We start from the raw sequence: 648,716 nt of genomic DNA on the forward strand, positions 1-648,716 counted from the left end.
AGCCCCAGCACGCCGTCGATTTCATCATCGAAACCCTGCGGACCGAGCCCGCCGGCACGGTGACGCTTTGCACCCTCGGTCCCTTGACCAATATCGCGACGGCGCTGACCCGGGCACCCGATATCGCCCCCCGCATCCGCGAACTGGTCATGATGGGCGGCGGCTTCTTCGAGGGCGGCAACATTACCCCCGCTGCGGAATTCAACATCTATGTGGATCCGGAAGCCGCCAAGATCGTCTTCGGCGCCGGCATCCCCATGGTCATGATGCCGCTCGATGTCACCCATCAGCTCCTGACCCGGAAGGATCGCGTCAACCGCATGCGGGAACTGGGCACGCGTCCGGCCATAGCCATGGTGGAAATGCTGGAGTTCTTCGAACGCTTCGACGTGGAGAAATACGGTTCGGATGGCGGTCCGCTACACGATCCGACCGTCATTGCCTACCTGCTGAAGCCCGAGCTTTTCGGCGGCCGCTTCTGCAACGTCGAGATCGAAACGGAATCCGAGCTGACGGCGGGAATGACGGTGGTCGACTGGTGGCACGTGACCGACCGCAAGCGGAATGTCCAGGTCATGCGTTCGGTGGATGCGGACGGTTTCTTCGACCTTCTCGTCGAGCGTTTCGCCCGCATCTGAAGCGCAGCACAAGCAAAAAGCCCGCCTGACCGGCGGGCCTTTCTCATGACCGGAACGATGCACCTCTCCGGTCAGAACTCTTCCCAATCCGCATTGACGGCCAGAGCCGTGGCGCCTGCGGTCCGTGGCTGCGGAGCGGGCGCAGCAGGACGCGCGGGGCGCAGGGCGGGCGCCGATGCCTTCGGCGGGTTCGCAGCCGGCGGGGCCGGCCGCGAGGAGGCCTTGGCGGGCGTGGCGGCCACATACCGGCTGCCCGATGTGGTAAAGCGGCTGACGACCTGCTTCAGCATGTCGGCCTCGTCGTTCAGCACGTGGCTGGCTGCCGTCGTTTCCTCCACCATCGCCGCGTTCTGCTGGGTGACCTGGTCCATCTGGTTGACGGCGCCGTTGATCTCCTTGAGGCCCACGGCCTGCTCGCTGGCCGAAGACGACATCTGCAGGATGAGGCTGTTGATCTGCATGACTTGCTGGGAAATTCGGCCGAGCGCCGTTCCCGCCTGCGCGACCAGATCCACCCCTTCCTTGACCTGAATTCCGGAAGCGTTGATCAGGCCCTTGATTTCCTTGGCGGCATTGGCCGACCGCTGGGCCAGTTCGCGCACTTCCTGGGCGACGACGGCAAAGCCCTTGCCGGCTTCGCCGGCGCGTGCGGCTTCCACGCCGGCATTGAGCGCCAGAAGATTGGTCTGGAACGCGATTTCATCGATCACGCCGATGATGCGCGACACCTGAATGGACGATTCCTCGATTCCCCGCATGGAATCGATCGCCTTCTGCACGATTTCACCGGAACGCTCGGCATCCGCGCAGGCCGTATTGACCGTGGTGGCGGCAATCCGGGCATTATCGGCGCTTGAATTCACCTGTTCGGTGATTTCGTTCAGCGCTGCGGCCGTTTCCTCCAGGCTGGCCGCCTGCTGCTCGGTGCGATGCGAGAGGTCGTTGGCGCTCCGGCTGATTTCGGACGTGCCGCTGTTGATGTTGTGCACGGTGGAATTCAGCGCGATGATCGTGTCTTCCAGGCTTTGCAGCGCGCTGTTGAAATCCTGTTTCAGGGCCGCGTAATTGCCGGGGAAGCTGTCCTCGATCCGGTAGGCCAGATTGCCTCGGGACAGTTCGGCGAGCGCCTTTCCGAGCGATTGCACCACGTGGCGCTGCAGGTTGTCCGCCTCGCTTCTTTCCTGGTCGTTGCGGGAACGCTCGTGCTCGGCGGCCGCGCGCTGGTTGCGGTTCTCGTTTTCCAGATGCTGGGCATCCGAGAGCGTGTGCCGGAAGCTTTCCAGGGCGGTGGCCACGGCACCGATCTCGTCGATCCGGTCCTGGCCGGAGACCGGCCGGTCATACTGGTTGGCGGACAGCGAGCGCACATCGGCCACCAGGGCATCCAGAGGCTTCTTGACGAAAACGCGCACCGCGAAATAGAGGGCGGCCATCACGGCCAGCAGCATCACCAGCCCGCCCACAGCCATCAGCCAGGTCTGCGAATTCACGGCGGCAGAGATGGCAGATGCGGGCACATCCACGAGCACCACCCAACGGGCATTGAGATCGGGAAGCTGGAAGGGATAGACGACGCGGTAGATATCGCGCCCCTCATTGTCGACCTGCTGGTCCAGGATCCGGGCCGTTCCCGATTTCAGCGCATCGTCGATCTCCGCTTTTCCCTCGCCTTCGAAAGGCTTGATCAGCAGCTTCTCGGTCGGAGCCACCAGCCATTTGCCGGTCTGCGACAGAAGCAGCACCCGACCGCTTTCCAGCGGATGAAGCTGCGAGAGGCGCTGGCCGATCGAAGCAAGGGTGATGTCGACGCCGGCCACCCCGATCAGTTTTCCTTCGGCTTCGACCGGATAGGCGATGGAGGTGATGACCGCCTTGACTTCCTCTGTGGTGTAGGGATCCGTAACGCTCCCCTTGCGGGTCTGCGCCGCCACCGCGTACCAGGCATCCTTGTAGCTTTCGCTGAAGGTGGAAAGCTTGATGCCGCCATTGCGGTCCTTCGTCCAGTAAGGCGTGAAGACACCGTTCTTGTTGCCGCCCAGTTCCAGCTTGTCCTTGACGCTGTCCTGTTCGCCATCGATGGCCTTCGGCTCCTCCTGCATCCAGCTGCCAAAGGCGAAGTCATACTGTTCCACATTGGCTTTCAGGATGTCGATGACGCCCTTGCGGTCGAGATACTTGCCCTGGGTCGATCGGCCGATGACGCCGGACATGGAGCGGGCCGCACCGGCGAGATGCGCGATATCCGCGGAGATCGAGTTGGCAATGGAACTCGCCTCCGCCTGCGCCTGATCGAGCGTCAGCTTCTCGACGCGGCTTCGTGTCTCCGAAATCAGAATGGCATTGGTGGTGAACAACACGGCTGTGATCGCGACGCCGCTCACGGCGATCAGCTTCACGGCAATGGTCTTGAAACGGGAATTGAGCATAATGCCTCGGCCAATTGGGGCCCGTCCTCCACGGACCCGAAGCGGGATGCTCTTTCATGGAGCGTCAAACGCATGCGGCAGCGGCCGCATCCATCGCGTCAATCAACGCAAAGGCTATCGATCCATTATTAATTAAAACTAAAACCAGTGAGTACTGCTTACATATCAGGGAAGACTGCAATTTGATGCTTTAACTGCAGTCACGGCCTGGATGGAGCCGGATCTAGACTTCCCTGTCCACCTCATCCGCCATGGGAATGGACGGCTGGGCCCCCGCCTTGAGGCACGCCAGCGAGCCGGCGACGGCGGCGCGGCGCAGGGCCTTTTCGAACGGCATGCCGCTTTCCAGAGAGGCGGCAAAATAGCCGCAGAACGTGTCTCCCGCGCCGACCGTATCGACCGGCTCGATTTTCAGCCCTTCGGCCCGGAACAGCTTGCCGTCCCGGATGGCGACAACGCCCTCTGCGCCAAGCGTCACGATGATTGTCTGGCCGTTTTCCGCATGCAGGCGCTTGAGCGCCGCGATGCGATCATCCGCCGTCAGACGGTCCTGACCTGCCAGACGTTCGAATTCGGTTTCATTCGCAATCACGATGCTGGCCTTGCGGCCCAGGTCTGCGGCCCGGTCAGTCAGGGGCGCAATATTGATCACGGTGGTCACGCCCTTGCCGTGGGCGGCTTCCAGGGCGGCTTCCACCGCCTCTGCGGGCACTTCCAGCTGCACGAGCAGGTAGTCGCCCCGTTTCATGCCGGATATGGCAGCGCGCGCATCGTCTGCGGATACGGCTGCATTCGCACCGGGCACGACGGCAATCATGTTTTCCCCATCGCCGCCGACGAGGATCAGGGCCGTGCCGGTGGGATGGGGGGAGGTCTTGACGGCCTGCATATCGACTGACGCCACATGCATCATGGCCGTTGCCTGCGCCGCGAAAGGATCGTCCCCGACCGCGCCGACCATTTTCACCTTCGCACCGGCACGCTGTGCGGCGAGCGCCTGGTTGGCGCCCTTGCCGCCGGCAGCGGTGGAAAAGCTGGTTCCCGAAACGGTTTCGCCCGGCTTCGGCAGGCGTATCGTGGTGGCGACAAGGTCCATGTTGATGGAGCCGAGGACAGTGATCATGATGCTATTCCGGATCGGGTTTCTGGATCCGAACAGTGCCCGACCACTTCAGTCCTCGTCAACCACTCTGAGGCGCAATTTGCCCGTTGGGCTTTCCGCAAACGGGATCACGGGATCCTTTTCCCCGGCTTTCGGCTCCTCGGCCGGCGCGGCAAGATCGAGGGCGGAGATCCGCTCTCCCCGGCGCAGGATCTTGGCGGTCGACACGCCGATCGCTTCCACGTCCCTCTGGCTCTGGCCGAAATGGGTTTGCAGCTTGGAGACCCGCTCGTCCAGCCGTGCCAGGTCCTGCAGCAGGGTCGCCACTTCGGCCTGGATGAGATGCGCCTGTTCCCGCATGCGCTGATCCTTGAGAAGCGCCTGCAGCAGTTGCACCGACAACATCAGCAAGGACGGCGAGACGATCATGATGCGCAGCTTCTGCGCCCGCTGGATAACGGGCTCGAAGCGTTCGTGGAGATCCGCAAAGATCGATTCGGAAGGCACGAAGAGAAACGCGGTCTCCTGCGTTTCACCCGGGATGAGATATTTCTCGGCGATCGCCCGGATATGCAGATCCATATCCCGCCGAAACAATTGTGCGGCGGCCTGCCGCCTGTCCGGTTCCTGCGCATCGCGGAACAGGTTCCAGCTTTCGAGGGGAAACTTGGCATCGACGACAAGGCCCGGCGCGCCGTTCGGCATGCCGATCAGGCAATCCGGACGATTGCCGTTGGAGAGCGTCGCCTGAAAACTGTAACCGCCGAAGGGCAGGCCATCGGCGATGATCGCTTCCATCCGTCCCTGTCCGAAAGCGCCTCGGGTCTGCTTGTTGGAGAGGATGGCCTGAAGGCCCGCCATGTCACGGGCCAGGGTTTGAATATTGGCTTGCGCGGCGTCGATCACGGCGAGCCTTTCGGCCAGCCGCCGGAGATTGGCATGGGTCGCCTCGGTCTGGGCCTGCAACGTATGGCCGATCCGGCCTGTCATGCCGTCGATCCGCTCGCCGAGCAGGCTGCCGAACTCCTGCTGCCGGCGGTCCATCATCTCTGTCATGGCCTGAATGCGGCCATGCATCTCTGCCTGGGCCTGCATCAGTTCGGCCATTGCCAGGCGGGATTGATCCCCGGTGACCTTGCGACGGAGGGTCAAAAATACAACCAATACGGATGCAATCACAAGAAAACCAACCAGAACCATCGATTCCTGCGAAGAAACCTGGCTGAAAAAATTTCCAAACATCTGGCCCTCAATGGCTCCGTTTTGCTCCATTAAAGGATCAAAACATGAACATAGCTGGAAATCAAGGCAAGCTTTGGAAAAGAAAATCAGTTGTGTTGAATTGGTATGTTAGCGCTTAGTGACTTCTAAGGTAAAAACTTACATTAGTAGTTTAATATAATTTTTACCTGAAAAGATATTTATCAAATTTAATATAGACTAAAATCGCGATGAATACTCGCGGAGTCTCAGGGGATATACATGACAGAGAACGAAGCGCGCCGCGAGCTGGACAAGAGGCTTTCCTTCATCGGTCTCGATGAGGAAGCCCGCAGGACATTGCGCACATTGAGCCCGGTGATTCGCGAGGCCATGGATGCCGGTCTCGACACTTTTTACGGCAAGGTGGCGGCGGTTCCCGAAACCGCGGCCTTCTTCCGCAACGAGCAGCACATGAAGCACGCCAAGCGGCGCCAGCTGGATCATTGGGGCATCGTATCGAGCGGTGAATATGATGTCCGCTATGTTCAGGGCGTGCAGACCATTGGCGCCACCCATGCCCGAATCGGGCTGGAGCCGCGCTGGTATATCGGTGGCTACGGGCTGCTGCTCGAGCAGATGATTCACGCGGTGGCGCAGAAGCGCTGGCCCTCCCGTTTCGGCAAGTCCAAGTCCAAGCAGCTGGCGGGGGAAATTTCCGCCATCGTCAAGGCGGCAATCCTGGACATGGATTACTCCATTTCCGTCTATCTCCAGAAGCTGGAAGAGGAACGTCAACAGGCCGAGACTGCACGCAATGCCGTGGAGCGGGAACAGAACGAGGCCCTCGCTGCCCTCACCGAGACGCTGGAAGCCCTCTCCAAGGGCAATCTGGAAAGCCGGATGCCCGAGGGTCTTGCCCCCGGCTTCCAGAATATGGTCGACGACTACAACAACGCGGCGGAAAATCTCCGTGTTGCCCTTTCCACGGTCCGTCATGCGGCGGAAAAGATCCTGGATAGTACAGGATCCATTGCCGAAGCGGCGGACGATCTCGCGCGCCGGACCGAGCAGCAGGCCGCAGGCCTCGAAGAAAGCACGGCAGCCCTGCAGGAGTTGACGGGCAACGTCACCGTCACGGCCCGGGGTGCGAAACAGGCCTCCGACGTCGTCGGGCAGGCGCTCACGGAGGCCCAGGTTTCCGGCGAAGTGGTGACCAAGGCCGTGACGGCCATGGGTGCCATCGAACGCTCCTCGGACGAGATTTCCAAGATCATCGGCGTCATCGATGAAATTGCCTTCCAGACCAACCTGCTGGCGCTGAATGCGGGCGTCGAGGCCGCGCGTGCCGGCGAGGCGGGACGGGGCTTTGCCGTCGTCGCCCAGGAGGTGCGCGAACTCGCCCAGCGCTGCGGCAAGGCCGCGCAGGAAATCAAGTCGCTCATCTCCCAGAGCTCCAGCCAGGTGCAGACGGGCGTCGGTCTCGTCAACGAGGCCGGTGGCGCCCTCGACAAGATCATCGGGCGCATCGTCGAGATCAACGGGATCGTTTCCGGTATCGCCTCGGCGGCGGAAAGCCAGTCCGGAGGCCTGCGCGAGGTCAGCGCGGCCATCATCAACATGGATCAGATCACCCAGCAGAATGCCGGCATGGTGGAACACACGTCCCACCAGACCGAAACCCTGCGCGAGGAGGTGGAGCGGCTCGTCACGGCCCTTCGCGGATTCCGGACCCGCAGCGAGGCCCGTCTTCAGGAAGATGCACGGCAGGCCGCCTCGAGCTTCACACGCCGGGCCGGCTGAGCCTGCCGCCGGCAAAATCCTCGAAAAAGCCGTCTGAATGGCAATTCCCACGACCGAAAAGATCGGTTATGGGAATGCCATGACGATCAAGCCCCTTATCATTCTGCCCGATCCCGTCCTGCGCCAGGTCTCGAGCCCGGTGGAGCGGATCGATTCCGAAAGTCTGCGCCTCGCCGACGACATGCTGGAAACCATGTATGATGCGCCCGGCATCGGTCTGGCGGCCATTCAAATCGGCGTGCCCCGCCGGCTGGTGGTGATCGACGTCTCCAAGGAGGGTGAGGACAAGAAACCGCTCGTGTTCTTCAACCCGGAAATCCTTGCCTCCAGCGACACGCGCTCCACCTATGAGGAGGGCTGCCTGTCCATTCCGGATTACTATGCGGAAGTGGAGCGGCCGGCCGGCATTACCGTGCGCTATGTGGACCGGGATGGCAAAAGCCAGGAGCTGGCGGCCGACGGTCTTCTCGCCACCTGCCTCCAGCACGAGATCGACCATCTCAACGGAACCCTTTTCATCGATCATATTTCCCGCCTGAAGCGCGAAATGGTGATCCGCAAGTTCACCAAGGCTGCCAAGGCGCGCATCTGATCCGCGCTCGAGGCCGGGAGTGCTGCCATGTCCCTGCGCATCGTTTTCATGGGAACGCCCGATTTTGCGGTCGCGACGCTGAAGGCGCTGCACGCCGACGGCCACGAGATCGTGGCCGTCTATTCCCAGCCACCCCGGCCTGCGGGCCGGCGCGGCCTGGAATTGCAGAAATCGCCGGTTCACCAGGCGGCTGAATCACTGGGGCTTCCGGTCTTCACCCCCCTCAACTTCAAGGCCGAGGAAGACCGCGCGCGTTTCCGGGGCCATGCAGCGGATGTTGCGGTCGTCGTAGCCTATGGATTGCTTCTGCCTCCCGCCATTCTGGAAGCGCCCCGCCTCGGCTGCTACAACGGCCATGCCTCGCTCCTGCCCCGCTGGCGTGGAGCCGCGCCGATCCAGCGCGCGATCATGGCCGGCGACACGGAAACCGGCGTCATGGTCATGAAGATGGATGCCGGCCTCGATACGGGGCCGGTTGCCCTGACCGTCCGGGAGGCTATTCGCCCCGACATGACGGCCGGCGAACTGCACGACCGGCTGATGCAGGCCGGCGCTGGCGTCATGGTGGAGGCCATGACGCGTCTGGAGGCTGGCGATCTGCCGCTCGAGCCGCAGTCGGAGGACGGCGTTCTCTATGCAGCCAAGATCGACAAGGCCGAGGCCCGCGTCGATTTCAGCCACCCGGCGGCCGAGGTTCATAACCTCGTTCGGGGATTGTCGCCCTTTCCGGGCGCCTGGTTCGAACTGCCGAGCGGCGGAAAGACAGACCGGGTAAAAATCCTGAAGAGCGAACCGGTCTCCGGGGAAGGCCCTCCCGGCACGCTCCTCGATGACCGTGGCACGGTCGCCTGCGGGTCCGGCGCCCTTCGTCTCGTCCGCCTGCAGAAAGCGGGTGGCAAACCCCTGGACATCGACGACTTTATCAGGGGCACGCCGCTTCCGGCGGGCACAAGGCTGCCCTGATGCACCGCTACCGGCTTCTCGTGGAATATGACGGCACGCCCTATGTCGGTTGGCAGCGGCAGGAAAACGGCCAGTCCGTACAGGGCGCGCTGGAAAATGCGGTCCTGTCCCTGACGGGAGAAACCGTGTCCATCCGGGGCGCCGGGCGCACGGACAGCGGCGTCCATGCCATGGGGCAGGTTGCCCATGTGGATATCACCCGTCCCTGGGACCCGCGCAAGCTGCGCAACGCGCTGAATGCCCATCTGAAACTCGCCGGCGAACGCGTCGCCATCCTGGCCGTTGCGGCCGTGCCGGACAGTTTCGATGCGCGCTTTTCCGCCATCCGCCGACATTATCTCTACCGGATCATCTCCCGGCCGGCGCCGCTGGCCCTGGAAGCGGGGCGCGCCTGGTGGGTCCCGAAACATCTCGATGCGGATCGCATGCATGCGGCCGCGCAGCGACTGGTCGGCCATCACGATTTCACCAGTTTCCGATCCGCCCATTGCCAGGCGGCAAGCCCGGTGCGCACGCTCGACCGGCTGGATGTGACCCGCAGTGGCGATCTCATTGAAATCAGGGCCAGCGCACAGAGCTTCCTGCATAACCAGATCCGCTCCTTCGCCGGGACGCTGAAGCTCGCAGGCGAGGGAAAATGGAGCCCGGACGATGTCCAGGCGGTGCTGGAAGCGCGCGATCGCAAGGCCTGTGGCCCGGTCGCCCCACCTGAGGGTCTCTATTTCATGCAGGTGGATTACAAGGAGGGAGCCTAGCTCCGCTCACGGCGTCGCGATGCCGAGGAAGCCACTGAGCCAATCCGACAGGAATATGGCCGGGACGAACTGCACCAGCACCAGCGAAACGATCAGCACCGTGTGATCGCCGCAGATCATCCGGAAAATCCGTTCCAGCGCGATCAGGAGAACGCAGACCAGCGCCAGCCATGGCAGGGCAATCACCCCCCACAGTCCGGGGAAAAGCAGAACGACCAGAAGCATCAGGGCCGTTGCATAGGAAAAAGGCACCGACAGCCAGTTCGTTGTGGTCACCAGGGCATTGAACCGGTTGCCGTAGCCGGCGATGGCGAGCACCATTCCGGAGAGGAGGAGCGGAAACAGCCATCCGATGGCCTCCGTCATCGCCACGCGAAAGAGGAAGAGGCCACCCGCCTCCGTTTCGGGGGGCATCGCCTCCAGAAAATTGGCCCGCGCCGACAGGCAGGACAGGATCATCGAAGGCAGGCACCAGACGGCGGCCCAAAAGGAACGCAGGCTTCCGCGTGGCGTCAGATCCAGCATCCCGAAACCGGCAGGATCGCCGAGCATCAGCAGCCAAAGACCGCGAAGATAGATCCTGACTTCCTCAAGCCCCGGCATTGTCGAACCATTGCTCCAGGAAGGCGAGGTAGATGGTGGCCAGCTCTTCCAGCTCCTGCACCGGCACGCGCTCATCCACCATATGCATGGTCTGCCCGACAAGGCCGAACTCCACGACGGGGCAGTAATCCTTGATGTAGCGCGCGTCGGATGTGCCACCGGTCGTGGACAGTTTCGGCTCCTGGCCCGTAACCCGTGTGACGGCGGCCGAAAGGGAGGCGATCAGGCCGTTGTTGCGGGTGAGAAACACATGGCTGGGGCGCTCTGCCCAGGAAAGCTCGTAGCGCACGGGATCGCGGCCCGGCCGCAAGGCCCCTCCGGCGGCGGCAGCGTCCAGCCGCCGTACGATTTCGGCCTGCAGCGTCTCGGCCGTCCATGTGTCGTTGAAGCGAATGTTGAAGGCTGCTACGGCGCGGGCCGGAATGACATTGGTCGCGGCATTGCCGACATCGATAGTGGTGACTTCCATGTTGGAGGGCTGGAATTCGTCCGTCCCATGGTCGAAGGGCGGGTCCATCAGTGCGGCGGTCAATTGCAGGATGCCGCGGACCGGATTGTCGGCGAGATGCGGATAGGCGGCGTGTCCCTGTACGCCATGCACGGTGATCTTGCCGGAAAGCGAGCCGCGCCGGCCGATCTTGATCATGTCGCCGAGCCTCTCCGGATTGGTGGGTTCCCCGACCAGCGATGCGTCCCACTTTTCGCCCCGGCCAGCCGCCCATTCAAGTAGCTTGATCGTGCCGTTGATGGCCGGGCCTTCCTCGTCGCCGGTGATGAGGTAGGAAACCGAGCCCGGGAAAGCGCCATGCTTTTCCAGATAGCGCGCCGTTGCAGCGACGAAGCAGGCAATGCCGCCCTTCATGTCCACGGCGCCACGCCCGTAAAGCACGCCATCATGAATTTCCGCCGCAAAGGGGGGATGGGTCCAGGCCTGCTCGTCGCCCACCGGCACCACATCCGTATGACCGGCAAACATCAGGTGCGGGCCCGACGTGCCGATCCGCGCATACAGGTTCTGGATATCGGGCGTGCCCTCCTCGGTCGCCGTCATGCGCTCCACCCGGAAGCCGAGCGGCTCCAGCATTGCGGTCAACGCCGACAGGGCTCCGCCCTCGTGCGGGGTCACGGAGGGGCAGCGCAGGAGCGCCTGCAGATTGGCGACGGGATCCTTGGAAATCATGGCGGGGCAGGTCCGATAGGTTCTAGAAGGTGCCGAAAATGCAACGGCAGGAGACTTTCCACAAGCCCCCTGCCGCCGACACTGCGTTGAATTTCATAAATGATTCACGCTCGCGCGCGATCAGGCCTGCCTCAATCGCGCAGAAGCTCGTTGATGCCGGTCTTGGAGCGGGTCTTTTCGTCCACGCGCTTGACGATGACGGCGCAGTAGAGGTTCGGCGCCGGCAGGCCATTGGGCATGGTGGCGCTGCCGGAAGGCATGGAGCCGGCGACCACGACGGAATAGGGCGGAACCTCGCCATAGGTCACTTCGCCGGTCGCACGGTCGACGATCTTGGTCGACTTGCCGATGAACACGCCCATGCCGAGCACGGAGCCCTCGCGCACGATGCAGCCCTCGACCACTTCCGAGCGGGCGCCGATGAAGCAATTGTCCTCGATGATCGTCGGTCCGGCCTGCATGGGCTCCAGCACGCCGCCGATGCCGACGCCGCCGGAGAGATGCACGTTCTTGCCGATCTGGGCGCAGGAGCCGACGGTCGCCCAGGTATCCACCATGGTGTTCTCGCCGACATAGGCGCCGAGATTGACGAAAGACGGCATCAGCACCGCGCCGGGCGCGATGAAGGCGGAGCGACGCACCACGGCATTCGGTACGGCGCGGAAGCCGGCGCGCTCGAATTCATTGGCCGACCAGCTGTCGAACTTGGAGGGCACCTTGTCCCACCAGCTGGAATTGCCCGGGCCGCCCTTGATGATTTCCATCGGCGTCAGACGGAAGGACAGCAGCACGGCCTTCTTCAGCCACTGGTTCACGGTCCAGGTGCCGTCAGCACCGCGATTGGCCACCCGCACCTGGCCGGAATCGAGCAGGTTCAGCGCCGTGTCCACCGCGTCGCGCACTTCGCCCTTGGTCGAAACGGTGATGCTGTCGCGATTGTCGAAGGCGGCGTCGATGACCTTTTCCAGGGATGCGAGATCGGGTGCGCTCATGGCAATTCCTTAAACTTCGGGCTCTATCGTGAGGGGTTCCAGGAAAGGTCCGTCGCCGGACTTTCGTGACAATGCTCTAAGGGACAGGCCTGTTGGCGTCAACGCATATCGCCGACAGGACCGGCAGGGAATCCGACATGGCAAAACTGAAGACGGGAAAGATGCGGCGCAAGGACGGGGTCTGGGATCCCTTGAAAAGCAACGTCGCCGACAAGCATGGCGCGGAAGGCGTGCCGAAGACGCCCCAGTCGGAATCCCCCTCCTACCGCCTCGCCTATGCCGATGACGATTTCCTCTCTCGGGAAGAACTGCGCCCCATCCGCCTCCAGCTCGAATTGCTGAAGCCGGAAATGATCCTCACCGAACGCGGGGTCAAGTCCACGGTGGTGATGTTCGGCGGTGCGCGCATTCCCGAACCCGGCAAGGATCCCTGGGCCGCGAAGAACGACGTGCAGCGCGCCAATCTCACCCGGGCAGCCGTTTATTACAACGAGGCGCGCGAATTTGCCCGGCTCTGCTCCATGCATGCCTCGCGGTCGGGCTATCAGGAATATGTGGTCGTCACCGGCGGCGGGCCGGGTGTCATGGAGGCAGGAAACCGGGGGGCTGCGGATGTGGGCGCCCCGTCGATCGGCCTCAACATCGTACTGCCGCACGAGCAGGCGCCGAATGCCTATGTCACGCCGGAATTCAGCTTCAACTTCCACTACTTCGCCATCCGGAAAATGCATTTCATGATGCGCGCCAAGGCGGTCACCGTTTTTCCGGGCGGCTTCGGCACCATGGACGAGCTGTTCGAGACGCTGACCCTCATCCAGACCCGGCGCATGGCCCGCATACCCCTCATCCTGTTCGGAGAGCGCTTCTGGCGGGAGATCATCGATTTCGATTCGCTGGCGGATTTCGGCACCATCGCGCCGGAGGACATCGAGCTGCTCAATTTCGTCGATACGGCGGCCGACGCCTGGAAAATCATCCAGGACTTCTACGAGCTGGCCGAGGATTGAGCGGTTTGAGGTGCGCTTAGGAACAAATCGCAGCAACGGATTTATATAGACCCGACAAAAAACCTGCTTTTAATTTTAAATGAGTAATGTATGATTTTCAGAGTTGAATGCGGAGAGTGACAAGATGCCCGAAGAAGACGATCTCGTAACGAGACTTTTATCTGAAGGATGGCACATATCCGGCTACTCCACAGCCATGATGGCGGCCGGTGCTATGGTACATTCAATTCTTTTGGTTTCAGGGATTAAAGCTATTGCTGTGAACATAGTCGTTAACGGCGCAAAAGAGCTGGGCCGAACCACTACCAACATATCACCTATACAACGCCAACGTGGGGGGCTTTGGTCTTAATCAATTGCTTGACAGGCAATATTCGCTCAATGTTCGAAGCTTTTTGCGTATTAAAAAGCCCGTCCCCGTAAAGGGACGGGCCTTCGACCGGGCCGGGACAGGTTGGGGAACCCGTCCTCGGGAGCCCATGAAACGCAAGGCTCCCCGTGGCGGCATCAGCCCGGAAAATCGTCGATGGAAACGCTGCCGTCGCCATTCAGATCCATCTGCTTCACCAGATTTTGCGCGCCGGCTTCTGCCTCGGCCTTGCTGATCTGGCCATTTTCATCGGTGTCGAGTGCCCGCATCATGCCGCGGCCGCCCATCATGGGGCCCTTGCCGTGATGGCCCTTGCCCTTGCCCCAGCCGTGTTTCTGCGGCGAACCCTGGTCCGGGCCACCCATGTCGTCGGGGCCGTCCATGTCGCCGCCCGGTCCGCCGGGCTGGCCCTTCATGGCCTCTTTCATCTCCGCGCGGCGGGCTTCGTGCCAGGCGCGCATTTCCTTCGGCGTGACCGCGCCATCCTTGTCCGCATCCACCTTGGCAAACAGGCTGTCTGCGCCGGCGGTCGCTTCCTCGGGCGTGATCTTGCCGTCCTTGTTGGCATCGAAATTCTTCAGCATGAAGACATAGGCGGCAGGCCGTGCCATCGGAGGCAGGGGCCGGTCTTCCTTCTGGCGCGCCAGGGCGGCGCTGCCGAAAGCGCCAGCCAGCAATGAGGCCGAAAGAGCGGCCAGAACGATTTTCCGGGTCATGTTTTTCTCCTTGGGATTGTTTGCCCACGAAGAAAACCTAGTCCCGACCGGTCTCCCGGCCAACTTACCGATCGGTAAGGCAGATTAAATCTGTGTCATCTTGCGGGGGCTCAGCCCTTCAGGATGGTGGCGAGGAACTGCTGCAGATCGTCCGTGGCATAGTCGATGTAATCATCTTCGCCCGTCAGCCGTTCCCAGCTTTCCGTGACCACTTCTTCCAGATTGCGGGGCACTAGCAGAACGGTCCGCATGCCCATCGCCTTCGGCACCACGAGATTGCGCGGCAGGTCCTCGAACATGGCCGCATGGCGCGTATCGATGCGGTTGAGGTTCATGAACTTGTCATAGGTGCTGCTGGCGGGCTTTGGCGTGTAGTCCGCGGCCACGATATCGAAGATATCGTCGAAATGCTCGAGAATGCCGAGCGCACCGGCGGCCTTTTCCGCGTGAGCGACCGTGCCGTTGGTGAGGATGAACTTCCGGCCCGGCAGGGACTTGATCGCCTCGCCCAGTTCCGGATGCGGAAGGAGCGCGCTGTAATCGATCGCATGCGCCCGCTCCAGAAAGGCCTGGGGATCGATGCCGTGATGCAGCATCAGGCCCGCCAGGGTCGTGCCGTGATCGTGATAATACTGCTTCTGCAGTTTCTTCGCTTCCACCGGCTCCAGCTGCAGCAGCTCGGAGACGAAGGCCGTCATGTTCTTGTCGATCTGCGCGAACAGGTCGACATGATGCGGGTAAAGCGTATTGTCGAGATCGAAGACCCAGTCGCGGACGGTTTCGAAGTCGGTTTTCTCGGGCGTGTGCTTGATCTTGGTCATGCCGGTCTTATGCACTGTCCGGCGCGGGATGGAAATGCCCGCGCTGAACCGGCGGTCAATATTTCTGGCGTGACAGGCCCGTGCAGGCGGTGCTAGCAGGGCCCATGGAACTCTGGGTCGGCATCACCATCGCCAGCGCATTCTTGCAGAATCTGCGCTCGGTCTTTCAGAAGCATCTCAAGGGGCAGATGGGCACGACGGCGGCCACCTTCGTGCGCTTCGGCTTTGGCGTGCCTTTTGCCATCCTTTACCTGCTCATCCTGCATTATGGCCTCGGGCACGTCTTTCCGAAACCCAATCCGGCCTTTCTCGCCTGGGGGCTCGTCGGCGGGCTTGCGCAGATCGGCGCAACCTTCCTGCTGGTCTACCTGTTTTCCTTCCGGAATTTTGCGGTCGGCACCGCCTATTCCCGCACCGAGCCGGCCCAGGCCGCTCTGATCGCCTTCCTGTTTCTCGGCGAGCGGTTCGGTCTGGCCGATCTCGTGGCGCTGACCGTCTCCATGGCCGGGGTCATGCTCATTTCGGTCGCCCGGACGGATATCACCCCGCGCGCGCTTCTGGCGGCAACCATCAGCCCGACGGCGCGGATCGGCCTGCTCTCCGGTCTGCTCTTCGGCCTCTCCGCCGTGGCCTACAGCTCCGCCTCCGGCTCTCTGGCGGCAAGTCTGCCCGAACGGGATGCGATGATGCAGGCGGGCTATACGCTGGTCTATGTCATCGTCCTGCAGTCCGCCTTGATGCTGGCCTATCTGCTGGTGCGGCATCCCGGCGAATTGCGGGCCATCGGGCGCGCCTGGAAGGTCTCGACGGCAACCGGCTTCGTGGGTGCCACCGCTTCCTTCGGCTGGTTCACCGCCATGACGCTTCAGCAGGCGGCCCTGGTGCGCTCGCTCGCTCAGATCGAGATGGTTTTTACCTTCGCCTCCACCGCATTGATCTTCAAGGAGAGGGTCAACCGCTTCGAGGTGATCGGATGCGCGCTGATCGTTGCAGGCATCCTGCTGCTGTTCCTGATGTGAAAAACCCGGCGCAGAGGCCGGGTTTAACGAAGAAACTAGGATCAGGTCTCAGGGCACCAGAAGCGTGCCCGCGCCGCCTTCGGTGAAGAGTTCGAGCAGCACCGAATGGGCCGTCTTGCCGTTCAGGATGACCACGCCCTGAACCCCGGCCTTGATCGCGTCGATGCAGGTCTCGACCTTGGGGATCATGCCGCCGGAAATCGTGCCGTCCTTGATCAGCGCGCGGGCTTCGGAAACGGAGAGCTCCTTGATCAGCTCGCCCTTCTTGTTGAGAACGCCCGGAACGTCGGTGAGGAACAGAAGACGCGTGGCATTGAGCGCGCCGGCGATGGCGCCGGCAAACGTGTCCGCATTGATATTGTAGGTATGGCCGTCGCGGCCGGGTGCCACAGGCGCGATCACGGGTATCATCTCGGAGCGGGCCAGCAGATCGAGAAGCGTGCGATCCACTTCCACCACCTCGCCGACGAAGCCGAGATCCAGCACCCGCTCGATATTGCTGTCCGGGTCGGTCACGGTCTTGGTGGCCTTTTCGGCAAACACCATGTTGCCGTCCTTGCCGCAAAGGCCGATCGCCCATTCGCCGGTCTGGTTGATGAGCGCGACGATCTCCTTGTTGATGGAGCCGGCAAGCACCATTTCCACGATCTCGACCGTCTTCTGGTCGGTCACGCGCAGGCCGCCCTCGAATTTCGATTCGATGCCGAGCTTGGTCAGCATGGCGCCGATCTGCGGGCCGCCGCCATGCACGACGATGGGGTTGACGCCCGACTGCTTCAGAAGCGCGATATCGGCGGCAAAGGCGCGGCCGAGTTCCGGATTGCCCATGGCATGGCCACCATATTTCACCACGATCGTGGTGTTTTCGTAGCGCTGCATGAAGGGCAGGGCCTGCGCCAGCAACCGGGCCTGCATTTCACTTTCGGACGTCGTCATCGCTTCAGGATCCTTCGGGGCAAGGGCGGCTCCGCACGGCCGCGTCGAGCCGGCCTTTTATCGCAACTTTCTGACAGTGGGAATAATCCCGTGAAAAACTTTGCCACGCCGCTCCTGCCGCAGAACGGCCCTTCTCACTGCCGCGAGTTTCCATTAGGTTGGGCTCGCTGACTTTGTAATGTCTATGCAAATCGCCGCAGCGAGCCCGTTTTCAAGCGACCGGGCAGGGCCGGTCTCAACTATTCTGGAAGGGCGTATGGCCGTCGACGAACTGTCTGAACTCCTATCGCGTGTCGCGCTTCGCGACCGGTCGGCCTTTTCGCTGCTCTATCAGCGATCCAGTCCGAAACTTTTTGCCGTGTGCCTTCGTATATTGAAGGACAGGACAGAGGCTGAGGAAGCGCTGCAGGAGGTATTCATCAAGGTCTGGCAGAGAGCCGACCGTTTTGCCTCCGACGGGCGGAATGCCGGGGGATGGCTGACGGCCATCGCCCGCAATCACTCCATCGACCTCATCCGCACGCGCAAGCCGGTCGCCGACCAGATCGAGGAGGAATATGACCTCGCCGATCCCTCGCCCGATCCCGAACGCGGGGCAGAGCTGTCTGCCGAGGGCCGCCGCATCGATCGCTGCATGAACGAGCTCGATCCGGACCGTGCCACGGCAGTCCGTCAGGCCTATGTGGAAGGCCTGAGTTACCAGGAACTGGCCGACCGGTTCCGTGTGCCGCTGAATACGATGAGAACCTGGCTTCGGCGCAGCCTCATCAAACTGAGAGAGTGTCTGGACCGATGACAACGCCCGATCGCAGCAGTGGAGATCGCTCCCGCGACGAAGTCCTCGCCGGCGAATACGTGCTCGGCGTCTTGTCGGCCGACGACCGCCGCAAGGTCGAGGCACGCATGGTCCTCGACCGCAGTTTCGCGGCCATCGTGGAGCGCTGGCAGGAAAATCTTGCTTCCTTCGAGGCGGAATACGGCACCGAAGCGCCGCCCGCCTGGATCTATCCCCGCATCGAACAGCGTCTTTATGGCGCGCCGGCCGCCAGGCCTTCGGTGGGTCTGTGGCAATCGCTCGCCTTCTGGCGTGCCGTCACCGCGCTGTCGCTCGTCATTGCCGTTGGCTTTGGCGTCAGCCGCATGAACGTTGGGGGCGCCGGTGCCGGCAACGAGCTGGTGGCTTCGCTCGTCGGCGAGGGCAATGCGGTCAGCTATGCCTCGTCCTATGATCCGGGGACGGGCATGTTCCGCATGACGCCCGTGGCTGCCGGCGGCGAGACGGAAAAGTCGCTCGAGCTCTGGCTCATCCAGGGCAGCAACCCCGCTATCTCGCTCGGCGTGTTGCCGCAGACGGGCGAGGGCGAACTCATGGTCCCCGCGAAGTGGCGCGACAAGATCCGCGAAGGCGATCTTTTCGCCATCAGCCTCGAGACCTTCGGCGGCTCGCCGACGGGCAAGGCGCAGGGTCCTGTTCTGGCGGTGGGGCCTGCCAAGGTCAAGAAATGACCTGATGATAAAGTGATATATAAAAAGGGGCCTTCTGGCCCCTTTATTTTTTTATCGAGAAAAAATTTGATAGTTTGAAACTATTCTGAACGCTCTCCCGTATATCCAGTATCCGGCACAACAGAATATCCGGATAAAAACATGCGCCAGTGGGAGGTCCATGGCGCGTGAACGCCAATCATTACTTATGGAGACGTGCCATGAAGAAGGTAATACTGCGTGCTGTTCTTGCAGCTGCTCTCGCCGGTTCGGCCATGACCGCCGTCCAGGCCGCCAATCCCGAAGTGGGCGGCGCCCCGATGTACGAGGACAAGAACATCGTCGAGAATGCCGTGAATTCGAAGGATCACACGACCCTTGTCGCCGCCGTGAAGGCTGCCGGGCTCGTTGAAACCCTGCAGGGCAAGGGGCCGTTCACCGTCTTCGCACCGACCAATGCTGCCTTCGAAGCCCTGCCGGCCGGTACCGTGGACACGCTTCTGAAGCCGGAGAACAAGGAGCAGCTGACCAAGGTCCTGACCTGCCATGTGGTGGGCGCGGAAGCCATGTCCGATGCTATCGCCAAGATGATCAAGGACGATGGCGGCAAGCACGACGTGAAGACGCTGGGCGGCTGCGTGCTCAAGGCGGAAGACAAGGACGGCAAGATCACGCTGACCGACGAAAATGGCGGGGTTGCCACCGTCACCATCGCGGATGTGAAGCAGTCGAACGGCGTCATCCATGTCATCGACAAGGTGATCCTGCCGAAAATGTAAGCCCATGGCGGTTGGGGCTCGATCCGCCCCGACCGACCTTACTGGGTTACGGTCTCGACGATGGCTGCCCGCAGCTCGTCGAGGCCTTTTCCCTTTTCGGAGGAGGTGGAGAGCACGACCGGATAGGCCGCCGGCCGTTTGCGGATCTTTTCCATCGTCTCGGCGATCAGGCGCGGCACGCCCGCTTCCTTGATCTTGTCGGTCTTCGTCAGCACGACCTGATAGGAGACGGCCGCCTTGTCGAGGAGCGACAGCACGTCCTCGTCATTCTTCTTGATGCCATGTCGGCTGTCGATGAGCACATAGACGCGCTTCAGCGTGGCGCGACCGCGCAGATAATCGAAGACCAGCTTCGTCCAGGCATCCACCTGTTCCTTCGGCGCCTGCGCATAGCCATAGCCCGGCATGTCGACCAGGGCCATGGGCGGCAGGTCTTCGCCTTCACCCGAATAGCCATCCGGAACGAAATAGTTGAGTTCCTGCGTGCGACCCGGCGTGTTGGATGTGCGGGCAAGGCCCTTCTGCCCCGTGAGCGCATTGATCAGCGAAGATTTGCCCACATTCGAGCGGCCGGCAAAGGCCACTTCCGGCGGCCCCTCGGGCGGCAGGAATTTCAGCGATGGCACGCCGCGGATGAAGATCCACGGATTGCCGAAAAGTGGCTTGTCGTCCTGCCCGGCATCACTGGCCATCGGTCTCGTCTTTCGATTTCGGAATGTCTCCGGTTCCGATTCACGGCTTTGGCCGGGAAAGTCAAGAAATCATTGTCCGCGCAGCAGTCTTTGCTGGCGGAGATATTCCGCGCCGAGATAGCTCAGAAGGGCTGCAAGGATCAGTGATCCGCCGATGATGGCCCTTATATCGGGAATTTCGCCGTTGAAAATCGCGACCCAGACCGGGCTCAGCATCGTCTCGGCCGTGCCGAGCAGGGCCGCCAGCGCCGACGGCACCAGACGGGCGCCCGTGACGAAGAGAGCCATCCCAAGGCCGAGATTGAAGACGCCGAACACATAGAGAATGCCGAACTGCTCCGGCGTAACCGCGAGCGATATCGCCTGCGTGGAGGCAATCAGCGTCGCCGTGAAGCCGCCCACGCAGGCTGCCGGCGTCATGCGCACATTGGGATAGCGGCGCGTGATCACGGTGGTGGCGGCAAAGACCAGTGCGATCGCCAGCGCCAGCGCATCGCCCTTCGGCGAGATCGATCCATCGAAGGACTTCGACATCATGATCGCCACGCCGGCGATGACCGCCGCAATCGCCCCCCAGGTCAGCGAGGAAATCCGCTCCTTGTAGACGATGCGGCTCATCAGCGCGGCGAGCAACGGCACGCCCGCCTGGATCAGCACCACATTGGCAACCGTCGTATACTGGATCGCGACGATGAAGCAGGTGGTGGCGATGGTAAAGCTGGTGGCTACCACCGCGCCCGGCCAGCCCATGTTGCGGAAAAGCAGGATCGTGCCCCTCGGCCCGTCCCGGAACAGCATGAAGAACAGCAGGAAGACCGCGGCGAAGAGGCAGCGCCAGAAGATCACCGCCCAGGCGTCGTCCATGGCCAGAAAGCGGGCGATGGCCCCGCCAAAGCTCCAGAAAAAGGCCGATCCGAACACCAGTATGGCTCCGGTCTTTTCCTGCGCGCCAAATTGCCCGGCCGCAGCCGGCATTGCCTGGGACATGGTCTGAGATCTCCTCCGTCTCGACGCAGACTAGCAGCCGGTGCGGCCGAGACATCGCCGGACGCGACATACGGGTGCCGCACGCAGGCAAAATTCTGCCGCATCGGGCAAAAGAACGGGGTGCAACGAAAAACCCCGGGAGGATGCTCCCGGGGTTCGAAGGTTCATTCCGCGGGCGTCGGCTTTCGCCGGAAAAGGCCCTTCAGATTGTCGAACAGCTCGATCTTGGCGCCGTTGCGCTTCATGATGATGCCCTGCTGGATGATGGAAAGCGTGTTGTTCCATGCCCAGTAGATGATCAGACCGGCCGGGAAGGTGGCCATCATGAAGGTGAAGATGACGGGCATCCAGGTGAAGACCATGGCCTGGGCCGGATCCGGCGGGGTCGGGTTCATGCGCATCTGCAGGAACATGGTGACGCCCATGATCAGCGGCCAGATGCCGAGATGCAGCATGGTGGGCGCTTCGAAGGGCAACAGGCCGAAGAGATTGACGATGCTGGTCGGATCCGGCGCGGAGAGGTCGTGGATCCAGCCGAAGAACGGCGCATGGCGCATCTCGATGGTCACGTAGATGACCTTGTAGAGCGAGAAGAAGATCGGGATCTGGAAGGCAATCGGCCAGCAACCCGCCAGCGGATTGATCTTCTCGGTCTTGTAGAGCTCCATCGTGGCTTGCTGGAGGCCCATGCGGTCGTCGCCGAACTTCTCCTTCAGCGCCAGCATCTTCGGCTGCACCATCTTCATCTTCGCCATGGAGGCATATTGCTTGTTGGCGAGCGGGAAGAAGAGTGCCTTCACCACGATGGTGGTGGCCAGGATGGCAATGCCGAAATTACCGAAGTAGCGATAGAAGAAGTCCATCAGCTTGAACATCGGCTTGGTAATGAAATAGAACCAGCCCCAGTCGATCAGGCGATCGAACTTCGGCACGTTATACTTGGCAAAATAGCCGTCGACGACAGGCACTTCCTTGGCGCCGGCGAAGATCATGTTCTTCACTTCTGCGCTCTGCCCGGGCGCGACCGTCACCGGATCGGCACGGAAATCCGCCTGGAAGGACGGCTGCTGGGCGGCGATATGCACGAAGCGCGACGAGAACGCCACGTCCTGCGGCGGAATGAGCGCGGCGGCCCAATACTTGTCGGTAATGCCAAGCCAGCCGGTTGTGGTCTTGCCGTGCTCGACGTTTTCCTTCTCGATGTCGGAATACTTGCTTTCGCTGAGCTTCTGGTCTTCGAGAACGCCGAGGAAGCCTTCGTGCAGCACGTAGACCGATGTGCCCTGCGGCTTGTTGTAGCGGGTCACGCGGCCGTAGAGCGAGGCGGAAAGCGGGGTCGTGCCGCCATTGGTGATCTTGTCCGTCACCGTGAACATGTAGCGCTCGTCCACCGCGAAGGTACGCGCGAAGGTGATGCCCTTTTCATTGGTGAACGTCAGCGTCACCGGGGTCTTGTCGGTCAGCTTGTCGTTTCCGGAAACGGTCCAGAGCGTATCGGGGCCCGGCAGCTTGCCGCTTTCCGGCGTTTCCACATAGCCGAGTTCGGCGAAGTAGCCGTCCTTGGTGTTGGACGGGCTGAAGAGCGTGATCAACGGGCTCTTCGGATCGACGGTCTCGCGATAATTCTTGAGCTTCAGGTCGTCGAGGCGAGCGCCGGCGAGGCGGATCGAGCCTTCGAGAGCCGGCGTTTCGACCGCAATGCGCGGCGAGCTGGTGGCCGTATCCCCAGCCGTATTGGCAGGCGTCGCGGCAGGGGAGGGTGCGGCCGCAGGAGCGGCGCCCGCCGCATCGGCCGGCTTTGCCTGCGTCTGGCTGGTCGTCTGCTGCGCCTTGGCGGCAAGTTCCGCCTTGCGCTGGGCCTCAAGCCGCGGGTTCATGTAGAAGAACTGCCACGCCATCACGATCAGCACGGAAAGTGCGATTGCCACGAGTGAATTGCGTTTGTTTTCCATTATACTTTCCTGGGGCGGCTTTCACCGGGCCGCGTCGGCTGAGGCTTGGACTGGATGCGGTCTGTCAGTTGGGCTGTCAGTTGCTCGAAGGGGACATCCAGGACGTCCCGGCGGGCGACGATTACATAATCGTGCCCGGGCAGCATTGCAAACCCTGCCTTGAGGCGGACCGCCTCTTTCAGCCGGCGGCGCATGCGATTGCGCTCCACCGCGTTGCCCTGCTTTTTGGTGACTGTAAATCCGGCCCTTGCGGCCGTTTCCGGATCGCGGCGATCGAGGACTTCCAGGAGGAAGGTGCGCCCTTTCCGTTTTTCGCCTTTCTGGACGGCGAGGAACTGCGGCCGGCTTTTCAGCCGCCCGACAGTCTTGGCATGGGTCTTTGCGTCATCGCCCGCCATCGGGATCGGGCAATCCGGCCTTAGGCCGAAAGACGCTTGCGGCCACGAGCGCGGCGAGCGGAGAGAACCAGACGGCCCCCCTTCGTTGCCATGCGGGCGCGGAAGCCGTGACGACGCTTGCGAACAAGCTTGGAGGGTTGGTAAGTACGCTTCATTTATTTGATTACCGCGGAGTGCGGCCCTTCTTTGATCTGTTCCCGAGGGAACAAGGAGCGTTTCGGATTTTCATCAAGCCTGTCTGGCGGTTCTGGACCGCCGAACTTGACGTGGCCGGGCTCATAAGGGAGCCTTGGGCAAAAGTCAATCGGCGCCGCCCTTTCCGGCGTGAAAACCACGGGTTTCGCGGGGCTGCCCCGTCTTGCCTGCAAGCGCTGGTGGCGCTACCGTCCGTTTGAGGGGTTCGCTGGCCAGATCTGTCCATCCAAAGCCGTACCCGGTCGACGCATGGAGGTGGCATGACGGAGTTGCAGGCGGCAGGCGCATCGCGGATCGATATTCGCCCCGGCCCCCGTCCGTTTCGCAGCCTTTCGGCAAAGCTCCTGGGTCTGACGGTTCTCTTCGTGCTTCTCGCCGAAGTCCTGATCTTCGTGCCCTCGGTCTCCACCATGCGGCTGCGATGGCTGAATGACCGTCTGAGCGCCGCCGCTGCCGCAGGGATCGTGATCGATGCCCTCCAGCCGGCGGACCTGCCGGACATTGCCCGCAACGAAACGCTGATGGCTGCGGGCGCGAGGGCCATCGCCCTTCGTCGGCAGGGGCAATCCCAGCTTCTGGCGGCCACCCCCATAGACCAGCCCATCGCCGGCGTCTTCGATCTTTCCGAGACCGCCCCGGTGGCGGCCATGGGCGAGGCCTTGCGCACGCTTTTCTTCGGCGGCGACCGGCTGATCCGGGCCTATGGCCCGGTCGGCAACAGCCACATGATCATCGACATGGTTCTGGACGAAACGGCCTTGCGGGATGCCATGCTGGTCTATTCCCGCAACGTGGTTCTGCTGTCCATCCTCATATCCCTGATTACCTCCACGCTGATCTTCTTCGCGATCGACCGGCTGATGATCCGCCGCATTCGCCGCCTCACGCTGAACATGCAGCACTTCGCCCGCGAGCCCGCCAATCCCGACGCGGTCCTGCCGCCGGAGGAGGGCGATGACGAACTGGGTCTGGCAGGACGCCACCTGAACGCCATGCAGCTCGAACTGCAGCAGACGCTTTCGCAGCAGAAAACGCTGGCCGAGCTGGGGCTGGCGGTCTCCAAGATCAATCATGACATGCGCAACATCCTGGCGACGGCACAACTGCTCTCCGACCGCCTGGCCGACATCGATGATCCCATGGTGAAAACCTTCGCCCCGAAGCTCGTGCGCACGCTCGACCGGGCCGTGGGTTACACGAGCGAGGTTCTCGCCTATGGGCAGATGGCCGATGCCGTCCCGCGCCGCACCCGTTTCGAGCTGCTGCCGCTCGTTCTGGAAGTGCGGGATCATCTGGGTCTGGAGCCCGAAGGGCCGGTCTGTTTCGCCGACAAGGTCGAATCAGGTCTCATGATCGATGCGGATGGCGAACAGTTGTTCCGCGTTCTGCATAATCTGTGCCGAAATGCCCTTCAGGCCATCCTCACCTCGGAGGAGGGGGCCGGATGCATCACGCTGACGGCCACCGGAGAGGCCGGTGGCGTTACCCTTCTGGTGGATGACACGGGCCCGGGCATGCCGGAAAAGGCAAGGGAGAACCTGTTTCGCGCCTTCAAGGGCGCTGCCCGCAGCGGAGGCACCGGCCTTGGCCTTGCCATCGCTCGCGATCTGGTGCTCGCCCATGGAGGAACGATTGCCCTCGTGCCGAAACCGGAAAAGGGCACCCGCTTCCGCCTCTTCATTCCCCACCGCCCCCATGTTTCCGGCGCAAATCCGTAAGTATATGTATTGAAATAATAATCCCGACGGATTGGAAAATTGTCCTGCCAAAAAGACACTTTTTTGAAGAAAGTGTCTTGCATTCGAAAGGCGGACGTTTTAGAGGATCGCCACGTCAGCGGTTCCGCCGCACGGCACGCACCCGTAGCTCAGCTGGATAGAGCACCAGACTACGAATCTGGGGGTCAGGAGTTCGAATCTCTTCGGGTGCGCCATTCCTTTCAATGACTTAGCCGACAATCCAAGCAAGCGCATTCCTACAGCGTTCATACGGTGTTCCTACAGCGCTGTTTTCGGCTTGTTCTTGCCCTCGCGGTGGGCCACTCGCAATTCCGCAACCTTTCTCGTTTTCTCCAGTGTCTTCCGGTCATATCGAGTCGTGGTCTGGATGTTCTCGTGGTTCGCGTGGTGGCGCAGATGCTCGATGTCTGCGCCTGCGTCCGAGCCTTCGGTAACGCCCCCGGCGCGGCTATCGCGGTTCCACACGTCCGCCGGCACGCCGACCTCGTCCGCCAGCTCACGCCACACATCACGGAAATGTCGGTAGCGATAAGGAAGCCCGGTCGTTTCGCACACAATCATCGGGCCGATTCTCTGATCCGCCGGAACCAGATCGATGATTTTCCGGAGATACGGATAGGCGTTGGTATCATGCTCGGCCACCTTGCCGGTTTTGCTGGTCACCTTCGTCAGAATGCCGGTGGCGCTGAGGTGCGACCACTGAAGCCCGTCCTGCCAGCGCTGGCCGCGGTCGGTGATGCCGCCGTTGCGTACAGCATCCGATTTGACCCACAGCCCGATCACGTCGATTTGCCGAAGTGTCAGCTCGAACTGGAGCGCCTGGGCGAGTGCGATCGATAGCTTGCCCTTCTTGATCGCGCGTTCGCAAATCGCCTTCGCCTGCTCGAAATTCAAAGCCTTGTCGCGAGACTTTGGCGCCGAGAATTCCATGGTCGACAAGACCGTGGCGAGCCGAAAGCATTCGGTGATGTTCATCACCACGCCGAACTTGACGAGGATCCGCAGCAGCTGCATTGCCTTGTATGCCCGCCGCTGGCGTTCTGGGTTGGGCGGCATGGTCACACCCATGGCTCTTGCCTCTGCCCGGGCCAACGCCTGTTTCGGCGTATCCTTGGCCGGCTCCTTGAGGTTGGCGTACCAGCGTTTGAAATCGATGCCGGTCAGCTTGTCCAAGCGGCGCGTGCCGACGGTCTTCTCCAGCAGGCGAAGGCTTTCGTCATACATGGCCCGCGTGTTTGCCTTCACCTCATGGTACGGGCTTTCTGGCGTGTGCTGGTAAAGCCTGATCAGGGACAACAGCGTGCCGTCATATTCCGCGTATCCTTCCTTGCCCTTGTTCGAGAGCCATTGCCGCAGCTCGGCGGTCAGAAGGTTGCACTTCGCGGCCATTTCCTCGCGGGTGCCGTGAAGGCGGACGGTCTTCAGCGGGTAGTCCGAGGCCTTCCGCGATATGGTGGACGCCACCCAATAATAGACAGGCGGGCCACCCGCCCTCCTTCGCATTTTCATTCCTGGTGCAGTCAGTTCCATTTTTCTTCTCCATCTAGAGCGGGAACGCTCTGCAATGACGATGGGATGAGTCCGTATCGCCTGTCTAGGAAAGCCTGACAGGCCGGCCAGTACCGGCGTTTCTGGAATAGGGGGTCCGGTAGCGGGAATCCTTCGCGCTCAAGGGTGGTCGCAAGCGCCTTGAATGCCTCGGTCTCGATCCCCATTCGCTTTGCCACTTCGGCGTCGGTGAGGAAGAGGCGGCTCACGGCTTCACCTCCGGTGGCTTGGGCAGCGGCATCCAGTGGGTGGGGACGTAAGCTTCATCCCCACTGTGACTGGACGGGCAGTCCTGCCATTCGTCGCTGAAGAAGGTCCAGCCCGTGGACGGGGAGGCCCATCCAGGAGCGAATAGCAAGATGGTGGTGCCGTCCCTCGGCGCCGTCGATATCGGTTGCCACTGGGTCATGGTTTCACCTCCCGGCTGCGGATGGCGTCGTGAAATTCCCGCTCTTCGACCTTACGCTTACGGATATCGGCGGCTGTCATCTGGCCGTCTCGGCGCTCTTTCTCAGCTACCGCAGCGGCGATATCAGCGTCGGTCGCTCGATTGATGCTATCGACGGCTTCGCGGTACTGGCTGCGGATGGCCGCTTCTTCGGCTTCCCGCTTTAAGCGCAAGTGTTTTCCAACGATTGCCGCGCCTATTTCCCCGGCATCCCAGCCCTGTACCAATCGCTCCGCTACCGCGCTATTTGCTGCCTCCCGCTCTTCCCGCCTCCCTGCCTCGTGCATCTCGGAGAGGGCGGTGGCGAGCGCGTCTTGCCGTTCGAACCAAAAGGGGCTCATCGAGCGCAGCAGGTTCTCTGCTTTCTCCTTGAACCGGTCAGTCATGGGCGGGCCTCCTGCTGGCACTCTTCGACAATGCGCGATTGGTTGATCCACAGACAGAAGCCCGCTTTCTTCATGCTGTCGTTGACGTAGACGCGGGTTTCTTCGGCGGCTGCGCGGGTTGCCTCGCGCTCGATTTCTCTACCGATCTCGTATGCAGCTAGAACGATTGCCACGCACAGCGTTATGAGGATGAATGGCACCATAAAATCCGCGCGTTCCTGCATCACTCACCCCCTTTCAGGACTTCCCACAGCTTCCAGCAAACGCAGTCGTCAGGATGACGCGGGCAGCGTTCTTCCGGGTCGTCTGATCCTTCGCACTGGTTGAGGATTTGCCGTATCCGCTTTTCTGCACGGCGACGGCGCTTTTCTTCCGCCTTGGCGATATGCATCGCGTCGTTTGGCGTTGGTGGTGCGTATGGTTCCGTTTTCACTCGGTCGCGGCGCACCGCGTCGTAACCAGCAAAAGCCGCGACAAGGATTGCTGCTGCGGTGCCGTAAAATCGTCTTGCCATCACTCACCCCCTTTCAGGGCGGCGTCGGCGGGCGGGGTGGGGGATGCGGCGAGCATGGCAGACCGCACGATCTCGCGGATGTAGGCGGGGCCTGCCAGCATCTTGTTGTTGTCGAACCACTTCATGGAAGCCATGCTTCCTGCGCTGTCACCGTTGAAGTAGCCCCAAATCTGTCGAGCGAAATTATCCTCGGCCCCATCCGGCACACCCACCGGCTCCACCTGCGCGGGCTGGATGGTCGATAGGACGCGGGTCTTGTAGCCGGCCTGTGCGGCGGCTTCGGCGGCCTCAAATTCTTGGAATAATGTCCAGCCAGACATCTCCGGCATGGATAGTCTGAATTGGCCATCGGCTGTAGTCCTGATGATGTAATCGCCTGTTACTGAGACGGCGACCCAGCATCCCTCAGGCTTGACGCACTTGACCCACTTAAGCGGCTTGATCTGCACCGGAACCGCCTGCGGGGCTGCGGAAAGGGCGGCGGAAAGCATGGACCGCACCTTCTCACGCTCGGCATCCCGGCTCTCAGGCTGCCATTTGTCCCATGTCGCGCTGTATCGGTCGCGGCATGCCGCCTCGATCATTTCCTTCGTCACGTCAGCCATTGATCGGCTCTCCTGCTGCTTCTTCGATGATCCCGGTCACGAAGGTGTTGGTGGTGTCGGCTTCAGCGTTGCCCTTGATGCGCTCGTTGTGGGCAATGAGGATGCGCTTGGCGATGTCGGGGACATCCTCGACGCTGGCTTTCGCTTCTGCGTGGGCGGCCATCAGCGCGTCACGGTCCTCGTGCTTGGACAGCTCGACATGGTAGGCGAGCAGCTTCTCAACTTGCTTCTCGGTAATCGGGGCGGAGTCCGGTGCTTGGGAGGAGGAGCCGGACTCCGCGGTGGCCTGCCGGCTTGAAGTGGCAGCAGGCTTGTTGGTGGGCTCGCCCTTCGCCCAGGCGCGGAGACGTTGGCCGGTCTCGACGGACACCTGACGGCCGGGGGCGAAGAACTGCGAGTAGGGCGGGTTGAGCTTGCCGTAGAACTGGTTGCCCTGCATGAGAGGAACGCCCTTCTGATCCGGCGTGACCATGAAGGAAATCGTCAGGTCATAGAGCATGTTCTGCTCGCAGATCGGCTGCCATCCGATGTTCTGCACGGTCGTGCGCTTCCGGCCCTTGTCGTCTTCGATCTCCACGGGCTTGGTGATCTCGCGGGCGCGGAAGCAGAAGATGACATGGGCGCGAACCTGCCGAAGGTTCTTCATCAGGTGGGACTTGTGCTCTGCCTTGGGAACGGCCCAAGCCGGAAAGTTGAACTTGTGCAGCTCCCAATCGGCCAGGCTGTCATAGGGCTTCTTGGCAAGGCGGGCCATTTCGGCCGTGTGCATGTCGTGCAGGCCGCCGACGCCTTCCCATTCATCTGAGGCGGAATCGATGACAACCACCTTGGCGCCCACTTTGTCGATCGCTTCGTTGATCGCGTCCCAGATCGCGCGGGGGCTGAAGGGCGGGCGCATGTCCATGTACTTCACCCGGAACAGAAATTCCTTGATCAGCTCGGACTGGGGGCGGGTGTCTGAAGGTGTGGGGAAATAGTGCCGGGCTCGGCCACCTTCGGTGTCGATGAAGGCAATGGGCTCGTCACCGGCCAGCCCGACAGCCAGCAGCATCGCGGAGACGGTCTTGCCAGAGCCGGAAGCCCCGGCGATGCCGATGATAAGGGACGTGTCGTCGCGGACGCCATCGGTGAATTTGTTCTGGGTCATGTCGTCTCTCAAAACTGGATGCTGATGTTGGGGATATTGCCGGCGGCGATGGCCAAGACGATTTCCTTGGCCTTCGGTTCGTCCACGCCCAGCTCGATGATGGCGGCTTTCGCCGCGCCCATAACGGACGCCCTGTGCGTCCGGTCGGCCTGCCGAGCAGCTTCGGCCGCCCGTGTCTCGGCTTCTCTGCGCTCCTGCTCGGCCTTCTCCTGCTCACGGGCACGGCGCTCGGCCTCAATCTTGCGGTTAGCCTCGGCCTCGGCTTCCCGTGCGGCGCGCTCTGCCGCCTCAATCTTCGCCTTGGCTTCTGCGTCCGCCCGTTCGCGCGCCTCGCGCTCGATGCGCTCCTGCTCGGCCTTGCGATCAGCTTCCATCCCGGCCAGGAGGGTCGCGAGCGCGTTCTGCCGTGCCTGTTCGGCTTCTCCTGCGAGATCGCCAAAGCTTTCATCGATCACAACCTTTTCCTGCAATTCCCGGAAGAGGATCGGATACGGGTAAGTCTGGCCGTCGATCAGACCCAGACCGCATTGCTTGATGTGCTCAATCATGCGTCGGGCATAATCACGGCGGCTTTCTTCTCTTGCCGCAGCCTCGCGGCGCTGCGCCTCCTCGGCCTCACGTTCGGCCTGCTGACGGCGAAGGCGTTCGAGCTCGGCACGGTCGGCCTCGTCCTTCTTCACCTTCTCCAGCAGCTCGGCGACATTACCCCGGACTTCATCGTGAAGCGTCTTTAGAGCTGCGGCGTCTTGGCCGTAGGCTTCTGCCGAATATTCAACGCGGTCCATGTTCTGGAGATGTGACGCGATCTGCTCGCTGCTGGCTTGTTCGGCAATCAGATCCTTGACCATCAGCTTAAGTGCATAACGGGTCTCTTCCACGCGGGCTTCTCGGCGCTCCTCTTCCTGTTCCCAACCGGTCAGCGGGCGGCGAACCTCTTCCTTCAGCGCGTCGAACCGGTCGCGGATCTTGCGGCGGGCCTCGTCCACAGCGTTGATCTTGGCCCGGGCTTCCTCATTCAGCTTCTTGCCCGCATCATCGATGGCGGTCTTGGTGCGGGCGATCTTGTGGGCCATGGAAGCAATGGCCTTGCGACCCTTCTCCGTGGACAGATCGATCTTCATTGAACCGGCCTCGGCCTTCACGTGTTCGTAGAAGTCCTCGAACTTTTTCTCATCGATCAGGACAAGAGTGGGATTCGCGTCCACCAGGACGGCGATAGAGTTGGTCTGCTGGTCCATCACACGGGCTCCACAATCTGTTTCGGGCGGTAGGGGTGCGTTTCGTAAGGGATGACGGGATCGTGCCCGAGGTTCTGCAGGCGCGGATCCTCGATCTCCTTCGCCATCCAACGGGTCTCGATGTACGGCGGGAGTTCGGCCGTGGTGATGCCGCGCGGGTAGCCGGGCCAAAGGTTCTCTGCCATGTGCTTGCGCCACAGCTTGAAGGCGTCGCTCACCATCTTCTCGCCAATGATGCGGCCGGCGGCATCGATGCGGGCCACGGTCAGCTCGAACGGCGCGGTCTGCTCCTGCACGATGAAGATGAAGTCCAGCTTGTCCTGGTGCTGGTCGATCTCGGGGAACAGCCGGCGCAGGCCACGGCGATAGAAGCCGTCCTGAAAATGATAGCCGTTGTTGAAGATCGCCTTGGCGACGGCTTCGGGCGCGGCGTCCAGCTCCGTGGTCTTGTAGTCGATGCAGGTGATCAGGCCGGGCTCGATGTGCAGACGGTCGGCACGGAAGCGGGCCCAGTTATCGCCGCACGGATCGATCCACGCGCCGGTCACCTCGTTGTAGGCTGTCACGCTGCTGTCACGCTTCACGACCGCCTGAATGGCCGGATGATCCTCGGCGCTGAGAACGTCCCGAGCAAACTCGACCATGGCCAGCGCCTTGTCGTGGTCAGCAGCCAGCAGCGGGATACCGCCGCGCTCCTGCACCTCTTCGCGCTCTGCCTGGGCGGCCTTCTTCTTGAAGTCCTTGAACTCGAGCCGCACGATCTCCGTGGGCTGGCCGAGCAGCAGCGCATGAGCTGCGCTGCCGATATCGCGGGTCCGGCTGTTGGTGTCTTCCTTCTCTTGCTGCTTGGTGAGGCGCGGGTGCGCGGCCTTCGCATGCCGGGCGCTCTTGGTCAGCAGCTCGAAGGCAACAGACCGGCTGAGGCTTGGCAGGGGGCACGGATCGGCGTGATAAGCGGCCTCGCTCATACGGTAGAGGCCGGGCACGGTGACGGTCTCGGAGTGGATAAGCTCAGCCATCAGCCAACACCTCGCTGTTTTCGGTCACATCGACCTCGCCCTTGATGAGCTTGATTTTGGTGATCAGCAGTCCCGGTCTGCGGCTCTCGGCCAGCTTCCGGGCATCTGCGGGGGTGGCGGCGACGATCCGCATGGCCTCGCCGTCGACAAAGTGGACGCGGAAGGCGGTCATTGTCTGTGTGGGGAGGGGCGCGGTCATAGTGTCGCCTCAAGTTCTCGCGCTACGCGAAGAACCTCCCTGGCTTCATCCACGCTGCGCAGCTCGGCGGTGTGGTATTCATCGCGACCGACGAGATGACCGATCATCCCGTACAGCTCGCGGCGTCCTACCCGGCCCGACTTCCAGAGCGGATCAATGATCTTGTGGATGTCTTGGCGGGCTGCCTTCAGTTCAGCCGTCGGAATGCAGCCGAGGGGCTTGGTCCGGTTGCTGGTCTTGTGATGGCAGCCGACGGTGTTCCCGCAGGTGTCGCACTTCCAGAATGGCAGGCTCGCGAGATCGCGGCGGTGCGGATAGACTTCCGTGCCATCCGTTAGGCGGGCTCTCACGTCCATCTGACAGTCGCAGCAATAGAGATTGATTTTGCGGGTCATTTGTGCCCATCCCATCCGGCTTCCATCGAATTGATGGCTTCGTCATCCGCTTCGCACTCGAAGCATAGGCGGCTTCCGTTGACCGGTTTCCCGCACTCCCGGCAGGTTGACGGGGAATGATGGATCGGGCGAACCTTGACGCGCTGGCCAAGTTGCTCCTTGACGGACGGCGCTACCGGGGGCCGTTCGCCTCCATGGTTGGCAACCCGAGCCTCGTAAGCGTCCTTGGCCCATGCGCTGGACTTCGCATGACCGGCATTCACGTCGCGCGGTCTCTGGCCGCACTTGAAGGCAGCAGCACAAGCCTTGTCGCAGAACCGGCCCCAGCCTCGCTTGTGATCAGCAAGACGGACGGTGATCAAAGCGGCGCAGGCTGCGCAGTTTTTTTGGATCATTGCGGGGGCGCTCATGCCGCCACCTGCTCGGCATATGCCTCGATCCAGTTGATGGCGTTCTGCTCGGTCTTCAGGTAGCCGGGGCAGGTCATCCCCTGAAAAGCGGGGACATAGCCGCTTTCGAGGCGGAAGACGACGCCAGTGCTGCGGCCAATATGGACCTGGGCGACGGCTTCATGGTCGGGATTCTTGTTTGCCGGATGCACGGCGAGGGCGATAGCTGGAACCATCGGTTCAAACTCCAAGGTTTCGAATTGTAGGTTTCTGGCGCGCTACCCGGCGATGCCGGCCAGTGCGTGGTTGTCTGTCCGGTGCTCCCGGTTCGGGTCCGGTGGGCGCCATCCTTGACGCTCGAGGTGGTCGGCCCATTCGGCTTCCGCTGCCCGGTCGGTAAGGATGCGAGAGCGGACGTATTGCTTCACGGCATGCTGAAAGGCCCGCTCCTCGGCCGGTGCAAAGCGGGTGTCGCCTTCTGCCCGGAGCGTGATCGCTTCCACAGAAACCGTGAATGCGTGATCACTGGTCGCGCCTGCATCCGTCAGCTCGGCTGTGCCCTCGATCAGCATTTCGCTGCACCGCGGCTCGTATTCGAACTGGAATGTGTAGCTGTCGAACATCGTGATCTCCGTGATTGGAATGCAGCGGGCCGTTTGGGAGGGGACGGTACGGCCCGCTGCTTATCTGCCTGGGGTGCGGCAGATCTCAGAAGCGCTTCCGGCGCCGGCTGTGCATGGCATCAGCGATCAGCAGGGCGACGGGCGCAAAAAGGATGAGGGAGAGGAGCAGCATTATACGCGCTCCAGCTGGTAAGCGGTCTCGACGCGGGCCATCCCGTAATAGCCGTTTACCCCAATCAGCGCGACGATCGACAACCACAAGATGGCAGAAATCAGGGTATACTCTGCAACCCTTTGGTTTATGCTGGCCGAGCGGTGAGCATACTGCTTGGAGCTCGGGAGGACCTCGTAGTGATGACAATGCTGGGGGAAGTGGCTCTTGTGGCCATATCCATGTTCGGGCCCGTGTTTGGCCTGCTCTGTCTGGCTGATGCCAAACCTGTGACCGGCCGCGGTTGGGATATCAAGATGCTCGCACTGGGGACCGCTATTCTGGCTGCCACCATTATAAGCGTCTTCGTGTTGCCGGGCGGAGTCGAAATCATGTGATCGGTGCATCGGAGCTTCCTCTCAAGCGATGAGAGGAATGTATGCTAATCGTACATTATCGTCAAGCGCAAATGTACGTAAATCATACATCATTATGCCGAGTACCATTTTTGGGGGGAATGCAAGAATCGATTCGACTCAGGATTTCCATTCTGCTTTCATGAGAACGAAAGGAGAACAAATATGGGTCTTGCCGCGTTGGAATACAAAGCTCGGTTCGCTCTTCATTTGCGCTGCGACAACTGCATGCGTGAAAGCGTTCTGGCTCTCGACATCCCACAGGTTGATTTTGCTCCCTCGGATATCGAGGAGCTGGCGGAGGACGCGGCGCTAAACGGCCTGCGTTATCACTGTCGACACTGTTCCTGCACGGTCGGGCGAATTTTTAGGATCACAGAGGGGGATTCCCATGCGCAATTCTGACGTGATGGAGTTCATTGTTGTCCCGCCGGTCGAGCGCGTTGCCGAGCTAACCCATTGCAAGGAGCTGTTTTTGGCCTATCTGAAGCGGTGTTTCCCGCAGTTCATGTTCAGGCTAACGCCGTTCGCGCCCGTCACCGATAGGAGCGATTTCGCGGTGCTGCCGATAATGAGCTATCTCGGAGATGATGGCCTTAGCCACATGTGCAATCGCCCGTCTAACTGGACCATGGTGGAGATCGCTGAAGCATGCAGGGCGTTCGCAGGTACTGTCGGGCGAGCTTAGAAAAGCTCGGGCATCACGTTGTCCACACGCCGGACCAGCGCGATAACTTCCACCGTGGTGCCGTTATCAGCGTCGGAATCACGTTTGACCACAATGGGTTTGTGCTTGGGATTGGTTGAACGCGGATGAAACTCTACTCGATCCTTGAAGAGCTCCACCTGCTTGATCGACCATTCCCTGTAGTGCCCGCCGTCGCGCGTGCGCTGCACTACGACGACCATGCCGTGCTTCAACTCCACTTCATGGGCGATATCCTCGAACGCTACACAGAAGCAGCGATCCCCAGGAAAGATGGGGCGCGGCTTCAGATCATTCATGGAATCGCCCGAGACTTCGAAAAATATCTGGCGCGCGTTTGGAAACCTGCGGTCCTCGGCCGCATATACCTCCTCCGGTTCCGACTGGTCGAACTCGTCAACTTCGCGGAAAGAGCCGGCCTCCACCGTCCCAGCCTTGCGGACTGGAACCATGCGCTGCTTCGACAAGGTGACTTCAGTTTCAGGCAGATCGGCTTCCAAATAGGCTGCAATGAGTGGCAGCTCGTTCACCTTTAGCCGGCGCTCGCCTTTCAGCAATTTTGTAATCTGCGGATGTGCAATTCCAAGCGCCGCGGCAATCCCCGTCTGGGTTTTGCCAGGCTTCTTGAGGTTATCCCGTATCCAATCCAGATACATTTTGGTCGTGTCGTCGCGCATGTTCGATTTTCGCACATGCCCATGTGAATTGCAGTTAAGATTATCGTACATAGCGCTTGCCCAAATTGTATGTTTATCGTACATTGCCGCTATGAGATGCGAACCTGCGAACACCATCATCACGAAATTCAACGGGCTAAAGCCGCTGGCTGAGGTCGTGAATGTGTCTGTCCACACCGTCATGCGGTGGAGAATGCCGCGGCATAAAGGAGGCACAGGCGGGATCGTGCCCCACTGGCATATCCCGGCGATCCTCGCAGCGGCCAAGGAGCGTGACATTGATGTGGGGCCTATGGACTTCGCCCCGATCATTGTCCCCCCAGAGGAGGTCGCATGATGTCCGATTTTTCGCCCTTCATCGAAACCATGCGCCGCCGGCTGGAAGCCACCTCACCGAAACTCCGCGGCAATCAGCAGCTCGGCGGTGCTCCTCGTAGCTTCACCAGCATCGCCCGGCAGGGTGGGGGCAAGGGTCAGCAGTTCGTTGGCGACCTGTTCAAGAAATTCACGGGCGCGATGCGTGCCGCGTGGGGAAAGCGCCATCCCGATTGAGAAGATCACGGCGGCGTTGGCCGCTGCGACTGATTGAGCATCCATTTCTGTTTCTCCTGGAAGGCTTGTCGATGGGAACATCATTGCCTCTTTTTTCGGACTCTGGATTCCCAAAGAGGGGAACCCGGATTCCCGTGGTTGAAGCCATTTGCGGCGTCGCGCGCACGTTGTGGCCGTCCAAGACAGCCACCAATCTTGCCAGTCGAGCCGAAATTTCTGAGCGGGCCGCCAAGCTGTGGCTCGAAGGTCGAACGGAGCCCGGCGCCGACGCTGTTGTGAACCTGCTCCGGTCCGATGCCGGTTTCGTCGTTCTGCAGTCGATCATGCAGGGCTCCGGCACACGCTGGTGGCGGGAGTTCGAGCGGGGTGTGCAGATCGCGGAGCTTGAGCAGCGGCTCGAATGGCACCGCCAGCAGCTCGACACCCTGAAGCAGGAGATGAAGTGATGCGCAACGTCGTTGCCGATTTTCTTCTGCGGATTTCCTCGTGGCTCCATGCCCGATCCGTTCAAGCCAAAAACGCCGCGCTCTGGGTTCTCGGGGCTCGCCGGCAATCGAACCAGTAACCTCTCAAGGAAGGAACAGGAAATGGACAGCGTACCCGTCAGCGCCGCGCGCGCCGTAACCCAGAATGCAGCCGGAATATCCGCAAGCCGCCGATCCGGACAGGTCGAAGCGTTTTCTGAAGACGAGACCGGGGAGGCCGCAGTCATGAACGTAGCCGCCGCCGAGCTGCGTCAGTTCATCGAGCGCGTTGAGCGGCTGGAAGAAGAAAAGGCCGCGATCAGCGAAGATATCTCCAACGTCTACAGCGAGGCGAAGGGCCGGGGCTATGACGTGAAAGCCATGCGCGCCATCGTGAAGCTTCGCAAGAAGGATGCGAACGAGTGCATGGAGGAAGAAACCATCCTCCAGACCTACATGTCTGCGCTCGGAATGGAATGATGTTCGGCGGGGGCCGGCAGAACAGCAAGGCGAGTTCCGGTCGCCTTGCTCTGGGCCGTTTGAAGACCGGAGAAATGAACAAGACCGAAGCCGCCTACAAGGCCTCGCTCGAACAGCTGGTTTCCTCCGGGGATGTCCTCTGGTTCAAGTTCGAAGGCGTCAAGCTGCGCCTCGCAGACAACACTTTCTACACCCCTGATTTTGCCGTGATGCAGTCCAATGGGCAGCTCGAAATGCACGAAGTCAAAGGCTTCTGGCAAGACGACGCGCGCGTGAAAATCAAGGTTGCCGCCGATCTTTACCCCTTCCGTTTCATCGCCGCTCGACCGCTCCCGAAGAAGGATGGCGGCGGCTGGTCTGTTGAGGTTTTCGAATGAACATTGTCTGGACAGATGAGAACACCGCCAAGCTGCGGGAAATGTGGGCTGCCGGTAATAGCGCCACGGTGATTGCCGAGCAGCTGGGCGGCGTGTCGCGCAATGCGGTGATCGGGAAGATCGCACGCCTTCGAAACCGGGATGACAGTATCGAGCGTCGGCCGAACCCCGCGACCGCCGGCCGGCCGCCGAAGGCTGTGAAGGTCGCCCGATTGCCACGGCTTAAACCGAAGCCAGTCAAGATCGGCTCTCATCCCATCACATGCGAACCGGTGGTGGCTGATGTCCTGAAGCCGGAACCGCTCAATCTAACGCTTGTCGAGCTGGAACGGTGTGCCTGCCGCTGGCCGGTCGATGGCGAGAAAGAACTGACGCTGTTCTGTGGTCATCGTCAGACTGAAGGCTCTTCCTACTGCGAATATCACAAGCGGGCTGCGCGGGGACGCGGAACCGTTTCCGAGCGCAACGTGATGAAGCTCTCGAAGGTGTTCTTCTGATGGGCCGCCGAAGCGATTTCCCACGCATCGCGCGTGATGCCTATCAGACGATCGATCCGAATGCTGTCCGAAAGCTGGTGCCGCATCTGCGCGGCATCAAGACCTTTGCCGAGCCGTGTGCGGGCGCAGGGTATCTGGTCGGCCAGCTGCAGGAGGCTGGGCTCGAATGCGTCTATGAGGGCGATATCGCCTATGGCTATGATGCCCTGGTCTATCCATTCGATCAGGACGCCAGCTTTGACGCGATCATAAGCAATGTCCCTTGGGATCGGCCGATCCTGCACCAGATGATCCTGCGCTTCCAGGCGATGGCGCCGACATGGCTTTTGTTTGACGCTGAGTGGGCACACACGAAGCAGTCAGCCCCGTTCATGGATCAGTGCAGCCATATCGTTTCTGTCGGCCGCCTCAAGTGGATCCCCGGTACGAAGATGACCGGGAAGGAGAGCTGTGCGTGGTACAGATTTCACGCGCAGCATACCGGCGGCCCGCGTTTTGTGGGGCGGGAGGTGGCGGCATGAGCTACTGGGAGTCTTTGGGCAAGTGCGATGAATGGTACACTCCCGGCTATATTTTCCAAGCTTTGGGATGCCGCTTCGACTTAGACGTTGCTGCGCCGGTAGAAGGGCCGCTGCACGTACCATGTGAAAGCTATATCTTTTCCTCGTCGCTAAACAGAGATTGGACTGGCTTTGTCTGGATGAATCCGCCGTTCGGCGGGAGAAACGGGCTAGTTCCATGGCTGAATAAATTTCTCGACCATGGAAACGGTATCGCTCTAGTTCCAGATCGCACTTCAGCGCCATGGTGGCAGGGATTGGCAGCTCGGGCCGACGCGCTTCTCTTCATTGCTGGCAAAGTGAAGTTTATCCGCCCCGATATGAGCGTTGGCGGTTCCCCATCAAGCGGCACTGTTCTGGCAGCCTGCGGAGAGGTGGGAGTGCAGGCATTGTTGTCTGCCGAGCGCAGCGGTTTGGGACTGTGCATGCGGAGGATGGCCAATGCATGAACGCATCTCCAGCCATGCCATTCTCCGCTACATGGAAAGAGTCATGCGCTTGCCGGTTCAGGAATGGGTCGGCGGCGATGACACCATTTCCGAGAGCGTCAAGGTTCTGCGCGTGTGCCAGCGCGCGGGGGCTTCCCTACATGCGATACAGCGGGAAATCCTGAATCCTTCTGTCCTGGCAGTCATGAAGGCAGGTTTTGCCAACTGCAGGATCAGGCAGGACCGCATCACCTATGTGGTCAAGGACGGCCATGTGATCACCGTCATGCGCGCAAATCCGATGAAGCCGAAGCGCCGCCCGCGTGAAGTGGAGGTGGATTGATGAGCAAGATGCCATGGGTCCGTTTTTTCCCTTCTGACTGGCTCGGCGGCACGCGCGGAATGAGCGCGGTCGAGACCGGAATCTACATCACCCTGATCGCCACCATGTACGAGCGCGGCGCTCCTATCGTTGAAGATCTTCCGCGCCTCGCGCGCCTGTGCGGTGCGTCAAATTCCACTTTCAAAAACGCTCTCGATGCACTTCTCGATGACGGGAAAATCATCCGCACGCCAGCGGGTCTGTGGAATGATCGGGTCGAAAAAGAGCAAGTCTACCTCTCGGAAAAGTCAGAGGTAGGTTCTCGCGCAGCAAACGCGCGCTGGCAGGGAAAACATAATAAAAACAATGCAGATACTTATGCGGACGCATTGCAAGCGCAATCCGAAGGCAATGCTAACCAGAAGCCAGATACCAGATATGAAAAAGAAGAACCTGACGGTTCTTCCAAAAAAAAGCGCGCTTCTCGATTGGCAGACGACTGGGTTCTCCCGGCGGCATGGGGACGCTGGGCGCTCGATCAGGGTCTTCCCGAGCAAATCATCCGCACCGAGGCGGAAAAGTTCAAGGACTACTGGCTGTCCAAGGGCGGCAGAGACGCCACGAAACTCGACTGGGAAGCCACGTGGCGCAACTGGGTTCGAAATGCTGGGCAGCGCCTGCCATCTCGCGGCCCGCCGGCCGCCGCACCCGGTCCCGATGGGCTGCACCGTGACAGCCAGGGCAGGGTCGCAATGTCGGATTTCACGGGGCTGTTGCTGGATCGAATAAGGGAACGCGAAGATGGACGCACGATTGAGGCCGATTACCAGCACGGAGCTGGCCATGGAGCTGAACAAGCTTTTCAGCGCTCTCGAGCTGAAGACCGGGAGCCCGGCATCCAAGATGGACGGTTACATCATCGCTTGCCAAGGCCTGCCCTACCAATCCTTGAAGCTGACGATTGAGGCGATCATTTCTGGAAACTTCCCGGAGTTCCGCAAGTGGTGCCCGACTGCTCCGGAGCTGGGCGCGGCTGTTCGCGATCATGCCGAGAACGTGAAGCGGCAGATATCGCTTGCCGAGGAGCGCTTGCAGATCGAAGACAGCAGGCCGGTGGCAGTGCCGGTGAAGCTGGTAGACCAGCGCGTTGCCGAGGCTCGGGCTCTGATGGCCGCAGAGGAGCGGGCCTTGTTGTTCACGGTCAGCAGCGACGCGGAATTCTATGCCCGTCGCCGGGAGGTGCCAGCAGGCGGGACCTATCGGGCCATCCTGTCAGCGGTTTACGGGCCGAAGGGATCGGCAAACCAAGCCCCTGCTTCGGCGGATGTCGAGTGGTGAAATCGGACAACTCTGGACAGGTATAGACAGGTTTAGACAGATGGCGATCACCCAGCGCAACGAAAAATATCTCGATATCTCGGATGTCTGCGAGCGGTTCGGCATTGCCCGCTCGACGCTGTATGTCTGGATGAAGGACGCGACGTTTCCGCCGTCCGTTGTCATCCGAAAGCGCCGGTACTTCAGCGAGCTGGCCTTAGCCAGGTGGGAAGCCGAGCGCGGCGGCGAGGATCCCGACATGCCCTCGCGCCTCCACGGCCTGAAGCCTGTCTCCGGGGTGATCAACGACTATCAGGATTTCGTGGATGCCATGATCAAGCGCCGGTCTGAAATCGGGATCAGCAGCATGGAGCTCGACGCCCGATCCGGAATGCAGGAGGGCTATGTCTCGAAGCTTGAGAATTTCGGCCGGCCACAGGGGCGTGGCATGGGGCCAGAGGTGTTCCCGCTGTGGCTGGGCGGGCTAAAGGTCGGGGTGGTGCTGGTCGAGCTGCCGAGGCGTCCGAGAAGGAAAAGCGGAAGCAAGGTTGACAGTTAGACATCCCGCGGTCGGCTAGCCGACCGCGGGATTTTTCTGGTCATTGCCACCAGCCGAAAGACCGGCCGAACGGGTGAATTCCTGATGCAACGGTGCCCAAAGTAACAAGCGTTGCGAGCCAGATCTGATAGATTTCCAGGCGTAGTTTGTTGCTCGTCACAACGGCTCTGCCGTGCCAGAACAACTGTCCTGTTTCATCATCAATTTCGAGGTGGTCGAAGTCGTCAAAGGCGATAGGTTTAAGTGCCATGTCCGCTGCCTCCTTTGCAGCCGACACTACTGATATGCCGAGTTTTTGGCCGAGTGAAAATAATCTTTCCGTTCCACAGTGATTCACAGGCCTTGACCGGCGATATCCACCAGATCATATACGGGCATGCGGCGAACGAAATGAGAACAAGCACACGAGGATTCGCCATGCGCTCAAGATATCCGGTCTTTGATGACCCCTTCACCTTCATGATCGAAATCGTTGATTCCCAAGGCAAGGCGACCGAAACGCTAGGCGGCGCGAACAACGGGATAGCGGCCAAGCGGGCATACGAGAGCTATCTTGAGCAATACGGACCGGAAGCCATGATCTGCCTTCGCCAAAAGGGGCGGGTCCTGACAAAAGGGTGCGGGGTCAGTTCCCGCCGATGGTGATCTGAGCAGGTTAGCCGTCGTGATGGAGGCAGTCTTGAATTTCGGCGGCTATCCCCTCAACCGTGTCTTGCAACTCTGCGAACAAGCGTGGTGAGCCACTTCAGCTTATAGTCTTTTTCGAACAATAACCAAGAAATGTAAGATATAATTATAACCGCAACGGGGTATACCGTTATCATAACCAAAACGTGTCGATAATTAATCGCAGATCCTTCGTTGAAAATATAGTAATTCCCAAACAGTATTACGGGCCAGTGCCATAGATACAGCGAGAATGATATTTTCCCGAGGAAGTGAAGAGCTGACATCAGCGGTCCGGATCGTTGCGGGAGAACTGCAAAAGAGAGAACCAGCAACGACACAGGGATGATCTTGATCAGCGCGTTGTTGTAACCAACTGTCAGATCTGGTTTCGTGAGTAGCCAGCCGATAATCAGAATGCCAAATGCTGCAAGAGGGAGGGCTTTCCCTGCTGCTTGCGTTCTCACCGTCGTCAGGAACGAGCCGAGGAAGAAGGATAAAGTAAGGCTCTGATTTTCCAGGACAGCGGGATTTGTGTACAGGAATAGGGCGCATGCGGCGGCAGTGAGCAGATTGACCAGAGTGGGTCTGCAGAGCGCCACAATGAACGCGACGATAAAGTAGAAATTCCATTCTATGACAAGCGTCCAACCTGGCCAGTTCCATTCACGCGCAAATCCAGTCATGCTGGCGAATATCAATCCAAGATCGTAGTTATAGTATCGAGGCCAAGGTGATCCTGGGTGCGTGGTCTGGTAATTGTAGGCAAGAATGACGCTGACCAAGACAGCCGGAGCGCATACCAAGGAAATGCGCAAAAATCTGTAATATAAAAACGTGATTGCGCTTCCATTCTCCGAAGAAAGCTTTTGCACGTAAAGGGTTATAACAAAACCAGAAAGCACAAAGAACCCTATCACGGCATATGTGCTTAGTTGCTGCATTATCGGCCACATAAACTCGAATGTGGCATAATCGAAGTTCCCGGGCCGCATGAAAGCTGAGTAACGGACATGAGCCATGATGTGATAGAGGAACACGGTGAAGGCACAGATCCCTCGAAAAATATCGAGGTTCCAGACTCTGCTGTGGCCCACTGACTTAGGCTGCTGGATACGCGCGCTGGCGCCCACGCTAGCTTCTGCAATCAACGTCAAGGCGAAGAACTCCCCAGTTTAATACTGCGAGATCGTGCTTGCATATTTGAGCGACATACTCAAGCAGCAACTAGGTGGTGTGAGTTGTAGATTCAGGTCATCCTATCTGGATGCTGACAGGCTGCTGTATCTTCAGCGATGTCGTCAGCCAGTCGAACTGTATGCCCATGGCCACCGCAGCACAGGCCAGTCGGTAGCGCTTGCGGGCCATGGGGTCGATGTCTTTGGCCGGGTTTTCGAAGTCCTTGATGCTCGATGCGCTGAAGCCTGTCAGCGCGGCCAGCTGATCGCGGGTCAGTTCCAACACCTCCTCGCGCCAATACCTGGCCAGCAGGTGTTCCGGGGCATCAGGCGAGGGCTTTTCCATGGGTGTATCCGCATTGCTGGCAGTCGCGGCACCATGCAGATTTTCGGTTTGCGTGTCCATGGTCATGCGGCCAACGCCCGTTCGCGTGCGGCCATGGTTTCGGGCGGTACCATCATGAAGCTGCCGCGTTTCTTCAGATAGCCGTCCTCGACGGCGTGAATGGCAAGCCAAGCGCCTTCAGGGCCGCGCAGCCGGATGTTTGGTGATATCCCCTGCTGGCAGCGGCCCGGGGACATGCCATCACCAAGGATAGCGCCGCGGCTACGGTCGGCCGGCTCTTCGGCCTCGAGCTGCTGCATGATCTGCCGGGCAGTCTTGGTGGATAGGCTGCAGCATTCGATGTGGAAGCGGACAGCACGGAAGATTTCATCTGTGCCTGTCAGGTGCGCCGTGTCCATCAGGTGTGACCAGTGCTTGTTGTCGCACAGGTCTACAGCATGCCACCATCGGGGCAGCTCGCCACGGTCTCGGCCGAACTCGTCGTGATCCTGCCACACTGCGCGGATGCCGGATCGCTGCTCGATCTCCTCAAGGAATGGCGCGACAAACTCACAATCCCACAACCTCGGATGCCGCAACAGCAGCTGGCTGGATGCTGTCTTGGTCCGGTCGCGGTCCATGAACTCGACAGGGAACCGGTACAGGCGAGACGGGAAGGGGACATGCAGCTTGCTGGTTAGGCCGCGGTTGAGGTTCAGCAAGAACTCGTTGTGCTCCAGCTTCGCGCCCAACAGCGCCTCTTTCAACGGATCGGGCAAGGCCACCGGTGCGGCCGGCGTTGCGGGAGTCGCGTTGTTACCGAAGAAATCGAATGCCAATTGGTCGGCTGATGCTTTGCGCGCCATTGCTCGAAACCCTGATGTGATGGTAAAAGCGGGCATCCTTTCTGTGAGGATCGCCCGCAAGGGTGTGGCCGGGCGCTGGCAATTCGCCCGGCCGTTTCGTTTCAGGCTGCACGGCCCAATGCGGCGCCATAGTGATCAGCGATAATTCGGTTCATGTCGCGCACCAGATCGGCCCGCTTGAACCACACGTGCATCGTAGACTTGCGGAACCAGCGGAACCGGAAATACTCGGTCTCGCATTCGGACTTGCCCTCACGCATGGCTGCGCCCGCGATCTGTGTGGCGTCAGTCTCGAACGGCTTGCCGTCGAGCTGGTGCATGATCCTGTCGAGGTCTCGCACGATGTCGATTGCTTGGCTGCCGTAGCTGCTGCTGTACCACGTTGCATGGTTCATGTAGTGGGACACGGCATAATCAAGGATCATGCGGGTCCCAACGTGGAAGCTGTCGTTCGACTTGAACCCGTTCGGGGCCGACTTGAACGCATTCACCACGCTCTCGTTAAAGATTGCCCCTGCGTTGCTCATCTTGTCGGCAAAGGTCGCAAAGGCTGTCTCGACGGTGAATTCCGGCGGGTTGTCCTCAAGCAGCTTCTGGAATTCGCCCTTCTGCTTCGCGCCCATCAGTGCGCCAAGGCCGGATGCCATCAGCAGATTGTTCCAGCAGTCGCGATCAACACCCTTGCGCCATTCTTGCGCCTGTGAGTTGGTCGAGAACCTTGACCTGCTGGGAGAGGCCAGCGCCTGTGCCCCGCCTGCATACTGAAAAGAGGGGGCTGCGCGCTTTGCTGCTGCGTTTGCGGCCTCAATGGCTGCCTCTGCCTGGGCGAATGCCTCAATGGCTCGCATCCGGTGCGCGACCAGCTCTTCAATGGATGCTTTGCGAATGATGTCAGTGCTCATGGATGTCTCCGCTTCTGTGAGGGGTTTCGGTCTGGCAACCGGATAAGGGCTCGAAAGCCCTTGCCCTGATGTCAGGCGCTCAGCAGACCCTGCAGCGTCACCAGCAGTGCGGGACGGTTGGCAATCGCTGCCTTGCGCTGCCGAGCCAAGTTGATCTCGTCCGCCTTCTTAATGGCGAGGCGCATGAACTTGAGGTGCAGACTGTATTCCCCGGCGCGGTCGAGCTTGTCGGCCATATCGAGCAGCTTTGTCTGGGCAGCGTTCATCAGGGCGATCTCAGCGTCAGCCAGCGCCAGCAGCGCGGGCTTCTTGATCAGCAGCTTGGAGAGAGTGTTGAACATGTCGGCATTCCTTCTGTGAGTGAGTGAGACCGGCTGGCATCCGGTATCAGCACCATCCCACAGGCCCCCAATTCTGTCAAGCAGCACAGACATTAAATATCCATAATAGCGACAAATAGGGATATTAACCGCTGCGACTCGTGCCGGCTGAAACAGGCAAAACAGACATTAAATATCCATCACGGAATGTTACAAATTGTAACTTATGATCAACAACGTTGAAATCATTGGATAATAAACCTGTGCTTTGACAACGCCTGTCCACAGGGGCCACCATCGCGCGGCGTTCCTCCCCCTTCGGCTCTCGCCAACGCCTCCTCTCCATAGCGAAAGTGAGCGCCGACCAAGGCAGCGAACGAAAGCGATCAACGAGCACAGCGAGAGACAGACAGCGATGGTCATGCCCTCGAAGAAGTCCGTTCAGGACCATGCACAGGCAGCGCAGAAAGCAGCTGCTCTCCTCCGGAAAGAAAAAAAAGAGATCGTCCTGACCGAGAAGAACCGGCAGGCAATCGAGCTGATGGTGTTCGAGGGGCTCAAGCGACCGGATGCCGCTCAAGCCGTTGGCCTGACTGATCACGCCCTTCGCACCGCTCTCACCAAGCCTCATGTCCTTGCTTACATGAACGAGCAGATGGAGGTGTTGCGAACGAGCCTCCGCCCTCGTGCGCTGCAAACGATGGAAAAGCTTCTCGATGCCAGCGGTGACAGCACCAAGTTCAAAGCGGCCGAATACCTCGACGGAATGAACCGAGGAAGCCACACGGTCGGCGCTGCTCAGGTCAACGTGCAGATCAACAACAACGTCCAGCTCGACACGCCGGGCTACGTCATCAAGCTCGCTCGAACGGGCGGCAATGAGACGGAGCAGATAGAGCATCTGGGGCAAGGCGAGTCTAACCGGTTAGGATCATTGAAGAATGTTCCTTCCGATGATTGAGGAACGCGGCCCCGTACCCCCTTCGTTCTCGTCCGGAGCCGCGATTGAGGGGGGTGGGGGCAAAAACGGGCGAAAACTTCCCAGTCCACCCCCAACCAATCGATTTCCGACTTTGGGGAAAGGGGATCGGATTTTTTTTATCAGCCATGGAGAAACGCGATGAAGGTCCGATTGCTGGATGAGGTTGCAGAGGCGTGGCGGTTTCTGCCGGGTGATGAGGACCGGCCGCTGTGGGTTCTGGACGCGCTTGTGCGGGGGATTCTGTACTGGAGCGGCGGGGATCCCGGCTATTTCACGCTGGTGGCGCTGACGGGAAATTATCGGGTTCGGCCGGGCGACTGGATTGTGTGCTGGCCGAATGGGCGGCTTGAGCACTTCAAAGCTGATGATTTCGCGGAACGGTTTGAGGTGGTGGCATGACCGAGCTGAAAATCGTGGCCTTCGATTCCAAGGCTGGGCTGAAAGCAGATGTGGTCGAGAAGGCTCGGGAGCTTCTGGCAATGGCTGAGGCGGGGGAGCTTGTCGATCTGTCTTATGCGTCGGCGGCAATCGACGGGGGGATGGTGGTAGGGTTCACCGGAACGGATGATGCGCCCCGGCGCCTAGCTTCCGTGTCGCGGCTGCTCCACCGACTTCATTGCCAGATGGACAGGGATTCGGGCGCATGCTGATCATTGAGCCGCCCCGCCCCAAGGAATTGCCGAAGATCGAGCGGGATGCAGCCGGCCGGAAGATTTATCAGCCTGACGGTGATGTGCTGATCGACTACCTGGAATGCCGGAAGCACGTTTCCATCATCCGCGGGTCCATCGGCTCCGGGACCTCCACTGCGTCGATCATGAAGATGTACATGATTTCGATGGAGCAGGCGCCGCAGGCAGACGGGATCAGGCGGACGCGGTGGGTTGTTGTGCGCAACACGTTCCCCGATCTGAAGGAAACGACGGTCAAGACCTGGCTCGACTGGTTCCCGGAAGAGCAGTACGGGCGGTTTTTCTGGAATCGGCCGTTCCGTCACGAAATCAAGATCGGCAACATGGAGATGGAAGTCATCTTCATCGCGCTCGACAGCCCGGAAGACGTTCGCAAGATGCGATCGCTCGAGGTGACGGGCTTCTGGTTCAACGAGTTGGAGTTCATCGAGAAGGACATCCTGGACGAGGCGGAGTCCCGAACGGGCCGATATCCGGCGGTGAAGGATGGCGGGGCAACTTGGGACGGCATCATTGCCGACATGAACGCGCCGCGCGAGGATCATTTCATTCCGTTGATGATGGGCGAGGTTCCCTTGCCTGATGATTGGACGGAAGAGGAACGGCTCGCATATCGGAAGCCCGACAACTGGGGCTATCACGTGCAGCCGGCGGCGATGCTGGAGATCAAGGATTCGGGCGGCCAGCTGCTCGGGTACAAGATGAACCCGAAGGCCGAGAACACGAAATGGCTGAAGCCGGGCTATTACGGCGAAAAGATCCGCGGCAAGTCGAAACAGTGGATCGACAGCCGCGTGATGAACAAGATCACGGTCTACGTGGATGGCAAGCCGGTCTGGGGGCAGTTCAGCGAAGAGGCGCATGTCTCGAAGCAGCCTCTTGAGCCGATTCCGGGCTGGCCGGTCTATGTGGGGCTCGACTTCGGGAGGAACCCGGCTTGTGTCGTCGGGCAGCTGGTGAACAACCGGTGGCGGATTTTTGCCGAGCTGACGGCGCGCGATGTCGGCGCGTCGATCTTTGCGCCGCTGGTGAAGCAACTGCTCGACCGGCGGCTGGGCAACTGGCATCTCGGGAATGGCCGAAACGAGCAGGGCAATGGCTTCTCTGTCGAATTCTTCGGTGATCCGAAGGGCGATGACGGCACCCAGGCCGACGAACACACGGCTTACGACATTTTCCGCAATCACGGCATGCCGGTGCGGCCGGCGCCGGTCAAGAACAACCACATCCAGACCCGGATTGAGGCTGTCGAGTATGCCATGATCACGATGGTAAACGGCGTTCCGCGCTTTCTGGTGTGCGGCACGAACTGCCGGACGCTGAAGGTGGCCTGTGCCGGCGGGTATCATTTCGCCCGCATCAAAGGCACCTCCCGGCACAAGGAAACGCCCGAGAAAGACCGGTATTCCGACATTTCCGACGCCTGCCAGTACATGGTTCTGGGTGCTGGTGAGGGCAGAGTGGCAACCGGACAGGAGCGCCGCGGCGGTCGCGAGCCTGTTGACGTCCGGATCAGACAGAAAACGAGGCGGCGCGGTGGCTTCTGACGGAATTAACGGCGGGATTCCTGCCGATCAGCTCGAACCGGCAGACTGGTACGTCGTTTTTCACACGAAGACGCACCGACGTTGGCTGAGTTGGCTGGCGATGGGGCGTTTCAAGCATGTTTCCGCCTTTGGCTGGGTGCCGAGAGCGCAAACCTGGGTGTTCTTCGATTTCAATCTGGATCGCAGTCGGATCTATGTGGTGGGGAACCACGAAGCGGACGGCATGCTGGCGGCTTTTGCTCACGGAAACACGATTGTCCGCATGGCGCGGCCCCTGATCCCCGGCAACAAGATGCGCTGGAGCGTGGGCATGTGGTGTGTCCCCGCCGTCGCTCATCTCGTCGGGCTGCCGCTGAGTGCTTTGCGCCCGGACACCCTCTTTCGGCAATGTCTCGCCCATGGTGGCGAGATAATGTGACCGGAAGGATAGAAAAATGAAGCCGAAAATTGACACTGATCCGGAACTGGTTCGGCAGCAGCTGGCGGCTTCCTCTGCAAAAGTGAAATCCATTCAGGATCGGCTCTCGACCGAAACGGATCAGTCGCTGCGCTATTTCGGCACGCGCCGAGCCATGGCCGGCGTGAAGTCCTCGCCGCTTATTGCAACGAAGTGAGGGCGGCATGGCCGATGATATGAAGAGGCTGGCTGAAGAAGCGAGCGCAAAACTGAAGGAGGCCCGAGAGCAGAAGGCGACAAGTCGCCCCGATCTGCAGGAGGCCTATTTCTTCACGCGCCCCCGGCTCTCCTACAGCGTGGATTCCACAAGCCGAGCTTCCCGCCGCAGGAGTGAGCAGAGTGAAGAACTCGCGACAGGTATCGGATCTGAGGTTTCCGAGGACTTTGCGACGGAAGTCATATCCGCATTTTTCCCGCAGGGAACGAACTGGGTCGAGTCCTCTCTCGATGAATCCGAAATCGCTGGGCTGGGGCTTGAGCCGTTTCAGGTCGGGGAGCTGATCAAGAAGGCGATGGCGCGCGATCGGAAGATATTCTCAGCGATCCGGGCTTCCAACTTCGATGCCGAGCTTGGCACAATTCTCGATCCCCACGCGGCTGTCGGCACGATTGCGCTGTGGGTGGACAAGCCTTTCAACACGCGCCCAATCACCGTGAAGCATATCCCGCCGAATGAGCTGGAATTCAACGTCGAGGAAGATGGCAGCGTTGGGGACCGGTTCCGCATCCGGCATGCGCGGACTGCCAAGCTGCGCTCCATCCTTCCCGGGATCAAGTTCCCTGAGAAGATCGAACGAAAGATCAGGGACGCGAAGAACAGCACTTCCGAGGTGGCTTGGTGCTTCTGGCGCGACTGGTCAGATCCAGAGGCAGACCTCTGGAAACATGTCATCCTGGTCGACGGGATCGCTGTTCATGAGCAGGATCTCGAAGGCGAGGGGTGCTTGCCCCTGATCATCGCGCGCATGTCCCCCGATGCAAGTTTTGCCTGGGGCTTCGGTCCTTCGATCAAGGCTCTACAGGAATATCGCGTTCTGGATGTCATCACGGCCGGCACTCAGGATCGTGTCGATATCGCGATGAATCCGCCCGTCACCTATCCCGATGATGGAATTCTGAATTTTGAAGGCGGCATCGAGGCGGGCAAGGCCTATCCCGCACGGCCTGGATCGGGCAAGGACATCGCCCCAATCTACTTCGAGGGCAACCCGGATCTCGGATTTTACACCGCATCAGATCTTGAGCGGCGTATCCGGAGGAAGCATTTCGCTGACTATCCGGAGCAGAAGGGCGACACGCCGCCGACAGCCACCCAGTGGGCCGACGAGATGGTGAAGAGCCAGCGCCGCATCGGAACGCCGGGCAAGAAGTTCTGGCGCGAGGGCCCATATGCGATCTATCGCCGGTTCGAGTGGCTGCTCGACAAGGACGGCAAGATAGAGCCGTTGGAATTCAAAGGCAGGGCGGTGACCCTCTCCGCAAACAATCCGGCCACACAGGCGGCCGACAATCAGAAAGTCATGGTGGCGGGTAATCTCCTCACCATGGCGAAGAGCTATTTCCCCGAAACGGCTCAGGCGGCCATCGATGAGCTGAAGACCATCGAGAAGTTCAAAGGCGCGATGAAGGACGAGCTCGTTGTTCTGCGCGACGAACAGCAGGTCAGGGAAATGGTCGGTAACATTCTTGGCGCCGCCCAACAGGCGGGCGTCGTTCCGCAGGGGTAACCATGGCTCGCTTCAAGCTCAATGACGATGACGTTCGGGCCGCGCTGTCGTGGTTCGAAAAACAGCCGCAGGGCAAGGTCTTCTTCTCGGCGCTCCAGAGCGTTGTCGAGGAAATCGGCCCCACCGAGACCTGTGCTTTGCACGCTCACAACGCTCGCCGCACATTCGCTGCCAATCTGATTGCGATGGCAGAGGTAGGTACGAGCGATGACGGAACAGCAGAAGGTGAGCGGAGAAATGGGAGTGGAGTCCCGACACGAAAGACACTGCGGCGAGGCCCCTCGGCACGGGGCTAGCGCAGGCGCATTCGTGCTTTCTTCTCCGTTCGGACCGCGTATCATGTTGGCTCCCGAAGGGGGTGCGGCGGGTGCCGGTGGAGCTGCCGATGGTGGCGCCGCCGGCACCGATCCCGCCCCGCCCGTCGCTGATCCGGCCGCTGGGGCTGCGTCTGCCGCCCCGGCCGAGCCGGCTGCGAAACCGGAGCGCCCTGACTATCTCCCCGAAAGCTTCTGGGACGCCGAAAAAGGCTTCAAGGCGGACGAGTTCAACGAGCTGCTTGCCTTCAAGGCCGAGCGCGATGCCAATATGGCGCAGGTCCCCGAAACCAAGGACGGCTACCGGGTCTCTCTGCCTGCCGATTTCAAGCTGCCCGATGGGGTGACGCTGCCGGAAGGGCAGGAGATCGGCATCAACGAAGATGACCCGCGCATCGCGTTCGCCCGCGATTTCGCCCACTCCCGCAACATGAGCCAGGCCGACTTCGAGCAGATGCTTGCGCTTGGCGTGCAGATGGACGCGGCGCAGCACCAGAATTTCTCGGAAGCCCTTTCGAAGGAAGTCGAGAAGCTGGGGCCGAAGGGCAAGGAGCGGGTTTCCGCAGTCACCACCTGGCTTGGCGCGAAGATCGGCGGGGAGTTGGCGGGCGCGCTGGCCCCGATGCTCTACAGCGCAAAACAGGTCGAAGCTTTTGAGGCGGTAATGCGCCTCAACAGAGGGCAGATCCCGGGCAATCCGGGTTCTGGGCGCGATGCAGTAGGCGGTAGCCAGAAAATCGAAGGCTACGAGATCATGAATTTCCGTCAGCGCATGGCCGCCATCGACGCCATGGGCCGGAAGTAAGGAGCAACTTTTATGGCTATCACACCGATCCCCTCTTCCATCTCCGCGCCGATCTCGCTGGCCGAATACGCCAAGACCCTTGATGAATCCTCCCGTGAGCGGGTGTTTGTCGAGAACATGGCTCGCACTTCGGACTTGCTGGCGGCATTCCCGTTCCTTCCGGCCATCAACGGCAAGAAGGAATTCATGGATATCGGCCGTCTGCCGAGCGTCGGCTTCCGTAATTTCAACGCACAGGGCAACAAGGACACCGGCTCCTTCAACCTGCGCGAAGAAGACACCTTCCCGATTGATGAATTCGTGGAAGTGGACCGCGCGCTGGTGGATCGCCTCGGCCCCGATCATCGCTACAAGCAGATGGAGCTGAAGAATATCGCTCTCGCGCAGTTCGCCTCCCAGATCATCATCAAGGGCGACAACTCTGCGACCGGCGCCAAGCAGCCGAACGGTATCCAGACGCGCTGCAACCAGCTGAACGTCAACCTGTTCAACAACTCGGCGGCGTCCGGCGGCGCGGCTCTGTCCCTGACCAACCTGGACATGCTGTACTGGTCGGTCAACAAGCCTACCCACTGGCTGTTCCCGCGCACCCTCATGCCGTTCCTCGATGCGGCCGCGCGCAACACCACGCTTACCGGTCAGTCGCTGGCCTATGACGCAGCTCCGGACGAGTTCGGCCGCCGTATCATGCGCTACAAGGGCCTGCCGATCCTGTTCGGCTACGAGCCCGACGATACGCCCGATCTGCTCCCCATGACGGAAGTCGCTGCCGGCGGCGGCGGCGCTGTCACCGGATCCATTTACTGCCTCTCGCTTGGCGATGGGAAGTTCTACGGCATCGAGCAGACCCCGCTCAATGTGGGCGAGTTCCAGCGCCAGGTCGGCACGCCGTTCGATGTCGCAGAAATCAAGTGGGACTGGGGTATTGTTCGCGAGCATCCGCGCGCGTTCAGCCGCCTGACCTCGATCACCGCAGCAACCATCGTGGCGTAAGCCACGGTGGGTTCTGCAAAGCGAAACCTATCAGGAGTCTGAGCTATGCCTCTTTCGCAGTCCACTCTTCCCTCTGTTGTCCCGGATTGGGATGTTCCTTTTGATGTCGTGACCGCGTTTGCCAATGGCCAGACGCTGACCGCATCGGGTTACATCAACGCGATCCAGGCCCAGGTCGATATCGGCGTTGGCCGCTGGATCGGCAAGCTGTGCCTCGATATCTCGGCGCTCGATCTTTCGTCCGGTGACGAAACCTATCGTATCCTGCTGCTGGGCTCGAACGACGCGGCTTTCGCCAACGGCAACGTGGAGCTTCTGGCGTTCCAGGACTTCGCCGCGGCAACCGCCGGCCGGCTGCTCCCGACTGTCTGCCCGCCGTCGAATGCGGTCCCCAGCACGGGCAAGAGTTCCAGCCGCTTCATCGTGCCGGTGACCAACCAGCGCGGCATCTTCACCTTCCGCTATCTCCAGCTGTATCTGGTGGCAGCGGGCACCACGCCGTCCATCACGCTCGCCGCATGGCTGGCCGGTGACCTGAGCTGCTAAGGCAGCTCGGGCTTCCCCTTCAGGAGAACTGACCCATGCTCAAGACGATCTATCACAAAAAGAATGGTCCGCAGGAAATGTACGAGATCGACGCTCGTGCAGCCGTTTCCCGTCACCCCGCCGAATGGTCGAACGAACCGTGGCCGGAGGGTGTGGCGGCGGTCTCCGATCCCGCCGAGCCCGGCACTGGTGGCGACGTCGTGGAAATCTACGAGGCGCGCGAGAAGGGAAAGGGCTGGTGGGCCATCTATGACGCCAACGGTGCCGAGATGGGCAAATCCATCCGCGAGGCCGATGGCATCGCCTTCAACCAGATGACGGCTGAAGACCGGGCTGAATATGTCGCCGCCCATGTGGCGGACAGCTGAGGCCAGCCGCTCTTTCATCGCGACCGGCTAGCTGAAGAACCTCGGAGCGTAATTGCTCCGGGGTTTTTTGTTGTGCTTTGCCCGTCCTTTCGCGGCCCGTCATTCTCGGCACATGGATAGGCTGTCGATAATCAATAATGCGCTCTTCGCAACCGGCAACGACGCGGTCAACAACGCGGACGGATCGGACGAATATCGCGTGGCAAACGGCGCCTTCGAGCGCTATTCCCTGGAAGTGATGGCGAGCCATCCATGGCTCTTCGCCACCACCATTGACGCGCTGTCGCGCGCTCCGGATACCGACAACAAGTCGCGCCGGTATCCTTACAATGCCTTCCGACTTCCGCCTGATCGGCTGCACGTCAAAACGGTTTTCTACCGCACTTCTGTCCTGACGGAATACGAGATCCTGGGCGATATCCTTTCCTGTCATTTCGAATCCGAGATCTATGTCGAAGTGGTGAAGGCCACCAACGAAGAACGCTGGCATCCTGTCGTGATTTCGGCTCTCACCCTCTATGTCGAGGCTGGAATTCTTCGTGGGCTAAATGAGGATTTCACAGAGGCCAGCCGTCGCGAAGGCCGTGCCGACGCTCTCCTAGTGGAAGCACGGCCAGCGGTCGATCAGCAGAACCCTGGGCGGAACCTGTTCCGCAGCAGCATTGCCGCAGCGCGAAGGACGCGCCGGGTATGAGCATCAAGGAGATCATCGTCAGGCAGCGAGATTTTTCAGCTGGGGAGATCAATCCCGATGCGTTACGTCGTGACGATCTAGAGCTGCTGAAGCTTGGCGTTCGCAAGGCGCGCAATCTGGTGTCGCTGCCAACCGGGGGGCTGACACGTCGGCAGGGCCGCCGGATGCTGTTTCAGGAGCTTGGCGTCAACGTCGATTTTAAGCCGTTCGATGACGTGGCTTACACGCTTGTTTTCACGGCTGGCGGCGTCAGTATTAGGTCTAGTAGCGGCGCTTTGGTGGCTAAACTCGCAGCCCCATGGAACTCTACCGATCTAGACTCGCTCGTGATCGAGTCCATGGACAACGAGGTGTTCGTTGCATGGGGCGCTGCTATGCGGGTGATCCGCGTTGATAAAGCAACCCGCGTCTGGTCTATTTCTGTATTCAAGTTCAAGACCGATATTGCCGGTGCAGTTCGTGTGCCGTTTTATCGCTTCGATGATACTGTGAACATCACAATGCAGCCGTCTGCTCTGACGGGCAGCATCACGCTCACATTCTCAGGCGCCGCGCTGAATAGCCTTCATGCTGGGACCGTGTTCCGGTACGGCGGGCGGCAAATTCTGATAAACTCGGTGCTGTCCTCGAAAGTGGCATCGGCCACTGTGTTGGAAAAGCTTCCTCCCACGTATCAGGTGACCGTCGCAGACGGCACCGGGTTTTCGGTCGGGCAAATCCTGGAGACAGACACAACGGGCTCCAAGGGCGAAGTCGCCGCGATTGCAGGCAATATCATCACGATGGTAGCGCTATATCGGCTTATCACGCCAGAGGTGAACGAGAAGCTGGTGAGCCCGTCCGCTTCCAGCAAGATCACAGCCGTGAGCCTTTCGCCATCTCCCGCTGCCGCGTTGCAGTGGGAAGAGCAGTTCATTTCCGACTATCGCGGCTGGCCGCGGTCTGTCTCCAAGGACAGGCAACGCCTCATCATGGGCAATTTCCCTCAGAAAAAGAATGCTGTGTTCTGGACTGCTGTGGGCGACAATCGCGATGGCCTGATTGGAGGCGACGCGCAAGACGCTATCTTGGAATTCATCGGTGAGGAATGCCAAGTCTTCCATGTTGTGGGGGGCTATGACGAATTTGCCGTTACCGACAAGGGTGTCTATTACATCCCCATTTCCGTGGGTGCGCCCCTTCAGCCTGGGTCCGTCGAGTTCCGTATCATCTTCTCAAGCGAGCTTTCCGACATCCGCCCAATCCAGGTTACCGAAGGTCTCATCTTTGTCGACAAAGCAAGAACCGGAATTTACGCGATCTCTGCCACGGGTCAGACCGCGCGCCCCTATATTGCAAACGAGATCAACCGGTTTCACCGACATCTGTTCTCGGACGTGAAGAGCATTGCTGCTACCTCGGCGACACCTGATTTCCCGGCGCGTCAAGTCTACGTGGTGAACGGCGACGGAACCTATGTCACGGGTCAATTCAATGCAGACCGGGAGTATGTCGGCTGGCTGAAGCAAGAAGGGGCCGGCAAGGTTCTCAGCGTTGCAGGGTCATATGGCAAAGCCATGTTCATGACGACTTATACGTTTGGAAGCACTGTGGTTGGTGTTGCCGAGCAACTGGATGGTTTGCTGCTTTGCGACTGTGCGAAGACGATCAGCACTTCAGACCCAGCGGATTTCTTGGAGTTTGCTGACGGAAGCCCATTGCGGTTGAACAGTGGCCAGCCTTTGTCTCTCTCCGCTGTTGCGGCGCTCTTCTACGCGGGGCGCACTGTTTCTGTCTATGGCGGCGGTTTCTATCTGGGTCCCGTTACGGTGCCTTCGGATGGAATCCTCACAGGGTTTTCGAATTACAGCGAAATCACGTTGGGCGTGGATTTCGATTTCTATCTTTCCCCGCTGTTCCCGAACATCGAGGGTGGGGAGGTTGCTGGCCAAGGTCAGCAAAAGCGCAAGATCGCGAAAATGAAGATCACGGTTCGCGACACTCAGGAATTTCAGGTGGGCAGCAAAATTCTCGGTTCATATCGGGGGAACGAGGACACGACATTGCCAGTGCCAGAACGTGATCAGACCTATCGCTATCGAGAAGTCGGACGATCAGAAGATCCGGAAGTCATGATCAAGAGCACTTTCCCCGGCCAGTTCAAGCTTATCGAACTCAACACCAGGATAACACTCTAATGGCAGCGATCGCACCCATTCTTGGCCTTGCTGGCTCCCTGGTCGGAGCCTACGGGCAATATCAGGCCGGCCAGTTTGCCGCCGCACAGTCTGAAAAACAGGCTGCTGTTGGGCGCGTGCAGGCTGATCAGATCGATTCCAGCTATCGCGACGAACTGAATTCCACCATCGCGAATATCCGCACGATCCGTGCTTCGGCGGGCGTAGGAGCGGGGTCGCCCACAGGCATGGCCGTCGAGGCGAAACAGGCCGCCACCAGTGATCGTGACCGCATGATTGATGTGGGGTCACGTCGAATGCAGGCGAATTCCGATGAGCAGGACGCCAAATTTCGGCGCTCTTCCGCAGGCTGGGCGCTCCTCGGCGGCGCGGCCACTGGTCTTTCCAAGTTCTATGGGTCGTAATTCATGGTCAAGCTTCCTGAAATCCAGCCTCGCGGGGCGGTCACGCGCGCCCCACAATCCTCTCTCAGCCCGGCAGAGATCGCCAACCCATTCCAGCAGATCGCAAACGCGCTGGAATCCTGGGGCGACACCTTCCAGAAGAAGGAAATGGCAGACGCCGCCACGGCTGGGGAGAACGCCGTCTATCGCGACCAGCAGGGGAACTTGAAGGTTGACCTGCAATCCAACCTCTCTGCGCGCGGTCGGGCCTATAATGCAGCCGCGGCGCAGGGCTATTCTGCCAGAGTGGCCGGGGACATCCGTGCGGCTGGCGTGCGGCTTTCAAACGAGGCCAAGGGCAATGTGGATGCATTCTCGGAGTCCTGGCGGGGCTTCCGCGATCAGATGTTAGCCAACACCCCGGCCGATTACCGCGGTGCTGTCACGACGATGCTCGACACAGAGGGGCCGCGCCTTCAGCTTGGGGTTTCCGAGCAAAAGCGGACTTCCGATCTGAAGGAATTCGAGGGCAACATCAAATCGGAAATTCAGTTTCTGGATGATGAGGCATCGACGCTTGCAAGATCCGGCGGCACGAACACGCCCGCCTATATGGAGAAAACCCAGCAAATCCGAACGCTGTATCAGCAGCTCGCGGACAACCCCGACTTTGTGGTGGGGCAGGGTGAGGCTGACATCGCGCTGAAGCGCATGGAAGGGCGCCATATGTCCGAGGCCATGCTCGGCCAGGTCGATAAGGCGCTTTCTTCGGCCAATGGCATCGCGGAGGCCCGCAAGCTGTCTTCGGCCATTCTTACCGATCCGAACATCCCGCTTTCTCCCGCTGAACGCCGTCAGTATGCCGGGTTGGCGAATGAGCGGATCAGCGGCTTCGTCGCGCAGGCGAAGGCCAACCTGAAGCCCGTACAAGATCGCTCCACCGCTATCCAGAAGCGACTGAAGGAAGGCGTTGGCCTCGACGCTGACGATATCGACCAGACGGCAGCCGAGCTTGCACGTGGCGGTGATCTGGCTGGGGCAACGGAGCTGATCAACTCCCGCGCTCTGGCACGGACGCTTCAGGTGTTCCGTGGTTCGGATAATCCGCAGCAGGTCGCGATGGCCGAGCAGGCGATACGGGGGCAGTCCGGTGGCTCGATCATCGACAAAATCGTGGGCGTCGAAAGCGGTGGGAACGATGCCGCACAGAATCCGAAATCGTCTGCCGGCGGCGCAGGTCAGTTCATCGATTCCACCTGGCTTTCGATGATCAAGAAATACCGTCCGGACATCGCGGAGGGTAAATCAGCACAGGAGCTGATCGCCTTGAAAAAGGACGGCTCGCTGTCGCGCGAAATGACCGCACGATATGCCCAAGAGAACAAGGATTTCCTTCAGTCGCAGGGGCTTCAGACCACGGATGGGAATGTCTATCTGGCGCATTTTCTTGGCCCCCGCGGTGCGGCGCAGGTGCTGAAAGCATCTCCGGGAACGTCCATCGCTGCAATTGTTGGGCAGGATGCCGTTAACGCGAATCCATTCCTGCAAGGCAAAACTGCCGCCGACGTGATCGCCTGGGCCGACAAGAAGATGGGCGGATCTGGAGTCGCCACATCCATCGATCCAGAGCTGGTGAAGGAATACCGGACCGAAGTCACCTCGGATGCCAAGGCGCTGTTCGCTGATATCAAGGCGGGGAACGACCGAGGCCTAACCCCCGCTGTCTCGAACATCGATCTTCTGAGCCGGCAGCTCGCCATGGTCGATGATCAGGATTTCCGCAAGGAGGTGGCAGACTATTTCACGGCGCAGGCCGCTACAGCTGGAGCCGCCGGATTGGCTCCCGCGCAGATGGAAAGCCTGATTGCCGGGCTGCGGTCAGATAATGCGGATGGGTTCACCGTCGCGCAGGCTCAAATTGTGCAGGGGCTGGAAGACACAGCCAAGGCGCAGCAGGAAGCTTTGAAAAACGACCCGCTCGGCTACGGGCTGAACCGCCGCCTTATTCAGCAGGTTCCCGGGCTCGATCTCCAGCAGCCGGAATCGTGGGCTCAGACCTTCCAGGGTTTGCAAAACGGGGTTGACGTGATGCGCGCGCGGGGTCTGACCGGCAACATCCCGGCGCTTCGGCCCGGAATGCAGCAGCAGGTTCAGCAGTTCCTGACCACGGCGACGCCGGGGGATGCTGTGCAGTTTCTCGGCACAATGCAGGCCAGCCTCAGTCCCGATACCTATCAGGCGACCATGTCGGCTATCTCGGGCAAGGGGAATGGAACGGCATTCGCCGCTGCGGGTGCGCTGGTAGGGGAGAACCCGCAGGCCGCCGAAGGCATATTGCGCGGGCAACAGCTTCTCGCCACGAACCCCAATCTGGCGCCCAAGAAAACGGACACGAACGCAGCAACCGTTGATGAGCTGCTGCCGCCCACTGTGTTCCTGCCTGCTATGGAAGGCGCGCGACAGTCGATCCTCGACGCGGCCACGGCGCGCTATGCGGACCTTTCCAGCCAGGCGGGCGATACCAGCGGCGAGCTTGACGAAACCCGCATGACGCAGGCCATCAACGAGGTAACCGGCGGTCTGGTCGACATGAACGGGTTTCAGGTGGTGGCCCCGAAGTATGGCGCGTCTCAGGACGACTTCGATCAGATGCTGGAATCGCTGAAGGATGAAGATCTTCGCGGCGCCGTGACACAGGATGGAACCCGGATCGCAGCCAGGGACCTGCTCAATCAGGGCCGTCTCACTGCACTTGCACCGGGCCGATATGCGCTTGCCTTTGGCCCCGCTGAGAACCCTCGTTATGCGCTTCGCCAGCCCTCTCCCGGGTCCTACGGCGGGCCGTCCGTGTTCGTCCTCGATCTCAGGGGTAAGTGATGCCGTTCCTTGTCGATGAAACCCAGATGCGCGGCGCGTTGGAAGCTGCCGCACAACGGCCATTCGAAGGTATCGATCCGGGTTTCGCCGCCCGGTTCTCCGCCGATCTGGAAGCCATGCAGAATTTTTCGAACTCCAATGCCGAGTATCGGACTCGCGTGGCGGCCGAGAACGATTTTCAGAACGAGTTCTATAAGGCCAGCGGGCAGATGCTGCCTAACTGGTCGGACAGCGTTCTCCCGTTCAAGCGCGAGGAGGCTGTGAAGCAGTTCGAGGCATGGAAAAAGAACAACCCCGATAGCAGTCTGGAATTCCCGACGCCGGAAGTCATCCGCCGCAAGGCAGACGAGAAGGCATTGCAGGCCCGGGAAAAATCCACGTCGCTGGCGGAGCGGTCCACCGGCTGGGGCTCCACCGTCGGCGGGGCGCTAGGCACCATGGCAGGGGCGCTCTCGGACCCGGTCAACCTGCTTTCCGGCGCCTTTGGTGGATGGGAAGGCGGTATCCTGCGGACTGCGCTGACCGAAGGTGCAATTGGTGTTGCGTCGGAGTCTGTGGTGCAGGCAACAGCATTTCAGCGGAAGCAGCGCCTGGATCCGAACTATTCGGCCGGCGACGCACTCTTTGAGGTTGGCGCGGCTGGGGTGGGGGCGGCTGCGCTGGGCGCTGGAATAAAGGGTCTGGCCGCCGCGTGGAGCCGAGCCAAGACGGGGTACTGGCCGTCGCACGTTCGGGATGTCGGGACCGTGGTGACGCGGGAAGCCGCTGTTCCCACCTCGCGACTGCCGAAAACCGTCGGCGGCGACATGGCCTATCGCAACGCGATCGACAAAGCGGCGGATGACCTATCGAAGGGCAAGCCGGTCGAGTTGCCGCCGGAAGTCTTCCTTGAAACGAACGTGCGGCCGGGCCGGGTCTATGACGCGGATGGCAACTCCATCGGCGTGAAGTATGAGGTGGTGGAGGCCGCCGATCTGGTCACATCCCATAATGACGCGATGCAGCCGAACCCGGCTTTCCCTGCCGAGCTGCAGCCACGTGACCGCTCCCGCGCGCTCTCTCACGATCAGATCAATTCCATTGCCGCTAATCTTCAGCCCGAGCGCCTTGGCCCTTCGCCACAGGCGGAGTCCGGTGCTCCCATCGTCGGGCCCGATGGGATTGTGGAAAGCGGGAATGGCCGGGTCATGGCATTGCGGCGGGCGTATCAGGACGCTGGCGTGCCGTCCGAGAACTATCGCAATTTCCTGCGCTCGCAGAACTTCGACATCGAGGGCTTCACTAACCCGGTTCTGATTGCCCGGCGTGTCACCGATCTGGAAGACAATGCCCGCGTCGGTTTCGTCACTGCTGCGAACCGTTCCACCGCGATGCGGATGGGTGCCTCTGAACAGGCCCTGTCCGACGCGCGCATGATCGATAGCGCGATGCTCGATACCCTTCAGGGGTCAGATATCAAGTCCGCGGCCAATCAGCAGTTCACGCGCGGGTTCATGGCCAAGCTGCCACGATCCGAACAGGGGTCGCTGATGGATGGCGGTGGTTTTCTCAGCCAGGACGGCGAGCGCCGCATCACTGCCGCGCTTATGGGGCGGGCTTACGGCGAGCCCGCGCTCCTCGGCCGGGCGCTCGAAGACACAGACAACAACATCAAGGCCATTGCCGGGGCGCTGGCCGACGCTTCCGGGCCGTGGTCGCGCCTGCGCGATGCTGTCACGCGGGGGCAGATACCGGCCGGGATGGATATCACCGATGACCTGATGAACGCGGTTCGCATGGTCATGAAGGCCCGCGATGAGGGCCGGTCCATGTCCGATCTGGTCAATCAAGCTGAGATGTTCGGCGGGCCGGATGAGCTGTCGAAGCTGGTGGCGCGGGCTCTGTTCTCGGATGGGGACCTGAAGCGGCCGGTAGGTCGTGCCCGTCTGGCCGCCTTCCTCAATGATTTCGCGGAAGAGGCGATGAAGAATGACGCCGGGCCGCGCCTATTCGGGGATGCTCTCGGCGCCCCAGACATCCTCAAGTCGTCGCTGGATCGTGTGGGCCGCTCGGATCTGGCGCAGATGGCAGAAGAGCAGCTTACGCCCGAGGCCATCGACAAAATCGCAGCCAAGCCTGAAACGGTTGAAGCCCATATTCAGGCAGCGCAACAGCTCCGTGCGGAGCGCCCGGGGATTACGGTTGATCTGGGCGACGGCATGGGCGAGCGATCCCTTGATGACATCCTGGATGAAGCAGATGATGAGATCGCCGCCGGCAAGGAAATCGAAGCCTGCGCGACTGGCACGGAGGTTGCCGCACAATGAGCATTGCCAACTGCCTGACGAAGCTAGTCGCCGCTGAGCGGATCACCCAGAAGCAGGCCGACGATGCGCTGGCGCTTCATGAGGGCCTTCAGCAGCGTCTCTATCCGACCATGGGGCCGGCATCCGCCGAGGCCGCATCTGCGCTGGAAGCTGCCCGCGTGATGATGCAGGCGGCCAAAGAGCGGAAATTCGCCGCGGCGAAACAGGCGATCGCTTATGCGCAAGCCCTTGACCGGATGGAGAAGCACCCTTCCGGAAAAACTGTGGGCCTCATGAGCATGATCGTTCGCGACAATCTTGAGGGCGGCGCGGCCATGGGCAATGCCATCCACATCGATGGTCACAGCGAGAACGTGACAAAGCGGTTGCTCGGCATGATGGACGGCGCGCTGAAGCCGTATGCCTCGAAGCTGGCCGGGCTGCGCCAGGACACGGAGTCCGTCTGGAACATTGCCCGCGAGTTGTTCGGGGACGATACCGGCGATCAGGCGGCAAAGGCGGCGGCGGTCGGCTGGAAGCAGACAGTGGAATATGGGGTAGAGCGCGCCAAGCGAGCCGGCAAGGTTCTTTCGGTTCTCGAAGATTGGCGCTTGCCGCAGTATTGGGACAGCACCCGGGTCCGGAAATTCTCACAAGCGGATTTCGTCAACGACCTGATGACCGAGTTCGAGGCCGGGAATATCAAGGTCATGGATAAGGCGGGGCAGGGCGAGGCACCCCGCGCCGCAGTCGGCGGCATCATCGCCAACGCCTTCAAGGATATCACCTTGGGGAAGGCTTCCCATGGCGCGGGCGGGTTCTCGAACCAGCTCCGGGTTTTCCGGTTCCAGAATGCGGATTCCTACGTCCGCTTGATGAAGAAGTACGGGATCGGTGATGGCGGCCTCTATAACACCCTTGTCGGCCACATCAGCGGCATGGGCCGAGAAATTGCCACTCTCGAGATAATGGGCCCGAACTACGAAAGCACCTTCAACAAGCTGTTGGAAATAGCCCAACAGGACGATGCGGTTCGAAACACGACCCTGCTTGCAAAGGCGAAACGGTCAATCACGCTGAACAGTCCCGCAGCCGTCAAGCGGACGTGGGACGCTGCCACCGGAAAGCTCGGCGTGGCTCAAAGCGAACTGATCGCAGGAATCGCCGGGGGGATGCGCAACATACAGACAGCCGCTCGCCTCGGGTCAGCCACTATCGCTGCGATCCCCGGCGACAGCTTTACGGCCGCGCTTGCCGCGAACCACAATGGCGTGCCTGCTGCGGCTGTGCTGGGGCGCCTGGTCAAGGACCTGACGGTGAACCGTGAAGGCGCTGAAGAGATTGCCCGCATGGTCAACCTGACGGCGGAATCCATCATCGATCATGCCCTAGGCAGCAAGCGCTTCGCGGACGAGGTGGTGGGGCAGGGTCTTACCGGGCGCGTGGCTGACACCACAATGCGGTTGACCGGCATCAACGTGTGGACTGAAGGCCTGAAGCGGGCATGGGCCATGGAGTTCAACTCCTTCATTGCCCGGCAGGCTGATCATGATTTCGAGGCCGTCGACCCGGCCTTTCAAGGTTTCCTTCGTCGCTATGGGTTCACGGCGGCGGATTGGGACAGCCTGCGCGCCACCCCAGCATTGCTTGCTGACGGTGCCCGGTTCTTCGATGTGAACGGTGTCGAGGATCAGGCGCTTGCTGACCGGCTGATGTCCGCCATTATCGATGAGCGGAAATTCGCGATCATCGAACCGGATTCGCGCATTCGCGGCGCCATGTCGGGCGGGCTCCAGCGCGGCACGTTCGTGGGCGAAATCGTTCGCAGCGCGACCCAGTTCAAGAGCTTCCCGATGACGTTCATGATGACCCACATGATGCGATCCGCGATACAGGATGGCATGTGGGGCAAGGTGGCGGCAGGGACAAAGTTGGTGACGCTGATGACGATTGCCGGCGCTGTCACCTCGCAAATGCAGTCGCTTGTCGCCGGCCGCGATCCGCAGGACATGAGCACCCAGCAGTTCTGGGCGCAGGCGTTCATCCGGGGCGGCGGCGGCGGGATGCTGGGCGATCTGGTCTATTCCTCCACCACCCGGGGCGGCGATGGGATCACGCAATACGTTCTTGGCCCGGGGCCGGGTGAAATCATTTCCAGCATTGGCGATGCCGCGCAGGCTGCTGCGGGGAACAAGGAGATGACGGGCAAGATGCTAGCTCAGCACCTCAAGGCCTGGACGCCCGGCTCCTCGATATGGTTCGCCAAAATAGCGACCGATCGCATGCTCTTCGATCAGGTGCAGGCAATGGTAGATCCCGACTATCGACAGACCTTTGCCCGGTATGAGCGCCGAATGAAAAAGGAATTTGGCCAGCAGTTCTGGTGGGGCCCCGGCGACATGGTTCCGGATCGTGCGCCGGATGCTGGTAAGGCGCTCGGCCGCTAGTTCTGTGCTTTGCCGGTATTCGAGAGTGGGGAGATTATCCTCCCCATGTCTACGACCGCTCCTGATGATCGCCTCACGGCTTATTCACCTGTCGTCGCAACCACTGAGTTTGCGGCTGACTTTCCGTTGTTTGCCGGGGACGATCTCGTTGTCGTTCACAACGGACAAATCCGCACCGATTGGACGCTGAGCGCAACCTTTTCCTCGGGGAAATCCGTTGACGCAAAAGCCGTTTTTTCTCCTGGGATCACCGGGGATGTGAAACTGGTGGGGTTGAGAATCCCCCGCAAGATTGGTGAGTTCCAAGCGGGTAGGCCTTTGCCGCCCTCCGATCACAATTACGCGCTGGATGTCGTAGAAGCTGAAATTCAGGAGCTTCGCCGTGATGTAGATCGTGCCCATAAGACCGCGTATGGGTCTGCCGGGGCTACGATTACGGGTCAGCAAATAGTGGACGCACAAACCTATGCTGAGATGGCGCAACAGGTTGCCGCGTCAATCGAAGCCAACAGCTATCCAGCGTTCACTATCCGTACAAAAGTTCTCGCGGAAGCAGGCTATCACCCTACGATTGCCCCCGACTATATCCAGACCATGGGTTATGCGACTGCTGGTGATGGCGGCGGTGCTTTGTATCGAAAGAATGGGTTGCCGACAGGCGATCTTGTCTTGATCACAAGCGGCGGCTCATCGGTGGGGTTCACCCAGGTTGTTTCGCCGTCGCGAACCCAGACGGTTGCGGATGCCGATGCTCTGGTTTTGGCGAAATCTGCCCCGATAGATACAGCAGCGTTCGACACTACGCTGGAACCGGGCTCGTCTTCCTCGTTCACGGACGCCGGAACAGTAAATCCGTCTTCTCCAGGACAGATTGACGTGAATGTCGGTGGGGTCACCCGGTTCTTTGTGCGCTCGAACAAGGTACTGCGACCTCAGCAGTTTGGTGCAAAAGCTGGAGGTAATCCTGCCGTCAACCGTGCGGCCTTGCTGGATATGTTTGCTCTGGCATCGGCAACCGGGCGTGTCATCGACATGGGTGATGCGAATGACGTTTATGAAATCAGTGACGTGATCCAGGTAACCTGGGCGAAGAAGCCGATCATTCGCGGTACCGGGGCCAAGGTAAAGCTGAATCGAGGCGCTAATCCGGCGACGACTTACGGGGTGCGATTTCTGGTCACAGACTTGGGTGTTGATCTGGAAGGGTTCGAGGTTGATGGAAATTTCCAGACGCCGAATCCATTCTGGATTGAAAACCAAGCCGCTAGTTATGTCGAGGCGAACGTGTTCGACGCGCGGCTGACGGGCGTCGGCGGTTCGAACGGATACCGAAAGACAAGCGGCGATTATGCAGGTCGCGGTTTGTGCATTCGTGGCTGGTTCCGGCATCTATACGCGCAAGATATTTTTTGCCGAGAGATGAAAATGGCAGCAGGGGCCGGTATCCTCGGGTCGGTCGGTATCGCCGGAATCTTTATCGGCCGTGACACGAATAACGCCTATCCGCTCTACAAAGATATTATCAACCCTGTTGCCGGCAAGATATGGTCTGAAGATAGCGCGTATGTAAGCGACATGGACGCTATGATGATCTTCGATGAAATTCCGACGTCCGAACTCGCGCGCAAGTTCGGGACAACCTCCATCCGAGGCGGACACATCAAGGATTTTTGGGGCCGAGGCATCAAAATCCAGGCGTCAAACGTTGACGTTGTCGGCACGAAATTCGAGGTTTCTAGCGCACCAGACGGCGGACGCGCGATAACCTGCGTTGATTTTCAGAATGGGGACGGTCGCTTTGCCGGTGGGTCACTATTCTGTCGTGGTGCTGGTGTTTCATATGCGGTGTCAGGAACGGCGCGGCCATATACAAACGGTTCTATGATTGTTGACGGCCTGCATGTGTCAGGCGTCGGCACGGTACCTGCGCTTGATACTCTTGTTCTCAAATATGCTGATGCTGGGGCCCTCCCAGGTTCGCTCTCAGTGGTAAACTGCGGCACTCAATACGTCGCCATCGGGTGTATAGCAGATTTCACCACGCGTGGTTCCGCAGAATCCTGCGTCGTGCGAGGAAACACTATCCGCAGTGTTTCCGTGGGTGGGGTCGGTGTCAAACTCACGGGGACCAATACGGGGAACGTCGCAAACCTGTTTTTCCGCGAAAATGTTAACATAGCGGCGTCTAACCGCAACATCTCGTCGGCCACCACGGTGACGGCTTCTGTTGTTGGTACTTCCGCCGACAATAAGTACTTCGTGTAATCACCTCGAAAACCCGGTTGACCATTATGCGGGCACCAGCCCGCTGGCTGTGCTTTGCATCAAGGGGGAGGAGCCAGCAATCATCCGTTCATTCAAGACAGGATGATTGCTGTGACCGAACAAGTTGAAAGCCCCGTGAAGCTGGCGGAATTGCCGGAAGAAACCCGCCAGTTCCTGGCTGAGATGCGGGGCGAAGATCTCCAGACATTGAAGGACGGCCTTCGGCTGGTGACCGCCATCCGGACAGTCGGAACCTTCATGAAGTGGGTGATCATTTCCATCGTCGGGCTCTTCGTCGGCATCGTCATGGTTTGGGAAAACATCCTGAAATTCCTGTCTTTCGTTGGGCCTCACAAGTGAAAGGGATGCTGTCATGAGCGCCGTGATTACCCGTATCGCTCTGCGGTACGCTGCCGCCACATTGATCACCAAGGGGCTTCTCTCCCCCGAGATGGGAAATGTCATTTCTGCCGATCCGGATGTGTTCCAGGCGCTTCAGTTTTTTCTGGGCTTGTTCTGCGGAGCGCTGTCGGAAGGATGGTACTATCTCGCGGTCAAGATGGGGTGGGCAAAGTGATGGCTGCCTCCAACTTCGACCAGTGCATTCCTGTTGTCCTCGTCTACGAGGGCGGGCTCTCCATGAACCGCAAGGATCCGGGCAACTGGACAGGCGGGAAGGTGGGGAAGGGCGCGCTCAAGGGAACGAAATACGGGATCGCCGCGCACTCCCATCCCAACATCGACATCAAGTCTCTGACCCTGGATCAGGCGAAGGAAATCTATCGCCGTGAATACTGGGTTCCGGCCGGATGCTCCACGCTTGTCCATGGCCTCGATCTGGCTGTTCTGGATGCCTCGGTTATGTCGGGTGTATCGCGTGGCCGGAAATGGCTGGCAGCCGTCGAGGGCGGCAAGGAAGTCGGCGTGGCGCTGATCCAGAAATATTGCGCACAGCGCATGTCTTTCGTTCGGTCGCTCAAGACCTTCGTCACCTTCGGCAAAGGATGGACGCGCCGCATTGCTGATGTCGAAGCGCGCGCGGTCAGGATGTATGCCAGCGAGTACGGCAAGCCGGTCAACGAAGTGATCGAGAAGGCAAAAGCGGAAGCCGAGGACGCAGCCAAGGACAATTCCGGGGTTGCCTCGGGAACCGCTGGCGGCGCAGTTGGTGGAGCGCTTTCCCTTGACTCGGTGTCCTCGCATCCCTGGCTGGTTGCAGCCGGCGCAGCAGTGCTGATCGGCATTCTGCTGCTGGCCCTGTCCCGCCGCTCGCTCAACAAAGAACGCGCGGCAGCTTATGCGCGCGTCGCTGCGGAGGGGTGAAGATGGCAAAGGTGACGGATCTCCCCGAGGTCGATGCTATCGTTGATGCGGACTATTTCTATGTCTGGGATGTAAGCTCTTCGAGCGCACCGGATAAAAAGGTGCCCGCGTCGAAAATGCGTCCAAGCGGTTCGAAGATCACGAACTATTTTCGGTTCGACGGCACGATAACCGTTCCAGCTCTTGCCTCGGGCGTCGAAGGCACTGCGACGATTGCGGTCGCAGGGGCTGCCGTGGGTGACCACACCGTTTTCAACCTGAAGGCCATCAACCCGGCCGGCCTCGCCATTCTGGGCTATACGGTGACGGCGGCTGACACGGTTACAGTCCTGTTCCGAAATGTGGGCGCCGGGGCCTATGCTGGCGCCTCGCTCGCCTGCACAGCGCTGGTGACCCGGTCACAGTAAAAAGCGTTCCCACACAGATGAATGGGAACGCTTGACTTCGGGAACACGATTGAGCAAAAACAACGCGCCCGCTTAGACTACGAATCTGGGGGTCAGGAGTTCGAATCTCTTCGGGTGCGCCATTTCTTCTTTCGAGTTTATTTTGGACTAGGCGACGCTACTAGTCGTTTTTTAGGACGCCTAGACTAGCGCCCGGCACGGGATAAGTGCGTTATAGTACCACTTTATCCATTGGCTATGACCTTGTTAGGTAGGGGCAAGCAGGACGGGCATCAAGCCGAGCTGTGCGAGAGGATTTGGAAGAGAGCGGTAAGACTATTGATATAGAAAGCCGCGCAACGATTTTCTCTACGAAGCTAAAGCACGTTTTCCGACACGTGTGGTGCGCGTTGCCGTGATCGAGGTGCAGATTGGTAACAATTGTCCTCTTGGCATCTGCGACGACAGGCTTGCCGTGATTCTTAACAGAGCGTTCGACCGACGGTTCAACGTAACGGCTCCAGGCAGTGCCTGAAGCGGTGACGTCACTTATCTAATATATAAATTGTGATATCTGTTATCGCCGCGAAAGTATTCTGGCTAAAAAGCAGGCGCCTAAACAACCGGCATAGTCTTACACAATTATGGCGGTGTGACTGCGCAAGCCGAAGTGCGAAGCGTTTATCCGCTCTCAATCGAATTCACAACCTATCAGCATTGAACGTGCGTCGCACGTCAAGTCCATAGTATGACATTGTATGAACCGTTGCGACGATTGTCATAAGAATGCAGGCGTTGAGATATTGTTCAATCTACTGAACGCGGGCGCCGATATGTCGCAAGTCCACCGTCTATGCGAGGAAGCTTGCTGTGGCGCATTCCATTACATCGAAATGTACTGCAAGCCAAAACGCATGCCCGTCAGAAACGGACCGCTGGCATCCGTCAAGCTCGCGCGGCTGCGGAAAAATTCGCCTCCGGTGCCTACGAAGCTTGGGGCTATTCCGCCTGTGATTCAGGCTTGAAATTTCCAGATTCTTAGGTTGAATAATGCAACTCTTTATGCATATTAGCCAAAAACATCAAAAGGTTTATTATATGCGCGATGTGCATATCCTGGAGAACAACCGCAATCTATTGCTGTGTGGCCTATCGCTGCTGCTTGTCCTCGTTTCGTCGACTATGTTTATTCATTTCGGAGGTCGAGTTTTTGCCTACGGAGGTTTGTTTTTGCTATTGCCTATAGTTTTTTTGGCAAGCAAATATAGAGTCGATCTGAAGTACAGTTCATACAAGAAAATTGCACTGGTTTGCATTGTTTCATTTATTTTGTATTATTTATTAAAGATATATTTTTATCCTTTGTGGTTGGTGCAGAAAAGAGCATTTGCTCACTTGATTATCTCAATGCTGCCTGGCTTTGCTTTTGGTTGTGCTCTTTTTGTCCGCGCGCCGGCATCTGTAATTGATCGACATAGCAAAAAAAATTCAATGTTGGCGATATGTTTGGTGTTGCTCGGTCATGTTATTCTTGTTTCCAGTGTGGCGCATTTTAAGTACGACGGACTTTGGTCGATGGATTTCCCTGATGGACGAAGCATTTACCAGCGACTTGGCGACATAACAGTTCTATCTTTCGTTTTTGTCATAGCGGTTTTCGAAAGGTCGAATGATGAACAAGGCGCACCGCAGAAAAAAATATCCCTTTATAAGTTTGCTTTCGCCGGTCTCTTGTGTGTTGTCTTTTTCTTTGAAGCTCAGTTTATTGGCTCCAATGCAGCGGCAGTTGTTGTATTGGCTTGCTATGCTGCCTGGTCGTTGGCGGTGATATATAAAAGCTTAAAAAGCGGCGGTGCGCAGGGGTACTGGCATGCCGCAAAGCTTGTGGCAATCGCTGCATTTTTGCTAGCGATTCTAGTTGGGTTTATTTCGGTTTGGCAGCCTTTGCGGTTGTTTAACTATACATCAGACCCATTTAGGATTCTTTCGATATTTAACCCCAATCGCGCAGAAGGGCTCGACAATCGATCAGCGCAACCACGAATTGGAACTTTGATAGAGAAAGAGGATTCTGATATACAGCCGGGTATTAAAGAAGAAGTCCCCACAAGCGTTACTAGCCGTATGGCCATCAACAGAAACTTCCTGGCTAGCCAGCTAAGCGAGGCTCCATTTATAGGAGACTTGGGTGTTGATCTCAAATTTGGCGGTTGGGGAAATTACTCACATTCGATATTATCGCTACAAACCCATTTGGGATTTGTCGGTACCTTTTTGATTTCACTATTTGTTGTTGTGCGTATATACTTTTTATATAGTCGACATAACTATTTGTCGCTGAAATCCATAACTCCGGTACTTTTGGGATTTGGAGCAATGGCAACGTTCTATAGTTGGATAGGCCTATGGTTCGTGATTGGCGCACTATTTTCTGACCTAGTTAAGGCCAAGGCTGTTCAGTGAGGTGATGGTCGTGCCATACAACGGCTTACATACTGGGCACCACCATAACATCGACTCATTCAGCGACAGCCGCTATGGCGTTTTGTGATCAGCACGAACAGCAGTACGCTCGCCATCGAGCCCATAGCCACTCTTAGAGCAGTGATATAGGCGGTAAACTTTCACCCGGCGGCGATCAAGATCTTTATGGTTTTGCTTTGCCAAATGATGCGGCGGGAGCAACTGGCGGAGCGCGCCGCTATTAGGTTGCGTGGCTGCTGTTCCGGTAGTTGCGATTGTCCCAGCATAGGCGGCCGGGTCGGATGCCCAAGTTACAAGTGCGGCCGGTATGAATGTTAATGTTGTTTCCTGTAGAGGCAAACAGGTGGATATCTCTAAAAATCTCCTCCTTTTCGGCTATTCCTGTTTCACTCCTGCATTCGTGATGCGGCGGGAGCGATGATGCGAGGACAGCCGCGTTTCTTTGATCTGGACGGGCGTTGCCAACGGCTCAGTGCGGTTGGTGATCCCCTTGCGAGGCACAACAGTATTATACCCATCCCCTAGCTGGTGTTTGAAAAGCCGTTGGCGAAAGGACAACGCCGCCTCGACGGTCTCGTCCGACAGCGCCTACCGACCCAAGACCAGCTAGGAATGGTTGCGCGACAACGGGGTGAAGTCGGACATCCACCAGCGAAAGCCTAAGGTCAAGCCCATGCCAGAAACAATGTCGCGGGCAAACGGGCGACGATCAAAGATCATCTCCGCTGTCGAGCATGTCTTTGTGCGGAAGAAGGACAAGATTAAGCTATTCGTCAGGACTTTCGGCATCGGCAGGGCCAGGGTGTAGATCGGTATGGCCAATATCGCCACAACATGCTCCAATACGCCTTCCATAAAGGCCGCCGTCTGGCCCCAGTCGCCCCGTAAGGGGCAGGAATACCAAAATCAGCCCCCTCAAAAATCGCAACGCAACGGCGGGACTCAGGTCGTCTCCCCCAATGCTATAAACGGAGCAAATCGAGGGGCCTAGGTGGCCGCACCAGCGTTCGAGGAACGCTGACAGCCGATGAATGGCCAGATGCGGGTTTATCGTGCAACGGCTTTCGTCTCGCGCGATAGCCATGAAGTGCGCCTCGATCCGGCCTTCCAGCGTAGCGGGCATGTATGCGGACTGCGTCTCTTCCATTACGGGCATTTGCGGACATTCTATGGTCATGGAGACACCTGTTTCCAGAGAGTAGGGTCTACCTATCACGACGCGTCGGTTCGCTCTCGAGCCTTTGGTTTCACGGTTAAGCGCTGATTGTCCGTTTCGCTACTGTAAATTGCATGCGGGGATTTGTGGATCGTCTGCCATCGGGGTGTCGACGGCGCCCGCGGCTTCCCGTGGTTTGCCATAAAGCCCGATATGTTCATCCCCCCAGCTTTTCAGCGCCAGAAGGATGGGGGCCATGGAGTGGCCAAGCGGAGAGAGCGAGTACTCCACCTTGGGAGGCACCTGGGCATAAACCTTCCGCACGATCAGACCGTCTTCCTCCAGCTCCCGCAATTGGTTGGTCAACATGCGAGGGGTGACATGGGCGAGCTGTCGGCGCAGCTGGTTGAAGCGCAGGGTGCCGGCGAGCAAATGGAAAAGGACGACCGATTTCCATTTTCCGTCGATAAGCCCGATCGCCGCCTCCACCGAACAGCCGGGGCTGCAATCAAATCGGGAATGCCGAACCTTGGCCATTACGGTATCCTTTTTGATACTATATGCGTTCTTTGTGCGTATTGCTCATTTTGAAGCCTAGATCCATTTTGGAAGCATGACAACCGCAATGGAGCACAGCATGAAAGCCGTCGGATACAGAACCGCAGGAGCGATCGACCGTGGGGATGCCCTGGAAGATGTGGATCTTCCCGTACCGGAGCCGAAAGGGCGGGAATTGCTCGTGAAAATCTCCGCCGTCTCGGTCAATCCGGTCGATACGAAAATCCGGCAAGCGGTCTCGCCGGCGGACGGTGCGTGGCGGATCCTCGGCTGGGATGCCGTTGGGCGTGTCGTGAAGACGGGACCCGATGCCCGGAATTTTGCCCCGGGAGACCAGGTCTTTTATGCGGGATCTCTGCCCCGCCCCGGCGCTAACAGTGAGTTTCATGTGGTAGACGAACGCATCGTCGGCCGTAAACCGCAAAGCCTGACCGATGCGGAAGCTGCTGCCATTCCCCTGACCGCAATCACCGCCTGGGAAATGCTTTTTGATCGACTCGAGATCCGCAAGCCGGTGCCAGGTGCCGCCCCGGCCATTCTCATCATTGGCGGAGCTGGCGGCGTGGGTTCCGTGGCCATCCAGCTGGTCCGCGCCTTGACCGATCTCACCGTCATCGCCACGGCGTCAAGGCCGGAAACCCGGGCTTGGGTGGAAGATCTCGGCGCCCATCATGTGGTGGATCATGGCCGGCCGCTCGCCGAACAGGTTCAGGCGCTCGGCCTTGGGGCCCCCGCCTTTGTCTTCTCGACCAACGATACGCAACGCCACCTTCCGGACATTGCGGCCCTGATCGCTCCCCAGGGGAGGTTCGGCCTGATCGACGACCCGGCCGTGCTGGATGTGGTCGGTTTCAAACGGAAATCGGTTTCTATCCATTGGGAGCTGATGTTCACACGCTCCCTGTTCGAAACGCAGGACATGGACCAGCAGGGCGTTCTCTTGAACGACGTCGCCCGGCTGCTGGATGAAGGGCAGCTTCGCACCACGCTGACCGAGGTGCTGTCTCCGATCAATGCATCCAATCTCAAGAAGGCGCATGCCTGGATCGAAAGCGGAAAGGCAAAAGGCAAGATTGTGCTGGAGGGGTTCTGATCGTCCGGAACGGGCTGATCCGACAGCCTGGACTGTCCGCTGAGGGACGCGCGTGCGTGGACCGGACAGACACCGGCCACTTGGTTCGGCCTTTAACGGCTGTAGGTGCCGGACATTTTCGTGCTGAGATGATTGAAGGTCGTACCCACCTGCCCGCCCAGCAGAGAGCCGCCGGTAATCAGGGCTATACAGACAAGAGAGGCCATCAGGGCATATTCGATAGCCATGGTGCCTTGTGCGTTTGTCAACAGGCGGTAAATCAATCGAAGCAAGGGTCACTCCGTTCAATTCCGTTTGCCGTCGTGGATACCTTTGAAGATCGTTTCGAGATGTGGCGCGGCGGCGTGATGCGCCTGCCATTGATGCGGTCGGGCTGGCCGAATGGCGCAGCCCGACCGTCTCCCTGGTATAGTCAATTACCTCGCAGCGGCGCCGCCGCCGCCAGCGCCAAGCGCCATCTTCGTGTTAAGGTTGGAGAAGGTCGTGCTGAGATTGCCGCCGATCGATTGCGCGCCCGCAACCATAGCGACGGAAATCAAGGCGGCGATCAGGCCATATTCAATGGCGGTCGCGCCGGATTCATTCTTGAAAATGCGGAAAATACGGGAAAGCACATCAGACATTTATAGCTCCATTATTTGAGCGGGTTCCGGAGAACAACGCGCCGTCAGACAAGATACTAATATTCTTGAATTAGAATCAAAGAAAGTGACGATTGAAGACGTGGTTAATCTTTGGTAAGCGTCCGCGCCTTTGGGCAATTCATAAAAAAAAAGCGGCAGAAGCCCGCCGCAGTCTGTTCGATAACAAGGGGAGGCCGGATGCTTCCTATGCCCCCATGCTGCCGATCGCCCGGTCCAGGTGGGTGTAGCCGCCATCCGGGAAAATCCATTGTCCCGTCGTATGGCTTGCCCGGTCGGAGAGCAGGAAGGCGGCTGTATCGGCAATTTCCCGTGCCGTCGTCATCCTCTGCCCCAGCGGAATGCGCTGTGTGATGCTCTCGAGCGTGGCTTCGGGATCCGGAAGCGTATCGAGCCATCGCCGGTAGAGCGGGGTCATGACCTCGGCCACCACGATGGCGTTGACGCGCACGCCATGCGGCAGAAATTCCACCGCCCATTCGCGGGTCAAGCCGAGTTGCGCTGCCTTCGCGGCCACATAGGCGGACGTGCCACCCTGGCCGGTAACGGCGGTCTTGGAGGTGATGTTGACTATCGCGCCACGGCTTTTCTTGAGCGGTTCGGCGAGCAGGTGCACCATCATGTAGTAATGGACCAGATTCTGGTCGAGGCTCGCCCGGAAGGCTTGCGGTCCTGCGCGCACGCCGACGCCATCGTTGGCGCCGGCATTGTTGATGAGCCCGTGTACGGCCCCGTGCCGGTCCAGAACCGTTTGGATGGCTTTGCGGCAGGCATCGTCATCTGAAAGCTCGGCCGGAATGAAATCGGCGCCGGTTTTTCTCAGCCAGTCTGCCTCCGGCGCCCGGCGGGCGACAATGACCGGCCTTGCCCCTTCTTCCGCCAGCACTTCCGTGATCCCGGCGCCGATCCCTGAGCCGCCGCCGGTGACAAGGATGACCTTGTCTTTCAGATGAAGATCCATCACGCCCCCCGGAAACGGTAGGTTTCGATGCTCTCCGCCTTCATCTGGATGGAAAAGCCGGGAAGTTTCGGCGGCATATAGGCCGCGTTTTGGATGTCGCAGGGGTCGATGAAATGCTCATGCAGATGATCCACATATTCGATCACCCGGCCTTCGCGGGTGCCGGCGATCCAGATGTAATCGATCATCGACATATGCTGCACATATTCGCACAGTCCGACCCCACCCGCATGCGGGCAGACCTTCAACCCATGCTTGGCCGCCATCAGCATCACCGCGAGCACCTCGTTCAGCCCGCCGAGCCGGCAGGAATCGATCTGCACCACATCGATCGCGCCGCGCATGATGAACTGTTTGAACATGATGCGGTTCTGGCACATTTCGCCGGTCGCGACCTGCACGGGCAGGATGCCCTCGCGGATCTTGCGGTGGCCTTCCACATCATCGGGGCTGGTGGGCTCCTCGATGAACCAGGGCTTGACGAAGGCGAGCTTGTTGACCCATTCGATGGCCTGATCCACCTCCCAGACCTGGTTGGCATCGATCATGAGATTGATGTCCGGGCCTACTTCGTCGCGCGCGATCGTCAGGCGGCGAATGTCGTCGGCGAGATCGCGGCCGACCTTCATCTTGAGATATTTGAAGCCCGCATCTACCGCCTCGCGGCAGAGCCGGCGCAGTTTCGCATCGTCATAGCCGAGCCAGCCCGCAGACGTCGTGTAGCAGGGATAGCCCTCGCGCTTCAGCGTCTCGATGCGCTCCGCTTTCGTCTTCGCCTTCTCGGTCAGGTATTCGAGCGCCCATTCCGGCGTGATGCAATCGGTGAGATAACGGAAGTCGATGCAACGTACGAGTTCTTCCGGCGACATGTCCGCGACGAGTTGCCAGACCGGCTTGCCCTCGATTTTCGCCCAGAGATCCCAGACCGCATTCACCACCGCGCCCGTCGCCAGATGGATCGCGCCCTTGTCCGGCCCGATCCAGCGCAACTGGCTGTCGGAGGTGATGTGCCGCCAGAAACGGCCCATGTCCTCTGCCACCCAGCCCATGTCCAGCCCGACGACCAGGGGTTTCAGCGCCTCGATGGCGGCGATGCAGATCTCGTTGCCGCGTCCGATCGTAAAGGTCAGACCATGCCCCTCATGCGGGCTGTCCGTCTCCAGGATGACATAGGCCGCGGAGTAATCCGGATCCGGATTCATCGCATCCGAACCGTCCAGATGCTGGCTGGTGGGAAAGCGCACATCCGCCGTGCGCAGGCCGGTAATCTTGGTCATGCCTTCACCACTTTCTGAGTCTGCACGCCAAGGCCCTCAATGCCGAGACGCATGGTTTCTCCACCCTTGAGATAGGTCGGCGGCTTCTGTCCGAGGCCGACGCCCGGAGGCGTGCCGGTCGAAATCACGTCACCGGGCTGCAGCGACAGGAACCGGCTGAGATAGCTGATGATGTGGGGCACGGAGAAGATCATGGTGGCAGTCGAGCCGTCCTGATAGCGCTTGCCGTCCACTTCCAGCCACATGTGCAGATTGCCGACGTCCTTCACCTCGTCCGCCGTGACGAGCCAGGGGCCGATGGGCCCGAATGTGTCGCAGCCCTTGCCCTTGTCCCAGGTGCCGCCGCGCTCGATCTGCCATTCCCGTTCGGAAACATCGTTGACGACGCAATATCCGGCCACATGGGAGAGGGCGTCCTTCTCCTCGATATATTTGCCGCCCTTGCCGATTACCACGCCCAGTTCCACTTCCCAGTCGGTCTTCACCGAGCCGCGCGGTATTTCGACGTCATCGTCCGGGCCGCAGATGGCGGACGTCCACTTGTTGAAGACGACGGGTTCGGAGGGGATCGGCAGGTTGCTCTCGGCCGCATGGTCCGCGTAGTTGAGGCCGATGCAGATGAACTTGCCCACCCGTCCGACGCAGGCGCCGATACGGGGCGAGCCGGACACAACGGGCAGGCTGGAGGCGTCGATTGCGGCAAGACGTTTCAGACCCTCGGGCGTGAGCACGTCACCGGCTATGTCCTCCACCTGGCCGGAAAGATCCCTGATTTGCCCTTCGCCATCGAGAAGGCCGGGTTTTTCCTGGCCCACCGGGCCGTAGCGTAGCAGTTTCATCCTGTCCTCGTTTTTCTGGTTCCGACCGGAAAATCCCTCCGGCGGGTGGGTCTGCTGCGGTTGCCCGGGTCGCGATTCTGGGCGACCTCAGGCGGGAATATCGTAGAAGCGGCGGGCATTGCCGCCAAGAATGGCGCTACGCTCGGACCCGTTCAGCGAAGAAAGCAAGGTCTCGGTCAGGGCCTGCCATCGCTGGTAAGATGCGGCAAGCGTCAGGACCGGCCAGTCGCTGCCCCAGATCAACCGTTCCGGTCCGAACCACTCCACAAGCCGGTCGAAGAGGTGCCGGAGCCGCGGCACGGGATCGTCAAGCTCTTCCGGCGATAGTTCCGTGAGCAGGCCGGAAAGCTTGCAATGAATGCGCGCGTCCCCGGCGAGCCCCCTCATGCCCGCTTCCCATTCGGTCAGGTCGCCCGGCTGCGGCTTGGCGCCATGATCGATCACGATGGGAAGGTCCGGATGGCGGTCGGCAAACCGCGCAAGAGGCACAAGATGCCGCGTGGTGACGAGGGCATCGAAGCGGAGGCCCAGGCAAATGAGGGCCTCGATGGCGTCGGGCCTGGGTTCCGTCAGGATCCAGTCGCTGTCGGAAATGTCCTGCAGCATCGGGCGAATGCCCTTCAGCAGCGGATGGGACGCCCTGTTCGCCAGCAGGCTGGCCGCATCGGCCGCCGTCAGGTCGACCCAGCCAACCACGCCCGCAATCCGTTTGTCGGCGGCGCCGAGAGACAGGAGAAAATCGGTTTCGGCCACGCTTGCGGCCGCCTGCACGACGATCAGCCGCGCATCGTTGCCCGGATAGTCGGGTGGCAGGAAATCCCGCCGGATCGGCTCAAGGGGGCCACCGCTGCCCGCGAGCCAGTCATAATCTCCCCGGGCGAGCTGCCAGAAGTGACAATGCGCATCCACAACCTGCATCGCTGCCTCCCTTGTCTGCGAGCGGGCCGGTCAGATCGTCACGCCGCCGTCGACGAGCATGGCCTGCCCGGAGACGAAGCGGCTTTCGTCCGAGAGAAGATAGACCACCAGGGGGGTGATATCGTCTACCGTCGCGAGCCGGCCCATGGGCTGGCGGGCGATGAAATCTTTCTCCGCCTGGATCGGATCGGCGGACGCGGCAATCCGGCCGCGGAGGCTCGGCGTGTCCACGGTTCCCGGGCAAAGCGCGTTGCAGCGGATGCCCTGCCGGACATAATCGGCGGCAATGGCCTTGGTCAGCCCGATCACGGCGCCCTTCGTTGCGCCATAAGCGGTGCGGTTCGGGAAGCCTTTGATGGAAGAGGCCATCGAGGCCATGTTGAGGATGGAGGCGGTTCCGGTCTCCGCAGCCCGTTTCAGCAGGCCCGGAAGGCAGGCACGGGTCAGCCGCACCATCGAGGTGACGTTGAGGGACAGGGCAAAGTCCCAGTCCTGGTCTGTCAGGTCGAGAAGGGCGCCGTTATGGACCACGCCCGCGCAATTGAAGAGACCGTCCAGCGGCCCGGCACGCTCCGCCATCGCCTCGATGGCCTGCGGATCGGTAACATCGAGCACGGCCGTGTCCATTCCCGTCAAGCCGTCCAGAAGGCTTTCGTTGACGTCGGTCGCGATCACTTTCGCGCCTTCCGCTGCAAGGGCAATCGCGCTTGCTCGCCCCATGCCCTGGCCTGCCGCCGTGACGAGAATAGTCTTTCCCTTGAGCCGCACGAAAAGCCTCCCCGCTTCCTTGTTGGTTTCTATATGAACAAAATATTCACATATGAACTCTTGACGCAAGCGGATTCTTGCTGTGGAGTTGAGGAACCGGCTGAGAAGAGGCGGGGGGACCGAATGGGAGGTGACGTGGATATTCGCCAGGACATGGACGAGGAGAATGCGCCGGTCGATCGTTACCGGGCGCCGGCGCTCGACAAGGGTCTGGATATTCTCGAAGTGCTTTCCGGCGAGCCCCAAGGTCTGACACGGGCGGAAATCGTCAAGGAGTTGGGTCTCGGCCCGTCGCAGATCTACCGCATGCTGGAGCGTCTCGTGGCGCGGGGTTATGTGGCGCGCATCGCAGGCGACCGCTATGCCCTGACCATGAAACTCTTTCTGCTGGCGACCCGCCATCCGCCGCTCCGGCGGCTGATGGCCCAGGCGCAACCGCTGATGGACGAGTTCGCAAGGGACATGCGCCAGTCCTGCCATCTGGTGGTGCCGGAACAAGGGGCGGCCGTGGTCGTTGCACAGGCGAGCCCGCCGGGTCACTGGGAGTTTCGGGCGCGCGTCGGTGGCCAGCTCGATCTGTTTGCGACCGGTTCTGGTCTGGCCCTGCTTGCCTTCCAGCATCCGGATCGTATCCGGGAAACGCTGGGGCTTTGGGGCGTGCGGCAAGCGACGAGAAAGCTGAAGGATGTCGCCGCCGAACTGGATGCGGTCCGCGAGGCCGGTATCCGCATCGCGCCCTCGGGGCAGCTGGTCGGCGTGACCGATATCAGTGTGCCGGTGCGGGCGCCGGGCGGCGATGCGGCGGGCGTGCTCACCTGTGCCTATATCGAGCACCCCGAGGAGCTGGGTACCGATTTTCGCAACAAGGCCACGGATAGGCTGGTGCGCGTGGCCACGGAATTGTCGACGGCGTTCTGAGTGTGTGCGGCAGATAACAATGCCGTTGACGCAGTATGAAATAAATTGATAATTGACTTATGAGAAATTTGAGGCATTAATTGGTGCAAAATGCCTCAAAATGAAGTTTTGCCCCGGTTCGGGGTGGCTGGCGCTGACAGGGGCGACAGAGAATGTGGGGAATGATCTGCGAGGCAAGAGGAGCGCCGCCGCAGGTCTTGTGAGATGCCGGCCCCCGGGCTGGCTGTGGCTGAGGAGGAGGAAGATATCGGCGCACCCTGGTGGTCGGTGCCGATGTCTTCGAGAGGAGAGCCCATGGGAGAAACAGTTGGACGGATGGATGCCGTCGGCGCGTCTGGCGCCGGTCAGGTCGCGCCGATGCTGGCCCTTTCGGGCGTGGAGAAATCCTTTCCCGGTGTCAAGGCGTTGCGGGGGGTGGATTTCACCCTGCATGCGGGGGAGGTTCATGCCCTGATGGGCGAGAACGGCGCCGGCAAGTCGACGCTGATGAAGATCATTACGGGTGTCTACCAGCCGGATGCGGGCGAAATGCTGGTCGATGGGCAGGCCGTGGCCGTGCCGGACCCGCGCGCCGCCCAGGCGCTCGGCATCTCCATCATCCATCAGGAGCTGTTCCTGATGAACCATCTGACGGCGGCGCAGAACATTTTCATCGGCCGCGAACCGCGAAAGGGCTTCGGCCTTTTCGTCGACGAGGCGAAGATGCGCGCGGATGCGGCCGCGCTTTTCCGGCGGATGAAGGTGGATATCGACCCCGATGTGGAGGTGGGTACGCTGACCGTTGCCCGTCAGCAGCTGGTGGAAATCGCCAAGGCCCTGTCCTTCAACTCCCGGGTCCTGATCATGGACGAGCCGACATCGGCACTGAACGAGACCGAGGTCGAGCATCTCTTCGCCATCATCGGGGACCTGAAGCGGCAGGGTGTCGGCATCGTCTACATCACCCACAAGATGGACGAGGTGAAGCGCATCGCCGACCGGGTCACCGTCATGCGAGACGGGCAGTACATCGACACGCTGCCGGCTGCCACCACCGATATGGCGACGATCATCTCGCTGATGGTCGGCCGTGAGCTTGCCGACAGCACGCGCGCCGAGGGGCAGGGTTCGCAAGAGACCGTTCTGTCGGTCAAGGGATTGAACCGCGGCAAGGTGATCCGCAATGTCACTTTCGATCTGAAGCGGGGAGAAATACTCGGCTTTGCCGGGCTGATGGGTGCAGGTCGCACCGAGGTTGCCCGCGCGATCTTCGGCGCCGATCCGATCGACAGCGGCGAGATCGAGATTCACGGCAAGCGGGAAGCCATCGCCACGCCGAAGGATGCCGTACGGCTCGGGCTCGCCTATCTCAGCGAGGACCGCAAGCATTTCGGTCTGGTGACCGGCATGTCGGTCGGCGACAACATCACCATGGCCTCCTGGCCGCGCTTTCTGAAGGGCGGCTTTTTCATGGATGACGCCCGCATGCGGGAGGCGTCGAAGGATTATGTCGCGCGGCTCAAGGTCAAGACGCCGACCATCTTCCAGGAGACGAAGCTGCTTTCCGGCGGCAACCAGCAAAAGGTGGTCATTGCAAAATGGCTGCTGCGCGACTGCGACATCCTGATTTTCGATGAACCGACCCGTGGCATCGACATCGGCGCCAAGGCGGAGATCTACAAATTGCTGCAGGGGCTGGCGGAACAGGGCAAGGCGATCATCGTGATCTCCTCCGAACTGCCGGAAGTCCTGCGCCTCTCGCACCGCATTCTCGTGATGTGCGAGGGACGCATCACCGGGGAACTGGACGGCCGTACCGCAACCCAGGAATCGATCATGCACCTGGCCACCCTGCGCCAGCCGATTGCCGCCGAATAAGGAACACCGAGATGACCGACGCCGTAATCGAACAACCCGGGGCAAAGAGGAACGGGCTTTTCAGCACCGCTGCGCTGCAAAAGGGCGTGGCCTTCGTGGTGCTGGTGGCGCTGTTGGCTTTCTTCAGCATCTTCACGGAGAATTTCGCCGCCTGGAACAACATGGTCAACATCATGCAGGCCACCGCCGTCAACGGCGTGCTGGGCGTGGCGGTCACCTTCGTCATCATCGCGGGCGGTATCGATCTTGCAGTCGGCACCATGATGACCATGACCGCTGTGGCCGCCGGTCTGGTCTTGACCAATGCGGGCCTCCCGCTCCCCTTCGGCATTCTCGGCGCGGTCGCCGCCGGCGCCCTGATGGGCGGTACGTCCGGCACGATCATCGCCAAGCTGAAGATTCCGCCGTTCATCGCCACCCTCGGCATGATGCAGATCTCGCGCGGGCTCGCGCTGGTCTTTTCGGGCGCAAAGCCGATCTATTTCAATTCGACGCCGAGCTACAAATACCTGTCTCCGGAAAGCTCTATCAGCGCGATCATCCCCGGCCTCGAAATCCCGAACGGCGTCTTCATCATGTTCGGCATCGCCGTGCTCGCCTCGATCGTGCTCAACCGCTCGCTTTTCGGCCGTTACGTCTTCGCGCTCGGCAGCAACGAAGAGGCCGCCCGCCTTTCGGGTGTCAATGTCGATTTCTGGAAGATCGTCACCTATGCCCTGTCCGGGGCGATCTGCGGCGTGGCCGGACTTCTTATCTCCTCGCGGCTGAATTCGGCCCAACCGGCGCTTGGCCTCGGTTACGAGCTGGACGCCATCGCCGCGGTCGTCATCGGCGGCACGTCGCTGTCGGGCGGCCGGGGCACGATCCTCGGTACCATCATCGGCGCCTTCATCATGAGCGTTCTCACCAATGGCCTGCGCATCATGGGTGTGCAGGAAGAATGGAAGATCGTCGTGACCGGCGTCATCATCATCGTCGCGGTATTCGTCGACATCATGTTGCGAAGGAGAGCCTGACCGACGGGGGGAGCCGTCATTTCCAAACCAGAGAGGAACGCCGCATTTTTCAAGGCGGCACAGAATTTCAACCAAGGGAGTGAGACATGAAGAAGATCTTGACTGCAACCGTGTTCGCGCTGAGCGCCTTCACCATGCATTCCGGCGCCCAGGCGGCCGACACCTATTTCCCGATCATTGCCAAGGGCTTCAGCCACCAGTTCTGGCAGGCCGTGAAGGCCGGTGCCGAACAGGCCGCCAAGGACCAGGGTGTGACCATCACCTTCGAAGGCCCGAACACCGAAGCCGAAATCGACAAGCAGACCGACATTCTGAACGCGGCGATCGCCAAAAAGCCGCAGGGCCTCGGCTTTGCCGCGCTCGATAGCCAGGCCCAGGTTCCTGCGCTCCAGAAGGCCGCCGATGCCGGCATTCCGATCGTCGCCTTCGACTCGGGCGTCGACAGCGACCTGCCGCTCACCACCTGCACCACCGACAACGTGAATGCAGCCGGTGCGGCCGCCGACAAGATGGCCGAAGCCATCGGCGGAGAAGGCAAGATCGCCGCCGAAATCCACGACCAGACCTCCGCGACCGGTATCGGCCGCCGCGATGGCTTCCTGAACCGGATCAAGGAAAAATATCCGAAGATCGAAGTGGTCGAAGTCCAGTATGCCAATGATGCCCTGAAGGCTGCTGACGATATCAAGGCGATGCTGCAGGCGCATCCGGACATCAAGGGCATCTTTGCCTCCAACGAAGGCGCGGCCATCGGCCTGTCCGTGGCCATCAAGGAGACCGGCGCAAAGATCGTCGGGATCGGCTACGATTCGGGCAAGACCCAGAAGGACGCCATCATGGATGGCACTCTCTATGGCTCCATCACCCAGAACCCCGTCGGCATCGGCCAGTGCGTGGTGAACTCGCTTGCCAAGGCCATCAAGGGCGAGAAGCTGGAGAAGGTCATCGACACCGGCTACTACTGGTATGACAAGACCAACATCACCGACCCCAAGGTCGCTGCTGTTCTCTATGATTGATCTCTGATCGATCGCGAAGCGCCCCTCTCTGAGACCTCCCAAGGTGGGGAGGGGCGTTTCTTGCCGCCTTGGGGCGATGGGAATGTCGGCTCTTCCGCCGGCATCCCCATCGCCCCAATTTTTTGCCACATAAAGTGAGGTAAATTGGTGATAAAAAGATGCATTATTTATGTTCCTGAGTTGATAAAAGTTTAAAAATAGGTCATTCTTTCCCCGTTTACGATGCAGGGGGAGAGGATTTCTATGGGCAATTGGATCGCTGTCTGCGACCGCGCCGGCATCGAGCTGGAAGGTGTCATCCGCTTCGTTCATGACGGGAAGACCTACGCGGTCTATCGCTCCGCAGAGGATGAATTCTTCTGCACCGACGGGCTTTGCACCCATGAGGAAATCCATCTCGCCGACGGCCTGGTGATGGATTATGAAATCGAGTGTCCGAAGCACAGCGGCATCTTCGATATCCGCACCGGCGAGGCCCGGCGTCTCCCCGCCTGCAAGAATCTCGGCACCTATCCGGCCCGCGTCGAAGGGGACGTGGTGCAGATCCGGATCGGGTGAGGGCGTGTCATGACCGCGAAAAGCTCTCCATTCACGACCTGCTTGCCAGCAAGGGAAAAATGCAGTGGGTGCAGATCCATGTGGATAGCCCTGCCGAAGCCAGTGCTGCGGAAGAGGCGGGCATTCGCATCATTTCCTGCGAGCCGGACGGAAATCTGGAGCGGGTGCGCGCCGCAGCCCCGCGGTCCATGATCTCTGCCGGCATGCCGCATGGGGCCGTTGCCACACCGGATGAGGCCGTGCGCATGGGTTTCGATATCCTGCGCCGCGGGGCGGATGCGGTTTACTGCTCCCATTCTCCCCGGTTCATCGAGCGGATGGCGATGGAAGGCATTCCGGTAACCGGGCATGTGGGCCTTGTTCCCAATCTGGCGGCATGGACCAACTTTCGGGCTGTCGGCCGCAAGGCCGACGAGGCGCTCGCCGTCCTGCGAAAGGCGCGCGATATCGGCAATGCCGGGGCCGCATTCCTGGAGGTGGAAGTGGTGCCGGTCCCGCTTGCCGCCTATGTCACGCGCACGACCTCCATGTTGACCATGGGCATGGGTTGCGGCGATGTCTGCGATACGCAGTATCTGTTCTCCTGCGACGTGCTGGGCACCAATACCGGTCCCATGCCGCGTCATTCCCGCCAATATGCCGATTTCGCTCGCCTCGAGCGGGAGCTTCAACAGAAGCGTGTCGAAGCCTTCTCCGCTTTTGTCGCCGATGTCGCCAGCGGCGGCTATCCGGAGCAACGGCATCAGCTCTCCATGGACGAACGGGAATATGAGCGATTCCTCGAAGGTGCGGAACGGCTCCAAGAGCAAAAATAACCGGAAATGATGCTTTTTGAGGCTGGCTTACCTTGCGGCGAGACGTCATCATCCATAGGTGAGGCAAAATGATTTGAGTCTCGATTCCGGAGGGCAGGGTGAAACGGGTCAGCATCGCGGATATCATGCGGGAAACGGGACTTTCCCGCGCCACGGTCGACCGGGTTCTGAACGGCCGCGGCAAGGTTCACCAGCGCACGCGGGATGCGGTGGAAAAGGCGATGCGCCTGCTCGCAACGCCGCAGGAGGGATCGGTCCTCGGGAGGCGGAGTGCCGATATCGTGCTCAGGCTCGGTCGTGGCATGACCGGCCAGATGCGGGTTGCCTGGGAGCGTCATCAGGCACCCGGCGCGTTTCACGATCTCTATCAGGCCAGTGAAGCCGAGGTCATCGGGACCATTGAACATCTTTGCGAGGATGTGTCTCGACCCCTGATCATTGCCGCCAAGAACACCGAGCGGACCAATCTTGTGCTGGAAGCCGCCCGTGCTCGCGGCAAGAGGATTATTGCCGTCGTTTCGGATCTGGCACTCGCCGCCCGCGATTCCTTCGTCGGCATGGACAATCGCGCAGCGGGCCAGACGGCCGCCTTCCTGATCGGGCGCATGCTGGGCGAAAGGCCGACCTCGGTTGGCGTGGTCCTCGGCGATCTTGCCTTCCGCTGCCATGAAGACCGCGAAATCGGTTTCCGCACGACGCTGCGGGCCCATTACCCGAAAATCAGCCTGTCCGGCGAAGCGCTCGGAGAAGACAGCGCCGACCTGACCCGGGAAGCGGTGCTGCGTCTCTTGCAGGAGCAGCCGGCGCTCGGAGCGATCTACAATGTCGGCGGCGGCAATGTCGGCCTGACTGAAGCCATTGAAGCGGCTGGAAAAAGCGGCGATATTCTGGTGATCGCCCATGAGGTCAATGCCGTCACAGTGCCGCTGCTCCGGGCCGGGCAAATCGACTATGCGCTTGCCTCCGATCCGTCCCAACTGATCGGCTGCGCCCTGGAGCTGGCGGCCAGGGACGATCTCTCCCTGTCGCGGGATGCCCATCTTTTCGACTTCGGTGTCTATACCCGTTTCAATATTCCGCATTTTGCCCGGGATTGACCGGGCGATCCCGATGGAAGCCGCATGGCCTTGGGGGGGGGGGTGAAAGCGGTGAATGTACCTCCTCCTTTATCCTGAGAGGAAATTCCGCAGCTTGGGCCGCAAAATAATGAGGCATTTTGAGGTATATGTATCCAAAAATGAGTTAAAATGAAAATTTGCTCTTGATTTCATGTCGCACCTTCGGGCATCTTGGTGGCTGTTGGACCCAACGGCCCTGCGGGAGGCGACCTATGAACGATCTGGACTTTGGCAGCCGGGACAAGCGCGGCAACTGGACGCCGAACGACCGGCTCGATATCGCCCCGGTCTTTGTTTTTCCGCCCCGGCCGATGGCATTCCTGCGCTGGCTTCCGAGCTATTTCTTCCCCTGGAACATGGTGTGGATATTGTCGGCTATCGCCTGGTGGGCGTGGGTGTTGCCGCCGACCGAGGTTATGGCCGTTCTCGCCTGGGGGTGGGTGCTCAAGCTGTTCGCCGTCAACTGTCTGGCGGTCTTTCTGTTCTACGGGGCCTTCGAGCTGCAGCTCTACTGGCGCCGCGCCCAGGGACATCGTTTCAAATATAATCCGAAGTTCCCGGCCGATCACAGAAGCCCGGCCTTTCTCTTTCAGCGTCAAAACGTCGACAGTCTCATTCGCGGTTTCGGAACGGGCGTTCCGATCTGGACCGCTTTTGAAGTGCTGGTGCTGCATGCCCAGGCCGCTGGCTATGTGCCGATGGTCGCCTTTGCAGACCATCCCTGGTATCTCGTGGGGGTGGCGCTCCTTCTTCCGGTGCTCCACGAAGCGCATTTCTTTCTGATCCACCGGCTGATCCATGTGCCCGTGCTTTACCGGTGGGTCCATTCGGTGCACCACAATTCGGTCAATCCGTCTCCCTGGTCGTCACTGTCCATGCATCCGGTGGAGCACCTTCTCTACTTCTCCACCGCAGTCTATCACCTGCTGATCCCCTCCAATCCGGTTCTGTTGATCTACCAGATGCATATGGCGGGCTTTGGCGCTGTGGTCGGCCATGTCGGTTTCGACAAGATCGAGGTCACGGACGAGAAGGCCATCGATAGCCATGCCTATGCCCATTACCTGCATCACAAATATTTCGAGGTGAACTATGGGGACGGCTTGATCCCCTTCGATCGATGGTTCGGAACCTGGCATGACGGCACCCGCGACGGGGATGCCCTCATGCAGGCCCGCTACGAAAGGAAGAAGGCCGCCGCCAACCGCAGCCGATAAGGGAAAGCCGCGTGATGTGGCCTTTCGGCTGCCTGCGGCTGGTGAGGGACTATCTCGCCGCCGGCAGCGTCGAGAACTTGAGATTGAGAATGTCGAGGACCTTCGCGACGCCGGAGCCGATCGAAGCGCCGCTTCCGACGACGGCGATGGATATCAGCGCCGCGATGAGCCCATATTCGATGGCCGTCGCGCCACGCCGGTCGTGAAGAAATCTGATGAATATCTGCGACATGCCCTGAAACCCCAATTCCCGCAAACGGGCTCGTGATGACCAGAAAGTGCCGGAATAATAGGGAAAATCCCATTTAGAACATGTTAACAGTCGAAATTAGTAAAGAATGAATATCGCCAGCGATTGTTGAAGCTTGAAATTCTCTTGCTCCCCGTCCTGACCTTGTGTTGAATGCCGCGGCAGGACGCCTGCGGGAACAGGGGCATGGCAGCACCCGGCGCGAGGCGAGGGGAGAAGACGACAATGATCAAGCCGCATCCGCTCAAATCGGCCCGCAAGCTGAAGCTTGGAGTATTCTCTGCCAATGCCGACGGAGGGCTTGCGATAACCGATGTACCGGAACGCTGGAAGGCGGGCTGGGACGACAATCTCACGGCCGCGCAGATCGCCGATCGGGCCGGCCTGGATTTCTTCCTTCCCATTGCACGCTGGCGGGGTTTTGGCGGCAAGAACCGGGTCCGCGAATGGTCATTCGAAACCTTCACCTGGGCCGCCGGCCTGGCGGCTGCGACCGAGCAGATCGGCCTTTTCATGACGGTTCATGTGCCGCTGATCCATCCCCTCTACGCAGCCAAGGCGCTGGCAACGGTCGACCATATTTCCAAGGGGCGCGCAGGCCTCAATATCGTCTGCGGCTGGAATCCGAAGGAATTCGGGATGTTCGGCGTGCCCCTGGTGGAAAAGGGCTACGATCAGGCGACGGAGTGGATCGAGATCATCGAGAAGGTTTACGCCAGCGACAACCCGGTGGATTTCGAAGGCAGCTACTACCGACTGGCTCAGGCCGTCAGCCGGCCGGCCAGCCTGCAGGCGCCCCGACCGGTCACGATGAATGCGGCATTCGGCGGGCCGGGCCGCGATTTTGCCGCCCGCCATTGCGACTATCTCTTCACCACCTTCACGTCGATTGCCGAATCGGAAGGCGCCATTGCCGATATAAGCGCCCGTGCCCAGGCCGTAGGCCGCGATGTCGGGGTCTATACCGTCTGCCATGTGGTGTGCCGGGAGACGCAGAAGGAGGCGGACGATTATTATCGGCGCTATGCCTTGGATCTGGCCGATCACGCGGCCGTCGACGATCACATGGCCGGCAAGAAGGAATTCTCCGGCTCGCATGATCCCGCCGCATACGAGCGTTACCGCCAGCGTTTTGCCGGTGGAGCGGGAACCTATCCGCTCGTGGGTACGCCGGAAAAGATCGCGGCCGAGATGGCGGCGATCTCTGCCAAGGGGTATCAGGGGATAGCCCTGTCCTTCGTGAACTATACGCAGGAACTGCCCTTCTTCTGCGATCGTGTCCTGCCCTTGCTTCAGGCAGAGGGGCTGCGCTGAACAGGCTTAATCCTTGGGGCAGAAGGCATTATAGAGCGCGGTGACCACGTCCAGCGCAGGCTGGCTTTCGATCCTGTACCAGATGGTTTGCCCATCCCGACGACCGGCGATCAGCCGGTCACGCCTCAAGAGGGCGAGGTGCTGCGAGACCGTCGAATCGCGGATGCCGAGGAATTCTGCAAGCTGCCCAACCGAGTGCTCGCCCTCGACCAGACGGCAGAGAATCAGCAGGCGATGGCGATTCGCCATGGATTTGAGAAGGTCTGTGGCCTCATCGGCCGCGTGCTGCATCGGATCGCTGTTCATTTCCGGGCTCTGGCTGGTGAGCGTTTCATGGATGCATTTCATATCTGCTGCACGGCGACAATCCCGTTTTCGGGCTCCGGCATCGAATTGACCGGAAATGCCCCCTTAAGATAGGTTCGCCGCACCTGACACAAGCGCGAGTTTCTGTATCTTGTTCCCTTCCGCCCCCGGCTTGTCCCGTCGCCTGCTGCGCCTGACCGTTCTGATGGGAATGGTCACGGTCGTCGCCACCGGCTGTGTCAGCCGGGCAAGCGGCGTGATGGAGCCCGTCACCGCCCGCGCACCGGGTGCGACACTGGTCGATATGGTGGTGGCCACAACGCGCGCGCCCTCGGGAGACCCGGCCACGCTTTTCAGCGGCGAGCGCGGCGTGGACCTGAAGGTAGATGCGGTTACCGTCTCTATTCCACCCGACCGGGCCCGGCAGGCCGGTCAGGTCCAGTGGCCGAGGAAGGTGCCCGCCGATCCCGCCCGCGAATTTGCCACCGTCCGGGTCGAACCGATGGAAGATGTGGGGGAGCAAAGGCAGTGGATGAGGGACCATGGCGGCAAGAGCCGCCGCGTCATGGTTTTCGTGCATGGCTTCAACAATACCTACGAGGATTCCGTCTATCGTTTCGCGCAGATCGTGCATGATTCCAAGGCGGATGTGGCGCCGGTGGTCTTCACCTGGCCGTCGCGGGCGTCTGTTTTCGATTATGCCTATGATCGGGAAAGCACCAACTACTCGCGGGATGCCCTCGAAGAATTGCTGCAACGCATGGCGCGGGATCCTTCCGTGGGAGAGGTCACGGTCATGGCCCATTCCATGGGATCCTGGCTTGCGGTGGAGGCAATCCGCCAGATGGCCATTCGCAACGGTGCCGTTTCCCCGAAGATCACCCAGGTGCTGCTCGCTTCGCCCGATCTGGATGTGGACGTCTTCGCCCAGCAGATCCGCAGTCTGGGGCCGAAGAAACCGCAATTCACCGTTTTCGTCTCGCGAGATGACCGGGCGCTCGATCTCTCCCGCCGGATTTCCGGCAATGTCGACCGGCTCGGCCAGGTCGATCCGACAGTCGAGCCGTATCGCAGCGCCTTCATCGCCGCGGGTATCCGTGTCCTGGATCTCACCCGGCTCGAAGGCCAGGACAGTCTGGGGCACAACAAGTTTGCCGACAGCCCGGAAGTGGTCCGCCTGATCGGCGAAAGGCTGATCGAGGGCCAGACCATTACAGACCAGCGGGTCGGTCTCGGCGATGGCATGGGGCTCGTCGCGCTGGGCACGGCATCGACCGTCGGCGACGTGGCAAGCCTGGCCGTGCGTGCGCCGATTGCGGTCTTCGATCCCGTCTCGCGCAATTCGCTGCGTTTCCCCAAAGGCAAGGCCGTCAAGACATCGCGGGATCGCACAGAAGGCCGCTAGACGGCGCCCGTCGAAAGATCCATGGCCCGGCTTGCCTGCGCGGCCAGCTCGTAATCCTCCGTATGCACCTGCACGCCCAGGGGCGTGGTGACGATGATCCCGTAGGCGCCGGGTTCGTCCACGGAGCTCGACGTATCGTCTATGTCGAAGGGCATGGGCTGCTGGTGCAGCGGACTTTTGAAGATCGAGAAGGGAATGCCGCGGTGCGAGCCGCCGATGGTCCGGTGCACATGACCGGCGAAGATGTGGCGGACATTGGCGTGTCGTTCCACCACCGAATAGAAGGCATCCCCGTTGATCAGCTTGATCGCATCCATACCCTTGAAGCCCGTATCGTGGGGCGGATGATGCATGAAGACAAGAACAGGCCGAGTGCCTGCGGTGCTGAGCTGCCGGTCCAGCCAGGCAAGCCTGTGTTCGCACAGAAGGCCCTTGGAGTAGTCGGGATCGCCCTTTGCAACCGGAGTATGGGTATCGAGGACCACCGCCCGCACATCCGGAAAATCGATGACCTCCTGGACAAAGCCGTTCTCGTCGCGCGCGGCATTCGGAAAAATGGCCTGAAAGGGCTCGCGTCTGTCATGGTTGCCGATCGTCAACGAGACGGGGCAGGCATGGTTTGCAATCAAATGTCTCACCCGCTCATAGGAGGCCCGGTCGCCATGATGCGTCAGGTCACCCGTAATGATCAGCCGGTCCGCATCGGGGTGCATCCGCGCGGCATGGGTGAGGCCCCGTTCAAGCCGGGCAAAGGGATCGAGCCCTATGATGGTCTCGCCCTCGGGGAGCATGTGCAGGTCGGTGAAGACGATGATCTTGGCCATGGGAAATCCTGTCGGAACGGCTTTGGCAGAAGGCTGATGTCAGGCCCGTTCCGCCGCGGTGCCCATTCATAGCGGCGTGGCACGCCGCGTCAATTCGCCTTGGCCGCGGCTTCGCGCTCCAAAAGCGGTGGTCAAATCCGCCGCCCTGATATATCAGTTGGCAAAAGCGGTGGCTCGACTCGAAATCCAGGGCGGGCCAGGGCGTCGGATGCAGGAGAACCCGGATGAGATGGAAGCGTACGATCCAGTTGCTGGATGTGCATTGCGAGGGCGAGATCGGCAAGGTTGCCATTGGTGGCGTCCCGAAGATTCCCGGCAATACCATTGCCGAGCAGTTGAACCACCTGAACACCCGGGACGACAGTCTCCGCCGGTTTCTGTGTCTCGAGCCGCGCGGTGCCCCCATCGGTTCGGTTAACCTGCTGCTGCCGGCCAAACATCCGGACGCGGATTGGGGATTCGTCATCCTTCAGCCCGATCAGGCACATGCGTCATCCGGGTCCAACTCCATCTGCGTGACCACGGCGCTGCTCGAAAGCGGCATCGTCGAGATGAAAGAGCCGGAAACGGTCGTCACGCTGGACACGGCGGCGGGTCTGGTGCGGGCCGTCGCCACCTGCCGCGACGGACGTTGCGAACGGGTGAAGCTGACCCTCGTACCCTCCTTCGTGCAGGCCCTCGACGTGCCGCTGGAAACCGCTCGCTGGGGTCGGATCACGCTCGATCTCTGCTATGGCGGCATTTTTTATGCGCTGGTCGATGCCGAACCGCTCGGTCTTTCCATCGAGCCCGGGCAGGCGCGGGCTCTGGTCGAGGCGGGCATGGCAATCAAGGAGCAGATCAACCGGGAAATGCCGGTCGTGCATCCGGAAATCCCTGAAATCTCCGGGGTTGCCTATGTGATGTTCCGCGGCCGGGATGCCGATGGCGCGGTCCGCACCTGCACCACCATGTGGCCCGGCCGGGTGGATCGCTCCCCCTGCGGCACGGGCAGCTCCGCCAATCTGGCGGCGCTGCATGCCCGCGGTCTGGCCAAGGTCGGGGATGTCTTCAAGTCGCGCTCGATCATCGGCTCCGAATTCGAAACCTCGATTGCGGCAGAAACCACCGTTGCCGGAAAGCCGGCAATCATCCCCACCATTTCCGGTCGCGGTTTCACCTTCGGCCTGCATCAGGTGGCGCTGGACCCCTTCGACCCGCTGGGCGAGGGCTTTGCTCTCACCGACGTCTGGGGCGATGCGGCCGCCGGCATTGCGAAAAGCAGAACGCCGGGCTGATCAACCCGCCGGATAGACCACGCCCTTGCGCAGGATGATGTTGCCATAGAGACGCGGCTCGCTGGTCTGGACGACCGCATGGGCCGCTCTCACACGCGGATAGAAATCCTTGCCCATCAGCGGTGTCACGGCAAAGCCCGGCGCATGCCGGGCGCAGGTGGCGACCATGTCCTGATGCACGGGGTCGAGCAGGTCGGGATTGTCCCTGACCGTCGCCCGGAAGATTGCGGCCGGCACGAAATCATCCACCGGCATGACGCTGAGGATGGCATTGAGCACCGGGATCACGCCATGCCCATCCATCCGGATCAGGCGCCGGCCATGTTCGAGGCCCGGATAATTGCCATCCACCAGCGCGATCTCGTCGCCATGACCCATCTCCCGGAGGCAGGACAACAGCGCCGGGCTCAACAATGGATCTATTCCCCTGAGCATGGATTCCTCCCTGTCTTTCAGCCCTGACCCGGAGCCTGCAAGCTTCCGGATCGCCATGCGATGCGGCCTTCTCAGCCGCCCTCGCCGGGCTTGATTTCCTTGAACAACACATTCTGGTCCAGCAAATAGCGGTCGAAGATCGGCAGGCTTGCCCCGCCGATCGCCCGCGCCTGCGGCCCGACCCGGCCTTCCACCACGTCGGGGCGGATGATGCCCTGCAGATCGAGGCGATCCACCTCCGCATTGGTGGCCCTGACCAGCCTTTCCTTGACCCAGCCGGGGAAACCGCCGTCGATGACGGCGGCTGAAAAATCGATGATGGAAGAGGCGGCGACGATCGCCTGTGCCAGCGCGCTCGCCGTATCCTGGATCCAGGTTTCCAGCGGCTCGCCGAAATCCACCCACTCGTCGGCCGAGTACCAGAGCGGCTCCGGATCGATGCCGCGCGCCTGCAGCAGGTTTTCCAGCACGAAGATCGAGGCGATGTCGAGAAGCTGCCGGGTGGTGCCGGCGCGGTCCCGGACGGGCAAGGGACCGATCGCGCCTGCTGTTCCGGTCTTTCCGGCAAACACCGCCGAATTCAGCACGATTCCCCCGCCGATGAAGGAGCCGATGAAGAAATAGACGAAATCCGGATAGGACGATCCGGCACCGAAGACGAGTTCCGCGCCACAGGCACTGGTGGCGTCGTTCTGGAGAAAGACCGGATAGGGCAGGGCAGCGGACGCCTCCGCATGCAGGTCGAAGCTTCTCCAGACATCCATGGCGCCCGGGGGAGCGCCCACTTCCTCGGACCAGTTCCAGAGTTCGAAAGGCGCCGCGATGCCCACACCCGCCACCCGGTCCCGCTGTTCCGGCGTCAGGCGTGCGGATATCTCGTCGATCCCCTCGTTCAGGAGTTGCATGATCTTGTGGGGCAGGGGATAGCGGAAGGTCCGATGCACCTGATGGCGAATTTCGCCGACAAAGTCCATCAGCACCAGGTCGGCACTGCGCCGACCGATCTTCACGCCGAAGGAATAGGCCGCGTCCGGATTGAGATGGAGCGGCACGGAGGGTTGACCCACCCGCCCGCGCACCGGCTCGCCGCGGATGAGAAGGCCATCCTTCTCCAGCGCGCGCATGATGACGGAGACGGTCTGTGCCGAAAGCCCGGTCCGCTTGGTGATCTCGGATTTTGCCTGTGCTCCATGACGCCGAACCAGCGACAGCACGAGCCGCTCATTATAGGCGCGCAGCCGCACCTGGTTGGCGCCGCCACCGGAATCGACCACGCCTGATGCGGGTATGGCAACCGGATTGCGGTTCTCCGCCGTTGTCGTCATGCCTCTCCTCCCCTTGGAACCGGCCGCCGCGAAAGCCGTTTGTTCCAAGCACGAAAAACCTTGCAGTGAAAGGGGCGCCGCCATTGGCGGGCGCTCCGCCGTCCTCGCGGCGCCGCCAGTCCGCTCCCATCTCTTGCCGACAGCATGCCACACTGGATTAATAATTCAATTGGAATTATTTATTGACAAGGGTCCCGACATCATGTTGTTTATGGGCAGGCTCAGCTGCTGGCCGGCACCCAGGGGAGAGTGTCCAGGGCCGCCAGAAGCTTCAGTCCTCACACCCGGCAAGGCCGGGGACGAACCATTCCTTGGGAGGAAAATTCATGAAGAAATCGCTTTTTGCCGCCTCTTTCGCTGCGCTCGCGCTCGGCGTCGTCTTTGCTGCTCCGGCCAGCGCCGCAGATGTTTCCGCCTGCCTCATCACCAAGACCGATACCAACCCCTTCTTCGTCAAGATGAAGGAAGGCGCTGAAGCCAAGGCAAAGGAACTCGGCATCACGCTGAAGGCCTATGCCGGCAAGATCGACGGTGACCATGACAGCCAGGTTGCCGCCATCGAAAGCTGCATCGCCGACGGCGCCAAGGGCATCCTGATCGCCGCGTCCGACACCAAGGCGATCGTCGACCCGGTCAAGAAGGCCCGCGATGCCGGCCTGCTCGTGATCGCGCTCGACACGCCCCTCGATCCGATCGATGCCGCTGACGCCACCTTCGCCACCGACAACCTCGAAGCCGGCAAGCTGATCGGCGCCTGGGCTGCCAAGACCATGGGCGACAAGGCCAAGGATGCCAAGATCGGCTTCCTCGACCTCACCCCGTCCCAGCCGTCGGTCGACGTGATGCGCGACCAGGGCTTCATGATCGGCTTCGGCATCGACCCGAAGGACGCCAACAAGATCGGTGACGAAGACGATGCCCGCATCGTCGGCCACGACGTGACGAACGGCAACGAAGAAGGCGGCCGCAAGGCCATGGAAAACCTTCTCCAGAAGGATCCGGATATCAACGTCATCCACACCATCAACGAGCCGGCTGCCGTGGGCGCCTACCAGGCCCTGAAGGCTGTCGGCAAGGAAAAGGACGTGCTGATCGTGTCCGTCGACGGCGGTTGCCCGGGCGTGAAGTCGGTTTCCGAAGGCGTCATCGGCGCGACCTCGCAGCAGTACCCGCTGATGATGGCTGCCTATGGCATCGAAGCCATCGCCAACTTCGCCAAGGACGGCACCAAGCCGAAGCCGACCGAAGGCAAGTCCTTCTTCGACACCGGCGTGAACCTCGTCACCGACAAGCCGGCCGAGGGCGTTCCGTCGATCAGCGTCAAGGAGGGCACCGACAAGTGCTGGGGTTGATCCGCTAGGGGTTGCGCAGGGGCTCCGGCCCCTGCATGATCCCATCGGGAGTTGAGAGGGGCGGCTCACCAGCCGCCTTTCCTGTAAATGGCGTCTGTCTTTTCGCGACATGGATGTCGCGCCTCCGGCAGACGTTCCAGTGGGGCTTGCCGGTAAACGCCGGCAGGGAAACTTGGGAGGGAAAATGAGCCAGCCTCAAGAATTCGAAAAGGTTCTTTCGGGCAGCGCGGCAGGTGTCGCGCAATTCGAAGAACCGAAAAGCGGTCTTCGCCGCCTGCAGCACTTCCTGCATTCCAATCCGGCCATGGTGCCGCTGATCGTTCTCGTCGCGCTGATCGTCTTTTTCGGCATCGCCCGCGGTCCGAAATTCTTCTCGGCCTATACCCTGACGCTGATCATGCAGCAGGTTGCCGTCGTCGGCATTCTCGCTGCGGCGCAGACGCTGGTCGTCCTGACCGCCGGCATCGACCTTTCGATCGGCGTCATCATGGTGTTTTCCTTCGTCGTGACGGGGAATGCGGTTCTCACCTATGGGCTGCCCTGGCCGCTCGCCATTCTCTCCGGTTTTGCCGTCGCCGGCCTCTGTGGCTGGGTAAACGGCTATCTCGTCTCGCGATTGAAGCTGCCACCCTTCATCGTGACGCTTGGCACGTGGAACATCGTCATGGCCGTCTGCCTGATCTATTCGGCAAACGCCACGCTGCGCGAGGCGGACCTGACGGCGATCACCTCGATGCTGCACATCTTCGGCATCAGCTTCAAGCTCGGTGGCGCGGCGATCACGCTCGGCGTCGTGGCGATGATCCTGCTCTATTTCGGCCTCTGGTACATGCTGAACTATACCGCCTTCGGCCGCCACATCTATGCGGTGGGGGACGACCCGGAAGCGGCGGATCTTGCCGGTATCCGCACCAAGAACGTGCTGCTGAAAACCTATGCGCTTGCCGGCCTTATCGCGGGCCTTGCCGCCTGGGTATCCATCGGCCGCAATGGTTCCATCTCGCCGTCCACCGTGGTCACCGACTATAATCTGCAGGCCATCACCGCAGCCGTGATCGGGGGCATCTCGCTCTTCGGCGGACGCGGTTCGATCCTCGGCGTTCTCTTCGGCACGCTGATCGTGGGCGTGATGAGCATGGGCCTCAACATGCTGAATGCCGATCCGCAATGGAAAGTGCTGCTGACGGGTATGCTGATCATCGGCGCCGTCGCCATCGACCAGTGGATTCGCAAGGTTTCGGGCTGAGGGAGGACATCACATGGAACCCATTCTTACCGCTCGCGGTCTCGTCAAGCGCTACGGCCGCGTGACCGCCCTCGACCACGCCGATTTCGATCTCTATCCAGGCGAAATCCTGGCCGTGATCGGCGACAACGGCGCGGGCAAGTCCTCGCTGATCAAGGCCATCTCCGGCGCCATCGTGCCGGACGAAGGCGAGATCCGACTGGAGGGCCAGCCGATCCACTTCACCAACCCCATGCAGGCGCGCGACGCTGGCATCGAGACGGTGTACCAGAACCTCGCGCTCTCGCCCGCATTGTCGATTGCCGACAACATGTTCCTCGGCCGGGAAATCCGGAAGGAAGGCCCCATGGGCTCGCTCTTCCGCATGCTCGACCGCAAGAAAATGGAAAAGATCGCCCGCGACAAGCTGACCGAGCTTGGCCTGATGACCATCCAGAACATCAACCAGGCCGTGGAAACCCTCTCGGGCGGCCAGCGCCAGGGGGTGGCGGTCGCCCGTGCGGCGGCCTTCGGCTCCAAGGTGGTGATCATGGACGAACCGACGGCAGCGCTCGGCGTCAAGGAAAGCCGCCGCGTGCTGGAGCTGATCCTCGACGTGCGCTCGCGTGGTCTTCCCATCGTGCTCATCTCCCACAACATGCCGCATGTCTTCGAAGTGGCCGACCGCATTCACGTGCACCGGCTCGGCAAGCGGCTCTGCGTCATCAATCCGAAGGAATATTCCATGTCGGATGCGGTGGCGCTGATGACGGGGGCGAAGGAACCGCCGAAGGAACTGGTTGCCGCATGAGCCGGAAGACAGAGGAACTGGCCCGTACCATCGTGACGGCGGCCGCCGGCCGTTCCCGCTTCGTCGTCGCTGTCGCGGGCCCGCCCGGTTCCGGCAAGTCGACCCTGGCTGACGAACTCGCCCGCCTGCTGAATGCGGGCGGGGAGCGCGCCGTGGTGTTGCCCATGGATGGATTTCATCTGGACAACGGCCTGCTCGGCGAAAGAGGGCTGCTGCCCCGCAAGGGCGCCCCGGAAACCTTCGATGTCCGTGGACTCCGCGATATCCTCGCGGCCGTCCGCCGCGCCGAGGAAGAAGTGCTCGTCCCCGTCTTCGACCGTAGCCGCGAGCTCGCGATTGCCGCAGCCCGTCCCATTCGGCTTGAGGACCGCATCGTTCTGGCGGAAGGCAATTACCTGCTGCTGGACCGGCACCCCTGGTCCACCCTGCTTCCGCTGTTTGATGAAACCATCCTGTTGCGTGAGCCCCTGGACGAACTGGAGCGTCGCCTGATCGCCCGCTGGGAAGCCCTGGGCTATGCGCCGGATGATGTCCGCGCCAAGGTGGACGGCAACGATCTCGTCAATGCCCGTACCGTGCTCGCGGAAAGCCGGGCGCCCAGCCTCGAAGCCTGAAGGCACCCCAAGTTGCGGAAGGTGTTTCCAACGCCGCAACCTCTCGCTTTATGCGGCGAAATGCACATATTTCGTGCGTTTTTTTGTTAAGAGTGCGTTAAGCATTCTGTCAAAAGCTAAATTTTTATATTATTGATTCAATATATCGAAGAACGTCTCTGTTATAAAACAGATCTAATTCGGCGCGCATGTCCTCTGGTGGACATCGCATGATGCACGCGCGCCGCTCCGGTAGACCGGATCTGTCCCAAATGGAGAATGTTGACGACCGCGACAGGCATCGGCGGGTTGGATCGGCGGCCGCATCTGGCTGCGGCCCAAAGCCCCCGGCAAAGGCGGTCTGAAGCGAAGCGGCCGAAGTGGCCGCCGCTGCCACGGAAGGAAGAAAGATGAAGGCATATGCCAGCGCGTGCATCCTGATTGCAACTCTCGCCGCTGCGCCCGCCTGGGCGCTCGACAAGCCGGCCGGCGAGCCGGTGCTGACCGTCACCGGAGCGGTATCGGAAACCAATGACGGCAAGAACGCCGTCTTCGACATGGCCATGCTCGAAGCCCTGGCCGGCCGCAAGGCCAGCATGGAAACGCCCTGGACCGAGGGCGCTGCAGAATTTTCCGGCCCTTTCCTGCGTGAGGTGCTGAAAGCCGCCGGGGCCAAGGGCACCCATCTGAAGGTCAAGGCGCTCAACGATTATGCCGCCGACGTGCCGGCGGAAGATGCCGAGCTGGACACCATCCTCGCCACCCAGCTGAATGGAAAGCCCATGTCGGTACGCGACAAGGGACCCCTCATGCTCGTTTATCCCTTCGACGAGGATAAAGGCCTCTACAACGAGAAATATTTCGGTCGTTCCGTCTGGCAGATCAAGGAAATCGAGGTTCTGCCGTGACATTGGGTTTCAGTCCGGACGGCTCCTTTCTGAAAGCGGCAGGCAGGAAGACGGTGGTGCTGCAAGGCATCGCGGTCGTCTTCACCTGTATCCTGCTGCTTCTCTTTACCGACCTCGCGCGGCGTTACCGGCTGCTGGAGGATGGTATCCGAGAAAATGCCCTCTGGTCTGTCTATCAGCTGGATCGGGAGGCCCGCAGCCTCTCCTTCCAGCTCAAGGACATCGTGCGCGACGAGACGCTTGATCCCGACAAGGTCAAGAGCCTCGGCCTGCGCTACGATATTCTCTACTCCCGCCTGACCGTTCTCAAGGAAAGCAATTTTGACGACGCTTTCGAGAAGAACAACACCGTGCACAAGCAGCTCGATGCCGTGCAGGGCCGGATCATGGCTTATGCTCCTTTCTTCGATCGGATGGCCGGCGGTTATGAGCCGAAGGACGCCGAACTGATGAAGCTGAACACCGATGTGGAATTTCTGGTCAAGCAGACCGGCGATTTCCTGATCGACTCGAACAACCAGTTCAGCACCGCGCGCGCCGACAATCGCGACATGATCATCCGCCTCGAAGGAACGACCGCACTCTTCCTTTCGCTGCTGCTGGGCAGCGTGGTCTTTCTGGTCGTGAACCTCCGTCGCCAGCTGCGCGTGGTCCGCGAAGCCGGCCGCAACTTCGAGCTGATGGCCGAAGAGCTTTCGACCGCCTACAAGGCCGCAGACGCCGGTAACCGGGCGAAGTCCCAGTTCATGGCCACCATGAGCCATGAAATACGCACCCCTCTGAACGCCATCCTCGGCACCGCAGAACTGCTCGAACTCTCGGATCTGCCGCGCGATGCCTCGTCGCTCGTGCGCACCATCCATAGTTCCGGCGAGGCGCTGCTCGAGATCATCAATGAAATTCTCGATTACTCCAAGATCGAGAACGGCAAGCTCGAATTGGAACTCCGCGGCGTGAACCTGAAGGCTTTTGCCAAGAGCACGCTGGAGATCGTCCGGGGGCGGGCCGAAGAACACGGCAACCGCATCGTTCTCGACGTGCCGGACGAATTGATGGTGCCCTATGTTCGCACCGATCCGACCCGCATGCGCCAGGTGCTGCTCAATCTGCTCAGCAATGCGGTCAAGTTCACCCGCGGCGGCACCGTCACCCTTCGCCTGAGGGAATTCGTGCGCAATGACGTCCTGCTCGTCCGCTTCGAGGTGCAGGACACCGGCATCGGCATCGATGAAGCCGGTATTGCCAAGTTGTTCCAGCCCTTCACCCAGGTGGATGCCAGCATCAGCCGCAAATATGGCGGCACCGGCCTCGGCCTTACCATCTGCAAGGAAATCATCGACAAGCTCGAAGGAGAAATGGGGGTTCGCAGCGAACTCGGCCATGGCAGTACCTTCTGGCTGGAAGTGCCGACAAAGATCGCCGATGTGGTGAGCGATAGCCCGAACAATGCGCCGGCCAGCTTGCCGCAAACCATGATCGCGCCCTGCGAAATCCTTCTCGTCGAGGACAATGTGGTCAACCAGCAGGTTGCCACCCGCTTCCTGGAACGGTTGGGGCAGAAAGTCACCATCGCCAATAACGGACTGGAAGCCGTGGCCATTGCGCGCAAGCAGACCTTCGATCTCATTCTCATGGACATGCAGATGCCGGAAATGGACGGCATCCAGGCCACCCGGCGGATTCGCGCCGAGGTGCCGGATGCGCCGCCGATCATCGCCATGACCGCCAATGCCTCCGACGACGACCGGGCGGCCTGCATGGAAGCGGGAATGACCGGTTTCGAATCCAAGCCGATCACCCTCAAGCGCCTCCGCCACGTGCTGGAAACCCATCTGAAGATCAGCGAGCGCCCGCCCGTCATGCCGCCGGAACCCGAGGCCGCGCCTCTGGCCGTCGTCGCGCCGGTGCCGGAGCCCGAAGAGACGGACGGCTTCAGCCAGGCCCGCCGGGACGAACTGGTGGAAGCCCTCGGCGAGGACGTGTTCAATGAACTCGTTGAAACCTTCTTCGAAGATGCCGGCGAGATCATGGAAAATCTCCAGCATGCGCTGGGCGGTGAGGATGCCATCCTCATCGACCGCCTGCTGCACACCCTGAAGGGCGCCGCCGTGAATGTCGGCCTCAACGATGTTGCGGACATCGCCAATTCGATGCGCGTCAGCAAGCCGACCATCGCCGGTGTGGAAAACCTGAACGAACGGATCAACGCGCATCGTCGCCTGCTTGTGGCCTGAAAGGACGTATGACCATGCGGATTCTTGTGGTTGATGATAATAATACAAACCTGAAGCTTCTGACGAAGCTCGTCGGGCGCCTGAAGAACTGCGAGGCGCTGCCCTATTCGTCGCCGGAGCAGGTGCTTGCGGCGCTTCCCGAGCTGAATTTCGACGTAGCGATCATCGACTACCAGATGCCGGTCTATAACGGCGTCGAGCTCTATACGGAGATCGTCCGGTTCGAGCGCTATGCTGCGGTTCCGGTGGTCTTCGTCACGGCCGACAAGGACATGACCACGCGCATGGCGGCCCTGAATGCCGGTGCCATCGATTTTCTGACGAAACCGGTCAATCCGGTGGAATTCATGGCCCGTATGCACAATATCGTCTCGCTGGCCGATGCCCGCCGGCAACTCGCCGAACGCGCCGAATGGCTGCGGCGCGAGGTGGACAAGGCGGTGCGCGAACTGCGCGAAAGGGAGGAGGAAATCATCCACCGGCTGACGCTTGCGGCCGGCTACAAGGACCCCGACACGGCGCGTCATACCATGCGTGTGGCCCTTTACTCCGAGGCGGTCGCCAAGCAGCTCGGGCTTTCCGAGGATCGCTGTCAGGATATACGGCTTGCTGCCCCCATGCACGATATCGGCAAGGTGGGCATTCCCGATACGGTGCTGCTCAAACAGGGCAAGCTCACCGAAAACGAATTTCGCCAGATGCAACGGCATGCGCAGATCGGCTCGGATATCCTGGCCAAAAGCCATTCGTCACTGCTCCAGCTTGCCGCTGAAATCGCCGGCAGCCATCACGAGCGCTGGGACGGCCAGGGTTATCCGAACCGTCTGGCGGGTGAGGAAATTCCCTTGTCCGGCCGTATCGTTTGCATCGCGGACAATTTCGATGCCTTGACCACCGAGAGGCCCTATAAGCCCGCCTGGTCCTATGAGCAGACGGTGGCGCATATTCTCGATCGCGCCGGAACCCAGTTCGATCCGGTCTGCGTGGCTGCCTTCAAGCGCGCGCTGCCGCGCATACAGGAAATCATGGAGGCGGACCGCCGTCAGCGCCAGCAGGAGCTCGCGGAGGAGATGGCGGCCGTTCCGGCGGCCTGATTTGTTGCCTGTGCTGTAATCGGCCCTGTTCCGGGGCCATCACCGGTGCTATGGGCTCTGCCAGTAAACCTTCTGCCGGAGACCGCCCGCCATGACTCGCTCGATTACCCTTCGCCGTCCCGATGACTGGCATCTGCATCTGCGCGACGGCGCCATGCTGGAAGGCGTGATCGCCGATACGAGCCGTACATTTGCACGGGCCATCATCATGCCCAATCTGGTGCCGCCGGTGGTGACCACCGCCGATGCCGAGGCCTATCGGATGCGCATCCTCCAGGCCCTCCCGAAAGGCCATCGCTTCCAGCCGCTGATGACCCTCTACCTCACGGAGCATACCTCTCCTGATGATGTTGCGCGGGGTAAGGAGAGCAGGCTGATCACGGCCGTGAAGCTCTACCCGGCCGGGGCGACCACCAATTCCCATGGGGGGGTCCGCGACATGGACAAGGCCATGCCGGTGCTGGAGCGCATGGCGCAGATCGGACTGCCGCTCTGCGTGCATGGCGAAGTGACCGATCCGGCCGTGGATATTTTCGACCGGGAAGCCGTCTTCATCGAAACCGTTCTGGATCCGCTGCGCCGGCGGTTGCCGGAGCTGAAAGTGACGATGGAGCATGTCACCACCTCCGACGGCGTGAACTATATCCTGTCCGCCGACCGCAATCTCGCCGGCTCGCTCACCACCCATCACCTGATCATCAACCGCAACGCCATCCTCGCCGGCGGCATTCGGCCCCACTATTATTGCCTGCCGGTCGCCAAGCGCGAAAGTCATCGCCTTGCCCTGCGCAAGGCCGCCACCTCCGGCGATCGGCGCTTTTTCCTCGGCACCGACAGCGCCCCCCATGTCGACCCGCTGAAGGAATGTGCCTGCGGCTGTGCCGGCATCTATACTTCGATCAATACCATGGCGTGTCTTGCCCATGTCTTCGAGGAAGAGGGCGCGCTCGACCGGCTGGAAGCATTCGCTTCGCTGAACGGCCCGGCCTGGTACGGTCTGCCGGTCAACGAGGAGCGGATCACCCTGACCAGGCGCGACGAACCGGTTGAATTCCCCGCCAAGCGGGAAACGGGGGCAGGGCCGGTGACGGTCTTCGATCCCCAGTTCCCGTTGCATTGGGATGTGGATTGACCCTTGCGAAACGGCCCGTTTGGTTGTTTGTTAAAAAACGTAAAACAATTGAATATCGTCATGTCTGACGATCTATGAGGGGCTGTACCATGACTTTCGCCGAGGCGATCTCTACCTGCTTCAACAAGTATGCGACCTTCTCCGGACGCGCTCCGCGTTCGGAATACTGGTGGTTCGCATTGTTCAATATCCTGGTTTCGGTGGCGCTGAACGTGGTTGTGCAGGCCATCGGGCCGAACAGCGTGGCCTTGAGCCTGGTGGCGGCTGTGGTCTCGCTGGGCCTGTTCCTGCCAGGGCTTGCGGTCGGCGTTCGCCGCCTGCACGATATCGACAAGTCCGGCTGGTGGCTTCTGATCGGCCTCATTCCGCTGATCGGCTTCATCCTCCTGCTGGTCTGGTTCTGCACGAAGGGTTCTGTCGGCGAAAACCGCTTCGGCTACCCCACGCAAAGCTGAGGAAAGCAAAGGCGCTGGGCCGGACCCGGCGCCTTCAGGCTTGAATGGATGGGGGCGCGCCGATAGAAGCGGTGAAGAACCCGCCCCAAGCCAGCCCCAGGAGTTTTCCGATGTTCCAGACCACCTTTGCCGACCCCGCCGTGATGGCGTCCGAAATGGCGAAAATGCTCTGGGAGATCAAGGCGGTGCACTTTTCCGCCGATAAGCCCTACAAGCTCGCCTCAGGCATGATGAGCCCCGTCTACATCGATTGCCGCAAGCTCATTTCCTATCCGCGCATCCGCTCCGCTGTCATGGATTTCGCCGCTGCAACCGTGCTGCGAGAAGCCGGCTACGAGCAGTTCGACTGTGTGGCAGGTGGCGAAACGGCGGGCATTCCCTTCGCGGCTTTCCTGGCCGAGCGCCTCGGACTTCCGATGATCTATGTGCGCAAGCAGCCGAAGGGGCACGGCCGCAACGCCCAGATCGAAGGTCACATGCCCGAAGGCGCCCGCGTTCTCGTCATCGAGGACCTGACGACGGCCGGTGGCTCCATGTTCAAGTTCATCGATGCCATTCGTGCCGCTGGCGGGATTGTGGACCACGGCATGGCGCTCTTCTACTACGGAATTTTCGCCGATGCGGAAGCCCGTTTCGGCAACGGCAAGGTCACCCTGCATCACATCGCCACCTGGCGGAACGTGCTGGCGGTCGCCCGGGAGAAAGCGCTCTTCGACCAGGCGACATTGGAAAGCGTCGAAGCCTTCCTGGATGCGCCGCTTGCCTGGTCCGAGGCCCATGGTGGCGTAGGATCACTTGAAAATTAGTGAAAAACACATTAGCATCGACAAAAATGGGTGCTGAATATGAAGATACCTTTTCAAGTTGTTCTGTTCGTTGTGTTTTTCATCACAGGTCTTCATTCCGCGAGTATATCAATGGCTCAGGAAGAGGTCGACCTGCCTGCTCGTCTTGGGGAGATATTAGGTTCCGAGAATGCGTGCGGCATCTCTTTCTCATCTGAAAAAGTGCAAGAGTTTATTGTTAAGAACGCTTCTCCCACGGACATGGACTTCATGAGTACAGTTAATTTGTACGCTGACACCATGCCGGATCAGATTGCAGAAATGTCCTCAATTGTCAGGGATGCACATTGTACTCAAATGCGTAGATTGGCAGCCTCCTACAATCTTGTGCCATAAAGGGAATCGGGCAAAAGCCCAAACCAATGGCGTTTGCCCGGAAAATGCGCTGGATTTTCCCCTGTGAATGGAATAAATCGATTGAAGTGATTTATTGCCGGGGGAGGTTTGCATTATGATCGTGTGTTGCGGTGAAGCTCTGATCGACATGCTACCGCGCGAGACCACGCTCGGGGAGCGGGCTTTTGCGCCTTATGCGGGGGGAGCGATCTTCAATACAGCGATCGCACTTGGCCGGCTGGGCATCAAGACCGGTTTCTTCAGCGGCCTTTCCGATGACATGCTGGGTGACATTCTGCGCGAAACGCTGGAAAAGAGCGGCGTGGATCCCCGTTTCGCGGCCATTTCGTCTCGCCCGACGACGATTGCCCTGGTCAAGCTGGTCAACGGGCAGGCCAGCTATGCCTTCTATGACGAGAATACCGCCGGCCGCTTGCTGGACATTGGCGATCTCCCGCAATTCGGGCCGGAGGTGAACGCATTGCATTTCGGGGCCATCAGCCTCATTCCCGAACCTTGCGGCACAGCCTACGAAACCCTGCTTCTGCGCGAGGCGGATGCCCGCGTCATCTCGCTCGATCCCAATATTCGTCCCGGCTTCATAAAAGATCCGCAGGCCCATGCCGAACGCATTCGTCGCATGGCCGCCCGCTCGGATATCCTGAAGTTTTCCGATGAAGACCTGGCCTGGTTCGGCGAAGAGGGAAGCGAGGCCGATCTGGCTCGCCGCTGGCTCGCCCGGGGCGCGAAGCTCGTGCTCGTCACGCGCGGAGCGGAGGGGGCAACGGGTTATTCCGCGAGCCACACGGTGTCGGTTCCGGTGGTGAAGGTGGACGTGGTCGATACGGTCGGCGCCGGCGACACATTTGACGCGGGCGTACTCGCTGCCCTCGACCGCAAGGGCTTGCTGACAAAATCGGCCGTGGCGGGCCTTTCAGCCGCGGATATCGAGGATGCCCTGCTCTGGGGCGTCAAGGCCGCTGCCGTCACCGTTTCCCGCGCCGGCGCCAATCCCCCCACCGCCGCTGAAATCGGTTTCTGATCCGGGACCATCCCGAGGAAGGGTTGGTCCCGGTTTCCCGTCTGGGCCGGGGCTCTAGTCCAGATCCGATACTTCTTCGGGGCGATATTCGAGAATGTCGCCCGGCTGACATTGCAGGGCGTCACAGATACGCCCCAGCGTGTCGAAGCGGATTCCACTGACCTTGCCGGATTTCAACAGGGACACATTCTGTTCCGTGATGCCGATCTTTTCGGAAAGCTCCCGCGAGCGCATCTTGCGCCGGGCCAGCATGACGTCGAGCGTGACAATGATCGGCATGGTCAGACGAAGCTCCTGTTTTCGCGCTCGATATCTGCGGCAAGGGCGATCACATGGCCCATGGCGTAAAGCAGGGCCGAGAGGAGCAGGAGCATGGCCTCACTGCTGCCGAAGCTGACCAGCAGGATCCGCTGGCCGGCAGGATTGTCGTAGGTGACGAACAGGGCGGCCAGCGTGCGGGACAGCACGGTGCTCGCGGCGCCCGCCAATGCGATGGCGCCGGCGAGGCGCAGCAATTCCCCCGTGCGGCGGGAAAAGACGCGGCCCTTTTCGAGAAGGTCGAAAAGCCGCCACACCGCCAGCAAGGCAGCCGCGCCGATGGCGCCGTTGATCACCCCCAGCCCGATCACGGCCGACAGGGCGCCCTTGGATAGCGGGCCGCCGGCGGCCGGAAGGCCCAGCCACATTCTCAAATCTCCTGTAAAGCCGGAGAGATCGAAAATCATCCGCCAAATCAGATAGATCGTCCCGATGGCGGCAGCGCCCGCCAAAAAGCCAAGCAGCCTTTTCGCTCGACGGCTGATGGTCTCGATAGCGGCCAAAGCGTCCTCACGCATTTTTCTGAGCATCCCGTATTGCAACTAAAATTTATCGTATTACAATAAAAAATAATCGTCAATCACCCAGGAGTTCCTTATGCGTCTTTTCCGCGGTCCGCTGGCTGCCCTTGTTCTCTCCACCTCCCTGATGGCCTGCAGCACAGTGCCGCCTTCCTCCATGGCGCAACTGGCGCTTCTCAACCCGCTCACGATGAAGCCGGCGGAAATCCGCGTCGTGGTGACATTTCCCGATGGCATCCGCCTGAAGCAGGGTGATGTGGTCATGGATGTGGCCTGGAAGAATGCGGAGAGCGGAGAGGAGATCAAGCGGCATTTTGCGATGGAGCTGGTGACGGGCAATGCCGCCGCGCCGCAGATCGGCCGGATGCTGCGACCAGACGAGCGGCTCTATTTGCTGATGCTCGGCCAAGCGGATTCCGAACAGTTCCGGAGCATGCAGGATCAGGTCATGGCTCAGCAGAATGCGGGTGCAACGGGCAGCGGGTCGCTTACCGTCGGCTTTGCTGGCGGCTGCACCGCCGATCCCGCTATCCGCACCGGACCCGTGAAGACGAGCGTGCTCCTCCGTCCGGACGCTGAATCCGGTTACATACCCGTCTTCGCCGATATGGACCTGATGGGCGTGTTGCGCGGTGCCGGCCTCTCGGAAGTGCCGGCCTGCAAGAACGATCTGGCCGGCTGAACCATGCCGGCCGACCGGAAGAATGCGGTGCCGCGGGAAGGGCCGGTTCAGCCCTTCAGCGTCGCCACCAGCCCGGCCGTGGAGCTATCCAGCCCCTCGGTGCCGGTCTTGCCCTCGATGACGGGAAGCAGGCCGGTGGCCAGCTCCTTGCCCAGCTCCACGCCCCACTGGTCGAACGAGTTGATGCGGAAGAGCACGCCTTCGACGAAGACCCGGTGTTCGTAAAGCGCGATCAGCCGGCCGAGCGCATAGGGCGTGAGCTGGTCGTGCACGAAGGTGATCGAGGGGCGATTGCCGGTAAACACCCGGTGCGGCGCAATGTGATCCGCCTTCGTCGCCTCCATGCCCTGTGACAGAAGCTGCGCCTTCGCCTCCTCCCGCGTGCGGCCCTTCAGCAGGGCCTGGGACTGGGCGAGGCAATTGGCCACCAGCAGCCGGTGCTGATGGGCGAGATCCGGTTCAAAGCCCTTGCGGGCGATCAGAAATTCCGCCGGGATGATATCCGTGCCCTGATGGATCAGCTGATAGAAGGCATGCTGGCCATTGGTGCCGGGTTCCCCCCAGACGACGGGTCCGGAGCGTCCCTCTACCGGCGTGCCGTCCACGGTCACGCTCTTGCCGTTCGATTCCATGTCCAGCTGCTGCAGATAGGCCGGGAAACGGGACAGGCGCTGGTCGTAGGGCAGGATCGCCCGCGACGGATAGCCGAGCACGTTGCGCTGGTAGAAGCCGAGGAGCCCCAGCAGCATGGGAAGGTTTTCCCGCACGGGCGCGGTCTCGAAATGCCGGTCCATGGCATGGGCGCCTTCCAGGAACCGGATGAAGTTTTCCGGCCCGATGGCGATCATCAGCGGCAGGCCGATGGCCGACCAGATCGAATAACGACCGCCGACCCAGTCCCAGAAGCCGAACACGCGATCCGCCTCTATGCCGAAGGCGGCAACCTTGGGAAGCGCGGTGGAGACCGCCGCAAAATGGTGGCGAACGGCACTTTCGCCGAGCGCTTCGGCCACGAACCGGCGGGCGGTTGCCGCATTGGTCATGGTCTCGATGGTGGTGAAGGTCTTCGACGCGACAATGAACAGCGTGGTTTCGGCCGACAGCAGCTTCAGCGTATCGGCTATATGGGCGCCATCCACATTCGAAACGAAATGCAGCCGGGGACCATCATGGAAGGGGGCAAGCGCCAGCGTGGCCATGACCGGGCCGAGATCGGAACCGCCGATGCCGATATTGACGACGTCGGTGATCGGCTTGCCCGTGGCACCCCTCAGCGCGCCGGAGCGGACACCATCCGCAAAGACGCCCATCGCCGCCAGCACGCCATTGACGTCTGGCATCACGTCCTTGCCCTCGACGAGAACGGGACGGTTCGACCGGTTGCGCAGAGCCGTATGCAGCACCGCGCGTCCCTCGGTGAAATTGATCGGCGCGCCGGAAAACATCTGGTCGCGCTTTTCGGCAACCTTCCCCTCGGCCGCAAGCTTTTCCAGCAGGGTCATGATCCCGTCATTCACGGCGCATTTGGAATAATCCATCAGCAGGTCGTCCAGCGCGACGCTGAATTTGCCAAAACGCGCCGGATCCTTCGCAAAAGCCTCGCGAATATCCGTTGCACGGCTTGCTTGAGAAACGGATTTCAGTTCATCGACAACAGCTTGCATCATGCGCCAATCCTAAAGAAGCGGGTTTCGGCGCGCACCTTACTGCATTCACGCGCGCTTGGAAAAGGCGGAATTTCGCTTTCGGAACGGGGATGACGCAGAAAGAAAAGCGGCCCCGTCGGGGGCCGCCGGATTTGCGCTTTTCGCGACGTGCATCAGCCGCGCAGTTCCTTGCGCAGGATCTTGCCCACATTGGATTTCGGCAATTCGTCCCGGAACTCGATATGTCGCGGCCGCTTGTAGCCGGTCAGGTTCTCGGCGCAGTGATGCTTGAGCTCGTCCTCGGTCAGCGTCGGGTCCTTGCGCACCACAAAGAGCTTCACGGCCTCGCCGGAATGCTCGTCCGGCACCCCCACCGCCGCAGCCTCCAGCACGCCGGGATGCATGGCGGCCACTTCCTCGACCTCGTTCGGATAGACGTTGAAGCCGGACACGAGGATCATGTCCTTCTTGCGGTCGACGATCTTGGTGTAGCCGTTCTCGTCCATCACGCCGATGTCGCCGGTGCGGAAGAAGCCGTCGGGGCTGATCACCTGCGCCGTTTCGGCGGGCCTCTGCCAGTAGCCAAGCATGACCTGCGGTCCACGCACGCAGATTTCGCCCGCTTCGCCGATGGGGAGCGTCTGGCCCATGTCGTCACGAATTTCCACATCCGTGGAGGGAAGGGGAAGCCCGACCGTGCCGGTAAACTCCGCCCGGTCCAGCCGGTTGGCCGTAGCGACGGGGGACGTCTCCGAAAGCCCGTAGCCTTCCGTGATCGCGCAGCCGGTCATTTTTTGCCAGCGTTCGGCCACCGGCCGTTGGACGGCCATGCCGCCGCCCAGCACCAGCAGCATTTGCGAGAAATCGATGCCGGAAAACTCAGGATTGTTCATCAAGGCATTGAACAGCGTGTTGAGGCCCGGGAAGACATGGATGCGATGCTTCTTCCACTCCTTGATAAAGGCCGGAATGTCGCGCGGGTTGGCAATCAGAAGGTTGCACCCGCCCATGGAAATGCCCATCAGCGAATTCACCGTCAAGGCAAAGATATGGTAGAGCGGCAAGGCGCAGAGAAAGTTGAGCTGCGCCGGCCGCTGCTTGCGCTCGAATACGGCCTCGAGCCACAGAATCAGCTGTTCCTTGTTGGCAAGCAGATTGGCATGGGTAAGGGTCGCGCCCTTGGAAACACCGGTCGTGCCCCCGGTATATTGCAGGAAGGCGATATCGTTGGGGGAAATCGGCACCGTCTTCATGGTGCGGCCATTGCCCTCCGCCAGCACCCGGCTGAAGGGCACCGCGCCGGCAATGGCCCAGTCCGGCACCATCTTCTTCACGTGCTTGACGACCAGATTGACCAGCAGACCCTTGAGGCCCAGCATATCGCCCATCTTGGTCACGACCACATGCCGAAGTTCCGTGGCGCTCACCACCTGCTCCACGGTATGGGCGAAGTTTTCCAGCACGAAGATGGCTTTCGCCTCGGAATCCTTCAGCTGGTGTTCGAGTTCGCGGGGCGTGTAGAGCGGGTTGACGTTCACGACAACCATGCCGGCCCTCAGAATCCCGTAAACCACAGCCGGATTCTGCAAGATATTGGGCATCATCACGGCCACACGGTCGCCCTTTTCCAGGCCTTGCTGTTGCAGCCAGGCGGCGATGCCGCGGGTCACCCGGTCGAGTTCCCGATAGGTCAGGATCTTGCCCATGCTTTCGAAGGCCGGGCGGTCGGCATAGGCCGCACAGCAGCGGCCGAGCAATTCCGCCAGCGAATGCTCCTTGGGCTCCCCAAGCCGGGAAGGAACCCGCGCCGGGTAGGATCCCAGCCAGATCTTGTCCTCGGCCCTGCCGCTGAGCATATGCGTTGGTGTCGTCATGGACTTTCTCCCCTCCCGCAGGACGATGACGCGTCCCGCCTGCTGGCTGCCGACGTGAATCGAGGCTCCCTCCTCGCCACGAACAGCTTATGCCATTCAAACCTGTTATCAAGATTGTCAAAACGTACCTTGACGTAAACGTAAAATAAATCGGCGCGAATTGGCAAGAGGGGCGGGCGCTTTGAACCGGCCGAACCGCTGCTTTTCCTCAGGAGGCTGAAAACTGCGGCTTTTGCCGGCACGGGCGGGCCTACAAGTGCAGCGGGCGTAGATTTCGGTCTCTATACTTGGCCCGTGTCCATGCTCCGGCGCCGGTTTCGCAGCACCCGCCTATGCTTTACATTTTGTGTCTAAGTAAAAAACCGCGTATCGGCCCATGAAAATTCTACTGTAATCGTAATTATTTCATAATAAAAATAAATCAGGCTCCCGTTCATGATTGCGACAGCTGCTTCCTCGATCGAAAGACAGAAGAACGTGCGCCTGGTCCGTTTCCAGGCGTATATGCTGTTTTTGGTCGTTCTGTGCGCAACCATGGCCGCTCTTTACTTTGCCGACCAGCAACGCGCGCTTTACCAGGAAGAAAACAACCGCAACATGGTCACCGAGCAGCTCAGCGTCATGCGCGCCGAGATCGAGGGGCGGATTACGGGAAATGTTCTCCTTCTGAAAGGTCTTGTGGCGGCGCTTGAGACGGAGCCGATGATGACACAGGCTCGCTTCGACCACATGGCCGAACGCATCCTGGGCTCGGATGGTAATATTGCCTATGTCACCGCCGCACCGAACATGGTTGTTTCCATGGTCTATCCCCCCTCGGAAACAGCGCGCATCGGCTTCGACTTCCGCAAGCGCAACAAGGAACATGGCGCGGCCTTTCTTGCCGCCCAGTCTCGCAAGGTCAACATTTCCGGTCCGGTCGAGATGGAGTCGGGAGACCGGGGTCTGGTCGTCAATTATCCCGTACTTTTGCGGCGTGGCGCAGCCAAGGCCGAACTCTGGGGTATTCTTTCGGCGACGATCAACCTGAACCGGCTCTTTCAGGACGGCGGGCTGATGGCGGAAGACCTGCCGATCTATTTTGCCGTGTCCCGCGGCGACTCGCACGGATTGTTCGCCGCGCCCTTCTTTGGCAAGGCCGATGTCTTCAGCCGCGATCCCGTCCGGATGACGGTGAATATCGGCGAGGACTACTGGCTGCTGGCGGCGGTTCCCAAAAGCGGCTGGACCATCGACAATGCCGGCCTGCTGCGCTTCCGGCTGTTTCTGCTGTTTGCCGCGGCGGCCATCCTGGTGCCTGTTGCCTGGGTCATCCGCCTCATGGCGGAACGGCATCGCACGATGGAGCATCTGGAGCAGAACGGCGAAAGGCTGGAGGCGCTGTCGAGGCGGCTGGAGCTGGCGCTCGCCACATCGAGCATCGGCATCTGGGAGCACGACATCCAGTCCGGATTGCAAACCTGGGACGAGCGGGTGCGCGATCATCTCGGCATCGTCACCCGCAAGGATTTCTACGATTTTGCCGACTGGCGCGCGATCGTTCATCCCGACGACCGTCGGGCGGCGGAAGCGGTCTATGCAAGAACCATCCGCACCGGTGCGCCCTATGCGGGGCAATATCGCATCATCCGGCCCGATACCGGCGAAATCCGCCATATCCGCGCTTTCGGACGCCTCATCGACGCGACGAACGGCAAGGAGCGGTTCCTGGGCGTGGAATGGGACATCACCGAGGATGTCCGGCGTGAAGAGGCGCTGCGCAGTGCGCGGGAGCTGGCCGAGGAAAAGAACCGGGCGCTGGAACAGGCTCACCGGCAGATGGAGCACAATGCCCTCCACGATTCCCTGACCGGCCTGCCCAACCGCCGTTACCTGGACCAGCATCTTGCCCAGCTCGCCCGGCCGGACGATGGCAGCGACATTTCCATCCTTCATCTCGATCTCGACCGGTTCAAGGATATCAACGACACGCTCGGCCACGCGGCCGGCGATGCCATCCTGAAACATGCCGCGATGGTGCTGCGCCGAGCCGTGGAGCCGGAGGATTTCGTCGCTCGTTTCGGCGGTGACGAATTCATCGTGGTGCATCGCCATGTTCCCGGAACCGAAGCACTGGAACGGATCGCGCGTCGGGTTGAAAAGGCGATCGGCGAGCCGATCCTGTTCGAAGGGCAGGAGTGCCGCGCCGGCGCCAGTATCGGCATCGCCACCTGGATGCAGGAAGACGGTGCGTCTCAGCTGTTGGTCAATGCCGATATTGCCCTTTACGAAGCCAAGCGGCGTGGACGCAGCCGGGTGGAATACTTCTCCGATGGCCTGCGGGCCCAGATGGTGGGCCACAAACAGACCGCCGACGATATCCTGCGTGCCCTGGAGGAGGGCGAATTCCTCGCCTATTTCCAACCGCAGTTCGATGCGGCGACGCTGGAGATCAGCGGTGTCGAGGCTCTTGTCCGCTGGGATCACCCGGAACGGGGTCTGCTGGCGCCGGACAGTTTTCTCCGGATTGCGGAGGGCATGCATCTGATGCAGCGGATCGATGAGATCGTGCTCGACCAGGCCCTGCTTCATTTCAACCAGTGGCAGGTGACAGGCCTCGCGGTACCCCGCGTTTCCGTGAACATCTCCGCCCAGCGCCTTATGGACGGGCAGCTTCTCGAAAAGGTGGAGCGTCTGCATTACACGCCGGGCTCGGTCTGCTTCGAGCTTCTGGAATCCATTTCCTTCGACGATGACGACGATACGGTGGTGGAAACCATCAGCCGCCTGAAGTCGCTGGGTATCGAGGTGGAGATCGACGATTTCGGCACGGGCCACGCGTCCATCATCAACCTGCTGAAGCTCACCCCCCGCAAGCTGAAGATCGATCGCCAGCTGATCCGGCCGATCCTCACCTCGGTCCGCGAGCGGCAACTCGTTTCCTCCATCATCGATATCGGGCGCACCTGCGGCATCGGTATCGTGGCGGAAGGGGTGGAGACCATGGATCACGCGGCCATGCTGCGGGAAATGGGTTGCGAAACCCTGCAGGGTTATGCCTTCGCCCGCCCCATGTCGGGTGCGGATTTCCTCGGCTTTGCCCGCAACTACAAGCCCGGCAAGATATTGCGCTCGCGCCGGCGCGCCTGAACCTTCTCCGCCGGAACCAGAAAGCCTGAAAAGCCATTCCCCTGAAGAGAGCCCGGCGCGCCGGGACAACAGGGGAGTGCATTCATGCGGCGTTTTCTTCGCAACAACGGGCTGACCATCGTCCTTCTGATTGCAACGGTGCTTTCCATCGGCGGCATGCTGCTGGCCGGCTGGAAGGCCGAGAACGAGGAGCTGGCGCGGCATGGCCAGGGCGCCCTTGCGCTCAGCGCCTATATGCAGTCAGGTTCGTTCCTGTCCGCTCTTTTCGAGAACTGGGAAAGCGAATTCCTGCAGATGTCGGCCTATGTCATGCTGACGGCCTATCTTTTTCAGAAGGGGTCTGCCGAATCGCGCGATCCGGACGAGGACGAGAAGGCGGAGCCTTCCGCACCGCACCCATCGGCGCCCGTCCTCTCGGGACGCTGGCTCTACGAGCATTCGCTGGGCATCGCACTGGCAATCCTGTTCCTGCTCAGTTTCGTGCTGCACCTTGTCGGCAGCGCCGAGGCGGACGCGGAAGAATCGCGCCTGCATGGAGAGGCCGCGGTTGCCCTCTGGAACCATCTGGCCAGCGCAACCTTCTGGTTCGAATCTTTCCAGAACTGGCAATCGGAATTCCTCTCGACGGCCATTCTCGTGGTTCTCTCCATCTTCCTGCGCTATCGCGGCTCACCGGAATCCAAACCGGTCGAGGCATCGGACAGCGATACCGGAAACTGAAAGGAGCATGTCTGAGAGAAGTGGTGCCGCTTACGTGACTCGAACACGTGACCCCATCATTACGAATGATGTGCTCTACCGACTGAGCTAAAGCGGCCCTTAGAGATGCATCGCCGGGCGATGTCTGTGCGGGCTGATACAGGGAACTGATTGGAAATTCAAGCCACCATTTTCGCTTTCGGAAAATTGCCGCCCGTTCCTTTCTGCCTGTGGAATACCTGCGCCTGGCCTTGGCCGGCCGGGCGCAGGCAGAGGTTCAGCGGAGCGAGAGCCGGGCCCGTGCCGCACGGTATTCGCGCTCAAGCCGGTCGACCACGGCCGCCACCGGTTCGACGGCCTTGATATTGGCAATCCCTTGGCCGCAGCCCCAGATGTCTTTCCAGGCCTTGGCGCCGGTCTGCTCCTTGCCGAAGTCCATCTTGGACGGATCGGCAACGGGCAAATGCTCCGGATCCATGCCAGCGGCCGTGATCGAGGGCTTCAGGTAATTGCCGTGAATGCCGGTGAAGTAGTTGCTGTAGACGATATCGGCCGCGGTGCTGTCGACGATGCACTGCTTGTAGGCATCCGAGGCGCGAGCCTCCTCCGTCGCGATGAACAGCGACCCCATATAGGCAAGATCCGCGCCCATGGCCTCGGCAGCAAGAATGGCGCCGCCGGTCGAGATGGCGCCCGCCAGAGCCAGCGGTCCGTCGAACCACTGGCGGATTTCCTGTACCAGCGCAAAGGGCGAAAGCGTGCCCGCATGCCCACCGGCACCGGTCGCGACGGCGATCAGGCCGTCTGCGCCCTTGCGGATCGCCGATTGGGCATGGCGATTGTTGATGACGTCGTGCAGCACCACCCCGCCATAGGAATGGATCGCCTGGTTCACTTCCGGCACCGCGCCGAGCGAGGAGATCACCACCGGCACCTTGTATTTCACGCAAAGCGTCAGGTCCTGTTCCAGCCGCTTGTTGGAGCCGTGCACGATCTGGTTCACGGCAAAGGGAGCGGCAGGCCGGTCGGGATGGGCCGCGTCATGGGCGGCCAGCGTCTCGGTGATTTCCGCCAGCCACTCGTCGAGCTGGCTTTCCGGGCGCGCGTTGAGCGCCGGGAAGGCGCCCACGATGCCCGCCTTGCATTGCGCGATCACCAGCGCCGGGTGGGAAATGATGAAGAGCGGCGAGGCAATCGCCGGAAGCCTCAGTCTGTCTTTCAGGATGGGCGGCAGCGCCATGGCGGCAGGTTCCGTCTTACGTTTACGATAACGTCAATATTGCTAGCACGACCGCCTTGGCGGGCAAAGCCGAAAAAGGCGGGTTCGTGCCATATTTCCCGAGGCGAAGGACGCTGGCAAGCACCAGATAGGCGTGGTGCGCGCGCTGCCGCAAACTGGACACTTGCGGTTCGCAAGGCTTCTCTCTATCGATTCTGGGGAACGATCCCCCGTGCTTCGGCACGCGTGGCTGCCATGAGTGGAAGGACGACCTGTTTGAGCGGATTGGAAACGGCCATCAGAAATGCTCTTGACCGGGCGGACCGGAGCAACCCGGAAGTTCGGGCCCGCATCTATCAATCCGCCCGCCAGGCGCTTGAGACAGGGCTGCGCAAGCAGGATGTCAGCGATCCCGCAGTCGTTGCGCAGCAACGCCACCGGCTGGAAGCGTCGATCAAGACCATCGAGATGGAGGAGCGCCAGAAGCTCGGCATCGTCGTCGCCGATCCTGTGTCCGATATCCAGTACAGCGATTTCGAAGCGGATATGGCAAGCCTCGACGATCAGCGAACGGCGGAAGAAGACAGCGCCGAGGACGATTCCCTCGGCGGTTTGCGCGCCGAACGGCTGGGGGAGGAGGACCGCAGGCCGGGACCGCGGACCGAGGCAACCATCTTATCCGGCGCTCCGTCCGGCCGTCCGTCAGGCCGCGTGAGTGGCCGTCCGTCGGCAGCCGCCCGGCCGCGCAAGAAGCGCGGCTTTTTCGCGCGGCTGTTCATCTGGGTCATGTTGCTGGCCTTCCTTGCGGTCGGCGCCTGGTGGGTCTTGAATTCCGGGCTGCTGCTGTCCGACGCCGAGCGTGATACTTCGGTAGCCAATCCGCCCGCTGCCGTCAGCGAGGAGGATCTGCCCGATGCCTCCGGCGACAACACGGCCCCCGCCCAGAATGCGTCGTCCAATTTTTCCAAGGACTGGATCGAGATCTTCAAGCCCGGCGAGATCAAGCGCGTGGCGGCCGGCAGCCTGTCGGACGCAAAGCTGGCTTCCACCGGCGATGGCCCGGTCATCCGCATCACCTCCCGGTCGGCCGAGCCGGACGGTGCGGTGAGGATCCTTCTTCCCGGCGAAATTCTCCGGAAATGGGAGGGGCAGGAGCTGACCCTCGCCGTTACCATGCGGTCTGCGAATGAAAAGCCGGTCCAGGTAACGGTCGATTGCGAACTCGCCTCGATCGGCACCTGCGAGCGCCACCGGTTTACGGTTGCGGCCCAGCGCTCCGACGCGCTGATCCAGATCACGCCGGGTCCCGGCAAGGGCGACACGCCGGCCCTGGTGCTGAATGCCGACGCGACCGGGGAGGGGGGCGGCGTCGATCTGGTCGCGCTGCGCGTCCTGCCGGTTCCGTGACCGGAAAGGCTCCGCCCTGAGAAGGAGAGCGGAGCCGGACGTGTCTCAATCCCGCTTCAGCATCTTCTGCGGATCGTCGAATAGGATTTTCTTGTCGATTTCGCCGATCGCCTTTTCGTCCTTGCCCTCGTAGTCCAGCGATTTGAGCATGTGGCGGATGACATTGGTGCGGGCCCGTCGCTTGTCATTGGCAAGAACCGCGGTCCAGGGTGCCTTGTCGCTATGGGTTTCAGCCAGCATCCTGTCGCGCTTTTCCGTGTAGTCGTCCCATTTGTTCAGCGCGGCGATATCCATCGGCGACAGCTTCCATACCCGCAGGGGATCGTGGCGGCGGTCATGGAAACGCTTCAGCTGCATTTCTCGGCCAATATCCAGCCAGAACTTGAAGAAATGGATGTGTTCGTCCACCACCATTTTCTCGAAACGCGGGACGTGATCGAGGAATTGCGCATATTGCTCCGGCGTGCAAAACCCCATGACGGGCTCTACCCCCGCGCGGTTGTACCAGGAGCGATCGAACAGGACGAATTCGCCGGCTGCGGGAAATTGCGTGATATAGCGCTGGAAATACCATTGGCCTCGCTCGGTTTCGGTCGGTTTGGAAAGCGCGACGGTGCGGGCCGAGCGGGGGTTCATATATTCGCGGGTTGCTGCAATCGCGCCGCCCTTGCCGGCCGCATCCCGGCCTTCGAACAGCGCCAGAACCCGCTTGCCCGTGCTCTGCAACCAGAACTGCACTTTGACGAGCTCGATCTGGAGAGCCTGCAGCTCCGCCTCGTAGGTCTCCTGCTTCATCTTCTTGTCATAGGGAAAACCGCCGGATTGCAACGCTTCGTCCTTGATCCAGCCGGGCAGTTTCGGGTCGTCTATGTCAAAGACGCGGGTTTCCTTGCCGATCTTCAGCTCGACTGCCCTGCTTTCCGTCTGGTCTGCCATGCCACGCTCCTTCTTGTTGTGGTGTGAAATTGGTGCAAAGCATGGGGGAAGACAAGCATCTTGTGGGCGTGGAAAAGGCCAGCTGCGCTGCTGGCTATGGCTTGCGTCATCAACCGGGATTTGCGCAAGCCGTGAATGTCTGAGACACCAATGTCATGAAGCGCCGATATTCCGGTGACTTCGTCAGGAAGGGAGGCCACTTTGGAGGATGAGGGCGTGAGGCGCATTCTGGTTCGGCTGCGGGACAATGCCGTCCTGCTGGCCACCCTGGCCGTCGTGGCCAGCGGCGCGGTTGTTGCCGGCATTCCCGCCTTCTATGCGGTGGCCGCCATGATCCTAGTCATGGTCGTGGCGCTTTCGCGTCCCACCCCGCGCGATTATCTCCCGATCCTGCCTGTTGTGTCGGCCCCGGCCGTCCCGGCGCCGTCCCTGGCGGAATCCAGGGCCATGATTGATGCGCTCGATTTCCCCGTTTTCCTGATCAATGGCGAAGAGGAAATCCTGCTGCAGAACGAAGCGGCCCGCGAGGCCTTCGGTGTTCTGGCGGAACGGGCCCATATTTCAGCCCGGCTTCGCGCCCCCGGCCTCCTCGACATGGTGCGTGAAGGCATGCGCAGCCGCAAACCGCATGCGCGGGATTATGTGGAGCGTGTTCCCTCGTCGCGTGCCTACCGGGTTCGGGTGGCGGAAAGCGGTGGCGGGCGCTTTCTGATCGCCTTCAACGACGTCTCCAGCGTCCACAAGATGGACCAGATGCGCACCGATTTCGTCGCCAATGCCAGCCACGAGCTAAGGACCCCGCTGGCGTCCTTGCGCGGCTTCATCGAAACCCTCCAGGGGCCGGCGCGCTCCGATCCGAAAGCGCAGGAGCGTTTCCTCGGCATCATGCTGGAGCAGGTGAACCGGATGAGCCGACTGGTGGACGATCTGCTTTCCCTCTCGCGCCTGGAGATGAAGGCCCATATCGCTCCCTCCGAGACCGTGGATCTGGTGCCCGTGCTGTCCCATGTGCGCGATGCCCTGCAGCCGCTCGGCGCCAGCCTCGGTGTCGAGATCGGCCTGCATCTGCCCGATCATCCGGTGCTGGTGAACGGAGACCGGGACGAGCTCGTGCAGGTCTTTGAAAACCTCGTCGAAAACGCCTGCAAGTATGGTCAGGAGGGAAAGACGGTGGAGATCGAGCTTTGCGAGGAGGCCGGTCGAGCGATCTCGGTCTCGATCACCGACCAGGGGCCGGGTATCGAGGCGGAGCATGTTCCCCGTCTCACCGAGCGTTTCTACCGCGTGAATGTCGAAGCGAGCCGGTCCCGGAAAGGAACCGGACTGGGCCTTGCCATCGTCAAGCACATCCTCACCCGCCACCGCGCCCGTCTTCAGATCCAGTCCAAACCGGGCGAAGGAAGCCGCTTCACTGTCGTCTTCTGACATATATGACAGTCACGAAGCGCTATGTGACGCATAAAGTATTTAAAAATCAAAAGGTTGACCTGTCATAATAGTTTCATGCATCTGACATAAAAGGTGAGCCGTCAGCAGGTACATCAGCCGTGCCTCTCCTGAGGAAAGGCCGGACACGGTCCGCAACAAAACGGTTTCACGACGGGAGTTTCCCATGAAAGTTCTTCACTTCACGGCTGCGGCGCTGATCGCTTCGGTTGCTTTTGCGGGCGCCGCCCATGCGCGCGACCAGATCCAGATCGCTGGTTCCTCCACGGTTCTCCCCTATGCCAAGATCGTTGCCGAGGCCTTCGGCGAAGCCAACACCCAGTTCAAGACCCCCGTCGTCGAATCCGGCGGCACCGGTGCTGGCCTGAAGGAATTCTGCAAGGGCGTCGGCCCCGACACCATCGACATCGCCAATGCTTCCCGCCAGATCAAGAAGGAAGAGCTGGAGGCCTGCAAAGCTGCCGGCGTCACCGACGTTCAGGAAATCCGCATCGGCTATGACGGCATCGTCTTCGCGACCGACGCCTCCAACGTCGATTTCGCCCTGACCCCGAAGGACGTCTACCTGGCGCTCGCCGCCGAGCTGGTTGTGGACGGCAAGCTCGTCGCCAACCCGAACAAGAAGTGGTCCGAAGTCAACAAGGACCTGCCGGATGAAGACATCATGGCATTCATCCCCGGTGAAAAGCATGGCACCCGTGAAGTGTTCGAACAGAAGCTTCTGGCCGACGGCTGCAAGGAAACCGGCGCTGCCGACGTGATCAAGGCACAGATCGCCGACGAAAAGGAAGCGGCCGCCAAGTGCGTGAAGGTCCGCAAGGACGGCGTTGCAGTCGATATCGACGGCGACTACACCGAGACGCTCGCCCGCATCGACAGCAACAAGAAGGCCATCGGCGTCTTCGGCCTGTCCTTCTTCGAAAACAACTCCGACAAGCTGAAGGTCGCAACCGTTTCCGGCGTGACGCCCTCGGTTGAAACCATCGCATCCGGCGAATATCCGGTTTCGCGCCCGCTGTTCTTCTACGTGAAGAAGGCCCATCTCGGCGTCATCGCCGGCCTGAAGGAATATGTCGAGTTCTTCACCTCCGACAAGATGATCGGCCCGGACGGCCCGCTCGCCGAATACGGTCTGGTTCCGGCTCCGGACGCCGAGCGTGAGCAGATCCGCAAGGATGCTGCCGAAGGCAAGACTCTCTGATCCAGAAGAATGCATCCCGGCGTGGCCTCGGGCCGCGCCGGGTTTACAGCCTGCAAGGCATGGTGCCCGCCGATGGGCGCCTTCGTGACGCGGAAGGGTTTAAAGCCTTCCGGAATTGCCCCAGAAAAGGTGCTCGATGAAGACGCCCCTGCTTCTCCTGATCCTGGCATTGATGGCGCTGGTCGCCTATGTCGCCGGTCGGGCCCGCTCCAGCGCGATGGCCCGGACAACCAGCGAAAAAGCCCATTCCCGCCCCGCCTATCACAGCGCCTATGTGGCTCTGACCGCCCTTTTGCCTGCCGTGCTTGTGCTGCTCGTCTGGTCGATTGCGGCGCCGATCTATATCGACAACAGCGTGCGGGCGACGCTGCCTGCCGACCTCAGGGCCGATGCAGCGTCCGAAGCGCTGAATTACGGCACCGTGACCATCATCGCCAAGGGTGTCGAACAGCTGTCCGACGCCGAGATCGCCGCCGCCGAGGCCGGTACGGTCCAATGGCCGGAGCTGCTTGCCTCAAAGGCCGTGCCCGTTGCCGCCGATGTGCGCCCGGAGATCATTCAGGCCGCGCTGAAGCGCACGGCCATGGATGCCTCGAGCCACAAGGCCATGGCCGCCGTGTGCATCGTCGTCGCGGCCCTCGGCGCTTTCCTGGGATATCGCCGCCTGGCACCCGCCTTCCGTGCCCGCAACCACATCGAAAAGCTGATGCTGGTGGCGCTGGCCCTCTGCTCCACCATTGCCATCCTCACCACGGTCGGCATCGTCGTCTCCATGCTGTCGGAAGCCACCCGCTTCTTCGCCATGGTGCCGATGCACGAATTCTTCTTCGGCACGGTGTGGGATCCCCGCTTCGCCGCGGCCGGTGCCGGTGGCGAAGGCGGCCAGTTCGGTCTCATCCCGCTTCTCGCCGGCACGCTCTACATCGCTTTCTTCGCCATGCTCTGCGCCGTGCCGGTGGGCCTGCTTTCCGCCATCTACATGGCCGAATATGCCTCACCCCGGGTGCGCAACCTCGCCAAGCCGGCGCTCGAACTTCTGGCTGGCATCCCCACCATCGTCTACGGCTTCTTTGCGCTGGTCACCGTCGGCCCCTTCCTGCGGGACATTTCCGCAGAGCTGAACGGGCTCGTCACCGGCAACTACGTCAATTTCATCCAGGCGCAGAGCGTTCTGACGGCGGGTATCGTCATGGGCATCATGCTGATCCCCTTCGTGTCGTCGCTTTCAGACGATATCATCACGCAGGTTCCGCGCGCCCTGCGGGATGGTTCGCTCGGACTGGGCGCCACCCGCTCGGAAACGATCAAGCGGGTCATCCTGCCGGCTGCGCTTCCGGGCATCGTCAGCGCCCTCCTGCTGACCGCCTCGCGGGCCGTCGGCGAAACCATGATCGTGGTGCTCGCGGCCGGGGTCGCCGCCCGCCTTTCCCTGAACCCCTTCGAGCCCATGACCACGGTGACCGTCAAGATCGTCAACCAGCTGACGGGTGACCTGGAGTTTACCTCCCCGCAGACGCTGGTCGCCTTTGCGCTCGGGATCACGCTTTTCGCCATTACTCTCGCACTCAACATCTATGCGCTCTACATCGTGCGCAAATATCGGGAACAGTACGAATGAGCGACGCTGTCACGCTTAACGGAATGCCCGCGCTCGCGCGCCGTGATATCGGCATCAAGCGCCGCTATGCCGCCGAGCGCCGTTTCCGCGCCTACGGCATCGTGGCCATGGCCGTCGGCCTTTTCTTCCTCGCGGCGCTGATCTTCTCGGTGGTGTCAAAGGGGTATACGGCCTTTGTCCAGACCACGATCACGCTCCCGATCGAATTTGCCGAAAAGGATCTCGATCCGGACAACAAGCGGGCCGAAAACCCGGCGATCCTGGCCCAGGGCGATTTTGCCAAGCTGATCAAGCACAGCCTTGCCAAGCGCCTCGGCTTCGATGCGTCCGACCGCAAGTCCGCCAAGCTCGCCGCTTCGATGATCTCCGACAGCGCGCGTATTGATTTGCGGGACATGCTCCTGGCCGATCCTTCCCTGGTGGGCAAGACCGTGAACGTGTCGCTGCTGGCGGAAGGCAATATCGACAGCGCCAACAAGGGCCAGATCGATCTGACCGTCCCGGAGGCGCGCCGCAAGGTCAAGGACCGGCAGCTCGAATGGATGAAGACCCTGCGCGACGCAGGCGATCTGACCAAGGAATTCAACACAGGCCTGTTCACCAACGGAGCCTCCTCCCGTCCGGAAGCCGCCGGTCTGGGCGTCGCCGCCATGGGCTCGTTCTTCATGATGGTCACGGTCTTTGTCCTGTCGCTGCCGATCGGGGTTGCCGCGTCCATCTATCTTGAGGAATTTGCGCCGAAGAACCGCCTGACCGATCTGATCGAGGTCAACATCAACAATCTCGCGGCGGTGCCGTCCATCGTCTACGGTCTCCTCGGCCTGTCGATCTTCATCAATTTTGCCGGCATGCCGCGCTCTGCGGCCCTGGTGGGCGGCCTGGTGCTGACGCTGATGACGCTTCCGACCATCATCATCGCCACCCGCGCCTCGCTGAAGGCCGTGCCGCCGTCGATCCGCGCCGCAGCGCTCGGCCTCGGCGCCTCGAAGATGCAGACCATCTTCCATCACGTGCTGCCGCTGGCCATGCCCGGCATCCTCACCGGCACCATCATCGGTCTGGCCCATGCGCTCGGTGAAACTGCACCGCTGCTGCTGATCGGCATGGTGGCCTTCGTGGCGGATTTCCCCGCCACCCCGCTCGAACCTTCGACCGCCCTTCCGGTGCAGATCTACATGTGGGCCAACGAAGCCGAACGCGCCTTCACCGAGCGCACCTCGGGCGCGATCATCGTGCTTCTCACCTTCCTCATCCTCATGAATCTCGGCGCCATTCTGCTGCGTCGCCGCTTCGAACGCCGCTGGTAAGGAAAAACGTTCCATGAACATGATGGCAGAAACCACTCTCGAACCCAGACAGGCCCAGACGATGAACGAACCGGTCTACAAGATGATAGGCAACAAGGTGTCCGTGTTTTACGGGCCCAAGCAGGCACTGTTCGATGTCAGCCTTCCGATCCGCGAAAAGACGGTGACCGCTCTCATCGGCCCGTCCGGTTGCGGCAAGTCCACCTTCCTGCGGTCGCTGAACCGCATGAACGACACGATCGACAATTGCCGGGTCACCGGCCAGATCACGCTGGATGGCCAGGATATCTACGATCCGTCGATCGACGTGGTGGAACTCCGCGCCCGCGTCGGCATGGTGTTCCAGAAGCCCAATCCCTTCCCGAAGTCGATCTACGAAAATGTCGCCTACGGCCCGAAGATCCACGGCCTCGCCCGCAACAAGGCCGATCTCGATCAGATCGTCGAGACGAGCCTGATCAAGGCCGGTCTCTGGAACGAGGTGAAGGATCGCCTGCACGAAGCCGGCACGGGCCTTTCCGGCGGTCAGCAGCAGCGCCTCTGCATTGCCCGTGCGGTGGCCGTTTCGCCGGAAGTCATCCTGATGGACGAGCCCTGCTCGGCGCTCGATCCCATCGCCACCGCCAAGGTCGAGGAATTGATCCACGAGCTGCGGTCCAACTTCACCATCGTCATCGTCACCCATTCGATGCAGCAGGCCGCGCGCGTCTCCCAGCGCACGGCCATGTTCCACCTCGGCAACCTCGTCGAGGAGAACGATACGGACAAGATCTTCACCAATCCGGACGAGAGCCGCACTCAGGATTACATCATGGGCCGCTTCGGCTGAGGCCACCTTGCCTCCGTCCCCGTCCGAATGCTGAACAAGGAACAGGCTTATGGCTTCCAACCACATTTACTCCGCCTTTGACGAAGAACTGAAATTTCTGGCGCGCCGCATTTCCGAGATGGGCGGTCTGGCCGAACAGATGGTCTCCGAGGCGGTCCAGGCGCTGGTCAACTCCGACACGGCGCTCGCCCAGAAGGTGATTTCCGACGATGCCGTGCTCGATGCCGCGGAACGGGAAGTGGGCGACAAGGCTGTCATCATCATCGCCCGCCGCCAGCCTGTGGCGGCCGATCTTCGCGAAATCATGGGCTCGATCCGCATCGCTGCCGATCTGGAGCGCGTGGGCGATCTCGGCAAGAACACCGCCAAGCGGGTGATTGCCGTCCAGGCGCAGGGCGTGCCGCGAAAGCTCGCCCGCGGCCTCGAGCACCTTTCCGAGCTCGCCTTGATGCAGCTGAAGGAAGTGCTGGACGTCTATACGACCCGCTCCGCTGAGAAGGCGAAGTCGATCCGCGAGCGCGACGAGGAAATCGACGCCATGTATACCTCGATCTTCCGCGAGCTCTTGACCTACATGATGGAAGATCCGCGCAACATCACCCCCTGCACCCATCTTCTCTTCTGCGCCAAGAACATCGAGCGCATCGGCGACCATGCCACGAACATCGCCGAGACGATCTACTACATGGCAACCGGCGCGCAGCCGGAGGGCGAGCGTCCCAAGGACGATACTGCCAACACCGTCACCTCTGCCGTTTCCGAATAAGTGCCCGCAAGGATAGATGCCATGACCCCAAGGGTAGCCATTGTCGAGGACGAGGAGGCCATCTCCGAACTCCTCCGCTACAATCTCGAATCCGAAGGTTTCGAGGTGGATGCCATCATGCGTGGCGATGAAGCCGAGACCCGGCTGAAGGAGCGCGTGCCTGATCTTCTCATTCTCGACTGGATGCTGCCGGGTGTTTCCGGCATCGAGCTCTGCCGCCGGCTGCGCCAGCGCCCCGAAACCGAGCGCCTGCCGATCATAATGCTGACCGCGCGCGGCGAGGAGAACGAGCGCGTGCGCGGCCTTTCGACCGGCGCCGACGACTATGTGGTGAAGCCCTTCTCCACGCCGGAGCTCATGGCTCGCGTCAAGGCGATGCTGCGCCGTGCCAAGCCCGAGGTTCTCGCCAGCGTCCTGCGCTGCGGCGAGCTGGAACTCGACCGCGAAACCCACCGCGTCCATCGCAAGGGCCGCGAGGTGCGGCTTGGGCCGACGGAATTCAAGCTGCTGGAATTCCTGATGTCCTCGCCCGCCCGCGTCTTCTCCCGCTCGCAGCTGCTCGATGGCGTCTGGGGTCACGATATCTACGTGGACGAACGCACCGTCGACGTCCATATCGGCCGCCTGCGCAAGGCGGTGAACCTGCCCGGCATGTCGGATGTGATCCGCACCGTGCGTGGCGCCGGTTATTCGATCGAGGGCTGATGCGAGACGAAGCCCGCCGGAGACAGGCGTGAAAAAACCCCGGTTCAGCGAACCGGGGTTTTTTCGTCAATCCTCGAACCCGCTCAGCGCGCGGCGCGGCGGCGGTCCGAAACCGGCTGATAGGCCAGCTTCTGATGGTAGTTGCAGTAGGGGGAGCTGTCCGGGCTGTCATTGCCGCAGAAGTGGAAATCGTCCTTCAGCGGATCGCCGACCGGCCACTTGCAGGTGCGTTCGGTCAGCTGGGTCAGTTCGAGGCGGCGCGAGATCGGCACGACCACGTTGCTCGCCGGTACGAACTGCATTTCCTCGACGGTGTCGACCTCGATCTCCTCGCGCACGACGGTGGCGCCCTGGGTACGGGTAACCGTGCGGGTCGTGGCGCGGGCCGCATAATTCGGCGCGCGCGGTGCAGAAGTCGTCCGCTTGGGCGTGCGCGCTGCGGTTGCAGGTGCGGTTCCGCCGGCCTTGGCCCGTCCGGGCAGGCTGAGACGATGCACTTTGCCGATGACAGCGTTACGGCTGACGCCGCCCAGCTGGGCCGCGATCTGGCTGGCGCTCAGGCCTTCGGACCACAACTTCTTGAGTTTCTCAACGCGCTCGTCTGTCCAGTTCATGCACATTCTCCGCTGTCGCGCCTGTGATGGAAAGAATCCGTCACCCAGCGCCGGGTGTTGCCCGGCGCCAAAACGCCTCACCATTGTCGTGACTAGTTCCGCCGCATGCAGTCTAGTAATTGAGATTTAACCTAGTGTGAGGCTGACTCCGTGACAAGAGTCGCTGGAATCATCATGATTCGATTTTCGACTTTTCCCCAACTTGCTTCCCGCCCGCGCTTCGCTTCGCCTGCCTCTCGTAACGCCAGGTCGTTCGGGCGGAACGCGCGGCGAAATGCACCGGTTTTGTTGACATTGCAGTGCGAAATGGGGATAGTGCGCCGCCGCCGAAAGGCGGCATTTTGATTTTTCCGGGCCTGCATCCGTGGTCCCTGTCGAAGCTGCTTTTCTTGAGATACGAGGTGGGTCATGGCCGCTGCCGCGCCGCTCTACAACACGTATAACCGCACGCCGCTGCGCTTTACCCATGGCGAAGGCGTCTGGCTGACCACGGAAAGCGGCGAGCGATATCTGGATTTTGCAGCCGGCGTTGCGGTGAATTCGCTGGGTCACGCCCATCCGCACCTCATCAAGGCCCTGACGGAGCAGGCCGGCAAGGTCTGGCATCTCTCCAACCTCTACGAAGTACCCGGCCAGGAGGCGCTCGGCGAACGCCTCATGAAGGTTACTTTCGCGGACAAGGTCTTCTTCACCAATTCCGGCGCCGAGGCGCTGGAATGCGCGATCAAGACCGCCCGCCGCTATCATTTCTCCAAGGGACACCCGGAGAAGTTCCACATCATCACCTTCGAGGGCGCCTTCCACGGCCGCACCACGGCCACCATCGCCGCCGGCGGCAACGAGAAATATATCGAGGGCTTCGGCCCGAAGGCACCGGGCTTCGATCCAGTTCCTTTCGGCGACTTGGAGGCCGTCAAGGCTGCGATCACCCCGTCCACGGGCGCCATCCTCGTCGAGCCCGTACAGGGTGAGGGCGGCATCCGCCCGGCGACGGTCGAATTCATGCGCGGCCTGCGTGATATCTGCGACGAGCATGGCCTGCTTCTCGTCCTCGACGAGGTCCAGTGCGGCGTGGGCCGCACGGGCAAGCTCTTCGCCTATGAATGGGCGGGCATCACCCCGGATATCATGGCGGTCGCCAAGGGTATCGGCGGCGGTTTCCCGCTCGGCGCCTGCCTTGCCACCGAAGAGGCGGCCTCCGGCATGGTCGCTGGCACGCATGGCTCCACCTATGGCGGCAATCCGCTCGCCATGGCCGTCGGTCTCGCCGTGCTCGATGTCGTGCTGGCCGATGGCTTTCTCGACCATGTGCGCGACATGTCGCTGCTCTTTGCCCAAGGGTTGGCCTCGCTAGCCGACCGCTTCCCGGACGTGATTGCAGAAATCCGCGGCCAGGGCCTGATGCTCGGCATCAAGGCCAAGACACCTTCGGCCGCACTGCTTGGCGCCATGCGCAGCGAGCATCTGCTGGGCGTGCCCGCCGGCGAGAACGTCATCCGCCTGCTGCCTCCGCTCACCATCACCGCGGACGAAGTCCGCGAAGGTCTGGCGCGCATCGAACGGGCGGCCACCGCCGTTCGCGCGGAAGCCCAGGCCAATGCCTCATCCCAGCCCGCCTGATCTGAATACAGGACCCCTTTCCATGGCATCCCCGAAGCATTTCATCGATCTGTCGACCGTCGCTGCTCCCGACCTCCGCAACATTCTCGAAGACGCCAAGGCTCGAAAGGCCGCGACCAAGGCCGGCACGGCCGACAAGCCGCTCGCCGGCAAGATGCTTGCGATGATCTTTGAAAAGCCTTCGACCCGGACCCGCGTGTCCTTCGATGTGGGCATGCGTCAGCTCGGCGGCGAGACGCTGTTCCTCTCGGGCACTGAAATGCAGCTCGGCCGCGCCGAAACGATTGCCGATACGGCGCGCGTGCTCTCTCGCTATGTCGACGCGATCATGATCCGCACCACCGATCATCGCCGCCTGCTGGAGCTCGCCGAATATGCGACGGTTCCGGTCGTGAACGGCCTGACCGACGATACCCATCCCTGCCAGATCATGGCGGATATCATGACCTTCGAGGAGCATCGCGGCCCGGTTAAGGGCAAGACGATCGCCTGGACGGGCGATGGCAACAACATTCTCCATTCGCTGGTGGAAGGGTCCGCGCGCTTCGGCTACCGCATGAACATGGCGGTTCCCCTGGGCTCCGAGCCCCATGACAAGTTCCTTAACTGGGCCCGCAACAATGGCGGCGACATCATGCTCTGCCACGATGCCGACCGTGCGGTCGAAGGCGCCCATTGCGTCGTCACCGATACCTGGGTTTCCATGAACCAGGAGCACAAGGCCCGTGGCCACAACATCTTCCAGCCCTTCCAGGTCAACGAGGCGCTGATGAAGAAGGCGAGCCCCGATGCGCTCTTCATGCACTGCCTGCCCGCCCATCGCGGCGAGGAGGTGACGGACGAGGTTATCGACGGGCCGCAATCCGTCGTCTTCGACGAGGCAGAGAACCGCCTGCACGCCCAGAAATCCGTCCTCGCCTGGTGCTTCGGGCTGGTGTAACCGGAAAGATCACCCATATAGGGCGCTTTCAGGCCGTTTCAGGAGTATCCCCATGGCAGATATCGCAGCCAAGCTCGGCGAACTGGATTTCGCCGGTGACGATCACGTCGTTCCCTTCCAGGTGGAAGGCATGGATGTGCGCGGCCGTGCCGTGCAGCTTGGCCCGATCCTGGATGCGATCATGGGCCGCCATCAGTATCCGCCAGCGGTTGCCCGCCTGCTCGCAGAAGCCATCGTGCTGACCGTGCTGATCGGCACCTCGCTGAAATTCGAGGGCCGCTTCACCGTGCAGACCAAGGGCGATGGCCCGGTCGATCTTCTGGTCGTCGATTTCAACACGCCGTCCAGCGTGCGCGCCTATGCGCGCTTCGACGAAGAGGGCGTGAAGGCGTCCATCGCTGCCGGTCATGCGGCGCCGCAGGATCTGCTGGGCCGCGGCATGCTGGCCTTCACCATCGATCAGGGCCGCTACACCCAGCCCTATCAGGGCATCGTCGCGCTCGACGGTGCCTCGCTGGAGGAGATTGCCGGCGTCTATTTCCGCCAGTCGGAACAGATCCCGACGCGCGTGCGCCTCAGTGCCGCCGAATTCTACGACCGGGGGCCGGATGGCAAGAGCCGTCACCACTGGCGCGCGGGCGGCATCATCGCCCAGTTCCTGCCGGCGGCGCCCGAACGCATGCGCCAGGCCGACCTGCCGGGAGGCGATGGCGAGCCCGAGATGCATGTGGTGGCCGAGGACGACAGCTGGACGGAAGCCCGCACCATGCTGGACACGGTAGAGGCGGCCGAACTCACCGATCCGCAGGTGGGCGCCGAGCGCCTCCTGTTCCGGCTGTTCCACGAGCGGGGCGTGCGCGTTTATGAGCCGCAATCGGTCGAGGACCACTGCAGCTGCTCGCGCGACAAGCTTAAATCCGTTCTCTCGGGCTTTACCCGGGACGAGGTGGAGGAAAGCATGGAAGACGGAGCGATTTCCGTCACGTGCGAATTCTGCTCGACCACATATCGCTTCGAAGCCTCGGAAGTGCTGGCGGGCTGATCCCCGTCGGCCCCCGTCCGGCGGCGGTCAGTTGAGCACGCGCTGCAGGCCCGGCACGTCGAGCGAAAAGGCGGGAATGTCCACGTCGAAGATCACGCCCCGGTCCGTTTCCATCTGGTAGCGCCCGAACATCACGCCCGATGGCGTGTCGAGCGGGCAGCCGGAGGAATATTCATAGGTATCGCCGGGGCCCAGATGGGGCTGTTCGCCGATGACACCCGGCCCTGTCACCTCATCCACCTGGCCGTTCTGGTCGGTGATATGCCAGTAGCGGCTGACCAGCCGCACGGCTTCCTGCGAGAAGTTGGAAATCACGATCCGGTAGCCCCAGACATAGCGATCGTCGTCCGGATCGGATTGCTCCTCCAGATAATAGGGTTCTACGACGACTTCTATACCCTTGGTCAGGGCCCTGTACATGGTTCAACCTTCGATCAAGACCTGTTCCATCATCCTACAGGAAAACCGATAGATCGGAAAATACCCATTGACGATGGTGGCGACGGCAAAACCCTAGTGTCAAAAAGTTAAACATAAACAAAGAAAACGATAAAGGAGGCGGCAATGCCGCCTCCCGGGGGCGTCAGGCCTTCACTTGGGCGAGGGCGGCGGCGAAGTCCGCAATCAGATCGTCCGCATCCTCGATGCCGGCCGAATAGCGCACCGTGCCGGCGGAAATGCCCAGTTCCGCGCGCGCCTCGTCCGTCAGGTTCTTGTGGGTGGTCGTCGCCGGATGGGTGATCAGGCTCTTGGCATCGCCGAGATTGTTGGAGATGCGCACCACCTCAAGCGCGTTCTGCAGCGCAAAGGCCGCCTCCTTGCCGCCCTTGAGCTCGAAACAGACCAGCGTCGAGCCGCCCGTCATCTGCTTGGCGACGATATCGGCCTGCGGATGATCCTTGCGGCCCGGATAGATCACCCGGGCGACCTGCGGCTGCTCGGCGAGGAAGTCAGCCACGCGTGCGGCGTTCTCCGTCTGCTGCTTCACCCGCAGCGGCAGCGTTTCGATGCCCTTCAGCAGCGTCCAGGCATTGAAGGGCGACATGGCCGGGCCCGTATGGCGGAAATAGTCATGCAGGTTCTCGTCGATCCACTGCTTGTCGGAGAGAACCACGCCGCCGAGGCAGCGGCCCTGGCCGTCGATATGCTTGGTCGCGGAATAGACGACCACATGGGCGCCGAGTTCCAGCGGCTTCTGGAAGAGGGGGGTCGCGAAGACATTGTCCACCACCACCTTGGCGCCGATCTGGTTGGCGAGCTTCGCCACGCCGGCAATGTCGATCACTTCGAGCGTCGGATTGGTCGGGCTTTCCAGGAAGAAGACCTTGGTATTCGGGCGGATTGCCTTTTCCCAGTTGGCAAGATCGCGGCCGTCGACCAGCGTGCATTCGACGCCATATTTCGGGGCAAGCGTTTCCACCACCCAGCGGCAGGAGCCGAAAAGGGCGCGCGCCGCGACGATGTGGTCGCCGGCCTTCACCTGGCAGAGGATGGCGGCCGAAACGGCAGCCATGCCGGAGGCCGTTGCGCGGGCATCTTCCGCACCTTCCAGCATGCACATGCGCTTTTCGAACATGTCATTGGTCGGGCTGCCGTAACGGGCATAGATGAAGCCGTCCGTTTCGCCCTTGAAGCGGGCCTCGGCGGCCTCGGACGTGTCGTAGACGAAGCCCTGCGTGAGGAAAATGGCTTCGGATGTTTCGCCGTGATGCGAGCGGGTGGTGCCGCCGTGGACGAGCTGGGTTGCGGGACGCCAGGACTTGCTCATGCCAATCTGCTTTCCATAACAAAAAACCGGTCGCCCAAAGGGGACCGGTTGCTATCAACCCGGTCCTTTTAGCCACTTGTTTAACGTGGCTGCAAGCCGACCGGCCAAATCACCACGGGATAATTGTGCCTTAGCGCCGAATAAGGCTTGCGTCAATTGCCGGGGGCGGAAAGAAATGTCCCGAGGACAAGCCGCTTATTCCGGTATGCGGCTCACGATTGCATGGGAGCATGACATGGCACGGACCACGGGCATTCTGGCGGACAGCGCCATTCGGGCCCTGTTTTCCGAAGGCAGGCTGAAGAGCGAGATGTCGCTCGATGCGGACCAGATCCAGCCGGCCAGCCTCGACCTGCGTCTCGGCGGCCGGGCCATGCGGGTCCGCGCCAGCTTCATGCCCGGCCCGGGCGCGCTCGTTTCCGAAAAGCTCAAGCGTCTCACACTGCACGAGATCAGCCTCGAAGAGGGCGCTGTACTCGAAACCGGCTGCGTCTATATCGTGCCGCTGATGGAAAGCCTCGACCTGCCGGAGGGCCTTTCGGCTTCCGCCAATCCGAAGAGCTCCACCGGCCGCCTCGACATCTTCACCCGTGTGATCACCGACCGGGCACAGGAATTCGACAAGATCCCGGCCGGCTATGTCGGCCCGCTCTACCTGGAAATCTCGCCCCGCACCTTCCCGATCGTCGTGCGTCGCGGCTCGCGCCTGTCGCAGATCCGCTTCCGCACCGGCCAATCGCTGCTTTCGGAGGATGCGCTTCTGGTGCTGCACCGCGCCGAAACGCTCGTGGCCAGCGAGGAGCCGAATGTCTCCGGCGGTGCGATTGCGCTCTCGATCGATCTCAAGGGTACCGGCCCGGACGGGCTCGTCGGCTATCGCGGCAAGCACCATACGGCGGTCATCGATGTCGACCGCAAGGCCGCCCATGATGTGCTGGATTTCTGGGAGCCCCTCTATAGCCGCGGCAGCGGCGAGCTGATCCTCGATCCGGACGAGTTCTACATTCTCGTTTCCCGCGAGGCGGTGCATGTGCCGCCGCTCTATGCGGCGGAAATGACCCCCTTCGATCCGCTGGTCGGCGAATTCCGCGTGCATTATGCCGGCTTCTTCGATCCGGGCTTCGGCCATGCCGGGGCAGGGGGTGCCGGTAGCCGCGCGGTTCTCGAAGTGCGCAGCCACGAAGTGCCCTTCATTCTGGAACACGGCCAGATCGTCGGCCGGCTGGTCTACGAGCACATGCTCACTCGCCCGGAAGGGCTCTATGGCGAAACCGGATCCAATTATCAGGCGCAAGGCCTGAAGCTGTCCAAGCATTTCCGCCCGGCCTGAAATCCGCCTTCCGGCCCTCCTTGACAAGGCGGGCCGAAACCGGACAAAAGGGGTGCAACGCGGGTGTAGCTCAATGGTAGAGCAGCAGCTTCCCAAGCTGAATACGAGGGTTCGATTCCCTTCACCCGCTCCATTTTCCCCAAAGGCGATCAGGCCAGCCCTTCTTATGGGGCCGGCTTCACGTCGATGAAGGGAACGCTGCCGCCGGGGACCATGGTGGTCGGGAGCGAGCCGTTCCAGCGGTCGGCCAGCGTGAACTGTATGAGGCCGGGATTTTCCTTCAGCGCATCGCCCTTTGCCTTGATGGCGGAGGCTTCGGCCTCGCCGCGGATCCGGGCTGCCTCCGCTTCTGCCTTTGCAAGCGCCAGTTGGCTGTCGGCCTTGGCCTGCGCCTGGGTGACCGTAATCTGGGCGAGCTGCTTTTCGTTTTCCACCTTCTGGCGGGATTTCTGCACTTCCACTTCCGCGGTCATGCGGGCTTCGATGGCCTCCTCGTAGGCGGGGGAGAACTTCAGGTCCTCGATCTGCACGCCCTCGATTTCCACCGGTCCCTTGACTGCGTTCTGGATCGCCTCGCGGACTTCCGAATTCAGCCTGTCGCGCTGGCTGATTGCGGTCGCGGCGGTATAGTGGCCGAAAATATTCTTCAGCTGCTGGCGCACACGCGGGAGGATCAGGCGCGCTTCCAGGTTTTCGATATTGGAGAACTGTGCATAGACATCCGCCACCTGGCCCGGAACGACCGAATAATTCACCGACAGCTGCAAATGGGCCGGCTGCTGGTCCTGCGAATAGGCTTCCTCATTGTCCAGCTGCAGCTTCTGCGTCTGTACCGACAGATGGGTGACGCTGGTCATGAAGGGAATCTTGAAGCCGAGGCCCGGTCCCGCTATCCCCACCACGGCCCCGAATCGGGTGATCACGCCGCGTTCCCCCTGATCCACCGTGTACCAGGAGCCCAAAAACAGGCTTCCCACCAGAAGGATGGCAAACCCGGCCACAGTCTGAACGATACGCATCGCGGTCAATCCCTTCTCTTTGCGGGCTTCATGCCCGCTTCGGTTCCGCTGATATCATCGATTTTCTACCGGAGTGCTAAGATTTGCCGGAGCGCGCTCAGGGCGCCATGCGCAATCTCCTGCCTTCATTGGGGCGGAAGGTCTGCGGGGCTATGGGGAGTCTTGTTCCAGCTGTGCGGGCTGGCGATGAGTTGATAGAGGGCCTTCCAGGCTGCGACAGTCAACAACAGCCATAGAACGGGGATGAGAACGGCGCGGTTGGCCCGCAAGCGTTTCCCGTCCTGACGATGATACAGTCGGGCCGCTGTCAGATAATAGCCGTATCCGGCCAGCATGTTCACCCCGTCCACCAGCATCAGAATGCCCGTGGTCGATAAGGGAGAGGGCAGCCGACCCTGCCAGCCCCAGTAGACCAGAAGGCCGAGACTGGCGAAAAAGACCGGATAGAGCAGGCTCGAAAGCACGGCCCCTGCACTGTTGAGAACGGAAACGACAAGGCCGATGATCCCGATCTCGCGCGCGAGCAGATGCGGCAGGCGGATGCTCACGAGAAAGGTTTGCAGCCATCCCTTCAGCCACCGGCTCCGCTGGTTGATCCAGACGCGCTTCACGGTAGGGGCATTTTCCAGCGTGGGTCGGCCGATCAGGCCGACACGATAGCCCATCCTTGCAAAGCGCAGGCCCAGATCCGCATCTTCCGTGACATTATAGGGATCCCATCCGCCAGCCTCCTGAAGGGCGCTCAGCCGGAAATGGTTGGATGTTCCGCCGAGGGGCATGGGCCATCGGAACCGCTCGACCATGACCAGAAAGCCGTGAAACTGGGCGTGATATTCCGCCGCGAACAGATCGGCGAGCCAGCTTTCATGCCCGTTGTCGATGTGCAGGGGTGCCTGCAGGCAGGCGAGCCTGCTTCCCTCTTGCCGAAAGCGCCCATAGGCTTCGCGGAGCTGGCCGGGATCCGGCCGGTCCTCCGCATCGTAAATCGTCAGAAACTCGCCGCGAACACCCGCCAGCGCATAGGTCAGCGCCTTCGGCTTGGTGCGCGGAACCTGCCGGGGCACATGGACGATCTCGATATGCGGGGGCAGAGGGCGGGCGGCCAGGGCATCCAGCGTTTCAGCATCATCGGCCTCGCAGACCAGCTTGATGTCGAGACGGGAAGCGGGCCAGTCCAGCGCCAGAAGAGCCTGGAGCAATTGGTCCACGACGGCTGCCTCGCGGTGGAGAGCGACAAGCACCGAATAGATGGGAAAGGGGCTCTCCTCTTCCGGAAGCGCCGGCAGCGGGGTGGGCGGAGAAATGTAGAACAGGCTGATCCAGCGCAAGGCAATGGAGAGGAAATAAAACAGCGCCAAGGCCGCATGAGCGGCGCGCAAGGCGTGAAACGGCCAGACATAGGCGAGGCAACCGCACAGCGCCAGCCCAGCGCCGAGCGCGAAAGACTGCCAGGACACCAGCGTGGTGCGGGCGCTGTAGAGCGGTCTTTTGTGGAAAAGTCCCTCGGTCGCGTCCCTGACCCGCCGCTCCGCGCCTGCCGCCCAGACTGCGTTTCGCAACGCGGACGGGGTGGTGATCGCAAAGCGCTGGCGCAGATCCTGGTTGGCCCGCAGACGGGCGACAAGCGCCGGAAAAGTCGCGAGCCCCGGGGCCTGCACGAGTTGCGAAGGTGCGCCCGGGGGCGCCAGCTTCAAGGGCCCGGGTTTTCGCAACACAATGTCCATGCCGGCATTGTCGGAAACCGCGTCGGCCGGAATTGCCGCCTCGAAACGCACGCCGGCAACCGCCGCCATGCCGCGATAAAGCCGGTCTTCCCCCACATGGCCGCCGAGCACCAGTTCTTCTTCCAGCGTGCTGCCATGCCGATCCCGGGCGAAAAGCACGGCCCCCAGCGACTTCGGAGAAAGGCCGAGAAAGGCAACAAGCGGTGCAAAGACATCGGAATCAAGGCAGGCCGATGGCTCTTCGGTTCCGCCGTCGATTATCTCTCGGTTCGCATCCGTCTCTTGCATTTTCGTCCGGAAAGTGCGGTTCTCTGAACCGGTGGAAGGCACGGTCTCCTGGCAGGTTACAAAAAGTAAGATGAAACTAATAAAGAAATCAATGAAATTTTTTTTGCCCTTTCTGGCGGCAGGGCTCGCCCTGGCGACCGGAGCGGAAGGGGCAGGCCAGATCGGTGCGGCAGACAGCGGCGGCGTGGAGTTCCCGCTGCTTTTCGACGCGCGGGAACGTCTGGCGAAGCCCGATCTCGGGGATGTTCCAAGGCTGCGCTTTCTGACCTCGCTGGATTTCCCGCCCTTCAATTTCGCCGATGCGACGGGGCGCCCCGCGGGCTTTCACGTGGATCTGGCGCGGGAGATCTGCAACGAGCTGGACATAGCGGCCCGCTGCCAGATCGAAGCCATGCCTTTTCCCGAGCTGAAGGAGGCGCTCGACAAGGGGGAGGGGGACGCCATTATCGCCGGTATGGCGATCACCGAGCCGTTGCGGGAAGACTATCTGTTCTCAAGGCCGTTCATGGTGCTGCCCGCCCGGCTGTTGCGCAATGCAAAGGCCGAGCTGAAAGGGCCTGCGGCAGAGGGGCTCAGCGGCCGTCCCCTTGGCCTCGTCGCCAAGAGCGCCCATGAAGCCATGGCGAGAGCCTATTTCCCGGCCGCCAAACCGGTTGTCTTTCCGGATCGCCAGACCATGTTGACGGCATTGAAGGAGGGGAAGGTGGATGCCGTCTTCGGCGACGGAGTGCAGCTCGCCTTCTGGGCCGCCAGTCCCGAAGCAGACAGGTGTTGTCACCTCTACGACGGTCCCTATTATTCGACGGGTTACCTGGGCGAAGGGCTCGCCATCATGCTGCGCCCGGATGACGATGTGCTGACGCAGGCCATGGATCATGCCCTGCTGGCGCTATCGCGCAACGGCAGGCTCAAGGAACTCTATCTGCGGTATTTTCCCTACGGGCTTTACTGACCTTATCAGCCCTTGCGGTAGCGAGCGATGGCGCTGCGTTCCAGGGCAGCGCAGGTCAGCTTGTCGAGGGAAAGGGCATCGCGCAACAGGGAAAGGAAGCGAAGCTCTTCCCTTTTCAGGATCAGGTCGGCGGAGGAAACGTCCACCGCCAGTGCATAGGCCGTATCGCGCAGACGCTCCGGAAGGGCGTCGCGAATGATCAGCAGCACGCCGTCCAGACCAAGCGGTCCCGACACAAGCTGATGGCATTCCCTGGAAACGTCGATCAACCGGCTCTTGTCGAACGGGGCGAAAACCGGCAGCGACTTGACGAGGTCGCCGATATGGCCGAGTTCCTGATCGTTCATGTCCCGGTCCACCGCAGAAGCGAGCACCATAGTATAGACGAGAGCGTCTTGCGGGCTGATGGATGCGGATGTCATCGGTCGTCCTGTTCCCCCTGATATCAGCCATGGAGATAGGATGGGCCGCGCTTTGTTGCAAGTCCGTTGCGCTGGCGGCCGGAGCCTATTGACTGGCCCAGATGATCCGGGCGACCCAGTCCACGTCCCGCATCTCGATCGTGCGGTTGGGATGTTCCGGATTGAGCGACAGCAGCTCGAGCGAACGCGGAGACTGCCGCATCAGCACCTTGGCCATCACTTCCCCGTCGCGCGTCTTGACCACGACACGGTCTCCGCGCCGGATCTGCGCGCCGGGCTCGACGATCAGCACATCGCCCTCGCGATAGATCGGCATCATGCTTTCACCCTGCACCTCGAGCGCATAGACGCCTGCCCGGCGGTCGGCCGCCGTAGGAAAATCCACGATATCCCAGCCTTCACCGGCGGGAAAACCGCCATCGTCGAAATAACCGCCGGATCCGGCCTGTGCGAAACCCAGAAGCGGTATGCTGTCGATCTGGGGCGGGAAAGGTCCTTCCGGCAGAGGCGGCGCCAAGGGCTTTCCCGCCACAAAGGCCAGGAATTCGTCGAGCGTGGCACCCGTGGCTTCCAGCACCTTGGAGACGGATTCCGTCGACGGCCAGCGCAGGCGACCATCCGCACCGATCCGCTTCGACTTGTTGAAGGCGGTCGGATCAAGCCCCGCCCGTCGCGCAAGGCCCGAAGGTGTCAGCTGATTTTTTGCGGCAAGACGATCGATTGCCGTCCATATGCGGTCATGTGAAAACATCGGCAGCATTCCATGGCAAGGGCAATAACCGCCTCGGGTCAATGGGGCAAGAATAGACCAAACGGTATCGCAGGTAAAGCCGGGACGAGGAAAATAGTCCTCGCTTATACGGATAATCTTATGCAACCATGGTTGTGTTGATCTTGCCGAGCTGAATGACGGCCTGCGTCCGGCTGTCCACGTTCAGTTTCAGGAGGATGGCGGAGACATGCGCCTTGATGGTGGCCTCCGAAACGCCCAGCTCATAGGCGATCTGCTTGTTGAGCAGGCCTTCGGCAAGCATGCCGAGCACCCGGCTCTGTTGCGGCGTAAGGGTTTTAAGGCGGTTGATCAGGTCGGCAGATTCCGGGTCGCTTTCCGGCGCACCATGATAGCCTGGCGGAGTGGCGATATCGCCTTCGAGCACCCGGCTGATGGACTGGCGGATTTCGTCGATCCCCGAGGATTTGGAAATGAAGCCGGACGCCCCCAGCTGGAGCGCGCGATGCACGGTCGCTCCATCATCGCTGGCGGATACGATCACCACCGGCAGGTTGGGAAATTCGGCGCGAAGGGCCATCAATCCGGAAAAACCGGAAACGCCGGGCATCGCCAGATCGAGAAGCATCAGGTCTGCGCCCAGATGGGCTGTGGCGGCTTGATGGGCAGCGGCAAAATCCCCCGCTTCGGCAATCTGGTGATCGCCTTCCATACCGCTGATCGCCTGACGCAACGCGCCGCGAAACAGGGGATGGTCGTCCGCGATAATGATGGTCAGTGCTGACATGCCAAGCTCCCTCCCAAGAGCCGCGCCGGATGTCCCGAACCGGCACCTGACTGCTTGTCATCTTCGCAGCTTATATCAGCTCTTGTCGGGAGCGAAAGAATAAATTCTGTGCTGCAGGGGCTGCATCCCTGCTTATTCCTTGGGCAATCGCATATCCCGCGTGGACAAACCGGCAGGCTTCCGGCAAATGCGGGTCAGGACTTGCGATGGAGAGGGCCGATGCCAGACAGGGTGGTGTACAAGATCGTTCCGGAAAACCTGTGGAGCGAAGCGCGCGCGGACGGTGTTTTCCGCGGTGCTGCCATCGATCTTCAGGATGGCTACATTCATTTCTCCACCGCCTCGCAGGCGCGCGAAACGGCTGCCCGGCATTTCACCGCGCAGGCCGGCTTGCTCCTCGTTGCCATTGATGCCGCGGCCCTTGGCGAGGCGCTTAAATTCGAGCCCTCCCGCGGCGGCGATCTCTTCCCGCATCTTTATGCCGATCTGCCCATGGGGGCCGTGATCTGGGAGAAGCCGCTCCCCGTCGGCGCCGATGGCTTGCACCAGTTTCCGGAGATGGATTGATGTCCGCACTCTTTGATCGCCTCGGCCGCAGGGGCCTGTTCCTCTTCGATCCCGAAACCGCCCATGGCCTTTCCATTGCCGGCCTGAAAACGGGCCTCGTGCCCGCCTGCGCCGCCCGCCGGGACGAGCGTCTGGCCCAGACGGTGGCCGGCATCCGTTTCCCGAACCCGCTCGGCATGGCCGCCGGCTACGACAAGAATGCCGAGGTGCCGGACCAGCTGCTCAAGCTCGGCTTCGGCTTTGCGGAGGTCGGCACGCTTACTCCGCTCGCCCAGCCCGGCAACCCGAAGCCGCGCATGTTCCGGCTGGAGGGCGAGCGTGCGGTGATCAACCGTCTCGGCTTCAACAACGATGGCCATGCGGCAGCCCTTTCGCGGCTCAAGGCCCGCACCGGCAGCGGCGTCGTCGGCGTCAATATCGGCGCGAACAAGGACAGCGCCGACCGCATCGATGATTACGTGAAGGGCATCCGCGCCTTTTATGGCGTCGCCACCTATTTCACGGCCAATATTTCCTCTCCCAACACGCCCGGCCTGCGCGACCTGCAGGCGCGTGAAAGCCTTGCGGCCCTGCTCGGCGCCGTGCTCGCGGCTCGTGACGAGGAGGCTGCAAAGGCGGGCCGCCGCGTGCCCGTCTTCCTGAAGATCGCCCCGGACCTGACGCCGGAGGGCATGGACGATATTGCAGCCGAAGTGCTCGCGAATGATCTGGACGGGCTGATCGTGTCCAACACCACGTTGTCCCGCGAGGGGCTTACCGACCCGCAGAAGGGCGAGGCGGGCGGCCTTTCCGGTGCGCCGCTCTTCGAAAAATCCACCGCCGTCCTTGCCGCCATGCGCAAGCGCGTCGGCCAGGATCTGCCGATCATCGGCGTCGGCGGTGTGTCCTCGGCCGAAACGGCAGCGGAGAAGATCCGCGCCGGGGCCGATCTCGTGCAGCTCTATTCCTGCATGGTCTATGAGGGACCGGGCCTGCCGGGTCGCATTGTGTCCGGCCTTTCCACCCTGCTTGACCGGGAGGGTCTCGGCTCCATCCGGGCGCTGCGCGACACGAAACTCGACTACTGGGCGGCGAAGGTCTGAGCCGCCTTGGCCGGCACCAGCCGGTAAAGGAAGAGCCCGCGCGCGAGCAGGAAGAGGTTGAAGGCGATCCACAGCCCGTGATTGCCGAGGAAGGGCACGAAGACGGCCAGCGCCACCAGGAAGGCGACGAAAGACAGGAGCATCTGGTTGCGCATGTCTCGCGACCAGGTAGCCCCGATGAAGACCCCGTCCATCAGGAAGGCGAGGGCGCCCGTGATCCCCGAAGCCGCCGCATAATACATGGCGGTCTCGGCTTCGGCCTGCACGTCGGGCACCGTCGTGAGGAAATGGATGATCTCCGTTCCGAAAAGCGCAAAGAACAGGCCAGCCAGCCCGGCGATCGCCATCGACCACAGCGTCGTCAGCCGGATCGCCTCGTCGAAGGCCGGCCGGTAGCGCGCACCGATGGCGCGGCCGGTCAGCTGTTCCGCCGCATTGGCAAGGCCGTCGAGATAGAAGGCGGAAATCATCACGAAATTCATCAGCACCGCATTGGCCGCAAGCGTCACCGCGCCGAAGGAGGCGCCCACCCGCGTCAGCACCATATAGCCCGCCAGCAGCACCACGGTGCGGATGAGGATGTCGCGGTTGAGGGCGAAGAGATCGGCCAGATGCCGCCGGTCGAGCAGCACGGCGAGGGAAGGCAGGCGGATACTGCCCAGACTGCGGATCGCCAGCACGAAACCGGCCACCATGCCTGCGGTTTCGCCGGCCACCGTTCCCCAGGCAATGCCCGCGACGCCCCATTTCAGCGACAGTCCCAGCCAGATGGCAAGCACGATATTGGTCACGTTGATGAGGATCTGCAGCGCCAGACCCGCCTTGGCCTGCCCGCGCCCGAGAAGGAAGCCGAGGATCGCGAAATTGGCGAGCGCCATCGGCCCCGCGAGAATGCGGATCGAGACATAGGTGGAGGTGACCTCCGCCGCCTCGCCCTCGGCGCCCATCAGGAACAGGCCGGCCTTCAGCACCAGCGGCGAGAGCGCCAGCATCGCCCCGCCGCAGACGACCGACAGCAGCAGCGCCCGCCAGAAGACCGTCCGCTGCGCTTCGAGATCGCCCCGGCCAAAAGCCTGCGCCACCAGCCCGGTTGTGGAGGCGCGCAGGAAATTGAAGATCGAATAGAGGAAATCGAACAGGATGGCGCCGATGGTCAGCCCCGCCAGCGCTGCCGCACTGCCGAGCCGCCCCACCACCGCCGTGTCGGTAAAGCCAAGCAGCGGCGTCGTGACGAAGGCAAGCGACATCGGCACCGCAATCGACAGCACGAGCCGGTGTGTGACCTTGAAAGGCCCGCCTGTTTCATGCCCGCTCATGCGTCATCCGCCTTTGTCCGCCTATTGCGGGTTGGAAAGCACCATGGCCCAGTAGGGGCGATTGCCGTTTGCGGTGTCGTAGGCGACGGCCACGCCCATGCCACTGTAGTTGCCCAGCATGTTATGCAGGTGCTTGGGGGATTTCCCCCAGGCATCCACGGCTTCGGCCAGACTGTCCTGACCGGTCGCGACGTTTTCCGAGGCGGGCAGGCCCACGCCGCCGCCCTTCATCCGCGCCTTGAAATCGTCGCCGGGGCCGAGCAGATGCGCCATCTTGCGATAGGAGGCCATGCGCTTCGCCTGCGAGATCGCCGCGCCCGAAGCCGCAGGATCGACTAAGACCGGCTTCAGCCCCTTCTTCACCCGGATGGCGTTGACGGAGGCGACGGCTGCTGCAGAATAATCGCGCACATTGGCCGGCTGCGGCGGCGGAGGCGGGGTGGCGCAACCCGCCACCAGCACGGCAAGGGAAAGAGCGGCGCCCGCCATCAGATGGCGGCGGTTCAGAAAGGGCTCGGTCATGATCAGCGCTTGTAACTCAGGATTCGGATGAGAATGAAGACCGGGATTACCACGGTCGCACCCAGTGCCAGGTAGGTGCCGAAGCGCCCGAGCGCCTGGAACCCGGTCTGCCAGAGATCGATGACGAAATCACGGACATTGTCGACGATATCCATGGGCATGATGTCGAAGACCTTCATGAAGAAGCCGACGATCAGCGATACGACCACCAGCTTGATGATGGTGCGTGCCGGCGAATCTCCCAGGATCCGGTTGACTGTTTCAGGCATGGTGAACTCCCGTTTGCCACTGGATAGGCCGTGCATTTTCCGCCCGCAAGCCTTTTGGTGCGGGCCTATGGGGCAAGTTCTTGCCTTTTTGCCGGAACGGCGCGAGAAGGCACCGGTTTCCAAGCTTCAGACAAGGGTAGCGACATGGCCCCCAACCAGCATTCCTCCGGCGACGTGCTTGCCGACCGGCGCGCGGACTATGCCCGGATGATGGCGGAAAGCGGCGATTTTACGGGCGCCGCCGAATTGATCGAGCAGGCGCTGGAACTCGTTCCCCTCTGGACGGCCGGCTGGTTCCGCCTCGGCGAATATCGCGAGAAGGCCGGTGACAGCGAAGGAGCCGTCGCCGCCTATCGCCGCGTCGCTGAACTCGATCCGGAAGGCCTCTTCGGCGCGCCGCTGAAACTGGCTCTTCTGGGGGCGCGGGAAACCCCGGATCATCCGCCGAGCCGCTATGTCGAACAGCTTTTCGACGATTACGCCGCCCGCTTTGACAAGGCGCTGGTGGAACGACTGGCCTATAGCGTGCCGGGCAAGCTCCGGGCCCTGGTGGACAGCCAGCAGCGGACGTTTGCGACCGCCGTCGATCTCGGCTGCGGAACGGGCCTGTTCGGCGTGGAAATCCGCCCTTCCGTCCAGTGGATGGAAGGCTACGATCTCTCCCGCAACATGTTGCGGGAAGCGGAAGCCAAGGCCGTCTACGATCATCTCGGCCAGGCGGATCTCTCGCTTACCGCCGACCGGTCCGGCCTCTTCGACGTGGACCGTCGCCCGGCCCGCACCAGCCTCGTCAGCGCCGCCGATGTGCTGATGTATCTCGGCGACCTCGACCCGCCCTTCCGCCTTGCCCGCGATCTCCTGGAGCCCGCCGGCCTCTTCGCCTTCTCGGTGGAGGATGCAGGCGCAGGCGATGGCTTCCGCCTCGTCCAGTCCATGCGCTACGCCCATACGGAAGCCTATCTCCACACCCGCCTCGCCGCCCACGGCCTCAGCCTCATCCGCCTCGAACGCACCGTCATCCGCATGGATGCCGGAGCCCCGGTACAGGGCATCCTGGTTCTCGCGACGGCGTGAGGGTGAGTTCAGTTTGGAATTGTGCGTGAGAGTGGCGTTGGGGGCTGTTCGGTTCCAAAGAAGATAGACGAAAGTGGACTAACCGCCGAACCTAGTCTAGGTCAGCTTTTGGCCCTAAGCGGACGTCGCTAGACCGCTAGACGTTCGTGGCCGCGCAGTCTCCGCCACCCGCCCTCTCTCAATCCTCCGCAATGCGGCGATCGAATCATTGCCGTCTAGTGCGCACAATATCAGCTTGCATTCGTCACGCTTCAGGTCAGAGGCAGCTTACCTGACCGGCAGCAACATCCGCCGCAAGTGTAGTGGCGATCAAGCCAACGGTGAGGGTCATGCCATGCGCCGCGCTGAGAAATGCCCAGCTCTTTCGTAATGCGGGCTGGAGAACGGAAATCAACAACACCACTAGGCTACCAGCGGCTGTCGACTTGAGTAGTAAGGCTGCGGCTGGGAAATAGGTTGGAATGACCTTCCAACAACTGGCGAGTGTGTATGGTCCCGCAGTGATGTAAGCTGCAACAGCCAAGGCAATCCAAGCCAGCGCGTGGGCTGCTAGCAGCCATCTTCTCCAATGCCTCATTCGTTACTTCCAGCTCCTCACTGCTGATTTTCAGACACGCTACGTCCCGGGCATTGTCACTCGGCAAGTATAGTAGGGCCGACCAGACCTTAGGTGCTCAGGTGCGCCGCATCGCGACCTGCAGACCTAGTCCGACGAGGAGAGTTCCACCAGCGCGTTGAAGCAGCTTCTGCACCGCATTGGAACCCTTCAGCTTCATCATGATGAACCCGGCTAGGAGGACGCAAACGACATCGGCAAACGTGAAGGTGGCGTTGACGATGGCTCCAAGTGCGGTGAGCTGCGCCCAAAGTGGCAGACCTCTGTCACCATCCACAAACTGAGGAAGAAACGCCATGAAGAAGATCGCTGTCTTCGGGTTCAACACCTCGACAACGATGCTTTGGACGAATGCTTTCTTTGGGGACGTGGGTGGCACATCCAGCACGCTATTAGCTAGCGATGGTGCTCGGAACATCGAAATACCAAGCCAGATAAGATAGAGGGCGCCGGCCAGCTTCACGACCATGTAGGCCACAGGGACCGCATGGAAAAGCGCGGATAACCCGGCGGCGGCGGCGATCACGTGCACATAAGCGCCCAGGTGAATGCCTAGCACTGCCCACAATCCAGCGCGTCGGCCACCTGCCATGGTACGGGCGGCGGCATAAAGCATCGCTGGTCCTGGAAGGAATGCGAATACGGCCGTAGTAGCGGCGAATGCGAGCAAAACCTCAAGCGACGGCATCCAGGAAGTTCCTTGCTGGGGGTGGTGGTCAAAGACTAGAGAATTTCTCTGCCAACGCGATGACCGGTATTGGCGCTATCCGGCCGTAGCCCTCTTCCGTGATTGATGCCTGATACGCCAATTCGGCTTTATCCAGCCAAGGTAGGATCAGCGCATCGCTTACTTTTCAGGTCAGCGTTTTTTAACCAATAGGCCAGAATTCACGCGTAGGAATTGATCTCTTTGCTCTTTTTGATATCTAATGCGATCGGATCAGTCCCAATGACCAAATTTCGCTGTCGCAGTTCGAGTAAAGACGCATCAAACGATACAACATTCTGACAGAAGTGATTTTTTAGCGTCGAAATGTTTATTGAGTTTTTGCCCCAATACTTTCTCCTTTTCATAGTGAAAAGAATACGCCTTGCTCCAACGTCAAGCTCACTTCTTTTCGCCCAGCCAATGATGGAAGCTTCCATCGACTCCAAAGCGGTGGTGTGATGTTCAATTCCGAAGTAATGGCTATGGGTCTGAGTGACGGTTCCAATGTTAGAAGTTCCAATTAATACCACCTCATATTTTTCTTCTTCGGGAAACTGCGCTTCATATCTAGAATAAGCAGATATGGCTTCATCGGCATTTCGTCCGACAACGTCCCAAAGAACGAAATTCCCGTCGTTCCAATCGAAAACTAAAATCCAGTTATTTAGGCTATCTGAGTTTTGCCCTTCGCGTTCCTTCATTGTCCTTACAATGTCGGAATTGACGTGCCCGCCTAGATTTCTGTCACCCGTTCTCAGGCTAATTATTCTCTCCGCCGACTGTCTTTTACTTTGCAATGAAATTTCTTCTGCGCTTTCGAATGGCTGATTTGTCTCGATCAAGTGAAGCGCGTTCGAGAACGCCTTGAAATAATCTATAACAGACTGATCGCCCTCTTTTTCCTTGAGTCGGTAACCGTAGAGTACAGATGTTCTCTCTATACTTTCCGACCAATAGTGTTGAATGCGACTGCGCAGTTGGAGTTCAACGCGGTATCCTGAAACTTCGAGAATAATATGATGTGCTCTATATCCTGTGTCATCGCGCCCTAGCTCGCGGTAATCAGTCTCACGAACAATCTTAGCGACTGTGGACTGTGTGAATTTTTTGCGCACAAAATCAATCAAAAGATCGACGTCAGAATTCTTTTCTACAATTATTCGGCAGCCACCAATATCTTGCAACTGCGTGAGGCGAACACTCAGCCGCCTAAGCTTTCGGAGGATTTGTGGTCTCCGTTTCAAACGTTGAGCAATGTAGTATTCTTTATTGAAAGACTGCAGCCAATCCTGAATTTCAAGCGTTAGCCGTGTGAGAGGCTCTAAATGATTTTTACGGTAGTCTTCGAATACTTCCTCAAGTTCAAGAGCTAACTCATCGTATTCTCTACCCTGATCGCTGAGTATCTGTCCCGCCTTGTCGATTTTCGATTTTGATGCCATTAGCCCTGCCGATAGCCGAGAATGCATAATTTACTTGAAGAACCCGCCCAGTAGATCAAATTAATCCCGACGGCGAAACCAATTACAACACATTATGTAACACATAATGGACAAGCGACAAAAAATAAAAGCTATTATTAGCGGATGTCAGGTCCTATTTTTTGTGAACGCTGCGCGGCGGTGCTCGCGGGCTCTTCTCAAATTATTGTCAGGCGGCCCCAAATCGGCCGCTCTCAGTTTCAAGCTGATGACCGCTTTTGGCGCTTTGCAGACTCAGCAAACAGACCGGCTGCTTGGAGATGTTAAACCAAGCAGGCTCTGCATCCGGAATGAAGACGCAAAGCCGCCCTCTGAGGTCCAACCAGCAATAGCCGCGTTGGAGCCAGCCTGAGGTCACCTTGTATAAGCCCTGCATCACCAGCCCGGCATACCGCCCCCTCCGGCCGCGTTGCCCGCCATATTGCCCTTTCCCCTGTCGCCCCCTACCTTTGCGGATGTGAACGATCGTGATGCTGCCCTGACGCTTTTGCCGCCCGTCTTTCTCCGCTGGTTTGCGGAGAAGGGTTGGCAGCCGCGCGCGCATCAGCTGGAGCTTCTGAAGCGGGCAGGGGCGGGGGAAAGCACGCTGCTGATTGCCCCCACGGGGGCCGGCAAGACGCTGGCCGGTTTTCTTCCCGCCCTGACCGAGCTTGCCGCTCGCGGCAGGCCGAAGCCGGGGACCGGGTTTCATGGGGTCCACACGCTCTATATCTCGCCCTTGAAGGCACTCGCCGTCGATATCGAGCGCAATCTCTCCCGTCCGGTCGCCGAGATGGGCCTGCCGATCACCATCGAGAACCGCACGGGCGATACGCCGGTCGGCAAGCGCCAGCGCCAGAAGCTCAATCCGCCGGATATCCTGCTGACGACGCCCGAACAGCTCGCCCTCCTGATCGCCTCCAAGGATGCGGCGCGCTTCTTCAAGGATCTGCGCTTCGTGGTGCTGGACGAGCTGCATTCGCTGGTCACCTCCAAGCGCGGGCATCTGCTGTCGCTGGGGCTGGCGCGGCTGCACCGCCTCGCGCCCGGGCTACGCACCATCGGTCTGTCGGCCACCGTTGCCGAACCGGAGGAACTCTGCGGCTGGCTCGTGCCGCAAGGCGGAGAGGGCGAAGCGCCCCGCCGGGCCGGCATGGTCACGGTGGCGGGCGGCGCAAGGCCGCATATCACCATTCTCGGCACGGAAGAGCGGGTGCCCTGGTCCGGCCATTCGGCCCGCTATGCCATGAAGGACGTCTACGACACGCTGAAGGATTTCAAGACGGCGCTGCTCTTCGTCAACACGCGCTCGCAGGCCGAGATGCTGTTTCAGGAACTCTGGACGATCAATGACGACAACCTGCCGATTGCGCTGCATCACGGATCGCTGGATGTCAGCCAGCGGCGGCGCGTCGAGGCGGCCATGGCGGAAAACCGGCTGCGGGCGGTCGTCGCCACCTCCACGCTCGATCTCGGCATCGACTGGGGCGATGTGGATCTCGTCATCCATGTGGGCGCGCCGAAGGGGGCAAGCCGCCTTGCCCAGCGCATCGGCCGCTCCAACCACCGCATGGACGAGCCGAGCCGGGCCATTCTCGTGCCCGCCAACCGCTTCGAGGTGATGGAATGCCAGGCGGCCCTCGACGCCAATTATATCGGCGCGCAGGATACGCCGCCCATCGGGGAGGGTGCGCTGGATGTGCTTGCCCAGCATGTGCTCGGCATGGCCTGTGCCGCCCCCTTCGATGCGGTCTTGCTGCATGAGGAAGTGCGGTCCGCCTATCCCTACCGCGCCCTCGAATGGGAAACCTTCGAGAAGATCGTCGATTTCGTCGCGACGGGCGGCTATGCGCTGCGCACCTATGAGCGCTATGCCCGCATCCGCAAGACCAAGGAGGGGCTCTGGCGCATCGCCAATCCGCAGGTGGCCCAGCAATACCGGCTGAATGTCGGCACCATCATCGAAAGCCCGATGCTGAACATCCGCCTGGTCAAGCGCAACGCCCGCGGCGCGATCGGCCGGGGTGGCGCTTCGCTTGGCAAGGTGGAGGAGAGTTTTCTCGAATCCCTCACCCAGGGCGATACGTTCCTGTTCTCCGGCAAGGTGCTGCGTTTCGAGGGCATTCGCGAAAACGAATGTCTGGCCAGTCAGGCCTTCCATCTCGATCCGAAGATTCCCGCCTATGCCGGCGGCAAGTTTCCGCTCTCCACCTATCTCGCCGATCAGGTGCGCGCCATGCTGGCGGATCCGGACCGCTGGCAGAGCCTGCCCGATCAGGTGCGGGACTGGCTGTCGTTGCAGAAGGAAAAATCCGTGCTGCCGGGGCGCGGCGAGCTGCTGGTCGAAACCTTTCCGCGCGGCAACCGGCACTTCATGGTGCTTTATCCCTTCGAGGGGCGGCTTGCCCACCAGACGCTCGGCATGCTCTTGACCCGGCGGCTGGAGCGCGGCGGGGCGAAGCCGCTCGGCTTCGTCGCGACCGATTACGCGCTGGCCATCTGGGGGCTGGAAGACATGGGCACCATGATCCGCTCGGGTCGCCTGCCGCTCGGCCCTCTCTTCGAGGAGGACATGCTCGGCGACGATCTGGAGGCCTGGCTTGCGGAAAGCTTCATGCTGAAGCGCACCTTCCGCAATTGCGCCGTCATTGCCGGCCTGATCGAGCGCCGTCATCCCGGCAAGGAAAAGAGCGGGCGGCAGGTCACCGTTTCCTCGGACCTGATCTACGATGTCCTGCGCAGCCACGAGCCCGATCACATCCTGCTCGAAGCCACCCGGCGGGATGCGGCAACGGGGCTTTTGGATATCGGCCGGCTTGGCGATATGCTGAAGCGAATCAAGGGCCACATCACCCATCAGGCGCTGACCCATATTTCGCCGCTGGCCGTGCCGGTCATGCTGGAAATCGGACGTGAACCGGTGGCGGGCGGGGCAGAGGACGCGCTTCTCGCCGAAGCCGCCGACGACCTGATTGCGGAAGCCATGATGTGAGCCGGAAAAGCAGGACCGAGGAAGACGACATGACCGTGCTTACCCGCATCGCCATGGCTGCCGGGCCCCTTCCGGGTGCCGCCGATGCGACCGAAATCGAGCTGAGCGGCACTACCGCCGTCTGCGATCCCCTCGGTGCGCTGTACCTGCCCGGCCCTCGCGTGCTCGTCGTGTCCGACCTGCATCTGGAAAAGGGCGCGGCCTATGCGCGTCGGGGGCAGATGCTGCCCCCCTACGATACGCTGGCGACGTTGCGCCTGCTCGAACAGGTGATCGCCCGCCACGATCCCCGCCTTGTGGTCAGCCTCGGCGACAGTTTCCACGACCGGCGCGGCGCGTCCGAAATGGCGGAACCCTTCCGCACCATGGTTTCGGCGCTTGCCCGGGGTCGCGAATGGATCTGGATCACGGGCAACCACGATCCCGAAGGCGGGGTCAATCTGCCGGGCGGGACGGCGGATATGCTGTGCCTCGATGGCCTCACCTTTCGCCACGAGCCGCTTGCCGGTCCGCAGGCGGGCGAAGTGGCCGGCCACCTTCACCCGGCCGCAACGGTCAGGCGGCGGGAAAAATCCGTGCGGCGGCCGTGCTTCGCCACCGATGGCAGCCGCCTCGTCATGCCCGCCTTCGGCGTGCTCACCGGCGGCATGGATCTCTCCCACCGGCTCTTTCAGCCCTATTTCGACCGGTCCGCGCTTGTCGCCCATCTGCTCGGACAGGACCGGATCTATTCCGTGCGCTACCGGAACCTCAGGGGCTGACGCCACTCTTCCTCAATCGCGGCGGAAGATCAGGCTGGCCCCCCAGCCGGTCAGAAGGGCGAGGAAGACCGAAAACAGGCCGTAAAGCACGGGCTGGTGGTGGGCCGCATCGGTGATCTGCTGTTCCAGGCCGGTCTTGACCACCCGGAGCGGCAAGGTCTTCTCCATCACGAACTTGCCGCTCTTGAAGAGCGCCGCATGCACCATGTGCGTGCCGTTCGGAATATTGGCGGGCAGTTTCAGATTGGCCTGGAAGAGTGTGGAGCTGATGAATTTCACGCCGCCGGGATCGGGCACGTAGAGCCCGCTTTCGAGCTTCAGCCGGCGCAGCGCGCTGCGGAATTCCTCGAGAAATTCGCCGCCGCGCAGGAAGTCGGTCGGCGTGAGATCGATATGGTCGATACCGACCCCGGGGGCCTCGAGCGGCGGCACGCCCGGCTCGCCTTCGATCTTGCGGGTGGACGACAGCGAATAGGAGGCGGGCGCTTCCTTGAAGGTCACCGAATGCCGGTTCATCCAGATGCCGAAGACGCGCTCCTTGCGCCGCACGGTGGTCGTGTCCTTCGGGCCCTCCAGCGTCACGACGATATCGTATTGGCCGATGGAGTTCAGGAGCTCGTCCGCATTCACGATGGTCCCGAAAATCGCGAGATCCGCGCCCGCAAAATCGGGCGTGATCGCGATTTCGTTGGTGTTCATGCCGATTTCGAGCCGTTCCGGTACGACGTCCTTGTTGTTGACGGCCAGGTGCTGGGCGGCCGCGGAGCCGGCAGAGAGTGCGGTGGCGACCAGAAGAGCCGCGACGGGGAGAAGCCGACGCATCATCCGTTGGTCCCCCCGATCGCGAGGGAATAGATGTCGGCCGGCGTGATCACCAGCTGCAGGAACAGACGGATACCGACCGCAAGGACGAGAAGCGCCAGCAGCGCGCGCAGCTGTTCGCCGCGCAGCTTCTGCCCCACCCTCACGCCATATTGTGCGCCCACAACGCCCGCCGCCATCAGGATGAAGGCGAGCACCACGTCCACCGAATAGTTGGTCGCCGCCTGCACCACGGTCGTGTAGGCGGTGGTGAAGATGATCTGGAAGAGCGAGGTTCCGACAACGACATTGGTCGGTACGCGCAGCAGATAGATCATCGCCGGCACCATGATGAAGCCGCCGCCGACGCCCATGACCGACGTCAGCACCCCGATGCCGAAGCCGATGCCGATCACGGGAATGACGCTCAGATAGATTTTCGATTTCTTGAACCGCATCTTGAAGGGCAGCCGATGCACCCAGGGATGCTGGCCGGGCGCCTTCACCGGCACCACGCCCTTGCGGCTCTTGCGGATGGCATTCACGCTTTCGACCAGCATGAGGCTGCCGACGAAACCGAGAAACACCACATAGAGAAGCGAGATGACGAGATCGAGCTGGCCGAGCCGACGCAGGAAGGAGAAGATCCATATGCCGACCGTCGCCCCGACGAGACCGCCCACAAGCAGCACCGAGCCGAGCTTCACATCCAGCGTGCCGCGCCGGAAATGTGTGATCGCGCCGGAAACCGACGAGGCCACCACCTGATTGGCGCCGGTCGCCACCGCGACCACGGGGGGAATGTTGTAGAAAATCAGCAGCGGCGTGATGAGAAAACCGCCTCCGACCCCGAACATGCCGGACAGGAAACCCACCGCCGCGCCCATGCCAAGAATGACGAAGATATTGACCGACAATTCGGCAATGGGCAGGTAAATGGTCACGGCCCGGTTTCCTCAAACCAACTTTGCCCCCGGCGGGCGGACAATCGATCGCGCTCGGGTCGCACCCGTGCGCCCCTCAAGCAAGTGCTATAAAGACAGGAGCCCGAACCGGCGGACCGGATCGGGTTCGTCAAGTAAAGATCCTCAAATCACGCCGGAATTAAGGATCTCGTGTGTTTCGTGAAAGCGCATCCGCTCCGGTTCCAGTGTCCGCTGCCCGGCGCGGCCGGCTTGGCGAAACATTGCCCTGAAATCAGGCATTTGCTCACTCAGTTTTGAAGGTCGATGCCCGGCCTGTCAATCGGCCGGACGCCCTTTCAAGGTCCAATTGCGCCCTTGGCTCACTTGTTGCGCGCCAGAAGCTCCTTCACCAGCCGGTCGGTGATGCGGCCGTCCTGCTCCATGCCGACCTTCTTCTGGAAAGCCTTGATGGCCGCGATGGTCTTGGCCCCCATTTCGCCGTCCGGCTTGCCGGCGTCGAAGCCGTTATTGTTCAGGATGGCCTGGATGTTGCGGATCGCCTTCTTCATGTCCACGCTGGCGGTCTTGACGCCCTTGCCGGCCCAGGTGTCGGGAATTTCCGTCTGGTTGGCCTTCGGATCGACGGGCGTGACCTTCCACAGTTCCACCTTGGCCTTTGCATTGGAAAGCTGCTCGGGACGCATGGCATTGGCCACCTCGTCACGCTTGGTCGCTGCATCCTTGTCGCCGCCCTTGGCCGCGATGGCAAACCATTTGTAGGACTCTTCGAGATCCTGCGGAATGCCATTGCCGCGCGCATAGAGGATGGCGAGGTTGAACTGACTGTCGGAAACGCCGAGATCGGCAGCGCGCTTGAACCACTCCACCGCCTTGGCAGTGTCGGGCTTGCCTTCCACGCCGGTGGCAAAGAGCACGGCGAGATTGTGCATGGCGCTGGCATTCCCGGCCTTGGCGGCCTGCTGGTAATAGGTGCGGGCCTTGGTGAGGTCGCGCTCCACGCCGTTGCCCTTCTCATAGAGATTGGCAATGCGGTACTGGGCGGGCGCAAAGCCCTTGTCGGCGGCCTGCTGATACCAGCGCGCGGCTTCGGCGAGATCGGATTTCACGCCACGCCCTTCGGTGAAGCGCGCGCCGATTTCGAAGAGCGCCAGCGGGTCGCCCTTGGAAGCGGCCTCCGCAAGGGCAGGCGGTTCGATCCCGGCCGGAACGGCAATGGCGGGCGCGGCGTCTGCCGCCGGAAGGGCCGTGCTCTGCGCCGGCGCCACAAGGGGCTGGCTCGAGGCTTCGCCCGCCAGCGGAGCGGCGGCGGTGAGCGGCGTGGTCTCGGTGGCTACGGCGGGAATTGCGGCAGCCGTCGCGGCGGGTGCCGCAGGCTTGGCGAGGCTGACCGGTTTGGGCGCCTGGCCGTCCGGCGCCTTGACCGGGCCCTCGCTCTTGGCTTTCGGCTTCGGCTTGACGGTGCCATTGTCGGCGGTGTGGGCCTTTGCGGTCGGCTTCGGCGCCTTGGGCTTCTCGGCGGAAGCGGCGGGCTGAACGGTCTCCGTCTGGCTCGCGACCTCGGCGGAATTCGACCCGCTCAGGAACGTGTTGACGAGCGGCATCGTCATGATGACGAGCAGCACGGCGCCGACGGCCATCAGGATCGGCCGGCGATGCCGGTTGAACACAGAGCCGGCAGCCTGGGCAGCGGCCTTGTCTTTCGGCGCAACGGCGTCCCGCAACGGCTTGCCGGCCGCCTTGGCTTCCTGGGCGGCAGCCTGGGCAGCGCGACGGGCAGCGGCAATCAGGTCCGTCCGCTCGGCTTCGCTCGGAAAGGTGCCGGAGCGGCTCTGACCGGCGCGGACCTTTTCGAGAATGCCCTTGATGTCGGGCGCACCGGAGCCCGGTTCGAGCAATTCGGTCTCGACGCCGCCGAGCATCTCGTCTTCGGGAACCATCGGCGGCGTGGGATCGACCACGGCGCGATCCGTCGCCGTTGCAGTCCGGGCGGCCTTCTGGGCCGGCTTGTCCTTGCGCAACAGTTTCTGGGTCAACCCGGCGAGAAAGCCCTTGGTCACCCGGGGATGAACCGGTTCCTGCACGACCGGGGCGGAAAATTCGCGGGCCGTTTCCTCGACGGCCTCGGCGAGTTCCGGCTCTACCGTGCGAATGACCGGGCCGGAAAAGGCGGCAGCCGCATCGGTTTCGGCGAAGGGGTCATAGGCGTCGTCGTCCTGGCCGGCCATGAAAGGGGCGGGCTGGCGGGCGTCCATGCGCGGGGCGGCTTCCTGAAAGCGCTCCACCGGCTGTTCTGCAGCGCGGCGTCCGAAGGCCGGTTCCGCGGCGGCGGCCGGGGGCGGGCTGTCGTAGAGGCGATGATCCAGGTCGTCGAGCCGGCCGGCGATCTGCACAAGCGTATCGTGCAGCGCTTCGAAGGTGCGATGGGTGCGCTCCTCGGAAGAATGCGTCAGTTCCTCCAGATGCCGAAGATCGGAGGCGAGCGCCGAAAGCGCGGAGAGATCCACATGCTGGGCCGCAGAGCCGGCGCCACCATTGCGACCATAGGCTTCCATGACGGCTTCGGCAGCCTGACGGGCCGCTTCGATGATATATTCGTCGCTGGTCGCCATATATTCTTCGATGGAAGCCATCCGGCTTTCGAATTCCGGCGGAAAGCTTGCCGCCGGGGCTGCCGCCTGCGGGCGATTGATCAGCGCGGCCAGATTGGCGATCTGGTTTTCCAGATTGGCAAGCGCCCGGTTGTCCTGCGGCGGCGCCGAGGCGGTTTCGTCCAGACGGCGGGCAATATCCGCAAGCCGGCTCTCCAGACGAAGAATGGCGCCGTCATCCTGCGGCTGCACGGCCAGCTGCGGATATTCCAGCTCGTCGATGCGGCGGGCGAGATATTCGAGCCGTTCGGTCAGCCGGTCATTGACCACGCCATTGTCGAGCGCATCGATCTTGCGCGAGATGTCGGAGAGAAAGCCGGTGAGTTCGGGGGCGGGCGGCGCCTTGTGGCTGCGCTCCAGCAGGCGGGAGAGCTGGTCGAGACGTTCTTCCAGGCGCGCGGCGGCATCGGCGCCCGCATCCACGGTGGCCAGTTCTTCCACCCGGCCGGCCAGCATCTCGATACGGCGGGTCAGATCGTCGGCGGGATTGGGACGGCGGCGGCTCTCTTCGCCAATGGCTTCGATCTGGTCTGCCAGGCCGGCAATGCGGCGTTCCAGGCGGCTGAACAGTTCCGGTTCCTGCGTGGCGCTGCTGCGGGTGCCGGCAGCAATCGCGCGGCTGATTTCGTCCAGCCGGAGGTCGAGCCCGGCGAATTGCTCGGCGATCATGTGATCGTTCGGCTTCATCTGCCGGCCCATGGTTTCCAGCGCCTCGGCCACCGTCAGAAGGCGATCTTCGAGGGCGCGGATGGCCGGGCTGGGATTGAGGCTGCCGAGCTGGCTCTTGATGTCGTCCAGACGATAGGCAAGGGACACGACCTCGTCGCGCATCGGCGCCGGGTCGAACTCCTCCAGACGCCGCTCCATGCCGGACCAGCGCTTTTCCATGCCCCGCAGGGAATCCTCGCGCGCCAGACCATCCATCAGGGCGCGCAGGTCTTCGAACTCGGCACGCAGCGCCTCGCTGCTGCCGCGCGCCCGGCTCTGGTGGCCGAGCAGATCGATGCTTTCACCGAGACGGGCCAGTTCCAGCCGCATGTCTTCGGTATTGCCGCGGCGGTCGCTCGCCACGGACTTGATATCGTGGATTTCGGCGCGCAGCGCGTTCATCTCGCGGGAAACGCCTTCGGAAATGTCCCGGCGCAGATCCTCCCGCAGCGAAACCAGCGCCTGCGCGATATCGCGCATGTCGGTCTCGGCCGGGGCAGGAACCCGGGTTTCCCGGGCGCGATAGGCTTCCGGCTGGCGGCGCTCCTGATCGCGGCGATAATCGTCGCGCGGCTCGGGCTGGCGGCGCTCCGGCTCGCGCCGGTATTCCTCGCGTGCCCGCGGCGGCTGGGGAATGGGCGGGCGGGCCGCGCCGGACAGGGCCCGGTTGCGGCTTTCTTCCAGCATGCGCTGGCGTTCGCGGATTTCGGCGAGCGGATCGGGCCGGGCATCGCGCGGATCGCGCTCCGGCGGGCGGCTGCGGGCGGCGGAATGACCGACGAGCCCTTCGATTCGGGCTTCGAGGCCTTCGATCGTGCGGCTGAGCGCGTCCAGGGAGGACCGTTCGCCAAGGCGTTGGGAAGTCGATCGGGATCCGTTCATCTTCAAAGCTCGCTTCGACAGTTGCGCCCGGAGATTCGGGCCCTTGGGGAAGGATGGTGATTCCCGTCGTGGCTGCCCCGAAAAAGGGCTTCCTCTCCAGCCTTGCGGGTCTAAACATTCATTCTTTCGCGGGACTGACCGAAATTTTCCCGTTAGCCTTGAAAAAAATGAATGTTGACAAACCGCGGTACACCGCATTCCCTTTCGTCACCATTCTCTAATTATGGTAAACAAGTCGTTAACCGGGTTCGAAAAAATTTAACCTTTTCCCTGAAGTTCGCTTCGCAGGGGCGGTGACCGGCCCGTGTTCGAAGCGACCTGTTAACGGTTGCGTTCCTAAGCTTTGCCGCGTGGAGTGGGGCGTTCTTTTTCCCGTAGATGTGTTGCAGACGGAAATGGCGGAGAAACGCAAAAATTCACGGGCTCGGATGTTATTGACGTTTACGCGCACGTCAAATAATTGTAGAGTGATGAACAATTCCGGAGGCGGATCCGGACCAGAGGCGAAGGGACAGGAACGATGCCGATTTACAAGGCCCCGGTAGACGAGACGCTTTTCATCCTGAACGAGGTTCTGGGCCTCGAACGCTACAACAACCTTCCCGGTTTCGAGGATGCCACGCCCGACATGCTGGAGGCTATCACCGGTGAGGCCGCGAAGCTGGCGGAAGAGGTGCTCTTCCCGCTCAACCTTTCCGGTGATCAGGAAGGCTGCACCCGTCACGACGATGGCTCGGTCACCGTGCCCAAGGGCTTCAAGGAAGCCTTCGACACCTATCGCGAGGGCGGCTGGCTGGGCCTGTCCATTTCGGCCGAGCATGGAGGCCAGGGTCTGCCTTATACGCTGCACACCGCCGTCGGCGAATACATGTCCTCCGCCAACATGGCGCTGATGATGTATCCGGGCCTGACGCAGGGGGCGATTGCTGCCATCATCGTGCATGGGTCCGAGGAGCAGAAGGCCACCTATCTGCCGAAGATGGTCGAGGGCACCTGGACCGGCACCATGAACCTCACCGAACCCCATTGCGGCACCGATCTCGGCCTGCTGCGCACCAAGGCCGTGCCGAACGGCGATGGCAGCTACAGGATTTCCGGCCAGAAGATCTTCATCTCCGCCGGCGAGCACGGCATGTCGGAAAACATCATCCATCTGGTGCTGGCCCGCATCGAGGGCGCACCCGAAGGTACCAAGGGCATTTCTCTCTTCATCGTGCCGAAATTCGTGCTGAATGCCGATGGCACGCCCGGCACCCGCAACGGCGTGTCCTGCGGCGCGATCGAACACAAGATGGGCATTCACGGCAATGCCACCTGCGTGATGAATTATGACGAGGCGACCGGCTACCTGATCGGCCAGGAGAACAAGGGCCTGAACGCCATGTTCGTCATGATGAACGAGGCGCGCCTCGGCGTCGGCCTGCAGGGTCTGTCGGTGGCCGAAGTCGCCTACCAGAATGCCGTGAACTACGCCAAGGACCGGGTCCAGGGCCGGTCGCTCTCCGGCGTCAAGGCGCCCGACAAGAAGGCCGATCCGATCATCGTCCATCCCGATATCCGCCGCACGCTGATGACCATCCGCGCCTTCAACGAGGCCGGCCGCGCCTTCACGCTCTGGACCGCGCTCAAATCCGACATCGCCCACCGCTCGCCCGTCGAGGCCGACCGGCAGACGGCCGACGACCTGCTCGGTCTTGCAACCCCGATCCTGAAGGGCGTCATGACCGACAAGGGCTTCGACCATGCGGTCATGGCCCAGCAGGTCTATGGCGGCCACGGCTATATCGAGGAATGGGGCATGAGCCAGTATGTGCGCGATGCCCGCATTGCCATGATCTATGAGGGTGCCAACGGCATCCAGGCCCTCGACCTCGTCGGCCGCAAGCTCGGCATGAATGGCGGCCGCGCCGTCATGGCCCTCTTCAAGGAAGTGGGCGATTTCTGCGAGGCGAACCGCAATGACGAGACGCTCTCGGTCTATACCAAGGGCCTCAAGAAGGGTCTGAACGACCTGCAGGCCTCGACCATGTGGTTCATGCAGAACGCCATGGCCAAGCCCGACAATGCCGGGGCCGGCTCGACCGACTACATGCATCTCTTCGGCCTCGTGGTGCTCGGCTACATGTGGGGCCTGATGGCCAAGGCCGCCAACGAAGGTCTGGCTTCCGGCGATGCCTCGAAAGCCGCATTCTATCAGGCGAAGCTCGTGACCGCCCGCTTCTACATGGAGCGGATCATGCCGGAAACGGTGCTCCGCAAGGCGCGCATCGAAGCCGGCGCCGATACGATGATGGCGCTCGCCGCCGAAGCATTCTAACATCGACAGGACCCGGCTTCCCTGGAGGGAGGCCGGGTTCCGCTCATTCCGCATGCGGCTCGGGAGGCCGCCGCCGCCCCCTCTCGAGGGCGGTCCTTGAAGGAGATCCAGGACATGACCGAAGCCTATATTTTCGACCACGTGCGCACCCCCCGCGGGCGCGGCAAGAAGGACGGCGCGCTGCACGAAGTGCCGACCCCCCGTCTCGGCGCCAAGGTGCTGGAAGCGCTGCGCGACCGCAACGGCCTCGATACGGCCAAGGTCGACGACATCATCTTCGGCTGCGTCGATCCGGTCATGGAAGCGGGCGCCGTCATTGCCAAGTCCTCCGCCTTCGAGGCCGGCTATGCCACCCGCGCGCCGGGCATGCAGATCAGCCGCTTCTGCGCCTCCGGCCTCGACGCCGTGAACCTTGCCGCCTCCAAGATCGTCCAGGGCGCCGACGACATCGTCATTGCCGGTGGCGTCGAGAGCATGTCCCGCGTCGGCATGGGCATGGCCGGCGGCAGCTGGTACATGGACCCCTCCGTCAACTTCCCCGGCTATTTCATGCCGCAGGGCGTCTCCGCCGACCTGATCGCCACCAAATACGGCTTCTCCCGCGATGACGTGGACGCCTATGCGGTCGAAAGCCAGCGCCGCGCCGCCGAAGCCTGGGCCGAGGGCCGCTTTGCCAGGTCCGTCATCCCGGTGAAGGACCAGAACGGCATCGTCATCCTCGACCGCGACGAGCACATGCGCCCCGGCACCGACATGCAGTCGCTCGCAAGCCTCAACGCCTCCTTCCAGATGCCCGGCGAAATGGGCGGCTTCGAAGCGGTCGCGCTGCAGGCCCATCCCGATGTCGAGCGCATCAACTATGTCCATCATGCCGGCAATTCCTCCGGCATCGTCGATGGCGCCGCCGGCGTGCTGCTCGGCTCGAAGGCCGGCGGCGAGGCCATGGGCCTGAAGCCGCGTGCCCGCATCCGCCACTTCGCCAATATCGGCTCCGATCCGGCCCTGATGCTGACCGGCCCGGTCGACGTGACCGAGAAGCTGCTGAAGCGCTCCGGCATGGCGCTTGCCGATATCGACCTCTTCGAGCTCAACGAGGCCTTCGCCGCCGTCGTGCTGCGCTTCATGCAGGCCTTCGAGGTCCCGCATGACCGGATGAACGTCAATGGCGGCGCGATCGCCATGGGCCATCCGCTCGGCGCGACCGGCGCCATGATCCTCGGCACCGTGCTCGACGAGCTGGAGCGCCGCGATCTCTCGACCGCGCTGGTCACGCTCTGCATCGGCGCCGGCATGGGCACCGCAACGATCATCGAACGCGTCTGATTTCGGGAGAGACACTCCATGGCTTACAAGAATTTCACCGTTGAAACCGACGCCGACGGCATTGCTCTGGTCACCTGGAACATGCCGGACAAGTCGATGAACGTCTTCACCGAAGAGGTGATGGTCGAGCTGAACGCCATCACCGACGCGGTCACCGCCGATGCCGCCGTCAAGGGCGTCGTCTTCACCTCGGGCAAGTCCTCCTTCTCGGGCGGCGCCGACCTCTCGATGATCAAGGGCATGTTCTCCTTCTACCAGGCGGGAAAGGCCAAGGACGCCTCGACGGCGGCGAAGAAGCTCTTCGACCTCGTCGGCCAGATGTCCGGCCTGTTCCGCAAGATCGAAACCGCGGGCAAGCCCTGGGTTTCGGCCATCAACGGCACCTGCATGGGCGGGGCCTTCGAACTCTCGCTCGCCTGCCACGGCCGCGTCGCCTCCAATGCGAAGTCGGTGAAGATCGCCCTTCCGGAAGTGAAGGTCGGCATCTTCCCGGGCGCCGGCGGCACCCAGCGCGTGCCGCGTCTCACCAATGCGCAGGACGCCCTGCAGATGATGACGACCGGCTCCTCGCTGACCGCCTCCCGCGCCAAGGCCATGGGCCTCGTGCATCAGGCGGTCGAGCCTGACCAGCTGATCCCCGCCGCCAAGCAGATGATCAAGGACGGCCTCAAGGCGGTCCAGCCCTGGGACGAGAAGGGCTTCAAGGTCCCCGGCGGCGGCATCTGGACGCCCGCGGCGGCCCAGCTCTGGCCGGCGGCTTCCGCCATTCTCCGCCGCGAGACCGGCGGCAACTATCCGGGCGCGCTCGCCATCCTGAAATGCGTCTATGAAGGCCTTCAGGTGCCCTTCGATACCGCGCTCCGCATCGAGCAGCGCTATTTCACCGAGATCCTCCAGACGACCGAAGCCTTCTCGATGATCCGCTCGCTGTTCGTCTCCCTGCAGGAGCTCGGCAAGGGCGCGCGCCGTCCGGCGGGCGTTCCGAAGAGCAGTTTTACCCGCGTCGCCGTCGTCGGCGCCGGCTTCATGGGCGCCTCCATCGGCTATGTCACCGCCGCCGCCGGCATTCCCGTCACCCTGATCGACCGCGATCAGGCGGCTGCCGACAAGGGCAAGACCGTCTCCGAAGGCCTCGTCCAGGGCTCGGTCCAGAAGGGCCGCATGAGCAAGGAAGAGGGCGAAAAGCTGCTCTCCCTCATCACCCCCACCGCCGACTATTCGGCCGTGAAGGAGGCCGATCTCGTCATCGAGGCCGTCTTCGAGGACCGTCAGGTCAAGAAGGAGGTGATCGAGAAGGTCGAGGCCCACATGAAGGAAGGCGCGATCTTCGCCTCCAACACCTCGACGCTGCCGATCACCGGCCTTGCCAAGAACTCCAAGCGCCCGGCGGATTTCATCGGCGTCCACTTCTTCTCGCCCGTCGAGAAGATGATGCTCACCGAAGTCATCCTCGGCAAGGAAACCGGCGACAAGGCGATTGCGGTTGCGCTGGATTACGTTGCCGCCATCAAGAAGACGCCGATCGTGGTCAACGATACCCGCGGCTTCTACGTCAACCGCTGCGTCTTCCGTTACATCCACGAAGCCTATGACATGCTGATCGAAGGCGTGCCGGCGGTCATGATCGAGAATGTCGCCAAGCAGTCCGGCATGCCGGTCGGCCCGCTCTCGCTGAATGACGAAGTGGCCATCGACCTCTCGCAGAAGATCCTCAAGGCCTCCATCGCCGATCTCGGCGAGGCCGCCGTCGATCCGAAGCACATGGCGCTGGTCAACAAGCTGGTGGATGAACTCGACCGCAAGGGCCGCAAGAATGGTCGCGGCTTCTATGAATATCCGGCCAAGCCCGCGAAGAAGTTCCTCTGGCCCGGCCTGAAGGATCTCTATCCGCAGCAGAAGGCGGAAGACGTCGATCCGGCGATCATCCGCGAGCGCCTGCTCACCACCATCGCGCTCGAAGCCGCCCGCACCATGGAAGAAGGCATCGTCACCGATCCGCGCGAAGCCGATGTCGGCTCCATCCTCGGCTTCGGCTTTGCGCCCTACACGGGCGGGGCGATCTCCTACATCGACGGCATGGGGGCGAAGGCCTTCGTCGCCCAGTGCGAGAAGCTCGCCAAATCCTATGGCGACCACTTCCAGCCGACGCCGCTCCTGAAGGACCTCGCCGCCAAGGGCGAAAGCTTCTACGAGCGCTTCAATCCCTACCCGGCCGACGCCAAGGCCGCCTGACCGGCGTTCCGGCCTGAAAATCCAGCCCTCGTCCGCTCCGGCGGGCGGGGGTTTTTTACATCATGCCCGCAAAATCGCCCCCTCCTTTGGCCCCTTGTGGGGGCGTGGGGAGGGGGCAGTCATGCCAGGCCATGCTTCATCGATCCCGCGCTTCGTTCGAAGCCGGGTTATGCCTCATTTCCCCCCTCGGGACACGAGGGGTCGGCCGGGGCGCGGGAAGCACCTCGTATGAAATTATTTATATGGCGCTTACCGCGCCCCGTTTCGGCTTTATGCGATGCAACTCCGGCTTCTCTGCACCAAGCCTACGGTCCGCCGGGTATTTCGCATGCGCCCGGCGACGGGCGACCGGATTGACCGGTCTTGTTCGCACCTGATCGCTATTTTTCACGCGACCCGGCCCGTAGCAGTTTTTCGTCGTCACACAGACGGACCCCCTGTCATTTGGGGACAGGGAGCGGAAACCATTTTCTGCACCGTCTCCTCCTGCGCTGCTGCGAGAGAGCAGGAAGAAAGACCGGCTCCACCTGACCGGGATCGCAGGGCTCCCGGCGTTACCAGAGCGGAACAAGGAATATTATCCCACAGGTTTTGGTAAGGGGGATGACGGGGGTGCAAATTTATCTGCGGGGGAAATCAGAGGGTTAGGGGGGGAGTGAGTAGTGAGTAGGGAGTAGGGAGTAGTGAGTAGTGGGTAGGTGGCGACGGGTATTCGTGAGAGGAAAGGCTGCTGATGTCCTGCCCAAAGGCCCCCTCATCTGCCCTTCGGGCATCTTCTCCCCGCTGGGGAGAAGAGGGCATCGCCGACGTTTGCGCAAAACACTGGAAACCGAACGCCGGCGGCGGCTCTTCCTCTCCCCGGCGGGGAGAGGATGCCGGCAGGCAGGTGAGGGGGCCTCTGGCACTGACAGAAGAAGTCGCTTGGTTTGGAACCGATGGGGTGCGCCAAACTCAAGGGCCTCCCTCCCCCTTGTGGGGAGGGGCAGGGGTGGGGGGTAGGCCGAGGAACTCGGGGTTCAGCAATGAAGCTACATTGGGGCCTTCGGCCACATCTTACGTTCCGACCCCCACCCCTAACCCCTCCCCACAAGGGGGAGGGGGACCCCGCCGTCCTGCCGAGCGGCCCCCTCATCTGCCCTTCGGGCATCTTCTCCCCGCTGGGGAGAAGAGGGCATGGCCGACCTCAGCGCAAAACACAGGATGCCGAACGCCAGCGGTTGTCTTTCCTCTCCCCAGCGGGGAGAGGATACCGGCAGGCAGGTGAGGGGGCGGCAGGCACGGATAGAAGTCATCGCATTGTTTGGAACAGATCGGGTGCGGCAGACTCGAGGGTCTCCCTCCCCCTTGTGGGGAGGGGCAGGGGTGGGGGTATGCCGGGAAACTCGGGTTCAGCAATGAAGCTACATTGAGGCCTTCGGCCACTCTTTACGTTCCGACCCCCACCCCTAACCCCTCCCCACAAGGGGGAGGGGAATCCCGCCGTCCTGCCCAACTGCCCCCTCATCTGCCCTCCGGGCATCTTCTCCCTCGGCGGACAAGCTTCGCTTGCCGCTGGGGAGAAGAGGGAGAGTCGCCGACCTTTCCGCAAAACAACGGATGCTGAACGCCGACGGCGGTTCCTCCTCTCCCCCGCGGCGAGCTTCGCTCGTCCGCGGAGGGAGAGGATGCCGGCAGGCAGATGAGGGGGCGGCAGGCACTGACAGAGGCCATCGCATTGTTTGGCACCGATCGGGTGCGGCAAACTCAAGGGCCTCCCTCCCCCTTGTGGGGAGGGGCAGGGGTGGGGGTAGCGCGAAAAAGGTAAGGTCAATAATGGACCCAAAAGGCGGCCTTCGACCACATCTTACGTTCCGACCCCACCCCTAACCCCTCCCCACAAGGGGGAGGGGAATCCCGCCGTCCTGCCGAGCGGCCCTCTCATCTGCCCTTCGGGCATCTTCTCCCTCGGCGGACAAGCTTCGCTTGCCGCTGGGGAGAAGAGGGAGAGTCGCCGACCTCTGCGTAAAGCAATGAAACCGAACGCCGGCGGCGGTTCCTCCTCTCCCCCGCGGCGAGCTTCGCTCGTCCGCCGAGGGAGAGGATGCCGGCAGGCAGGTGAGGGGGCGGCTGGCACTAACGGGAGTAGGGCAGGCACTGGCCGGAATATGCAGGGATTGATGACCACTCGGCCGGCAAGCTTTTTCATTCCTTTCCCCCCGGCAGGGATCGGATCGGCGCTGTTGGTCCTTACTCCGCCGCCGTCTTGACGGTCAGAACCTGGGTCAGATAGGCGCGCAGCGCGGCGGGTTTTACGGGTTTGTTCTGCAGGCCGATCCCGTGTTTTTCCGCTTCGGCCCGCACGTCGGGCGTCCGGTCGGCGGTGACGAGGAGGCCGGGGATGGAGGCGCGGAAGATGGAGCGCAGTTCGAGGATCGCCTCGATGCCGTCGCCGTCATCCAGATGGTAGTCGGCGATGACGAGGTCGGGTACCGGCCCCTCCGGCGGCAGAGCCAGGATGTCGGCCATGGATCCTGCCGTCATCACGCTGCAGCCCCAGCCGGAAATCAGCAGTTTCATGCCTTCGATGATGCGGGGCTCGTTGTCGATGCACAGCACCCGCACGCCGGAAAGCGGCTGATAGGCCGCCGGCGGCGGGGTGGAGGGCAGGGCGCTCTTGTCCGCCGGTTCGGTCGCCGCCTTGGCCAGGCTGACCCGGAAGGTGGTGCCGCGTCCCGGCGTCGAGGAGAGATCGACGGGCGTATCGAGCACCCGCGCGATGCGGTCGACGATCGACAGGCCGAGGCCGAGGCCCGAGGCGGTCTTGGCCCCTTCGTCCAGCCGGGCGAATTCCTTGAAGACGGTGCGGAATTTAGAGGAGGGAATGCCGATGCCGCTGTCCACCACCTCGATCACCACCCGGTCGCCGCGGCTGCGGGCGCCCACCAGCACCGTGCCGGAGATCGTGTATTTGATGGCGTTCGAGACCAGATTCTGCACCAGCCGGCGGAGCAGGTTCGGATCGGAGCGCACCACCAGCTTGGAAGGCATGACCTTGAGCTTCAGCTTCTTCTCGCGGGCAATGGGCGCAAAATCCGTCTCGATGCGCGACAGCAGGTCGGACAGGGGCACCGAGGCGAAGCGCGGCTTCATCGCCCCCGTATCGAGACGGGAAATGTCCAGAACCGCGCCCAGAATGGTTTCTACCGATTCCAGAGCGGAATCGATGTTGCGCACGAGCGCACTGTTTTCGCCCTCCGGCATGCGCTCCACCAGGGCGGAGGAATAGAGCCGCGCCGCATTGAGCGGTTGCAGGATGTCGTGGCCGGCGGCGGCGAAGAAGCGCGTCTTGCCCAGATTGGCCTCGTCGGCCGAGGCGCGGGCCTCGCCGAGCTCGCGGTTCACCCGGGTGAGTTCGGCGGTGCGTTCCACCACCCGCTGCTCGAGCGTCTCGTTGGCCTGCTTCAGCGCCTGGTCGGCGGCCACCTGGGCGGTGATATCCGTGAAGGTGGCGACGATGCCCTTGTCCGGCAGCACGTTCGACCGCACCTCGATGATGGTCTTGCCGCCCGAAAGCTCCAGCCGGAAGGGCTGGTCGCCCGTGGTGAAATTGCGGATGATCTCGCCCTGCAGGCGCGGCGGAATATCGCCCCGCTCGGAAATCATCTGCACGATGGCGGCCAGCGGAAAGCCGACTTGCCCCGCCGTCTCGTCGAGATCCAAGAGGCTGCGGAAACGGCGGTTCCAGATGGTCAGCTGGTTCTGGCTGTCGAAGACGGCAATGCCCTGGTCCATCTGCGAAAGCGCGGTCTGCAGCATGTCCTGGTTATATTGCAGCGCCTCGGAGGCCTGGTCGAGCAGCCAGGCCGTGTCGGCCGAGGCATCTTCCACCTTCTGCAGGATCAGCGACAGCACCAGCCGGGCGGAGGACGAGCCGATGGCGCTGCCGAGCAGCTGTTCGGAATAGTGGATCAGCGCCATGTCGGCGGGCTGGCTGTCGGAGAGCGTCCGCCCGGCCTGCCGCTCGAAGGTCTGCATGGAGCGGCGCATCCGTTCCTCGCCGAGATAGCGGGCGATGGCGGTCTTGAGATCGCCGACCGAAACGCGGGTCTTCCAGCTGCGCGTGGCAAATTGCGAGCGGGAGTGGCGCTTGACGAAGATGCCCGACTGGATCCGCTCCACCGGCCGCGGATTGCGGCTGAGCGACCCGAAGACGAAGGCGGCCGTATTGGCGAGCAGGCTCAGCACCGTCGCATTCACCAGCGGATCGGGATGGTCGGAGAATAGCGAGACCCCGGGGAAGAGGAAGGACAGGATCGCCGAGGCCCCGGCCGAATAGTTCGGCCCGCCGAGGCTCGGCAGGAACAGCAGATAGGCCCAGATGACGAAGCCGGTCAGCATGCCCGCCAGCGCGCCGCGGGCATTGGCCCGCCGCCACATCATGCCCCCCAGCAGCGACGGCGCGATCTGGCTGATGCAGGTAAAGGCGAGAAGGCCGATGGAAACCAGGCTCGAGGCTGTATCGGTCGAGCGGTAATAGGCATAGCCGAGCAGCATCACCGCAAAAATCGCCATGCGGCGGATGCGCAGGATGACGCGCGCGAAATCCCGCCGCTCGCTGGAGCGGGCAAACAGGCTGCGCTGCAGGAAGGCGGGCATGATGATGTCGTTCGAGATCATGATCGACATGGCCACGCTTTCCATCACCACCATGGCCGTCGCGGCGGAGAAACCGCCGATGAAGGTGATCAGCGAAATGGCGTGGTAGCCGGAGGAAAGCGGCAGCGTCAGCACATAGACATCCGCATCGCCCGCCCCGCCGAAGGTCATCAGGCCGGCGGCCGCAACGGGAATGACGAAGATGTTGATGGCGATCAGATAGGCCGGAAACAGGTAGCGCGCGGTCTTCAGCTCGTCCGGATGCCGGTTTTCCACCACGGTCACGTGGAACTGGCGCGGCAGGAAGAGAATGGCGAAACCCGAGGTGACGATCAGCACCAGCCAGCGGGAGATCGGGGTTTCGTGGCTCATCGCCTCGATCACCAGCGAATTGGACGAGGCCATCTCCCACAGATGCGCAGGGCCGTCGAAGAGCAGGTAGACCACCGTCAGCCCCACGCCGATGAAGGCGATCAGCTTCACCATGGATTCCATCGCGATGGCGAGGATCAGCCCGTCCTGGTGCTCGGTCGCATCCGTGTGGCGGGTGCCGAAGATCACCGCGAAACAGGCGAGCAGCAGCGTCACGATCAGCGGCATGTCGATGAAATAGAGATTGCCGGCCCCGATGCCATAGGCCTTCGGATCCACCATCACGCCCACCGTGCTCGACACGGCCTTCAGCTGCAGCGCGATATAGGGAATGGCGCTCATCAGCGAGATCAGCGCGACGATGCCCGCCACCGCGGAATTCTTGCCGTAGCGGGCGCCCATGAAATCGGGGATCGAGGTGATCTTCTCGGACTTGGCGATCTCCGTGATGCGCTTCACCAGCGGCATGCCGAGCGTGAAGACGACGATGGCGCCGATATAGATGCCGAAGAATTCGAAGCCGCGCACGGCGGCGAGGCCGACGCTGCCGAAATAGGTCCAGGAGGTGCAGTAGACGGCGAGGCTGAGGGCATAGACCACCGGCCGCCCGCGCGGCGGCGCGCCGTTCTTGCGGCGCAGCCGGTCACCGTAGCTCGCCACTGCAAACAGCAGCAGCAAATAGCCGATCGATGACGCAAATATGATCCATCCTGGCAGCATCTTTTCCCCATGCCGGCAGATGTTTCCAACCGGATATGCCAAGGATAGGGCAAAACCGGGCCGCTGGAAACGGCAGGAACCGTTGAACGAAAGTCCAATGCAGGCCGAAAGGCCTGAAAGCAAAGGCCTTTCACCATATGTGAGGGAAATTCATATCCGGTGCTTTTTCCGGGTTACGAAGCGTAAAAACTCTGCTAATTATTATGTATAACTTTTAGCATGCCTGAGCGGAAAGGGGACAGGAGCATGATCGAAGAGTTCAAGGCGTTTATTGCCCGGGGCAACGTGATCGACCTTGCGGTCGGTGTGATGATCGGCGGTGCATTCGGGGCGATCGTGACCTCGCTCGTCAACGACATCATCACGCCCGTCGTCAGTCTCGTGGCGGGCAGCGTCGATTTCTCCAACTACTTCATTCCGCTGTCGGCCAAGGTCACCGCCACCACGCTTGCGGCGGCCAAGGAACAGGGCTCGGTGATCGCCTATGGCAGCTTCCTGACCATCGTCATCAACTTCCTCATTCTGGCATGGATCATCTTCCTGATGGTCAAGGCCATTTCCAAGATGCGCCGCGAGGAGCCGGCCGCACCGGCGGAGCCCGAGACCGCTCCGGCCGATATCCAGCTTCTGACCGAAATCCGGGATCTGCTGAAGGCGCGCGGCTGAAGGGCCAGCCGACTGGAGCAGAGGGCCGCGTCGCGGGTGGGGTAACCGCGGCGCGGCCATCAATTTTTGCGATTCAATCCTCAACCGAAGTCATGAGATTTCGCCGCCTGCCTCCGATACAAGGGGTCGACGTGAAATGTGAGGTTGAGGATGTCCGTGCTTGAGAACCTGAGCCCGCGGGCTCTCGCCGCCCCCGAGAGCGGCATCGTCGAAGTGGTCAATTACGCGCGCGGTCGCGAGGGCCTGATCCCGCTCTGGGTGGGAGAGGGCGACAGCCCGACACCCGATTTCATCAGCCATGCCGCCATCCAGTCCTTGCAGCGCGGCGAAACCTTCTACACCTGGCAGCGAGGCATACCGGCGCTTCGGCAGGCGCTGGCCGATTATTACGGCCGCCATTTCGGCAGCACGCTTCCCATGGAGCATTTCTATGCGGTCGGCTCCGGCATGCAGGCCATCCAGCTCGGGTTGCAGGCGGTCGTGGCGCCCGGCGACGAGGTGGTGTTCCTCTCTCCCTCCTGGCCGAACTTCGCCGCCGCCGCCGAAATTGCCGGAGCCCGCGCCATACCGGCGGAGCTGACCTATGCCGGCGGCCGCTGGCAACTCGATCTCGACCGTGTCCGGGCGGCCATCACGTCGAAAACCCGGCTTCTTTTCGTCAACACCCCCTCCAACCCCACCGGCTGGACGGCAACGGCGGAAGACCTCAAGGCGCTGCTCGGCCTCGCCCGCGAACGCGGCCTGTGGATCATGGCCGATGAAATCTATGCCCGCTATTATTACGGGAAGGGCCTGCGGGCGCCGTCCTTCCTCGATGTCATGGCGCCGGAGGACCGGATTCTCTTCGTCAACTCCTTCTCCAAGAACTGGTCGATGACCGGCTGGCGCATCGGCTGGATCGTCGCGCCGCCGGAGATCGGCCAGGTCCTCGAAAATCTCGTGCAATATTCCACATCGGGCGTCGCGCAGTTCATCCAGCAGGGCGCCGTGGCCGCGCTGGAGGAGGGCGACGGCTTCGTGGAGCAGAATATCGCCAAGGCGCGCCGCGCCCGCGACATCCTCTGCGAGGCGCTGACCGCCACCAACCGGGTGGAAACCCTGAAGCCGGATGGCGCGCTCTACAGCTTCCTGCGCATCGACGGCCTGGCCGATACCCGCAAGGCGGCGATCGACATCGTCGACAAGACCGGTGTCGGGCTGGCCCCCGGGACGGCCTTCGGCGCGGGCGGTGCGGGCTTCATGCGCGCCTGCTTCCTGCGCGATCCCGATATCATCGCCACCGCAGCCGACCGGCTGCAGGATTATATCCGCAAGCTCTAGGACCCCCTCCCGCCGCCCCGGGTCGGGAGGCCCGGCGCGGGCTTTCAGGCATTCGATAAAATTTGATCGAATGGCGAAAGCCAATTCTAACCACGCGTGTAATTACCCGCCCGGAAATACACGTGAAGGTGTTCCTGATAACCATTTTGACAGGGCTTTGCGTGCTTGATCTTCCCAAAAGAAAAACAGGGAAGACAGGGACATGGCAGTACTCGTAACAGGCGGCGCAGGCTATATCGGCAGCCACATGGTATGGGCCTTGCTCGATGCGGGCGAGGATGTGGTGGTTCTCGACCGGTTGTCCACCGGCTTTCGCTGGGCAGTCGCGCCGCGGGCGCGTTTCTATCTCGGCGATGTCGGAGACCAGAGCCTGCTCACGCAGGTTTTCAGCGAGAACGACATTTCGGCGGTGATCCATTTCGCGGGATCGGTCGTGGTGCCGGAATCGATCCGCAAGCCGCTGTCCTATTATGAAAACAACACCGGCAATACCCGAACCCTGATCCAGGCGACGCTGAATGCCGGCATCCGCCATTTCATCTTTTCCTCGACCGCGGCGGTCTACGGTGCGAACGGCATCGACCGCCCGATCCTCGAAACCGATCCGCTGTCGCCCCAGACGCCCTATGGCCTGTCGAAGCTGATGTCGGAAATGATGCTGCATGACAGCGCCTGTGCCCATGACCTGCGCTATGTGGCCCTGCGCTATTTCAACGTCGCGGGCGCCGATCCGGACCTGCGCACCGGCCAGTCCACGCTGAACGCCACCCACCTGATCAAGGCGGCGGTGGAAACCGCGCTCGGCAAGCGCAAGAAGATGGACGTCTTCGGCACCGATTACCCCACCCATGACGGCACCGGTGTCCGGGATTTCATCCATGTCAGCGATCTCGTCGATGCCCATCTGGCGGCGCTGCGCTATCTGCGCGCCGGCGGCGAGGCGCTGGTGGCCAATTGCGGCTACGGCACCGGCTATTCCGTGCTCGACGTGCTGAAGGCGGTCATGGAGGAAAGCGGCCGCCGCTTCGAGGTCAATTACCTCCCGCGTCGCGAAGGCGACATGGCCCGGGTGATTGCCGATTCCGGCCTGCTGCGGGACCGCCTGAACTGGACGCCCCGCCATGACGGCATCAACGAGATCGTCCGCACCTCGCTGGAATGGGAAGTGCTGTTGACGAAGAGAAACTCCTTCAGCGTCGCCGCGCTCCAGCAGCGGCTGGCATCGCTGACATTCTGAACGACCGGCAAACCGGTTCGAAAAGCGGCGGGCGGCTTCCTCGGAAGTCGCCCGCTCCAGTTTGGAGACAGTTTCAATCAATATCTATTCGGCATCTATCATAGATCCGGATACCAGGCATGACCCTTTCCCGCTGCACGTATCGAGAGCCCATGGCATCGGCGATCGCCCTTTCGGGCGAGGGGAGGTCCGCATGAAATGCGTGATCCTCGCCGGCGGCCTCGGCTCGCGCATTGCCGAGGAAACCCATCTGCGCCCGAAGCCCATGATCGAGATCGGCGGCCGGCCGATCCTCTGGCACATCATGAAGATCTATCACAGCCACGGCATCCGCGACTTCATCGTCTGCTGCGGCTTCCGGGGCTACGTGATCAAGGAATATTTCGCCAACTACGCCCTCTACATGTCGGACATGACCTTCGATCTCGCGGAGAACCGGCTGCAATTCCACAAGAAGAGCGCCGAGAACTGGCGCGTGACGCTGGTGGATACGGGCGAGAATTCCATGACCGGCGGCCGCCTCAGGCGCGTCGCCGACTATCTCAAGGACGAGGAAGCCTTCTGCTTCACCTATGGCGACGGCGTATCGAGCGTCGATGTCTCCGAAACCATCCGCTACCATCGCAGCCACGGCAAGCTGGCGACCGTGACGGCGGTGCGCCCGCCGGCCCGTTTCGGCGCGCTCTCGCTCGATGACGACACCGTGCGCGGCTTCGTGGAAAAGCCGGAAGGCGAGGGCGGCTTCATCAATGGCGGCTTCTTCGTGCTGTCGCCGAAGGTCATCGACCGCATCTCCGACGATGCCACGGTCTGGGAGCAGGAGCCGCTGACCGGGCTTGCCAGCGAAGGCGAGCTGAAGGCCTTTTTCCACGAGGGTTTCTGGCAGCCCATGGATACGCTGCGCGACAAGACGCATCTGGAAACCCTGTGGAGCAGCGGCAACCCGCCGTGGAAGAGCTGGTAAGATGGCGAATGCATCCTTCTGGAACGGCAAGCGCGTTCTCGTCACCGGCCATACGGGCTTCAAGGGCAGCTGGCTGACGCTCTGGCTGCAGGAAATGGGCGCCGAGGTCTTCGGCCTGTCGCTCAGCCCCCCGACCGAACCCTCCCTCTACCGGCTGGTGAACGGCACCCGCTCGCCCGCCAGCGAAGGCATCGCCGATATCCGCGACCGGGTGGCGGTGGCCGCCCGCGTCATGGTCACCCGCCCGGAGATCGTCTTTCATCTGGCCGCGCAGCCGCTCGTCCGCGCCGGCTATCGCGATCCGCTGATGACCTACGAGACCAATGTGCAGGGCACGGCAAACCTGCTCGATGCCCTGCGCATCGCCCCGGACGTGAAGGTCGTCGTCGTCGTCACGACCGACAAGGTCTACGAGAACCCGGAAAATGGCGTGGCCTTCCGCGAGACCGATCCGCTCGGCGGACACGACCCCTACAGCGCCAGCAAGGCGGCAGCGGAAATCGTCACCGCCAGCTATCGCCAGTCCTTCTTTGCCGCCCGCAAGGTGGCGGTCGCCACCGCCCGCGCCGGCAATGTGATCGGCGGCGGCGACTGGGCCGAAGACCGGCTCGTGCCGGATGCCATGCGCGCCTGGAATGCGGGCAGGCCGCTGGAGGTGCGCCGGCCGGAGGCCGTGCGGCCCTGGCAGCACGTGCTGGAGCCGCTGAACGGCTATCTGGCGCTTGCCGAGGCGCTCTGGCAGGATCCGGATCTGGCGCCGGCGGTGAATTTCGGCCCCGACCATACCGCGGCCGCAACGGTCAGAACCCTGCTCTCGATTGCCCGCGACGCCTATGGCGAGGGCGAGACCCGCTTTGCCGCCACCGAGGAGGGTCCGCACGAGGCGGGCTATCTGATGCTGGACAGCAGCCTTGCGACCGAACGGCTCGGCTATCGTCCGGCCTGGAATCTCGAGGAAACCGTCACCCGCACCATGGACTGGTATCGCCGCCTGAAGCGCGGCATGGCGGCCCGCAGCCTGTGCCTCAACGACATCGACGCCTTCGAGGAGCGCCAGCGCCAGATGGCGCCGCCGGAAAGGCAGGCCGCCGCCCGATGAGCCGCTTCACCCGCCTTCCGACCGCCGGTCCCTCCGGCCCGCTTCTCCTGGAACGACGGGTCCTCGCCGACGAGCGCGGCCACCTCTCGCGTCTCTTCGATGCGGGCGATCTCGGCGCGCTCGGCTGGGATGGCCCGGTCATGCAGGTGAACGAGACGGAGACGCGGACGGCCGGCACCGTGCGCGGCATGCATTTCCAGCACCCGCCGCATGCGGAGCTGAAACTGGTGACCTGCCTGACCGGCCGCATTCTGGACGTGGTGGTGGATGTGCGGGCGGGATCGCCGACCTTTCTCGATCATGTCGCGGTGGAACTGTCGGCGGACAATGCCCGCTCGCTCCTGATTCCGAGGGGTTTTGCCCATGGTTTCCAGGCGCTGACGGACAGGGTGCGGCTGCTCTATGTCCATTCCGAGCTGCATCAGCCGGAGGCCGAGGCCGGGCTTCATCCGGAAGATCCGGCCCTTGGCATCGCCTGGCCGCTGCCCGTTCACAACCTCTCGCCGCGCGACCGGTCGCATCCGTTCCTCTCGTCCGATTTTGCTGGAGTATCCGCATGAAATGCCGCCACTGCGGGGGTGAGCACCTCGTTCCCTTCCTCGATCTCGGAACCTCGCCGCCGTCGAATTCCTATGTGAACCCGGCCCATCGCGGCAAGCCGGAGCTCTGGTATCCGCTCGTCATCCGCGCCTGCATGGATTGCCTTCTGGTGCAGACGGAGGATTTCGCCGAGCGGGAAGTGTTCTTCTCGGAAAACTACGCCTATTTCAGCTCCTTCTCCACCTCCTGGCTCAACCATGCCCGCGCCTATGTGGAGGACATGACGGCCCGTTTCGGCCTCGGCGCGGAGGCGCGCGTGGTCGAGGTGGCCGCCAATGACGGCTATCTCCTGCAATATGTCCGGGAGCGCGGCATCGCCTGCCTCGGCGTCGAGCCCACCGCCTCCACGGCGGCGGCGGCGCGGGAGAAGGGCATCGAGATCCGCGAGGACTTCTTCGGCGAGGCGCTCGGTGCGGCGCTGGCCGCCGAGGGCTGGTCGGCCGATCTGACGGCCGCCAACAATGTGCTCGCCCATGTGCCCGACATCAACGACTTCGTCCGGGGCTTTGCCCGCATCCTGAAGCCCGCCGGGGTATCGACCTTCGAATTCCCGCACCTGCTCAACATGGTGACGGAGGCGCAGTTCGATACGGCCTATCACGAGCATTATTCCTATCTCTCGCTGCTCGCCGTCCAGCGCATCTTCGCGGCGAACGGCCTGCATGTCTTCGATGTGGAAACCACGCCCTGGCACGGCGGCAGCCTGCGCGTCTTCGCCCAGCGTGCCGATACGCGCGCCCATCCCGAAAGCCCGCGTGTCGGCGCCATGATCGACCGCGAGACGGCGGCCGGCATGCGGCAGCCGGGTTTCTACACCGCCTTCCAGAGAGAGGCGCAGCGCGTGCGCAACGATTTCCTCTCCTTCCTCATCGGTTGCCAGCGGGAAGGCCTCACGGTCGCCGCCTATGGCGCCGCCGCCAAGGGCAACACGCTGATGAATTTCGCCGGCATCAAGCCGGATCTGTTGACGCTCGTAGTCGATCGCAACCCCGCCAAGCAGGGCATGCTGATGCCCGGAAGCCGGATTCCGATCGCCGACGAGCAATCGCTGAAAGAGCTCAAACCGGAAAGGGTGGTCATCCTGCCATGGAATCTGCAAAGCGAGATCAAGGCTCAACTTTCATATATCAGCGACTGGGGTGGGAAGTTCGTGACGGCGGTCCCGAAACTGACGGTGCACCCGTAATCCTTCCCGTGGGCAGCCCGGAACGCTCCGAGCCACCGCTGGTGCTGGCGGCCATGGCGCTGCGGGCCGCGCTGGCGGAGGAGGCGGAGCAGGCTCCGCTCAAGGCTCAGTCGGTAAAATAGTGGCAGATGGCCGGCTACGGGGCCGGCATGGAGACCCGCATGTCCAATCAGTTCATACTTTCCATCTGCATTCCCTCGCGAAACCGGCAGATCTGGTTCAAGCAGACCATCGATTCGCTCCGGCTGTCGCCGCGCACCGACATCCAGCTCGTGCTGGCCGACAATTCCGACGATCCGTCGATCATGAACGACTTCATGCGCGACCTGGAGGGTGATCCGCGCATCGTCTATCTGCCATCCACCGGCGAGACGCTGTCGATGATCGACAACTGGGAGCGCACCGCCGCCGCCGCCACGGGCGAATACATGGTCTTCATCGGCGACGATGACTATGTGGATCCCGAACTGGCCGCATTCATCCGCCGTGTCCTGGAGTACAATCCCGACATCGATGCCTTCGGCTGGCGTCTGGTGGGCTATACCTGGCCCCATCCCGAGCGCGGCAAGCTGTCGGTGCATGTGCCCTTCGACGATGCCGTCGTGAAGGTGGAGCAGTCGGAACTCTTCAAGCGCATGTTCGGCTGGCACGATTGCCACCACGTGCCCACCTCCGGCTTCTCGGTCTATCACAATGCCATTTCCCGCAAGCTGATGGAGCGCATCCGGGCGATCTATGGCGGCCGCTTCTTCGAACATCCCGTCGTGGATTACGACAGCGCCTTCAAGGTCATCTGCCATGGCACGCGCTTTGTCGCCACCAACCGTCCCTTCGGTGTCAACGGAAGCTGCCCGGCCTCCAACTCCTTCGGCGTCGGCAAGCTGATGGACATGCGCGAGAAGATGAGCCTGTTTGCCGCCGAGGCACGCCACGATTTCGCCCGCGATCCGCTGTTCCGCGAATTCCCGTTCACGCTGGAAATCGGCACCACGGCCGCCGTCGGCATCGCGCAGCAATGGTTCAAGAAGAAGTACAACCTGACCTACGAGAACTGGGGCGAGAACTTCGCCCGCGCCTGCGCGTTCGATTGCGAGAAATATGGCGACCGGGCCTCCTTCCAGGCGGCGGCCGAGAGCTACCGCACGGCGCTCGGCCTCTGGGAAGGGGGGCGTTACCTGCCCTTCTTCAATCCCGTCTTCAACGAGCTGCTGGCTTCCGGTCATGGCGGCGTGTCCTCCGGCTTCACCGACAAGATGGTGATCATCGACCAGGACCTGCCCGTCAGCACGCCGGCCGAACTCTTCGCGGTGGTCCGCGGCATGATCACGCCCGTCGACATGATGGACATCCGGCCGACGGGGCTGAAATATGCCTGGGAAACGAAATCCCGGATCGACGATCTGCTGTGCGCCTGAAAAGGCCTCGCGGAAGAACAGGAAAAGGGGCCGGTGCGAAAGCGCCGGCCCCTTTTCCTTTGCCCCTGTAGGCCCCCTTTTCCTTTGCCGGGCCGAAATGTCCAAAAAAGAAAGCCGCCCCGGCAGGGGCGGCTTCGGCAAGGAACCGTTCTGGCTGCGGCGGATCAGACGCGCTTCAGGAACCCGTCCGGCGCGGCCGTGAAGGCAAGCTTGGTCTCGATCACCTTGTCATAGTCGAAGGCGAGCTTTTCGCCGTCCTCGGCCATGCGGCCGTCATCCTTCAGGCGACGCATATATTCCCAGACGGCGGTCTTCGGATTGTTGCCCTTGCCCCAGGGGCGGTTCGACCACATCTCGTCCGGCAGGTCTTCCACATTCGTGTCCCAGACCACGCAATAGCTGCCCTTGGACGTCAGCGGCGCATAAAGCTCCAGCTCGTCGAGCACATGGTCATGGGTATGGTTGGAATCCAGGAAGACCATCACGGTCTTGTGGTTGCGGGCAATCTCCTTCACCTGCGCGATGATGTCGGGCGCGACCGAGGAGCCCTGGATCATCGAGATCTTGCCGCCCAGCGGATGCTCTTCGATGGCCTTGCGATTGTGGTCGCGGATCTCGATGTCGATGCCGACCACGCGGCGGGGCGCCTTGCGCACGTCCAGCACCGCGCCGGACTGCATCGCATCGCAATAGTCGAGAAGCGCCAGCATCGAGGCCGACATGATCAGCGAGCCGCCATGGGCGATCCCCGTCTCGATGATGAGATCGGGACGCACGGCCCAGATCAGCTCCTGCGCGGCATAGAGATCCTGCGGCACCTGGATGACCGGGCGGCCGAGCCAGGTGAAATTGTAGGAATAGAAGAACTTGGACGCTTCCACGAGCCATGTGTTGGACAAGCGGTGGAAGTCGGCGTCCTTGCCGATTTCCTGAATGTTATGCGCCACCTGCTGGCGGAATTCTGTGACGGGATCCATGCCTGCTCCTTGCCTTGATCTCCTGGCCCCGGCCCATGGACCGCCCCCTGACAAGCTGCACGCAAGCGGACGATCCTTTAGGATGGGACATCGATTCGCGGGGGTCCTCCCACGATCCTTTGCGTTCCATTCTGCGGTCAGCACCTTTCCCGGAGCTTGTCATGAAACATATCTTTCTAACGGGCGCCGGCGGCTTCGTGGGCCGTCAGGTGCTGAAGGCGCTGAAAGCCTCCGGGCACCGGGTCACGGTGGCGCTCCGGCCCGGCAAGACGCTGCCGGAGGGCTTTGCCGCCGATGCGGTCGTGCCGAGCGAAGACCTCTTTGCGGAAACCGGGGACTGGTGGCGCGCGCAGCTTACGGGCATCGACATGCTGGTCCACGCCGCCTGGTACGTGGAGCCGGGACGCTATCTCGACAGCCTCCGCAATCTCGATTGCGTCGAGGGCACCTTGCGTATGGCCCGCGCCGCCGTCGAGGCCGGTGTCGGCCATGTCGTCGGCGTCGGCACCTGCATGGAATACCGGTTGCCCGGCGAGCATCTTTCCGTGGAGAGCCCGCTGGAGCCTGCCACCCTCTATGCCGCCGCCAAGCTCTCGCTTTACCACATGCTCGGGCCGTATTTGGCAAAGACCGGCACCGCCTTCACCTGGTGCCGACTGTTCTATCTCTATGGCGAGGGCGAATATGCGGCCCGGCTGGTGCCCTATGTGCGCGCCCAGCTGGAGAAAGGCGAAACCGTCAAGCTCTCCGCCGGCACGCAGTTGCGGGATTTCCTCGACGTGGCCGAGGCGGGACGGCAAATCGCCACCATCGCCCGCACCGGTCAGACCGGCCCGGTCAATATCTGCTCCGGCAAGGCGGTGACCATCCGGGCGCTGGTGGAAGGCATTGCCGACGAATACGGCCGGCGCGATCTCCTGGAATTCGGAACCGCCGCCATTCACCCCTCCGATCCCGCCGCCGTGGTCGGTATTTCCAACCTGCAGCGCCCCGCGGACTGATCCTCCGCATCGAGACAAGCTTCGCACAATTGTGGTTTCGAATAAATGCGTGGAATGAGCGCTTTGAAGTCGGAACCCCATCCCATGATCCAATGCCCGGTGTGCCTGGAAACCAAGAACCACGAGGTGCTGACGAGGGACCGGGTGCCCGTGCTGCAGAATGTCATCGTCCGCACCGAGGAAGAGGCCCGCCGCTTCCCCGTGGCCCGGCTGAGAATTTGCCGCTGCGAGGCCTGCGACTTCGTCTGGAACGCGGATTTCGATCCTGACGCCATCGACTACGACACGAGCTACAACAATTCCGTTCAGGCCTCCGCCGTCTACCGGACGCATCAGAACGCCATGGCCGCCCGCATTCTCGCCCGGCCCGGCCCCTTCAATTGCGTCGATATCGGCTGCGGCGAGGCGGAATTCCTGGAGGTCCTGACCGCCTCCGGCAAGGTGGGCAAGGCGATCGGTTTCGATCCCGCCTTCAAGGGCCATTCCCCGCTCGATCCGCGCATTTCGGTCCGCACCGTCTATTTCGACGACGAAACCGCCGCCGACCTGCCGGATGACATCCATGTGGTCGTCTCGCGCCACACCATCGAGCATATCCCTGCGCCCCGGCCCTTCATCGCGGCGATTGCCGCCTATGTGAAGAGCCGCAACCTGCCGCTCTATCTCGAAACGCCGGATGTGGAATGGATCTTCCGCAACAATGCCTTCGAGGATTTCTTCTACGAGCATTGCTCGCTCTTCTCGCCGCGCTCCATGGCGGTTCTCCTGTCCGCCTACGGTCTCGACTGCCGGGTGGAGCCCGTCTATGGCGGTCAGTACATGTGGATCGAGGCCTGGCCCGCGAAAGCGGCAACCGCGACGCCTTCCCCGGAAGCGGGCGCTGCGGTGTCCCATGCGGGCATCGGCGAGGCGCTCAGCTACTGGGAGAACCGGCTCGCCGATCTCGGGCGGGAAGGGCCGGTCGCCATCTGGGGCGGCGCGTCGAAGGGCGTGACCTTCTCGCTGCTGGTGGACGGGGTGGATTCCGCCATCGATCTCAACCCGGCCAAGCAGGGCTGCTTCATGCCGGTCAGCGCCACGCCGATCATTTCCCCCGAAGAGGCGATGAAGCGGGGCGTCCGCTCCATCGTGGTCATGAACCCGAATTATCTGAACGAGATCGAGGCCCGTCTGCGGGACCTCAACTGGAAGGGCAATCTTCTGACCCTTCAGGAAGACGCGGCCTGACCCCACCGTTTGCCGCCACCACCTGCCGAAAGCAATCGCCATGCTCCAGTCGAGCCGGTCTTCCAAAGACCGGCTTCTTTTTTTGATCTCAGGGCAAAAGAAAAGCGCCGGCGGAAACCGGCGCTCTGATCTGCTGCCCTGTGCCTCAATGGGAGAGCTGCGGCGTTCCCGAAAGCTCCGTCGCCACCTCGATCGGGGTGAGCATATGGCGGGCCAGATCGTAGAACTGCTGGGCTGTGGCCGCATTGCCGAGGAAGCGGTCGACCAGCAGCACGCGACCGTGCAGGCCTCGGCGCGGATCCGGCTTCGGCTGCGCCAGATAGGGCGGCTGGAAGCTGGTCAGCAGGCGCTGATCGCCGATTTCCACCAGCGCCGTGCGATAGGCCTGGACCTTGGCGTCGAAGGCGTCCCGCTGATGTTCCAGCATGCAATCGATCATGCAGGCCCGGATGAAATGATCGCCGAAGCCATCCCATCCCTGGCCCATGTCATGCAGCACCCGGCACTGGATTTCCGCGATGGCCCCGGTGACGCCCTGGGCGGCCGAGAAGGGCATGTTCGAGATGATGCGCGGGATGACCGTGGTCCGGAAGGGCAACTGGCTGACCGCCGAAAGCGGCCGCGCGGAGAAGGCCAGCCGGCGGGCATTCAGCAGAATCCGGGCGGCCCATTCATATTGCGGCACGGGGGTGAGCCAGCTCAGCCCTTCCGACGTTGCAAGCACCGTTTCGAGAAGGCTGCGGCGGATGGCGCCGTGATAGAGGCCGAAGGGCATCTTCGGCACGTTGGAACTGTCGTGCCAGCGAAAGAAGGAGTCCATCATGGCGTCGCGGGACAGCTCCATGAGGTGGTGCTGGATCGGGACCGCCACGACCGTCGGAACGTCGCGCGGGGCGGCGGGATCGATCAGGAAGCTGTTCCAGCCCACCGCATCCGCCTCCGGCATGGTGGCTTCCACGTGGCGCAACAGCACGTCCATGCCGCTGTCCAGCATGTCGTCCGGGCGCAGCAGGGTCACCCAGTCCGCCCGCATGGAGGCGACGGTTCCGATCCACAGATTGGCAAGTGAAATGCCTTCCGGCGCCGGCGGGAGGAAGCGCAGCCGGTTGTCGCTCCCGGCCAGACGCGCCAGGCCCGAATCGGCGGCGATGGCCTCTCCATAGGGGGCGACGACGATTTCGATATCGGCTTCCTTCGCCGACAGGAGACGCTCGCAAAGGTGCAGGGGCGGCGTCATGCCGGGTTCAACGGGAATGCAGATCGAAAGTTTGGTCATCGGCGCATGTCTCTCCATCACAGGCAACGCGGCCCGGCCATCCGCCTGCCTTGCGGGCAGCGTCGGACGGGCCGGAATCCGGCTTGTGCCCATGCTAGGATTTGCGCCTTGCGCGAAGCTGTCAGCCGCCCCAGGTGGCGGCGGCAACGCGCAGCCAGTTCTCGCGGCACAGTTTGGCGAGCGCCCCCTCGTCATAGCCCGCCTTGCGCAAGGCCTCGACGAGCACCTGGCTGCCGGCCGCATCGCCGATCCCGGCGGGAATGGTGGCGCCGTCATAATCCGAGCCGAGCGCCACGCAATCGATGCCCATCCGCTCGACCATGGCATCGATATGGCGGACGCAATCCTCCATCGGCGTGTCGGCATCCTCGCGGCCATCGGCGCGCAGCATGGTGACGGCGAAATTCAGTCCGGCCACACCCTGGCTGTCGCGAATGGCGTCCATCTGCCGGTCCGTGAGGTTGCGGGCGACCGGGGTGAGCGCATGCACGTTCGAATGGCTGGCCACCAGCGGGTGATGGCTGGTGCGCGCCACGTCCCAGAAGCCCTTTTCGTTGAGATGGGCGAGATCGAATACGATCCCCAGCGCATTGCAGGCCTTGACGAGCCGGAAACCTGCCTCGGTCAGCCCCGGCCCCCTGTCGGGATCGGCGGGATAGGCAAAGGGCACGCCGTGGCCGAAGATCGTTTCGCGGCTCCATACCGGGCCGAGGGAACGCAGGCCCGCCGCATGGAGCACATGCAGCTCGTCCAGGCCGGCATTGATGGCCTCGCAACCCTCCATATGCAGGACGGCGGCAAAGAGGCCCTTCTCCATCGCCGCGCGGATGTCGGCGACGCTGCGGCAGAGCCGCCAGGCGCCGGCCCGGTCGAGCCGGAGCGCAATGGCGGCGATTTCCATGGCGGTGGCGAGGGACGGCCCGTGCGCGAGCGGAACCGGCAGCGGGATTTCGTAATGGCCGCGTTCGTCCGGTTCGCGATGCCCGAGATCGGGCGAGGAGAGGTAGATCGCGCAGAAGCCGCCGGCCAGCCCGCCGGCCCGGGCGCGCGGCCCGTCTATATGGCCGTCCGGTGTCCCCTCGATGAATTCCGCAATCGGGTCACGCCCCTCGCGGGCATGGCTGTGAAGCCGGTAAAGCACGTCATTATGGCCGTCAAAGATCGCTTGCATGAACCCATCCTGCGAGAATCGCGTCGAAAAACTGTCCGGCCTGATCTAGCCCAGTTCCAGGCGCGGCGTCCATGACGCGAGAAAGTAGGTATTTTCCGAACCTCTTCGGCAGCCCCGACCTACCCTATTCTATGAGTCTGTCCGTCCGCCGGCAGGCAAGGGTCGGCGGTCATAGAGGTGAACAGGCGGAAACCGGCTTCCTCCCCCGGTGACGGCCTTTCCATTTGAAGGGATAGATCATGCGCAAGTCATTTCTCACCGCCGGGGCTGCCGCTCTCGCGCTCCTGATGGTCTCGACCTCGGTGGTCGAGGCGCAGGCTGCCGTGCTTGGCCCGGTTCAGGCCGCACCGGCCGCCGAAAGCGATGTCATGCCGGTTCGCAACCGCCACGGCGACGAATGGGCCTGGCAGAACGGCCGGCCCTATTATCATGGCCATCGCGGCTATCGTCACTGGCGCGAAGGGTACCGGCACCATCGCGGCTACTGGTTCCCGGGCGCGGCCTTTGCGACCGGCATCATCATCGGTGGCGCCATCGCCAGCCAGCCGAGGGTCCGCGTGCGCCGCGGGCTTACCCGCGAGCATATCGAATACTGCATGCAGCGCTACCGCAGCTACCGGGCCTGGGACGATACCTACCAGCCCAATTACGGTCCGCGCCGCCGCTGCGTCTACTGAGACGATTGACATCTGCCCTCCGGCTTTGGCCGGGGGGCGCCCCCCCTGGCGTACCCGGCTGGTGTCTGCCCCCCGACCCCAGCCGGTCCTGACGCCTGGAACGCGTTGTGCCCGTCGATCACCCGTCCCCTGCGGCCGGCGGCTCCGCGTTCAACCGCATGGTCCGTTGCGATGACGCTTGCTGTTTTCCCGCAACGTTCGTTCGGCAAACCTTCCGCCTCTTCAGGCGGCAACGGGCTTTGTCCGGCACCATGCCAATGACCGCAGCCAACCGGAGTCCCGATCGGTTGGCTGCGGTTTTTTGTTGTGCAGACAAAAAAGAACCCCGGTCTTGAGCCGGGGTCGAAGTCTGGGCCGAAAGGGAAACTGGATCTGCGACAGGCAGGGCATCGTGCGGCAACGCAGGAGGAGGAAGATGCCCGACCGGCTGTCATAGCGGTCATTCATGTCGAGACAGCCCGACCTTAGGCAATGATATTTTACGAATGCTTAAAGTCACACATAAGAATTGTCGGAACTTGAATTTCTGTCAGAAATTCGAGTCGCCGATCAGCTGCTGCCGGGACAGTTCGTAATAGCCGGCAAGCTCCGGAATGTCCGCGGAGAGCTGTTCGAAGGCGGGATCGAGCGGGGTCAGCATGCGCTCGTATTTCTTCTCCAGAAATTCCCCGTGCAGCGCGAGCGCCTCGGCGCTGGCGCGGGTCACGACCGTATAGACCGGCGACAGGGTCGTGCGGCCCTTGACGGTGATCCGGTCGAGTTCCACGGTGGTGAAACGGGAAGACACCGCCGCCGCCGTCGTCTCTCCGAGAAGCAGCGCCACCGCATAGCTTTTCGAAGCGCCTTCGAGGCGGGAGGCGAGGTTGACGGAATCGCCGAGGCACGAATAGTCGAACCGCCGGGTGGAGCCCATGTTGCCCACCACGCAATCGCCCGTATTGATGCCGATCCCCATGCGCAGGGGATGATGCGCGCGCCCCCGGGCGCGGTTTTCCGCCTCCAGCCCCTCATTGAGGTCGAAGAGGGCTTTTTGCATGGCCATCGCGGTTTCGACCGCATGCACCGCATGATCGGGATCGTCGAGCGGGGCGTTCCAGAACGCCATGATGCAGTCGCCGATATATTTGTCGATCGTGCCGCCATGATCCATCACCACGTCGGAAAGCGGGGTCAGCAGGCGATTGATCAGGGCGGTGAGCGCTTGCGGATCGTCCTTCATCGCCTCGGCGATGGTGGTAAAGCCGCGCACGTCGGAAAACAGCACGGACAGCGTGCGCGTCTCGCCCCCCAACTTGAGCTGGCCGGGATCGTCCGTCAGCCGCTTGACGAGGTCGGGAGAGATATATTGCGAGAAGGCGCGGGTAATCTGGCGCTTGTTGCGCCGTTCTTCCGCATAGTCGAAGGCGGTCTGGGCGAAGGCGAGGCCGGCAAAGCCGAGCGTCGGCCCGAGCGGGGAGACGAAGACCAGTCCGTTGCGGATGCCCAGATAGCTTACCGCCGAGAAGAAGGCGATCGAAAGCAGGCAGAAGCCGAAGGTGTGCCAGCCGGTGCTGCGCCAGACGGCCAGCGCCGCCGTCAGCACCGCCGCCAGCAGGCAGACGGCCGACAGCAACGGATCGGCCGGCTTGATCGCCGAGCCGAGACGGAGATTGTCGAAGATGGTCGCCTGTATCTCCACCCCGGGGACCAGCCGGCCCGTATGCACCGTAAAGGGCGTGGCGAAGGCATCGGCCCCGCCCTTGTCGATCTCGGGGGCGTTCTGCAGGCTGAGCCCCACCAGGACCACCCGGTTGCGGAAGAAGCCCGGAGGCAGGAACTGGGCGGGGTCGAGCGCCTGGTAATAGGATACCGTCGGATAGCTGCGGCCCGGTCCGTAGGACTGGATCAGCGCATCGGGCGCCAGGTCGCGCACCGTCATGCCGGCGGCGTCCACCAGGCTGGCGGCGAGGCCGTCGGGATAGCCGGGAATGGTCCGGAACACGCCGTCGCGGCCGAGTTCGATGGAGGCGATCCCCGCCCGCGCGCCCCGGTCGGTCAGCGCGGGCATGGGCATGGTGCGGATGAGCTGGTCCGCCTGCGGCGTCTTGATCAACGTCTCGTCGCCGGCCAGAACCACATCCGGCCCGACGGCGGCGGTGATCGCCGCATCATTGTCCGGCGTCGACGGTTCGGCCATGATGATGTCGAGACCGATGGCCCGCGCGCCTGCCGCCCGGAGCGCCCGGATCAGGTCCGCATGCAGCTTGCGCGGCCAGGGCCACTGGGCATTGATTTCCGCCAGCGAGGGTTCGTCGATGGCGACGATGATCGGCCCGTCCGCCGGCGGCGGCGGATTGTCGAGCGTCGAAATATAGTCGAAGGCCCGCAGGTCGGCGAGTTTCCAGCCCGTGAGCTGCGAGAGGGCCGAAATGGCGACGAGGGTGACGAGGCCGAGAATGATCACGCGCACGGGCCGGCTGCTGAAGGGCCAGCCCGGGCGGAAGGCGCCGGAGGCGAAGGCCTGTTTCCCGGCAAGCGCCCTGGCCGGGCCTCCTCTGCTGTCCTGCCTCGCATCCATCGCGCTGGCCCGTCCTTTTCCGCCGGATCAGAACCGGACCTTGAGCATGCCCTTGAAACTCGGACCCCAGCCCGGCACGCCCGTGGTCAGCTGGAAATCCTCGTCCAGCAGGTTATAGGCCGCCGCCTCGAAGGCGATCCGCTTGTCGAACGGCTCGTAGGTCAGCGACGCATCCAGCGTCCAGTAATCGTCCAGCCGGTTGCCGAACTCGTCCCCGGTCCGCTCGCCCACGTAATTGGCCGCCAGCGTGGCCTTCACATTGGCGTCGTTTACCCAGGTCAGCGCAACCTGGCCGCCCGTCTCGGGAACGAAGGGCAGCCCGCCGCCGAAGGTGGCGGAGCCCGGGTCGCGGCTTTCCGAACGGGCGAGCGCCAGCGTCGTCGAAAGACCGAAGCCACCCCCCAGAACCGTATTGGTCGTGAAGCTCGCCCGGTCGATGCGGCCGTCGGAGAAGGTCATCGCATCGCTGGGCGGCAGCGCCGTGGCGGGATAGCTGATGGTGAAATCGTTGAGTTCCTGATGCTGGTATTCGAGGGAGGTGAAGAACCGGTCCGTCCATTCCGCATCCCATTCCAGCGCCACCGTATCCACATAGCCGCTGTCCAGCGAGAAGCGGTTGGGTTGCAGGCCGAGAACCCCGATGGGGGAGAGGGTGGGCGTGGAAAAATCGATGCCGTTGCGCATGAAGGCCGCGCGCAGCCACTGATTGTCGGCCGGTGACCAGGCAGCGCCAAGCCGCGGCTCGAGCCGCGTATCCGTATCCCTGTCGCCCTCGCTATAGGAGCCGAACAGCCCGTATTCGAACTTGAGATCGGGCGTCGCTTCCTGCAGCACGTCCACATAGGCGAGGCCGATCCTGCGCCGCTCCGCCTGCCCGAGCAGCGGAATGCCGTTGGCGGTGAAGCTTGCGGAACTGTCGACGATGCCGCCCTCGACCCCGTAGCGCACGGTGAAATCGTCGGTGCCGATGGCGTGGTTGACGGCTGCTACATAGGTCTTCTGCTGCGCCGTTTCCACGTAGAGATCGTCATTCCCGAAGGGGCTGGACAGATCCACATATTCGCGGTCGATGCTGGCGTCGATGCCGCTGTAGAGCAGGGCGGCATTCATGACATTGTGATAGCTGAACGTATGGCTCCAGCCGAGGCCGAGATTGGTCTGGGTCGTCTCGTCGTCCCGGAAACGCAGTTGCGGCAGGGGAATGCCGAGGTCCTGCGAGATGCCCACCGCCGTCGCATCGAGCGTGCCGCGGGCGTGATCGCCGTAGAACACGATGCGGTCATTGTCGGTGAGCGACGTCGTCAGATAGCCGCTGGCATCCATGATTTCCGTATCGGCCGCAAAGCCGCCGAAATCCGCATAGCTGCCGGTGACCGGAAGCTCCGTCCAGGTGATGTTGCCGAGGAAGCTGGTCGGCAGCGGCTCGTTGCTGTAGCCCTGTACTTCCAGTTCGCCCAGCCGCCGGGTCTCTCCGCCCGACCGCGACAGGCCGGCGCCCAGCGAGACGTCGAGAAAGGGCGAGCGCAGCAGCGTTGCCGTCCGCGACCGGCCGGCCAGCATGTGCGGATCGAGCAGCAGACCCTGCAATTGCGAGGAAAAGCCGTCCGCACTGTCGGTATTCTCGGCCGTCGTCTGGCCGAACAGATAGGAATTGGCATAGGGATTGGCCTGGCCGCGCACCGCCTGGTCGATATAACCGGCGCCCGCAAAGGGATCGAAGCTGATATCGCCGTAATAGCGGCCCCAGGCATTCAGCCCCTGCAGGCGGAACGCGTTGTTCAGCGTCGAGCCGGCATCCTGGTTGGCGCCGACCCGGGCAAAATCGCCCCCCTGCGCCCGCGAGCGGCGCATGAAGTCCTGCGCGCTGCGGATGGCGGTTTCCGCATCGTAATCGTCGATGGCAAGCGTCGTGCGCAGCGAGGAGGCCACCGGGTCGTTGCGGTCCAGCCGGTCCGCATTGTCGAGCGCCTGGGCGGAGGGTTCGCGCTCGCCCCGGATGTAATAGCCGGTTGCAAGAAGGATCTGCGCCTGCGCATAGCCGGGATTGGCGGTGGCGCCCGCGAGCAGGTCTTCCAGTCCCTTGTCGGTCTCCCCGGTCTGGAGATAGTAGCGGCCCCGCGCCACCAGCGCCACGTCGAAGGCGGGATCGACGGAAAGAGCCTTGTCGATCATCCGCTTGGCATCGGCCACCCGGGAACGGTCGAGATAGTAGATGGCGAGGTTCGCATAGCCCACCGGATCCTCGGGATCGAGTTCGATGGCCTTTTTCAGCGTTTCCTCCGCTTCCCGCGTCGCCCCCATGTCGGCATAGACGAGACCGAGGCTGTTCCAGGCGGAGGAATTGCCCGGCGACAGGCGAATGGACTCCTGGAAATCCCTGACCGCGCCCTTGCTGTCGCTCTTGTATTCGCTTTTCAGCGTGCCGCGCGCAAACAGGGCTTCCGGATCCTCGGGATCGAGGGCCAGCGCCCGGTCGGTCGCCGCCTGCATCTCGTCCTTTTCGCCGTTCAATCCGTGCAGGAGCGCCCGCACGGCCGGCAGGGTGGCATTGTCGGGATGGCGAAGCTCCGCCGCGCGCATGACCGCGATCGCGGCCGGAATATCCTTGAGGAAACCTGCCGTCAGCGCCTGCATGATATCCGCATAGGGCGTCGAAACGGTCTTCGGCGGCTGTTCGACCCGATCCGGGTCCGCAAGCGAGCGGGCGAAGTAGCCGCCATAGGCGGCAATGGCGCGCCGTTCCCGGTCGAGCCCGGGTCCCGCGCGGCGGAACAGCTCGGCCGCCTCGCCATAGCGGCGGGCGGACCCGGCAATCAGCGCTTCGACGAGGGTCAGGCGGGCCTTCTGCCGGGCGCTGAGCCTGCGATTGCCAAGGGCGTCGAGGGCTTCCTGCGCGCTTTTCTGCGAGTCGAGCGCCATGCGGGTTTCGGCAAGGGTCAGCCAGTCTTCGGTCGAGCGGCTTTCCGGCGGCAGAGCCGTCAGGCGGGCATGTTCCGCGCGCATGCGCGGCCCGGAAAGCGGCGTGGCCGGCATGAAGGTGAAGCCCGACCGCAGCGTCAGATAGAACAGCATCTGCTGCCGGTCCTTGGTATTGACGATGACCAGCTTGCGCGGCGCCTGGCCGATGCTCGCAACCGCGCCTTCGCCCGCCTTGACCTCGACCGAGCCGAATTCGTTCTTGAACTCGATCTTCCCTTCCAGAACGATCAGCGAGGTCTGGTCGCCCTTGACGGTCAGTGTCCAGTCGGTGCCGCGGATGGCCGCCGCCGCCGCGGGCGTTTCCACCGTCAGCGCCTGTCCGCCGCGCTCGGCGCGGGCCCACATGGAACCGGATTGCAGATTGAGGACCGTATCCTCCGTCGTTCCCATCTGCTTGACCTGCAGTGCGGAATTCCGGCCGAGGCGCACCTGGGTATGGTCGGCAAACAGGATGGCAAGCTGCCCCACCGCATTGGTGCGCAGCACATCCCCGCCCAGCAGGTTCTGCTTCAGCTCCACATTGCGCCAGTCGCTGAGATCCACGAAGCGCACTTCCTCGCCCGACTTGCGGTCGATGACCGCGCCGGCCGCCTGGCCGCTGCGGGCGACAGGCTCGGCACGGGCAGGGGAGGTCAGTGCAATCGCGCCTAGAGCGACCGCCGTTGTACAACTCAAGATGGCTCTAAAATTATCCCTCATAACAAAAGGGTGTGTCCAACGGTCCGGAAAAAGTCAAGCGTTCTTCTCTGGGCGTTTTTATTTGCTTTCGAATGGTTTATCTGCTGACGGAAACGGTTGGGGGAAAGCCAATGCTGGAATCGGAAAAGACAAACGAAGCCATTGCCGGAACGCCGGAGGTAAAGCCCGTCTCCCCCGAGTATTTTGATCATGTCCGCAAGATCAATGACGTCTTTTATGACCAGATCGTCATTTCCGACCAGAAAGCGGCCTATATTTTCACCTTCATGCTGGCCTTCCTTGTGTCCTCCAGCGAGGGCAAGGAAGTGTTCACCTGGGGTCGCTATGTCGGCGGCACGCCCCAGGCCATGCTGTTCTCCGCCATGCTGGCGCTCTCCTCGCTGGCCTCCATGCTGTCGGCCATTCTCGTCGTCCTGCCGCATCAGGTGAAGAAGTCGACTTCGCTCTTCTGGGGCACGTGGAGCCATCATCGCGGGGTGCTGGAAGAGGCGGCCCATCGCTGCGATGGCGACTATCTCTTCCGCCAGTATCTCGACAATGCGGATGTGCTCTCGGTCATCGCGCAGCGCAAATACCGCTATGTCACCTATGCGTTCCGGGCGCTGATGGTGACGGTGCTGTCCTACGTCCTGCTGCTCGTCGCGCACTGAAATCCGCAGCCGGCGGTACGCTGCCTGGCCTGCCGCCGCGACGCTCCGTCGCGCCTCGGCCCGGCGGCGGGAATTGACGAATCTCATGATGGAACATAGAGTGAACATCATGAAGAAATCGCTGAAGGAAAGGCTCGCCATCCTCTCGGATGCGGCGAAGTACGATGCATCCTGCGCCTCGAGCGGGACCGCCAGGCGCCATTCGGGGCAGTCGGGCGGGCTCGGCTCCACCGAGGGCTCGGGCATCTGCCATGCCTATGCGCCGGACGGGCGCTGCATCTCGCTGCTCAAGATCCTGATGACCAATTTCTGCATCTATGACTGCGCCTATTGCATCAACCGCTCCTCGAGCCATGTGGAGCGGGCCCGTTTCAGCGTCGAGGAAATTGTCTGGCTGACCACGGAATTCTACCGGCGGAATTACATCGAGGGCCTGTTTCTCTCCTCCGGCATCATCCGCAGCTCCGACTACACCATGGAGGAAATGGTGCGGGTGGCGCGCCTGCTGCGCGAAGAGCACCGGTTCCGCGGCTATATCCACCTGAAGACCATTCCCGAAGCCTCGCCCGAGCTGATCGAGCAGGCCGGGCTCTATGCGGACCGCCTGTCGATCAATATCGAGTTGCCGACCGACAAGGGCCTGACGACGTTTGCGCCCGAGAAGCAGCCGGACCGCATCCGCCGCTCCATGGGCGAGCTGAAGCTGAAGATGGAGGAAATGGCCGAGCCGACGCTCCTGACGAAGAAGGTGCGCCGCTTCGTGCCGGCCGGCCAGAGCACCCAGATGATCGTCGGCGCCGATGGCGCCAGCGATGCGACCATTCTGTCCTCCAGTGCGAGGCTCTATTCCAGCTACGAGCTGAAGCGCGTCTATTATTCCGCCTTCAGCCCCATTCCCGATGCGTCCCGCGCCCTGCCGCTGATCAAGCCGCCGCTGGTGCGCGAACATCGCCTCTATCAGGCCGACTGGCTCTACCGGTTCTATGGATTCGACATTGGCGAGATCACCTCCGGCCTGAAGGACGGCATGCTGGATCTGGATCTCGATCCCAAGCTCGCCTGGGGGCTCGCGAACCGGGACCGCTTCCCTGTCGACATCAACCGGGCCGACAAGGCCATGCTGCTGCGGATACCGGGCTTTGGCACGAAGACCGTGAAATCCATCCTGCAGACCCGCCGCCACCTGCCGGTGCGGCTCGGCGACCTGCCGAAGCTCGGCGTTTCCCTGCGCAAGGTGAAACCCTTCATCACCACGCCGGACTGGTCGCCGGTGCGCCTGCTCGACCGCAGCGATCTCGCCGCGATGTTCGCGCCGAAACCCGAACAGCTGGCGCTTTTCTGAGATGCGGACGGTGGTTCTGAAAGGGCGGGGGGATCTGGACGAATGGCGCGATGCGGCCCGCGCGCTGCTTCTGGCCCGCATTCCGCCGGAGGAGATCGACTGGCGCGTGCGCCGCGATGGCGCGGGCCTCTTTCGCGAAACACCCCTGCCGTCCGTCTCCGGGGCGAAGGCGGCGCTGTCCGTCCCGCGCGCTTTTCTGGATCTTGCCGGGGCGGTCGTCTGCCACCGCGACCCCGAGCGTTTCGGCCTGCTCTACCGGGTGCTCTGGCGTCTTCAGACCGACCGAAGCCTCATCACCACCGCCACCGACCGGGATATGGCGGTGCTGGGCCTGATGGAAAAATCCGTCCGTCGCGACAGCCACAAGATGAAGGCCTTCCTGCGCTTCAAGGAAACCGCGCCCGATGCCGATGGCCGCCGCCGCTTCGTCGCCTGGTTCGAGCCCGACCATTTCACCGTTGCCCGCACAGCCCCCTTCTTCCAGCGCCGCTTCACCGACATGGACTGGCTGATCCTCACGCCCAAGGGCACCGCCGCCTGGGACGGCGAGAAACTTGACGTGACCGACGACGTGGCCCGCAGGCCGGATCTGGAGGACCAGACCGACGAGCTCTGGCGCACCTATTTCCGCCATATCTTCAACCCCGCCCGGCTGAAGGTGAAGGCCATGCAGGCGGAAATGCCGAAGAAATACTGGAAGAACATGCCGGAAGCGGCGCTCATCCCCGAACTGATCGCCACCGCCGAAGCCCGCATCGGCGCCATGATCGAGGCGGAGCAGAAGGCGCCCCCCGTTCGCCACGAGCGCCGCCGGCCGTTGCCGGTGGCCGCTCATGATGCAACCGAAACCGGCGCGCTTCCGGCGCTTGCGCGGGAAGCCGCCGCCTGCACGCGCTGCCCTTTGCATGCCCATGCCACGCAGACCGTCTTCGGCGAAGGCGCCCCCGGCGCATCCCTGCTGGTCATCGGCGAGCAGCCGGGCGACACGGAAGATCTCGCCGGCCGCCCCTTCGTCGGCCCGGCAGGCAAGGTGCTCGATGCCGCGCTCGGCAAGGCGGGCATAGGGCGCGCAACGGTCTGGCTCACCAATGCGGTCAAGCATTTCAAATACGAGCCGCGCGGCAAGAAGCGCATCCACCAGCGTCCCAACGCCGGCGAGATCGCCCATTGCCGCTTCTGGCTGCAACGGGAAATCGAGACGATCCGCCCGAAGGTGATCCTCGCCATGGGGGCCACCGCGGTGGAGTCGCTGACCGGCAAGGCCGATGCCTTTCCGGCGCTGAAAGGCCGGCAGGTGCCGCTCGGCGAGGAGGCGGTGCTCGTCGTCACGGTTCACCCCTCCTATCTGCTCCGCCTGCCCGATCCCGAAGCGCGCGCCCGCGAGCAGGCGGGTTTCGAGGCCATGGTGGCGCTGGCCGGACGGCTCGCGGCAGGCGAGACGCCCGGTTCCCCCTTGCGCGCCGGGGAGGCTGGACAAAGCGCCGAAGCATGGCAGGATCGGCGAAACTGATTTGAAAGGACGACCCGGACCATGCGCGCCGAAACCCTCGTGATTCCCGATCTTGCCGGCAAATGCGTGCTCATCACCGGGGCATCCACCGGCATCGGTGCGGCGCTTGCCCGGGCCTTCGCCGCGCAAGGCGCGACCGTCGGCCTGCATTTCAATGCCAGCATGGGCGCGGCCAATGCGCTGCTGACCGAAATCACCGAGGCGGGCGGGCGGGCGCTTCTCTGCCATGCCGACGTGACCGACAGCGACGAGGTGCGCCGCATGGTCTCGGTCTTTGCCGAGGATGCGGGCGGCCTGCACGGGCTGATCAACAATGCGGGCGCCATGGTCGGCCGCCGCCGCTATGAGGAGATGGACGACGCCTTCTACGACAGCGTCATGGATCTCAATGCCCGCTCGGTGGTGATCGCCGCCCAGGCCGCGATCCCGCATCTGAAGAAGGAGGGCGGCTTCATCATCAACACCACCTCCGTCGCTGCCCGCAACGGCGCAAGCCTGGGCGCCGGAATCTACGGTTCGGCCAAGGCCTTCGTCTCCAATGTCACCCGGGGCATGGCCAAGGAACTCATCCCCTTCGGCATTCGCGTCAACGCGGTCTCGCCGGGCGTCATCGATACGCCCTTTCAGGAGCGTTATTCCAACGAGGCCCAGATCGCCACCGCCGTTTCCATGATCCCCATGGGCCGCCTCGGCACGGCGGAGGAATGCGTCGGCGCCTATCTCTTCCTCGCCTCGGCAACGCTCTCCGGCTATATCATCGGCCAGACGCTGGAAGTAAACGGCGGCCAGTTGATGCCCTGATGGCACGAGCGGAACGCCCGCCTGTCTCCAGACCGGGAGAAGGAGTGCATCGTTCCCAGAAAAAAGGGCCTGCCCGCGTGAGGGGCAGGCCGAAGCCGCCTTGAGGGAGTTTCAGGGCGGGGGGGAAAGCAGGGCGGGCGGCTTTCGCACGGTCAGGCTTTTGCGCGCGGCCCCGATGCGGCGAGCCCGAGGCCCATGAGCACGAGCAGGACGCCGGCGGCAAACATCGCGCCAAGACTGTCGCCGAACAGCAGCGCGCTGGCGCTGATGCCGAACACCGGCTGGAGATACTGCACGCTGGCCGCGATACGGGCCGGCACCACCTTGAGAAGGTAGAGCCAGAGGATCAGCCCGACGACCGTGACCATGACCCCGAGATAGATGATGGCCGCGACCGCCTCGACGGTGATCTCCACCGGCTGATGCGCCATTTCCCACCCGGCCATGGGCATGACGGTCAGGAGGCCGACCAGCATGTTCCAAGCGGCAACCGGCTTGAGGCCATATTTCTCGGTCAGTTCCGCGCTCCAGATATAATAGGTTGCGATGCCGATGGCGGAGACGAGCATCCACACAATGCCGGAAACCGTGGTCTTGCCCACGTCATTGCCGGATCGGCTGCCGATCGCCACGAGAGCGATGCCGAGAAAGGCGGCCAGCAGCCCGCTCCACTGAATGGCCGTGACCTTCTGCCGGAAGCGCACGGCGGCGAGGATGACCATGAAGATCGGTATGGTTGCCGACAGGATGGTGGCAAGCGAGGCCGAGGTGCCCTGCACCCCGAAAGACTGGGCGACATTGCCGAGCGTGATGCCCATGACGCCGAGCCCGACGATGCCGGGAATGGCCTCCCTTGGAACGGTCAACGCGTTCCGGGCGATGAAAAAGAACAGGGGGGCCGCCACCAGGAAGCGCAGCATGGTGAAGGTCATCGGCGGGATCGTGCCGAGGCCGAGTTTCGTGATGGGGATCGAAAGCCCCCACATCAGGGCCAGCAGGATCATGGCGCCCACGCTTCTGGATGTCAGGACGCCGGACGGCGCAAGCGAAGGGGTAAGGCCGGTGGAGTCCGAGCGGCTGTGCGACATGAGCGGGGACCTGTGGGATTGGCAGATGCTGTGCTTACGTGTCATGTGTATCGGCAAGGAAACCCGCCGTACAAACGATTTGTTCTCACAGGATGCGTGATGCCTGCTCACGCATGGATCGACATGCCGGACCAGTTGCCGCCTCTCCAGACCTTGCGCGCCTTTGAGGCGACCGGACGCCGCCTGAGCATGACGCTTGCGGCGGAGGAGCTGCATCTCACCCATGGCGCCGTCAGCCGCCAGATCAAGGCGCTGGAGGACAATCTGGGCCTCCCCCTCTTTCGCCGCTACACCCGCCGGATCGAATTGACCGAGGCCGGACAGTCTCTCTTCAGCATCGTGACCCGCCTTCTGTCCGAACTGTCGCGGGAAGCGGAGGACCTTCGCCGCCGCAACGATACCCGACGGCTCATCGTCAATTGCAGCGTCTCCTTTGCCAGCAAGTGGCTCACCCCGCGCCTGCATCGTCTCATGGCCGACGCGCCCGATCTCGACGTCCATCTGGAAGTCACCGACGCCCCGGTCGATTTCACCGCCGGCCATGTGGATGTGGGCCTCCGCTACGGCAACGGGCACTATCCCTTTGCAAGCGCCGAGCGGATCATGAACGAGGTGGTGTTTCCCGTCTGCTCACCGGAATATCGGGCGCGGATGGGCGGCATCCTGACGCTCGAGGACCTGAACCGCTGTCAGCTCATCCACGAGATCGGCATGACCACCACCTGGGAGCGCTGGTTCGCGATGATGCAGCTGGCCTATCCCGGCATGCGTGGCCCCGGCTATAGCCATGGCAGCATGTCCATCGAGGCGGCCATCCGCGGCGCGGGCATCGCGCTTGGCCGAAGTGTTCTCGTGGCGGAAGATCTGGCGTCCGGGCACCTGGTTTCGCTTTTTCCCGATGCCAGGCTGGAGGTGGAATGGGGCTATGATCTCCTCTATCGCAGCGGCCATCAGGACCGTCCCAAGGTGCGGACCTTCAGGACCTGGATCCTGAAAGAGGTGCGCGCGTTCATGGCCGATGTCAGGCAAAGCGCCCAATAATAGTTCGCTTTCCGCTTGCAGTTTATCTGCTCTCCATGCTTTTTGTAATTTACGGTTCGGCAATAAGCGCCGCAATCGTCCATCCCCGCCAGTCATGGGGTGAATGCGTGGTGTAGAGAACGGTTACTTCCTTGCAAGGAGGAGGTCGCGGGTTCGATTCCCGCCATCCGGCAACGGGTGTAGCTCAGTGGCAGAGCACCAGCGATCCGTTCTCGCCTGTTCCCGCATTCTCCCGATGGCTGGTCGCTCGATTGCCGGATTTCGGCCGGAGACACCGCATGACGTCTGGTACGCCCTTTACCCATGAAGGCGCCCCCGCATCCCTCATCTCGCCCGAAAGCCAGCTTCGCCGCAGCGTGCTCTCCTGCCTGCTGTGGGAAGACGAGTTCTATGAAAACGGCAAGGCGATTGCCGAGCGCATCTCCCGTCTTGCCCGGCAGCTGCCGGTGGAGACGGTGGCGGCGCTGGCCGATGAGGCGCGCAACCGCCACGGGCTGCGCCGGGTTCCGCTCCTTCTGCTCACCGAAATCATCCTGCAGGGCGGACCGGGCGTCGCCCAGGCCATCGAACAGGCGATCCGCCGCCCCGATGACATGACCGCCCTTCTGGAGATCTACTGGCGGGATGGCAAATGGCCGCTTTCCGCCCAGATGAAGAAGGGACTGGCGGCTGCCTTCGGCACGTTTTCCGAATATCAGCTCGCGAAATATGACCGCGACGGGCCGGTGCGGCTGCGCGACGTTATGTTCATGGTGCACCCGAAGCCCGTCGATGCCGCGCAGGAAGCGTTGTTCCGCCGGGTGGCCGACCGCGCGCTCGCCACGCCAGACACCTGGGAGACCGCGCTTTCGGCCGGCGCCCACAAGCGCAAGACCTTCGAGCGGCTGATCCGGGAGGGCAAGCTCGGCTATCTCGCGCTTTTACGCAATCTTCGCACCATGATGGAGGCGGGCTGCGACCGGGAACTGGTGAAGCGGGCGATCCTGGCCCGCAAGGGGGCGGAGCTCGTCTTTCCCTTCCGCTATGTGGCGGCCGCGCGCGCCTGCCCTGAACTCGCCGAAACCATCGATCAGGCGCTTTGCCAGTCGCTCGCCGATCTTCCGGAATTCGACGGGGTGACGGCGGTTCTGGTCGATGTGTCCCATTCCATGAATGACCCCCTTTCGGCGAAATCCGATCTGACGCGCATGGATGCGGCCGCCACGCTCGCCGCCGTTCTGCCGGGCACTGTCAGGATCTTCACCTTCTCCAGCGATCTGAGGGAAGTCACGGTGGGGCCGGGCCTGAAGGCGGTGGAAGCGATCCGCTCCTCCCAGCCGCATCTCGGCACGCAACTGCGCAAGGCACTGCGCGACCTGAACGAGCGGGCGCGGTTCGACCGCCTGATCATCATCACCGACGAGCAATCCGGTGACACGCTTTTCGCGCCGCCGGTCGAACGCGCCTACCTGATCAACGTCGCCTCGAACCGCAACGGCATCGGCTATGGCGAATGGATCCACATCGACGGCTTCAGCGAAGCAGTCCTCCGCTTCATTGCGGAAATGGAAAAGGCGGGGGCCTGAGCCTCCGCCTTTCGAGCCGTCCGGGACAAGGGCCTTCGCCGCTTACTGCATGCTGCGCTGCGGCCGCATGTCGGCGGCGTCGATGCCGGCGATGCTCACCGGCTTCTTCATCGCGTCACGACGGAAGGGTTCGCCCAGTTCCTGATTGAGGATCACTTCGATGAAGGTGGTCTTCTTCTCCTTCATCTGCCGGTCGATGGCTTTGGAAAGCTCCGCCGTCAGCGCCGCCATGGAGGTCACCTGGATGCCCTCGATGCCGCAGGCGCGGGCGATGCCCGCATAGCTGACATCGAGATCCAGCTCCGTGCCGACGAAATTGTCGTCATACCAGAGCGTCGAATTGCGCTTTTCGGCGCCCCACTGGTAGTTGCGGAAGATCACCATGGTGATCGCCGGCCAGTCCTCGCGGCCGCAGGCGGTCATCTCGTTCATGGAAATGCCGAAGGCGCCGTCGCCCGCAAAACCGACCACGGGCGTCTCCGGGCAGCCGATCTTCGCGCCGAGGATGGCCGGGAAGCCGTATCCGCAGGGGCCGAACAGCCCGGGCGCGAGATATTTCCGGCCCTCCTCGAAGGTCGGATAGGCATTGCCGATGGCGCAGTTATTGCCGATGTCGGAGGAGATGATCGCCTCCTTCGGCAGCGCTGCCTGCACCGCGCGCCAGGCCATGCGCGGCGACATGCGGGTCGGATGGGCGTCGCGGGCGCGCTCGTTCCAGGTCGTGCCCGGATCGTCGTCCTCGTGGTCCATGGAAGCCAGCTGCTGCAGCCAGGCCGAGCGGGTCTGGTGGATGAGCGCGGCGCGGGCCTCGCGGTCATGGCTGCCGGCCGTGTCGCCGAGCCGGGCGAGGATGCCTTCGGCCACCGCCTTCGCATCGCCCTGGATGCCGACGCTCACCCGCTTGGTGAGGCCGATCCGGTCCGCATTGATGTCCACCTGGATGATCTTCGCCTGCTTCGGCCAGTAATCGAGGCCATAGGCGGGCAGCGTCGAGAACGGGTTGAGACGGGTGCCGAGCGCCAGCACGACGTCGGCCTTGGCCACGAGCTCCATCGCGGCGCGCGAGCCATTATAGCCGAGCGGGCCGACCGAAAGCGGATGGCTGCCGGGGAAGGCGTCATTGTGCTGGTAATTGCAGCAGACCGGCGCACCGAGCCGTTCGGCCAGCGCGGCGGAAGCGCCGATGGCGCCGGAAAGCACCACGCCCGCGCCATTGAGAATGACCGGGAATTTCGCCGCCGTCAGCAGGGCGGCCGCTTCCTCCAGCGCCTGCACGCCGCCGGATGGCCGCTCGAAGCGGATCATCTGCGGCAGCTCGATGTCGATCACCTGGGTCCACATGTCGCGCGGCACGTTGATCTGCGCCGGCGCCGAACCGCGCCAGGCCTTCTCGATCACCCGGTTCAGCACTTCCGCGATGCGGGAGGCATCGCGCACCTCTTCCTGATAGCAGACCATGTCGGCAAACAGGTTCATCTGCGGAATTTCCTGGAAACCGCCCTGGCCGATGGTGCGGTTCGCGGCCTGCGGCGTGACGAGCAGCAGCGGCGTGTGGTTCCAGTAGGCGGTCTTGACCGGGGTGACGAAATTGGTGATGCCCGGCCCGTTCTGCGCAATGCACATGGCCATCTTGCCGGATGCGCGCGAATAGCCGTCCGCCATCATGCCCGCATTGCATTCATGCGCCGTATCCCAGAACGTGATCCCGGCTTTCGGGAACAGATCGGAAATCGGCATGAAGGCCGAGCCGATAATGCCGAAGGCATTGTCGATGCCGTGCATCTGGAGCACTTTGACGAAGGCTTCTTCGGTGGTCATTTTCATGGGCGCACTCCCTGCGGGCTGATCCTGTTTGAGGAAGAGCTAAGCCTCTCGACCGCCTCAGGCGTAGTGCCAGATGCGGCCAATCCAAGGGCCGCTTGGCCGCGTCTCATGAGTCCAGTTCGATTTCGCGGGCCAGCGCGGCCAGGATTTCCACACCCTTCTCGATCCGGTCGGTGGGAATGGAGGAAAAGCCCATGCGGAAGTGGTTTTCGTGGCCTTCGGGGTCGGCATGGAAAATATCGCCGGGCTCGATCAGAACCCCCTTCTTCAGCGCGGCGGTGGCAAGCCGCTGGGCATGCAGGCTTGGCGGACCGGTCAGCCAGCAGGAGGTGCCGCCGAAGCGGCTTTCCGGCGCCCAGCCGGGAAAATGCCGGGCCAGCGCGGCCGAAAGGATCGTCTGCCGCTCGCGATAGGTCCGGTGCAGCCGCCCGATCAGCCGGTCGTGATAGCCGAGCGCGAGGAAAATCGCCGCCACGCGCTGGTTGTTGCCGGGCGGATGGCGGAGCATCAGCCGGCGCAGCGCCCGGGCTTCCGCAATGATGTCGGGTGCCGCCACGAGATAGCCGAGCCGAAGGCCCGGCATCAGCGATTTCGACAGGCTTCCCACATAGATGACGGGATCGTTGCCCTCCAGCGCCTTCAGCGCCGGGGTCGGTTCGGAGAGATAATTCGCCTCGAACTCGTAATCGTCCTCGACGATCAGGCGGTTACCCCGGCGCGCCCAGTCGAGCAGCGCGCGCCGCCGCTCGATGCCCATGGTCACGCCGGTCGGGAACTGGTGGCTGGGTGTGGTGAAGACGATGTCGCAGCGCTCCACGGCCGCATCCAGCACCAGCCCGCCCTCATCGATCTTCAAGGGGGCGACCTCGCCCGCATGCAGGGCGAAGATGTTGCGCGCATCGGGATAGCCCGGTTCCTCTACCCCCACCACGCTGGAGGGGCCGCAGAAGAGCTTGCCGATCAGATAGAGCGCATTCTGGGCGCCCAGCGTGACGAGGATCTCGTCGCGCCCGGCCTGGATGCCGCGCCGGGGCAAGAGCCGCTGGCGGATCTGGTCGATCAGCATCGGGTCGTCTTCGGTGAAACGATCGTCCGTCCAGGCATCCAGCCATTTGCGGTTCATGCTCTGCCGGGTGCATTCGCGCCATTCCGCCACCGGAAACAGCGCGGGATCGGCCTGCCCATAGATGAAGGGGTAGGGATAGTCGTGCCAGTTCAGCGGCTTGTCGATATTGCGCTGGCGGCTCGGGCGAATGGCGAAAAGCGGCCGGAAGTCCGGCCTGTCGCTGCTGCGCGCGATCTTCGGCAGCGGCTGCGGCGGCAGGATCTGTGCCGCATCGCCGGACACATAGAAGCCGGACCGGTCGCGCGCTTCCAGATAGCCGTCGTCGACCATGGAGAGATAGGCAAGCGTCACCGTGTTGCGCGACACCATCAGCCGGCGGGCGAGATCCCGGGTGGAGGGGGTGGGCGATCCCGGCGGCAACTGGCCGGAGAGGATCGCATTCACCAGCGTCGCCCGGATCTGGCTTTGCAGCGTCGCCTGCTGGGTTCGGTCTATGTCGAAAATGAGTTCGCGCAATCGGGCCTCCGCCATTCTGGCACCAGCAAATCAAGCATCTGGCTCTATTCCCCGCAAGGGTGAAGGCACACTATCCCCAGGGACGGACCGGCTGCGCCACGCACGGCGCCCGCGATCCTGCAAGCCTGCGAAAGGGTGCCCTTGAGCGTCGACAAAGCCTATCTGGCCGTGAATAGCGGCTCCTCCTCCGTGAAGATTGCCCTGTTCGACGGGGCGCACCGGCGTTTCGGAGAGGCGGAAGCCTCGCGCATCAACACGGCGGAACCGGTTCTCCTCCGCTTTTCCGGTTTCGGCGCGCTTGCGGAGGAAGGGCTGCCTGCGGGCTCCACCCATGCGGATGCGATTGGGCGATTGTCGGAGGCCGTCGCGTCCCTCTGCGGCGAAGCGCTTGCCGGCATCGGCCACCGGGTGGTGCATGGCGGCGGGAAACTCGCGGACCCCCGCCGGATCGATGCGGCGCTGATGCGGGAGATGGAGGCGCTGGCCGTGCTCGCGCCCCTGCACCAGCCCCATAATCTCTCGGGGATCCGCCTGCTCGGCGCCCGCTTTCCCCATCTGCCGCAGGTCGCCTGCTTCGATACGGGCTTTCATCGCAGCATCCCCGAAAAGCGCCAGCGCTATGGTCTGCCGCCCGCCTATGCGGAGCGGGGCCTGCGCGCCTACGGTTTCCACGGCCTGTCCTGCACCCATGTGGTCGACCGGTTCGAAAGCCTCACCGGCGCGCCCCTGCCGTCGCGCCTCGTCATCGCCCATCTCGGCAATGGCGCGAGTGTGACGGGGGTGCGGGACGGCCGCTCCGTCTATAATTCCATGGGCTTTACCCCCATCGACGGGCTGATCATGGGCCAGCGCTCCGGCCATCTGGATCCCGGCGCCGTGCTCTGGCTGGTGGAGGACATGAAGGGCGATACGGCGGCGGTTTCGGCCCTGCTCAACCGCAAATCCGGCCTGCTCGGCCTTTCCGGCGAAAGCTCCGACATGCGGACGCTTCTCGCAAGCGGTTCGCCCGCCTCCGCCATGGCGCTCGACATGTTCGTGGACCGGATCGGGCGGGACGTGGCAGCGGCCGCCGCTGCCGCCGGCGGCATCGATGCGCTGGTCTTCACCGGCGGGATCGGCAGCGGCTCGGCGGTCATTCGCGCCCGCGTCCTGTCCGAACTCGCCTGGCTGGGCCTTGCCCTCGACGAGACGGCGAATGCGGGCAGGGATGCGGTGCGCCTCACCCCGGCGGATGCGTCCGTTGCCGCCTATCGCATCGTTGCCGACGAGGAACAGGTGATCTGCCGCGCGGTGGCGGCGCTGGCCTGAGCCGGTGCTTTTCCCATGAAAAAGGGCCGCCCGGAAGCGGCCCTTCGATCGTTGATGCGGGCGGAAAAGCCTAGCCGATGGCTTCTGCCGCTTCCGCCTGGGCGGCGATGCGGGCGGCAAGATCCGCCTGGGCCTGCTTTTGCCGCCGGCGGATTTCGTAGAGGATCGCCCCGACCAGCGTGACGGCGATGAGGATCACGGCCAGCGCATTGATCGTCGGCGTAATGCCGCTGCGCACCTTCGAGAACACATAGACGGTCATCGTGTCGTAGGGACCGCGGGTGAAGAGCGTCACGTTGAAATTCTCGATGGACTGGAAGAAGGCAATCGCCGCACCGGCCCCGAGCGCCGGATAGAGATGCGGCAGCAGGATGCGCCGCAGCACGGTGGCATGGCTGGCGCCGAGATCGAGTGCGGCCTCCTCGAGCGACCGGTCGAAGCTTTGCAGGCGGGCGAGCACCAGCAGCATCACGAAGGCGGAGATATAGGAAACCTGCCCCAGCACGGAGAGATGCAGGCCGGCCGGAACCGACAGCTTGTTCCAGAAGAGCAGCGTCGAGATGCCGATGACGGCGCCGGGGGTGAGGATGGGCGCGACCATGAGGCTGTAGAGGGTCGAGCGCGCCCAGCCGCCGAGGCTGTTGATGAGGATCGCCGCCGCCGTGCCGATCGGCACGGAAAGCGCCACGACCGCCAGCGCGACGAGCAGCGTGTTGCGGAACGAGTTGAGAAGCCGGGGATCGTGCCACAGTTCCACGAACCAGTTCAGCGTGAAGCCCGCCCAGGGAAAGACCGAGGGAAAGCGGCTGTCGTTGAAGGCTGCCCCGCCCATGACCACGAGCGGCAGCAGCATATAGGCGAGGAAGACCCCGAGATAGAGACGGAAGAGCCAGTCGGATGTGCGTGTCATGGCCGCCTCACTTCGCGATATCGGAGAGCTTGACGCGGAAGACCCGCATGACGACGCTCACGAAGACCGTGCAGAGGATCAGCAGCAGGAAGGCGTAGGCCGATCCGGTATTCCAGTCGAGCGCCTCGAAGATCCATTGCTGGATGACTTCGGTGAACCAGCGCGAATTGGTGGAGGCGAGCAGCGACGGCACCAGGATGGAGCCCGCCGACAGCATGAAGACCATGACCGAGCCGGACGCGATGCCGGGCTTGGAATGGGGCAGAACCACCCGCCAGTGAATGCGCCACCAGGGGGCGCCCAGATCCTCCGCCGCCTCGATCTGGTTCGTATCCAGCGACTGGATGGCGTTGAAGATCGGGAACAGCATGAAGAGCACATAGGTGTAGACGAGGCCGATCATCACCGACCGGAAGCCGGTCATCCAGCGGATGGGCTTCTCGATCACGTCGATGCTCATCAGCATGACGTTCAGCGGCCCCTTCAGGGACAGGATGATGAACCAGGCGAAGGAGCGCATGATCTCGCTGACCCAGAGCGGGATGGTGAGCACGAGGAACAGCGTCGGCAGGCTGCGCACCGAAACCTTTTTCGACAGGTAATAGGCGAGCGGATAGGCAAAGACGAAGCAGAGCAGCGTCACCAGCGAGGAATAGACGATCGTCCAGAGAAAGACGCTGATATGGATCGGGCTGGTGAAGAAGGTCATGTAATTGTTGAAGGAATAGACGTCCTTCGGCCCGCCCATCTCGTTGACGGGGAGATAGGGCCGGAAGGAATTCTCGAACAGGTAGAGATTGGGCAGGATGACGAGCACGAGCAGCCAGAAGCCCGTGAGCAGGCAGACCAGCGTCGTCATGGCCGTTCCGTAGCGGCGCAGCAGATCGTTCATGGGCGCACACCGGGCTTGGCGGGCACGTCGTCCGTCAGGATCAGCGCGTGATCGGCAGCGAAGGTGGCATGAAGCTTCGCGCCACGCTCCGGCAGCGTCGTATGCCCGTCGTTGCGGGCTTCGGCAACGATGGTGCGGCCTGCGGAATCCACCGCATGGATGGAGATGAAATTGCCCTCGAAGGCAATGTCGGTCACCTCCACCGGAAGGGAGTTGGACGCGCCGGGCGTGGCGGAAAGCTGCACATGTTCCGGGCGCAGATAGAGCCGTGAATTTGCCCCCGCATTCGGCCCAAGCCGCGCCTCGAACGTGCCGTGCGGCGTGCGGAAGGTCGCGCGCCCGTCGGCGCTGGCGGCAATCTCGCCGGCAAAGACATTGTTCTCGCCGACGAAGGAGGCGACGAAGCCATTGACGGGATTGTCGTAGATGTCGCGCGGCGGGGCCACCTGCTGCAGCTTGCCCTGCGACATGACGGCCACCCGGTCGGACATGGCGAGCGCCTCGCCCTGATCGTGGGTGATGTAGATGAAGGTCACCTGCGTGCGCTTCTGGATGGCGCGCAGCTCGGCCCGCATGTGCTGGCGCAGTTTCAGGTCGAGCGCGGAAAGCGGTTCGTCGAGCAGCATGACCGAGGGTTCGACCGCCAGCGCCCGGGCGATTGCCACGCGCTGCTTCTGGCCGCCGGAAAGCTGGCTGACCGATTTGTCGGCCGCATTCGGCAGGTCGACGAGGGCGAGCAGTTCCTCGGCGCGCTCGCGGCGCTTGCGCTTGTCCACGCCGCGCACCTCGAGCCCGAAGGCGATGTTTTCCCAGACCGGCATCAGCGGAAACAGCGCGAGATTCTGGAAGATCAGCGCGGTCGGCCGCTGGTTGGGCCGCTGGTCGCGCATGTCCTTGCCGCCGATGCGGATGGTGCCCTGGGTGGGCGACACGAAGCCGGACACCATGCGCAGGATGGTGGTCTTCCCGCAGCCGGACGGTCCGAGGAAGGAGAAGAATTCGCCTGCCTCGATGGTCACGGAGACATTGTCGACCGCCCGGAAGGCGCCGAATTCAGCCGTGACATTCTCTAGTTCGATACTCGCGCTCATGGATTTGGATACTGCCCCTCTTGGCCTTTGCGGCCTATTGTTCTGTTCCGGCCTGCGGAGAGAAAAAACCGCCGGGAGTTGCCCCCCGGCGGCTGGTCGATCCTGCGATCATGCGGCCTTGTACTTGTCGGCATATTCGCCGCGCTTGGAGAGGAACCAGGCGGCCTGGTCCGGCCACCACCACAGCTTGGACACGGCATCGCCGGGGAAGCTGGACTTGTAGAAGGCCACGACTTCCGGATCGAGCATGTCGATGCCGCCCTTGCCGACCGGGTTGGCCGAGAAGGCGGTTGCCCAGAGCGACGAGCCTTCTGCAGAGGAGACCCACTTGGCGAATTCATGGGCCTGCTCGACATTCTTCGCATTGGACATGAGCACGAGGCCCTGGTTCCACGCGATGCCGCCTTCCTTGGGCGGCAGATAGCCGAAGCCTTCCTTGCGCAGGTTGAAGCCGGTAGAATCCCAGCACTGGCCGAGCACGGCGCCATTGGTGCGGAAGGCACCTTGCGCCTCGTTCTCGCCGCTCCAGAACTGCACCACATTGCCCTTCAGCTTGATCGCTTCGGCAAGGGCGATATCCCAGAGTTCCTTCATCGTGGCTTCGTCCTTGTAGCCATCGACCCAGGGCTTCGGCAGCTTGCCTTCGGCTTCCAGCCAGCGGCCCATGGCGGCGAGCGCCGAATGCGGACGCAGCGTCACCTGGATATCCTGGTTGAAGAGATCGCCGAGGCTGAGCTTGCCGTATTCCGTCGGGAATTCTTCCTTGTTGTAGACGAAGGCTTCCGTGCCCCAGACGGAGGGCACGAACATGCGCTTGCCCTCGATGGTGGCGCGCTCGCCGGCACTGCCGTCCGCCAGGCCGCCCACATAATTGTCGATGGCGAGCTTGTTGGTGTCCCAGCCCTGCAGCAGGCCGTTCGAGGCCCAGGCCGACACGCGGTCGAGCGTCGGCTCCACCACGTCCATGGTCGCGGTCTGGAGCGACAGCTTCGCCTGCGCGAACATGGTGTCCTGGTCGGGCTGTTCGGTGAAGTTGACCTTGATGCCGGTGGCCTTGGTGAAGGCGGGGAAGACTTTCTCCACCATGCCCGGATAGCCGGACCAGCCGGTGAAGTTCAGCTCGCCGGACGAGGCCAGCGCGCGGCTCGAAATGATGCCGGGTGCCGCAAGAAGGCTGGCGCCTGCGATGGATGTCTTGAGGAAGGACCTCCGGTTGAAGGAGGCAGTGATAAGCTTCATTGGATACGCTCCCATTTTTCCTGTTGGACTGTTCCGCTCTGGACCGGATGTTGTTCCGGTTCTCTTTTTTGCTCTTTAGAAAGCATTGCCCTTTCATAAGACATTCGAAAGGCAGGCTTGTCCATGGGGCGCGTCGTTCGGGCAAAATTAATTTTCCGCCGCGCCGCCGGAAGGGAAGAATTTACGCTTCCCGCTTTCTGGAGGCCGCCAGGATGCACAGGAGTTCGAACATCACCGTGACTCCGAGGAAGGCGGTCGCCCCGCTCTGGTCGAAGGGCGGAGACACTTCCACCATGTCGGCGCCCACCACGTTCACCCCGTCGAGAAGCCGCACGACCTGCAGCGCCTGATAGCTGTTCGGTCCGCCGATTTCGGGCGTGCCGGTGCCGGGCGCAAAGGCCGGGTCGATGAAGTCGATGTCGTAGCTCACATAGGTCTCGCCGCTGCCGGCAATCGCCCGCGCCTCGGCCATCACGTCCTCGACGCCCCGGCGGTGGAAATCCTCGATGGGGATGATGGTGATGCCGACGGACCGGGCAAAATCCCGGTCCTCGAAATCATAGGCGGGCCCGCGAATGCCGATCATCACCACCCGCTTCGGGTCGAGAAGGCCTTCTTCCACCGCCCGGCGGAACGGCGTTCCATGGGTATATTTGAAGCCGCCGAAATAGCTTTCGAAGAGATCCGTATGGCTGTCGAAATGGATCATCCCGAGCGGACGGTGCCGGGCGAGCGCCCGGAGGATCGGCAGCGAGCAGAGATGGTCGCCACCGGCTGTCAGCGGCGTGATGCCCCTTTCCCGCACCCGGTCGTAGAAGCGCGTCATCCGCTCCATGCTGTCCATGAGGTCGGCGGGGTTCGGCGGCACGTCGCCGAGATCGGCGCAGCGCGCCAGATCGAAGGGGCGGATGCCGGTTGCGCCATTCTGGTGGCGGATCATGGTGGAATAGTCGCGCAACTGGCGGGGCGCATGCCGCGGCCCGGGCCGGTTGGTCGTGCCGCCATCCCAGGGCGCGCCGATCAGGCCGATTTCCACCGCCCCGATCCTCGGATCGTCGAGGCCGATATGCGGCAGCCGCATGAAGGTGGGAATGCCTGCAAATCGCGGAAGATCGACACCCGAAACCGGGCGAAACACATCATGGTCCATCCTGCCATCTCCTTGCCGGAGCGGTCCGGGAAAGGCCGGCCGCAGGTCCGCTGATCCAAGCGAGGCTAGCGGCGGGTCCTCTCTTAGGCAACGCGGCCCGGGCAACTGGTCCACGCTTTGAAGCGAACTGGCACTATCGCCCGCTCCCTCATGCCCAAGCCTGCGGCAGCCATCGTCATCCCTGCCTTTTCGGCAGGCAGACCGCCTCAAACGAGGCAATCGTATAGCTTCAACCTGCAAGTGTTTTTGCGGGTCGGATCAGATGTCGAACCGAGGCCTCGAGGAAAACTGTACAGATCTGTTTGAAATGCCAACATCGTTAAGTTTTGATTTAGGCATAGTAGACTATCGTTTTATGAGGCATGAAGCCGGCAACGTTCCGAGGATCCTGGACGCACATGACAGCGCGAGGGCCCTGCAGGCATAATCCCGTGATTTGGCAGAAGATTTCGACAAGGCTCTACGGCCTGATTGGTTTTTCATTGCTTGCGCTCGGTGCGGCGCTGGTGGTCGCCTTGAGCGAAAGCCACACGCAGATCGTCAGCGAGCGCATGGCCCTTCTCAAGGCCGTGAACGACAGCGCCCTCTCGGTTGTATCCAACTACGAAGAGCGCGAGAAAAATGGAGAGATGAGCCCGGAAGAGGCGCAGAAGGCGGCGCTGCAGGAGCTGTCGCGTCTGCGCTATGGCGAAAACGGTTATGTCTGGGTGAACGACTTCAACGCGGTGATGCTGATGCATCCGATCAAGCCCGAGCTCGACGGCAAGGATGTCTCCACGATGAAGGACCCGGACGGGGTGGCGATCTTCCAGGAATTCGTGCGGCTGGCCCGGCAGGGCGACGGCTTCCTGAACTATGCCTGGCCGAAACCCGGCGTCGAACAGCCCGTCCAGAAGATCAGCCATGTGGTGGCTTTCAAGCCCTGGAACTGGGTGATCGGCAATGGCGTCTATGTGGATGATCTCGAGAGCCGGTTCTGGCATGGCAACTGGAAGGTGATGGCGATTGCCGGTGCCGCCGCCCTGCTTCTGACCTTCGGAGCGATCTCGATCATCCGCAGCGTTCTGGGTCCCCTGCGCCGGCTGGGCTCGGTCATGCAGGAAATCGCGGAGGAGAATTTCTCCGCCGAGGTGACGGAAATCGCCCGCCGCGACGAGATCGGCGACATGGCCCGCCAACTCGTGCAGCTGCGCAACAGTGTCAATGACCGGGTGCAGGAGCGCCTGCGCACGGCGCAAGCCCAGCGGATGGAGATCGAGCGGCAGCAGGATCTGGCCAATCGCGAGCGGCTGGAGCGGGCAGAAAGCCTGCAGGTGGTCATCAACGAACTCGGCGCCGGTCTCGACCGCCTGTCCGATTGCGATATCCGCCAGACCATCGACGCGCCCTTCCACGGGGAATTCGAGCGGCTGCGCGCCAATTTCAACATGTCCATCGCCATGTTCCAGAAGGTGCTGGAGGAGGTGCTCGGCAAGACCAGCGTTTTCGACAGCAATTGCTCCGACCTTTCCCAGCAGACCGATCAGCTCGCAGCCCGGACCGAACAGCAGGCCGCCTCGCTGGAGCAGACGGCGGCTGCCGTCGAGGAGATCAATGCCAACCTCAAGTCTGCGGCCCAGCGCACCGATGCGACCCGGCAGAACACGGCGGCCATGCGCCAGGAGGTGAAGCAGTCGGCCGACGTGGTGCGCCGCGCCGTCTCCGCGATGGAGCGGATCGAGCAGGCCTCCACGAAAATATCCTCGATCACCGGCGTCATCGACGAAATCGCCTTCCAGACCAATCTCCTGGCCCTGAATGCCGGCATCGAGGCGGCGCGCGCCGGAGAGGCCGGCCGCGGCTTTGCGGTCGTCGCCCAGGAGGTGCGGGAACTGGCCCAGCGCTCCGCCATGGCGGCGCGGGAAATCAGTGACCTCATCCAGCAATCGAGCCTGGAAGTGCAGGACGGAGTCGGTCTGGTGCGGGAGACCGGCCAGGCGCTGGAACAGTTCGAAGAGCAGGTTTCCCGCATCGCCGCCGATGTGGATGCGATCGCCATTGCCAGCTCCGAGCAATCGGTGGGGCTGATGGAAGTCAGCCAATCCATCAACCAGATGGATCAGATCACCCAGAAGAACGCCGCCATGGTGGAAGAAACCACGGCCGCGACCCATGATCTTGCCCGGCAGGCCCGCGCTCTGGCCGAGCTTGTGGCGACCTTCAAGCTGAACCGGCGCACCCGTTCGCGTGGCCCCGGCGCTCCGGTCTATACCGAGCAGATGCGCGAACAGCTGCGCCGGGGACAGCAGATCGCCGCCTGAACGGGCAACAGCATCGGCATTTTTGCAGGAGGGGGCTGGAGCATTCCGGCCCCTTTCTGCATTCTGGGGTTCTTGCAAGCCGGAAAGGATGAACGGACGTGGCAGAAAGAGGAGCCTTGCGGGCGCGACCGCTCGGGGCAACGGCCCGGCTCGGGCGAAGCGGTTTCCCGCACATCACCTCGGCAACAGGCGGCGCGCTTGCCATTGCCACGGGCGCTTCCGAAGCGGGTTTCAATCCCATAGACCTGCTCTATGCCTCGCTCGCCGCCTGCATGGTCATGAGCGCCCGCATCGCCGCCAAGCGGCTCGATCTCCTGGATCGGATCGAATCCCTTGCCGTTTCCGTGAGCGGCGAGAAGGAACGGGATGGCGAAGGCGAGCGGGTCGCCCGTTTCGCCGTGTCGCTCAATGTCACCGGCGGACTTGATGCGGCGCAGGCAACGCACATCCTTCATCTGGCCGAGGAGATCTGTACGGTGAGCCGCACGCTTCAGGGAACCGTCAGCCTCACGGCGACCGCAAGCCTCGCGCCCCCGCTCTCCTGACCCCGGCTGCTTCCTGCCCGTAGAGCGGGCCGGACAAGACAAGAAAGCCCTGCCGGTAGGGCAGGGCTATCCTTGAAGGTCGTCGCAGCGCGGCTGCCGATCAGGCCACCAGGCGGGTGTCGGCCGGCGGCTCGGCGCCTGCCCGGATCGCGCGCCGCCGGTTCAGCTGGAAGCGGCTGACAAGGCTGCCCAGATGGGCCGCCCCTTCCGCAAGGGCATGGCTGAGCGCGGTCGATTGTTCGGCCATGGCGGCATTCTGCTGGGTCATCTGGTCGATCTGGTGCAAGGCCGTGGAAATGTCGCGGATCGCCGCCGACTGTTCCATCACGCTGGTGGCCATCGCATCCACATTCACGTCGACGGTCTGCACGGAACGGCCGATGTCCCGCAGCGCATCGCCGGTCTGGCCCACCAGATCCACGCCGGTGCGCACCGCCGCTTCCGATCGGGTGATGATGTGCTTGATGTCCTTGGCGGCATGGGCGGAACGCTGGGCGAGTTCCCGCACCTCCTGCGCGACCACGGCAAACCCCTTGCCCGCATCGCCCGCCCGGGCCGCCTCGACGCCCGCATTCAGCGCGAGCAGATTGGTCTGGAAGGCAATCTCGTCGATCACCCCGATGATATGGCTGATTTCCCGGGAGGCGGTTTCGATGTCCTGCATGGCCCGGACCGCTTCCCTGACCACGCCGGCGGAGGCTTCGGCGCTGTGGTGCGCCTCCCGCACGATGCCGCGGGTCTCCGTGGCGCGCTCGGCCGACTGGCGGATGGTCGCCGCGATTTCCTCGATGGCGGCCGAAGTCCGCTCCACCGCCAGGGCCTGCTTCTCGGTCCGGCCGGCCATGTCGCCGGCCGCATCCCGGACCTCTTCCGAAGAGGCCTGCAGCTGGTGGGTGGAGGCCATGACCTGCTCCAGCGTATCCTGGAAAGCGCCGATCGAATTGTTGAAATCGGTCCGCATGCGCTCGAACTGGGCGGCGAAGGGCTCGTCGATGGTCATCCGGATGTTGCACTCCGACAGCCGCTTCAGGCCCGCCCCGAGGCGGTCGATCACCATCAGCAGCCGCGCCGCCTCCTCGGCCTTCTCGGCCTCGCGCTCGGCCCGTTCCAGCGCCCGCTGGCGGGAAGCGGCATCGGCCTCCGCCTGAAGGCGGATGTTTTCCAGGCCCGCATCCCGGAAGACGGCCAGCGTCTGGGCCATGCGGCCAATCTCGTCGCGTCGCGCGGCATAGGGCACGGACAGATCGAAACGCCCTGCGGCCAGCTCTTCCATCACGGCCGTCATGCGGGTGACCGGCGAGACCGCGCGGCGGCGGATCAGGTAGACGCCCGCCAGGAAAAGCAGAACCGAACCCGCGCTGCCCGCGAGCGCCAGTCCCTGCAACCGGTCTCCTTCCACCACCGACTGGGCTTCCGAGCGGGAAAGATGGGTCGTGGTGGCGGCCACCAGCTGCTCCACCGCTTCCCGATGCCGGTAGAAGCGATCCATCAAGCGCTGGAAAGCCTCCCCGCCTGCGCCCGCCGCAACGCCCGTCGGGAAATCCCGGTCGACGCTTTCCCAGAAGGCATCCGCCGTCTTCAGCACGCCCTGTTCCAGCAGGCGGCGCTCGTCCGGCGTGATGGCCATGCCGGACCATGCCATCCGGCGCGCCTCGTAATCGCGGCGCAGCTTTTCCAGCCGTTCCGCATTGACCGCCCGCCGATCGGGATTGAGGGCGTTTTCCGTGAGAAGCAGATAGGGTTCGATGACGAACAGCGGCGGCGGCAGGATGTCGGCAATCAGGTCCTTCTCGTTGACGATATCCTGGTAGATCGGCCCGCGGATCTTCAGCCGTTCGAGCGCCGTGGTCTGCAGTCCGATGGACGCCCCGAGACCCAGTGTCACGATAAGCGCAAACAACACGAGAAGGCGGGAAATGGTCAGGTGGGACATGGGAATGAAATCCTGCTTACCGGTCCTGCTCAAGGGCCGGCTGGAAAAGAGCGAAGCTGGAGGGAGGCGCGGATCGCGCCTGGTCGGTCTTGCGGCCTCATGCCGCCGGCACGGCAACCGGTGAACGGTCCGTTAATCTCTAATGCCGAATTGTTGTGAGTTATTATTTAAAAGATCGTAAATCGCTCGCCGTCCCAGGCTTTTCCGGCAGAGCCGGCAGTTGGGGAAGCCGGCCTTTGGGGCGGACTTTCGCGAAATTATGTTCGTTCTTGAACGAATTCAGGCGCGCAAACCGGGCTGCCGGGCCGAAATCCTGCCGAAAAAGTGCAAAAAAAGCCGCGGAAATTTTTCCGCGGCTTTCTTGATAATTGCCATTTCAGAGGCCTCAGGCGGCGCGGATATGCTCGCTGGCCGGGGCGGCATAGTAGCGGCCGAAGCGGTTGGCCAGGAACTTGCCGAGATCGATCTCTTCCTGATGGACGAAGCCTTCCGCCTTGAGCGTGCCATCGGCCAGCATGTCCAGAACGGCGCAGATGCTGCCGGCCGTGGTGATCTGGATGGCGCTGTGCATCAGGCCGGCGACTTCCTCGCCATAGACCTTGCGGGCATAGGTTTCCTGAACGAGACGGTTGTCCTTCCAGCCGGTCACGGTCACGAAGATGATGACGACGTCCTGCACGGTGGTGGGAAGGGCGTTCTCGAAGATGTCCTTGAGGACTTCGCGGCGGTTGCGCAGGCCGAGATCGTTCAGCAGCGCCTTCATGATCGCCGCATGGCCGGGATAGCGGATGGTGCGATAGTTCAGCGTGCGCACCTTGCCTTCCAGCGTTTCGCACAGCGTGCCGAGGCCGCCGGACGTGTTGAAGGCTTCATAGGTCACGCCGTCGATCGAGAATTCCTCGCGCTCTTCCATGGCGGGCACTTCGGCAATCACACCGTTCACGACCGCTTCGCAGGGCTCGATATATTCGTTGATGACGCCGTCCGTGCTCCAGGTCAGGTTATAGTTCAGCGCGTTGGACGGATAGACCGGCAGGGCGCCGACGCGCATGCGCACGGTGTCGAGCCTGTCGAACTTCTTGCAGAGATCGTTGGCGACGATGGAGATGAAGCCCGGCGCCAGGCCGCACTGCGGAATGAAGGCGGTCTTGGCCGTGGCGGCAATGCGCTTCACTTCGCGGGTGGAGGCGACATCCTCGGTGAGATCGAGATAGTGCACGCCCGCATCGGCAGCAGCCTGGGCGATCGTCACCGTCAGGTGGAAGGGAACGGCGCTCAGCACGGCAAAGGCGCCCTTCAGCGCTTCGGCCAGCTTGCCGGGCTCGCGGATGTCCAGTTCCAGCGTGGAGACGGCCGGGTGCTTCTCGATGGCGGTCAGGTTGGCGGCCGAGGCATCGGTCACGACAACCTGATAGTCACCGCTATGGGCGAGGAGGCGGGCAATGGTGGCGCCAATCTTGCCGGCGCCGACAACAACGATCTTCTTCATGGGAATGGTCTCCTCTGGAATTCACATGCGTCAATTGTCCGCTAAAGCGCCATTGAAATGCAGCTGCAATTTATGCAAAATGGAGGCTAATAATCGGCGTATCGGAGGATTAGTTTGAGCGTTTCGACGATAACGGACAAAGACCGCGAGCTGATCGCCCTGCTGTCGGAAAATGCGCGCGAGCACACGGCCTCGATTGCCCGCAAGCTCGGCCTCTCGCGCACCACGGTGCAGGCGCGCATCGAGCGCCTGGAAAATGCCGGCATCATCAAGGGTTATGGCCTCCGGCTTTCCGACGATTACGAGAAGGGCCTCGTCAAGGCGCATATCCTCGTCACCATCGCGCCGAAAACGCTGCCGCGCATCACCGCGGAACTGGCCGACCTCCGGGAGGTGCGGGAAATGCATTCCGTCAGCGGCAATTTCGATCTGATCGTGGTGGTGGCCGCCGAGTCCATTTCGGAACTCGATCGGGTGATCGATTTCATCGGGGAGATCAAGGGGGTGGAACGAACGCTTTCCTCCGTCATCCTGTCGACGCGGATCGAGCGCTAGGACCCGCCCCGGACAAAGCCGCGACGGCGCTTTTCGTGAAAATGCGCTAGCCGATGGCGCCCGTGCGCAGCGCCCGCGCAAATTCGGCGACCGGCAGTGGTTTGCCGAACAGGTAGCCCTGCATGTCCGCGCAGCCGGCTTTCAGCAGGAAAACGGCCTGCGCTTCCGTTTCCACCCCTTCCGCGATGACCGAGAGATCGAGCTTCTGGGCAAGGGAGATGATGGCCGAGGTGATCGCCATGTCGTCCGCATCGCCCGGAATATCCGCCACGAAGGACCGGTCGATCTTGAGGCGGGTCACCGGGAAGCTCTTCAGCGCACTGAGGCTCGAATAGCCCGTGCCGAAATCGTCGATGGCGAGCGTGACGCCCAGAGCCGCGAGCGCCTTCATGCGCTCCACCGCCCCGCACATATCCTCCATGATCAGGCTTTCGGTGATTTCCAGCTCCAGGAACCGGGCCTCGAGCCCGATGCGCTTCAAGGTCTGCTCCACCTTCTCCACCCAGCCGCTTTCCCGGAACTGGCGGGGGGATACGTTCACGCTCACGACCAGCGGCGGCAGGCCGTCCCTCTGCCAGGCGCGGGCCTGGCGGCAGGCTTCCTCCAGAACCCAGTCGCCGAGCGGTGCGATGAGCCCGCTTTCCTCCGCCAGCGGAATGAACTCGCCGGGCGGAATGAGCCCGTCGGTGGGGTGTCGCCAGCGGACCAGCGCCTCCGCCCCGGTGATCGTGCCGCTCGGCAGATGGCACTGGGGCTGATAATGCAGCTCGAATTCGCCCTGCTTCAGGGCGCGGCGCAATTCTTCGGTTCGCGCCAGCTTCTGGCGCGCCTTTTCCGCCATTTGCGGAGAAAAGATCGCCAGCCGGTCCCGGCCCGCGGCCTTGGCGTGGTACATGGCGGCATCGGCGCTGGCCAGAAGTTCCGAGGGGTTCGCGCCATGCTCCGGAAAGCAGGCGATTCCCAGGCTGCAGGTCGCCTGCAGTTCCAGCCCGCCGACGGGAATGGGCTGGGCCAGCATCTGCCTCAGGCTTTCGAAGCGCTCGTGCAGGGCCTCGGGCCGGGTGTCGTCCATCCGCATATGCACGACGAATTCGTCGCCGCCCACGCGAAGCACCGTGCCGTTGCGCCCGATGAACATCGCCATGCGGCGGGCGATTTCCTTGAGCAGCTCGTCGCCCGAGGCATGGCCCAGACTGTCATTCACCAGCTTGAAATTGTCTATGTCGAGAAAGGCGAGAACCAGATGGGTCGACCGGCGCTGCGCCTGCTGCATCGCCTCGCTCAGCGACTGGTCGAAGGTCGATCGGTTGGGCAGGCCGGTCAGGGTATCGTGATCGGCAAGATAGCGGATCCGGTCTTCGGCCTGCCGACGCTCGATGGCAATGCGCGCCAGATGGATCGCCACGGCGATCACCTCGTCATGATGGCTGGCGGGAACCATCGGCAGCGGCGAGTAGAAGGCTGCCGTGCCGATGGAATAGCCGTCGGCAGACTTGATCGGGATGGACCAGGCGGAGCGGTAGTCGCCATTGTTTTCAGGAAGGCAGCGGCTGAAATCCACATCGGTCAGGATCGAGCGTTCGCCGGACCAGGCCGCCTTGCCGCAGCCGGGCTCATGGGGTCCCACCGGCACGGTGGCGATATAGTCGGCCAGGGCCGGCGGCAGGGAAGGGGCGGCCGCAAGATGAAGCTCGCTGCCATCGGCCGAGCGCACGTAGAAGGCCAGATGGATATCCGGCAGCCGTGCCTCGATCATCTCCGCCAGCTCGCCGAGGAAGAGGCGAAGCTCCATCCCTTCGGCGACCTTTTCCAGCAGGCGGGCCTGATTGTGGAGCAGGTGCTCTGCCGATTTGCGCGCCGTGATATCCCGCGAAACGCCGACCACGCCGATGGTCTGGCCATGCTTGTCCTTCAGCGGAATTCGCGACATCATCAGCCAGCGTTCCCGCTGGCTGCCGAGCGACATTTCCTCGATGCCGAGATCGGGCTCCCCCGTTTCGATCACCCGTTGTTCGGTCCGGGCAATTTCGGCGGCGGCCGCCGCCGGATGCAGGTCGAAATCCGTCTTGCCGATCAGCTCGCTGAGGTCGTTGAGATTGTTGTCGCGCACGATGGCGCGGTTTGCGAAGAGAAAACGCCCCTCAAGATCCTTCGCATAGATATAGTCCGGGATCTGGTTGACGATCGTTTCAAGCCAGAAATAGCGCTCCGTGATGTCGGACTCGGCCATGCGCAATTGCCGGGCGGTCGCCCTGAGCAGCGGCGTGTCACCTTCGGTCTGCTCGGGCGCCGTCATGGGCGCCGGGCGCAGGAACGTATCGTTCATCAAGGTCCCCATTGGACACCGGCCAGCCGGCGCGGGGATCGTGACATCCGATGGGCGCGTCACCCCGAAATCCGGCATTCATATTGTTATAAGACATAAACAACTGACAAGATAGGATACGAAAGGTGGAGCGAAGCTATCGTCCGGCTCCCGGCCCGTACCGGTCGTGAAGACGGGTTTCAGGCGGCGATGCGGTAGGAAAGGGGCGTGTTGCCGGTTTTCCGCTTCAGCATGCGGCCCAGATGGGAGGAATCGCAAAAGCCGCATTCCGCAGCGATGGAGGCGACGGAGCGTTCCGAGCCCTTCAGCAGATGGATGGCGTGTTCGAGCCGGATGTCCAGATAGGCCGCATGCGGCGGCGTTCCCAGTTCCGCCAGAAAATGCCGCTCCAGCCTCTTCTTGTTGGTCTTGAGCAGACGGGCAATGTCCTGGATTTCCAGGGGCACGTCCAGATGCTCATACATGATGTGCAAGGCGCGGCGCACCAGCGGGTCCTTGGATTTCACTTCCAGCGCGCCCTGCGGCTGCGGCGTATGCCCCATCGCCGCCTCGTCGATCATCATGATGTGCAGGCTCTTGGTGGCCGGCGCGCGGCCCAGATGCCGTTCCACGAGAAAGGCGGCCAGATGGGCCGAACTCGCCCCGCCCGAACAGGTCAGCCGGTCCCGGTCGACGACGAAGATCTGGTCTGAAACGGGCCTCAGCCCCTCGAACTGGCTGAGGAAATCGTCGTGGTGGTACCAGCTCACGCAGCACTGATAACCGTCCATCAGGCCGGCGCGGTGCAGCGCCAGCGAGCCCGTGCAGAGCCCGACGAGCGGAACGCCGAGCCGGGCGGCCGCCTTCAGGTAGCCATCCACCGTCTCGTTGCGGCGCGCCAGCCCGCCCACCAGGCCGCCGACGACCACGATATAATCGAAGCGGGTCGGATCGTCATAGGCAGCGGTGGGCTGGATGACGATGCCGCAACTCGACCGCACCGGCGATTTCGGCTCGCCCACCACTTCCCAGCGGCACTTGATCTGCCGGCTCCGGTCCCCCTCGTCGGCGGCCAGCCGCAGAACGTCGATGAAATTGGCGAAGGCGCACAGGGTGAAATTCGGCAAGAGCACGAAACCCACCGAGAGCCGCGCGGGGCCGCGTTCGGAACGGGAAAGGACGCTGGATGGATTTGAAGCGCGCATGTCTGTCTCAAATATTCTCTTCGTCTGTCTCTTTCATCCTTTTCGAAATCCGCGCATTTATCAATACTCAAACCCTGTTTCCGCGCAGAATGGGGGATGAGAATGACCTTGCCCAACGTGTCGCCACGCTCTTTCGTCTTCTATATCGTGCCCGATTTCACCATGCTTGCCTTCACCTCGGCCATCGAGGCGCTGCGGCTTGCCAATGCGGTGCTGGGGCAGGACATCTATTCCTGGCGGGTGGCCTCGCTGGACGGCGCGCCGGTCCGGGCGAGCTGCGGCCTGACGATCACCCCGGAAAACTCCGTCTCGGTCGAGCGCGCCCTCCTGCTCACCGAGAAACGCCCCTCCATGGTGGTGGTCTGCTCCGGCTGGAACGTGGAAAAGCACGTCAACAAGACGGCGGCCGCCTGGCTCCGGGAAAGCCGCAAGCGCGGCATCGAGCTCGCCGGTGTCTGCACGGGAGCCTACATCCTCGCCGATGCCCAACTGCTGGAAGGCCGCCGCTGCACCATTCACTGGGAAAACCTGCCCGTCTTTGCCGAAAACTTCGCCGGCATCGAATGCCATACGGGCCTGATGGAATATGACAACGGCATCCATTCCTGTGCCGGCGGCGCCGCCTGCTTCGACATGATGATGCATATCATCGGCCGCGATTTCGGGCCCAAGCTGGTTTCCGCCGTGATGGATCAGGCCATGGTGGATCGCATCCGCGCCCCCTCCGAACGCCAGCGCATGCCGCTGACCGTCAAGCTGAACTCGCTGAACCCGAAGATTCTGAAGGCCATCGAGCTGATGGAAGAGCATCTCTCCGACCGCCTGCCGATGGAGGAGATCGCCGCTGCGGTCTGCCTGTCGCGCCGGCAGGTGGAACGGCTGTTCCAGACGGAGCTGGAAACCTCCCCGTCGCGCTATTACCTGCAGCTGCGCCTGGAGCGGGCGCGCCTTCTCGTCACCCAGTCGGCCATGCAGATCGTCGAGATCGCGGTCGCCTGCGGTTTCGTCTCGGCCTCGCATTTTTCCAAATGCTACCGCCAGTTCCACGGAATTTCGCCGCAGGAAACCCGCGACCAGCGCCAGCCGAGCGTGCGCATGCCTTCGCTGAACAAGGTGCAGGGCGCTGCCGACCATCTGCAACTCGTCCCGCAGGATCACATGTTGCAGGTGGCCTGAGGGCCGCCTTTACCCGATGTCCCTCAGAAACCGGCTGACCGTGCGCCACAGGCGGTCTGCCTCTTCCTTGCCGTAATCCGTCAGGGTCGGGTCGGTGAAGAGATGGCCCGGCCCGGGATAGAAATGCACCTCGGGGGCAAGGCCCCGCTGCCTGAGGTCGGCCAGCCAGCCCTCCACCTCTTCCCTCGGCTCGAACGGATCGGGATCCGCCAGATGGACCGCAACCGGTGTCGCCGGCGATGCCGTGGCCGGCACCTCGGCAATGCCATGCAGCAGGAGAATGCCGGCTGCCTCGGGTCGCCCGGCCCAGAGGCCCGCCGCGATCGCAGCCCCGAAGGAAAAGCCGCCCAGCACCGCCGAAGGGGGCTGATCCCGCACGGCGTCGGAAGCCCGCTTCAGGATGACCGGCCAGCCAATCCGGTCGCGCAGCGCAAAGCCCGCCTCGATGCTCTCCGCCGTCTCCCCGCCGAAGAGATCCGGGGTCATGACCCGGTGCCCATCGCCGGCAAGACGCGCCGCCGCATCCCGCTCCAGCGAACGCAAACCCAGAATGGAATGGAAGAGAACGATATCGGCCATGGCGCTCATTCAGTCCCGGTGGAGGTGTAGATCCAGAGCTGGGCCGGCGGCACGTTCCGCACCACGAAGTCGTAATGGCGGACCGTGTAGCGTTCCGGTTTCGGGGGAATGGGCGACAGAGCGCCATAGGTGATCTGGATCACCGGCCGGCCGGGCCGCATCATGGAAAGAAGCTCTTCCAGCAGCGCCACCCGCCGTTCGGCCGGGAAACTCAGCATCGGCACCGCCGAAATCACGCAGTCGAACGTCTCGCCGTAGCGCTCGCCAAGCGTGGTCCTGAGATCGAAGGCATCGCCCAACCGGAAATCCACACCCTCGAACCGCTTCACCAGCGACTCGTGAAAGGCGGGCGAATATTCCACGGAAACCAGTTTTTCCGGCTCGATGCCGGTTTCCAGAATGGCTTTGGTAATGACGCCTGTTCCGGCGCCGAGTTCCAGCACCGGCAGGCCCGAGGCCGTATCGATCACGCTGGCCATGCGGCGTGCCGCAATGCCTGACGTGGGCAGGATGGCGCCCACCCCCTTCATGTCCTTCTGCCACCCCTTGAAGAAGCGGACCTCCTCGTCGAACTTGCGGCTAATGAACTGCTTCAGACGAAAAACCATCGGCGCATTCCTCCAGATTGTATCGGGTGATGTCAGGCGTCGTGCAGTTGAACTTTGCATTTGCGACAAATTCAAGTCTCAAAACGTCATTTGTCGGTTACCGACACCGGTCTATCCCCGGGAAAAAGCCGATCCTGCGGCCAGCGTTCCAGTGCGGCCCGGCCTTCCGCAGAAAGAGTGTAGCTTCCCTTCCCCAGACGCTCGAACCAGCCATAGACATTGTCGAGCAGGATGCGGCCCGCATCTTCGGCCTGCGGCTTGAGGTCCCGCGGCCGCGAAAGGCCGCTGGCGAGCCCGGCGGCGCAGAGGAGCGCCCGTTGCCGGTAGGCCGTCATGATGGGTGCGCGCGTCGATCCGCCCTTGGCGGGATCGCCAAACCGGTTGCGATGTTCGCGCACCAGCCGTGTGCGCCGCTTGGCATTGAGGCGGGGGAGGGGTGCCGCCGCACTGACGAGAACGCTGACCTCGCCCGAATCGGCCACCCCCAGCATGCCGATGCCGAGCCGGCGGCAGAGATTGCGGAACCGCGCATCCGCCTCCCGTCCCCGACCCCTGGCCGAGACCCGCGCGGCGATCCAGATTTCGTCCGCCACGGTTGCCCGGTCGACCGCTTGCAGGATGAGTTCCAGATTGAAGCTGAGTTTCAGTTCGCAGACCACGACAAGCGGAGCCTCCCCCTCGATGAGGCCCACCAGATCGCAGCCGCCGATTTCTCCCTTGACCGCATAGCCGGCCGCTTCGAGAAAGCGTTTGACGGGATCGTAGAGGGTGGTTTCCATGAGGCCGGGCTCCTTTGTGTCGGACTGTCCGGATGTAGCCGCAACGGCCGCGCGCCGCCAGCCCAGCCGGCGCACCGTTGATTTCCCTGCCGGGCATCTTGACCGTGATCAAGGCGCGGACGACTGTCTGGGTTAGAACGGGAAGCGGACCGATTGCCGTCCCGCTGGAGTTGACCATGCCGAAACCCGAAATGCCTGCCCGATCCCCCGTCAAATCCGGCCGCCGCCGGATGGGGTTTTCGCAATGAAGCATCCGGTTCGGAACGGCATCCTTCTGCTTCTGGCAGCAGCCCTTGCCTATGGCGCCTACCTGTTCGCCGCGCCGCGTCTGTTCGGCATCCCGGTCAGGGCCGTGACGGTATCGCGGGGCGATATCGTGGAAACCGTGGTCGCCAGCGGCCGCGCCGAAACGCCCTCCGGTGTCGATGTGGCGAGCCAGGTGATCGGCACGGTTGCCCGGGTGCATGTGGAGGAAGGCAGCCGGGTGAAGGCGGGGGACCCGCTGGTCGATCTCGATGACCGGCAGGCCGCAGCCGGCGTGGAACAGGCCGCAGCCGCCCTCAGGCAGGCCGAGGTAAAACGGCGCCAGCTCGTCGATCTCACCCTTCCGGTTGCCCGCCAGACGCTTCTGCAGATGGAGGCGACGCGCATCAATGCCCGCGCCCAGCTCGACCGCGCCCTGCGGCTTGCCGACCGCTCTGTTGCGAGCGGGGCTTCCGTCGAGGCGCTGCAACGGGCGTTCGACGTGGCGGATGCGCAGTGGAGGGCCGCCCAGCTTGCCGTGGCCAGCGCTTCTCCCGGCGGGGGCGAAAGCGCGCTCGCCGAGGCAGCCTTTGCCGAATCCGCCGCGAAGCTGCGGGTGGCCGAGGCGCAGCTGGCGCTCACGCGTATCCGCTCTCCCATCGATGGCCTTGTCACCGCCCGCGATGTGGAGGAGGGCGTGGTGGCCCAGCCCGGCAAGGTGCTGCTGCACATCGCTCCCAACCGGCCGAAACAGCTCGTGGTGCAGGTGGACGAGCGCAATCTCTCCCGCATCCGCGCGGGCCAGAAGGCGATGGCCTCTGCCGATGCCAATCCGGGCGAGACCTTTGCCGCCGTGCTCTCGTCCATCAATTCCACCATCGATGCGGATCGCGGATCGGTGGAGGTGAAGTTCTCGCTCGACAAGGAGCCCGCCTTCCTCAAGGAAAACATGACCGTTTCCGTGGATGTCGAGGTGGCCCGTCGGGCGGGCACGCTGCTCCTGCCGCTGAATGCCGTCGCCGATGCAGCCGGTCCGAAACCCCATGTGCTGGTGGTTGAGGCCGGCATCGCCACGGAGCGCGCCGTGACCCTCGGCGCCCGCGATGCCGAAATGGTGGAGATACGCTCCGGCCTCAGCCAGGGCGAGGCGGTGATTCCCGCCTCGGCAGGGGCGGTGGCCGGACAGAAGGTGCGCCTGGCCGGCGGAAAGAGCTAGCCATGCAGCCCTTCGTTCCCTTCGAAGTCATTGCCGCCGTGCGGTTCCTGGCGGAAGGAAAACGCCAGACGCTGCTGACCGTCATCGGCGCGGCGGTGGGCGTGTCGGTCATTCTGTTCATGACCTCGCTCCTGCACGGGGTGCAATCCAACATCTTCAACCGCGTGCTCTCCACCCAGGCCCATATCGTCATCTCTCCTCCGGAAGAGGTCTCCCGCCCCCTGCGCATGGGCGGGGACACCAGGGAAATGGCCACCATCCAGAAGCCCGCGCAGCGGCTGAAATCCATCGACCAGTGGCAGGCGATTTCCGAGCGGCTGCTCGCCCGTGCGGATGTCACCGCCGTTTCGCCCACCGCTGCCGGTGCGGCCTTCGCGGTCAAGGGGGCGGCCGCCAATCCGGTTACCCTCACGGGCATCGAGCCGCAGGCCTTCTATCGCATCATCGATCTTCGGGAGAAAATGGTGTCCGGTTCCGCCGATCTCCAGCCGGGCGGGCTGCTGGTCGGCACGGAACTGGCGAACGATCTCGGCCTTGGCCTCGGCGAGAAGATCCGCATCCGCACCAATCGCAGCACCGGAACGGGCGGCGACCAGACCTTCACCATCGACGGCATCTTCGACCTCGGCAACAAGGATGCCAACGAGCGCAGCGTCTATACGTCGCTCCGCTCCGCCCAGTCCCTGCTGAACCTGCCGGGCGGAATCACGAGCCTCTGCGTCGACATCCGCGATCCCTATCAGGCCGAAACCGTCGCGGCCGAATTGCGCGCCTCCATGGGCGTCAATGCGGAAAGCTGGGTGAAGACCTTCCAGCAGGTCTTCACCGCGCTCTCCACCCAGTCGGTCGCCAATTACACGATCCAGTTCTTCGTGGCCGTCGCCGTCGCGCTTGGCATATCCAGCGTGCTGGTGGTGTCCGTGGTGCAGCGCTCGCGCGAGATCGGCATCCTGCGGGCCATGGGCGCGTCGCGCGGCCGCATCCTGCGGATATTCCTCACGCAGGGCGCTTCGATCGGCTTCATGGGGTCGCTGGCGGGATCGGCGCTGGGCGGCGGTTTCGTGCTGCTGTGGCGCGTCTTCGCCCGCAATCCCGATGGAACCGAATTCTTTCCCGTCACCATGGATCCGGCGCTGTTCGGGCGGACGATCCTTGCCGCAACGCTCACCGGTCTCGTGACGGCTCTGCTGCCGGCACTGAGCGCCGCGCGGCTGAACCCGGTGGATGCGATCCGTGGCTGAGATGACCGTTCCTCCCGTCCTGCGCCTTGAAGGCGTCCGCAAGAGCTTCGGTGTCGGCACGCCGGTCGAGACCGAGGTGCTGCATGGCGTCGATCTCGTGCTCGAACGGGGCGAATTCTGCGCCCTCATCGGTCCTTCCGGCTCGGGCAAGAGCACGCTCCTCAACATCATCGGCCTGCTCGACCGGCCCACCTCCGGGCGGATGTCCATCGAAGGGCAGGATACGGAAGGGCTGGACGATGCGGGCCAGACCCGGCTTCGCGGCCACAGCATCGGCTTCGTCTTCCAGTACCATCATCTGATTTCGGCCTTCACTGCCGCCGAAAACGTGATGATGCCGCTGCTGGTGGACAGCGGCTGGCCGAATGCCGAAATGCGGCGCCGGGCCGAGCACCTGCTCGATCAGGTCGGCCTTCTGCCCTGGAAGGACAATCTCGCCAACCACATGTCGGGCGGCCAGCAGCAGCGTGTGGCGATTGCCCGCGCCCTGGCGATGAGCCCGTCGCTCGTGCTGGCCGACGAACCGACCGGCAATCTCGACACCAAGTCTGCCGCCGATGCCTTCAGGCTGATGCGGCAGGTGAACCGCGAACAGGGCACCGCCTTCCTGATCGTCACCCACAGTCTCGACCTCGCCCGCCAGACCGACCGGATCATCCAGATCGTCGACGGGCGGATCGTCGAGGGCAAGACCGGCCTTCTGGCCTGAAGATAGAGATCGCCGATGAGAGACGCGTGGACGAGGTTCTGGACGGCCGAGGGGCAGAAACTGCTGGTGGCCATCGCCCTTCTGGGCCTGGCCGCAGGCGGCTATTTCTCCTGGAAGGGGGATCCCGCTTCCGCCGGCATGGCGTTTACCCTCGCCACCCTGCCCGTCCTCTCTGCGCTTCTGGCCGAGATCGTCGGTTCCCTGCTGAAGGGCGATGTGGGGCTCGATATCGTCGCGGCGCTCTCCATGGGGGCGGGTCTTGCCTTCGGCGAGCCGCTGGCCGCCAATGTCGTGGCGTTGATGTATGCGGGCGGGCAGGGGCTGGAAGCCTTTGCCGCCGGCCGTGCCCGGCGGGAGATGACCGCGCTGATGGGCCGCGTCGCCCGAACCGCGCTGCGCTTCGAAGGCGACGATCTGAAGGAAATCCCCATCGAGGCCATCGCGGTGGGTGACCGCCTGTTGATCAGGCATGGCGAAGTGCTGCCCGTCGATGGCCTGGTGGAGCGCGATGGGGCGCGTCTCGATCTCTCCGCGCTGACCGGCGAATCCGTCCCGGTCGCGGTGGAAATAGGCGGCGAGGGCCTGAGCGGCTCGGCCTCCGTCGGGCCGAGCTTCGTGCTCCGCGCCACCCGTCCGGCGGCGGAAAGCACCTATGCGGGCATCGTTCGGCTGGTCGCGGCCGCCGAGGCCAGTCGTGCGCCCATGGTGCGCCTCGCCGATCGCTATGCCCTGTGGTTCCTGGCGCTGACGCTGCTGGTAGCTGGATTTGCCTATTTCCTCTCCGGCGATACGCGCCGCGTGCTGGCCGTTCTGGTCGTGGCCACCCCCTGTCCCCTCATTCTCGCCGTGCCCGTCGCCTGGATCGCCGGCATGTCGCGCGCCGCGGGCATGGGGGTTCTGGTCAAGGGTGGGGCCGTGCTGGAGGCCCTGTCGCGCATCCGCACCGTCATACTCGACAAGACCGGAACGCTCACCCACGGGCAGGCGGATATTGCCGCGATCCATGCGCTCTCGGGGTTCGGCGAGGAGGAAATTCTCACCGCCGCGGCAAGCCTCGACCGCGCCTCCGGCCATGTGGTGGCCGAGGCCCTGGTGCGGGCCGCCGAGGGCAGGGGGCTCACGCTGCGCATTCCCGAAGAGGTGAACGAAGAGGCCGGTACCGGTATCGCCGGCCGGGTCGACAGCCGCCTCGTGCGCATCGGCGGACTTTCCTACGTCATGGATGGGGGAGAGGGCGCCGGGGCGCTGCCCCCGGCCCTGCCCGGAAGCCTGCGGGTTGCCGTCTCGCTGGACGGTCGGCTTGCCGGCGCCATCGAGCTGCGCGACCGGGTGCGCTCGGATGCGGCAGGCGTGCTCGACGCGCTCCGTCAGGCGGGCGTGACGGACATCGTGCTGGCCTCCGGCGACCGTGCCGAAGTGGTGGCTGAAGTGGCGGGAGCGCTGAAGCTTGACCGTCACCATGCCGAACTCGCGCCCGGCGACAAGGTGCGGATCGTCCAGGAGGCCGCCGCCCTCGGGCCGGTCATGATGGTGGGTGACGGGATCAACGATGCGCCGGCTCTTGCGGCGGCGGATGTGGGTGTGGCCATGGGCGCCCGCGGTGCGGTTTCGTCCTCCGAGGCGGCTGGTGTCGTGCTGCTAGTCGACCGGCTCGAGCCGCTCGCCCGCGCCATGCTGGTTGCAAGACGCAGCCGCAGGATTGCGCTTGAAAGTGTCATTGCGGGTCTCGGCCTGTCCATTGCCGGCATGGTGGCAGCCGCTTTCGGCTATCTGGAACCGGTGGAAGGAGCGCTCCTTCAGGAAGCCATCGACGTCGCCGTCATCCTGAACGCGTTGAGAGCGCTTCGCTAGAAAGCGTCGCAACCGGCACGCACGCCATGCCGCACGCGCATGGCAGACTTGATAAAACATAAGTCCTTTCAGAGATATATCACCTTTACCCGCCGCAAGGGCGCGCCCTATACTGTTGAAATTGAAGATGTTCACGGCCAACAGCGCCGCCCCTCTCCCCCATGGCCTGCCGTTCGCGGCAGGAACGCCTTGAAACGGATCCCGCCCGTGACCGATATGCTTTGCTCCGACGCGCTTCTCGAGCAGGAAAAGCGCTCCCTGTCCGTTCTCGAACTCACGCTGGTCATTCTTGCGCTGGCCTGCGGCGGCTTCGGCATCGGCACCGGGGAATTCGCCATCATGGGTCTGCTTCCCGATGTGGCCAGGAGCTTCGGTGTCACGACGCCGGAAGCCGGCTATGTCATCAGCGCCTATGCGCTCGGTGTCGTGGTCGGCGCGCCGCTGATCGCCATTGCCGGTGCCCGCTCCTCCCGCCGCAACCTGCTGATCGTGCTGATGAGCGTGTTCGCGCTCGGCAATCTGGCGAGCGCGCTGGCGCCGGGCTTCTGGAGCTTCACGACGCTGCGCTTTCTCTCGGGCCTGCCGCATGGCGCCTATTTCGGCGTCTCGGCGCTGGTTGCCGCCTCGCTGGTGCCGCCCCATCGCCGCGCCCGCGCGGTGGGTTACGTGATGCTGGGCCTCACGGTCGCGACCCTGGCCGGAACGCCGATCATGGCGCTCTTCGGCCAGTATCTGAGCTGGCGGGTCATGTTCTTCGCGGTCGGCGGCATCGGCGCGCTGACGGCGCTGCTGATCTTCCTCTACCTTCCCCGTGACGGAGCACCGGAAGGCGCCAGCGTCACGAAGGAACTCGTTGCCTTTACCCATCCGCAGGTCCTGCTGACCTTGACCCTTGCGGCGACGGGTTTCGGCGGCATGTTCTCGATCTTCAGCTATATTGCGGGAACCGCAACCGAGGTGGCGCACATGCCCGTCTCGCTCATTCCGCTGATCATGATCCTCTTCGGCGTCGGCATGAATGTCGGCAATGTGGTGGGTTCCAAGCTTGCGGATATCAGCCTGATGGGCACCATCGGCGGCATGCTGCTGTTCAACATCGTCGTCATGACCCTCTTCGGATTGACGGCGGATCACCCGCTCATGCTCTGCCTTTCCGTGTTCCTCGTCGGCTGCACCTTCGCCGCCGGACCGGCGGTGCAGACCCGGCTGATGGACGTGGCCTCCGACGGCCAGACGCTCGCCGCCGCCTCCATGCATTCCGCCTTCAATATTGCCAATGCGCTGGGCGCCTGGCTGGGCGGGCTGGTGATCGCCTACGGCTATGGATATGCCGCGACCGGCTATGTCGGGGCGGTCCTCTCCTTTTTCGGGCTCTTCGTTTTTGCAGCCTCTGTGCTGCTCGACAGGCGGGACAGGACGCGCGCTGCCTAGGATTGTTGTCTTTTTTTATCCGCCTCAGGGATCGATTGCCGGACCATTAAGGTTTGTAGGGAATAGTAATAAATAACAATCGTGAATAGCCTGAAGCGACTTGATGGAAAGCCCGACAAACGCCCTGCTGGCCGTTTTGGCACTGTTCGTTATTGCCTTCTGGGCAGCGACAGGTCTGTTTTTCGTCATGCTCGGCGTTATGGTCTGGGTTTGACCGGCTTGCCGTGCTTACCCCGCCGGTTGCAGAACGCGCGCGGCTGCAGCACGAATTTCCGCCGTCAGAAGCCCCAGTCGTTCTTCCGAAAGCCGGTTCACCTGCCAGAACAGCGGCACATCCAGGGTCCTGCCGGGCAGCAATTCCACCAGCTCGCCGGTCGCCAGCAACGGGGCTGCAAGCGGTGCGGGATTGAGACACCAGCCCATCCCCGCCAGACTGGCATCCAGAAAACCCTGCGTGGAGGGCAGCCAATGGGTTGGAAAGACCACCGCCTCTCCCAGCACCATCCGGATCCAGTTCTCCTGAAGACGGTCCTTCTGGTTGAAGGTCACGCCGGGCGCGTGGGACAGTGCCTCGGCCGTCACGCCGCCGGGGAAATGGCGGGCGACGAATGCAGGGCTTGCGGTGGCGTGATAACGCAGCGCGCCAAGCGCGATGCGCCGGCATCCGGCGACCGGTTTTGCCAGGCTGGTCACGGCCGCCGTGACGCGGCCCGCCTGCAACCATTCCGCCGTATGGTCCTCGTCATCGACGGAAATATTCAGGAGAAAGGGCGATTTGCGCGCATAGGCGGTGACCGCCTCGATGAACCACGTGCCGAGACTGTCGGCATTGGTGGCGATCGCCAAGGTCACCGGCTGACGTTGCGCCGCCAGACTGCCGAGACCGGGCAGGCGGTCCAGCAAATCCTCCTCCAGAAGGCCGACATGCTCCACATGTCGGCACAGCCATTCCCCCGTTTCCGTGGCCCGGCAGGGTGATCCGCGCGCGACCAGCACGACGCCCAGCCTTTCCTCCAGCGTCTTGACCCGCTGCGACACGGCAGAGGGCGTGACATGCAGCAGCGAAGCCGCCTTCTCGAAGCTGCCGCACTGGATGACCGTGGCGACGGCCCGCAGGGCCTGATAGTCGAACATGATTAGTTTGCCTAATTTCACCTAACCATATTTAATTCGACTAAGGTCACGCTTTGCAATAGGCCGGTTCGCGGAAGCAGGCGCCAAGCGGGACGAGGGCATGAATTTTTCCACCTATATGACCGGCATGACGATGGGCCTCAGCCTCATCCTGGCCATCGGCGCACAGAATGCCTTCGTTCTGAAGCAGGGATTGCTGCGCCGGCACGTCTTTGCCATCTGCCTTGTTTGCAGCCTTTCCGATGCCATCCTCATCCTGCTCGGGGTCACGAGCATGCGGGAAATAGCCGCCTGGATGCCCTGGCTCGATCCGGTCATGCGCTATGGCGGTGCGGCTTTCCTGATCGTGTACGGGGCCAGGAGCCTGATCTCGGCGATCCGGTCCGAAAATGCGCTGGTTCTGGAAGGCGGCGGCAGTGCATCCTTCTGGCCCACCATCCTCACCTGCCTTGCGCTGACCTGGGCCAATCCGCATGTCTATCTGGATACGGTGGTGTTTCTGGGCACGCTTTCCACCCGTTTTCCGGGCCGTGAGCTCCTGTTTGCCGCCGGCGCCATGACGGGATCCTTCCTTTTCTTTTTCTCGCTGGGTTACGGGGCCGCCTGGCTTCGCCCGCTCTTTTCACGGCCCATCGCCTGGCGCATACTGGACGCCGCTGTCGCCGCCGTCATGGGCTTGATCGCCTTCAAGCTCCTTCGGGGTTTCTAGGCCGGCCCCCGCGCCCTACCGAGAGGTTTCCATGTACACTCCACCCGCCTTTGCTGTCTCCGACCGTCAGGAGATCTTCGCCATGGCAAAGGCCTTGCCGCTGGCGCTCTTCGTCACGGCGACCGCGGAAGGACCCATGGCAACCCCGCTTCCGGTCTTCATCGACGAGAGCGAGGGCGAAAACGGTACGCTCTACGCCCATCTCGCCCGGGCCAATCCGCAATGGTCGGTGCCGCCGGTCGGGGATGCGCTGGCTATCTTTTCCGGCCCGGATGCCTATGTCACGCCGTCCTGGTACGCCACGAAACGGGAGCATGGCCGGGTGGTGCCGACCTGGAACTACGAGGCCGTGCATCTGCGCGGGCCGGTGGAATTTTTTGACGATGAAGAGCGCCTCCATGCCGTCGTCACCCGCCTGACCGATCGCCACGAGAAGGATCGCGCCGAACCCTGGGCCGTGACCGATGCCCCCGATGCCTTCATCGCGGCGCAGCTGCGCGGGATCGTCGGGCTGCGGATGCCCATAACCGGGCTGGCCGCCAAGCGGAAAATGAGCCAGAACCGCAGCGCGGCGGACCAGGAAGGGGTTCGCCACGGCCTGTCGCAAAGCGCAAGCGACAAGGACCGGGTCGTATCCGGCCTTGTCGGACGGCAGGCCTGAACCGGGTCAGACGTCGTCCGGAGCGGGGCTCCGCTCTCAGGGCATGATCTGGCGGGTCAGGCTGTTGGACTTTGCCAGCCTGGAGAGAAGAAGCGAAGCCAGCGTGACGAACAGCCAGACGCCGAGCGTCCCTGCGAGCGGCAGCCCGGCCGGCAGCACGGCGATCACCCCTTTCAGCACGAGCAGATGGATGAGATAGGCGCCGAACACATCCCGGCCCCAGGACGCGACCCCCTTCGCTAAGTGACCATAGGCAAGGAAGAGGCAGAATATGCCGACCGAATAGGGCAGCGTGCCGAAGGAAATATCGTGCCCGCGCGGATAGGTGCCGAACACGTAGTAGCCCTCGATCAGATGCAGGAAGAGCCCACTGAGGGTGCAACCGAAAACGAAGGCGGGGGAGGGCAGCCGCCCGAGTGTGGACAGGGCATAGCCACTGACCAGGAAGACCGGGGCAAAAAACAGTCCGTTCCTGTAGACGCCGAGCGGCAGGATGAGGCCGGCTGGCCGCAGATAGGTTCCGAGGATCGCGCCGATCCCATAAAGGCCGATGCACACAAGGAGCGCCGTGCGCAAGCGGACATGTTTCAGCAGCGAGAGGCTGATGAAGCTGCCGACGATCAGCCCCGGCACGAACCACAGATGGAACGCGACGCTGCCCGTCCACGGCGCGGTGAGATAGGCATGCCAGTTTCTGTCGACGGAGGAGGGAGCCAGGACCTCCTTATAGTCGAGCAGCACATAGAGCGAGGCCCAGAAGACGAAGGGCAATGCGAGTTTCCGGATCTGGGCAAGCGCCTGCCCGGCCGCCGATGTGCGGGCCGGATGGAAGAAATAGCCTGAAATGAGAAAGAAGACCGGCACGGCGAACCGGTTGATTTCGTCGAGTACCCAGCCGATCGCCTGATAATCTGGCCTGAAAAGCTTCAGGGCATTGACGTGCAGGACGACGATGGCCGCAAAACCGGCGAGCCGCGCCACTTCGACATTGGGATTGGATCTCATGGGCCTTGCTTCTGTCAGGAAAGGTGTTTGCGAGAAAATCTGATGGGGTCAGCCGGTCCGGTCGAAACGCGCCCGCGAAAGCGGCGGTCGGCTGGCGCCCGATCCGGGCGAGAGCGTCCCGTCCGGCTTGTCGGCTATGCAGGCCATGGCGGCGAACGCCCAGAACAGAAATCCGAGCTCGCCGGAGGCAACGCTCGCAAAGGGCATCTGGAACAGGTAGCCGCAGCCAAGTCCGCCGAGAACCACCGTATGCAGGTCGGGCCGGACGAAGACGCGCGCGATCATGCGGGACGCGGCCCAGACAAAGGCAGACAGGCAGATGAAGCCCACGACGATGCCCATCATCAGCCAGCAGGCGATAATCATGCCATCGACCGGCATGTTGCCCGCCGCACCGGGATCGCTCTCGGAAAAACCGATGCCCGCAAGCGAACTCTGAGGGCTTTCCCAAAGCGTCACGAATTCCTGAAGGCGCTCCTGGAAACTGCCGTCCTGGGTTCCCTGGGAGAAGGTTTCGAAGCGCTCCATCAGGGCATCGTTGAAGGAGGGTATGGTGATGGCGACCATGCCGCCGAAGAAGAGGGTTGCCAGAATATAGGCACTGCGGGTGCGGGTGCTGGCAAACAGCGTGCAGAAGGCGATGCTGAGGGCCAGAGACAGCCAGGCGGTGCGATACTGGGACAGGATCAGCGCCATGCCGGCTGGCAGCACGGCAAGCCCTGCGAGAAGAGGCGGCCGGAGAAAGCTGACGATCACGATCCCGATCGCCGTGAAGGTCGCGAAACTGGCCGGGCCGTTGAGCGTGCTGAAAACGCGGATCTCGTAGGGCAGCGGCAGGCCCGCCGTGATGGTCTTGGCGAAATCCAGCCAGTAGCGGTCCCACTCGGGCGGATCCACATATTGCAGCATGCCGTAGAGGCCCATGACGGGCAGAATGATCTGGAACATGTCCGCCGCCGCCGTCAGCAGCCGTTCGCGATTGCCGGTCTCGATGATCACCATCGCATAGAGCAGCGGCGCGATCCACTTCAGCGCCGCCGAGAAGGCGTCGAGCCAGGCGCCCTTGAACATCGAGAGAAACACGGCATAGGCCACGCAGCCCAGAATGATCGTCGCCGGAGCCAGGCCTTTCTCCAGCGGATTGGTGCGGCCTTCGACGATAGTGAACAGCCTTGGCACCGGAACGAGCATCGTTGCCAGCGGGCCGATCAGCATCAGCCCCAGCTCGTCGAAGCTGACGTAGTAATCGACCACGCGGCGGGCGAACGGGGCGAAGCAGAGCAGCATCAGAAGCGCCTTGAGATGCGATTCCGGGCTCTGCCGCCAGGAGACGACACCCACGAACAGGCATCCGATGCAAAAGGCAAGCCGGGTAAGCCCGCCGCCGACCGGCGCAAGGCCGATGGCGCCCACCAGCAGCAGGATCGACCACACCCAGCTGGGCAGGGTGCTCCAGGACATCCGGAACCGGAACCAACCGGCAGAAGAGCCCGTGGTCGCGGTCATGGCATGGCCCGCCGTCTTTCGGGCAGGCGGTTTGCGGCGGCCAGCACCCGGTGCAGGGTTTCTGCCGGGCGCGCCTGTGCCACCACATAGCCCCGGATGTCGAGGCCGAGTTCCCGCAGCCGGGTTGCCACGTCAAGGGTCGCTTGGCCCTCCGTCTCGTCCATCGACGTGGTGAACAGCGAGGCCTGCACATGGCCGGCGATCAGGCCGCCATCCATGGATCCATCCAGCGGCGGGCAGTCGAACAGGATCAGGTCGTAACCGCGCGCCCATCCGATCAGGGATGCGACCACGGCGGGATCGAACTCGTCCGCAGGGTCAAGCCGCCCTTCGCCGGCGCCGATGAGATCGATATGGGTGGCGAGGTCCTGCAGAAGGTCATCGGGCGGGACCCCCCGGTCCAGCATGTCCTGAAGGCCTGGCCCCCGCGCAAAGTGCGACAGCCCGTCGCCCCGCCCGGATCTCAGGTCCGCATCGACCAGAAGCACCCGGTAATTCCGCTCCGCCGCCGCGATGGCCAGCATGGCCGCGAACAGGCTGCGCTGGGGCGAGGCAAAGGCGGAGAGAAGGGCAAGGCTGAGGGGCCGCTTCATCCGGGATGCGGTCATCAGCTCCCCGACCAGAAGATCCACGGCCTCCCGGCACTGGCCGTATTTCATATTGTCCAGCGCCTGGGCGAAGAGATCGCGGCCGGGCACGTCCGCCAGGCTCAGGCTTCCGAGGAGCGGCAAGGGCGTCCGTCCCGCCGGGCGAGGCGGGATCGCCGCCGCCTCGGCGGGCAGCTCGTTCCTGCGGGAACGGTTGTCGACCACGATGGCCACCAGCACCGCCAGCACGAGCGCCAGCGCGAAACCGCCGCTGACGAAGGGAATGGTCTTCGGGAAGAAACGTTCCGTGGGCACATCTGCCTTGCTGTTCAGGTGCAGGCGGCCCGGCGCCGCAAATGTATCGGCCACGAGCTTCTGCTTCTCGACCGACAATTCCACATAATACCGTTTCTTCGCCTCCAGATCCCGGATGCTGTCCTCTATGGAGGATGCGGCATCGCGGGCATCGGACGCCTCGGACTTGGCATCGCCGAGCTGGGCCTGCAGGGCCGACACGACCCCCTCTGCCGCGTCGAGCTTTTCCCGGGCCGCACTCTCGATGCGTTTCAGTTCGGTGCGGTAGGACTGATCCAGGGAAGCGACCTTGCCCCGCAGCATCTGGAGTTGCGGATGGTTCGGGCCGAGATTGAGCGCCGCCGCCTGAGCCGCCGCCTGGGCGGCGTTCAGCTGTCGCTGGATGTCGTAAAGGCCGGGATTGTCGATCCCGAGGCTGAGCGCCGTGGCGTTGTCGAGACTTCCCTGCCGGATGGCATCGAGAATGGAGCGGGCATTGAACCGCTCCGACTCGGCGGTCGCCAGCCGGTTGGAGACGCTCGTCAGCTGTTCCGATGTCAGGGCGGCCTTCTCGCCGCTGACCAGGCCTTTTCGTGTGCGGTAGGCTTCGACGAACGCGGTTTTCTCGCGGATGTCGCGATCGAGCTCGGTCAATTGGGCGGTGAGAGCCTCGATGGCCTTGCTGCCCTTCTGCGTGAGTTCGTCCTGATGGGCGGCGATGATCGTCTCCGCCAGACGATTGGCCATGAGGGCCGCGGTCTGGGGATTGCCGGAATTATATTTGACATAGAGAACGCGCGACCGCCCCGCTCCGTTGACGGAATAGCGCTCTCGCAGATAGGCGATGGCATCGGGGCTAGCCGTTTCAAAGCCCGAGCATGGCTGCGAACTGAAGAACCCTGCCTCGCTCCGGCACTCCGCCGCGGCCGCTTCTTGTGCTTCGGGCGACTGGAGCACATCCCGCAACACGGCGACCGATTCCGCGATATAGACCTGGCTTTCGATGTCGGAGGGATCGCCGAGATAGATGGGGGCAACCTTGTCGAAGGCCTTCAGCGGCTCGACCAGACTGATGACGGCGATGGCCACATAGCGGGAGGGAATCAGCACCAGCGAGAGGATCACCGCGGCCCATACGGCGACAAACACCGCGCAAACGAGTGCGCGCCTCCTCCAGAGCACCACAAGAGGATTGTTGGTCCACGTCATTCTTGGATCAAGAATGGGGTTGATGTCTCGCCTGGTCTCCACAGGATGTCCCGATCTCGCCGATGCCACCCGTTTCCATCCACCGGGGCCGAGCCCGGCCCGCCAAGACGGCAACGCTCCGTGCGCGCGGGAAGCCCGGTCGGCTTCGGTTGATCTCACTGCACAAATCAGGAGGAGAATGCCCGCATCATGGTTAAGAAACTCTAAGGAATTTGCAGTGCCTGAACGCCGCAAATCCTGGCATGGCTGTTGCAGAACCGGAAAGGGAAGCCGCCGGTCCGGTTGGCTCAGTCGGCGCGGCCTTGTCTTTCGACGCGTTTCCAGGCCTCTACGATGATCTCGATCAGGATCTTCCGGTCCGCTTCTTCTGTCGTCGCCGGCGCCCCCAAGCCCTTCGCCACCTTGGCCGCATCCCGGAGCGCCTCCTCACAATGCGGGGAATGGGGCCGTCCCTCGATCACATCCGCATAGCAATAGCCGAGCGAGGGCCGGTGCAAATCCCACATGGCAAGCGCCCCGGCAATCGCCGATTTGGAGTTTTGCAGGCTCTTGTTGAACATGCTGGCATGCCCCGGCGAAGGGGAAAGCGCCGCTGCCGCCAGAAACAGAGACACCGCGCCATGCAGGCGGCGTCTGCGCGCAGGCGTGGTCAGGAGAGCGTAGATCCTCGCCAAATCGAATTCCTTCCCTGTCCGCTGCAGGTTCTCACGCAGCCGTGTTCCCGGGTCAAGCAGCGCTCGCCGCAGTCCCCGCATGGGCCGCAGCGGGCGTTCTTCGGCCTTGGCCCACTCACACAGATGAAATTGTCATTATGAAGGAGAATGGTGCCCGGAGGCGGATTCGAACCACCGACACGCGGATTTTCAATCCGCTGCTCTACCAACTGAGCTATCCGGGCATCTTGGCTTTCGCCATCCGGTTGGAACCGGCGGGGGTCGTTTCCCCCGGAAGCGAGCGGGGTTATAACATCCTGATCGGCTATGTCCAGCACCTCATGACACTTTTTTCAAAGAAAAATCCCGGTTGGAGGATTATCAGGCCGGAGAGGCCTATCGTCTTGAGCGCAAACAGAAAAAGCGGCCGCCGGAGGCTGCCGCTCGCAGGGGATGCCGAAGACGTCTCAGCCCTCGTCGTTGCCGCCGCCGGCCTTGGTTTCGTCCTCGGTCACGGGGATCGCATAATTGCCGTTCAGCCAACGGGACAAATCCACATTGCGGCAGCGTTCCGAGCAGAAGGGATAGCTGTCGCGAGACGACGGCTTGCCGCATTCGGGGCAGGGGCGCGGTTTTCGCAAGGGCTCCACCTTGGCGGAGCGGGATTTCTGATCGTTCATTGTCAGCCGTCCAGCCAGCCGCTCATCACGTCGAAGCCTTCTCCCGCCAGCATCTGGGCGGTCTCGAACAGCGGCAGTCCCACCACATTGGTGTAGGAACCGGACATTTTCTGGACGAAGGAGCCCGCAATGCCCTGAATGCCATAGGCGCCGGCCTTGCCCTGCCACTGGTTGGAAGCGACATAGGTGTCGATTTCCTTCCGCGACAGGCGCTTGAACCGCACCTTGGTTTCCACGACCTTCTGCCGGAACTGGCCCGACGGCGTGACGATGCAGACCCCGGTATAGACCCAGTGGCTGCGGCCGGAAAGAAGATGGAGCGAGGCGCGGGCGTCTTCCGAAAATTCGGCCTTGCCCAGGATGCGCCGGCCGACGGCAACCACCGTATCGGCTGCCAGCAGGAAACTGCCCTGCCAGACCGGCTCTCCCCGGATTGCCGCGAGCGCGGCGGCCGCCTTTTCCCCGCTCAGCCTGCGGGCCAGCGAACGCGGATGTTCCGCGCGCTTCGGCGTTTCATCGAGATCCATGGGCATCAGCCGGTCGGGCTCGATGCCGATCTGCTTCAGGAGGTCGAGGCGGCGCGGTGAGCCCGAGGCCAGGATCAGCTTCTGTTTCAACACGGGCAATAATCCTGGGTGTGACGGTGTGTCTTATTTGAAGCGGTAGGTGATGCGACCCTTGGTCAGGTCGTAAGGGGTCATTTCCACCAGCACCTTGTCGCCGGCCAGAACGCGGATTCGGTTCTTGCGCATGCGGCCAGCCGTGTGGGCGATGATTTCATGATCGTTCTCGAGCTTCACGCGAAAGGTCGCGTTGGGCAGGAGTTCGGTGACGACGCCGGGGAATTCGAGGACTTCTTCCTTAGCCATGCAGTGGGTATCTTCCTTTGAAGCGGGTTCGCGGGTCTCGCGGCAACCTCGGTAAAAATTTTGGCGGAAACTACACAATCGGCAAGGCTTTGTGAACCTTGGAGATTGCCTTTCTGTCATGAATTGCGGTCAATTCCCTCAGCCGGGGCCCTGTGCCCGGCCGGCGGAGATCAAAAACCGCTCGCGGATCATGCGTTCCAGCCCGTCGCGCACGTCCCGATAGGCGGACAGCACCTGGTCGCGGCTGCCCGAAACGGCGCTCGGATCGGCTGCGGGCCAGTAGATGACCTCCACCGCACTCGACCGGGTAAGCTCCAGCGCCCGGTGATGCGCCTCCGGTGAAAGCGTGATCACCAGATCGAAATAATCGTCTTCCAGATCGTCCAGCGTCTGCGGTTCGCGTTTGCCGAGCGACAGGCCGATCTCGGCCAGGACGGCATCCACAAAGGGGTCGCGGTCGCCGCGCCGCACGCCGGCCGAAGCAATATAGACCTGCGGCAGAAGCGACTTGGCGATGGCCTCCGCCATGGGCGAGCGGATCGCGTTCATGGCGCACATGAACAGGATGGCGCCCGGCACCTTCTGGCGTTCGCTTGCGCCCCCCGGCTGATCCATGGGCGACCTATCCGCGCCAGTACAGCACGCAGACCAGCGTGAACAGCCGCCGCGCGGTGTCGAAATCGATGCGGATCTTGCCCTCCAGCCGGTCCATCAGGGTTTGCGAGCCCTCATTATGAATGCCGCGCCGCCCCATGTCGATGGCCTCGATCTGGCTGGGGGTCGAGGACCGGATCGCCTCGTAATAGCTCTCGCAGATCATGAAGTAGTCCTTGATGATCCGGCGAAAGGGGGTCAGCGAGAGAATATGGGTCGCGACATCGGCGCCGTCTTCGGTCTTGATCGAAAAGACCAGCTTCGAATCGACCAGCGAGAGATGAAGCTTGTAGGGGCCGCCCGGATGTCCCGCGGGCTCGAAGCTGTTTTCCTCGATCAGGTCGAAGATCGCCACCGCCCGTTCGTGTTCCACATCGGGCGTCGAGCGGCCGATGGTTTCATCCAGGATGACATCGCACAGCCGATGGGCACCCTTCGCGCTCATCTGTCAGTTCCCTTCGTTCAGGCGGATCGCGACCGACCGCGCATGGGCATCGAGCCCCTCGCAGCGGGCCAGCGTGATGGCAGCCGGCGCCAGCTGGCGAAGCTGGTCGGGGCCGAGCCGCAGGATGGAGGTGCGCTTGACGAAGTCCAGCACCGAAAGCCCGGAGGAGAAGCGTGCCGAACGGGCCGTCGGCAGCACATGGTTCGATCCGCCCACATAATCGCCGATCACCTCGGGCGTATGCCGCCCGACGAAAATGGCACCCGCATTGCGAATGCCGGCGATGAAGGGTTCCGGATCGTCCATGGCCAGTTCAAGATGCTCGGCGGCGATCCGGTTGGCGAGCGGCATGCCGTCCTTCAGGTCGCGGACATGGATGACCGCGCCGAAATCGCGCCAGCTCGCGGATGCGGTGCCGTTGCGCGACAGCGTCTTTAGCTGGCGTTCCACGGCCTGTTCCACCGCCTTGCCGAAGGCCGCGTCATCGGTCAGCAGGATCGACTGCGCGCCCTCGTCGTGCTCGGCCTGGGCCAGCAGGTCGGCGGCAATCCAGTCCGGATCGTTCTGGCCATCGGCAATGACCAGCACTTCCGACGGGCCGGCGATCATGTCGATGCCGACGGTGCCGAAGACCTGGCGCTTGGCGGCCGCCACATAGGCATTGCCCGGACCGGTGATCTTGTAGACCGGGGCGATCGTCTCGGTGCCATAGGCGAGCGCCGCTACGGCCTGTGCACCGCCGATCCGGTAGATTTCCGTGACGCCGGCAATCTTAGCCGCGGCAAGAACGGCTGGGTTGATCGCGCCGTTCAGCGCCGGAACCACCATGACGATGCGATCGACGCCCGCCACCTTCGCCGGCACCGCATTCATCAGCACCGAACTCGGATAGCTCGCCGTCCCGCCGGGCACGTAGATGCCGACGGCATCGATGGCCGTCCAGCGCGAACCGAGCCCGACACCGATGGCGTCTTCGTAGAGATCGTCCTTCGGCATCTGCCGGGCATGGTGGGATTCGATGCGGCGGGCGGCAAGGCGCAGGGCCTCGACGATGGCGGGATCGACGGTGGCCAGCGCCTCGTCCAGTTCCGCCTCGGTCACCCGCATCGGCTTGTCGTTGAAATCCAGCTTGTCGAAGCGCAGCGTATATTCGGCAAGTGCGCGGTCGCCGCGCGCCCGGACATCGTCGATGATGGCCTTCACGGTGGCGTTGACATCTTCCGAGACCTCCCGCTTGGTCGTCAGGAATTGAGAAAAGCGCGCCTCGAAATCGTCTGCCGCGTGATCAAGCCAGATCGCCACTGTCGTCCTGTCCCCCGAATTCGTTCATTCCGTCTGTAGCGGGCGAAGCCGCGCCTTGCAATCAGCTCTCGAGCGGATGCTGCGGGCGTGATCTGGTTTCCCACGCGCCGCCCGTATCCGCAAGCTGTCCTTCGATACATTCCACATCGAGCTGAAGGGCGGCTTCGCCGGCGAAGACCAGTTCCAGCGCGCCTTCCGGGCCTTCGTCCTTCTGGTAGAAGCGGATGGCGAGCAGCGAGAGAACCTGGTCCCGGTTGGCCCTGTCGAAACCGCGGCTGCGCACGGCCGTGACCCGCTTGAAGGTCAACACGGCGCGGCGGCGTTCGAATTCCTTGCCCTTCGACACGGCGTCTTCCCAGACGAAGCGGTTGGCTGCGAGCGTGAAGACGCCCTGCTTCACCGCAAAGCCGATATCGCCCACCTTCAGGACAGCGTCCTGCAGATGGGCCGAAAGGATTGCGAGATCTTCCGTATCGAGTGCGAGAAGCTTCAAAGCGCCCATGAATGTCACCTGATGTTGGGAGGGCCGGTCCTGCCCTGCCTCTCCCGCACATAGGATGTTGCAGCGCAAAAAACCAGCCTGCCTGCGTGCAAAATCCGGGTTTGGGGCCGGAAGAGGCTGCGATCAGTCGCTGACGCGCTCCACGATGGCGCCGCAACGGGTCAGCTTTTCCTCCAGCCGCTCGAAGCCGCGGTCGAGGTGATACACGCGGCTGACCATGGTTTCGCCTTCGGCCGCGAGGCCGGCAATCACGAGCGACACCGAGGCGCGCAGGTCCGTCGCCATCACGGGGGCACCCCGCAGCCGCTCGACGCCTTCGATTTTCGCCGTCTGGCCGGAGAGCGAAATCTTCGCACCGAGGCGGGCGAGCTCCTGCACATGCATGAAGCGATTCTCGAAAATGGTTTCGGTGATGTGGGAAACGCCGCTCGACCGGGTCATCAGCGCCATGAACTGCGCCTGAAGGTCGGTCGGGAAGCCGGGGAAGGGGTCCGTGACCACATCGACGGGCTTGATCACGCCGCCATTGCGCACCACGCGGATACCGCTTTCGGTGGAGGTCACTTCGGCGCCGGCGCGGCGGATGGCTTCGAGGGCCGTCTCCAGCAGGTCGGCGCGGGTGCCTTCGAGCGTCACGTCACCGCCGGTCATGGCGACGGCCATGGCATAGGTGCCGGTTTCGATGCGGTCGGGCAGCACCCGGTGGCGGGCGCCAGACAACGCATTCACGCCCTCGATGGTAATGGTGGACGTGCCGGCGCCGTAGATGCGGGCGCCCATGGCATTCAGGCAGTCGGCGAGATCGACCACTTCGGGCTCGCGGGCCGCATTGCCGATCACCGTCGTGCCGCGGGCGAGCGCCGCCGCCATCAGCATCACGTGGGTGGCCCCGACGGATACTTTCGGGAAAGTGTAGCGGGCACCGATCAGGCCGCCCTTCGGCGCCGTGGCATTGATATAGCCGCCGTCGATTTCCATCGTCGCGCCGAGGGCCTGAAGGCCCTCGATGAACAGATCCACGGGACGCGTGCCGATGGCGCAGCCGCCCGGCAGGGACACCCGCGCCTTTCCTTCGCGCGCCAGAAGCGGGCCGATCACCCAGAAGCTTGCACGCATCTTCGAGACAAGCTCGTAGGGTGCCGTGGTGTCGACGATGGTGCGGCAGGTGAAGTGAATGGTGCGGGAATAGCCCTCGCCCTGCTTCTCGCGGCGACCGTTGACGGATATGTCGACGCCGTGATTGCCGAGGATACGGACGAGCTGTTCGACATCGGCCAGATGCGGCACGTTTTCGAGCGTCAGCGTGTCGCTGGTCAAGAGCGAGGCGATCATCAACGGCAGGGCCGCATTCTTGGCGCCCGAGATCGGGATCACGCCCTTGAGTTCATTGCCGCCGACAATCCTGATACGATCCATGGAATTCCCCGGTTCCCCGCATGAGTAGAAAGCGCGGGTCATAGAACAAAACAGCCGGCGCTTCAATTCAGAAAGCCTGAAGCGCCCATGTGCCCGGTTTCATCCGTGGCGAATGAGGCCTTTTTGCGAGCCGAAGCAGGGCTTGGCCGCCCTAGAGACCATCCTCGCCTTCGTCCGCGCGGCTCGCCGGCAGGCCGATGCCCGTTTCCGCCTCGCCGGAGCGCCGGGCCCGCACCTGCTGCTTGCGACGCAGCAGATTTTCACGCAGCTTTTCCGCGGCCCGCGCCTTTTTTCGCTCCGCTTCCGCAAGACGATTGATCTTGCGCGCCGGAAGCAACGCGGATGCGCTGTCCGCCGGGTCGGAGGCGCCGCCCGTATCTGGGGCCTCCTCTTGAAGATCCCTGTCTTTTCCGTTCTCCTGCATGGTCTGTCCCGATACTCTGTCCCTGCGTCGCCTTGCCCGCCACGGAAGCCCATGCCCGGCGGTGCAACGCCTTCTCGTTAGCGCAAATCCGCAGGGCAACGAAGACGGTTTTTCAACATCGCTCCGCAAAGAAGTTCAAAATGCGGCTTGCACTCATCCGAATCCTGTGGCATTAGCCGCCTCGCTCCGGCACGAACACCACTTCGTCGCCAAACGGTTAGCTGCTATAGCTCAGGGGTAGAGCACTCCCTTGGTAAGGGAGAGGCCGAGAGTTCAAATCTCTCTAGCAGCACCAGTTTTCTTCCCCCGCCTTTACCGTCGATTGCAGAGAGCCTGCACTTCATGGTTCTCGTTTCATGGGGTGTCCTGTGATGGATGAGACTGCCGATCCGCCTCTTGACGACGAACCCGCGCCGGGTCCCACGGACCGGATGCTGGCCTGGGCCCGAAATTCCAGTCTTTACCGTCTCAATCGCCGGATGATGACCGAGCATGAACTGTTCGAGGCGCTGCGCCGCAAGGCCTTGTCGAAATTCGAAGGGATCGGCGACGGAATGGCCAGGCAGCTGGCCGGTCACGGGGTGGATTTCTGCAGGCAGCATGGCTTCCTCAACGACCGCACCTATGCCGAGGTCAAGACCGTGTCGGCGGTACGGACCGGCCGTTCCCGCCGCCGCATTGCCCGGGACCTGGGGCTGAAAGGCGTCGCCCGGCCGCTGATCGAGGACGCCCTTCAAGAGGTGGACGATCTCGAGGCGGCCATCGCCTTTGCCCGCAGGCGGGCTTTCGGTCCTTTCCGCAAACTCGCCGCCGATGAAAAGCGGATGGCCAAGGAGTTTGCCGCCTTCGCCCGCAACGGTTTTTCGAGCGGTGTGGCCCGCCAGGTGCTTTCCATGACCGAAGACGACCTCGACGCGCGCGGCTAGCAGGGCTGGACTTTGCTGCGAAACGGAAGGACCTTGACCGCGATCAAGGCCGGCAGGGACAAAGCGTTCCATGGAAGCCGCCGCAGCAACAACAGCAGGGACCCGAGCAGATGAAGGTGAGATTCGATACGGTGAAGGTGGCAGCCGAATTGCTGGACCGCGCCAGGCGCAAGCCTTCGATCCGGACCGCGGTGGTTCATCCCTGCAGTCCGGATGCCCTTGCCGGGGCGCTGGAAGCGGCGGAACTCGGCCTTATCGAGCCGATTCTGGTCGGCCCCCGGCAGAAAATTCAGGAAACGGCGGAAAAGGCCCATCTGGAGATCGGCGCCTATCGGCTTGTGGATGCGCCCTTCAGCCATGCGGCTGCGGCGGTGGCGGTGGAACTCGCCCGCACCGGCGAAGCCCAGGCGCTGATGAAGGGCAGCCTGCATACGGACGAGCTGATGGGCGAAGTGGTCAAGCGCGAAAGCGGGCTCCGCACCGAGCGGCGGATCAGCCACATTTTCGCGATGGCGGACGACAGTTTCCACAAGCCTTTCATCATCACGGATGCGGCCATCAATATTGCCCCGGATCTCCTGACCAAGCGGGATATTTTGCAGAATGCGGCGGATTTCCTGTACGGGATTGCCGAAAAGCCGATCCTGCCGAAGGTGGCCGTTCTCTCGGCCGTCGAAACGGTCAATCCGTCCATGCAATCGACCATCGATGCGGCGAGCCTTTCCAAGATGGCCGACCGCGGGCAGATCCGCCGCGCGATCGTCGATGGTCCGCTTGCCTTCGACAATGCCATGAGTGTCGAGGCCGCCCGCACCAAGGGCATCCTCTCCGCCGTTGCCGGCGATCCGGACATCCTGCTGATGCCGGATCTGGAATCCGGAAACATGCTGGCCAAGCAGCTGATCCTGCTGGGTGGCGCCGTTTCGGCCGGGTTGGTGCTCGGCGCCCGCATTCCGATCATCCTGACCAGCCGCTCCGATGGCACGGCCTCCCGCACGGGCTCGGCAGCGCTCGCGGTGCTGATGGCGGATGCCCAGGCGAATGGCAGGCTGGGCTTCACGGCAGAGGGCTGATCGCTGAAAAGAAAAATGCGCCGGAGGTCCGGCGCATTTCTTCTGAGGCATGCAATGTGTCAGGTCCGCCGCATGTCGGACGGCCCGCGCGGGGCCTTCCGATCCGGATCTGCCGGTGAGCGGAGCGAAGCGTTCGGCAGGTTTTCGTCTTGGGTCAGAAAACCCGTTGCCGGCAGGCGCGTCCATTCCGCTCGATCGTCAACAGAAGGGTCTGTGCCACAAGCGTGAGGGTGGTGATCAGCGCTACGCTCATACCGAGAACAATCATTGTTCGCACCTCGTCTGTGAAGCTCATCTCCATCTGTGCTTTCACAATTAGGGAAATATCCTTGCGCGAGCCTGTCGTCCCGGCGCGCGCCCGGCATCGACCGCGCGGCCGGAAGGGGCGCGCAAGGCGTGCTTTAGGCCGGTTGGACCTACTCAAGCGCGATTTAAACAAGAGATTTGTTTCATTTGGGCCGCATTGACAAAACCATTAACCTTCAGGCAAGGAATTAACCATAAACATTTAGGGACACGTCGGAATGGGCAGCTGTGTCAGCGCCCTCAGGCATGATAGCCGCCCCGCCGTACCGGTTACGACCCGGTATTATCCTCACAAGTTCAGTTCCGGAGCCGGCACGGCCCTGACCCTCCATTTGCGGCGGGTAAGGCGTCTACGGCAGCCCGCTTCGGTTATCCGTGGTTGCGGCGCATCGCCAAGGCGTGCGTCGGTGTGGTTTTGAGGTCGGTCTTGGGGCACGATACGACATCCGATCAGGCCAGGAGGGCACAGGCAGGCAGCCTGCGCGACCGCTTGCGCTTTGCCGGTTTGTCGGAAGCCGAATGCGATCTTGTCCGCCGCCACCGACCGCTTCTGCTGCCGCTGGTCAACAGCGGCCTGCGTGACCTGTTCGAGCGCTTCCAGTCCCATGCCGATGCCGCGCAGAATTTTGCAAGCGACCGGCAGCTGGATCGCCTCCACGATCTCTTCGCCTCCCATTGGGACGTGCTCACCGATGCCCGGTTCGACAGCCTCTATGCCGAGCGGGTCAAGGTCCTGTCCGATGCCCAGTCGCGCATGGGGCTCGATCCCCGCTGGCACATGGCGGCCCATGCGGTCGTGCTGGAACATGTGGTTCTCGGATTGATCGCCGAGGGCGAAAGCCGCGGCTGGCTGCTGAAGAACCGCCGGCGCGCCCGGGACATGCGCGAACTCGTCGCCGCCGTCACCCGGCTTTCGATGGTCGATGCGGAGATTGCGGTATCGCTTCGCTTCAACCAGCTTCGCCGCGAGCACAGGGATGATCTCGCCGCAGCCCAGGAGGCCGAGCGCGAGGAAGTCCACCGGATTTTCGCCTCCTCCATCACCGCCCTCAGGGATCGGGATTTCACCACCCGCATGCCGGACGATGTGCCCGAAGCCTATGGCGGCCTTGCCGGCGGGTTGCAGCAGGCCATCGAAGGTCTGCGCGAGACGTTCATGGCCCTTGCGAGCGGCGCCGGCGATGTGGAAACCGGATTGAAAGACATGGCGGGCCGCCATGCCGAAACCCTGAAGATCACCAGCGAGGGCGCGGGCGACCTGCGCCACGCCATGGGCAATCTCGGTGCGCTTGTGGCGCGCGTCCGGGAGAATGCCGAGGCCACCCGTTCCGCCGAAGCAGCCTCTGCCTCCACGCGCCGTGCGGCCGAGGAAAGCGGCGCCATCGTTGGCCGCGCCATCGAGGCGATGGCCGGCATCGAGGCATCGGCCGAACAGATCGGCCAGATCATCGGCGTTATCGACGAAATCGCCTTCCAGACCAACCTGCTCGCGCTCAATGCAGGCATCGAGGCCGCGCGCGCCGGCGACAGCGGCCGCGGGTTTGCCGTGGTTGCGCAGGAGGTACGCGCGCTTGCGCAGCGCTCCGCCGATGCGGCCCGGGAAATCAAGACGCTGGTGACGGGCACCAAGGCCCAGGTGGATTCCGGGGTCCAGATGGTCGCCCGCACCCAGGAAGCCATTGCCGCCATCGCGGAACAGGTCACCGGCATCAACGGCGCCGTGGCCGTCATAGCCGAGGAAACAGCGGGCCAGGCGCGGGATCTCGACGGCGTCAGCGGCGCCATCGGCGGCATTGGCGCACGCTTCGACGGTGCGGCGCTCGAAGCACGCCAGACGGCGGGCGAAGACGACCGCCTCCACAGCGTCATACTCGAATTGGGGCAGACGATCCGGGAATTCCGGATCGAGCGGCGCGAGGCCGAACGACGGGCAAGCCTGCACTATGTGCCGAAGGCCGCACCGCGCATGGCCGAAGAACAGGATCACTGGCAGTCAGGTATCGGCGAGGGGGCGGATCATCCCCCCTATCTCTCCGCCCTTTCCCGGTGAGAAGACGGACGGGCAGAAAAAAGGCGACCGGACCAACCGGTCAGGAGAATGGAACAAGGCAAGGATTGAAAAGATGGCCGCCAGTGGCAAAGCACATATCCTGAAACTCAATCCGGTCCTCGACCTCAATGAGGCCGTGGGACTTCATGGCCAGCTTCTGGCCATGCGAGGCAGCGATCTGACGATCGATGCCTCGGCCGTTCAACGCTGCGGAACCCAATGCATCCAGGTGCTGATGTCCGCCGCCCGTACATGGGAAGAAGATCAAAAAAGCTATCGTTTGACTGGCATTTCCGATGCTTTCGGCAAGACGATGCAGCTGATCGGCATCGATACCGACCAATTTCTTGTCAAGGAGAATTAAGCAATGAAGAAGAAGGTTCTAACCGTGGATGACAGCCGCACCATCCGCAACATGTTGCTCGTGACCCTGAACAATGCGGGTTTCGAGACCATCCAGGCGGAAGACGGCGTCGAGGGCCTGGAAGTCCTCGAGGAAGCCAATCCCGACGTGATCGTCACCGACATCAACATGCCGCGCCTCGATGGTTTCGGCTTCATCGAGGGTGTGCGTCGCAACGAAAAGTATCGCGCCATCCCGATCCTGGTTCTGACCACGGAAAGCGATGCGGAAAAGAAGAACCGTGCCCGCCAGGCTGGCGCGACCGGCTGGATCGTCAAGCCTTTCGATCCCACCAAACTGATTGATGCCATCGAGCGTGTAACCGCCTAACGGGATTTACTCCTATGGATATGAACGAAATCAAAGAGATCTTTTTCCAGGAATGCGAGGAGCAGCTCGCCGAACTGGAATCCGGTCTTCTGAAGTTGAATGACGGTGATCGTGATCCGGAAACGGTCAATGCCGTATTTCGCGCCGTTCACTCCATAAAAGGCGGGGCAGGGGCCTTCGGTCTCGACGATCTGGTCGCCTTCGCCCACGTGTTCGAAACCACGCTCGACTGTGTCCGCTCCAACAAGCTGGAGCCGACGCCCGATGTGCTGAAAGTCATGCTGAAGTCGGCCGACGTTCTGGCCGACCTGACCAACGCCGCCCGCGACGGTGGCACTGTCGATGAATCCCGCAGCCGGGCTCTCGTCAAGGAGCTGGAAGCGCTGGCAAACGGGCAGCCCCTCTCCCAGGCTGCCGAAGCGCCTGCAGCCGCTCCTGCTCCCGCTGCGGCCGCGGCCGCGGCGCCTGCTCCGACAGACGCGAGCGGCTTTCAGCCCATTCCCTTCTCCTTCGACGATTTCCCGCCCGCCGAAGACGAGGCCACGGACCTGCCCACCTTCGAGGTTCTGTTCAAGCCGCGTTCCGACCTCTACGCCAAGGGCAATGATGCCTCTCTCCTGCTGCGCGACCTCTCGCGCGTCGGGGAAATGACGATCTACTGCAACATGGATGCGCTGCCGACCCTCGACAAGCTCGATCCGGAAGCGGCCTATTTCCACTGGGTCATCTCGATCGCCACGGACAAGGGAGAGGACGCCATCCGGACCGTCTTCGAATTTGCCGAATGGGACTGCGACCTGCAGGTCAAGTCCATCGAGGAGGTCGCGCCCAGCGAAGACCAGCCCATGGTGCCGGTGCCCTTCGATCTCTCCATTCTCGATGACGAACCGGCGCCTGCCGAAGTGAAGGCCGAGGCGCCCGCGCCAAGCCCCGCCGCCGAAACGGTCGCTGCGGCCGAGGTCGCCACGTCGGTGATGAACGCCGTCAACAATGCGGTCGCTGCCAAGGTCGAAAAGAAGGAGGCGCCTGCAGCCTCCGCAGCCGCGGCCAACGCAGCCGCCGCCGCTGCCGCCAACAATGCCGCCGGCATGGCCCAGACGATCCGCGTCGATCTCGACCGCGTCGACCGGCTGATCAACCTCGTGGGCGAGCTCGTCATCAACCAGGCCATGCTCTCCCAGAGCGTGATCGAAAACGACAACAACGGTGCATCGTCCATCAACATGGGTCTCGAAGAGCTGCAGCAGCTCACCCGCGAGATCCAGGACAGCGTGATGGCCATCCGTGCGCAGCCGGTTAAGCCGGTCTTCCAGCGCATGTCGCGCATCGTTCGCGAAATCGCCGACATGACGGGCAAGTCCATCCGTCTGATCACCGAGGGCGAAAACACGGAAGTGGACAAGACGGTCATCGACAAGCTGGCCGAGCCGCTGACCCACATGATCCGCAACGCCGTCGACCATGGCGTCGAAACGCCGGAAAAGCGTATCGCTCTCGGGAAGAACCCGGAAGGCACGGTCCGTCTGACCGCCAAGCACCGCTCGGGCCGCATCCTCATCGAGCTGGCCGACGACGGCGCCGGCATCAACCGCGAACGGGTCCGCCAGAAGGCGATCGACAAGGATCTCATCAATCCCGACGCGAACCTGTCCGACGAGGAAATCGACAACCTGATCTTCCTGCCGGGCTTCTCGACGGCGGAAAAGCTCTCCGACATTTCCGGTCGCGGCGTCGGCATGGACGTGGTGAAGCGCTCGATCCAGGCGCTCGGGGGCCGTATCAACATTTCCTCGAAGCCCGGTCACGGTTCGGTCTTCACCATGAGCCTGCCTCTGACGCTCGCCGTTCTCGACGGGATGGTGGTGACCGTTGCCGGCCAGACGCTGGTGGTGCCATTGACCGCTATTGTCGAGACGCTGCAGCCTGAACCGGCGGCGATCCATTCCTTCGGCGCCAATCAGCGGCTGATCTCCATCCGCAATTCCTTCTGCCCGCTCGTGGATGTCGGCCGGATCCTGAACTTCCGCGCCACCCAGGCAAACCCCGTGGATGGGGTGGCCCTGCTGGTGGAATCGGAAGGTGGCGGCCAGCGCGCCCTGATGGTCGATGCGATCCAGGGCCAGCGCCAGGTGGTCATCAAGAGTCTCGAGGCGAACTACACCCATGTGCCCGGCATCGCGGCGGCGACCATCCTGGGGGATGGCCGTGTGGCTCTCATTCTCGATGTCGATGCGGTGGTCGCCGCGTCGCGTGGACAGTCTCTGAAACCCGAAATGGCATTCGCATCAGCTGGATAAGGTCATGTCGTACACCGCAAAAAATCTGCACCAGGGGAGCCGCGAACTGATCGCCTTCCGTATTGGCGATCAGGAATTCTGCGTGAACATCATGTCGGTACGGGAAATTCGTGGCTGGACGCCCGCAACGGCGCTGCCACATACCCCGTCCTACATGATGGGCGTCATCAATCTTCGCGGCGCAGTTCTGCCGATCCTCGATCTCTCGGCCCGTCTCGGCATGAAGCCGGCCGATCCGACCGCCCGCCACGTGATCATCGTGGCGCAGGTGAAAACCAAGGTCGTGGGTCTTCTGGTCGATGCCGTGTCCGACATTCTGACAGTGACCGACGAAAACATTCAGCCCACGCCGGAAATCTCTTCCGAGCTGGAACGCCAGTTTGCCCGGGGCATCCTCGCGATCGAAAAACGCATGATCTGCCTCATCGAACTTGAGGCCCTGTTTGCAGACACCGAGAGCGAGGCCGCATGACAGCGTTGAGCATGAGCGATACCCGGATGGGGAGCGACGAAATCATGGCCAGCGGCGAATATCCGCTGACCCGTCGCGACCTCGCCCAGATCGCTTCCATGATCTATTCCGATGCCGGGATCTATCTGAACGATTCCAAGGCGTCGCTTGTCTATTCGCGGCTGTCGAAGCATATCCGGCAGTTGGGCCTCAGCGGCTTCAAGGAATATTGCGAGCTCGTTTCTTCTCCGCAAGGCGCAGCCGAGCGCAAGGAGATGCTGTCTTTCCTGACCACGAATTTCACCCGCTTCTTCCGGGAAAACCATCATTTCGATCACCTGCGCAACGAGGTTCTGCCGGATCTGGTCGCCCGTGCCAAGTCGGGCGGGCGGGTGCGTATCTGGTCGGCCGCCTGTTCCGACGGGCAGGAGCCCTATTCCATCGCCCTCACGGTCCTTTCGGTCCTGCCCAATGCGGCCGATTACGATTTCAAGATTCTCGCCACCGACATCGACCCCAAGATCCTGGCGCTGGCGAGAGCGGGTGCCTATGACGACAGCGCGATCGAAACCGTTTCGCCCGCCATGCGCAAGCAGTGGTTCAGTGAAAATCCGGCCAATCCGCGGCGCCGCTGGCAGGTGGATGACAAGCTGAAGCGCCTCATTACGTTCAACGAATTGAACCTGCTCGGCAACTGGCCGTTCAAGGGACCGTTCGACGTGATTTTCTGCCGCAACGTGGTGATCTATTTCGACGAACCCACCCAGATCCGCATCTGGTCCCGTTTCGCCGAACATCTCCCGGTCGGCGGACACCTCTATATCGGCCATTCCGAACGGGTCGCAGGGGAATCCAAGGACAGCTTCGACAATATCGGCATCACCACCTACCGCTACCTGGGCAAAGGAGGGAAACGCTGATGGCTCCCGCACGCGTCCTCGTCGTTGACGATTCTCCCACCATGCGCGGCCTGATCACCGCGGTGCTGCGCTCCGATCCCGATGTCTCGGTGATCGGCCAGGCCAGCGACGCGCTCGAGGCGCGCGAGGCGATCAAGCAGCTGAACCCCGATGTCGTGACGCTCGATATCGAAATGCCGAACATGAACGGTCTCGATTTCCTGGAACGCATCATGCGGCTCAGGCCCATGCCCGTGATCATGGTGTCGAGCCTGACCCATCGCGGGGCGGAGGCCACGCTGGCCGCGCTCGAAATCGGCGCCTTCGACTGCGTCGGAAAGCCCTCGCCGGGCGAGCCGCGGCCCTTCGGCGATCTCGCCGAGAAGGTGAAGGCCGCCGCCCGGTCCAACCGGGACCGCGCCCTCGGTCGTCCTGTCCCGGCCTCGACGGCAGCCGCGCCCGCAGTCTCGGCCGTCTCCAGCTACCATGTGGGACGCAAGATCGTCGCCATCGGCTCTTCGACCGGCGGCGTGGAGGCCCTGATCACCGTATTGCAGAATTTTCCGGTCAACTGTCCGCCGACGGTGATCACCCAGCATATGCCGCCCACCTTTACCCGCAGCTTCGCCGAAAGGCTGAACCGCCTGTGCCGGCCCGTCGTCCAGGAAGCGACGGACGGCGCCCGGCTGGAAGTGGGCAAGATCTACCTTGCTCCCGGTGGCGAACGCCACCTGCAAGTCACCAATTCCGCGGCACCTTGCTGCCGCCTGGTCGAACGGGATCCGGTCAACGGCCACAGGCCGTCGGTGGATGTTCTGTTCGATTCAGTTGCCGAACTCGCCGGCCGCAATGCCGTCGGGGTCATCCTGACCGGTATGGGCAGGGATGGTGCAGCGGGATTGCTCAAGATGCGGCACGCCGGTGCCCGCACCGTTGGGCAGAACGAAAAAACCTGCGTTGTCTACGGGATGCCACGCGTCGCCTACGAGCTGGGCGCCGTCGAGCAACAACTCCCGCTTGGGGCTATCGGGGAAGAAGTACTGAAAATCACAGCCGCCCGAAAAGAAGGGAGCGAATAAAATGTCTCTGGCCGAGAAAATCAAAGTTCTGATCGTGGATGATCAGGTTACCAGCCGCCTCCTGCTCAGCGATGCGCTGACGCAGCTGGGGTTCAAGCAGATCACGGCCGCCGGCGACGGCGAGCAGGGAATGAAGATCATGGCGGAACAACCGCATCATCTCGTCATTTCCGACTTCAACATGCCGAAGATGGACGGGATTGGCCTTCTTCAGGCGGTGCGTTCCAATCCCGCAACGAAAAAGGCGGCCTTTATCATCCTGACGGCGCAGGGTGACCGCGCGCTCGTCCAGAAGGCGGCCCAGCTCGGTGCCAACAACGTTCTGGCCAAACCCTTCACCATCGAGAAGATGAAGGCGGCTATCGAAGCCGTGTTTGGAGCATTGAAATGACGATTGCCGGCGTAGCCAAGAGGGTCAACATCATTCAGGGCGAATACAAGGTCTCCAAAGATCCTGACGTGGTCCTGACGACCATCCTTGGATCCTGCGTCGCGGCCTGCATGCGTGATCCGGTCGCCGGCATCGGCGGCATGAATCATTTCCTTTTGCCGGGTTCCGCCACCTCGATGGCTGGAGGAGGGGACGCGACCCGGTATGGCGTTCACCTGATGGAGCTTCTGATCAACGGGCTTCTGAAACAGGGAGCCCGGCGTGATCGCCTGGAAGCCAAGATCTTCGGCGGCGCCAAGACGATCGCCACATTCTCGAATGTGGGCGAACAGAATGCCCTTTTCGCGGAGCAATTTCTCCGCGATGAGGGAATCCCCATCGTGGGAAAAAGCACCGGCGGCGAATTCGGCCGCAAGCTGGAATTCTGGCCCGTCAGCGGACGCGCGCGCCAGTACCCGCTGACCGGCGCGGAGACCCAGAAGACGGTGGTACAGGAACAGCGCCCGGCACCGGTTGCAAAACCGGTCGAGAGCAGCATCGAGTTCTTTTGAGGCTGAAGCGGGTATGGGTTCGACAGATCACAAAGTGGAGCAGAATATGGAAGAGGCATTGCCCGAAATCCTGATGCGCATTGTCTCGGAACTGCATGATGTTGCGTATCTGATCGAGCGCATCGAACCGCAGCTTCTCGACCTTGTCGATGACGTGGCGGTGCAATCGCCGGATTGCATGAAGGTTCTGCAGGGCATCGACCTCGCCGTCCAGAAGACGCGCGGTCTTGCAGAATTCATCGATACCGTGACGGGCGGTATCTCGGACGACTGGATGGTGGATGCCAGCACGGCTGTCAGCCTCGTCAAGCTTGCCGACATGCAGAAGGCGCTCGCGGGAGGCATCCGTCACGGGCATTCCCAGCCGCTCAGCAAGGCGGCCGGCGACTTCGATTTCTTCTGATACGGCTGGCCGGCAGGCTTCGGTCTGCCGGCCACCTCACCCGCCCGCCCTCACAGGCGATGGCCGGGTTACCCCCTCGGATCGATCGGCTGCGAAACGTTCGCGCAAGCTTCGATTCCTAAGGTTCTCGACAGTGTCACAGGACTATTCTCTCTGATTGACGGTGCGAGAACAGAATGAATCTGTTAAATCAATTACTTCAGGTTTCAAAGAACCTAGCGGGGCTCGGTCAGGCGAAGCTGATGGCGCTGATCGGCGTGGGCATCGTTTCGATAATGCTGGTCCTGGCCGCCGGGTTTTACGTTAACAAGCCAGCTTACGAGACCCTTTATGTGGGGCTGGAAACCACCGATCTGAACCAGATCAGCGTGGCGCTCTCCGAAGCCAACATGGATTTTCAGGTCGGTTCCGACGGAACCAGCATCCAGGTCGCCGCCGGCACCACCGGCAAGGCCCGCCTGATGCTGGCCGAAAAGGGCCTGCCCAACAGCTCCAATGCTGGTTATGAACTTTTCGACAATGTCGGCTCGCTGGGGCTGACCTCCTTCATGCAGGAAGTGACCCGGGTTCGCGCTCTGGAAGGTGAAATCGCACGCACCATCCAGACCATCCAGGGCATTTCCGCAGCCCGCGTACACATCGTCATGCCCGACGTCGGCAATTTCCGCCGCGGCGAGCAGAAGCCGACCGCCTCCGTCATGATCCGCGCGACGGCCCAGGCCGGACGCAAGGCGGCTCCCTCGATCCGTCATCTCGTCGCGTCCGCCGTACCCGGCCTCGAAGCCGATGACGTGACCGTGCTCGACTCGACCGGCCAGCTGCTGGCTTCGGGTGAGGAAGGCGGCAACGGCACCATGGCCAAGAATCTCGGCGTCGTGCAGCAGGTGCAGGAAGAGATCGAGACCAATATCGACAAGGCGCTTTCGCCTTTCCTCGGCATGGACAATTTCCGCTCCAGCGTCACCGCGCAGCTCAACACGGACGTCCAGCAGATCCAGGAAACCACCTTCGATCCGGAATCCCGCGTCGAGCGCTCCGTCCGGATTACCAAGGAAGCGCAGAAATCGCAGTCCAAGCAGTCCGACAATGCGGCCACCGTGGAGCAGAACGTGCCCCAGGGCGCGCCCGCCAGTGGCGGCGCCGGTCCGGAATCCTCTGACCAGCAGGACAAGAAGGAAGAGCAGACCAACTACGAAATCAACAGCAAGACCGTCGCCACCACGCGCAACAGCTATCGCTTGGAAAAGATCTCGGTTGCTGTCGTGGTCAACAAGGGTCGGCTTGCCAAGATGGTCGGCGAACCCGCCGATCAGGCCAAGATCGACGCCTATCTGGCGGAAATGCAGAAGATCGTCAGCTCCGCTGCCGGCCTCGACAAGGCGAGGGGCGACGTGGTCACGGTCACCGCCATGGACTTCCTTGACGAACAGCTCCTCGATGAAGCCGCCACCGGCCCCGGTGTCATGGACATGCTCAGCCGCAACCTGGCCGGCATCATCAATTCGCTCGCCTTTCTCGGCGTCGCCTTCATCATCATCTGGATGGGCGTCCGCCCGATCGTCCGCGCCGTCAGCGCAACGCCGCCGGCCACGGTGGGCGCAGAGGGCGAGGAAAGCACGCTCGAGCTTCCCGACTTCACGCCCAGCATGGGCAATGCGGGCGGCAGTCTCATGGACGGTTTCGGCTCGGACTTCGGCTTCGACAGTGCCGACGAGGTGCTGGGTCTCGATGCGGATGGCGGCTTCAACCGCAAGGTCAAGGAAGGCCCGGAAAAGCGCCTGGCGCGCATGGTGGAAATCAGCGAAGAGCGCGCCGCCAAGATCCTCCGCAAATGGGCAACCGAAAAGGCCGCGTGACCGTCACGCCGCCACCTCTCACGAAAGGCCCGCAGCCATGCGGGCCTTTTCCCGTTTGATGCCGGTGGGATGCCCGTCTTCTCGCCCGCCTGAAGCGGCGACGGTTGTGCGAATGTTCTAAATACAATTATTAATACAATTAACAATTTCTGAAATTGGTGTATAACTGAAAGCTACTCAGCTTTGCAAAGGTTTTCACTTGATTAACGTTTGAGCGGTGGGAGCGGAACCTTACCGATGAATAAAGCTGAAAAGCTTTAAGTCAGGTTTTGATCGGTTGTATTCGGTTGTTCTGCCTATGAATTTCTACAAAGAATTCAATACTGAGGCGCGTTTCTTCGTGTGCCGGTGGAAGAATTGTCTCTCTCGATTGTTATTCATATTTGTTGCGGTGCGCAAATCCCCTTTGCGGCTCAGGTGTTATACTAAAATTGGGTAAGTTTTTTAGCTCTGGGATGTTGCCGCGAATCGTAAGCTGATTTATTCTTGAATAACGAATTCGTGGGGCGGTGTCTGAAGAAGCCGGGCTTCCCGGTCGTTCTGGAGAGCAATCCGTGAAGGCAGTCTGAAAGGACCGGTATTGACCGCTTCTTTCTTTCAGGAACACGGTGATTTGTTGGTCACTGCTTTCGGGCAATCTGATTCGAGCCGGCCGGTACGGGATTGGGGGCTTTCCCGGGTGCGGCGAGGGGGCAGTTGATGGAAATGGAGATATTGCAGGCCGAACAGGCGGGGCGTGGCAGGTCGCAGGCACTCCGCAGTGCTGCCGCCAAGATGCCGAGCCGGGCGCAGGTCATCGCGCGTCTGTCGGCGATGACCAAGCCATCGCACCTGTCCCATGCCCTTGCCATGCTCTGCGAATATGCTGGTGCCTCCCATTTCCTGCTGGCGCGCTGCGATCTCATCCAGGATCCGGGCCTTGATTTCGTCGTCTCCTCCAACTGGCCCTTCGATCTGGTGCGCGTCGTCGCCGGGCTGATCGCCGGTGATTATGCCCGCAGCACCGAGCTGGAAAAATGCATGTCCCTGCTGCAGCCGGGATTTGTCGCCTTCCCCGAACATGTGGAGCTGCCGCCGGAGACCAGCCGGCAATATTGCAGCATTGCCTTCAATGTCGGTCGCACCCGCCTGTCTCTGATGCTGATCTATGCTGACGGCTTCATCCTGTCGCCGGACCGGTTGCGCGATGTGGGCCTGATGGCGGGCTATCTGCGCAGCTTCGCCGAAGCCCATGTGCAGAAGGGCGAGCGCGATTGCGATCTGACGGAACGGGAAATAGAGTGCCTGTACTGGATCGCCGAAGGCAAGACGAGCGACGAGATCGCGGTGATCCTCGGCATATCCCGCAATACGATCAACAATTACATAACCAGTGTGATGCGGAAGACGGCCACCAAGACCCGTTCCGAAGCCATCGCCTACGCTGTCAGGAACAACCTTGTTTAAGGGGCCGAACATGGGATTTCCGCAAGACAACGGGGCGGAGGGATCAGCCGGCGTCACCACATTGCGAGTATCCCGTTTCTCCAGCCGGTCGGATCTGTTCCCCCGCCTGGTCCTGATGCAGAAATCCATCAATGCCCGACACTTTGCCGTGATCCGCGTGGGCGGGTCGGGAACGCCCAGCAAGCGGCGGCTGATTTCGGAGCTGGAGAATTTCGGCCCGAACAACACGGTCGTCATCAAGCAGATCTTCGATACCTATGGCGAGCAGATGTTGCAGCACATCGAGACCTCGCTCCTGCCTTTGATGTGGAACGGGCGGGATGATGCAAGCACCGCAGAAGCACCCGAATTTGCTCCCCTTACCGTACGCCTGAAGGGCCGGATCCTTCCCTTCTCCGGCATCGCACTGCCCGTTCGCCTCGGCGCCGTGGGCAATGGCTACATCCTCTTTACCGCGCCCTATCTCGACCTTGCGGGTGATACGATCATCGAACTGCATGGCAAGTCCTGCCAGATCATGACCGATCTCCTGTCGCTTGACGACCGGAAGCAGAATACGTCGGAAGCCTTGAGCGAGCGCGAAATCGCCTGTCTCCAGCTCGCGGGCGATGGCCGTATCAGCGAAGAAATCGCCGAGAACCTCGGTCTGTCCGTCCATACCGTCAATGCGTATCTCGGATCGGCAACCGACAAGCTGGATGCCGTCAACCGTATTCAGGCGATTGCCAAGGCCATCCGCCTGGGCTTCATCAGCTAAGGGCGCCGATCACAATTTTGTGATGGGATAAATTTCTCTGATGGTTAATCCTTCCTGCGCCGTTTATATGGCTGATGCGCTTGAAAAAAGCGCAGTACTTCCAAATAATTAAGCCAATGCTGGCTGCCGCCGCCGCAGCGGCTCGCGCCCTGTTCGCCTGAAGGAGCCCAGGCGAAGCGGACGGCGACAAGCATCCGTTCATTCTACAATGATTTATTCCTATAGCTGTTCCAGCGACATTCATCTCGCCCGTGATACTGCTGGAGTGTCTCGGATCAGGACAGGGAGGGATCATGAAGTTCACAACTGCTTTGCTGCTCGTCATGGCTTCGGCCGTATGGACAGGCGCGCCTTCACTTGCGCGGGCTGAAGATGTTCTCTTCAAGGTCCACTCGAAGGATGGTTCCCACACGCTGGACATCACGCCCTCCGAACTGGCCAAGCTCGAAATCCATCATTACAAGGCGGTTCTGCCCGGCGGAGACGGCGCCCAGCAGGATGTGGCCGGGCCGCTCGTGCGCGATGTCCTCGCGGCGGCCGGCGTGAGCGGCACGAAGATCACCGCCCGTGCGCTCGATGGCTACGAACTGGATATTCCGATGGAGGATGTCCAGAATTTCGACGTTCTTGCAGCCACCGATGTCGACGGCAAGCCGCTATCGGTGCGCGATCGCGGCCCAGCCTGGATCGTTTATCCCACGGTGGATCATCCGGAACTGAAGGACGCCCTCTATGAGGCGAGAAGCGTCTGGCAAATCAAGGAGCTCATCGTCGAATGAGCAGACGGGAACTCGGCCGGCTTGTTCCTTTGATCAGGTTTCCCGCGATCATCCTGGTGATCGGGGGAATGCTGGTTTGGAGCGAGCTCGGGCTGAGTGCGGTGGCCACGGCGATCAGCCAGCGCCTCTACTTCTCGGGTCGGCTCGAGGAGAGCGCCCGGTTCGAGACGGAGATGAACCGCTTCTTCGAAGTGGCCGAGCTTTATGCAAACGGAGATCCTGCGGTTTCCGGCGAAGATGTGAACATGGCGCTCAACCTCATGTGGAGCCGCGCCAATGTCATGAATTCCGCTTCGTTCCGTCAGGCGATCCCCGAACAGCAGGACAAGACGCTGATCGGCGAGATCGTGACGGACCTGCCGGCCTTCGATCGCGGCGTGGGCGGCCTGAAAAAGGGGGAGCGCAGCTCCTATGCTCCGCTGGAATCGCTGAAGCGCAGATATTCGCAGCGCCTTGCCAAATTCGGCGAACTTGCCTGGAACGCCCGCCAGCGGCGCATGGCCCAGAGCGTGGAAACCGGCTTGCAGAGCGTGGGCGCCCTTCGCTGGATCCAGTCCGGCTTCGGCGCCGTCAGTGCGCTGGCCATAGCCTATGTCCTGTTCGAGCTGGTCATGTCGCGGCGGCTGAACGGGCGGCTGAACCGCATGGTGGCCGAAAAGCAGAAGCTGCTGCGGACCGACCAGCTGACCGGAATCAGCAATCGCTTCCATTTCGAGGAAATCCTAGAAGAGCGGATCAAGGCATCCGACCTCGATTTCTCGATCGTCTATTTCGATCTGGACGGGTTCAAGAAGGTCAATGACGAACATGGCCATGCTGCGGGCGACGCCCTGCTGCGCCATGTGGCGGCAGCCCTCGGTGGCCTGATCGGTCCCGGCGATATCGCCGCCCGCTTCGGCGGGGACGAATTCGCGCTGCTTGTGTCCGGCCCGCTGGCCAAGGCCGAGGCCCTGGCGATCCGCGCCCTGGCACTGATCTGCGAGCAGAATTACAGCGATCTGCCCAAACTGACCATTTCCGCAAGCGCCGGCATCTGCCACGCGGCCGAGCAGGAGGGCAGCGCCAATCCCGATCTGCTCAAGCGCAGGGCCGATGTGGCGCTTTACAGCGCAAAGGCCGCGGGCCGAAACTGCGTCCGCACGTTCCTTCCGGAAATGAACGGCGAATATGAACGCCGTCGCATGCTGGACGCCGATATAGAAAAGGCGGTCTACAACGGCGAAATTCACGTGGCCTACCAGCCGGTGGTGCGGCTGGCAGACCGCAAGACCCATTATGTGGAGGCCCTCGTTCGCTGGAATCATCCAACGCTCGGCCCGGTCGAGGCGGTGGATATCGTCGACAGCGCCGTGCGCCGTCAGGCGATCCAGGCCCTCACCCTCGCGGTTATCCGCCAGGCGCTCGTCACCTATGGCCGGCTTCGCACCATCGGTTCGGCGGTTCCCATGTGCGTGAATGTCACGCCCGCGCTGCTGGCCATTCCTACCTTCGGGCCTGCGGTGGCGGCGCTCCTCTACGAATATGAAATGCCGCTCGGTGCGCTCTATCTTGAAATTACCGAAGACGGTGAGCTGCACGATACGGAAGTCATGGAAGACAATCTGCGAATCCTGCGGCTGGCGGGCGCGCTCATGGCGGTCGATGACTTCGGGCGAGCCTTCTCGAATGTCTCGCGGCTGACCCAGCTGGATTTCCGCCTGCTGAAACTCGACCGGGTGCTGACGGCGCCGGTTGCCCATTCCGGCCGGGCGCGCCAGATTATCGAAAGCACGGATCGCATGGCGATTGCGCTGGGGGCCGAAACCGTCTGTGAGGGTGTGGAAACCGAGGAACAGGCAAGAGCCCTGTCGGAAATCGGTATCGAGTTCGGCCAGGGATACCATCTCGGCGGCCCGATGCCCCCGGACATGCTGCAGGCCTATCTGAGCAGCCGGACCTTCAGCGACGAGAAAACCCACTGACTGTCCGATACGCAAAAGCCGCATCGTCGGATGCGGCTTTGGGTGCTGCGGGCTGGGCCTTGTTCAGGCTGCTTCGGCCATCGGCTTGATATAGCGGGCCTCTTCGAGACTCCGTCGCAGGAAATCCGTATTCACGTTCGGATCGTCGGACGGATTCTGGAAGGCGATGTGGTTGATTTCTATCCCGGCTTCCTTGTCCTTGAGAAGCAGGCGGGCATAGACGGTCAGCCCCTTGGGCTTGATCTCCAGATCCAGCGTCACTTCGGGATATCCGTTCCATTCGAGAACATAATCTCCGCCTGCGCCGAAATTGACCGTACCCGGGTGGAAAAACATCTCGGAAGCGGAGGCGACGAGATCCGCCAGACTGCCATGGCATTCGAATCGAAGCATGGAAATCAGATCGGCGGCGTCGACCAGGCGCAACTCCGTCGCGACAGGGCTAATGGCTTCAGCAATGATTTGCTCACGGGCGGCGGAATATGCGCAGGTCTTCATGTGAATCAGTGAATCCGTCTCGTCTGTGGCGATGCGGCGTAGATACGATGGATCAGTTCCGCAACGGCCTTGTAAAAAACCGATGGGATGACGGTATCGACCGAGACTTGCGCAAACATGGAGCGGGCAAGAGGCGGATCTTCGAATACGGGAATTCCGTTTTGCTCCGCGATTTCGCGAATCTTGAGGGCGATCAGGTCCTGCCCCTTGGCAATCACCACCGGCGCATCGTCTTCCTCGCGCACATAGCGCAAGGCCACGGCAAAGTGGGTCGGGTTGGCAATGACCAGCGTGGCCCGGGGCACGTTGGCGATCATGCGCCGGCGGGCGCGGTCGCGGGCGATCGAGCGCTGGCGGGACTTGATGATCGGGTCGCCCTGGCTCTGCTTGAACTCTTCCTTCACTTCCTGCTTCGTCATGCGAAGCTCGGAAAACCAGTGGTGCCGCGTCCAGAAGAAATCCGCCGCGGCCACGACCGCTGTCGACAGCAGAATCACGATCATGACATGCCGCATCGCGCTGTCCATTTTCACGAAAATGACCTGCGGATCGGAAAACATCGCATCGATCGAATCGTAGAATTCGCTCTTGAGAGCGAAGAACATGATGATGGAGACGATCACGATCTTGAACAGCGACTTGCCGAATTCGACGAGGCCTGTCACGCCGAAGATGCGCGAGAGACCCTTCATCGGGGAAATGCGCGAAAACTGGGGCCTGATTCGCTCGAGCACCGGCGTCGGCATGTTCTGCAACACCGACGAACCGATGCCGAACACCATCAGCAGAATCAGGATCGGCGCGAGAATGGACGTCGCGATCCAGCCCAGATTGGTAAAGATGGACAGCGCGTCGATGCTGGATTCCAGCTGCCACTGGTCCGGTTTTTCGAAGAAGTCCCGAAGTGATTCGCTGGTCTGCGCAAAGCGCCCGGGCAGGAAGAAGACGAGATAGACATAGATGGCGAGCGCAGAGGCAAAGATCGTGACCTCTCGGGAGAAGGGCACATTCCCTTTCTCCGCCGCGTCGCGCAGTTTTTTCTCTGTCGGGTCTTCTGTTTTACTGTCCTTGTCCTGCTCGTCTGACATGAAAACCCCGGCCTAAGGTGCGAGGGGGCGAAGCGAGCCCCGGATAAGCCGAGTCTAAAGGAAAGCAGCGCCGAGGGAAACGGCGCTGGCTGTGGATAGCCCGATGCCGCGCCTGCGCTGCGGAACGCAGCCTTCCGGCATCGCCCGGAACGGGAATTCGCCGGAGTGGCGAGAGGCCATTCCGGGTGAACGGGCATGGAGATTTCTGTCGTATCCGGGCGAAGCGGGAAACGCGCCAGGCTTTGCCAACCGCCAGCCGAGGCTGGACGTCTGGTCTCAGGCGGCTTCCTGCGACTTTTCCGCTTCCTTCTCCTTGAGCTCGATCTGTCCGGCATTGGCGAGACGGATCGCCTCCTGGGCCACCGCGCGACGGGCGATGGCGATTTCGCGGGGATTGATGCCCTGCGTGCCGGAAGCCAGATCGGACTCGATCATGCGGCGTGCGCGCGGGCTGATGGCTGAAAGCACGGCCTCGCGGATCTCGTTCGGCGCACCGCGCAGCGCCATCGTGACGATGTCGCCGGCAATGTCGTTGAACAGCAGGACCCGGCTGCGCTGGGGCATGTAGAGCAGATCGTCGAAGAGGAAGATCTTCGGGCGAACCTTGCTGACGGCATCCTTGCTGATCGATTCCAGCGAGTTGAGCAGCGTATCGACCTGCGGCTTGTCCAGCTCGTTCATCAGTTCGGCCACCTTGTTGGTGCCGACGGAGTTCTTCTCGGCCTCGATCTCGCCGATCAGTTCCATGACCCGGTTCTCGATGATCTGGGCCGCCTTGGGGCTGACTTCCTTCATGTTGACGGTGCGGTTCATGATGTCGGCACGCCGGCTGTCAGGCAGCTGCAGCAGCACCTTCGCCCCGAAGGAGGAGGGGAGCATGGAGAGAATATAGGCGATGGTCTGGGGGTGTTCGCGCAGCAGGAACTTGCCCACGAAGGCGGGATCGGCGTCCTGGAGCCGGTCCCAGATGGAGGATTCGTAAGCCTGGAAGGCGGCACGGCGGCCCAGGAGGCCATCGACCTCCTCCGGCGTCAGGCCCTCCTCGAGAATGCTCTCGATGGCCTTGGCATTGTCCATGAGGCCGGCCCCTTCGGTGAAGAGGTCCTCGAATTCGGCGACAAGCATGCCAAGTTCGTCCGGGGGTACGGTCCGGAGGGTCTGGGCGGAGGCGATGATCACCTGCAGCTCGGCCTGCGTGAAATATTTCAGCAGCCGGCCGGCGACAGTCTTGCCCATGGCCAGCAAGACCGCAGCGGCCTTGTCGGCCTGAGAGAGCGGTTTGTCTGGCAGGTTCCCGCCGAAATCGTCAAAGTCCATCATGGTCTTTCACCCTCGCTGTCCCATACATCGGGATCAGACTTTTCTTGTACTCATTACCTCGATCAGCCGGACGCCAAATCGCGTGTCGTCATTCTCAAGCACCGTAATCTCGCCACGGGCGATCCGCCGCCCGTTGACCATGATGTCGACCGGTTCCCCGATTCGCTTGTCGAGGGCGATGGTCGCGCCCTCGTTCAGATTCATAAGCCCCGAAACCTGCATGCGGCTTGTGCCGAGAACGATCTGCACATCGATCGGGATGTCCATGATCAGGTCGAGGTTGGAATTCAGCGCACTGCCGGGTGCCTGCCGACGCTGGCCGTCATGCATGCCGCCTGCCGGCGGTGTCGGAGTTCCGCCGAAATCCTGGCCGCCGAAGGCTGAGAGATCGGTTCCGCCACCCGCAGCGGCGCCGAAATCGCCGCCGAAGCTTTCGAGGTCCGGCAGGGAGCCGTCCGCGTCGTTCTTCAGAACGCCGCGCAGATCGTCGATGGCATTTTCGAGATCGGCATTGCTGCCGAGCGAATCCATCGAGAAATCGGAATCCAGTGGGTTCTTTTGAGTAGCCATGAATATACTATTCCATCTGAAACTTGCGTCAAACTGCCTTCGTCTTCCGGCCCCGCCTCAGCTCATCAGATGACGAAGGATTTCGTCGTCGGAACTGACATTGTCCTTGACCCGGACCATGTAGTTGGCGCCGGATTTCCCGAATTCGCAGACATACATTTCCTTGCCGTTGGCGCTGACATCCACATGGACGTCCTCGACATCGAAGAAGGGGATCACATCGCCCGCTGCCAGCTTGGAGATCGTGCGCAGCGTCAGGGTCTGCAGCTTGATTCGCGCTTCGAGCGTCACCTGCGAGCGGCGAACCTGCTCGCCGATCTGGTCGGCCCATTCCTTCTTGCCCTTGGCCAGCTGGCCCTTCGACTTCGGAAAGACCACGGTGGTCTTTAGAAGCGCCTTCTGCGGCACGATGAGGCTGAATTCGGTCGTCACCGGACCGAGAGAAATATGGAGGCGGATGACCGCGGCATACTGGTCCGGCACATCCTGGGCGGGCTTCGGGCGGTCTTCCGCATTCAGCGGCCGTTCGATCAGCGTTTCGAAACCGCCCGGCGCATTGACGCCCGATTTCAGGACGCTGCCGATCTTCTCGAACACCATCACCGCCATGTCGAGCTCGATCCGCGACAGCGGGCGCATGACCGGCTCTTCGATCGTGTCACCGGTTGCGCCGAGCATGTGTTCCATCAGCGTAATGACGAAGCCGTTGCCGCAGGTCATCAGGAAGGAGGGGCACCAGTTGCGCAGCGAGGCATCGGCGACCACGCATTCGTCGGTCACCTCGGCCACGAGATCGCTCATCAGACCGGTATCGCATCCCGCATAGCTCACATCCACGTTGAGATGGGTCTCGCTGTGGAAGACGTCGGGAAGGAAGTCGGAATAGAGCTGGCCGAAATCGGCGCAGATTTTGTCGATGGTGCGCCGGTCGCCCAGCCCGCCGGTCAGTCGGGCGAGAAGGGCGGGGTCCATGCGCGTCGCGGGGGAGGTTGCCGTAGCTTCTGTCATGGTCGTCAGGCTGCCTTGTTTTCACCGCCAGGATTCATCATTTCCTGTTCAACGGCGTCGATGGAAGGACGTTCGTAGGAGGAGATCGTCTTGCGGCCATATTCCAGCGCGACCTGCGGAACCGAGCCGTTCATGTAGGCGAGGAGCGTCTGCTTCACCACGATGTAAAGCCGGTGCTGCTTGGTGCGCACGCCCTTGATCTGCGCCACGATGGGGTTGCAGACCGAATAGGAGAGAAGAATGCCGAGGAATGTACCCACAAGCGCCGAACCGATGAGGTGACCGAGCACTTCCGGCGGATCGTTGATGTGCGCCATGGCCTTGATAACGCCGAGAACCGCCGCCACGATACCGATGGCCGGAAAGCTGTCACCCATGGAGGTGATCGCATTATACGGCTTCATCTTGTCGTAAAGCATCGTGTTCATTTCCTCGTCCATCAGCGCCTCGATCTCGTGGCTGCGGGCATTGCCGATGATGATGAGGCGGACATAGTCGCAGATGAATGCCGTGAGGTCCTTGTTCTTCAGGACCGAGGGCGCCACCTGGAAGATCGAGGATTCGGCCGGATTGTCGATATGGGCTTCGATCTCGTTGCGCGACTTGGTGCGCAGGTCGCGCATCAGGGAGTAGAGCACGCCGAGAACGTCGAGATAATCGCGCTCCTTCGGCACCGACTGCTTGAAGGCTTCGCCAACCGCCTTGCCGGTATCCTTCACCACCTTCATGGGATTGGCCATGATATAGCCACCCATGCCGGCGCCGGCGATGATCACGAATTCGAAGGGCTGCCAGAGTGCCCCGATATGGCCGCCCATGGCCATGAAGCTGCCGATGATGCAGCCTGCGGTGATCACGAGTCCAATGATTATGTTCATGACTAGCCCATGCTCGGTGATTGAATGTCGCTGTCTGGATTAGGATTCCAGGCTTGCGTGAGGCTGTTTGCAGAAAGCCGTCGCGGATCGGCATGTCCCGGGAAGTCAGGGCCAGTTTCGCGCAAGCATTGTTCCGCACAGTCGCGGAACAGGGCGATCATGCCCGGTTGCCATTATGGCGGTGCGTTATGAGGACCTCGTTAACGCAAGCGGGAAGGTCGGGTGCCGGAACGGCACAGATGTTCCTCCGGCCGGCAGCCGGAATGGCGCCATATCTCGATTTTCAGCGGAGTCTCTGGCTGTGCAGTCCGGTCTATATGTATCGCTTTCCTCGCAGATTGCGCTCGAGCGGCGCCTCACCACCATTGCCGACAACATGGCGAATTCGAACACCGTGGGCTTTCGCTCCACGGATGTGAAATTCGATCAGGTGATGAGCAATACCGAGAACGACATTGGCGCGAAAATCGCCTTTGTGTCCCAGGGCAACGACTATCTGTCCGAACGGCAAGGCGAAATGATCCAGACGGAGAATGCCATGGATTTCGCCATCCGGGGCGATGCCTGGTTCTCGATCAGCACGCCGGCCGGTTCGGTTCTCACGCGGGACGGGCGCTTTACCCTGTCGGAGACGGGTCAGCTCATCTCCTCGCGGGGCTATCCGGTGCAGGATGCGGGCGGCGCGCCCATTCAGGTGCCGCGCGACGGAGGCCCCATCAAGGTCGGTCGCGACGGCAACATCTTCCAGTCCGGCAAGCTGGTGGGCTCCATCGGCCTCTATACGGCCGATCTCTCGCAGGGGTTCGTCCGCTTCGAGAATTCCGGCGTCATTGCCACCCAGACGCCGCGCCCGGTCGTCGACCAGCCGGAAGTGGGCGTCATGCAGGGCTATGTGGAGCAGTCGAACGTCAACGGCATCGGCGAAATGACCCAGCTGATCCAGGTCAACCGCGCCTTCGAACAGATCACGGCCCTGATGCGCGACAGCGAAAGCTCGCTGCAGGAGGCGATCCGGACGCTGGGCGGAAGCCGGTAAGGGGGGAGCGGCCCGTGGGCCGCATCTGCTTCCATGAGGGAGCAGCCGGGAAACGCGTCCGGCGCGTGACCGAAAGAATGAGTCTTTTCAACAATGACCGGCAGACCGGGCAGGCTTTTCGAGCCGCCGCCCGGCAGGGAGCATCGAGATGACCGAGGCCGCGCTGAACGACATTCCCGTATCCCGCAAGCTGACCCAGCTTGCCGGGCTGGTCGACCGCTATGCAAAGCCGGCCCACGCGGTCACCCATGGCGGCCATGTGCAGACCATCGCTGCGGGCCATTATACGGTCTCCGGCCTCTCGAAACATGTGCGTCTGGGAGAATTCGTCGCCCATCGCAGTGCCTCCGGCATCCATCTCGGCGAAGTCATTCGCGTGGAGCCGGACGTGGTCTATGTCTGCCCGATCGAGCCGGGCGAACCCATCGGCATTCACGACACCATCATCCGCAAGGGTGCCTTCCGCATCGCACCGGACGACAGCTGGTGCGGGCGCACCATCAATGCGCTCGGCGAGCCCATCGACGGACAGGGACCGCTGACACCAGGCAATATCCGCCGCCCCATTTCCAATACGGCCCCGCCCTCCATGACGCGCCAGCGCGTGGAAAACGGTTTCAAGACGGGCGTGCGGGCCATCGATATCTTTTCTCCGCTCTGTTACGGGCAGCGTCTGGGCGTTTTCGCCGGGTCGGGCGTCGGCAAGTCCACGCTGCTGTCCATGCTGGCGCGGGCCGATGCCTTCGACAAGGTGGTGATTGCGCTGGTGGGCGAACGCGGCCGTGAAGTGCGCGAATTCATCGAGGACACGCTGGGCGTCCACATGGCGAAATCCATCGCCGTGGTGGCCACATCGGACGAAAGCCCGATGCTGCGCAAGATGGCGCCGCTTTCGGCCATCACCATCGCCGAACATTTCCGCGATCAGGGGGATAATGTCCTGCTGATCGTCGACAGCGTGACCCGCTTTGCCCATGCCATCCGCGAAGTGGCGGTGGCTGCCGGCGAACCGCCGATTGCGCGCGGCTATCCCGCATCCGTCTTTACCGAATTGCCGCGCCTTCTCGAGCGCGCCGGCCCGGGCGCCGAGGATGCGGGCACGATCACGGCGATCATCTCGATCCTCGTCGACGGTGACAACCACAACGATCCGATCGCCGACAGCACCCGCGGCATTCTCGACGGCCATATCGTGCTGGAACGCACGCTGGCGGAGGAGGGGCGTTATCCCCCCGTCAATCCGCTTGCCTCGATTTCCCGTCTTGCGCGCAAGGCCTGGACACCGGACCAGGAAAAACTCGTCCGGCGGCTGAAATCGCTCATTCACCGCTTTGAGGAAACGCGCGACCTCCGCCTGATCGGCGGGTACAGGCCGGGCAGCGATCCCGATCTCGACATGGCCATCAAGCAGGTGCCGATCATTTACGAGGTCCTGAAGCAGTCTCCGGGCGACAAGCCCGCCAACGACGCTTTTGCGGATCTCGCCAATGGTCTGAAGAACGGCGCCGTGCGCTAGGGCCGAAGGCATCAGGAAGGAAAGAAACGTGACCGACATGGATTTCGAGGATGACGAACGGCCGGTGCAGCCCATCGCCCGGCCGCGCGGCAAGTCGATCTGGGCCGATCGCCTGCTGGTGACGGCGGGCGTCACCATGGCCGCGGCCGCAGCCTTCTTCCCGTGGTATGTCTTCTTCAACGAGGACAAGTTCGGAATCCGGGTGGCCTCCATCGACCGCAGCCGCGACCTGCCCCACACGGGACCCCGCAACGTGTTCAGCGTTTCGCCCATGGCGATGGTCAACAAGAACAAGAATCCCAATCCGCCGGAGCCGTCGCTGGATCAGCTGACGACGGCGACGGTCTCGAGCATCGGCAAGACCAAGCCTTCCGCCAAGACGCCCCTCGAGGAACAGCCTTTCCCCGGCCAGACCGGCTTCCGCCTCATGCACGTCGCCAACGGCCGGGCCATGATCGAGGACCGGACCGGCATGTATCTCGTGCGCGTGGGTTCCATCCTGCCGGACCAGAGCCGTCTCGCGGCCATCGAACAGAAGGATGGCAAGTGGGTGATCGTCACCTCCAAGGGGGACGTCTTCAACACGGAGTAAGGCATTTCCAGCCTCCGGTTTTCCGTAAGTCCCACGCAAGATTAGCACCTTAGTGTTTTTCCAGGACAAGACGGAGAACAGCATGACGCAGCCTATCCAACTTTTCAGCCTGGCGTCCCGGCAAGCCGAGTGGCTTTCTGTCCGCCAGGAAGTGGTGGCATCGAATATCGCGAATGCCAGCACCCCGAAATACCGCGCCAAGGATGTAACCCCTTTCAACGCGGTCATGGACAAGAGCGGCAGCTTCCAGATGGCGCGCACCAATGCGGCGCATCTGACGGGAAATCCGGCCGGCATCAGTGGTGATGTCGAAGTGCGCGAAGCCGCCCTGGCCGATGAAATCGGCGTACAGGAATCCGGCAATACGGTCGGCCTCGCCGAGGAAATGACCAAGAGCGGCGAAATCAAGCGTCAGTACGAACTGAATGCTGCGCTCGTCAAATCCTTCCATCGCATGATGTTGATGACGGTAAGGAAGTAACAGATCATGGACCCCTTGGCAGCCTCCCTCAAGATCGCCGGAACGGGCATGGAAGCCCAGGCCACCCGCCTGCGCATCGTTTCGGAAAACATCGCCAACGCCCGCTCCACGGGCGATACGCCTGGCGCCGATCCCTACCGGCGCAAGACCATCTCCTTCGGTTCCGAACTGGACAAGGCTTCCGGCGCGGACGTGGTGACGGTGGAAAAACTGGGCACCGACAAGTCGAAATTCATCGAGGAATACGACCCGGGCAATCCGGCCGCAGACCCGAAGGGCATGGTGAAGATGCCCAACGTGAACATTCTCGTGGAAATGGCCGACATGCGGGAAGCAAACCGCAACTACGAAGCCAATCTCCAAACCATCAAGCAGTCGCGCGATCTGATTTCCGCGACCCTGGATCTTCTGAAGGCATCGCAATGATTGACGCATTGACCGGAGTAAGCAGCATCAGCGGGCTCGGCGCCGTTGGCAAGACCCTTCTCGAAGGCACGAAGGCCGCGACCGCCGCCTCGCCGGCAATCGCCGCCGGGCAGAGCTTCGGCGACGTGCTGACCCAGATGGCATCGGATGCCATGACCAATATCAAGCAGGGTGAGGCCATGTCCTTTGCCGGCCTGCAGGGCAAGGCCTCGACCCGTGAAGTGGTCGATGCGGTCATGCAGGCGGAGCAGTCCCTGCAGACGGCCATCTCGCTCAGAGACAAGGTGGTTTCCGCCTTCCTCGACGTCACCAAAATGCAGATCTAGAAACATCGAGGCCCCAGAGCATGAGAGCGCTTTCCATCGCCGCAACCGGCATGAATGCCCAGCAGACCAATCTCGAGGTGATCGCGAACAACATCGCGAACATCAACACGACAGGCTACAAGCGCGCCCGCGCCGAATTCACCGATCTGCTCTATCAGACCGAGCGCCTGCAGGGCGTGCCGAACCGCGCCAACCAGGCCATCGTGCCGGAAGGCGCCAATATCGGCCTCGGCGTGCAGACGGCGGCCGTGCGCAACATCCATATCCAGGGCGAGCTGCAGGAGACCGGCAACCAGTTCGACGTGGCCATCATCGGCCGCGGCTGGTTCCAGGTCCAGACGCCTGACGGTACCACCATGTATAGCCGCGCCGGCACCTTCAACACCAATGCCCAGGGGCAGCTGGTCACCATCGAAGGCTATGCGGTCGTGCCGAACATCACGGTTCCGCAGGATACCAGCGAAGTGAAGATCAACGCGTCCGGCCAGGTCTTCGCCCGCGTCGGCAACTCCGGGGAGTTCACCGAGCTCGGTCAGCTTACCCTTGCCAACTTCGTCAACGAAGCCGGCCTGCAGCCGATGGGGGACAATCTCTTCCAGCAGACCGCAGCCTCCGGCGAGGCCATCGTCGCGGCACCCGGAGATCCGGGCTTCGGCACGCTCAAGCAGAAATATCTCGAAAGCTCCAACGTGGATGCGGTGAAGGAAATCTCCGAAATGATTTCCGCCCAGCGCGCCTACGAAATGAACTCCAAGGTCATCCAGACCGCGGACGAAATGGCAGCCGTCGTCAGCAAGAACTTGAAATAAGGAAAGAAAGGCAGGGCGAACATGACGTTTTCCCAGACAGCAACACGCCGCGCGGGAGCAGCCGTTCTCGCAGCGAAAATCCTGTTCGGCCCTGCCTGGGCATTCGCCGCCGGATCGCTGGGCACCGCCGTTGTGCCCTCCGCGATCATCTATCCGGGGCAGGAAATTTCCAGCGATCGAATCCAGGTGGTCGAGGTGACCAATCCCAACCTCACCGGCGATTATGCGCGCACCAGCAACGAGGTGATCGGCTACATCGCCAAGTCCACCCTGCTGCCGGGGCGCACGATCCCCGTTTCGGCCCTGCGCCAGCCCTTCGCCATGACGCGCGGTTCCACCGTGCGGCTCACCTTTACAATCGGCAGCATGACCATCTCCGCCGCCGGATCTCCCCTCGTCGATGCCGCGGTGGGTGACGTGATCCGTGCGCGCAATCTCGATTCCGGCGTGATCGTCAGCGGCACGGTCATGGCCGATGGCACGATCCATGTGGTAGCGAAATGAAAAAACTGCGTTTTCTCCTCCACACCCTTCTCGCCGCCGTCTTTCTTGCGGCGGGCGTGCAGCCCTCCGGTGCTGCCGTCTCGCGCATCAAGGATATTGCCTCGCTGCAGGCGGGCCGTGACAACCAGCTGATCGGCTACGGCCTGATCGTCGGCCTCCAGGGCAGCGGCGACAGCCTGCGCGCCTCGCCCTTCACCGAACAGTCCATGCGGGCGATGCTGCAAAACCTCGGCATTTCCACCCAGGGCGGGCAATCCGGCGCGAAGAACACCGCTGCCGTCATGGTCACGGCCACCTTGCCGCCCTTCGCCAGCCCCGGCAGCCGCATCGACGTCAATGTCAGCTCGCTGGGGGATGCCTCGTCGCTGCGCGGCGGCACGCTCGTCATGACCTCGCTTTCGGGCGCGGACGGCCAGATCTATGCGGTCGCCCAGGGAAGTGTGGTGGTGTCCGGCTTCACGGCCCAGGGCCAGGCCACCACCGTCACCGAAGGCGTCACCACCGCCGGCCGCGTGCCGAACGGCGCGATCGTCGAGCGTCAGCTGCCCTCGCGTTTCAAGGACGGCATCGATCTCGTCCTGCAGCTGCGCAATCCCGATTTCACCACCGCCGTCGGCCTCGCCGAAACGGTCAACCGCTACGCCGCCAAGAAATATGGCGCGCCGATTGCCGAGGCCCGCGACAGCCAGGAAATCGCCATCGAGAAACCGAAGACCGCCGATCTCGCCCGCCTGATGGCTGAAATCGAGAACCTGCAAGTCGAGACGGATACGCCTGCGAAGGTGGTCGTCAACGAGCGGACCGGCACGATTGTCATCGGCGCGGATGTCCGGGTTTCCAAGGTGGCCGTCTCCTATGGCACGCTGACGGTCCAGATCACCGAAACGCCCCAGGTCATCCAGCCGGAACCCTTCTCTCGGGGGCAGACGGCGCTTCAACCGCAAACCGACATCACCGCCCAGAAAAGCGGCGGCAAGGTTGCCGAGCTCGAAGGTCCCGACCTGAAGACGCTGGTGGCCGGCCTCAACAATATCGGCGTCAAGCCTGACGGCATTATCGCCATCCTCCAGGGCATCAAGTCCGCGGGGGCACTCCAAGCGGAGCTCGTTCTGCAATGATTGACAGATTGAACCATTCCTATCGTCTGGCCGCCGGCGTGGCCGCGCTCAGCCTCCTGCTGGGCTTTGCGGCGCCGGTCAACGCCGAGGAAGCGCAGGCCGAGCCCGCCGCCGCGGCAGAAGCCTCCGCCGAGGCGCCGGCTGCCCAGCCCGCAGACGGTGCGGGCACACAGGCCTATCCCAAGCCCCGCCAGATGGGCGAGATGACCTCCGAGGAGGAAATCCAGAAATTCTGCACCAATATCGCCGATGCGGCGAAGGATCGGCGCTATCTGCTGCAGAAGCAGGAGCTGGAAAAGCTGCAGACCGACATCAACGCGCGCATCACCATCCTCGAGAAGCGCAAGGCGGAATATGAGGACTGGTTGAAGCGCCGCAATGATTTCCTCGCGCAGACGCAGGCCAATCTCGTCAGCGTCTACAAGACGATGAAAGCCGATGCGGCCGCGCCGCAGTTGCAGGAACTCCGGCCGGAAATCGCCGCCTCGATCATCATGAAACTTCCGGCCCGCCAGTCGGGCCTGATCCTCAGTGAAATGGATCCGCGCAAGGCTGCCATGGTCGCCGCCGTGATGACCAGTGCCGCCGATCCCAATACGTCCAAGGACCCGTCATGAAGAAGTGTGTATCCGCAATCCTCACTGCCGCCCTTCTGGCCGGATGCCAGAGCCAGGCGGCCCGGGAAATTGGACGTGCCCCGGAAATGAGCCCCATCGGCAGCGGCCTGCAATATGGACGCACCCAGCAGATGGCGCTCTATCCCAAGGAACCCCCGCGCGCCGCCGTCGGCTATTCTCTGTGGAACGACAGCCGGGCAGCCCTCTTCAAGGATGCCCGCGCGCTGAACGTTGGCGATATTCTGACCGTCAACATCCAGATCAACGACAAGGCCTCCTTCGATAACAAGACCGACCGCAGCCGCCAGAACAAGAGCGATGGCAGCTGGTCGCTGAAGTCGGACATTCTCGGCTGGGATCCTGCCACCAGCGCGGACGCGTCCTATGGTTCGGACACCTCGACCCAGGGCAAGGGCACGACCAGCCGGTCCGAAAAGCTGACGCTTCTGGTAGCGGCCGTGGTGACCGGCATTCTGGAGAATGGCAACCTCGTCATATCCGGATCGCAGGAAGTGCGGGTGAACCACGAGCTGCGCATTCTGAACGTCGCCGGTATCGTCCGGCCGCAGGATGTGGACGCCAACAACACGATTTCCTACGAGCGCATCGCCGAAGCCCGCATCTCCTACGGTGGCCGCGGCCGCCTGACCGAAGTGCAGCAGCCTCCGGTCGGCCAGCAGGCGGTCGATCTCTACACCCCCTTCTGACGGCAGGACATCATGGCGGACGAACCGGAAACCGAAGGCGCGTCGAAGAAGAAAAAAGGCGGCATGATCCCCCTCATCGGCATTTTCGCCGCGCTGACCCTCGTGGGCGGCGGCGGAGGCTGGGTGCTGGGGGGCATGCTTGCCGACAAGCTGATGCCGCAGATCAAGGCCGCGCGCGAAGAGGCGGCCAAGCAGGCCGCCAAGGAAGCGGGCAAACAGGGCGAGGAAAAGAAGGACGGGGAGGGACTTCCGCGGATCGCCACGGAGGCCAATGGCATCGTGCAGCTGGAGCCGATCACCACCAATCTGGCTTATCCCTCGGAAAACTGGGTCAAGCTCGATGTGGCGCTGCTGTTCAACGGCCCACCGGACCCGAAGCTCGCGGAGGATATCCATCAGGATATCATGGCCTATATCCGCACGGTCTCCCTTCAGCAGCTGGAGGGCCCGCGCGGCTTCGAATATCTTCGGGATGACATACAGGAGCGTGTTGACCTGCGCTCGGAAGGGCGCGTATCGAAGGTCATGTTCAGGACCTTTGTCGTCGAATGATTCGATTAGTTGCGGCGATTGCCACCTTTCTGCTGATCCCCTCCATCGCCGTGGCCCAACAGCTTTCGACGAGCATCCTGAATTTGCCTGTCGACGGATCGGCTGCCGCCTGGATCATCCGCACGTTCGGATTGCTGACGGTGCTGTCCATCGCGCCCGGCATCCTGATCATGGTGACCAGCTTTCCGCGCTTCATCATCGCCTTTTCGATCCTGCGGTCGGGCATGGGTCTGTCCACCACGCCCTCCAACATGATCATCCTCAGCCTTTCGCTGTTCATGACCTTCTATGTGATGGCCCCGACGCTGGACAAGGCCTGGCAGGAGGGCGCCCAACCCTTGCTCGACAACAAGATTACCGAGCAGGAAGCGGTGCTGCGGATTGCCGAACCCTTCCGCACCTTCATGAGCGCGAACACCCGCGACAAGGATCTGAAGCTGTTCGTGGATATTGCCCGCGAGCGAAACCAGTCCGTCGGCACGGCTGACAAGATCGACTATCGCGTGCTGGTGCCGGCCTTCATGATTTCGGAAATCCGCCGGGGATTTGAAATCGGCTTCCTGATCATCCTGCCGTTCCTCGTGATTGACCTGATCGTGGCCACCATCACCATGGCCATGGGCATGATGATGCTGCCCCCCACCTCCATTTCTCTGCCGTTCAAGATCCTGTTTTTCGTGCTGATCGACGGCTGGAATCTGCTGGTCGGCAGCCTCGTGCGCTCCTTTTCCTAGAGAAATTCCAGAAAGCGTGACCCCGCTTTTCCCGTCCGGAAATGCGCCTGGACAAAGGGTTAGGACCCGTCCGGCGAGGCGGTGATAGTCTGACGGGCTGTATCCCGGCAGACTATCCGCAGGATCTCTCCCTTTCGAAAATTAAAATAAAATTATAGTTTTTCTTTAAGCTCTTGTTCACCATGCCGTGCACTGCTCGAATGCTTCTGTCCAAATTAAGTTGTCAGAAATAATTTCAACGCATCATCATCCTCACATGACGGGTTTGGTCTCCTCACGAGGAAAGATGCGGAGCCGAGAGGCATGAAGCCATCTGTCATCACCGGTGAAGTATCAAGTCCGGTATGTCCCTCCAATGGTTCTGCGTAAAAAAGGGACAATCAGTATGTCTAGCATCATGACGAATTCGTCGGCTCTTGCCGCTCTTGCCACCCTGCGTTCGATCGACTCGGGCCTCGAAAAGACCCAGAACGCGATCTCCTCGGGCTACCGCGTTGACACCGCAAAGGACAACGCTGCCTACTGGTCCATCGCAACCACCATGCGTTCGGACAACAAGGCGCTGTCCACGGTTCAGGACGCACTCGGCCTCGCTTCGGCAAAGACCGATACGGCCTATTCCGGTCTCGACACTGCCATCAACATCGTGTCGGAAATCAAGGCCAAGCTGGTTGCCGCCCGCGAACCGGGTGTTGACCGCGACAAGGTGAACAAGGAACTGACCGAGCTGAAGAACCAGCTGGTTTCCGTTTCCCAGTCCGCCTCCTTCTCCGGTGAAAACTGGCTGTACAACGACTCCACGGCTGCCGTCGGCACCAAGGAAATGGTCGGCTCCTTCACCCGTACCTCTGCCGGTTCCGTCTCGGTCCAGACCGTCGACTTCGACGCTTCGAAGTCGGTCCTGATCGACACCAAGGGTGCAAGCCGCGGCCTTCTGACCGTTGGCGTCCAGGTAACCCAGCCGTCGGGCACCACGACGTCCACCCAGACCTACTTCCTGGTCAACGTCTCCTCGGCCACCGCGGCCACCGGTTCGGAAGTGAAGATCTCTTCCGCCACCACGGACGACAACCTCGAAGGCATGATCATGGCCGTGGACTCCACGCTGAAGTCCATGACCGACACCGCCGCAACCCTCGGCGCCGTCAACAAGCGCATCGACACCCAGAACAACTTCGTGAAGTCCCTCTCGGACGTGATCGACAAGGGTGTGGGCCGCCTCGTGGATGCTGACATGAACGAAGAGTCCACCAAGCTGAAGGCGCTGCAGACGCAGCAGCAGCTGGGTATCCAGGCTCTGTCGATCGCCAACAGCAATTCCCAGAACATCCTCGCTCTCTTCCGTTAATCGACGGAACAGACCGAAAGGACAGGAGGCCGCGCCAAAAGCGCGGCCTTTTTCTATGCGCAAAATTAAACATTAAAAATCAATAGATTAAAATAAACGAAGAAAAAAAATTAGCGATTTACGTGATATTAACCATGCCGGTTTAGAAATTGGTCATACGGCAACGGACGGACCACACAGAGATGGCCACCGCATGATGCACCCGTCGCCCACGGTATTGAGTCCGTAATGTCCCTATTTTTCAGTTATTTAGCCAAAGGGGCAAATTATCATGACCAGCATTTTGACCAACAATACCGCCATCGCGGCGCTTGCAACCCTCCGCAGCATCAACGGCAATCTGGACGATACGCAGAACCACGTGTCCTCCGGTCTGCGCATCGCAGAAGCTGCCGACAACGCCGCTTACTGGTCGATTGCCACCACCATGAAATCGGACCAGGGGTCTCTCGAAACCGTTTCCGACGCGCTGGGGCTCGGCGCTGCCAAGGTCGACACGACCTATAACGGCCTGAACCAGGTGAAGGACCTGCTCGCCGAGATCCGCAACAAGCTGACGCTGGCGCAGGAAACCGGCACGGACCGCACCAAGGTGAACGACGAGATCACGCAACTGAAGCAGCAGATCATGACCGTCACCCAGTCGTCGTACTTCTCCGGTGAAAACTGGCTTTACAATAACTCCACGGCCGCATTGCCGGTCAAGAGCATGGTGGGCTCCTTCACGCGGGACGCCAGCGGCAATGTTTCGCTGCAGACGATCGACTTCAACGCGGCCGATTCTGTTCTCGTGGGCCGGACGGCGAGCCAGGGTATCCTGACAAAGTCCTATGCCCAGACCTATACCAACGGCGGTAACACCACGACCACCAACTACTATCTGCTGCTCGCGCCGGGTGTAGCCGCACCGACGGGCAACTCCGCGCCCGTTGAAATCTCGATTTCCGCCAGCACCACCACCATTTCACTCAATGAAATGATGAGATCGGTCAGCGCCATGTTCGATGCGGTCGTGAACGTCGCCGGCACACTCGGCGCGACCAAGGCGCGCATCGACTCCCAGTCCAGCTTCGTCAAGACGCTGACGGATACGATCGTGACCGGCGTCTCCAAACTGGTCGATGCCGACATGAACGAGGAATCGACGCGGCTGAAAGCGCTGCAGACCCAGCAGCAGCTGGGCATCCAGTCGCTGTCCATCGCCAATTCCAGCGCGCAGAACCTCATGGCTCTCTTCCGGTCCTAAGGTCGCTTTTCCGGTACTGCGTACGACCGATAGCCGAAGAACGGGGGCGGGAAACCGCCCCCGAATTTTATTTCAACGTGAAAATCCGAACGCAATCATATGTTAAGATTCGCACGTTAGAACATAAGAACACAACGATTATTGGCCCCCCGGGGAACGACAGGGAGCCAAGGGGCATGATGCCGTATCTCGTTCCCGGTTAGGAAGTCCGGATGTCCCTTTTTCTGTATTGCGTTTAGCCAAGGGGCAAATTGTTATGAGTAGCATTAATACGAATTTTGCAGCACTGTCCGCCCTCGCCACCCTGCGGTCCATCGACAGCAACATGCGGACCACCCAGGAGCATGTTTCCACCGGTCTTCGCGTCGGCTCCGCCGCCGACAATGCCGCCTACTGGGCCATTTCCACCACCATGACCGCCGATGCCAACACGCTGGGCGTGGTCAGCGATGCGCTCGGCATGGGTCAGGCCAAGGTCGAGGCTGCCTATACGGGCCTCGAAGCGGTCAAGGACCTGCTGGGCAAGATCAAGGACAAGCTGGTTTCCGCGCAGGAAAGCGGTGTCGACCGCGTCAAGGTGAATGCGGAAATCACCCAGCTCAAGGAGCAGATCAGGACCACGGCCCAGTCCGCCTCCTTCTCCGGTGAAAACTGGCTCTTTAACGGTACGGTGGCGCTCGGCACCAAGAGCATGGTTGGGTCCTTCACCCGCGACTCGAACGGCGTCGTCAGCGTACAGACCATCGCCTTCGGAACCCAGAACTCCCTGCTGCTGGACGCCGGGGGCCAGAGCAACGGCATCCTCAGCAAGTCGCGGACGAACAACGGCAACTATTACCTCACCAGCACCGCCGGCACCAATGCGGGCAACCAGATCGCGATCGACGCTACCACCACCGCGGCCCAGCTGACCAACATGCAGGGCGCCGTGGAAGCCATGATCACCGATGTGGTCAGCGGCGCCTCCATCCTCGGCGCCACCAAGGCGCGCATCGATAACCAGGCCAATTTCGTCAAGGGGCTGGTCAGTACCTTCCAGAAGGGGGTCAGCAACCTCGTCGATGCGGACATGAACGAGGAATCGACCAAGCTGAAGGCGCTCCAGACCCAGCAACAGCTGGCCATCCAGGCGCTCTCGATTGCCAATAGCAGTGCCCAAAACATCATGCAGCTGTTTCGTTGAGGGGTCACACGAAACGGATGCGAAAGGCCGCCGGCAACGCCCGGCGGCCTTTCTGTTGCTTGTGCGAAACTTGTATCTGCTTAACGAGGTGTTAATTTAAAATTTGAGGAATAAGAAAATTAATATATAAGACGGTCTTGATACGGCGGTTGGGCAAGAACAACAAGAACGCCCGGCAGACATGAAGTCCCACGCTGTTGCCCGCCCGGCGGGATGTCCCTTTTTTAAAAAAAGCCATACAGGGGCGAATTTCATGACCAGTCTTATGACCAACGTTGCGGCTCTCGCAGCGCTCCAGACCTTGCGCAATACGGATGCAAGACTCGAAGAAACGCAGAATCGCATCTCCTCCGGCCTGCGGGTCAAGGATGCGAGCGACAATGCGGCCTACTGGTCCATCGCGACCACGATGAAATCCGACCAGTCCTCGCTCAGCACGGTGGTGGATGCCCTCGGCCTGGCACAGGCCAAGACCGACACCACCAATTCGGGCCTCATGCAGACTGTCGAAATCGTCAAGAAAATCAAGGACAAGATCATCGCCGCCAACGAGCCTGGCGTATCGAAGCAGAAGATCGGCTCGGAAATCGACCAGCTGAAGGAACAGTTGAAATCGGTCGCGCAGTCCGCTTCCTTCTCCGGCGAGAACTGGCTTTACAATTCGACCTCTGATGACATGCCGGTCAAGCAGATGGTGGGCTCGCTCACCCGCAACGGCAGCACCGTCAGTGTCCAGACCATCGATTTCGACGCGTCCAAGACCGTCCTGCTCGACACCGAGGATGCCCGCCGCGGCCTGCTGACCCGATCGCACGCGGTGGACGATCCCGCCGCCACCGGCACCCAGGTGGGCTGGTACCTGATCGACATCGACTCCACCATCGGCCCCGATGAGCCGGCGGCCGGCGGCAACGGCCAGGCGGCGGCCCAGGCCACCTCAAACCTGATCACCGTCACGGACTCCACCTCCGTCAACGAGCTGAAGATGATGCTGACGGCCGTCGGCAATATTCTCGAGGAGCTCACGCAGGTCACGGCGGATCTGGGCGCGGTGAAATCGCGCGTCGATTCGCAGAACAGTTTCGTCAAGGACCTCGTGTCGGTCATCGAAAAGGGGATCGGCCGTTTGATCGATGCAGACATGAACGAGGAATCCACCCGCCTGAAGGCCCTGCAGACCCAGCAGCAACTGGGTATCCAGTCACTCTCCATCGCCAATACCAACGCACAGAACATCATGCAGCTGTTCCGCAACGGTTAAGCCACCCGAAAAATCAACACTTTGCCTTCCCATGGCCGCTTCTTTCGAAGCGGCCATTTTTTTTATTTCTGACGGTGCCGGGGAGGGCGCGGCTAAAAAATAAATGAAAACAGGATCTTGTGAAAAATGCGTCCGGGCGACGGGTTAACAAACATGGTTAAAAAGGAGTTGGTGAGCTTAGATCTTTGTTAACCATAATCATGTCATCTACCAATCATTCGAACGGTGAATTAATGAAAAAACCAAGCGAATTAATTGGCATGATGTCGCTCACCGTTGCCGGTACATAGTCCGGAATGTCCCTCGAAACTCCTGTTGCACCAAGGGGCAAAATCCTATGACAAGCATTCTCACCAACACCGCCGCAATGGCAGCTCTCCAGACCCTGCGCTCCATCGACCAGTCGATGGAAAACACCCAGAATCGAGTTTCTTCCGGGTATCGCGTCCAGACTGCGGCTGACAACGCGGCCTACTGGTCCATCGCGACCACGATGCGCTCTGACAACAAGGCCCTCTCGGCCGTTGAAGATGCGCTCGGCCTCGGCGCCGCCAAGACCGACACCGCTTACACCGCGATGAATTCCTCGATCAACGTCGTCATGGAAATCAAGGCCAAGCTGGTTGCCGCTCGCGAACCCGGCGTGGACAAGGACAAGATCAACAAGGAACTGGCCGAGCTCAAGAACCAGCTGAACTCGATCTCGCAGTCCGCTTCGTTCTCCGGTGAAAACTGGATGTACAACGACTCGACCGCAGCCGTCGGCACCAAGGAAATGGTCGGCTCCTTCGTTCGCAATGCGAATGGCACGGTTTCGATCCAGACGCTGGAATTCGACGCTTCCAAGTCGATCCTCATCGACAGCAAGAACGCGAACCGCGGCCTTCTGACCGTCGGCGTCCAGGTCACCCAGCCGTCGGGCACCACGACCTCCACCCAGACCTACTTCCTGTTCAATGCCTCCTCGGCAACCACGGCCACCGGTTCGGAAGTGAAGATCTCTTCCGCCACCACGGACGATAACCTCGAAGGCATGATCATGGCGGTCGACACCATGCTCAAGAACATGACCGATGCCGCTGCGACGCTCGGTGCCGCCAACAGCCGCATCTCGCTCCAGAAGGACTTCGTCATGAACCTGACGGACGTGATCGACAAGGGTGTGGGCCGCCTCGTGGATGCCGACATGAACGAGGAATCCACCCGCCTGAAGGCGCTGCAGACGCAGCAGCAGCTGGGCATCCAGGCCCTGTCGATTGCCAACAGCAACGCACAGAACCTGCTCACGCTGTTCCGCTAAGATCCGACCTGAACAGACCTCCAGTCTGACAAGGCCCGCATGGAAACATGCGGGCCTTTCCCGTTTTCCCGGCCCGATGGGCGCCGCCCGGCAGCATCTGCGACAGCGATACCTAAATTATATTGATTGCCAAAATTGATCATTATGTTTCAGTATTTTTTAACGTTAATAGTATTTACTGTAACTATCAAACGGCGGATTAACCTCCAAGTGAGTTACAGGTTAGTTTGCATGACGCTGGCTGCCGTTGCCGGTAAGTAAATCCGGTATGTCCCTTCCATTTATCTAGTCCAAAAGGGGCAGTACCAATGACGAGTATCATGACCAATTCTGCAGCACTTGCAGCTCTTGCCACTCTGCGTTCGATCGACCAGAACTTGGAGTCGACCCAGAACCACGTTTCTTCCGGTTACCGTGTCGAAACTGCAAAAGACAATGCTGCATACTGGTCCATCGCAACGACCATGCGTTCGGACAACAAGGCGCTTTCGGGTGTAGAAGATGCCCTCGGCCTTGCCGCCGCAAAGACCGATACCGCCTATTCCGGTCTCGACACCTCCATCAACGTCGTTTCCCAGATCAAGGCCAAGCTGGTTGCCGCCCGCGAACCGGGCGTTGACAAGGACAAGATCAACAAGGAACTGACCGAGCTGAAGAACCAGCTGGTTTCGATTGCTCAGTCCGCTTCCTTCTCCGGTGAAAACTGGCTGTACAACGACTCGACCGCTGCACCGACCACCAAGGAAATGGTCGGCTCCTTTACCCGCAGCTCGGCAGGGACCGTATCGATCCAGACGATCGACTACGACACCTCCAAGTCGGTTCTGATCGACACCAAGGGTGCAAGCCGCGGCCTTCTGACCGTTGGCGTCCAGGTCACCCAGCCGTCGGGCACGACGACGTCCACCCAGACCTACTTCCTGGTCAACGTCTCCTCGGCCACCGCGGCCACCGGTTCGGAAGTGAAGATCTCTTCCGCCACCACCGACGACAACCTCGAAGGCATGATCATGGCCGTGGACTCCACGCTGAAGTCCATGACCGATGCCGCTGCAACCCTCGGCGCCGCCAACAGCCGCATCGAGACGCAGAACAACTTCGTGAAGGCTCTCTCCGACGTGATCGACAAGGGTGTCGGCCGCCTCGTGGATGCCGACATGAACGAGGAATCCACCCGCCTGAAGGCCCTGCAGACGCAGCAGCAGCTGGGTATCCAGGCTCTCTCGATCGCCAACAGCAACGCACAGAACATTCTGTCGCTGTTCCGTTAAGATCGCGGTTCCAGATCAAGACAGGAAAGGCCGCGCCTCCGGGCGCGGCCTTTTCGCGTTTGGCGCCTGCCGCTTCCGCCCCTCGCGGCACCGGTGCAAGATCTGGCTACATTTTTTTTATAATTTTTTCAGAATGGATAATGATTTATTAATTGCATTAACCTTTTGTTAACCATATAAATGATAACCATTCGTTAACAGAACGATGAGTTGGTCGCCAGGGCAAGACGCGGCCACCTGCATGATGCTGATCATCGTTACCGGTATCTCCTTACCCACTCCGGTATGTCCCGACATCTCTATGGGGCAATGACCATGACAAGCATCCTGACCAATACCGCCGCAATGGCGGCTCTGCAGACTCTTCGCACAATCGATTCGAACATGGAAACGGTGCAGAACCGTGTTTCCTCCGGCTATCGCGTCGGCACCGCTGCCGACAATGCCGCCTACTGGTCCATCGCGACGACCATGCGCTCGGACAATGAGGCGCTTTCGACGGTCAAGGACGCGCTGGGACTGGGTGCCGCCAAGACCGATACCTACTACTCGGGCATGGATTCGTCCGTAAAGGTCGTGACCGAAATCAAGGCAAAGCTCGTGGCTGCCCGCGAGCCCGGCGTCGACAAGGACAAGATCAACAAGGAAATCACCGAGCTGAAGAACCAGCTCACCTCGATCGCCCAGTCCGCCTCCTTCTCCGGTGAAAACTGGCTGTTCAATGCCTCCACGGCGGCGCTCGGCACCAAGCAGATCGTCGCGTCCTTCACCCGCTCCGCCAGCGGCACGGTCTCGGTGACGACCCTGGCCTTCGATACGTCGAAGTCCATCCTGATCGACACGTCGCAGGCTTCGCGCGGGTTGCTCACCAAAGCCAACACCATTACCCAGCCGTCCGGCGCGACCACGGCGACCGCCACCTACTTCCTGATCAATCCGGGCGCGGCAACCGGCGCATCCGGCACGGAAGTGAAGATCACCACCTCCACGACCAATGATGACCTCGACGGCATGATCAGTGCGGTGGAAGTGGTGCTGCAGGCACTCACCGATTCCGCTTCGACGCTCGGCGCTGTCAGCAAGCGCATCGACATGCAGGACGAATTCGTCTCGACCCTGATGGACGTGATCGACAAGGGCGTCGGCCGCCTGGTCGATGCGGACATGAACGAGGAATCGACCCGGCTGAAGGCGCTGCAAACCCAGCAGCAGCTCGGCATCCAGTCGCTGTCCATCGCCAATACCAACGCGGCGAACATCATGCAGCTCTTCCGCCAGTAAGCGGAAGGCGCTTCAAACCGCCCGATTCAGGAATGAGTCTGCCGTCGGCCTGACCGGGGCCGGCAGAGCAGGAGGCGCGCTGAGGTTTCCCGATCGGGAGCCCGATGCCGCCACGGCCGGGGATCGACGTCCCATCCGACGACCGTCCTCCGCTCCCCGATTTCACCCGTGCCGCCGGTCATCGGCATTTGGTGGAACAGTTGGACCGCGCACAGCCCTGGCGCGGTCCAACATCATTTCATCCTCGCACAAGTTTGGCGCTCTAGGGTCCGGCAATCTGCCTGAGAAAGGCGGCTTCGGCACGGGAATGCTAATCACCCGCCGAAACGAGTTCAGCTTGCGCCGGATACCATGATGACCAGGGTTCTGAAACATCGTCACGTCGGGACATTCGTCCCCGATACGGAAATGACTTCCGAAGCCAGGGGGATTGGCGCATGAGCACGGCCCTGGCACGCTATCTGAAAGATTTCGGCGAACCGCAAGCATCGCAGCCTTCGCCCACCCTTTTGCCCGATTTCGGCAGCGAAGGGCCTGCATTCGTCGAAGATTTTGCCTTTCCCGAAGAGCCGGCCGCCGCGGCGCCCGATCTCGAGGCCCTCCGGCAGGAGGCCTATGCCGAAGGCTATGAAACCGCTTCCGTCGAACTCACCACCCGCCATGCGGAGGAAATCGAAGCCCTGCGGGAACACTATGCCCAGGAGCTGGCGCAGCTGCGACAGGCCTACGACGACGAAATGGCCGCGATTCTCTCCAAGGGCCTTCGCGCCGTCGCGGAAACCCTCTCGCTTTCCATCAGCGAAAATGTGGCGGAATGCCTCGCGCCGGTCCTCCAGGAGGATATTGCCCGGAAGTCGGTGGAGGCCATGGCGGTGCTGGTGCGGGAGGCCATCGTCGAAGGCGATGCCGGACAAATTATAGTTAAAGGACCATTGTCACTTTTCAATATTTTGGCAACCGAAATGGGGGAAGATGCGAGCATGCTTCGTCATGTCGAAGCCGCTGATCTCGACCTGACGGTAGAACAGGGCGGATCGGTGCTTGTCACCCGATTGTCGGCCTTTGCCGCTAGTTTGAAGAAAGTTCTGGAATGAGTGAAGGCGAAAACCATCACCACGGAAAAAACGAGATACTGATCATCAAACGGCATGGCGGCGGGCATGATGACGGTCATCATGGCGGCGCGTGGAAGATTGCCTATGCCGACTTCATGACGGCAATGATGGCCTTCTTTCTGGTGATGTGGCTGGTGAACGCCGCAAACGAGGAAACCAAGGCCTCGGTTGCGAGCTATTTCAACCCCATCAAGCTGACGGACGAGACGCCGGCCCAGAAAGGGCTGAAGAAGCCGACCGAGCAGGCGGAGGGCGAGCAGAAAAAGGACAAGTCCCAGTCCAGCCAGGAAAAGCCGAAGGAGGGTGCTTCGGCAGCCACCGGCGAGGACCAGTCCTCTTCCGCCGGCGACCAGAAGAACTATTCCGAGGCCGACTATTTCGAGAACCCCTATTCCGTTCTGGCCGAAATTGCCCAGGAAGTGGGCCAGCAGGCAAATGTCAGCGTGAAGGGCGAGGGCGGCGCGTCCAACTCCGGTCCGGCGACCGGCGCAAGTGGCGGCGAGGCCTATCGGGATCCCTTCGATCCGGATTTCTGGACCCAGCAGGTGGAAGTGACCGGCAAGGATCAGACGACATCCCAAGCCACGCCCGATGCCCCGCAGGACCCGGTTCAGGACCAGCAGCAGGCCGCACTGGACAAGCCGGCAAACACCGAAATTGCCGAGCCTCCCATTCCCACGCCGCGGCCCGCAGAGGTAAAGTCCGACCCGTCGCAGACGGCAGCGAAGGACAAGTCCGAGGACAAGAAGGAAGACAAGACGGCCGATCCCGTCGAAGCCCGGAAGGCCGAGGACATCAAGCAGAAGATCGAAACGGCCCTGTCCGGCGTGCCGGGCAAGCTCGAAGAGGGACTGGTCGTCACCCCGGCCGAGGGCGGCGTCCTCGTGACCATATCCGACCAGCTGGCCGCGACCCAGATGTTCAACGTCGGCTCGGCCGTCCCGAGCCGCGATCTCGTGCTCGCCATGGAGAAGATCGGCAAGGTACTCGAAGCGCAGTCCGGCGACATCTTCATCCGCGGCCATACCGACGGGCGGCAGTTCAAGGGTGGCCGCAACGACAACTGGCAGCTTTCCACGGCTCGTGCACAGAGCGCCTATTTCATGCTTGTCCGCGGCGGCCTGGACGAAAAGCGCGTCCAGCAGATCTCCGGTTATGCCGACCGACGCCTGAAGGATGCGGCAAATCCGCTCGACCAGTCCAACCGCCGGATTGAAATTCTGATCAAGGAAGACAAGGGGTAAGCCATGACGGCTATGGGGAGCAGAGTCCTTTTCCTCTCGGGCGCAATTCTTGTGGCCGCAATGCAGGCCCATGCCGGCGAGGAAGAGGAACTGGCGCCCTTCAAGATGCTCCGGTCCATGCAGTTCGTCCAGGACTCGGTCGTGCAGGGAGACCACTCCGCCGGCGAGATGCAGCGTTACCTTCTGGGCGCGATCGACAAGCGCCTGCGGACGGTGGATTCCTCCGTTTTCGAGGATCCCCGCAACGTCGACGCCACGCTGATCTACGCGATGAGCGGTGGCAATCCGGCGACCCTGGAATATCTCGTGGCAAGGGACGTGCAAGGCTATTTCGACAACCGGGTGGCGGAGGTTCTGCGCAAGTACCTGGCGGGAAAAGGCATGATGGCGGCCAAGACCCTGGCGGAAATGGCCAAGGAATATGCGGACAAGCCGATCGGGCCCTATCTCGCCCTGATTGCCGGCAATACTCTGATGAATTCCAAGCCGGAAGAAGCCCTGAAAATGTATAACTGGGCCCGTCTGATCGCGCCCGGCACCATCGTCGAGGAATCGGCCCTGCGGCGATCCTTGTCGATTGCGGTGAATGCGGGCCTGGTTCCCGAAGGCTTGAAATATGCGAGCCTTTACGCCCGTCGCTTCCTGCATTCGCCCTATGCCAGTCAGTTTGCCGATCTCTTCGTGGCGCTGGCCGTCGACAATATCCATGTCATCGGCAATGACCGCATCCGCGATATTGCCGATGCGATGGAGCCGGACCGGCGTCAGGCCATCTACCTGCGCATTGCGCGGCAGGCCACCATCGCCGGCGAGACCGACCTGGCCCGCATGGCCGCCGATGAGGCGGCGAAAATCCAAGACACGAAGGCAAAGGGCCGCGATGTCCTGGCGGACTTCTATGGCGGCCTTGCCGGCGTTTCGTCGGAGAATATCGCCAAGGTGGCGGAAGGGCTGGATATGGTGCCGGACTCCGCGCTCTCGCCGCGCGATCTCCAGCTGCGCGAAGCGGCGCGGGCGGTGGCTCGCGAAGTGCTGAGGGAGCCGGATGCGGCAAGCCTCACGCAAGAGAGCGCAAATATATCAGTATCTGGCAATAACAGCATTGATGCAAATGCAGCAGGACATGATGCGCCTGCCGCCGGCCAGGAAGATCCGCTCGCCGCGCAACCAACCGCGCCCGATGCGGCGGCCGCCGCTGCCGATCCCGCTCAAACCGCTTCGCCAGATCCGGCCATCGATCCCATCGTTACCTCGGCCCGCAGCAAACTCGGCGAAATCGACAAATTGCTGGAAAAGGACAGTTCTTCCCCATGATGGACGCAAAGCTTGCCGCAGCATCGCCCAATCCCGATTTAAAGATCCAGATCAAGCAGGGCGGCAAGTCTGACAAGGGCACCGTGGGGGAGGGGAAAAATGCGTTTCGCAACGCGCTCGAAGAGCGCGGGACGGCGCGCGATCAGGCCCCCGGTCGCATCCTGATCAAGACGGCGACCGAACGGCTGAATGACCAGAAAGCGCTGCAGCAGGTGACCGGGACGGTGGAGGTGCAGGACACCCAGCCGGAACAGGCGCCGGCGCCGCGAAAGCCGCTCGTCCTGCTCTCGCCGGCGGCACGGGTCGCGCTTGCATCCGAGACCAGGCCCGAGGAGCCCGACGTCGCGACCGACGGTCCTCGCCCGCAGGCGCGCCATGGAAAACCGGCCCACGAACCGGTAAAAGCCGAAAAGGCAGACATCAGGGTGGCAAAGGTCAAGGATGAGCAATCCGGTGCCGACCAGCCGTCGCAAAGCGTGGAACCGACCGAAAGTCCGGCGACTGAAAAAGTTCTGCACCACAAGGGCAAGGGCAGCGAAGCGGCTGCCGAGGATCCCGGTCAGGGTGGGGCAGCCGACCTGCCGGACTCGACCGCCAAGGATGCCCTGGTGCTTCTGAAACAGCACGAGGACGTGCGAGAAAGCACGGCTTCAACCGCCGTGATTGCGCAGGCGCAGACCAGCGCCACGGATCAACAGCCTCTCGAGGAACCGCAGTCCGAAGGGCGCGGCGCGATCTACCGCGTCGCCCGCGCCGACGGCCGTGGCCAGACGGTGGAAATCGAGCATGCGCTCGGCAAGGACGCGGGCGACAAGCCGGCGCTCGGCAAGGTGGATGTCAACAATGTCGTGGTCGTTGAGCAGCGCCGCTTCCTCGCCCCCGCTGCCGACAACGTGCTGTCCATCGCATCAAGCATAGCGGGCGATTCGGAATGGGCGCGCGCGATGCAGCCGGATCAGGCGCTGGCCAATGCAGCCTCGCAGGCGGGAAACGGCAAGGTGGTCAATACGCTGAAGATCCAGTTGCACCCGATCGATCTCGGCCTGGTAACGGCCACGCTGCGTCTCGCCGGCGACGAGCTCTCGGTGGAGCTGAAGGTCGACACGGGCGTCGCCTATCGCAGCCTGAAGGACGATCAGAACCGAATCATCGAAGCCCTCAAGGCCCATGGTTTCGCGGTCGATCAGGTCAACGTCTCCTTCGGAGCGGAGCGATCGGACTCGCAGTCATCGAATTCTCAAAATGGTCAGGCATCCGGCTTTACCCAGCAGCAACAGCAGCAGGCAAGGGACGGAGGGCAGAATGCGCCGGCGTCTCGCGAAAGAGCCCATTATGAACGGCAAAGGAACGGCAATGGCACGGCGTCTGGGGAAGAGATCCGGGTGGAAGCAGGCAGCCCTGGCAGCGCTGGCACTGGTCGCCCTGGGCATGTCTATCTCTGAAGCAGCCGCCTCCAACGGCGCGTGTGAACAGGAAATTCAGGCCGCCGCCGCAAAATACGGGGTGCCGGAAGGCATTCTCTATTCGGTCGGCCTGACGGAGACCGGCCGCAAGGGATCACTTCATCCCTTCGCCCTCAATGTGGAGGGCAAGGTGCTTTATCCGCAAAGCGAACAGGAAGCCCTGGTGGCCTTTCGCCGGGCGGAGGCGAATGGCGCAAGGCTGATCGACCTGGGTTGCATGCAGATCAATCATCATTACCACGGCGAGCATTTTGCATCGGCGGCGCAAATGCTCGAACCACGCCTAAACGTCGAATACGCCGCAAGGTTCCTGAAAAATTTGCACGACCGGCACGAAACCTGGACCATGGCGGTCGCCCGGTACCATGCGGGCCCGAACAATGACCCGGCCCAGAAGCGGTATGTATGCCGCGTCATCGCGAATCTGGTGGCGACCGGATACGGCAACTGGACAGCCAATGCGCGGCAGTTCTGCCAGTAGCCTACATCAAAGGTTGTAATTCAAGCTTGCGTGAAACATGCGCCACATTCTGGCCAGAATGTGCGGGCATTTTTTACGCAAGGAGATTGTTGCCGAAGCGTTAATTTTCCACTGGAATTTAGTGGGTCATGGTTAACGCGCCCACTATATATAGCCCAAATCGGCACCCAAATCTTAATCAACTATTAATTCCAGCCATTAACTTCCCTCAGTTGCTGAAGATTCGTCCGATTCGTACCTCTATGCATATCGAGGCACCACACTGATTCGGAGGCGGACGAATGATCGTAGTGGTTGATGAGCGTGAGCTCGTGAAAGACGGTTACACTTCTTTATTTGGTCGGGAGGGGATTCCCTCCACGGGGTTCGATCCCCGGGAGTTCGGCGAGTGGGTCAACACCGCTGCCGATTCCGACATTGCGGCGGTTGAGGCTTTCCTCATCGGCCAGGGAGATCGCGTGTTCGATCTTCCCCGGGCGATCCGCGATCGGTCGATGGCTCCTGTCATCGCAGTATCCGATCAGCACTCCCTGGAAACCACGCTTGCCCTCTTCGACAGCGGCGTCGACGATGTGGTGCGCAAGCCGGTTCATCCGCGGGAAATCATGGCCCGTGCGGCTGCCATCCGGCGCCGCCTGAAGGCGATCAGCAACTTCACCGACATCGGTCCGATCCGCGTCTTTTCCGACGGCCGTGATCCGGAGATCAACGGCGATGTGTTCCCCTTGCCGCGTCGCGAGCGCCGCATTCTGGAATATTTGGTCGCCAACCGGGGCCGTCGCGTCTCCAAGACGCAGATCTTCAATGCCATCTACGGCATCTTCGATGACGAGGTCGAAGAGAACGTGGTTGAAAGCCACATCAGCAAGCTGCGCAAGAAGCTGCGCAAGAAGCTGGGTTTCGATCCGGTCGACTCCAAGCGCTTCCTCGGTTACTGCATCGACTGGAGCTGATTTTTCCCCGAAACGGGATTTCTGCAAAACGCCGCGCCACAAGCGCGGCGTTTTGCATTTCCGCGGGGGTGCTTTCCGCAACTGGACGTATTTCTCGTGCCCGGACGGACGAACAGGTTCGCGCAAGCTGACATATGTAAATCTCTAAATTATAAAAAAAGGAGATTTTAAATGAGTTTGTCAGGAAGCATGAATTCTGCGGTCAGTGGCATGAATGCTCAGTCGAACCGCCTTACCGTTATCAGCGACAACGTCGCCAATTCCGATACGATTGCTTATAAGCGGGGCAAGATCAGTTTCTCGACATTCCTCACCTCCACGGGTGACAATTCCTTCCAGTCTGGCGGCGTGGAGACACGGTCCTCCCGCGACATTACCCAGCAGGGAGATCTCATAAGCTCGACGCTGAGCTCCAATATCGCCATCAACGGCCGGGGATTTTTCGTTGTCCAGGACCCGCAGGGCAACGCCTTCCTCAGCCGGGCGGGCGATTTCGATCTCGATGACAATGGCGATCTCGTGACGCCCTCGGGCTTTGCGCTGATGGGCTATTCCTACGAACAGGGTGAGCCCATCAACCAGGTCAACAGCCTGGCGGGCTTGGTGCGCGTGAACATGCGGGACGAAATGCCCCGTGCCTCGGCCACGGAAAACGTGAAGTTCAGCTCGCCGCTCGATATGCGCAAGCCGGTGGTCGATGCCGCCCGGCTGCCGCGGGCCAACACGGCGGATTCGGAATATACCCACAAGACGTCGGTCTCGACCTACGATGCCATGGGCAACGAAACCAAATACGACGTCTATTTCACGAAGAAGTCCGACCAGACCTCCAACGGCACTGAATGGGATGTCAGTATTTTCCGCGCCGACAAGGCGACGGACGGCGGATTTCCCTACACATCCCCACCCACCAACAACTCCCTGACGCTGACCTTCGATTCCGATGGAAACCTCACCGGCGACGGGGCCATGACGATCACCGATACGGTCAGCGACCCTGCAAGGGACATCAATTTCGATTTCTCCTCGATGAAGCCGCTCTCGACCGACTTCACACCGATCGAAACCAAGGTCGACGGTCACAAGCCGGTCTTCGTGACAAAGGCTTCGGTCGGCAAGGACGGTACGGTCTACGCCGTCTATTCGAATGGCACGCGCGAGCCCCGCTATCGCATTCCGCTCGCCAATGTGCCGAGTCCCAACAATCTGGAAGCGTTGAACGGCAACATCTTTTCCGCCACGCTGGAATCCGGAACGATCTTCACCGGCTTTCCGGGGGAGGGCGCCTTCGGCACGACCGAGGGCGGCAAGATCGAGAGATCCAATGTGGATCTCGCCTCCGAGCTGACGGAGATGATCCAGTCCCAGCGCACCTACACCGCCAACTCCAAGTCGTTCCAAACTGGCTCGGAGCTCCTGGATGTGCTGGTCAATCTGAAACGATGATTCACCATGAATTGAAACGCTCAAGGCATTTCAACTGAATGACGTTCATCCGGGCCGATTTTCAACATGAGGTTTGAAGACATGCGCTCCCATTTCCACGGGGAACAGACGAGACAAGGGTACCGGCATGCCGCAGGGTATCCCTTTGTAATCCCTGTTGTTTGCCGCCAGGATTCCCCCGGTTTCCGGGGGGCGTCGGCCCGGATGATTATATCAAATTTCATACATATTAGATCTAAATCACAGTTATATCATACAGCTTCACGCAAGGCCCGTCCCATAGTCTCGCCTCCATTAGGAAAGCGAGGAATTGAGATGAGCCTCTTTGGAACGATGAAGACAGCCGTTTCCGGCATGAATGCGCAGTCAAACCGGCTGGGCACGGTTGGCGACAATATCGCCAATGCCGATACGACAGCCTACAAGAAAGCCTCCGTGCAGTTCTCTTCCCTGGTTCTGCCCTCTACGGCCGGCAGCTACACCTCGGGCGGCATCAATTCGAATGTCCGCTATAGCGTTTCCGAGCAGGGCAACATCAAGTTTACGTCTTCCGGTTCGGATCTTGCCATCCGGGGCGACGGTTTCTTCGTGGTCAACAACCCGGCCGGCACGCCCTATCTCACCCGCGCCGGTTCCTTCGTGGTGGATGACAACGGCAACCTCGTGAATGCAGCCGGGTTCACCCTGCTTGGATATTCCTTCGGTTCGGGTGCTCCCGCAGCGGTCGTCAACGGCTTCGACGGTCTGGAGCCGATCAATCTCTCGACGAACACGCTGACGGCAAAGGCTTCGAAGAACGGCACCTTCGCCGCAAACCTCGATGCCCGCAAACCGGTCGTGCCGGCTGCAAACCTGCCGAGCGCCAATGCGCCGACGGCGGCCTATTCCCACAAGAGCTCGCTGGTCGCCTACAATTCCGTCGGCAGCGAAGTCCTCTACGATTTCTACTACACCAAGGTCTCCGATCCCGCAGCCGGCCCGCCGGTTGTCGGCGCCAAGTGGCAGATCACCGTCTACCGCAAGGACCAGGCCAGCGCAGGCACCGGTTTCCCCTATGCGGCTGCGCCCACCGGCAACACCGTGACGCTCGAGTTCGATGCCACGACGGGCAAGGTCACTGGCCCGACCCAGAGCATGACCTTCACCGACAATGTGGGCGTTCCCGCCCAGACGATGACGATCGACTTCTCCGGGATGTCGCAGCTGGCCTCCGACTTCACCTCCAACAAGGCAACGGTGGATGGCAACAAGGCAACGGCCGTCAAGAGCGTGTCGATCGACAAGGATGGCACGGTCTATGCCGTCTACGACGACGGCTCGCGCGACCCCCGCTATCGCATCGCGCTCGCAACGGTGCAGAGCCCCGACAATCTCATCCTGCAGAACGGCAACGTCTACAGCCAGAGCGGCGACTCTGGCGTGGTGCGCACCGGTTTCCCGGGTGAGGGCAATTTCGGCCAGACCATTTCCGGCGCGCTCGAGGATTCCAACGTCGATATGGCGTCGGAACTGACGGAAATGGTGCAGGCGCAGCGCAGCTATACGGCCAACTCCAAGGTCTTCCAGACCGGGGCGGACCTTATGGACGTGCTGATCAACCTCAAGAGATAACTGATCCAGTAAGGTAAGCTTCAATGACTCTTTCAGCGGCGTTCAATACCGTACAGACCATGTTCGGCAATCACGGCACCAAAGCGGACGTGATTACCAACAACGTGGCCAACGAGCAAAACGCTGATTATGCGCGTCGGATTGCCACGACCACGACGACTCTCTTCGGAGGCGCCTACGTCACCATCCAGCGGGCGCAGGATTACGCACTCCTGCGCCAGTCATTGAGCGCCATCAGCCAGGACAGCGCCCAGCAGGCGCTGACCACCGGCCTGAAAGGTGTCAGCGACATCTACGGCGGAAACGAACAGTCCTTTGCGCCGAGCACCTACCTCAACAATCTCTACAAGAGCCTTTCGGATTACGCAGCGAAGCCGTCGGATACGACACTCGCGGCGGCCGCCATCAGCAAGGCCCAGGATGTCGCCCGTTCGCTGAACGATGCGACCAGCCAGATCCAGCAGATTCGCGCCGATGCGGACAAGGAGATCCAGCTCAGCGTCACCAAGCTGAACGAACTGCTGCAGCAGTTCCAGGTCGCCAACGACGCGGTCAAGTCGTCGACTGCCGCCGGCGCCGATCCGAACAATGCGATGGATGTGCGCGAAGGGCTTTTGAAGCAGATCTCGCAGATCGTCGGCGTGAATGTCCTTCGCCGCGAACCGAACGACATGGTGCTCTACACCAATGAAGGCACCACGCTCTTCGAGGCCTCGCCGCGCAGCGTGACCTTCACCCCCACGCTCGCCTATGGTCCGACAACCGTCGGCAGCGGCATCAAGATCGATGGCGTTCCCGTCCAGACGGGAAGCGGATCCGACACGACGGCCCGTGGCAAGCTCGCAGCCCTGCTTCAGGTGCGCGACCAGATCACGCCGACCTTCCAGAAGCAGCTCGACGAAGTCGCCCGCGGCCTGGTGCAGGTCTTCGCCGAGACCGACAGCGGTCCGCCGGCCTTGGTCATGGGCGGCCTGTTCACCTACGGTACCGGCACGGTACCTCCGGGCGGAACCATCGTTCCGGGCCTCGCTTCGCTGATCGTGGTCAATCCGGCGGTCGTACCCGCCCTCGGTGGCACGCCCAGCAAGTTGCGGGACGGGTCGATCAACGGCCCGGGCTTCAACAAGAATACCGGCAACAATGCAAGCTTCGCGACCGTGCTGCAGGGCTACACGACCGGGCTGAACACGCCGATGACATTCGACGGCACGGCCCAGCTCGATACAAACGCATCGCTTCTCTCCTATTCGACGAAGTCGATCGGATGGCTCGAAGCCCAGCGAAGCTCTGCCGATATCGCCGCCACCAACAAGGAAGCCCTGAAGACGCACGCCACCGACGCCTATTCCAACGCGACCGGCGTGACGCTCGACGAAGAAATGGCGCTCTCGCTCGACTTGCAGCAATCCTTCAAGGCGACATCGCAGATCCTCAACGCAATCGATGAAATGCTCCAATCCCTCCTGAACGCAGTAGGCTAAGTCATGACGACGATGAAGATTTCCAGCTTGTCTCTGCAAAATTCGCTTCGATACATGGCGATGCAGACACAGTCCGACCTCAATCAGGCCCGGCGTGAAGTCACAACCGGCACATTCGACGACTATGGTCTGTCGCTCGGTGCGCACATCACCCGCAGCGTGGATCTGAGCGGGGAATTGGCCCGGCTGGAGAATCTCAAGGATACGAATTCCATCGTCACCCAGCGCCTGGAGGCGTCTCAGGAGTCCCTGAACCAGGTTGCCAAGAATGCCCAGACCATCCTGAACTCGCTCGTCTCCCTGTCCGGAAACGTCGATTCCCAGAGCGTGAAGACCACGACGGAGACGATCCGCAGTTCGTTTACGGCCATCACCAGTGCGGCCAACATGTCGCTCAACGGCGAATACCTGTTCTCCGGCATCAATTCCGACGTGAAGCCGCTGACGGACTATACCGATCCGGCCTCTCCGGCAAAGGTGGCCTATGACGGGGCGATCGCCACCTTCCTTGCCGCCCAGGCCCCGCCGCTCGCCAGCGCCGACCAGATGAGCGCAGCGCAGATGACGGATTTCATCGACAACACGCTGAAGCCGATGTTCAACGGCACCGACTGGACGACCAACTGGTCGAGCGCCACGGACCAGAACATGACGACGCGGGTGAACCGCAACGAGATCATCGAGACCTCGAGCAATACCAATTCCAGCGGGATGCGCCAGATCGCGCTTGCCATGGTCATCTCGACCGAGCTTCTGAGCAAGAACCTGTCGACCTCCGCGCGCCAGGTGGCGTCCAAGTCCGCCATCGATGCGATCGGGCAGGGCATCGCCGGAATCGATCTCCAGCGCGGTCAGCTGGGCCTGTCGCAAGCGCGGGTCAAGGAAGCTGATGCAAATCTGGATGCCCAGCGAACCATTATCGAAACCCACATTTCAGATCTGGTGAGCGTGGACCCCTATGAAGCCTCCACCCGGGTGAAGAACCTGGAGACGCTGCTTCAGACGGCCTATTCGCTTACCGCAAAGATTCACCAGCTGAGCCTCGTGAACTTCCTCTGATGATTTGAGGAACAACGTGAACATGAAGGATGCATGAATGTATCAGTTTTCATATGCCGAAATCATGGAAGACGGCGTCGCCGACGCCAAGGATCGTGAACGGCAGGTACTCACCCGTTCCATAGAATTGCTCGAGGCAGCACGCAATGTCGGCGGTTACTCGCGGGAAGCCATCGATGCACTTTTCTACACACGGCGGATCTGGATCCGGTTCATCGAGGACTTGAAGCAACCGGAAAACCAGCTCGACGTGGAGCTGAGGGCCAACCTCATCTCAATCGCCATCTGGATCTTGAAAGAATGCGACCGGATCAGACGCCGGGAGTCGGACAATTTCCAGGGAATTATCGACATAACAACCATCATCAGGGATGGACTTAAATGAAAAGCACTCTGCGCATCTCTCTCAAATCCGGCGAACGCATCTTCATCAACGGTGCCGTGCTCCGCGTCGACCGCAAGGTGGCGCTGGAATTCCTGAATGACGTAACCTTCCTTCTCGAGAACCATGTTCTCCAGCCGGAAGACGCCAACACGCCTCTGCGCCAGCTCTATTTCATCGCGCAGATGATGCTCATCAACCCCGAAGGGGCCGAGCAGTCCATGGCCATGTTCCGCAAGTCGGTCATCATGCTGCTGAACTGCTTCAAGAACGAAGAGGTTCTGGCCGAGCTGAAGCGCATCGACGGTCTGGTCACGTCCGGCCGCGCCTTCGACGCCCTGAAGGCCATTCGCGGTCTGTACCCGATCGAGGACCAGATCCTGAACAATCAGGAAATGAGCCCGGCAACGATCGAGGAAATTCGACGGGAGATTGCGCCATGGCGGTAAGTCCGGTCAACGGCGTAACCCAGAGCGCAGCCAATAACAGCAGCGCTGCATCGGCCCAGGCAGGCGCATCGCTCAACTATAATGCGTTCCTGAAGTTGCTGATCGCACAGGTCAAGGCGCAGGATCCGACCGATCCCATGAAGGCTTCGGAGCAGATTGCCCAGCTTGCCACGTTCAGCCAGGTCGAGCAGTCGATCAAGATGAACAGCAACCTGGAAAGCCTGATCCAGGCGCAGGGTATCGGTCAGGCCAGCTCCCTGATCGGCAAGACGGTCACCAGTTCCGATGGCGCCACGACAGGCGTCGTGAAAGAAGTCAGGATTGCCTCCGACGGCGTGGTTGCGACCACCGCTGACGGCAAGGAAATCCGGATCGAATCAGGTATAAAGGTCAAGGGCTCCTGAAGTCCTTGAAGGCCGCCGCACGGTGGCTCCCCCGGAGAAGGCATGATGCCATGAATGAAGCCGATGCGCTCGATATTGTCCAGGCTGCGGTCTGGACCGTACTCGTCTCCGCGGGACCCGCAGTGGGGGCCGCCATGGCTGTGGGGCTTGTGATCGCCCTCATCCAGGCGCTCACCCAGGTGCAGGAAGTGACGCTCACTTTCGTGCCGAAAATCGTCGCGGTCATGATTACCGTCGGCATCTCCGCGCCTTTCGTGGGCGGACAGATTTCCCTTTTCACGAATATGGTCTTCTCGCGCGTGCAGTCCGGCTTCTGACGCCCGGATTGCGTCGAAACCCATCCTCGCACAAGCTTCGCAAGGTAGCTGATAGTCGACTGGGATGTGTGCGCTGGTTCTGCCGGCCGCCCATCCGCCTCTCATGAAGAGATGGAAACGACATGGCGCAGCCTCCTGCAATACCCCTGCTGAAATCACCCAACAGCCGCGACATCGGCTTTGCCCTCGGCATCGTCTGCATTCTGTGCATTCTGTTCCTGCCGATTCCGGCCTTCCTGATCGATATGGGGCTTGCCTTCTCGATCGCCCTGTCGGTGCTGATCCTGATGGTATCCCTCTGGATCCAGCGGCCTCTCGACTTCTCGTCCTTCCCGACCGTCCTCCTGATCGCCACGATGATCCGCCTTGCGCTGAACATTGCGACGACCCGTGTGATTCTCTCCCATGGCAACGAGGGGCACGGCGCGGCCGGCCATGTGATCGCGGGCTTCTCCTCGCTGGTCATGTCCGGCGACTTCGTCATCGGTCTGATCGTTTTCATGATCCTGGTGACGGTCAACTTCATCGTGATCACCAAGGGCGCGACCCGTATCGCGGAAGTGGGCGCCCGCTTCACCCTCGACGCGATCCCCGGCAAGCAGATGTCGATCGACGCCGATCTTTCGGCCGGCATCATCGACGAGAAGGAAGCGCAGCGCCGCCGCCGCGAACTGGAGGAGGAAAGCTCCTTCTTCGGGGCGATGGACGGTGCCTCCAAGTTCGTCCGCGGTGACGCGGTCGCCGGCCTTCTCATCACGGCCATCAACGTTTTCGGCGGTATCGTCATCGGCTATTTCCGCCATGGCATGCAGATCGGCGAAGCGGCAGACGTCTTCGTGAAGCTCTCCGTCGGTGACGGTATCGTGTCGCAGGTGCCGGCGCTGATCGTTTCGCTCGCGGCCGGCCTGCTCGTGTCGCGCACCGGCACGCCGGGTTCGACCGACCAGGCCGTGGTCAGCCAGTTGTCCGGCTACCCGCGCGCTCTGTCCGTTTCCGCCGGTCTGATGATCCTCCTCTCGATCGTTCCGGGTCTTCCGGCCATTCCCTTCGCCACGCTGGGTGGCTTGCTGGGCTTTGCCAGCTGGTACATTCCCAAGCAGATCGAAGCGGACAACAAGCTGCGGCGGGAACAGGAAGAAAAGAAGGTCATCCAGACCAAGGAGCAGGAAAAGGACTCGGTCAAATCCGTACTCAAGACGGCGGAAATCGAGCTGGCGCTGGGCAAGCAGGTTTCCACCCGTCTGCTCGGAGCCCATCAGGAGCTGGCGTTCCGCGTCGGCAAGATGCGCAAGAAATTCGCCAGCCAGTACGGTTTCGTGGTGCCGGAAATCAAGGTCACCGACGATATTGCGATCCCCGAAAAATCCTACCAGATCCGCATCCACGGCACGACGATTGCGTCGAACATGCTGCGGGTCGGCGAAGTTCTCGTGGTGACCGGATCGGGTCGCCGGCCATCGGTGCCGGGGGACGAAATTCGCGAACCCGCCTTCGGCATGCCGGCGGTGTCCATCCTCGAGGCCTTTGCGGAAGATCTGAAGCGCGAAGGGTTCCACCCGATCGACAACGTCTCCGTGGTGCTCACCCATGTGAGCGAGGTGATCCGCAACAACCTGCCGCAGCTGCTTTCCTACAAGGACGTGAAGATCCTCATCGATCGCCTCGATCCGGAATACAAGAAACTCGCCGACGAAATCTGCTCGTCCCACATGTCCTATTCGGGCCTGCAGGCGGTGCTCAAGCTGCTCCTGGCCGAGCGCGTCTCGATCCGCAACCTGCACCTCATCCTGGAAGCGGTGGCGGAACTGGCTCCGCACGTCCGCAAGACCGAGCAGATCGTCGAACATGTGCGCGTGCGCATGGCGCAGCAGCTGTGCGGGGATCTTGCCGACAACGGTGTGCTGCGCGTGCTGCGTCTCGGCAGCAAGTGGGATCTCGTCTTCCACCAGGCCCTCAAGCGGGATGCCAAGGGCGAAGTGGTCGAATTCGACATCGATCCGCGCAGTCTGGAGGAGTTTTCCGAGCAGGCCACCAAGGTTATCCGTGAATTCATGGACCGCGGACTGCCTTTCGTGCTTGTCACGTCGCCCGAAACACGGTCCTATGTACGCATGATCATCGAACGTCTGTTCGCGACCCTGCCGGTCCTCTCCCATGTGGAATTGGCCAAGGGGATAGAAATCAAGATACTGGGTTCCATTTCATGATAACCGACCCCCAGGGGACCATTCTTGCCCTGTTCCTCGCCTTTTGCCGCGTGGGCGGGTGCATGATGGTCCTGCCGGGGTTTTCCTCTGCGCGCGTGCCGCCGCTGGTCCGCCTCTTCGCGTCGCTCGGCCTGACCATGGCGCTGTTGCCGATGTTGTGGGACATCATCTATCCGAAGGTCTCGGGCGGGAGCCAGATCGCCTATATCACGCTCATTCTCTCGGAAAGCGCAATCGGGGTCATGTATGGCATGATCGCGCGCTTCTTCACCCTGGGGCTCCAGTTCACCGGTACGGTCCTGACCCAGATGATCGGCTTCAACGCGCCGCCGGCGCCCGACATCCTGGAAGACGTGGCCGAAAACCAGTTGACGAACCTGATCAGCTTCGGCGGGTTGATGGTGCTCTTCGCCATGGATTTCCATCACATGGTCTTCCGCGCCCTGATGGAGTCCTATATCCAGCTTCCCGTCGGCGGTGACATGCATGTGCAAAAGCTGCTGATTTCGCTGACGGATACGGCCCGCGCCACCACGCTGATCATGTTGCGTCTGGCCAGTCCGTTCATCCTTTACGGGCTGATTTTCAACATTTCGATCGGCATGATCAACAAGCTCGCCCAGCAGATCCCGATCTACTTCATCTCGACGCCCTATCTGATCGCCGGCGGCATGTTCATGCTTTATTTGTCCATCGCCGCCATGCTGAAGCAGTTCGCCGACGCGTTCCCGTCGATCTTCCTCGGACTTTAGGAGGCCGCTTGCGATGCCGCCGATTACCCGTTCGGAAAAACTGAAGCGCCTTGTGGCCGTGCAGCGGCATCTGGAAAAGATCGCCGAAAGCGATCTGGCCGCGACCACCCGTCAACGGCAGGAAGTCAACCAGACCATGGACGTGGTCATGGATGCCATTGGCTCGCTGAGCGATCTGCACCGCATGTTCGCCCAGAATTATGCGGGGCGCTTCAGCCGGCTTTCCATCCAGGATGCCCAGTTGGCCGGCATGCAGAATCTGCATGAACGCCGGGTGCTCAAGGAGCGGACCAAGGCCGAGCGCCTGGAAGAGCACATGGTCGACGCGCGCGCCGACGAGCAGCGCGAAAGTGACGACAATGCGATTTACGATCTGATCGATCTCAGCGTGGCCGCCACGACAGCCTCCAGCAAGGTTCAAAAGACATAGTTCTTCTCAACAGGCATTGAGAGGACTTTGCATTGGCTATTTCACCTCCAAGTGATTTGGTGCTCGACGTCGTACGCGCTGCCGATCCGCAGCAGGTTCAGGAAGCGCAGGCTAAGCTCAAGGCCAACCGGGCCGCTTTCCGCGCCACGAGCCTTGCGGATGCGGGGGCCGGCTTCGGTGCATCGCTCGATCAGGTCAGCAGCGCTGCTTTCGATGCGGGCCTTTCCAACGTCCGCCATACCCAGGTCAACCCGGCCGACGTGCCGAAGGCCTACCGCGAATATGAGGCGGTCTTCCTGCAGAATTTCACCAAGTCGATGTTGCCGGATAGCGAAGATGTCTACGGCAAGGGCGTTGCCGGCGACATGTGGAAGAGCATGGCTGCGGAACAGATCGGCTCCGCGCTCGCCCAGGGCCGTGGCATGGGAATAGCCGAGCAGATGTTCGCCCAGGCCGTGGCGCGGCAGCAGGCCCATGGCACGCTGAATGCCGTGACGGACGAAAACGACCGTCAGGCCGCCCTGAGTGCCGTCCGGGACCTGGAGCGCCGCACCTTTGGTCTCTCTTCGACCGACACCGACAAATCCAGCAAAGCATGAATGGAATAGACAATGGAAGTTCTCAACAGCGACTACAGGATCAAATCGGTGCTGGGCCGTCTTGAGCTCATCATCGACAACGAGAACGAGCGGATCGGCAAGGATCCCCAGTTCGATCTGAAGGTATCCAACGCCCACAAGAGCCGTTGCCTGTACGAACTGACCATGCTTTTCCGGGATACGGACCAGCATGATATTGCCCGTTCCTACATGAAGCAGATGCATGACCTGCGCCAGAAGCTGGCCACCAATGCAACGCGCGTCCAGGCTCATCTCGAAGCGGTCCGCGCCGTTGCCGATATCCTGAAGACCGCCATGCAGGATGAGGATGCCGACGGCACCTATTCCCAAGAACAGTTCCGCTACGGGGAAGCCTGATGTTGAAGGTTGTGGCCGCGGGTATCTGGGTGTGCATCGTAGCGCTCGGCGCGGTCTATTTTTCCGTGCAGATGGGCACTGCGCCACCGGTCGATGAGGCCGCTGCCAAGAAGGCGGCGCTTGAGGTGGTCAAGGGCGAGTCGATCACCGTGCCGCTTCTGAAAGATGGAAACGTGACCGGTTACTTCATCGGCCGGATTTCCTTCATGATGGACAAGCAGAAGCTGAACGGCGGCGAGCCGCCCATCACCGAATACATGACCGACGAGCTGTTTTCGCTCCTTGTCGGTAACAGCATGATCGACATTTCCGATCCGAAGGCCTTCAAGCTGGAAGACTTCAAGAAGATGGTCAAGGATGACCTCAACAAGCGACTGGGCGCGGATATCATCGCCGATGTGCTTGTGGAGCAGCTCGACTATCTCTCGAAGGACGACATCCGGATCGGCCAGTCGGGCGGCAAGGCAAAGCCCCCGCAGCAGATCGTGACACCCGAGAAGCTTCCTGCCGCGGAAGGCAGTGCCGAAGGCGGTGCTGCCGGAGGCGAGGCTGCGGCGGGCGGTGAGGCAAAGGCCGCGCCCGAAGGCGAGGCCGCCGCGAAGACCGAATAGCGCTTCCCGAACCCGATCCCCTTATACGCAAGGGCGGGGCCGAAAGGTCCCGCCCTTGCGCTGTTGTAGGGTTAACAGCCTCTTGATGAAAAGCTTCAATTGCAGGTCGCATCGCTAAACGGATTTTCATTTATACTTGATAGATATTCCCCAATAACAACGCATCGATGGAACCCTGATCCTGCCGGTGCGACAAGAAACGGGGTACCGACATGGCGCATGCGCTCGATTTCATTCCGCAGATGGCTCAGAAGCGGCCGGCTTCCCGCTCGCTCAAGGCAAGCGTTCGTCAGGTCTTCGGCCTGGCGGTCTGCGACATGCCCTGGGATCAGGCGCTGAACCATGTGCATGGCCGGATCGGCCGTTCGGGTGCTCCCACGGTCGTCTCGTTCCTCAATGCAGAAAAGTTGGACACCCTGTCAGCGGATCCCGCCTTTCGTGCGGCGCTCTCCGGTCATCTCCTGCTGCCGGAAGGCGAGGGGATTGCCCTTGCGGCCCGCATGCTGACCGGCGAACGCTTCCAGGCCGATCTCGATGCCCGGGATTTCATTCCCGCCCTGATGACCCATGTGGCGGAACCGTTGCGGGTGGGGGTGATCGGTCAGGCTGGGCCCGCGCTCGAAGCGGCTGTTGCCCGTCTGCGCAAGCATGTTCCATGGCACACCTATATCGGGCTCACCCCGGACCGTTTCGATGCTGATCTTCCGGTCGAACGGATGGGCGAAACCCGCTTCGATGTGCTGATCGTGGCGCTGGAGACACCGCATCGGGAAGTGTGGGTCGAACGGCATATCGGCGCGGAAGAGGCCTCTCTGGTTCTCATCAGTGACCGGATTGTCGATGCGCTGTCCGATGAGAGCGGCCGCGCGGGGAAGGCGCGGCTTGGCAAGCTTCTGGCATTGCCATCCCTCCTGTCGAAGATCGGCCGCGAGTGGCTGAGAACGGGCCGCCGCTCCTGACGAGCGGTTTCTTCGCCGGTACTTGTCTTTCATAATTAAGGCTCGGTTAACCATACGCCTTTAGCCTGCAAGGACTGGAGTTCCGTCTCGGGGGCTCTTGCAGGGAACTGGCGTCATGCGTTCGAACACGACAAAACCGGCTGGGGAAAGCCCCGCGTCGCTGCCCGTGGCCGGTCAGGCTGCGCGCTTCGGACGCTCCGCTTTGCTCGTCGCGCTGCTCGCCACCTGCGGTGCGCTCCTGCCGGTCTATCTCCAGATGCAGACGACCGCCGCCACCATGGCGTCCGTCACGCTGTCGGTCCGCGACATGGCGGGCAATCCTCTGCCGGCCACGCTTGCACGCTCCCTGAAAACGATTGCCAGCGAGGAATCCCTCGGCCGGGCGGTGGATTTGCTGGGGCTCGAACGTGACCAGGAGTTTGCCGGCGCCGAGGCCAGCTGGTTGAGCGTCGGTTTCGAAATCCTGTCCGGTCCTGAAGACGGCGCCACAGATCCGAGGCATCGCGCCATTCGCACGCTTTCCCGCCATGTGGCGATCGAGCCGCAGCCGGATGGAAAGAATGCCCGATTGCATGTCACGGCCTCCACATCCGAAAAGGCGGTCAGGATCGCGGAGGCGCTGGCGACCGTCTATTCGGCGGCCACCGAGATCACCGGGGCGGTGCCCGAACGGGACCAGCTTGCCGATGTGGAGCGGGCGGAGACCGCATTGGCCGAATTCCGCACCGCCGTTGGCGGTGACAAGTTGACCGCTGTCCTGATCAAGCGAAGCCGCCTCAAGGGGTTGGACGACCATCGGACCCGCATGACTGCGGACGAAGGCTCGGCTGCCGATCTCAAGGACGCGACCGTCAACGACATTATTTCCGGCAGGCTCGGCGCGGCTGTTGCCGATGACCAGCTGACCTCTCTGGGCAAAGCCTATACCGACGCCTCCATGCAGCTTTCGGCCCTGTCGGTTTCCCTGGGGCCTAAACATCCCCGGCTTCAGCAGGCGCAGGTGGAAGTGGAAAAGGCGCGTGCTGCCCTGCAAGACCGACTGAAGCGCCTCAAGGCGCGCAGTGCCGAGCAGGCAAAATCGGCCCAGCAGATGCTGGCGAACCTGGACGCCCAGCGCAAGGCGCTTCAGGGCGAGATCGCCGCAAGCGGCGTCGATCTTTCACGCTATGATCAACTGATTACCGCGGTGGAGGCGGCGCGAGACCGCGCCCGCGAACCGGCCGCGGCGGAAAAGGCACACCTGCCGATCTTCGATGCCTCTGCCCCGGATACCGTTGAGCCCAAGACCGGCTCCGTTTCCTTCCTGCAGATTCTGAGCGGCGGACTGGCAGGCCTCGGTGCGGCCCTGGCCTTCATCTTTGCGCGCCGGGACCATGCACGGCGTCCCGGCGGCACGAACAAGCCGGCAACTGACAAGCCGCACATGGGCGCGCCGGTCGGGCAGCGCCAGGAGCCCGTCTCGCGCCGTACCGACAGGGCGGATACGCCCAAGCCCGTTGAGCGCAGCCATGCACCGGCGAACCGGCCGGTGCCTCATCTGGTGGACCTGGGGGCCGGTGCTCCGCCGGCGCCGCCGACCAACGCCGCCGACGCCTTGCCAACCGTGGAAAAGCTCCGCAGGGTCGCCCCGCTTCTCTTCGAAGAGGAAAGGGACGAGCAGGAGGTCGAGCGCTTGCGCGAAGAGCTCGCCGAGCTGCGTCGCCGTGTTCTGGTTACGGCAGGCCGGCGTATTTGACATTTCCCGCCGGACGGTAGATGAGCATGTCGGCATAATTAATCCAACTGCTTGCCGCAAACAGACAGCTTTCGGCGCTCCGAGGCCATTCCCCTTGCGCCGTGGACCCTAGACTGATGCGGAGGGCGCGGGCTTGCGGACAGTGGGCGCGCGCGAAGGTCGCGATCGCATCCCGTTGGCGTAGCGACCGGTTAGGTATTGTTTGAGACAAGGCAGGGAGACCTCAAGGTGACGACTGTAATCGATGGTAAGGAAGTGGCCGCGTCGGTGATCGATGCCGTCAAGGCGGCAAGCGCCAGCCTGGAAAAGGAAACAGGCGTCAAGACGGGACTGGCTGTGATCATTGTCGGCAACGATCCGGCAAGCCATGCTTATGTCAGCTCGAAGAGCAAGATGGCAAAGGAGTGCGGCTTCAAGTCGGTCCAGCACACCCTGCCCGAAGAAACCACCCAGGAAGAACTCGCGGCCCTGGTGGCAACCCTCAATCAGGATCCGTCGATTCACGGCATTCTCGTACAGTTGCCCTTGCCGAAACACTTGAACTCCGACCCGATCATCCAGTCCATCCTGCCTGAAAAGGATGTGGATGGCCTGCATGTGGTGAATGCCGGCAAGCTCGCCACGGGAGACGCGGATACCGGTCTCGTCTCCTGCACGCCGGCTGGCGCGATGGTGTTCGTGCGCCGCACCCATGGCGAAGATCTTTCCGGCCTCAACGCCGTGGTGATCGGCCGTTCGAACCTCTTCGGCAAGCCGATGGGCCAGCTTCTTCTGGCCGCCAATGCAACCGTCACCATCGCCCATTCCCGGACCAAGGATCTCGCAAGCGTCTGCCGCAATGCCGATATCCTTGTGGCAGCGGTCGGTCGTCCCGAGATGGTGAAGGCGGATTGGGTCAAGCCCGGCGCCACGGTGATCGATGTGGGCATCAACCGCGTGCCCGCTCCCGAAAAGGGCGAGGGCAAGGCCAAGCTGGTGGGTGACGTCGCGTTTGACGAATGCGCCAAGACCGCAGCCGTCATCACACCGGTTCCGGGCGGCGTCGGTCCGATGACCATTGCCATGCTGATGGCCAATACGGTGATTGCTGCCTGCCGCAAGGCCGGAAAGCCCGCTCCGAAGTTCTGAGTGAAACCGGCAGATCCGTCGCTCCGGCGGCGGATCCGCCGGTTGCTTTGAATATTATTCGAATTTTATATTAAATCAAATCTGTATATTCTCGCTTTTTTTCAGAATTTCTGGTCTGCCTGCTTTCTCCAACTCTCTGTTAAATTTCGCCTGCTAGCGTGAGTTGCCTAGCAAATGTTTGGAGTAGCAGTAGTGCGTATGTCAGCTCCGCCCAGAGAGCACTTCCTCAATCGGGAAGAATCTTTCATGTACGACCGCGAAGCCCGGTTCCAGATGGAGGATACGCTCAATGCCGCGCGTATCGAATATCAGGAACGGGTGGTCACGCATCTGGCCTCGCGCCGCTGCGATCTCGTCCGGGTATCGCCCGCCGGCGCCATCCTGTCGCTTCTGACCCAGTTTCATGTGCCGAAACAGTTCTATCTGGATATTCCGGATGCGCGCATCGCCAAGATCGGCTGCGTGCTTATGAAAACCTTCACCAACAACACCATCGAGGCCCGGTTCCTGAAGCTGCTGACCAAGAAGGAAATGGACCGCATTTTCGTCTTCAGCACGCATCCGGCCCATCGCGATCGGGTTCTGGACGTTCGCAACTGGTAGCGTCTGGCAACATGCTGTGACATTGCGGCCCTCAGGGGTCGCAGCAAGACAGGCCGCCGGGATTGCGCACGACTAGGATATCCTCGCCTGATCGCGTTCGAAGGATTTCCTCCCGGTGATTGTCCGTCCCCGCCCCACACTCCTGCAACTGCTCTACGTCATGCGCGGCTCCATCATCCCGCGCATCCTGCCCCAGATCCTCAGCGTGGCGCTGTTCTCGGCGCTTCTGGTCGCCCTCCACGGGTTTCAGGAAACCCTCATTCCGATTTACGCCGGCGCGCCCTTCGCCCTGATCGGCATCGCCCTGTCCATTTTCCTGAGCTTCCGGAACTCCGCTTGCTATGATCGTTGGTGGGAGGGACGAAAAATCTGGGGGGAGATGGTTTTCACCACCCGGCAGTTGGCCCGGCAAACGCTGGTTCTGGACAAGGCTGGCGATGCGGCCGAGCTCCCGTTGAGACGCCGCATCCTTTACCTTACGATGGGCTTTGCCCAGGCCATGGTCCTCCATCTCCGCGGGAGCGGTGACAGCGAGAAGGTGCTCCGCCTGCTTCCGGAAGATGTGGTCGCGTCCTATCTCGGCAGCCGCAATCCGCCGGATGCGCTTCTCAGGGCACTGGCGCGGGAATTCGCGCTGCTTCAGCAGCAGGGCCGCATCAGCAATATCATTTACCAGGGATTTGACCGCAGCCTTGCAGGTCTGGGGGCGGCGCAGGCCGGTTGTGAGCGCATTCGCAGCACACCCGTTCCCTTCGCCTATACGCTGCTGCTGCACCGGACCGCCTATCTGTTCTGCTTCTGCATGCCCCTGGGCTTCATCAATGCCCTGGGATGGGCGACGCCGCTCGCCGCCGCAATGATCGCCTACGCTTTCTTCGGTCTGGATGCGCTGGGAGACGAGCTGGAAGAGCCCTTTGGCCTTCTCCCCAACGACCTCCCCATCGCAACCCTTGCCGATATCATCGAGATCAATCTGCGCGAGGCCTTGGGAGAGGCCGATCTGCCGCCGCTGCCGGCCCCGGTCAATTTCGTCCTGACCTGAGTTCAGTGGGGTGCCACATAGCCGAACAACGGGTGCTTGATAAGCCCGAGCGTCGCGTTGGGGTTTGTCACCCCCGCAAGGTGATCGACGATCTTTGTCGGTGCGTCCTTGATGAATTCGCACCGGAGAATATCCTTTTCGCGACCCACCACGATGCAGCCGATACCGTGCTGGTACTTCCCGATGAACAGGTAGAAATGCTTGGGGATGTCCTTTGACTGCTCGGTGAAAAGGCGAATGCCGACCTCCGATATATCCTGGGCGAGCACGATATACTGGGCAATGTTCCGGTTGCCCTTGGTCGTAAACAGCACGCGGGCCATGAAGTTGCACTTACGGCGCTCGAAGCGTCTGCGCTCGTATCTCTGTGCAATCCGGGAAAGATAATTCCCTGTGAGATTGTCGCTGCTTGCATCCGGCATTGTATTCCTCCATTCCAAAAGGTGGAAGTAACACGTTCAGGACATTGGCGCCGGATATATACATAGCACAACCACAGTAAATGTCAATTATATCTGAAAATACAAATATTTATAGTATTCGAATTAAGCGAAAGCATAAAATTTTAATGGGGACTTTCAAGAAATATTCGCTCATGCCGGCCGGGCGGAAAAAGCGGATGACGGAGGATGGACAGCGTATCCACGGGATGGAGGAGCGTGGACAGGAAGGCCACCATGGTGGAACTTTCCCGCCGGATGAGCTTGCAGACCAGCCGGTCCTTGTATCGCTGCGCCACAACGCATCCCATGCCATATTGCCGGGCGCCAAGCACGAGGGTGAAGGAATTGGGCAGGAAAATGCAGAGAGGCCCCTGTATCACAATCTCCGTGCGCGAGATTTCCGTGACATCGATGGTCACCTCCTGAATGCGCCGGCATCCATAGGCGCCATAAACGGCAACGGCCTTGAAGTGGCAGGGGAGGCGGTTTGCCGTGCCGGGCATGGGCGCGCCGTTGATCGGACGCGGATCGGCCATCGGCCGGGGTAATTGCTTTGACATTATAAAGTCCTAAAACTCGAAAACAATAAAAAATTAAATGTTAATCATTAACGAAATATGAACGCGCGAAGCGGGCATGTAAAATGCAAAAGGCCCGCCTCCCTCTCGGAAGACGGGCCGTACAAAGGAGAGGAAAGGGGATCAGGCGAAAATGCCCGCTCCTTCATCGGCCGCCCGGGCCAGCATCCGGAAAGGCTCGAACAGCTCCCGCCCCATGCCGAAAGCGTTACCCGACAGATCGATGTGGGCGGGCGTCCGCCGGGCCAGCTCGTCCGCATCGACGAGCAGCTGCAATGTTCCGGCCACGGCATCCAGGCGGATCATGTCGCCGTCGCGGATCAGGGCGATGGGTCCGCCATCCTTGGCTTCGGGTGTCACATGGATCGCTGCGGGCACCTTGCCCGATGCCCCGGACATGCGGCCGTCGGTCACGAGCGCTACCCGGTGGCCGCGATCCTGCAAAACGCCGAGGGGCGGTGTCAGCCTGTGCAGTTCCGGCATTCCATTCGCCTTCGGACCCTGGAAGCGAACCACGGCGATGAAATCGCGGTCGAGCTTTCCGGCCTTGAAGGCGTCCTGAAGTTCCTGCTGGTCGTTGAAAACGATGGCCGGCGCTTCGATGATGTGCCGGTCCGGCTTGACGGCGGAAATCTTGATCACGCCGCGACCGAGATTGCCCGACAGCACCTTGAGGCCCCCATTCGCCTGGAAGGGCTTATCGATGCTGGTGAGCACCTTGGGATCTGCACTTTCCGCCGGAATGGGCTCCCGCAGAACCTCGCCCCTTTGGCCGAGTTTCACGTCGATGGCATAGGACGAGAGGCCCTCGCCGGCAACGGTGCGCACGTCTTCATGCAGCAGCCCGCCCTTCAGCAGTTGCGAGATCAGGTAGCCCATGCCGCCGGCCGCGTGAAAGTGGTTCACATCCGCCAGACCGTTCGGATAGACGCGGGCCAGCAGTGGCACCACGTCGGAAAGATCGGAAATGTCCTGCCAGGTCAGCTTGATCCCCGCCGCCGCCGCCATCGCGACCAGATGCAGCGTATGATTGGTGGAGCCGCCTGTGGCATGCAAACCGACCACGCCATTCACGATGGACCGCTCGTCGATCATCTCGCCGGCAGGCGTGAATTCATTGCCTGACGCGGTGATCTGCAGCGCGCGCTTGGCAGCCTCGCGGGTGAGCGCATCGCGCAGCGGCGTGCCCGGATTGATGAAGGACGCGCCCGGCAGATGGAAACCCATGATCTCCATCAGCATCTGGTTCGAATTGGCGGTTCCGTAGAAGGTGCAGGTACCCGGCCCGTGATAGGACTTGGACTCCGCCTCCAGCAGCTCGGCCCGGCCCACCTTGCCCTCGGCATAGAGCTGGCGGATGCGGGACTTCTCGTCGTTCGGCAGACCTGACGTCATGGGCCCGGCGGGCACGAAGACCGCGGGTAGATGCCCGAAGGCCAGCGCGGCGATGACCAGACCGGGAACGATCTTGTCGCAGACACCCAGATAGACCGCGGCATCGAACATGTTGTGCGAGAGGCCGATGCCAGCCGCCATGGCAATCACGTCGCGCGAGAACAGCGAAAGCTCCATGCCGGGCTGGCCCTGGGTCACGCCATCGCACATGGCGGGAACACCGCCGGCCACCTGGGCCACGCCCCCGGCTTCCCGCGCCGCTTCGCGAATGAGGGCCGGGTAGGTCTCGAAGGGCTGGTGGGCCGAAAGCATGTCATTATAGGCGGTGATGATGCCGAGGTTCAGCACCTGGTCGCCGGCGAGCGCCTGCTTTTCGGCGGGCGAACAGACGGCGAAACCATGGGCGAGATTGCCGCAGGAAAGAACCGCGCGATGCGGCCTCTTGGAAGCGGCGGACCTTATACGGTCGAGATAGGCCTCGCGGCCCGGCTTCGAGCGTTCGACGATCCTTTTGGTGATGGCGGAAATGCTGGCATGCGGTGTCTGGGAGGACATGGGCTTGCTTCCGTTCTGGGGCGCGGCTCGGGCGGAAATGCACCTGGCTTTCCGCAACCGAACCGGGCGGGCTGGACGACGGACGCGGCTTCAGCGCGTCCGGGAGGGCACTCAGGGCGCCCAGTAAATGTCTGTTTCCGTCGCCGCGCGGAACAGCACGGCGCGGATCGGCATGTCGGCTTCGCTGCCGCCGGCCTCGGCCTTCGCCAGCACCTCGCGCTTCGATTGCCCCTCGATGTGGAGGATCAGCAACCGCGCATCCTGAAGCCTGCGGAAACTGAAGGTCAGGCGGGTTTCGCCCGCTCCCGCGGCTTCCATGGTGAGGATGGGGCTTTCCGTGCCAGGATCAAGCGCCTGCGACAGATGGTTGCCGCCCGGAAAAAAGGAGGCGGTATGGCCGTCACCGCCCATGCCGAGGATCACCACATCGAACGGGGCGGCGAGCGCGCCGGCTTCTTCTGCCGCCTTCCGCGCCGCTTCTTCCGCATCCGCAGCCGGGTGATAGAGCGGCAGGAACCGGGCGGATGCCGCCTCGTTCCGCAACAGACGCTCGGCCACCAGCGCATGGTTGGAGCGGGGATTGTCCTTCGGCACGAAGCGCTCGTCCACCAACGTCACATCCACCTTGTCCCAGTCGAGCGGGCGGGTGGAAAGCGCGTCGAAGAAACGGCCGGGCGTGGTGCCGCCGGAAACCGCAATCGATGCCCGGCCGCGGGCGGCGATGCCCTCGGAAAGTTGGGCTGCAACCCTGTCCGCCATGGCCTCTGCGAGGCCGGCGCCATTCTCGTAGGCGTGAAACCGGCTCATGGCGATCATCCCACCTCGTGCCAGGTACGGCCATCCCGCTCGATCAGCGCGATGGCATGGCTCGGGCCCCAGGTGCCGGCCGTATAGCCCTGCACGGCCTGTCCGGTGGCATCCCATCCCTTCAGGATCGGATCGACCCATTTCCACGCGGCCTCCACCTCGTCCCGCCGCATGAACAGCGTCTGGTTGGAGCGGATGACGTCCGTCAGCAGGCGTTCATAGGCATCCGGATTGCGGACGCTGAAGGCTTCGGCGAAGGTCATGTCCAGCGACACATGGCGAAGGCGCATGCCCCCAGGACCGGGATCCTTGATCATCAGCCACTGCTTGACGCCCTCGTCGGGCTGCAGGCGGATGACGAGCTGGTTGGCGGTGATCCGCCCGGCCGCATCGTCGAAAATGGAGTGCGGAATCGGCTTGAAGCTGATGACGATCTCCGACATGCGGCTGGCGAGCCGCTTGCCGGTGCGCAGGTAGAAGGGCACGCCCGCCCAGCGCCAGTTGCCGATCTCGGCCTTGATGGCGACGAAGGTCTCCGTGTTCGAGACCCCGCCCTCCAGCTCTTCCAGATAGCCCTTCACCGGGCCGCCAGCGGAGGCGCCGGCGCGGTACTGGCCACGAACGGTCAGCTTTTCCACGTTGGAATTGTCGATCGGCTTCAGCGCGCGCAGCACCTTCAGCTTCTCGTCGCGTACGGCTTCCGCTTCCAGCGAGGAAGGGGCTTCCATCGCCACGAGGCAGAGAAGCTGCAGCATGTGGTTCTGCACCATGTCGCGCAGCGCGCCGGCCTTGTCGTAATAGCCGGCCCGGCCTTCGAGGCCCACCGATTCCGCCACGGTGATCTGCACGTGGTCGATGTGGTGCGAATTCCACAACGGCTCATAGAGCGCATTGGCAAAGCGCAGCGCCATCAGGTTCTGCACCGTCTCCTTGCCGAGATAGTGGTCGATGCGGAAGATCTGCTCTTCGCGAAACACCTTGCCGATGGTGTTGTTAAGTTCCAGCGCCGAGGCGAGATCGCGCCCGATGGGCTTTTCCACCACGATGCGGGACTGTTTGGTGATCAGCTTGTGATCGCGGATCTGCTCCGCGATCGGGCCGAAAAGGGCAGGGGCAACCGCCAGATAGAAGGCGCGGATGCGCTCCTTGCCCTCGTCCAGCACATCCCGCAGCTTGTCCCAGCCCTGTTCGGACTTTGCATCGACGGACACGTAGAAAAGGCGGGCGCAGAAGTGCTCCACTTCCTCATCCTTGTATTCTTCGCCCTTGAGGTGCTCCTTCAGAGCGGTGCGTGCATAGGTACGATATTCCTCGTTGGTCATCGGCGCGCGCGAGGCACCGATGATGCGGGTCGGCTCGCTCAGCTGGCCGTCCATCTGCCGATGATAGAGTGCGGGAAGCAGCTTGCGCTCCGCAAGATCTCCGGTGCCGCCGAAGACGACGCAATCGAAAGGCTCGACGGGAATGAATTGGCTGGTCATGCTCATACTCCGTAAAGGGATGCTTCAGCTCATAATCTAATCGATTTAAAAAAGCCAGACTTGCCCGGCGCAAATCTGGCTTCGTCATCAAAAAATCACAGCCGGTCGAGCAGGGCATACCAGCTGAGGGCCAGAAACAGGAGCGGCGCCCTCAAGGACGGTCCGCCCGGGAAGGGCGGAATCTTCAGGTCTCGATAGAGTTCGAGGTCGGTCCTGTTGCCGGTAATATCGTCCGCATAGAGCTTTCCGCAGTAATTCGCCAGCATGACGCCATGGCCCGAATAGCCGCCGATGGAGGTGACGCCCGGCATCACCTCCCGGACGAAAGGCTTGCGCGGCAGGGTGATGCCCACCGATCCGCCCCAGGAATGGGTGATCTCGATATCGGCGAGCTCGGGATAGATTTCCGCGATCTGCCGGCGGATATGGATCGAGATATCGGCGGGATTGGCGGCCGTATAGGCCTCGCGCCCGCCGAAGATCAGGCGCCCGTCCCGGGATTTGCGGAAATAGCGAACCATGAAGCGGCTGTCGGCAATGGCTTCGCAACCGGGAAGCACACGCGGATGGCGCTCCAGTGGAACGGTGGCCCCGATAAAGGACCGTATCGGCATGACATGGGCGGCGGTGACCGGCTCCAGCCCGTCGATATAGCCGTTGGCGGCGATCAGCACCCGGTCGGCGCTGACGGTGCCTTTCGGCGTATCCACCAGCGTCTTGCCGCCAGCCTGCCGGATGGCTGTTGCCCGGGTCATTTCGTGCAGGCTGGCCCCGGCGTCCGCGGCCACCCGCGCCAGCCCGATCACCAGCTTCAGCGGGTGGATATGGCCGGTACCGCTGTCATAGACCCCGCAGGAAAACCGGGTGGAGCCCACCCGTTCCTCCGTTTCGCGCCGGTCCATGAAACGCATCGGCGCATAGCCGTAGCGCCCCGCCATGATATCGGCGGTGCGGCGGTATTCGTCTTCCTTGCCCTGCTTGTGGCAAACGCTCATGTAGCCGGGCATGTAATCCATATCGATGTCATGCCGGGTGGCGAAGTCGAGGAGATGGCGCTTGGCCCGCTCCGCCATCTCGAAAAGCGCCTTGGTGCGCTCGAAACCGAATTCGGATTCCATCTCGTCCGGCCAGGCCCGCTGTCCGGTCCCGATCTGGCCGCCATTGCGTCCCGAGGCCCCGTCACCGAAGCGGGCTGCCTCGATGAGGACCACCGAAACACCCGCTTTTGCGAGATTATAGGCCGCCTGAAGGCCCGTATAGCCGCCGCCGACAATGGCGACGTCCGCTTGCCGCGCGCCGTCGAGGGCCGGATAAACCGGCCGCTCGCCCGCGCTCGCCTGATACCAGGAAAGTCCCGGCGCGATGGGGCTCTGCCACATGGGAGAACCTCAGACGTTCAGAAGCAGGAATTCCCGCTCCCAGGGACTGATCACCTGCATGAAGGTCTCGAACTCGCCCCGCTTCAACCCGGCATACATGCCGACGAATTCCGAGCCGAGGCATCCCGCAAGACTGGGCTCGGCCTCCATCAGCGCAACGGCCTCCAGCAGGCCGCGCGGCAGATCGATTTCGCCTTCGTTCACGGTCCCTTCCGAATGGGGTGTCGGCTGGATTTCGTTGACCATGCCCAGATAGCCGCAGGCAAGCGACGCCGCGAGCGCCAGATAGGGATTGGCATCCGAACCGGGAAGGCGGTTTTCCACCCGCCGCGCGGCCGGACCCGAAACCGGGATGCGGAAGGCGGTCGTGCGGTTGTCATAGCCCCAGGCCGTGTTCACCGGGCTCGACATGCCTGGCGTCAGGCGGCGGTAGGAGTTCACATAGGGCGCCATCATGGCAAGCGCGTTCGGTACATAGCGCTGCATGCCACCCACGAAATAACGGAACAGGCTGGATTCAGATCCGTCCGCATCCGAGAAGATGTTCTTTCCCGTCTTCGCATCCACCACGGACTGGTGGATATGCATGGCGGAGCCCGCCTGACCCTGCAGCGGCTTTGCCATGAAGGTCGCGTAGATCCCATGCTTGAGCGCCGCCTCGCGGATCGTGCGCTTGAACATGAAGACCTGGTCCGCCAGCTCCAGCGGATCGCCGTGGCTGAGGTTGATTTCCAGCTGCGCCGGACCCTCTTCGTGAATGAGCGTGTCGATTTCCAGGCCCTGTTTCTCGGAGAAGGCATAGATGTCGTCGATCAGCTCGTCGAATTCGTTGACGCCGGCAATGGAATAGCCCTGCCCACCCAGAATGGTGCGGCCCGAGCGGCCCTTCGGCGGTTGCAGCGGATAATCGGGGTCCTCGTTCATGGCGACCAGATAGAATTCGATTTCCGGCGCCACGACGGGCTTCCAGCCCTTCGCTGCATAGAGGTTCATCACCCGGCGCAGCACGTTGCGGGGCGTGTAGGTCGTCATATCGCCATCGATATCGACAACGTCGCAGATCACCTGCGCAGTGGGATCCTCTTCCCACGGGACGATGGCAAGGGTCGAGAGGTCGGGGATCAGCTTCAGGTCGCTGTCGCGGGCATCGTAGCGGAAGCCGCCGGATTCATCGGGATATTCCCCGGAAATCGTGTGCCGGAAGACGGCATTCGGAAGGGCAAGCGATGTGGATGCATTGAACTTGGAGGTCAGCATCATCTTGCCACGGGCGACGCCCGCAAGATCGGGCGTAATGCATTCGATATCTTCTATGCCTCGGGCCCGGAGCCATTCTCCGGCTTCTTTCCAGTTTGTGACGCCTCGCAGCGACTGGGCGGCGGCATTGTCCGCGTTTTTGGATTTGGATGATTTATCTGCTTTGCTTTTTTTCAGGGGCATGTCCCACCAGTTGGACGTTGATAATGCAAAACATCATATCCGCTCAAAAAAAATAAGCGAGGGGGGCCGTATATTGACTTCGGCGCTTTTCCGGGGGAACAGGGTGCTTTTTTAAAGGGAAAGAGGCCTTCTTGGCAGAAAAAGTCGATGTTCTGGTGCTGGGTGCCGGCGCCGCCGGGCTGATGGCTGCCATTCGGGCTGGCCAGCGGGGACGGCGCGTGCTGGTTGTCGACCATGCCGCAAAGCCGGCGGAGAAGATCCGCATTTCCGGCGGCGGACGCTGCAATTTCACCAATATCCATGCGGGGCCGAAGGCCTATCTCTCCGCCAATCCGCATTTTGCCAAATCCGCCCTTGCCCGATACACGCCGGCCGATTTCATCGCCCTGGTCGATCGTCACCGCATCGCCTGGCACGAGAAAACCCTCGGCCAACTCTTCTGCGACACCAGCGCGACCGAGATCATCCGCATGCTGCTGTCCGAGCTCGAGGCGGCCGGTGGACGGCTGAAGCTCTCCACCGTGATCGGCGAAGTCGAGAAGACCGAAGGCGGCTTCCGCGTCAGTCTGGGAGATGCAGGCGATGTAGAGGCCGCTTCCCTCGTCGTCGCGACTGGCGGCAAGTCGATCCCGAAAATGGGGGCGACGGGTCTTGCCTATCAGATTGCCGAAAAATTTGGCCTGCCGCTTGTCGAAACCCGTCCGGGTCTCGTGCCCCTGACCCTCGATCCGAGACTGCTGGAAGCACTGGCCCCGCTTTCGGGCGTGGCCGTCGATTCAGAGGTTCGCCATGGCAAGACCGCTTTCCGCGAGGCCCTGCTCTTTACCCATCGCGGCCTGTCCGGCCCCGCCATCCTGCAGATTTCGTCCTATTGGCGCGAAGGCGACAGCATCACGCTCGCCATCGAACCGGATGTCGATCTCTTCGGTCTCCTGAAGGAGGCAAAATCCGGACGCGGCAAGCAGGCCTTGCAAACGGTGCTGGCCGAGCATGTGCCGAAGCGCCTCGCCCAGCATGTGGCGGAAAGCCTGTCGCTTGACCGACCGCTTGCCGATCTCCCCGACAAGGCCCTTCAGAAGGCCGCCGATGCCCTGCAGCACTGGCAGATCGTGCCCGGCGGTTCGGAAGGATACCGGACGGCGGAAGTCACCCTCGGGGGGATCGACACCCGCGCGCTCGACAGCCGCAGCATGCAGGCAAAGGCGGTGCCGGGTCTGTTCTTCGTGGGCGAATGCGTCGATGTCACGGGCTGGCTCGGCGGCTATAACTTCCAGTGGGCCTGGGCTTCCGGCCATGCGGCGGGCGAGGCGGTCTGAGAGGCGCTGGCACAAACTGCCGCAGGTCTTTCATCCGTAACATTCCTGACTTGCAGGGACGGTGAGGGCGGTTCATAGTACTGTCATGGCAGGAATGATTTGGATCGCTCCTGCGTGGTTTAATGCTTGTTAATGGACTAATGTCATCCTGTTTCATGGCCACTTGCCGATAGCGTCTCCCAAGGGCTGTGCGGGCGAAACGGTCTTCAAGGATCAGGGTGTTCAGGTTCAGGAAGGGTAACCAGTCATGAAAGAGAACCGTCGTCGCGCTCGCGCCATTGCCATAGCCGCTACCGAGAAGCATAGCCGCGAGGCTCTGCTGCGCATCGGTTACCTCACCGGTATCGTTCTCTTTTTCGTCGGCGTCGCCTTCAGTTATTTTGGCTGATTGCCTTTTCCCTTAAGGGATGTCGGTGTCCGTGGCTCACGGACGCTTCTGCGGCACGCATGATGTGGCCGGCGGCGCCTTCTGCGCCTGGATCTTCTCTCGCAATTCGACCCTGCCCTTAGAAATGCGTCCGCGCAGGTCTTCCGCCATGCCGTCCCGTACGGCGTGAGAAAGACACTGCGCGGACCATAAACCCGGCAGCAGGGAGCCAGGCTTGAATTGCGAAAGGTCCCGCCTTGGCGGCGGGACCTTGTCTCAGGCCGTCGGGCCCTGGGTCAGGATGACGGGGATCAGCAGATCGCCCCAGTTGCCGCCGCCGCCGTGATGGCGGGCAGAGCGCACGAGCTCCACGGAAACACCGGCATCCACGGCCTTCATCACGGACTGGTTCAGGCGATGCAGGTCGTTGGCCACCATGCGGATCATGGCCTGCTGGTCTGCGCTCATGGCCGATGCCTGTTCCTCGGCCCGTTCTTTAACGCGTGTCTGCGGTGCCATCGGGATACTCCTTGTTTGTTGGCGTTGCAGTGTGCCATCGCCTTGCGGCGGTGGCGGAAGCGGCGGGCTGGGCTCTTGATCTAGAAGGCCCGCCACTCCGGATTTGGATGCTTACTCGGCGGCCGGCTTGAACTGAGCCGTCTCGGTCGATTCCTTCATGGCGGTCGTCGAGGACTTGCCGCCGGAGATGGCGACGGAGACCGCGTCGAAATAGCCGGTGCCGACTTCGCGCTGGTGCTTGGTGGCGGTGTAGCCATTGGCTTCCGCTGCGAATTCCGCCTGCTGCAGCTCGGAATAGGCGGCCATCTGGCGATCCTTGTAGCCGCGGGCCAGCTCGAACATGCCGTAGTTCAGCTGGTGGAAGCCGGCGAGCGTGATGAACTGGAACTTGTAGCCCATGGCGCCCAGTTCCTTCTGGTACTTGGCGATGGTCGCGTCATCCAGGTTCTTCTTCCAGTTGAAGGACGGCGAGCAGTTATAGGCGAGCTTCTTGCCCGGATGGGCCTTGTGCACGGCTTCGGCGAACTTGCGGGCCTGCTCGAGGTCCGGCTTGGAGGTTTCCATCCAGATCAGGTCGCAATAGGGTGCATAGGCGATGGCGCGGGCGATGCAGGGCTCGATGCCGTTCTTCACCTGATAGAAGCCTTCGACCGTGCGGCCGGCATCGTAATCGACGAAGGGCTGGTCGCGTTCGTCGATGTCGGAGGTGAGAAGCTTGGCGGCTTCGGCATCCGTGCGGGCGATGATCAGCGTCGGCGTGCCCATGACGTCGGCGGCGAGGCGCGCGGCGGTCAGGTTGCGGATGTGGGCTGCGGTCGGGATCAAAACCTTGCCGCCCAGATGACCGCACTTCTTTTCGGAAGCGAGCTGGTCTTCATAATGAACGCCGGCAGCGCCAGCTTCGATGAAGGCCTTCATGATCTCGAAGGCATTGAGCGGGCCGCCGAAGCCGGCTTCCGCATCGGCAACGATCGGGGCGAACCAGGTGTCGACCGAAAGGCCATTGCCTTCCTGCGTCTCGATCTGGTCGGCGCGCTGCAGCGTGCGGTTGATGCGCTTGGCAAGCTCCGGAGCGGCATTGGCCGGATAGAGCGACTGGTCCGGATACATGGCCGAGGCGGTATTGGCATCGGCGGCAACCTGCCAGCCGGAGAGGTAGATGGCCTTCAGGCCGGCGCGGACCATCTGCATGGCCTGGTTGCCCGAGAGCGCGCCGAGCGCGTTGACGAAGTCTTCCTCGTGGATCAGCTTCCACAGGCGGTTCGCGCCCATTTCGGCGAGCGTGTACTGGATGTTGACCGAACCGCGCAGACGCTTGACGTCCTCGGCGGTGTAGGTGCGCTCGATGCCATCATAACGGCCCTTCGGGGCGTTGGGAATGAGGTTGTAAAAATCAGTCATATCCATACTCCATCGTCTGGCCGGTTGCCCGGATGAATGGTGCGCCTGGGACAGCTTCACCGCGTTTTGATGTGACTGGTTTTACACTGCACTGCGAAAAGCCGCCAGAAAAATACGGAAAAACCGTCTGTTAAAAGGGTTATGATGTCTTGCCTTTGACAAGCGAGCCTTGTAAATTTGTAAAAAATGTAAATCCACCACTCCGACCAAAGTTGTAAAAGGCGTGACAAATGGCGGAAAACAAGATCTTCGCAGGGCCGCGTCTGCGCCGCATCCGCAACGGATTGAACCTGACCCAGACGGCCATGGCCGAGGCGCTGGAAATTTCCCCCTCCTATCTCAACCTGATCGAGCGGAACCAGCGGCCTTTGACGGTGCAGCTGCTCCTGAAGCTGGCGACCGTCTACAAGGTGGATCTGGACGAGCTGCGCGGGGCGGGAGCGGATGTCGCGGGCGGGCTGCGGGAAGTCTTCGGCGACCCGCTCCTGGCGGGCGAGTTGCCGGGCGACCAGGAACTGATCGAAATATCGGAAGCGGCGCCGAATGCGGCGAATGGCATCGTCAAGCTCTACCGGGCCTATCGCGAGCAGGCGGCGCGCCTGTCCGATCTCGCAGAGCTGCTTGCCCGCGAAGGGCATGACACGTCGCTGTCCGGTACGCGGCTGCCCATGGATGAGGTGCGGGAAGTTCTGGAGCGACGGCCGAACTACTTTGCGGCGATCGACGAGGCCGCCGAGGCTTTTTCGAAGCGTCTGGGAACGGGCGATGGCCTGCTTCACCCGCTGAAGGAATGGATGCGGACCGAGCACGGCATCGTGGTGCGCACCCTGCCTGTACATGCCATGCCGAACCAGCGCCGCCGGTTCGACCGGCACTCCATGCGGCTTTTCATATCCGAGCGGCTCTCGGTGCCTGACCAATTGCGGGAAATTGCCCAGGAGGCAAGCCTGCTCGCCCTCAGGAGTGAAATTCTGGACACGCTGGAAGCGCTGCCGCTATCCGGCAATGAGGCGCGCCGCATCGCCCGTTTCGAGCTTGCCCGTTACGCGGCGCTGGCCCTGATGATGCCCTATGGGGAGTTCCTGACCCAGGCACAGCGTCTGCGCTACGATCTCGATCTCCTGCGCGTGCGTTTCGGCGTTTCCTACGAGCAGGCAGCCCATCGGCTGACGACCCTGCAGCGCCCCGGCGCAACCGGCATCGCCTTTTTCCTGATGGAAGTGGATCACGCCGGAAACCGCCTGAGAAGGGCGGGAGCGCAGGGCTTTCCCCAGTCCCGTTTCGGCGGGGCCTGCCCGAAGCTGAATATCCACAGCACCTTTTCGCAACCGTCCCAGATTCTCGTGGATCAGGCCGAAATGCCCGATGGCTTGCGCTATCTCATCGTGTCGCGAACCCTGGAGGGGCCGCATGTCGCCTTTCAGGAAAGGGTTCGCCGGACGGCGCTTCTGCTGGCCTGCGATGCTGCCCAGGCAGACGATACCGTCTATGGCCAGGCCATCCGCGGCGGCGTACCCCTGTTGCCCATCGGCACGGCCTGTCGCCTCTGCGAAAGGCAGGGTTGTCTTTCGCGCGCCGAACCTCCCGTCACCCGGCCGCTTGGCCTCGACGAAATGGTGGCGGGCCTGAGCGCCTTTGATTTCCAATAGGTTCGGATCGGCCAAAACTTAACAGGATATTAGATTCTGGAAGCCCCCCCTTGCCGGGTTCGGTTTTCCTACTTAGTCTTCCTCACAGGCAACAAGGTCAGCCGAGGACCATAAGAACCGCCCGGCTGCCCTTAAAACGGGAGACCATCATGAAGTTCAAACGGACAATGACGTTTGCGCTGGCGACCCTCGTGGCGTCCGCATTCGCACATGCCGAAGACCGTGTCGTTAACGTTTTCAACTGGTCGGATTATATCGACAACAGCATCATTCAGGATTTCGAAAAGGAAACCGGAATCAAGGTCGTCTACGACGTCTTCGACTCCAACGAGATCCTGGAAACGAAGTTGCTTGCCGGCGCCTCCGGCTATGATGTCGTCGTGCCGACCGCCATCTTCCTGTCCCGTCAGATCCAGGCGGGCGTGTTCCAGAAGCTGGACAAGTCCAAGCTTCCCAATATCAAGAACATGTGGGACATGGTTGCCACGAGAACGGCGATCTATGACCCGGGGAATGAATATTCCATCAACTACATGTGGGGCACCACCGGCATTGGCTACAACAAGGCCAAGGTGAAGGAACGGCTCGGCACCGATGTGATCGACAGCTGGAAAGCCGTGCTGGACCCGGAAAATGCCAAGAAGCTCTCGGATTGCGGCATCTATATGCTGGATTCGCCGACCGACATCCTGCCAAGCGTGCTGAAATATCTGGGCCTCGATCCCGATTCCAAGAAGCCGGATGATCTGGCCAAGGCGGAAGAAGCCATGCTGGCTGTCCGTCCCTATATCCGCAAGTTCCATTCCTCCGAATATATCAATGCGCTTGCCAATGGCGACATCTGCGTCGCGGTCGGCTGGTCCGGCGATATTTTCCAGGCCCGCAACCGTGCCACCGAGGCCAAGCAGGGCGTCGAAATCGGCTATTCGGTGCCCAAGGAAGGCGCGCTGATGTGGTTCGACCAGATGGCGATCCCGGCCGATGCCCAGCATGTGGAGGAAGCGCATGAATTCCTCAACTACATCATGCGTCCCGATGTGGCCGCAAAGGCGTCCAACTTCGTTGTGTATGCCAACGGCAACAAGGCCAGCCAGGAGCTGATCGACAAGACCATTACCTCCGACCCGGCCGTCTACCCCGACGACGCAACGCTTGCCAATCTCTTCACCACCACGCCCACCAGCCCCAAAGACCAACGTTCGGTCACCCGGGTCTGGACCAAGATCGTGACGGGCCAGTAGAGACATGGACAACCCCGGCCCTGCAAAGAGCCGGGGTTTTTAACGACAAGAGCGAACCAACGCCTCTAGGGGACAATCATGAAATCTCTGGGAAACATCCGGCGCTCCTTTGCGCCCTGGAATGATCCATCCGCCAAACCTTTCATCACCTTCGAGAACATCACGAAAGCCTTCGGCAGCTTCGTCGCGGTCAACGATCTGACCCTGCACGTATTCCAGAAGGAATTCTTTGCGCTGCTCGGCGCTTCCGGTTGCGGCAAATCCACCCTGCTGCGCATGCTGGCCGGCTTCGAAACGCCCACCAGCGGGCGCATCCTGCTCGACGGTCAGGATCTCTCCGGAATCCCGCCCTATCGCCGGCCTGTCAACATGATGTTCCAGTCCTATGCGCTCTTTCCGCATATGAGTGTCGCAAAGAACATTGCCTTCGGCCTGAAGCAGGACAAGATGCCGAAGTCCGAGATCGACGACCGCGTGGCGCAGATGCTGAAGCTCGTCAAGCTCGAACAGTTCGGCAAGCGCAAGCCGCATCAGCTCTCCGGCGGCCAGCGGCAGCGCGTGGCGCTGGCCCGTTCGATTGCCAAGCGCCCGAAGGTGCTGCTTCTCGACGAACCGCTCGGCGCGCTCGACAAGAAGCTGCGCGAGGAAACCCAGTTCGAGCTGATGGACCTCCAGCAGGAGCTTGGCCTGACCTTCATGGTGGTGACCCATGACCAGGAAGAGGCCATGACCATGGCCGACCGCATCGCCATCATGGACCGCGGCCAGGTCATGCAGGTGGCGACGCCTGCGGAAGTCTATGAAGCGCCCAATTCCCGTTTCGTCGCCGATTTCATCGGCTCCGTCACGCTGTTCGAGGGCAAGGTGGAAAAGGTCGACGGCACCCGCGTCGAGATCGCCGCGACCGATGGCTTTACGGTCAGGGCGGAAAGCGCCGTTTCCGTTCAGCCCGGCGCCACGGTCTTCTATGCGATCCGTCCGGAAAAGATCCGCCTCTCCAAGGCCCCTCCCACCGATCCCTCGGTCAATGCGGCAGAGGGCGAAATCTGGGACATCGCCTATCTCGGCGACATGACCGTGTTCCACGTCCGGCTTGCCTCCGGCAAGGTCATCAAGATCTCGCAGATGAATGCGACGCGCGAGGCCGAAGAGCCCTTCGGCTGGGACGAGAAGGCCTGGGTGTCCTTCCCGGCCAATGCCGGCATCGTGCTGGCCGGCTGAGGAGGACCAAGCCATGAACCCCGTCCGTTGGATCACGAGCCGGCTGGTCATCCTGGTGCCCTATGCCTGGCTGCTGATCTTCTTCCTCATTCCCTTCTTCATCGTCTTCAAGATCTCGCTTTCGACGACGGCGATCCAGATGCCGCCTTACGTGCCGGTCTTCGACGGTACGGATTTCTGGGCCAAGCTGAAGGAACTATCCTTCGACAATTATGTCTGGTTGACGGAAGACCCGCTCTATTACCGGGCCTATCTCTCCTCGGTCATGATTGCGGCGGTCTCGACCGTTCTCACCCTGCTGGTTGCCTATCCGGTTGCTTATGGCATGGCGCGGGCGCCCTCGACGATCCGCCCGACGCTGCTGATGTTGGTCATCCTGCCCTTCTGGACGAGCTTCCTGATCCGCGTTTATGCCTGGATCGGCATCCTGAAGCCGGAAGGCCTGCTCAGCCAGCTGCTGATCTCCATGGGCGTCATCAGCGAACCCCTGCAGATCCTCAACACCAATACCGCGATCTTCATCGGCATCGTCTATTCCTATCTGCCCTTCATGGTGCTGCCGATCTATTCGGCGCTGGAAAAGATGGATTATTCGCTGATCGAGGCTGCGGAAGACCTTGGCTGCACGCCAACGGGGGCTTTCTGGAAGGTCACGTTCCCGCTTTCCATTCCCGGGGTCATTGCCGGCTGCTTCCTCGTCTTCATTCCGGCGGTGGGCGAGTTCGTCATCCCTGACCTGCTCGGTGGCTCCTCGACCCTCATGATCGGCAAGACGCTGTGGAACGAGTTCTTCTCGAACCGCGACTGGCCCGTCTCCTCCGCCGTGGCGGTCGTGCTCCTGCTCATCCTCGTCATCCCCATCGTGTTCTTCCAGAATGCGCAGGCCAAAGCCGAGGAGGCCGGAAAATGAACACCACCTGGAGCCGTTTCAACATTCTCTCGGTGGTGCTGGGCTTTGCCTTTCTCTACCTGCCGATCCTCATTCTCATCATCTTCTCCTTCAACGAGTCGAAGCTGGTGACGGTCTGGGGCGGTTTTTCGACCAAATGGTATGTGTCCCTCTTCTCCAATCAGGGGATCATGGATGCGGCCTGGGTGACCATCCGGGTGGGTCTGCTGTCCGCCACCATCGCTACCGTGCTGGGAACCCTGGGGGCGCTCGCGCTCAACCGCTTCACCCGCTTCCGGGGGCGCATGCTGTTTTCGGGCATGATCTATGCGCCGCTCGTCATGCCGGAAGTCATCACCGGTCTTTCCCTGCTGCTGCTTTTCGTGGCGGTGGATTTCGACCGTGGCTTCTGGACCGTGACGCTGGCCCATGTGACGCTCACCATGTGCTTCGTGGCGGTCGTCGTACAGTCTCGCCTGGTGACCTATGACCGCTCGCTGGACGAAGCGGCGATGGATCTCGGCGCAACGCCGGTCAGCACCTTCTTCCAGGTGACGCTGCCGGTCATCCTGCCGGCCGTGGTTTCGGGCTGGATGCTGGCCTTCACCCTGTCGCTGGACGACCTGGTGATCGCGAGCTTTACCTCGGGTCCGGGCGCAACGACGTTGCCGATGAAGATCTATAGCCAGGTCCGCCTCGGCGTCACCCCGGAGATCAATGCGGTGTCCACACTCATGATTGCGGTGATCGCGATCGGTGTCGTGGCCGCGTCGATCGTCACCAAGCGCCAGGAACTGCAGCGCCAGCGCGATGAGCGGATGGCGATGAGCATGGCCTGAAGAAAGCGTTCCACAAGAGAAGGAAAGGCCGGCGCTTGGCGCCGGCTTTTTCATTCCTCCCGCGAGGGCAGGAAGAGATAGGTAAACAGCCAGATGGGCACCACCACTAGCGCGCCAAGCGCCAGCCTTGGCATTGCCCATGCGGTCGACCGGGCGAGAAAATTCGCCACATCGTCCCGGGTCAGGCTTGCCGCCTGAAGAAGACTGTCTTCGGTGATGCCGAAAATACCCAGCAGCCATCCCGCTATCAGCGATGCAAAGGCCAGCTTGATCAATCCCCATACGATTCTGCGCATCGGCCGATCCCCCTGAACGACGATTCGCAAATATTATTATTCGTTGAACTTGCGCAGAGGAATCCCCCTGCATCGATGCCGTGCCGTTCCTGAGACAGGAGGCGGTGGCAGGCGCGCTAGCAGGCTCCGGTCGCCTCTTTATAATGCAATGCAGCATGATATAAACGGTGCAAAATTTCGAGGAGGACGGAATGATCGAGGACAAGCCGCTTTGGGTACCGTCGGAGGATTTCAAGGCAGGCACGCCCATGCATGCCTTCATGGAAGAGGTCTCCCGCAAGCATGACCTGTCCTTTGGAGACTATGATGCCTTCCATCAGTGGTCTGTCGACCACCGGGACCTGTTCTGGTCGGCCGTCTGGGATTTTTCTGCCATCAAGGGCAACAAGGGCGAGCGGTTGCTGATCCAGGACGAGCGCATGCTGGACGCGCGGTTTTTCCCGGATGCCGAACTGAATTTCGCGGAGAACCTTCTCTCCCGGACGGGCGGCAGCGACGCGATGATCTTTGTCGGCGAAGACAAGGCCCAGTCCCGCATGAGCTGGGACGAACTGCATGCTCTGGTGTCCCGCCTGCAGCAGGCCTATCGCGCCATGGGCATCGGCCAGGGCGACCGGATCGCCGCCATGGTGCCCAACATGCCGGAAACCGTGGCGTTGATGCTGGCTGCCGCGTCGATCGGTGCCATTTGGTCGTCCTGCTCACCCGATTTCGGCGAGCAGGGCGTGCTCGACCGCTTCGGCCAGATCGAGCCGAAGCTTTTCGTGACCTGCGATGCCTACTGGTACAATGGCAAGAAGCAGGACGTGGCGGAAAAGGCGAGCGCCGTTACCGCGAAACTCGGTGTTCCCGCTGTCGTCATTCCCTATGCGGGCGATGCGGATGCCGCCGCCGGCCTGATCGGCCAGGCGAAGACACTGCCCGCCTTCATCGCCCCCTATGCCGCGAAGGCGGTGGACTATGTGCGGCTGCCCTTCTCGCATCCGCTTTACATCCTCTTTTCCTCCGGCACGACGGGCATTCCCAAATGCATCGTCCATTCGGCGGGCGGCACGCTCATTCAGCATCTGAAGGAGCACCGTCTCCATTGCAGCCTGAAGCCCGGTGAAAAGCTCTTCTACTTCACCACCTGCGGCTGGATGATGTGGAACTGGCTGGTCTCCGGGCTCGCTGTCGGTGCCACGCTTTGCCTCTTTGATGGCTCGCCATTCTATCCCGACGGCAATGTTCTGTTCGATTATGCTGCGCGGGAGGGCTTTGCCGTCTTCGGCACGTCGGCCAAATACATCGATGCGGTGCGCAAGGCCGGGATCGAGCCGGCCAGGACCCACGATCTCTCCGCGCTTCGGCTTGTCACCTCGACCGGCTCTCCGCTGTCGCCGGAAGGCTTCTCCTTCGTTTACGAGGGCATCAAGCCGGACGTGCAGCTCGCCTCGATTTCGGGCGGCACCGATATCGTCTCCTGCTTCGTGCTGGGCAATCCGCTGAAGCCGGTCTGGCGTGGCGAAATCCAGGGCCCGGGACTTGGCCTTGCCGTCGACGTCTGGGATGACGAAGGCAAGCCGGTGAGGGGCGAGAAGGGCGAGCTGGTCTGCACCCGCGCCTTCCCCTCCATGCCGGTCATGTTCTGGAACGATGAGGGCGGCAAGAAATACAAGGCCGCCTATTTCGAGCGCTTCGACAATATCTGGTGCCACGGCGATTTTGCCGAATGGACCCCGCATGGCGGCCTTGTCATTCACGGGCGTTCGGACGCGACCCTCAATCCGGGCGGAGTGAGGATCGGGACTGCCGAGATCTACAATCAGGTGGAACAGCTGGAAGACGTGGTCGAGGCGCTCTGCATCGGGCAGGATTGGGAAGACGATGTGCGCGTGATCCTGTTCGTGCGGCTGGCCGCGAACGTGCATCTGACACCTGAGCTAGAAGCGCGGATCAGGACCAAGATCCGCACCGGAGCATCCCCGCGCCACGTGCCCGCCAAGATCGTTGCCGTTTCCGATATTCCCCGTACCAAATCGGGAAAGATCGTCGAGCTCGCCGTTCGCGAAGTGGTACACGGCCGCCCCGTGAAGAACAAGGAGGCTCTGGCCAACCCGGAAGCGCTTGCCCTTTTCGCCAACCTCGACGCGCTGAAAGCGTGATGAAAGTCAAAGCCTTGGGGAAAAGTGATACGTTTTTATGCGACTGCACCGCGGAAGCGTTTCTGGTAACCCTTTGTTAGGAAAGCTTTGGCAAGAGTGGAGCATCTTGGGACCGGTGGATGTATAACCGGCTTGGAGCTGCGTGGCTCCCGAAACATGATGTTCCTCGACTCGAGCGCTCGTTGATCAGCATCACCCTTATCAAGGCAGCTTCGGCTGCCTTTTTTTTATCGTGACTTGTCGAGCGAGCGGGAAACGAGAAGCGCCGGGATCAGCCCGGCAAGAATGATGATGATCGCCCCGACGGAGGCATCCTCCACCTTGGAGCGGGAGGCATCCTCATAGACGAGCGTGGCCAGCGTGTTGAAGTTGAACGGCCGGAGCAGGATTGTCGCCGACAGTTCCTTGAGGGCCTCGATGAAGACCAGCAACCCGGCCGTCAGGATGGCGGGCCGGAGATTGGGCAGCAGCACCGAGACCAGCGCCTGGAAGCGGGTGCGGCCCAGCGTTCGGGCCGCCATGTCGAGGTTGGGCGACAGCTTCTGAAGCCCGGATTCGATGGCGCCTTCCGCCATGGTCAGGAACCGCACCGTCAGGGCATAGATGATGGCAAAGCCGGTCCCGGTCAAAAGGAGGCCGGTCGACCAGCCGAAGACGGAGCGCATCGTGCCGTCGAGCACATTGTCAAAGGCAGCAAAGGGCAAGAGCACGCCCAGGCCCACCACGGTGCCCGGTACGCCGTAACCCAGCGCCGCCAGCCGCCCCGAAACGCCCACAAGGCGGGATCGGGCCGAGCGGCCCGCATGGGACAGGAGGAAGCCCAGAGAGACCGCAAAGAATGCGGTGAGCCCGGAAACCACGATCGATGTCAGCAGCGCGTCGATGAGACGGCGATCCAGAATATGATCGAAACGACGGAAGGCGTAAGCGCCCATCACGGCAAGCGGTATGACGAAGCCGAGGAGCACCGGCACTAGGCAGACGAGAACCGCGAGCCCTGATTGCGCACCCTTCAACTTCAGCCGGATGGCGTCATGCACCACGGTTGTCGTTCGGCCCGAAGCAAAGCGTTGCCGTCGGCGCGCCATGCGCTCCACCGCGATCAGGCCCGCAGCCGCCAGCAGCAGCAGGCAGGCAAGCTGCGCGGCTCCGGCCAGACTGCCCCGGTTCAGCCAGCTGTCGTAAATCGCGAAAGTCAGCGTGTTCACGCCCAGATATTCGACGGTGCCGATATCGTTCAGGCTTTCCATCATGACGAGCGACAGTCCGACGGCAATGGCCGGCCGGGCCATAGGCAATTGCACCTTGAAGAACACCTTGAGCGGCCCGGCGCCGAGCGTACGCGCCACATCGGCGGCCGCGCGCCCCTGCATGAGGAACATGGCCCGGCAGGACAGGAACACATAGGGATAGAGAACGGAGCTCAGAACCAGCACCGCTCCCCCCATCGAGCGGATATCCGGAAACCAGTAATCCTTGATGGAGCGGAAGCCGAACAAGGCTCGCAGGCCGGACTGCACGGGACCCGTATAATCCAGGAACTCTCCGAAGGCATAGGCGGCCAGATAGCCCGGGATCGCAAGGGGCAAAACCAGCGCAGCGGTCAGCAGGCGCCTGAACGGAAAATCGCAGGCGGTCGTGACCCAGGCCGTGGAAATGCCCCAGAAGGCCGCAATGGATGAGGTGAGCAGCAGAAGTTCCGCCGTCCGCCCCGCTGCGCGGGGAAAAACCACGCCGAAGAGATGGGGAAGGCTCTCCATGCCGCCGCTGAGGGCGATCCACACAATGGCGGCAATCGGCAGCAGGACGGCGACGGCGATCATCACCGAGAGCAGGGGCAATGCATTCGTCTCGCGCCGCGCGCCGATGGTCGATTCTCTGGTCCGCAGGGCAGGGGACGGGGGCACGGACATGGCGAGCCTCTCTGCTGGTCAATGCCCGAAGCCACGGGCGCTCGGCCCTGCTTTAGTGCAGTTGGCCCTCAGTTCGCAAGAACGCGCTGCGAAGGAAAGGTGATTTCGACCAGCGTTCCCTCGTTGGGGGCGGACTGAATGGCGAAACCGGCGCGATTGGCATCCACCATAGCCTTGGTCAGCGGCAGGCCCAGGCCGGTGCCATCTCCCCGCTTGCGGGTGCCGGGCGTGACCTGCCGGAACGGCTTCATCGCCTGTTCCAGCTCGGCACGGGTCATGCCGACGCCCGTATCGCGGATGCGCAGCACGACGCTGCCATTGGGCTCATAAGCCGTGGAAACCACGATCTGCCCGCCGGGTTGCGTGAAGCGGATGCCGTTGGCCAGGATATTCAGCACGATCTGCTTGATCGAGCGGAGATCGGCGACCACATCAGGAACACTCTCCGAAAAAGCGGTACGGATGATGACGCGATTGGCCTGCGCCTGCGGCTGGACCAGCGAGACCGCTTCGGAAACCGCCTCTTTCAGCCCGACCGCCGTGAACTCCAGATCCATTTCGCCCGCCTCGATCTTGGAAATGTCGAGCAGGTCATTGACGATATCCAGCACCAGCCTTCCGGAGCGGGCGATGTCATTGGCATATTCCACATAGCGTGGATGGCCGATGGGCCCGAAATGCTCGATCGACATCATATCCGAGAAGCCGATGATCGCGTTCAGCGGCGTACGGATCTCGTGGCTGACGCGAGCCAGGAAATCGCTCTTGTGGGCATTTGCGGTCTCGGCGGCCCGCTTGGCATTCTTCAGGTCCTCTTCGGTCCGCTTCCATTGGGTGATGTCGCGGATCACGGCGCAATAACCGTTGGAGGCAGACAGGCGACCGATGGTCATGAACAGGGGGATGAAGCCGCCGGAAGCTTCCCGGCCGATCACTTCGCGGCCGTCATTCAGCACGCTTGCCACACCATGGCCCGTCATGCCGGCCAGGTAATCCGCAACCGCCCGGTGGCTTTCATGCGCAAAGAGCATGACGAAGGGTTTGCCACGCGTTTCCGCCTCGTTGTAGTCGAAGAGCGCACTCGCCGACCGGTTCATCGAGCGTATTTCGCCTTCGGGGCCGATGATCACCACGCCGTCGGTTGCCGTTTCCAGGATCGAGCGAAGTTCGTCCACTTCTACCTGCAGCTCGGAAACCCGGGAAACCAGCCTGGCCTCTTCGTGATCCTGCACGTCGGCCGGCGTCTCCTGCCGTTCTTCCGCGCGCGGACCGGCCGGGATGAGGGCCAGCATCAGGGCGTTGGACTCCTCCCAGCGGATCGACTGCAGCCGCGCCGTGACCGGCACGAGGCTGTCGTCGGCTCTCACCAGCGAGAGGCCGCCGGATTGCTCGGGCATTTCCTCGAGATCGCGGTGATGCAGCAGGGAATCGAGCCCGCCGACCGCTTCGAGGTCGCTGATCGAACCATAGCCGGTCAGCGCCAGGAATTCCGGATTGGCATGGAGGATCGTATCGCCCGCATGGATCAGCAGGGCGACGGGGATTGCATCTATGGTTTCGGCCGTAAGCCCCCCACCCATGGCCGTGCGGGCCGGGATCGAACTCGCCAGAATTTCGAGCTGCTCGGTCACATGGCTGTCCGCGGCCGTCTCCTCGGTTCCCGATGGCGAGAGGTCAGTGGCGGCAACCGGTTCTTCCACATCGGCTTGTGCGTCGTCGGGCCTGATCTCGGGCGCCGCTTCCCCGGTTTCCGGTGCGCCCCGGGCGACCGTCTCCTCGAGCGAGGGCTGGGGTACCGGCTCCAGGCTGGCCGTGTCTTCCGCCGCCGGCTCTTCGCGCCGGAAAGGCTCCAGCTGACGGGCGATTTCGCGCAGCGCCTCCTGTTCGGCCGGTGTCAGGGTCTCCCGTCCGCGCATCCGGTGCTCGGCCAGTCGGATCACTTTTTCGGATCCCGTTTCCGCAGCCGCTGCCGGACGGAAAACCGGCGGCTCAGGCCGCTCGTCTTCGCGCCTTTCGGCAGAGGCATCCGGTGCAATCGCCCCCGACACAACGCTGTCTGCCACCTGCTCTGGAAGCTGTTGATCCAGGTCGCTGCCACTCTCTGCAGTCTTCTCCGGGGAGGACGCGCCGTCCTCAGCCGTTTCCGTTTCCGCCACGGGCAAACGATCCGCCCCGTCCGTCGGGGCTGCGAATTCTGCCGGCGCCGGTTCTTCCGCCAGGGGCTGATCATCGGCGGGCAAATCGCTCGCCTCAAATGACGCTTCCGTTTCGTCCTTCGGCCTCGTGCCCAGGGTCAGCCCGATGCTGTGGGGATCTTCGATCGCATCCGAAAGGCGGACGATTCCGAAGCCCCTGAAACCATCGAATTCCCGGTTGCGGCGATAGGTCGGAAGCGCGGCCAGATCCACTGGCGCCTTCAGATTCGTTCCTTCGACGGGCCAATAGATGGTCTTGCCCGACCAGGTATCCCGTCGACCGAGCAATTCCGCGATCTTGCCGTCCGGATCGAGGTCCAGCAGGCTGGCGATGTCGGTGAAAGCCACGCCGCCGAGATCAGCCGCGTGCGGGCCGACCGCCGCAGCGAGTTCGGGAGAAACCTCGGAGAAGAAACCTTCCGCATCGATTTTCCAGACGAAACGGGTCGGACGGGCAGCCGTATTGGCGGTGAAGATCGCTTCCGCTTTGCCGGCCTCGGGAACAGCCGGTTGCACCGGGGCAATGGCGTCCGCTGGGGCGTCAAGCCCGCCCTCTGCCGTGCCGGTGACCGGTTGGAGATCTTCGGCTGCCTCCGGTGTGAGCGCCGCGGGCTCGACTTCCGCTTCGTCGCCATGACCGGTGTCGGTCGAGGTGTCGGCATCGAGGGCGGTTCCTTCGACGAGGTCGGCGTCTTCGGCGGAAATGCCGGCAAGAACCGGTTCCTCTGCAGGCGCATCGACGACCGCCATTTCGGCCTCGGAAGAACCGGTCTCCGGCTCTGCAGCCGCTTCAGGGATGTTTTCAGCCGGCATGGGCGCTGAGGCCGGTTCGGCACTTGCGGCCATGGGCGTTTCCGGCGGGTCATCAGGAAAACCGTGGGATGGTCCCATGTTTCCGAGGATCGTCTCCACGACGAAGAGCAGGTGCATCGCGGGTGCATCGCTGACCTTGCCGATAGCCGCCGGCAAATAGCCCTTCGCGGTGGGGATGGGGCGTTTCACCAGCCGCTCGCTATGGCGACCGGCCATGTCCACCAGAGTTTTCACCGTGCCTGCCGCAAGACCGATATCAGGGAAGCCGGCCGATTGCGCCAGAAGCTCGCCCTGATCGCCCAGCACCGCCATATGCGTATCCGGATCGTCAAAGCCGGTCAGCATGTCGGCCGCAATCCTTGCGGTTTTCTGCGGGGCCGAATCGACGGGCGCTGCGAAAAGCAGGGCATCGACAGCAGGCGTCAGACGGATGCGCTCGACCACCGCCTGCACGGCGATGCGCTGGAAACCGGTCGGGATGCGAATGAGGAAGCGCCGCGATTCCCCATCGGCTTTCAGCTGCCGCCCTGTCGCTTCCACCTGTCGGAAGGTGACATCGTTCGGATTCGGGCCGTCATCGATGAGATCGTACAGCACGGGCTTGCCGAACAGCCGTGCACCGGGTCCGTTTGCCCAGAGCACTTCGGAAAGATCAAGCGAGAACAGCACAATAGCTTCGCCCCGGGCAAAATGATCCCTGACCCGTTCGTGAACGGCGATATCGATGAAGGGATATTGCACTGCGGGCATGACCGATCCTGTATCCGTCTGGGCTGCCTTGAACCTCAAGTTAACATAATCTTAATACGTGCACAGCCCCGAAAAGGTCCATAAGCCTCGTGGACAATCCGCCAAGAGGGTTAATGGCTAATGCGCCGCACAAAAGTCTCGCCATTTATGTTGCAATGCACAAAAACCCGTGCTATAGAGTGGGGCATAGATGAACGCGGGCGCCCAAACCGATGCGCCCATTGACCAGGAGTGCATCCCATGGCTGCCAAGAAGACCGACGACGTATTCTCCGTATCCGCATTTGACCCTTCCAAGGTTACCGAAGGTTTCCGCGACTTTGCCGAAAAGGGCGCTGAACAGTCCAAGCAGGCTTTTGCGCGCATGAAGTCTGCCGCTGAAGAAGCAACGAAGACGGTTGAAACCACCGTTCAGTCCGCTCAGGCCGGCACGGTCGATCTCGGCCTCAAGGCCATCGACGCGCTGCGCACCAATGCAGAATCCTCTTTCGCCCACATGGAAGCCCTGCTGGGCGTGAAGTCCGTCTCCGAATTCTTCGAGCTGCAGACGGCCTTCCTGCGCAAGCAGGCCGAAGTGGCTGTCGAGCAGGCAAAGACCATGCAGGAAGCCACCCGCAAGCTGGCCGAGACCGTTTCCAAGCCGGCCAAGGACGCCGCTGAAAAGGCTCTCTCGAGCTTCAAGGCCGCCTGATAGGCCCCTTGTCTCAAAGCCTCCCAAGGCGAAGGCCGGGCGTTACACCCCGGCCTTTTTCGTTGTATAAACAGAAAAGGTCTTGCAATATCAGCAGACCTTGCGTATGTGACCGCCAAGACGCGGTAACGCGCATGTGCGGTTGTAGCTCAGTTGGTTAGAGCGCAGGTTTGTGGCACCTGAGGTCAGTGGTTCGACCCCACTCAACCGTACCATTTCCAATTCCACTAAGTATTTGATTTTAAAGGATAATGTGCCATCCTCCTTACGTGGATATTGACTTACTCGCAAATTCCGCACTACAAATTGCACTACAGTAGGCCGCTTCAACGGGTGCAGTTTGGTGCGAAAATCCCCCATCAAGACCAATGAGCCTGACCCGATCCGTTACCTCAAAGAGCGCGGTGGCCGCTGGCATTATGTCCGCAGAGTTCCGGCACATGCTGCCTTGGTAGACGATCGCAAGCTGATCCAAATCGCCCTCAAAACACAATCGCTCGAAGTGGCCAAGCTCCGGCGAGATGCGCAGGAAAAGGCGGATGACCTTTACTGGCAGTCTCTTGCAGCCGGTGAGCCAATGGAGCGAGCTGCTGCGGTATATGAAGCGGCAAAGGCGCGGCTGAGGGTTCTGGGCTTCGAATATCGTGCTGCAGCCGATATTGCTGATCGAACGCCGCTCGATGAAATCATGCGCCGTCTAGAACTGGCTTCTGCTTCGTCGAGTACGCGCGACCAGGCCGCCATCATGGGCACGGTTGACGCCCCCCGGCGATCGGTTGCCGAGGCCATGAAGTTCTATCTGGAAACAATTGCCATTGGCGAAACCAAAGGTATGTCCGAAAAGCAGGTCCGCAAGCGCAACGAACAGAAGACTTTTGCGGCCGAGACGTTCGCAGCCGTCGTCGGTGAGCGGGTCCTCACCGAGGTTACCCGCGAGGATGCAAAGAGGTACTTTGATCACTGGATGGCTCGCGTGCTTGGGAAAGATGGTCAAAAGCCGATCTCGGGCAACACAGCCAACAGGGCCTATGGCAATCTGCGAAAGCTCTTTCGTGAGTACGCTGAGCACGAAGGTCTCGATCTAAAGAACCCCTTTGAGGGCTTCACCTTCCCCGATCGCAAGTCTCAGAAGAAAAAGATACCGCCCTTCGAAATCGATTTCCTTCGGGACAAGATCCTCGCGGTGGGAGCTCATGACGGGCTCAACTCTGAGGCGCTTGCCATCATGCTTGTTCTGATCGAAACAGGGTGCCGTCCCTCCGAGATCTGCAATCTGCCGCCAGAGAACATCCACCTCTCAGCAAAAGTCCCCTACATCACCGTAGATTTCCAGGAAGAGCGCGTTATCAAGACCGATAGCTCAGTGCGGGATATCCCACTGGTCGGCGTGGCGCTGGCCGTGATGAAGCGTTTTCCTAATGGTTTTCCGCGCTATAGGGACAGGGAGGACACCCTTTCGGCCACCCTGATGAAGCATCTGCGGACGAAGAAGCTTCTACCGACATCCCGCCACCGCGTCTATTCATTCCGGCATAGCTATGAAAAGCGGATGCTGGAGGGCGGTCTGGATTTCGAGTTCCGGAAGGCGATGCTCGGTCATTCGGTTGATCGTGAGAAGTACGGCGACGGTGGTGCAATGGCTTGGAGGCGCGATCAATTGCTTAAGATCGCGCTTCCGTTTGATGAGCGGATCGTTCCCTGATCCGCGCTTTTGCAGCGTCGAGCCTGTCCTGCTTCCCAGCTAGTATCTCGCGCTCACGTTCCAGCCGATCGAAGATCGGCCACAGCTTTTCCCCATCCTGCATGGTTTCGATGAGATGAGCGCATTGCGCAAGAGCAAGATCGATATTCTCGATCGTCATCCGGTAATCTGTTCTGGGAGAGGGGAGCTTCATCCTGCTCCCCCTTTTAGGCCATCACGGTACGGCGGCAATTCGATCTCTGGGCAGGGTTCACAATGGTACTCAGCCCATTCCCTCCGCTTTCTTGACCGTTCTTCTTCTATCTCAGAGCAGTCCGGGCAGAAGTCGAAACCCCATTCCCAATGGTCGAAGCCGACCCCATCACCGCAGTATTTGCACTTTCCCCTAGCCATCACGCACCGCCTTTCAGGGCGGCGCGGAACAACTGTGCCGTTTTCGCGTCGTTGTCCTGCTTGATTTTGTCGAGGGCTGCTTTCGCCGTTGCGGCGCGTGTGAACCCCAGCCAAGTCACGCCTAGTGCAGCCTTCGCGGTATCGAACGGGCTACCGACAGAGCCATCAGTGAGGATCACCGAGGGGCTTAAACTGCTACCGGGTAGGCAAGCCTTCCAAACACCTTTACGACGCCCAGTCTGTTGGCGCTCTACGCGAGCGCCATCCGTGCGATACCAAAGACCCGGCGTATACCGCCATCCGTTTTCATCGGGACTCGCCATCACGCACCCCCTTTCAGGGCGGCGCGTGCCGGCGGGATGACGCCGTTGACCTGGTCGCCCTCGATAAGAAGACGCATAAGCATGGCGATGGTCTGCACCGCTTCGCCTTCCAGCTCCTCCCAAGTGAGGCGGTTTTCCGCGTAGTGGACCGCAGCACGAACGACCTCGCCAGCTTCTTCTGCTACCTTGAGAGCAACATTATTGGGCTGAGGAAATTTCGATTGGGCTTTGCGGCGAGCGGTTTCCGCCTTCTCAAAGATGGTCAATGCATAACTGTCGATACCCGTCAGCATGTCGGCGGTCTGCCGTTCATCAGCAGGCATACATGGCTTGGGCGGGGTAGTGAGCGCCGGTAGGATTGCCTCGATAGAGTCGGCTGCTGCTTCGGCCAGCGCACGGGCAAAATGGACCTGCCCCTGTTCATTGGCCGGGAGTGTTTCTGGCATCCATGTTCTGATGCCAACTGCACCCATTCTCAGGTCGTCAAGCAGGTCGGCGGGCACTCCTACCGCCTGCGGCTCTGCGGTTTCGGTCAGCGCACGCTCTACAGCGTCGAACACGGCCTGAAGATCTGCAACGTTCTGCAGGCCAGCAGGCCTAAACACCCGGGCCATCGTCTCTTCACCAATCCGGTAACGGGGCTCCCGGCTAACGGCATCTTTCAGGTTCATCACCCATTCGGGCACATAGACGCGCCGAGGTCCAAATCCTTCCGTCAGGAACCCACCCTCGGGCCATTCCGAAATGGCTTCCGATCCTTCGGTGTAGCGGGTGCGGACAATGCCGTCCTCGACTGCCACGATCTGGTAAAGCTCCAGATCGGCGCGGCTGGTGGTGTAGTAATCGCCCGCCTTCGGCGACCAGGCGGCGCCTTGATAAAAGCGATAGGCGAGGGCGTGCAGCTTCTGGGTCGGGGTGAGCTTCATGCCGCACCGCCTTCCATTTTCAGATGAGCTGCCAGCACTTCGGTGAACGCGTCGTCGCATGCGCCGAGGAAGGTTTCGCGGGACGGCTCCCGGCCATCTTCGAACGCCGCAGCGATCCCGAGATTGACTGCTGCGAGAATGAAGCAGTTCATGACGACATGCGGGGCGATCTCACGGGGTACGCCTCTCATTTCAGTCTGGACCAACAGATCGGCAGCAAAATTGCTGAGAAGCCGGGTTTGTGCTGCGGTGATATGGCTTACCAACGGGGCAAGCTCGGCGTCGAGCGGGCGCTTGTCGAGGACCATGTCCATCACATACCCCTTCTCGAAACAGTGTTTGTCGGCGGCGGGTCGATGTCGCAGCATGGAGTTTCCACCGTGACCGGTCGATATTCGTGGCCAGGGTGGGGTTCCTTCTCGGGCAGTGTTTGGCACCCGGAGAGCGCAATGGTGGCTAGAGCCGCTGCAACGGTGGTACGAATTCCGTTGCTGGTCTTCTGGCCGGCGATATCGCTATAGCGAAAGGTGGCGGCGGGTCCGTCGATAGGCTCACCTGTTTCGAGGTCGACCACCGGAGCGCCTTTGAGGCACTGCTCATGGCAAGCGCCCATTTCGATATCGGATGCGCAGATATCGCCGAGCTTCAGCGGCTCCGTGCAAACCGGGCACAGGTCCACCTCGATGTCCTCATGGTTTCGAACCTCCGTGAATGCCCAAGGATCGATGACGATCTTATGCCGCTCCTGCCAATCGTCGATGACGGCGCGAACCAACGCTTCCAGTTCGCGGTCTTGTTCGGTCGTAGTCGAGATCTCGACACCGTCACCAAACTCATCGCTCAGATCGTCATCCTCTGAAACTGCCTCAGCCAGTGCCTCAACAGAGAAATAGCGCGACAGCTGCACCGGAACCTTGCAGGCCTCGCAAAGGAAGATGCGCTCCCATCCCATCCCATAGGCCTCGGTCAAAGCCTCTTCGCGACTGGAGTGGGGGCCGATCGTATACCGCTCATCGTTGTCACCGGCATACCAGTGCCAGACCTTGCCGTCGCCGTTCTCGGTGTGGGTGGTTTTCATGACATTCGTTCCCATAATTTGAACTCCTCATAGAGTTTCCAGAAGCGAGCCGCCGCCGCCTGGTCTCTGTCGAGGTCGGCACGGCTTTCGATGGAAAGTTTGAAGCGAAGGGTGACAGCCGCACGCTTTGCGTCGGACTTGGCCGGCAGGCCGTGACACTCGACCAGAAACTGCCGGAACACAGGGTCGTTGCACTTTCGCCCCGCGAACTGGGCGACGGACCTCTTTTCCTGATGCTGCACTGGTTGAGGCGGCGGCTCGTATTTCAGGAGGCGCGCTTGTGTGGCGCGCAGCTCCTGGCGCGAGAGCCGATAGAGCCAAAGCAGGAACCGGAAATACCGCGGTGCATTTGCAAGCGCCCGCTGGATGTGGAGTGTTGCTCCGACCTCCAGCCGCAACACAGCATCCTCGCCCTCGCCATCAATGGCAGGCCCGAACAGGCAAAGTCCTTCCTTGGCGTCCGCTCCAATCGTGAACTCAGCCGGCAGAGCATCCGCTGTAATGCGGATCTCTGCGAGCAGCTCAAGCGCCTGGTCGCGGGTCATGTCATCGAAGCTGGCGCTGAGGGAAGCCGTCATGCCTAGATCCTCTTCGGCATCAGGACGCGGAGCTGGTCCGAGCCGATATCTGGGCGGAACACTGCGGCGCTGCCCGGGTCGAGGATCTCAATTCGGCAATCGTCGGTCGGAATGCTTGCGAGCACCCTTTGAAGATAGTTGCCTGCAAAGCCCATTCGGATTTCAGAGCCGGAGCATTCGGCATCCACCTCCTCGAGCGCGCTCTCGCCGCTTCGGCTTTCCATCGAAACGGTTATCGATCGTGGGGCAAATGAAAGGACGACGGTGTCCTTCATTTCGTCTTCCATGACCATGCAGATGCGGGAAACAGCCTTTCGCAAAAGGTTGACGGATACCCTTGCAACATTCTGTTGGTCACGGGGAACGATGCGCATGTAGTCGGGATAGATGCCGTCTACGAGTTTCGAATACAAGCGGACACCGCCAGCACTCACCATCGCCATTGTATCCGACATGGCGAGACACCCCACGCCCTTCACATCAGACAGAAGACGCTTGATTGCACGCACACTCCTGGTGGGCAGGATCGCCGATGCCAGGTTGACTGGTTCGGATATTGGTATCCGGACGACTGAAAGATTGTGGCCATCGCACCCAGCGAGCGCGAGCATTGCTTCGCCCTTATGTGCCTGCAGATTTAGGCCGCAAAGATAGTAGCGCGTCTCTTCGTTGCTAAAAGCATACTCGGTCGCGGCGATTGCGCTTGTCAGCGAGGGAATATCAACCTCAAAGCTTTCAGCATGCAACTTGTCGGCGATCGAAGGAAAGTCACCGGCTGGAAGCGTGTTGAACTGGAAGCGTGATCGGGCGGATGTGACCTTCACATGGTTCGCTGACACGCTGAAGCAAACCTCGGCAGTCTCAGGCAAATTTTTTACGAGATCTTTAAGGGCGTGGCCAGATAGGGTGACTACCCCGCTACCCGTAGAACTGGCCAGATCACAGGACGTATGAACTTCGATGTCCAGATCAGTTGCGCGTATCTGCAACTGGCCGTCTGCGACCTGGAGCAACATGTTTCCAAGGATCGGGATCTTCGCTTTCGACTGCACCGCCTCGAAAGCGGCCGTTACAGCCGGTTCGAGTTCCGAGCAATGAACCGTGAACTTCAGCACATCAGCCATGGGCCTGCACCGTCTCGCAAAGCTCGGCAATCCGAGTGATGGTGTACGGGGGGGCAAGCCCGGCATAGGACGCAAACAGCCTATAGAATTCCTCCAGCAGCTCTGCGCGGGGGGAATTGTCCGCAATCATTCGGTAGAACCGTTCGACATCGTCGATACTGAAATCGACTTGCGTCTCATCAATTGTCCACGAATCCTCGAACGCTTCGCTGCATTCCTCACACACCGGCATATGGGCCTCCTTCGTTGTGCTGAAGATGGAGTTTCAGGAGGCGCGCCAGCTTTCTGTCAGACGTGCGAGCAGACAACGAAGTCGCGTCGATCACAGCTTTCAGCAGGACGGCAATCGTCTCATCGGTGAGAATTTCCGCCCCATGTGCGGGTATCCCCTTCGGGAAGACGCGGGCCATGTCGCCCAACAAAGACGCGGCGAACTGAACATCGCCCAAGATTGCCAGCACTGTGGTCAGCCGCTTCAGAATGTCTGCGGCCTCTGGAGTGGGGCAGGGTGTAGATTTTTCGCTATCCACGACCAGGCGCGGCCTGCAGAACTTCGGCGGATAGACCACGGTCATACGCAGACCCTCGCCAGATGAAGGGCCACTGCGAGGCATGCCATCGTGACCCAGCCGACAAGCAGTGCGAAAATCAGGAAGGTTTCCGGCAGTCTGCTATAGGCGCGACTGCTCACGACGACGGGCAAACCCGCCGCCTTGTCAAAGGCAGTGAAGTGCATGGAAGTCTCCAGTCCGGTTGGGAAACCACCCCGACGCAATACCAACGGGGCGGAAACCGAACCGGATGGTTAGGCGGCCATCGGTTCGAGCAGGCGGATGCGCTCGGCCACGGCCGGGGCGTTGCGCTTCACGCTTTCCTTGCTAAAGCCTGCGTGGATCAGCTGTTCTTCGGTCATGGGGCCGCGCTCCTGGTGAAGGCGAAACATCTGTTCGCGATCGCGAATGTCGGAAAAAGGATTGTGGTCGTTATTCAGCATTGTGCTCTCCGGCGGCTGGTGTTTGCCCGCGCCGCTGCTTTGGGGGCGATTGCAGCGGCGCGGGTCGCGGTATCCGACAGGGAGAAAGCGGTGTCGGCGACATATATATAGCGATAATCGCTAACATCCGTCAACACAATAATAGCGACAATCGCTATATAAAAGCTTGGAGAGTTAAACCATGCTGCAGTTCTGGGCGATGAAATGCCAAGGAGCAGCTGTTTGCCTACGTTTGAGTACTCCTATGAGAGGTTGAAGGGTGGCGTTGCCAAGGCGACAGCCTACGCCTTCGACGAAGACTGTCTTCGCGAACGACTTTCGGCTGAGGGTGTCGCTGTTGTGGAGGTGCGGCGTCAACCGGATAGGCCGTCAACGCCAGCGCAGAACGATTACTTGCGAGATTTGGGATGGGAGGGGCGCTCGCCCCTGTCTATTCAGGAAGCGAGTGACTTGATTACATCAATCAGATATCGAAGGCCTGCCGCCTCCGATGAGGTGAAAGCTATTGCGGCCAGATATTTAGTTGAGGTAACGCAGTATGCCGACAAGAGATCTATATACATTCGTATTGTCAGCGCTCTCTTGGAGCGGGAAGACTTTGTGGCACTGGCAGAATGGTACGCATTCCGGCTTTACCGCTCGTTCTGCGATCGACAAGATGCATCCACCCTTAGTAGTCCGAGTGATCCGCGCTTTCGAGAGGTCGGAGTACGCTTAATCGGTGACCCTCAAGTGCTTCGTTCCCTGATTCGGGCGGCAAAATCCACGCAGACGGGCTTTTCTTGGTTTGGGCAGTTCCAGGGAATGCAGGGTGAAAGCTTGGGCACTATTGCCAGTAAAGCTGCGCACAAGCATCTAACTGATGTCGATCTTTTGACGCCCGCGCAGCCGAGTGCTCCCACAACCAACATCGGCCCTCTCTTGCAACTCCATGATCCAGTTACCGCCCAGCAGTTAGCTCAAGACCTGCAAGCGCGTAAGGGGCGCACCCAATTGCTGAACAGGTCGGATAGCGATGATCAAAGATTCTCCTCTGGCGAAGGTCAAGCTAAATCAAGATCGCAAAGCGGTCGGTCTGACCTAGCGTTCGTGGCTTGGGCATTTGGTGGGATAGCGGTACTCATATTTCTCGTTGTACTGAGTACCTGATCCTGCCTACGATGCGAATAATGTCACCGTCATCGCCGTTTACTCGAATGGGTGATTGATGACGAGGGTCGTTTGACTCGGGAATCAGCCAGTACGTCCCGGCTTCGTCGGCCCATAGCGTCTTTACTGTAGCTTCACGCAAGCCATCGCTGCGTTCGATTTCCACGATGTATCGCCGGCCAACCTGCGGTGTTTCGCCAGTCTGAATAATGTCGGTATATACTAGGACGCTTCCCTCTGGGTAACGTTTATTCATTGATGGGCCGCGTGTTTCGGCCGCATACAAATCGTAGTTTTGCCATTGAGGATCACTGGGCACTGCTACTTCGTACCATTCTGACTCTGGCCAAATAGGTGACTCCGACCACGTGCCAGCCTCGACGTGCTGCCGCACTTTGACAAGTCGAATTCTGTCAAAGTTTGACACGAACTCCGCTGGGTCGCAGTGCAGTATCGTGGCAAGCTGCTCCATTCGCCTTACTGTGAGTTCAGTGTTGCCGTTTTCGAGCTTGTTGTAATTTGTGAGATGGATTCCTAAGGCATCGGCAACCTGCTGTTGCGTCCATCCCTTCGACTCTCTGATTTGCTTTAATCTGATCATGTTAAATAATGTAGCGAATATCGCCATGGCTATATATGGCGATTTGCGCTAATATCCAATTGACAAGAGGTTAGCGATTTGCGCTATATGTGCTCATGGATATGAGGCAGTGGCGACAATCGCACGGATTAAGTATGGCGCGGGCGGCTGCGCTGCTTGGGCTCGATAGTGCCCGCGCTTACCATCGATATGAAACTGGTGAAAACAGGCCTGATGCGCCTGTTGTCGAGAGAATTATGCGCGTCAGTGGGGGGCATGTCGATTTGATTGATCTACACAAGCAGCGGATGAAATGGCTTGCTGAGAACAAGCCGCAGACACTCGCACACTCCACTTGCCCGGTCTCTTCGGTCGGCGGTGCTTGATGGAGGTGTGGTCTCGATGTCGTCTCTAGCATGTTGCGGTCCTCCCTGATGTGTTGACCGCCTGACGATCTGAAATTTCGACAATTCCCACAACGGGAAAACCCCCGCCGAATTCCCGGCGCGGGAATGGCTTTTTGCGTGCGGAGAGCAGCGATGGATGCATTCCTTTTCCGGGTCAAAGCGGCCCAGCGTGATTTGATCGAGCGGTGCGGTGGGATTCTCCGTGCCGAGCAGCTCACCGGCTTCTCGAAAAGCCATGTGGGCAGGTGGAACAATCCGAACGACCCCGATCTCATGCCGCTGGGCGCGGTGCGGGCACTTGAGGCGGATTGTGGTCAGCCGTTGGTAACGGCCGTCATGGCCGAAGCGAACGGGCGGCGCTTGACGGACCCGGAGGCGGAGCGGCGTTCCCAGGCAAACGTCATGGTCGCTCTTGCCGAGGCAATGCGGAATTCCGCCGAGGTAATGCATGCCGCTGCCATGGCAATGGCTGATGGTGAGATTACTCCCACCGAGGCGACGGCGGTCGATCGCGCTTTGTCGCAGCAGGAACGCAGTATTTCGGACCTCCGCAATGGTCTCGCTGCGATCAAGGCTCTCGGCGGGCAGAAGGCTGGCTTCCGTGTCGTAGGGGAGGCGGAATAATGGGCTTCTCAATTACAGCAGCTCGGCGGGTGAATGCCGAGAGATCGCGCGGGTGATTCATGAGCGCGATTTGCACATGCTATCGCTGTGGCCAGCACCTAACTATGAGCGAAGCGCTGGAAAGCTGGTGTCTGACCTGCCAAGCCGCTCCACAGCTTCAGCCTCGCCGGCACCAGGCGCACCCTGATGTGCAGCCCGAAAGGGCTGTTCCTAAAAGGCGGGCGCAGCCATGAAGCTTTCCCAGGCGAAGCTGATTGAATGGCTCCGCGCTCGTGGCGGCGTCGGCGTTTTCGTTCGGACGAAAGTCGGTGGGAACATGTTTCTGGCGCAGGGTGAAAGCGCGCCTTTCCAGCCTCGCACCATCACGGCGCTTCTCGAAGAGGGATATGCCGTTCGGGAGGGCAACCGTGTTCGGTTGTTGTCGCTCCAATGACCGGCCTTATCGAGAAAATGCGCCGCGCTAGCCCTGTGCAGGCTGAAGTTGCCGAGGAGGCAGCGCGAAGCGGGGTGTTTTTTTCAACACGTGAGGCGCTCACAAAGGCATGCCGCAGTCTCAATTCTAAGGGCTTGTTGCGCCGCGATCCGAAAGACGGTTCGCGCTGGTATGCCACCGAAGAGCTGCTGAAGCTGGTTGATGACAAGCCGGTGGCGCCGGAAGTCGAAGCGCCGCCCGCTCCGGTCTCAACTGTGCCGGCTGTCGGGCATTCTGATTCCGATCTGGTCGCCATTGTAGAACGAGCGAGGGGGCTCCTCGACGACGGCGATGTGCAGACCGCCTTTAAGCTGTCGTCGGTCGCCTATGATCAGGCGAAGGCAGCGGCTTCCACTGCGGAACGGGTAAAGGCGTCTCGCGACCTGGTCGATAAGGCGAGACGCCTCCAAGCCGACGCGCTGAAGATCGAAAGCATGTGCTATGTGAAGATGGCGGACGCTGTCGACGAAGCGCAGGCCAAGGGGCAGATTTCTCGCGGCGGGCGACCAACCGAAACGGTCCAAGACGCGGACCGTTTTACCCTACAGGAAGTTGGTATCGACAAGCGCCGCCTTTCCGAGGCGCGTCAGATCCGCAACGCGGTTCGCAAAGAGCCGGAATTCATCGATCGGGTAATTGAAACTCGCCTGTCTGCTGGTCTGGAGCCGTCTCGGGCGAGTCTCAAGGGCGCCGCCGGCCATGCGATCGGGACAAAGACCGCTACCAAGGAAGAGCGCGGCGATGATCTCTATGAGACTCCGATTGAAGCCATGCGGACACTGCTCGCGCTGGAAAGCTTCGGCGGAACGGTACTCGAGCCATCTGTCGGAAAGGGCGCAATTCTACGGCCGCTGGAAGATGCCGGCTATGACGTGATGATCTCTGACAGCGTCGATCGGGGGATTGCCACGCGCCATGGCGAGCTGCAGGGTGTGGGTAGCTTTCTGGACCTCGGCGGGCTCGGCAACGATATCGTGACCAATCCGCCATACGGCATAGCCAATGCTTATGCAGCCCATGCCATTCGCGAGCATCGGCCCGACAAGATGGCCCTCCTCCTGAATATGAACTTTCTGGCTGGTTTTGATGATCCAGACCGTCGCTATGTCATGGACGAAAACCCGCCATCGCGGGTCTATGTGTTCACTCGGCGCCTGGAGGGCATGCATCGCGACGGATGGGATGGCCCGAAACACAATAGTCAGATGAACACGGGTTGGTTTGTCTGGGAACGGAATGCCGATGGCTCATATGGCGACGGCTTTCCTCGTGTCATCCGTGTCGACTGGAAAGCATTCCTGGAAGCCGATCCTCTGGAGCCGGGCGAGATGACACATCGCTCGCCATTGGAATTTAGCGCTTCTGTTGATGACGAAGATCTTGAGCGTCAGACGCCTCGAAAGACTGTGGAAGAGCGCGTCGAGGAAGAGCAGGCTCGTGCCCTCGTCTGGATCGGGGAGGCTGAGCGCTTTTCAGCGGTATCGCTTCGGCAGGGTATCGCTGTCCGGCCTTCCGTGGCTGATGCACTGATATCAGATTTCGTCCAGAGAGAGCTGATCATGCCGCTTGAGGGCGGCGACTATGTCGTGACCCACGACTTCTGGACATTGATTTCCTCGCTCTCACTGCAGCTCGCGGCTTCCGCGAAGGCGGTGGCGTGATGGCAGACTTCTTCAGCTTGGAAGGTTTGAAAGCGGGCAAATCGGATGCCGAGCGCGCGGAATGGCTCCTACGGGCACCTTTGGCGGTTATCTGCCGCGATAGGCTTGCGATCAGAACGATTCTCGTTGCGGCCATGGATGGCGACGCAATAGCTGCCTTTGACGCCGAGCTTGCCGCCATGGTTGAGCCCCGGGATGTTCATGGGTCCCAGCCGGAGAGTGCTCGCATCTCCGTTCACTATCACCGCGCTGTGCTTGCCGAGAAGGCTCGGAGGGTTTCGCGATGAGCCCTATTCCTGGCCTTTCAGCCCTTCATTGCCGGTCGGATTATCGCGCAAGAAAGAAAAACCGCATGCGACGGATCGCACGCGGTTTCCAGCATGTTCGCACCTGGTGCCCTCGCTACTCAGCCGCCCATCTGCGCCATTCTATTGGCCATCCAGCCTATATAGGCGGTGCGGGTCATCTTCCTGCGCTTCGCCTCGCCGTCGATGAAGGCGAGCGTTCCCTCTTCGAGAAACATGTTGATCCGAACCGGCTTTCCACCGGGCCGGATCAAGGGAACGCTGGTCAAGGTGGAGCCCCTCGGAACCTCGACCGCTTCAAGCGGAGTGGGAGTTACCAATTGCTCGCCCAGCTCATCGCAGCTGCGGGCGTAGTCTCGAAGGCTGTCCTCGGCGTTCAGGAGCGCTTCATCAACCGTCTCGCCCATGGCCACGACGCCATCCAGATCCGGAAAGACAACGCCATAGGCTCCGGCCTCGCCGTCGATCAATGCGGGATATCTCAAGCTCATTCTTCACTTCCTTGTCTTGGGGATGGAAAGGGGGGCCGGTTAGGCCCACCCCGCTTTTTTGGCAATCGATCCGGCCACTCCGGGGGATATCTGCCTGTGCCGTGGAACTTGAACATCGCCTCGTTCCGGGTGGCGGTAGATATCGTGTTTGTGACCGTGCCGATGAAGTTTCCAACCGTCCTTTTCGAGACGTTTGATGATCTTCGCCGTGTTTGTTTCCATCCGTTCTCCGTTGCTGTTGTGAGTATATATATACTCAAATTCCCGGACTCCGTCAATGGGAACTGTGCAAATAATTACTCATTTCATCCGTTTGTTTGCTACTTGAACGGCGGTGACCTGCGCGGATCCGCATTGTCGAAAGGGGGTCAGATGTGACCATTCTTCCGTTGTTTCCAGAATTGAGGGTTCGGTCCGGTGAAATCGTAACCGCTCGACCTGTGGATGAAGCGATTTTGGCGAACGCTGCTGTTGCAATCGGGGTGTCGGGCGGGAAAGACAGCCAAGCCGCTGCTTTGACAACCTTTCACTATCTCGACCAGCTTGGCCACGCTGGCCCCCGTATTCTTATACATGCAGACCTCGGGATGGTAGAATGGAATGACAGCCTGCACATCTGCGAAGAACTTGCGGACCATCTGAGGTGCGACCTCGTCGTTGTCCGCCGTAAAGCGGGCGGGCTGATGGAGAGATGGGAAAGCCGCTGGCTATCCAGCAAGACTCGATACGAATCCCTCAGCACCGTCACCCTGGTGCCATGCTGGTCGACCCCGGGCATGAGGTTCTGCACTTCGGAACAGAAGACCCATGTGATCATCGCCAAGCTGAAGCGAATGTTTAATGGACAGCAGATCGTCAACGTGACCGGCGTTCGCCGTGAGGAGAGCCGCAACCGCGCCCGCATGCCGGTCTCTGACATCGACGCCTCCAGCCGCATCCTCAACTGGCGCCCGATCATCGATCTGACGGCCGATGACGTGTTTGCTGTTATCGGAAAGTCTGGCTTGCGGCCCCATCCCGCCTATCGCGAATTCGGCATGAGCAGGGTTTCTTGTCGTTTCTGCATAATGTCGAACATCGCTGATATGGTCGCCGCTTCGGCGCGGGAAGAGTCGCATGAGCTGTATCGCCGAATGGTGCAGTTAGAGATCGACAGCAGCTTTGCATTCCAAGGGGCTCGCTGGCTCGGCGATGTGAACCCGCAACTTCTCTCAGCAGAAATGCGGGAGGCCCATGCGGTTGCCAAGGCCAGGGCTGACCGCCGCAGGGCGATAGAAAGCACCATCACAAAGGGTATGCTCTACGTGAAGGGTTGGCCTACTCGTATGCTCTCAGATGAGGAGGCAGAGATACTGTGCGCTGCTCGCAATCAAGTGAGCGAGCTTTATGGTTTCCGATCCCAGCATTTGACGGCCGACTCTATCCATCAGCGCTATGCCGATCTGATGGCTATGAACATCGGCAAGTTCGAGGCAGCTGCCTTGGAGGCTGCGGAATGAGCAGTCCTCGCTTCTCGATTGTTCCCGCATGGATCATCACGGACAGCCGACTGAAGGGCAGGGATCTTCAGGTTCTGTGTCTCCTCGGATCTCACACCAACAAAGAAGGCTGGTGCAGGCGCAGCCAGGTGAAGATGGCTGAGCAGCTCGGCTGTGGTCGCTCTACCGTGCAGGATTCCATCAACCGCCTTGCCGACATTGGCGCCATTGAAAAGCTTCGCGTCGAAAGCAATGACGGACGGGACAGCGCTCACTGGTACCGCGTGGTACTCGATCGCGCTGTTTCCCGCGAGTTGATTTCCGCATGGGCAGGCGAGCCGGATGAGGACAATGATCCTATTTTTGCGGAAGTTTCGGCCTCGACCCCTGCCGGTGAGCCGGCACCCCCTGCCGGTATACCGGCACCCCCTGCCGGTTCTAGACCGGCACCCCCTGCCGGTCCTGGACCGGCACCTATTAACGACAGTTATTTAACTACCCAATCTAACGAGACAGAGAGAGGGCGCGAGCGCGCTGGAACTGGATCGGATGGGAATGGAAGCCCAACAGTTGCGAATGCCGAGCTGGTGAAGCGGGTACAGAAGTTCTGCACTGGCGAGGGATACCGGGAAGGGGAGTGGCCGCGTTGGACAACCTCGACCGTGGGGCACATTGCCAAGCAGTTTGCGCAATTGTCGGCAGAAGAGCGGGAGCTTGCCTGCGCCGGCCGGGATGCATTTCTGGCGAAGTGCAAGCGGGAGAAAGTCAGAAAGCCCATGCCCGTGGCGAATTACTTCCGGGACAAGATTTGGGAAATGCTCACCGATGCGGATCGGGCAGCGGTACGGCCTGTGGCAGGCGGCGCACCGGTGGTGTCGAACGGGAAATGCCCCGTTCCGGTCTACGGTCCGGCGTTCAGCGCTGCGCGTGCGTGGGCATTGCTGTCAGGCCCGGTTTACTTCGAATTGCCCGAAAACCTACGGGGCTTGGTCAAAGCGACCTATGACACCCATGCCCGGCGAAGCACTGAAGCGGCTCAGAATTTCCTCGCTAAGATCGGGCTCACCGAAAGCAATGGCACCATTCTGTTCCCGTCGAACTTCGAAGCGCAGGAGCGGGAGCGCCGTATGCCAACCGAAGGCTATCCCGAGGTAATGCGCCTGCACACAGCAGCTCGTGAGCGTGGGCATGTCACCGTTGCTGCGATCTTCGAAGGGCTCAAGCATCTCTGCGAGCCGGTGAAGGTCGGTTCTGACCTTTGGCACCGATGGATTGAGGAACATCAGCGGCGTGGGTGGCAATTCATTCCTCCGCCCGCAAGCCTGCCGGTTGTCTATTTCCCCAAGGGTGGCCCGGAAGGGCTTGATGAATTCGAGCGCGCTGTGCGCTCCACAATGGAAGCGAGGGATGTTGATGATGCAGCATAGAAACATTGGGGGGGCTCCCATCGCATTGAAAACAGCGGAGCGGTTTTCAGATCGCATGCGCCGAATCGCAGCAAAAAACTTGAAAGAAGCATCCATGGAAGTCGCAGCTATGAACCCCGAATCGGCCCGTTGGTATTGTCTACAGGTGACAAAGGGGCGGGAGTTTTCCGTCCAGGACGATCTGAAGGGGGCGGGCGTCGAGGTTTTTTTGCCGACCGAACGCGTAACCAGCGTTGTGCGCGGTACGAAGATCGAGCGAGACGATATCATATTCCCTCAGTACATTTTCGTGCGCTGCATCGGAACTGATGCTGCCATCAGCGGCCTAGCTCGGCAACGCTATGTGCACTGCGTGATAGGTGGGAGAGGCGGGAATGCCTATTCCATATCGGACGAAACTATCAACTCATTCAAACGGTTTATCGTTTCTGGAGCCGCCAGAGTCTCCACGGACAAGTCATGGAAGCAAGGTGACGAAGGCGAGATAGTGACCGGGCCATTCGCAGGTTTCACTTGCCGCCTCCTGGCTGTGAAATGGTCGCGGGAAGCGAAAGCTCGCGTGCAAATTTTGACCGATGGAAAGTCATTCGAAATCGAAAGTATGCCTCTTGCCTTTCTGAAAAGGCTGTGAGAGTCATTTGGCACTGGACGAGTTGGGCAAGCACACCCTCCGATCGCCGACGCTAGACGACGGCCAGAGTAGGCTAAGGCCTCAGGGAACAGTGCCCCATCCCCAGCCCTGACCGTCTCAAGAGAGACACCGATTCAGGGTCAGTGCTACAGCTATGAGCAGACACAAGGCGGCCTGATGGTCGCCTTAACTGTAAGGGCTCCCATGTCCCTTTCGATCCGTTGGCAAGACATATCCGGCATCCAGCGCATGGAAAACATGCTGGGTGTTCTGAACGGTCACCAGAAACATCTGTCTCTTCAGCGAGCGGTCAACCACACTGGCGACAAGGCGCGAACCCAAGTTATCCGGGCTTTGGCCAAGCAGACGGGACTGAATTACGGCGTGATCAAGAACGCCGTGAGAACCGGACGGGCTTGGGGCGCGAGCGAGAATGCAGCGAGCTTCGATGCTGGGCGCGGCTCCCTCGAATATGTCTTGTCGTCGAGGGGCGGGGATATCTCGCTCAAGTATTTCAAGGCACGCGAAACCCGGCAGGGTGTGACGGCGGCACCTTTTGGAAAGAGGAAGCTTTTCGCGGGGGCATTCATGACCAGCGGTCGCCGGCCTAACCGGAAGAAGGCTGGCAAGTTGAACGGCCATGTTTATCAGCCGGTCGATCCTGGTGCGACTGGCAAGAGCAGCTGGCGCCGCCGAATTCGCTTCCTCGATTCCGGTGTGGTGATCCCAACCGAGATGCTCCAGGGGGCGAGCCGCGATGCCTTCATGCATGTCGTCGAGGCAGAACTTGCGAAGCGGGTCATGCACGAGATGAACCGATTGACCGGCGGGCTCTTCAGCTGACCCCCCCTCCCATTAGGGACCGTATGCCGCCGGCGGGGTCAACGGGCGTAGAACGGCCCGGAATCCTGACAGACAGACAGCTCGAAAAGTTGGGTTAACGGGGTTAACGGGTTAACGCGGCGGTTAACAGACGGGTTAACGATGACCGAGATCATGTGGTCGATCGCGCAGATCGCTGCGCGCGACAGGATTTCCAAGGCTGCGGTTTCCAAAACCGTGAAGCGCTTGCTCGAAGATCGCCCGGAAACACCGGTCGAGCGTGGCGGGCAGGGGCAGGTCATGGGGATCTCGCTTGCCCATTATGACCACTTTCGCCAGCGCCATGTGAACCCGGCCAAGGCCACGGCGCCGCTGCGCGGTATCGATGGGGGGATCAGCGATGGCCGTGTGCCAGTTGAGCCGCCTCCGACCGCGCCGATCCGAAGCGAGGACAGCTTCGAAGAGGCCCGTCGACAGTCAGAATGGCTGAAGGTCAGCCGAGAAAAGCTCCGCATGCAGGAGGAGCGCGGCCAGCTGGTGCGGCGTGACCTGATCGACCAGGCGACGACAGCGATCGCCGCCGAGCTGCAGGCAGTGATCCGCAGGCTTCCGAACAGAGCCGACGAAATAGCCCTTGCCGTTTCGAAGGAAGGCATACACGGCGTCCGGACGCTTCTCCGAAAGATCGCCTTCGAGATCGGGAACGAGATGGCCGACAAGGTGCAGACCATTGCGCTTTCGGCGCCCGAATTTGATCCACCGATCGAAGAGGAAGACGCGTGACCATTCACCCGGGTGCGATACGAACCGTTGCCAGCATCATGGCGCGCGGTATGCGCCCTCTGGCTCCGGTTCCGTTTGACCTCTGGCTTCCGAAGAATATCGTCCTCGTGGATGGACCGAAGAAGGGAGAACTCTGGTCGCCCGAGGATGCGCCTTACCTGCTGGAGATCGCGCAATGCCTCAGTCAGGAGCATCCCTGCAATCTGGTGACGGTCCGAAAAGCCCAGCAGACCGGCGTTTCCATCCTTGCGCTCGCCTGGATGCTCTACATCGCCGAGACCTGCCCGGACAATGCGATCTACGGGGTTCCCGGTATCGATGCGCTGCGCGATATCAACTCGGGCAAGCTCCAGCCGCTCATCGATGAGTGGCAGAAGAAGACGGAAAAGTCGGTCATCATGCCGACCACCAGCCGGTCTGGTGACGGGTCCACCACCTATGAGAAGAAGTTTCCGGGTGGCGTGATTTACCTCGCAAACGCGAACACGGTCATGGACCTTTCGGCCAAGACCACGCGCTACGGGGTCAAGGACGAAGTGTCCAAGTGGCAGATGCTGCCGAATGGCGCAGATCCGGAGAACCTGTATTTCGGGCGCTTCACCGCGTTTCGCAGGCAGAAGACTTACAAGATCCTCGCCCTTTCCACGCCGGAACTTGATAGCGGCGACGCGCTGGGTGAAGGGCCGGGACACTGCCGCATCGATCGGGACTTTAGGCAATCGGACCAGCGTTTCTGGTACATCCGCTGCCCCGAGTGTCAGACAGAGCAGGTGCAGCGTGATGCCTATCTGCTGATCGACAGGAAGCAACCGCACAAGACCGTCATGCGCTGTCAGGCCTGCACCCATCATATCTCCGAAATGGAGCGGGTGCCGGCAGTAAGGGCAGGGCGCTACATTCCGACCGACACCGATCCCGATCGGCATCCCGGTTTCCACGTGGATGCGTTCATGTCGTTGATGATGTCCTATGAGGCGATTGCCGAGGACAAGATCAGCTATGAGGCAAAGGGCGAGGCGGGCGCGAAAGACTATGCCAACCTGATTTGCGCTCTGCCCTATCAGATGAAGGGGAATGCGCCTGATCATCAGCGCCTCATGGAGCGCCGCGAAGAATATCCACCGGGTTCCATTCCGGCAGGTGGCCTCCTCACGGTGGCCGGTGCCGACGTGCAGTCCTACGGGATCTATGTCGAAGTCGTGTCCTTTGGTGAGGATCGCCAGAGCTGGAATGTCACCGCCGAGCTGCTGCAAGGTGCGACCGACAATCCGCAGGAAGGCGCGTGGAAGCTCCTCGAGGAATTCTACACTCAGGAGTTTCCCGATGCGCATGGCGTCCTTCGCAGGATCGAGGCGCTTGGCGTCGACGCGGGTTATCGCACCAACCAGGTGCTGGAATGGTGTCGGCGGCATCCAAATACCTATGCGGTGAAGGGCATGCCCGGGCGCGGGGTTCCCGCGATCAGCGTGCCGCAGAGGAAGGCGGTCACGAAGAGGGGCAAGCGTCGGAAATATGGCTCGGCAATGGCCTGGCCTGTCGGAACTTGGTCATTGAAGGCGGAGCTTTACGGGAACCTGCACAAGGTCGGCCTGAAGGCCGGCGAGGCTTGTGACCCTCCGGGCTATTGCCATTTCCACAGTGAGCTTGGGGAGGAGTATTTCCAGCAGCTCACGGCGGAATACTTCACGCAGAAACTGGTGAAGGGGAAGCTCAAGGAAGAATGGGCGCAACGCAGGCCTGACAACCACTTCCTCGACTGCCGGATCTACGCGATGGCGATGGCCGAACATCTCGGCCTGTCCCGTCTGACAAAAAGCCAGTGGGCGGCCATTCGAGCCGCCCGCGAGCCAGAAACCGAGATCGATCTCCTGGCAACCGTCACAGAAGCGATAGCGGCGGTTGCCGCCGGCAAGCCGGTGGAAGAGGCGGTCAGCGAGGCGATGGCCAAACCGGAACCTGCCAAGCCCGAAAGGAAAAACCGATGGAAGAACAGACGGTGAAGCCCCGCGTCCGCGTCAAGGCGGGCCGCAGCGCTTCCTATCTGCGCGATAGCCAGTCCGGGGTGATTGCATCTCGGCCGGCCTCGCTTCGCGAGCATCGGGACGAGGTGCGGCGCGTCTGGTCACGGGCGGCAGGCCTCGCCATGGACATGCTGCAGAACAGCGGCAGGCTGAGGGGTGTTGCCGATCAGATCATTGCCGACACGATCGGCACGGCGCTCACCCTCAATCCGCAGCCGAACTTGACCCTTCTCGGCTATGACCAGAAGGAGGCTGCCGATTTTATCGGAATGGTGAAGAGCCGTTTCAATCCCTGGTGCTGGAATGCTGCCGAGTGTCATCTGCAGGGCAAGTTCAATATCCACCAGCAGGCCGATATCGGCATGCGGAGCTGGATGGCCTTTGGTGAGAGCATCGGTGTCCTCACCTATCTCCCGAAAGCGGAGCGGCCGCCGGGTGTCCAGACTGGCACCAAGTTCTCTGTCGTTTCACCGCAGCGCCTGGTGCAAGACACCAATGAGGTGGAAGGCCTGTTCCAGGGTGTGGTGCATGATACGCTCGGCCGGCCTATTGCCTATCGGATGAGCGAGCGCCGCTCCGGTCTCACCGTGAAACGTGATTATGCTGCGCGGGATGCTGATGGCCGTCAGCTCGTGATGCATGCCTTCGATCCCTTCTCGCCGGAAGATGTTCGGGGCGTCACGCCGCTCGCCAGCACATTCCGCAAGCTTTTGATGGCCGAGAACCTCGACGATGCGACCGCGCAGATGGCGTTCCTTCAGACGATCTACGCGATCACGATCACCAGCGATCGGCCAACGGCCGATGTGTTCGAGGCCTTCGAAGCAATGAAGGAAACGGCTGGCGAGGCTGGTGAAGAACTCGCGAGTGACTTCGTCGACTATTACAAGGCCCAGCTCGATCGGGCTGCGGAAGCAGAAATAAGGCTGGGGCCGGGCGCCGGGATTTCCCATCTTGCGTCAGGCGAAAGACTGGGGATCGAGACGGCGAAGGTGCCGGGCAAGGATTACCTGCCGTTTGCCGGTTCGCTTCACCGAGAGACGGCACGTGCCCTTGGCGTGAGCTATGGTGGTTACACTCTGGACTACACTGCCGCCACTTATGCCAGCACCATGATGGAAAACGCCTCGCTCTGGCCCATCGCTACCAGGCGCACGGACAGGATCGCGGCACCTCATGTCCTGACACCCTATGCCAGTTTTCTCGATGAGCAGATCTCGGAAGGTCATATCCCCTTCAAGGGTGGTGTCGAAGCTTACGAAGCGAACCGTGACCTTGTGCTCTGGGCAACCTGCCTCGGTCCGTCAAAGCCAACAGCCGATGATCACAAGGCGGCAAAGGCTGCGAGCGAGCGGATCTTCAACGGCACAAGCTCTCTCGACGTAGAGGCCTCGGCTGTCGGGCAAGACGCTCATGAGGTGTTTGAAGCCAACCACCGTATCCATCGCCTCTACGTGGATGCGGGCATGGTTTCGCCTTTCGAGCGGAAGGTCGGCAGCAAGCCTGCCTCGGGCGATCCGGACGCGCAGTCCGAAGATAAGGAAAAGGAAAGCGCCTGATGGCCCGCATGGTCACGATTAATCAGATCCCGGTTGATGCCGACGATCCGTGCGCCATGAAGGCGGCGCTTGAACTGGTCCGGATCCGGATGGCTGCGGGCGAACATGTCGAGGAATTCTCGATCCAGTCACCGGTGAACCGTGAAACGGTCCGGTTTTCTCCCGGTAATCTGAAGCTGCTCGATCAGGAAATCGAGCGGCTCGATCGGGCCTGCCGATTGAAGAACGGCTGCGCCTTGCCGACGCGCCGAATGCGATTCCGCTACTGAAGGAACACTATCATGACCGCACATTACGGGCGCGTTGCCGAACGCGTTTACAATACCCCTTTGCTCTATGATGAGCGCAAGGCGCATGCCTTCCTGAATGGCATGGGATCGCGCATTGCTGGCGGCACGATCATCGTCAATTCCGTTGCGGAGCCGGTCGAGCATCAGGCGTTCGGCAATGGCCGGCCTTCCATGGGGCGTGTAGGTGACCGGGTCGGGCGTGCCTATCAGCGTGCCGGTTTCTATCCTTTCGCCGTGATCGACAATGTCGCGCTGATCCCGATCGAGGGCACCCTTGTTCACAAGGGCGGCTATGTCGGTCAGTCCTCGGGCACCACCTCTTACGAGGGGCTGATGGCGCAGATCGCCACGGCCTACCGTGCGCCTGATATCAAGGGCGTTGCCTTCGAAGTAGATAGCTTCGGGGGTGAGGTCAGCGGCGCGTTTGAGACGGCGCAGATGATCGCGGATCTCTCGAAGAAAAAACCGACGATCTCGATCCTGACCGATTTCGCCTATTCAGCAGGCTACCTGCTCGCCAGTCAGGCGCGCCAGATCATCGCCCCGAAATACGGCGGCGCGGGCTCGATTGGCGTCATCATGCTGCATGCAGACTACAGCCAGCAGCTATCGACCGAGGGGATTGCCGTCACCATCATCCGTGCCGGAGCGGTCAAGGCGCAGGGCAATCCCTATGAGCCGCTTCCTCCCGAACTTGCCGATCGCTGGCGTGTCCAGGCCGAAGAGATGCGGGCGGATTTCGCGGATGTCGTGGCGAAGGCCCGAAAGGGAAAGGTCACGAAGGCTGCGGTTCTGGCAACCGAGGCCGATGCCTATAGCGCGAGGGAAGCTCTTTCGCGCGGACTTATCGATGCGATCGCAGATCCGGCCATCGCGTTCGATGCCTTCCTGAAAGAAGTCAACCGGAGCTAATCCAAAATGAAAAAACATCTCTATGCGTCGATCCTGGCTGCTGTGCGGCCCGGCTCGATCCCCGCTGCCGATGCGGCAGTGGAATCTCTGGCCAGCCATGAAGAGGCTGGCTCCATCCTCTCTCTTGGTGCCGATCCGGTGCTCGAAGCGGCCGGCGCTGCGGTGGCTGCTGCCGCCAACCTTCCAGTCGCAGGGACGCTCAGTCCCGATGCCACTTATGCCGCCGGCTACCATGCCGCCTGCGAGCGCTTCGCCGCAGTTCTCGGCGCGGACGGCATTGCCGGCAACGCAAAGCGCATGGGGGCGGCCCTTGAGCTTGCGATCGGCTCGCCGGGCATGTCGGCCGACATGGTGGTTTCTTTCGTCTCGTCCAATGTCGGTGAAGCGTCCGCGCCCGCTACCACCGCCGCCGCCGGCGCCGCCCCAGCCCCGGCGAGCAAGCCGGCTGCAAGTTATGAGCAACGCCGTGTCAATGCGGCGGCGCTCACCACTCCGAATTCCTCTCCGGCCAAGGCGGATGCGACCTCCGGCCTCAACCCGAGCGCGGTGTTTGCACATCGTCGCGCTCACAGTGCGAAAAAGGAGGCCTGACATGGCCAAGGAAAGTCCCCGCAAGCTGGCGTTTCTGCTGTCGGAAGCGCCGGGCAAGCTGTCCCGTGACACGGTCACCATCGTGTCCGGGGCCGGGAAACTGGATGCCGGAACGATCCTCGGCAAGATCACGGCTTCCAGCAAATACACCGCCAGCCCGGACACGGGCGCGGATGGCTCGCAGACGGGCATCGCCGTTCTCGCCGAGCCTGTCGATGCGACCTCGGCGGATGTCCAGGCGCTCGCCATCATCGACCTCGCCGAGGTGAAAACCTCGATGCTGATCGTTCATTCCACCGTCAACGACGCCACCAAGCGGGCAACCAAGATTGCCCAGCTGCGCGGCTCGAAGATCAAGGCACGCTAAGGAGAGCCCTGACATGACCACCGTAAACGCTCATTCGGGCGATCCCTTCAGCCTCGAAAGCATGACGGCTGCTGTCAATATGCAGCACTATCGTCCCGGCCAGATCAGCAAGGCCGGCCTGTTCGAGGAGGACAGTGTTACCACCACCACAGTTTCGGTGGAAATGCGCGATGGCCAGCTCTCGCTGGTCGAACCGTCCGCACGTGGCGGCCCGGGTGAGACCACGGGCGACGACACCCGCGAGAAGATCCCGTTCACTGTTCCGCATTACGAGCGCAACGATTCCATTCTCGCCGAAGAATCGCAGGGTGTTCGTGCCTTCGGTTCCGAAAACGCCGCCGAGCAGGTGGAAGATCGGGTCAACCGCAAGGCAGCGCGCCATGCGCAGGACCTTACGATGACGCTGGAGCATCAGCGCGTTGGTGCCCTGAAGGGCATCATCACGTCGAAATCCGGGGCAGTTTTGCACAATCTCTACACACAGTTCGGCATCGCAGTGCCGGCGGCGATTTCCCTGGAGCTGGATATCGACAGCACGGATGTCGGGGGTATCGTGCAGGACCTCGTTTATGGGATCGAAGACGACCTCGACGAGCCGCATGATGGTCTGCACATTTTCACCGGGCGCACGCTTCACAAGGTGCTCTGGCGCCACAAGTCGGTGCGCGAAACCTTCCTCTATGGCAATGGAGCCGCAGTGCTTCGTCAGGATGTGCCGGAGGTATTCGAGTTCGGTGGTGCCATCTGGGAGCGCTACAAGACCGGTAAGAAGGCGACCGACGATCTCGGCTCCCCCTACATTGCCCACGACGAAGCAAGAGTGGCGGTTCGCGGCGTTCCTGATCTCTATATCACCCGCTTCGCGCCGGCCGACTATAACGAGACGGTCAACACGCCCGGCCTGCCGTTCTATGCGAAGGCAATCGAGAAGCGGAACGGCAAGGGTTACGACCTCGAAGTGCAGTCGAACCCGATTTCGCTCTGCACACGTCCGAAGACGCTGCGCCGCCTGACCCTGACCTGACGCGGGCCTGATCTGGCCATTTTGCTGCGCTGCCCGAATGAGCGGGCAGCGCCTCCCACCATCATTGCGCCTCCCGGGCGACAGATTGGAATTTCACCATGTCGAAGAAGAAAACCATGTGGATTGCCATGGCAAACGGTGGCCTGCTGGCCGCCGCAGCCATGGGCCTCCCGAAAGACAAGGCGGTCGATCCCCATGCACCCGTCGAGGTGCCGGAGGAGTATGGCCTGCATCTCATTCACGACAAGCACGCTTATCAGGCGGAGCCGCCGGAACAGCCGAAAACCGAGAAACCCGTCAAGCAGTCTGGCGGCGAAAAGGGTGGCAAGGCGCAGAAGCCCGCCGACCCGCAGACGCAGCCCCTCTCGGCAGGCAAACCGGAGGGCGTGCAGGCTGGCGCACCTGGTGCCGATGACGGCCACCAGGCCGGGGGTGACGCAAATACCTCGGGTCAAGCAAACCCGGATGCCACCGGCGCTGGCCAGGCCTGAGGCTCGGCCATGGATTTGAATGGTGTCCGGGGGTTTCTGCCCTCCTACAATCGCGAGAAGCTCGGAGAGACGGTCGAGATCGTGCCGATGATCTCGGGAAAGATGGCGGAAGGCCCGGATGCCAGCAGACCCGTCACGACGCTGAAGGTCCGGTTTGAGTTTACGCCGGACATGGAGCGGCTGATGGAGGCGAGATCCTCTGATCTAGCGGGCCAGACAGAGCGAGCCTCCATCACCTTCGAGGCGGGTCTGCTTTCCTACTCTCTGAAAGATGGCGACCGCTTGCGCCGGGTCAATCCCCGAACGGCGGCCATCGAACATTACCGCGTATCGCGCACCGCGCGCCTCGCTCTCAATCTGGAAATTGCTTACCTGTCGAGGATCTGACTGCCGTGGGTATCGTTCGCCAGCTCATTCAGATTGCCGTTGTGGAGGCCGTGCGCGGCGTTACGCTTGCCGGCAATTCCGTTTATGACAGCCGGATCGATGCCCTGCCCGATATCCTGCAGGACGGCAAAAGGCCATTTCTCATCTTCTCGGTCGAGATGGCCCGCCAGTCCGAGAAGGATGAGGGTTTGCTTGGCCGAACCAACGTCATGACGCTGATGGTTCATGCAGCCGTTGCCACGGCGCAGGAAATCACCGGGGACGATGGTTCGGTGGTGCTCGCCAATATCGGTGAGACAGACGCGGCTCTTGAGGCTGTTCTTAATATCATGGATCGCCAGTGGCGGGCCGCACTCTGCGATGGCCGGAGCGCATGGGCCGATCTCTTCATGGAGCTGTCGCAGGGTATAGAGCAGGTGCAGGATTTTCGGGGCGCGGACCCGGACACGGGCCGCAAGCACGCCTCTCGCCTGACGGAAGTTTCGTTACGTGTCATGCCGGAGCCCGAGTTCGGATCGGGGATCAATCCGACGATTGAGAAAGGCCTCGATCTCCTCCAGGCGGATGGAGATACCGCCTATGCCGAAGTGGCGCGAGTCTGGCGCGAGATCCTGACGGATGAATCCGCTGTTTCAGATTTCGAGGAATTGCAGGCCCGGCTCTTCTTTGCCCGGGATGTTCTTCTGGCGCTCGGTCATGAGAATCCTGCGACAGCGCCGGAATTCGATGAGCTGAACCTCATTATCGAAGGGGCAGGGCCATGATTGACGGTATCCGGGAGACGGTCAAGGTTTTCCTCGACCTTCACAACGAGCTTCAGGCACTGAAAAGTGTCGTCGGCCGCGCCATGAAGGTTGGACCTGTCCATCAGGTCGACAAGGAAAAGGGGTATCGGCTCAACCTCGGCGACCGGAACGGAAAGCCGTTTCTGTCCCCCTGGTATCCGCATCCGGAGACCGGGAAAACCTCGGTGCCCCTGAAGGTCGGCCAGATTGTCGGCGTCATCAATCCCGGTGGCGATCCGCGCCGTGGCCTGCTGATCCGGGGCGGGTACAGCGACCAGCATCCTTCTCCGAATGATGACATGGAGGCGAATGTCTTCGAGGACGCTGGCGTGCGCGTTCGAGTGGTCAAAGGAACGCTGGTTATTCAGGTTGGCGGTTGCAAATGGACCTACAGCGGTGCCGGCCTGAAACAGGACAGCGGAAAGATATGGCACAACGACAGCGAAATCGGTGACGGACACCGCCACACCGATGTGTTCCCCGGCGGCTCACTGTCTGGTCCCCCCGAAGTAGGAGAATGAGAATGCAGAGATACAAAGTGGCCGAAGGCATCGAAGTCGTGAACGGCGCACCGGTACCGGAAAGTCGAATTGTCGAACTGAAACCTGGCGAGGAGCTTTTCGATCTCGCCCACGGGCGCATTTCTCTTCTGAAGGGTGAGAAAAGCGAGAAAAGCGGTCGCGCCGATGGCGGGAATTGACCGCAGGACGGGCAAGGTTATCGGCCCGCTCGCCTCGACCCTTCAGTCAGTTGAAGTGATCCTCTCCACCCGTCTCGGTTCGCGCTGCATGCGCCGAGAGTTTGGTGGTGGCGTGTTGGAGCTTCTTGGGCGGGCAATGAAGCCCCCGCTTTTCGCAGCATGGCGGCAGTTGGTTGCTACCGCCATTGATCTCTGGGAGCCGCGCCTTCGCATTCGGCGCGTATCCTTTGAAGGCTCGGTCGACGAATTGCGGCTCGGCCGCGCCAAGCTGGTGTTTGAGGCAGATTATCGACCTCGTGCCCACCTTGGCGATCTGACGGTCGAACGCCGGCTGTCCTTCAGCCTGATGTTTCTCGAAAACGGATTGCAGGTTTCCACATGAGCGATCTTCATCTGGCGTTATTGCCAGCTCCGGCCATTATTGAAGAGATAGCCTATGAACGGGCCTTCTCGCGCCAGATGGAGGAGTTTCAGCGAGCCTGGAATGAAAGGCGGATTGCCTTCCCCTCGGAAAATCTGCCGGCCTATGATGTCTCGATGCTGGAGACGGACCCGGCGGTGATCGTCGGCCAGTCCGAAACATATCGCGAGCTTCTGTTGCGCGCCCGGATCAATGACGCGGCACGTGCGAACCTTCTGGCATTTGCGCAGAAGTCCGATCTCGACCACCTGGCCGCTTTCTATGACGTGAACCGCCTTCCCGGTGAAGGTGACGCGCGCCTGCGGCTCCGCGTCATCCTCGCCATTCAGGGCCGTTCGACGGGCGGTCCCAAAGAGCGTTACAAGAGTATCGCCATGGGCTCCGATATCCGGGTTCGCAGCGTGGAACCGTATCGCGTTGGCAAGAGCCCCCGCATTTACATTGCCGTTTACTCCACCGAGCCAAACGGCGTTGCGTCGGCCGACCTGCTGGCGAAGGTTCGGCTTGCGCTGGAAAACGACGCTGTCCAGCTCGTGAATGATGAATTTGTCGTCAGCTCGGCCGTGCGGAAGGTCGCCAATCTCTCTGCCAATGTCTGGCTCTTGCCGAACGCGGATGAAGCGGTCGTTACCCGCGCCGAAGAGGCGCTGCGCGTTGCCTGGGATGCGGAGCAAGCGCTCGGCCGCGATCTTGTCCGCGAATGGTGGGTATCGAAACTGATGGTGCCGGGCATGCACAAGGTGACGCCGACGCTGCCAGCGGCAGACACCACGGCAGCACCCTATGAAGCCGTAGCGATTGGCACGGTCACGCTGGTGCAGAAAGGCAGGGCGTTTTGACAACGCTTCTCCCCTCAAGCTCGGGCCATTTCGAGATTACCGTCGAGGCCTCGCGGGCAAAGGCATGGCAGGAACTGGAAGACGCGGTTCCTTTCATCACCTCGGCCAAGCGAAACCCGCCGCCGTCGTACCTGCCGTTTCTGGTGTGGGAATATGGGTTGGGGATGCTCACCCCGTATATCCCGAACCTTTATGAACTGCTCGATGAAGGGCTGCGCTGGTTGCGGGTTCGCGGCACCTATGCCGCCGTTTCGCAGGGCCTCGGCTTTGTGGGCGTCACCGCCACGCTGGAGCCCGCCTGGCATGCCCGCGTCTGGTGGAATTCCAGCCAGCTTCGCTTCCCGTCCCTGCCGGAGAACGATGAGCCGCTGCTCGACCGGATCGAGGCAATCACGCGCCTCTCGCTCCCTTTCCGCTCCGACCTTCGGCGCGGCGTCTTCCAGTATGATGTGCCCGCCATGGAGTGCGACGCGCATGTTCTCGATGGCAGTCACCTTGAGCATGAAAGCGGCGTGCGTCTTCATGAGGGTGGCACCGTCTGGTCTTTCGGGCGCACCGCAGAGTTTGAGCACACGCTCACCGAGGCCGAAGGGCTTGCGCTTGGAAACTGGATCGTGCCGCCGGCGGCTGCTTCCCTGAAGTGGGCGGATATGCAGTTCAAGTGGGCCACGGCGAACTTCCACTGGGCCGACAATCCGGCCGCACAGCGCCGCGTGCTGATGGCGCGGTGGTTCGATGATGAGGTGCTGCACCTCAAGCTTCGTCGCGGTGACGGGTCGGTCATCGGATATCGTCGTTGCCGGATTGTGCGCGCATGTGCCCCCGCCGCTGCCGGCATGTACCGCCACGGCTCCCAGCTCTACTCCCCGGCAGTCAATGGCCAGCTCGTCTATGTCGAGGCCATGACCGGCTTTGCCGACGCGGCCGATGAGGCAGTGGCATCAGTCGAGCTGGTTGCCTTTGCGAACCTGACACCGGTCACCCCGGCCGGTCGGCTCTGGCTGGAGCATGATGAGGTTTATGGCGGCGTGCCCTTCGCCGCCAAGGCTGTTCAACGCGATCTGCGGAAAACCGTCCGCGATCAATTCAAGTTTCTGTTGAGGTTCTGATGGCTTACGAACACAAGAGCGGCCTTCCCTTTGCCTATGACCGGGCGGAAGGCCACGACGAACAGAAGGGCTTGGTATTCCACGGCGAGCGGCCCCTTCTTCAGGCGCCCGAGCTAAACGAGCTGCAGACCATTCTGCGCGGCGCCATTACCCGTGTCGGTCGAATGATCGCCCGGGATGGCACGCGCATCAAGCGCGCCAGCGCCGTGGTCAACGTTGCCGCCGGGACCGTCACCCTCACCGAAGGCGAGATCTATGTCGCCGGTGATGTCTATTCCGTCGAAGAAGCGGTGCTGACCGGCGTGCCGATGACCGGCCGGCTCGAAATCGGCGTGCGTCTCACCACGGCTTACCGCACCGCCGAGGACGATCCGTCCCTGCTTGGCATTGTTCCTGGCTCTGTCGCGGAAGGCGAACCGGGTGCGGCACGGGAGATCGGCACCATTGTGTGGGCACATTCGCTCGACTCTCAACCTGGTCCGTTCTTCTCGGTCTATACGCTCGATGACGGAACAATCCTTGACCAGTCCGGGCCGGCCGTGCTGGCGCCCGCCATGCAGATCGTCCAGGAATATGACCGGCCGAACGGCAATTATATTGTCTCCGGTTGCCGTGTGACCGCGCTCGGCCTCGATACGGGTGTGCAGAACTTTTCCATCGAGCAGGGAGAAGCCAATATCAACGGCTTGAAGCGGACCCGTTATGCCGCGCTCCGGCATGCCGAACCGGAGGATTGGGATGAGCTGGCAATCCCCGGCGAAACGCTGATTTACCCGGGCGGGGCGAGCTTCACCTTCACCGTCGACTTCGCGCCGATCGCGACCGTCAATTCGATCCTGCTGACCAAGGAACGAACCGTCAACATCACCCGTGGGGCCGTCGTCAGTGGCGTCGATGCTCTGCCCGATACCAGCGTGATCTCCGTTTCGCAGATCAAGCAGGGGGCGACCGTCTTTGCGGCGAGCGCCTATCAGCTCGCCAACAACAATATCGACTGGGCTCCGGCCGGCGCCGAACCGGCCGTAGGCTCCAGCTATGATGTGACCTATCGCTATCGTTCGCTCGTCACTCCGAGCGACCAGACTTACAACACGATCACTGTTACGGGTGGCGCTACCGGCGGCGATGTCATCGTGTCCTACACGGCAAAGCTTCCGCGCATTGATCGCATGTGCCTGAAGGACGATGGTAGCCCCGTCTATCTGAAGGGCATATCCGCGTGGAGGAACCCGTTGCCTCCGGCGGTTCCGTCCTCTCTGCTCAACCTTTGCCAGATCCGCAACGACTGGATCAATAAGCCCGTCATCAAGAATGATGGGACTTACTTTCTGACCCGCGATGAGCAGCGGACATACAACGAAAAGATTGTCGATATTGAGCGGCTGGTGGAGTTGCTGCGCCTGCAGGTCAACATTGACAGAAAAGAGCCTGTGGCAAAACTTGGCATGTTCGTCGATCCCTTCACGTCGGACTATTACCGGGATGCGGGCGCCGCGCAGAACGGGGCTGTCGCGAACGGCATGTTGACCCTTGCTGTGGCACCAACCTTCTACAAGGCGAACCTCGCCGCCCCCGTAAAGCTCGATCATGTCGAGGAGGTCATTGCCCAGCAGCTCTTCAAGACCGGCTGTATCAAGATCAATCCTTACGCCAACTTCACGCCTCTGCCGGGGCAATTGAAGCTCGATCCGGCGGTGGACTTCTGGACGATCAGCCAGACGGAATGGACGTCTCCGGAAACCCGGGAGTTCAACCGTGGCGAAGCGCCGGACGAAAGCAGCCCGCTCCAGAAGGTGACCACGACAAACCGGCTGGTCGATCAGCGGGAAGAGCAGGCAGATTTCCTGCGCCCGATCAGCATCGACTTCACCATCTCGGGTTTCGGTCCGGGCGAGATCCTGAAGTCGCTCACCTTTGACGGCAAGTCGGTGAAACCTGCCGGCGTACAGACGGCCAATGCCGCTGGCGTCATCACCGGGACTTTCAACATTCCGGCCGCCGTCACTGCCGGAACGAAAGTGGTGCAGGCTGTCGGCATGGGCAAGACCGTCGCAACGGCCATGTTCACCGGTCAGGGCACGATCGAGATCACCGTGATGCGGCGCATTACCACGATCGAGAACTGGACCGCGCCGGAGCCGGAGCCGGAGCCCGAACCCGAACCCGGCACGCCCAGCACGCCGACCCCGCGCACGCCGACGCCGGTTTGGGGAAGCGGACATGGGGGGGATTCCCCCGATCCGCAAGCGCAGATCTTTGCCGTGCCGGAGGTTCGCCAGATCGTTGGAATGGATTTCCATATCTGCAAGATCGGGAACCCGGCAAAACGCCTGATCCTCGATCAGGTCACGATCGACAACGGCTATCCAACCACCGATATCGTCGCCCAGTCGGATGTCTCGATGGCTGGCGCCGTGGTCGGCTGGAAGTCCGGTCGCTTCAAACTGCCGGTCACCACCCGACCTGAGACGAAGCATGCCTTCGTGATCAAGACCGATGACAACACGCATTCGGTTTCGTTCGCGGCGCTCGGTGCCTATGACCCTTCGCTTCAGAAGTATGTCACCCAGCACCCCTATGTGGTCGGCCCGCGTTTTGACTCTGTCAACGCGCAGACATGGACCGCCCATCAGAAAGAGGCGCTGGCATTCAAGCTTGTCGCGGCGAAGTACAATGTTCTGACCAAGACAGTTGCGCTTGGCAGCTTCGCCCTGGTCAATGCTTCTGACCTTCAGGTCCGCGCCTCAATCGAGATCCCCGGCCCTGGCTGCAGCGTCACCTTCGAAATCGTCCGTCCCAACGGCACGGTTTACAAGCTGGCGGCGGGCCAGGTGCTGAAGCTGAACGAGTTCCTGAATGAGACGGTGCAGCTTCGTGCCGTTCTCAAAGGCACTTCGAAACTGTCTCCGATCCTGTTTGCCCCGGTGCAGCTGATCGCTGGTCGTATCCAGACGACCTTCAGCTACATCACCCGCGCCTTCGATATTACCGGGGCCGCGAGGCTTTCGGCCTACTTCAAGGCGTTCCTGCCGGCGGGCGCTACCGTCGCCATGCATTACTCGATCGACGGCGGGGCCTGGACCACATTGCCCTTCGTCTCGGCCGAGCCGCTCCAGTTCAACGGCTGGACGGAACGGAAGTTCGAAAAGGTCGGCGGGCTCGCCGGCACCACAGTCAGGCTGAGGATTTCCGGGACGGGCGGGCCAGCGGCACGCGTCGTGTGCGGGGACTTTGGCGCTGGCGTATTCTGAGGATAGCCAATGGACACGACGACGCATTATGGGCTGATCAAGCCGGATGCCGCCAATGATGTGGATGCGGAGTTTTACCAGCTCCAGTCCACATTGGACCTGCTGGACACTATCCTCCACGCGCTCGCAATGGAGACCGGCGGTAAAGCGCCGGTCTTGCATGCCCACGAGATCGAAGATGTTATCGGCCTTGCGGCGGCTCTGGCCAGCAAGATGAACGCCAACGCGACCTTCAAGCTCGACAGTTTGACGGACGTTGACGGGGCGGATGCGGCGCCGGTCGGCTATGTTCTCGTGAAGACGAACACCGGCTGGATCGCCGTCTCTCCCGCGACCGCCATGGGCAACCACAATCACACGATTGCCCAGATTAACGGGCTGGATGCCGCCCTTATCGCAAAGCTCGATGACACACAGCTCGATATTGACGGCACCCTGGCGGCGAACGCTGATGACCGGATACCTTCTCAGAAGGCAGTAAGGTCCTATGTCGGGACGGTTGCGGACACGAAACTCAATGCCTCGGCGGTGGATACCGCAGTGGCGCTGGGCGTCAGCGATGCAAAGGTGCCCAGCCAGAAGGCCGTGAAATCCTACGTCGACACGGCCGCCGCCACGAAGCTGAACGCTTCAGCGCTTGATATCAACACCGCCCTCGGCGTTGACGATGCAAAGGTGCCCAGCCAGAAGGCGGTAAAGACCTATGTCGACGGCCTGTTGTCAGCCATCAGGAACGGCGTATCAGCGTCCTTCGATACGCTGAAAGAGCTGGCTGACAACTTTGCCAATTACTTGCCGCTCGCCGGGGGAACGCTGGCAGGCGACGTGTTGTTCGCCGTTGGCAAGGGCATCAAGCTAAGAAGCTCCTCTGCCGCTGCCGGTTTGCTGAGCTGGCTTCGGGATACCGACAGCACAACCGCAGCGCAAATCTACTACAACCCATCGTCAGGCTCGCTGGTACTGCGAACCCTTGGTCCCACCGGCTCGCTTCTCAACACGGTCCTGATCGGGGATGTGGCCGGCGCGATGTCTCTTAACGGCTCGCAGATATGGCACACCGGCAATTTTGATCCGACCGATTACACCGCGATTGCCAACATCGGGGCGGTTTACGGCGCGGGCGTTGTTCACGGCGCCGTAGGGGCAATCCAGTTGCTCGCTCATGGCACGGCAAACACTGCACTGACCTACGGCACCAACTATGCGGGCTCCGCTCTCCGCCTTTGCAGTTTGTACGGCACGACGGGTGCGGCCGCTACGCTCGCAATTAGCGGCTCTGCGCCGCTCGGAACTTGGAAGTGCCTTGGGACAGTTGGTGCGGGTGCGTCGTTTCAGGGCGCGTCACTTTTCTTGAGGGTAGCTTGATGGAATTCCGGAACCCAAAACACAACTCCTTCGGTGGCGTCGATATGGAGATCAACCATCCTGCGCTCGGCTGGATACCGTTCTCGGCGTCGCCGGCCGACGTCGAAGAACATAGCCGGGCTCTTTATGACCTGGCCAAGGATATCGCGGCTCCGGCCGGTCCGGCGCCGGACGCGATCATGCCGGCGCTGACGCCGCGCCAGCTGTGGCTTGCCGCCCTTCAGGCGGGCGTCACCAAGGCCGATGTCTTGGCGGCCGTCGAGCTGGTCGAAGATCCTGAAGAGCGGGAATACATGCGGATCGAGCTGAATGAGGCGACCTCCTACAGTCGCCATCATCCAGCGGTCGAAAAGCTCTCCCTCATCATGAATATGCCCGAAAGCCAGATCGATACGCTCTGGGTCTGGGCCTCCACCCTCTGAAGAATGTTCGCCGCCAAGGCGAACCAACAACCGCCCTCCGGTCTGCCGACTGAGCGCGTCATTCCCCTCAATATCATCATCGAACTCTGGAGTTGCACGATGACTGCACCGACCTTTGGCATGCAATTTTCCCGGCCGGATACCGAAGCGGTTCCGGTCAACGGCGCGGACTTTTCCAAGGTCCTCGTCATCGAAACCTCCGCCGATGCCTCGAATACCGAGTTTCCGGCAGGTCAGGCAAAGCGGATTTCTTCCGGCGATCCGGATGCTGTTGCAGCCCTCGGAACGGGTCTGCTGGCTGATGCCGTGAAAGGGATCAATGCCCAGCTCGCCGGCCTTAACTCCGGTGCGGATGTCACGGTTTTCCGTGTTGCTGAAGGGGCGAATGCCGGCGCCACCGCTGCTGCCATCGCGGACGTGGTCAACAACCTGACCAGCATTCCTTCGGCGGTCAATGCGACCCCGCGCATTGTTGTCGCAGGCCGTACCGCATGGCGACCGGACCCCAATACGGTAAACCCGGTCATTGCCGCCTTGCAGACGGCGCTTCCTAAGATCCTCGCCATCGCGCCTGTCGATGTCGACGACACCAACAAGGCAAATGCGATCTCCGCCCGCAATACGATGAATTCTGAACGGCTGATGCCGATCGGTATTGCAGCCCGGGTTTTCGAAGGCTCCTCGATCGTGACCCGCTCCATGGCAGCGCGCGTTGCTGGTCTGATCATTCGTACCGACAACGAACACTCCGGAAAGCCCTTCGAGCCCTTTGCGAACCGGCCGCTTTATGGCCTCGCCGGCATTTCCCGGAAGCTTCCGTTCTCGCTTCTGGACGGATCGACGGAAGGACAGCAGCTCCTGGAAGCGAATGTTGCCATTGTCGCTGAAGGTGAGGTGGGGCTCGACGGCTCGATCGCGGATGGTGGCTTCTCATTCATCGGAACGGACAATGCGACGACCGGCGATCTTTGGCGTCAAATGCACCAGGTGCGAGGCGCTGACTATATCGTGGTCAAGATCATGCGCATCACGCGGCAGTTCCTCGGGTCGAAGAAGATCACGGCCGACATGGCGGAGGCGTGGATCAATTCGATTGCCTTCATGCTGCGCGACCACAAGGCCGAAGAGGATATCCTCGGCTACACCCCGCGCCATGAAATGTTCAAGGCCTCGAAGAACAGCCCGGAAGATATCCGCCTCGGCACACTGAAGCTCGATATCGGGATCGAGCCGGCGCCTGTCTTCAAGCGCGCAGACCATGAAATCCAGCGCTACCGTCCGGCTCTCGAAGGGTTGGTTGGCGATATCGTCGCCCGCCTTAACGCCGTCGCCTGACACTCGGCTTAACCAGAAGGGAAATCCAATGCAGTCCTTGATTATTTTGACCGCCGTCGATGTGCGCCGTGCCGAGGTGACCGGCTCATCGCGGGCAACCACCATCACGAAGCTGACCATTCCTCCGATCCGCTTCGTCACCGCTTCCCACAACCCGGGTGGGGGTGTCATGGCGGTGGATTATGCACTGCCCCGTCTTCAGGCACTGGAGCCTGCCTTCAGCGCCAAGGGCATCGATACCGATATCTTCTCAGGTTTCGGGGAGCGGGACCGCTGGGTGTTCGCCGGTGCCTACCGGGACAAGAAGACCAACAGGGCTATCCCTGGCCGCTGCATCATCGAAGGTGCGATCCTCGAATGGACCCCGGATGAAAGTGATCCGGGTGAGTTCCAAGGTTGCAGCCATCAGTTCAAGGAAGTGACCCACTTCGAATTCGCCCTCGACGGTCGCGAGCTTTGGTATATCGACAGCGATGAACGGATCGTTCGTCGGAATGGCGTCGACCTCTTCGCCGCCGATCGTCAGGCGCTCGGCGCGTAAGCGGAGCCATCGGCCATGAACGAGACCGAAATGGAATTTCCCGTCGTGCCGGATGATGACGCGACGGATGTGGTTCACGAGATCCTGCCCCTCACGAAGGGGCAGGACGGAATTGTCTACCCGCTGGCCTATCCCCGAAAGCTGAATGGCAAGCCGCTTCGGAAAGTCACCCTGAGGCGCCCGACACAAGGCGACCTCGATGACCTTGTCTCCGGGGCGATCGAGACGAACAGGGATCTTCTCTGCCACCTGACCGGGCTTCATCGGTCCGTCATCCGTGGGCTCGACGCCCGCGACAGCGAAGCGCTTTACGGCATGCTGATCGACATGATGCCGGCATATCTGAGAGAGGACTGACATGGCAAAGCTTACGGCTGAGATGGTAATTGATCTCCGGGACAATACTGGCAGGTCGACCCAGACCGTCATCGGGAACCTTTCGCGCCTTCGGAAGGCCGAGCGGGACTATGACCTGGCGAAGATGGGAATGCGCCTCAACCGTGAGCAGCGTGCCCATGAGGATCTGATCCGCGCCCGAGCCATGGCGCAGGCGCAGGCAGAAGAAGATGCGCTCGCCCGGCGCCGGGAAAACTACCAAGTCTGGGCAAGCAGGGGCATGGTGGGTGCCCTGGCCGTCGCCGGAGTAGCGACAGCTGCGGCTTCCGCCTACAAAGATTATGCAGATGTCGAGCGCCAGGTGAACCGCATCGTGATCAACGCCGGCAAAGGCGCCGATATGATCAATCCGACGATCGGGCACTTACAGCAGCTCGCTGGTGCCACCCATCAGAGCTTCGCTTCGGTCGTCGAGGGTCTTGAAACGCTCATTGCCTCTGGCCGCGAGCTGGACGAAAGCATGGCGTTCCTGCCCTCTGTCGCCATGACCGCGCAGGCCAGCGGATCCGCGATCTCGGATATCGCCTTGTCCGCTGATGCCCTTTCCAACTCGCTCGGCATCACCTCCGGGGAAATGCAGAAGGCCTTCGACATTCTTGTCGGGGGTGGCAAGCTCGGCAAGTTCGAGCTGAAGGATATGGCTCAATACCTGCCATCTCTCACCCCCGCCTTTGCGGCACTTGGCTACAAGGGCAATGAGGGTCTCATGAAGCTGGTCGCTGCCTTGCAGGTGGTTCGCAACCAGACCGGCTCCAGTTCGGAGGCGGCCACCCTGCTGTCCAACGTCTTGAACAAGATGTACACGGCCGACACGGCAAAGAAGTTCAAGGATATGGGCATAAACCTTCCGAAGGCGCTCGACAAAGCCCGGGCTGAAGGTCGTGATGTTCTTGAAGTTTTCCAGCAGCTCGCATTCGAGGCTGTGAAGGGTGACCTTTCCAAGCTGCCGCTTCTGTTCACTGATGCCGAAATGCTGAAGGGCATGCGCGCGCTCATGACCAGCGGTGAGCAATACAAGGCACTGATGGCATCGCTCGGCAATGTGGATGGTTCGGCGCTGAGAGACTTTAACCAGATTGCGGGTGACTCGGCGGCCCGCGTCCAGGATCTGCAAAACGCATGGGACAAGTTCGTCTTGTCGGTTGGGTCGAGATTGGCCGACCATGTAACGCCCATTCTCAAGCAGGCGACGGACTATCTGGACGAAAGAGAGGCGATAGATCGCGCGCTCTCTGGAAAAGACAGCCAGACCGTAGCTGACGACAAAGCCGCCTATATGAAGCGATATCTGGAGCTGCACGGCAAAAACAAGGGCACGATTGGCGGGCGCACAGGCGCTTCAGAGTTCAATCGTGATGCTGAAAACGCTTACCGGAAGTCGTTGGCCAAGCTGGGACGGGGTGAGATCGAGGACGTTTTGGCCGACCTGAAGCCTGATATTCTTGATCTCTATATCAAGCGTGGTGAACAAGCGGCAAAGCAAGCCGGGCCGCCTAAACCGACGAACGGGCGTGCGGGTTATCCATTCCTGGGCGTTCGGACCGGCAAAATTCCCATCCCGATTCCTCGCCCGGACCCCAATGCTCCCTCAGACAGGTTGCTTGGTGCGGAGGGGAATTTCCAGAACCGAAGTTACCGCGCGAAGGGTATGATGACAGAGGACCAGGTCGCGGAGCGCATTCGCGACGCACAACTCTCTCCCGTCGCGAATGATCTCGGGTTCGGGAACACAAAGGTTCCCGGCCTCGCTGCACCCGGCTATTCCGGTCCGCAACAAGTCACCGTTACGGGGCCAATCACAACCCAGCCTTCAGGTGTCCAACGGGTGGAAGTCACCAACATGCAGCGCCCAAATGTCACTCTCCATCTGACCGTTCCGGTTCAACAGGTCATGCAGGACCCACATGCTGCAGCGCAAACGCTTGGAAGCGCCGTGCTGGATGCGATCAGTGGTGCCCACGCTGACAATGGGAACTGAGGTGAAACATGCTCTATCTTCTGGGCGCCGTGACGATCGACACCAAGCCGTTCTCGATCGATAGCATGGAGCGGGAAAGCGGCTCCTCGGTTGCATCCAAGCCGGTCATGGGCGGGCGGGAGCGGAAGGAGGTCACCGGAGAGGGCGAGGATACGATCACCCTTTCTGGCCAGCTCCTGCCGTTCCGGATCGGGGGCATGTCGGAACTAGAAACCCTTCACGACATGCGGCGGAAGGGGCAACGCTTCCCGCTCATGCGCGGGGATGGCTACCGCTTCGGCTGGTACTACATTTCCGAGATCGCCGAGACCCATTCCGAGCTTGCCAAAAACGGAGTGGGCCATGTCATTGGCCACCGCATCACGCTCAATCAGGCAGATGAAGATGGCGGCGATGGCCAGCAGGTCATATCCGCTTTGCTGGGCCTGTTCGGTGCGATAGGGGGGCTTTGATCATGTCGGAGCAGATCGAAATCAAGGGCGAGGGGATCGTGCTGGATCTCCTCCTCCATCGCAAATATGGCGTCCGTGGCCGTGAACTGGTCGAAGCGACGCTCCTTCTCAATCCCGGTCTCGCTGCCCTGGGGCCGATCTTGCCGATCGGCACGAAGATATTGTTGCCGGATCTGCCGCAACCCTTCTCCCAGACGGCAAAGCGCGTCGTTTCCCTGTTCGGGTGATCATTATGACATGGACTGTTTCATGGCAGGTCTTCGTCGATGGCGAAGATCGCTCCCAAGGCATGCGTCCTTTCCTCCTCGAAATCGAAGTGAGCGACACCGAAGGTCAGACCGGCGATACCTGCCGCCTGGTCTTCGATGACAGCAATGGTCAGCTGAAGCTGCCCGCCAAGGATGCCGGGCTCAAGGTTCGGCTTCAGGGCGTGCAGGTTTTCGAGGGCACGATCGACAAGGTCCGTTCTCAAGGGGCGAGGGGCTCCGGCCGCACGCTCTCGGTATCCGCCAAAGGATTCGACACCAAGGGTAAGGCAAAGGAGCTGCAGGGCTTTCATATGGATGATGCCTCCCTGTCCGATTTCCTTACCGAGGCGGGCAAGAACGCCGGCTTCTCGGTGAAGGTCGATCCGAAATTCGCGGATATCAAGCGAGACTATTGGTCTGCGGAGGATGAGAGCTTCATCGCCTTGGGGCAGCGGATGGCCAAGGAACTTCATGGAACGTTCAAGCTGCGGGGTAATCAGGCGATCCTTGCTGCGCGCGACCGAACCGATTTACCTGTGGTCGATGCTGTCATTTCCGAGCAGGGTGGCAACGTCCTCCGCTGGGATATCGAGCCCTTCTCCGGCCGGCCGACAGCAAAGAAAGCGCGGGCCAGCTGGTTCGACCGGAAGTCTGCGACCTACAAATCGCAAGAGGTCGATATTGAAGGGCTGGAGAGTGACGCGACCAGTATCAGCCGCGAGCTTGCCGCCGACGAGGATCAGGCAAAAGCCAGTGCCGGAGCCCGCAAAGGCGAGGCGGAGCGAGATGCAGGCAGTGGTTCGATCGAGCTTGATCTCGTGCCGGAAGCTCAAGCCGAAGGACAGTGCCGGCTGCGGGGCGCAAGAGCCGGTGTGGATGGCCTCTACCGGATTTCCGCTGTCTCTCACAAAGCCAACCGTTCCGGCGGGGCCACCACTTCCCTTTCCGTGAAACAGCCATCGGACGGCGCTGGCGCCGACGGTCGCGACCCAACCTGAAGGACTTAGCCATGAACTTTGCTGGAACCGGGCAGACGCTGTCCGGAGAGGATTTTGCGCGCGCCGCCAAGGCCCTTGGCTGCGATCAAGCGGCCATCCGCGCGGTGACCTTTGTCGAGGCGCGCGGTAACGGCTTCGACGGGAAGCGCCGGCCGGTCATGCTGCCGGAGCGACACGTGTTCTTTCGCAACCTGTCAGGCCTGAAGCGTGACTCTGCCGTGACATCCGGCCTTGCCTATCCGAAATGGCGACCGGGGAATTATCCAGCGACACAGGACGCCCGTTATCTTCTCCTCGAGGAGATGATGGCGATCGACGAAGGCGCGGCGCTCAAGGCTTGTTCCTGGGGGCTGGGCCAGGTGCTGGGCGAAAACTTCGCCATGTGCGGCTTTGCCTCGCCGCAGGTGCTGGTCGAAAAATGCCTGCAAGGCGAGGGCGGTCAGCTCGATGTCATGATGGCCTTCATTCGCGGCGCCGGCCTCGCTGATGCTCTCCGCCGGAAAGATTGGGCTGGTTTCGCGCGAGGCTATAACGGTCCGGGCTTCCGCGAGAACGAGTACGAGCTGAAGCTCGGCCGCGCCTATGCCCGCTTCCAGAAATACAGCCCGGCTTCCTATGACCCGTTGTCCGATGGCCTGCTGTCGCTCGGCGACAAGGGTCAGATCGTCGCCACCCTGCAGCGCGCCCTTGGCATTCACGCCGACTGCGACTTCGGTCCGCTCACGGAACAGGCGGTTCGGAAATTCCAGCAGGCCCATGGCCTCACCACAGACGGCAAAGTCGGCCGCACGACCGGTTCGGCCCTTGGCCTTCCCTACTGGCCTATCGTGCCGGAGTCCGCGCCCGTGAAGGGCAAGGCGAAGTAATCCCCTTCCACCACCCCACACATGGAGAACACTGATGAACAGTACGGTTATTCACCGGCTGATGGATTTGCTCGGCCTGATCTTTGGCGCGCTGGTCGCCTGTGACTGGAGCACCCTCGGCTTTAACCCGGGCATGGCGGCGACCATGGCAGCCTATGTCTTCTTGGTCGACAAGATCCTGAAGCTCGCCATCAACCTCACCGTCGACGGTCCTGGTGGCCTCTTCGCGAAATGGGATACGAACACGGCCCATAACGTCGTCAACGTGATCGGCCTCTTCGTCGCCAGCATGCTCGCATTCGACTGGTCCGGTCTCGGCCTGTCGCCGAAGGCGGCTGCAACCATGGCCGGTGCGTTTCTCTTCGCCGACAAGGCTGTCAAGTTCTGGCTGAACATCAACCGCTCCGGCTGGGCCGAAATTCTTATCCCTCCCAATCGCATCCGCTCCTGAAGCGGCAGATCCTCGACAGGCTCCAGCGGAGACATTCGCTGGCGCGCTCCACACATCTAGAAATGAGAGGATCGAATGAACACGATAGAGCTGATCGAGTTCATCGGCATCAAGATCAGCTTTGCTGTCGCAGGGCTGGGGGGCGGGGTGTTGCGGGCGTTGTCGCGCAAGAGCTTCACGCTTCGGGAAATGACCGCATCGCCGATTTGCGGGGCGCTTGCCGCCTCGTACCTCACAACGCCCGTTGTGGCCTACCTGCACAAGATCAATTGGCCCCTGCCTGAAGATGCAGTCGCCACCGAACATGCCACTGCTTTTCTGGTAGGCGCATCTGCCATGTGGATCGCCGACCTAGTCTTTGGCGCCGTCGCCCGCTGGGTGAGAGGCGGGGGAGGTTCGGCAGCTTCCTGAGGGATGCTTTTGGAGATCCGGCCGGGACTACTAGTCCCGGCCGGCATGCTGCTGCCTGGCCACGGGTGGCTGCAGCCTTGCGGCTGCAAACGGCGGGTCATGATTGGCGTCAGACCCCCGCCCGGTAAGATCTGGATCATCACCGCACCCGCTGCCTTTGCAGGCATTGGCGGGTTTGCCAGAGGAAATGATCCACTGCAATGACTGATTTGTTCCAATTTCCCATGACGACTGTTCGCGCTATCAGCCCACCGGCCGCATACATCGGTGGCAAGAGGGCGCTGGCCCAACGCATCGCTGCCCTGATCGAGCAGATCCCTCACAAGACCTATGTCGAAGTGTTTATGGGGATGGGCGGGGTATTCTTCCGCCGACAGCTCGTGCCATCCTGCGAGGTGATCAACGATCGCTCGGCGGATGTGGCGGGCCTCTTTCGCATCCTGCAGCGTCATCTGCCGCAGTTTCTGGAAACGATCAAGTTCCAGCTTTCTGGCCGGAAAGAGTTCGAGCGGCTGACCAAGGTCGATCCCTCGACGCTGACAGATCTCGAACGCGCGGCGCGCTTCATCTACCTCCAGCGCTTGGCCTTCGGTGGCAAGGTGAGCGGGCGTAGCTTCGGTGTCGATCGCTCAGGACCTGCCCGCTTCAGCACCGCCCGCCTCGGCCCGCTCTTCGATGAAATTCACGAACGTCTTTCGGGCGTTGTCATCGAATGTCTCGACTGGCGGGAGATCCTGAAGCGCTATGACGGACCGGACACGCTGTTCTATCTGGATCCGCCCTATTGGGGCTGTGAGAAGGATTACGGGGAGGGCGTGTTCAATCGGTCCGATTTTGCGGAAATGGCGGAGATGCTCTCGGCGATCAAGGGCCGGTTTATGGTGTCCCTGAATGACACCCCTGAGGTACGGGATACATTCAGCCGCTTTCAGATCGTTCCGGTCAGCCTGCTGTATACGATCAGCGGAGGGCAGGGGAAGGAGGTTGGCGAGGTGATCATCCTCGACGGCCGTGAGCCCATGCCCCGGAATCTGCCGAGAAGTTGAGGGCAGCAAAACCATTGCTCGCCCGCCGAGGGCACGCGGCCGGGCGAGCGACGTTCTTCCAATTCCAGGAGAAGGAAGCACTCTGATTGCTCGCTTTCGACCGCGCTTCCGAGCGAAATTCGGTCATCAACAACGGAGCGCAACCATGAAAAACGAAACTGAAAATGCCGCCTTCATCCAGATGGTAAAGGCCATGCAGCATGAAGCCGAGACGCTGATGAATGCGGTCGATACAGCCGCCGGGGATCTCGGTGAGGGGCGCCGCAACGGCGCGATTGGTGCGCTCTGCGCTCTCGATGAGTGTCTGGAAAGGCTTGCGGCATTCAACTCCGCTATCCGGGCGCTGCATCGGATGGCGCCGATGTGAGTTCGCTGACTTACACCAAAACCCCGCCAACCGGATCGGTCGGCGGGGTTTTTCATTTTGACCTTGCTGCAGCGTTTCGAGCTTCGGTTAGGCGCCGATCCTCTGCAACGCTTGGGGGTGTGAGGATGCCTTTCCCTCTCCCGCCGCACTCATTGCACCTGTATCGGTCATTGACGAACCGTCGCACGGGGTTAATCCGCTTTAGATCAAGAGCGGTCCTGTGCTCGCAGCTCTCGCAGTAGACATAAACCGAATAGCCATATTCCAGCAGTGATCCATAGGTGTCGATTATTATGGGGCCGTCTGACATAATCCGTTTCTCCGATGACGCCTTCCCGGTGAACGAAAATAGAACGAAATGGGGCGTGATCAAGAGTAATCTGCAAGCTGGTTGACATGTAAAATTGTTGCTTCTCATTTAACCCGGCTTCATCGAACAGATACTGTTTTTGCCCATACCTTGGAGATCGCAATGAATTTCATGAAAGGCGCATTAACCGCGTCGCTCGCAATAGTCTGGTCAGTTCCGATGGCGGCTGCTGATGATACCAACATGGCAACAGTGGCCAAGTATGCCAAGGATGGCCATGACGGGTTTAGAGGCTTTATCTTCGCGTCGGGGCGAACACTGGACGCCGTAAATGAGGTGCTCGCCCAGCGCGGTCAGGGGAGGCTTTTTTGTACTCCGGAAAAAGGTGTGATTACCGGAGACCAGTACGTGGATATATTAAGCCGATATATAGAAAGAAATCCGAAAGCCGGGCAGATAGATATCAATGGCCTTGGCTATGTAATGCTCCTCTCGCTTGAGGAGTTGTTTCCTTGCTAACATATGAAGCCGAAGCTCCATACTTTCTATTCCAAGCGAGGCGACGGTTGGTTGAATTCGTGACCGCGATTTGAGCCACAAAATGAGCCACAAAATGAGCCCCAAGCGCGCGGAGAATGTTAAAAAAATATATAAATAACAATAGCGCGGGTAAAAGTTGAACGCGCTTCACCCGCGTCTGCCCTCCTTCAAAGGAGCTGCCCCTCGGATGATCAGACAACTGGCTGAACTTTCAAATGGATCAGTTGACTGCGGAAAACCTGATCTGGAGGCCTAGGCGGGAACGACCTTTAGGCAACATAGGATCACTGGTTTCCAATTGGCAGGAACTGCTCTCTGCTGCATTGTTAAGTCAGGGCGAGAAGGTCTATGTTTTACGGCGCCACAATATGGCCTATATTAAGTAGTATTAATAAAAGTGCTCATTAATAAAAATACAAAATATCTCTAAATCTGGAAATAAATATTTTTGGAAGGATCCATGACATGACTTACATTTCTAAGCCTGAACTTACGGACAATTCGAGTGCTCGAACGGTCGCGAGATTTATGTTGGAGGCCAGTCTTATTGCATCTCTTTTGTTCGTCGGATTGGCGATATTTCTACTTTAGAATTCATCCAACGGAGGATATCAGGATGACCCATGCCAATGAGAACAACAAGATAAACGGCCTCCTAACAACGGCGAAGGAGGTGCTCTTTCGAGCTGGATACCGTACCGCCAACATGACCGCGAAGCCTGGCATCGGTTTTGCTCACGAAGGCGGAATTATCAGGAAGATGTTGAAGGGAGTGCAGGCAAATTCAATGATTGTCTATCTGCCCAAAATGCCGGAAGAACTGCAAAGATGGGAGAATGAAGGAGGGCAAGGATACAGCGGTATCGTTGTGGAAAGGACGTGATTGGCCCGCCTCTGCGGCTCGGCATGTTGGACATGCTCGAAATGGTCCTCGAAGGTGAATGCGCAGACCGCGGCATATCTCATCTGGGCCAAACAGCACGATACCTTGAAATCTGCCTTCAACATGCATTCGCACTGGGAATTCAGGATCGGCGTCAACTTCAAGTGTTCATTCGGAACTTGGCACAAAACGAAATGGACATTGCTGAAGTCCTCCGCGATGGACCCCAAACAAGAATTCCAACACGAATGATGCTTCTTCCGCCCAAGTCCCTTCTTTCTTTAGTGAAGCAGAATTAAGGTTGGTCAACATCCATCCGGGAACGGGTTTGCGGTCTCGATGAATGCTCTTCGCTTCGACAAAAGGAGGGGGATTTCTTTTCTAGATGCTCCAAAGTGATAGAACCTCATTTAAGTGGATACAGAATAGGTCTGATACTGATATAGCATTGACGCAGATAATGAACTCTTTACGGATAGCGCCATGCTCAGCACCCCATCCAGTCACAATGAGCGCCTGCCGTTTGAAACACTGGACAGCGACTTTCCTTACTATAACGGTGTTCCATGGCGCATATCGGTTTCCGGATGGCTGATTATTCTTGCGGGTGTGATTGCAGGCTTTGTGAGCCTGGTGCTCCCCTTGCCATTTGAGGATGGCATCTACACCGGGTGGCTGCGGGCCGCGTTGTTTGCAGGTATTCCGCTTTTAGGCCTGAGGATTGCAACACCGGTAGGATGGTTGGCCATCTTCAGGAAAGTTGGCTTCGGTGAGCTCATGCTCATGATTTCCTTCGCTCTCTTGAACATCCTTATAACGCTGGCTATCGGCGCTGCCTTAAAGGCTCTTGGCACTGTGTCTTCGAACCAAGCCGTTGCAGACGCCGCAGGCTTGAACGGCATGCTTCTGGTGAATTTCTTTGCCAAGGTCGGCCTTCAGCTTCTGGGAGAAGAGCTAATCACAATCCTCCCTTTCCTGGCCATTTTCACATTTTCATATCAAGTGCTCGGCCTTGGCCGAAACGCCTCGATTATCTGCGCGTGGACCTTGTCTGCAATTGCTTTTGGGCTGATCCATCTACCGACCTACAACTGGAACATCCTGCAATGTGTTTTGGTCATTGGAAGTGCCAGAATTGTTTTAACACTGGCTTATATGTGGTCCAAAAATATCTGGGTAAGCACAGGAGCTCACATCATCAATGATTGGACCCTTATTGCCGTGACAACGTTACTTGGGCCACTCGCCGCCGCCAGCTGACAGAGCAGAATGGTGCAAGTCTGTATTTTTACTGCCCGAAAATTCAGCATACGATCGAAGGGCAAAATTGCCTTCTCATCAAGCTGGCAAGTTGCCGAAGGCTGCGAAGTGTCGTCTCCAAATATGTTGGCGGGGCTCGATGATTGTCAGACCTGCAAGTCCGTTGGTCAGAGGTCTCCGATCCTGGAGCAATGACCTGCCACGACGCGCCATCCACGTTCGCCTTCAACCCAGATTCGCGTGTAGGCGAAAGTGCCCGACACCGGATGCTGGTCGTATATGGCTTCCAGTTTAGCTTTGGTCGTTGCGACGATGTGGCCGTGTCTTGGGTGAAGAGTCGTCTCGAAGAGATCAAGACGCCGGATCTGCAGGACGCGGCTACGGTGGGCCTCCAAATCCTCCGCCTTCGTCATTACGTTTCCCATCGGGCCTGTGAAGACCAGGTCGTCGTCAATCAGTTCAGATAAAGCTCCAACATCGCCCGCTATCATTGCAGCTCGAAGCGCCTCTTCACGGGCTAATAAGTCTTGGGTTTGCTGCATTGCGGCTCCTCACGCTGTCCATCGAACGAAACGTATTTCAAATTGCTTGGCTAAGGAGGGGTGGCATGTGGTAGGCAGTTTCCGCAAGCCCCCAATCGGGTCTCTAACCCATCTTAGGCAAGGCCATGTTTGTCCTGCAGCGTCCGTTTATGGGCCGGAAGCTGTAGGTCTGGTTCCGAAGGAACGGGGTTATAAGCGGAAATATGCAGCGCGACATGATGCATCGGCTCCAATCTGTTCTGCTCCGTTGGAGAGCACGCGACCAGCGGGAGTACCTATGAGATTGTTGCACCAGCGGGCGCAGTCTCGCCACCACTATCCTACTTGGGGTAACCGGCGAACGCGGGCACTATGTAACAGGCGCACACTTGTTTGTAAGATGCATTTCCAATAACGTTTGCTAGCTAGGGTTGCTTTTCGAGTGGTATTGGGGGAAATCGCTTGATTACTGAAATCGAGATCGCCGGCGTGGCGACATATCCAGCGGGCGGCGAGCGGCTGACGGACCTGAAGAAGGTCAACTACCTGTTCGGCCACAACGGTTGCGGCAAAACGACGATCTCGCGCGCGATCCGTAACCCGTCGATCAACGCGGGTTATAACGTGAGTTGGCGCGACGGACGCCAGCTTGAGGCGCTGGTCTTCAACCGAGATTTCGCCGATGCCAGCTTCGGCGACCAGATGCAGGGTATCTTTACGCTCGGCCAGGATTCGACGCGGGCGGTGGCGGAGATCGAGCGCCTTACGGGCGAGATTGCTGGACTTGATAACGATCTGGTAAACCTGCGCCGGAATCTCGTCGGTGTGGACGGGGCCGGCGGCCGCGAGGCCGAACTCGCGGCGGCGCGCGCAGCACTGATCGAGGCATGTTGGAAGTCGCAGGTCGACCACAAGGACACGTTCATGAGCGCCTTCACCGGCTTCCGTGGCAAGAAGATCGACTTCTGCACGAAGCTGCTGGCCGAGGCAGAGGGCAACACTTCGGAGTTGAAGACCCTGGACGCCCTGACGGCAGAGGCGGCGACCGTCTTCCAGGATGCCGCGACGCCGGAGATCGCGATCGCTCCGATTTCCTTCGACCGCTTCGCGGGTCTGGAGGCTTCCCCGATCCTCGCCCGAAGCATTGTGGGCCGCGACGACGTGGTCGTGGCCGCTCTCATCGGCCGCCTTGGCAACAGCGATTGGGTTAAGCAGGGCGTTGGATATCTGACCAACGCCGATGGCCCATGCCCATTCTGTCAGCAGCAAGCGCCCACAAGACTGCTTGATGATCTCAATGCGTTCTTCGACGAGCAATATGAGGCTGATCTCGCCTCAATCAGCCTTCTCGCGGCGGCGTATGAGGAGGCCGTCAATGCCGTCGTCGCCCGCATTGACGACCTCGTTGCGACGTCACATCGGTTTGTGGATGCGGCGGTCCTCGGCGAACGCTTCTCGGCATTGAAGACTGCTTTCGAACTCAACATTGAACGTATTGCGGCGAAACGTAAGGAGCCGAGTGCTTTGGTAGAACTCGACGCTACGGTCGAGCTGACTGCTGCAGTCGCCGCTCAGATCGCAGCGGCGAATGAAGAGACCGAGCAGTATAACGCCACCATTCGCAACCTCGCCAAAGCGAAGTCGGCGCTGACCGCGCAGATATGGAGGTTTGTCGTTGAGGAACGACGCACGGATCTCGAAACCTACCAGACTACGGCCAGCAAGCTTAACCGAGCGATCGACGGTATGCGCCGCAGCATGGACCACAATCGCACGCGGCGAGCGGAACTAAGACGCCAACTTTCCGCGATCGAGGAGACGATCACCAGCGTTCGCCCGACAGTTGATTCCATCAATCGAATTCTCAGCCAGTATGGCTTTTCCAACTTCCGCCTTGAGGTGGCGGGTGAGCGCGAGGACATGTATCGCCTCGTTCGACTGGACGGGAGCGATGCAGCTCACTCCTTGAGCGAAGGGGAGCGCTCTTTTATCACCTTCCTCTACTTCTATCACCAGCTAGCTGGCAGCATTACGAACACCGGTACCGCCGTCGAGAAGGTTGTGGTATTCGACGATCCCGTCTCCAGTCTCGACGCCGACGTCCTCTTCGTGGTCAGTGCTCTGATCCGCAAGGTTATCTCTGATGTTCGCCAGAATGCAGGCAACGTACGGCAGGTGTTCGTGCTCACTCACAACATCTACTTTCACAAAGAGGTCAGTTTTGACCGAGAGCGCCGTGACCGTGCGCGGCCGTTCGAGACTTTCTGGATCGTTCGGAAACGCGAGAATGTGTCGTCGCTAACCCGTTACGATTACAACCCGATCAAGACTTCATACGAACTGCTGTGGGATGAGGTGCGCAACCCGGACCGACCGAACCTTACCATTCAGAATACGATGCGCCGGATCGTCGAGAACTATCTGACTGTGCTTGGCGGGCTGAAGCAGGACGAAATCGTCGCACTTTTTGAAGGACGCGATGCCCAGATATGCGCCTCGCTGTTTTCGTGGATCAATGACGGATCGCACAGCTCACACGATGATATATACGTCGCCGTCGATGACAATGCAGTGCAAGGCTATCTGCGTGTCTTCAGAGAGGTGTTCGAGCGCACGGGGCACGGCGCGCACTACCGGATGATGATGCGTATCAGCGAGTACGAAGCGGAAGATGTCAGAGTGGCTGCGGCGCAAGCGGACGCAGTCACCGCTTATCTCGTTGCGTCTGCCGAGTCCCAACATCTTGAGCAGCCAGCGGCTGGATAGGCGATGGCTGCACCGGTTTCGATCGATAGAGCGTGGTGGGAGCATCTTACACCATCACCGATGCATAAGCTGCGCGGAGAGGTCCAACGGCATCTGCGTGACTGGTGCGAGACGGAGTATGGCAAGTTCTGGCTTAACAGCGCGCGAGAGCCAGGTGGCGTGATCCGGATCAAGGCTGGCGACGCCATCCCAGATTTCCACATGGTCATGATGCGCAACGGCTTGAAGTTCGTCGCGCCGCAACAGCGCATGCGTGCGGGACACCGGCACGTTTCGATCGGCGCGCGTGATTATAGGTCCGGTAATCCTCGACAAGCGGAGGAGCTCATACTGTCACCCGTGATCCGGCTCGACCTGGTGACCGACATGGCGCTCATGGCCGCGGCGCGCAGGTTCGACATCAATCTGCCATCGGCGCACGTGTCGGAACCAAGCATCTTGTTCTCGGCACCTGCTAACCTCCTCATCGCGCCGCTTGATTGGCCGAAGAAGTCGTTCGTCCTCTACCAGCATATCTTCGGAGAGGGCAACTCCTACCCCGTCGATGGCTACTTCTACGTCGGCATCACGACGCGGAGCTGGAAGACCCGCTGGGCCGAGCATCGACGCGCGATGCGCAAGGGCAGCAACCTGTTGTTCCATCGCAGGCTGCGGGAGGAACTAGAGGCTAAGCGGGTGACCTACATCCATCACAAGGTGATGGCCGTCACCACCGACGTGGAAGCGCTGTATGAAGCGGAAGAAGCGCTGGTGCGCGGCCATTGGCATGATGGTAGACGGCTCAACATGATCCCTGGCGGTCGGGCTGGTTACCGCTAACTTTAGCGTGCGTAATTGGTCGCCCCAATCTCTGAGGAATGTCATAAGCAATGTCGGCTTTCAGGATGTGGCAAGTATCGCTCGAACGGCTGGAATGGAGGCGCTTTGCGGACTAGGTAACCGGACCGGCTGCTTGCAGGTTTTCAACCAACCGGGCTCTACGACCGTAACGAAGGCGCGAAGCAGCTATGCTCCTTTGTGAGTGCAAAGATAGTTCCCCCCAAAAAGTAGAAACTCTTCCAAAGCCGTGCAGCAGAACGAGAGTGAACGCCCCGTTGCTTTGCTTGATCTTTGTGGAAGCATCCTCAGGTGAGTCTCAAGGAACGGCTTACAGATCTAAGATCAGGAAACGCACTACAAAATGCACTACAATGCCCGGTGAAAAGATTGTAAGTATATGATATTTATAAAACATTAGATCGGGTCGAATCCACTCAACCGTACCATTCCACACCTTCGGCCAATCAAAATCCGCGCTGAACCAACAATCCATCTTTCCTGTTTCCCACGTTTCGCGCGGCGAGCTCTAGTTCATCGGCGCCAGCCGGCGACTGTCTTTCCGGATGTTTCTTTCGATCGGAGGGGACGTCGGGAGAGCAGGTGCTCCACGAAAAGGCGGCAGAGGCCTTCGATAGGCCTGATGTCGGCGTCATGTCCGTCATGACGGCCCGCTAAAGTCCGGACCTCCTTCTTGATCCCGCTAGGGAAGGTAGGAGGATACTCCACGGCTTTTTGGATTCTCAGGGTTTACTGGGCCTTAACCATCACACGCGGAGGTGTAACGCTTTGATCACGAATTAGGAAATGATTCAGTATTAACAAACTACCGTTTCCCTGTTGCATGAACTGGCACACATGACGTCGAGGCCAGTGCTTCTCAGGGGTTCGCACATGATGTGCTTCAAATGGCCGGCAATCACTGCCGGCACATTGGGTCTTTTTGTTCTCTGGCTGCCGATCAGCCTGCAGGCGCAGCTTGTGCTGAGCTTCGCGGTTCTCGGCATGCTGTTCATTGCCATGAGCCGCCCCGGAAACAAGACCTTCCGTCTCATGACCTTCGTGTTGTCGGGCGTACTGGCGCTTCGCTATGCCTATTGGCGGACCACGGAGACGCTGCCGGATATTTCCGAGCCGCTGAACTTCATTCCGGGGCTGATGCTCTACATCGCCGAAATGTACTGTCTGGTCATGCTGGGCGTGAGCTATTTCATGTTGGCCGATCCGCTCAGCCGGAAGGCGCCCGCGATCACCGATGCCGCCGCGCTGCCGACGGTGGATGTGTTCATCCCCACCTATAACGAAGATCCGGAGCTTCTGGCTGCCACGCTCGCGGCGGCGAAATCCATGATCTATCCCCGGGAAAAACTGGCGATCTATCTGCTGGATGACGGTGGCACCGAAGCCAAGCGCAACCACAAGGATCCGCGTGTTGCGCTGGCGGCCATGCGCCGCCACGAGCTGCTGAAATCGCTGTGCGAGTCCATGGGCGTGATCTATCACGCGCGGCAGAAGAACGATCATGCCAAGGCCGGCAACCTCAATGATGGCCTTCGGATTTCGAAGGGCGAACTGGTTGTCGTCTTCGATGCCGATCATGCCCCGGTCCGCGAGTTCCTCAGGGAAACCGTTCCCTTCTTTGCGGTGGAAGAGAAGCTCTTCCTCGTGCAGACGCCCCACTATTTCCTCAATCCCGACCCGCTTGAAAAGAACCTCGATACCTTTGCCCGCATGCCGTCGGAGAACGAGATGTTCTATTCCGTCATCCAGCGCGGGCTGGACAAATGGAATGCATCCTTCTTCTGCGGCTCGGCGGCTGTCCTGCGCCGGAAGGCACTGGAAACCACACGGGGTTTCGCCGGCCAGTCCATTACCGAAGACTGCGAAACCGCGCTTGCCCTGCATACCAAGGGCTGGCACAGCTATTACGTCGACAAGCCCCTGATCGCAGGTCTGCAGCCGGAAACCTTCGTATCCTTCATCGGCCAGCGGGCCCGCTGGTGCCAGGGCATGCTGCAGATCCTCATTCTCAACCGCCCCTTCCTGGCCCGTGGACTGACCGTCGCACAGCGCATCTGCTATGCCGGGATCAACCTGTTCTGGCTGTTTCCGCTGTCGCGGCTGGCTTTCATGTTCTCGCCGCTCCTGTACATCTTCTTCTCCTTGGAGATCTATCAGGCGAACATCATGGAGTTCGCCTCCTATGCCCTGACCTATCTCATCTCCTCCTTTGCCATGCAGAGCTATCTGTATGGCCGGGTGCGCTGGCCCTGGGTGTCGGAACTCTACGAATATGTCCAGTCGGTCATGTTGATCGGTTCGATCGTCAGCGTGGTGCGCAACCCCCGCAAGCCGACCTTCAATGTCACGGCCAAGGGGCAGACTCTGGAAAAGAGCATGCTCTCGCCGCTCGCGCGTCCCTATTTCGCGATCTTTCTCCTGTTGCTGGCCGCCGCCTTCTATTCCGCCTGGCGCTTCTTCACCGAACCGCTCGCCACCGACCTGCTGATGATCGTGGCTGGCTGGAACCTGCTCAATCTGGGTCTGGCAGGCGCAGCCCTGGGCGTGGTGTCGGAACGGCGCGAGTTGCGGCGCAACCAGCGGCTGCCGGTCAAGCGTCATGCGCTGATGCGGGTGGGGGAAACGCTGCATTCGGTTGTCGTCAACGATGCCTCCAGCGGCGGCATGACCGTCGAATTCCTCGATCACATGCCGGAGATCCCGGCTCAGGGGCCCTTCGATGCGACGCTGGAATTGCGCCGCAACGGCCAGATCATCGCCGTCGAGGTCGAGCGCCGGAATATGCGCTCCGGCACCGATGGCGCCGTTTATGGCTTCGCCTACAAGGAACGCACGCCGGAAACCTTCATGGCGATTGCCGAGCTGATGTATTCCGACCAGGCCGTCCTTCAGGAGCGCCTGACCCGCCGCCAGAGTCGCCTCGGCTTCTTCGCCGGCACGGCCCAGTTTGCTGTCTGGACACTTCGGGAAACACTGCGGGCCCTCGTCTATGCGGCAGGTCGCGTCCAGGAAACACCCGTCGAATCCATCGACGATGCGCCGATGACGATCCGGACGAAGCCGAAGTACCGGCTCGAAGACATCGAGGTTCCGGACGTGGTGGAAAGCTTCAAGGGAGCGCAAGTCTATGGCTGAAAAATCCGCTCTCTTTGCACTCCTCCTTTCGCTGACCGGATCCGTGGCGGTGCTGGCCGGCCCGGCCGGCGCGGGCGAAAACCGTCTGCAGCCGCTTGTCGAGGCAGCCGTTGCGGCCAGCCCCGCCGTGGCCGCCAAGCCGGAAGCACCGATCCAGCCGGGCGTGCTCATCCCCTTCGAACAGTCTGCCTCATCGCTGAAGCTGACCGGCGAGGATGATAGCCTCTCCTTGACCTTCGCCGTCCCTGAGCGGTTGCGTTTGGCGGGCGGCACGCTCGAAATCGCCTATGACAATGCGGTTTCGGTCCTGCCCGACACGGCGCGCATCGATGTGACCGTCAACGGTCTGGCGGTCGGCGATTTCCCCATCCGCTCGCCCAACGGCATCAGCACCATCCGCATTCCCCTGCGGGGCGAGCAGGTGAGGGCGGGCCGCAATCTCGTTCGCCTGCGCGCCGTGCAACATCATCGGGTGGATTGCTCGCTTCCGGCCACTTATGAACTCTGGACCCGGTTGTCCGCTGCGGCCAGCGGCTTTCGCACCGCATTGCCCTTCCATTTCGAAGAGCCTGCCGATCTTCTCGCGGTTGCCCGCAACGGGAAAGAGCAGACCGAAATCCGCCTCGTCGCCGCAGCAGACGGCAATCCCGGACTGGTCAATCAGGCGCTGCCCGTCTTGCAGTCGCTGGCGCTGGCCATGAACCGCCGCGATATTGCCGTCACGGTCGCCCCCGAGCCGGGAACCGGGCCGGGGATCGACCTCTATGTCGGGGAGGCCGGGCAACAGGGACAACCCGAAGCCGCGCGCAAGGCGCTCGCCACCGCCGCCAGCGGTCTTGCCATTCGGGATGCCGCGGAAACGGGCCGCGTGGCAGTCACGCTGCGCGGCGCGTCCCGCGAGGCCTTGCAGGCCGCCTTGCTCACCGCACTCCGCGGCCCGCTGAATGCCGCTCTCCAGACCGGCATTCTGGCACCGCGTCCCGGCGGCGTCTCCGGTCAGCCGGGTGCCCGCTATACGCTGGCGGATACGGGATATGAGGCAAAGCCCTTCGCCGGCCGTCTCTCCCGGTCGCGCTTTACCATCGACATGCCGGCGGATTTCTACCCTGCCGAATATGATACGATGAAGTTCTATCTGAACGGGGCGACAGCGCCGGGTCTGATGCCCCATGCGCAATTCCTGGTGCGGGTGAACGACCGCGTCGTCACCAGCCTTCCGTTCCGCAACACGGATGGCGAGGTTTTCCGTCACAAGCCGATCGAAATGCCGCTGAGAGCGTTCCGCCCGGGGTCCAACCGGGTCGAGCTGCTGGCGGAGCTGCCGGCCCCATCCGACGAGGCCTGCAAACCCGGCCAGCGGGAAGATGACAAGCCCCGCTTCATGATGCTGAAGGAATCGACCCTTGAAATTCCGGCGCTGGCCCGCATCGGCCGCCTGCCGGATCTGGGCGCCTTCGCCGGGGCCGGTTACCCCTATGGCCGTGGCAAGCCCTTTGCCGTCATCGTCGACCGGCCTGGCCGCGAGACGCTGGGCGTTGCCGCAACCGCCGTGACCCGCCTGGCGCTGGCCGCAGGCAAGCCGGTCGAGGCTGCGATCTCGTTCGGCGCCCTGCCGGAACACCCGACAGGCGACGTGCTGGAAATTGCGACGGAAGAGGCCGTCGTCGGCCATGCGGCCGCCATCGAGGGCCCCGGCAGCTCGTCCGGAAAACCGGTCCCCGCCGTCGATGCCTTCACAACCGCTTCGGCAAGCCATGGCGATGCGGCTGTTTCGGCCGGGTCCGAAGCGTTGCTCGATGCCTTCCGCCAGTCGACGGCGACGGGCGGCGAACGCTCGCTGAATGCCCGGACACAGGAATGGCTGAGCCAGCTGTCCAACCGCTTCAATAGCTGGCTTCGGTATCAGGAAGCCGGAAACGACGTATTGCCTGAAGACAAGGACACGCTTCTCACCCTGCGCCAAAGCGCGCTCGCCGGCGGGGAGGGTGTTCTGACCGCCATTCGCGCACGAACCCCCGCGGATCTTGAAAAGGGCTTCCGTGCCCTGTCCGAACCGGCGGCCTGGGAGCGACTGGAAGGCGCCACCGCGAGCATCCGGGCGAGCGACCTCAAGCTTCTGACCGAGCAGGCCGATCACCGTTTCATCCGCGAGATCACCGACGAAAGCTTCGGCAATTTCCGCCGCCTTGCCGCGTCGTGGTTCTCCGACAATTTCCAGGTTTACATCGGGCTTGTGCTTGCCCTGTTCGTTGGCTTCGGCCTGTGGCTCGGCTTCATCGTCCCGAAAAAGGGGGTACGGTCGGAATGATCAAGTCCTATCGCAAGCACCTTCTCGGCGGTCTGGCTCTGGCGGCCCTGCTGCTTCCGGCGCTGGATGCGCCGCGGGCAGAAGATTCCATCGAACTCCTGACCGGGTCCATTCGGGCGACCCGCCTGGTGCCGCCCGCCCCCAGCGAGCAGCCGCAGGAAGATGCAGCCGCCGCGCTCGACCAGCCCTTGCCGCCGGCGCCATCCGGGGAGGTGCCCGAGGCGGCACCGGTCAAGGCACCGGACGCCTCCAGCGACCCTGCCGGCCAATCCGCCGATATTCCGAAGCCCGACGAGGTGGAACTTTCCGCCCTGTATTACTACGCCCGGGAAAAACAGGATGCGCGGGTCACTGCGGAAACGGAAAGATTGCGGCACAAATACCCGGATTTCCAGCTTCCCGCCGATCTCTACACCGCCAATACCAAGCCAAGAGTAGACGAATCCCCGCTCTGGCGCCTGTACGAGAAGGATGACTTCGCCGGTGTGGATGCCCGGGTATCCGATCTCAAGTCCCAGAATCCTGGCTGGGAGCCGTCGGAAGACTTCCGCACCAAGCTGGAACGGCGCAAGCTGCGTGTGACCCTGACGAAGGCCTATCGCGGCCGGGATTGGGTGGGTGTGATTTCCACTGCCGGCAGCATGAACCTGCAGAAGGAAAAGGATGCCGATCTTCTCTGGATGCTGATCGATGCCTATCGCGAAGCGGCCATGCCGGATGCGCTGCTCGATGTCTATCGCGCCATCCTGTTCCGCCCGAAGGCCGAACGGTTTCCGGAGCCGGTCCTCGTGACCACGCTTCAGAAGGCCGCCCGCGATTTCGAACCGGAGGAAGTTCGCAGCGCGATGGCGTCGCTCTGGCCCAATCCGGCGCTGATCGCCGGACTGAAGCCGCTCCAGGACGATTTCATCCGTCGGGATATTGCCGATTTCAATCTGCGGTCCGAGCGCCAGCAGCCGATTGCCGAAAAGGACATCCAGCGTCTGCGCGATATCGTGGCAGCCAAGGGTGACACGGCGGATATGTCTCTGCTCGGCTGGTACTTCCTGAAGCTCAAGCTGCCCAAGGATGCGGAGCCCTACTTCAAGCGGGCGCTGGACGAAAAGGCCACACCCGAATTCGCCAAGGGACTTTATCTCAGCCTCGCCCAGCAAAAGAGGGACGAGGAAGCCTATGCGCTCGCGGCCGCTCATCTGAAGGAGCTGACCGACGATCCGGAATTCCTGATGAACGCGCTTTCCCTGCGCTTCGCCAAGCCGGAGCTCGGTCCGATCGATCCGAAGACCGTCGAGGCCTATTCGACCACCATTCTCAAGACCAAATCGGCCGATCACGCGGAAATTCTTGCGTGGTACGCCTATAACTCCATGCAGTATCCGGCATCGGAAGCATGGTTCGTCCAGTCATGGAATTGGGAGGAGGAGCCGAACCGCCTGAAAGGCATCGCTCTGACCTTCCTGCGCGAGGGTAAGAAAAAAGAATTTGCAGCCCTCCGCGCCCGCTTCGGAGATCTCTACCCGGATATGTGGGCCGAGATCCTCAATGCCCGCGCCCCCCAGGCGCAGGCGCTGCAGCCCGTGGTCGTCACCAGCCCCACAACCGGCCAGCCGGTCATCGTCTACCGGCAGGCGCCGGCCATAGCGCAGGCCCTGCCGGTTGCGGAGCCGCAGCCGGTGGTCGATCCGGTCGGCTACCAGCCCGCCATGGTTGCTTCTGCCGTCCAGCCCGCCGTGATGCCGGTGGTGCAGCCTGCGGCCATCCAGCCGGTGATGGTGCAACCTGCGGCACAAGCGGCGCAGCCGATGGTCGTCTATGCGAGTGCGCCCGCGCAGCCTTTCTACGCACCGCAGCCCGAGGTCGTGCCTGCCGAGCCGCCTGCGCCCCGAACGGTCAAGCTCGACAAGGCGCCGCGCGGCGGATATTTCGCTGCCTTCAAGGCAAAGCGCTACTCGGAATGCCTCTCCATGATCAACGCGATGGGCCGGGTACCGTCTGACGCAGAGCTCATTCGCGGCTGGTGCTATCTGGGCCTGAACCGGATTGCTGATGCCCGCAATTCCTTCGGGCTGGCGCTCCGGGGCGAAGGTCGCGTTCGCCACGATGCAGCCTATGGCTCGGCACTTGCCGCCCTGCGCGCCAAGCTGACCGATGATGCCGAGGCGATGATCACGGCCTATCCGCTCGATGCGGACAAGGATCGGGAGGTCCGCGCGGAAATCTACTGGCAGCGCGCCCGCTCCGCCTTCGACCACAAGGATTTCCAGGGCACGCTGACGGCGCTCAATGCGCGCATCAAGCTCGTACAGGAGCCGACCGATCTCTCGGTGCTGCGCGCCTGGGCGCATTACAAGCTCGGCAACAAGGCGCAAGCCAAGGCGATCTTCACCCGCCTCAACCAGTCTCTTGCCGATCCGGAAATGATGAAAGGCCTCGCCGCAATCGAGGAAGTAGCACGATGAACCGGACCATACTTGCCCTTTGCCTGCTGCCGGCCGCGCTCGCGGCCTGCTCGACGGTGGAACCGGATCCGTTCCTGACCGCATCGGTCGATGCGCCGCAGGCGCCGACCATCGCCAGCGAAGTCGCTCCCGGCTATGCGGTTGCCATGCTGCCGGTCACCGCGGGCGGCATCCGCACGGTGCGCCAGACGGTCCGCCAGGATTATCTCCAGCAGACCGTCGTCTACGGCAATACCGAGCGGGGCTTCGGCGAGAACATCGTCACCGTGGAAGTGGGCCGCCCCGACCTCGACTCCGCCTATCTCAATCCCCCGTCCCGGCGGCAGATCCACGCGGAAATGCGCGCTGCGCTGCCCGGTGTGCCCATGCAGTTCCGGTCTCTGTCCGGCTCCAATCTCCAGGGACCCTTTGGCTATGCGACCGGCCCCTATGGCAATGCCGGCAGCTGCCTCTACGGTTGGCAATATATCAAGCCGGCACAGGGCAATCCGCTGGCGGCCATGGCGACCGGCAAACATGCCTACCGCCTTCAGGTGCGGGTGCGCTTCTGCCATCCCGCCCTTGCGGAGGATCGCATCGGAACGCTGATGGACGGTCTGAGGGTGCGCGCCGTTTCGGCAGAAACCCTTTCCATGCTGGAATTTGCCAGCGGCAGCGGCGCTCTCGCCGCCGCGGTCCCCCTCGCGGAGCCTGCTGTCGAACCGGTGCGGCCCAAACCTGTCCATCGTCGCACCGTGGCGCGCGTCGAGACCTACCGGGCCGAGGACCTGAACACGGTGGTGCTGCCGATCACGCGCAAGCAGCCGCCGGCCGGCGCTCTTTACGTCGATGGTGCCGCGCCCGTGGTGATCCCCAACGCGGCCCGCGTTCCGCTGCCCGTCACCGCCGCCTTGCCGCCTCAGGCACCCGTCGCCGCCGCCATCGATACGACGACGACGGCCGCCCGCCCGATCAGCGCCGTGCAGGTGCCTGTGCCCGGCGCGGTCCTCGGTGCGAAATAGGCATCGATCAGAGGAAGATCTGGCGCTCCTCCCGCACCATCTGGTGCACGAAGTCGGCAACCGTTCGCACCCGCGCCAGATCCCGGGCGCTTTCGTGATAGATCGTCCAGTACGCCCGGCGTATGGCGAGATCCGGCAGTATCTTGACCAGGTCTCCAAATTGCCGGGCGATATAGTTGTGCAGGATGCCGATGCCGGCCCCGGAGCGGACAGCTTCCGTCTGGCCTATGGCGGACGATATCTCGAAACCGGCGTCCCAGTTCCGCATGATTTCACCGGTATAGTTGAGGGAAGGGGAGTAGATCAGATCCTCCACATAACCGATCCGTCGGTGCTCCTTCAGTTCGTCGACGCCGAGCGGCGTTCCCTGCTCGGCAATATAGGACCGGGACGCATAGAGCCCGAGCGAATAGTCCGTGAGGCGAGAAGAGATGAGTCGGCCCTGATCCGGTCGCTCGATGGTGATCGCAATATCCGCCTCCCGCTGGGAGAGCGAGAAGGACCGCGGCACAGGCACGAGCTGGATCTTCAACTCGGGATATCGTGCCGTCAGCTGGCCGAGACGCGGTGCAAGAAAATAGACGCCGAAGCCGTCGGGCGCGCCGATCCGCACCGTTCCCGCCAGCGCGCTGTCCACCCGTCCCACCTGGGCCTGGGCTTCCAGCATCTCGGTTTCCATCCGCTCCGCCGCCCGCAGGAAGATCTCCCCTTCCGCCGTCAGCTCGCAACCATTGGTGCGCCGGATCAGAAGCCGCGTCTTCATGTCCTCCTCGAGCGCCGTCACCCTTCGGGAAAGGGTGGCATGGTTGACCCCCAGCCGCTTCGCCGCCGCCAGAAACTGGCCGGTGCGGGCAACGGCCAGAAACATCCGCACATCATCCCAGTTCATGAGGACCTTGTTTCGAATTTTGCACAATGGATGCTTATCAGAGGCGATTGATTTGTGCAAATTGTAGTGCGATCTTGCGGTCAAGGGTCGGGAGGAGCGCCATCCGACACCACCAGAATCAAGCCCGTCAGCCGTTTCCGCCAGAAACGGGACAGGCCTGTCGCGCACACTCTGAAGGGAGATCGCCATGTATCAAGTGGGTCATTTCATCGGCGGCAAGCATGTCGCCGGCACCAGCGGCCGCACCGCCAACATCTTCAACCCGGCCACCGGCGAAGTGCAGGGCACGGTTGCCCTGGCCAGCGTCGAAGAGCTTCGCGCCGCCGTCGAAAATGCCAAGGCCGCACAGGTCGGCTGGGCTGCCACCAACCCGCAGCGTCGCGCCCGCGTGTTCTTCAAGTTCGTCGAACTGCTGAACAAGCACATGGGCGAACTCGCCGAAATGCTCTCCCGCGAGCACGGCAAGACCATCGAAGACGCCAAGGGTGACGTGATCCGCGGCCTCGAAGTCTGCGAATTCGTCTGCGGCATCCCGCATCTGCAGAAGGGTGAATTCACCGAAGGCGCCGGCCCGGCGATCGACATGTACTCTATGCGCCAGCCCGTCGGCATCGGCGCGGGCATCACCCCGTTCAACTTCCCGGGCATGATCCCGATGTGGATGTTCGCTCCCGCTATCGCCTGCGGCAACGCCTTCATCCTGAAGCCCTCCGAGCGCGACCCGTCCCTGCCGATGCGTCTCGCCGAGCTGATGATCGAAGCGGGCCTTCCGGCTGGCGTCCTGAACGTCGTCAACGGCGACAAGGGTGCCGTCGACGCGATCCTGACCGATCCGGACATCGGTGCCGTGTCCTTCGTCGGCTCCACGCCGATTGCCCGCTACGTTTACGGCACGGCTGCCATGAACGGCAAGCGCGCCCAGTGCTTCGGCGGCGCCAAGAACCACATGATCATCATGCCCGACGCCGATCTGGACCAGGCCGTCAACGCCCTGGTCGGCGCCGGCTACGGCTCCGCCGGCGAACGCTGCATGGCGATCTCCGTCGCCGTTCCGGTCGGCAAGGACACTGCCGACCGCCTGATCGAGAAGCTGGCTCCCAAGGTCGAGGAACTCCGCATCGGTCCGTATACCGATGAAAAGGCCGATTTCGGTCCGCTCGTCACCAAGGAAGCCCAGACCCGCGTCATGGGTCTGATCGACCGCGGCGTCGAAGAAGGTGCGAAGCTCGTCGTCGATGGCCGCAATTTCAAGCTGCAGGGCTATGAAAACGGCTATTTCGTCGGCGGCTGCCTGTTCGACAATGTCACGCCCGACATGGATATCTACAAGACCGAAATCTTCGGGCCGGTTCTCTCGGTCGTGCGGGCCAATTCCTACGAAGACGCCATTCAGCTGCCGATCAAGCATGAATACGGCAATGGCGTCGCGATCTTCACCCGTGACGGCGATGCGGCCCGCGACTTCGCCTCGCGCGTCAACATCGGCATGATCGGCATCAACGTTCCGATCCCGGTTCCGCTGGCCTACCACTCCTTCGGCGGCTGGAAGGCCTCGTCCTTCGGCGACCTCAACCAGCACGGGACGGACTCGATCAAGTTCTGGACCAAGACCAAGACGATCACCGCCCGCTGGCCGTCCGGCATCAAGGACGGCGCCGAATTCGTCATCCCGACGATGAAGTGATCCGCTCTTCGAGCACAGCCCGTCAGAAAGGCCTCCGGAAACGGGGGCCTTTTTCGTTGATTAAGAAATAGCTTGCTGAATAATCTCTAAAACAATAGGCTGATTGCGTTCGGTTGCAAAAGCAGACGCGCCCTTAGGACCACGAGGGCGCATCAGGGAAGACGGGCTCCCCTGACGCCGGCATGCGCCTTGCTCTCGAACGTGGAGGTCTTGCGATGTGGCACTTGCCAATAAGCATCACGCTTACGCTAAAGAAAACCCGGACGGAGTGGTCACTTACCGTCCGGATCGTTTTTCTGAGCATTGAGTAAAAGGAAGGGCGAGGCTGCAACCTCGCCCTTCACTCCACATTTATAATAGAAACCGCTTATGAAGGCAAGCGGCCCTTATTCACTCGGGCCATCGTTGAAGCCGACCTTGTCCACCAGCTCTGAGGCTTCCTTGCGATGGGCGGAAATGTCGGCGAGCGGCAGCGGATCCGGCTTGATCGGCCCGAAGGATTTTACGATGTCGGAAGGTTCGGCACCGGGAGCAACCGGATATTCGAACACCTGCTCGGCATAGATCTTCTGCGCTTCCGGCGAAGCCAGGAATTCCATCAGCTTGATGCCGTTGTCCTTGTTCGGCGCGTTCTTGGCAAGCGAAACGCCGGAGATGTTCACATGGGTGCCGCGATCCCTCGCGTTCGGGAAGAGCACCTTGATCGCGCCGGCCCATTCCTTCTGCTCCGGCTCCTTGTCGTTGGTCATCATCAGGCCGACATAATAGCTGTTGCCGAGTGCGATATCGCACTCGCCGGAGAAGATCGCCTTGGCCTGGCTGCGGTCGTTGCCGTCCGGTTTGCGGGTCAGGTTGTTCTTCACGCCGGTCAGCCATTTTTCCGTATATTCGGCGCCGTGATGGGCAATCATCGAGGCGAAGAGGCCGATATTGTAGGAATGCTGGCCATCGCGGGTGCAAAGCCGCCCCTTCCACTTGGGATCGGAAAGCTCCTCATAGGTGATGTCGTTTTCCGGAACCCGCTCCTTGGAGGCATAGATAACCCGGCCGCGCGTGGTAAGGCCAAACCAGTTGCCATTGGGGTCACGATACTGGGCGGGGATATGCTCGTTGATCGCGGGATCGTTGACCGGCTGCGTCACGCCCGCTTCGAGCGCTTCCGTCAGTCGGCTGATGTCGACAGTGAGGATGACGTCCGCGGGCGAATTGGCACCTTCCGCCTGGATGCGTTCCACAAGACCCTTGTCGAGGAAGAGCACGTTGGTCTCGATTCCGGTCTCCTTGGTGAAGGCATCGAGCAGCGGCTGGATCAGCTCGGGCTGCCGATAGGAGTAGATATTCACCTCGCCATCCGCGAGTGCGGGCAGGGAATGGGCAACCGAGGCCGCAAGCGCAAGCGCGCCGAGGGCGGGGCGGGTGAAGGTCATGACAGTCTCCTTGGCTTTGAAATCTTGAATGTGAAAATCATATTTAAATAAGGGCTGTCAACAGCCGCGACGGCCTTGAGAAGAAAATATGATTGATTTAATCATGTATTTTGGAATTGTTCCAAACTGTGGCTTTCCTATATAAGGCTTCAGCATTCACCCGGAAGGAGCGTCCCGCATGCGGCTGACCAAACAGACCAATTATGCCATCCGCATGTTGATGTACTGCGCCGCCAATGAAGGGCACCTGAGCCGTATTCCGGAAATCGCGAAGTCCTACGGCGTTTCGGAACTGTTCCTTTTCAAGATCCTCCAGCCGCTCAGCAAGGCAGGGATCGTGGATACGGTTCGGGGCCGCAATGGCGGCGTCCGGCTGGGGCGTCCGGCCAAGGACATCACCCTCTTTGATGTGGTGAAGGTCACCGAAGACAATTTCGCCATGGCCGAGTGTTTCGAGAATGGCGTGGTCGATTGTCCCCTGGTGGACAGCTGCGGGCTGAATTCCGTCTTGAGCAAGGCGCTGAAGGCGTTCTTCGATGTGCTGGCCGATTATACGATCGACGATATCGTGAAGGCCCGGCCGCAAATCAACTTCCTTCTGGGAATTCCCGGACTGGATGTGGGCCAGCCGGCAGCCTGATCCCCTCGTTTCCGTTTTCTATTCCGATTTCCAAATCGAGCATGTCATCGGCGGGCGGCAGAACAGGCCAGGTTCCTGTTCACCCGTGTCAACTTTAGGGCGCTGGCATCACCTGTGCGCTCCGCCTGAGCGCGCTGTCGCTTTCCGGACAGCCGCAAGCCCCCAAAACACGGGTATGCGGATCGCCTGTTGCATATTCCATTCCGTTAAAATGCGGTGTTCTCCACAGTTTTTGCTGCCTCCGGATGGCGAAAATTTCGCGAAGGAGGCATTTTTGACGGGTAAATTGCTAAATATTTTGTCCAGTATAATTTTTTTAGGCGCCATGTTGCTTTCGGCGATCAAATGTCGTTCCATCGCCGCCTATGACCCCGGGGCGTCGCTCTGAGGGCATAAGCAAGCTCAAAAAGAAAAATCTGGGAACCGACACAATGAAGAAGTTTTCCACTTTGCTCGCCGCGACCGCTCTGGTGTCGCTGATGGCTACCGCCGCTTCCGCCAAGACGCTTGTCTACTGCTCGGAGGCTTCTCCGGAAGGCTTCGACCCCGCCCTCTACACCGGCGGCCAGACCTTCGATGCTGCTTCGCGTACGGTTTACAGCCGCCTCGTCGAGTTCAAGCATGGCGGCACGGAAATCGAGCCGGGTCTCGCTGAAAGCTGGACCGTTTCCGAAGACGGCAAGGAATATACGTTCAAGCTCCGCAAGGGCGTAAAGTTCCAGACCACCGAATTCTTTACGCCGACGCGCGACCTGAACGCCGACGACGTGATCTTCTCCTTCGAGCGTCAGCTCAAGGCCGACAATCCCTGGGCGAAGTATGTGGATGGCGCTGCATGGGAATATGCCGCCGGCATGGGCTTCCCCGAGCTGATCAAGTCCATCGACAAGGTCGATGATCTCACGGTCAAGTTCGTCCTCAACCGTCCGGAAGCGCCGTTCATCGCCAACCTCGGCATGGACTTCGCGTCGATCATGTCCAAGGAATATGCCGACAAGCTCGCCGCCGATGGCAAGATGGGTCAGCTGAACCAGATGCCGCTCGGCACCGGTCCGTTCACCTTCGTCGCCTATCAGCCCGACGCCGTCATCCGTTACAAGGCCAATCCGGATTACTTCGCCGGCAAGCAGCCGATCGACGATCTCGTCTTCGCCATCACCACCGATGCCGCTGTTCGCGTGCAGAAGCTGAAAGCCGGCGAATGCCACGTGGCTCCCTATCCGAACGCTGCCGACGTTCCGGACCTGAAGAAGGACGAGAACCTCACCGTTCTGGAAGGCCCCGGCCTGAACGTGTCCTACCTTGCTTACAACACGACCCAGGCTCCGTTCGACAAGGCTGAAGTCCGTCGTGCGCTGAACCAGGCCGTGAACAAGCAGGCCATCGTCGATGCCGTCTTCCAGGGCGCTGGCCAGGTGGCCAAGAACCCGATCCCGCCGACCATGTGGTCCTATAACGACTCCGTCGAGGACGACAAGTACGATCCGGAAGCCGCCAAGAAGGCGCTCGAAGCCGCTGGCGTCAAGGATCTGAAGATGAAGATCTGGGCGATGCCGGTCTCGCGTCCCTACATGCTCAACGCGCGCCGCGCTGCCGAGCTGATGCAGGCCGATCTGGCAAAGGTAGGCGTCACCGCCGAGATCGTGTCCTACGAGTGGGCCGAATACCTGAAGCTTTCCAAGGACAAGGCCCGTGACGGCGCCGTTATCCTCGGCTGGACCGGCGACAACGGCGATCCGGACAACTTCCTCGACACGTTGCTTGGTTGCGATGCCGTCGGCGGCAACAACCGCGCGCAGTGGTGCAATGAGGAGTTCAACAAGCTGGTGAAGGACGCCAAGGTCACTTCCGACCCGGCAGAACGCACGAAGTTCTACCAGGAAGCCCAGGTTGTCTTCAAGCGCGAGGCTCCGTGGATGACCATCAACCACTCGGTCGTCTCGATCCCGGTATCCAAGAAGGTCACTGGCTTCCAGAACGACCCGCTCGGCATCCACCGCTTCGACGGCGTCGATATCGCCGAATAAGCCACTCAGAGCCATCACCCGGAATGAAGCCGGGTACGTCCGGCGATCGGTTCATCCCGATCGCCGGAACCATTTTGGATAACCGCCCATGCTACGTTTCCTGCTCGGACGCCTTGCGATCCTGATTCCGACCTTTCTCGGAGTTTCGCTGATCGCCTTTTCGTTCATCCGCATGCTCCCTGGCGATCCGGTCATGCTCATGTCCGGTGAGCGCGTGATGTCGGAAGAACGCCACGCCGCCATCATGCACGATCTCGGACTAGACCGGCCTTTGCCCGCTCAGTATTTCAGCTATCTGACCGATGTGCTGACCGGTGATCTCGGCACATCCATCGTGACGAAACGGCCCGTTCTCGGCGAGTTTCTCGCGCTGTTCCCGGCAACGCTCGAACTGTCTCTCTGCGCCATCATTCTTGCGGTCGTCCTGGGGGTCCCCGCCGGCGTCATTGCCGCGGTGAAACGGGGCACCTGGTTCGACCAGTCCATCATGGGCGTGGCACTGGTCGGCTATTCCATGCCGATTTTCTGGTGGGGACTGCTCCTCATCATCTTCTTCTCCGGTTACCTGCAGTGGACGCCGGTGTCCGGGCGCATATCGCTCATGTATTTCTTCCCGCCGGTCACGGGCTTCATGCTGATCGACAGTCTTCTCTCGGGACAGGCCGGGGCTTTCAAGTCGGCGCTGACCTATCTCATCCTGCCCACCATCGTGCTCGGAACCATTCCGCTCGCGGTCATTGCCCGCCAGACCCGGTCCGCCATGCTGGAAGTGCTGGGCGAAGACTACGTCCGCACGGCGAAATCCAAGGGTCTTTCTCCCTACCGGGTCATCGGGGTTCATGCCTTGCGCAATGCGCTGATCCCGGTCATCACGACGATCGGCCTTCAGGTGGGCACCCTTCTTGCCGGTGCCATCCTCACCGAGACCATCTTTTCCTGGCCGGGCATCGGCAAATGGATGGTGGATGCGGTCTTCAAGCGTGACTACGCGGTCGTGCAGGGCGGACTTCTCCTCATCGCCGGCGTGATCATGCTGGTCAATCTGGCCGTGGATGTCACCTATGGCTTCATCAACCCGCGCATCCGGCATTGAGGGCAGGTCCATGAGCACAGCTTCCACCACTCCCAACAAGGGCGGCCATCCCTCGGCGCTCGCCGAATTCTGGCACTATTTCTCCCGGAACAAGGGCGCCGTCATCGGCCTTGTGGTCTTCGTCGTCATCCTGGTCCTGGCCATCCTTGCGCCGGTCTTCGCCCCGCACAGCCCGAGCGAACAAAATCGCGCCGCCTTGCTTCTCGTTCCGTCCTGGAGCGAGGGCGGCAACACGAGCTATCTGCTCGGAACCGATGCGGTCGGTCGTGACATCCTGTCCCGCCTGATCTACGGCGCGCGGTTTTCCCTGTTCATCGGCCTCGTGGTCGTCACGCTTTCGGTTGTCTCGGGCGTTCTGATCGGCCTCGTTGCGGGCTATTTCGGCGGCCGCGTGGACATGGTGATCATGCGCATCATGGACATCATCCTGGCCTTCCCGTCGCTGCTGCTGGCGCTGGTGCTGGTGGCGGTACTCGGGCCGGGCCTGTTGAACGCGATGATCGCCATCTCGCTGGTCAATCAGCCGCATTTCGTCCGGCTCACCCGCGCTTCAGTCCTGTCGGAACGGGAGAAGGAATATGTGATTGCATCCAAGGTCGCCGGCGCCGGCACGCTTCGGATCATGTTCCTGACCATTTTGCCGAACTGTCTCGGGCCGTTGATCGTGCAGGCGACGCTTGCCTTCTCGGCGGCGATCCTCGACGCCGCGGCGCTCGGCTTCCTGGGCATGGGCGCCCAGCCGCCGACACCGGAATGGGGCACCATGCTTGCCGAAGCCCGCGAATTCATCCAGCGCGCGCCCTGGGTCGTCACCTTCCCGGGCCTGGCGATTCTTGTCACCGTTCTCGCCATCAATCTGATGGGCGATGGGCTGCGCGATGCCCTTGACCCGAAGCTGAAGAGGTCGTGATGGCACTTCTCGAAATCCAGAATCTCACCGTCGAATTCCAGACCGCCTCCGGTCTCTTCCGTGCGGTGGACAATGTTTCGCTCTCCTGCGACCGCGGCGAGATCCTCTCCATCGTCGGCGAATCCGGCTCGGGCAAATCGGTGTCGATGCTGGCTCTCATGGGCCTCCTGCCCTGGACGGCGAAGATCACCGCCGACAAGCTTGCCTTCGACGGCAAGGACCTGATCGGCCTTTCGCCCCGCCAGCGCCGCAACATCATCGGCAAGGACATGGCGATGATCTTCCAGGAGCCGATGTCGAGCCTCAATCCCTGCTTCACGGTGGGCTTCCAGCTGGGCGAGACGCTGCGCATCCATATGGGGCTGAACCGCAAGGAACGCCGCGAACGCTCGATCGAGCTGCTGAAGCTCGTCGGCATTCCGGCCCCGGAAGAGCGCCTCTCCAACTTCCCGCACCAGATGTCGGGCGGCATGAGCCAGCGCGTGATGATCGCCATGGCGCTGGCTTGCAATCCGAAGCTGCTGATCGCTGACGAGCCCACCACGGCGCTCGACGTGACCATCCAGGCCCAGATCCTCGATCTGCTCGTCCGCCTCCAGAAGGAGCACGGCATGGCGCTGGTGCTGATCACCCATGATATGGGCGTGGTGGCCGAAACCGCGCATCGCGTACAGGTGCAATATGCCGGGCAGAAGGTCGAGGAGCAGCCGGTCGGCCAGCTCTTTGCCGATCCGCACCATCCCTATACGGCAGCCCTGCTGGCAGCGCTTCCGGAGCGGGCGGTGGCGGGCCAGAAGCTGCCCTCGATCGCCGGCGTCGTTCCCGGCCAGCATGACCGCCCGACGGGCTGTCTCTTCGCGCCGCGCTGCGCCTTCGTTCAGCCCGACTGCCACAAGGGCGCCACCCGTCAGGGCAAGGAGCTCGGCGAAGCGCTCTGCAACTATCCGCTGGTGAAGGGCGTGCCGCTCCATCATCCGGCCGCTGCCGTTACCGAAGGAGCATGAGGATGAGCCAGGCTGTCCTTGAAGCGAAAGATCTGGCCCGCCACTATTCCGTCCGTCGCGGGCTGTTCAAGCCTGATGCAACGGTGCGGGCCCTGAACGGCGTGTCCTTCGAACTCTATTCCGGCAAGACGCTGGCCGTGGTGGGCGAATCCGGTTGCGGCAAGTCCACGCTTGCCCGGCTGATCACCATGATCGAGGATCCCTCCGCCGGGACGCTGTTGATCGACGGCAAGCCGGCCCGTGTGGGTGACATGGCCTTGCGCAGCCAGGTGCAGATCGTCTTCCAGAACCCCTATGGCTCGCTGAACCCGCGCCAGAAGGTTGGCTCGATCCTGGAAGAGCCGTTGAAGATCAACACGTCCGACGATGCCGCCACCCGCCGCCGCAAGGCGGAGGAGATGATGGCCAAGGTGGGTCTGCGCCCCGAGCACTACGACCGCTATCCGCACATGTTCTCCGGCGGTCAGCGCCAGCGTATCGCCATCGCCCGGGCACTGATGCTGCGTCCGAAGGTGCTGGTGCTCGACGAGCCGGTGTCCGCGCTCGATCTGTCGATCCAGGCCCAGGTGCTGAACCTGCTGATGGACTTGCAGAAGGAAATGGGCCTCGCCTATCTCTTCATCAGCCATGGCCTCTCCGTCGTTCGTCACATCGCCGATGAGGTCATGGTGATGTATCTCGGCAAGCCGGTGGAAACGGGCATGGCCGAAGAGGTTTTCGAACGGCCGCGGCACCCCTATACGGCCGCGCTCCTTTCGGCCACGCCGATCGCCGATCCCGCGCGCGCCAAGAACCGCATCCGGTTGCAGGGCGAATTGCCGTCGCCCCTGAAGCCGCCGCCCGGCTGTCCGTTCAATCCGCGCTGCTGGAAGGCCACCGATGTCTGCCGGGGAGACATGCCGCCGCTCGAAGGCAGCGAAACCCATCGCTTCGCCTGCTATCATCCGCTCGACTGACGAAACCCGATAGCACCACCTTCTGAAAGCCGCGCCCCCAGCGCGGCTTTTTCTGTTTGACCGCAGGAAGCTGTCGATGGTCCGAAAATTCAAATTCACAAAGCCGGAATTCTTCAATACTCTTCCGTTTACGGAAGATGCGGGAAGGGGAGCCCGCATCCGGCGGAGGGCAATTCATGTTCGATTATGTGATCGTTGGCGGTGGTTCAGCGGGCGCGGTTTTGGCTGCGCGGCTCAGCGAGGATCCGAAGATCCGGGTCTGCCTTCTGGAGGCCGGGGGCGACGGACGCAGTCTCCTGATGCGCGTGCCGATGGCGGCGGCAGCCATTGTTCCCGGCCATGTCACGTCCATGAACTGGGGTTTCGAAACCGTGCCGCAGCGGGGTCTGGGCGGCCGGCGCGGCTACCAGCCGCGCGGCAAGGGGCTTGGCGGGTCGAGCTCGGTCAATGCGATGCTCTATATCCGCGGCCACCGATCCGATTATGACGGCTGGGCGGCAAAAGGCTGCACCGGATGGACCTTTAACGAGGTCCTTCCCTATTTCCTGAAGGCGGAGGACAACGAGAGGGGTGAGGGGCCGCTGCATGCCACGGGTGGGCCCCTGCAGGTGGCGGATGCGCCCTGGACGCGCGCCATCAATCAGGACTTCATCGCGGCAGCGGAGCGCAACGGCATTCCCCGCAATCCCGATTTCAACGGCGAGACGCAGGAAGGGGCCGGCGTCTACCAGGTCACCCAGTTCTGGCACGGCCCCCGGCTCGGAGAGCGCTGTTCCACGGCGGCGGCCTACCTGCACCCGGTGATGGACCGCCCCAATCTGGAAGTGGTCACCGGCGCCCATGCCGAGAAGGTGCTGTTCGAAGACGGCCGCGCAAGCGGTGTCCGCTATCGCCGGGGACGCGAGCGGGTGGAGGTCCGGGCAGGTCGAGAGGTCATCCTCTCTGCCGGCGCATTCCTCTCGCCGCAGCTGCTGATGCTGTCCGGTATCGGCCCGGCTGCCGATCTGGCCGCCCTGGGCATCGAACCGGTCGCCCATAGCCCCGAGGTCGGGCGCAATCTGCAGGATCACCTGGACTTCACCCTCTGGTACAAGGCGGCAAGCAAGGATCTTCTGGCGCTGGCCCCGGGCTCCCTGCTGGCCATGACGGGCGCCATGGGCGAATGGCGGCGGAGCGGAACGGGCAAGCTGCGCACCACGTTTGCGGAAAGCGGCGCTTTCTTTCGCAGCCGCGAGGATCTGGAAAGACCGGATATCCAGCTGCATTTCCTCATCTCGCTCGTGGACGACCATGCGCGCAAGCTGCACATGGGCTATGGCTATTCCTGCCATGCCTGCGTGCTGCGTCCCTGGTCGCGGGGCGAGGTCCGGCTTGCCAGTCCGCATGCGGAGGATGCCCCGCTGATCGATCCGCGTTTTCTCTGGGACGAACGGGATCAGCAGGCCCTGCTGGACGGCGCGAAGAAGATGCGGGCAATCATGGAAACCGATCCGTTGCGGCAGCACGTGAAAGCGGAACTGAATCCCGCCGGACGGGAGGATGAGGCCCTTCTCAATGCCATACGTAACCGGTCGGATACGATCTACCATCCTGTCGGCACGTGCCGCATGGGAGGAGACGCCCAGTCTGTGGTCGATCCCCAGCTGCGGGTCAGAGGGGTGACGGGCTTGCGGGTCGTTGACGCTTCGGTGATGCCCAGCCTGATCGGGGGCAACACCAATGCGCCGACCATCATGATCGCCGAAAAGGCCGCCGACATGATCCGGGCGGCCTTCGGCGCCTGACCGACTTACTCGACCGAAAGGTCAAAGTTTTCCGATACGTAACGGCTGCCGGAACCATCCTCATAGGCGGGCATGGTTGCGCCGACCGAGAAGGAATCCGAACCGGTAAAGCCACGATCCGGGCTGTAGAACACGCGCAGAGATTTGGCGTGCTTGCCATTGCACGTGCCGTACTCCTCGGTGAGCGTGATGCTCATCCACTTGAAGGTCACCTTGCCGTGCTTCGGTTCCTTGCTGACCTTGCCCTTCGGCTTGCCGATGGTCTGGCAATTGTCGTCCAGATTGGTGAAGTCGATCATAGCCGAGCTTTCGCCCGCCGGAACGCTGATGGTTTCGGCCCGTGCCACGGTCGCGGAGAGGGCGATCAGAGCGGCGAGAACGAGTGTGCCTTTGCGCATGTGTGCTTCCTTTCACGGATGGAATGGCAGATCCATGTCAGGAATTCCCCCGCTTGTCCGGTCAAAAATCCACTTGTGGTCGACATATTCTGGGTGGATTCAACCAGTGGGAAGTGGCCGCCACCACTCGACAATTTCTCCGTCTGCATAGACGGCCAGAGGGCCGAACTGTTGCAGCACGGCTTCGCTCTGGGTGGGACGCCAGAACACCAGATCGTCGGGCGCAAGAGCGGAGGTTGCGGGGATGGTCAGGAATTGCTGGTTCGAGGATTTGCCCCAGACCCGATTTTCCCGGACGCCGGGTGGATGGACGGGGCGGGCCATCCATGCGCCGCCGTAAATGTAGCAGCAGCGTTTCGGATAGAGGCCCATGCGTTTCAGCAAGACCGACAGCGCTTCCGGGCCCGGCACCTGGGCCGGTCCGACCTTCAGCACCGGCGTGGCGATGAAGACGGCCGGTTCGAAACCGGAAAGGCCCGGCCGGTCGAAATCCGAAGGCAGCAGGAAGCCGGACCCTGCCGAAAAGTCGTTCGCGCGCGTATTCGCGCCATAGAGCCGAAGCGTCTTGCTGCCGCCCGTATTGAGGATCTGTCTTTCGGCCGGCTCCAGACAGGCCAGAAAAGCATCGAACCGCTGCGTCACCCGGGCCTGCTCGGACCGTGCGCCGGGCAATTCGGCAATATGCGCCTCGTAGCCCATCACGCCTTCGATCTGGAACGCCGATGCGGATCTCGCCACCTCCAGAAGCGCCCGGAACGCTTCCGGCGAGGCCAAGCCGCCCCGGCGCACGCCCGCATCCACCTCGAAGGCAATGCGGAAGCGCACCCGCAATCTCTGCGCCAGTATCCGGTATTGCTCCAGCCGCTCGGCCGTGTCGATCAGCCAGACCGTGCGCAGCAGCAGACCCTCGCGGACAGCACCATGGGTGTCATTCAAGGCCTCTTCCACCGCGGCCACCGGCATTGGCTTGCCGAACAGCAGTTCCGCCCCGGAATAGGTTTCGAGCATGCGGCAACTGACGGGCAGATGAAAGGTCATCAACCGGTGCGTTCCGGTCCGCGCCAGGATTCTCGAGATCAGCGGGAGGCAGGGCAGGGACTTGTCGACGATCCGCAAGTGCGCACCATCCGGCAGTCCTGCCGTCATGCGGTCGATATTCCTGTCCAGCCTGTCCCGGTCGATGACCAGCACCGGCCGATGGGCGCCGGCGCGTTTCAGTGCCTCGCCCAGCCTGTCGAAATAGGCGGCGGTCATCGCGCAATACCCAGCAGGTCTCGCATATAGGGGGTCAGGAACCGGCCTTCCGGGTCGAACTCGCGACGCACCTCAAGCGCTTCCCGGAAGCGGGGATAGAGCTGGACGAAATCGGCGCCTTTGAGATTGTGCATCTTGCCCCAGTGCGGCCGTCCGTCATAGCGGCGGAAGACGTCCTCGGCCGCGCGCATGAAGGCGACCGGGTCTTCCCCTGCATCGTGATGCACGGCAATGGAACAGGTCTCTCGCCGGTAGAACGGGCTCAACCAGAATTCATCCGGCGCGACAGCCCGGACTTCCATCGGGAAATACACTTCGGGAAAACGTGTTTCGGCAAGCCTTATGATCTCGCGGAGGGCAGGGGCCCCTGCTTCGAAGGGCAGGTGATATTCCATCTCGTTGAAACGGGTTCGCCGGTCGCTGGCATAGCCGTTCTGCCATTCCTGCACATAATCTTCGGGGGGCACCCGGCGCAACGCGGTCCCGATCAGTTTCCGTCGCAGCCAGGGGGCTCGCAGAAGGCTGCTTCTCAGCGCCTTTAGGATGGCAAGCGACTCCTCGTCATCCTCGGTAGGGCGCTCGGTCGGTGGGGCATCGGTGAGGTCGATGGTGGAGAGCAGCGCATGGCCTGAGAAGGGAATGAAATAGAATTCCGCGGAGCGGTGGCCGCGCATGAAGGCTTCGAAGCCGGACAGAACCTCCTCGATGGGCACGATCTTGCGCCGCCGCCGCAAGCGATAGGCGGGCATGTTCTGGATGGTGACCTCCGTCAGCGCACCGAACATGCCGAGCGTGACGCCGGTTGCATGCAGAAGGTCCTGATCGGTATCGCGCCGGATTTGCCGAAGCCGGCCCTCTCCGTCCACCAGGGTCATGTCGAGCAACTGCGTATGGTAGGCCCCGAGACCGAGCCCGGAGCCGTGGGTCGCCGTTCCCAGCGCCCCGGCAAAGGCCTGCTTGTCGATGTCGCCCATGTTGGGCAGCCCCTGGCCGATGCCGGCCAGCAGGCCGGTAAGCGCTCCAAGCCGGGTTTGCGCCCCGATCGTAGCCGTGTGTCGTTCCGCATCGTATGCCTTCAGCCCTGCGAAGGCGGAGAGATCGAGAAGCGTGCCGGACGTCGCCACAAGCGGGGTGAAGGAGTGGCCGGAGCCGGCAATCCGCACCGGCCCGGACGCAGTCCGGATCGTCTGCGCCAGATGATCGAGCGTGTCGGGGCATAAAACCGCCTGGGGATTGGCCGTCACCGAACCGGACCAGTTGCTCCAGCCGGGCGCCGTTCTCGAAGCGATGAGGGCATCGTTGGCACGACGGGCAAGCAGAGACCGGAACCGCCAAAGCGCGGCGAGGCTGAGCAGCAGACATGCCGCCCCGAAGACCGGCACCGCGCCCGCATTTTCGCCGTCGAGAAACAGCGAGGCCCCCACCGGCCCCAGTGCCGCGCCGAAAAGCTGGGCTGCTGGCACCAGCAGCGCGGTCGAGCGGCTGTCATCGGCGAGCACCGTAAGCCCGATCTGGAAGGGGGTGACGAACAGCCAGATGAAACCGGTCGCCAGCACGGCGAAACCGAACAGCATCCAGCCCGGATGCAGCAGGAAGAGCCCGCAAAGCGCCAGACTGGCAAGGATGGAAAGCGTCACTGCGGGCATCGTCAACCGCCCGCCGGAGAGCCCGGTCGCAAGGGAAGCGCCGATCACCTGTGCCGCAAGGCTGGCGCTGACCATCAGGCCCACGTCAGTCCCTGAAATGCCGCTGGCCAGCCCGATCGGTTCCAGGAAGGCCCAGATCGCTCCGATGAACAGAAAAAACAGGAAAATGGAAAGCAGCGCCATGCCGGACAGACGGTTGAGGAAACCGACACCGCCGGATTTCTGCGTCAGGGGCGGATAGGCGGCGGGCAAAAACGGGACGGCGGCGAGGGAAGCGACCGAGATGACGCCCAGCGTCATGAACCCCGCAGGAGATCCGTAGACAGGCAGAAGATAGAGCGAGAATGCCAGCGCGAGCAGGCATTGCGCGACCGTCTGGAGGATGACGAACATGCCTCCGCTGCGTTCGGGGACCGGCGATCGGGCGATCATCTCCGCAGCGATCGCGACAAGGCCGCCCTCTGCAAGGCCTGCCAGCAGACGGAACAGGATGAAGGTCGAAACCGACCCGCTGCTGGCCGTCAGCCCATCGAACAGGGCGGTTGCCAGCAGGAAAATCACGGCCTGCCGCCGCACCCCTCGTTTCCAGAAAGCCGCGATGGCCGAGGCAATCCCAAGGGCAATGATTTCCAGCGTAGCCGCAATCGCCAGCTCGTCGAAACTCAGCCGCCCCTCCGTAAAGACCGCTCCGAGCAGGATCGGTTGCAGGCCCAGGATCAGCAAGCCAACCGAACCGGTCCAGAGTGCAGCCCAGCGAGCACCGGAGCCGGCGCTCTCCATCGTCAAGACGTGAAGCCCTGCTTGTTGCATGTCGATCCCCCAAATATCCCATGATCAGCATAATCAAAAATCTGACACAGTATCAACTATTCTCTTCATGACTGAATTTTCGCCGCGAAGATGACTTTTGCGTGCAAATCTCTGCATAAAACGAATAATCTGCATTCCAGGCGGGAAAAGGTTCTTCCAATCTTCACCGACTTTTTTCAAGAAGGGCATGGCGGTGGGGTGACCGCAAGGGGGACGGATGCATGACGGAACTGGAGGGGATGGCGGGACCCTCCCTGCTGCGGCGCTTGCCGAAGCAGGAGCGATCACGTGAGAGGGTAGACGAGATCCTGAATGTCGCGATCCGGTTGATCGGCGAGAAAGGGATCGATGCGGTCACGATGAAGGAGGTCGCGCAGCTCTCCGGCGGGCCTATTGCTTCCGTTTACCAGTATTTTCCGAACAAGTCGGCGATCATCGCCACGCTCTATGAGCGCTACAACCGGAATGTGGCGGCCCTGATCACCGAGGCGCTGGCGGATATCAATTCGATTGCCCGGCTGCACAAGGCGGTGGACCAGATGCTGGCGCGCTATACGCGCATGATGCGTCAGAACCCGCCCTTGCTCGATCTGGTCAACGCGGTCCATGCGGACAAGAAGCTCCAGTATCTCGACATCGAGGAGACCAACAAGCTGGTCGGCGAGTTCTTCGATGCGACGGCCCATCTCTTTCCCGAGGCGGGCCGCCTCCAGTATCGGCGAACACTGTTCCTGCTGGTCCAGCTTGCCAGTTCCACGGTGCGCATGTGCTTTGCCATGGACCGGCAGGAGGGGGACGCGCTCATCCAGGAATTCGGCAATGTGGTCCATCTCCAGATCGACCGCATCGCCGTGTCCTGACCTCGGTCAGATGCCAAGCTTGTCGCGCAGGCCGTAATACCAGGCGCCCAGCGCCGTCAGCGGCACCCGGAAGGCCTTGCCTCCGGGGAAGGGGAAGTTCGGCAGCGACGACCAGACATCGAACCGTTCCGCATGCCCTGCAACCGCCTCGCCCAGGATCTTTCCGAGCAGATGGGTGGTGGTCACGCCGTGGCCGCTGTCGCCATGGCTGAAATAGACGGTGGGCGAAAGCCGGCCCATATGCGGGATGCGCGAGAGCGTCAGCGCGAAATTGCCGCTCCAGGCATAATCGATGCGCACATTGCCGAGTTCCGGGAAGGTCTTCAGCATGTTCGGCCGGATCTTGCCGGTCAGGGTCTTCGGATCATGGCCGCCATAGACGATGCCGCCGCCATAGAGCAGCCGGTTGTCGGCGGTGCGGCGGTAGTAGTCGAGCACGTAATTGGCATCCTCGACACAGTAATCGGCGGGCAGCAGGCCTTCGATCAGCGCCTTCGGCAGCGGCTCCGTCGCCATGACCTGCGAGGAAACCGGCATCATGCGGTCGCCGATGGCAGGCAGCAGCGAGCCCAGATAGGCATTGCCGCAGACAAGCACATAGTTGCAGGCGACCGAGCCTTTCTCCGTACGAACCACCGGCTTCGGTCCCTGATCCACGGCAATGACCCGGCTGTTTTCGTAGATGACGCCGCCCAGCGCCTCCACGGCCCGGGCCTCGCCCAGCACCAGGTTCAGCGGATGGATATGGCCGCCGAGCCGGTCGATCATGCCGCCCGCATAGACATGGGTCTTTGCGTAACGGCCGACTTCCGATGCGGACACCATTTCGAGGCCCGTATGGCCGTGCTTTTCCCAATGGCGGCGCACGGCATCCATTTCGCGGATCTGCTTGTCGGTAAAGGCGCCGAAGAAGCCCCCATGGCGCAGGTCGCAGTCGATGGCATATTTGGCGATGCGCTCGCGGATGATGTTGCCGCCTTCGAGCGACATCCGGCCGAGCTCCACGGCCTTGGTCGGGCCATAACGCTTGGCGATGGTTTCGAGATCGCGGCTGTAGCCATTGACGATCTGGCCGCCATTGCGTCCCGATGCGCCGAAGCCGATGCGGGTGCCTTCGAGAACGACGACGCGGAAGCCCCGTTCGGACAGTTCCAGGGCGGCGGAAATGCCGGTGAAACCCGCCCCGACGATGCAGACATCGGTTTCGATCGAGGCTTCCAGCGTCGGGCGCACGCGCTGGTCGTTGGCGGAAGCGGCATACCAGGTTGCGGCATGGCCGGGATTGGTGCTGATGGAAGAAAGATGAACATTCATGATCAGACGGTCCTGATATAGGCGTCGTATTCGACGTCGGTCACACGGAGGGAAAATTCGGAAAGTTCCTGCTGCTTGCAGGCGGTGTAGAGCGCCCGGTATTCGGGCGAGAGCGTCGCATAGGCGAAGGAGGACTTGGCGAAACGCTGGAGCGAGTAGTCCCAGTTGGTCGGCAGCGGCTCGTGATTGATCGCGTGGTCGTCGCCGGAAATGGCGCCACCCGGATTGTGCTTTTCCTTCATGCCCGTGAGCGCGCCGTTGAGGATCATCGCCAGCACCAGATAGGGATTGGTATCGGCGCCGGCCACGCGATGCTCGATGCGGGTGGCGGGCTTGGAGGAGGTGATGACCCGTACCGCCGCCGAGCGGTTGTCGAAGCCCCAGGAAGCATAGGTCGGGGCATGTTCCGAAGGGCGAAGACGCCGGTAGGAATTGGCGTGCGGGGCGAAGATCGCCATGCTCTCACCCATATTGGCGAGAAGCCCGCCCACCGAATGCATCAGCACATCGGCCGGCTTGTCGGTCTCGCTCACATAGATGTTGCGGCCATGCTCGTCGAGGACCGAGAAATGCACATGCATGCCCGAGCCCGCCTGCGTGCCATAGGGCTTGGCCATGAAGGTGGCGTCGAGATCGTGCTTGCGGGCCACCCCCTTGACGATGCGCTTCAGAAGCACCGCATAATCCGCCGCCTGCAGCGCATCCGGCACATGGTTGAGATTGATTTCGTACTGTCCGGGCCCGTTTTCGCGCAGAACCGTATCGGCCGGCACGCCCTGCGCCTTCGCGGCCCGGGCAATGTCCATGAACACGTGTTCGAGATCCTGCAGCTCGGAGATGGATAGCACCTGCGTCTGGCTCGCATGCCAGCGGCCTTCGCGGCTATGCGGCGGGCGGACCGGGTCGAGCGCATTGCGCACGGGATCGATCAGGTAGAACTCCAGCTCGGTCGCGACCACAGGTGTCAGCTTCGCCTCGGAAAAGCGCTTCAGCACCTGGGCGAGCACCTGACGGGGATCGGCAAAGTAGCCGGAGCCGTCTGTATTCTTCATGCCGAGCAAGACCTGTGCGGTCGGGCGGTCCAGCCAGTCCACCCGGGCGAGCGTGCCGGGAACCGGAAAGCAGAGGCCATCCGGGTCGCCCGTGCCCTCGGCAAGACCGGCCGCGTTCACGTCCCGGCCCCAGCAGTCCAGCGCATAGACGGAACGGGGAATGGCCATGCCCTTGGTCAGCACATCCAGCGCCCTTTCGCGGGGAATCCACTTGCCACGGGGAACGCCATTCACATCGATTACAAAAGCTTCCAGGACCTCCAGGTCCGGGTTGTCGCGCAGAAAGGCCTGCGCCTCGGTCGCAAAATCCATAAGTCACCAGATTGATTGATGGGCAAAAGACCGGTTCGCGCGGGGCACAGCGTCGCCATGACCGGGCAAAGCCCGGTTCAAGACGGTCGTTTGAAGAAAACGGATGCCATGCGCGCCGACGCCGGTCCGCGTCAGCGGTCAGGAGCTTGAGCTAAGCTAACGGTCGCCACTTTCGTGGGCGAAATGCAAGAAGCGGATCATCGTCTCTTGTGCCCGGCCAGGCCTGAAAAGGCCGCTCGGGGTTCCCGGTTTTTCTTGTCGGTGAATGTCTCATATACCGGTTTTTGCCCGAAAACCAGCCATAAACCGCCATTTTCTGGCAATGAGCAAGCTCCGCACCCTTGAGCGCAGCGCACAAGTGGCTGATTCCCTTGGGCTTAATCGATCAAATCGGGAGGCTGCCAAAAGCTGCGGTTCAGGGGCGGAAACGCTCCGGACGGAAGGCGCTCGCCTCCACGAAAGGTGTTTCGCCGGCCATCATTTCCGCCAGCAGACGCCCCGTAACCGGACCCAGCGTCAGGCCGTGATGGGCGTGGCCGAAGGCAAACCACAGATGCTCGTGCCGCGGCGCCTTGCCGATGACGGGCATCATGTCGGGTGTGCAGGGGCGTGCCCCCATCCATGGTTCGGGATCCAGGCGTCTGCCGAGCGGGAAGACGGTGCGTGCGACGGCTTCGGCGCGCTCCAGCTGCACCGGCGATTTCGGCGCGTCGCGGTCGGCGAATTCCGCACCGGTGGTCAGGCGAATACCCTGGCTCATCGGCGCGAGGAAGTAGCCGCGTTCCGCATCCATGGTCCAGTCGTTCAGCACCGCATTGCCTTCGGCAGCATAATGCATGTGATAGCCGCGCTTGATGCCATGCGGGAAGCGATAGCCAAGGGCAGCCGTGATTTCCTTTGCCCAGGGGCCGAGCGCCAGCACCGCCTCTTCGGCCTCCACCGTGCCCTCTGCGGTTTCCACCCGCCAGCCGCGGCCATTGAGACTGCGTTGCAGCGTGGTCGCTTCGCCCTTCAGGAAGCGGCCGCCAAGGCTTTCGAGCAGTTTCACATAGGCCTGGGTCAGCTGGAGCGGGCTCAGCACCGTCCAGGGCTCCAGCCAGCGGAGGGCACCGACGAAACCGGGCTTGATATGGGGTTCGGAGCGGGCAAGGGCGGCGCCATCCAGCGCCTCGTAGCCGACGCCGAATTCCTGCCGCCACAGTTCGGCCTGCGCCAGCTCGGTATCGCGCACCTTCTCGGTGCGAAAGGCCTTTTGCCAGCCCCGTTTGCCGATCAGGGCCTCGGCCCCTGCCGCCTTGATGAGGTCTTCGTGCTCGGAAATGGAATTCTCGATCAGCGGCGCATAGGCAAGGGCGATGGCCCTGTGGCGGGCGGGTGCGGAATTCCACCAGTAGCGCATGAGAAAGGGCGTTGCGGCGGGCAAGGCGGTGGCATGGTAATGCGCATCGATGCGATTGTTCAGCATGTAGCGGATGAGAAGCCCTATTTCCCGCGGGAAGCCGTAGGGCACCACGCCTTCACGCTGGATCAGGCCGGCATTGCCGTAGGAGGTTTCCTCGCCGGGATTGCGCCGGTCCACCAGCGTCACGTCGAAGCCGCGCCGCTGCAAGTGCACCGCGACCGACACACCGACAATACCCGCTCCCAGAACCAGCGCCGATTTCGCCATTTTACCCGTCCCATGCATGATGACGCGCGGAAATTGCCCAGCATCGGCCCGATGCGCAATGCAATTTTTGTCTGATCGGGAAAAAGGAGGAATTTGCGGTGGAAAGCCGCTCTCGCCTTCGACAGCACTAGAAAGGGTCGTCCCGCCGGAGGTTTCGTCGGCGGGACGGGAGACGGGCCTTAGGTGAGACGGAAATCGAAGTGCTTGCGCACCTTTTCCTCGATCTTCCAGGTCCCCTTGAAATCATGCTCCACGACAAAGGCATCGCCCGCCTGCACCGTCACGGGCGTCCCGCCATCGGGCGTGATCACGATGCGGCCCTCGATCATGTGCACGAATTCATAGGCCGAATAGGTGGCATGATAGGTGCCGGGCGTGCATTCCCAGACCCCGGAAGCCATGGCGCCGTCGGACGAGGTGTGGAGCGCCCAGGTTTTCATCGAAGGTGTGCCTTCGACGACCACCCAGCCCTCGAGGTCGTTGGTGTCCGGCTCGATGCCGGCAGTATCGCCAAGACGGGTTACGGTCTGCATGAAAAAGTCCTCCTGAAGGTATCAGGAGGACCAGTAGCGAAACCTCTCCTGAAGAGAAGGTCTAAATACGACGAAGCGCTTCCTCCTCTGCCTCGACCTGCTCCGGATGGCGCCGGTTGTAGCGGATGGAGGAGAGAAGCGAGATCCCGATGAGGCCGGCACCCGCAAGTCCGGTGATCACTTCCGGAATATGCATGAGCGTCTGCACATACATGATGACGGAGAGGATGACGATGGCCCAGAAAGCGCCATGCTCCAGATAGCGGTATTCCGAAAGTGTACCCTTTTCCACCAGCATGATGGTCATGGAGCGCACATACATCGCCCCGATGCCGAGGCCGATGGCGATCACGAACAGATTATTGGTGAGGGCAAAGGCGCCGATCACGCCGTCGAAGGAGAAACTCGCATCGAGCACTTCGAGATAGATGAAGGCACCGAGGCCGCCGCGAGCCGCCGCCGACATCGTCTCCTGCGAATAGTCGAGGAGCCCGCCCAGCACTTCGACGGCCAGGAAGGTCAGGAGACCGTAGATCGACGCATAGACGAAGGCGACCGATTCCTCGCCCTCGAGCAGCGACGAGAACAGCAGGACGAGGATGAGGACGAGGGCGATCTCGATACCCTTGACCGTGGCGATCCGCGCCATCCGCTTCTCGATGAAGGCGATCCAGTGCACGTCCTTTTCGTGATTGAAGAAGTAGGTGAGGCCGACCATCAGCAGGAAGGTGCCGCCGAAGGCGGCGATCGGCAGATGGGCATCGGTCATGATCCGGGCATAGTCGTCCGGGCGCATGGCGGCCATGACCAGCGCGTCGATCGGGCCGATATGGGCGGCGATGGCGACGATGGCCAGGGGGAAGACGATGCGCATGCCGAAAACGGCAATCACGATACCCCAGGTCAGGAACCGGTGCTGCCAGACCGGGGTCATGTCTTTCAGCTTGTTGGCATTGACGATCGCATTGTCGAAGGAAAGCGAGATTTCCAGAACCGCGAGCACGAGGCAGATGAAGAAGACTGTCGCCGTACCGCCGAGCGTACCGGTATTGATCCAGCCCAGCACGCCGCCGAGGATCAGGCCGAGGACGGTCACGACGAGCGCCCATTTGAAATAATGCAGGAAGGTGTTCTGTGTCATGGTTCTATAAAACCCTGACGGCAGGGAAGCAAAAGTACCGACATCACGGGAGCGCCGAAACTTCCCGCCAGAGGGGCCCGGTACCGGGTGAAGGCCGATCCGCCGAGTTTGCCCCCGGATCGACTGCAACCCCGTAAGTAGACAAGATTGCGCTGCGGTCAAGCGCTATTCTGGGGCCTGTCTCATGCGATCACCAGGGTAACGCCGCCCGCATCCAGCATGGCCTTAATCTCGGCAGGCGGTTCCCGGTCGGTCACCAGCATGTCATAGGCCGATGGTTCCATGGGCACGATGGGCGCGCTCCGGCCGAATTTTCCGCTGTCGGCGACCACGATCCGCTGTTGCGCCCGCTCGCCCGCCTCGCGAGAAAGCGCAGCCTCCTCCATGTCCGCCAGCATGAAGCCCGCCGCAGCATTGACGGCTGTGGTCGAAAGCACGGCATAGCTGAGATGAAATCGCCGGATGAAGGCGATGGCATCGGCCCCGAAGGCGCCGGCATCGTGGTTGCGCAACTCGCCACCGGCAAGGAACACGCGGTTACCGTTCTTGCCGGCGAGCGTATGCGCGACGGCCACCGAATTGGTCACGACGAAGAGATCGCGATGCTTCAACAGGGCCACCGCGATGAAGGCGGTCGTGGAGCCGATATCGAGAAACAGGCTGTCCCCATCCTCGATCAGGCCGGCGACCCGTGCGGCAATCGCCCGCTTGGCATCCGCATTCTCGCTCATGCGGAAATGCAGCGGCTGCTCGCCCCCCATCTCTTTCAGGTGCACCCCGCCATGCACCTTCAGCACAAGACCGTCCCGTTCCAGAGCGCGGATATTGCGGCGGATCGTTTCGTCCGAGACGCGCAGCCTTTGCGCCAGGAAGGGGATTCGCGCCGAGCCTCCAGCCAGCCGCAATTCCTCGAGGATTTCCCGCTCCCGGTGATTGGCCGCCCGCTCCGCTGCCGTCTTGTCCTGGTTCATCTGTGGTGTTTTGCCTGTGTCGATGTGGGAATGGGCAAGTTCATGTCAGAATATTCCACAGAAAAACACAAAAAGTCAAATCTTTGAGCCTTTATGTGGATTATTCTTGACTCTGTTTCTCTTTCCCGGAAGCTTTCCCGCAAAACAAGCATAACAAGGGAACCGCCATGCCTGCCTTGCCTGAAGAGGAGATCAGGGCGCTGCCTCTCTGGGACGGAGATCTAGCGATCCGCCCCTTGAGCGGTGGCATCACCAATCGGAACTATCTCGTGGAAGATCGCAACCGGCGTGCCGTGGTGCGGTTCGGCGACGATATTCCCGTCCACCACATCCGGCGCGACAACGAGCTTGCCGCGAGCCGGGCGGCGCATGCCGCAGGGATTTCCCCCGCTGTCCTCCACCACGCACCGGGCATGCTGGTGCTCGATTATGTGGATGCCCGGGCTTTCGGCCCGGAGGATGTGCGCAAGCCCGGGGCGCTTGAGAAGATCGTCCCCCTCATTCGCCGGTGCCATCAGGACATGCCGAAGCATTTCCGCGGCGCTGCGGCCGTTTTCTGGGTCTTTCACGTGGTGCGCGACTATGCGGGCGAGCTCAAGGATCGGCAAAGCCGGCATTTGCCGCTCCTGTCAGGCCTGCTCGACCGGGCGGCATGGCTGGAAAGGGCCGCCGGACCCTTCGAGATCGTCTTCGGCCACAATGATCTTCTTGCGGCCAACCTGCTGGATGACGGCGAGCGGCTCTGGCTGATCGACTGGGATTATGCCGGCTTCAACACGCCCCTCTTCGATCTCGGCGGGCTCGCGTCCAACAACGAACTTTCCCCGTCCGAAGAAAAGACCATGCTGGAACTCTATTACGAGCGCCCGCTGACGGACGATCTCCTGCACCGGTACGAGGCGATGAAATGCGCCTCGCTGCTGCGCGAGACCATGTGGAGCATGATCTCGGAGATCCATTCCACGCTCGATTTCGACTATGCCGCCTATACGGCGGAAAACCTCCAGCGCTTCGAACGCGCCTTCGACACTTTCTCGCACATGTAAAAGGACCCGCCATGAAGGAACTTCCCTCAACGGCCAAGATCGTCGTCATCGGCGGCGGCATCATCGGTTGCTCCACGGCTTACCACCTTGCCAAGCTCGGCTTCACCGACACCGTGCTTCTGGAACGCAAGAAGCTGACCTCGGGCACCACGTTCCATGCGGCAGGCCTGGTCGGCCAGCTGCGCACCAGCGCCAACATCACCCAGCTGCTCGGCTATTCCGTCGATCTCTACAAGCGGCTTGAGGCCGAAACCGGGCTCGGCACCGGCTGGAAGATGAATGGTGGCCTGCGGCTTGCCTGCAATCAGGAGCGCTGGACGGAAGTGAAGCGGCAGGCGACCACGGCCCAGTCCTTCGGTCTCGACATGCAGCTGCTGACGCCCGAAGAAGCGCTGGAGCTCTGGCCGCTGATGACCATCGACGATCTCGTCGGCGCGGCCTTCCTGCCGACCGATGGGCAGGCGAACCCGTCGGACATCACCCAGGCCTTGGCCAAAGGCGCGCGCATGGCGGGGGCCTCGATCTTCGAAGACACGGAGGTGCTCGACCTCGAGATCGACAAGGGCCGCATCCGCGCGGTCATCACGGATCGGGGCCGGATCGAATGCGAGAAGGTCGTGGTCTGCGCCGGACAGTGGACCCGCACCTTCGCCGCCCGCTACGGGGTGAACGTTCCGCTGGTCTCGGTGGAACATCAATACATGATCACGGAAGCCTTCGGGGTTCCCTCGAACCTGCCGACGCTGCGCGATCCCGACCGGCTAACCTATTACAAGGAAGAAGTCGGCGGCCTCGTCATGGGCGGTTATGAACCGAACCCGATCCCCTGGGCCATGGACGGCATCCCGAAGGATTTCCACTACACGCTGCTGTCCTCGAATTTCGACCATTTCGAGCAGATCATGGAACTCTCGCTCGGGCGCGTGCCGGCGCTGGAAACGGCTGGCATCAAGCAGCTGATCAACGGGCCGGAGAGCTTCACCCCCGATGGCAATTTCATTCTCGGCGAAGCGCCCGAGCTGAAGAATTTCTTCGTTGGCGCGGGCTTCAACGCCTTCGGCATCGCGTCCGGTGGTGGCGCGGGCATGGCGCTGGCCGAATGGGTGGCCAAGGGCGAGCCGCCCTACGATCTCTGGCCGGTGGATATCCGCCGCTTCGGCCGCCCGCATTTCGACACGGACTGGGTCCGCACCCGCACGCTCGAAGCCTATGGCAAGCACTACACGCTCGCCTTCCCGCACGAGGAGCATTCGAGCGGCCGTCCCTGCCGCAAGTCACCGCTCTATGACCGGCTGAAGGCACAGGGCGCCTGCTTCGGCGAAAAGCTCGGCTGGGAGCGTCCCAACTGGTTTGCCGATCTGACCGCCGGAGAAGAGCCAAAGGACATCTATTCCTACGAGCGGCAGAACTGGTTTGCCGCCGTCGGCCGCGAGCACAAGGCGGTGCGCGAGGATGCGGTGATCTTCGACCAGACCTCCTTCGCCAAATTCGTTCTGAAGGGCCGGGATGCGGAGGCAGCGCTGTCCTGGATTGCCGCCAATGACGTGGCAAAGCCGGTCAGCAGCCTCGTCTATACCCAGATGCTGAACGACAAGGGCGGCATCGAATGCGATCTCACGGTCGCCCGTATCGCCGAGAACGAATTCTACATCGTGACCGGCACGGGCTTCGCGACCCATGACTTCGACTGGATCGCCCGGAACATTCCCGACGGGCTGCATGCGGAGCTGGTGGACGTCACCTCCGCCTATTCGGTTCTGTCGCTCATGGGCCCCAAGGCGCGCACGATCCTCGCAAAGGTGACCCGCTCGGATGTCTCCAACACCGGGTTCCCCTTCGGCACGGTAAAGACCATCGGCATCGCCGGTTGCCCGGTCCGGGCGCTGCGCGTCACCTATGTGGGCGAGCTCGGCTACGAACTGCACCTGCCGGTCGAATATGCGACCACCGTCTATGAGGCCCTGATGGCGGCTGGCCGGGAGGATGGCCTCGTCAATGCCGGCTACCGGGCCATCGAAAGCTGCCGCCTCGAAAAATTCTACCGGGCCTGGGGTTCCGACATCGGTCCCGACCATACGCCGGTGGAAGCGGGTCTCGGCTGGGCGGTCAAGCTGCGCAAGGACACACCTTTCAAGGGACGTGCCGCCATCGAGGCCCAGGTGCAGGGAGGGGTGAAGAAGATGCTCGCCTGCTTCGTGCCCGAGGATCCCGAAACGGTGCTTCTGGGCCGCGAGACGATTTATCGCGACGGCAAGCGGGTCGGCTGGCTGACGGGCGGTGGCTTCGGCTACACCCTCGGCAAGGCCATCGGTATCGGCTATGTGCGCAATCCGGCGGGCGTGACGGAGGATTTCGTCCTGTCCGGCACCTATGAGCTGGATGTGGCCATGACCCGCATTCCCTGCACGGTCAGCCTGAAGCCGCTCTACGATCCGTCGATGAGCCGCATCAAGGCCTGAGGACCGGGCGAGGGACGGCGCGCCTTGCGGTCCGCCGTCCTGCCGGATCCGGGACCGCCCCGCGCAAAACGGGTATTTTTGCCCGGTGCCTTGCCTATCCCGCGCCGGGATACCAGCTTATCAGCGGATGAGATCGAGAAGGATCTCCCGAGAACGGAGTTGGGCGATGCGGGTGAAGGCGATCTTGAACAAGGACGGGGGCACGCTGAAGACGGCGGACATTCAGGCGCTCGCCGATCTTTTCCGGCAGACCTTCGCCGATGCCGGTCACGAGATCGCCGTCGATGTCGTCGCTGGCAAGGATCTGGCGGACCGGCTGGGTCAGGCGGTCCGGGATCCCGCTTGCGATGCGCTGGTGGTCGGTGGGGGCGATGGCACGGTGTCGCTGGCTGCCTCTCTCTGCTGGAAGGAAGGCAAGGTGCTTGGCGTCCTTCCGGCCGGAACCATGAATCTCTTCGCCCGTTCGCTGGGCATGCCGCTGAAACTGGAGGAGGCGATTGCCGTGCTGGCTGTCAGCCATCCGCGCCAGGCGGATATCTGCACGGTCAACGATCACGCATTCGTCCATCAGGTTTCCATCGGCGTTCAGCCGCGCATGGTGGAGTTGCGCAAGGCCATTCCCTACCGGTCGCGGCTGGGCAAGATCAATGCAAGCTTCAAGGCCGCGCTGCGCGCGATCGTGCGCCCGCCCACGTTCCGGGCCCGGCTGAAGGCGGCGGACGCGGAGAGTGTTCGCGCCTATTCCATTCTGGCCGTCTCCAACAACGTATATGGAGATGGACACCTTCCCTTCGCCGATCGCGTCGATGGGGGCATCCTCGGCGTTTACGCCTCCGAACCCTTGAGCCCGCTCATGAACCTCAAGCTGGCTCGTGACCTGCTGCTGCGCCGCTGGACCAATAACGAGCATTTCCTCTCCCAGTCCGGAGACCGGGTGAAGATCGATATCCTGTCCAGAACCAAGGGCCGCAAGATGTCGGTGGACGGCGAATTGTTGCCGCTGCCGCCATCGCTCGATATCCGCCTGCATGGCCGCGCGCTCAAGGTTCTGGCGCCGCTCGCCGACCCGGCGATGCAGGAAACGGCCGCGCAGGCCCAGGCGGAAACCGCTCTATGAAACTGCGCGACAGGCTCCGTTGCCCGTGATAGGAGGCAGGCTCTTCTGACAGGGCCTTCTTCCATGATCCGCATTGAAAACATCTCCAAGCAGCTAAGCCACCGCATTCTGTTCATCGAGGCCTCCGCCGCCCTGAACCGGGGCGAAAAGATCGGCCTGGTCGGGCCGAACGGCGCGGGCAAGACCACGATCTTCCGGATGATCACCGGCCAGGAGTTTCCGGATGAAGGACAGATCTCGGTCGATAAGGGCGTGACCATCGGCTACTTCAATCAGGATGTCGGCGAGATGGACGGCCGCAGCGCCGTCGCGGAAGTGATGGAAGGCGCAGGCCCGGTCAGCATCGTGGCCGCAGAGCTGCGCGCGCTGGAAGCGGCCATGAGCGATCCGGACCGCATGGATGAGATGGATGCCATCATCGAACGTTACGGGGAGGTCCAGGCCCGGTTCGAGGAACTCGACGGCTATGCGCTGGATGGCCGGGCGCGCGAGGTTCTGGCCGGCCTTTCCTTCACCCAGGAGATGATGGACGGCGATGTGGGCAAGCTCTCCGGCGGATGGAAGATGCGTGTGGCGCTGGCCCGTATCCTGCTGATGCGCCCGGACGTCATGCTGCTCGACGAGCCGTCGAACCATCTCGATCTGGAAAGCCTGATCTGGCTCGAGGACTTCCTGAAGGGATATGACGGCGCGCTGCTCATGACCTCCCACGACCGGGAGTTCATGAACCGCATCGTCAACAAGGTGCTGGAAATCGATGGCGGCAACCTCAATTCCTATTCGGGCAATTACGAATTCTACGAGGAACAGCGCGCTCAGAACGAGAAGCAGCAACAGGCCCAGTTCGAGCGGCAGCAGGCCATGCTCGCCAAGGAAATCAAGTTCATCGAACGCTTCAAGGCCCGGGCTTCCCATGCCGCGCAGGTGCAGAGCAGGGTGAAGAAGCTGGAGAAAATCGAGCGGGTCGAGCCCCCGAAGCGCCGCCAGTCCGTCGCCTTCGAGTTCCGCCCCGCTCCCCGTTCCGGTGAAGACGTGGTCAGCCTCAAGAACGTCTCCAAGGCCTATGGATCGAGGGTGATCTACGATGGCTTCGACTTCATGATCCGCCGCAAGGAACGCTGGTGCCTGATGGGGATCAACGGCGCCGGCAAGTCAACCCTTCTCAAGCTGGTCGCCGGTTCTGCCGAGCCGGATCTGGGCACCGTCACCATCGGGGCCAGCGTGAAAATGGGCTATTTCGCCCAGCATGCCATGGACCTGATCGATGGCGACCGGACGATTTTCGAGGAGCTGGAACATCATTTCCCGCAGGCCGGCCAGGGCTCGCTGCGCGCGCTTGCCGGCTGCTTCGGTTTCTCGGGCGACGATGTGGAGAAGCGCTGCCGCGTTTTGTCCGGCGGCGAGAAGGCCCGTCTCGTCATGGCCATCATGCTGTTCGATCCGCCGAATTTCCTGGTGCTCGACGAGCCGACCAACCACCTCGATCTCGATACGAAGGAAATGCTGATCAAGGCCCTGTCGGATTTCGAAGGCACCATGCTCTTCGTCTCGCACGACCGGCATTTTCTGGCGGAGTTGTCGAACCGGGTGCTGGAACTGACGCCGGAGGGCATTCATCAATATGCCGGCGGCTATACCGAATATGTGGCACGCACCGGCCACGAGGCGCCCGGCCTCAGGAGCTGAGGCCGGACGATTAAAGAGCGTCAGTCGCCGACCGTTACATTGACGAAGTCGCCCGTGCCGCCGCTGCCGTAAATCTCGACGGTGACCATCACGTCGCCGCGCACCAGAGCCTTGGCTGCGGATCGCGCAATCTTGCCATGCTGAACCATGTATTCCATGTTGGCGCGGTTCTCGGCACTGGCAAAGAAATCGTCATCCTCGTCGCCCCGCTGCGAAATTCCGTATTTGTGGAAATTCGCCCGGTCCTGGCGCAGAATCTGCCAGGGCTTGGTCAGGCGCTCGCCGTTGGAATTGTAGAGGTCGTCTTCGCCTATATAGGCGCTGTAGCTGCCGATCAGTTCATCGGCAAAGGCGGGCGTTACATGAAGGGCGGCGAGAAGCGCCGCCACATATACGGTTTTCATCCAGAATTTCCTCTCCAGTTCTTTGATGGAGGAAAGACTAATGCAGGGTCATGACGATGAACAGGCCCGCTCTTCCCAAATACGCGCCAATTCCACAATTGTGCGGACCGCTTTTTCCATATCCTGTCGGCTGACCCATTCCAGGGGCGAATGAAAGGCATGGCCGCCGGCAAACAGATTGGGGCAGGGCAGACCCATGAAGGAAAGACGCGAACCATCGGTACCGCCGCGGATGCTGCCGCGCACCGGGTCCATCCCGGCTCGCCGGATGGCCTCGACCGCATGGCCCACGATCTCGGGATGGAGATCGAGGACTTCCTTCATGTTGCGATACTGTTCCGTGACGGTCATCCGGTAGCTGGAGCCGGGGTAGGAGGAGAGGACATCCTGCACGATCCTTTCGAGCAGCGCTTCCTTGTCCTTCAGACCCTGGACGGTGAAGTCGCGCACGATCAGCGAGAGATGCGCCTTTTCCATGGAGCCGGAAAGATCGGTCGGATGCAGGAAGCCCTCGCGTCCCTCGGTCGTTTCGGGGGCCATGTCCCGGGGCAGGCGATCGATGATGGCCCCTGCAATCCGGATGGCATTCTCCATGCGCCCCTTGGCAAATCCCGGATGCATGGCGACGCCGGTAATCTCGATGTCGACGCCATCGGCGGAAAAGGTCTCGTCTTCGATATGCCCGGCCGTTTCTCCGTCGAGCGTATAGGCGAAATCCGCCCCCAGCTTCTCCAGATCCACCTTGTTGACGCCCCGTCCCACTTCCTCGTCCGGCGTGAAGAGGATCTTGATCGTGCCGTGACGAAGGTCGCGCCGCGACAGGATTTCCGCCGCTGCGGTCATGATTTCGGCAATGCCCGCCTTGTCATCGGCACCCAGCAGGGTTGTCCCGTCCGTGGTGACGATATCGTTCCCGATCTGGTTGAGAAGCTCGGGATGTTCGGCCACCTTGATGATCCGCGAGGGATCGCCCGGCAGCACGATGTCACCGCCCGCATAGCCGGTGATGACCTGGGGTTTCACCCCGGTTCCGGAAAAATCCGGTGCCGTATCCATGTGGGAGCAGAAGCAGATGACCGGGACGTCAGGTTTGTCCGTCGTCGCCGGGATCGTGCCGTAGACATAGCCATGCGCGTCAAGATGGGCGTCCGCGACACCCATCGCCTTGAGCTCGGTTACCAGAAGTCGCCCGAGGTCCTTCTGCTTTTCGGTCGTCGGCTGGCTTTTCGAGGTCGGGTCGGATTGCGTGTCGATCACGACATAGCGCAGGAAGCGGGAAAGAACGGTATCGGTCATGCGTCACCCTTGATGAGATCGGTCAGGCTCTGATCCGCCTGCCCATGGTGAAAAATGTGCGGGAATGCCCAGTTCATGTCGGCCTGCTTACATCGGAACCCGCCTTCACAGGAATAGGGTGAATTTCGCTGCGCTCTCCGGGCATCGATTCTGCGGGAGCGTGAAGGGCGCCATGCGGGGCGCAATGGGCGTGCAGGCACACCATTAGAGTGTTTCAGGCGGCCGTGAAATTTCTATAAGTTGTACATTCGCCGAATGGAATTGGTGCGATGCAATATCTCCGGGAATTTGTATACAATCCGGATGATTTTTGTTGACGAAGCGCAGCTTTTGAAATCCACTCCCTTTCTGTGAGCCCCAGAATGGCTCAATGTCCAGAGGGAACAAAAAAATGATGACTCGTCGCAACACCATGAAGACCGTCGCTCTCGGCACGGTCTCCGCATTGGCCCTTTTCATGGGCAGCGCGGTTTCTGCGCAAGCGAATGACAAGCTCAAGATCGGTTTTGTCGGTGTGACCTCCGGTCCCGCGGCCGCCTGGGGCACCTCCAACGTCCGTTCCATGCAAACGCTGGCGGCCTGGTACAATGAAACCGGCGGCGTGAAGATTGGCGACAAGACCTATGACGTCGAAATCGTGACCTTCGACGATCAGAAGGATCCCAAGCGCGCCGTCGAAGGCATGGAGAAAATGGCCCAGGAAGGCATCCACTATGTCGTCGGCCCCAATGTGGACGATGGCGCAGCCGCTGTCCGTCCGGTGGCCGAGAAGAACAACATCATCTATTTCCCCTATGCCTTCCCCAAGGAACTGTATACGCCGCCGGCTTCGAATGCCATTCTCGGCATGGTCGCCAACTATCAATCCGGCCCGGCGATCTACAAATATCTCATGGAAAACAAGGGCGTGAAAAAGGTAGCTTTCGTTGCCGCCAATGAATCCGATCCGCTCTCCCAGCGCGATGGCGGCGTGGCCGCAGCCAAGGCGCTCGGGCTGGAGGTCGTGGCCGACAAGGATACCTACCAGAATGATACCCGCGATTTTACGCCGGTGCTGACGCCCATCGTCGGCCTCAACCCGGATCTGATCGTGCTGTCCGGGGTGGCTCCGGCCAATGCGCCCTTGCTGATCCGCTCGGCCCGCGAACTGGGTTATGAAGGGCTGATCTCCACCGAGACCGCCCAGGATGCCAAGGTGCTGGAAGAAGGCGCGGGCGAGCTTGCCAATGGCTTCATCTCCGTGGGCGGCGCTTCCACCCCCGAGATCGCGACGGACCGCATGAAGGAATTCGTCGACCGCTACACCAAGATGTTCGGTGAGTATAACGACGAGTCCAACACCAAGGTCTATGCGCTCGACTATATCCTGGAGACGATGAAGGCCAATCCGGCCGCCATCGACAATATCGACGAGTTCAAGAAGACGATCGATACCTTCTCCGCGCCCAATCCTTATGTGAAGGGCGATGCAAAGCTGAATTACGTGGGTACGACCTCCTTCGGCCAGAAGCGGCAGATTTCCGTGCCGATGGTGGTGAACGAATACAAGGACGGCGCCTTCCAGACGCTGTTCGTCGGTTCGGTCGACTAAGAGACACCAGATGAGACAGCCCGGCGGGACCAGCCACGACGGCTGGCCCCGCCGGCGTCCCACGGAATTTGGATAGAGCCGTATGGAACAGGTTATCGCCAACGGACTGTATCTGGGTGCCCAGTATGCGCTGATCGCGCTGGGGCTGACCCTGATTTTCGGTCTCATGAACGTCCTGAACTTCGCGCACGGGCAGATGTATGTGCTCGGCGGGTTCATCACCTATGCAATCTACGGGCAGCTTGGCCTGCCCTTTCCCCTGGCAGTCCTGGCCTCGGGCGTCAGCCTGGCGGTGATCGGCGGGCTGATGGAGCGCTATCTGTTCCGCACGGTGATCCGGCGAAGCCATCGCGAGGAGAGCACCATGTTGCTGGCCGCGGCGACGGCTTTCTTCTTCGATGCGGTGATCCTGTTGATCTTCGGCGAGAAGCAGCGTGGCGTGCCCAAGATCGTCAAGGGCGTGTTCCACGATTTCGGGGTGATCATGCCCTATGACCGCATGGTGGTCGCGCTTCTGGCTGCGCTCATGATCATCGCCTTCATTCTCTTCATGAAATATTCCCGGACAGGCCGGGCGATGCGGGCGCTTGCGCAAGACCGCGTCGCCGCCCAGCTCATGGGCATCAAGGTCGACCGTTACACGATGATCGGCTTTGCGCTGGGCGCCATGCTGGCGGGCGTGGTCGGCGGCCTGCTTGTTTCCATCACGGGCGTCAATTCGGGCATCGGCGGCCCGATCTCGGTCAAGGCCTTCCTGATGATCATGATCGGCGGCGCCGGTGTCGTCGGCGGCGCCATCGCCGGCGGCTTCATCCTGGGCATGATGGAATCGGTCGGCCTCACCGTGCTGCGGGAATATGGCGACGTCACCTACCTCGTCATCTTCGCCGCGCTGATGATTTTCCTCGCCATCCGGCCGAATGGCCTGATGGGCAAGCCCTGGGGTTGAACCGATGAACGCCACGCGCAAACTGGCCGGCCTGGCCATCTTCCTCCTTGCGGTCTTCGTGCTCGTTCCGGCCCTGATTGCCGCCACGGGTCGCAAGGATCTGTACTACACCCTCACATCGGTCGCTCTGCTCTCCATTGCCAGCGCCGGCGTCTGGCTCACCTTCTATATCGGCCGCATCAATATGGGGCAGGGGGCTTTCGCCCTGATGGGCGCCTATGTAACCGCCGTGCTGGTGACCCAATATGGCGTGTCCTTCTGGTGGACCATACCGGCAGCGGGCCTCTTCTGCGCTCTGGCGAGCCTGCTGATCGGCCTTCCGATCCTGCGGCTCCGGGGCGTCTATTTCGCGATGGTCAGCCTTGTGCTGACCGAGGTCATGCGGCTGCTGTCGCTCGCCGTCCCGATCACGGGCGGGGCAAAGGGCATCACCAATATTCCGCTTCCCGGCGCAATTTCGGTCTTCGGCCTGACGATCGTTCCAGATTTCGCAACCATGGAAAATCCCCGCATCGCCTTCTATTATGTCGCGGTGACCCTGATGGTGCTGGCTTTCGCAGCCATGTACCGGCTGGTCAATTCCCGCATCGGCCATATCTGCATGTCGTTGCAGCAGAACGAGGAGCTGGCTTCCTCCATCGGCGTGAACATTGTCCATCTCCGGCTGATCGCCTTCGCCATCTCCTCCTTCCTCGGCGGGGTCAGCGGCGCCGCTTTCGCGGCGGTGACGCAATCGGTCTATCCCTCGAGCTTCACGGTGACGGACTCGGTCAATTTCATGCTCAACTGCTTCCTGGGCGGCCTTGGTTATGTCTTCGGCCCGATGCTCGGCACCCTCACGCTCTATTTCGGCTGGAACCTGCTTTTCCAGACCGGCGAGTTCCAGCTGCTCATCTATTCCAGCGTGATGATCCTTCTGATGCTGGTTCTGCCGAACGGGCTTTTCAGCCTCGGCGAAAGCCGCAGAAAGGGCTGATCCATGGAAACCATCTTGCAAGTGCGTGACCTGACCCGTCGCTTCGGCGGCCTGACGGCGGTCAACAGCGTCTCCTTCGATGTCCGGGAAAAGGAAATCCTCTCGGTCATCGGCCCGAATGGCGCCGGCAAATCGACGCTGTTCAAGCTGATCGCCTCCTTCCTCAAGCCCACCTCCGGGGAAGTGCTCTTCCGCGGCGAGCGCATCTCCGGTCTTGCGCCCCATATCGCGGCGCGTAAGGGCGTGGTGCGCACCTTCCAGGAGACCACCATCTTCCGCAACATGACGGTGCGGGAGAACATCATCGTCGCCCATCACCTGCGGTCCCGCGCCTCGCTTGCCGGCTTCTTCTTCGGCACGGGAAAGGCACGGGAGGATGAGCGGGCGTTCGGCCAATCCGCTGACGAGATCATCCACTTCCTCAATCTGGACGATCAGGCCGGCGAAAAGGCGAAGAACCTGCCGCATGGCCATCTGCGGGCGCTGGGCATCGGCATCGGCCTTGCGACCGATCCGGCCGTGCTGCTGCTCGACGAGCCCTTTGCCGGCATGAACCATGACGAGACCCATAAGGCCGTCGCCATGGTCCGCCGCCTCCGGGAGCGGGGGCTGACCGTTCTTCTGGTGGAACACGACATGCCGGCGGTCATGAAGATTTCCGACCGCATCGTGGTGATCAATTTCGGCCAGAAGATCGCCGAAGGCACGCCGCTGGAAATCCAGAACAATGAAAAGGTGATCGAGGCCTATCTCGGCGCCGAAGATGAAGCGATCGGGCTCTGACCATGGTAGAGATTCTGAAGTTTTCCGATGTTCACCTCTATTACGACCATGTCTATGCCCTGAAAGGCGTTTCGCTGACCGTCAACGAGGGCGAGACGGTGGCCTTGATCGGCGCCAACGGGGCGGGCAAGTCCTCCATCCTGCGGGCGATCACCGGTCTCAACCGCATCCGGCAGGGCGAGATCCACTATCAGGGCCAGAGGCTCGACGGCACGGCGGCGGACGAGATCGTCCGGCGCGGCATCGCCATGGTGCCGGAGGGCCGTCGTGTCTTCCCGCTGATGACGGTGGCCGAAAACCTGGCGCTCGGCGCCTTCACCCGCACCGACAAGGGCGAGATTGCGGAATCGCTCGACCGGGTCATGACGCGCTTTCCGAGGCTCAAGGAGCGCTACAACCAGGCGGCAGGAACCATGTCCGGGGGCGAGCAGCAGATGCTGGTGATTGGCCGTGCGCTGATGTCCCGTCCGAAACTCCTGCTGCTCGACGAACCCTCGCTCGGGGTTGCGCCGAAGCTGGTGCAGGATATTGCCCGCTCCATCGTGGCGATCAACCGGGACGAAAAGGTCAGCGTGCTTCTGGTGGAACAGAATTCCCGCATGGCGCTGCGCATTTCACAACGGGCCTATGCGCTGTCCACCGGCGAAATTGCCTTGAGCGGCCAGTCCGCCGACCTGCTGAATGATGACCGGGTCAAGGCGCTTTATCTGGGCGGCGAGGTCTGAGGAAAAATCCATGAAGATACTGATCGTCAACCCCAACACGACCCGATCCATGACCGCCAAGATCGGCGAGGCCGGCCGTCTCGCGGCGAGCCCCGGCACCACCGTCACCGCCGTCAGCCCGCAGATCGGGCCACCCAGCATCGAAGGCTATTATGACGAGGTCTTCGCCATTCCCGGCATGATCGGCGAAATCCGGAACCACCCGGATGCGGATGCGGTGATCATCGCCTGCTTCGACGATACGGGGCTGGATGCCGCGCGATGCGCCACCGCAGCGCCGGTCATCGGGATCGGCGAGGCCGCTTTTCATATGGCGTCGCTGATTGCCGGGAAATTCGGCGTGGTGACCACCCTCGGCCGCTCCATCCCCGCCATCGAGCACAATCTGGTGCGATATGGGCTTGCCACCCGTTGCTCCGGGGTCCGGGCATCGGAAGTGCCGGTGCTGGATCTCGAAATCCCGGGTTCGGATGCCTGCGACCGCATTTCAGCCGAAATCGCGCGGGCGGTGGCGGATGACCGGGCAGAGGCCATCGTGCTCGGCTGTGCCGGCATGGCCGACCTCGCCAACCGGCTGGCTGAACAGCATGCTGTGCCCGTGGTGGACGGCGTTTCCGCAGCGGTCAAGCTGGCGGAAGGCCTGGTTGGCCTCGGCCTCCGGACCAGCCGCAATGGCGGTTACGCGCCACCGCGCGCCAAGCGCTACGAAGGCACGTTTGCCGTTTTCTCGCCGGGCGGCTGATCGCCCTGGCGCCTGCGGGCAGCCATTGACGACGCCGGGTTCGTCGCCTTACAGGTGTGAATATGCGGCGCATGGAAATGCAGCCACGCGGATGCCGCGAAAAAAATGGATATGCGAGTTAGCCCCATGGACCTCTTTGATGCCGAACGTCCTGCCTTGAGCTGGACGCCGGTCTACATGGACCTGCGCGATGCGATCGTCGGTCACCGGATTCCTCCCGGCATGAAACTCCCGGAGGATGAAGTCGCTTCCATTTACGGCATCAGCCGCACCATCGTCCGCGCCGCCCTGCAGGCGCTTAGCCATGACCGCCTCGTCAATCTGGAGCCCAACCGGGGGGCCTTTGTCGCCCAGCCGAGCAAGCGGGAAGCGCGCGAGGTGTTCGAGGCGCGGGCGCTGGTCGAACCGCATGTCGCGGCGCTGGCCTGCGACAACAGCAATCCCGAACAGATCGCCCGATTGCGCGACCATCTGGAACGGGAACACGAGGCGATCCATGCCGGCCGCGACAGCGACGCGATCATGCTGTCCGCCCGCTTCCACATGGGGATCGCCGAAATGGCGGATCACTCGATCCTGACCGACGTGGTCAAGGACCTCATCCAGCGCTCGTCGCTGATCATTGCCCTTTACTGGCGTCGGCGGGATACGACCTGCGAGCGCCATGCCCATCTGGCCCTCGTCAACGCCATCGAGCAGCGCAGCAAGGTGGACGCTTCGGAGCTGATGAAGAGCCATATCATCGATCTTCTTTCCGGGCTCGATCTCTCCCAGACAGCCGATTCCGGCGGTCGAACCTTGAGCGCCATCTTGAAGGGCTGAGGGCCCGCAGAGGCCCCGTCGCCCTGAGAATGCGGACCGACCACCGTCGGCCTTGTCTCACACAACCTTGGAATCATTGGATTTTTGGCCGGAAACACCCGTTTCCGCGAGGGAATCATGCGCCTTTTGGACAAGGTCGCGAGCACATCGCTTTACTAAATTTAAATTTATAGAGAACTACAATATCCATCAATTACCATTCCTGGGGCGCCGAGTAATCCAATGTTAAACCGCGCATTGCGTATCATCGACTCCTTCATTCCGGACCGGATCGTGCTGGAGCGCTCGGAACTCAGCATCGCTCGAAACTTCGTATTCACGCACCTGATCGGCCCGCTCATCGCCCAGGGTATCGTCATCTATCTGTACCGGACCGATCCCGATCCGGGCTTTGCCTGCTGGACGATCATCTGCAGCATCTACATGTTCTGGCTGTTGCCCTTCGCCTACAAGCATCTGCGCAACATCCATGTCTGCGCGATGATGTCGGTGCAGCTTCTGACCTTCACCTCACTCTTCGGCACCTATTTCTATGGGGGCGTCAGTTCGCCCTTCCTGCCCTGGCTGATCGTGGCGCTCCTGCTCGGCTTCTTCTATCTGTCGGATCGGCCCCTGTCGGTCCTGGTGCTCTTCGCGGTCAACTTCCTCGGTCTCATCGCCGCCTATGCGGCCTTTGGCTTCCCGGAGATCGTTCCGATCGCGCAACTGGCCTCGGTTGGCTGGATTTCGATCATCTCGGCGACGGTCTACATGTCCTGGATGGCGGTCTATTATTCGAACGTCATGTCCATGCGCTCGGAAATCGAGAAGGAAACCGAGCTTGCCCGCCTTGCCACCGAAAAGCTTCAGGAAGCGATGAAGCTCGCCGAAGCCGCAAACCAGGCAAAATCGGTCTTCCTTGCCAAGATGAGCCACGAGCTGCGGACGCCGCTGAACGCGGTCATCGGCTACAGCGAGCTGGTCATGGAAATGATGGAGCCGTCCAAGGCATCCAGCCAGAAGGAAAAGGACCTGAACCGCATCAATTCCGCGGGCAAGCACCTTCTGTCTCTGGTCAACGACGTGCTGGATCTCTCCAAGATCGAATCCAACATGATCGAGATCCATGAAGAGAAATTCGATGCGGACGAGTTTTGCAATCAGGTGATTGCGACGGCCGAACCGCTGGTCAAGGCGAATGGCAACAATTTTGTCGTGCAGGCCTCCTCGCGCCTGGGAACGGTGAGCGGCGACCAGACCAAGCTGCGGCAGGTCGTGCTCAATCTGCTGAGCAATGCAGCCAAATTCACCAAGAACGGCACCGTCTCGCTGATCCTGCGCAAGAAGACGCTGGGTGCGGGCGACTGGGTGGAAATCCAGGTGGTGGATACGGGGATCGGCATTGCCAAGGACGATATTCCGAAGCTCTTCCAGCATTACAGTCAGGCGTCCGCGGGCACGGCGGCCAAGTATGGCGGCACCGGGCTTGGCCTGGCCATCAGCCAGAAGCTGTGCGCCCTCATGGGCGCCAGCATCAGCGTGACAAGCGAACTTGGCAGGGGCTCCTGCTTCACCGTCCGCATTCCCGTGGATGCCACGCGCGACGCACCCCTTCACAACACGAATCATGGCGCGGAGACGATGACCGTCACCGCCCTTGCAAGCTGAAAACCGGGCAGATCTTATGTCTCAATCCGAACTGAAAGCCATTCACGAACCGGCGGAACATCATGAACGACGTCCCCGCCTGCTGGTGGTGGACGACGTCACCGACAACAGGGCCATCCTCGTCCGCCGTTTCGAACGGCGGGGCTTCGATGTGGTGGAAGCCGACGGCGGCGCAAAAGCACTCTCCCTCATCGAAACAGAAACTTTCGATGTCGTCCTGCTGGATGTCATGATGCCGGAGATCGATGGCATCGAGGTTCTGAAGCGGGTCCGGGAGACCCTGTCCCCGGTCGAACTGCCCATCATCATGGTCACCGCGAAAAGCCAAACCGACGATATCGTTGGCGCGCTCGAGCTGCAGGCCAATGATTATGTTACGAAGCCAGTCGATTTTCCGATCGCGCTGGCGCGTGTCAACGTCCAGCTCGACCGCAAGCGCGCGAACGAAGCCCTCACCCGGGCCAATGCGCTCCTTGAGGAGCGGGTCGAGCAGCGCACATCCGAACTGGTCCAGGCAAACCGGAAGCTTCAGGGCGAAATCCAGCAGCGGCAGCGGTCCGAGGCGGAAACCCGCTACATGGCTTTCCACGATGCGCTGACCGGCCTTGCCAATCGCGTTCTCTTTCGCGACGCGCTGGAAAACCGCCTGACCGAACCGCTGCATGACAATCATGGTGTCGCGATCCTGTTCATCGATCTCGACGGCTTCAAGAGCGTCAACGATACGCTCGGCCATACCATCGGCGATCTGCTGCTGAAACAGGTGGCCAGCGAATTTCGCGATGCGCTCGGCATCGACGACCTGATTGCCCGTCTGGGGGGCGACGAGTTTGCCATTCTGCATTCCGGTTGTGACAGCAGCCTGAAATCCGCCGTGGCCCTGGCCGAGCAGGTCATTGCCCGTGCCAGCCGCCAGCGCACCATCGAAGGCCATGTCATCACGGTCGGCGCCAGCGTTGGCATCGTCGGCAGCTTTGGCGGTGAAGAGGGGCCGGATGCGCTTCTGAAGAATGCCGATCTGGCCATGTACCGCGCCAAGTCCGACGGTCGTGGCATCTATCGCATCTTCAACCCGGAAATGGATGCGCTTGCCCAGGAGCGTCGCCTTCTGGAACTCGACATGCGCAACGCGTTCGTCAACGGCGAATATAGCCTCGTCTTCCAGCCGCAGATTTCGATCAACCGCAAGGAAATCGTCGGCTTCGAAGCGCTTCTGCGCTGGGATCATCCCGAGCGGGGTCTGGTGCCGCCGGATTTCTTCATTCCGGTCGCCGAGGAAACCGGCCTGATCATCCAGCTCGGCGATTGGGTCATCCGTCAGGCCTGCATGGAAGCGCGCAACTGGCCCGAGCACGTGCGGGTCGCCGTCAACGTGTCCACCATCCAGTTCATGCGTGGCAGCGTGGTCAACAGCGTTGTCAGCGCGCTCGCCACCTCCGGCCTGTCGCCGCACCGGCTCGAAATCGAGATTACGGAATCCGTTCTTCTGGAAAAGACAGAGCAGAATATCGAGATGCTCAAGCAGATCCATGCTCTCGGTGTCCGCATCGCCATGGATGATTTCGGCACGGGCTATTCCAGCCTTGGCTATCTGCGCCGCTTCCGTTTCGACAAGATCAAGATCGACCGTTCCTTCATCCGGGACGTGGCAAACAACCGCGAGAGCTCGGCGATCGTCCACGCCATCACCAAGCTCGGCGTATCCTTTGGCATCTCGACGACCGCCGAGGGCGTCGAAACCCAGGAACAGCTCCTGCATCTGGCCAACGAAGGCTGTGCAGAAGTGCAGGGCTGGCTCTTTTCGAAAGCGCTGCCTGCGGCCGATATCCCGCAAATGCTGGCAGTGCCGGTCGCCCATGCCATCGACGATTGGCGCCAGGAACTGGAACTTAAGGGCCGCTGACGGCACCAACCGCAAGCAGAACCAGGAAACAGGCCTTCGGGCCTGTTTTTTTATGGGCATCTGTGCCCTTCTGGCGACGTTCGGGAGAGGCGAGGGGCCGATTGCGCGGTGGCGCGCGCGCACTCATTGCAAACATCATCCGGCGTAAGGGGTCCCGGCCCATGGCCACGGACAGCCGGACTGTGCCCGATCGACCCCGCGGAGACGCAACGAAAAAGCCGCCGGACAGGATCCGGCGGCGGAGGAAGAGCAGAAAGGGGGGCCGGCCTTAGGCTGCCAGCGTCGTCCTTTCGGCGATGGGGCCCGTCAGAAGGGCCAGATCTTCGCGGGCGGCGGTGACGGCCTCGGAGAGAATGCTGACCGCCTTGCGGATATTCTCTTCCGTGTGGCCCGCCATGACCTGCATGCGGAACCGGGCCGCGCCCTTGGCCACAGCCGGATATTCCACCAGGTTGGACAGCAGGCCGAGGTCCGGAATGCGACGGCTGACCAGACGGGCAAGGCCTTCCGAGCCCATCTTCACCGCCACGATGGCCGAGGGGTCGCCGTAATATTCGAAGCCGTTCTCTGTCAGCGTCGAGCGCAGCAGGTGAACATTCTTCATCAGCGAGGCGCGAAGACGGGCGCCTTCTTCCGACTGGATGATGTCGAGCGCCTTCAGGACGACCGCCGACTGCATGGGGGACAGCGCGTTGGAGAAGGTCGCCGACGGGCTGTAGAAGCGAAGATATTCCTTCAGGGCGCGGCTGCGGCAGGCCACGAAGCCACCGTTGGACGCAAATGTCTTGGAGAAGGAGCCCATGACGAGGTCAACCTTGCCCAGCATGTTCTGAAGACCGATGTGACCGGTTCCATCGCCCAGCGCACCAAAATCATGGGCGACATCCACCACCAGACGGGCGCCGTATTCGTGAGCAAGCTCCTGGAAACGGGCAATATCGGGCGTATCGGAGTCCATGGAGAACAGGCCCTCGGTAATCACGAGAATACCGTTTTCCGTATCGCGGGCGCGGATCGATTCCAGCTTCTGCCGGCAATGATCGAGATCCAGATGACGGAACTGATAGATGTTGCGGGTCGCCGCATTCGCGCCTTCCTGGAGGCAGACATGCGAGAGCGTATCCATCACGATATGGTCGGCCGAGCGTACGAGACCCTTGATCACGCCATATCCTGCGGCCCAGCCGGTCGGATACAGAATGGCGTCTTCCATCTGCAGGTAATCGGCCAGGCGACGCTCCAGCGCCACCGAAAGATTGGTATTGCCGACCAGCGCCGAAGAGCCCGCGCTATGCACGCCGTAGGTCTTGATCGTTTCCACCGCCGTTTCCTTGATGGCGGGATGAGACGACATGCTCAGATAGTCCTGCGAGGCGAAATTGACGCCGTAGATTCCGTTGCCGCGATCGTCGGCTGCAGCGCAGACCGTGCCCGGACCGGCTTCCGTCGAGCGGGAGAAGGGCCAAAGGCCGTTTTCACGACGGTTGTTCTGCCAGGCGTAGAAGGCGTCACCGCGTTCGGCGAGATCCGTGCCGCTCTGAACGCGAAAGTCGCGCATGCTGCCACCAAGGGCGTCGATGGCTCCGTGATTGAAGGTATCCTTGATCATGTCGGTCTGCTCTCTGTCTGTTATTGTTATGGGACTTTTTTAGTCCGCAATTTTTTTGCAATACGATGATTTAGCAATGTCCTTTAAAGCGAAGTTAAAGCGCACCGCGCCGTAAAACCTATGGATAAGCGGGCGTTACGCTTCAGGGTTAGCGGCCGGTTAGCGCGCCGCAAAGATCAATCCCGCAAGGAAAGGAGAGCACCGACAGCAACATGGTAAACTGGGCGTGGCTGCGTTTAGTCTTAATTAACCATAGATGAGTAGGTTTAATTAATAACTTTAGCCCCTCAAGGATTTTGCCATGTTCGTGAAATGCGACACGCTTCGGAACGATCGCCTGGCAACGCTGCGTACGGCCATGATAGCCCTTGCCGCGGCTACTGCCGGTCTTGTCTCGACCTCAACCTATGCAGCCGACCTCACGCCCGGAATGGATGATGGTTCCTCCGGCGCCTATGACTGGTCTGGCGTTTATGTCGGCGGTGTCGTCGGCTACACCTGGGGCAAGGATCGCCTCACCGAATACGCGACGGCCACCGGCGCGCCGCGCAACATGGCCTTCGATTATGACCTCGATGGTTTCTCGGGAGGCCTCAAGGCAGGCGCCAACTTCCAGAGCGGCGATTTTGTCTACGGTGCGGAAGCGGATGTCGAACTGACCAGCATCGATGGCACCTTCATCGACGATATCCAGCATCTGGGCCGGGGGGATGACAGCTATGCCTGGCAGGCCTCGCTGCGTGCCCGTGCCGGTTTCGCCATGGATCGCATGATGATCTATGGAACGGGCGGTCTGGCGGCGGCGCGGATGAAGAACCTCTACACGCTCGTGCCCTATCATATTTCCGAAGCCATCGAAGACACACGATATGGCTGGACGGCCGGCGCCGGCGTGGACTACGCGGTCACCGACAATGTGATCGCGGGCATCGAATATCGCTTCACGAAGTTCAACCAGTTTACCAATGTCTCCACGGTCGCCTTCCCGGGCATTTCCGGCACGCAGGAGCCGATGACCAACAGCATCAAGGTGACCTTGAGCTACAAGTTCTGAGACAGTTCCGTCCGGGTTCGGGAAAGTTTGGGCAGGCGTGTCTAACAAAGGCACGCCTGCTTTAACGTATTCTCAATCGCACATGCCATAAAGTTATGATGTACGCGCTTATAACCACACCCACGCGGCAGGCTGATGCGAACCTCACTCACGATTTCACGGCTGATAACCATGCTCGACAAGGCGGTCGACTGGTTCGTTCCAGCTTCTCTTCAGGACAACAAGAACCTGAGGAAACAGGCGCGCCTGTTCCTGCTCAGCCACCTGTTGGGCCCCTTCATCGGCAACACGGTGCCGCTGGCGCTCTATCTCTTTGACCCGACACCCAGCTGGGACATTGCCGTTCTCGCCGGATCGATCACCGGTTTCTGGATCTTCCCCTTCGTGCTGCGGCAGACCGGCCGGTATAATACGCTGGCCCTGCTCTCCATCCAGAACCTGATGTTCTGCATTCTCTGGAGCTGCTATTTCTACGGTGGGGTCACGTCCCCCACCTTGCCTTGGGTTCTCACCATTCCGCTTCTGGCTTTCTTCTACATCGGCGAATCCCTGAGCCTCCGCTTCTGGGTCCTGTCGATGTTTGCGGCCAATTCGATCGGCTTTGGTGTCGTGTCCTACTATGTCCCGGCCCCGGAACACGGCATCCCGCTCCCGGCGATGCAGGGGCTTGGCATTGTCTCCACCATGGCCGCATCGGCCTATGTGGCGATGATGGCGGTCTATTACGCCCGGTCGCTGGCCTCGCAAGCCGAACTGGAAGTGGTGATGCGCGACCAGCGCACCACTGCCCAGCACTTGCGTATCGCCGCGGCAGAAGCGGAGCGCGCCAGCAAGGCGAAAGCCGAATTCCTCGCCAAGATGAGCCATGAGCTGCGCACGCCCTTGAACGCCGTGATCGGCTATAGCCAGATGCTGCTGGAGGAGGCCACCGATACCGGCGACACCGATGATGTGCCGGATATCGAGCGCATTCATGCGGCTGGCGTGCATCTTCTCCGCCTCGTCAACAACGTGCTCGACCTGTCCAAGATCGAGGCCGGCCATATGGAGCTTTTTCTCGAAAACTTCTCGCTCCGCGCCGCGCTCGATGCCGCCGTCGGCGATGTGCTGGTGCAGGCCGAACAGAATGGAAATGTGGTCCATGTCTCCATCGACCCGTCCATTCCCACCCTGCACGGCGATCTGAACAAGACACAGGCCGTCGTGTTCAACGTGCTGCGCAATGCCTGCAAATATACCGAGAACGGGACCGTCGACATTTCCTGCGTGCCCGTCGCACTGCCCTGCGGCGATGCGGTCCGCATCTCGATCCGCGATACGGGCATCGGCATTGATCGCAAGGATCTCGCCCATATTTTCGAGCGCTTCACCGTCGTTGAGGACGAGACGTCCAGCAAGTATGGCGGGACGGGCATCGGCCTTGCCCTGACCCGCGAGCTGTGCCGCCTGATGGGCGGTACGATCGAGGTGGAAAGCGAACTCGGCAAGGGCAGCACCTTCTACATCACCCTGCCGGTACATATCGAAGAGGGCGGCCACATCCCCGCGAAATCCGCCGAATATGACCGGCTGGCCGGCTGGACCGAAGCCACACTTACCGATGCCACCGTCAAGCTGAAGGTTGCCTGACCATGCCCAAGATCCTGATCGTCGAAGACAATGAAATGAACCGTGACATGCTCGTGCGGCGGCTTCAGCGGCATGGCTTCGAAATCTGCACGGCGGTCGATGGAGCGGGCGGCATTGCCGCCGCGGAAGCCGACATGCCGGATCTGATCCTCATGGACGTGGCGCTCGGCGAAATGGATGGCTGGGAAGCCACCACCCGTATCAAGGCCAACCCGCGCACCAGCCATATTCCGGTCATCACGCTCACGGCCCATGCCTTGTCGAGCGATCACCGCAAGAGCCTGGATGTCGGCTGCATCGATTTCGATACGAAACCCGTGGACATGCAGCGCCTGCTGGGCAAGATCAATCATGCGCTGGCCGTCACCGCGCCGGCCGAGGTTGCCTGAAACGGCCTCCGCCAATCTGGATGGCTGACGACGTCCGCAGGCAAGCCCGCTTCTCACAGATCGGCCCGGCTCGCCGACCGGCATGCCTCACGCGGCGCATAATCCTATGAGCCAGCGGGTCAAGGGGTCCCGGTCGTTCCGCCGGTGCCAGAAAACAGAAACCGGAAAACGCCGCACCTCGAGCGGCGGCTCGGCCAGCACAAGGCCGAAGGCCGGTGCGAATTGCCGTGCGATCCGCCCCGGCAGGGTAACGATTGCCCGGGCATCGCGAACCGCCGCCAATGCCGGAAGGAAGGACGGCAAGCCAAGCAAGATGTGGCGGCTCAACCCCCTTCCGGCCAGCAAACCATCGACAATGCCCTGCATGTCTCCGCCGGGGGAGACCAGGACATGCTTCGCCGCGCAATAATCTTCAAGCGAAAGATGGGGCGCCAGCGGAAGGATGTCGGGCATTCCGGCCACCAGAAATGTCTCCTCGTAAAGTTTCTGCCCGACCAGTGCCTCCGGTGTGTCCCATAGAAAACCGAGCGCCAGATCAACCCGTCCCTCAACCAGCGCTTCGATGGCCGATTGACGTCCGAGGGGGGCGACCGAGATCTTGAGGCGGGGTGCCAGCTCCGCAATCCGCGCGGCGAGACGGGGCAGAAGCACCGCCTGCTCCGCATCCAGCGCGGCAATCCGCACCACCCCGGCCGCCGTTTCCGGTTCGAATGCGTGAACGGTTCGCAGAGCCGACCGCAGGGACGTCACGACCTCCGATACCGGCAGCTCCAGCGCCAATGCCGCCGCCGTCGGCTCCATGCCGTGCGGCCGGCGGAGGAAAAGCTCGTCCCGGAAGATGTCGCGAAGCCGCCGCAGCGCCTGGCTAATGGCCGATTGGGTCAAGCCGAGCTCCTGGGCCACGGCCGAGGCCTTCCGGTGCCGCATCAATCCAAGAAAGACCAGCAACAGGGTGAGATCGAGCTTGCGGAGTTCGTTATTGCTTAAGTCAGTCATTAGACGATTTCAATTTTTGTGCATTCCGTTTTGTCCTATCCTTCTCCCGTTGCCGAAATCAAGGAGAAACGCATGCGGATTGCCATTGTAGGAACCGGTCGCGTCGGCGGCGCGATCGCCATGGGGCTGAAAGACAAGGGCCATGATGTCGTTCTGGGCTCGAGAGACCCGCAGGCACCGGAGGCGAAGGCTTTGGCCGAAAGCACCGGAGCCCGTCTGGCAATGCCGGCAGAGGCCGCCGCCGGTGCGGACATCGTCATCCTCGCCCTGCCTTGGCCCTCGGCGGAAGCCGCCGTCAAAGCGTTGGGCGACCTGAAAGGCAAGATCGTCCTCGACTGCATGAACCCGCTGGGCATGACGGACGGCGTGCTGTCGCTGACCGTCGGCCACACCACCAGCGGCGCAGAAATACTCCAGTCCTGGATCCCGGGCGCACACGTCGTCAAATCTCTCAATCAGGTGGGCGCGGAAATCATGGCGGACAACCGGCATCTGCCGCATCGTCCCGTCCAGTTTCTGGCAGGCGACGATCCTGATGCAAAGAGCCGGGTTGCGGATCTTCTGATCGATCTGGGTTTCGAGCCTCTCGATGCCGGCGATCTCATCCGGGCGCGGCTGCTCGAACCCTTCGCCATGGTCTGGATCAACCAGGCCCTGCTGCGCGGCAAGGGCCGGGAATGGGCCCTTGCGGCCGTATCGTCCAAACGGCCCTGACCTGTCAATCCTCGAACACAGACCGGGAGAACCCGATGAACGATAGACTGAAAGCCCGTTGCCATTGCGGCGCGATCCACCTGTCCATGCCCGCTTCTGCCGCCGGCGTTCTTGCCTGCCACTGCAACGACTGCCAGAAAATGCACGGGAATTTCAATGCTTTCCTCGCCGCACCCGTCGCCGAGGTGGAGCTGGAGGGCGAGGATGCGCTGGTCTGGTATCAATCGTCCGAAACCTCCCGGCGTGCCTTCTGCCGCACCTGCGGGGCTCGGATCCTGAAAGAGGTGACGTCGGCCGGACGCTGGCTGGTATCGGCAGGCCTCATCGACGGTCCTTCGGGCCGCCGGATCGTCAAGAATCTGTGGGAGCAGTCTCGCCCCGACTGGTACGAGCTTCCCGCCATACCCTCCTGAAAACCCGTTGATACGGTCGGCCTGCCGACCCGAAAGCCCCGGAATTGCCGGGGCAAGACCCTGCACGTCCCTATCCAAGAAAGGAAAGAAAGATGTCCGCATCTATCGATACACATGGCAAGAAGCGCATTCTGATCATCGCCGCCAATCCCGGAATCTCCCCCACCACCGGATGGCCGGTCGGGTTCTGGTGGGCGGAGCTCACCCATCCCTACTGGACCTTTGCCGAGGCCGGCTACGACATCGACATCGTCAGCCCCCAGGGCGGCCGGCTGGTCGCCGATGCCTATTCCGATCCGGAAGATGCATCCGGCTATTCCGCCCATGATATCCTGTCGCTGGGTTTCAAGGCGTCTCCCGCCCATGCGGCATTGCTGGAAGAGACCAAGGCCCTCGCGGATGTGGACCTGGCGTCCTATGATGCGATTTTCGTTGCGGGCGGTCAGGCACCGATGGTGACCATGATCGATGACCACGCCCTGCATGATTTTGTGGCCCGCGCTTTCGAAGCCGGTAAACTCGTTTCCATCGTATGCCATGGCGCCTGCATTCTGCTGAAGACCCGCCTTTCGACGGGCGAGCTCCTGGTCAAGGGCAAGACCTGGACAGGCTTTGCAAACAGCGAGGAAGCCTTTGCGGACAGTTTCGTCGGTCAGCGCATCCAGCCCTTCTGGATCGAGGAGGAGGCCCGGAAGATCCCCGACACGAATTTCATCGTATCGGGCCGGTTCAAGCCCTTTGCCGTTCGCGATGGCAATCTCATTACCGGCCAGCAGCAATATTCCGGCGCCGCCGCCGCCGCTCTGGTGGTCGAAGCGCTCGGCCGTTAAGGCAAGACGTGTCGCGGACCGGTACGGCCGCTTGGCCGGCAACGGCCTTGCGTCCCCGTCCGTGGCGACACGAATCCCAGGATTTTCCCCGACGGGCGTGCCCGGCCCCCGAAAAGGCACCCCGTTTCCTTCGGCTGATGACCCTTGATCGGCCTGGAACAGAGACCCACCCCATCGCCGTGAAACCTTTCCGCATCGGTGGGACGGAGGGGAGGGCGCCTTTCGATAAAAGGTCCCCGATCTGGACAGCGGGGGTCTTGGAATGGGCGCGGGCTCCCAAGGATTGAATCCAGTCCGCCAATATGTAACCTCTTAGACAGTTACGATTCGATCTTCAAAACTGTGGGAGGGAACCGATGAAACGGGGCCGCAGGACGTTTTCCAGCCTTCTCCTTGTTCTCGTTTCGGTTTGGGCCGCGAAGGCGGAACCGGTCGATGCGCTCTACACGTCAAAGGCAATCGTGACCGGCACGGGCGAAAAGAACCGCCAGCCGGGGTTTCGGGACTGTCTCGAGCGCGTCCTGGTTCGTGTCTCGGGTGATCCGCGACTGCTGACCCGGCCGGAAATGGCGGGCCTGCGCGCCCGCGCGGCGCTGTTTGTAAAGTCGTTCACCTATCGTGACCGGCTCGCCGGCAAGCCGATTCACGACGAGCAGGGCAGCTACGACCGACCGCACGACCTTACCTGCCGCTTCGATCCCGCGGTGGTGGATCCTCTGCTTGCCGCGCTCGGCAGCCGCCCCTGGCTGGAACGGCGCCCGGTCCTGGCCGTCTTTCTGGAGGTCCGGCGGGGATCGCCGCCTTACCGGCTCAACAGGCAGGACCCGCGCGATCAAGCCATGCGGGAGGCCTTCGTTCAGGCCGCATCCCCGATGGCGATGCGCGTCGTTTTTCCGCCTGCCGAGGTTAGCAGTCAGTCTGCGGGAGGTGAAACGGACGCGCGGGCTGCACGAGACTATGGCGGAGATTTGCCTCTTTACGGCACGCTTGCCTGGAGCGACGCGGATCTGGGCTGGGTGGCGACCTGGGGTCTGGAGCCGGAAGGCAAGCGGTTTCGTTGGACGGTCCGGGGCGTCAATTTCGATGAAGCCTTCCGGGTTGGAATCCGCGGTGCGGCGCAGATCCTGTCCGGCCATGGCTTGCCCGAATGACACGGGAAGACAGTGTCTGACGGGTTTGCCCGGGAGACGGGATGGTCGGCTTCAGGTCGTTCCATCGCCGGAAGCGATCGCGATGAGCCATTCGCGAAAGGCTGTCATGGCCGGCGTATCCTGGCGCGATTGCAGGCGCGTCAGCCAGTAACTGCCCGTCAAGACCGATAGCGTGAAGGGCTGGCGAACGACATCCGCCTCCAGGGCCCGGGTAAACATGCAGGGCGGAGCCAGCGCAATGCCCGCGCCCTGCATGGCCGCTTCCATCATGGCCAGCGAGGAATCGAACACGATGTTGCGGGGCCGCGCGGGCGGGTTCTGAAGACCCGCCGCGTCCAGCCAGAGTGTCCACTCGTCGGCGCGATAGGAACGCAGCAGGGTGAAACGGAAGACATCCGCTGGCGCTTTCAGCTGCTCGGCGATCATGGGAACGCACAAGGGTGACAGGGGCGCGTTCAGCAGATGCTGGGCATCCAATCCCTGCCACGCACCGGTTCCGAACCGGATGGCAAAGTCGAGCCCTTCGGCAGCAATATCCACGCGGTTGTTGTTTGTTGAAAGACGCAGGTCGATGAAGGGATAGCGCGCATGGAAGTCCGAAAGGCGCGGCAGCAGCCATCCGACTGCAAGGGTTCCGACCGCCCCGACGGTCAGGACGTCCCGGAACTGTCCGGACTGGAACCGCTCAAGGGAGCCGGCAATATGGTCGAAAGACTCCTTCACCGTCGGAAGGAGCGTCTCTCCCTCCAAAGTCAGCATTAGCCCCCTTGGCAGGCGCTTGAACAGCGAGACGCCAAGACTGGCTTCCAGGCTCTTTACCTGATGGCTGACGGCGGCCTGTGTCACGCAAAGCTCTATGGCGGCCCGGGTAAAGCTGAGATGGCGCGCGGCGGCTTCGAAGGCGCGCAACGCATTGAGTGGCAGGTGCGGACGGACCAAATGACCTACTTTTTCTAATGGCTGGGTCGAGATATCATCATTTGTCTCTTCCTTCAAAGCTTTCTATAGCCGAACCGACAGCCAGCTTAAGCCCTTGCTTGGGGTTGATAAGTGGGCTGTTTAACAGGCAGCGCTGACGTTCCCTTCCCATGGCCGATGTTCGCGACGTTCGGCCGGACCTATGAACAGGACCCGACTGACATGAGGAAAATTAGCCATTACAAGGCGACAGCCCTACTCCTGCTCGTGCCCTTGCTGAGCGCGGGCGCGAAGCCCCCGGAACAGGAACGCCTGCAGCAGATCGTCGACGGCGCCGTTGGTCCGGTGCTGAAGGCGAACGACATTCCCGGCATGGCCGTGGGATTGACGATCGACGGCAAGCGGCACGTCTTCAGTTATGGGACCGCGTCTCCCGGTGAGACAGTACCGGTCGATGCAAACACGCTTTTCGAGATCGGCTCGATCAGCAAGACCTTTACGTCGGTCCTAGGCGCTTGGGCGGCCGAAACCGGTCGCCTTTCGCTGGACCAGACGGCCGGGCAACGGGATGGCAGACTTCGCGGCGGCAGCATGGACCGGGTAACGCTGCTGCAACTCGCCACCTACACAGCGGGAGGACTGCCGCTTCAGGTTCCGGACGGTGTCACGCGGGAAAACTGGGTGAATTATTACAAGAATTGGCAGCCCGAATATGAACCGGGCGCCTATCGCCTCTATTCGAATGCGAGTATCGGCCTGTTCGGCCATCTGGTCGCGGAAAGCATGGGAGAGCCTTTCGACCAGCTGATGGAGAAGACACTCTTGCCCGCGCTCGGGCTGCAAAGCACCTTCATCCATGTGCCGGGGAGTGAAGCGCCCAGATACGCCTTCGGCCTGTCGAAGAACGGACAGAAAGTGCGCGTTACACCCGGTCTGTGGGACGCGGAGGCCTATGGCGTCAAGACATCCGCTGACGATATGCTCCGTTTCCTGGAGGCCAATATCGACCCGGACAGGCCAGAGGGCTCCTTGAATAGGGCCATTGAAAGTACCCATAAGCCCCGGTTTCGCGTCGGACCCATGGCCCAGGGGCTCGGCTGGGAGATATATGCCTATCCGACCAGCCTTGCAGCGCTGATCGAGGGAAACTCTCCCGAAATCGTGCTGGAGGCAAACAGGACGACGGCCATAACCGACACAACGCAGCCGGGCGCCGAGGTTCTGCTGAACAAGACCGGCTCCACCGGCGGCTTTGGCGCCTATGCCCTGTTCGTTCCGTCAAAACGGTTCGGCATCGTGGTGCTTGCCAACAAGAACTACCCGATACCCGATCGCGTAACCCTCGCTCACCGCATCATGTCTGCCATCCTGTCTGACAAGTAAGACCACCCGACGACACCGCCTACAGAGGGCGGTGTCTCCCCACTACGCTCCCAGGGCCCGGAACCTGATTCAGGACCCCCGCGCGAAGCCCCAACGCTCTTTCGGCCATCGCCGGTGGGGACAAGCAAGGCATCTGGATGAAAGCAATGACAGACCAGCTGCCCGTCAACAGACAATCAAATTCAGGCGGCAAAAGGTTAGGGAGAAAATTGGCTGATGATTTTTTTATTTTAGCATGTCGCTTGCCGTATGTGTCCGAGACAACCGTAATTTAAAACAACTAATAAAGATTTGAGGGTTCAGGAAAATCAAAGAGATAAGGGAATCATATTGCTAGGAAGGCCGATGTAAGCCGGGCACGGCCGGGACAAATCAGTCGTCAGTTGCTGGGAACGGGACGCACAGATACGGGATGAAGCCTCCCAATTCCGGGCCTCAAGTGCTTGAGTGGGAGCCGTCGATTGTCGTTTCGCGGGATTGAATTGTCGTTATGTGGGATGGAGTTGTGCTTAAGCGGGTTCGGCATGATTTGTTGTGGGAAGGGCTGCAGCTTTCGCGAGGTGTAGACGCGGATGAAGTTCTCACATGGATCCAGTAATAAGTCACTGCCTCGGAAAGGCCGTAAGCTGTGTTGTTGGGATGTGCTGCCAGTTGCAATCGGCCTCTCCGACGAGGAACGTCTTCGGTGTCTCGCTGTCAAAACTTCCGCCGGGGAGTGGCAATATCTTGTAACCGATACATTGTTCATATCTCGGAGCGGCTCCACCGGCAGCCAGCCACCTTTCATGTAACGATATGGACAGGGCTTCCGCGCCGAACTCAATGAGCTCGTATGGGTCAGTGAGAATATTCCACGCCGAAACACACTCTCTGAAGGCTGTATCGCCGCGACCAAGGTCGTGGATGGCAAGATGTTCGTTTGCCTTTATGCGTAATGCTCCAGCGGCACACTGTTTACCGTTTACCGCAAGCAGTTCTCATGACGACAATTCCGACACCCCTGCCAAAGTCTTGAAAACACTCTCGGGACCGGCACTTAGGGGATCCCCGTTCACAAGCCTGTCTTCCGCCCAGGCAATCCACTCCGCTACGGTCCTGCCGCCTACCTCCGCCGACGGATCCATGTCGGCAGCTTTCAGCGCCTCCAGGAATGTCCGGGCGAGTTGCGCTTCCCGATGCTGCTCTGCGAACTGGACGAACTTTCGCCACCGGTTGTCGTCTTTCTTCCGCCGTTGCTGCTCTTCATAACGCAACCGCTCGGCAATCAGGCGCTGGCGCTCCTGTTCCTCGCGCTCCTTGCGGCGCTGGACCAGCAAGGGACCCGCTGCGACAAAGGTGGCTACGATGTCCGGCAGAAGGCTTTCCAACGGGGCTTCGTCGGTATCCTGCCATTCGCGGCTCAGGTTCCCGGGGAGGTGGGTCTTGATGACGAAGACGAGAACCTCTGTCACCTCCATTTGGTAACGCCAGCCCTTGTCGTCACGCGTGGCATAGCTTTTCTCAAAATCGCTAAGCGGCCTTCGGCCCCTTTTCTGCTTCTGGCGGATCAGGAATTCGACCGGCTCGCCGTCCATTTCGGCGATCAGCTCCTTTCGGTCTCCCTCGGTCACCCGACCGCCACGCTTTTCCAGCGCCTTGAACAAGGCATCGAGAATGCGATGCTGCCGCTGGGTACTGTCGCTAATGTCATCCGGCATCATCCATTTACGCATGTTCGGGTCCCGCTCCCTGCGGGCCTCCCGCACGCGCTTCTCCCGGTCCTCGATCCAGTCCGCAATGATCCTATGCGGCCGGAAGATACGATCTGCAACCAGGATCTCGGCGGATTCCGCCTTGGCCTTCTCGATCGCTTTCCTCACCTCGACGGGGGTTTCGGGTTTCGGTTCCGGGGGAGGGGTCGGCCGAATGATGGTTTGTGCCGGAATGCCTTGCTTTGCGGGCGGCAGACGGTATTTGACGACCTTCTGGCCTGCGGCAACCTTCGCCCAATAACCCCGGGGAGGATAGGGCACATCCAAGCGGTCGCAGATTTTCGCGAGTCCGTTGCCGGATATACCATACTCACCGGCAAGCCGGGACATTGGTGTTTCCCAGACCTGGCGGAACAACTCTTCACGTGTGACGGTGACAGGGTGCTTTCGAACAGAGTCGGACATGGTGACTAATCAACCATTTGAAAAAACGTGATAAACTTTGCCGTTTTAAGTCGGCTATATTTTCTCGGTTTCATCTTTGTAACCCTCACCCATTTCGTCACCGTAGTGCACGAGTTGCTTCGCTCCTTTGACCGAAAGCGCCGTTGGTATTCCCGCCCCTGATGCTCACGATTTCCTTGGTCTTGGCCAAGCGAAAGGCGGGGTCCAGTTCCGCTTCCAGTTTTTCCTGAGCAGACAGGGGTGGAACGCCGCTCCATTTAGTTGGTCTGGGTATTAGTCGACCGACGAAGTAAGTCGACAATTTTTTCGTTTCTAGTCGTAGCGGCAAGTTTAAAATGCTTGCTTCAACTTCAGGTCTTAAGTCGGCTGTCGTTTCAGTCTTCCTCGTCATCATCTTATCCGCGTGCGATGTCCAACAGGAGGTCCGGATTAGTGCCTTTGCCTTCCAGCTCTTCCCTTACCTGCTCGAGGATGTGAGCGTATTTTGCTTTGGCTTTCGCTCGGCTCGGCGCACCTAGGTCCTTGATTGTGTCATCGACACTCTGCATCAACGTATCGGCGATCGGGTCCAGACCAGACACCAAAGCAAAGGGATCTACCAGTCGCCAGCGCAGAAGACCCACCAGGAGGAAGGGCGCATACATGAAGCGGGTGTATGACGTTCCTCTGTTTATCCTAAACTCGATCAATATCCGCCGCGCAACGAGAACCACATCTTTGCGTGAGAGAGCCTTTGGCGCGGTCTCAGAACGAGAGAGCATGAAAGCCATGGCCGCTGTTTCTCGCTGCCAGCTCCAGTCCTGCACGGGTTTCTGCAGTATCTTGTGTATCGCTGCATGTTCATGCGCGCTTTTGCCGACTATTCGGCCAAGGCCCTGATATGCAAGTATCCAATGGCTGCCATACGTCATCAGCCTGTGTCCGCGAACCTGCTGATCCCAGGCTTCCAAGAGCCAGACGGTCACTTCGTGGGGGCAGAGTCTAAATAGCCAGGTGAGAAAACGAAGAGAATCGTTGCCGTCCTTGACTTTGCCATCAAGCCGGTCGCGCACATGCTGCATAGCTCGCGCGATCAGGTGGTGAAGCTCGGCTCTTATTTCTTGACCGACCTCAGGCGGAAACTCCCCGTCGCTCGAAATTGCGTATCGGCCGGAGGGTCGAGCGGAAAACTTGTCAGCCAACAATTTCCAGTCGACGTCTTCACGACTTGCCTGAGCAGATATGATCTTTAAGAGGCCGTCGCCCCTGGCATTGTCCAGCCAGACGTCCATGCCGTAAGGGAGGATGAGGCGGGACGGTATTGTCGGGGCGGGCTTCTCAAAAGAAGCCAGTAGATCCTGCCAGGTTTGCGGCAATTCCTCTGCCGTATCCCAATCGACTTGGAATTGACGAGCCAAGCTCTCCGAGTAAAGCAGGATCTTTGCCCGGCCCGAAGCAGGAGTTTGCTCAACCCAGACGTCTACCGGCGTTTGCGTTGCTAGTTTTCCCCCAATCGGGACTGCTGCCTTTCGCGGCCGATCAGCCATCTGCTTGTGGATGAAAACTGAAAACTGTTCTTGGCGCGCCTGGATCGCAAACCGCGCCGGCTTCGGGCTTCTGTAGAGTTCACCCGCTCGAAGTGTCGATTTGGGATCGACCAGATCGTAGCTTTCGGCACCCTGCCGGGTCTGAACGATTGTTGAAATTTGGGGCAAGAAATCGAAGTACACCGGCTGCTGCCGACTAAGGCGACGGGCGGCGATCAACGCCCCCTCAGCGACCGCTTCAACAGGAAGATCAATCAGCTGCTCTCCCACAATATGCCTCAGCTCACTCGTTAGGCGAGCTCTGACAGAACCTTCCGTCAGCGTCTCAAAAAGAACGAGGTGATATCCCTTTGTCGTCTCCGCTAGTCGTTTCGGCAATTTCAGGTCATCCAGCGGCAAGGACGGAGGAGGTATCAATGTTTGCCAGTCACCATTATCGAGGCGAAGGAGTTCGGGATGCGCGGGTAAACCCAGGGCCAGCTTCCCTGGTGATTTGGTCCACTCAAGCGAACTCTGCGCGCGACCGGCCTCGCCTTGCTGTACGCTGGAAGTAGCGAGCGCCCAAAGGCCTTGGTATCCGCATTCCGATGCCAGCATCTCGCCAGGTTGGCTACGCTCCGGGGCAAGAATGGCCTCATTTGTATCGCTGTCCAAGCGGATTTGCAGTATCTGTACCGCAAGACCGTGCGTCGAATGACAGATCACACACACCTTCAGGGGACTATCGATAAGGCCGCCCTCGATTGCGTAGAGAGCCGCTAGTACAGGCCTCCAGACCAGAAGGGGGCTTGAAACACGCGCCTTGCGAAGCGCCTGAAGCATGCGCTCCTGCAGGAGCTCACTGGCACCCGGCACGTCATCAATACTCGCTACGCCGAAGCCAGCTCCTGGTAGCAAACCATTTAGAGCGGCAGTGAGAGCCTCTGCCGATGGTGTCGTGTTGGACAAAACGTCGGTTATTCTCATTCGGTTTTCGACTTTGCCGATGGTTCCCCAACCTGCGCCGAGTCCATGCGGCGCCAACATCGCCTGGGCTCCCCCAACCAACTGAGCACTTCTGCCCTCGCCGACACGTACGAGGACGCCCGCAACGCCACCATATGAGACCGAACTTGGGACTTCTTCTTCGTCCCCATCCGGGCGGATGACCCAGTTCCGGCAACCGAAGTCACGCCAGCCGTTGAGATCATAACCACACAGCTTTTTCACCGGGCGCTCCGATAAATTTCGCTGCGTGCAAATGTTCTTATCGCTTCAAGTCCAAATCTTAGCCCTTCACCTGAAGCATCAAGGGCAATTCCATGGACATGTGTTCGGGACCCGCGCGCATCTTGAACCTCAGCGGTCCCATGCGCCGGTGTCAGGATGAGACCGTGACGCAATGTTTCATGAGCACTCAACTGCTGGATTTCAAGCACCCGATGGTGCGCCTGGGCGACGCCGTCCTTGAGATCGATACGGGAGAGGGCATGAGGTGTCCAAACTGCCACGCGGCGCGGCAGGTCTGTTCTGCTTATATCGGTTATACGCAGAGCAACATGCGCGCGGGCGAAACCGAGAAGCGTACCAGGCGCTTCCGGCCGGGCCTGCACCTCGACTATACGCTCAAGGGACTTTAGCCAAAACACGGCGATAGGCCTGTCCTGGTGGAACCATCGGCCTAGGGTTGCCTCCGAACGCCACATTATGGGTGACTGGGCGATAAGTTCGGCGTCTTCCAATTCGTTAAGTGCAAGGACAATCGCGAGAACACAAAAATCCGTCCAGGTTTCCGCCTGCCAGGCCCATAGATCGTCAATGACGATCTGCTCTCGCAACAGGCGTTTCCACGCCTCATAGATCCTGTTGTAGCTGCGATCCTGCATCAAAACGTAGTTAGGCGTTATGCCGGCATCCGCTACTCTGACATCCAGACTGTCCAGAAGTTGAGCGAAGGTCCTGCAGAACTTCGCAAAAGCCTCGACCTGCCCAAGCCGTCGGCTCGCCTTGGCCTTAGGGTGTTCCTTCATCCATTCACGCGCCACATCCGATGCCAGCAGAGTATACGCATGGACAACACGGTTTTCCGGTGTGTCAAAGTTTTCCCGGCGCACCGTAGCCAGGACGCGCTGGCTCGCTCCGGCGCGTTCGGCAATGGTTCGGCCAGGCTGCCGAACGAGCCATCGCATTGAGGCCCGGTCCATTTCCTGCACCCTGTCCAGCGATATGCGTTCTCGTGCCCGCCGCAGGACGCGCCGAATTCGAGGTTCAAGGTCGCGCAAGTGCGGCAACACTTCACGGGCCTGGCGGACAATCTCCGCCATACGAGGATCCTCTTCGTTTTCGGCTCGCTCCCAGGCATCGCGTAGTCTCGGCCAAACATTAAGAGGATCATCGAGCGCCTCGCCAAGCTCCTGCACGCGCGCCAGGACTTCATTCATGCGCCGAAGGCAGGCACGAGCTTCACTCTCTTCCGGCGTCTCCTGGTCTTTAGCCATCCGTGGCCGTACCGGGAAGCCTGTCCGCTGCGGCAGGACACCGTGGCCTCTTCGCGGGTAGGGATGGAGAAGGAGTTCTGTAGGGGTGTTCCTCAGGACTGACCGCATGAGCACGCTGTGTTCTATGCCTTTGGGTGCTTTCCCGGTTGCTTCGCTGATCAGGCAATCCTGGACCCCAAAGCCTGATCGCCCAAGTCCATCCCATGGCCGCCCGAGGTGCAGCATCAGCGGGTCACTCCATTCCAGACAAACTGACCCGAGCCCTGTTCTGCGGAACGCACCGACTCTTCTATCGCCTTGGCCAGCACTTCGTCCTGGAGATCGCGCGACACGAACTCATAGAGCGAGCCGAAAACGGATTCGAAATTTTGGACTTCGAGCCCTCGCAGCTTGGGTAGAAGTCTCATCTCGACCTGATCCGCCAACGGCAGACGGAGCTCCGGTCCGCGGTCACCGATGGGATAATTGGCCACATAGGAGAGAATCGCGCGTCCGAGGCGATGGCCAAAGGGACGCTTGAAGTCGGACATGAGCTTCGCCATGCGCTCTGTGCTTTCGCGAACCAATGGTTGGTTCTCAACTGCGCTCACATCTTTCACCCAACTGCGCCAGCGTTTGGCAGAGAGAGCCTCCGGTTCAGATGCCTTGCCGTTTACTGCGCCAGTGTGAATCGCCTTTGGCGCGGCGAAACGTAGCACGTTGGCGCGATCGACAACCTTGTCGGACAGGGATTGCGTGCTTTCGTCCTCGTTCATCGTGCCGGCGAAGAGAAGGTTGTAGCCAGGGAAGATCCTTGGTGCATCCATTCCCTTCGGCATCGGTATCTCAAGCTCGATTTCCGCATCCTTGCGCAGCGTCTTATCAATCACTCGCTCAGACGGTGGCCTGCTCTCCAGACGGCTCAGGAAGTCAGAGAAATAGTACTCGACACGCGCCAGATTCATTTCATCCAGCAGGATCATCAGCATACGGTCCTGGAACTGAGAGGCCGGGTTGTTCTGAAGATCGAGATGGTAGAGCGCACGTGCAAGATCTGTCGGGCGGAAACGTTTCTCGATGTAATTGTAAAAGCCCATGAGATCCTGTGGGCTGTCCCATCGGGGCTGAACCGGCACCTGAAGGAAACCAATCCCCATGCCCGCGGCGTACTGACGAGGCAACTGACTTTTCCCGGTTCCGGAGATGCCGGCGAGCACAGCCATCTGCGCTGTCTCGTTTACTTTCATTGCCGTGTGGAATGCTTTTACGACACGAGAATGATATTCAAGACCGCTCTGTTTCAGGCGCTCGGCCACATGCTTGAGTGCTTCCGCTTCGTTCTCGCCGGCGCGTTCCTTCCAAGACCGCATCTGCTGCAGAACAGGCGGAAGCACATTCAGCTCCTTGAGCTTATCCGCGACACTTTCCTGCGTAGGTTCAGCACTTTCTCCAGCCTGTTCCTCCATCCGCGCAAGCTGCGCCTGGAGATATGTCCGCCGGTCTTCCAACCGGGTGATCGCTTCCAAGAGCCCGCGATGGGTCTCTTCTGAAGCTGCTACGCGCGCTGAAGCCTGTGTGAATTCTGCCGAAAGAGCGGCAGCGGTCGCCCGCTCGGCCGAGAGCTGTTCCCGCATCATATCCAGTTCGGCGCGTGCCCGCTCTGTCTCTGCATTGATGTGTTGAAGCTCGCGTTCTTTCGCTTCTGCCTGTTGCGTGAGCTGGGTGACGCGGGCCTCTGCCTCTTCCAGCGACCGCGCCGAATCTCGCAACTCCGAGAGTTTTGCTTCCAGTGCCTCATGCTCCCGCTGCATCAGTTCGTTCTGTGCGAACAGGCGCTCTGCGGCGATCAGTCTGTCCTGAACGGCGTCCAGCTCGGCGCGCGCAGTTGCGAGCTCGGAATCGACGCTAAACTTTTCCGACAGAGCTTTTTCCATGTCTTCCCGAACAGCGCGAACCTCCGCGCGTCGTTCTTCCAACTGGTTCCATTCCGCCTTCAGCTCGTGCAGCTGGCGCGTCGTTGCGTCGTAATCGGCCTGCACGTCCGCTATGTTGGCAAGTGCTTCTCGGCGCTTGGCGAGATCGTCGTCGAGGTCCAGCAAAGTTGCACGCTTGACGTCGATTTGTGCCACCAGGTCATCCAGATGGCGAATAGGAGCGGCTGCCGTGACAGCTCTGTCGTGATAGATCGCAAAAAAAGTCTGCAGACCAATCAGAGAAAGGAGCGTGACCGCAAGGAGCAGCAGAAGAGCGCTATTTTCAGTTAGCATTTTTCTTATCCTTTTCGGGCGTCGACGGTTTGGCAGTCGAGACAGCGTCCGATAGGTCCGCCAATTGCTGAAGCAGGGTTCCCTTGCGGCCGTTCAGGTTCTGAAGCTCCTCGCTCGTTCTCTGCAGTTCAGCCCGCTGCGCTGTCAGGTCGGTTGCCACCTTGCCCTGTTCCGCAGACAAGCTGGCAATAGCATCCTGCAGGCTCTTTCTTTGACCTTCCAAGCGTGGAAGATCCGAAGCTGATGCCTTGGCTTGCTCGCTCAGCATTTGTAGTCTTGCCAGCTCTTCTCGTGCATTGTTCAGCTCTGCTTCAGCTACAGATTTCTCTTTCCGGAGCTGTTCCAGTTGCGACTGTGACGTCGCGGTGTCGTTCTGGATCTGAAGCAAAGCGGCTTCTGCTGCCTTCGTGCGAGCCTCTGCTTCATTCGCGTTATCTTTGACGCTCTCGAGTTCGGCAGTCGCGTTTGCGAGTTCTCCTTGCAGCTTCGCCTCACGCTGCTCCAAAGACCTCAAATTTTTCTCAAGCGCCTTGCGTGCGGTATCTGCGTCCGACATCTGCAGTTTTGCATCATCTTGCTGCTTGCGGGCGGCGGCGGCATCGGCTTGCATCGAGCGGATGTCACTCGAAAGCTGATTTAAGCTTTGCTGCTTTTCAGCTTGCTCAGCGGAAAGATCCTTCAGAGCGGTATTCAAATCATCCCTGCGCTTTTCGAGGTCTTCAATCTCCCGCCGCTTGTTTTCAATGTCCGCAACTTCCGCCTCTCCATTGCTGATCTCATCGTTCAGGGACCTCTGGCGTTTTTCTAGAAGCGTGAGTTCGTCTTGCTTCTTCTCGATTTCGCCCTTCGCCTGGACAATGGATAAATCCAGATCAGCCTGATCTTGTGTCAGCTTATTGATGTCTCGCTCGAGCTTGGCCTTCTGATCCGCCAGTTGCTTTATGGCATCACGTAATTCCGCGGCATTGTCGATCGCATCTCTTGCCGCTTTCTCTTTCTGAGCAAGGTCAGCTAACGCCTTTTCACTTTCGGAACGAGATTTGCCCAACCGCTCTATTTCAACGGCGAGTCCGTCCCGTTTTCCAGTGAGATCAGCAACGCTTTTCTCGATGGCGTCAGCTTCGCCGGCACGCTGGGCAATCTCTTTCAGAACAGCATCGCGGCGCGTTTTTGCCTCGTCGCGTTCATGGGTGAAGCGGACGAGATCAGATCGAATGATGCCATATTCCCGCTCCAGCCGATCGATCTGGAAGAAGATCGCGCCAAGCGCAACGATGGACACGGTGCCCAAAAGCCCGGCGATGTAGCTGAAGCGGCGTGACTTATTGAAGTTGTTGTTTGATGGTTGCAATGCATTCCCCCAAATTCGTCGCCAGTTCATCAACCCAGAAGCGCTGCACGCGCCAGCCGAGCGACTTCAATTGTTTATCTCGCCAGTGGTCGGCGAGCTTCCGGTTTTCATCGGTATCCGAGTGCCAGGCCCTGCCGTCGATCTCGAGATCGAGTTTTATGTCTCCTTGACCGAACAGTGCGAAATCCAGCCGCCTGCCGGCTACCGGGTATTGGGGTTTCGGCTCCAGTCCTTCCTCGATCAGGGCGTAATAGACCCGACGTTCCCACGCACTATCGAAGATCTCATCGTTCTTCCGCCCGCGCGGTTCCGTCGCGATGCTGGCCAGTCGCTGCAAGCTCTTGACCTTGCCGGAGCGGGCATAGGTCAGATCGCCGAACACATGCGCGACCGCCCGTGCCCTGCTTATGGCGACATTCAACCGGCGCCAGTCCTTCTGAACAAAGGTAACAGCAGACATTGCGCTTGTTGTCCCGAGGCAGGGAGAGAACAGAATGAGGTCTCGTTCTTGCCCCTGAAAGCTGTCTACCGTTCCAACACGAAGTTCAGCTTTATCCGCCAGAGCAGATGGAATTGCTGAAGCAATTGCCTCTGAGATGGCCTGCACTTGTGGCCGGAAGGGTGCGATCACACCGATGCTTCCTTCATAGCGCTGCTCCATGAGCAAGAGCTGCAACTGCTTGACGATGGCCGCGACTTCGGCCGAATTGCTGTTGTTGGTCATCGGGATCGATGGGGCCGGCACGTCGGTCCAGGCAATCCCAGGCTTCGATCCGCTGGGGACCTTCATGGCCTGCTGATCAGCAGCAACCCGGAGCCGTCCGCCATAGAATTCAGTGTTGATGTAATCGACAATCTCGGCCGCGGACCGGTATTGGTCGCGCAACATGATTTTCGCTGCGCCAGACGTCAGGTTCGCCAGATCGAAAAGCGAGCGCCTGCTTTGCGCGAAGCGTCCCATGCTCGAAAGCGGAAGCCCCTGCGCTTGCATGAGGTTTCGGTCATGAGCGATGCCGAGTTGGCTGATAAAGGAAAGCTGACGATCGTCTCCCACCACGACTGCGCGTTTTGCACGAGCGAAAAGGGGCAGGGCGGAGGCGATGTCACATTGGCTTGCTTCATCAAAGATCACTAGGTCAAACAAACCCTCACCGAGCGGTATACGTTTTGGCGCGCCCAGGATCGACGCAAGCCATAAGGGCCGATGGTTCACAACGTCGCCCATGAGCGCAGGCGACAGGCCGGCACCCAGCATAAGCTCGAGATTGGCGCGTTCCTCGCCCAGTCTGCTGCGATCTTTTTCTGAAAGCGTTGTGCGAGCGGTAAGAAGCCGCGGCAAAAGCTGCCGCAAGAGGGACGCAATATCGTCAGTTAGCGCAACGGGATCACCGGGTTGGCCAATAACCCTCAGTTCAGCACGAAGCTTTTCTAAACGACGAGTAAGGTTGGTAAGTGACGCGCCCTCGCTTACGTCGATTTCGGCTGTGTCCCCCGCCTTCGTGCGTTGGAACAATTGAATCAACACGGAGATCAAGCGCGATAGCAGAGTGACTGAAGGTGCGGTAGGTGCCGGTTCCTGAACACTGAAATCGGCCTGTGAGCGCACCTCGATGCGCTCAAGGATTTCAGCAATCGCGCTCTGGAGACGCCCGATCTCTGCGTGCGAGTCCAAGGCCTGCGCTCTTTGCTGGGATAATGTCGCGAGCCGCGAAAGCGCCACGGGATCGAGGCCGGCCCCTGGACGTGTAGGTTCGCGGACCAGTTCAACGAGAACATCCTCAAAAGAGCGGTCGATACTTCGTGAGGGATCTAAAGTTCTCACGAGAAACGGCACTTCCGGTGCAATGCCGCCTAAGCGATCTTCAACGGCATCCAACGCTTGGTGGTTCTTGGAGGCCACGAGAACCGAACCGCCATCTGCGAGCACTGACGAAACCATGGAGACAATAGCCTGGCTTTTGCCCGTTCCGGGCGGCCCTGTCACAACAGTGAGTGCACTTCTGACTGCTTCTCGAACGGCACCTATCTGCTCTTTATTGAGAGGCCCCACATTGAGCGCAGCTGAAGCCTTGATATGAGCGCTGGACTGCAGGCCTAGAATGGGAGCAAGGGCGGTTCTGGCGATGCGTTCGAGTGGCCATGCGGCAATGTGGTCAAGGTCGCGCACCGCGCCTGCCGTGAAAGTGCTATCGGTGGGAAGGAAAAGCCCAGCCATATCATAAATGCCGGTAGCCAAAGGATCGACCTCGCTGCCGAGTTGGCGGCCTGTGATCTTCGACCTGAAGGATCCTGCAACCGCTTCCTTCAGCCGCAACAAGAAATCATCGGCTGGAAGACCAACCCCTTCAGCCTGCATGAAGACAGCGCGAAGTGCCGCCTCTGTCCAATTCGACGGCCGTGCTGCGCCTTTGAGCCACTCAGGATTCACCAGAACATCGTCACGTTCGACCAGAAGTTCCAGGTGCGTTTCTGTCCGCCTCCACTCGGTATTGATCAGACCTACTGGCCATATCACCGGAGCCCCGGATCTCACGCCAACAGCGATAGGCCATCCCAGTGCAAGGGTCTGTTCGTTCGCCTCTCGTTTCACAAGCGCCTTACGGAAGTCGTCTGCCAGATCCTCAAGTGCAATGGAAATGCGGAGGACTTCACCATCTTCTGCAGTCAGTGGACCGGAGCCAAAGATCAGCTGCCACTGTTGTCCATGGCGTTCTCCATCTTGAGATATTGCACCCCGAGGATCTGTTCTGAGCGCGGACCGGTAGTACCGCAAAAGGGCAGATGGATCGGGTCCCGCAACGGCTTTTTCTTCCGAGGCTTCCGTTACAGTTTGGACGCTGCTTTTGAACTGTGCCGCCGCCGCACGCAGCAGCCTATCGTCTGAAACATCTGTGGCCATCGCCTCTGATTGTGTGTTGCCGGCAGCAGTTTGCGTATGGAGGGTTATGGCACTCCGCCACTTTCCATCACGACCCTTGAAGACCTTCCCCGAGGCTGAGAGAGACGCCAACTCCGCATAGATCTCCGAACGCCGGCCGGCATCGAAGTCTGAATTCAGCAGTGCCAGGAGCTCATTGGTAGTTCGTCCACTTGGAAATGCATTGATAGTGCGCAAGAGAACAGACATGGACTTCATCAAATTTGGGGGAGGTGGAAATAGTTGATTTTATTGCAGAACGCTTAGTTTATTTGGTGCTGGATAGATTCCAAGAAATTCAGGTTACGTCAATAGGGTGTATGGGGATGCTGCTTTACAACCATCGTCCGTCCCCAACCAAATTAAGATAGATTAACGTTGGCCAAATTGGTCTCCGCTTGATGCTTGACGCGGAAACAATTTCCGAAAAGGCCTCAGGCCCACAGTCAGCTAACGACCAAGAAAAATACAATGAACACGGCCTTTCACTTAGCCTCTTAGCTGGGCGTAGAGAGTTGGCGGAAGAGGGTCGCGGAGGTGCCATGTCACCGATATCGGCGCCTCGCGGTCCCAGCTCACGAAATCAACCTCTCCGCAATAGATGAACGGCGCCGGCTTCGAGCCGATCTTCTTGGTTTTCCGGACCAGGAGATGGACTTGCAATCCAAGGGCGCTATGATTGCGGATCATCTGGCCATGCTTCGAATTCTGCATCGTGCGGTTCTGGCTTTGCCAGTGGAATTCGGTGGGGGAATTGAAGTGGTCGCTATAACGGTGATCACCCACCATGCCGCCCTTATCCAGCGTCACCAGCAGGAACAGATGCTTTTCCTTTGCGATAAAGCCGACATTCCAGACGGCTTCGCTGAATTCGAAACCGAAGGCCGGTGGAATGACATCGCGAGCATAGCGTTCCCATAGGCGCAGGCCGGTGGTTTGTTCCACCGTTGCCGTCATGGGTTCTGCCCGCCAGACCCCGTTCCTGTCCGTAAAGCGCACCCGGTCGATGCGGCCCGGCTGGCCCGCTTCGTCTCCGAACCATTCTCTCAGAATGCTCGGCAACAGGTTTGGACCGACAGGCGTCTCACGCATGACATTGATGGCGATCTTCGCAACACCCGCCTGAAGCGAGCGCCCGTTGATCAGGACTGAAGCTTCACCTTCTTCGGGACGATATGCCCCGGCGCCTGAGGGCAGGAGCAGGATGGGCTGTCCGCTCGCATTCCTTGAAACGCGGCAGATGAATTCGCGATGATCCGCTCTCGCCCCGGAGCGATCGAGATATTGCGCTAGCCGCCAATCGAGGATCTCTCGGGCCAAGGCGGTGAAGGTTCCCGGATCCGCAGGGGGGCGAAGGAGCCGGAAGCGCCCAGCGGTGAGGGCGAAAAAAGCCTCGCCTTTCTCGTTCCGCAGGCTATCAAGCGCGTCGAGCGGATGTTTGAGGAGGAGTTGCTTGACCGCTTTCAGGTCTATCACATCAATCGAAAAGTCCTCGCGGATCTTCACCATGCGACTGGCAAAGCGGCTAACACGCGCTGCAAGCTCATCGATGGTGAGTGAGAACGCATCACCCTCTGCATCCAAAAGGACGAACAGCACTGCCAGCTTGTAGCTTCTTGTCAGCGCCGTTTGCTCCAACTCTTCGAAAAGCGATTTCGAGTCCTGCCAGGCGAGCCGTTCTTCGTCGGTCAAGCCGCCCATGCGGTCAAGGAATGCAAGCCAGGAGCGTTCGCTGCTGCTGCGCGGATTGATGCCGGCGTGAAAAGTCTCGGTGGCGGTTGGCCTGAGGCCGTGCCGCTCAGAGAAGTCGAGGTAGAAGCCTTCCAACGCGTTTTCCGATATGGTTGGCTTCAGCAGTGTGGAGAGAATATCCACGGCGGCCAGATCGTAGGTGATCTCGCAGCCGGCAGGCAGGCTGATGCTGTCAGACCGTACACCTTCCAGGAACTCGCGAATTTGGCCGGAAGACGTGCTGTCTCGCCCCGTGATGGAGGCCAGGGCACGCAGCTTCGTCAGAAAGATTCTGTGGTTACCAATGTAGTCGATGACGACGAGGTGGTCCTTGCCCGCAGACTTTCTCAAGCCCCGACCGAGCTGTTGCAGCCAGATGATGGTCGATTCCGTCGGCCGCAGCATCAAGACCGTATCTATGCTCGGGACGTCGACACCCTCGTTGAACATGTCGACGGCAAAGACGACTTCAATCTCTCCGCGGGCAAGGGCTTGCAGCGATGAAGCACGGGGTGCCGAACCTGCCCCTGAATGTACGGCGACAGCACTGACACCGCGTGCCCTGAAGAACTCCGCCATAAAGTCGGCATGGGTTTGCGAACAACAAAAGGCGATGCAACGGGAGCCGCCCCTCAGCCTGAACTGCTCGAGGGCATTTTCGGCTCTCGCCTCTGTGGCAACCGCGGCCGTCAGCTCCGTGATATCGAATTGCGAACTGCGCCAGGGGATATTGCGATAGTCCACCTCGTCGGGCACGCCGAAGTAATGGAAGGGACAGAGATGACCAGCATCAATGCCATCGGTGATGCCCGCCTGAAACACCAGGTTTTCCTGACACAGCGCCAGCAGGTCGGCCCCGTCGCTGCGTTCCGGCGTGGCTGTCAGCCCAAGCAGGAATTTTGGTTCGAAATGATCGATGATGCGGCGATAGGTGCCAGCTGCGGCATGGTGGAACTCGTCGATGACGATGTAGTCAAAGGCATCAGTGCTGAAATTCCTGAGATGATTTGCCCGCCCGAGCGTCTGCACCGAGGCGAAAAGCAGGTCTGCCTTAACGTCCTTGGTGTCACCGGACATCCGGCCGATCCGGGCCTTGGGATAAACCTGCCGGAAGGTTTGGATGGCCTGATCGAGGATCTCCTCCCGATGTGCTACGAAGAGGATCCGCCGGAACTCATCCCGGTTGCTGTCGAAGGCAGCAAGCCAGGTCTTGCCAAGGCCGGTGGCCAGCACGACGAGACCGGCAGTGTAGCCGTCCTGTCGCGTGCGCTGAAGAGCATCAAGCGCTTGTCTCTGGATGGTGTGCGGTTCCGGTTGCGGCGCGGGCATTTCGAATGCAATGCCTGCCTCCTGCCATCCCGACGGGGTCCGGCGCCCCTCGTACTGAGCGATCCATTCCGGGGTGACGGTCACGGAACTTTAGGCATTGAAAAGCTCTTCGAAACCGCAGGTAATCTCCGGAAAAGCCGTCGTGTCATGGCTAGACACAACCTTGTAGTTCCATTCGATCGAGTCCGTGAGTGCCGCCTGGGACAGATTGGAACTGCCGACGAAGGCCACGCCTTCCTCCCCCGACAGGAAGATGTAGGTCTTCAGGTGAAAGCCCTGGCGATCGGTTACAAAGACCCTGAGGGTCAGATCGCCCTTAAGGTCGCACAGACGTCGAAGCGCTGCCGGTTCCGTCACATCCAGATAATCACCGACCAGAATGCGCGCCGAGCCGCCGCGGGCCAGAAAATCCTTGAGATGCTCCACGATCAGCCGGGCGCCGCTGTCGAGCAGGAAGGCAACCGCGATGTCGCATTGGCGCGCCTCATCCATGTGGCGAACGAGATGGGGCAGGAGATGATCACTGCCGCCGGTGACAAGACGCCTTGCAGCTGAGGGAGCGGTTGGAGGCTCCTTCAGATAATTCGCTTTCGCAGGGACGACGTGCCGAACGCCACCGCGCGGATCCGCCACGTCACCACTGTAGCGGGGGATGACATGCAGATGGAAATGAAAGACCGTCTGGCCGGCAGCGACACCCAGGTTGAACCCAATGTTGAACCCGTCCGGCTGGTGCTTGGACTGGATAACTGCCTTTGCTTTATCCACGCATTCCCAGACGGCTCGCTTTTCCTCCTGCGTCAGTTCGTCCCAAGTCGCCGCATGCCGGCGGGGAACGATCAGCAGATGCCCCGGCGAAACCGGAAAGCCATCCCAGAGACCGATCACGAGGTCGTCCATGAATGCAACTCGGCTCAAGTCAACTGTGCAGAAGGGGCATGGCGTCATGTAGACTACTATGGATTGCTGCGTACCGTTCTCCCAGGCATCGATTCATCAATCCACACATTGATTTGCGGGCCGGCGAGGCTGTCCTCTATGTTCTTCGGATGGCTTCCTCATGGCTCCGGAATTTATTTCCGTTTTGCGCCTCCAACTCGGCCATTAATTGAACCAGTTAGAGGCTTGCAAGCGGCCTGTCCGCTTTGTTCCTTTCATTTGACGCTATTGAAGATCAGGCGTGTGGCAGCGAGCTTCTTTACACGGCCTACTGCGAACGCTGTTGAGGGAACGATCCCGATGGTGGCTGGTTGGCACATTGGGTCTGATCACGTTCGGTGTCTGCAAGAGTTATCCACCAACCCTCCACGAAGCGTCGACAATCGGAAAATACGTCTCGACCTGCCTACCCAACTTTTCACTTGGCTACAGGAACAGAAAACGTTGACTTCCCGCTCTTCCATGCCCGGCGACATCAAATATCCGCTCGCTATCCGCCTTCTGCATGTCTTCGGGGCCGTGCTGATCCTCGGGCTGATCGCGTCGGGGCTCATCATGGTGGGGCGGGTCGAGGACGATTCGCTGGTAGCGGTCATGTACCCGACGCATAAGCAGTTCGGGGTGCTTGTCTGGCTGCTGGCTTTGGTCCATCTTGCGCTGCGTTGGCACTGCAGGAAGACGATGCCTCATCCTGTGGAGACGCTCGGGATCTGGGAGAGGCGGCTGGCGCATGGTGTTCATCGCCTGCTCATCGGGCTGACTTTCATCACGCCGCTCATGGGCTATGGAATGTCGACCAGCCTTCCGGGCGGAGACGGTGCCCCGTTCCTATCTCTCGCCCGCCTGCCCGAGTTTCTTCCGAAGAGCGATGCTGCCTTCTCCATGTTCCAGGCGCTGCACAGGTACAGCGCCTATGTTCTTCTCGCCTGCATCGTCCTGCATGTTGCTGGCGCGCTGAAGCATCGGCTCATGGACCGTCACGGGCAGAGCGACGTTCTCGCGAGAATGTTCTGAGAGACCCGTGATGCCTGCAGGATGGTCTGCAGGTCGCCTGTCTCCATCAATCCTCCACATTTCCTCGACGGAAGGTCCACGCTGAAGCGGTTTGGCTTGTGTTGACAATATCAACGACCCATCCGGCGAGTGCTTCATGAAAATTGCGGTTCTGTCCATCCTGCTGCCGGCTCTCGGCCTTGTCAGCTGCGCGTCCATGGATACCTCCTACGTGAGGCAGGCCATGCCTTCGGCGCCGCGCTGGACCGGCGCGGCTGCGATGAAGGCCGCCTATCCCTCGGCAAACTGGTGGCAGAGCTTTGGCAATCCCAGGATGAGCCAGCTGGTCGAGACCGTGCTTGCCTCGAACAACGACGTCCTCACGGCCGCCCTCCGCTCCCGCAAGGCGGTCCTCCAGGCCCAGCTGACCGGCGTCAATACGCTGCCGACCGTCACCAGCTCGGCAAAAGGCCAGGCCTCCAAGGCGCTCGGTGAGGAAACGGTCTCACGCGAATTCACCTTCGAGCTCGGCAGTGCCTATGAAATCGACCTCTGGGGCCGGCTTGCGGCGGCGCGCGACGTCTCGACCCTGCAGGCTGATGCCACGGCGGAAGATCTCCTGACGGCCCGGACGACGGTTGTCGCCTCGGCCATGGAGGCCTACTGGCGCCTCGCCTACATCAATCAGGATATGGCGGAAGCCCGCGATGCGCTGGCCTCCGCCCGCAAGATCCAGTCTCTCGTGATCCAGCAGACTGAGATCGGCTCCGCAACCGAACTTGAGGTCTCCGAGATCCGCCAGACGGTCGAGGAACAGGCAGCGCTTCTGGCCGACGCCGAGCAGTCCCGTGCCGTGGTCCGCAATGCGCTGAGTGTTCTCCTGAACGGGCAGGAGTTCCCTGTCCCCGAACCGCAACGGCTCACGTCGCGCATGCCCGAACCCGTTGCTCCCGGCCTGCCGGCGGAGCTGCTTGCCCGCCGTCCGGATCTGCGTGCCGCCGAGCTTCGGCTGCGAGCAGCCCTCAAGGCGACCGATGTCGAGCGCCGCAGCCTCTACCCGCAGGTCAGCCTCACCGGGGCTCTCGGAGGAACGAGCACGGAACTTGCTCGTCTCCTCTCCAATCCGCTGGCGACGCTTGGCACCGGTATCACGCTTCCCTTCCTCAACCTGAAGGATGGAAGGCTTCGCGTCGCTGTGGCGGATGCGGATTACCAGATTGCGGCATCCGAGTTCCGGTCCAGCCTGCTTGCGGCTTTCAGCGAGACAGCGACCGCGCTCAGCGCCCGCGTCACTCTTCGGCAGAAGGGTCGGCACCTGAAAGCCGCATTCGATGCGGCAGAAACGGCCGCGAAACTGATCGAGGAGCGCTATCGGGCCGGCTCGGTGGAGTTGCGGATCTGGATCGACGCCCAGAACCGGAGCCGTGCGGCACGGCGGGCCTATACCGCCAACCGCCTGGAGCAGTTGCTGGCGGAAATCCAGATCTTCCGCGTCCTGGGCGGTCCTCCTTCGAAAATTTCCGAGCCGCTGTCGGCAGCGCTTTCCAGCAAGACAAATTAATCAGATCGGACTTTTCCATGGCACTGCGTACCAAGATTGCTTTCGCCGCGCTGGCGGCCCTCCTTCTCGCGTCCTGCTCACAGGAGGAGCCTGCCTCCGATGCGGGAGAACTTGCCGGTCCGAACCCGCTCGTCTCCGTCGTCACGGTGAGGGCAAAGCCCGTCACCATCTGGGACGAGCTGCCGGGACGGGTCTCCGCCTTCCGCACCGCCGAAATCCGTCCCCAGGTCAGCGGCCTCATCGTCGCGCGGTCGTTCGAGGAAGGCAGCGAGGTGCGGAAGGGACAGCCGCTCTTCCAGATCGATCCTGAACCCTTCAAGGCCGATGTGGCGAGCGCCGAGGCAGCCCTGCAAAAGGCGATGGCGGCAAGGCGCCGGGCACAGTCGGACCTCGACCGCGGCAGGGCCTTGCGCGAGGGCAACAACATCAGCGCCCAGGCCTATGACCAGCTCCAGTCCGAGCGTGCGCAGACTGAAGCCGATGTGGGGCAGGCGGAGGCCGCCCTCAAGCGTGCCCGTCTTTCTCTGTCACTCGCGACGATCGTCGCGCCGATAGATGGCCGCATCGGCGCGGCCAATGTCAACGAGGGCTCGCTCGCCGAAGCGACGAGCAGCACGAGCCTTGCTACCATTCAGCAGGTGGCGACCGTTCTGGTCGACATCCGCCAGCCGGCCTCCCGTCTCGACGCGCTGCGCAAGCTCACCAGAAGCGGCGGCAAGGCTGACGAAGCCCGCATTCCGATCGAGCTCATGACAGGGGCCGATGGCTCCGAGGTCCTGAAGGCGACGGCGCTCTTCTCAGACATCAGCGTCGATGAGGGCACGGGCAATATTCGCCTGCGAGCCGTCGCCGACAATCGCGACCGGCTTCTGCTGCCGGGCATGTTCGTGCGGGCAAGGGTTCCCCGCGGTACCTATCCGTCCGCGCTCCTCGTGCCCCAGGTCTCCATCAAGCGCAGCGCCTCTGGTGAAACGCAGGTCTATGTCGTCGATGCCAATGGCAAGGTGAACCTCCGGCTGGTCGACGTGGGCGAGCTGGTGGACGGGCAGTACCTGATCCGGACCGGCTTGAAGGAGGGCGAGAACGTCGTTGCTCAGGGTCAGGACAAACTGTCTCCGGATGCGACGGTTAGGACCACGGCTTACGAGATCCCTGCGGCACCGCCGGGCATGTGAGGCTAGTCCCAAACCGCCGTCCCAACCCTATTGCTTTGCCTGACCCGCGGCACGGTCCGCGGCCTCATTCGTGCAGGAGTTTTCATCGTGCCGCAGTTCTTCATCGATCGCCCGGTCTTCGCTTGGGTCGTCGCTCTCTTCATCTCTCTCTTCGGTCTCATCGCGATCCCGAAGCTGCCGGTCGCGCGCTTTCCCTCGATCGCGCCGACTAGCGTCAGCGTCACCGCGAGCTATCCCGGCGCCTCGGCGGACACGGTCAACACCAGCATCGTGGTGCCGCTGGAACGCGAGCTGACAGGTGTCAAGAACCTCCTCTACTTCACGTCAAGTGCCGACAGCAGCGGTTCTGCGAACGTCAACCTGACGTTCGCGCCGGGAACCGATCCGGAGCTCGCGACTGTGGATGTCCAGAACCGGTTGAAGGCGGTGGAAGGACGGCTGCCGGCCATCGTTCGCCAGAATGGCCTGGCCGTAGAATCGGCCTCTGCCGGCTTCCTTGCCATCGTCACCCTGGCCTCCGAGGGAAACCGCTTCTCCGCACTCGACCTTGAGGACTATCTCGCCAAGCGCATCGTTCCCGAACTCAAGCGCATCAAGGGCGTCGGCCGCGTGCAGTCTTTCGGGACGGAAAAAGCCATGCGCATCTGGATCGATCCGCTGAAGCTCGAAATGCTGAACCTCGGCATTTCCGACGTGACCGCCGCGATCCAGAGCCAGAGCCTGCAGATAGCACCGGGCCAGATCGGCAGCGAGCCCTCGGTCTCGGGCCAGCAGATCACCGTGCCGCTCGCTGTCAATGCGCAGCTTTCGACGCCGCAGGAATTCGAGGAGATCGTCCTCAAGGCGGAAGCCAATGGTTCGACCGTTCTCCTGAAGGATGCCGCGCGCGTCGAGATCGGAGCCCAGACCAATTCCTTCAGCATGCAGCTGAACGGCAGGGAGGCGACGGGTGCGGCACTCCAGCTTTCGCCCGGCGGCAACGCGGTCGCCACGGCAAATGCGGTGAAGGCCCGGCTCGCCGAACTCAAGCTCTCCATGCCCGAGGGCATGACCTACGCCCTACCCTTCGATACGTCTCCCTTCGTCAAGGTGTCGATCGAGAAGGTCGTGCACACCCTGATCGAGGCCATGGCGCTCGTCTTTGCCGTGATGTTCCTCTTCCTGCAGAACATCCGCTACACGCTGATCCCTTCGATCGTCGCCCCGGTCGCGCTGCTCGGTACCTTCGCGGTGATGTATGTGACCGGCTACACCATCAACGTGCTCACCATGTTCGGCATGGTGCTTGCCATCGGCATCATCGTCGACGATGCGATCGTCGTGGTCGAGAACGTGGAGCGCATCATGGCAACCGAGGGGCTCGACCCCAAGGCCGCTACCCGTAAGGCGATGCGCGAGATCACCGGCGCCGTCATCGGCATCACCGCCGTTCTCGTTGCGGTCTTCATTCCCATGGCTTTCGCCAGCGGTTCAGCCGGCGCCATCTACCGGCAGTTCACGCTCGCTATGGCGGTCTCCATTCTGTTTTCGGCTTTCCTCGCCCTGTCGCTCACGCCGGCGCTCTGCGCGACGATCCTGAGACCCGTATCGCATGATGCGCCGAAGTGGAGGATTTTCCAGCTGTTCGACAAGGGTGTGGAAGCCCTGACGGAAGCCTATGGCCGCCGCGTCTCCGTTATTCTCGGCCGGAGCGGGCGCACGCTGTTGGTTTACGGCTGCCTCGTTGCCATACTTCTCGCCTGGTTCCCGCAGCTGCCGTCCTCCTTCCTGCCGGACGAGGATCAGGGAAACTACATGGTCTCCGTCACGCTTCCGGCCGACGCCACGCAGGCACGCACGGCTCGCGTCACCGACCGCTTCAACCGCTATGTGACGGCGCGGCCCGCAACCGACGACAATCTGCTGATCAACGGCTTCAGCTTCATGGGGCAAGGCTCCAATGCGGCCATGGCCTTCGTGACGATGAAGGACTGGGCGGATCGTCCCGGATTGACGGTCACGAACGAGGTCGCGGCAGCGAGTGCGGCCATGAGCGATCTGCCGGAGGGTGAGGTGCTCGTCATGGCTCCTCCCGCGATCGAGGAGCTCGGCGGCTCCTCCGGCTTCACCTTCGTGCTGCAGGACCGGGCGGGACTGGGGCTCGATGCGCTCATAGCTGCGCAGGACAAGCTGGTGGCTGCTGCGGAGAAGGACCAGAAGCTTAAGAACGTTCGCCAGAGTGCGCTGCCCAGTGGCCCGAGCGTTCGTCTGACCGTCGACCGCCGCAAGGCGCAGGCGCTTGGCGTCCCCTTCACCGCAACCGCCGATACGCTCTCGACCGCAATCGGGTCGACTTATATCGGCGATTTCCCGAATGGCGGCAGCCTGCAGCAGATCATCGTACAGGCCGATGCGCCCTACCGCATGCAGGTGGATGACGTGCTGAAGCTCTTCGTCCGCAACAACCAGGGCGGCATGGTGACGCTCAGCGAAGTCGTCTCTCCAGACTGGACGACGGCGCCGAGCCTCGTTTCGCGCCATAATGGCTACCTCGCCGTCAATCTCACCGGCGAGCCCGGAACCGGCGTATCGAGCGGGCAGGCCATGCTGGAGATCGAACAGCTGGTCAAGCAGTTGCCTGAGGGGTTCGGCATCGAATGGACGGGCGAATCCCTGCAGGAGCGGGATTCCGGCGCGCAGATGCCGATGCTGCTCGCAATTTCCATGCTGTTCGTCTTCCTCGTGCTGGCGGCCCTCTACGAAAGCTGGACCGTGCCGTTCTCCGTCATGGCGGCAGTGCCTCTCGGCATTCTCGGCGCCGTCGCGGCCATCTCGATCGGCGGGCAGACCAACGACATCTTCTTCAAGGTGGGCCTGATCACCGTCATCGGCCTGACCGCCAAGAACGCGATCCTGATCGTTGAATTCGCCAAGGCGAAGCTCGAGGAAGGCGCGCCGCTGAAGGACGCCATCATCGAGGCCGCCCGCCTGCGCATCCGGCCGATCGTCATGACCTCGATCGCCTTCGCGCTCGGTGTGCTGCCGCTGGTGTTTGCGCGAGGCGCAAGTGCCGAGACGCAGAAGGCGCTCGGCACCGGTGTCCTCGGCGGCGTCATTGCAGCGACAGTGCTCACCCTCTTCTTCGTGCCGGTGTTCTATCAGACGGTGGTCCGCCTGTTTGCCCGGAAACGCGCGTCCGGCGGAGCAACCGGTAACGTGACAGTCAGTGCCGGAGATATCCGATGAACGGTTTCGATCCCGATATGGACAATTACGAAGACGTGGCCGCACGGCATGTTCCCTGGCGACGCGTTCTCGCGCTCTTCAAGCCCCATGTGCTGGCCGTCACGACGATCGCGGCCTTGATTGCTCTGTCCGCAGGCATCGGCGCCGTCATGCCGTTCCTGGTGCGGAACGTCGTCGACGTGGCGCTCCCGCAGAAGGATTTCTCCCTGCTGGTCATGCTGACCGGCGCCATGATGGGCGTTGCGATCCTGGCCGCTGCCGGCAATGTCCTGCAGGCCTATGTCTCGACACGGGTCGGGCAATCGATCATGCACGAATTGCGGGTTTCGCTCTATCAGCACCTGCAGACCCTGTCGCTGAGCTTCTATGCGAAGTCCCGTGCCGGGGAGGTGCAGGCACGCATGTCCAGCGACATTGCAGGCCTGCAGGGTGTGCTGACCAACACCGCCACCGATCTTGCCCGCAATGTGAGCGTGCTGATCACGACCGTCTTGGCGATGTTCCTGCTCGAGTGGCGGCTTGCCCTGGCGTCCATGCTGTTCATGCCGATCCTGATCTGGCTGAACGGCCGTGTTGCGTCCCTTCGGGAGAGAATCACCTTCCGCCAGCAAGGCAAGGTGGCCGACATGACGTCGCAGGTGGCGGAGACCCTCTCGGTCGGCGGGTTTCTGCTCGGCCGCACGATGGGCCGGGCAAAACATCTGGTGCACGAATTCCGGCGGCTATCCTCTGACGTTGCCCATCTGGAGGTCAAGTCCCACACGGCGGGACAGTGGGAACTGGCCATCGTCTTCTTTGCGCTCGATATCCTGCCCGCGCTGACCTTCATGCTGGGCGGCTTCCTGCTGGCGCGGGATATCGGCGTCTCGATCGGCACGCTGGTCGCCCTCATCGCCCTGCAGGAACAGTTGCTATGGCCGACCATGGAGCTGTTCGAGTCCCGGATCGAGCTTGCCCGGTCGCGGGCGGTGCTTGCGCGCGTGTTCGGTTATTTCGACCTGGTGCCGGAAATCACCGAACGGGACATTCCCATGACCCTGAACCCCAATACCTTCAGAGGCGATGTCGAGTTCGAGAATGTGTCCTTCGTCTATGATCCCTTGCTCGCGCCGGCCGTCAGCAATATCAGCTTCAAGATTCCCGCCGGCAGCCATGTCGCTCTCGTTGGCCCCAGTGGATCCGGCAAAAGCACCATCGGCTACCTGATGGCGCGTCTTTACGATCCGACGGCTGGCCGGGTTCTTCTCGATGGTATCGATCTGCGCTCCATAAGCTTCGCCTCGCTGTCGGAGGTCATGGGGATCGTGACTCAGGACCCCTTCCTGCTGAACGGGACCATCGAGGAAAACCTGCGTTTTGCAAAACCTTCGGCGACGGAGGCGGAGCTGCTCTACGCGCTGGAACTTGCGCAACTGGGGGACATGCTCGCGAGGCTTTCGGACGGACTCCGGACCGCAGTGGGCGAGCGGGGCTATCAGCTGTCCGGCGGAGAGCGCCAGAGGTTGTCCCTCGCACGCGTGATCCTGCGTGATCCACGCATTCTCCTGCTCGACGAGGCGACGAGCGCGCTGGACGTGCTCACCGAGCAGGCCATGGCGACCGTACTCTACTCAGGGAGACGCAGGACCGTCTTGTCCATTGCCCACAGGCTCTCGACCGTGCGTAATGCGGATCAGATCATCGTCCTGAAGCAGGGACATATTGTTGAAAAAGGCGCGCATGCGCAGCTGCTTGCGTCCGGCGGGCGCTACGCTGATATGGTGGCGGCACATCAGGATCCGGGAGGTTCGAGTTAACTCCAATGACATCTGATCTCGTTTTGATCATCGAGGACGATCCGGAGATCGTCCGCATTCTCCAGGCCTATTTCGAGCGCGACGACTTCCGGACGATTGCCGCAACCGACCCGGTGGTCGGACTCGGCCATCACCAGCGCCTGAAGCCCGATCTGGTGGTGCTGGACGTCAAGATGCCGAAGATGGACGGCTACGAGGTGCTGGCGGCGATCCGCCGGCTCAGTGAGACGCCCGTGATCATGCTGACCGCCCTTGCGGAGGATCTGGACAAACTGCAGGCGCTGCGCATGGGCGCTGACGATTATGTGGTCAAGCCCTTCAATCCGCTGGAGGTGGTGGCCCGTGCCAGGGCGATCCTGAGGCGGGCGAAGGGAACGGCGCGGAGCAACGTGCTCCGCGTCGGACCGGTGCGCCTCGACACCGAAGCCTATACGGTGACCGTCGAGACAGGAGGCGCGGAGCAGATGCTGGCCGTCACCCCGACCGAGTTCCGGCTGCTGGCCACGATGATGCGATCGCCGAACCGGGTTCACGACCGGGGAGAGCTGGTCGACGCCTGCCTGCCCGAAGGAGAAGCGTTGAACAGGACGGCCGACAGCCATATGAGCAATCTGCGCCGCAAGCTTGCGGCTGCTGGATTGCCGGATTTCGTGATCTCGGTGAGAGGGGTGGGGTATCGGCTCGATGTTCAGGTCCGGTAAGACAGGCACTGTTCCGCAGTTCGTGCTGGCGTCCGTGGCACTGGCCGTTGCCGTCGCGATGCTCGCCTATTTCGGCTTTCCCTTCTACTACGACACGGCCCTGAAATTCTTCCCCGGCGTGCCGGAAACGGATGCGATCTGGACCTGGGTCGACTGGGGATACCTCGCTTTGGTGCTCGCGATCGGCATGCCGCTCGCCGCCTGGGGCGGATGGTGGCTCTCCCAGCGCGTGGTCGTTCCGCTGCTGGAAGTCGCCCGCGCCATCAGGGAGATTGCTGCAGGCGACCTGACGGCAAGAGCTGATCCTCATCTCACCGGCTTTGGGGAAGCGGCGCGTCTTGTCGAAGACTTCAACGCCATGGCGGCCCGCCTGGAAAAGTCGGAGGCGGAGCTTCGCTACTCAAACTCCGCCGTGGCGCATGAACTGCGCACCCCTCTGACGATCCTCAAAGGAAGGCTCCAGGGCATATCGGACGGCGTCTTCCCCATGACGCCGGAACTGGTGGATCTCCTGCTTCTTCAAGTGGACGGGCTCGTCAGGATCGTCGAGGATCTCCGCACGCTCAGCCTGTTCAATGCCGGCAATCTCGATGTCCGGCTGGAGCGCTGCGACCTCTCCCAGGTCGCGCGGCAATCGGCAGACCTGTCTTCGGAATCGCTGCGAAAGAGCCGCATCGACCTTTCCCTCGATCTTTTGCCCGCTCCCGTCAACGCAGACCCGGCCCGACTCCGACAGTTGGTGCTCGCCCTGATCGACAACACCTGCCGCTATGCCCCCGGCGCACCGTTGGTGCTTTCCACAGGAACATCGGAAGAGGAATGTTTCCTCCAGTGCAGGGATCAGGGGCCTGGCCTTGCAGCCCATGACATCGGCAAAGTGTTCGACCCGTTCTGGCGCGCCGACGCCTCAAGAGGCCGTTCCGAAGGCGGCAGCGGCTTGGGCCTTTCCATAGTCAAGGCAATTGCCGCCGCGCATGATGGAAGGGTCGAGGCGAGCAATCCTATAGGCGGAGGTGCTTGCTTCACTCTCTATCTGCCTTTTCGCTGACGCGCCGCTGCCGTGTCAGCCAGTCGCTACCTGACGAGGTAAGAGCTCGGGCTCCGGAGCATTTGGGTAGTGCCTGGCGCGCTCTCCAATCGAAAATCGATCACGAGCTTTGAAAAGATGGCGGTGAACAGTCCCATGAATAGGCAGTAGATGATGAAATTTCGCAGAAGCATGTGAACATCCTTTCGGACACCATGCTTGGGACGCGAAATCAGAGGGATTGGCAAGATTTGGCGCAAAAAGTGTGGAGGGGACCGGAGCGGCATGCCGGGTAGTCGTACTGTGCCGAATATCAGAGAGCAGTAAACTGGTGGCTTTTCCAGACTTACTCATAGATACAACGGCAGTTCAATCTGTGACCAGTTCTGGACACGCGACGTTTACTTTGCGGCCAATGGTGGCCGAAGGAGAACGCAAATGGGTATCGCACAATATGACCCCGCCTCGCTCGGGCGCCCTGCCTGGAATGCCGGGCGAACAGTCGGTGTAAAGAAGCCCCTCAAGCAAAAGCACATCTGGCAGATCCGTTTCTTTCTTGACCAGGGAGGACGGCTTCGAGATAGGGCGCTGTTCGATCTTGCAATCGACAGCAAGCTACGAGGGTGTGACCTCGTCAAAATGAAGATCGGGACTCTTGTTACAGGGCAAGACATTCGCTCCCGTGCAACGGTTGTTCAGCAGAAGACCGGAATAGCAGTGCAGTTTGAGATTACGAGCGACGTCAGGTCAAGCCTGCTCTCATGGCTCCGCTGCAGAGGCGGAACTGTCGAGGACGATGCGTTCCCGAGCCGCAGTCAACAAGCGGGGCACCTGAGCACTCGACAATATGCGCGCTTGGTCGACGAATGGGTGACAGCGATTGGGCTTAGGTGCGAGGACTATGGCACACATTCACTTCGCCGCACCAAGGCGGCAATGATCTACAAGGCGACGGGGAACCTTCGCGCAATTCAGATTTTACTAGGTCACACGAAGATCGAAAACACCGTCAGATATCTCGGCGTGGATATCGAGGATGCTCTTGAGCTTGCTGAGCGTACCATAATTTGAATTCAGGCGGCCCTGTAGCAGCAGGGCCGCTCCTTCCGTGAGCAGCTTTGCGCCCTTATTCCTGACAGTCGAGCGGCACGGGCAATTTCGTGAAAGCCGACATTACTTATTCAACTGTCCCCATTTCGATCGGTCAATCGGCATAGCCAGGAAGGTTCAAGTACGGGCTCGTGGAGAGGCTCATGCTCAACGAGTATCGACATGTTGAATTGCTGCCGGGTGATGTTCGCCGCAGGCGATGGACCAAGCAGAAGCTGACGGATTATTGAGCAGAGTTTCGAACCAGGCGAGACGGTGTCTTCGACCCGCTCGCCGCCTTGGCGTTGCGCCCAATGTGCACTTCAGAGGGATGAGCTGCCGTCAGCCCATTTGCAAGAGGGGTGCAAAGAGACTATTCAGCGCTGCATCGTCGAAATTGTCCGACTCCCTGGGATTTGAACGAGTCGAAGGTGAGCTAGCAACCGACGTTGATTCCCTAATTTCGTCGATCCGGTCCTTCACCTTCGACAGGGCGCGATCTAAAGCATCGCGGGGGATGCTAGCTCGTGAAGCAAACTTCTCCAACGTCTTAGCGTGATCCTCTAAAGCTGATTCTGAATCGATGTCGGAAATGGAAGCCTCGACCTCGTAGACTTCACGGCGAATGGCTGCATGCGCAGCTTCTTGAATCCGTTTGCTCGCAGCTGGATAGGCTTCCTCTACCGCGCCCAGCATGTCCTCTAACTCGTCATATGCCATGCCGTGTTCAAGCAGCTCGACAACGTCATCTTCAAGAAGGTTTGCTAGGTCATCAGCAAAGGGGACGTTCGGAAAGTAGTCCTCGTTGCGTAGTTTGCCGGCCAGGTCGATAAGATCGGCGCCGTCCCGCCACCCACTGTAGCCCGACCAGCCTTTGGGTGCAGGCGGATGCTGTGCAAGTTTCATCACCAGTTCGGAGAGGTGGTGGTCGCCCGTTTCAGTCCACCAAGCGAGCAAGAGCTGAAGTCGGCGGACATTGCCCAGGTCGGCGGGCGAAAAAGAGTGCCTGCTCGTTTCCTTCCATGTGGGCAGATTTAAGAATCGCGTCGAGATCTCGCGGAACGATGCCGCCACATGACGCCGCTGCTCGAGAGGGAGGGACACGGAACCAACAGATTTCCAGACTTCATCGGCCCAATTCGCGGTTTGCGCTGCGGCCGCACAGTCGGCGAGAAGTGCGGCGTCTTTCACGTAGCCGCTCATGTAATCGCGAAACGAGGGGTTCACGTACGACACCCGAGTTCCACGGAGAGCGATAAACCCGCCTTCTAGGATGCGGACGCTTTCCTCGAAATCCTTCGGATCGCGAGGTGTGCCATACTTGACGCTCAGATCGCGGTGAAGCGCTTCGTACTGCGTGCGAAGTTCACCGAGTTCCACGCCGTACTGGGAACAAAAGTACATGGTGAGCAGCAGATGCCGGCACTTCTCCGGAATGTGCTTCCGATATGCCGTATCCCAAAGCTGGCTCGGATTATCTAGCGCGGTGATGAAGGATGCCGGATAGGCCTCGGGGGTCTGGCCGTGCAGGCGGTCCGAGTCGGTCATCCATTCGATGACACGGGGATTGTAGTTCCGGTGATCAACGATGGATTTAATGGCACCCGATTTGATCAGCGCGCGAACCAGCGGCATCGGTGTGCCGGCGACGAGCAGGTGATTTAGAGTATCCTGGCGCGAATGCGGCGAGTGTAGACGCCTACATCGAGAAGGTAGCGGCTGATGTCCAGCCGTTGATCCGCAAGGTACTCGGAAGCTCGGCGCGCCTCCTCGAAAATATAGGCGCGAGTAGTGAGGACAAACCGCGCGTTGGGCGAGGTGCGAACACGCCGCATGAACCTCGCCAAGTCGGAATCTTTTGCGGCGAGAGCTTGTTCGTCGAGCGCGATCTTCCCGAGGAAATCGTCGAACAAGAACACTTGTTTCTTTGCATCATCGATGGTGCCGAAGCCATCTTCCAATGCTCGGATCGCGACAAGCTCCCACCCTTCTGCTAGGTAGGTGTAAACCAGCATTTCAGCGAGGGTGGTTTTGCCAACGCCAGGAGGCCCCGAAATGATGAGGACGTGCTGGCTTTCCAGAATGGTTTGCGCGGCCGGGAAGCTCGGGTTGTGCGCATAGACCCGAACCTTCCCCTCGATATCGGATTTGGAGATTTCGGTGAAGGTATGAGCCGCCCACCAAAGGACGCGCTCAAGTACGGCAGTTCCGGACAGCCATAGCTTGATGTGACACTTTTCGATATCAGGAAATTTGCGAAGCAGCGCATTGAGCTCGCCCGCACCATAGATATCGCCCTGGGTACGCAGAGCAGACCCGATCTCGGCGGTGAGTACTTCCTTGTTCGCCGGCGTCAGACCGCGCGACGTGGCCAAGATATAGCGGTCGGGATCAAGCTTATCGATGGATGCTCGTTCGCCTTTCATCGTCGATTTGAGTTTGGCGAATGGCGATCCGACCAGGTGTTTGACCTGCAGGATCGTGCTCTTGGTTGACAGTGCATGTCGGCCGTCGATCCCACCATCAGGTCCTGGCGTGAATGCCTCAAACTGGATGCCGATTTCGCGGCCGATCAAGTCGCGGCAAAGGTCTTCGAAGTCGGCTGGTGACAGCGTGGTGAAGCCATACGCCATAAGCGACCTCACCAAAGCTTTGTCCGCCGAGCTGAGTGACCAACTTCGGCGGGGCAGCACTCGTCGCGTGGAACAGGATCACGGAGAAAGTGTCGGTGATTGCGAAGGAAGTTAAGGGGACGAACCCTTCGATGGTTCTCACCACCGGCGATCCCAGATACATCGACTTCCCGCTGTCATAGATAGCGAGGCGCTGGAAGGATTCGAACACCCCCTTGTCGAGTTTGTTACAGCCCTTGCCGGTCACCCCTTTGTCGCCTTTCCCGTTGGTAGAGGTACGGTCCCATTCGAGACGGACGTACCTGCGCGCGATGCTCGCATAGATCTCGAAAATGTCGTTAGGTCGGCGCTGGTAGAACCAGGCATTGATGGCCGGGAGATCGCGCTCGCCTACCACCCGCCAGCAAAGATCGGCAACCCCATGGTGGCGGACGATGGCCGCCAAAAGATCGTCGCTGATGCTAGAGTAGTCGAGCATTTCGAACCGGTGGTACCAGTGATCCAGATCCGGTTGGATCGGTTCCGTCTTGGTCTGGCTTGACATTCGAGCGAGCAGCGCAGCGGCCAAGTAGTCACAGTTTATGATATCGGCTTGCATTGCTTGCGGATCGCTTTGGTATGATCGGCGTCAGAAGCGGCCATCAGTTCGAGCAGGGCAGCATTCGCATCCCTCGTCTCCTCTATTGTCATCGAGGAATGCGAGATAAGATCGTCGAGACTGTCAGAGTGTGACTCCACTTGGATGAGGCGGTCCAGCGCCTTGATGCGGATGTCGTCGATGTTAGGGCATTTCTTCGCCAGCGATTCAAGCTTCTGTTGCAGTGGGTGGCTTCCTGGAACTTTGAAGGCGAGAAAGATGTCCAGAACCCGCCGCATCACGTTGGGCATCATAAACCAATACTCCGAGTAACCAGATCCGGTCGATTCAAACTGAAGCATTTTGTGGCACAGGAAGTGGTATTCGGAGTCGTAGGCGGAAAGCTGAGGCGGCAGCTCGATAATACGGGTACTCCTGGCTTCCGAGCCATCAGGCATTGAAACATCGAGGTATAGCAGCGTGGCTGTCGGAGGTTCGGACTTGGTCTGGTTGCGCCAAGCCTTCTTGAATTCGTTCATGCAGTGCTGATTGTGGGTCAAGATGAAAAGCTGTGCGGCCAGGGTCAGACGCGAGCGGATGAGGGAGCAGGCATAATTCATAGCCTTGGTGTCAAGGCTTGAGATGGGATCATCGATGACGAGGATCAGGTCTTTGAGCGACCGCCCATCGGCTTCTAGCGATGAGATGAAGTAGCAGAGAGCTATGGCAGTCTTCTCGCCCTCACTGGGCGCACCTTTGACGATCTTGTTTCGACGGCGCAACTCATACCCCTCATCGGCCGCAAATATCGTCAGCTCACCGTGGCCCAGGTAGGCGCGTACGAGCTTCGTGATTTGGTCAGCGGCGGGACCATGGGTTCGCACCTTGGCACTGAGTTCAGCAATTTCGCCTTCGAGCTTGTTGACCTCTCCTGAAATAGAGCTGACTCGTTCGTTCGCTCCCGCCAGCGATTGCGTGAGTGCGGAATATTTGTCGTGCCCCTCGGCTAAATAGTGCTTTCGAATGGCCTCACGGGCGTCATCCTGACGTTTAGAAAAATTCGCAGAAGTGTCGTTATGCCCGCCGATGACGGCATTACTCACAGCGATTGCTTCTCTAAGGGCTTCGCACCGCGCCGCGATTTCGTCGGGGCAGGGTAGCGTATGCGCCATGGCAGTGGTTGGCTGCTCCAGGCGGGCGCCGAATATTCGGGACGCTTCCTCGAGGAGAGGAATGAGGTTGTGCAGGGCATCTTCTGTGTCCTGGCGAGCCACAGTGTACCGCTCCTTAAGCTGCAGTTCGAGTTCGGCGGTCTTGGGCCAAGCCCCCGCAGTGGACCTGATCCCGCTCAGAAGTACCGAAGCTTTCGCGTCAGCGTCTTTCAGATCGGTAATAAGCATCGAGAGCCGGTCGTCCAATGCCTGAGCGAGTTTTTGCTTCCGGACATCGTTTATCGAGTTTCCGCAAAGCAGACAGGTCTCAAGGCCGTTTGCGCTGTGATAGTCATGGCCGGTTTTCAACCAAGGGACCATCAAGGGGTGGTTTTCCATTTCGTCCAGCACCACCGTCCCTATACTCAGTTCAGCGACGTGCCTTGCTCCTTCCATCGTTTTACGGATGGCATCGACGTCGATCGCAATGGATTTCAGCGCGGGCGGTGGCGCCGAGAGGCGGGCTATATCGACGAGGAGATCTAAGGCTTCTTTCTCCAACTGTGAACCCTTGTTGTAGGACAGCTTTTCGTAGTCCTTCTCCAACTGTCCGGCCTCGTACCTACGGTTGCCGAGATGCAGGGAAGCAGCAACCAGCTTAGCCCGTTCTGTTCGGTAGCTCTTCAACGCCCTTTCGCGCTCGGCCGCGATCTTTTTTTCGGTGTCCCGTGACCGCACTTTTTCCGCAAGTGTCTTCTGCGTTTCACGGAGTTTGGCCGCAAGCTCAGACTGCTCTTCGCTGATATAGAATATTGACGATGCGCGGCCCTCCTGCCACCTCAAATTCCGTGCGATGAAGTCCTCATTGAAGACGAAGATGCGGCTCTTGAAACCTCCGAGCGCGTTTGGTGCCTTGTAAGTTGCACCATCATCGAGCGCTATCTCAAAGCTGCAGTTTGGCGGCAGATCTTCGTGATGTTTGCCCGCCTCAAGACAGGCAAATACCCTAGACAAAGTGCTTTTGCCGGATCCATTGAAACCGTAAACAAGATTATATCGGCGGAATGGTGGGATGTTTTCCCGTGCAGCCTTGTCGGCCAGAATGCCGACGCCGCTCAGCGTCTTTATCGTTGCAATTGTAGCCATAGCCCCCAGCACATTCTAAGCCAATAACTGCTCCTCGCGTTTGAGAATACCAAAGTGCTTCGCAGTTGAAATCCCCCCTTGCTGCACACTCACATTAGCCATGTTGTCTGGTTACGCCCAGGAGCTTCAAGTCGGAGCGGCAAGGGCGACCAATTTCGAGCGATCATTGAAGCGTGCCAAAGGCTACAAACGAGATCGAGAGTCGAATGGCCGCTTGGTCGATCTCCCGGCCACGACCGGACAGTCCGCTTCCGGCGCATAACCTTCCGCAGCCACTTTCCGCTCGCGACACATCACCCCCGCTTCTTCCATCGAACACTCACCTCGGTGTCATCCGTGCGAGTCGCCCTAAATCAGCACCCTTATTTTTAACATATCAGAATATAATAAATAAAGAAACATTTTGTTTACCATTCCGCTGGATCTTCCCCAGTGACGGCGCGGGTATGCCTCGCTGTCCTTTTCATGACGAAACAGTAACCAGCTCATCCAGGGAGATATCGGATGCGCATGTCAGACGAACAGTCTTGTCCCATCGACAGACTCAAACCTTATGGCAATAATGCCCGCACCCATTCCAAGAAGCAGATTGCGCAGATCGCCGAGAGCATCCGGCGGTTCGGGTTTTGCAATCCAGTGCTGGTTTCCGATGACAACATGATTGTGGCGGGCCACGGTCGGGTGGAGGCGGCGCGGTTGATTGGGATGGTGGAGGTGCCGGTCAGGCGGCTGTCGCATCTCAGCCGCGACGAGATCCGCGCCTATATCCTGGCCGACAATCGCCTTGCGGAGAACGCCGGCTGGGATCGGGAGATCCTGGCGATCGAGATGCAGGGGCTGGCCGAGCTCGACTTCGACCTCGAACTTCTCGGCTTCACCATGACAGAGATCGATCTTGCGATCGACGGGATAGGTGATAAGCCCGAAGGCCCCGATCCGGTGCACGACAAGGTGGAGCCGGTGCGGGAAGGACCGCCGGTGACACGGCACGGCGATCTCTGGACGCTCGGGAACCACAGGCTGCTCTGCAGCGATGCGAGGTCGAAGGAAGCGGTGGCCCGGCTTTGCTGCGGCCGGCAGGCAGCACTGCTCTTTACCGATCCACCCTACAACGTGCCGATTGCCGGCCATGTCAGCGGCCTTGGCAAGGTGCAGCACCGCGAGTTCATTCTGGCCTCGGGTGAGATGGATGAGGCGAGTTTCGCCGCCTTCCTGAAGGATGCGCTGGGTGCGGCGGCGTCATGCCTGAAGGATGGGGCCATCGCCTATGTCTGCATGGACTGGCGGCATATGGGCGAACTTCTCGCTGCGGGGCTTGCGGTCTTCGATGCGTTCAAGAACCTCTGCGTCTGGAACAAGACCAATGGCGGCATGGGCACCTTCTATCGCTCGAAGCACGAACTGGTCTTCGTGTTCAAGAAGGGGACGGCCCCGCATGTGAACAATTTCGGGCTTGGGGATGGCGGGCGCTACCGCACCAATGTCTGGGATTATCCCGGGATCAGCTCGCTTGGCGCCTCCCGCGAGGAAGAGATTGCCATGCATCCGACGGTGAAGCCGGTGGCGCTGGTGGCGGATGCGCTGCGCGATTGCTCGAAGCGGGGAGATCTGGTGCTGGATACGTTCGGCGGCTCCGGTTCCACGTTGATCGCCGCGGATTTGACCGGGCGCAAGGCGCGGCTGATCGAGCTCGATCCCGTCTATTGCGACACGATCATCCGCCGCTTCGAGCGGGTGACAGGGGAAGAGGGCGTGCTTGCGGAAACGGGCCAGCGCTTTGCCGCCCTTGCAGAGGCCCGCAAAGCCGAACGGCAAGGGGAGGCGGCGTGATGGCAAGGTCGAAAGACGGGCACCGTACGCCGGGCAAGCCGCCGGAACCGCTGCCGCCGGCGATGGAGATGACTCCGCTGCATTCGGCCCTGCTCGAGGATCTCTCGACCAAGGTCCGGGTCAAGCTGGATGGCGCCGAGCAATGGGTGAGCAAGGAGGCGCTCGCCATGAAGAAGCTGACCAGCATGGCGCTTGGTGGCAACAGCCATGCAATGTCGCGGCTGTTGCGGGAGGCGAACCGGGCGCACGTTATCCGGCAGGGCCAGATCGCCAGACGCGCCGAGATCGGCAAGCGATGGAAGGCAGCCCAGCAGGCTGAACTCGATGCGTTGAAGGCGAGCGGCCAGGATACGCGGCTGGTGTTGCCGCATCCTGATGATATCGATCTTCTCTCCGATAACGGATACAGGGTCACCGGGCCCCTCGATATCGAAGGCCTGAAGATTGTCGAGAATGCGTGCGCCATGCGGGATGCAGCATTGGTTCAAGCCGCACTCGAAGACCGTCTTGGCCCCGAACCCGGTGATCTCGAAGGCGTCAGGAACGAGCGGGGCACATCGGCCTACTGCGTGATGATGTTCTACAATTCGAACCTGCCAGTGCGGTTCCGGCTCGCCGATACCATGCTCCACCAGCGCCTCATGCACTTTGAGGGCATGAGCAAGCGGGTTCTGCTGAAGCGGAGCCATCAAGCATGGAAGGCGGCCGGGCGGCGGGTGCCACGTGGCTTCCGCTTTCCGACGGCGGATCGCTTCATCCCGTTCTTCGAGCGATTGCAGAAACTGACGATAGAGGAGTTGAAGCGCGAAAGGGACGGCCTTCCATCGAGCCTGGACGAACTCGCCGAGGAGATGCGGGACATCTTCGCGGTGCTTCGCCCGGCGCGCTGAAAAGGGGAGCATATGTGCATTTGACTTCCAGCCTGTAGCAAGCATTGCTGGCGTCAGGCGGCGGGTGAGCGAGCCCTTGCTGCGGAAGCCTGCGGATTGCGGGCTTTGGCTGGTGCAAGGCCCGGTTGGCGGGCCTTCCTTGACAAAGGGAGATGCACCATGGATGTCAAATCACTCGAATCCTCTGAATCCACGGCAAAACCGGAACGGCGCAAGCGCGCAAAGACCGCCTCACCGAAGCCGGTGGCCAAAAAGCAGCAGCTTCTGGACCTCATTGCCCGGCCGGGCGGAGTGAGGATCGGCACACTCACGGAAAAGCTCGGCTGGCAGAAGCACACGGTGCGGGCAGCGCTGTCCGGTCTGCGCAAGGAAGGCCATGTGGTGCTCGCCTCGAAGGTGCCGAAGACCGGCGAGACGCTTTACCGGCTGATGAATGCAGGTTCTGTCGAAACGCCCGCCGGAGACGGGGCATGAAGGCGCGGCGCAGCAACGGGCAATTCGTCCGCGATCCCGTGAAAGACTTGCCGGACCGGGAGACCTGCGTGATCTGGTGGAGGGCGGAGACGGGGTCTTCGCCACCGCTTTACGCCTCTGTCGAGTTCCTGCGCAAGGTGATGGCGCATGAGGCGCAGGTGAAGGCGTCCGGCGGCCATTCAACGGCGGTCAGAAACGCGCTTAAAGCTGCCTTGAAAGTGGAAGCAAAGGCCGCTCCATCCCGTTCGGGACCCTCGGCAAAGCCGGCTCGCCCGACTGCTGCGACGCTCAAACCCGGGGATATTCTGGTGCGCGAATGGGAGGGCCGCACCTACCGCGTCGCGGTCTCCGCTGACGGCTTCGAGATGGAGGGTCGGGTCTTTGCCTTGCTCTCGGCGGTGGCCAACCACATAACCGGCTCCACCTGGTCTGGCCCGCGCTTCTTCGGGTTGGCGCCACGATGAAGACGGTTCGCTGCGCGATCTATACCCGCAAGTCGTCGGAGGAGGGATTGGCACAGGCGTTCAACTCGCTGGATGCCCAGCGCGAGGCCTGCGCATCCTTCATCGCCAGCCAGAAGCATGAGGGCTGGGTGCTGGTGCCCGACCACTATGATGACGGCGGCATCTCCGGCGGCACGCTGGACCGGCCGGGGCTGCAGCGGATGATGCAGCATCTGGACGAGGGACGGATCGACCAGATCGTCGTCTACAAGATCGATCGGCTCACCCGCTCGCTTGCCGACTTCGCCAAGCTGGTGGAGCGGCTGGAACGGGCAGGCGCCTCCTTCGTCTCCGTCACGCAATCCTTCAACACCGCAACCAGCATGGGGCGCCTCACGCTGAATGTGCTCTTGTCCTTTGCCCAGTTCGAACGGGAGGTGACGGCCGAGCGCATCCGCGACAAGCTTGCAGCCTCGAAGCGGAAGGGCCTGTGGATGGGCGGCGCGGTGCCGCTCGGCTATGCCAAGGACGAGCGGTCGCTGAAGATCGTTGCTGCGGAGGCAGAGACGGTGAAGAGACTCTATGCGCTCTACCTGGAGGAGGGGTCATTGCTGGCGGTCAAGGCACGGGCATGGGCGCTTGGGCTTTCGAGCCGGGAGCGGGCGGGAAAGACCGCCTTGCTCGGTTCCACCCATATCCACTATATCCTCACCAACCCTACCTATGCCGGAATGATCCGCCATCGCGGCAAGACCTTTGCCGGTCATCACCCCCCAATCATCGACCCTGAACTGTTCAATCAGGTGCAGGAGAAGCTGAAGGCGGCAGGGGCGTTTGAACGGGGGCCGAGGGGTAGGCCGCCCCGTCTGGCTCCGCTGGCCGGCAAGCTGTTCGACGAGACGGGCGACCGCTTTACACCGACGCACAGCACAGCAAAGGGCAGGCGGATCACCTATTACATCTCGTCGCGGCTGTTGAAGGCGGGCAAGCTCGAACGCTCGGCCCCAGATCGCGGCTGGCGCCTGCCGGCGCGGAAGTTGGAAGAGGTGCTGGCCGGCGCGATCGCGGCGCATTTGACCGGCTCAATGCCTGGCCTTCTCATCTCCAATGCAACTGCGCCGGAGATCGCGATGGCCAGCGAACGGCTGCAGCCATTCCGGTCGCCGCTCGGCGGGGAAGGTATCACGGCGATGCTGTGCCTCTTGCACCGGGCCGATCTCTCATCCGGCGAGGCCCGGCTTCGGCTGGACTGCAAAAGGCTGGCTACGCTGCTTGCCCTTCCGGAGGATCGCATCGCGGGCGATTGCCTTACCCTCACCACCCCCTTCCACGCCCGCAAGCGCGGGCAGGAAACGCAGCTGGTGATCGGCACCGATCCGCCGGGCAGACAGGACCCGATCCTCATCCGCAACATCGCGCGGGCGCAGGCCATCTACACCGAGCTGAAGCGCGGCAGAAGCTTTGCCGGGATCGCCCGCGCCGAGCAGCTCTCGGTGCGCCGTATCATGCAGATCCTCGATCTCGCCTTCCTGTCACCGGGAATCGTCCGGCAGATCCTTGCGGGGAAACAGCCGCTGGCGCTGACCACCAAATGGTTCCTCACCCATTCCCTGCCATCCGACTGGCGGGCACAGCAGCGCATCGTGGATGACCTTTGAGGCTCAGCTGAACACCCGGCACCATCAGGACTGATCCCCGTCTCGCAAACTGTCATACCGGAAAAGCCCCGCCAAGACGTCCGGCGGCCTTCGGCGGCATTGCGGCGGCCAATCCGGTCTTGCAGGCGGAAACAGCCGGCCAAGTGCCTGAAAACACGGCACGAATTTACCAAGACTGTGAATTTTGTGAATGCAGGCAGAAGATTGGCTGGGGAACCTGGATTCGAACCAAGATTAACGGAGTCAGAGTCCTTAGCCTATCGTTGAAAATAAGTCGCTTTTTCCCCGAAAAGAGGAAAAAGCACCCATGAGAAATCAATTAGTTACATTAATTCTTCCGACCGGATTTCCACCCCCTGAAACGGAAAAAGCCGCCCCGGCTGGACCCCGGAACGGCTTTGCAATTGAATATCATTGCAGCGATATCGAAAACATAGATAGCACGGATGCACGCCCGGATGCAAGAATCGGCGGTGTCGTATGAGCATCCATGCTATTGCGCGCACCCTGGGCGGTGACGTCTCGGGCCGGAACAGTGTGCTTTGCCCTGGTCCAGGTCATTCACTTGCGGATCGCTCATTGCACGTCACGTTTTCCGGTGGCGGCTTTACCGTGCATTCTCATGCGGGCGACGACTGGAAAGCCTGCAAAGATTACGTTCAGAAGCTATTGCATGGCGTCAATGTTGCCTTGAGTGATGCACCTGAGGAAGACGACGCAAAGCGTACTGACAAGGCGCTTGCGATCTGGAATTCCGCTTTGCCGATCCGCGGAACGCCGGCGGAAACCTATCTAGCCGCGCGCCATCTTTCGTATTCCGGCGAAGCGCTGAGATGGCACCCGTTTTGCCCGTTTGGCCGGGGTGTCTTCATTGGTTGCATGGTTGCGCTTGTCTGCAACGTGTTGACCGGAGCGCCGCAGGCCATACATCGCACCGCTATCGGATGGGACGGGCGAAAACTCTCTCAACACGGCTCAAATGGAAGAATGGCGCTCGGGCCGCTCAAAAATGGTGCGGTGAAGCTCATGCAGCCGATCGCCGGCAAGCTCGGGATAGGCGAGGGGATCGAAACCGCCCTTTCTCTTCACGTTATGGGCGGAATCCCGGTTTGGTCGCTCCTTAGTGCGCCCGGCATTCGTTCGTTCCCGGCCATGCCAGAGATAAAGACCCTTTACATAGCCGCAGATAACGACCGATCGGGAACCGGCATCGACGCCGCCCGGGCTGCAGCGCAACGGCGTTCGCCGCCCTTGGAAACATTCATTGCGTCACCGAAGAACGTGGGCACGGATTTGAACGACATGCTTATGGGTGGCCACCATGCTTAGCATTCCCGGCCTAAATGTTGAGAAGTTCGAATCCGACGCCACGTTTGAAACAGTGCTGCATGACGCACGTTGCGTTGCGTATGATGACACTGCGGGCATAACCCGAATATGCGCCGCGACGGCCACACTTTCACCGATTGAGAAAGAGCAGGTGTTGCAGGAACTGCGGCGCAACACCGGCCTTCCTATCAAGACCCTTCGCCAGCAAGTCGAAACCGGTGAAAGCCGTAACGAGCCGGATCAACTGGAACTCGCCCACAAGACAATTGCCGCAGTGGGGGCGGGGAACATCCTTCACGTCAACCAGTTCACCTGGAAATTTCTATCGTCTGGCGTCTGGCAACGTTGTGATGACCGTGAAGTTAAGCAGGATGTTCAAGCGACGCTTGTCCGTGAAGGGGTGGCCGTTACCTCCATGCGGGTGAACGGTGTCGCTGAAGTCTTGAAGAATGAGATTTTCAAGCCCCGGCACGAATTCAATCTCGGAAATCCGGAATCGGTCAACTGCACCAATTGTGAGCTTGAGCTTATAAACGGGCAGTGGTTTCCGCATGTTCATCGACGGGATTTGTACCGGACCACGCAAATTCCTGTCCGCTTCGACCCGGGCGCTTCCGCACCTATTTTCCTTCAGTTCCTCGACGACATTTTCCGCGACGATCCGGACAAGGATGCAAAGAAAGCCGTCGTGTTGGAAATGATGGGTTATTCCCTCATGAGTCATTCGAACCGGGAAAAGTTTGTGCTGCTTATCGGGGCAGGTGCAAACGGGAAATCCGTCCTGCTTTCCACGCTTGCGGCGCTGTTGGGCTCAATCAACGTGGTAGGCGTGCAGCCGAGCAATTTCGACAGTAACTTCCAGATGGGCCACTTAGACCTAAAGTTAGCTAACATCGTTACGGAACTTAAGCAGGGCGAGACGATCGCGGACTCCAAGCTGAAGGCCATCACCAGCGGGGAACTCATGACCGTTGAACACAAGAATAAGGACCCGTTCGATATTCGGCCCTTCGCTACATGTTGGTTCGGCACAAATCACATGCCACATACGCGCGATTATTCCGATGCGTTCTTTCGGCGTGCAATAGTTGTGACGTTTAACAGGGTGTTCAAGCCGCATGAGCAAGACCCTGATTTGAAGCGGAAGATTGCGGACGAACTCCCTGGCATCTTGAATCTCGCCCTCATTGCCTACGCCAACGTAGTTGCGCGGAATGGCTTCAGCATTCCTCAATCCTCCATCGATGCACAACGTAAATGGCAGACGGAAGCGAACCAGGTGGCGCAGTTCGTCGAAGAAAGATGCAATGTGCGACCCGATGCTAGGTCAACGATTGAAGGCTTGTATATGGCCTATCAGGATTGGGCGCGCGGCTCGGGCATTCGACAGGTGTTGGGCAAGCTGCACTTTGGCGACCGTCTAGAACAGTTGGGGTATGCGCGCGTGAAGGGAACAGGTGGAACCCGTCTAATATCTGGATTGTCCACCGTGCCACACTATTCACCGTGAGTGGCGAGAGTGGCGACCCTTAAACAGTGGCGAGAGTGGCGAGTTTTTGAATACCTAATGCGTTAGAAAACAACACCGTGAACAAACGTTCCATTTTGTTGTGTGTACGCAATAGGAAGGATGTTCCGAAATCCCGCCACTCTCGCCACTCATGGCGATACGCGTTGAACATTAGCGCTCAATAAAATCGCTCATAGCTGACACGCTGCGGACCGGCCCCCCAGTTAATTTTTCGCTGATGCACCGTCGGGACAGATTCAGTGGAATGAATGTTCCGTCAATGAAACGTACATTCCGAAATTATGCATTCACGGTGATTTTCGGAGCCGAACGCCTGGCCCCTGGCCTTCCGTTTCGTCGATGAATTCGACGCCGCCTAACTCTAGAGCCACACGCAAGGAATTGAGATTGCTAGCGGTCGGCGTGCGTTTTCCCGCTTCGAAATTCGCGATTGTTGCCTTTGAGACCAGAGACCACTTCGTCAGAGTATCCTGCGACCATCCGAGAAGCGCCCGCGCAGCGCGGCATTGTGCGGCAGACATTGACATAAATTACATCACCTTACACTTTTATGTTGACGGGATCAATTTTATAAAATTATATCATTAGTGTTAAGAGACTTCAACAATGACAGAGGGTCATGATGACCGATACCAGCTATATGCCGATCGAAAATGCTTTTCAGCGCTTCCTTGCGGATGGGCGCGCTCGAACGGCTGATGAAATAGAAGAGATGCGCAGCGTGTTCTTTTCGGGTGCATCGGCTGTAATGGGCACGCTGAGAAAGAGCGAACTCTCTTCTGAGACGGTTTTCGAAGAGCTAGTGGACTTTTGCACGCGGCGGCGCTGCGGCAGTCCGATTTAATCAACATATGGTACTATGGAGTGATTCTGCGCGCTATTAATAGACGTGTACGCGTCAAAGGGGTTTCTGATGGCTGAAGATTCGGGCGGTTTGCTGGTTGAAATCGGGGTGACACAAGCCCGAATGGAGCGTGAGCTTGCGAAGCTGATCAAGAGCGCTGGCGACTCTGCGACCCAAATGGAAAAGTCGTTCACTGCGGCGAATGCCAACATTGGCAAAAACGCGACCAATGCATTTAGCAGCATTAGCCGCGGATCCGGTGCAGCTGCCCCCGCTGTTCGCGATCTTTCCGGGTATACCGCCAACTTAGGCGCTAACTTGAATGATATCGCCGTGCAGCTTGCCGGTGGGCAGTCGCCGTTTCAAATCATGCTCCAGCAGGGAACGCAAATCGGGCAGATCGCTACGCAAGCAGGCGTCGGCATAAAGGGGATGGGGTCTATCCTGGCGGGCGCTTTCGCTTCCGTGATTAGCCCCGTCAATCTTCTCACGTTCTCGCTAATCGGTCTCGGCGGCTATGCCGTGCAGTATTTTTCCGACGTCATAGCGGGCGGCGGTGAATCTAACTCGACCCTTGAGAAGCAACAGGAGCTTGTCCAACAGGTGGTAAAAGCCTGGGGGGATGCTACACCCGCCCTCAAGGCATATTACGACGCCCTCGAGCGTGCCCGCCAAGCGCAAGACCTGATTAGCGCAACGGATATCGTTGCGAAGCAGCAGTTTGACGAGGTGAGGGGGAGCGTCGAAGCGCTGGACCTGCAGCTTACGGACCTGCTGCTTGAATTGGATCGTGTCGGGGAAAACCCGGAAAAGATCCGCGCTGTCTCCGAGTCCTTCGAAACCCTAAGGGTAAAAATGGCCGACGGAACCGCTACCGCTGCGGATCTCCAGGCGGTGCAAGATGCGCTTTCCGCAACGATGGACGCTGGCGCGCCGATTGTCGCTGAATTCGCCGGGCAAGTCGGTGTCCTCGCATCGTCCCTGGTAAACGCTGCTACAGCGGCAAGAAAGGCGCGCGATGACCTCCAGGCGCTGACGGGCAAATTCCCTTCTCACGGTTCGGGGCAGGGCGGCTTGCTGTCCGGCGCAGATATGACGATTCAGGGAAGCAGTGACCCTTCATTGCCCTACAATGGTCCAGCGCCTCAATCGCGCCCGCCTGTCGAACTGGAAGGGATGAATTGGCTTTCCAAGGGCGGCGGTGGAAGCAAGGCGACGAAGTCGAACCCGTATCAACAGGAAATCGAAAGCATCCGCGCCCGAACGGAAGCCCTTCGCGCCACGACCGAAGCGCAAGCTGCAGTTAACCCGCTGATCAACGATTACGGCTTTGCGATGGAGAAGGCAAAGACCGAAGCGCAATTGTTGTCCGAAGCGCAGAAAGCCGGGATCGCGATCACGCCGCAGTTGCGGGAACAGGTCGCGTCGCTGGCGACGCAATACGCCCAAGCGTCTGTGGATGCAAAGCGTCTGGCGGAAGAGCAAGGCAACATCAAAAAGCGCGCTCAAGAATGGATGTCCTTGGAAAAGGACGTCATGGGCGGCTTTATCAAGGATCTTCGCGACGGCAAAAGCGGGATGGAAGCCCTTAGCAATGCCTTGAACAAGGTCGCCGACAAGCTTCTTGATATGGCGATCAACGACATTTTCGCACCGTCGGGCGGCGGTGGGGGCGGACTGTTAGGCGGCAGTCTTCTAAGTGGTGTCGGAAAACTTCTCGGGTTCTCGAGCGGCACCAGCAACACGGGCGGACGGCGCGGCGAACCGCGCGGTATTGTTCACGGGCAAGAGGCGGTCATTCCGCTTCCGGCTGGCGGTAAAGTCCCGGTCCAGATCAACACGCCGACCGTCGCGACCGGCACGCCGAACCGCGAAGAAATCACCGTGAGCCTGCAGGCGGACCCGGGGTTGATTGCCAATATCGCAGATCAGCGCATTCAAACGGCGGGCGGGACGATTGTTCGCGTCGCCGTAAGTCAAAGCATGAGGCAGGTTAAGGAAGCCATGCCCGGGCTAATGACCGACGCTCAATCTCGATCTTTGTAATTGAGCGCCGATTGCAGGCGGTCCTTCCTGTCTTGGATATTCTTAAGTTCCTGTTCAAGTCGCTCAAAAATTGGCCAAGCTTTCTCGCCGCGCGGATGCGTCTGAATGATTTCAGCGAGTTGTTTCATGGCTTTGCGTATTTGCGCTTCGGTGACTTTCATAGCGCTCTCCGGTTTTCCACATTCTCCTCCACGATCAACAAATATGCCGCCGAAAAGTTCTTGCGTTTTCTTCTCGATTAAATCAGTATCGTGAAAACAGAACGAGGTTTCAAAATGGACGATACCGTAAAGCTTAACACAAACGCCGCGTGCCGCGTCATCGGAATCGATCCCGACCGGCTAAATGAAAATGTCTCTGCTGGCCGCATGCCGTGCCTTCCCAAAACTATCCGGGGTCGTTCACGATCGTTCACCCAAGATGATTTGCTTACCCTGTGGCTGTTTCGTTCTTTGTTGGACAGGAAGATTCACGCAAAGAATGCGGGTTATTTGGCCTGCGAGATTGCAGGCAAGGCGCGTTCTAACCCTGAAGCGGAATTCATATCGATCGTTGAAACGGTCATCGGCTCACGTTCCGTGTATGTTTATGACGATGTCTTCGACCGTGACGAATTTGAACAACGCCGCTTCGGCGCACCCGTTCATGATGTAATGAACTTTAACATAAAGCTCATACGCGAAATCATCGCCGCCCGAGTGAAAGAAGAGATGGAGTCGGACCAATGAAGATCGAAAAAGAACTTTCGGAAGCCGCGCAGTACGTCACGGGCGGGAGCCTGGAAAAGCTGCCTTTGGATAGGCTTTACTGGTTCATGACCGTTACCAAGGGGATGGCCGACCTTGCCGAGACGGAAATGAAACGGCGCGGTGCGTATCCCTTCCCGGCCCATCGAAATATGACTTTCCGTTAGAAGTGGTGCCACGGGTGAACTTTTACGGAAAAGTTCTTGCAATATCTTCTCGAACAAGGATCAAAAACGATGCTGAAACTTCACGAACTGATCGAAAAGCGAACCGCAACCGTGGCACGTATGAACGACGCACACACCAACGATAACAACGAAGCTTTCGCGGCGGCAGAAACCGAGCTTCGTTCGATCGATGCGCAGATCACCCGCGCCCGTGCCATCGAAGCCGCGGAGCGCGCTGAAGTCGGTCGCCCCGTTCACGGTGACGTGCATCTTGAAAACGAGATGCGCAGCTATTCGCTTGCTGCGGCAATCAGCGGGGCGCTGAGTGGTCGCCTTACTGGTCGCGAAGCGGAGATTGACCAGGAACTGAAGCGCGGTCGCGAGTCCCGCTCGGGCGCTGGTATTCATATCGCGGTGCCTACCGACATTCTTCTCGGTATCGAACAGCGCACCGGGCAGACGGTGAGCAGCGCCGTTGCAGGCGGCTTGACGGTCGGCACCCAAATTGCAGCGATTGCCGATCGGTTCCGGCCCGCTCTCAAGGTTGAAGCTATGGGCGCAACCGTTCTGCGGGGCCTTACGAGCTTTCTTGACCTTCCGAATCTGGGTGCCAGCGGTTCAGCTACCTGGGTCGGTGAAAACCAGAACGCGACGCGGTCCGCCGCTAGCTTCGGTTCCGTGTCCATGGGTCCGAAGACCGTGACCGCCGAATATCAGATGTCGCGCCGGCTGATGCTTCAGAATGGTCCGGCAATCGAGTCTTTGCTCCGGCGCGATCTCGGCTTCCTGCTGGCGCAGGCGCTCGATAGCGCAGCGATCAACGGGAACGGTGTTCTTGCCCCTCTCGGGATTCTCAATACCGCAGGCGTAACAAAGGTGGCGAATGGTGCGGCAAATCCGCTTGCTACCGAATACGGTTCGCTTTCCGCCGATATGATGATGGAACTCGAGCTTGATGACGTAACGGGCACGTCCGCTTTCCTCACCAACCCTACGGTAATGAACGCCGTGCGGAAACAGGTGGACGCCAACGAACACGTTATTTCGATGGCCGAACTGTTCCACAATCAGCGCGTGGAAGTGACGAACCAGGTTCCGAAAAACATCGGCACCGGCGGAAACAAGTCTGCATTGATCTATGGGCAGTGGGCCGAACTGTACGTCGGCTATTGGAGTGCGGTTGATCTGCTGATCAATCCCTATCACCCCGACGTCGCGTCGAACGGTGGTTCACTTCTCCATGCGTTCCTCGACGCTGACGTGGCAGTCCGCCACCCGTCGGCCTTTGTGTATGCAGAGGTGTAAAATGATCGAGAAACGCGCCTTCACTGAAGTTCGTTCGACCGGTCGGCAAATCACCGGCTACGCCGCCACGTTCAACAGTGAGGCGCGTATCGGATCGTTCGTCGAGGTCATTGCTCCGGGCGCGTTTTCGGGCGCGCTCGGTGGCGACATTCTGGCACTTGCAGACCATGACCCGGCTCGGGTGTTGGGGCGCACACGCTCCGGCACTCTCCGGCTGTCCGAAGACGCTCGAGGGCTGGCGTTCTCACTTGACCTTCCGGACACACAAGCCGGGCGGGATGTTCTGGCACTTGCGGAGCGCGGCGACCTGGGCGGAATGTCGTTCGGCTTCACCGTGCCGAAGGGCGGCGAGACGTGGCAGGGCGAACGCCGCACCCTACGCAACATCGCACTCAAGGAAATATCAGTCGTGAGCGCCTGGCCGGCCTACTCGGACACTGAGATTGCGCTTCGCGCCCGTTTCAATGCGTCCGATGCCGAACGCCGCCGCCGCGCACTTATTCTTGCAGAGGTTTTCAAATGCGCCTGATCGACAATCTTGCACGTATGGCCGGTTACGAAAAGCGATCGATGCCACAAAATCCGTCGGTGGTCGCCCGTATGCCTGGACTCGCATTTCCCGCGGGCTTTTCGCTTCATGCCGCCGAGAACATTAGCGCGGTGCTGGCATGTGTGAACGCTATCGCCACGGCTTTGGCATATGTCCCTGTCGGCGTTTATCGGCGGGAAGGGAGCGACCGGCTTGAAGCCCCTTCGCATCCGTTGGGCCGTCTTGTTCGCACGGGCGTAAGCGGCCTGACGTGGCCGGAATTCGTTGAACATTTGGTTGCATCAACGCTTCTCACCGGGAACGGCCTCGCCGTCATCGAGCGCGGCGGAAACGGTCAGCTTGCGAGTTTCAAATATGTGCCCTGGGCGCGCGTTGGCGTTGTCGAACTGACAAGCGGCAATATGGCATATGATGTTTCCGACGAACGGGGGAAGGTCACCCGCTATCTCTCAAACGAGGTTGTCCACCTTCGCGACCGCACCGACGACGGAAGAATCGGGCGCTCCCGACTGTCACGCGCTGCCGAGACGGTGGAAAGCGTCATGGCCGCAAACACCCACGCCAAAGCATTTCTCAATAATGGTGCTTCTCCTTCAGGTGTTTTCGAGCATCCCCAAAAGTTGGGTCAGGAAGCGTATAACAAGCTGAAACAGTCTCTCGCCGATCATCAGGGGGCGACCAACGCCGGCAAAACGATTATCCTTGAGGAAGGGATGCAGTGGAAGGCGTCGCAGATCAGCCCCGAAGATGCGGAACTGCTCGAAACCCGCCGTTACGGCGTCGAAGAAATCGCCCGCATTTATGAAGTCCCGCCCCCTATCATCGGCGATTACACGCATAACACCTTCACCAACAGCGAGACGGCAGGCCGGTGGTTTGCGATGTTCACCCTGGCACCCTGGGCGCGGAAGATCGAAGCGGCCTTTGCCGCAACGGTTCTCGGATCAAGCTTCGAAATGGAATTCGACCTATCGGGGTTCCTTCGCGGTGATCCCCAAACCCGTTGGGCTTCGTATAAGATCGCGCTCGAAACGGGCGTTCTTGATGCGGATGAAGTCCGAGTCCTGGAAGGCTGGAACCCGCGCAACACCAACAACGGACAGGTGTGAGCCATGGGACGCAAGGTGGCGCAATACTCGCGGGCCGATATCTCTCGAGCGATCCAAGGCGCTAAGGACGGGGGTATCAACGTCGGTAGAATCGAGATCGAAGGGCCGAAAATCGTTATATTTGCACAAGATGCAGTTCCGGAACCGAAGTCAGACTTAGAAAAGTGGCGGGTGCAGAGAGATGCGCGTAAGGCTCAAGGGGTTAAACAGCAAAACCAAAACGCTAGCGAGCGGTGAAAAGCGAACTTATTGGTACGCTTGGAAGGGTGGCCCGCCCTTGCCCGGTAAGCCTGGCGATCCCGAATTCATGGCGGCGTACAACGAGGCGGTTGCGCGCAAAATCGCGCCGAAGGCTGGCACCCTGCAAAGCGTGATCAACGGGTTTCAAATCAGCACCGATTGGGATGATTTGGCTGATCGCACAAAGAAAGACTATGCAAAGCTTATAAAGATCATTGAAACGGAGTTTGGTGACTTTCCGATTTCAGCGCTTGGTGATCGCGACGCTAGAGGTATTTTCCTAGCGTGGCGCGACGAGCGCGCCAGAGCATCGCGCCGTCAGGCAGACTATGGGTGGCAAGTCTTTGCGCGGATTCTCTCCTGGGCGCTGGGCCGTGGGCTAATTCCGGCGAACCCCTGCGAAAGGGGTGGCAGGGTATATCGCGGCACACGCGCGGACAAAATTTGGACCGTGGATGATGAAAGTGCGTTTCTTGCATCTGCACCGCCGCATCTACACTTGCCGCTAATCCTCGCACTATGGACCGGGCAGCGCCAAGGTGATCTTCTTCGCCTTTCATGGACGCAATATGACGGGAAGGTTATTCGGCTTCAGCAGGGCAAGACCGGTGCACGCGTCACGGTGCCGGTAGGTGAGCCGCTGAAACTCAGACTTGATGCTATGAAGCGAAAAGAGGGAAACATTCTGGTGACCATGGAAGGTAAGCCATGGACTGAGGACGGGTTTAGAGCTTCGTGGCAGAAAGCATTCAAAAGGGCAGGCCTATCGGGGATCACGTTCAACGACACGCGCGGAACAGCAGTTACACGTTTGGCCTTGGCGGAATGTACCGAAGCGGAGATTGCAACTATCACCGGCCATAGCCTTCGCGACGTTCGATCAATCCTTGATGCTCACTACCTGCACCGAGATCAACGCTTGGCGGAATCAGCAATTCGCAAGCTTGAGGCGTACGAAAAGAAAACAAAAACTCCCGACTGACCTCCCGACCGTATCGGGATGTTCCAATCATAAACCGGAAAAAGCGCTTAGAAAACAATTGGCTGGGGAACCTGGATTCGAACCAAGATTAACGGAGTCAGAGTCCGTCGTTCTACCATTGAACTATTCCCCAGCAGTGCGAGCGATGTTCGCCGCTGGTGTGGCGGGCTTATAACCAAAAGATTTGCGGATGCAAAGGGCTGATTTCAAAAAAATCCGGAATTTTGTTCCGCCGCCCGATCTGGGGGCCGCATCGGTGGAGGGTATCGGATGCAGGGGCCAGCAGGCGCGCCAGTGAGTGCGGGGGGCTTTTGGCGGGGTGGTCCGGGAGCGGAAAAAACAATTTGGAGAAGAAGGCGCAGGCTGTTATCCTTGATATCAACGAAACTATTGGACCGCCTGCGGCATGCCTCCCGTGAAGGCCTTGCGCGGCGGAGGGTAAATCGACGTGGAAAACCCCGAGAGCGGCGCTAAAACGCCACCGTCCGGGGCGTCTGAAGCGGGCCGCAAGACCGGAAAATCGACCCGGCGCGGCAAACGGCGGCGGAATGGGGCACCCCATGCCGCGCCCGTGGCCATACCCGCAGGCCAGGCAGGCGCTCCGCCTGCCGCAGGACGCCCAGCCGAAGCCGGAGAGGCGAAAACTTCGCGCAAGCGAAAGCGCCGCCGCGCGCGTGCCGACAAATCCGTTGCAAGGACCGAGGGAAACACCGCGCCGCAGACCGTCGCGCCGCCCGAAGTGAAGCCGTCAACACAGCCGTCGGCCGGCGATGACAATCCTTCGAAAGCCCGCCGGGGACGCCGCAAGAACCGCAACAAGCGGGGACTGCAGGGCAGGCCCATGCCGCCGGCCCAGGCACCGGCTCCGGTGGACAACCGGCCCGAACAGGCCGATTCCCGTAAACATGCGCCCGCGTCGGCGCCGCAGCGCTTCCAGGAGCGGCACAGTCTCCGGCCGCGGGACGAGGATCTGTATGCGGCGCTCGACCTCGGCACCAACAATTGCCGTCTTCTGGTCGCCCAGCCGGGCAGACCCGGACAGTTCCGCGTCATCGATGCCTTCTCGCGCATCGTGCGTCTGGGGGAGGGCCTTGCCGCCAGCGGCCGCCTCTCCGAGGAAGCCATGGACCGGGCCGTCGAGGCGCTGCGCATCTGCGCGGCGAAAATCCGTAACCGCGATATCCGGCGGATGCGGCTGATCGCCACCGAAGCCTGCCGCGCCGCAACCAATGGTGAAGCCTTCCTGGAGCGCGTCACGGCCGAAACCGGACTGGAACTTGAAATCATCAACCGCGAAACGGAGGCACGTCTGGCTGTTTCCGGCTGTTCGTCGCTGGTCGGGCGCGAGGCGCGGTCCGTGGTCCTGTTCGATATTGGCGGCGGCTCGTCCGAAATCGCGGTTCTCGATATCAATGGCCAGCGCTCCAGCAGGCTTGCCCACCACATCACCCACTGGACATCGCTGCCCGTCGGCGTGGTCACGCTGTCCGAACGTCATGGCGGGCAGGATGTCACGCCGGATGTCTTCGCGGCCATGGTCGATGAAGTGGAGGGCATGCTCGCCCGGTTCGATTGTCCGCCGATGCGTTCCCGCGGCGATGGCTTCTACCTGATCGGGACATCCGGCACGGTGACCACCCTTGCCGGCGTCCATCTGAACCTGCCGCGTTACGACCGGCGGCAGGTCGATGGCCTCTGGCTGAGCGATCCCGACGTCAGCGCCATGCAGGCGAAGCTGCTTTCCTGGAATTTCACCGAGCGGGCCGCCAATGCCTGCATCGGCCCTGATCGTGCCGATCTCGTGCTGGCTGGATGCGCCATTCTGGAGGCGATCCGCCGCCGCTGGCCGAGCGAGCGGATGCGGGTCGCCGACCGCGGCTTGCGGGAGGGCCTGCTGACCGACATGATGGCCGACGACGGGGTGTGGAGCCGCAACCGTTCGCGCCGGACCAACAAGAACCGCTGAGGACCATTCATGACAAAGCCTCCGATCGGCGGCAACCGCACCGGCCGAAAGCTGGGCCAGAAGGTGAAGAAGGGCAAGCTCAAGGCCTCTTCCCGCCGCTGGCTCGAACGGCATATCAACGATCCCTATGTGCAGCGCGCCAAGCTGGAAGGCTATCGCGCCCGCGCGGCCTTCAAGCTGTTGGAAATCGACGAGAAGCACCAGATCCTGAAGGGCGCCCGGCGCATCATCGATCTGGGCGCCGCTCCGGGCAGCTGGTCGCAGATTGCCGCCAAGGTCACCAATTCATCGGACGAGGATGTGCGGGTGGCCGCCATCGATTTCCTGGAAATGGCGCCGCTGCCCGGCGTTCATATTCTCCAGCTCGACTTCCTTGACGATGCCGCGCCCGAGAAGCTCATGGAAGCCATCGGCGGCGCACCCGACGTGGTGCTCTCCGACATGGCGGCCCCGACGACCGGGCACCAGAAGACGGACCACCTGCGCACCATGCATCTCTGCGAGGTTGCCGCCTATTTTGCCGTCGAAGTGTTGGCGGAAGGCGGGCATTTCCTGGCGAAGACCTTCCAGGGCGGCACGGAAAAGGAGCTGCTTTCGATGCTGAAGCAGAATTTCCGGCAGGTCCTTCATATCAAGCCGGCCTCGTCGCGGGCCGAATCGGTAGAAATGTTCCTGCTCGCGAAGGGCTTCAAGGGCCGCAAGGCGGAAACGACCGATACTGAAGACGCCGACGCCTGATACGGCGCGGGGAGGGGAACGCATGCTGCTCTACATCACGCTCGGCACGAATGATCTCGTCCGCTCGCGCCGGTTCTACGATGCCGTCATGCCGACGCTCGGGCTCACCTTCGTCCATGCCGATGATACGGAATTCGGCTTCACTCGCCCGGGCGATGCGCGCACCCGCTTCTGGGTGACGAAACCCTTCGACGGCAAGCCGGCAACCATCGGCAATGGCTCCCTCGTGGCGCTTGAGGCCGAAAGCCGGGCCGCTGTCGATGCCTTCTATCACGCCGCGCTCGCCCATGGCGGCACGGATGAGGGCGGGCCGGGGCTCCGGCCCTACCACGCGCATTTCTATGCCTGCTATGTGCGCGATCCCGACGGCAACAAGCTCTCAGCCGTCTGCGAGCGGCCGGAATAATCCCCGCAAGGAAATGGCCTTCACCTCTGCCGCCGGGTTACGGGTATCCGTTGGCCGGAAGCACTGGCGCCGACCCGCTTGTCCAGCCGGATGAACGGAAGAACCGCGGCGAGAGACAGGGCCGAGACGATAAAGAACGCCAAATGAAAATCGGAAAGCTGGAGCGCGCCGCCGCGAAGCGCTGCCCCGCCTTCAAGGATGACGGCGGCCAAGGCCACGCCCAGCGCAAGACTGACCTGCTGCGCCACCGATCCCATGGAGGTGGCCTGGCTTGCGCGGTCGTCGGGAATTTCCGAATAGCCGAGGGCGTTCACGCCGGTAAAGAAGAAGGAACGGGTAAAGCCCGCCATCAGCAGGAAGGCGACCATGACCGCGACGGGCGTCGTGGCTTCGAAGAAGCCGGAGGCGGCGGTGGTGAGTGCCGACAGGGTCGCTGCGACGATCAGGGTCGTCCGGAATCCAATCGCCGCGAATACTTTCTGGGCCAGAAATTTGGTGCTGATCGCCCCAACCGCGCCGGTAAAGGTGATCATGCCGGACTGGAAGGGGCTCATGCCGAAGGCGATTTGCAGCATCAGGGGCGTGAGAAAGGGAACCGCGCCGGTGGCCACGCGGAAGATCGAGCCGCCGATGGTCGCGGCCCTGAATCCGGCATTCTGGAAAATGGCTGGATCAAGAATGGGCGCCGGATGCCGCCGCGCATGGCGGATGTAGAGCACCAGCGCCAGGATGCCCGCAAGCACCGAGGCATAGCCGGTCACCGGCGGCAGGGCGGGCAGGCTGATCACCGACAGGCCGAACACCACGCCCGAGGCGGCAAGCGCGACCAGCAGGAAGCCGTAGAGATCGATCGGCGGCGGGGCAGGGGCCTCGATGACCGGCAGATGCACGGTTGCCAGCCACATTCCCAGAAAGCCGATCGGCACATTGATCAGAAAAATCCAGTGCCAGCTGAAATAGGTGGTGATGAACCCGCCGAGCGGCGGCCCGGCCATCGGGCCGATCAGGGCAGGGATGGTCAGATAGGCCATGGCTGCCACCAGTTCGCTGCGCTTGGTGGTGCGAAGCAGCACGAGGCGGCCGACCGGGGTCATCATCGCGGCGCCCGCTCCCTGAAGAAAGCGGAAGATGACGAATTGCAGAAGGCTGCCTGCCACGGCACAGAGCACGGAGCCGACAACGAAAACGAGAATCGCCCCGCGGAAAACCGATTTGGCCCCGAAGCGATCCGCCATCCAGCCGCTGATCGGAATGAAGATGGCAAGCGCAACCATGTAGGAGGTCAGCGCCAGCTTGAGGGTGATCGGGCCCACCGAAAGATCGGCAGCGATGGCCGGCAGGGCGGTGGAGATCACAGTGGAATCCATCTGCTCCATGAAGAGCGCGACGGCGAGGATGAGCGGTACGATGCGATTCATGCGGCATTCCGGGGCCGGAGGGTGGTTCGCGTCGGGGAAGGGGCAAAGGCCCGCCGGCACAGGACCGTAGGGGATGACAGCAGCAGATAGCGTGCGCCGCCGTTTTGTCCAGCAAAACCGCCCGATCTGAGGCAGGCTTCCCCCGGATTTGGGGGTGGCGTTCAAAATCCCGTGAGGTCGTCGGCCGCAGGTACTCCCGGCTGTGCCGAGCGCTAGTTTCTCCCGGGCGGCAATGCCAAGGGAGATCCAACATGATAGAGAGCGCAATCAGCAGACGAAGCCTTATGACAGGCACGGCGGCGGGCCTCGTCGCAGCCCCGGCCCTTATGAGCGGCCGATGGGCATCGGGCACGGCGGAAGCAGCGGAGACAGAAGTGGCAACGTCGATGGGTGAGGGCATCCGGCCCCTGAAAATCGGATCTTTCAAGGTCACCGTCATCCGGGACGGGTTCCGCGCGGCCGACAAGGTCAACGAGACCTTCGGCACGAACCAGCCGAAGGAGGACGTGGCCCGGTTGCTCGGCGAAAATTTCCTGCCGGCGGATCAGTTCGTCAACAGTTTCTCGCCGGTCCTCGTCGAAACGGGAGTGGACAAGATCCTCTTCGATACGGGCATGGGGGAGATGGGGCAGTCCTTCGGCGCCGGGCGCCTCATCGACGGACTGGCCGCTGCCGGGGTGAAGCCTGAAGACATCACGGTCGTCGTCCTGACCCATCTCCATCCCGATCATTTCGGCGGCGTGATGAAAGCAGGAGCGCCGGCCTTCCCCAAGGCAAGATATGTCTTCGGCGAAACCGAATTTGCCTTCTGGACCTCGTCGGACCGCAAGGGCACGCCCGCCGAAAAGAACCATGAGATGGTCATGCAGGCCGTGGCGCCGCTGAAGGATCAGGCCACTTTCCTGAAGGAGGGCGACACGGTCGTCTCCGGCATCACCGCCATGCTGGCCCCCGGTCATACGCCCGGCCACATGATTTTCGGCCTCGAATCGGAGGGGCGGAAGCTGTTGCTGACCGCCGATACCTGCAACCACTATGTCCTCTCGCTGCAACGGCCGGACTGGGAGGTGCGCTTCGATGCGGACAAGGCGGGCGCCGCCGCCAGTCGCAAGAAGGTGTTCGACATGATCGCGACCGACCGGCTGGCCTTTATCGGCTACCACATGCCCTTCCCGGCGGTGGGCTTCGTGGAGAAGATCGGCCCCGGCTATCGCTTCGTGCCGGCCAGCTATCAGTTTGATATCTGAGAAAAAGTCGAAAGCCCGTCAGCCTGACGGGCTTTTGCTATTCCCTTCGGCCGAAAGTCATGGTAGCAGCCCTCGTCAACTCCAAGGAACACCTCGACGGTAGCGGCGGCTTCAAGGCCTGTCCGGTACCTCCCACATTCAAGGAATTGGCCATGGCCCGCATCATTGAAACGGCAACCGGCGCGGAAGCGCTTACCTTCGACGACGTGCTGTTGCAGCCCGGCCATTCCGAGGTCATGCCTGGTCAGGTCAACGTGGCCACCCGCATCGCCCGCGATTTCGACCTCAATATCCCGATCCTGTCTTCCGCCATGGATACCGTCACCGAGGCACGGTTGGCCATTGCCATGGCCCAGGCCGGCGGCCTTGGCGTCATCCATCGCAATCTCACCCCCATCGAGCAGGCGGAAGAGGTGCGGCAGGTCAAGAAGTTCGAAAGCGGCATGGTGGTCAATCCGGTGACGATCAGCCCGGAAGCCCCGCTTTCTGAGGCGCTCGGCCTGATGAAAACCCACGGCATTTCCGGTATTCCGGTCGTGGAAAACGGCGGCAATGGCAAGGCGGGCCGGCTGGTCGGCATCCTCACGAACCGCGACGTGCGGTTTGCTTCCGATCCGAACCAGCGCATCTATGAACTGATGACGCGGGAAAATCTCGTGACCGTGAAGGAAACGGTCGATCAGCAGGAAGCCAAGCGCCTGCTGCACAAGCACCGCATCGAAAAGCTGCTGGTCGTCGATGGCGATGGCCGCTGCGTGGGTCTGATCACGGTCAAGGACATCGAGAAGTCGCAGCTGAACCCCAACGCATCCAAGGATGCACAGGGCCGCCTGCGCGCCGCCGCCGCGATCAGCGTCGGCGATGACGGCTTCGAGCGCGCCGAACGGCTCATCGATGCCGGCGTCGACATGCTTGTCGTCGACACCGCCCATGGGCACTCGCAGCGGGTGCTGGATGCGGTTAGCCGCGTGAAGAAGCTCTCCAATTCCGTGCGTGTGATTGCAGGCAATGTCGCGACGGCAAGCGGCACGCTCGCGCTGATCGATGCCGGTGCCGATGCGGTGAAGGTCGGTATCGGTCCGGGCTCCATCTGCACGACCCGTATCGTCGCGGGCGTGGGTGTTCCGCAGCTCGCCGCCATCATGGGTGCCGTGGAAGCGGCCCAAGCCCATGATGTGCCCGTGATTGCCGATGGTGGCATCAAGTTCTCGGGCGATCTGGCCAAGGCGATTGCGGCCGGCGCTTCCGCCTGCATGATCGGCTCGCTGCTGGCCGGCACGGATGAAAGCCCGGGCGAGGTCTATCTTTACCAGGGCCGCTCCTTCAAGGCCTATCGCGGCATGGGGTCGGTCGGCGCCATGGCGCGCGGCTCGGCGGACCGCTACTTCCAGGCGGAAGTGCGCGACACCCTGAAGCTGGTTCCGGAAGGCATCGAAGGTCAGGTTCCCTACAAGGGCCCGGTCTCGGGCGTGCTGCATCAGCTCACGGGCGGCCTGCGCGCCGCCATGGGTTATGTCGGTGGCAAGGACCTCAAGGACTTCCAGGAAAAGGCCACCTTCGTGCGCATTTCCGGCGCGGGCCTGCGTGAAAGCCACGCCCATGACGTAACCATCACCCGCGAAAGCCCCAACTATCCGGGCAGCGTCTGATGGCGGGCTTCCGGCTTCAGGTCTTTCCGCTGGCAGCGGGCTTTCTGGCCGCTGTCGCGGCAGGACTGGCTGGCTTCATGATCTTTCAGGTGGGGCCTGCCTTCGAGGCGCTGACGCGGCTGCCGATCCTCGATTTCCGTCTGGCGGGTTATGAGGAGGCCGATGTGGCAAGGCTGGTAGCAGCGGTGAAAACCGCCCCGGCCGCCGCAACCCTGCTGCGCGACATGCATCTCGGCCCCGATCTTCTGTTTCCGGCTGCCTATGCGGCGCTGGGCCTGATGCTGATCGCCCGATTTGCGCCGGGCACGCAGGTGTTTCACAAGCCGATGAGCGGCTGGCGGCTGATTGCGGCGCTGGCCATGCCCCTTCTCTATGCTGTCTCGGATTATGCGGAAAACATCGTGAGCCTGATGCTGTTCGATCCTTCCGCCCCTGCGGACACGGTGCAGCATTTGAGCGGCTGGCTGCCGCTAGCGACGCGGCTGAAGGGCATGTTCTTCTTCATCACCCTCATCCTTGCCTTGCGATTTGTCCTGTTCCGCGAAGCCGGAACGAAAAACGCCGGCGCGTGAGCGCCGGCGTCGAGGCTTGGCCTGATACCGCCTAGAATTGCCGCCATTCCGGGTCAGCCTGCTGCGCCAGGGCGGCCTGCCCGGCAAATCGCCGGCCGGCAAACCCATCCACCACGGGACGCTGCTGCGGAGTTGCTGCCATCCTCCTCTCCTCGCCGAGATTGAACTGCTGAAGCAGCTGATCCAGCTGATAGGCTTCGCTGGCCAGATTGACGCTCGTCGTTGTGGTCTGCTCGACCATGGCGGCATTTTTCTGGGTTCCCTGGTCCATGCTGGACACGGCGTGATTGATCTCTTTCAGGGCGTTCGATTGCTCATGGGAAGAGCTGACGATGGCCGCCACGTGCCGGCTGACCTCCTGCACTTCGCTCACCATGGCCCGCAGCGACTGGCCGGCCGCATCGACCAGCGAAACGCCCGATGTGACCTGATCGCGGGAGGTCAGGATCAGCGTCTTGATCTCCTTCGCCGCCGTCGCCGAACGCTGTGCCAGTTCGCGCACCTCCTGGGCCACGACTGCGAAGCCGCGTCCGGCATCCCCGGCGCGCGCCGCTTCCACACCGGCGTTGAGAGCCAGAAGGTTGGTCTGGAAGGCGATGTCGTCGATCACGCCGATGATATTGGCAATCGCGCCTGACGATCTGTCGATTTCGTAAATGGCCTCCACCGCCTTGCGGACGATGTCTCCGGAATGCTCCGCGCCGGCGCGGGTCTTTTCGACCAGTCGCCCGGCATCCTCTGCCCGGACCGTCGCATCGGCGACCGTGCGGGTGATTTCCTCGATGGCCGCCGCCGTCTCTTCCACGGAGGCCGCCTGGGAATTCGTCCGCTTGGCGAGGTCGTCTGTGGCGGCCCGCATCTCCATGGCTGCCGCATTGATCGCCGAGGCATTGATGCCCACCGCTTTCAGCGTTTCCAGCAATTTGTCGGCCGACGTGTTGAAATTCACTCTCAGGGCATCCAGTCCGTCCGCGAAAGGCCGCTCGATCCGGTGGACGAGATCACCGGCGGCAAGGCGCAGCAGGGCTTCCGCCAGATTGTCGATGGCAAAATTGAGATTGGCCCGCTCCGAGCGCCGCTCCTGATCGCGCTCGTCGCGTTCGGTCTCCGCTTCCCGCCGGGTGGCATCCGACCGCAGCTCAAGTTCGATCCGGTTGATTTCATTGGCCCGGAAAACCGCGACAGCCTGCGCCATGTGGCCGATTTCATCCTTCCGGTCCAGGCCTTCCACAGCAGCCTCCGTATCGCCCGCAGCCAGCGCCGCCATACGCTCGATGGACCGCTGGATCGGCTGAATCACGCCCTTGCGGGCCATGATGAGGGAAAGCGCGATGGCTGCCCCCATGCAAAGGGCCATCGCCGTGACCGTCACGACCAGCGCCTTGTGGTTTTGCGCGCTCAGCTCGTTGCGGGCGGCATCGGTCTCCGTTTTGACGAACTGCGCCAGCTGGATCAGGTTTCTGTCCGTCTGATCGCCGGGGGCGTCGAGAGAATGAAAGAGTGCCTCCGCTGCATCCTTGTTGCCCGATTTTGACAGGTCCACCGCTGCGGCCAACTGCTCGACGATCTTGTCCGCCCGGGTTCCCGCCTGCGTAATGCCCTGGCTGAACTTCGGCGCCATTTCCGCCGCCGTGTCGAAGAGCACGGCAATCTTCTTCCGCATGGCCCCCATGTCATGATGTCCGCCTGAACCATCCGGCGCCGAAACCAGGTTCCCCGCTTCCACCATGGCGCTGCGAAACTCGGCCCGGGCCTCCATCAGCTTCGCGATCCCCGCCGCATTCTGCGTCAGGAAATCCGCATATTTGCTGTCGCTGTTCATGAGCTGATATCCAAGCGTCGTGAGGCCAATGCAGCCGCACAGGCACACCGTCAGAATGGGAATCAATATTTTCGTGGTCAGCTTCAAATTGCCTAATTGAAACATGGTTTCTTCCTTGAAATGGCGGTGACGGCAGGCCAGTCTCCGGTCGTTATGAGATAAGGTTATAAGAGTCGAAAATTAGAAAATAATTAAAAGTGTGCGCCAGTTCGTTTTCGATACGATGCATTGACGGTCCTGCGCCAGACCCCACACGTGCAAGTTTATACATGTAATAATAAAGTTGCTTTTTATGGAAATGATATACGTGAATTGAGGTATTACTTAAGTTTACGCTGTTTTCGTCCGTGGAAACCGGTTAAACATCGCCGCGCTCCGGGAAGGTCTGGCATGTCGCGCAGGCTTTATTGATGATCGGAATGACGGGAAATGGGTGACAAGAAGGGGGCCGACCGGATCAATTACCGGAAGAAGCCCAAGCAGGACAGGAGTGTGCAGCGGGTGGAGCAAATCCTCGCCGCGGCCCGGCTCTTGATCGGCCGCCATGGCTTGCAGGGCCTGAAGATGACCGAGATTGCCGCAGAAGCCGGCGTCCCGATCGGCTCGGTCTATCAGTATTTCCCCGAACGTGCGGCGATCGTGAAGGCGCTCTTCGAACGAACCGCCGAAGCCGTCCAGGAGAAGATCCGCACCAGCTTCCATGCCGTCGGCAGCCTCTCCGAAGCTCTCGACGTCATCACCTCCGTCACAGACTGGTACTATCAGCAATTCCTTGAAAATCCGGCGGATTTCGAAATCCTCATCGCCACCGAAACCGACCGTGACCTGATCAAGCTGAATGTGGAGGACAGCCGTCAGGTGGGAGAGCTTTTCTACAATTCGATCAAGCACCTGCTGCCGGAGGACTTCCCCGTCGACATGGGCACCCGCAGCTTCCTGCTGAGCCATCTGATCGGTTCAGCCATCCGGCTTGCGGTCGTGGCGGGCGATCCTGCCGGTCGCGTGCTTCTTGCCGACTGGAAATTGTTGCTTCGGGACATGCTTTTTCATGTGCCGGGCACCCGTCCCGTGCCGCCCGGCTGATCCTTGTGGCAGACCTCCGGTCTACCAGCCCTGCAGCCCGCCCACGCTCCGGGCCTTGAGATAACGTCCGAAACCCTTCACATCGCCATCGCCGTCGTCATTCACATTGGCGGGGGTGATGTTGTCCAGGCAGGCCGTAATGTGGTTGGTGATGGCATTCATGAGAGACGTGGGCACGCCCGGACGCTTCATGATGCCGATCTGAACCGGCGGAAGTGCCGGGAAACCGTCCGCCTGCGTCAGCACCTTCATGCCCGTGCGCAGCGCTGATTCCGGCAGAACCGAAACGGCCATCCCGGCCAGCACGGCTGAGGCGACCACGGTAGAAGACCAGCTGGTGAACAGGATCTGATATTCCCTGCCGATGCTGTCCATGGCCGAGCTGGCAAGCTGGCGCCACTGGCAATCCCGCCGCCCGACCGCGAGCGGCACGGGCATGTCGTCCGGCAACGGATGATTGGCGGAGCCGACCCAGCACAGCGGTTCGGTGCGCACCACATCCGACATGCGCTCTCGGGGATTGTGGGTGACAAGCGCGATGTCCAGTTCACCCTTCGCCATCTTCTCTGCCAGATCGACTGACGGTTCGCAGACGATATAGAGCTCCACATTGGGGTGGGTCTTGGCAAAGCGGCCGATGATTTCCGGCATGTAACGGTCCGCATAGTCATCCGGCGTGCCGATGCGAAGCGTGCCCTCGAGACGGTTGTCGTCGAAGGCGGCGATCGCCTCATTGTTCAGGCGGATGATGCGCCGGGCATAGTTCAGCAGCTTCTCGCCCTCGCCGGTAAGGCGGATGCCGCGGCCATCCTTGGCGAAGAGCTGCTTGCCGATCCGTTCCTCCAGACGGCGCATCTGCATGGAGACGGCAGACTGGGTTTTGTAGACGCGATCGGCGGCCTTCGTGAAGCTGCCCGTATCCACAATGGCGATGAAGGTCTGAAGCTGATCGAGGTCGAGTGGTGCAGTCATCGGTGGACCCATGAAAATGTTTGATGGCTATTATTAAAAACATGCGTTGGACTGATCAATACTTATTTGACAAGTTTCAAGGGCAAATACAGCACCGGCACCGCCTCCCACGGTTGCTGCGCGCTTCACCCCCTTGTCCTCGATCCCAGCCGGCGGACCGACTCCATCCGCGCCGGAAGGCATCGTCGACTCCTTGAGAAAGGTCCCAAGACCATGCGTATGTTGGATGCACTTCGCGCGGGCGGCATGCCCGTTGTAACGGCACGTCCGGCCCGCTTCTGGGCCTCGCTTGCACGTCAGCTGCAGAACCGTATGAACCGCAAGGCGGTTCTGCGCCTGGATGGTTTCTCCGACCGGGAATTGGCCGATATCGGCCTGACCCGGCGCGACATCCGCTCGGCGCTCGATGGCTCCCGGTTCTTCGATGATCCGAGCCGCAAGCTCGCTGCCTCGGTTCGCGGGCAACGCCACGCCTGAGGCGCGGCGGATCGTCTGGCCCGCCCGTTCGCCCTCTTTACTTCCCCGCAGGACCCATCCCAAGACGTCCTGCCACTTCGCCGGCGGAGCAAAGCTTCGCCGGTTTTTTTATCCACAGGCCAGAAAAGATGCCTTAACGGGAGCGAAACCAAGTCTTGGCTAGACTGGCGCTCAGGGTGGCGAACAGGATTGTTCCGCATGAAGCAGCCATCGGGACCCAATTGCAGTATATTGTCTGAGGTTCTGTTATGCGTTTTTCCCGAAAGCTGCCGCTTGTGGCCGCGCTTTTTGCCATCGCTTCCATCAGCGGAACGGCCGCGGTCGGGCTTTATTCGAACGCGTCGAATCTCTCCGAGCAGGCCTTCGAGAAACTGGAGGCAACAGCCGATGGCCGCCGCAACGAGGTGAAGGCGGTCCTGCAATCCATACGCAGCGACATGGCGGTCATGGCGGCGTCCAGCGTCACCCAGCAGGCGCTGTATGGGCTGGAGGGCGCCTGGAAGTTCCTGGGCGACACGCCGAAGGATGAAATTCAGGCCCGTTACATCGCCGGAAATCCCAATCCGCCGGGTGAACGTCTCCTGTTCGATACCGCCAAGAAGGACGCCTTCGATCGGGCACACCGGCAAAATCACCCTTTCTTCCGCAGCCATCTGACATCCGAGAATTATGCGGACATCTTCCTGATCGATCCGGATGGCAACGTGATCTATTCTGTGGCCAAACAAGCCGATCTTGGTGAGAATCTGCGGTCCGGCGCGGCCAAGAACACCGGTTTGGCCCATGCCTTCGAGGCAGCACTCAAGCTGACGGCCGAAAGTGCCCCGGTCATGACGGGTTTTGCGGCCTATGATGCGGCCGGCGGCGAGGCCTCTGCCTTCGTTGCCGCTCCGGTCCTGATGAGTGACGAAGCGATCGGCGTGATTGCCTATCGGCTGCGGCCGCAAATGCTCGAGCCCGTCTTTGCCAACCTCACGGGTCTGGGAGAAACGGGGGAATCCCTGATGGTGAATGCCGATGGCATTCTTATCAACGACAGCCCGAAGACGCCGGACAACGACAGTCTGCTCAACCGGATCGACAGCCCCCTGATCGCCACAGCCCTTGAGAACGGTCAGGCCCGCGGCATGATCGAAGGCTACCGCGGCATGGAGAGCTATGGGGCGCTGCGGGAATTGAGCCTCGGCGACATGAAGCTGGCTGTGGTGGCGCTGATCGGCAGCGACGAGATCCAGGCGACGCTTTTCGCCAATATTCGCGATGTCGCGCTTGTCTCCGCGCTGATGGTGCTGGTGGGCACGATTGCCGGCATCCTCTATTCGCGCACCATCACCCGCCCGATCTCCTCGCTTGTGGATCGCATGAAGGAGCTCGCTGCCGGCCAAATCGATATCAAGCTCGAAGGAGAGGAACGGCAGGACGAAATCGGCGACATGGCGCGTTCGGTGGCGGTGCTCCGGCAATCCGCCATTGAAAAGCTGCGGCTCGAGGGGATGAATGACGAGGAGCGGCGGCGCGCCGATGCCGAGCGTCAGGAACGGGAAGCGCTCCGTGCCGAGGAGCAGCGGCAATTGACCTTCGCCATCGACAGTCTGGGGGCTGCTCTGGAGCGGCTTTCTGCGGGGGATCTGACCGCCACCATCCACCAACCCTTCTCCAGCCATCTCGAGCGCCTCCGGCTGGATTTCAATGCATCGCTGGAACGCCTCTCGGAAACCATGCGGGGCGTAACGGGCAATGTGGTGGGCATGCATTCGAGGGTAAACGACGTGAACCGCGCGACGCGCGAGCTGACCCAGCGTTCGGCCGACCAGCAGACGACGCTGCACGAGACCTCGTCCGCCATCCGCGCCATCATGGCCGCCATCCGCGCATCGACGGAGAAGGCCGATGCGGCCTCCCGCCTGGCGCAGGCCGCACGGCAGGAATCCGACCAGTCCACCCACATCGTCGGCGATGCGGTGGAGGCCATGCAACGGATCGAAAGCGCCTCCCGGGAAATCAGCCAGATCATCAACGTTATCGACGAAATTGCCTTCCAGACCAACCTGCTGGCCTTGAATGCCGGCGTCGAGGCGGCACGGGCAGGGGAGGCGGGCAAGGGCTTTGCGGTGGTCGCCCAGGAGGTGCGCGAACTGGCACAACGCTCTGCCAAGGCGGCGAAGGACATCAAGGCGCTCATCACCAAGTCCGGTCAGGAGGTCGCAAGCGGTGTGGGCCTCGTCCAGCAGACGGGTGAGGTTCTTTCCTCGATTGCCGGGCAGGTCGTCCAGATCAATGACCAGATCCACTCCATCGCAGCCGGAGCGCGGGAACAATCGTCGACCCTCTCCGAAATCAACACGGCCATGACCCGCATGGAGAATGCCAGCCAGCTGAGCCTGCAGGCCGCGACCGAGACGAGCACGAATGTGGCGGCGCTGTCGACGGATGCCGATGCTCTCACTGCGCTGCTCTCCCAGTTCAATACGGCAGATGTGGAATACCGGGCTGCGCCGGCACCCCGTCGGGATGGCGGCCAGCCGGCTTCCGGTTTCAATGGGCCGACTTCCGGTTTCGGAACCCCGGTTCCGCCCCAAAATCCGCGTCCGGCCACGCCCCGCGCACCGAGGCCGCCTTTCCCCTCGGCCGAGAGCGAGCCTGCACCCAAGCCGGCGCCTCGGAAATCCTCACTCTTCACCTTCAGCAAGCGGATCGAATCGGTGGATAGTGCCGCAAGGCCGAAGCGTCCGGTCGCATCGCCCGCCCGGGAGCTGATGGGCAAGGTCAGTGCCGGTCTCGGCCTCAGGCAGCAGGAAAGCGGCTCGAAGGATCAGGACTGGAAAGAGTTCTGACCGGTCGGGTCACGACTGTCTCACCGCAGCCAGGGGCAGGCTCCGGCGTCTTTCAGGCGCCGTCTTTCCGCGTCCAGCTTTCGAAAAGCGCATCGAGGCTCTGCTGGTAGTTCTTCTGAACCTCAAGACCCGTATCGAACAGGGTGTTGATAAAGGTGCCATAGGCCTCGCCGGGGGTGGCGTCCGGCTTTTCTTCCGCCTTTGCTTCCGCGGGTTGCGCAGGCTTCGTCCCCGCCACCATCATGTCCTGAAAGGCTTTCATCATCGGATTGAAGCCGAAGGGATCGCTCTCGGCGGCCTTGGGCTGCTGACCGGCGAACATGGATTGCATCGCCTTGGTGAACGGATTGTCGAACATCGCCTTCATCTGGGCTTCCATGGGATCCGGCTTGCGCGGAGCCAGGCCCATGGTTTCCAGCCACTGGCGCTGCATGTCCATCATGCGATCCGGCGAGAAGGGGTTGGCCGCCCCGCCGTTGAGTTGCCCGGTCATCTGCTTGAACAGACCGCCCATCATGGTATCGGCCAGCGCCGGCATCATCTGTTTCAGCACATCCTGGCTGAGGCCGGTGAAGCGGGCGGCCTGATCGGCAACTGCCCGGGCGATTTCTTCCGAGCCGAAGATCGTGCCGAGCGCTGCCTGTCCGTCCCGCATGCCCTGGGGAGTGAAGGCGCGGGCAAGATCCTCGAAATAGGATGCGTAATTGCCCGAACCCGCCTGCTGCATCAGTTTCATGAAATCGAGCGGCGTGCCGCTCTGCCGCTTGAAAGCCGCGGAGAAGGCCGGCATCAGCGCCGCCACCGCCTGCGCTGTCTGTTCCTGCGCCAGGTTGAACTGCCGGGCAAGCGCCTCCATGGCCTTGCCGTTTTCGGCCTTCATCATCAATTCGAACAGTGGGAGCATTGGTGTCCTCGCCTTGATCCGCCCGCAGGGTCAGCACCGGGTTGTCCCGGCGGCGCAGGCGGCGCCATCGCGACACTATAGACGCAAATATCAGAACGAAAACCGCTTTCTGACATCTGTCCCGAAGACGAAGGTCGAAGCCGGCGCGGGGCCGGCCCCGGCTCAATACTGATAATCGTCAAACACCGGATCGACCGAGCCGTTCCAGCGGCCGTTGTAGAGCGCAAGCATCTCGTCGGCGAGCGTCGCACCCTTGGCGATCGCTTCGTCGAGCGGGCCGAGGAAGACGCTTTCATCGACACCATCGCCATTGCGGCGCGCGCGATCCTTGAGCCCCTGCCGAGAGATGGCGACGATGTCGCGCCCGACTTCCAGAAGCGAGCGTCCGCGAATCGTTGCCTTGAGACCGGCGGCCGGAACCGAATCGCGCAGCGCCTGAACGTCCTCGTAGGTCCAGGCGGCGGTTGCCTGCTCGGCCGCATCGAGCGCCGAGGCGGAATAGAGAAGCCCTACCCAGAAGGCCGGCAGCGCGCAGATGCGCCGCCACGGGCCGCCATCGGCGCCACGCATTTCGAGGAATCGCTTCAGGCGCACGTCCGGGAAGAGGGTGGAGAGATGGTTGGTCCAGTCGCCCATGGTCGGCTCCCACTGGGCAAGTTCACCCTTCAGTGCGCCATTCATGAACTGGCGGAACGTCACATGCGTACAGTCATGGTACCGGCCGTCGCGCACCACGAAATACATTGGCACGTCGAGGGCCCATTCCACATAGTGATCGAATCCGAAGCCCTCTTCGAAAGCGAAAGGCAGAAGCCCGGCCCGCTGGTTGTCGGTGTCGCGCCAGATGTCGCCGCGCCAGGACAGGAGAGCGTTCGGCTTGCCGTCGGTGAAGGGAGAGGACGCGAACAGGGCGGTGGCCAGCGGCTGCAGCTTCAGCGACACCAGCATCTTCCGGCGCATATCCGCCTCGGAGGAGAAGTCGAGATTCACCTGGATCGTGCAGGTGCGGTACATCATGTCGAGCCCCTTGGTGCCGACCTTCGGCATGTAACGGGACATGATGCCATATCGGGATTTCGGCATGCGGGGCGTTTCCGCATAGGTCCATTTCGGGCTGCCGCCCATGCCGAGGAAGCGGATGCCGAGCGGCTCGGCCACCTCGCGCAGCGTGGCGAGGTGATGGTTGGATTCCTTGCAGGTCTCGTGCAGGGTCTCGAGCGGCGCACCGGACAGCTCGAACTGGCCGCCCGGCTCCAGCGAGATCGCGCCCATGCCGATGGGGGAGGCCAGGCCGATGATCTTGCCCGCATCCATGATCGGTTCCCAGCCGAGCTTGTCCTGCATGCCCAGCAGCAGGGCGGAAATGCTGGCCTCGCCCTCATAGGGAACGGGGGAATGGTCTGCCTTGAAGAAGGCGAATTTTTCGTGCTCGGTCCCGATGCGGAAATCCTCTTCCGGTTTCGAGCCGGAGGCCAGATAGGCCGAGAGTTCTGAAACGGAGGAAATCGGCGTATCGTCGGTAGTATCACGAGCCATGGAAATTCTCTTGCCTGGTTGAAATTCAGGTGGACCTCAGATGCGTCCGTCTGGCTGATTGAACTGGAAAGCGGTGACGCGCAAGTGAATTCGTTTCAAGTTCGCGTGAAAAAAATCGATGCGACATCCCCTTGAATTGGAGCGGCAGCTCACGGGTCGGTGGCGGGGCGCGCGGGCTTGCCTATTGCCAATCGCCGAGCGTTGCCTGCACCACCGCAAGCGCCGCGACGGCTGCCGTATCGGCCCGCAGGATGCGGGGGCCGAGCGGGATGGCGGTCACGAAGGGGAGGGAGCGCAAATGCCGACGCTCTTCCTCCGAAAAGCCTCCTTCCGGCCCGACGAGAAGGGCGAGCTTGCGCTCGACGATACCGCGCAGCACCGGCAGCGGGTTCTGGCTTTCCGCGCCCTCGTCGCAATAGATCAGCCGACGGTCCGGATCCCAGCCGGACAGGAGATCGGGAAGCCGGAGCGCTGTCTGCACGGCCGGCACGGCCAGCACCCCGCATTGCTCGGCCGCTTCGATGACATTGGCCGTGATCTTGTCGGTCGGCGGCGCCTTGCCCTGGGTATGCTGCGTCAGCACGGGCTGAAGAATGCCCGCCCCCATCTCCACGGCTTTCTGAACCAGATAATCCATGCGTCCGACCTTGAGCGGCGCAAAGGCATAGACGAGATCGGGCGTTGCCGGTTGCGGGCGGGTCTGGTCGAGAAGCGCAAGGCTGATCCGCTTGCGTGTGGGGTAGTCGATCCGGGCGCGCCACTCCCCATCCAGACCGTTGAACAGCAAAATCTCGGTCCCGGGCTCGGCCCGCAACACATGCGCCAGATAGTGGAACTGGTCGTCCGTGGCCGCCAGGTTCGTCCCGGCCTCCAGCCTGTCCTGCACGAAGAGACGCTGCATCCTGAAATTGGCGCGCATATCCGCCCTCTCAAAGAAAAATGTTCTTATAGACCAGATAGATAAGCGCCGAAAGCCCGCCCGATACGGGCACCGTGATCAGCCAGGCCCCCGCAATCGTCATGAAATGCGAACGGCGCACGAGAAGGCGGCGGCGCAGCTCGGCGGTATCGTCCTCGGCGTCCTCGCCATCGGCCGGGGGCTTGCCGCGCTTCTGCGCCTTGGGGCGCCCGCTGTTCACATACCATTCGCGGAAGAAGCCGACCCCGAACACGGCGCCGACGGCAATATGGGTGGAGCTGACCGGTAATCCCGCCCAGGACGCTGCCAGCACGGTCAGCGCAGCCGACAGCGACACGCAATAGGAACGGACCGGATTGAGCTTGGTGATCTGTTCGCCGACCAACCGGATCAGGCGCGGCCCGAACAGCAGGAGCCCGGTGGATATACCCGTCGCGCCGATGGCGAGGGCCCAGAGCGGGACAATTTCGCCGGCCCGCGGCAAGTCGCCCGCCGCCGTTGCAATGGCCGCCAGCGGGCCGATGGCGTTGGACACGTCATTGGCCCCGTGGGCGAAGCACAGCAGGGCTGACGCAGCGACCAGCGGAATCTGGAAAAGAACCCGCAGCGACGCGTTGCGGTTCTCAAGGCCGATGGAGCGGAACCGCACATAGGGAACCGCCACTGCCCAGATGGAAATGAGGGCGACGGCGCCGATCGGCAGGATAAAGCCGTAAGGCAGGCGCTGTCGCTCGGCAAATTGCAGCGCGATATAGGCGGCAAACGCCCCGCCCATCAGCGCGATCAGGATCGGAACCTTCCGGCGGGCGGCGGCAATCTTGTCGTCCTTTTGAAGGATGCCCTCTTCGATCAGGAACAGCATGCCCGCCGCAATACCGCCCCCGATCAGGGGAGAGACAATCCAGCTCAGGACGATTTCGCCGATCACGGGCCAATTCACCACGTCGAACCCGGCCGCCGCCGCGCCTGCGCCGATGATGGCGCCCACAATGGAATGGGTGGTGGAAACCGGTGCGTTCAACCAGGTGGCAAGATTGATCCACAGCGCCGCGGCCGAAAGCGAGGCAATCATCACCGCAATTACCATCCGGTGGTCCGCCAGGGCCGAAGGCGGGACGAGCTGCACGGAAATCGTCTCGGTCACGTCGTTGCCGGCAATGAAAGCGCCGAGAATCTCGAAGACTGCCGCCATCAACAACGCCTGCCGCATGCCGATCGCACGGGCACCGACCGCAGCCCCGGTATTGTTGGTCACGTCATTGGCGCCGATATTCATCGCCATGTAACCGGCAAGCGCCGCCCCTACGATCAGGGCAAGCGGGCTGGCATGGCCGAGCGCATAGCTGGTCGCATAGGCCATGGACAAAAGCAGGAAGACGAGGCCAAGGCTCGGCGCGGCAAAGCGCCGCCAGACATGCAGCGAGGCATGTTCGACGAGCGTAAACTTGTCGAGATCCTTGTCGAGAGCGGATTTCTTGTGCTTTTTCACGCCCATGTCCGGCCTGTCCTGACAGGGGCTGCCGTCCGATGCCTTGTCGCGCCACGCCCTGCGGTCACGCCGCGCGCCGTTCCAGACGACGGCCAAAATCCAGAATGAGAGATTTCAGAAGCGGTTCGCGAACCTGTTCGGCGGCCGAGCGATAGGGAAACCAGCGGCTCTTGCGCTGCCCCTTTTCGGGATAGTCCTCGATCAGCTTCTCGACTTCCAGGGGATGCACCTGAACCTTGCAGCCGATCGCGAAATCGTCCTTGAGCACCTTGTCATAGACATAATAGCCGATGGGTTGCCGGCTGACTTCGCCGCGTACGCCTGCTTCCTCATAGGCCTCCTGGGCAGCCACGCCATGCGCGGGCTTGTCGTCCATCGGCCATCCTTTCGGGATGATCCAGCGGCCCGTGTCGCGACTGGTGACGAGAAGCACTTCGACGTGGTGATCGGCCGGATCCTGCCTGTAGCAGAGCGCAGCATATTGCTGTTTCGGCGGACGCCGAACCATCAACTGCACCCATGCGATCAGACGGGAGAAAACGGTCATGCCAACATCAACCCCTTTCGACTCACCTTATAAACAGAAATCGCTAAAGCCCCGTTTCTTCCCAAGCAACAGCTTTGTGAAGTTTTTTTGACGCTTCGCTACGCAGAGGCCCTGTCCAGACAGTTTTGTACAGCTTTCCTGTCCGGGGCTTGTGCAGCGAAGCGCAAGACAGGCCCGACATGAAAGAAGCCCCGGAAGACAGGTCCTCCGGGGCTTCGATGCAGGGCGTCAGATGATCAGAACTTCATGCCGATACCGACCAGAACCTGATGCTGGTCGAAGTCCACATTCGTGGTTCCGATGTCCTTGTCGCCGTAGTTGTTGTAGCGATATTCGGCACGCCCGAAGAGCGTGTCGGTGAAGGCGTAGTCGACACCCGCGCCGACCGTGAAACCGTTGAACATTTCGGTTTCCTTGTCGCCGCCGGTCACGTCGACATAGCCTCGGGCAGCCGTCCAGCCGCCGGTGGCGTAAAGCAGGGCATTGTCGAATGCATAACCGATACGACCGCGAACCGAGCCGGAGACATCCGTTCCCACTTCGGTCTCGGGACCGAATGTGTTGTAGGTGTTGCTGTTCCAGTTGTAGTTCAGGTCGCCTTCAATACCGTAGACGAAGTTGCCCGACTGCATGTTGGCGCCGACAAAGCCGCCGAAAATGCCACCGTTGAAATCTTCGCCGGTAGTGACGCCGCCGCTGGTGAAATCACCGTTGGCCCAGGTGCCGCCCCCGTGCAGACCCACATAGCCGCCCGACCAGGTGAACATCGGAACCACCTCCTGCTCGACGGGAGCGGGAGCGTATTCCGTCTGCTGCACCATGTCTGCGGCTTGAGCCGAAACGGCGAGCGCTGAGGCTAAGGCCAGCGAGGCAATGATGGGCTTGAACATGTCACGTTTCCTTCTTTCCATGAACGCGTCGGATACAAGTGCCCCCATCCATGGCCGGTCGGGTAAGAATGCCCATTCCCCGAATGACAGAAGGTACCATCCCCAGGCGCCCGCTCTCACCCGCGGAATACTCCGCCGGCCTGTCAGGCAGATGGACGCTGGATTGGCTTTTTCCATGGCAGCCAAGAAAATTTCGACCGAAGCGAGCAACATTTTTCTCAAAACACACCAAAAAGTGTGTCTTTTTGGTCGCACTTCGGGCCGCCGGCCTCAGCCGATGACGATCACATGCAAGGCTCGTGGCCCGTGTGCGCCCAGAAGGATCGTCTGCTCGATATCGGCGGATCGTGACGGACCGCTGACGAAATTGACGGTGCGCGGCATGGTTTCCTTGCCCTTCAGCATGCGCAGGCGGGCGAGCGCCGCCTCCATGTCGCCGCCGATATCCTCCGCGCGGATCGCCACCACGTGGTGTTCGGGCAGGAAGGTGAGCGTGACCGGGTTATCCGGCCCGGAAAGCAGCATCAGCGTGCCTGTTTCGGCAATGGCGAAATCCGCATGGCTGATCGCCGCGAGATCCTGGCCGTCGCTTGGCCCGACCTCGACGGTGAGCGAGGCTTCCCGTTCGAAGCCCATGCCGGCGAGGCGCGGATCGCTGCCCCGTTTCAGGCGGGCGGGCAGGTTGCGCTCCCGGAGATAGGCGGCGGTGGCGGCCGGTATGGCGCTGGCATCCGCTACCCGTTCATGGGTGGCGCCGGCCTTGCCGATCATGTCGAGGAAGAGCGCGATACGCCCTTCGGGATCGAGCTGGCCACGCGTGGGGATAATGCCGGTCACGGGTCGGGCAAGACGGCTTTCCACCTGGTGGCGCCGGGCGGTTTCGTCCCGCGTATCCCGGGTTGCGCGGATTTTCGACAGGATGGCGCTGCGGCTGTCCATGGTCAGGCTCCCCTCTGGCGATTGAAGGCAGAAACGAAGGTTTCGCCTTCCGGTGCGGGCATGTCGCGGAAGTCGGTCCAGCCACCGGCAAGCGGCAGGCGGGAGATCCGCCGGCGGTCGCCGCCGAAGGCCGAGAGCAGTTTCATGCCGATGCCCGCCGCCAGCCGGTAAAGTGCCGGGCGCTTGGCGAAGAAGGCCCAGAAGCCGAGCCCGTAACGGGCCGTGGCGGGGGTGAGGTTCTTTTCGAATTCCCGTTCGCGCCAGTGCCGCATCATTTTCGGCAGCGGGATCTTCATCGGGCACACGCTTTCGCAGCGTCCGCAGAAGGTCGAAGCATTCGGCAGGTGGCCCGAGACGTTGATGCCGTTGAGCGACGGCGTCAGCACCGCCCCCATCGGCCCGGGATAGACCGAACCATAGGCGTGCCCGCCAACCGCATGATAGACCGGGCAATGGTTCATGCAGGCGCCGCAGCGGATGCAGCGCAGCATCTCCTCGAATTCCGAGCCGAGCATGGCGGTGCGGCCGTTGTCGATCAGCACCACATGATAGTCTTCCGGCCCGTCCTGGTCTTCCGCCCAGCGCGGCCCGGTGGAGAACGTGGTGTAGACGGACATGTCCTGCCCGGTGGCGGATCGCGCCAGCAGCCGGAGAATGGAGGCGCAATCCTCCAGCGTCGGCACGATCTTCTCGATCGAGGCAACCACCACATGCACCTTGGCGAGGCTTTGGGTGAGGTCGCCATTGCCCTCATTGGTGACGATGACCGACGAACCGGTTTCGGCAATCAGGAAATTCGCGCCGGTAATGCCCACATCCGCCGCAAAGTAGCGCTGGCGCAGCACGGCGCGCGCTTCAGACAGCAGCGCCACGGGCTCGGACAGGTCGCGGCTCTCGGGCAGATGGGTATGAACCCGGCGGAAATCCTCCTCCACCTGCTCCTTGTTCAGGTGGATGGCCGGGGCGATGATATGGCTTGGATGCTCGTGGCGGAGCTGGATGATATATTCCCCGAGGTCGGTCTCGACCGGCTCGACACCGTTCTTTTCCAGATAGTCGTTGAGGCCGATTTCCTCGGAAATCATCGACTTGCCCTTGGTCACCGTCTTCGCATTCGCCTTGCGACAGATGCCGAGGATGATGTCGCGCGCCTGCTCGGCGCTTTCCGCCCAATGGACATGGCCGCCGGAGGCTTTCACCTTCGCCTCATAGGCTTCGAGATAGAGATCGAGATGGGCGAGCACATGGGTCTTGATATCGCGGGCCTGATCGCGCAGCGCCTCGAATTCGGGCAGGGCAGCGCGGGCCGCGGCCCGCTTGGCGACGAAGCCCTTTTCCACATTGCCGAGCGCCTTCTGCAGCTGCCCGTCGGCCAGCGCCCGCACGGCATTCTGCTTGAAGGCGGGTGAAGTGAGTTCCATGGATCAGGCCTCCTTGCCAGCGGCATTGCCGGCAATCGGCGGCCGGTCGGTCATGCCCGCCAAGACTTCCGCCACATGGCGAACCTCGATGGTCGATCCCTCGCGCTTGAGCTTGCCGGCCATGTTCATCAGGCAACCCATGTCGCCGGCCAGCAGCAGGTCGGCGCCGGAGGCCTCGATATTGGCGGTCTTCTTGGAGACGATGGCATTGGAAATGTCGGAATACTTGATACAGAAGGTGCCGCCGAAGCCGCAACAGATGTCGCTGTCCTTCATCTCCTTCAGCGCAAGCCCCTCGACGCTTGCAAGCAGCGCGCGGGGCTGGGCGGAAATACCGAGCTCGCGCAGACCCGAGCAACTGTCGTGATAGGTGACCGATCCGGAAAAGGCCGCTTCCACGGCCGTGACCTTCCTGACATCGGCGAGGAAGGAAATGAGCTCGAACACCTTGTCCGCAAAGCGCTCCGACCGGTCCTTCCAGGCCGGATCGCCGGCCAGCAGCCCGGGATAATGCTTCTTCAGCATGGCGGCACAGGAGCCGGAGGGGGCGACCACATAGTCGAAACGCTCGAAAACGGCGATGACCTGGCGGGCAAGGACCGCTGCATCCGCCCGGTCGCCGGAATTATAGGCCGGCTGGCCGCAACAGGTCTGCGCCATCGGCACCTCCACCCGGCAGCCGGCATCTTCCAGGAGCTTCACCGCGGAAAAGCCGACGCTCGGCCGGAAGAGATCCACCAGACAGGTGGCGAAAAGGCCGATCCGCGGTGCGGTGGTCTCGGTCAGGGGAGGGGTCATCGATCAGTCCTTCGTCTCGCCGGCCTTTGTCGCGCCGGATGATCTCGGTAAGCGGCCGGGCTCGCGCGCCTGCCTTTGCTGGAGCCGGAGTTCGGAAACACGGTTGCGGCGGTCCTGCCGCGCCGCCTCGCGATTGGTCTCAGTCACATAGTCGATATGCTCTTCCGCCGCCTTGCGGGCGCGGGCGGCATCGCCGGAAAGGATCGCGTCGGCGAGGTCCCGATGCTGGGCCAGCAGCCGGTCGCGCGCGCCGGGCAGCGCGAAGATCAGCCTGCGATGGTGGACGATCCCCTCCGAAAGCAGCCGGTAGCAGGCCCGCAACGTGTGCAGCAGCACGATATTGTGCGCCGCTTCGCCGATGGCCGTGTGCAGCTCGATGTCGGCGGTCAGCTCATCTTCGAAGTGACCTTCCTCATGGGCGGCCTGCATATCCTCGATGATCCGGGAAATCTGCACCCGGTCGGTCTCGGTCGCCCGCCGGGCCGCAAGTTCTGCGGTCAGTCCCTCGAGTTCCCGGCGATATTCGAGATAATCCGCCGTCGCCCGCTCATGCCGCGCGACCAATGCCGCCAGCGGCTCGGAAAAGACCTGTCCGACGATATCCGCGACAAAGGTGCCGCCGCCATGCCGACTGACCAGAAGCCCCCGGGCCTCCAGCTCTTTCAGCGCCTCCCGAAGGATGGGCCGCGACACGCCGAAGCGCTCCGACAATTCCCGCTCGCCGGGAAGCCTGTCCCCGTCCCGCAGCACGCCTTCGAGGATCAAAAGCTCCACCTGCCGCACCACTTCATCCGCGGTGCGCCCGTGATCGATCGGGGGGAAAAGGGCAGTCATCTCGTTATGCATGCAGGGTACATAGCAGCGAAGAGAGAAGTGGTCAAATAATTGGACCACTCTCTGGTGTCCGCAAAAAGAAAGGCACCCGGAAGGGTGCCTTCGCAGTGCCTCCAAGAGGCAACGGCAAGCCTTTCGACTTCCGCATATATTTGAAAATTAGCTTATCCAGATACTCGTGTCAAGGGTCATCCTCCCGCGATGGATTGGCGAAAAAGGAGAATCATCCGGTCAAACTCCTCGGGGTCCATCCGCACGGGCATGCGCTCCAGATACTCCAATCTGCTCGTGGCAACCGTCAGGGGATGGTCGCAGAGTACCCAGGATACTCTGCCGCCCAGAAGCGCGCTGAGACGCGCGCTCACCGGCAGGGAAAAGGGGTTCTGTTCGTTCTCCTGTGCGGAAGACAAGGGCAGGACGACGACCTTTCCGCGCAAGTTGTTCTTGCGGGAAATGATGACAACGGGGCGAGTTTTCCAGATTTCCGGTAAATGGATAACCTCCTCCGGCACGAACCTGCACCAGTAGAGATTTCCCACTTTGGGGCTTGTCTTGATCCGAACGGGATAATGCCGCGCCATGATTCGTGGATACAAGAAAATAAAGGCATATAAAATGTAATGAACCCGCGTCAAAGACGCCGGTGGTCATGCCCTTTGATGAATGCTAAAGCCGTCGCAGATAGAAGCGCGGGCAATGCCTCCTTTCGGGCATGGACCCTTGCCGGGAATCTGGACGAATTTGCTGGGGGCGGCTTGATGGGCAACGGGTCTTTTTCTTTTCCGGTTTCGCCGGATCGCACGGCGGCGCTGGGTGAAATCCATGCGCGGCCCTATGCGCTGGTCACCACGCCGCGGGTCATTTTCCAGCTTGCCTTCACCATGGATGGCGGTTCGGCGGTGCATCACTCCGTCATTTCCGAGCTGTCGCGGGCGCGGGGCATTTCCCCGCCTGATCGCGATGCGCGCCATCATGCGATCCCGTGGGGGCAGGGGACGCTGCGTTGGGAACGCCATACGGAATTTTCCACCTGGTTCTGGGATTGTCCTGCGCCCGAACAGTTCGGCGCACCCATTCCTGTCCACCCCTTCGGCGATGGATTTTCGGCGCCCGGCTCGCTCATTTCGGGCATAAGGCTCGAGATGCGCCCGCACGGGCCGGAAACGGAGGCGGCGCGTCAGGTTTTCGATCCTGCCTCCCTTTGTCGCAGCTTCACCAAGAACGGGCAGGCGGAAATCCTGACCGACTTCCGGCAGAATGGCGATGGCCTGACCCAGATCCTGGTCATCGACCGGGGCATGACCCAGGCGGGAACCGGCGCGCTCGCGCAGCGCCTCCTCGATATCGAGACCTATCGCACGCTGGCCATGTTCGGCCTGCCGCTGGCCCAGACCCTGTCGCCGGAAATCCGCCGCATCGAGGATGGGCTCACCGCCGTCACCCAGCGGATGAAGGCCCATGCCCGCGAGGAAGCGGATGCCATGCTCGGCGAAATCACCCGCCTGCATGCGGAACTGGAGGCCAATGCGGCGCTCAGTCTCTACCGTTTCGGCGCCAGCCGCGCCTATGACGGCATCGTGCAGGAGCGCATCCGAACGCTGGACGAAGACCCGGTTCCCGGTTTCGAGACCTTGGGCTCCTTCCTCGGGCGCCGGCTCGCGCCCGCCATGCGCACCTGCCAGTCCATCGAGGAGCGGCAGGCCAATCTCTCGCGCAAGCTGACCCGTGCGACGGGCCTCGTCCGCAGCTGGATCGACGTCGAGCTGGAGCGCCAGAATTCCGCCCTGCTTGCCTCGATGGACAAGCGCGCCAATCTCCAGCTTCGCCTGCAGCAGACGGTGGAAGGCCTCTCGGTCGCCGCCGTCTCCTATTATATCGTCGGCCTGATCGGCTATCTGGCGAAGGCGCTGCCCCATGACGAAAACGGTCACGGCGGCATCGATCCGGCCATCGTTACCGGCCTTTCGGTGCCGCTCGTGGTGCTGATGGTCTGGCTGATGGTCAGGCGCATCCGTCGCCACCATGCGGCGGATTGAGGCTTATCGTTCCCAGTAGGGCACCGGACCATAGAGGTCTGCCAGAAAATCGATGAAGGCGCGCACCTTTGCCGGCAGGAATTGCCGGCTCGGATAGACGGCGGCGAGCGTCACGTTTTTCGATCCCTCGATCCAGGGCAGCACCTGCCGCAACGTGCCGGTCTTCAGCTCTTCGCCCACATCCCAGGTGGAACGAAGCGCAATCCCCATGCCGGAAAGCACCGCCTCCCGGATCACCTCGCTCGAATTGGTGAAAAGCCGGGCCTCGGGCCGGAAGACGATCGGGCCCTCCGCCCCGACCAGTCGCCAGCTGTCATTGTTGTGCGGCTTGAGGCAGATATGGGTCTTCAGGTCGGCCAGCGTTTCCGGCGTCCCGTGCCGGTCGAGATAGGCGGGCGAGGCGCAGAGCACCCGGCGCACCGGGGCAAGCCGCCGGGCGACCAGGCTCGAATCGGCCTGCTCGCCGATCCGGATCGCGAGATCGAAGCCATCGCCGATAATGTCCACGAAATCGTCGGAGAGAATGAGATTGATGGACAGATCCGGATAGCGCTCCATGAAACCCGTGAGATGAGGCGCAATGTGCAGCCGTCCGAAGGAGGTCGGCGCCGATATCTTCAGCATGCCCTGCATGCGCGCACCCCGGCCCATGGCGAAAGCTTCCGCCTCTTCCACACCGGCGAGGATGGCGAGCACGCGGCCGTAAAAGCCTTGCCCCGCCTCGGTCAGCGACATCTGGCGTGTGGTGCGCTGGAAAAGCCGGACACCAAGCCGTTCTTCCAGCCGCTTGACGCTCTTGGAGATCACGGCCGGCTTGACGCCCAGCGAGCGCGCTGCCGCCGATTGCGAACCGGACGCCACCACGCGCGCGAAAATCTCGAGATCGCCGAGTTGCGTCAAGGACTTGACCCTCCGCCTGTCCGCTCCGGTCTAGCCTATTCCATCAGCCTTGCGAAGACCGGTGGCAGGCCATCGGCGTGGATAGTCCCAAAAACGGATTCCTGTTTCGGGACCGATCATGTAGAACGGCATGAGGTAAAGGCGCGAAGGAGGACCGATGGGCGAGACGATACGGTTTCTGACGCCGAAAGCACCGGTTCTGTCCCGGCGCGACACGATCATCGGCGATCTCAAGGATCTGCTGCCGCCCGAATGCCTGGTGCATGAGGGGCGGGCGCTGGTGCCTTTCGAGACGGATGGCTTCATCGCCTACCGCAAGCGGCCGCTCGCCGTTGCACTGCCCGGCACGACTGCGGAAGTCGCCGCGCTGCTGAAATACTGCCACCGCTATCAGGTGCCCGTCGTGCCGCGCGGGGCGGGAACCTCGCTTTCGGGCGGCGCTATCCCGGAAGAGGATGCGGTTGTCATCTGCCTCTCGCGCATGAACCGCATTCTCGAAGTGGATACGGCGAACCGAACAGCAACCGTCCAGGCCGGCGTGACCAATCTCTCCATCTCCGACCGGGTCGGGCCGGAAGGCTTCTTTTATGCGCCCGATCCGAGCTCGCAGCTCGCCTGCACCATCGGCGGCAATATCGGCATGAATTCCGGTGGCGCCCACTGCCTGAAATATGGCGTGACCACCAACAACCTGCTCGGCGTGAAGATGGTGCTCGTCGATGGCGAGGTGATCGAAATCGGCGGCAAGGCACTCGACAGCGGCGGCTACGATCTTCTTGGCCTCGTCTGCGGATCGGAGGGCCAGCTCGGCATCGTCACCGAGGCGACCGTGCGCATTCTCGCCAAGCCCGAAGGCGCGCGCCCCGTGCTCTTCGGCTTCGAGACGCCCGAGGATGCGGGCGCCTGCGTTTCGGCCGTCATCGGGGCCGGCATCATCCCTGTCGCGATCGAATTCATGGACAAGGAAGCCATCGCCATCTGTGAGGCCTTTGCCCATGCGGGCTATCCGCTCGACGTCGGCGCGCTGCTGATCGTCGAGGTCGAGGGCTCCGAGGCGGAGATGGAGGCAACGCTCCAGTCCGTCATCGGGATCGCCCGCCGTTTCGGCGTGAAGACCGTCAAGGAAAGCCAGTCCGCCATGGAGGCGGCGGCGATCTGGAAGGGCCGCAAGTCGGCCTTCGGCGCCACGGGTCGCATTGCCGATTATATCTGCATGGATGGCACCGTGCCGCTCGGCCAGCTCTCCCACGTGCTGAAGCGCACCGGCGAAATCGTCGCCCGCTACGGCCTGCGCGTCGCCAATGTCTTCCATGCGGGGGACGGCAACATGCATCCGCTGATCCTCTACAACATCAACGATCCGGAAGAGGCGGCAAAGGCGGAAGCGGCCGGCAACGATATCCTGAAACTCTGTGTCGAGGCGGGCGGATGCCTCACCGGCGAGCATGGCGTCGGCATCGAGAAGCGCGATCTGATGACGTTCCAGTACAAGCCTGCCGACCTTGCCCAGCAGATGGCGGTACGCGCCGCCTTCGATCCCGGCTGGCTCATGAACCGTTCCAAGGTCTTTCCGCTGGAGGGGCGGCCGGAATGAGGCAATTCTTCTATCCGCGCAGCGAGGCGGAAGCGGCAGACATCATCCGGGCTCATGATGCGGCAAAGACCCCGCTGAAGCTTGCGGGCGGCAATACGCGGGCGCTCATCGGCCATCCGGTTCAGGCGGAATTCTGCCTGCGCAGCACAAGCCTCGCCGGCATCACCGCCTATAATCCGGCGGAAATGGTGATGACTGCCAAGGCGGGCACCCCCGTGCGGGAAATCGAGGCCGCACTGGCCGAGAAGGGCCAGATGATGGCCTTCGAACCCATGGACCACCGCGGCGTGCTCGGCACGTCTGGCGAGCCCACCATCGGCGGCCTCTTTGCGGTCAACAGCTCCGGCCCGCGCCGGCTGACCGCAGGCGCTGCACGCGACCATCTCCTCGGCATCCGCTTCGTCAACGGCCGGGGCGAGGCCATCAAGGCGGGCGGCAAGGTGATGAAGAACGTCACGGGCCTCGATCTGGTCAAGCTTCTCGCCGGCTCCTACGGCACGCTGGGTTTCCTGACCGAGGTGACCTTCAAGGTTTTGCCCACGCCGCCGGTATCCGAAACCGTGCTCGTTTCCGGCCTCGGCGATGCGGAAGCGGCGATTGCCATGGCGACCGCCCTGGCCCTGCCGGTGGAAGTGTCGGCCGCAGCCCATCTGCCCTTCACGGTCCGCCACCGTTTCCTCGGCAACCGGCTGCCGGATGGGGCGGCCACGATCTTCCGGCTGGAAGGGCTCGAAGCCTCCGTCAAGGCGCGGCTGCAAAAGCTTGTCAGCGCACTGGCAGCCTTCGGTCCCGTCAGCCGCATCGCCACGCCGGAAAGCCGCAATCTCTGGCAGGAGGTGCGCGATTGCCGCGCCTATGCGGATGGAACGAGCCGGCCGCTCTGGCGCATTTCCGCAGCCCCCTCTGCGGGCCATCGGATCGTGGCGGCCCTGCGCCTGGAAGCGGGCGTCGATGCCTGCTACGACTGGCAGGGCGGCCTTGTCTGGATGCGCATGGAAGCCGATCCCGAGGCGGACATGCTGCGGCGCCTTATTAAAACCGCAGGCGGCGGGCATGCCACGCTGATCCGGGCGAGTGAGGCGGTTCGCGCCCACATACCCGTCTTCGAGCCGCAACTGCCGGGCATTTCGGCCCTGTCCGCCCGCGTCAAGGCCGCGCTCGACCCCGATGGCATCCTCAATCCCGGTCTGATGAGCCCGGTCAAAGGCGAGGCGTAAACCGGCATGCAGACCCGCTTTTCCCCCGAACAGCTTGAAGATCCCCGGATAGCCGAAGCCGAGAAGATCATCCGCAAATGTGTCCATTGCGGCTTCTGCACGGCCACCTGCCCGACCTATGTGACGCTGGGCAACGAACTCGACAGTCCGCGCGGGCGCATCTACCTCATCAAGGACATGCTGGAAAACGGGCGCGCCGCCGACGGCGAGGTGGCCCTGCATGTGGATCGGTGCCTGTCCTGCCTTGCCTGCACCACCACCTGCCCATCCGGCGTCGACTACATGCATCTGATCGACCGTGCCCGCGTGCATGTGGAGGAAACCTATCGCCGCCCCCTCGCGGACCGGATGATACGGGCGGTGCTGGCCCGCGTGCTGCCCTATCCCGCACGCTTCCGGCTGGCGGTGAAGCTGGCGGGCCTCGGCCGCCCCTTCGCGGGGCTGATCGGCCGTTTTCCCGGGCTGAAACCCATGGCCGCCATGCTGGCGCTGGCGCCGAAATCCCTGCCCGCAAGGCTACGGATGCCGCGCGACGGCATCTTTCCCGCGGAAGCGGAAAGGCGGGGCCGGGTCGCCATGCTCGCCGGCTGCGCGCAGTCCGTGCTTGACCCGGAGATCAACCGCGCCGCCATTGCCCTGCTGACCCGGCTGGGGGTCGAAGTGGTTGTCTCGCCTTCGGGCGGATGCTGCGGCGCGCTCACCCATCATATGGGCCGCGAGGAGGAGGCAAGAGCCCACGCCCGCGCCACCATCGATGCTTGGATGCGGGAGATCGAGGGCAAAGGGCTCGATGCCATCCTGATCACCACGTCCGGCTGCGGCACGGTGATCAAGGATTACGGACATCTCTTCCAGCACGACGGTGCCTATCGGCAAAAGGCGGAGAAGATTGCCTCCCTTGCCCGGGATGTGACCGAATATCTGGCGACGCTCGACCTGCCGGACCTCAAGGCCAATGGCATTGCCGTAGCCTACCATGCGGCCTGCTCGCTCCAGCACGGCCAGAAAATTACCCTTCAACCCAAGGCATTGCTGAGAAAGGCAGGCTTCACGCTGCGCGAACCGGCCGAAAGTCACCTTTGCTGCGGCTCGGCCGGCACCTACAACATCCTCCAGCCGGACATCGCCGCGCAGTTGAAGGCGCGGAAGAGCAAGAATATTCGTGCCTTGAAGGCGCAGATCATGGCGGCCGGCAACATTGGCTGCATGACCCAGCTTGCCGATACCGTCGGTGTGCCAATTGTGCACACTGTGCAGCTTCTGGACTGGGCTTACGGCGGAAACCGCCCACATAATATTAATGAGAGCAATGTTATATAGAATATAACGGAGAGTTGGACTGTCTGATCGCTCTTCGTCCATGGGAGTGTATCATGCAGAAAACTTGCATTTCTCTCGCCTTGCTCACCCTTTGCTTCAGCGACGCCAGCGCCGATGATCGGTTTGCCTGCATGGCCCAGGATCGCCGTCTCAATCTGGCTGTGAATGTGGAATTCGCTGCGGATCTCGGCGGGCGTCTGTCCCATTTGACCGGGCGTCTCGGGATTGCCGATCCCTCCGCGCCTGAGGGGCTTGCCGCGCGCCGCCTGACCAGCCAGATGCAGTCGCAAAGCTGGGCGGACGACGGTGTCGTGCTGCTGCGCCTCTACGACGACGAAACCGACAATCGTGCCCTCGACATCAGCCTGGCCGCGGCTTCCACCGGCACCGACGACAAGCATATGCGTGGCCATTACGTGATCCGTTCCAAAACGGAAAAAGGCCCCGCCTACCAGATCAGCGGAGCCCTGTTCTGTCTGCGCGAACCGGAAAGGACCGCGCTTTTGAAGATGTTCCCGTCAGAAGCGGAATGACACGCCGAAATTGACCGCGTTGGTCCAGATATTGGTGTCGAGCGTCGCGCCATTGTCGATATCGGCACTGACAAAGGAATAGTTACCCTTGTATTCCGCGAAAACCGACCACCGCTCGGTCAACCGGTAATCGATACCGGCTTGCGCCTGCAGCGTGGCGCCCCCAAGCTGATATTCCGAGGTGATGCCGGATGGTCGCGTTACCTCCACATGCGGAATGTTGATACCGGCACCCGCACCCACATAGGGGGTGAAATTCGTATCCACGATGGGGAAACGATAAAGGGCGTTCAGCGTCACCAGATTCAGGCCGTCGGTAAATTCGAAATGGGTCCAGCCGGGCGTCTTCGCCAGGGTCTCGTCATCGGCATAAACCTTGGCATGCGTGTAATCGATGGAGAAGCCCAGATCGGGCATGCTGTCGACCGCGCCCCACCAGATGCCGCGCGCGCCGATATAGGGCGGCATTTCGAAGGATTTGCCTTCCCAGCCAGCCGTAAATTCAGTGCCGTCCGAAACGGACACATCGCTATGCGGCGCGCCCTGATAACCGCCATAGATCTGGATTGCGAAGTCATCGGCCCGCGCAGCCGAATGAATCGTCATCAATCCCAGTATCGCCGCAGAAAGGCAGGCGGAGCGAGCAATAAGAACTGCATTGTTCGGCAAGGGCATAGGCTCTCCTTTGAAATGAGGCCAAATTTGGACGATGATTCGCCCATATTTCCCTTTTCTTCACCATAAATGCAATGACGGCGTCATGAATATTCGAGCAAGGCCCGGAATTTCTACTTTTGCGAATAAGCTTATACTATAAAACAATTAGAGCGGCGGACCACTCAGAAAAAAGAAGCACGCGAAGAACCCTTCGCGTGCCTTGTCCCGGACGCGATGCGGCTGGTCTCAGCCGCCGAACAGGGTACGGAAGAAATCGAGACCACGGTCTTCAAAGGCGACCTTGCCCTGCTTGTTGCCCGGGCCGATGACAATCACCTTCGCCCCGATGGAAACGCGGTCGTAGAGATCGGTCACATCCTTGTTCATCATCCGGATGCAGCCGGACGACAGGTTGAGGCCGATCGACCAGGGTTGGTTGGTTCCATGAATCCGGAACGCGGTATCCCGGCCCTTGCGGTAGAGATACATCGCGCGCGCGCCCAGCGGATTGTCCTCTCCGCCCTTCATGTGGGCGGGAAGGGGATGGCCCTTTGCGGCCTCACGGGCGCGCATTTCCGGCGGCGGCGTCCAGTCCGGCCATTCCTGCTTGCGGCCCACCTTCACGACGCCTGACCAGCCGAAGCCTTCGCGGCCGACACCCACGCCATAGCGGATCGCCCGGCCACCTGGCTCGACCAGATACAGGAACTTGTTGTTCGTATCGATGATGATCGTGCCCGGCTCTTCATTGGTTTCGAGGCGGATCAGCTTCCGCTTGAATTGCTGCGGCACGACGCGCTTGCTGTTGTAGACCGGCTCCGCGCGCGCATTGCGGGCAAGGCCCGGCTCCTGCGCGACCGCCATCGTGCCGAAGCTGATGCTGCCGGCCATGATGGCCAGTGCCATCGTCCATGTGATGCTCTTCATGATGTTCTGCCCTTCCAACGCCGGACTTCCCCCGGCCTGTCCCGATGCGAAGGCTAATGCGGATTTGCAAATCCGCAAGCAAAAAGGGGACCGCAAGGCCCCCTTTCAGCCGATCGAAGCCCGAAAAAATCAGAGCACGATGACTTTGGTTCCCACTTTGACCCGTTCGTAAAGGTCGACCACGTCCTCGTTGCGCATGCGGATGCAGCCCGACGACACCGCAAAGCCGATCGTCCAGGGCGCATTGGTGCCATGAATGCGGTAGAGCGTGGAGCCGAGATACATGGCCCGGGCGCCGAGGGGATTTTCCACGCCGCCTTCCATGCTGGCGGGCAGGATATGACCCTTGGCCGCTTCGCGGGCGCGCATTTCGGACGGGGGATTCCAGGTCGGCCATTCCTGCTTGCGGGTAATGCGGTGCGTGCCGCGCCATTCGAAGCCGGGTTTGCCGACGCCCACGCCATAGCGGCGGGCCTGGCCTTCGCCTGTAACCAGATACAGGAACCGGCTGTTCGTATCGATCACGATGGTGCCCGGCTTGGCGCTGGTGTCATAGGCGACATCCTGCGGCAGGTAGGCCGGATCGATCGGGCGGCGCGCCGGATCCTGTGCCGGCACGAACCCCACGGGCTGTGCCGCCGGATTGGCGGGATTGACCTGCTGCGGCAGAAGCGCCCGGCGTTGCCGGGAGGCGGGCTGTCCGAAGAGCGGTTGCGGCTGCTGGCGATGAACGATGACCCGCTGACCGCCATTCTGGAAGATCATCGGCCGGTAAACCACCTTGCGGGTAGAGTAGATCACCTGTCCGCCCTGTCCGAGTTGCATGATCCAGGGAGCGGTCAGCTCCGGGTTGACCATCACCGGTGCACCGGACTGATAGCGGCTGCCCGCTTCGGCTGGAAGCGGCGCAAGTGTGGCAAGGGCAAGAAGGATGGTGGCGGCTTTCTTCAGCATGGGCATACTCGCGACAAACAGCCGGATAGGTTCCGGCGACCCGTTCCAAAAAGCGGACAGCGCCGGAAAAGTTCCGGCCGGTCCTGGTCGCCATGGTGGCAACCATCCGCGAGATATTGGTTAACGGGTGGTCTTTCGCCTTTAACCGAAAGCATAAACCTTTTGTCAGGGTTAGCGCCCGGTTTTGAAACAGGGTAATCAGATGGTAAAAACGGCAAACCGGCCGCAGGGCCGCCGGATTTGATGGCAGGAAGGCACCAGATGTTTGAGGAAATCGAGGGAATCATCCGCGAGGAAGACGGGCAGGGGCGCTGTTTCTGGTATGGCGGCCTGGAAGATTACCGCCACTATCACGACGAGGAATGGGGCCGGCCCGTTACGGATGATACAAGACTGTTCGAAAAGATCTGCCTTGAAGGATTCCAGTCCGGCCTGTCCTGGTTGACGATCCTGCGCAAGCGGGAGAATTTCCGACGCGCCTTCGCCGGCTTCGATGTCCGCAGGGTTGCGGCCTTCGACGAGTCAGACGTGGCCCGCCTCGTCGCCGATCCCGGGATCATCCGCCATCGCGGCAAGATCGTCTCGACCATCAACAATGCCCGCCGCGCCATCGAACTCATCGAGGAAAAGGGCTCGCTTGCCGCCTTCTTCTGGGCCTATGAACCCGGCCCCGCCCAGCGCCCGGCGCGGGTAGACAAGGCGACCCTCTGCGCCAATCCGACGACCGAAGTCTCCGTCCGCCTGTCCAAGGACCTGAAGAAGCGGGGCTGGACTTTTGTCGGGCCGACCACGGTTTACGCCTTCATGCAGGCCATGGGTCTGGTAAATGACCATATTGAAGGGTGCCACTGCCGGCCCTCCGTCGAGAAGCTGCGGCAGGACTTCAAGCGCCCCGTGACGATGGATCGAACATGACCGACAAACGCCTCTATAGCCGCCGCGCCCTCTTCGGCCTTGGCCTTCTCGCAACCGGACTGGCGGCGTGCGGGCCTGCGCTTGCCATGTACGAGCTTTATCCCGGGGAGCGTCTTCAGGGCATTGCCGTGCCGCTGAAGGGGCCGTTGACCCTGTCCGGCTGGACGCGGGATGGGCGCGGCGTCGTCTACAGCCTTCAGGTCAAGGCGGGCGAATCCTTCCGCTTCCAGTTCAAGCCGCGCAACAATTTCGTCGGCCTGGTCATTTTCGATGAGGTTGGCGAGGACGAGGATGAGCTTTTCTCCACCCAGGGTGGGGCAGCCGACAAGGTGCTGAAATCCGACAAGGATGCGGTCTGGATCATCCGGCCCTATTATGCGCGCATGTCGCCGCGCCGTGGGCTCGGCGCTCCCTATTCCATCGTCATCACGCCGCAATAGGCCTCACGCGACGATATCGGCAATAACAGGCAAAAGGGCGCCGAGATCGGGAATTTCGCGGAACCGCGGCGCATCCCGTGGCGGCTCCACATGCTCCAGCACCCAGGTGAGGGGATGGGGAACGAAGATGCCCCAGGCGCCGGCCGCCAATGCCGGCACGATATCCGATTTCAGCGAATTGCCGATCATGGCGGCGCAATCCGGCCCGCCGGCGGTTCTGGAGAAGATCCGCCGATAGGTCGTCGGCGATTTGTCGGACACGATCTCCACCGCATCGAAGAAATCCCCGAGGCCCGACTGGGCGAGCTTGCGCTCCTGGTCGAACAGGTCGCCCTTGGTGATCAGCACCAGATAATACTCGCCCCGCAACTGTTCGAGCACCGACCGGGCATGGGGCAGCGTCTCGACCGGATGTTTCAGCAGATCCCGTCCGATGGCCAGAATCTCTGAAATGACGCTCGAGGGGACGCGCCCCTCCGTCACGTCGAGCGCCGTTTCGATCATGGACAGGGTGAAGCCCTTTATTCCGAAGCCGTAATAGGAAAGATTGCGCTTTTCCGCTTCCAGCAGTCGGGCGGATACGTGTTCGCCATCCGCATAGTCCGCGAGAAGCGAGGCGAAGTGCCGTTCGGTCAGGCGATAGAAATGCTCGTTCTGCCACAGGGTGTCGTCCGCATCGAAGCCGATGGTCGAGAGCTTGCGCAGACTCATGCCGGATATCTCCGTGGCGCGTTGAACAGATGCGCCATTACCCGATGGCGCAGGGCGTAATTCTTGGCGGATTCGCCCATGGGCGCAACCATCCAGTCCCAGCTTGCGTCCGGCTCTGGCAGGGGCACACCATGCATGAGGTCCACACCGTCCTGCCGGCTTCCCGCCCGGTCGAGGATGTCGAAACCGGTGTCGGTCAGAAGAAGCGCCGGGCAGGAAAGTCCTGCAAGGCCCTCCACATGCCGGGCGATGACCTCCCTCAGCAGGGTTTCCCGCTCGGTATCGCCGATTCCCGGCCGCTCGCGGTCGATCCGGCGTGCGGCGCCGATGCCGAGCTGGGACAGGAGGTTGGCGGAAATCACCAGATCCAGATAGGGCACCTGCGCGAGAAAGGCGAGGGGGTCGGGACGTTGGTCCTGCCCACCGGCTGAAAAGCCCGACAGGTCCCGGTGGATGAACCGCACATTCTTCAGACCGCCGAAGGCGATACGCAACCGGACCGGCGCGAGATGGACGAGATCGATCAGGATTACCGTATCGAAGGCGCGGCTGAGAAGTGTGACCGGCACGTCGCGCAGCAGGCCGGAACCGAGCACGACGCAGCTTCTGCGGCTGGAAAGACGGGCGACCGTTTCTCCGATGACGCGATGGCATTCCTGCTCATGCGGCCGCCAGTGCCGGGCGCAACGGTTTGCCCGCGACCAGAGGCTGACCGACGAGGCGAGATGGGGACGGAACTCCCTCGGCGTGAAAGGCCAGCTCGCCCCGTAGTTCAGCGCCTCGACGATCATCGATAGATACTGCTCCTGTGGCCGATTTCGATCACCAGGACCACGAGTTCCCGATCCCGGATCTCGCAGATGATGCGATAGTCACCCACACGGTAGCGCCATCTGTCCCTGAAGTCAGGCCCATGCATGGCTTGACCGATCTGTCTGACGTCGTCGAGCTGTGCGAGCCGCTCTTCCAGAAAGTGATAGATCCGACCGCGCTGCTTCGGATCAAGCCTTTCGACGAATTTTCTTATCGACTTCCGGTAGGTGATCGTCCAGCGCGAGCCCACTCCAAAACTCCTTGGCGTCTACAATCTCGTCCTCGCCGTTGCGAATGCGCTCCATGGCGGCGTCGGCGGCCTTCATGTCTTCCACGTCCTCGACCGCTTCCAGAATGGCGTCGAGGAGGAAGCGTCTCACCGGCACGCCTCGTTCGGCGGCTGCGGCCTCGGCGCGGTTGAAAAGCTCTTCGGGAATATCGAATGGCTGGCGCATGCGGTCCTCGCACTGGCTCCTTGAAATACGGGTGATGATACGCCTTTTGCGGGTCCCTGGCCAGCGGGCTTTTGATGCGGTGCTAAAACACCCGCCGCCCTTGCCGCTGCGGGCTCAATCCGCTAGGAAACCGCTCGAACAAGAAGCCCTGGATGCAAGAGTACCCCCATGAGCGAAAAGTCCAAGAAACCGCAGAAGCTGAAAGCCCGCTTGCCTCGTGGTTTTGTCGACCGCCATGCGGGCGATATCCGCGCGGTCGAGGAGATGGTGGCGAAGATCAAGGCGGTCTACGAGCGCTACGGCTTCGATCCCGTGGAAACGCCGCTCTTCGAATATACGGACGCGCTGGGCAAGTTCTTGCCCGACAGCGACCGGCCAAACGAGGGCGTCTTCTCGCTGCAGGACGACGACGAGCAGTGGATGAGCCTGCGCTACGATCTGACCGCGCCGCTCGCCCGCCATGTGGCCGAGAATTTCAACGAGATCCAGCTGCCCTACCGCACCTATCGGGCGGGTTACGTCTTCCGCAACGAGAAGCCGGGTCCGGGGCGCTTCCGCCAGTTCATGCAGTTCGATGCCGACAGCGTCGGCGCACCCGGCGTCCAGTCGGATGCGGAAATGTGCATGATGATGGCCGATACGCTGGAAGCGCTGGGCATCAAGCGCGGCGATTACGTGATCCGGGTCAACAACCGCAAGGTCCTCGACGGCGTGATGGAAGCCATCGGGCTCGGCGGTGACGAGAATGCCGCCCGCAGGCTGAATGTGCTGCGCGCCATCGACAAGATGGACAAGTTCGGCGAGGAAGGCGTGCGGCTGTTGCTCGGCCCGGGCCGGAAGGATGAAAGCGGCGACTTCACCAAGGGTGCGGGGCTCGACGACGCACAGATCGGCAAGGTCCTGTTCTTCGTCGGGATCCGGGATTATGCGGCGAGCGCGGCGGAGCTTGCTGCCCTTGTGGCCGGAACCTCGAAGGGTGCGGAAGGTGTCGAAGAGCTGAACCTCATCGGGGCGCTTGTTTCCGGCGCCGGCTATGACAGCACCCGCATCAAGATCGACCCCTCGGTCGTCCGGGGCCTCGAATATTATACCGGCCCTGTCTATGAGGCCGAACTGACCTTCGACGTCATCAACGAAAAGGGCGAGAAGGTCGTCTTCGGTTCCGTTGGCGGGGGCGGGCGCTATGATGGGCTCGTCTCGCGCTTCATGGGCCAGCCGGTCCCGGCAACGGGGTTTTCGATCGGCGTCTCGCGCCTGATGACCGCGCTGAAGAATCTCGGCAAGCTCGGACAGGACGAGGTGCTGGCACCCGTGCTCGTCACGGTGATGGATGGCGATGTAGAGGCCATGGGCCGCTACCAGCGTTTCACGCAGGCCCTGCGCAACGAGGGCATCCGGGCGGAGATGTATCAGGGCAACTGGAAGAAGTTCGGCAACCAGCTGAAATATGCCGATCGCCGCGGCTCGCCGGTCGCCATCATTCAGGGCGGCGACGAGCGCGCCTCCGGTGTGGTGCAGATCAAGGACCTGATCGAGGGCAAGCGTCTGTCCGGCGAGATCGAGGACAATGCGACCTGGCGCGAGGCCCGCGTCGCGCAGGTCACCGTGCCGGAAGCCGAGCTTGTGGAGACCGTCAAGCGCATTCTCGCCGAACAGGCCGAGGATCGGGCGAGGGCGAAGTAATGTTTGTGCCTGGTTTCCCCTCAGCTCCCTGCCGGCATCCTCTCCCCGAGGGCAGAGGCGGGAATGCAGGCCGCGCCGCGCCTTTCTTCTCCTCGACGGGGATAAGCGGGCGGCAGCCGGGCGAGGGGGCTGCACGCGCCATGCCGTACGAGGTCGTCCTATGCCTTTGATGAAGCTGCCCGCCTTTGCGGCGGAACTTTCCGATCTTCTGGCGGCCCGTGGCACCGAGCGGGTCGATACCCCGGTCATCCAGCCCGCCGAACCCTTTCTCGACATGGCCGGCGAGGATCTGCGCCGCCGTATCTTCATGACCGAGGACGAGACGGGCGCGAGCCTCTGCCTGCGGCCCGAATTCACCATTCCCGTCTGCCTGCGTCACATCGAGACCGCAACCGGAACGCCACGTCGTTATGCCTATCTCGGCGAGGTGTTCCGCCAGCGCCGCGAGGGGCCGAAGGAATTCTATCAGGCGGGCATCGAAGATCTGGGCGATGCCCAGACCGCTGCCGCCGATGCCCGCGCGGTGGCCGATGCCTTCGCGGTGTTGAACGCTCTGGTCCCAAACCGGACGATCACCACGCTGCTGGGCGATCAGGCGGTGTTTGAAGCGGTCGTGGCGGCACTTGGCCTGCCGGCCGGCTGGCAGAAGCGCCTGATCCATGCCTTCGGCAACATGAACCATCTCGAGCAATTGCTGACCCGCCTTGCCGAGCCTGAGGCCGTGACCGGCCTGACGCCCGAGGTCCGCGCCCTTCTGGACGCGCATGACGAAGCCGCGCTTGTCGGCTGGATCGACCGCACCATGGTGGAAACCGGCTATTCCACCAATGCCAGCCGCAGCCCGGAGGCCATCGCCCGCCGGTTGAAGCAGAAGCGGGCGCTTGCGGAAACCCGCCTCGACCCCGCCAAGATTGCCGTGCTGCGCCGGTTCCTTTCCCTTTCGGTGCCGCTCTCCGATGCTTCGGCAGCGCTGGACGGCTTTGCAGCCGGAGCCGGCCTCGATCTCGGTGCGGCCCTCGGCGGCTTCCGGGCGCGCGTGGCCGAATTGTCGGCCGCCGGCGTGGAGACGGCGTCGATCACCTATCGCGCCGCCTTCGGGCGACCGCTCGACTATTATACGGGCCTCGTCTTCGAGGCGGCTGACGAAAATGGCGCGGTGCTGGTGGGCGGTGGGCGCTTCGACCGTCTGCTGACGCTGCTGGGGGCCGAGCACCCCATTCCGGCCGTCGGCTTCGCCGTCTGGCTCGACCGCATCGAAACGGCCCGCGCTCAGGGAGTTCGCCCATGACGATCACCATCGCGCTGCCCTCCAAGGGACGAATGAAGGACGATGCCTCGGCGATCTTCGAGCGTGCCGGCCTGAAGATCACCGGCATCGGCAATGACCGGAATTATCGGGGCCGCGTTGAAGGTCACGACGATATTGAAATCGCCTTTCTCTCGGCTTCCGAAATTGCCCGCGAGATCGGCAACGGCTCGGTCGATTTCGGGGTGACCGGCGAGGACCTGGTGCGCGAGGGGCTGGCCGACGCGGATCGCCGCATGGAAATTTCCGCGCGCCTCGGCTTTGGTCATGCGGATGTGGTGGTGGCTGTGCCGGAAATCTGGCTCGATGTCACAACCATGGCCGATCTTGGCGATGTGGCGGCCGATTTCCGCGCCCGCCATGGACGGCGGCTTGCCATCGCGACGAAATACTGGCGGCTGACCCAGCAATTTTTCTCGGCCCAGCACGGGATCCAGCTCTACCGGATCGTGGAAAGCCTGGGAGCCACGGAAGGAGCGCCTGCGGCGGGCTCCGCCGATATCATCGTCGATATCACCTCGACAGGCTCGACGCTGGTGGCCAATCACCTGCGGGTTCTGGACGACGGCATCATTCTGAAATCCGAGGCTTGCCTGATGCGCGCAAGGAAACCTCTCCACGACGGCAACAAGCGCATTGCCGAAATTGCAGAGAAGGTGCGTGCGGCGCTCTGAGCGCCTGCCTCAGGCCTGGAGCACCTTCGGCTTGGGCTTCAGATCGTCATGGAAAAAGCGGAAATAGGATTGCACCTGGGCATAGGTGCTGGACGTGTGCTTCAGGCGCAGACCGACCGTTCCGTTGCGATACCAGGAGACCGTGCCCGTCAGATGGCCCAGTTCCGGCCCGCTGAAGGAAACGGGAATACCGGGCTGCATGTCGCGTGGCTCGGAAAGCTGAAGGCCGATCCCCTGTTCGGAGAGATTGACGACGCGGCAGAGAATTTCCGCATTCAAATATTTGAGCCGTCCGAAAAGGCGCACATCCGAGCGTGTCTCTTTTCGGGCCTTAATTCCAGCATCCTGATTCATATTGCAAAACTCCCACCTGAAAATCGGCTGTGGGGGCGTTTATATCGCTAATATGTTTTATAGGCATGAACTTGATCTCTAGAATTTGATTCATTCCCTGCTTCTTTTAGGGATTAGGAACATGGCATATCGAAAATCATATAAGTCATTGATATTAAATAGATAAAAATTCAGTTTCCCGGAGGGAGACGGGAATTGCGAGTGGTATTTGCCCGCTTCCTGTCTCGTTTCGAAACAACGAAGCCCCTCGCGCAAGGCCTGCGGAGGGGCTTCTGAATTGAAATGGTTCAGTATCAGGCAAGAGCCGGTGCGCCGCGGCGGGCATCGATGGAAAGGGCACCCGCACCCACGGTCGCGAGCAGGATATAGGCGCCGGCCAACGTCAGGTTCTTCATCATCATGATCTGGTTGAACATGGTCAGCATGCCATTCGCTTCCGGCGAGAAGCCGGGCATGTTGATGGCGCCGCCATGGAAGACGAAGGCGGTGAAGATGCAGAAGAGAGCCAGGGCCCAGCCGACGATACGAACCTGAAAGCCAACCAGAACGGCCAGCCCGGCTACGAGTTCGAACAGACCGGCAAGATAGGCGAGGGCAGTCGGAGCCGGAAGACCGGCACCTGCAATCATGCCGGCCGTGCCGCTGGCATCCGCCAGCTTGCCGAAGCCGGCCATGATGAACATGAAGGCGAGCAGGGCGCGGGCGACCAGAAGAAGGATATCGCGGGACATGGAGAAACTCCTTGAAAGGGGCGAGAGCCAACCGGCGACAACCGGCGGGGAAACTCAGACGATCGTTACGTCAAATGACTGGCGTAACGAACAACTGACACAAGGGTTACCGAATTATTGACAAAGGATAAATATAAACAATGAGCAACACATTGTTCAAAAATTCTGAACATCGGACGACTAAGTTTTATAGGACAACCATATTGCCCGCTGTGCCGGCAGTTCCTACGTTGGGTGGGAACAAAGGAGAACCGCCATGACCGACCTTTCTGCATTCCCCGTCACTCAACGCTGGCCTGCGGCCAATCCCGACCTGCTTCAGCTCTATTCGCTCGCGACGCCGAACGGCGTGAAGGTTTCCATCGCTCTGGAAGAGCTTGGCATTCCCTATGAAGCCCACAAGGTCACCTTCGCCGACAATTCCCAGAAGAGCCCGGAATTCGTGTCCCTGAACCCCAACGGCCGCATTCCGGCGATCCTCGATCCGCATGGGCCCGGCGGCAAGCCGCTCGGCCTCTTCGAGTCCGGCGCCATTCTGGTCTATCTGGCAGAAAAGGCGGGCAAGCTGCTTCCTGCCGATCCGGCGGCCCGTTACGAAACCATGGCCTGGGTATTCTTCCAGATGGGTGGGGTTGGCCCCATGTTCGGCCAGTTCGGCCATTTCTTCAAATATGCGGCGGACAAGGTTGCGAACAACCCCTATCCGGTGGAACGCTACCGTGACGAAGCCAAGCGGCTTCTCGGCGTGCTGGAGGCGCGGCTTGAAGGCAGGACCTATCTGATGGGAGATGACTACACCATTGCGGACATCGCCACCTTCCCCTGGGTGCGGGGCACGGACGTGTTCTACAATGCCCGCGAGGTGCTGGAGCTCGATCGCTTCCCGAATGTCATGGCCTGGGTGGAGCGGTGCTGGTCCCGCCCTGCGAGCCAGAAGGGATGGGCCGTGCCCGCCTGAAAACGTGCAGATTGCGTACCTCGAACCCGGCCTCTGGCCGGGTTTTTCGTCAGGCGAACCGGGCCATGGCCGGCAGAAGCGTCTGCGAGATCTCTTCTTCCAGCTTGAAGCGGGGAAAGAGAAAAACGCCACCCAGCACCAGCTCCGTCGCATCGCGGGCCACGGTCGAGCGGGCAATGCAGAAGACCGGCTGGCTGCGGCCCTGACCGAGCAGGATGGTGGAGGAATAGCAGAAGGAGGAGGGCGCAGAGGACGCCTGTTCGAACAGGCCGAGAATATGACGGCGATCCGCAGGATCGTAGGCGCGGGTCAGGCTGGTCAATCCACACCGGCCTGGCACCAGTTCATGCAGCGCAGCCGTCCAGGTGCCGATGGTGATCAGGCCATCATCCAGATTGGCGGACCATTCCTCGCTGATGCAGAAATCCGCAAGGCCCTGCTCCACGGACAGCCGTTCGGAAACGGCTAGCGGGCGCAAGGATGACCTGTCGGCAGTCTCGACGATCTTGAACACGTCTATCCCCCAGTTCGGCCGCGGCGGCAGCCGTCAAACCTCAAAACAGCCGTCCATGTGCCCAAACACACTTTTCGGTTGCTTTAATCAGGGCATGCTGCCTTTGAGCGCACACGGCGCGGCCGGACAGAATGCTTCGTTCCGGGAATTTACGTTGTCCACAACCCCTAGCGAGACAATCATAAACGACGGAACCGCGGTCCGCAGAGCTGGGCATGTCCAGATGCGGGATCGTCATTCTTATGATTGCCGAACACGGCATCGATTGTTTTGATGGATGACGAACCGAACAAATCATTTCGGCGGATGGATGTATAAATCAGCCAAAGAATAATGCAATATCATTTTATGGCTGCATAATTTCACAGTAATTGCCCGATTCCTGCATGAAACGGCATATTCTGTCGCGGCGCAGATTGTGCCGCACCGGCACATTCTACCCACCCGAATGTCTTTCTTGTAACCTCAAGGACTTGGCATGGTCCGCTTGTCCACACGCAAGAACGGACAACAGCGCAAGCCGGAGGCCGCGACGTCCACCGCTTCTGAAGCAACTACCAAAGGTAGAAAAAGAATCTCCGCTGCGCCGGGAAAGAGGCGCTGCGCTCGCCGCCCGGACTTACCCTGTCGCAACGAAAGCCCCAGGCTCGACGTCATCCTCGGGCCTGTCCCGAGGATCTGCAAACGTCTCAGGATCTGGAGGCCGGCAGATGCTCGGGACAAGCCCGAGCATGACGTAGCGATCCAGATGCGGCCACAATAAACGAAGCCGGCCCTCCCGAGCCGCCCGGACTTTTCCTGCCGCCACGAGAGCCCCGCGCTCGGCGTCATCCTCGGGCCTGTCCCGAGGATCTGCAAACGTCTCGGAACTTGAGAGGCCGGCAGATGCTGGGGACAAGCCCCGAGCATGACGTGACGATCCAGATGCGGCCACAATGAACGAAGCCGGCCCTCGCTCGCCGCCCGTACTTTTCCTGCCGCCAGGAAAGCCCCAGGCTCGACGTCATCCTCGGGCTTGTCCCGAGGATCTGCAAAGGTCTCCGAATCTGAGAGGCCGGTAGATGCTCGGGACAAGCCCGAGCATGACGTAGCGATCCAGATGCGGCCACAATAAACGAAGCCGGCCCTCCCGAGCCGCCCGGACTTTTCCTGCCGCCACGAGAGCCCCAAGCTCGACGTCAGCCTCGGGCCTGTCCCGAGGATCTGCAAATGTCTCGGAATCTGAGAGGCCGGTAGATGCTCGGGACAAGCCCGAGCATGACGTAGCGATCCAGATGCGGCCACAATGAACGAAGCCGGCCCTCCCGAGCCGCCCGGACTTTTCCTGCCGCCAGGAAAGCCCCAGGCTCGACGTCATCCTCGGGCTTGTCCCGAGGATCTGCAAAGGTCTCGGAACTTGAGAGGCCGGCAGATGCTCGGGACAAGCCGAGCATGACGTCACAACGTGCTGCCACGAAAAAAGGCGGCCCTTGCGAGCCGCCTTCCTGATGTCAGTCCGAATGGACCGACAGATGATTACATCATGCCGCCCATGCCGCCCATGTCGGGCATGCCGGCGCCGGCCGGTGCATCCTTCTTCGGAGCGTCGGCGATCATGGCTTCGGTGGTGATCAGCAGGGAGGCAACCGAAGCGGCATCCTGCAGAGCGGTGCGAACCACCTTGACCGGGTCGACGATACCCATGGCGATCATGTCGCCATATTCGCCGGTCTGGGCGTTGTAGCCGAAGTTGTCGTCCTTGGTTTCAAGGATCTTGCCGACGATGATCGATGCTTCGTCACCGGCGTTCTCGGCGATCTGGCGGCACGGAGCCTGCAGGGCGCGGCGAACGATGTTGATGCCGGCTTCCTGGTCCTGGTTCACGCCCTTGGCGGCGATCTTCTGGGCCGAGCGGAGGAGGGCGGTGCCGCCACCGGGGACGATACCTTCCTGAACGGCAGCGCGGGTCGCGTTGAGCGCGTCGTCGATGCGGTCCTTCTTTTCCTTCACTTCGATTTCGGTCGCACCGCCGACACGGATGACGGCAACGCCGCCAGCGAGCTTGGCAAGACGCTCCTGCAGCTTCTCGCGGTCGTAGTCGGAAGAGGTTTCTTCGATCTGGGCCTTGATCTGGGCAACGCGGCCTTCGATCTCGGACTTCTGGCCAGCACCGTCAACGATGGTGGTGTTTTCCTTGGAGATCGAAACCTTCTTCGCACGGCCGAGCATGTCGAGCGTGACGTTTTCCAGCTTGATGCCGATGTCTTCGGAGATGACCTGGCCACCGGTGAGGATCGCGATGTCTTCGAGCATGGCCTTGCGGCGATCGCCGAAGCCCGGAGCCTTGACGGCAGCAATCTTCAGGCCGCCACGCAGCTTGTTGACGACGAGCGTTGCAAGAGCTTCGCCTTCGACGTCTTCAGCGATGATGACGAGCGGCTTGCCGGTCTGGACGACGGCTTCGAGCACCGGCAGCATGGCCTGGAGGTTCGAGAGCTTCTTTTCGTGCAGCAGGATGAAGGCGTCTTCGAGGTCAGCCACCATCTTTTCGGCGTTGGTCACGAAGTAGGGCGACAGGTAGCCGCGGTCGAACTGCATGCCTTCCACGACTTCGAGTTCGGTTTCGGCGGTCTTGGCTTCTTCAACCGTGATCACGCCTTCATTGCCGACCTTCTGCATGGCTTCGGCAATGTCGAGACCGATCTGGCGCTCACCGTTTGCGGAGATGGTGCCGACCTGGGCAACTTCTTCCGAGGTGTTGATCTTCTTGGCCTTGGCCTGGAGATCGGCAACCACTTCGGCAACGGCGAGATCGATGCCGCGCTTCAGGTCCATCGGGTTCATGCCGGCAGCAACGGCCTTGGCGCCTTCGCGAACGATCGCCTGGGCCAGAACGGTTGCGGTGGTGGTGCCGTCGCCGGCGATGTCGTTGGTCTTGGAAGCGACCTCACGAACCATCTGGGCGCCCATGTTCTCGAACTTGTCTTCCAGTTCGATTTCCTTGGCAACCGAGACGCCGTCCTTGGTGATGCGCGGTGCGCCGAAGGACTTGTCGATGATGACGTTACGACCCTTCGGGCCGAGGGTAACCTTTACGGCATCCGCCAGGATGTCGACGCCGCGCAGCATCTTTTCGCGTGCGGTACGGCCAAACTTGATATCTTTTGCAGCCATTTCTCTTAACTCCCGGGCCTCTAGTGCCCACTGGTTGTCAATTCAAAGGATGGGTGTCCGGCTATCAGCCGATGATGCCCATGATGTCGGCTTCCTTCATGATCAGAAGGTCTTCGCCGTTGAGCTTCACTTCGGTGCCCGACCACTTGCCGAACAGCACGCGGTCGCCGACCTTGACGTCGAGAGCAACAATCTTGCCGGACTCATCGCGGGCGCCGGAGCCGACAGCGACGACTTCGCCTTCCTGCGGCTTTTCCTTGGCGGTGTCCGGAATGATGATGCCGCCCTTGGTCTTTTCTTCAGACTCGACGCGACGAACGACGACGCGATCGTGAAGCGGACGGAAATTGGTGCTTGTCATTGTCTATTCCCTCGATCAAATGACTTGGCGGATTGTCATGAAATCCGCGTGGATGGGTGTTAGCACTCGCCCTTGGTGAGTGCTAGCGGCTTGGAGATAAGGATGGCCCATCGGAGAGTCAAGAACGGCGCATGGAAAAAAAATTGCCTGCGTCAGGGGGCGTGAAACGTGGTTAAGCGCAGCCCGCGCCCGGCCGCCGTGCCGGAGGCCGCACCCGCCGCACTGCCTTCGCTCCCGGAAGCCACCCGCACCTGGGCGCGCATCGGCCTCCTGAGCTTCGGCGGACCGGCTGGCCAGATCGCCATGATGCACCGAGTTCTGGTCGAGGAGAAGAAGTGGATCGGCGAGGAGCAGTATCTCCACGCCCTGAATTTCTGCATGCTCCTGCCCGGTCCGGAAGCGCAACAGCTCGCCACCTATTGCGGCTGGCTGCTGCATGGCAAGAAAGGCGGGCTGATTGCCGGCACGCTCTTTGTGCTGCCGGGTCTTCTGGTCATTCTCGCCCTCTCGGCGCTCTATGCAAGCTTCAGTGAAGCGCACTGGCTGGACAGTCTTTTCCTCGGCCTGAAGGCAGCCGTGCTGGCCATCGTCATCGAGGCCTTGATCCGCGTCGCCAGGCGGGCGCTCGTCAGCCCGTTTCACAAGGGCGTGGCCGCCGCTGCCTTTCTGGGGCTCTTTCTGTTCAACCTGCCTTTTCCGCTCGTCATCGCTGCGTCCGCGCTCGCCGGTTATCTGGCCGTCCGGCGCGGCTGGATCGACAGGCCGAAGCTGAAGAAGCTGCCGGCGCTAAAGGGCAAGCGGCCGAAGAAACCCGGCTGGCGGGCGACGCTCGGCACGGTGTTCCAGTGGACGCTGATCTGGATGGCGCCCCTGCCGCTTCTGTGGCTCCTGCCGGCGGATCCGGATCTGATCGCCGAAGTCATCAACGGCGCGCCCAACACCTTCGCGACGGTCTTCCTGTTCTTTTCCAAGATGGCGCTGGTGACCTTCGGAGGCGCCTATGCGGTTCTGGCCTATGTGGGGCAGGTGGCCTCCAGCCACTATGCCTGGCTGAATGCTGGCGAGATGCTCGATGGGCTGGCGCTGGCCGAGACCACGCCGGGGCCGCTGGTGCTGGTGCTGTCCTATGTCGGCTTCCTGGCGGGCTACCGCAATCCGGCCGGCTTTCCGGCGCTGGCGGGCGGCATTGCGGGCGGCGTGCTCGCGGCCTGGGCCACCTTCCTGCCCAGCTTTCTCTTCATCTTCGCGGGCGCACCCTATATCGAGCGGCTGCGCACCAACCGGGCACTGACCGGCGCGCTTTCCGCCGTAACCGCAGCCGTGACGGGCGTCATCCTCAACCTCACCGTCTGGTTCGGGCTGCATGTCCTTTTCCGCACCTCCTATCGCATCCCGCTCCTGACCTATGGTACCGGCACCATGGCGGGCGAAACGCAGATCCCGATCATGTCCCTGCCGGTGCCCGATCTCTGGACGCTCGACGGGCCTGTGGCGGTGCTGACGGCGCTGGGAGCGCTCCTCGTCTTCCGGTTCAAGGCCGGCATGCTGACCGTGCTGGGCCTTGCGGCTGGCCTCGGCATTCTGTGGCGGCTTGCCGCGCCGATGATCGGCCTCGAATGAGGCTAAGGTCGTTGCGGGAACGAAAAAGTGCCGCATCGCGCTTGCCTTCCTTTCCGTCCTTTGCCATGTCACCTCACCGAACATTATTCTATGGACCTGTCATGGCTCAGCGCATTGCCCGTTTCGAAGAGATCGCCCGCGGCTACGACGTGGTGCTCTGCGATGTCTGGGGTGTGCTTCACAACGGCATCGATGCCTTCGCCGAAGCCTCCGACGCGCTGGTCGCGGCGCGAAAGGGGGGCGCGTCCGTTGTGCTCATCACCAATTCCCCGCGCCCGACGCCCGGAGTGATTGCGCAACTGAGGCTGATTGGCGTGCCCGACGAGGCCTATGACCAGATCGTGACCTCGGGCGACGTAACCCGCAAGCTGATTGCCGAAGGCCCGAGAAAGGTCTTCCTGCTCGGCCCCGACCGGGATTTTCCGCTGCTCGAAGGCCTTGACGTGACCCGCACCGGCGCCGAGGAGGCCGACTGCGTGGTCTGCACCGGCTTCTTCGATGACGAAAGCGAAACGCCGGAAGATTACCGCGACATGCTCGCCGCCTTCATCGCGCGGGGCGTGCCGATGATCTGCGCCAATCCCGATCTGGTGGTGGAGCGCGGCGCGCGCATCATTCCCTGTGCGGGCGCCATCGCCGCGCTGTATGACCGCATGGGCGGCGAGACGCGCATTGCCGGCAAGCCGCACAGGCCGATCTACGAGGCTGCCCTGTCGCTCGCCGCGGAACTGCGCGGCGGACCGGTGGACAAGGCCCGCGCGGTTGCCATCGGCGACGGCATGGTGACCGACGTGCGCGGCGCGCTCGATCACGGCCTCGACCTCCTTTATATCAGCGGTGGAATCCACGCTGCCGACTATGCCGAGAACGGTCGTGTCAACGAGGTGCTTCTCTCCGCCTTCCTCACCAAGCATAATGCCCATGCCCGCTACTGGATGCCACGGCTGGCCTGAGGCCGGACGGAGGGGACACCAGTCGATTTCAAGGACCTGCCATGACCGTCTTCCATCGAAATGACAGCCTGTCGCCGCTTCCCGAGCATCTGCGGGGCGGGGTCGTGGCCATCGGCAATTTCGATGGGGTGCATCGCGGACATCGCGCTGTCCTGGAACGGGCATTGCATCTGGCGGAAGCCCGGGGCCGTCCGGCTCTGGTCTTGACCTTCGAACCCCATCCGCGCTCGCTGTTTCGGCCCGACCAGCCGGTCTTCCGCATCACGCCCGCACCGCTCAAGGCGCGTATTCTCGAAGCGCTCGGCTTCCAGGGCGTGATCGAATATCCCTTCACGCTGGAATTCTCCCAGCAGTCTCCGCAGGATTTCATCCAGGCGATCCTGATCGACTGGCTGGGCGTTTCCGATGTGGTGACGGGCTTCGATTTCCACTTCGGCCGTAACCGCGAGGGCGGACCGGCCTTCCTGATGGATGCCGGCACCCGCCATGGCTTTGGCGTCACGCTGGTCGATGCCTTCCGCGACGAGAATGCCGATGTGATCTCCTCGAGCCGCATCCGCGACCGGATCGCCGAGGGGCAGGTGGCGGAAGCGGCCGGCCTGCTCGGCTATCGCTACACCGTGGAAGCCGAAGTCATCCACGGCAAGCAGCTCGGCCGCACGCTCGGCTACCCGACCGCCAACATGGCGCTGCCCATGGAGGTCCCGCTCCGGCCCGGCATTTATGCGGTCAAGTTCCGCATGGGCGACGGCTCGATCCACAACGGCGTCGCCAGCTTCGGCCATCGCCCGACGGTGACCGAGAACGGCCGGGCGCTGCTCGAAACCTTCGTCTTCGATTTCTCCGGCGATCTCTACGGCCAGATCTGCGCCGTCTCCTTCTTCGGCCATCTCCGCGACGAGCAGAAATTCGACGGCCTGGAAGCGCTGGTGGTGCAGATGGAGCAGGACGACCAGGAAGCCCGCGCACTCCTTGCCGGCGTCACCCCGCTCGGCCCCGTGGATGCGGCGGTGTGTTTCTGATCATCTTTCGCCGAACAGCAGACGGTTCATGTCCCTGCTGGCCCGAACCACGTGGAGAATGACGACCCGGTCGCCCAAGGTGCGATAGAGGATCAGATAGTCTCGGTGCACCCGGCGCCGGATCTGTTTGCTCCGATGGGACGCGAACAGGGGAAAGGCGAGGGGAATATCCCTCAGTTCCTCGCACTTCGTGACGAGCTCAGCGAGAAAAGTGGCGGCACGCGCCGGGTTGTGCACCGCGATGAAATCACCGATCGCGATAAGGTCTGCCTCTGCCTTCGAGGTAAAGACGACGTCCATTGTGAAAATTTCTTAAACAAAAAATATAGAAAATGCGTCCTCCGGCTCAGCCGGCGAAGCGCTTCGTCAGTCGGGCCCGAACATCCGCGGCGGCGTGGATCCGGCCGGCGTCGAGATCCGCAAGTCCCTCTTCGATACCCGCGTCTATGGACTGGAGAAGGCGCTCCCGTTCCGCAACGAGGCGAACTCCTTCCTGCAATACGTCACTGGGTGACGAAAACCGGCCGCTTTCCACAAGCTGCTCCACAGTCTCTTCGAGTTTGCCGAGTTCGACTCTCATGCGGGATGCTCTCCGGTTCATGAGCGACAGCTTAACAGAAACCGGCTGGCCCGTCCATCATGGCTTTTGGCAGCTTGCCAAAACCCCTTTCCTTTCGCGGGAAAAACGCTTAAACAACCGGCCATCATGAGTGAGCTTTCAAGGCGTTCCATTCTTCGAATTATCGGCCCGGCCTTCCGCGCGATCTGACGCTGCTGGAAGTCCGGGATTTCCGCCGTTCCCGGCAGGTGAACGCGCACCCCAACGCCTCCCTTTTTTATCATCCCCGCGCCATGCCCCTGTACGGCAGCGCTCCAGAATGGCCGAGACCATGACCGATACCGAAACCAAGATCGACTACTCCACCACGCTCTATCTGCCGCAGACCGAGTTTCCGATGCGTGCCGGCCTGCCGCAGAAGGAGCCGGAAATGGTGGCCCGCTGGCAGAAGATGGGCCTTTACAAGCGCCTGCGTGCCTCTTCCGCTGGCCGCGTCAAGTTCGTGCTGCATGATGGCCCGCCCTATGCCAACGGCAACATCCATATCGGCCATGCGCTGAACAAGATCCTGAAGGACGTGATCGTCCGCTCCTTCCAGATGCGCGGCCGCGATGCGAACTACGTGCCCGGCTGGGATTGCCACGGCCTGCCGATCGAATGGAAGATCGAGGAAAAATACCGCGAGAAGGGCAAGAACAAGGACGAGGTTCCGGTCAACGAGTTCCGTCAGGAATGCCGCGAATTCGCCAGCCACTGGATCGGCGTGCAGACCGAGGAGTTCAAGCGCCTCGGCATCGAGGGCGATTTCGAGAACCCCTACACGACCATGGCCTTCCATGCGGAAGCCCGCATCGCCGGCGAACTGCTGAAGATCGCCAAGAGCGGCCAGCTCTATCGCGGCTCCAAACCGGTCATGTGGTCGGTGGTCGAGCGCACCGCGCTCGCCGAAGCCGAAGTCGAGTATCAGGATTACGAGAGCGACACGGTCTGGGTGAAGTTCCCGGTCACGAAGGGGCCGGAGGATTTCGCCGGTGCATCCGTCGTCATCTGGACCACCACCCCCTGGACCATGCCGGGCAACCGCGCAATCGCCTTCTCGTCGCGCTATCCCTACGCGCTGTTTGAAGTGGAAACGGCCGAAAACGCCTTCGGCCCGCAGCCGGGCGACCGGCTGATCTTCGCGACGCGTCTCGCCGATGACTGCGCTGCCAAGGCCAAGGTCTCGCTGAAGATGGTTCGCCATATCGAGCCGGAAGAACTGGGTTCCGTCGAATGCGCCCATCCGCTGGCAGCGCTCGGCTATTCCTTCCGCGTGCCGCTGCTCGATGGCGACCATGTCACGGATGATGCCGGTACCGGCTTCGTGCACACCGCACCGGGTCACGGCCGCGAGGACTTTGATGCCTGGATGGCGGAAGCCCGCAATCTCGAAGCCCGCGGCATCTCGTCCAAGATCCCCTTCACCGTTGACGATGCTGGCTTCTACACCGCCGACGCGCCCGGCTTCGGCCCGGACCGCGAGGGCGGACCGGCCCGCGTCATCGACGACAAGGGCAAGAAGGGCGATGCGAATGATGCGGTCATCAAGGCGCTGATCGCAGCGAACAACCTCTTTGCCCGCGGCCGCCTGAAGCACACCTATCCCCATTCCTGGCGCTCCAAGAAGCCGGTGATCTTCCGCAACACGCCGCAGTGGTTTGTCTACATGGACAAGACGCTGGATGACGGCCGGACGCTGCGCGACCGCGCGCTGTCGGCCATCGACGACACCCGCTTCGTGCCCGCCGCTGGCCAGAACCGCCTGCGCGCCATGATCGAGGGCCGCCCGGACTGGGTGCTCTCGCGCCAGCGCGCCTGGGGCGTGCCGATCGCCGTCTTCGCAGATGAAAAGGGCGAGATCCTGGTCGATGACGCGGTGAATGCCCGCATTCTCGAAGCCTTCGAGGCCGAAGGGGCGGACGCCTGGTTTGCCGAAGGCGCGCGCGAGCGCTTCCTGGGCAGCCGCGCGTCGGAAGGCTGGACGCAGGTCAAGGACATCCTCGACGTCTGGTTCGACTCGGGCTCCACCCACACCTTCACCCTGGAAGACCGTCCGGACCTCAAGTGGCCGGCCGATGTCTATCTGGAAGGCTCCGACCAGCATCGCGGCTGGTTCCATTCCTCGCTGCTCGAAAGTGCCGCGACCCGGGGTCGCGCCCCCTATGATGCCGTCATCACCCATGGTTTCACCATGGATGAGAAGGGCCAGAAGATGTCGAAGTCGCTCGGCAACGTCGTCTCGCCGCAGGACGTCATGAAGGAATCGGGCGCCGATATCCTGCGCCTTTGGGTCATGACCACCGATTATTGGGAAGACCAGCGCCTCGGCAAGACGATCATCCAGACGAATATCGATGCCTATCGCAAGCTGCGCAACACCATCCGCTGGATGCTCGGCACGCTGGCGCATGACAAGGGCGAGGAGATCGCCCTTGCCGACATGCCCGAGCTCGAAAAGCTGATGCTGCACAAGCTGGCTGAACTGGACCGGATTGTGCGCGAGGGCTACGACGCCTTCGACTTCAAGAAGATCTCCCGCGCGCTGATCGATTTCTCGAATGTCGAGCTTTCGGCCTTCTACTTCGATGTCCGCAAGGATGCGCTCTACTGCGATGCCCCGTCGAGCCTGAAGCGCCGCGCTTCCCTCGCGGTCATCCGCACGATCTTCAACTGCCTCGTCACATGGCTGGCGCCGATGCTGCCCTTCACGACGGAAGAGGCCTGGCTTTCGCGCTATCCGGACAAGGAAAGCGTCCATCTGGAGCAGTTCCCGGCCGTACCCGCCGAATGGCTGAACCCGGCGCTCGACGAGACCTGGGAGAAGATCCGCACCGTCCGCAAGGCCGTGACCGGCGCACTCGAAATCGAGCGCCGCGAAAAGCGCATCGGCTCCTCGCTGGAAGCAGCCCCCGTCGTCCACGTCGCCGACAAGGACCTTCTTGCGGCGCTGACCGGGCAGGACTTTGCCGAGATCTGCATCACCTCGGCCATCACCGTGCTCGAGGGTGAGGGCCCGACGGACGCCTTCCGTCTGGAGGATGGCACGAAGGTCGCGGTCGAGCCGAAGCTCGCTTCGGGCAAGAAATGCGCCCGCTCCTGGAAGATCACCGAGGATGTGGGTTCCGACCGCGATTATCCGGACGTGTCGGCGCGCGATGCGGCGGCTCTGCGGGAGCTCGGGATCGCTCCGGCGGCCTGATGTGGCTCAAATTGAGGATGACCGGCCGGATGAATTGCGCTTTCGTGGTTCATCCGGTACAACCGGCCTGAAATTGGCCGGATTTCCGGGGCAGGGCTTTCTGGAACAGGGGCTTGGTCCCATGAAATGGCACACCGGCAAGGCTGGAAGGGTTACATGCGCAATCTGAGTGCAATTCGCGTCATCGCCGGTGTTGCCGGCCTTCTCGTTGCCACGACTGGCCTGAGCGGCTGTGTCGGCAGCCCGACCTACGGTACCGGCACATCCGCTGCCGAGCAGCTGGTGGACGATATCGGCAAGGCGGCCACCATCGGAAGCGCGAAGTCCAAGAACATCAAATACGCGCCGCGCCCGGGTCTCGTCGTGCCGCCGACCGGGGAGCAGACCGCGCTTGTTACGCCGCAGCAGTCGGTCGCCAGCAAGGATAACGGGCAGTGGGCGGAAAGCCCGGAAGAGATGCGCGCCCGTCTCGCCCAGGAAGCGGAAGAAAACCGCAACAACGTCAATTATCAGTCGCCGCTGGCCAAGGGGCCGGGGTTCGGCGACAAGCCGGGCACCTCTTCCTCCGCCCAGTTCGCGCAGTTTCGCGAGAACCTGAAGACGGAAAAGGGCAATTACGACGGCCGTCGTTTTCTCTCGGATCCGCCGACCAATTACCGTCAGGCCGATCCGAATGCTTTGACCGATCTCGGCGAGCCGGAAAAGGCCAAGGAAAAGCGCCGTCGCAAGGCCGCCACCGTTTCCGGCACCGGCAGCAACTGGTGGCAGCCCTTCCAGTAAGCCATCCCCAGAATTTGGGGGTCGTGTTCGACTGCCAGACGCGCAATCTGTTCGCGGCCGCTTCGCTCGAAGCGGCCGTTTTCATGTCCGACATCGCCTGCCAGGAACCCATTCATGACCTTTGTCCTACGCCCCGCCCGTCCCGCCGACGCTGCCACCATTCTGCGCTTCATTCGCGAGCTTGCCGCCTATGAGCGGGCCGAAAACGAGGTCGAGGCGACGGAAGAAACGATCCGGCAGTCGATTTTCGGGGACGGAGCCGTCACCCATGCATTGATTTGCGAAAAGGATGGCAAGGCCGCTGGATTCGCCGTCTGGTTCTACAATTACTCGACCTGGCAGGGACGCAACGGTCTCTACCTCGAGGATCTTTACGTCACGCCGGAGTTTCGCGGCACCGGCGCCGGCAAGCTCATCCTCCGCCACCTCGCGGAACTCGCCGTGGAAAAAGGATGTGGCCGTTTCGAATGGAGCGTGCTCGACTGGAACGAGCCGGCCATTCGCGTCTACAAATCGATCGGTGCCGAACCCCAGGACGAATGGATCCGCTACCGGTTGTCCGGCCAGGCCTTGCGCGATTTCGCCAGCGGCCGGGTGGAGGCCTGACGGCCTGTTGCCGGGCGGCAGGACGGGCCAAAGACCGGCTTCGGGCTTGCAGCCAAAAATGGTCGCTCCGCGATATTGCGTTGATAAGTGATCCGGCTAGGGTGAGCCACCTGAGGACATCCCGATCGACTGGACCCCACCATGAACCGCTCCCTCCTTGCCGCCGCCGCGCTCGTCCTTGCGTGGGGCACTGCCCATGCAACCGATATCAAGACCTACAAGGGAAGGATCGGCAAACTGCCGATCCTTCTCGAAATCACCGACCCCCTGGCGAACGGCACGCGGGAAGGCCGCTACAGCTATGTCAGGAAGGGGATCGATATTCCCCTGCATGGCAAGGCCAAGGGCGCGTCCGGCCTGGTTCTGGTGGAGGAGGCCCCCTGCAACACAAAGCTTTGCGGCCCGGCGGGCGGTGAGGGCGATGCGCAAAAGCCGGCGCCCATCGCGGCCGACTGGACGCTGACCGTCGCCGGCGACCGCATCACCGGCACCTGGACGGATCGCAAGAGCAAGAAGGCTTTGCCTGTCGCGCTCGATTATGTGGACGCCCGTCCGCTGGAAGGGGAGATCGGTCCCGATACGCCGCTGACGGTGGACTATATTCCCTCCGGTAGCGAAGCGGCAAATTATCCCTATGATTGGCTAAAACTGTCCGGCCCCAACAAGAAGGGTAGCGTTCAGGAGTTCAACGGCAGCACCTTCCGGATCGACGAGGACGAGAGGATCGGGTCCGGTTACCCGGTCGTGGAAAGCCTTTCCAAGGGCAGCCCGGATAAGGTCAACACTTGGCTCGCGGGCGAACGCATGTCCATGGTGCTGCGGGATTATGCTTGCGCCGCAAAGGATTATCAGGCCTTCGGCTGGAACGAGTTTGTGCAGGATGTTTCCGGGCCCTATCGCTCTGAACAGAATGGCACCCTGGACTATCTTTCCGACCGTCTGATCGGCATCACGGAGAGCGGTTCCTTCTTCTGCGGCGGCGCCCATCCCGACAATTCCATCGTCTACAAGCTCGCCGATGTCGAGACCGGCCAGAGCATCGCGCCGGAATCGCTGCTGAAGGGCTTCCGCTTTGTCGATTATGACGGAAATCCGATGAAGCCCGAGGATCAGACCGATGAGAAGACCGGCCATTATGCACCGGAGCCGGCCTTGATCGAAAAGATCAAGAAGGAGCGCCCGGTGGACGAAAGCGAAGCGGAAAGCGGCTGCGAGATGGACATGCTGATCGAGCAAAACCTCTCCGTGGCCTTCAAGGGGCACAATCTCGTCTTTGTGCTCAAGGATGTGCCCCACTATGCCAGCGCCTGCCAAGAAGATCTCATGAGCATTCCCCTGAAGGATGCACGCGACCTGCTGACGGAAGAGGGGCAGCGCTATTTCGTCGAGCTTGACGGTTAGTCCGGCGCTCAGCGCCGTTCGGCAAAAAACGCCCTGAGGATGCCGGCCGCCTCCTGTTCCGCGATCCCCGAATAGACATCGGGGGCGTGGTGGCAGGTCGGCTGCCGGTAGAAGCGTGCACCGTGATCCACCCCGCCGCCCTTGGGATCTTCCGCCCCGTAATAGAGGCGGCGGATGCGGGCGAAGGAGATCGCCGCGGCGCAGAGCGTGCAGGGTTCGAGCGTGACGTAGAGATCGGCCCCTTCCAGCCGCTCGTCATCCAGCGCCGCAGCGGCGGCGCGGATGGCCAGAACCTCCGCATGGGCGGTAACATCCTTCAGCTCCCGCGTCCGGTTTCCCGCAGCGGCAAGGATTTCCCCGTCGCGCACGATCACGGCGCCAACGGGCACCTCGCCGCGCATTGCCGCTGCCCGCGCCTCCTCAAGGGCGCGCTCCATGTACGGATTTGTCTCCGTCATCCGCAGATTTCCTCTTAACCCCGGCCTTTCGACCTGATAGGACACCGGGTCAAACCAAGGCAAACAGCAAATGACATCCAAAGACAAGTCCAGCCGTGGCGGCAAACCGGCCGCCGGGCGCAATAGCGCCAACAGGAACCGTTCCGACAAGCCCGCGGGCAAGCCGCCCGCCAAGCGTTTTGGCGGCGCCAAGGCGGCCGGCAAGCCGTTCGACGGCGAGAAGTCCGAGCGTCCCGCAAAGCCGCGCTCGTCCGCTCCGGCTGCCCGTGGCGATGGCGAAGGCCGTTCGTCCGCCCGTTTCGGCGGCGAGAAGCGCGAGGGCCGTTCCTTCGACAAGGCCGGACCCAAGGCCGGTGGTTTCAAGTCTGGCGGGAAGCCGAAGGGCGATATGCGTCCCCGTCCGGCACCCCAGCCGGTCGAGGCCGGCATCGACGGCCAGAAGCCCGAGCGCATTTCCAAGCTGCTTGCCCGTGCGGGCGTTGCCTCCCGTCGCGATGTCGAGCGGATGATCATGGAAGGCCGCGTGAGCGTCAACGGCACCGTGCTCGACACGCCCGTGGTGCTCGCGACCCTGTCCGACAAGATCGAGGTCGATGGCATGCCCATCCGTGGCATCGAGCGCACGCGCCTGTGGCTCTACCACAAGCCCGCTGGCCTCGTGACAACCAATTCCGATCCGGAAGGCCGACCGACCGTTTTCGACAACCTGCCGGAAGATCTGCCGCGCGTGCTGTCCATCGGCCGTCTCGACATCAACACCGAAGGCCTGCTGCTGCTGACCAATGACGGTGGCCTGTCGCGCGTGCTGGAACTGCCCTCCACCGGCTGGCTTCGCCGCTACCGCGTGCGCGCCTATGGCGAGATCGATCAGGCCAAGCTCGACAAGCTGAAGGACGGCATTGCCGTCGACGGCGTGCTCTATGGCGGCATCGATGCGGTGCTGGACCGGCAGCAGGGCCACAATGTCTGGATCACCATGGGGCTCCGCGAAGGCAAGAACCGCGAGATCAAGAACGTGCTCGGCGCGCTCGGTCTCGAGGTCAACCGCCTGATCCGCCTTTCCTACGGCCCGTTCCAGCTCGGCGACCTGCCGGAAGGCGCGGTCGTGGAAGTGCGCGGCCGTCTGCTGCGCGACCAGCTGGGTCCGCGCCTGATCGAGGAGGCGCATGCCAATTTCGAGGCGCCGATCTACAATCAGCCGGTACGCGACCAGGACGATGAGGACGGTGCCGACGAGGCCGCGCCGAAACGCGGTGCCCGCGAAGAGCGCCCGAAGGCGGATTGGGGCGCCGAGCGTTCCGAAGGCCGCAAGGGTGGTCCGGGCGGCAAGCCTTTCCGGGAAAAGTCCTTTGACCGGGGCGAGCGCGGCGACCGGGGCGACAAGCAGTTCGATGCCGCGCCGAAGCGCAAGCCCATGGGAACCAACCGCACCACCAATGTGTGGATGGCGCCGGGCGCCAAGCCGCTTTCGGAAAAGCAGCGCTCCAAGCGGGGCGCGATCCCGAATGCCAAGCCGGTTGTGGCCAGCCCCGATCTCAAAGGCCCGCGCGTCAAGGTGACCCGCGCCGCCGAGGATCGCGACTGGATCCGCGCCGAAAACCCGGCACCGAAGGAAGAGGGCGGCTTCGGCGGCAAGAAGCGCTTCGGCGACCGGCCGGACCGCGGCGACCGTCCCCCGCGTGGCGACCGCCCCGACCGGGGGGATCGTCCGCCGAGAGGAGACCGTCCTGAGCGTGGTTCGTTCGGCGACCGTCCGCCAAGGGGTGACCGCCCGGATCGCGACGACCGTCCGGCCCGTGCCGAACGCAGCGAGCGCGGTTCCTTCGGCGACCGGCCCGAGCGGTCGGGACGTCCCGGTGGCGGCAAGCCCTCCGGGGACCGTCCCTTCGGCGGCAAGCCTTCGGGCGGCAAGTCCTTCGGTGGAAAACCCTCCGGCGGCAAGTCCTTTGGCGGCAAGCCGTCCGGCGGCCGCCCCGGTGGCGGGCGCCCTGGTGGTGGCCGTCCGTCCGGCGGAGCCCCGCGCGGGCGCAAGGGCTGATCCATGCGCATTGTCGGCGGCGATCTGCGCGGGCGTCCGCTCGCGACCCCGAAATCCGATGCGATCCGGCCGACCACCGACCGGACGCGCGAAAGCCTGTTCAACATCCTCGCCCATGCCTATCCGGAAGCAACCGATGGCGGGCGTGTGATGGATCTCTTCGCAGGCACGGGGGCCGTCGGCATCGAGGCGCTGTCGCGCGGCGCCCGCTTCGGCCTCTTTGTCGAGGCGAGCGTGGAAGGCCGCGGGCTTCTCTGGCAGAACATCGAAAATCTGGGGCTGACGGGCCGCGCCCGCATGCTGCGGCGGGACGCGACCGCGCTTGGCAATGTCGGAACCATGGAACCCTTTCATTTTGCCTTTGCAGATCCGCCCTATGCTCAGGCGCTCGGCGAAAAGGCGCTTCTTGCCGCGGCGAAGGGCGGCTGGCTGCATTCCGGCGCGCTTGTCGTTCTGGAAGAAAGAGCCGATATTGAGCCGGTCATGGCGCCGGTCTTCCAGTTTCTGGAGGAGCGGACTTTCGGCGACACGAGAATGCATTTCTACCGCTACAAGCCCTGAGTCGGAGGGCGAGGGCGGCGTGAGGATTTGAAGCGCATGACCCCAGCCCATCCCGTCCCCTCCCTCGAACGCCGGCCGGCATCCACGCCCACGGTCGCGATTGCCTTTGGCGGTGGCGGCGCGCGCGGTCTCGCCCATATCCATGTCATCGAAGCGCTCGACGAACTGGGCATCCGGCCCGTCGCGATCTCAGGCGCTTCGATCGGGGCGATCATGGGGGCAGGCATGGCCGCCGGCATGACCGGCGCGGATATTCGTGCCCATACGCTCGCCACCATTGGTAACCGTGCCAATGTGGTGAACCGGCTCTGGAGCCTGCGCCCGCCCTCCATGAAGGCGGCCGTCACCGGTGGCTTTCGCATGGGCCAGTTCAATCTTGAGCGCATCCTGAAGGTTTTCCTCCCCGAGGCGATCCCCGAAACCTTTGCCGAACTCGGCATATCCTTGCGCGTCTCCGCCACCGATTATTATGGCCAGTGCGAGAAGGTGATCGAGGAGGGCGAACTGGTCCGGGCGCTGGCGGCAAGCGCTGCGCTCCCCGCCATTTTCATGCCCGTGATGATCGACGGCCGGGTGATGATCGACGGCGGTGTTTTCGATCCGGTACCCTATGAGGAACTGCTGCCGCTCGCCGATATCGTTGTCGGCATCGATGTCGTTGGCGGGCCCGAGGGCGATGGCACCCATATTCCAAACCGGATCGACAGCATTTTCGGGGCAAGCCAGCTGATGATGCAGGCCAATCTGGCGCTAAAGCTCAAGCTTGCCCGCCCTCACATCTTCCTGAAACCCGCCGTCAATCGCTTCCGCGTGCTGGATTTCCTGAAGGCCAATCAGGTTCTCGACGCTTCCGCCACCATCAAGGACGACCTGAAGCGAGCCCTGGATGCCGAAATGGAAAGGCGCCAGCAGGCCGGGTGAAGGGCTTAGGCCTTGGCCTCCTCGCTCACTTTGCCATGCTTCGGTTTCAGGAGCGGTTCGGGTGTCACGGGGCGGGTGTGGAGCATGTTGGTGCCCGCCATGATGCCCTCGGCGGCCTGGATCGCCAGCCGTTCCTCGTCGCGGCGGCGGATGTCGCGGCGGATTTCGTCGGCCGTCGCATCGTCCGTGCCGAGCGCCTCCAGGGTGCGGGCCCCGAAGAGGAGGCCGGACTCCAGCGTTTCGCGCAGTTCGTATTCCACGCCCTTTTCCCGCAGCGCCAGCGTGTGCACGCGGTCGTAGGAGCGGACGAAGAGACGCACATCGGGAAATTCCGACTGGATCAGCGAAACGATATGGTCCGTTGTCTCCCGGTGGTGGGTGCAGATCGCCACGATCTTCGCTCTTTCGATGCCGGCCGCAATCAGCACGTCCTTCCGCGTGCCGTCACCGAAATAGATGCGGAAGCCGAAGCGCTCCGCCTGGCGCACGCGGTCGGCCGACGTATCGATGATGGTCACGTCCCGGCCATCGGCCAGAAGCACCTGGGAGGCGATCTGGCCGAAGCGGGAGAAGCCGATCATCAGCACGTCGGAACCCGCGCCTTCGAAGTTTTCCTCCATCACTTCCTTCTCCCCCTCGCGCAGCATCCGGCGCGACAGGGCCGCCCCCAGCGGAGTCAGCGCCATGGAAAGGGTGACGACGGCGATCAGCAGGGAGGCCGTTTCCGGCGAGAACAGGCCGGAGGCGGCTGCCGCGGTAAACAGCACGAAGCCGAATTCACCGCCCTGGGGCAGCAGGAAGGCAATACGGATCGCATCATTATGCCCCGACCCGGCAACACGGCAGACCCCGTAGAGAACGGCAGCCTTCAGCGCCATCATGGCCGGTACCGCGAGAGCAATCACGAGGATCTTGTCGATCAGGATGTTGATCTCGAGCGAGAGCCCGACCGCCATGAAAAAGGTGGCCAGCAGGATACCGCGGAAGGGCTCGATATCGGCCTCCAGCTCGTGCCGGTAGGAGCTTTCGGCCAGCATCACACCGGCAAGGAACGCGCCCATGGCCATCGACAGGCCCACCGCCTGCATCAGGGTGGCCGATCCGAGGACGAGGAAGAGGGCGGCGGCGATCATCGCCTCGCGCGCGCCGGTGCGCGCGATCACGTTGAAAAGCCGGGACAACAGATAGCGGCCGGCCAGCACCATGCCGACCACCGCAATCACGGCCACGCCGATATCAACCCAGAGCGGGTTTGTGGCCTTTTCCTCGGAACCGTCGAGAAAGCTCGTCAGCGCCAGAAGCGGCACGATGGCGAGATCCTGAAAGAGCAGCACGGAGAAGCTGCGCTGCCCGTAGCGGGTATTCGCATCGCCCTCGCTTTCGAGGATCTGCATGGCAAAAGCGGTCGAGGAGAGCGCCAGTCCGAAGCCCGCGACGATGGCGGGTTTCCAGCCCATCAGCCCGGAAAGGCCGATCGCCGCGATCAACACCAGCCCCGTGATGAACACCTGCGCCAGCCCGAGCCCGAAAATGTCCCGCCGCATCTGCCAGAGGCGGGAGGGCTTGAGCTCCAGTCCGATGACGAAGAGCAGGAAGACGACCCCAAGCTCCGAGACGGACAGGATTTCCTCCCCCGTCGTGATGATCCGCAGCAGCGGCCCGATCACCACGCCGGCGGCAAGATAGCCCAGCACGGTTCCAAGGCCGATCTTCTTGAAGAGCGGCGCGGCAATGGTAACCCCGCCCAGAAGGACGAGGACCTCGGAAAACAGGGCATTGGGTGCGGACATCGGCGGTCTTTCCACGATTCGGCAAGGGGCTGGACTGAGGTTTTCATAGTCGGTCCATGCCGTCCATCGCAAACCCCCTTTCCCCTTGCGCCCGCCGCATCAATCGCCGATACCTAGCGACATCTGCATGAGGAGATGTGCATGAACGGTGCGGAAATCCTGGTCAACACGCTGCTCTCGGGTGGCATAGACGTCTGCTTTGCCAATCCCGGGACGTCGGAAATGCATTTCGTGGCGGCGCTCGACCGCTATCGCCAGATGCGGTGCGTGCTTGGCCTGTTCGAGGGCGTGGTGACGGGGGCGGCCGATGGCTACTACCGCATGGCGGGCAAGCCGGCCTCCACGCTGCTGCATCTGGGCCCCGGTCTCGCCAACGGGCTTTCGGCGCTCCACAATGCCCTGAAGGCCTCCTCGGGTATCGTCAATGTGGTGGGAGATCATGCCAGCTGGCACCTGCAATATGACGCGCCGCTGACAAGCGATGTGGATGGCATTGCCCGGCCGGTTTCCCACTGGCTGAAGCGCTCGCACGCCCCTGACGATGTCGGTCGCCATGCGGCGGAAGCGATAGAGGTCGCGAATGGCCGTCCGGGCGCGATTGCCACCCTCATCCTGCCGGGCGACGCGGCCTGGAGCGAGGCCGCGACGGCCGTGCATGTCGATCCGGCAACCGCGTCCGTGCCCGTGCGCCGTCCGCTGCCGCCGAAGGCGGATGCCATCGAGGCAGCGGCCAGAGCCCTGAAATCGGGCGAGCCGGCAGCGCTCTTTCTCGGCGGCGGTGCCCTCACCGGGAAGGCGATGGAAATCGTGGGACGGATCGTGGCGGCCACGGGGGCGAAAGCCTTCAGCCAGACATTTGCGGCCCGCGTCGAGCGGGGGGCAGGGCGGGTGTCGGCCGAACGGCTGCCCTATCCCGTGGATCAGGCCGTGGCGGCCCTCAAGCCCTATCGGCATGTGGTGACCGTTCAGGCCAACCAGCCGGTCGGCTTCTTCGCCTATCCCGGCAAGCCGAGCGTGCTGTCCGATCCGGGCGCTGAAATTCATCCCCTCTGCAGCCTGCAGGAACACGGGATGGCGGCGCTCGAAGCGCTCGCCGAGGCGGTGGGTGCCGCAAAGGCGGCGCCTGTCAGGGAAATCCGGGCCGAGGCAGCCCTTCCGACCGGGGCGCTCAATCCGCTGGCCATTGCCCAGGCCCTCGCAGCGCTGATGCCGGAAAATGCCGTCGTGGTGGATGAAGCGATTACCGGCGGCTTCAACTCCTATCCGCTCACGGCAACCGCCGCCCCGCATGACTGGCTTCAGAACATGGGCGGCTCGATCGGCTTTGCGCCGCCGGTCGCGACGGGCGCGGCCCTCGGCGCGCCTGGTCGACCCGTCATCTGCCTCACCGGCGATGGCAGCGCCATGTACTCGCTCCAGGCCCTCTGGACGCAGGCGCGTGAGAACCTGCATGTCATCACGCTGGTCTTTTCGAACCGTACCTACCAGATCCTGAAGATGGAATTTGCCGGCGTCGGTGCGGGCGAGCCGGGCCCGAGCGCGCTTGCCATGATGAACCTCGACCGCCCCGATCTCGACTGGGTCAAGATGGGCGAGGGCATGGGCGTGCCCTCCACGCGTGCGACGACGGCGGAAGAGCTTTGCACGGCGCTCTCACGGGCGCTCGCCGCCGAGGGACCGTCGCTGATCGAAGTCATGCTCTGAGGCTTTCTGCCGCTTGCCCGCATTTCTCGTCCCCGCCCCTTGATGCGGCGGGGTGCGGGGAATAAATGCAAAGGCAACGAAAGGCCTCATCCATGTCTTCAGATCAAAGCTCCGACATCCTCATCGACCGCGCCGCCCGGCTGATCGACCTTGCCCGGGCCGCCGGCGCCGATGCCGCCGATGCGGTCGTGGTCCGCTCCCGGTCCCAGTCGGTCTCGGTCCGCCTCGGCAAGGTGGAGAACACGGAAAGTTCCGAGAGCGACGATTTCTCGCTCCGCGTCTTCGTCGGAAAGAGGGTCGCGAGCGTTTCGGCCAATCCGGGCTTCGACCTGAAGGTGCTGGCCGAGCGCGCCGTGGCCATGGCGAAGGTCTCGCCCGAAGATCCCTATGCGTGCCTTGCCGACGAGGCGCGGCTTGCCCGGTCCTATCCTGACCTCGAACTCTTCGATCCGACCGAGGTGGAAACCGCCCGGCTGAAGGAGATGGCCCTGGCTGCCGAGGAGGCGGCGCTTGGCGTCAAGGGTGTTACCAATTCCGGCGGGGCGGGTGCCTCCGCCGGCTTCGGCGGGCTGGTGCTCGTCACGTCCCATGGTTTTCAGGGCGCCTATATGGGCTCCCGCTTCGGCTGCTCGGCCAGCGTGATTGCCGGCGAAGGCACGAAGATGGAGCGGGATTACGACTATGACAGCCGCCTCTACTTTGCCGATCTCGACGATCCGGTCCGGATCGGCCGGAGCGCCGGCGAGCGGGCGGTGAAGCGCCTCAATCCGCGTCAGGTGGATACCGGACAGGGTATCACCGTCGTCTTCGATCCCCGCATTGCCCGGGGCTTCGTCGGCCATATAGCGGGCGCGATCAACGGCGCCTCCGTGGCGCGCAAGACCTCCTTCCTGCGGGATCGCATGGGCGAGCCGGTGTTGAAGGCCGGCTTGAACGTGATCGACGATCCGCTCGTCGTGCGCGGTTCCTCTTCCCGTCCCTTCGACGGCGAGGGCGTGACCGGACAGCGGCTTGCGATGATCGAGGACGGGGTGCTGAAGCACTGGTTCCTCTCCACCTCTACCGGACGGGAGCTGGGCCTTGAAACCAACGGCCGCGGCGCCCGCTCCGGCACCATGGTGTCGCCCACCTCCACCAATCTGTCGCTGGAACCGGGCGACGTCTCGCCGGAAGAGCTGATCGGCTCGGTCGGCAATGGCTTCTACGTCACGGAACTGATCGGCCAGGGCGTGGACATGATCACCGGCGAATACAGCCGTGGTGCCTCGGGCTTCTGGATCGAGAATGGCGAACTCACCTTCGCGGTCTCGGAAGTCACCATCGCGTCCAACCTGAAAGACATGTTCATGCGGGTCACACCCGCCAATGACATCGACCGGAAATTCGGCATTGCCGCGCCGACGCTGGCCATCGAGGGCATGACCCTTGCGGGGCGCTGAGGCGATGAACGGCCATCATGACGACGGCCAGGTCTGGGCCGACGATCTCGCCCTGATTGCCGGGGCAGCGCGCGCCGCAGGCGCCGTGGCGCTCGGCTATTTCCGCCAGTCGCCCGAAGTCTGGTGGAAGAACAAGGACCGTTCGCCCGTCAGCGCTGCCGATTTTGCCGCCAATGAATGCCTGTCCGACATGCTGCGCGCTGCCCGGCCCGGCTATGGCTGGCTCTCGGAGGAAACCGAAGACAGCCGCGAGCGGCTGGAACGCGAGACGGTCTTCGTGATCGACCCGATCGACGGCACCCGCGCCTTCATCGGCGGCGAAGTCACCTGGTGCGTCAGCGTCGCGGTCGTGCACCGGGGCCGCCCGGTTGCCGGCGTGCTGAACGCGCCGGCGCTCGAGGAGGAATATGTGGCTCTGGCCGGCGGACAGGCGCTGAAGAACGGCTTGCCGATTAGCACGGCCGGCTGGCACGAGGGCGATCCGATGCGGCTTGCGATCCCGGAGGATATGCTGGCGAAGTTTCCCGCCGACCGCCGCGAGACGATTACCCGCATCCGCCACGTGCCGTCGCTCGCCTATCGGCTTGCCATGGTGGCCGAGGGCCGGATCGACGGCACGCTCGTCAAGCGCAATTCCCATGATTGGGATCTGGCCGCTGCCGATCTCATCCTGGAATGTGCCGGCGGCCGCCTGACCGATCTGTCCGGCGAGGCTCTCGCCTATAATCGCCCGGAGGTCGGGCACCCCGTGCTCTGCGGAGCGGCAGGCGGGCTGGTGCATCCGCTGGCGCGCGAATTTGCCCGGCTTCAGAACGGTTGACCCGCGGCCGAACTTCGGCCAAGGAAAGCCGGGAGGACCAGTCCCAGCAAAGGCTTGACAGATGACAGAAACCGAAGACAAGAAGCAGCTCCTCCACCTGGTGTTCGGCGGCGAGCTGGAAAATCTGCGGGATGTGCAGTTCCGCGATCTCGAAAAGCTCGACATCGTCGGCATTTTCCCGGACTACCAGAGCGCCCTGACCGCCTGGAAGGCCAAGGCCCAGCAGACGGTGGACAATGCCCATATGCGCTACTTCATCGTGCACATGCACAAGCTGCTTTCTCCCGGGAATTGATCGTTATTCGATACAACCCTGCACCGGTTGCGTCGCGAATTCGTCGCAATTATATCGGATAGACGCGACAACAAGAAAAAACGCGCCCCGCGTGAGGGCGCGCATGACACAGGCGGGGATGAACACCGTGAAATCGATCGTGGCTCTGCCCGAAAGGGAAGGGAGAGCGCGCCCATGAGCAGCCGCTTCGCGCGTCTGGCGCTGTCGAGCTACAAGCTCGCAGGGCTGGTCGCCTATCCGCTTCTCGGGCCCTATCTCAGCTACCGGGCCGCCAAGGGCAAGGAAGATCGCGCGCGCCGGCTGGAACGCTTCGGCTTTCCCAGCCTCGAGCGCCCGTCCGGTCCGCTGGTGTGGTTCCATGCGGCAAGCGTCGGTGAAACCTCGGCTGTCATCCCGCTGATCCGGGAGATGCGCCGCCGCGACATCTGGGTCGTGCTGACGACGGGAACCACCACGTCCGCCCATCTGGCCGCTACCCGCCTCGGCAATGACGTGCTGCATCAATATGTGCCGCTCGACCTGAAACCCGCCATCGACCGTTTTCTGGATTACTGGCAGCCGGATGTCGCCATCATCGCGGAATCGGAAATCTGGCCGGTGACGATCATGGGACTCGGCGAGCGCCATATTCCGCAGATCCTCGTCAATGCCCGCATGTCGGATCGCTCCTTTGCGAGCTGGAGCCGCCGTCCCTCGATTGCAGAGGCCCTGTTCGAGAACCTTGCACTGGTCATTGCCCAGTCCGAGGCGGATGCGGAACGCTTCCGCGATCTCGGTGCATTGCCCGTCATGACCTCCGGCAACCTCAAGGTCGATACGGACGTGCCGCCGCATGACCCCGCGGCCCTCGCCGAATATACCCGCCAGCTGGCAGGGCGTCGCACATGGGCGGCCATCTCCACCTTCGAAGGGGAGGAAATGGCGGCTGCGCAGGTGCATTCGACCCTCAAGGAACGCACCGGGCTGCTCTCTATCGTCGTGCCGCGCCATCCCGAGCGATGCGACCAGCTCGAAGCCCAGCTGAAGGAAAAGGGATACAAGGTCGCCCGCCGCACGCGCGGCGATGCGCTGACTCCCGATGTGGACATTTTTCTGGGCGACACGATCGGCGAGATGGGCCTTTACCTGCGCCTTACCGACATTGCCTTCGTGGGCCGCTCCCTGTTTGCCGAAGGCGGGCAGAACCCGCTGGAACCGGCGGTACTCGGCTGTGCCGTGCTGTCGGGCGGCCATGTCCAGAATTTCCGCGATACCTATCAGCGGCTCGCCCGCAATGGCAGCGCCCGCATGGTGCGCGACACGGAAATGCTGGCCAAGGCGGTCCATTATCTGATGTCCAATGACGCCGCGCGCCTGGCGATGATCAAGGCCGGTGCCGAAACGGTGATGGAGATGCGCGGCGCATTGACCGCCACCATCAAGGGCCTGGAGCCCTACATCAATCCGCTCACGGTCAAGGCCCGGCTGAAGCCGCGCCTTGCCGCCCGCGGCTAGACCATTTCCCGGAAAGGTGCGGTCACGCCCTTTCTTCCGGAAATGCGAGGAAACAAGGAAATGGAGATTGTCCGGTGATCCCGCGATGGCCGGACAGTCTCTTCTGCATCGAAGCCCGGGGAGGGGATCAATGACGGAAAGACGGGTCATACGCGGCATCCTGTTCGACAAGGACGGCACCCTGCTGGACTATGCCAAGAGCTGGCTTCCCGTGAACCGCGAACTGGCCGCCTTCGCCGCCTCTGGCGATCCCCGCCTCGCCGATCACCTGCTTCGTGAAACCGGCATGGACCCCGAAACCGGCCATGTGGTGCCCGATAGCCTGCTTGCCGCCGGCAATACGCGCGAGATCTGCGAAGGCCTGATCAAGGCCGGCGCGAAGCGGGGCTTCGAGGAAATGGTCTCCCACATGGACGGCCTTTTCGCCTCCGCCGCCAGCCGCGCCGTGCCGGTCACGGATCTCAAGACCTATTTCGAGCGTCTGCACGGCAAGGGCTACAAGCTCGGCATCGCCTCGAGCGACAACGAGCGCTCGATCCGCCATACGGCTGAGCGCTTCGGTTTCGCACATCTGGTCGATTACATCGTGGGCTATGACAGCGGCCATGGCTCCAAGCCGGAGCCGGGCATGGTGCTGGGCTTCAGCGCCGCAACGGGGATCGATGTCAGCGAAATCGCCGTGGTCGGCGATAACAATCATGATCTCCATATGGGCCAGCGTGCCGGCGCAGGTCTGAAAGTGGGGGTTCTGACCGGGACGGGATCGCGGGAATCCCTTGCCGCCGCCTCCGATCATTGTCTGAACGACATAACCGAGCTGGAATCGGTTCTGCCTGCGCTTGCCTGAACCCTGATCTCTCCGTTAAATGCCCCGCAAGAATTGACAGTTGCGGTCGGACGCCGGTCAGGATTTTCTCGAGTCCCGCAAGAATTGTCGTCGGGGCAGGTGAGTAAAGGGACGGAGAGTACATGGTTTCGGATTCTCCACCATTCTGGTGGACGAAAGCAGATTGGCGCGCCTACGCTCTCTCGCCGCTTTCTTTTCTTTACGGACAGGTGTCTGGTCGGCGCATGGAAAAGGCGCCGCGCGCCAGCCTGCCGGTTCCGGTCATCTGCGCCGGCAACTTTACCGCCGGTGGCGCCGGCAAGACGCCCACGGCGCTGGCCCTTGCGGAAGCGGCCAAGGCGAGGGGTCATGTTCCGGGCTTTCTCAGCCGCGGCTACGGCGGCTCCATCGATGTGACGACCGTCGTCGATGCCGATAATCACCGCGCCGAAGCGGTCGGGGACGAACCGCTGCTGCTCGCCCGCGCAGCCCTGACCGTGATCTCCCGCAACCGTCTCGACGGGGCGAAGCGGCTGGTGGAAAAGGGGGCGACCCTGATCATCATGGATGACGGTTTCCAGAGCGCCCGCATTGCGATCGATTATGCGCTGGTGGTGGTGGACAGTCACCGCGCCATCGGCAATGGCTTTGTCATCCCCGCCGGCCCGGTCAGAGCGCCCATGGCGGTGCAACTGCGTCATGCAACGGCGATCCTCAAGGTCGGCAACGGCGACAATGCGGACTTCCTGATCCGCAGGGCCGCGCGGGCCGGGATCGGCGTCATGGAGGCGGCCCTGATGCCGCGCCCCATGCCGGAACTCCTCGGTCGTCGCGTGCTGGCCTTTGCCGGCATTGCCGATCCCGACAAGTTCTACCGGACGGTCGAAAGCCTGGGGGCCGAAATTGCCGTTCGCCGCAGCTTCGCCGATCATGCCCATCTGGAAGAGGATCAGATCCGGGATCTCCTCGAAACCGCCGCGCGTGAGGATCTGATACTCGTCACCACGTCAAAGGATCACGTCCGCTTTCGCGGTCATGGCGGCGCTTCGGCGCAGCTGGCCGAAGCCGTCCGCGTCGTGAATGTGGATATGCGTTTCGACGATCCGCGCGCGCCCCTCAACATCATCGACCGGGCCGTCGATCAGGCCCGCAAGCGCCTGGTTGCCTCAAGGCAGGCCTAAGCTCCGGACTTGGGACGAAGCCGGCGGGCAAGGAAGTGCCAGATGCGCGGATCCTCCGATTGCGCCACATTGAAGCGCAGGAAGTCCGCACAGGCGCCCGAGGGGCTGAAGGCGTCGCCGGGCGCCAGCACGATGCCCTCCTGAAGCGCGTCTTTTGCACAGGCCGCGGCACTCTCACCCCCGGGCAAACGGCACCAGAGAAAAAGGCCGGCTTCCGGCTCGATCCAAGGCTTCAGGCCAACGCCCCGCGCCTGCAGCACCGTCCGGTTCATGGCTTTGCCAAGGCCGACCTTCAGCTGGTCCACATGCCGCCGGTAGCTGCCGTCCTTCAGCACATGCAGGACGAGATCGGCCGAGAGGCGCGAGGCGGAAAAACCGGTCGCGATCTTCAGATCGATCAACCCTTCCAGCCAGTCGGGACGGGCGGCCACATAGCCGCACCGCACCGAGGCGGACAGTGTTTTCGAGAAACTGCCGATCGCGATCACCCGGTTCAGTCCGTCAATGGCCGCCAGCCTTGGCTGCGGACGGTTTTCCAGATCTCCGAAAATATCGTCTTCGATGATGGTCATGTCGGCTTCCGCCGCGATCCGCACCAGCCGGTGCGCCACGACGGGCGAGAGCGTTGCGCCGGTAGGGTTCTGCATACCCGCGATGGTGATGTAGAGCTTCGGCTTTTCTTCCCGCGCCAGTCGGGCGAAGGCGTCTGCATCCGGACCTTCGGGGGTCATCGGCACCGATACAACCCGGGCCCTGTGCGCGCGCAGCAGGGCATGAAAATTGAAGTAGCAGGGATCATCAAGCGCCACCGTATCGCCCGGTTCGAGCAGGAACCGGCACAGAAGATCGATGGCCTGGGTGCCGCTTTCGGTCAGCATGATCCGGCTGGGATCGACCGGAATTCCCCGCTCCAGCATCCGGCGCGCCAGAAGCTGCCGCAGCGGCGCCAGCCCGGCCGGACTGTCATAATCGGTCAGTGCCTTGCCGGTCTCGCGGGAGATCGCCTTGAGCGCCCGCTGCAGGGCGGCTTGCGGCAGCCAGTCCGGCGGCAGCCAGCCGCAGCCCGGCTTGAGAAGATCGTCCTTCTCGTCGAGCGCCTGCCGCGAAATCCACAGCGGATCGACGGCACGGTCCAGCCGGGGGCCCAGGTCAGCGAGGCTGAGAGGCGCGGTCGCCTGTGCGACATAGAAACCGGAGCCCGGCCGCGAGCGGATCAGCCCGGCCGCAGCCAGACGCTCATAAGCCTCCACCACCGTCGAAGGCGAAAGGCCCATGCTTCGAGCAAAAGCCCGCACCGAGGGAAGGCGCGCGCCGGTCACCAGCTGGCGGGTGGCAATCCGTCGTTCGATCTCGCTGACGGCCGCCGCGGTTCGACCCAGCCCGGAGGGAGGTTTCCATTCCATCTGTATTGATCCTGTCAGCCATACAGTTTCGATGAATTGTATTGAACTGTTTCTGTCCTGTCGAGCCCGCCGGGAGCATAGCTGGACAGGACAAGGAGAATGCCATGGAAAAGACCACCACAGGCTGGATCAACGGATTTCTCGGCGTGCTGATCTTTGCCGGTTCGCTGCCGGCAACGCGCATCGCCGTGCAGGATTTCGATCCCTTTTTTCTCACGGCCGCCCGCGCGAGCATTGCCGCACTGCTGGCCGTGCCGCTGATGCTGGCGGGCGGGGCGAGCAGGCCCCGGCGCGACGATCTGGTGCCGCTCGCCATTGTCGCTTTCGGGGTGGTGATCGGCTTTCCGCTCCTGACGGCGCTGGCGCTGCAATATGTCAGCGCGGCCCATTCCATCGTTTTCGTCGGGCTGCTGCCGCTCTCAACCGCGCTGTTCGGCGTGTTCCGGGCGGGCGAACGGCCGCATCCTGCCTTCTGGCTCTTTTCCGGCCTGGGAAGCGCGGCTGTCGCGGGCTTCGCGCTCAAGGGCGCCGGCAGCGGCTTTTCCCTCGCCAATCTCCTGATGCTGGGGGCCATCCTCGTCTGCGGTCTCGGCTATGCGGAAGGCGCGCGCCTGTCGCGCCGGCTGGGCGGCTGGCAGGTCATTTCCTGGGCGCTGCTGCTGTCTCTCCCCGTCATGGTGCCGATGGCAATCCTGCGCGCGCCGGCGTTCTTTCCCGTGTGGACGGCCCCGTCCTGGATCGGGCTCGCCTATGTCTCGGTGTTCAGCATGCTGGTGGGCTTTATCTTCTGGTATCGCGGGCTGGCGCTGGGCGGCATTGCCGGGGTCGGGCAGCTTCAGCTGCTCCAGCCTTTCATCGGCCTCGTCTTTGCGGGCCTGCTGCTCAAGGAGCCCGTTGGGCCGGGCCTCTTCGGCATGACACTTGTGGTCGTGCTGTGCGTGGCGGGCGCCAGACGGTTTTCCCGTCCGCCGCCCGCAGGGTCGGCCATCAGCCGAAAAGCGTCGTGATGTAGAAGGTGAGGGCCGAGATCAGCGCGGCCGCGGGCAGCGTGATGATCCAGGCGATCACGATGTTGCCGGCCAGACCCCAGCGCACGGCGGAGACACGCCGTGCCGCGCCGACGCCGACGATGGCGCCGGTGATCGTGTGGGTGGTGGAAACCGGAATGCCGAGCCAGGTCGCGCCGAAGAGCGTCAGCGCGCCGCCGGTTTCCGCGCAGAAGCCCTGCATCGGATTGAGGCGGGTGATCTTCGATCCCATGGTGTGCACGATCTTCCAGCCGCCGAAGAGGGTGCCGATGGCCATGGCCGACTGGCAGGTGATGACGACCCAGAAGGGGACGTGGAATTCGCCGCCGAGATAGCCCTGCGAATAGAGCAGCACCGCAATGATGCCCATCGTCTTCTGCGCATCGTTGCCGCCGTGGCCGAGCGAATAGAGAGAGGCGGATACGAACTGCATGATGCGGAACGTGCGGTCGACGGCAAAGGGGGTCTGGCGAACGAAGATCCAGGAGACGATCAGCACAAGCAGCAGGGCCAGCACGAAACCGATCGCGGGCGACAGGAAAATAGCCCCGACCGTCTTGCCGAGCCCCGAGAAGACCACCGCCGAAAAGCCCGCCTTGGCAACGCCTGCGCCGACGAGCCCGCCGACAAGCGCATGCGAGGAGCTCGAGGGAATGCCGAACACCCAGGTGACGATGTTCCAGACGATTGCCCCCGTCAACGCCGCAAACACCACCGCAGGCGTGATCACGCCCGGATCGACGATGCCCTTTCCGATGGTCTCGGCCACATGCAGGCCGAAGAACATGAAGGCGATGAAATTGAAGAAGGCCGCCCAGGCCACCGCATATTGGGGTTTCAGCACGCGGGTGGAGACGATGGTGGCGATGGAATTTGCCGCATCGTGCAGGCCGTTCAGGAAGTCGAAAAACAGCGCGACCCCGATCAGGGCCACCAGCAGCGGAAATGCGAGCGTCGCCTCCATCAGACGTTCTCGATCACGATGCCGCTGATTTCATTGGCCACGTCCTCGAAGCGGTCGACCACTTTCTCGAGTTCGCCATAGATTTCCGCGCCGATGATGTAGGCCATCGGATCGCTCTTGCCGTGGCGGTGGAAGAGGTCTTTCAGGCCCTTTTCATAGGCCTCGTCGGAGCGGCCTTCCACGCGGGTGATTTCCTCGGCGATTTCCGCCAGGCGATGGGCATTCTGGCCGATCTTGTCGAGCAGCGGCACCGCTTCCGAGATCAGCCGGGCGCATTCGGCGATCATCACGCCGATATCGCGCATGCCGGGATCGAAACTGGTCTGCTCATAGAGGCGAATGGTTTTCACCGTCTTGTGCATCATGTCGATGGCGTCGTCGAGCGACTGGATGAGATCCTTGATGTCGCCCCGGTCGAAAGGAGTGATGAAGCTGCGGCGCACGGCCTGCAGCACGTCGCGCGTGATGTCGTCCGCCTGGTGTTCGAGAGCGACGATGCGGCTGCAATGCGCCTCCAGATCGCCTTCGCCCGCCAGAAGGGCTTTCATGGCATCGGCGGCGGCGACCACGGTTTTCGTGTGGGCCTGGAAGTAATCGAAGAACTTGTCTTCGCGCGGCATCAGTTTCTTGAACAGGCTGATCATTCTTTTGGGTTCCGGTCACGTGTCATGAAAGCGTCATAAAGCAATTCCTCTGCCCACAAAAGCTGACCTTTTGCCCTTTCTGTGGGTATTTGCCATTTCCGGGACCATTCCGGCGCTCTCCCTGTGCCGCAACGGGACAGGCGACGCTCCGTTCCAGCGGGTCCGCAGAAAACTTCCTCAAGACATGGCTGCTAGACTGCGCCTCTCGATAAGGACGTGTCATGACCATCGGTTCCATTCTTTCCATCGCTGCCAGTGGCCTGCGGGCGCGGGACACGGCGCTGGCCGCTATCGCCACCAATGTGGCCCATGGTTCGAACCCGGGCTACAGACCGCTCGAAACCGGTTTTGGCGCGCTTCCCGGCGGCGGCGTCGAAGCGACCGTATCGGAAGGCGTGGGGCAGGGGCCTGATCCAGCCCGCGACCTGATCGGGCTTGTGGAGCAGAGCATCGCCTTTTCCGCCAATGCGGCTGTCTTCGAGACGGGCGCATCGCTCTGGGACATGCTGGCGCTGATCCGTCGCGATTAAAATTTCATCCATGTCGTGCATGAAACGGGTGGTGTGACCATCGCGTGTGATCTTATTCAGTGCCTCCCCACAACGGAGGTCTGAACCATGAGACAGCTTGAAAACCGCATCGCCCTCGTCACCGGCGCATCCAAGGGCATAGGCCGCGAGACGGCCCTTCTTTTTGCAAGAGAGGGTGCGCGCCTGATCCTGAACGCCCGGAACCCGGAGCCGCTCGCGGCTCTCAAGCAGGACATCGAGGCGGAGGGCGGCGTGGCCGAAATCGTTGCGGGCGACGTTGCCCTGCCGGAAACCCACGAGGCCATCGCCGCGCGGGCTCAGGAGGTCTTTGGCGGTCTCGATATTGCCGTCAACAATGCTGCAGCAATCGGTCCGTACAAGCCGCTTGCCGAGGTCACGCTGGAGGAATGGCAGGCAACGCTTGCCGCCAATCTCACCGGTGCCTTTCTCGGAGCCCGGGCGCAGGTGCCGCTGATGCTGAAGCGGGGCGGCGGCTCACTCCTCTTCACCTCCACCTTCGTCGGCACCAGCGTGGCCATTCCCGGCATGGGCGCCTATGCCTGCTCGAAGGCCGCGCTGGGCGGCCTCGTCAAGGCCCTGACGGCGGATTATGCCGCAAGGGGCATCCGCGCCAATGCGGTGCTTCCGGGCGGGGTGGATACGGAACTCGGCGGCAGCGCCGAGCAGAAGGAATGGGCGGCCACCCTGCATGCGATGAAGCGGATCGCGCAGCCTTCGGAGATTGCGGAAGCCTTCCTGTTTCTCGCTTCGGAAAGAGCAAGCTTCATCACCGGCGCCTCGCTCTTTGTTGACGGCGGCAACGCGGCAGTCAAGCTTGGATGAAACCGAGGGGCCCGGCCTGCCGGGCTCCTTCTTACCGCTGGTTCGGCAGCGCGCCGGCGCGCTTTTCCGCTTCCAGGGAGGCGGCGGCATCCACATAGGGTTCCTGCCGTGCCACGCTCCAGTAACGCAGCTCGTCCAGTGGGATCGAACGACCGGTCATCGCGCAGATGACATGGGATCCGGGCAGCAGAATCTGGAAATCCGCATCGAGATACCGGATCTTCGCCTCACGATTTCCGCCACCGTCAAACCGGTTCATCCTGGGTCTCCTGCCTCTGATCATGTCCTGCTAGCCGCATTGCCGGGCATCTGTCGGCGCGGAATGGACCTCCAGCCGATGGCCTTTCCTGCCATACTCCTCGTTCTCGCCGAATTCCAGCCCTTTCGCGGCGGTCAACTGCGTCCGAAGAGACGCTCGATATCCTGAAGCTTGAGTTCGATATAGGTCGGACGCCCGTGATTGCACTGGCCGGAGCCGGGTGTCGCCTCCATCTGGCGCAGCAGCGCGTTCATCTCCTCCGGCCGGAGCCGGCGGCCGGAGCGCACGGAGCCATGGCAGGCCATGGTCGCGGCCACGTAGTCCAGCTTTGCGGAAAGGGAGGCGGCATGGTCCCATTCAGCGATCTCGTCGGCAAGCTGGCGGACCAGACCGACTGCGTTGACCTCTCCGAGAATGGCCGGCGTTTCCCGCACCGCAATGGCGCCGGGCCCGAACCGTTCGATCCCGAGGCCCATGGCCGCAAAATCCTCCGCATGGGTCATCAGCCGGTCGCAATCCTCTTCCGGCAGATCGATGATTTCGGGGATCAGCAGCATCTGCGAGGCCCGCGTCCGCGACGAAAGGCTCTGGCGGAGCGCCTCATAGACCAGCCGCTCATGGGCCGCATGCTGGTCGACGATCACCAGACCGTCTTCCGTCTGGGCGACGATGTAGTTTTCGTGGATCTGCGCCCGCGCAGCCCCGAGGGGATGCTGGCTTGCCGGCCCCTCCGCCTCCGGAGGCCGGTCGAGACGGGCGGAAGGCGCAGCCATGGCCTCGAAGGCTGGCTGCTGCCGTTCCTGGAAGGCGGGCGGGCCATCGGAAACCGCCTGCGGTCCGGCCGGCCGGGTGGGCGAACTCTCCGCCGTCCACGGACGGGACGGCGGCGCCGCCCGATGAAAGGGCGAGAAGCCCGGCCGGAAGGCGGACGCCATGGCGGCAGCGCCTGTCGTGGCCGATCTCGCCCCATCCCGCTGCAGCGCCTCGCGCAAGCCGCCGACGATCAGGCCGCGGATCAGCCCCGGATCGCGGAACCGCACATCCGATTTCGCCGGATGCACGTTCACGTCGACAAAGGCGGGGTCGAGGCTGAGGGAAAGCACCGCCACGGGATAGCGCCCCATGGGGATCGTATCGGAATAGGCGGCGCGGATCGCCTGCAGGATCAGCTTGTCCTGCACGGGCCGGCCGTTGACGAAGGCATATTGGTGGGCGCTGTTGCCACGATTGAAAGTGGGAACCCCGGCAAAGCCGGTCATCCGCACGCCCTCCCGCTCCGCATCGATGGCGATGGAGTTGCCGGAGAATTCCTCCCCCAGAACCTGGCCCATCCGTGCCAGCGCATCGGTGCCGCAGGCGGAAAGCTCCAGCGTGCTCCGGTCCGGGCCGGACAGCACGAACCGGATCGCCGGAAAGGCAATCGCCATGCGCTTGACCACCTCGGTGATCGCGCCCGCCTCGGCCCGCTCCGTCTTCAGGAATTTCAGCCGGGCCGGCGTGGCGAAGAAAAGATCGCGCACCTCGACGACCGTGCCCGCATTGGCCGGCGCCGGCCGCACGTCGGAAACCTTGCCGCCGGTGACGGCAATCTCGAAGCCCGTATCGTCGCCGGCACGGCGGCTGCGCACGGAAAGCTTCGCCACGGAGCCGATGGAGGGCAGCGCCTCGCCCCGAAAGCCCAGCGTGCGGATATCCATCAGCGAGGTCGAGATCTTGGAGGTGCAATGGCGGCGGATGGCGAGCGCCAGATCGTCCGGCCCCATTCCGCAGCCATTGTCGGTCACGCGCAGCAGCGTCTTGCCGCCACCCGCCGTCGCGATTTCGATGCGCGTTGCCCCGGCATCGATGGCGTTTTCGATCAGCTCCTTGGCCGCGCTTGCGGGTCGCTCGATGACCTCGCCGGCGGCGATCTGGTTGATCAGGGTCTCGGAGAGTTGCTTGACGGACATGAAACGGGTTCTAGCCGGATTCGGTGGCCGCGTCCAAGCCGTGCCGGAATGAAACGCGGCCCGGTCCACCGCTGTGGAAAAATCAACCAAGAAGCTGTTGCTGCCTCTTAAGGTCGATTTAACATTCGGGTGGCAGATTGTCCTCATCTGCCATGAATGCAGATCGGCGGTTGTATCCCGTCCGCAGGCCGGTGGCGCTGGAACCACCGCATGAAAGATGACAAGGGCCATTTCGACGGCTCGTCCAGCATGTTCCCTTCAGCATCGAGTAACGGATCTGGTGATGCTTCATCTCCCAGACGGCCTTTTGGAAAGCGATCGCGGCGGCAATCTTCGGATTTCCGCGGATGCTGCCCGCTGCCGCCCGGTCGAGGGGTGCATCTCATGAGCGAAAGCCTGATCGAGGCGGTGCAATCCCAGGCAAGTCTGCTCGATGCATTCTGCGAAGCCTTGCCGGCTGCGGTGCTGGTCTATGACGGCAACGACCAGATCGTCTTTGCGTCCAAGCAGATCCTCAATTTCTATTCCCTGCCGACCGATGTGCTGCTGCCCGGCACGCGACTGCGCGATTTCCTCGGCGCCATGTACGACAACCGGCCCCGCTCCTCGGTCATGGAAGGCCGCGTGCATGTGGGGCGCGAGGAATGGGTCGCAGACCAGCTGGCAAGCCACTGGCGCGAACGGTTCGAGCTGACCGAAAGCTACAGCTACGGACGGTGGATGCGCTTCGTCAAACGGCGCTTCCCGAGCGGCACCGGCATTTGCGTGATGACCGACGTGACCGAAAGCCACAAGCGCGAGGAGCAGTGGCGCACCGACATGGCGCGCGTGCAGTTGACGGAGGAAATTCTCGACAACCTGCCGTTCCCGGTTTTCGTCAAGGACCAGTCGCTGACCTATATTGCCGCCAACCGGGCCTTTTGCCAGCTGCGGGGCGTGGCACTCGAGCATATTCTCGGCCGGACCGTCTATGATTTTGCACCGGCCAGCGTGGCCGATATCTTCGATGCGGCCGATCGCTCCGTCCTGGAGACGGGAAAGCCGCTTTCCGTTCCCGAACGGCTGGTGCGCCCCGACGGGCGCGAGGTCGCGGTGATCACCCGCAAGGTCCGTATCGGCAAGTCCGGCCGCAGCATGCTGCTGACGACCATGGAGGATGTGACCGAGCTGACCGACGGGCACGGCGCCGATGGCTGGCTGAAAACCCAGCTGCGCATGCCCCTCTTTCCGAATGTCGAAAGCGGCGATCCGGCAGCGCCCGATCTGAGCGTCGCCACCGCCGCCGCCGAAACGGTGGTTCCGGACCGCTTTGTCGGCCGCCGCGTTCTCCTGGTCACCTCGGATGTCACGGTGGAAGCCCAGGCGTCCCGGGTATTCTCCCGCCTCGGCATCGATTATTGTTGTGTCAATTCGCCGGTGGAGCAGGAGGCGCTCATCCGGGCCGCCACCGAGGCGGGTGTCGACATCGACGTGATCGTGATCGATGCACTCATGGAAAGCCGCTCCATCGAGCTGGCGGAACACCACGGCATCAACGTGCTGGTCATGGATGGATATCAAATGTCGGGAGAGCTCGCCTATCAGCTCGTCCGGCATTTCAACAGTCCCTGGGGCCGGCCCCGGTCGGAGCGCAATCCGATCGACGAGTGGGAAATCGAGACCATCATCGCCGAGCCGCAGGTGGCGCTCAGCCTGGTCGATGTGATCGTGGTCGAGGACAATCCGGTCAACCAGATCGTCTTTTCCCACATCCTGGAGGGCCTTGGTCATTCCGCCCGCATCGCCTCTACCGGCGCCGAGGCGCTGGAGATGGCGGGAGACCTGATGCCGCGCGTCATCCTGTGCGATCATGCGCTGTCGGACATGAGCGGTCCCGAATTCGCCGCCGCGCTGCGGGCACGCCTGGACGGCGCCCGCGATATCCCCCTGATCGCCGTGCTGGTCGCGGGTCAGGAACCGGACGCCGAGGCCTGCGTGGCCGCCGGCATGAACGGTACGCTGATGAAGCCCATCAGCCCGGAAGCGCTGGAAGGCCTCCTGCGTACCTACCTTCATGCCGAAAGCCGGCATGCCCATGCCGGGTAAGCCTCGGACAGGCCCGCACCGGTAAAGGTCGAAGCGCCCGCCGGATGCGCCGGCAGCCGCATTCTTGCCGTTCTGCCAGAAATCAGGGGCAAATATGTGTAAAGCAAAACATTTATCTAATAATACCAAATTAAGGGTTTGCGGGCACTCTTTCGAGGAAGGGAGATCATGTTTCCCTTTCGACGGAGGCTTTCTAGCAGGCACAAGTGCCCCTTTTAGGTGTTGGCGTCGGTTGTTCTAGGGGTAGAACCGGCGCGCGGAACGTTCAGGAATGGGGAAGAATGCTGACTGAAGATCTGGCCCAGCAGATAAGCCAGAACGAGTTGCATGCGATGGCCTATACGGATGCCTTGACGGGACTGGGCAACCGGCATCGACTGAAGGACAAGATGCGCCGGCTCGTGCATGAGCGGGCGGCCGATCCTGCACCTTTTGCCATCTGCATCGCCAATCTCGACGGCTTCAAACCGATCAACGACCTGTTCGGCATGGCCGCAGGCGACGAAATTCTTTGTCAGGTGGCGCATCGGCTGAAAGCCTGCATCCCGGACGGAGCCACGGTGACGCGCCACGGCGGCGACGAGTTCGCCTTTCTCTTTCCTCTGGTATTCGAACGCACCGGCGCCGAGAAAATCGGGCAGATGATCCGTGATGTGCTGTCGGCCCCTTACGATCTCGGCGACCGCAATGTGCGCCTGTCAGCCTCCTTCGGCTTTTCCATCTATCCCTTTGCGGGAGAGGATTTCGAAGACCTTCTGAAGAGTGCAGAAACGGCGCTGTATCGCTCCAAGCGACGCGGGCGAGGGCAGATCACGGTCTATTCCCAGCAGATCGCCCAGGAGATGAAAAGGGCCACCCAGCTCGAGCAGGCGCTGCGCAATGCAATCATCAACGATCAGGTCGATGTCCACTTCCAGCCGATCGTCGAGATGAGAACGGGCATACCGGTGGGTTTCGAGGCCCTGGCCCGCTGGAACGATCCCGATCTCGGTTTTGTGTCTCCGGCCATCTTCGTGCCGCTGGCGGAAGAGCGCGGCTTCATCGACGCCCTGTCGGAGGCGCTGTTGCGCAAGGCGGCAGAGGCAGCGCTGTCCTGGCCGCGCGAATTGTTCCTTTCGTTCAACGTCTCCTCGGCGCAGCTGATGGATCCGGGAACGGCGGGCAATATTCTCTCCATTCTCAACCGGTCGGGTTTCGATCCGCGACGGCTGGAGCTGGAAATCACCGAAACCGCGATGATGACCTCCGCGGAAACCGCGCAGCGCATCCTGCTGGAACTGCGCGATATGGGCGTGAAGATTTCGCTCGACGATTTCGGCACCGGCCAGTCCAGCCTCGGGCGTCTGCGCGACTTCACCTTCGACAAGGTCAAGATCGATCGCGCCTTCGTCGCCCGCATCACCTCCGACCGGGCATCGGAACATATCATCAAGGCCATCATCACCATGTGTGACGGGCTGGGCCTGCAAGTGGTGGCCGAAGGGATCGAGCATGCGGAAGAGGCCGAGATCCTGAGGAATTTCGGCTGCGGGCTGGGGCAGGGATACTTCTTCGGTCGTCCCGTCGATGCGGCCGCCACCCTGCGCTATCTGGCCGAACGCTACGAGGCAGAGACCGCCTGACGGTCGTCAGGACCGGCCATCCCATCCGGGGCACGGTCCGCCTCGGCCTTGCCCTCGGCAATCAGCCAGTCCCGTACCCGGCTTGCCGGGCCGCTGAGTTCGCGGGATCGGGGCCAGACCACATGAAAGGCGAGCCCGGTGCGCAGTACGTGATTGCCGACCGGCACCAGCAGGCCGGATCGCGTCTGGCGGTCGGTCAGGTGCTGCCAGCCAAGCCCGATGCCTTCGCCGGCCAGCACCGCCTGTATCACCAGCACATAATCGTTGATCGCCAGCCGCTTGCCGCGCGGTTGCCAGGAGAGGCCCGCACTTTCGAACCATTCCGGCCAGTCGCAGGCCCGCCGCACCGGTTCCTCCAGATCGATCAGGCGGTACCGCGTGAGATCGGCGGGCGTTTCCGGAAATCCGTGGGCTTCGATGAAGGCGGGGCTTGCGACCGCATTGATCACCTCCGGCGCCAGTTCCGCCGCATGGTAGCGCGGCCACTGGGCGGGATCGCCGCCGCGAATGCCCAGCGGAATACCTTCTTCCTCGAGATCGAGATCGCGCACACTCGTCTGGATGCGCAGGTCCACATCCGGCAGGTCCTGGCGAAGTTTCGCCAGCCGCGGCAGCATCCACATGGAGGCGAAGGCGGTCGAGGCGGCAAGCGTCACATTCTGCACCCGGTTCTTCGCCCGGATGTCTTCCGCCGATTTCTGGATGCGGGTCAGGCCGGCCGAGACGTCTCCGTGAAAGCGCTCGCCCACCTCCGTCAACCGCACCGACCGGTGCAGCCGGGTAAAGAGCGTGACCCCCATCTGCTCCTCGAGCGCGCGGATCGCGTAGGATACCGCCGCCTGGCTGAGACCCAGCTCCGCCGCCGCACGGGTGAAATTCTCGTGCCGCCCGGCTGCCTCGAATATCATCAGATGGGTGGCCGAAGGCAGAAGTCGCCGCAATCCGTCCATGAACTCTTTCTCCTGCCATAAGTCCTGCTTATTGGAAGCTTATAAAAATAACGGCAATACAGCCAAGTCCCCGGCCGCTAGTTTTGGCAGATAAATTGAATGCCGGGAGCTGTTCCATGACCCAAGCCGCAGAAAAAACCGCCACTTCTGACCGTCGCCAGCGTGGCAATCGCCGCCAGCCCGGCGCGAAGCCGGTGGGCGTGCCCTATATCGTCCGCAATATTCCGACTTATGACATCCTGTCCGAGGAAAACCTCGTCAAGATCGAGAATGCGGCCGATCGCATCCTTGCGGAAGTCGGCATCGAGTTCCGCGACGATCCCGTCGCGCTCGACCACTGGAAGCGGGCAGGGGCCAAAGTTGACGGCGTGAAGGTCACCTTCGAGCCGGGCATGCTGCGCGAGATCGTCTCCACCGCGCCCGCCGAATTCACCCAGCACGCCCGCAATCCTGCAAACAATGTGCAGATCGGCGGCCGGAATGTGGTTTTCGCGCCGTCCTACGGCTCGCCCTTCGTCATGGATATCGACAAGGGCCGCCGCTACGGCACGCTCGAAGACTTCCAGAATCTCATCAAGCTCGGCCAGTCCAGCCCCTGGCTGCATCATTCGGGCGGGACGATCTGCGAGCCGGTGGACGTCCCGGTCAACAAGCGCCATCTCGACATGGTCTACAGCCACATCAAATATTCCGACCGTTGTTTCATGGGCTCGGTGACCCATGAGGAACGGGCGGAAGAGAACATCGAGATGTCGCGCATCCTGTTCGGTCGGGAATTTACCGATGAGAACTGCGTCATCCTTGGCAATGTCAACGTCAATTCGCCGCTCGTCTGGGACGGTACCATGACGACGGTTCTCCGGGCCTATGCGCGGGCCAATCAGGCAGCCGTCATCGTGCCCTTCATCCTCGGCGGCGCCATGGGGCCGGTGACCAGCGCCGGGGCCATTGCCCAGGCCTTTGCCGAGACGCTCGCCGGCTGTGCGCTGACCCAGCTGGAGCGCAAGGGCGCGCCGGTGATTTTCGGGAACTTCCTGTCGTCCATGTCGCTGCGGTCCGGGTCACCCACCTTCGGCACGCCGGAACCCGCCATCGGCTCCATGGTGATCGGCCAGCTGGCGCGCCGGCTGAAGCTGCCGCTGCGCTGCGCCGGCAATTTCTCCAACTCCAAGCTGCCGGACGGGCAGGCCATGCAGGAAGGCCTCATGTCCATGCTGTCGGCGATTCATTGCGGGGCAAACTTCATCCTGCACTCGGCGGGCTTTCTGGATGGGCTTCTGTCCATGTCCTATGAAAAATTCGTCATGGATACGGATCTCTGCGGCGCGCTGCATTCCTATCTGGCCGGGGTTGTCGTGGACGACAACACGCTGGCGATGGATGCCTTCCTGGAAGTCGGGCCGGGCAGCCACTTCCTGGGCTCCGCCCATACGATGCGCAACTACACCACGGCTTTCTGGGATTCGGCGCTCTCCGACAACGAGCCGTTCGAGAAATGGAGCCAGGAGGGCGGCTCCACCGACATGGCCACCCGCGCCAACCGGCTGTGGAAGAAGACGCTGGCCGAATATGAAGCTCCCGCGCTCGACGAGGCCAAGGATGAGGAACTGAAGGACTTCGTGACGCGGAAAAAGGCGTCGCGCAACGATGCCTGGTACTGAGGATCGCACCCGGGCAGCGATCTGAGGCGTACAAAATAAAAGCGGCGGTGCCGAAGCACCGCCGCATTCGCCGGAAATGGAGGGGGAACCATCCCGAATTTCACCGAATGTTGAGCCGGGGGCGGTGCTAACAACGGTGACGCATGGGAGGATTTCCGGCGAATTCCGTGATTTACTGCGCCGGTGCGGTGCCGGTGGCCGGTGCGGTGCCCGTCGCCGGAGCACCCGGAGCGGCTGGCGGCGTGGTCCCCGTTGCCGGGTCGGTCGCCGCCGGGGTCGAAGCCGTGGTGTTCTGGTCGGAAAGCGTCTTGAACTCCGGAGCATTCTTCAGCGTATCGGAGGTTTCGCTGGTGGAGAGCTTCAGGCTGCTGCCGTCCTCCGCCTGGGAAACCATGATGTTGGACATGGGAACGGCCACGTTCTTCTCGCCGATGCCGAGGAACCCGCCCACGCCGATCACCGCTGCCACGACACCACCGTTCTTTTCGATGATGAGGTCGTTGATCTCGCCGATGCTCTCGTTATTGGCGTTGTAGACCGTCGCGCCAATATAGTCGTCGGCGCTGATCTGGTCCTGCGACTGTTCGGTCAGGTAGGTGCCAGCCACTTCACCGCCATCGGTGGTCGTGCTGGAGGCCGAGCCTGCGGTTCCCGACGTGTCGGTGGTACCGGACGTATCCGTGGTGCCGGAGGTGCCGGCCGTGCCCGACGTATCGGTGCCGGTCGTCCCGGAGCCGCTGGTCGTGTCGGTGCCGGAGGTGCCCGATGCAGCCGGAGCAGTGCCCGAAGTATCTGCCGGCGGGTTCGTCGCATCCTGGGCGAAGGCCAGCGGTGCGGCCATCAGGAAAGTGCTGGCGGCGGCGACGGTAACGAGCTTCTTGATCATGTCGGATCTGCCTTTCTCTCGAATTTCTGTGCGCCGGTCCGTGGGAGGTCGGTGCCGGCTGTTGCGCCAGTAAAACGGAGGCAGGGTGCTTTGGTTCCCGAAAAAATTGTGCGGGAAACCGAATATCGCTCGTCTCAGGATGTTATATTTTTCGAATGAAATGCCAGAAAATGAAATAGTCGGCTAAAAAATGGCTTGGGTGGCAGCGCTGGAGCCGCCCCCCCGTCCAGCTCGGTCACAGCCGGTATGAGCCTTCGGCGCGCCCTTTCACGGGGATGCCGAGATCGAGAAGCGTACCATCCTCGGCCGCGGGATCGGCCATGCCCTCGGTCGCCGTGGTGACCAGCAGCCGGTCCAGTTCAGGACCGAAGAAGGCGGGGCACGATGGCTGGCGGGAAGGTGTGCTGTAGCTCGCGACGAGGCGTCCGGAAGGATCGTAGCGGTCGACCCGCGCCTCACCCCAGCGGGCGTTCCAGACATGGCCCTCCGCATCGCAGACGGAGCCGTCGATGCCGCCGGGCTGGCCTGCCTCGTCGGCAAAAACCACCGGCGTGCCGGTCGGCAGTCCGGTTGCGGGGTCGACCGCCACTTTCATGTAACGGTTGACCTTGGTGTCCACGTAATAGCCCGTTGCGCCATCCGGCGAGAAGCAGATGCCGTTGGTGATGCCGATGCGGTCGATGATTTTGGTCACCGTGCCCTGTGCCACATGATAGATGGCCCCGCCTTCCGGTTCCGCCTTCTTGCCCATGGTGCCGATCCAGAGCGCTCCGGACGCATGCACCCGGCCATCATTGGAGCGGTTCTCCGGACGATCCGCCTCGAGCGGGGCATGCAGGCTCAGGGCGCCGCTCGCCCGGTTGCGGATATAGAGCCCGTCCTCCATCGCCAGCAGTTGGCTGTCGTCGTCGATCCGCGCCACCACGCTGCCCATCCGCGGCAGCGCATGAACCCGCTTTTCGCCGGTGCCGAGCCTGAGTTCGTGCAACTCGCGGCCGAGAATGTTGAACCACCAGATCGTATCCGTCTGCGGCTCGTAGGAAGGCCCTTCCCCGAGCACCAGTTGGGCCTTGCAAAGCGTCTTGCCCCGGAAGGGGATCGTTTCCACCATGATCAGACCTTTCCTGCGGTGGCCGCATCATAGGCGGCAATGGTCTTCAACGAGCGTTCGCGCACCTCGGTTGCCGACATGCCCGGCTTGTAGAGGCTGGAGCCGAGACCGAAGGCGGTGATCCCCGCTTTGACATAATCGGCAAAATTCTCGTCCCCGACGCCACCGACCGCAGCGATCAGCAGGTCCTTGGGCAGCACGGCCCGGATCGCCGTGATGCCGGCGGGGCCCAGCACATTGGCCGGAAAGAACTTCAGGCCCGTTGCGCCGGCCCGGGCGGCTGCCAGCGCTTCCGTGGGCGTGAAGACGCCGGGAAGCGTCACCATGCCCTTCTCCCGCGCGGCGGTGATGACGGCGGGCTCCACATTCGGGCTGACCATCAAACGGCCACCGGCATCCGCCAGCCGATCCACGTCATCCGTCGTCAGAACCGTGCCGGCACCGATCAGCACCTGCGGCGGCGCCATCTTTGCCGCGAGCTCGATGGACCGGAACGGCTCGGGCGAATTGAGGGGAATTTCGATGGCGGTGAAGCCGGTATCGATCAGGGCGCCCACCACGCCCTCGGTTTCCTCCGGCCTGAGGCCGCGCAGGATCGCCACCAGCGGATAGCGCATCTCGGGAAAGGGAATACGGTTCATGGTTCAAAGCCTTCCTTAAAACGTCCAGAGGGTGCGCGCGGCACGGACCAGTCCGACGCGAACCGCATCATCCGCATCCACGATGCGGTAGGGGCGGTTCAGCGCCTCGAGCGCGGTGGCGTAGAGATCGCCGAGACGGCCCGACCCGATCAGCGTGATGGTCCCGTCGAAAGCGCGACCCGACGGGCCGCTGGCGCCGGCGATTTCCAGCCCAATCAGGGTGCCGGAGAGCCGGGCGCGGCAGACATCCGCCGGTGCGCCCTCCAGCAATTGGCCGGCCCGGATGGCAAACAGCAGGTTGCTGGCGCGGGCCGGGTCCGCAACAGCCTTCAGCACCGCGGCGCGGAAGGCGGCCATGTCCATGCCGTCGCCGCCGGCCAGCGAATGGGACAGCAGCGAATGCCTTGACAGGACATCGAAGAGCTCGCCGGTCATATAGGTGGAGAAACGGGTGACGGTCGCGCCCTCCAGCGAGACCCATTTGGAATGGGTGCCGGGCATGCAGGCAAGCTGCCTGCCGTCGCCGAGCCCCGAAAGCGCGCCCAGAAGCTGCGTCTCCTCGCCCCGCATCACGTCGGGATGGGCAGGATCGCGATTGGCCAGCCCGGGCAGGATGCGGATGTCGCGCGCTTCCCCGGGAACCCGAACGGCGCCGCGAAGGATCGCATCGGGAAGGGCGGGCACGGTCACATAGCCGGCCTCCGTCCAGCCCTGCCGGGCGCCGGCCATGCCGCAGATGACGACCGGAAGATCGTCGGCAGCACCGAGTTCGGCCAGATGGCTCTTCAGGATGCGCCCGAAGCCGCAGGCCTGGGACGCCATCGCCATGCCTTCCTGGCTGCGCCTTTCACCGAGAACGGTGCCGTCCGCTGTCATGAGCCACAGCCGGAAACTGCTCGTTCCCCAGTCTACTGCGGCAAAGGCGGGACGCCGGTCGCTTGCAGTCATCAGAATATTCCTCCATCGGCAATCAGGGTTTGCGCGGTTATCGCGCCGGATGCGGATGAGGCGAGGAAGAGACAGGGGCCGGCCATGTCTTCGGCCACCAGCACCCGCTTGAGGCACTGGCGCGCGACCATGGCGCCGATGCTGTCTTCCGTCAGCCACAGTCTCTTCTGCCGTTCGGTCACGATCATGCCCGGCAGAAGGGCGTTGACCCGGATCCCCTCCGGCCCGAGCCGGCCCGCGAGGCTTTTGGTCAGGCCGACAATGCCCGCCTTGGCCGTGGCATAGGAAGGCAGATCCGGCATGTTCAGCAGATAGGCAATCGAGGAGAAATTGACGATGCTGCCGCCCTCCTGGCGCAGATGCGGCACGGCCGCCTGAACCGCAAAAAACATCTGCCGGAGATTGATCGCCTGGTTCTCGTCCCAATAGGCCTCGGTCACGGTGTCGAGGTCGTGCCGGTCGTCCCATCCGGCATTGTTGACCAGCACCCGAAGCCCGCCCAGCTTTTCTGCGGCGGCCGCGACGGCCGCCTGGAGGGCCGCCGTGTCGCGCAGGTCGACATGCAGGAATTGCGGGGGAAAAGAAACCGTGCTCGAAAGGGAGGAGAGAAGGCGGGTTGCTGCCTCCGCATCCCGGTCGAGAAAGGCGACCCGCGCCCCTTGCCCGGCAAAAGCCGCGACAAGGGCAGCCCCGATGCCCGAAGCACCGCCGGTGATCAGAACCGGAGCCTGATCCAGATCGCCATATTGGACTGCCACATGCGCCTCCGGTTCCATTATTTGGAACTCAATTTGACTATGTGGAATTATCGGGATAGAAGGGGGGCTCTGTCAAGGCGCGGGCGCGGGAAAAAGGCAGATCGGCGAAAGGACAAGCATGAAAGACACGGGCACCCTTGGCAAGACGATGCGCCTTCTGGAGATGGTCGCGAGAGCCGAAAGGCCGCCGCGCTTTTCGGATGTGCTGGCGCGTTCCGGAGAGCCGCGCGGCACGGTGCATCGGCAATTGTCCCATCTGGTGGAGGAGGGGCTTCTCGAAGTGGCGACGGACGGAACCTACCGGCCCGGCTTGCGGCTGCTGACCCTGGCGGCCAGCGCCTGGGCGGCGGCGGATATCCGCGAGATCGCCGCCCCCATTCTGGCCGCGCTGCACGAGGAAACCGGTGAAACCGTGCATTTCGGCCTGCTGCGCGGCGGCGAAGTGATCTATCTCGACAAGGTCGAAAGCCGCCAGTCCGTCCGCATGCACTCCCAGATCGGTCGTGCCTCGCCTCTCTATTGTACGGGGGTCGGCAAGGCGGCCCTGTCCCTGCTGCCGGACGAGGCGATTCAGGCTCTGATCCCCGGCATGGAGTTTCGCCGGCATACGGCCACCACGCTCGCCGATGGCGCGGCCTTGCTGCGGGAGATCGCGGTGATTCGCGCCAACGGCCATGCCTTCGATCGGGAAGAGCACGAGGAAGGGATCCGTTGCATCGCCGCTCCGGTCCGCCTTCCCGGCTCGGAAGGTGCGGCGGCCATCTCGGTGACCGGTCCTGCCTTTCGCATCAGCCAGGAGCGGCTGGAAGGGTGGGCAGAGGCTGTGATGCAGGCTGCCGGACGGATCTCCCGGGAAGCAGAAATCCGCCTCGGACCGTCTCGCTAGGGTCGTGAATCGCGCGTGAATCGCATGCCAATTATTCCCTGTTAGTTCTTGCACTCACCGCGTCAGGCAAATGTTGCTACTCATGATAGAAGATATCTATAGCAATCCCGGACGTGTCGGGGTTTGCCGATTGTCAATCCTGGTCGCCTTTGACCCCCCCCTAATCAGTTCGTAAGCGTGATGTAATTTCTTAAAAACGTTTAAGCTTATCTTCTGAGCTTCGAAGCAATAGATAAACGACAGCGGGTCACAAGCAAAAATATTCGCTTGGACAAAATTCAGCTTCGAAAGAAAACTACGAGAGGTATAATTGAATTAAATTTTCCGTTCATTTATTGTTGCCGCAATCCGACGAATATCGGCGCAGAACATTTTGATTCATGCGCGTAAGAAGACTAATGGAATATGGAAAATTTGGTAACGCTCCAGCCACTGGAAAAATGCGCTAAGCTGATAGAAGAAATTGGGTCCTTCAAGACTCAGTTTGATGTGTTTCGCTTCATGAAACGGGTGACGGAAGCTTTCGGTTCCCGGTTTTTCATGGTGATGACACTGCCGGCGCGCACCACGCTGACCATCTCGGGAAGTTCGGTCATCACCAATTGGCCGCCGGAGCTGATCGCCTTTTATGACCGGGAAGGCCTGTTGACCGCAAGTCCGGTCATCGAGCGGCTGCGCAATTCGACCGTGCCCTTCCACTACGACACGTCCCGCATCAATCACGGTCGCAAGGATGGCAAGAACGATCAGGTTGTCGAAGCCTTCAACAATCACGGCATGACCCGGGGGGCCTATTTCCCTGTCCATGATTCGCTTGGCCAGCGCGGCGCGATTTCGTTCTCGGGCGAGCGGGAAATGTTCGGCTTCGAGGAAATGGTCGCGCTGTCCTATATCTGCGGCCATGTCTTCGACAGTCTGGCGGCGCTCAAGGAGATGGACCGGCGCCCGGGCGAATCGCTGACCGATCGGGAGATCGATTGCCTGACCTGGACTGCCGCCGGCAAGACCAGCGCGGAAATCGCCGAAATCCTCACGCTCTCGGAGCATACGGTCAATCATTACCTCAACCGGGCAACCAAGAAACTGGATACCGTCAATCGCACGCAGGCAGTGGTCAAAGCCCTGAAAACCGGGCTGATCAAGTAGGGCCGAAGTCCCGAAATAAGCGTTTGACTCTTGTGCAAATCCTGCTTTTCTATGGTCAGGGTCCAGAGGGGACTTCAAAGAGCGAGAACATCCGGTAAAGGATGTCCGGGTCAAAGGCCGCCGCGTGAGCGGGATCGCCAGAAGGCTTGATCCCGCTACGCGGCGATCTTTTTTCCGGATGTCGTTTCTGGCATGGCGCCCCCGGCCCGTTTCACATTTTATTTGAAGCGCTCGCCCGGCTTTCCTATATCCGGCGCAGATCTGGGAGCGGCACATGTCCGCTTCCCATAATGAGGGCTGGCGGCGAATGAGAGCCGCCACAGGCAGGGAAGGACCGCTCGTGGTTTCCAGGGAACAGGTGACAGAGGCGCTGAAGACGGTCCGGGGACCGGATTTGGAAGGCAATATCGTGGACCTCGGCATGGTCTCCGACATCTTCATTTCCGATGGCAAGGTCTATTTCTCGCTGACCGTTCCAGCCGAACGGGCCAAGGAACTGGAACCGCTTCGCCAGGCCGCGGAAAGGGTGGTCCGGCAGATCGATGGCGTCAAGGGCGCGATGGTGGCGCTGACGGCCGACAAGAAGCCCGGTGCGGCCGCGCCCGCTGCCCGTCCCGCCGCCTCCCACGGCCACGACCACGACCACGATCACCACGGCCATTCCCATGCGGGTCATTCCCATGGCGCCCAGCCCGGCCGTCCGCAAAAGGCCGGCGTTCCCGGCATCGGGGCCATCATAGCGGTCGCCTCGGGCAAGGGCGGCGTCGGCAAGTCTACCACCGCAGTCAACCTCGCCCTGGGGCTCAAGGCCAACGGCCTGAAGGTGGGCATTCTCGATGCCGATATCTACGGCCCCTCCATGCCGCGCCTGCTGAAGATTTCCGGTCGCCCCTCCCAGATCGATGGCAAGATCATCCAGCCCATGGAAAATTACGGCATCAAGGTCATGTCGATGGGGTTCCTGGTGGATGAGGAAACGGCGATGATCTGGCGGGGCCCGATGGTCCAGTCCGCCCTGCTTCAGATGCTGCGGGAAGTGGCCTGGGGCGAGCTCGACGTGCTCGTTGTCGACATGCCGCCGGGCACCGGCGATGCGCAGCTGACCATGGCCCAGCAGGTGCCGCTGGCCGGCGCCGTGATCGTCTCCACCCCGCAGGATCTGGCTCTTATCGACGCGCGCAAGGCCATCACCATGTTCCGCAAGGTGGAAGTGCCGCTGCTCGGCATCGTCGAGAACATGAGCTACTTCGTCGCTCCCGATACGGGTACGCGCTACGATATCTTCGGTCATGGCGGCGCCCGCGCCGAAGCGGAGCGCATCCAGGTGCCCTTCCTCGGGGAGGTGCCCCTGACCATGGCGATCCGCGAGCTTTCGGATGCGGGCACGCCGATTACCGTCGCCGATCCGGATGGGCCGCAGGCGGTTGCCTACCGGGATATCGCCGCCGCCGTCTGGGCCGGGCTTGCCGGAACGACCGCCCGCAAGGCTCCGAACCTCGTTTTCGAGTGAAAAACGAGCCGGCCTGAATACGTCCGAAAAAAATCTTTTGCGCTGCACAATCGTTGCGGCGTAGCGGTCGCTTATTGACCGTTCGGAAAAATAACAGCCATTTTATGTGGTTGGCCCCGCCCCCTGAGCCAGACTGTAAAGAATTCTTTACAGTCATGGCTAAAATGGGGCGCACTGTTCCGTTTGGTTGCTCTTGATTCTGGCGTGACTTTGCGCGATATGCCCGCACCCTCCGGCCTTGCGCCGATTTAGCAGGAGATAAATGCCGTGTACCGGTTTGCGGGAGCCATAGCGTGATAACCGCCTATCGCATCTCTGGCGAGGCCACGGTTCTGGCTGCGGACGATATTGCCGCCGGCCTTGGCGGGGATATTGTCTGGATCGACCTGAACGCCCCCACCCGCGAGGAGGAGGCCGTCATCGAGGCTGCCCTCGACATCTCCGTTCCCACCCGCGAAGACCTGAAGGACATCGAACCCTCCAGTCGCCTGTTCGTGGAGAATGGCGGCATTTTCATGACCGCTTCGCTGGTCTGGAAAACCGAGACGGATTTCCCGGATCTCACCGATATTGCCTTTATCCTGACCGGCGGAAAGCTGGTGACCGTGCGCTACGCCGAGCCGCGCGCCTTCAAGCTCTTTGCCGCGGCGCTGGCCCGTTTCTGTTCCAATGGGCATGGTTCTTCCGGGCAGGAGAGCCGGCGCATCACCGCCTCGCACCTGCTGGTTCGCCTTCTGGAGACGATCAGCGACCGGACAGCCGAAATTCTCGAGCAGGAAACCGCCCGCATCGACGCGCTCTCGCTGCAGGTCTTCTCCAACCAGGGCAAGCGTCGGCCGCCGCGCTACCTCGAAGACCGGCTGATCGATGTGGCCGCCCATCACCGTCTTCTCGGCAAGGTGCGCGAAAGCCTGTCCTCCATCGCCCGTCTCGTCAGCTTCCTGCAGTCCCTGCCGGTTATCCAGGGCGATGACGACACCCGCAATCTCTCGCATACGATTGCACGCGACATTCAGTCGCTGTCCGAACACGTGTCCTTCATCGCGGGCAACATTACCTTCCTGCTCGACGCCTCGCTCGGCCTGATCAGCGTCGAGCAGAACGCGATCATCAAGATCTTCTCGATTGCCTCGGTGGTGTTTCTGCCCCCGACCCTCGTGGCGTCGGTCTACGGCATGAATTTCCAGTTCATGCCCGAACTTGGCTGGTCCTTTGGCTATCCCATGTCGCTCGTCGCGATGCTGGTTTCCGCCATCGTGCCCTATATCTTTTTCCGATGGAAAGGCTGGCTCTGAAAGAGCCAGGGTGCATCATGCCTCAATCTGCAGATCAAAAAGCTGAAGATAAAGCAGTCGCCGCTGCCGCAGGCGCGTCGGCCGCCGCCGCTGCGGCCGAGGAGCACGGTCACGGGCATCACGGCCAGGGCGGGCTCAAGGGACTGGTGGGCCTGACCATCGGCTCGATCGGTGTCGTGTATGGCGATATCGGCACCAGCCCGCTCTATGCCTTCCGCCAGGCGCTGATGCCGCTCACCCATGACGGCGTGATTCAGCCCCACGAAGTGATCGGGCCGATCTCGCTGATCATCTGGACGCTCACGATTATCGTGATGTTCAAGTATATCCTGTTCCTGCTCCGCCTGGACAACGACGGGGAAGGCGGCACGCTGTCGCTTCTGGCCCTGCTGCTGAAGACGGCGAACGGACATGCCGTCTTCCTGACCTTCCTCGGCCTGATCGGCGCCGCGCTGTTCCTCGGGGAAGTGATGATCACGCCTGCGGTTTCGGTTCTTTCCGCCGTGGAAGGTCTGAAGCTCGTGGCCGACGGCATGGATCCCTTCATCCTGCCGATTGCCATCGGCATCCTGTTCGCTCTCTTCGCCATTCAGTCCCACGGGACGGGCGCGGTTGCAAAATTCTTCGGCCCGATCACGCTCGTCTGGTTTCTGGTCATCGGCGTCGGCGGCATTTCGCATATTTTCGACAGCCCGCAGATCTTTGCGGCATTCAACCCCATCAATGCCGTCCGTTTCGTGCTGAGCGAAGGCTATGTCGGCTTCATCGTGCTGGGCGCAGTCTTCCTGACGGTGACCGGCACGGAGGCGCTTTATGCGGATCTCGGCCATTTCGGCCGCAAGCCCATCCAGCTCGCCTTCATTTCTGTCGTGTATCCCTCGCTGGTGCTGAATTATCTGGGGCAGGGGGCTTATGTGCTCGCCCATCCGGAAGCCGCCTCCGATCCCTTCTTCCTGATGTTCCCCTCCTGGGCGCTGCTGCCGGTCGTCATTCTGGCCACCGCAGCCACCATCATCGCCAGCCAGGCGGTCATCACCGGCGCCTTCTCCCTGACCCGCCAGGCGATCCATCTGGGCTTCCTTCCGCGCATGGAAATCCTCTTCACCTCGGAGACCAATACGGGGCAGATCTATCTGCCGGCGGTCAACCGGCTGCTGCTGGTGGCGGTCATCATCCTGGTCCTGACCTTCCGCTCGTCGGAAGCGCTTGCCACCGCCTACGGCATCTCCGTGACCGGCGCGATGGTGGTGACGACGACCATGTCCTTCGAATTCGTCCGCGCCCGCTGGAAGTGGCCGCTGTGGCAGGCGCTGGCCGTCCTGCTGCCGCTCTTCATGCTGGAATGCATCTTCTTCAGCGCCAACCTGCTGAAGATCCATGACGGCGGCTATATCCCCGTCATGTTCGCCATCATCTTCACGATCATCATGTGGACCTGGCGGCGCGGCACGCAGATCCTGTTCAACAAGACGCGCCATACGGACATCCCGCTGATGGCCTTCATTCCCTCCATCGAGAAGGAAAGCGCCCATGCGCCGAAGGCCGTGCCCGGCACCGCGATCTTCCTGACGTCGGACCCGGAATCCGTGCCCGCGGCCCTCATGCACAATCTGAAGCACAATCACGTGCTGCACGAGAAGAACGTCATCCTGACGATCAAGACCGTGAACAAGCCCCGCGCCAATCCGGAAAACCGCTACCAGATCGAGAAGCTTTCCGAGCGGTTCAGCCGTGTACAGTTGAACTTCGGCTTCATGGAAAACCAGAATGTCAGCCAGGCGCTCGGCCATCTGCGCAAGGGCGGCGTGAAGTTCGACATCATGTCGACCTCCTTCTATCTCGGCCGCCGAAAGCTGGTGCGCGACCCGAAATCGGAAATGCCCGCCTGGCAGGGCCGGCTCTATGTCGCGCTCGCCAATGCGGCGACCGACCCGTCGGATTACTTCAAGCTCCCCACAAACCGCGTGGTGGAACTGGGCTCGCACGTGGTCATCTGAGCCCCGCAACACGGCCGAAATCAAAAGCCCCGGAGCAAGCTGCTGCCGGGGCTTTTTGTTGCGCAAGGCGCTGTATGGTTAATACCGGCTTCGCCAGCGGGAACCGAGGTCATAAAAACTCCCGAATTTGCGGGCGTTAACCAATGATCAAGGTTAATCCGCGATAGTTGCTCGAAGAAAGAGGCGCGCCCCCGCACTGGAGCGGCCATTTCATCATCGGTTTTCGGAACGATCCGAACGAGGCCCGGCCGTCTGCCGGACCCCGAAGGCCGGTGTGTGTGTGCAATCGTATCGCGTCCCGGTGTGGAGTAGGCAGTTGCGTCAGAATGGCCGTTCAGCCCCGCGTTTCGTGGGCAGATGGATTTCTCCCCTCTTCTTCGGCATAGCGGCCTGGCTCGGCAATCCGAGCATGGCGGCGCACGGGGATATGGCAGGCCTGCTCACGGGTCTGGATGGGGGCGCCCCCTCCTGGCGCATGGTCGTGACGGCTGCCTCCGCCGATTCCAAAGCCACCGCCAAGATCACCTATCAGGACCCCGTTACCGCATCGGTTCTCGGCCGCTCCGGCGGCATGGTGCTGCCCGACGGCGTGCGCGTTTCCATGACTGAGGACAAGTTTCCGCCCGATCCGCGGCCCGATGAGGAGCGCGTCCGCCGCGCCGACAAGCGCGGACGAATCGTCGCCTCCGAAACCATGCAGCCGCCCGCGGCTTTCACGGCGGGATCGGTGCTGAAGCGCGTCAGCACCCTCTTCGATCGTCCCGAGACGCCGAAGGAACTAATGGCCTTCGCCAAGGTCGAGCCCAAGGGCAGCGAGATGATGATCGCCCAGACCTTCTACCGCAAGCCGGACGAGAAGGCCGCGGACCCGCAGGTTCCGGTGCTGATCGCCGATCTCGTCACCAACCGGAATGCGGATGTGCTGGCGACTGCCTATGCCCCGGCGGATCCCGAGGCAAACAAGGCATCGCCCTTCGATGCGATCCTGAACAAGGATCCCGAGGAGGGCCGTTTCAAGCCGGTCATCGGTCCGAAGGACCACGCTTGGGCGGCCAATATCCTGCCGCCCTCCGTCTTCTCCCCCAAGGAACAGAAATGCCTGGCCGATGCGATCTATTTCGAATCGCGCGGCGAGCCACTGAAAGGCCAGGCGGCCGTGGCACAGGTGGTGCTGAACCGCGTGCGCAACCCTGCCTATCCCGACTCGATTTGCGGCGTCGTCTACCAGAACAAGGACTGGACCAACCAGTGCCAGTTCTCCTTTGCCTGCGACCGCATCAAGGATGTCATCTGGTCGCCGGAACGCCACAAGGTGGCCGAGGAAATCGCCCTTGCCGTGACGGCGGGAAAGATCTGGTTGCCGGAGGTGGGATCCTCCACCCATTACCACGCCATCTACGTGAAGCCGAACTGGGCGCCCACCATGAAGCGCGTCGCCAAGATCGGATGGCATATCTTCTATCGCACCTATGGCGGTGGCTGGAGCTGAGTCTCTCGCCGGGACGGGTCGGACCCATTTCAATCGGTTTTAGCGGCCCGGCGGCCTCCGCCGGGCCTCGTCATTATGCCGCATACGCCTAAGGAATGTTGACGAAGTTTAAGGGGACACCCGGAGTTTACCACCTATATAATTGATATTGTTGAATAAAATAGAGGGCGGGCAAGAGTGTCCCGAAGCTTGACTATGTGGAAGGCTAAAACTATGTTGCGCCCGACTTCAAAACGGGCCGGAAGGTGTTAAACCTTGGGCGTTTGTGGGGCGTTACAACGCTGTTTTCCACGCGGAAAGCGAAAAACCCACACAGACGGAGGCAGGGATGACCGACCAGCGGGATGAAGCTTTGGAAGAACGCAGACGGCGTCTCGGCGCGGAACTCAAGGAAGTTCGGCGCGAGGCTGGCCGCGAAGAGCGGGACGAGAAGAAGGCCGAGGCGAACCGGAAGGGTTTTGCAGAGGCGATGAAGCTCTCCAGCGAATTCGTGGCGGCGGTGATCGTCGGTGGCGTTCTCGGCTACGTCCTCGACCGTTTTGCCGGTACCGGACCCTGGGGCCTGATCGTGCTGTTGCTCCTCGGTTTCTGCGCTGGCGTGCTGAACGTCATGCGGGCGGCGGGAATGGTGGCGAAACCGGACCCGACCAAACGCAAGGACGGGTGAACGAATTTGCGGGGGACGGCGGTGCCGGACCTCAGGGAATGAAATTCCGGCTCCTGGCGAGCCCGGGCAACGTGAAGAGAGACCAACGGTGTCAAACGATCCGACCCATCAGTTCCTGATCCAGAAGATTGTGCCGCTGCATGTCGGCGGCTATGACGTATCCTTCACCAATGCCTCGCTGTTCATGGTCGCAACCGTCGCGGTTGCCTCGGGCTTCCTCTATTTCTCGAGCGCCAGCCGCAGCCTGATCCCGGGCCGGTCGCAGTCGCTTGCCGAAATGTCCTACGAGTTCATCGCGAACATGCTGCGCGAAGGGGCGGGCAGCCACGGGATGAAGTTCTTCCCGATGGTGTTCTCGCTGTTCATGTTCGTGTTGACGGCAAACCTGCTCGGCATGGTGCCTTACTTCTTCACCATTACCTCGCAGATCATCGTGACGTTCGCGCTGGCGCTTTTCGTCATCGCCACCGTGATCATCTACGGCTTCTACAAGCACGGTCTGGGCTTCCTCAATCTCTTCGTTCCCTCGGGCGTGCCCGGCGCACTGCTGCCGCTCGTCGTCGCCATCGAAGTGATCTCGTTCCTGTCCCGCCCGATCTCGCTTTCGGTTCGTCTCTTCGCGAACCTGCTCGCCGGTCACATCACGCTCAAGGTTTTCGCAGGCTTCGTGGCCTCGCTGGGTGCCCTTGGCGCGCTGGGCGTCGGCGGTGCCATTCTTCCGCTCATCATGACCGTTGCTCTCACCGGTCTCGAATTCCTCGTCGCCTTCCTCCAGGCATATGTCTTTGCGGTACTGACCTGCATGTACCTCAACGATGCCGTTCATCCGGGTGGCCACTAAGGATTACCAACATTGACGTCTCCGGACGTCAGTCGAAACGCCGCAACAACCATTTCGAAGGAGTTTAAGATGGATCCTATTGCAGCAAAGTACATCGGCGCTGGTCTCGCTTGCTTTGGCATGGCCGGTACGGCTCTCGGCCTCGGCAACATCTTCGGCAGCTACCTGTCGGGTGCTCTCCGCAACCCGTCCGCTGCTGACAGCCAGTTCGGCCGCCTCGTATTCGGCTTCGCCGTTACGGAAGCTCTGGGCATCTTCTCGCTGCTCGTCGCTCTTCTGCTGCTGTTCGCTGTCTGATACAGCAACGCGTCTGGGGGTCACGGTTCGTGAACGGTCGCGGGCCGTGATCCTTTTGCTTTTATGGCGCATGGCGCGTCATCGTGCCGGTGCCTGTAAAGCCACCTGAATGATTTCAACGCTTCGTCCGCGCGGTCCTGCCGGGAAGCGCACCAAAGGACACCCCTGGAGGTGAGCATGTTTGTGACCCCGGCCTATGCCGAAGAAACCACGGCTCAGACCGCGCCGGCGGCCGCTGACGCCGCGGCAACCGAGGCGCATGGCGCTCCGGCGGCCGAAGAAACCCATACGGAAACCGGCGTTGCCCATGAGGGCGGCCCCAAGGTTTTCCCGCCTTTCGATTCCACGACTTTCGCGTCCCAGCTGCTCTGGCTGGTGATCACGTTCGGTCTCTTCTATCTCCTGATGCAGAAGGTCATCGCACCGCGCATCGGCAGCATCCTGGAAGACCGCAAGAGCCGCATCTCGAAGGACCTGACCGAGGCCGCAAGCCTCAAGAAGGAAGCCGATCTCGCCGTCGAGACCTATGAAAAGGAACTCGCCCAGGCGAAGGCAAAGGCAAACACGATCGCTTCCGAAGCCCGTGAAGCCGCCAAGAGCAAGGCAGCCGCCGAGCGCGCCGCCATCGAGGCAGAGCTTTCGAAGAAGGTGTCGGAAGCCGAGGGCCGTATCGCCGATATCAAGGCGAAGGCCTTTGCCGATGTCGGCACCATCGCAACTGAAACGGCCGGTGCCGTGGTCGAGCGCCTGATCGGCGGTTCGGTCGCCCAGGCCGACGTCGCGGCCGCTGTCGCCGGCGCAAAGCAGGAGGGCTGATCCCATGCATTTTGATGCTACCTTCTTTGCCTTTGTCGGCCTCGTCATCTTCCTCGCGCTCGTCGTGTACCTGAAGGTGCCGGGCATGGTTGCCAAGAGCCTCGACGCCCGCGCCGACCAGATCCGCAACGATCTCTCCGAAGCCAAGCGCCTGCGTGAAGAGGCCCAGCAGTTGCTGGCCGAATACCAGCGCAAGCGCAAGGAAGCCGAAGCCGACGCCGCGAAAATCGTTGCGGCCGCCGAGCGTGAAGCCGAGATGATCGCCACGGAAGCCAAGCAGAAGACGGAGGAATTCGTCACCCGCCGCAATGCGCTGTCCGAGCAGAAGATCAAGCAGGCCGAAGCCGATGCGGTCAACGCCGTCCGCTCCGCTGCTGTCGATCTGGCCATCGCTGCCGCTGAAAAGGTCCTGGCAAGCCGCACGGACGCCTCCGTGCAGGCCGACCTGTTCGCCCAGGCCGTCGGTGAAGTGAAGACCCGCCTGAACTGAGTTCCGGCGCAACGAAAGATCAGGAAGCCCGGTTTCGACCGGGCTTTTTTCATGCGCGCTTTTCCCCCCGCCGCCCGCTGGGCAACCGGCAAATCTTGCCCGTTGTCGCTTCGTCCCCCCGCCGATAGGCTCGCGGCATCAGGGAGAAGCAGCCATGGCCGTCAAGCAAATGCACAATACGGGAATAGTGGTGGAGAACCTCGACGAAACGGTCGAATTCTTCAGGGACATCGGCCTTGCGCTGGAGGGCCGGATGATGGTCGAGGGTGAATGGGCGGGGCGGGTGACCGGGCTCCGCGATCAGTCCGTCGAAATTGCCATGATGGTCACGCCGGACGGCCATAGCCGGCTGGAGCTCTGCCGATACGTGAAACCGGCCATCGTCGCCGACCACCGCAACGCCCCGGTCAATGCCTACGGCTATCTCCGGATCATGTTCTCCGTGGACGACCTGGACGCGACGCTCGACAGGCTTTTCGCGCGTGGCGGACGGCTGGAAGGCGAGGTGGTCGATTATCAGGGGATCTATCGGCTGTGCTATGTCAGGAGCCCGGAGGACCTGCTTATCGGTTTGGCGCAGCCTCTGGGTGCCTAGGCCCGGACGCTGTCCCCAAGGGCTGGCGGGGCGTCTTCCTGCCCGTAGGAGGCAATCGGACGGAAGCTCATGCGATGCAGGGGGCAGGGGCCATGCAAGCTGATCTGCTGCCGATGGTGGCTGGTCGCATAGCCGGCATGAATTTCGAAGCCATAGGCGGAATAGAGCGTGCCCGCCTGCTCCATCATGCGGTCTCGGGTCACCTTGGCGACGATCGAGGCTGCGGCGATGGAGACCGAACGGCTGTCGCCCTTCACCACCGCCTTGCCGGGGCAGGAAAGCCCCTTTGGCACATCCCGTCCGTCGACGAGAAGGAAATCCGGCCGGACCGCCAGATTGCAGACGGCCCGGCGCATGGCATCGAGACTGGCCTTCAGGATGTCCGTATCATCGATCCGACGCGGTCCGGAAGACGCGATGGCCACCACGGAGGTGGCGAGGATTTCGGTGAAGAGCGCGTTGCGCTGCGCGGCCGAAAGCTTCTTGGAATCATTGAGGCCGTCCGGAATATGGTCCGGATCGAGAATCACGGCAGCGGCGACGACCGGGCCTGCCAGAGGCCCGCGCCCGGCTTCGTCCGCCCCTGCCACCAGGGCATAGCCGTCCCGCATCAACGCCTGCTCCATCCGGAAATCCGGACGGTTGGCGAGAAGCTCGAAAAGTGCGGGAGAATCGGGAGGCGTGCGGCGTGTCATGCGGCGAGACTCGCACGCCTCACCGATCTCCTGCAAGCCCTCGGGCTGGATCGCTTTTCAAAAAAACGATCCACGGGCGGCGGAGCCCGAGGGTGCCGGTCTGCAATCAGGGGTTTGCAGCCGGAGCGGTCGGGGGAGGCGAGGCACCGCCTCCCGCAATCTCAAAGAAGCGAAAGCTGCACGCCCGCTCCGTCCGGCGGGGTGAAGGCATCGTCGCGCAACTGGATCGAGCGGCGCACCAGGCCCAGGCGCTTGGTGGCAAGCTCGAAGCGCCGGCCGATCTGCCAGGCATAGGGGCCGGCCCCCTTCATGCGCTTGCCGAATTCCGCGTCATAATCCTTGCCGTCCCGCATGGAGCGGATCAGGGACATCACGTGCCGGTAACGGTCGGGATAGTGGCGCAGCAGCCACTCCCTGAACAGCGGGCTCACCTCATAGGGCAGCCGGAGCAGCACATAGCTTGCCTCCCGTGCGCCCGCCGCGTGACCCGATTCGAGAATCCGCTCGATCTCGTGGTCGTTGAGGGCGGGAATGATCGGCGCCATCATCACCGCAACCGGGATGCCCGCATCGCTGAGCGCCTTGATCGTGTCCAGCCGCCGGACTGGCGTGGCCGCCCGCGGCTCCATCAGCCGCGCCAGCTTGCGGTCGAGCGTGGTCACCGAAATGCCCACCTTGGCCAGACCCTTGGCAGCCATGCGGGCGAGAATGTCGATATCGCGAAGGACCAGCGCAGACTTCGTGACGATCACCACGGGATGGTTGGCCTTTTCCAGCACTTCGAGGATCTGGCGCATGATGCGCCATTCCTTCTCGATGGGCTGGTAGGGATCCGTATTGGTGCCGATGGCGATGGTGCGCGGCTTGTAGCCCGGCTTGGACAGTTCCCGCTCCAGAAGCCTGGGAGCATCGGGCTTGGCGAACAGCTTGGATTCGAAATCCAGCCCCGCCGAAAGCCCCATATAGCTGTGGGTCGGACGGGCGAAGCAATAGATGCAGCCATGCTCGCAACCCCGATAGGGATTGATCGAACGGTCGAAGGGAATGTCGGGCGACTCGTTTCGGGTGATGATCGCCCGCGGCTTTTCCACCTGCACATCCGTGCGGAAGGGCTCCAGTTCCTCGATGGTCTGCCAGCCGTCATCGAAGGTTTCCCGCTTCTGCAGCTCGAAACGGCCGTCCGGGTTCATGCCCGCCCCGCGCCCGCGCCGCCGGCCGACATCGACCCTGAGCCCCGAGCTGGCGATAAGATGTTCGGCAATGTCAGCCGTATGGGCAGGCGCGAATGCGTCCTGCCCCGCAAGGGCCAGTTCTGTCATCGATCGCTCCTTACCGCCCGCGAGGCCTCGTGACCAATGCGGGCCGGACAGTCCATTCGTCACGTCCGGGGAGAACCCGGCCTTCGGGCAACGCAAACAAGCCCGTCTCAGTGACAAAATTCCTAGCGCAGAAAAGAGAACAATGCAAGAACAAAAATGGTCCGGCTTCCCCTTGGTCGATCAGGACAGGGTGGCTGTCGGCTCTATGAACCAGTCGGGATGATAGTGGCGGAGAATGTTCGCCGCCGCAAAAAGGGAGTGGTCGTCCCCATAGATCCCGAAGCAGGTGGCCCCGGAACCGGACATGCGGGCAAGCACCGCACCGGTTTTTTCGAGAGCCTCGATGACGGTGAGGATGGCGGGTTCCAGCGTCTCGGCAGCCGGTTGCAGATCGTTGCGCAAGGAGGCGAGCCGGGAAAGCGGTGATGCGCCCCAACCCGCCCCGGTCTCCGGCATGGGCGGGTTTTTCTTCTCGGCCAGCAGGCGAAAGATGGCGGGCGTCGAGACGGGCTTCAGCGGATTGACCAGCAGCAGGCCGAACCGGGGAAGGGCAACCGGCTGTAACTCTTCCCCGATTCCCCGGGCGATCAGCGGCCGGGAATGGAGGCACATGGGCACATCGGCGCCGAGGGAAAGCGCCAGCCTCTGGAGCTTCTCCGCATCGGGCCGGGCCTTCGCCAGCCGCATCAGGCCGCGCAGGCAGGCTGCCGCATCGGCGGAGCCGCCGCCGATGCCGGAAGCCACCGGCAGGTTTTTCTGCAGATGAATGTGCACCGGGGGAACACTGTGTCCGTCTTCGGCCAGCAGCGCCCGCAGGCCGTCGCGGGCACGGATGACCAGATTGTCTCCCGGGTCCGAGCCGGAAAGCGCGTCCGCGAAACGTCCGGAGAGGCTGAAGCCATCCGCGTCGCTTCTCTCGAAGGAAAGAAGGTCTCCCGCTTCCGTAAAAGTCACCAGCGTATCGATGAAATGGTAGCCATCGGCACGCTGCCCGGTCACGTGCAGCGAGAGATTGATTTTGGCGGGAGCCCGTTCTTCGAGGCGCGGCATGGGGCTGAGATTCAGTCGACCTTGGCCGGCACCTTGATCACCTGGCCGATCTTCAGCCGGTCCGGGTTCTTCTGGAGTTCCGCATTGAGATCGATGATTTCCCGGCCCAGTTTCCAGTCTCCGAGAAGCCGCTTGGCGATCCGCCAGACGGAATCGCCCTCGACGACCGTATAATCGCCGCTGGAGGCCGGCGCCGGAGCGGCGGCTGTGCTTGCCGTGTCGGCGGCGGGTGCGACGGCGGGTCCCGCATCCGTCTTCGGCGTGTCGCCCTTGGGCGCTTCAGGCTTGACCGGTTGCGCCGGCGCTGCATCGGCCTTGGCCGGCGCGGGCGCCTTGTCTTTCGCAGCGGAGTCGAGCTTTGGCAGCCCATCCTTGATCTTTGCCTGGATCTTGGGAATTTCCGCCGCTTCCGGCTTCATCTCCAGCGCGCGTTGCCACTGGAACACGGCTTCCCGCTCGCGGCCGACCCGCCAGTAGGCATCGCCGAGATGATCGTTGATCGTGGCATCGCCGGCCTTCAGCTCGGCGGCCCGTTCCAGCTCTTCCACCGCTTCGGGGAAACGGCCGAGACGGAAATAGGCCCAGCCGAGCGAGTCGACGATATAGCCGTCATCCGGCCGCAGCTCGACCGCCCGCTTGATCATGTCCAGACCCTCGGTCAGGTTCCGGTTCATGTCCACCCAGCTGTAGCCGAGATAGTTCAGCACCTGCGGCTGTTCCGGGTTCAGCTCCAGTGCCGTGCGGAAATTCGGTTCGGCCTTGTCCCATTCCTTCAGGCGTTCATAGGCAATGCCGCGCTGGAAATAGAGGGACCAGTAATTCTTGTCCTTGCGATTGCCGAGCGACTGGATCGCCTGATCGTAATTGCGCGCCATTTCCCGATAATCCTTGGCATCGGAAAGCACGCTGCCATAGGCGAGATAGCTGCGAATGTCCGTCGGATCGCTGGCAATCAGCGCTTTCAGGTGCTTGCGGGCCTCGTCCTGCTTCCCCGTACTGGCAAGCGCGAGGCCAAGCTGCAGTTCGGAAATTCGGCGGAGCGGCGAGGTTGCCGGAACCTGCTTGTAGAATTCGATCGCCTTGTCTGACTGGTTGGTGTTCTCCGCAAGCCCGCCGAGCAGAACCAGCGTGTCGGCGCTGTCGGGGTCCAGCGCATGGGCCATGTTGAGGTAAAGCGAGACGGCCTCGTCGGCGCCCTGGCGGTTCAGCGCGCTGCCGATGGAAAAGAGCACGGCTGCCGCGCCTTGCGCGGCGGTCTGAACCTGCTGTGCGGGCTTGCCGCCCTTCTTCAGTTCTTCGCCAAGCGCCTTCAGCGGCGCATAATTGTTGATCAGCTGGTCGCCGGTCGCGATGGTGTCGAGCGCCTTCTGCAGGTTGCCGTCGGCTGCCTCCAGGCGCGCCAGCGCCATCACGGCGCGAATATAGGTATCCGGGGCCGTCGAGCCGCCATCCTTGTCGATCACGGCGGATTTCAGCAAGGTCCGCGCCTTGTCCTTGTTGCCGGCCGCAGCCGCAAGCGCGCCCGCATGATAGTTGCGGAAGATGGCGAACCATTCGGGCCCCTTGAGGTCCGTCACCATTTTCAGGGCGCCGTCCTTGTCGCCGGCGCCGAAGCGCGACCAGGCGAGAACCAGGCTCGTCAGCATCCGCTCCAGATCGTTCGGCCCTTCATATTTCAGGATCTTGTCGGCGGCCGCATAGTCGCCCCGGCGAATGGCGTCGAGGCCGCGGGCAATAACGGTGATCCGTTCCACCGCCGCATCGGACTTCAGCTGCTCGGCAATCTTGGCGCCCTCTTCGAAATCGCCGGAGAGGAAGGACGCGATCATCAGCCTTTCGCGGATTTCCGTATTGTCCGGTTCGAGTTCCAGGGCCTTGCGGTAGAGCGGAATGGCATTCTTGTAGTCGCGATCCACGTCGGCGGTGCGGGCGGCGAGGAAGGCGCCGGCAAAGGAGGAAATCCCGTCGGCGTTGAAATCCACGGCCGGCGGTTCCGCATTCGTCGTGCCCGCAGACCAGGAGGCCGTCGGGCTGGCAATCAGCAGGGCTGCAAGGGCTGCGCCCGAAAGAAACTTGAGAGCGAGGCTCTGCCGCATGAAATGGCCTTTCATTGAAAATATCCGGCGTGTCCGCCGGTCCGGCTGATTCGCTGGAGGATCGCCTTTTTGTTCCGCCGCTGCAAGCGCATGTCGGAAAGCGGCCGGCGTGTCAGTTGACGCGCGAGATGCAGAAGTCGATCACTTCGAGCAGGGCCGCTTTCCACGGGCTGTCCGGCAGAGGGGCCAGAGCATCCCGGGCGATCGCGCCATAATGGAGCGCCCGGGCGGTGGTATCGCTCAGGCTTCCATATTTCTGGATCAGGCCCATGGCCTTTTCCAGGTTCTCGTCGGAACTGTTGCCGCCCTCGATGGCGTCGCGCCAGAAGGCGCGCTCTTCCTGCGCACCCCTGCGGTAGGCGAGAATGACGGGCAGCGTGATCTTGCCTTCGCGGAAATCGTCACCCGTGTTCTTGCCGAGCTCGGCGGACTTGCCGCCATAGTCGAGCACGTCATCGACCAGCTGGAAGGCGAGGCCGAGATTCATACCATAGCTCTTCAGCGCATTGCGCTCGGACTTGTCGGTTTTGGCAACGATGGGGCCCACTTCCGCGGCCGCGGCGAAAAGCGCGGCCGTCTTGGCGCGGATGACGGAAAGATACTCGTCTTCCGTGGTTTCCATGTTCTTGGCAACGGACAGCTGCAGCACCTCGCCCTCGGCGATCACCGATGCGGCGGTGGAGAGCACGTCGAGTGCGTCGAGCGAGCCCACATCCACCATCATCCGGAAAGCCTGGCCGAGCAGGAAGTCGCCGACGAGCACGCTGGCCTGGTTGCCCCAGATCATCCGTGCGGTGGATTTGCCGCGACGCAGGTCGCTCTCGTCCACCACATCGTCATGCAGCAGTGTCGCCGTGTGCATGAATTCCACGGCCGTCGCGAGCTTCACGTGATGGTCGCCCTGATAGCCGAACATGGAGGCGGAGGCGAGCGTCAGCATCGGCCGCAGGCGCTTGCCGCCCGAGGAGATCAGGTGGTTTGCCACTTCCGGAATCATCTGCACGTCGGATCCGGCCTTGGAAAGAATGAGCTGGTTCACCCGCTCCATGCCCTCGCGGGTCAGATCCACCAGCGGCTTGACCGAAGCCTGTTTGTTTTTGCTTTCTTCCAGCGGTATAACGACACCCAAGGGTCCGGACTCCTGAACTCAATCTAGTTCTGGAACAATAGAAAGGGCGGTCCGGAGCGGCAAGGGGCGAATTGTCCCGGTCGCCAGTTTTTGACGGAAAATAAGTTGCGGAATAAAGTTCATGCTCGAAATCATCCGGACCAATGATCCTGTCGTTCTTTCCTACGCGGAAAGCCTGATGCGGGATTTCGGTATCCACTGTTTCATCGCGGATCAGGGCATGAGCATTCTGGAAGGCTCGATCGGTGTTCTCCAGCGCCGGCTGATGGTCGATGCGGACGAGGTGGACCGCGCCCGCCACATTCTCACCGAGGCCGGTCTCGGCGCGGAACTGCGCGATGCCTGAGGCAAGCCCTCGGCCGGTTCCCGAAACCGTGGATGCCTTTCATTACGGTCGGTTTCATCTGGTGCAGCCGAAGGGCAGGGGCCATCGCTCCGGCATGGACGCCATGCTGCTCGCAGCTCTCGTCGCCGACGAGCGGCCGCTCCGCGTCGCCGATCTCGGCGCCGGTGCCGGTGCGGCCGGCATGGCGGTGGCGGCCCGGCTTCCGGGTGCCGAGGCGGTTCTGGTGGAGCGCTCCGCCGAAATGGCGGCCTATGCGGTGAAAAGCCTTGCCCTGCCGGAAAATGCCGCCTTTGCGCATCGCGTCTCCGTGCTCGAGGCGGATGTGACGCTGACGGGGAAGGCGCGTCTGGCCGCCGGTCTTGCCGACGATCATTTCCACCATGTCATCATGAACCCGCCCTTCAACGACGCCTCCGACCGGACCACGCCCGACGCGCTGAAGGCGGAGGCTCATGCCATGGTGGGCGGCCTGTTCGAAAGCTGGATCCGCACGGCCGGTGCCATCCTCATGCCCGGTGGGCAGCTCTCGCTCATCGCCCGTCCGGAATCCATCGCGGAGATCATTGCCGCCTGCGGCAAGCGTTTCGGCGGTCTGGAAATCACCGCTCTTCATCCCCGTGCCGGCGAGAATGCGGTGCGCATCCTGGTCACGGCCATCAAGGGATCGCGGGCGCGGCTCTGCCTGCGCGCACCGCTCATCATGCATGACGAGGGTACCCACCGCTTTTCGGCGACGGTCGACGATCTCAACAATGGCCGCGCGGCCTATCCGCGCAAGACCCTCTCCGCTCAGCCGAGAATGAAATCATAGACCAGCTTCACGTTGAGGCCGGCAATGACGAGCGCCGTTGCCCAGGCAAGGGCCGTGACCCAGCGCGGTGCAACCAGGGCGCCCATCTTGGCCTTGCTGGCGGTGAACATCACCAGCGGGAAGACGGCGAAGGACAATTGCAGGCTCAGCACCACCTGGCTGAGGATCAGCAGCTCGGCGGTGCCCTGTTCGCCATAGAGGATGGTGACGAAGGCGGCGGGCAGGATCGCGATGGAGCGCGTGGCGAGCCGGCGTATCCAGGGCTTGAGCTTGAAGCGGATGAAACCTTCCATCACGATCTGGCCGGCGAGCGTCGCCGTGGCCGTGGAGTTCAGGCCGCAGCAGAGCAGGGCGACCGCAAAGAGGGTCGGTGCGATGGCGGCGCCCAGCAGCGGTGCGAGCAGCGAATGGGCCTCGCCCAGTTCCGCCACCTCGGTGCGGCCTGTACCGTGAAAGGCGGAGGCCGCCAGAATGAGGATCGAGGCATTCACCAGAAGCGCCAGCAAGAGCGCCACCGTGGAATCGATGGTGGCAAAGCGCAGCGCATCCCGCTTTTCGGGCAGCGTCTCGCCATAGGCGCGGGTCTGCACGATGCCGGAATGAAGATAGAGATTATGGGGCATTACGGTGGCCCCGAGAATTCCCAGCGCCAGATAGAGCATCCCGGGATCGGTGGCGATGCGCGTCGTCGGCACGAAACCGGCGAAAACCGCGCCCCAATCCGGATCGGCCAGCACGATCTGAATGCCGAAGCAGATGCCGATCACCGCCAGCAGCGCGATTACGAAGGCCTCCACCCAGCGGAAGCCGAGCTTCTGCAGGGCGAGGATCAGAAAGACGTCCAGCGCGGTGACGATGACGCCGATCTCCAGCGGAATGCCGAACAGCAGTTGCAGGCCGATGGCGGTGCCGATGACCTCCGCAATATCGGTGGCGATGATGGCGATTTCCGCCAGCACCCAGAGCCCGATGGCGACCGGTTTCGGATAGGCATCGCGGCAGGCCTGCGCCAGGTCGCGCCCGGAGGCGATCGCCAGCCGGGCACAGAGCGACTGCAGCAGGATCGCCATGAAATTGGAGAGCAGCGCGATGGACAGCAGCGCATAGCCATAGCGCGACCCGCCGGCGAGCGACGTCGCCCAGTTGCCGGGATCCATGTAGCCGACCGCGACGAGATAGCCGGGGCCGATGAAAGCGGCGAGCCGCTTCCATCCCTTGCCGGTCCGGCTGACCGCGATGGAGCCATGCACATCGGAAAGCGATGCCTCGCCGCGGGGTTCTCGCCAGCCCGTTTCCGGCTGTGTCTGAAGCATGCTCTTCTCCCGGATGGATCGTCGGAGGATCTTTGAATGCAAATGATAATGATTTGCAATAAGGAGTAAAGGGGCGATTTTGACAAAAGTCGATTTTGTCGGAGGAAAGAAGGCGGGCGCGCGGGAAGGGATCTTGCGTCGTCTCTCCCCGGCGCCCCATTGCGTTTCCGGGCCAAGTGCATACATCTGGTATGGCTTGCGCCCTTTTCAGCAGCGCCTATTCAGGAGTATTTCCATGTTCGGCTTTTTGAAGAAGTTTATTCCAAAGCGCTTCCGCAAAACTCACATCACCATTCCGGTCGTCGTGTTGCAGGGGGCGATCACGCCCGAAAACAGCCGCTTCCAGTCCACGCTCAATCTCTCCGGCATTGCCGAGCAGCTGGAGGATGCCTTTGAGGACAAGCAGGCTCCGGCTGTGGCGCTCGTCATCAATTCGCCGGGCGGTTCGCCCGTGCAGTCGCGGCTGATCTATCAGCGCATCCGCTCCCTGGCCGACGAGCACCGCAAGCAGGTGCTGGTTTTCGTCGAGGATGTCGCCGCGTCCGGTGGCTACATGATCGCGCTCGCCGGGGACGAGATCATCGTCGATCCCACATCCATCGTCGGTTCCATCGGCGTCGTTTCCAGCGGTTTCGGCTTTACCGGGCTGATCGAGAAGCTGGGCGTGGAGCGGCGCATCTATACGTCAGGCGAAAACAAGGTGCTGCTCGATCCTTTCCGCCCTGCAAGGCAGGACGACGTGGATTTCCTGCTCGACCTCCAGCGCGATATTCACGAGGTGTTCATCGCCATGGTCAAGGAGCGCCGCGCCGGCAAGCTGAAGGATGATCCCGATCTTTTCTCCGGCCTGTTCTGGACCGGGCGTCGCGGCATCGAGCTGGGGCTGGCCGACCGGATGGGCAGCCTGCGCGAGGTTCTGCGCGAGCGCTATGGCGACAAGACCGAGCTGGAGCTGGTGGAAGAGCGTCGCTCTTTCTTCGGCCGGCGCCTGCCGGCCATCTTCACCAAACCGCCCCGGGCCGAAGCGATCGCAGGCGCAGCGGCGCACGGGATCGTCGGTGCGGTGGATGAGCGTGCGCTCTGGGCGCGTTACGGACTTTAGCCGGGAACAGATTGGGGGAAGGATAATCCATGGCGCAGTTGATCATGCTCGCGATTCTGGTCGCGGGCTCCATTTTTCTCTACCGGCGCTTTGTCGCCGATGCCAATCGCCTGGCTGCAAAAGCCCGCCGCGAGGCGCAGGAGCGCCAGTCGGGCGCCACGGGAACGCTCGTCAAAGACCCTGATACCGGGGAGTACCGGCTGGAAACGCGGCCGGAGGACTAGGACCTTTTCGGTCTTGCGGGATCGCCGGAAAGGCACCCACGCCTTGTTTTCATCTTTCCGCTCGGAAAACCTGTGACCACAGGTTTCCCGGCAACGCTCTTCATCGACCCGCCTTCATTGTTTCAGGGCCATGCCGCCGTGCCGATGGTGCGGGGAATGAGACTGGCCGTGCCCCATCCCCCGCGCAGGCTTGCAAAACAGACGTTCTGAAATTCGGCCAGAAATATAATTTTCCCGCAAATGCCTTCGTTTCGTTATGAAACATAATAGATCCATTGCGGGTCAAATTGCTCCGTAATGAAAAGGGTATTCGTTTTGTAATATAATCTCTCCCCGCTCCCTTCTTGCTGTTTTTCTAAAAGCAAACTCATAAAGGCGATGAAAGAAATACATTAGAATTTTAGACATGTTGATTTTTGCGAAAATTCGTTCACCAATCTGGACTTGAAATTGCTGGAATCTGGCTCTCTCTCCTGTCTTTGATGCCTGTTTCAGCGTCATGCACGCGATTCTGCCGCATCGGGCCGGCGCATCTGTGTCATCCGGGGACAGGGCGGTTCCGTGCTCTGCCTTCGGGGCCGCGCGCATGCCTGCCCGTCACGGCCGATGGGCGGAGCGGAGCCTTGGCGGCAAACGGCTTGACGCTCGGGCCTTGCCGTGGCACCTCTCCGGCCAAATTCAGTTTGAGCGGATATGACCGATGGCCGACCTTCCCGACCACATGAACCCCAAGCGTTCGTTCCAGGCGCTGATCCTGACGCTCCATTCCTATTGGGCGGACAAGGGTTGCGCGGTTCTGCAGCCCTATGACATGGAAGTGGGTGCGGGGACCTTCCATCCGGCCACGACGCTCCGGGCGCTGGGTCCCAAGCCCTGGCGCGCGGCCTATGTGCAGCCCTCCCGCCGTCCGTCCGACGGCCGCTATGGCGAAAATCCGAACCGCCTCCAGCATTATTACCAGTATCAGGTCATCCTGAAGCCCAATCCGTCCAACCTGCAGGAGCTTTATCTCGGCTCGCTGGAAGCGATCGGCCTCGATCCGCTTCTGCACGATATCCGCTTCGTCGAGGATGACTGGGAAAGCCCGACACTCGGCGCCTGGGGTCTCGGCTGGGAATGCTGGTGCGACGGCATGGAAGTCTCGCAGTTCACCTATTTCCAGCAGGTCTGCGGCATCGAATGTTCGCCGGTCTCGGGCGAACTGACCTATGGTCTCGAGCGCCTCGCCATGTATGTGCAAGGCGTCGACAATGTCTATGACCTGAACTTCAACGGCCGCGAGGGCGACGAGAAGATCAGCTATGGCGATGTCTTCCTGCAGGCCGAGCAGGAATATTCCCGCCACAACTTCGAATTCGCCAATACCGAAATGCTGCACCGCCATTTCATCGATGCGGAAAAGGAGTGCCAGGCCCTTCTCGCCGCCGGTGCGGCCGGTGCAAACGAGAACCAGCGCCTGCACAAATGCGTCTTCCCGGCCTATGACCAGTGCATCAAGGCGTCCCACGTGTTCAACCTGCTCGATGCCCGCGGAGTCATCTCGGTTACCGAGCGTCAGGCCTATATCCTCAGGGTACGCACCCTTGCGAAAGCGTGCGGCGAGGCCTTCCTGCTGACGGAAGCGGGCGGAGTGAACATCGCCCGCGACGCGGCCTGAGAGCGGTGCACCGGTTCAGGCCGGTGCCGCAAAAGCCTGGGAAATCTCCTGCATGACGGGCAAGGCCTCCATCCGCTGATGGAAGGCCAGCAGCGCGGGATAAAGCCCGGGATCGAGCAGTCCCGGATGCACGTCATCTGTAAAGCGAACGGCAACGGCCACCGCCACATCCTGATGCCCCGGCGCACTGCCGAAGAAATACGGCCCTTCAAGCGCCGCAGCGAGCCGGTTCAGCTCGGCGGCGGCCGAATGGATCTGCATGCGGCAGCGGTCCGACCAGCTTTCCGAAACCTTCTCGTGCAGGCGCTTTTCATAGAACAGGCTGACGGATTTTTCCGCCAGTCCCATGCCCAGCGACGCGACCTTCAGCGCGCGGCGGCGTTCCGGTTCCCGCGCGGGAAAGAGCCGCTTTTCCTCCGGCACCCGGCTGTCCAGATAATCCAGCATCATGTGGCTTTCGATGATGACGTCGCCATCGTCCAGGACCAGCACCGGAACCTTGGTCACCGGATTATAGGTCCGCACCGCCTCCGCATCGCCGAATACGGACCAGGGCCGATGCTCGAAATCCAGACCGTAAAGCTTCAGCGCCACGCCGACGCGCCGCACGAAGGGTGAATCATATTGTCCGATAAGGATCATCGCCGCGGCCTCCCTCTGCTTGTCCCCGCATGATAGTGAGCCCAGCCGGAGGTTGAAAAGGCACCCCTTGCCGGAAAGACGGCGATGACCGCTGAATTCTTCTCACAGCGCTGTTTGAAGGGCTTCAACCCCGATTGTGCAGTGATGACAACCGGAATGTTAAACGATAGTCTCCCACACGAATTCCGGCTTGGAGGGCAGCATGTATTTCCTGATCGTCATCGCCATCATCGCGGTCATTGCCGTGATGCTCTACAACGGACTGGTCAAGTCCCGCCAGATGGCGGAGGAAGCCTGGTCCGGCATCGATGTCCAGCTGAAGCGCCGCAGCGATCTCATTCCCAACCTGATCGAGACCGTGAAGGGCTATGCCGCCCATGAAAAATCCACGCTTGACGAGGTCATTGCCCGGCGTAACCAGGCCCAGGCCGTCCCTGCGGGCGACGTCGCGGCCCGCGGCCAGGCCGAAGGGCTTCTCACCCAGGCGCTCGGCCGGGTCATCGCGCTGGCCGAGGCCTATCCCGATCTCAAGGCCAACGACAATTTCGCCCAGCTCCAGACCTCGCTGGAGACCATCGAGGCCGACCTCCAGATGGCCCGGCGCTATTACAACGGCGCGTCGCGCGATCTGAACACCAAGGTCGAGAGCTTCCCCTCGAACCTCATCGCCCGCCAGTTCGGGTTCCAGAAGCGCGCCTATTTCGAAATCACCAACGAAGCGGACCGGCAAGTGCCGCAGGTCAAGTTCTGAAGGGTCCGATGCGCTCCTGGCTATCCCGACTTGCGCTTGGCGCCGTCCTTTTTCTCCAGGCCGCGGCCGGCGCCGCTGCGGAGGAGGTGATCTCCCGTTTTCATGCGGATATCGCGGTTTCCGCCTCCGGCGAGATGGAGGTGACGGAAACCATCGCGGTGAATGCCGAAGGCGTCAACATCCGCCACGGCATATTCCGGGATTTCCCGCTGACCTTCCGGGATGCCGAGGGGCGCATCGCCCACGTGGATTTCACGCTGGAGGAGGTACGGCGCGACGGAGAGTCCGAGCCCTATCATACGGAAGACATTTTGGGCGGCATCCGCATCTATGCGGGTTCGGCCGAGACCACCGTTTCGCCCGGACCGCATGTCTATGAATTCCGTTACCGTACCGACCGGCAGATCCGTTTCTTCGAGGATCACGACGAACTGTACTGGAACGTCACCGGCAATGGCTGGCTCTTCCCGATGCAGGCAGCAACGGCCCATGTGGTCATGCCGGGGCCCATTCCCGCCGGCGGCGTGACCTACTATACCGGCCCACAGGGCTCCACCGCGCAGAATGCCCGCATTCTGAAAATAGAGGCCACCACGGTCGACATCGCGACGACCGCGCCGCTCGGCAGCGAAGAGGGGCTGACCATTGTCGTGGCGCAGCCCAAGGGCGCCATTGCCGCGCCCACTGCCACCGATACGGGCTATTGGTTCCTCAAGGACAATCTGGGCGCCCTTATCGGCTGGGCGGGCTTTGCCGGGGTCTTTGCCTGGTATCTCTCCAGCTGGTCCAAGGTGGGCCGGGATCCCGCAGCCGGCGTCATGGTTCCTCGCTGGGATCCACCCGGAAAACTGTCGCCCGCTCTCATCAACTACGTCGACAACAAGGGCTTTTCCGGCGAGGGATGGACGGCCGTCTCCGCATCGGCGCTCAACCTGGCGGTCGAAGGCTATGTCACGCTCGAGGATCTGGACAAGTCGATCACGATCCGCCGCACCGACAAGCCGTTGTCGGGCAATCTTGCCAAAGGCGAGGACGTGCTGCTGGCCGCCGTGGAGGATGCGGGCGGCAGCTTCGTGGTCGACAAGGCGAACGGGACGAAGGTTCAGTCGCTCGGCAAGCGGTTCCGTTCCGCCATCGAGAGCGAGCATCGCAACAAGTATTATGTCCACAACAGCGGCTATGTCCTTGCGGGCGTTGCCGCCAGCATCCTTGTGCTTCTGGCTGCCTTCTATTTCGCCCATGTGAGCGAAGATATCATCGGCCTCGGCTTCGCCATGGTGATGATCTCGGTCGTGGGCGGCGGCATGATTGCCGCGTTCGGGCGCATGCTGGTCAAAAGCCGCTCGCTGCTGGGAAAGATCATCTCCGTCGTGGTTCTCGGCTTCGTCGGCTTCGTGGCGCTGGTGATCCTCTCCATCATCGTTCTGGCCGGTATGGAAAGCGTTTCCGGGCTGGGCGGCATGGCGCTGGTGGCTGCCGCCGGGGCGATCGTGCTGCTCAACATCCTGTTCTTCTTCCTGATGGGCGCGCCAACCCCGCTCGGTCGCGAATTGATGGACGGGGTCGAAGGGTTCCGCACCTATATGACCCTTGCAGAAAAGGACCGGCTGAACCTGCTCGGCGCGCCCACCATGTCGCCGAGCCATTACGAGACGCTGCTGCCCTATGCGGTGGCGCTCGGCGTGGAAAAGCCGTGGAGCGAAAGCTTCGAACGCTGGCTGACCGTCGCCGCCGCAGCGGGCGCGGCCAGCGCCGCCTATCAACCCGCCTGGTATGCCGGCCACGCCTTCGACAGCGGCCGCCTCAGCCGGTTCCCGTCCTCCATGGCCAGCACCATCGCCTCCACGCTGCCCCAGCCCCAGTCCTCCAGCTCATCCGGCTTTTCCGGCGGGTCCTCCGGCGGCGGGGGCGGCGGTGGCGGAGGAGGTGGGTGGTAGAATTTGACACTCTTTATGTATCGTGTCATGATACATAAAGAGGGGTCGCATGACGATCAGGTCTTTTCGCGGTGGCAGAACGGAAGCGGTAGGCCGGGGGGAGGTCCCGAAAGGGTTTCAACCGGATATTGCCCGGTCGGCGTTGCGGAAGCTCGTCATGATCGACAGTGCCGTGAGGCTTGAGGATTTGCGCTCGCCGCCGGGCAATCGACTGGAAGCGCTAAAGGGTGATCGCGCCGGTCAACATTCCATTCGTATCAACGACCAGTGGCGGATCGTGTTCCGCTGGGTCGATGGCGGCGCGGAAGACGTGGAAATCGTAGATTACCACTAGGAGGATGTTCGATGGGGATTTTGGCGCTGGCACCGGTTCATCCCGGCGAAATTCTCAAGCAGGAATTTCTGGAACCCTTGGGCATGAGTGCCGGTCAGCTGGCCCGCAAGCTGCATGTGCCCCGAACCCGTATCGAAAGACTCGTTGCGGAAGTATCCCCGGTGACCGTGGACACGGCATTAAGGTTCGCCCGATATTTCGGAACGTCTCCGGAATTTTGGATGAATCTCCAGACACGCTATGATCTGACATTGCGGGCGAAGGTCATGCAGGCCGAACTCGATGAGATTCGCGCACGCGACGTCGCATAAAGCGCCCCTCCCGTATTTCCCTGCAATCGCTTGATGACATTTCAGCGCTCACTTGCTAGAGCCCGTCAGCACGTTTTGTCGATAACCGGATCCGTTATTTCCCATGCCCGATCTTCTCATCGAACTCCGCTCCGAGGAAATTCCTGCCCGCCTGCAGCGCAAGGCCGCCGGCGATCTGAAGAAGCTGGTCACGGACCAGCTGGTGGAAGCGGGTCTGACCTATGAGGGCGCGCGCGAATACTGGACGCCGCGCCGCCTGACGCTGGACATTCGCGGGCTCACCGCCCGTTCCGCCGATGTGCGGGAGGAAAAGAAGGGACCGCGCACCGATGCGAACGAGAAGGCCATCGAGGGCTTCCTGCGCTCGGCCGGTCTTTCCTCTGTCGCGGAAGCCGAGATCCAGAGCGATCCGAAAAAGGGCGATTTCTACATGGCGGTGATCAGCCGGCCGGGCCGCCCGGCGGAAGAGATCGTGGCTTCGATCATGCCGGGCATCATTCGCGATTTTCCCTGGCCGAAGCCGATGCGCTCGGGCGCGGCCTCCGCACGGCCCGGCTCCCTGCGCTGGGTGCGCCCGCTGCAGTCGATCGTCTGCCTCTTCGGCCCGGAACATGACGAAACCGTCGTCATTCCCTTTGAGGTGGATGGCATCGTCGCCGGAAACGTCACCTACGGCCACCGCTTCCATGCGCCGGATGCCATCACCGTCAAGCGCTTCGGCGACTATGTGTCGAGCCTCGAAAAGGCGAAGGTCATCCTCGATGCGGAGCGCCGCAAACAGATCATCGCCCATGATGCCGCCAATCTTGCCTTTGCCAACGGACTGGAGCTGGTGGAGGACGAAGGCCTGCTGGAGGAAGTCTCCGGCCTCGTCGAATGGCCGCAGGTGCTGCTCGGCACCTTCGAGGAAGACTATCTGGCAATCCCGGCCGAAATCATCCGGCTGACGATCAAGACCAATCAGAAGTGCTTCGTCACCCGCAAGGCTGGCGCGACCGATGGCAGCCTGTCCAACCATTTTGTCCTTGTCTCGAATATCGAGGCGAAGGATGGCGGCAAGGAAATCATCCATGGCAACGGCAAGGTCGTGCGCGCGCGCCTGTCCGATGCCAAGCATTTCTGGAACCGCGACCAGCACGACCTGCCCGATCTCGAGACGCTGAAGGCCTCCGCCGCGCGGTTCGGTCTCGATCTGGCAAAGCCGCTCGACCAGCGCATGGCGAAGCTCGATGCCCTCAACGTCACCTTCCATGCCAAGCTCGGCACGCAGGGGGCGCGTGTCGAACGGATCCGCGCCATCGCCGCCCGGCTGGCCCCCGTTCTGGGCGCCGATGCTGCCCTTGTCGACCGGGCCGTGGTTCTCGCCAAGGCGGATCTGCGGACCGAAGCCGTCGGCGAGTTCCCGGAGCTGCAGGGCGTCATGGGCCGCAAATATGCGCTCCTGCAGGGAGAACATGCGGATGTGGCCGCGGCCATCGAGGATCACTGGAAGCCGCAGGGCCCGGCCGATCGCCTGCCCGAAGGCAAGGTCGGCCTGACCGTCGCGCTGGCTGACAAGCTGGACACGCTGACCGGCTTCTGGGCCATCGACGAAAAGCCGACCGGCTCCAAGGACCCCTATGCGCTGCGCCGTGCGGCGCTTGGCGTGGTGCGCATGATCCTGGAAAAGGGGATCCGCCTGCCGCTCTCCACGATGATTTCCGATCCGGATCTTATTTCCTTCTTCCACGATCGCCTGAAGGTCTATCTGCGCGAACAGGGCGCCCGCCACGACCTGATCGACGCGGTGCTGACCCCTGACGCCGACGACCTGCTGATGGTCGCCCGTCGGGTGGAAGCGCTGACTGCGTTCATCACCTCCGAGGATGGCCGGAACCTGCTGGCCGGCACCAAGCGCGCGACCCAGCTGCTGGCCGCCGAAGAGAAGAAGGGAACCGTCATTGCCGACGGCATTTCCGAGGATCTGCTGAAGCTCGACGCGGAAAAGGCGCTCTTCACCGCTATCCGTCAGGCCTCCGCCGATGCGGCCAATGCGGTGGCGACGGAAGATTTCCGCTCTGCCATGACGGCGCTTTCCACCCTGCGCGGCCCGGTCGACCGGTTCTTTACCGACGTGCTCGTCAATGACGAGGATGCGGCGATCCGCGCAAACCGTCTGGCGCTGCTTTCGCTCATTCGCTCCGCGACCGGCACGGTTGCGGATTTCTCCAAGATCACCGGATGATGTGAGACTGGGGGGCTGGACCGGCATGAGCGGCAAGATCCTCGTCAGCGCCTGTCTTCTCGGCCAGCCGGTCCGCTATGACGGAAAAGGCAAGGCGTTTCTTCATCCGCTGCTCGAAAGTTGGCGGGCGGAGGGGCGCCTTGTGTCCTTTTGCCCCGAGGTTTCGGCCGGCATGCCGGTGCCTCGTCCTCCGGCGGAAATTTCGGACGGTCTTTCAGGAGAAGATGTGCTGGCCGGCCGCGCCCGCGTGATCGATCTCACCGGTGCCGATCTGACCGAGGCGTTTCTGGTTGCAGCGGAGCAGGCGAGGGAAACCGCCGAGCGCCATGGCTGCCGCCATGCCCTCCTCATCGACGGAAGCCCGTCCTGCGGCTCTCTGTCGATTTACGATGGCAGTTTTTCCGGCCGCAAGCTGGCCGGAAACGGCGTCACGGCTGCGCTGCTGGCGCGGTCGGGCATCCGGGTCTATTCGCCCGTTGCCATCGAAGATCTTGAAAAGGCGTTGTCGTCCGGCCTCAATCCGCCCGGAGCGTAAACGAGGACGTGTCGAGCGGCTTGGGCGCAGGCGGCGTGCCGCCCATATCTGCGGAGACCGGGGTCATGGGCTTGTCTTCGATCCGGACAGCACCGACGGCCGCCGTCGTGGAGGTCATGTCGATCCCGTCACCCTTCAGGGCCTGATTGCCCGGCGGGTTGCCCAAGGCGGCAATGTCTTCCTTCGTGGCCAGCGAAACGAAGGTCACGGGAGAGCCGCCCGCCCATGCATCGGTGCGGAAAATCTTCTGCTCGCCATTGACCAGTTTCAGCTCGACCTTCTGCTCGCCAGGCTTCAGGGCCGGAACGGCATAGGCATCCTTTCGTGGCTCAGGCGGCGGGCAATCCGTGCAGCCGATCCGGATGATGCTGTCGACGGCGGTGCCTTTCGGCAGACCCTTGATGGCATCGACGGAGCCGGCATGGGCCGCGCCAGCAAGGCTTGAAAGAACGAGAGCAGGGATCAGGCGCATGGGATCGTTCCCGTGATCTGGAAGACGTTAAGGAAACCCTAGCGGCCTTTTCTTTCGATCCCCTGATAAAAGACGGTAAATTTTGCCTTAAATGCTTGAGGCCGTGCCGGCAAAAGCGGCAATTCTCGCCGCTTGCCGCCGCTCGCGCAGTCGCGGGCGACCTCAGTCGCGCTCGCGCTCGACCGCCCGCCAGCCGATGTCGCGCCGGCAGAAGCCGCCGGTCCACTCAACCTGATCCACCATCGCATAGGCCTTCGCCTGCGCTTCGGACACCGTTTTGCCGCGCGCCGTCACGTTCAGAACCCGGCCGCCCGTCGCCGTCAGAACCTCGCCGGATTTCGCCGTGCCCGCGTGGAATACCTTGGTGTCGAGCCCTTCTGCGGGAAGATGGCTGATCAGGCTTCCCTTCTCGTAAGCTCCCGGATAGCCCTTCGCCGCCATGACCACGGTGAGCGCCGCATCGTCCAGCCATTCGGCCTTCACCTGGTCGAGCGTGCCCGTGGCGCAGGCATGCAGCATCGGCAGGAGATCGGAGGCGAGCCGCATCATCAGCACCTGGCATTCCGGATCGCCGAAGCGGACATTGTACTCGATGAGTTCGGGGCCTTTGGCGGTGATCATCAGCCCGGCGAAGAACACACCCTGGAAGGGATGGCCCATCTCCGCCATGCCGCGGATCGTGGGTTCGATGATCTCCTTCATGGTGCGCTCGATCAGTGCAGGCGTCATGACCGGGGCAGGCGAATAGGCGCCCATGCCGCCGGTATTGGGGCCGGTATCGCCATCGCCGACCCGCTTGTGATCCTGCGCGGTCGCCAGCGCCAGCGCGGTCTTGCCGTCCGAAAGGCAGAAGAAACTCGCTTCCTCGCCATCGAGGAAGGCTTCCACCACCACCTCCGCGCCGGCCGCCCCGAAGGCGCCCTCGAAGCAGTCATCGATGGCGGCGAGCGCCTCATCCACCGTCATCGCCACCGTCACGCCCTTGCCGGCGGCAAGCCCATCCGCCTTGATGACGATGGGCGCGCCCTGCTGGCGCACATAGGCCTTGGCCTTCGGTGCATTGTTGAACCGCTGATAGGCGCCGGTCGGGATGTCGTAGCGGGCGCAGAGATCCTTGGTGAAACCCTTGGAGCCCTCCAGCTGGGCGGCGGCGGCGGACGGCCCGAAACAGGCGATGCCCGCCCCTCGCAGGCTGTCGGCGAGGCCTGCGACCAGCGGCGCCTCCGGCCCGACCACCACGAATTCGATCCCCATCAGCCGGCAGAAATCGATGACCGCCTTGTGATCGTCGATATCGAGCTTCACCAGCTCCGCATGATCCGCAATCCCCGGATTGCCCGGTGCGGCAAAAAGCTTGGTCAGCAGGGGAGACTGGGAAAGCTTCCAGGCCAGCGCATGCTCGCGTCCACCCGAACCGATCAAAAGAACCTTCATGGATCGTCTCCTCTGCCTGCTGCCTCTGCGCCACGGGGTTTATCGTGCAGGACGGAAAGTGCAAGCTTCTTGCCACAAATTTATAAATGCAGTAACTTCTAAAATAATGGAAGTCTTGCATTCCTGGAGGCGGAGCGACATAGTGGAGCGGCCCGGTGCGTAGCGCGGTTGTCATCGCCTATCTCAAGCGAAAGGGATGGAGAATTTGCGGCCAGAAGGGCAGCCACGTTCAACTTGAGCATGCGCAGCACGCAGGCAAGGTTACCGTGCCGCATCCGAAACAGGACATACCGGTCGGTACGTTGCATTCTATCTGGAAGCAGGCAGGCCTGAAATGGCCCCCGGATTTGGAGCACCGAGGCATGGACGTGGTGGGCCTTGTTCATCGTGAAAACGCGGTTTACGGCGTTTCTTTCCCTGACCTGCTCGGTTGCGTCTCTGCCGCTGACAGTTACGCAGAGATGCTTAAGATGGGAGCGGAAGCACTTACCTTCCACCTTGAAGCCATGGTTGAAGACGGCGATCCCATACCTGTGTTTCGTTCTCTGCCGGAGCTCGAAAATGCCCCACACGTCGAAGCCTTGTTTGCGGGGTCGGAGTGTGCCGCCATCTTCTCGGTGCAAGTGGACGGGCACGGGGTGTGCGTTCGTGTCGAGGCTGACCATGTGCCCCTCACGCGGCGGCATGATGCTGCAGAGTGAAGGGAGCAGCCATAACTGCCCACGGTGAGGTCTAATGCATCTGAGACTGTTCGCCTCAAGCCGCCGCATCCGCTTTCGGGATGCGGATTTCCACGGGCGAGCCCAACGCCCGGAAAGCGTGCAGAATCGTCTCGATATGGGTGTTGTGATCCAGTCTCAGCAGCCGGTCGACCTGTTCCCGATGGGCAAGCTGCATCAGCCGCTGAAGATCGGCTCGGCTAAGGCCGCGCCGGCGAAGCGTCATGTAGAGGGTGGCCTTCAGCTCGACCATGACCGGCAGTTCGATACAGTCGGTTGACCCGCAATGGGCCGAGGGGGCGGGGATATCCTCCCGATGCGCCATGCGGGCGGCAATCGCTTCCTCGATGGCATCCCGTCCGTGGCGAAGCGCTTCCTCGTGCGTTTCGCCGAAGCTCACGACTTCAGGAAAATCCCTTGACCGGACGAGAAGCGCATCGCCATCCGGCTCAAGGGTCAGCGCATAATAGCCCATCAGATTTCTCCCTCCAGTCCGAGATCCTTGAGGATTGCCCTGACAAGGCCCTTGCCGAGGTCCTTCCCCGAGCCATGCATTGGCAACTGGGTCTTGCGGCCTCTGTAGAGCACGGTCAGATGTCCGCTACCGCCCCGATGGTTTTCGAAGGTGCAGCCCTTGGCCTTGAGAAGTCGCTTCAATTCACTGGCATTCATTCTATGCTGCCTGGCAATCGAGGATAAGTCAACAGATGTGTGTAATTTAATTTGTGATTTCTAAATAAATAAAAAGCATGAAACTCTTTCCCATTCAATCATCCCCAGCCTTCGCCGGCACTGGCCTTGCCATGCCGCAATCGGGCACTATGGTCCGCCACCTGCATTTGAAGCTTCGAGTCGGAGAGTGACCCATGAACGAGCGCGTCCTTGCCACGCTGATTGCCGCCGAGATCAAGGCGCGGCCCGAGCAGGTGGAAGCCGCCGTCGGCCTGATCGACGAGGGTGCGACGATCCCCTTCATCGCCCGCTACCGCAAGGAAGTGACCGGCGGCCTGGATGACACGCAGCTGCGCACGCTCTCCGAGCGGCTGATCTATCTGCGCGAGCTTTCCGCCCGCCGCGCCTCGATCATCGAGAGCATCAACGGGCAGGGCAAGATGACCGACGATCTTCTGAAGAAGATCAATGCCGTCACGACCAAGGCGGAGCTGGAAGATCTCTACCTGCCCTACAAGCCGAAGCGCCGAACCAAGGCGGAAATCGCCCGCGAGCGCGGTCTCGGGCCGCTCGCCGAAGCGCTCATGGCCGACCGCAAGACCGATCCGCAGGCGCTCGCCGCCACCTACATCACCGCCGATGTGCCGGATATCAAGACGGCGCTCGAAGGCGCGCGGGATATCGTCGCCGAAGGGATGACGGAGAATGCCGACCTCCTGAAGCGGCTGCGCGAGCACATGATGGCCAATGCCGTGCTGAAATCCCGCGTGGTGGACGGCAAGCAGGAAGCGGGGGCGAAATTCTCCGACTATTTCGAGCATACGGAAAGCTGGGCGAAGGTCGCCGGTCACCGGGCGCTTGCCATGCTGCGTGGCTGGAACGAGGAGGTGCTGACGCTTTCCATCGCGGTCGACGAGGAGGATACGTCCCCGGTCAAGCCTGCCGAGCGCATCATCCAGTCCGCCTATGGCATCACCCGTTCGGGCGCGGCCGACAACTGGCTGGCGGATGTGGCGGGCTGGTGCTGGCGGGTGAAGCTCTCGGCCTCGCTCTCGCTCGATCTCATGCGGATGATGCGCGAGCGCGCCGAGGAGGAGGCGATCCATGTTTTCGCTCGCAACCTGAAGGACTTGCTGCTGGCCGCACCCGCGGGCTCGCGCCCCGCCATGGGGCTCGATCCCGGCATCCGCACGGGCGTCAAGGTGGCGGTCGTCGACGGCACGGGCAAGCTGCTCGATACGGCAACCGTCTATCCCTTCCAGCCGAAGAACGACCTGCGCGGCGCGCAGATGGAAGTGGCCCGCCTCATCCGCAAGCATGGCGTGGAGCTGATTGCCATCGGCAACGGCACGGCCAGCCGCGAGACGGAAAAGATGGTCGCCGACCTGCTTGCCGAGCTTCCGGCGCCGAAGCCCACCAAGGTGATCGTGTCGGAAGCAGGCGCCTCGGTCTATTCGGCGTCCGAATTGGCGGCTGCCGAGTTTCCCGGCCTCGATGTGTCGCTGCGCGGCGCGGTCTCCATTGCCCGCCGCCTGCAAGATCCGCTGGCCGAACTGGTCAAGATCGAACCGAAATCCATCGGCGTCGGCCAGTATCAGCACGATGTCGACCAGTCGAAACTCTCCCGTTCGCTGGATGCGGTGGTGGAAGATGCGGTGAATGCCGTCGGCGTCGATCTCAACACAGCGTCTGCCCCGCTGCTCGCCCGCGTCTCCGGCCTCAGCAATGCGATTGCCGAATCCATCGTCGCCTATCGGGATCAGTCCGGCGCCTTTGCCACCCGCAAGGAATTGCTGAAGGTTCCGCGCCTCGGGCCGCGCGCCTTCCAGCAGGCCGCAGGTTTCTTGCGCATTCCCGACGGCAAGGAGCCGCTCGATGCCTCCGCCGTCCATCCGGAAGCCTATGATGTGGCGAAGAAGATCGTCGCCGCCTGCGGGCGCGATATCCGCAGCCTGATGGGCGACAGCGCGGCGCTGAAGAGCCTCGATCCGAAGCGCTTCGTCGACGACACCTTCGGCCTGCCGACGGTGAAGGACATCCTCTCGGAACTGGAAAAGCCCGGCCGCGACCCGCGCCCGAGCTTCAAGACCGCCACCTTTGCCGACGGCGTCAACGAGATCACCGACCTGAAGCCCGGCATGCTGCTCGAAGGGACCGTCACCAATGTGGCCGCCTTCGGCGCCTTCGTCGATATCGGCGTGCATCAGGATGGCCTCGTGCACGTTTCGCAGCTGGCCGACCGTTTCGTGAAGGACCCGCACGAGGTGGTAAAGGCCGGCGATGTGGTGAAGGTGCGCGTGGTGGAAGTGGATGTGAAGCGCAAGCGCATCGGCCTCTCCATGCGCCGCGACGAACAGGCCGCCCCCGTCTCCCGCGAGGCGAAAGGCGCCCCGGCTCCCCGTTTCGATGCCCGCCACGCACAAAAAGGCCCGGCGAAGCCGCAGTCTTCCATGGGCGGATTGGGCGCGGCACTGGCCGAGGCGATGCGAAAAAAATGATTTTCTAATTTAGATAATTCATGATATAATCGTGTCGTTCGAGGAGCCTGGATCATGAAATGCCCTTGCTGCGGTGCTGCCGACCTCGTGCACGATACACGGAGCATCGCTCTGGAGTTTCAAGGTCAGATGACGACGATCCCGGACGTGGTCGGCGACGTCTGTCCGTCTTGCGGTGAGGTTCTGTTGGATGCCGCGAGCGGCAACCGCTACAACGCCCTTGCTCACGCCTTCGAGGAAACGGTACGAAAGAGGAGGGTAATGGCGGGTTGATGCCGGTAAGGCACACCGCCCCGCCCTGGCTGCCATCATCCGGGGGAAGGAGCGTCATGCAGGCGAAAAATGCCGAAATACGAACGTCTCGCCTCAGCCTCTCGCCCTGCACGCCTGCGGATCGCGACGATTTCATCGCGCTTGAGCGGGATGCCGATGTGATGCATTTCCTGAATGGTGGCCCGGTCGATCACGCGACCATCGATCCGGATCGCGCCGGTTTTCTCATGCCCCGTGGCAGCGAGACCTATGTCTGGACCGCGCGGCAGGCAAGCGACGGCGCCTTTCTCGGCTGGTTCTGCCTTTACCCCGAAACAGATCGCCTTGCCGAGCTTGGCTATCGGCTTGCCCGGCACGGCTGGGGTAAAGGTTATGCGACTGAAGGGGCCGCCGCCCTGGTGCGCTGGGGCTTCGACGCCTGTGCCTACGAGGCGGTCGTGGCCTGCACCATGGCGGTCAATCACGCGTCCCGGCGGGTGATGGAAAAGATCGGCATGCGGCATGTCCGCACCGAGTTCCCCGAATTTGCGGTCCCTCTTCCGGGAGCCGATGAGGGCGAGGTCTGGTATGAAGTGCTGCGGGGAGAGCGGGGATCCTGATAAAACGGGGGAGGGATCGGGCAATGGTCCCTGCTTGACCCCCGCCCGCTTCCGGCCTATCGCACTGGCAAAATTCCAAAGCCGGTGAAAGCAGCATGAGCATGAACCTCGACGCCAATAATCGCGTGGCGGATGCGCCGTCGGACAACTGGGTTTACCGGCTTCTGCCACCGGCGGCCTGGCCCTATGCGCAGCTCGCCCGCTGGGACCGGCCGATCGGCTGGCAATTGCTGCTCTGGCCCTGCCTGTGGTCTTCTGCGCTTGCCTTCCATGCGGCGGGGGAGGGTGGTCTGACGGCTCTTGCCACCATGATCTGGCACATGCTGCTTTTCACCGTCGGGGCCATCGCCATGCGGGGGGCGGGCTGCACCTACAACGATCTGGTCGATCATGACATCGATGCGCAGGTGGCGCGCACCCGCTCGCGGCCGCTGCCCTCGGGCCGGGTCAGCCGCTCGGAAGCCAAGCAGTTCATTGCCGCGCAGGCATTTGTCGGCCTTCTGGTCCTGATCCAGTTCAACTGGTTCTCGATCCTGCTCGGCATCTCCTCGCTCGTGATTGTCGCGGCCTATCCCTTCGCCAAGCGGGTGACCGACTGGCCGCAGGCGGTGCTGGGCCTTGCTTTTTCCTGGGGCGCGCTGATGGGCTGGGCGGCGGTGTTCGGCACGCTGTCGGCCGCGCCGATCTTCCTCTACCTGGCCTCGATTGCCTGGACGATCGGCTATGACACGATCTACGCCCACCAGGACAAGGAAGACGACGAGCTGGTCGGCGTTCGCTCCACCGCCCGCCTGTTCGGGGAGAGGACGCAAGGCTGGCTCGGCCGTCTCTATGGCGCCACGCTGGTGCTAATGGTCATCGCCTTTGCCCTTGCCGGGTCCGGCTGGCTGGCCTTCATCGGCCTTGCCGTTGCGGCAGTGCTGTTCGGCTGGCAGATCCTCACCCTCAACATCCGTAACGGCCAGGAATGCCTGGAGCTGTTCCGGTTGAACGGGCGGGTGGGCGCGATCATCTTTGCCGGCCTCTTTCTTCAGGCGCTTTGGAGCCTGTCCTGAAACGGGAAAAGCCAGCGCAGGGACGCTGGCTTTCTGCCGGAGGTGAAAAGGAACTGGAAATCAGCTTCTGGCGATGATCTCGCGGCCATCGATCTTCAGCATCAGGCCCAGATTGCCGGTGGATCGGCGCACCAGGAAACGGGGTCGGCGTTCTGCAAAATAGGAGTGGCGGCGGCGCGGCTTTACGGGCTTGGCGCGCACGTCGCCGATATGTTCCTCGAGCGGCCTTGCGACCCCGTCGGCCTCCACCATCAGCATGGGAATGCGGAAGGCATCGGACCAGCTGCGCCAATCGGCGGCGATATCGCAGAGATCGTGCGCGACGAGCAGCGGAATGCACAGCTCCGGGTCCTCGTGATGCAGTTCCAGCGTCACCGTTACGCCGCCATCGCCGTGATCGATGGCCCGGGCAGCCACACCCTGGAAGGCGCGGGCCGGCAGGGCGATGGACAGCGGCAGGCCGCTGCCGGGGAGGATCTTCTTGAGAATGGCACCGCGGGCATCGATGGTGATCGAAACGTCGCCGGCCGAACCCTGCATGGAAAGGTTCAGCTGTTGCGGGATCCGGGCCGGGTCAAGGCGGAGTGCGGCTCCGGCCCAGCGCGGCTTCATAACCGAGTTCGTCATTGTGCATTTCCCTTGTTTTACCTGAGAGCCGGTTTCCGGTCTTCTCCGGGACGTTTTCCGTCCTCTGATGGCGCCACCATAGCGGGAGGCCTTTCCCGGGCGCTTAAAATACGCGGTTAAAAAAACTTTGCAGTTTCTGATGGTTATCAAATGCAAACAGATGAGGGTTGACGATCGGTGAACCCGTTCCCCGGGCGCGCCTCTGCCGGTTCCTAACGACCTGTTAATCTGCTCTTGGTAAAATACGGCAAGCCTGGTGCAAGGCGGATCAGTCAATATGGCGTTATTTGGTCAGCAGTTTTTCCCGTAAAGGCAATTCTCATGAGTTTGACGCTCGTAAATCTCAATCTCATCAAGAAAGACATGAACAGAACGCTGACCCGTATTGCCAGCGATAAACAGGTTCAGCGCGAAACCGATTATTACAAGGCCAATATCGGCAAGGTCACCTCGGTCAAGGATTTCCTGGCCAATGATCGCCTGTATCAATTTGCAATGAAGTCCTACGGCATGGAGGACATGATCTATGCCAAGGGTTTCATGAAGAAGGTGCTGGAAAGCGATCTTTCCGACAGCAACAGCTTTGCCAACAAGCTGACCGACGACCGTTACCGCAAATTTGCGCTGGCCTTCAATTTCGGCAGCGCCGCCACCGCGGTGCAGACCCAGGCCCAGAAAGACGATGTTCTCGGTCTTTACGACCAGTCGATCGTCAATGAGAACGATCAGGTGGCCGCCGATACCCGCTACTATCAGGCCATGATCGGGTCGTTCCAGAATGTCGACCAGATGCTGACCAACGAGCGGGTGCGCGACTATATCCTGAAGAACTTCGGCTATAATCCCGACCGCTACTCCTATTCCCACATCAAGAATATCCTGACCAGCGATGTCAGCAATCCCGCGAGCTATGTGAACCAGCTTCCGACGGGCACCACCGCCGAACAGACGGAAAAGACCCGCGCGCTCAATCTCGCCAATGCGTTCAATTTCAATACGGATGGCACGGTGAAGCCTGCCGGCGTACAGACGGCCCAGCAGACGGCGTCGCTCGTCGAGAATTACGTGCTGACCGTGCCCTCCCACAAGACGCCTTCCGCAGCGGCGGTGAACCGGCTTTACTGGGATACCAAGATCCGGACAGCCACGCAGGTCTCGGACGTCACCGGCGACAATCGCATGTGGGACATGATCAAGATTGCGCTGGAACTCGACAGCACCTTCACCAAGGCCGCCTTCGAAAACATCGTCACCAGCGATCTCAACAACCCCAGCAGCTATGTGAACACCCAGGCCAGCGAGACCGTGCGGGCGAAATACACCAACATCGCCCGCATGTTCAATTTCGATACCAGCGGGCAGGCCACCGCCGGCAATGCGCAGACGAGCACGCAGGAAAACACGTTCTTGAACGGCTACAATTCCCATTACGACGACGCCGACGAGACGAACCAGAACGCCCGGAAGACCGCCTACAAGAACAATATCGACACGATCAAGAAGGTGGATGACCTGTTCAAGACGAACAATATCATTCTCCTCAATGTCACTCTGGCAGCCTTTGGCATCCAGCCGGGCGAATTCCTGAATAACGACCTCAAGAAGGCGCTGACCAGCGATCTTTCCGACCCGAAGAGCTTTGTGAATACCCTGAAGGATCCGCGCCTGATCAAGATGGCGCAGGATTTCAACTTCGACAGCAAGGGCGATATCACGACGCCGCGCATGGCGCAGAGCCAGGCCACCATCCAGGAAACCGCCAAGAACTACATCATCCAGAAGACGCGCTTCCTCAAGGCGCCGGAGCTGGATACGGCCAAGACCAAGGCCAATGCGGAATCCACCTATTATCAGGCCCAAGTGCCGAAACTGAAGACGGTGGACGACCTGCTGAAGAACCGCCGGTTGATCGATTTCACCCTGGTCGCCGCCGGCATCGACCCGAAATCGATCAGCGATGATACGGCCAAGAAGCTGTTCAAGTCCGATCTTGCCGATCCCAAGAGCTTTGCCAACAGCCAGAGCGACAAGCGGCTTCGGCAGATCGTGGCCTCGTTCAATTTCGATGCGAAGGGCAATTTGCTGCAGAAACAGCAGAGCGCGGTGCAGGACCGTGGCCACTCGCAGCAAATTCTGGACGGATATCTGCAGAACGAGCTGGAAACCCAGCAGGGTGAAGACAATCCGGGCGTCCGCCTCGCGCTCTATTTCGAGCGCAAGGCCCAGACGATCACCTCCGCCTATGACATCATCGGCGACAAGGCGCTTCTGGAAGTGTTCAAGACGACCTACAACATGCCCGATGGCTTCTCCAACATGAAGGTGGACCAGCAGAAGGTCATCGTCGAGAAGAAGCTGAACATGAACGATCTCAAGGATCCGGAGAAGGTCAAGAAGCTCGTCCAGCGCTTTGCCGTCATGTATGACACCGCCTCCGATGCGGCTTCATCCCCGGCCTCGATCCTCTCCAGCAGCGGCAATATCAGCGCCGATACGCTCTATACGCTGAGCCAGCTTCGCGGCGCCCGTTAAGGCTCCTCCGTATCCGGCCCGGCTTCCCGTGATGCGGAAGCCGCGGCTTTATTGGGGAACGGCGGCGATCACTCTTGCCGGCGTGCTACCCTTTCCGGTTCCGCGCCAGACCCTCCCGCCCCGCCCTTGAACAGGGAGTTGCGGACCGATCCGTTCGGCCACACCTCACAGAGCATGCGCCTCCGGTAAGACGGGGAATGGCCCGTACCGGCTTATCGCCCCCTTGTGCTTTGCCTCATATCGATATATCCGGTGAGATATATCGATATGAGGAGGAACCGCATGCGCCTTTCCCGTTTCACCCGCCGCGCCCTGCTGGCGCTTGGCGTCCTGGCCGCCACCGCAGGCCTGGCCCCCCAGGCCATGGCGGCCGACAAGCCGGTGACGGTCTTTGCCGCCGCCAGCCTGAAGGAGGTGCTGACGGATATTGCCGCAAGCTGGAAGGCGGAGACGGGCAAGGAGGCGAGGCTCTCCTTTGCGGCATCTTCCGCGCTCGCCAAGCAGGTGGAAGCCGGCGCGCCGGCGGATCTGTTCCTGTCCGCCGACCTCAAGTGGATGACCTACCTCTCCGACAAGGAGCTCGTTCGGAAGGACAGCGTGAAGCCGCTGCTCGGCAACCGGCTCGTCCTCGTCGGCGCTCCCGGCGCTGCCGATGTCGCCATCGGCGAAGGCTTCGATCTCCTGGGCGCACTCGGCGAGGGGCGTCTGGCGGTCGGCCTGACGGCCAGCGTCCCGGCAGGCCTTTATGCCCGACAGGCGCTCGAAAGGCTGAAACTCTGGGACGGCGTGAAAGACCGGCTGGCGGAGGCGGAAAATGTCCGCGCCGCGCTCACCCTCGTGTCCCGGGGCGAAGCGCCGCTCGGCATTGTCTATGAAACCGATGCCCGGGCCGACAAGGCTGTGAAGCAGATCGGCATTTTCCCCGAAGACAGCCATGATCCGATTGTCTATCCTGCCGCCCTCACCAGCACGGCGGAGGGGGACGATCCGGCGGCTTTCCTTGCCTATCTCGGCACGGACAAGGCGCGGGCCGTCTTTGAAAAGGCGGGCTTCACGGTTCTCTCCGGTCAGTAACGAAAACGGGCGGCATGGATTTCTCGAGCGATGACTGGGTGGCGATCACCCTCAGCCTCCAGGTGGCAGCCGTGGCCGTCGCCTTTTCCCTGCCACCGGGGATCCTGATCGCCTGGCTGCTGTCGCGCCGGGAATTTCCGGGCAAGACGCTGCTGAACGGCATCGTGCATCTTCCCCTCATCCTGCCGCCCGTGGTGACCGGCTATCTGTTGCTGATCACGTTCGGCCGCAAGGGCGCGCTGGGGCCGCTGCTCGAAAGCGCCGGGCTCGTCTTTTCCTTCCACTGGACGGGAGCGGCGCTGGCCGCCGGCGTCATGGGATTTCCGCTGATGGTGCGGGCGATCCGCCTCTCCATCGATGCGGTGGACCGCAAGCTGGAAGCCGCCGCCGAAAGCCTCGGTGCATCGCCTGTCCACGTGTTCTTCAGCATCACCCTGCCGCTCTCGCTGCCGGGCATCGTCGCGGGCGCCATCCTCGCCTTCGCCAAGGCCCTGGGCGAATTCGGCGCCACCATTACCTTTGTTTCCAACATTCCCGGTGAAACCCAGACCATCGCCGCCCTGATCTACAGCTATACGCAAGTGCCGGAAGGCGATGCGGCGGCCCTGCGGCTGACGCTCGTCTCGATCGCGCTCTCACTCGGCGCGCTCGCCGCATCCGAATGGCTGGCGCGCCGGGTCGCGGGGCGGGCGGGGGTCGCCCATGCTTGAGGTCCGCATCCGCCACCGGCAGGGAGATTTCACGCTGGAGGCGGATTTTACCGCCGGACAGGGACTGACCGCGCTCTTCGGCCCCTCGGGTTCCGGCAAGACCAGCCTCATCCAGATCGTCGCCGGCCTGTTGCGGCCCGATGAAGGGCTGGTGCGCTTCGGCGATACGGTCTGGACCGATACGGCGGCGGGAATTCACTGCCCGGCCCACCGGCGGCGGATCGGCTATGTCTTTCAGGAAGGGCGGCTTTTCCCGCATATGACGGTGCGCGAAAACCTCGATTATGCCACCCGTTTCATCGGCGAGGCGAAGGCGGGGCTCGCCGAAAACCGCGCGCGGATTGCGCGTCTTCTCTCCATCGAGCCGCTGTTTGACCGGCGTCCGGCGACCCTGTCCGGCGGCGAGAAGCAGCGGGTGGCGCTCGGCCGGGCGCTGATGGCGCGGCCGCGCCTGCTGCTGATGGACGAGCCGCTGTCGGCGCTCGACCAGGCGATCAAGGCGGATATCCTGCCCGATCTTGAGCGGATCCGCGATGTGGAGGGCATCCCGATCCTCTATGTGTCGCATTCCGTGCAGGAAATCGCCCGCCTCGCCACCCGTGTCATCTCGCTGGAAAAGGGCCGCATTGCCGGCCGCGGACCGGCGGGCGGACGACCGGGCGAGGTGATGGAGGAAGGGGAAGCGCAGGGCAGCTTCCTGACCGCGACCGTCAGCGGCCAGCTCCTCGCAGACGGGCTGACGACGGCCGAGTCCGCTGCGGGAACGCTCTATCTCCGGCATGTGGATGTGGCGGAAGGAACCGTGCTCCGACTGCATCTGCCCGCCGCCGACATTATCCTGGCGACCGGGCCGGTGGAGGGAATTTCGACGCTCAACCGTCTCTCCGGCGTGGTGGCCTCCCTTGCCGAACACGGGGATGCGGTGGAGGTGACGGTCGATTGCAACGGGGCGCCGGTGCTTGCCCGCATCACGCGCCGCTCGGCCCGCGCGCTGGCGCTCGTCCCCGGCAAGCCGGTCTCGGTGCTGTTCAAGGCGCTGGCCATTGCGCCGGAAGGTCTCTACCGCAGCGGCTGACGTCGGCGGTCAGGCCGGACCGGGTTTCGCCAGGGGCTGGAAATCCGGGTTGAAATCCGCCGCAAGCGCCGAAAGATCCCTCTCGAGGGCCGCCCTCGCTTCGGCCTCCATCCGCCGGCAGCGTTCCAGCAGGCCGGTGCCGAAGGGCGTCAGGCCCGCGCCGCCGCCCGCCTTGCCGCCATGGCGGGTATGGACGGAAGGCTCGCGGAACATCCGGTTGATCTCGTCGGCAAGCAGCCATGCGCGGCGATAGCTCATGCCCATGGCCGCCCCGGCCGCGCGGATCGATCCGTGCTGCTCGATCCCCGCCAGCAGCGCCACCTTGCCGGGACCCAACCGGACCCCGGCGGCAAAATCGATGCGCAGCGTCAGCTTCGGCCTGTCCGGCATGGCTTATCCTTTCCGCTCGGCCAGCACCTTGCCGGGGTTCATGATGCCCTTCGGATCGAAGGCCTGCTTGATCCGGCGCATCAGATCCATCTCGATGGGCGCGCGGATGGCCGCAAGCTCGTCCCGCTTCAGCTGGCCGATGCCATGCTCGGCGGAAATCGATCCGCCATGGGCGAGAACGATCCCGTGGACAATGTGGTTCATCTCGTGCCAGCGCGCGAGAAAGGCCGCCGTATCCGCGCCCACCGGCTGGGAAATATTGTAATGGATGTTGCCGTCGCCCATGTGGCCGAAGGCGCAGAGCCTGGCGCCCGGCATCGCCGCCAGCACCGCCTTTTCCGCTTCCGCCATGAAGGCCGGAATGCGCGCCACCGGCACGGACACGTCATGCTTGATCGAGCCGCCCTCGGGCTTCTGGGCGGGCGACATGCTTTCCCGCATGTGCCACAGCGCCTTGCGCTGCTCGCCGCTGGCGGCAATCACCGCATTTTCCACGAGACCCGCCTCGTAGCCCTGTTCCAGCACCGCATGCACCATCCGGCTTGCCGTCTCGGCACTGTCGGTGGTGGAAATGTCCATCAGCACATACCAGGGATGCGGCGAGGGCAGGGGATCACGCACACCGGGAATGTGGCGGGTGGTGAAATCCACGCCAAGGCGCGGCATCAGCTCGAAGCCGGTCAGCGCGCCCGCGCAGATCCCCGTTGCGAGCTGGAAGAGCTTCAGCGCCGCATCCACGCTCGGCAGGCCCGCAAAGGCCACCTCATGGCCCGGCGGACGGGGAAAGAGCTTCAGCACCGCGCCGGTAATGACCCCGAGCGTGCCTTCCGCGCCGATGAAGAGATCGCGCAGGTCGTAGCCCGTATTGTCCTTTTTCAGGCTGCGCAGCCCGTCCCAGATCTCCCCCGTTGGCAGCACCACTTCCAGCCCGAGGCAGAGCTGGCGCATATTGCCATAGGCGAGCACCGCCGTGCCGCCCGCATTGGTGGAGAGATTGCCGCCGATGCGGCAGCTGCCTTCCGAGCCGAGCGACAGCGGAAACAGTCGGTCCGCCTCTTCCGCTGCCCGCTGCACCTCGGCCAGAACGGCCCCGCCATCCACCGTGATCGTGTTGCCGACCGGATCGACGCTGCGGATGCGGGTGAGGCGTTCGAGGGAAAGCACCACATCGTCGCGGTCGGCCCGGGGCGTCTGGCCGCCGACGAGACCCGTATTGCCCGATTGCGGCACGATCGCCGTGCCGGTTTCGCTCGCGAGCCTGAGGATGGCGGAAACCTCCTCCACCGTGCCGGGCCGCAGCACCAGCGGCGAATGTCCGTGGTAGAGCCCGCGATTTTCCGTGAGATAGGGCGCGATCACCTCAACCCCGGTCAGTGCCTGTCCCGTCCCGACGAGACCGGAAAACTGGGCAATCAGGTCGGGGGAAAGCGGCATGGCAATATCCTTGAAACGGGGTCAGGGCCGGGGAGCGGCGGCGCGTTGCAGCCGGTCGTTGATCGCCTCGCCGAGCCCTTCGTCGGGGATCGGCGCCACCGCGATCACCCGGGCGCCGGATCGGTCGGCCGCCTTCATGGCGGCAAAGAGCCGGGCGGCGGCCTCGGCGAGATCGCCGCGGGGGCTGAGATTGAGAAAGAAGGGGGCGCTATCGGCACCCGGCACGGGCGTCGGGCCGAAGGCCAGATAGGCTTCGCCGGCACGCGGCGCGTCCGCCTGCAGCCGCATGGCGGCACCCGGCGCATAGTGGGAGGCCAGCATGCCCGGCGCCTCGATGGCCGCACCGGCCGCCTCGGCCCGCAGGAGCGGCCGCCGGGCGACGCGCTCGATCTCGTCCGCCGCGATCCCGCCGGGACGCAGCAACCGGATCGTCCCGTCACGCTCGACCTTGACGATGGTGGATTCCACGCCGACGCCTGCCGCACCGCCGTCGAGCACCAGACCGATCTTGCCGCCCAGATCCTCCATCACGTGGTCCGCCGTCGTCGGGCTGATCGCACCGGACGTATTGGCGCTGGGGGCGGCGAGCGGCCTGCCGAAATCGCGGATGATCTCGCCGGCAAAGCCCATCGGCACCCGCACGCCCACCGTATCGAGGCCCGAAGTGGCGAGATCGTGTATGCCGCTGTCTTCGCGCAAGGGGAGGATCAGCGTCAGCGGTCCCGGCCAGAAGGCATGGGCCAGTTCCTCCGAAATCGGATCGAACCGGGCATGGATGCGCGCCATGCCGAGATCCGCCATATGGGCGATCAGCGGATTGAAGCGGGGGCGGCCCTTGACCTCGTAGATGCGGGTAATCGCCTGCGGATCGGTCGCGTCGGCGGCAAGCCCGTAGACGGTTTCGGTGGGCATGGCGATGGGTTGGCCGGCCCGCAGCTCCGCGAGCGCCGCCTCGAGCGCCTCCTGCGGCGCCTGCCGAATGGATATCAGCCGGGCTGTCATGGCCTGTCTCTAGCCCAGCGCCGGGGCAAGGGCAAAGGATTTTCAGAGATCGCGGATCTTCTGGCGCAGCTTCGGATCGTTGGTGCCGAGCATCAGCACGTTTTTCAGCGCAATCATCGGATCATGGGTGCGGAAAAGAACACCGTTGGGCTTCAGGCTCCGGTCCGCCACCATCTTGGTCGCGTTGTCCTGATCATTGTTGAGGGCGACCGCGAAATACATGCGCGAAACCTGCCGATCCAGCCGCCCGACGAACTTCAGCTCCTCGCCGATCTCGGAGAAGAAGTTGGCGATGTAGAAAGACCAGCGGATCGGATCGTGATTGTGGATTTCGGTCTTCGAGGCCGTCACGTGGCAATAACCGAGATGCGGGCGGTTATCGAGCGTGCGCTGGAAGAGGAATTTCGGAAAGCGGATGGCCGCATGCACATTGTTGATCCGCTGATGGGTGGCCTCGCCAGCCCGTTCCAGGAATTTCGCCGTGCGCTCGGACACTTCCTCATGGGTCATGTAGCGCTTTTCGAGAAAGTCCCAGCGCTCCTTGCCCCGGACGATGCGACCGGTCCGCAGGAACTCGGTGTGAATGGCCTTCGGCGCATTCATCGCTTCGCGCAAACCCTCGGCGGCAAAATAGCGGAGCTTCGACATACTTCTTGCATTCCATCCAGTTGAACATCCGGGCAGCGTGCCGGACGTTATTATAATTATTGTTCATTCATTTCGCGAGGCTTGCGCGAAGGCGGTGGAAATGTTGACGTTTACGTAAAAATAAAATAGCCAGAAGGAAGAGTTTTTAGCCGCAAGTCTAAAGCGCGGGCGGAACGGAGAACCTCGGCAAAGCCGCGAACTGCGCTATGGTGAGTCTCGCAGTCAGCCGAGAATCAGGGAGAGAGGAAAAGCGATGTACAAGGCGCCGGTGGAAGAGATTCTGTTCACGCTGAAGCATGTGGCGGGGCTTGGTTCTGCGCTGGAAGAGGGCGCTTTCGGCGACCTTTCAGAGGATCTGGTGGACGCGATCCTCGGCGAGGCCGGCCGCTATGCAACCGAGGTGGTTGCCCCTCTCGGCCCCATCGGTGACAGCCAGGGCGCCCGCCACGAGGGCGACGGCGTGGTGAAGCTGCCGGATGGCTGGGCCGATCTCTACCGCCAGTGGATCGAGGGCGGCTGGACGGGCCTGACGGCACCGGAAGCCTATGGCGGGCAGGCACTGCCCCACATGCTGAACGTCGCCGCGCTGGAAATGTGGAATTCCTGCTCGATGGCCTTCGCGCTGGCACCGACGCTGAACATGGGTGCGGTCGATGCCCTGACCAAGCACGGGTCGGACGCGCTCAAGGAGAAATTCCTGCATCGCATGGTCTCCGGCGAATGGTCGGGCACCATGAACCTCACCGAGCCCCATGCGGGTTCCGATCTCGGCGTGCTGAAGGCCCGGGCCGAGCGCGCGGCGGACGGGACCTACCGCATCTTCGGCCAGAAGATCTTCATCACCTGGGGCGAACACGACGCGACGGAAAACATCATCCATCTCGTGCTCGCCCGCCTGCCGGATGCGCCAGCCGGCACGCGCGGCATCTCGCTGTTCCTCGTGCCGAAGTTCCTCGTGAATGACGACGGTTCGCTGGGGGCCCGCAACGATCTCTTCTGCCATTCCATCGAGCACAAGCTCGGCATTCACGGTTCTCCCACCTGCACCATGATCTATGGCGACGGCCGGTTCGGAACGGAGAAGGGCGCCATCGGCTATCTGGTCGGGGAGGAAAACAAGGGCCTCGCCTGCATGTTCACCATGATGAACAATGCCCGCCTGGCCGTGGGCGTGCAGGGCGTGGCCATTGCCGAAGCGGCCACCCAGAAGGCGCTTCAGTATGCGCGCGAGCGCACCCAGGGCAAGGCGCCCGGGCACCAGGGCGAGGGCATGAGCCCCATCATCGCCCATCCCGATATCCAGCGCACGCTGATCACCATGAAGGCGCTGACGCAAGGCGCTCGCGCCATCTGCTTTACCTGCGCCCATGCGACGGACATGTCCCACCACACCGAGGGCGAGACGCAGCGTCACCATGCGGAACGCGCCGCCCTGATGACGCCGATCGCCAAGGCCTTCTCGACCGATATCGGCGTGGAGATCGCCTCCATGGGCATTCAGGTGCATGGCGGCATGGGCTTCATCGAGGAAACCGGAGCAGCCCGTTATCTCCGCGATTCCCGCATCGCGCCGATCTATGAGGGCACCAACGGCATTCAGGCCATCGACCTCGTCACCCGCAAGCTGCCGCTTTCGGGCGGCCAGCACGTGCGCGGCTTCCTGGACGAGTTGCGCGCCATCGCTGCCGATGTGGCCGAAAGCGGCGAGTCCGCCTTTGGCGCCACGGCGGCCCGGCTCGAAGCGGCTCTTGCCGATCTTGCCGAGGCAACGGCCTTCCTGCTTGCGGAAATGGCGGCCGGCCGCATGGCAGCCGCACTTGCCGGTGCCACGCCCTACCAGCGGCTTTTCGGCCTTGCGCTCACGGGCGTCTATCTCGCCAAGGGGGCCCTTGCGGACATAGGGGACGGAGAGCGGCCGAACCGTGTGCTTCTCGCCCGGTTCGCGGCGGAAAACCTGCTTCCCGAAACGGCCGCGCTGAAGGCCCAGGTCATGACCGGCGCCGACAGCCTTGCCGCCGCCACCCAGCTTCTCGCCTGAGGACGAAGACATGAGCGAAAACCATATCCTGATCGAACGCCCGGAAGACCGTGCCGGCGTGCTCCTCATCCGCCTCAACCGGCCGGACAAACGCAATGCGATCACCCGCGCCATGTATCAGGCGATGACGGATGCGATCACGGCGGCCAATGGGGATGCCGAAATCCGGGCGATTGCCTTCCTCGGCACGCCGGGCGCCTTTTCCGCCGGCAATGACATGGCGGATTTCATGGCCTTTGCCATGGGCGGCACGCTGGGTGCGGAGGTGATTGCCTTTCTCCACGCCCTGTCCTCCTGTGAAAAGCCGCTGGTCTCGGGCGTCGATGGCCTCGCCATCGGCATTGGCACCACCATCCACCTGCATTGCGACATGACCTTCGCCACGCCCCGCTCCCTGTTCAGGACGCCCTTCGTGGATCTGGCGCTGGTGCCGGAGGCAGCCTCCAGCCTGCTTGGCCCGCTGGTCATGGGCCACCAGCGCGCCTTTGCCATGTTTGCGGCGGGCGAGGGCTTCTCCGCCGCCGAGGCGAAGGATGCCGGCCTGATCTGGCATGTGGTGGATGAGGAGGAGCTGGAGGAGCGGACCCTGATCGCCGCAGCCAACCTCGCCGCCAAGCCCCCGCAGGCGCTGAAGATCGCGCGTGATCTGCTGCGCAAGGGCCGGCCCGACGTGGCGACCCGCATCGATGAGGAGGCGGCCCTCTTTGCCGCCCAGCTCAAGAGCCCGGAAGCCATGGCCGCTTTCCAGAAATTCATGGCGCGCAAAGGCTAGGCGATCTCTGCGACGTCTTCCTGTTGTCGGAAAGGGCCGGTTTCGGCCCTTTTTCGCATTTAGCGCTGTTCGAGTGCCTTCACCGCGATCTGCGCGCCTGCTGCGGCTTCCATCTGATTGCGGAAGGGTCCCTGCAACGGCTGGGTGACGCCGCGCCAGGTCATGGCGAACCACCAGCTGCCATCGGGCTTTTTCAGGATCTTGACGGTAGCGGTCGGCTTGTTCTGGTCGCTCATGGAATTTGGCAGTCCTGTCCTGGCAGTGTCCCGGGCGCCGGCCTATGCGGCGCATTCCCGCGAGCCATAGCGGTTTTTCCTTGTCTTTCAAAGCGCCGAGACCGGTTATGCCGCGATTTCCCTCCCGCCAACCGTCGGGCGGTTGTATAAAAAATTGACAAAAGTCATGAAAATGCAGAGAAACGATGGATGGGGATGCCCTGATTCCGGATATGATGGAAATTTAATTCAATCTGAGATTTAACGCGTCACTATTTCTTGAGTAACACGTAAACTATTGGCCTGTTCTAATGGAGGCCGGAATAGTGGGATTTGTCAGTCGGAATGACAAATTCATTTTATTCTATAATTAACTCTTCGGCGTAATAGTAACCCTATTATAGTTGCAGGTAATTCGCGGAAGAGTGGCATGACCGGCCACGGTACCACGAAACCGGGTTCGGTTTCGGGGGTGAGGGCGGAGTGATCCGACGCCTGCCGAAACGATCGAAAGAACCGGTCATGCTCTCACGAATGAACCTGATGATGCGCATCCTCGCGGTTGCGACCGTGACGGTGATCGCCTCCTTCAGCGGCTTTTCCCTTTACATCGAAAGCGTCCAGCGCCAGTCGTTGACGGAAACCATCGAAGGCCACATGAAGTCGGCGGGTAAATCCGGCTCCCAGTCCATCGCCAACTGGCTGACGGGCCGAATCCTGCTGACCGAAATGGTGGGCGAGGAGATGAAGAAGGCGCCGGATGCCAATGCCGAACTCAGCGTCCTCAAGAACGATTTCCTCGCCGGCCAGTTCCTCGCCACCTATTTTGGCGATGAGGCTGGCAAGATGACGATCTGGCCCGATTCCTCCCTGCCGCCGGATTACGATCCGCGCGTGCGGCCCTGGTACAAGGATGCGGTTGCGAGCGGCAAGACGGTGCTGACGGAACCCTATGTGGATGCCAGCTCCGGCGAGCTGATCATTTCGGCCGCCCAGCCGGTCAACCGCGGCGGCAAGCTGGCGGGCGTGGTGGGCAGCGACTTCTCGCTGAAGACCCTGGTCAGCATGGTGCAGGGCTATAGCCTGGAGGGGAATGGCTTCGCCTTTCTCGTCAACAAGCAGGGTCAGCTTCTGGTCTATCCCGACCAGAAACTGGTGACCAAGAGCCTGGCAGATGCCTTCCCGCAGGAACCCCCCGTGGTGGGCGGCGAATTTTCCTCCACCACCTATGCCGGCAAGGACATGATGGTGGGCTTCGTGCCGGTCGAAGGCCTTCCTTCGGTCGAATGGTATCTGGGCTTTGCGGTCGACAAGGCGGAAGTCTATGCGCCGCTCTACGAACTTCGCAATGCCGCCCTTACCGCGACCGTGATTGCCGTGCTTCTGATGATCGGCATGATGGCCCTTCTGCTGTCGCGCATGGTGGTCCGTCCGGTTCGGGATATGACCGCCGCCATGGGCGTTCTGGCCGGTGGCGATACGTCCGTCGAAATTCCCGCCCAGGACAGAACCGACGAGATCGGCCGCATGGCCGCCGCCGTGGTCGTCTTCCGCGACAATGCCAATGAGCGCATGCGGCTTCAGGCGGAAACGGAAAGCCAGCGCAGCATGACCGAGCAGGAGCGCCGCGCCCGCGAGGTGGAAAATGCCCGCAAGGCCGAAGAAACCGGCCGGGCCGTGCATCTGCTGGCCGAGGGGCTGGAGCATCTTGCCGAAGGCGACGTGACCTACCAGATCCGCGAATCCTTCCCGCCGGAACTCGACCGTCTGCGGGAGGACTTCAACAATTCGGTGGCCCGCCTGCATCAGGCCCTGATGACCGTCGGCCAGACGGCCGAAGCGATCAATTCCGGCTCGAGCGAAATCCGCACGTCGGCGGACGGACTTGCCCGCCGGACCGAGCAGCAGGCCGCAGCGGTGGAAGAAACCGCCGCCGCGCTGGAAGAAATCACGGCAACCGTGAAGGACAGCGCCCATCGCGCGGAAGAAATGGGCGCCCTGGTCGCCCGCACCCGCACCGGTGCCGAACGATCGGGCGAGGTCGTGGAGCGGGCCGTTTCGGCCATGCGGGGCATCGAGAAGAGTTCGGGCGAAATCTCGAACATCATCGGGGTGATCGACGAAATCGCCTTCCAGACCAACCTTCTGGCGCTGAATGCCGGCGTGGAAGCAGCGCGTGCGGGCGAAGCCGGCAAGGGCTTTGCCGTCGTGGCCCAGGAAGTGCGCGAACTGGCGCAGCGGTCCGCCAGCGCCGCCAAGGAAATCAAGGCGCTCATTCGCGCCTCCGGCGAGCAGGTGCAGGCCGGCGTGGCGCTGGTGGATGAAACCGGCACCGCCTTGCGCTCCATCGTCAGCGAGGTGCAGGAAATCAACAGTCACGTCGCTGCCATCGTCCAGGCGGCCCGCGAGCAGAGCAACGGCCTGCAGGAAGTCAACCTCGCCGTCAACCAGATGGATCAGGGCACCCAGCGCAACGCGGCCATGGTGGAAGAGCAGACGGCTGCCAGCCACAAGCTGGCGGAGGAAGCGGCAGACCTGCACCAGCTTCTCACCCAGTTCAAGCTCCAGGCCAACCGTCCGGCGGATGGTCGCTACGCTGCCTGAGACGGAAGACCGACAAAAAAAAGGGGCCGCGACAGCGGCCCCTTTTTCTATGCTTGGGCAAGGCCGCGGCAAGAAGCGCCTGCGGTCCTCGTTCTGTCTCAGGCCTTTACCAGCACCGCCACGGCTTCCACGTGGGGCGTCCACAGGAACTGGTCGATCGGCGTGACCGTCTCGATCCGGTAGCCCGCGCCGGTCAGCAGCGAGAGATCGCGTGCAAGCGTGAGCGGATTGCAGCTGACGGCAATAATGGTCTTCACGCCGCTCTTCAGCATTTCCTTCACCTGCGCTTCCGCGCCGGCTCGCGGCGGGTCGAAGACGATGGCATCATAGGCCTTGAGCTCGCTCGCCATCAGCGGCCGGCGGAACAGGTCGCGCCGCTCGACGGTAACGGGTTTCAGCCCTTGCGTCTTGCGCGCCGCCTGGTCGAGTGCGGCCATCGCCAGTGCATCGCCTTCCACCGCGTGCACCTTGGCTTTCGCGGCAAGCCGCAGCGCAAAGGTGCCCGAGCCCGCGAACAGATCCACCACCTTCTTGGCCTTGCCGACGGCGGTCATGACCAGATCGGCCATCAGGTCTTCCGCCGGACGGGTCGCCTGGGTAAAGCCGCCGGGCGGCGGCGAGACCGATGCGCTGCCGAATGACAGCACCGGCTTTTCCGGCTCGACCAGCACCTCGCCATTGATTGCAACGCGGGCAATGCCTCGCTCCGCCAGCACGGCCTCCACCGCCGCGCGTCGCTGGCGGTCATCGAGCTTCTTGGTTCCTTCGGCAGAGAGGTCGAGGCCGGACAGGGTCTCCGTCACGCTGAGCTTGAAGGCATCCGCATTGGGGGAAAGCCGGGCGCCGATGCGCCGGATCACGTCCAGCCGCCCCGCAATGGCCGGAACGGCCACAGGACATTCCGAAATATCGACGATATGATGGCTTTCCGCCTGGTTGAAGCCGAGCAGCAGGCCCTTTTCCACCCGCCGCGCCGCAAAGACCACCCGCCGGCGTTCGCCCGGATGGGCCGCATGCAACGGCGCGATATCCGGGCTCAGCCCCCTGGATCGGAATGCATCCACCACCAGCTGGCGCTTCCAGGCCCGATAGGCCTCGCTCTCCATGTGCTGGAGCGAGCATCCGCCGCAGGCGCCATTCACGCCATCCGGCCCGAAGTGCCGGCAGGGCGGCTCCTGCCGCGCGGGCGAAGGCTCGGCGAGGGACATGACCGTCCCGCGATTCTTGATCCGGGCGATCGCCACGCGGTCCCCCGGCAGGGTGAACGGCACATAGACAGGCATGCCCTCCACATGGGCGACGCCGTCGCCTTCCGCGCCCAGCCTTTCGATGGTGACCGTTTCCGTGCTCATGGCTTTGTTCCTGCAAGAAGATATTCGTGATTGCCATCGCCGCCGGCGATGGGAGAGGGCAGCAGACCGAGGCTCTTCCACCCCATGTCCCGGGTAAACCAGCTTTCCAGATCCGCCGCAATCGCGGGAGCGGTTTCCGGCTGTTTCAGAAGTCCGGCCTTGCTGATTGCCTCGCGGCCCGCCTCGAACTGGGGCTTCACCAGCAGAATGGCAAGCGCGCCCGGTTCCGCAAGCGCGAGGGCAGGGGGCAGGGCGAGCTTCAGCGAGATGAAGGAGACATCCGAGACGACAAGCGAAAAATGCTGCCCGCCAAGATCGTCCCGCGTCAATGCACGCGCATTCAGCCCTTCCACATTGGTCACGCGCGGATCGGCCTTCAGCCGCTCGTGCATCTGGCCATGCCCCACATCGATGGAGATGACATGGGCCGCGCCGCGCTCGAGCAGCACTTCCGTGAAGCCGCCGGTGGAAGCCCCGACATCTAGGCAGAGACGTCCCTGCGGCGAAAGCCCGAAACCGTCGAGCGCCGCAACCAGCTTCAGCGCCGCCCGCGACACATAGGTCTTCGCGGGATCGTCGATGACGATGTGCGCATCGTTGCGGATCGTGGCGGCCGGCTTGGTCACGATCCTGCCATCCACCGTCACCGTCCCGCGCTCGATCGCATCGCGGGCGCGGGAGCGGCTGGCGAAGAGATTGCGGGCAAGCAGGAGCTGGTCGAGACGCGGGTTCTGGGCGGTCATGCCCTTCTGATGACGGGCAATCGGCCGGCTTGCAAGCCTTTTGTCGATCCCGGTCGAGGCGAGTGGTCGAAAGTTCACCGGGGACCCGTTGACGAAAGCAGCGCAGCGGCCTTTAGTTCTTGTCGATCATTTTTACTATCGCCACAGGGATTCTCTTCATGTCCGCCTTGCGCAAGACCTTGTCTGCCCTTGCTCTTTCCTTCGGCGCCTGCACGGCGCTGGCCTTGCCGGCGCTGGCCAATGACAGCACCGCGGTGCTCGGGGCCGGGGGCCTCCAGCTTGCCACCACCAATGACGTCACCATGACGAGCGAGGATCTGTACATTTCGCCGGACGAGGTGCGGGTGGATTACGTCTTCACGAACAATTCCGACAAGGACGTCGAGAGCATCGTCGCCTTTCCCATGCCCGACGTGCAATCCTTCGTCGAAAGCGATGTCGGGGTTTCCGACCGCCAGAGCGACAACTTCATGGATTTCCATGTGGAGCAGGATGGCGTGGCCATCGAGCCCGAGCTGCAGCAGCGGGTCATCGCCGGCAATCTCGATGTGACCGACGAAGTCGAGGCACAGAAGGTGCCGAAGTTCGGGATGAGCGACAAGGCGCAGGAAGCCGTGAAGAAGCTGCCCGCGGAGGTACAGGAGGACTGGATCGCCCGCGGCCTGCTCTACAAGAATGTCTGGTACGAGGGCGACAAGGAGGTCAGCGAGATTTCCCCCCGCTGGCTGCTGCGCTCCACCTACTGGTGGCGGACGGTCTTCCCCGCCAAGGCATCGGTAAAGGTGCACCACACCTACAAGCCGAGCGTGGGCGGCACGGTGGCCATGGCCTTCATCGCCGACGGCAAGCCGGCCTACAGCTATGAGGAATACAAGACCAAATACTGCATCGACGACGCCTTCATGAAAACGGCGGCCAAGCTGGAGAAGCAGCAGAAGGAAGGCAAGGATGTCTATTTCTTCGAGAAGTGGCTGTCCTACATCCTGATGACCGGCAACAACTGGTCCGGTCCGATCGGCGACTTCCATCTGACGGTGGACAAGGGTGATCCGAGCGCCGTGGTGAGCTTCTGCGGCAAGGACGTGAAGAAAACCGGCCCCACCACCTTCGAGATGCGCCAGAAGGATTTCTACCCCGAACAGGACCTGAATATCCTGATCGTCTACAAGCAGATCGTCGAGCAGCCGCAATAAGCGGCGCCCGGCAGACCGGCCCCGCCTAGAGATCGGGGCCGGGCAGGTAGAGGCCCGCAAGCCGCGGCGGGCCTTCGGTGACGACGCGGCCCTTCTCCACCAGATCTTCCAGATGGGCGAGCACGGAAAGCGCCGCGGCGCCGTGCAGCCGCACATCCGTATCGCGATAGATCGCCCGCACCATGTCGGGAATATGCCGGTCACCGGCCCGGATGCGCTCCAGCACCGCCCGTTCCCGCATGCGACGGTGGGTGCGCAGCCCGCGCAGGAAAGCCGCCGGTTCGCGGACCGGTCCGCCATGGCCGGGAAGATAGAGACGGTCGTCCCGTTCCAGCAGCCGCTCCAGCGATGCCATGTAATCCGCCATGGCGCCATCCGGTGGCGCGACGATGGAGGTCGCCCAGGCCATCACGTGATCCGCCGAAAAGACGATGCCGGTTCCCTCGAGCGCGAAGGCCGCATGATTGGCGGTGTGCCCGGGGGTGAGGATGGCCGACAGCGCCCAGCCGTCACCCTCGATGCGCTCGCCCTCGCCAAGCATGATGTCGGGGCGGAAATCCATGTCCGAACTCTCGCCGAAGGGATTGATCTCCCCGTCATGCAGCGGTCTCGAAGGGCGGTGCGGCCCCTCGGCTGCCGTAAGCGCTCCCGTGACGGCTTTCAGCCGCCGGGCAAGCGGCGAGTGGTCCCGGTGGGTATGGGAGACGGCGATGTGGGTGACCTGACGTCCCTCGAGTGCCCGCATCAGCGCTTCGAAATGCGCCTCGTCTTCCGGCCCCGGATCGATGACGCAGACCGAACGCCCGCCGACGATATAGGTATTGGTTCCGTGAAAGGTGAAGGGCGAGGGGTTGTTGACCGTCAGGCGCTGCACGCCTTCCGCCACCGGCACGGCTTCGCCATAGGCCGGCGCAAAGGCCCGGTCGAAGGCGATCTCCTCATCGGAGGCCATCCTACTTGTACTCGATCTCGATGAAGCTCATGGGCGCGCTGCCGGCATTGACCACATTGTGCTCGATGCCCGCTTCCCGCCGATAGGCGGCACCCTTGGCGATCTCGATCCGCCGCTCGCCTGCCGCATCCTCGATCAGCATGGAAAGATCGGTCATGGGCACGACCACATAACCAAGCCCGTGCACATGATGGCCCGTATCCGCACCCGGTTCGAAATCCCAGCGGGTGATGCGCACCACCGCATCGTCGAGCAGGATGGTGGGAACGGCGGGAGGACGGGCGCGGAATTTCGACATGGGAGAGATCCGGATGGAAGAAAGGGTGGGCAGGCATCACGGGGATGCCCCTGCGCCTATCTCACCCGCATCGCCCCCTGTTGACAAGGGTGCAAACCTCTCAAATTTCCTACCGGTGCATCGCTGTTTGGCATTGCCCGACGGGGTAAGCTTTGCTAATCAGCGGCCTCGCTGCGAAACATGTTCGCGGCCTGCTGGGGCGTAGCCAAGCGGTAAGGCAGCGGTTTTTGGTACCGCCATCCCCTGGTTCGAATCCAGGCGCCCCAGCCATAAGCTCCGTCCGTTCATTGCCCGGCGCGATCATCCGACCATCCTCGAACTGCTTGATATCGAAGTGTCCCCGGGACGGTCGGGTCGATGGCAGACGCCCGCATGCCCGTGGCGGCGCGCCAAATCTCTTATCCGATCTCCTTCAGGACCAGTGGTTGCCGGTCATTGGGTGCGGCGGACAATCGGCACCCATGGAACGGGGAGGTGAGGGGCCGCGGGAAGCAGGCGGGTTCCTGGGGAAGGGGAAGGCGTCAGCTTCCGATCTGGGGGGAAAAGCTTGCGACCAGCTGATGGGCGGTTCCGGGATAGGTGAGGCAGGCGAAGGTCACCGGCCGGCCTTCGAATTCGGTCCGCCGTTCGATCTGCAGGCAGGGGGTATGGCCGGTGATTTCCAGCAGCCTGGCCACCGCCTGTGCCGGCGCCACCGCGCGGATGACGTGCTCGGCCCCGCTCCACGGAATCTGCCGCAGCAGCCAGCCACTGGCCTGTTCTACCGAAAAATCCGCTTCCAGCGCTTCCGGAACGGCATCCAGATTGATCAGCCGTCGCTCGTGACAGAAGGGCACCCCATCGGCGATATGGACATATTCCAGTTCGAGCAGGGGATTGCCGGCGCGAAGGCCGCGCATGAGGGGCAGGGTTTCGCCATCGGCCTGCCGGTTGGTCCGCCGGACCAACTGGAAGGCATAGGCCGCACCGGCCGAACGCACCTCCTCACCGATATCGGTGATCATCATCACGGCCGACTGGCCCCGCGGGCGGGTGACGAAGGTGCCCCCCTTGCGCCGCCGCTCCAGGTATCCCTCCCGGCTGAGCTGGGTCAGGACCTTGTTCACCGTCATGCGGGAGACCCCGTAGGACGATGCCATTTCGGTTTCGAAGGGGATGCGGTGTCCCGGCGGCCACGCGCCGCTCACAATGCTGTCGCGCACCTCGTTGAGGATGCGGTCATGCAAGGTTGCGGGCTTCTCCGTCGTCATGTCAGCTTTATACCCGCTTTGCCACACCGGTTCGTTCGAGCCATCTAGCATTGAAACCCCCTCCTGTCACCGGCGTCACCCGCTGCCGGAAGGCGGGCGGAGCGGCCCCCGGGGAGGCGAATCCCCTGTCATGCACGGCCACGAGGTCGTAGCCCGGGGCCGTCAGCCTCTCCGTGACGCACGGCCGGCCAGCGGCGTTGCCGTCAGCAGGATGAGGCGGGCCTCGTTCTCTGCCGTGATCGTCATGCCCGCATCCGCAAGCAGGAGGTCGTAGCGGGAGAGACCCAGGTGGTGGGGGGCCGAAAGACGGCAGGGAGCGAGCGCCAGCAGGGCCTGAACCTCTCCAGCTTCGCCGGGCAGGGACAGGCTTTCCCCGGCCGTGAGGGCAACCGGCGTCATGGAGGGCAGCCACGCCCCGCGACGGCCCATCAGGTTGAGGTCCAGTGCCCGGCCCGGACCGGCGAGATCGCACTCGACCGCCGCTTCGCCCGCAAAGGGCTGTGGCCGGTGAAGGGCCAGCGGCGTCTCCTCGCCATCGATCACCAGCGTCATCGGCGGGCCTTCGAGCTGGAGGATCACCCGATCGATGCCGGGAAAGCGGGAAAAGGGCTGGGCACCGGTGATTTCCGCCACCGATATCCGGATCAGCACGCCTTCGGCATCGTCCAGACGCCACAATTCGCGTGTGGATCCCGCGCCGTTTTTCCACGGCGCGGGCACGGCGGCCT

613 protein-coding genes, 8 tRNA genes, 4 pseudogenes and 1 riboswitch (1 of these 626 cut by a window edge) are annotated in these 648,716 nt (G+C 61.8%); of the genes and pseudogenes, 386 read left to right on the plus strand and 239 right to left on the minus strand.

Annotated features, from left to right (window positions below):
- Positions 1–638 carry the 3' portion of a nucleoside hydrolase gene (locus ACT54B_RS07580; protein ID WP_476044038.1) on the plus strand. 307 nt of this gene lie to the left of the window's left edge, so the window shows 638 of its 945 coding nt (coding positions 308–945); the start codon falls outside the window, past its left edge; it ends in the stop codon at positions 636–638.
- Between the two features lie 71 nt (positions 639–709).
- Here ACT54B_RS07580 and ACT54B_RS07585 read toward each other — a convergent pair whose 3' ends face one another.
- The 3 genes from ACT54B_RS07585 to ACT54B_RS07595 form a co-directional block, all read right to left on the minus strand.
- A complete protein-coding gene (locus ACT54B_RS07585) occupies positions 710–3,064 on the minus strand; it encodes a methyl-accepting chemotaxis protein (RefSeq protein WP_476044039.1) in 2,355 nt (784 codons plus the stop codon).
- A 223-nt stretch (positions 3,065–3,287) separates the two neighbouring features.
- Positions 3,288–4,187: a ribokinase gene (locus ACT54B_RS07590; protein WP_476044041.1), complete on the minus strand. Its 900-nt coding sequence runs from the start codon at positions 4,185–4,187 to the stop codon at positions 3,288–3,290.
- Positions 4,188–4,235: 48 nt separating this feature from the next.
- Positions 4,236–5,408, minus strand: coding sequence for a DNA recombination protein RmuC (locus ACT54B_RS07595; RefSeq protein ID WP_476044043.1), 1,173 nt, complete (start codon positions 5,406–5,408; stop codon positions 4,236–4,238).
- A gap of 240 nt (positions 5,409–5,648) precedes the next feature.
- On the opposite strand from ACT54B_RS07595, the gene ACT54B_RS07600 reads away from it, so the two are divergent.
- From ACT54B_RS07600 to truA, 4 genes are all read left to right on the plus strand, one after another.
- Positions 5,649–7,169, plus strand: coding sequence for a methyl-accepting chemotaxis protein (locus tag ACT54B_RS07600; protein WP_476044044.1), 1,521 nt, complete (start codon positions 5,649–5,651; stop codon positions 7,167–7,169).
- Positions 7,170–7,248: 79 nt separating this feature from the next.
- Positions 7,249–7,761, plus strand: coding sequence for a peptide deformylase (gene def, locus ACT54B_RS07605; RefSeq protein ID WP_476044802.1), 513 nt, complete (start codon positions 7,249–7,251; stop codon positions 7,759–7,761).
- Positions 7,762–7,788: 27 nt separating this feature from the next.
- On the plus strand, positions 7,789–8,724 hold the full coding sequence (gene fmt / locus ACT54B_RS07610; RefSeq protein ID WP_476044046.1) for a methionyl-tRNA formyltransferase: 936 nt from the start codon (positions 7,789–7,791) through the stop codon (positions 8,722–8,724).
- The gene (truA, locus tag ACT54B_RS07615; RefSeq protein ID WP_476044047.1) at positions 8,724–9,479 is read left to right on the plus strand and encodes a tRNA pseudouridine(38-40) synthase TruA; all 756 of its coding nucleotides are present in this window, start codon (positions 8,724–8,726) and stop codon (positions 9,477–9,479) included. The genes fmt and truA overlap by 1 nt, the downstream gene beginning before the upstream one ends.
- A gap of 6 nt (positions 9,480–9,485) precedes the next feature.
- On the opposite strand, the gene ACT54B_RS07620 is transcribed toward truA, so the two are convergent.
- From ACT54B_RS07620 to dapD, 3 genes are all read right to left on the minus strand, one after another.
- Positions 9,486–10,082 carry a hypothetical protein gene (locus ACT54B_RS07620; protein ID WP_476044048.1) on the minus strand — a complete coding sequence of 199 codons (597 nt, stop codon included), beginning with the start codon at positions 10,080–10,082 and terminating at the stop codon, positions 9,486–9,488.
- Positions 10,069–11,262, minus strand: a complete 1,194-nt coding sequence (gene dapE, locus ACT54B_RS07625) for a succinyl-diaminopimelate desuccinylase (protein ID WP_476044049.1) — start codon at positions 11,260–11,262, stop codon at positions 10,069–10,071. The genes ACT54B_RS07620 and dapE overlap by 14 nt, the downstream gene beginning before the upstream one ends.
- 131 nt (positions 11,263–11,393) lie before the next feature.
- The gene (gene dapD / locus ACT54B_RS07630; protein ID WP_476044050.1) at positions 11,394–12,254 is read right to left on the minus strand and encodes a 2,3,4,5-tetrahydropyridine-2,6-dicarboxylate N-succinyltransferase; all 861 of its coding nucleotides are present in this window, start codon (positions 12,252–12,254) and stop codon (positions 11,394–11,396) included.
- Positions 12,255–12,391: 137 nt separating this feature from the next.
- Here dapD and ACT54B_RS07635 point away from each other — a divergent pair, with 137 nt between their 5' ends.
- A complete protein-coding gene (locus tag ACT54B_RS07635) occupies positions 12,392–13,261 on the plus strand; it encodes an LOG family protein (protein WP_476044051.1) in 870 nt (289 codons plus the stop codon).
- Positions 13,262–13,768: 507 nt separating this feature from the next.
- Here the strand turns inward: ACT54B_RS07635 and ACT54B_RS07640 are convergent.
- Entirely contained in the window at positions 13,769–14,347 is a 579-nt protein-coding gene (locus tag ACT54B_RS07640; protein ID WP_476044053.1) for an EF-hand domain-containing protein, read from the minus strand.
- 110 nt (positions 14,348–14,457) lie between these two features.
- Positions 14,458–15,168, minus strand: coding sequence for a pyrimidine 5'-nucleotidase (locus ACT54B_RS07645; RefSeq protein WP_476044054.1), 711 nt, complete (start codon positions 15,166–15,168; stop codon positions 14,458–14,460).
- Positions 15,169–15,272: 104 nt separating this feature from the next.
- Here ACT54B_RS07645 and ACT54B_RS07650 point away from each other — a divergent pair, with 104 nt between their 5' ends.
- Positions 15,273–16,187, plus strand: a complete 915-nt coding sequence (locus ACT54B_RS07650; protein WP_476044055.1) for an EamA family transporter — start codon at positions 15,273–15,275, stop codon at positions 16,185–16,187.
- Positions 16,188–16,235: 48 nt separating this feature from the next.
- On the opposite strand, the gene argB is transcribed toward ACT54B_RS07650, so the two are convergent.
- Positions 16,236–17,123, minus strand: a complete 888-nt coding sequence (gene argB, locus ACT54B_RS07655; RefSeq protein WP_476044056.1) for an acetylglutamate kinase — start codon at positions 17,121–17,123, stop codon at positions 16,236–16,238.
- A 256-nt stretch (positions 17,124–17,379) separates the two neighbouring features.
- On the opposite strand from argB, the gene ACT54B_RS07660 reads away from it, so the two are divergent.
- From ACT54B_RS07660 to ACT54B_RS07670, 3 genes are all read left to right on the plus strand, one after another.
- Positions 17,380–17,919, plus strand: coding sequence for a sigma-70 family RNA polymerase sigma factor (locus ACT54B_RS07660; RefSeq protein WP_476044057.1), 540 nt, complete (start codon positions 17,380–17,382; stop codon positions 17,917–17,919).
- Positions 17,916–18,629 carry an anti-sigma factor gene (locus ACT54B_RS07665; protein WP_476044058.1) on the plus strand — a complete coding sequence of 238 codons (714 nt, stop codon included), beginning with the start codon at positions 17,916–17,918 and terminating at the stop codon, positions 18,627–18,629. Before ACT54B_RS07660 ends, ACT54B_RS07665 begins: the two co-directional genes overlap by 4 nt.
- A 200-nt stretch (positions 18,630–18,829) precedes the next feature.
- Positions 18,830–19,387 carry a fasciclin domain-containing protein gene (locus tag ACT54B_RS07670; RefSeq protein ID WP_476044059.1) on the plus strand — a complete coding sequence of 186 codons (558 nt, stop codon included), beginning with the start codon at positions 18,830–18,832 and terminating at the stop codon, positions 19,385–19,387.
- Positions 19,388–19,425: 38 nt separating this feature from the next.
- Here ACT54B_RS07670 and yihA read toward each other — a convergent pair whose 3' ends face one another.
- The 5 genes from yihA to rpmH form a co-directional block, all read right to left on the minus strand.
- Positions 19,426–20,079, minus strand: a complete 654-nt coding sequence (gene yihA / locus ACT54B_RS07675) for a ribosome biogenesis GTP-binding protein YihA/YsxC (protein WP_476044060.1) — start codon at positions 20,077–20,079, stop codon at positions 19,426–19,428.
- Between the two features lie 69 nt (positions 20,080–20,148).
- Positions 20,149–21,066 (minus strand): DMT family transporter, encoded by a 918-nt coding sequence (locus ACT54B_RS07680; RefSeq protein WP_476044061.1) that lies wholly within the window; start codon positions 21,064–21,066, stop codon positions 20,149–20,151.
- Positions 21,067–21,230: 164 nt separating this feature from the next.
- Complete coding sequence (gene yidC, locus ACT54B_RS07685; RefSeq protein ID WP_476044062.1) at positions 21,231–23,018, minus strand: membrane protein insertase YidC; 1,788 nt, start codon at positions 23,016–23,018, stop codon at positions 21,231–21,233.
- Positions 23,018–23,416 carry a ribonuclease P protein component gene (gene rnpA / locus ACT54B_RS07690; protein WP_476044063.1) on the minus strand — a complete coding sequence of 133 codons (399 nt, stop codon included), beginning with the start codon at positions 23,414–23,416 and terminating at the stop codon, positions 23,018–23,020. Before rnpA ends, yidC begins: the two co-directional genes overlap by 1 nt.
- Before the next feature lie 20 nt (positions 23,417–23,436).
- Positions 23,437–23,571 carry a 50S ribosomal protein L34 gene (gene rpmH, locus ACT54B_RS07695; RefSeq protein ID WP_183365061.1) on the minus strand — a complete coding sequence of 45 codons (135 nt, stop codon included), beginning with the start codon at positions 23,569–23,571 and terminating at the stop codon, positions 23,437–23,439.
- 300 nt (positions 23,572–23,871) lie between these two features.
- On the opposite strand from rpmH, the gene ACT54B_RS07700 reads away from it, so the two are divergent.
- Both ACT54B_RS07700 and ACT54B_RS07705 read left to right on the plus strand, forming a co-directional pair.
- Positions 23,872–25,329, plus strand: a complete 1,458-nt coding sequence (locus ACT54B_RS07700) for a sensor histidine kinase (RefSeq protein WP_476044064.1) — start codon at positions 23,872–23,874, stop codon at positions 25,327–25,329.
- Positions 25,330–25,467: 138 nt separating this feature from the next.
- Positions 25,468–25,544 (plus strand) — tRNA-Arg (locus ACT54B_RS07705).
- A gap of 64 nt (positions 25,545–25,608) precedes the next feature.
- On the opposite strand, the gene ACT54B_RS07710 is transcribed toward ACT54B_RS07705, so the two are convergent.
- The 14 genes from ACT54B_RS07710 to ACT54B_RS07775 form a co-directional block, all read right to left on the minus strand.
- Positions 25,609–26,880: a site-specific integrase gene (locus ACT54B_RS07710; protein WP_476044065.1), complete on the minus strand. Its 1,272-nt coding sequence runs from the start codon at positions 26,878–26,880 to the stop codon at positions 25,609–25,611.
- A gap of 223 nt (positions 26,881–27,103) precedes the next feature.
- Complete coding sequence (locus tag ACT54B_RS07715; protein WP_476044066.1) at positions 27,104–27,307, minus strand: DUF551 domain-containing protein; 204 nt, start codon at positions 27,305–27,307, stop codon at positions 27,104–27,106.
- Positions 27,304–27,732 (minus strand): hypothetical protein, encoded by a 429-nt coding sequence (locus tag ACT54B_RS07720; protein WP_476044067.1) that lies wholly within the window; start codon positions 27,730–27,732, stop codon positions 27,304–27,306. Before ACT54B_RS07720 ends, ACT54B_RS07715 begins: the two co-directional genes overlap by 4 nt.
- The gene (locus ACT54B_RS07725; RefSeq protein WP_476044068.1) at positions 27,729–27,956 is read right to left on the minus strand and encodes a hypothetical protein; all 228 of its coding nucleotides are present in this window, start codon (positions 27,954–27,956) and stop codon (positions 27,729–27,731) included. The genes ACT54B_RS07720 and ACT54B_RS07725 overlap by 4 nt, the downstream gene beginning before the upstream one ends.
- A complete protein-coding gene (locus ACT54B_RS07730) occupies positions 27,956–28,246 on the minus strand; it encodes a hypothetical protein (RefSeq protein ID WP_476044069.1) in 291 nt (96 codons plus the stop codon). The genes ACT54B_RS07725 and ACT54B_RS07730 overlap by 1 nt, the downstream gene beginning before the upstream one ends.
- Positions 28,246–28,851 (minus strand): hypothetical protein, encoded by a 606-nt coding sequence (locus ACT54B_RS07735; RefSeq protein WP_476044070.1) that lies wholly within the window; start codon positions 28,849–28,851, stop codon positions 28,246–28,248. Before ACT54B_RS07735 ends, ACT54B_RS07730 begins: the two co-directional genes overlap by 1 nt.
- Positions 28,844–29,998 (minus strand): AAA family ATPase, encoded by a 1,155-nt coding sequence (locus tag ACT54B_RS07740; RefSeq protein WP_476044071.1) that lies wholly within the window; start codon positions 29,996–29,998, stop codon positions 28,844–28,846. The genes ACT54B_RS07735 and ACT54B_RS07740 overlap by 8 nt, the downstream gene beginning before the upstream one ends.
- A gap of 8 nt (positions 29,999–30,006) precedes the next feature.
- Positions 30,007–31,236, minus strand: a complete 1,230-nt coding sequence (locus tag ACT54B_RS07745) for a hypothetical protein (protein WP_476044072.1) — start codon at positions 31,234–31,236, stop codon at positions 30,007–30,009.
- Positions 31,236–32,255, minus strand: coding sequence for a PD-(D/E)XK nuclease family protein (locus ACT54B_RS07750; RefSeq protein ID WP_476044073.1), 1,020 nt, complete (start codon positions 32,253–32,255; stop codon positions 31,236–31,238). The genes ACT54B_RS07745 and ACT54B_RS07750 overlap by 1 nt, the downstream gene beginning before the upstream one ends.
- A complete protein-coding gene (locus ACT54B_RS07755) occupies positions 32,248–32,454 on the minus strand; it encodes a hypothetical protein (protein WP_476044074.1) in 207 nt (68 codons plus the stop codon). Before ACT54B_RS07755 ends, ACT54B_RS07750 begins: the two co-directional genes overlap by 8 nt.
- Complete coding sequence (locus ACT54B_RS07760) at positions 32,451–32,849, minus strand: zinc-finger-containing protein (RefSeq protein ID WP_476044075.1); 399 nt, start codon at positions 32,847–32,849, stop codon at positions 32,451–32,453. Before ACT54B_RS07760 ends, ACT54B_RS07755 begins: the two co-directional genes overlap by 4 nt.
- Positions 32,846–33,259 (minus strand): hypothetical protein, encoded by a 414-nt coding sequence (locus ACT54B_RS07765; RefSeq protein WP_476044076.1) that lies wholly within the window; start codon positions 33,257–33,259, stop codon positions 32,846–32,848. Before ACT54B_RS07765 ends, ACT54B_RS07760 begins: the two co-directional genes overlap by 4 nt.
- Complete coding sequence (locus ACT54B_RS07770) at positions 33,256–33,474, minus strand: hypothetical protein (RefSeq protein ID WP_476044077.1); 219 nt, start codon at positions 33,472–33,474, stop codon at positions 33,256–33,258. Before ACT54B_RS07770 ends, ACT54B_RS07765 begins: the two co-directional genes overlap by 4 nt.
- Positions 33,475–33,516: 42 nt before the next feature.
- Positions 33,517–33,861 carry a hypothetical protein gene (locus ACT54B_RS07775; protein WP_476044078.1) on the minus strand — a complete coding sequence of 115 codons (345 nt, stop codon included), beginning with the start codon at positions 33,859–33,861 and terminating at the stop codon, positions 33,517–33,519.
- A gap of 351 nt (positions 33,862–34,212) precedes the next feature.
- Here ACT54B_RS07775 and ACT54B_RS07780 point away from each other — a divergent pair, with 351 nt between their 5' ends.
- From ACT54B_RS07780 to ACT54B_RS07790, 3 genes are all read left to right on the plus strand, one after another.
- Positions 34,213–34,410, plus strand: a complete 198-nt coding sequence (locus tag ACT54B_RS07780) for a hypothetical protein (RefSeq protein WP_476044079.1) — start codon at positions 34,213–34,215, stop codon at positions 34,408–34,410.
- A gap of 183 nt (positions 34,411–34,593) precedes the next feature.
- Positions 34,594–34,833: a hypothetical protein gene (locus ACT54B_RS07785; protein ID WP_476044080.1), complete on the plus strand. Its 240-nt coding sequence runs from the start codon at positions 34,594–34,596 to the stop codon at positions 34,831–34,833.
- Positions 34,820–35,116, plus strand: a complete 297-nt coding sequence (locus tag ACT54B_RS07790) for a hypothetical protein (RefSeq protein WP_476044081.1) — start codon at positions 34,820–34,822, stop codon at positions 35,114–35,116. Before ACT54B_RS07785 ends, ACT54B_RS07790 begins: the two co-directional genes overlap by 14 nt.
- Here ACT54B_RS07790 and ACT54B_RS07795 read toward each other — a convergent pair.
- On the minus strand, positions 35,113–35,811 hold the full coding sequence (locus tag ACT54B_RS07795; RefSeq protein WP_476044082.1) for a LexA family protein: 699 nt from the start codon (positions 35,809–35,811) through the stop codon (positions 35,113–35,115). The genes ACT54B_RS07790 and ACT54B_RS07795 overlap by 4 nt on opposite strands.
- 333 nt (positions 35,812–36,144) lie before the next feature.
- On the opposite strand from ACT54B_RS07795, the gene ACT54B_RS07800 reads away from it, so the two are divergent.
- From ACT54B_RS07800 to ACT54B_RS07850, 11 genes are all read left to right on the plus strand, one after another.
- Entirely contained in the window at positions 36,145–36,363 is a 219-nt protein-coding gene (locus tag ACT54B_RS07800) for a hypothetical protein (RefSeq protein ID WP_476044083.1), read from the plus strand.
- Positions 36,364–36,497: 134 nt separating this feature from the next.
- Positions 36,498–36,809 carry a hypothetical protein gene (locus ACT54B_RS07805; RefSeq protein WP_476044084.1) on the plus strand — a complete coding sequence of 104 codons (312 nt, stop codon included), beginning with the start codon at positions 36,498–36,500 and terminating at the stop codon, positions 36,807–36,809.
- A 264-nt stretch (positions 36,810–37,073) separates the two neighbouring features.
- Entirely contained in the window at positions 37,074–37,307 is a 234-nt protein-coding gene (locus ACT54B_RS07810) for a DUF2312 domain-containing protein (RefSeq protein ID WP_476044803.1), read from the plus strand.
- A gap of 74 nt (positions 37,308–37,381) precedes the next feature.
- Positions 37,382–37,684: a PDDEXK family nuclease gene (locus tag ACT54B_RS07815; RefSeq protein ID WP_476044085.1), complete on the plus strand. Its 303-nt coding sequence runs from the start codon at positions 37,382–37,384 to the stop codon at positions 37,682–37,684.
- Complete coding sequence (locus tag ACT54B_RS07820) at positions 37,681–38,181, plus strand: GcrA family cell cycle regulator (protein ID WP_476044086.1); 501 nt, start codon at positions 37,681–37,683, stop codon at positions 38,179–38,181. Before ACT54B_RS07815 ends, ACT54B_RS07820 begins: the two co-directional genes overlap by 4 nt.
- The gene (locus ACT54B_RS07825; RefSeq protein ID WP_476044087.1) at positions 38,181–38,702 is read left to right on the plus strand and encodes a hypothetical protein; all 522 of its coding nucleotides are present in this window, start codon (positions 38,181–38,183) and stop codon (positions 38,700–38,702) included. The genes ACT54B_RS07820 and ACT54B_RS07825 overlap by 1 nt, the downstream gene beginning before the upstream one ends.
- Complete coding sequence (locus ACT54B_RS07830; RefSeq protein ID WP_476044088.1) at positions 38,699–39,190, plus strand: DNA N-6-adenine-methyltransferase; 492 nt, start codon at positions 38,699–38,701, stop codon at positions 39,188–39,190. The genes ACT54B_RS07825 and ACT54B_RS07830 overlap by 4 nt, the downstream gene beginning before the upstream one ends.
- A complete protein-coding gene (locus ACT54B_RS07835) occupies positions 39,183–39,512 on the plus strand; it encodes a hypothetical protein (protein WP_476044089.1) in 330 nt (109 codons plus the stop codon). Before ACT54B_RS07830 ends, ACT54B_RS07835 begins: the two co-directional genes overlap by 8 nt.
- Positions 39,512–40,456, plus strand: a complete 945-nt coding sequence (locus ACT54B_RS07840; protein ID WP_476044090.1) for a YdaU family protein — start codon at positions 39,512–39,514, stop codon at positions 40,454–40,456. Before ACT54B_RS07835 ends, ACT54B_RS07840 begins: the two co-directional genes overlap by 1 nt.
- Positions 40,440–40,829 carry a hypothetical protein gene (locus ACT54B_RS07845; RefSeq protein ID WP_476044091.1) on the plus strand — a complete coding sequence of 130 codons (390 nt, stop codon included), beginning with the start codon at positions 40,440–40,442 and terminating at the stop codon, positions 40,827–40,829. The genes ACT54B_RS07840 and ACT54B_RS07845 overlap by 17 nt, the downstream gene beginning before the upstream one ends.
- Before the next feature lie 40 nt (positions 40,830–40,869).
- Positions 40,870–41,367: a helix-turn-helix transcriptional regulator gene (locus ACT54B_RS07850; RefSeq protein WP_476044092.1), complete on the plus strand. Its 498-nt coding sequence runs from the start codon at positions 40,870–40,872 to the stop codon at positions 41,365–41,367.
- 40 nt (positions 41,368–41,407) lie between these two features.
- On the opposite strand, the gene ACT54B_RS07855 is transcribed toward ACT54B_RS07850, so the two are convergent.
- Positions 41,408–41,617, minus strand: coding sequence for a hypothetical protein (locus ACT54B_RS07855; protein WP_476044093.1), 210 nt, complete (start codon positions 41,615–41,617; stop codon positions 41,408–41,410).
- Positions 41,618–41,709: 92 nt separating this feature from the next.
- Here ACT54B_RS07855 and ACT54B_RS07860 point away from each other — a divergent pair, with 92 nt between their 5' ends.
- Complete coding sequence (locus ACT54B_RS07860) at positions 41,710–42,012, plus strand: hypothetical protein (protein ID WP_476044094.1); 303 nt, start codon at positions 41,710–41,712, stop codon at positions 42,010–42,012.
- Between the two features lie 56 nt (positions 42,013–42,068).
- On the opposite strand, the gene ACT54B_RS07865 is transcribed toward ACT54B_RS07860, so the two are convergent.
- The 5 genes from ACT54B_RS07865 to ACT54B_RS07885 form a co-directional block, all read right to left on the minus strand.
- A complete protein-coding gene (locus ACT54B_RS07865) occupies positions 42,069–43,190 on the minus strand; it encodes an acyltransferase family protein (RefSeq protein ID WP_476044095.1) in 1,122 nt (373 codons plus the stop codon).
- A gap of 97 nt (positions 43,191–43,287) precedes the next feature.
- Positions 43,288–43,623: a helix-turn-helix domain-containing protein gene (locus ACT54B_RS07870; protein WP_476044096.1), complete on the minus strand. Its 336-nt coding sequence runs from the start codon at positions 43,621–43,623 to the stop codon at positions 43,288–43,290.
- Positions 43,620–44,402, minus strand: coding sequence for a hypothetical protein (locus ACT54B_RS07875; RefSeq protein WP_476044097.1), 783 nt, complete (start codon positions 44,400–44,402; stop codon positions 43,620–43,622). The genes ACT54B_RS07870 and ACT54B_RS07875 overlap by 4 nt, the downstream gene beginning before the upstream one ends.
- A 101-nt stretch (positions 44,403–44,503) precedes the next feature.
- Entirely contained in the window at positions 44,504–45,304 is an 801-nt protein-coding gene (locus ACT54B_RS07880) for a DUF4942 domain-containing protein (protein ID WP_476044098.1), read from the minus strand.
- A 71-nt stretch (positions 45,305–45,375) separates the two neighbouring features.
- Positions 45,376–45,645, minus strand: coding sequence for a hypothetical protein (locus ACT54B_RS07885; protein WP_476044099.1), 270 nt, complete (start codon positions 45,643–45,645; stop codon positions 45,376–45,378).
- A 394-nt stretch (positions 45,646–46,039) separates the two neighbouring features.
- On the opposite strand from ACT54B_RS07885, the gene ACT54B_RS07890 reads away from it, so the two are divergent.
- From ACT54B_RS07890 to ACT54B_RS08000, 23 genes are all read left to right on the plus strand, one after another.
- On the plus strand, positions 46,040–46,585 hold the full coding sequence (locus ACT54B_RS07890; protein WP_476044100.1) for a hypothetical protein: 546 nt from the start codon (positions 46,040–46,042) through the stop codon (positions 46,583–46,585).
- 159 nt (positions 46,586–46,744) lie between these two features.
- Positions 46,745–47,005, plus strand: coding sequence for a hypothetical protein (locus ACT54B_RS07895; RefSeq protein WP_476044101.1), 261 nt, complete (start codon positions 46,745–46,747; stop codon positions 47,003–47,005).
- Positions 47,002–47,256 (plus strand): hypothetical protein, encoded by a 255-nt coding sequence (locus tag ACT54B_RS07900; protein WP_476044102.1) that lies wholly within the window; start codon positions 47,002–47,004, stop codon positions 47,254–47,256. The genes ACT54B_RS07895 and ACT54B_RS07900 overlap by 4 nt, the downstream gene beginning before the upstream one ends.
- Positions 47,250–48,845: a hypothetical protein gene (locus ACT54B_RS07905; RefSeq protein ID WP_476044103.1), complete on the plus strand. Its 1,596-nt coding sequence runs from the start codon at positions 47,250–47,252 to the stop codon at positions 48,843–48,845. Before ACT54B_RS07900 ends, ACT54B_RS07905 begins: the two co-directional genes overlap by 7 nt.
- On the plus strand, positions 48,835–49,263 hold the full coding sequence (locus tag ACT54B_RS07910; RefSeq protein ID WP_476044104.1) for a hypothetical protein: 429 nt from the start codon (positions 48,835–48,837) through the stop codon (positions 49,261–49,263). The genes ACT54B_RS07905 and ACT54B_RS07910 overlap by 11 nt, the downstream gene beginning before the upstream one ends.
- A 16-nt stretch (positions 49,264–49,279) precedes the next feature.
- Positions 49,280–49,459 carry a hypothetical protein gene (locus ACT54B_RS07915; RefSeq protein WP_476044105.1) on the plus strand — a complete coding sequence of 60 codons (180 nt, stop codon included), beginning with the start codon at positions 49,280–49,282 and terminating at the stop codon, positions 49,457–49,459.
- Between the two features lie 7 nt (positions 49,460–49,466).
- Entirely contained in the window at positions 49,467–51,029 is a 1,563-nt protein-coding gene (locus ACT54B_RS07920; protein ID WP_476044106.1) for a portal protein, read from the plus strand.
- A gap of 339 nt (positions 51,030–51,368) precedes the next feature.
- Positions 51,369–52,148, plus strand: coding sequence for a hypothetical protein (locus ACT54B_RS07925; RefSeq protein ID WP_476044107.1), 780 nt, complete (start codon positions 51,369–51,371; stop codon positions 52,146–52,148).
- Positions 52,149–52,160: 12 nt separating this feature from the next.
- The gene (locus tag ACT54B_RS07930; RefSeq protein WP_476044108.1) at positions 52,161–53,141 is read left to right on the plus strand and encodes a major capsid protein; all 981 of its coding nucleotides are present in this window, start codon (positions 52,161–52,163) and stop codon (positions 53,139–53,141) included.
- A gap of 45 nt (positions 53,142–53,186) precedes the next feature.
- Positions 53,187–53,687, plus strand: a complete 501-nt coding sequence (locus ACT54B_RS07935) for a hypothetical protein (protein WP_476044109.1) — start codon at positions 53,187–53,189, stop codon at positions 53,685–53,687.
- Between the two features lie 35 nt (positions 53,688–53,722).
- Entirely contained in the window at positions 53,723–54,055 is a 333-nt protein-coding gene (locus tag ACT54B_RS07940; RefSeq protein ID WP_476044110.1) for a hypothetical protein, read from the plus strand.
- A gap of 70 nt (positions 54,056–54,125) precedes the next feature.
- A complete protein-coding gene (locus tag ACT54B_RS07945; protein WP_476044111.1) occupies positions 54,126–54,749 on the plus strand; it encodes a hypothetical protein in 624 nt (207 codons plus the stop codon).
- A complete protein-coding gene (locus ACT54B_RS07950) occupies positions 54,746–56,926 on the plus strand; it encodes a phage tail protein (RefSeq protein WP_476044112.1) in 2,181 nt (726 codons plus the stop codon). Before ACT54B_RS07945 ends, ACT54B_RS07950 begins: the two co-directional genes overlap by 4 nt.
- Positions 56,926–57,330 (plus strand): hypothetical protein, encoded by a 405-nt coding sequence (locus tag ACT54B_RS07955; RefSeq protein WP_476044113.1) that lies wholly within the window; start codon positions 56,926–56,928, stop codon positions 57,328–57,330. Before ACT54B_RS07950 ends, ACT54B_RS07955 begins: the two co-directional genes overlap by 1 nt.
- 3 nt (positions 57,331–57,333) lie before the next feature.
- Entirely contained in the window at positions 57,334–60,186 is a 2,853-nt protein-coding gene (locus ACT54B_RS07960; RefSeq protein ID WP_476044114.1) for a lysozyme family protein, read from the plus strand.
- Positions 60,186–62,492, plus strand: coding sequence for a hypothetical protein (locus ACT54B_RS07965; protein ID WP_476044115.1), 2,307 nt, complete (start codon positions 60,186–60,188; stop codon positions 62,490–62,492). The genes ACT54B_RS07960 and ACT54B_RS07965 overlap by 1 nt, the downstream gene beginning before the upstream one ends.
- On the plus strand, positions 62,489–64,918 hold the full coding sequence (locus ACT54B_RS07970) for a hypothetical protein (RefSeq protein WP_476044116.1): 2,430 nt from the start codon (positions 62,489–62,491) through the stop codon (positions 64,916–64,918). The genes ACT54B_RS07965 and ACT54B_RS07970 overlap by 4 nt, the downstream gene beginning before the upstream one ends.
- 45 nt (positions 64,919–64,963) lie before the next feature.
- Positions 64,964–67,183, plus strand: a complete 2,220-nt coding sequence (locus ACT54B_RS07975; protein WP_476044117.1) for a hypothetical protein — start codon at positions 64,964–64,966, stop codon at positions 67,181–67,183.
- Positions 67,184–67,294: 111 nt separating this feature from the next.
- Entirely contained in the window at positions 67,295–67,543 is a 249-nt protein-coding gene (locus ACT54B_RS07980; RefSeq protein WP_476044118.1) for a hypothetical protein, read from the plus strand.
- A 13-nt stretch (positions 67,544–67,556) separates the two neighbouring features.
- Positions 67,557–67,760 carry a hypothetical protein gene (locus ACT54B_RS07985; protein ID WP_476044119.1) on the plus strand — a complete coding sequence of 68 codons (204 nt, stop codon included), beginning with the start codon at positions 67,557–67,559 and terminating at the stop codon, positions 67,758–67,760.
- Entirely contained in the window at positions 67,760–68,506 is a 747-nt protein-coding gene (locus tag ACT54B_RS07990) for a glycosyl hydrolase 108 family protein (protein WP_476044120.1), read from the plus strand. The genes ACT54B_RS07985 and ACT54B_RS07990 overlap by 1 nt, the downstream gene beginning before the upstream one ends.
- Before the next feature lie 2 nt (positions 68,507–68,508).
- Complete coding sequence (locus tag ACT54B_RS07995; protein ID WP_476044121.1) at positions 68,509–68,913, plus strand: hypothetical protein; 405 nt, start codon at positions 68,509–68,511, stop codon at positions 68,911–68,913.
- 1,029 nt (positions 68,914–69,942) lie between these two features.
- Positions 69,943–71,355 carry a hypothetical protein gene (locus tag ACT54B_RS08000; protein ID WP_476044122.1) on the plus strand — a complete coding sequence of 471 codons (1,413 nt, stop codon included), beginning with the start codon at positions 69,943–69,945 and terminating at the stop codon, positions 71,353–71,355.
- A gap of 627 nt (positions 71,356–71,982) precedes the next feature.
- On the opposite strand, the gene ACT54B_RS08005 is transcribed toward ACT54B_RS08000, so the two are convergent.
- Complete coding sequence (locus tag ACT54B_RS08005) at positions 71,983–72,231, minus strand: hypothetical protein (RefSeq protein WP_476044123.1); 249 nt, start codon at positions 72,229–72,231, stop codon at positions 71,983–71,985.
- 421 nt (positions 72,232–72,652) lie between these two features.
- Positions 72,653–73,069, minus strand: coding sequence for a winged helix-turn-helix transcriptional regulator (locus ACT54B_RS08010; protein WP_476044124.1), 417 nt, complete (start codon positions 73,067–73,069; stop codon positions 72,653–72,655).
- A gap of 100 nt (positions 73,070–73,169) precedes the next feature.
- Here ACT54B_RS08010 and ACT54B_RS08015 point away from each other — a divergent pair, with 100 nt between their 5' ends.
- On the plus strand, positions 73,170–74,183 hold the full coding sequence (locus tag ACT54B_RS08015) for a zinc-binding alcohol dehydrogenase family protein (protein WP_476044125.1): 1,014 nt from the start codon (positions 73,170–73,172) through the stop codon (positions 74,181–74,183).
- 92 nt (positions 74,184–74,275) lie between these two features.
- Here the strand turns inward: ACT54B_RS08015 and ACT54B_RS08020 are convergent, their stop codons facing one another.
- The 7 genes from ACT54B_RS08020 to ACT54B_RS08050 all read right to left on the minus strand — a co-directional run bounded on the left by ACT54B_RS08020 (position 74,276) and on the right by ACT54B_RS08050 (position 79,587).
- Positions 74,276–74,455 (minus strand): Flp family type IVb pilin, encoded by a 180-nt coding sequence (locus ACT54B_RS08020; RefSeq protein WP_476044126.1) that lies wholly within the window; start codon positions 74,453–74,455, stop codon positions 74,276–74,278.
- 144 nt (positions 74,456–74,599) lie between these two features.
- Positions 74,600–74,806: a Flp family type IVb pilin gene (locus ACT54B_RS08025; protein ID WP_476044127.1), complete on the minus strand. Its 207-nt coding sequence runs from the start codon at positions 74,804–74,806 to the stop codon at positions 74,600–74,602.
- A gap of 205 nt (positions 74,807–75,011) precedes the next feature.
- Positions 75,012–75,785 carry an L-fucose dehydrogenase gene (locus ACT54B_RS08030; RefSeq protein WP_476044128.1) on the minus strand — a complete coding sequence of 258 codons (774 nt, stop codon included), beginning with the start codon at positions 75,783–75,785 and terminating at the stop codon, positions 75,012–75,014.
- Positions 75,785–77,062 carry an L-fuconate dehydratase gene (locus ACT54B_RS08035; protein WP_476044129.1) on the minus strand — a complete coding sequence of 426 codons (1,278 nt, stop codon included), beginning with the start codon at positions 77,060–77,062 and terminating at the stop codon, positions 75,785–75,787. The genes ACT54B_RS08030 and ACT54B_RS08035 overlap by 1 nt, the downstream gene beginning before the upstream one ends.
- Entirely contained in the window at positions 77,059–77,901 is an 843-nt protein-coding gene (locus ACT54B_RS08040) for an ureidoglycolate lyase (RefSeq protein ID WP_476044130.1), read from the minus strand. The genes ACT54B_RS08035 and ACT54B_RS08040 overlap by 4 nt, the downstream gene beginning before the upstream one ends.
- Before the next feature lie 87 nt (positions 77,902–77,988).
- A complete protein-coding gene (locus ACT54B_RS08045; RefSeq protein ID WP_476044131.1) occupies positions 77,989–78,819 on the minus strand; it encodes an amidohydrolase family protein in 831 nt (276 codons plus the stop codon).
- 30 nt (positions 78,820–78,849) lie between these two features.
- The gene (locus tag ACT54B_RS08050; RefSeq protein ID WP_476044132.1) at positions 78,850–79,587 is read right to left on the minus strand and encodes an SDR family oxidoreductase; all 738 of its coding nucleotides are present in this window, start codon (positions 79,585–79,587) and stop codon (positions 78,850–78,852) included.
- Between the two features lie 135 nt (positions 79,588–79,722).
- On the opposite strand from ACT54B_RS08050, the gene ACT54B_RS08055 reads away from it, so the two are divergent.
- The 8 genes from ACT54B_RS08055 to ACT54B_RS08090 all read left to right on the plus strand — a co-directional run bounded on the left by ACT54B_RS08055 (position 79,723) and on the right by ACT54B_RS08090 (position 88,105).
- Positions 79,723–80,505: an IclR family transcriptional regulator gene (locus tag ACT54B_RS08055; protein ID WP_476044133.1), complete on the plus strand. Its 783-nt coding sequence runs from the start codon at positions 79,723–79,725 to the stop codon at positions 80,503–80,505.
- 315 nt (positions 80,506–80,820) lie between these two features.
- Positions 80,821–82,362, plus strand: coding sequence for a sugar ABC transporter ATP-binding protein (locus ACT54B_RS08060; protein WP_476044804.1), 1,542 nt, complete (start codon positions 80,821–80,823; stop codon positions 82,360–82,362).
- An 11-nt stretch (positions 82,363–82,373) separates the two neighbouring features.
- Positions 82,374–83,378, plus strand: a complete 1,005-nt coding sequence (locus ACT54B_RS08065) for an ABC transporter permease (RefSeq protein ID WP_476044134.1) — start codon at positions 82,374–82,376, stop codon at positions 83,376–83,378.
- 86 nt (positions 83,379–83,464) lie between these two features.
- Entirely contained in the window at positions 83,465–84,397 is a 933-nt protein-coding gene (locus ACT54B_RS08070; protein ID WP_476044135.1) for a substrate-binding domain-containing protein, read from the plus strand.
- Between the two features lie 243 nt (positions 84,398–84,640).
- On the plus strand, positions 84,641–84,955 hold the full coding sequence (locus ACT54B_RS08075; protein WP_476044136.1) for a MocE family 2Fe-2S type ferredoxin: 315 nt from the start codon (positions 84,641–84,643) through the stop codon (positions 84,953–84,955).
- Between the two features lie 59 nt (positions 84,956–85,014).
- Complete coding sequence (locus tag ACT54B_RS08080) at positions 85,015–85,770, plus strand: 3-methyl-2-oxobutanoate hydroxymethyltransferase (protein ID WP_476044137.1); 756 nt, start codon at positions 85,015–85,017, stop codon at positions 85,768–85,770.
- Between the two features lie 98 nt (positions 85,771–85,868).
- Positions 85,869–86,867, plus strand: a complete 999-nt coding sequence (locus ACT54B_RS08085) for a LacI family DNA-binding transcriptional regulator (protein ID WP_476044138.1) — start codon at positions 85,869–85,871, stop codon at positions 86,865–86,867.
- Between the two features lie 233 nt (positions 86,868–87,100).
- On the plus strand, positions 87,101–88,105 hold the full coding sequence (locus ACT54B_RS08090) for a sterol desaturase family protein (RefSeq protein WP_476044139.1): 1,005 nt from the start codon (positions 87,101–87,103) through the stop codon (positions 88,103–88,105).
- Positions 88,106–88,154: 49 nt separating this feature from the next.
- On the opposite strand, the gene ACT54B_RS08095 is transcribed toward ACT54B_RS08090, so the two are convergent.
- Positions 88,155–88,337: a Flp family type IVb pilin gene (locus tag ACT54B_RS08095; RefSeq protein WP_476044140.1), complete on the minus strand. Its 183-nt coding sequence runs from the start codon at positions 88,335–88,337 to the stop codon at positions 88,155–88,157.
- A 243-nt stretch (positions 88,338–88,580) separates the two neighbouring features.
- Here ACT54B_RS08095 and ACT54B_RS08100 point away from each other — a divergent pair, with 243 nt between their 5' ends.
- Complete coding sequence (locus ACT54B_RS08100; RefSeq protein ID WP_476044141.1) at positions 88,581–89,669, plus strand: LLM class flavin-dependent oxidoreductase; 1,089 nt, start codon at positions 88,581–88,583, stop codon at positions 89,667–89,669.
- A gap of 6 nt (positions 89,670–89,675) precedes the next feature.
- On the opposite strand, the gene ACT54B_RS08105 is transcribed toward ACT54B_RS08100, so the two are convergent.
- Positions 89,676–90,017 (minus strand): ArsR/SmtB family transcription factor, encoded by a 342-nt coding sequence (locus ACT54B_RS08105; RefSeq protein ID WP_476044142.1) that lies wholly within the window; start codon positions 90,015–90,017, stop codon positions 89,676–89,678.
- A 163-nt stretch (positions 90,018–90,180) separates the two neighbouring features.
- On the opposite strand from ACT54B_RS08105, the gene ACT54B_RS08110 reads away from it, so the two are divergent.
- The gene (locus tag ACT54B_RS08110; RefSeq protein WP_476044805.1) at positions 90,181–91,380 is read left to right on the plus strand and encodes an alpha/beta hydrolase; all 1,200 of its coding nucleotides are present in this window, start codon (positions 90,181–90,183) and stop codon (positions 91,378–91,380) included.
- Here the strand turns inward: ACT54B_RS08110 and spdA are convergent.
- A complete protein-coding gene (spdA, locus tag ACT54B_RS08115; RefSeq protein WP_476044143.1) occupies positions 91,377–92,204 on the minus strand; it encodes a 2', 3'cyclic nucleotide phosphodiesterase SpdA in 828 nt (275 codons plus the stop codon). The genes ACT54B_RS08110 and spdA overlap by 4 nt on opposite strands.
- A gap of 224 nt (positions 92,205–92,428) precedes the next feature.
- Here spdA and ACT54B_RS08120 point away from each other — a divergent pair, with 224 nt between their 5' ends.
- The gene (locus ACT54B_RS08120) at positions 92,429–93,481 is read left to right on the plus strand and encodes a proline racemase family protein (RefSeq protein WP_476044144.1); all 1,053 of its coding nucleotides are present in this window, start codon (positions 92,429–92,431) and stop codon (positions 93,479–93,481) included.
- Here the strand turns inward: ACT54B_RS08120 and ACT54B_RS08125 are convergent, their stop codons facing one another.
- Positions 93,482–93,916: an RbsD/FucU family protein gene (locus ACT54B_RS08125; RefSeq protein WP_476044145.1), complete on the minus strand. Its 435-nt coding sequence runs from the start codon at positions 93,914–93,916 to the stop codon at positions 93,482–93,484.
- A 71-nt stretch (positions 93,917–93,987) separates the two neighbouring features.
- Positions 93,988–95,241 carry an ROK family transcriptional regulator gene (locus ACT54B_RS08130; protein ID WP_476044146.1) on the minus strand — a complete coding sequence of 418 codons (1,254 nt, stop codon included), beginning with the start codon at positions 95,239–95,241 and terminating at the stop codon, positions 93,988–93,990.
- A 326-nt stretch (positions 95,242–95,567) separates the two neighbouring features.
- On the opposite strand from ACT54B_RS08130, the gene ACT54B_RS08135 reads away from it, so the two are divergent.
- From ACT54B_RS08135 to ACT54B_RS08185, 11 genes are all read left to right on the plus strand, one after another.
- Positions 95,568–96,593, plus strand: a complete 1,026-nt coding sequence (locus ACT54B_RS08135; RefSeq protein ID WP_476044147.1) for a substrate-binding domain-containing protein — start codon at positions 95,568–95,570, stop codon at positions 96,591–96,593.
- Between the two features lie 184 nt (positions 96,594–96,777).
- On the plus strand, positions 96,778–97,839 hold the full coding sequence (locus ACT54B_RS08140) for an ABC transporter permease (RefSeq protein WP_476044149.1): 1,062 nt from the start codon (positions 96,778–96,780) through the stop codon (positions 97,837–97,839).
- 13 nt (positions 97,840–97,852) lie between these two features.
- Entirely contained in the window at positions 97,853–98,629 is a 777-nt protein-coding gene (locus ACT54B_RS08145; protein ID WP_476044151.1) for an ATP-binding cassette domain-containing protein, read from the plus strand.
- Entirely contained in the window at positions 98,626–99,243 is a 618-nt protein-coding gene (locus ACT54B_RS08150; protein WP_476044152.1) for a nucleoside/nucleotide kinase family protein, read from the plus strand. The genes ACT54B_RS08145 and ACT54B_RS08150 overlap by 4 nt, the downstream gene beginning before the upstream one ends.
- Positions 99,244–99,632: 389 nt before the next feature.
- Positions 99,633–100,130, plus strand: coding sequence for a putative pterin-binding protein (locus ACT54B_RS08155; protein ID WP_476044153.1), 498 nt, complete (start codon positions 99,633–99,635; stop codon positions 100,128–100,130).
- A gap of 56 nt (positions 100,131–100,186) precedes the next feature.
- Positions 100,187–102,364, plus strand: a complete 2,178-nt coding sequence (locus ACT54B_RS08160) for an ATP-binding protein (protein ID WP_476044154.1) — start codon at positions 100,187–100,189, stop codon at positions 102,362–102,364.
- Between the two features lie 14 nt (positions 102,365–102,378).
- Positions 102,379–103,458: an HD domain-containing phosphohydrolase gene (locus ACT54B_RS08165; protein ID WP_476044155.1), complete on the plus strand. Its 1,080-nt coding sequence runs from the start codon at positions 102,379–102,381 to the stop codon at positions 103,456–103,458.
- A 91-nt stretch (positions 103,459–103,549) separates the two neighbouring features.
- Positions 103,550–104,590, plus strand: a complete 1,041-nt coding sequence (gene pyrC, locus ACT54B_RS08170) for a dihydroorotase (protein WP_476044156.1) — start codon at positions 103,550–103,552, stop codon at positions 104,588–104,590.
- An 89-nt stretch (positions 104,591–104,679) separates the two neighbouring features.
- Positions 104,680–105,045 carry a DUF805 domain-containing protein gene (locus ACT54B_RS08175; RefSeq protein WP_476044157.1) on the plus strand — a complete coding sequence of 122 codons (366 nt, stop codon included), beginning with the start codon at positions 104,680–104,682 and terminating at the stop codon, positions 105,043–105,045.
- A 110-nt stretch (positions 105,046–105,155) separates the two neighbouring features.
- Positions 105,156–105,851: an orotate phosphoribosyltransferase gene (locus ACT54B_RS08180; protein WP_476044159.1), complete on the plus strand. Its 696-nt coding sequence runs from the start codon at positions 105,156–105,158 to the stop codon at positions 105,849–105,851.
- 490 nt (positions 105,852–106,341) lie between these two features.
- Positions 106,342–107,268, plus strand: coding sequence for a carbohydrate kinase family protein (locus ACT54B_RS08185; protein WP_476044160.1), 927 nt, complete (start codon positions 106,342–106,344; stop codon positions 107,266–107,268).
- Positions 107,269–107,322: 54 nt separating this feature from the next.
- Here ACT54B_RS08185 and ACT54B_RS08190 read toward each other — a convergent pair whose 3' ends face one another.
- Both ACT54B_RS08190 and ACT54B_RS08195 read right to left on the minus strand, forming a co-directional pair.
- Positions 107,323–107,547 (minus strand): helix-turn-helix domain-containing protein, encoded by a 225-nt coding sequence (locus ACT54B_RS08190; protein WP_476044161.1) that lies wholly within the window; start codon positions 107,545–107,547, stop codon positions 107,323–107,325.
- A gap of 2 nt (positions 107,548–107,549) precedes the next feature.
- Positions 107,550–108,104, minus strand: a complete 555-nt coding sequence (locus tag ACT54B_RS08195) for a DUF2975 domain-containing protein (RefSeq protein WP_476044162.1) — start codon at positions 108,102–108,104, stop codon at positions 107,550–107,552.
- A gap of 79 nt (positions 108,105–108,183) precedes the next feature.
- Between ACT54B_RS08195 and ACT54B_RS08200 the strand changes: the two genes are divergently transcribed.
- The gene (locus ACT54B_RS08200) at positions 108,184–108,789 is read left to right on the plus strand and encodes a hypothetical protein (RefSeq protein ID WP_476044163.1); all 606 of its coding nucleotides are present in this window, start codon (positions 108,184–108,186) and stop codon (positions 108,787–108,789) included.
- Positions 108,790–108,836: 47 nt separating this feature from the next.
- On the opposite strand, the gene pgi is transcribed toward ACT54B_RS08200, so the two are convergent.
- Together pgi and ACT54B_RS08210 are read right to left on the minus strand one after the other, a co-directional pair.
- Complete coding sequence (pgi, locus tag ACT54B_RS08205) at positions 108,837–110,453, minus strand: glucose-6-phosphate isomerase (RefSeq protein WP_476044806.1); 1,617 nt, start codon at positions 110,451–110,453, stop codon at positions 108,837–108,839.
- Between the two features lie 155 nt (positions 110,454–110,608).
- Positions 110,609–112,309 carry a long-chain-fatty-acid--CoA ligase gene (locus tag ACT54B_RS08210; protein ID WP_476044165.1) on the minus strand — a complete coding sequence of 567 codons (1,701 nt, stop codon included), beginning with the start codon at positions 112,307–112,309 and terminating at the stop codon, positions 110,609–110,611.
- A gap of 435 nt (positions 112,310–112,744) precedes the next feature.
- On the opposite strand from ACT54B_RS08210, the gene ACT54B_RS08215 reads away from it, so the two are divergent.
- Together ACT54B_RS08215 and ACT54B_RS08220 are read left to right on the plus strand one after the other, a co-directional pair.
- Positions 112,745–115,438, plus strand: coding sequence for a bifunctional diguanylate cyclase/phosphodiesterase (locus ACT54B_RS08215; protein ID WP_476044167.1), 2,694 nt, complete (start codon positions 112,745–112,747; stop codon positions 115,436–115,438).
- A gap of 84 nt (positions 115,439–115,522) precedes the next feature.
- Complete coding sequence (locus ACT54B_RS08220; RefSeq protein WP_476044169.1) at positions 115,523–116,158, plus strand: DUF6766 family protein; 636 nt, start codon at positions 115,523–115,525, stop codon at positions 116,156–116,158.
- Between the two features lie 21 nt (positions 116,159–116,179).
- On the opposite strand, the gene ACT54B_RS08225 is transcribed toward ACT54B_RS08220, so the two are convergent.
- Positions 116,180–116,255 (minus strand) — tRNA-Thr (locus ACT54B_RS08225).
- Between the two features lie 159 nt (positions 116,256–116,414).
- On the minus strand, positions 116,415–117,377 hold the full coding sequence (locus ACT54B_RS08230; RefSeq protein ID WP_476044171.1) for an NAD(P)H-dependent flavin oxidoreductase: 963 nt from the start codon (positions 117,375–117,377) through the stop codon (positions 116,415–116,417).
- A gap of 255 nt (positions 117,378–117,632) precedes the next feature.
- Here ACT54B_RS08230 and ACT54B_RS08235 point away from each other — a divergent pair, with 255 nt between their 5' ends.
- A complete protein-coding gene (locus ACT54B_RS08235; protein ID WP_476044173.1) occupies positions 117,633–118,763 on the plus strand; it encodes a hypothetical protein in 1,131 nt (376 codons plus the stop codon).
- Between the two features lie 45 nt (positions 118,764–118,808).
- On the opposite strand, the gene ppk2 is transcribed toward ACT54B_RS08235, so the two are convergent.
- On the minus strand, positions 118,809–119,699 hold the full coding sequence (gene ppk2 / locus ACT54B_RS08240; RefSeq protein ID WP_476044174.1) for a polyphosphate kinase 2: 891 nt from the start codon (positions 119,697–119,699) through the stop codon (positions 118,809–118,811).
- Positions 119,700–119,924: 225 nt separating this feature from the next.
- Between ppk2 and phoR the strand changes: the two genes are divergently transcribed.
- From phoR to phoB, 7 genes are all read left to right on the plus strand, one after another.
- Complete coding sequence (gene phoR, locus ACT54B_RS08245) at positions 119,925–121,124, plus strand: phosphate regulon sensor histidine kinase PhoR (protein ID WP_476044807.1); 1,200 nt, start codon at positions 119,925–119,927, stop codon at positions 121,122–121,124.
- Positions 121,125–121,311: 187 nt separating this feature from the next.
- Entirely contained in the window at positions 121,312–122,346 is a 1,035-nt protein-coding gene (locus tag ACT54B_RS08250; protein ID WP_476044175.1) for a PstS family phosphate ABC transporter substrate-binding protein, read from the plus strand.
- A 136-nt stretch (positions 122,347–122,482) separates the two neighbouring features.
- Positions 122,483–123,964 carry a phosphate ABC transporter permease subunit PstC gene (gene pstC / locus ACT54B_RS08255; RefSeq protein ID WP_476044177.1) on the plus strand — a complete coding sequence of 494 codons (1,482 nt, stop codon included), beginning with the start codon at positions 122,483–122,485 and terminating at the stop codon, positions 123,962–123,964.
- Positions 123,961–125,271, plus strand: a complete 1,311-nt coding sequence (gene pstA / locus ACT54B_RS08260; RefSeq protein ID WP_476044179.1) for a phosphate ABC transporter permease PstA — start codon at positions 123,961–123,963, stop codon at positions 125,269–125,271. Before pstC ends, pstA begins: the two co-directional genes overlap by 4 nt.
- A gap of 13 nt (positions 125,272–125,284) precedes the next feature.
- The gene (pstB, locus tag ACT54B_RS08265; protein WP_476044181.1) at positions 125,285–126,100 is read left to right on the plus strand and encodes a phosphate ABC transporter ATP-binding protein PstB; all 816 of its coding nucleotides are present in this window, start codon (positions 125,285–125,287) and stop codon (positions 126,098–126,100) included.
- Positions 126,101–126,149: 49 nt separating this feature from the next.
- Positions 126,150–126,866, plus strand: coding sequence for a phosphate signaling complex protein PhoU (phoU, locus tag ACT54B_RS08270; protein ID WP_476044183.1), 717 nt, complete (start codon positions 126,150–126,152; stop codon positions 126,864–126,866).
- 21 nt (positions 126,867–126,887) lie between these two features.
- Positions 126,888–127,571 carry a phosphate regulon transcriptional regulator PhoB gene (gene phoB, locus ACT54B_RS08275; RefSeq protein WP_476044185.1) on the plus strand — a complete coding sequence of 228 codons (684 nt, stop codon included), beginning with the start codon at positions 126,888–126,890 and terminating at the stop codon, positions 127,569–127,571.
- 83 nt (positions 127,572–127,654) lie between these two features.
- On the opposite strand, the gene ACT54B_RS08280 is transcribed toward phoB, so the two are convergent.
- On the minus strand, positions 127,655–128,185 hold the full coding sequence (locus ACT54B_RS08280; protein WP_476044186.1) for a GcrA family cell cycle regulator: 531 nt from the start codon (positions 128,183–128,185) through the stop codon (positions 127,655–127,657).
- A 408-nt stretch (positions 128,186–128,593) separates the two neighbouring features.
- Here ACT54B_RS08280 and ACT54B_RS08285 point away from each other — a divergent pair, with 408 nt between their 5' ends.
- The 3 genes from ACT54B_RS08285 to ACT54B_RS08295 are packed head-to-tail and all read left to right on the plus strand — an operon-like array spanning position 128,594 to position 131,787.
- Positions 128,594–129,805 (plus strand): acetylornithine transaminase, encoded by a 1,212-nt coding sequence (locus ACT54B_RS08285; protein WP_476044188.1) that lies wholly within the window; start codon positions 128,594–128,596, stop codon positions 129,803–129,805.
- 22 nt (positions 129,806–129,827) lie between these two features.
- A complete protein-coding gene (gene argF / locus ACT54B_RS08290; protein WP_476044189.1) occupies positions 129,828–130,745 on the plus strand; it encodes an ornithine carbamoyltransferase in 918 nt (305 codons plus the stop codon).
- Positions 130,746–130,797: 52 nt separating this feature from the next.
- Entirely contained in the window at positions 130,798–131,787 is a 990-nt protein-coding gene (locus tag ACT54B_RS08295) for an Hsp33 family molecular chaperone (protein WP_476044190.1), read from the plus strand.
- A gap of 27 nt (positions 131,788–131,814) precedes the next feature.
- On the opposite strand, the gene apaG is transcribed toward ACT54B_RS08295, so the two are convergent.
- Positions 131,815–132,207 carry a Co2+/Mg2+ efflux protein ApaG gene (gene apaG / locus ACT54B_RS08300; RefSeq protein WP_476044191.1) on the minus strand — a complete coding sequence of 131 codons (393 nt, stop codon included), beginning with the start codon at positions 132,205–132,207 and terminating at the stop codon, positions 131,815–131,817.
- Positions 132,208–132,370: 163 nt separating this feature from the next.
- Positions 132,371–133,555, minus strand: a complete 1,185-nt coding sequence (locus ACT54B_RS08305; RefSeq protein ID WP_476044192.1) for an O-succinylhomoserine sulfhydrylase — start codon at positions 133,553–133,555, stop codon at positions 132,371–132,373.
- A gap of 48 nt (positions 133,556–133,603) precedes the next feature.
- A riboswitch (SAM riboswitch) is annotated at positions 133,604–133,681 on the minus strand.
- A 109-nt stretch (positions 133,682–133,790) separates the two neighbouring features.
- Here ACT54B_RS08305 and ACT54B_RS08310 point away from each other — a divergent pair.
- Together ACT54B_RS08310 and ACT54B_RS08315 are read left to right on the plus strand one after the other, a co-directional pair.
- Positions 133,791–134,885 (plus strand): 2'-deoxycytidine 5'-triphosphate deaminase, encoded by a 1,095-nt coding sequence (locus ACT54B_RS08310; RefSeq protein ID WP_476044194.1) that lies wholly within the window; start codon positions 133,791–133,793, stop codon positions 134,883–134,885.
- 59 nt (positions 134,886–134,944) lie between these two features.
- Positions 134,945–135,018: transfer RNA gene (locus tag ACT54B_RS08315), tRNA-Gly, on the plus strand.
- Between the two features lie 31 nt (positions 135,019–135,049).
- Here the strand turns inward: ACT54B_RS08315 and ACT54B_RS08320 are convergent.
- Both ACT54B_RS08320 and ACT54B_RS08325 read right to left on the minus strand, forming a co-directional pair.
- A complete protein-coding gene (locus ACT54B_RS08320; protein WP_476044196.1) occupies positions 135,050–135,904 on the minus strand; it encodes a prohibitin family protein in 855 nt (284 codons plus the stop codon).
- A 125-nt stretch (positions 135,905–136,029) separates the two neighbouring features.
- Positions 136,030–137,916, minus strand: coding sequence for a glycosyltransferase family 2 protein (locus ACT54B_RS08325; protein ID WP_476044197.1), 1,887 nt, complete (start codon positions 137,914–137,916; stop codon positions 136,030–136,032).
- Between the two features lie 91 nt (positions 137,917–138,007).
- On the opposite strand from ACT54B_RS08325, the gene ACT54B_RS08330 reads away from it, so the two are divergent.
- Complete coding sequence (locus tag ACT54B_RS08330; RefSeq protein WP_476044199.1) at positions 138,008–138,868, plus strand: transporter substrate-binding domain-containing protein; 861 nt, start codon at positions 138,008–138,010, stop codon at positions 138,866–138,868.
- A gap of 5 nt (positions 138,869–138,873) precedes the next feature.
- On the opposite strand, the gene ACT54B_RS08335 is transcribed toward ACT54B_RS08330, so the two are convergent.
- From ACT54B_RS08335 to ACT54B_RS08345, 3 genes are all read right to left on the minus strand, one after another.
- A complete protein-coding gene (locus tag ACT54B_RS08335) occupies positions 138,874–139,290 on the minus strand; it encodes a tellurite resistance TerB family protein (protein ID WP_476044201.1) in 417 nt (138 codons plus the stop codon).
- Between the two features lie 85 nt (positions 139,291–139,375).
- Complete coding sequence (locus ACT54B_RS08340) at positions 139,376–140,041, minus strand: S24 family peptidase (protein ID WP_476044203.1); 666 nt, start codon at positions 140,039–140,041, stop codon at positions 139,376–139,378.
- A 118-nt stretch (positions 140,042–140,159) separates the two neighbouring features.
- Complete coding sequence (locus tag ACT54B_RS08345; RefSeq protein ID WP_476044204.1) at positions 140,160–140,807, minus strand: response regulator; 648 nt, start codon at positions 140,805–140,807, stop codon at positions 140,160–140,162.
- Positions 140,808–141,026: 219 nt separating this feature from the next.
- On the opposite strand from ACT54B_RS08345, the gene ACT54B_RS08350 reads away from it, so the two are divergent.
- Together ACT54B_RS08350 and ACT54B_RS08355 are read left to right on the plus strand one after the other, a co-directional pair.
- Positions 141,027–141,374 carry a DUF952 domain-containing protein gene (locus ACT54B_RS08350; protein ID WP_476044205.1) on the plus strand — a complete coding sequence of 116 codons (348 nt, stop codon included), beginning with the start codon at positions 141,027–141,029 and terminating at the stop codon, positions 141,372–141,374.
- Positions 141,374–142,456, plus strand: a complete 1,083-nt coding sequence (locus tag ACT54B_RS08355; RefSeq protein WP_476044206.1) for a quinone-dependent dihydroorotate dehydrogenase — start codon at positions 141,374–141,376, stop codon at positions 142,454–142,456. The genes ACT54B_RS08350 and ACT54B_RS08355 overlap by 1 nt, the downstream gene beginning before the upstream one ends.
- On the opposite strand, the gene ACT54B_RS08360 is transcribed toward ACT54B_RS08355, so the two are convergent.
- The 3 genes from ACT54B_RS08360 to ACT54B_RS08370 are packed head-to-tail and all read right to left on the minus strand — an operon-like array spanning position 142,435 to position 144,563.
- Entirely contained in the window at positions 142,435–143,772 is a 1,338-nt protein-coding gene (locus tag ACT54B_RS08360; protein WP_476044207.1) for an MATE family efflux transporter, read from the minus strand. The two genes, ACT54B_RS08355 and ACT54B_RS08360, sit on opposite strands and share 22 nt — an antisense overlap.
- A gap of 21 nt (positions 143,773–143,793) precedes the next feature.
- A complete protein-coding gene (locus tag ACT54B_RS08365) occupies positions 143,794–144,294 on the minus strand; it encodes a CAP domain-containing protein (RefSeq protein ID WP_476044208.1) in 501 nt (166 codons plus the stop codon).
- A 2-nt stretch (positions 144,295–144,296) separates the two neighbouring features.
- Positions 144,297–144,563 (minus strand): DUF6460 domain-containing protein, encoded by a 267-nt coding sequence (locus ACT54B_RS08370; protein ID WP_476044209.1) that lies wholly within the window; start codon positions 144,561–144,563, stop codon positions 144,297–144,299.
- Positions 144,564–144,707: 144 nt separating this feature from the next.
- On the opposite strand from ACT54B_RS08370, the gene ACT54B_RS08375 reads away from it, so the two are divergent.
- Positions 144,708–145,637 carry a class I SAM-dependent methyltransferase gene (locus ACT54B_RS08375; RefSeq protein ID WP_476044210.1) on the plus strand — a complete coding sequence of 310 codons (930 nt, stop codon included), beginning with the start codon at positions 144,708–144,710 and terminating at the stop codon, positions 145,635–145,637.
- Between the two features lie 674 nt (positions 145,638–146,311).
- Here the strand turns inward: ACT54B_RS08375 and ACT54B_RS08380 are convergent.
- Both ACT54B_RS08380 and ACT54B_RS08385 read right to left on the minus strand, forming a co-directional pair.
- Entirely contained in the window at positions 146,312–146,941 is a 630-nt protein-coding gene (locus ACT54B_RS08380) for a LysE family translocator (RefSeq protein WP_476044211.1), read from the minus strand.
- A gap of 200 nt (positions 146,942–147,141) precedes the next feature.
- On the minus strand, positions 147,142–148,404 hold the full coding sequence (locus ACT54B_RS08385; protein WP_476044212.1) for a RelA/SpoT domain-containing protein: 1,263 nt from the start codon (positions 148,402–148,404) through the stop codon (positions 147,142–147,144).
- A 496-nt stretch (positions 148,405–148,900) separates the two neighbouring features.
- Here ACT54B_RS08385 and ACT54B_RS08390 point away from each other — a divergent pair, with 496 nt between their 5' ends.
- Positions 148,901–151,414 carry a ligase-associated DNA damage response DEXH box helicase gene (locus ACT54B_RS08390; RefSeq protein ID WP_476044213.1) on the plus strand — a complete coding sequence of 838 codons (2,514 nt, stop codon included), beginning with the start codon at positions 148,901–148,903 and terminating at the stop codon, positions 151,412–151,414.
- Between the two features lie 29 nt (positions 151,415–151,443).
- Positions 151,444–152,175 carry a ligase-associated DNA damage response endonuclease PdeM gene (pdeM, locus tag ACT54B_RS08395; RefSeq protein ID WP_476044214.1) on the plus strand — a complete coding sequence of 244 codons (732 nt, stop codon included), beginning with the start codon at positions 151,444–151,446 and terminating at the stop codon, positions 152,173–152,175.
- Between the two features lie 12 nt (positions 152,176–152,187).
- Here pdeM and ACT54B_RS08400 read toward each other — a convergent pair whose 3' ends face one another.
- From ACT54B_RS08400 to ACT54B_RS08410, 3 genes are all read right to left on the minus strand, one after another.
- Positions 152,188–152,997 (minus strand): TIGR02186 family protein, encoded by an 810-nt coding sequence (locus tag ACT54B_RS08400; protein ID WP_476044809.1) that lies wholly within the window; start codon positions 152,995–152,997, stop codon positions 152,188–152,190.
- Positions 152,997–153,920 carry a sulfite exporter TauE/SafE family protein gene (locus ACT54B_RS08405; RefSeq protein WP_476044215.1) on the minus strand — a complete coding sequence of 308 codons (924 nt, stop codon included), beginning with the start codon at positions 153,918–153,920 and terminating at the stop codon, positions 152,997–152,999. Before ACT54B_RS08405 ends, ACT54B_RS08400 begins: the two co-directional genes overlap by 1 nt.
- A gap of 341 nt (positions 153,921–154,261) precedes the next feature.
- Entirely contained in the window at positions 154,262–158,140 is a 3,879-nt protein-coding gene (locus ACT54B_RS08410) for a peptidoglycan-binding protein (RefSeq protein ID WP_476044216.1), read from the minus strand.
- A gap of 520 nt (positions 158,141–158,660) precedes the next feature.
- On the opposite strand from ACT54B_RS08410, the gene ACT54B_RS08415 reads away from it, so the two are divergent.
- The 3 genes from ACT54B_RS08415 (at position 158,661) to ACT54B_RS08425 (ending at position 164,012) form a co-directional block, all read left to right on the plus strand.
- On the plus strand, positions 158,661–160,457 hold the full coding sequence (locus tag ACT54B_RS08415) for an acyl-CoA dehydrogenase C-terminal domain-containing protein (protein ID WP_476044217.1): 1,797 nt from the start codon (positions 158,661–158,663) through the stop codon (positions 160,455–160,457).
- A gap of 114 nt (positions 160,458–160,571) precedes the next feature.
- Positions 160,572–161,780, plus strand: coding sequence for an acetyl-CoA C-acetyltransferase (locus ACT54B_RS08420; RefSeq protein ID WP_476044218.1), 1,209 nt, complete (start codon positions 160,572–160,574; stop codon positions 161,778–161,780).
- Positions 161,781–161,798: 18 nt separating this feature from the next.
- Complete coding sequence (locus tag ACT54B_RS08425) at positions 161,799–164,012, plus strand: FAD-dependent oxidoreductase (protein ID WP_476044219.1); 2,214 nt, start codon at positions 161,799–161,801, stop codon at positions 164,010–164,012.
- Between the two features lie 2,226 nt (positions 164,013–166,238).
- Here ACT54B_RS08425 and ACT54B_RS08430 read toward each other — a convergent pair.
- Positions 166,239–169,739: a PAS domain-containing hybrid sensor histidine kinase/response regulator gene (locus ACT54B_RS08430; RefSeq protein WP_476044220.1), complete on the minus strand. Its 3,501-nt coding sequence runs from the start codon at positions 169,737–169,739 to the stop codon at positions 166,239–166,241.
- Positions 169,740–169,985: 246 nt separating this feature from the next.
- Between ACT54B_RS08430 and mscL the strand changes: the two genes are divergently transcribed.
- The 8 genes from mscL to ACT54B_RS08470 all read left to right on the plus strand — a co-directional run bounded on the left by mscL (position 169,986) and on the right by ACT54B_RS08470 (position 178,226).
- Complete coding sequence (gene mscL, locus ACT54B_RS08435; protein WP_476044221.1) at positions 169,986–170,405, plus strand: large conductance mechanosensitive channel protein MscL; 420 nt, start codon at positions 169,986–169,988, stop codon at positions 170,403–170,405.
- 150 nt (positions 170,406–170,555) lie between these two features.
- Complete coding sequence (locus ACT54B_RS08440; protein WP_476044222.1) at positions 170,556–171,725, plus strand: pyridoxal phosphate-dependent aminotransferase; 1,170 nt, start codon at positions 170,556–170,558, stop codon at positions 171,723–171,725.
- A gap of 202 nt (positions 171,726–171,927) precedes the next feature.
- Entirely contained in the window at positions 171,928–172,962 is a 1,035-nt protein-coding gene (gene galE / locus ACT54B_RS08445) for a UDP-glucose 4-epimerase GalE (protein ID WP_476044223.1), read from the plus strand.
- A 193-nt stretch (positions 172,963–173,155) separates the two neighbouring features.
- Positions 173,156–173,926, plus strand: coding sequence for a glucose-1-phosphate cytidylyltransferase (gene rfbF / locus ACT54B_RS08450; protein ID WP_476044224.1), 771 nt, complete (start codon positions 173,156–173,158; stop codon positions 173,924–173,926).
- A gap of 1 nt (position 173,927) precedes the next feature.
- Positions 173,928–175,025 (plus strand): CDP-glucose 4,6-dehydratase, encoded by a 1,098-nt coding sequence (gene rfbG / locus ACT54B_RS08455; protein WP_476044225.1) that lies wholly within the window; start codon positions 173,928–173,930, stop codon positions 175,023–175,025.
- Positions 175,022–175,585 (plus strand): dTDP-4-dehydrorhamnose 3,5-epimerase family protein, encoded by a 564-nt coding sequence (locus tag ACT54B_RS08460; protein WP_476044226.1) that lies wholly within the window; start codon positions 175,022–175,024, stop codon positions 175,583–175,585. Before rfbG ends, ACT54B_RS08460 begins: the two co-directional genes overlap by 4 nt.
- Positions 175,582–176,811: a methyltransferase domain-containing protein gene (locus ACT54B_RS08465; protein ID WP_476044227.1), complete on the plus strand. Its 1,230-nt coding sequence runs from the start codon at positions 175,582–175,584 to the stop codon at positions 176,809–176,811. Before ACT54B_RS08460 ends, ACT54B_RS08465 begins: the two co-directional genes overlap by 4 nt.
- A gap of 161 nt (positions 176,812–176,972) precedes the next feature.
- The gene (locus tag ACT54B_RS08470) at positions 176,973–178,226 is read left to right on the plus strand and encodes a glycosyltransferase family 2 protein (RefSeq protein WP_476044228.1); all 1,254 of its coding nucleotides are present in this window, start codon (positions 176,973–176,975) and stop codon (positions 178,224–178,226) included.
- 164 nt (positions 178,227–178,390) lie between these two features.
- On the opposite strand, the gene ACT54B_RS08475 is transcribed toward ACT54B_RS08470, so the two are convergent.
- Positions 178,391–179,203: a cephalosporin hydroxylase family protein gene (locus ACT54B_RS08475; RefSeq protein ID WP_476044229.1), complete on the minus strand. Its 813-nt coding sequence runs from the start codon at positions 179,201–179,203 to the stop codon at positions 178,391–178,393.
- Between the two features lie 161 nt (positions 179,204–179,364).
- Here ACT54B_RS08475 and ACT54B_RS08480 point away from each other — a divergent pair, with 161 nt between their 5' ends.
- Positions 179,365–180,204, plus strand: a complete 840-nt coding sequence (locus ACT54B_RS08480) for an NAD-dependent epimerase/dehydratase family protein (protein ID WP_476044230.1) — start codon at positions 179,365–179,367, stop codon at positions 180,202–180,204.
- Between the two features lie 84 nt (positions 180,205–180,288).
- On the plus strand, positions 180,289–181,431 hold the full coding sequence (locus ACT54B_RS08485) for a class I SAM-dependent methyltransferase (protein WP_476044231.1): 1,143 nt from the start codon (positions 180,289–180,291) through the stop codon (positions 181,429–181,431).
- 145 nt (positions 181,432–181,576) lie between these two features.
- Here the strand turns inward: ACT54B_RS08485 and ACT54B_RS08490 are convergent, their stop codons facing one another.
- Entirely contained in the window at positions 181,577–182,707 is a 1,131-nt protein-coding gene (locus ACT54B_RS08490; protein ID WP_476044232.1) for a hypothetical protein, read from the minus strand.
- A gap of 121 nt (positions 182,708–182,828) precedes the next feature.
- A complete protein-coding gene (locus tag ACT54B_RS08495; protein WP_476044233.1) occupies positions 182,829–183,878 on the minus strand; it encodes a dipeptidase in 1,050 nt (349 codons plus the stop codon).
- 239 nt (positions 183,879–184,117) lie between these two features.
- On the opposite strand from ACT54B_RS08495, the gene ACT54B_RS08500 reads away from it, so the two are divergent.
- Entirely contained in the window at positions 184,118–184,555 is a 438-nt protein-coding gene (locus ACT54B_RS08500) for a BA14K family protein (protein WP_476044234.1), read from the plus strand.
- A 529-nt stretch (positions 184,556–185,084) separates the two neighbouring features.
- Here the strand turns inward: ACT54B_RS08500 and ACT54B_RS08505 are convergent.
- Both ACT54B_RS08505 and ACT54B_RS08510 read right to left on the minus strand, forming a co-directional pair.
- Positions 185,085–187,112, minus strand: a complete 2,028-nt coding sequence (locus tag ACT54B_RS08505) for a CHASE2 domain-containing protein (RefSeq protein ID WP_476044235.1) — start codon at positions 187,110–187,112, stop codon at positions 185,085–185,087.
- A 27-nt stretch (positions 187,113–187,139) separates the two neighbouring features.
- Entirely contained in the window at positions 187,140–190,790 is a 3,651-nt protein-coding gene (locus ACT54B_RS08510; RefSeq protein WP_476044237.1) for a FecR domain-containing protein, read from the minus strand.
- A 110-nt stretch (positions 190,791–190,900) separates the two neighbouring features.
- Between ACT54B_RS08510 and ACT54B_RS08515 the strand changes: the two genes are divergently transcribed.
- The 4 genes from ACT54B_RS08515 to ACT54B_RS08530 all read left to right on the plus strand — a co-directional run bounded on the left by ACT54B_RS08515 (position 190,901) and on the right by ACT54B_RS08530 (position 195,093).
- The gene (locus ACT54B_RS08515) at positions 190,901–191,440 is read left to right on the plus strand and encodes a Pycsar system effector family protein (protein ID WP_476044238.1); all 540 of its coding nucleotides are present in this window, start codon (positions 190,901–190,903) and stop codon (positions 191,438–191,440) included.
- A 109-nt stretch (positions 191,441–191,549) separates the two neighbouring features.
- Positions 191,550–192,782: a putative DNA modification/repair radical SAM protein gene (locus tag ACT54B_RS08520; RefSeq protein WP_476044811.1), complete on the plus strand. Its 1,233-nt coding sequence runs from the start codon at positions 191,550–191,552 to the stop codon at positions 192,780–192,782.
- A 1-nt stretch (position 192,783) separates the two neighbouring features.
- Complete coding sequence (locus ACT54B_RS08525; RefSeq protein WP_476044240.1) at positions 192,784–194,292, plus strand: UdgX family uracil-DNA binding protein; 1,509 nt, start codon at positions 192,784–192,786, stop codon at positions 194,290–194,292.
- 21 nt (positions 194,293–194,313) lie between these two features.
- Positions 194,314–195,093 (plus strand): SDR family NAD(P)-dependent oxidoreductase, encoded by a 780-nt coding sequence (locus tag ACT54B_RS08530; RefSeq protein ID WP_476044241.1) that lies wholly within the window; start codon positions 194,314–194,316, stop codon positions 195,091–195,093.
- Between the two features lie 152 nt (positions 195,094–195,245).
- Here the strand turns inward: ACT54B_RS08530 and ACT54B_RS08535 are convergent, their stop codons facing one another.
- Complete coding sequence (locus ACT54B_RS08535) at positions 195,246–196,097, minus strand: DMT family transporter (protein WP_476044812.1); 852 nt, start codon at positions 196,095–196,097, stop codon at positions 195,246–195,248.
- A 207-nt stretch (positions 196,098–196,304) separates the two neighbouring features.
- On the opposite strand from ACT54B_RS08535, the gene gcvA reads away from it, so the two are divergent.
- Both gcvA and ACT54B_RS08545 read left to right on the plus strand, forming a co-directional pair.
- Entirely contained in the window at positions 196,305–197,222 is a 918-nt protein-coding gene (gene gcvA, locus ACT54B_RS08540; RefSeq protein ID WP_476044814.1) for a transcriptional regulator GcvA, read from the plus strand.
- A gap of 278 nt (positions 197,223–197,500) precedes the next feature.
- Positions 197,501–198,787 carry a TROVE domain-containing protein gene (locus ACT54B_RS08545; RefSeq protein ID WP_476044242.1) on the plus strand — a complete coding sequence of 429 codons (1,287 nt, stop codon included), beginning with the start codon at positions 197,501–197,503 and terminating at the stop codon, positions 198,785–198,787.
- A gap of 42 nt (positions 198,788–198,829) precedes the next feature.
- Here ACT54B_RS08545 and xsc read toward each other — a convergent pair whose 3' ends face one another.
- Together xsc and pdxR are read right to left on the minus strand one after the other, a co-directional pair.
- On the minus strand, positions 198,830–200,611 hold the full coding sequence (gene xsc / locus ACT54B_RS08550; RefSeq protein ID WP_476044244.1) for a sulfoacetaldehyde acetyltransferase: 1,782 nt from the start codon (positions 200,609–200,611) through the stop codon (positions 198,830–198,832).
- Positions 200,612–200,717: 106 nt separating this feature from the next.
- Positions 200,718–202,193: a MocR-like pyridoxine biosynthesis transcription factor PdxR gene (gene pdxR, locus ACT54B_RS08555; protein WP_476044246.1), complete on the minus strand. Its 1,476-nt coding sequence runs from the start codon at positions 202,191–202,193 to the stop codon at positions 200,718–200,720.
- Positions 202,194–202,334: 141 nt separating this feature from the next.
- Here pdxR and ACT54B_RS08560 point away from each other — a divergent pair, with 141 nt between their 5' ends.
- Positions 202,335–203,501, plus strand: a complete 1,167-nt coding sequence (locus tag ACT54B_RS08560; protein ID WP_476044247.1) for an acetate/propionate family kinase — start codon at positions 202,335–202,337, stop codon at positions 203,499–203,501.
- A 70-nt stretch (positions 203,502–203,571) separates the two neighbouring features.
- Here the strand turns inward: ACT54B_RS08560 and ACT54B_RS08565 are convergent, their stop codons facing one another.
- From ACT54B_RS08565 to ACT54B_RS08585, 5 genes are all read right to left on the minus strand, one after another.
- Positions 203,572–204,411, minus strand: coding sequence for an ABC transporter permease (locus ACT54B_RS08565; protein WP_476044248.1), 840 nt, complete (start codon positions 204,409–204,411; stop codon positions 203,572–203,574).
- Between the two features lie 7 nt (positions 204,412–204,418).
- Positions 204,419–205,303 carry an ABC transporter permease gene (locus ACT54B_RS08570; RefSeq protein WP_476044249.1) on the minus strand — a complete coding sequence of 295 codons (885 nt, stop codon included), beginning with the start codon at positions 205,301–205,303 and terminating at the stop codon, positions 204,419–204,421.
- Positions 205,300–206,394 (minus strand): ABC transporter ATP-binding protein, encoded by a 1,095-nt coding sequence (locus tag ACT54B_RS08575; protein WP_476044251.1) that lies wholly within the window; start codon positions 206,392–206,394, stop codon positions 205,300–205,302. Before ACT54B_RS08575 ends, ACT54B_RS08570 begins: the two co-directional genes overlap by 4 nt.
- A gap of 108 nt (positions 206,395–206,502) precedes the next feature.
- The gene (locus ACT54B_RS08580) at positions 206,503–207,633 is read right to left on the minus strand and encodes an extracellular solute-binding protein (RefSeq protein WP_476044253.1); all 1,131 of its coding nucleotides are present in this window, start codon (positions 207,631–207,633) and stop codon (positions 206,503–206,505) included.
- 181 nt (positions 207,634–207,814) lie between these two features.
- Positions 207,815–208,783, minus strand: a complete 969-nt coding sequence (locus tag ACT54B_RS08585; RefSeq protein ID WP_476044254.1) for an agmatinase — start codon at positions 208,781–208,783, stop codon at positions 207,815–207,817.
- 431 nt (positions 208,784–209,214) lie between these two features.
- Here ACT54B_RS08585 and ACT54B_RS08590 point away from each other — a divergent pair, with 431 nt between their 5' ends.
- Both ACT54B_RS08590 and ACT54B_RS08595 read left to right on the plus strand, forming a co-directional pair.
- On the plus strand, positions 209,215–211,083 hold the full coding sequence (locus ACT54B_RS08590) for a methyl-accepting chemotaxis protein (RefSeq protein WP_476044256.1): 1,869 nt from the start codon (positions 209,215–209,217) through the stop codon (positions 211,081–211,083).
- Between the two features lie 98 nt (positions 211,084–211,181).
- On the plus strand, positions 211,182–211,628 hold the full coding sequence (locus ACT54B_RS08595) for an OsmC family protein (RefSeq protein ID WP_476044257.1): 447 nt from the start codon (positions 211,182–211,184) through the stop codon (positions 211,626–211,628).
- A gap of 100 nt (positions 211,629–211,728) precedes the next feature.
- Here the strand turns inward: ACT54B_RS08595 and ACT54B_RS08600 are convergent, their stop codons facing one another.
- Positions 211,729–213,561 carry a methyl-accepting chemotaxis protein gene (locus ACT54B_RS08600; protein ID WP_476044258.1) on the minus strand — a complete coding sequence of 611 codons (1,833 nt, stop codon included), beginning with the start codon at positions 213,559–213,561 and terminating at the stop codon, positions 211,729–211,731.
- A gap of 385 nt (positions 213,562–213,946) precedes the next feature.
- The gene (locus ACT54B_RS08605) at positions 213,947–215,050 is read right to left on the minus strand and encodes a saccharopine dehydrogenase family protein (protein WP_476044259.1); all 1,104 of its coding nucleotides are present in this window, start codon (positions 215,048–215,050) and stop codon (positions 213,947–213,949) included.
- A gap of 114 nt (positions 215,051–215,164) precedes the next feature.
- On the opposite strand from ACT54B_RS08605, the gene ACT54B_RS08610 reads away from it, so the two are divergent.
- Positions 215,165–215,605 carry an Lrp/AsnC family transcriptional regulator gene (locus ACT54B_RS08610; RefSeq protein WP_476044260.1) on the plus strand — a complete coding sequence of 147 codons (441 nt, stop codon included), beginning with the start codon at positions 215,165–215,167 and terminating at the stop codon, positions 215,603–215,605.
- Positions 215,606–215,651: 46 nt separating this feature from the next.
- Here the strand turns inward: ACT54B_RS08610 and ACT54B_RS08615 are convergent, their stop codons facing one another.
- Both ACT54B_RS08615 and ACT54B_RS08620 read right to left on the minus strand, forming a co-directional pair.
- A complete protein-coding gene (locus tag ACT54B_RS08615; protein WP_476044261.1) occupies positions 215,652–217,931 on the minus strand; it encodes a sensor domain-containing protein in 2,280 nt (759 codons plus the stop codon).
- Positions 217,932–218,110: 179 nt separating this feature from the next.
- A complete protein-coding gene (locus ACT54B_RS08620; protein WP_476044262.1) occupies positions 218,111–219,115 on the minus strand; it encodes a GlxA family transcriptional regulator in 1,005 nt (334 codons plus the stop codon).
- Between the two features lie 102 nt (positions 219,116–219,217).
- On the opposite strand from ACT54B_RS08620, the gene ACT54B_RS08625 reads away from it, so the two are divergent.
- On the plus strand, positions 219,218–220,291 hold the full coding sequence (locus ACT54B_RS08625) for a GlxA family transcriptional regulator (protein WP_476044263.1): 1,074 nt from the start codon (positions 219,218–219,220) through the stop codon (positions 220,289–220,291).
- A gap of 9 nt (positions 220,292–220,300) precedes the next feature.
- Here ACT54B_RS08625 and ACT54B_RS08630 read toward each other — a convergent pair whose 3' ends face one another.
- The 3 genes from ACT54B_RS08630 to ACT54B_RS08640 form a co-directional block, all read right to left on the minus strand.
- Positions 220,301–220,870 (minus strand): dienelactone hydrolase family protein, encoded by a 570-nt coding sequence (locus ACT54B_RS08630; protein WP_476044264.1) that lies wholly within the window; start codon positions 220,868–220,870, stop codon positions 220,301–220,303.
- A 5-nt stretch (positions 220,871–220,875) separates the two neighbouring features.
- Positions 220,876–221,478 (minus strand): phospholipid N-methyltransferase PmtA, encoded by a 603-nt coding sequence (pmtA, locus tag ACT54B_RS08635; protein ID WP_476044265.1) that lies wholly within the window; start codon positions 221,476–221,478, stop codon positions 220,876–220,878.
- An 86-nt stretch (positions 221,479–221,564) separates the two neighbouring features.
- A complete protein-coding gene (locus tag ACT54B_RS08640) occupies positions 221,565–222,257 on the minus strand; it encodes a DUF2161 domain-containing phosphodiesterase (RefSeq protein ID WP_476044266.1) in 693 nt (230 codons plus the stop codon).
- Positions 222,258–222,501: 244 nt separating this feature from the next.
- On the opposite strand from ACT54B_RS08640, the gene ACT54B_RS08645 reads away from it, so the two are divergent.
- From ACT54B_RS08645 to ACT54B_RS08665, 5 genes are all read left to right on the plus strand, one after another.
- Entirely contained in the window at positions 222,502–223,716 is a 1,215-nt protein-coding gene (locus ACT54B_RS08645) for an efflux RND transporter periplasmic adaptor subunit (RefSeq protein ID WP_476044267.1), read from the plus strand.
- 2 nt (positions 223,717–223,718) lie between these two features.
- Complete coding sequence (locus ACT54B_RS08650; RefSeq protein ID WP_476044268.1) at positions 223,719–224,957, plus strand: ABC transporter permease; 1,239 nt, start codon at positions 223,719–223,721, stop codon at positions 224,955–224,957.
- 1 nt (position 224,958) lies between these two features.
- Positions 224,959–225,666 (plus strand): ABC transporter ATP-binding protein, encoded by a 708-nt coding sequence (locus ACT54B_RS08655; protein WP_476044816.1) that lies wholly within the window; start codon positions 224,959–224,961, stop codon positions 225,664–225,666.
- 15 nt (positions 225,667–225,681) lie between these two features.
- Positions 225,682–227,517: a heavy metal translocating P-type ATPase gene (locus ACT54B_RS08660; RefSeq protein WP_476044269.1), complete on the plus strand. Its 1,836-nt coding sequence runs from the start codon at positions 225,682–225,684 to the stop codon at positions 227,515–227,517.
- A 216-nt stretch (positions 227,518–227,733) separates the two neighbouring features.
- Positions 227,734–228,948 (plus strand): MFS transporter, encoded by a 1,215-nt coding sequence (locus ACT54B_RS08665; RefSeq protein ID WP_476044817.1) that lies wholly within the window; start codon positions 227,734–227,736, stop codon positions 228,946–228,948.
- Positions 228,949–229,176: 228 nt separating this feature from the next.
- Here the strand turns inward: ACT54B_RS08665 and ACT54B_RS08670 are convergent, their stop codons facing one another.
- Positions 229,177–230,082 carry a LysR family transcriptional regulator ArgP gene (locus ACT54B_RS08670; RefSeq protein ID WP_476044270.1) on the minus strand — a complete coding sequence of 302 codons (906 nt, stop codon included), beginning with the start codon at positions 230,080–230,082 and terminating at the stop codon, positions 229,177–229,179.
- A gap of 100 nt (positions 230,083–230,182) precedes the next feature.
- Between ACT54B_RS08670 and ACT54B_RS08675 the strand changes: the two genes are divergently transcribed.
- Together ACT54B_RS08675 and ACT54B_RS08680 are read left to right on the plus strand one after the other, a co-directional pair.
- Positions 230,183–230,791 (plus strand): LysE/ArgO family amino acid transporter, encoded by a 609-nt coding sequence (locus tag ACT54B_RS08675; protein WP_476044271.1) that lies wholly within the window; start codon positions 230,183–230,185, stop codon positions 230,789–230,791.
- A gap of 31 nt (positions 230,792–230,822) precedes the next feature.
- Positions 230,823–231,452 carry an FMN-binding negative transcriptional regulator gene (locus tag ACT54B_RS08680; protein WP_476044272.1) on the plus strand — a complete coding sequence of 210 codons (630 nt, stop codon included), beginning with the start codon at positions 230,823–230,825 and terminating at the stop codon, positions 231,450–231,452.
- Between the two features lie 36 nt (positions 231,453–231,488).
- Here the strand turns inward: ACT54B_RS08680 and ACT54B_RS08685 are convergent, their stop codons facing one another.
- The 14 genes from ACT54B_RS08685 to ACT54B_RS08750 all read right to left on the minus strand — a co-directional run bounded on the left by ACT54B_RS08685 (position 231,489) and on the right by ACT54B_RS08750 (position 242,998).
- Positions 231,489–232,457 carry an acyltransferase gene (locus ACT54B_RS08685; RefSeq protein ID WP_476044273.1) on the minus strand — a complete coding sequence of 323 codons (969 nt, stop codon included), beginning with the start codon at positions 232,455–232,457 and terminating at the stop codon, positions 231,489–231,491.
- 48 nt (positions 232,458–232,505) lie between these two features.
- On the minus strand, positions 232,506–233,963 hold the full coding sequence (locus ACT54B_RS08690) for an O-antigen ligase family protein (protein ID WP_476044275.1): 1,458 nt from the start codon (positions 233,961–233,963) through the stop codon (positions 232,506–232,508).
- Positions 233,960–236,053, minus strand: coding sequence for a GumC family protein (locus ACT54B_RS08695; protein ID WP_476044277.1), 2,094 nt, complete (start codon positions 236,051–236,053; stop codon positions 233,960–233,962). Before ACT54B_RS08695 ends, ACT54B_RS08690 begins: the two co-directional genes overlap by 4 nt.
- A gap of 287 nt (positions 236,054–236,340) precedes the next feature.
- Positions 236,341–236,727 (minus strand): hypothetical protein, encoded by a 387-nt coding sequence (locus ACT54B_RS08700; protein ID WP_476044279.1) that lies wholly within the window; start codon positions 236,725–236,727, stop codon positions 236,341–236,343.
- 148 nt (positions 236,728–236,875) lie between these two features.
- A tRNA-Phe gene (locus tag ACT54B_RS08705) sits at positions 236,876–236,951 on the minus strand.
- Positions 236,952–237,173: 222 nt separating this feature from the next.
- The gene (yacG, locus tag ACT54B_RS08710; RefSeq protein ID WP_476044280.1) at positions 237,174–237,386 is read right to left on the minus strand and encodes a DNA gyrase inhibitor YacG; all 213 of its coding nucleotides are present in this window, start codon (positions 237,384–237,386) and stop codon (positions 237,174–237,176) included.
- 2 nt (positions 237,387–237,388) lie between these two features.
- Positions 237,389–238,006, minus strand: a complete 618-nt coding sequence (locus ACT54B_RS08715; RefSeq protein WP_476044282.1) for a Maf-like protein — start codon at positions 238,004–238,006, stop codon at positions 237,389–237,391.
- 30 nt (positions 238,007–238,036) lie between these two features.
- Positions 238,037–238,255: a translation initiation factor IF-1 gene (infA, locus tag ACT54B_RS08720; RefSeq protein ID WP_014327290.1), complete on the minus strand. Its 219-nt coding sequence runs from the start codon at positions 238,253–238,255 to the stop codon at positions 238,037–238,039.
- A gap of 138 nt (positions 238,256–238,393) precedes the next feature.
- Positions 238,394–238,870 carry an arsenate-mycothiol transferase ArsC gene (locus ACT54B_RS08725; RefSeq protein WP_476044284.1) on the minus strand — a complete coding sequence of 159 codons (477 nt, stop codon included), beginning with the start codon at positions 238,868–238,870 and terminating at the stop codon, positions 238,394–238,396.
- Positions 238,871–238,877: 7 nt separating this feature from the next.
- Entirely contained in the window at positions 238,878–239,354 is a 477-nt protein-coding gene (locus ACT54B_RS08730) for a UPF0262 family protein (protein ID WP_476044286.1), read from the minus strand.
- A 3-nt stretch (positions 239,355–239,357) separates the two neighbouring features.
- On the minus strand, positions 239,358–240,656 hold the full coding sequence (gene hisD / locus ACT54B_RS08735; RefSeq protein WP_476044288.1) for a histidinol dehydrogenase: 1,299 nt from the start codon (positions 240,654–240,656) through the stop codon (positions 239,358–239,360).
- A 61-nt stretch (positions 240,657–240,717) separates the two neighbouring features.
- Positions 240,718–241,158 (minus strand): DUF2948 family protein, encoded by a 441-nt coding sequence (locus ACT54B_RS08740; protein WP_476044290.1) that lies wholly within the window; start codon positions 241,156–241,158, stop codon positions 240,718–240,720.
- A 123-nt stretch (positions 241,159–241,281) separates the two neighbouring features.
- Complete coding sequence (murA, locus tag ACT54B_RS08745; RefSeq protein WP_476044291.1) at positions 241,282–242,574, minus strand: UDP-N-acetylglucosamine 1-carboxyvinyltransferase; 1,293 nt, start codon at positions 242,572–242,574, stop codon at positions 241,282–241,284.
- 151 nt (positions 242,575–242,725) lie between these two features.
- Positions 242,726–242,998, minus strand: a complete 273-nt coding sequence (locus tag ACT54B_RS08750) for a hypothetical protein (protein WP_476044292.1) — start codon at positions 242,996–242,998, stop codon at positions 242,726–242,728.
- Positions 242,999–243,218: 220 nt separating this feature from the next.
- Here ACT54B_RS08750 and ACT54B_RS08755 point away from each other — a divergent pair.
- From ACT54B_RS08755 to ACT54B_RS08840, 18 genes are all read left to right on the plus strand, one after another.
- Positions 243,219–243,293 (plus strand) — tRNA-Thr (locus ACT54B_RS08755).
- Positions 243,294–243,369: 76 nt separating this feature from the next.
- Positions 243,370–243,924 (plus strand): regulatory protein RecX, encoded by a 555-nt coding sequence (locus ACT54B_RS08760; RefSeq protein ID WP_476044293.1) that lies wholly within the window; start codon positions 243,370–243,372, stop codon positions 243,922–243,924.
- Positions 243,925–244,034: 110 nt separating this feature from the next.
- Positions 244,035–244,997, plus strand: coding sequence for a bifunctional enoyl-CoA hydratase/phosphate acetyltransferase (locus ACT54B_RS08765; RefSeq protein ID WP_476044295.1), 963 nt, complete (start codon positions 244,035–244,037; stop codon positions 244,995–244,997).
- Positions 244,998–245,730: 733 nt separating this feature from the next.
- The gene (locus tag ACT54B_RS08770) at positions 245,731–247,353 is read left to right on the plus strand and encodes a methyl-accepting chemotaxis protein (RefSeq protein ID WP_476044297.1); all 1,623 of its coding nucleotides are present in this window, start codon (positions 245,731–245,733) and stop codon (positions 247,351–247,353) included.
- A 73-nt stretch (positions 247,354–247,426) separates the two neighbouring features.
- On the plus strand, positions 247,427–247,717 hold the full coding sequence (locus ACT54B_RS08775) for an STAS domain-containing protein (protein ID WP_476044298.1): 291 nt from the start codon (positions 247,427–247,429) through the stop codon (positions 247,715–247,717).
- A gap of 3 nt (positions 247,718–247,720) precedes the next feature.
- On the plus strand, positions 247,721–248,086 hold the full coding sequence (gene cheY1, locus ACT54B_RS08780; RefSeq protein WP_056316210.1) for a chemotaxis response regulator CheY1: 366 nt from the start codon (positions 247,721–247,723) through the stop codon (positions 248,084–248,086).
- A 14-nt stretch (positions 248,087–248,100) separates the two neighbouring features.
- A complete protein-coding gene (locus tag ACT54B_RS08785) occupies positions 248,101–250,383 on the plus strand; it encodes a chemotaxis protein CheA (RefSeq protein WP_476044299.1) in 2,283 nt (760 codons plus the stop codon).
- 4 nt (positions 250,384–250,387) lie between these two features.
- Complete coding sequence (locus tag ACT54B_RS08790) at positions 250,388–250,855, plus strand: chemotaxis protein CheW (protein WP_476044300.1); 468 nt, start codon at positions 250,388–250,390, stop codon at positions 250,853–250,855.
- On the plus strand, positions 250,852–251,754 hold the full coding sequence (locus ACT54B_RS08795) for a protein-glutamate O-methyltransferase (protein WP_476044301.1): 903 nt from the start codon (positions 250,852–250,854) through the stop codon (positions 251,752–251,754). Before ACT54B_RS08790 ends, ACT54B_RS08795 begins: the two co-directional genes overlap by 4 nt.
- A complete protein-coding gene (gene cheB / locus ACT54B_RS08800; RefSeq protein WP_476044819.1) occupies positions 251,751–252,812 on the plus strand; it encodes a protein-glutamate O-methylesterase CheB in 1,062 nt (353 codons plus the stop codon). The genes ACT54B_RS08795 and cheB overlap by 4 nt, the downstream gene beginning before the upstream one ends.
- 1 nt (position 252,813) lies before the next feature.
- The gene (locus ACT54B_RS08805; RefSeq protein WP_476044302.1) at positions 252,814–253,203 is read left to right on the plus strand and encodes a response regulator; all 390 of its coding nucleotides are present in this window, start codon (positions 252,814–252,816) and stop codon (positions 253,201–253,203) included.
- Positions 253,200–253,754, plus strand: a complete 555-nt coding sequence (gene cheD / locus ACT54B_RS08810) for a chemoreceptor glutamine deamidase CheD (RefSeq protein WP_476044303.1) — start codon at positions 253,200–253,202, stop codon at positions 253,752–253,754. The genes ACT54B_RS08805 and cheD overlap by 4 nt, the downstream gene beginning before the upstream one ends.
- A gap of 13 nt (positions 253,755–253,767) precedes the next feature.
- Positions 253,768–254,157, plus strand: coding sequence for a chemotaxis protein CheT (cheT, locus tag ACT54B_RS08815; protein ID WP_476044305.1), 390 nt, complete (start codon positions 253,768–253,770; stop codon positions 254,155–254,157).
- A 176-nt stretch (positions 254,158–254,333) separates the two neighbouring features.
- Positions 254,334–256,013 carry a flagellar basal-body MS-ring/collar protein FliF gene (fliF, locus tag ACT54B_RS08820; protein ID WP_476044307.1) on the plus strand — a complete coding sequence of 560 codons (1,680 nt, stop codon included), beginning with the start codon at positions 254,334–254,336 and terminating at the stop codon, positions 256,011–256,013.
- A 699-nt stretch (positions 256,014–256,712) separates the two neighbouring features.
- Positions 256,713–257,459, plus strand: coding sequence for a transcriptional regulator VisN (visN, locus tag ACT54B_RS08825; RefSeq protein ID WP_476044308.1), 747 nt, complete (start codon positions 256,713–256,715; stop codon positions 257,457–257,459).
- Between the two features lie 10 nt (positions 257,460–257,469).
- A complete protein-coding gene (visR, locus tag ACT54B_RS08830) occupies positions 257,470–258,216 on the plus strand; it encodes a transcriptional regulator VisR (protein ID WP_476044309.1) in 747 nt (248 codons plus the stop codon).
- Between the two features lie 293 nt (positions 258,217–258,509).
- Positions 258,510–258,995 (plus strand): putative pterin-binding protein, encoded by a 486-nt coding sequence (locus ACT54B_RS08835; protein WP_476044310.1) that lies wholly within the window; start codon positions 258,510–258,512, stop codon positions 258,993–258,995.
- Entirely contained in the window at positions 258,992–260,956 is a 1,965-nt protein-coding gene (locus tag ACT54B_RS08840; RefSeq protein ID WP_476044311.1) for a putative bifunctional diguanylate cyclase/phosphodiesterase, read from the plus strand. Before ACT54B_RS08835 ends, ACT54B_RS08840 begins: the two co-directional genes overlap by 4 nt.
- 63 nt (positions 260,957–261,019) lie before the next feature.
- Here ACT54B_RS08840 and ACT54B_RS08845 read toward each other — a convergent pair whose 3' ends face one another.
- The 6 genes from ACT54B_RS08845 to motA form a co-directional block, all read right to left on the minus strand.
- Positions 261,020–261,454 (minus strand): hypothetical protein, encoded by a 435-nt coding sequence (locus ACT54B_RS08845; protein WP_476044312.1) that lies wholly within the window; start codon positions 261,452–261,454, stop codon positions 261,020–261,022.
- A gap of 5 nt (positions 261,455–261,459) precedes the next feature.
- The gene (gene flhB, locus ACT54B_RS08850; RefSeq protein WP_476044313.1) at positions 261,460–262,542 is read right to left on the minus strand and encodes a flagellar biosynthesis protein FlhB; all 1,083 of its coding nucleotides are present in this window, start codon (positions 262,540–262,542) and stop codon (positions 261,460–261,462) included.
- Between the two features lie 276 nt (positions 262,543–262,818).
- Positions 262,819–263,862 carry a flagellar motor switch protein FliG gene (gene fliG, locus ACT54B_RS08855; protein ID WP_476044315.1) on the minus strand — a complete coding sequence of 348 codons (1,044 nt, stop codon included), beginning with the start codon at positions 263,860–263,862 and terminating at the stop codon, positions 262,819–262,821.
- Positions 263,863–263,895: 33 nt separating this feature from the next.
- A complete protein-coding gene (fliN, locus tag ACT54B_RS08860; RefSeq protein ID WP_476044317.1) occupies positions 263,896–264,432 on the minus strand; it encodes a flagellar motor switch protein FliN in 537 nt (178 codons plus the stop codon).
- A 57-nt stretch (positions 264,433–264,489) separates the two neighbouring features.
- Complete coding sequence (locus ACT54B_RS08865; protein WP_476044319.1) at positions 264,490–265,440, minus strand: FliM/FliN family flagellar motor switch protein; 951 nt, start codon at positions 265,438–265,440, stop codon at positions 264,490–264,492.
- Between the two features lie 5 nt (positions 265,441–265,445).
- Positions 265,446–266,318 carry a flagellar motor stator protein MotA gene (motA, locus tag ACT54B_RS08870; protein WP_476044321.1) on the minus strand — a complete coding sequence of 291 codons (873 nt, stop codon included), beginning with the start codon at positions 266,316–266,318 and terminating at the stop codon, positions 265,446–265,448.
- 301 nt (positions 266,319–266,619) lie between these two features.
- Between motA and flgF the strand changes: the two genes are divergently transcribed.
- The 45 genes from flgF to ACT54B_RS09095 all read left to right on the plus strand — a co-directional run bounded on the left by flgF (position 266,620) and on the right by ACT54B_RS09095 (position 308,789).
- Positions 266,620–267,354 (plus strand): flagellar basal-body rod protein FlgF, encoded by a 735-nt coding sequence (gene flgF, locus ACT54B_RS08875; RefSeq protein ID WP_476044323.1) that lies wholly within the window; start codon positions 266,620–266,622, stop codon positions 267,352–267,354.
- A gap of 148 nt (positions 267,355–267,502) precedes the next feature.
- Positions 267,503–268,870 carry a flagellar protein export ATPase FliI gene (gene fliI / locus ACT54B_RS08880; RefSeq protein ID WP_476044324.1) on the plus strand — a complete coding sequence of 456 codons (1,368 nt, stop codon included), beginning with the start codon at positions 267,503–267,505 and terminating at the stop codon, positions 268,868–268,870.
- 37 nt (positions 268,871–268,907) lie between these two features.
- Entirely contained in the window at positions 268,908–269,462 is a 555-nt protein-coding gene (locus tag ACT54B_RS08885; RefSeq protein WP_476044821.1) for a flagellar protein, read from the plus strand.
- A gap of 82 nt (positions 269,463–269,544) precedes the next feature.
- Entirely contained in the window at positions 269,545–269,943 is a 399-nt protein-coding gene (gene flgB / locus ACT54B_RS08890; RefSeq protein ID WP_476044325.1) for a flagellar basal body rod protein FlgB, read from the plus strand.
- Between the two features lie 6 nt (positions 269,944–269,949).
- Entirely contained in the window at positions 269,950–270,369 is a 420-nt protein-coding gene (flgC, locus tag ACT54B_RS08895; RefSeq protein ID WP_476044326.1) for a flagellar basal body rod protein FlgC, read from the plus strand.
- Positions 270,366–270,695: a flagellar hook-basal body complex protein FliE gene (fliE, locus tag ACT54B_RS08900; RefSeq protein ID WP_476044327.1), complete on the plus strand. Its 330-nt coding sequence runs from the start codon at positions 270,366–270,368 to the stop codon at positions 270,693–270,695. The genes flgC and fliE overlap by 4 nt, the downstream gene beginning before the upstream one ends.
- 20 nt (positions 270,696–270,715) lie before the next feature.
- Positions 270,716–271,504, plus strand: coding sequence for a flagellar basal-body rod protein FlgG (gene flgG, locus ACT54B_RS08905; RefSeq protein WP_476044328.1), 789 nt, complete (start codon positions 270,716–270,718; stop codon positions 271,502–271,504).
- A 21-nt stretch (positions 271,505–271,525) separates the two neighbouring features.
- Entirely contained in the window at positions 271,526–272,008 is a 483-nt protein-coding gene (flgA, locus tag ACT54B_RS08910) for a flagellar basal body P-ring formation chaperone FlgA (protein ID WP_476044330.1), read from the plus strand.
- Positions 272,005–273,126: a flagellar basal body P-ring protein FlgI gene (locus ACT54B_RS08915; protein WP_476044332.1), complete on the plus strand. Its 1,122-nt coding sequence runs from the start codon at positions 272,005–272,007 to the stop codon at positions 273,124–273,126. The genes flgA and ACT54B_RS08915 overlap by 4 nt, the downstream gene beginning before the upstream one ends.
- Positions 273,123–273,743: a MotE family protein gene (locus ACT54B_RS08920; protein WP_476044334.1), complete on the plus strand. Its 621-nt coding sequence runs from the start codon at positions 273,123–273,125 to the stop codon at positions 273,741–273,743. Before ACT54B_RS08915 ends, ACT54B_RS08920 begins: the two co-directional genes overlap by 4 nt.
- A complete protein-coding gene (gene flgH / locus ACT54B_RS08925; protein WP_476044335.1) occupies positions 273,740–274,450 on the plus strand; it encodes a flagellar basal body L-ring protein FlgH in 711 nt (236 codons plus the stop codon). The genes ACT54B_RS08920 and flgH overlap by 4 nt, the downstream gene beginning before the upstream one ends.
- A 12-nt stretch (positions 274,451–274,462) precedes the next feature.
- Entirely contained in the window at positions 274,463–275,002 is a 540-nt protein-coding gene (locus ACT54B_RS08930; protein WP_476044336.1) for a flagellar basal body-associated FliL family protein, read from the plus strand.
- A complete protein-coding gene (gene fliP / locus ACT54B_RS08935; RefSeq protein ID WP_476044338.1) occupies positions 274,999–275,736 on the plus strand; it encodes a flagellar type III secretion system pore protein FliP in 738 nt (245 codons plus the stop codon). The genes ACT54B_RS08930 and fliP overlap by 4 nt, the downstream gene beginning before the upstream one ends.
- 385 nt (positions 275,737–276,121) lie before the next feature.
- Positions 276,122–277,084: a flagellin N-terminal helical domain-containing protein gene (locus ACT54B_RS08940; RefSeq protein WP_476044340.1), complete on the plus strand. Its 963-nt coding sequence runs from the start codon at positions 276,122–276,124 to the stop codon at positions 277,082–277,084.
- A gap of 271 nt (positions 277,085–277,355) precedes the next feature.
- Positions 277,356–278,330, plus strand: coding sequence for a flagellin N-terminal helical domain-containing protein (locus tag ACT54B_RS08945; RefSeq protein WP_476044342.1), 975 nt, complete (start codon positions 277,356–277,358; stop codon positions 278,328–278,330).
- Between the two features lie 256 nt (positions 278,331–278,586).
- Positions 278,587–279,513, plus strand: a complete 927-nt coding sequence (locus ACT54B_RS08950; protein ID WP_476044343.1) for a flagellin N-terminal helical domain-containing protein — start codon at positions 278,587–278,589, stop codon at positions 279,511–279,513.
- A gap of 253 nt (positions 279,514–279,766) precedes the next feature.
- The gene (locus tag ACT54B_RS08955; protein WP_476044344.1) at positions 279,767–280,774 is read left to right on the plus strand and encodes a flagellin N-terminal helical domain-containing protein; all 1,008 of its coding nucleotides are present in this window, start codon (positions 279,767–279,769) and stop codon (positions 280,772–280,774) included.
- A 337-nt stretch (positions 280,775–281,111) separates the two neighbouring features.
- The gene (locus ACT54B_RS08960) at positions 281,112–282,074 is read left to right on the plus strand and encodes a flagellin N-terminal helical domain-containing protein (protein WP_476044345.1); all 963 of its coding nucleotides are present in this window, start codon (positions 281,112–281,114) and stop codon (positions 282,072–282,074) included.
- 308 nt (positions 282,075–282,382) lie between these two features.
- Entirely contained in the window at positions 282,383–283,345 is a 963-nt protein-coding gene (locus tag ACT54B_RS08965; RefSeq protein WP_476044346.1) for a flagellin N-terminal helical domain-containing protein, read from the plus strand.
- Positions 283,346–283,660: 315 nt separating this feature from the next.
- Entirely contained in the window at positions 283,661–284,626 is a 966-nt protein-coding gene (locus ACT54B_RS08970; protein ID WP_476044348.1) for a flagellin N-terminal helical domain-containing protein, read from the plus strand.
- 437 nt (positions 284,627–285,063) lie between these two features.
- Positions 285,064–285,720 carry a FliH/SctL family protein gene (locus ACT54B_RS08975; protein WP_476044349.1) on the plus strand — a complete coding sequence of 219 codons (657 nt, stop codon included), beginning with the start codon at positions 285,064–285,066 and terminating at the stop codon, positions 285,718–285,720.
- Positions 285,717–286,985, plus strand: coding sequence for a MotB family protein (locus ACT54B_RS08980; protein ID WP_476044351.1), 1,269 nt, complete (start codon positions 285,717–285,719; stop codon positions 286,983–286,985). The genes ACT54B_RS08975 and ACT54B_RS08980 overlap by 4 nt, the downstream gene beginning before the upstream one ends.
- A 3-nt stretch (positions 286,986–286,988) precedes the next feature.
- Complete coding sequence (motC, locus tag ACT54B_RS08985; protein WP_476044353.1) at positions 286,989–288,299, plus strand: chemotaxis protein MotC; 1,311 nt, start codon at positions 286,989–286,991, stop codon at positions 288,297–288,299.
- Complete coding sequence (gene fliK, locus ACT54B_RS08990) at positions 288,296–289,741, plus strand: flagellar hook-length control protein FliK (RefSeq protein WP_476044354.1); 1,446 nt, start codon at positions 288,296–288,298, stop codon at positions 289,739–289,741. The genes motC and fliK overlap by 4 nt, the downstream gene beginning before the upstream one ends.
- Entirely contained in the window at positions 289,728–290,243 is a 516-nt protein-coding gene (locus ACT54B_RS08995) for a transglycosylase SLT domain-containing protein (protein ID WP_476044822.1), read from the plus strand. The genes fliK and ACT54B_RS08995 overlap by 14 nt, the downstream gene beginning before the upstream one ends.
- 281 nt (positions 290,244–290,524) lie before the next feature.
- Positions 290,525–291,196 (plus strand): transcriptional activator Rem, encoded by a 672-nt coding sequence (rem, locus tag ACT54B_RS09000; RefSeq protein WP_476044356.1) that lies wholly within the window; start codon positions 290,525–290,527, stop codon positions 291,194–291,196.
- Between the two features lie 171 nt (positions 291,197–291,367).
- Positions 291,368–292,642: a flagellar hook protein FlgE gene (locus ACT54B_RS09005; protein ID WP_476044357.1), complete on the plus strand. Its 1,275-nt coding sequence runs from the start codon at positions 291,368–291,370 to the stop codon at positions 292,640–292,642.
- 315 nt (positions 292,643–292,957) lie between these two features.
- A complete protein-coding gene (locus ACT54B_RS09010) occupies positions 292,958–294,253 on the plus strand; it encodes a flagellar hook protein FlgE (protein ID WP_476044358.1) in 1,296 nt (431 codons plus the stop codon).
- 23 nt (positions 294,254–294,276) lie between these two features.
- On the plus strand, positions 294,277–295,734 hold the full coding sequence (gene flgK, locus ACT54B_RS09015) for a flagellar hook-associated protein FlgK (protein WP_476044360.1): 1,458 nt from the start codon (positions 294,277–294,279) through the stop codon (positions 295,732–295,734).
- Between the two features lie 3 nt (positions 295,735–295,737).
- Positions 295,738–296,793: a flagellar hook-associated family protein gene (locus ACT54B_RS09020; protein ID WP_476044361.1), complete on the plus strand. Its 1,056-nt coding sequence runs from the start codon at positions 295,738–295,740 to the stop codon at positions 296,791–296,793.
- Between the two features lie 37 nt (positions 296,794–296,830).
- The gene (gene flaF / locus ACT54B_RS09025) at positions 296,831–297,178 is read left to right on the plus strand and encodes a flagellar biosynthesis regulator FlaF (RefSeq protein WP_476044362.1); all 348 of its coding nucleotides are present in this window, start codon (positions 296,831–296,833) and stop codon (positions 297,176–297,178) included.
- Complete coding sequence (gene flbT / locus ACT54B_RS09030; protein ID WP_476044364.1) at positions 297,175–297,624, plus strand: flagellar biosynthesis repressor FlbT; 450 nt, start codon at positions 297,175–297,177, stop codon at positions 297,622–297,624. The genes flaF and flbT overlap by 4 nt, the downstream gene beginning before the upstream one ends.
- Positions 297,615–298,028, plus strand: coding sequence for a flagellar hook assembly protein FlgD (gene flgD / locus ACT54B_RS09035; protein WP_476044365.1), 414 nt, complete (start codon positions 297,615–297,617; stop codon positions 298,026–298,028). The genes flbT and flgD overlap by 10 nt, the downstream gene beginning before the upstream one ends.
- A 50-nt stretch (positions 298,029–298,078) precedes the next feature.
- The gene (gene fliQ / locus ACT54B_RS09040) at positions 298,079–298,345 is read left to right on the plus strand and encodes a flagellar biosynthesis protein FliQ (protein WP_476044367.1); all 267 of its coding nucleotides are present in this window, start codon (positions 298,079–298,081) and stop codon (positions 298,343–298,345) included.
- A 122-nt stretch (positions 298,346–298,467) separates the two neighbouring features.
- Positions 298,468–300,552 (plus strand): flagellar biosynthesis protein FlhA, encoded by a 2,085-nt coding sequence (gene flhA / locus ACT54B_RS09045; protein WP_476044369.1) that lies wholly within the window; start codon positions 298,468–298,470, stop codon positions 300,550–300,552.
- On the plus strand, positions 300,549–301,304 hold the full coding sequence (locus ACT54B_RS09050; protein WP_476044370.1) for a flagellar biosynthetic protein FliR: 756 nt from the start codon (positions 300,549–300,551) through the stop codon (positions 301,302–301,304). Before flhA ends, ACT54B_RS09050 begins: the two co-directional genes overlap by 4 nt.
- Before the next feature lie 13 nt (positions 301,305–301,317).
- Positions 301,318–301,734: a hypothetical protein gene (locus ACT54B_RS09055; protein WP_476044371.1), complete on the plus strand. Its 417-nt coding sequence runs from the start codon at positions 301,318–301,320 to the stop codon at positions 301,732–301,734.
- 32 nt (positions 301,735–301,766) lie between these two features.
- Positions 301,767–302,333 (plus strand): rod-binding protein, encoded by a 567-nt coding sequence (locus ACT54B_RS09060; protein ID WP_476044372.1) that lies wholly within the window; start codon positions 301,767–301,769, stop codon positions 302,331–302,333.
- Positions 302,334–302,345: 12 nt separating this feature from the next.
- On the plus strand, positions 302,346–302,711 hold the full coding sequence (locus ACT54B_RS09065) for a hypothetical protein (RefSeq protein ID WP_476044373.1): 366 nt from the start codon (positions 302,346–302,348) through the stop codon (positions 302,709–302,711).
- Positions 302,711–303,322 (plus strand): hypothetical protein, encoded by a 612-nt coding sequence (locus ACT54B_RS09070; protein WP_476044374.1) that lies wholly within the window; start codon positions 302,711–302,713, stop codon positions 303,320–303,322. Before ACT54B_RS09065 ends, ACT54B_RS09070 begins: the two co-directional genes overlap by 1 nt.
- Before the next feature lie 212 nt (positions 303,323–303,534).
- Complete coding sequence (locus ACT54B_RS09075) at positions 303,535–304,281, plus strand: WecB/TagA/CpsF family glycosyltransferase (RefSeq protein WP_476044375.1); 747 nt, start codon at positions 303,535–303,537, stop codon at positions 304,279–304,281.
- Positions 304,282–304,396: 115 nt separating this feature from the next.
- Positions 304,397–306,016, plus strand: coding sequence for a GumC domain-containing protein (locus ACT54B_RS09080; protein WP_476044377.1), 1,620 nt, complete (start codon positions 304,397–304,399; stop codon positions 306,014–306,016).
- Between the two features lie 228 nt (positions 306,017–306,244).
- Entirely contained in the window at positions 306,245–307,144 is a 900-nt protein-coding gene (gene folD / locus ACT54B_RS09085) for a bifunctional methylenetetrahydrofolate dehydrogenase/methenyltetrahydrofolate cyclohydrolase FolD (RefSeq protein WP_476044378.1), read from the plus strand.
- Between the two features lie 198 nt (positions 307,145–307,342).
- Positions 307,343–307,747, plus strand: coding sequence for a hypothetical protein (locus tag ACT54B_RS09090; RefSeq protein ID WP_476044823.1), 405 nt, complete (start codon positions 307,343–307,345; stop codon positions 307,745–307,747).
- A gap of 115 nt (positions 307,748–307,862) precedes the next feature.
- Complete coding sequence (locus ACT54B_RS09095) at positions 307,863–308,789, plus strand: bestrophin family protein (protein ID WP_476044380.1); 927 nt, start codon at positions 307,863–307,865, stop codon at positions 308,787–308,789.
- 2 nt (positions 308,790–308,791) lie between these two features.
- Here the strand turns inward: ACT54B_RS09095 and ACT54B_RS09100 are convergent, their stop codons facing one another.
- The 7 genes from ACT54B_RS09100 to ACT54B_RS09130 form a co-directional block, all read right to left on the minus strand.
- Positions 308,792–309,211 carry a hypothetical protein gene (locus ACT54B_RS09100; RefSeq protein WP_476044381.1) on the minus strand — a complete coding sequence of 140 codons (420 nt, stop codon included), beginning with the start codon at positions 309,209–309,211 and terminating at the stop codon, positions 308,792–308,794.
- A gap of 143 nt (positions 309,212–309,354) precedes the next feature.
- Positions 309,355–309,792 (minus strand): hypothetical protein, encoded by a 438-nt coding sequence (locus ACT54B_RS09105; RefSeq protein ID WP_476044383.1) that lies wholly within the window; start codon positions 309,790–309,792, stop codon positions 309,355–309,357.
- Between the two features lie 141 nt (positions 309,793–309,933).
- On the minus strand, positions 309,934–311,760 hold the full coding sequence (gene edd / locus ACT54B_RS09110; RefSeq protein ID WP_476044384.1) for a phosphogluconate dehydratase: 1,827 nt from the start codon (positions 311,758–311,760) through the stop codon (positions 309,934–309,936).
- A 111-nt stretch (positions 311,761–311,871) separates the two neighbouring features.
- Positions 311,872–312,567, minus strand: coding sequence for a 6-phosphogluconolactonase (gene pgl, locus ACT54B_RS09115; protein ID WP_476044386.1), 696 nt, complete (start codon positions 312,565–312,567; stop codon positions 311,872–311,874).
- 5 nt (positions 312,568–312,572) lie between these two features.
- A complete protein-coding gene (gene zwf / locus ACT54B_RS09120; RefSeq protein WP_476044387.1) occupies positions 312,573–314,048 on the minus strand; it encodes a glucose-6-phosphate dehydrogenase in 1,476 nt (491 codons plus the stop codon).
- A 95-nt stretch (positions 314,049–314,143) separates the two neighbouring features.
- On the minus strand, positions 314,144–315,427 hold the full coding sequence (locus tag ACT54B_RS09125) for an NAD(P)/FAD-dependent oxidoreductase (protein WP_476044389.1): 1,284 nt from the start codon (positions 315,425–315,427) through the stop codon (positions 314,144–314,146).
- Positions 315,428–315,436: 9 nt separating this feature from the next.
- A complete protein-coding gene (locus ACT54B_RS09130; RefSeq protein ID WP_476044390.1) occupies positions 315,437–316,867 on the minus strand; it encodes a glutamine synthetase family protein in 1,431 nt (476 codons plus the stop codon).
- A gap of 131 nt (positions 316,868–316,998) precedes the next feature.
- On the opposite strand from ACT54B_RS09130, the gene ACT54B_RS09135 reads away from it, so the two are divergent.
- Positions 316,999–318,183, plus strand: coding sequence for a BaiN/RdsA family NAD(P)/FAD-dependent oxidoreductase (locus ACT54B_RS09135; RefSeq protein ID WP_476044391.1), 1,185 nt, complete (start codon positions 316,999–317,001; stop codon positions 318,181–318,183).
- Positions 318,184–318,430: 247 nt separating this feature from the next.
- Entirely contained in the window at positions 318,431–318,571 is a 141-nt protein-coding gene (locus tag ACT54B_RS09140) for a hypothetical protein (protein WP_476044392.1), read from the plus strand.
- A gap of 255 nt (positions 318,572–318,826) precedes the next feature.
- Here the strand turns inward: ACT54B_RS09140 and ACT54B_RS09145 are convergent, their stop codons facing one another.
- Both ACT54B_RS09145 and aceA read right to left on the minus strand, forming a co-directional pair.
- Positions 318,827–319,069, minus strand: a complete 243-nt coding sequence (locus ACT54B_RS09145; RefSeq protein ID WP_183365402.1) for an SMc00767 family acetate metabolism repressor — start codon at positions 319,067–319,069, stop codon at positions 318,827–318,829.
- Positions 319,070–319,180: 111 nt separating this feature from the next.
- A complete protein-coding gene (aceA, locus tag ACT54B_RS09150; RefSeq protein WP_476044393.1) occupies positions 319,181–320,470 on the minus strand; it encodes an isocitrate lyase in 1,290 nt (429 codons plus the stop codon).
- Between the two features lie 230 nt (positions 320,471–320,700).
- Between aceA and ACT54B_RS09155 the strand changes: the two genes are divergently transcribed.
- The 5 genes from ACT54B_RS09155 (at position 320,701) to ACT54B_RS09175 (ending at position 326,309) form a co-directional block, all read left to right on the plus strand.
- Positions 320,701–322,119: a helix-turn-helix domain-containing protein gene (locus ACT54B_RS09155; RefSeq protein ID WP_476044395.1), complete on the plus strand. Its 1,419-nt coding sequence runs from the start codon at positions 320,701–320,703 to the stop codon at positions 322,117–322,119.
- A 167-nt stretch (positions 322,120–322,286) separates the two neighbouring features.
- A complete protein-coding gene (locus ACT54B_RS09160) occupies positions 322,287–323,360 on the plus strand; it encodes a polyamine ABC transporter substrate-binding protein (protein ID WP_476044825.1) in 1,074 nt (357 codons plus the stop codon).
- 78 nt (positions 323,361–323,438) lie between these two features.
- Positions 323,439–324,581: an ABC transporter ATP-binding protein gene (locus ACT54B_RS09165; protein ID WP_476044396.1), complete on the plus strand. Its 1,143-nt coding sequence runs from the start codon at positions 323,439–323,441 to the stop codon at positions 324,579–324,581.
- 13 nt (positions 324,582–324,594) lie between these two features.
- Complete coding sequence (locus ACT54B_RS09170) at positions 324,595–325,491, plus strand: ABC transporter permease subunit (protein WP_476044397.1); 897 nt, start codon at positions 324,595–324,597, stop codon at positions 325,489–325,491.
- A complete protein-coding gene (locus ACT54B_RS09175) occupies positions 325,488–326,309 on the plus strand; it encodes an ABC transporter permease (RefSeq protein ID WP_476044398.1) in 822 nt (273 codons plus the stop codon). Before ACT54B_RS09170 ends, ACT54B_RS09175 begins: the two co-directional genes overlap by 4 nt.
- Positions 326,310–326,359: 50 nt before the next feature.
- Here the strand turns inward: ACT54B_RS09175 and ACT54B_RS09180 are convergent, their stop codons facing one another.
- Positions 326,360–326,605, minus strand: a complete 246-nt coding sequence (locus ACT54B_RS09180) for a DUF6460 domain-containing protein (RefSeq protein ID WP_476044399.1) — start codon at positions 326,603–326,605, stop codon at positions 326,360–326,362.
- Positions 326,606–326,796: 191 nt separating this feature from the next.
- Between ACT54B_RS09180 and ACT54B_RS09185 the strand changes: the two genes are divergently transcribed.
- Positions 326,797–328,749, plus strand: coding sequence for an acetoacetate--CoA ligase (locus ACT54B_RS09185; protein ID WP_476044400.1), 1,953 nt, complete (start codon positions 326,797–326,799; stop codon positions 328,747–328,749).
- 227 nt (positions 328,750–328,976) lie between these two features.
- Here the strand turns inward: ACT54B_RS09185 and ACT54B_RS09190 are convergent, their stop codons facing one another.
- Positions 328,977–330,572: an ABC transporter permease gene (locus ACT54B_RS09190; RefSeq protein ID WP_476044826.1), complete on the minus strand. Its 1,596-nt coding sequence runs from the start codon at positions 330,570–330,572 to the stop codon at positions 328,977–328,979.
- Between the two features lie 158 nt (positions 330,573–330,730).
- A complete protein-coding gene (locus ACT54B_RS09195; RefSeq protein WP_476044401.1) occupies positions 330,731–334,420 on the minus strand; it encodes an ATP-binding protein in 3,690 nt (1,229 codons plus the stop codon).
- Between the two features lie 240 nt (positions 334,421–334,660).
- Between ACT54B_RS09195 and ACT54B_RS09200 the strand changes: the two genes are divergently transcribed.
- The 3 genes from ACT54B_RS09200 to ACT54B_RS09210 all read left to right on the plus strand — a co-directional run bounded on the left by ACT54B_RS09200 (position 334,661) and on the right by ACT54B_RS09210 (position 336,812).
- On the plus strand, positions 334,661–335,110 hold the full coding sequence (locus ACT54B_RS09200) for a phasin (RefSeq protein WP_476044402.1): 450 nt from the start codon (positions 334,661–334,663) through the stop codon (positions 335,108–335,110).
- Positions 335,111–335,248: 138 nt separating this feature from the next.
- A tRNA-His gene (locus tag ACT54B_RS09205) sits at positions 335,249–335,325 on the plus strand.
- A 128-nt stretch (positions 335,326–335,453) separates the two neighbouring features.
- Positions 335,454–336,812: a tyrosine-type recombinase/integrase gene (locus tag ACT54B_RS09210; protein WP_476044403.1), complete on the plus strand. Its 1,359-nt coding sequence runs from the start codon at positions 335,454–335,456 to the stop codon at positions 336,810–336,812.
- Here the strand turns inward: ACT54B_RS09210 and ACT54B_RS09215 are convergent.
- The 11 genes from ACT54B_RS09215 to ACT54B_RS09265 all read right to left on the minus strand — a co-directional run bounded on the left by ACT54B_RS09215 (position 336,772) and on the right by ACT54B_RS09265 (position 342,228).
- Positions 336,772–336,972: a hypothetical protein gene (locus ACT54B_RS09215; RefSeq protein WP_476044405.1), complete on the minus strand. Its 201-nt coding sequence runs from the start codon at positions 336,970–336,972 to the stop codon at positions 336,772–336,774. The genes ACT54B_RS09210 and ACT54B_RS09215 overlap by 41 nt on opposite strands.
- A 232-nt stretch (positions 336,973–337,204) precedes the next feature.
- Complete coding sequence (locus ACT54B_RS09220) at positions 337,205–337,528, minus strand: hypothetical protein (RefSeq protein ID WP_476044406.1); 324 nt, start codon at positions 337,526–337,528, stop codon at positions 337,205–337,207.
- On the minus strand, positions 337,528–338,454 hold the full coding sequence (locus ACT54B_RS09225; protein WP_476044407.1) for a hypothetical protein: 927 nt from the start codon (positions 338,452–338,454) through the stop codon (positions 337,528–337,530). Before ACT54B_RS09225 ends, ACT54B_RS09220 begins: the two co-directional genes overlap by 1 nt.
- Positions 338,451–338,768: a hypothetical protein gene (locus ACT54B_RS09230; RefSeq protein WP_476044409.1), complete on the minus strand. Its 318-nt coding sequence runs from the start codon at positions 338,766–338,768 to the stop codon at positions 338,451–338,453. Before ACT54B_RS09230 ends, ACT54B_RS09225 begins: the two co-directional genes overlap by 4 nt.
- A complete protein-coding gene (locus tag ACT54B_RS09235; protein WP_476044410.1) occupies positions 338,768–339,532 on the minus strand; it encodes a hypothetical protein in 765 nt (254 codons plus the stop codon). Before ACT54B_RS09235 ends, ACT54B_RS09230 begins: the two co-directional genes overlap by 1 nt.
- Entirely contained in the window at positions 339,529–340,110 is a 582-nt protein-coding gene (locus tag ACT54B_RS09240; RefSeq protein WP_476044412.1) for a hypothetical protein, read from the minus strand. The genes ACT54B_RS09235 and ACT54B_RS09240 overlap by 4 nt, the downstream gene beginning before the upstream one ends.
- 2 nt (positions 340,111–340,112) lie before the next feature.
- Positions 340,113–341,234 carry a DNA polymerase III subunit beta gene (dnaN, locus tag ACT54B_RS09245; RefSeq protein ID WP_476044413.1) on the minus strand — a complete coding sequence of 374 codons (1,122 nt, stop codon included), beginning with the start codon at positions 341,232–341,234 and terminating at the stop codon, positions 340,113–340,115.
- Positions 341,227–341,466: a hypothetical protein gene (locus ACT54B_RS09250; RefSeq protein ID WP_476044414.1), complete on the minus strand. Its 240-nt coding sequence runs from the start codon at positions 341,464–341,466 to the stop codon at positions 341,227–341,229. Before ACT54B_RS09250 ends, dnaN begins: the two co-directional genes overlap by 8 nt.
- Complete coding sequence (locus ACT54B_RS09255) at positions 341,453–341,809, minus strand: hypothetical protein (protein ID WP_476044415.1); 357 nt, start codon at positions 341,807–341,809, stop codon at positions 341,453–341,455. The genes ACT54B_RS09250 and ACT54B_RS09255 overlap by 14 nt, the downstream gene beginning before the upstream one ends.
- On the minus strand, positions 341,806–341,970 hold the full coding sequence (locus tag ACT54B_RS09260; protein ID WP_476044416.1) for a hypothetical protein: 165 nt from the start codon (positions 341,968–341,970) through the stop codon (positions 341,806–341,808). Before ACT54B_RS09260 ends, ACT54B_RS09255 begins: the two co-directional genes overlap by 4 nt.
- A 69-nt stretch (positions 341,971–342,039) precedes the next feature.
- Positions 342,040–342,228, minus strand: coding sequence for a hypothetical protein (locus ACT54B_RS09265; protein ID WP_476044417.1), 189 nt, complete (start codon positions 342,226–342,228; stop codon positions 342,040–342,042).
- Between the two features lie 450 nt (positions 342,229–342,678).
- On the opposite strand from ACT54B_RS09265, the gene ACT54B_RS09270 reads away from it, so the two are divergent.
- A complete protein-coding gene (locus ACT54B_RS09270) occupies positions 342,679–343,377 on the plus strand; it encodes a hypothetical protein (RefSeq protein WP_476044418.1) in 699 nt (232 codons plus the stop codon).
- On the opposite strand, the gene ACT54B_RS09275 is transcribed toward ACT54B_RS09270, so the two are convergent.
- Positions 343,349–344,005: a helix-turn-helix domain-containing protein gene (locus ACT54B_RS09275; RefSeq protein ID WP_476044419.1), complete on the minus strand. Its 657-nt coding sequence runs from the start codon at positions 344,003–344,005 to the stop codon at positions 343,349–343,351. The genes ACT54B_RS09270 and ACT54B_RS09275 overlap by 29 nt on opposite strands.
- A 74-nt stretch (positions 344,006–344,079) precedes the next feature.
- Between ACT54B_RS09275 and ACT54B_RS09280 the strand changes: the two genes are divergently transcribed.
- From ACT54B_RS09280 to ACT54B_RS09300, 5 genes are all read left to right on the plus strand, one after another.
- Positions 344,080–344,343 carry a helix-turn-helix domain-containing protein gene (locus ACT54B_RS09280; protein ID WP_476044827.1) on the plus strand — a complete coding sequence of 88 codons (264 nt, stop codon included), beginning with the start codon at positions 344,080–344,082 and terminating at the stop codon, positions 344,341–344,343.
- A 153-nt stretch (positions 344,344–344,496) separates the two neighbouring features.
- On the plus strand, positions 344,497–344,988 hold the full coding sequence (locus ACT54B_RS09285) for a phage regulatory CII family protein (RefSeq protein ID WP_476044420.1): 492 nt from the start codon (positions 344,497–344,499) through the stop codon (positions 344,986–344,988).
- A gap of 229 nt (positions 344,989–345,217) precedes the next feature.
- Positions 345,218–345,421 (plus strand): hypothetical protein, encoded by a 204-nt coding sequence (locus ACT54B_RS09290; protein WP_476044421.1) that lies wholly within the window; start codon positions 345,218–345,220, stop codon positions 345,419–345,421.
- Complete coding sequence (locus tag ACT54B_RS09295; protein ID WP_476044422.1) at positions 345,418–347,121, plus strand: hypothetical protein; 1,704 nt, start codon at positions 345,418–345,420, stop codon at positions 347,119–347,121. Before ACT54B_RS09290 ends, ACT54B_RS09295 begins: the two co-directional genes overlap by 4 nt.
- Positions 347,121–347,408 (plus strand): hypothetical protein, encoded by a 288-nt coding sequence (locus ACT54B_RS09300; RefSeq protein ID WP_476044423.1) that lies wholly within the window; start codon positions 347,121–347,123, stop codon positions 347,406–347,408. The genes ACT54B_RS09295 and ACT54B_RS09300 overlap by 1 nt, the downstream gene beginning before the upstream one ends.
- Before the next feature lie 119 nt (positions 347,409–347,527).
- Here the strand turns inward: ACT54B_RS09300 and ACT54B_RS09305 are convergent, their stop codons facing one another.
- Both ACT54B_RS09305 and ACT54B_RS09310 read right to left on the minus strand, forming a co-directional pair.
- The gene (locus tag ACT54B_RS09305; protein WP_476044425.1) at positions 347,528–347,917 is read right to left on the minus strand and encodes a type II toxin-antitoxin system HicB family antitoxin; all 390 of its coding nucleotides are present in this window, start codon (positions 347,915–347,917) and stop codon (positions 347,528–347,530) included.
- A 39-nt stretch (positions 347,918–347,956) separates the two neighbouring features.
- Positions 347,957–348,139: a type II toxin-antitoxin system HicA family toxin gene (locus ACT54B_RS09310; RefSeq protein ID WP_476044426.1), complete on the minus strand. Its 183-nt coding sequence runs from the start codon at positions 348,137–348,139 to the stop codon at positions 347,957–347,959.
- Between the two features lie 152 nt (positions 348,140–348,291).
- On the opposite strand from ACT54B_RS09310, the gene ACT54B_RS09315 reads away from it, so the two are divergent.
- The 29 genes from ACT54B_RS09315 to ACT54B_RS09455 all read left to right on the plus strand — a co-directional run bounded on the left by ACT54B_RS09315 (position 348,292) and on the right by ACT54B_RS09455 (position 374,521).
- Positions 348,292–349,416 carry a phosphoadenosine phosphosulfate reductase domain-containing protein gene (locus tag ACT54B_RS09315; protein WP_476044427.1) on the plus strand — a complete coding sequence of 375 codons (1,125 nt, stop codon included), beginning with the start codon at positions 348,292–348,294 and terminating at the stop codon, positions 349,414–349,416.
- Positions 349,413–350,822 (plus strand): helix-turn-helix domain-containing protein, encoded by a 1,410-nt coding sequence (locus ACT54B_RS09320; RefSeq protein ID WP_476044429.1) that lies wholly within the window; start codon positions 349,413–349,415, stop codon positions 350,820–350,822. The genes ACT54B_RS09315 and ACT54B_RS09320 overlap by 4 nt, the downstream gene beginning before the upstream one ends.
- On the plus strand, positions 350,803–351,453 hold the full coding sequence (nusG, locus tag ACT54B_RS09325) for a transcription termination/antitermination protein NusG (protein WP_476044431.1): 651 nt from the start codon (positions 350,803–350,805) through the stop codon (positions 351,451–351,453). The genes ACT54B_RS09320 and nusG overlap by 20 nt, the downstream gene beginning before the upstream one ends.
- A 249-nt stretch (positions 351,454–351,702) precedes the next feature.
- Entirely contained in the window at positions 351,703–352,296 is a 594-nt protein-coding gene (locus ACT54B_RS09330) for a hypothetical protein (RefSeq protein WP_476044433.1), read from the plus strand.
- Between the two features lie 141 nt (positions 352,297–352,437).
- The gene (locus ACT54B_RS09335) at positions 352,438–353,058 is read left to right on the plus strand and encodes a hypothetical protein (protein ID WP_476044434.1); all 621 of its coding nucleotides are present in this window, start codon (positions 352,438–352,440) and stop codon (positions 353,056–353,058) included.
- Positions 353,055–355,058 (plus strand): terminase gpA endonuclease subunit, encoded by a 2,004-nt coding sequence (locus tag ACT54B_RS09340; protein WP_476044435.1) that lies wholly within the window; start codon positions 353,055–353,057, stop codon positions 355,056–355,058. Before ACT54B_RS09335 ends, ACT54B_RS09340 begins: the two co-directional genes overlap by 4 nt.
- Positions 355,040–356,638, plus strand: coding sequence for a phage portal protein (locus tag ACT54B_RS09345; RefSeq protein WP_476044436.1), 1,599 nt, complete (start codon positions 355,040–355,042; stop codon positions 356,636–356,638). Before ACT54B_RS09340 ends, ACT54B_RS09345 begins: the two co-directional genes overlap by 19 nt.
- Complete coding sequence (locus ACT54B_RS09350; RefSeq protein ID WP_476044437.1) at positions 356,638–356,907, plus strand: hypothetical protein; 270 nt, start codon at positions 356,638–356,640, stop codon at positions 356,905–356,907. The genes ACT54B_RS09345 and ACT54B_RS09350 overlap by 1 nt, the downstream gene beginning before the upstream one ends.
- Before the next feature lie 12 nt (positions 356,908–356,919).
- Complete coding sequence (locus ACT54B_RS09355; protein ID WP_476044438.1) at positions 356,920–357,840, plus strand: S49 family peptidase; 921 nt, start codon at positions 356,920–356,922, stop codon at positions 357,838–357,840.
- Between the two features lie 6 nt (positions 357,841–357,846).
- The gene (locus ACT54B_RS09360) at positions 357,847–358,431 is read left to right on the plus strand and encodes a hypothetical protein (RefSeq protein ID WP_476044439.1); all 585 of its coding nucleotides are present in this window, start codon (positions 357,847–357,849) and stop codon (positions 358,429–358,431) included.
- Position 358,432: 1 nt separating this feature from the next.
- Entirely contained in the window at positions 358,433–358,798 is a 366-nt protein-coding gene (locus tag ACT54B_RS09365; protein WP_476044440.1) for a head decoration protein, read from the plus strand.
- A 13-nt stretch (positions 358,799–358,811) separates the two neighbouring features.
- Complete coding sequence (locus ACT54B_RS09370) at positions 358,812–359,822, plus strand: major capsid protein (RefSeq protein ID WP_476044441.1); 1,011 nt, start codon at positions 358,812–358,814, stop codon at positions 359,820–359,822.
- A 98-nt stretch (positions 359,823–359,920) separates the two neighbouring features.
- Positions 359,921–360,313, plus strand: a complete 393-nt coding sequence (locus tag ACT54B_RS09375) for a hypothetical protein (protein ID WP_476044442.1) — start codon at positions 359,921–359,923, stop codon at positions 360,311–360,313.
- Between the two features lie 9 nt (positions 360,314–360,322).
- A complete protein-coding gene (locus ACT54B_RS09380) occupies positions 360,323–360,700 on the plus strand; it encodes a hypothetical protein (RefSeq protein WP_476044443.1) in 378 nt (125 codons plus the stop codon).
- Between the two features lie 5 nt (positions 360,701–360,705).
- On the plus strand, positions 360,706–361,464 hold the full coding sequence (locus ACT54B_RS09385; RefSeq protein WP_476044445.1) for a hypothetical protein: 759 nt from the start codon (positions 360,706–360,708) through the stop codon (positions 361,462–361,464).
- The gene (locus tag ACT54B_RS09390) at positions 361,461–362,006 is read left to right on the plus strand and encodes a baseplate assembly protein (RefSeq protein WP_476044446.1); all 546 of its coding nucleotides are present in this window, start codon (positions 361,461–361,463) and stop codon (positions 362,004–362,006) included. Before ACT54B_RS09385 ends, ACT54B_RS09390 begins: the two co-directional genes overlap by 4 nt.
- A 2-nt stretch (positions 362,007–362,008) precedes the next feature.
- Complete coding sequence (locus tag ACT54B_RS09395; RefSeq protein WP_476044448.1) at positions 362,009–362,185, plus strand: hypothetical protein; 177 nt, start codon at positions 362,009–362,011, stop codon at positions 362,183–362,185.
- The gene (locus ACT54B_RS09400) at positions 362,172–362,567 is read left to right on the plus strand and encodes a GPW/gp25 family protein (protein ID WP_476044450.1); all 396 of its coding nucleotides are present in this window, start codon (positions 362,172–362,174) and stop codon (positions 362,565–362,567) included. The genes ACT54B_RS09395 and ACT54B_RS09400 overlap by 14 nt, the downstream gene beginning before the upstream one ends.
- Positions 362,564–363,445: a hypothetical protein gene (locus tag ACT54B_RS09405; RefSeq protein WP_476044452.1), complete on the plus strand. Its 882-nt coding sequence runs from the start codon at positions 362,564–362,566 to the stop codon at positions 363,443–363,445. The genes ACT54B_RS09400 and ACT54B_RS09405 overlap by 4 nt, the downstream gene beginning before the upstream one ends.
- Positions 363,442–364,554, plus strand: coding sequence for a phage tail protein (locus ACT54B_RS09410; protein WP_476044453.1), 1,113 nt, complete (start codon positions 363,442–363,444; stop codon positions 364,552–364,554). Before ACT54B_RS09405 ends, ACT54B_RS09410 begins: the two co-directional genes overlap by 4 nt.
- The gene (locus tag ACT54B_RS09415; protein ID WP_476044454.1) at positions 364,554–367,805 is read left to right on the plus strand and encodes a DUF4815 domain-containing protein; all 3,252 of its coding nucleotides are present in this window, start codon (positions 364,554–364,556) and stop codon (positions 367,803–367,805) included. Before ACT54B_RS09410 ends, ACT54B_RS09415 begins: the two co-directional genes overlap by 1 nt.
- Before the next feature lie 9 nt (positions 367,806–367,814).
- The gene (locus tag ACT54B_RS09420) at positions 367,815–369,170 is read left to right on the plus strand and encodes a hypothetical protein (protein ID WP_476044455.1); all 1,356 of its coding nucleotides are present in this window, start codon (positions 367,815–367,817) and stop codon (positions 369,168–369,170) included.
- Positions 369,170–369,592: a hypothetical protein gene (locus ACT54B_RS09425; RefSeq protein ID WP_476044457.1), complete on the plus strand. Its 423-nt coding sequence runs from the start codon at positions 369,170–369,172 to the stop codon at positions 369,590–369,592. The genes ACT54B_RS09420 and ACT54B_RS09425 overlap by 1 nt, the downstream gene beginning before the upstream one ends.
- 99 nt (positions 369,593–369,691) lie before the next feature.
- Positions 369,692–370,927, plus strand: a complete 1,236-nt coding sequence (locus ACT54B_RS09430; RefSeq protein ID WP_476044458.1) for a phage tail sheath protein — start codon at positions 369,692–369,694, stop codon at positions 370,925–370,927.
- Positions 370,928–370,955: 28 nt separating this feature from the next.
- Positions 370,956–371,468: a phage major tail tube protein gene (locus tag ACT54B_RS09435; protein ID WP_476044459.1), complete on the plus strand. Its 513-nt coding sequence runs from the start codon at positions 370,956–370,958 to the stop codon at positions 371,466–371,468.
- Between the two features lie 15 nt (positions 371,469–371,483).
- On the plus strand, positions 371,484–371,825 hold the full coding sequence (locus ACT54B_RS09440; protein WP_476044460.1) for a phage tail assembly protein: 342 nt from the start codon (positions 371,484–371,486) through the stop codon (positions 371,823–371,825).
- A gap of 1 nt (position 371,826) precedes the next feature.
- Complete coding sequence (locus ACT54B_RS09445) at positions 371,827–373,842, plus strand: phage tail tape measure protein (RefSeq protein ID WP_476044462.1); 2,016 nt, start codon at positions 371,827–371,829, stop codon at positions 373,840–373,842.
- 8 nt (positions 373,843–373,850) lie between these two features.
- Positions 373,851–374,294, plus strand: a complete 444-nt coding sequence (locus ACT54B_RS09450; protein WP_476044464.1) for a phage tail protein — start codon at positions 373,851–373,853, stop codon at positions 374,292–374,294.
- Positions 374,295–374,296: 2 nt separating this feature from the next.
- The gene (locus ACT54B_RS09455) at positions 374,297–374,521 is read left to right on the plus strand and encodes a tail protein X (RefSeq protein WP_476044466.1); all 225 of its coding nucleotides are present in this window, start codon (positions 374,297–374,299) and stop codon (positions 374,519–374,521) included.
- A 20-nt stretch (positions 374,522–374,541) separates the two neighbouring features.
- On the opposite strand, the gene ACT54B_RS09460 is transcribed toward ACT54B_RS09455, so the two are convergent.
- Positions 374,542–374,766: a hypothetical protein gene (locus tag ACT54B_RS09460; protein WP_476044467.1), complete on the minus strand. Its 225-nt coding sequence runs from the start codon at positions 374,764–374,766 to the stop codon at positions 374,542–374,544.
- Between the two features lie 87 nt (positions 374,767–374,853).
- Here ACT54B_RS09460 and ACT54B_RS09465 point away from each other — a divergent pair, with 87 nt between their 5' ends.
- The 9 genes from ACT54B_RS09465 to ACT54B_RS09505 all read left to right on the plus strand — a co-directional run bounded on the left by ACT54B_RS09465 (position 374,854) and on the right by ACT54B_RS09505 (position 381,674).
- On the plus strand, positions 374,854–375,540 hold the full coding sequence (locus ACT54B_RS09465) for a phage late control D family protein (protein WP_476044469.1): 687 nt from the start codon (positions 374,854–374,856) through the stop codon (positions 375,538–375,540).
- An 11-nt stretch (positions 375,541–375,551) separates the two neighbouring features.
- Positions 375,552–376,406, plus strand: a complete 855-nt coding sequence (locus tag ACT54B_RS09470; RefSeq protein ID WP_476044471.1) for an N-acetylmuramidase domain-containing protein — start codon at positions 375,552–375,554, stop codon at positions 376,404–376,406.
- A gap of 34 nt (positions 376,407–376,440) precedes the next feature.
- Positions 376,441–376,857, plus strand: a complete 417-nt coding sequence (locus ACT54B_RS09475) for a hypothetical protein (protein ID WP_476044473.1) — start codon at positions 376,441–376,443, stop codon at positions 376,855–376,857.
- A gap of 75 nt (positions 376,858–376,932) precedes the next feature.
- On the plus strand, positions 376,933–377,268 hold the full coding sequence (locus ACT54B_RS09480) for a hypothetical protein (protein WP_476044474.1): 336 nt from the start codon (positions 376,933–376,935) through the stop codon (positions 377,266–377,268).
- A gap of 200 nt (positions 377,269–377,468) precedes the next feature.
- Complete coding sequence (locus ACT54B_RS09485) at positions 377,469–378,314, plus strand: DNA adenine methylase (protein WP_476044476.1); 846 nt, start codon at positions 377,469–377,471, stop codon at positions 378,312–378,314.
- Positions 378,315–378,459: 145 nt separating this feature from the next.
- Positions 378,460–378,681, plus strand: coding sequence for a hypothetical protein (locus ACT54B_RS09490; RefSeq protein ID WP_476044478.1), 222 nt, complete (start codon positions 378,460–378,462; stop codon positions 378,679–378,681).
- Positions 378,682–379,153: 472 nt separating this feature from the next.
- Complete coding sequence (locus ACT54B_RS09495) at positions 379,154–379,510, plus strand: hypothetical protein (protein WP_476044480.1); 357 nt, start codon at positions 379,154–379,156, stop codon at positions 379,508–379,510.
- A 637-nt stretch (positions 379,511–380,147) separates the two neighbouring features.
- Positions 380,148–380,414, plus strand: a complete 267-nt coding sequence (locus ACT54B_RS09500; RefSeq protein WP_476044482.1) for a hypothetical protein — start codon at positions 380,148–380,150, stop codon at positions 380,412–380,414.
- A gap of 483 nt (positions 380,415–380,897) precedes the next feature.
- Positions 380,898–381,674, plus strand: a complete 777-nt coding sequence (locus ACT54B_RS09505; RefSeq protein WP_476044484.1) for a CPBP family intramembrane glutamic endopeptidase — start codon at positions 380,898–380,900, stop codon at positions 381,672–381,674.
- Positions 381,675–381,841: 167 nt separating this feature from the next.
- Here ACT54B_RS09505 and ACT54B_RS09510 read toward each other — a convergent pair whose 3' ends face one another.
- Entirely contained in the window at positions 381,842–382,216 is a 375-nt protein-coding gene (locus ACT54B_RS09510) for a nuclear transport factor 2 family protein (protein WP_476044485.1), read from the minus strand.
- Between the two features lie 441 nt (positions 382,217–382,657).
- Between ACT54B_RS09510 and ACT54B_RS09515 the strand changes: the two genes are divergently transcribed.
- The 6 genes from ACT54B_RS09515 to bcsN all read left to right on the plus strand — a co-directional run bounded on the left by ACT54B_RS09515 (position 382,658) and on the right by bcsN (position 394,701).
- Positions 382,658–384,961: an AAA family ATPase gene (locus tag ACT54B_RS09515; RefSeq protein ID WP_476044487.1), complete on the plus strand. Its 2,304-nt coding sequence runs from the start codon at positions 382,658–382,660 to the stop codon at positions 384,959–384,961.
- Positions 384,962–384,964: 3 nt separating this feature from the next.
- The gene (locus tag ACT54B_RS09520) at positions 384,965–385,780 is read left to right on the plus strand and encodes a GIY-YIG nuclease family protein (protein ID WP_476044488.1); all 816 of its coding nucleotides are present in this window, start codon (positions 384,965–384,967) and stop codon (positions 385,778–385,780) included.
- 891 nt (positions 385,781–386,671) lie between these two features.
- On the plus strand, positions 386,672–388,933 hold the full coding sequence (gene bcsA / locus ACT54B_RS09525) for a UDP-forming cellulose synthase catalytic subunit (RefSeq protein ID WP_476044490.1): 2,262 nt from the start codon (positions 386,672–386,674) through the stop codon (positions 388,931–388,933).
- A complete protein-coding gene (locus ACT54B_RS09530; protein ID WP_476044492.1) occupies positions 388,926–391,241 on the plus strand; it encodes a cellulose biosynthesis cyclic di-GMP-binding regulatory protein BcsB in 2,316 nt (771 codons plus the stop codon). Before bcsA ends, ACT54B_RS09530 begins: the two co-directional genes overlap by 8 nt.
- Positions 391,238–393,700, plus strand: coding sequence for a hypothetical protein (locus ACT54B_RS09535; RefSeq protein WP_476044494.1), 2,463 nt, complete (start codon positions 391,238–391,240; stop codon positions 393,698–393,700). The genes ACT54B_RS09530 and ACT54B_RS09535 overlap by 4 nt, the downstream gene beginning before the upstream one ends.
- Positions 393,697–394,701 carry a cellulose biosynthesis protein BcsN gene (gene bcsN, locus ACT54B_RS09540; RefSeq protein ID WP_476044496.1) on the plus strand — a complete coding sequence of 335 codons (1,005 nt, stop codon included), beginning with the start codon at positions 393,697–393,699 and terminating at the stop codon, positions 394,699–394,701. Before ACT54B_RS09535 ends, bcsN begins: the two co-directional genes overlap by 4 nt.
- Positions 394,702–394,708: 7 nt before the next feature.
- Here bcsN and ACT54B_RS09545 read toward each other — a convergent pair whose 3' ends face one another.
- A complete protein-coding gene (locus tag ACT54B_RS09545) occupies positions 394,709–395,590 on the minus strand; it encodes a LysR family transcriptional regulator (RefSeq protein ID WP_476044498.1) in 882 nt (293 codons plus the stop codon).
- A gap of 187 nt (positions 395,591–395,777) precedes the next feature.
- Between ACT54B_RS09545 and ACT54B_RS09550 the strand changes: the two genes are divergently transcribed.
- Positions 395,778–397,274 carry a CoA-acylating methylmalonate-semialdehyde dehydrogenase gene (locus tag ACT54B_RS09550; protein WP_476044500.1) on the plus strand — a complete coding sequence of 499 codons (1,497 nt, stop codon included), beginning with the start codon at positions 395,778–395,780 and terminating at the stop codon, positions 397,272–397,274.
- Between the two features lie 386 nt (positions 397,275–397,660).
- On the opposite strand, the gene ACT54B_RS09555 is transcribed toward ACT54B_RS09550, so the two are convergent.
- Positions 397,661–398,701 carry a Fe(3+) ABC transporter substrate-binding protein gene (locus tag ACT54B_RS09555; RefSeq protein WP_476044502.1) on the minus strand — a complete coding sequence of 347 codons (1,041 nt, stop codon included), beginning with the start codon at positions 398,699–398,701 and terminating at the stop codon, positions 397,661–397,663.
- Between the two features lie 178 nt (positions 398,702–398,879).
- Between ACT54B_RS09555 and rirA the strand changes: the two genes are divergently transcribed.
- From rirA to ACT54B_RS09590, 7 genes are all read left to right on the plus strand, one after another.
- Positions 398,880–399,341 (plus strand): iron-responsive transcriptional regulator RirA, encoded by a 462-nt coding sequence (gene rirA / locus ACT54B_RS09560; RefSeq protein ID WP_476044504.1) that lies wholly within the window; start codon positions 398,880–398,882, stop codon positions 399,339–399,341.
- A gap of 431 nt (positions 399,342–399,772) precedes the next feature.
- Positions 399,773–401,368 carry an ABC transporter substrate-binding protein gene (locus tag ACT54B_RS09565; protein ID WP_476044506.1) on the plus strand — a complete coding sequence of 532 codons (1,596 nt, stop codon included), beginning with the start codon at positions 399,773–399,775 and terminating at the stop codon, positions 401,366–401,368.
- 88 nt (positions 401,369–401,456) lie between these two features.
- Positions 401,457–402,461, plus strand: a complete 1,005-nt coding sequence (locus ACT54B_RS09570; RefSeq protein WP_476044508.1) for an ABC transporter permease subunit — start codon at positions 401,457–401,459, stop codon at positions 402,459–402,461.
- A 10-nt stretch (positions 402,462–402,471) separates the two neighbouring features.
- Entirely contained in the window at positions 402,472–403,371 is a 900-nt protein-coding gene (locus ACT54B_RS09575) for an ABC transporter permease subunit (protein WP_476044510.1), read from the plus strand.
- Positions 403,371–404,375 carry an ABC transporter ATP-binding protein gene (locus ACT54B_RS09580; protein WP_476044512.1) on the plus strand — a complete coding sequence of 335 codons (1,005 nt, stop codon included), beginning with the start codon at positions 403,371–403,373 and terminating at the stop codon, positions 404,373–404,375. The genes ACT54B_RS09575 and ACT54B_RS09580 overlap by 1 nt, the downstream gene beginning before the upstream one ends.
- A gap of 2 nt (positions 404,376–404,377) precedes the next feature.
- On the plus strand, positions 404,378–405,331 hold the full coding sequence (locus tag ACT54B_RS09585) for a peptide ABC transporter ATP-binding protein (RefSeq protein WP_476044514.1): 954 nt from the start codon (positions 404,378–404,380) through the stop codon (positions 405,329–405,331).
- A 176-nt stretch (positions 405,332–405,507) separates the two neighbouring features.
- Positions 405,508–407,115 carry a GMC family oxidoreductase gene (locus tag ACT54B_RS09590; RefSeq protein ID WP_476044516.1) on the plus strand — a complete coding sequence of 536 codons (1,608 nt, stop codon included), beginning with the start codon at positions 405,508–405,510 and terminating at the stop codon, positions 407,113–407,115.
- Positions 407,116–407,120: 5 nt separating this feature from the next.
- Here the strand turns inward: ACT54B_RS09590 and ACT54B_RS09595 are convergent, their stop codons facing one another.
- From ACT54B_RS09595 to ACT54B_RS09605, 3 genes are all read right to left on the minus strand, one after another.
- A complete protein-coding gene (locus ACT54B_RS09595) occupies positions 407,121–407,513 on the minus strand; it encodes a hypothetical protein (protein WP_476044518.1) in 393 nt (130 codons plus the stop codon).
- Positions 407,514–407,612: 99 nt separating this feature from the next.
- Complete coding sequence (locus tag ACT54B_RS09600) at positions 407,613–408,767, minus strand: alanine racemase (RefSeq protein ID WP_476044519.1); 1,155 nt, start codon at positions 408,765–408,767, stop codon at positions 407,613–407,615.
- Positions 408,764–411,223, minus strand: coding sequence for an MFS transporter (locus tag ACT54B_RS09605; protein ID WP_476044520.1), 2,460 nt, complete (start codon positions 411,221–411,223; stop codon positions 408,764–408,766). Before ACT54B_RS09605 ends, ACT54B_RS09600 begins: the two co-directional genes overlap by 4 nt.
- A 221-nt stretch (positions 411,224–411,444) precedes the next feature.
- Here ACT54B_RS09605 and ACT54B_RS09610 point away from each other — a divergent pair, with 221 nt between their 5' ends.
- Positions 411,445–412,083: a TetR/AcrR family transcriptional regulator gene (locus tag ACT54B_RS09610; protein ID WP_476044522.1), complete on the plus strand. Its 639-nt coding sequence runs from the start codon at positions 411,445–411,447 to the stop codon at positions 412,081–412,083.
- A gap of 6 nt (positions 412,084–412,089) precedes the next feature.
- Here the strand turns inward: ACT54B_RS09610 and ACT54B_RS09615 are convergent, their stop codons facing one another.
- From ACT54B_RS09615 to ACT54B_RS09640, 6 genes are all read right to left on the minus strand, one after another.
- Positions 412,090–413,397 carry an NAD(P)/FAD-dependent oxidoreductase gene (locus ACT54B_RS09615; protein WP_476044523.1) on the minus strand — a complete coding sequence of 436 codons (1,308 nt, stop codon included), beginning with the start codon at positions 413,395–413,397 and terminating at the stop codon, positions 412,090–412,092.
- 2 nt (positions 413,398–413,399) lie between these two features.
- Positions 413,400–414,761: a glutamine synthetase family protein gene (locus ACT54B_RS09620; protein WP_476044524.1), complete on the minus strand. Its 1,362-nt coding sequence runs from the start codon at positions 414,759–414,761 to the stop codon at positions 413,400–413,402.
- A gap of 415 nt (positions 414,762–415,176) precedes the next feature.
- A complete protein-coding gene (locus ACT54B_RS09625; protein ID WP_476044525.1) occupies positions 415,177–416,430 on the minus strand; it encodes an NAD(P)/FAD-dependent oxidoreductase in 1,254 nt (417 codons plus the stop codon).
- 179 nt (positions 416,431–416,609) lie between these two features.
- Positions 416,610–416,963: a cupin domain-containing protein gene (locus tag ACT54B_RS09630; protein WP_476044526.1), complete on the minus strand. Its 354-nt coding sequence runs from the start codon at positions 416,961–416,963 to the stop codon at positions 416,610–416,612.
- 61 nt (positions 416,964–417,024) lie between these two features.
- Positions 417,025–418,104, minus strand: a complete 1,080-nt coding sequence (locus ACT54B_RS09635) for a DUF475 domain-containing protein (protein WP_476044527.1) — start codon at positions 418,102–418,104, stop codon at positions 417,025–417,027.
- A gap of 182 nt (positions 418,105–418,286) precedes the next feature.
- Positions 418,287–419,075, minus strand: a complete 789-nt coding sequence (locus tag ACT54B_RS09640) for a DeoR/GlpR family DNA-binding transcription regulator (protein ID WP_476044528.1) — start codon at positions 419,073–419,075, stop codon at positions 418,287–418,289.
- 167 nt (positions 419,076–419,242) lie between these two features.
- On the opposite strand from ACT54B_RS09640, the gene ACT54B_RS09645 reads away from it, so the two are divergent.
- The 4 genes from ACT54B_RS09645 to abc-f all read left to right on the plus strand — a co-directional run bounded on the left by ACT54B_RS09645 (position 419,243) and on the right by abc-f (position 425,383).
- Entirely contained in the window at positions 419,243–420,121 is an 879-nt protein-coding gene (locus tag ACT54B_RS09645; RefSeq protein WP_476044530.1) for a phosphotransferase, read from the plus strand.
- 11 nt (positions 420,122–420,132) lie between these two features.
- Positions 420,133–422,580 (plus strand): GcvT family protein, encoded by a 2,448-nt coding sequence (locus ACT54B_RS09650; RefSeq protein ID WP_476044531.1) that lies wholly within the window; start codon positions 420,133–420,135, stop codon positions 422,578–422,580.
- A gap of 166 nt (positions 422,581–422,746) precedes the next feature.
- Positions 422,747–423,697, plus strand: a complete 951-nt coding sequence (locus tag ACT54B_RS09655) for a diacylglycerol/lipid kinase family protein (protein ID WP_476044532.1) — start codon at positions 422,747–422,749, stop codon at positions 423,695–423,697.
- A gap of 63 nt (positions 423,698–423,760) precedes the next feature.
- Positions 423,761–425,383 carry a ribosomal protection-like ABC-F family protein gene (abc-f, locus tag ACT54B_RS09660; RefSeq protein WP_476044533.1) on the plus strand — a complete coding sequence of 541 codons (1,623 nt, stop codon included), beginning with the start codon at positions 423,761–423,763 and terminating at the stop codon, positions 425,381–425,383.
- Positions 425,384–425,403: 20 nt separating this feature from the next.
- Here the strand turns inward: abc-f and ACT54B_RS09665 are convergent, their stop codons facing one another.
- Together ACT54B_RS09665 and pepT are read right to left on the minus strand one after the other, a co-directional pair.
- Complete coding sequence (locus tag ACT54B_RS09665) at positions 425,404–425,787, minus strand: hypothetical protein (protein WP_476044534.1); 384 nt, start codon at positions 425,785–425,787, stop codon at positions 425,404–425,406.
- A 48-nt stretch (positions 425,788–425,835) separates the two neighbouring features.
- Entirely contained in the window at positions 425,836–427,083 is a 1,248-nt protein-coding gene (gene pepT / locus ACT54B_RS09670) for a peptidase T (protein WP_476044536.1), read from the minus strand.
- 391 nt (positions 427,084–427,474) lie between these two features.
- Between pepT and ACT54B_RS09675 the strand changes: the two genes are divergently transcribed.
- The 9 genes from ACT54B_RS09675 (at position 427,475) to ACT54B_RS09715 (ending at position 437,221) form a co-directional block, all read left to right on the plus strand.
- The gene (locus ACT54B_RS09675) at positions 427,475–428,674 is read left to right on the plus strand and encodes an ABC transporter substrate-binding protein (RefSeq protein ID WP_476044537.1); all 1,200 of its coding nucleotides are present in this window, start codon (positions 427,475–427,477) and stop codon (positions 428,672–428,674) included.
- An 82-nt stretch (positions 428,675–428,756) separates the two neighbouring features.
- Positions 428,757–429,623: a branched-chain amino acid ABC transporter permease gene (locus tag ACT54B_RS09680; protein ID WP_476044539.1), complete on the plus strand. Its 867-nt coding sequence runs from the start codon at positions 428,757–428,759 to the stop codon at positions 429,621–429,623.
- Between the two features lie 4 nt (positions 429,624–429,627).
- Positions 429,628–430,599, plus strand: a complete 972-nt coding sequence (locus ACT54B_RS09685) for a branched-chain amino acid ABC transporter permease (protein ID WP_476044540.1) — start codon at positions 429,628–429,630, stop codon at positions 430,597–430,599.
- Positions 430,600–430,602: 3 nt separating this feature from the next.
- Positions 430,603–431,382, plus strand: coding sequence for an ABC transporter ATP-binding protein (locus ACT54B_RS09690; RefSeq protein ID WP_476044541.1), 780 nt, complete (start codon positions 430,603–430,605; stop codon positions 431,380–431,382).
- 2 nt (positions 431,383–431,384) lie between these two features.
- The gene (locus ACT54B_RS09695; protein WP_476044542.1) at positions 431,385–432,107 is read left to right on the plus strand and encodes an ABC transporter ATP-binding protein; all 723 of its coding nucleotides are present in this window, start codon (positions 431,385–431,387) and stop codon (positions 432,105–432,107) included.
- A gap of 10 nt (positions 432,108–432,117) precedes the next feature.
- The gene (locus tag ACT54B_RS09700) at positions 432,118–432,849 is read left to right on the plus strand and encodes an aspartate/glutamate racemase family protein (RefSeq protein WP_476044543.1); all 732 of its coding nucleotides are present in this window, start codon (positions 432,118–432,120) and stop codon (positions 432,847–432,849) included.
- A gap of 126 nt (positions 432,850–432,975) precedes the next feature.
- Positions 432,976–433,671, plus strand: a complete 696-nt coding sequence (locus ACT54B_RS09705) for a GntR family transcriptional regulator (RefSeq protein WP_476044545.1) — start codon at positions 432,976–432,978, stop codon at positions 433,669–433,671.
- A 222-nt stretch (positions 433,672–433,893) separates the two neighbouring features.
- Positions 433,894–435,318: a sensor histidine kinase gene (locus ACT54B_RS09710; protein WP_476044546.1), complete on the plus strand. Its 1,425-nt coding sequence runs from the start codon at positions 433,894–433,896 to the stop codon at positions 435,316–435,318.
- 16 nt (positions 435,319–435,334) lie between these two features.
- A complete protein-coding gene (locus tag ACT54B_RS09715; protein ID WP_476044548.1) occupies positions 435,335–437,221 on the plus strand; it encodes a putative bifunctional diguanylate cyclase/phosphodiesterase in 1,887 nt (628 codons plus the stop codon).
- Positions 437,222–437,489: 268 nt separating this feature from the next.
- Here ACT54B_RS09715 and ACT54B_RS09720 read toward each other — a convergent pair whose 3' ends face one another.
- Positions 437,490–438,830 carry an aminotransferase class I/II-fold pyridoxal phosphate-dependent enzyme gene (locus tag ACT54B_RS09720; protein ID WP_476044550.1) on the minus strand — a complete coding sequence of 447 codons (1,341 nt, stop codon included), beginning with the start codon at positions 438,828–438,830 and terminating at the stop codon, positions 437,490–437,492.
- Positions 438,831–439,131: 301 nt separating this feature from the next.
- On the opposite strand from ACT54B_RS09720, the gene ACT54B_RS09725 reads away from it, so the two are divergent.
- From ACT54B_RS09725 to ACT54B_RS09735, 3 genes are all read left to right on the plus strand, one after another.
- Complete coding sequence (locus tag ACT54B_RS09725) at positions 439,132–439,884, plus strand: outer membrane protein (protein WP_476044551.1); 753 nt, start codon at positions 439,132–439,134, stop codon at positions 439,882–439,884.
- A gap of 135 nt (positions 439,885–440,019) precedes the next feature.
- Positions 440,020–441,513: a sensor histidine kinase gene (locus ACT54B_RS09730; protein WP_476044553.1), complete on the plus strand. Its 1,494-nt coding sequence runs from the start codon at positions 440,020–440,022 to the stop codon at positions 441,511–441,513.
- A 2-nt stretch (positions 441,514–441,515) separates the two neighbouring features.
- Positions 441,516–441,902 carry a response regulator gene (locus ACT54B_RS09735; protein WP_476044555.1) on the plus strand — a complete coding sequence of 129 codons (387 nt, stop codon included), beginning with the start codon at positions 441,516–441,518 and terminating at the stop codon, positions 441,900–441,902.
- A gap of 87 nt (positions 441,903–441,989) precedes the next feature.
- On the opposite strand, the gene ACT54B_RS09740 is transcribed toward ACT54B_RS09735, so the two are convergent.
- A complete protein-coding gene (locus ACT54B_RS09740; RefSeq protein WP_476044557.1) occupies positions 441,990–442,898 on the minus strand; it encodes a LysR substrate-binding domain-containing protein in 909 nt (302 codons plus the stop codon).
- 18 nt (positions 442,899–442,916) lie between these two features.
- Between ACT54B_RS09740 and ACT54B_RS09745 the strand changes: the two genes are divergently transcribed.
- The 4 genes from ACT54B_RS09745 (at position 442,917) to ACT54B_RS09760 (ending at position 446,006) form a co-directional block, all read left to right on the plus strand.
- On the plus strand, positions 442,917–443,612 hold the full coding sequence (locus ACT54B_RS09745; RefSeq protein WP_476044558.1) for an NADPH-dependent F420 reductase: 696 nt from the start codon (positions 442,917–442,919) through the stop codon (positions 443,610–443,612).
- Positions 443,613–443,647: 35 nt separating this feature from the next.
- Positions 443,648–444,025 (plus strand): GFA family protein, encoded by a 378-nt coding sequence (locus tag ACT54B_RS09750; RefSeq protein ID WP_476044560.1) that lies wholly within the window; start codon positions 443,648–443,650, stop codon positions 444,023–444,025.
- A 92-nt stretch (positions 444,026–444,117) separates the two neighbouring features.
- Entirely contained in the window at positions 444,118–444,855 is a 738-nt protein-coding gene (locus ACT54B_RS09755; protein WP_476044561.1) for a type 1 glutamine amidotransferase domain-containing protein, read from the plus strand.
- Between the two features lie 356 nt (positions 444,856–445,211).
- A complete protein-coding gene (locus ACT54B_RS09760) occupies positions 445,212–446,006 on the plus strand; it encodes a DUF2066 domain-containing protein (protein ID WP_476044562.1) in 795 nt (264 codons plus the stop codon).
- A 51-nt stretch (positions 446,007–446,057) separates the two neighbouring features.
- On the opposite strand, the gene ACT54B_RS09765 is transcribed toward ACT54B_RS09760, so the two are convergent.
- Positions 446,058–446,945: a LysR family transcriptional regulator gene (locus ACT54B_RS09765; protein WP_476044563.1), complete on the minus strand. Its 888-nt coding sequence runs from the start codon at positions 446,943–446,945 to the stop codon at positions 446,058–446,060.
- Positions 446,946–447,155: 210 nt separating this feature from the next.
- Between ACT54B_RS09765 and ampC the strand changes: the two genes are divergently transcribed.
- A complete protein-coding gene (gene ampC / locus ACT54B_RS09770; RefSeq protein WP_476044828.1) occupies positions 447,156–448,307 on the plus strand; it encodes a class C beta-lactamase in 1,152 nt (383 codons plus the stop codon).
- Between the two features lie 977 nt (positions 448,308–449,284).
- On the opposite strand, the gene ACT54B_RS09775 is transcribed toward ampC, so the two are convergent.
- The 8 genes from ACT54B_RS09775 to ACT54B_RS09810 all read right to left on the minus strand — a co-directional run bounded on the left by ACT54B_RS09775 (position 449,285) and on the right by ACT54B_RS09810 (position 464,988).
- Positions 449,285–450,388, minus strand: coding sequence for a hypothetical protein (locus ACT54B_RS09775; protein WP_476044564.1), 1,104 nt, complete (start codon positions 450,386–450,388; stop codon positions 449,285–449,287).
- 470 nt (positions 450,389–450,858) lie between these two features.
- A complete protein-coding gene (locus tag ACT54B_RS09780; RefSeq protein WP_476044565.1) occupies positions 450,859–453,198 on the minus strand; it encodes a hypothetical protein in 2,340 nt (779 codons plus the stop codon).
- Entirely contained in the window at positions 453,195–454,466 is a 1,272-nt protein-coding gene (locus ACT54B_RS09785; protein WP_476044566.1) for a hypothetical protein, read from the minus strand. The genes ACT54B_RS09780 and ACT54B_RS09785 overlap by 4 nt, the downstream gene beginning before the upstream one ends.
- Positions 454,467–454,690: 224 nt before the next feature.
- Complete coding sequence (locus ACT54B_RS09790; RefSeq protein ID WP_476044567.1) at positions 454,691–456,712, minus strand: McrB family protein; 2,022 nt, start codon at positions 456,710–456,712, stop codon at positions 454,691–454,693.
- Positions 456,702–458,063 carry a hypothetical protein gene (locus ACT54B_RS09795; protein ID WP_476044568.1) on the minus strand — a complete coding sequence of 454 codons (1,362 nt, stop codon included), beginning with the start codon at positions 458,061–458,063 and terminating at the stop codon, positions 456,702–456,704. Before ACT54B_RS09795 ends, ACT54B_RS09790 begins: the two co-directional genes overlap by 11 nt.
- On the minus strand, positions 458,035–461,190 hold the full coding sequence (locus ACT54B_RS09800) for an AAA domain-containing protein (RefSeq protein WP_476044569.1): 3,156 nt from the start codon (positions 461,188–461,190) through the stop codon (positions 458,035–458,037). Before ACT54B_RS09800 ends, ACT54B_RS09795 begins: the two co-directional genes overlap by 29 nt.
- A 279-nt stretch (positions 461,191–461,469) precedes the next feature.
- Positions 461,470–464,124: a DUF3427 domain-containing protein gene (locus ACT54B_RS09805; protein WP_476044570.1), complete on the minus strand. Its 2,655-nt coding sequence runs from the start codon at positions 464,122–464,124 to the stop codon at positions 461,470–461,472.
- 6 nt (positions 464,125–464,130) lie between these two features.
- A complete protein-coding gene (locus tag ACT54B_RS09810; protein ID WP_476044571.1) occupies positions 464,131–464,988 on the minus strand; it encodes an HIT domain-containing protein in 858 nt (285 codons plus the stop codon).
- A 435-nt stretch (positions 464,989–465,423) separates the two neighbouring features.
- Here ACT54B_RS09810 and ACT54B_RS09815 point away from each other — a divergent pair, with 435 nt between their 5' ends.
- The 9 genes and pseudogenes from ACT54B_RS09815 to ACT54B_RS09855 all read left to right on the plus strand — a co-directional run.
- Positions 465,424–465,993, plus strand: a complete 570-nt coding sequence (locus tag ACT54B_RS09815) for a cytochrome b (protein ID WP_476044572.1) — start codon at positions 465,424–465,426, stop codon at positions 465,991–465,993.
- A 136-nt stretch (positions 465,994–466,129) separates the two neighbouring features.
- Positions 466,130–467,533 (plus strand): efflux transporter outer membrane subunit, encoded by a 1,404-nt coding sequence (locus ACT54B_RS09820; RefSeq protein WP_476044573.1) that lies wholly within the window; start codon positions 466,130–466,132, stop codon positions 467,531–467,533.
- 17 nt (positions 467,534–467,550) lie between these two features.
- Entirely contained in the window at positions 467,551–468,708 is a 1,158-nt protein-coding gene (locus ACT54B_RS09825) for an efflux RND transporter periplasmic adaptor subunit (protein ID WP_476044574.1), read from the plus strand.
- 87 nt (positions 468,709–468,795) lie between these two features.
- Positions 468,796–471,933, plus strand: a complete 3,138-nt coding sequence (locus ACT54B_RS09830) for a multidrug efflux RND transporter permease subunit (protein ID WP_476044575.1) — start codon at positions 468,796–468,798, stop codon at positions 471,931–471,933.
- Positions 471,930–473,729, plus strand: a complete 1,800-nt coding sequence (locus tag ACT54B_RS09835; protein WP_476044576.1) for an ABC transporter ATP-binding protein — start codon at positions 471,930–471,932, stop codon at positions 473,727–473,729. Before ACT54B_RS09830 ends, ACT54B_RS09835 begins: the two co-directional genes overlap by 4 nt.
- A gap of 5 nt (positions 473,730–473,734) precedes the next feature.
- Positions 473,735–474,430: a response regulator gene (locus ACT54B_RS09840; RefSeq protein WP_476044577.1), complete on the plus strand. Its 696-nt coding sequence runs from the start codon at positions 473,735–473,737 to the stop codon at positions 474,428–474,430.
- A complete protein-coding gene (locus tag ACT54B_RS09845) occupies positions 474,414–475,478 on the plus strand; it encodes an ATP-binding protein (protein WP_476044578.1) in 1,065 nt (354 codons plus the stop codon). Before ACT54B_RS09840 ends, ACT54B_RS09845 begins: the two co-directional genes overlap by 17 nt.
- Before the next feature lie 417 nt (positions 475,479–475,895).
- Entirely contained in the window at positions 475,896–476,528 is a 633-nt protein-coding gene (locus ACT54B_RS09850; protein WP_476044579.1) for a tyrosine-type recombinase/integrase, read from the plus strand.
- A 182-nt stretch (positions 476,529–476,710) separates the two neighbouring features.
- A pseudogene (locus ACT54B_RS09855) lies at positions 476,711–476,869 on the plus strand (transposase); the annotation flags it as partial.
- A 19-nt stretch (positions 476,870–476,888) separates the two neighbouring features.
- Here the strand turns inward: ACT54B_RS09855 and ACT54B_RS09860 are convergent.
- Genes ACT54B_RS09860 through ACT54B_RS09875 form a run of 4 tightly spaced genes read right to left on the minus strand, consistent with a single transcriptional unit; the run spans position 476,889 to position 482,053 of the window.
- Complete coding sequence (locus tag ACT54B_RS09860; RefSeq protein WP_476044834.1) at positions 476,889–478,181, minus strand: hypothetical protein; 1,293 nt, start codon at positions 478,179–478,181, stop codon at positions 476,889–476,891.
- 26 nt (positions 478,182–478,207) lie between these two features.
- Positions 478,208–479,179, minus strand: a complete 972-nt coding sequence (locus tag ACT54B_RS09865; RefSeq protein WP_476044580.1) for an nSTAND3 domain-containing NTPase — start codon at positions 479,177–479,179, stop codon at positions 478,208–478,210.
- On the minus strand, positions 479,091–479,777 hold the full coding sequence (locus ACT54B_RS09870; RefSeq protein WP_476044581.1) for a hypothetical protein: 687 nt from the start codon (positions 479,775–479,777) through the stop codon (positions 479,091–479,093). Before ACT54B_RS09870 ends, ACT54B_RS09865 begins: the two co-directional genes overlap by 89 nt.
- Positions 479,759–482,053 carry an AAA family ATPase gene (locus tag ACT54B_RS09875; RefSeq protein ID WP_476044582.1) on the minus strand — a complete coding sequence of 765 codons (2,295 nt, stop codon included), beginning with the start codon at positions 482,051–482,053 and terminating at the stop codon, positions 479,759–479,761. Before ACT54B_RS09875 ends, ACT54B_RS09870 begins: the two co-directional genes overlap by 19 nt.
- A 504-nt stretch (positions 482,054–482,557) precedes the next feature.
- Here ACT54B_RS09875 and ACT54B_RS09880 point away from each other — a divergent pair.
- The 7 genes from ACT54B_RS09880 (at position 482,558) to ACT54B_RS09910 (ending at position 490,187) form a co-directional block, all read left to right on the plus strand.
- Positions 482,558–483,883: a site-specific DNA-methyltransferase gene (locus ACT54B_RS09880; protein ID WP_476044583.1), complete on the plus strand. Its 1,326-nt coding sequence runs from the start codon at positions 482,558–482,560 to the stop codon at positions 483,881–483,883.
- Entirely contained in the window at positions 483,883–484,773 is an 891-nt protein-coding gene (locus ACT54B_RS09885) for a hypothetical protein (RefSeq protein ID WP_476044584.1), read from the plus strand. Before ACT54B_RS09880 ends, ACT54B_RS09885 begins: the two co-directional genes overlap by 1 nt.
- Before the next feature lie 159 nt (positions 484,774–484,932).
- A complete protein-coding gene (locus ACT54B_RS09890) occupies positions 484,933–485,247 on the plus strand; it encodes a DUF3489 domain-containing protein (RefSeq protein ID WP_476044585.1) in 315 nt (104 codons plus the stop codon).
- The gene (locus tag ACT54B_RS09895) at positions 485,244–485,711 is read left to right on the plus strand and encodes a DUF2924 domain-containing protein (RefSeq protein WP_476044586.1); all 468 of its coding nucleotides are present in this window, start codon (positions 485,244–485,246) and stop codon (positions 485,709–485,711) included. The genes ACT54B_RS09890 and ACT54B_RS09895 overlap by 4 nt, the downstream gene beginning before the upstream one ends.
- Positions 485,708–487,348, plus strand: coding sequence for a recombinase family protein (locus tag ACT54B_RS09900; RefSeq protein ID WP_476044587.1), 1,641 nt, complete (start codon positions 485,708–485,710; stop codon positions 487,346–487,348). The genes ACT54B_RS09895 and ACT54B_RS09900 overlap by 4 nt, the downstream gene beginning before the upstream one ends.
- A gap of 579 nt (positions 487,349–487,927) precedes the next feature.
- Entirely contained in the window at positions 487,928–488,677 is a 750-nt protein-coding gene (locus ACT54B_RS09905; protein WP_476044588.1) for a DUF7146 domain-containing protein, read from the plus strand.
- The gene (locus ACT54B_RS09910) at positions 488,670–490,187 is read left to right on the plus strand and encodes a DNA primase family protein (protein WP_476044589.1); all 1,518 of its coding nucleotides are present in this window, start codon (positions 488,670–488,672) and stop codon (positions 490,185–490,187) included. Before ACT54B_RS09905 ends, ACT54B_RS09910 begins: the two co-directional genes overlap by 8 nt.
- 308 nt (positions 490,188–490,495) lie before the next feature.
- On the opposite strand, the gene ACT54B_RS09915 is transcribed toward ACT54B_RS09910, so the two are convergent.
- Positions 490,496–490,735 carry a helix-turn-helix domain-containing protein gene (locus tag ACT54B_RS09915; RefSeq protein ID WP_476044590.1) on the minus strand — a complete coding sequence of 80 codons (240 nt, stop codon included), beginning with the start codon at positions 490,733–490,735 and terminating at the stop codon, positions 490,496–490,498.
- Positions 490,736–490,827: 92 nt separating this feature from the next.
- On the opposite strand from ACT54B_RS09915, the gene ACT54B_RS09920 reads away from it, so the two are divergent.
- On the plus strand, positions 490,828–491,052 hold the full coding sequence (locus tag ACT54B_RS09920) for a hypothetical protein (RefSeq protein ID WP_476044591.1): 225 nt from the start codon (positions 490,828–490,830) through the stop codon (positions 491,050–491,052).
- 69 nt (positions 491,053–491,121) lie between these two features.
- Positions 491,122–493,098 (plus strand): phage tail length tape measure family protein, encoded by a 1,977-nt coding sequence (locus tag ACT54B_RS09925; protein ID WP_476044592.1) that lies wholly within the window; start codon positions 491,122–491,124, stop codon positions 493,096–493,098.
- On the opposite strand, the gene ACT54B_RS09930 is transcribed toward ACT54B_RS09925, so the two are convergent.
- Complete coding sequence (locus ACT54B_RS09930) at positions 493,080–493,259, minus strand: hypothetical protein (protein WP_476044593.1); 180 nt, start codon at positions 493,257–493,259, stop codon at positions 493,080–493,082. The two genes, ACT54B_RS09925 and ACT54B_RS09930, sit on opposite strands and share 19 nt — an antisense overlap.
- Before the next feature lie 114 nt (positions 493,260–493,373).
- Here ACT54B_RS09930 and ACT54B_RS09935 point away from each other — a divergent pair, with 114 nt between their 5' ends.
- From ACT54B_RS09935 to ACT54B_RS09960, 6 genes are all read left to right on the plus strand, one after another.
- Entirely contained in the window at positions 493,374–493,826 is a 453-nt protein-coding gene (locus tag ACT54B_RS09935) for a hypothetical protein (RefSeq protein ID WP_476044594.1), read from the plus strand.
- On the plus strand, positions 493,823–494,011 hold the full coding sequence (locus tag ACT54B_RS09940) for a hypothetical protein (protein WP_476044595.1): 189 nt from the start codon (positions 493,823–493,825) through the stop codon (positions 494,009–494,011). The genes ACT54B_RS09935 and ACT54B_RS09940 overlap by 4 nt, the downstream gene beginning before the upstream one ends.
- A gap of 36 nt (positions 494,012–494,047) precedes the next feature.
- Complete coding sequence (locus tag ACT54B_RS09945) at positions 494,048–495,316, plus strand: phage major capsid protein (RefSeq protein WP_476044596.1); 1,269 nt, start codon at positions 494,048–494,050, stop codon at positions 495,314–495,316.
- A gap of 1 nt (position 495,317) precedes the next feature.
- Entirely contained in the window at positions 495,318–495,845 is a 528-nt protein-coding gene (locus ACT54B_RS09950) for an HK97 family phage prohead protease (RefSeq protein ID WP_476044597.1), read from the plus strand.
- Positions 495,836–496,975 (plus strand): phage portal protein, encoded by a 1,140-nt coding sequence (locus tag ACT54B_RS09955; RefSeq protein ID WP_476044598.1) that lies wholly within the window; start codon positions 495,836–495,838, stop codon positions 496,973–496,975. Before ACT54B_RS09950 ends, ACT54B_RS09955 begins: the two co-directional genes overlap by 10 nt.
- 181 nt (positions 496,976–497,156) lie before the next feature.
- A complete protein-coding gene (locus ACT54B_RS09960; protein ID WP_476044599.1) occupies positions 497,157–498,197 on the plus strand; it encodes a tyrosine-type recombinase/integrase in 1,041 nt (346 codons plus the stop codon).
- A 59-nt stretch (positions 498,198–498,256) separates the two neighbouring features.
- Here ACT54B_RS09960 and ACT54B_RS09965 read toward each other — a convergent pair.
- Positions 498,257–498,330 (minus strand) — tRNA-Gln (locus tag ACT54B_RS09965).
- A gap of 315 nt (positions 498,331–498,645) precedes the next feature.
- Between ACT54B_RS09965 and ACT54B_RS09970 the strand changes: the two genes are divergently transcribed.
- From ACT54B_RS09970 to ACT54B_RS09980, 3 genes are read left to right on the plus strand one after another with little or no spacing between them, the layout of a single operon-like run.
- Positions 498,646–500,163 carry a Ppx/GppA phosphatase family protein gene (locus ACT54B_RS09970; RefSeq protein ID WP_476044600.1) on the plus strand — a complete coding sequence of 506 codons (1,518 nt, stop codon included), beginning with the start codon at positions 498,646–498,648 and terminating at the stop codon, positions 500,161–500,163.
- Between the two features lie 9 nt (positions 500,164–500,172).
- Positions 500,173–500,901 carry an RlmE family RNA methyltransferase gene (locus ACT54B_RS09975; protein ID WP_476044601.1) on the plus strand — a complete coding sequence of 243 codons (729 nt, stop codon included), beginning with the start codon at positions 500,173–500,175 and terminating at the stop codon, positions 500,899–500,901.
- A 22-nt stretch (positions 500,902–500,923) separates the two neighbouring features.
- Positions 500,924–501,307: a VOC family protein gene (locus tag ACT54B_RS09980; protein ID WP_476044602.1), complete on the plus strand. Its 384-nt coding sequence runs from the start codon at positions 500,924–500,926 to the stop codon at positions 501,305–501,307.
- A 20-nt stretch (positions 501,308–501,327) separates the two neighbouring features.
- On the opposite strand, the gene ACT54B_RS09985 is transcribed toward ACT54B_RS09980, so the two are convergent.
- On the minus strand, positions 501,328–502,725 hold the full coding sequence (locus ACT54B_RS09985; RefSeq protein ID WP_476044603.1) for a DHA2 family efflux MFS transporter permease subunit: 1,398 nt from the start codon (positions 502,723–502,725) through the stop codon (positions 501,328–501,330).
- 251 nt (positions 502,726–502,976) lie between these two features.
- Here ACT54B_RS09985 and ACT54B_RS09990 point away from each other — a divergent pair, with 251 nt between their 5' ends.
- The 3 genes from ACT54B_RS09990 (at position 502,977) to ACT54B_RS10000 (ending at position 506,193) form a co-directional block, all read left to right on the plus strand.
- Complete coding sequence (locus ACT54B_RS09990; RefSeq protein ID WP_476044604.1) at positions 502,977–503,972, plus strand: MBL fold metallo-hydrolase; 996 nt, start codon at positions 502,977–502,979, stop codon at positions 503,970–503,972.
- 152 nt (positions 503,973–504,124) lie between these two features.
- A complete protein-coding gene (guaB, locus tag ACT54B_RS09995) occupies positions 504,125–505,621 on the plus strand; it encodes an IMP dehydrogenase (RefSeq protein WP_476044829.1) in 1,497 nt (498 codons plus the stop codon).
- Positions 505,621–506,193 carry a hypothetical protein gene (locus ACT54B_RS10000; RefSeq protein WP_476044605.1) on the plus strand — a complete coding sequence of 191 codons (573 nt, stop codon included), beginning with the start codon at positions 505,621–505,623 and terminating at the stop codon, positions 506,191–506,193. The genes guaB and ACT54B_RS10000 overlap by 1 nt, the downstream gene beginning before the upstream one ends.
- 31 nt (positions 506,194–506,224) lie before the next feature.
- On the opposite strand, the gene ACT54B_RS10005 is transcribed toward ACT54B_RS10000, so the two are convergent.
- Positions 506,225–508,015, minus strand: a complete 1,791-nt coding sequence (locus ACT54B_RS10005; protein WP_476044606.1) for a methyl-accepting chemotaxis protein — start codon at positions 508,013–508,015, stop codon at positions 506,225–506,227.
- 429 nt (positions 508,016–508,444) lie between these two features.
- Here ACT54B_RS10005 and ACT54B_RS10010 point away from each other — a divergent pair, with 429 nt between their 5' ends.
- A complete protein-coding gene (locus ACT54B_RS10010) occupies positions 508,445–509,098 on the plus strand; it encodes a TetR/AcrR family transcriptional regulator (RefSeq protein ID WP_476044607.1) in 654 nt (217 codons plus the stop codon).
- A 21-nt stretch (positions 509,099–509,119) separates the two neighbouring features.
- Here ACT54B_RS10010 and ACT54B_RS10015 read toward each other — a convergent pair whose 3' ends face one another.
- Entirely contained in the window at positions 509,120–510,070 is a 951-nt protein-coding gene (locus tag ACT54B_RS10015; protein ID WP_476044608.1) for a LysR substrate-binding domain-containing protein, read from the minus strand.
- 219 nt (positions 510,071–510,289) lie between these two features.
- Here ACT54B_RS10015 and ACT54B_RS10020 point away from each other — a divergent pair, with 219 nt between their 5' ends.
- The gene (locus tag ACT54B_RS10020) at positions 510,290–510,547 is read left to right on the plus strand and encodes a DUF1127 domain-containing protein (protein WP_476044609.1); all 258 of its coding nucleotides are present in this window, start codon (positions 510,290–510,292) and stop codon (positions 510,545–510,547) included.
- A gap of 248 nt (positions 510,548–510,795) precedes the next feature.
- A complete protein-coding gene (locus ACT54B_RS10025) occupies positions 510,796–513,381 on the plus strand; it encodes a methyl-accepting chemotaxis protein (RefSeq protein ID WP_476044610.1) in 2,586 nt (861 codons plus the stop codon).
- Between the two features lie 52 nt (positions 513,382–513,433).
- Here ACT54B_RS10025 and ACT54B_RS10030 read toward each other — a convergent pair whose 3' ends face one another.
- The 11 genes from ACT54B_RS10030 to ACT54B_RS10080 all read right to left on the minus strand — a co-directional run bounded on the left by ACT54B_RS10030 (position 513,434) and on the right by ACT54B_RS10080 (position 524,239).
- Positions 513,434–514,285: a DUF937 domain-containing protein gene (locus tag ACT54B_RS10030; RefSeq protein WP_476044611.1), complete on the minus strand. Its 852-nt coding sequence runs from the start codon at positions 514,283–514,285 to the stop codon at positions 513,434–513,436.
- Between the two features lie 162 nt (positions 514,286–514,447).
- The gene (locus ACT54B_RS10035; protein WP_476044612.1) at positions 514,448–515,821 is read right to left on the minus strand and encodes a glutamate--cysteine ligase; all 1,374 of its coding nucleotides are present in this window, start codon (positions 515,819–515,821) and stop codon (positions 514,448–514,450) included.
- A gap of 181 nt (positions 515,822–516,002) precedes the next feature.
- Positions 516,003–516,740, minus strand: coding sequence for a 16S rRNA (uracil(1498)-N(3))-methyltransferase (locus tag ACT54B_RS10040; protein WP_476044613.1), 738 nt, complete (start codon positions 516,738–516,740; stop codon positions 516,003–516,005).
- Between the two features lie 10 nt (positions 516,741–516,750).
- Positions 516,751–518,235 (minus strand): inorganic phosphate transporter, encoded by a 1,485-nt coding sequence (locus tag ACT54B_RS10045; RefSeq protein WP_476044614.1) that lies wholly within the window; start codon positions 518,233–518,235, stop codon positions 516,751–516,753.
- A 58-nt stretch (positions 518,236–518,293) separates the two neighbouring features.
- Complete coding sequence (locus tag ACT54B_RS10050; RefSeq protein ID WP_476044615.1) at positions 518,294–518,776, minus strand: NUDIX hydrolase; 483 nt, start codon at positions 518,774–518,776, stop codon at positions 518,294–518,296.
- Positions 518,777–519,012: 236 nt separating this feature from the next.
- Positions 519,013–519,666, minus strand: a complete 654-nt coding sequence (locus tag ACT54B_RS10055; RefSeq protein ID WP_476044616.1) for an outer membrane protein — start codon at positions 519,664–519,666, stop codon at positions 519,013–519,015.
- 270 nt (positions 519,667–519,936) lie between these two features.
- Positions 519,937–520,605: a LutC/YkgG family protein gene (locus ACT54B_RS10060; RefSeq protein WP_476044617.1), complete on the minus strand. Its 669-nt coding sequence runs from the start codon at positions 520,603–520,605 to the stop codon at positions 519,937–519,939.
- A 2-nt stretch (positions 520,606–520,607) separates the two neighbouring features.
- Entirely contained in the window at positions 520,608–522,026 is a 1,419-nt protein-coding gene (locus tag ACT54B_RS10065; protein WP_476044618.1) for a LutB/LldF family L-lactate oxidation iron-sulfur protein, read from the minus strand.
- Between the two features lie 3 nt (positions 522,027–522,029).
- Positions 522,030–522,824 (minus strand): (Fe-S)-binding protein, encoded by a 795-nt coding sequence (locus ACT54B_RS10070; protein ID WP_476044619.1) that lies wholly within the window; start codon positions 522,822–522,824, stop codon positions 522,030–522,032.
- A gap of 3 nt (positions 522,825–522,827) precedes the next feature.
- Complete coding sequence (locus ACT54B_RS10075) at positions 522,828–523,658, minus strand: FadR/GntR family transcriptional regulator (RefSeq protein WP_476044620.1); 831 nt, start codon at positions 523,656–523,658, stop codon at positions 522,828–522,830.
- Between the two features lie 188 nt (positions 523,659–523,846).
- Positions 523,847–524,239, minus strand: coding sequence for a type II toxin-antitoxin system PemK/MazF family toxin (locus tag ACT54B_RS10080; RefSeq protein ID WP_476044621.1), 393 nt, complete (start codon positions 524,237–524,239; stop codon positions 523,847–523,849).
- Between the two features lie 177 nt (positions 524,240–524,416).
- Between ACT54B_RS10080 and ACT54B_RS10085 the strand changes: the two genes are divergently transcribed.
- Positions 524,417–525,694 carry a DUF3422 family protein gene (locus ACT54B_RS10085; RefSeq protein ID WP_476044622.1) on the plus strand — a complete coding sequence of 426 codons (1,278 nt, stop codon included), beginning with the start codon at positions 524,417–524,419 and terminating at the stop codon, positions 525,692–525,694.
- A 3-nt stretch (positions 525,695–525,697) separates the two neighbouring features.
- On the opposite strand, the gene ACT54B_RS10090 is transcribed toward ACT54B_RS10085, so the two are convergent.
- A complete protein-coding gene (locus ACT54B_RS10090; protein ID WP_476044623.1) occupies positions 525,698–526,594 on the minus strand; it encodes a LysR family transcriptional regulator in 897 nt (298 codons plus the stop codon).
- Between the two features lie 157 nt (positions 526,595–526,751).
- On the opposite strand from ACT54B_RS10090, the gene ACT54B_RS10095 reads away from it, so the two are divergent.
- From ACT54B_RS10095 to ACT54B_RS10110, 4 genes are read left to right on the plus strand one after another with little or no spacing between them, the layout of a single operon-like run.
- A complete protein-coding gene (locus tag ACT54B_RS10095; RefSeq protein ID WP_476044624.1) occupies positions 526,752–528,188 on the plus strand; it encodes an FAD-linked oxidase C-terminal domain-containing protein in 1,437 nt (478 codons plus the stop codon).
- Entirely contained in the window at positions 528,185–529,405 is a 1,221-nt protein-coding gene (locus tag ACT54B_RS10100; RefSeq protein WP_476044625.1) for an FAD-binding protein, read from the plus strand. Before ACT54B_RS10095 ends, ACT54B_RS10100 begins: the two co-directional genes overlap by 4 nt.
- A 6-nt stretch (positions 529,406–529,411) precedes the next feature.
- Complete coding sequence (gene glcF / locus ACT54B_RS10105) at positions 529,412–530,725, plus strand: glycolate oxidase subunit GlcF (RefSeq protein ID WP_476044626.1); 1,314 nt, start codon at positions 529,412–529,414, stop codon at positions 530,723–530,725.
- Positions 530,726–530,778: 53 nt separating this feature from the next.
- Positions 530,779–531,258 (plus strand): hypothetical protein, encoded by a 480-nt coding sequence (locus ACT54B_RS10110; RefSeq protein WP_476044627.1) that lies wholly within the window; start codon positions 530,779–530,781, stop codon positions 531,256–531,258.
- Here ACT54B_RS10110 and ACT54B_RS10115 read toward each other — a convergent pair.
- From ACT54B_RS10115 to ACT54B_RS10125, 3 genes are all read right to left on the minus strand, one after another.
- Positions 531,244–531,864 carry an outer membrane protein gene (locus ACT54B_RS10115; RefSeq protein ID WP_476044628.1) on the minus strand — a complete coding sequence of 207 codons (621 nt, stop codon included), beginning with the start codon at positions 531,862–531,864 and terminating at the stop codon, positions 531,244–531,246. The genes ACT54B_RS10110 and ACT54B_RS10115 overlap by 15 nt on opposite strands.
- 297 nt (positions 531,865–532,161) lie before the next feature.
- Positions 532,162–532,821 (minus strand): L,D-transpeptidase, encoded by a 660-nt coding sequence (locus tag ACT54B_RS10120; protein ID WP_476044830.1) that lies wholly within the window; start codon positions 532,819–532,821, stop codon positions 532,162–532,164.
- Positions 532,822–532,971: 150 nt separating this feature from the next.
- The gene (locus ACT54B_RS10125) at positions 532,972–533,796 is read right to left on the minus strand and encodes a L,D-transpeptidase (RefSeq protein ID WP_476044630.1); all 825 of its coding nucleotides are present in this window, start codon (positions 533,794–533,796) and stop codon (positions 532,972–532,974) included.
- Between the two features lie 261 nt (positions 533,797–534,057).
- On the opposite strand from ACT54B_RS10125, the gene ACT54B_RS10130 reads away from it, so the two are divergent.
- Together ACT54B_RS10130 and ACT54B_RS10135 are read left to right on the plus strand one after the other, a co-directional pair.
- A complete protein-coding gene (locus ACT54B_RS10130; RefSeq protein ID WP_476044631.1) occupies positions 534,058–534,711 on the plus strand; it encodes a DNA-3-methyladenine glycosylase I in 654 nt (217 codons plus the stop codon).
- A complete protein-coding gene (locus tag ACT54B_RS10135; protein ID WP_476044632.1) occupies positions 534,708–535,151 on the plus strand; it encodes a hypothetical protein in 444 nt (147 codons plus the stop codon). Before ACT54B_RS10130 ends, ACT54B_RS10135 begins: the two co-directional genes overlap by 4 nt.
- Before the next feature lie 3 nt (positions 535,152–535,154).
- Here the strand turns inward: ACT54B_RS10135 and ACT54B_RS10140 are convergent, their stop codons facing one another.
- From ACT54B_RS10140 to ACT54B_RS10155, 4 genes are read right to left on the minus strand one after another with little or no spacing between them, the layout of a single operon-like run.
- Entirely contained in the window at positions 535,155–535,862 is a 708-nt protein-coding gene (locus ACT54B_RS10140; RefSeq protein WP_476044633.1) for an HAD family hydrolase, read from the minus strand.
- Positions 535,859–536,653 carry a hypothetical protein gene (locus ACT54B_RS10145; protein WP_476044634.1) on the minus strand — a complete coding sequence of 265 codons (795 nt, stop codon included), beginning with the start codon at positions 536,651–536,653 and terminating at the stop codon, positions 535,859–535,861. Before ACT54B_RS10145 ends, ACT54B_RS10140 begins: the two co-directional genes overlap by 4 nt.
- A complete protein-coding gene (locus ACT54B_RS10150) occupies positions 536,650–536,925 on the minus strand; it encodes a type II toxin-antitoxin system RelE family toxin (RefSeq protein ID WP_476044635.1) in 276 nt (91 codons plus the stop codon). Before ACT54B_RS10150 ends, ACT54B_RS10145 begins: the two co-directional genes overlap by 4 nt.
- A complete protein-coding gene (locus ACT54B_RS10155) occupies positions 536,864–537,130 on the minus strand; it encodes a type II toxin-antitoxin system RelB family antitoxin (protein ID WP_476044636.1) in 267 nt (88 codons plus the stop codon). Before ACT54B_RS10155 ends, ACT54B_RS10150 begins: the two co-directional genes overlap by 62 nt.
- 168 nt (positions 537,131–537,298) lie before the next feature.
- On the opposite strand from ACT54B_RS10155, the gene hisS reads away from it, so the two are divergent.
- The 3 genes from hisS (at position 537,299) to hisG (ending at position 540,793) form a co-directional block, all read left to right on the plus strand.
- Positions 537,299–538,813, plus strand: a complete 1,515-nt coding sequence (gene hisS / locus ACT54B_RS10160) for a histidine--tRNA ligase (RefSeq protein WP_476044637.1) — start codon at positions 537,299–537,301, stop codon at positions 538,811–538,813.
- 160 nt (positions 538,814–538,973) lie between these two features.
- Entirely contained in the window at positions 538,974–540,101 is a 1,128-nt protein-coding gene (locus ACT54B_RS10165) for an ATP phosphoribosyltransferase regulatory subunit (RefSeq protein ID WP_476044638.1), read from the plus strand.
- On the plus strand, positions 540,098–540,793 hold the full coding sequence (hisG, locus tag ACT54B_RS10170) for an ATP phosphoribosyltransferase (RefSeq protein WP_476044639.1): 696 nt from the start codon (positions 540,098–540,100) through the stop codon (positions 540,791–540,793). The genes ACT54B_RS10165 and hisG overlap by 4 nt, the downstream gene beginning before the upstream one ends.
- 9 nt (positions 540,794–540,802) lie before the next feature.
- Here hisG and ACT54B_RS10175 read toward each other — a convergent pair whose 3' ends face one another.
- Positions 540,803–541,147: a PilZ domain-containing protein gene (locus tag ACT54B_RS10175; protein ID WP_476044640.1), complete on the minus strand. Its 345-nt coding sequence runs from the start codon at positions 541,145–541,147 to the stop codon at positions 540,803–540,805.
- Between the two features lie 293 nt (positions 541,148–541,440).
- Positions 541,441–541,878 (minus strand): DoxX family protein, encoded by a 438-nt coding sequence (locus ACT54B_RS10180; RefSeq protein ID WP_476044641.1) that lies wholly within the window; start codon positions 541,876–541,878, stop codon positions 541,441–541,443.
- 256 nt (positions 541,879–542,134) lie between these two features.
- On the opposite strand from ACT54B_RS10180, the gene ACT54B_RS10185 reads away from it, so the two are divergent.
- Positions 542,135–542,836: a glutathione binding-like protein gene (locus ACT54B_RS10185; protein WP_476044642.1), complete on the plus strand. Its 702-nt coding sequence runs from the start codon at positions 542,135–542,137 to the stop codon at positions 542,834–542,836.
- Between the two features lie 49 nt (positions 542,837–542,885).
- Here the strand turns inward: ACT54B_RS10185 and ACT54B_RS10190 are convergent, their stop codons facing one another.
- From ACT54B_RS10190 to groES, 3 genes are all read right to left on the minus strand, one after another.
- Complete coding sequence (locus ACT54B_RS10190; RefSeq protein ID WP_476044643.1) at positions 542,886–543,350, minus strand: hypothetical protein; 465 nt, start codon at positions 543,348–543,350, stop codon at positions 542,886–542,888.
- Between the two features lie 1,515 nt (positions 543,351–544,865).
- Positions 544,866–546,503 carry a chaperonin GroEL gene (gene groL / locus ACT54B_RS10195; RefSeq protein ID WP_476044645.1) on the minus strand — a complete coding sequence of 546 codons (1,638 nt, stop codon included), beginning with the start codon at positions 546,501–546,503 and terminating at the stop codon, positions 544,866–544,868.
- A gap of 64 nt (positions 546,504–546,567) precedes the next feature.
- On the minus strand, positions 546,568–546,864 hold the full coding sequence (groES, locus tag ACT54B_RS10200) for a co-chaperone GroES (RefSeq protein WP_476044647.1): 297 nt from the start codon (positions 546,862–546,864) through the stop codon (positions 546,568–546,570).
- Positions 546,865–547,032: 168 nt separating this feature from the next.
- On the opposite strand from groES, the gene chrA reads away from it, so the two are divergent.
- The 3 genes from chrA to ACT54B_RS10215 all read left to right on the plus strand — a co-directional run bounded on the left by chrA (position 547,033) and on the right by ACT54B_RS10215 (position 550,459).
- Positions 547,033–548,484, plus strand: coding sequence for a chromate efflux transporter (chrA, locus tag ACT54B_RS10205; RefSeq protein ID WP_476044648.1), 1,452 nt, complete (start codon positions 547,033–547,035; stop codon positions 548,482–548,484).
- Between the two features lie 101 nt (positions 548,485–548,585).
- Positions 548,586–549,437: a TIGR01459 family HAD-type hydrolase gene (locus ACT54B_RS10210; RefSeq protein WP_476044649.1), complete on the plus strand. Its 852-nt coding sequence runs from the start codon at positions 548,586–548,588 to the stop codon at positions 549,435–549,437.
- A 41-nt stretch (positions 549,438–549,478) separates the two neighbouring features.
- Positions 549,479–550,459: a bifunctional riboflavin kinase/FAD synthetase gene (locus ACT54B_RS10215; RefSeq protein WP_476044650.1), complete on the plus strand. Its 981-nt coding sequence runs from the start codon at positions 549,479–549,481 to the stop codon at positions 550,457–550,459.
- On the opposite strand, the gene ACT54B_RS10220 is transcribed toward ACT54B_RS10215, so the two are convergent.
- Both ACT54B_RS10220 and ACT54B_RS10225 read right to left on the minus strand, forming a co-directional pair.
- A complete protein-coding gene (locus tag ACT54B_RS10220) occupies positions 550,460–550,759 on the minus strand; it encodes a type II toxin-antitoxin system RelE/ParE family toxin (protein ID WP_476044652.1) in 300 nt (99 codons plus the stop codon).
- A gap of 46 nt (positions 550,760–550,805) precedes the next feature.
- Positions 550,806–551,039, minus strand: coding sequence for a ribbon-helix-helix domain-containing protein (locus tag ACT54B_RS10225; RefSeq protein ID WP_476044653.1), 234 nt, complete (start codon positions 551,037–551,039; stop codon positions 550,806–550,808).
- A gap of 310 nt (positions 551,040–551,349) precedes the next feature.
- Here ACT54B_RS10225 and ileS point away from each other — a divergent pair, with 310 nt between their 5' ends.
- From ileS to ACT54B_RS10245, 4 genes are all read left to right on the plus strand, one after another.
- Positions 551,350–554,256 carry an isoleucine--tRNA ligase gene (ileS, locus tag ACT54B_RS10230; protein ID WP_476044654.1) on the plus strand — a complete coding sequence of 969 codons (2,907 nt, stop codon included), beginning with the start codon at positions 551,350–551,352 and terminating at the stop codon, positions 554,254–554,256.
- A 156-nt stretch (positions 554,257–554,412) separates the two neighbouring features.
- Positions 554,413–555,036, plus strand: coding sequence for a hypothetical protein (locus ACT54B_RS10235; RefSeq protein ID WP_476044655.1), 624 nt, complete (start codon positions 554,413–554,415; stop codon positions 555,034–555,036).
- A gap of 114 nt (positions 555,037–555,150) precedes the next feature.
- Entirely contained in the window at positions 555,151–555,642 is a 492-nt protein-coding gene (locus ACT54B_RS10240) for an N-acetyltransferase family protein (RefSeq protein WP_476044657.1), read from the plus strand.
- Between the two features lie 141 nt (positions 555,643–555,783).
- The gene (locus ACT54B_RS10245; protein ID WP_476044658.1) at positions 555,784–557,043 is read left to right on the plus strand and encodes a hypothetical protein; all 1,260 of its coding nucleotides are present in this window, start codon (positions 555,784–555,786) and stop codon (positions 557,041–557,043) included.
- A gap of 8 nt (positions 557,044–557,051) precedes the next feature.
- Here the strand turns inward: ACT54B_RS10245 and ACT54B_RS10250 are convergent, their stop codons facing one another.
- A complete protein-coding gene (locus ACT54B_RS10250) occupies positions 557,052–557,501 on the minus strand; it encodes a nucleoside deaminase (protein WP_476044660.1) in 450 nt (149 codons plus the stop codon).
- A 70-nt stretch (positions 557,502–557,571) separates the two neighbouring features.
- Here ACT54B_RS10250 and ACT54B_RS10255 point away from each other — a divergent pair, with 70 nt between their 5' ends.
- From ACT54B_RS10255 to ACT54B_RS10265, 3 genes are read left to right on the plus strand one after another with little or no spacing between them, the layout of a single operon-like run.
- Positions 557,572–559,539 (plus strand): pseudouridine synthase, encoded by a 1,968-nt coding sequence (locus ACT54B_RS10255; protein ID WP_476044662.1) that lies wholly within the window; start codon positions 557,572–557,574, stop codon positions 559,537–559,539.
- 3 nt (positions 559,540–559,542) lie between these two features.
- Positions 559,543–560,100, plus strand: a complete 558-nt coding sequence (rsmD, locus tag ACT54B_RS10260) for a 16S rRNA (guanine(966)-N(2))-methyltransferase RsmD (protein WP_476044663.1) — start codon at positions 559,543–559,545, stop codon at positions 560,098–560,100.
- A 36-nt stretch (positions 560,101–560,136) separates the two neighbouring features.
- Complete coding sequence (locus ACT54B_RS10265; RefSeq protein ID WP_476044664.1) at positions 560,137–561,021, plus strand: patatin-like phospholipase family protein; 885 nt, start codon at positions 560,137–560,139, stop codon at positions 561,019–561,021.
- Positions 561,022–561,026: 5 nt separating this feature from the next.
- Here the strand turns inward: ACT54B_RS10265 and ACT54B_RS10270 are convergent, their stop codons facing one another.
- Complete coding sequence (locus ACT54B_RS10270) at positions 561,027–562,811, minus strand: monovalent cation:proton antiporter-2 (CPA2) family protein (RefSeq protein ID WP_476044665.1); 1,785 nt, start codon at positions 562,809–562,811, stop codon at positions 561,027–561,029.
- A gap of 141 nt (positions 562,812–562,952) precedes the next feature.
- Here ACT54B_RS10270 and ACT54B_RS10275 point away from each other — a divergent pair, with 141 nt between their 5' ends.
- From ACT54B_RS10275 to lpxK, 7 genes are all read left to right on the plus strand, one after another.
- Complete coding sequence (locus tag ACT54B_RS10275; protein ID WP_476044667.1) at positions 562,953–564,515, plus strand: acetolactate synthase large subunit; 1,563 nt, start codon at positions 562,953–562,955, stop codon at positions 564,513–564,515.
- 92 nt (positions 564,516–564,607) lie between these two features.
- Positions 564,608–565,954: a TldD/PmbA family protein gene (locus ACT54B_RS10280; RefSeq protein WP_476044669.1), complete on the plus strand. Its 1,347-nt coding sequence runs from the start codon at positions 564,608–564,610 to the stop codon at positions 565,952–565,954.
- Between the two features lie 4 nt (positions 565,955–565,958).
- On the plus strand, positions 565,959–566,774 hold the full coding sequence (locus ACT54B_RS10285) for a 3'(2'),5'-bisphosphate nucleotidase CysQ (protein ID WP_476044671.1): 816 nt from the start codon (positions 565,959–565,961) through the stop codon (positions 566,772–566,774).
- Between the two features lie 61 nt (positions 566,775–566,835).
- On the plus strand, positions 566,836–567,069 hold the full coding sequence (locus ACT54B_RS10290; RefSeq protein ID WP_476044672.1) for a DUF4170 domain-containing protein: 234 nt from the start codon (positions 566,836–566,838) through the stop codon (positions 567,067–567,069).
- 174 nt (positions 567,070–567,243) lie between these two features.
- Positions 567,244–568,563, plus strand: a complete 1,320-nt coding sequence (waaA, locus tag ACT54B_RS10295) for a lipid IV(A) 3-deoxy-D-manno-octulosonic acid transferase (protein WP_476044673.1) — start codon at positions 567,244–567,246, stop codon at positions 568,561–568,563.
- Between the two features lie 130 nt (positions 568,564–568,693).
- Entirely contained in the window at positions 568,694–569,410 is a 717-nt protein-coding gene (locus tag ACT54B_RS10300; protein ID WP_476044675.1) for an HAD family hydrolase, read from the plus strand.
- Positions 569,411–569,532: 122 nt separating this feature from the next.
- Positions 569,533–570,570 (plus strand): tetraacyldisaccharide 4'-kinase, encoded by a 1,038-nt coding sequence (lpxK, locus tag ACT54B_RS10305; protein ID WP_476044676.1) that lies wholly within the window; start codon positions 569,533–569,535, stop codon positions 570,568–570,570.
- Here lpxK and ACT54B_RS10310 read toward each other — a convergent pair.
- On the minus strand, positions 570,567–571,973 hold the full coding sequence (locus tag ACT54B_RS10310) for an aminotransferase-like domain-containing protein (RefSeq protein ID WP_476044677.1): 1,407 nt from the start codon (positions 571,971–571,973) through the stop codon (positions 570,567–570,569). The genes lpxK and ACT54B_RS10310 overlap by 4 nt on opposite strands.
- A gap of 104 nt (positions 571,974–572,077) precedes the next feature.
- Here ACT54B_RS10310 and ACT54B_RS10315 point away from each other — a divergent pair, with 104 nt between their 5' ends.
- Positions 572,078–572,980, plus strand: coding sequence for a DMT family transporter (locus tag ACT54B_RS10315; protein WP_476044678.1), 903 nt, complete (start codon positions 572,078–572,080; stop codon positions 572,978–572,980).
- On the opposite strand, the gene ACT54B_RS10320 is transcribed toward ACT54B_RS10315, so the two are convergent.
- Both ACT54B_RS10320 and ACT54B_RS10325 read right to left on the minus strand, forming a co-directional pair.
- On the minus strand, positions 572,961–573,965 hold the full coding sequence (locus ACT54B_RS10320) for an inorganic phosphate transporter (protein ID WP_476044679.1): 1,005 nt from the start codon (positions 573,963–573,965) through the stop codon (positions 572,961–572,963). The genes ACT54B_RS10315 and ACT54B_RS10320 overlap by 20 nt on opposite strands.
- On the minus strand, positions 573,965–574,609 hold the full coding sequence (locus ACT54B_RS10325) for a DUF47 domain-containing protein (protein ID WP_476044680.1): 645 nt from the start codon (positions 574,607–574,609) through the stop codon (positions 573,965–573,967). The genes ACT54B_RS10320 and ACT54B_RS10325 overlap by 1 nt, the downstream gene beginning before the upstream one ends.
- A gap of 221 nt (positions 574,610–574,830) precedes the next feature.
- Between ACT54B_RS10325 and ACT54B_RS10330 the strand changes: the two genes are divergently transcribed.
- Positions 574,831–575,139, plus strand: coding sequence for a flagellar basal body rod protein (locus ACT54B_RS10330; RefSeq protein WP_476044681.1), 309 nt, complete (start codon positions 574,831–574,833; stop codon positions 575,137–575,139).
- Between the two features lie 87 nt (positions 575,140–575,226).
- A complete protein-coding gene (locus ACT54B_RS10335; RefSeq protein ID WP_476044683.1) occupies positions 575,227–575,982 on the plus strand; it encodes an SDR family oxidoreductase in 756 nt (251 codons plus the stop codon).
- Between the two features lie 31 nt (positions 575,983–576,013).
- On the opposite strand, the gene ACT54B_RS10340 is transcribed toward ACT54B_RS10335, so the two are convergent.
- Together ACT54B_RS10340 and mutL are read right to left on the minus strand one after the other, a co-directional pair.
- Complete coding sequence (locus ACT54B_RS10340; protein WP_476044684.1) at positions 576,014–576,241, minus strand: DUF2093 domain-containing protein; 228 nt, start codon at positions 576,239–576,241, stop codon at positions 576,014–576,016.
- A gap of 134 nt (positions 576,242–576,375) precedes the next feature.
- On the minus strand, positions 576,376–578,190 hold the full coding sequence (gene mutL, locus ACT54B_RS10345; protein WP_476044685.1) for a DNA mismatch repair endonuclease MutL: 1,815 nt from the start codon (positions 578,188–578,190) through the stop codon (positions 576,376–576,378).
- Between the two features lie 384 nt (positions 578,191–578,574).
- On the opposite strand from mutL, the gene ACT54B_RS10350 reads away from it, so the two are divergent.
- Positions 578,575–580,275, plus strand: coding sequence for a PAS domain-containing protein (locus tag ACT54B_RS10350; RefSeq protein WP_476044686.1), 1,701 nt, complete (start codon positions 578,575–578,577; stop codon positions 580,273–580,275).
- A 281-nt stretch (positions 580,276–580,556) separates the two neighbouring features.
- Positions 580,557–581,897: a putative bifunctional diguanylate cyclase/phosphodiesterase gene (locus ACT54B_RS10355; protein ID WP_476044687.1), complete on the plus strand. Its 1,341-nt coding sequence runs from the start codon at positions 580,557–580,559 to the stop codon at positions 581,895–581,897.
- Here the strand turns inward: ACT54B_RS10355 and ACT54B_RS10360 are convergent.
- Positions 581,876–582,847 carry a LysR substrate-binding domain-containing protein gene (locus ACT54B_RS10360; protein ID WP_476044689.1) on the minus strand — a complete coding sequence of 324 codons (972 nt, stop codon included), beginning with the start codon at positions 582,845–582,847 and terminating at the stop codon, positions 581,876–581,878. The genes ACT54B_RS10355 and ACT54B_RS10360 overlap by 22 nt on opposite strands.
- A 116-nt stretch (positions 582,848–582,963) precedes the next feature.
- On the opposite strand from ACT54B_RS10360, the gene ACT54B_RS10365 reads away from it, so the two are divergent.
- Positions 582,964–584,508 carry a trimethylamine methyltransferase family protein gene (locus ACT54B_RS10365; RefSeq protein ID WP_476044691.1) on the plus strand — a complete coding sequence of 515 codons (1,545 nt, stop codon included), beginning with the start codon at positions 582,964–582,966 and terminating at the stop codon, positions 584,506–584,508.
- Positions 584,509–584,680: 172 nt separating this feature from the next.
- On the opposite strand, the gene ACT54B_RS10370 is transcribed toward ACT54B_RS10365, so the two are convergent.
- The 5 genes from ACT54B_RS10370 to ACT54B_RS10390 form a co-directional block, all read right to left on the minus strand.
- Complete coding sequence (locus ACT54B_RS10370) at positions 584,681–585,394, minus strand: PRC-barrel domain-containing protein (protein WP_476044692.1); 714 nt, start codon at positions 585,392–585,394, stop codon at positions 584,681–584,683.
- 235 nt (positions 585,395–585,629) lie between these two features.
- Positions 585,630–586,505, minus strand: a complete 876-nt coding sequence (locus tag ACT54B_RS10375; RefSeq protein ID WP_476044694.1) for an SMP-30/gluconolactonase/LRE family protein — start codon at positions 586,503–586,505, stop codon at positions 585,630–585,632.
- Positions 586,506–586,507: 2 nt separating this feature from the next.
- Positions 586,508–587,146 carry a 2-dehydro-3-deoxy-6-phosphogalactonate aldolase gene (locus ACT54B_RS10380; protein ID WP_476044695.1) on the minus strand — a complete coding sequence of 213 codons (639 nt, stop codon included), beginning with the start codon at positions 587,144–587,146 and terminating at the stop codon, positions 586,508–586,510.
- A gap of 15 nt (positions 587,147–587,161) precedes the next feature.
- Positions 587,162–588,094: a 2-dehydro-3-deoxygalactonokinase gene (locus tag ACT54B_RS10385; protein WP_476044697.1), complete on the minus strand. Its 933-nt coding sequence runs from the start codon at positions 588,092–588,094 to the stop codon at positions 587,162–587,164.
- Positions 588,094–588,852, minus strand: a complete 759-nt coding sequence (locus ACT54B_RS10390; protein WP_476044698.1) for an SDR family NAD(P)-dependent oxidoreductase — start codon at positions 588,850–588,852, stop codon at positions 588,094–588,096. The genes ACT54B_RS10385 and ACT54B_RS10390 overlap by 1 nt, the downstream gene beginning before the upstream one ends.
- Positions 588,853–588,970: 118 nt before the next feature.
- On the opposite strand from ACT54B_RS10390, the gene ACT54B_RS10395 reads away from it, so the two are divergent.
- The 12 genes from ACT54B_RS10395 (at position 588,971) to ACT54B_RS10450 (ending at position 600,881) form a co-directional block, all read left to right on the plus strand.
- A complete protein-coding gene (locus ACT54B_RS10395; RefSeq protein WP_476044700.1) occupies positions 588,971–589,738 on the plus strand; it encodes an IclR family transcriptional regulator in 768 nt (255 codons plus the stop codon).
- A gap of 405 nt (positions 589,739–590,143) precedes the next feature.
- The gene (locus tag ACT54B_RS10400) at positions 590,144–590,884 is read left to right on the plus strand and encodes a helix-turn-helix transcriptional regulator (RefSeq protein WP_476044702.1); all 741 of its coding nucleotides are present in this window, start codon (positions 590,144–590,146) and stop codon (positions 590,882–590,884) included.
- A 307-nt stretch (positions 590,885–591,191) separates the two neighbouring features.
- Positions 591,192–592,394, plus strand: a complete 1,203-nt coding sequence (locus tag ACT54B_RS10405) for an Mrp/NBP35 family ATP-binding protein (protein WP_476044831.1) — start codon at positions 591,192–591,194, stop codon at positions 592,392–592,394.
- A 293-nt stretch (positions 592,395–592,687) separates the two neighbouring features.
- A complete protein-coding gene (locus ACT54B_RS10410; RefSeq protein WP_476044703.1) occupies positions 592,688–593,689 on the plus strand; it encodes a magnesium transporter CorA family protein in 1,002 nt (333 codons plus the stop codon).
- A 17-nt stretch (positions 593,690–593,706) separates the two neighbouring features.
- Positions 593,707–595,686: a potassium transporter Kup gene (locus ACT54B_RS10415; RefSeq protein ID WP_476044704.1), complete on the plus strand. Its 1,980-nt coding sequence runs from the start codon at positions 593,707–593,709 to the stop codon at positions 595,684–595,686.
- A 316-nt stretch (positions 595,687–596,002) separates the two neighbouring features.
- Complete coding sequence (locus tag ACT54B_RS10420) at positions 596,003–597,175, plus strand: cell wall hydrolase (protein WP_476044706.1); 1,173 nt, start codon at positions 596,003–596,005, stop codon at positions 597,173–597,175.
- Positions 597,176–597,503: 328 nt separating this feature from the next.
- Positions 597,504–597,842 carry an AtpZ/AtpI family protein gene (locus ACT54B_RS10425; protein WP_476044708.1) on the plus strand — a complete coding sequence of 113 codons (339 nt, stop codon included), beginning with the start codon at positions 597,504–597,506 and terminating at the stop codon, positions 597,840–597,842.
- 88 nt (positions 597,843–597,930) lie between these two features.
- On the plus strand, positions 597,931–598,683 hold the full coding sequence (locus tag ACT54B_RS10430) for a F0F1 ATP synthase subunit A (RefSeq protein ID WP_476044710.1): 753 nt from the start codon (positions 597,931–597,933) through the stop codon (positions 598,681–598,683).
- Positions 598,684–598,752: 69 nt separating this feature from the next.
- On the plus strand, positions 598,753–598,980 hold the full coding sequence (locus tag ACT54B_RS10435) for a F0F1 ATP synthase subunit C (RefSeq protein ID WP_183365575.1): 228 nt from the start codon (positions 598,753–598,755) through the stop codon (positions 598,978–598,980).
- Positions 598,981–599,157: 177 nt separating this feature from the next.
- A complete protein-coding gene (locus ACT54B_RS10440) occupies positions 599,158–599,796 on the plus strand; it encodes a F0F1 ATP synthase subunit B (protein WP_476044712.1) in 639 nt (212 codons plus the stop codon).
- A 4-nt stretch (positions 599,797–599,800) separates the two neighbouring features.
- Positions 599,801–600,286 carry a F0F1 ATP synthase subunit B gene (locus ACT54B_RS10445; protein ID WP_476044713.1) on the plus strand — a complete coding sequence of 162 codons (486 nt, stop codon included), beginning with the start codon at positions 599,801–599,803 and terminating at the stop codon, positions 600,284–600,286.
- A gap of 154 nt (positions 600,287–600,440) precedes the next feature.
- The gene (locus ACT54B_RS10450; RefSeq protein ID WP_476044715.1) at positions 600,441–600,881 is read left to right on the plus strand and encodes a VOC family protein; all 441 of its coding nucleotides are present in this window, start codon (positions 600,441–600,443) and stop codon (positions 600,879–600,881) included.
- Here the strand turns inward: ACT54B_RS10450 and ACT54B_RS10455 are convergent.
- From ACT54B_RS10455 to ACT54B_RS10475, 5 genes and pseudogenes are all read right to left on the minus strand, one after another.
- Complete coding sequence (locus tag ACT54B_RS10455) at positions 600,878–601,576, minus strand: ribonuclease HII (protein WP_476044716.1); 699 nt, start codon at positions 601,574–601,576, stop codon at positions 600,878–600,880. The two genes, ACT54B_RS10450 and ACT54B_RS10455, sit on opposite strands and share 4 nt — an antisense overlap.
- 161 nt (positions 601,577–601,737) lie before the next feature.
- A complete protein-coding gene (locus ACT54B_RS10460; protein ID WP_476044717.1) occupies positions 601,738–602,895 on the minus strand; it encodes a PA0069 family radical SAM protein in 1,158 nt (385 codons plus the stop codon).
- Between the two features lie 180 nt (positions 602,896–603,075).
- Positions 603,076–603,945 carry a 4-(cytidine 5'-diphospho)-2-C-methyl-D-erythritol kinase gene (locus tag ACT54B_RS10465; protein ID WP_476044718.1) on the minus strand — a complete coding sequence of 290 codons (870 nt, stop codon included), beginning with the start codon at positions 603,943–603,945 and terminating at the stop codon, positions 603,076–603,078.
- Between the two features lie 299 nt (positions 603,946–604,244).
- A pseudogene (locus ACT54B_RS10470) lies at positions 604,245–606,041 on the minus strand (tetratricopeptide repeat protein); the annotation flags it as partial.
- Between the two features lie 112 nt (positions 606,042–606,153).
- On the minus strand, positions 606,154–607,170 hold the full coding sequence (locus ACT54B_RS10475; RefSeq protein WP_476044720.1) for a polyprenyl synthetase family protein: 1,017 nt from the start codon (positions 607,168–607,170) through the stop codon (positions 606,154–606,156).
- A 121-nt stretch (positions 607,171–607,291) separates the two neighbouring features.
- Between ACT54B_RS10475 and ACT54B_RS10480 the strand changes: the two genes are divergently transcribed.
- Both ACT54B_RS10480 and ACT54B_RS10485 read left to right on the plus strand, forming a co-directional pair.
- Positions 607,292–607,516, plus strand: a complete 225-nt coding sequence (locus ACT54B_RS10480; RefSeq protein ID WP_476044721.1) for a putative signal transducing protein — start codon at positions 607,292–607,294, stop codon at positions 607,514–607,516.
- The gene (locus ACT54B_RS10485; protein WP_476044723.1) at positions 607,509–608,327 is read left to right on the plus strand and encodes a tRNA1(Val) (adenine(37)-N6)-methyltransferase; all 819 of its coding nucleotides are present in this window, start codon (positions 607,509–607,511) and stop codon (positions 608,325–608,327) included. The genes ACT54B_RS10480 and ACT54B_RS10485 overlap by 8 nt, the downstream gene beginning before the upstream one ends.
- Here ACT54B_RS10485 and ACT54B_RS10490 read toward each other — a convergent pair.
- Positions 608,306–609,640 (minus strand): Nramp family divalent metal transporter, encoded by a 1,335-nt coding sequence (locus ACT54B_RS10490; protein WP_476044725.1) that lies wholly within the window; start codon positions 609,638–609,640, stop codon positions 608,306–608,308. The two genes, ACT54B_RS10485 and ACT54B_RS10490, sit on opposite strands and share 22 nt — an antisense overlap.
- Positions 609,641–609,875: 235 nt before the next feature.
- On the opposite strand from ACT54B_RS10490, the gene ACT54B_RS10495 reads away from it, so the two are divergent.
- Together ACT54B_RS10495 and ACT54B_RS10500 are read left to right on the plus strand one after the other, a co-directional pair.
- Positions 609,876–610,742: a S49 family peptidase gene (locus tag ACT54B_RS10495; RefSeq protein WP_476044727.1), complete on the plus strand. Its 867-nt coding sequence runs from the start codon at positions 609,876–609,878 to the stop codon at positions 610,740–610,742.
- A gap of 29 nt (positions 610,743–610,771) precedes the next feature.
- Positions 610,772–610,966: a hypothetical protein gene (locus ACT54B_RS10500; RefSeq protein WP_476044729.1), complete on the plus strand. Its 195-nt coding sequence runs from the start codon at positions 610,772–610,774 to the stop codon at positions 610,964–610,966.
- Between the two features lie 282 nt (positions 610,967–611,248).
- Here ACT54B_RS10500 and ACT54B_RS10505 read toward each other — a convergent pair whose 3' ends face one another.
- Complete coding sequence (locus ACT54B_RS10505) at positions 611,249–611,467, minus strand: hypothetical protein (RefSeq protein ID WP_476044731.1); 219 nt, start codon at positions 611,465–611,467, stop codon at positions 611,249–611,251.
- A gap of 199 nt (positions 611,468–611,666) precedes the next feature.
- Between ACT54B_RS10505 and ACT54B_RS10510 the strand changes: the two genes are divergently transcribed.
- Positions 611,667–612,623, plus strand: coding sequence for a glycine--tRNA ligase subunit alpha (locus ACT54B_RS10510; RefSeq protein WP_476044732.1), 957 nt, complete (start codon positions 611,667–611,669; stop codon positions 612,621–612,623).
- 15 nt (positions 612,624–612,638) lie between these two features.
- Here ACT54B_RS10510 and ACT54B_RS10515 read toward each other — a convergent pair whose 3' ends face one another.
- Positions 612,639–613,265: a glutathione S-transferase family protein gene (locus tag ACT54B_RS10515; protein ID WP_476044734.1), complete on the minus strand. Its 627-nt coding sequence runs from the start codon at positions 613,263–613,265 to the stop codon at positions 612,639–612,641.
- Between the two features lie 202 nt (positions 613,266–613,467).
- On the opposite strand from ACT54B_RS10515, the gene ACT54B_RS10520 reads away from it, so the two are divergent.
- From ACT54B_RS10520 to ACT54B_RS10545, 6 genes are all read left to right on the plus strand, one after another.
- Entirely contained in the window at positions 613,468–614,016 is a 549-nt protein-coding gene (locus tag ACT54B_RS10520; protein WP_476044735.1) for a LemA family protein, read from the plus strand.
- A gap of 8 nt (positions 614,017–614,024) precedes the next feature.
- Positions 614,025–615,953 (plus strand): DUF2207 domain-containing protein, encoded by a 1,929-nt coding sequence (locus ACT54B_RS10525; RefSeq protein ID WP_476044736.1) that lies wholly within the window; start codon positions 614,025–614,027, stop codon positions 615,951–615,953.
- 49 nt (positions 615,954–616,002) lie between these two features.
- On the plus strand, positions 616,003–616,287 hold the full coding sequence (locus ACT54B_RS10530; protein WP_476044737.1) for a type II toxin-antitoxin system RelE/ParE family toxin: 285 nt from the start codon (positions 616,003–616,005) through the stop codon (positions 616,285–616,287).
- Between the two features lie 11 nt (positions 616,288–616,298).
- Positions 616,299–616,598 carry a HigA family addiction module antitoxin gene (locus ACT54B_RS10535; RefSeq protein WP_476044738.1) on the plus strand — a complete coding sequence of 100 codons (300 nt, stop codon included), beginning with the start codon at positions 616,299–616,301 and terminating at the stop codon, positions 616,596–616,598.
- 103 nt (positions 616,599–616,701) lie between these two features.
- Positions 616,702–618,822, plus strand: coding sequence for a glycine--tRNA ligase subunit beta (gene glyS, locus ACT54B_RS10540; protein WP_476044740.1), 2,121 nt, complete (start codon positions 616,702–616,704; stop codon positions 618,820–618,822).
- A gap of 25 nt (positions 618,823–618,847) precedes the next feature.
- Positions 618,848–619,357 carry a 2-thiouracil desulfurase family protein gene (locus tag ACT54B_RS10545; RefSeq protein ID WP_476044742.1) on the plus strand — a complete coding sequence of 170 codons (510 nt, stop codon included), beginning with the start codon at positions 618,848–618,850 and terminating at the stop codon, positions 619,355–619,357.
- Here the strand turns inward: ACT54B_RS10545 and ACT54B_RS10550 are convergent.
- Complete coding sequence (locus tag ACT54B_RS10550; RefSeq protein ID WP_476044743.1) at positions 619,338–619,829, minus strand: plant virulence effector HPE1-like domain-containing protein; 492 nt, start codon at positions 619,827–619,829, stop codon at positions 619,338–619,340. The genes ACT54B_RS10545 and ACT54B_RS10550 overlap by 20 nt on opposite strands.
- 162 nt (positions 619,830–619,991) lie before the next feature.
- Positions 619,992–621,263 carry a phosphoribosylamine--glycine ligase gene (gene purD / locus ACT54B_RS10555; protein WP_476044744.1) on the minus strand — a complete coding sequence of 424 codons (1,272 nt, stop codon included), beginning with the start codon at positions 621,261–621,263 and terminating at the stop codon, positions 619,992–619,994.
- Between the two features lie 155 nt (positions 621,264–621,418).
- On the opposite strand from purD, the pseudogene ACT54B_RS10560 reads away from it, so the two are divergent.
- Together ACT54B_RS10560 and ACT54B_RS10565 are read left to right on the plus strand one after the other, a co-directional pair.
- A pseudogene (locus tag ACT54B_RS10560) lies at positions 621,419–621,598 on the plus strand (type II toxin-antitoxin system HicA family toxin); the annotation flags it as partial.
- Between the two features lie 60 nt (positions 621,599–621,658).
- A pseudogene (locus ACT54B_RS10565) lies at positions 621,659–621,964 on the plus strand (type II toxin-antitoxin system HicB family antitoxin); the annotation flags it as partial.
- A gap of 55 nt (positions 621,965–622,019) precedes the next feature.
- Here ACT54B_RS10565 and ACT54B_RS10570 read toward each other — a convergent pair.
- Complete coding sequence (locus ACT54B_RS10570; protein ID WP_476044745.1) at positions 622,020–622,457, minus strand: type II toxin-antitoxin system HicB family antitoxin; 438 nt, start codon at positions 622,455–622,457, stop codon at positions 622,020–622,022.
- On the minus strand, positions 622,457–622,654 hold the full coding sequence (locus tag ACT54B_RS10575; protein ID WP_476044747.1) for a type II toxin-antitoxin system HicA family toxin: 198 nt from the start codon (positions 622,652–622,654) through the stop codon (positions 622,457–622,459). The genes ACT54B_RS10570 and ACT54B_RS10575 overlap by 1 nt, the downstream gene beginning before the upstream one ends.
- A 194-nt stretch (positions 622,655–622,848) precedes the next feature.
- On the opposite strand from ACT54B_RS10575, the gene ACT54B_RS10580 reads away from it, so the two are divergent.
- From ACT54B_RS10580 to ubiA, 4 genes are all read left to right on the plus strand, one after another.
- Complete coding sequence (locus tag ACT54B_RS10580; protein WP_476044749.1) at positions 622,849–625,152, plus strand: Tex family protein; 2,304 nt, start codon at positions 622,849–622,851, stop codon at positions 625,150–625,152.
- Positions 625,153–625,206: 54 nt separating this feature from the next.
- Positions 625,207–625,425 carry a type II toxin-antitoxin system MqsA family antitoxin gene (locus ACT54B_RS10585; protein ID WP_476044751.1) on the plus strand — a complete coding sequence of 73 codons (219 nt, stop codon included), beginning with the start codon at positions 625,207–625,209 and terminating at the stop codon, positions 625,423–625,425.
- 56 nt (positions 625,426–625,481) lie between these two features.
- Positions 625,482–626,024, plus strand: a complete 543-nt coding sequence (locus tag ACT54B_RS10590; protein WP_476044752.1) for a GNAT family N-acetyltransferase — start codon at positions 625,482–625,484, stop codon at positions 626,022–626,024.
- Between the two features lie 95 nt (positions 626,025–626,119).
- Positions 626,120–627,079 (plus strand): 4-hydroxybenzoate octaprenyltransferase, encoded by a 960-nt coding sequence (gene ubiA, locus ACT54B_RS10595; RefSeq protein ID WP_476044753.1) that lies wholly within the window; start codon positions 626,120–626,122, stop codon positions 627,077–627,079.
- Positions 627,080–627,139: 60 nt separating this feature from the next.
- Here ubiA and ACT54B_RS10600 read toward each other — a convergent pair whose 3' ends face one another.
- Positions 627,140–627,706: a DUF6101 family protein gene (locus ACT54B_RS10600; RefSeq protein ID WP_476044754.1), complete on the minus strand. Its 567-nt coding sequence runs from the start codon at positions 627,704–627,706 to the stop codon at positions 627,140–627,142.
- 321 nt (positions 627,707–628,027) lie between these two features.
- Between ACT54B_RS10600 and ACT54B_RS10605 the strand changes: the two genes are divergently transcribed.
- The 4 genes from ACT54B_RS10605 (at position 628,028) to modC (ending at position 633,097) form a co-directional block, all read left to right on the plus strand.
- The gene (locus ACT54B_RS10605; RefSeq protein WP_476044755.1) at positions 628,028–630,238 is read left to right on the plus strand and encodes a DUF1217 domain-containing protein; all 2,211 of its coding nucleotides are present in this window, start codon (positions 628,028–628,030) and stop codon (positions 630,236–630,238) included.
- 282 nt (positions 630,239–630,520) lie between these two features.
- On the plus strand, positions 630,521–631,312 hold the full coding sequence (gene modA / locus ACT54B_RS10610; protein ID WP_476044756.1) for a molybdate ABC transporter substrate-binding protein: 792 nt from the start codon (positions 630,521–630,523) through the stop codon (positions 631,310–631,312).
- A gap of 14 nt (positions 631,313–631,326) precedes the next feature.
- Positions 631,327–632,022 carry a molybdate ABC transporter permease subunit gene (modB, locus tag ACT54B_RS10615; protein WP_476044757.1) on the plus strand — a complete coding sequence of 232 codons (696 nt, stop codon included), beginning with the start codon at positions 631,327–631,329 and terminating at the stop codon, positions 632,020–632,022.
- On the plus strand, positions 632,015–633,097 hold the full coding sequence (gene modC, locus ACT54B_RS10620) for a molybdenum ABC transporter ATP-binding protein (RefSeq protein WP_476044759.1): 1,083 nt from the start codon (positions 632,015–632,017) through the stop codon (positions 633,095–633,097). Before modB ends, modC begins: the two co-directional genes overlap by 8 nt.
- A 9-nt stretch (positions 633,098–633,106) precedes the next feature.
- Here the strand turns inward: modC and ACT54B_RS10625 are convergent, their stop codons facing one another.
- The 4 genes from ACT54B_RS10625 to ACT54B_RS10640 are packed head-to-tail and all read right to left on the minus strand — an operon-like array spanning position 633,107 to position 636,571.
- Positions 633,107–633,487: a winged helix-turn-helix domain-containing protein gene (locus ACT54B_RS10625; RefSeq protein ID WP_476044761.1), complete on the minus strand. Its 381-nt coding sequence runs from the start codon at positions 633,485–633,487 to the stop codon at positions 633,107–633,109.
- Positions 633,488–633,490: 3 nt separating this feature from the next.
- Positions 633,491–634,921, minus strand: coding sequence for an FAD-binding oxidoreductase (locus ACT54B_RS10630; protein WP_476044762.1), 1,431 nt, complete (start codon positions 634,919–634,921; stop codon positions 633,491–633,493).
- A 21-nt stretch (positions 634,922–634,942) separates the two neighbouring features.
- Positions 634,943–635,923 (minus strand): L-threonylcarbamoyladenylate synthase, encoded by a 981-nt coding sequence (locus tag ACT54B_RS10635; RefSeq protein WP_476044764.1) that lies wholly within the window; start codon positions 635,921–635,923, stop codon positions 634,943–634,945.
- Positions 635,924–635,965: 42 nt separating this feature from the next.
- Positions 635,966–636,571 (minus strand): DUF6656 family protein, encoded by a 606-nt coding sequence (locus ACT54B_RS10640; RefSeq protein WP_476044766.1) that lies wholly within the window; start codon positions 636,569–636,571, stop codon positions 635,966–635,968.
- Positions 636,572–636,824: 253 nt separating this feature from the next.
- On the opposite strand from ACT54B_RS10640, the gene ACT54B_RS10645 reads away from it, so the two are divergent.
- On the plus strand, positions 636,825–638,609 hold the full coding sequence (locus ACT54B_RS10645; RefSeq protein ID WP_476044768.1) for an acyl-CoA dehydrogenase family protein: 1,785 nt from the start codon (positions 636,825–636,827) through the stop codon (positions 638,607–638,609).
- A 10-nt stretch (positions 638,610–638,619) separates the two neighbouring features.
- Positions 638,620–639,381 carry a crotonase/enoyl-CoA hydratase family protein gene (locus ACT54B_RS10650; protein ID WP_476044770.1) on the plus strand — a complete coding sequence of 254 codons (762 nt, stop codon included), beginning with the start codon at positions 638,620–638,622 and terminating at the stop codon, positions 639,379–639,381.
- 59 nt (positions 639,382–639,440) lie between these two features.
- Here ACT54B_RS10650 and ACT54B_RS10655 read toward each other — a convergent pair whose 3' ends face one another.
- Complete coding sequence (locus tag ACT54B_RS10655; protein WP_476044772.1) at positions 639,441–639,617, minus strand: hypothetical protein; 177 nt, start codon at positions 639,615–639,617, stop codon at positions 639,441–639,443.
- A 501-nt stretch (positions 639,618–640,118) separates the two neighbouring features.
- Here ACT54B_RS10655 and ACT54B_RS10660 point away from each other — a divergent pair.
- Positions 640,119–642,200 (plus strand): methyl-accepting chemotaxis protein, encoded by a 2,082-nt coding sequence (locus tag ACT54B_RS10660; RefSeq protein ID WP_476044774.1) that lies wholly within the window; start codon positions 640,119–640,121, stop codon positions 642,198–642,200.
- Between the two features lie 98 nt (positions 642,201–642,298).
- Here the strand turns inward: ACT54B_RS10660 and ACT54B_RS10665 are convergent, their stop codons facing one another.
- Positions 642,299–643,552: a class I SAM-dependent RNA methyltransferase gene (locus tag ACT54B_RS10665; RefSeq protein WP_476044775.1), complete on the minus strand. Its 1,254-nt coding sequence runs from the start codon at positions 643,550–643,552 to the stop codon at positions 642,299–642,301.
- Positions 643,549–644,295, minus strand: coding sequence for a TlyA family RNA methyltransferase (locus ACT54B_RS10670; protein WP_476044832.1), 747 nt, complete (start codon positions 644,293–644,295; stop codon positions 643,549–643,551). The genes ACT54B_RS10665 and ACT54B_RS10670 overlap by 4 nt, the downstream gene beginning before the upstream one ends.
- 158 nt (positions 644,296–644,453) lie before the next feature.
- Here ACT54B_RS10670 and ACT54B_RS10675 point away from each other — a divergent pair, with 158 nt between their 5' ends.
- Positions 644,454–645,488: a DUF4424 domain-containing protein gene (locus tag ACT54B_RS10675; RefSeq protein WP_476044777.1), complete on the plus strand. Its 1,035-nt coding sequence runs from the start codon at positions 644,454–644,456 to the stop codon at positions 645,486–645,488.
- A gap of 25 nt (positions 645,489–645,513) precedes the next feature.
- On the opposite strand, the gene ACT54B_RS10680 is transcribed toward ACT54B_RS10675, so the two are convergent.
- Both ACT54B_RS10680 and ACT54B_RS10685 read right to left on the minus strand, forming a co-directional pair.
- Positions 645,514–646,440: an MBL fold metallo-hydrolase gene (locus tag ACT54B_RS10680; RefSeq protein ID WP_476044778.1), complete on the minus strand. Its 927-nt coding sequence runs from the start codon at positions 646,438–646,440 to the stop codon at positions 645,514–645,516.
- Position 646,441: 1 nt separating this feature from the next.
- Positions 646,442–646,738 carry a cupin domain-containing protein gene (locus ACT54B_RS10685; RefSeq protein ID WP_476044779.1) on the minus strand — a complete coding sequence of 99 codons (297 nt, stop codon included), beginning with the start codon at positions 646,736–646,738 and terminating at the stop codon, positions 646,442–646,444.
- A 195-nt stretch (positions 646,739–646,933) separates the two neighbouring features.
- Here ACT54B_RS10685 and ACT54B_RS10690 point away from each other — a divergent pair.
- A tRNA-Gln gene (locus ACT54B_RS10690) sits at positions 646,934–647,008 on the plus strand.
- A 251-nt stretch (positions 647,009–647,259) separates the two neighbouring features.
- Here ACT54B_RS10690 and hutC read toward each other — a convergent pair.
- Positions 647,260–647,988, minus strand: a complete 729-nt coding sequence (gene hutC, locus ACT54B_RS10695) for a histidine utilization repressor (RefSeq protein WP_476044780.1) — start codon at positions 647,986–647,988, stop codon at positions 647,260–647,262.
- 162 nt (positions 647,989–648,150) lie between these two features.
- Positions 648,151–648,716 (minus strand): HutD/Ves family protein (locus ACT54B_RS10700; protein WP_476044781.1); only part of this gene is annotated, 566 nt, incomplete at its 5' end.

It is taken from the genome of Gellertiella sp. DMC107 (genome assembly GCF_056313605.1).

Coding starts and splice junctions, on each gene's coding strand:
- ACT54B_RS10110 (WP_476044627.1), top strand. CDS start 530,779: ATGCAGAAAACTTGCATTTCTCTCGCCTTGCTCACCCTTTGCTTCAGC.
- ACT54B_RS10380 (WP_476044695.1), bottom strand. CDS start 587,146: ATGAACCGTATTCCCTTTCCCGAGATGCGCTATCCGCTGGTGGCGATC.
- ACT54B_RS08965 (WP_476044346.1), top strand. CDS start 282,383: ATGACGAGTATCATGACCAATTCTGCAGCACTTGCAGCTCTTGCCACT.
- ACT54B_RS07990 (WP_476044120.1), top strand. CDS start 67,760: ATGGCTGCCTCCAACTTCGACCAGTGCATTCCTGTTGTCCTCGTCTAC.
- ACT54B_RS07825 (WP_476044087.1), top strand. CDS start 38,181: ATGGGCCGCCGAAGCGATTTCCCACGCATCGCGCGTGATGCCTATCAG.
- ACT54B_RS10235 (WP_476044655.1), top strand. CDS start 554,413: ATGCGCAATCTGAGTGCAATTCGCGTCATCGCCGGTGTTGCCGGCCTT.
- ACT54B_RS08010 (WP_476044124.1), bottom strand. CDS start 73,069: ATGGCCAAGGTTCGGCATTCCCGATTTGATTGCAGCCCCGGCTGTTCG.
- ACT54B_RS08570 (WP_476044249.1), bottom strand. CDS start 205,303: ATGAACGATCTGCTGCGCCGCTACGGAACGGCCATGACGACGCTGGTC.
- ACT54B_RS07715 (WP_476044066.1), bottom strand. CDS start 27,307: ATGACCCAGTGGCAACCGATATCGACGGCGCCGAGGGACGGCACCACC.
- ACT54B_RS08080 (WP_476044137.1), top strand. CDS start 85,015: ATGCAGTGGGTGCAGATCCATGTGGATAGCCCTGCCGAAGCCAGTGCT.
- ACT54B_RS08130 (WP_476044146.1), bottom strand. CDS start 95,241: ATGACGACAACGGCGGAGAACCGCAATCCGGTTGCCATACCCGCATCA.
- ACT54B_RS07760 (WP_476044075.1), bottom strand. CDS start 32,849: ATGACCCGCAAAATCAATCTCTATTGCTGCGACTGTCAGATGGACGTG.
- ACT54B_RS08305 (WP_476044192.1), bottom strand. CDS start 133,555: ATGAGCAAGTCCTGGCGTCCCGCAACCCAGCTCGTCCACGGCGGCACC.
- ACT54B_RS10375 (WP_476044694.1), bottom strand. CDS start 586,505: ATGGTGGAAACGATCCCCTTCCGGGGCAAGACGCTTTGCAAGGCCCAA.
- ACT54B_RS08410 (WP_476044216.1), bottom strand. CDS start 158,140: ATGAACGGATCCCGATCGACTTCCCAACGCCTTGGCGAACGGTCCTCC.
- ACT54B_RS09455 (WP_476044466.1), top strand. CDS start 374,297: ATGTCGGAGCAGATCGAAATCAAGGGCGAGGGGATCGTGCTGGATCTC.
- ACT54B_RS09310 (WP_476044426.1), bottom strand. CDS start 348,139: ATGGAAACAAACACGGCGAAGATCATCAAACGTCTCGAAAAGGACGGT.
- ACT54B_RS08480 (WP_476044230.1), top strand. CDS start 179,365: ATGAAACATATCTTTCTAACGGGCGCCGGCGGCTTCGTGGGCCGTCAG.
- glcF (WP_476044626.1), top strand. CDS start 529,412: ATGCAGACCCGCTTTTCCCCCGAACAGCTTGAAGATCCCCGGATAGCC.
- ACT54B_RS08515 (WP_476044238.1), top strand. CDS start 190,901: ATGCTGGAATCGGAAAAGACAAACGAAGCCATTGCCGGAACGCCGGAG.
- rfbF (WP_476044224.1), top strand. CDS start 173,156: ATGAAATGCGTGATCCTCGCCGGCGGCCTCGGCTCGCGCATTGCCGAG.
- ACT54B_RS09305 (WP_476044425.1), bottom strand. CDS start 347,917: ATGAGCTTGAGATATCCCGCATTGATCGACGGCGAGGCCGGAGCCTAT.
- ACT54B_RS10065 (WP_476044618.1), bottom strand. CDS start 522,026: ATGGAACTCACTTCACCCGCCTTCAAGCAGAATGCCGTGCGGGCGCTG.
- ACT54B_RS10425 (WP_476044708.1), top strand. CDS start 597,504: ATGACCGACCAGCGGGATGAAGCTTTGGAAGAACGCAGACGGCGTCTC.
- ACT54B_RS08095 (WP_476044140.1), bottom strand. CDS start 88,337: ATGTCGCAGATATTCATCAGATTTCTTCACGACCGGCGTGGCGCGACG.
- ACT54B_RS09835 (WP_476044576.1), top strand. CDS start 471,930: ATGAACGGTTTCGATCCCGATATGGACAATTACGAAGACGTGGCCGCA.
- ACT54B_RS10630 (WP_476044762.1), bottom strand. CDS start 634,921: ATGCCGCTTTCCCCCGACCTGATTGCCCAGTTTTCCGGTCTCGTCGGG.
- ACT54B_RS09980 (WP_476044602.1), top strand. CDS start 500,924: ATGCTGCTCTACATCACGCTCGGCACGAATGATCTCGTCCGCTCGCGC.
- ileS (WP_476044654.1), top strand. CDS start 551,350: ATGACCGATACCGAAACCAAGATCGACTACTCCACCACGCTCTATCTG.
- ACT54B_RS09595 (WP_476044518.1), bottom strand. CDS start 407,513: ATGCGCAAAGGCACACTCGTTCTCGCCGCTCTGATCGCCCTCTCCGCG.
- ACT54B_RS08765 (WP_476044295.1), top strand. CDS start 244,035: ATGAAGGTGAGATTCGATACGGTGAAGGTGGCAGCCGAATTGCTGGAC.
- ACT54B_RS07975 (WP_476044117.1), top strand. CDS start 64,964: ATGTCTACGACCGCTCCTGATGATCGCCTCACGGCTTATTCACCTGTC.
- ACT54B_RS09260 (WP_476044416.1), bottom strand. CDS start 341,970: ATGCACTTCACTGCCTTTGACAAGGCGGCGGGTTTGCCCGTCGTCGTG.
- ACT54B_RS08375 (WP_476044210.1), top strand. CDS start 144,708: ATGGCCCCCAACCAGCATTCCTCCGGCGACGTGCTTGCCGACCGGCGC.
- ACT54B_RS09620 (WP_476044524.1), bottom strand. CDS start 414,761: ATGGATTTTGCGACCGAGGCGCAGGCCTTTCTGCGCGACAACCCGGAC.
- ACT54B_RS10270 (WP_476044665.1), bottom strand. CDS start 562,811: ATGTCCGCACCCAATGCCCTGTTTTCCGAGGTCCTCGTCCTTCTGGGC.
- hisS (WP_476044637.1), top strand. CDS start 537,299: ATGAGCGAAAAGTCCAAGAAACCGCAGAAGCTGAAAGCCCGCTTGCCT.
- ACT54B_RS08230 (WP_476044171.1), bottom strand. CDS start 117,377: ATGGCGCTGCCGCCCATCCTGAAAGACAGACTGAGGCTTCCGGCGATT.
- ACT54B_RS09885 (WP_476044584.1), top strand. CDS start 483,883: ATGGCAAGGTCGAAAGACGGGCACCGTACGCCGGGCAAGCCGCCGGAA.
- ACT54B_RS08920 (WP_476044334.1), top strand. CDS start 273,123: ATGATTGACAGATTGAACCATTCCTATCGTCTGGCCGCCGGCGTGGCC.
- ACT54B_RS08955 (WP_476044344.1), top strand. CDS start 279,767: ATGACCAGTCTTATGACCAACGTTGCGGCTCTCGCAGCGCTCCAGACC.
- hutC (WP_476044780.1), bottom strand. CDS start 647,988: ATGACGACGGAGAAGCCCGCAACCTTGCATGACCGCATCCTCAACGAG.
- ACT54B_RS08325 (WP_476044197.1), bottom strand. CDS start 137,916: ATGCAAGAGACGGATGCGAACCGAGAGATAATCGACGGCGGAACCGAA.
- ACT54B_RS08285 (WP_476044188.1), top strand. CDS start 128,594: ATGGCCGCTGCCGCGCCGCTCTACAACACGTATAACCGCACGCCGCTG.
- ACT54B_RS07820 (WP_476044086.1), top strand. CDS start 37,681: ATGAACATTGTCTGGACAGATGAGAACACCGCCAAGCTGCGGGAAATG.
- ACT54B_RS09635 (WP_476044527.1), bottom strand. CDS start 418,104: ATGACACAGAACACCTTCCTGCATTATTTCAAATGGGCGCTCGTCGTG.
- ACT54B_RS10400 (WP_476044702.1), top strand. CDS start 590,144: ATGGAAAATTTGGTAACGCTCCAGCCACTGGAAAAATGCGCTAAGCTG.
- ACT54B_RS07870 (WP_476044096.1), bottom strand. CDS start 43,623: ATGACCATGGACACGCAAACCGAAAATCTGCATGGTGCCGCGACTGCC.
- ACT54B_RS09570 (WP_476044508.1), top strand. CDS start 401,457: ATGCTACGTTTCCTGCTCGGACGCCTTGCGATCCTGATTCCGACCTTT.
- ACT54B_RS08505 (WP_476044235.1), bottom strand. CDS start 187,112: ATGGATGCGAGGCAGGACAGCAGAGGAGGCCCGGCCAGGGCGCTTGCC.
- ACT54B_RS08250 (WP_476044175.1), top strand. CDS start 121,312: ATGAAAGTTCTTCACTTCACGGCTGCGGCGCTGATCGCTTCGGTTGCT.
- ACT54B_RS08655 (WP_476044816.1), top strand. CDS start 224,959: ATGACCGTTCCTCCCGTCCTGCGCCTTGAAGGCGTCCGCAAGAGCTTC.
- ACT54B_RS09510 (WP_476044485.1), bottom strand. CDS start 382,216: ATGCAGCAAACCCAAGACTTATTAGCCCGTGAAGAGGCGCTTCGAGCT.
- ACT54B_RS09895 (WP_476044586.1), top strand. CDS start 485,244: ATGAAGGCGCGGCGCAGCAACGGGCAATTCGTCCGCGATCCCGTGAAA.
- ACT54B_RS08475 (WP_476044229.1), bottom strand. CDS start 179,203: ATGGATCCCGTCACAGAATTCCGCCAGCAGGTGGCGCATAACATTCAG.
- ACT54B_RS08330 (WP_476044199.1), top strand. CDS start 138,008: ATGAAATTTTTTTTGCCCTTTCTGGCGGCAGGGCTCGCCCTGGCGACC.
- ACT54B_RS09545 (WP_476044498.1), bottom strand. CDS start 395,590: ATGAACTGGGATGATGTGCGGATGTTTCTGGCCGTTGCCCGCACCGGC.
- ACT54B_RS09125 (WP_476044389.1), bottom strand. CDS start 315,427: ATGTGGCAGAGCCCCATCGCGCCGGGACTTTCCTGGTATCAGGCGAGC.
- ACT54B_RS09485 (WP_476044476.1), top strand. CDS start 377,469: ATGACTGATTTGTTCCAATTTCCCATGACGACTGTTCGCGCTATCAGC.
- ACT54B_RS08615 (WP_476044261.1), bottom strand. CDS start 217,931: ATGAACGATACGTTCCTGCGCCCGGCGCCCATGACGGCGCCCGAGCAG.
- groL (WP_476044645.1), bottom strand. CDS start 546,503: ATGGCTGCAAAAGATATCAAGTTTGGCCGTACCGCACGCGAAAAGATG.
- ACT54B_RS10285 (WP_476044671.1), top strand. CDS start 565,959: ATGAACGGCCATCATGACGACGGCCAGGTCTGGGCCGACGATCTCGCC.
- ACT54B_RS08120 (WP_476044144.1), top strand. CDS start 92,429: ATGAGATGGAAGCGTACGATCCAGTTGCTGGATGTGCATTGCGAGGGC.
- ACT54B_RS08135 (WP_476044147.1), top strand. CDS start 95,568: ATGAAGAAATCGCTTTTTGCCGCCTCTTTCGCTGCGCTCGCGCTCGGC.
- ACT54B_RS09380 (WP_476044443.1), top strand. CDS start 360,323: ATGGATTTGAATGGTGTCCGGGGGTTTCTGCCCTCCTACAATCGCGAG.
- ACT54B_RS10060 (WP_476044617.1), bottom strand. CDS start 520,605: ATGGACAGCCGCAGCGCCATCCTGTCGAAAATCCGCGCAACCCGGGAT.
- ACT54B_RS10115 (WP_476044628.1), bottom strand. CDS start 531,864: ATGACGATTCATTCGGCTGCGCGGGCCGATGACTTCGCAATCCAGATC.
- ACT54B_RS09105 (WP_476044383.1), bottom strand. CDS start 309,792: ATGTCAAAGCAATTACCCCGGCCGATGGCCGATCCGCGTCCGATCAAC.
- flhA (WP_476044369.1), top strand. CDS start 298,468: ATGGCGCAGCCTCCTGCAATACCCCTGCTGAAATCACCCAACAGCCGC.
- ACT54B_RS10365 (WP_476044691.1), top strand. CDS start 582,964: ATGACCCAAGCCGCAGAAAAAACCGCCACTTCTGACCGTCGCCAGCGT.
- ACT54B_RS08840 (WP_476044311.1), top strand. CDS start 258,992: ATGAGCAGACGGGAACTCGGCCGGCTTGTTCCTTTGATCAGGTTTCCC.
- pstC (WP_476044177.1), top strand. CDS start 122,483: ATGAAGACGCCCCTGCTTCTCCTGATCCTGGCATTGATGGCGCTGGTC.
- ACT54B_RS09870 (WP_476044581.1), bottom strand. CDS start 479,777: ATGCAAGCCGATATCATAAACTGTGACTACTTGGCCGCTGCGCTGCTC.
- bcsA (WP_476044490.1), top strand. CDS start 386,672: ATGATGTGCTTCAAATGGCCGGCAATCACTGCCGGCACATTGGGTCTT.
- ACT54B_RS10635 (WP_476044764.1), bottom strand. CDS start 635,923: ATGACAGCCCGGCTGATATCCATTCGGCAGGCGCCGCAGGAGGCGCTC.
- ACT54B_RS08600 (WP_476044258.1), bottom strand. CDS start 213,561: ATGTCCCACCTGACCATTTCCCGCCTTCTCGTGTTGTTTGCGCTTATC.
- ACT54B_RS09555 (WP_476044502.1), bottom strand. CDS start 398,701: ATGACCTTCACCCGCCCCGCCCTCGGCGCGCTTGCGCTTGCGGCCTCG.
- ACT54B_RS08545 (WP_476044242.1), top strand. CDS start 197,501: ATGACGTCTGGTACGCCCTTTACCCATGAAGGCGCCCCCGCATCCCTC.
- ACT54B_RS08510 (WP_476044237.1), bottom strand. CDS start 190,790: ATGAGGGATAATTTTAGAGCCATCTTGAGTTGTACAACGGCGGTCGCT.
- ACT54B_RS08155 (WP_476044153.1), top strand. CDS start 99,633: ATGAAGGCATATGCCAGCGCGTGCATCCTGATTGCAACTCTCGCCGCT.
- ACT54B_RS08380 (WP_476044211.1), bottom strand. CDS start 146,941: ATGCCGTCGCTTGAGGTTTTGCTCGCATTCGCCGCTACTACGGCCGTA.
- ACT54B_RS10685 (WP_476044779.1), bottom strand. CDS start 646,738: ATGTCGAAATTCCGCGCCCGTCCTCCCGCCGTTCCCACCATCCTGCTC.
- ACT54B_RS10675 (WP_476044777.1), top strand. CDS start 644,454: ATGTCCGCCTTGCGCAAGACCTTGTCTGCCCTTGCTCTTTCCTTCGGC.
- ACT54B_RS08465 (WP_476044227.1), top strand. CDS start 175,582: ATGAAATGCCGCCACTGCGGGGGTGAGCACCTCGTTCCCTTCCTCGAT.
- ACT54B_RS08670 (WP_476044270.1), bottom strand. CDS start 230,082: ATGTTCGACTATCAGGCCCTGCGGGCCGTCGCCACGGTCATCCAGTGC.
- ACT54B_RS10450 (WP_476044715.1), top strand. CDS start 600,441: ATGGCCGTCAAGCAAATGCACAATACGGGAATAGTGGTGGAGAACCTC.
- ACT54B_RS09470 (WP_476044471.1), top strand. CDS start 375,552: ATGAACTTTGCTGGAACCGGGCAGACGCTGTCCGGAGAGGATTTTGCG.
- modB (WP_476044757.1), top strand. CDS start 631,327: ATGGATTTCTCGAGCGATGACTGGGTGGCGATCACCCTCAGCCTCCAG.
- ACT54B_RS10125 (WP_476044630.1), bottom strand. CDS start 533,796: ATGCTGAAGAAAGCCGCCACCATCCTTCTTGCCCTTGCCACACTTGCG.
- ACT54B_RS08370 (WP_476044209.1), bottom strand. CDS start 144,563: ATGCCTGAAACAGTCAACCGGATCCTGGGAGATTCGCCGGCACGCACC.
- ACT54B_RS09520 (WP_476044488.1), top strand. CDS start 384,965: ATGGCTGCACCGGTTTCGATCGATAGAGCGTGGTGGGAGCATCTTACA.
- ACT54B_RS07965 (WP_476044115.1), top strand. CDS start 60,186: ATGCCGTTCCTTGTCGATGAAACCCAGATGCGCGGCGCGTTGGAAGCT.
- pyrC (WP_476044156.1), top strand. CDS start 103,550: ATGACTCGCTCGATTACCCTTCGCCGTCCCGATGACTGGCATCTGCAT.
- ACT54B_RS10185 (WP_476044642.1), top strand. CDS start 542,135: ATGACCGACCTTTCTGCATTCCCCGTCACTCAACGCTGGCCTGCGGCC.
- ACT54B_RS09500 (WP_476044482.1), top strand. CDS start 380,148: ATGACCCATGCCAATGAGAACAACAAGATAAACGGCCTCCTAACAACG.
- ACT54B_RS07620 (WP_476044048.1), bottom strand. CDS start 10,082: ATGCCGGGGCTTGAGGAAGTCAGGATCTATCTTCGCGGTCTTTGGCTG.
- ACT54B_RS10070 (WP_476044619.1), bottom strand. CDS start 522,824: ATGACCCCTCCCCTGACCGAGACCACCGCACCGCGGATCGGCCTTTTC.
- ACT54B_RS08165 (WP_476044155.1), top strand. CDS start 102,379: ATGCGGATTCTTGTGGTTGATGATAATAATACAAACCTGAAGCTTCTG.
- ACT54B_RS07985 (WP_476044119.1), top strand. CDS start 67,557: ATGAGCGCCGTGATTACCCGTATCGCTCTGCGGTACGCTGCCGCCACA.
- ACT54B_RS09390 (WP_476044446.1), top strand. CDS start 361,461: ATGATTGACGGTATCCGGGAGACGGTCAAGGTTTTCCTCGACCTTCAC.
- ACT54B_RS08070 (WP_476044135.1), top strand. CDS start 83,465: ATGAAGAAGATCTTGACTGCAACCGTGTTCGCGCTGAGCGCCTTCACC.
- ACT54B_RS07730 (WP_476044069.1), bottom strand. CDS start 28,246: ATGGCAAGACGATTTTACGGCACCGCAGCAGCAATCCTTGTCGCGGCT.
- ACT54B_RS09295 (WP_476044422.1), top strand. CDS start 345,418: ATGACCGGCCTTATCGAGAAAATGCGCCGCGCTAGCCCTGTGCAGGCT.
- ACT54B_RS10085 (WP_476044622.1), top strand. CDS start 524,417: ATGGGCAACGGGTCTTTTTCTTTTCCGGTTTCGCCGGATCGCACGGCG.
- ACT54B_RS08030 (WP_476044128.1), bottom strand. CDS start 75,785: ATGGATCTTCATCTGAAAGACAAGGTCATCCTTGTCACCGGCGGCGGC.
- ACT54B_RS10030 (WP_476044611.1), bottom strand. CDS start 514,285: ATGCTCCCACTGTTCGAATTGATGATGAAGGCCGAAAACGGCAAGGCC.
- ACT54B_RS08470 (WP_476044228.1), top strand. CDS start 176,973: ATGTCCAATCAGTTCATACTTTCCATCTGCATTCCCTCGCGAAACCGG.
- ACT54B_RS08150 (WP_476044152.1), top strand. CDS start 98,626: ATGAGCCGGAAGACAGAGGAACTGGCCCGTACCATCGTGACGGCGGCC.
- ACT54B_RS07895 (WP_476044101.1), top strand. CDS start 46,745: ATGAAGGTCCGATTGCTGGATGAGGTTGCAGAGGCGTGGCGGTTTCTG.
- flhB (WP_476044313.1), bottom strand. CDS start 262,542: ATGTCAGACGAGCAGGACAAGGACAGTAAAACAGAAGACCCGACAGAG.
- flgC (WP_476044326.1), top strand. CDS start 269,950: ATGGACCCCTTGGCAGCCTCCCTCAAGATCGCCGGAACGGGCATGGAA.
- ACT54B_RS08620 (WP_476044262.1), bottom strand. CDS start 219,115: ATGCGCGCTTCAAATCCATCCAGCGTCCTTTCCCGTTCCGAACGCGGC.
- ACT54B_RS07830 (WP_476044088.1), top strand. CDS start 38,699: ATGAGCTACTGGGAGTCTTTGGGCAAGTGCGATGAATGGTACACTCCC.
- ACT54B_RS10000 (WP_476044605.1), top strand. CDS start 505,621: ATGGCGGGCTTCCGGCTTCAGGTCTTTCCGCTGGCAGCGGGCTTTCTG.
- ACT54B_RS09695 (WP_476044542.1), top strand. CDS start 431,385: ATGGTAGAGATTCTGAAGTTTTCCGATGTTCACCTCTATTACGACCAT.
- ACT54B_RS10245 (WP_476044658.1), top strand. CDS start 555,784: ATGAACCGCTCCCTCCTTGCCGCCGCCGCGCTCGTCCTTGCGTGGGGC.
- ACT54B_RS08970 (WP_476044348.1), top strand. CDS start 283,661: ATGACAAGCATCCTGACCAATACCGCCGCAATGGCGGCTCTGCAGACT.
- ACT54B_RS08040 (WP_476044130.1), bottom strand. CDS start 77,901: ATGAAACTGCTACGCTACGGCCCGGTGGGCCAGGAAAAACCCGGCCTT.
- ACT54B_RS09655 (WP_476044532.1), top strand. CDS start 422,747: ATGCGGGTGAAGGCGATCTTGAACAAGGACGGGGGCACGCTGAAGACG.
- ACT54B_RS07960 (WP_476044114.1), top strand. CDS start 57,334: ATGGTCAAGCTTCCTGAAATCCAGCCTCGCGGGGCGGTCACGCGCGCC.
- ACT54B_RS08835 (WP_476044310.1), top strand. CDS start 258,510: ATGAAGTTCACAACTGCTTTGCTGCTCGTCATGGCTTCGGCCGTATGG.
- ACT54B_RS08775 (WP_476044298.1), top strand. CDS start 247,427: ATGGCCGCCAGTGGCAAAGCACATATCCTGAAACTCAATCCGGTCCTC.
- ACT54B_RS10680 (WP_476044778.1), bottom strand. CDS start 646,440: ATGGCCTCCGATGAGGAGATCGCCTTCGACCGGGCCTTTGCGCCGGCC.
- ACT54B_RS09605 (WP_476044520.1), bottom strand. CDS start 411,223: ATGCAACAAGCAGGGCTTCACGTCTTGACGATGGAGAGCGCCGGCTCC.
- ACT54B_RS08865 (WP_476044319.1), bottom strand. CDS start 265,440: ATGACAGAAGCTACGGCAACCTCCCCCGCGACGCGCATGGACCCCGCC.
- ACT54B_RS10220 (WP_476044652.1), bottom strand. CDS start 550,759: ATGGACGTCGTCTTTACCTCGAAGGCAGAGGCAGACCTTATCGCGATC.
- mscL (WP_476044221.1), top strand. CDS start 169,986: ATGATCGAAGAGTTCAAGGCGTTTATTGCCCGGGGCAACGTGATCGAC.
- ACT54B_RS08960 (WP_476044345.1), top strand. CDS start 281,112: ATGACAAGCATTCTCACCAACACCGCCGCAATGGCAGCTCTCCAGACC.
- ACT54B_RS09280 (WP_476044827.1), top strand. CDS start 344,080: ATGAGGCAGTGGCGACAATCGCACGGATTAAGTATGGCGCGGGCGGCT.
- ACT54B_RS10510 (WP_476044732.1), top strand. CDS start 611,667: ATGGCCGACCTTCCCGACCACATGAACCCCAAGCGTTCGTTCCAGGCG.
- guaB (WP_476044829.1), top strand. CDS start 504,125: ATGGCCCGCATCATTGAAACGGCAACCGGCGCGGAAGCGCTTACCTTC.
- ACT54B_RS10010 (WP_476044607.1), top strand. CDS start 508,445: ATGGGTGACAAGAAGGGGGCCGACCGGATCAATTACCGGAAGAAGCCC.
- ACT54B_RS10240 (WP_476044657.1), top strand. CDS start 555,151: ATGACCTTTGTCCTACGCCCCGCCCGTCCCGCCGACGCTGCCACCATT.
- ACT54B_RS07920 (WP_476044106.1), top strand. CDS start 49,467: ATGGCCGATGATATGAAGAGGCTGGCTGAAGAAGCGAGCGCAAAACTG.
- ACT54B_RS10025 (WP_476044610.1), top strand. CDS start 510,796: ATGCGTTTTTCCCGAAAGCTGCCGCTTGTGGCCGCGCTTTTTGCCATC.
- ACT54B_RS09465 (WP_476044469.1), top strand. CDS start 374,854: ATGGATGATGCCTCCCTGTCCGATTTCCTTACCGAGGCGGGCAAGAAC.
- ACT54B_RS08185 (WP_476044160.1), top strand. CDS start 106,342: ATGATCGTGTGTTGCGGTGAAGCTCTGATCGACATGCTACCGCGCGAG.
- ACT54B_RS09145 (WP_183365402.1), bottom strand. CDS start 319,069: ATGGCACCGCAGACACGCGTTAAAGAACGGGCCGAGGAACAGGCATCG.
- ACT54B_RS09050 (WP_476044370.1), top strand. CDS start 300,549: ATGATAACCGACCCCCAGGGGACCATTCTTGCCCTGTTCCTCGCCTTT.
- flgB (WP_476044325.1), top strand. CDS start 269,545: ATGACGCAGCCTATCCAACTTTTCAGCCTGGCGTCCCGGCAAGCCGAG.
- ACT54B_RS10325 (WP_476044680.1), bottom strand. CDS start 574,609: ATGATCAGCCTGTTCAAGAAACTGATGCCGCGCGAAGACAAGTTCTTC.
- ACT54B_RS09940 (WP_476044595.1), top strand. CDS start 493,823: ATGAAGATCGAAAAAGAACTTTCGGAAGCCGCGCAGTACGTCACGGGC.
- ACT54B_RS09175 (WP_476044398.1), top strand. CDS start 325,488: ATGAACACCACCTGGAGCCGTTTCAACATTCTCTCGGTGGTGCTGGGC.
- ACT54B_RS10100 (WP_476044625.1), top strand. CDS start 528,185: ATGAGGCAATTCTTCTATCCGCGCAGCGAGGCGGAAGCGGCAGACATC.
- ACT54B_RS08000 (WP_476044122.1), top strand. CDS start 69,943: ATGCAACTCTTTATGCATATTAGCCAAAAACATCAAAAGGTTTATTAT.
- ACT54B_RS10665 (WP_476044775.1), bottom strand. CDS start 643,552: ATGAGCACGGAAACGGTCACCATCGAAAGGCTGGGCGCGGAAGGCGAC.
- ACT54B_RS07650 (WP_476044055.1), top strand. CDS start 15,273: ATGGAACTCTGGGTCGGCATCACCATCGCCAGCGCATTCTTGCAGAAT.
- ACT54B_RS10530 (WP_476044737.1), top strand. CDS start 616,003: ATGACGATCAGGTCTTTTCGCGGTGGCAGAACGGAAGCGGTAGGCCGG.
- ACT54B_RS09600 (WP_476044519.1), bottom strand. CDS start 408,767: ATGACCGCCGCCTATTTCGACAGGCTGGGCGAGGCACTGAAACGCGCC.
- ACT54B_RS09255 (WP_476044415.1), bottom strand. CDS start 341,809: ATGACCGTGGTCTATCCGCCGAAGTTCTGCAGGCCGCGCCTGGTCGTG.
- ACT54B_RS09375 (WP_476044442.1), top strand. CDS start 359,921: ATGTCGAAGAAGAAAACCATGTGGATTGCCATGGCAAACGGTGGCCTG.
- ACT54B_RS10545 (WP_476044742.1), top strand. CDS start 618,848: ATGAGCGGCAAGATCCTCGTCAGCGCCTGTCTTCTCGGCCAGCCGGTC.
- ACT54B_RS07855 (WP_476044093.1), bottom strand. CDS start 41,617: ATGGCACTTAAACCTATCGCCTTTGACGACTTCGACCACCTCGAAATT.
- ACT54B_RS09900 (WP_476044587.1), top strand. CDS start 485,708: ATGAAGACGGTTCGCTGCGCGATCTATACCCGCAAGTCGTCGGAGGAG.
- ACT54B_RS08210 (WP_476044165.1), bottom strand. CDS start 112,309: ATGACGACACCAACGCATATGCTCAGCGGCAGGGCCGAGGACAAGATC.
- ACT54B_RS08680 (WP_476044272.1), top strand. CDS start 230,823: ATGTACACTCCACCCGCCTTTGCTGTCTCCGACCGTCAGGAGATCTTC.
- ACT54B_RS09055 (WP_476044371.1), top strand. CDS start 301,318: ATGCCGCCGATTACCCGTTCGGAAAAACTGAAGCGCCTTGTGGCCGTG.
- ACT54B_RS08760 (WP_476044293.1), top strand. CDS start 243,370: ATGGATGAGACTGCCGATCCGCCTCTTGACGACGAACCCGCGCCGGGT.
- ACT54B_RS09220 (WP_476044406.1), bottom strand. CDS start 337,528: ATGGCGAGTCCCGATGAAAACGGATGGCGGTATACGCCGGGTCTTTGG.
- groES (WP_476044647.1), bottom strand. CDS start 546,864: ATGACAAGCACCAATTTCCGTCCGCTTCACGATCGCGTCGTCGTTCGT.
- ACT54B_RS08220 (WP_476044169.1), top strand. CDS start 115,523: ATGCGGCGTTTTCTTCGCAACAACGGGCTGACCATCGTCCTTCTGATT.
- ACT54B_RS09535 (WP_476044494.1), top strand. CDS start 391,238: ATGATCAAGTCCTATCGCAAGCACCTTCTCGGCGGTCTGGCTCTGGCG.
- motC (WP_476044353.1), top strand. CDS start 286,989: ATGACGGCTATGGGGAGCAGAGTCCTTTTCCTCTCGGGCGCAATTCTT.
- ACT54B_RS09160 (WP_476044825.1), top strand. CDS start 322,287: ATGACGTTTGCGCTGGCGACCCTCGTGGCGTCCGCATTCGCACATGCC.
- flaF (WP_476044362.1), top strand. CDS start 296,831: ATGTATCAGTTTTCATATGCCGAAATCATGGAAGACGGCGTCGCCGAC.
- ACT54B_RS08350 (WP_476044205.1), top strand. CDS start 141,027: ATGCCAGACAGGGTGGTGTACAAGATCGTTCCGGAAAACCTGTGGAGC.
- ACT54B_RS08500 (WP_476044234.1), top strand. CDS start 184,118: ATGCGCAAGTCATTTCTCACCGCCGGGGCTGCCGCTCTCGCGCTCCTG.
- ACT54B_RS09725 (WP_476044551.1), top strand. CDS start 439,132: ATGTTCGTGAAATGCGACACGCTTCGGAACGATCGCCTGGCAACGCTG.
- ACT54B_RS09615 (WP_476044523.1), bottom strand. CDS start 413,397: ATGAATGTTCATCTTTCTTCCATCAGCACCAATCCCGGCCATGCCGCA.
- ACT54B_RS10500 (WP_476044729.1), top strand. CDS start 610,772: ATGGCGCAGTTGATCATGCTCGCGATTCTGGTCGCGGGCTCCATTTTT.
- ACT54B_RS09650 (WP_476044531.1), top strand. CDS start 420,133: ATGAAGGAACTTCCCTCAACGGCCAAGATCGTCGTCATCGGCGGCGGC.
- ACT54B_RS07710 (WP_476044065.1), bottom strand. CDS start 26,880: ATGGAACTGACTGCACCAGGAATGAAAATGCGAAGGAGGGCGGGTGGC.
- hisG (WP_476044639.1), top strand. CDS start 540,098: ATGACGATCACCATCGCGCTGCCCTCCAAGGGACGAATGAAGGACGAT.
- ACT54B_RS08005 (WP_476044123.1), bottom strand. CDS start 72,231: ATGGAAGGCGTATTGGAGCATGTTGTGGCGATATTGGCCATACCGATC.
- ACT54B_RS10035 (WP_476044612.1), bottom strand. CDS start 515,821: ATGGCTCGTGATACTACCGACGATACGCCGATTTCCTCCGTTTCAGAA.
- ACT54B_RS08530 (WP_476044241.1), top strand. CDS start 194,314: ATGCGCGCCGAAACCCTCGTGATTCCCGATCTTGCCGGCAAATGCGTG.
- xsc (WP_476044244.1), bottom strand. CDS start 200,611: ATGAAAATGACCACCGAAGAAGCCTTCGTCAAAGTGCTCCAGATGCAC.
- ACT54B_RS07740 (WP_476044071.1), bottom strand. CDS start 29,998: ATGACCCAGAACAAATTCACCGATGGCGTCCGCGACGACACGTCCCTT.
- ACT54B_RS09565 (WP_476044506.1), top strand. CDS start 399,773: ATGAAGAAGTTTTCCACTTTGCTCGCCGCGACCGCTCTGGTGTCGCTG.
- pepT (WP_476044536.1), bottom strand. CDS start 427,083: ATGACCGATACCGTTCTTTCCCGCTTCCTGCGCTATGTCGTGATCGAC.
- ACT54B_RS09850 (WP_476044579.1), top strand. CDS start 475,896: ATGGGTATCGCACAATATGACCCCGCCTCGCTCGGGCGCCCTGCCTGG.
- ACT54B_RS08280 (WP_476044186.1), bottom strand. CDS start 128,185: ATGAACTGGACAGACGAGCGCGTTGAGAAACTCAAGAAGTTGTGGTCC.
- ACT54B_RS08110 (WP_476044805.1), top strand. CDS start 90,181: ATGGGAATGGTCACGGTCGTCGCCACCGGCTGTGTCAGCCGGGCAAGC.
- ACT54B_RS07795 (WP_476044082.1), bottom strand. CDS start 35,811: ATGCGCGACGACACGACCAAAATGTATCTGGATTGGATACGGGATAAC.
- ACT54B_RS09065 (WP_476044373.1), top strand. CDS start 302,346: ATGGAAGTTCTCAACAGCGACTACAGGATCAAATCGGTGCTGGGCCGT.
- ACT54B_RS09265 (WP_476044417.1), bottom strand. CDS start 342,228: ATGCTGAATAACGACCACAATCCTTTTTCCGACATTCGCGATCGCGAA.
- ACT54B_RS08175 (WP_476044157.1), top strand. CDS start 104,680: ATGACTTTCGCCGAGGCGATCTCTACCTGCTTCAACAAGTATGCGACC.
- ACT54B_RS10130 (WP_476044631.1), top strand. CDS start 534,058: ATGTTTGAGGAAATCGAGGGAATCATCCGCGAGGAAGACGGGCAGGGG.
- ACT54B_RS10075 (WP_476044620.1), bottom strand. CDS start 523,658: ATGACTGCCCTTTTCCCCCCGATCGATCACGGGCGCACCGCGGATGAA.
- ACT54B_RS07875 (WP_476044097.1), bottom strand. CDS start 44,402: ATGGCGCGCAAAGCATCAGCCGACCAATTGGCATTCGATTTCTTCGGT.
- infA (WP_014327290.1), bottom strand. CDS start 238,255: ATGGCTAAGGAAGAAGTCCTCGAATTCCCCGGCGTCGTCACCGAACTC.
- ACT54B_RS10570 (WP_476044745.1), bottom strand. CDS start 622,457: ATGGGCTATTATGCGCTGACCCTTGAGCCGGATGGCGATGCGCTTCTC.
- ACT54B_RS08440 (WP_476044222.1), top strand. CDS start 170,556: ATGTCCGTGCTTGAGAACCTGAGCCCGCGGGCTCTCGCCGCCCCCGAG.
- ACT54B_RS08195 (WP_476044162.1), bottom strand. CDS start 108,104: ATGCGTGAGGACGCTTTGGCCGCTATCGAGACCATCAGCCGTCGAGCG.
- truA (WP_476044047.1), top strand. CDS start 8,724: ATGCACCGCTACCGGCTTCTCGTGGAATATGACGGCACGCCCTATGTC.
- ACT54B_RS09645 (WP_476044530.1), top strand. CDS start 419,243: ATGCCTGCCTTGCCTGAAGAGGAGATCAGGGCGCTGCCTCTCTGGGAC.
- ACT54B_RS08630 (WP_476044264.1), bottom strand. CDS start 220,870: ATGGCCGATATCGTTCTCTTCCATTCCATTCTGGGTTTGCGTTCGCTG.
- ACT54B_RS08785 (WP_476044299.1), top strand. CDS start 248,101: ATGGATATGAACGAAATCAAAGAGATCTTTTTCCAGGAATGCGAGGAG.
- ACT54B_RS07970 (WP_476044116.1), top strand. CDS start 62,489: ATGAGCATTGCCAACTGCCTGACGAAGCTAGTCGCCGCTGAGCGGATC.
- ACT54B_RS10465 (WP_476044718.1), bottom strand. CDS start 603,945: ATGCCGCGCCTCGAAGAACGGGCTCCCGCCAAAATCAATCTCTCGCTG.
- ACT54B_RS10485 (WP_476044723.1), top strand. CDS start 607,509: ATGCCTGAGGCAAGCCCTCGGCCGGTTCCCGAAACCGTGGATGCCTTT.
- ACT54B_RS10005 (WP_476044606.1), bottom strand. CDS start 508,015: ATGAACAGCGACAGCAAATATGCGGATTTCCTGACGCAGAATGCGGCG.
- ppk2 (WP_476044174.1), bottom strand. CDS start 119,699: ATGGCAGACCAGACGGAAAGCAGGGCAGTCGAGCTGAAGATCGGCAAG.
- ACT54B_RS09530 (WP_476044492.1), top strand. CDS start 388,926: ATGGCTGAAAAATCCGCTCTCTTTGCACTCCTCCTTTCGCTGACCGGA.
- ACT54B_RS09230 (WP_476044409.1), bottom strand. CDS start 338,768: ATGGACATGGTCCTCGACAAGCGCCCGCTCGACGCCGAGCTTGCCCCG.
- ACT54B_RS08200 (WP_476044163.1), top strand. CDS start 108,184: ATGCGTCTTTTCCGCGGTCCGCTGGCTGCCCTTGTTCTCTCCACCTCC.
- ACT54B_RS10095 (WP_476044624.1), top strand. CDS start 526,752: ATGGGCGAGACGATACGGTTTCTGACGCCGAAAGCACCGGTTCTGTCC.
- ACT54B_RS09250 (WP_476044414.1), bottom strand. CDS start 341,466: ATGCCGGTGTGTGAGGAATGCAGCGAAGCGTTCGAGGATTCGTGGACA.
- ACT54B_RS09930 (WP_476044593.1), bottom strand. CDS start 493,259: ATGAAAGTCACCGAAGCGCAAATACGCAAAGCCATGAAACAACTCGCT.
- ACT54B_RS08975 (WP_476044349.1), top strand. CDS start 285,064: ATGAGCACGGCCCTGGCACGCTATCTGAAAGATTTCGGCGAACCGCAA.
- flgK (WP_476044360.1), top strand. CDS start 294,277: ATGACTCTTTCAGCGGCGTTCAATACCGTACAGACCATGTTCGGCAAT.
- ACT54B_RS08420 (WP_476044218.1), top strand. CDS start 160,572: ATGACCGAAGCCTATATTTTCGACCACGTGCGCACCCCCCGCGGGCGC.
- ACT54B_RS09365 (WP_476044440.1), top strand. CDS start 358,433: ATGGCCAAGGAAAGTCCCCGCAAGCTGGCGTTTCTGCTGTCGGAAGCG.
- rfbG (WP_476044225.1), top strand. CDS start 173,928: ATGGCGAATGCATCCTTCTGGAACGGCAAGCGCGTTCTCGTCACCGGC.
- ACT54B_RS08425 (WP_476044219.1), top strand. CDS start 161,799: ATGGCTTACAAGAATTTCACCGTTGAAACCGACGCCGACGGCATTGCT.
- ACT54B_RS09750 (WP_476044560.1), top strand. CDS start 443,648: ATGAACGATAGACTGAAAGCCCGTTGCCATTGCGGCGCGATCCACCTG.
- ACT54B_RS08740 (WP_476044290.1), bottom strand. CDS start 241,158: ATGGGCGCTTTGAAGCTTCTCGCACTCGATACGGAAGATCTCGCAATC.
- fliF (WP_476044307.1), top strand. CDS start 254,334: ATGAATCTGTTAAATCAATTACTTCAGGTTTCAAAGAACCTAGCGGGG.
- ACT54B_RS09675 (WP_476044537.1), top strand. CDS start 427,475: ATGATGACTCGTCGCAACACCATGAAGACCGTCGCTCTCGGCACGGTC.
- ACT54B_RS10290 (WP_476044672.1), top strand. CDS start 566,836: ATGACAGAAACCGAAGACAAGAAGCAGCTCCTCCACCTGGTGTTCGGC.
- ACT54B_RS10600 (WP_476044754.1), bottom strand. CDS start 627,706: ATGACGAACTCGGTTATGAAGCCGCGCTGGGCCGGAGCCGCACTCCGC.
- ACT54B_RS07770 (WP_476044077.1), bottom strand. CDS start 33,474: ATGGTTCCAGCTATCGCCCTCGCCGTGCATCCGGCAAACAAGAATCCC.
- ACT54B_RS08525 (WP_476044240.1), top strand. CDS start 192,784: ATGCGGACGGTGGTTCTGAAAGGGCGGGGGGATCTGGACGAATGGCGC.
- ACT54B_RS10145 (WP_476044634.1), bottom strand. CDS start 536,653: ATGATCGTCGAGGCGCTGAACTACGGGGCGAGCTGGCCTTTCACGCCG.
- ACT54B_RS08215 (WP_476044167.1), top strand. CDS start 112,745: ATGATTGCGACAGCTGCTTCCTCGATCGAAAGACAGAAGAACGTGCGC.
- argF (WP_476044189.1), top strand. CDS start 129,828: ATGGCATCCCCGAAGCATTTCATCGATCTGTCGACCGTCGCTGCTCCC.
- ACT54B_RS09130 (WP_476044390.1), bottom strand. CDS start 316,867: ATGCCCCTGAAAAAAAGCAAAGCAGATAAATCATCCAAATCCAAAAAC.
- ACT54B_RS10045 (WP_476044614.1), bottom strand. CDS start 518,235: ATGGGCGTGAAAAAGCACAAGAAATCCGCTCTCGACAAGGATCTCGAC.
- aceA (WP_476044393.1), bottom strand. CDS start 320,470: ATGACTGATTTTTACAACCTCATTCCCAACGCCCCGAAGGGCCGTTAT.
- ACT54B_RS07785 (WP_476044080.1), top strand. CDS start 34,594: ATGGGTCTTGCCGCGTTGGAATACAAAGCTCGGTTCGCTCTTCATTTG.
- ACT54B_RS10335 (WP_476044683.1), top strand. CDS start 575,227: ATGAGACAGCTTGAAAACCGCATCGCCCTCGTCACCGGCGCATCCAAG.
- ACT54B_RS09300 (WP_476044423.1), top strand. CDS start 347,121: ATGGCAGACTTCTTCAGCTTGGAAGGTTTGAAAGCGGGCAAATCGGAT.
- ACT54B_RS07635 (WP_476044051.1), top strand. CDS start 12,392: ATGGCAAAACTGAAGACGGGAAAGATGCGGCGCAAGGACGGGGTCTGG.
- ACT54B_RS10480 (WP_476044721.1), top strand. CDS start 607,292: ATGCTCGAAATCATCCGGACCAATGATCCTGTCGTTCTTTCCTACGCG.
- ACT54B_RS10660 (WP_476044774.1), top strand. CDS start 640,119: ATGCTCTCACGAATGAACCTGATGATGCGCATCCTCGCGGTTGCGACC.
- ACT54B_RS07765 (WP_476044076.1), bottom strand. CDS start 33,259: ATGAGCGCCCCCGCAATGATCCAAAAAAACTGCGCAGCCTGCGCCGCT.
- gcvA (WP_476044814.1), top strand. CDS start 196,305: ATGCCGGACCAGTTGCCGCCTCTCCAGACCTTGCGCGCCTTTGAGGCG.
- ACT54B_RS08320 (WP_476044196.1), bottom strand. CDS start 135,904: ATGCGTATCGTTCAGACTGTGGCCGGGTTTGCCATCCTTCTGGTGGGA.
- pgi (WP_476044806.1), bottom strand. CDS start 110,453: ATGCAAGCTGTTGTCGATGAACTGAAATCCGTTTCTCAAGCAAGCCGT.
- ACT54B_RS10280 (WP_476044669.1), top strand. CDS start 564,608: ATGTCTTCAGATCAAAGCTCCGACATCCTCATCGACCGCGCCGCCCGG.
- ACT54B_RS09715 (WP_476044548.1), top strand. CDS start 435,335: ATGTCTCAATCCGAACTGAAAGCCATTCACGAACCGGCGGAACATCAT.
- ACT54B_RS07670 (WP_476044059.1), top strand. CDS start 18,830: ATGAAGAAGGTAATACTGCGTGCTGTTCTTGCAGCTGCTCTCGCCGGT.
- dapD (WP_476044050.1), bottom strand. CDS start 12,254: ATGAGCGCACCCGATCTCGCATCCCTGGAAAAGGTCATCGACGCCGCC.
- ACT54B_RS10575 (WP_476044747.1), bottom strand. CDS start 622,654: ATGAATGCCAGTGAATTGAAGCGACTTCTCAAGGCCAAGGGCTGCACC.
- ACT54B_RS10140 (WP_476044633.1), bottom strand. CDS start 535,862: ATGAGTCTGCGCAAGCTCTCGACCATCGGCTTCGATGCGGACGACACC.
- ACT54B_RS09355 (WP_476044438.1), top strand. CDS start 356,920: ATGACCGCACATTACGGGCGCGTTGCCGAACGCGTTTACAATACCCCT.
- ACT54B_RS09550 (WP_476044500.1), top strand. CDS start 395,778: ATGTATCAAGTGGGTCATTTCATCGGCGGCAAGCATGTCGCCGGCACC.
- edd (WP_476044384.1), bottom strand. CDS start 311,760: ATGTCCTCCCAGACACCGCATGCCAGCATTTCCGCCATCACCAAAAGG.
- ACT54B_RS07735 (WP_476044070.1), bottom strand. CDS start 28,851: ATGGCTGACGTGACGAAGGAAATGATCGAGGCGGCATGCCGCGACCGA.
- ACT54B_RS09225 (WP_476044407.1), bottom strand. CDS start 338,454: ATGAAGCTCACCCCGACCCAGAAGCTGCACGCCCTCGCCTATCGCTTT.
- ACT54B_RS09345 (WP_476044436.1), top strand. CDS start 355,040: ATGGAAGAACAGACGGTGAAGCCCCGCGTCCGCGTCAAGGCGGGCCGC.
- ACT54B_RS09880 (WP_476044583.1), top strand. CDS start 482,558: ATGCGCATGTCAGACGAACAGTCTTGTCCCATCGACAGACTCAAACCT.
- ACT54B_RS09285 (WP_476044420.1), top strand. CDS start 344,497: ATGGATGCATTCCTTTTCCGGGTCAAAGCGGCCCAGCGTGATTTGATC.
- ACT54B_RS08665 (WP_476044817.1), top strand. CDS start 227,734: ATGCTTTGCTCCGACGCGCTTCTCGAGCAGGAAAAGCGCTCCCTGTCC.
- ACT54B_RS08580 (WP_476044253.1), bottom strand. CDS start 207,633: ATGAAGCTTATCACTGCCTCCTTCAACCGGAGGTCCTTCCTCAAGACA.
- ACT54B_RS10340 (WP_476044684.1), bottom strand. CDS start 576,241: ATGAACCGGTTTGACGGTGGCGGAAATCGTGAGGCGAAGATCCGGTAT.
- ACT54B_RS09240 (WP_476044412.1), bottom strand. CDS start 340,110: ATGACGGCTTCCCTCAGCGCCAGCTTCGATGACATGACCCGCGACCAG.
- ACT54B_RS08355 (WP_476044206.1), top strand. CDS start 141,374: ATGTCCGCACTCTTTGATCGCCTCGGCCGCAGGGGCCTGTTCCTCTTC.
- dnaN (WP_476044413.1), bottom strand. CDS start 341,234: ATGGCTGATGTGCTGAAGTTCACGGTTCATTGCTCGGAACTCGAACCG.
- ACT54B_RS08045 (WP_476044131.1), bottom strand. CDS start 78,819: ATGCAGGTTGTGGATGCGCATTGTCACTTCTGGCAGCTCGCCCGGGGA.
- ACT54B_RS07885 (WP_476044099.1), bottom strand. CDS start 45,645: ATGTTCAACACTCTCTCCAAGCTGCTGATCAAGAAGCCCGCGCTGCTG.
- ACT54B_RS09825 (WP_476044574.1), top strand. CDS start 467,551: ATGGCACTGCGTACCAAGATTGCTTTCGCCGCGCTGGCGGCCCTCCTT.
- ACT54B_RS07995 (WP_476044121.1), top strand. CDS start 68,509: ATGGCAAAGGTGACGGATCTCCCCGAGGTCGATGCTATCGTTGATGCG.
- ACT54B_RS08520 (WP_476044811.1), top strand. CDS start 191,550: ATGAAGAAATCGCTGAAGGAAAGGCTCGCCATCCTCTCGGATGCGGCG.
- ACT54B_RS07940 (WP_476044110.1), top strand. CDS start 53,723: ATGCTCAAGACGATCTATCACAAAAAGAATGGTCCGCAGGAAATGTAC.
- ACT54B_RS08980 (WP_476044351.1), top strand. CDS start 285,717: ATGAGTGAAGGCGAAAACCATCACCACGGAAAAAACGAGATACTGATC.
- ACT54B_RS09690 (WP_476044541.1), top strand. CDS start 430,603: ATGGAAACCATCTTGCAAGTGCGTGACCTGACCCGTCGCTTCGGCGGC.
- yidC (WP_476044062.1), bottom strand. CDS start 23,018: ATGGAAAACAAACGCAATTCACTCGTGGCAATCGCACTTTCCGTGCTG.
- ACT54B_RS09005 (WP_476044357.1), top strand. CDS start 291,368: ATGAGTTTGTCAGGAAGCATGAATTCTGCGGTCAGTGGCATGAATGCT.
- visR (WP_476044309.1), top strand. CDS start 257,470: ATGGGATTTCCGCAAGACAACGGGGCGGAGGGATCAGCCGGCGTCACC.
- ACT54B_RS08750 (WP_476044292.1), bottom strand. CDS start 242,998: ATGCAGGAGAACGGAAAAGACAGGGATCTTCAAGAGGAGGCCCCAGAT.
- ACT54B_RS09360 (WP_476044439.1), top strand. CDS start 357,847: ATGAAAAAACATCTCTATGCGTCGATCCTGGCTGCTGTGCGGCCCGGC.
- ACT54B_RS08575 (WP_476044251.1), bottom strand. CDS start 206,394: ATGAGCGCGAGTATCGAACTAGAGAATGTCACGGCTGAATTCGGCGCC.
- ACT54B_RS09935 (WP_476044594.1), top strand. CDS start 493,374: ATGGACGATACCGTAAAGCTTAACACAAACGCCGCGTGCCGCGTCATC.
- ACT54B_RS08640 (WP_476044266.1), bottom strand. CDS start 222,257: ATGGAAACCACCCTCTACGATCCCGTCAAACGCTTTCTCGAAGCGGCC.
- ACT54B_RS10155 (WP_476044636.1), bottom strand. CDS start 537,130: ATGCGCCAGCCATTCGATATTCCCGAAGAGCTTTTCAACCGCGCCGAG.
- ACT54B_RS09420 (WP_476044455.1), top strand. CDS start 367,815: ATGGACACGACGACGCATTATGGGCTGATCAAGCCGGATGCCGCCAAT.
- ACT54B_RS09730 (WP_476044553.1), top strand. CDS start 440,020: ATGCGAACCTCACTCACGATTTCACGGCTGATAACCATGCTCGACAAG.
- ACT54B_RS08490 (WP_476044232.1), bottom strand. CDS start 182,707: ATGACCAAACTTTCGATCTGCATTCCCGTTGAACCCGGCATGACGCCG.
- ACT54B_RS10435 (WP_183365575.1), top strand. CDS start 598,753: ATGGATCCTATTGCAGCAAAGTACATCGGCGCTGGTCTCGCTTGCTTT.
- flgG (WP_476044328.1), top strand. CDS start 270,716: ATGAGAGCGCTTTCCATCGCCGCAACCGGCATGAATGCCCAGCAGACC.
- ACT54B_RS08180 (WP_476044159.1), top strand. CDS start 105,156: ATGTTCCAGACCACCTTTGCCGACCCCGCCGTGATGGCGTCCGAAATG.
- ACT54B_RS07850 (WP_476044092.1), top strand. CDS start 40,870: ATGGCGATCACCCAGCGCAACGAAAAATATCTCGATATCTCGGATGTC.
- ACT54B_RS09810 (WP_476044571.1), bottom strand. CDS start 464,988: ATGACGCCATGCCCCTTCTGCACAGTTGACTTGAGCCGAGTTGCATTC.
- rsmD (WP_476044663.1), top strand. CDS start 559,543: ATGCGCATTGTCGGCGGCGATCTGCGCGGGCGTCCGCTCGCGACCCCG.
- ACT54B_RS09705 (WP_476044545.1), top strand. CDS start 432,976: ATGGACCTCTTTGATGCCGAACGTCCTGCCTTGAGCTGGACGCCGGTC.
- ACT54B_RS10250 (WP_476044660.1), bottom strand. CDS start 557,501: ATGACGGAGACAAATCCGTACATGGAGCGCGCCCTTGAGGAGGCGCGG.
- lpxK (WP_476044676.1), top strand. CDS start 569,533: ATGGTTTCGGATTCTCCACCATTCTGGTGGACGAAAGCAGATTGGCGC.
- ubiA (WP_476044753.1), top strand. CDS start 626,120: ATGAGCATGAACCTCGACGCCAATAATCGCGTGGCGGATGCGCCGTCG.
- ACT54B_RS09735 (WP_476044555.1), top strand. CDS start 441,516: ATGCCCAAGATCCTGATCGTCGAAGACAATGAAATGAACCGTGACATG.
- ACT54B_RS08940 (WP_476044340.1), top strand. CDS start 276,122: ATGTCTAGCATCATGACGAATTCGTCGGCTCTTGCCGCTCTTGCCACC.
- ACT54B_RS08365 (WP_476044208.1), bottom strand. CDS start 144,294: ATGACCGAGCCCTTTCTGAACCGCCGCCATCTGATGGCGGGCGCCGCT.
- ACT54B_RS10165 (WP_476044638.1), top strand. CDS start 538,974: ATGCCTTTGATGAAGCTGCCCGCCTTTGCGGCGGAACTTTCCGATCTT.
- ACT54B_RS10265 (WP_476044664.1), top strand. CDS start 560,137: ATGACCCCAGCCCATCCCGTCCCCTCCCTCGAACGCCGGCCGGCATCC.
- ACT54B_RS08415 (WP_476044217.1), top strand. CDS start 158,661: ATGCCGATTTACAAGGCCCCGGTAGACGAGACGCTTTTCATCCTGAAC.
- ACT54B_RS09760 (WP_476044562.1), top strand. CDS start 445,212: ATGAAACGGGGCCGCAGGACGTTTTCCAGCCTTCTCCTTGTTCTCGTT.
- ACT54B_RS07880 (WP_476044098.1), bottom strand. CDS start 45,304: ATGAGCACTGACATCATTCGCAAAGCATCCATTGAAGAGCTGGTCGCG.
- ACT54B_RS09100 (WP_476044381.1), bottom strand. CDS start 309,211: ATGCCGGATGCAAGCAGCGACAATCTCACAGGGAATTATCTTTCCCGG.
- motA (WP_476044321.1), bottom strand. CDS start 266,318: ATGAACATAATCATTGGACTCGTGATCACCGCAGGCTGCATCATCGGC.
- ACT54B_RS08675 (WP_476044271.1), top strand. CDS start 230,183: ATGAATTTTTCCACCTATATGACCGGCATGACGATGGGCCTCAGCCTC.
- ACT54B_RS10055 (WP_476044616.1), bottom strand. CDS start 519,666: ATGTTCAAGCCCATCATTGCCTCGCTGGCCTTAGCCTCAGCGCTCGCC.
- apaG (WP_476044191.1), bottom strand. CDS start 132,207: ATGTACAGGGCCCTGACCAAGGGTATAGAAGTCGTCGTAGAACCCTAT.
- ACT54B_RS07645 (WP_476044054.1), bottom strand. CDS start 15,168: ATGACCAAGATCAAGCACACGCCCGAGAAAACCGACTTCGAAACCGTC.
- ACT54B_RS09790 (WP_476044567.1), bottom strand. CDS start 456,712: ATGCTAACTGAAAATAGCGCTCTTCTGCTGCTCCTTGCGGTCACGCTC.
- ACT54B_RS08485 (WP_476044231.1), top strand. CDS start 180,289: ATGATCCAATGCCCGGTGTGCCTGGAAACCAAGAACCACGAGGTGCTG.
- ACT54B_RS09665 (WP_476044534.1), bottom strand. CDS start 425,787: ATGAAAACCGTATATGTGGCGGCGCTTCTCGCCGCCCTTCATGTAACG.
- ACT54B_RS08015 (WP_476044125.1), top strand. CDS start 73,170: ATGAAAGCCGTCGGATACAGAACCGCAGGAGCGATCGACCGTGGGGAT.
- ACT54B_RS07890 (WP_476044100.1), top strand. CDS start 46,040: ATGGTCATGCCCTCGAAGAAGTCCGTTCAGGACCATGCACAGGCAGCG.
- ACT54B_RS07925 (WP_476044107.1), top strand. CDS start 51,369: ATGTTGGCTCCCGAAGGGGGTGCGGCGGGTGCCGGTGGAGCTGCCGAT.
- ACT54B_RS09435 (WP_476044459.1), top strand. CDS start 370,956: ATGCAGTCCTTGATTATTTTGACCGCCGTCGATGTGCGCCGTGCCGAG.
- ACT54B_RS07640 (WP_476044053.1), bottom strand. CDS start 14,347: ATGACCCGGAAAATCGTTCTGGCCGCTCTTTCGGCCTCATTGCTGGCT.
- ACT54B_RS10645 (WP_476044768.1), top strand. CDS start 636,825: ATGTACAAGGCGCCGGTGGAAGAGATTCTGTTCACGCTGAAGCATGTG.
- ACT54B_RS09685 (WP_476044540.1), top strand. CDS start 429,628: ATGAACGCCACGCGCAAACTGGCCGGCCTGGCCATCTTCCTCCTTGCG.
- ACT54B_RS08695 (WP_476044277.1), bottom strand. CDS start 236,053: ATGACGTGGACCAACAATCCTCTTGTGGTGCTCTGGAGGAGGCGCGCA.
- ACT54B_RS08725 (WP_476044284.1), bottom strand. CDS start 238,870: ATGGATCAGCCGGGGGGCGCAAGCGAACGCCAGAAGGTGCCGGGCGCC.
- ACT54B_RS09990 (WP_476044604.1), top strand. CDS start 502,977: ATGATAGAGAGCGCAATCAGCAGACGAAGCCTTATGACAGGCACGGCG.
- ACT54B_RS10385 (WP_476044697.1), bottom strand. CDS start 588,094: ATGACTGCAAGCGACCGGCGTCCCGCCTTTGCCGCAGTAGACTGGGGA.
- ACT54B_RS09680 (WP_476044539.1), top strand. CDS start 428,757: ATGGAACAGGTTATCGCCAACGGACTGTATCTGGGTGCCCAGTATGCG.
- rirA (WP_476044504.1), top strand. CDS start 398,880: ATGCGGCTGACCAAACAGACCAATTATGCCATCCGCATGTTGATGTAC.
- ACT54B_RS10535 (WP_476044738.1), top strand. CDS start 616,299: ATGGGGATTTTGGCGCTGGCACCGGTTCATCCCGGCGAAATTCTCAAG.
- ACT54B_RS09975 (WP_476044601.1), top strand. CDS start 500,173: ATGACAAAGCCTCCGATCGGCGGCAACCGCACCGGCCGAAAGCTGGGC.
- ACT54B_RS10315 (WP_476044678.1), top strand. CDS start 572,078: ATGGAAAAGACCACCACAGGCTGGATCAACGGATTTCTCGGCGTGCTG.
- fmt (WP_476044046.1), top strand. CDS start 7,789: ATGTCCCTGCGCATCGTTTTCATGGGAACGCCCGATTTTGCGGTCGCG.
- ACT54B_RS09080 (WP_476044377.1), top strand. CDS start 304,397: ATGCGTTCGAACACGACAAAACCGGCTGGGGAAAGCCCCGCGTCGCTG.
- ACT54B_RS10550 (WP_476044743.1), bottom strand. CDS start 619,829: ATGCGCCTGATCCCTGCTCTCGTTCTTTCAAGCCTTGCTGGCGCGGCC.
- ACT54B_RS08625 (WP_476044263.1), top strand. CDS start 219,218: ATGACCTTGCCCAACGTGTCGCCACGCTCTTTCGTCTTCTATATCGTG.
- ACT54B_RS08400 (WP_476044809.1), bottom strand. CDS start 152,997: ATGCGTCGGCTTCTCCCCGTCGCGGCTCTTCTGGTCGCCACCGCACTC.
- flgH (WP_476044335.1), top strand. CDS start 273,740: ATGAAGAAGTGTGTATCCGCAATCCTCACTGCCGCCCTTCTGGCCGGA.
- ACT54B_RS08295 (WP_476044190.1), top strand. CDS start 130,798: ATGGCAGATATCGCAGCCAAGCTCGGCGAACTGGATTTCGCCGGTGAC.
- ACT54B_RS07745 (WP_476044072.1), bottom strand. CDS start 31,236: ATGGACCAGCAGACCAACTCTATCGCCGTCCTGGTGGACGCGAATCCC.
- fliI (WP_476044324.1), top strand. CDS start 267,503: ATGACCGAGGCCGCGCTGAACGACATTCCCGTATCCCGCAAGCTGACC.
- ACT54B_RS09490 (WP_476044478.1), top strand. CDS start 378,460: ATGAAAAACGAAACTGAAAATGCCGCCTTCATCCAGATGGTAAAGGCC.
- ACT54B_RS09235 (WP_476044410.1), bottom strand. CDS start 339,532: ATGAAAACCACCCACACCGAGAACGGCGACGGCAAGGTCTGGCACTGG.
- ACT54B_RS09820 (WP_476044573.1), top strand. CDS start 466,130: ATGAAAATTGCGGTTCTGTCCATCCTGCTGCCGGCTCTCGGCCTTGTC.
- ACT54B_RS09640 (WP_476044528.1), bottom strand. CDS start 419,075: ATGAACCAGGACAAGACGGCAGCGGAGCGGGCGGCCAATCACCGGGAG.
- ACT54B_RS08025 (WP_476044127.1), bottom strand. CDS start 74,806: ATGTCTGATGTGCTTTCCCGTATTTTCCGCATTTTCAAGAATGAATCC.
- ACT54B_RS09215 (WP_476044405.1), bottom strand. CDS start 336,972: ATGACGATCGAGAATATCGATCTTGCTCTTGCGCAATGCGCTCATCTC.
- ACT54B_RS08065 (WP_476044134.1), top strand. CDS start 82,374: ATGACCGACGCCGTAATCGAACAACCCGGGGCAAAGAGGAACGGGCTT.
- ACT54B_RS09200 (WP_476044402.1), top strand. CDS start 334,661: ATGGCTGCCAAGAAGACCGACGACGTATTCTCCGTATCCGCATTTGAC.
- galE (WP_476044223.1), top strand. CDS start 171,928: ATGGCAGTACTCGTAACAGGCGGCGCAGGCTATATCGGCAGCCACATG.
- ACT54B_RS09755 (WP_476044561.1), top strand. CDS start 444,118: ATGTCCGCATCTATCGATACACATGGCAAGAAGCGCATTCTGATCATC.
- rnpA (WP_476044063.1), bottom strand. CDS start 23,416: ATGGCGGGCGATGACGCAAAGACCCATGCCAAGACTGTCGGGCGGCTG.
- fliQ (WP_476044367.1), top strand. CDS start 298,079: ATGAATGAAGCCGATGCGCTCGATATTGTCCAGGCTGCGGTCTGGACC.
- cheY1 (WP_056316210.1), top strand. CDS start 247,721: ATGAAGAAGAAGGTTCTAACCGTGGATGACAGCCGCACCATCCGCAAC.
- ACT54B_RS07700 (WP_476044064.1), top strand. CDS start 23,872: ATGACGGAGTTGCAGGCGGCAGGCGCATCGCGGATCGATATTCGCCCC.
- ACT54B_RS09425 (WP_476044457.1), top strand. CDS start 369,170: ATGGAATTCCGGAACCCAAAACACAACTCCTTCGGTGGCGTCGATATG.
- ACT54B_RS09075 (WP_476044375.1), top strand. CDS start 303,535: ATGGCGCATGCGCTCGATTTCATTCCGCAGATGGCTCAGAAGCGGCCG.
- ACT54B_RS07900 (WP_476044102.1), top strand. CDS start 47,002: ATGACCGAGCTGAAAATCGTGGCCTTCGATTCCAAGGCTGGGCTGAAA.
- modC (WP_476044759.1), top strand. CDS start 632,015: ATGCTTGAGGTCCGCATCCGCCACCGGCAGGGAGATTTCACGCTGGAG.
- ACT54B_RS09920 (WP_476044591.1), top strand. CDS start 490,828: ATGATGACCGATACCAGCTATATGCCGATCGAAAATGCTTTTCAGCGC.
- ACT54B_RS10050 (WP_476044615.1), bottom strand. CDS start 518,776: ATGACCGTTTTCTCCCGTCTGATCGCATGGGTGCAGTTGATGGTTCGG.
- ACT54B_RS09585 (WP_476044514.1), top strand. CDS start 404,378: ATGAGCCAGGCTGTCCTTGAAGCGAAAGATCTGGCCCGCCACTATTCC.
- yihA (WP_476044060.1), bottom strand. CDS start 20,079: ATGGCCAGTGATGCCGGGCAGGACGACAAGCCACTTTTCGGCAATCCG.
- ACT54B_RS08105 (WP_476044142.1), bottom strand. CDS start 90,017: ATGAAATGCATCCATGAAACGCTCACCAGCCAGAGCCCGGAAATGAAC.
- def (WP_476044802.1), top strand. CDS start 7,249: ATGACGATCAAGCCCCTTATCATTCTGCCCGATCCCGTCCTGCGCCAG.
- ACT54B_RS09840 (WP_476044577.1), top strand. CDS start 473,735: ATGACATCTGATCTCGTTTTGATCATCGAGGACGATCCGGAGATCGTC.
- cheT (WP_476044305.1), top strand. CDS start 253,768: ATGGGTTCGACAGATCACAAAGTGGAGCAGAATATGGAAGAGGCATTG.
- fliP (WP_476044338.1), top strand. CDS start 274,999: ATGATTCGATTAGTTGCGGCGATTGCCACCTTTCTGCTGATCCCCTCC.
- ACT54B_RS10080 (WP_476044621.1), bottom strand. CDS start 524,239: ATGGCGCGGCATTATCCCGTTCGGATCAAGACAAGCCCCAAAGTGGGA.
- ACT54B_RS09320 (WP_476044429.1), top strand. CDS start 349,413: ATGAGCAGTCCTCGCTTCTCGATTGTTCCCGCATGGATCATCACGGAC.
- ACT54B_RS08430 (WP_476044220.1), bottom strand. CDS start 169,739: ATGCTGCCAGGATGGATCATATTTGCGTCATCGATCGGCTATTTGCTG.
- ACT54B_RS10175 (WP_476044640.1), bottom strand. CDS start 541,147: ATGAATCAGGATGCTGGAATTAAGGCCCGAAAAGAGACACGCTCGGAT.
- ACT54B_RS10135 (WP_476044632.1), top strand. CDS start 534,708: ATGACCGACAAACGCCTCTATAGCCGCCGCGCCCTCTTCGGCCTTGGC.
- ACT54B_RS10300 (WP_476044675.1), top strand. CDS start 568,694: ATGACGGAAAGACGGGTCATACGCGGCATCCTGTTCGACAAGGACGGC.
- phoU (WP_476044183.1), top strand. CDS start 126,150: ATGGCTTCCAACCACATTTACTCCGCCTTTGACGAAGAACTGAAATTT.
- ACT54B_RS09170 (WP_476044397.1), top strand. CDS start 324,595: ATGAACCCCGTCCGTTGGATCACGAGCCGGCTGGTCATCCTGGTGCCC.
- ACT54B_RS08585 (WP_476044254.1), bottom strand. CDS start 208,783: ATGGACCATGATGTGTTTCGCCCGGTTTCGGGTGTCGATCTTCCGCGA.
- ACT54B_RS09575 (WP_476044510.1), top strand. CDS start 402,472: ATGAGCACAGCTTCCACCACTCCCAACAAGGGCGGCCATCCCTCGGCG.
- ACT54B_RS10020 (WP_476044609.1), top strand. CDS start 510,290: ATGTTGGATGCACTTCGCGCGGGCGGCATGCCCGTTGTAACGGCACGT.
- ACT54B_RS09610 (WP_476044522.1), top strand. CDS start 411,445: ATGACGGAACTGGAGGGGATGGCGGGACCCTCCCTGCTGCGGCGCTTG.
- ACT54B_RS10585 (WP_476044751.1), top strand. CDS start 625,207: ATGAAATGCCCTTGCTGCGGTGCTGCCGACCTCGTGCACGATACACGG.
- ACT54B_RS10505 (WP_476044731.1), bottom strand. CDS start 611,467: ATGACGCTGAAACAGGCATCAAAGACAGGAGAGAGAGCCAGATTCCAG.
- ACT54B_RS08790 (WP_476044300.1), top strand. CDS start 250,388: ATGTCGTACACCGCAAAAAATCTGCACCAGGGGAGCCGCGAACTGATC.
- ACT54B_RS09950 (WP_476044597.1), top strand. CDS start 495,318: ATGATCGAGAAACGCGCCTTCACTGAAGTTCGTTCGACCGGTCGGCAA.
- rem (WP_476044356.1), top strand. CDS start 290,525: ATGATCGTAGTGGTTGATGAGCGTGAGCTCGTGAAAGACGGTTACACT.
- ACT54B_RS09190 (WP_476044826.1), bottom strand. CDS start 330,572: ATGATCGCCGTCGCCGTCCTGCTGCCGATTGCCGCCATTGTGTGGATC.
- ACT54B_RS07935 (WP_476044109.1), top strand. CDS start 53,187: ATGCCTCTTTCGCAGTCCACTCTTCCCTCTGTTGTCCCGGATTGGGAT.
- ACT54B_RS08340 (WP_476044203.1), bottom strand. CDS start 140,041: ATGTTTTCACATGACCGCATATGGACGGCAATCGATCGTCTTGCCGCA.
- ACT54B_RS09430 (WP_476044458.1), top strand. CDS start 369,692: ATGACTGCACCGACCTTTGGCATGCAATTTTCCCGGCCGGATACCGAA.
- ACT54B_RS09450 (WP_476044464.1), top strand. CDS start 373,851: ATGCTCTATCTTCTGGGCGCCGTGACGATCGACACCAAGCCGTTCTCG.
- fliE (WP_476044327.1), top strand. CDS start 270,366: ATGATTGACGCATTGACCGGAGTAAGCAGCATCAGCGGGCTCGGCGCC.
- cheD (WP_476044303.1), top strand. CDS start 253,200: ATGACGATTGCCGGCGTAGCCAAGAGGGTCAACATCATTCAGGGCGAA.
- ACT54B_RS08145 (WP_476044151.1), top strand. CDS start 97,853: ATGGAACCCATTCTTACCGCTCGCGGTCTCGTCAAGCGCTACGGCCGC.
- ACT54B_RS09800 (WP_476044569.1), bottom strand. CDS start 461,190: ATGTCTGTTCTCTTGCGCACTATCAATGCATTTCCAAGTGGACGAACT.
- ACT54B_RS08805 (WP_476044302.1), top strand. CDS start 252,814: ATGTCTCTGGCCGAGAAAATCAAAGTTCTGATCGTGGATGATCAGGTT.
- ACT54B_RS09090 (WP_476044823.1), top strand. CDS start 307,343: ATGTCAGCTCCGCCCAGAGAGCACTTCCTCAATCGGGAAGAATCTTTC.
- ACT54B_RS10455 (WP_476044716.1), bottom strand. CDS start 601,576: ATGACACGCCGCACGCCTCCCGATTCTCCCGCACTTTTCGAGCTTCTC.
- ACT54B_RS08795 (WP_476044301.1), top strand. CDS start 250,852: ATGACAGCGTTGAGCATGAGCGATACCCGGATGGGGAGCGACGAAATC.
- ACT54B_RS08310 (WP_476044194.1), top strand. CDS start 133,791: ATGGCACGGACCACGGGCATTCTGGCGGACAGCGCCATTCGGGCCCTG.
- ACT54B_RS08345 (WP_476044204.1), bottom strand. CDS start 140,807: ATGTCAGCACTGACCATCATTATCGCGGACGACCATCCCCTGTTTCGC.
- ACT54B_RS07800 (WP_476044083.1), top strand. CDS start 36,145: ATGATGTCCGATTTTTCGCCCTTCATCGAAACCATGCGCCGCCGGCTG.
- ACT54B_RS10650 (WP_476044770.1), top strand. CDS start 638,620: ATGAGCGAAAACCATATCCTGATCGAACGCCCGGAAGACCGTGCCGGC.
- ACT54B_RS08060 (WP_476044804.1), top strand. CDS start 80,821: ATGGATGCCGTCGGCGCGTCTGGCGCCGGTCAGGTCGCGCCGATGCTG.
- ACT54B_RS08730 (WP_476044286.1), bottom strand. CDS start 239,354: ATGAGCGCGAAGGGTGCCCATCGGCTGTGCGATGTCATCCTGGATGAA.
- ACT54B_RS09955 (WP_476044598.1), top strand. CDS start 495,836: ATGCGCCTGATCGACAATCTTGCACGTATGGCCGGTTACGAAAAGCGA.
- ACT54B_RS08945 (WP_476044342.1), top strand. CDS start 277,356: ATGACCAGCATTTTGACCAACAATACCGCCATCGCGGCGCTTGCAACC.
- ACT54B_RS10355 (WP_476044687.1), top strand. CDS start 580,557: ATGCTGACTGAAGATCTGGCCCAGCAGATAAGCCAGAACGAGTTGCAT.
- ACT54B_RS07590 (WP_476044041.1), bottom strand. CDS start 4,187: ATGATCACTGTCCTCGGCTCCATCAACATGGACCTTGTCGCCACCACG.
- purD (WP_476044744.1), bottom strand. CDS start 621,263: ATGAAGGTTCTTTTGATCGGTTCGGGTGGACGCGAGCATGCGCTGGCC.
- ACT54B_RS10180 (WP_476044641.1), bottom strand. CDS start 541,878: ATGTCCCGCGATATCCTTCTTCTGGTCGCCCGCGCCCTGCTCGCCTTC.
- ACT54B_RS09875 (WP_476044582.1), bottom strand. CDS start 482,053: ATGGCTACAATTGCAACGATAAAGACGCTGAGCGGCGTCGGCATTCTG.
- ACT54B_RS10655 (WP_476044772.1), bottom strand. CDS start 639,617: ATGAGCGACCAGAACAAGCCGACCGCTACCGTCAAGATCCTGAAAAAG.
- glyS (WP_476044740.1), top strand. CDS start 616,702: ATGCCCGATCTTCTCATCGAACTCCGCTCCGAGGAAATTCCTGCCCGC.
- ACT54B_RS09400 (WP_476044450.1), top strand. CDS start 362,172: ATGGCGGGAATTGACCGCAGGACGGGCAAGGTTATCGGCCCGCTCGCC.
- ACT54B_RS09495 (WP_476044480.1), top strand. CDS start 379,154: ATGAATTTCATGAAAGGCGCATTAACCGCGTCGCTCGCAATAGTCTGG.
- ACT54B_RS09700 (WP_476044543.1), top strand. CDS start 432,118: ATGAAGATACTGATCGTCAACCCCAACACGACCCGATCCATGACCGCC.
- ACT54B_RS08660 (WP_476044269.1), top strand. CDS start 225,682: ATGAGAGACGCGTGGACGAGGTTCTGGACGGCCGAGGGGCAGAAACTG.
- ACT54B_RS09910 (WP_476044589.1), top strand. CDS start 488,670: ATGCTTAGCATTCCCGGCCTAAATGTTGAGAAGTTCGAATCCGACGCC.
- bcsN (WP_476044496.1), top strand. CDS start 393,697: ATGAACCGGACCATACTTGCCCTTTGCCTGCTGCCGGCCGCGCTCGCG.
- ACT54B_RS09155 (WP_476044395.1), top strand. CDS start 320,701: ATGGCGGAAAACAAGATCTTCGCAGGGCCGCGTCTGCGCCGCATCCGC.
- ACT54B_RS10580 (WP_476044749.1), top strand. CDS start 622,849: ATGAACGAGCGCGTCCTTGCCACGCTGATTGCCGCCGAGATCAAGGCG.
- ACT54B_RS09415 (WP_476044454.1), top strand. CDS start 364,554: ATGGCTTACGAACACAAGAGCGGCCTTCCCTTTGCCTATGACCGGGCG.
- ACT54B_RS09480 (WP_476044474.1), top strand. CDS start 376,933: ATGAACACGATAGAGCTGATCGAGTTCATCGGCATCAAGATCAGCTTT.
- ACT54B_RS07955 (WP_476044113.1), top strand. CDS start 56,926: ATGGCAGCGATCGCACCCATTCTTGGCCTTGCTGGCTCCCTGGTCGGA.
- ACT54B_RS08690 (WP_476044275.1), bottom strand. CDS start 233,963: ATGACCGCGACCACGGGCTCTTCTGCCGGTTGGTTCCGGTTCCGGATG.
- ACT54B_RS09915 (WP_476044590.1), bottom strand. CDS start 490,735: ATGTCAATGTCTGCCGCACAATGCCGCGCTGCGCGGGCGCTTCTCGGA.
- ACT54B_RS08650 (WP_476044268.1), top strand. CDS start 223,719: ATGCAGCCCTTCGTTCCCTTCGAAGTCATTGCCGCCGTGCGGTTCCTG.
- flgA (WP_476044330.1), top strand. CDS start 271,526: ATGACGTTTTCCCAGACAGCAACACGCCGCGCGGGAGCAGCCGTTCTC.
- ACT54B_RS08335 (WP_476044201.1), bottom strand. CDS start 139,290: ATGACATCCGCATCCATCAGCCCGCAAGACGCTCTCGTCTATACTATG.
- ACT54B_RS10310 (WP_476044677.1), bottom strand. CDS start 571,973: ATGGAATGGAAACCTCCCTCCGGGCTGGGTCGAACCGCGGCGGCCGTC.
- ACT54B_RS08100 (WP_476044141.1), top strand. CDS start 88,581: ATGATCAAGCCGCATCCGCTCAAATCGGCCCGCAAGCTGAAGCTTGGA.
- pstB (WP_476044181.1), top strand. CDS start 125,285: ATGAACATGATGGCAGAAACCACTCTCGAACCCAGACAGGCCCAGACG.
- mutL (WP_476044685.1), bottom strand. CDS start 578,190: ATGTCCGTCAAGCAACTCTCCGAGACCCTGATCAACCAGATCGCCGCC.
- ACT54B_RS07930 (WP_476044108.1), top strand. CDS start 52,161: ATGGCTATCACACCGATCCCCTCTTCCATCTCCGCGCCGATCTCGCTG.
- ACT54B_RS08385 (WP_476044212.1), bottom strand. CDS start 148,404: ATGGCATCAAAATCGAAAATCGACAAGGCGGGACAGATACTCAGCGAT.
- ACT54B_RS08565 (WP_476044248.1), bottom strand. CDS start 204,411: ATGACACGCACATCCGACTGGCTCTTCCGTCTCTATCTCGGGGTCTTC.
- ACT54B_RS09720 (WP_476044550.1), bottom strand. CDS start 438,830: ATGATCAAGGATACCTTCAATCACGGAGCCATCGACGCCCTTGGTGGC.
- ACT54B_RS09775 (WP_476044564.1), bottom strand. CDS start 450,388: ATGTCCCGGCTTGCCGGTGAGTATGGTATATCCGGCAACGGACTCGCG.
- ACT54B_RS08075 (WP_476044136.1), top strand. CDS start 84,641: ATGGGCAATTGGATCGCTGTCTGCGACCGCGCCGGCATCGAGCTGGAA.
- ACT54B_RS10395 (WP_476044700.1), top strand. CDS start 588,971: ATGAAAGACACGGGCACCCTTGGCAAGACGATGCGCCTTCTGGAGATG.
- ACT54B_RS09330 (WP_476044433.1), top strand. CDS start 351,703: ATGGAAAACATGCTGGGTGTTCTGAACGGTCACCAGAAACATCTGTCT.
- ACT54B_RS10440 (WP_476044712.1), top strand. CDS start 599,158: ATGTTTGTGACCCCGGCCTATGCCGAAGAAACCACGGCTCAGACCGCG.
- ACT54B_RS09290 (WP_476044421.1), top strand. CDS start 345,218: ATGAAGCTTTCCCAGGCGAAGCTGATTGAATGGCTCCGCGCTCGTGGC.
- ACT54B_RS09925 (WP_476044592.1), top strand. CDS start 491,122: ATGGCTGAAGATTCGGGCGGTTTGCTGGTTGAAATCGGGGTGACACAA.
- nusG (WP_476044431.1), top strand. CDS start 350,803: ATGTTGATGATGCAGCATAGAAACATTGGGGGGGCTCCCATCGCATTG.
- ACT54B_RS07915 (WP_476044105.1), top strand. CDS start 49,280: ATGAAGCCGAAAATTGACACTGATCCGGAACTGGTTCGGCAGCAGCTG.
- ACT54B_RS07665 (WP_476044058.1), top strand. CDS start 17,916: ATGACAACGCCCGATCGCAGCAGTGGAGATCGCTCCCGCGACGAAGTC.
- ACT54B_RS07950 (WP_476044112.1), top strand. CDS start 54,746: ATGAGCATCAAGGAGATCATCGTCAGGCAGCGAGATTTTTCAGCTGGG.
- ACT54B_RS10625 (WP_476044761.1), bottom strand. CDS start 633,487: ATGCCGGACAGGCCGAAGCTGACGCTGCGCATCGATTTTGCCGCCGGG.
- ACT54B_RS09275 (WP_476044419.1), bottom strand. CDS start 344,005: ATGGCGATATTCGCTACATTATTTAACATGATCAGATTAAAGCAAATC.
- ACT54B_RS08140 (WP_476044149.1), top strand. CDS start 96,778: ATGAGCCAGCCTCAAGAATTCGAAAAGGTTCTTTCGGGCAGCGCGGCA.
- ACT54B_RS08090 (WP_476044139.1), top strand. CDS start 87,101: ATGAACGATCTGGACTTTGGCAGCCGGGACAAGCGCGGCAACTGGACG.
- ACT54B_RS09165 (WP_476044396.1), top strand. CDS start 323,439: ATGAAATCTCTGGGAAACATCCGGCGCTCCTTTGCGCCCTGGAATGAT.
- murA (WP_476044291.1), bottom strand. CDS start 242,574: ATGGATCGTATCAGGATTGTCGGCGGCAATGAACTCAAGGGCGTGATC.
- ACT54B_RS07815 (WP_476044085.1), top strand. CDS start 37,382: ATGAACAAGACCGAAGCCGCCTACAAGGCCTCGCTCGAACAGCTGGTT.
- ACT54B_RS08190 (WP_476044161.1), bottom strand. CDS start 107,547: ATGCCGATCATTGTCACGCTCGACGTCATGCTGGCCCGGCGCAAGATG.
- ACT54B_RS09740 (WP_476044557.1), bottom strand. CDS start 442,898: ATGACTGACTTAAGCAATAACGAACTCCGCAAGCTCGATCTCACCCTG.
- waaA (WP_476044673.1), top strand. CDS start 567,244: ATGAGCAGCCGCTTCGCGCGTCTGGCGCTGTCGAGCTACAAGCTCGCA.
- ACT54B_RS10040 (WP_476044613.1), bottom strand. CDS start 516,740: ATGCGCGCCAATTTCAGGATGCAGCGTCTCTTCGTGCAGGACAGGCTG.
- ACT54B_RS09590 (WP_476044516.1), top strand. CDS start 405,508: ATGTTCGATTATGTGATCGTTGGCGGTGGTTCAGCGGGCGCGGTTTTG.
- ACT54B_RS08845 (WP_476044312.1), bottom strand. CDS start 261,454: ATGAAGACCTGCGCATATTCCGCCGCCCGTGAGCAAATCATTGCTGAA.
- ACT54B_RS10415 (WP_476044704.1), top strand. CDS start 593,707: ATGCCTCAATCTGCAGATCAAAAAGCTGAAGATAAAGCAGTCGCCGCT.
- pstA (WP_476044179.1), top strand. CDS start 123,961: ATGAGCGACGCTGTCACGCTTAACGGAATGCCCGCGCTCGCGCGCCGT.
- ACT54B_RS09440 (WP_476044460.1), top strand. CDS start 371,484: ATGAACGAGACCGAAATGGAATTTCCCGTCGTGCCGGATGATGACGCG.
- ACT54B_RS08035 (WP_476044129.1), bottom strand. CDS start 77,062: ATGACCAAGATTACCGGCCTGCGCACGGCGGATGTGCGCTTTCCCACC.
- ACT54B_RS10225 (WP_476044653.1), bottom strand. CDS start 551,039: ATGAGAGTCGAACTCGGCAAACTCGAAGAGACTGTGGAGCAGCTTGTG.
- ACT54B_RS10360 (WP_476044689.1), bottom strand. CDS start 582,847: ATGGACGGATTGCGGCGACTTCTGCCTTCGGCCACCCATCTGATGATA.
- phoB (WP_476044185.1), top strand. CDS start 126,888: ATGACCCCAAGGGTAGCCATTGTCGAGGACGAGGAGGCCATCTCCGAA.
- ACT54B_RS09865 (WP_476044580.1), bottom strand. CDS start 479,179: ATGGCGTATGGCTTCACCACGCTGTCACCAGCCGACTTCGAAGACCTT.
- ACT54B_RS10210 (WP_476044649.1), top strand. CDS start 548,586: ATGGCTCAGCGCATTGCCCGTTTCGAAGAGATCGCCCGCGGCTACGAC.
- ACT54B_RS07840 (WP_476044090.1), top strand. CDS start 39,512: ATGAGCAAGATGCCATGGGTCCGTTTTTTCCCTTCTGACTGGCTCGGC.
- fliN (WP_476044317.1), bottom strand. CDS start 264,432: ATGGCTACTCAAAAGAACCCACTGGATTCCGATTTCTCGATGGATTCG.
- ACT54B_RS09010 (WP_476044358.1), top strand. CDS start 292,958: ATGAGCCTCTTTGGAACGATGAAGACAGCCGTTTCCGGCATGAATGCG.
- ACT54B_RS07810 (WP_476044803.1), top strand. CDS start 37,074: ATGAACGTAGCCGCCGCCGAGCTGCGTCAGTTCATCGAGCGCGTTGAG.
- ACT54B_RS10215 (WP_476044650.1), top strand. CDS start 549,479: ATGACCGTCTTCCATCGAAATGACAGCCTGTCGCCGCTTCCCGAGCAT.
- ACT54B_RS08495 (WP_476044233.1), bottom strand. CDS start 183,878: ATGCAAGCGATCTTTGACGGCCATAATGACGTGCTTTACCGGCTTCAC.
- ACT54B_RS07720 (WP_476044067.1), bottom strand. CDS start 27,732: ATGACTGACCGGTTCAAGGAGAAAGCAGAGAACCTGCTGCGCTCGATG.
- ACT54B_RS09350 (WP_476044437.1), top strand. CDS start 356,638: ATGGCCCGCATGGTCACGATTAATCAGATCCCGGTTGATGCCGACGAT.
- ACT54B_RS07600 (WP_476044044.1), top strand. CDS start 5,649: ATGACAGAGAACGAAGCGCGCCGCGAGCTGGACAAGAGGCTTTCCTTC.
- pmtA (WP_476044265.1), bottom strand. CDS start 221,478: ATGGTTTTTCGTCTGAAGCAGTTCATTAGCCGCAAGTTCGACGAGGAG.
- ACT54B_RS09180 (WP_476044399.1), bottom strand. CDS start 326,605: ATGCGCAGAATCGTATGGGGATTGATCAAGCTGGCCTTTGCATCGCTG.
- ACT54B_RS10015 (WP_476044608.1), bottom strand. CDS start 510,070: ATGACTGCACCACTCGACCTCGATCAGCTTCAGACCTTCATCGCCATT.
- ACT54B_RS09185 (WP_476044400.1), top strand. CDS start 326,797: ATGATCGAGGACAAGCCGCTTTGGGTACCGTCGGAGGATTTCAAGGCA.
- ACT54B_RS08885 (WP_476044821.1), top strand. CDS start 268,908: ATGGATTTCGAGGATGACGAACGGCCGGTGCAGCCCATCGCCCGGCCG.
- ACT54B_RS10490 (WP_476044725.1), bottom strand. CDS start 609,640: ATGCTTCAGACACAGCCGGAAACGGGCTGGCGAGAACCCCGCGGCGAG.
- ACT54B_RS09960 (WP_476044599.1), top strand. CDS start 497,157: ATGCGCGTAAGGCTCAAGGGGTTAAACAGCAAAACCAAAACGCTAGCG.
- ACT54B_RS08460 (WP_476044226.1), top strand. CDS start 175,022: ATGAGCCGCTTCACCCGCCTTCCGACCGCCGGTCCCTCCGGCCCGCTT.
- ACT54B_RS09020 (WP_476044361.1), top strand. CDS start 295,738: ATGACGACGATGAAGATTTCCAGCTTGTCTCTGCAAAATTCGCTTCGA.
- ACT54B_RS08685 (WP_476044273.1), bottom strand. CDS start 232,457: ATGAGATCCAATCCCAATGTCGAAGTGGCGCGGCTCGCCGGTTTTGCG.
- ACT54B_RS09395 (WP_476044448.1), top strand. CDS start 362,009: ATGCAGAGATACAAAGTGGCCGAAGGCATCGAAGTCGTGAACGGCGCA.
- ACT54B_RS08605 (WP_476044259.1), bottom strand. CDS start 215,050: ATGAAGAAGATCGTTGTTGTCGGCGCCGGCAAGATTGGCGCCACCATT.
- ACT54B_RS09195 (WP_476044401.1), bottom strand. CDS start 334,420: ATGCCCGCAGTGCAATATCCCTTCATCGATATCGCCGTTCACGAACGG.
- ACT54B_RS09785 (WP_476044566.1), bottom strand. CDS start 454,466: ATGGCTAAAGACCAGGAGACGCCGGAAGAGAGTGAAGCTCGTGCCTGC.
- modA (WP_476044756.1), top strand. CDS start 630,521: ATGCGCCTTTCCCGTTTCACCCGCCGCGCCCTGCTGGCGCTTGGCGTC.
- ACT54B_RS09860 (WP_476044834.1), bottom strand. CDS start 478,181: ATGCCGCTGGTTCGCGCGCTGATCAAATCGGGTGCCATTAAATCCATC.
- ACT54B_RS10640 (WP_476044766.1), bottom strand. CDS start 636,571: ATGTCGAAGCTCCGCTATTTTGCCGCCGAGGGTTTGCGCGAAGCGATG.
- ACT54B_RS10520 (WP_476044735.1), top strand. CDS start 613,468: ATGTATTTCCTGATCGTCATCGCCATCATCGCGGTCATTGCCGTGATG.
- ACT54B_RS10670 (WP_476044832.1), bottom strand. CDS start 644,295: ATGACCGCCCAGAACCCGCGTCTCGACCAGCTCCTGCTTGCCCGCAAT.
- abc-f (WP_476044533.1), top strand. CDS start 423,761: ATGATCCGCATTGAAAACATCTCCAAGCAGCTAAGCCACCGCATTCTG.
- argB (WP_476044056.1), bottom strand. CDS start 17,123: ATGACGACGTCCGAAAGTGAAATGCAGGCCCGGTTGCTGGCGCAGGCC.
- ACT54B_RS10515 (WP_476044734.1), bottom strand. CDS start 613,265: ATGATCCTTATCGGACAATATGATTCACCCTTCGTGCGGCGCGTCGGC.
- ACT54B_RS07660 (WP_476044057.1), top strand. CDS start 17,380: ATGGCCGTCGACGAACTGTCTGAACTCCTATCGCGTGTCGCGCTTCGC.
- ACT54B_RS07775 (WP_476044078.1), bottom strand. CDS start 33,861: ATGTTCGACAGCTACACATTCCAGTTCGAATACGAGCCGCGGTGCAGC.
- ACT54B_RS09405 (WP_476044452.1), top strand. CDS start 362,564: ATGAGCGATCTTCATCTGGCGTTATTGCCAGCTCCGGCCATTATTGAA.
- ACT54B_RS10370 (WP_476044692.1), bottom strand. CDS start 585,394: ATGATCAAGAAGCTCGTTACCGTCGCCGCCGCCAGCACTTTCCTGATG.
- ACT54B_RS10350 (WP_476044686.1), top strand. CDS start 578,575: ATGAGCGAAAGCCTGATCGAGGCGGTGCAATCCCAGGCAAGTCTGCTC.
- fliK (WP_476044354.1), top strand. CDS start 288,296: ATGATGGACGCAAAGCTTGCCGCAGCATCGCCCAATCCCGATTTAAAG.
- ACT54B_RS08125 (WP_476044145.1), bottom strand. CDS start 93,916: ATGCTCAGGGGAATAGATCCATTGTTGAGCCCGGCGCTGTTGTCCTGC.
- yacG (WP_476044280.1), bottom strand. CDS start 237,386: ATGAACGATCAGAAATCCCGCTCCGCCAAGGTGGAGCCCTTGCGAAAA.
- dapE (WP_476044049.1), bottom strand. CDS start 11,262: ATGATTTCCAAGGATCCCGTCGCCAATCTGCAGGCGCTCCTGCGCTGC.
- ACT54B_RS09630 (WP_476044526.1), bottom strand. CDS start 416,963: ATGCAGACCGTAACCCGTCTTGGCGATACTGCCGGCATCGAGCCGGAC.
- ACT54B_RS09890 (WP_476044585.1), top strand. CDS start 484,933: ATGGATGTCAAATCACTCGAATCCTCTGAATCCACGGCAAAACCGGAA.
- pdeM (WP_476044214.1), top strand. CDS start 151,444: ATGACCGTGCTTACCCGCATCGCCATGGCTGCCGGGCCCCTTCCGGGT.
- ACT54B_RS08360 (WP_476044207.1), bottom strand. CDS start 143,772: ATGAGCGGGCATGAAACAGGCGGGCCTTTCAAGGTCACACACCGGCTC.
- ACT54B_RS07755 (WP_476044074.1), bottom strand. CDS start 32,454: ATGACCGCGCCCCTCCCCACACAGACAATGACCGCCTTCCGCGTCCAC.
- ACT54B_RS07595 (WP_476044043.1), bottom strand. CDS start 5,408: ATGTTTGGAAATTTTTTCAGCCAGGTTTCTTCGCAGGAATCGATGGTT.
- ACT54B_RS07905 (WP_476044103.1), top strand. CDS start 47,250: ATGCTGATCATTGAGCCGCCCCGCCCCAAGGAATTGCCGAAGATCGAG.
- ACT54B_RS10320 (WP_476044679.1), bottom strand. CDS start 573,965: ATGGAGGCGACGCTCGCATTTCCGCTGCTGGTGGCCCTGATCGGGGTC.
- ACT54B_RS08535 (WP_476044812.1), bottom strand. CDS start 196,097: ATGATCCTGCTGGCCCTGATGTGGGGGCTTTCGATCCCCATCACGAAA.
- ACT54B_RS07750 (WP_476044073.1), bottom strand. CDS start 32,255: ATGGCTGAGCTTATCCACTCCGAGACCGTCACCGTGCCCGGCCTCTAC.
- ACT54B_RS09445 (WP_476044462.1), top strand. CDS start 371,827: ATGGCAAAGCTTACGGCTGAGATGGTAATTGATCTCCGGGACAATACT.
- ACT54B_RS09845 (WP_476044578.1), top strand. CDS start 474,414: ATGTTCAGGTCCGGTAAGACAGGCACTGTTCCGCAGTTCGTGCTGGCG.
- ACT54B_RS09370 (WP_476044441.1), top strand. CDS start 358,812: ATGACCACCGTAAACGCTCATTCGGGCGATCCCTTCAGCCTCGAAAGC.
- ACT54B_RS09505 (WP_476044484.1), top strand. CDS start 380,898: ATGCTCAGCACCCCATCCAGTCACAATGAGCGCCTGCCGTTTGAAACA.
- ACT54B_RS08995 (WP_476044822.1), top strand. CDS start 289,728: ATGTCTATCTCTGAAGCAGCCGCCTCCAACGGCGCGTGTGAACAGGAA.
- ACT54B_RS10275 (WP_476044667.1), top strand. CDS start 562,953: ATGAACGGTGCGGAAATCCTGGTCAACACGCTGCTCTCGGGTGGCATA.
- zwf (WP_476044387.1), bottom strand. CDS start 314,048: ATGACCAGCCAATTCATTCCCGTCGAGCCTTTCGATTGCGTCGTCTTC.
- flbT (WP_476044364.1), top strand. CDS start 297,175: ATGAAAAGCACTCTGCGCATCTCTCTCAAATCCGGCGAACGCATCTTC.
- ACT54B_RS10255 (WP_476044662.1), top strand. CDS start 557,572: ATGACATCCAAAGACAAGTCCAGCCGTGGCGGCAAACCGGCCGCCGGG.
- ACT54B_RS07835 (WP_476044089.1), top strand. CDS start 39,183: ATGCATGAACGCATCTCCAGCCATGCCATTCTCCGCTACATGGAAAGA.
- ACT54B_RS10495 (WP_476044727.1), top strand. CDS start 609,876: ATGTTCGGCTTTTTGAAGAAGTTTATTCCAAAGCGCTTCCGCAAAACT.
- ACT54B_RS10460 (WP_476044717.1), bottom strand. CDS start 602,895: ATGACAGAACTGGCCCTTGCGGGGCAGGACGCATTCGCGCCTGCCCAT.
- pgl (WP_476044386.1), bottom strand. CDS start 312,567: ATGAGCCGGTTTCACGCCTACGAGAATGGCGCCGGCCTCGCAGAGGCC.
- ACT54B_RS10525 (WP_476044736.1), top strand. CDS start 614,025: ATGCGCTCCTGGCTATCCCGACTTGCGCTTGGCGCCGTCCTTTTTCTC.
- ACT54B_RS10405 (WP_476044831.1), top strand. CDS start 591,192: ATGAGAGCCGCCACAGGCAGGGAAGGACCGCTCGTGGTTTCCAGGGAA.
- ACT54B_RS07790 (WP_476044081.1), top strand. CDS start 34,820: ATGCGCAATTCTGACGTGATGGAGTTCATTGTTGTCCCGCCGGTCGAG.
- rpmH (WP_183365061.1), bottom strand. CDS start 23,571: ATGAAGCGTACTTACCAACCCTCCAAGCTTGTTCGCAAGCGTCGTCAC.
- ACT54B_RS09710 (WP_476044546.1), top strand. CDS start 433,894: ATGTTAAACCGCGCATTGCGTATCATCGACTCCTTCATTCCGGACCGG.
- ACT54B_RS09475 (WP_476044473.1), top strand. CDS start 376,441: ATGAACAGTACGGTTATTCACCGGCTGATGGATTTGCTCGGCCTGATC.
- ACT54B_RS08950 (WP_476044343.1), top strand. CDS start 278,587: ATGAGTAGCATTAATACGAATTTTGCAGCACTGTCCGCCCTCGCCACC.
- ACT54B_RS08645 (WP_476044267.1), top strand. CDS start 222,502: ATGAAGCATCCGGTTCGGAACGGCATCCTTCTGCTTCTGGCAGCAGCC.
- ACT54B_RS08930 (WP_476044336.1), top strand. CDS start 274,463: ATGGCGGACGAACCGGAAACCGAAGGCGCGTCGAAGAAGAAAAAAGGC.
- spdA (WP_476044143.1), bottom strand. CDS start 92,204: ATGGCCAAGATCATCGTCTTCACCGACCTGCACATGCTCCCCGAGGGC.
- ACT54B_RS09580 (WP_476044512.1), top strand. CDS start 403,371: ATGGCACTTCTCGAAATCCAGAATCTCACCGTCGAATTCCAGACCGCC.
- flgD (WP_476044365.1), top strand. CDS start 297,615: ATGGCGGTAAGTCCGGTCAACGGCGTAACCCAGAGCGCAGCCAATAAC.
- ACT54B_RS07585 (WP_476044039.1), bottom strand. CDS start 3,064: ATGCTCAATTCCCGTTTCAAGACCATTGCCGTGAAGCTGATCGCCGTG.
- ACT54B_RS09625 (WP_476044525.1), bottom strand. CDS start 416,430: ATGGCGAAATCGGCGCTGGTTCTGGGAGCGGGTATTGTCGGTGTGTCG.
- ACT54B_RS09070 (WP_476044374.1), top strand. CDS start 302,711: ATGTTGAAGGTTGTGGCCGCGGGTATCTGGGTGTGCATCGTAGCGCTC.
- ACT54B_RS09985 (WP_476044603.1), bottom strand. CDS start 502,725: ATGAATCGCATCGTACCGCTCATCCTCGCCGTCGCGCTCTTCATGGAG.
- ACT54B_RS07680 (WP_476044061.1), bottom strand. CDS start 21,066: ATGTCCCAGGCAATGCCGGCTGCGGCCGGGCAATTTGGCGCGCAGGAA.
- ACT54B_RS10605 (WP_476044755.1), top strand. CDS start 628,028: ATGAGTTTGACGCTCGTAAATCTCAATCTCATCAAGAAAGACATGAAC.
- ACT54B_RS09335 (WP_476044434.1), top strand. CDS start 352,438: ATGACCGAGATCATGTGGTCGATCGCGCAGATCGCTGCGCGCGACAGG.
- ACT54B_RS10590 (WP_476044752.1), top strand. CDS start 625,482: ATGCAGGCGAAAAATGCCGAAATACGAACGTCTCGCCTCAGCCTCTCG.
- ACT54B_RS10120 (WP_476044830.1), bottom strand. CDS start 532,821: ATGGCACTGGCCATCATGGCCGGCAGCATCAGCTTCGGCACGATGGCG.
- fliG (WP_476044315.1), bottom strand. CDS start 263,862: ATGATGGACTTTGACGATTTCGGCGGGAACCTGCCAGACAAACCGCTC.
- ACT54B_RS10330 (WP_476044681.1), top strand. CDS start 574,831: ATGACCATCGGTTCCATTCTTTCCATCGCTGCCAGTGGCCTGCGGGCG.
- ACT54B_RS07725 (WP_476044068.1), bottom strand. CDS start 27,956: ATGCAGGAACGCGCGGATTTTATGGTGCCATTCATCCTCATAACGCTG.
- ACT54B_RS09140 (WP_476044392.1), top strand. CDS start 318,431: ATGAAAGAGAACCGTCGTCGCGCTCGCGCCATTGCCATAGCCGCTACC.
- visN (WP_476044308.1), top strand. CDS start 256,713: ATGGAAATGGAGATATTGCAGGCCGAACAGGCGGGGCGTGGCAGGTCG.
- ACT54B_RS10445 (WP_476044713.1), top strand. CDS start 599,801: ATGCATTTTGATGCTACCTTCTTTGCCTTTGTCGGCCTCGTCATCTTC.
- ACT54B_RS08915 (WP_476044332.1), top strand. CDS start 272,005: ATGAAAAAACTGCGTTTTCTCCTCCACACCCTTCTCGCCGCCGTCTTT.